This window comes from Acidobacterium capsulatum ATCC 51196 (assembly GCF_000022565.1).
In the GTDB taxonomy this organism is placed as follows: domain Bacteria; phylum Acidobacteriota; class Terriglobia; order Terriglobales; family Acidobacteriaceae; genus Acidobacterium; species Acidobacterium capsulatum.
On record NC_012483.1, the window covers coordinates 115,344 to 1,038,089 of the forward strand.

The 922,746-nt window shown below is 60.4% G+C and carries 766 protein-coding genes, 8 tRNA genes, 8 pseudogenes, 1 CRISPR repeat array and 1 riboswitch (2 of these 784 running past the window's edge); of the genes and pseudogenes, 375 read left to right on the forward strand and 407 right to left on the reverse strand.

Annotation, left to right across the window (positions count from 1 at the left end):
- The 3 genes from ACP_RS00400 to ACP_RS00410 form a co-directional block, all read left to right on the forward strand.
- Window positions 1–939 carry the 3' portion of a cellulose synthase subunit BcsC-related outer membrane protein gene (locus ACP_RS00400; protein WP_169305880.1) on the forward strand. It extends 4,395 nt beyond the left edge of the window, so 939 of the gene's 5,334 nt are visible here — the last part of the coding sequence; its start codon lies off the left edge, out of view; it ends in the stop codon at window positions 937–939.
- A gap of 318 nt (window positions 940–1,257) precedes the next feature.
- Window positions 1,258–3,177: a DUF3857 domain-containing protein gene (locus ACP_RS00405; protein WP_052294628.1), complete on the forward strand. Its 1,920-nt coding sequence runs from the start codon at window positions 1,258–1,260 to the stop codon at window positions 3,175–3,177.
- Complete coding sequence (locus ACP_RS00410) at window positions 3,177–5,159, forward strand: DUF3857 domain-containing transglutaminase family protein (protein ID WP_012680487.1); 1,983 nt, start codon at window positions 3,177–3,179, stop codon at window positions 5,157–5,159. Before ACP_RS00405 ends, ACP_RS00410 begins: the two co-directional genes overlap by 1 nt.
- A 22-nt stretch (window positions 5,160–5,181) precedes the next feature.
- On the opposite strand, the gene ACP_RS00415 is transcribed toward ACP_RS00410, so the two are convergent.
- From ACP_RS00415 to ACP_RS00430, 4 genes are all read right to left on the reverse strand, one after another.
- Entirely contained in the window at window positions 5,182–6,348 is a 1,167-nt protein-coding gene (locus tag ACP_RS00415) for a universal stress protein (protein WP_148214957.1), read from the reverse strand.
- Window positions 6,345–8,132 carry a sensor histidine kinase gene (locus ACP_RS00420; protein ID WP_238525605.1) on the reverse strand — a complete coding sequence of 596 codons (1,788 nt, stop codon included), beginning with the start codon at window positions 8,130–8,132 and terminating at the stop codon, window positions 6,345–6,347. Before ACP_RS00420 ends, ACP_RS00415 begins: the two co-directional genes overlap by 4 nt.
- Before the next feature lie 69 nt (window positions 8,133–8,201).
- The gene (locus ACP_RS00425; RefSeq protein WP_012680490.1) at window positions 8,202–9,956 is read right to left on the reverse strand and encodes a chloride channel protein; all 1,755 of its coding nucleotides are present in this window, start codon (window positions 9,954–9,956) and stop codon (window positions 8,202–8,204) included.
- Window positions 9,953–11,281 (reverse strand): tetratricopeptide repeat protein, encoded by a 1,329-nt coding sequence (locus ACP_RS00430; protein ID WP_169305881.1) that lies wholly within the window; start codon window positions 11,279–11,281, stop codon window positions 9,953–9,955. The genes ACP_RS00425 and ACP_RS00430 overlap by 4 nt, the downstream gene beginning before the upstream one ends.
- 144 nt (window positions 11,282–11,425) lie before the next feature.
- Between ACP_RS00430 and larE the strand changes: the two genes are divergently transcribed.
- Genes larE through larB form a run of 3 tightly spaced genes read left to right on the forward strand, consistent with a single transcriptional unit; the run spans window position 11,426 to window position 14,395 of the window.
- Window positions 11,426–12,280 carry an ATP-dependent sacrificial sulfur transferase LarE gene (larE, locus tag ACP_RS00435; RefSeq protein ID WP_012680493.1) on the forward strand — a complete coding sequence of 285 codons (855 nt, stop codon included), beginning with the start codon at window positions 11,426–11,428 and terminating at the stop codon, window positions 12,278–12,280.
- Between the two features lie 19 nt (window positions 12,281–12,299).
- Window positions 12,300–13,607, forward strand: a complete 1,308-nt coding sequence (gene larC / locus ACP_RS00440) for a nickel pincer cofactor biosynthesis protein LarC (protein WP_012680494.1) — start codon at window positions 12,300–12,302, stop codon at window positions 13,605–13,607.
- Window positions 13,604–14,395 carry a nickel pincer cofactor biosynthesis protein LarB gene (larB, locus tag ACP_RS00445; RefSeq protein ID WP_012680495.1) on the forward strand — a complete coding sequence of 264 codons (792 nt, stop codon included), beginning with the start codon at window positions 13,604–13,606 and terminating at the stop codon, window positions 14,393–14,395. The genes larC and larB overlap by 4 nt, the downstream gene beginning before the upstream one ends.
- A 24-nt stretch (window positions 14,396–14,419) precedes the next feature.
- Here the strand turns inward: larB and ACP_RS18640 are convergent, their stop codons facing one another.
- Complete coding sequence (locus ACP_RS18640) at window positions 14,420–14,548, reverse strand: hypothetical protein (RefSeq protein WP_274425898.1); 129 nt, start codon at window positions 14,546–14,548, stop codon at window positions 14,420–14,422.
- Between the two features lie 32 nt (window positions 14,549–14,580).
- A complete protein-coding gene (locus ACP_RS00450; protein WP_041839135.1) occupies window positions 14,581–15,909 on the reverse strand; it encodes an exo-alpha-sialidase in 1,329 nt (442 codons plus the stop codon).
- Between the two features lie 208 nt (window positions 15,910–16,117).
- Here ACP_RS00450 and ACP_RS00455 point away from each other — a divergent pair, with 208 nt between their 5' ends.
- Window positions 16,118–17,518: an NADP-dependent isocitrate dehydrogenase gene (locus ACP_RS00455; protein ID WP_012680497.1), complete on the forward strand. Its 1,401-nt coding sequence runs from the start codon at window positions 16,118–16,120 to the stop codon at window positions 17,516–17,518.
- A gap of 313 nt (window positions 17,519–17,831) precedes the next feature.
- Entirely contained in the window at window positions 17,832–18,758 is a 927-nt protein-coding gene (mdh, locus tag ACP_RS00460; RefSeq protein WP_012680498.1) for a malate dehydrogenase, read from the forward strand.
- A gap of 93 nt (window positions 18,759–18,851) precedes the next feature.
- Here the strand turns inward: mdh and ACP_RS00465 are convergent, their stop codons facing one another.
- Window positions 18,852–19,271: a type II toxin-antitoxin system VapC family toxin gene (locus ACP_RS00465; protein ID WP_012680499.1), complete on the reverse strand. Its 420-nt coding sequence runs from the start codon at window positions 19,269–19,271 to the stop codon at window positions 18,852–18,854.
- Window positions 19,268–19,519: an AbrB/MazE/SpoVT family DNA-binding domain-containing protein gene (locus tag ACP_RS17035; RefSeq protein ID WP_012680500.1), complete on the reverse strand. Its 252-nt coding sequence runs from the start codon at window positions 19,517–19,519 to the stop codon at window positions 19,268–19,270. The genes ACP_RS00465 and ACP_RS17035 overlap by 4 nt, the downstream gene beginning before the upstream one ends.
- Before the next feature lie 174 nt (window positions 19,520–19,693).
- On the opposite strand from ACP_RS17035, the gene ACP_RS00475 reads away from it, so the two are divergent.
- Window positions 19,694–20,170 (forward strand): PepSY domain-containing protein, encoded by a 477-nt coding sequence (locus ACP_RS00475; protein WP_012680502.1) that lies wholly within the window; start codon window positions 19,694–19,696, stop codon window positions 20,168–20,170.
- Between the two features lie 86 nt (window positions 20,171–20,256).
- Here the strand turns inward: ACP_RS00475 and ACP_RS00480 are convergent, their stop codons facing one another.
- Both ACP_RS00480 and ACP_RS17040 read right to left on the reverse strand, forming a co-directional pair.
- A complete protein-coding gene (locus ACP_RS00480; protein WP_012680503.1) occupies window positions 20,257–20,784 on the reverse strand; it encodes a peptidylprolyl isomerase in 528 nt (175 codons plus the stop codon).
- A 27-nt stretch (window positions 20,785–20,811) separates the two neighbouring features.
- Window positions 20,812–21,651 (reverse strand): peptidylprolyl isomerase, encoded by an 840-nt coding sequence (locus ACP_RS17040; RefSeq protein WP_052294864.1) that lies wholly within the window; start codon window positions 21,649–21,651, stop codon window positions 20,812–20,814.
- A 320-nt stretch (window positions 21,652–21,971) separates the two neighbouring features.
- Between ACP_RS17040 and ACP_RS00490 the strand changes: the two genes are divergently transcribed.
- The 4 genes from ACP_RS00490 to ACP_RS00505 all read left to right on the forward strand — a co-directional run bounded on the left by ACP_RS00490 (window position 21,972) and on the right by ACP_RS00505 (window position 26,374).
- Window positions 21,972–22,763 (forward strand): hypothetical protein, encoded by a 792-nt coding sequence (locus ACP_RS00490; RefSeq protein WP_148214959.1) that lies wholly within the window; start codon window positions 21,972–21,974, stop codon window positions 22,761–22,763.
- Between the two features lie 129 nt (window positions 22,764–22,892).
- Window positions 22,893–24,890 (forward strand): EAL domain-containing protein, encoded by a 1,998-nt coding sequence (locus ACP_RS17045; protein WP_052294629.1) that lies wholly within the window; start codon window positions 22,893–22,895, stop codon window positions 24,888–24,890.
- Between the two features lie 58 nt (window positions 24,891–24,948).
- Window positions 24,949–25,287, forward strand: coding sequence for a nuclear transport factor 2 family protein (locus ACP_RS00500; RefSeq protein ID WP_041839137.1), 339 nt, complete (start codon window positions 24,949–24,951; stop codon window positions 25,285–25,287).
- Window positions 25,288–25,531: 244 nt separating this feature from the next.
- Complete coding sequence (locus ACP_RS00505) at window positions 25,532–26,374, forward strand: class I SAM-dependent methyltransferase (RefSeq protein WP_012680508.1); 843 nt, start codon at window positions 25,532–25,534, stop codon at window positions 26,372–26,374.
- Between the two features lie 151 nt (window positions 26,375–26,525).
- Here ACP_RS00505 and ACP_RS00510 read toward each other — a convergent pair whose 3' ends face one another.
- From ACP_RS00510 to ACP_RS00520, 3 genes are read right to left on the reverse strand one after another with little or no spacing between them, the layout of a single operon-like run.
- A complete protein-coding gene (locus ACP_RS00510) occupies window positions 26,526–27,323 on the reverse strand; it encodes a succinate dehydrogenase/fumarate reductase iron-sulfur subunit (protein ID WP_012680509.1) in 798 nt (265 codons plus the stop codon).
- Window positions 27,324–29,237, reverse strand: coding sequence for a fumarate reductase/succinate dehydrogenase flavoprotein subunit (locus tag ACP_RS00515; RefSeq protein WP_012680510.1), 1,914 nt, complete (start codon window positions 29,235–29,237; stop codon window positions 27,324–27,326).
- Entirely contained in the window at window positions 29,237–29,929 is a 693-nt protein-coding gene (locus tag ACP_RS00520) for a succinate dehydrogenase cytochrome b subunit (RefSeq protein ID WP_041839139.1), read from the reverse strand. Before ACP_RS00520 ends, ACP_RS00515 begins: the two co-directional genes overlap by 1 nt.
- A 98-nt stretch (window positions 29,930–30,027) precedes the next feature.
- Between ACP_RS00520 and ACP_RS17955 the strand changes: the two genes are divergently transcribed.
- Entirely contained in the window at window positions 30,028–30,432 is a 405-nt protein-coding gene (locus ACP_RS17955; RefSeq protein WP_148214960.1) for a hypothetical protein, read from the forward strand.
- A gap of 154 nt (window positions 30,433–30,586) precedes the next feature.
- Here ACP_RS17955 and ACP_RS00525 read toward each other — a convergent pair whose 3' ends face one another.
- The 6 genes from ACP_RS00525 to ACP_RS00550 all read right to left on the reverse strand — a co-directional run bounded on the left by ACP_RS00525 (window position 30,587) and on the right by ACP_RS00550 (window position 35,487).
- A complete protein-coding gene (locus tag ACP_RS00525) occupies window positions 30,587–31,198 on the reverse strand; it encodes a non-canonical purine NTP pyrophosphatase (RefSeq protein ID WP_012680512.1) in 612 nt (203 codons plus the stop codon).
- A 352-nt stretch (window positions 31,199–31,550) separates the two neighbouring features.
- Window positions 31,551–32,270 carry an endonuclease III domain-containing protein gene (locus ACP_RS00530; protein WP_012680513.1) on the reverse strand — a complete coding sequence of 240 codons (720 nt, stop codon included), beginning with the start codon at window positions 32,268–32,270 and terminating at the stop codon, window positions 31,551–31,553.
- 55 nt (window positions 32,271–32,325) lie between these two features.
- Window positions 32,326–33,258, reverse strand: coding sequence for an IS481-like element ISAcp2 family transposase (locus tag ACP_RS00535; protein ID WP_012680514.1), 933 nt, complete (start codon window positions 33,256–33,258; stop codon window positions 32,326–32,328).
- Between the two features lie 128 nt (window positions 33,259–33,386).
- Window positions 33,387–34,175 (reverse strand): flagellar motor protein MotB, encoded by a 789-nt coding sequence (locus ACP_RS00540; protein ID WP_012680515.1) that lies wholly within the window; start codon window positions 34,173–34,175, stop codon window positions 33,387–33,389.
- On the reverse strand, window positions 34,172–34,981 hold the full coding sequence (locus ACP_RS00545; protein ID WP_012680516.1) for a flagellar motor protein: 810 nt from the start codon (window positions 34,979–34,981) through the stop codon (window positions 34,172–34,174). Before ACP_RS00545 ends, ACP_RS00540 begins: the two co-directional genes overlap by 4 nt.
- Window positions 34,982–35,154: 173 nt before the next feature.
- Window positions 35,155–35,487 (reverse strand): flagellar FlbD family protein, encoded by a 333-nt coding sequence (locus ACP_RS00550; protein WP_012680517.1) that lies wholly within the window; start codon window positions 35,485–35,487, stop codon window positions 35,155–35,157.
- Between the two features lie 235 nt (window positions 35,488–35,722).
- Here ACP_RS00550 and ACP_RS00555 point away from each other — a divergent pair, with 235 nt between their 5' ends.
- The 3 genes from ACP_RS00555 to ACP_RS00565 all read left to right on the forward strand — a co-directional run bounded on the left by ACP_RS00555 (window position 35,723) and on the right by ACP_RS00565 (window position 39,270).
- Complete coding sequence (locus ACP_RS00555; RefSeq protein ID WP_012680518.1) at window positions 35,723–37,003, forward strand: flagellin N-terminal helical domain-containing protein; 1,281 nt, start codon at window positions 35,723–35,725, stop codon at window positions 37,001–37,003.
- A gap of 123 nt (window positions 37,004–37,126) precedes the next feature.
- The gene (gene fliD / locus ACP_RS17960; RefSeq protein ID WP_012680519.1) at window positions 37,127–38,812 is read left to right on the forward strand and encodes a flagellar filament capping protein FliD; all 1,686 of its coding nucleotides are present in this window, start codon (window positions 37,127–37,129) and stop codon (window positions 38,810–38,812) included.
- A 5-nt stretch (window positions 38,813–38,817) separates the two neighbouring features.
- Window positions 38,818–39,270, forward strand: coding sequence for a flagellar export chaperone FliS (locus tag ACP_RS00565; protein WP_012680520.1), 453 nt, complete (start codon window positions 38,818–38,820; stop codon window positions 39,268–39,270).
- Window positions 39,271–39,583: 313 nt separating this feature from the next.
- Here the strand turns inward: ACP_RS00565 and ACP_RS00570 are convergent, their stop codons facing one another.
- The 4 genes from ACP_RS00570 to ACP_RS00585 are packed head-to-tail and all read right to left on the reverse strand — an operon-like array spanning window position 39,584 to window position 46,139.
- The gene (locus tag ACP_RS00570) at window positions 39,584–41,335 is read right to left on the reverse strand and encodes an ABC transporter ATP-binding protein (protein ID WP_012680521.1); all 1,752 of its coding nucleotides are present in this window, start codon (window positions 41,333–41,335) and stop codon (window positions 39,584–39,586) included.
- 11 nt (window positions 41,336–41,346) lie between these two features.
- Complete coding sequence (lptG, locus tag ACP_RS00575; RefSeq protein ID WP_012680522.1) at window positions 41,347–43,665, reverse strand: LPS export ABC transporter permease LptG; 2,319 nt, start codon at window positions 43,663–43,665, stop codon at window positions 41,347–41,349.
- 21 nt (window positions 43,666–43,686) lie between these two features.
- Window positions 43,687–45,927, reverse strand: coding sequence for a heavy metal translocating P-type ATPase (locus ACP_RS00580; protein WP_041839140.1), 2,241 nt, complete (start codon window positions 45,925–45,927; stop codon window positions 43,687–43,689).
- Window positions 45,927–46,139, reverse strand: a complete 213-nt coding sequence (locus ACP_RS00585; protein ID WP_041839141.1) for a heavy-metal-associated domain-containing protein — start codon at window positions 46,137–46,139, stop codon at window positions 45,927–45,929. Before ACP_RS00585 ends, ACP_RS00580 begins: the two co-directional genes overlap by 1 nt.
- Before the next feature lie 110 nt (window positions 46,140–46,249).
- On the opposite strand from ACP_RS00585, the gene ACP_RS00590 reads away from it, so the two are divergent.
- Window positions 46,250–49,078 (forward strand): bifunctional YncE family protein/alkaline phosphatase family protein, encoded by a 2,829-nt coding sequence (locus ACP_RS00590; RefSeq protein ID WP_012680524.1) that lies wholly within the window; start codon window positions 46,250–46,252, stop codon window positions 49,076–49,078.
- Between the two features lie 69 nt (window positions 49,079–49,147).
- On the opposite strand, the gene ACP_RS00595 is transcribed toward ACP_RS00590, so the two are convergent.
- Window positions 49,148–50,146, reverse strand: a complete 999-nt coding sequence (locus ACP_RS00595; protein ID WP_012680525.1) for a GGDEF domain-containing response regulator — start codon at window positions 50,144–50,146, stop codon at window positions 49,148–49,150.
- A gap of 274 nt (window positions 50,147–50,420) precedes the next feature.
- Here ACP_RS00595 and ACP_RS00600 point away from each other — a divergent pair, with 274 nt between their 5' ends.
- The 5 genes from ACP_RS00600 (at window position 50,421) to ACP_RS00620 (ending at window position 55,564) form a co-directional block, all read left to right on the forward strand.
- A complete protein-coding gene (locus ACP_RS00600) occupies window positions 50,421–50,633 on the forward strand; it encodes a hypothetical protein (protein WP_041839142.1) in 213 nt (70 codons plus the stop codon).
- 159 nt (window positions 50,634–50,792) lie between these two features.
- Window positions 50,793–51,422 carry a thiamine phosphate synthase gene (gene thiE / locus ACP_RS00605; RefSeq protein ID WP_169305882.1) on the forward strand — a complete coding sequence of 210 codons (630 nt, stop codon included), beginning with the start codon at window positions 50,793–50,795 and terminating at the stop codon, window positions 51,420–51,422.
- A gap of 2 nt (window positions 51,423–51,424) precedes the next feature.
- Complete coding sequence (locus ACP_RS00610) at window positions 51,425–52,990, forward strand: APC family permease (RefSeq protein WP_012680527.1); 1,566 nt, start codon at window positions 51,425–51,427, stop codon at window positions 52,988–52,990.
- Window positions 52,991–53,018: 28 nt separating this feature from the next.
- Window positions 53,019–54,563, forward strand: a complete 1,545-nt coding sequence (locus ACP_RS00615; RefSeq protein WP_012680528.1) for an amino acid permease — start codon at window positions 53,019–53,021, stop codon at window positions 54,561–54,563.
- 128 nt (window positions 54,564–54,691) lie between these two features.
- The gene (locus ACP_RS00620) at window positions 54,692–55,564 is read left to right on the forward strand and encodes a hypothetical protein (RefSeq protein ID WP_041839144.1); all 873 of its coding nucleotides are present in this window, start codon (window positions 54,692–54,694) and stop codon (window positions 55,562–55,564) included.
- 62 nt (window positions 55,565–55,626) lie between these two features.
- Here ACP_RS00620 and ACP_RS00625 read toward each other — a convergent pair whose 3' ends face one another.
- On the reverse strand, window positions 55,627–55,839 hold the full coding sequence (locus tag ACP_RS00625; RefSeq protein ID WP_012680530.1) for a CDGSH iron-sulfur domain-containing protein: 213 nt from the start codon (window positions 55,837–55,839) through the stop codon (window positions 55,627–55,629).
- A gap of 183 nt (window positions 55,840–56,022) precedes the next feature.
- On the opposite strand from ACP_RS00625, the gene ACP_RS00630 reads away from it, so the two are divergent.
- The 7 genes from ACP_RS00630 to ACP_RS00660 all read left to right on the forward strand — a co-directional run bounded on the left by ACP_RS00630 (window position 56,023) and on the right by ACP_RS00660 (window position 62,389).
- On the forward strand, window positions 56,023–57,060 hold the full coding sequence (locus ACP_RS00630; protein WP_012680531.1) for a 6-phosphofructokinase: 1,038 nt from the start codon (window positions 56,023–56,025) through the stop codon (window positions 57,058–57,060).
- A 274-nt stretch (window positions 57,061–57,334) separates the two neighbouring features.
- Entirely contained in the window at window positions 57,335–57,631 is a 297-nt protein-coding gene (locus ACP_RS00635) for a helix-turn-helix domain-containing protein (RefSeq protein WP_041839145.1), read from the forward strand.
- An 89-nt stretch (window positions 57,632–57,720) separates the two neighbouring features.
- Window positions 57,721–58,305 (forward strand): LbetaH domain-containing protein, encoded by a 585-nt coding sequence (locus tag ACP_RS00640; RefSeq protein WP_012680533.1) that lies wholly within the window; start codon window positions 57,721–57,723, stop codon window positions 58,303–58,305.
- 72 nt (window positions 58,306–58,377) lie between these two features.
- A complete protein-coding gene (locus ACP_RS00645) occupies window positions 58,378–59,463 on the forward strand; it encodes a M24 family metallopeptidase (protein ID WP_012680534.1) in 1,086 nt (361 codons plus the stop codon).
- A gap of 26 nt (window positions 59,464–59,489) precedes the next feature.
- On the forward strand, window positions 59,490–60,020 hold the full coding sequence (accB, locus tag ACP_RS00650; protein WP_012680535.1) for an acetyl-CoA carboxylase biotin carboxyl carrier protein: 531 nt from the start codon (window positions 59,490–59,492) through the stop codon (window positions 60,018–60,020).
- Window positions 60,021–60,029: 9 nt separating this feature from the next.
- A complete protein-coding gene (gene accC / locus ACP_RS00655; protein ID WP_012680536.1) occupies window positions 60,030–61,400 on the forward strand; it encodes an acetyl-CoA carboxylase biotin carboxylase subunit in 1,371 nt (456 codons plus the stop codon).
- Between the two features lie 482 nt (window positions 61,401–61,882).
- Window positions 61,883–62,389 carry a DinB family protein gene (locus ACP_RS00660; RefSeq protein WP_012680537.1) on the forward strand — a complete coding sequence of 169 codons (507 nt, stop codon included), beginning with the start codon at window positions 61,883–61,885 and terminating at the stop codon, window positions 62,387–62,389.
- Window positions 62,390–62,480: 91 nt separating this feature from the next.
- Here ACP_RS00660 and ACP_RS00665 read toward each other — a convergent pair whose 3' ends face one another.
- The 3 genes from ACP_RS00665 to ACP_RS00675 form a co-directional block, all read right to left on the reverse strand.
- A complete protein-coding gene (locus ACP_RS00665) occupies window positions 62,481–63,902 on the reverse strand; it encodes a methyl-accepting chemotaxis protein (protein WP_012680538.1) in 1,422 nt (473 codons plus the stop codon).
- A gap of 148 nt (window positions 63,903–64,050) precedes the next feature.
- Entirely contained in the window at window positions 64,051–64,470 is a 420-nt protein-coding gene (gene vapC / locus ACP_RS00670) for a type II toxin-antitoxin system tRNA(fMet)-specific endonuclease VapC (protein ID WP_012680539.1), read from the reverse strand.
- 17 nt (window positions 64,471–64,487) lie between these two features.
- Window positions 64,488–64,733, reverse strand: a complete 246-nt coding sequence (locus tag ACP_RS00675; RefSeq protein ID WP_012680540.1) for an antitoxin — start codon at window positions 64,731–64,733, stop codon at window positions 64,488–64,490.
- Between the two features lie 121 nt (window positions 64,734–64,854).
- Here ACP_RS00675 and ACP_RS18200 point away from each other — a divergent pair, with 121 nt between their 5' ends.
- Window positions 64,855–65,115, forward strand: a complete 261-nt coding sequence (locus tag ACP_RS18200) for a hypothetical protein (protein ID WP_169305883.1) — start codon at window positions 64,855–64,857, stop codon at window positions 65,113–65,115.
- A 66-nt stretch (window positions 65,116–65,181) separates the two neighbouring features.
- On the opposite strand, the gene ACP_RS00685 is transcribed toward ACP_RS18200, so the two are convergent.
- The 4 genes from ACP_RS00685 to cutA all read right to left on the reverse strand — a co-directional run bounded on the left by ACP_RS00685 (window position 65,182) and on the right by cutA (window position 67,464).
- Window positions 65,182–66,051, reverse strand: coding sequence for a menaquinone biosynthesis family protein (locus tag ACP_RS00685; RefSeq protein WP_012680541.1), 870 nt, complete (start codon window positions 66,049–66,051; stop codon window positions 65,182–65,184).
- A gap of 97 nt (window positions 66,052–66,148) precedes the next feature.
- Window positions 66,149–66,754, reverse strand: a complete 606-nt coding sequence (locus tag ACP_RS00690) for a biotin transporter BioY (protein ID WP_012680542.1) — start codon at window positions 66,752–66,754, stop codon at window positions 66,149–66,151.
- 3 nt (window positions 66,755–66,757) lie between these two features.
- Window positions 66,758–66,913: a hypothetical protein gene (locus tag ACP_RS18205; protein WP_012680543.1), complete on the reverse strand. Its 156-nt coding sequence runs from the start codon at window positions 66,911–66,913 to the stop codon at window positions 66,758–66,760.
- A gap of 164 nt (window positions 66,914–67,077) precedes the next feature.
- Entirely contained in the window at window positions 67,078–67,464 is a 387-nt protein-coding gene (cutA, locus tag ACP_RS00695; RefSeq protein ID WP_012680544.1) for a divalent-cation tolerance protein CutA, read from the reverse strand.
- Between the two features lie 187 nt (window positions 67,465–67,651).
- Here cutA and ACP_RS00700 point away from each other — a divergent pair, with 187 nt between their 5' ends.
- From ACP_RS00700 to ACP_RS00750, 11 genes are all read left to right on the forward strand, one after another.
- Window positions 67,652–69,055 (forward strand): phosphoglucomutase/phosphomannomutase family protein, encoded by a 1,404-nt coding sequence (locus tag ACP_RS00700; protein ID WP_012680545.1) that lies wholly within the window; start codon window positions 67,652–67,654, stop codon window positions 69,053–69,055.
- Window positions 69,056–69,242: 187 nt separating this feature from the next.
- Complete coding sequence (locus ACP_RS00705) at window positions 69,243–69,599, forward strand: FtsB family cell division protein (RefSeq protein ID WP_012680546.1); 357 nt, start codon at window positions 69,243–69,245, stop codon at window positions 69,597–69,599.
- Between the two features lie 128 nt (window positions 69,600–69,727).
- Window positions 69,728–69,868 carry a hypothetical protein gene (locus ACP_RS18510; protein ID WP_238525606.1) on the forward strand — a complete coding sequence of 47 codons (141 nt, stop codon included), beginning with the start codon at window positions 69,728–69,730 and terminating at the stop codon, window positions 69,866–69,868.
- A 56-nt stretch (window positions 69,869–69,924) separates the two neighbouring features.
- Window positions 69,925–71,142, forward strand: a complete 1,218-nt coding sequence (locus ACP_RS00715) for a glycoside hydrolase family 10 protein (protein WP_148214962.1) — start codon at window positions 69,925–69,927, stop codon at window positions 71,140–71,142.
- A 53-nt stretch (window positions 71,143–71,195) separates the two neighbouring features.
- A complete protein-coding gene (locus ACP_RS00720; protein ID WP_148214963.1) occupies window positions 71,196–72,281 on the forward strand; it encodes a vWA domain-containing protein in 1,086 nt (361 codons plus the stop codon).
- 52 nt (window positions 72,282–72,333) lie between these two features.
- On the forward strand, window positions 72,334–73,008 hold the full coding sequence (locus ACP_RS00725) for a dienelactone hydrolase family protein (RefSeq protein ID WP_012680550.1): 675 nt from the start codon (window positions 72,334–72,336) through the stop codon (window positions 73,006–73,008).
- Between the two features lie 78 nt (window positions 73,009–73,086).
- Window positions 73,087–74,466: an MFS transporter gene (locus ACP_RS00730; protein ID WP_238525607.1), complete on the forward strand. Its 1,380-nt coding sequence runs from the start codon at window positions 73,087–73,089 to the stop codon at window positions 74,464–74,466.
- A gap of 123 nt (window positions 74,467–74,589) precedes the next feature.
- On the forward strand, window positions 74,590–74,856 hold the full coding sequence (gene rpsO, locus ACP_RS00735; RefSeq protein ID WP_012680552.1) for a 30S ribosomal protein S15: 267 nt from the start codon (window positions 74,590–74,592) through the stop codon (window positions 74,854–74,856).
- Between the two features lie 266 nt (window positions 74,857–75,122).
- A complete protein-coding gene (gene pnp, locus ACP_RS00740; protein WP_012680553.1) occupies window positions 75,123–77,543 on the forward strand; it encodes a polyribonucleotide nucleotidyltransferase in 2,421 nt (806 codons plus the stop codon).
- A gap of 57 nt (window positions 77,544–77,600) precedes the next feature.
- A complete protein-coding gene (locus tag ACP_RS00745; protein WP_148214964.1) occupies window positions 77,601–78,518 on the forward strand; it encodes a hypothetical protein in 918 nt (305 codons plus the stop codon).
- 98 nt (window positions 78,519–78,616) lie between these two features.
- The gene (locus tag ACP_RS00750) at window positions 78,617–79,027 is read left to right on the forward strand and encodes a hypothetical protein (RefSeq protein ID WP_012680555.1); all 411 of its coding nucleotides are present in this window, start codon (window positions 78,617–78,619) and stop codon (window positions 79,025–79,027) included.
- A 114-nt stretch (window positions 79,028–79,141) separates the two neighbouring features.
- Here the strand turns inward: ACP_RS00750 and ACP_RS00755 are convergent, their stop codons facing one another.
- The 4 genes from ACP_RS00755 to ACP_RS00770 form a co-directional block, all read right to left on the reverse strand.
- A complete protein-coding gene (locus ACP_RS00755; RefSeq protein WP_012680556.1) occupies window positions 79,142–79,621 on the reverse strand; it encodes a DinB family protein in 480 nt (159 codons plus the stop codon).
- 117 nt (window positions 79,622–79,738) lie between these two features.
- Entirely contained in the window at window positions 79,739–81,049 is a 1,311-nt protein-coding gene (murA, locus tag ACP_RS00760) for a UDP-N-acetylglucosamine 1-carboxyvinyltransferase (RefSeq protein WP_012680557.1), read from the reverse strand.
- Window positions 81,050–81,213: 164 nt separating this feature from the next.
- Window positions 81,214–82,122, reverse strand: coding sequence for an N-acetylmuramic acid 6-phosphate etherase (gene murQ / locus ACP_RS00765; RefSeq protein ID WP_012680559.1), 909 nt, complete (start codon window positions 82,120–82,122; stop codon window positions 81,214–81,216).
- A 186-nt stretch (window positions 82,123–82,308) separates the two neighbouring features.
- On the reverse strand, window positions 82,309–83,436 hold the full coding sequence (locus ACP_RS00770) for a serine hydrolase domain-containing protein (protein WP_012680560.1): 1,128 nt from the start codon (window positions 83,434–83,436) through the stop codon (window positions 82,309–82,311).
- Window positions 83,437–83,680: 244 nt separating this feature from the next.
- On the opposite strand from ACP_RS00770, the gene lepB reads away from it, so the two are divergent.
- Window positions 83,681–84,253: a signal peptidase I gene (gene lepB / locus ACP_RS00775; RefSeq protein WP_012680561.1), complete on the forward strand. Its 573-nt coding sequence runs from the start codon at window positions 83,681–83,683 to the stop codon at window positions 84,251–84,253.
- On the opposite strand, the gene ACP_RS00780 is transcribed toward lepB, so the two are convergent.
- From ACP_RS00780 to hpt, 4 genes are all read right to left on the reverse strand, one after another.
- Entirely contained in the window at window positions 84,247–85,461 is a 1,215-nt protein-coding gene (locus ACP_RS00780) for a GGDEF domain-containing protein (RefSeq protein WP_012680562.1), read from the reverse strand. The two genes, lepB and ACP_RS00780, sit on opposite strands and share 7 nt — an antisense overlap.
- Before the next feature lie 108 nt (window positions 85,462–85,569).
- Entirely contained in the window at window positions 85,570–86,871 is a 1,302-nt protein-coding gene (gene aroA / locus ACP_RS00785) for a 3-phosphoshikimate 1-carboxyvinyltransferase (protein WP_012680563.1), read from the reverse strand.
- 86 nt (window positions 86,872–86,957) lie between these two features.
- Complete coding sequence (locus tag ACP_RS00790; RefSeq protein WP_238525609.1) at window positions 86,958–88,778, reverse strand: SpoIIE family protein phosphatase; 1,821 nt, start codon at window positions 88,776–88,778, stop codon at window positions 86,958–86,960.
- Between the two features lie 82 nt (window positions 88,779–88,860).
- Complete coding sequence (hpt, locus tag ACP_RS00795; RefSeq protein ID WP_012680565.1) at window positions 88,861–89,415, reverse strand: hypoxanthine phosphoribosyltransferase; 555 nt, start codon at window positions 89,413–89,415, stop codon at window positions 88,861–88,863.
- A gap of 88 nt (window positions 89,416–89,503) precedes the next feature.
- On the opposite strand from hpt, the gene ACP_RS00800 reads away from it, so the two are divergent.
- A complete protein-coding gene (locus tag ACP_RS00800) occupies window positions 89,504–90,316 on the forward strand; it encodes a prolipoprotein diacylglyceryl transferase (RefSeq protein ID WP_012680566.1) in 813 nt (270 codons plus the stop codon).
- Between the two features lie 56 nt (window positions 90,317–90,372).
- On the opposite strand, the gene ACP_RS00805 is transcribed toward ACP_RS00800, so the two are convergent.
- The 5 genes from ACP_RS00805 to ACP_RS00825 all read right to left on the reverse strand — a co-directional run bounded on the left by ACP_RS00805 (window position 90,373) and on the right by ACP_RS00825 (window position 96,924).
- Window positions 90,373–91,059, reverse strand: coding sequence for a M48 family metalloprotease (locus ACP_RS00805; protein ID WP_012680567.1), 687 nt, complete (start codon window positions 91,057–91,059; stop codon window positions 90,373–90,375).
- 70 nt (window positions 91,060–91,129) lie between these two features.
- Window positions 91,130–91,816: an EAL domain-containing protein gene (locus tag ACP_RS00810; RefSeq protein WP_148214966.1), complete on the reverse strand. Its 687-nt coding sequence runs from the start codon at window positions 91,814–91,816 to the stop codon at window positions 91,130–91,132.
- 222 nt (window positions 91,817–92,038) lie between these two features.
- Complete coding sequence (locus ACP_RS00815; protein ID WP_012680569.1) at window positions 92,039–93,349, reverse strand: tetratricopeptide repeat protein; 1,311 nt, start codon at window positions 93,347–93,349, stop codon at window positions 92,039–92,041.
- Window positions 93,350–93,354: 5 nt separating this feature from the next.
- Window positions 93,355–96,339 (reverse strand): excinuclease ABC subunit UvrA, encoded by a 2,985-nt coding sequence (gene uvrA, locus ACP_RS00820; RefSeq protein WP_012680570.1) that lies wholly within the window; start codon window positions 96,337–96,339, stop codon window positions 93,355–93,357.
- Between the two features lie 132 nt (window positions 96,340–96,471).
- Complete coding sequence (locus tag ACP_RS00825; protein WP_041839149.1) at window positions 96,472–96,924, reverse strand: SET domain-containing protein; 453 nt, start codon at window positions 96,922–96,924, stop codon at window positions 96,472–96,474.
- Between the two features lie 82 nt (window positions 96,925–97,006).
- On the opposite strand from ACP_RS00825, the gene ACP_RS00830 reads away from it, so the two are divergent.
- The 3 genes from ACP_RS00830 to ACP_RS00840 all read left to right on the forward strand — a co-directional run bounded on the left by ACP_RS00830 (window position 97,007) and on the right by ACP_RS00840 (window position 99,806).
- Window positions 97,007–97,759 (forward strand): tetratricopeptide repeat protein, encoded by a 753-nt coding sequence (locus ACP_RS00830; RefSeq protein ID WP_012680572.1) that lies wholly within the window; start codon window positions 97,007–97,009, stop codon window positions 97,757–97,759.
- Between the two features lie 93 nt (window positions 97,760–97,852).
- The gene (locus ACP_RS00835) at window positions 97,853–99,235 is read left to right on the forward strand and encodes a cytochrome P450 (RefSeq protein ID WP_012680573.1); all 1,383 of its coding nucleotides are present in this window, start codon (window positions 97,853–97,855) and stop codon (window positions 99,233–99,235) included.
- A 37-nt stretch (window positions 99,236–99,272) separates the two neighbouring features.
- Window positions 99,273–99,806, forward strand: a complete 534-nt coding sequence (locus tag ACP_RS00840) for a DinB family protein (protein WP_041839150.1) — start codon at window positions 99,273–99,275, stop codon at window positions 99,804–99,806.
- Here ACP_RS00840 and ACP_RS00845 read toward each other — a convergent pair.
- Window positions 99,803–100,597, reverse strand: coding sequence for a prepilin peptidase (locus tag ACP_RS00845; RefSeq protein ID WP_012680574.1), 795 nt, complete (start codon window positions 100,595–100,597; stop codon window positions 99,803–99,805). The two genes, ACP_RS00840 and ACP_RS00845, sit on opposite strands and share 4 nt — an antisense overlap.
- 37 nt (window positions 100,598–100,634) lie before the next feature.
- Here ACP_RS00845 and mazG point away from each other — a divergent pair, with 37 nt between their 5' ends.
- From mazG to menC, 3 genes are read left to right on the forward strand one after another with little or no spacing between them, the layout of a single operon-like run.
- The gene (gene mazG, locus ACP_RS00850; RefSeq protein ID WP_238525610.1) at window positions 100,635–101,537 is read left to right on the forward strand and encodes a nucleoside triphosphate pyrophosphohydrolase; all 903 of its coding nucleotides are present in this window, start codon (window positions 100,635–100,637) and stop codon (window positions 101,535–101,537) included.
- Entirely contained in the window at window positions 101,537–102,346 is an 810-nt protein-coding gene (locus tag ACP_RS00855; RefSeq protein ID WP_085947565.1) for a GNAT family N-acetyltransferase, read from the forward strand. Before mazG ends, ACP_RS00855 begins: the two co-directional genes overlap by 1 nt.
- A gap of 10 nt (window positions 102,347–102,356) precedes the next feature.
- The gene (gene menC, locus ACP_RS00860) at window positions 102,357–103,478 is read left to right on the forward strand and encodes an o-succinylbenzoate synthase (protein ID WP_012680576.1); all 1,122 of its coding nucleotides are present in this window, start codon (window positions 102,357–102,359) and stop codon (window positions 103,476–103,478) included.
- A 40-nt stretch (window positions 103,479–103,518) separates the two neighbouring features.
- On the opposite strand, the gene ACP_RS00865 is transcribed toward menC, so the two are convergent.
- From ACP_RS00865 to ACP_RS00900, 8 genes are all read right to left on the reverse strand, one after another.
- On the reverse strand, window positions 103,519–104,634 hold the full coding sequence (locus ACP_RS00865) for an aminotransferase class V-fold PLP-dependent enzyme (protein ID WP_238525611.1): 1,116 nt from the start codon (window positions 104,632–104,634) through the stop codon (window positions 103,519–103,521).
- Window positions 104,635–104,828: 194 nt separating this feature from the next.
- Window positions 104,829–105,389 (reverse strand): DUF2911 domain-containing protein, encoded by a 561-nt coding sequence (locus ACP_RS00870; RefSeq protein WP_012680578.1) that lies wholly within the window; start codon window positions 105,387–105,389, stop codon window positions 104,829–104,831.
- A gap of 100 nt (window positions 105,390–105,489) precedes the next feature.
- Entirely contained in the window at window positions 105,490–106,668 is a 1,179-nt protein-coding gene (locus ACP_RS00875) for an acyl-CoA dehydrogenase family protein (protein ID WP_012680579.1), read from the reverse strand.
- 116 nt (window positions 106,669–106,784) lie between these two features.
- A complete protein-coding gene (locus ACP_RS17055; protein ID WP_052294632.1) occupies window positions 106,785–109,274 on the reverse strand; it encodes a putative bifunctional diguanylate cyclase/phosphodiesterase in 2,490 nt (829 codons plus the stop codon).
- 243 nt (window positions 109,275–109,517) lie between these two features.
- Window positions 109,518–110,351: an ABC transporter ATP-binding protein gene (locus ACP_RS00885; RefSeq protein ID WP_041839151.1), complete on the reverse strand. Its 834-nt coding sequence runs from the start codon at window positions 110,349–110,351 to the stop codon at window positions 109,518–109,520.
- A gap of 28 nt (window positions 110,352–110,379) precedes the next feature.
- Window positions 110,380–111,159 (reverse strand): MlaE family ABC transporter permease, encoded by a 780-nt coding sequence (locus ACP_RS00890; RefSeq protein ID WP_012680582.1) that lies wholly within the window; start codon window positions 111,157–111,159, stop codon window positions 110,380–110,382.
- 124 nt (window positions 111,160–111,283) lie between these two features.
- Window positions 111,284–112,720, reverse strand: coding sequence for a sigma-54-dependent transcriptional regulator (locus ACP_RS00895; RefSeq protein WP_012680583.1), 1,437 nt, complete (start codon window positions 112,718–112,720; stop codon window positions 111,284–111,286).
- A complete protein-coding gene (locus ACP_RS00900; protein WP_041839760.1) occupies window positions 112,713–115,544 on the reverse strand; it encodes an ATP-binding protein in 2,832 nt (943 codons plus the stop codon). Before ACP_RS00900 ends, ACP_RS00895 begins: the two co-directional genes overlap by 8 nt.
- A gap of 629 nt (window positions 115,545–116,173) precedes the next feature.
- Between ACP_RS00900 and glf the strand changes: the two genes are divergently transcribed.
- The 7 genes from glf (at window position 116,174) to ACP_RS00940 (ending at window position 124,812) form a co-directional block, all read left to right on the forward strand.
- Complete coding sequence (gene glf, locus ACP_RS00910) at window positions 116,174–117,265, forward strand: UDP-galactopyranose mutase (RefSeq protein WP_041839153.1); 1,092 nt, start codon at window positions 116,174–116,176, stop codon at window positions 117,263–117,265.
- Between the two features lie 3 nt (window positions 117,266–117,268).
- Window positions 117,269–118,213, forward strand: coding sequence for a glycosyltransferase family 2 protein (locus ACP_RS00915; protein ID WP_012680586.1), 945 nt, complete (start codon window positions 117,269–117,271; stop codon window positions 118,211–118,213).
- Window positions 118,214–118,367: 154 nt separating this feature from the next.
- Window positions 118,368–121,001 carry a serine/threonine-protein kinase gene (locus tag ACP_RS17060; protein WP_012680587.1) on the forward strand — a complete coding sequence of 878 codons (2,634 nt, stop codon included), beginning with the start codon at window positions 118,368–118,370 and terminating at the stop codon, window positions 120,999–121,001.
- A 42-nt stretch (window positions 121,002–121,043) separates the two neighbouring features.
- On the forward strand, window positions 121,044–121,373 hold the full coding sequence (locus ACP_RS00925; protein WP_012680588.1) for a hypothetical protein: 330 nt from the start codon (window positions 121,044–121,046) through the stop codon (window positions 121,371–121,373).
- A 76-nt stretch (window positions 121,374–121,449) separates the two neighbouring features.
- Entirely contained in the window at window positions 121,450–123,819 is a 2,370-nt protein-coding gene (gene hrpB, locus ACP_RS00930) for an ATP-dependent helicase HrpB (protein WP_012680589.1), read from the forward strand.
- A 74-nt stretch (window positions 123,820–123,893) separates the two neighbouring features.
- Window positions 123,894–124,226: a PadR family transcriptional regulator gene (locus ACP_RS00935; RefSeq protein WP_012680590.1), complete on the forward strand. Its 333-nt coding sequence runs from the start codon at window positions 123,894–123,896 to the stop codon at window positions 124,224–124,226.
- A gap of 25 nt (window positions 124,227–124,251) precedes the next feature.
- On the forward strand, window positions 124,252–124,812 hold the full coding sequence (locus ACP_RS00940; RefSeq protein ID WP_012680591.1) for a hypothetical protein: 561 nt from the start codon (window positions 124,252–124,254) through the stop codon (window positions 124,810–124,812).
- Here ACP_RS00940 and ACP_RS00945 read toward each other — a convergent pair.
- Entirely contained in the window at window positions 124,798–126,267 is a 1,470-nt protein-coding gene (locus tag ACP_RS00945; protein ID WP_169305884.1) for a PAS domain S-box protein, read from the reverse strand. The genes ACP_RS00940 and ACP_RS00945 overlap by 15 nt on opposite strands.
- Before the next feature lie 658 nt (window positions 126,268–126,925).
- Between ACP_RS00945 and ACP_RS00950 the strand changes: the two genes are divergently transcribed.
- Window positions 126,926–130,489: a TonB-dependent receptor gene (locus ACP_RS00950; RefSeq protein WP_041839155.1), complete on the forward strand. Its 3,564-nt coding sequence runs from the start codon at window positions 126,926–126,928 to the stop codon at window positions 130,487–130,489.
- 40 nt (window positions 130,490–130,529) lie between these two features.
- Here the strand turns inward: ACP_RS00950 and ACP_RS00955 are convergent, their stop codons facing one another.
- Window positions 130,530–131,513: an AraC family transcriptional regulator gene (locus ACP_RS00955; protein WP_012680594.1), complete on the reverse strand. Its 984-nt coding sequence runs from the start codon at window positions 131,511–131,513 to the stop codon at window positions 130,530–130,532.
- 53 nt (window positions 131,514–131,566) lie between these two features.
- On the opposite strand from ACP_RS00955, the gene ACP_RS00960 reads away from it, so the two are divergent.
- Window positions 131,567–132,535, forward strand: a complete 969-nt coding sequence (locus tag ACP_RS00960) for an SDR family oxidoreductase (protein ID WP_012680595.1) — start codon at window positions 131,567–131,569, stop codon at window positions 132,533–132,535.
- Window positions 132,536–132,653: 118 nt separating this feature from the next.
- Here the strand turns inward: ACP_RS00960 and ACP_RS00965 are convergent, their stop codons facing one another.
- From ACP_RS00965 to ACP_RS00975, 3 genes are all read right to left on the reverse strand, one after another.
- Complete coding sequence (locus ACP_RS00965; protein WP_052294633.1) at window positions 132,654–132,998, reverse strand: cupin domain-containing protein; 345 nt, start codon at window positions 132,996–132,998, stop codon at window positions 132,654–132,656.
- A gap of 216 nt (window positions 132,999–133,214) precedes the next feature.
- Window positions 133,215–134,297 carry a Gfo/Idh/MocA family protein gene (locus tag ACP_RS00970; protein WP_041839156.1) on the reverse strand — a complete coding sequence of 361 codons (1,083 nt, stop codon included), beginning with the start codon at window positions 134,295–134,297 and terminating at the stop codon, window positions 133,215–133,217.
- A gap of 21 nt (window positions 134,298–134,318) precedes the next feature.
- Complete coding sequence (locus ACP_RS00975; protein ID WP_012680598.1) at window positions 134,319–135,353, reverse strand: SMP-30/gluconolactonase/LRE family protein; 1,035 nt, start codon at window positions 135,351–135,353, stop codon at window positions 134,319–134,321.
- A gap of 294 nt (window positions 135,354–135,647) precedes the next feature.
- On the opposite strand from ACP_RS00975, the gene ACP_RS00980 reads away from it, so the two are divergent.
- The 3 genes from ACP_RS00980 to ACP_RS00990 are packed head-to-tail and all read left to right on the forward strand — an operon-like array spanning window position 135,648 to window position 139,764.
- Window positions 135,648–136,913 carry an MFS transporter gene (locus ACP_RS00980; protein ID WP_012680599.1) on the forward strand — a complete coding sequence of 422 codons (1,266 nt, stop codon included), beginning with the start codon at window positions 135,648–135,650 and terminating at the stop codon, window positions 136,911–136,913.
- On the forward strand, window positions 136,906–138,936 hold the full coding sequence (locus ACP_RS00985; RefSeq protein WP_012680600.1) for a YjhG/YagF family D-xylonate dehydratase: 2,031 nt from the start codon (window positions 136,906–136,908) through the stop codon (window positions 138,934–138,936). Before ACP_RS00980 ends, ACP_RS00985 begins: the two co-directional genes overlap by 8 nt.
- A complete protein-coding gene (locus ACP_RS00990; protein ID WP_012680601.1) occupies window positions 138,937–139,764 on the forward strand; it encodes a fumarylacetoacetate hydrolase family protein in 828 nt (275 codons plus the stop codon). It begins immediately after the preceding gene.
- A gap of 96 nt (window positions 139,765–139,860) precedes the next feature.
- Here the strand turns inward: ACP_RS00990 and ACP_RS00995 are convergent, their stop codons facing one another.
- Window positions 139,861–140,376: a TetR/AcrR family transcriptional regulator gene (locus ACP_RS00995; RefSeq protein ID WP_238525613.1), complete on the reverse strand. Its 516-nt coding sequence runs from the start codon at window positions 140,374–140,376 to the stop codon at window positions 139,861–139,863.
- 231 nt (window positions 140,377–140,607) lie between these two features.
- Between ACP_RS00995 and ACP_RS01000 the strand changes: the two genes are divergently transcribed.
- The 4 genes from ACP_RS01000 (at window position 140,608) to ACP_RS01015 (ending at window position 144,132) form a co-directional block, all read left to right on the forward strand.
- Window positions 140,608–141,492 (forward strand): SDR family oxidoreductase, encoded by an 885-nt coding sequence (locus ACP_RS01000; RefSeq protein WP_012680603.1) that lies wholly within the window; start codon window positions 140,608–140,610, stop codon window positions 141,490–141,492.
- A 55-nt stretch (window positions 141,493–141,547) separates the two neighbouring features.
- Window positions 141,548–142,423, forward strand: coding sequence for an SDR family NAD(P)-dependent oxidoreductase (locus ACP_RS01005; protein ID WP_012680604.1), 876 nt, complete (start codon window positions 141,548–141,550; stop codon window positions 142,421–142,423).
- A 157-nt stretch (window positions 142,424–142,580) separates the two neighbouring features.
- Window positions 142,581–143,639, forward strand: coding sequence for an NAD(P)-dependent alcohol dehydrogenase (locus ACP_RS01010; RefSeq protein ID WP_012680605.1), 1,059 nt, complete (start codon window positions 142,581–142,583; stop codon window positions 143,637–143,639).
- A 97-nt stretch (window positions 143,640–143,736) separates the two neighbouring features.
- A complete protein-coding gene (locus ACP_RS01015; RefSeq protein WP_012680606.1) occupies window positions 143,737–144,132 on the forward strand; it encodes a (R)-mandelonitrile lyase in 396 nt (131 codons plus the stop codon).
- A gap of 243 nt (window positions 144,133–144,375) precedes the next feature.
- On the opposite strand, the gene ACP_RS17065 is transcribed toward ACP_RS01015, so the two are convergent.
- The 3 genes from ACP_RS17065 to ACP_RS01030 all read right to left on the reverse strand — a co-directional run bounded on the left by ACP_RS17065 (window position 144,376) and on the right by ACP_RS01030 (window position 146,480).
- Entirely contained in the window at window positions 144,376–144,900 is a 525-nt protein-coding gene (locus ACP_RS17065; protein ID WP_052294634.1) for a vitamin K epoxide reductase family protein, read from the reverse strand.
- Complete coding sequence (locus tag ACP_RS01025) at window positions 144,897–145,901, reverse strand: SDR family oxidoreductase (RefSeq protein WP_012680608.1); 1,005 nt, start codon at window positions 145,899–145,901, stop codon at window positions 144,897–144,899. Before ACP_RS01025 ends, ACP_RS17065 begins: the two co-directional genes overlap by 4 nt.
- Window positions 145,902–146,039: 138 nt before the next feature.
- Complete coding sequence (locus ACP_RS01030; protein ID WP_238525614.1) at window positions 146,040–146,480, reverse strand: OsmC family protein; 441 nt, start codon at window positions 146,478–146,480, stop codon at window positions 146,040–146,042.
- A 246-nt stretch (window positions 146,481–146,726) separates the two neighbouring features.
- Here ACP_RS01030 and ACP_RS01035 point away from each other — a divergent pair, with 246 nt between their 5' ends.
- Window positions 146,727–147,227 carry a hypothetical protein gene (locus ACP_RS01035; protein ID WP_148214968.1) on the forward strand — a complete coding sequence of 167 codons (501 nt, stop codon included), beginning with the start codon at window positions 146,727–146,729 and terminating at the stop codon, window positions 147,225–147,227.
- 69 nt (window positions 147,228–147,296) lie between these two features.
- Here the strand turns inward: ACP_RS01035 and ACP_RS01040 are convergent, their stop codons facing one another.
- From ACP_RS01040 to katG, 3 genes are all read right to left on the reverse strand, one after another.
- Entirely contained in the window at window positions 147,297–149,222 is a 1,926-nt protein-coding gene (locus tag ACP_RS01040; RefSeq protein ID WP_012680611.1) for a sensor domain-containing diguanylate cyclase, read from the reverse strand.
- Between the two features lie 167 nt (window positions 149,223–149,389).
- Window positions 149,390–149,983 carry a peroxiredoxin gene (locus ACP_RS01045; RefSeq protein ID WP_012680612.1) on the reverse strand — a complete coding sequence of 198 codons (594 nt, stop codon included), beginning with the start codon at window positions 149,981–149,983 and terminating at the stop codon, window positions 149,390–149,392.
- Between the two features lie 1,051 nt (window positions 149,984–151,034).
- Window positions 151,035–153,233 carry a catalase/peroxidase HPI gene (katG, locus tag ACP_RS01050; RefSeq protein WP_012680615.1) on the reverse strand — a complete coding sequence of 733 codons (2,199 nt, stop codon included), beginning with the start codon at window positions 153,231–153,233 and terminating at the stop codon, window positions 151,035–151,037.
- A 196-nt stretch (window positions 153,234–153,429) separates the two neighbouring features.
- On the opposite strand from katG, the gene ACP_RS01055 reads away from it, so the two are divergent.
- Window positions 153,430–154,296 (forward strand): LysR family transcriptional regulator, encoded by an 867-nt coding sequence (locus tag ACP_RS01055; protein ID WP_012680616.1) that lies wholly within the window; start codon window positions 153,430–153,432, stop codon window positions 154,294–154,296.
- Here ACP_RS01055 and dinB read toward each other — a convergent pair.
- Entirely contained in the window at window positions 154,276–155,400 is a 1,125-nt protein-coding gene (gene dinB, locus ACP_RS01060) for a DNA polymerase IV (RefSeq protein WP_012680617.1), read from the reverse strand. The genes ACP_RS01055 and dinB overlap by 21 nt on opposite strands.
- Before the next feature lie 102 nt (window positions 155,401–155,502).
- Window positions 155,503–155,835, reverse strand: a complete 333-nt coding sequence (cyaY, locus tag ACP_RS01065; RefSeq protein WP_012680618.1) for an iron donor protein CyaY — start codon at window positions 155,833–155,835, stop codon at window positions 155,503–155,505.
- A 119-nt stretch (window positions 155,836–155,954) separates the two neighbouring features.
- Here cyaY and ACP_RS01070 point away from each other — a divergent pair, with 119 nt between their 5' ends.
- Window positions 155,955–156,860 carry a hypothetical protein gene (locus ACP_RS01070; RefSeq protein WP_012680619.1) on the forward strand — a complete coding sequence of 302 codons (906 nt, stop codon included), beginning with the start codon at window positions 155,955–155,957 and terminating at the stop codon, window positions 156,858–156,860.
- A 15-nt stretch (window positions 156,861–156,875) separates the two neighbouring features.
- Here the strand turns inward: ACP_RS01070 and ACP_RS01075 are convergent, their stop codons facing one another.
- Window positions 156,876–157,364, reverse strand: coding sequence for a hypothetical protein (locus ACP_RS01075; RefSeq protein ID WP_012680620.1), 489 nt, complete (start codon window positions 157,362–157,364; stop codon window positions 156,876–156,878).
- Window positions 157,365–157,523: 159 nt separating this feature from the next.
- Here ACP_RS01075 and ACP_RS01080 point away from each other — a divergent pair, with 159 nt between their 5' ends.
- From ACP_RS01080 to ACP_RS01100, 6 genes and pseudogenes are all read left to right on the forward strand, one after another.
- Window positions 157,524–158,732 carry a tetratricopeptide repeat protein gene (locus ACP_RS01080; protein WP_169305885.1) on the forward strand — a complete coding sequence of 403 codons (1,209 nt, stop codon included), beginning with the start codon at window positions 157,524–157,526 and terminating at the stop codon, window positions 158,730–158,732.
- 155 nt (window positions 158,733–158,887) lie between these two features.
- Window positions 158,888–158,956: pseudogene (locus ACP_RS18765) on the forward strand (zinc-ribbon domain-containing protein); the annotation flags it as partial.
- 12 nt (window positions 158,957–158,968) lie between these two features.
- On the forward strand, window positions 158,969–159,250 hold the full coding sequence (locus tag ACP_RS01085; protein ID WP_052294635.1) for a PspC domain-containing protein: 282 nt from the start codon (window positions 158,969–158,971) through the stop codon (window positions 159,248–159,250).
- Window position 159,251: 1 nt separating this feature from the next.
- Window positions 159,252–160,055 carry an alpha/beta fold hydrolase gene (locus ACP_RS01090; RefSeq protein ID WP_012680623.1) on the forward strand — a complete coding sequence of 268 codons (804 nt, stop codon included), beginning with the start codon at window positions 159,252–159,254 and terminating at the stop codon, window positions 160,053–160,055.
- Between the two features lie 107 nt (window positions 160,056–160,162).
- Window positions 160,163–161,473 carry a diaminopimelate decarboxylase gene (gene lysA, locus ACP_RS01095; RefSeq protein WP_012680624.1) on the forward strand — a complete coding sequence of 437 codons (1,311 nt, stop codon included), beginning with the start codon at window positions 160,163–160,165 and terminating at the stop codon, window positions 161,471–161,473.
- Window positions 161,474–161,488: 15 nt separating this feature from the next.
- Window positions 161,489–163,090 carry a carboxylesterase/lipase family protein gene (locus ACP_RS01100; protein ID WP_012680625.1) on the forward strand — a complete coding sequence of 534 codons (1,602 nt, stop codon included), beginning with the start codon at window positions 161,489–161,491 and terminating at the stop codon, window positions 163,088–163,090.
- 76 nt (window positions 163,091–163,166) lie between these two features.
- On the opposite strand, the gene ACP_RS01105 is transcribed toward ACP_RS01100, so the two are convergent.
- The 4 genes from ACP_RS01105 to ACP_RS01120 are packed head-to-tail and all read right to left on the reverse strand — an operon-like array spanning window position 163,167 to window position 165,735.
- On the reverse strand, window positions 163,167–163,868 hold the full coding sequence (locus ACP_RS01105; RefSeq protein WP_012680626.1) for an ATP-binding cassette domain-containing protein: 702 nt from the start codon (window positions 163,866–163,868) through the stop codon (window positions 163,167–163,169).
- Window positions 163,861–164,556 (reverse strand): molybdate ABC transporter permease subunit, encoded by a 696-nt coding sequence (modB, locus tag ACP_RS01110; protein ID WP_012680627.1) that lies wholly within the window; start codon window positions 164,554–164,556, stop codon window positions 163,861–163,863. Before modB ends, ACP_RS01105 begins: the two co-directional genes overlap by 8 nt.
- On the reverse strand, window positions 164,553–165,341 hold the full coding sequence (modA, locus tag ACP_RS01115) for a molybdate ABC transporter substrate-binding protein (RefSeq protein WP_012680628.1): 789 nt from the start codon (window positions 165,339–165,341) through the stop codon (window positions 164,553–164,555). Before modA ends, modB begins: the two co-directional genes overlap by 4 nt.
- Window positions 165,334–165,735: a helix-turn-helix transcriptional regulator gene (locus ACP_RS01120; protein WP_012680629.1), complete on the reverse strand. Its 402-nt coding sequence runs from the start codon at window positions 165,733–165,735 to the stop codon at window positions 165,334–165,336. The genes modA and ACP_RS01120 overlap by 8 nt, the downstream gene beginning before the upstream one ends.
- A gap of 146 nt (window positions 165,736–165,881) precedes the next feature.
- On the opposite strand from ACP_RS01120, the gene thrC reads away from it, so the two are divergent.
- The 3 genes from thrC to trxA all read left to right on the forward strand — a co-directional run bounded on the left by thrC (window position 165,882) and on the right by trxA (window position 168,766).
- Window positions 165,882–167,246, forward strand: coding sequence for a threonine synthase (gene thrC / locus ACP_RS01125; RefSeq protein ID WP_012680630.1), 1,365 nt, complete (start codon window positions 165,882–165,884; stop codon window positions 167,244–167,246).
- Entirely contained in the window at window positions 167,243–168,172 is a 930-nt protein-coding gene (thrB, locus tag ACP_RS01130) for a homoserine kinase (RefSeq protein ID WP_012680631.1), read from the forward strand. The genes thrC and thrB overlap by 4 nt, the downstream gene beginning before the upstream one ends.
- 261 nt (window positions 168,173–168,433) lie before the next feature.
- A complete protein-coding gene (gene trxA / locus ACP_RS01135; RefSeq protein WP_012680632.1) occupies window positions 168,434–168,766 on the forward strand; it encodes a thioredoxin in 333 nt (110 codons plus the stop codon).
- Window positions 168,767–168,843: 77 nt separating this feature from the next.
- On the opposite strand, the gene lexA is transcribed toward trxA, so the two are convergent.
- Entirely contained in the window at window positions 168,844–169,446 is a 603-nt protein-coding gene (lexA, locus tag ACP_RS01140) for a transcriptional repressor LexA (RefSeq protein WP_041839776.1), read from the reverse strand.
- Between the two features lie 232 nt (window positions 169,447–169,678).
- Here lexA and ACP_RS01145 point away from each other — a divergent pair, with 232 nt between their 5' ends.
- From ACP_RS01145 to ACP_RS01305, 33 genes are all read left to right on the forward strand, one after another.
- Complete coding sequence (locus ACP_RS01145; protein WP_012680634.1) at window positions 169,679–170,383, forward strand: response regulator transcription factor; 705 nt, start codon at window positions 169,679–169,681, stop codon at window positions 170,381–170,383.
- Window positions 170,384–170,476: 93 nt separating this feature from the next.
- A complete protein-coding gene (locus ACP_RS01150) occupies window positions 170,477–171,835 on the forward strand; it encodes a sigma-54 dependent transcriptional regulator (RefSeq protein WP_238525616.1) in 1,359 nt (452 codons plus the stop codon).
- 101 nt (window positions 171,836–171,936) lie between these two features.
- Entirely contained in the window at window positions 171,937–172,404 is a 468-nt protein-coding gene (locus ACP_RS01155; RefSeq protein ID WP_012680636.1) for a flagellar basal body rod protein FlgB, read from the forward strand.
- A gap of 70 nt (window positions 172,405–172,474) precedes the next feature.
- Window positions 172,475–172,972, forward strand: a complete 498-nt coding sequence (flgC, locus tag ACP_RS01160; RefSeq protein ID WP_012680637.1) for a flagellar basal body rod protein FlgC — start codon at window positions 172,475–172,477, stop codon at window positions 172,970–172,972.
- Between the two features lie 142 nt (window positions 172,973–173,114).
- Window positions 173,115–173,426: a flagellar hook-basal body complex protein FliE gene (gene fliE, locus ACP_RS01165; RefSeq protein ID WP_012680638.1), complete on the forward strand. Its 312-nt coding sequence runs from the start codon at window positions 173,115–173,117 to the stop codon at window positions 173,424–173,426.
- Window positions 173,427–173,540: 114 nt separating this feature from the next.
- Window positions 173,541–175,145: a flagellar basal-body MS-ring/collar protein FliF gene (gene fliF / locus ACP_RS01170; RefSeq protein WP_012680639.1), complete on the forward strand. Its 1,605-nt coding sequence runs from the start codon at window positions 173,541–173,543 to the stop codon at window positions 175,143–175,145.
- On the forward strand, window positions 175,142–176,224 hold the full coding sequence (gene fliG / locus ACP_RS01175) for a flagellar motor switch protein FliG (RefSeq protein WP_012680640.1): 1,083 nt from the start codon (window positions 175,142–175,144) through the stop codon (window positions 176,222–176,224). The genes fliF and fliG overlap by 4 nt, the downstream gene beginning before the upstream one ends.
- A 57-nt stretch (window positions 176,225–176,281) precedes the next feature.
- Entirely contained in the window at window positions 176,282–177,055 is a 774-nt protein-coding gene (locus ACP_RS01180; RefSeq protein WP_083770470.1) for a FliH/SctL family protein, read from the forward strand.
- Window positions 177,042–178,394 carry a FliI/YscN family ATPase gene (locus ACP_RS01185; protein ID WP_012680642.1) on the forward strand — a complete coding sequence of 451 codons (1,353 nt, stop codon included), beginning with the start codon at window positions 177,042–177,044 and terminating at the stop codon, window positions 178,392–178,394. The genes ACP_RS01180 and ACP_RS01185 overlap by 14 nt, the downstream gene beginning before the upstream one ends.
- Window positions 178,391–178,918: a flagellar export protein FliJ gene (locus ACP_RS01190; RefSeq protein ID WP_041839160.1), complete on the forward strand. Its 528-nt coding sequence runs from the start codon at window positions 178,391–178,393 to the stop codon at window positions 178,916–178,918. Before ACP_RS01185 ends, ACP_RS01190 begins: the two co-directional genes overlap by 4 nt.
- Window positions 178,919–179,890: 972 nt before the next feature.
- Window positions 179,891–180,790 (forward strand): flagellar hook-length control protein FliK, encoded by a 900-nt coding sequence (locus ACP_RS18210; RefSeq protein WP_169305886.1) that lies wholly within the window; start codon window positions 179,891–179,893, stop codon window positions 180,788–180,790.
- A gap of 12 nt (window positions 180,791–180,802) precedes the next feature.
- A complete protein-coding gene (locus ACP_RS17570) occupies window positions 180,803–181,435 on the forward strand; it encodes a flagellar hook assembly protein FlgD (RefSeq protein ID WP_012680645.1) in 633 nt (210 codons plus the stop codon).
- 54 nt (window positions 181,436–181,489) lie between these two features.
- Window positions 181,490–182,719, forward strand: a complete 1,230-nt coding sequence (locus ACP_RS01205) for a flagellar hook protein FlgE (RefSeq protein ID WP_012680646.1) — start codon at window positions 181,490–181,492, stop codon at window positions 182,717–182,719.
- Window positions 182,720–182,891: 172 nt separating this feature from the next.
- Complete coding sequence (locus ACP_RS01210; RefSeq protein WP_012680647.1) at window positions 182,892–183,242, forward strand: FliM/FliN family flagellar motor C-terminal domain-containing protein; 351 nt, start codon at window positions 182,892–182,894, stop codon at window positions 183,240–183,242.
- Window positions 183,239–183,799 (forward strand): flagellar biosynthetic protein FliO, encoded by a 561-nt coding sequence (locus tag ACP_RS01215; RefSeq protein ID WP_041839162.1) that lies wholly within the window; start codon window positions 183,239–183,241, stop codon window positions 183,797–183,799. Before ACP_RS01210 ends, ACP_RS01215 begins: the two co-directional genes overlap by 4 nt.
- The gene (fliP, locus tag ACP_RS01220; protein WP_012680648.1) at window positions 183,796–184,482 is read left to right on the forward strand and encodes a flagellar type III secretion system pore protein FliP; all 687 of its coding nucleotides are present in this window, start codon (window positions 183,796–183,798) and stop codon (window positions 184,480–184,482) included. The genes ACP_RS01215 and fliP overlap by 4 nt, the downstream gene beginning before the upstream one ends.
- A 23-nt stretch (window positions 184,483–184,505) precedes the next feature.
- Complete coding sequence (locus tag ACP_RS01225; protein WP_012680649.1) at window positions 184,506–184,781, forward strand: flagellar biosynthetic protein FliQ; 276 nt, start codon at window positions 184,506–184,508, stop codon at window positions 184,779–184,781.
- Window positions 184,782–184,785: 4 nt separating this feature from the next.
- Window positions 184,786–185,568, forward strand: a complete 783-nt coding sequence (locus ACP_RS01230) for a flagellar biosynthetic protein FliR (protein ID WP_012680650.1) — start codon at window positions 184,786–184,788, stop codon at window positions 185,566–185,568.
- Complete coding sequence (locus ACP_RS01235) at window positions 185,565–186,794, forward strand: EscU/YscU/HrcU family type III secretion system export apparatus switch protein (RefSeq protein ID WP_012680651.1); 1,230 nt, start codon at window positions 185,565–185,567, stop codon at window positions 186,792–186,794. Before ACP_RS01230 ends, ACP_RS01235 begins: the two co-directional genes overlap by 4 nt.
- Entirely contained in the window at window positions 186,791–188,893 is a 2,103-nt protein-coding gene (flhA, locus tag ACP_RS01240; protein ID WP_012680652.1) for a flagellar biosynthesis protein FlhA, read from the forward strand. Before ACP_RS01235 ends, flhA begins: the two co-directional genes overlap by 4 nt.
- Before the next feature lie 277 nt (window positions 188,894–189,170).
- Window positions 189,171–189,974, forward strand: coding sequence for a FliA/WhiG family RNA polymerase sigma factor (locus tag ACP_RS01245; RefSeq protein ID WP_148214970.1), 804 nt, complete (start codon window positions 189,171–189,173; stop codon window positions 189,972–189,974).
- A 45-nt stretch (window positions 189,975–190,019) separates the two neighbouring features.
- Window positions 190,020–190,823, forward strand: coding sequence for a FliM/FliN family flagellar motor switch protein (locus ACP_RS18515; protein WP_238525617.1), 804 nt, complete (start codon window positions 190,020–190,022; stop codon window positions 190,821–190,823).
- A gap of 221 nt (window positions 190,824–191,044) precedes the next feature.
- Window positions 191,045–191,761 carry a cyclic di-GMP-binding domain-containing protein, MshE-related gene (locus ACP_RS01255; protein ID WP_041839163.1) on the forward strand — a complete coding sequence of 239 codons (717 nt, stop codon included), beginning with the start codon at window positions 191,045–191,047 and terminating at the stop codon, window positions 191,759–191,761.
- A gap of 114 nt (window positions 191,762–191,875) precedes the next feature.
- Complete coding sequence (gene flgF, locus ACP_RS01260; protein WP_012680656.1) at window positions 191,876–192,613, forward strand: flagellar basal-body rod protein FlgF; 738 nt, start codon at window positions 191,876–191,878, stop codon at window positions 192,611–192,613.
- Between the two features lie 65 nt (window positions 192,614–192,678).
- The gene (flgG, locus tag ACP_RS01265; RefSeq protein ID WP_012680657.1) at window positions 192,679–193,467 is read left to right on the forward strand and encodes a flagellar basal-body rod protein FlgG; all 789 of its coding nucleotides are present in this window, start codon (window positions 192,679–192,681) and stop codon (window positions 193,465–193,467) included.
- Window positions 193,468–193,901: 434 nt separating this feature from the next.
- Entirely contained in the window at window positions 193,902–194,024 is a 123-nt protein-coding gene (locus tag ACP_RS18645) for a hypothetical protein (RefSeq protein ID WP_274426007.1), read from the forward strand.
- Window positions 194,021–194,761, forward strand: coding sequence for a flagellar basal body L-ring protein FlgH (locus ACP_RS01275; protein WP_012680658.1), 741 nt, complete (start codon window positions 194,021–194,023; stop codon window positions 194,759–194,761). The genes ACP_RS18645 and ACP_RS01275 overlap by 4 nt, the downstream gene beginning before the upstream one ends.
- Before the next feature lie 51 nt (window positions 194,762–194,812).
- Window positions 194,813–195,958 carry a flagellar basal body P-ring protein FlgI gene (locus ACP_RS01280; protein WP_012680659.1) on the forward strand — a complete coding sequence of 382 codons (1,146 nt, stop codon included), beginning with the start codon at window positions 194,813–194,815 and terminating at the stop codon, window positions 195,956–195,958.
- Window positions 195,955–196,395: a hypothetical protein gene (locus ACP_RS01285; RefSeq protein ID WP_041839165.1), complete on the forward strand. Its 441-nt coding sequence runs from the start codon at window positions 195,955–195,957 to the stop codon at window positions 196,393–196,395. Before ACP_RS01280 ends, ACP_RS01285 begins: the two co-directional genes overlap by 4 nt.
- An 89-nt stretch (window positions 196,396–196,484) precedes the next feature.
- Entirely contained in the window at window positions 196,485–196,781 is a 297-nt protein-coding gene (flgM, locus tag ACP_RS01290) for a flagellar biosynthesis anti-sigma factor FlgM (RefSeq protein ID WP_012680661.1), read from the forward strand.
- A gap of 145 nt (window positions 196,782–196,926) precedes the next feature.
- Window positions 196,927–197,157, forward strand: coding sequence for a hypothetical protein (locus tag ACP_RS01295; RefSeq protein WP_041839166.1), 231 nt, complete (start codon window positions 196,927–196,929; stop codon window positions 197,155–197,157).
- A 67-nt stretch (window positions 197,158–197,224) separates the two neighbouring features.
- Entirely contained in the window at window positions 197,225–198,643 is a 1,419-nt protein-coding gene (gene flgK / locus ACP_RS01300; RefSeq protein ID WP_012680663.1) for a flagellar hook-associated protein FlgK, read from the forward strand.
- A gap of 25 nt (window positions 198,644–198,668) precedes the next feature.
- Window positions 198,669–199,565 (forward strand): flagellin N-terminal helical domain-containing protein, encoded by an 897-nt coding sequence (locus tag ACP_RS01305; RefSeq protein ID WP_012680664.1) that lies wholly within the window; start codon window positions 198,669–198,671, stop codon window positions 199,563–199,565.
- Here ACP_RS01305 and ACP_RS01310 read toward each other — a convergent pair.
- Entirely contained in the window at window positions 199,546–200,934 is a 1,389-nt protein-coding gene (locus ACP_RS01310; RefSeq protein WP_041839167.1) for a glycerate kinase type-2 family protein, read from the reverse strand. The two genes, ACP_RS01305 and ACP_RS01310, sit on opposite strands and share 20 nt — an antisense overlap.
- 9 nt (window positions 200,935–200,943) lie before the next feature.
- Window positions 200,944–201,606: an alpha/beta hydrolase gene (locus ACP_RS01315; RefSeq protein ID WP_012680666.1), complete on the reverse strand. Its 663-nt coding sequence runs from the start codon at window positions 201,604–201,606 to the stop codon at window positions 200,944–200,946.
- A gap of 49 nt (window positions 201,607–201,655) precedes the next feature.
- On the opposite strand from ACP_RS01315, the gene ACP_RS01320 reads away from it, so the two are divergent.
- The 3 genes from ACP_RS01320 to ACP_RS01330 all read left to right on the forward strand — a co-directional run bounded on the left by ACP_RS01320 (window position 201,656) and on the right by ACP_RS01330 (window position 205,418).
- Entirely contained in the window at window positions 201,656–202,684 is a 1,029-nt protein-coding gene (locus tag ACP_RS01320; protein ID WP_012680667.1) for a M20/M25/M40 family metallo-hydrolase, read from the forward strand.
- Window positions 202,685–202,740: 56 nt separating this feature from the next.
- The gene (locus ACP_RS01325) at window positions 202,741–204,849 is read left to right on the forward strand and encodes a thioredoxin domain-containing protein (protein ID WP_012680669.1); all 2,109 of its coding nucleotides are present in this window, start codon (window positions 202,741–202,743) and stop codon (window positions 204,847–204,849) included.
- Between the two features lie 143 nt (window positions 204,850–204,992).
- On the forward strand, window positions 204,993–205,418 hold the full coding sequence (locus tag ACP_RS01330) for a BrxA/BrxB family bacilliredoxin (protein ID WP_012680670.1): 426 nt from the start codon (window positions 204,993–204,995) through the stop codon (window positions 205,416–205,418).
- Window positions 205,419–205,487: 69 nt separating this feature from the next.
- Here the strand turns inward: ACP_RS01330 and ACP_RS17070 are convergent, their stop codons facing one another.
- The 3 genes from ACP_RS17070 to ACP_RS01345 form a co-directional block, all read right to left on the reverse strand.
- Window positions 205,488–205,943 carry a peptidoglycan-binding domain-containing protein gene (locus ACP_RS17070; RefSeq protein ID WP_012680672.1) on the reverse strand — a complete coding sequence of 152 codons (456 nt, stop codon included), beginning with the start codon at window positions 205,941–205,943 and terminating at the stop codon, window positions 205,488–205,490.
- A gap of 124 nt (window positions 205,944–206,067) precedes the next feature.
- Window positions 206,068–207,648 carry a trypsin-like peptidase domain-containing protein gene (locus ACP_RS01340; RefSeq protein ID WP_012680673.1) on the reverse strand — a complete coding sequence of 527 codons (1,581 nt, stop codon included), beginning with the start codon at window positions 207,646–207,648 and terminating at the stop codon, window positions 206,068–206,070.
- Window positions 207,649–207,796: 148 nt separating this feature from the next.
- On the reverse strand, window positions 207,797–208,765 hold the full coding sequence (locus tag ACP_RS01345) for a DMT family transporter (protein ID WP_238525618.1): 969 nt from the start codon (window positions 208,763–208,765) through the stop codon (window positions 207,797–207,799).
- A gap of 49 nt (window positions 208,766–208,814) precedes the next feature.
- On the opposite strand from ACP_RS01345, the gene ACP_RS01350 reads away from it, so the two are divergent.
- Complete coding sequence (locus tag ACP_RS01350; protein WP_041839168.1) at window positions 208,815–210,458, forward strand: rhamnogalacturonidase; 1,644 nt, start codon at window positions 208,815–208,817, stop codon at window positions 210,456–210,458.
- 712 nt (window positions 210,459–211,170) lie between these two features.
- Here the strand turns inward: ACP_RS01350 and ACP_RS01355 are convergent.
- Window positions 211,171–211,260, reverse strand: a tRNA-Ser gene (locus tag ACP_RS01355).
- Window positions 211,261–211,382: 122 nt separating this feature from the next.
- On the opposite strand from ACP_RS01355, the gene ACP_RS01360 reads away from it, so the two are divergent.
- Window positions 211,383–212,777, forward strand: a complete 1,395-nt coding sequence (locus ACP_RS01360) for an MATE family efflux transporter (protein ID WP_052294636.1) — start codon at window positions 211,383–211,385, stop codon at window positions 212,775–212,777.
- A 5-nt stretch (window positions 212,778–212,782) separates the two neighbouring features.
- Here ACP_RS01360 and ACP_RS01365 read toward each other — a convergent pair whose 3' ends face one another.
- Window positions 212,783–213,220, reverse strand: a complete 438-nt coding sequence (locus ACP_RS01365; protein WP_012680677.1) for an RrF2 family transcriptional regulator — start codon at window positions 213,218–213,220, stop codon at window positions 212,783–212,785.
- A gap of 127 nt (window positions 213,221–213,347) precedes the next feature.
- Here ACP_RS01365 and ACP_RS01370 point away from each other — a divergent pair, with 127 nt between their 5' ends.
- A complete protein-coding gene (locus ACP_RS01370; protein WP_012680678.1) occupies window positions 213,348–214,145 on the forward strand; it encodes a TIGR00282 family metallophosphoesterase in 798 nt (265 codons plus the stop codon).
- Window positions 214,146–214,771: 626 nt separating this feature from the next.
- Here ACP_RS01370 and lysS read toward each other — a convergent pair.
- Window positions 214,772–216,448: a lysine--tRNA ligase gene (gene lysS, locus ACP_RS01375; protein ID WP_012680679.1), complete on the reverse strand. Its 1,677-nt coding sequence runs from the start codon at window positions 216,446–216,448 to the stop codon at window positions 214,772–214,774.
- Between the two features lie 215 nt (window positions 216,449–216,663).
- Between lysS and ACP_RS01380 the strand changes: the two genes are divergently transcribed.
- The 5 genes from ACP_RS01380 to ACP_RS01400 all read left to right on the forward strand — a co-directional run bounded on the left by ACP_RS01380 (window position 216,664) and on the right by ACP_RS01400 (window position 219,119).
- Window positions 216,664–217,080, forward strand: a complete 417-nt coding sequence (locus ACP_RS01380; RefSeq protein WP_041839169.1) for a hypothetical protein — start codon at window positions 216,664–216,666, stop codon at window positions 217,078–217,080.
- 107 nt (window positions 217,081–217,187) lie between these two features.
- Window positions 217,188–217,436: an AtpZ/AtpI family protein gene (locus ACP_RS01385; protein WP_238525619.1), complete on the forward strand. Its 249-nt coding sequence runs from the start codon at window positions 217,188–217,190 to the stop codon at window positions 217,434–217,436.
- 9 nt (window positions 217,437–217,445) lie between these two features.
- Window positions 217,446–217,859, forward strand: a complete 414-nt coding sequence (locus tag ACP_RS01390) for a hypothetical protein (protein WP_052294637.1) — start codon at window positions 217,446–217,448, stop codon at window positions 217,857–217,859.
- A 63-nt stretch (window positions 217,860–217,922) separates the two neighbouring features.
- Window positions 217,923–218,669, forward strand: a complete 747-nt coding sequence (gene atpB, locus ACP_RS01395; protein ID WP_041839170.1) for a F0F1 ATP synthase subunit A — start codon at window positions 217,923–217,925, stop codon at window positions 218,667–218,669.
- A 138-nt stretch (window positions 218,670–218,807) separates the two neighbouring features.
- Window positions 218,808–219,119, forward strand: a complete 312-nt coding sequence (locus ACP_RS01400; protein WP_012680684.1) for an ATP synthase F0 subunit C — start codon at window positions 218,808–218,810, stop codon at window positions 219,117–219,119.
- 454 nt (window positions 219,120–219,573) lie between these two features.
- Here the strand turns inward: ACP_RS01400 and ACP_RS01405 are convergent, their stop codons facing one another.
- The 16 genes from ACP_RS01405 to ACP_RS01480 all read right to left on the reverse strand — a co-directional run bounded on the left by ACP_RS01405 (window position 219,574) and on the right by ACP_RS01480 (window position 236,125).
- Window positions 219,574–221,121, reverse strand: coding sequence for an NADH-quinone oxidoreductase subunit N (locus tag ACP_RS01405; RefSeq protein WP_012680685.1), 1,548 nt, complete (start codon window positions 221,119–221,121; stop codon window positions 219,574–219,576).
- On the reverse strand, window positions 221,118–222,635 hold the full coding sequence (locus tag ACP_RS01410; protein WP_012680686.1) for a complex I subunit 4 family protein: 1,518 nt from the start codon (window positions 222,633–222,635) through the stop codon (window positions 221,118–221,120). Before ACP_RS01410 ends, ACP_RS01405 begins: the two co-directional genes overlap by 4 nt.
- 29 nt (window positions 222,636–222,664) lie before the next feature.
- Window positions 222,665–224,653: an NADH-quinone oxidoreductase subunit L gene (gene nuoL / locus ACP_RS01415; protein ID WP_012680687.1), complete on the reverse strand. Its 1,989-nt coding sequence runs from the start codon at window positions 224,651–224,653 to the stop codon at window positions 222,665–222,667.
- The gene (gene nuoK, locus ACP_RS01420; RefSeq protein WP_012680688.1) at window positions 224,650–224,964 is read right to left on the reverse strand and encodes an NADH-quinone oxidoreductase subunit NuoK; all 315 of its coding nucleotides are present in this window, start codon (window positions 224,962–224,964) and stop codon (window positions 224,650–224,652) included. The genes nuoL and nuoK overlap by 4 nt, the downstream gene beginning before the upstream one ends.
- 5 nt (window positions 224,965–224,969) lie before the next feature.
- On the reverse strand, window positions 224,970–225,488 hold the full coding sequence (locus tag ACP_RS01425) for an NADH-quinone oxidoreductase subunit J family protein (RefSeq protein WP_012680689.1): 519 nt from the start codon (window positions 225,486–225,488) through the stop codon (window positions 224,970–224,972).
- A gap of 64 nt (window positions 225,489–225,552) precedes the next feature.
- Entirely contained in the window at window positions 225,553–226,605 is a 1,053-nt protein-coding gene (gene nuoH, locus ACP_RS01430) for an NADH-quinone oxidoreductase subunit NuoH (RefSeq protein WP_012680690.1), read from the reverse strand.
- 21 nt (window positions 226,606–226,626) lie between these two features.
- Window positions 226,627–228,972, reverse strand: coding sequence for an NADH-quinone oxidoreductase subunit NuoG (gene nuoG / locus ACP_RS01435; protein ID WP_012680691.1), 2,346 nt, complete (start codon window positions 228,970–228,972; stop codon window positions 226,627–226,629).
- A 15-nt stretch (window positions 228,973–228,987) separates the two neighbouring features.
- On the reverse strand, window positions 228,988–230,301 hold the full coding sequence (nuoF, locus tag ACP_RS01440) for an NADH-quinone oxidoreductase subunit NuoF (protein WP_012680692.1): 1,314 nt from the start codon (window positions 230,299–230,301) through the stop codon (window positions 228,988–228,990).
- 2 nt (window positions 230,302–230,303) lie between these two features.
- The gene (locus tag ACP_RS01445) at window positions 230,304–230,804 is read right to left on the reverse strand and encodes an NADH-quinone oxidoreductase subunit NuoE family protein (protein WP_012680693.1); all 501 of its coding nucleotides are present in this window, start codon (window positions 230,802–230,804) and stop codon (window positions 230,304–230,306) included.
- A gap of 18 nt (window positions 230,805–230,822) precedes the next feature.
- Window positions 230,823–231,143: a hypothetical protein gene (locus ACP_RS01450; RefSeq protein WP_169305887.1), complete on the reverse strand. Its 321-nt coding sequence runs from the start codon at window positions 231,141–231,143 to the stop codon at window positions 230,823–230,825.
- Window positions 231,144–231,171: 28 nt separating this feature from the next.
- A complete protein-coding gene (gene nuoD / locus ACP_RS01455) occupies window positions 231,172–232,326 on the reverse strand; it encodes an NADH dehydrogenase (quinone) subunit D (protein ID WP_238525717.1) in 1,155 nt (384 codons plus the stop codon).
- An 89-nt stretch (window positions 232,327–232,415) separates the two neighbouring features.
- Window positions 232,416–232,895, reverse strand: coding sequence for an NADH-quinone oxidoreductase subunit C (locus ACP_RS01460; RefSeq protein ID WP_012680696.1), 480 nt, complete (start codon window positions 232,893–232,895; stop codon window positions 232,416–232,418).
- A gap of 58 nt (window positions 232,896–232,953) precedes the next feature.
- The gene (locus tag ACP_RS01465; protein ID WP_012680697.1) at window positions 232,954–233,361 is read right to left on the reverse strand and encodes an NADH-quinone oxidoreductase subunit A; all 408 of its coding nucleotides are present in this window, start codon (window positions 233,359–233,361) and stop codon (window positions 232,954–232,956) included.
- Between the two features lie 211 nt (window positions 233,362–233,572).
- On the reverse strand, window positions 233,573–234,016 hold the full coding sequence (locus tag ACP_RS01470; RefSeq protein WP_012680698.1) for a VOC family protein: 444 nt from the start codon (window positions 234,014–234,016) through the stop codon (window positions 233,573–233,575).
- A gap of 78 nt (window positions 234,017–234,094) precedes the next feature.
- Window positions 234,095–234,907: a helix-turn-helix domain-containing protein gene (locus ACP_RS01475; RefSeq protein WP_041839172.1), complete on the reverse strand. Its 813-nt coding sequence runs from the start codon at window positions 234,905–234,907 to the stop codon at window positions 234,095–234,097.
- Window positions 234,908–234,997: 90 nt separating this feature from the next.
- A complete protein-coding gene (locus ACP_RS01480) occupies window positions 234,998–236,125 on the reverse strand; it encodes a TrbI/VirB10 family protein (RefSeq protein ID WP_012680700.1) in 1,128 nt (375 codons plus the stop codon).
- Window positions 236,126–236,494: 369 nt separating this feature from the next.
- Between ACP_RS01480 and eno the strand changes: the two genes are divergently transcribed.
- The 5 genes from eno to ACP_RS01505 all read left to right on the forward strand — a co-directional run bounded on the left by eno (window position 236,495) and on the right by ACP_RS01505 (window position 242,775).
- Window positions 236,495–237,787, forward strand: a complete 1,293-nt coding sequence (eno, locus tag ACP_RS01485) for a phosphopyruvate hydratase (protein WP_012680701.1) — start codon at window positions 236,495–236,497, stop codon at window positions 237,785–237,787.
- Between the two features lie 75 nt (window positions 237,788–237,862).
- A complete protein-coding gene (locus ACP_RS01490; protein WP_041839173.1) occupies window positions 237,863–238,423 on the forward strand; it encodes a DUF2059 domain-containing protein in 561 nt (186 codons plus the stop codon).
- A gap of 21 nt (window positions 238,424–238,444) precedes the next feature.
- Entirely contained in the window at window positions 238,445–240,052 is a 1,608-nt protein-coding gene (gene gpmI / locus ACP_RS01495; protein ID WP_012680703.1) for a 2,3-bisphosphoglycerate-independent phosphoglycerate mutase, read from the forward strand.
- 480 nt (window positions 240,053–240,532) lie between these two features.
- Complete coding sequence (locus ACP_RS01500; RefSeq protein ID WP_052294638.1) at window positions 240,533–241,513, forward strand: carboxypeptidase-like regulatory domain-containing protein; 981 nt, start codon at window positions 240,533–240,535, stop codon at window positions 241,511–241,513.
- A gap of 275 nt (window positions 241,514–241,788) precedes the next feature.
- On the forward strand, window positions 241,789–242,775 hold the full coding sequence (locus ACP_RS01505) for a carboxypeptidase-like regulatory domain-containing protein (protein WP_052294639.1): 987 nt from the start codon (window positions 241,789–241,791) through the stop codon (window positions 242,773–242,775).
- Here ACP_RS01505 and ACP_RS01510 read toward each other — a convergent pair whose 3' ends face one another.
- Window positions 242,776–244,278 (reverse strand): carbohydrate porin, encoded by a 1,503-nt coding sequence (locus ACP_RS01510; RefSeq protein WP_012680706.1) that lies wholly within the window; start codon window positions 244,276–244,278, stop codon window positions 242,776–242,778.
- A 134-nt stretch (window positions 244,279–244,412) separates the two neighbouring features.
- On the reverse strand, window positions 244,413–244,589 hold the full coding sequence (locus tag ACP_RS18215; RefSeq protein WP_169305888.1) for a hypothetical protein: 177 nt from the start codon (window positions 244,587–244,589) through the stop codon (window positions 244,413–244,415).
- Window positions 244,590–244,934: 345 nt separating this feature from the next.
- Here ACP_RS18215 and ACP_RS01515 point away from each other — a divergent pair, with 345 nt between their 5' ends.
- A complete protein-coding gene (locus ACP_RS01515) occupies window positions 244,935–245,204 on the forward strand; it encodes a metal/formaldehyde-sensitive transcriptional repressor (protein WP_012680708.1) in 270 nt (89 codons plus the stop codon).
- 5 nt (window positions 245,205–245,209) lie between these two features.
- Here ACP_RS01515 and ACP_RS01520 read toward each other — a convergent pair whose 3' ends face one another.
- The 6 genes from ACP_RS01520 to ACP_RS01540 form a co-directional block, all read right to left on the reverse strand.
- Window positions 245,210–247,075 carry an ABC transporter ATP-binding protein gene (locus tag ACP_RS01520; protein WP_012680709.1) on the reverse strand — a complete coding sequence of 622 codons (1,866 nt, stop codon included), beginning with the start codon at window positions 247,073–247,075 and terminating at the stop codon, window positions 245,210–245,212.
- A 48-nt stretch (window positions 247,076–247,123) separates the two neighbouring features.
- On the reverse strand, window positions 247,124–247,498 hold the full coding sequence (locus ACP_RS01525) for a hypothetical protein (protein ID WP_012680710.1): 375 nt from the start codon (window positions 247,496–247,498) through the stop codon (window positions 247,124–247,126).
- A 51-nt stretch (window positions 247,499–247,549) separates the two neighbouring features.
- Window positions 247,550–248,044: a gluconokinase gene (locus tag ACP_RS01530; RefSeq protein WP_012680711.1), complete on the reverse strand. Its 495-nt coding sequence runs from the start codon at window positions 248,042–248,044 to the stop codon at window positions 247,550–247,552.
- Between the two features lie 4 nt (window positions 248,045–248,048).
- The gene (mtnA, locus tag ACP_RS01535) at window positions 248,049–249,107 is read right to left on the reverse strand and encodes an S-methyl-5-thioribose-1-phosphate isomerase (RefSeq protein ID WP_012680712.1); all 1,059 of its coding nucleotides are present in this window, start codon (window positions 249,105–249,107) and stop codon (window positions 248,049–248,051) included.
- A gap of 537 nt (window positions 249,108–249,644) precedes the next feature.
- Complete coding sequence (locus tag ACP_RS17575; RefSeq protein ID WP_238525620.1) at window positions 249,645–249,926, reverse strand: hypothetical protein; 282 nt, start codon at window positions 249,924–249,926, stop codon at window positions 249,645–249,647.
- A 147-nt stretch (window positions 249,927–250,073) separates the two neighbouring features.
- The gene (locus tag ACP_RS01540) at window positions 250,074–250,700 is read right to left on the reverse strand and encodes a YkgJ family cysteine cluster protein (protein ID WP_012680713.1); all 627 of its coding nucleotides are present in this window, start codon (window positions 250,698–250,700) and stop codon (window positions 250,074–250,076) included.
- A gap of 88 nt (window positions 250,701–250,788) precedes the next feature.
- On the opposite strand from ACP_RS01540, the gene hmgA reads away from it, so the two are divergent.
- From hmgA to fahA, 3 genes are read left to right on the forward strand one after another with little or no spacing between them, the layout of a single operon-like run.
- Window positions 250,789–252,099 (forward strand): homogentisate 1,2-dioxygenase, encoded by a 1,311-nt coding sequence (gene hmgA, locus ACP_RS01545; protein WP_012680714.1) that lies wholly within the window; start codon window positions 250,789–250,791, stop codon window positions 252,097–252,099.
- A 33-nt stretch (window positions 252,100–252,132) separates the two neighbouring features.
- Entirely contained in the window at window positions 252,133–253,002 is an 870-nt protein-coding gene (locus tag ACP_RS01550) for a hypothetical protein (RefSeq protein WP_041839791.1), read from the forward strand.
- Window positions 252,999–254,273, forward strand: a complete 1,275-nt coding sequence (fahA, locus tag ACP_RS01555; RefSeq protein ID WP_012680716.1) for a fumarylacetoacetase — start codon at window positions 252,999–253,001, stop codon at window positions 254,271–254,273. Before ACP_RS01550 ends, fahA begins: the two co-directional genes overlap by 4 nt.
- 32 nt (window positions 254,274–254,305) lie before the next feature.
- On the opposite strand, the gene ACP_RS01560 is transcribed toward fahA, so the two are convergent.
- The gene (locus ACP_RS01560; protein ID WP_012680717.1) at window positions 254,306–255,385 is read right to left on the reverse strand and encodes a LacI family DNA-binding transcriptional regulator; all 1,080 of its coding nucleotides are present in this window, start codon (window positions 255,383–255,385) and stop codon (window positions 254,306–254,308) included.
- 194 nt (window positions 255,386–255,579) lie between these two features.
- On the opposite strand from ACP_RS01560, the gene ACP_RS01565 reads away from it, so the two are divergent.
- Together ACP_RS01565 and ACP_RS01570 are read left to right on the forward strand one after the other, a co-directional pair.
- Window positions 255,580–256,827: a homoserine dehydrogenase gene (locus ACP_RS01565; protein WP_274426285.1), complete on the forward strand. Its 1,248-nt coding sequence runs from the start codon at window positions 255,580–255,582 to the stop codon at window positions 256,825–256,827.
- A gap of 212 nt (window positions 256,828–257,039) precedes the next feature.
- Window positions 257,040–257,519 carry a hypothetical protein gene (locus tag ACP_RS01570; protein ID WP_012680719.1) on the forward strand — a complete coding sequence of 160 codons (480 nt, stop codon included), beginning with the start codon at window positions 257,040–257,042 and terminating at the stop codon, window positions 257,517–257,519.
- 72 nt (window positions 257,520–257,591) lie between these two features.
- Here ACP_RS01570 and ACP_RS01575 read toward each other — a convergent pair whose 3' ends face one another.
- Complete coding sequence (locus tag ACP_RS01575; protein ID WP_012680720.1) at window positions 257,592–258,578, reverse strand: aldo/keto reductase; 987 nt, start codon at window positions 258,576–258,578, stop codon at window positions 257,592–257,594.
- 239 nt (window positions 258,579–258,817) lie between these two features.
- On the opposite strand from ACP_RS01575, the gene fdhF reads away from it, so the two are divergent.
- Together fdhF and ACP_RS01585 are read left to right on the forward strand one after the other, a co-directional pair.
- A complete protein-coding gene (gene fdhF / locus ACP_RS01580; protein WP_012680721.1) occupies window positions 258,818–261,835 on the forward strand; it encodes a formate dehydrogenase subunit alpha in 3,018 nt (1,005 codons plus the stop codon).
- 17 nt (window positions 261,836–261,852) lie between these two features.
- Window positions 261,853–262,302 (forward strand): helical membrane plugin domain-containing protein, encoded by a 450-nt coding sequence (locus tag ACP_RS01585; protein ID WP_012680722.1) that lies wholly within the window; start codon window positions 261,853–261,855, stop codon window positions 262,300–262,302.
- Window positions 262,303–262,309: 7 nt separating this feature from the next.
- On the opposite strand, the gene ACP_RS01590 is transcribed toward ACP_RS01585, so the two are convergent.
- The 5 genes from ACP_RS01590 to ACP_RS01615 all read right to left on the reverse strand — a co-directional run bounded on the left by ACP_RS01590 (window position 262,310) and on the right by ACP_RS01615 (window position 267,424).
- A complete protein-coding gene (locus tag ACP_RS01590; RefSeq protein ID WP_012680723.1) occupies window positions 262,310–263,401 on the reverse strand; it encodes a LacI family DNA-binding transcriptional regulator in 1,092 nt (363 codons plus the stop codon).
- Window positions 263,402–263,457: 56 nt separating this feature from the next.
- Complete coding sequence (locus ACP_RS01595; protein WP_012680724.1) at window positions 263,458–265,251, reverse strand: acyl-CoA mutase large subunit family protein; 1,794 nt, start codon at window positions 265,249–265,251, stop codon at window positions 263,458–263,460.
- A gap of 622 nt (window positions 265,252–265,873) precedes the next feature.
- A complete protein-coding gene (locus ACP_RS01605; protein WP_148214976.1) occupies window positions 265,874–266,266 on the reverse strand; it encodes a hypothetical protein in 393 nt (130 codons plus the stop codon).
- Window positions 266,267–266,422: 156 nt separating this feature from the next.
- Window positions 266,423–266,887: a hypothetical protein gene (locus ACP_RS01610; protein ID WP_052294641.1), complete on the reverse strand. Its 465-nt coding sequence runs from the start codon at window positions 266,885–266,887 to the stop codon at window positions 266,423–266,425.
- An 18-nt stretch (window positions 266,888–266,905) separates the two neighbouring features.
- Window positions 266,906–267,424, reverse strand: coding sequence for a hypothetical protein (locus ACP_RS01615; protein ID WP_012680727.1), 519 nt, complete (start codon window positions 267,422–267,424; stop codon window positions 266,906–266,908).
- Between the two features lie 108 nt (window positions 267,425–267,532).
- Between ACP_RS01615 and ACP_RS01620 the strand changes: the two genes are divergently transcribed.
- From ACP_RS01620 to ACP_RS01630, 3 genes are all read left to right on the forward strand, one after another.
- Window positions 267,533–268,594: a dihydrodipicolinate synthase family protein gene (locus ACP_RS01620; RefSeq protein WP_012680728.1), complete on the forward strand. Its 1,062-nt coding sequence runs from the start codon at window positions 267,533–267,535 to the stop codon at window positions 268,592–268,594.
- Between the two features lie 193 nt (window positions 268,595–268,787).
- The gene (locus ACP_RS01625; protein ID WP_012680729.1) at window positions 268,788–270,644 is read left to right on the forward strand and encodes a 2-oxoacid:acceptor oxidoreductase subunit alpha; all 1,857 of its coding nucleotides are present in this window, start codon (window positions 268,788–268,790) and stop codon (window positions 270,642–270,644) included.
- A 4-nt stretch (window positions 270,645–270,648) separates the two neighbouring features.
- On the forward strand, window positions 270,649–271,692 hold the full coding sequence (locus ACP_RS01630; protein WP_012680730.1) for a 2-oxoacid:ferredoxin oxidoreductase subunit beta: 1,044 nt from the start codon (window positions 270,649–270,651) through the stop codon (window positions 271,690–271,692).
- 316 nt (window positions 271,693–272,008) lie between these two features.
- Here ACP_RS01630 and ACP_RS01635 read toward each other — a convergent pair whose 3' ends face one another.
- Together ACP_RS01635 and ACP_RS01640 are read right to left on the reverse strand one after the other, a co-directional pair.
- Window positions 272,009–273,481 carry a sialate O-acetylesterase gene (locus ACP_RS01635; protein ID WP_238525622.1) on the reverse strand — a complete coding sequence of 491 codons (1,473 nt, stop codon included), beginning with the start codon at window positions 273,479–273,481 and terminating at the stop codon, window positions 272,009–272,011.
- A gap of 364 nt (window positions 273,482–273,845) precedes the next feature.
- A complete protein-coding gene (locus tag ACP_RS01640; protein ID WP_012680732.1) occupies window positions 273,846–275,210 on the reverse strand; it encodes a retropepsin-like aspartic protease in 1,365 nt (454 codons plus the stop codon).
- 98 nt (window positions 275,211–275,308) lie between these two features.
- Here ACP_RS01640 and ACP_RS01645 point away from each other — a divergent pair, with 98 nt between their 5' ends.
- The 3 genes from ACP_RS01645 (at window position 275,309) to thiS (ending at window position 278,842) form a co-directional block, all read left to right on the forward strand.
- The gene (locus ACP_RS01645) at window positions 275,309–277,765 is read left to right on the forward strand and encodes a serine/threonine-protein kinase (protein WP_041839175.1); all 2,457 of its coding nucleotides are present in this window, start codon (window positions 275,309–275,311) and stop codon (window positions 277,763–277,765) included.
- A 523-nt stretch (window positions 277,766–278,288) separates the two neighbouring features.
- The gene (locus ACP_RS01650; RefSeq protein WP_012680734.1) at window positions 278,289–278,552 is read left to right on the forward strand and encodes a hypothetical protein; all 264 of its coding nucleotides are present in this window, start codon (window positions 278,289–278,291) and stop codon (window positions 278,550–278,552) included.
- 77 nt (window positions 278,553–278,629) lie between these two features.
- Entirely contained in the window at window positions 278,630–278,842 is a 213-nt protein-coding gene (gene thiS, locus ACP_RS01655) for a sulfur carrier protein ThiS (protein ID WP_012680735.1), read from the forward strand.
- A 46-nt stretch (window positions 278,843–278,888) separates the two neighbouring features.
- Here thiS and ACP_RS01660 read toward each other — a convergent pair whose 3' ends face one another.
- Window positions 278,889–279,713, reverse strand: a complete 825-nt coding sequence (locus ACP_RS01660; protein ID WP_052294643.1) for an ABC transporter permease — start codon at window positions 279,711–279,713, stop codon at window positions 278,889–278,891.
- A gap of 97 nt (window positions 279,714–279,810) precedes the next feature.
- On the opposite strand from ACP_RS01660, the gene ACP_RS01665 reads away from it, so the two are divergent.
- The 3 genes from ACP_RS01665 to ACP_RS01675 all read left to right on the forward strand — a co-directional run bounded on the left by ACP_RS01665 (window position 279,811) and on the right by ACP_RS01675 (window position 283,691).
- Window positions 279,811–280,581 (forward strand): CAP domain-containing protein, encoded by a 771-nt coding sequence (locus ACP_RS01665; protein WP_041839176.1) that lies wholly within the window; start codon window positions 279,811–279,813, stop codon window positions 280,579–280,581.
- A gap of 156 nt (window positions 280,582–280,737) precedes the next feature.
- The gene (locus ACP_RS01670) at window positions 280,738–282,384 is read left to right on the forward strand and encodes a cryptochrome/photolyase family protein (protein WP_012680738.1); all 1,647 of its coding nucleotides are present in this window, start codon (window positions 280,738–280,740) and stop codon (window positions 282,382–282,384) included.
- An 8-nt stretch (window positions 282,385–282,392) separates the two neighbouring features.
- The gene (locus tag ACP_RS01675) at window positions 282,393–283,691 is read left to right on the forward strand and encodes an NAD(P)/FAD-dependent oxidoreductase (RefSeq protein ID WP_012680739.1); all 1,299 of its coding nucleotides are present in this window, start codon (window positions 282,393–282,395) and stop codon (window positions 283,689–283,691) included.
- Window positions 283,692–283,774: 83 nt separating this feature from the next.
- Here ACP_RS01675 and ACP_RS17580 read toward each other — a convergent pair whose 3' ends face one another.
- A complete protein-coding gene (locus ACP_RS17580) occupies window positions 283,775–284,113 on the reverse strand; it encodes a transposase (RefSeq protein WP_012680740.1) in 339 nt (112 codons plus the stop codon).
- Window positions 284,114–284,251: 138 nt separating this feature from the next.
- On the opposite strand from ACP_RS17580, the gene ACP_RS01680 reads away from it, so the two are divergent.
- On the forward strand, window positions 284,252–285,184 hold the full coding sequence (locus ACP_RS01680) for an IS481-like element ISAcp2 family transposase (RefSeq protein WP_012680741.1): 933 nt from the start codon (window positions 284,252–284,254) through the stop codon (window positions 285,182–285,184).
- Between the two features lie 186 nt (window positions 285,185–285,370).
- Here the strand turns inward: ACP_RS01680 and ACP_RS01685 are convergent, their stop codons facing one another.
- Genes ACP_RS01685 through ACP_RS01700 form a run of 4 tightly spaced genes read right to left on the reverse strand, consistent with a single transcriptional unit; the run spans window position 285,371 to window position 289,058 of the window.
- Window positions 285,371–285,922: a hypothetical protein gene (locus ACP_RS01685; protein ID WP_148214977.1), complete on the reverse strand. Its 552-nt coding sequence runs from the start codon at window positions 285,920–285,922 to the stop codon at window positions 285,371–285,373.
- 26 nt (window positions 285,923–285,948) lie between these two features.
- Window positions 285,949–287,178, reverse strand: coding sequence for an RHS repeat-associated core domain-containing protein (locus tag ACP_RS01690; RefSeq protein WP_012680743.1), 1,230 nt, complete (start codon window positions 287,176–287,178; stop codon window positions 285,949–285,951).
- 45 nt (window positions 287,179–287,223) lie between these two features.
- Window positions 287,224–288,243, reverse strand: a complete 1,020-nt coding sequence (locus tag ACP_RS01695; RefSeq protein WP_012680744.1) for a UDP-N-acetylmuramate dehydrogenase — start codon at window positions 288,241–288,243, stop codon at window positions 287,224–287,226.
- 41 nt (window positions 288,244–288,284) lie between these two features.
- Complete coding sequence (locus ACP_RS01700; protein WP_012680745.1) at window positions 288,285–289,058, reverse strand: WecB/TagA/CpsF family glycosyltransferase; 774 nt, start codon at window positions 289,056–289,058, stop codon at window positions 288,285–288,287.
- Window positions 289,059–289,537: 479 nt separating this feature from the next.
- Here ACP_RS01700 and ACP_RS01705 point away from each other — a divergent pair, with 479 nt between their 5' ends.
- Complete coding sequence (locus ACP_RS01705) at window positions 289,538–289,906, forward strand: hypothetical protein (RefSeq protein ID WP_148214978.1); 369 nt, start codon at window positions 289,538–289,540, stop codon at window positions 289,904–289,906.
- A gap of 41 nt (window positions 289,907–289,947) precedes the next feature.
- Here ACP_RS01705 and ACP_RS01710 read toward each other — a convergent pair whose 3' ends face one another.
- The 4 genes from ACP_RS01710 to ACP_RS01725 all read right to left on the reverse strand — a co-directional run bounded on the left by ACP_RS01710 (window position 289,948) and on the right by ACP_RS01725 (window position 296,177).
- Window positions 289,948–291,780, reverse strand: coding sequence for an ABC-F family ATP-binding cassette domain-containing protein (locus ACP_RS01710; protein ID WP_012680747.1), 1,833 nt, complete (start codon window positions 291,778–291,780; stop codon window positions 289,948–289,950).
- A 12-nt stretch (window positions 291,781–291,792) separates the two neighbouring features.
- Complete coding sequence (locus ACP_RS01715; protein WP_012680748.1) at window positions 291,793–293,400, reverse strand: ABC-F family ATP-binding cassette domain-containing protein; 1,608 nt, start codon at window positions 293,398–293,400, stop codon at window positions 291,793–291,795.
- Between the two features lie 654 nt (window positions 293,401–294,054).
- The gene (feoB, locus tag ACP_RS01720; protein ID WP_012680750.1) at window positions 294,055–295,953 is read right to left on the reverse strand and encodes a ferrous iron transporter B; all 1,899 of its coding nucleotides are present in this window, start codon (window positions 295,951–295,953) and stop codon (window positions 294,055–294,057) included.
- A complete protein-coding gene (locus ACP_RS01725) occupies window positions 295,950–296,177 on the reverse strand; it encodes a FeoA family protein (RefSeq protein ID WP_238525623.1) in 228 nt (75 codons plus the stop codon). Before ACP_RS01725 ends, feoB begins: the two co-directional genes overlap by 4 nt.
- 199 nt (window positions 296,178–296,376) lie before the next feature.
- Here ACP_RS01725 and ACP_RS01730 point away from each other — a divergent pair, with 199 nt between their 5' ends.
- Together ACP_RS01730 and ACP_RS01735 are read left to right on the forward strand one after the other, a co-directional pair.
- On the forward strand, window positions 296,377–296,697 hold the full coding sequence (locus tag ACP_RS01730; RefSeq protein ID WP_238525624.1) for a hypothetical protein: 321 nt from the start codon (window positions 296,377–296,379) through the stop codon (window positions 296,695–296,697).
- 173 nt (window positions 296,698–296,870) lie between these two features.
- Window positions 296,871–297,497: an outer membrane protein gene (locus ACP_RS01735; RefSeq protein ID WP_012680753.1), complete on the forward strand. Its 627-nt coding sequence runs from the start codon at window positions 296,871–296,873 to the stop codon at window positions 297,495–297,497.
- Here ACP_RS01735 and ACP_RS01740 read toward each other — a convergent pair.
- The 6 genes from ACP_RS01740 to argJ form a co-directional block, all read right to left on the reverse strand.
- The gene (locus ACP_RS01740) at window positions 297,494–297,940 is read right to left on the reverse strand and encodes a DUF1810 domain-containing protein (protein ID WP_012680754.1); all 447 of its coding nucleotides are present in this window, start codon (window positions 297,938–297,940) and stop codon (window positions 297,494–297,496) included. The genes ACP_RS01735 and ACP_RS01740 overlap by 4 nt on opposite strands.
- A gap of 76 nt (window positions 297,941–298,016) precedes the next feature.
- Window positions 298,017–299,744, reverse strand: coding sequence for a capsule assembly Wzi family protein (locus ACP_RS01745; RefSeq protein ID WP_012680755.1), 1,728 nt, complete (start codon window positions 299,742–299,744; stop codon window positions 298,017–298,019).
- A 192-nt stretch (window positions 299,745–299,936) separates the two neighbouring features.
- Complete coding sequence (gene aceE / locus ACP_RS01750; RefSeq protein ID WP_041839179.1) at window positions 299,937–302,606, reverse strand: pyruvate dehydrogenase (acetyl-transferring), homodimeric type; 2,670 nt, start codon at window positions 302,604–302,606, stop codon at window positions 299,937–299,939.
- Between the two features lie 39 nt (window positions 302,607–302,645).
- The gene (locus ACP_RS01755) at window positions 302,646–303,449 is read right to left on the reverse strand and encodes a thiamine pyrophosphate-dependent enzyme (RefSeq protein WP_148214979.1); all 804 of its coding nucleotides are present in this window, start codon (window positions 303,447–303,449) and stop codon (window positions 302,646–302,648) included.
- Window positions 303,450–303,600: 151 nt separating this feature from the next.
- Entirely contained in the window at window positions 303,601–304,236 is a 636-nt protein-coding gene (locus ACP_RS01760; RefSeq protein WP_012680758.1) for a hypothetical protein, read from the reverse strand.
- 479 nt (window positions 304,237–304,715) lie between these two features.
- A complete protein-coding gene (gene argJ, locus ACP_RS01765; protein ID WP_012680761.1) occupies window positions 304,716–305,939 on the reverse strand; it encodes a bifunctional glutamate N-acetyltransferase/amino-acid acetyltransferase ArgJ in 1,224 nt (407 codons plus the stop codon).
- A 145-nt stretch (window positions 305,940–306,084) separates the two neighbouring features.
- Here argJ and ACP_RS01770 point away from each other — a divergent pair, with 145 nt between their 5' ends.
- On the forward strand, window positions 306,085–306,945 hold the full coding sequence (locus tag ACP_RS01770) for an ABC transporter ATP-binding protein (protein ID WP_012680762.1): 861 nt from the start codon (window positions 306,085–306,087) through the stop codon (window positions 306,943–306,945).
- Window positions 306,946–307,132: 187 nt separating this feature from the next.
- Here the strand turns inward: ACP_RS01770 and ACP_RS01775 are convergent, their stop codons facing one another.
- The 25 genes from ACP_RS01775 to ACP_RS17970 form a co-directional block, all read right to left on the reverse strand.
- Window positions 307,133–307,801 (reverse strand): hypothetical protein, encoded by a 669-nt coding sequence (locus ACP_RS01775; RefSeq protein WP_041839181.1) that lies wholly within the window; start codon window positions 307,799–307,801, stop codon window positions 307,133–307,135.
- Window positions 307,798–308,208 carry a hypothetical protein gene (locus ACP_RS01780; protein WP_012680765.1) on the reverse strand — a complete coding sequence of 137 codons (411 nt, stop codon included), beginning with the start codon at window positions 308,206–308,208 and terminating at the stop codon, window positions 307,798–307,800. The genes ACP_RS01775 and ACP_RS01780 overlap by 4 nt, the downstream gene beginning before the upstream one ends.
- Before the next feature lie 626 nt (window positions 308,209–308,834).
- Window positions 308,835–309,668, reverse strand: coding sequence for a hypothetical protein (locus ACP_RS01785; RefSeq protein WP_012680766.1), 834 nt, complete (start codon window positions 309,666–309,668; stop codon window positions 308,835–308,837).
- A gap of 9 nt (window positions 309,669–309,677) precedes the next feature.
- Complete coding sequence (locus ACP_RS01790; protein WP_012680767.1) at window positions 309,678–312,116, reverse strand: TolB family protein; 2,439 nt, start codon at window positions 312,114–312,116, stop codon at window positions 309,678–309,680.
- A gap of 36 nt (window positions 312,117–312,152) precedes the next feature.
- Complete coding sequence (locus ACP_RS01795; protein WP_012680768.1) at window positions 312,153–312,698, reverse strand: hypothetical protein; 546 nt, start codon at window positions 312,696–312,698, stop codon at window positions 312,153–312,155.
- A complete protein-coding gene (locus tag ACP_RS01800) occupies window positions 312,695–313,213 on the reverse strand; it encodes a hypothetical protein (protein WP_012680769.1) in 519 nt (172 codons plus the stop codon). The genes ACP_RS01795 and ACP_RS01800 overlap by 4 nt, the downstream gene beginning before the upstream one ends.
- A gap of 3 nt (window positions 313,214–313,216) precedes the next feature.
- Window positions 313,217–313,708, reverse strand: a complete 492-nt coding sequence (locus ACP_RS01805; protein ID WP_012680770.1) for a hypothetical protein — start codon at window positions 313,706–313,708, stop codon at window positions 313,217–313,219.
- Entirely contained in the window at window positions 313,705–313,995 is a 291-nt protein-coding gene (locus ACP_RS01810) for a hypothetical protein (RefSeq protein ID WP_041839183.1), read from the reverse strand. The genes ACP_RS01805 and ACP_RS01810 overlap by 4 nt, the downstream gene beginning before the upstream one ends.
- Window positions 313,992–314,381 (reverse strand): hypothetical protein, encoded by a 390-nt coding sequence (locus ACP_RS01815; protein ID WP_169305889.1) that lies wholly within the window; start codon window positions 314,379–314,381, stop codon window positions 313,992–313,994. Before ACP_RS01815 ends, ACP_RS01810 begins: the two co-directional genes overlap by 4 nt.
- 158 nt (window positions 314,382–314,539) lie before the next feature.
- Entirely contained in the window at window positions 314,540–314,743 is a 204-nt protein-coding gene (locus tag ACP_RS01820) for a hypothetical protein (protein ID WP_041839185.1), read from the reverse strand.
- A complete protein-coding gene (locus ACP_RS01825; protein ID WP_012680773.1) occupies window positions 314,740–315,024 on the reverse strand; it encodes a hypothetical protein in 285 nt (94 codons plus the stop codon). Before ACP_RS01825 ends, ACP_RS01820 begins: the two co-directional genes overlap by 4 nt.
- Complete coding sequence (locus ACP_RS01830) at window positions 315,021–315,494, reverse strand: hypothetical protein (RefSeq protein ID WP_041839186.1); 474 nt, start codon at window positions 315,492–315,494, stop codon at window positions 315,021–315,023. The genes ACP_RS01825 and ACP_RS01830 overlap by 4 nt, the downstream gene beginning before the upstream one ends.
- Complete coding sequence (locus tag ACP_RS01835; RefSeq protein ID WP_041839187.1) at window positions 315,491–315,733, reverse strand: hypothetical protein; 243 nt, start codon at window positions 315,731–315,733, stop codon at window positions 315,491–315,493. Before ACP_RS01835 ends, ACP_RS01830 begins: the two co-directional genes overlap by 4 nt.
- Window positions 315,730–315,927, reverse strand: coding sequence for a hypothetical protein (locus ACP_RS01840; RefSeq protein WP_041839188.1), 198 nt, complete (start codon window positions 315,925–315,927; stop codon window positions 315,730–315,732). Before ACP_RS01840 ends, ACP_RS01835 begins: the two co-directional genes overlap by 4 nt.
- Window positions 315,924–316,424, reverse strand: coding sequence for a hypothetical protein (locus ACP_RS01845; protein ID WP_041839189.1), 501 nt, complete (start codon window positions 316,422–316,424; stop codon window positions 315,924–315,926). Before ACP_RS01845 ends, ACP_RS01840 begins: the two co-directional genes overlap by 4 nt.
- Entirely contained in the window at window positions 316,421–316,825 is a 405-nt protein-coding gene (locus ACP_RS01850) for a hypothetical protein (RefSeq protein ID WP_148214981.1), read from the reverse strand. Before ACP_RS01850 ends, ACP_RS01845 begins: the two co-directional genes overlap by 4 nt.
- A complete protein-coding gene (locus tag ACP_RS01855) occupies window positions 316,825–317,355 on the reverse strand; it encodes a hypothetical protein (protein ID WP_012680777.1) in 531 nt (176 codons plus the stop codon). Before ACP_RS01855 ends, ACP_RS01850 begins: the two co-directional genes overlap by 1 nt.
- Window positions 317,356–317,381: 26 nt before the next feature.
- A complete protein-coding gene (locus tag ACP_RS01860; protein ID WP_012680778.1) occupies window positions 317,382–317,660 on the reverse strand; it encodes a hypothetical protein in 279 nt (92 codons plus the stop codon).
- Window positions 317,653–317,922 (reverse strand): hypothetical protein, encoded by a 270-nt coding sequence (locus ACP_RS01865; protein WP_041839191.1) that lies wholly within the window; start codon window positions 317,920–317,922, stop codon window positions 317,653–317,655. The genes ACP_RS01860 and ACP_RS01865 overlap by 8 nt, the downstream gene beginning before the upstream one ends.
- Window positions 317,922–318,158: a hypothetical protein gene (locus ACP_RS01870; RefSeq protein WP_041839192.1), complete on the reverse strand. Its 237-nt coding sequence runs from the start codon at window positions 318,156–318,158 to the stop codon at window positions 317,922–317,924. The genes ACP_RS01865 and ACP_RS01870 overlap by 1 nt, the downstream gene beginning before the upstream one ends.
- The gene (locus ACP_RS01875; RefSeq protein ID WP_012680781.1) at window positions 318,158–318,388 is read right to left on the reverse strand and encodes a hypothetical protein; all 231 of its coding nucleotides are present in this window, start codon (window positions 318,386–318,388) and stop codon (window positions 318,158–318,160) included. The genes ACP_RS01870 and ACP_RS01875 overlap by 1 nt, the downstream gene beginning before the upstream one ends.
- Window positions 318,388–318,831 (reverse strand): hypothetical protein, encoded by a 444-nt coding sequence (locus tag ACP_RS01880; protein WP_148214982.1) that lies wholly within the window; start codon window positions 318,829–318,831, stop codon window positions 318,388–318,390. The genes ACP_RS01875 and ACP_RS01880 overlap by 1 nt, the downstream gene beginning before the upstream one ends.
- A complete protein-coding gene (locus tag ACP_RS01885) occupies window positions 318,828–319,829 on the reverse strand; it encodes an AAA family ATPase (RefSeq protein ID WP_012680783.1) in 1,002 nt (333 codons plus the stop codon). Before ACP_RS01885 ends, ACP_RS01880 begins: the two co-directional genes overlap by 4 nt.
- Window positions 319,822–321,915 (reverse strand): DNA-binding domain-containing protein, encoded by a 2,094-nt coding sequence (locus tag ACP_RS01890; RefSeq protein ID WP_012680784.1) that lies wholly within the window; start codon window positions 321,913–321,915, stop codon window positions 319,822–319,824. Before ACP_RS01890 ends, ACP_RS01885 begins: the two co-directional genes overlap by 8 nt.
- A complete protein-coding gene (locus ACP_RS17970) occupies window positions 321,912–322,115 on the reverse strand; it encodes a hypothetical protein (RefSeq protein ID WP_012680785.1) in 204 nt (67 codons plus the stop codon). The genes ACP_RS01890 and ACP_RS17970 overlap by 4 nt, the downstream gene beginning before the upstream one ends.
- A 68-nt stretch (window positions 322,116–322,183) precedes the next feature.
- Between ACP_RS17970 and ACP_RS01895 the strand changes: the two genes are divergently transcribed.
- From ACP_RS01895 to ACP_RS02045, 30 genes are all read left to right on the forward strand, one after another.
- The gene (locus tag ACP_RS01895; protein WP_148214983.1) at window positions 322,184–322,543 is read left to right on the forward strand and encodes a hypothetical protein; all 360 of its coding nucleotides are present in this window, start codon (window positions 322,184–322,186) and stop codon (window positions 322,541–322,543) included.
- A 368-nt stretch (window positions 322,544–322,911) separates the two neighbouring features.
- Window positions 322,912–323,688, forward strand: a complete 777-nt coding sequence (locus ACP_RS01905; protein WP_041839195.1) for a helix-turn-helix domain-containing protein — start codon at window positions 322,912–322,914, stop codon at window positions 323,686–323,688.
- A 526-nt stretch (window positions 323,689–324,214) separates the two neighbouring features.
- A complete protein-coding gene (locus ACP_RS01910) occupies window positions 324,215–324,427 on the forward strand; it encodes a hypothetical protein (protein ID WP_148214984.1) in 213 nt (70 codons plus the stop codon).
- A gap of 18 nt (window positions 324,428–324,445) precedes the next feature.
- Entirely contained in the window at window positions 324,446–324,673 is a 228-nt protein-coding gene (locus tag ACP_RS01915) for a hypothetical protein (RefSeq protein ID WP_041839197.1), read from the forward strand.
- 276 nt (window positions 324,674–324,949) lie between these two features.
- A complete protein-coding gene (locus ACP_RS01920) occupies window positions 324,950–325,462 on the forward strand; it encodes a glycoside hydrolase family 73 protein (RefSeq protein WP_012680789.1) in 513 nt (170 codons plus the stop codon).
- Window positions 325,459–326,181, forward strand: coding sequence for a hypothetical protein (locus ACP_RS01925; protein ID WP_012680790.1), 723 nt, complete (start codon window positions 325,459–325,461; stop codon window positions 326,179–326,181). Before ACP_RS01920 ends, ACP_RS01925 begins: the two co-directional genes overlap by 4 nt.
- The gene (locus tag ACP_RS01930; protein ID WP_012680791.1) at window positions 326,166–326,462 is read left to right on the forward strand and encodes a hypothetical protein; all 297 of its coding nucleotides are present in this window, start codon (window positions 326,166–326,168) and stop codon (window positions 326,460–326,462) included. The genes ACP_RS01925 and ACP_RS01930 overlap by 16 nt, the downstream gene beginning before the upstream one ends.
- A gap of 9 nt (window positions 326,463–326,471) precedes the next feature.
- On the forward strand, window positions 326,472–326,840 hold the full coding sequence (locus ACP_RS01935) for a hypothetical protein (RefSeq protein WP_041839198.1): 369 nt from the start codon (window positions 326,472–326,474) through the stop codon (window positions 326,838–326,840).
- Window positions 326,841–326,942: 102 nt separating this feature from the next.
- Entirely contained in the window at window positions 326,943–327,278 is a 336-nt protein-coding gene (locus ACP_RS01940; protein WP_041839199.1) for a hypothetical protein, read from the forward strand.
- Between the two features lie 417 nt (window positions 327,279–327,695).
- Window positions 327,696–328,157: a hypothetical protein gene (locus ACP_RS01945; protein WP_148214985.1), complete on the forward strand. Its 462-nt coding sequence runs from the start codon at window positions 327,696–327,698 to the stop codon at window positions 328,155–328,157.
- The gene (locus ACP_RS01950; RefSeq protein ID WP_041839201.1) at window positions 328,157–328,477 is read left to right on the forward strand and encodes a hypothetical protein; all 321 of its coding nucleotides are present in this window, start codon (window positions 328,157–328,159) and stop codon (window positions 328,475–328,477) included. The genes ACP_RS01945 and ACP_RS01950 overlap by 1 nt, the downstream gene beginning before the upstream one ends.
- Before the next feature lie 3 nt (window positions 328,478–328,480).
- On the forward strand, window positions 328,481–329,194 hold the full coding sequence (locus tag ACP_RS01955; protein ID WP_012680794.1) for a hypothetical protein: 714 nt from the start codon (window positions 328,481–328,483) through the stop codon (window positions 329,192–329,194).
- A complete protein-coding gene (locus ACP_RS01960) occupies window positions 329,187–330,710 on the forward strand; it encodes a terminase large subunit domain-containing protein (protein WP_012680795.1) in 1,524 nt (507 codons plus the stop codon). The genes ACP_RS01955 and ACP_RS01960 overlap by 8 nt, the downstream gene beginning before the upstream one ends.
- A complete protein-coding gene (locus ACP_RS01965; RefSeq protein WP_012680796.1) occupies window positions 330,710–332,161 on the forward strand; it encodes a phage portal protein family protein in 1,452 nt (483 codons plus the stop codon). Before ACP_RS01960 ends, ACP_RS01965 begins: the two co-directional genes overlap by 1 nt.
- Window positions 332,161–333,024: a phage head morphogenesis protein gene (locus tag ACP_RS17075; protein WP_012680797.1), complete on the forward strand. Its 864-nt coding sequence runs from the start codon at window positions 332,161–332,163 to the stop codon at window positions 333,022–333,024. Before ACP_RS01965 ends, ACP_RS17075 begins: the two co-directional genes overlap by 1 nt.
- A 69-nt stretch (window positions 333,025–333,093) precedes the next feature.
- Complete coding sequence (locus ACP_RS17080; RefSeq protein WP_148214986.1) at window positions 333,094–334,449, forward strand: hypothetical protein; 1,356 nt, start codon at window positions 333,094–333,096, stop codon at window positions 334,447–334,449.
- A 57-nt stretch (window positions 334,450–334,506) separates the two neighbouring features.
- Window positions 334,507–335,217 carry a hypothetical protein gene (locus tag ACP_RS01980; protein WP_012680799.1) on the forward strand — a complete coding sequence of 237 codons (711 nt, stop codon included), beginning with the start codon at window positions 334,507–334,509 and terminating at the stop codon, window positions 335,215–335,217.
- Window positions 335,218–335,275: 58 nt separating this feature from the next.
- The gene (locus tag ACP_RS01985) at window positions 335,276–336,337 is read left to right on the forward strand and encodes a hypothetical protein (protein ID WP_012680800.1); all 1,062 of its coding nucleotides are present in this window, start codon (window positions 335,276–335,278) and stop codon (window positions 336,335–336,337) included.
- A 72-nt stretch (window positions 336,338–336,409) separates the two neighbouring features.
- Window positions 336,410–336,616: a DUF7210 family protein gene (locus ACP_RS01990; protein ID WP_012680801.1), complete on the forward strand. Its 207-nt coding sequence runs from the start codon at window positions 336,410–336,412 to the stop codon at window positions 336,614–336,616.
- A gap of 3 nt (window positions 336,617–336,619) precedes the next feature.
- Window positions 336,620–337,078: a gp436 family protein gene (locus ACP_RS01995; RefSeq protein ID WP_012680802.1), complete on the forward strand. Its 459-nt coding sequence runs from the start codon at window positions 336,620–336,622 to the stop codon at window positions 337,076–337,078.
- Window positions 337,075–337,734, forward strand: a complete 660-nt coding sequence (locus ACP_RS02000) for a phage virion morphogenesis family protein (protein WP_012680803.1) — start codon at window positions 337,075–337,077, stop codon at window positions 337,732–337,734. The genes ACP_RS01995 and ACP_RS02000 overlap by 4 nt, the downstream gene beginning before the upstream one ends.
- Window positions 337,731–338,216, forward strand: a complete 486-nt coding sequence (locus ACP_RS02005; RefSeq protein WP_012680804.1) for a hypothetical protein — start codon at window positions 337,731–337,733, stop codon at window positions 338,214–338,216. Before ACP_RS02000 ends, ACP_RS02005 begins: the two co-directional genes overlap by 4 nt.
- Window positions 338,213–338,512: a hypothetical protein gene (locus ACP_RS02010; protein WP_012680805.1), complete on the forward strand. Its 300-nt coding sequence runs from the start codon at window positions 338,213–338,215 to the stop codon at window positions 338,510–338,512. The genes ACP_RS02005 and ACP_RS02010 overlap by 4 nt, the downstream gene beginning before the upstream one ends.
- A gap of 3 nt (window positions 338,513–338,515) precedes the next feature.
- Window positions 338,516–339,520 (forward strand): phage tail tube protein, encoded by a 1,005-nt coding sequence (locus ACP_RS02015; protein ID WP_012680806.1) that lies wholly within the window; start codon window positions 338,516–338,518, stop codon window positions 339,518–339,520.
- 154 nt (window positions 339,521–339,674) lie between these two features.
- Complete coding sequence (locus tag ACP_RS02020; protein ID WP_012680807.1) at window positions 339,675–340,424, forward strand: hypothetical protein; 750 nt, start codon at window positions 339,675–339,677, stop codon at window positions 340,422–340,424.
- A complete protein-coding gene (locus ACP_RS02025) occupies window positions 340,421–340,816 on the forward strand; it encodes a hypothetical protein (RefSeq protein WP_041839202.1) in 396 nt (131 codons plus the stop codon). Before ACP_RS02020 ends, ACP_RS02025 begins: the two co-directional genes overlap by 4 nt.
- Before the next feature lie 2 nt (window positions 340,817–340,818).
- Window positions 340,819–344,907, forward strand: coding sequence for a hypothetical protein (locus ACP_RS02030; protein WP_041839203.1), 4,089 nt, complete (start codon window positions 340,819–340,821; stop codon window positions 344,905–344,907).
- The gene (locus tag ACP_RS02035; RefSeq protein ID WP_012680810.1) at window positions 344,900–345,733 is read left to right on the forward strand and encodes a hypothetical protein; all 834 of its coding nucleotides are present in this window, start codon (window positions 344,900–344,902) and stop codon (window positions 345,731–345,733) included. The genes ACP_RS02030 and ACP_RS02035 overlap by 8 nt, the downstream gene beginning before the upstream one ends.
- Window positions 345,730–346,395: a hypothetical protein gene (locus tag ACP_RS02040; RefSeq protein ID WP_012680811.1), complete on the forward strand. Its 666-nt coding sequence runs from the start codon at window positions 345,730–345,732 to the stop codon at window positions 346,393–346,395. The genes ACP_RS02035 and ACP_RS02040 overlap by 4 nt, the downstream gene beginning before the upstream one ends.
- Window positions 346,395–349,700, forward strand: coding sequence for an Ig-like domain-containing protein (locus ACP_RS02045; RefSeq protein ID WP_012680812.1), 3,306 nt, complete (start codon window positions 346,395–346,397; stop codon window positions 349,698–349,700). The genes ACP_RS02040 and ACP_RS02045 overlap by 1 nt, the downstream gene beginning before the upstream one ends.
- Window positions 349,701–349,743: 43 nt before the next feature.
- Here ACP_RS02045 and ACP_RS18220 read toward each other — a convergent pair whose 3' ends face one another.
- On the reverse strand, window positions 349,744–349,950 hold the full coding sequence (locus ACP_RS18220; protein WP_041839204.1) for a hypothetical protein: 207 nt from the start codon (window positions 349,948–349,950) through the stop codon (window positions 349,744–349,746).
- Window positions 349,951–350,692: 742 nt separating this feature from the next.
- On the opposite strand from ACP_RS18220, the gene ribB reads away from it, so the two are divergent.
- Window positions 350,693–351,889 (forward strand): 3,4-dihydroxy-2-butanone-4-phosphate synthase, encoded by a 1,197-nt coding sequence (ribB, locus tag ACP_RS02055; RefSeq protein WP_012680814.1) that lies wholly within the window; start codon window positions 350,693–350,695, stop codon window positions 351,887–351,889.
- Here the strand turns inward: ribB and ACP_RS02060 are convergent.
- Window positions 351,817–352,542: an HAD family hydrolase gene (locus ACP_RS02060; protein ID WP_012680815.1), complete on the reverse strand. Its 726-nt coding sequence runs from the start codon at window positions 352,540–352,542 to the stop codon at window positions 351,817–351,819. The genes ribB and ACP_RS02060 overlap by 73 nt on opposite strands.
- 133 nt (window positions 352,543–352,675) lie before the next feature.
- Between ACP_RS02060 and ACP_RS02065 the strand changes: the two genes are divergently transcribed.
- The gene (locus ACP_RS02065) at window positions 352,676–353,869 is read left to right on the forward strand and encodes a pyridoxal phosphate-dependent aminotransferase (protein WP_012680816.1); all 1,194 of its coding nucleotides are present in this window, start codon (window positions 352,676–352,678) and stop codon (window positions 353,867–353,869) included.
- A 98-nt stretch (window positions 353,870–353,967) separates the two neighbouring features.
- Here ACP_RS02065 and ACP_RS02070 read toward each other — a convergent pair whose 3' ends face one another.
- The gene (locus tag ACP_RS02070; RefSeq protein ID WP_012680817.1) at window positions 353,968–354,594 is read right to left on the reverse strand and encodes an MBL fold metallo-hydrolase; all 627 of its coding nucleotides are present in this window, start codon (window positions 354,592–354,594) and stop codon (window positions 353,968–353,970) included.
- 79 nt (window positions 354,595–354,673) lie between these two features.
- Here ACP_RS02070 and ACP_RS02075 point away from each other — a divergent pair, with 79 nt between their 5' ends.
- Window positions 354,674–354,925: a hypothetical protein gene (locus ACP_RS02075; RefSeq protein ID WP_041839205.1), complete on the forward strand. Its 252-nt coding sequence runs from the start codon at window positions 354,674–354,676 to the stop codon at window positions 354,923–354,925.
- Between the two features lie 10 nt (window positions 354,926–354,935).
- On the opposite strand, the gene ACP_RS02080 is transcribed toward ACP_RS02075, so the two are convergent.
- The 3 genes from ACP_RS02080 to ACP_RS02090 all read right to left on the reverse strand — a co-directional run bounded on the left by ACP_RS02080 (window position 354,936) and on the right by ACP_RS02090 (window position 358,962).
- A complete protein-coding gene (locus ACP_RS02080) occupies window positions 354,936–356,117 on the reverse strand; it encodes an MFS transporter (RefSeq protein ID WP_012680818.1) in 1,182 nt (393 codons plus the stop codon).
- A complete protein-coding gene (locus tag ACP_RS02085; protein ID WP_041839207.1) occupies window positions 356,110–357,198 on the reverse strand; it encodes a LacI family DNA-binding transcriptional regulator in 1,089 nt (362 codons plus the stop codon). The genes ACP_RS02080 and ACP_RS02085 overlap by 8 nt, the downstream gene beginning before the upstream one ends.
- A gap of 321 nt (window positions 357,199–357,519) precedes the next feature.
- Window positions 357,520–358,962, reverse strand: coding sequence for a sensor histidine kinase (locus tag ACP_RS02090; protein WP_085947567.1), 1,443 nt, complete (start codon window positions 358,960–358,962; stop codon window positions 357,520–357,522).
- A 48-nt stretch (window positions 358,963–359,010) separates the two neighbouring features.
- Here ACP_RS02090 and ACP_RS02095 point away from each other — a divergent pair, with 48 nt between their 5' ends.
- The 5 genes from ACP_RS02095 to kdpC all read left to right on the forward strand — a co-directional run bounded on the left by ACP_RS02095 (window position 359,011) and on the right by kdpC (window position 364,897).
- A complete protein-coding gene (locus tag ACP_RS02095) occupies window positions 359,011–359,706 on the forward strand; it encodes a response regulator transcription factor (RefSeq protein ID WP_012680820.1) in 696 nt (231 codons plus the stop codon).
- Window positions 359,707–360,424: 718 nt separating this feature from the next.
- Window positions 360,425–360,511, forward strand: coding sequence for a K(+)-transporting ATPase subunit F (gene kdpF / locus ACP_RS18910; protein ID WP_083770478.1), 87 nt, complete (start codon window positions 360,425–360,427; stop codon window positions 360,509–360,511).
- A complete protein-coding gene (kdpA, locus tag ACP_RS02100; protein ID WP_012680823.1) occupies window positions 360,511–362,283 on the forward strand; it encodes a potassium-transporting ATPase subunit KdpA in 1,773 nt (590 codons plus the stop codon). Before kdpF ends, kdpA begins: the two co-directional genes overlap by 1 nt.
- 11 nt (window positions 362,284–362,294) lie before the next feature.
- Complete coding sequence (kdpB, locus tag ACP_RS02105) at window positions 362,295–364,346, forward strand: potassium-transporting ATPase subunit KdpB (protein WP_012680824.1); 2,052 nt, start codon at window positions 362,295–362,297, stop codon at window positions 364,344–364,346.
- Entirely contained in the window at window positions 364,343–364,897 is a 555-nt protein-coding gene (gene kdpC, locus ACP_RS02110; protein ID WP_012680825.1) for a potassium-transporting ATPase subunit KdpC, read from the forward strand. The genes kdpB and kdpC overlap by 4 nt, the downstream gene beginning before the upstream one ends.
- A 191-nt stretch (window positions 364,898–365,088) precedes the next feature.
- Here kdpC and ACP_RS02115 read toward each other — a convergent pair whose 3' ends face one another.
- From ACP_RS02115 to ACP_RS02180, 14 genes are all read right to left on the reverse strand, one after another.
- A complete protein-coding gene (locus ACP_RS02115; RefSeq protein ID WP_148214987.1) occupies window positions 365,089–366,375 on the reverse strand; it encodes an MFS transporter in 1,287 nt (428 codons plus the stop codon).
- Window positions 366,372–367,364, reverse strand: a complete 993-nt coding sequence (locus ACP_RS02120; protein ID WP_012680827.1) for a 4Fe-4S dicluster domain-containing protein — start codon at window positions 367,362–367,364, stop codon at window positions 366,372–366,374. The genes ACP_RS02115 and ACP_RS02120 overlap by 4 nt, the downstream gene beginning before the upstream one ends.
- Window positions 367,361–367,996: a carboxymuconolactone decarboxylase family protein gene (locus ACP_RS02125; RefSeq protein ID WP_012680828.1), complete on the reverse strand. Its 636-nt coding sequence runs from the start codon at window positions 367,994–367,996 to the stop codon at window positions 367,361–367,363. Before ACP_RS02125 ends, ACP_RS02120 begins: the two co-directional genes overlap by 4 nt.
- Before the next feature lie 85 nt (window positions 367,997–368,081).
- Window positions 368,082–371,456 (reverse strand): TonB-dependent receptor, encoded by a 3,375-nt coding sequence (locus tag ACP_RS02130; protein WP_012680829.1) that lies wholly within the window; start codon window positions 371,454–371,456, stop codon window positions 368,082–368,084.
- 364 nt (window positions 371,457–371,820) lie between these two features.
- On the reverse strand, window positions 371,821–372,360 hold the full coding sequence (locus ACP_RS02135) for a carboxymuconolactone decarboxylase family protein (protein WP_012680832.1): 540 nt from the start codon (window positions 372,358–372,360) through the stop codon (window positions 371,821–371,823).
- Window positions 372,361–372,370: 10 nt separating this feature from the next.
- A complete protein-coding gene (locus tag ACP_RS02140) occupies window positions 372,371–372,943 on the reverse strand; it encodes a carboxymuconolactone decarboxylase family protein (protein WP_012680833.1) in 573 nt (190 codons plus the stop codon).
- A 702-nt stretch (window positions 372,944–373,645) separates the two neighbouring features.
- Window positions 373,646–374,293: a DUF7002 family protein gene (locus ACP_RS02145; RefSeq protein WP_012680834.1), complete on the reverse strand. Its 648-nt coding sequence runs from the start codon at window positions 374,291–374,293 to the stop codon at window positions 373,646–373,648.
- 32 nt (window positions 374,294–374,325) lie between these two features.
- A complete protein-coding gene (locus ACP_RS02150) occupies window positions 374,326–375,192 on the reverse strand; it encodes an SDR family oxidoreductase (RefSeq protein WP_012680835.1) in 867 nt (288 codons plus the stop codon).
- 105 nt (window positions 375,193–375,297) lie between these two features.
- Complete coding sequence (locus tag ACP_RS02155) at window positions 375,298–375,912, reverse strand: nitroreductase family protein (RefSeq protein ID WP_012680836.1); 615 nt, start codon at window positions 375,910–375,912, stop codon at window positions 375,298–375,300.
- 91 nt (window positions 375,913–376,003) lie between these two features.
- A complete protein-coding gene (locus ACP_RS02160; protein WP_012680837.1) occupies window positions 376,004–376,996 on the reverse strand; it encodes a YhdH/YhfP family quinone oxidoreductase in 993 nt (330 codons plus the stop codon).
- A gap of 129 nt (window positions 376,997–377,125) precedes the next feature.
- On the reverse strand, window positions 377,126–378,007 hold the full coding sequence (locus ACP_RS02165) for an alpha/beta fold hydrolase (protein ID WP_012680838.1): 882 nt from the start codon (window positions 378,005–378,007) through the stop codon (window positions 377,126–377,128).
- Window positions 378,008–378,082: 75 nt separating this feature from the next.
- Window positions 378,083–378,805 (reverse strand): SDR family NAD(P)-dependent oxidoreductase, encoded by a 723-nt coding sequence (locus ACP_RS02170; protein ID WP_012680839.1) that lies wholly within the window; start codon window positions 378,803–378,805, stop codon window positions 378,083–378,085.
- Between the two features lie 450 nt (window positions 378,806–379,255).
- A complete protein-coding gene (locus ACP_RS02175; protein ID WP_012680840.1) occupies window positions 379,256–380,356 on the reverse strand; it encodes an NAD(P)H-dependent flavin oxidoreductase in 1,101 nt (366 codons plus the stop codon).
- 197 nt (window positions 380,357–380,553) lie between these two features.
- Window positions 380,554–381,300 carry an RNA polymerase sigma factor gene (locus ACP_RS02180; protein WP_052294644.1) on the reverse strand — a complete coding sequence of 249 codons (747 nt, stop codon included), beginning with the start codon at window positions 381,298–381,300 and terminating at the stop codon, window positions 380,554–380,556.
- Between the two features lie 346 nt (window positions 381,301–381,646).
- On the opposite strand from ACP_RS02180, the gene ACP_RS02185 reads away from it, so the two are divergent.
- From ACP_RS02185 to ACP_RS02195, 3 genes are all read left to right on the forward strand, one after another.
- A complete protein-coding gene (locus ACP_RS02185) occupies window positions 381,647–384,457 on the forward strand; it encodes a PAS domain S-box protein (RefSeq protein WP_012680841.1) in 2,811 nt (936 codons plus the stop codon).
- A gap of 245 nt (window positions 384,458–384,702) precedes the next feature.
- Entirely contained in the window at window positions 384,703–385,074 is a 372-nt protein-coding gene (locus ACP_RS02190) for a response regulator (protein ID WP_041839208.1), read from the forward strand.
- A 56-nt stretch (window positions 385,075–385,130) separates the two neighbouring features.
- Complete coding sequence (locus tag ACP_RS02195; protein ID WP_012680843.1) at window positions 385,131–385,787, forward strand: response regulator transcription factor; 657 nt, start codon at window positions 385,131–385,133, stop codon at window positions 385,785–385,787.
- Window positions 385,788–385,847: 60 nt separating this feature from the next.
- Here the strand turns inward: ACP_RS02195 and ACP_RS02200 are convergent, their stop codons facing one another.
- The 3 genes from ACP_RS02200 to ACP_RS02205 form a co-directional block, all read right to left on the reverse strand.
- Window positions 385,848–386,948, reverse strand: a complete 1,101-nt coding sequence (locus tag ACP_RS02200; protein ID WP_148214988.1) for an IS3 family transposase — start codon at window positions 386,946–386,948, stop codon at window positions 385,848–385,850.
- A complete protein-coding gene (locus ACP_RS18775; RefSeq protein WP_012680845.1) occupies window positions 386,897–387,241 on the reverse strand; it encodes a transposase in 345 nt (114 codons plus the stop codon). The genes ACP_RS02200 and ACP_RS18775 overlap by 52 nt, the downstream gene beginning before the upstream one ends.
- 153 nt (window positions 387,242–387,394) lie before the next feature.
- A tRNA-Asn gene (locus ACP_RS02205) sits at window positions 387,395–387,469 on the reverse strand.
- Window positions 387,470–387,562: 93 nt separating this feature from the next.
- On the opposite strand from ACP_RS02205, the gene ACP_RS02210 reads away from it, so the two are divergent.
- From ACP_RS02210 to ACP_RS17085, 4 genes are all read left to right on the forward strand, one after another.
- The gene (locus ACP_RS02210; RefSeq protein WP_238525625.1) at window positions 387,563–388,309 is read left to right on the forward strand and encodes an HAD family hydrolase; all 747 of its coding nucleotides are present in this window, start codon (window positions 387,563–387,565) and stop codon (window positions 388,307–388,309) included.
- Window positions 388,310–388,448: 139 nt separating this feature from the next.
- Window positions 388,449–388,533: transfer RNA gene (locus ACP_RS02215), tRNA-Leu, on the forward strand.
- Window positions 388,534–388,595: 62 nt separating this feature from the next.
- Window positions 388,596–388,886 (forward strand): preprotein translocase subunit SecG, encoded by a 291-nt coding sequence (gene secG / locus ACP_RS02220; RefSeq protein ID WP_012680847.1) that lies wholly within the window; start codon window positions 388,596–388,598, stop codon window positions 388,884–388,886.
- Window positions 388,887–389,204: 318 nt separating this feature from the next.
- Entirely contained in the window at window positions 389,205–390,620 is a 1,416-nt protein-coding gene (locus ACP_RS17085) for a GGDEF domain-containing protein (protein WP_052294645.1), read from the forward strand.
- A gap of 4 nt (window positions 390,621–390,624) precedes the next feature.
- On the opposite strand, the gene ACP_RS02230 is transcribed toward ACP_RS17085, so the two are convergent.
- From ACP_RS02230 to pdxS, 3 genes are all read right to left on the reverse strand, one after another.
- Window positions 390,625–391,380, reverse strand: a complete 756-nt coding sequence (locus ACP_RS02230; protein ID WP_041839210.1) for a cytochrome c oxidase subunit 3 — start codon at window positions 391,378–391,380, stop codon at window positions 390,625–390,627.
- Between the two features lie 336 nt (window positions 391,381–391,716).
- A complete protein-coding gene (gene pdxT / locus ACP_RS02235) occupies window positions 391,717–392,331 on the reverse strand; it encodes a pyridoxal 5'-phosphate synthase glutaminase subunit PdxT (RefSeq protein ID WP_012680850.1) in 615 nt (204 codons plus the stop codon).
- Between the two features lie 131 nt (window positions 392,332–392,462).
- Window positions 392,463–393,419, reverse strand: a complete 957-nt coding sequence (gene pdxS / locus ACP_RS02240; RefSeq protein WP_012680851.1) for a pyridoxal 5'-phosphate synthase lyase subunit PdxS — start codon at window positions 393,417–393,419, stop codon at window positions 392,463–392,465.
- Window positions 393,420–393,683: 264 nt separating this feature from the next.
- On the opposite strand from pdxS, the gene ACP_RS02245 reads away from it, so the two are divergent.
- Entirely contained in the window at window positions 393,684–395,402 is a 1,719-nt protein-coding gene (locus tag ACP_RS02245; RefSeq protein ID WP_012680852.1) for a chloride channel protein, read from the forward strand.
- Window positions 395,403–395,405: 3 nt separating this feature from the next.
- Here ACP_RS02245 and ACP_RS18520 read toward each other — a convergent pair whose 3' ends face one another.
- Window positions 395,406–395,753 carry a PaaI family thioesterase gene (locus ACP_RS18520; protein ID WP_238525626.1) on the reverse strand — a complete coding sequence of 116 codons (348 nt, stop codon included), beginning with the start codon at window positions 395,751–395,753 and terminating at the stop codon, window positions 395,406–395,408.
- 366 nt (window positions 395,754–396,119) lie between these two features.
- On the opposite strand from ACP_RS18520, the gene ACP_RS02255 reads away from it, so the two are divergent.
- The 4 genes from ACP_RS02255 to ACP_RS02270 all read left to right on the forward strand — a co-directional run bounded on the left by ACP_RS02255 (window position 396,120) and on the right by ACP_RS02270 (window position 400,745).
- On the forward strand, window positions 396,120–397,223 hold the full coding sequence (locus ACP_RS02255) for a GGDEF domain-containing protein (protein WP_012680854.1): 1,104 nt from the start codon (window positions 396,120–396,122) through the stop codon (window positions 397,221–397,223).
- 27 nt (window positions 397,224–397,250) lie between these two features.
- The gene (gene miaB, locus ACP_RS02260) at window positions 397,251–398,597 is read left to right on the forward strand and encodes a tRNA (N6-isopentenyl adenosine(37)-C2)-methylthiotransferase MiaB (RefSeq protein ID WP_012680855.1); all 1,347 of its coding nucleotides are present in this window, start codon (window positions 397,251–397,253) and stop codon (window positions 398,595–398,597) included.
- A gap of 41 nt (window positions 398,598–398,638) precedes the next feature.
- A complete protein-coding gene (locus ACP_RS02265) occupies window positions 398,639–399,127 on the forward strand; it encodes a bifunctional nuclease family protein (protein WP_012680856.1) in 489 nt (162 codons plus the stop codon).
- Between the two features lie 97 nt (window positions 399,128–399,224).
- Window positions 399,225–400,745 carry a lipopolysaccharide biosynthesis protein gene (locus tag ACP_RS02270; RefSeq protein ID WP_012680857.1) on the forward strand — a complete coding sequence of 507 codons (1,521 nt, stop codon included), beginning with the start codon at window positions 399,225–399,227 and terminating at the stop codon, window positions 400,743–400,745.
- Window positions 400,746–400,772: 27 nt separating this feature from the next.
- Here the strand turns inward: ACP_RS02270 and ACP_RS02275 are convergent, their stop codons facing one another.
- From ACP_RS02275 to ACP_RS02300, 6 genes are all read right to left on the reverse strand, one after another.
- Window positions 400,773–401,945, reverse strand: coding sequence for a glycosyltransferase family 4 protein (locus ACP_RS02275; protein WP_012680858.1), 1,173 nt, complete (start codon window positions 401,943–401,945; stop codon window positions 400,773–400,775).
- A 145-nt stretch (window positions 401,946–402,090) separates the two neighbouring features.
- Window positions 402,091–403,131, reverse strand: a complete 1,041-nt coding sequence (cydB, locus tag ACP_RS02280) for a cytochrome d ubiquinol oxidase subunit II (RefSeq protein ID WP_012680859.1) — start codon at window positions 403,129–403,131, stop codon at window positions 402,091–402,093.
- Between the two features lie 31 nt (window positions 403,132–403,162).
- Window positions 403,163–404,515, reverse strand: coding sequence for a cytochrome ubiquinol oxidase subunit I (locus ACP_RS02285; protein WP_012680860.1), 1,353 nt, complete (start codon window positions 404,513–404,515; stop codon window positions 403,163–403,165).
- A 134-nt stretch (window positions 404,516–404,649) separates the two neighbouring features.
- Window positions 404,650–405,255, reverse strand: coding sequence for a hypothetical protein (locus tag ACP_RS17090; protein ID WP_012680861.1), 606 nt, complete (start codon window positions 405,253–405,255; stop codon window positions 404,650–404,652).
- Window positions 405,249–406,130, reverse strand: coding sequence for a universal stress protein (locus ACP_RS02295; protein WP_169305890.1), 882 nt, complete (start codon window positions 406,128–406,130; stop codon window positions 405,249–405,251). The genes ACP_RS17090 and ACP_RS02295 overlap by 7 nt, the downstream gene beginning before the upstream one ends.
- 386 nt (window positions 406,131–406,516) lie before the next feature.
- Window positions 406,517–407,479, reverse strand: coding sequence for a universal stress protein (locus ACP_RS02300; protein WP_041839213.1), 963 nt, complete (start codon window positions 407,477–407,479; stop codon window positions 406,517–406,519).
- Between the two features lie 281 nt (window positions 407,480–407,760).
- Between ACP_RS02300 and ACP_RS02305 the strand changes: the two genes are divergently transcribed.
- The 4 genes and pseudogenes from ACP_RS02305 (at window position 407,761) to ACP_RS02315 (ending at window position 411,267) form a co-directional block, all read left to right on the forward strand.
- Window positions 407,761–408,135, forward strand: a complete 375-nt coding sequence (locus ACP_RS02305) for a hypothetical protein (protein WP_148214990.1) — start codon at window positions 407,761–407,763, stop codon at window positions 408,133–408,135.
- 25 nt (window positions 408,136–408,160) lie between these two features.
- Window positions 408,161–408,877, forward strand: a complete 717-nt coding sequence (locus ACP_RS02310; protein WP_041839215.1) for a Crp/Fnr family transcriptional regulator — start codon at window positions 408,161–408,163, stop codon at window positions 408,875–408,877.
- Window positions 408,878–408,969: 92 nt separating this feature from the next.
- Window positions 408,970–409,332, forward strand: a pseudogene (locus tag ACP_RS18780) (PAS domain S-box protein); the annotation flags it as partial.
- 57 nt (window positions 409,333–409,389) lie between these two features.
- Entirely contained in the window at window positions 409,390–411,267 is a 1,878-nt protein-coding gene (locus ACP_RS02315) for a sigma 54-interacting transcriptional regulator (RefSeq protein ID WP_238525628.1), read from the forward strand.
- Window positions 411,268–411,294: 27 nt separating this feature from the next.
- On the opposite strand, the gene ACP_RS02320 is transcribed toward ACP_RS02315, so the two are convergent.
- From ACP_RS02320 to ACP_RS02345, 6 genes are all read right to left on the reverse strand, one after another.
- Window positions 411,295–412,734, reverse strand: coding sequence for a NapC/NirT family cytochrome c (locus ACP_RS02320; RefSeq protein ID WP_012680868.1), 1,440 nt, complete (start codon window positions 412,732–412,734; stop codon window positions 411,295–411,297).
- Window positions 412,735–412,749: 15 nt separating this feature from the next.
- Window positions 412,750–413,070, reverse strand: coding sequence for a c-type cytochrome (locus ACP_RS17595; RefSeq protein ID WP_012680869.1), 321 nt, complete (start codon window positions 413,068–413,070; stop codon window positions 412,750–412,752).
- A gap of 31 nt (window positions 413,071–413,101) precedes the next feature.
- Complete coding sequence (locus tag ACP_RS02330) at window positions 413,102–415,702, reverse strand: hypothetical protein (RefSeq protein WP_148214991.1); 2,601 nt, start codon at window positions 415,700–415,702, stop codon at window positions 413,102–413,104.
- Window positions 415,703–415,795: 93 nt separating this feature from the next.
- The gene (locus ACP_RS02335; RefSeq protein ID WP_012680871.1) at window positions 415,796–416,725 is read right to left on the reverse strand and encodes a DmsE family decaheme c-type cytochrome; all 930 of its coding nucleotides are present in this window, start codon (window positions 416,723–416,725) and stop codon (window positions 415,796–415,798) included.
- Window positions 416,726–416,950: 225 nt separating this feature from the next.
- Window positions 416,951–417,859 (reverse strand): universal stress protein, encoded by a 909-nt coding sequence (locus tag ACP_RS02340; RefSeq protein ID WP_012680872.1) that lies wholly within the window; start codon window positions 417,857–417,859, stop codon window positions 416,951–416,953.
- Window positions 417,860–418,018: 159 nt separating this feature from the next.
- Window positions 418,019–418,984: a bifunctional enoyl-CoA hydratase/phosphate acetyltransferase gene (locus tag ACP_RS02345; protein WP_012680873.1), complete on the reverse strand. Its 966-nt coding sequence runs from the start codon at window positions 418,982–418,984 to the stop codon at window positions 418,019–418,021.
- Window positions 418,985–419,160: 176 nt separating this feature from the next.
- Here ACP_RS02345 and ACP_RS02350 point away from each other — a divergent pair, with 176 nt between their 5' ends.
- The 5 genes from ACP_RS02350 to ACP_RS02370 all read left to right on the forward strand — a co-directional run bounded on the left by ACP_RS02350 (window position 419,161) and on the right by ACP_RS02370 (window position 424,613).
- Window positions 419,161–421,827, forward strand: a complete 2,667-nt coding sequence (locus tag ACP_RS02350; protein WP_012680874.1) for a M16 family metallopeptidase — start codon at window positions 419,161–419,163, stop codon at window positions 421,825–421,827.
- A 228-nt stretch (window positions 421,828–422,055) separates the two neighbouring features.
- A tRNA-Arg gene (locus tag ACP_RS02355) sits at window positions 422,056–422,132 on the forward strand.
- 101 nt (window positions 422,133–422,233) lie between these two features.
- A complete protein-coding gene (locus tag ACP_RS18225) occupies window positions 422,234–422,689 on the forward strand; it encodes a rhodanese-like domain-containing protein (RefSeq protein WP_169305892.1) in 456 nt (151 codons plus the stop codon).
- Window positions 422,686–423,189 carry a TlpA family protein disulfide reductase gene (locus ACP_RS02365; protein WP_012680876.1) on the forward strand — a complete coding sequence of 168 codons (504 nt, stop codon included), beginning with the start codon at window positions 422,686–422,688 and terminating at the stop codon, window positions 423,187–423,189. The genes ACP_RS18225 and ACP_RS02365 overlap by 4 nt, the downstream gene beginning before the upstream one ends.
- A 140-nt stretch (window positions 423,190–423,329) precedes the next feature.
- Entirely contained in the window at window positions 423,330–424,613 is a 1,284-nt protein-coding gene (locus ACP_RS02370; protein ID WP_012680877.1) for a class I SAM-dependent methyltransferase, read from the forward strand.
- Between the two features lie 106 nt (window positions 424,614–424,719).
- Here ACP_RS02370 and ACP_RS02375 read toward each other — a convergent pair whose 3' ends face one another.
- Entirely contained in the window at window positions 424,720–427,986 is a 3,267-nt protein-coding gene (locus ACP_RS02375; protein WP_085947568.1) for a WD40/YVTN/BNR-like repeat-containing protein, read from the reverse strand.
- A 188-nt stretch (window positions 427,987–428,174) separates the two neighbouring features.
- Window positions 428,175–429,284: an energy transducer TonB gene (locus ACP_RS02380; protein WP_169305893.1), complete on the reverse strand. Its 1,110-nt coding sequence runs from the start codon at window positions 429,282–429,284 to the stop codon at window positions 428,175–428,177.
- A gap of 267 nt (window positions 429,285–429,551) precedes the next feature.
- Here ACP_RS02380 and ileS point away from each other — a divergent pair, with 267 nt between their 5' ends.
- The 4 genes from ileS to ACP_RS02400 all read left to right on the forward strand — a co-directional run bounded on the left by ileS (window position 429,552) and on the right by ACP_RS02400 (window position 435,461).
- Window positions 429,552–432,383 (forward strand): isoleucine--tRNA ligase, encoded by a 2,832-nt coding sequence (gene ileS, locus ACP_RS02385; RefSeq protein WP_012680880.1) that lies wholly within the window; start codon window positions 429,552–429,554, stop codon window positions 432,381–432,383.
- Window positions 432,380–432,907, forward strand: coding sequence for a signal peptidase II (lspA, locus tag ACP_RS02390; RefSeq protein WP_012680881.1), 528 nt, complete (start codon window positions 432,380–432,382; stop codon window positions 432,905–432,907). Before ileS ends, lspA begins: the two co-directional genes overlap by 4 nt.
- Window positions 432,908–432,967: 60 nt before the next feature.
- On the forward strand, window positions 432,968–435,064 hold the full coding sequence (dnaX, locus tag ACP_RS02395; RefSeq protein WP_012680882.1) for a DNA polymerase III subunit gamma/tau: 2,097 nt from the start codon (window positions 432,968–432,970) through the stop codon (window positions 435,062–435,064).
- 70 nt (window positions 435,065–435,134) lie between these two features.
- Window positions 435,135–435,461: a YbaB/EbfC family nucleoid-associated protein gene (locus ACP_RS02400; protein ID WP_012680883.1), complete on the forward strand. Its 327-nt coding sequence runs from the start codon at window positions 435,135–435,137 to the stop codon at window positions 435,459–435,461.
- A gap of 117 nt (window positions 435,462–435,578) precedes the next feature.
- Here the strand turns inward: ACP_RS02400 and ACP_RS02405 are convergent, their stop codons facing one another.
- Window positions 435,579–435,950, reverse strand: a complete 372-nt coding sequence (locus tag ACP_RS02405) for a response regulator (protein ID WP_012680884.1) — start codon at window positions 435,948–435,950, stop codon at window positions 435,579–435,581.
- 230 nt (window positions 435,951–436,180) lie between these two features.
- Here ACP_RS02405 and ACP_RS02410 point away from each other — a divergent pair, with 230 nt between their 5' ends.
- From ACP_RS02410 to ACP_RS02440, 6 genes are all read left to right on the forward strand, one after another.
- Window positions 436,181–437,527 (forward strand): ABC transporter ATP-binding protein, encoded by a 1,347-nt coding sequence (locus ACP_RS02410; RefSeq protein ID WP_012680885.1) that lies wholly within the window; start codon window positions 436,181–436,183, stop codon window positions 437,525–437,527.
- A complete protein-coding gene (locus ACP_RS02415; protein ID WP_012680886.1) occupies window positions 437,524–439,287 on the forward strand; it encodes an ABC transporter permease in 1,764 nt (587 codons plus the stop codon). The genes ACP_RS02410 and ACP_RS02415 overlap by 4 nt, the downstream gene beginning before the upstream one ends.
- Window positions 439,288–439,393: 106 nt before the next feature.
- On the forward strand, window positions 439,394–441,301 hold the full coding sequence (locus ACP_RS17095; protein WP_052294648.1) for a sensor histidine kinase: 1,908 nt from the start codon (window positions 439,394–439,396) through the stop codon (window positions 441,299–441,301).
- Window positions 441,294–441,731, forward strand: coding sequence for a response regulator (locus tag ACP_RS02430; protein WP_012680888.1), 438 nt, complete (start codon window positions 441,294–441,296; stop codon window positions 441,729–441,731). The genes ACP_RS17095 and ACP_RS02430 overlap by 8 nt, the downstream gene beginning before the upstream one ends.
- Window positions 441,713–443,272: a hybrid sensor histidine kinase/response regulator gene (locus ACP_RS02435; RefSeq protein WP_012680889.1), complete on the forward strand. Its 1,560-nt coding sequence runs from the start codon at window positions 441,713–441,715 to the stop codon at window positions 443,270–443,272. The genes ACP_RS02430 and ACP_RS02435 overlap by 19 nt, the downstream gene beginning before the upstream one ends.
- A 117-nt stretch (window positions 443,273–443,389) precedes the next feature.
- The gene (locus ACP_RS02440) at window positions 443,390–444,457 is read left to right on the forward strand and encodes a Gfo/Idh/MocA family oxidoreductase (RefSeq protein ID WP_012680890.1); all 1,068 of its coding nucleotides are present in this window, start codon (window positions 443,390–443,392) and stop codon (window positions 444,455–444,457) included.
- Window positions 444,458–444,487: 30 nt separating this feature from the next.
- Here ACP_RS02440 and ACP_RS02445 read toward each other — a convergent pair whose 3' ends face one another.
- The 6 genes from ACP_RS02445 to ACP_RS02470 all read right to left on the reverse strand — a co-directional run bounded on the left by ACP_RS02445 (window position 444,488) and on the right by ACP_RS02470 (window position 449,817).
- Complete coding sequence (locus ACP_RS02445) at window positions 444,488–445,432, reverse strand: tetratricopeptide repeat protein (RefSeq protein ID WP_012680891.1); 945 nt, start codon at window positions 445,430–445,432, stop codon at window positions 444,488–444,490.
- 132 nt (window positions 445,433–445,564) lie between these two features.
- On the reverse strand, window positions 445,565–446,302 hold the full coding sequence (gene pal / locus ACP_RS02450; protein ID WP_012680892.1) for a peptidoglycan-associated lipoprotein Pal: 738 nt from the start codon (window positions 446,300–446,302) through the stop codon (window positions 445,565–445,567).
- 107 nt (window positions 446,303–446,409) lie between these two features.
- Complete coding sequence (gene tolB / locus ACP_RS02455) at window positions 446,410–447,771, reverse strand: Tol-Pal system beta propeller repeat protein TolB (protein ID WP_041839825.1); 1,362 nt, start codon at window positions 447,769–447,771, stop codon at window positions 446,410–446,412.
- 56 nt (window positions 447,772–447,827) lie between these two features.
- A complete protein-coding gene (locus tag ACP_RS02460) occupies window positions 447,828–448,631 on the reverse strand; it encodes an energy transducer TonB (protein WP_083770484.1) in 804 nt (267 codons plus the stop codon).
- A gap of 3 nt (window positions 448,632–448,634) precedes the next feature.
- Window positions 448,635–449,069, reverse strand: coding sequence for an ExbD/TolR family protein (locus ACP_RS02465; RefSeq protein ID WP_012680895.1), 435 nt, complete (start codon window positions 449,067–449,069; stop codon window positions 448,635–448,637).
- A complete protein-coding gene (locus ACP_RS02470; protein WP_012680896.1) occupies window positions 449,053–449,817 on the reverse strand; it encodes a MotA/TolQ/ExbB proton channel family protein in 765 nt (254 codons plus the stop codon). Before ACP_RS02470 ends, ACP_RS02465 begins: the two co-directional genes overlap by 17 nt.
- A gap of 244 nt (window positions 449,818–450,061) precedes the next feature.
- Between ACP_RS02470 and recN the strand changes: the two genes are divergently transcribed.
- The gene (recN, locus tag ACP_RS02475) at window positions 450,062–451,747 is read left to right on the forward strand and encodes a DNA repair protein RecN (protein WP_012680897.1); all 1,686 of its coding nucleotides are present in this window, start codon (window positions 450,062–450,064) and stop codon (window positions 451,745–451,747) included.
- Between the two features lie 60 nt (window positions 451,748–451,807).
- Here recN and ACP_RS02480 read toward each other — a convergent pair whose 3' ends face one another.
- On the reverse strand, window positions 451,808–452,350 hold the full coding sequence (locus ACP_RS02480; protein WP_012680898.1) for a DUF1697 domain-containing protein: 543 nt from the start codon (window positions 452,348–452,350) through the stop codon (window positions 451,808–451,810).
- 572 nt (window positions 452,351–452,922) lie between these two features.
- Between ACP_RS02480 and recR the strand changes: the two genes are divergently transcribed.
- A complete protein-coding gene (gene recR, locus ACP_RS02485; protein ID WP_012680902.1) occupies window positions 452,923–453,522 on the forward strand; it encodes a recombination mediator RecR in 600 nt (199 codons plus the stop codon).
- 71 nt (window positions 453,523–453,593) lie between these two features.
- Here the strand turns inward: recR and ACP_RS02490 are convergent, their stop codons facing one another.
- Together ACP_RS02490 and ACP_RS02495 are read right to left on the reverse strand one after the other, a co-directional pair.
- Window positions 453,594–455,039 carry a C45 family autoproteolytic acyltransferase/hydrolase gene (locus ACP_RS02490; RefSeq protein ID WP_012680903.1) on the reverse strand — a complete coding sequence of 482 codons (1,446 nt, stop codon included), beginning with the start codon at window positions 455,037–455,039 and terminating at the stop codon, window positions 453,594–453,596.
- Between the two features lie 202 nt (window positions 455,040–455,241).
- Window positions 455,242–457,128: a tRNA nucleotidyltransferase/poly(A) polymerase family protein gene (locus ACP_RS02495; RefSeq protein WP_012680904.1), complete on the reverse strand. Its 1,887-nt coding sequence runs from the start codon at window positions 457,126–457,128 to the stop codon at window positions 455,242–455,244.
- A 181-nt stretch (window positions 457,129–457,309) separates the two neighbouring features.
- Between ACP_RS02495 and ACP_RS02500 the strand changes: the two genes are divergently transcribed.
- The 4 genes from ACP_RS02500 to ACP_RS17100 all read left to right on the forward strand — a co-directional run bounded on the left by ACP_RS02500 (window position 457,310) and on the right by ACP_RS17100 (window position 461,849).
- The gene (locus ACP_RS02500) at window positions 457,310–457,816 is read left to right on the forward strand and encodes a DUF6982 domain-containing protein (protein WP_041839218.1); all 507 of its coding nucleotides are present in this window, start codon (window positions 457,310–457,312) and stop codon (window positions 457,814–457,816) included.
- 35 nt (window positions 457,817–457,851) lie between these two features.
- Window positions 457,852–458,895: a UDP-3-O-(3-hydroxymyristoyl)glucosamine N-acyltransferase gene (gene lpxD / locus ACP_RS02505; RefSeq protein WP_012680906.1), complete on the forward strand. Its 1,044-nt coding sequence runs from the start codon at window positions 457,852–457,854 to the stop codon at window positions 458,893–458,895.
- Between the two features lie 53 nt (window positions 458,896–458,948).
- Complete coding sequence (locus tag ACP_RS02510; protein WP_012680907.1) at window positions 458,949–459,752, forward strand: response regulator; 804 nt, start codon at window positions 458,949–458,951, stop codon at window positions 459,750–459,752.
- 228 nt (window positions 459,753–459,980) lie between these two features.
- Entirely contained in the window at window positions 459,981–461,849 is a 1,869-nt protein-coding gene (locus ACP_RS17100; protein WP_052294649.1) for a sensor domain-containing diguanylate cyclase, read from the forward strand.
- Window positions 461,850–461,898: 49 nt separating this feature from the next.
- Here ACP_RS17100 and ACP_RS02520 read toward each other — a convergent pair whose 3' ends face one another.
- From ACP_RS02520 to ACP_RS02540, 5 genes are all read right to left on the reverse strand, one after another.
- Complete coding sequence (locus ACP_RS02520; protein WP_238525629.1) at window positions 461,899–462,867, reverse strand: hypothetical protein; 969 nt, start codon at window positions 462,865–462,867, stop codon at window positions 461,899–461,901.
- Window positions 462,868–462,966: 99 nt separating this feature from the next.
- Window positions 462,967–463,920 (reverse strand): glutamate formimidoyltransferase, encoded by a 954-nt coding sequence (gene ftcD / locus ACP_RS02525; RefSeq protein WP_012680910.1) that lies wholly within the window; start codon window positions 463,918–463,920, stop codon window positions 462,967–462,969.
- Window positions 463,921–464,146: 226 nt separating this feature from the next.
- On the reverse strand, window positions 464,147–464,917 hold the full coding sequence (locus tag ACP_RS02530) for an acyloxyacyl hydrolase (protein ID WP_012680911.1): 771 nt from the start codon (window positions 464,915–464,917) through the stop codon (window positions 464,147–464,149).
- Between the two features lie 78 nt (window positions 464,918–464,995).
- The gene (locus tag ACP_RS02535; protein WP_012680912.1) at window positions 464,996–465,736 is read right to left on the reverse strand and encodes a YebC/PmpR family DNA-binding transcriptional regulator; all 741 of its coding nucleotides are present in this window, start codon (window positions 465,734–465,736) and stop codon (window positions 464,996–464,998) included.
- Window positions 465,737–465,962: 226 nt separating this feature from the next.
- On the reverse strand, window positions 465,963–467,018 hold the full coding sequence (locus ACP_RS02540; RefSeq protein WP_012680914.1) for an aldo/keto reductase: 1,056 nt from the start codon (window positions 467,016–467,018) through the stop codon (window positions 465,963–465,965).
- A 249-nt stretch (window positions 467,019–467,267) separates the two neighbouring features.
- Between ACP_RS02540 and ACP_RS02545 the strand changes: the two genes are divergently transcribed.
- Both ACP_RS02545 and ACP_RS02550 read left to right on the forward strand, forming a co-directional pair.
- Window positions 467,268–468,422, forward strand: coding sequence for an efflux RND transporter periplasmic adaptor subunit (locus ACP_RS02545; protein ID WP_238525630.1), 1,155 nt, complete (start codon window positions 467,268–467,270; stop codon window positions 468,420–468,422).
- 36 nt (window positions 468,423–468,458) lie between these two features.
- Window positions 468,459–469,268 (forward strand): DUF4097 family beta strand repeat-containing protein, encoded by an 810-nt coding sequence (locus tag ACP_RS02550; protein WP_012680916.1) that lies wholly within the window; start codon window positions 468,459–468,461, stop codon window positions 469,266–469,268.
- Between the two features lie 308 nt (window positions 469,269–469,576).
- On the opposite strand, the gene glgA is transcribed toward ACP_RS02550, so the two are convergent.
- Window positions 469,577–471,031 carry a glycogen synthase GlgA gene (gene glgA / locus ACP_RS02555; protein WP_012680917.1) on the reverse strand — a complete coding sequence of 485 codons (1,455 nt, stop codon included), beginning with the start codon at window positions 471,029–471,031 and terminating at the stop codon, window positions 469,577–469,579.
- An 87-nt stretch (window positions 471,032–471,118) separates the two neighbouring features.
- Between glgA and rsmA the strand changes: the two genes are divergently transcribed.
- Window positions 471,119–471,970 carry a 16S rRNA (adenine(1518)-N(6)/adenine(1519)-N(6))-dimethyltransferase RsmA gene (rsmA, locus tag ACP_RS02560; RefSeq protein ID WP_012680918.1) on the forward strand — a complete coding sequence of 284 codons (852 nt, stop codon included), beginning with the start codon at window positions 471,119–471,121 and terminating at the stop codon, window positions 471,968–471,970.
- Window positions 471,967–472,089 (forward strand): hypothetical protein, encoded by a 123-nt coding sequence (locus ACP_RS18650; RefSeq protein WP_012680919.1) that lies wholly within the window; start codon window positions 471,967–471,969, stop codon window positions 472,087–472,089. Before rsmA ends, ACP_RS18650 begins: the two co-directional genes overlap by 4 nt.
- Window positions 472,090–472,190: 101 nt before the next feature.
- On the opposite strand, the gene ACP_RS02565 is transcribed toward ACP_RS18650, so the two are convergent.
- The 12 genes from ACP_RS02565 to ACP_RS17105 all read right to left on the reverse strand — a co-directional run bounded on the left by ACP_RS02565 (window position 472,191) and on the right by ACP_RS17105 (window position 489,067).
- Window positions 472,191–473,930 (reverse strand): DUF6600 domain-containing protein, encoded by a 1,740-nt coding sequence (locus ACP_RS02565; RefSeq protein WP_169305894.1) that lies wholly within the window; start codon window positions 473,928–473,930, stop codon window positions 472,191–472,193.
- A gap of 178 nt (window positions 473,931–474,108) precedes the next feature.
- Entirely contained in the window at window positions 474,109–474,624 is a 516-nt protein-coding gene (ruvC, locus tag ACP_RS02570) for a crossover junction endodeoxyribonuclease RuvC (protein ID WP_012680921.1), read from the reverse strand.
- A 49-nt stretch (window positions 474,625–474,673) separates the two neighbouring features.
- Window positions 474,674–475,438 (reverse strand): c-type cytochrome, encoded by a 765-nt coding sequence (locus tag ACP_RS02575; protein ID WP_012680922.1) that lies wholly within the window; start codon window positions 475,436–475,438, stop codon window positions 474,674–474,676.
- 3 nt (window positions 475,439–475,441) lie between these two features.
- Entirely contained in the window at window positions 475,442–476,155 is a 714-nt protein-coding gene (locus ACP_RS02580; protein WP_012680923.1) for a Tat pathway signal sequence domain-containing protein, read from the reverse strand.
- 200 nt (window positions 476,156–476,355) lie between these two features.
- Window positions 476,356–477,126 (reverse strand): thiazole synthase, encoded by a 771-nt coding sequence (locus ACP_RS02585; protein ID WP_041839831.1) that lies wholly within the window; start codon window positions 477,124–477,126, stop codon window positions 476,356–476,358.
- A gap of 79 nt (window positions 477,127–477,205) precedes the next feature.
- Window positions 477,206–477,706: a hypothetical protein gene (locus ACP_RS02590; RefSeq protein WP_148214996.1), complete on the reverse strand. Its 501-nt coding sequence runs from the start codon at window positions 477,704–477,706 to the stop codon at window positions 477,206–477,208.
- A gap of 71 nt (window positions 477,707–477,777) precedes the next feature.
- Window positions 477,778–478,527, reverse strand: a complete 750-nt coding sequence (locus ACP_RS02595; protein ID WP_012680926.1) for a DUF2076 domain-containing protein — start codon at window positions 478,525–478,527, stop codon at window positions 477,778–477,780.
- Between the two features lie 162 nt (window positions 478,528–478,689).
- Window positions 478,690–482,718, reverse strand: coding sequence for an outer membrane beta-barrel protein (locus tag ACP_RS02600; protein WP_012680927.1), 4,029 nt, complete (start codon window positions 482,716–482,718; stop codon window positions 478,690–478,692).
- 278 nt (window positions 482,719–482,996) lie between these two features.
- Complete coding sequence (locus ACP_RS02605) at window positions 482,997–483,719, reverse strand: RNA methyltransferase (protein WP_012680928.1); 723 nt, start codon at window positions 483,717–483,719, stop codon at window positions 482,997–482,999.
- Between the two features lie 56 nt (window positions 483,720–483,775).
- Window positions 483,776–484,354, reverse strand: coding sequence for an outer membrane beta-barrel protein (locus tag ACP_RS02610; protein WP_012680929.1), 579 nt, complete (start codon window positions 484,352–484,354; stop codon window positions 483,776–483,778).
- Window positions 484,355–484,618 carry a hypothetical protein gene (locus ACP_RS02615; RefSeq protein WP_012680930.1) on the reverse strand — a complete coding sequence of 88 codons (264 nt, stop codon included), beginning with the start codon at window positions 484,616–484,618 and terminating at the stop codon, window positions 484,355–484,357.
- Entirely contained in the window at window positions 484,619–489,067 is a 4,449-nt protein-coding gene (locus ACP_RS17105; protein ID WP_083770486.1) for an Ig-like domain repeat protein, read from the reverse strand.
- A gap of 332 nt (window positions 489,068–489,399) precedes the next feature.
- Between ACP_RS17105 and ACP_RS02625 the strand changes: the two genes are divergently transcribed.
- From ACP_RS02625 to ACP_RS02635, 4 genes are all read left to right on the forward strand, one after another.
- Window positions 489,400–491,208, forward strand: coding sequence for an amidase (locus tag ACP_RS02625; protein WP_041839222.1), 1,809 nt, complete (start codon window positions 489,400–489,402; stop codon window positions 491,206–491,208).
- 15 nt (window positions 491,209–491,223) lie between these two features.
- Complete coding sequence (locus ACP_RS18230; RefSeq protein WP_169305895.1) at window positions 491,224–491,373, forward strand: hypothetical protein; 150 nt, start codon at window positions 491,224–491,226, stop codon at window positions 491,371–491,373.
- A gap of 44 nt (window positions 491,374–491,417) precedes the next feature.
- A complete protein-coding gene (locus ACP_RS02630; RefSeq protein ID WP_012680932.1) occupies window positions 491,418–491,618 on the forward strand; it encodes a cold-shock protein in 201 nt (66 codons plus the stop codon).
- A gap of 114 nt (window positions 491,619–491,732) precedes the next feature.
- Complete coding sequence (locus tag ACP_RS02635) at window positions 491,733–494,267, forward strand: zinc-dependent metalloprotease (protein ID WP_148214997.1); 2,535 nt, start codon at window positions 491,733–491,735, stop codon at window positions 494,265–494,267.
- 99 nt (window positions 494,268–494,366) lie between these two features.
- On the opposite strand, the gene ACP_RS02640 is transcribed toward ACP_RS02635, so the two are convergent.
- From ACP_RS02640 to ACP_RS02665, 6 genes are all read right to left on the reverse strand, one after another.
- Complete coding sequence (locus ACP_RS02640; protein ID WP_012680934.1) at window positions 494,367–496,016, reverse strand: S10 family peptidase; 1,650 nt, start codon at window positions 496,014–496,016, stop codon at window positions 494,367–494,369.
- Window positions 496,017–496,186: 170 nt separating this feature from the next.
- Window positions 496,187–499,387, reverse strand: a complete 3,201-nt coding sequence (locus ACP_RS02645; RefSeq protein WP_083770487.1) for a WD40/YVTN/BNR-like repeat-containing protein — start codon at window positions 499,385–499,387, stop codon at window positions 496,187–496,189.
- A gap of 465 nt (window positions 499,388–499,852) precedes the next feature.
- A complete protein-coding gene (locus ACP_RS02650; protein ID WP_012680935.1) occupies window positions 499,853–502,165 on the reverse strand; it encodes a GH92 family glycosyl hydrolase in 2,313 nt (770 codons plus the stop codon).
- Window positions 502,166–502,409: 244 nt separating this feature from the next.
- Entirely contained in the window at window positions 502,410–506,129 is a 3,720-nt protein-coding gene (locus ACP_RS02655) for a TonB-dependent receptor (RefSeq protein WP_012680936.1), read from the reverse strand.
- A gap of 701 nt (window positions 506,130–506,830) precedes the next feature.
- Complete coding sequence (locus ACP_RS02660; protein WP_012680937.1) at window positions 506,831–508,066, reverse strand: rhamnogalacturonan acetylesterase; 1,236 nt, start codon at window positions 508,064–508,066, stop codon at window positions 506,831–506,833.
- A gap of 69 nt (window positions 508,067–508,135) precedes the next feature.
- Window positions 508,136–509,464 carry a glycoside hydrolase family 88/105 protein gene (locus tag ACP_RS02665; RefSeq protein WP_012680938.1) on the reverse strand — a complete coding sequence of 443 codons (1,329 nt, stop codon included), beginning with the start codon at window positions 509,462–509,464 and terminating at the stop codon, window positions 508,136–508,138.
- 73 nt (window positions 509,465–509,537) lie between these two features.
- Between ACP_RS02665 and ACP_RS02670 the strand changes: the two genes are divergently transcribed.
- Genes ACP_RS02670 through ACP_RS02680 form a run of 3 tightly spaced genes read left to right on the forward strand, consistent with a single transcriptional unit; the run spans window position 509,538 to window position 515,694 of the window.
- Window positions 509,538–511,565 carry a glycoside hydrolase family 35 protein gene (locus tag ACP_RS02670; RefSeq protein ID WP_148214998.1) on the forward strand — a complete coding sequence of 676 codons (2,028 nt, stop codon included), beginning with the start codon at window positions 509,538–509,540 and terminating at the stop codon, window positions 511,563–511,565.
- A 17-nt stretch (window positions 511,566–511,582) separates the two neighbouring features.
- On the forward strand, window positions 511,583–514,291 hold the full coding sequence (locus ACP_RS02675; RefSeq protein ID WP_041839224.1) for a glycosyl hydrolase: 2,709 nt from the start codon (window positions 511,583–511,585) through the stop codon (window positions 514,289–514,291).
- Complete coding sequence (locus tag ACP_RS02680; protein WP_012680941.1) at window positions 514,288–515,694, forward strand: glycoside hydrolase family 28 protein; 1,407 nt, start codon at window positions 514,288–514,290, stop codon at window positions 515,692–515,694. The genes ACP_RS02675 and ACP_RS02680 overlap by 4 nt, the downstream gene beginning before the upstream one ends.
- 622 nt (window positions 515,695–516,316) lie before the next feature.
- Here ACP_RS02680 and rhaT read toward each other — a convergent pair.
- Complete coding sequence (gene rhaT, locus ACP_RS02685; RefSeq protein ID WP_012680942.1) at window positions 516,317–517,348, reverse strand: L-rhamnose/proton symporter RhaT; 1,032 nt, start codon at window positions 517,346–517,348, stop codon at window positions 516,317–516,319.
- A gap of 205 nt (window positions 517,349–517,553) precedes the next feature.
- On the opposite strand from rhaT, the gene ACP_RS18235 reads away from it, so the two are divergent.
- The 5 genes from ACP_RS18235 (at window position 517,554) to ACP_RS02705 (ending at window position 523,998) form a co-directional block, all read left to right on the forward strand.
- Window positions 517,554–517,838, forward strand: coding sequence for a hypothetical protein (locus ACP_RS18235; protein WP_169305896.1), 285 nt, complete (start codon window positions 517,554–517,556; stop codon window positions 517,836–517,838).
- Window positions 517,835–519,013 carry a sugar isomerase gene (locus tag ACP_RS02690; protein WP_012680943.1) on the forward strand — a complete coding sequence of 393 codons (1,179 nt, stop codon included), beginning with the start codon at window positions 517,835–517,837 and terminating at the stop codon, window positions 519,011–519,013. Before ACP_RS18235 ends, ACP_RS02690 begins: the two co-directional genes overlap by 4 nt.
- A gap of 114 nt (window positions 519,014–519,127) precedes the next feature.
- Window positions 519,128–520,237 (forward strand): substrate-binding domain-containing protein, encoded by a 1,110-nt coding sequence (locus ACP_RS02695; protein WP_012680944.1) that lies wholly within the window; start codon window positions 519,128–519,130, stop codon window positions 520,235–520,237.
- A 129-nt stretch (window positions 520,238–520,366) separates the two neighbouring features.
- Window positions 520,367–522,574, forward strand: coding sequence for a bifunctional rhamnulose-1-phosphate aldolase/short-chain dehydrogenase (locus ACP_RS02700; RefSeq protein WP_015895745.1), 2,208 nt, complete (start codon window positions 520,367–520,369; stop codon window positions 522,572–522,574).
- A complete protein-coding gene (locus ACP_RS02705; protein WP_015895746.1) occupies window positions 522,571–523,998 on the forward strand; it encodes a rhamnulokinase in 1,428 nt (475 codons plus the stop codon). The genes ACP_RS02700 and ACP_RS02705 overlap by 4 nt, the downstream gene beginning before the upstream one ends.
- A gap of 83 nt (window positions 523,999–524,081) precedes the next feature.
- Here the strand turns inward: ACP_RS02705 and ACP_RS02710 are convergent, their stop codons facing one another.
- Window positions 524,082–524,945, reverse strand: a complete 864-nt coding sequence (locus tag ACP_RS02710; protein WP_015895747.1) for a rhamnogalacturonan acetylesterase — start codon at window positions 524,943–524,945, stop codon at window positions 524,082–524,084.
- Window positions 524,946–525,114: 169 nt separating this feature from the next.
- Complete coding sequence (locus tag ACP_RS02715; RefSeq protein WP_015895748.1) at window positions 525,115–528,828, reverse strand: carboxypeptidase-like regulatory domain-containing protein; 3,714 nt, start codon at window positions 528,826–528,828, stop codon at window positions 525,115–525,117.
- Window positions 528,829–529,272: 444 nt separating this feature from the next.
- Here ACP_RS02715 and ACP_RS02720 point away from each other — a divergent pair, with 444 nt between their 5' ends.
- From ACP_RS02720 to ACP_RS02725, 3 genes and pseudogenes are all read left to right on the forward strand, one after another.
- Window positions 529,273–531,492 (forward strand): hypothetical protein, encoded by a 2,220-nt coding sequence (locus tag ACP_RS02720; RefSeq protein WP_015895750.1) that lies wholly within the window; start codon window positions 529,273–529,275, stop codon window positions 531,490–531,492.
- Window positions 531,493–531,600: 108 nt separating this feature from the next.
- Window positions 531,601–531,789 (forward strand): annotated as a pseudogene (locus ACP_RS17600) (tyrosine-type recombinase/integrase); the annotation flags it as partial.
- A gap of 1 nt (window position 531,790) precedes the next feature.
- Window positions 531,791–532,000, forward strand: a complete 210-nt coding sequence (locus tag ACP_RS02725; protein WP_015895752.1) for a Ca2+-dependent phosphoinositide-specific phospholipase C — start codon at window positions 531,791–531,793, stop codon at window positions 531,998–532,000.
- Between the two features lie 64 nt (window positions 532,001–532,064).
- Here the strand turns inward: ACP_RS02725 and ACP_RS02730 are convergent, their stop codons facing one another.
- From ACP_RS02730 to zwf, 7 genes are all read right to left on the reverse strand, one after another.
- A complete protein-coding gene (locus ACP_RS02730; protein ID WP_015895753.1) occupies window positions 532,065–533,270 on the reverse strand; it encodes a hypothetical protein in 1,206 nt (401 codons plus the stop codon).
- A gap of 425 nt (window positions 533,271–533,695) precedes the next feature.
- Window positions 533,696–533,772: transfer RNA gene (locus ACP_RS02735), tRNA-Asp, on the reverse strand.
- Window positions 533,773–533,897: 125 nt separating this feature from the next.
- Window positions 533,898–534,212 (reverse strand): hypothetical protein, encoded by a 315-nt coding sequence (locus ACP_RS02740; RefSeq protein WP_015895754.1) that lies wholly within the window; start codon window positions 534,210–534,212, stop codon window positions 533,898–533,900.
- Between the two features lie 99 nt (window positions 534,213–534,311).
- Window positions 534,312–535,238 (reverse strand): M48 family metallopeptidase, encoded by a 927-nt coding sequence (locus ACP_RS02745; RefSeq protein WP_238525631.1) that lies wholly within the window; start codon window positions 535,236–535,238, stop codon window positions 534,312–534,314.
- 404 nt (window positions 535,239–535,642) lie between these two features.
- The gene (locus ACP_RS02750) at window positions 535,643–536,185 is read right to left on the reverse strand and encodes a hypothetical protein (RefSeq protein ID WP_238525632.1); all 543 of its coding nucleotides are present in this window, start codon (window positions 536,183–536,185) and stop codon (window positions 535,643–535,645) included.
- A gap of 196 nt (window positions 536,186–536,381) precedes the next feature.
- Window positions 536,382–538,886, reverse strand: coding sequence for a TonB-dependent receptor (locus tag ACP_RS02755; protein ID WP_169305897.1), 2,505 nt, complete (start codon window positions 538,884–538,886; stop codon window positions 536,382–536,384).
- A 27-nt stretch (window positions 538,887–538,913) separates the two neighbouring features.
- A riboswitch (cobalamin riboswitch) is annotated at window positions 538,914–539,150 on the reverse strand.
- A gap of 201 nt (window positions 539,151–539,351) precedes the next feature.
- Window positions 539,352–540,719 carry a glucose-6-phosphate dehydrogenase gene (gene zwf / locus ACP_RS02760; protein WP_015895758.1) on the reverse strand — a complete coding sequence of 456 codons (1,368 nt, stop codon included), beginning with the start codon at window positions 540,717–540,719 and terminating at the stop codon, window positions 539,352–539,354.
- Between the two features lie 196 nt (window positions 540,720–540,915).
- Here zwf and ACP_RS02765 point away from each other — a divergent pair, with 196 nt between their 5' ends.
- The 3 genes from ACP_RS02765 to ACP_RS17110 all read left to right on the forward strand — a co-directional run bounded on the left by ACP_RS02765 (window position 540,916) and on the right by ACP_RS17110 (window position 543,883).
- Window positions 540,916–541,701: an SGNH/GDSL hydrolase family protein gene (locus ACP_RS02765; RefSeq protein WP_202944485.1), complete on the forward strand. Its 786-nt coding sequence runs from the start codon at window positions 540,916–540,918 to the stop codon at window positions 541,699–541,701.
- Between the two features lie 46 nt (window positions 541,702–541,747).
- A complete protein-coding gene (locus ACP_RS02770) occupies window positions 541,748–542,809 on the forward strand; it encodes a glycosyl hydrolase family 18 protein (protein ID WP_015895761.1) in 1,062 nt (353 codons plus the stop codon).
- Window positions 542,810–542,929: 120 nt separating this feature from the next.
- Entirely contained in the window at window positions 542,930–543,883 is a 954-nt protein-coding gene (locus tag ACP_RS17110; protein WP_169305898.1) for a BON domain-containing protein, read from the forward strand.
- A gap of 91 nt (window positions 543,884–543,974) precedes the next feature.
- On the opposite strand, the gene ACP_RS02780 is transcribed toward ACP_RS17110, so the two are convergent.
- From ACP_RS02780 to ACP_RS02830, 10 genes are all read right to left on the reverse strand, one after another.
- Window positions 543,975–545,705 carry a thiamine pyrophosphate-binding protein gene (locus tag ACP_RS02780; RefSeq protein ID WP_015895763.1) on the reverse strand — a complete coding sequence of 577 codons (1,731 nt, stop codon included), beginning with the start codon at window positions 545,703–545,705 and terminating at the stop codon, window positions 543,975–543,977.
- A 64-nt stretch (window positions 545,706–545,769) separates the two neighbouring features.
- A complete protein-coding gene (locus ACP_RS02785; RefSeq protein ID WP_015895764.1) occupies window positions 545,770–546,756 on the reverse strand; it encodes an NAD-dependent epimerase/dehydratase family protein in 987 nt (328 codons plus the stop codon).
- A gap of 22 nt (window positions 546,757–546,778) precedes the next feature.
- A complete protein-coding gene (gene rfbG, locus ACP_RS02790; RefSeq protein WP_015895765.1) occupies window positions 546,779–547,855 on the reverse strand; it encodes a CDP-glucose 4,6-dehydratase in 1,077 nt (358 codons plus the stop codon).
- A 3-nt stretch (window positions 547,856–547,858) separates the two neighbouring features.
- The gene (rfbF, locus tag ACP_RS02795; RefSeq protein ID WP_015895766.1) at window positions 547,859–548,632 is read right to left on the reverse strand and encodes a glucose-1-phosphate cytidylyltransferase; all 774 of its coding nucleotides are present in this window, start codon (window positions 548,630–548,632) and stop codon (window positions 547,859–547,861) included.
- A 109-nt stretch (window positions 548,633–548,741) separates the two neighbouring features.
- Window positions 548,742–549,197, reverse strand: coding sequence for a GtrA family protein (locus ACP_RS17115; protein WP_169305899.1), 456 nt, complete (start codon window positions 549,195–549,197; stop codon window positions 548,742–548,744).
- Window positions 549,198–549,240: 43 nt separating this feature from the next.
- Entirely contained in the window at window positions 549,241–550,179 is a 939-nt protein-coding gene (locus tag ACP_RS02805) for a glycosyltransferase family 2 protein (protein WP_015895767.1), read from the reverse strand.
- Window positions 550,180–550,216: 37 nt separating this feature from the next.
- On the reverse strand, window positions 550,217–551,548 hold the full coding sequence (gene rfbH / locus ACP_RS02810) for a lipopolysaccharide biosynthesis protein RfbH (RefSeq protein WP_015895768.1): 1,332 nt from the start codon (window positions 551,546–551,548) through the stop codon (window positions 550,217–550,219).
- 33 nt (window positions 551,549–551,581) lie between these two features.
- A complete protein-coding gene (locus tag ACP_RS02815; protein ID WP_169305900.1) occupies window positions 551,582–553,153 on the reverse strand; it encodes a glycosyltransferase family protein in 1,572 nt (523 codons plus the stop codon).
- A gap of 72 nt (window positions 553,154–553,225) precedes the next feature.
- A protein-coding gene (locus ACP_RS17605; RefSeq protein WP_085947570.1) for an IS5 family transposase occupies window positions 553,226–554,001 on the reverse strand; the annotation gives its coding sequence in 2 pieces (ribosomal slippage) (window positions 553,226–553,647 and window positions 553,647–554,001; 777 coding nt in all).
- Between the two features lie 527 nt (window positions 554,002–554,528).
- Window positions 554,529–554,605 (reverse strand) — tRNA-Arg (locus ACP_RS02830).
- Between the two features lie 70 nt (window positions 554,606–554,675).
- On the opposite strand from ACP_RS02830, the gene ACP_RS02835 reads away from it, so the two are divergent.
- Together ACP_RS02835 and ACP_RS02840 are read left to right on the forward strand one after the other, a co-directional pair.
- A complete protein-coding gene (locus ACP_RS02835; RefSeq protein WP_015895772.1) occupies window positions 554,676–555,065 on the forward strand; it encodes a VOC family protein in 390 nt (129 codons plus the stop codon).
- A 6-nt stretch (window positions 555,066–555,071) separates the two neighbouring features.
- A complete protein-coding gene (locus ACP_RS02840; RefSeq protein WP_015895773.1) occupies window positions 555,072–556,070 on the forward strand; it encodes a zinc-dependent alcohol dehydrogenase family protein in 999 nt (332 codons plus the stop codon).
- Here the strand turns inward: ACP_RS02840 and ACP_RS02845 are convergent.
- The 6 genes from ACP_RS02845 to ACP_RS02870 form a co-directional block, all read right to left on the reverse strand.
- A complete protein-coding gene (locus ACP_RS02845) occupies window positions 556,067–556,735 on the reverse strand; it encodes an O-methyltransferase (protein ID WP_015895774.1) in 669 nt (222 codons plus the stop codon). The two genes, ACP_RS02840 and ACP_RS02845, sit on opposite strands and share 4 nt — an antisense overlap.
- Window positions 556,736–556,769: 34 nt before the next feature.
- Window positions 556,770–557,318, reverse strand: coding sequence for a DUF1572 domain-containing protein (locus tag ACP_RS02850; RefSeq protein ID WP_015895775.1), 549 nt, complete (start codon window positions 557,316–557,318; stop codon window positions 556,770–556,772).
- A 17-nt stretch (window positions 557,319–557,335) separates the two neighbouring features.
- Window positions 557,336–559,456 (reverse strand): glycine--tRNA ligase subunit beta, encoded by a 2,121-nt coding sequence (gene glyS / locus ACP_RS02855; protein WP_015895776.1) that lies wholly within the window; start codon window positions 559,454–559,456, stop codon window positions 557,336–557,338.
- A gap of 29 nt (window positions 559,457–559,485) precedes the next feature.
- Complete coding sequence (locus ACP_RS02860) at window positions 559,486–560,523, reverse strand: glycine--tRNA ligase subunit alpha (RefSeq protein ID WP_015895777.1); 1,038 nt, start codon at window positions 560,521–560,523, stop codon at window positions 559,486–559,488.
- 83 nt (window positions 560,524–560,606) lie between these two features.
- Window positions 560,607–561,374 (reverse strand): DNA repair protein RecO, encoded by a 768-nt coding sequence (gene recO / locus ACP_RS02865; RefSeq protein WP_041839226.1) that lies wholly within the window; start codon window positions 561,372–561,374, stop codon window positions 560,607–560,609.
- 30 nt (window positions 561,375–561,404) lie between these two features.
- Window positions 561,405–561,686 carry a hypothetical protein gene (locus tag ACP_RS02870; protein WP_041839227.1) on the reverse strand — a complete coding sequence of 94 codons (282 nt, stop codon included), beginning with the start codon at window positions 561,684–561,686 and terminating at the stop codon, window positions 561,405–561,407.
- 292 nt (window positions 561,687–561,978) lie between these two features.
- Here ACP_RS02870 and ACP_RS02875 point away from each other — a divergent pair, with 292 nt between their 5' ends.
- On the forward strand, window positions 561,979–563,409 hold the full coding sequence (locus ACP_RS02875; protein WP_015895780.1) for a glutamine synthetase family protein: 1,431 nt from the start codon (window positions 561,979–561,981) through the stop codon (window positions 563,407–563,409).
- 69 nt (window positions 563,410–563,478) lie between these two features.
- Here ACP_RS02875 and ACP_RS02880 read toward each other — a convergent pair whose 3' ends face one another.
- From ACP_RS02880 to ACP_RS02890, 3 genes are read right to left on the reverse strand one after another with little or no spacing between them, the layout of a single operon-like run.
- Window positions 563,479–563,817: a hypothetical protein gene (locus ACP_RS02880; protein WP_015895781.1), complete on the reverse strand. Its 339-nt coding sequence runs from the start codon at window positions 563,815–563,817 to the stop codon at window positions 563,479–563,481.
- A 26-nt stretch (window positions 563,818–563,843) separates the two neighbouring features.
- The gene (locus ACP_RS02885; protein ID WP_015895782.1) at window positions 563,844–564,266 is read right to left on the reverse strand and encodes a PIN domain-containing protein; all 423 of its coding nucleotides are present in this window, start codon (window positions 564,264–564,266) and stop codon (window positions 563,844–563,846) included.
- Window positions 564,256–564,474: a hypothetical protein gene (locus ACP_RS02890; RefSeq protein ID WP_015895783.1), complete on the reverse strand. Its 219-nt coding sequence runs from the start codon at window positions 564,472–564,474 to the stop codon at window positions 564,256–564,258. The genes ACP_RS02885 and ACP_RS02890 overlap by 11 nt, the downstream gene beginning before the upstream one ends.
- 183 nt (window positions 564,475–564,657) lie before the next feature.
- Here ACP_RS02890 and ACP_RS02895 point away from each other — a divergent pair, with 183 nt between their 5' ends.
- Window positions 564,658–565,452 carry a hypothetical protein gene (locus tag ACP_RS02895; protein WP_041839228.1) on the forward strand — a complete coding sequence of 265 codons (795 nt, stop codon included), beginning with the start codon at window positions 564,658–564,660 and terminating at the stop codon, window positions 565,450–565,452.
- 1,145 nt (window positions 565,453–566,597) lie between these two features.
- Here ACP_RS02895 and ACP_RS02900 read toward each other — a convergent pair.
- Entirely contained in the window at window positions 566,598–566,858 is a 261-nt protein-coding gene (locus tag ACP_RS02900; protein ID WP_015895785.1) for a hypothetical protein, read from the reverse strand.
- A 45-nt stretch (window positions 566,859–566,903) separates the two neighbouring features.
- The gene (locus ACP_RS02905; RefSeq protein WP_015895786.1) at window positions 566,904–567,935 is read right to left on the reverse strand and encodes a ThiF family adenylyltransferase; all 1,032 of its coding nucleotides are present in this window, start codon (window positions 567,933–567,935) and stop codon (window positions 566,904–566,906) included.
- A 149-nt stretch (window positions 567,936–568,084) separates the two neighbouring features.
- Between ACP_RS02905 and ACP_RS02910 the strand changes: the two genes are divergently transcribed.
- The 5 genes from ACP_RS02910 (at window position 568,085) to ACP_RS02930 (ending at window position 578,116) form a co-directional block, all read left to right on the forward strand.
- Window positions 568,085–571,348, forward strand: coding sequence for a POTRA domain-containing protein (locus ACP_RS02910; RefSeq protein ID WP_169305901.1), 3,264 nt, complete (start codon window positions 568,085–568,087; stop codon window positions 571,346–571,348).
- Window positions 571,348–572,136, forward strand: coding sequence for a hypothetical protein (locus ACP_RS02915; RefSeq protein WP_052294656.1), 789 nt, complete (start codon window positions 571,348–571,350; stop codon window positions 572,134–572,136). Before ACP_RS02910 ends, ACP_RS02915 begins: the two co-directional genes overlap by 1 nt.
- Complete coding sequence (locus ACP_RS02920) at window positions 572,133–576,299, forward strand: translocation/assembly module TamB (RefSeq protein ID WP_015895789.1); 4,167 nt, start codon at window positions 572,133–572,135, stop codon at window positions 576,297–576,299. Before ACP_RS02915 ends, ACP_RS02920 begins: the two co-directional genes overlap by 4 nt.
- A 123-nt stretch (window positions 576,300–576,422) precedes the next feature.
- Window positions 576,423–577,172 (forward strand): BON domain-containing protein, encoded by a 750-nt coding sequence (locus ACP_RS02925; protein ID WP_015895790.1) that lies wholly within the window; start codon window positions 576,423–576,425, stop codon window positions 577,170–577,172.
- 77 nt (window positions 577,173–577,249) lie between these two features.
- Window positions 577,250–578,116, forward strand: coding sequence for a UbiA-like polyprenyltransferase (locus tag ACP_RS02930; RefSeq protein WP_041839852.1), 867 nt, complete (start codon window positions 577,250–577,252; stop codon window positions 578,114–578,116).
- A 60-nt stretch (window positions 578,117–578,176) separates the two neighbouring features.
- Here ACP_RS02930 and ACP_RS17980 read toward each other — a convergent pair whose 3' ends face one another.
- Window positions 578,177–578,329 carry a lmo0937 family membrane protein gene (locus ACP_RS17980; RefSeq protein ID WP_148215002.1) on the reverse strand — a complete coding sequence of 51 codons (153 nt, stop codon included), beginning with the start codon at window positions 578,327–578,329 and terminating at the stop codon, window positions 578,177–578,179.
- A gap of 96 nt (window positions 578,330–578,425) precedes the next feature.
- On the opposite strand from ACP_RS17980, the gene pheA reads away from it, so the two are divergent.
- The 3 genes from pheA (at window position 578,426) to ACP_RS02945 (ending at window position 582,904) form a co-directional block, all read left to right on the forward strand.
- Window positions 578,426–579,256: a prephenate dehydratase gene (gene pheA, locus ACP_RS02935; protein WP_015895793.1), complete on the forward strand. Its 831-nt coding sequence runs from the start codon at window positions 578,426–578,428 to the stop codon at window positions 579,254–579,256.
- Window positions 579,257–579,498: 242 nt separating this feature from the next.
- Complete coding sequence (lon, locus tag ACP_RS02940) at window positions 579,499–581,925, forward strand: endopeptidase La (RefSeq protein WP_015895794.1); 2,427 nt, start codon at window positions 579,499–579,501, stop codon at window positions 581,923–581,925.
- A 127-nt stretch (window positions 581,926–582,052) separates the two neighbouring features.
- Entirely contained in the window at window positions 582,053–582,904 is an 852-nt protein-coding gene (locus ACP_RS02945) for a hypothetical protein (RefSeq protein ID WP_041839230.1), read from the forward strand.
- Between the two features lie 309 nt (window positions 582,905–583,213).
- On the opposite strand, the gene priA is transcribed toward ACP_RS02945, so the two are convergent.
- The 17 genes from priA to ACP_RS03030 all read right to left on the reverse strand — a co-directional run bounded on the left by priA (window position 583,214) and on the right by ACP_RS03030 (window position 602,411).
- A complete protein-coding gene (gene priA, locus ACP_RS02950) occupies window positions 583,214–585,691 on the reverse strand; it encodes a replication restart helicase PriA (RefSeq protein WP_015895796.1) in 2,478 nt (825 codons plus the stop codon).
- A 9-nt stretch (window positions 585,692–585,700) separates the two neighbouring features.
- On the reverse strand, window positions 585,701–586,606 hold the full coding sequence (locus tag ACP_RS02955; protein ID WP_015895797.1) for a uracil-DNA glycosylase: 906 nt from the start codon (window positions 586,604–586,606) through the stop codon (window positions 585,701–585,703).
- Complete coding sequence (gene coaBC, locus ACP_RS02960) at window positions 586,603–587,847, reverse strand: bifunctional phosphopantothenoylcysteine decarboxylase/phosphopantothenate--cysteine ligase CoaBC (protein ID WP_015895798.1); 1,245 nt, start codon at window positions 587,845–587,847, stop codon at window positions 586,603–586,605. Before coaBC ends, ACP_RS02955 begins: the two co-directional genes overlap by 4 nt.
- A gap of 172 nt (window positions 587,848–588,019) precedes the next feature.
- Complete coding sequence (rpoZ, locus tag ACP_RS02965; protein WP_015895800.1) at window positions 588,020–588,247, reverse strand: DNA-directed RNA polymerase subunit omega; 228 nt, start codon at window positions 588,245–588,247, stop codon at window positions 588,020–588,022.
- An 81-nt stretch (window positions 588,248–588,328) separates the two neighbouring features.
- Window positions 588,329–589,069: a guanylate kinase gene (gmk, locus tag ACP_RS02970; RefSeq protein ID WP_015895801.1), complete on the reverse strand. Its 741-nt coding sequence runs from the start codon at window positions 589,067–589,069 to the stop codon at window positions 588,329–588,331.
- Between the two features lie 36 nt (window positions 589,070–589,105).
- Window positions 589,106–590,005, reverse strand: a complete 900-nt coding sequence (locus ACP_RS02975; RefSeq protein WP_015895802.1) for a YicC/YloC family endoribonuclease — start codon at window positions 590,003–590,005, stop codon at window positions 589,106–589,108.
- The gene (locus ACP_RS02980; RefSeq protein ID WP_015895803.1) at window positions 590,002–591,873 is read right to left on the reverse strand and encodes an ABC transporter ATP-binding protein; all 1,872 of its coding nucleotides are present in this window, start codon (window positions 591,871–591,873) and stop codon (window positions 590,002–590,004) included. Before ACP_RS02980 ends, ACP_RS02975 begins: the two co-directional genes overlap by 4 nt.
- A 51-nt stretch (window positions 591,874–591,924) precedes the next feature.
- Window positions 591,925–592,848 (reverse strand): RNase adapter RapZ, encoded by a 924-nt coding sequence (gene rapZ, locus ACP_RS02985; RefSeq protein WP_015895804.1) that lies wholly within the window; start codon window positions 592,846–592,848, stop codon window positions 591,925–591,927.
- Window positions 592,849–592,984: 136 nt separating this feature from the next.
- Window positions 592,985–593,662, reverse strand: a complete 678-nt coding sequence (gene hpf, locus ACP_RS17120) for a ribosome hibernation-promoting factor, HPF/YfiA family (RefSeq protein ID WP_015895805.1) — start codon at window positions 593,660–593,662, stop codon at window positions 592,985–592,987.
- A gap of 44 nt (window positions 593,663–593,706) precedes the next feature.
- The gene (locus tag ACP_RS02995; RefSeq protein WP_015895806.1) at window positions 593,707–595,380 is read right to left on the reverse strand and encodes an RNA polymerase factor sigma-54; all 1,674 of its coding nucleotides are present in this window, start codon (window positions 595,378–595,380) and stop codon (window positions 593,707–593,709) included.
- 104 nt (window positions 595,381–595,484) lie between these two features.
- On the reverse strand, window positions 595,485–596,213 hold the full coding sequence (lptB, locus tag ACP_RS03000; RefSeq protein ID WP_015895807.1) for an LPS export ABC transporter ATP-binding protein: 729 nt from the start codon (window positions 596,211–596,213) through the stop codon (window positions 595,485–595,487).
- Window positions 596,214–598,589, reverse strand: coding sequence for an LPS export ABC transporter periplasmic protein LptC (lptC, locus tag ACP_RS03005; protein WP_015895808.1), 2,376 nt, complete (start codon window positions 598,587–598,589; stop codon window positions 596,214–596,216).
- Between the two features lie 36 nt (window positions 598,590–598,625).
- Window positions 598,626–599,195: a DinB family protein gene (locus ACP_RS03010; protein WP_015895809.1), complete on the reverse strand. Its 570-nt coding sequence runs from the start codon at window positions 599,193–599,195 to the stop codon at window positions 598,626–598,628.
- Window positions 599,192–600,097 carry a glycine betaine ABC transporter substrate-binding protein gene (locus ACP_RS03015; protein WP_015895810.1) on the reverse strand — a complete coding sequence of 302 codons (906 nt, stop codon included), beginning with the start codon at window positions 600,095–600,097 and terminating at the stop codon, window positions 599,192–599,194. The genes ACP_RS03010 and ACP_RS03015 overlap by 4 nt, the downstream gene beginning before the upstream one ends.
- A complete protein-coding gene (locus ACP_RS03020; protein ID WP_015895811.1) occupies window positions 600,094–600,729 on the reverse strand; it encodes an ABC transporter permease in 636 nt (211 codons plus the stop codon). The genes ACP_RS03015 and ACP_RS03020 overlap by 4 nt, the downstream gene beginning before the upstream one ends.
- Window positions 600,726–601,535 carry an ATP-binding cassette domain-containing protein gene (locus tag ACP_RS03025; protein ID WP_337998452.1) on the reverse strand — a complete coding sequence of 270 codons (810 nt, stop codon included), beginning with the start codon at window positions 601,533–601,535 and terminating at the stop codon, window positions 600,726–600,728. Before ACP_RS03025 ends, ACP_RS03020 begins: the two co-directional genes overlap by 4 nt.
- Before the next feature lie 39 nt (window positions 601,536–601,574).
- On the reverse strand, window positions 601,575–602,411 hold the full coding sequence (locus ACP_RS03030; protein WP_052294872.1) for an ATP-binding protein: 837 nt from the start codon (window positions 602,409–602,411) through the stop codon (window positions 601,575–601,577).
- Between the two features lie 224 nt (window positions 602,412–602,635).
- On the opposite strand from ACP_RS03030, the gene gap reads away from it, so the two are divergent.
- The 3 genes and pseudogenes from gap to ACP_RS03045 all read left to right on the forward strand — a co-directional run bounded on the left by gap (window position 602,636) and on the right by ACP_RS03045 (window position 605,389).
- Complete coding sequence (gap, locus tag ACP_RS03035; protein ID WP_015895814.1) at window positions 602,636–603,640, forward strand: type I glyceraldehyde-3-phosphate dehydrogenase; 1,005 nt, start codon at window positions 602,636–602,638, stop codon at window positions 603,638–603,640.
- Between the two features lie 128 nt (window positions 603,641–603,768).
- Window positions 603,769–604,139, forward strand: a pseudogene (locus ACP_RS03040) (RidA family protein).
- 35 nt (window positions 604,140–604,174) lie between these two features.
- Window positions 604,175–605,389: a phosphoglycerate kinase gene (locus ACP_RS03045; RefSeq protein ID WP_015895815.1), complete on the forward strand. Its 1,215-nt coding sequence runs from the start codon at window positions 604,175–604,177 to the stop codon at window positions 605,387–605,389.
- Between the two features lie 73 nt (window positions 605,390–605,462).
- Here ACP_RS03045 and ACP_RS03050 read toward each other — a convergent pair whose 3' ends face one another.
- Window positions 605,463–605,738, reverse strand: coding sequence for a BrnA antitoxin family protein (locus tag ACP_RS03050; RefSeq protein ID WP_015895816.1), 276 nt, complete (start codon window positions 605,736–605,738; stop codon window positions 605,463–605,465).
- Window positions 605,719–606,045, reverse strand: coding sequence for a BrnT family toxin (locus ACP_RS03055; RefSeq protein WP_015895817.1), 327 nt, complete (start codon window positions 606,043–606,045; stop codon window positions 605,719–605,721). Before ACP_RS03055 ends, ACP_RS03050 begins: the two co-directional genes overlap by 20 nt.
- Before the next feature lie 99 nt (window positions 606,046–606,144).
- Between ACP_RS03055 and tpiA the strand changes: the two genes are divergently transcribed.
- Both tpiA and ACP_RS03065 read left to right on the forward strand, forming a co-directional pair.
- Window positions 606,145–606,894: a triose-phosphate isomerase gene (gene tpiA, locus ACP_RS03060; protein WP_015895818.1), complete on the forward strand. Its 750-nt coding sequence runs from the start codon at window positions 606,145–606,147 to the stop codon at window positions 606,892–606,894.
- A gap of 71 nt (window positions 606,895–606,965) precedes the next feature.
- Window positions 606,966–607,421, forward strand: coding sequence for a metallophosphoesterase family protein (locus tag ACP_RS03065; RefSeq protein WP_015895819.1), 456 nt, complete (start codon window positions 606,966–606,968; stop codon window positions 607,419–607,421).
- A 174-nt stretch (window positions 607,422–607,595) separates the two neighbouring features.
- On the opposite strand, the gene ACP_RS03070 is transcribed toward ACP_RS03065, so the two are convergent.
- From ACP_RS03070 to ACP_RS03090, 6 genes and pseudogenes are all read right to left on the reverse strand, one after another.
- The gene (locus ACP_RS03070; RefSeq protein WP_337998453.1) at window positions 607,596–608,300 is read right to left on the reverse strand and encodes an ABC transporter permease; all 705 of its coding nucleotides are present in this window, start codon (window positions 608,298–608,300) and stop codon (window positions 607,596–607,598) included.
- 64 nt (window positions 608,301–608,364) lie between these two features.
- Window positions 608,365–608,523, reverse strand: a pseudogene (locus tag ACP_RS18915) (ABC transporter permease); the annotation flags it as partial.
- Window positions 608,520–609,893 carry a hemolysin family protein gene (locus tag ACP_RS03075; protein ID WP_015895820.1) on the reverse strand — a complete coding sequence of 458 codons (1,374 nt, stop codon included), beginning with the start codon at window positions 609,891–609,893 and terminating at the stop codon, window positions 608,520–608,522. The pseudogene ACP_RS18915 and the gene ACP_RS03075, both read right to left, overlap by 4 nt.
- Before the next feature lie 63 nt (window positions 609,894–609,956).
- The gene (locus ACP_RS03080) at window positions 609,957–610,517 is read right to left on the reverse strand and encodes a hypothetical protein (RefSeq protein ID WP_015895821.1); all 561 of its coding nucleotides are present in this window, start codon (window positions 610,515–610,517) and stop codon (window positions 609,957–609,959) included.
- 124 nt (window positions 610,518–610,641) lie between these two features.
- Window positions 610,642–610,869, reverse strand: coding sequence for a hypothetical protein (locus tag ACP_RS03085; protein WP_015895822.1), 228 nt, complete (start codon window positions 610,867–610,869; stop codon window positions 610,642–610,644).
- 286 nt (window positions 610,870–611,155) lie between these two features.
- Window positions 611,156–611,707: a fasciclin domain-containing protein gene (locus ACP_RS03090; protein WP_015895823.1), complete on the reverse strand. Its 552-nt coding sequence runs from the start codon at window positions 611,705–611,707 to the stop codon at window positions 611,156–611,158.
- Window positions 611,708–612,016: 309 nt separating this feature from the next.
- On the opposite strand from ACP_RS03090, the gene ACP_RS03095 reads away from it, so the two are divergent.
- On the forward strand, window positions 612,017–612,574 hold the full coding sequence (locus ACP_RS03095; RefSeq protein ID WP_015895824.1) for a sigma-70 family RNA polymerase sigma factor: 558 nt from the start codon (window positions 612,017–612,019) through the stop codon (window positions 612,572–612,574).
- A gap of 2 nt (window positions 612,575–612,576) precedes the next feature.
- Window positions 612,577–613,377, forward strand: a complete 801-nt coding sequence (locus tag ACP_RS03100; RefSeq protein ID WP_015895825.1) for an anti-sigma factor — start codon at window positions 612,577–612,579, stop codon at window positions 613,375–613,377.
- A gap of 566 nt (window positions 613,378–613,943) precedes the next feature.
- On the opposite strand, the gene ACP_RS03105 is transcribed toward ACP_RS03100, so the two are convergent.
- Window positions 613,944–614,450, reverse strand: coding sequence for an REP-associated tyrosine transposase (locus tag ACP_RS03105; RefSeq protein WP_015895826.1), 507 nt, complete (start codon window positions 614,448–614,450; stop codon window positions 613,944–613,946).
- 299 nt (window positions 614,451–614,749) lie between these two features.
- Between ACP_RS03105 and ACP_RS03110 the strand changes: the two genes are divergently transcribed.
- Entirely contained in the window at window positions 614,750–616,756 is a 2,007-nt protein-coding gene (locus tag ACP_RS03110) for a RecQ family ATP-dependent DNA helicase (protein WP_015895827.1), read from the forward strand.
- Window positions 616,757–617,176: 420 nt separating this feature from the next.
- Window positions 617,177–618,604, forward strand: coding sequence for a tyrosine-type recombinase/integrase (locus ACP_RS18535; protein WP_015895828.1), 1,428 nt, complete (start codon window positions 617,177–617,179; stop codon window positions 618,602–618,604).
- Window positions 618,605–618,884: 280 nt separating this feature from the next.
- Here the strand turns inward: ACP_RS18535 and ACP_RS03120 are convergent, their stop codons facing one another.
- The gene (locus ACP_RS03120; RefSeq protein ID WP_015895829.1) at window positions 618,885–621,116 is read right to left on the reverse strand and encodes an ATP-binding protein; all 2,232 of its coding nucleotides are present in this window, start codon (window positions 621,114–621,116) and stop codon (window positions 618,885–618,887) included.
- A 496-nt stretch (window positions 621,117–621,612) separates the two neighbouring features.
- Here ACP_RS03120 and ACP_RS03125 point away from each other — a divergent pair, with 496 nt between their 5' ends.
- The 6 genes from ACP_RS03125 to ACP_RS03150 all read left to right on the forward strand — a co-directional run bounded on the left by ACP_RS03125 (window position 621,613) and on the right by ACP_RS03150 (window position 629,993).
- Entirely contained in the window at window positions 621,613–622,629 is a 1,017-nt protein-coding gene (locus ACP_RS03125; RefSeq protein ID WP_015895830.1) for an ArdC family protein, read from the forward strand.
- Window positions 622,630–622,847: 218 nt separating this feature from the next.
- Complete coding sequence (locus ACP_RS03130; RefSeq protein WP_169305902.1) at window positions 622,848–623,384, forward strand: AAA family ATPase; 537 nt, start codon at window positions 622,848–622,850, stop codon at window positions 623,382–623,384.
- Window positions 623,385–623,563: 179 nt separating this feature from the next.
- Window positions 623,564–624,430, forward strand: a complete 867-nt coding sequence (locus ACP_RS17130) for a MazG nucleotide pyrophosphohydrolase domain-containing protein (RefSeq protein ID WP_015895831.1) — start codon at window positions 623,564–623,566, stop codon at window positions 624,428–624,430.
- Between the two features lie 25 nt (window positions 624,431–624,455).
- Window positions 624,456–626,888, forward strand: a complete 2,433-nt coding sequence (locus tag ACP_RS03140; protein WP_041839232.1) for an AAA family ATPase — start codon at window positions 624,456–624,458, stop codon at window positions 626,886–626,888.
- 151 nt (window positions 626,889–627,039) lie between these two features.
- Entirely contained in the window at window positions 627,040–628,440 is a 1,401-nt protein-coding gene (locus tag ACP_RS03145) for a toll/interleukin-1 receptor domain-containing protein (RefSeq protein ID WP_015895834.1), read from the forward strand.
- A complete protein-coding gene (locus tag ACP_RS03150; protein ID WP_015895835.1) occupies window positions 628,440–629,993 on the forward strand; it encodes an argonaute/piwi family protein in 1,554 nt (517 codons plus the stop codon). The genes ACP_RS03145 and ACP_RS03150 overlap by 1 nt, the downstream gene beginning before the upstream one ends.
- Window positions 629,994–630,116: 123 nt before the next feature.
- Here the strand turns inward: ACP_RS03150 and ACP_RS18455 are convergent, their stop codons facing one another.
- Window positions 630,117–630,617 (reverse strand): RNA-dependent RNA polymerase family protein, encoded by a 501-nt coding sequence (locus tag ACP_RS18455; RefSeq protein WP_202944467.1) that lies wholly within the window; start codon window positions 630,615–630,617, stop codon window positions 630,117–630,119.
- Window positions 630,618–630,625: 8 nt separating this feature from the next.
- Window positions 630,626–631,366, reverse strand: coding sequence for a reverse transcriptase domain-containing protein (locus ACP_RS18460; protein WP_202944466.1), 741 nt, complete (start codon window positions 631,364–631,366; stop codon window positions 630,626–630,628).
- Between the two features lie 898 nt (window positions 631,367–632,264).
- On the opposite strand from ACP_RS18460, the gene ACP_RS03160 reads away from it, so the two are divergent.
- Together ACP_RS03160 and ACP_RS18540 are read left to right on the forward strand one after the other, a co-directional pair.
- Window positions 632,265–632,690: a plasmid mobilization protein gene (locus tag ACP_RS03160; RefSeq protein WP_015895836.1), complete on the forward strand. Its 426-nt coding sequence runs from the start codon at window positions 632,265–632,267 to the stop codon at window positions 632,688–632,690.
- Window positions 632,691–632,803: 113 nt separating this feature from the next.
- A pseudogene (locus ACP_RS18540) lies at window positions 632,804–634,668 on the forward strand (type IV secretion system DNA-binding domain-containing protein).
- An 84-nt stretch (window positions 634,669–634,752) separates the two neighbouring features.
- On the opposite strand, the gene ACP_RS17140 reads toward ACP_RS18540, so the two are convergent.
- On the reverse strand, window positions 634,753–636,279 hold the full coding sequence (locus ACP_RS17140) for a GGDEF domain-containing protein (RefSeq protein WP_015895838.1): 1,527 nt from the start codon (window positions 636,277–636,279) through the stop codon (window positions 634,753–634,755).
- Between the two features lie 257 nt (window positions 636,280–636,536).
- On the opposite strand from ACP_RS17140, the gene ACP_RS17615 reads away from it, so the two are divergent.
- Together ACP_RS17615 and ACP_RS03185 are read left to right on the forward strand one after the other, a co-directional pair.
- Window positions 636,537–637,312 (forward strand): IS5 family transposase gene (locus ACP_RS17615; RefSeq protein ID WP_085947570.1). Its coding sequence is split into 2 segments (ribosomal slippage): window positions 636,537–636,891 and window positions 636,891–637,312, totalling 777 coding nucleotides; the frame shifts between segments, so codons are not numbered across the junction.
- A gap of 21 nt (window positions 637,313–637,333) precedes the next feature.
- A pseudogene (locus ACP_RS03185) lies at window positions 637,334–637,741 on the forward strand (relaxase domain-containing protein); the annotation flags it as partial.
- Between the two features lie 72 nt (window positions 637,742–637,813).
- Here ACP_RS03185 and ACP_RS18785 read toward each other — a convergent pair.
- On the reverse strand, window positions 637,814–638,068 hold the full coding sequence (locus ACP_RS18785) for a helix-turn-helix domain-containing protein (protein ID WP_148215003.1): 255 nt from the start codon (window positions 638,066–638,068) through the stop codon (window positions 637,814–637,816).
- A 126-nt stretch (window positions 638,069–638,194) separates the two neighbouring features.
- Here ACP_RS18785 and ACP_RS03190 point away from each other — a divergent pair, with 126 nt between their 5' ends.
- From ACP_RS03190 to ACP_RS03200, 3 genes are read left to right on the forward strand one after another with little or no spacing between them, the layout of a single operon-like run.
- A complete protein-coding gene (locus ACP_RS03190) occupies window positions 638,195–638,941 on the forward strand; it encodes a helix-turn-helix domain-containing protein (RefSeq protein ID WP_041839233.1) in 747 nt (248 codons plus the stop codon).
- Window positions 638,942–638,945: 4 nt separating this feature from the next.
- Window positions 638,946–639,269 (forward strand): helix-turn-helix domain-containing protein, encoded by a 324-nt coding sequence (locus ACP_RS03195; RefSeq protein ID WP_015895841.1) that lies wholly within the window; start codon window positions 638,946–638,948, stop codon window positions 639,267–639,269.
- Complete coding sequence (locus tag ACP_RS03200) at window positions 639,262–639,528, forward strand: hypothetical protein (protein WP_015895842.1); 267 nt, start codon at window positions 639,262–639,264, stop codon at window positions 639,526–639,528. Before ACP_RS03195 ends, ACP_RS03200 begins: the two co-directional genes overlap by 8 nt.
- A gap of 373 nt (window positions 639,529–639,901) precedes the next feature.
- Here ACP_RS03200 and ACP_RS03205 read toward each other — a convergent pair whose 3' ends face one another.
- Window positions 639,902–640,666 carry a DJ-1/PfpI family protein gene (locus tag ACP_RS03205; RefSeq protein ID WP_015895843.1) on the reverse strand — a complete coding sequence of 255 codons (765 nt, stop codon included), beginning with the start codon at window positions 640,664–640,666 and terminating at the stop codon, window positions 639,902–639,904.
- Window positions 640,667–640,779: 113 nt separating this feature from the next.
- Window positions 640,780–641,526: an SDR family oxidoreductase gene (locus ACP_RS03210; protein WP_015895844.1), complete on the reverse strand. Its 747-nt coding sequence runs from the start codon at window positions 641,524–641,526 to the stop codon at window positions 640,780–640,782.
- Between the two features lie 299 nt (window positions 641,527–641,825).
- Between ACP_RS03210 and ACP_RS03215 the strand changes: the two genes are divergently transcribed.
- Window positions 641,826–642,788, forward strand: a complete 963-nt coding sequence (locus ACP_RS03215) for a GlxA family transcriptional regulator (RefSeq protein ID WP_015895845.1) — start codon at window positions 641,826–641,828, stop codon at window positions 642,786–642,788.
- Between the two features lie 428 nt (window positions 642,789–643,216).
- On the opposite strand, the gene ACP_RS03220 is transcribed toward ACP_RS03215, so the two are convergent.
- The 7 genes from ACP_RS03220 to ACP_RS03250 form a co-directional block, all read right to left on the reverse strand.
- Entirely contained in the window at window positions 643,217–644,221 is a 1,005-nt protein-coding gene (locus ACP_RS03220) for a thioredoxin domain-containing protein (protein WP_015895846.1), read from the reverse strand.
- Between the two features lie 271 nt (window positions 644,222–644,492).
- The gene (locus ACP_RS03225) at window positions 644,493–646,151 is read right to left on the reverse strand and encodes an NAD+ synthase (RefSeq protein ID WP_015895847.1); all 1,659 of its coding nucleotides are present in this window, start codon (window positions 646,149–646,151) and stop codon (window positions 644,493–644,495) included.
- 141 nt (window positions 646,152–646,292) lie between these two features.
- Window positions 646,293–646,808, reverse strand: a complete 516-nt coding sequence (locus ACP_RS03230; protein WP_015895848.1) for a c-type cytochrome — start codon at window positions 646,806–646,808, stop codon at window positions 646,293–646,295.
- A gap of 30 nt (window positions 646,809–646,838) precedes the next feature.
- Complete coding sequence (locus ACP_RS03235; protein WP_015895849.1) at window positions 646,839–647,645, reverse strand: copper resistance protein B; 807 nt, start codon at window positions 647,643–647,645, stop codon at window positions 646,839–646,841.
- Window positions 647,646–647,671: 26 nt separating this feature from the next.
- Entirely contained in the window at window positions 647,672–649,705 is a 2,034-nt protein-coding gene (locus tag ACP_RS03240) for a copper resistance system multicopper oxidase (RefSeq protein WP_015895850.1), read from the reverse strand.
- 115 nt (window positions 649,706–649,820) lie between these two features.
- Window positions 649,821–650,240 (reverse strand): hypothetical protein, encoded by a 420-nt coding sequence (locus ACP_RS03245; RefSeq protein ID WP_041839234.1) that lies wholly within the window; start codon window positions 650,238–650,240, stop codon window positions 649,821–649,823.
- A 254-nt stretch (window positions 650,241–650,494) separates the two neighbouring features.
- Window positions 650,495–650,833: a rhodanese-like domain-containing protein gene (locus tag ACP_RS03250; RefSeq protein WP_015895852.1), complete on the reverse strand. Its 339-nt coding sequence runs from the start codon at window positions 650,831–650,833 to the stop codon at window positions 650,495–650,497.
- An 86-nt stretch (window positions 650,834–650,919) separates the two neighbouring features.
- Between ACP_RS03250 and ACP_RS03255 the strand changes: the two genes are divergently transcribed.
- The 3 genes from ACP_RS03255 to ACP_RS03265 are packed head-to-tail and all read left to right on the forward strand — an operon-like array spanning window position 650,920 to window position 654,903.
- Window positions 650,920–652,344: a sigma-54-dependent transcriptional regulator gene (locus ACP_RS03255; protein ID WP_041839235.1), complete on the forward strand. Its 1,425-nt coding sequence runs from the start codon at window positions 650,920–650,922 to the stop codon at window positions 652,342–652,344.
- A gap of 31 nt (window positions 652,345–652,375) precedes the next feature.
- Window positions 652,376–654,319, forward strand: coding sequence for a two-component system sensor histidine kinase NtrB (locus ACP_RS03260; protein WP_015895854.1), 1,944 nt, complete (start codon window positions 652,376–652,378; stop codon window positions 654,317–654,319).
- Window positions 654,316–654,903 carry a hypothetical protein gene (locus tag ACP_RS03265; protein WP_015895855.1) on the forward strand — a complete coding sequence of 196 codons (588 nt, stop codon included), beginning with the start codon at window positions 654,316–654,318 and terminating at the stop codon, window positions 654,901–654,903. Before ACP_RS03260 ends, ACP_RS03265 begins: the two co-directional genes overlap by 4 nt.
- Before the next feature lie 80 nt (window positions 654,904–654,983).
- Here the strand turns inward: ACP_RS03265 and ACP_RS03270 are convergent, their stop codons facing one another.
- Both ACP_RS03270 and ACP_RS03275 read right to left on the reverse strand, forming a co-directional pair.
- A complete protein-coding gene (locus tag ACP_RS03270) occupies window positions 654,984–655,841 on the reverse strand; it encodes an NAD(+)/NADH kinase (protein WP_015895856.1) in 858 nt (285 codons plus the stop codon).
- Window positions 655,842–655,861: 20 nt separating this feature from the next.
- Window positions 655,862–656,647, reverse strand: coding sequence for a TlyA family RNA methyltransferase (locus tag ACP_RS03275; RefSeq protein ID WP_015895857.1), 786 nt, complete (start codon window positions 656,645–656,647; stop codon window positions 655,862–655,864).
- A gap of 117 nt (window positions 656,648–656,764) precedes the next feature.
- Here ACP_RS03275 and ACP_RS03280 point away from each other — a divergent pair, with 117 nt between their 5' ends.
- Together ACP_RS03280 and ACP_RS03285 are read left to right on the forward strand one after the other, a co-directional pair.
- The gene (locus ACP_RS03280; RefSeq protein WP_015895858.1) at window positions 656,765–657,490 is read left to right on the forward strand and encodes an ROK family protein; all 726 of its coding nucleotides are present in this window, start codon (window positions 656,765–656,767) and stop codon (window positions 657,488–657,490) included.
- Between the two features lie 224 nt (window positions 657,491–657,714).
- Window positions 657,715–658,287, forward strand: coding sequence for a methyltransferase family protein (locus ACP_RS03285; protein ID WP_015895859.1), 573 nt, complete (start codon window positions 657,715–657,717; stop codon window positions 658,285–658,287).
- 66 nt (window positions 658,288–658,353) lie between these two features.
- On the opposite strand, the gene carB is transcribed toward ACP_RS03285, so the two are convergent.
- The 3 genes from carB to ACP_RS03300 form a co-directional block, all read right to left on the reverse strand.
- The gene (carB, locus tag ACP_RS03290) at window positions 658,354–661,635 is read right to left on the reverse strand and encodes a carbamoyl-phosphate synthase large subunit (RefSeq protein ID WP_015895860.1); all 3,282 of its coding nucleotides are present in this window, start codon (window positions 661,633–661,635) and stop codon (window positions 658,354–658,356) included.
- Window positions 661,635–662,765: a glutamine-hydrolyzing carbamoyl-phosphate synthase small subunit gene (gene carA / locus ACP_RS03295; protein ID WP_015895861.1), complete on the reverse strand. Its 1,131-nt coding sequence runs from the start codon at window positions 662,763–662,765 to the stop codon at window positions 661,635–661,637. Before carA ends, carB begins: the two co-directional genes overlap by 1 nt.
- A gap of 187 nt (window positions 662,766–662,952) precedes the next feature.
- Complete coding sequence (locus ACP_RS03300; protein WP_015895862.1) at window positions 662,953–665,163, reverse strand: TolC family protein; 2,211 nt, start codon at window positions 665,161–665,163, stop codon at window positions 662,953–662,955.
- A 287-nt stretch (window positions 665,164–665,450) separates the two neighbouring features.
- On the opposite strand from ACP_RS03300, the gene truA reads away from it, so the two are divergent.
- From truA to ACP_RS03315, 3 genes are all read left to right on the forward strand, one after another.
- Window positions 665,451–666,215, forward strand: a complete 765-nt coding sequence (truA, locus tag ACP_RS03305; RefSeq protein WP_015895863.1) for a tRNA pseudouridine(38-40) synthase TruA — start codon at window positions 665,451–665,453, stop codon at window positions 666,213–666,215.
- 42 nt (window positions 666,216–666,257) lie between these two features.
- Window positions 666,258–667,532, forward strand: coding sequence for a M20/M25/M40 family metallo-hydrolase (locus ACP_RS03310; RefSeq protein ID WP_015895864.1), 1,275 nt, complete (start codon window positions 666,258–666,260; stop codon window positions 667,530–667,532).
- A 223-nt stretch (window positions 667,533–667,755) separates the two neighbouring features.
- The gene (locus tag ACP_RS03315) at window positions 667,756–668,313 is read left to right on the forward strand and encodes an outer membrane beta-barrel protein (protein WP_041839236.1); all 558 of its coding nucleotides are present in this window, start codon (window positions 667,756–667,758) and stop codon (window positions 668,311–668,313) included.
- Window positions 668,314–668,375: 62 nt separating this feature from the next.
- Here the strand turns inward: ACP_RS03315 and ACP_RS03320 are convergent, their stop codons facing one another.
- From ACP_RS03320 to ACP_RS03330, 3 genes are read right to left on the reverse strand one after another with little or no spacing between them, the layout of a single operon-like run.
- Window positions 668,376–669,251 carry an NAD-dependent epimerase/dehydratase family protein gene (locus tag ACP_RS03320; RefSeq protein WP_015895866.1) on the reverse strand — a complete coding sequence of 292 codons (876 nt, stop codon included), beginning with the start codon at window positions 669,249–669,251 and terminating at the stop codon, window positions 668,376–668,378.
- 18 nt (window positions 669,252–669,269) lie between these two features.
- Window positions 669,270–670,844, reverse strand: a complete 1,575-nt coding sequence (locus tag ACP_RS03325; RefSeq protein ID WP_015895867.1) for a GMC family oxidoreductase — start codon at window positions 670,842–670,844, stop codon at window positions 669,270–669,272.
- Between the two features lie 39 nt (window positions 670,845–670,883).
- Window positions 670,884–672,086 (reverse strand): glycosyltransferase family 2 protein, encoded by a 1,203-nt coding sequence (locus ACP_RS03330; RefSeq protein WP_015895868.1) that lies wholly within the window; start codon window positions 672,084–672,086, stop codon window positions 670,884–670,886.
- A gap of 731 nt (window positions 672,087–672,817) precedes the next feature.
- On the opposite strand from ACP_RS03330, the gene smc reads away from it, so the two are divergent.
- The 6 genes from smc to ACP_RS18655 all read left to right on the forward strand — a co-directional run bounded on the left by smc (window position 672,818) and on the right by ACP_RS18655 (window position 681,552).
- On the forward strand, window positions 672,818–676,729 hold the full coding sequence (gene smc / locus ACP_RS03335) for a chromosome segregation protein SMC (protein ID WP_015895869.1): 3,912 nt from the start codon (window positions 672,818–672,820) through the stop codon (window positions 676,727–676,729).
- Window positions 676,730–676,922: 193 nt separating this feature from the next.
- Window positions 676,923–677,816, forward strand: coding sequence for a phosphoribosylaminoimidazolesuccinocarboxamide synthase (locus ACP_RS03340; RefSeq protein WP_015895870.1), 894 nt, complete (start codon window positions 676,923–676,925; stop codon window positions 677,814–677,816).
- Between the two features lie 5 nt (window positions 677,817–677,821).
- Entirely contained in the window at window positions 677,822–678,367 is a 546-nt protein-coding gene (locus ACP_RS03345) for a CvpA family protein (RefSeq protein ID WP_015895871.1), read from the forward strand.
- A 72-nt stretch (window positions 678,368–678,439) separates the two neighbouring features.
- Entirely contained in the window at window positions 678,440–678,718 is a 279-nt protein-coding gene (locus ACP_RS03350) for a helix-turn-helix domain-containing protein (protein WP_041839874.1), read from the forward strand.
- Window positions 678,719–678,782: 64 nt separating this feature from the next.
- Window positions 678,783–679,577 carry an HAD family hydrolase gene (locus tag ACP_RS03355; RefSeq protein WP_148215004.1) on the forward strand — a complete coding sequence of 265 codons (795 nt, stop codon included), beginning with the start codon at window positions 678,783–678,785 and terminating at the stop codon, window positions 679,575–679,577.
- 4 nt (window positions 679,578–679,581) lie between these two features.
- Window positions 679,582–681,552: a hypothetical protein gene (locus ACP_RS18655; protein ID WP_041839237.1), complete on the forward strand. Its 1,971-nt coding sequence runs from the start codon at window positions 679,582–679,584 to the stop codon at window positions 681,550–681,552.
- 15 nt (window positions 681,553–681,567) lie between these two features.
- Here ACP_RS18655 and ACP_RS03365 read toward each other — a convergent pair whose 3' ends face one another.
- Window positions 681,568–682,668, reverse strand: a complete 1,101-nt coding sequence (locus ACP_RS03365; protein WP_238525688.1) for a glycoside hydrolase family 130 protein — start codon at window positions 682,666–682,668, stop codon at window positions 681,568–681,570.
- A 1,174-nt stretch (window positions 682,669–683,842) separates the two neighbouring features.
- Between ACP_RS03365 and ACP_RS17145 the strand changes: the two genes are divergently transcribed.
- Entirely contained in the window at window positions 683,843–685,582 is a 1,740-nt protein-coding gene (locus ACP_RS17145) for an EAL domain-containing protein (protein WP_052294663.1), read from the forward strand.
- An 8-nt stretch (window positions 685,583–685,590) separates the two neighbouring features.
- A complete protein-coding gene (locus ACP_RS03375) occupies window positions 685,591–686,235 on the forward strand; it encodes a response regulator transcription factor (protein ID WP_015895877.1) in 645 nt (214 codons plus the stop codon).
- A gap of 77 nt (window positions 686,236–686,312) precedes the next feature.
- Here ACP_RS03375 and ACP_RS03380 read toward each other — a convergent pair whose 3' ends face one another.
- Both ACP_RS03380 and ACP_RS03385 read right to left on the reverse strand, forming a co-directional pair.
- Window positions 686,313–687,623: an inositol-3-phosphate synthase gene (locus ACP_RS03380; protein ID WP_015895878.1), complete on the reverse strand. Its 1,311-nt coding sequence runs from the start codon at window positions 687,621–687,623 to the stop codon at window positions 686,313–686,315.
- A 122-nt stretch (window positions 687,624–687,745) separates the two neighbouring features.
- Window positions 687,746–688,384: a DedA family protein gene (locus ACP_RS03385; RefSeq protein WP_015895879.1), complete on the reverse strand. Its 639-nt coding sequence runs from the start codon at window positions 688,382–688,384 to the stop codon at window positions 687,746–687,748.
- A gap of 68 nt (window positions 688,385–688,452) precedes the next feature.
- Between ACP_RS03385 and nth the strand changes: the two genes are divergently transcribed.
- Window positions 688,453–689,319, forward strand: a complete 867-nt coding sequence (gene nth, locus ACP_RS03390; protein ID WP_083770496.1) for an endonuclease III — start codon at window positions 688,453–688,455, stop codon at window positions 689,317–689,319.
- A gap of 468 nt (window positions 689,320–689,787) precedes the next feature.
- Here the strand turns inward: nth and ACP_RS03395 are convergent, their stop codons facing one another.
- Window positions 689,788–690,342, reverse strand: a complete 555-nt coding sequence (locus tag ACP_RS03395; protein WP_148215005.1) for a DUF7010 family protein — start codon at window positions 690,340–690,342, stop codon at window positions 689,788–689,790.
- A 173-nt stretch (window positions 690,343–690,515) separates the two neighbouring features.
- Between ACP_RS03395 and glgX the strand changes: the two genes are divergently transcribed.
- Complete coding sequence (gene glgX, locus ACP_RS03400; protein ID WP_015895882.1) at window positions 690,516–692,690, forward strand: glycogen debranching protein GlgX; 2,175 nt, start codon at window positions 690,516–690,518, stop codon at window positions 692,688–692,690.
- A 204-nt stretch (window positions 692,691–692,894) separates the two neighbouring features.
- Here the strand turns inward: glgX and ACP_RS03405 are convergent, their stop codons facing one another.
- The 4 genes from ACP_RS03405 to ACP_RS03420 all read right to left on the reverse strand — a co-directional run bounded on the left by ACP_RS03405 (window position 692,895) and on the right by ACP_RS03420 (window position 697,002).
- On the reverse strand, window positions 692,895–693,722 hold the full coding sequence (locus tag ACP_RS03405; RefSeq protein WP_015895883.1) for a uroporphyrinogen-III synthase: 828 nt from the start codon (window positions 693,720–693,722) through the stop codon (window positions 692,895–692,897).
- 99 nt (window positions 693,723–693,821) lie between these two features.
- Window positions 693,822–694,760, reverse strand: coding sequence for a hydroxymethylbilane synthase (hemC, locus tag ACP_RS03410; protein ID WP_015895884.1), 939 nt, complete (start codon window positions 694,758–694,760; stop codon window positions 693,822–693,824).
- Complete coding sequence (hemA, locus tag ACP_RS03415) at window positions 694,757–696,190, reverse strand: glutamyl-tRNA reductase (RefSeq protein ID WP_015895885.1); 1,434 nt, start codon at window positions 696,188–696,190, stop codon at window positions 694,757–694,759. The genes hemC and hemA overlap by 4 nt, the downstream gene beginning before the upstream one ends.
- Window positions 696,187–697,002, reverse strand: coding sequence for a cytochrome C assembly family protein (locus ACP_RS03420; protein ID WP_015895886.1), 816 nt, complete (start codon window positions 697,000–697,002; stop codon window positions 696,187–696,189). The genes hemA and ACP_RS03420 overlap by 4 nt, the downstream gene beginning before the upstream one ends.
- Before the next feature lie 181 nt (window positions 697,003–697,183).
- Here ACP_RS03420 and ACP_RS03425 point away from each other — a divergent pair, with 181 nt between their 5' ends.
- The 8 genes from ACP_RS03425 (at window position 697,184) to groL (ending at window position 707,362) form a co-directional block, all read left to right on the forward strand.
- Window positions 697,184–697,912 carry a sulfite exporter TauE/SafE family protein gene (locus tag ACP_RS03425; RefSeq protein ID WP_015895887.1) on the forward strand — a complete coding sequence of 243 codons (729 nt, stop codon included), beginning with the start codon at window positions 697,184–697,186 and terminating at the stop codon, window positions 697,910–697,912.
- A 168-nt stretch (window positions 697,913–698,080) separates the two neighbouring features.
- Window positions 698,081–698,347 (forward strand): hypothetical protein, encoded by a 267-nt coding sequence (locus ACP_RS03430; protein ID WP_015895888.1) that lies wholly within the window; start codon window positions 698,081–698,083, stop codon window positions 698,345–698,347.
- A 37-nt stretch (window positions 698,348–698,384) separates the two neighbouring features.
- Complete coding sequence (gene mutS, locus ACP_RS03435; protein ID WP_148215006.1) at window positions 698,385–701,096, forward strand: DNA mismatch repair protein MutS; 2,712 nt, start codon at window positions 698,385–698,387, stop codon at window positions 701,094–701,096.
- Window positions 701,096–702,181, forward strand: coding sequence for a glycoside hydrolase family 3 N-terminal domain-containing protein (locus ACP_RS03440; protein WP_015895890.1), 1,086 nt, complete (start codon window positions 701,096–701,098; stop codon window positions 702,179–702,181). Before mutS ends, ACP_RS03440 begins: the two co-directional genes overlap by 1 nt.
- Window positions 702,178–703,359 (forward strand): anhydro-N-acetylmuramic acid kinase, encoded by a 1,182-nt coding sequence (locus ACP_RS03445; RefSeq protein WP_015895891.1) that lies wholly within the window; start codon window positions 702,178–702,180, stop codon window positions 703,357–703,359. Before ACP_RS03440 ends, ACP_RS03445 begins: the two co-directional genes overlap by 4 nt.
- The gene (locus tag ACP_RS03450) at window positions 703,352–704,956 is read left to right on the forward strand and encodes an ABC transporter substrate-binding protein (RefSeq protein ID WP_015895892.1); all 1,605 of its coding nucleotides are present in this window, start codon (window positions 703,352–703,354) and stop codon (window positions 704,954–704,956) included. The genes ACP_RS03445 and ACP_RS03450 overlap by 8 nt, the downstream gene beginning before the upstream one ends.
- 359 nt (window positions 704,957–705,315) lie before the next feature.
- Window positions 705,316–705,627, forward strand: a complete 312-nt coding sequence (locus tag ACP_RS03455; protein ID WP_015895893.1) for a co-chaperone GroES — start codon at window positions 705,316–705,318, stop codon at window positions 705,625–705,627.
- 70 nt (window positions 705,628–705,697) lie between these two features.
- A complete protein-coding gene (groL, locus tag ACP_RS03460; RefSeq protein WP_015895894.1) occupies window positions 705,698–707,362 on the forward strand; it encodes a chaperonin GroEL in 1,665 nt (554 codons plus the stop codon).
- A gap of 89 nt (window positions 707,363–707,451) precedes the next feature.
- Here groL and ACP_RS17620 read toward each other — a convergent pair whose 3' ends face one another.
- Window positions 707,452–707,763, reverse strand: a complete 312-nt coding sequence (locus ACP_RS17620; RefSeq protein WP_015895895.1) for a Rieske (2Fe-2S) protein — start codon at window positions 707,761–707,763, stop codon at window positions 707,452–707,454.
- A gap of 53 nt (window positions 707,764–707,816) precedes the next feature.
- Between ACP_RS17620 and ACP_RS03470 the strand changes: the two genes are divergently transcribed.
- Genes ACP_RS03470 through ACP_RS03485 form a run of 4 tightly spaced genes read left to right on the forward strand, consistent with a single transcriptional unit; the run spans window position 707,817 to window position 710,531 of the window.
- Window positions 707,817–708,023, forward strand: coding sequence for a hypothetical protein (locus ACP_RS03470; RefSeq protein ID WP_041839240.1), 207 nt, complete (start codon window positions 707,817–707,819; stop codon window positions 708,021–708,023).
- 34 nt (window positions 708,024–708,057) lie between these two features.
- On the forward strand, window positions 708,058–708,993 hold the full coding sequence (locus ACP_RS03475) for an alpha/beta hydrolase (RefSeq protein WP_015895897.1): 936 nt from the start codon (window positions 708,058–708,060) through the stop codon (window positions 708,991–708,993).
- A 45-nt stretch (window positions 708,994–709,038) separates the two neighbouring features.
- On the forward strand, window positions 709,039–709,737 hold the full coding sequence (purQ, locus tag ACP_RS03480; RefSeq protein WP_015895898.1) for a phosphoribosylformylglycinamidine synthase subunit PurQ: 699 nt from the start codon (window positions 709,039–709,041) through the stop codon (window positions 709,735–709,737).
- Window positions 709,734–710,531 (forward strand): tyrosine-protein phosphatase, encoded by a 798-nt coding sequence (locus ACP_RS03485; RefSeq protein WP_015895899.1) that lies wholly within the window; start codon window positions 709,734–709,736, stop codon window positions 710,529–710,531. The genes purQ and ACP_RS03485 overlap by 4 nt, the downstream gene beginning before the upstream one ends.
- Window positions 710,532–710,547: 16 nt before the next feature.
- On the opposite strand, the gene ACP_RS03490 is transcribed toward ACP_RS03485, so the two are convergent.
- Window positions 710,548–711,273, reverse strand: a complete 726-nt coding sequence (locus ACP_RS03490) for an SDR family NAD(P)-dependent oxidoreductase (RefSeq protein ID WP_015895900.1) — start codon at window positions 711,271–711,273, stop codon at window positions 710,548–710,550.
- Window positions 711,274–711,301: 28 nt separating this feature from the next.
- Complete coding sequence (locus ACP_RS03495) at window positions 711,302–712,684, reverse strand: hypothetical protein (RefSeq protein WP_015895901.1); 1,383 nt, start codon at window positions 712,682–712,684, stop codon at window positions 711,302–711,304.
- Window positions 712,685–713,248: 564 nt separating this feature from the next.
- Here ACP_RS03495 and ACP_RS03500 point away from each other — a divergent pair.
- The 4 genes from ACP_RS03500 (at window position 713,249) to ACP_RS03515 (ending at window position 721,014) form a co-directional block, all read left to right on the forward strand.
- Entirely contained in the window at window positions 713,249–716,617 is a 3,369-nt protein-coding gene (locus tag ACP_RS03500; RefSeq protein WP_015895902.1) for a TonB-dependent receptor, read from the forward strand.
- A 63-nt stretch (window positions 716,618–716,680) separates the two neighbouring features.
- Complete coding sequence (locus tag ACP_RS03505; protein WP_015895903.1) at window positions 716,681–718,201, forward strand: CehA/McbA family metallohydrolase; 1,521 nt, start codon at window positions 716,681–716,683, stop codon at window positions 718,199–718,201.
- Between the two features lie 79 nt (window positions 718,202–718,280).
- Window positions 718,281–719,204 (forward strand): hypothetical protein, encoded by a 924-nt coding sequence (locus tag ACP_RS03510; protein ID WP_015895904.1) that lies wholly within the window; start codon window positions 718,281–718,283, stop codon window positions 719,202–719,204.
- Window positions 719,205–719,400: 196 nt separating this feature from the next.
- Window positions 719,401–721,014, forward strand: coding sequence for a formate--tetrahydrofolate ligase (locus ACP_RS03515; protein ID WP_015895906.1), 1,614 nt, complete (start codon window positions 719,401–719,403; stop codon window positions 721,012–721,014).
- 6 nt (window positions 721,015–721,020) lie between these two features.
- On the opposite strand, the gene ACP_RS03520 is transcribed toward ACP_RS03515, so the two are convergent.
- From ACP_RS03520 to ACP_RS03530, 3 genes are read right to left on the reverse strand one after another with little or no spacing between them, the layout of a single operon-like run.
- Entirely contained in the window at window positions 721,021–724,116 is a 3,096-nt protein-coding gene (locus tag ACP_RS03520; RefSeq protein ID WP_148215007.1) for an efflux RND transporter permease subunit, read from the reverse strand.
- A complete protein-coding gene (locus ACP_RS03525) occupies window positions 724,116–725,411 on the reverse strand; it encodes an efflux RND transporter periplasmic adaptor subunit (protein WP_015895908.1) in 1,296 nt (431 codons plus the stop codon). Before ACP_RS03525 ends, ACP_RS03520 begins: the two co-directional genes overlap by 1 nt.
- Window positions 725,412–725,417: 6 nt before the next feature.
- Complete coding sequence (locus ACP_RS03530) at window positions 725,418–726,833, reverse strand: TolC family protein (protein ID WP_015895909.1); 1,416 nt, start codon at window positions 726,831–726,833, stop codon at window positions 725,418–725,420.
- A gap of 105 nt (window positions 726,834–726,938) precedes the next feature.
- Between ACP_RS03530 and ACP_RS03535 the strand changes: the two genes are divergently transcribed.
- The 3 genes from ACP_RS03535 to ACP_RS03545 all read left to right on the forward strand — a co-directional run bounded on the left by ACP_RS03535 (window position 726,939) and on the right by ACP_RS03545 (window position 729,676).
- A complete protein-coding gene (locus ACP_RS03535) occupies window positions 726,939–727,706 on the forward strand; it encodes a glutaminyl-peptide cyclotransferase (RefSeq protein ID WP_015895910.1) in 768 nt (255 codons plus the stop codon).
- A 443-nt stretch (window positions 727,707–728,149) separates the two neighbouring features.
- Window positions 728,150–729,322, forward strand: coding sequence for a sensor domain-containing diguanylate cyclase (locus ACP_RS17150; protein ID WP_169305904.1), 1,173 nt, complete (start codon window positions 728,150–728,152; stop codon window positions 729,320–729,322).
- Window positions 729,323–729,349: 27 nt separating this feature from the next.
- The gene (locus ACP_RS03545; protein WP_015895912.1) at window positions 729,350–729,676 is read left to right on the forward strand and encodes an antibiotic biosynthesis monooxygenase family protein; all 327 of its coding nucleotides are present in this window, start codon (window positions 729,350–729,352) and stop codon (window positions 729,674–729,676) included.
- Window positions 729,677–729,722: 46 nt separating this feature from the next.
- On the opposite strand, the gene ACP_RS03550 is transcribed toward ACP_RS03545, so the two are convergent.
- Window positions 729,723–731,123, reverse strand: coding sequence for a S10 family peptidase (locus ACP_RS03550; protein WP_238525634.1), 1,401 nt, complete (start codon window positions 731,121–731,123; stop codon window positions 729,723–729,725).
- A gap of 271 nt (window positions 731,124–731,394) precedes the next feature.
- Window positions 731,395–732,906, reverse strand: coding sequence for a sugar transferase (locus ACP_RS03555; protein WP_041839242.1), 1,512 nt, complete (start codon window positions 732,904–732,906; stop codon window positions 731,395–731,397).
- Window positions 732,907–733,406: 500 nt separating this feature from the next.
- On the opposite strand from ACP_RS03555, the gene alaC reads away from it, so the two are divergent.
- Window positions 733,407–734,579, forward strand: a complete 1,173-nt coding sequence (gene alaC, locus ACP_RS03560; protein WP_015895915.1) for an alanine transaminase — start codon at window positions 733,407–733,409, stop codon at window positions 734,577–734,579.
- 6 nt (window positions 734,580–734,585) lie between these two features.
- On the opposite strand, the gene hldE is transcribed toward alaC, so the two are convergent.
- A complete protein-coding gene (gene hldE, locus ACP_RS03565; protein WP_337998454.1) occupies window positions 734,586–736,055 on the reverse strand; it encodes a bifunctional D-glycero-beta-D-manno-heptose-7-phosphate kinase/D-glycero-beta-D-manno-heptose 1-phosphate adenylyltransferase HldE in 1,470 nt (489 codons plus the stop codon).
- Window positions 736,052–736,663 (reverse strand): D-sedoheptulose-7-phosphate isomerase, encoded by a 612-nt coding sequence (locus ACP_RS03570; protein WP_052294666.1) that lies wholly within the window; start codon window positions 736,661–736,663, stop codon window positions 736,052–736,054. The genes hldE and ACP_RS03570 overlap by 4 nt, the downstream gene beginning before the upstream one ends.
- Between ACP_RS03570 and ACP_RS03575 the strand changes: the two genes are divergently transcribed.
- On the forward strand, window positions 736,640–737,299 hold the full coding sequence (locus ACP_RS03575; RefSeq protein WP_148215008.1) for a D-glycero-alpha-D-manno-heptose-1,7-bisphosphate 7-phosphatase: 660 nt from the start codon (window positions 736,640–736,642) through the stop codon (window positions 737,297–737,299). The two genes, ACP_RS03570 and ACP_RS03575, sit on opposite strands and share 24 nt — an antisense overlap.
- Here the strand turns inward: ACP_RS03575 and rfaD are convergent.
- From rfaD to ACP_RS03595, 4 genes are all read right to left on the reverse strand, one after another.
- Entirely contained in the window at window positions 737,286–738,263 is a 978-nt protein-coding gene (rfaD, locus tag ACP_RS03580; protein ID WP_015895919.1) for an ADP-glyceromanno-heptose 6-epimerase, read from the reverse strand. The genes ACP_RS03575 and rfaD overlap by 14 nt on opposite strands.
- Before the next feature lie 33 nt (window positions 738,264–738,296).
- Window positions 738,297–739,193 (reverse strand): glycosyltransferase family 9 protein, encoded by an 897-nt coding sequence (locus ACP_RS03585; protein ID WP_238525635.1) that lies wholly within the window; start codon window positions 739,191–739,193, stop codon window positions 738,297–738,299.
- A 210-nt stretch (window positions 739,194–739,403) separates the two neighbouring features.
- The gene (locus ACP_RS03590) at window positions 739,404–740,387 is read right to left on the reverse strand and encodes an NAD-dependent epimerase/dehydratase family protein (protein WP_015895921.1); all 984 of its coding nucleotides are present in this window, start codon (window positions 740,385–740,387) and stop codon (window positions 739,404–739,406) included.
- Between the two features lie 113 nt (window positions 740,388–740,500).
- Window positions 740,501–741,925 carry a UDP-glucose dehydrogenase family protein gene (locus ACP_RS03595; protein WP_015895922.1) on the reverse strand — a complete coding sequence of 475 codons (1,425 nt, stop codon included), beginning with the start codon at window positions 741,923–741,925 and terminating at the stop codon, window positions 740,501–740,503.
- A gap of 209 nt (window positions 741,926–742,134) precedes the next feature.
- Here ACP_RS03595 and ACP_RS03600 point away from each other — a divergent pair, with 209 nt between their 5' ends.
- Together ACP_RS03600 and ACP_RS03605 are read left to right on the forward strand one after the other, a co-directional pair.
- On the forward strand, window positions 742,135–743,394 hold the full coding sequence (locus ACP_RS03600) for a glycosyltransferase family 4 protein (RefSeq protein WP_015895923.1): 1,260 nt from the start codon (window positions 742,135–742,137) through the stop codon (window positions 743,392–743,394).
- The gene (locus ACP_RS03605; protein ID WP_041839243.1) at window positions 743,391–744,449 is read left to right on the forward strand and encodes a CgeB family protein; all 1,059 of its coding nucleotides are present in this window, start codon (window positions 743,391–743,393) and stop codon (window positions 744,447–744,449) included. The genes ACP_RS03600 and ACP_RS03605 overlap by 4 nt, the downstream gene beginning before the upstream one ends.
- Window positions 744,450–744,471: 22 nt before the next feature.
- Here ACP_RS03605 and ACP_RS17995 read toward each other — a convergent pair whose 3' ends face one another.
- The 6 genes from ACP_RS17995 to ACP_RS03635 form a co-directional block, all read right to left on the reverse strand.
- Window positions 744,472–745,302, reverse strand: a complete 831-nt coding sequence (locus ACP_RS17995; RefSeq protein WP_148215009.1) for a hypothetical protein — start codon at window positions 745,300–745,302, stop codon at window positions 744,472–744,474.
- Complete coding sequence (locus tag ACP_RS03615) at window positions 745,299–746,795, reverse strand: hypothetical protein (RefSeq protein WP_148215010.1); 1,497 nt, start codon at window positions 746,793–746,795, stop codon at window positions 745,299–745,301. The genes ACP_RS17995 and ACP_RS03615 overlap by 4 nt, the downstream gene beginning before the upstream one ends.
- Before the next feature lie 99 nt (window positions 746,796–746,894).
- Window positions 746,895–747,884: a polysaccharide biosynthesis/export family protein gene (locus ACP_RS03620; protein WP_337998455.1), complete on the reverse strand. Its 990-nt coding sequence runs from the start codon at window positions 747,882–747,884 to the stop codon at window positions 746,895–746,897.
- The gene (locus ACP_RS03625) at window positions 747,829–750,108 is read right to left on the reverse strand and encodes a GumC family protein (RefSeq protein ID WP_015895927.1); all 2,280 of its coding nucleotides are present in this window, start codon (window positions 750,106–750,108) and stop codon (window positions 747,829–747,831) included. The genes ACP_RS03620 and ACP_RS03625 overlap by 56 nt, the downstream gene beginning before the upstream one ends.
- A gap of 432 nt (window positions 750,109–750,540) precedes the next feature.
- A complete protein-coding gene (locus ACP_RS03630) occupies window positions 750,541–752,961 on the reverse strand; it encodes a putative bifunctional diguanylate cyclase/phosphodiesterase (protein ID WP_015895928.1) in 2,421 nt (806 codons plus the stop codon).
- A gap of 260 nt (window positions 752,962–753,221) precedes the next feature.
- Window positions 753,222–753,298, reverse strand: a tRNA-Val gene (locus ACP_RS03635).
- 402 nt (window positions 753,299–753,700) lie between these two features.
- On the opposite strand from ACP_RS03635, the gene ACP_RS03640 reads away from it, so the two are divergent.
- On the forward strand, window positions 753,701–754,555 hold the full coding sequence (locus ACP_RS03640; protein WP_041839887.1) for a ChbG/HpnK family deacetylase: 855 nt from the start codon (window positions 753,701–753,703) through the stop codon (window positions 754,553–754,555).
- A gap of 67 nt (window positions 754,556–754,622) precedes the next feature.
- Window positions 754,623–755,783 (forward strand): N-acetyl-alpha-D-glucosaminyl L-malate synthase BshA, encoded by a 1,161-nt coding sequence (gene bshA / locus ACP_RS03645; RefSeq protein WP_015895931.1) that lies wholly within the window; start codon window positions 754,623–754,625, stop codon window positions 755,781–755,783.
- Here bshA and ACP_RS03650 read toward each other — a convergent pair.
- Window positions 755,735–757,093 carry a sensor histidine kinase gene (locus tag ACP_RS03650; RefSeq protein ID WP_041839247.1) on the reverse strand — a complete coding sequence of 453 codons (1,359 nt, stop codon included), beginning with the start codon at window positions 757,091–757,093 and terminating at the stop codon, window positions 755,735–755,737. The two genes, bshA and ACP_RS03650, sit on opposite strands and share 49 nt — an antisense overlap.
- Window positions 757,094–757,201: 108 nt before the next feature.
- Between ACP_RS03650 and ribA the strand changes: the two genes are divergently transcribed.
- The 7 genes from ribA to ACP_RS03685 all read left to right on the forward strand — a co-directional run bounded on the left by ribA (window position 757,202) and on the right by ACP_RS03685 (window position 765,093).
- A complete protein-coding gene (ribA, locus tag ACP_RS03655) occupies window positions 757,202–757,846 on the forward strand; it encodes a GTP cyclohydrolase II (protein WP_015895933.1) in 645 nt (214 codons plus the stop codon).
- 175 nt (window positions 757,847–758,021) lie between these two features.
- The gene (locus ACP_RS03660) at window positions 758,022–759,977 is read left to right on the forward strand and encodes a heterodisulfide reductase-related iron-sulfur binding cluster (RefSeq protein ID WP_015895934.1); all 1,956 of its coding nucleotides are present in this window, start codon (window positions 758,022–758,024) and stop codon (window positions 759,975–759,977) included.
- A gap of 200 nt (window positions 759,978–760,177) precedes the next feature.
- Window positions 760,178–760,948, forward strand: a complete 771-nt coding sequence (locus ACP_RS03665) for an electron transfer flavoprotein subunit beta/FixA family protein (RefSeq protein WP_015895935.1) — start codon at window positions 760,178–760,180, stop codon at window positions 760,946–760,948.
- The gene (locus ACP_RS03670; RefSeq protein ID WP_015895936.1) at window positions 760,945–761,931 is read left to right on the forward strand and encodes an electron transfer flavoprotein subunit alpha/FixB family protein; all 987 of its coding nucleotides are present in this window, start codon (window positions 760,945–760,947) and stop codon (window positions 761,929–761,931) included. The genes ACP_RS03665 and ACP_RS03670 overlap by 4 nt, the downstream gene beginning before the upstream one ends.
- A 151-nt stretch (window positions 761,932–762,082) precedes the next feature.
- Window positions 762,083–763,255: a DUF6786 family protein gene (locus ACP_RS03675; protein ID WP_015895937.1), complete on the forward strand. Its 1,173-nt coding sequence runs from the start codon at window positions 762,083–762,085 to the stop codon at window positions 763,253–763,255.
- 180 nt (window positions 763,256–763,435) lie between these two features.
- Complete coding sequence (locus ACP_RS03680; protein ID WP_202944486.1) at window positions 763,436–764,398, forward strand: class II aldolase/adducin family protein; 963 nt, start codon at window positions 763,436–763,438, stop codon at window positions 764,396–764,398.
- Between the two features lie 257 nt (window positions 764,399–764,655).
- On the forward strand, window positions 764,656–765,093 hold the full coding sequence (locus ACP_RS03685; RefSeq protein ID WP_015895939.1) for a universal stress protein: 438 nt from the start codon (window positions 764,656–764,658) through the stop codon (window positions 765,091–765,093).
- Window positions 765,094–765,833: 740 nt separating this feature from the next.
- On the opposite strand, the gene ACP_RS03700 is transcribed toward ACP_RS03685, so the two are convergent.
- Together ACP_RS03700 and ACP_RS03705 are read right to left on the reverse strand one after the other, a co-directional pair.
- Window positions 765,834–766,298: a DUF4126 family protein gene (locus ACP_RS03700; protein ID WP_015895940.1), complete on the reverse strand. Its 465-nt coding sequence runs from the start codon at window positions 766,296–766,298 to the stop codon at window positions 765,834–765,836.
- 123 nt (window positions 766,299–766,421) lie between these two features.
- On the reverse strand, window positions 766,422–767,000 hold the full coding sequence (locus ACP_RS03705) for a TetR/AcrR family transcriptional regulator (protein WP_015895941.1): 579 nt from the start codon (window positions 766,998–767,000) through the stop codon (window positions 766,422–766,424).
- Window positions 767,001–767,166: 166 nt separating this feature from the next.
- Here ACP_RS03705 and ACP_RS03710 point away from each other — a divergent pair, with 166 nt between their 5' ends.
- Complete coding sequence (locus tag ACP_RS03710; protein WP_015895942.1) at window positions 767,167–767,634, forward strand: site-specific integrase; 468 nt, start codon at window positions 767,167–767,169, stop codon at window positions 767,632–767,634.
- Between the two features lie 307 nt (window positions 767,635–767,941).
- Here the strand turns inward: ACP_RS03710 and ACP_RS18790 are convergent, their stop codons facing one another.
- From ACP_RS18790 to ACP_RS03725, 3 genes are all read right to left on the reverse strand, one after another.
- On the reverse strand, window positions 767,942–768,418 hold the full coding sequence (locus tag ACP_RS18790; protein ID WP_169305906.1) for a helix-turn-helix domain-containing protein: 477 nt from the start codon (window positions 768,416–768,418) through the stop codon (window positions 767,942–767,944).
- Between the two features lie 38 nt (window positions 768,419–768,456).
- On the reverse strand, window positions 768,457–770,940 hold the full coding sequence (locus ACP_RS03720; protein ID WP_015895944.1) for an alpha-L-rhamnosidase-related protein: 2,484 nt from the start codon (window positions 770,938–770,940) through the stop codon (window positions 768,457–768,459).
- Window positions 770,941–771,087: 147 nt separating this feature from the next.
- Window positions 771,088–774,495, reverse strand: a complete 3,408-nt coding sequence (locus ACP_RS03725) for a TonB-dependent receptor (RefSeq protein WP_015895945.1) — start codon at window positions 774,493–774,495, stop codon at window positions 771,088–771,090.
- Window positions 774,496–775,123: 628 nt separating this feature from the next.
- On the opposite strand from ACP_RS03725, the gene ACP_RS03730 reads away from it, so the two are divergent.
- The gene (locus ACP_RS03730) at window positions 775,124–778,534 is read left to right on the forward strand and encodes a glycosyl hydrolase (RefSeq protein WP_015895946.1); all 3,411 of its coding nucleotides are present in this window, start codon (window positions 775,124–775,126) and stop codon (window positions 778,532–778,534) included.
- Between the two features lie 287 nt (window positions 778,535–778,821).
- A CRISPR array of direct repeats spans window positions 778,822–780,380; the repeat unit is 32 nt; unit sequence GTTTCAATCCACGCGCCCGCGAGGGGCGCGAC.
- 160 nt (window positions 780,381–780,540) lie between these two features.
- Here ACP_RS03730 and cas2 read toward each other — a convergent pair.
- From cas2 to ACP_RS03770, 8 genes are all read right to left on the reverse strand, one after another.
- On the reverse strand, window positions 780,541–780,834 hold the full coding sequence (gene cas2, locus ACP_RS03735; protein WP_015895947.1) for a CRISPR-associated endonuclease Cas2: 294 nt from the start codon (window positions 780,832–780,834) through the stop codon (window positions 780,541–780,543).
- A gap of 33 nt (window positions 780,835–780,867) precedes the next feature.
- The gene (cas1c, locus tag ACP_RS03740; RefSeq protein ID WP_015895948.1) at window positions 780,868–781,899 is read right to left on the reverse strand and encodes a type I-C CRISPR-associated endonuclease Cas1c; all 1,032 of its coding nucleotides are present in this window, start codon (window positions 781,897–781,899) and stop codon (window positions 780,868–780,870) included.
- Window positions 781,896–782,597 (reverse strand): CRISPR-associated protein Cas4, encoded by a 702-nt coding sequence (gene cas4 / locus ACP_RS03745; RefSeq protein ID WP_015895949.1) that lies wholly within the window; start codon window positions 782,595–782,597, stop codon window positions 781,896–781,898. Before cas4 ends, cas1c begins: the two co-directional genes overlap by 4 nt.
- Window positions 782,598–782,603: 6 nt before the next feature.
- Window positions 782,604–783,515: a type I-C CRISPR-associated protein Cas7/Csd2 gene (gene cas7c, locus ACP_RS03750; protein ID WP_015895950.1), complete on the reverse strand. Its 912-nt coding sequence runs from the start codon at window positions 783,513–783,515 to the stop codon at window positions 782,604–782,606.
- On the reverse strand, window positions 783,512–785,308 hold the full coding sequence (gene cas8c / locus ACP_RS03755; RefSeq protein WP_238525637.1) for a type I-C CRISPR-associated protein Cas8c/Csd1: 1,797 nt from the start codon (window positions 785,306–785,308) through the stop codon (window positions 783,512–783,514). Before cas8c ends, cas7c begins: the two co-directional genes overlap by 4 nt.
- A gap of 41 nt (window positions 785,309–785,349) precedes the next feature.
- On the reverse strand, window positions 785,350–786,075 hold the full coding sequence (gene cas5c, locus ACP_RS03760) for a type I-C CRISPR-associated protein Cas5c (RefSeq protein ID WP_015895952.1): 726 nt from the start codon (window positions 786,073–786,075) through the stop codon (window positions 785,350–785,352).
- A 30-nt stretch (window positions 786,076–786,105) separates the two neighbouring features.
- On the reverse strand, window positions 786,106–786,306 hold the full coding sequence (locus tag ACP_RS03765) for a hypothetical protein (protein ID WP_015895953.1): 201 nt from the start codon (window positions 786,304–786,306) through the stop codon (window positions 786,106–786,108).
- Window positions 786,307–786,471: 165 nt separating this feature from the next.
- The gene (locus ACP_RS03770) at window positions 786,472–788,787 is read right to left on the reverse strand and encodes a CRISPR-associated helicase/endonuclease Cas3 (protein WP_015895954.1); all 2,316 of its coding nucleotides are present in this window, start codon (window positions 788,785–788,787) and stop codon (window positions 786,472–786,474) included.
- 632 nt (window positions 788,788–789,419) lie between these two features.
- On the opposite strand from ACP_RS03770, the gene ACP_RS18555 reads away from it, so the two are divergent.
- Window positions 789,420–791,048 carry an RHS repeat domain-containing protein gene (locus ACP_RS18555; RefSeq protein WP_238525639.1) on the forward strand — a complete coding sequence of 543 codons (1,629 nt, stop codon included), beginning with the start codon at window positions 789,420–789,422 and terminating at the stop codon, window positions 791,046–791,048.
- A gap of 865 nt (window positions 791,049–791,913) precedes the next feature.
- A complete protein-coding gene (gene xylE / locus ACP_RS03790) occupies window positions 791,914–793,368 on the forward strand; it encodes a D-xylose transporter XylE (RefSeq protein WP_015895956.1) in 1,455 nt (484 codons plus the stop codon).
- Between the two features lie 85 nt (window positions 793,369–793,453).
- Here the strand turns inward: xylE and ACP_RS03795 are convergent, their stop codons facing one another.
- Together ACP_RS03795 and ACP_RS03800 are read right to left on the reverse strand one after the other, a co-directional pair.
- On the reverse strand, window positions 793,454–794,515 hold the full coding sequence (locus tag ACP_RS03795) for a LacI family DNA-binding transcriptional regulator (RefSeq protein ID WP_015895957.1): 1,062 nt from the start codon (window positions 794,513–794,515) through the stop codon (window positions 793,454–793,456).
- A gap of 84 nt (window positions 794,516–794,599) precedes the next feature.
- Window positions 794,600–795,604, reverse strand: a complete 1,005-nt coding sequence (locus ACP_RS03800; RefSeq protein ID WP_015895958.1) for an ROK family protein — start codon at window positions 795,602–795,604, stop codon at window positions 794,600–794,602.
- A gap of 670 nt (window positions 795,605–796,274) precedes the next feature.
- On the opposite strand from ACP_RS03800, the gene ACP_RS17155 reads away from it, so the two are divergent.
- Complete coding sequence (locus tag ACP_RS17155) at window positions 796,275–797,525, forward strand: D-alanyl-D-alanine carboxypeptidase family protein (protein WP_083770500.1); 1,251 nt, start codon at window positions 796,275–796,277, stop codon at window positions 797,523–797,525.
- Between the two features lie 138 nt (window positions 797,526–797,663).
- A tRNA-Gly gene (locus ACP_RS03810) sits at window positions 797,664–797,738 on the forward strand.
- Between the two features lie 854 nt (window positions 797,739–798,592).
- Here the strand turns inward: ACP_RS03810 and ACP_RS17630 are convergent.
- Both ACP_RS17630 and ACP_RS03815 read right to left on the reverse strand, forming a co-directional pair.
- Window positions 798,593–798,745 carry a DUF3309 family protein gene (locus ACP_RS17630; RefSeq protein WP_015895961.1) on the reverse strand — a complete coding sequence of 51 codons (153 nt, stop codon included), beginning with the start codon at window positions 798,743–798,745 and terminating at the stop codon, window positions 798,593–798,595.
- Between the two features lie 198 nt (window positions 798,746–798,943).
- Complete coding sequence (locus ACP_RS03815; protein ID WP_148215013.1) at window positions 798,944–799,723, reverse strand: uracil-DNA glycosylase; 780 nt, start codon at window positions 799,721–799,723, stop codon at window positions 798,944–798,946.
- Between the two features lie 109 nt (window positions 799,724–799,832).
- Between ACP_RS03815 and ACP_RS03820 the strand changes: the two genes are divergently transcribed.
- The 11 genes from ACP_RS03820 (at window position 799,833) to ACP_RS03865 (ending at window position 811,500) form a co-directional block, all read left to right on the forward strand.
- Window positions 799,833–801,053, forward strand: a complete 1,221-nt coding sequence (locus ACP_RS03820; protein WP_148215014.1) for an aldose 1-epimerase — start codon at window positions 799,833–799,835, stop codon at window positions 801,051–801,053.
- Window positions 801,054–801,484: 431 nt separating this feature from the next.
- Entirely contained in the window at window positions 801,485–803,404 is a 1,920-nt protein-coding gene (dnaK, locus tag ACP_RS03825) for a molecular chaperone DnaK (protein WP_015895965.1), read from the forward strand.
- Window positions 803,405–803,562: 158 nt separating this feature from the next.
- Window positions 803,563–803,733: a hypothetical protein gene (locus tag ACP_RS18245; RefSeq protein WP_015895966.1), complete on the forward strand. Its 171-nt coding sequence runs from the start codon at window positions 803,563–803,565 to the stop codon at window positions 803,731–803,733.
- 367 nt (window positions 803,734–804,100) lie between these two features.
- Entirely contained in the window at window positions 804,101–804,481 is a 381-nt protein-coding gene (locus ACP_RS03830) for a GIY-YIG nuclease family protein (RefSeq protein ID WP_015895967.1), read from the forward strand.
- Window positions 804,482–804,706: 225 nt separating this feature from the next.
- On the forward strand, window positions 804,707–805,648 hold the full coding sequence (locus tag ACP_RS03835) for an Fpg/Nei family DNA glycosylase (RefSeq protein WP_015895968.1): 942 nt from the start codon (window positions 804,707–804,709) through the stop codon (window positions 805,646–805,648).
- 3 nt (window positions 805,649–805,651) lie between these two features.
- Complete coding sequence (locus ACP_RS03840) at window positions 805,652–806,854, forward strand: DnaJ C-terminal domain-containing protein (RefSeq protein WP_015895969.1); 1,203 nt, start codon at window positions 805,652–805,654, stop codon at window positions 806,852–806,854.
- Between the two features lie 229 nt (window positions 806,855–807,083).
- On the forward strand, window positions 807,084–807,602 hold the full coding sequence (locus tag ACP_RS03845; protein WP_015895970.1) for a GNAT family N-acetyltransferase: 519 nt from the start codon (window positions 807,084–807,086) through the stop codon (window positions 807,600–807,602).
- Window positions 807,603–807,612: 10 nt separating this feature from the next.
- Window positions 807,613–808,098: a hypothetical protein gene (locus ACP_RS03850; RefSeq protein WP_015895971.1), complete on the forward strand. Its 486-nt coding sequence runs from the start codon at window positions 807,613–807,615 to the stop codon at window positions 808,096–808,098.
- Between the two features lie 4 nt (window positions 808,099–808,102).
- Complete coding sequence (locus ACP_RS03855; RefSeq protein WP_015895972.1) at window positions 808,103–808,510, forward strand: heat shock protein transcriptional repressor HspR; 408 nt, start codon at window positions 808,103–808,105, stop codon at window positions 808,508–808,510.
- Between the two features lie 12 nt (window positions 808,511–808,522).
- Complete coding sequence (gene hpnI, locus ACP_RS03860; RefSeq protein WP_238525640.1) at window positions 808,523–809,809, forward strand: bacteriohopanetetrol glucosamine biosynthesis glycosyltransferase HpnI; 1,287 nt, start codon at window positions 808,523–808,525, stop codon at window positions 809,807–809,809.
- Window positions 809,810–809,922: 113 nt separating this feature from the next.
- A complete protein-coding gene (locus tag ACP_RS03865; RefSeq protein ID WP_015895974.1) occupies window positions 809,923–811,500 on the forward strand; it encodes an NAD(P)/FAD-dependent oxidoreductase in 1,578 nt (525 codons plus the stop codon).
- A 449-nt stretch (window positions 811,501–811,949) separates the two neighbouring features.
- Here ACP_RS03865 and ACP_RS03870 read toward each other — a convergent pair whose 3' ends face one another.
- On the reverse strand, window positions 811,950–812,234 hold the full coding sequence (locus ACP_RS03870; RefSeq protein ID WP_015895976.1) for a hypothetical protein: 285 nt from the start codon (window positions 812,232–812,234) through the stop codon (window positions 811,950–811,952).
- Window positions 812,235–812,307: 73 nt separating this feature from the next.
- Here ACP_RS03870 and ACP_RS03875 point away from each other — a divergent pair, with 73 nt between their 5' ends.
- The 3 genes from ACP_RS03875 to ACP_RS18250 all read left to right on the forward strand — a co-directional run bounded on the left by ACP_RS03875 (window position 812,308) and on the right by ACP_RS18250 (window position 814,600).
- The gene (locus tag ACP_RS03875) at window positions 812,308–813,519 is read left to right on the forward strand and encodes a M24 family metallopeptidase (protein WP_015895977.1); all 1,212 of its coding nucleotides are present in this window, start codon (window positions 812,308–812,310) and stop codon (window positions 813,517–813,519) included.
- A gap of 506 nt (window positions 813,520–814,025) precedes the next feature.
- A complete protein-coding gene (locus tag ACP_RS03880; protein ID WP_015895978.1) occupies window positions 814,026–814,424 on the forward strand; it encodes a DUF6677 family protein in 399 nt (132 codons plus the stop codon).
- Window positions 814,424–814,600: a hypothetical protein gene (locus tag ACP_RS18250; protein WP_015895979.1), complete on the forward strand. Its 177-nt coding sequence runs from the start codon at window positions 814,424–814,426 to the stop codon at window positions 814,598–814,600. Before ACP_RS03880 ends, ACP_RS18250 begins: the two co-directional genes overlap by 1 nt.
- A 213-nt stretch (window positions 814,601–814,813) precedes the next feature.
- On the opposite strand, the gene hpnE is transcribed toward ACP_RS18250, so the two are convergent.
- The 18 genes from hpnE to ACP_RS03965 form a co-directional block, all read right to left on the reverse strand.
- Window positions 814,814–816,238 (reverse strand): hydroxysqualene dehydroxylase HpnE, encoded by a 1,425-nt coding sequence (gene hpnE / locus ACP_RS03885; protein ID WP_041839254.1) that lies wholly within the window; start codon window positions 816,236–816,238, stop codon window positions 814,814–814,816.
- Between the two features lie 22 nt (window positions 816,239–816,260).
- Entirely contained in the window at window positions 816,261–817,178 is a 918-nt protein-coding gene (locus ACP_RS03890; protein WP_015895981.1) for a phytoene/squalene synthase family protein, read from the reverse strand.
- On the reverse strand, window positions 817,175–818,113 hold the full coding sequence (hpnC, locus tag ACP_RS03895) for a squalene synthase HpnC (protein ID WP_015895982.1): 939 nt from the start codon (window positions 818,111–818,113) through the stop codon (window positions 817,175–817,177). The genes ACP_RS03890 and hpnC overlap by 4 nt, the downstream gene beginning before the upstream one ends.
- A 48-nt stretch (window positions 818,114–818,161) precedes the next feature.
- Window positions 818,162–819,235 carry an alcohol dehydrogenase catalytic domain-containing protein gene (locus tag ACP_RS03900; RefSeq protein ID WP_015895983.1) on the reverse strand — a complete coding sequence of 358 codons (1,074 nt, stop codon included), beginning with the start codon at window positions 819,233–819,235 and terminating at the stop codon, window positions 818,162–818,164.
- A complete protein-coding gene (locus ACP_RS03905; protein WP_015895984.1) occupies window positions 819,232–820,353 on the reverse strand; it encodes a zinc-dependent dehydrogenase in 1,122 nt (373 codons plus the stop codon). The genes ACP_RS03900 and ACP_RS03905 overlap by 4 nt, the downstream gene beginning before the upstream one ends.
- Window positions 820,354–820,475: 122 nt before the next feature.
- On the reverse strand, window positions 820,476–821,183 hold the full coding sequence (locus tag ACP_RS03910) for a 5'-methylthioadenosine/S-adenosylhomocysteine nucleosidase family protein (protein ID WP_015895985.1): 708 nt from the start codon (window positions 821,181–821,183) through the stop codon (window positions 820,476–820,478).
- Between the two features lie 24 nt (window positions 821,184–821,207).
- Window positions 821,208–822,209, reverse strand: a complete 1,002-nt coding sequence (gene hpnA / locus ACP_RS03915; RefSeq protein ID WP_015895986.1) for a hopanoid-associated sugar epimerase — start codon at window positions 822,207–822,209, stop codon at window positions 821,208–821,210.
- The gene (gene hemQ, locus ACP_RS03920; protein ID WP_238525642.1) at window positions 822,206–823,081 is read right to left on the reverse strand and encodes a hydrogen peroxide-dependent heme synthase; all 876 of its coding nucleotides are present in this window, start codon (window positions 823,079–823,081) and stop codon (window positions 822,206–822,208) included. Before hemQ ends, hpnA begins: the two co-directional genes overlap by 4 nt.
- A 497-nt stretch (window positions 823,082–823,578) precedes the next feature.
- Complete coding sequence (locus tag ACP_RS03925; RefSeq protein ID WP_041839255.1) at window positions 823,579–825,369, reverse strand: AMP-dependent synthetase/ligase; 1,791 nt, start codon at window positions 825,367–825,369, stop codon at window positions 823,579–823,581.
- Window positions 825,370–825,876: 507 nt separating this feature from the next.
- A complete protein-coding gene (locus tag ACP_RS18005) occupies window positions 825,877–826,731 on the reverse strand; it encodes a hypothetical protein (protein WP_148215015.1) in 855 nt (284 codons plus the stop codon).
- A gap of 516 nt (window positions 826,732–827,247) precedes the next feature.
- The gene (locus ACP_RS03930; protein WP_148215016.1) at window positions 827,248–828,579 is read right to left on the reverse strand and encodes a lipopolysaccharide biosynthesis protein; all 1,332 of its coding nucleotides are present in this window, start codon (window positions 828,577–828,579) and stop codon (window positions 827,248–827,250) included.
- On the reverse strand, window positions 828,569–829,756 hold the full coding sequence (locus ACP_RS03935; protein ID WP_015895991.1) for a glycosyltransferase: 1,188 nt from the start codon (window positions 829,754–829,756) through the stop codon (window positions 828,569–828,571). The genes ACP_RS03930 and ACP_RS03935 overlap by 11 nt, the downstream gene beginning before the upstream one ends.
- Entirely contained in the window at window positions 829,728–831,164 is a 1,437-nt protein-coding gene (locus ACP_RS03940; RefSeq protein WP_015895992.1) for an O-antigen ligase family protein, read from the reverse strand. Before ACP_RS03940 ends, ACP_RS03935 begins: the two co-directional genes overlap by 29 nt.
- On the reverse strand, window positions 831,151–832,065 hold the full coding sequence (locus ACP_RS03945) for a polysaccharide biosynthesis/export family protein (protein ID WP_015895993.1): 915 nt from the start codon (window positions 832,063–832,065) through the stop codon (window positions 831,151–831,153). The genes ACP_RS03940 and ACP_RS03945 overlap by 14 nt, the downstream gene beginning before the upstream one ends.
- Window positions 832,049–834,421: a GumC family protein gene (locus tag ACP_RS03950; protein ID WP_041839259.1), complete on the reverse strand. Its 2,373-nt coding sequence runs from the start codon at window positions 834,419–834,421 to the stop codon at window positions 832,049–832,051. The genes ACP_RS03945 and ACP_RS03950 overlap by 17 nt, the downstream gene beginning before the upstream one ends.
- A complete protein-coding gene (locus ACP_RS03955; RefSeq protein ID WP_015895995.1) occupies window positions 834,418–835,404 on the reverse strand; it encodes a GHMP family kinase ATP-binding protein in 987 nt (328 codons plus the stop codon). The genes ACP_RS03950 and ACP_RS03955 overlap by 4 nt, the downstream gene beginning before the upstream one ends.
- Window positions 835,401–836,150 (reverse strand): sugar phosphate nucleotidyltransferase, encoded by a 750-nt coding sequence (locus tag ACP_RS03960; RefSeq protein ID WP_015895996.1) that lies wholly within the window; start codon window positions 836,148–836,150, stop codon window positions 835,401–835,403. Before ACP_RS03960 ends, ACP_RS03955 begins: the two co-directional genes overlap by 4 nt.
- On the reverse strand, window positions 836,128–837,105 hold the full coding sequence (locus ACP_RS03965) for an NAD-dependent epimerase/dehydratase family protein (protein WP_015895997.1): 978 nt from the start codon (window positions 837,103–837,105) through the stop codon (window positions 836,128–836,130). The genes ACP_RS03960 and ACP_RS03965 overlap by 23 nt, the downstream gene beginning before the upstream one ends.
- A gap of 209 nt (window positions 837,106–837,314) precedes the next feature.
- On the opposite strand from ACP_RS03965, the gene ACP_RS03970 reads away from it, so the two are divergent.
- The 3 genes from ACP_RS03970 to ACP_RS03980 are packed head-to-tail and all read left to right on the forward strand — an operon-like array spanning window position 837,315 to window position 840,003.
- Complete coding sequence (locus ACP_RS03970; protein WP_015895998.1) at window positions 837,315–838,319, forward strand: glycosyltransferase; 1,005 nt, start codon at window positions 837,315–837,317, stop codon at window positions 838,317–838,319.
- Window positions 838,310–839,191, forward strand: a complete 882-nt coding sequence (locus ACP_RS03975; RefSeq protein WP_052294673.1) for a WecB/TagA/CpsF family glycosyltransferase — start codon at window positions 838,310–838,312, stop codon at window positions 839,189–839,191. Before ACP_RS03970 ends, ACP_RS03975 begins: the two co-directional genes overlap by 10 nt.
- Before the next feature lie 8 nt (window positions 839,192–839,199).
- Window positions 839,200–840,003, forward strand: a complete 804-nt coding sequence (locus ACP_RS03980) for a transaldolase family protein (protein ID WP_015896000.1) — start codon at window positions 839,200–839,202, stop codon at window positions 840,001–840,003.
- Between the two features lie 167 nt (window positions 840,004–840,170).
- Here the strand turns inward: ACP_RS03980 and ACP_RS17160 are convergent, their stop codons facing one another.
- Genes ACP_RS17160 through ACP_RS03995 form a run of 3 tightly spaced genes read right to left on the reverse strand, consistent with a single transcriptional unit; the run spans window position 840,171 to window position 842,382 of the window.
- Window positions 840,171–840,779, reverse strand: a complete 609-nt coding sequence (locus tag ACP_RS17160) for a D-glycero-alpha-D-manno-heptose-1,7-bisphosphate 7-phosphatase (protein ID WP_015896001.1) — start codon at window positions 840,777–840,779, stop codon at window positions 840,171–840,173.
- Entirely contained in the window at window positions 840,776–841,405 is a 630-nt protein-coding gene (locus ACP_RS03990; protein ID WP_052294674.1) for an SIS domain-containing protein, read from the reverse strand. Before ACP_RS03990 ends, ACP_RS17160 begins: the two co-directional genes overlap by 4 nt.
- Complete coding sequence (locus ACP_RS03995) at window positions 841,381–842,382, reverse strand: glycosyltransferase family 2 protein (protein WP_015896003.1); 1,002 nt, start codon at window positions 842,380–842,382, stop codon at window positions 841,381–841,383. Before ACP_RS03995 ends, ACP_RS03990 begins: the two co-directional genes overlap by 25 nt.
- 238 nt (window positions 842,383–842,620) lie before the next feature.
- Between ACP_RS03995 and ACP_RS04000 the strand changes: the two genes are divergently transcribed.
- The 4 genes from ACP_RS04000 to ACP_RS04015 all read left to right on the forward strand — a co-directional run bounded on the left by ACP_RS04000 (window position 842,621) and on the right by ACP_RS04015 (window position 848,027).
- Complete coding sequence (locus tag ACP_RS04000) at window positions 842,621–844,036, forward strand: phytoene desaturase family protein (protein ID WP_015896004.1); 1,416 nt, start codon at window positions 842,621–842,623, stop codon at window positions 844,034–844,036.
- Between the two features lie 146 nt (window positions 844,037–844,182).
- A complete protein-coding gene (gene glpK, locus ACP_RS04005; RefSeq protein ID WP_041839261.1) occupies window positions 844,183–845,673 on the forward strand; it encodes a glycerol kinase GlpK in 1,491 nt (496 codons plus the stop codon).
- Window positions 845,670–847,295, forward strand: coding sequence for a glycerol-3-phosphate dehydrogenase/oxidase (locus tag ACP_RS04010; protein ID WP_041839262.1), 1,626 nt, complete (start codon window positions 845,670–845,672; stop codon window positions 847,293–847,295). Before glpK ends, ACP_RS04010 begins: the two co-directional genes overlap by 4 nt.
- Window positions 847,296–847,298: 3 nt before the next feature.
- Window positions 847,299–848,027, forward strand: a complete 729-nt coding sequence (locus ACP_RS04015; RefSeq protein ID WP_015896007.1) for an MIP/aquaporin family protein — start codon at window positions 847,299–847,301, stop codon at window positions 848,025–848,027.
- Window positions 848,028–848,104: 77 nt separating this feature from the next.
- On the opposite strand, the gene ACP_RS04020 is transcribed toward ACP_RS04015, so the two are convergent.
- From ACP_RS04020 to ACP_RS04045, 6 genes are all read right to left on the reverse strand, one after another.
- Window positions 848,105–848,809, reverse strand: a complete 705-nt coding sequence (locus ACP_RS04020) for a mechanosensitive ion channel family protein (RefSeq protein WP_015896008.1) — start codon at window positions 848,807–848,809, stop codon at window positions 848,105–848,107.
- 32 nt (window positions 848,810–848,841) lie between these two features.
- Entirely contained in the window at window positions 848,842–850,077 is a 1,236-nt protein-coding gene (locus ACP_RS04025) for a hypothetical protein (protein ID WP_015896009.1), read from the reverse strand.
- A gap of 33 nt (window positions 850,078–850,110) precedes the next feature.
- A complete protein-coding gene (treS, locus tag ACP_RS04030; protein WP_052294874.1) occupies window positions 850,111–853,416 on the reverse strand; it encodes a maltose alpha-D-glucosyltransferase in 3,306 nt (1,101 codons plus the stop codon).
- A gap of 25 nt (window positions 853,417–853,441) precedes the next feature.
- The gene (locus ACP_RS04035) at window positions 853,442–855,460 is read right to left on the reverse strand and encodes an alpha-1,4-glucan--maltose-1-phosphate maltosyltransferase (RefSeq protein ID WP_015896011.1); all 2,019 of its coding nucleotides are present in this window, start codon (window positions 855,458–855,460) and stop codon (window positions 853,442–853,444) included.
- A 48-nt stretch (window positions 855,461–855,508) separates the two neighbouring features.
- Window positions 855,509–855,991, reverse strand: coding sequence for a DUF4126 family protein (locus ACP_RS04040; RefSeq protein WP_052294675.1), 483 nt, complete (start codon window positions 855,989–855,991; stop codon window positions 855,509–855,511).
- A gap of 257 nt (window positions 855,992–856,248) precedes the next feature.
- Entirely contained in the window at window positions 856,249–857,235 is a 987-nt protein-coding gene (locus ACP_RS04045; RefSeq protein WP_015896013.1) for a glycosyltransferase family 2 protein, read from the reverse strand.
- An 82-nt stretch (window positions 857,236–857,317) separates the two neighbouring features.
- On the opposite strand from ACP_RS04045, the gene ACP_RS04050 reads away from it, so the two are divergent.
- Window positions 857,318–857,707, forward strand: a complete 390-nt coding sequence (locus tag ACP_RS04050) for a group III truncated hemoglobin (protein ID WP_015896014.1) — start codon at window positions 857,318–857,320, stop codon at window positions 857,705–857,707.
- A 465-nt stretch (window positions 857,708–858,172) separates the two neighbouring features.
- Here the strand turns inward: ACP_RS04050 and ACP_RS04055 are convergent, their stop codons facing one another.
- The 3 genes from ACP_RS04055 to ACP_RS04065 all read right to left on the reverse strand — a co-directional run bounded on the left by ACP_RS04055 (window position 858,173) and on the right by ACP_RS04065 (window position 861,163).
- Window positions 858,173–859,258 (reverse strand): threonine aldolase family protein, encoded by a 1,086-nt coding sequence (locus ACP_RS04055; RefSeq protein WP_052294676.1) that lies wholly within the window; start codon window positions 859,256–859,258, stop codon window positions 858,173–858,175.
- Window positions 859,259–859,664: 406 nt separating this feature from the next.
- The gene (locus ACP_RS04060) at window positions 859,665–860,201 is read right to left on the reverse strand and encodes a cupin domain-containing protein (RefSeq protein WP_015896016.1); all 537 of its coding nucleotides are present in this window, start codon (window positions 860,199–860,201) and stop codon (window positions 859,665–859,667) included.
- Window positions 860,202–860,299: 98 nt separating this feature from the next.
- Complete coding sequence (locus ACP_RS04065; RefSeq protein ID WP_015896017.1) at window positions 860,300–861,163, reverse strand: SDR family oxidoreductase; 864 nt, start codon at window positions 861,161–861,163, stop codon at window positions 860,300–860,302.
- Window positions 861,164–861,328: 165 nt separating this feature from the next.
- On the opposite strand from ACP_RS04065, the gene ACP_RS18660 reads away from it, so the two are divergent.
- Together ACP_RS18660 and ACP_RS18665 are read left to right on the forward strand one after the other, a co-directional pair.
- Window positions 861,329–861,838 (forward strand): LysR family transcriptional regulator, encoded by a 510-nt coding sequence (locus ACP_RS18660; protein ID WP_169305907.1) that lies wholly within the window; start codon window positions 861,329–861,331, stop codon window positions 861,836–861,838.
- Window positions 861,839–861,867: 29 nt separating this feature from the next.
- A pseudogene (locus tag ACP_RS18665) lies at window positions 861,868–862,272 on the forward strand (LysR substrate-binding domain-containing protein); the annotation flags it as partial.
- Window positions 862,273–862,946: 674 nt separating this feature from the next.
- On the opposite strand, the gene ACP_RS04080 reads toward ACP_RS18665, so the two are convergent.
- From ACP_RS04080 to ACP_RS04090, 3 genes are all read right to left on the reverse strand, one after another.
- A complete protein-coding gene (locus ACP_RS04080; protein WP_015896018.1) occupies window positions 862,947–864,413 on the reverse strand; it encodes a right-handed parallel beta-helix repeat-containing protein in 1,467 nt (488 codons plus the stop codon).
- A gap of 83 nt (window positions 864,414–864,496) precedes the next feature.
- A complete protein-coding gene (locus tag ACP_RS04085) occupies window positions 864,497–868,012 on the reverse strand; it encodes a TonB-dependent receptor (protein WP_041839265.1) in 3,516 nt (1,171 codons plus the stop codon).
- A 283-nt stretch (window positions 868,013–868,295) separates the two neighbouring features.
- A complete protein-coding gene (locus ACP_RS04090) occupies window positions 868,296–869,624 on the reverse strand; it encodes an APC family permease (RefSeq protein WP_015896021.1) in 1,329 nt (442 codons plus the stop codon).
- A 428-nt stretch (window positions 869,625–870,052) separates the two neighbouring features.
- Between ACP_RS04090 and ACP_RS04095 the strand changes: the two genes are divergently transcribed.
- Window positions 870,053–872,512 (forward strand): alpha-galactosidase, encoded by a 2,460-nt coding sequence (locus ACP_RS04095; protein ID WP_041839266.1) that lies wholly within the window; start codon window positions 870,053–870,055, stop codon window positions 872,510–872,512.
- A gap of 98 nt (window positions 872,513–872,610) precedes the next feature.
- On the opposite strand, the gene agaR is transcribed toward ACP_RS04095, so the two are convergent.
- Window positions 872,611–873,423 carry a transcriptional repressor AgaR gene (gene agaR, locus ACP_RS04100; RefSeq protein WP_148215020.1) on the reverse strand — a complete coding sequence of 271 codons (813 nt, stop codon included), beginning with the start codon at window positions 873,421–873,423 and terminating at the stop codon, window positions 872,611–872,613.
- A gap of 238 nt (window positions 873,424–873,661) precedes the next feature.
- On the opposite strand from agaR, the gene ACP_RS04105 reads away from it, so the two are divergent.
- The 3 genes from ACP_RS04105 to ACP_RS04115 all read left to right on the forward strand — a co-directional run bounded on the left by ACP_RS04105 (window position 873,662) and on the right by ACP_RS04115 (window position 877,322).
- Window positions 873,662–874,606, forward strand: coding sequence for a carbohydrate kinase family protein (locus ACP_RS04105; protein ID WP_015896024.1), 945 nt, complete (start codon window positions 873,662–873,664; stop codon window positions 874,604–874,606).
- 242 nt (window positions 874,607–874,848) lie between these two features.
- Window positions 874,849–876,033, forward strand: a complete 1,185-nt coding sequence (locus ACP_RS04110; RefSeq protein ID WP_015896025.1) for an SIS domain-containing protein — start codon at window positions 874,849–874,851, stop codon at window positions 876,031–876,033.
- Window positions 876,034–876,056: 23 nt separating this feature from the next.
- Complete coding sequence (locus ACP_RS04115; RefSeq protein ID WP_015896026.1) at window positions 876,057–877,322, forward strand: D-tagatose-bisphosphate aldolase, class II, non-catalytic subunit; 1,266 nt, start codon at window positions 876,057–876,059, stop codon at window positions 877,320–877,322.
- A gap of 24 nt (window positions 877,323–877,346) precedes the next feature.
- Here the strand turns inward: ACP_RS04115 and ACP_RS04120 are convergent, their stop codons facing one another.
- Window positions 877,347–878,636: a M20 family metallopeptidase gene (locus ACP_RS04120; RefSeq protein WP_015896027.1), complete on the reverse strand. Its 1,290-nt coding sequence runs from the start codon at window positions 878,634–878,636 to the stop codon at window positions 877,347–877,349.
- A gap of 337 nt (window positions 878,637–878,973) precedes the next feature.
- Between ACP_RS04120 and ACP_RS04125 the strand changes: the two genes are divergently transcribed.
- Entirely contained in the window at window positions 878,974–880,977 is a 2,004-nt protein-coding gene (locus ACP_RS04125; protein ID WP_015896028.1) for an alpha-galactosidase, read from the forward strand.
- A 234-nt stretch (window positions 880,978–881,211) separates the two neighbouring features.
- Here ACP_RS04125 and ACP_RS04130 read toward each other — a convergent pair whose 3' ends face one another.
- From ACP_RS04130 to ACP_RS04150, 5 genes are all read right to left on the reverse strand, one after another.
- Window positions 881,212–883,473, reverse strand: coding sequence for a Tex family protein (locus tag ACP_RS04130; protein WP_015896029.1), 2,262 nt, complete (start codon window positions 883,471–883,473; stop codon window positions 881,212–881,214).
- 162 nt (window positions 883,474–883,635) lie between these two features.
- The gene (locus ACP_RS04135; RefSeq protein ID WP_083770504.1) at window positions 883,636–885,831 is read right to left on the reverse strand and encodes a beta-galactosidase; all 2,196 of its coding nucleotides are present in this window, start codon (window positions 885,829–885,831) and stop codon (window positions 883,636–883,638) included.
- A 100-nt stretch (window positions 885,832–885,931) separates the two neighbouring features.
- Window positions 885,932–887,260: an alpha-L-fucosidase gene (locus ACP_RS04140; protein WP_052294677.1), complete on the reverse strand. Its 1,329-nt coding sequence runs from the start codon at window positions 887,258–887,260 to the stop codon at window positions 885,932–885,934.
- Window positions 887,261–887,502: 242 nt separating this feature from the next.
- Complete coding sequence (locus tag ACP_RS04145) at window positions 887,503–890,775, reverse strand: TonB-dependent receptor (RefSeq protein WP_015896033.1); 3,273 nt, start codon at window positions 890,773–890,775, stop codon at window positions 887,503–887,505.
- 576 nt (window positions 890,776–891,351) lie between these two features.
- On the reverse strand, window positions 891,352–892,878 hold the full coding sequence (locus tag ACP_RS04150; protein ID WP_015896034.1) for a malectin domain-containing carbohydrate-binding protein: 1,527 nt from the start codon (window positions 892,876–892,878) through the stop codon (window positions 891,352–891,354).
- Between the two features lie 452 nt (window positions 892,879–893,330).
- Between ACP_RS04150 and ACP_RS04155 the strand changes: the two genes are divergently transcribed.
- Both ACP_RS04155 and ACP_RS04160 read left to right on the forward strand, forming a co-directional pair.
- Window positions 893,331–897,119, forward strand: a complete 3,789-nt coding sequence (locus ACP_RS04155; protein WP_169305908.1) for a carboxypeptidase-like regulatory domain-containing protein — start codon at window positions 893,331–893,333, stop codon at window positions 897,117–897,119.
- 210 nt (window positions 897,120–897,329) lie between these two features.
- Complete coding sequence (locus tag ACP_RS04160; protein ID WP_041839269.1) at window positions 897,330–899,210, forward strand: RICIN domain-containing protein; 1,881 nt, start codon at window positions 897,330–897,332, stop codon at window positions 899,208–899,210.
- A gap of 51 nt (window positions 899,211–899,261) precedes the next feature.
- Here the strand turns inward: ACP_RS04160 and ACP_RS04165 are convergent, their stop codons facing one another.
- The 6 genes from ACP_RS04165 to ACP_RS18025 all read right to left on the reverse strand — a co-directional run bounded on the left by ACP_RS04165 (window position 899,262) and on the right by ACP_RS18025 (window position 911,711).
- Entirely contained in the window at window positions 899,262–901,898 is a 2,637-nt protein-coding gene (locus ACP_RS04165) for an ABC transporter permease (protein WP_015896038.1), read from the reverse strand.
- Entirely contained in the window at window positions 901,895–902,257 is a 363-nt protein-coding gene (locus tag ACP_RS04170) for a PadR family transcriptional regulator (RefSeq protein WP_015896039.1), read from the reverse strand. The genes ACP_RS04165 and ACP_RS04170 overlap by 4 nt, the downstream gene beginning before the upstream one ends.
- A gap of 180 nt (window positions 902,258–902,437) precedes the next feature.
- Window positions 902,438–903,343, reverse strand: coding sequence for an RluA family pseudouridine synthase (locus ACP_RS04175; protein WP_015896040.1), 906 nt, complete (start codon window positions 903,341–903,343; stop codon window positions 902,438–902,440).
- 550 nt (window positions 903,344–903,893) lie between these two features.
- A complete protein-coding gene (locus ACP_RS04180; RefSeq protein WP_015896042.1) occupies window positions 903,894–906,341 on the reverse strand; it encodes a glycoside hydrolase family 31 protein in 2,448 nt (815 codons plus the stop codon).
- Between the two features lie 144 nt (window positions 906,342–906,485).
- Complete coding sequence (locus tag ACP_RS04185; protein WP_015896043.1) at window positions 906,486–909,950, reverse strand: TonB-dependent receptor; 3,465 nt, start codon at window positions 909,948–909,950, stop codon at window positions 906,486–906,488.
- A gap of 408 nt (window positions 909,951–910,358) precedes the next feature.
- The gene (locus ACP_RS18025) at window positions 910,359–911,711 is read right to left on the reverse strand and encodes a hypothetical protein (protein WP_015896044.1); all 1,353 of its coding nucleotides are present in this window, start codon (window positions 911,709–911,711) and stop codon (window positions 910,359–910,361) included.
- 209 nt (window positions 911,712–911,920) lie between these two features.
- Here ACP_RS18025 and ACP_RS04200 point away from each other — a divergent pair, with 209 nt between their 5' ends.
- Window positions 911,921–913,390, forward strand: a complete 1,470-nt coding sequence (locus ACP_RS04200) for a tetratricopeptide repeat protein (protein WP_015896046.1) — start codon at window positions 911,921–911,923, stop codon at window positions 913,388–913,390.
- Window positions 913,391–913,544: 154 nt separating this feature from the next.
- Here the strand turns inward: ACP_RS04200 and ACP_RS04205 are convergent, their stop codons facing one another.
- The gene (locus tag ACP_RS04205; protein WP_015896047.1) at window positions 913,545–914,192 is read right to left on the reverse strand and encodes a YceI family protein; all 648 of its coding nucleotides are present in this window, start codon (window positions 914,190–914,192) and stop codon (window positions 913,545–913,547) included.
- Between the two features lie 367 nt (window positions 914,193–914,559).
- Between ACP_RS04205 and ACP_RS17165 the strand changes: the two genes are divergently transcribed.
- From ACP_RS17165 to ACP_RS17170, 6 genes are all read left to right on the forward strand, one after another.
- Window positions 914,560–915,483 carry a polyprenyl synthetase family protein gene (locus tag ACP_RS17165; RefSeq protein WP_015896048.1) on the forward strand — a complete coding sequence of 308 codons (924 nt, stop codon included), beginning with the start codon at window positions 914,560–914,562 and terminating at the stop codon, window positions 915,481–915,483.
- Window positions 915,480–916,592 (forward strand): ABC transporter permease, encoded by a 1,113-nt coding sequence (locus ACP_RS04215; protein WP_015896049.1) that lies wholly within the window; start codon window positions 915,480–915,482, stop codon window positions 916,590–916,592. Before ACP_RS17165 ends, ACP_RS04215 begins: the two co-directional genes overlap by 4 nt.
- Entirely contained in the window at window positions 916,585–917,286 is a 702-nt protein-coding gene (locus ACP_RS04220; RefSeq protein WP_015896050.1) for an ABC transporter ATP-binding protein, read from the forward strand. The genes ACP_RS04215 and ACP_RS04220 overlap by 8 nt, the downstream gene beginning before the upstream one ends.
- 95 nt (window positions 917,287–917,381) lie before the next feature.
- Window positions 917,382–918,647, forward strand: coding sequence for a heme-copper oxidase family protein (locus ACP_RS04225; RefSeq protein WP_148215023.1), 1,266 nt, complete (start codon window positions 917,382–917,384; stop codon window positions 918,645–918,647).
- The gene (locus ACP_RS04230) at window positions 918,647–919,060 is read left to right on the forward strand and encodes a hypothetical protein (protein WP_015896052.1); all 414 of its coding nucleotides are present in this window, start codon (window positions 918,647–918,649) and stop codon (window positions 919,058–919,060) included. Before ACP_RS04225 ends, ACP_RS04230 begins: the two co-directional genes overlap by 1 nt.
- Window positions 919,044–920,969: a cbb3-type cytochrome c oxidase subunit II gene (locus ACP_RS17170; RefSeq protein WP_015896054.1), complete on the forward strand. Its 1,926-nt coding sequence runs from the start codon at window positions 919,044–919,046 to the stop codon at window positions 920,967–920,969. Before ACP_RS04230 ends, ACP_RS17170 begins: the two co-directional genes overlap by 17 nt.
- Window positions 920,970–921,027: 58 nt before the next feature.
- Here ACP_RS17170 and ACP_RS04240 read toward each other — a convergent pair whose 3' ends face one another.
- Window positions 921,028–922,560 carry a hybrid sensor histidine kinase/response regulator gene (locus ACP_RS04240; protein WP_015896055.1) on the reverse strand — a complete coding sequence of 511 codons (1,533 nt, stop codon included), beginning with the start codon at window positions 922,558–922,560 and terminating at the stop codon, window positions 921,028–921,030.
- Window position 922,561: 1 nt separating this feature from the next.
- Window positions 922,562–922,746: the end of a response regulator gene (locus tag ACP_RS04245; protein ID WP_015896056.1), read on the reverse strand. 265 nt of this gene lie beyond the right edge of the window; only the last 185 of its 450 coding nucleotides appear in the window; its start codon lies off the right edge, out of view — the gene reads right to left on this strand; its stop codon occupies window positions 922,562–922,564.

Here is a 922,746-nt window from a genome sequence, read left to right on the forward strand (position 1 = left end):
TCAGAGATCACCGCGCCCGACACGCCGCCAACCCAGCAGAACTCGGCCGGCGTGGGCGGGGAACTGCAGGTGACGACGAACACCTTCGGTGTGGCCATCGGCAGTACTCCTTACGGCTTCCTCGTGCAGAACATCATCGGGCAGTTCCAGTGGAAGCCCGCCAACGGCCCGTTTACGTTCTCGTTCAACCGCAGCGCCGTCAAAGACTCGCAGCTTTCCTACTCGGGCCTGCGTGATCCGGCGTCCATCACCAACGTGTATTCGGGCAACATCTGGGGCGGTGTAGTCAGCAATGCCTTCCAGGTGCAGTTCGGGCGCGGCGGATCGGCCTCGGGTTCTTACATCAGCCTCGGCGGCCAATATCTCTCCGGTACGCATGTGCAGACCAATACGCGCATTGACGGCGATGCCGGCGCTTACTGGCGCGTCTGGAGCGTCCCTGACACCGGCAACCTGACGCTGGGCGTCAATCTCTTTGGCATGCACTATGCCCACAATCTGCAGTACTTCACTTACGGGCAGGGCGGCTACTTCAGCCCGCAGGCCTACATGCTGGCCAACGTGCCCTTCACATGGCAGGGGCAGCACGGCCTGGACTGGCACTACCAGGTCGCCGGCGCCTTCGGCGTACAGGCTTTCCAGCAGGACAGCTCGCCCTACTACCCGCTCGACCCGTTACTTGAGACCGCCTCGAAGAATCTCAGTTATCCGGCACAGACCATCGTAGGCTCCAACTATGACCTGCATGCCGAGGCCGCCTATCACTTGACCGACCACTGGTATCTCGGCGGCTTTACCTCGCTCAATAACACGCGCGACTACAACAACCAGACCATTGGCTTCTTTGTGCGCTTTCTCTTCCGCCCGCAGAATCCCACCGAACTCGGCCCCACCGGCCTGTTCCCATGGAGCGGACTCAGGCCCCACATGGTGCCGTAGCTCGGCACGGTTATTACGCAAGATCCATCATGGCCGGGAGCGAAGATACTCCCGGCCTTTCTCTTTTGCACTCGTTTGTCTCTACGCATGGCAGCATACGTGAAGCCTCGCATTCTTTGCTTGATTTCTACCCTGCGGCAAGTTAAAACGATGGCACTGCTCACCAATTGACCGGCTCAGCTAGTTCCTGTTTCTGGATGCCTCATGCGTACTTTCGGGCCTTGCCTTCGCTTTCTCGTTCTGCCGCTTCTCTCTCTTTCCCTCCTGACTCCATTGCACGCTGATCAATGGCAACAGCCCACCCAGCAGGAACTGCAGATGAAGACCGATCCGAGTGCTCCGGGCGCGGCCGCCGTCTATCTGTATCGCGAAGAGACCGTCGATGACAGCGTGCATATGCACACGTTCTACGCGCGCATCAAGGTGCTGACGGCGCAGGGCAAGAGCAGGGCAGATGTGGAACTGCCTTATTTCAGTTCCTTTGAGGACGGAAGTTTCCGCATCCGGTCGATCGAGGGGCGCACCATCGAGCCGGACGGCAAGATCGTCCCTTTCACCGGCAAGCCCTACGACAAACTGATCTACAAGCAGGGCGACCACGAGGTCATGGAGAAGGTCTTCACACTTCCCGATGTGCAAGTCGGCTCCATTCTCGAGTATCGCTACATCCTCGACTACGGCGACCACACCCTGTCCTCGCCCCGCTGGATCATTCAGCAGCCCCTCTTCGTGCATGAAGCGCACTACCACTTCAATCCGCTCAAGAATTACACCGACTACACCATGATGGATAGCAGCGGTCACGAAACCCCCATCAACACGCTGCTCTATGCCACTATTCTGCCTCCCGGCGTCAAGGTGAGAGCCGGCCTCGACGGATATGACCTCGTCATCAAAGACGTGCCTGCCCTCGTGCGCGAGCCGCACATGCCTCCGGTGCAGAGCCGCAGCCTGCGCGTGCTCTTCTATTACGCCGCGTCCACCCAGAGCAAAGACTTCTGGAGTGATGCCGGCAAGCGCTGGTCAAAGTCCGTCGATCACTTTGCATCCGATAGTCCCGTCATCCGCAAGGCGGTTAGCCAAATCGTGTCTCCCGCGGACACGCCGGAGCAAAAGTCATTGAAGATCTATGAAGCGGTCATGAAGCTCGACAACACCGATTACACCCGCGCGCACAGCGCCGTCGAGAACAAGGCCGAAGGGCAAAAAGAGAAAAACGCCGGTGATATCTGGCTGGACAAGCGCGGCAACAGTGCGCAGCTCACCCGTCTTTACATCGCGTTGGCACGCGCCGCCGGGCTCAAGGCTTATGACATCATCGTGAGCAACCGCAATGATACGCTATTTGATCAGAATTACCTGAGCTGGGGTCAGCTCGATGACGAACTCGCCATCGTAATGATTGACGGCAAGCCCGTCTATCTTGATCCCGGCAACCGCTTTGAGGACTACGGCGAGCTTGCCTGGTATCACTGCTTCGCAGACGGGGTGAGGCAATTGGATCACGGGACTGCCTTCGCCTCCACGCCCGGGCAGCTTTATAAGTGGGACGTGCAGACCCGCAGCGCCTATCTCACGCTCGCTCCCGACGGCTCCATTTCCGGCCAACTTCGGATTGCCTACACCGGAGATTACTCCCGCCGCATCCGGCAGGAAGCCTTGAAGAATGGTGTGGAGCAGGCAAAGAAAGACGTGCGCTCCTACTGGCAATCGCAGGTTCCCACCGGCGTACAGCTTAAGATGAACGGCTTCATCGGCATTGACCAGCCCGATGAAGCCGTGATGGCTGTGCTCACCGTGAGCGGCACCATGGGCAGCAATGCGGGCAGGCTGCGGCTGCTGCCGGCCGACTTCTTTGAGGCCAACGCCAAGCCGGTTTTCACCAGCCCGAAGCGCACCATGCCCGTCGATCTGGGTCCTGTTTACATCCTGCAGGATCAGGTGAGCCTTAACCTGCCGCCCAATGCAAGTGTGGAAGGGAAGCCTGCGGACAATCAGCAGATGCTGCCGCAGGATGGCGTTTTTCACGTGAGCTATACCGCAAAAGGGAACCAATACGTTTACGATCGGGTTTCGGCCGTGGCCATGCCGCTCTATGCTCCCAAAAGCTATCCGCAACTCCTGAACTACTTTCAAAAGATCGCCCAGGCGGATCAGCAGCCGCTCGTGCTGCGCATGAAGCCGGTGCCGGTGACCGCGGCCACATCTTCGGCTCCCAAAGCAGGGAGCGCGAAGTGATGCGCGGACCATCACAGAGCCGCCTCGCGCGGCTGGGTTTTGCCCTGTGCCTTCTCGCCGCCGCTGCGCCGCTCGCCATGGCTCGCACCGAGCCGGTGCTGCCGGATTGGGTGATGTCCGCGGCTGCTCTGAATCCGGGCAAGCTGCCGCCCACCGCCAATGCGGTGATTTTGTATCAGAGTGAGTTACTCACTGTGGAGCCCGATGGCAGCGCCGAAGACCGCATGCGCACGGTGATGAAAATTCTCACGCCCGAGGGACGCCAGGACGCCACGCCTGTGGCCTCCTACAACAAGGACACGCCCCTCAAGTCCTTCGCCGTCTGGTCTATCTCGCCTGACGGGCATCGCTTCGCCATGAAGAAGAGCGACTACGTCGATGCAGGCTACTCCGACGACAGCATGCTCTATGTGGACGTTCGCTATCGCACGGCCGACCCGCCGGGTGCCGACCCCGGCGGCATCATCGCGTGGGAAGTCGTGCAGAAAGTGCCCGCGTACATGAGCGAAGACACGTGGCAGTTCCAGCAGTATCTGCCCACGACGAAAACGGTCTTTGAGCTGAAGCTGCCGCAGGGCTGGCACCATGAGGCCGTATGGTTTCGCCATGCGCCCATTGCTCCCGTCACTGAGCCGGACGGCACGTTGCGCTGGGAGGCCGGCAATGAACCGGCCGTGAATATGGCCGGCGTTCCGCTCGCTCCTGCTGGCATCACGCAGGCCTCGCGCATGGTGGTGCACTATGCCGCGCAGCCTTTGCCGCAGGGCGACGCGCTCTGGGCAAAGATCGGTAACTGGTATGACAAGCTGTCGAGCGCGCAGACCGACGGCGGCTCTCCGGTCAAGACGGCGGCGCTCGGTGTGGCGACGCCCACTGAAGACTTCATGACGCGGCTCGATCGCGTGGCCACTTTCATGCAGCAGAACATTCGCTACGTCGGCGTCGAGATCGGCATCGGCGGCCTCAAGCCTCATCCGGCCGATGCCGTGCTCGAGGACCGCTACGGCGACTGCAAGGACAAGGTCACTCTGATGATCGCCATGCTCGATGCCGTGGGCATCCACTCCACGTATGTGCTTGTGGATACCCATCGCGGCTTCGTCTCGCCGCATGTGCCTTCCATCGACGGCAACCACGCCATCATCGCCATCCAGATTCCGGCCGGCTATCAGAATCCACGCCTGCAGTCGGTGGTGCAGACCCAGACCGGCCAGCGTTATCTCATCTTTGACCCCACCAACGAATACGTGCCCATCGGCCTGCTGCCCGGCTATCTGCAAGGCGGCTACGGCCTTCTTGTCGATGGAGGTCAAAGCCAGGTCATCGCGCTGCCAGTGATGCCGCCCCCGACCGACACCACGACGCACACGGCCAGTTTGAAGCTCGCTGCGGACGGCACATTGAGCGGAACAGTGAAAGTGACGATGAACGGCGCGTCCTCATGGGACACACGCAATTTTTACGCCGAAAGCACGGCAAAGCAGTTGACCACGCACTACAACCAGGTGATGGGCAATGATTTCACCGCGTTCACGTTGCAGAAGACGACCTTCAGCCAGGCCAATGCGCTCACTCAACCCTTCACTATCTCTTACACTTTTACCGCGCCGGCATATGCGCACACGGCTGGTTCTCTGCTGCTGGTGCGTCCGCGCGTGATGGGCAGCGTCGAGCAGCCGCTGAACAACAAGCCGCGCAAATACCCCATCAGCTTTGACTCGCTGGGCACATGGAGGGATACGGTGAGCATCCAGTTGCCCGCCGGCTACACGGTCGATGATTTACCCGATCCCGTGCATCTCGACGTCGGATTTGCCGACTACACGAGCGACGTAAAAACCGTTGGCAACACGCTCGTTTATACCCGGCAATATGTGCAGAAGAAACTGACGCTGCCAGCCTCTGACTATGCCCAGTTGCAGCAGTTGGAGGGCGCGATTGCCAACGATGAAAGCAACAGCGCGGTGCTCAAGAAAGACTAAGGCCGCTCAAACAATTCCCGGGCTACTTCTTCTCTTTTTTATTCATGGGGACCACCTGCACGGTGGTCTCTCGCATCTCCGCCAGAAAGCGGTTGATGACGGACCCGCGCAGAAAAATATCAAACCGTGAGCGAGCCGATTGGCCAAACACGACGTGCGAAATATTCTCCTGCTTGGCAAACTCCACCAGCGCATCCGCAACGTTCTTCTTTTTGAGCATGACCACCTTGGCTCCCAGGTCGGCCGCCATCCGCTCAAAGTCTTCAATGCGGCGTTGTGCGTCAGCATCATCATGATGGCGCGAAGTCCCCGGCCGCTCCACATACACCGCATACCATTGCGTCGCCAGCCGCCCCGCAATGCGCGCGCCTACGCGCAGCAGGCGCTCTGAACCGGTGCGCGCCGAGAAGCAGACCATCACCTTCTCGGGCATCGGTGCTTGTTCCAGGCCTTGCGTGCGGCGGTACTCCGAGGCAGCACTGCCAACCTTTTCGGCCGTGGTGCGCAACGCAAGCTCGCGCAGCATGTTCAGGTTGCCCTTGCGGAAGAAGTTCGCCAGCGCCAGCTCCACCTTCTCCGGCGCATAAATCTTGCCTTCGCGCAGCCGCGTGCGCAGCTCATCGACGGTGACGTCAACGTTCACCACCTCGTCGGCGCGCTTCAATATGCTGTCAGGAATCGTCTCGCGAATCTGCGTGCTCGCCGAGCGCGAAACGGCATCATTCAGCGTCTCGATGTGCTGAATGTTTACGGCCGTCATCACGTGAATGCCTGCGTCCAGCAGCTCCAGCACATCTTCATAGCGCTTGCGGTGGCGCGATCCCGGCACGTTCGTGTGGGCCAGCTCATCCACCACCACGGTGTGCGGCTTGCGAGCGAGAATGGCGTCCACGTCCATCTCTTCCAGCGTCACCGAGCGGTAGGGAACCTGGTGGCGCGGAATCATCTCCAACCCTTCGGTGAGCGACACAGTTTCGGCGCGCCCGTGGGCCTCTACAAAGCCGACGACCACATCGACGCCCTGGTCATGCAGGCGATGCGCGTCCTGCAGCATGCGGTAGGTCTTGCCCACGCCGGGCGCCGCGCCCAGATAGATGCGCAACCGCGCCACATCCTCCCGCTGCAGGTGCAGCTCACGAGGCGCGCGAAGGGGAATATTGATAGAGGCATTGTCCGGCTGATTCATCATCCGGCCTCCACAGGGTGACGTCCGGTGCGCACCGCGGCAATCGGCAGCGTAAAGCGGAAGGTAGTGCCGTGGCCCAGGCGGCTTTCGACGGCAACCTCACCATTTTGTGCTTCGACCAGCCGCCGTACCAGCGCGAGTCCGAGTCCCGTGCCCGCCGCGCCCGTGCCAGAGAAACGCCCGAAGATGCCGGAGAGCCGCTCCGGCTCAATGCCCCGGCCCGTGTCGGTGACGGCAAACTGCACGCGGTCACGCAGCTCGGTCGCCTCCAGGCGAATCTCGCCTTCCGGCGGCGTATAGCGCAGTGAGTTCTGAATCAGGTTATCCAATATGCTGCGCAGTGCGCGGCGGTCTCCGGCAACGTGCGGCAAGTCTTCATAGGCCTTCACACACAGCCGGATCTTCTTGTCCTGCGCCTCCGCGCGATACCGCGACGAAGCATCCTGCAATACGTCGAGCGGACGCAAGGCACGCAATTGCAGCTCGCGATCTCCCGTATCCAGTTCAGCCACTTCGAGCAGGTCGGCCATCAAATCGTCCAGCCGCTCGGCTTCTTCTTCGCCGTTGCGGGCAATGTCCATCTGCAGAGGCTGCAGCGGCCCGGCAAAGCCGCGCGTGAGCGTGTAGAGCGAGAGGCGCAGCCGCTGCAGCGGATCGCGCAGCTTCTGCGAGGCGACCATCAGAAAGCGCGACTTGAAGCGGTCCACTGCGGCCATCTCCGTAATATCTTCGAGCAGCGTCACCGCTCCCAGCAGCCGCCCGCGATCATCTCGAATGGGCGTGGTCCGCAGCCGGTAGCTGTGCTCGGCCTGCCCGGTGCGCATGGGCAGCAGTGCGGCCTCGCCCTCTCCGGTGGCCGCGCGCTGCATCGAAACCGCGTTGCGAATGGCCTGCAGAATGCGGTCTCCGCCCGGCGTATTGGCCAGCGCATTGCGGTCTGACGAGGCCTCGCCCAGCAGTTGCTGCGCCGAGCGATTCAGCTTTAGCACATGCCCCTTGGCATCCGTAACAATCACGGGCTCAAATATGGAGTGAACCACGGCGTCGCTGAGCTGCTGATCCATCTGCCGCCGTCCGGCTTCGGTTTCGCGCAGATCGCGCAGCCGCACGGCCATGCGATTGATCTCAGCGGCAATGGCCCCCAGGTCGTCGCCCGAGCGCCACTCGACCCGATGCGTCAGGTCGCCGCCGCCAATCTGCCGCGCCGACTGCGCCGTGCGGCGCAAAGGCAAAATCAGCGAAGCCACCATCAGTCCCGAGATCAGAATGGCCAGAAAAATCGAAATTCCGCAGGCCGTAATCAGCCGAGTGCGCAGGCCGTCTTCCTGCTCGTGCAGGTGCGAAACCACTTCATGCCGTTTGGCGCGCACCTGATCCACCAGCGCGCTGAAGTCCTGCTGAATGCGCACCAGGTCGCGGTCGCGCAGATTCTCCAGCCGCATGCTGGTCAGCGTCGTGTGCCCTAATACGTGCGCGTGCCGGTCATAGAGAGGCTGCACATTCACCGAGGCATCAAAGGCATGGGTGCTCTGCACCGCAGCAGCAAGAAAGGTCTGTGTCTGGTGGGCCTGGTCCACAAAGCGGCGAAAGGCCACTTCGCCTTCCAGCGAAGTCTGCGCCGCGAAGATTTCTTCCTGCGCCAGAGATGCCTGCGCTGTTTCAAGCGCCGCTACCGCATGCTCGGCAGTGCGCACCTGTGATTCCAGCGACGCAATCTGCACAAACGAAGCGCGCACCAGAAAGCTCACCGACGTCACCAGGACGATCAGCAGCAGACAGCCAGTCATCAGCCTTTGGTACAAGCTCATAAAGTCGGTGTCCGAACGAGTATAACCGCCAATCCAGCGGGGAACCCGTTAGTTTTGCTGGTAGCGCTCCAGCACATCGCTCTGGGTCAGGATTCCTTCCAGTGTGCCTTTCGATGCGCGATTCTGCACCGGCAGTACGGGCCATCGGGAAAAGTACGGGAGGGCGCTGTCGAGGGGCAGATCAGGGTAAAGCGGCGGAATACGATCCGTTCCTACCGCCTTCTCAATTGCGGTTTCGGTCTTCTGCATGGCTCCCAGGCCGGTCAGCTCGTCTCGCGTGAGCGCATACCAGGTGCGGTCCCACATCTGCACCAGCACCACTTTCACGCCCGTCTCGTTCATGCGCTCTGAGGCGCGCGACAGGGAATCGGCCCCGCGCAGCACCGGCACATCCACCGGGTGCAGCGCGTCTTCAATATGCAGATGCACCTCTTCGCGCTGCTCCTCCATCGAGGGCAGCTCCAGTCCATCCTGATGCGTGAAGACCTCAAAGATAGGCGTCGGCTGCAGGCTGCGCGAGATCAGGTACGCAATCGTATTCGCCAGAACCACCGGCAAAATAATCGACGAATTCCCGCTCAACTCCAGCACCATGAAGACCGACGTCAGCGGAACGCGCAGGAATCCCGCAAACAGCACTCCCATGCCCACCAGCGCGTAAGCGCCTACCGTGCCCACCAGGTGAGGGAAGAAGTGATGCTCAAAGGTGCCCACCGCGCCGCCCAGCATAGCGCCGATAAAGAGCGTCGGGGCAAACATGCCGCCCGGTGTTCCGCTCGAGAACGAGAGCGCCGTCGCCAGCATCTTCAGCAGCGCCAGCGCCAGCAGAATCTTCCACGTGAACTCAGCGTGCAGCGCCTGGTCAATCACCGTATAACCGGGCCCCATCACCTGTGGAAAGCCGAAGAATCCAATCGCGCCCACCAGCAGGCCCGCAATGGCCGGCTGCACAAAGTGGGTCCAGCGCGGCAGGTTGCGCATCACCGGCCGCAGATAGCCGAGCGCCTTTGAGAAGATGACCGCCAGAAATCCGCCCGTCACGCCCAGCACCGCATAGGCCAGCAATTCGCGAGGATCGCGCAATTCCACCGGCGGCACATGGAACATCGGCTCCGAGCCCCAGAAGAGCCGCGCCACAACCTCGCTCGAGATCGCGGCCAGCACCACCGAGCCCAGTACCGCGGCGCTCCACGAGCCGATGACCTCTTCAATCACAAACAGAATGGCCGAAATCGGCGCATTGAAGGCCGCCGCCAGACCCGCTGCCGCGCCAATGGGAGCAAACATCCGCAGCCGCTGCCGCGACATGCGCAAACGGCGCGCGATCATCGAGGCCACGCCCGCGCCAATCTGCAACGAGGGGTCTTCCGGCCCCAGCGACTGGCCGGACCCAATCGCCAGCGCCGCCGTGATGAACTTGCCGATCACCGTCTTGAACGAGATGTATCCGTTGTAGACATAGAGCGCGGCCTTGGTCTGGTTCACGCCACTGCCGCGCGCGCCGGGGAAGAGCCACACCACCAGCGACGCTACCACCAGGCCCACCAGCGCCGGCATATACATCAGCCGGTACTGGCCCGGATGCGGCGCCGAGCCGAGCGCCAGAATCTTGATCCACTCATAGGCGCTGCGAAAGGCCACCACCAGCAGCCCCGAGATCACACCAATAAAAATGGACAGCACCAGGAACAGGCGTTCTTCGCGCGTGGGCGCAATGCGCTGCAGGTCAAGCAGCTTGGCGCGTTCGGCCTTGGGAATCGGCGCGCTCTCGGCGGCCGCGGTTGCGTCCTGCGTCGGCGTCATCGCTGCTCCACCATGTAGGGCGCCTGCGCAATCGTGTACAGCAGCGCGTCGTTGCCCTGCGGAGTTCCGCAGCGATTGGCTGCGTCTTTCTCGGTGTCATACACCAGCTGCATCAGCATTTGCTCCATCTCGGGGTTCTGCTCCAGATCAAACAGCCGCAGCTTCTGGGGAACCTTTGCCCAGCGGGCCGCCAGCGCCTGGGCCGCGGTCTGCGCCGCCGTGTTCATATTCGCCACCGGCAGCACCGGCGAAGGCGTGAGCAGAGACTTTGCCTTGGCTGCCGCGCGCGCCAGAGGATTCACCGGAAGGCTTCCACTTGCAATCTGGGGAGTGTTGATGGGCGCGGAAGCCAGCGGCTGCAGCGCAATCGGAGCCTGGCAGTTCTCAAAGCGGTTGCGGGCGATGCGCACATCCTCAAGCACGCGCGCCGCGCGCTCGCGAATCGTCAGATCATCGGCGGGATACAGCGCCAGCAGCTCCTCGGTTGTCTTCAGCTTCTGCTGAATCATCGTCTGCTCGGCCTGAGGCTGCTGCCGGAAGGCGTGTGCATCCGTTGCGCGGTCAAGGTAATTGTGCGCCAGGGCAAATTCGCCCAGCTCGTAGGCCGTGCGTCCGGCCCCGGCCAGCGCTGCCCAGGGCGGATTGCGGCGGTGCGACAGGCTGCGATAAATATCGAGTGCATCGGCCGGACTCTGGCACTGCTCCAGCAATCCGGCAATCTCCAGCTTCAGGGCCGGCTTGTCGGGCGCATTTCCGGCCGCGATCAGCAGTTCGGTGCGCGCGTGCGAGAACTCGTGGACCTGGATGAGGTACTTGGCCATTTCCAGGCGCACATCGCGCCGCCGCTCGTAGCCGTCGCCCTCCCAGGTGCCGTCCAGTGCCGTCTGATAATAGTTGATGGCCTGCGCCTGCTGGTTCTGCCGCACGGCCAGCCGCGCCAGTTGCAGATTCACAATGCCGCTGCCAGGTTCCTGGTCCCGCAGGGTGTTGAAGTAGGCCACCGCCTCCTGCGTCCGTCCGGCCTGCGCCAGCGCCTCGGCCAGCTCAATCTCGGTGCTGCGGTCAGGAATATAGCTCAAAGCCGCACGCAGGGCCTCAATGGCAGCCTGCGACTGGCCTTTCTGCAGTTCCATCTCGCCGCGTTGCCGCCAGCGATGCCCCAGTTCCTGCCGGTGATTCTCAAACGAGCGGTGCAAAAGGTAGGTAAGACTCGATAAAACCACCACAATCAGAACCAGCGTCAGCAGTGCCACCGAGTCCTGAAAGAGCAGCTTGCGCCGGGCAGCTCGCACACGGGGGGAGAGGTGATGGGTTGGGTCGACCACAGCCATTCTTCTTTTAAGTATGGCGTAAAACTTCCAGATCGCGAATTCCTGAAGCTCGTGGAGCGCGAAAGCAGCCCTTTGCCGCACGTTGCGAGCCGGGCGCAATGAGGTCAGACCGGAGTACCATGAACGTTGAGACCGCCCATGACTTTCCACCAGACACTGGATGAAAAACAGGACGCACTCGACGCGCATCTGGCCCGGTTTGGCAGCCTGCTGGTGGCCTATTCCGGGGGTGTCGACTCGGCCTACCTGGCCTGGCGCGCCCATCGCGTGCTTGGCAGCCAGGCGCTGGCCGTCATCGCCGATTCGCCCTCGCTGGCGCGCAGCCAGTACCGCGACGCGGTCGAGTTTGCCCGCGAACAGGCCATTCCGCTCCAGACCATCCGCACCCGCGAAATGGAAAACGAAGCCTACGCCGTCAATGGCGCCGACCGTTGCTTCCACTGCAAGGATGAGCTCTTCACCGTGCTCGAGGCCGAACGCGCCCGGCTCGGCTGGGCTGCCGTCGCCTATGGCCTCAATGTCGATGACCGCCAGGACTTCCGCCCCGGCCAGCAGGCCGCCACGGCGCACCGCGTCGCCGCTCCGCTGGCCGAGGCCGGGCTCACCAAGTCCGAGATTCGTACATTGGCCGGACAGGCAGGGCTGCGCCTGTGGGACAAGCCAGCTTCCGCCTGCCTCTCGTCACGGCTCGCCTACGGCATGCGCGTCACGCCCGAGGCCCTGCGCATGGTCGAGCAGTCCGAAGACGCGCTGCACGCTCTCGGCTTCGCCCGCGTGCGCGTGCGACATCATGGAGAGATTGCCCGCGTCGAAATTGCCGAAGAAGAGATGGCCTCAGCACTGAGCCGGCAGATGTTCCAGCAGATCGCCCGCGCCGTGCGCGCCGCCGGATTTCACTACGTAGCCGTCGATTGTGACGGCTACCGCTCCGGCTCCATGAACGAGTTGCTGCCGGTCGAACTGCTGGCCGCCGCGAGCCCAAAAGACAGATAAAGACGGATAAGGATTCGCAATGAAGGTTGGCTATCTGGAATGCTTCGCCGGACTATCCGGCGACATGATGCTGGGCGCGCTCATCGACGCGGGCGTTCCCGCCGCGCTGCTCAGCGAAACCGCCGCCGCGCTCGGCATCGGCGCATCGCTCAAAATGCACGCGGTGGACCGCAGCGGCATTCGCGCCGCCAAGGTCGATGTCTACGCCGGCGAAGAACTCGCCGAGCACGCTCCCCACGCGCACTCGCACGACCATCTCCACGACCACGATCATGACCATCCCCACAGCCATGATCACGCGCATCCGCACAGCCACAGCCACGCGCATGGCCGCACGTGGAAGCAGATTCGCGCGCTCCTGGAGGCCGCCCCGCTGCCCGAGCCCGCGCGGCGGCTGGCGCTCGATACCTTCGCGCTGCTCGCCGGGGCCGAGGCAAAGATTCACGGCATGGCCGTCGAAGACGTTCACTTTCACGAGGTGGGCAACGTAGACACCATCACTGACATCGTGTGCGCGGCCGTAGGGTTGGCGTGGCTCGATGTAAATGCCTGGTACGCCGCGCCGGTCAACGTAGGCAGCGGATTCGTGCAGTGCGCGCACGGGCAGTTCCCGGTGCCCGCTCCGGCCACGGCGGAGCTGCTGCGTGGCGTGCCCGTCTATTCCGCAGGCCCTGCGGGCGAGGCCATCACGCCCACCGGCGCGGCGCTCTTGCGCGCGTTGGGCTGCCGCTTTGAGGGCAAGCCGATTTTCGCGGCGCAGTCTGTGGGCTACGGTGCGGGTACGCGTAATCCAAAGGACTTTCCGAACGTCGTTCGCCTCAGCATCGGGGAGGCCGGGCAGGCGACAGCCTCATTTGCCACCGACACGGTGACAGTTCTGGAATGCGCCATCGACGACGCCTCGCCGCAGGTGCTGGCACACGCTCTCGAACTCGCGCTCGAGTACGGCGCGCTCGACACCCTGGCCACTCCGGCCACCATGAAAAAGGGCCGTCCCGGCACGCTGCTGACCGTGCTCTGCCGCCCTGAGCACGCCGATGCGCTGGCCGCGCTGCTCTTTCGCGAGACCACCACGCTCGGCATGCGCCGCAGGCATGAGCAGCGGCTCATCCTCGACCGGCAGATGGTCACCGTGGAGACGCGCTTCGGCCGCATTCGCGTCAAACTCGCCTCGCACGCCGGTGAGCGCCTCAACGCCATGCCTGAGTATGAGGACTGCCGCCGCGCCGCGCGCGAACATGCCGCGCCCATTCAGCAGGTGATGCAGGCCGCCCTCGCCGCTCTCAGCGAGGCCGCGCCCGTGCGCCCCATTGAGGAGACGGCATGACCCGCGAAGCCATTCTGAAGCTGCTCACCGAGGTCGCTGCCGGAGCCGCCACGCCCGATACCGCGCTCGACCGTCTCGCCCACCTGCCTTACGAGGATGCAGGCTTCGCCAGGATCGATCATCACCGCTCGCTGCGGCTCGGCCTGCCCGAGGTCATCTATGCGGCAGGGAAGACGCCCGCGCAGGTGGCCCACATCTTCGCCCGCATGGCCGACGCCGGAGCCACCGTGCTGGCGACGCGCGCCACCGCCGAGCACGCCTCTGCCGTGCGCGAGGCATGCCCGGCGGCGCAGTACCACGCCGAGGCCGCGATCCTCGGCCTGCATGCCGCAGAGGAGTTAGACGCCAAGCCGCGCGAAACCTCCGGCCCGCTGGCCGTCGTCTGCGCGGGCACCAGTGACCTGCCGGTCGCCGAAGAGGCCGCCGTCACGGCTGAATATCTGGGCTGCGCCGTCGAGCGCATCTTTGATGTGGGAGTGGCCGGGCTGCACCGCATTCTCGCCCAAAAGGAGTCGCTGCGCGCCGCGCGTGCCGTCATCGTCTGCGCGGGCATGGAGGGCGCTCTGCCCAGCGTAGTCGGCGGACTGGTCGCCGCCCCGGTCATCGCCGTGCCCACCAGCGTCGGCTACGGCGCAGCCTTCGGAGGCGTCGCCGCGCTGCTCGGCATGCTGAACTCCTGCTCGCCCAACGTCTGCGTGGTCAACATCGACAATGGATTCGGCGCAGCCTACGTCGCCGCAATGATGCTGCGGGCAGGACAGGAGAAAACTCTCAGTAATGGGCTTTAGCTTCTGCGGGTGCAACCCGCAGTTCTACGAATCCTCGCGCTCCGGCAGCGAGTCGCTCTCATAAACCCGGTCGACGCGGTCGGACTGATCCTGCCACTTCTCCTGTTCGCGTTGCTTCTCCCGCTGTTCGCGCTCTTCCCGTCCGTCGCTCATCGCCGCCTTCTCCTGAGGTTCTATTTTAATTTCTAACGCCGCTCGCCGGTACCCTCGTGCCCGAGGGCGCTTTCGGGCACAATCGAGAGCCATATCTGCTGCTTGTCGATGCTGTAGCTGACGTAGATATGTCCGTGGTATTCCGCCGCGCCCGGGTAGGATGCGCCGCAGGGCTTGCCCTGCGGGCCGCACACATTGCCGTCCGCGAAGGGAACACTCCCGAGGTTTTGCCGCACCGCATGCACGCTGCGCAGTTTGCCCGTCGCGCCGTCAAAGAGCGCAAGATAGAGCGGGTCGCGCGCGTCGGCCGCCTCCGGCCGGTCGAGCGCATTGCCGATGACGGCAATCTGTCCGTCGTGCAGCCGCAGCAGCGTGGTCTCCGAAGGCGAGTTAGGAATGTCCGTGGGGATGGCCGGGCTCCAGCTCCTGCCCTCGTCGCGCGAGACGGAGCGGTAGAGCCGGTACTCACCAGACCGCGCGGGATCGGAGGCATCGCGCCCCTCATCGCGCCACAGTCGAAAGAGCAGATCCGGATGCCGCGAGAGCCGGATGGCATTCGGCTCGACCATTGTGGTTCCATCGGCGGCAATGCCGTAGCCCGTCCACGCCGAGGGCGGCTGCCCCGGCGCGGAGCCGCCCCATGTGCCGAAGCTATCTGCGGCTTCAAAGAGCGCCGGCCCGGCCAGCCGGTGGTAGCGATAGCCCGGCGAGCCGCGCAGCGGAAGGTAAGGCGCCCGGCTCACGCGAAACGGCGTGCCCACGCGGCCGCTCGCATAAAGCCGCGCCGCCACCAGCGCTTCGCCTTGTTCGTTGGTGCAGCAGCCGTATCCATTGGCCTGATCAATGGCCGCCACCAGGTAGAGCCGGTGATGCCAGCGTACTAACGCGCGCGGATAGGAGATGCGGCGGCCTGCATTGAGCTTTCCGTCAAAAGGGCTGGGCGGCGCAACCACCACCGTGGGCGCGGACCAGTGCAACCCATCCCGGCTGCTCTTGACCTCGGTGATCATGCCGCTCTCGCCTTCGCGCCGCATGGCTCCGCTGTAGGCGACCCAGATGCGCCCGTTTCCCGCAATCGCCACGCGCGTGTGGTGATGGTATTGCAGGCTCTCCAGGTCATCGAGCGACGGTGTATGACCGTCGGGCCCATCCACCTGCACGCTGCGTATGCCCTGCGCCACGGGATAAGGCCCGCGCCGCGCCGTGTTGCCCCAGCGCAGCGTGAACGATGAGGCTTTCCGCGACGAATGCGTACGGGCCGGCACAGCCGTGGCGCGAGCGGCGAGGCTCCCAAAAACAATCAAGCAGAGAAGCAGGCTCATGCCGGACACGCCGGGACCGCGAGAAGTGCGAAGGCTCATAGCTCTTCATTCTCGCGGCCCATGCCGGGGCGGATCAAATGTTTCCAGTCGGCTCTCCATCCGGGCGTCAGAATGCGCAGCCGCCCGTGCCGCTATTCCGCGTCCCCTTTTGGCTGTGACGCACCGCGTTGCCACCTCTTGTTACCGGATGTTAGGTTGTTCGCGTCAGCATCCAGACACATCTGAAACAAATTGAGGGATCACCAGCATGCAGGCGAGCTACAACGGAGTGTCGTTGCCAGAGGGCGGCCAGCCCATCACCTATTCCGGCGGGAAGTATACGGTTCCCGATCATCCCATCATTCCTTTTATCGAGGGCGACGGCACCGGGCGCGACATCTGGCGGGCCTCGCAGCGCGTCTTTGATGCTGCGGTGCACAAGGCTTACGGCGGCCAGCGCTCAGTGAAGTGGTTTGAGATCTTTGCCGGCGAAAAGGCTTTTCGCGAATTCAAAACCTGGCTGCCCGATGACTCCGTAAAGGCCGCGACCGATCTGCGCGTGAGCATCAAGGGCCCGCTCACCACGCCGGTGGGCGGAGGCATTCGCTCGCTCAACGTGGCGCTGCGGCAGATCATGGACCTTTACGCCTGCGTGCGCCCCGTGAAGTACTACGCCGGCGTGCCCAGCCCGGTCAAGCACCCTGAGAAGCTCGACGTAGTGATCTTCCGCGAGAACACTGAGGATGTGTACGCGGGCATCGAGTTCAAGCAGGGAACGCCGGAAGCGAAAAAGCTCATCGACTTTTTGAACGATGAAATGCTCAAGGGCGGCAAGAAGAAGGTCCGCTCTGACTCCGGCGTCGGCATCAAGCCCATCTCCATCACCGGCACCAAGCGGCTCGTGCGCTACGCCATTCAATACGCCATTGAGAATGGCCGCCGCTCCGTCACGCTGGTGCACAAGGGCAACATTCAAAAGTTCACCGAGGGCGCATTTCGCGAGTGGGGCTACGAGGTCGCGGTGGAGGAGTTTCGCGAGCACGTCGTGACCGAGCGCGAGAGCTGGATTCTTGGCAATGCCGAGGCCAACCCCGGCCTCACCGTCGAGCAGAATGCCGCCATGATTGAGCCGGGCCTCGAGTTCGGCTCAGAAGACTTCCGCAAAGACCTCTATGCCGAAATCAAGGGCGTGCTCGACAGCATCGGGCAGTCGCACGGGGCGGGGAAGTGGAAGCAGAAGATTCTCATCAACGACCGCATCGCCGACTCCATCTTTCAGCAGGTCATCATCCGGCCCGACGAATATGACATTCTGGCGTGCCCCAACCTCAACGGCGACTACATCTCCGACGCCTGCGCGGCGCAGGTGGGCGGCCTCGGCATCGCTCCCGGCGCGAACATTGGCGACGGCTACGCGGTCTTTGAGGCCACGCACGGCACCGCGCCCAAGTATGCGGACAAGGACGTCATCAACCCCGGCTCGGTGATGCTTTCCGGAGTCATGATGTTTGAGTTTCTCGGCTGGAAGGAAGCGGCCAGGCTCATCGAGTCCGCCATGGAAAAAACCATCCAGCAGAAGCACGTCACCTATGATTTTGAGCGCCAGATGCCCGGCGCCACCAAGGTCAAGACGAGCGAATTCGCGACGAAGATGATCGAGAACATGTGACAGCACCCCACGAACGAGGACGCGTTCGTGGGGCCCTCGGGACGAGCCGTCCATGTCTGTTTGCCAATTCACAAAAAACGGGGTGCCCCACGTCCGTCTGTTCGGACGTGGGACGAAAGAGTCCGGATGGCCAGGGGCTTTGTGTCGGTCAGATTCTCCGGAACCCCAGCATTTTTCCGCACAAACCACCTCACGCTGCACGATCCCGCAGAACCTTGTTTAATAGAGAGTTGAGGCTTGCCCCAACGGAACTTCATCCTCACCCATTGACCAGCGGCTCATGCCGCGGACCATTCTTCAACGAAGGAGCATCATGCGAAAGAAAGTCACCATTGTAGGCGCGGGCAACGTGGGCGCCACGGCCGCTCACTGGATCGCCGCCAAGGAACTCGCCGACGTCGTACTGATCGACGTGGTCGAGGGCATTCCCCAGGGCAAGGGCCTTGACCTGCTCGAAGCCATGCCGATCGAGAAGCGCGACAGCCACATCACCGGCACCAACGACTACGCTGACACGGCGAACTCTGACATCGTGGTGATCACGGCAGGCATTCCGCGCAAGCCCGGCATGAGCCGCGACGATTTGCTCGCGACCAACTACAAGATCATGTCCGACGTGGTCGGCAAGGTCGTCGCCGTTTCGCCGAACTGCATCATCATCGTCGTCTCCAATCCGCTTGATGCGATGGCGCAGGCCGCCTTCCGCCAGGCGAAGTTCCCGCGCAACCGCGTCATCGGCATGGCCGGCGTGCTGGATTCGGCGCGCTTCCGCACCTTCATCGCCGAGGAGCTGAAGGTTTCGGTTGAGAACGTCACGGCCTTCGTGCTCGGTGGTCATGGAGACACCATGGTTCCGCTGCCGCGCTTTTCCACCGTGGCCGGCATTCCCATCACTGAACTGATGCCGGCTGAGCGCATTGAGGCGCTCGTGCAGCGCACCCGCGACGGCGGTGCTGAGATTGTGAAGCACCTCAAGACCGGCAGCGCCTACTACGCTCCTTCGGCAGCCGCCGTCGAGATGGTCGAGGCGATTCTCAAGGACAAGAAAAAGATTCTGCCCTGCGCCGTCTATCTTGAAGGCGAGTACGGCATTGACGGCTACTTTGTCGGCGTGCCCTGCAAGCTCGGCAAGGGCGGCCTGGAGCAGATCGTCGAGATCAAGCTCACCAAGGAAGAAGATGCCGCTCTCAAGAAGAGCGCCGAAGCCGTCAAGGAACTCTGCGCCGTCATCGGCGTCTAGGGACTGGCCGTTCAGGCACACGCGCCTGACGCCGCAAAAGCGAAAGGCCCGCCTCGCGCGGGCCTTTCGCTTTTGCAAAGCGCAATCAGCGCATTAGCACTCTTTGATGCGCAGGCCGGGGAAGTCCGTTCGGTAGCGGCGTTTATCAAGCGTGAGCAGGCGGTCCGCCATCCAGGTGGCATGAGCGCCGATGATGAAATCAGCAGGGATGCGCTTGGGAGATCCATCGCCCAATTGACGGCGGCGGATGGCGTATTGAGAGTACGCATCGGCTGCAAAGTCCCAGATTTTCTTTGGAAGCTCCCAGTCCACCGCAATGCCGGTATCGACGAGAAAGGTCTGCACCTCTTCCACTGTTGCGCGTGGATGGGCACACAACTCGATGTAGACAACCGGGCAAATGACCAGGCTGCCCATGTGCCGCGATGCCTGCAATTGTTCGAGGATTTCGGAGAGATTCGATTCTTTCGTCCAGATGGCAGAGATGATGTTTGTATCGACCGCCGTTCTCATTTGACCTCGGGGTCTTCGTCGCGCATCTCGCCGATCCAGGCATTGATTTCCTCGCGGTTCTTGAACGCAGGAAAAGCGCCAACCCAAGCCCTGAAGGGATTCTCTTCATCCTGCGCCGGCTTGAGCACCGTCTTGTCGTCTTCCACCACAAACTCGACGCGATCGCCCTCTTTGAGTCCCAGGCGAGTCCGAATCTCCCGGGGAATGGTGACCTGTCCCTTGCTGCTGACCGTGCTGGTGAGTGCCATGGCTCGTGTGCCTCTGGGGTAAAGAATAGCATTCTTTACCAGCCGGTAAAGAATGCCAGCCAGGGCATCTGATCACCCTCAAAACGACGTCCCGCCGCCGCTTCAGACTACTTTCACCCCCAATTCAGTGCCATTTCAGGCCCATGTTGAAAGATAGCCCTCAAGGAGGAACTGATGAAAATCCAGTTCAACACTCTCGCGACCGCATCTTTGGCGCTTGCCCTGGCAGCCGGTGTTTCTTACGCGCAGGAAGTCCACATTCCCTTCAGCCAATTGCCCCCGGCCGTGCAGCAGGCGGTCCAGCAGCAGAAGAGCCACGGCGCGACCGTGCGCGGCTACGTCAGCGACCGCGAAAATGGCCGCACCGAATACGAGGTCGAGACCATCCGCCACGGCATGACCCGCGACATCTCCATTGACGCCGCCGGGCATGTGCTCGAAGTCGAGCAGCAGGTTCCGCTCTCGCAGGTGCCGGCTGCCGCCAAAGCGGCTATCCAGAAGGGCGCTGCGGGCGGGCACCTGATCCGCGTGGAGAAGGTCACCAGCAGCATGTCCTCAGAGGTCGCCTATGAGGCGGGCATTCGCGCGCATGGCCGCTACCATGAGGTACGCGTGCATCCCGACGGTTCGCCCGCGCCTGAGTCTGACTGACCCTGCTGCCACCGCTGTCCCAACAGCAAAAGGCCCGCTTCGCGCGGGCCTTTTGTGCCGTGGCGGCGAAGCCGCCGCCTGAACGGTTAGACCCGCTCGATCACCAGCGACTCAATCACCACATCCTTGTGCGGCTTGTCCATGCCGTTGCGGGCGACCTTGGAGATCTTGTCCACCACATCCTGCCCTTCGACCACTTCGCCAAAGATGGTGTGGCGGCCGGTCAGCCACTCGGTCGGGGCCACGGTGATGAAGAACTGCGATCCATTGGTGTTGGGCCCGGCATTGGCCATGGCCAGCTTGCCCTTGGCGGTAAAGCCGTGCGGCGAGCCCTTGGTTTCGTCCTCAAACTTGTAGCCCGGGCCACCCATGCCGGTGCCGGCCGGGTCGCCGCCCTGAATCATGAAGTCAGGAATCACGCGATGGAAGATGGTGCCATCATAGAGCTTCGTCTTGCCCTTCTCCCTGGTGATGGGGTGGGTCCATTCGCGGGTGCCTTCGGCCAGCTCCACAAAGTTGGCGACAGTCTTGGGGGCGTCCTTCTCAAAGAGGCGGCAGACGACGGTGCCTTCGCTGGTATTGAAGACGGCGTAAGTTCCAGATGTACGTGACATTTATCGTGACTCCTTCAAGTTCTGGTTTCAGAGTTGCGGGTTGGAATTCTGAGGCTGCGGCGCAGGAGCCGAGGGGGTGCTGTCGGCGGCGGGCGGCGGCGGAACCGGTTGCCCGGCAGGGACTATCGTCACCTTGTCCAGTGTCACCGGCTCCAGCGGCTTGTTGCGCTCGTCGCGCGGCACATCGGCGATGGTCTCGGCCACCAGCACGCTGCCCGGCGTGCACTGCCCAAAGATGGAGTAGTGCTGATCGAGCTGCGGCTGTGGGGCCACCGTGATGAAAAATTGCGAGCCATTGGTGTTGGGCCCGGCATTGGCCATGGCCAGCCGGCCCGGCACGTCAAAGTTGAGGTTGGGGTTCAGCTCATCGTCAAACTGGTAGCCCGGGCCGCCCATGCCCGTGCCGAGCGGGTCGCCGCCCTGCACCATGAAGCCCGGAATCACCCGGTGAAAAATGGTGCCGTCATAAAACGGCTTGCCATGCTCTACCTTTCCGGTCGCGGGATTGGTCCAGTCCTTCGTGCCCGTCGCGAGACCCACAAAGTTGGCGGCCGTTTTTGGAGCCAGCTTGCTGAAGAGCCGGCAGGTCATGCGGCCCATGCTCGTGTCAAACACTGCCGTGGGTCCGGTGGGCTGAGGCGAGGGCGGCGCAGCCGGTTCCGCTCCGGGCGCTTGCACACCGGGCGAGTCGGGCAGCGAAGACGAATTGCCGCCGGCGGGCGTCGTGCTCTGCTGCGAGCTTTGCGTCGCCTGATTCTGTTGGTCCGTCTGGCTGTTGGTGGAGGCAGGCGTCTGCTGGGCATACACAGAGGCGCTCAGCACCAGCGACGCAACGGCAAGCAGCGTATAACGAGGGATTCGATTCATGCGCATCAACTGTTCAGGTTATAGGATCACCCTCGCGCATGGCCAGCCGGGGCCCGCCGCGAAGCGTCTGCATTCTGGCTGCGAAGCGCGCACATCGCCGCCGCGAAGCCTGACAAAAGCCGGATGCCGCCCCGCCGGAGGCCTCGCGTGTCCCATCCTTGCCTCACTCGTCGCCGTTCCTGTTTCGAGCGAATCGGGAGTATCTGCGTCTTATTTCTTCAGAGCATCGTCTTATTTCAGCAAAAGCAGCGGATCACTCTATCTGTCGCCGAGTTATCCACCACTTATCACCGCAGTCATACTTGTTTATGAGGTGCAGGATGAAATCTGGTTCTTCCAAGGCTTTCACACAGGCCATGAGCCATGCCCGTAAGTCCGCTGTTTTCGCGCTGTTGCTAGGGGTGGTCTGCGTCGGCTCCAGTGCCGTGGCCCGCGCTCAGGCGAGCGCTCCGGCCCAGCCGGAGCAGAAATCGATCCATCTCATATTTCTCCCCAACGCCGCTTCCCGCAATGACACGGCTTACGTATACGATGCCGTCAGGAACATGTTTCCGCATGATTTGATCTATATGGTTCCTTCCGAGTACACGATTATCATGCGCAGCACCGAGCAGGACTATGAGATGGCCCGGCAGATGGTCGACAAACTCAGCCAGGCGAGGAGGGTCTTTCGTCTCACGTACACGCTGGTGCGCTCCGGCAGTGGCGCGGCCTCTGGACAGAAGAAGCTGACCCTGACCGTCGCCGTGGGCAATCATGCCTCGCTCAAGCAGGGAGCGAAGGTTCCTATGATCACCGGCAGCTACACCACATCTTCAGGAGGCTCTCAGAGCGTCTCCAACAACCAGTGGCAGTACATCGATACGGGCATCAATATCTTCGCGGATCTCAATGGCACGGCGAGCAGCCTTATCCTCCACTCCAAGGTCGAGGAGTCCGGGGCCGAGCAGGTCCCCCCCCCCGCCTCCGGCTCGGCCCTGGTGCTCCTGCATACGACGCTCGATAGCACGACCCTCCTCACGCCGGGCAAGCCGCAAGTCATCGGCTCGCTCGCGCTGCCCGGCAGCGGCGAACACGAGCAGATCGAAGTCACCGCTCAGCCGGTACAGTAGCTACCCCAGGATCAGGAAGGGCCGAATTTGCATTCCTGCAATGCCGGCCCTTTCCGCTTTTCTCCCGGTCAACACTCCTCACGCGAATCCTGCTTCAAAAAGTTCGCGTACCGGCGTAAATTGTCAGGCATGCCTTGCACCGAAGCAGATCTGCGGCGTGCTTTGGAAAACGAAGAGTTCTACCCCGTATTTCAACCCATGGTTGAGATTCGCACGGGGCAGCTTGCGGGCTTTGAAGTTCTCGCTCGATGGAATTGCCAGGGGCAGGAGATTTCTCCTGAGGTCTTTGTTCCTGCCATTGAGTACGCCGGGCTCATCAGCCCCATGACGCAGGTCCTCACGCGTAAGGTCTTCGCCTGCGCGGCGCTCCAGCAATCGCGCGCGCTGCTCTCGCTCAATATCTCAGCCCGGCAATTGCTTGATCCTGACATGCCGCGCCGCGTCGAGCGTCTGGCCAGCGAATTTCAGTTTCCGCTGCATCGCCTGACGCTCGAGCTCACCGAGAGCGCCCTGCTTGACAATCTGGATCGCGCCGCCGCCGTGGCGCATGATCTCAAGAGCCTCGGCTGCCGCCTCGCGCTCGATGATTTCGGCACCGGCTACTCCAGCCTGCGCCATGTGCATGCACTACCGCTTGATGAAATCAAGGTAGACCGCAGCTTTGTCGAGAGCATGGCGGTGCGGCGTGAGAGCCGCGCCATTGTCGCCTCTGTGGTGGGGCTGGGGCAGGGCCTCAAGCTGCTCACTGTGGCCGAGGGCGTCGAAACGCAGGAGCAGGCCGAGATGCTCTTCTGGATGGGCTGCGATCTCGGGCAGGGGTGGTTCTACGGGCATCCAGTTCCCGCCGATGAATTGCCAGATCTGCTCGACCGCCGCATCTGGCCGCTGGCCGTCTCGGTGCAGCCCATCGAGGGCGCATCGCATATCAGCCTGGAAGCTATCGCTCCGCACCGCATGGCACAGTTGCAGGCCATCTACGACGGTGCGCCGGTGGGGCTTTGCTTTCTCAATCAGGAGATGCGCTACGTCAGCCTCAATCGCCGCCTCGCCGAGATGAACGGCGCTCCCGTCGCGGCTCACATCGGGCGCACGGTCGAGGACGTAATCCCCGAGGTCTTTGCGCAGGTGGAGCCTTACATTCGCCGGGCGCTGGCGGGCGAGCCCATGAGCGGCGTGGAGTTCAAAAAGCCTGGAGTGGGCAAAGATGGTGCCGACCAGATTCTTGTGGGTTCGTATCGGCCGGTGCGCGAGAGCAATGGAGATGTGGTGGGTGTCTCGGCCGCCATCACCGACATGACGCTGTACAAGCGCACCGAGCAGGCGCTGCTGGAAAGCGAGACACACTTCCGCCACATGCTGCAACTCGGGCCGCACGTGCCCTGGGTCGTGAATGCGCAGGGCGGCGTGGTCGAGGCCAGCTCCCGCTGGGAAGAGATCACCGGCCAGCCCGTGCCGGCCGCCCTCGGCGATGGCTGGATGCGGATGCTGCATCCGGACGACATAGCACCCACGCGGGCCGCCATCGACGCGTCACTCAAGAGCGGGCATCCCATCGATATTGAGTACCGCGTGCGCGACCTTAAGGGAGCGTGGCGGCGCATGCGCTCCCGTGGATCGCCGCGCTTCGGTGACGAGGGTCACGTGCAGGGCATCTATGGCGTTGTTGAAGACATTGAAGAGCACCGCAAAATGTCAGAGGAACTACAGCGCTGCCACGCCGAGTTGCGCGCGGCTCTCAACTCCGCGCCGATGGGCATGATTCTGGCCGATGGCAGCGATGGCGCCATCACGCTCGTCAATCGCCGGGCCCAGCAGATCTTCGGCACAGGAGCCTTTCCCGGCCAGAAGTTCACACAATACCTGCGCATGCAGGTGCGCGACGTGGACGGGCAGCTGCTCAAGCTGGAAAAATATCCGCTCGCCAAGGTTATTCAGCACGGCCAGCCCACTGAGCCTCGCACCTATCTGCTGCGCCAGCCCGACGGCATCATGGCGCAGATCGTCATTTCGGCGCGCCCCATTTATTCCGATGCAGGCGAGCTCATCGGCGGCATGATGGTCGTGCGCGAGCCCGGCCTGCCCGATGACAAGGAGGCCGAAGAGATGAGCACGCTGTATGAGGGATAGCCAAAGCGCGTCCCCCGCCTTCGAGTTATCTGTCGATCAAAAAGGCCATCTTCGAGGCTTGGAAGAAAGCCTTCTGCAATCCGCCGTGCGCAAGAATGCGGCAAAGGTCGCAGAACTGCTTGCGGAAGACTTCCGCGAGTTCGGCAGCTCGGGCCGCGTTTTCTCAAAGGCAGAAATCCTCGCCGCGCTGCAAAGCGAAGATACAGATCATAACTGGTCGCTGGATGATTTTGCGGCCACGCAGCTCTCCGAATCCCTCGTGCTCGTCACCTACCGCGCCACCCGGACAAGCGATGACTCGCCTCCCGCGCAGTCGTTGCGCAGTTCCTTATGGGCTTTGCGCAATGGCCGATGGCAAATGATCTTCCATCAAGGCACAAGAATCCCGCCCTTCTGAGGCGGGATTTTTAGATGCGCGGTCCGCAGGCAGGTGCCAGCCTTGGGCTCTCCACCCGGTCGCCGGTTTGACAGAATCTATCAGAGGATTTCTGATACCGCCAATATTTATATGACTGCGGTTACTTCAATTTAGCGCAAAGCTATCACAAGTGTGATCTCCGCTACTTATGAGCGCCAATTTGCCCTCGCATAATGGCCCCTGGCATCCGTGCGCCACGGATCAGGGAAAGGTAGGTGTCTTCATGAAGCCCATATCGAGGATGATGGCCGAATACAGTCAACTCTACGAGATACTGGACCCCGGAGATTTCGCATATTTGCTCCTGCAAACCGCGCATCATGCGCCCGAGATATTAAAGACGCATAAGCTGACGGCTCTGGATGCTGCCATGAGTAGAGACTTGATTGTCCATTACCGGAAGCATGACGTGGCCATTCCCGTTGCGCAGATTGACGGACTGCTGGCAGGGAAGAACGACAACCCCACTTTTGGCAATGTGCGGGAAATGTGTGGGCGCGACTGTTACCTGGCTCCCATGAGTCTTCCCGCGTCTGCGGGAGCCGTGCTCGATTTGGGGGCCAACCGCGGATTATTTGGGCTGCTCGCACTTGTAACCATGGGTGCTGAGTTTGTTGTGGCAGTCGAACCTGTCGCGCATTATGAACCCATCCAGAAGTTGCTGATTCGCGCAAACGGATTTTCACCAACGTGCACCGTACGTTACAACCGGTTGATCGGCAGCCCGGCGATGGAGAGGCAGAATCCTTCAAATTATGTATCCGTGAATACTGTTGTGAAGGAACAGGGCATCCAGGGAATTGGATTTGCCAAAATCGATATTGAAGGTTGCGAAAAGGATCTGTTCAGAGAGCCGGAATGGCTGGCCCTGGTCGATAATCTCGCCATGGAGTTGCACGGCCATATGGCCGGGGACCTCTCCTTGATTCCGCGTGCCCTGACCGAGTATGGATTCGCGTACAGGAGCACCGGACAATCGGGAGAAGAGGCGCCACTCGAAAAGTCGATGTTCTTGTATGCATCGCGTACCGGATCACTTCATCCTCGCGCCGTGAATGTGCATTAGGCACGGAGTGATGCCAGGCGGCGAAGGGGCGCTGTAGGAGCCCGCCGAGCCCATGCAGCTTTCCTGGCCGGGTGCACGGTCTATTAGCCGGGCAAAAAAAACCGGCCATCTCAGGCCGGGATTTTTTCGTTTCCATTGCAGCAGGGAAGCGTCAGCCCTTCGCGCTCCATCCCGCCGTCGGCTCCACCACCTTGATGCGGTCATCGCGCTTGCGCACGTTGGCCACGCGATAGTCGCGGTTCATGGTGGCAATCACTTCCTGTTGAATCTCCTTGGGGCAGGCCGAGGTGCATTCGCCAATGTTCGTGCAGCCGCCAAACGGCTCCACGCTCATCTGCGCCACCATGGCGAGGGCGCGGCGATCCTGCTCGGGCTTGCCCTGCGGCAGAATGCCCAGGTGAGTAATCTTCGCGCCCGTAAACAGCGACGCCGAGGCATTGGGGCAGGCAGCCACGCAGGCACCGCAGCCAATGCAGGCGGCGGCGTCCATGGCGCGGTCAGCGATGCCTTTGGCCACAGGAATGGTGTTTCCATCCGGCGCATTGCCCGTCGAGACAGAGATATATCCGCCCGCCTGGATGATGCGGTCGAGCGCCCGGCGATCCACCACCAGATCTTTCACCGAAGGGAAGGCCGCCGCCCGCCACGGCTCAATGGTCAGCTCTTCGCCATCCTTGAAGTGCCGCATGGTGAGCTGGCACACCGTGGTGGCGCGCTGCGGACCGTGCGCGATGCCATTGATCATGAATCCGCACGAGCCGCAGATGCCCTCGCGGCAGTCATGTTCAAAGGCCACCGGCTCTTCGCCCTTCTGCATGAGCGATTCGTTGAGCACGTCGAGGCATTCCAGCATCGACATCTCCGGGTTCACATCGTCCAGGGAGTAGGTGACGAATCTGCCTTTTTCGTCCCGGCTCTTCTGACGCCAGATTTTCAGGGTCAATTTCATCTACTTATAGCTCCTCTGGCTGGGGTGAACGTACTCAAACTCCAGCGGCTCTTTCGTCAGAGTCGGCGCTCCGTTGGGGCCGTTGTAGCCCCAGGCCGCCACGTAGGAATAGTTCTCGTCATCGCGCTTGGCTTCGCCATCCGGCGTCTGGTACTCCTCGCGGAAGTGCCCGCCGCAGCTCTCGTTGCGGTTGAGCGCGTCAATGCACATCAGCTCGCCCAGTTCGAAGAAGTCAGCCACGCGCCCGGCCTTTTCCAGGCTCTGGTTCAGGTCTGAGCCCGAGCCCGGCACATTCACGTTCTGCCAGAACTCCTCGCGCAACGCGCGAACCTGCTGGATACCTTTCTCCAGCCCCTGCGCCGTACGCGACATGCCGCACTCGTCCCAGATGATCTTGCCCAGCTCGCGATGGAACGAGTCCACCGTGCGCTTACCCTTGATCGAGAGCAGCTTCGAGATCGACTGTTCCACGCCGCCCACAGCTTCCTTCACCGCCGGATGCGACTCATCGACCTTATCGAGCTTGTGGTTGGCGATGTAGTTGCCCACCGTGTAAGGAATGATGAAGTACCCGTCCGACAGGCCCTGCATGAGCGCGCTCGCGCCCAGGCGGTTCGCGCCGTGGTCAGAGAAGTTGGCCTCGCCCGCCACAAACAGGCCGGGAATCGTGCTCTGCAGGTAGTAGTCCACCCACAGGCCGCCCATCGTGTAGTGAATCGCGGGGTAAATGCGCATCGGAACCTTGTAGGGATTCTCGTCCGTGATGCGCTGGTACATATCAAACAGGTTGCCGTAGCGCTCGCGAATCACGTTCTCGCCCAGCCGCTGAATCGCGTCGGAGAAGTCCAGATACACGCCCAGCCCCGTCTCGCCCACGCCGCGCCCTTCGTCGCACACATGCTTGGCATTGCGTGAGGCCACGTCGCGCGGCACCAGGTTGCCAAAGCTCGGGTAGCGGCGCTCCAGGTAATAGTCGCGCTCCTCGGCCGGAATCTGGCTCGGCGGTCGCTTGTCGCCCTTCTGCTTCGGCACCCAGATGCGGCCATCGTTGCGCAGCGACTCTGACATCAGCGTCAGCTTTGACTGGTAATCGCCCGACACCGGAATGCAAGTCGGGTGAATCTGCGTGAAGCAGGGATTGGCAAACAGCGCGCCGCGCTTGTGCGCGCGCCAGCTTGCCGTCACGTTCGAGCCCTTCGCATTTGTGGAGAGGTAATAAACGTTGCCGTAGCCGCCGCTGGCCAGCACCACCGCATCGCCAAAGTGAACGCTGATTTCGCCCGTCACCAGGTGACGCGTCACAATGCCGCGCGCATGCCCGTCCACCACAATCAGGTCAAGCATCTCGGTGCGCGGAAACATCTTCACCGTGCCGGCCTGTATCTGCCGCTCCAGCGCCTGGTAGGCGCCCAGCAAAAGCTGCTGGCCTGTCTGCCCGCGCGCATAAAAGGTACGCGAGACCTGCGCGCCGCCAAAGGACCGGTTCGTCAGCGCTCCGCCGTACTCGCGCGCAAAAGGCACGCCCTGCGCCACGCACTGGTCAATGATATTCACGCTGTTCTGCGCCAGCCGGTACACATTGGCTTCGCGCGAACGAAAGTCGCCGCCCTTCACCGTGTCATAAAACAGGCGGTATACGCTGTCGCCGTCGTTCTGGTAATTCTTGGCGGCGTTGATACCGCCCTGCGCGGCAATGGAGTGCGCGCGGCGGGGCGAGTCCTGAAAGCAGAAGCACTTTACGTTGTACCCCAGCTCGCCCATCGAGGCCGAGGCCGAGGCTCCCGCAAGTCCCGAGCCAACTACCAGAACCGTGTGCTTGCGCTTGTTGGCCGGGTTGACCAGCTTCATGTCAAAGCGGGCCTTGTCCCACGCCTGTTCAATCGGGCCAGAAGGAATATTCGCGTCGAGTGTCATTACTTGATTAGCCCCGTGAGTACGCTGATCGGAATCGAAATGTAGCCCGCCATCAGAATGACGGCAATCCAGAGCGCCAGCCGCTTCAACGCGGCTTCCCGCGCCTTGGTGTGCGGCAGGCCAAAGGACTGCAGCATGCTCCACAGACCATGCCTCAGGTGCAGCCCAAGCAGGCAAAGCGAGAAGATATACCAGGCCGAGATCCACCACACCGAGAAGCCGGCCACCACATTGTGGTACACCTGCCCGCGAACGAACTCGGAACCCGGATGAATGTACCCGGCCGTGAACTCCAGTAGGTGGAAGATGATGAACGCCAGCACAATCGGCCCGCTCCAGTACATGGTGCGCGACGCATAAGACGACGACGTCGCCTTCTTCTGCGCATAGCCGACCGGACGCGCCTTCCTCTTGCGCGACCACAGTTGCGCCGCCGCTTCAATATGCAGAATCACCGAGACGAGAAGAACGCTGCGAATAATCCAGAGCAGGCTCTCGTCATAATGAAGGAATGCGGCATAGGCGTTGTAGCGTGCCGGCCCTGCATAAATCAGCAGGTTGCCCAGAAGATGGCCCACCACAAAGAGGATCAGAATGACCCCCGTCACCGCCATGACAATCTTTTTGCCGTTGGTGGACCGGAAGAACCCCGGGGCCTTGGTTGGAGTGACTGAGACTGCGCTCGTGCTCATTGAATTTTCCAAACCTGATTGAAATGAAGCATATCGTGGCCAGACCCTCGCCGAGGCCCGGCTTGACGCCGGTTCCGGCACGAATGCTCTGAAACTTCATGGCCTGCGAGGCGAACGCCGGTGCAGACGGTGAATGGGGCGCCCTGGTCTGCCTGATTTTGGTTCAGGGAGCCGGGCTGTCTGAAATCAAGCGGGTAGAACACTCATCATTATTTGTTCCCGCCCTCGCATGCGTCAAGGAAAGGGATTCAGCCCACTCGAAATTCACCCATTACTTTTGCGCAAATCCACACCAGCCCGCGCTCCCACAAAAAGCGGGTGCCCCACATCTCAACGAGATGTGGGCTTTTCCTGAACCACCGAATAAGCCGCAAACGAAAGGTGTCATTCTGAACCGCGCAGCGGTGAAGAATCCCGGCAATCTATCGGGCACAAACATCGCCTCAGGTTTCTCCCACCATGCCGGGCACCCACATCCCGAAAAGATATGGGTGCTCCCCTGAACCACCGAATAAGCCGCAAACGAAAGGCGTCATTCTGAACCGCGCAGCGGTGAAGAATCCCGGCGATTTTGCAGGCTCAAACGCCGCCGGGAGTCTCTCCCACCATCCCACAAAAAGCGGGTATCCCCCATCTGAACGAGATGTGGGTTTTTCCTCACCCCGGCAGCCGGGCCAGCAATACCCGCAGCGCCGCGCCCCGATGGCTCAGCCGCAGCTTTGTCTCCAGATCGATCTCGGCCATCGTCTTTTCAAGCTCCGGCAGATAAAACAGCGGATCATACCCAAATCCGCCCGTCCCCTGCGGGACCCCAAGAATCTCGCCTGCCACCTCACCCTCCGCCGAGGCAATCTCCACGCCATCCCGCGCCACCGAGAGCACGCAAACATACCGCCCCGCGCGATCCTCCACTCCCCGCATCCGATCCATCAGCAGCAGGTTGTTGCGCTCATCGGCTGACAGCGGGGAACCGGGCAGGTACTCGGCATCCTCGGCAAAGCGCGCCGACCGCACCCCGGGCAGGAGCCCAAGCGCCCGCACCTCAAGGCCCGAGTCGTCGGCCAGCACCAGTCCTCCCGGCCGGCACCGGCTGTAGAACTCCGCTTTCAGGCGCGCATTCTCGGCAAAGGTCGTCCCCGTTTCCTCAGGGGCATCGATCTCCGCCAGTCCCGGCAGGGGCAAAATTTCCGTCGCGGTATGGCCGGCCGCCACGCGAAAATCGCGCAGCTTACCGGCATTCGAGGAGGCAACATAAAGAGTCAGAGCCATCCAGAACAGACTACCCGCTTCTCCTGTTTTGAGCGGCGTCCAGCATCGTTTCCGTCGCCCAAGCTCTGTCATTTCGACCGAAGCAGGACAGTCCGATCGTCCTGCGAAGCAGAGAAGCCCGTACTCCGCCCCCGCCATTTGGCTGCCGGAAATTACCCCTGAAATTGCTACTCTGAAATCAGGAGCAGGCACAAAAACCCGCTCCAGCCACCCGCAAAAATAAAAATGTGAATTTCGGTTCACATTTCTTGGCGCGCCGAATCAACAAGTTGCCGGCTTTCCAGAAAAAAACACCGAAAAGCGAATCCGGATTCACATTTTATTTCTGCGCCTTTGCTGCACCTTTCCTGTGTCAATCATTACGAAGGTCACTCAGCCGCCCCTGCCGGTTCTGCTCCTGCTGGTAATACTCCAGGTCGCCGCGCAGCGGGCACTGGGCGCAGTTGGGCGTCCTGCCGCAGTGGGCTTTGCCCACCTGCACCACCAGTGCGTGAAACTCGTTGCAATGATCGGCCAGCGCCGCCGGGTCCGTCTCCTCGGCAAAAGCCGCAAGCGCAAGCTGCTGTACCTCGGCATAGCGGACGCGCTCCGGCGCGAGCCCATGCCGCACCACCACGCGGCGCAGATACTCATCCACCACCATCGCCGGCTGGCCCAGGGCATAGAGCAGAATGGCATCCGCCGTCTCCGGGCCGATGCCCGTGATGGCCAGCAGTTGCGCGCGCGCTGTCTCTGCCGGGGCCTCGGCGAAGCGTTCCAGCGAGCCGCCATACTCGTTGGCCACCAGCTCTAGCAGAGCGCGCAGCGTCGCCGCCTTGCGTTGCATGAAGCCCGAGGGGCGAATCAGCTCGCGCAGCTCATCCTCCGGCAGCGCGAGCAGGGCATCGAACTGCAGCAGGTCTCGCGCCCGCAGGTTGGCCAGCGAGCGCTCCACGCTGGTCCACGCCGTGCCTTGCGTCAGGCAGGCCCCCACCATGGTTTCCAGCGGTGATTCTGAGGGCCACCAATGCTGCGGCCCATACGCAGCGGCGAGGGTGTCATAAAGGGTGCGAAGACGGGAAGCGGCAGTCATAGCGGGTCAGAAGACTATTCTCCCATCCCTATGATTGCCGGGTGCCTGTAGAAGGTCAAGAGGTTGTTCCTTCTTGGGATCGGCTGCTTGGCGGTTTGTAGTTGAGGCTACCATGAGGTCTTTCGTGGTTGTAGTAGTGGATCCAGGACTGCAAGTGTTGATCTCTCTGGCTGGAGTCGGTCCAGTGTTTGGCGTAAGCCCATTCGCGCATGGCTGTCTGGATGAAGCGCTCGGCCTTGCCGTTGGTTCTGGGGGTATAGGGCCGAGTGCGGCTGTGTTTGATGGCCATCTGCTGGCAAGCCTGACGGAACTGGCGAGAGCGGTAGCTGCTGCCGTTGTCGGTCAGCAGCGCGCGGATGCCGATACCATGGCTGGCGAAAAACTCAACCGCCGCGTGCAGAAAACCGATCGTGGTTTCCGCCTTCTGATCGGCCAGCATCTGGGCGAAGACCATGCGCGAGTGATCGTCGACGGCCACATGCAGAGCCAAAAAGCCCGGGTGTTCCTTCTTGCCCCGCAGCCTGCCGTCGCCGCGCAGCGAGACCTCGCCGAAGCGCGTCATGCCTTTGATGTCCAGATGCAGCAAGTCGCCTGGAGCGGCATGCTCATAGCGAACCACCGGCGGAGGCGGGTTCAGATCGCGCCATCGGCTCAGCCGCGCGCGCCGCAAAATACGGCTCACCGAAGACACGCTCACAGCGCTGCGCCGGGCGATCTGATACCCCGGCATGTAACCCCGCCGTAGCTCAATCACACTCAGCCGCAACGCCTCCGGCAAGCGCCGCGGGCTGCGATGCGGACGCGAGCTGCGGTCCCGCAAGCCATCCGAACCCTCGGCGCGATACCGGCGCACCCATTTGCCGGCCGTCTTTGCGCTCACGTTGAAGCTGGCCGCGGCCAGCTTCAACGTGCACCCGGTACAAATAACTTTTCTCGCCAACTGCTCTCGACTGTAAGGCGTTAGACGAGCATTCTGGTGAATGTCCATTCGATCTCTCCGAAGACTCTGCTTGTTCGCCACAAACAGCTTCTCCGCGAAATTTCGAATGGACAACCTCTTGAAACATCACAGGTGCCCCGGTGTCCGTCTGTTCGGACCCGGGGAAAATGCGCCCCTTATTTCCGTGCCAAGCCAACATCCGGCGAGGGCTTGCCGCCTGCCGGTGGAGGCGCGGTGCCGCCAAAACTGTCCGCGACCGAAAGGTGCGGCAGCACGATGATGTCCACGCGGCGGTTCTCGGCGCGTCCCGCGGCTGTCGCATTTGACGCGATGGGATGATACTGCGCATACCCGGCGGCGGAGAGCCGCTGCGGCGCAACGCCAAAGTTCTCAATCAGCAGCCGGGCCATCGTGGTGGCGCGCGCAGTCGAAAGCTCCCAGTTCGAGTCAAACTTCGCCGTGTGGATCGGCACGTTGTCGGTGTGGCCCTCGATGCGCAGCGCGTACGGCACCTGGTACAGCTCATGCGCAATGATGCCGACCGCGCCCATTGACGAGGGCTTGGGTGTGGCCGATCCGCTGTCATAAAAACCGGCCTCGCGCAGCGAGATCACCAACCCGTCGGGGCCAAGCTGCAGCGCGACCTGGTGCGCGGCAATCTGCGCGGCGAGCTTCTTCTGCAACTGCTCGCGCATTTTTTCGAGATTTTCCTGCGTCTGCAGCGCCGTGTCGGCTGGGGGATTGGCCTCGGGCACCGGTCCCTTGCCGTGCCCGTTCTCAGGAAAAAGCCCGAGCGCGGTAAAGGCCGAGTGAATCGACTGCGCAAACTGCTGCTGCTTGCGCAGATCGGCCTTTGAACTCGCGTACAGCACCACGAAAAACGCAAAAAGCAACGTGATGAAGTCCGCGTAGGAGACCAGCCAGCGCTCGTGGTTGGGATGGCTCTCGTGGCGCTTGCGCCTCATGCCGGAACCTCTTCGGTCGCCGCCTCGGCGCTCTCTTTTGCCTTTCTGCCTTTCGCCTTGCTGCCGGCACCCAAAAAGGATTCCAGCTTCACCTCGATCATGCGCGGATTCATGCCTTCCAGAATCGAGATAACGCCCTCAATCACCATCTCCTTCACACGGTGTTCCTCGCGAATGCGGTGCCGCAGCTTGCCCGCGATGGGCAAAAAGGCCAGGTTCGCCGCCGCCACGCCGTAGATGGTCGCCACAAAGGCCACCGCAATGCCTCGGCCTACCTGATCGATGTGATCGAGGTGCTGCATCACCTGGATGAGGCCCAGCACCGCGCCAATGATGCCGATGGTCGGCGAAAAGCCCCCGGCTGACTCAAACACGGCCGGAATCTTCTCCTCGCGCTCGGTCAGGTTGTCCAGTTGCAACTCCATGATCTTGCGCAGCTCGGCCGGCTCGGTGCCGTCGACGGCCAGCATGATCGACTGCTTCAAAAACGGCTCCTTGATCTTGGCCAGATCCTGATCGAGCGAAACAATGCCATGACGCCGCGCCTTGTTGGCAAACTCCACCAGTTGCTTGAGCGTCGCCTGCCCGGCCGATTTGCCCTGAAAGAACACCTGCGCCAGACGCCGCAGCGCCGCCAGCACCGTGGCCAGGGGGTACTGCAGCATCACCGCGCCGAGCGTGCCGCCAAAGACGATCATCGCCGCCGTCGGCTGCATGATCTGGTCAATGCGGCCCCCCTCCAACAAAAGACCAGCAAGAATGCCGGCCAACGCAAGGAGAATGCCTCCAAGACTGCTGGTATCCATAATCTGTTACTCCTGTGGGCGAATCTGTGACTGCTGCCGGAGATACCGGCGTGCCGGTGAAAGCAGTTTAGGAAATGGCGTAGCTCGAAGCCTCTGTCGCCAAGTCGTCGCGACCAACAGGGAGCGACGACCCAGGAAACCGCAGGAAAGTTCACAGTATTTCCTGAACTGCTCTAGTCCTGCGAGCGGCGCCGGTGAACGGCCGCCAGATCGGGCACAATGCCCTGGCGCTTGAACTCCTGATAAGCTTCTCGCGCCATGTCTGCTTCCCCGGCGGAGTGCGCGCTCAGCCGCGCCGCCGCCTCCGGCAGGTCATGGGCCAGCCGCGCCAGCACCTTCACCCGGTAGGCGGTCATGCGCTCGATCACCTCATCGCAGCTCTCCAGTACCACGATCTTTTCCCCATGAATCAGGGTCAGCATCGTATCGGGCGAGGCCTCCATCGACTTGATGAGGTCGCTGTTGACGACAAAAGGGGCTCCATTCAAACGAGTCAGAGAAATCATGTGCGTTGCATGCCTCGGAGAGGTTATCGGCGAAGGCGCGCAAGGGTTGATGCAGGGAAGCACCGAAAGCGCCTCACGCACGCAGCGTGCCAAACTCCTGGCCTCGCATAAAGCACCCCGGGGCCACGCCGATGAAGCCGGTGTGTGCAGAGGTTCCCCGGTGCTGGCTGGCAGTCTGAAGCGGCTCTGGTCCGGACCCCCAAACCGCAACCGCTAACAAAGGAGTCATCCTCTTATGTCCCTGGGCGTTCTGAACAACATCTCGGCTCTCTATGCCGAAAATAACCTGAACCAGACACAGTCGAGCCTGCAGAATGTTCTGACGCAGCTCTCCTCTGGTTCGCGCATCAACTCCGGCGCCGACGATGCGGCCGGCCTCTCGCTGGCCAACGGCCTGCAGGCCAACTCGGCGGCTCTGACGCAGTCCTCGACCAATGCGAGCGAAGGCGTGGGCCTGCTGCAGGTGGCCGACGGCGCGCTCTCCCAGGTGACCAGCCTGCTCAACCGCGCGGTCACGCTGGCCACTGAGGCCTCGAACGGCACGCTGAACAGTTCACAGGATGCGGCCGCCAACCAGGAGTATCAGTCGATCCTTTCCGAAATCAATAACATCGGTTCGACGACCACCTACAATTCCAAGCAGGTTTTCACCGGCGCGGCAGCCGGCGTGTCCATCTACACGGGCGACTCTTCGAGCTCCGGTTCGTCGATCGACAACCTCTACTTCGCTCCCTTGACCTCGTCTTCGGTGGGTGATGCTGGCGGCACGGTGCAGCAGAGCTCCTCGGGTCAGTTCGTCGATCTCTCGAAGGACACCTCCGGCGCGCTGACCACGGCGGCAACCCAGGGCGATGCCATCAGCGGCGCGCTCAAGTTCACGATCACCAACGCCGACGGTACCACCAGCACCATCACCACGACAGCCACCACGGTCAGCGGCCTCATCCAGGAGATCAACAAGGACGGCATTCCTGGCGTGACGGCATCCTTCACCACGGCTGGCGCTGTGGGCCTCGCCAGCGGCACCGTCAATGCCGGCGATACCGGCATCCTGTTGACCAACACCAACTCGTCGGTGGCAATCGCCGAAGGCGCCACGGCTGTCACCGATACGCCAACCACGATTGCCAGCACGCTGGCCACCTCGACCAAGGGCGTGGCGACGATTGACTATGTAGCCGCCTCCGGTGGCGACACGACCGCGAACCTTTCCACGACCGACCTGAGCAGCAGTGCCGATGCCCAGAACGCCCTCAGCGCTCTGAACGGCGCCATCAGCGACGTGGCCGCGCAGCGTGGTTACATCGGTGCGCAGATTAACACACTGAATGCGGTAGCCAACGTAGAAACGACGCAGCAGGAGAACGTCACCTCCGCGGAGAACTCCGTCATGGCCACCGACTATGCCTCGGCGACCTCGCAGATGTCGAAGTACGAGATCCTGTCTCAGACCGGCATCAGTGCGCTCGCGCAGGCCAACAGCATGCAGCAACTCGTCACCAAGCTCCTCCAGTAGTTCCACCGTCATATCCCAACCCGCGGAGGGCTTCGGCCCTCCGCGTTCTTTTTTCGCTCGCGCGCCCGGGAGCCTCTCGACAGCCCTCATCAAGTTTCTTTTTCCCCTGCCGATACACTCTGCATGAGCACGGTAGGTCTTTCCTTCGGTTCGCCCACGAGTGGTCAGGGATTTGACGTGACCACAACCGTCAACAACATTGTGACCAATCTGCAGGCGGTGGAAACACCCTGGAAGAATCAGTTGACCAGCCTGCAATCGCAGGATACGGCGCTGACCAGCATTGGCACCGATCTCAGCGCGCTGTCCACATCGCTGCAGGCGCTCACAGATTTTCAGGGCGTGCTGGCCGGCAAGCAAGGGTCCAGCTCTGACACCTCGGTGCTTGAGTTGACCTCGGCGGCCGCGACGGCGGTGGCCGGCAGCCACACTATCGTGGTGACGAGCCTGGCGCAGACCTCTTCGTATTACAGCAACGCAGTGGCAGCCACCGACACGCTCTCCGGCTCCTTGAGCATTCAGGTGGGCAGCGGCAGCGCGCAGACCATCAATATCAATTCCACTAACAACACGCTGTCTTCGCTGGCCAGTGCCATCAACTCGGGCAGCTATGGGGTCACGGCCAATGTGCTCACCGACTCCTCTGGCTCACGGCTGGAGCTGGTGAGCAATACCAGCGGCTCGGGGGGTAACATTACGGTCGGTGGATCGCTGGCTGACACCACCACCAGCTCCGCCGTCAGCTTCACGCAGGCGCAGGCCGGGGCCGATGCGAAGCTGACGGTGGATGGCATTGCGTTGACCAGCGCCTCGAATACGGTCTCGAATGCGCTGCCCGGGGTAACGTTCCAGTTGTTGAGTGCCTCGCCCGGCACCAATGTGCAGGTGCAGATCACCAATGACAATACGGCGGTGGAGACGGCGGTGAGTAACTTTGTGACCGCGTACAACAAGGTGGTCGGCGATTTGAACACCCAGGAGGGCAATACCTCCTCGGGAACCCCGGAGCCGCTCTTCGGCAATCCGACGATCGCTACGCTGCAGCAGACGCTCGAAAGCGCCCTGAACTTTGCGCAACCTGCAAACGCCGCCTCCACCTCGACGACCATCGGGACCAAGGACACGCTCTCGGGCAGCATTGCCATCTCGGTGGGTGGCGGGACGGCACAGACCGTGAATGTGAACAGCAGCACCCCGACGCTGGCCGGCCTCGCCTCGGCCATCAATTCCGCAAATCTGGGCGTGACGGCCAGTGTGATCACTTCCGGCAGCGACTCCACGCTGAGCCTGGTGAATGCAACCAGTGGCTCGACCGGCGCTATCGGCATCACCAGCAGCCTCACCGACACGACCACGGGCAGCGCGGTCGCTTTCGGCTCTTCGGTGGCCAACGGGGTAACTTCCGCCACGCAGTTGGGCATTTCCGTCAACAATGACGGCACGCTGACGCTCAACAGTGACACTCTCAACTCTCTGCTGAACAGCAACTATCAGGACGTGGTGAACTTCCTGCAGCCGAGCGGCGGCTACACCTCGTTTGGCGGCAATATGACCTCGGTGCTGAGCAACCTGGGCAATAGCGGATCGAGCGGCGCGATCTATCTGGCGCTGCAGGAGAATTCAACGGTCGAGTCGCAGTTGAACACTAATATCAGCAACGAAGAAAACCTCATCAGCCAGCAGAAAACGGAACTGACCAGTCAACTGAACCAGGCCAACATTACGCTGCAGGAGATCCCCATGCAGTTGAATCAGGTCAATGAGATGTACAGCGCCATCACCGGATACGACAAGGTCTACAACGGGTAAACAGAATGAATTATCAGAAGGAAGCGCTGGCCGGAAAGAATCCGGTCGAGCTGATCGTCGCCTTGTATGACGGAATGATCCGTTTTCTTCATGAGGCGGTGGCCGCCATCGAGCGCGGGGATACCTCCGGGCGGCGTGTAGCCATCAAACGCGTACTCGATATCCTGATGCATCTGCAATCGCGGTTACGCATGGATGTCGGCGGCACGTCGGCGCAGTCGCTCTCGGAGTTTTACGCCGCTATCTTTGCCCTGTGCCTGGAAGGCTCGCGGCTGGCCTCGGTGAAGCGCCTCGAAGAGGCCATGGCCTGCGTGCGCGATGTGCGCGAGGCATGGAACATAGTCGCCCGCGATCCCGAAGTGCTCCGCATGCTGGAGCAGGAGTCGCAGGCTCCGCAACTCACCCACAGCACCCTTGCGCAGGAGCCGGCGATGGCCTCGGCACGCTGGTCGGCGTGAGAAGCAGTCTCCAGTTGTCAGTTATCAGTCCACAGTTGCCAGTGGTCAGCTTTCAGTCCTCAGTTGTCAGTCCCCAGTGCTCGGCAGTCAGTGGCAGTTCCGCGGTGGTTGGCCTCCGGTGATCCGCTCTCTTCCGCTTTGTGCTCCGTCTCACACCGCGTCGCGACTCAGAATGACGCCGGGCAAGGCAGGCGACTGCGACAGAGCAGTCATCGCTGACCACTGGAAACTACCCGCCGCCGGCTATGAATCACAACCGAGAACTGGCCACTGGCAACTGACAACTGTGGACTGACAACTGGCAAATGTCTCTCTACTGCGTGACGGCCAGCTCTTCCTCCAGTTGCTGCTTCTGGTGCAGATCGGCATAGTAGCCGTTGCGGGCCATCAGCTCGTCATGCGTGCCATATTCCACAATGCGGCCATGCACCAGCACGGCGATATGGTCGGCGTGGCGCACCGTGGAGACCCGGTGCGAGATCAGGATGGTCGTGCGGCCTTCCATCACTCGGCCGAGGTGCGTGAGAATCTGCTCTTCGGTATTCGTGTCCACGCTGGCCAGCGCGTCGTCGAGAATCAGAATCCGCGGGCGGCGCAGAATGGCGCGCGCCAGCGCGGAGCGCTGCTTCTGCCCGCCGGAGAGCGTGATGCCGCGCTCGCCCACCACCGTCTCAAAGCCGTGCGGAAACAACTCAAACTCGGCGCGAATGTGCGCCGCTTCCGCGGCTTCCATGACTTCTTCGGGAGTCGCGTGCGGCGCGCCCAGCGCGATGTTTTCGCGAATCGTGGTGCTGAAGAGAAAGCTTTCCTGCGGCACAAAGCCGATCTGCGAGCGCAGGGTCTCGAAGCCGTAGTCCTGAATGGGGCGGCCATCGATCAGCACGCTGCCGTAGGCTGCATCGTAGAGGCGCGGAATCAGGTTGACGAGCGTCGTCTTGCCCGAGCCGGTCGGCCCCACGATGGCCAGGCTGCCTCCGGCCGGAATGGTCAGATCGATGCCGTGCAGCACTTCTGTGCCGTTGTCATAGGCAAAGTTGAGATTGCGGAAGGTGACCTCGCCCGTGATCGGCACGCCATTCAGATCCGGGCGTGCGAGCGATTCATCAATCGCCGGCTTGGCCGTCAGCAGCTCATGCACGCGCATGACCGAGGCTGTGCCGCGTTCAAACAGATTCACTACCCAGCCCAGCGCGATGATGGGCCACGTCAGCATGAGCATGTAGGTGGTGAAGGCGACAAAATCGCCCACGCTGATCTGGTGCCGAATGACCTCGTGGCCGCCGACCAGCAGGGCAATGGCGATGGCCAGCCCAAGAATGAATTCGAGCGTGGGCCACAGCATGCCCATGAGCTGCACCAGGCGCAGGCTGCGGCGAATGTACTCGCGATTCGATTTCTCGAAGGCCTGAATCTGCGCCTCTTCCTGCGCAAAGGCGCGGATGAGCCGCGCGCCGGAGAAGTTCTCCTGCGCCTGCGCCGAAATGTCAGAGAACATGGCCTGGATGCGCTCGAAGCGCTCGTGAATCCTGCGCCCCAGAGCTTGCACCAGAATGCTGGCCAGCGGCAGCGGCGCCAGCGCCAGCAGCGTGAGGCGCGGGCTGATGCGCAGCAGAAAATAAAGCGAGCCCAGCGTGAAGAGCAGCGTGTTGGCGCTGTACATGATGGCCGGCCCCAGCAGCATGCGCACTGCATTGAGGTCATTGGTCATGCGCGCCATGATGTCGCCGGTACGGTTCTGGTGAAAGTAGCTGGCCGGCTGGCGTTCCAGTTGCCGGAACATGTCATTGCGCAGATCGAACTCGATTTCGCGCGAGATGCCGATCATGATCCAGCGGGTCAGAAACAGGAAGACACCCTTGGCCGCGGCGACGGCGACCAGCAGCCCGGCATAGAACAGAATCTTCTGCTTTGTCACGCCCGAGTTCAGGTCATCGACCGCCGCGCGAATCACCTGGGGAAAGAAGATCCAGATGGCATTGCTGCAGACGACCGAGACGCCGCCCCAGAAGAACTGGCGGCGATAGCGTTTCAAATACGGGACGAGCGGCTTGAGCTTGCGGAACATAAGGGCGTTATTTAAGTAGATGTTCGCAGAAGCAGGTAAGTTCCAGCCAGTGCGAACAATATATCGGGCGACCACGCGGCCAGGAACGCGGGCAGCATGCTCACATCTCCCATCGCTTCAAAGGTGCCCGAGATGAGCCAGTAGGCAATCGCCACCCCGATCGCGACCGAGACCCCCGCCAGCGAGCCGCGTTTGCCCATGGAGAGCGCAAACGGCACCGCCAGCACGGCCATCACCAGCGTGATGAGCGGGTCGGCCAGCTTGCGGTCCAGTTGCACGCGCAGCCGCACGGTGTCAAAGCCGCTCTGGCTCAGGTCGGCGATGTAGTGCCGCAGTTGCGCAAAGCTCATCTCCGTGGACTGGCGGAAATCCTTCTCAAAATAGTGCGGCGTCTCGATCATCTCCGGCAGCGTGGTGACGGCAAAGGGCTGGTAGCTCTGAATCTCGTGGTTTTCAAAGGTGCGCGTCCAGCCGTCCTGCAATATCCAGCGATGGTCCTTCTGGTCCCACGAGGCCATCTGCGCAAAGGTGCGCTTCATGAGCGTGAAGCTCTGCGGATCGAACTCGAAGACCGTCAGATTCAGGAAGGTATTCGTGTCCGGATCAAAATACTGGTAGTAGAAAATCATGCCCGGGTGCCCGGGCTCGCGCTTGCCAAACATCCACTGCTCGCCAGGATGACTGGTGGTCTGCGCCGGCAGGCCCTTGATCTCATTGCGCAGGGCCTGCTGCTTCCGGTTGGCCTGCGGCACGTAATACTCGTTGAAAAAGAAGAGCCCCACGGCCATGAGTGAGGCAATCACCATGATGGGCAGCACAATGCGGTAGAGGCTGATGCCGGTGGCCTTCATGGCCGTGATTTCGCTCGAGCGGTTCATCAGGCCAAAGACCACCAGCACCGCAATCAGCACCGCCAGCGGCGTGATCAGGTAGATCATGCTGGGCGTCAGGTCAATGAGGTATTCGCCCACGACCAGCAGTGAGGAGTGGTTGCGGATGATGTCGCCCACCAGCTCAAAAAAGGTGAAGAAGAGCATCAGCATCACAAAGCTGACCAGCACCATCACAAAGACCCGCAGAAATTCGCGAATCACATACTCATCCAGCAGCAGCGGAAAATGGCCGCGCAGCGGGCGGCGGCGCGTGGTCGAGACAGCGTGGCGCGTGTCGATCGCGTCGTCTTTTTTACGCGAGCGAAACCAGGTGCCCGCCGTGGCGATGGCATTGATGGCGGCTCCGCCGGTAGACATCTGGCGCAGCAGAAAAATGCCGCATCCGGCGAAGAGCACGTTGGCCATCCACACGCCGATCAGGGGTGGAATCTTGCCTTGCCGGGCCAGCGCCGTCCCCGTAGACGAGAGGAAGTAATAAATGAAGACCAGAGCTATGGTGATGACGAAGCCACCGCTCTTGCCTCCGCGCCGCGACGACATGCCGAGCGGCACGCCCACCAGCATCAGCACCAGGCAGGCCGTGGGGTAGGCGAGCCGCTTCTGCAGCTCAATGAAAAACCATGTGCCGCCCTTGCCGTGCGAGCGCTCGATCAGCTCCCGGTTGGTCATGGCGAGAATGCGCTTGTCAGTGCGGTGAAAGCGCACATCCTCTTGCGAGCCGGTGCGCAGAGGCACGTCGGTCTCAGTAAAGGTGGAGAGGTTATAGTCGCCCGGCTCGGTGGGCGAGAGCTGGTGCTGCGCGCCATCATGCAGGCGCATCAGGATGGTCTGGTTGGGGCCATTGATCACCGTGGCGCTTTCAGCCGTGGTGATGGAGGGTGCGTCGGGATTGGTCAGGTTGGCGATGAAGACCTTTCCCCAGCGGGCCGCGCCGCGCCCGGCCTTCACGTCTTCGACGTAGAGCACGTAGTTCTTGAAGTCTTCGTAGAAGACGCGCGGCTGCACTTCATAGGAGGCCTGCGCGTTGGCGAGGCTTTGCTCCAGGTGAATGGTCTGCCGCGACGACCACGGCGCAAGGTAGAGGGAATTGACCAGTCCCAGACCCCAGGCCGCGCAGGCAATCACGCTCACGATGCCCACAAAGCGCCACACGCCAATGCCCGAGGCGCGCATGGCCGTGACTTCGCTGTCTGCCGCCAGGCGGCTGAGGCCCAGCAGAATGCCGACCAGCACGGACATGGGAATGACGACGACGAAGATGTTGGGCAGCATCAGCAGAAACGCTTCGCCGACCGCCCCCATGGACGAGCTGTTGCGCACCGCCAACTCCAGCAGGTCGCCGAGGTTGGGCATGAAGAGCACGAAGGTAAAGAGCGCTCCCCCGATGAGCCCGTGGGAGAGGATTTCGCGCAGAATGTACCGCGTCAGAATGCGCACAGACGATGAACCACCCGAGAACTAACTTTGAGTGTACCGCGCCTGAAATCGTTGCAGCCGCAGGCTGTTGCCGAGCACGCTGACCGAGCTGAGCGCCATGGCCGCCGCCGCCACCGCAGGATTGAGCAGAATGTGGAACGCCGGATACAGCACGCCCGCCGCCAGAGGGATGCCCAGCACGTTATAGAGGAATGCCCAGCCCAGATTTTGCCGCATGATGCGCAGCGTCGCGCGCGAGAGCAGAATCGCGTCGGGAATCTGCGTCGGCTGGCCGCCCAGGAGAATGATGTCTCCCGCTTCGCGCGCCAGGTCAGTGCCGGTGCCCATGGCAATGCCGGCGTTGGCCTGGGCGAGCGCCGCGGCGTCGTTGATGCCATCCCCCACCATGCCCACGTTCTGTCCGGCGGCCTGCCGCTGCCGCACCACATCCAGCTTGTGTTCGGGGCGGCACTGGGCCACGACTTCTTCAATTCCTGCGGCGCTGGCAATGCTCTTTGCCGGAGCCTCGGCATCGCCGGTGACCATGGCCACGCGCAGCCCAAGCGCGTGCAACTTGCGAATCGCCTCCACCGCGCCGGGGCGCAAGGTATCACGCAACTCCAGGGAGCCGAGCCGTACTTCCTGTCCCGGCTCGCCCTGCCACACCTCGACCAGGGTGCCTTCGGTGCTGCTGTCGTCGCTTTCACGGGCCGCGCGGACGGAGATCAGCGTTCCGTTCAGCCGTGCCTGCACGCCGGTGCCGGGCAGCGCCTGAAAGTCGGTCACAGGCGCAAGCGCCAGTCCGCGTTCTTTGGCGGCGGCGGCAATGCCATGCGCCAGCGGATGCTCCGAGCCTTGCTCCACTGCGGCAGCCGTCGAGAGCAACTGCTGCTCGGTCACGCCCGGCGCGGGAGTCATCGCAATGACCGAGGGCTTGCCCTCAGTGATGGTGCCCGTCTTGTCGAGCAGCAGCGTATCGATGCGAGCCATGCGCTCGACGCTCTCGCCGCCCTTGAAGAGCAGGCCCATCTTTGCGCCGCGGCCTACCGCAACGGTCTGCGCGGCGGGCACGGCCAGCCCCATGGCGCAGGGGCAGGCAATGACCAATACAGAGATGGCGATGGCGAGCGCCCGCCCGGCATCGTGGCCGAGAAACGTCCAGACGAGAAAGCAGACCAGCGCGAGGCCGAGTACCGAGGGCACAAAGATGCCGCTGGCGCGGTCGGCAATCTGCTGCATCGGCGCTTTTGAGGATTGTGCCTGCTCCATGAGGCGCAGCATCTGCGCCAGCACGCTCTGCTCGCCCACGGCCGTGGCGCGAAACTGCAGTGCGCCGTCATAGTTGAGGGAGCCGCCAATCACGGTGTCGCCTACCCCGCGCGGCACGGCGCGGCTTTCGCCGGTAATGATCGACTCATCCACCGAGCTGCGGCCCTCGATCACGATGCCATCCACCGGAATGCGCTCGCCCGGGCGCACCACGACAATGTTGCCGCTCATGACTTCGGCGGCGGGAATCGCAACCTCGACGCCATTGCGCAGTACGCGGGCCGTCTCCGGCTGCAGCTTCATCAACTCATTGAGCGCGTTCAGGGTCTGGCGCTTGGCGCGGGCATCCAGCCAGCGGCCCACCAGCAGAAAGCCGAGAATCAGCAGCACCGCGTCGTAGTAGACATCGGCCGACATGCCATGGCGCAGAAAGAAGCCCGGCGCAAAGGTCGCCACCAGCGACGAAAGAAAAGCCGCGCCCGTGCCCAGCGCGACCAGCGTGTTCATATTGGTGCCGCGATGCACGGCGGCCCGCCATGCGGCGGCGTAGATGGCGGCTCCGCCAAAGACCATGCCCACAAGGGTGACCGCCAGCAGCACCAGATGCAGCACGAAAAGCCCCGTTGCCGTCAGGTGCGGGGTGACGGCCATCTGGGCAATCATCACGGCGATGCCGGCGGCGAGCGTGAAGGCTGCCCGGTTGCGCAGGCCGCGCTCCTCGGCGCGGTGGTCTTCGGGCGCGGCCGGGGCGTTATCCTCGCGCGGAAAGGCATCGTAGCCCGCGTCGGAGACCGAGGCCACCAGCGCATCGAGCTCGGCCTGCCCGGGCGTGGTGTCCGCCGCCCATCTCACCTCGGCGGAGTGCGTCATCAGATTGACGCTCGCCTCTGAGACGCCCGGCACCTCGCGCAGCGCATGCTCCACATGCGACTGGCAGGCAGCGCAGGTCATGCCCTCCACGCGCAGCCGCGTGGTCATTGGTGCGGTGCGGCCGGCCTGGGCAGTGGAGGCCATCAGGCGTGCGCGGCCTCAACTATGGCGTGATAACCGGCCTTGTCGAGCGATTGCAGCAAGGTGGCGTCTTCGAGCGTCTCCGGCGCGTGAACGCGGGCCGCGCCAATGCGGACTTCCTCCACCTTGGCGCCCGTCTTTTCGAGCGTCTGGGTGACGCGGCGAACACAGGCGCCGCAGTGCATGTTCTCAATTCTGAGCGTGATTTCGCGCATTCGATGTGCTCCTGTTTTTGCTGTCTTCTATTTGATGATGCCGCAGAAGGCGATTTCGGTTCGAGTTGGTTTCATCTTTCGTTAACCTGCTTGGGGAGAAGATTACAGGTATGCCCATGCGTTCTGCCGCTGTCGTTTCTGTGCTTTCACTCGCGCTCTGCGCGCCCGCCTTTGCCCAAAGCCAACCGGCAATTCCGCTGCCTACCAGTAAGATGATCTACGGAGATGTGCCGGGTTCGCCGCAGCGGGTCAACTCGCTGCCCATGGGCGTGGCCTGGTCGCCCCACCATCGCTACCTCGCCGTGGTGAATGCCGGCTTCGGCACCGTCGAGTCGAACTATGAGCAATCCATCGCGGTGCTCGACACGCAGACCGGCAAGATCACCGACAATCCTGATCCGCGTTTTGCGCTGGAGGCTTCGCAGACCCTCTACAACGGGATTGCGTTCTCCTCTGACGGCCGGCACCTGTATGTGAGCACTGACTCGCTTTCGGCTCCGGAGCAGCGGGATGCCAGCCACACCGGCAACGGCATTCTGGTCTACAGCTTTGACGCAGGCAAGCTGACGCCCGAGCGCGAGATTCCCATTCCGCTGCAAAAGCTGGCCGGCGGGCGCAAGCAGAACGCAATCGGCAAGCCGGTGCCCGCGGGCATGGCGATCCCCGCGCCCACCGGGCTGGCCGTGGTGCACTCGGCTCAGGGCGATGAACTGCTCGTGGCCGACGAGTTCTCAGACGACGCGCTGCTGCTCGATGCCGCCAGCGGCGACATTCTGCACCGCTTTGATCTCGCGGACGCGAGCATCGTGCCGGCGTCCTACCCCATCTCTGTCGTGGTGAGCCCCGAGGGCCGCCGTGGCTGGGTGGGCCTCTGGAATGGCTCGGCCGTGGTGGAGCTGGATCTGGCGAATGGCAAGATTCTGAGCCGCCTTGCGCTGCTGCCGCCCACGGTGAAGACCGGGCCCAGCTCGCATCCCATCTCTATGGCGCTCAGCCCCGATGGCCAGCGGCTTTATGTGGCACTGGCCAACCGCGATCGCGTCGCCCAGGTGGCCCTGCGCGGCAACGAGATGCGCGTGGAGCGCTTCTATAGCGTCCGGCTGCCGGGGCAGAAGTACTTCGGCGCCATTCCCAACGCCGTGGCCGTCTCGCCCGATGGCAAAACCGTCTACGTGGCCGACGCCGGCGGAGACAACGTGGCCGTGCTGCATCCGGCGGAGAAAAACCGTCCCGTAGCAGGGTTCATTCCGACCCAGTGGCTGCCCATGGCCGTGGCTGTGGATGGCCGCAATGTCTACATCGCCACCGGCAAGGGCAAGGGAACCGGGCCGAATGACTTCCCCCAGGCCAGGTCGCCGCACCCCTCCGCCCTTGAGCTGCGCCGCCACTACCAGAGCCCGCATACCTACATCGCCACGCTGCTGCATGGTTCGCTCGCGACCGTGAGCCGCCATGACATCGCATCGCATCTGGCCGCCTATACGCGTGAGACCCTGCGCGACAACCTCATGCAGGCCGCACAGCAGCAGATGACCTTTGCCGTCGGTGGCCACCCCATCCGGCACGTGATCTACATCATTAAAGAGAACCGCACTTATGACCAGATTCTGGGCGACCTGGGCGCGGGCAACGGCGATGCCAACCTGACCATGTATGGCTGGAAGATCACGCCCAACGAGCACAAGCTGGCGCTCCAGTTCGGCGTGCTCGACAACTTTTATGACTCGGGCGAGGTCTCCGGCGACGGGCATGTGTGGTCCAACGCGGCCATCAGCAGCGACTATACCGAGCGCGACTGGCAGCAGAACTACCGCAGCAGCGAGCGCACCTACGACTTTGAGGGCGTCGTGGCCAACGGGGTGCCGCTCAACGAGGGCATCTCAGACGTGGACACGCCGGAGAGCGGCTACATCTGGACCGACCTGGCGAAGCACGGCAAGAGCCTCTATCACTTCGCGGAGTTCATCTCCTCCACCTTCTGCAATGCGGCGACCGGCACGCCGCAGATCATGAATCCGCGCAACGGCACGCCCGAGCCGATGCACTACTGCAAGAATCCCTACATTCTGCCCGGCGAGGCTATTCCGGCCAACTATGGCGGCGGAGTCAGCAAGTATCCGTGGAAGATTCCGTTGATCTACAAGAACACGGCGACCATGCCGCAACTGGTGGGGCACTTTGACCCGCTTTATCCTGACTTTCAGTTGGCCTTCCCCGATCAGTTGCGCGTCAACGAGTTCCTGACGCACTTCCGCCGCTGGGTCGCCGCCGTGAAGGCGGGCAAGCCTGACCCCATGGCAGACTTCGTGCAGCTTCGTCTGCCCAATGACCACACGGCGGGCACCCGCCCCGGCATGCCGACGCCGCAGGCCTCGGTCGCCGACAACGATCTCGCGGTGGGCCGCGTGGTGGAGGCGGTCTCGCACAGCCCCTACTGGAACGACACGGCGATCCTGATCCTCGAAGACGACGCGCAGGATGGTGCCGATCACGTGGACGCGCACCGCTCCATCGCGCTCGTCATCAGCAAGTATTCGCCGCATCTCTCGCATCCTGTGGTGGATAGCCACTTCTACACCACGGCCAGCATGCTGCACACGGCCGAGGAGTTGGAGGGAATTCCGCCGATGAACAACAACGATGCCTTTGCGCCGGTCATGTCGCCGGAGTTTCAGGGCAAGGGCGATCAGCCGGCCTACAATGCCGATTATTCCAATGAAAAGAATGGGCTCATCTACACGGCGAACAAGAAGCACGCCTATGGCGCGCAGGCCTCGCTCAAGATGGACTTCCAGCATGAGGATCGCGCCAATCCAGCCATCCTGAACGTGATTCTCTGGAAGCAGGCGATGGGGAACCGCCCGGTTCCCGCCGCGCTTGAAAAGGCCTATCAGTCCGCCATGAAGGAGCCGGCGGACGAGCGCTACGCCGACAAGTAGCCGCCGGAGCCGGAGCTGTCCGGGAATTGCATGCGGCGATTCCCGGCGGCTCCCGCATCGGTTCTGGGTTCAGTTCAACTTCTTCGGGTCGATCTCCGGCAGACGCAGCAGCATCGGATTCGGTTCGAGTAGAGTCATGTTCAGCTCGGGCGCGGCTCCGGCCTCGCGAATGCAGTTGCGGCCTTCCATCTTGGCCTGGGCCAGCGCGGCTTCCAGCTCCCGCAGCACCACCAGCGGCGAGCGGCCCATGCTATGCGCCGCGCCGATGCTGGCGGTGATTTCAAGCCGCTCCTTGCCGATGTCAAACGGCTTGTCGAGCACAGACTTGCGCATGCGCTCGGCCATGGGAATCAGGCTGTCTGGCGCGCAGCCGGGCAGGGCAATGAGAAATTCATCCTCTCCATACCGGCCGGCCATGTCATAGCTGCGCAGATGGCGTTTCAGGCGTCCGGCGAGCTCCTGCAGCAGGCGGTCGCCTAAGTCATAGCCATAGTTCAGGTTGATGCCCGAGAAGGAGTCGATATCCAGCAGCAGATAAGACAGCGGGGTCTTCATCCGCTGCGCCCGGTCTGTCTCCTGAAAGAGCTGCTTCAGCATGGCTTCGCGGTTCAGCAGACCGGTCATCGCGTCGTGGGAGGCGTGGAAGCGCACGGCTTCGCTCTGCTGCTGCAGCTCCTGCATCAGCATCTGTACTCGTTCGGCGACCCGCAGCCGCACCCGGAAGTCGAATTCCTCGACCGGCTTCAGCAGAAAGTCGTCCGCCCCGGCCTCCGAGGCCATGCGAACGTCTCCGGTACTGGCCTGCGAGCCCAGCAGCATCAGCCAGGTACGGCTCTGGTCATAGCGGTTACGGGCGGCCTGAATCACCTGCACGCCGGCCAGCCCCGCCAGTTCGTTGTCGATGACCGCAATGCTGGGCGGCTGCGCCTGGGTCAACAGCCGCAGGGCGGCAGGGCCATCTTCCACCAGCAGATGAGGATAGCGCCAGGCATCGAGCATGGACAGGATGCGGTCCCGGGTCTGACGGTCGGCGGTGGCGATCAGCACATGGGGCAGGGTAAGGTTCATAGCACTCATAGAAAGTCCGAATGGTTACCCTATCGGCCTATTTTTGAGAAACCTAAGAATGCGTCACCGAAGTACCGGCTATTGTTAGAAAATTCTTATCTTTTGCGGAAAATAGAGCTACTCTTTTCCTAGCCGGACCATCTCAATTAGATATACGGCCTGCAGTCATCCGGGAGCTACCTTCACTTACAGCTTGCCGCCCCTCCAGTCGCTCACGGCGATAGTGTCAGGGTTCTTTCCCGAGGCAGACGTTCGGAAACGAGGAGTCACTGCCATGACCTACGCGGTAAAAAGCACGCATGCGGTTCCAGTTCAGACCACTAGCCTGCATCTGGTAAAGAAAGATCACACTTTGACCTGTGTCTGGTGCGGCGCGACACTCGGCCGGTATCGCACCGCAGTCGAGCGGGAGATTCTGGAAGCCTGCCACGATTGCGAGGCGAAGATTCTTGATCTGGGTCCGGTCTCGTCTGTCCCTTTTAACTGAAGCGGCCTCCGCTGATTCTTCCGGCGCAGCTCTGCCATGTGCGGGGCTGTGCCTTCGTGTTTGGAGTCTGGTTTTCCCGGTGAAGGGGATTCGGCTTACACTCGGGGAGTGAGTCCCCGGGCTGTTTTTCCTACTCTTTACCCCATTCTGGATGCCGGTGTGCTGTCTCAGGACCCTACGCTGCGCCGCGGCGAACTGCTGCGCCTGGTGCGGTGCGTGGTGGATGCCGGCGTGACCATTCTGCAATACCGCAACAAGCAGGACACCGACACGCAGGTGCTCGAAGATGCCCGCTGGATTCGCGATGCGGCCGGGCCCGAGCCCACGCTGATTCTGAATGATCGCGTGCATCTGGTGGAACAGGCGGCGTTTGACGGTGTGCATGTGGGCCAGCACGACATGACGCCGGCCGAGGCGCGGCGCATCCTGGGGCCGGACCGGGTGCTCGGAATTTCCACGCACAATCCTGACCAGGTCGCCGCCGTGGCCGATGCCGCTGTGGACTACATTGCCATTGGCCCGGTCTTTGCGACAGCCAGCAAGCAGAATCCCGATCCGGTGGTGGGCCTCGAAGGCGTGCGCACCGCGCGGCAACGGACTCAGAAGCCGCTCGTAGCGATCGGAGGCATCACGCCGCAAACGGCGCTTGCGGTTATGGAGGCCGGCGCGGATTCCGTTGCGGTGATCTCAGCTATTTTCGGCACTGGCCTTGGCGCGGAGCGCGGACCCGCCATCGCCCCCGAGCAGGCCGGGAAGAATGCGAAAGACTTTCTGAGGCTTTTCCGATAGAAATGACCCAAGTGACGACCCCTTCTGAAGAGTCTTTCTCCGCTCCCTCGAAACAGCCGCATCTGGTGGCTACGCTGGGCTGGTTCAGCGCGACGGCGATTGTCGTCGGCTCGATGATCGGCTCCGGAATCTTTCTGGTTCCAGCAGAGATCAGCCGCGACACCGGCTCTCCGGCGCTGCTGATTGCCGCCTGGCTGGTAACGGCCGTGATGACCATCATCGGTGCGCTCAGCTACGGTGAACTCGCGGCCATGATGCCCGACGCAGGCGGCCAGTATGTGTATCTGCGCGAGGCACTCGGGCCGCTGCCCGGCTTTCTCTTTGGCTGGACGCTGTTTCTTGTCATCCAGACCGGCACGATTGCCGCCGTGGCCGTGGCCTTTGGCAAGTTTCTGGGCGTCTTCTTTCCGTCTGTTTCCAGTTCGCACTGGCTGTGGCACATCGGGCACGTTCCGGCATGGCACGTGGGGCCGATGGTGCTGGGCAATATGGACATTGGCGTCAACACGGCCAATCTGACCGGCATCCTGATCATTCTGCTGCTGACATTCGTGAATATCTTCGGGGTGCGGCTGGGCGCGCTGATTCAGAACGTCTTCACCACGGCCAAGACAGCGGCGCTGCTGGGGCTGGTGATTCTGGGCGTGCTGTTTGGGCGCAAGGCCGTGGCGATGGCCGCCAACTTTGGCCATAATTTCTGGGCCGGCGCCGGTTGGCACACGTTGCATCCGCTGCAGATTGGCGTGGGCGGCCCGGTCACAATGGTGGGCCTGCTCACCATTCTGGCCGTGGTGCAGACCGGTTCGCTCTTCTCCGCCGATGCGTGGAATAACGTGACCTATACGGCGGGCGAGGTGAAGAATCCGCGGCGCAATCTGCCGCTCTCGCTGGTGCTGGGCACAGGAGTGGTGCTGGGCCTCTATATTCTGGCCAACTTTGTTTATCTGTTTGCGCTGCCTCTGCATGGCGATGCGCACGGGGCGACGGTGGCGGCGCGCGGCATTGCCCATGCTGCCGATGACCGCGTGGCCACGGCGGCGCTGCAGCAGATCTTTTCAAATGGCGGCGCCTACCTGATGGCCGGGGCCATTCTGATCTCGACCTTCGGCTGCGCCAACGGCCTCACCATGGCCGGACCGCGCGTCTACTATGCCATGAGCCGCGACCGGCTGTTTTTTGAGGGAGCCGGAAAGCTGCATCCGCGCTACAAGACGCCGGTGATTGCGCTGCTCATTCAGGGCGTATGGACCTGCGTGCTCTGCATTTCTGGCAGCTACAGCCAGTTGCTGGACTACATCATCTGCTCGGAGCTGATCTTCTACATCCTGACGATTGGCAGCCTTTTTGTGCTGCGGCGCAAACGTCCGGATGCACAACGACCCTATAAAGCGTTAGGCTATCCGGTGCTCCCTGCGCTCTACATCGTCATGGCGGCGTGGATTTGTATCGTATTATTGCGCTACAAGCCTCAGTACACGTGGCCCGGCATCGTGATTGTTCTGCTCGGTGTTCCGGTCTATGCCATCTGGTCGCGAGTCGCGAAGAGATCACCCGTCACGCCATCGTGAAAGAAATTATCTGGAGGAAGGCCATTTCATGGCGAAGCTTTTTGCAGTCAAGCCGCTCTCTGCGCTGAAAAATGAGGCGGTGGAAGAAGGCGAACACACACTCAAACGATCCCTGGGGCCGGTCAACCTTATTACGCTGGGCATCGGCGCGATTATCGGCGCCGGCATCTTTGTGCTGACCGGCCAGGCCGCGGCGCTGCATGCCGGACCGGCCGTGGCGTTGAGCTTCATCGTGGCAGGCATCACGTGTGCGTTTGCAGGGCTTTGCTATGCCGAGTTTGCCTCGATCATTCCCATTGCGGGTTCGGCCTATACCTATGGCTATGCCACTTTGGGCGAGCTGGTCGCCTGGGTCATCGGCTGGGACCTCGTGCTCGAATACGCCTTCGGCGCGGCCACAGTCGCTTCGGGCTGGTCGGGCTATCTCGTCAGTTTTCTGGAGCAGATCGGCCTCACGCCCTCGCCCGCTCTGGCGCGCTGGACGACCACCTACGGCAACACGCTTTATTTTCTGCATGGCCACTGGGTGTCGCAGGCCGCGCTGCCCATGGGCACGCCGACCGCTGGCTTGCTGAAGGTGCACGGCATCTTTGACCTGATCGCGTTTCTGGCCATTCTGGCCGTGACGACCATTCTGGTGATCGGCATCAAGGAATCCGCCAATCTGAACTCGCTGATCGTGTTCGTCAAACTGGCGGTGGTCGGTATCTTTCTGGTGCTGGGCATCGGCTTCCTGATGCACCATCCGCACGTGGCCAGCCTGAACTGGCACCCTTTCATTCCTAAATCGGAAGGCCCGGGCAAATATGGATTCAACGGCATCGTCGCCGGTGCCTCTTCGGTCTTCTTTGCCTATATCGGGTTTGACGCCGTTTCCACGGCGGCGCAGGAGGCGCGGAATCCGCAGCGCGACATGCCAATCGGCATTCTGGGCTCGCTGGTGATCTGCACGCTTTTGTACATCGCCGTCTCGCTGGTGCTGACCGGGCTGGTGAGCTACCGCTCGCTCGATGTGGCCGACCCGGTGGCCCTCGGCATTGACGCTACGGGCGTGGCCTGGGGCAGCCTGCTGGTCAAGATTGGCGCCATCTTTGGCCTGGGCACCGTCATGCTGGTGATGTTGCTGGGGCAATCGCGCGTCTTCTTCTCCATGAGCCGCGATGGGCTGCTGCCCAAGTGGGCCTCGGCCATTCATCCGAAGTTCCGCACGCCATGGATCTCAAATATCGTTGTGGGCACCATCGTGGCCTTTTTGCCCGCGCTGCTGCCCATCAACAAGCTGAGCGAACTGGTGAACATGGGCACGCTGCTGGCCTTTGCCATCGTCTCGGCCGGTGTCTGGGTGCTGCGCGTGCGCATGCCCGATCTGGAACGCCCGTTCAAAACGCCGCTGGTGCCGCTGGTGCCGATTCTTGGCGTGCTGAGCGCGGTTTACCTGATGGCCAACCTGCCACTGCTCACGTGGATTGTCGTGCTGGTGTGGCTGGTCGTGGGCCTGCTGATCTACTTCAACTACTCGACCAAGCACAGCAAGGTGCAGCGCATGCAGCAGCAGGGCGCGGGACAGGAGTAGTTCCACTGGAAGGACCCGAAGGGCGGTCTGCTTTGGCGGGCCGCTTTTCGCTTTTCAGGAAACTGCGCGGCCCTCTGGCGCGTCTTGTTAAGCAGGACGGTACAGCCATGCGCGGAAGAGGGAAGTGGATGGCCGGTTTGCTTCTGGCGGCGAGCGTGGCTGCGGGAGCACAACAGCAGAACGGAGCTACCCCCGGCGCACATGCAGCCTTTCATGCTCCCGGGGTGCAGATGCCGGGGTCGTTTGTCTCGCAACCCGGCCGTTTCTCTCAACCGGGCCAGGCCATTTTTGCGCCGGGGCATGCGGTGTTTACCCCGGGGCAATCCGTCTTCACGCCCGGTCAAGCCATCTTCCCTCCGGGGCAGGCTGTATTTCCTCAGGGGCAGACGGTCTTTCCCGCTGGGCAGGAAGTCTTTCCGCCCGGCAATCGCATCTTTCCTGCGCCCCATGTGCTGACGCCGTTTCACTCCGCGCCCTCGACGGCCATGCGGCGCGGCGGCGACCGCCATCACGAGCGGGATTGGGATCACGATCACGACCGCTACCATTACCGTCACCGCGACGGCGAGGGATATGCTGTGCCTTACCTCTTCGGCTCAGGCTATTGGCTTACCTCTGGCGATCTGGGATATATGGACGATTCGGAGGGAATGCAGACCAGTGCCGCCCCGACTTCGGAGCCTCCTTTGGCTTCGAGTGTCACAGCGCAGCCAACTGCCCCGGCACCTCCATCAGAAGACACCTATCGCCCGGCTTACCATGCCGCAGCCAGCGCGCCGAATGTGATTCAGAGCCAGGAACCGAAGCTGACCGTGGTGATGAAAGATGGCACGCGCAAGACGATGCGCAACTACGCGCTCACGCCCACCACGCTCATCGATCTGGATGCCGCGGCTACGGGGCGGGAGATGAAGATTCCATTGGAGCAGGTGAATGTGACGGCGACACAAAGGGCGGCTGCCCGGGAAGGGCTGAATTTCAGCGTGCCGAAGGGTGGATGAAGCCGTAGTCCCACCCCTCGCGCAAGAGGCGCGAAGGATGGGCAACGGAGAAGCCGCCCGGTTTACTGCTGGGGCGCTTTGGTGTCGTCCTGGAAGCCAGCCTGGTTGTGGCTTCCGTCGCAGAAGGGCTTGTTGGCCGAGGCTCCGCAGCGGCAGAGCGAAACAGCGGGCTTGCCTTCGAGGTTCCAGGTGTTGCCCTGCGAGTCGGCGAGTTGAATGGTGCCTTCCACCCGCAGCGGACCGTTGGGACGAATCGTGACTTTCACTTCAGACATGCGTTGCATCCTCCACTAAAACTACGATTCCCAGTCTACAAGCTGATGCCGCGTACGGCATGAATCGCACGGGAATACTGCGTGCCGTAGCTGCGATGCACTATGATGCAGAGGAGAAGCGCGGGCATGCATCGGGCTTCCAATTCGCAGCACACTTCCAAAACATAGCCAGGAGAACTTGAGATGCGCGTCGGAATTTTGACAGGCGGCGGCGATTGCCCCGGACTGAATGCAGTGATTCATGCGGTTGTGAAGAAGGGAATTCAGCACTACGGCGATGAGTTCGTCGGCTTTGTGGAAGGCTGGCGCGGCGTGCTCGACAACAACACCGTGGCGCTGACGCTGGAGAAGGTGGACGGCATTCTCGATCAGGGCGGCACCATTCTGCGCACCTCGCGCACCAACGTGCGCAAGATCGAGGGCGGCATTGAGAAGTGCGTCGAGACCCTCAAGGCCAATAAGCTCGATGCGCTGATCGCGATTGGCGGCGATGATACGCAGTCGGTGACCAACGCGCTGATTCAGGCCGGTGTACCGGGCGTGGGCGTGCCCAAGACGATTGACAACGACTTGAACGGCACCGATGCCTGCTTCGGCTTTGACACTGCTGTGTCGATTGCCACCGAGGCCATCGACCGCCTGCACACCACCGCCGAGGCGCACAACCGCGTCATCGTGTGCGAAGTGATGGGCCGCGATGCGGGCTGGATCGCGCTGACGGCCGGCGTAGCCGGTGGCGCGCATGCCGTGCTGGTGCCCGAAAAGCAGATCGACCTCGATCACGTCTGCAAGCTGCTCAAGTACAACCATGACCACGGCAAGAAGTACGGCATCGTCGTGGTGGCCGAAGGCGCCAAGCTGCCCGACTCGGGCGCGCAGGCGACGCACGGCACCAAGGTGGACTCCTTTGGCCATGCCCGTTTGAGCGGCATCGGCTCTATTCTGGCCGACGAAATCGAGAAGCGCACCGGCTATGAGACTCGCTCGGTGAACCTGGGTCACACGCAGCGCGGCGGCACGCCGACGGCCTATGACCGCATGCTCTCGACGCGCTATGGCCTGGCGGCCATCGATCTGGTCCACCAGGGCAAGTTCGGACGCCTGGTGGTGCTGCGCGGCACGAAGATCGAGGATATTCCGTTGGCCGACGCGATTGCCAAGAATCGCACTCTCGATGAGAGCTTCCTCTCGATTCTGGATGGTCTGGAACCGAAGGTTTAGCTTTTCGGAGCAGGCAGCGAATCAGTGAAGGGCCGGTCCGCAGGGATCGGCCCTTCGCTTTTCGGCGGAGAGGAATCGGGGACGCGAGTGTGAATTGTTGCGATATTTTTGTGGCAAAACCCGGAAAAAGCCGCAGGGGAAACCAGAAAAACACGTCCCGAGTGTGCAAATTCATTGGACGGAGCCGTAGGCTCAAGGTATAAGCAGGAGGCTGGCAGAAATAGACCGGCACTTCTTCCGGAGACATCCAAAAGAATAAGACGAGGGCATCATCATGAAGAGTTCGGCAGGCCGCAGTCCGGAGTTTCGCGAAGTGATGGATATCCGCCAGGCGTCGGATTATCTCGGTATCAGTCCCGATACGTTGTACAAGTACGCCTCTGAGGCGTTTGTGCCAGCCTTCAAGCTGGGCAATCGCTGGCGCTTCAAGAAGTCACGTCTGGACGAATGGATGGATCGCCAGTCCGGCATTCCGGTGGAAGTGGAAGTTGCCGCCGTGAAGCCGCGCCAGAAGAAGCCGGTGCGCTCCACGGGACGCACGGAGCCGCGGACCCGCATCGCACGCTCCTGAGCGCAGGAAGCGGAACTCTCCGGATCGGTTATGCTTGCCTCAAGCGCGGCCGCTCGCAGCCGTGGTTTCCCAGGCAAGGAGAAGTTTCATTGACGACTGATCTGACTCAGCCGAGTGTTGATCCTCACCTGCAGGCCTCCTACTCTGTTTCCAACCGCGCACGCCGCGCTGTTTGGAATTTGTTTTACGCGTTATTCTTCCGCACTTCTCCGCGCCCGTTTCATGGGTGGCGCTCGATGATTCTGCGCCTCTTCGGCGCAAAGCTCGCACCGAATTGCCACTTCTATCCCAAGTGCCGCATCTGGGCGCCGTGGAATCTTGTCTGCGAAGAGGCCGTGGGGGTGGGCGATGACGCCGAGCTTTACAATCCCTCACTGCTCACTATCGGCTCGCACGCGGTGGTTTCGCAGGGCGCGTACGTGTGCGGTGCGACTCACCTCTACAACGAGCCGTCGTTCCGGCTGGTCTCCTATCCCATGCGGATCGGCGCTTACTCCTGGGTGTGCGCCAAGGCCATTGTGAGCCCGGGCGTGAATGTGGGCGATGGCGCGATTCTCGCGATGGCCTCCCTTGCGACCAAAGACCTGGAGCCTTTCGGCGTCTATGCGGGCATGCCCGCGCGCAAGGTGAAGGATCGTGACCGCGCGGCGGTTCCGGCGCTGCTAAAAAAGTAGGCGTTTGCGTTTTGGTGCGGCTTCGCGAGGGAAGCATGCGGAATTGCGCCCGCAGAATGTAAGATCGTGAAGATGAACTATGCAGGCCGGATTCGTAAGCTGCGGCGCGCGCTGCAGAAGCACCAACTGGAAGCTCTCTGGATCACCCACTTGCCCGACGTGCGCTACCTGTGCGGGTTTTCGGGGTCGAGCGCTGTACTGATCGTGACGCGGCGCAAGGCGGCGCTTTTCACCGATGGCCGCTACACGCTGCAGGCCCGTCAGGAAGTGCAGGGCGCGACGGTTCACATCGCCGCCAAGTCCACCGTCAAGGAAGCGGCCGCGTGGGCCGCCGAGGAAGCGGAGTTTGCCGGGTTTGATCCGGCAAATACCCGTGTGGCAGAGCTGGAAAGCTACCGCGAGGCGCTGCCTCGCCGCCAGCGCGCGAAGTTCTTCCGTCCGATCCCCGAGCCGCTGGTGATGAATCTGCGCCTCATCAAGGATGAGGACGAAATCCTGCTGATGCAGGAAGCGGCGCTGATGGGCTGCAAGCTCTTTGACCTGATTGTGCCGCACATTCGTCCGGGCATGACGGAGATTGAAGTCGCCGCGGACCTGGAGTTCTTTGCGCGCAGCCTCGGAGCCGAGGGCATGTCGTTTGACACCATCGTGGCGAGCGGTGTGCGCTCGTCGATGCCGCACGGGCGGGCGTCGCTGGCGAAGATCCCTCGCAAAGGGTTCGTAACGCTGGACTTCGGTGTTATTCTCAATGGTTATCTTTCTGACATGACGCGCACTGTGCACGTGGGCCGTGCGACCAAGGAAGAGCAATTTGCCTATGATGCGGTTCTGGCCGCGCAGGAGGCAGGCGTGGCGGCGGTGAAGCCGGGGGCGACCATGGCCTCGGTGGATGAGGCGGCACGCAGCGTTTTGCGCGAGGCTGGTCTCGCGGAGTACTTTACGCACGGAACCGGGCATGGAGTGGGCCTGGAGATTCATGAGCAGCCCCGCTTTGCAGCAGGGCAGGAAGCAAAGTTGAAGCCGGGAATGGTGGTCACCATTGAACCCGGTGTGTACCTGCCGGAGAAATTCGGCATCCGCATTGAAGACATGGTGGTGGTGACAGAGACGGGAGCTGCGGTGCTCACGCCTGCCACCAAGGCATGGATGGAACTGTAAAGCGTGACAGAGGCTGACAGACAACAATGAATCCAGAAGAGTTGGGACAGTTAAAGGAACTGATCGAGTTCCTGAAGCAGAATCAGATCGGCGAATTTAGCCTGGAACGTGGAGACCTGAAGGTCAACTTGAAGTTCGGGTCCGAGCAGAGCAGCGCGTCCGCAATGGACCTGGCGAGCCTGGCTCGCCTGATGGCCATGCAGCAGCCTTTGGCGGCTCCCGCGGCGCAGCCTGCGGCACCGGCCGTGCAGCATGTGGCTCCGCAGGTGCATGCCAGCGCGGCGGCTCCCGCCGCGGCAGAGGATGAGAACGCCGGGCTGCACATTGTGAAGTCGCCGATTGTGGGCACGTTCTATGAGTCTCCCTCGCCGGGAACCAATGCTTTTGTGAAGATCGGCGATCAGGTGGACAACGGCCAGGTGCTCTGCATTGTGGAAGCCATGAAGCTGATGAACGAGATCGAGTCAGACGCGGCCGGAGAAGTGGTCAAGCGCTTTGTGCAGAACGGGCAGCCGGTGGAGTATGGCCAGCCCCTTTTCGCTCTGAAGGCACGGTAGCCAGAGACTATGTTTCGTAAAGTACTCATCGCCAATCGCGGCGAAATTGCGCTGCGTGTCATCAACGCCTGCAAGGAAATGGGCATTCGCACGGTCGCTATCTATAGCGAGGCGGACCGGCATTCGCTGCACGTGCGCTTTGCCGACGAGGCTATCTGCATCGGTCCTCCGCGCTCGGCTGAGAGCTACCTGAATGTTCCGGCCGTGATCAGCGCGGCCGAGATTGCGGATGTGGATGCGATTCATCCGGGCTATGGCCTGCTGAGCGAGAATGCGAACTTCGCCGAAGTGTGCCGCGCGTCCAACATCAAGTTCATCGGGCCGCCGCCGGAAGTGACGCGGCTGATGGGCGAGAAGGAGAAGGCGCGCCAGGCCATGAAGAAGGCCAAGGTGCCGATTCTGCCTGGCTCCGATGGCATCATTGCCTCAGAAGATGAGGCGCTGGAGTGGGCGAAGTCGGTGGGCTATCCGGTCATTCTGAAGGCCAAGGCTGGCGGCGGCGGGCGAGGCATGCGCGTGATTCGCTCGGCGGCCGAGCTGCCGGCGCTCTACCAGGCGGCGAGCACCGAGGCGGCCAATGCCTTTGGCAACGGCGAGCTCTACATGGAGAAGTTCATCGAGCGCCCGCGCCACATCGAGTTTCAGGTGCTGGCCGATGAACACGGCAACGTCATGTCACTGGGCGAGCGCGAGTGCTCGATTCAGCGCCGGCATCAGAAGCTGATTGAGGAAGCGCCTTCGCTGCAGGTGACGCCGAAGATGCGCGAAGAGATCGGCAAGACGCTCAAGAAATCGCTCGAAGCGGTCGGCTACCAGAATGCGGGCACCGTCGAGTTTCTGATGGACGAGGACGGCAAGCTCTACTTCATCGAGATGAACACGCGCATCCAGGTGGAGCATCCGGTGACGGAGATGGTCACGGGCATTGACCTGGTGAAGGCGCAGTTGCGCATTGCGTCCGGCGAAAAGCTGTCGAGCATTGTGCCGGAGCCGGTGGTGATTCGCGGCCATGCCATTGAGTGCCGCATCAATGCCGAGCACCCGGAGAAGTTCACACCCTCGGCGGGCAAGATTACCGCGTTCAACGTGCCCGGCGGCAATGGCGTGCGCGTGGACACGGCCCAGTATGCCGAAGGCGTGGTGCCACCGTATTATGACTCGCTGATTGCCAAGCTCATCACGCATGGCAAGGACCGCGAAGAGGCGATGAATCGGATGCAGCGTGCGCTGGAGATGTTTGTGGTGCAGGGCATTCATACGACGATTCCGCTGCATCAGCGCATCTTTGCCGATGAGGAGTTCCGCAAGGGCGAGTTTGATACCAAGTTCATGGAGCGCTTCTTTGAGCGTGAAAAAGAGCGTAAGGCCGTGAAGGATTAGTCTTCCGCAAGGCATGGAAAAGCCCCGGGTTGGCAGCAGCTTCGGGGCTTTTTTGCATGGTGCGCACGGAAGGCGTTTTGCCTGTACTGAAGCGCAAAAAAAAAATCACCATTAACGTCCCAGAAGTTATTGATATCGTTGGACGTACCGGACATTAGGCTGGCAAGTCCTTTAGAATCAATGCGAAAATGCCCTTGCCGGTGCCGGGGTTAATGTCGAAATGCCGGGATATCCGTGCAATTCCAGAGGCAGCGGTGCCTGCAGCGCCTGGCTGGATGCAGCGCGCCGTCCGCACTTCTTATCGACCTCTATTTCCAGCATAACGAATTCAGGGGAAATTCCCGGCAGGTGCGAGAGTGATTTTCCGGCAGGTTTGGGTACTCTCGGGTGCGTCGGGTCTGAAAAGAAGCTTCTGTTAATATTTCGCCTTTTGTTCTCTTTTTGAGTGTACGATGATTTCGCTTCCCAAGGAGGGAAAGACGATGAGCCTTGCTGCCGGTTTTTTGCCTGAGTTTGACCACGAATTTGCCAACACGCGCCGGATGCTGGAGCTGGTGCCCAATGATCACCTGAGCTGGAAGCCGCATGAGAAGTCGATGGAGCTGGTGCGGCTGGCGTGGCATATTTCCGACTTTCCGGACTGGTGCCGGGACACGATGAAGCTGCCGGGCATGTCCGTCTCAGTGGAGGACGGCATGAAGTACATGGACGTGTGGAAGGACAAGAAGCGGGAGGACATTCTGGCGCGTTTTGACAAAGACCTGCCCGAGGCGCGGGAGGCGCTGGCCGCGACGAGCGATGAGGACATGGCCAGGAACTGGAAGATGGACTGGATGGGGCAGACGATTGTGGACATGCCGCGCATTGCCGTGTACCGCGGCATGGTGATGAACCACATGATTCATCACCGGGCGCAGTTGGGCGTGTATCTGCGTTTGCTGAATGTTCCGATTCCGGGATTCTATGGGCCTTCGGCGGATGAAGCGTAGGCGGATTGAGTGACAAGGGAAATGCATGGGGGGCCGGTCCATGGCTGGATTCGGCCCCTCGGGGATGGGCTTTCGCTGGGGGGGATTGTGCTTATTGCACCAGCACGCTGAGGTCAATGACGACGGCTTCCATAGCCTTGGCCTGGGCCTGAAGCTGGGCGCTGGCGGCGGCGCTTTCCTCGGCGGTGGCGGCGGTGGTCTGGGTCATCATTTCGAGCGCTTCGAGCGCGGATTTGATTTGCTGGTTGCCGCGATCCTGCTCCTGTGCTCCGGCGCTGACCTCATCGACCACGTTACGGACGCGGGCGGCGTGCCCGGCGACGCTGTGAATGACGCTGGTGACGCCCTCGATGCGTTCGGTGCCGACCTTGGCGTTGGTGACGGATTCCTCGATGAGCGAGGAGGTGTTGCGCGCGGCTTCCGCGCAGCGCTGGGCGAGCGCGCGGACCTCATCGGCGACGACAGCGAAGCCGGCACCAGCCTCGCCGGCCCTGGCAGCCTCGACGGCCGCGTTGAGGGCGAGGAGGTTGGTCTGGAAGGCGATTTCGTCGATCACCTTCATGATGCTGCCGATCTTGCGGCTGGAGCTGTCGATGGCGCTCATGCTCTCGACCATGGCTTCGAGCCGGGTTCCGGCTTCGGTCATGCGCGTGTCCACTTCTGCCATGAGGCGGGAGGCAGCGGTGGCATTCTCCGCATTGCGGGTGGTCATGGCGCTGATCTGATGGCTGGAAGCGGAGGTTTCCTCAAGCGTTGCCGCCTGCTCGGAGGAGCCGGTGGCGAGCTGGTTGCTGGATGCGGCCAACTGGTCAGCCGCGCCGCGAGCCTGCTGGGCAAAGGCGGCGACCTCATTGACCGAGTGCCGCAGCGACTCATTGATGCCCTTGATGACGATGTAGGCGAGGATGCAGCCGCCGAGGAATGCTCCAAAGGCGAGCCAGCTCATGAGCTCAATCGCGTGCCGCATGGCGCGGGAGCCGGCGGCGAGTTGCTGCGCGGCGCGCTCGTTGTTGAACTTGACTTCGGCGGCCATCGCCTTCTTCATGGCCGTGTAGGCGGTGTGGCCGGTGGTGCTGTAGAGATTGACGGCGTCGGGCACCTTGTTGTCCGTGGCCAGGACGCGGAAGTTTTCGCACATGGCGAAGTACTGTTCGACGGCGGTGTGCAGGGCGTCAAACTGGCGGCGGTCCTGCGGGTCGGTGATGCCAGACTCATAGCTCTTGAAGTTGGCCGAGACGTAGGCGTGGATTTTTGCCATGCGCTGCTTTTGAAGCGCCTTGACGTTGCCCATGCCGGGGACGGCCATCATGAGCGTGGAGCCGCGGGCCTCGAGGACGCCGCCCTGAATTTTGGAGAGTTCTTCGAGCGCGGGCACCGAGCGGGTGGCGATTTCGCGCAGATTGCTGGAGATATTCAGCAGTCCGATAACGGCGACTGCTCCGCAGATCACGATGAAGCTGATGAGGAGTGCGCAGAGGATGCTGACACGCTTGCCAATGGTCCAATTCTTCACAGATAGCCTTTCTGAAACGGACCCGGATACGCGTCCGGGATCGCTGCTTTCGAGGCTTATATCGGTGGCTGGAGGAATTTATTTACGGCGGATGAGAAACGGTCTGCAGAATTCGGGGAGATCTGGACGGGAAGCCGGATGGGCGGAATCAGCGGGCGCGGGCGGGCGCGGCCCAGTTTTCAAGAGTAAGGCCCGGGACGCGGCTGAATTCGCGCGTGTTGTTGGTGACCAGGGTGAGTTTAAGCGCACGGGCGTGCGCGGCAATCAGAAGATCATTCGCTCCAATCATGGTTCCGCGCTGCTTGAGGTGAGCGCGAATCTGAGCGTAGTCCGTGCCTGCTTCAGAAGGGAAGCCGAGCACCTGCACATAGCGCAGGAACTCGTGCAGAGCTTCGGCATCCTGAGATTTGCGGGGAGAGACTTCGACGCCATAAGCCAGTTCGGCTTGCGTGATGGCGGAGATGCATACGTCGGAAACAGCCGTCTTGCGGAGACGCCGGAGCACCGCCTCGTGGGTGCGCTTCATGATGTACGACGAGATGTCAGTATCGAGCATGTAGAGAGGCATGAAGGCGGCTCCAGGTCTCAGCGCTCCTGCACGGGGAGATCTTCGACGCCTTCCATGAAGGCGCTGGAGGCGACTGCGCCGGAATCGAGATAGGCGCTCCAGCTATCGGGGCGAGGCGTAAGGATGACCTGGTCGCCGCGCTTCTGGATGAAGACCTCGGAGGTCTGGAAGCGGAATTCCCTGGGCAGACGAATGGCCTGGCTGCGGTTGGTCGTGAAGACCTTCGCAGTGCGCTGCGTCGATGTTTCTCGCGGGGTTGCCATATACTTAAGTATATGGCATTTGGCGTTGGCTGGCGATGGGTAAACGGAAACTTGGAGCGCGCAGCAAAAGGTGCGATGATCTTTGGGGCGCTGACGGATGGTATGGACTTGGGAGCATACGGTGATTAGCTTGGCCTGCGAATCTCCCTTCATCTTTCTATGGTTCGCAAACTGGAAGAAGTCGCGCCGCTTGGGGGACGACGGGGAGTTGGACGGGAATGCCGAACATAGCTTCGGTCTTCCGGACTTTGTGTACTTATTGAGTTGCTTTTTGTTGTTTTATTTCAGCATGCAGCGCTTTCCCTTTGGTACGCAGGCCCAGCGATCGCTTTGTGTCCTGATCGTTGCATTTGCGGTTATTCTTCGAGCTCAAGTGGATTAAGAACCATCTATTGAAGCAAAAGGGCATCCATGACGGATGCCCTTGCTGTTTCTCGTTGGAGCGAAGCTACTCGACGAAGTCGATTTTGACGGGGTGCGGAATGATGCCGCGCTCGTGGCCCATCTGGAGCAGCTTTCGGATGGCGGTGCGGCCGTCTTCGCCATAGCTGAGGGTGCGCTCGTTCACGTACATGCCGACGAACTGGTTGGCCATCTCGGGATCGAGGTCGCGGGCGTACTGCATGGCATGGGCGAGAGCATCTTTGCGGTGGTCGAGGCCGAACTTGATGCTGTCATAAAGGGCCTTGGCAACGATGTGGATGACTTCCGGCCCGAGCGAGCGGCGAATGGCATTGCCGCCGAGGGGGAGCGGGAGTCCGGTCTGCTCCTGCCACCAGACGCCGAGGTCAATGATCTTGTGCAGGCCGCTGTGGGAGTAGGTGAGCTGGCCTTCGTGGATGATGAGTCCGGCGTCATATTTACCGGCGAGCACCTGCGGGATGATCTGGTCGAAGGGGACGACTTCGGTTTCGATTTCGGGCGCGAAGAGCTTCAGCGTGAGGTAGGCCGTAGTGAGGGTTCCGGGCACGGCGATCTTGATTTTGCGAATCTCGTCGAGCGAGTAGGGCCGCGGAGCGATGATCATGGGGCCGTAGTTTTCCCCGACCGAGCCGCCGCAAGCCATCAGCGCGTAGTTGTCCTGAATGTAGGGGTACGCGTGGAAGGAGACGGCGGTGACATCGTAGAAGGCCTCGTTCATGGCCTTGTGGTTGAGCGTCTCAATGTCCGTGAGGGTGTGGGTGAAGCGGTAGCCGGGCACCTGCACGTTGTCGCTGGCGAGGCCATAGAACATGAAGGCGTCGTCGGAGTCTGGGCTGTGCGCAATGGTGATTTCGCGAATGGCGGCATCGTTGGATGCGGGCGTCTGAGTGCTCACTACGGTCTTTGATCCTTTCAGCAGCAGTTACAAGTTGGAGGCGCGGGACAGAGGACTGGATGCGGCCGCGCGCCCGAGGTTTTTTGCCGCGCGAAAGTTACTCGGCGGAGGTGTTCGGCTGGCGCAGGCGCGTGAAGCCGGCGGCGAGAGCGGCGGCGGCGGCGACCTTGAGTCCTTCGCCGGGCAGGAAGGGCACCATGCCGAACTCGAAAGCGTGGGCCGGGCTGAGGTGCAGCAGCGTCATCAGCCCGGCGGAACCGCTGGTGAGCAGCAGCAGATCGGCCACCGCAGCCGCGATGAGAGCGGCGGCAAAGTTTGAGAGCAGGGGCATGCGGCGGCCACGGCTGTAGAGCCATCCGGCCAGCGCGGCGACAAACGGGAAGGCGATGATATAGCCGCCGGTGGGCCCGAAGATGTGCAGTGGGCCGGGCGCGCCCATGGGCGCGAGAACGGGCAGGGCGGCCATGGCCTCAAGCAGATAAAGCGACAGCGAGGAGAATGCGATGGCGGGACCGAGCAGCAGGCCAATCGCCAGCACGGCCAGAGGCTGCAGCGTGAACGGGACCGGCGTGAAGAAAAGCGGGAACGAGATGTGAGCCGAGATGGCGACCAGCAGGCTGCCGGAGAGGGCGAGTCCCGTGTGGCGCAGCAGCGCGTGGCGGCGAGGGAGGACAGCGGGCGAAAGAGCAGTGGTTGTATTCATCGCTTATTCCAGTGAGGATTTCGAGGCCGTTTCCGGGATGGATTCCGGCGCATCTTTGTGCGCCTGCGAGTTGTGGTCGCGGATATGGCGGGCAATGCTGATGACCGTCCAGATCAGCGCCAGAATGCTCAATACGTATACGGCGTACAAATAACGCATGACAAATCAGTGTGGGTTCCGGGCATGGGGAAGTGCGCCGGAACAGTCACCGCATAGGATAACAGGCGGCTGGCCGCCGGTGGGCTGGCCGGAGAGACGCGAGGGCTTCGCTGTGTGGGAATGAGGGGTGGCACGGCGCGCCTGATGTCAGCTTGCCGGGTATTTCAGCTTTCGGGGGCCGGTGCGACGCAATGGTGCAGCCAGGCGGCGTAGGTCTGGCTGGCCGTGGCGTCGAGGATGAGGAATTCCGGCACCTCATAGGAGTGCAACTCATGCAGCCGGGCCTCAAGCTGCGGCAGGCGCTCGCGCGAAGTCTTGAGCAGCATCAAAACCTCAGAGGACTGCTCGATCTGGCTCTGCTCAATCTGGTCCTGCCAGCGGTAGACGGAGGTCATGGACGGCAGCATTTGCACGCAGGCGGCGAGATGGGCTTCGACGAGGGAATGGGCGAGGCGCTGCGCTTCTTCGACTGAAGGGGCAGTGGTGAGAACCAGACACACGGAAGATGGGGGACGTGCAGAGGATGTGCCGGCGGCAGGGGATGAGGTCATGGAAAGGCTCCGGTTAAGATGGCTGGGGATACTTTAGCTGTTTTCACTAGCTACTAAATCTGTGTGGCCGCGTGTGGTGTACAGATGAGAGTAGCGAGTGTTTGTGGTGGATGATTTTCAGGGCGCGGCAGCCGTGCCCATATACGAAGGCACAATCAGTTTGCATCGAGAAGATTGAGGAGAAGAGATGGCGACCGAGATCAAGTTTGGAACATCGGGCTGGCGCGCAATTGTGGCGGATGAATTTACGTTTGGCAACGTGCGGCGCGCGGTGACGGGCATTGCGAAGTATGTGGCCGCTCAGCCGGGCGAGCATTCGGTGCTGGTGGGGCGCGATCCGCGCTTTCTGGGCGAGCTGTTCGTGGCCAAGACGGCGAATCTGCTGGCCTCGCATGGCGTGCGTCCGCTGGTGATTCCCGAGGCCGCGCCGACGCCGGCGATCTCCTACGCGGTGCGCCAGCACAAGACGGGCGGCGCGATTAACTTTACGGCCTCGCATAATCCGCCGGAGTACAACGGCATCAAGTTCTCGACGCCGGACGGCGCCCCAGCGCTGCCGGAGGTGACGAAGCAGATTGAGGCGAATATTCAGGCGCTGGGCGATGCGCCGGTGGCCGATGCCGCCGAGCCGAAAGAGAAGTTTGAAGAAGTGGACGTGAAGCCCTCGTATCTGAAGCGGCTGGCGGATCTGGTGGATCTGAAGGCGGTGCAGAAGTCGGGCATCAAGGTGGTATTTGATCCCTTCTGGGGTGCGGCGCGCGGCTATAGCTGCCACATTTTGCGCGAGCACGGCGTGGAAGTGGCCACGGTGCACGATTACCGCGATGTGCTGTTTGGCGGGCATGCGCCCGAGCCGGACGACCACCTGCTGGGCAAGTGCAAGGAGAAGATGAAGGAGACCGGCGCGGCGCTGGGCATTGCGACCGACGGCGATGCGGACCGCTTTGGCATTGTGGACGGCGATGGCACCTTCATTCAGCCGAATTATGTCATTGCGCTGCTCTTCGACTACCTGGTGGAGACACGCGGCTGGCGCAACGGCGTGGCGAAGTCAGTAGCGACGACCAACCTGGTGAATGCGCTGGCGGAATTTCACAAGATTGAGCTGCATGAGACGCCGGTGGGCTTCAAGTACATCGGCGAGCTGATCAACAAGGACGCGATTGTGATCGGCGGCGAAGAGAGCGCGGGGCTGACGATTCGCGGCCACGTGCCGGAGAAGGACGGCGTGATTGCCGGCCTGCTGATGGCCGAAATGGTGGCCGTGCGCGGCAAGAGCATTGGCGAGCAACTGAAGGCGCTGTTTGCCAAGGTGGGCGAGTTCTATCCGATGCGCGAAAACTTCCGGCTGACGCCGGAGGTGAAGGCCTCGTTTGTGGAGAAGATCAAGCACGATCCCACCGAGATTGGCGGCCGCAAGGTCACCGGCGTGGTGCGCACCGATGGCCTGAAGCTGGTGCTCGACGACGGCTCGTGGGTCTGCTACCGCTTGAGCGGCACCGAGCCGGTGGTGCGCGTTTACTCCGAGTCGCGCAAGCAATCAGAATCGCAGCCATTGAGCGATGCCGCCAAGGCATGGGTAATGGCTTAGATTCCTGCGCGGCGAATTATTGAAAAAGGCGTTCCTTCTCCATGCCGGACGCGGCATCCTTAATGATTAGCTGGTTGTGTGTTCGGTGGGTTCGCCGCACACATCCGGCATGGAGAAACGCTTGCTGCCGCAGCCTCAGACAGTTCCGCTACCAGACCAACCCCAGCCCGCGAAAATGGAGCGGGTGATGGCGCTTGTCCTGCGCCTGCGCCGCCGCGCGGCGACGGTGGCGATTGTGTTGATGGCGGTCTGCATTGGCTACTATGTGGTGGCCGGGCAGAACGGCCTCAAGTCCTATGAGCAGAAGCGGCACGAGGCCGAGCATCTGCAGCAGCAGATTGAGCACCTGCAGCAGGAAAACGGCCAGTTGCAGCAACAGGTGCATGCGTTGCAGAGCGATCCGGATGCGATTGAGCATGAGGCGCGCGAGCGCCTGCACTACGCCCGTCCGGGCGAGGTGATTTACACGCTCAACAATGCTCCGTCGGGCGCGAATGGCAGCAATCCCTCGACCCAGCCCGCGCCTTCTTCCTCCAGCCGGTAGCTCTGGCCTGCGGCTATACTCGTGCCATGAGAGCAGCGCTGCGTTTTTTGTGGAATTCCACCCGCGGGCATCATTTGCGCCCGTGGAGGAGCGAATTTCTGAAATGGCGCATCGAGACTTATTCCGGCATGAAAGCAGAAGAGCTTACCCGCCAGCAGGTGCTGGCTTTTGTGTGGCGTGAGCGCCGCAACCTGATTCGCTTTTTGCGCTGGACCGAGGAAATGGAAGGCTACCGCAAGCAGGCGCAGCGCGCGCAGCGTCCGCTGTAGAGAGATACGGAGAGGCAGACTTGGATTCACGGCGGCAGTTTTTGAGGAAGTCCCTGATGGCGGCGGCAGCCGGCAGCCTGAGCGGCACGGCGCTGGCAGGCTGCGGCGGGCATAAGACGCATTCGATTCCGGGGCAGGCGATGGCTCCGCATCTGCATGAGGTGAGCGGGCCGCGCTCGCTGCGTGCGCATGCGGCGGCGGCAGGCTTGCTGGTGGGCTGCGCGGTCAATCCTCGCGGCCTGGACGGAGAGCCGGCCTATAGCCAGACGGTCGCCGATCAGATGAATCTGCTGGTGGCCGAAAATGCGATGAAGTGGGGACCGCTGCGGCCCACGATCGATACCTTTGACTTTCGCCCGGCGGACGACATCATGGATTTTGCCGCGCGCCACAATCAGCAGGTGCGCGGGCATAATCTCTGCTGGCATGAGGAGTTGCCCACCTGGTTTGCCTCTGAGGTGAACAAGGGCAATGCAAAGGAGATTCTGATTCAGCACATTCAAACGGTGGCGGGCCGCTATGCCGGGCGCATTCAGTCGTGGGATGTGGTGAATGAGGCGATCCTCCCGAAGGACGGACGGCCGGATGGTCTGCGCAAGTCGCCGTGGCTGGAACTGCTGGGCCCGGATTACATCGATATTGCGTTCCACACGGCGCGCCTGGCCGATCCGCACGCGCTGCTGACCTATAACGACTACGGCATTGAGAAAGACACGCCCGAGGACACGATCAAGCGCGGCGATGTGCTGATGCTGATTCGGCGCATGAAGGCGCGGGGCGTGCCGCTGGATGCGGTGGGGATTCAGAGCCATCTGACGGCGGGCGACCCGATGCCGGGCGCGGGGCTGCGGGCCTTTGTGCGGGAGTGCGGCCGCCTGGGCCTGCAGGTATTTGTCACCGAGATGGATGTGAATGACAAAAAGCTGCCGGCGGCGGTGGAAGAACGCGATCAGGCGGTGGCGAAGGTCTATCAGGACTACCTGACGATGATGCTGGCCGAGCCCAATGTGACCGCCGTGCTGACGTGGGGCGTCACGGACAAATACACCTGGCTGGACGGGCCAAAGTTCGGGCGCGCCGATGGACGGCCGGAGCGTCCGTTGCCGTTTGACTCTGACTATCAGCCTACCCCGGCCTTTTTTGCAGAGCGCGCGGCGCTGGACTCGCGGGCGGCACGGCTGTCGGCTCCGGTGCGGCAGGGCGATCCTTATGCGCCTTTCCGGCCTGGTTCGGCGCGGGGCGGGGCGGCTGGGCCACAATCGGAGCGGCAGTAGGAAACGGATTGCCGGTTTCCTCCGTCTACATAAAGAAGTTGAGAGAGTCCTCCTTGGTGCGTTTTCGTATCTGCCGGTATCTGGTGTGGCTGGCTGTGTTGAGTGCGTGTTGCATGGCCCATGCGCAGGAGCCGTTTCCCGGCGAACCCGCGCACTTGCCGAAGCATGCGGAGCCGTTGCCTCCGCCGGGCCTGCAGGACTATGGACATCCACCGTTGCCTTCACAGCAGGACCCCGGCGTGCTGCGCGTGACCACCAACCTGGTGCTGGTGCCCACGCTGGTCGAGCACAATGACGGCTCCATTGTGTATGGGCTCAAGGCCAGCGACTTCAGCCTGTATGACAATGGCGTGCCGCAGCAGGTGCATCTGGACGATGACATGGATCTCACGCCCATCTCGCTGGTGGTGTGCGTGGAACGGGGCCGCGACGCTCCGCTGGTGCAGGAGGAAATTCAGCAGCTCGGCACGCTGTTGCAACTCTTCACGGGCGGAGGCCATACCGATACGGCGCTGGTGGCCTTTGATTCAAAGCCGGTGTATCTGGATGGATTTTCGAGCAACCCTTCCTACGTAGAGCAGGATTTGCAGAGTCTTGCGCCGGGCAATGGCGGCGCGGCCATTCTGGATGCGGTGGGTTACTCGCTGGACCTGCTGGAGCATCAGCCCGCGGATCACCGCCGCGTGCTGTTGCTGGTGAGTGAGTCGCGCGATCACGGCAGCACGCATGTGACGATTCCGTCGCTGGTGCAGCGCATCGGGCAGAGCAATACGCTGGTGCTGAGCCTGGTGTTTTCGCCCTCACGGGCGGAGCTGAACAACTGGGGCCATGGCGGCGGTTCGCGGGGCACGATGAACCTGCTGGCTCCGCTGATGATGACATATAACGCGATGCGCAAGAATATTCCGCGCACGCTGGTTCACATGACGGGCGGAGAGTATGCGCCGTTCGGGCGCGACAAGCGCTTCCAGATGGACGTGGTGGAGCTGGCCAATCACGCCTACAACCGCTATCTGCTGAGCTTTCATCCAACCGACCTGACGCCGGGCCTGCATCACCTGGAGGTGAGGCTGAACAACGGCATCCAAGCCATTGTGATTGCCCGCGCCAGCTACTGGGCTACGAGTCCATCTGGTTGATGGATGCATGGCGCGCGGACAGCAGAGATTTCTGAATCAGGAGAATAGAACCATGAGTGAGACAGTACAGCTGCGCGCGAGCGACGGTTTTGATCTGGATGGGTATGTGGCGCGTCCGGAGGGCGAGCCGATCGGCGGATTGGTCGTGGTGCAGGAGATCTTTGGCGTGAACCGGCACATTCGCTCGGTGGCCGATGGATATGCGCGCGATGGATTTCTGGTGGTGGCTCCGGCGCTGTTTGACCGCTATGAGAAGGGTGTGGAGCTTGAGTACAGCGGCGCGGATATGCAGAAGGCGCTATCGTTCGTACCAAAGCTGAATCTGAATGATGCCGTGAGCGATGTGGCCGCGGCGCTGCATTGGGTGCGGCAGGAGTCGAACAAAAAATGCGGCATGATTGGCTATTGCTTTGGCGGCTCGCTGGCGTGGCTGGCGGCGACGCGTCTGCACACCGATGTGGCCGTGGGCTACTACGGCGGCATGATCGGCAAGTTCAAGGATGAGCAACCGCGCTGCCCCGTGATGCTGCATTTTGGATCGCAGGACAAGCACATTCCGAAAGAGGGTGTGGACGAAGTGCAGGCCGCGCATCCTGAGGTGCAAATCTACTGGTATGACGCCGATCACGGCTTCAACTGCGACGCGCGCTCCAGCTACGATGCTCCCTCGGCCAAAGTGGCGCGGGAGCGTTCACTCGCCTTTCTGAAGCAGCATTTGCAGGGCTAGCGCGAGCGGTATCTTCGCATCGATTCACCGCGCCGGGCATCGAAACTAATAGCTGGAACAGGGAAGTCATTGCAGAGCATGCCGAAGGCAGATCCGCAGCGCGAGCCCGCGCCGCCACAACCAGAGAGAAGACCGGGAGCAAACGACGGAGCGGCAGCCGCGCCGAGGCGGATGGATTTTTCGCATGCCTGGCGGGCGCTACGGCACCGCAACTTCCGGTTATTTTTCAGCGGGCAGAGCATCTCGCTCATCGGCACATGGATGACGCGCATTGCCACGGCGTGGCTCGTCTACCGGTTGACGCATTCGGCCGTGCTGCTGGGTACGGTGGGCTTTGTGGGGCAGATTCCCACGTTTCTGCTGGCTCCCTTCGCGGGCGTTTGGGCTGACCGGCTGAACCGCCGCACGGTGCTCGTGTGGACGCAGGGGCTGGCGATGGTGCAGTCGCTGATGCTTGCCGTGCTCACGCTGACCCACCGCATCACGATTCCTGAGATTCTTGCGCTGGCCGTCTTTCAGGGCATGATCAATGCCTTTGACATGCCGGCGCGGCAGGCTTTCATGGTGCAGATGGTGGAGTCGCGCAACGATCTGCAGAATGCCATTGCGATCAACTCGTCCATGGTGAACCTGGCGCGGCTCATCGGGCCGTCGCTGGCGGGCATCATCATTGCGGCGAGCAGTGAAGGGTACTGCTTTCTGATTGATGGCCTCAGCTATATTGCGGTGATTGTCTCGCTGCTGCTGATGCGCATTCACGCAGTGGAGAAGAAGAGCGAGCGGGCCTCGATGGTGGAGCAATTGCGCGAGGGCTGGTCCTACGTCTCGGAATTTGTGCCGGTTCGCAGTATTCTTACACTGTTTGCCATACTCAGCCTGATGGGCTGGCCGTTTGTGGTGCTGATGCCGATTTTTGCGGCGAAGGTGCTGCATGGCGGGCCCAACACGATGGGCTTTTTGATGGGAGCCGTCGGGGTGGGCGCGCTGGTCTCGGCGCTGGTGCTGGTGGTGCGGAAATCAGTGCGGGGGCTGACGAGCATTATTCCCATTGCGGCGGTGATCTTTGGCTGCGGGCTGATTGCGTTTGGATTTTCGCGGACGATGTGGCTGAGCATGATCCTGATGCTGTTCACCGGTTATGGCATGATGCAGGGGCTCACGGCCAGCAATACGGTGATTCAGACGCTGGTGGACGAGAAGATGCGGGGCCGCGTGATGAGTTATTACACGGCCGCGTTTGTGGGCATGGCTCCGTTCGGCAGCCTGCTTGCCGGCTTTCTGGCGCACTGGATGGGCGCGCCGTACACGGTGATCTTCAGCGGGAGCGTCTGCATTCTGGGGGGCCTGTGGTTCTGGTCGCAGTTGCCGGCGATTCGGCGGGATATGCGTCCGGTTTATGAGCGGCTGGGCATTGTGGCGCCGCGTGAGCCTGCGGTGGCCGAGGAAGCCGCGCGGTGAGCCGAAGAAAAGGCGATATTCAGCATGGAAGCGGGCTGGCCTGCAATGGGCATTGATGTTACTCTTAATCCAGACACTTAGGAAGTGTATTGCAACTGAAACGAAAGAGGAGTACGCACCGCTGTGCTGGCACCCGTAAAGAAAACTGAAATCATCTCGCAGTTCCGCACTCACGACAGCGACACTGGCAGCCCGCAGGTCCAGATCGCAATCCTGAGCGAGCGCATTGGCGAGCTTACCGAGCACTTCAAGACCCACGCGAAGGACCATTCCTCGCGCCGCGGCCTGTTGAAGCTGGTGAGCAAGCGCCGCCGTCTGCTCGACTATCTCAAGCTGCATGACACCGACAGCTACCGTGACGTTATCGGCAAGCTCGGCATCCGTAAGTAGGTAAAGCGGAATCTCTTGTCCCCTGCGCGCACGCGATACGGATTCAAGGGAAGGGATGGGGTGCGGCAGTCAGCAGGTTCTGCTGGCTGCGCCTTTGATTTTGCATCAGCCCCATCCGGCTTTCCTCGCCACAAGCCCGCTCCCGGGCTTTGTCGCTGGGCTGTCGCCCGCGTGCATCCCACCCCCACAATCCTCTCCGCGCTCTTCCCGCCAATTCCCACCGGAACGACTCTTCGCGGAGTGGTCTGCTCTGAAACGAGGATGATATGAAACAAGACGTAACCGTCGAATTGACCGGCGGAAAGAAGCTGCATTTTGAGACGGGCCGCATGGCCAAGCAAGCTTCCGGCGCTGCGCTGGTCACCCAGGGTGAATCTGTTGTGCTGGCCACGGCCGTGGCCGCGCCCGATCCCAAGGAAGGCATTGATTTCTTCCCCCTCACGGTGGATTACCGTGAATACGCTTATGCCGGTGGCCGCATTCCCGGTGGATTTATCAAGCGCGAAGGCCGCCCGAGCGAGCGCGAGATTCTTACCAGCCGCCAGATTGACCGTCCCATTCGCCCGTTGTTCCCCGAGGGCTTCCGCAATGAGACGCAGGTGATCGCGCTGGTTTTCTCGGCCGACAAGGAAAATGATCCTGACATTGTGGGCATCAACGCCGCGAGCGCCGCGCTGGCCCTGTCAGACATTCCTTTCGCCGGGCCGGTGGGCGCGGTGCGCGTGGGCTATGTGAATGGCGAGTACGTCATCAATCCGTCGTATGCCGAGCGCCGCGACAGCAGCATCAACATCACCGTTGTCGGCACCATGGACGGCATTGTGATGATCGAGAGCGGCTCGGCCGAAGTGCCGGAAGAAGTGGTGCTGGGCGCGATCGACTTCGGCCACACCGAGATCAAGAAGATTGTGGCGGCCATCAATGAGCTGGCGGCCAAGGCCGGCAAGACGAAGCGTGCCGTGACTGCTCCTGAGTTTGATGAGGCCTACTTCGAGACTCTGAAGAACAAGATTGGCGCCCGCCTGGCCGATGCGCTCGACACCAAGGCGCATCCGAAGACGGAGAGCTATGCGCTGGTCAAGCAGATCAAGGACGAGCTGGCCGCCGAGATTCCGGCGGACGAAAATGCCGGCGCCGCCAAGAAGAAGCTGGCTCACTACTATGAACTGCTTCGCGAAAAAATCTTCCGCGAGCAGGTGACCAAGGATCGCGTTCGTCCGGATCGCCGCGGGTTTGACGAGATTCGCCAGATCACGATTGAAGTGGGCGTGCTGCCCCGCACGCACGGTTCGGCGCTCTTCACGCGCGGCGAAACGCAGGCGCTGGTGACGGCGACGCTGGGCACCAACGATGATTCGCAGCGCCTGGAGACCTTTGAGGGCGAGCAGAAGAAGCGCTTCATGCTGCACTACAATTTCCCGCCCTTCTCGGTGGGTGAAGTGGGCCGCATGACCGGTGTGGGCCGCCGCGAAGTGGGCCACGGCGCACTGGCCGAGCGCGCGATCAGCGCCGTTCTGCCGGGTGAGGACGAGTCGCCCTACGCGCTGCGCGTCGTTTCAGACATTCTGGAGTCGAATGGTTCCTCGTCGATGGCCTCGGTGTGCGGCGCAAGCCTCGCGCTCATGGATGCGGGCATCCCGCTGAAGGGCGCGGTGGCCGGCGTGGCGATGGGCCTGGTGAAGGAAGGCGACGAGTACGCCATCCTGACCGACATTGCCGGTGCGGAAGACCACTACGGCGACATGGACTTCAAGGTGGCCGGTACCCGCAAGGGCATCACGGCGCTGCAGATGGACATCAAGATCAGCGGCATCACCGGCCAGATCATGCGCGAAGCCATGGAGCAGGCGCGCCGTGGCCGCATGTTCCTGCTCGACAAGATGGACGAGATTCTGGCGGCTCCGCGTGAGGAGAAGTCGAAGCACGCACCGCAGATCCGGACTGTCCAGATTCCGACCGACAAGATTCGCGATCTCATCGGGCCGGGCGGCAAGACGATTCGCGGCATCATCGAGGCCACGCAGGTCAAGATCGACGTGGACGACACGGGCCGCGTGAACATTGCCTCGAGCGACGAAGAAGGCCTCAAGAAGGCGCTGGCGATGATCAATGACCTCACCGCCGTGCCCGAAGTGGGCAAGACTTATCTGGGCAAGGTGGTTCGCCTGGCCGAGTTCGGCGCATTCGTTGAGATCTTCCCGGGCACCGACGGTCTGCTGCACATCAGCGAAATTGCCGAACATCGCGTCAAGGAAGTGAAGGACGAGCTGCACGAAGGCGATCAGGTGATGGTGAAGGTTCTCGGCGTCGAGGGCAACCGCATCAAGCTCTCCCGCAAGGCCGTGATTCGCGAGCAGCGCCAGAAGCTGGGCCTGCCCGAACCGGGTGCCGAAGCTCCGGCAGCCGCTGAAGGCCAGCCGCGTGCCGAACGCGCCGAGCGTCAGCCGTCGTCGAATGCCAGCACTATCACGATTGAGGGCGGCGAGGATTTCGACGACTTCGATGAAGAGGGCGGCGAAGGCGAGGGCGAAGACGAGAACTTCAACCGCGAAGACACGCCGAACAGCGCTCCCGGAGAGCGCCGTCCGGGTGGCGCGGGTGCTGCGGGCAACCGTGGCCGCCGCCGCCGTCGCGGCCGTGGCCGTGGACCGGGCCAGGGCGGCGGTGGAAACCGCGGACCCCAGTAAATCATCCTTACCAGAGAGGCTGCGCATCGCGCGGCCTCTCTGCTTTTGGGAATGACCGTGCGCATCACGCTTCTGTTTCTCGTTCTCGGCGCGATCTGGGGCAGTGCCTGGCTGCTGCATGCCGAGCCCTATTCCGGGCCGCCCCTGCTGGCGGCGGGCGCATTTCGTTTTGCGCTGGCCGCTGTGCTGCTGGGCATCGCCGCGGTATTTCAACGTGGCTTCCGGCGTCGCGGCAACGGCCGAGCTGCGACCGGGCACTCATCCTTCTGGCGTTCTTCCGCGATGCTGGGTATGCTGCTGCTCGCGCTGCCCTATGCGTGCTCAGCAGCCGCCTCGCACGCCGGCGTGGCGGCGGGCCTTCCCGGAGCCATCTATGCAGCCATGCCGCTGGCGGTGCTGCTGCTGCTTGAGGACGAAATTCCGGCGCGCATACCGGTGCTGCTGCTCGGCTTTACGGGTGTTTCGCTGCTGGTGATTCAGGGCTTGCAGTTGGATCTCGCGCATTGGCGCGGCGAACTACTGCTGCTGGGCGGCATGGCCGCGAATGCGGCGGCGCTCGCGTATGTAGTGCGCGGCGGCAGGGAGCGGATGCGAGCCGCAGCCTCCCTGGCCGGATGCGCAGTGCAGTGCGCCGTAGCGGCGGCGCTGCTGGCATTGGTGGCCACTCTCGACGGGCAATGGCCTGCCGTGTCGGGTGTTGCGCATACTTTCGCGGGAATTCTCAGGCCGGCTGTCGTCTTTGAGGCTGTGATTTCGTCTATTACTTTGCCGATGATGTACCTGTTGCTGCGCCGGGCCGGCGGAGTTCCGGTGGCGGCGGTGCAATGGCTGGTCACGTTGACAGGGTTCGCGGAGGCCGCGTGGTTGCTTGGGCTTCACCTGATATGGGAGAACTGGGCGGGGTGTGCGATGATCCTCGCGGCCCTCGTGATGTTGCTGCGGGAGATAGGGCCCGAGTGGCAACCAGACCTATGATGGCAGCGCACAGGGGACGTTATCGGGTAACTAAGCGGGTAACTGGAGATACCTTTTCTCTTCGTGAACATCTAAAGAATTGAGGTAGACTGCCGCGTATGAGCGCTTCCTTGTACATTGTCGTTGAGGGCGAAGACCCCGGTTACGATATCTTCGTCAACGGCCGCGCGCTCGCGCGCAATGAAGACTCGCTCGAAAAGCTGGCGATGCGTCTCGGGGTGCCTCCATTGCTCGACTTCTTTTCAGCCGATGAGAACTCGATGGCGCTGCTGCTGGAGGAAGGCGCGGGCGACCCGGCCTGGGCACAGACGCTGCCGCCGCCGCAGTGGTTTTCTCCCGTGGACGGGCTGGTCACGGTACGGGCGCTGCTCGATCATCTGCAGCAGAATCCTGCAACGATGGGCTCTGACACGCATGAGGTGATTCGCGAGCTTGCCGAATACGAAACCGTGCTCAGTAAGACGGCGACCCGCGATCTGCGCTGGCAACTCGCCGTGAGCTGGCGCTAAGCTGGCTTCTTCCTGTCACGAACTGTCACGAAAAAATTAGCTAGCTCTCGAATTGCCGCAGATGGTGGCCGGTGTGCAGCCATGCCCAGCGCATCCATTCCTGTGCCATGCGTTCTATTTCCAGATGCCGAGCAACTGCCGTACCAGAATGATCTGCCCGGTGTGGTAGCTGGTGTGATCGGCTGCGAGCAGCACTTCGCGCAGCAACGTCTGGCCATCGCCCCAGGGAATCTTGGAGTAGAGGTTGGAGCGGGGATCGCTCATCAGCTTCTCGAACTCTTCCATGTCCTGCTGAATGGCGGTGACGGTCCGGTGCCAGTCTTCGGGGTGCTGGGGCGCGGGATTTTTGGGCCAGTAATCGGCAGGCCATTCGGGCTCGGTGTATTCGGGGTTGGTGCAGAAATTGATGAGGTCATGCAGCGTGAAGCGGATATGCTCCAGCAACTCCCATGCGCTGTGCGGCAGACCGTGCGGGCGGGTGCCGTAGTGCTCGGCAGGGAAGTCTTCGACAGCCGCGTTCAAGTCGGCATGCGCGCCCTGTCCGCGCAAAAAGGGAATCAGGGTGTCACGTAGCAAGTGATCATGGGTTGGCATCTCAGAATCGCTCCTGTTATTTGGATGCAGAAGCAATCATGGCCGATCACAAGAAGTAAGGCCCCACGGCTGCGCGGGTATATCGCGCGTGTCCGTGAGGCCGCAAGTGGGTTGCTGCTACGAGGCGCTGATCTGTGCTGCCTCGCGCTTGTCATTGAAGACGTTGCCGAGGCGCTTGATCTGCGCGCCGACTCCGCGCAGCTTTTCTTCAATGTGCTCGTAGCCACGATCGATGTTGTAGACGCGGTCCAGAATGGATTCACCATTAGCGACGAGCGCGGCGAGCACCAGCGAGGCCGAGGCGCGCAGGTCAGAGCACATGACGGCAGCAGCCGAGAGCGGCGTTTTGCCGCGTACGGAGGCGATGCGGCCAGCGGTCTTGATGTTCGCGCCCATGCGCACGAGTTCCTGCACGTGCATGAAGCGATTCTCGAAGATGTTCTCCTTGACGAGCGTGGTGCCTTCGGCCTGCGTGGCGAGCGCCATGTACTGCGCCTGCATGTCAGTGGGAAAGCCGGGATATTCTTCAGTGGAGACATCGATCGGCTTCAGATGGCCCTCGCTGCGCACGCGCAGGGAGTCCTTGCCGAGCACATCGATGCGGACGCCCGCTTCTTCGAGCTTGGCGATGACGGCTCCGAGGTGTGCCGGGTTGCAGTGGCTCACACAGAGGTCGCCGCCGGTGATCGCTCCGGCGATGAGAAAGGTGCCGGCCTCAATGCGGTCGGGATTGATGCGATGCCGCGCGCCGTGGAGCTTCTCGACGCCCTGAATGCGAATCTCTGAAGTGCCGGCGCCCTCAATCTGCGCGCCCATGGCGGTGAGCAGCGCGGCGAGATCGGTGACCTCAGGCTCGCGGGCGGCGTTTTCCAGAACGGTTTCGCCCTCGGCCAGCACGGCGGCCATCATCAGGTCTTCGGTGCCGGTGACGGTGATCTTATCGAAGTGAATCTGTGCGCCCTTCAGGCGTTCGGCGCGGGCTTCAATGTAGCCGTGCTCATAGACGATGGTGGCGCCCATCTGCTCCAGGCCCTTGATGTGCAGATCGATGGGGCGGGCTCCGATGGCGCATCCACCGGGCATGGAGACGCGCGCCAGACCGGTGCGAGCCACGAGCGGGCCCAGCACCAGCGCGCTCGCGCGCATCGTCTTGACGATCTCGTATTTCGCGGTGGGATCAGAAAGCACGCGGCAACTGATGGTCGTGCGATGCTGCGCGCGGCCATAACCCAGCTCTACTTCCGCGCCCATCGAGGTGAGCAGCTTGCGCTCGGTCTCAATGTCGCGCACCTGCGGAATGTTTTCGAGAATGACCTCATCTTCAGTGAGGATGGCCGCCGCCATGCAGGGAAGCGCCGAGTTTTTTGCGCCGCTCACCCGGACCGTGCCGATGAGTGGATTGCCGCCGCGAATTACAAATTTGTCCATGGGATATTGATGAGCTTCTCGGAGGAAATGCCGGAAAAACTTCGAGTGGAAGGATTCCGGTTGTTCTTATTGAAATGGAAGAGTGCCGAAGGAGAGAAGTAGTCTTTGTGGTTCGTATGCACCGGTTCGGCAGTCTCTTGCTGGAAAAGGAATTGCGGGGGCCTTTAGGTGCCGGCCCCGAGATCTTCAATGGCGCGGCGCACATTGCCGTTGGAGTTGGCCAGCCGCCGCACGGCTTCCGGCTTGTCCACGCCGGCTTTGAGCATCACCAGCGCCACCGGCACGCTGCGGCCCGCGGACTTGATGACGTTCACGGCCTCGTCGCGGCCAATCTGGCAGGCGCGAATCAGGATGCCGATGCCGCGCTCAATCAGCTTGGAGTTTTGCATGTGTACGTTGACCATCAGGTTTTCGTACACATAGCCCAGGCGGGTCATGGCTCCGGTGGTGATCATGTTGGTGATCATTTTTTGAGAGGTCGCGGCCTTCATGCGCGTGGAGCCGGAGACGACCTCAGGCCCGACCTCCGCAACGATGGCGATGTCTGAAGCCTCTGCCAGCGGGGTGCCCTGATTGCAGGTGATGCAGGCGGTGCGGGCTCCGCGCTCGCGGGCGTAGGCTACGGCGGCGACGACGTAGGGAGTGCGTCCGCTGGCCGAGAGGCCAATCACCACATCCTTGCGGCTGGGGCGGCGGCGGGCAATGTCGCGCTTGCCCAGTTCTTCTGAGTCCTCGTTTACTTCCACTGGCGAGGCCAGAGCCTTGGGCCCGCCCGCCATGATGTACTGCACGGTCTGCGGGCTGGTGGAAAAATACGGAGGACACTCACAGGCATCGAGCGAGGCAATGCGTCCGCTCGAGCCGGCACCGATGTAAATCAGACGGCCGCCATCGCGAATGCTGCGGGCAACCCAGTCGATGACCTCGGCGATCTCGGGTAGCGCCTTTTTCACCGCTGCCGCGACCTTCTGGTCTTCGTGGTTAATGATCTTTGCGATCTCAAGGGCGGACTTGGTATCAAAGCCCTGCGAGGCTTCGTTGGGAGTCTCGGTCGTCAGGTCATGAATATCCATGACTGACCGGGTCCCATTCGAGGCCGCTGCAATGTCCGTGTTGGGAGGCGTTGACGTGACCATTTCTCCGGCTTTAGTGCAAAATCTTCCGCATTAAGTGTAACGCGCAGCGGCTGGCTTGCGAATTCTTTTCGAAGGGATTCGCGCAGGAAACGATGTCTGCGTTTTGATCTGGTACTGGCGAGGCTACAGTGCCTCGACGACGGCATCATGAAAGGCCGGCCGCACCTGCTGAATCAACTGGCTGGCGCGATCGGGCCAGGTGCGGTTGGTGAGCAGCACCACGGCGAGATCCCGTTCCGGATCAATCCAGAGCGAGGTGCCCGCATAGCCCAGGTGCCCGAAGGCGCGCTCTCCGAAATGCTTTCCAGAGGAAGATTCCGGCCGCGAAGGCGTGTCCCAGCCAAGGGCGCGCGTTGTGCCCTCCGGCTCGGTTTGCCGCGCGGTGAACAGTTGCATGGTTTCATCGCGGAAGAGTGGCTTCGTGTCATCCTGCCGGCGGCCCTTGCGCAGGAAGTTCTGCGCAAAGCGGAGAATGTCGGACGCGTTGCCGAAGAGTCCCGCATGACCGGCGAGGCCGCCCATCGCGGCGCAATTCTCATCCTGCACCTCACCCTGAATGGTGCGATGGCGGTAGCTATTGTCGATTTCGGTGGGAGGAGCGGAGGCCTTCCACGTCTGCGGCGGGCAGAAGCGCAGGCTGTGGAGCGCGAGAGGCGAAAAGATATTCCTCTGGCAGAAGCGCGCCAGATAATCGCCTGAGAGCACCTCGATGGCTTTGCCGAGCAGGATAAAGCCGATGTCGGAGTACTCCGTACGGGTGCCCGGTGCGGCGGTCAGCGGCAGCTTCAGCGAGGCCCGCATCATGCCTTCGGGCGTGGGGTGCTGCTCAAAGAGCCGGGCATAGCCGGGAAGGCCGGAGGTGTGCGCCAGGAGCATGCCGAGCGTGACTTTTTCCTTCCCGCTGCCGGGCGCCATGCCCACGACGAAGCCGGGCAGAATGTCGCCCACGCGCGCCTGGAGCTTGAGGATGCCGCGCTCATGGAGCAGCATGGCCGCCGACGTGGTGGCGATCACCTTGGTGAGGCTGGCCAGATCGTAGACCGTGGAGGGCGTGACCACGGGCGCGTCCGTCTCATAGGTGAAACGGCCGACGCCTTCGAGCGCCAGCATCTGCCCGCGGGCATAGACGCCAAACGAAGCGCCTGGAAAAGCGCGATCGGCGATGGCCTGGTGAAGTACGTCAATGGCCCGCGCAAAGCGGCTTGCGCCTTCGCGAGCAGACTCTGGAGGTGTAACTTTCGGTGGGAACATGAACCTCTCATCCTAACCCGAGTCAGTGTTGATCGCTCACCATCTGGTGAAGAAAACCGTCCAACAATTGAATTTCGTAGCACTCGTGAGGCCCGGCTACCGGTCATTTTCAAAGTATTCTGATGCAAAATAGACCTAGCCTCAAAATAAATTCCACCTGCCAGACAGGCATGCGGATGCATTGCCGGGTTTGAAGCCATGCCGCGCCACGAGAGATCGAGGCCGCGCGGCCAATCAGAGGATGATGAGCGAAGAGAGCACGCAACAGCCGGAACTGGAAACCGCCCCCGCGCCGCAAAAACAGTCCCGCAGCGAGATGAGACAGTGGACGCGCGATCTGCTGGTCTCAGTGCTGGTATCCGTGGTGATCATCACCTGCCTGTATCAGCCCGTGCGCGTGGAAGGCACCAGCATGCAGCCGGAGCTGCGCAACAGCGACCGGCTCTTCATCAACAAATTTGTCTATCGCTTTGAAGGCATCTCGCGGGGCGACGTCGTGGTGTTTCATTACCCGCTCAATCCGAAGGAGAGTTTTATCAAGCGCGTGATCGGCCTGCCGGGCGATCATATTCGCATCGATCAGGGCACGGTATATATCAACGGCAAAGCACTCAAGGAGCCTTACGTACCGCGGCGATACCGCGATCATCGCTCGATGGCGGCCGGGGTGGTGCCGCCCCACGAATATTTTGTGATGGGCGACCATCGCAACATCTCAGAGGACAGTCGCGACTTCGGACCTGTGCCTCGCAGCGATATCTACGGCAAGGCGTCATTCATCTACTGGCCGGCTGGTCAGATGGGAACCGTTCACTGAGGCGTCTTGCTTACGGCAGCCCTGGTTTCGGCTGGATGCGGAGAGGATAGCCTTACGCGCACGCAATTGCGCCCATCGGTCTTGGCGTCATAGAGCGCATTGTCGGCCCGGGCCAGCAGGGAAGCCATGTCGTCGCGAGGGATCAGCGCGGTCAGGCCGGCGCTGAGGGTGCATCGCAGGGGATGGTTCCGCGCCACGCGCTCCCGAATGCGATTCAGGATGCCTTCAGCGCTTTCAGTGGAAGTGCTGGGCAGCACCAGCAGAAACTCATCGCCGCCATAACGGCCTACCTGGTCATAGGGGCGAAGACTCTCTCGAATCAGATTAGCGGCCTGCACGAGGGCGAGGTCTCCGGCAGCGTGCCCCTGCGTGTCATTGAGCCGTTTGAAGTGGTCAATGTCGAGCAGCGCCAATGACAGCGGTTGGCCATGCCTGCGGCAGCGTTCCATCTCCACTTCCATAATCTGCTCAATGCCGCGGCGGTTGAGTGTGCCGGAGACGAAGTCGAGCATGGCCTCGGCCTGAAAACCCATCACGAGATGTTCATTCAGGAGCAGGAACAATAAAAGCCCTGCGGAAAGAACGAAGATCAGATCCAGATACAGCGTGACTGTCTGTGTGGGGTCACTCTGCATGAAGTTTTTTGGCGTTCCCCGCAGCAGGGTTCCCACGGCCTGCAACAGGCTGAGCAATGCATAGCCAAACATCAGCACCATCAGCGACAGGCTGTGCCTGCGGCGTGGTTGCAGCAGCACGGTGAGGGCAAAGAGTCCGCGCAGAAGGGCAATCGCCGCCGCCACCACCACGATGCGGGCGGCGACGGAGTTTTCTACCCCGGTGAAGTAAGCGAGCAGCAGCAGTGTGGCGCCGGTCGTGGCCCAGCCCATGCGGTTGTGGCGGCGCTGCCCATAAAACTGTTCGATGCCATCGAGCAGAAGCGTATAGAAGCAGATCACCAGCCCGTCGTTGAGCAGGGTGAGAAAAAATCGGGCCAGCGGGGAGGGGACATCGATAACGGCCGTGACCGCGATCAATACGGTGCTGAGCGCCGCACTGAAAAATGCAAACGCAAACGCACCGGCTCCCTGCTGACGGTACTGCTGGCGGCCGGTGCGGCTGAAGGCGACGGCAAAAAGCAGAGACGCGGTAAAGATGGAGACCAGCAGCGTGTAGTTGTCGAGGCTCAGAATCAGTTTGGAGAGACTCATGCCGGTCTCTCCAAACTGGCCCTGGGATCTTTGCCCGTGATCTTTCGTGCTTCTTTGGCCATGTTGTGCGCCCTATTCTTCCCGGGGGCCGGTACAACAATCGGGAGCCTATCGTTGCGCGACGCCGTCGAGCAGGTCAAAGAATTCGGGGAAAGAGATGGCTGCCGATTCCGCGCCGCGAATCAGCGTTTCACCCTCTGCCCGCAAAGCTGCCACGGAGAAGGCCATCGCGATGCGGTGGTCGCCACCGGCGTCGATCTCGGCGCCATGCAGTTGCTGGCCGCCGGGCACATCGAGTCCGTCTTCAAACTCTTCCACCTCGGCGCCCATGGCGCGCAGGTTTTGCGCTACGAGGGCGATGCGGTCCGATTCCTTGACGCGCAGCTCCCTGGCGTCGCGAATGCGAATGCCATTCTGCGTGTACGGGGCAATTGCGGCCAGCACCGGCAGCTCATCGATGAGCTGCGCGGCGAGTCCGCCGGAGACGGTGGTGCCGGTCAGGCCGTTCGCGGGAGCGTTGATCTGCACGGTACCGATCAGTTCCGATGCTTTGTCTTCAAGATTGATGACGCCAATGTGCGCGCCGAGCGCGGTGAGCACATCGAGCAGCGAGGCTCGCGTCGGATTCAAGCCGAGGTCATCAAAGATCAGATTTGAGCCGGGAAAGAGCGCCGCCGCGCAGAGGAAGAATGCCGCGGACGACATATCGCCGGGCACCTTGGCCTCAATGGCCGTGAGCTTCTGGCCGCCGGTGATGGAAACCGAATCCACGGTGCGCGTCAGCTCCGCGCCAAAGGCACGCAGCGCCAGCTCGCTGTGGTCGCGCGTGCGCACGGCCTCGCGCACGGTGGTGACGCCCTCGGCCTGCAGGCCCGCAAACAGCACGGCAGACTTTACCTGCGCGCTCGGTACGGGCGTGGTGTAGTCCATGGCGTGGAGCTTACGGCCGCGAATGGTCATCGGCGCATGGCCGTCGGTGAGGTCAATCTCCGCGCCCATCTGCTGCAGCGGCTTGCGCACGCGCTCCATGGGGCGGCGGGTGAGCGATTCATCGCCGATCAGCGTGAACTCGCCGCTCTGCGCAGCCAGAAATCCGGCAAGCATGCGCATGGTCGAGCCGGAGTTGCCGCAATCGAGCGCCCCGGCAGGCGCGTGGAATGTGCCGCCGACGCCGGTGACCTCCACATTGCCTTTGCCGTCGTTGACGACGGTTGCGCCCAGCGCCTCGACGCAGGCCAGGCTGCTCGACGGGTCAGCGCCGGTTGAGAAATTGCTGAAGCGGCTGGTGCCCTCGGCGAGTCCGCCGAGCAGGGCATAGCGGTGAGAGATGCTTTTGTCGCCGGGCAGACGCAGGCTGCCGTCAATGTTGCGGGCGGGCGAAATAACGCGTTCCGTCAGAGTCTGATGCAAGGCTGTCTTGGCTCCTGCCCATAGATTAAAGCAGGCGGCCCCAGCCACCTATGCAGAATGTGAGACGAGGCAGCATTTCGCCGCCGTCAGATCACCCGCAGAACGATCAGCGTCTCGTCGTCAAAGCGGTCGTGCTCGCCCTGAAACTCCTGCACTTCAGCAAAAATGGCATCGGCCATCTGCTGGGCCGGCTTGCCGGCGTGACGCCGGATGCAGTCGAGCAGCCGTTCGGTGCTGAACATCTCCCCGGCTTCATTTTCCGCATCGGTAATGCCGTCGCTGAAAAAGAGCAGCGAATCGCCGGGCCGCGTGGAGAGGCTGATCTCCTCATAGCTGGCGTTGGGGAAGAGCCCGAGCGGGAAGCCCTCGACCTGCACCAGTTCGGCCTCGCCGTCATGGCAGAAGACCGGCTGCACGGCTCCGGCATTGGCGATCTGCAGCGTCATGTTTTCGTCGTTCCAGACGGAGAAAAGCATGGTGACGTATTGCGAGTCGAGACGGCGCTCATGCAGTGTGTTGTTCAACGCATGCAGCATGGCCGCCGGCGAGAGCTTTTGCCCGGCCAGTGAGCGCATGATGCCGCTCACCAGCGCGCCGTAAAGCGCGGCGGGCGCGGCCTTGCCGCTCACGTCGCCCACGGCGAGCGCGCTGTGGGAGTCGTCATAGCGCAGGTAATCGTAGAGGTCGCCGCCGATGGTGCGGGCCGGCTGAAAGCGCACGGCAAACTCGGTGTGTTTGTGGCCGGGATGCACCTTGGGCAGCAGGCGAAGCTGTACCTCGCGCGCCATTTCCATGTCGCGCTCCAGTCGCTGCTCCTGCTGGGCGACGCGCTGGTAGAGCTGGGCGTTCTCAATGGAAATGGCAATCTGCGCGGCGAGAGTAGTCAGTGCGCGTTCGTGCTCCTCAGTGAAGTAGTGCGCGCGGGTGTGCTCGATGTCGAGCACGCCGACCACTTTGCTCTTGTAGATGAGCGGCACCACCATCTCCGAGCGAGTTTCCTCGTTGATCTTGTAGTAGCGCGGGTCGCGGCGCACATCGGGCACATGGATGGGCCGGCGTTCGGCAATCGCCGCGCCGACCAGTCCGCGCTGCACGGGCAGCTTCTCTTCGGGATAGAATCGCTCCCCGAAGCGCAGGGCAAAGCGGTTCTCGAGCATGTGCTCATCCGCATCGACAATCCAGATGGAGAACATCTGGTAGTCGATGATACGGCGCAGCAACTGGCTGATCCGCTCCAGGAGCGCGTCCACGTCGAGAATCGAGGTGAACTCGCGGCTGATCTCGTTCAGCACTTCGAGGGTCTGCGCCTGGCGCGAGACGCGCGTGTAGAGCCGCGCATTCTCAATGGCCTGCGCAATGCGGGAGGCGGTGAGCGTGAGCAGCCGCAGATGCTCGGGCTGGAAGTAGTCCAGTTGCTCGGACTGAATATCGATGACGCCGATGACGCGGTTCTTGATGATGAGCGGAACGGCCAGCTCAGAGCGCACGTCAGGGTTGGCGTTGATGTAGTTCTCCACCTGGCTGACGTCATTGATGAGCATGGGCTGGCGGGTGAGCGCCACCTGCCCGACCACGCCTTGCCCCACCCGGATGCGCATGCGCTCAACCTCAGGCGTGTGGCCGATCTGAAAGCGCATCCGCATGTCATTGGTGCGGTCATTGATAAGCAGAATGGCAAAGATGCGGTAGTCGATCACCGCGCGCACGAGCGATGCGGTGCGTTGCAGCAGGGTCTGCAGGTCAAGCGTCGTGTTCAGGGTATCGGCGAGCCGCAGCAGAAACTCAGTCTGCGTGGGCTCCACGCGAATCTCCCGCGCCTCTTTTTCAGCGGAGGGGCCGACGGGGCGGTAATCGCCCTCGAAGGCTTCTCCGGTGTGAGGTGGGGATGTCGGACGCGGCTCGGACACAATTCTCCTGTTGACTTGCCATCATAGCGCTCTGAAGCGGCTCTGCGGAGTCCCTTGGGATGCATCTCCCGGCAAAGGTACTTCAGGCAATAACTTCCGGCGTCAGAATCCGGATGTCCGGCAGGTTGCGGTAGCGCTCGGCATAGTCCATTCCGTAGCCGACTACGAACTCATTCGGAATCTCAAAGCCCACGTAATCGGCACGGATCGGCTGAATGCGCCGTGAAGGTTTGTCGAGCAACGCCGCGATACGGATGCTGCGGGGCTTATGCCGCTCAAAGTGGCTGTAGAGAAAGCTGAGCGTGACGCCTGTATCCAGAATATCTTCAATGACGACGATATTCTTGTTCTCGATGGGCTCGTCAAGATCCTTGATGAGCTGCACCGCCCCGCTGGTCTGCGTGCCCGATTTGTAACTGGAGGCGGACACAAAGTCGAAGGTGCAGTCCGCGCCGATGTTGCGGGCCAGGTCCGCGAGAAAAATCGCCGCCCCCTTGAGCACGCCGATCAGCACGGCCGGCTCTCCGTTGAGGTCTTCGCGAATCTGGTGGCCCAGTTCGGCCACCCGGGCCTGAATCTGGTCGCGGCTGAAGAGGATGGGCAGGTTTTCGGTAGCGGTATAGTCGGGCGTCGGCATGCGGTTTCTGGCTCGAAGATTAGATTATCGCGAACAGGAAGCCGAAATGCCGCCCGGGCCGTCGATATACTGAGACTGGCTTATCTTCATGTATCCCTTCATTCACGTTGGCTCGTTTTCGATTGGAACCTTTGGCATCATGCTATGGCTGGCGGCCGTGGCCGGCTGCTGGATTCTGCACCTGAACTTTACCCGCTGGAAGATCGAGGCTGACGCCATCACCATTGTGGCCTTTGCCACGGTGGCCGGCGTGATCGGCGCCAAGCTGTGGCATGTGCTCGAGACCCCGCACCAGCTCTTTGCCCATCCGGCGGCGATGCTCTTTGACCGTGCCGGATTTGCGTGGTTTGGCGGCCTGGTGGCGGCGATTCTGGCCTTGCTGTGGCAGGGCGGCACCTATAACCTGAGCAGCCTGCGCATGCTCGATCTGTGCGCTCCGGCGGCCGCGCTGGGCTATGGCGTGGGGCGCTGGGGCTGCCAGCTCTCCGGCGACGGGGACTACGGCATTCCCACCCACATGTGGTTTGGCATGAGCTACCCGCATGGGCTGGTGCCGACGACGCAGCGCGTTTATCCCACGCCAATTTTTGAGTTCATCGGCGCGTGCATCATCTTTTACATCCTGTGGAAACGCAGCCGTCCGGGCACGCCCCGGCGTCTGGGCCAGATTACAGCCGAATATCTGCTCTGGACCGGCGGCGCGCGCTTCCTTGTGGAGTTTATTCGCCGGAATCCGAAGATTTTTCTGGGCCTCTCGAACGCTCAGCTGGCCAGCGTGGGCTCGATGGTGGCGGGCATTCTGCTGCTCGTCTGGGCGCGCAAATATGGTCCCATTCCGGTGCCCGGCATGCCCAAGCGCAAGCAGGACCCGGATCTCGCTCCCACGGAGCAGGCATCCTGACGAAGTGTCTCTGACCGGCGTCTGCTGGTCAGAGACACTTCCGCATCCTTCGCCGGTTACAGCGTTTTCAGATAGGCTTTGGCTTCTTCGAGCTGAGGAAAGAGACGCTCCTCCGCCTGAAACGCGGGCGGATGCACGCAGCGGCGTCCATTGCGTGACTTGACGGGATGCTTCAGGTGCAGCATCTCGTGATACATCAGGTATTCGATGGCGTAGCGCGGCGTGTTTTTGCGGTCAAAGACGCGGCTCACCATGATGGTGTTGTGCGCCGGGTCATAGTGGCCAAGCAGGCGGCGTGCGGAGTGCTCGCTCCAGGTGAGTTGCGGGCGTCCCAGCAGCCCATGAAAGAAGCGCAGGTTGAGCGCTTCAAAAACTTCTTCCAAATCGTAGTGCTCGCCCTTCGCTGACAGAATGCGCTTGCGCCCCCGTGTCTGGCGGATGCGCTCGCTCTGCCGCACAATGGCTTCGCTGCCGGTGTAGCGCCGGTAGCGCGTGGCGTGGGCCGGGTCAATGGGCTTGCGGTAGAGCTTGGCCAGCAGAATATGCGCGATGGCGCGCAGCACCGGCTCGGGCGCACCCTCCAGCAGATCAGAGAGATGCACGCGAATCTGGCCTTCGCGCAGGCGGATGGTGGTATTGAGAGATGTGAAGCGGTAAAAACGAACGTGAATGGGGGGGATGGGAGCGCGCGGGCGCAGGCCGCGGTATTCCTCTTCAAACCAGCTTACGAGTTCAGGGATCACTGCAATTCTGAAAGTAGCACAGAGAGGAGCAGTGGCTCTCCACAGGGGAGAACCGGCTGGGGAACGGGTCCTAATTCACCCAGCCAGGCAGATGTTCAAAACCGGGCCGCGCAAAATAGTAGCCCTGGAAGTAACGCATGCCCAGATCGCGCAGCGCCTGCAGTTCGCATGCGGTTTCCACACCCTCGGCAATCACTTGCACACCGAGCGCGTTGCAGGCATCCAGAATGGCGCGGATAATCACCCGCGATGCGAGCCGGGTGTGAACTTCGCGCGTGAGTTCGCGGTCGATTTTGAGAATGTCCGGCTGAAAGTTTGCCAGCAGGTTCAGCCCTGCATAGCCGGCGCCAAAGTCATCAATGGCCACCCGGAATCCCCGGGCGCGGTATTCGCGGATGATGGAGTTCAGGTGAGCCTGATCGCGCACGCGTTCGCCTTCGGTGACCTCAAAGATCAGGCGATCGAGCGGAAAGTTGTGCCGGCTGGCAGCATCGAGTGTCTTTTGAATGCAGGTTGCCGGGTTATAAACCGCGTTCGGATAAAAATTGATCGACAGGCTTGCACCTGTGTCCGCCATGCCCAGCCCGGACGCCATTTCAATCGCCTTGACCCTGCACCCCTGGTCGAGGGCATAGCGGTTGGAATCGTCGGCCAGGTCGAGCACCGTGCTGGCGGGTTCGCCATTTACCCCACGCACCAGAGCTTCGTACGCATAGATGTTGCGGGCGTCGAAGTCGACAATCGGTTGAAATGCCATTGAGAACGCCACAGGGAAGTTTATCGGCGAACAGTCTTTGCACTTGAACGCGGATTGAGAACTTTCTAATATTTTGGGCGCTTTGGGCGCGGGGGCCGAAGAAGACACGAGGGAACTCCTGGAATAGATAACTCAAAGAGTGTATCGGCGGATTCTCGAAGGCTTTTACCGGATCAAATCCGCTCCAGAGCCCAGCCCGAGCCTGAGGCGTTCGCTTCCCGATCAATGATGCGGCAGCGCCTCCAGCCGATGCCGTGCCTGCCAGGTCTGGTTGGCGAACTGCGGGCCGGGATTCGACGCCAGAAACTGGTGATAGTAGCTCGCCGCCTGCTTGTACTGCCGCAGATGGTCATAGGCGGTCGCAAGCAGGAAGAGCGTGGCCGGAGTGTTGGGCGTAAGCTGCGCCCGCTGTTCGAGCGCCGCAATTTCCTGCTGGTATTGGCCGGTCTCGTTGGAGGCAAAGGCCACGCCGGAGAGCGCGTCAATGTCACCGGGCTGCGCCTTCAACGCCTGCTGAAAGGTGGAGACTGCCTCGGGAAATCTCTTCTGGCGAATCAGCACCTGCCCGTAGGAATCGAGCGCATCGGTGTTGCCGGGCTGGGCCGCAATCACCTGCGGATAGAGTGCTGCGGCCTTGTCCATGTCACCGGACTGCAGATAGGCATCGGCCAGCATATTCGCCACGGTGGGGTTGTGGGGATGAAGCTGATGGAGCTTTTCAAGGGAAGCAATGGCCTCGGTCAGCTTGCCCTCGGCGCTCAGAATGGCCGCATACTCGGCGTTCAGCGTGGGGTCATCGGGATCGCGCGTCAGCGCTGACTTCACCAGCGGCTCGGCCTGATCGTACTTCTTCTCAACCATCAGGATGTGCGTGAGTCCGGCAATCGCGGCGGAGTCTTCCGGCGAGTTCGCGAGCACGTGGCGGTACTCCTGCTCGGCGATGTCAGGACTGCCGGCGTTCTCGGCGATCCGCGCGGCGAGCATCGTGTCCGAGGCGGTTTCAGGGGTGAGCTTGAGCGCCTGCACGAGTGCGGCGCTGGCCTTGGTGGGGTCGCTCTTCACCAGCAGCTTGGCCAGCGCGCGATAGGCCTGCGCTTTCGCCGTGGGATTCGGCGGATTGGGCTTGTCAGCGGTCGCGGCTTCGAGTTGTGTCTCCGCTTCAGATTTGCCTTGCCGCGCGAGCAGCAGGCCGAGCGCCAGGTGAGACTCAAACTGATGTGGATTGGCCGCGAGCGCTTTGCGGAAATATGCCGCAGCCTGCTCGGTGTGGCCGGCCGAGTCTTCGCAATAGCCCATGTCAAAGAGCGCGCGATCATCGGAGGCATGCGCGGAGAGATAGGCGTTGAGCAGCGTTTCGGCCTGCGCGCACTGGCCGTTGGCAATGTCGTTTTCCACCGTGTTCAGAGGCGACGCACCCTGCTGCGTGGGAGCCGGAGGTGGCTGCGTGCCGGGAGGCAGGGAAGTCTGAGCGGCGAGAGGCGAGACGAGTGCGAGCAGCAGCGCGGGCACGGCAAAGCGGGAGGCAAAATCCATAAAACTTAAACCACAACTTCTTTCTCTGGAGTTTTTGACGCTGCGTGCCCATGCGAGGCGAGCACGCGAGCCAGCCAGTATCCGGTGTGCGACAGCTCGTGCCGGGTAATCTCTTCGGGCGTGCCGGTGGCGACAATCTGGCCGCCGCCGGTGCCGCCTTCGGGGCCGAGATCGATGATCCAGTCGGCGGACTTGATGATGTCAAGGTTGTGCTCAATCACGACCAGCGATGCGCCGCCGTCAATGAGCTTCTTGAAGGCCATGAGCAGCTTGCTTACGTCTTCAAAGTGCAGTCCGGTGGTGGGCTCGTCGAGAATGTAGAGAATGCGGTTGGCCGCTTTGCGCGCCTCGCTGCTGCCGCTCGATCGCACGCTGGCCAGGTGCAGGGCGAGCTTCACGCGCTGCGCCTCGCCACCCGAGAGTGTGGTGGCTGACTGGCCGAGCCGCAGATAGCCGAGGCCTATCTCCTCCAGCACCGCCAGCTTGTCCACAATCTTGGGATGGCCCGCGAAGAAACGCAGCGCCTCTTTCACCGTCATCCCGAGCACGTCGTGAATGCTCTTGCCCTTGTACTTGATCTCAAGCACGCTGGCCTTGTAGCGCGAGCCGCTGCACTCCTCGCAGGGCAGTTCCACGTCGGCGAGAAACTGCATCTCGACGGTCACCGTGCCGTCGCCCTCGCAGACATCGCAGCGGCCGCCGGGCACGTTGAACGAGAAGTATCCTGCGGAGTAGCCGCGCCGCTGCGCCTCGGGCTGCGAGGCAAACAGCTCGCGAATCGCATCGAAGGCCTTGATATACGTCACTGGATTCGAACGCGGCGTGCGCCCGATGGGCGTCTGATCGACCAGCACGATGTCGTTGAGCCGTTCGGCCCCATGCACGGCACGATAGAGGTGCGAGGGATCACCCGTCTCGGTTTTGCCAAGATGATAGGCGAGCACCTTGTAGAGCACCTCATGCACCAGCGTCGATTTGCCCGAGCCGGAAACGCCCGTGATGCAAGTGAGCACCTGCAGCGGAATCTGTACGTCAATGCCCTTGAGGTTATTGGCGCGCGCGCCCTCGAGGCGCAGCCACTGGCGCTTGTTGTCCACGTCGATTTCGCGGCGGAAGCGCGGCACCGGAATGGTCACCGTGCCGCTCAGGTATTTGCCGGTGAGGGAGCTCGTGTTGGCCTCAACCTGTTGCACCGTGCCGGCGGCGAGCAGCTTGCCGCCAAATTCGCCCGCGCCTGGTCCAAGATCAATGAGGTAGTCCGCCGCGCGAATCACGTCCGGATCGTGCTCCACCACCAGAATCGTGTTGCCCAGATCGCGCAGATTTTCAAGAATGCGGATCAGCTTGGCGGTGTCGCGCGTGTGCAGGCCAATCGAAGGCTCGTCGAGCACATAGAGCGCGCCCACCAGCCGCGAACCGAGCGAGGTAGCAAGCTGAATGCGCTGGGCCTCGCCGCCCGAGAGCGTGGAGGCGAGCCGGTCAAGCGTCAGGTAGTCCAGGCCCACGGCGTCAAGAAAATGCAGCCGCTGCCGCACCTCGTCGAGAATGCTGCCAGCAATCTCCTGCTGCATGGCCGTGAGTGTGAGCGCCCCAAAAAACTCATTGGCGTTGCGAATGGTCAGGGCAGAGGCTTCGCAGATGTTTTTGCCGCTGATTCTCACCGCGCGCGCTTCGGCGCGGAGCCGCTGGCCCTTGCACTCGGGGCAGACGGCGTAGCCGCGATACTTCGACAACATCACGCGCACATGCAGCTTGTACTTCTTGCGCTCCATCTGCTCAAAGAAGCCGCGCACGCCGGCGAAGCTGCCCTGTCCGTTGAGAATGAACGACTGGTGTTCCTCTGAGAGTTCGCGCCACGGCACATCGAGCGGAACTCCCTGTGCCTGCGCCGCGCGGCGCATGTCCGCGTACCATGGGCGATACTTCGGGCGGTTCCATGGATCGATGGCTCCGGCTGTCAGCGTCTTTGCCGAGTCGGGAATGATGAGCGCGAGGTCGAAATCAATCGTATTGCCAAAGCCCTGGCAGCGCGGGCAGGCGCCAAAGGGATTGTTGAAGGAGAACAGGCGCGGCTCCGGCTCGCGATAGACGCGGTGGCAGGTCTTGCACTCAAATGCGCCGGAGAAGCGCAGCCGCTCGCGCTCCGGCTTCTCGCCTTCGCGGGGAACGATTTCGTAAAGAATCTCGCCGGCCTCGCGGTAGCCGATTTCGGCTGCGTCCACGATGCGCGCGCGATTCTCGGGTGAGACCACCAGGCGATCGATCAGCACGAAGACCGGCAGCGTGAAATCAATCTCCAGCAGCGACTCGGGCGTGGAGAACTCGTAGATGTTGCCGCCCTGGTAGAGCCGGTTGAAGCCGCGTTTGCGCAGCTCGGCCAGACGCTCTTTGAGGGATTCCGTCAAAGTGGATGCTGCCGGTGCGGCTGCTGCCTTCTTTGCAGTCTTGCGTGGGCGCTTCGGCGGCTTGGCTTCTTCGGCGGCCGGGGATTCGGGGCCTGCCTCTGGCGCTTGCTGGGCCGGAGTGACCGGAAAGAGCGCGTAGAGCCGTGTACCCTCGCCCAGGGCCAGGACGGCGGCGGCAATCTCGTCCACACTGTCGCGCTTCACAATGCCATCGCAGACAATGCAATGCACGGTGCCGCAGCGGGCGTAGAGCAACCGCAGGTAGTCGTAGATTTCAGTGGCTGTGGCGACCGTCGAGCGGGGATTGCGCGTCGTGTTTTTCTGCTTGATGGCGACTGCCGGAGCGAGCCCGTCGATGAAGTCGACGTCCGGCTTCTCCATGCGCTCCAGAAACTGCCGCGCATAGGCCGAGAGCGACTCCACGTAACGCCGCTGCCCCTCGGCATACACGGTGTCAAAGGCCAGCGACGATTTGCCTGAGCCGGAGACGCCCGTCACGACGGTGAGCTGCCCATGCGGAATGGTGCAGTCGATGTTCTTGAGATTGTGCGTCCGCGCACCACGGATAACGATCTGATCGGTCAACCCAAAAGCCTCGGTCACCGCCCATGGCAAGGCCGGACGGCTGGGAGCGAAAGCTCCCAACTTAATTATCCCACCGGGCGGCAGGAAAAGGGCAGGAGCAGGGTGATGGGAGCGGGCCCGCGCTTGAGCTTATCAATTCTTCCTGCGCGCTGCCTTCCTGGCTTCTTTCCTGCGCCGCTCCATCTCCTCCGGCGCATACATGGTGCCCCGGCACTTCGGCTTGCCGCAGTTGCAGCGGGCTTCGTCCTCGTCGCCGTCGTACAAGTGATAGTCGTAGGTCAGCTCTTCGCCGGCGGCGATATCACGAATCGCCTTGATCCAGACGCGGCCCTTGACCTCGCCGGTTTCGCAGTTCGGGTCGCAGCAATGATTCAGAAACATCGCCGTGCCATGGCCGTCGATCACCTCATCGCCGTTGCCGACGCCGAAGAGATAGGTCGTCGGAGAGTTCTCATATTTGGCGTCGGCGGCTTCCTTGGTGATGCGCGGCCCGGTGTACTCCACCACGCGCGCGCCTTTGCGAATGGGGGTGGTCGTGTAACAGCCTGCGGCGTGAATCGACGAAGAGCGTATGATGAGGCCCATAAGTTGAAGCGAGTATACCGGGAAGTCTTCTTGAAAACTGCGTCTCTTCGTCCTCGTTTTTGCGTCAAATAGGAGCATGGGAATGAAGCGTCTCTTGTCGATCATGATGGTTGCGGCGATGACGGCCGCGATTCCGGCTGTCGCGCAGCAAAACCAGCAGAACCAGCAGGCCCCCGCACATCCCATGGCGCCCTTTGCGCCGGGCTCGCCGGATAATCCTCAAACAGCAACGCCGCAGGCGAAGAAAAACTGGGGCGGCGGCCTCACCTGCGACAAAGGCAAGTGCAAGCCGACGAAGCCCGCTGATGGGCAGTCCTCTGACGGCTACCCCAGCTTCCCGTCCAGCGCGCTCGCGCCCGACGCGCCCGATGCCAGCCCGGCCCAGCAAAACCCGTTTCCTGAGGCAAAGTCACTGGCCGCGCAAAAGAAGGCGCAGCAGGCCGCGCCGCAGCCACCGCCGGCTACGGAACCCTCCAGCTCCAGCGACCAGCGCTTGCCTGGCGTCGATGCCCTGGGCAACGGCTCCACGATGCACACCGATGACGGCACGGGAAAGCCGGTCTTCAATCCCGGACTCGCAGCCAAAGACAACAAGGTAGGCAGTTTTTATCTCGCCTCGGGCGACTACGTAGGAGCCTATTCGCGCTTCAAAGAGGCCACGCAGGTAGACCCCAAGAATGCCGAAGCCGTCTTTGGCCTCGCCGAAGCGGCCGACCGTCTCGGCAAGCGAACCGAGGCCATTCAGAACTTCGAAATCTATCTGGACGCCGTACACAAAGGCCGGGACGCCAAGACGGCCCGCAAAGCCCTTAAGCGCCTCACCGCCCATCCTTGAGGAGCTTCCGCTCTCGCCGCTCTTTCAGTGCATCGAAATGGGCCGTCGCTCCGGTTTCAGGCGGCGGCCTTTGCACATCTACACTGCGAATGCATGAAGTCCGCACCCATCGCTCCTGACATTCGCCTGCGCCCTGACGGCATCACGCCGTGCGGCCCCGCTTTTCTCTCTCGCCTGATCGAGGGCAAGGCCTTTCGCGGCAATGCCGCCGAGGTGCTGGCGGTCAATGCCCGCGAGTTCGGTGACCTGGTGGAGATTCGCATTCCCGGCCGCCGCCTGCTGCAGTGCAATCATCCTGAACTGGTACAGGAAATGCTCGTGCGTGATGCGCCGCATCACCATCGCAACATCGTCATGCAGCGATCAAAGCTGGTGCTGGGCGACGGCCTGCTCACCAGTGAAGAGCCGCTGCACATGCGCCAGCGCCGCCTTGCCCAGCCGGCCTTTCACCGGCACCGCATTGCGGCCTATGGCGAGGTGATTGCCCAATTTACACAGGCCATGACTGCGGGCTGGCAGCACGGCAGCATTCGCAACGCGCATGAGGACATGCTGCTGCTGGCCCTGCGCATCGTCGGCAAGACGCTGTTCAATCTCGACGTCGAGAACGAAGTGCGGCAAATCTCCGCCGCCGTGGACTCATTCATGGGCTTTTTGCCGCTGGCCTTTCTGCCATTTCCTGAACTGATTCTGTCGATGCCGGTTCCGGCCATGGCCCGCATCCGGCGCAGCCGCGACAGCCTCGATGCCTTCATCTACGGCGTCATTCGCGAGCGCCGCGCCCATCCGGGCGACCGGGGCGACCTGCTGAGCATGCTGCTGGCTGCCGTCGATGAAGAGGAGCACTCCGGCAGCATGACCGACCGGCAGGTGCGCGATGAGTGCCTCACCGTTCTGCTCGCCGGGCATGAAACCACGGCCAGCGGACTCACCTTCGCGCTCTGGCTGCTCGCCACCCACCCTGAGGTGCAGGACCAGCTCGCCGCCGAGTGCCACCGAGTGCTTGGCGGGCGTGCTCCTGCTGCCGAAGACTATGCGCAGCTCAAATTTGCCGAGCAGGTCTTTGCCGAGGCCATGCGGCTTTATCCGCCGGTATGGGTGACCGCGCGCACCGCCGCCGAAGATTACGAGTATCGCGGCTACCGCGTGCGCAAGGGCACGGTGCTGCTGGCTCCGCAGTACGTTATTCATCGCGATGCGCGGTTCTATCCCGACCCGATGCGCTTTGACCCCTCCCGCTTTGACGAGGAGGCGAAAGCTGCGCGCCCGCGCCTCGCCTATTTTCCTTTTGGTGCAGGGAACCGCCAGTGCATCGGCGAGGGGCTGGCTTGGATGGAAGGCGTGCTGGCGCTGGCGACGATTGCCCAGCAATGGCGGCTGGCTCCGGCTGAGGGCATGCCGCCGCAGCCGCCTCTGGCCGCTGAAGTCACCTTGCGTCCAAAAGCTCCGATGCTTTTGCGCGTCGAGAGGCGATAATTGCGATGAGCAGCCAATCCACGGCAGGAGAAGCCCGATGCATCGCGAACTGGAGCGGGTCGTCGAGAGGTTCTTGCCGGTGCTGCAGTGGCTCTCCGCCTCGCAGTGCCAGCAGCAGTTGCCCCGCCGCGTCGAAAGCTGGAGCGTGCAGCAGAACGTGGTGCATCTGGTGCTGACTTACCGCTCCACGGCGCAGCTTCTGGAGCGCTGCCTTGCACAGGGACCGCCACCCTCTGACCGTCCCGCGCTCGGGCAGATCGCTCCTCGCCTGCTGGTGATCGGCCTGGGCATTTTTCCCCGTGGCGCCAAGTCTCCCGAGCGCGTCCATCCGGACCGGCTTACGTTGCCCGCTAAATCCGGAGCTGACCTGATCTTGCTGTTGCGAGAAGAACTGGCGCGTATGGACACGCTGCTTGCGGAGTGCGAGGCAAAACTCGGCGCATCCGCGTTGGGTTCTCACTTCGCATTCGGACCGCTCACGGCTCGCCAATGGAGGCGCTTTCACACGCTTCACGGCTACCTGCACTTGCATCAGGTAAAGAGTCTGCTCCGTGCCATTCCTTTGAATTAGCGGTAAAAATGAAGGTACCACTTTAAGAGTGGCTGCCCCTTGAAGAGCACCAGCAGCGCCGCCGCGCATAGAAAAGTGCCCAGCGGCAGCATGGCCCGCATGCCCTCGCGGGGATGTAGCAGCAGCCAGGCAGCGCCGAAGATGGCCGCCGCCACGACGCCGAGAAAAAGCGCCTCGGCCGTGAGCGCCGGGCTGAGCCAGATGGCGATCATCGCCATCAGTTTGGCGTCGCCCAGTCCCAGCCCCTCTTGCTGGCGCAGCAGGAAGTAAACCCAGCGCACCAGCAACAGCAGAAACGCAAAAAGCAAACCCCATAGCGCCGCAACGCCGGTTTCCAGCAGGCGTTCTTTGACGCCCGAGGCTGGCATGACGGCGTGATAGACCAGCCCGAGAACAATGCCCGGCATGGTAAAGGCGTCCGGCAGGGTGAGTGTTTCGGCGTCCATCGCCGCGAGCCCCAGCAGCAGGAAGCAGAGCAGCATGGTCGCGATGCCGGTGAGAGTGATCCCATACGTCCACGCGCTCAGCAGAAAGAGCATGGACGTGGCCAGTTCCACCAGCGGATACCGCCAGCCAATCGCGCGGTGGCAGTCGCGGCAGCGCCCGCCGAGCAGCAGAAAGCTGAGTACGGGAATGTTGTCCCACACGCGTACGGGCCGATGGCACGAAGGGCAGTGCGAGCCGGGCAGCAGCACGGACTCATGATGAGGCAGCCGCGAGATGCACACGTTCAGAAAGCTGCCGAAGACAAGCCCCAGCACACCCACAAAGATGGAAACCGGCACAGACATTCAGTATCGGAGTATAGAGCCTCATCGTGACAGGCGCATGACGGGAATTCACCAGAACGGCCCGAATCTGGATTACAGTAAGGGTATGGCGGGAGCCGAAGAGGCAGGCAAACGTTTTTCAGAAGCCGTTGCCATCATGGCGCGGCTGCGCGGTCCCGAGGGATGTCCCTGGGATCGCGAGCAGGATTTCCATAGCATCCGCAAGTACACGCTCGAAGAGGTGTACGAGGTCTTCGACGCGATCGAAACAGGGAATTGGGACGAGCTGCGGTCCGAACTGGGCGATCTGCTTTTGCAGGTCCTTTTTTATGCCCAGATGGCCGCCGAGCCGGGCTATTTCGACGTTGCAGACGTCGTTGAGACGCTCAATCTCAAGCTGATTCGCCGCCACCCTCATGTCTTTGGCGATGAAGCCGCCGCGGCTGCGGGCAATCGCGCCGAAGGCATGGAAACCAGCGGCATCGACGCCGGTCAGGTGCTGCGCAACTGGGAAGAGATCAAGAAGCAGGAGCGCAAGCAGCAGGCTGGCAATTCCCGGCGGCTGCTCGATGAAGTCCCACGCTCTCTGCCCGCGCTGATGGAAGCCACCAAGCTCGGCTCGAAGGCCGCGAAAGTCGGCTTTGACTGGCCAGAGGTGCAGGGGCTGCTCGCCAAAGTTCGCGAAGAAACCGCCGAAGTAGAAGCCGAGTTGGCGCAATCAGAAGGCCAGAGGAAAATTGAGGAAGAGATTGGCGATCTGCTGTTTACGGTCGCAAACCTCGCGCGTCACTTGAAGGTTGATCCCGAGCTGGCACTGCGCGATGCCAACGCAAAGTTCCGCCGCCGCTTCGCTCAAATGGAAGAGGCTAGCACGGAGCCGCTGGAGCAGCGCTCCGCCGGGGAACTGGAAGAGTTGTGGGCTGCCGCCAAGCAGACGGAGCACATGGAGAGGGTACGCTGATGCCGACCCTGGCTCTCCCCGGCAGGCGCATCGCTGTTCGCAGCGGCCGCACCGCTGTCTTGCGTGCCTGCGAGTCGCTGGACGAACTGGGGGCCTGCGTCCGGATGCAGGGCGATGTCTGGGGCTACGAGGGCAATGACATCATTCCGCGCCGCGCCTTCATTGTGGCGCGTCATATTGGCGGCCAGGTGATTGGCGCATTTGAGGAGCACAGCGGCACGCTGGTGGGTTTTGCCATGGCGCTGCCCGGCGTGAAGCAGGGAATCAACGGTGAGCCGTCCCGCCCCTATTTGCACTCGCACATGCTGGCCGTCGATCCCGGCTGGCGCAACGAGGGGCTGGGCCAGCAACTCAAGCGGTTTCAACGCGAAGAGGCATTGTCCCGTGGCATTGACCATATGGAATGGACATTCGATCCGCTGGAGATCAAGAATGCTTTCCTCAATATCCACAGGCTCGGGGCAATCGTCCGCTGCTATTTGCCGGACTTTTATGGTGTATCCTCATCCCGTCTTCAGAATGGGCTGCCGACGGATCGACTGGTAGCCGAATGGCGCTTGGCTTCCAGCCGGGTAGCCGGTGTTCTGGCAGGAGACTTCGGGCCAATCCCACCCATTGAGGAGAGGATGATGATTCCCGCGCAAATGGCAAGCTGGAAAACCTCTGGCGATGTCGCGCGGGCGCTGGAAGTCCAGCAGAACCTCCGCAAGCAGTTTCAACAAGCCTTCCAGGCCGGACTCGCCGTCGTGAACTTCTGCGTCGATGAGGCCGGCAACGGAATCTACGAACTCGCAGCCTGGCCACAGTGAGAAGACACTTATGAAAATTGATTCGATTACGCTCCGCGAAGTGCGCATGCCGCTCGTGAAGCCCTTTGAGACCAGTTTCGGCAAAACCACCAACCGTCGCATTCTGCTCGTCGAACTCAAGGCCGAAGGCTATACCGGCTGGGGGGAGTGCGTCGCGGGCGAGCACCCGTTTTTCTCTGACGAAACCATCGATACGGCCTGGCTCGTCATCTCGCAGGAGCTTGCGCCCGCCCTGGCTGCGGCTGATCCTGAGCACGGGGGCAAGTGTCATCAAATTTTCGGCAACGTGCGCGGGCATCGCATGGCCAAGGCTGCGCTTGAAAATGCCGTTTGGGATGCCGAGGCGCAGATGAAGGAGATTCCCTTGTCGGTGCTGCTGGGCGGCGTGCGCGAAACCATCCCCTGCGGCGTCTCCATCGGCATTCAGCCGACGCTGGAAGACTTGATGCGTGAGATCGAGCAGTCGCTCGCGGCCGGCTATCAGCGCATCAAGCTCAAGTGCAAGCCGGGCTGGGACGTGAAGGTCTTCGAGGCGGTTCGCAATCGCTGGCCTGACATTCTGCTGAGCTGCGATGCCAACTCCGCATACCGCCTGCGCGACTCCGACCACATCGCCTCGTTTGATCAGTTCCGGTTGCTGATGATTGAGCAGCCTCTCTGGTCCGATGATTTTTACTTCCACTCCATGCTGCAGAAGCGGCTCGAAACGCCCATCTGCCTCGATGAGTCGATTCGCAACCGGCGCGACGCGCTGGCAGCCATCGATATGGAATCCTGCCAGATTATCAACATCAAAAATGGCCGTGTCGGCGGCTTCAGCGAGGCCATCGCCGTGCACAATGTCGCGCAGGAGCGCGGCATCCCCGTATGGTGCGGAGGCATGCTCGAGACCGGCATCGGCCGCGCGCACAACATTGCGCTTTCGTCGCTGGAGAACTTCACGCTGCCCGGCGATGTGTCGGCCTCCAGCCGCTACTGGGCCGAAGACATCATTGAGCCGGCCGTGACCGTCAATGCACAAGGGGAGATTGCGGTGCCCGATGTGGCCGGGCGCGGTTATGAAGTGCGTGCGGACCTCATCGAGCAGCTCACTGTACGCAAGGAAGAGATTCGCGCCCTGGCGCTCGCCTGAGTGGCGCGCACCGGTACCCAACCCAGGCGCGTGGCCCAGGTTACGCGCCTATTTCATGCATCAGCTTGCCCAGTGCGGCGGCCGTCCGCAGCAGTTCTTCCTGCCGCGTGAGGCAATCCGGGCAGAGACGCAGGCACTCTCCGCGCGCATTCACCGCAATCTGCTGCTCGCGCAGCGCTTCGGCCAGCAGGGCTGCCTTGGCGTGGCGCACCACCAGAAATGCTCCGTGCTCGTCGTCTGCCCCATGCACGCGCGGTACACCGGCATCTTCGAGCGCCGCTCGCAAAAAGCGGAGCTGCTCCAGCCCATAGGCGCGCAAACGGTTGACGCCGACTTCCAGTGTGAACTCGAGGCCGCTGCGCGCCTGGTACCACGGCAGCACATCGGGCGTGTCCTGCAGAAAGGCGTTGCCACCCGGCATGAGCGCCGCGCGGCTGAAGTCATCGGTGGCGCGATCGGGCTTCAGAGCAAACCAGCCTGCGTCCAGCGGAACCAGCCCCGAATCCAGCCCGGACTCCAGTAGCTCAGGCGAAAGATAGAGAAACGCCGCGCCCGGGCCGCCGCGAAGATATTTGTAACAGCCGCCGGTCATAAAATCGGTGCGCATCCGCCGCACATCCACCGGCACCGCTCCCAGCGAGTGGTAGGCGTCCACCAGCAGGCGCGCGCCTTTCGCGTGGCATGCGTCTGCGAGTTGGTCGAGATTCCGCAGCCACTGCCCGGTCTGAAACATGACCTCAGAGACCACCACCAGACCCGTCCCGGCCGTGACCGCATCCATCAGCGTCTGCAGGGCAAAATACCCCCGCTTATCCGGAGCCACACGGCGCACTCGAATGCGTCCCGCCGCGGCATATTGCTCCAGCACGACTTGTGTAGAAGTGAACTCGCCGGTCGTCATCAGAACTTCTATCGGTTCTGCTTTCGCGGCGGTGAGCGCGTTCAGCACGGTGCGCAGCCCCTCGCCCGCTGAGGTCATGGGCACCACGCAGGACAGGCACCCGGCATCGATCAGGCAGGCAATCAGGCTGCGGTAGTGTTCGCGGGCGGCCAGCCAGTCGTCCCATCCGCTCCCTAGCCGCCCGTACCATGCATCCACGGCCTCTTGCACATCTTCGGCCATGCGGTCCAGCGGCCGGCCCAGCGATTGCGTCATGAGATAAATGCGATCATCGGCAAGCACGCGTGAGAAGAGCGGCGCAAAGTTTCTCTGAACCCTTGCTTCTGTAAGAGGAAGGGACGAAAGGCCGGGTTGGGGACAGTCAGCCATCTACCGACAGAGTACTCCCGAATGCAAAAAGCCGCAGCGGTGAGAGCCGCTGCGGCTTTGTGCATAGGTGCTTGTGAGACTCAGTGCATCCGGAAGGGAACCGAGGCCTTATGGTTCTCCCAGGCGAGCACCAGCTTGCCTTTGCCCTGATCGTTGATCTTGATCTTCCACACCAGGTCTTCGATCATGTGCTTCGGCTTGTGCATGTGCATCGGGACGCTGCCGAGGTCATCGGCGGCCTTGTAGGCCAGGCCCCATTCGCCGGTCTCCTTGTTCACAATCAGCACCCAATGATTGGGGTCTTTGATGTTCACAAAGAGCGTGTAGGTGCCCTTGGGCACTTCGAGATGGCCGATGGTCAGGTCCGCGGTGGTGGTCAGCGTGGTGGCGGCATTTGCGCCGGCCCGCCATACGGGATAATGCACATCATGGCTGATAAGTCCGCCCGGGCCAAAGATGTGGCCCTCGCGGCCGCGCACCCGTGGCGACGAGTACTTGATGCTGATGGTCTGCCCATTCGCCATGGCCGACACCTGCTCAGGCGGGCTGAGCGGAGCCTTCTTCTTCATCTGTGCAGAGGCTGAAAATGTGGAAGCCGTCACCAGAGCGGCCAGGCCAAATGACAACAGCAAACGCTTCATCACCGGGTTCTCCTTTTGAGGGAAAGCAAAAGCTGTACAGCGCGAACGGAATGATTGTCGCACGGATAGCACACTTGTGCATTGCGACCGGTTGGCGAGACTAAAACGCCGGAATCCCCGTCACGCTGTTGCCAATGATCAGCGTGTGAATGTCATGCGTGCCCTCATACGTCTTCACCGATTCAAGATTCATCATGTGCCGCATGATCGGGTAGTCGTCGGTGATGCCGTTGCCGCCGAGCATGTCGCGCGAGATGCGCGTGCACTCCAGCGCCATCCACACGTTGTTCCGCTTGGCCATGGAGATGTGCTCAAAGCCCACCTTGCCTGCATCCTTGAGCTTGCCCACGTGGTGAATCAGCAGTTGCGCCTTGCTGATTTCGGTGATCATCCATGCCAGCTTCTCCTGCACAAGCTGGTGGCTGGCTAGCGGCTGGTCGCGAAACTGCTTGCGCGTCTGCGTGTATTGCAGCGCCGTGTCATAGCAGGCCATCGCCGCGCCAATCACTCCCCAACTGATGCCGTAGCGCGCCTGGTTGAGGCACATCAGCGGCGACTTCAGCCCGCCGGTGCCCGGCAGCAGATTCTTCGCAGGCACATGCACGTCCTGCAGCGAAAGCCCCGAGGTGACCGACGCGCGCAGCGACCACTTGCCATGCACGTCCCGCGCCTCGAAGCCCTTGCGATCCGTCTCCACCAGAAAGCCGCGCACGCGATCGTCTTCGTCTTCCACCTTGGCCCAGATCACGGCCACATCCGCGATGCTGCCTGAGGTGATCCACATCTTCTCGCCATTGAGTACATAGCCATCGGCGGTCTTGCGGGCTCGGGTCCGCATGCCTCCGGGGTTCGAGCCAAAATCCGGCTCGGTCAGCCCAAAGCAGCCCAGCTTTTCGCCCGTGGCCAGCTTCGGCAGCCACTCGTTCTTCTGCTCTTCTGAGCCAAAGGCATAAATCGGATACATCACCAGCGCCGACTGCACGCTCACAAAGCTGCGCAGGCCCGAGTCGCCCCGCTCCAGCTCCTGCATGACCAGCCCGTACTCGATGTTGGACATGCCGGCACAGCCATAGCCCTCAAGATTGGCGCCAAAGAAGCCCAGCTCGCCCATCGGCTTGACCAGCTCGCGCGGAAAGCGCCCCTCGCGGTTGCACTGCTCAATGATCGGGATCAGGTTCTCTTCCACAAAGCGCCGCGTGGTGTCGCGCACCATGCGCTCGTCTTCGGTGAGGAGTGAGTCAAAGTTGAGAAAATCAACGCCTTGAAACGGGAAGGCCATCGGTCGCTTGCTCCTGCTGCGGGTTGAAAACATCTCAGCCTAGCAGAGGCGGCCCGGCGTGCGAAAGCGGCAGGGCGGGGAATTGTGGATACGGGATATTGTGGGAAGCTCTTGCTTCAGTGCGCCGCGCTGGCCACCGCTGTGAGCGCTTGCATGCTCGCGCCTCCCTGGATGCGCCACAAGCCTTGCGCCATGAGGAACTCCCCCAGCCGCTGCCCGGGGATGGCCTGCGAGTACAGGTACCCCTGCAAGCGGTGGGCCCCCAGATGCCGCAAGAGCTGGCGCTGAAAATCATGCTCAATGCCTTCGGCGACTACCTGCAGATGAAGCGAATTGGCCAGGGAAATAATCGCTTCCACAATCGGCAGCGTGCCATGCGGCTCCTGCAGCTTTTCAATAAATGAGCGGTCGATTTTGAGCACATCGATCGGCAGGCGGTGCAGATAGCTCAGCGAAGAATAGCCGGTGCCAAAATCATCGACGGCAATGCGAATGCCAAGCTCTTTCAGCCGCTTCATCTGCGCCACGGAATCTTCGCAGTCATTCATCACGAGCGATTCGGTGATCTCCAGTTCCAGATACTCCGGCGGCATTTGCTGGCGCAGCAGAATGCGCTCCACGCTCTCGCAAAAGTCGGGCCGGTTAAATTGCACGGCAGAGACGTTCACGGTCATGGTCAGCATGGGCAGGCCCTGGCTCTGCCACTCGCGATGTTGGCGGCACGCCTCTTCAATCACCCACTCGCCCAGCGGATGCAGCAGCCCGTTGCGTTCGGCAATGCTGAGAAAGTCCGCCGGCTGCAACAGTCCGCGCTCCGGATGCTGAAAGCGAAGCAGGGCTTCCACACCAAAAAATCCGCCGTCTGCAAACATCTGCGGCTGGTAGTGCAGCACAAACCAGTTTTCTTTGAGGCCGCGGTGCAAAAGCCGTTCCAGCGCAATGTCGTCGTCGATCTTCTTGCGATTGCGCGAGTAGAACTGGTATTGATCGCGCCCCATTTCTTTGGCGCGGTAGAGCGCGTGGTCGGCATGGCGGCGCAAGTCTGCCGCATGTGCGCTGTCGCAAGGATAAATCGCAACTCCCGCGCTGACAGACGGGCGCAGCGTGTGGCCTTCCACTTCGAGCGGTTTGTCCAGCGTTTTCAGCACGCGTTCCAGGCGCTCGGCGGCGTCCTGCTCGCTGCTGACGTTGCGCAGCAGCAGCAGAAACTCGTCTCCTCCCACGCGGCCGAGCAGGTCAGGGGCAGTGACGGCAGTCTTGAGACGCTGCGCAAAGGCGCGCAAAAAGCCATCGCCAATAGTGTGACCGTGGTTGTCGTTGATCCACTTGAACTGGTCCAGGTCCATGCAGATCATCGCGACCTGTGATCCATTTGCGTCCGCGCCGGCCAGCGCCTGTTGCACGGCGTCTTCCATACTGGCGCGATTGGCCAGCCCGGTCAAAGGATCATGCCGTGCCTGCCACAGCAGTTGCCGGTGCATGCGCCGGTGCTCTGTGACGTCGAGCAGGGCGCCTTCAATCTCCATCGGCTGTCCGCGAAGGTCTCTCCGCAGCTTCGCATTCATCAGCGCGATCCACGCCGTGCCGTCCGGGCGAATCAGGTGCAATTCGCGATTTTCTATCGAGCCATCCCGCAGAATGTCTCTGATCCACAGATCACGTTCTGCCGGGTCGGCATAGCACGCAACGGCACTGGTGCCGATCATCGCCTGCGAAGATCCACGCGAACTCATCCGCGCCAGCGCATCATTGCAGTCCAGCAACGTGCCGCTCATGTTCGTCAGGAATAATCCGCACTGGCTTTTGTCATAGAGCGTGCGATTGCGCTCGGCCTCGCGTGCCATGCGCAGGGTTTCCTGCTCCAGCAGCGTCAGAATCATGCCGATCGCTACAAACAGCTTCGGCAGATTCCAAAGCACCGGCGGAGCCTGAAAGTGGGGTGCGTAGTGGCCGAGCAAAGAAGCCACAGGCCACACCAGCCCCCAGGCGGCAAAGCCCAGCAAGGTCGTGCACACACCGCTCGAGATTCTGCGAAAGCGCCGGTAGTACGCGAGCCCGTCAGCGAGATAGATCGCGCTCAGCAGTGCCAGCAGTCCACCATCGAGCGGAGGGTTAAAGAAGAAATCAATGCCGGCCAGTGTGGCCGTGACCACTGCCACGGCTATCCTCAGCAGCCGGTCGCGCCGCCTTCGGTTTTCCTGTGCATGCAGCAGGGTTACGCTCAGGCTGATGCAACTGGCGGCAAACAGCGGCCACATCAGCCAGGGCTGGGTGATTCCAATAATCACCAATGCCGAATACAGACTGGCCGATACGCCGAACATGACGGCGCACAGGATCATTGCAGGCTTGAAACTTGGTGTCGGAATCAGGGACAGAAGAAACGCTGCTCCAGCCAGCAGGAGCATGTCGATCACCACGACGGTCTGGCTCTCCTGGCTGGCAAAGGGCAGACCCAGCCATTGCACCACCACATGAATCAGAATCAGAGTCCAGCCCAGAAACCAGAAGCGCAAACCGGCATGACCGCTGCGCCGCAAAATCGATCCGAAAATCAGGACCAGAGCGCCCAGAACCAGAGCCGTCAAAAGGCCATCGAAATTCATCCACACTCTCCGGGCACGATCTGCCGGTTCACTCTGCGAACCTCATGCGCGGGTCCGGCCTCCGGCCTCTGGATGGGGGATCTCCGGAAAGTGATCGTGCTCAGCTCTTTCCGTTGAGAAGGGGGGCTCAGAAATCCCTGCCGTGCCGCGCTATGGGCCTCTCCTCACCACATCGGAGGGTGCAGGGAAGAACATGAGAAAAAATAAAGAAAAGGACGGTTAGAGGCAGGAAAATTCTTTGAGCTATCTCAAATAGTCGCGCAGAAAGGGATCATCTGACCGGACCAGCTCTTCGGTGGTCCCGTCAAAAACCAGTTGTCCTTCGTGCAGAACCAGAAAGCTGGTATTGGGATCGGTTTCCCCTTTGGGCAATGCTTTGATGCACTTGCAGTCGGAATCGTAGCGGTGAGTGGCCATCATGAAGGCGTCCTGCAGGCGGTGAGTCACCACCAGCGAGGAGGTCTGTGAGGCATCGCGCTGCTTGATCACCAGTTCGATAATGGTGGTCGAAGTGATGGGGTCAAGCCCCCCGGTCGGCGAATCGTAAAGCAGCAGCTTCGGCTCGGTGACAATCGCGCGGGCAATCGCCACGCGCCGCCGCATGCCGCCGGAAAGCTCCGATGGCAGCTTCTTCATCGTGTGCTCCAGCTCGACAAAGCGCAGCGCCTCTTCGACGCGGCGGTCAATTTCCTCATCGGGCAGGTGCTCCTCAATGAGGCGAAACGCCACATTGTCGCGCACGTTCATGGAATCAAAAAGCGCGCCTTCCTGGAAGACCGTTCCGATCTCGCCTCGCAGCGCAAAGAGATCCCGCTCTTTCATGTGGCACAGATCTTTGCCAAAGACGGTGATGCAGCCGGCGTCGGGCATCAGCAGCCCGTTCGTCAGCTTCAGCAGAACACTTTTGCCCACGCCGGCCGGGCCCAGCAGAATTCTCGTCTCCCCGTGCCGCAGCTCAAAGGAGATGTCCTTGAGCACCGGCTTGCCGTCAAATCCAATCGAGACGTGACTAAACACGACCACAGGCTCGGTGGAACTCGCGGCAGGCTCGGCAATTGGATGGGTGGCTGTGCTCATCGTCCGCAATGCTTATCGTTCACAGTTTCTATCGTCCAAAAATGCTGATCACGATTTGGCTGATAAAGAAGTCTGTCGCAATGATCAGCACCGAGGCCACCACCACCGCCTGCGTGGTCGAGCGACCCACACCTTGCGTGCCGCCACGCGTCTTCATCCCATAGAAACAGCCGATCGTCGCGATGATGAAGCCAAAGATCACCGGCTTGATCAGCCCTTCAAACACATCTGGATACCGCAGCGCCTGGTAAGCCGTGTGAAAGTACTGCGAGGTGTTCTGCCCCAGCAGGATGCCCGAGACGAAAGCTCCGCCCAGGGTGCCGATAGCGTCGGAGACAATCGTGAGGAAAAACATCATGCAGACCGTCGCCACGATGCGGGGCATCACCAGCTTTTTCATCGGGTCGGTGCCGAGCGCCCGCATGGCATCCACCTGCTCGGTCACAATCATTGAGCCTAGCTCGCTGGCCATGCCCGACGCATTGCGCCCGCTGACCATGAGGCTGGTCAGCACCGGGCCGAGCTCCTTGATCATCGACAGGCTGACCAACTGGCCGGTGACCGCTGTGGCGCCAAACTGCGCCAGCGTGGAGGCGCTGTTCAGAGCGAGGACGCCGCCGGTGAAAAAGCCGGTCAGAATTACGATCGGCAGCGAGCCAATGCCGATGTAGTCGGCCTGAAAAACAATGTCGGACCAATAGAAAGGACGCCGAAAGAGGTTCAGCAGGGCGCGCGTGGTCAGCAGCGCATACTCCTGCACAGAAAGAACCCAGCGTTTTGCAGTCGTATCCAGCGTGGCTATGGGCATGGTCCGTATCTGCCTTTTAGATGCGGCCAGCCGTCAAAGGACTGCCACAAGTTCTATCTTCTCTCGATTTTAGAGGCATCTTGCTGCCGCCATCCGGGCGCGCTGCCGTCGCGGCCAACCGGCTCTAGTCCCGGCCCCGCTTGCGTATCTCAATGTTGAGCCGCTTGATCTTCTGGTTCAGCGTCGAGAGCGGAATGCGAAACTGCTCGGCCGCGTCCGTCTGGTTCCAGTTGCAGCGCTCGAGCTTGGCCATGATGATGCGGCGCTCAATGTCTTCCAATATTTCAAAGAGCGAGGCATCGGGGCTGTGCTCCAGCAGGCTGGTGGAATAATTGCGCCCCGTGATATGCCCCGGCAGCAGGTCGGCATTGATGGAGGGCGTGGCCGAAAGCACCACGCCGCGCTCAATCACGTTTTCGAGTTCGCGCACATTGCCCGGCCAGTCGTAATCAATCAGGATGCGCAGCGCCTCCGGCGTGAGCGCACGCAGCGGCAGAGTGTTCTCCTCCGAGTAGCGCTTCAGAAAATGCTGCGCGAGCAGAGGAATGTCTTCGCGGCGGCTGCGCAGCGGCGGCATTTCCACCGTAATCACGTTCAGGCGGTAGTAGAGATCTTCGCGGAAGCGCCCTTCACGCACGGCCTGCCGCAGTTCCACGTTGGTGGCGGCGATGATGCGCACATCCACCTGAATCTCCTGCGTTCCGCCCAGTTGCATGAACCGGCGATCCTGCAGCACGCGCAGAATCTTGGCCTGCGTGTCCATGCCCATCGTGCCGATCTCGTCGAGAAAGAGCGTGCCGCCGTTCGCCACTTCAAACAGGCCCTTCTTCGAGGCGATGGCCGAAGTGAAGGCGCCCTTCACATGTCCGAAGAGCGTCGATTCGAGCAGATCGGTCGGCATCGCGCCGGTATTCACCGGCACAAAGGGCTTGTCGCGACGCGTGGAGTTCGCATGCAGAGCCTTCGCAATCAGCTCTTTGCCCGTGCCGCTCTCGCCTTGAATCAGCACCGTAGACCGGCTGGGAGCCACCTGGGCCACCAGGTCAAAGATGCGCAGCATCGGCTCGCTCTTGCCCACGATGTTGGCAAAGTTGTAGCGCTGCTTCATCGCGCGCTTCAACTGAATGTTTTCTTCCTCAGCCTGATGCCGCGCAATCGCCGAGCGAATGTCGGCCAGCAGCTTTTCGTTGTCCCACGGCTTCTGGATGAAGTTCTGCGCGCCGGCGCGCATGGCATCCATGACGTTATCCACGGTGCCGAAGGCCGTGATCATGATCACAGGCAGGTCGGCATTCCGGTCGCGAATCAGCCCCAGAATTTCAATGCCGTTTTTGCCCGGCAGCGCCAGATCCAGCAGCACCAGATCATAGGAGTTGCGGTCGATCTTTTCGAGACCAGCTTCCCCATGGATTGCGGTTTCGACTTCGTAACCCTCCAGCGACAACAGGGCTTCGAGCGTTTCGCGCAATGCGGCTTCATCGTCAATGATCAGAATCTTTTGACGTGTCTCTGGCGGAGAAGGGGTGTCAACGGACGGCGTAACAGTGAAAGCATCAGACATGGGCCGGTTTCCTTAGCACGGGGAATTCAAGGTAAAAGGTGGTGCCGCAACCGACTTCGCTCTCGACGCGGATCTTGCCGGCATGTTCCTGGATAATGCCGTAGGTCACGGCCAGGCCGAGGCCTGTACCACGGCGCTGCCCCTCCTTGGGAGCGGATTTAGTCGTAAAAAACGGGTCGTAGATTTTCTGCATGTTCTCAGGCGAAATGCCTGAGCCTGTATCTGTAATCGCGATGGTGACGTGTCCGTTCACCAGGGTGCTGACGCGCAGTTGGCCGCCGCCATGCATGGCGTCCTTGGCATTCAGAAACAGATTGAGAAACACCTGCTGCAGCTTGCCCGCATTGCCGCGAATCGTCGGCAGGTCCGCCGAGAGGTCCATCACCAGCTCAATCTGTGCGGTCTTGAACTGGTGCTCCACCAGCGTCAGCGTCTCGCGAATCAACGTATTCACGTCGGTCTCGCGGAACTCCGAGGTTCCGGTACGCGAGAAGTTCAGCAGGCCATTGACAATCTCTGAGGCGCGGAAGGTCTGCTGCGTAATCTTGTCGAGCAGCGGAGAGAGCCGGTCGTCGCCGCGCACCTGCTTGGAGAGCATCTGCGTGTACGACGAGATCACCGCCAGCGGCGTGTTGACCTCGTGTGCCACGCCGGCGGCCAGCAAGCCAATGGACGAGAGCTTCTCGGCCTGCGAGAGTTGCGACTCCAGTTGCGTGCGATCCGTAATATCCTCCAGCAACAGAATGCGGCCCACCGTCTCAAAGTCACGCGACACCAGCGGCGCAACGGCCACATTCACCGTGCGCGACTCACCGGCATTCGTCTGCAGCCGGAACTTATAGAAGTGGTGAACGCCAGGCTGCTCCTTTACGGTCTGGTATTCGCGGTACAGCGACTCGGGAAAGACCTCAGACAGCGGCTGCCGCAGAGCCTCGCGCCGGGGCAGGGCAAACAGCACTTCCATCTGCGTATTCCAGCTTTCGACGCGGTCCTCGAGGTCCACCGCGAGAATGCCGACGTTGATCGACTCCACGATGTTCTCGTTGAATTCCTTGAGCCGCTCAAACTCGGTAATCTTCTGCTCAAGACTTGAGTAGAGCCTTGCATTCTGCAGCGCGATGCCGATGTAGCTGGCCAGCGACTCGAGCATCTCCATGTCTTCGCTGGAGAGAAAATCGCCCCCCGTCGTTTTGCCGAGACCAATTACGGCAATCGTGCGATCCTGCACGCGGCAGGGCAGATAGTAGTTCAGGTCGAGCAGATTCACCGACCGCTGCTCGCTCTCGGTCAAATGCAGCGCCGCCTGCGTGTTCTCAAAAAAGATATGCGACCCGGCGTCGGGCTGATCAAAATCCAGAAAGTTCAGATCCAGTGTCGACTCGGCCTGCATCAGCGAAGCAGGGAATCCATGCGCCTTGGCCAGCCGGTAATGCCCGGGCTGGTCTGACAAAAAGACCGCCACCCGCTCCACCAGCAGCGTGTGCGGCAGCCGGTCGGCGATGGCATTCATGAGCGCGTCCATGTCGGTCTCGGTGCTCAGGCTGCGGCCAAACTCGATCAGCGTGGACCGGTAATCATACTTCTGCCGGTCAAACAGCTTGTCCACGCGCCGCTGAATCAGCTTCTTCAACGGATCGAAAACCTGCGCCGTCAAAATTACGGCAATGATCAGGCCCCAGCCGCCAAACTTCGGCAGCGTGCGGTGCGCCGTTTCCGCCGTCACTGCCACTACGCCGAAATAGACGCCGACCAGCAGTGCGGTGGCGAGCGTGTAGGTCACGCCCCGCTTGAAGATCAGGTCGGTATCCATCAGCCGGTAGCGAACGATCGCCCAACTGAAGGTCAGCGGCAAAAAGACCAGCGAAATGCCCGCCAGCTTCGTGACCAGGCTGGGCTCGGGAATGCTCGCCAGAAAGGGCGCGACATAGAGCACCGTGAAAGGCACGATGGCGATGACGGTGCCGCGCACCAGCCATTTCAATTGCTGCCGCCGCAGGGGCACGCGGCTGCGATGGTAATGCACCCAGAGCACCACGGCGGTGATCAGGTAATAGGCCGCCAGATATCCGAGAGCAATTTGATCCAGATGATGCTTGAGCACCTCGGTGGCCTGCCAGAACTGCTGGGCCACCACCTGCAGGGCCACAATCAGCACTGCTGGCAGATACACAAAAGCCAGCACGCCGTAGCGCCGGCGGGGACGATCCTCTGGAAAGGTGATGCCAAAGTGCAGGAACAGCGCTGGCTGCAGCGCCGCCGCCACGATGCCGCTCCAGTAGACGACCTGATCGGTCAAATCAAACTGCCCGGTGTAGTGAAATGCGTAAAGAACAAATGAGACCAGGCAGAAGATATAAAAGTGCAGCGAGTGCGGTGCCGTCCAGCGCCGGAAGAGAACATAAAAGCCGATGCACAGGTACACCAGGGCAATCAGCCGCAGCCCCTGGTTGAGGCTTTCATCCTGTTGCGCCAGAATGACCGGCACATCCACCAGCCGAATGCCACGCCGGATCAGCGTGTAGTGAATGGTGCCATAAACGCGCGTCTGAGCCTCTTCGCGGGCCAGTTGTGCAATGCGATCGGTCACGGCTCCGTTGGCGGAAACAAGAATGTCCTTCGCCTTGATGCCCGCCAGTTGGCCGGGGCTGCCGGGCAGCACATGTTCGGCCACCAGCCCGCCATGGCCTTCCATCCAGATCACGCCATCGGTCGGGAATTGGGTGTGGCTCTCCTGGGCAAAGTTGAGAAACGCAAACGCCACGGCCGCCAGCGTGAGCACCGCCAGCAGAACAACCGATACCCGGGTTTGCAGTGACTTCTCCATGCGCGGATGAGGCACTCCCTCTGGAAGCGACCAGGCTTCCGAATATCAAATACATAGCAAATGAATTGCCAATGCGGCTTCCATTTCCTGTACTCGGGTTCTCCCCAGTATATTCGGGTTTTTCACCATATTTACAGTCACTTGAGGTGCTGACGGCAGGGACGCTCCCGAAAGCCACTGTGCAGCCGCGCTGTGAATATCCCGTTTTTGGAAGAATCGCGTCTCTGGATTTTCAGGATATGGGGATTGGTCGCAGAGCCGCGTCCATTGCGAAAGCCGGAAAATGCGGCTCGCAGGGCATGGAAATCCGCACTTCGGCTGCGATCCCGACAGGTCGGGAAGGACTCTTCGAGGGGCAGCTCCCACCCTCTATAAAGTGTCAAAGAAAAGATCAAATTCCCATCCACGTCTCTCTGAAGACAGAGAGGGCAGGCGATATACTGAGCGGGAAGTTCCAGCCCGCTTTTCCATTGTGCCGCCAGTTGCTCCATCTCACTGAGTTTCACCCGTAGAACGGGAGGTGGATGCGTCGGCGCTCGTCGAAACCATTCATTGCAGTTGGCAAATCATGGGCTATTGGCTGCCCCACTGCTCGAAGTGCATCCCATGATGCTCAGGGAGAAGATCGCATGAAGATTGACGTACTGGTTGTTGGCGCGGGTTTTGCCGGCAGCGTGATTGCCGAACGCTGCGCCGCCGCCGGAAAATCGGTTCTGATTATTGATAAGCGCGACCACATCGCGGGCAACGCATTTGATGAGTCAGACGCTCATGGCCTCCTGATTCATCGTTACGGGCCGCACATCTTCCACACCAATTCTGAAATGGTCGTGGACTATCTCACGCGCTTCACCGATTGGATTCCCTACGAGCATCGCGTGCTCGCCGTGGTGGAAGGCCAGACGTACCCGATTCCGATCAACCAGACCACCATCAATAAGCTGTATGGTCTTTCGCTCGATGAGCAGGGAGTGGCCGAATACTTTAATCGCGTCCGCGAGCCCCGCGAGCCGATCCGCACCAGCGAAGATGTGGTGCTTTCAAGCGTAGGGCGCGACCTGTGTGACAAGTTCTTCCGCGGATACACGCGCAAGCAGTGGGGGCTCGATCTCTCTGAGCTTGCGGCACTCGTGGCTGCTCGCATTCCTGTGCGCACCAATACAGATGATCGCTACTTTACCGACAGCTTCCAGAAGATGCCCAAAGAGGGATACACGAAGATGTTCGCGCGCATGCTCGATCATCCGAACATCCGCATTGAGGTGGGCACAGACTTTGCCTCCGTGCGAGACCGTTATGAGTGGAAGACCCTCGTCTACACTGGCCCGATCGATGAATATTTTGGCTTTTGTTACGGCAAACTGCCGTATCGATCGCTGCGTTTTGAGCACGAGCATCTGGCGGGCACCTCTAAGTTTCAGCCCGTCGGCACGGTCAACTATCCCAATGACCACGCCTACACCCGCATCACCGAATTCAAATACCTGACGGCGCAACAGCACTCCGGCACGTCGATTGTGCGCGAATACCCTGAGGCCGAGGGCGATCCTTACTATCCGATCCCGCGCCCCGTGAATCAGGACCTTTTCCAGCGCTACAAGGCACTGGCCGAGGCAGAGCCCAACGTCTTTTTTGTAGGCCGTCTCGCGCAGTACCGTTACTACAATATGGACCAGGTGGTCGCAGCCGCTCTCACCACCGCAAAAAGCATTGGGGTGTAAGACGTGAAATTTGCCGTCGTGGTGGTGACGTTTAATCGTAAGGTGATGTTGGGCGAGTGCCTGCAGGCATTGTTGCGGCAAACCCGCGTTCCCGATCACATCTACCTGGTCGACAACGCCAGCTCCGATGGAACGCCGCAATACCTCCGCGACGCGGGCCTGATGGACCACCCGAAGATCTCTTACCAGCGGCTTGAGAAAAATACCGGAGGGGCCGGCGGCTTCCACGCCGGCCTCAAAACGGCATTTGAAGCTGGCAATGACTGGATCTGGATTATGGATGACGATGCGGAGCCGCTTCCGGATGCCTTGGAGAAACTGCTGCCCTACACTGAGTATCCTCAGGTTGTCGGAATTGCCAGTCTAAAAAAGGACCTGAACGGTGCAGACCTGGTAGACGTTAAGCCAGTGGTGGGCGTCGCCGCGCCGCCCCAGTTTCCATACCAGAGGCTTCAGTTTTCTTCTTTTGTCGGTGTGGCCTTCAGCCATGCCGCAATGACAAAGATCGGTCTTCCCCGGGCGGAGTTCTTTCTTCATCATGACGACACCGAGTATTGCCTTCGCCTTCTGGCCACCGGCGACATTGCTTATGCGCCCGAAAGCGTCGTGATCCATAAGGAAGCCCGGGGTGCGGACCGTTTTAAGAAGCGTTTCGGCCGCCAGTTCCGAGTCTTTCCCACGGACCGCTACTGCATGGGATATTTTGGACGCCGCAACGGCATGTGGATGGACATTCATACCGGGTTGAGGCGTCCCGGGCGCAGATCCCTTGCAGTCCATCTCGTGCAAACAGGGAAGCACCTGCTGCGGGCTACATTGATCGACAGGGAAGATCTCTGGGTCCGTTACACGATCTGTGTGCGATCGTTCCTGGATGCGCTGCGAGGCCATTTTGATAATGACCTGCCCTTCCGTTTGCGCGCCCGGCTATCCAAAGCGACCCGCTGAGCCTGCTTGCTCCAGATTCTTCTTGAATGAGGTCCCAGCTCTCTGGCGGCCTCATCCATTCCTTCCGCAGGGAGATGAGCCAATCGTGCATCTTGCTCCTCACCCCATTTGCCCGTAACATCGCCTCATTACCAAGGGCATAGCCAGGAAGATCATGCGGGAATCCTTTCAGAGTTTCTCCGCCGGAGAGATCGTCGCGGAAAACTACCGTGTGCTCGACGTCGCCGGGGTCGGCGGCATGGGCACCGTATTGCGTGCGTTTGATCAGCGGCTGCAGCGCATGGTCGCGCTCAAATTCCTTCCTGCTGACACTGGCATCCATTCTTCTGACAAAGAGCGGCTGCTTCGTGAGGCCCGCACGGCCTCCACGCTTGACCATCCCAATCTCGGCTTGGTCTATGGCATGGAGCAGACCTCGGACGGCCGCACCTTTCTTGTGATGCCGTTCTATGACGGCGGCCCGCTCACCGATTGGATTCGCCGCCGCCAGCCCTCCCTGAGCGACAAGCTGCAGCTCGCCCTGCAAATCGCGCGGGGTCTCGGCGAGGCGCACGCGCAGGGCATCGTTCATCGGGACATCAAGCCCTCCAACATCATGATGAGCGCCGAGGATGTACCCAAGATCGTCGACTTCGGCCTGGCCTACATCCTCACCGGCGAAACCGTCTCGCGCACCGAGACCTCCGGCACCGTCGCCTACATGGCCCCCGAGCAGGCCATGGGCCGCCCCGTAGACGGTCGCTGCGACATATGGGCTCTCGGCGTCGTCATGGCGGAGATGCTCACCGGCCGCCATCCCTTTCACCGCGAAACGCTTGCAGGCATCCTCTATGCCATCCTGCATGACGCACCGCAGCATCTTGACGTGCTGCCACCTGATCTGCAGACCATCCTCTTCCGCATGCTTTCCAAGGATCCAGCAGGCCGCTACGGCTCCTGCCAGGTGCTCATGCAGGATCTCGAAACGCTGCTTGCGCAGATGCCCGATCCCAGCCAGCCGTCGTTGCCGCCCTCCACACACGGCCAGGCCGAGCTGCGCCGCGTACGCGACTCAGCCTCGCGCTTCACGCAGGAAGATGGCCGCTTCCCGCGCCGGGGCGCAGCCTTGGCCGCCGGAGCCGCGGCCATCCTCGTCGTCGCTCTCTGTGTGCTCCTGATTCCGGCGGCGCGTCATGCGCTCCGCGGCATTTTCGCATCCGCGCCCGAACAGCAGCATGTCGCCGTGCTGCCCTTTTCCGGCGTGGAGAGCACTCCGGATCAGGCAGCTCTTGCCGCCGGACTCATGGAGTCGCTCACCAACCGGCTCGCCAACCTCAGCACCAGAAATCCCTCGCTGTGGGTCGTGCCCGCCAGCGAAGTTCGCCGCCGCAAAATCAACGCCCCCGGAGCCGCGCTCAAAGAGCTCGGAACCAATCTCGTCGTCGAAGGCTCCGTGCAGCGTTCCGGCCTCTCGACCAGTCTGCAGGTAGAGCTGATCGATGCGGCTCATCTGCGTGAGCTGGGCTCCGTCACGCTCAACAGCACCGATGGCGATGTTGCCAGTCTTGAAACCCGGGCGGTCGCGAGTCTCGCTCGCATGATGCATGTTCATATGCCTTCGGTCTCCGGCGACTCCGCCGGCAGCGCCTCCCCTGTGGCGTATCAGGATTACCTGACGGCGCTCGGGTACGTGGAGCGTTACGATCAGGCGGGCAATCTCGATAAGGCGATCAATCTTCTTCAGCAGGCCGTGCAGTCTGATCCGGCGTTTGCGCTGGGCTATGCCGAGCTGGGCTTTGCCGACTGGACAAAGTACAGCATGCAACCCAATGAGCAGTGGCTGCGGCAGGCTCAGGCCAATTGCATGAGGGCGATTCAGTTGGACAGTTCCTTGCCTGCCTCCTATGTCACCCTCGGCAATGTCTATCGTGCGCAGGGCAAGCAGGACCTGGCCCTGGAGCAATTCCAGCGGGCCATGCAGTTGGACCCCAGAAATGCGGATGCCCTGGATGGCCTGGCCCGCGTTCATGAGAACGCCGGCAGATTCCAGGACGCCAAGGCCGAGTTCGTTCGTGCCGCAAACCTGCAGCCGGACAGTTGGGATGGCTACAATGCCCTGGGCATGTTCTATGACCGCCAGGGCAAGTACCCTCAGGCCATAGCCGCATACCAGAGCGCGCGGGCCATTACTCCCGACAATGCCACCGTGCTTCTCAATCTCGCGGGAGCGTATGAAGACCAGGGTGATCCGGCATCGCTGCACAAGGCTGAGGGGCTGCTTCGCCGCTCGCTCGCCCTGCACCCCACCTATGCCGGATGGGCCAATCTCGGCAATCTCTACTATCTGGAGCACCGCTTCCCCGAGGCCGTGGATGCGCTGCGCCGAGCCCTGCAGTTCAATGCCGCTAACTATCTTGTCTGGGATGATCTGAGAGGCTCCTGCGAGTGGGTGAAAGACAAAGCATGCGTCCAAAGCACATCGGAAAAGGAAAAGCAGATGCTGCGGACCTATGTGAAGAATCATCCTCACGACGCGGTCGCCGTCGTCTCTTACGCCGACCTGCTGGCGCAGGCCGGGCAAAACTCTCTGGCGCACAATTACATCCAGACCGCTCTCGCCATTTCTCCAGACGACCCCTCTACCCTTGAGGCCGTAGCCGTTGTCTACGAGAACCTGGGAAACAGAAAAGAGGCGGTTCGTTATCTCAATCAGGCGCTTCGCAAAGGCTATTCGCGCAATCAGGCGCTGAGCGATCCCGAGGCTCAGTCACTGCTTCAGGACCCTTCGGTGCATTTCCCTCAAAAGTGATGTCCTCACCCCACATGCCGGCCGCAGGCCCAGGAGAAAGAAATGGAGAATCAAGTCGATCTTCAGAATGCTGTGTTGACCATCAGCGACCAACTCACCCCCAGCCCCGATCCATGCATCGTTCCCTATGAAGGAGGGCTGCAAATCAGCAACGGTTCCACTCCATGCACGCTGCTCTTTGTCCGCAAGATGGACTGCACCCATACATTGACCCTTGCGGCCAATGAGACGCGCCACATCGACCTCAATCACGTTCGCCACGGCTTCTCCTGGGAGTATTCCATCGCTGCCCAAAGTGAAAGCACACCGTCCGGTCCTCTTACGGGAGGCCATTCCATTCAGATAGGCAACACCGGCGAAGACGGAAAATAGCCCGCCCGCCATCTCTCGCCCCGGCCGTGCTTTTCCGGTTTGACCCCAAACCCCTGCCGTGTTCCGATGAAACACGGTGAAAAGCAAAATCGCACTGCCGGTAGACACGCTGCTGCCGCGGATTCTCAAGGCCCTCGACGCAACTGAGGGCCGCTCCGCCAATCTGGTTCTGGAGGCCGCTCCCGGCGCGGGCAAAACCACGCGTGTGCCTCCGGCCTTGCTCGACGCCGTTCCCGGCGAAGTGCTCGTGCTGGAGCCGCGCCGCATCGCCGCCCGCCTTGCCGCTCGCCGCGTTGCGGCCGAACTTGGCGAGCACCCTGGCGAAACCGTCGGCTACCAGGTGCGCTTTGAAGAGGTCGCAGGGCCGCGCACCCGCCTGCGCTTTTTGACCGAGGGCGTTCTCACGCGCCGCCTGCTCAGCGATCCTGATCTGCGCGGCGTCGATGCCGTGGTGCTCGACGAATTCCACGAGCGCCATCTCGACAGCGATCTCGCGCTCGCGCTGCTCCGGCGCCTGCAGCAGCGCCGTCCCTCCCTGCGCCTGCTGGTCATGTCGGCCACGCTGGACTCCGCACCCGTGGCGCGCTTTCTCGGCAATTGTTCCGTCCTGCGCTCCGAAGGCCGATTGTTTCCACTCACGGTTACAAATCAGCCCTACTCGCCCGCGCCGCTGGAATCGCAGGTGGCGCAGGCCGTCGAGATGCTGCTGCGCGAGGGGCATACCGGCGACATGCTCGTCTTTCTGCCCGGCGCTGCGGAGATTCGCCGCGCCATGCGCACCTGTGAAGAACTTGTCCGCCGCGCCGAACTGCTCATGCTGCCCCTGCACGGCAGCCTGACGCCTGAGGAGCAGGATCGCGCCGTCGCGCCCTCCACGCGCCGCAAGCTCATTCTTGCTACCAACGTTGCGGAAAGCTCCATCACCATCGATGGCGTCTCCGCTGTGATTGACAGCGGTCTCGCGCGCATCGCCACCTGGTCGCCTTGGACCGGCCTGCCCACGCTCGAAATCGCCCGCATCAGCAAAGCCTCTGCTACGCAGCGCGCCGGCCGCGCGGGCCGCACCGGCCCCGGCCGCGTCATTCGCCTCTATCCGGCCGAGGATTTCCAGCTTCGCCCCGATCACGACACACCTGAAATTCTGCGTGGCGACCTCTCGCAGCTATGTCTCGCGCTCCGCGCCATGAACATCGATCATCCAGAGCAGCTCGCCTGGCTCGATCCGCCGCCTGAGGCCGCCGTGCGCTCCGCCGAATCCCTCCTGGACCGTCTCGGTGCGCACGGCGAGGCGGCGCAGCAACTGGTGCGCATGCCGCTGCCCCCACGCCTGGCGCGCGTGGTGCTCTCCGCAAAAGAGCGAGGCGTCGGCGAAGACGCATGCCTCGTTGCCGCCCTGCTCGCATCCGGCACTCCATCGCCGCATCCTGATCTGCTGCACGCACTCGACAGCATGCGTCGCGGCACTGACCCGGCACTGCGCCAACATGTGGAGCAGTTGCGCCGTACTGTCCGTCCTTCGAGGCAATCCGCGCCCAACGACGACGCCTTGCTGCAAGCCATCCTCACCGGCTTTCCTGATCGTGTGGCCCGCCGCCGCACGTCGGGCAAAACCGCCACCGGAGCAGGGAATCAGGTGCTCTTATCAAGTGGCGGTTCCGCTGAACTCACGGGAGAGCCGGGCGACGGCGAGTTTCTGGTTGCCGTCGATGCGGAAGACCGCAAGGACAAGCCGCTGCCCCTCATCCGGATTTCCGCGCGCATCGAGCCCGAGTGGCTGCTCGATCTTTTTCCGGAGCGCATTGAAGAGCGCATCGATCTGATGTGGAATCCGCGTGCCGAACGCGTGGAAGCCGTGAGCCGCCTGGTCTATGAGGAACTGGTGCTGCAGGAATCCCGTCACGTCCACCCCGACCCTCAACGCACCGCCGAACTGCTCGCCGCCCGTGCCCTCGACGCGGGAATGGAGCGCTTCGTCGATCCCGAGGCTCTTGCGCAACTCATGGCGCGCGCCGAGTTCGCCGGAGTCACCGCGCCCGATCTTGCCCAGCCCCTGCGCGAGCTCTGCCACGGGCTCGCCAGCTTCGCCGAGTTGCGCGCCGAAGCCACTCACCTGTTGCCTTTGCTCGAACGCACGCTCGCCGGGGGGCGTCTCAGCGATCTGGCTCCCACCTCGCTTCGCCTGCCCTCCGGGCGTCAAACCCGCGTGCACTATGAGTCCGGCAAGCCACCGTGGATCGCATCGCGCCTGCAGGACTTCTTCGGCATGCGCGAAACCCCGCGGATCGGACCCGCGCGTGCGCCGGTCGTTGTGCATCTGCTCGCGCCCAATCACCGCCCGGTGCAGATGACTACCGATCTCGCTGGATTCTGGGAGCGCCTCTATCCGCAGGTGCGCCGCGAACTCATGCGCCGCTATCCGCGACACTCCTGGCCCGAGAAGCCGTAGCCCTTTCTGCGGCCGTTCGCGGAATTCGCGTTTTCACTTGACGCACTTGGCTCACATTGCCTACATTGTAGGCAATGTCGGGACTCCTCGGTACCTTCGAGCAAATTGTTCTTCTCACCGTGGCCAGTCTTGGTGAGGACGCTTATGGCCGCTCTGTTCTTCACGCAGCCCAGCAAGCGGTAGCCGGCAACCGCACTCTCTCGGCCGGTGCCATCTACACCACGCTGGACCGCATGGAGGCGAAGGGCTATCTCAGTTCGTTTCTCGCCGAGGGCACTACCGAGCGGGGCGGACGCCCCCGGCGCTACTACCGGCTCACAGGGGACGGTGCGGCTGCGCTGCGCGAAACCCGCCGCACTCTCGATACGTTATGGAAAGGCCAGCGGCACATTCTCAATCCCGCATAAGCAGCAGTTATCTGGAGGTGTTCTCATGCAATCTGAAGTAAAGCAGCCATGGTCCATTCGTTTGTTGGCCTTGCTTCTCTCCGAGCGTGATCGCGAAACCATCCCCGGTGATCTTCTCGAAGAGATGCACGCCAGGGTCCTGGAATCCGGGCCGCTGCGCGCGCGTCTCTGGTATGCGCGACAGTGGCTCAGCTTTATGCCCGCGGCTCTGCAGGCTACGTTTGCTCAGGCTCCGTTGCTGGTATCGTTGTGCAGCTTTACGGCAGTGTGCGCTCTGTGGCTGGGCATCATGGATCTGCGGCTGCAACATCCCGGATACCTTGGCCAAATGCTCATCGCGGCGCTCATCCTCGGCCAGGGAATGCTCACGCTGACTGCGCTGATTGTGCCCGGCAGCATTCTTCGCCAACTGGCACGTCTGGGCACGGTGGGCATTCTATGGCTGGCGCTGAAGGCATGGCTCGGTGTTCTGCACAGCGCGCACATGGAAGGTTACATCCTGCTCATCGCGCTGGCTCTGGTTGCACAGGCCATATGCACTCTGTTTGCTATGCCGCGCCGCCGGGCGCATTCATCCGCGCACTAGCGCATCCTGCTGGTCCTCGGGCGGAATTCCGTCAAGGGGCAGAAAGATGCGAAAGACCGTCCCGCGTCGTTTGGCTCCCGTGGCTGTGCGGAACCGGATATGCCCGTGATGCTTGCCCACAATATTCTTCGTCGCCCATAAGCCAAGCCCGGTGCCGGTCTGTTCTTTGGTCGTCACAAAGGGTTCAAACATCCGTTCCCGCATGGCCGGGGCAATGCCCGTGCCCGTGTCAGCGAACGTGACATAAATTCCTGCTACCGGATCATTCTTCCATCGATGGCCCTGCCGCAGGCGAACCCGCAGTGTGCCGCCATGCGATTGCATCGCATCAAATGCGTTGCCTGCCAGATTGGCAAATGCATGCCGCAATTCATGCTGATAGCACAGCAGGAGCGGAACCTTTTCATACGACCGGCTCAGCGTCATGTTGCCCGCTCGCAGCCGCGAGGCAAACAGCGGAAATACCGATTCGAGAATCTCCACCACATCCGCCCGCGCCGCAAACGTGGATTGCTTATGAAAGCGAAGAGTCTGCGTCACGACTCGCGAGACTCGGGTCAGCTCCCGATCTGCCTCGCTCAGCAGCGTCCGCGTCGAGGCATCCAGCTTCTCATCGCGAGAAGCCAGATACACGAGGTTGATCACCGCCGCCAGGGGATTATTGATCTCATGCGCCATGCTGGCCGCGAACCGTCCGGCCGTATTCAGCTTTTCGGCCTGCAAAACAGCCTGCTCGCTCTGTTTCAGCGCCGACATATCTTGAATAAAGGCGATGTAGTCATCCTGCGAGCCTTCAAGCAGCGCATACCCGCACATGATCGGCACGCGGGTACCGTCCTTGCGCACATATTCCTTTTCATACGGTGTGCAGCTGCCGCGCTCGGCTGCTTCGGCAATGTGGGCCTGATCGATCTGCCGGTACTCCGGCGGAGTCATCACGTCCCACCGGACCAGTCCCGCTTCCAGGTCGGCTCTCGTGTAGCCGGTAATCCTCAAAAACTCGTCGTTCGCTTCAACAATCGCGCCAAACCTGTCCGGAAGGTGTATGCCCATCAGGTCAGAGGCAAACAGCTTTGAAAAGCGGGACTTGGCCTTTTGCAGCTCCTGCTCCATGCACTTGCGCGCCGTGACGTCACGCGCCACGCCCACGGTCCCCAGCAGCGCTCCCGAGGCATCCCGCCAGGGGCTTTTTACGGTGTGCAGATGCAAAACCGCCTTTGAGAAAGCGACTTGCTCTTCATAGCTGACCGGAGCGCCAACCTTCATCACCTGCCGGTCCTGCTCCACCAGGCGATCCGCAATCTCGCGCGGAAACAACGCATAGTCATTCTTGCCGACGATCTCGTCCGGGTTCAGGCCCAGCAGGCGCGCGCCGGCCTCATTGATGGTCACGTAGCAACCATCCATATCCTTCATGAATACAAAATCGGTAGTGGCGCGAAAGAGCGCGTTCAACAGGTCATCATGAACTGAAGGGGTAGCAGATAGCGGCGGATGCATGGATTGTGCGCACGAACCTCATCAGGGGTACGCCTTCCTGCACTGCAGCATTGTCCGTTCGCCGGGAAGGGGGTTATGAAGGGGCCTGTATTCCAGTTTCGTTAGTCTATGGATGAATCCGTCATAAGTCCAGTCTGCGGCGCCGGATTTCGCCCCAGATCCATTGTCTTCCGTGGACAGGGTCTGGTTCTGGTGGTTCTGGCGGGGGCCAACCCAACTCTCGTCAAAAGCAAAACCTGACGTGATCTCTAAGCGCATCTATACAACCATTTGACCTGTAATGCATCGCGTAGTGACTTAGGGAGTTGAAACAGATCCTTCGTTCACTGGTAAGCAGAGATATCGCCTTTTGTCTTGACAATCCCTTTTCTCCATTACGATAATTCGGGTCGCAAACAAAAAGGTGGTTATTAAGTGCTGTCCAGGTTCGGCGGCATCAACCAATAACTGCTAAACCACGGGAAAGTCATAGAGTTTATAGCACTTAGGGTCCGCATTGCGGTGGGTCGGTTTGCGGCAAGCCCAGGGGAGAGGTCTGTTGCAAATGAAATCGACACCATCAGGAAAATGTTTACCTTGGGCGGCAAGCTCTTGCGAATGCCACCATGCGCTCATGATTCCCGCAGCAAAGGGCAAAAGGCTCTGGCTTTTCATCGCGCTCATGGTGATATGGCTGACTGCGGCGACGGGCGCACATGCACAAACTCTCTACGGGTCCCTCACTGGAACAGTGACCGATCCAAGTGGTGCGGCGGTCGTGGGCGCGCGGGTGACAGCTCTCGCCGTTCAGACCGGCGTCAGGCATGTTACCGTGACGAACTCCAGTGGTATCTACCAGTTTCCAAACCTATTGGCGGCAACTTATACCGTCACGGTGAAAGCGCCGGGCTTTGCGGGCCAGACCACCAACGATGTCATCGTGGAAGTGAACACACCCGTCCAACGAAACTTCCAGCTTGCGGTCGGCAAAGCATCGCAAACCGTAACCGTGACCACCGCCGCGCCGTTGCTGCAGACGGAAACAGCGACCGTGCAGACCAACATTACGAATCGCCAGATTAAAAACCTTCCTATCTTCGGCAGCCAGGGTGCCAATCCTCAAAGACTGCTGCAGACTGTTCCCGGCGTCGGCCTGATCGCTGAAACCAACTCCCTGGCCGCCAATCCGCAGAGAGCGGTGAATGCCCCTGTGAACGGCCAGTCCACCCAGGCCGTGGACACCCGCATCGATGGCGTTCTGGATGCCTATCCCTATCTGCCCGCGAACGTCGCCTACGTTCCACCTGCGGATGCGTATTCCACCATCCAGGCAGTCACCAACTCCTATACCGCTCAGGAGGGAATGGCGGGCGGTGCTGAAGTCAATATGAATATCAAGTCCGGCACGAATCACTTTCACGGTGACGTGCATTGGTCACACTTCGATCAGAACTTTGGAGCACGAAACTACTTTCAGACCGATAAGACAATCTTTCCGCATAAAAACCGCAACAACCAGAATGAATATGGCGGATCCATCGGCGGTCCTGTCGTCAAGAACAAGCTCTTCTTCTTCTTCGACTTCGACCGCACCACGCAGCGGCAATTAGCCGGCCCGGATACGCGCACCTTGCCGACCGCCGCTATGGCCAACGGCGACTTTACCGCGCTGCCCGGTAACCCCGTCATCTACGATCCAGCCACGGGTGATGCAACCGGAAATAATAAAACGCAAATCTCCTGCAATGGCGTCCCCAACAAAATCTGTGCCAACCGCATCGATCCCGCCGCGGAAACCATGATCAAGCTGATGGCCCCCTTGTTCTCACAGGAAACGGCGACCAGCAACGGGCTGCTCAACTGGACCGGCAGCGGAACGGCATTGTTCAATCGCAACAACAGCGACAGCAAGGTGACCTGGATCATCGGTCCTAAATCCATGCTGTGGGGCAGATACAGCTTCTCGAAGACACTCGTCTATGATCCGCCGCTACTGGGCGCCGCCATCGGCGATGCGACCAACGGAGGACAACTCGGCAATGCTCCTGGCCTCGTTCAGCAGGTTGGCATCGGCGCCACGCATAGCTTTACGTCCAATCTGCTCTTTGACTGGAATTTCGGATATACGAGACAGCGCCTTGGATCGACCTTTGATCTCACTTCGCCGCGCGGCCTCGATCAGTTAGGCATTCCCGGAACCAACAATGCCGGCACAACCGGCAGTCCGTCCCTCTATTACGGATGGCCCGGATTTTCTTTCTCGTCCAGCTACGGAGGCGACCTGAATATCGGAAACTCGCAAGTCGCCAATCCGTTTCTCTTCCGTGACGATATGTTCGTCTCTGACGCCAATGTCACGTGGATCAAAGGGAAACACAATATCAAAGGTGGCTTCGAGTGGTCCCACACCCTCATCAATCACTTCCAGGCGCAGGGCGGCATCTTCCAAAATGCTCGCGGACAATTCCAGTTCAACGGCTTCGCAACCTCACAATTCGGAAGCACCCCATCCTGGTTCAATGAGTGGGCTGATTTCCTGCTCGGCCTGCCACAGGAGACTGGAAAAGCGCGGCAGATCTTCAACCCCAATGCCGAGCGCTGGGGCACGTGGGGAGGGTATCTGCAGGATCAGTGGCAGGTCACTCCAAAACTCGTGATGACCTACGGCATTCGCTGGGAGCTCTATCCCTTCGGATACTCCGACAACGGCAAAGGACTCCGCTGGCTGAATTTGAACAGCGGAATCGTATCGATCGGTGGTTACGGGGGAGTGCCGCGCAACGATGGCATCAGCGTCGGTCATGGCCAGTACCAGCCGCGCGTCGGCATTGCCTACAACGTCAACCCATCAACAGTCATCCGTCTCGGCTATGGGTTGAGCGCCGATCCTTACAATGCCTGGCACGTTCTGCTCAACTCCTACCCGTCGATCATTCTCGATACCAACCTGCCGCAGAATCAGGCCGACTATGTTCCCGCGGCTAGCCTCACCGGGCTGAATGGCTCAAATCTCGGCGGCGGAACTTATTCAGTTCCCACCGGTATTAAGCTGATTCCTTTGCCGGATTTGAGCAGCGGAAGCATTGCCTTGCCCACCTCGGCAAGCACAACAACCATACCGAATCCATTCCACCGCGGCTATATCAGTTCTTACAACGTGACTCTTGAGCAGGAGTTCGGCAGAAATGCCGCCTGGACCATCGGGTATGTAGGCGACTACGACAGCAGCCCCATCACCAACATGAATGCAAACCCCTCAGCGCCCGGAGCAGGCAGCGCCGGAGGCATATTGAGCAAGCGATACGGTGCTAACTACACCGGCACCATCAATGAACTCAATCCCTTCAAATTCAGCCGCTATGATTCACTGCAAACATCCTTCAAATACCATTTCGCCGGCGGCTCTATGCTCAACGTTGCTTACACCTGGTCCAAGGCGATGGATTACGCGGACAATCAGGACCTTGGCGGTCTCCTGATCCCCTATGCGCCGGACTACTACAAAGACTACGGTCCCGCCAGCTTTGATCGAGCAAACAACTTTGAGCTCTCTGGCGTGATGGCTCTGCCCTTCGGAAGAGATGGCCGCTGGGCAAAGAATGGCGTCGCGGGCCAGGTCCTCGGCGGTTGGTTCATTGACCCCATCGTCAGCATCATGAGTGGCACTCCCTTCACGGTGAGTGCCGGTGGCAATCTCAATGCCAATGGATCTTCACAAACGGCCGATCTCGTTAAGCCTTTCAGGCTGACGCATGGAAAGCCGCCGCGCACAGGCACCACCTGCGCTCTCGGTGAAGCATCTTGCGAATACTTTGCGCCCAGTTCGTTTGCCGCGCCTCTCATCAACTCCACGAGTCCGGCTCACTTTGGCAACACCAACCGCGATGAATTTCGCGGTCCCGGTTACTTCAGCATGGACGTGAATCTGCAGCGAACCTTTAATGTCAGGAAGTTCGCATCGCTGGTGCTGCAGGCCGAAGCAATGAATCTTACCAATACGCCGCACTTTGGAAACCCGAACACCACATGCCCCAGCAACGCTACCGTGGCTGGGCCCATTGGCGGCACCGGTCAAGTGTGCAACACCGGCAGCAATAACAACTTCGGCGTCATTACAGGAGTTGCCCAGCCCGGTGGATACTTCGGTCCTGATCCTGGCTCACGGCAGCTTTGGCTTGATCTGACCGTGGATTTCTAAAGCTGACGGATGCGGGTGCGCCGTTGTGCGCGCCCGCGCTTCATAAGTTCGATTCCGCGCCACCCTCTTCAACGGGCAGAGCCCGGTTGCGCCCATACTGGCGCGGAGAGCACCCCATTTCGCGCTTGAAAGCAAAGCCAAAGGCGCTCTCTGATTCATACCCCAGTGAAAAAGCAATCTCCGCCACGGAGTCCTTCGAGTGCATCAACTGGTCGGCAGCCAGCATCATGCGCCAGCGTGTCAGGTAGCTCATCGCCGGCAAGCCCACTCGCTCTTTGAATCGTTGCGCAAAGGCCGAGCGCGACATGCCCGCCTGCTCCGCCAGTTCCTGCACGGTCCAGCGCTGTGCCGGAGCACGATGCATCGCCGCAATCGCGGCTCGCACCTGCCGGTCAGCCAGTGCAAACAGCCAGCCCACGGCACCGCTGGCAGAGTTTGCCACGTGGAGCTGTAACACCTCCACCAGCATCATCTGCGCTAGATACTCGCCCATCAGCACGCTTCCCGGCCGTGGCTCGCGCACCACCTTCATCATCCGCTCCACATACCACTGCAAAACGGCGCGGTCCTCCGGATTGCGAATATGAATCACGGGCGGCAGCACTTCAGACAAGATGCTGGCGTGTTCGCCGCCAAAGCTGAAAATCGCGCTCAGCCCCAGGCAGCCGCCTCCACCCTGCCATGTCAGAATGCGCCCGTTCAGCGGTTCTTTGATCACCGACATGATCTCCATCGAGGGCAGATCGAGATCGCTGGCCAGCCGGTAGCCGCCCTCATGCGTCAGCACGACAAAATCACCAGCCTCCAGGCGCAGCGTCACATCCTCGGCATCCAGCCGAAGCCAGCAGCAGCCCGATATCACAGCAAAGCACTTGAAGCCCGCGCTCGGCTCAAACCCAAAGCACCATTCGCCGCCCGCATCGATCCCGCCCGTCATATAGCCACGCGGCTTCAGCAGCGACAAAACATCCGACAGGGGATCAGCCCAATTTCTGGATGATCTCGATATGAATGCGGACTCCATCGCATAGATTCTATGTCCTACCGGACGTACAGTCTGACACAGGAGAGTTAAAAATGAGAGTCTTCGTTACAGGCGCCACAGGATTCATCGGCTTCGCCATCGTCAAAGAGCTCATCGCGGCCGGCCATCAGGTTGTTGGCCTCGCGCGCTCTGAGGCCTCAGGGCAAAAGCTCCTAGCTGCAGGAGCGCAGGTACAAATCGGCGATGTCGAAAATCTGGAGTCTTTGCGCCATGCCGCATCCCGCGCCGAGGGCGTCATCCACACCGCCTTCTATCACAAGATCTCCCACATGCCGCTTGGCACACGCCTGCGTGTCTTCTTGGGTGGAGCCCCCGGCGGCATCGTCGGCCGCTTCCTCTCCGCCGCTGTCACCGCGGATCGTCGCGCCATCGAGACCATGGCCGCCGCGCTGCCCGGCAAGGGCAGCCCGCTGGTCGCAACCTTTGGCACGCTCTCCATGCCCTTCGGCGTCCTCGCCACTGAAGACCAAAGCTACGACCGCGACCCCTCTGCTTTCGGTCTCGCGCGAGCCAGAAATCAGGACGTCCTTGAGCAGCTGGCGGCACATGGCCTCCGCACTTCAGCCATTCGGCTCGCGCCCGTTGTGCATGGTCCCGGCGCCTACGGTCTGGCTTCAAGAATGATCATGACGGCTCGCAAAAAGAAGCAGTCCGCCTACATCGGCGACGGCTCCAACCGCTGGCCCGCCGTGCATCAGCTCGATGCCGCGCGCCTTTTCCGCCTCGCGCTTGAAAAGAGCCCGCCTAATGGTGTCTATCACGGCGTCGCCGAAGAGGGAATTGCGCTCCGCGACATTGCCGAGGTCCTCGGGCAACGTCTCCGTGTCCCCGCAGTCAGCATCTCGCGGCAACAGGCCGCCAAATACTTCAGCTTCCTCGCGCCCGCCATTGCCGCGGACAATCCCACCTCCAGCCGCCTCACGCAGGAGCGGCTCGGCTGGAAGCCCTCGCAGATCGGCCTTCTCGCCGATCTCCAGCAGAGCGAATACATCCAACCCTGATTCGCCGTCACACCTTCACGCAGCAGGCCAGCCGTAACTCGCGGCTGGCCCGCGTGCACTCCTCGCTTCGGCGTTCGCTGGATGTTCCAGACAAAGCAATCCAGTTGAATCTCTGCGCCTACGGCTTCCGCGCCGCCAGCGGAGGCCCGAGAATCCGTATGCCATACTCCACCGCCAGCTCCGCAAACGCCGCCGTGTTGCTTGCATCGTGAACCATCCGCGCGGCCAGCTCGGCAAAGTAGCGCTCGATGCCGCCGGGCCGCGCCACAATCAGCATGCGTCCTTCTTCTTCTGAAACGTTCATGAAGGTGTGCGGCACATCGGCGCGCGCATGCATCATGTCGCCGGGGCCAACCTGCGTCTGCTCGCCATCCAGCTCAAACAGAAACGTGCCGCGCGTGATGTAGAAGAACTCTTCAAATCCATGCGCATGCAGAGGAGGCCCGTTGCGCGGCGGGCTCATGTCTTCCAAAATCGAGATTTAACCGTTGCCGTCAGACGCCAGTTTCACCAGCATCTCTTTGCCGATAAATCGAATCGGCTCGCCTGTCACGCTTGCTCCCGCACGAACCACGCAATCGGCCATGCATTTCTCCTTCGGCCAAAAACAAAATAAAAGCGGAGTCAGCATAACAGCCAACTCCGCCTCTCGTGTGAATCTTTATCTCTCTGCTGAGCGCTAAGCGATCGGCGCTCCGGCTGCCCGGTAGATGGCCTCCATCGCCAGCATGTCCTTGAGTCCCTCTTCGCCCGGAGTCGCCGGCGTCCGGTTGTAGCGCACGCAATCGGCAAAGTGATCGGCCTCATACACAAACTGGTACGGCTGCTTGCCCGGGCTGATGCCGCTCACCGGCCCGTGAATCGTCGTGCCGTGATACTTCAGTCCGTCATAGTAGAACGCCGGTTCCACCCACAGGTTGCCATGCGTGCCATCCACGCTGAGATACGCCGGACCATTCTCCCCATACGACGAGCCGCTCGAAGCCAGAATGCCGGAAGGGAAGCGCATGTTGAACTCAATGCTCTCCTCCACCTCGGTAAATCGCGGTCCCGGAATCTTTGTCGCCACCTGCGCCGCAAAGTGATCCGGCTCTTCACCCGTGAACCAGCGAATCGCATTCAGTGGATAGATGCCCAGGTCCAGCAGCGAACCTCCGCCCGCGAGCTTGCGATTCAGCCGCCAGCCATGCATCTTGATGCCGTAAAATCCGCCCTGAAAACCCTGAATCTCGCCAATCGCACCGCTCCGCGCCAGCTTGCGAATCTGCTGCCACATCGGGTCATAGTGAACGCGATAGGCAATCATCAGCTTCACATTATTTTCGCGGCAGGCGTCGATCATCTGCTGGCATTCTTTTGAAGAGATGGCCATCGGCTTCTCGCACAGCACATGCTTGCCGGCCTTGGCCGCGCGAATCGTGTATTCGGCATGCATGCTGTTCGGCAGTCCGATGTACACCGCGTCAATCTCGGGGTTGTGCGCAATCTCGTCGTAGTTTTCGTAGTTGTAGACGTTCTTCGGCGAAATGCCATACAGCGCTTCATACTTCGGCGCTTTCTCTTTGGCGTGCCCACTCACCAGTGCCGTCACCTTGCACTTGTTCGACTGCGCACAGGCACGCATGAAGATGTCAGAAATATCGCCCAGCCCCACGGGCGCAAAGCGCAGCGGCTTCTGCGCTTCGGCATGCAGCGGCAATGCCGAAGACGCGGCTGCCATCAGAGAGAGTTTCGTGAACGTGCGGCGATTGAACGTCGTCATGGGCGTGCTCCTCCTGTGTTTTTAGCGCCGGAAGGCCGGCAGATAACCCTTCACCCGCGTCTGCAGGCGATACACATGCGTGCGGGCCGTAATGTAGAGCGTCGTTCCATCGCCGCCCCAGGCCAGGTTCGCCGCCACTTCCGGCAGCAGAATCTGCCCCAGCACCTTGCCCTGCGGCGTCACAATCCGAATGCCTCCCGGGGCGGTCGTCCAGATGTTGCCGTGGCTGTCGATCTTCATCCCGTCCGGCACGCCCGGCCCATCCTTGCTCGTGAAGTCAATCACGTCCCGCGGTTCGCCCACGCTGCCATCCGCGTGCAGCGGATACGCAATCACCCGCATCGCCGGTCCCGAGTTGTTCACATAGAGTGTCTTGTTATCCGGCGAAAGCGCAATGCCATTGGGCAGCGTCAGATTCTCAATGATCGGCGTCAGCTTGCCATTCTTGTAGTGAAAGACGCCGTCAAACTTCAGCTGCTTCGCCGGGTCATGATCGCCGCCCTTCAGCCCATACGGCGGATCGGTAAAGAAGAACGAGCCATCCGGCAAAAACACGAGATCGTTCGGGCTGTTGAGCCGCTTGCCGTGATAGCTGTCAAAGAAAGGCACCACGCGCAGATGCGACGCCGGACCTTCCAGCCGCACCACCGCGCGCCCGTACTGCTCACACATCACCACCGAGCCGTCCTTCGCGGGCGCCATCGCATTCGGGCCGGTCTTGTGTCCATCGGGCAGCGCATACTTCCCATGCTGAAAGTCCACCAGCACCGCGTCCTGTCCGCTGGCCGTCAGCGCATGCACATGGTCGCCCTCTTCATCGCTGAACCACAATCTCCCCTCGCGCCACATCGGCCCTTCGGTGAAGACGTATCCCCCATGCACCACCTCGGGCTTCGCGCCCGGCGCAATCAACTGGTCGAGCGCCGGCGAAAACCGCAGCACTCGCATGCTGGACTTCACCGCCGCGCCCGGCACCGGGGCCTGCGCGCGGGAGTTCGTTGGATACAAAAACAAAAGCAGTGCGGAAGCAGCAGCGACTCGGGCAAGTGGATGCATGGAACTCCTTGGACTTGAAAACGGATGCTCAGAAACCGGTGCAGTCAGTCGCTCGAACGGGAGCAATCTCAGGCCAGCCGCACCCGGATTCGCAGCGCGCAGCCATCATATGTCGCGGCGTGCAACTATCGCAATCCATGGCTCGCAATCGGGCGTCGCCATCGCGCCCGCCATCTCTGGCCTCCTTCAAAATTTCCTTCCGCGTGCCAGAGCTGTCCGCCGCCAAGTAAGATGGCTGCGCTGGCAAAACACGCCTAGCCGACTCCATTCCTCAGCAGGGAGAACAACTCACGCATGCGGCGCGCCTGGCTGCTCCCGGTCTTTTTCATCACTTACGCACTGGCCTACGTCGATCGCGCCAACTACGGCTTTGGAGCAGCGGCCGGCATGGCCCGCACGCTGCACCTCACTGAGGGCCGCTCCGCGCTTCTGGCCGCGCTCTTCTTTCTCGGCTACTTCGCCTTTCAAATTCCCGGCATGCTGCTCGCCCGCAAATGGAGCGCCACCCGCCTCATCTTCCTCGCTCTCATTCTCTGGGGAACCCTCGCCGCGCTCACCGGCGTCATTCATAGTTTTGCCTGGCTGGCCGTGGACCGCCTGCTGCTTGGCGTAGCCGAGAGCATCATTTTTCCGGCCATGCTTCTCTTGCTCACGCACTGGTTTGTGCGTGCCGAGCGCTCGCGCGCCAACACCTTTCTCATTCTTGGCAATCCTGTCACCGTGCTCTGGATGTCCGCGCTCACCGGCTTCCTCATCGAGTCCGTCGGATGGCAGCATATGTTTGTCATTGAGGGGTTGCCCGCCATTCTGTGGGCATTTCTCTGGATCGCTGTCATGCGCGACCATCCCACACAGGCCCGCTGGATGCAACCGGCGCAAGCGCAGCAACTCGAGCAGCAGATTCGCGCGCAGCAAGCCTTGCCCTCCGCGGACGGCAGTCCCACCGTGTCATTGCGCGCCATCCTCTTGCGAGCCGATGTGCTGCAACTCTGCCTGCAATACTTCTGTTGGAGCCTCGGCGTCTACGGCTTCGTCCTCTGGCTGCCCACCATCGTGCGTCGCGGAGCCGATCTCTCCATGGGCAACACCGGCCTGCTCTCGGCCGTGCCCTATGTCGCGGCCATCGTGCTCATGATCATTGCCGGGCGCATCTCTGACCGCACCCTGCGCCGCCAGCAGGTGGTGTGGCCGTTTCTATTGCTCGCCGGTCTTGCGATGCTCGGCTCCTTCTTCTTTGCCGGGCACAGCTTCGCGCTGGCCTTTGGCTGTCTCGTGCTCGCGGGCGGCTGCATGTATGCGCCCTACGGTCCGTTCTTCGCCATCCTGCCCGAGCGCGTGCCGCGCGAGGTGACCGGCGAGGTCTTCGCCCTGGTCAACAGTTGCGGCGCGCTCGGCGGCTTTGCCGGCAGCTATCTGGTCGGGCTTCTGCACGCCATCACCGGTACGCAATCCGCCGGCTATCTCCTCATGTCCATTGCGCTGCTGCTCTCCGCGCTGCTCGTTTATCGCTTGCCCCGCATTCCGGCAGCGTCTACCGTCAGAGAATTGCATCATGCCTGACTCACATCCCATCTCCGCATCGCAGGTGCTCGAGTCTGACTCCGCACTCTTTGCCTCCGTGCCGACGCACGCGCGCGGGCCTGAGGGCGCGCTGCCCATCACGGCTGAAATGCTCCTCACCCAGCCATCCGGACATCTCTTCGGCCTCTCGCAAAATGCCGGCATGGGCTGGGAGCCGCAGCGGCTCCTTGACCCCGAATTCCTCATCCTCAGCACGCATGGCGGCCTGCGTGCCGCTGACGGAACCCCCATCGCTCTCGGCTTCCACACCGGCCATTGGGAGGTCGGCCTGCTCGTCGCCGAGGCCGCGCGCGAGTTCCGCCGCTGGCATGCCACGCCATTTGCCGGGGCCTGCACTGACCCCTGCGACGGACGCACGCAGGGCACCGAAGGCATGCTCGATTCGCTGCCCTATCGCAACGACGCCGCCATGGTGCTCGGCCGCCTCATGCGTTCGCTGCCCACACGCAAAGGCGTGCTCGGCATCGCCACCTGTGACAAAGGTCTCCCCGCCATGCTCATGGCGCTTGCCGCCTCGGGCGCTCATCCCAGTGTGCTCGTGCCCGGCGGAGTCACGCTGCTCCCCGAATCCTCTGCAACGCACCCAGCCGAAGACGCCGGCAAAGTGCAGACCATCGGCGCGCGTTTCTCCCAGGGCGAAATCACCCAGGCATACGCTGCAGAGGTCGGCTGCCGCGCCTGTGCCAGCCCCGGCGGAGGCTGCCAGTTTCTCGGCACCGCCGCCACCTCGCAGGTCATTGCCGAGGCGCTCGGCCTTGCCCTGCCGCATTCCGCGCTCGCACCCTCCGGCCACGAGGTCTGGCTCGATGCCGCCACCCGCTCGGCGCGAGCCTTGCTGCGTCTCGCGCAGCTCGGCATGGGTACGCGCGATATTGTCACCGATGCCGCCATTCGCAACGCGATGGTCTTGCATGCAGCCTTCGGCGGCTCCACCAATCTGCTGCTGCATCTGCCCGCCATCGCGCATGCCGCCGGGCTGCGCCGCCCTACGGTCGAGGACTGGAAGCACATCAACCGCGAAGTGCCGCGCCTCGTCGATGCCCTGCCCAACGGCCCGCGCGGCTACGCCACCGTGCAGGTCTTCCTCGCCGGAGCCGTGCCCGAAACCATGCTGCATCTGCGCCGCGCCGGCTTGCTCGACACCCGCGTGCGCACCGTGACCGGCGAAACTCTCGACGAAAATCTCAATTGGTGGCAAGACAGCGAACGCCGCCATAGTATGAAGCAACGCCTGCAATCGCTCGATGACGTCGATCCTGACGACGTGATCTTCGCCCCCGGCAGCGCCAAGGCGCGCTCCATCGGCAGAACGCTCTCATTCCCCATCGGCAATCTCGCGCCCGAGGGCAGCGTCATCAAAAGCACCGCCATCGATCCCTCGCTGCTCGACGGCCACGGCAACTACCACCACGCAGGCCCCGCGCGCGTCTTCGTCACCGAAGCCGCCGCCATGGACGCGATCAAGCACGGCCGCATCGGTCATGGCGATGTGCTCGTCCTCATCTGCGGAGGCCCCATGGGCGCTGGCATGCAGGAGACCTATCAGGTCACCTCCGCGCTCAAAAATCTGCCCTTTTGCAAGCACGTCGCCGTGCTCACCGACGCACGCTTCAGCGGCGTCTCCACCGGAGCCTGCCTTGGCCACATCTCGCCCGAGGCCCTTGCCGGTGGCCCCATCGGCCGTGTCCGCGACGGCGACTGGATCGAGATTCGCATCGACGGCGCTACGCAGGAGGGAACCGTCAATCTCATCGGCGACGATGCCTCCAACAGCCCCGATCACTTTTCGCCGCCCGATCGTTTTACTCCAGAAGAAGGCGCACGCCGCCTCGCGCAGCGCTCACCCCGCGCCGACCTCGCACCGCATCCGGCCCTCCCCAGCCACACACGGCTCTGGGCCGCGCTCGTGCAGGCCTCCGGCGGTGTCTGGGGCGGCTGCGTCTATGACACCGAGGCCATCGTGGCCCGCCTAAGCCATCCCCATCCAGAGGAGAACCGCTAAATGAAGCTCTATAACACCACGCACGGAATCTTCGCGCAGCGCGAAGAGGGTAGCTGGCACCAACTCGATGTCGCCTCATGGGATGAACTCGTGGCCAGCGGCAACCTGGCCGCCAGCGTGCGCGCCGCCTCCGGTCCCGCCATGTCGCAAGGTCCCGCACCCGCAACATGGCTCGCCCCCATCGGCACGCAGGAGGTCTGGGCCGCCGGCGTCACCTACTTCCGCAGCCGCAGCGCGCGCATGGAGGAGTCAAAAGACTCCGGCGGCGGCAGCTTCTATGATCGCGTCTACTCCGCCGAGCGCCCGGAGCTCTTCTTCAAAGCGACGCCGCAGCGCGTCGTCGGCCCCGGCACAGCCGTGCGCATTCGCGGTGATGCCCGCTGGTCTGTCCCCGAGCCCGAACTCACGCTGCTCCTGAATCCGCGCGGCGAGATCACCGGCTACACCGTCGGCAATGACATGAGCTCGCGTGACATCGAGGGAGAAAACCCGCTCTATCTGCCGCAGGCCAAGGTCTACAACGGCTCCTGCGCGCTCGGCCCCTGCCTGCTCGTGGCCGAAGCGGAGATTCCGCGCACCACTGCCATCTCTCTGAAAATTACGCGCGACCATGCGGCCGTCTTTGAGGGCCAAACCACGCTCGAAATGCTCAAGCGCAATCCCCGCGAGCTGGCAGGCTATCTCTTTCGTGAAACCAGCTTCGCTACCGGCGCCTATCTCATGACCGGCACCGGCATCGTGCCCGAAGACAGCTTCACCCTCGCGCACGGCGACCGCATCGCCATCAGCATCGAGGGCATCGGTACGCTCGAAAATTTCGTCGAATAACCCGGGTACCGCTCGCAACTCCGATCCGCCCCTGAGCCTCAAAGCAGGCTCAGGGGCAGGCGGCGCTGTCGAGCCATCAGGGGCGCAGTCCAGCCATCAGCGGCGCGCCCCGCCGATTAAAAGATCCACCAGCCGCCGCGCGCTCGCCTGCCAGTCCGGCCCCGCCTCCACATAGGCCACGCCCACCAGCGCCCGCAGCAAATCATTCGGTTCCACATCGCGGCGCAGCTCTCCGCTGCGCACCGCCCGCGCCACCAGTGACTCCGCCGCCCGTCGCAAGCGAAGGAAGGAATCCTCAAAAACTTCTTTGGGATTGCCCACCAGTTCCTTCAGCACCGGAGCAATCACCTGCTTCGCCGCAATCGCCTCCACAAACAGCAGCAGCCACGCCCGCAGTGCCTCCACCGGAGGCAGCTCCGCAGCCAGCCTGTGCTCCGCATCGGCCAGCTTTCCCATCTCCGTCCGGTAAACCTCTTTCAGCAGTTCTTCGCGAGAAGGGAAGTGCCGGTACAGCGTTCCCGCTCCCACCCCCGCCTGCTTCGCAATCTCATCCAGGCTGGCCTGCGCGCCATGCCGCGTGAAGGCTTCCTTCGCAGCTTCCAGAATGCGCATGCGATTCTCCTGCGCATCCGAGCGTGGCTTCCTCGCAGGCAGAGACTTCTTCGCGGCTTTTTTTAACGGCTTTTTATTCATCGAAAAATCTGCAACCGGAGACATTCTCCGGTTATCTATTCCTATATGGAGAGTGCCTCCGTTTTATTCGATGCCGCCCGCCGCGTCAAACCGCCGTGCGGCACGCAGCCACAAATGCACTACAGAGATTGATCACCCAAAAGGAGCAGCATGCGCGTTTTTGTTACAGGTGCAACAGGATTCATCGGTTCCCGCGTCGTCGCGGAGCTCATCGGCGCAGGCCATCAGGTGCTCGGCCTCACGCGTTCTGACGAGGGCGCTCAGTCCCTCAAAGCCGCCGGAGCCGAACCGCATCGCGGCGATCTCGAAGACACAGCCAGCATCCGCAGCGGAGCTGAAAATGCAGACGCCGTGATTCATACCGCTTTCGTCCATGACTGGACGCGCTTTGCCGAGAGCTGCAAGCTTGACCAGCAGGCCATCGAGGCCATCGGCGATGTGCTCAAGGGCTCCAGCCGTCCCTTCATCGTGAGTGCCGGGGTTGCGATCGTGCAAGGCCGTGCTGGCACAGAAGACGATGCGCCGTTTTCCATACCCGGCTGGCCGCGCGTCTCCGAGGCGGCAACGGTTGCGCTCATGCAGCAGGGAATCAACGCCATGGTCATGCGTCTGCCGCAGGTGCATGACACCGTCAAGCAGGGGCTGGTTACGCCACTGTTGGCCATCGCCCGCGAGAAAGGTGTCTCTGCTTACATCGGTGACGGAGCCAATCGCTGGCCGGCCGCGCATGTCACAGACGTAGCCCGCCTCTATCGCCTCGCGCTTGAAAAAGGTACCGCGGGCACCCGCTATCACGCCGTCGCGGAAGAAGGCGTTGCGCTTCGTGATATCGCGACCGTCCTCGGCCGCGGCCTCAACGTGCCGGTGATTTCTATCGCCCCCGAGCAGGCACAGGAGCATTTCGGCTTCCTCAGCTTCTTCGCCGGTCGCGATGCGCTTGTTTCCAGCACAAAGACTCGCACTGCGCTGGGGTGGAATCCCACCGGCCCGGACATGATCACCGACCTCACCAACATGAACTATTCCCAGAGCTAGCCATTCCGCGCAGCCCGGCAATTACGAAACCGCAACAGTTACAGAGGAGTCAGAAATGAAGAAAACATGGTTCATCACCGGAGCCTCGCGCGGCTTTGGCCGCGTCTGGGCTGAGGCAGCCCTTGAGCGTGGCGATCAGGTCGCCGCTACCGCCCGCAACCTCGCCGATGTCAGCGATCTCACAGCGAAATACGGAGACGCCGTCCTCCCGCTCGCCCTCGACGTCACCAATCCCGCTCAGGTTACGCAGGCCGTCGAGCAGGCCCACAAGCACTTCGGCCGCATCGATGTGCTCGTCAACAACGCCGGCATCAGCTTGCTGGCCGCCACCGAAGAGGCCAGCGACGAGCAGATTCTCGATCTCTTTAACATCAACTACGTCGGCATGGTGCGCGTGCTGCGGGCCGTGCTGCCCATCATGCGCCAGCAGGGCAGCGGACACATTCTCGGTGTCTCCAGCGGCCTCGGCATCAACACTCTGCCTCTCATCGGCTACTACGCCGCCACCAAGTGGGCTGTGGAGGCGATGCATGAGTCGCTGGCCGCTGAGGTCAAGCCCTTCGGCATTCATGTCACCCTCGTCGAGCCCGGCGCTTACGCCACCGACTTCGGCAAATCCGGCATTATCGTCGATGCCATGCAGCCCTACGCCGAGTTCCGCAAGCAGTTCCTCACGCATCTTGTGAAGATGGAGCGCGGCGATCCCAACGCCACCGCCGGTGCCATCCTCAAGCTTGTCGATGCGGAAAATCCGCCGCTGCGCCTCGGCCTCGGCAACACGATTCTGCCGCGTGCGCGTGAGGCTTACGCCCAGCGCATCGCTACCTGGGAAGCATGGGAGGACGTTGCCAACGCCGCCATGGGCGAACCCCGCGTGGTCACCGAATCCTGGATGCAGGAACTGATGGAAACCGCCACCAAAACCGCCTGATCTCACCTTTGTTTCTGCAACCCCCTGCAATGCTTTGAGGGCGGCGATCGCCGTCCTCAATTTTTTTTGAATGCGTCAAATCCGCGGCCTTTCTCGCGGGCATTCTGTCACCAAAATTTTGCAGATCAACGCAGGGCTGGCGCATCAAAGGGGCATCATGTACAAAGCTAAGGCTTACGCTGCTATCAGTGCGGCCTCGCCGCTCTCTTCTGCTGTCATCGAGCGCCGCGAACCCAAAGAAAACGACGTACAAATTGAAATCCTTTACTGCGGTGTCTGTCACTCTGACCTGCACACCGCGCGCAACGAGTGGGCCGCCGCCGTGCAGACGGTTTACCCCTGCGTCCCCGGCCATGAGATCATCGGCCGCGTCACCAAAGTTGGCTCCGCTGTCACCCGGTTCAAAGCGGGTGACCGTGTCGGCGTCGGCTGCCTCGTCGGTTCTGACGGCACCTGCCCGGCCTGCAAAGAGGGCCTCGAGCAGTACTGCGCCGGAATGGTGCTCACCTACAACTCGCCCGATGCAGACACCGGCAAGGTGACCTACGGCGGATACTCTGACAGCATCGTCGTGGACCAGCATTTCGTCCTGCGTGTGCCTGAGAATCTTGATGCCGCCGCCGCCGCGCCGCTGCTCTGCGCCGGCATCACCACCTGGTCGCCGCTGCGCCACTGGGGCGTCACCAAAGGCAAGAAGGTCGGCATCGTCGGTCTCGGCGGACTCGGTCACATGGGCGTCAAATTTGCCCACGCTCTCGGCGCGCACACGGTTGTCTTCACCACTTCGCCCGGCAAGCGCGAAGACGCTCTTCGCCTCGGTGCCGATGAAGTCGTCGTCTCCCGCGACGCCAATGAAATGCAGAAGCATGCCGGCAGCTTTGACTTCATCCTCGACGCAGTCTCCGCCGAGCATGACATCAACGCCTACATCCACCTGCTCAAGCGCGACGGCAACATGACGCTCGTCGGCGCGCCTGACAAGCCGTTGCCGCTGTCTTCCTTTGGCCTCATCTTCGGCCGCCGCAGTGTCTCCGGTTCGCTGATCGGCGGCATCGCCGAGACGCAGGAGATGCTGGATTTCTGCGGCGAGCACAACATCACCTCTGATGTTGAGGTCATCCCGATTCAGAAAATCAATGAAGCCTATGAGCGCATGCTCAAGTCTGATGTGAAGTACCGCTTCTCCATCGACATGGCATCGCTCAAGAACGAATAATTCTCATCACAGTTACAAATGGGCCGGAACGATGCAGGTTCCGGCCCTGATCTTTTTTGAAGGCGCTCAAACACTACTCCCGTTGGAGGAAACACCCATGCAGATCACGCGAAATGGCTCCCAGCCCTCAGGCCGAGGGCCCGCCGAATATTTCACCGGAACGGTGCGGGTCGATCCGCTCTTTGCCGCGCCTGAGCCAGCCCGAGTGGCCGGCGCTTCTGTGACCTTTGAGCCGGGTGCGCGCACCGCATGGCACACGCACCCGTTAGGACAAACACTCATCGTCACATCAGGCTGCGGGCGGGTGCAACGTGAAGGGGGGCCGGTCGAAGAGATTCGTCCCGGCGATGTGGTCTGGTTTACACCTGGCGAAAGGCACTGGCACGGCGCATCTCCCAGCACTGCCATGACGCACATCGCAATTCAGGAGAAGTTGGATGGCAAAGTGGTCGAATGGCTGGAGCACGTCACCGATGCGGAGTACGCAGGCTGACCGCCACATGCTTCGCATCCTCTGAATGATTCGAGTACGCCTGTCCCTCCACATGTCTGACGCCACCCGCACGGAGTGAACCGAAAGTGTCCCGTTTTCATCGATGAAAAAGAAAAAAGGGAACGTGCCCCCGACGCCATCGTTGAAAAAGAAAGAAGGGAACGTGTCCCCGATGCCATCGTTGAGAATGAAAGCAGGGGGTGCCCCACGTCCGTCTGTTCGGACGTGGGAGCAAGCAAGCCTTCAATGCCTCTCTCGCCGCAACTTCCCCGCGCGATAACCAAACCACATCATCGCCGCAGTCGCGCCCGCCGTGCCCAGGCACCATGAACAGAACCACCCCTTGCGCACTTGCCCGGCCACTTTGCTTGCTGCCATCGCCGCATCCAGCCCCAGCTTCGCATGCCGTGCCACATTCATGCCTACGCTGCGGCTGGGCGAGAGCAGCAATCCCAGCGTCGTGCCATAGCTGGCCAGCCCCAAATAGCTGTCCGGAATCCCCAACGGCCGCGACCCTTCAGCCATCGTCAACCGGTCCGAATCAAAGCGCCCGCCCGGCGGGTCCGGCAAATGCTCGATCACTCCCGATTGATACAGTGCCACCGGCACCAGCGTCCCAATCGCCGCCACACAACTCGCAATCATGAGCCACTGCGGAACCGAACGCCGCTCTTCGGCAGAGCCGCTTCGCTCCCCGCCGCTGCATCTCGCCGAGACTGTCACTTCGTCGGTTACATATTCATAAATCACCTGCTGCGGCTCGCTCATGCGGACTTCCTCCACAGCGCGGCCGTCGTGACCGCGGCCGCTGCGAGGCCCAGCGCAATCCATCCGCGATTCAGATCCGCCTTCACCTGCGGACTGAAATTTTCTGACTGGCTGTCAAATGGTCCATGCGCACCATGCGCGCCCGGCACAAAGTCATACAGATTGTTCGCGCGCTCCGGACTATCCGGCTCCGGCCGCTGCTGCGCCTTATATCCCGTCTTGCCCAGATAGATATCGAGCAGACCCGGAATCACCTTCTGCCCCAGAATCGCCTGCACCGTCGAGCGTCCCACCCAATACTCGCGTCGCGGGCACTTCGCATACGCCGCGTGCGCCACCACCTCCGCCGCTACCTCCGGCTGAAAGATCGGCGGCACCGGTTGCGGCTTGTTCGGCAGGCGGCTCTTCACCCATGTGAACTGTGTGGTGTTCATTGCTGGCATCTGCACCACCGAGACCTTCACATTGCTCTTGTCATGATGCAGTTCGCAGCGCAGCGAATCCGTAAAGCCGAGAATCGCATGCTTCGAGGCGCAATACGCCGACTGCAGCGGAATGCTCCTCACTGCCAGCGCCGACCCCACCTGCACAATCGTGCCGCGATCGCGCGGCAGCATACGGCGCAGTGCGGCCATCGTGCCGTACACATACCCCAGATAGCAAACGTCCGTGGTCCGCTTGTAATCGTCGGCCGTCATCTCCTTGACCGGAGAAAACACCGACACCATCGCATCATTGATCCAGATGTCGATGGGGCCAAGTTCCTCTTCCACGCGCGCGGCGGCCTGCTCCACGGCATGGGCGTCAGCCACATCGCACAGCAGCACCAGGGCGCGGCCGCCCAGCGTCTCGACTTCTTGCTTGCACGCCTCCAGAGCTTCAGGATTCCGGGCAATCAGTCCCACGCTCGCCCCACGCTTCGCGAGGGCATGCGCAATCGCCCGTCCCAGCCCACCGGAGGCACCGGTCACTACTGCTACTTTATGATCGTTCGTTGTCATGTCGTCTCCCAATCAATTACTGGGAGACATGCAAGCACGGACTGGGTTGCCGCATGCGGCCCAGTCAGGCCGCATTTTCTCTCGCGGTCGGGTTGCTTTATGGTTTGAAAATTCCGGTCGAACAGACGCGCAAGGCGCTCATCCCCACACAAACTCCACCGGCTTCTCAACCTCAGGATGCAGGCTCTGATGCACCGGGCAGGTATGCGCCGCGCGCTCCAGCTTCTCGCGGTTCTCCGCGCTGACATCGCCCGGCACATGAATCTTCACAATCAGCTTCGCAATACGCCGCACGCCTGACGACGCCATTTCTTTCTCTACGCTCGCTGTCGCGCCGCTCAGGTCTACGCCGAGCGTGCGCGCCGCAATGCCCATCACCGTGAGCATGCATGAGCCGAGCGCCGTCGCCACCAGATCGGTCGGAGAAAAGCTTTCGCCCCGGCCATGATTATCCTTGGGCGCATCGGTTGTGAGCGCCGTCCCTGAAGGACCATGCACCGCCTCGCAATGCAAATTTCCTTCATACTTCACATCGATATGAACCATCGTGACTCCTTGCAGGTAGTTGTGTCGCGGCATCAACGCGCTTGAGCTGCGCTGCGCTGCACAATGCCAGCTCTTTCATGGTAGGCCACGCTGCTTATCGGAAGCGCGCACACGATCGATCCACATCAGAACTCAGCCTGTATTCTGGTGACAACAAATCCATTGCTTTGGTTTCAACCACCGTTTCTGCGCGGCAATTCAGACTGCATGCGCGGAAGCAAAATCGCGTTTTCAGCCCTCGTTCTATCCATAAAAACGAAAAATCAAAGGAATAAGCTCATGAACGAAAAATCCTCCGGTCCCAAGCCAACTCCTGCGCCGTTCCCTCCAGATCCCATCAAATTCCGCACTACCAGTTGGCCGCCTCCCTGTGAGCCACGCCTGCCGCATGAGGTGAACGTGCAGCCGGGCATGCACCCGGCATGGGTGGCGGGCATCGAAGCTCTGAGCGCTTATCAGCACTGGGTCAACGCCTGCGTGCTGCCCATCGCCTTCCAGTGGATCGAGGAGCACAAGCCCGAGGTCTACGCCAACATTCCCGAAGAGCTCAAAGACGATGTCGGCGTCGTCATCGCCGCTGCTTTCCGGCTTATCCAGGAGCTTCCCATGTACCAGCGCGGAAGAACCCAGCGCGCCGCCTATGAGGCCGACCCGCAGAATTCCGGCTTCGATCCCTCCACCGCCAATCCGGTGTGGCGAGAGATCACGCAGAAGATTCGGCAGGGAACTGAAGAAGCTTTTGAGGGTCAGGCTCCGCTGCTCGGCGACACGGCGAAATAGCTTGCCGGCTCCGCAAGCTGGCAGGAATCACGGCCCTGTCCTGCCGGCTTGCGAGTCCGCGTTTCTCTTCTACAGCGACTCCATCAGGCTCTCGCCCGCCCCGACATCCATGCTGGTGGCCACCACGCAATTGCGGCCGCTCGCCTTGGCCCGGTAGAGGGCCGCGTCCACCACGCGAATCATCTCCTCCGCGCCATGCTCCATCGAGCCGCCCGAGGCCACGCCAAAACTCGAGGTCACGCGCAGAGGCCTCTCTCCATTCCCGATCTCCGCCATCTCCACCGCGCGGCGCAGTTGCTCGGCGCGCGAGCAGGCTACGTCAAATTCCGAGCCCGGCAATATGATCAGGAACTCCTCGCCCCCATAGCGGCCCACCCAGTCATAGGGCCGCACCAGCCGTTCCAGCAGCACGCTGATCTCTTTGAGCACCAGGTCGCCCATCGGGTGGCCATGCTCGTCGTTGATCCTCTTGAAGTGATCAATGTCGGCCAGAATCACGCTCAGCGGCGTGCCATCGCGCCGCGAGCGCTCCACCTCGCCGCGCAGCCGCTCCATCATGATGCGGTGATTCCACAGGCCGGTCAGGCCATCGTGCTCGGCATAGTGGCGCATCTGTTCGCTGGCGCGCTGCAGCTCAACTCTTTCGCGCTCCATCGCCTCCCGCTCGCGCTCATCGCGGTGAAAGCTCGTGTAGACCATGTAGGCAATCGACACAATCAGCAGCGCGGCGGTGATCGTGGGCAGCGTAATCGCGCTGCCGCCAAAGGTGAACAGCGGCGCTTCAATTTTGTCTGAGATCGACCAGCCCGTGTACTGCCGTCCCTGCTCCAGCACGTCCAGCGACACGACAATCATCTGGTCCAGAAAGGCCAGCGCAGCCAGCAGCCAGCGCGCGGCATCCGGCCGCTTGCGCCTCGTCACCGCGACAGCCACCAGCACTAGCGGAAAAATCTCCAGCGGCGTCTGCACAATGGTCGATGCCAGGTCCGCTCTCTGCGTCAGGCCAACCCATCGGGCGCTTCCGCTCAGGCTCACCACGATTCCGTCGAACGTGCAGTTGAGAATGCTGATCCACGCCAGCACGGCGGTCAGCCTGCGCAGCGTGCGAATTTCGCGCAGATCGAGCAGCCACAGCAGCAGAAACCACAACGCGATGCTGCCCATAGCCGAGGCCGGCTGGGCTGCGCCCATGCTCACCTCATACGGCAATGGAATGTGCGCGTCGAGCAGCAGAAAGTTCGCCACCGGCGAGATCGCAAACAGCGTCATCCAGAAGAGCAGCCAGCGCTTCCGGTGACGAACCCATGTCAAAAAACTCAGCAGGCCAATCACGCCATACAGCAGATTTTCGCCGAGCAGAAACTGGTGGCTACTCAGCCACTGATAGTTCAGCGCGCCACGCGCATTCGCAATGGCCTGCGGACTGCCCACTTCCGGTGCTCCCTCAAAGCCGCCCAACTCGCCCGGGTCATCCGAGAGCAGCGGCGCCTTCCACACCCGCACCGCCAACACACCATCGCGCGGCCGCCCCAAAGAAAATACCTGCGGCGGCTCCGACATGTACCACACCGGATGCGGGGGCAACTCGCCGTTCTGCCCGATCAGCACGCCATCCCAATAGATCTGATAGGCGTTGTCCACCTTGCGCAGCAGAATCGACAACTCCGGCGGCAGGTCCGCACCGGCAGAAGAAAATCTCAGGTGGCAGCGGTACCAGGCATATCCCACATAGCGCATGTGCCCCTGGTCGCCCCAGGGCTTGTCGGCCGTAACCCGCTGCCAGCCGGAGTCATCCAGGCCCGGCGCAGCCCACGCCGGGTCATCGCCCACGTGAAACTCCCATGGCCCATGGAGCGCCACTGTGCCCTCGCCCACATTCCGCACCGCGACGGTCGCCACCGGCGCGGCTGCCTGCTCCGCATGGCAGACCAGCGCCGTCAAGGCCAGCAATCCCACCGCGGCCAGACGGCGCAAGTGCAAGCAAACTAAGGGCATGCGCCCAGCATACTCCGCCTGGCCCGCGCGCGGAATACCTTGCCGGGCGCTCCCCGGCCGATCCCTTAAAAAGCAAACCCCGCAGACCATTCGGTGTCTGCGGGGCTTTCAATAGATGGAGTTCAAAAACAGCTTTGACAACTCCTGAACCGGCAACCAGCCAGTCGCTACTTGTGGTCGAGCTTCTTCACCACGGCCAGCGCCTTCGCCACGTGCTCGGGCGGTGAGAGGTGATCGGCTTCAGACGAAAACTCCGACACAATCTTGCCCTTCGGATCAATCACGAACGTCGTGCGGGCAAAGAATCCGTGGTCAATCTCCACGCCGCGCACATCCTTGGCTCCGGCCACCGCTCCGGCCGCCTCCACGCCATACATCGCGCCGATGCTGCCGCTCGGGTTCGACGCCACCGGAAAGCGCCCGGCGCAAAACTTCGGGTCGGCGGAGAACTGCTTCAAGCGCGCAATGCTGTCTTCTGATACGCCGATGATCGTCGCCCCCGCTGCGGTGAACTTGTCCTTTTCCTGGGCAAAGGTGTGGGCTTCGAGGTCGCAGCCGCCCGTGTAGGCCGAGGGATAGAAGTACACCACCACCGGGCCCTTCGCGAGTGCGGCCTTGAGCGAGAAGTGAAATTCCTTGCCCGCCAGCGAAGCCGGAGCCGAGAACAGCGGCGCGCGATCGCCCGGCTTGAGAGCAGCGGCAAAGGCCGTGCTGCAGAGCGCGGCCACCAGAGCCACGCCAAAGATCAGATTCTTTTTCACGAGCATCCTCCCTGCTGGCTTCCAGTCAGTGAAATACGCGCGGCGTTCCAGCAGAAACGCCTCACGAGGTACGAGCATAGCAGAGCCGCGAAAACATCTGTTCATCCCGCCAAAAGCGCAGGTGCCGCCCCATACCCTACGCGTCATTCTGAGCGAAACGAACCGGGGTGGGAAGAATCCCGGCGATGCCGCAATCACTTACACCGCCCGAAGTTTCTCCCACCATTCCCGCCCTCACGCCGCCATGAAGGGTACTGGCTTCAGCCCGTACATCCCCGCCGCAAAAAGAAAAGCGGCTTCAGCCCCTGAGGGAATTCTCGACTAACGATGCGTCATTCTGAGCGAAGCGAAGAATCCCGGCCATTTCCCGGCATCCAAACGCCGCCCGAAGTTTCTCCCACCATTCCCGCCCTCTATGAAGGTACGGACTTCAGCTCCTGAGCATCCCGCGAAGCACGAGCCATCCTCTCCGCCCGCCGGGAAAATCACCCTGATCCGATATGCTGGAGTAGAGGGAAAGCTCCACGCCTTCGGCAGCCCGGCACGCGATCCAGGAGACTCCGCCTCTCGTGGCGCGCGGCCGTGTGAATCCGGATTCGCATTTTCCTCCCGCGGAACCGGGCGCGGGCCGTAGACTTCTAAGCCATCTAGAATCAGCATTATGGGGGGCATCTCCCCGGCCTCTTCTCCATCTTTTCCGCTTCTTGCAAAAAAGCGCAGCAATGTGAATCTATATTCACATTTAAGCCAGCGGGGGAATGCAGTGTAATCCTCTATTTATCAATGGTTTGAAGGAGCACTGGCAGAAATGTCCACGTGTCAATCCATTCCAGCAGGAAAAAATGCCTGAAAAGCGAATCCGTATTCACATTTTCCGGTAGTTTTCCCAAGTATAAGAAAGTAAATCGCTTATGCCGGGTTCTACTCTGGCCTCCCCAGCATGCTCTAAAGAAATGCGATTTCATATTCACATTTATTTGCCAGGGTCCCAACACAAAAAAGCCGGAGCGCGCAACAGCGCTCCGGCAGGTAGTTCAACGGGGGAGGGGGACTACTTCTTCAGGTCAAACCGATCCAGGTTCATCACCTTGGTCCAGGCCGCCACAAAGTCCTTCACAAAGGCCTCTGTACTGTCGCTCGTGGCATACACCTCGGCCAGCGCCCGAAGCTGCGAGTTCGAGCCAAAGACCAGGTCCACAATCGACGCGGTCCACTTGATCTGGCCCGTCTTGCGGTCGCGGCCCTCAAATTCGCCCGCAGCCTTCTCTGACTTGGCCCAGGCCGTGTTCATGTCGAGCAGGTTCACAAAGAAGTCGTTGGTCAACGTCTCCGGCCGGCTGGTGAAGACGCCGTGCTTCGACTGGCCATAGTTCGCGCCCAGCGCGCGCAGTCCGCCCACCAGCACCGTCATCTCGGGTGCCGTCAGCGTGAGCAATTGCGCCTTGTCGATCAGCAGGTACGCCGCAGCGTCTTCGAGGCCCTTCTTCGCATAGTTGCGGAAGCCATCGGCCTTCGGCTCCAGCGGAGCAAAGGTCGGCGCATCGGTCTGCTCCTGCGTCGCGTCGGTGCGGCCCGGCGCAAAGGGAACCTTCACGTCATGGCCGGCCTTCTTCGCGGCAGCTTCCACACCGGCATTGCCCGCCAGCACGATCAGGTCGGCCAGTGAAATCTTCTTGCCGCCCTGCTGCGCGCCGTTGAACTTCTGCTGAATGCCTTCGAGCTTTGCCAGCACCTTGGCGAGTTCCGCGGGTTGGTTCGCTTCCCAGTTCTTCTGCGGCTCCAGACGAATGCGCGCGCCGTTCGCGCCGCCGCGCCGGTCGCTGCCACGGAAGCTCGAAGCCGCCGCCCACGCCGTTGACACAAGCTGCGGAATCGTCAGCCCCGAGGCCAGCACCTCGGCCTTGAGCGCTTCCACGTCGGCATCGTTGACCAGTTCGTGATCCACGGCCGGCACCGGATCCTGCCAGATCAGCTCTTCCTTCGGCACCAGCGGACCAAGATAGCGCGTGATGGGGCCCATGTCGCGATGCGTCAGCTTGTACCAGGCGCGGGCAAAGGCATCGGCATACTTGTCAGGATGCGCCATGAAGTCCCGGCAAATCTTGTCATAGGCCGGGTCCGTGCGCAGCGCAATATCTGAGGTCAGCATGCTGGGCTGGTGGCGCTTCTTTGCGTCGAAAGCGTCAGGCACCGTTCCGGCTCCCGCATCGCCCTTGGGCTTCCACTGGTGCGCTCCGGCCGGGCTCTTGGTCAGCTCCCACTCGTAGCCGTAGAGGGTTTCAAGATAGCTCATGTCCCACTGGGTGGGTGTCGGCGTCCAGATTACTTCCAGGCCGCTGGTGATCGCGTCCTTGCCCACGCCGGTGCCAAAGCTGTTCTTCCAGCCGAGGCCCTGTTCTTCGATGGAAGCGCCCTCCGGCTCAAGCCCCACGTGGCTAGCCGGGGCCGCGCCATGCGTTTTGCCAAAGGTGTGGCCGCCGGCGATCAGGGCAACCGTCTCTTCGTCGTTCATCGCCATGCGGGCAAAGGTCTCGCGAATGTCGCGGGCCGAGGCGAGCGGGTCGGGATTGCCGTTGGGGCCTTCCGGATTCACATAGATCAGGCCCATCTGCACGGCTCCCAGCGGATTCGCCAGCTCGCGGTTGCCGCTGTAGCGCTCATCGCCGAGCCAGGTCGTTTCCGGACCCCAGTTGATGTCCTTTTCCGGCTCCCAGATGTCCTCGCGTCCGCCGCCAAAGCCGAAGGTCTTGAAGCCCATCGACTCCAGTGCGACATTGCCGGCCAGAATCATCAGGTCGGCCCATGAAATCTTGCGGCCATACTTCTGCTTGATGGGCCAGAGCAGACGGCGGGCCTTGTCCAGATTCACGTTGTCAGGCCAGCTATTGAGCGGCGCAAAGCGCTGTGCGCCACGGCTGGCGCCGCCACGGCCGTCATAAATGCGATAGGTTCCGGCCGAGTGCCATGCCATGCGAATGAAGAGCCCCCCGTAGTGGCCGAAGTCCGCCGGCCACCAGTCCTGCGAGGTAGTCATCAGGGCGTGCAGGTCTTTCACCACGGCATCGAGGTCGAGGCTCTGGAACTCTGAGGCATAATCGAAATTCTCTTCCAGCGGATTCGACAGGGAAGAGTGCTGGTGCAGAATGTCAAGATTCAACTGCTTGGGCCACCAGTCGCGATTGCCCTTGGCTCCTGCTTCTGTATTCGCATATGCGCCGCCCGCGAACGGGCATTTGGATTCGGTCGACATTTCATCTCTCCTGCAAACGGTTCGTGCCCCGCGCCTGAATTGGCTGGCGCTCCGGGCTTTGTGGGTGAATGATTCTTTGTGAAAACGCGGCAAACAGACGCTCATGAAATACCGTTTGCCTCGACGAAACGACTGTAGCATCCTGAGGATGGATAGCTCCAATACATTGTTCCCATTGAAGGTATAGGCATTTCCTATGGAGTTTCATCAACTTCGTTATGTATGTGCGATTGCGGAAACAGGTAACTTCAGCCGCGCGGCGGAGCGGTGCCAGGTCGCCCAGCCTTCGCTGTCGCAACAGGTGCTCAAGCTCGAAGAAGATCTGGGCGTCAAACTTTTTGACCGCCTGGGCCGCAGCTTGCGCATCACCGAGGCGGGCCGTGCCTTTCTGCCGCATGCGCGTTCCATTCTGCACCAGATGGAAGCGGCCCGGGCAAGTGTCGCCGGCAAGAGCAAGGATGTGCGCGGCAGCGTTGCGGTGGGCGTGATTCCGACCATTGCGCCCTACCTTATGCCGCGCTACACGGCGGCGTTTGCCAGAAAGTATCCCGAGGCACGGCTGCGCATTGTGGAAGAGACAACGCCGGTGCTGGTCGAGAGCTTGCGCAACCTTTCCATTGATCTGGCAGTGCTCGCCCTGCCACTGCGGCATAAGGATCTGGAATGTATTCCTCTTCTCACAGAGCCGATGTTTGCGGTGCTGCCCAAAGATCATCCACGCGCCAGTGCCCAAACGCTCTCGCTCAAAGATCTGCGCGGAGAGACCTTTGTCATGCTGCGCGACGGCCACTGCTTTCGCGACCTGAGCCTTGCGGCCTGCTCGCATGCGCGAGTCACACCGCGCATCGCCTTTGAGAGCGGGCAATTCCGCAGTCTGTTTGGCATGGTGGCGGCGGGCATGGGGGTGTCCCTGGTTCCGCAAATGGCCATGGACCGCAGTGCAGGTTGCGCTTATGTACGGCTGAGCGATGCGCGCGCGGCGAGAACCGTGGTGGCGGCGACTCTGCGCGGGCGCAGCTTCAACCATATGCAGCAGGCATTTCTACGAGGCATTCAGCCGTAAGCCCGCAAAGATATCCCCGGCATCTTCCGCCGCATCCGGCTCAGGATCGCGGAAATTGCTGAGGCCCACACCAATCAGGCGATAAAGACGGTCCGCGCCCAGATCGACGCGCTCGCGCAGACTCAAGGCGATCGCCGTGAGTTCTTCGCAGCTTGCGGGCGGTGTCTCTGGCGTCAGGCTGCGTGTGTGAATGTGAAAGTCGCCGGTCTTGAGTTTCAGCACCACCGTGCGCGCGATGCGGGCCTCGCGGCGCGATGCGTTCCAGACCTTTTCTGACAACCGCCGTATCACCGGCTCGGTCGCCGATAGCGGAATGTCGGCCTCGAAGGTGTCTTCCGCCGAGACCGACTTTGTGGGCCGATTCGGCGTGACGGGACTGTGATCCACGCCGCGCGCAAGGTGATAGAGCCGCAGCCCATACCGGCCAAAGTTGGACTCGAGCGTAGCCAGGTCATAGTGCTGCAGGTCGCCGGCCGTGCGAATGCCAAGCCGCGCCAGCCGCTCCTCCGTGACCTTGCCAACGCCGGGAATGCGGCCCACCGCCAGCGGCGGCAAAAAGGTAGCAAGGTCCTGCGGCTGAATCACAAAAAGTCCATCGGGTTTGCGCCAGTCCGAGGCAATCTTGGCCAGAAACTTGTTGGGAGCAACGCCGGCCGAGGCCGTCAGAGACAGTTCTTCGCGAATCTGTCTCCGGATAGTGATGGCCACCTTGGTAGCGGTGGGCAATCCCGTCTTGTTGTGCGTGACGTCGAGGTAGGCTTCGTCGAGCGAGAGCGGCTCAATGAGATCGGTATGGCGCTCGAATATCTCGCGCACCGCGCGAGATACAGCCTTGTAGCGGGTGAAATCCGGCGGCACAAAGATGGCCTGCGGACAGAGCCGCTCGGCGGTAACGGCCGGCATGGCCGAGCGCACACCGAACTGCCGCGCTTCATAAGAGGCCGCGCATACCACCGAACGCCGGCCGCGCCAGGCGACCACCACTGGCTTGCCGCGCAACTCCGGGGCATCGCGTTGCTCCACCGAGGCGTAGAAAGCGTCCATGTCCACATGAACGATCTTGCGCGGCGTCGCGGGTTGCGGAGAGAGCAGCGTCTCAGCCATGCGCCTATTGTAGGCGAATACAGGGCGAAAGTGCGCGGAAGAGCGCAGTCCGTGAAGACTCAGCCAACCCGGGACCGACTCCCGGCACCTGAAGGACCAGGGCTAAAGCGTAACCGCGTCGTGGCCTAATTGCTGGTTGATGAGCCGGGCCACGAGTGGTTTGAGAGGCGTTCCATCCTTGGGCAGAACAAAGGCTGCGGCCTCCTCAGACCAGTCCAGCTTGAAGCTGGTCGTAAGCGCCGAGATCCAGATTTGGCGAATGGGAGTGTTGGGGGTGATGACGAAGCGGGCTCCGGAGTCCTCAAAGAGAATGTTGAGCACGCCGTTCTGCTCTTCCACTTCAAAGTCGCCGTCTTCTTCGGCAGTGAGCAGGGACTTTTTCAAGGCTTCGAGGGCGGCCTCAGAGTGTTTGCGAAAGGCATTTTCATCCAGCATACAAAGCTAGTGTACAGTTTGATTCCGGCTGGAATATGACTGAATATTCAGGTGCATTTGACCGGCGTTGCATCTGAAATCTGCAAATTAAGACCGGATGGCGGAAAGGTAGGGTTTCAATGCGTGTAGTCCCAATGGTGGTGGCATTGTCGATGGTTTGCGGCTTTGGGATGACGGCGCGAGCGGCGACACCCATTCCCGCGGCAGCGCCCGAGACGGCCCGCCAGTTGATGAAAGACGTGATCTACAACGAACTGCACGACCGCGAAAAAGATAGCTACTGGCAATACCGCAGCCACGTCGTGACCGACAAGAAGAACATTTTGCGCGAGCAGATTGAGACCAGCCAGGGGCCGGTGTACCGCATTCTTGCAAGGGATGGTCATGAGCTGCAGGGCGACAGCGAGCAGAAGGAAGAAAACCGGCTCATCAGCTATGTGCATGATCCTGGCGCGATTGCGAAGGTGCAGCACAGCCACGAGAGCGATGAAGACCGGCTGGCGCATGTGATGGCACTCCTGCCGGTGGCCTATGTGTTTCAGTATGAGGGGCCGGCGATGGGCAGCCGGGTGCGGCTGAAGTTTGAGCCGAACCCGAATTTCAAACCCAGCGGCTATGTGGATCGCGTGATGTATGGGCTTGGTGGAGAGATTGTGGTGGATCAGACCCTAAAGCGCCTGGTTTCGATGCAAGGAACGATCCAGCACAAGATTGACTTTGGCTTCGGCTTGTTGGGCTATGTGGATCCGGGCGGAACATTCACGATTCACCGGATTCAGGTGAGTCCGAAACATTGGAAGGCGGATCTTGTGGCCGTGCATGTGCAGGGCAAGGTGCTGCTCTTCAGCAATGTGAGCAAGGTGGAGCGCGAGAGCCGGTCTGACTTTGAGCCGGTACCGCACGACATTACGCTGCAGCAGGCCGTGGCCCGGCTGAAGCAGAGTGCGGCAGCGTATCAGGCGCAGATGGAAAACGCTGCAGCTTCTCAAGCCGCCTCGTCTGAAGATGCGTCTCTCAGGCGCTGAAGGCAGCGCAGGCCATCAGGCCGACTCTTCCGCTGAGTCGTCAAGATCGAGTTCCGGGTCTGAAAGGTTGTGCGAGTCAGGACCATCCTGGCGCTTGTTCCAGGCTTCCAACTCTTCGTGGGTGACAAGAAAGCGCCGGATGTAACGAAGAGGGTCTTCGCTGGCGGCCATCTCGCGCAGGTGATAGAGCCAGGCATCGGGCTTGGTGGTGCGGCGGGTGAAGGCTTTGCGGCGCACGGTGATGAGCTTGCCGGTCTTGTCCGGGCGGGTGTATTCAACGGTGGGAACGACGAAACTGATCTGGGAGCCTTGTTTCCAGAAGCTCCGGGCAAAGTCATGCGAAAACAGCAAAGCGTAATAACGATGACCCTCCGCCAGAGAGGCCACTGCCTGCTCAAAGCCAGGCCACGGCAGATGGATTTTGCCGCGGTACCACCTGCGAAATTCAAATCCGTTCTTACGTGCGTGCAGAATCAGGAGCGCAATGACTTCTGTTCGGGTCATGTAGCCTTCCAGGGCGCGGAGCGCGGATGGTCTCTGAGAGAACGAAGCAACAAAGCGAGGACAGCGGCAGGGGGAGAAGAAGCTATCCGGTCGCTAAATTGGAAACAGGGCATCGTAGATAAATTGGGTAGATTCATCTACTACTGGCAAACTATGTCTGTGCAACGTAGGAAATTGCTCTATAGCCTGGGACTGATGCTTGTCGCCGTCTACGCGGGTCAGATGCGCGCGGAGACGATTCATACCGCTGCGCTCAACCGTTCCCCGCAAGTGTTAGCTGGCTTTCAATGTTTTTATAGCATGGATTATGACTGCGCACGTGTAATTTTTCAGCGCGTGCGGGCCGAGCATCCAGGCGATGCGCTGGCCACGGACTATCTGCTCAACGATGAAGTTTTCGAAGAGTTGAACCGGCTTGATCTGCTCGACAGTACCTTCTACGCGACGAATGGATTTCTGACTGGCAATCATCTCGTGCAGGAAGATCCGAAGGCTGCGGCGCGCATCAAGTCACTGGCAAGTGAGGCTGTGAATGAAGCGGATGCGCGGTTGAAGACCACTCCGAATGATGTGGATGCAATCTTTGCGAGAGGTTGGGCCAAGTCGCTTGAGGCGACCTACATTGCAATGGCGGAGAGAGGCTTCGGGCAAGCCTTCCGGCTCGCCTCACAGGCGCGATCCGATTGCCACCGCGCTCTTGAAATCGATCCTGACTACGTAGACGCGAAGCTGGTAGTGGGCGTGTATGAGTACGTGGTGGGCGCGCTGCCGTGGGCGTTCAAGCTGCTCATTGGCTTTATCGGTATTCATGGCTCAAAGGCCACCGGCATGGCCATGCTGCAGGACGATGCCGTGCATGGTGCGATTACTCGCGTCGATGCGAATACGGCGATCATGCTCTTCTTGCGGCGGGAAGCGAAGTACGATCTGGCGATTGAGATAGCACAGCAGATGTCGCGCGAATATCCGCACAACTATCTCTTCAGCCTTGAAATTGCGAATCTTGAGAAGGACAGAGGTTTGGGGATGACGGCGGTCTATGCCTATGAACGGACCATTGCCGACGCGAAGAAGCCGGATTTCTTTCACAACGCGCATCTCGAATTGGCTTATTTCGGATTGGGCGAGGCATTGCGCGGGCAGAAACACTACCCGGAGGCCGAGGCGGCGTATCAGGCTGCGGCGCAGGATGCGGTCACAAGTCCGGAGTTGAGGCAGCGTTGTTTGGTGGCGGCGGGCATGACCTATGATCTGGCTGGCAATCACGCGCTGGCAGTGCATGAGTATGAGCAGGTGATTGCGATTGGGCATGACAGTGTGGAGGCCAACAAGGCCCGGGAGTATCTGCGATCGCCCTACCGGGAATAGCGGACGGGCATCCCAAGGAACTATGGCGGCACGCAAAGCGTATTCCTGTTTGTCCGGCGGAATGGCCGGAGGCTTTGACGGGCTGCCCGGCTGGCTTGTGCTCCAATGTGAGCAGGGCCGGTGACTGCCTGAAGAAGCGGAAAGAGGGCTCCAGTATGACGATCTATTGCCGGAATTGCGGAAAAGAACTCGGCTCCGAGGCTAGATTTTGCCCGGCTTGCGGAACCGCGGTCTACATGACGCCTCCGCCGGTGTATGCTCCGGCGTCGCGGCTGATCCGTCCTCGCGCGGGGCGCATGGTGGCTGGCGTGTGCCAGGGGCTGGCCAATGCCTATGTGTGGGATGTGGCCTGGGTGCGTGTGATCACCGTGCTGCTGGCGGTTTTTGGAGGCGGCATGGGGATCATCGCGTATGTCATCTTCTGGATTGTGATGCCGGAGGAGCCGCTGGCTCTTCCGCCCGTGACGCCGTATCCGCCGCAGGGAACAAACGCCGGAAACTCGGTGGGAGGCCAATAGCTTGCATTACCGGTCGGACGATGCGCAGTTGTTCTATACCGAGCAGGGCGCAGGTGCGCCTCTGGTGTTGCTGCATCCTACGCCACTGCATCATGGCTTCTGGCTCCCGATGGTCAGCATGCTGGCCGCACGCTATCGCGTGGTGATGCCTGATCTGCGCGGACATGGGCAGTCGGAGGCAGGTGACGGCCCCGTCACCATGGAAAAGCTGGGCGCGGACGTGGAGCGATTGCTGGACGAGCTGCGCATCGAGCGCGCGATGTTCGCCGGCTGTTCCGTTGGCGGTTACACGCTGTATGAGCTTTGGCGGCGGTGTCCGCAACGTGTGCAGGCGCTGGCCTTTTGCAGCAGTAAACCCCAGGCGGATACGGAGCAGAATCGCGCCACGCGGCAGGCGAATATCGAGAAGATTCGGCAGCGCGGCAGCAGCGATTTCATTGAGGCAATGCTGGCCTCGTTGATTGGCCCGTCGACCCGGAGCCGCTTGCCGCAGAAGACGGCCGAGGCTCGCGAGATGATGCAGGCCATGCGCCCCGAGGCGATCATCGCCGTGCAGCAGGGGCTCGCGTCGCGTCCTGACTCCGTGGAGACGGCGAAGAGAATCAAGGCTCCGTGCTGTGTGGTGGCTGCGGGCGAAGATGGCGGCAGCACGCCGGCGGACATGCGGCTGCTGGCGGATGCAATTCGCTCTGGCGGCGCGAAGGTGGAGTATCACGAGGTTCCCGACGCGGGCCACTATGCGCCGTGGGAGCAGCCGGAGACGGTGGGCCGGATGCTGCGCCAGTTTTTCGAGAGCGCGCGGTAGCAGGCGGATGCAACGCGAAGCTGCGCTGATCATCTGGATGAATGACCTCCGCGCATGGCCAAATCTCCTTCATGAAAAACAGGCACGCGCTATGCTGAGAGAACATTTTGCTTTTCTCTGCGAGGTCTGCCCTGTCTCAGGTTCGCCCCTTTTCCTACCCTGATCGACGTGCCGCGTTGCACGTGGAAGGTGTATCTCTTGAAGCGCTGGCCAGGCGTCATGGCACGCCGCTCTATGTGTATTCAGCCGATCATATCGCCCAGCGCTTTGATTTGTTTGCGCGCGCCTTCGCGCCGGTTTCGCACCTGATCTGTTTTGCGGTGAAGGCCAACTCCGCGCTGGCTATTCTGCAATTGCTCGAAAAGCGTGGCGCGGGCTTTGACATTGTCTCCGGCGGCGAGCTGGAGCGCGTGCTGGCCGTCAACAAAAAGGCGGCCGAGCGCGTCGTATTTTCCGGCGTCGGCAAAACTGCTCCCGAGATGGATCTCGCGCTGCGTTCCGGCATTCTGCTGTTTCATGTGGAGAGCGAAGGCGAGTTGGAACTGCTCGCCGAGCGCGCGTCCAAATTGCGTAAGCGGGCCGCGGTGTCACTGCGTGTGAATCCCGACGTCTTTGCCGAGACGCATCCGTACATCTCCACAGGACTGCGAGAGCACAAGTTTGGCATTGAGATGGCGCGGGCGCGCAAGGTGTACCGCGCGGTGGCCAGGCACAAGTATCTTGAAGCACGCGGTGTGAGCGTGCATATCGGCTCGCAGATTCGTATGGCCGAGCCCTTTGGCGCAGCGGCCGAACGCGTCGCGGCGTTGATTGGTCAACTGCGCAAGGACGGCCACGGCATCCGCTTTCTGGACGCCGGCGGCGGCCTCGGCATTGAGTATCAGGCCGGGCTTGAGGATGCGAGCTTCGATCCGGCCGAGCGCGTGCAGCAGTATGCGGCCGCGCTGTTGCACGCGGTGGCCACGGTGCCCGAGATTACGCTGCTGTTGGAGCCGGGACGCTTCCTGGTCGCGCAGGCCGGTGCGCTGGTGACGCGCGTGCTGTATCGCAAGCAGAATGGCGCGAAGCATTTCGTGATTGTGGACGCTGCGATGAATGACCTGATTCGCCCGGCGCTCTACCAGGCGCATCACGAGGTGGTGCCAGTGTTGCCGCGGCGTGGCGCGAGGTCGATGGTGGCCGACATTGTGGGCCCGGTCTGCGAAACCGGCGACTTTTTTGCGCGCGACCGGGCGATGGCAGCGGTCCGCGAGGGCGAGCTCTTGGCAATTCTGGATGCGGGAGCCTATGGTATGTCACTGAGTTCCAATTACAACTCGCGTGTGCGCCCTGCAGAAGTGCTGGTGAGCGGCAAGCGCGCGCGGTTGATTCGCAGGCGCGAGACGATCAACGATTTGCTGGCGCCGGAAAAATTCTGAGGTCGGAGGAGTGCAGTGCTGAGCAGCAAAGTGCGGATAGCAGTGGGCTGTGGATTGATGGCGGCGATGGCGTGGGCGGGTGCCCCTTTGGCGCATGCCTCCAATGAGCTGGTGGTGAAGACAGAGAGCGGCAAGGTGCGCGGCGAGTGGAGCAGCGACCACATGGTGCGCAAGTTTCTTGGCATTCCGTATGCGCAGCCGCCGGTGGGCAAGCTGCGCTGGCACGCTCCGCTTCCGGCGAAGCACTGGCATGGCGTGCGCGATGCTGTAGCCTTTGGCCCGCACTGCACGCAGCCGGCGCTGTATGCCGACATGGTCTTTCGCGATCCCGGCAACAGTGAAGACTGCCTGTCGCTGAACGTGTGGGCGCCGCCCGCGAAGAAGCACGACAAGTTGCCGGTGATGGTGTGGATTTATGGCGGCGGATATATCACGGGCGGCACCTCGGAGCCGCGTCAGGATGGGACGAATCTCGCGCACAAAGGCGTGATTCTCGTCTCGATGAACTACCGCCTGGGCATCTTCGGCTTCTTTGCCGGCTCGGGTCTCGCCAAGGAGTCTCCGCACCACGCAGCCGGCAATTATGGCCTGATGGACCAGAGCCTCGCGTTGCACTGGGTGCATGACAACATTGCCAAGTTTGGCGGCGACCCGAACAACGTAACGATTTTTGGCGAGTCGGCGGGATCGATGTCCGTGAGCACACAGATGGCGGCTCCATCATCGCAGGGCATGTTTGCGCGTGCTGCTGGCGAAAGCGGCGGTGCGTTTGGAAATCTGACCTATCCCTCACTGGCCTCTGCCGAAAAGAAGGACGATGCCTTTATGCGGAAGGCATTCGGCACCGATGACATTGCCAAGCTGCGCAAAGTGAGCGCCGATGCTCTGCTCAAGGCAGAGGTAAATCCCGCATATGGCCGCGTCGGCTTCATGCCCGATATCGATGGCTGGTATCTGCCCCAGACCGTACCGGCGATTTTTGCCGAGGGCAAGCAGGCGCATGTTCCTCTGCTGGCAGGCTGGAACCGTGACGAGGGCAGCTTCAGCATGCTTGGGCATCCGCCGACCACGCTGGATTCCTTCGAAGCCTTTGCGCACAAAGCATTCGAGACGAACGCGGACGCCTTCCTGAAGGCTTATGCCGCCAGCAACGACCAGGAAGCGGCGCGCGCCCGGCTTGATTTTGCGGGTGACAACTTCATCGCTTACAGCACATGGGCCTGGATTGAAGGACAGGTGAAGACGGGCGATGCGCCGGTCTACCGCTATTACTTCGCGCTTGGCTCGCCGGGCGATATGGTGCATCCGGCCTCGCTGGGCGCCTTTCATTCCGATGACATCGAGTATGTCTTCGGCAACCTTGATTCGCGTCGTGGAGCGCACTGGCGTCCCGAGGACTACGCACTCTCCAATCAGATGCAGAACTACTGGACGGATTTTGCCAAGACGGGCGACCCCAATGGCTCGGGCCTGCCGCAGTGGCCGAAGTATGACGCGGCGGATAACTGGCAGGTGATGCACCTTGAGCCCGATGCTCATGCGGAACCGGCGCAACACCGGGACCGGTACGAGTTTCTGGAGAAGGTGTGGGGCAATCATCCCCGGTCAAATCAGTAGATCAAATCAGGAACCGTTGCACGCACAGAATGAAAAGCCCCGCGGACTCTCGCGGGGCTTTTCGTTTGCGCTTCACTCACGACTGCAACTGCGTGAGCAACTGTGCGCGATGAGGAGCTAGCACTTCGCGCAAGGGGCCTCGAGCTGTGATTTGTCCGGCGTCGAGCAGGAGCGCTTGCGCGGGCAGGTTCCAGATTTCCGCGAGATCATGCGACACATAGAGCAGCGGGATGCCGCTGCGCTGCAGGCAGGCCACGATGGGTAGCTTGGCGGCGGCGTCGAGCGCGGCCAGCGGTTCATCGAGCAGCAGCAGGCGCGGGCGCGGGGCGAGCGCGCGGGCGATGGCGATGCGCTGTTTCTCTCCGCCGGAAAGCTGCGGCGGCTTGCGGTCGCGCAGGGCCTGGGCATCGACGAGCGCCAGCATTTCGTCGATGCGCTGCTCGCGTTCGGCGCGGTTGAGATGCCGGATGCCAAAGGCGATATTCTGTGCCACCGTGCGATGCGGAAAGAGTGCGGCCCGCTGCGGCAGATAGCCGATGCCGCGTTGTCCTGCCGAGACATGGAGGCGTTGCTGCGTGTCGAGAAGCGTGCGTCCTTCGAGCGTGATGCGTCCCTCGCCCTCATGGTCGAGCCCGGCGATGAGGCGCAGCAGCGTACTCTTGCCCGCGGCGGAGGGTCCGAAGAGAACCGTCAACGGCGCGGTGAGTTCGAGAGCCACCTGCAACCGGAAATGAGGGAAGCGGCGGCTCAGGCGGGCCGTGAGCAGAGGCTCAGGCATAGGAGGGCCTCGGCCGCGAACCGCGCCAGTAGACGGCGAGCAGCGCCAGCGTGGCCATCGCCAGCAGCACGAGCGAGGTGTGGTTGGCTTGCGTGTAGGCGAAGTCCTGCACCTGATCGTAGATGGCAATGGAGAGCGTGCGCGTCGCGCCGGGAATGTCGCCGCCGATCATGAGCACCACGCCAAATTCGCCAACGGTATGCGCGAAGACAAGTGTCACCGCCGTGAGTACAGAACGTCGCGAGAGCGGCAGCAGCAATTCGCGCAGAATGCGCAGGCGGCCGACGCCCAGCAGCGTGGCCTGCTCGGTGAGCGCGGGGTCGACGGCCTGAAAGCCGGCCACCAAAGGCTGCACGGCGAAGGGCAGGCTGTAGAGAACCGAGCCGATCACGAGCCCCGAAAAGGTAAATGCCAGCGGATGCCCGGCCAGATGGGCAAGCATCCGCCCGAAAGCTGTGCGTGGGCCAAGCAGCACGAGCAGATAAAAGCCGAGCACCGTGGGCGGCAGCAGCAGCGGCAAGGCGCACAGCGCTTCCACTAATGCGCGGAGACGCGAAGACGTCGAGACGATCCAGAATGCGATGGCTGTGCCGAGCACGAGCAGAATGGCTGTGGTGACCGCGGCCAGACGCAGGGTGACCCAGAGCGCGGGCAGATCGAGCCACGGAGTGGAGGAAGCAGCGGTCATGCTTGCGGCGGGTCCAGCCCGGCGCGGGCCAGTTGGGCGCGCGTGGAGGGTTCGGCGAGGAAGTGCAGAAACTGCTGCGCGGCCCGGGCGTGGGCTGCCCCCTGGATGGCGACCGCGCCCTGAATGAGAGGCGCGTAGTCCTGTTGCGGGACGCGCACAAAGTGGCCGGCGGCTCGCAGGCGCGGCGTCAAAGCTGAGGTGAGCGAGACGAAGCCGGCCTGCGCATTGCCTGAGGCTGCGTATTGCGCGGCCTGCGCGATATTTTCCGCGACGACCAGTTTGCCTTTCACCGCAGCCAGCAGGCCGGTATGGACGAGCGTCTCCTGTGCCGCTCGTCCGTAGGGCGCATGCAGCGGATTTGCGATGGCGATGGTGCGAACAGCAGAGGATCTGAGAGTGGCCAGCGAAAGCTTTGCCAGTCCTGAGTCGTTGCGCGTCCAGAGCACGAGTGTGCCCCGCGCGTAGGGCGTGGGATGAGCCGTGAGCCCGCGGCCACCGTCAATGACGCGTTGCGGAAAAGCCATATCCGCGGCGAGAAATAGATCAAAGGGCGCGCCGTTGAGAATCTGCGTGGCGAGCACGGCGGAGGATTTGTAGGAGGTCTCGACCTCGATGCCGGTCTGTTTCTGAAACTGTTCGAGAAGCGGCGGCAGCACCGGTTCCAGGTCCGCAGCCGCGGCCAGGCGCAGCGTGCGCGGCGGTTGCGCTTGCGCCAGGCCCTGCAGCGAGAGCAGGGTTGCGCAAAAAAGAATGCTCAGCAGAACGCGACGCCATTTCTCAGACACGCAGCACCATGACCTCAGTGGATTTGATGAGCGCGGCAACGGTTTCTCCCACCTTGAGCTGCATTTCGCGCGCGGCATCGGCAGTGATGATGGAGTTGATGATCTGGCCGCCGATGGAGAGCTTGACCTGCGCGAGCAGGCCATCGATTTTGAGTTCGACAATGCGGCCCACGAGCTGATTGCGTCCGCTCAGGGTGCGCATCATCTCGCGCTTTGGGGTTTCGGGGCGCTTGGCCTTGTGCAGCAGAGAGTCGAGCTCCGATTCTGGAATGCGGTAGTGGCCACCGGGCGTTTTCACGGCTTTGATCTTGCCCCGGTAGATCCACTGCTTCATCGTGGGATAGGAGATTCCCAAACGCAGGGCGGCTTCGCGTGGTGAGAGAACGGCGGCCATAGCTATACGAATTTATACGCTATTCCTTCGATGTTTAGAGCGGTTTTGCCTTGGGGAATAAAAGCGTACAGATGTTAGCCTGAAGATTCAACCCATACAACCGAATGGATGAGATGACCCGAGAGCTTACAACAGAAGCCGAATGGATGCGTGCAGCCCACCAACTGCGTTGCACAGGATGCGGGCAGGTAACGCCGCCGGAAGAGATTGCGGGCGACTTTCGTTGCGCTGCCTGCGGAGAGCTGTTCGCCGTGGAGTATCCGGGCTGGGCTGGAGCAGCGCCGCCGAATCCCGGCGCACTGCGCTGGCTGTGGAAGGAACGGCGCAGCTCACTCGCCGCCGCCGACCAGAGCGGCGTCTGGCGCTTTCGCGAGCTGCTGCCGATTGTTCAGGAGCACGAGATTGTCACGCTGCGCGAGGGCAATACGCCTCTCTACCATCTGACGCAGAATGCCGAACGGCTTGCGCTGCCGGAACTCTATGCCAAGCATCAGGGCATGAATCCAACCGCGTCGTTCAAAGACACGGGCATGACGGCGGCTCTGAGCGTGGCCAAGGCGCGCGGCTTTCGCTGGGTGGCCTGCGCCTCCACCGGCAACACTTCGGCGGCGATGGCGGCTTACGCGGCGCGCGCGGGCATGCGCAGCCTGGTGCTGGTGCCCGATGGCAAGATCGCATGGAGCAAGTTGGCGCAGTCGATGGATTACGGCGCGCTGACGCTCCAACTGAAAACCGATTTTGACGGATGTGTCGCGGTGCTGCGTGAGGTGGTGCGGCGCGCTCCGGTGTATCTGCTGAATTCGGTCAATCCTTACCGCGTGGAAGGGCAGAAGACGCCGGCGATGGAAATCGTGGAGGCTCTGGACTGGCAGGCGCCGGAGCATGTGATTGTGCCGGGCGGCAACCTGGCGAATATCTCGGCGCTGGGCAAGGGCTTTGCAGAGATGCATGCGCTGGGGCTGCTGCCCGTGCTGCCGAAGCTGTCCGTGATTCAGGCCGAGGGCGCGAATCCGCTGGTGCGCACCATGCATGAGTTCTCTGGAGAAAAGCTGGAGCCGGTGGAGGCGCAAACGCGCGCCACGGCGATCCGGATAGGAAACCCCGCCTCATGGAAAAAGGCGGTAGCTGTGCTGCGGGCCACGGGCGGTACGGTGGAGCAGGTTTCGGAAGCCGAAATTGCTCTGGCCAAGGCGCGGCTGGGCGCGGAAGGCATCGGCTGCGAGCCGGCTTCCGCGGTGACGCTGGCGGGCCTTGAAAAGATGCTCATCGCGGGCAAGGTGCAGCGGGGCGAACGCGTCGTGCTGCTGCTGACCGGGCACACGCTCAAGGATGCCGATTACACGATTGCTTATCATCGCGGCGAACTGCTGCGCGCTGACGAAGTAGCCGGGCCAGAGCAGGCTGCGCTGGCGCAGGCCATTCGAGACTCGCGCCGGGATGCTGTGGCCTGCGAGGCCAATGTGGACGCGGTGCTGCGGCTGCTGCATGCGCGCGACGGAGGGACGGCATGAGTGCGACCGCAAGCGCAGGCCCGCTGCGGCTACGCGTTCCTGCGACATCGGCCAATCTTGGGCCGGGTTTTGACACGCTGGCGCTGGCGCTGGCGATGTATCTGGAGATCGAAGCGGAAACTGCGGAGCGGGATGGCATTGAAGCCACCGGCCGCAATGCGGACTTGTGCGGCGAGGTCGATGGCAACCTGATTCTGGCCACTTATCGCACGCTCATGGAGCGGGAAGGCCGCACACCGTTGCCGTTGCAGATGCGGATGAAGAACGGCATTCCGCTGGGCATGGGCTGCGGCTCTTCGGCTGCGGCGCGCGTGGCCGGCGTGGCGCTGGCGGCTCACTTTGGAACGATGGGCTGGAGCCGGACGCGCATCTTCGAAGAGGCCGCAAGGCTCGAAGGGCATCCCGACAACGCAGCCTCCTGCGTGCTGGGCGGCTTCACGGTAAGTGGCGAGACTGCGGAGAAGTTTGTGGCCTCGCGCATCGCACCCTCTGAAGAATGGTGCGCGGTGATGGCCATTCCGCCGGAACCGCTGGCGACGAGCGCCTCCCGTGGAGTGCTTCCGCTCGAGTACACGCGGGCCGACGCGGTGCGCAATCTGCAGTGTGTGGCGCTGCTGACGGCGGGGTTTGCTCAAGGGGATGAGGCGCTGGTGCGCGCGGGCATGCGCGACTGGCTGCATCAGCCTTACCGGGCCAGAGTGTGTCCGCTGCTGCCCCTGCTGCTGCCGCTGGCGGAGCATCCTTTGGTGATGGGCGTGGCGCTGAGCGGCGCGGGACCGTCTGTGCTGCTGATGTGCCAAAAAAAATTCGCCGACGAGGTGTGCGGCATGGTGCGCCAGCGTGCCGGGGAATCCACCGAGATTGCGATAACAGGATTGGATTCAGATGGATGCGAGGCGTCGAGTTACGAGATACCACTCTGGTAATCAAACGTTTCATGACCAATGATTTCTTTACTCGCACGCCCAAGCTCACTATGTTTGGTTCGTGGGCAGTTCTGGGGGAGGGCTGCTCTAGCGCCCGTGACTTCACTTCGTGGAGTCCGGGCGCTTTGTATTTTCCGGCCAGGTTCTGACCGGAGTGGCCCCGGCTTCCGGGTTGCGACCTTTTGCGATAGGAATCATCTATTGATTTAGACTGCAGGGAGAAAATGATTTTCCCCCTGCGTGACAGGAAGAAGGAGAGACATGGCGGGAGCTGGAGTGATTGAAGTCAACGACGCAACCTTCGAGCAGGAGGTGCTGCAGTCCGAACAGCCCGTTCTGGTAGATTTCTGGGCCGGATGGTGCGGTCCCTGCAAGGCACTGGCGCCGACCGTCGATGAAGTGGCCGCGCAGTACGCGGGCAAGCTGAAGGTCGCGAAGATGGATGTGGACCGCAACGCGTCCACCCCGATGCGCTATGGCATTCGCGGCATTCCCGCGCTGCTGATCTTCAAGGGCGGCAAGGTCGCCGATCAGATTGTGGGTTACGTGCCCAAGGACGTGATCGATCGCAGCCTCACCAAAGTGCTGGCATAAGCCGGAACAAGTGAACGAGTTCAAATAAGGCCCGGAGAGCATATGCTTCCGGGCCTTACTTGCGTCTGAAATCGAGCTTAGTATTTGCGCAGCATGCCGAGAACGCGGCCCTGAATGGCGACCTGCGCCGCCGGCACAATGATGGGGTTCATCTCGGCGTTGGAGGGCTGCAGGCGCACCATCGAGCCTTCGAGATAAAACCGCTTCAGCGTCGTTTCCGCGCCTCGCACCAGCGCGACGATGATCTCTCCCTGCCGGGCGGTATTGGTTCTTTCCACCAGCACATAGTCGCCATCCACGATGTGCTCATCGCGCATGGATTCGCCGTGTACCTGCAGAGCGAAGACCTCGCGATTCCCGATGATGTCTCCGAGCGAGATGCTTTCTGCATTCTCGGCGGCTTCCACCGGACGGCCGGCGGCAATGCGGCCCATGAGCGGCAGGCGGTCCACGGAGCGGCCGCGGCTGCGGGGCGGCAGCACATCGAGCGAGCGGCTGCGATTGTGCGCCCGCGCCAGCAGCCCTTTGTTCTGCAGGTTGGTGATGTGCTTGTGGACGGTGGCGAGTGACTTCAGGTTGAGTCCGCGGGCAATCTCCTCAAACGAGGGCGAATAGCCATTGCGCTGCACAAAGCCGGTGATGAAGTCGAGAACCTCTTTTTGACGCTTGGTCACAGCCATGGCAGCAGTATAGCGAACAAAAACCGAACAGGAAGCGAAATCTTTTCTGAAGGCTTTGAGTTGTACCTGAAAAGCCACTGCGGGAGAGCAGCGGCGGCATTTCCATTTTGGGAAGCGCCTGCAGGTGCAGTTTCAAACTGGGGCACGAGGTTAGATTCTGCGCGGGAATTGCTTGAGTGCAGGAGAAGAGTGAGCGAACGTAAGCCTGTCGGACGAAGACAGGAGAGCGGACTTGCAAGTACTGCTGGTGGATGACGACGGAGCGCTGACGCGGTTTCTGGAGCGCGGTCTGGCCGAGGAAGGATATACGGTGACGTCGGCGGCCGATGGCGAGGCGGCGCTGGAGCTGCTCGAAGCAATGCTGCCCGACCTGGTGGTGCTCGATCTGAACCTGCCCCGGCGGGATGGAACCGAGGTGCTGGCGGCCTTGCGGGCACGGCACGCGGAGGTTCCGGTGCTGGTGCTGACCGGGCGCAGCGAGGTGGCCTCGCGAGTGCGCTGTCTGGACCTGGGCGCGGACGATTGCCTGCTGAAGCCTTTTTCGCTGGCCGAGTTGAAGGCGCGCTGCCGGGCGCTCTTGCGCAGGCGCGGAGGGACAGCGCACCTGGTGCTGCGCCATGAAGATCTCGAAGTCAACCGCGTGGAGCACACGGTACAGCGGGGAGGACGCGAGGTTGCGTTGACCCGCACCGAATATGCGCTGCTCGAATGCCTGATGCTGCATCGGGGCCGGCCTGTTTCGCGGGCGCGGCTGCTTGAGGAGGTCTGGCACGAGAGCGCGGAGAATGGCACCAACATCGTGGATGTCTATGTGAATTATCTGCGGCGCAAGCTGGGTGACGAAGGACCGGCGCCACTGATCCAGACGGTGCGCGGGTTGGGCTATGCCGTGGGCATGCCGGTGGCGCGGCGCGAGACGTTCTGGACCCATGCATAAGCAGTTTCCTGCACCGGGGGCGGGCCGGGAGAGCCCTCGTCCGGTGGAAATCACTGACAGGCAAGAGTGGAACCGAAGGTAAGGAGAGCAGAGATGGCAGCAGGCAGCGCGGCAATGGGTACGGGGAACGGCCATGCAGGAATGCTGGCGGCATGGAACGGCGGGCGTTCCGGTCAGGATGTTCAGCAGATGCCTCGAACACCGCAGCCACGGACAGCGGTGTTGGCCAGCGCCGATCTCTCGTTTCGGACGCGAGTGCGCGAGGCGCTGACCGGCTTGCGCTGGGAGGTGCAGGAGGCGCAGGGCGGCGCGGAGGCGCTGGCTTATCTGGAAGCTCGTCCCTGCGAAGCCATGATTGTAGACACCTGGCTGCCGGATCTGGAGATCCAGGAGTTTCTCGCCGAATGCGAAAAGCGTCATCCGCAGACTGATTTGATTGCGGTCGATGATCCGGGGCCGGAGAGGGGCCCGGAGAGAACGCAGGCGCGCAGCCCCCGCCGCAACGAAGTCCTGCTGGCGCTGCGGCGCGGGCAGGACGCGGACCACGAGCCCCAGGGGGATGGCGCGAGCTGGAACGGCATGCCGGAGATGACGCCGGTGCATGACCGGACGGTAGTGCGCGAGGAGATCTTTGTACGAGGCACGGCGGTGGTGGAGGCTACGCGGCCCGGAGCGGAGCCGGGTCCCGGCACTGTGCGGTTGCCCGAGTTGATCGGCGAGGCGCCTGCGATGCTGGAGGTCAGCCGGCGTATCCGCCTGGTGGCGCCCCGGGCGGCGACGGTTCTGGTGCAGGGTCCGACGGGTTCGGGCAAAGAGCTGGTGGCGCGGGCCATTCACCGTCTGAGTCCGCGGGCCAATCGCCGTCTGGTGGCGCTCAATTGCGCGGCCATTCCGGACACGCTGCTCGAGGCCGAGCTCTTCGGCCACACGCGGGGCGCATTCACCGGTGCGGTGCAGGGCCGCATCGGCCGCATTGAGGCCGCCGATGGAGGCACACTCTTTCTGGATGAGATCGGCGAAATGCCGCTGGCGCTGCAGGCCAAGCTGCTGCGCTTTCTGGAGACCGGCGAGGTGCAGCGTATCGGCGACAACGATCCGATCCGGGTGGACGTTCGCATTGTCGCGGCGACGCATCGTTCGCTGGCGGAGATGGTCAAGGCCGGGAGCTTTCGCGCTGACCTCTACTACCGGCTTGCGGTCTTTCTGATTCGCACGCCCGGCTTGGGGGAGCGCCCCGAAGACCTGCCGCTGCTGGTGGAGCGGCTGCTGGCGCGCATGGCCGAGCAGGCTCCGGTGCGGCGGCTCAGCGCCGAAGCCATGGAGCGGCTGCGGCAGCATGCCTGGCCGGGCAATGTGCGCGAGTTGCAGCACGTGCTGGAGCGGGCCGCGATTCTGGCCGCCGAGAGCCCTGAGATCGGCGCGGCGGAGATTGAGTTCGGCGAAACATTCTGAGAGTTTTCCAATCGGCCGCCAGCGATTGCGGGTGCGCGCATGCATCTGTGAGGGCGTGCCGGTTAAGGGAGAAGACTTGAGGACCATAGGGAGGAGAGGCGATGCAGATTACGACTCCATTGGCCGATGAACTGGCCCACTATCTGGACTTATCGGCGCTGGAGCTGAAAGTAACAGCGCAAAATATGGCGAACGTAGATACGCCGGGTTACCGTACGGTGGGCTTCAACTTCGCCGCGGCCATGCAGCAGTCGGTCGAGAGCCTGGAGGAACGCCGTATCGATCGGGAGCGGACGATTGCGGCCACGCACGGGTTGAACGGCGATGGAAGCCAGGGAGCTTTTGCCGCCATGGATGCGGCTTCGTATGCGGAACCATTGCTGCCGGCAAGCGATGCGGTGGCACTGCATCGCGTAGGAGGATTGCTGGAGCGCCCGGATGGCAACGATGTGTCCGTCGATCGCGAGGGCATGAACATGGCCAAAGCGCAGTTGCAGTTCAACATGGGCATGGAGCTGCTGCGGCAGGAGTACACCCGCGTGATGGATGCCATTCACGTGGATAAGTAGGGCGCAGGCGCAGAGTGCTCAAGCGCGAGACCGGGTGCGGTAAGCAGCATTGGACAAGGGGGAAATGCATATGAATCTGCTGGGATTACTGGATGTCAGTGGTTCGGCGCTCGAGGCTGAGCGCATTCGTGCCGAGGTGGTGGCGGCCAACATGGCCAATGCCAACACGACGCGGACCGCAAGCGGAGGGCCGTATTTGCGCAAGGAGGTCGTCTTTTCCTCCCAGGCGCCGGAGCCGGGGGCCTTTGCCAATCAGTTTGCCGACCAGTTTGCGGGCGGCGCCGAGGCGCCGGTTTCCCTGCAGGCAATGGCCGGAGGCATGGCCGAGCCGCAGGTGGGCGGGGTGCGGGTCTCGGCCGTGCTGACGGACAAGAACGCGATCCTGAAGCGCTATGACCCGAGCCATCCGGACGCGGACAAGCAGGGATATGTGAGTTATCCGGAGATCAATCCCGTCACCGAAATGGTGGATCTGATGAGCGCCACGCGCAGCTATGGGCTGAACAGCTCGGCCGTGCAGGCGACGAAGAACATGATCAATTCGGCGCTGGAAATTTTGAAGGCCTGAAGCGCAGACACGAAACATTCCGGACGGAAGGCCGGGGTAAACGATATCAACCGGCCGCGCAGCTCCCTTTGGCGCGGTCCTCAGCCGGGGCCAGGAGCCTCGCATCGCCGGATGGATGGAATCTGGCGAAGGAGAAATAGTCATGCAGTCTATTGCCGCGATTGCTCAGGCCGTAACGGGCCAGGATTCACACATGCTCAGCAGCCTCTCGGGAGTGGGAGGCGGTGCCTCTCCGGCGCCGTTTGCCGGCTTTCTGAAAGGCGCTCTCACCAGCATGAACGCGCTCGAACAGCGGGCCTCGACCGCCACGCAGGGATTGTTGATGGGCACCGGCGTCGATGTCTCCCAGGCCATGATCGCCACCCAGAAGGCCGACACGGCCTTTGAGTTCGCGCTCGCGGTGCATAGCAAGGCGGTGTCGGCCTACCAGCAGGTGATGAACCTGCAGTTCTAGACGCAAGGTTCCAGGCGCAGCGCTGCGGCGGATGGGACGGACAGATCTGGATCGGACAGGACTACGGCAGGACTACGGCAGGACCAGGGCGGGATCAGGGCAGGATCGGAAAGCATGGCGGAGACGAAACCATTGGCGAAGTCCCTCGAGGGACAATTGCGCGGCGCTGCTACCGGCTTCACGGCATGGGTACGGCAGTTAACGCCGGCGCAGCGGATGCGCTGGGGCGGGCTCGCTGCCCTGGGGGTGGCGCTGCTGGCTGGATTGTTCTGGTATGGGACCCGCACCGACTGGCGCACGTTGTATGCGGGGCTGAATCCCGATGATGCCCGGACGATGGCCGGGCAGTTGACCACGGCCGGTATTCCCTTCGAGGTTTCACCCGACGGCACAGCGCTCGAAGTGCCCGCGCCGGATCTCGACAAGGCGCGTTTGACGGTGACGGCTGGCGGTGGCCCCAGCAGCGGCCGCATGGGCTTTGCGCTCTTCGACAAGCCGAACTGGGTCGGCTCCGATTTTGATGAGCAGGTCAACTATCAGCGAGCGCTCGAGGGGGAGCTGGAGCAGACCATCGACACGCTGGAAGACGTGCGCTCTTCGCGGGTAAATCTGGTGATGCCGCATGATTCGCTCTTCACCTCAGAGCAGCGGGCTGCCAAGGCATCGGTGGTGCTGAGATTGAAGCACAGGACTCTGTCAGAAGAAGAGGCGCAAGCGATTCGCAATCTCGTGGCGGCGGCCGTCGATGGACTGACTCCGGCCAATGTGGTGCTGGTGTCGGCCAATGGAGAAGACCAGTTTGGCGCGCATGGACAGAATGCCCTGGAGTTGGCGCAGGAGCAGGCTTTGACGCAGCAGGTGATCGGCACGCTGCAGCCGGTTGCCGGGCTCGGCAATGTGCATGCCGCGGTTCATATGGACTTTGACACGGCGACGACCAGCGAGACGGACGAGATTTATAACCCCAACCAGACAGCGACGCTCTCGATGCAGCGCAGCACGCAGAGCACCGGCAGCCAGCCGGTAGCGGCGGGTGTACCGGGCGCGGCCAGCAATGCACCCAACAGCAACGCGACGGGCAAGCCGCCTCTGTATCCTCCACAGGCGACCGGCCAGCAGAACAGCCAGGAGGAGAGCAGCACATATGGCGTCAGCAAGAAGATTGAGCATCGCGCGCAGGGCCCGGGCAAGCTGAACCGGCTGACGGTTGCTGTCGTGCTGAATGAGCCGTGGGTGATGCAGGGCAAGAAGAAGGTCTGGCAGCCGCGTTCGGCGGCCGAGATGCAGCGGCTGACGCAACTGGTGCAGGCGGCCGTCGGGTATAACCAGGCGCGCGGCGACATCGTGACCGTCGAACAGATGCCCTTTGACACGGGCAGCGATACGCCGCTGAGCCTTCAGGAGCGTGTGCAGTCCTGGATGCGCATGGCCTCGCCGCTGCTGCGTCCCGCGGCGCTGCTGCTGGGCATCCTGCTGGTGGTGCTGATGGTCTTCCGCCCCATGCTCAAGGCGGCCTCATCCTCTGGCAAGGCGTTGCCAGCCGGTGTCTCGGTCAAGGCTGTGATTGGAGACACCACGGCCGAGGGGCTGGCGGAGCTTCCGCAGGCCGACCGGCAGCAGTTGCAGGCGCAGGCTATCTATGAGCGCGTGGCAGAACGAGTCAACAAGGAACCGGCGCAGTCGGCCCGACTGCTCCAGAGCTGGATACACAGCGAATGAGCCAAGAGACCAATCCGCAGGCGCTTGCCGTCAACGAAAAGCCCGCATCCACTGCTCCGGCAAAACCGGCTCCTCTGAAGGTGCCGGGCGTCCGCAAGGCCGCGATTTTTCTGGTGGCCGTGGGCGATGAACTGGCTCGCAAGCTGATGCAGCAGTTGCCGGAGAACGACGTCCAGCGACTGACGGAGGAGATTGCCGACCTGCGCGGTGTGACGCCGGAGGTTTCTGCCGCCGTCGTCGAAGAGTTTCACGAGATGCAGGAGACGCAGCGGTTCATGGTGCACGGGGGCGTGGACTATGCGCAGAAGCTGCTGATCGACGCCTTCGGCAAGCAGCGCGCCGAGGATCTGATGGCGCTGGTGCGGCGCGCGCAGGAGGCGAACCAGGGCAATCTCGCGATGCTCGAGAGAGTGGATCCGCAACATCTGGGGAAGTTTCTCGAAGGCGAGCATCCGCAGACGGTGGCGCTGGTGCTGGCGCATCTGGATCCGCGCCGGGCTTCGAGCGTGCTTGAGAATCTGGACCCCGAGCATCGCGTAGCCGCGGTGCGCCGCCTGGCCGGGATGCGCGATTTTTCGCCGGAGCTGGCGCAGAAGATCGCACTCATTCTGCACCGCCGTTCTGAGAATGTGGGCGAAACCAGCCGCAAGTCGTATTCGGGATTCAAGGCGGTGGCCGATCTGCTGAATCGCGTGCCGGCCGATCAGTCCAAGCTGATTCTCGAGAAGATTGAAGAGGATGATCCGGAGATGGCGCTGGGCGTGCGGAACCTGATGTTCACCTTTGAGGATCTGGTGACGGTTCCGGCGACCAGCATGCGCGAGATTGTGTCGGCGGTGGACAAGAAGAAGCTGGCGGTCGCGTTGCGCGGAGCACGCGAAGATTTGCGGGCGCACTTCTTCCGAGCCATGTCGTCCCGGGCCGTCGAGATGCTCAAGGAAGACATGGAAGTGATGGGTCCGGTGCGTGGCCGCGAGGTCGCTGCGGTGCAGCAGGAAATTCTGAATCTTGCGCGCAAGCTCGAAGCCGACGGGAAGATTGTGCTGAAGGTCGAGGCCGGAGACGATCTGGTGATGTAGGGCTGCACGCATGCGGCTCAGAGGGAAATTGCAGCAAGAGGACAGGCGGGCGCAGAGATGAGGAAGAGCAATACACCTTTCGGCGACGGGCCGGGAGCCACGGCATCCCGGAAGATGGAATTTGGCCACGAGGGCTCACGGTCAGGCGCCCGGGTCGAGCCGCTGCGGTACTTCTCGTTAGGGGAGGAAGAAGAGGCAGAGACGGCCGAGTTTGCTGAGGCCGAGCCGGAGGCTCACTCCGAATCGGAGAAAGCGCGTGAGCAGTTGGCTGCCAGGGAGGCCGAATGGATGGCGCGGGCCGAGGCAATTCGCAAAGAGGCCTATGCCGCCGGACGCGCTTCGGCCGAGGGAGAACGCGAGGCTGCGCTTCGTCAGATGTCCGGCCAGTGGGAGAAGGCTGTGCATCAGTTCCTGGGCGAGCGCGACCGGTATTTTGCGAGGGTCGAGCGCGAGGTCGTGGAGCTTGCGCTGGCGATTGCGGCGCGCATTCTGCAGCGCGAGGCGCAACTCGATCCACTGTTGCTCTCTGGCGCCGTGCGCGTTGCGCTCGGTCAGCTCGGAGAGACAACTTCGGTCCGGCTGCGGGTGCCGGTCTCCGCGCATGCCCTATGGTCTGAGACATTGCGGCTGATGCCGAATCTGCCGGTCTATCCAGAACTGGTCGCCGACAGCGAGATGCAGGAAGGCGATGCCGTGCTCGAGACACGCCTGGGGCGGGTCGATCTTGGCGTGCGCGCGCAACTCAAGGAGATTGAGCGGGGCTTCTTTGATCTTCTGTCGCATCGCGAGCCTTCGCCTGGAGTGCAGCCGCGCGCCCATGGCCAGCATTGAGGCAGAGAGTGGAGAGCGTCCCGTGGAGCTATTGAGCAGCTATGCCAACCGGTTGCGCACCCGTTCCCCCTGGCGGTGGGAGGGCAAGGTCATCGAGGCTGTGGGGCAAACGGTGGAGTCGGCCGGCCCGCTCTGCTCCGTGGGCGAGTGTTGCGAGATTGTCGATAGCGAAGGCGAAGTGCATCTGGCCGAGGCGATCGGGTTTCGCGGAGCGAACCTCATCACGATGCCTGTGGAGTCAAGCAGTGGCATTCGTTACGGGGATACGGTAGCGGCCCTTGGGGTGCAACCCTCGATCGATGTGGGAGAAGGGCTGATTGGCCGTGTTCTCAATGCGCTCGGGCAGCCCCTTGATCGCGCGGGCTCCTTGCGTGCCACCGATGCGCTTCCGCTGGAGCGCGCAGTCCCTCATCCGCTGGACCGCACGCCCATTCGCATGCCGTTAGGTACGGGCATTCGTGCGATCGATTCGATGCTCACGGTGGGCCGCGGGCAGCGCGTGGGCATCTTTGGCGGCTCCGGCGTGGGCAAGAGCACGCTGATCGGCATGATGACGCGCAACAGCGACGCGGATGTCATCGTGGTCGGGCTGGTGGGAGAGCGTGGCCGTGAGGTGGGGGAGTTTCTGGAAGACAGCCTGGGCCCGGAGGGACGGAAGCGGTCTGTCGTGGTGGTCTCCACATCGGACCAGACACCGCTGCTGCGGATGCGCGCGGCCCTGGCCGCCACGACGGTCGCGGAATATTTTGCGGATCAGGGCAAGCACGTGTTGCTGGTGCTTGACTCGCTCACGCGCTTTGCCATGGCCGCGCGCGAAGTCGGCTTGGCCGCCGGGGAGCCGCCCACGGCCAAGGGTTATACGCCGTCGGTCTTCAGCCGCCTGGCGCAACTGGTGGAACGTGCCGGACAGTTTCGCGAAGGCAGCATCACTGCGTTTTATACCGTCCTGATGGAAGGCGATGACCAGCAGGATACGCTGGTCGATGCCGTGCGATCGTATCTGGACGGCCATGTCGTGCTGTCGCGCACGCTGGCCTCGCAGGGATGGTATCCGCCCATTGAATTGCTGGACTCGATCAGCCGTCTGATGCCGTCTGTGGCCTCGGGCGAGCATCGCGGCGCGGCAGCTACGGTGCGGCGGATGCTCGCGGCCTATGCGCGGTCAGAAGATCTGGTGCGGATTGGCGCGTACAAGGCGGGTACAGATCCGGAACTGGATGATGCCCTGCGGACACGGGAAGCGGTTCGCGCCTTTCTGATGCAGGATGCCGGCGAGGCGGTGAGTTTTGCTGAGGCGCGGGAAGGACTGATCCGCCTGTCCGAAGGCATGCGGCGATGAAACCAGGCAATGCCGGAACTCTCGAACGGCTGCTCCGAATTCGCCGGCTGATGGAGGAGATCAGCCGGGGAGAGGTGGCCAACCGGCGCGCCGAGCAGGCGGAGATGGAATCCCGAATGGCCGCGGCCGAGGATGCGGCGCATGCGGCGCGGGCCGAGGCCCGGCAGGTGTTGGCAGATGGCCCGGACACGGGGACCCTCTGGCGGTTGCACTGCGACGACAGTGAGACCAGCCGCGAGCAGGCCGCGCGTTGGCATCATCGCGCGCTGCACGCGGGGGAAGCGGCCTCCGAGGCCGAGGTGCTCTACATGGAGGACCGCCGCAGGCGCATGCAGCTCGAGACCCTGCTCGAAGAGAAGGCCGCGGCCACCGCACTCGACAGGAACCGGCGCGAGCAGCGCCAGTTGGATGATTGGTTTGGCACGCGGCGCGGCATCGAACGGATGCGGCGGCAAGGCACGGAGAGCAGGAGAAATGCACTGCCGGGCAGTCTGCCTGGGACTTCAGCTTCGACCGAAGTGTGAGAGTTTCCTGAGATGCCCGAGGGATCATCGATCCCGCAAAGGCACGGGATCAAGCAAAAATGCCTCAGCCCTGAATATTCCCCAAGAAATCCCTTCTGATTCCGGCACGAGTTTGGTCCTTTATCTGCACATATCCGCCGTGAAATGCCAAGCGTACTTCCATCTCCGGGAATTTCTTCGGCGTCCGAAGGGACGGGTGTTCGTGGCCAATCCACTTCCGTGGAGTCGGCTGGTGGTTCTAATCCTGTTGGTTTTGAAACGGTCATGACGTCGGCGATGACGGCGGGCACTCAGGCAGGGACGACCGCCCGCGGGGTGTCGGGGTCCTCTTCGCCGGCCGTGCCCGATAAGACCGCGGCTCCGTCATCCGGGACACCGGCAGATTCCAGCCAGACGACGCCGTCCGTGCCGTCAAAAGATGTGGCAGGTGCCGCCACGGGAACCACGGCCCCAGGCTCCGAGGCGCTGAGTCATCCACAGGGGCAGGCTATCCCTGCCTCGCAAACGCCGTCTGCGATCCAGGCGTCCTTGCAGGCGCTACAGGCAGGCGAATCGCAGACGAAGACTGTCACGGCGGCAGATGCCAAGGCAACCGCTCCGGAGAAGGCAAAGAATTCAGAGGCGGCTGCCGCCGGCAAAAACACAGCTCCGGCAGGGGATAAGAAGAAGTCGGGTACGCAAGCCTCGGGAACAGGCCATGCGGCGGGAGCCGCAATGAATTCTGCGGGCTCTGCTCCCGCGATGTTGAACCCGGCCGTGGCTGTTGCGGTTCCCGCCGTCGCCGCCGCACAGGCGGGTTTGACGGCCAGGCAAAACGGGCCAGGGGGAATGCGCACGCCTGCTCTGTTCTCCAGAGACGGTAGTGCCTCCCCCGTCGCAGCCGGCAGTCTGGCACCGAAAAGTCAGACGGCTACGGCCGCTACTGGCCAGTCTCTCCTCCGCGATTCAGGTCAGGCTTCAGACTCGAAGGCAGTGCCGCCCAATGGAGTGCATGCCTCTTCGGTCGAAGGGAAAGCCGCAAATAAAACAACTGTACCGGCGGGTATGGTGCAGGCATCGGATCCCAGCCTGCAACCGGCCGAAGCGGCGCTCCCGCAATCAGAAGGCGCTGGCAATGCTGGCGCCGTTGCGGATGCTGGCGCCGTTGCGGATGCGGGTGCCGTTGCGGGGCCAGCGAAGGCGCTGTCTGCCGCGCTGATGTTGACGGGTAGTAGCGGGGGATTATCCGGTGCGGCGGCGCATGGCGGTAAGCCCGCCGATAAAGTTGTGGCAACGGGCGGACTCGTCTCTTCGCTCGCTGTCTCCGGCGCGCCGATGACGGCGCTGCATCCCGGCGCGGTGGCGACGCCAACCTCGCCGCAAGGCTCCGGCGGGGGCGGCAATCCGGCTCCGGTGGCGGTGAGCAATCCTTATGCGCGGCTCGATGAAGCGAGCGCCCCGGCGGTGCTGCATGCGAGTCCGCAGCAGATGACGGTTGCCGTGCACGATGCTTCGCTCGGCAGTCTGCAGGTGCAGGTGCAATCCGTCAATGGACAGCTTGCCGCCAGCCTGGCGACGGCGACTACGGCCGCGCATACGCAGTTGAGCGGACATCTGGCTTCGCTGTCCGGTTATTTGCATGATCAGCGCGTGGACGTGGCGCGCGTGACGGTGGCCCCGCAGAGTTTCTCCGGCCAGCCGGGCAACGGCCAGGGCGGCGGTCCGCAGAGCGGAGGCAGTGGCGGTCAGCCGCAGCAGCAAAGCTATGCGCCTCCTGCGTCTATGCCTCTCCGCGGGCCGCAGTCGCGAGTCTCTGCCGGGAGTGCACCGGCCTCGGCGGCATCCCCGCGCGCAGCAATCAGCAGCGCTTCTTCGATCGATCTTCACGCCTGAGGGCAGAAAGGAATGATTCATATGCAATTGCCAATGCTGGGAGGATTGCTCTCCAAAAAGGAAGCGCCGGGACAGGCGTCCGCAACGTTGCCGCCCTCTGTGGGCAAAACGTCGGCCGAGGCCACCTCGGGCAGCGGCGGCTCCAGTGGCTCGGGGAGCTCCGGCAATTCCACCGCAACTTCGGGGATCACCTCCAACGATTTCCTGACGCTGCTGGTTGCGGAGATGAAGAATCAGGACCCCACTTCGAACACGGACCCGAATCAGTACATCGATCAATTGGTACAGGTGAACAGCCTGCAGCAGCTGATCTCCATCAATCAGGAGCTTGCGCCGTCGAGCAGTACGCAGAGTTCCGGCTCGGGCTCAGGTTCCGGCTCGGGCGCATCCACCCCGCCAGTGGCCGCCTCGCAACCGGCTCGGACTCCGGCGGTTTCTGCGGGCGCAGGGCTGGCCGCGCGGCGCGGCGTGCCGTCCGGGGCGGTCTCAGCGCAAGCACAGATTGCGGCCAGCGCCGCGCGGGTCGCCCAGGCATTGACTCCCCCGGCCGATGCCGCCGGAGCGTCCGATTCGGGCAATACGAATGCCTCGCAGATACGAAAGTTTTCTCTGGCGGCCCGGGGTGGGCTTGCCATGCAGCCGTAGTTTCGACCCTAACCGCTGAAGCCGGACCCGGCCAGGCATGAACCAGGAGGAAGTATGTCATCTTTTTCAATTCCACTGACCGGTTTGGAGGCGTCTTCGACTTCGCTCGACACGATTGCCAACAACCTGTCAAACATGAACACCACGGCGTTCAAGAGCCAGCAGGCGAGCTTCGGCGACCTGTTTTATCAGCAGATCGGCAACTCGGGCAGCGGAGACCCGCTGGAGGTGGGCGCTGGCGTGCAGGTGGCGGCGACCAACACCAACTTTACCCAGGGCACGGTCTCTGAGACTGGCAATGCCACTGACGTGGCTCTCAACGGCAGCGGGTTCTTCGTGGTTCGTAACAGCGATGGCACCCCGGCCTACACGCGCGACGGGAACTTTACCCTTACTTCCAGCGGCGATCTGACCACGCAGGGAGGCCAGGCGGTGATGGGCTATCCGGCTGCGAACGGCGTGGTGAATACCAATTCCGCTCTCAGCCCGATTCAGATTCCGGTGGGCCAGGTGGAGCAGCCGCAGGCGTCGCAGAAATTTGGTTTAACGGCCAATCTGAATTCTTCAGCGGCGGTGGGCACTAACTTTTCGGCGACCGTGCCGACGTATGACTCCCTGGGCCAGACGCAGGACGTCACGGTCAACTTCACCAAGACCGCCACTAACACCTGGAGTTACAGTCTGGCGCTTCCGGCCGGGGCTTCGACCGGAGGCACAGGGCTGACGGGCACGCTGCAGTTTGACAACAATGGCAACCTGATTTCGCCGGCGGCGAATGTGAGCGGCATCAGCTTTACCGGGTTGACCGACGGCGCGAGCAACATGAATCTCAACTGGAATCTCTACGGCAGCAACGGCACTTCGACGATCTCGCAGGTGGACACGACCTCAGGCTATTCCGGAACGACGACCGACGGATATCCCAGCGGCCAGTACACCGGCTTTACCATTGGCGCCGACGGCACGGTCTCGGCACAGTTCAGCAACGGGCAGACCCAGGCGGTGGGCCAGCTTGCCCTGGCCAGCATCACCAACGAGCAGGGACTGCAGCTCGATGGCGGCAACCTCTACCAGACCACGCTGGCCTCCGGCAGCGCCAGCATCGGCCTGGCTGGCTCGGCGGGCCTTGGAACCGTGCAGGATTCCGCGCTCGAAGGCTCCAACGTCAACATATCAACCGAATTCTCCAACCTGGTGGTGGCGCAGAACGCCTATGAGGCCAGCTCGAAGGCGCTGACCACCTTCGATCAGGTCGCGCAGGACACCATCAACATCATTCACTGATTGATCTGAGGCTTCTGACAGGCGGCGCAATCCCTTTTGGGGGTTGCGCCGCAGCTTGCGTTGTTTGGCCTCATGCTGCCCCCGCTGGCTGCGCAAATGCCACTCTCTTTCTGAGAGTTCTCTAATCTTTTCTCCCTTCCTTCGGTCCCATTCCTGCACTTAGCTCCAGTGCATGGCAACCAACACGACAACAGCTCTGGAAGAAACCACGTCCTCGACGGCGCTTCTGGCTCCGGCGCAGGGAGACTCCCCGCTCGAGGCCGAGGCGGAGACAGCCTCTCTGAGTCTGCGGCGCACCATCGAGGAGCGCGTGACGCAGGCTCCTTTGCGTCTGGAGATTCGTCTGCCTATTCGTGGCTTGCGGGTCAAGGATGTTCTTGCGCTGCGCAAGGGCGCGATCTTTGAGACGCAATGGCCTGCGGACGAGGACATTCCCGGCGATTGCGGAGGCCAGCAACTGGTCTGGGCGGAGTTTGAAGTGATCGACAAAAAGCTGGCAGTTCGCGTGACGAGGCTTGCATGAATACGCTCACTCATTTTGCGGTGCGCGCCCAGGCGCGGGAGACTTCGCGTGGCACGCGGGCCAATCCCTGGACTCCGCCGGTCTTGCAGCAGACGGGTTTCTGGTGCGAGGTGTCGGTCAAGGCGGAGCGATGGCTCCGCTGGTCGATCGAGGCAGGCCGGGAACAGATCGGGCCGCTGCTGCGGAAGCTCTGGAGAGCCGCCTGGCGCTTGCGGCGACAGGCGGGCGACGGTGCGCAGAGCTGGATCAAGCTGCGCCTGCCGGGAGCAGCGATGGCCGCGCGCACGCGGCAACTGGCGGTCGAAGAAAGGCTGACACTCGGACCCAAGCAGCACCTCTATCTGGTGCGCTGTGGCGAAACGCGTTTGCTCGTGGGCAGCGCCGGCGAAGGTGCTTTGCAGTGGATGGTCGTGCCGGCGGAGCAGGCTGCACTGGATTTCGCGGAGACGCCGAGCGCCTCGGCGTGCGTGAAAGCGCCTGCACCGGTCGCGGGCAAGGTGGCGCCCCGGCGCAGAGCCGCGCCGAAATCTGCCGCAAAGCAGGAGGGCGCGCGATGACACTTCTGCTGCTTGCTGCGGCATCTCCGCTGCCCGGGCTGAATCTGCATCTGCCCGGCAATAACTCGCTGCCCTGGACGATCGTGATCGTGCTCACGCTGATCACGGTGCTGCCGGCAATTCTGATCTCCATCACGCCGATGGTGCGTCTGCTGGTGGTCTTTCATTTTCTGCGCCAGGCGCTGGGCACACAGACGGCGCCGAGCAATCAGGTGTTGCTCGGCTTGGGGCTGATGATGACCTGGTTTCTGATGCAGCCCGTGCTGACGCAGATTGACCAGCAGGCTGTGGAGCCGTATCGCGCGGGGCAGATCAGCGGCATGCAGGCGCTCGAGCGGGCCACCGCGCCGCCCAAGGCGTTCATGCTGCGCTATGCGAGCGAGAAAGACCTGGAGTTATTTGCCGCGGCCTCGATGGTCAAGCGCCCGGCCACGCGTGCCGATCTGCCGCTGTCAGCGGTGATTCCGGCCTACATGCTCTCAGAGTTGAAGGCCGGCTTTGAGATTGGCGCGATCCTCTTTCTGCCTTTCCTGCTGGTGGACATGGTGGTGGCCGCGATCACCACTTCGATCGGCATGTTTCAGTTGCCGCCCGTGGTGATTTCGACGCCTTTGAAGATTCTGCTTTTTGTCATGGTGGACGGCTGGCACCTGCTGGCGGCCTCGCTGCTGAAGAGTTTTTAACCGGAAGAGAAAAGGAGCGATCCATGGGACCAGACCAGGTGACCGATCTGATGCGGCAACTGCTGCGCGAAGCCATGCTGCTGAGCGCTCCGGCTCTACTGGTGGCCGCGGCCGTGAGCTTCGTGCTGAGCCTGTTGCAGACATTGACTTCCATTCAGGATCAGACCATCTCGACTGTTCCACGTCTTCTGGCGACGACTGTCGTGCTGCTGGTCGGTGCTCCGTGGCTGCTGCGCCACCTGGCCGGATACACGCTCGAATTGTTTTCCAACTTCCATCGCTATCTGGGAGGAAGTTGACGTGATGCTGCCGCTCCCTCCGACGTGGCCTCAGTATCTCTCCGCGCTGGTGCTGGTGATGCTGCGCGTGAGCGGGCTCATGCTTTTTGCGCCGGTTTTTTCTTCGACTGCGATTCCGCCGCAGGTCAAGGCGGTCTTCACCCTGGCTGTCACGGTTTGCCTGGCCCCGGTGGTGGCTGGGCTGCCGCACGCCGATGCCAGGCTCGGCCCGCAGGAAATTCTCAGCGAGTTGGCGGTGGGGCTGCTGTTTGGAATCTGCCTGCGGATGCTGATGGAGATGCTGACCTTTGCCGGAGATCTGCTGGGCATTGCCTTCAGTTTTTCGCTGGTGAACCTGCTGGATCCGAATGCACCCGTGCAGGTGCCCCTGATGGGCCAGTTCTTCAGCCTTCTCGGCACCCTGGTGCTGTTGAGCACGGGGCTTGACCGCACGATGATCGCCGCGCTGATGCGGACCTTTGCCGTTGTTCCGGTGGGCAGCTTTGTATTGAGCGCGAAGACGGCATGGGCGGTGGCGGAGATGGGCACAGGCCTGTTTCTGGCCGCGCTGCAATTGGCTGCGCCCGTGATGGTGGCCACGATGCTGGTGGATTTTGCCGTGGGACTCGCCGCGCGTCTTTCGCCGCAGTTGCCCGCGTTGTCTCTGACGGTTCCAGTCAAGACGATGCTCGGCTTCGTGGTGCTGATTGGGTCGCTGGCCTTGTGGCCGGAGTTCATCGAGGCAAGGTTTGATGCGCTGCTGAATACGGCGGCGGTGCTGCTGCACGCCGCGGGAGCGCATGGATGAGCGGAGAGCGCACAGAAAAAGCCTCTCCGCGCCGCAAACAGGAGGCGCGTGAGAAAGGCGACATTCCGCACAGCCGGGATCTGACCTCGGCGGCGGCCATGCTGGCCGGCACGCTGGTGCTCGGCTGGGCGGGACCGATGTGGGAGGCGCGCTGGGCCGGCAGTTACAGCGAGATGCTCGATCTGAGCCAGCCTCGCAGCTGGCTCGATGGGCAGATGGTCGAAAAGATGCTCGCCATTCGCGCGGCCATGATGACGGTGCTGTGGCCGCTGGTGGTGATGTTTCTCGCCTGTTTTGCCGCCGCTGTGCTGGCCGGCGTGGCGCAGGGTCGGGGCGTGCAGTTTGCGGGCGAAGCCATTGCGCCGAAGATTGAGCGCCTGAATCCGCTGACGGTGCTCCAGCAGACCTTCTCTTCGCGGGGCTTGACCCGCATGCTCAAATCGGCGCTGCCCGTCGCCGCGCTCGCATGCTTTGTGGCGGGCAAGGTGCGCGAGCAGACGGCGATTCCGGTCTTCAGTCTGACGCGGCTGCCGAGCCTGTTTACGTCGATGTACAGCCTGATGGTCGCCGCGGCGGCGGTGCTATTTGTGTGGTCGGCCATCGACTACGCCGTGGAGTGGTGGAGCTGGGAGCAGCGGCTTCGCATGTCCAAGCAGGAAGTGCGCGAGGAGTTCAAGCAGACCGAGGGCAACCCTGAGGTGCGGCGCAGGATTGCATCGATCCGGCGTCAGTTGCGGCGCAAGGCGCTGCGCGCGGATGTGAGCCGGGCCTCGGTGGTGATCACGAATCCCACGCATTATGCCGTGGCCCTGCAGTTCAGCCTGGAGTTGATGGAAGCTCCGCGTGTGCTGGCCAAGGGGCGCGACCTGCTGGCCGAGCAGATCAAGCAGGAGGCACGCTGGGCCGGCGTTCCGCTGGTCGAGAACCCACCTCTGGCGCGCGCCTTGTACCGGCAGGTCGAGGTGGGCCAGTCGATTCCTTTTGCGCTGTACGCGGCGGTGGCCGCCATTCTTGCGTGGCTCTACCGGCGGGACATGGAAGAGCGCCTGCGCCGGCAGCAACAGCAGGAGGCCGCGCGGGCCAGGACGCAGGATTTCTCGACGCAACGAGAAGAGGCACAAGGAATGGGGACGCAACCGGCCTCGCAATGGATGCGGGAACCGGAGAGTCCGTCCAGGGTGCAGATGCAGCAAGACCCAACGATCGATAACGAGGAGAACTTATGAGTACCGCAACTCTTGCCCCCGCGCCCGCGGGCGCGCCAGCCGGATGGAAGAAGACCGCCAAGAGTCTCGCTCTCCCGGTGGGTGCGATCAGTGTGATTTTTGTCATGCTCGTGCCGGTGCCGGCGGTGCTGCTCGATCTGCTGCTGGGGCTCTCGATGGCGACGTCGGTCGTGGTCTTCCTCGCGGCGGTGCAGGTGCGCAAGGCTGTGGACTTTTCGGTCTTTCCCACGCTGCTGTTGTTGCTGACCCTCTTCCGGCTCTCGCTGAACATTGCATCAAGTCGCCGCATTCTGCTGCATGGCAGCACGGGCACGGCGGCGGCAGGCAAGGTGATCGAGGCCTTCGGGCAGTTCGTGGTGGGCGGCAACTATGTGGTCGGTTTTGTGCTGTTCATTGCCCTCATCGCCATTCAGTTTCTGGTGGTGAGCCACGGCGCGGTGCGCACGGCCGAGGTGACGGCCCGCTTCACGCTCGATGCGCTGCCGGGTAAGCAGATGGCCATCGATGCGGACATGAATGCCGGCCTCATCAATGAGGCCACGGCGCGGCAGCGCCGCCAGGCGATTGCGCAGGAGGCGGAGTTCTACGGAGCCATGGACGGCGCGGCGCGCTTCAATCAGCGCGACTCGCTGGCGACCATTCTGATTACGACCATCAACATTGTCGCGGGTCTGCTGATTGGTACGTTGCAGCATGGCGTGGCTCTCAGCCAGGCCGTGAAGACCTACACCATTCTGACGGTGGGCGACGGTCTGGTCACGATGATTCCGTCGCTGCTGGTCTCGGTGGCCGGAGGCATTGTGCTGACGCGCGCCTCTTCGGCGGGAGCGCTCGAAACCGAACTGGGCGCGCAGCTCTTTCGCAAGGGCACAACGCTCTATATCGCCAGCGGCGTGCTGGGCGCTCTGTGCCTGGTGCCCGGGCTGCCGAAGCTGGCCTTTCTGGTTCCCGCCGTGATTCTGGCGGGGATCGGGCGCACCGTGACCAAAGAGCAGCCGGCGGAAGAAGCAGCAGAGGAGGCCGGCAAGAAGGCCGATCCGTCGCGTGCCGACAATCTGGACAGCGTGCTGAAGGTCGATGATCTGAGCCTCGAGATCGGCTTCCAGTTGATTCCGCTGGTCGATGAAGCGCAGGGCGGCTTGATGCTCTCGCGGGTGCGGACGCTGCGGCGGCATCTGGCCGGGGAGCTGGGCTTTCTGGTGCCGGCCGTGCATATCTCAGACAATCTGCGCCTTAAACCGCGCGAGTATGTGGTCTCGCTGCGCGGGCTGGAGATCGGCCGCTGGCAGACGGAGGCCAATCAGTTGCTGGCCGTGAGCAATGAGGCCAGGCCCCGGCCTATGCAAGGCAAGGAGGTGCGGGAGCCGGCCTTCGGCGCGAACGCGCGCTGGATTGCGCCGGAACTGGAAGAGCAGGCACTGGCAGCGGGTTATTCGGTGGTGGATCCGGCGACGGCCATCAGTACGCATCTGGCCGAGTTGATCCGGACGCATGCGCATGAGCTGCTGTCGCGCGCCGAAACCAAGCGGCTGCTCGACACGCTCAATGAGAGCCATCCCAAACTGGTCGAAGAGCTGGTGCCGAAGGTCATGTCCCTCGGCGAAGTGCAGAAGGTGCTGCAGCAGCTTCTGCGCGAGCAGGTTTCGATTCGCGACCTGGGCACGATTCTGGAGACGCTGGTCGAGGTAGCTGCGCAGGGACGCGGTTTGCCTGCGATGGTCGAGGCCGTGCGGCGCGCGCTTGGCCGCCGTTTGACACAGAAGCTGCTCGACTCCGATGGAAGCCTGCCGGTGATGGTGCTCGAGCCGGCGCTCGAAGAGGCGCTCATTGCGGCTACACAATCGGAACCTCCGACGGATGCTCTGCTCGATCGCCGGACTCCGGCCAGTGCGCAGCTCTTCGCCCGGATCTCGGAGTCTTTGAAAAAGCTCAGCCAGAACCACCCCTCTTCGGCCCTTCCGGTGCTCCTGTGTCAGAGTCCGGCGCGCTATTACCTGCGCCGGTGGCTCGAGCCGGTTTTTCCGCGCATCACGGTCTTGGCTCCGCCTGAGATCGGTCCTGAGATCCGGGTGCATTCGATCGGCGTGTTGCGCGGCTGAAGCCGGTGACCGGGTGTACAGGAAGCGCGGGGCGGACTCAATGAAGAGCAGGAGGCCAGCAGGAGCAGTCATGAAGAGAGAGAACGGGATGAGCGGGAACAGGGGAGACCACCGGCGTGAGAGTGTACCGCTTGTGCCGGTGGCGGCGGAGCTGGCCAGAGCCGGTCACCAGGCATGGGAGCCGCAGAGTGGTGCAGCGCCGCTGCACGGGGAATTTGAAGGCCAGGACGAGTCGCCGGGCCACGCAGAGTCTCAGAGTCACACAGAGCCTCAGAGCATGGCGCCACTCAACGCCGAGCAGGAGCAGCAGTTGATGGAGCATCTTCCGACGGTGCGCTATCTGGCGCGGCGCATTCATGAGCGTCTGCCGCACCATGTCGAGCTCGATGATCTGGTCAGCGCCGGCGTGGTGGGGCTGCTTGATGCGATGCGCAAGTTTGATCCGGCCAAGAAGGTCCAGTTTCGCAGTTATGCGCAATTCCGGATTCGCGGGGCCATTCTGGACAGCCTGCGCATGCTCGACTGGAGCCCGCGGGAGCTGCGCCGCAAAGGCCGGGCCGTCGAAGAGGCGATCCGGGCCGTCACCGCGCGGCTCGGGCGCGCGCCGCAGGAAAGTGAGGTCGCAGGGGAGATGGGACTTCCACTGCACGAGTATCAGCAGCTGCTGGGGGAACTGAAGGGGTTGGAGATCGGCACGCTGCATGTCGAGCGCTCGGAGGATTCGGGCGAGGAGGAGCTGGCCTTTCTGCCCAATGACCCAGAGGATGATCCGCTCTTCCGCTGTCTCAAGGGAGAGATGCGGGAGCGGCTGATGGCCGCGATCGATGCGCTTCCCGAGCGGGAGCGGCTCGTAATGACCCTCTACTACTACGAAGAGATGACCATGAAGGAGATTGGCCTGACGCTGGGCGTGGTCGAGTCGCGAGTGTCGCAGATGCACTCCTCGGCCGTTCTGCACTTGCGGGCGCTGCTCGGCGGAGGAGGCCGGAAGCCGATGGAGCATGGACGCAGCCGGGCGGCCGCAGGCTCTCGCGGGTCTTCGGCCAAAGGAAAGATGACTCAACCGGCGGCGCATTCCTAGCCTGGGCTGGGCGGAACAAAGGGATCGAGAGGAAGGGAGAGCAGAGTGAAGGCGTTTTGGGATATCTGGAACCGCGAGTTTGCGACGGCAGCAGCCGGCCGGATGGGACGGAAAGAGGGGGAGGTTGCCTGGTCCGCGGCGGACGAATTGCCTGCCGCACAGGACACGCTGGCCGTGGTGCTGCGATGGGATGAAGCGGGCAGGTGGCGAGGTTCGGTGACCCTGTTGGCTTCGCGCGCGGAAGTTGCCGCTCTGCTCGCGGCTCCTGGCACGGCTGAGGACGGCACGGTGTCTTCGACGGCTGCTCCCGGAGACGAAGAGCTTCCGGCGCGCTGGATCGACTGGCTGCAGGATGTGCTGGCCGCGATGCCGATGGCGGAGCCACCGGCTCAGATTGAGCCGACGGCCCGGCCGCAGGGGGTTCCGGTCACGCCGTATGTTTTGCGCGCGGGCTCGCTTGCTGTCCGGATGGCCATGATCTGCGAGCTTTCTGAAAAGGCCGCAAAGGCTCCTGAAACGGCCGCGCGGCCAGCGCCTGCCTCTTCCGGTCAGCCTTCCGCCGCCGCGAGTCCGGCATCTGCGGCCAATGTGGATCTGCTGCTCGACATTGAGGTCGATGCTTCGCTGCGTTTCGGATCGCGGGAGCTGGCGATTCGAGAGTTGCTCGAGACCGGCCCCGGAGATGTCCTCGAACTGGACCGCCACATCACCGATCCGGTCGATTTGGTGGTGGGCGACAAGATCGTGGCGCGGGGAGAAGTGGTTCTCGTGAATGGAAATTTTGGTTTGCGCGTCACCGAAGTCGCGGAACCGAAGAAGTGCCTGGAGAGTGTGCGATGCCTGTTTTGAAGAAGCGGAACGAGAGCGGGAATCTTCGAGTCGAAGAACGTCCGGAGGCGGCGTGGAGTCATCGGAGCGAGGCAGAGCCTGCATCAGGCGCTCCCTCGCAAGGCCTTCTGCCGGTCTGCGGCAACGAGCGCTGCCGCACGAGCTGGTTGAAGCTCTGGAGGCGCCGGTTAACCCCTCGCTTCGAGGGGGCGTGGGCCTGCAGCTCGCAGTGCCTGGAGGAAATGGTGCGCTCTGCCATGAGCCGGGAGGCGGCGGCGCACGCACAGGAGATGACGGCTTCTGCGGCGCACCGGCATCGCGTGCCTCTGGGGCTGATGCTCTATTCGCAGGGGGTGATCACCCAGGATCAATTGCGAACCGCGCTCGATGCCCAGAAGCAGGCGGCCCGGAGCGATCAGCCGCAGCGGCGCATCGGACGCTGGTTGATTCAGCAGCGTAGCCTCAACGAATTGCAGCTGGCGCGCGCCTTGAGCGCGCAGTGGAATTGCCCGCTTTATTCAGCCGAACGGCTGGACGTCAAGCAGGCCGCGCAACTGCTGCCCCGTCTTCTGGTCGAAAGCTCGGGCGGGCTTCCGTTGCGCCGTTCGAGCAGCGGACGGCTGCTGGTGGCCTTTGAGGAGCGGCTGGATCATTGTGTGAGTCTGGCGCTCGAGCGCATGCATGGTCTGCCGGTCGAGGCGGGCGTTATGCCCTCGTCGGAGTTCCGGGCCGCGCGCGCTGATCTGATCGCCGCAAAGTTCCCGAAGCTTCGCCTGATCGAGGTCGCGAACCGCAATGTGCTGGTGCGGGCCATGGTCAAGCGGATGGAAGAATTCCAGCCGCTCGACGCCGCTCTGGTCCGCGTGCATGAGTATTTCTGGTTGCGCATGTGGCGCACGCTCGAGCACGACCCGGAGAGCGCGGAGGACCTGCTGGCGGTGGAGTCTGATTTTGCCTGATGCAAGTCAGGACGGCACTGCCTGAGTTTTCTCCAAGCTGCGAGTCGCGGCTCTGGACCCCCAAATGCAGATGTCGTTGAGCGGCGCACCCGGTGCCAACAGGAGGAAGACAGGATGGAAAGTGGTTATTACGCGGCGTTGACGGGACTTCTGGCGCGAAGTCAGGCGCTCGATTCGGTGGCCAGCAATCTGGCCAATGCGGGCACGGCAGGCTTCCGGGCGCAGCAGGACTATTTTCGCGATGTTCTGGCCGGCCCGCGGGCCAATGATTCGCAGCTCGATCAGACGGTCGACAATTATGGTGTGCTGGGTGGCACCTTGCTCGATCTCGCGCAAGGGCCCATCCAGGCGACGGGCAATCCGCTGGACCTTGCCATACAGGGCGGCGGATTCTTCGAGGTTCAGACGCCGAACGGGGTGCGCTATACCCGCGACGGCCGGCTGGTGCGCTCGACCAAGGGCGTGCTGATCACCGGCGACGGCGATCCCGTGCTCAACGCCAAGGGCAAGCCGATCGTGCTGCCCACGGGGCGGCCGGTGATCGGCGAGGATGGCACCATTTCCGTCGACGGCGCCATCGCTGGCAAGATTGCGGTCTTTCAGTTTGCCGGGGCGCGCGATCTCGAGGCCGAGGGCGTGGGCCTCTATCGTCCGGTGGGCAAGGCCAAGCCTGCGCCCGCCACCGGCTTCACTCTCCGGCAGGGGGCGCTCGAAGGCTCCAATCAGGATGTGATTCACGGCACGATGGACCTGATCTTCGTCCAGCGCCAGGCCCAGATGATGGAGAAGGCTCTGAGCATCTTCTACAACGACTTCAATAAAACCGCGACCCAGGATCTACCGAAGGTATAGAGGCCTGCCCGAAGGTGTAAACCCTCGGGCAGAGACGCCAGCATCCAGCAAGGCAGGAGACAAAGATGATTCGAGCACTTTACACGGCAGCCAGCGGCATGAGCGCACAGCAGATGAACCTGGATACGATTGCCAACAATCTGGCCAACTCGTCCACGGTTGGTTTTCGCGAGCGGCAGCTTCAGTTTCAGGACATGATCTACCAGAACCTGGTGACCCCGGGCGCGGCCCAGAGCCAGCAGGCCGTCTCGGCGGGTCTGCAGATTGGCCTCGGCACCAAGTCCGCGGCAACGGAGCTGATCATGACGCAGGGCGATCTGAACCAGACCAACAACCCGCTCGATCTGGCCATTCAAGGGCAGGGATTCTTTCAGGTGCAGAGGCCTGACGGAACTCTGGCCTACACACGCGCCGGCAACTTCTACCTGAACAATCAGGGGCAGGTTGTCGATCCGCAGGGAGATCTTCTCATTCCGAATATCACGGTGCCGCAGAATGCCACGGCCGTCACCATCACGCAATACGGCGTGGTGAATGCCACGCTGCCCGGGCAGCAGAATCCGCAGCAGCTGGGGCAGATTCAGCTGGCCACCTTTGTGAATCCCGGCGGCCTCGAAAGCACCGGGTCCAATGACTATCTGGCGACGCTTTCCTCCGGCAATGCGGTGCTGGGCAATCCCGGCGGGCAGCAGGGCCTGGGCACCTTGCAGCAGGGGTATCTCGAAAACTCCAACGTGGATGTGGTCGGCGCTTTTGTGCAGATGGTGCTGGCCCAGCGCGCGTATGAGAGCAATTCCAAGGTCATCAAGGCGGCTGACGGCATGTACAGCGAGGTCAACAACATGGTGCAGTAGCAGCTTTCATCGCGTCCACGTGAACGAAGCCAGAAGAGAAGCCAAAAGTGAAGCCGGGAGAAGGGAAGGCCATGAATCCGCCGTTTGGCCACACAATCGCAAAGGTAAGAGTTCCTGTCCGGAGACGGCTGGGGATGGCATGCTTTCTTCTTGCCATTCCCGTTTGGGGTGGTACGCTTCCTCAGTCCGCAAAGACACCGGGCCTGGCCCGCACAGGCTGTGTTCATGGCAGCCGCAGGGTCGGCACTTTAAAAGATGCGGCGCTGGGCCGCGGTTGGGCGGTGGTTGTCAACTGTGCACATCCCGCATGGCCCGCGCATCTGGAGCCGGTCACGGAGTGGAGCGCCCTGCCTCCGTGGGTGCCGGCTGGCACTGGAATAGAAGTGCGGACTGAAAATGGGCACGTGAGCATGCATCTGTCTGGCAAGACCGTTATGCCAGGACGTGTCGGAGACACGGTACAGGTGCAGCTTTCAGGAGGCTCCCGCGTCGAGGCCAGGCTCGAAGGGGCCAGCGTGGCGGCGCTGGTTCCCCGTCATCATTGGGGGCAACTGTGAACCGGCAAGCGTGGGCAAGCCCCTTGGGGCCGGCATGGGTCTGCGCGATCCTGCTGACGGTGCTGGCCGCGACGCCGGCCCTGGCAGGGAAAGCGAAACGACGCTCTCCGGGGGACCATTCGCCGCCGGATATCGCCTTGCGCAAATATATTGCCGAGGTCGAGGCCGAGAGCGCAGCGGAAACGCGCACGCCGGGCGCCATCTGGAGCAGCGATGGGCGGCTGACGCAGCTTTACTCCGATGTGCGCGCCGTCCATGTGCATGATCCCGTTTCCGTCGTGGTCTCCGAGAGTCTGGCGGCGTCCACCGATGGCACGGTGAAGGACTCGCGTTCCAGTTCCGCGAACTCTCAGGTTTCTTCGCTTTTCGGCGCGCTTCATGCCGGCAATGCGCTGAACAATCTGGTGAACCAGGCCTCCGGGTCCACGCTCAATGCGCAGGGGGAGAGTGTGACCAGCTCGAGCCTGACCACAATCTTCGGCGGGGAAGTCGAGGCGGTTTTGCCGAATGGCATGATGGTGATCCAGGCCGTGCGGCAGTTGACCTTCAGCCAGCAGACGCAATTAATCACGCTGCGGGGACTCATCCGGCCCGAGGACATCAATTCGCAGAACCAGATTCTGTCCACCAATATCTCTGATCTGGAAATTCAGGTGACGGGCAAGGGAATCGTCAATGACGCAACCCACCGCCAGAACCCGGTCGTGCGCTTCCTCGAACGGCTGGTGGTCTTCTAGGGACGCAAATCATTCGGGCAGCGGCGCCCACTACAAGAAGGAGTGAGAAACGTGCGAGGAATCTGGACAAAACGGATCGCGCTTGGAGTGTGGCTGGCCACGGCGGTCTTCGCCCATGCGGCAGACGTGTCGAGTCCATCCGATCTCTCGCCTCGTCTGGCGCGGGTCAAGGATGTGTCCTCGGTCGAGGGCATTCGCGACAATCAGTTGATCGGATACGGCATTGTGGTGGGCCTGCATAATACGGGCGATAGCTCGCAGACGGTTTTCCCAGTGCAGACGCTACTCTCCACCTTGCAGCGGATGGGCGTCAACCTGCAGGGAAACTCGCTGGCCTCGACCATGCAGGTGCGCAACATGGCGGCGGTATTCATCGCGGCCACGCTGCCTCCGTTTGCCGAGCCCGGCACGAAACTCGACGTAACGGTCTCCTCGGCCGGCGATGCGCGCAGTCTCGAAGGCGGCCTCCTGCTGATGAGTCCGCTTTATGGTCCCGATGGCCGCATCTATGCGCAGGCGCAAGGCCCGCTGGTCCTGGGCGGCTATTCGGTGCAGGCCAATGGAAACTCCAAGTCGGTCAACGACCCTACCACCGGAATCGTACCCGATGGCGCAATGGTCGAACGCGCGGTGCCGGTGGATCTGGCGGATCTGAGGCCCCTGACTCTTCTGCTGGACAACGCGGACTTTCGCACCGCCGAGCAGATGGCCGATGCGATCAACCACTCCCTCGGCAAAAAGGTCGCGACCGCCGTCGATGGCCGCCGTGTGACGCTGACGACCGCGCCCGGAGAGGATATCGCGGCTCTGCTGGCCCGGGTGCAGGCGGTCGAAGTGCAGGTTTACCCCAAAGCCATCGTCGTGGTCAATGAGCGCACGGGCACCGTGGTGATCGGCGGCCAGGTGCGGCTGCAGCCGGTGACCATTCTGCATGGCGGCCTGACCGTCACCGTGCAGAGCCACCTGGAGGTTTCGCAGCCCGGACCTTTGAGCAGCGGCACCACTCAGGTGGTGCGACAGACTACCATCAATGCGCAGGACAAACCCGCCAACCAGATTGTGCTGAAGAATGGCGCTACTGTGCAGGATCTGGTCGCGAGCCTCCAACAGATCGGCGCGACGGCGCGCGATATCATCTCGATTCTGCAGGCCATGAAGCAGGCCCAGGCCCTCGAAGCCGACCTGGAGGTGCAATGATGCAGGCCATTGCATATGCGCGAAGCGCACAACTGCAACAGGCGGATTCCCCGTCCGGCGGACTCGATCCGCGTCTGAAGCCGGCCGCTCATGCCTTTGAGGCCAGCCTCATGCAGGAGCTGTTGAAGCCGATGGAGAAGGACCCTTTGTTCTCGGATTCATCCGCGAGCGGCGGCGGACTTGATGGCGGGGGGGCTGACGCCGGCATGGACACCATGAGCAGTCTGAGCACCCAGGCGCTGGCGCGGGCTCTCTCCGATCATGGCGGACTGGGCCTGGCGACCGAGGTTCTTCAACAGGTGCAGGAAGAAAAGATGCGCGAAACGCACACCGCGGAAAGCGCACAGGAGAAGGCGGCTGCGGCCGAGACTGCTCTGCCATGGCCAGGAAAGAAGCAGAAGTTAAACTCCTCTGGCGCTCTGCGGCATCTTCCCTGAGAGCGCTCTAAGAAAATACCTGCTTTATGAGAGAACTCTCATTCAAGTCTTCACGGCATTGGCCGATAACGACAACGAGGAGAGTCAGGATGAAAATTGACGACGTTTCTCAGTCTGCAGCGACGCACACCGCATCCCCAGCGGCTTCTGTGGCCGGAAGTTCATCTTCTGTCACCGGTGTTCGCAAGCCGGAGTCTGCTCCTGCAACAGCAGAGGCGGGGGATTCGGCGACTGTGAGTGCGGGCGCCAGCCAACTGGCCGGTACCAGCGATGTCCGGATGGAGAAAGTTGCCGGGGTGCAGCAGGCTTTGGCGGCAGGCAGCTACCATGTCAGCTCCGGCGATCTGGCCGACAGTCTTATCGCATCCATGATGCGGAAGAGTTAAGAGAAGCCGGGCCGAGCGGTCCGCGAACCGGATACAGAACAGCCGCCTGGGGTCAGGCAGATCTTCGAGAAGCAGAGATTGGGAAGTGGAAGTCGATACGAGGACCGCGATGAGTGAGAAGGGGCTATCTAAAAGAGAAGTCGAGATGCAGGCGGCTTCTCCCATGTCGTTGTTCGATGCAGCGTGGGCCGCTCTCATGACGGGCCGCCGTCATGAACTGAATCATCTGCAGGAATTGCTCGAGCGGCCTCTCGATACCTCGGCCGATGCTGCCCAGGCAGATCCGGATCAATTGCTTCGCCTTCAGCATCTGCTGGCCGCCACGGCTCGCAATCTCCGCATGTTGCGCGGACAGCATCGCAGCTATTCCTTTTGAATCACTGAGCACTTCATGAAGTTTCACCACAGCAAGGCCTGAGCCACTTTCAGGCCGGGGGAGATCCATGGCATCGATTGGTACTGCCTTCAACATTGCTACCGGAGCACTTGAAGCCGACCAGGCGGCTTTGAGCATCGTTTCGAACAACGTGGCCAATGCCAACACCACGGGCTATACCCGCGAGGTTCCTGTCTGGCAGATGGCTGACTCGATCCAGATCAACGGCATCACCTATGGGGACGGCGTCAACATGACCGGCCCGCAATCGCAGCGCAGTCCTGTTCTGCAACAGAGCCTCGACCAGCAAACCCAGGCCCAGAGTGACTCCGCGGCGAGGTTGTCGGCATTGCAGCAGGTGCAGGGTGTTTTCAGCAGCAGCATCTCGACCAGTTCCAGCTCAACGAGTTCCACCGTCGGAATCTCGCAGGACCTGTCAAGCTTCTTTTCGGCATGGAGTGCTCTCGAAGCGAATCCTACACAGACTTCGCTGCGCCAGGGGGTGCTTTCCGCCGCGGCCAACCTCACATCCGACTTCAACTCGGCGGCTCAACAATTGTCTTCGCAGGCGGCTTCGGTCGATCATCAAAGCGCGGGGCTGGTCACGCAGATCAACAACCTCACTGCTCAGATCGCAAAACTCAACACGCAGATCAGCAGCCAGAGCCCCAACAGCGATGCGGGCTCTCTCGAAGACGCGCGCGCCACGGCCATTTCCCAGTTGAGCGCGCTTGTTGGCGTCAACCAGATTCAAAACCAGGGCAATTCGCTCACGCTGACGACTACCTCTGGCGCTGTGCTGGTGTCCGGCAGTCAGAGCTTTGCGCTCAGCTCGGGACTGGTCAACGGCGTGACACATTTCTTCGACTCCAACAACAATGACATCACAGCCGGGCTGACCGGCGCAGGTGGGTCGCTGGGCGGATTGCTGACCGTGCGCGATCAGGATATTCCGCAGATGCAGAGCGCGCTCGACACCCTGGCCTATAGTCTCGGATCGGCGGTGAACACCCAGAATGAAGCGGGTTCCGATGCCAGCGGCAATCCCGGCACCGCAATTTTCTCGCTGCCCACCAGCGCCACCGGTGCGGCCACGCAGATCTCGGTGATCATGACGGACCCCAACAAGGTGGCAGCGGCTGCTTCTGGTGACGGTTCGCAGAATGGATCGAATGCAACGGCGGTAGCGAATCTGGCAACCCAGCAGATTGTCAGTGGCGACACGCCAACCAATTACTACTCTGCATTTATGACGAGTCTCGGCTCTCTGGTCTCCGATGTGCAATCGCAGAATTCGTTCCAGCAGGCCTCGGTGACGCAATTGCAAAATCAGATTGGATCACTATCCGGCGTGAGTCTGAATGAAGAGGCGGCTTCGCTCGAAACTCTGGAGCAGGCTTACCAGGCAGCATCGAAGACGTTCACCGTACTCTCGAACGTCATGACCGCGGCGCTCAATCTTGGCGTGAGCACCAGCTACGCATAAGTCCTATCAATCAAGGAGGAGAACGATGCGAGTCAATCCGCAATATCTAAACAACGTCGCGGCTGCCATCGATCAGACCACATCGGTGCAGCAACAACTGACCGAAGAGTTGTCAAACGGCACCAGCATTCAACAGTTGAGCGACAACCCATCGGCTGTGGGCGAGAATGTTTCCCTGAACTCCGCCATCAGCTCCGATGTGCAATACCAGCAGACGGCTTCCTCTGCACAAGGCATGCTGCAGGTGACAGACTCAGCTCTCGGCAGCGTGGTCACGCAACTGACCTCGGCCATTTCGCTGGCGACCGAGGGCAACAATGGCACGCTGAATCCATCGAATGAACAGGCCATCGCCACACAGCTTTCCGGCATTCGCGATGAGGTACTTTCGCTTGCCAATACCAGCTATCTGGGGCAGTATGTCTTCTCCGGCAGCGTCAATACCGAGCCCTTTACGTTGAATAGCTCTACGTCGCCCGCGACGGTCACTTACAACGGAGACAGCGCGGTGAACACGATGACCACGCCCGATGGCCAGTCGATTTCACTCAATCTGCCGGGGAATCAGGTCTTCACGGCTTCGGGTGGCAACGTTCTGGGGTCGCTGAATCAGCTGATTTCCGATTACAGCAGCAACAATATTACAGCCGCGCAAAATGATATCGGACAGTTGAGCCAGGCGCTCAATTATGTGAGCGAGCAGCGAGTAGCGATTGACAACTCACTATCGCGCATCACGGCGACTTCCACCTATGCGCAAACGCAGTCCACGCAGTTGCAGTCTACGCAGACCAATCTGATGCAGGCCGATGTCGCCGGCCTTTCGGTGCAACTCAAAAATGCCGAAACGCAACAAGCGGCTCTGTCCCAGGTCTTCTCCTCGCTCGGAAGCAACTCCTTGTTCAACGATCTGACTCATTGATGCTGAGTTGTGCCGGCGCTGCTGCCACAAAGATGCGCAGGTCCCGCAGGTTATTCCCTGTGGGGCCTGTCACAATGCTGTCTCCAATGGCGGTGAAGAGAGGGCAGGCGTCAAAGTGGCGGCGATGCGCTTCGGGATCAAAATTCTGCTGTCGCGCCCGCGCCAGCGTCGTCGTATCGGCCATGGCTCCAGCGGCCGGGCTGTTGCCATCGACTCCATCTGACCCGGCGCTCAGCACCACCATCGGCAGCCCTTCAAAACGAGCCAGATCAAAGGCACAGGTGAGGGCGAACTGCTGGTTGCGTCCGCCGCAGCCATGCTCGACCGGAAGCTTGACACTGAGTTCGCCGCTTGAAATCAGGCATGTCTTGGAAGACTCCAGCCGCAGGGTGTGAAAGCGATCCAGCAGGTAGCGGCTGGCGGCTTCATAGTCCCAGTCGTCGCAACTGTTATCGACGGTGACTGCATATCCCAGGTCTTCAGCAGCCCTCTGCGCTGCGTCCACAAAGTCGTGATTCGAAAGCAGCACGCGGAAATCCGCATTGTGAAAAGCCACGTCTTCTGCGGAGGGTGGCAGGGGCCATTCGCCCGCGCGCAGTTCTTCAAAGAAGCGTCTCACGCTCGCAGGGAAGACCTCAAGCAATTGATAGCGCTCCAGCACCTCTTCGCAGGCGGCGAGCGGTGTCTGATTCGGCAGCGTTGGAGAAGAGGCCACGGCTTCCATTTCCCGCAGCGGAACATCGGCCAGCAAAAGCGTTAGCTTGTCACAGCCGCCCGCTGCTTGTGCCAGACGGCCCCCTTTGACTCCCGAGAAAAAGCGCCTTACTGTATTGACTTCACTGATGGTCGCACCACAGGCCACGAGCGTTTCATGAAAGGCCCGGATATCCTCCATCGGTATCTGCTTATCCAGAGCCGTCTCCAGCATGGCTGAGCCGCCGCCACTGATCAGATACAGAACGAAGCTGTCTTTCCTGATCTTGCGAAGAATGTCGAGGGCTTCACGGCCTGCTGCAAGCGAATCCTGATTGGGCAACGGATGGCCGCCCGTAAAGAATTTGAAATGGCGATATTTGATCTCCGTGGGCTCCGGGCTGGAGCAAAGACCGCGAACATCGATGCCATCGGGAATGCGCTGCATCAGCGCAGCCAGCATGCTGGCTCCGGCCTTGCCAAATGAAATGACGATCAGGCGCTTGTAATCATCCAGATCAATTCGCCTGGTGTTGCCCTCGCCATCGTCATCCAGCACGAGAGTCTTGCCCTCAAAGTGCAGGTGACGCTCAAAGGCGCGATCAATATCACAGGCCGCCAGCGCGTCTTCAAAAATAGAAAGAGCCTGCTGCTGAAGCTCATCGATCGCGTTCATGTCTGCATCCTAAAAGAAATTTGCGTTTGTCCATTCAGCAATTGCGTCGCGCACCTGGTCGAGTTTGCCCACAAAAAAATGATCGGCATCTTCTATCCATACGAGTTCCGCGGGAGGTTTTGCATTGGCAATCACCGCAGTCACTTGTTCCTGAGGCCCATACTGGTCGCGTGTTCCGCTAATGAAGAGCTTCGGTTGAGGGCACTCCCGCAAAAATTCATAGGAGTAGTCGCGTCCCTCCGCATGCACCGGCAGGCCAAGCCCGACCAGTCCGCGCACGCGCGCATCTCCGCAGCAGACGCGCAGGCCGACGAAGGAACCGAACGAAAATCCGGCAAACAGAATCGGTCGCGAAAACTCATTCTGCAGCCAATCCAGAGCGGCGCGCACATCATCCTGCTCGCCGCGTCCATGATCGTGTTCGCCCTCGCTGAGACCGGTGCCGCGAAAGTTGAAGCGCAGCACCGGCAACCCCAGGCTCTGAAAGGCTTTGGCCGTGTGATACACCACTTTGTTGTGCATGGTGCCGCCGCCCAGCGGGTGCGGATGGCAGACCAGCGCCGCATAGGGCGCATCCGGCTGGCCCGCATTCAGCAAGGCTTCCAGGCGTCCGGCAGGGCCGCGCAGCGTTTCGATGGTGCGAAGAGGAGAGGTGTCCGACGATGATTGCATAGTCCCTGTTTAATGTACCGCCCTCGCACTCAGGTATGCTGAAATTCGCATGGATATCGATCCCGTAAACCTCACGCGCCAGTTGATTGACATGGAATCCACCACCTTTCACGAAGGTGCGGTGGGCGAATTTATCGCGAACTATCTTGAGGAACGCGGTTTCCTGGTCGAGCGCACCGCCGTCGCGCAGCCCGAGGGCAGCCAGTCGCAGGATCCACGCTGGAACGTCTACGCCGCAGCGCAGAGTACGGCCCCGGTCGTGACGCTCTCCACGCACATGGATACCGTGCCCCCATATTTTGCTTCGCGCGAAGACGACGAGTTCATCTATGGTCGTGGCGCCTGTGACGCCAAGGGCATCATGGCCGCGCAGATTGTGGCAGCCGAGCGGCTGCGCGCTCTGGGCGTGCCTGTGGCGCTGCTGTTCGTCGTCGGCGAGGAGCGCGACTCTGCCGGCGCAAAGGCCGCCAACCAGAATCCGCGCGGCAGCAAATTCCTCATCAATGGCGAGCCCACCGACAATCGCGTCGCCATTGCCTCCAAGGGAACGCTGCGGGCCGCCGTGCGCGCGAAGGGCAAGATGGCGCACTCTGCTTATCCTGAGCTGGGCGACAGCGCCATTCACAAGCTCGTTCCCGTGCTCGATCGCATGTTAGAGATCGATTTGCCCGTGAACCCGGAGATAGGCCCGAGCACGCTCAACATTGGATTGCTCGAAGGCGGCCGCGCGCCCAACGTGATTGCCGACCACGCCGAAGCGCAGGTCATGGTGCGTCTCGTGGGCGACTCGCAAAGCACCAAGGCCGCGTTGGAGCAGGCCGCCGAAGGCCGCGCCGAAGTCGTCTATACGCTCGAAATTCCTTTCCAGAAATTGCGCACTCTTGAAGGCCTGCCGACGATGATCGCCGCCTTCACCACCGATGTTCCGTGGCTCTCCGCCTGGGGAGAACCCGTGCTTCTTGGGCCGGGCTCCATTCACGTGGCGCACACCTACGATGAGAAGCTCTCGAAGCGCGAGTTGCACGAGGCGATTGATCTCTATGTGGAAGTTGCGCAGCGGCTTGCCTCCGAAGTGTGAGGCTTCTGCTGTAAGCGGCGCGAGTGCGGCAGGGCAGCTTCGTTATCCTGAAAGGGATGACTGACACGCTCAACGCTCTCGCCCACTCCTCCTCTGCTTACCTGCGCTCTGCCATGCACCAGCCGGTTCGGTGGCATAGCTGGGGCGACGACGCCTTTGCGCTGGCGGCGCAAGAGGACAAGCCCGTATTGCTGGACATCGGCGCGGTCTGGTGCCACTGGTGCCATGTCATGGACCGCGAGTCCTACGAGAATCCAGCCATCGCCGCGGTGATCAACGAGCACTTCATCGCCATCAAGGTAGACCGCGACGAACGCCCTGATGTCGATAGCCGTTACCAGGCCGCCGTGCAGGCCATGGCCGGCCAGGGCGGATGGCCGCTCACGGCAATTCTCACGCCTGAAGGCAAGCCGTTTTTCGGCGGCACCTATTTCCCTCCGGAGGACCGCTATGGCCGCCCCGGCTTTGAGCGCGTGCTGCGCAGTCTCGCCGATGTGTGGCAGAACCGCCGCGGAGAAGCTCTGGAGACCGCCAACAGCGTGCTTGGCGCCATCGAGCATGGCGAATCCTTTGCCGGACGGTCGGGCACGCTGTCGATCAGCATCGTTGAAAAGCTGGTGAGCAGCGCCGTGCAGCAATTTGACGCGCGCTATGGCGGCTTTGGCTCGCAGCCCAAGTTCCCGCATCCATCCGCGATGGACATGCTCATCGACACAGCCTCGCGCACCGGCAACGAGCGTGTGCGCGAGGCGGCGACCGTCACCCTCCGCAAAATGGCCGCTGGAGGTGTGTACGACCAGCTTGCCGGCGGATTCCACCGCTACTCGGTGGACGAGCAGTGGATCGTGCCGCACTTCGAGAAGATGCTTTATGACAACGCGGGCCTGCTCTCAAACTATGTGCATGCCTTCCAGAGCTTTGTTGAGCCTGAATTCGCGGCCGTCGCCGTCGACATCATCCGCTGGATGGACGAATGCCTCAGCGACCGCGAGCGCGGCGGCTTTTATGCCTCGCAGGATGCCGACATCAATCTCGACGATGACGGAGACTACTTCACCTGGACACTCGCCGAGGCTCGCGCCGTGCTCAGCAACGAAGAGCTCGCCGTAGCCGCTTCCTACTTCGACATTGGCGAAATGGGAGACATGCATCACAACCCGCAAAAGAATGTGCTCCACTCGAAGCGCACGCTGGCCGAGGTCGCCGCCGCACTGAGTCTGAGCGCAGAAGAGGCGCAGAAAAAACTGGATTCCGCAAAGTCAAAGCTGCTGGCTGCGCGCCGCGAACGTCCCACGCCCTTCATCGACACGACCATCTACACCAGTTGGAATGCGCTGGCGATTTCCGCCTATCTGCAGGCCGCGCGCGTGCTCGATCTGCCGCATGCGCGCACCTTCGCCCTGCTGACGCTCGACCGCATTCTGCGCGAAGCCTGGAGCGAGACCTCCGGATTGTCGCATGTCGTCGCCTATGCCGATGGAAAGTCTCCCGCAGCCTGGGTCGCAGGCGTACTCGACGACTATGCCTTCCTCACTGACGCCTGCCTTGAGGCATGGGAGAGCACCGGCGACCGCAAATATTACGACGCCGCGGCACAAATAGCGGACGCGATGATCGCGCGCTTCTATGACCAGACCTCCGGCGCATTCTTTGACACGGAGATTCAGGGCAGCAAGCTCGGCGCGCTCGCCGCGCGGCGCAAGCCGCTGCAGGACACGCCCACTCCGGCCGGCAATCCGGCGGCAGCCTCGGCTTTGCTCCGTCTGGCTTCACTCAGCGGAGAGAAGCGTCATGCGGAGCTGGCCGAAGACACACTCGAAGCCTTCGCCGGCGTCGTGGAGCACTTCGGTCTCTACGCAGGCACTTACGGGTTGGCGCTGCTGCGCTTTCTGCTTCCGCCCGCGCAGATCATCGTGGCGGGCGATGGACCCCGGGCGAGGGAACTGGCCGCCATGGCCGTGGCTCGCTATGCGGTAAACAAATCAGTCGTGCAATTCGATGCCGCCCAGTTAGCCGTCGAGAACCTGCCCCCCGCACTGGCCGAGACTCTGCCGCATCTTTCCGGCTTTACTGAGCCGGTTGCCCTGGTCTGCCAGGGAATGAGTTGCCAGCCGCCCATCACCGAGCCTCAGGCGTTGCTGGAGGCTCTGCATTCAGCCGTTTAGCGGGTTCCGCGGGCATACGGTCCCGCAACGCCCCGAGGCCCGTTTTGGGCCGCACCGGTGCTTCCGGCGATTCCCGGGCGACAACCGGTCCATAGGTTCGTACAATAGAAACAGGCGACTTCGCCTGGAGGATCAAACCGCGAATGTATCCAGAAATTATGGTTATTCCGATGCGCGAGGAACTGACCCGCGTCGGCATCAAGGAAGCCCGCACAGCCGCTGACGTCGATGCGGCCCTGGCAGCTCCCGGCACCACCATGGTGGTCGTGAACTCGATCTGCGGTTGCGCTGCCGGAAAGATGCGCCCCGGCGTTCGCCTGGCGTTGCAGAATGCGGTGGTGCCCGACCAGTCGATCACCGTTTTTGCCGGACAGGATCGCGAAGCCACCGATCGCGCCCGCTCGTACTTTGAAGGCCATCCGCCTTCATCGCCGGCGATTGCTATTCTGCGCGACGGCAAGCTCATCTACCTGATGCAGCGCGCCATCATCGAGACGAACACCGCACAGGCCATCGGCCAGGAACTGGCCCGTGCCTTCAACGAATATTGCGCCAAAACCACGGCCTGAGATCTTCGTTTGCAATAAGCAAGGGCTGCGCCTCGCGCAGCCCTTTTACTTTGCTTTCAATACGATCAGCTATTCGGGCAGAGCATGCACGGCGGCCAGCGTGTCCGCATAGCTGATGGAAGGCTTCGGCTGCTGAGGCTGCTTGCTGTTCTGTGCTTCTTCCGTCTCGTCTACCTTCGGACCAAGGCCCAGCTTGATCAGCGCGCGGGCGTCGGGCAGCAGCTTGGTCTGCCAGCCGTGGTCGGCCTGATACTTGCGCATCGCAGCCTGCGTCTCGTCGTTCCAGTCACCGTTGGGCTCGCCCGTCAGGTAGTGTTCCCGAATCAGCGCTGCCTGAATCTGCTCCACGCGTGAGGAGGCCATCGCGCGCTGTCCCCGAAGCTGATGGGGTTTGGAGTGATGCCGGAAGTAGTGATGGTGACGGTAATGATGGCGTCGGTGAGCTGGGCTGCCCCAGGCGGAGCTCGTGAGCAGCGCGGCGCACAATACAAAGGCGGCGATGTGCCAGGATCGCTTGGAAGGCATCTAAAACAAAACCTCGACTACGTTTTTTGCTCTCACAGGCAGGGTATCGGCTGAAAACTGAAAATGCAATAGCAAGAAAAGCGGCTCCCACAAGGGGAGCCGCCTTTGGTACTGCCCGGTTCTATTACGGGAGCGTGCCGCCCACGTAGTTGGTCCCTGCGTTCGGGTCCTGCGGATTCACAAGCTGCAGAGCCACATCGTCGCCCGAGTGCAGGCCGCCCACAATCGCCTTGAACTCGGCCACGTTGTGTACCTGATGCCGGTTGATCGCAGTGATCACCATGCCCTCCGCGCCGTTCAGGTGCAACTGCGTGTCGGCAAAGGATCCCGGCTCCACACCCTGGATCAGCACGCCCTGAAGTCCGGCAGGAGCGCCCGGAGGCAGATTGCTGACCGTGATGCCCAGCTTCACGTGGCCGGTCTCTCCAGAGCCATTGCTGCCCGAACCCGAGCCGTTGCCGCCGTTGGCAATCAGCTTCTGCAGTTCCGACTGGCTGAAGATGGTCACGTTGGCTGTCTGCGGCTTGCCGTCATGCACAAAGCCCAGGTTGACGCTGCTTCCCGGCTTGCGAACCGAGATGTTGTTGATCAGGTCATTGCCGTCGCGGATCGGCGTGCCGTCCACGCTGGTAATGATGTCGCCCGGCTTCAGGCCGGCCTTGGCGGCAGGGGAGCCCGCCACTACGCTGCTGATCAGCACGCCCGACTTGACACCATAAACATGCGCCACCGCCGGAGGCAGATTCTGCTGGAACTCAACGCCCAGACTGCCGCGAACCACCTTGTGCTCGGGGCCAATGAGCTGGTTATAGACATTGATGACGGTATTGGACGGCATAGCAAAACCAATGCCCTGGAAGCCGCCCGTCTCCGTGTAGATCGCCGTGTTCACGCCGATCACCTGGCCGTCCATGTTCACCAGCGGACCACCCGAATTGCCCGGGTTGATGGCCGCATCGGTCTGAATGTAGTGCTTGAACTCGCCCGCGGCGCCCGGCTCAATGTCGCGGTCCTTCGCGGAGACAATGCCTGCGGTCACCGTCTGGGTCAGCGCGAGCGGCGCGCCAATCGCGATCACCTGATCGCCCACCTGCATGGAGTCGGAATTCCCCATTTGTACGACCGGCAGCGGATGGTCCACCTTGATCTTGATCACGGCGAGATCGGTGGACTTGTCGAAGCCAACCACCGTCGCTGTGTGCCCATTGGAGCCCGCCGGGTCCGACTTCAGCTTGACCAGAATGCTCGTCGCGCCCTTGATCACGTGGTAGTTGGTGATGATGTAGCCATGCGGATCCACAATGAAGCCGGAACCCAGCGCTTCCCGCACCTGGCCGCTATCATCGGGCTGCCCCTCTTGCGGGCCCATCGGGCCCATGCCAAAGAAGTGCTGAAAGAACTGCTGCATGCCATTGTCCCCGCCGGGGCCCATCTGCTGCTGATTGTTGACATGCTTGGGGACCGTCTCGGTGCTGATGTTCACGACGGCCGGGCTGACTTCTTTGGCGATCTTGGTGAAGTTGGTCGCCAGATTGACCGGCTTGGGGATCGTCAGTTGAGCTGCATCGGAGCTGTTCACCTTCTCCTGACCATGCACGCCGTGCGCGGCGATAGAACCAATCAGAATGCCCGCGGATAAGGTGGCAAGAATGGTGAACGTAGAAGCGAGACGGCGATTACCGAGACGCCGAAGCATTGATTTCATTTGGGTCTAACCTCGTATCTTCATTCAGAAACGTAAAACTTTTCCCGTCAACAGTATAGAGCGGGAGCATTGCAGGCGGTGCGCGCCACTGCTGAGCGGCCCGCAACTTTTAGACGCACCACTTCACACATACGTCATAGGGTACGTATTAGATGGAAGGCATTTCCGGCATCGTGGGTTGCATGCGCGACGGCATCAATTCCGTGACGCCAATCCCGGCCAGAATCAGCAACGCACCCACAATCTCCCTTCCGTGCAGCCCGGTTCTCAGCACCAGAAAGGCGGTCACCCAGGCAAAAACCGGCTCCAGCGCAAGAATCAGCGCCGTGTGTGTCGCTGGCAAAATTTGCTGCGCCCAGGCCTGCACGGTAAAGGCCGCCGCCGTCGCCAGCACCGCTGCCACCACAAGGGCGATCACCACGCGCGGTGTCCAATGCACCCAGCACTTCTCCAGCAGGGGAGTCGTCACCCCCATCGCCAGCGTGCAAAATACAATCTGCAGAATTGCGAGCTGCTCAAAATCAAACCGGGGCGAGAAATGCGCCAGAGCAATCACGTGCAATGAAAACCCCAGCGCGCAGGCCAGCGTCAACAGGTCGCCCGGATTGATCTCCCGCAGCATCAATATGGACCATCCGCTCCCTTGCGGAGCGGTCAGCAGCACAATGCCCACAAACGCCGCCACAACTCCCAGCCACGCATTCCACTTCGGCAAGCTCGCGCCCGGCGGCCGCAGCCCCGGAATCCCCGCCAGCAGCGGAACCAGAACCACCACCAGTCCCGTCAAAAAAGCTGACTTGGAGGGAGTCGTCAGCCGCAATCCGGCCGTTTGAAACTGATATCCAGCCGCAAGACACAGCCCCGTCAGCGCGCCCGCGCCCAGGGTCGCCCAGCGCAGCCTGCGCAGACGCCGCCCATAAATCGCAAGCAGGCACGCCGAGGCAATGGTCATGCGAATGAGGTTGAAGAGCAGCGGAGAGATGTCCGCCAGCGCGCTCTTGATCACTACAAACGTAGCGCCCCATACACAAACCACAGCCGTAAGCATGAGATGGGCGCGCAGCTTATGCGACATGCTGGCAGCATAGCAGCCGGGCCGCTCTTCATTCGTAAGCACTCGAGCTGCGATGCAAGCGAGTGGTCTGACCTGTTACTATGGCCCTCGCATGAAAACCATCGATTCCGTTCGTCGCGATCTTCTCCGCTTTGGCAGTTTCGGCGTTGCTGCCGCGGCGGCTCCTGCTCTGGCTCTTGCTGCGGACAGGCACTCTCCCGCTGCCCGTCCTGACCATGCCGCTGCGACACCCACGTTCAACGTGCGCCACTACGGCGCAACGGGAGACGGCAAAACCGTCGATTCGCCTGCCATCAACCGTGCGATCGAGGCGGCCGCAGCAGCCGGCGGCGGAACGGTCGTCTTTCCGGCCGGCGTTTACATGAGCTTTTCCATCCGCCTGAAGAGCAACGTGCATCTCTACCTCTCGCGGGGCTGCACCATTCTCGCGGCGGACTCGCCCACCCCCGGCGAACAGACCGGCTATCGCGGCGGCGTCTATGATGCAGCCGAGCCGAACACCCCCTGGGAGCATTACCAGGACTACGGTCACAATCACTGGCACAATTCGCTTCTCTGGGGGGAGGATCTCCACGACATCAGCATCACCGGACCCGGGCTGATCTGGGGCCGAGGCCTTTCCAATGGACGCAAGCAGGGCGAATGGAGCACGGCATTCGTCGCCGAGCAGGCCGGTGTCGGCAACAAGGCCATCGCCCTCAAGAAGTGTCACAACGTAATTCTGCGGGACTTCTCCATCCTGAAAGGTGGTCACTTCGGCCTGCTCCTCACCGGCGTGGACAACCTCACCATCGACAATCTCATCATCGACACCGACCGCGACGGCATGGACATTGATTGCTGCCAGAACGTGCGCGTCACCAACTGCACCGTCAACTCCCCATGGGACGATGGCATCTGCCCAAAATCCAGCTACGCCCTCGGCTACCGCCGCGACACCAAAAATGTGACCATCAGCAACTGCTGGGTCACCGGCACTTATCAGCTCGGCTCCATCATCGACGGCACCTTCCGCAAATTTCCCGAGGATCAGCCCATCTGGAGAACCGGGCGCATCAAGTGCGGCACCGAGTCCAACGGCGGCTTTATCAATATCACGATTACAAACTGCACCTTTGAGGGCTGCTACGGCTACGCGCTCGAAACCGTGGACGGCGCGCTGCTCGAAGACATCACCATTTCCAACACCACCATGCGCGATCTGACCTGCGGCCCGCTCTTTCTCCGTCTCGGTGCGCGCCTGCGTGGCCCCGAGGCAACCACGCAGATCGGAAAGCTGCGACGCATCCTCGTCAGCAATCTCGACTGCTACAACGCAACTCCCAAATTCAGCTCCATTTTTGCCGGCCTGCCCGGCCATGAGATTGAAGACGTCAAGCTCTCGAACATCTATATCGAAACCTCTGGCGGTCACAACACACCCATCGCCGCACCGCCCAACAAGCCGGCCGGTTATCCTGAGCCGACCATGTTCGGCACCACCCCGGCGTATGGCTTCTTTATCCGCAATCTGCGCAATCTTGAGATGAGTCATGTCGAGTTGGCCACACGCGCGAACGATGTGCGCCCGGCCATCTACCTTGATCGCGTCGACCGCGCCGACTTCTTCGCCATCACCGCGCCCGTTCACCAGGGCGGCGCATTCTCGCTGCACAACGTGAAGGACTTTCGCGTGGGCTGGAGCCGCGCAGCCGCCGACCGCAATCTGCCCGAGGCTGACAATCTGACCCTCTGACTCCCGATCGCGCCACCACCGGAAATATGGCCCGATGCCGCCGCCGGAAATATGGCCTGATCTTGATATCCTGAAAGCAGGGAAGTCTCCACTCCAGCGCGAACATCCAGTCCGCGCCGGAGTCCGTCTAAGGCTGGTCCGGGGGCCAATCCGGAATCAACTCCAGACCTGCGATCCAGACCCGACTCCAGACCCGTTCTGGCGGCGCGCAAGTCCTTCCAGCGTCAGGCCAAAAGCCGGGTGCCCACGTCCAGGCTTAGGGTAAAAGCCGGGGTGCCCCACGTCCGTGTGTTCGGACGTGGGAGGAAAACTTGTGCCATGCAGTCGCAATATATGCGCTGAAAATGTGAATTCCATTTCACATTTTCACGCCGCCCCAAAAATCGCCATTAAGTTCCATCGCTGCAACGAGATAGCTCTGTCCCGTGTGCAGTCTCCAGCGGCGGCTGAGAAAAAAACATGGGCAAACGTGAATAGCAATTCACATTCTTCTGGAAGAATGGTGTAAGTCATTGAAAAAGATGGCGTTATCTCTCCCCCGAAAGGCCATTTCCTCGCATTTGCCCGTAAAAATGCGAATTCACATTCACATTTGCAAACGTGTCTGTTTGCGGACCGCATACGCAAATGCCGAGTCGGGCAAAATCGCTCCGGCTTTTCTACGTTGCCCTGAATGTCGGGGGAATGAAAGGGAGGGGAATACAAAGCAAAATGGCGGAGAGAGTGGGATTCGAACCCACGTTAGAGTTTCCCCTAAACACGCTTTCCAAGCGTGCGCCTTCAGCCACTCGGCCATCTCTCCAACGGTGTTGCTTTATTGAAAATAACAGAAGACAACCGAACCTTCCATCACCTCGCAGCCACCCTCGCATTCGCCCCTTAAAATCACCCTCACGTTAGCCGCTTAAAATCAGTGAAGCCGCCATGAGTTCGCAACTCCATCTTCCGCTCGATAGAGAAGCCCGTTCGCGCGTGAACCTGTGGCAGGAGCTATGGCACCTGCTCAAGCTCGCCAGCCCCATCGTGCTGTCCGAGCTCGGCTGGATGACCATGGGCATCGTCGATCTCATCATGGTCGGCAAGCTCAGTCCCGTCGCCATTGGAGCCGTGGGCCTCGGCAACGCCATCTATTACGGGCCATCTCTCTTCGGCATTGGATTGCTGCTCGGTCTCGACACCCTCATTGCGCAGGCATGGGGCCGTCGCGATTTCGATGAGTGCCACCGTTGGCTGGCCCAGGGCGTTTATCTCGCCGTAGCCGCGACCGTGCCTCTCATGCTGCTGGTCATGGGCGGCGCGCTGCTCTTCACCGGCCACGGCGTCAACGCTCAGGTCAGCGGACTCACCCGCTCCTTTCTCGTCTATCTCAACCTGAGCACACTCCCGTTGCTGGTCTACGGAGCCTTCCGCCGTTATCTGCAGGGTGTGGGCCGCGTGCGCCCGATCAGCTTCGCGCTCATCTCGGCCAATCTGGTGAACTGGGGCCTCAACTGGGCCTTGATCTACGGCCATCTGGGCTTGCCGGCCCTCGGAGTGCGCGGCTCAGCCATCTCCACCTGCTTTGCGCGCGTCTACATGGCGGCGGTGCTGGTCTATGCCGCGTGGCTGCACGAGAAGGGTCGGGGACACGCGCTCTTCGCGCATTGGCCCCGCTTTGACCTGCGCCGCCTGCGCATGCTCTGCGCTTTGGGCCTGCCCGCAGGCACGCAGGTGGTGCTTGAGGTCGCCGGATTCGGCGCGGCCACCATCATGGCGTCGCACCTTGACCCCATCTCTCTGGCCACGCATGAGATTGTGCTCAACTGCGCCGCCTATACCTACATGGTGCCGCTCGGCATCTCGGCGGCGGCGGCCGTGGCCGTGGGCCACGCGGTGGGCGCCGGTGACCGGCCACGCGCAGGCCGCGCAGGTTATCTCGCCATTGCTCTCGGCGCGGGCTTCATGGCATGCATGGCCTGCACCTTTCTGCTGTTTCCAAAGCAGATTCTCTCGCTCTGGACGCACGATGCCCAGGTCATCGCGCTCGGCGAGCACATTTTGTTATTGGTCGCGGCCTTTCAGATTTTCGACGGAATTCAATCCGTAACCACCGGCGCATTGCGCGGCATGGGCGAAACCCGCTATCCCATGTGGATGAATCTGGGCGCATACTGGATCTTTGGGTTGCCGCTGGGTGCGCTGCTCTGCTTTGGGCTGCAATGGCAGCTCACCGGCCTCTGGACCGGCCTCACCGCGGCGCTGATTCTGCTTGCCATCGCGTTGCTGCTGCGATGGCGAAGCGATCTCAGGCGCGAAGCAGCCGCAATTCCGGCTGCCTGACGGATTTACTTGTGTTTCTTGCCGTCGGCCTTGGCGGCTTTGCGCGTGGCCTTTTTGGCAATCTGAGAGAGGGTGGTCTTTGAGAGCTCGTCCCGCAGGGAGCGTTCGATATTCTTGAAGACCTGGTGCAGGGCGCTGGCGGTGTGCGCGGCCTCTTCGCTGGCAAACTCTGCCGTGTGAAAGAGGTCGCCTGTGTCGAGTGCCTTGTAGATATCGGCCAGGGTGATCTGCTTGGCAGGTCGTGCCAGTTTTGATCCACCGCTGGGCCCTTTGTGACTATCTACAAGTCCGGCGTGATGCAGCAGCGAGAAGACGCGGCGTACTACGACTGGATTGGTTTCCAGCCGTCCGGCAATGGTCTCGGATGTCTGCAGCGTGTCGGGTTCGGCAGCAAGTAACACCATCGCGTGCACGCCCGTAGCAAAGCGAGTGTTGACGGCCATGAAGCAACGCTAACACAGGTTTTCATCCGATAGTGCGAATTTGTCGCTAACACGGTGTTGTAAGTGCCCGAAAACTGCCCGCGCCATCGGATACTTGTAACTGAGAGGATAGAAAGAGGTCTCGATTTTGAAGATTTTGTTTGTAGGCGACGTCTTCGGCAGCGCTGGAAGGAGCATCGTCCGGGAGCATCTGCCGCACGTCATGGAGACGCACAGCGTCGATCTGCTCGTCATCAATGGCGAAAACGCAGCCGGTGGCTTCGGCATCACTCCCGCCATCGCCGAGGAACTCTTCGACCTGGGCGCGCACGTCATCACCACCGGCAATCACGTATGGGATAAGCGCGAGCTGATCGAATACATGCAGTCCGTGCCAGCCGGGAGCAAGGAGCGCCCGCGCCGCGTGATTCGCCCGGCCAATTATGCAGCGGGAACGCCAGGCCACGGCGTCTTTGAAGGCACGCTGCCCAATGGTCAGGCCTTTGCCGTCATCAATCTGCAGGGGCAGGTCTTCATGGCCAACCATGCCAACCCGTTCCATACCATCGATGCGCTGCTGCCGCAGATTCAGGCACGCGTCATTCTGCTGGACTTCCACGCCGAGGCGACATCGGAGAAAGTGGCAATGGGCTGGCACCTCGACGGCCGGGTCACCGCCGTGCTGGGCACGCACACCCACGTGCCCACCGCCGATGCCCGGGTTCTGCCCGGCGGAACGGCATTTCAAACGGATGTGGGCATGAGCGGCCCATACAACAGTGTGATTGGCGTTGAGAAGGAGCAGGTCCTGCACCGCTTCCTGACCGGCATGCCCGCCAAGTTCGAGGCCGCCAAGGGCGACCCCCGCATGGCCGCCACGCTCATCGAGTGCGACGGCGCCACCGGAAAAGCAATCGCCGTGCGTACCTTTTTGATGGGGGAGTAAAATCCCCCGTCTCAAAAGAGACCGGTCGGGCCAACAGTCGCCTCGCCAAGTCTGCCAGTAGGATTTGTCATCCCGCCAGCCACACAACCGGTTTGTCATCCCGACCAACGCGCCATAGGCGCGAAACGGAGGGACCTGCAGTTCCTCTCAAAGAGCAATACACGCTTCCATCGACGCGTCATTCTGAGCGAAGCGAAGAATCCCGGCGCTGCTTCGGTTGGGTCTGTGACTGGAAGTTTCTCCCACCATGCCCGCTCTCTTGTCATCACGTCTGGAGCGTCGCATCCACACAAGCGGTTTGCAATCCCGTCTGAAGCGCCGAAGGTGCGCAGTCGAGGGACCTGCAGTTCCTCTCAAAGAGCAAGACACGCTTCCATCGACGCGTCATTCTGAGCGAAGCGAAGAATCCCGGCGATGCTTCGGTTGGGTCTGCGCCTGGAAGTTTCTCCCACCATGCCCGCTCTTTGTGTCATCCCGACCGGAGCGACTGTAGGGAGTGCAGCGGAGGGAGATGCAGTTCCTACAGTCGTCCTGAAGGGTACGGGCTTCAGCCCGTACATCCCAACCCGGCAAAGAATCACGGGCTTTAGCCCCTGAGGCAAAGCCCGATTCACTGCGGCACTGCTTTACTCTTCTTCCGTTTTCTCAGCTTCCCGCACCTGCGGGCGCAGCAGCGGAAAGAGAATTACATCGCGAATCGAGCGCGAGCCGGTCAGAACCATCGTCAACCGGTCAATGCCGATGCCTTCGCCGCCGGTCGGCGGCAGCCCATAGCCCAGCGCCCGCACATAGTCGGCGTCCATCTGGTGAGCCTCGTCATCGCCGCGTTCGCGCTCGGCAAGCTGCATTTCAAAGCGGCGCTGCTGCTCGCTCGGGTCATTCAGTTCGCTGAAGGCATTGCCCAGCTCAAATCCGCCAATGTAAAACTCAAAGCGCTCCACCCACTCCGGCTCATCGGGCTTCTGCTTCGAGAGCGGCGAAACCGCAAGAGGGAAGTCGTAGATGATCGTGGGTTCGATGAGATGCTCTTCGGCAAGTAGCTCAAATAATTCTGAAATAGCCTTCCCATGGGGAAGCCCTCTTTCAACATGTTGAAGCAAGATCTGTATCTGTATAGTCAATTTCTTAAGTGCATGCTCGGCTTCGGCCCAACCTTGCTCTTCAGTTTCCGGTGGAAACACCGTTGCCCAATTTGGAAAGTGCGCGTGCATCATTCTGATGGCACGCATCAAAACTTGATCAATCGAAAAGGCTATCTCCGCTTCGGTGGGCTTCGCTCCAAACTCATCCGGCCAAAACTCAATGATCGCCTCCCGCATCGTGAAGCGGCGCCACTTCGCGAGGTCAATCTCCACCACTTCGCCCGCGCGCGGCCCCTTGGGAATCGGGAATTCGGTCACCGTCGTCCCGTTCACCTCCTGCGCCACGAACGTGATGAACTCCTCGGTCAGCTTCATCAGGTCGTGATAATTCGCGTAGGCCTGGTAAAACTCCAGCATCGTGAACTCGGGATTGTGCTGCGTCGAGATGCCCTCGTTGCGGAAGTTGCGGTTGATCTCATACACGCGATCGAGCCCACCCACCACGAGGCGCTTCAGATAAAGCTCCGGCGCAATGCGCAGATAAAGATCAATATCGAGGGCATTGTGATGCGTGATGAAGGGCCGCGCCGCCGCGCCGCCCGCGATGGGCTGCATCATCGGCGTTTCCACTTCGACGTAGCCGCGGCTGTCAAAAAACTTGCGCGTAGCAGCCAGCACCTTGGCGCGCTTCACAAATACCTCGCGCACCTCAGGATTCATAAACAGATCCACATACCGCTGGCGGTAGCGCAGCTCCACGTCTTCCAGGCCGTGATACTTGTCCGGCATCGCCAGCATGGCCTTCGCCAGAAAGGTCAGCGTCTCCACATGCACGCTCAACTCGTTTGTCCGCGTGCGGAACAGGTAGCCGGTCACGCCGATGTGATCGCCCAGGTCGAGCAGCTTGTACACGTCAAAGGCCGCGTCGCCCACGGCATCCTTGCGGACATAAAGTTGCAAGCGCTCGCCACCTTGCTGCAGATGCGCAAAGCCGGCCTTGCCCGCCGGGCGGTTGGCCATCATGCGGCCGGCAATGGCCACGGGAACGCGCTCGGCCTCCAACTGCTCCCCGCTGACGTCGTGATACCTCGCCCATATTTCGGGCACGGTATGCGTGGCCGCAAAGCTGTTGGGATAGGCCGCCTGGCCCAGGGCTTCGATCTGCTTCAGTTTTTCCTGGCGGAGCGTGAAGAGGTTACGCTCGAAATCGGACTCAAACACGGAGATTCCTCAAAGATTTACAGTCTCCATCGAGTATAACTTTGCAGCCATCCAAAGCCGTGTAGTGAGACTTTATCGCGGCCCGTCCGTCCTTATGGTGGAAGTCAATGGACGGAGGGTGTGTGAAGCAGATTGCCGGATTTCTTTCGTTGTGTGCGGTTCTTCTTTTGGTTCCATCCGCCAAAGCCGGCAAATTGCCATCCTCCTGTGGTCCGATGGGCGCTCATCCGTCCATTCAGCTTCAGACCTTCTCCAGGAAGCTCTCGCCCATTCCCGTCGGCATGGCTCGGCTGGTGGTTGTGCAGCAGATCGGCGTCTGTCCGCATTGCGGAGTGGTGCGCGTGGGGCTCAACGGTAAATGGATCGGCGCGAATAAAGGAGACTCATGGTTTGCCGTGACGATTCCGCCGGGCAAGCAGCGCGTTTGCGTGGCCTGGAACGCTCCATTCGTCAGGCTTACAGATCGTATTCACCTCACGGAACTCGATGCGGAAGCGGGAAAGACCTATTACCTGGAAACCACGGCACTTACAGGAAAGTACGAAGTAAACCGGGTGCTGCTCGAAAAGACAACCCAGAATGAAGCATGGTTCCTCAGGTCGAACTCAAAAATGGCCACGGCCTCGTTCTAGGCCGCCGGCACCCATGGGCGGGTGTTTCCTGAAGCATGCAGGTTGCGGTATAACAGCCGCTGGGGATGCCGGACTCGAAGCAAAATCGAAAGAGCACTGGTTCGCAGGTGCGTGACACGCTGATCAAGGCCGATCACATGCTGCAGATCGCCTTCATGCTGCCGGCCGCGGCATTCGTCGGCTGGATCGCAGGCGCCCTGCTCGATCTGTGGTTGCACCAGCACTGGATTTACATCGCAGGCATTATGCTAGGGATAGCGGCGGGTTTCGTGCAGATCTTCCGGATGCTGCACGGGCTGGACCGCATGCCTGGGAGCGGCACGAAAAAGCAGCCTCCCCCGGCCGACCATCGTTAGAGAGATCGCTTGAGCACGCAGCCAACCATCCATCTGGACTTCACCGACGCGAACTTCGTCTCGCTCATGCGCCGCTCCATGCGCAATATTCTGATTGCCGGGACCATTCTGAGCCTGATCGTCATGTCTGTCTGGGGCTGGCGCACAGGCCTCATGCTGCTGGTGGGCGCGGTGATCTCGGCCAGCGGGGTGAGGGAATGGCAGCGCCTGATTGCGGCCATCAATGCCCGTCTGGACCAATCGCAGCCGCCCATGGCGACCGGCCGCACCCTGCTCATCTTTTTATTGCGGCTCGGTATGGTTGGTGTTGTGCTGTATGGTAGCTTAAAATACTTGCAGGGTTCAGTTTACGCTCTGCTGGCCGGTCTCATGCTCGCGATCGTCGCGCTGACATTTGAGGGCCTGCGGATGCTTCGGAACTAGCCCTTCTGTAGTTTCCACCCATCCAAGTTTCTGATTAGAAGAGAGTAAGACCGAAGAATCGCTATGCTCCACTGGCTCTACCAGCTCACAGCACTGCTGAATCGTCTGTTTGGCGCCGACGTCACGGCCCTCATGGCGCGCTTCGGCGTGCATCCCGCGCATCCGGCGCACCCGATCAATAATCGGCTGACGCTGCAGCTGATTGTGGCCGCCGGCCTGATTCTCTTTTTTATCTACGTGCGTCTGCGCCTCAGCGTCGAGCATCCGGGCAAATCACAGCACCTGGCCGAGATGGTCTTCGAGTATGTCGAGGGGCAGGCCGTTGATATCATGCAGCACGGCTATGAGCCGTACCTGAGCTATGCCACCGTCATCGGCGTCTTCATTCTGCTGTGCAACCTGATGGGGCTTCTGCCCGGCATCGAGACGCCCACCGCCAGCCCCGTCGTGCCGCTCGGCCTGGCTATTCTGACGTTTATTTACTACAACATGCATGGCCTCTGGAAGCAGGGTCCCATCAGCTATTTCAAGCATTTCCTGGGGCCGGTCTGGTGGATGACTCCACTGATGCTGCCGATGGAAATTGTCTCGCACCTCGCCCGTGTCCTGTCGCTTACGGTGCGACTCTACGCCAATATGTTTGCGAGTGACCTGCTTACGCTGGTATTTTTCTCGCTGTTCCCGATTGGCTTGCCGATCATCTTCCTGGGACTGCACTTCGCCGTGGCGGTGATTCAGTCTTACGTGTTCATGCTGTTGACGTTGATTTACCTTACGCAGGCTGTCTCACACGATGAGGCAGAGCTCTAAGGCCATTCGATTTTGATTTGCTTCCGGACGGAGCGCTTCGACTGTCCGGAAAGAGTAACGCTGTTCCGGCGGGAAAAGGGTATGCAGTCGAGCCCTGGATACCCCTGGGGGCGATCATTGAGAAGCAGGAGAGAAATTATGCGTCGTCTTCGCTATGTCTTTATGTCGCTGGCCGCCCTGTTCATGGCGGTTCCGGCTTTCGCGCAGTCTGCCGGCAGCACCGGTGGAAGCAGCAACAGCTTTGTGCCCCTCGCCGCAGGTATCGGCATGGGTATCGCCTCGGGCTTCTGCGGCATCGGCCAAGGCCTGGCCGCTCTGGGCGCAACGCAGGGTGTTTCGCGCAATCCTGGCGCACGCCCGTTGATCCAGTTCATGTTCATTCTGGGTTTGGCCTTCATCGAGTCGCTGGCCCTGTTCACCATGGTGATCATCTTCGCCAAGGTTCGCTAAACTTTAGTCTCACTCACTGCAAGGCCTCCGGGTATCCCGGAGGCCTTTTGCATGCCCTTTCGATAGCTTTACAGGGGCTCGCTGTGCGCCGCTACTCTCAGGGGGCTGCCTGTTGGAGTTCTGCGCTGGTACCTCGAAGCTCTCCTGGCTGCGAGCGCCTCACCGGTTGCAGCCAGGAATAGATGTGGCCGCAAACGTTCTGCCCCGCGACCCCTCCGTCGTGGATCTTCGGTAAGTCCCGACAGTGCGGCCAGATAAAGAATCCGGCGAAGAGAGAAATAACTCCAGAGGCCGCTCTTGTGTAGTAAGACCGGAATCACCCCTTATAGTTCTGCGGGTAAGACCATTTGCGCTGTAGCAGGAGTCGCTTTGGAAGACGGCTCTCGCAGAGTAGCGCATACGAAAAAGCCCGCCATTTTGGCGGGCTTCTCGTGCTCTTGATGAAAGAGTCTGGCTAGGGAGTGGGAGAGGTGATGCTCTTGGCAGTGGCAGGATCTGCGAAGACTCCCGCGTGGGTGCCGAGGATCACGAGGGGAGCGCGGTAGAAGGTATATGCCCCCTCCTGCGCCCTGGCTAGCACGCTTCCAGGGAAGATGCCCAGCAGCAGGGTGGTCGCCACCGTCAAAAAGAGCGCCAGCAGCAGCGCAAATGACGGGCGGCCGGTCGTGAGTACCAGTGCGCTCTCTGCCGGCTTCGAATAGGTCGCCGTCAGCAGACGCAGGTAGTAGAACACCGCGATGCCGCTGTTGATCAGGCCGATAATTGCCAGCCAGATCATGCCCGAGTGAATGGCAGCCGAGAAGACATAGAACTTGCCAAAGAAGCCGCCGGTGAAGGGAATACCGATCAGAGACAGCAGGAAGAAGGCCATCACGCCACCGAGCAGGGGGCTGCGATAGGCCAGACCCTTGTAATCCTCCACCAGGGTGAGCCTGTCATCATAGCCACCGACGTGGCTGATGACCGCGAAAATGCCCACATTCATGGCGGCATAGGTCACGGCATAAAAGCTCGCGGCCGCGATGCCATCCGGTGAAAGCGCTGTAAAGGCCACAAGCAGATAGCCCGCGTGCGCAATCGACGAGTACGCCAGCATGCGCTTGACGTTCCGCTGCCGCAAGGCCCCGAGGTTGCCGATGGTCATCGACAGAGCTGCGATGATCCAAAGCAGCGGTACCCAGTGGAAGTGGAAGACAGGGAAGGCTTCATAGGCAATCCGCAGGAGTACCGCAAAGGCTGCCGCCTTCGGCGCTGTGGACATCAATCCCACCACCGGCGACGGTGCGCCTTCATAGGCGTCGGGGGTCCATAGATGGAAGGGAGCCGCGGAAACCTTGAAAGCCAGCCCGATCAGAATAAAGGAGAGCCCAACCACGGCGAGTGGCAGCGCATGGCTGGTCAGCAGGGCCGCTGCGATGTCGGGAATATTCGTCGTGCCGGTTGCGCCGTAGGTCAGGGCAATGCCGTACAGAAAGAACGCCGTGGCAAACGATCCCAGCAGGAAATACTTGATCGCTGACTCCGGCCCCTTGGCGCTGCGGCGGCGAAAGCCCGCGAGAATATAGGTTGCGATCGACGAGATTTCAAGACCGATGAAGACCAGCAGCAGTTCGGCCGCACAAGTCATCAGCAGCATGCCAACAGCGCCAAAGGCCATCAGCGCAAACAGCTCACCGGTATTCTCGGTGTCTGGCTTGATCGCATCAATCGTCACCAGCGCAGATACCAGAACAATGCCGCTGATGAGAATGTGAAAGAAGACGCTGAAGGCGTCCGTCTGCACCACGCCGAAGTAAGCAGTCCCGATCGGCAAGCCGTACTGATAAAAGCTGGCCGCAAGAGCGAGCAACGCTCCGAGCACCGTCAGCCAGCCAAGCGGCTTGCGACTGGCATGCTTCGGAAACAACGGTTCCAGCACCATCACCACAACGCCGGTGATCGTGAAGATGATCTCGGGAAGAATGCGGAGCAGGGGATACGTATCTGTCATGCCTTGAATCATCGCGTCATCCCTTTCGGCGCCTGAGCGGCATTCGCGATACTTCCCGTCATCGTGGGAACGTTCGCCAGCGGCTTCATGCCGCCATCAATGGCCTTGATCCAGTAAGGCGATGCCACGCCCATCACAACCATGAGCAGGATCATCGGCCATACCGTGATCAGTTCGCGTCCGGTCACGTCAAAGGTCGCCCGGCCTTGTACCAGCGCCGATTCCGGCCCGTAGAAGACACGCTGAATCATCCACAGCATGTAAGACGCGCTCAGGATGACGCCCAGCGTAGCAATCACTACCCAGCCGTGATGGCCGGGGAAGCTGCCGCTCAGCACCATGAACTCGCCGACAAAGCCGTTCAGAATCGGCAGGCCAATCAACGAAAGCGTGGTGATGACATACAGCGTCGCCATGTGCGGCAGACGCTTCGAGAGGCCGCCGTACTGCGCAATCTCAAAGGTGCCGTAGCGCTCGTAAAGAATGCCCAGCAGCACCAGGAGCGCGCCGCCCGAAACACCTTCATTAATGATCTGGTAGACAGCGCCATCAAGGCCCGTCAAGGAGAAGCAGAAGATGCCAAGCGTGCAGAAGCTGAGCTGGCTCAGAATCGAATAGGCCACCAGCCGCTTCATGTCCTTCTGCACCAGAGCCACCAGCGCGCCATAGATCAGGCCAATGACCGCCAGCGCAATCATCCACGGAGCAAACTCGCGGGACTGCTCCGGAAAGAGACCCAGATTAAAGCGCAGGATCGAATAGAGGCCAAGCTTGCCGGCAATCACCATCGCCATGGCGGTGGGAGCCTCGGCAATACCATCGCCCAGCCAGCCGTGCAGCGGGAAGACAGGGACTTTGACCGCAAAGGCCAGCAGGAAGGCCAGCGAAACCCAGATCAGAGCCTGAGGCGAGAATCCACCGGTCGCGATGGAAGCCTGCAGCTTCTCATAGTCAAACGTCCCGGTGCGGGCATAGAGCCAGAGGATCGCCACCAGGAAGAGCGCGGAAGGAATAAACGTATACAGGAAGAACTTGATGGCAGCCCGCGGTCCACGACTGCGGCCAAACATGGCAATCAGGATCGCCATCGGCACCAGTGTCAGCTCCCAGAAGCCGTAGTAGAGGAAGAGATCGAGCGAAATGAACACGCCGATCATCGCCGTCTGCTGCAGCAGAAACAGGAAGTAGAACTCCTTGGTGCGAGTTTCGATGGCCTTCCACGAAACCAGAACACCAATTGGCGCGAGGAAGCCGGTGAGCACCACGAGCCACATGGAGAGTCCGTCCACGCCAATGTGGTAGTTGATGGCGGGATGCAGGATCCACGGAATGTTCACTTCAAACTGGAAGCCCGGACGGCCGTATTGAAAATGAGCCGGCAGGTGAAGTGTCAACAAGAAGGTCGCGAGCGAAACCAGCAGGGCCCACCACTGGATCAGGCGTCCCTTGCGAGGCAGCAGCGCGACGACAACCGCTCCTGCCGCAGGCAGGAAGGTCATCAGCGATAAGATCGAGTCGTTCAGCACGAAGCCTTTCCTTTGTCCTCTATGCTCGACTAGCGAAGCATGAAGTTGGTCGTGAAGCCGAAGTAGGTCACGATCAGCAGCAGTGCCGCTCCCAGCGCCAGCCATCCGGCGTAAGAGCGAATGTTTCCAGATTGAATACGGGCCACGATGGCGCCAAATCCCTGAGTTGTCATGCCGGCTGCATAGGCTGAGCCGTCGATGATGCCACGGTCAATGAGCAGATTCAGTACAAAGCGCGAGAAGAAGAGCACCGGTGCCACAATCACGGCGCCATAAATCTCATCCACCCAGTACTTGTGCAGCACCAGCTCATACAGGCCATGGAACTGCTTGGCGATCTTGCCCGGCAGCTCCGGCTTGGCGTAGTAGAGTACGTGAGCTACATACCAACCGGAGAGCGCCACCAGGGTCGAGACTCCGGCCAGAATCGCTTCCAGCTCCTTGCTGCCGCCAACGGTCTGTACTGGAATCTGAGCCACGCGGAAGACCGGATCCAGAAAATGTGTAAACCAGTCGTTGCCGCCCAGTCCCTCCGGCCAGCCCATCCAGCCGCCTATGACCGACAGAATCGCCAGAATCGAAAGCGGAAGCAGCATCACCCACGGGCTCTCATGAATGCCGCCATGATGGCCGTGGCTATCGCCGTGCCCGTGTCCAACAAACTCGGACTTGTGGGTGCGGTCTTCGCCCCAGAAGGTCATGTACCAGAGGCGGAACATATAGAACGCCGTGATGCCCGCCGTCAGCAGACCCACAAACCAGTATGCCTTGCCCCAGCCCGACGAGATGAAGGCGTTGTAGAGGATGTCGTCCTTGCTGACGAATCCGGAAAAAGGCGGAAACCCCGAGATCGCAACCACGGCCGCGGTCATCGTCCAGAACGTCACAGGAATCTTCTTGCGAAGATTACCCATCACCCGCATATCCTGTTCGCCGCTGAGCGCATGAATCACTGAACCGGCCGCAAGGAAGAGCAGCGCCTTGAAGAATGCGTGCGTCACCAGGTGGAAGACGCCAGCGCCGTAGGCCGCGACACCGCAACCCAGGAACATATAACCGAGCTGGGAAACCGTTGAGTAAGCCAGAACACGCTTGATGTCGGTCTGCGCGATCGCCATCGTGGCCGCAAAGAAGCATGTCGCAGTTCCGATCACCGCTACCACGGTCAGAGCCGACGGGGAGCGGTCAAAGATTACATGCGTGCGGGCCACCATGTAAACACCGGCGGTGACCATCGTGGCCGCGTGAATCAGGGCCGAAACCGGCGTCGGGCCTTCCATGGCGTCCGGCAGCCAGACATACAGCGGAATCTGCGCCGATTTGCCGGTCGCGCCCAGCATCATCAGCAGGGCAATCGCGGTCAGAAAACCGCCCTGCCACTCGGGGTGCATGCTGATCTGGCTGAAGACCTGCCCGTAATTCAGCGTGCCGAAATGCTGAATCAGCAGGAACATCGCCAGCAGGAAGCCGAAGTCGCCCACGCGATTGAAGATGAATGCCTTCTTGCCGGCATCGGCTGCAGACGTCTTCAGCACATAGAAGCCGATCAGCAAGTAGGACGCAAGGCCCACACCTTCCCAGCCAACAAACATCAGTACGAAGTTGTCAGCCAGCACCAGCGTCAGCATGAAGAACATGAAGAGATTCAGGTAGGCGAAATAGCGCCAGTAGCCCTCTTCATGAGCCATGTAACCGATGGAGTAGACGTGAATCAGAAAACCCACGCCCGTGATGACACAGAGCATCACCATCGTGAGCTGGTCGAGCTGGAAGACAAAGTCAGCGTGAAAGCCGCCAGCCGAGAGCCACGTCGCGACGCGCTCCACATGCGGCAGCGTCAACGAGCCAAAGCGAGCCACAATGGTGGCCACCTGAATCACAGGAATCGCGGTGGCAAGGATGGCTACCGCTGAAACCAGTGCCTTCGGGAAACGGCGGCCAAACAGTCCATTCACCAGGAATCCGGCAAGGGGCAGAATGGGCAACAGCCATAGGTGCAGATTGGGGATTCCGTTCATAGCTTCATCAAGTCCACTTGATCGACGTTAAGGGTGCTGCGCGAGCGGAACAGCGCGATGATGATGGCGAGTCCAACGGCTGCTTCCGCGGCGGCAACCACCATCACAAAAAAGACAAAAATCTGGCCGCTGAACTGGTGGTTGATCTGCCGCCAATAGTTGGCGAAGGCCACAAAGCTCAGGTTGACCGCGTTGAGCATCAGCTCAATCGACATAAAAATGGTGATGATGTTGCGCTTGATGAGAAACGCACCCACACCAATCGAAAAGAGGATAGCGCTCAGAACGAGGTAATACGCGACAGGAACCATGGCCGCTAGCGCTCCTTCCCGGGCTGTTTTTCGTTTGTGTGCCGCGCCAGCGCCACCGCGCCCAGAATCGCAATGAGGATCAGGACCGACGTGACCTCAAAGGGCAGCAGCAGATTGCGGAACAGCACCTGGCTCAACTCGCCCGTACCCACCATGTCCGGGCCGAGGACGGCATAACCGAGTGATGGCTGATGCGAGAGAAAGATGAACGTCAACAGTGCGAAGAGTGCCGCTGCTCCTGGAAAGCCAAGCCAATAGGCCGCGCGGCTGCCGTGAGTGCGCTCCTCCTTGCCGGCATTGAGCAGCATGATCACAAAGGTAAAAAGCACCATGATGGCGCCGGAGTAAACGATCACCTGCGCCGCGGCCAGAAACTCCGCGCCGAGCAACAGATAGAGCACCGCCAGAGAGGTCATCACGACAATCAATGACAGCGCGCTGTTGATCGGATGGCGTTGCAGCAGGAGATTGATAGCTCCCGCTACACAAAATGCGCCGAAGATAATAAAGAGAACCAGATGCATGCTTGCGTCGCCTGAGTTGAAAGAAAAAAAGCGGAACGTTTCAGCAGCCGAAGCTAATTGTAATTCACTGCAGAGGCGCCCGGAGTCCCAGCCAGAAGCTCGTCACCACGATATTCGCAATTGCCAGTGGCAGCAGAAACTTCCAGCCAAAACTCATCAGTTGATCGTAACGGAAGCGAGGCAGCGTGCCGCGCACCCAAATATAGAGGAACAGGAAAAGGAAAACCTTCAGGACAAACCAGAGAACCGGCAGCAGAGCATCGAGCACGGGTCCAAACGAAGGAAACAGGCTGCCGAAGGGGCTCGACCAGCCGCCAAAGAAGAGCAGCGTCGCCACGCAGGAGACGGTGATCATGTTGGCGTATTCCGCCATGAAGAACATGGCAAATTTCATCGAGCTGTATTCGGTGTGATAGCCCGCCGTCAGCTCACTCTCCGCTTCAGGAAGGTCGAAGGGGGCGCGATTGGTTTCGGCGTATGCCGCCATCAGGTAGATAAAGAACGCGACAAATTGAAAGCCGCCAAAGAAGTTCCAGCTCAACAGGCCGTGAGCCGCCTGCAGGTCCACAATCTTGTTCAGGTTGAGCGAACCGGTGCGCAGCACCACGCCCACCAGCGCCAGGCCAAGAGCAAGCTCATAGCTGATCAGCTGCGCGCTTGAGCGCAGAGCCCCCAGCAGAGAATATTTATTGTTTGAGGACCATCCGGAAAGGGCAATCCCGTATACACCCACCGACGTCACACCCAGGATCACCAGCAGCCCGATATTGACGTTCGCGATATTGAACAGGTCCACGCCTTTATAGGTGATCTCTTTGCCGAAGGGCACTACGGAGATCGAAATCAGCGCACAAGCCAGAGCAATGATCGGCGAGATGATGAACAGCGGCTTGTAAACAGAAGTCGGAATCAGATCTTCTTTCAGGAAGAGCTTGATGCCGTCTGCCAGCGGCTGCAGCAGCCCAAACGGGCCGACACGACTGGGTCCCCACCGGTTCTGGATGCGGCCGACTACCTTGCGCTCCAGCAATACCGTATAGGCGACCGCGGTGAGCAGGATAATCAGCACCACGGCGATCTTGATCACACTGAGAAGTAAAAACCACCAGAAACTCACGTCGTTCGGGCCTTCCTGTCCTTAGTCCGCGGCTGTTTCCGCCGGGTTTTGTACCTTCGATTCCATCACCGAGTGCAGCATCGTGCTGTACTCGCCAAGCGTTCCAGAGGTGAAGAGCGTGTCATTGGCGGGCAGCACCAGATCGCGCCGCGAGGCCCCGGTCTTAATCTGCACCAGGTCCGACTTCACGTGCTCGCTGTTACCCGCCAGCAGATCGAGGCGCGGCACATCATACGCCGGAACCAGTCGCTGCATTTCATCAAAGATCGCAAACGGATCGAACGGGCTCGTCTTGATCTCCAGATGATGCGCCGTCAGCCAGACCGCGTGACGGTCTGCTTCGCCGGACTGTGCGCCGCGTGTCTGGCCAAAGTCAGAGCGCACGCCTTTACCGAAGGGCACCAGAGTCTTGAGGTCATGTCCCATGTGCCCGGCCAACCGCACTGTCAGTTCAAAGTCGGCGCGCACACCAGCGCGGTCGGCTGCCTTCTTGACCAGTTGCAGATCGCCGTAGGTATTCGTCGCCGTGCCAGCCTTCTCATACAGGTTGGCTGCCGGGAAGACCACATCGGCCAGCTTCGCCGTCGCGGTCAGGAACATGTCCTGCGCCACCACGAACGTGTTCTTGAGCGCAGCCGGATCCACTCCGTACCGCGCCACCGGATCTTCGCTTGCGACATACAGAGCCGCCAGATCGCCACGCTCGGCAGCATCAAACATCTGCACGATATCCATACCGGCCTCTGCCGGCAGGGCAGAGCCATACTCCTGCGCAAAGTGTGCCGCGGCACTCACCGGCACATAGCCCGGCAACAGGTCAGGGAAGAGACCCATATCGGCCGCGCCACGCGAGTTGGCATAGTCACCCAGGCAGGCGAACTTCACATTCGGGAAGCTCGCGCCCAGCGCCACCAGCGCTTCGATGTCGCGTCCGCGATACTCCGAACCGAATGCGATGACGACCGATTCTTCCTTGCGCAGCGCTTCGCGGAAGCCGGACGCCGAGGCATTGCCGGCCAGGGCCGCATCATTGCCGCCCAGGTAAGCAACGAGAGCCGCATACTGGGTCTGCTCAATCTGCAGGAAGCTGGTGGACTGACGGCGCAGCTTGATCAGTTCATGATTCACCGCATAGAGCCGGGCCTGATTATTCCGCACGTTGGTACGAATCTGCCAGGCCAGCAACGGGTGCTGCTCTGTCGGATCGTTGCCCAGGAGCAGAATTGCCGGAGCCGCGCCGAAGTCCGCAATTGAGGCTTCCTGCTTCTGGTTCGCCTTGAGTGCAGCCACAAAGCTCGGATAATCCGCCGTGCGGTGATGATCGATGTGGTTGGTGCCGAGCACCGTGCGGGCAAACTTCTGCAGCAGGTAGGCTTCTTCGTTCGTGATGCGGCTCGAGCCGATCACGCCCATCGCCTTGCCGCCGCGCGTGTCGCGAATCTCACGCAGCTTCTTACCGGCAAAGTCCAGTGCCTCTTCCCAGCTCACTGCCTTGAATTCGCCATTCGCCTGCTTCACCAGCGGCTGCGTCACGCGGTCTTCGCGGTTGGCAAAGTCAAAGCCGTAGCGGCCCTTGATGCAGAGAAAGTCTCCGTTCAATCCGCTCTTGTCGCGGTTGTCGCCGCGCACAATTTCCATGCCGTCGTTGGCGCGCCGCACACCCAGCGTCGTCTTGCAACCGTCGCCGCAGTGTGTGCAGACGGTGCTCACGTGAGTCATTTCCCACGGGCGGGTCTTGTAGCGGTAGGTGCCTGATGTCAGTGCTCCGACCGGGCAGATGTCGATGCACATGCCGCACTCTTCGCACTCCAGGTGATCCTGCTTGTTCGGCGCAATCACCGCACCGGCGCCGCGATTCTGAATGCCGAGTGCCCACACATCCATGCCTTCGCCGCAGACGCGCACGCAGCGGTAGCAGAGAATGCAGCGCGGACGGTCAAAGTAGACCACCGGGGACCACTGCTGCTCTTCGCGATGCTGCTTGATCTCCACGAACTTCGATTCATGAGCCCCATACTTGAAGGTCATGTCCTGCAGTTCGCATTCGCCGCCGGCATCGCACACCGGGCAGTCGAGCGGGTGATTGCCCAGCAGCAACTCGATCGTAGCCTTGCGGGCCTGGGCGATCTCCGGGCTCTCGGTGGTCACCACCATGCCATCGGCTACAGGAGTCGTGCAGGCCGTCTGCAGCTTCGGCACCTTCTCCAGGCGCACCACGCACATGCGGCAGGCGCCCTGCAGCGAGAGGCCGGGGTAGTAGCAGAAAGCCGGAATTTCGATGCCCGCCTGACGGCAGGCTTCAATCAGCAGCGTGCCCTTGGGGGCCGTAAGTTGCTTGCCGTCGACGGTAAAGGTTACGTCAGCCATTCCTGTCTCGATTCTCTAAACCGTTGCCAGTTCGTAGTCGGCTGCGGGGTGATAAGGGCAGCCCTTGCCATTGAGGTGATCTTCAAACTCTTTGCGAAACTTCTTCACAAAGCCGATGGTCGGCATTGCCGCCGCATCTCCGAGCGGGCAGAAGGTGCGGCCCAGCATATTTTCCGCAATGTATTGAATGTTGTTGATGTCCTTATCGACCGCCCCGCCCATGTGCAACCGCGTGATCGACTTCTGCAGCCAATCGGTACCCTCACGGCAGGGAATGCACCAGCCACAGCTCTCATGCCGGTAAAACTTGATGGTGCGCAGCGCAAACTCGACCATGCAGACCGACTCGTCGAGCACCACCACGCCGCCCGAACCGAGCATCGATCCAGCCTTCGCCACCTGGTCAAAGTCCATGCCGATGTCGATTTCATCCGGCAGCAGCACCGGCACTGAGGATCCACCCGGAACCACAGCCTTCAGCTTCTTGCCGCCGAGAATACCGCCCGCAACCTCATAAATCATCTTCTTGAGGTTGTAGCCCATGGGCAGCTCATAAACACCGGGCTTCTCCACGTGTCCGCTGATGCAGAACAGGCGGGTGCCGCCGTTGCGTTCCGTGCCGTACTTGGCATACTCGGCCGCGCCGATGCGGAAGATGTGCGGCACGCTGGCCAGCGTCTCCGCATTGTTGATGACGGTGGGGCCGCCATAGAGTCCCACCACGGCAGGGAAGGGCGGTTTGATGCGGGGCACGCCGCGCTTGCCTTCGAGCGACTCCATCAGGGCCGACTCTTCGCCCACTTCATAGGCACCGGCGCCGGTCTGCACCACCACGTCAAAGTCATGCTGGCTACCGAAAATGCCCTTGCCCAGAAAACCCTTGGCGTAGGCAGCGGCGACGGCCTTCTCCATGATCTGAATCAGGTAACGGTACTCGCCGCGCAGATAAATGAAGCCCATCTTCGCGCCAATCGCGAGGCCGGCGATCATGGTGCCTTCAATCACCGAGTGCGGATCGTGCTCAAAGATCAGACGGTCCTTGCAGGTGCCCGGCTCGCTCTCGTCGCCGTTGACCAGCACATACTTCGGCTTGGCCGACTGCTTCGGGACGAACGACCACTTCATGCCGGTGGGGAAGCCCGCGCCGCCGCGCCCGCGCAATCCGGAGGTCTTCATTTCATTGATGATCGCGTCCGGTTCCATCTCCAGGCACTTGCGCACCGAGGAGTAGCCCTCCAGCTCAATGTAGCGATCAATATCGACTGCGCCTCTGCCGAAGCGGTAGCTGACGACCGGCACAACATCGGGATGTGTCGTGAGATAAGCCATGCCTACTTGCTCGCTTTCGCCCGGTACTCGTCGAGTACCTTGTCCATCAGTTCAGGGGTCAGATTTTCGTGAAAGTCGTAGTTCACCTGCACGGCCGGCGCCCAGGAGCATGCGCCGATGCACTCCACTTCTTCCAGCGAGAACACGCCATCCGCGGTGGTCTGCTTGTTGCCGATGCCCAGCCGCTTGCTGCAGTGGTGCAGCAGTTCATTGCCGCCGCGCAGCATGCAGGCAATATTGGTGCAGACCTGCACATGATATTTGCCGACCGGCTTGGTCCGCATCAGGGAGTAGTAGCTGACCACATTGCGAACATCGAGTTCCGCGATGCCAATGCGCTCTGCCACTTCGGCGACCACTGCATCCGAGATGTAGCCGACTTCGTCCTGCGCGTAGAGCAGCATGGGAATCAGGGCCGAGCGCTTCACCGGATAGAGCGTCACCAGCCGGTCAAAACGAGCTGCCAGCTCAGGAGAGAAGATCGTAGTTTTTTCGGCTGCCATGCGCCGCTTACTCCTTGCTCACAAAATCTTCGCGGCCAGTATCTCTGCCGCGGCATCCATTTCCATAGACGGACTGCCGTCCACACTCACCAGCCCCTGCACATTCAAAGAGAACCGGCCTTCCGCCAGCGTCTCCTCTGCAGAGGATCGAACTTTCCAGCTTCCATCTCCCGCCGCGCCTGACCGCCAAAGCAGGAGTTGCTTGTGCTTGGCGCGAAGGATGCACTTGTCATCGGCTTCGCGCGAACATTCAAAACTCTCCCCGGGTACCGCCATCAGTGCAGCCGCCGTGTAGGACTGCACCACAGATACCAGAGAGATCCAGAGTTCTTGGTACAACTGCTTCGCTTCGTCAGACGAAGCGCGATTACCGGTCAATTTCACCCAGCACGATATCGATCGAACCAATCACCGCAATCACGTCCGCCAGCAGGCGGCCTTCGCACATTGCAGGCAGCGCCTGCAGCGTGGCAAAGGAAGGGTTGCGCATGTGCACGCGGTAAGGCTTGGCCGTACCATCGCTCACCACGTAATAGCCCATCTCGCCACGCGGCGATTCCACCGCCTGGTAGACCTCACCAGCAGGAACAGCGAAGCCTTCCGTCACAATCTTGAAGTGATAGATGAGCGCTTCCATCTGCGTCTTCATCTTTTCGCGTTCGGGCAGCACCACCTTGGGCGCATCCGCATTCAGCGGGCCTTCGGGCATGCCATCGAGCGCCTGCTGCGCAATCTTCACTGACTCGCGCATCTCCTGCAGGCGAACCCAGTACCGTGCCCACACGTCCCCGTCGGTCGAGGTCGGCACGTTGAACTGGAACTTCTCATAGCCGGTGTAGGGCATGTCGCGGCGCAGATCCCAATCCACACCCGAGGCGCGCAGCGCCGGGCCGGTGACGCCAAAGGCGACGGCCTGTTCGGCCGAGAGGTGGCCCACACCCTTCAGGCGGTTCACCCAGATCGGATTACCGCTGAGAAGATTCTGATATTCGTCGATCTTCTCGGGCATCACCTTGAGCAGCTTCCGCACGCGGGGGAAGAAGTCCAGCGGCGGCTCCAGCGACAGACCACCCACACGGAAGTACGAGGTCATCATGCGCTGTCCGGAGACCATCTCGAAGATGCGCAGAATCTCTTCACGCTCGCGGAAGCAATACAGGAAGACCGTCAGCGCGCCAATATCCATGGCGTGCGTGCCCAGCCAGACCAGGTGCGACTGCAGGCGCGTCAACTCGTTCAGCAGCACGCGCATCCACTGGCCGCGCTCGGGAATCTCAAGCTGCAGCAGCTTTTCGACCGCGAGGCAGTAGGTCAGGTTGTTGGTCATCGGGCACAGGTAGTCGATGCGGTCAGTCATCGGCACCACCTGCTGGTAAAACTTCGCCTCGCAGGTCTTCTCGATGCCGGTATGCAGGTAGCCGATATCGCTGACGGCCCTGACGACCGTTTCGCCGTCGATCTCAAGCACCACGCGCAGCACGCCGTGCGTGGACGGGTGCTGAGGGCCCATATTCAGGACCATCGTATGCGGCTGGTTTTCCTGCTCGGGGGCGGGCTTGATCAGCCGGGATGTTTCAACAAATTCTGCCAGTTCGGGCATTTTGCCAGGCATTAGCGGTAGCCCTCCACGGGGTACGTCTTCTGCAGGGGATGGCCTTCCCACTCTTCCGGCATCATGATGCGGCGCAGGTCGGGGTGGCCATGGAAGCGAACGCCAAAGAGGTCCCAGACCTCGCGTTCGTAGTAGTTGGCGGCGGGCCAGATGGAAGTGATGCTCTCCACCGAGGGATCCGAGCTATCCACCATGACACACAGCCGTACCCGCTGCTTGAGCCGGTGCGAGAGCAGGTGATAGGTCACCTGGAAGCGCGGCTCGGAGGGGTACCAGTCCACGCAGGTGCAGTCGGAAAAGAAGTTGTAACCGGCAGCGCGCACAATCTCACAAGCTCTGCGGATGCTGTCGCGAGCAATCGTGAGGGTCAGCTCATTGCGGTCATATTTTGCGCCGGTAATGACGCCGGGGGCGGCGCTTTCCAGCGCCTGGATAGCGCTGTTGTCCTTGAGCGCCTCAAAAACTGCTTCCTTGCTCATGAGCGGTTCGTTTGCCACGACTTCTTTCGCCTCAGTGAACGATTGCTAAAAGATTCAGTTACAGATCGGAGCGGTCCGCGGACCAGTCCAGAATGCCCTTCTTCCAAACATAAAAAATGCCGATTACCACGAAGCCGAGGTAGACCACCATCTCCCAGAAGCCGAACATGCGCGAGCCGGTGATCGCTGGCAGACGGCGATAAATCACCGCCCAGGGCAGCATGAACACGGCTTCCACGTCGAAGAGAATGAACAGCATCGCGACCATGTAGAACCGCACCGAGAAGCGGCCGCGAGCATCGCCCTCAACGGGCACGCCGCACTCGTAGGCAGCCAGCTTTACCTTGGAGTTCCGGTGACGGCCAATCAGCCATGACACCGTCGCCATAGAGCAGCCCATGCCCACGGCCACGACGACCTGAATCAGGAGCGGGAGATAGTTCCAACTGTAAGGATGACTTTGCATAGGTGGAAAGGAGGGCAGCCAACGCCTTCACTTTGAATCTAGTGCCGCGACAGTCAGGAGTCAAGGCTGCCAAGCCCTTCAAAGACGGCAAGATGCAGCCTTATGCAAGCTGGAATGCAGCATTTACGCAGGGTGAAAAAAAGGCGCACACCCGCGAGAATGTTTATTTTCAAAACGCCTGGCGTCTTCTCTCGCGATCAACAACTTTTCATTACGAAAGTGACTCTAGTTCCTCCCGGCTCAGGTCGCGAAAGTGCGTGGAGAGGTACCAGCGATACCCAAACGGATCCTGAACGCCCGCCATGCGATCTCCGTAGGGCTGATCCGCGGGTTCGCGCAGGCTCACCGCACCCAGGCGCAAGGCCTGCAGGTACAGAGCGTCACAATCCTCCGTGTACATCTGAAAGCTGACTGGCGAACCGCCGAAATGAGCAATGGCCCAGGCTTCGATTGCCGGGTTTTCATCCGCCATCATCAGTACGCTGCCGCCGATCTCAATTTCTGCATGCGAAATGCGGCCCTCCGGAGTCTTCATGCACAAACGGGTTCGCGCGCCAAAGGCCCGCTCATAAAATGCGATGGCCTTGCGTGTGTCTTCGAACATCAGGTAGGGCTGTATGCTGCGGTATCCATCGGGAATGGCCTGGACGGGCATGGGAACTCTCCTTCTGCGGTCCATTCTCGGCGGCGTAGCGGGCCTCGGCTTGTAAAAAACGGAAATCCTGCAAAAAATTCAATCGAGCGGGACGTGATTTCTGTGTTCTGTAGCGCGAGAAAGATAATCGCCCGGGGAAAAGCCTGAGAACTCGCGAAAGTCGTGATTAAAATGCGGCTGATCATAATAGCCGCATTCATGTGCCACCGCTGTCCAGTTCACCGCAGTTTGCCCATGCACCTGCGCGAGCACCCGCTGAAAGCGGCTCAGCCGGTGAAAGGCCTTGGGCGAAAGCCCCACCTGATGACGGAACAGATCTGAAAACCTTCGCTGGCTCAATCCGATAGCTTTTGATACCTCAAGCAGTGTCGAGGAATCCCAGGCTAGACGCTGCAAGGCATAGCCTACTGCCGGATGCATCCCCTCATCCCGCCGCATAGCCCGAAGAAGGCACTGCTCCGCAACAGCAAACATGGTTGCCGGTTCCCGGGCAGCCAGCAACTGCTCGCGCAGCTCTCCGGCTCCGCCCTGCCAGAGATCGTTCAGCGAAATACTCAGATTGGCAAACTCGCTCAATGGAGGCGCGAAAAATGGCCAGCTTCCGCCTGGCCGAAACTGAATCCCGAAGACCCGTTCCTGCTGCGAAGAGTCAATGACAAAGGGCCGCGTGCGCGGTCCGCTGAAGACCGCTGCTCCATAGCTCTCAAACCGCGCCCGATTCTCAGAGTCATATAACCGGATTGGCTCTTCGCGCAGATTGAAAACAATGCTGGCCTCGCCGTTCGGCATCAGTTGTTCCTGCCCATGGGGCTGCGGTGCGCCCTCCCAAAACCAGAAGCAGGCGACCCAGTGGGTAAGCGTTCCGAGCGGTCTGTAGCTGGCATGGTGCATCCACGGCAGAGTAGCTCTAAATGCAGTCGCTGGAAACAAAAATCCCGGAGCCGCCGCTCCGGGATCTTTGTTGTTTGCCGCTGTTCGGGTCTAGTTGCGTGTCGGTGTCAGCGCCATCGGCTGCATCAGGCTGAAAACCAGTTGAGTGTTGCGCGGCAGGGTTACCGCGCTGGGCGGCTGCATCAGCAGGTGAGCCGTCACCGCACCGGCTCCCACCATGGTGCCCACCAGCGCGCCACCGGGGCCGAAATGCGCTCCCACAATGGCGCCGGCTCCCGCGCCCACGCCGTATTCCGTCGCGTCCTTCGCCAGATGCATGCTCGGACGAATTACGCCCTCGTTGGACGTCTGCGTATGAGGCGCCGCGCTATACACCACCTGGGCGTCGAGGTGATAGGCCGTGCCATCCGGCAGCAATACCAGTTGCGGCGTCAGCCTCAACTCCGCCCGTCCCCGCAGGCGATGGCCCGGATGCGCGCTTGTGACCATGCCGCGCAATTCAGAACCGGCCGGAATGATCACCTGCCCGCCCCGATACACATTTGCGGTCACGGTGGCACGGAAAGGGGTGCCCCGGAACGTCGAATCGGTTGAGATCGGTTGCAGCAGCCGAACGGGAATATTCGTTCCGGCATTGAGAGCATTCGGCGTGAAGGGAATCACGCTCACAATGCCGTAGTCCGGGTTCTGGCGGTCCGTCAGGCTGGCACTGTTCTGCGCGGCCGCATTTTGCGCATTACCCGGGGCGAGCGGCTGCTGAATCTTTGTGACGATGCCGAAATCCGTATTGTCCCAGCGGTCAGGATTGCTGCTCGCATTCGCGGAATTGCTCCCCGCGTTGCCGGTCACGTTTCCGTTTGAAACGGGCGCGGTGTAGCTCTGCGTCGAGGGAGCGCTCGCAGGGACTGTGCTGCTCTGTGCCGAGGGCCGGGGGACCAGCGTCGGTTGCGCGGGCACGGCAGGGGAAGGCTTGGCGGACGATCCGGTATAGGTCGGCAGCGGCTGCTCATCCTGCTGGCTGTCCGGCTCCGTCATCGGCTCGTTCGTCACAATCGGGGTATCCGGCGGATTCGAGACGCCGGTGTACTGATCCTGCGAATTCTGACTATTCTGCGCCGGCTGCTGCTGAGAGCCCGGCGTGCTCTGCTGGGCCCGCGCGGCGGTCGCGCAAAGGCTGCCGCAGACCAGTAGCGTTGCGCTGAGTCGAACGAAGTTCATTGACTCCTCCTGCAGGGATTCTGACCCTGCCTGTTTCCAAAAGTCGCTCGTTGCAGGCGGAAAGGCTCACGGCGCGCATTCTCGTATTCAGATGCGTAATCCGCCTGTGAAATCAGCTTAGTCTGCATGAATGGCCAGCAACAGCATGCGAAGAGGAGGCGAACCATTGCGGTTACCCATCCATCTTCTTTTCGAAAAGGCCCGCCGGGGCCGATAGACATCGTTTGCCTTTGTTAGAATCGCGTTGGAATCACGAAGAAAATGAGTAGTTTTGTGGACATTATCGCTGGAGCCTCCGGGAAGCCGATTCCCGTAGACCGCCGTCCCGGGCTCAATGATCGCTTACAACACCAGATTTTGAGGAGTCATATGACTGAGATTGCTGCCATCCACGCGCGCGAGATTCTGGATTCGCGCGGCAACCCCACGGTCGAAGCAGACGTTCTTCTTGCCGACGGTACGCTCGGCCGCGCCGCTGTTCCCAGCGGAGCTTCCACCGGTGAGCACGAAGCCGTGGAACTGCGTGACGGAGACAAGAGCCACTACCTTGGCAAGGGCGTGCTCAAGGCAGTCGACAACATCGAGTCGGTCATCGCTCCGGAACTGGAAGGCATGGACGCCGCCAACCAGCGCCTGCTCGATGCCACGATGATTGCGCTCGACGGCACCCCCAACAAGGGCCGCCTTGGCGCCAATGCGATTCTCGCCGTCTCCATGGCTGCGGCTCGCGCCTCGGCCAACTCGCTCAAGATTCCTCTTTACCGCTACCTTGGCGGCGCAAACGCTTCCATCCTGCCCACCCCGATGATGAACATCCTCAACGGTGGCGCGCATGCTGACAACAACGTGGACTTCCAGGAATTCATGGTCATGCCCGTCGGCGCGGAACGCTTCAGTGAAGCACTTCGTTGGGGCGCGGAAATCTTCCACACCCTCAAGGGCGTACTCAAGAAGAAGGGCTACAACACCGCGGTCGGCGACGAAGGCGGATTTGCTCCTTCGCTGTCCTCGAACACCGAGGCGATTGAAGTCATTCTCGAAGCCATCGAACTGGCCGGTTATAAGGCCGGCGAAGATGTCGCCATTGCTCTCGATCCCGCTGCCAGCGAGTTCTATGACAAGGAGAAGGGCAAGTACATCTTCAAGAAGTCAGACAAGAGCGAGAAGACCAGCGAGGAGATGGCGCAATACTGGGAGAGCTGGACCCGCCAGTATCCCATCATCTCCATCGAAGACGGCTTTGCTGAGGACGACTGGCAGGGATGGCGCTACTTCACTGAACTGGTTGGCTCGCGCATTCAGTTGGTGGGCGACGATCTCTTCGTGACCAACACTGAGCGCCTGCAGCGCGGCATCGAAGAGGGAATTGCCAACTCGATTCTCATCAAGGTGAATCAGATCGGCACCGTCAGCGAGACCTTTGAGGCCATTGAGCTGGGCCGCCGCTACGGCTATACCTCGATCATTTCGCACCGCAGCGGCGAAACGGAAGACACCTTCATCGCCGACCTGGCAGTGGCCACCGGCGCCGGCCAGATCAAGACCGGATCAGCCTCGCGTACCGATCGCATCGCCAAGTACAACCAGCTTCTCCGCATCGAAGAGCAGCTTGGCCAGACGGGCGAATTCCTCGGACTCGAAGCGGTCAACTTCGGCGAATAAACTCCCTCGGCGGCGAATCCACACGGTTCGCCGCCTTTTTCTTCTGTTCCACAGCACGTCCGTTTGGAGAACCTCATGCGCTACCCTCTGCTTTTGGCCGCGGCTCTCATAGCTTCGGTTCCCGCCATGGCTCAAGCCCATCCCGCCCCATCGGCCGCATCCAAACCCGCGCCGCCCGCACATCCCATCACCGACGCACAGGCCCATGAGCTTCTGCAGTTGTCCGGAGCCGATGCGCTCGAAAAGCAGACCATGACCAACATGATGAAGTATCTCCATCAGGTCATGCCGCCATTCATTCCAGCGGATGTGATCGACGATATTGAGACCCGCCTCAAGAGCGCCGACTTTGATGCGCAGGTGATCGCGATCTACAAAGAACATCTCTCCACGCGCGACGCCGCCGCGGCCATCGCTTTTTATAAGACGCCCGCGGGGCAGGATCTTGTGAAGCAGTTGCCCGCCATCACGCGCGAAAGTCAGGAAGCCGGTGCAAAGCTCGGCCAGCAGATCGCCATGGAAGTGATCCAGGCGCACAAGGCTGAGATTCAGGCGGCCGCGCAAAAGTATGAGCAGCAGAACTCCGCACCTGCTGCGCCTTCTTCCACTCCGGCCTCACCGCAATCGCCAAAATAAATTTCACACTGAGGAGTCCGCGTGTCCGCTCGTACCAAACCTGTTGTCCTGACCGTTCTTGATGGATGGGGTTATCGTGCCGAAACCGCCAACAATGCCATCGCATTGGCTCGCAAGCCAACCTATGACAAGCTGCTGGCCGAGTTCCCCAACACGCTCATTCGCGCTGCCGAGCATTTTGTCGGTCTGCCCGATGGCCAGATGGGCAACAGTGAAGTTGGCCACTTGAATCTTGGTGCCGGCCGTGTCGTCCAGATGGAAGTCACCCGCATCGACGCCATGATTGCGAATGGTGATTTCTTCAATGATCCCAAGCTGCTCGACGCCCTCAAAAAAGCAACGCAGAACAATCGCGCCCTGCATCTCTTTGGGCTCGTCTCCGATGGTGGCGTTCACTCGCATCAGAATCACCTGTACGCGCTCCTCAAGGCCGCTCGTCTGCACGGGGTTACCCGCGTCTTCGTGCATGCCTTCATGGATGGCCGCGATACGCTGCCCACCAGCGGCGCGGGCTATCTCGAAGCCCTGCAGCAGAAGATGCGCGAGTATCAGGTGGGCAAAATTGCCAGCGTCAGTGGCCGCTACTACGCCATGGACCGTGACCGCCGCTGGGAACGTGAAAAGCTCGCCTTCGACGCCATGGTGAAAGGCCAGACCGAAGGTGGCGCTTACCACGATCCTGTGGCTCGCGTGCGCGAGTGCTACCAGAACGAAGTCACGGACGAATTTATTGTGCCGTTTGTGGTTACAGATGAGCAGGGGCAGCCCGTCGCCCGCATTCAGGACGAAGATGTCTGCATCATGTTCAACTACCGGGCAGACCGCGCCCGCCAGATCACGCGCGTGCTGGCCCGCAACAGCGGTCTCTCCAAGGAAGAAGGCCGCGAACTGCCTGGAGCGGAAGATCTCGACGTCACCATTCCGCGCAACGAAGTTCCAAAGAACCTGCACTATCTGTGCATGACGCAGTACGACAAGAACTTCTCGCTGCCCTCTGTGTTGTTGCCGCAGTCCATGGAGAACCTGCTCGCCGATGTGCTGGCGCAAGCCAACCTTCGCAACCTGCGCGTCGCCGAAACGGAGAAGTACGCGCACGTCACTTACTTCTTCAATGGCGGCATCGAGAAGCCGTTCCCCGGTGAAGATCGCATCCTGGTTCCATCTCAGAAGGTGGCAACCTATGATCTCGCGCCGGAGATGTCCGCGCAGGGTATCGCCGATACAGTCACCAAGGCCATTCAGGACACGGCCTTCGACGTCATTGTCGTCAACTTCGCCAATGCGGATATGGTGGGTCACTCCGGCAAACTGGAGCCGACCATCCGCGGCGTCGAAACGGTCGATGCCTGCCTCGGCCAGCTTTATCAGGCCATCAAGCAGCATGGCGGTTCCATGCTCATCACGGCCGATCACGGCAATGCAGAGCTGATGGTGGACCCCGTCACCGGCGGCCCGCATACCGCTCACACCACCAATCCCGTGCCGTTCATCGCGGTCTCTGAGCACGTCAAGCAGCATCACCTCAAAGCTGGCGGATCACTGCGTGATGTTTCGCCTACGATCCTGCACATGCTCGGCCTCGCTGAGCCGCCGCAGATGACCGGAACGGATCTGGTGGAAACCAGATAGTAGCGTCACCGCGAAGTTTCGTTTGAAAATGCTCCCGCAGGCACTATGCCCTGCGGGAGTTTCCTTTGCAAGGCGTCGGGCAAACAGCGATCGCGGCCCCGGCCTTTCACGCCCACGGCTATTTCTTATTCCAACTAGCTTGCTGAAAGCTTCATGAATGTCATTCACATGACGCCCGGGTGAAATGTGCGTCAAATAAGCAGCTTACGTTACTTTTCAGCAACTCCTGAAAATGCACCGCATCCAATACGGGTGCAATAAGACAGCTCGGTTTTTGGCTATTACTCCGAAGTTGGCACTTGTCTATCGCATCCGTCATTGTCTTCAGGGGCAGTAGTACATTCAGCAACTTTTCATCTTTTAGAGGTATGTTTGAAGTCTCAGATGGCTTGCTCTGTTCATAAATTTTTCGCGGCGTCTCTTCCGCTATTCCTTTTCATCTTTTTGAGCGCCACGCTACCATCCCATGCGCAAACCGCTATGCTGGCCTCCGCAGCATCGGCTTTGCCCAATGCTCCCGATCCAGCGGGAACTGCTCATAGCGGAGTCATCAGTGGCACAGTGGTGGACCCGACGGGCGAGCCCATTGCAAATGCTGAAGTAAATGTCCGCGGGCAGTCCTTGCCGGCGCCAATGTCCACCAAAACGGACACACAAGGAAAGTTCACGATCGGCGGCCTCGGTTCCGGCGACTATACCGTCACGGTGTTTGCGACGCACTTCCTCAACACCACGGCGCCTACAGTGGCTCTTGGCGATGGAGAAGTTTACCGGCTCTCCATCACGGCAACACCCATTCCCCAGTCATCCACCACTGTGGAAGTTACGGCTAGCGAGCAGGAGATTGCCACCGCTCAGCTTCACCTCGAAGAGAAACAGCGCATTCTGGGCTTTGTTCCCAACTTCTATACCAGCTATGTCTGGGACGCCGCGCCTCTCGACGCGAAGCAGAAGATGGCTCTTTCCTTTCACTCTCTCCTGGATCCCTTCACGCCCTTTGAAGCCGCAGCCGCGGCCGGCGCAGAGCAGGTGGCTGGTCTCCAGTCAGGCTACGGCAGCGGAGCCGAGGGTTACGGCAAACGGTATGGCGCGGCCTACGCAGACATATTTGTTTCCCGCATCATTGGCGATGGACTCCTGCCTTCTGTCTTCCGCCAGGATCCCCGCTACTTCTATCGCGGCACAGGAAGCGTTGGCTCTCGTATGTGGTATGCGGCCCGCTCGGCCTTCGTTGCGCGCGGAGACAATGGAAAGTGGGAGCCCAACTATTCGGGGCTTCTCGGCGACTTCACCTCTGCCGGCATATCCAACGCCTACAGTTCGCCCAGCGACCGAGGTCTCGGCACCACGCTGCAGAACGGCGCGATTCTGGTTGCCGGAGACGCCTTCGAAGATGAGTTACTCGAATTTCTTTCGCGTAAGCTCACGCATCACATTCCTCCAGGCGCTCATGGCAAATAGCTGATCTATTCTTTGAGAGACTTCGAAGAATACATAATCTGAGGCTGCTATCTGACACATTTCACAGTCAGGAGCAGCCTTTGCTTCGCCTGCTCAAATGACACGCTGCTGTGTTCCCGCATCCCACCTGTGTGTCTATTCAAATCCTCTGTACTCGGCCCCATCCAATTAGAACCCTTGCTTCCTTGCTGCCGAAGCTGACCGTGCCGGCAATTGTCGGTGCGGCGTCGTTGTGTTTTCTGCTCTCTATCCCGGCGAAAGCAAAAGCTCTGGCTATGCCACTCCGGTCTGTTTCCGGACTGCCGGATGCACCGGCGTACAGCGATCCGCATGGCTCGGGCGTCATTCTCGGCACTGTGACCAATCCGCGGGGAACAGGCGTTGGCGGGGTGACAATCACCGTCAGCAGTCAGGGATTGCCGTCCCCGATTGACGTACACTCAAATGCCAACGGAAAGTTTCGCATAACAGGCCTCGCGGCCGGAAACTACAACGTGAAAGCATCCGCCACAGGCTTTCTGCCGGCAACTCCTCCAACGGTCGCATTGGGCTCCGGAGAGCATTACAAGCTCTCCATCACCATCGTTCCCGTGCCCAAGGCGGTCACCACCGTCAAGGTAGTCGCCTCCCCGGTTGAGATTGCCACCGCTCAGGTGAAGCTTGAGGAAAAGCAGCGCATCCTCGGCTTCATCCCAAATTTCTCTACCAGCTATGAATGGAATGCCGCGCCGCTCACTTCGAAACTAAAATACGATCTCGCGCTGCATGTCATCACCGATCCCTACACCTTTGCGGTGGCGGCCGGTCTGGCGGGTGTCGAGCAGGGAGCCGGATACTATCCCGGCTACGGCGGCGGATGGCAGGGCTACGGCAAGCGTTTTGGCGCTTCTTATGCTGACGGCGCTATCGCGCGCTTTACCGGCGGAGCCGTCTATGCCTCATGGCTGCATCAGGACCCTCGTTACTTCTACAAAGGGCATGGCAGCACCGGGTCCCGGCTTTGGTATGCCATCCGTTCCGCGTTTGTCGCACGGGGCGACAACGGGCGAGCGCAGCCCAACTATTCTGAACTGCTGGGCGATTTCACGGCTGCTGGAGCGTCCAATCTCTATCTCAGTCCTCATGATCGCTCCGCGCGCATCACGATACAGAACGGACTTGTGGTCATAGCCGGCGACGCGATTGAAAATGTCATGCGTGAGTTCCTTACGAAAGGCCTCACCTCGCACATTCCACCTGGAGCGAATGGACAAATCCAGTAGTTAAAAGTCGACGTGCGCGCGCACGCCCTCTACCCACACCGGCCCGCGGTCCCGGTTATAACCAGGGTCATCGATATGCTGCATATCCAGCGCGAAATACATTCCGCGCCAGGCATGCAGGTTGTAATAGCTCTCTTCAATATTTTCGCGGCCATAGCGCAGATGGCCGTCACCAAGCAGAAATCCGAGACCACCCAGCGCCAGATAGCGCTGGTGGTCTTTTTTGATGGCATTGCTGACAAAGGCAAAGCCAATCTTGTCGACCGGCCGCCCCCATTGTGCGCCGTTGTAGTCGCCGCCTGCTTCTACAGTCTGCGCCACTTCCGTGAAGGCAAAGGACTCATGCTTGTCAGGATTCCACCCAAACCGGCTGAAGACGCGCAGATGATTGGTGATGTCCTGTTCGTCATTCCATCCAAACCCGTATTTCACAGTCCCTTGGCGCTCTGTGTCACTAATCTCTGGTGTCGAAGTCAGATCGCTCCGGTAGTCCTGCACCGACTCACGATAATTGCCCATATCGGCATGATTCACATATGCAAGCACTCGCGACACACCATGCTTTCCTCGTAGCAGCGAATGGTTCCAGTCAAACTCCCAGTTCTGCCCGTTCGCACGGCTGAAGGCCCAATCCAGAGTCTCTCCATTGGCAACCGTGGGCATGGCGAAAATGCCGTAGCGAAAATCCCACTGCGGCGAATCATACTCGAGGATGCCGCCCACGGTGTAACCCCGCGTGTCTGCCGCGTAATCCCATGCGCCGTTGTTGTCCACCGTCCAGTTCATAAACTGCAGATGGCTGTCACTGCCCGCTTCATTGGCGTCAAATTGGTCCGGCAGGCTCATCTTGCCCACGCGAATCTCGATCCGCCGTGCGGGAACCTTTGTTGCAAGGTCAAACGGATCGCGATCCTGCGCGACCATCTTGCGGCTCAACCCGATGATCTGCAAAATCTCGCCTCGCGCCAGGTAGGGCGTGGAGCCGAGGTTAGGATTCCGCACCACATCCAGATTCGTGAATCCCGCCAGACCCAGCGCCTGGCTCAATCCGCGCCCACCAGCCGACTCCACATCCACAATGAAGTCCGTCTCATCGTGAGAATTGAAATGCCACGCATAGCCGGTATAGAGCGTGCCGAGCAGGGAAGTCTTGTACTCGCCGCCGCCGCTGAAGCTGTTCGGCCCGCTGTAAGGCGAGTGAAAGCCACCATGAGCCTGGAAGATGATATTTGCCTGCCCGGCAATCATCCACGGCTTCCCGTCCGGATGAGGAAACATCGTCAGTAGCGGCGCGTCATTCCTGGAACGCTCTTGATCCGCCGGGCTATCGGCAAGCACCTGAACATCGCCACTTTTCCAATGCTCAAGGCCCAATCTTAGATAACCACCGGCTGGCGCACTCCAGCGCAAAGCGGCCTGCGGCGCGTCCGGCAGTGGCGTTGGGGTCTGCGCCGAGGCCAACGCCGGAAGCAGGGAAGCAATGACAATCCAAACGCTACGCAAGAGATCTCCTCATGCTGTCACTCTGTCGCGGACAGCTTATCGCGGTTCTATTGCAATCCGTGCAAAACACCTGCCCGCATTGGAGAGGGACGGTCAGAAATCGGTGAGGAAACAATCTCCGGTGCGCTCGTTTTTTAAGCGCACCAACGCAATTCTCCCGTTTCTTCTGCCATTTCCGGTTGTTCGTTTACAGGGTGCTCCTGCGGCTCAGCAACCCACACAGAAATGAGGCCGCCCTGCGTGTTTTCAGCCGCAATCCAGATGCGGCGCAGTGATTCAGTCTTCTGTCGAACGGATACAAAGGGAAACATGGTTCCTCCATCAGGCATGGGCGCACGCTTCCCGCGCTGTGCGAAGGCGCACAGCAGTGAGGCCACGCCGTAGCTGGTTAAGGAGGGAGTGAGTCTGGCTTAGATACCAATGCCTGCTCACACGCTCGAATCACGGGTCGTATGATGTGATGAGCGGTGAGAATCGCCTGCGGTGCTTAATGGCGTTTTGCAGATCGCTCGTCACAACACAAAGAGAAAGTCCGTCTACTCGGAGGTTCTTGTGTGGTGTGCATGCTCATAACTTTCGTTTTCAGGTGAGGAGTAAGAATTCATCCTTACCAACCTCAAAATACCATACCCCCCTAGGATATAGTCAACAAAAAGATGACCCAACGCGACAAGGAAAAGCAGAAGCTGATTGCCCGCATCAAGCGCATCCGCGGGCAGGTGGATTCCATCGAACGTTTGCTGACCGCCGACGATGACTGCGCAGACATTCTCATGCTGCTGGCAAACATCCGCGGCGGAATCAATGGGTTGATGGCCGAGGTGCTCGAAGATCACATTCGGCATCATCTCGGCGAAGGTTCGCCTGAGTTGACTGCCGAACTTTCAGAGGACTTGATCGACCTGGTACGCGCCTACTTGAAGTAGGCGTCTTACTTCGCCTCGACAGTATCGCCCTCGCCCGGAGCAAGAAACAGATTCTGCTCCAGCCCATGCTGGCGCGTGTAGAGATCCCAGTAGCGGCCGCCCAGAGCGAAGAGCTCCGCATGACTGCCGCGCTCGACAATCTCGCCACTCTCCACCACCAGAATCTGGTCTGCACGGCGAATCGTCGAAAGCCGGTGCGCAATCACAAACGTTGTGCGCCCCTGCATCAGGTAGCTCAGACCTTCCTGAATCATCGCTTCTGACTCCGAGTCCAGCGACGACGTTGCCTCGTCCAGAATCAGAATGCGAGGGTCAGCCAGAATCGCGCGCGCAATCGAGAGCCGCTGCCGCTGCCCGCCCGAGAGCTTCACCCCGCGCTCGCCCACAATCGTCTCGTAGCCTTCAGGGAAGCGCTCGGCAAATTCATCCACGCGCGCAATGCTGCAGGCGCTAAGGAACTGTTGTTCGGACGCGTCCGGATTCGAGAAGAGAATGTTGGCGCGAATCGAGCCGTCAAAGAGAAAAGACTCCTGCAGCACCACGCCCAGTTGTGCCCGGTAGCTGTCCAGTTGCACGGTGGTCAGGTCAATGCCATCCACCAGTACGCGGCCGCTCTCGGGATTATGAAACGCGCACACCAGACTGATGATCGTCGATTTCCCCGACCCCGACGAACCCACCAGGGCCGTCACGGTTCCCGGCTGCGCTTCAAAACTGACGCCCTTGATGACCGGCTTGTCTGGCTCGTAGGCAAAATGCACATCTTCAAAAGTGACTCTGCCTTCGATCTCATCCAACACGCGCACGCGCTTCGGATCAGCAAACTCATCCGACTCGTCCAGCACCTCAAGCGTCCGGTCCAATCCTGCTGCGGCCTCGGTCAATTGAGTGCCCACAGAAACAATCTGGAAGATCGGAGCAATCATATACGCCAGCAGCATCGTGTACTGGAAGTAATCGCCGGTGGTCATTTTGCCGCGCAGCACCAGGTGCCCGCCCATCAGCATCACCAGCCCGCCAACCACTCCCATCACTGTGGTCGCGGCAAACGACAGTACGCTGGTCGCGGTGAGGGAACTGATCACATTGGCAAGCAGCCGGTCCACGCCTTCACCAAAGACGCGCGTCTCGCGGTCCTCGGCGTGATAGCCCTTCACCACACGCACGCCACCGAGCGATTCCGTCAGCCGGCCTGTCACTTCCGCGGTGATGCGCCCGCGCTCGCGAAAGATGGGGCGAATTGTCTTGAACGCCTGCTGCAGAATCAGCACAAACAGAACCACGACGCCAAAAATGATCAGGGTCATGTTGCGGCTGCGATACAGCAGAAAACCAAAGACCAGCAGAGCCGTGAGCAGCCCACCCACAAACTGCACCAGCCCCGTGCCGATCAGGTTCCGAATGCCCTCGACGTCGTTCATGATGCGAGATACGAGCACACCCGTTCGGTTCGCATCATAAAAGCGCACCGGCGGCCGGCCCACGTGGCGCTGCACCCGCTTGCGCAGATCAGCGATCATGCGTTGCGCGGCTTTTGAGAGCAATTGCGTCAGAGCGTACGATGTGGCGGCCTGAATCGCGGTGGCCACAAACACCGCGCCCACCAGCGGCAGCAGCATGTTGCCATGATGCTGATCCAGCACATGATCCACCAGGTACTTGGTCGAAACTGGCAGAAACAGTCCGGCAACCCGGTTGATCGCCATCAGCACCAGGCCAAACAGCATCAGCCATTTCCGCGGGCGAATCAGCGCCCAGACCTCGGGCATCACGCGCCGCAAACGCGGCTTCTTCTTCGGCTCTTCGGCCCGCGTCCGATGCCGGCCTGCGCTGCCACGTTCTGCCCGCATCGAAAAATTGCTCATTCGCATCGAAGAGTCTCCGCCAATTGGCTGGTCAAATCTACAAAAGCAGCGCGATCAGGCGCGTGCGCGCCTTGCATTGATAAACGAGCGAACGCACAGCAGCACGTACGCCAGCAGGATCAGCGACATTGCAGCTTTGTCCTGTTCTGCGACCGGGCGCAGAACCTGGTGGCCCTGCATCATCTGCACCCAGTGATAAATCCCAGGAACGGTACCCAGAAACCCGAGCAGTCCGATCGTCACCGCAATGTGCATGATCATCATGCGGCGCTTCGGATTGGGAGTGCGCGCAAACCAGCCCAGAATGGCCAGCACCGCGCCCACATACGCCGGAATCAGAGCGGTTGGCGCATGGCTGCCCGTGCCAACATAACCAAACACTCCAAGCAGAATCAGGAGAAATCCGAAGAAAATCGTTGTAATTGCCATTCCCAACCCTTCATGCCGCTACGAGTCGGCAGATTGTTTCTTCTTTATGATTCACAGCGAACGAATTTGCGCCAGAATTTTGCCCGCGATTTCATCTGGCGAACCTTCGGCCTGGATGCGCAGTGCATCCTTAGGCTCTTCCAGCGTTGCAAGCTGGCTATCCAGCAGTTCCGGACTCATGAAGTGCCCAGCGCGATGCTCCAGGCGCTTCTGTAACTCGGCGCGCGGCACTTCCAGCAACACAAAGTGATAGCTGCCCTCCGGCAGCCCCTTCGCCAGTGTGTCGCGGTACGTCTGCTTCAAGGCCGAGCAGGTCATAATGCCACTCTCGTCTCGCCTCGCCCAACTCTCCAGCACTTCATGCAGCGAGGCCAGCCATGGTGCCCGGTCCTCGTCGGTCAGCGGAGTGCCGCTGTGCATCTTCTTCCGGTTCGCGTCGCTGTGATAGTCGTCGCCTTCGGCAAATTGCCATCCCGTGGCCTTCACCAGGGCTTCGGCGATGGTCGATTTTCCAGCGCCACTCACGCCCATCACGATCAGGATCATGGCGCTAGGCTCCCGCCGGGGTTGCAGCCAACTCGGCCAGTGATTCCGGATAAGGGGCACGCAGCACGCCGCGTTCTGTAATGATCGCGGTTACGTATTGGGCAGTAGTCACATCAAACGCCGGATTCTCGATTCCCGCGCCCTCCGGCGTAAGCTGCTTGCCGCCGTGGTGCGTTACTTCTACCGCCGGGCGTTCTTCAATCGGAATCGTGTCGCCTGTCGGCGTCTCCATATCGATCGTTGACCAAGGGGCCGCCACATAAAACGGAATGCCGTGCTCTTTAGCCAGCACCGCCACGCCGTAGGTGCCGATCTTGTTGGCGACATCACCGTTGGCCGCAATGCGATCCGCGCCAACCACCACGGCCTGAATCTTGCCGCGACGCATCATGCTGGCAGCCATGTTGTCGCAAATTACCGTGGTCGGAATGTTGTCGTGCAGCAGTTCCCATGCGGTCAAACGCGCTCCCTGCAAAAACGGACGCGTCTCGTCGGCGTAAACCTGAATCTCGGCTCCGGCCTCGACAGCCGCGCGAATCACGCCCAGCGCCGTCCCGTAGCCGCAGGTCGCCAGAGCGCCGGCATTGCAATGCGTCAGCACGCCTCCGGAGCGGGGAAGTAACTCAGCTCCGTTTTTCCCCATCTCACGGCACGAGGCGATGTCTTCCTCATACATCTTGTTCGCTTCGGCAATCAGAATTTCTCGAATCTCCGGGATGGAAATGCCCGGTTTAGCCGAAAGCTTTTGATAAACCTCTCGCATGCGCGCAATGGCCCAGAAGAGATTCACGGCCGTCGGACGGGTAGCCGCAAGCACGCGGCAGATTTGCTCAAACTCTGGCGTCAAGTCGGCCACCGTGGTGGCTGGGCTCTGTTTCACGCCCAGAGCCACGCCCATGGCGGCAGAAACGCCAATCGCAGGTGCGCCCCTCACCACCATGGTGGTGATGACATCTGCAACTTCTTGATAAGTCGTTGCAAGTACGTAGGTTTCTTCCAGGGGAAGACGGGTCTGGTCGAGAAACTCGACCCCTTTTTCGGTCCAGGTGAGGGTAGGAATCATCCCTATCAGTGTAAAGCAGAGCCCCGAAAACCACTTTTTTGATCCCTTCATACAGTGCCGAGGGTGGGGATTGCGGCCATTGCCCCATACAGATTTCCAGCTTCCTTCCAGGAATACTCGTATCCCACCTTGGTGGCAGTTACACTACGTGAGACGACCGGATACCGTATAGGCGCGAAATAAAGGAAATAGAATTCGCGCAAAACTACAAAAGTTCAGTTTGAGTGACGAGTAAGACTATTGGAAAGCGCCCAGACGAATCTGCCAATCTGCAAGTTCTGCAAGTCCGCTGACGTTTTTAGAATCTCTCGACGCGGGCTTCTCCAGACCAGTGTGTTTACACTCTTGGGATACTACCCTTGGGAATGTCCTCACTGTCGCAAAGTCTCCCTGCTGCGTCGTCGTGGCAGTCAGGGGAAAAAGTACCGGCCACGCGGTTCTTCCTCAAAGAAATAGCTACGATTCCTTTCGCGTCATGGCAATAAAGAGGGGAGAGATTCTAGGATCTCTCCCCTCTTTATTGCTTTCAAAGGCAGTTTAGCGATAGCGCCAGTGTCCTTCCACCCAGAACCAGCCGCGGTGCCGATGAGTCCAATGCCCCGGAACCCAAACCGCATGCGGACGCGGTGGTCTCGCCCAGTAGCCGTGAACCCACACGTAGTGCTCCCCATTCCATCGCTGGTAGCCCTCAATCCACACATAGTGCCGTCCCGGGGGCGGCGGACGCCGTTCCACCACGCGCGGGGGCGGTCCAATGCGCACAAAAACCTGTCCATAGGCCATACCCGTGCTCAACATCGCAGCAGCTACAGCTGTCATCAAAAGTTTTTTCATTTGTGCCTACACCTCCTGATTTGCAGGCAATCTGTTCGCAGATATTTCCTGCCAGATTGCCGCCAACAGCAGCATTGAGCTGCGGTTACAGGTCATAGACCCGATCTTGCGGGCCGGAGTTGTGGCTACGTTTCAAGTTTTCCTGAGAGCAAAGGCCACCAGGGTCGGCCCAGCTTGATGGCTTCTTGATTCTGCTTCCCGGGTCAGTGTCTCTTCCATGGCTCCGGCATGCTCCAGTGACACCGCGCATCGGGCCACTTCGTCTTCCGGCGCGCCCACAAAGCACAACTCGCACACTGCAAGCCCATCAGCGCTTTCTACAGGAGGCCCAAAGGTACGGCAGGTCATCGGCCGAGCCACGTACAGGTCGCAGAGTCCCGTTTCCGGGTCCAGCACCGGGCATACTTCGTCATTGGCATATTCGGCGAAGCGCTCTTCAAAGCCCTCATCCTCTTCCGCCAGAACGCCTGTCTCCACGTCTCCAGGAAAATCTTCCGCGATCCGTTCCAGCGATCTCCGCACCCGCTCGCGCACCGCCCCGGCTCGTTCGGTATCCACCTCTGCCAGCGCCGTCAATCCATGCCGCAATCTCTCCGCATCCAGTTGCGAAATCGCAAAGACGCCCACGCAACATTGCGTGCATCCCGGTCTGCAAGCCAGCCAGTCGCCAGACTTTTGCGCGGCCTCAGCCGTCGCCGCATCCACAATCTGAAGCAGTTCCGCATCCGATCCCATGACGGCAGCATAGCGGTTTCGCATACATTCCGCTCAGGCCGGTTGCCAACCGCCGCGCGGCCCGATAGCTTAGAGTGTTTCGCGAAATGCGATCTGCGAGAGAGGATCATCCATGGCAGAACAGGCACTTCCATATCAATCCGGCTTTGGCAATGAGTTCGCAACCGAGGCTGTCTCCGGAGCATTGCCCGCCGGGCAGAATGCCCCACAAAAAACCGCCTTCGGCCTCTACACCGAACAGTTGAGCGGCACGCCGTTTACCGCGCCGCGCGTCACCAACCGGCGCACGTGGACCTACCGCGTTCGCCCGTCCGTCACCCACAAGCCCTTTGAAGAGATTCCCTCCGGCCTCATCCGCACCGGCCCGTTCCATGAGGTGCCCACCTCGCCCAATCAGTTGCGCTGGAACCCGCTGCCGATCCCCGAAGAGAAGACCGACTTCGTAGACGGGCTCGTCACCATTGGCGGCGGCGGCGACCCGGCCATGCAGACCGGGGTCGCCATTCACATCTATGCAGCCAACGCAAGCATGCAGGGCCGCTTCTTTTACTCCGCGGATGGCGAGCTGCTCATGGTGCCTCAACTTGGCGCGCTTCGCCTGCACACCGAGCTTGGCATCCTTGAGGTCGCTCCCGGAGAGATCGCCGTCATTCCGCGCGGCATCAAATTCCGCGTCGAGCTCAAAGACAAAGCCGCGCGCGGTTACGTCTGCGAGAACTACGGACTCAGCTTCCGCCTGCCGGATCTCGGCCCCATCGGCGCCAATGGCCTTGCCAACCCACGCGATTTTCTCGCGCCTGTTGCGGCCTTTGAAGATGTCGATGGCGACTTTCGCATCATCGGCAAATTTCTCGGCCGCCTCTGGTCGGCCCCCATCGATCACTCTCCGCTCGATGTGGTGGCCTGGCACGGCAACTATGCGCCCTACAAGTACGACCTCAAGCTCTTCAACTGCATCAATTCGGTCAGCTTCGACCATCCTGACCCATCCATTTACACCGTGCTCACCGCGCCTTCCGCCGTGCATGGCACTGCCAACTGCGACTTCGTCATCTTTCCGCCGCGCTGGATGGTCGCCGAGCACACATTCCGCCCGCCGTGGTTCCATCGCAATATGATGAACGAATTCATGGGCCTCATCTTCGGCCAGTACGACGCCAAGGCCGAGGGCTTTGTCCCCGGCGGAGCCAGCCTGCACAATTGCATGAGCGGCCATGGTCCCGATGCCGAAACCTGGGAGCGCGCCACCAGCGCAGACCTCAAGCCGCATTACCTGGCAGACACGCTGGCCTTCATGTTTGAGACCCAGCTCGTCGTGCGGCCCACGCAGTTCGCGCTCGAAACGCGCATCCTGCAGCACGAGTACTACGAGTGCTGGCAGGGATTGAAAAATAACTTCCGCAACGCCATAAAAGGGAAGTAGAGGACCTGATTGAGAAACGCCGTGCAAGTGCTGATGTCTCATGCTGTCGATTACGCGGGCCTGTTTCCGCCTGCCGCTCTATCCATGCAGGAGGCCGTGCGCAATTATGCGCAGTATGCGCGCGGCGCCGATGCATGGATGCTCGGCCGCTTCATCCTGCCGGCCACGCGCCTGCCTGAATTTGCAACCGCACTCGAAGCAAATTGTTGTGCCGAGCGCGAACGCCCCTGGATGCTCTCGCTGCTCGCCTCCGCGGACCGCGAAGCCGATATCGCCGCCATGCAAAACTTCACCAGCGGCCTGGCCTTCCTCGATGCCCTGGAGCTGCGCGCCGATTCCGCGCAGCAAGCCGCCCAGCAAGTGGAAGACACGCTGTCTGCCTATCCCACACAAATCACCCGCTTCGTGGAATGCTCCGCAGAAGCTCTGCCGCACATATTGCCGGTATTGCATAAGCACAAGGCGCACGCCAAAATCCGCACCGGCGGCGTCACTGCGGAAGCGATCCCCGGCATCGAAGCGGTTGCGGATTTCCTTCTCGCCTGCGCACAGGCCGGCGTCGCCTGCAAGGCCACCGCAGGGCTGCACCATGCCTTGCGCGGTGAATACCCGCTCACTTACGAGCCTGGTGCGCCAACAGCTGTCATGCACGGCTTTCTGAATGTGTTGGCGGCATCATTGCTGGCACAGGCTCAGGCGTCTCGCGAAGAGCTTCTGATGGCTCTCGCCAGCACCAGCGCCGCGGAGTTCACCTGGACGCCGGCTACCTTCCGCTGGCGCGAACATCGCTTCACCCATTCGCAAATTGAAGCAGCGCGGCAGCACGGCCTCATCAGCTTTGGCTCCTGCTCATTCACCGAGCCTGTCGAGACTCTCGCCCAGGCCATGAAGGAGACCGCATGAGCGAGTTACGCAGTTGGATCGCTGAAGCCAATGATCCAGCCACTGATTTCCCGCTGGAGAATCTGCCCTTTGGTGTCTTTCGTCGCCATGGTAAGCCGCACATCGGCATGGCCATTGGCGACAGCATTCTCGATCTGCATGCGTGCCTCGATCTCGGTTATCTTGATCAGCTTTCGCGGCCCATCCGCGACGCTTGCCGACAACCCACACTCAACGCACTCATGACGCTCGGCCGCACCGCTGCGCATGCGGTGCGAGAGGCTGCAGCTATCCTGCTCAGTGAGCACAGCAAAGTTCGCGATGAACGTCTTCTGGTCCCGCAAGCCACGGCAGAAATGCTGTTGCCCGCGCGCATCGGCGATTACACCGACTTCTACGCGTCCATCTATCATGCAACGAATGTAGGCCGCCTCTTCCGCCCCGACAATCCTCTGCTGCCCAATTACAAGTACGTTCCCATCGGCTACCACGGCCGAGCTTCCTCACTGCTGGTCAGCGAAGCCGAAGTTCGCCGGCCTCACGGCCAAACCAAAGCTCCCGATGCCGCCGCGCCCACCTTCGGCCCGAGCCGTCTGCTCGACTATGAGTTAGAGATGGGCTTCTTTGTCGGTCGCGGCAACGCACGCGGCGAGGCCATCCCCATTTCTGAGGCAGAAGACCACCTCTTCGGTCTCTGCCTCGTCAACGACTGGTCCGCGCGTGACATGCAAGCCTGGGAGTACCAGCCCCTCGGCCCATTTCTCGCGAAGAACTTCGCCACCACGCTCTCGCCCTGGATCGTCACCCTCGATGCGCTGGAGCCCTTTCGTATTCCGGCGCTCGCGCGCTCTGAGGGCGATCCCGTTCCGCTTCCATATCTCAACGATCCCCGGGACCAGGCGCAGGGCGGCTTTGATATTCAGTTGGAAGTCTCCATCCTCACCGGGCAGATGCGCGCCGCGCAGGAAGCGCCCGCCGTCGTCAGCCGGGGCAATCTGAAGTATTTGTACTGGACACTGGCACAAATGCTCACCCATCACGCCAGCAACGGTTGTCCGCTCGAACCGGGCGACCTGATGGCTTCTGGAACCGTGAGCGGCCCCGAAGCAGGTTCATTCGGCTGTCTGCTCGAAATCACTCAGCGCGGCGCCCACCCCCTCACTCTCCCTAACGGAGAGCAGCGCAAATTCCTTCAGGATGGCGATGAGGTCATCTTCAGAGGATGGTGCGAAAAGCCCGGCCACCGCCGCATCGGATTCGGCGAGTGCCGAGGCCGCGTCCTTCCCGGGTAATCGGCCGCCGCTTTCTGCCGCACGCGGAACCGCTATCGCTTCCGCGTGCTGGCAGAAGGTGGAGGCAGCGTCGATTCGCGAATAATCAACTCCGGCACAATCGGCACCTCGGGCGGCAGTTCTTTTTCGCCGCGAATCTTCGCCAGAAGCAGTCGAGCGGCCATATAACCCATCTGCCGCAGCGGCTGGCGAATCGTCGTCAGGCTCGGGTTGTAGTACGCGGCGGCCTCAAAGTCATCAAAGCCTACCACTGACACATCCTCCGGCACGCGCAATCCATGGTTGCGCAGCGCACGAATCGACCCCACCGCGGCAAGATCGTTAAAGGCGATGATGGCTGTGAACTTGCGCGTTCTCTGCAGCAATTCATTCGTAATAGGGAAGCCCAGCTCCGGCGTCGAAGTCGTATTCTCCACCTGCATCGTCAGCTCCGGCAAAACTTCAATGCCTAACTCGCGGCTTACCGCCATCAGGCTGTTCCAGCGGTCTTCCGCGTCTGAGCTGCTCGGCCGCCCACGCATAAAGGCGATGCGCCGATGCCCGAGTTGGTGCAGATGCCGCAGCGAAAGCTCCGCCGCGCGACGGTGATCCAGCACGATATTCGTCACCCCGGGAATATTCCGGTGACCCGGTACCGCAATCGCTGGCAGCGGCAGGCTGTGCTGCAGCGCCGTGTCGATCACCAGAAAGCCCTCGACTGAGCGGTCCATCAGCAGCCTCGGATACTCTTCGATCAAATCCGCTTTGCGCCGATGGCTGGCCGTCAGATAGAAGTAGCCTTCCTCCATCAGAATCTCTTCCATGCCGTCCAGAATGTGCACCGAATATCCGTCGCTCAGCTCCGGCACCAGCACGCCGATCAGAAAACTTCGCTGCCCGCGCAGTGACCGCGCATAAAAACTGGGCCGGTAATCGAACTTCTTCGCCGCTGCCACCACGCGGTCGCGCGTCTCCTGCGGAATCGAGCGCACCCCCGGCGCGTTGTTCAGCACCAGCGAAATGGTGGCAGGCGAGAGGTCGAGATATTCGCCGAGTGTCCGAAGGCTGATGGGCTTATTCGGTACCTCACTCTGCAAGGAGGACGGATTGGCGGACTTCTTGGGTCGAGGCATGATTCAGTCCGCAGTTTCTGCCATCTCTCCGGCAAAGAGCAACTCAAAAATCAATCCGGTCATGCACCTTCGCTTTTCCCGCTTTGCCAATTTCTGCTGTAATTCGCCGATTCTCGACCGATGCCTCACGCATTTGCCCTTAGGATGGAGTTAATCTCTGCGCCTCGTCAGCGCTCTGGAGTCTCGATTTGCCTTTGAAAGTTGCTTTGCTTGGTTTTGGAACCGTTGGCGCTTCTGTGGCGCGCATTCTCAATGAGCGTGCTTCGGCAGACCTTACCCTGACGCATGTCTTCAATCGCAATGTGAGCCGCAAGCGTGTGGACTGGCTGCCAGGCGTCACCTGGACCGAAGACCCCGAGCAGATTTTTGCCTCGGAGGCCGACATCATCATGGAACTGGTCGGCGGTCTCGACCCCGCCGGAGCGTGGGTGCGCCGCGCGCTGTCCTCGGGCAAGTCGGTCGTCACGGCCAATAAAAAGCTCATCGCCGCGCAGGGAATCGAACTCGAAGCTCTTGCCCGCCAGCATGGCGTGCATCTGCTCTACGGCGCGGCTGTCGCCGGAGGCATTCCTGTCATTCCCGGCCTCCTGTCCGGCCTCGCCGGCGATCGTGTCGTTCGGCTGGAGGGTATTCTCAACGGAACCTCCAACTTCATCCTCAGCCGCATGGAAGGGGGCGCGGAGTACGCCGACGAATTGGCCGAGGCCCAGCGTCGTGGCTATGCCGAGGCTGATCCCACAGAAGACGTGGATGGCTTCGACGCGCGCGCCAAGCTGGTGATCCTGTCGCGTCTCGCGCTCGGCGTAAACCTGTCTACAGAAGCCATTACCTGCCAAAGCATTCGCCAGGTTGGCGCCATCGACTTCGCCTACGCCAAGGATCTCGGCTGCACCATCCGCCCCATTGCCCGGGCAGACGTGCGCGGCGGCGGCGTTCTCGCGCTCGTTGGCCCAATGCTGGTGCCTCTGAGTTCGCCGCTTGCCTGGTCACGCGGCACTGAGAATATGGTGCTGCTCACCGGTCATTACGGTGGCGATGTTGTTTTCTCTGGCCACGGAGCCGGCGGCAATCCTACCGCCGTGGCGGTAGTCTCTGATCTCGCGGCCATCTCCGCCGGCGCCGCGCGCCGCACTCCCGATGCCGCCTCAGCCAGCGTCACCGGCGAATTCGAACTCCGCCACTATGTTCGCTTCGTCGTCAAAGACAAGCCCGGCATCGTCGCTGAAATCGCCGGAGCCATGGCCGCTCAGGGAATCAACATTGACTCGCTCTTCCAGCGTTCCGGCTTCGGCAAAGACCATCTGCCCTTCGTCGTCACCACGGAGCCATGCGTCAACTCGCGCCTCAAACTCGCCCTCAGCAAAATTGCTGGTGCGGGGTGGATGGCCGAACCGCCCCTCGATCTGCAGATCCTTGAGCCGGAACCCGCAGCCGTCCAGTAGCCATTCAGACCAGCCCAGTCGTTCCGAGTCGCCAGCCCGGCCCCATAAAGCCCAGCGAAGATGCGTATCCTCCATCATCTGTGCTGGGCTTTTTTCTCCTGCAAATCTCTCTTCTCATCGAACCCCATCTATCGGGAAATGCATCGCATCCTAAATAAGGGAAGAAAATCTCACGGCTGACTGGCAAGCCGCTCGTCACGAAAGGTTTCACCATGAAATTTCATCGCAATATTCGTCTGCCGATCGCCTCGGCATGCGCTGTCCTCCTCTGCCTGCTCGTCCTGCCACTTGCGGCATCGGCGCAGGCATCCGTGGTAAAGACGCAGAAAGCGGGTGACTACACCGTGACCTTGCGCATTCTGCCCGCGGAATCCTTCACCGGCATGAATGCTCAAATGGTGCGTGACGGTGGAGACGAACCCGTCATGGAGGGTGGGCCTGCTTATCCCAACCATCACATGGTCGCTTTCATCAAGAAAGACGGAAAGCCCGTCGAGCACGCACGCGTCACCATCGAATATCGCTCGAATCCCGGTGCGGAATGGACCAAGGTTCCAGTCGCGCGGATGCATGCAAAAGGGAAGGGACGCAAGTCCACGCACTTCGGCAACAACGTCACCTTGCAGGGCGGTAAGTATGAAGTTCGCGTCACCGTGAACGGCAGCACGGCACTCTTCAACGTACAGGTCTAGCGCTCTCTCATCCGCAAATAAGGAGGAGGAGCGTCATCCGCCCCTCCTCTTTATTTGTCTCTGAATGATCGATCAGTAGGAATGCCCCAGGATCGGATGCGGCTCATACGGCTCTTCCAGTGCCTTGATCTCGCTCTCTTCCAAGTGGACGTCCAGCGCAGCCAATGCATCGTCGAGATGATGCATCTTGCTCGCGCCCACAATCGGAGCCGTCACGCCCGGCTTGCTCAGCATCCATGCCAGCGCAATCTGCGCATTGCTTACGCCGCGCTTCCTGGCAATCTCCGTCACCCGATCCACCACGGTAAAGTCCGAATCGCGATAGTAAAGCCCGTGCGCATATTCATCCGTCTTGGCGCGCACCGTCTCGCCATGGTCCTTCTTCGAGCGATTGCCCATCAGAAATCCGCGCGCCAGCGGGCTCCAAGGAATCAGCCCGATCCCTTCCGCTTCGCACAACGGAATCATCTCCCGCTCTTCCTCGCGATACACCAGGTTGTAGTGGTTCTGCATCGTCACAAAGCGGGCCAGTCCCATCTGGTCGCTCACCTGCAGCATTCGTTGAAACTGCCACGCATACATGGAACTAGCGCCGATGTAGAGTGCCTTGCCTGCGCGCACCACATCGTTCAATGCCTCCATCGTCTCTTCAATCGGCGTGAACTTGTCAAAGCGATGAATCTGGTAAAGATCTACGTAATCGGTCTGCAAACGCCGCAAACTCTCATCAATCGCATGAAAAATATGCTTGCGTGAAAGACCCCGCTGATTCGGGTCATCGCCCATGGGATTGAAGACCTTCGTCGCAATCACCACCCGGTCCCGGTCAGAAGAGAAATCCTTCAGCGCCCGGCCCAGAATCTCTTCGCTCACTCCCACCGAATACATATCGGCAGTATCAAAAAAGTTGATGCCCCGCTCCAGAGCATGCTGAATGAATGGCCGGCTTGCTTCCTCCTCCAGCACCCATTCGCGCCACTTCTTTGACCCGTAGGTCATCGTGCCAAGACAAATGCGAGAGACCTTCAGGCCGGTCGAACCAAGATTGACGTATTCCATTGCACCTCCAATAGACGCTGTACCTTTGGATGAGTCTCACCGCCCCCAGGGCTTTTTTTGCCCTCACTTGAACATCCCAACACAAGCGGAGTAACTTCGATTCGCATCATAAATTGCGTGCATCCTTCTCACGAAAAGCTCGTCACATATTTGTCATATAGCAGTGACGTGCCTCCGAGTCTCATGCGCAAGCTGCAAAACGCTGATAGAAGCTCGTTGAACTTGAAATGGAGTGTCCCATGCCTGCACAGTCCGAGCCAAAGCCCGCATTTCAGGGCTCCTGCTCCATCAGTCTGAATGGTCAAACCCTGGAAGCAAACACCGGTGAGCGTCTGATCGATGTCATCAACCGGACTCAGACCCCGCTGCCGCAGGTCTGTTACCAGCCGAAGCTTGGCCCCATTCAGACGTGCGACACCTGTGTGGTTGAGATGAATGGCGAGATCGTTCGCGCCTGTGGTACATCCGTTTCGCCCGGCATGCAGCTCAACACCGCTTCGGCGCGCGTCAAGTCCGCCCAGGGCGAGGCCTTTGATCGCATTCTCAAAAATCACCAGCTCTATTGCTCGGTCTGCGACAACAACAATCAGGACTGTACCGTTCACAACACCACGGCCCTGCTCGACGTCGAACACCAAAAGTATCCATGGCAGCCCAAGCCCTATCCGCAAGACCACACCAATCCTTTCTATCGTTACGATCCCAACCAGTGCATCCTGTGCGGCCGCTGCGTCGAGGCATGCCAGAACTATCAGGTCAATGAAACCCTCTCCATCAATTGGGAGAGTGACCACCCTCGCGTCCTCTGGGATGGCGGCTCTGAAATCGGCGGCTCTAGTTGTGTCTCCTGCGGACACTGCGTCACCGTCTGCCCGTGCAACGCGCTCATGGAAAAGTCCATGCTCGGCCACGCCGGCTTTCTTACCCATTGGCCGCAGAATGCACTTGACCACATGATCGATGTGGTCAAAGCCGTCGAGCCGGAGATCGGCTACGGCCCCATTCTGCAACTCTCCGAGACCGAAGCCGCCATGCGCAACACTCGCGTGCGCCGCTCCAAAACCGTCTGCACCTACTGCGGCGTCGGTTGCAGCTTTGAGATTTGGACCAAAGACCGCCACATCCTCAAGGTGCAGCCCAGCGAAGGTCCCGCCAACGATATTTCTACCTGCGTCAAAGGCAAATTCGGCTGGGACTTTATAAACAGCCCCGAACGAATCAAGAAGCCGCTGATCCGCGAAGGCCACACCTTCCGCGAGGCCAGTTGGGACGAGGCCCTCAGCCTGGTCGCGCGCCGGTTCATGGAGATCAAGGCCCAGCACGGCCCCGATTCCATCGGAGTCATCTCTTCCTCCAAATGCACCAATGAAGAGAGCTACCTCATGCAAAAGTTTGCCCGCGCGGTCATCGGCACAAACAACATCGACAACTGCTCCCGCTACTGCCAGGCACCCGCGACGCAGGGGCTCTTCCGCACGGTCGGCTACGGCGGAGACTCCGGCTCCATTCATGACATTGCGCAAAGCTCGCTCGTCGTCATTGTCGGTGCCAATCCTGCTGAGGCACACCCCGTGCTCGCCACCCGCGTCAAGCAGGCGCACAAGCTCCGCGGACAAAAGCTCATCGTTGCCGACATTCGCCGCCACGAGATGGCCCAGCGCGCTGACATCTTTTTCCGCCCCGCTCCCGGCACCGATCTCGTCTGGCTCTCCGCCATGAGCCGCTATATGTTCGATCACGGATATGCGAAGGCAGACTTCCTCGCGCAGTGGGTCAATCACGTGGACGAATACCGCGCCAGCCTCGAGCCCTTCACCATGCAGCACGCCGCAGAGGTCTGCGGCGTCCCCATCGAGACACTCGTTTCTGTTGCTGAAGCCATCGCAGCCGCACCCAGCATGTGCATCCTCTGGGCCATGGGTGTCACGCAGCACTGCGCCGGCTCTGACACCTCCACCGCTATCTCCAACCTGCTGCTCGTCACCGGCAACTACATGCGTCCCGGCACCGGAGCCTACCCGTTGCGCGGCCACAACAACGTGCAGGGCGCGAGTGATTTCGGCTCCATGCCCGGCTGGTTTCCCGGTTACGAGAAAGTCGATGATCCCGCCGCGCGCGCCCGCTATGAGCAGGGCTGGGGAGTCAAAATTCCCGAAGCCAAGGGTCTCGACAATCATGAGATGGTCAATGCCATCTACGAAGGCAAGCTCAGGGCCATGTATCTGGCCGGGGAAGACATGTACATCGCCGACGCTAACTCCAACTACGTCGGCGGAGGCTTCGAAAAGCTCGACTTCTTTGTCGTGCAGGATTGCTTCTTCACGCCCACCTGCCGCTTCGCCGACGTAGTGCTGCCCGCCAGCCCATCCCTCGAAAAGGAAGGAACTTTCACCAGTACTGAGCGCCGTGTGCAGCGTCTGTATCAGGTGCTCGAACCCCTCGGCGAAAGCCTGCCCGACTGGCGCATCACCACCGCGCTCGCCAACAAAATGGGCGCTAACTGGACCTACCAGCATCCCTCCGATATCATGCACGAGTCCGCGTCCCTCGCGCCCATGTTCGCGGGCATTCACTATGATCGCCTCCAGGGATTCGATAGCCTGCAGTGGCCCGTCGCCGCGGATGGCACCGATCAGCCGCTGCTCTACACGGAGAAATTTGCATTCCCTGACGGCAAGGCGCGCCTTCATCCGCTCGAATATCACGCCCCGGAATCTGTCGAGGATGACGTCTACGATCTTCACCTCAACAACGGCCGCCTGCTCGAACACTTCCACGGTGGCAATATGACCGGCCGCGTCGCAGGTATTCATGAGGAGACGCCCAATCCATTCCTTGAGGTCTCTCCCGAGCTCGCCGCTGACCGCTCTCTCGTCTCCGGCCAGTGGGTGCGGCTCACTTCACCGAACGGCCATCTCCGCATTCGCGTGCTGGTCAGCGACCGCGTGCAGGGCAAGCAGATTTATCTGCCCCTCAACACCCTCTTCACTGACGCAACCAACATGCTCACCGGCCACCATACCGACCATGACACCCACACTCCGGCTTACAAGGAGACCCCGGTGCGTATGGAGGTACTGCCGGAAACGGGAGAAAACCCGCTTCCGCGCCTCAACTTCCGTTACGCCTCCCGAACACCGCAAAACGGCGTCGAGGTTGAGCGCAAATGGAACCGTAGCGATTACGTATTTCCCGGTGATGTCAGCAACGGCCACAACTCTCTGGTGCAGATCACACCCGGCCATCAGAAAAAGTAGAAGGGAAGAGAACATACATGGCACAGCCCATCGAATTTCGCCCCTCCGCGCAGGACCCGCGCGAAGAGATCCAGCGGCGTCTCAATGATGCGCCCATCGAACACGCCCAGGCGCTCCTGGCTTGCTACGGTTTGATTGAGGAGGCGCACCGCTCCGGCACGCTCGATCTGCTGCGAGGCCTTCTCGGCGCACAAGACGCCGTCGTAACCCATGTCTCCGGTGTGGTCAGCAAGCCTGAAAGCGTCAACGCGCTACGCAACGGCCTTTTGCTGGCGAAACTGCTCGGCAGCATTGATCCCGATACGCTCCACAACATTCTTGATGAAACGCACAAATCCGCCGCGCAGGAGCCGCCATCTCTTTTTGCTCTGCTCGGTCGCGCCGCCTCTGCGGAGAGCCGCCGCGCGCTTGCGGCGGGTTTAGCTCTCCTGCAGTCAGCGGGCAAGGCATTGGGCCGCTCACGGTAGTCGCTTCTCAGTCCTCTTCGCCAACGGCAACGGCTTTTTTCTTAACTGTCTTCGCCTTGGCAACTCGGGCCGGTCCGGTAGACTCGCGCACAATCAGCTTCGGCTCCATCACAATCTCTGGCGGATAGGTCCGTCCCGGGTGGTTGATCCGGTCCAGCAGAATCTTCGCTCCTCGCGCGCCCATGTCGCGCAACGGCTGTTGCACGGTCGTCAGGCTCGGCTGGTGATAGGCCGCACTCGCAATGTCGTCGAAACCCACCACCGAGATATCGCCGGGCACGCTCAGCCCCGCGTCATCAATGGCGCGAATCGCGCCGAATGCGCAAATGTCGTTGAAGCAGAAGATAGCCGTAAAGTCCCGGGTCTCGCGCAGCAGCTTGCGCATCGCTTTATAACCGTGCGAAGGCGTCTGGTCCAGCTCTTCCAGCGTAATGACCAGTTCAGGATGAATCGCAATCCCCAGCGACTCAGCTGCCTGCGCAATGCCATGCCAGCGATAGTGTGCATCTGAAATATTTTCCGGCCCGCGCATGAAGGCGATACGTTCATGCCCCAGGTCACGCAAATGCTGCAATGCTTCGGCGCCCGCCTTGTCGTGGTCCAGAAAGATATTCGTCGCGCCCGGTGCCGGGCTGTGCGCTGAGATAGCCACCACGGGCACGGTGGTTTCAATGCGGGCTGGCGTATCCAGCAGCAGCAATCCATCCACCGCGCGCTCCAGCAGCATGCGCACATATTCTTCCGTCAGTTCCGGATCGCGAAAGTGGCTGGCCATGAAATAGAAGTAGTTTGCCTTGATCAGATACCGCTCGACCGAATGCATCAGCAACGTGAAATAGCCGTCGCTCATGTCGGGCACGACGACGCCAATCGACATACTGCGGCTGCGTCGCAGTGATCGTGCAAAGTAGTTGGGCCGGTACTGATATTTAATCGCGGCTTCGCGAATGCGCTCGCGTGTGTGTGCAGGAATAGACTTCGCGTTCGGCGAATGATTCAGAACAAGCGAAATCGTGGTCTGCGAAAGTTGAAGCAACTCTGAGAGCTGCTTCAGGTTGATTGTGGCCGGTTGCTTCGGCGTAGCTTCGCCTTTTTTCACATCGATGTTTTAGCATGCCGAAACATGCTTTTGCACTCACTTTAAGGATTTAGTTCCTAAGTTAGGCTGGTTTCTTCCCAGGTACCCATCACCTTTTTCAAGGCGTTGCATATCTCGCCAACAGTCGCATAGGCGCGCACGCAGTCTAACAGGTAAGGCATGGTGTTCGCGTTGCTCAGCCCCGAAGTGCTTGCCTCTGGCGTCTTCTCGGCAGCCCGGCACAGTGCATCGAGGCTGCGTTGTACGGCTTCGTTCGACCGTTTTGTCCGCAGCAGACGCAGCTTCTTCGTCTGCGCCTCTCTTACTGATTCGTCAATGTAGAGTATCTCCGGCGCCGGCTCGTTCACCGTGAACGAATTGGCTCCCACAATCAACTTTTCGCCCGCCTCCACAGCTCGCTGGTAGGCATAGCTGGCCTCGGCAATCTCTTTTTGCGGAAAGCCCTGCTCAATCGCCGGAATCATGCCGCCCATCGCATCGAGCTTTTCAAAGTAGCCGAACGCGCCCCGCTCCATATCCAGCGTCAGCTTCTCCACAAAGTACGAACCGCCCAACGGATCCACCACTCCCGCCACACCCGACTCATAGGCAATAATCTGCTGCGTGCGCAGCGCAATGCGCGCCGCCTCTTCGGTGGGCAACGCCAGCGCCTCGTCAAACGAATCCGTATGCAGTGACTGTGTGCCGCCCAGCACCGCGGCCATCGCCTGAATCGCCACTCGCGCAATATTGTTCTTCGGCTGCTGCGCCGTCAGCGAGACTCCCGCCGTCTGGGTGTGAAAGCGCATCCATGTGGAGCGGGCCTGTTTTGCGCCAAACCGCTCCGTCATCAGCCGGTACCAGATCTTGCGGGCAGCGCGGTACTTCGCAATCTCCTCAAAGAAGTCATTGTGCGCGTTAAAAAAGAAGCTCAGCCGCGGAGCGAAATCATCCACCGCCAGCCCGCGTCGCAACGCCCACTCCACATACTCCACGCCGTCATAAATCGTGAATGCAAGCTCCTGCAGTGCCGTCGAGCCAGCCTCGCGAATGTGGTATCCCGAGATCGAGATGGGATTAAACCGAGGAACCAGCTTCGCCCCAAACTCGAACGTATCAATCACCAGCCGCATCGAAGGTGCCGGCGGATAGATGTACTCCTTCTGCGCGATGTACTCCTTGAGAATGTCGTTCTGCAGCGTGCCCGAAATCCTTTTCCAGTCCGCACCCTGATCCTGCGCCACCGCCAGGTACATGGCCCACAGCACGCTTGCCGGTGAATTGATCGTCATCGACACGGTCGTCTTCTCAAGGTCGATCCCCGCGAACAGTATCTGCATGTCTTCGAGCGAATCAATGGCGACGCCGCATTTGCCCACCTCGCCTTCGCTCTGCGCATCGTCCGAGTCGCAGCCCATCAGCGTCGGCAAATCGAACGCCACCGAGAGCCCGCCGCCGCCATTCGCCAGCAGATATTTATAGCGTTGATTCGTCTCCTCCGGGCTGGCAAAGCCCGAGAACTGCCGCATCGTCCACAGCTTGCCGCGATAGCCCGTCGCATGAATACCGCGCGTATACGGCGGCTCGCCCGGCATACCCAGGTACGCCGCCGAATTCGTCGCAAAGTCCTCCGGCAAATCCGCCTCCGTGTACAGCCGCCGCACCGGCGCGCCCGACACCGTCGTGAAGCGGGCATTCCCACGCTCGTCCACATTCACGCCGCTGGCCGCGCCAATCGGCCGCTCTCCGGCTTTCTCAAGCGCCGGACCCAGCGTCTCTTCCGCCCAGCGCACCTCTTCTGGTGAAGGGCAGCGATTCTGCTTCAACTCATCCAATGCTTGCTGGCGGCGATTTCCCGTGGTCTCTGCCATGGCGGCACTACTCCTCGTCTGCGAAACTCCCCAGCATAGGCGACCCATGCATGCATCGGCAAGCCGAAGGCCCTGGCCGTCATCCCTCTCATCTTTCACCGGTGCCCGGCCTTATTCCTTCAACCACTTGCCCCCATTTGCACATAGAGCCCGTCATTTCCACAGAGAAATATCTGCAATCTCCACTTGATTGTTTTCAGAACAGGCGTAAAGTTCATTTCAACGGAGGAGAAATCTTCCAGAAGGAGAGAGCGGAACCAGACATCCTGAGCACTGGCAACAGAGCTCGACGCATCATCAGCCAGTCTGATGTATGGGGGGATGAAACCTGGCGAAGCTCGCATCGGCTGCAGGCCACATGCGTCTCCTAAGGCAGGCAGGCTCCGGCTCGCCTGTGCTTGGGGCTCGGCGGTGGTGATTGCGCGGTGCACTGGAGTCCGACCCAGTTCTTTGATGAATCGGAACTTCTATGGGGCAGGCGGCCGCAAGGCACCTGCCCCATAGCCTTTTGTAGCTCGTTCTGATCTTTTTCTCCCGCGCGCAAAAAAGAGGCCACCGCCCCGGCGATGGCCTGTGAATGCGTTCTATCCTCACGTTGCCGTGAGCCTGGCGATCATGCCTGTTATTGCCCGGGCACGATCAAATCTGATCCATAGCGCAGCGAAAGCTGCCGCCCATCCAGAGAACTGGTTTCCATATTCCGGTATTGCACCGAGTGCAGCGTGTGCGTCGCGCCTTGCACATCAAACGACAGCAGCACGCGGGTATCAGTCGGCGCGGGATCGCCCGGCGATATTACCCACATCGATCGGAATGGCTGGTTCGTGTTCGCCACCTCCACCACATTGCCATTCATGCTTTGCCTGATCGTGTAGCGGCCCGCCGGCCACATGTGGCCATTGACGACAAAGTTGAAAGGAACCTTGGCCACATTCACGGACTGCGCCATGGCCGGGTGGGTTGCCAATGCTGCTGCCGCCATCACGACCGGCGCCAGAAAAAGATTACGAAGCATGTTCCGCATAGGTGTTTCCTCCACGCTCCGAAACATACCCACCCGCACGCAGCTTGGTCGTCAAGCTTCCGTCGAGAAATTGTCAAACTTTTGTAGGTGAGAAATCCGCTGTGAAAAGCGCTGTTCTTGCACCGGTCATGACTGGCGCAAGCGCCATCATCCCAGGCGTGACATAAGGCAAATCATCAGCAGCAGAGAGCGCAGCGTCCAGCACACGGTCCGAATCCAGTTCGTCGCCGTCAGCCGGGCCGCATCCCTTTCCGCAAAGCGCTCCACCAGCCGTCCATGCAGCGGCACCTGCAGCAGGGCCGTCGAAAGCCAGATCACAGCCAGCAGCCCGAGCCCAATCCACGCGGCCGCGGCTGAAAACCACTCTGGACGCACCCGCACCGCAATCACCGCCGGCACCAGTTCCAGCAGCATCGGCGGACCCACCACCCAGCCGGTCCGCACCGTGTGCGCCTGCTCATATTCGCAAAACGAAGTGTCGCCCACCCGCCCAAACAGGGGGTAATGCACCACCTGCACAAACCAGATCACGCCTGTCATAAAGAGCGTGGCGGCCAGTTGAACCAGGAAGAGGATCTCCGCTGTCGAGGCCGCTGGTTTGAGCGCGTGCATGGCTGGTCTTGTGAAGTCTTAATAGGGCAGCAGCGCCAGGTTTTTGCCTCGCAGCCCAAACCGCGCGCCCATTCCATAGCCAATCAGGGCCACGGCAGGCCACAGCCCCAGAAAGCGCCCTTGGCCTTGCAGCAGATTGCTGTCTGTATTGAAGTCAAGAAAAGTGAGCCACAATTTCTGAGTTGCGCCGCAGTGGTAGCAGGCGCTGGGCCCCGTTGGCAGATTCAGCACAATCAGCCCTACCAGCATGAACCAGATCAGTCCCAGCATCCACACCAGCGTCGCGGCCTCGCTCGGCTTGATCGAGTTGAAGACCAGACCCGTCAAAAAAGGGAAGAGAAACGCCATCACCAGCGGCACAATGGCGAGCACGGGCGGATTGAGGTCCGGGTGCATCAGCGTCGCCACCACCATGGTCAACGCCCACACGCCCAGCGCCAGCACCGTGTGAATGCCAAGCCAAACGGCCTGAACCGCCGTCTTTGAGGGCGGCTCTACCGGAACATCGCGATCCAACGGTGCAGTTTCTAGTGCCATGATTCTCTCTTCCTCAGGCTAACCTGTCTGTTCGGGATGGCAAAGTGCTTTATGCCTCTTCGCTCTACAGCTTTCGTGCACTGCCTCCTGCCCATTTAGAATCAGTACATGCTGCTCGAAGGAATCTTTCCCGCTATCACCACGCCCTTTTACCCCGACGGTCGCCTCTACTTCCGCAAGCTGGAGCACAATGTCGACCGCTACTCCCGCACTCCGGTCGCGGGCATGACCGTGCTGGGTTCCACGGGCGAGGCCGTGATGCTCAGCGATGAAGAAACGCGGGATGTCCTTCGCACCGCGCGCTCGGCCAGCGATGCCAGCAAAGTTTTGCTCGCCGGCATCGGGCGCGAAAGCCTCTCCGAGACACTGCGCCTCGCCGAGTTTGCCGCCGACCAGCGCTACGACGCCGTCCTCGTCCGCACGCCGCACTTCTACGGCCCGCAGATGCAGCCGGCCGCCATGCTCACTTACTACCGCACGCTGGCAGACAACTCGCCGTTGCCCGTCGTCCTCTACAGCATCCCCAAATTCACGCATTACGATCTGCCTGTCGCCGTCGTCTCGGAACTGGCCCAGCACCCAAACATCATCGGCATCAAGGACTCGAGCGGCAGCGTCGAGCGCATCGCCGCTCTGGTCACCGGCACCCGCAACGCGCCCCGGCGCAATGTAGACGTCACCCCCGTCTTCACCGCCGTCACGGCTCGCATGCTTGAGGAATCCATGCTCGCGCAGGCCGCGCTCGTGCCGCTCACCACCATCGGCGGCGAAACCCTGTCCGCGGCCGTCCCCGCTCCAGCGCAGCCTACGCTCAAAACCCGCACCAAAGAGGTCGGCTTTCAGGTTCTCAGCGGCTCGGCCGAAACCATCCTGCCCGCGCTCGAAGCCGGTGCCTCCGGCGCGGTCCTCGCTCTGGCCGCCTGCCTGCCGCAGGCCTGTCAGGAGGTCTACTGGGCCTGGAAGGACAATGACCCCATTCTTGCCGCCGAAAAGCAGCAGCGCATCCTCGCCGCATCGTCTCTCGTGGCAGGCAAATATGGCATTGCCGGCATCAAGTATGCCTGCGATCTCAACGGCTACTATGGCGGTCGCCCGCGTCTCCCATTGCTGCCGCTCGATGCCGCCGCGCAGGAAGAAATTGCCCAGGCTCTCGTGACGCTCCGTCCCTGAGGCTGGTCTCGCCCGTCTCAGGAAAATCGATGTACTGCAAAGGCCGTCCCCACTGCGGACGGCCTTTGTAACCATTCAGCCACATATTTCTGCAATGTGACTCAGAACACTCCACATTCAGAGATGCATCGCTATAATGAGCGATTAAGAAGACACCACTCTTCCCAGTTCATCATCGAAGGGAATCCGCCACATGGCGACCACTAACGCCGGCGCTCCGTCCGCGCAGGGCGCTCCGACGCACTCTGAAGGACTCTCCGCCAAGCCAGTTGTCAACGACTTCAGTATTCAGGTGGCTACGGTCAATGGATCCGGTTCGCAGTCCGCGAACAACGTGCTGCTCCGCAGCATCTTCGCAATGGGCATTCCGGTCAGCGGCAAAAATCTTTTCCCGTCCAACATCGCCGGCCTGCCCACTTGGTACACCATCCGCGCCAGCAAACAGGGCTACATCGCGCGCAAAAAAGAGATCGACGTCCTCATCGCGATGAACGCCGAAACGGCTCAGGAAGACATCATGGGTCTCCATCCGGGCGCGGTGGCCATTTACGACGAGAGCCTCAATCTCCAGCAGTATCGCGACGACGTTATCTGTTATCCGGTGCCCTTCGACAAAATCACCGCCGCCGTCTGCCCTGAGGCCAAGCTGCGCAAGCTGGTCAAGAACATGGTCTACGTCGGCGTCGCGGCCAAACTCTTCTCCATCGACATCAAGGCCGTCGAAACCTCGCTGCGCCGCCAGTTTGCCAAAAAGCAAAAGGCTGCCGATCTCAACTGGGCGGCCGTGCAGGCTGGCTACGAGTTCGCAACCAACTCGCTCGTCAAGGCTGACCGCTTCCAGTTGGAGCGCATGCACGCCAACGAAGGCAAAATCATCATTGACGGCAATGCCGCCTGCGCTCTGGGCGCCATATTTGCCGGCGTCACCGTCGTCACCTGGTATCCCATCACGCCATCGTCCTCCGTCGTCGAACAGCTCATCGACTTCCTCAAGAAGTACCGCATCGAGCAGGACGGTAAAGCCAGCTTCGCCGTCGTCCAGGCTGAGGATGAGCTTGCCGCCATCGGCATGGTGCTTGGCGCAGGCTGGGCTGGTGCCCGTTCCATGACCGCGACCTCCGGTCCCGGCATCTCGCTCATGGCCGAGTTCGCCGGTCTCGGCTACTTTGCCGAGCTGCCCGGCGTCATCTTTGACATTCAGCGTGTCGGTCCCTCCACGGGCCTGCCCACGCGCACCGCGCAGGGCGACATTCTCAGCACCGCTGTACTCTCGCATGGCGACTCCAAGCACGTGCTACTGCTGCCCGGCAGCGTGGCCGAGTGCTTCGAGTTCGGCATGGCCGCCTTCGACCTCACCGAGCGCCTCCAGACTCCCATCTTCGTGCTCTCTGATCTCGATCTCGGCATGAACAACTGGATGTCCGATCCCTTCCAGTACCCCGAGAAGCCGCTCGATCGCGGCAAGGTGCTCACCGCTGAAGATCTCAACCGTCTCGGCGAGTTCCATCGCTACAAGGATGTGGACGGCGACGCCATCCCCTACCGCACCCTGCCCGGAACCGACCACCCCAAGGCCGCTTACTTCACCCGCGGCAGCGGCCACAACGAGAGCGCCAAGTACACTGAGCGCGCGGACGATTACCAGAACCTCATGGAGCGTCTCGCCCGCAAGTTCGAGACCGCCCGCACTCTTGTGCCTCATCCTGTCGTCGTGCAGAACGGCAAGTCAAAGGTCGGCATCATCGCCTACGGAACCTCCGACTTTGCCGTGCTCGAAAGCCGCGACCAGCTCAAGAAGGAGCACGGCGTCGAGACGGACTACCTCCGCCTCCGCGCCTATCCCTTCACCAAAGAGATCCACGAGTTTGTCGCATCGCATGATCGCGTCTACATCGTGGAGCAGAACCGCGACGCGCAGATGCTCAGCCTGCTCAAGCTTGATCTCCCGGCCTCTGATGCCGTGAAGCTGCGCAGCATCCGCCACTTCAACGGGCTTCCCATTGACGCCCGCTCCGTCACCGACGAATTCATCCTGCAGGAGGGAATCTAACTCCATGGCCTCGACACCTTCCACTCCCGCCCCCAAGGTCAACCGCCTCGGTCTTCCCATCCTCGACTATCGCGGTGGCAAGACGACGCTTTGCGCCGGCTGCGGCCACAATGCCATCTCCGAGCGCATCATTGATGCCTTCTATGAGATGGGCGTCCAGCCCGAGCGCGTCATGAAGCTCTCCGGCATCGGCTGCTCCTCCAAGAGCCCGGCCTACTTCCTGTCGCGTTCGCACAGCTTCAACAGCGTGCATGGCCGCATGCCGTCGGTTGCCACCGGCGCGCTGCTCGCCAACAAAACCATGCTCGGCCTCGGCGTCTCCGGCGACGGAGACACGGCCTCCATCGGCATGGGCCAGTTCGTCCATCTCATGCGCCGCAATCTGCCGATGATCTACATCATTGAAGACAACGGCGTCTACGGCCTCACCAAGGGCCAGTTCTCGGCCACGGCAGACATCGGCTCCACGCTCAAGACCGGCGTGGTCAACGATCTGCCCGCCATCGACATCTGCTCGCTCGCCATACAGCTCGGAGCCACCTTCGTCGGCCGCTCCTTCTCCGGCGACAAGAAGCAGCTCTCGGCCATGCTCAAGGCGGCCATCGCTCACAAGGGCACCGTGATGCTCGATGTGATCTCGCCCTGCGTCACCTTCAACGACCACGTCGGCTCCACCAAGAGCTACAAGTACATGCAGGAGCATGAAGAGGCCATCAGCGAAGTCGGCTTCGTGCCGTACTTCGATGACATCGCCGTGGACTACGCCGAAGGCTCCACCTACGACGTTGAGCTGCACGACGGCTCGCACCTGCGCCTGCGCAAGCTTCACGAGGACTACAACCCGACCGACCGTGTCGCCGCCGTCAAGGCTCTCATGGAAGCGCATGCCAAGGGCGAAGTCCTCACCGGCGTCTTCTACATCGACACCGAGAAGCCGGCTTTCACTGACCTGCTCAACATGGTCGATGAGCCGTTGGCCACGCTGCCCCAGTCCCGCACCCGCCCGCCAAAGCAGGTGCTCGACGAGGTCATGGCCAAGCTCCAGTAGCTCATTTCTTCTGAAGAGATCGGGTGCCCCGGGTCCGTTTGTTCGGACCCGGGACCGAACAAATCATCCTCTTTTGATATGTCATCCTGAGCGAAGTTCGCGCTGCCGGGTGCCCCACATCTCGTAGAGATGTGGGATCAACGCACAAACCCCACCCACGACGCGTCATTCTGAGCGCAGCGAACCGGGGCCCCCGGGAACAGGTCTTCGTTCCCGGGGTGGGAAGAATCCCGGCGATGCTGCAATCACCTACACCGTCCGAAGTTTCTCCCACTATTCCCATCCTCACGCTCCCAGAAGAGCAAGGGCTTCCACCTCACGGCACCTGCGCCTCAAAGGTCGAGGCAGGCAATCCCGCGCCGTTGTACAGGTTCGCATCGGTATAACTCGCCCATCCATACCGCACCGCCTTCGGAGCGTTCACCCCATCCGCCTTCACCAACACCGATCCGCTATCCAGCCTCGCACTCGCGGCATGCCATGTTCCATCTGCGCTCTCGACCTCAAAGCTGCGCACCGCGCCGCCCTCGGCATGCAGTCCCTTCGCAAAAGTAAAGAAGACGCGCAGCGCATCTCCCTCGCGTGTCACCTGCTCAAACAGCGGACCCTCCCACGTCCCATCCTCGCCATAAGCCAGGTGGTATGCGGCCAGCGCCAGCCGGTGTGAAACCGTCTGCTTGTCTGGCGGATGAATATTATTCCGCAGCCCCTTGTCCAGGCTCACGGCCATGCCCGTGTTCCGCAACGCCAGCGTCAAGCGCTGCGCATTGCGAATCTCACCCCAATGCTCCTGCGGTGAATAGAAGCTTGATATCTGCACATACAAAAACGGCAGCTCGCCCTCATGCCACCGCGTGCGCCAGTCCTCAATCATGGCAGGGAAGAGCCGTCGATAAAGGCTCGGCACCCACGCGTCGTCGCTGTTCGTCTCGCCCTGGTACCAGAGAAATCCACGAATCGTATAGGGAGTCTCCGGCGCAATCATCGCGTTGTAAAGATAGCTCGGGTTCCAGGACTGCTGATCCGGATGCCACGGATGCTCCGGCTTCGGCTTACCCGCCGCAACCGCCTTCGCATCCTCGGCCTTTTCCTGCGCCAGAATGGTCTTCAAATTCGTCTGCTGCGCGGCAAACTCCGCACGTTTCATAAACACCGGCATAAACGCCGCATCTGACGCCAGACTCCTGAGGCTCATCCACGACTCTATCGGAGTTCCGCCCCACGTCGCATCCACAATCCCGATCGGCACATGCAGATGCTGCTCTAAATCCCGCGCAAAAAAATACGCCACCGCGGAAAAAGTCCGTGCCGTCTCCGGCGTGCAATGCGTCCATGTCCCGCCCTGGTCATCCCGTGGATAAGGCGACGACTTCAGCGGCACAAACAGCAGCCGAATCTCCGGATGATTGGCCTGCGCAATCTCTTCCTTCGCGTTCCGAATCACCGCCGAGCCAGGAAAACCAATCAGCGGAATCTGCATATTCGACTGCCCGCTCGCAAACCACACATCGCCGACCAGCAAATCCTGCAGCACGATGGGAGCCTCACCCCGGCTTGCGCTCACCGTCATCTCAAACGGCCCACCCGCTTTTTCAGCCCGAAGCCACAGCTCCCACTGCCCATAGCGATTGGCCGTCGCGCGCTGAGTCTGCCCGTGAAATTGAACCCTCACCGTCTCGCCGGCGTCGCTCCATCCCCACACATGAATCGGCCGTCCGCGCTGCAGCACCGCATGGCTGCTCAGCATGTGGGGCAGGCGCAATTCCGCCCGTCCCGCAGCGGCGCTCATCAGGCAAAACAGAGCAACAGGCAACAGCCGGCAAAGTGAAGCAAACCGTAGACGCATCGTGAACACGTACCTCCTGAAGGCAAAAAAGTTCGGGTCATTCCAGCCGCTGCCAACGATAGCGCACCCAACAAGCGGATGTCGTGCTGCGCCTTCTTCCTCAGCAATGAAGGTTCGGGTGCCTCGGGTCCGTGGGTTCGGGTGAAGTTCGGGTGCCTCGGGTCCGTGGGTTCGGACCCGGGGATAGCCATCTCCCCTTTTGCGTTGCCATCCTCAGCGGAGCTCGCCCAGCGAACGCCGGTCAAAAGCTCCGCGTCCTACTGCCCCTGAAATGGCGCCGAAGGCGCGTGTGCCTGAACGGCCAGTCCTAATCCCCGAAGTGCGTGCGCACAATAAACTTCATCGAGCGAAAGTCGAACGTATAGCTCTTCAACTGGCTCAGCGCATCATCGCCCAGCATTCCATAAAAGCGGTCTTCCTCCGCGCCCGCTGGCTGTGCAAGCACCTCTATGTCGTGCAGCGTGATCGGCATTCCGCCAAAGGTCAGGTGCAGCGTCTCGGCGTGATACGCCGGAATCGGAATCTCCTGCGAAAGCTTGTTCCCCGGCAGCTTCACCAGGTCCATCTGCAAATGTGTAAACTGCGCCAGATGCGTGTCATAGAATCGCGACGAAAACAGGGAACTCGTCGCCGCCGGATTCACCGTATACAACCCGCCCGATCCATCCTTGCCCGCCGCCACAATCAACTGGTCCTCATCGGTAAAAAACGGCGCACCCTCCTGCAGCGGCGGAGCCTCCGAAAACGTCAGGTTCCCGCTTTCTGAAGCCGTTACCTGTCCCAGCAGCGCAAGCAGTGGCTGCCCCAGCACGCCTTCAATCTGGTACTGCCGCGCCTTGTCATACAAATCCAGATCGTCGTAAACCACCGCCGGAACATTGTGAAAGACCGCATCCCCGATTTTCAGCTTGGGAATCACCGTCGCATGCACGTAAATCGGCTGCCCCGTGATGCTTGAGATCGTCAGCGTCTCTTTGCTCAGCTTCAGACCCACCAGCTCCGCCTTCGAGCGCGCAATCATGGTGAAGTTCTCCGCCGGATCAAACAACCACCGCGTCGGATACCCATCCATCCACACCGTCAAATCCGTCAGCCCCAACGGATTCACCTCCGTCGGCACCGTAAATGACCCCGTCAAGTCCAGCGTCTGCGCCGGAGCGCTCTCCAGCTCCGGCAGCAGCTTCGCCGGAATCTCGACCTCGCTCTTCTCCTGCGCCGTCAACTGCTTCTCGCAGCACTTTGCAAGCGCCGCATACTCGGCCGCGGCCTTTTTGTACTGAAAGGTGCGAAAGTAATCGTCGGCCAGCGCCAGCCGCGCCTGCTTCTCCTTCATGCGGTCGCCGCCCGCCGCCAGGCCCGGAATCAGCGGCTCCAGCAGCGCAATGGACCGCTTGAAGTGGTCGCGATGATTTTCCAGCAGCCCACGGTAAAACGCATCGCCGGCATCCTCGCCGTTCTTGCCCAGCGCCTGCTCCAGCGACAGCCAGTTGTGATCGAGCGTGAGTTGTTCGAGCGATGTCTTCTGCTTGCCAAACGCAGACGCGCCCGTCTCCACCTGCGCCTGCGGTGTCTGTGCAGGCTGCTTTGCAGAATTGCTCTGCGTCTGCATCGAAGTCTGGGGTCCGGCCGCCGCAAGTACGGTAGCCAGCAATAAGGGCAATACGGCGGTCATAGGCAACTGAAGACGAGTATAACGGTGCAAATCTTCCTGCCGCGCTCAACACATAAGAGCCCGCGAAAACACAGCCGAAAACGCTACACTGAGAATGCATGAAACGCAGAATGATTGAGCATTACGAACTGGTCCGCAAGCTCGGCTCCGGCGGCAGCGGTGTGGTCTACCTGGCAGAGGACACGCTGCTCATGCGCCCCGTCGTGCTCAAGGTGCTCAAGCGTGGCGCGCTCACCGCCGACCAGATGCGCAAAACCGTTCTGCGCGAGGCCCGCATGGCCTCGGCCATCGAGCACCCCAACGTCTGCGCCATTTACGAGGTCGGTGAGCAGGACGAAGAAGCCTTCATCGCCATGCAGTACGTGCCTGGCCAGTCCCTCGACAAGCTCATCGCCAAGGGCCCGGCCAACGTGCAGCTCACGCTCTCGGTCGGCATTCAGATCGCCGACGGTCTCAGCGCCGCGCACACGCTCGGCATCTTCCACCGCGACCTCAAGCCTGCCAACGTCATGCTCACCGACGGCGGCCTCGTCAAAATCCTCGACTTCGGTCTCGCTCGCCGCCTCACCAAAGAGGACGCGGAGTTCGACCCCGCCAAGCCCACCCCACGGGAAAACGATCCCCTCGCCGCCACCTACACCGCGCGCGGCGGCACCATCGCCTACATGGCGCCCGAACAATTCGTCACCGGCCAGAGCAGCGTGCAGAGCGATCTCTGGGCTCTAGGCGTCATCCTCTACGAACTCGTCAGCGGCCGTCATCCTTTCTCGCGCCCCAATACGGACGAATTCCAGACCATCCGCGCCATCCAGTTCGTCGATCCCGCGCCGCTCAATGAGTGCTGCCCGCAGGTCCCGCCCGAGCTGGCCTCCATCGTCATGCACTGCCTGCAAAAGACGCCGGCCGAGCGCTATGCCAGCGCCGCCGATCTGCGCGAGGCATTGCGCACCCTCATGAAGACGCTGCAATTTGAGACCGGCATCGTCCCCGGCGACGCGGCGGCCAATCTTCTGCCCACCATTCCCGAGCGCGAAAAGCGCGCCACCGGCCTCCTTTCACTGCTTGCCGAGCGCTTCCGCGAGTCGCAGCCTGAGCAGAATACAGACAAGGCCATCCTCGTGCTGCCGTTTCAAAATCTCGGCAGCAAAGACGTCGCGCCCCTCTACGGCTTCGCCCTCGCAGACGCCATCGGCACCCGCCTCGCACGCATGTCCTCGCTCATCGTCCGCCCGTCGAGCGCCTTGCTTCACCTGCCCATCGCTCAGATGGACCCGCTCGCCATCGGCCACCAGCTCATCGTCGATTACGTGCTCACCGGCAGCTTTCTGCGTTCCGAGAGCGGCTTTGACCTCAACTGGCAGTTGCTCGACGTGCAGGGAGAGAGCGTGCGCGGCGGCGGCTCCATCAGCGTCGCATCGTTTGATCTCATCTCCGTCCAGACTGAGATTTGCAACGAAGTCTTCGCCTCGCTCCAGGGCAGCGGACAACTGCGCGACCGCACCGAGCGCCTCACCATGCGTTCTGAGGCGCTCTCCGAGGGCATCTCTGAGCTTTACCTGCAGGCCAGCGCCATGCTGTCGTCGTTCATGCAGCGCACCGGCAGCCGCGCCGACCTTGACCGTGCCCGCGAAATGTTCGAGCAGGTCACCGAGCGCGAACCCGAATACGCTCCTGGCTGGAGCGGCCTCGGCGTCACCCACATGCAGTACACCCGCCACGGCTTTGGCGGACACATGCACATCATGGCCGCGCGCCGCGCCTTTGACAAAGCGCTCCAGATCGATCCCGGCTCGGCCGACGCCAACCTCTACCGCATCTACATGCTGCTGGCACGCGGAGAAAAGGAGAGCGCCCGTCACGGCATCGAAGACATGCTCTCCAAATCCGCCCGCAACTGGAACGTCCACGTTCTCGCCGGCACCATGCTGCGGCTCGATGGCATGTATGACGAAGCGCTCGAGCAGTTCCATCTCGCGCTCAATCTCAACCCCTCCGGCGCGCCTATGATCTACAACCATCGGGCGCGCGTCTATCAGTATCAGAACCAGCTCGACCTCGCCGAAGGCGAACTCCAGAAGGGACTCACCCTTGAGCCGCGCCATCCGCTCCTGCGCACCTCGCTCGCCTACCAGCGCATGCGCCAGGGCCAGCTTGAAGAGGCCATCGCCATGATGGAAGCCGTCCTCAAGGACGACACCAGCCTTCGCATCATCTACCCCACGCTCGCCATGTGCTACGTGCAGATCGGCCAGCGTGAGCGCGGAGCCACGCTCATCGAAGAGTCCTCCATGGCCGCCGCCGAAGCCGACAGTGAAATGGCCTATCGCCTCGCCACCTACTTCGCCGTCGATGGAGACGAGAGCGAAGCCCTTCACTGGCTTCGCCGCGCCATCTACCTCGGCAATGAAAACTATCCGTGGTTCTCCAGAAATCCCGCCTGGAACAAGCTCCGCGGCCACGCCGACTTCGAGCGCATCCTCGATGATCTCAAGCGCAGCTACCGCCGCAATCAGCGCACCTGGAAGCGTCTCTTCGACCAGCTCGGCGAAAACTAGCAGGGGGGCTGGTCGCAGGGAGGCGCTACTCCTCACAGCCTCACGTCACTCCACGTGTGTCATCCCGGCCAAACGAAGTGAGTGGAGGGACCTTCATTTCCATCCCGAACTCCGTCCCCACCCGCGATGCGTCATTCTGAGCGAACCGGGCCCCCGGCGTGCGCAGCACGCTGGGGTGGAAGCGAAGAATCCCGGTAATGCCCCGGCCATTAAACGCCGCCCAAAGTTTCTCCCACCATTTCCACCCTCACGCCACCAAGCCTCACGTTGTTCTGAAGGGTACGGGCTTCAGCCCGTACATCCCCGCCACTAAAAGAAAAGAGGGCTCTAGCCCCTGAGAGAAAACCTCTCAGCAATCGATGCGTCATTCTGAGCGAAGCGAAGCAATCCGGGGCCCCCACGAATGGGTCTTCGTTCTTGGGGTTAAAACCAGACTCCCGAAAACACCTGCCCGCAAAAAAATCCATCAAACCCCTAAAGCCCCGTTCACCCTGGCCGATAACAACGCCAAGGAGGCTTCCCCATGGCCGCTCGCACCATTCCTGCCTTCGCGCCTCGTTCCGTAGCGAAAGCCGCAACACGCGTCTCGCACAGCAAACTCACCGTTCTGCCTGCCAATTCGCATCCGGCTCCCCAACTCGTCACCCCGCTCGAAAACCAGCCCGCCCCGTTTGCGCCCGCCGAAAGCCTCGGAGCCATGCGCGGCCTCGCCGCCGTCATGGTCGCTTATCTGGTCATCGCTGCCGTTGCGGTCGGCGGCATGCTTGCCTGGCACATGCTCCGTTAGACAGCGTTCTGTTTCCACCGTCGCATCGCGCCATCAGGCCCCTCTCAACAGCTCTCTTTTGCTGATAGATTCAAAGCATGCAACTGCTCATCAACGGTCAGCCGCGCACCTTCACAGAGCTGACCCAATCCTCTTCTGTGCTCGATCTTCTTACTCTGCTCGGCCTCAAAGGCGATCGCGTCGCCCTCGAACGCAACGCAGACATCGTCCCACGCTCCTCCTGGGCCGATACCCGCCTTGCGGAAAACGACAAAATCGAAATCGTCCACTTTGTCGGCGGCGGCTGCTGACCATCGCACGCCGGGGCCTGCCGGCGTCTCTCAGAATGCCTGAGGACTATAGCCCCACACTCAGCCGTGTTCTCGGGTCCAGATAATCCCGCAGCGCATCGCCCAGAAAATTGAACGAAAGCACGCAGCACATCACCGCAATAGCAGGGAAGACCACCGTATGCGGCGCGTCAAACAGGTGCGCGCGCGCATCATTCAGCATCGCGCCCCAGCTTGGCGTCGGCGGAGGCACGCCCAGCCCCAGAAAGCTCAACGTCGCTTCGGCCAGCACGGCGCCCGCCATGCCAATGGCCGACTGCACAATCAATGGCTGCATAATATTCGGCAGAATGTGCCGCATAAAGATGCGCAGATCGCTCGCCCCCAGCGCCTTGGCCGCTTCCACAAACTCGCGCTCCCGCGCCGCCAGCACCTGCGCGCGCACCAGCCGCGCATAACCCACCCATCCGCCGATGGCCAGCGCCAGCACCAGGTTGATCAGTCCCGGCCCCAGAAAAGCCACAAACGCAATCGCCAGCAGAATCCCCGGCAGCGCCATGAACGCATTGATCGCAAAAATGTTGATCGTCACATCCAGCGCGCCGCCATAAAAGCCCGCCAGCCCGCCAAAAATCAGCCCCAGCAGCAGCGAAAGCGCCACCACTGAGCTGGCCACTTCCAGCGAGATGCGCGCCCCGTAAATAATCCTCGAGAGAATATCTCGCCCCAGCTCATCGGTGCCAAACCAGTGGCTGCGGCTCGGCCCGGCCAGCCGGTCCATCAGGTCAATGTGGGCGGGATTATAGGGCGCAAGCCAGGGAGCAAACAACGCGCAAATCAGAAACAGCACCACCAGCGCCAGCCCAACGGCGGCGAGCGGCTGCTTCTTCATGCGAGACCATACGGACAATGCAGAGGTTTGTGCCAAATCCGATCATACTGTGGCATGCATCTCATTGCATCAGAATCTCCTTGTGAGGAACCACCCCATGCGCATCCGCAAGCCTCCTGTTCTGCTCGCCATGCTCCTTCTCGCATTCTGCGTCGTGCCGCTGCACGCGCAGCAGGCAAGCCGCAATGCCAACTGGGCGCGGCAGATCTTTCAGGCCACCAATCAGGCACGCGCCCGCCACGGTCTGCCTCCGCTCACCTGGAGCCCGTCGCTCGCCGCTGCCGCCCAGGCGCACCTCAGCGTCATGATTCATCAGCCCGATCTCTCGCATGACTATCCTGGTGAGCCACCGCTGCCAGCCCGCGCCGCCCAGGCTGGCGCACACTTTGAGACGGTCGCTGAAAACATCGCCATGGGCTACAGCGTCCCTGCCATTCAAAACGAATGGATGCACTCGCCCGCGCATCGCGCCAACATCCTCAACCCGCGCCTCAACGCTGCCGGAGTGGCCATCATCAAACGCCGCGGCAACTTCTACGCGGTCGTCGATTTCGCCGCCGCCGTCCAGCAACGCGACGTCTCGCAGTCCACGCAGCAGGTCGCCCGGCTACTGCAGCGCATCGGTATTACCCCCGGCGGCTCCCACGCCGCGGCCGAAGCCGCCTGCGCCCCAGACTACCGCCTTTCAGCCGGAACTCCCGTCCGCCTGCTCGTCCGCTTCACCACATCCGATCTCACTCAGCTTCCGCCGCAGGCTATTTCTCAAATCGAGAGCAGCGGAGCCACGCATGCCGCCGTCGCCATCTGTCCCTCTGACGGCTCCCAGCCCGGCTTCACCACCTACCGCGTCGCACTCCTGCTGTACTGATCCGCCCGGCTCACTTGTGCTGTAGCTTTGCCAAAGCAGGGAGCCGCGCGCTTTCAGCCCACCAACACGTTTCTTCGTTCTACCCGGTTTCTGCTTCGCGGCTTCGCTACTCTCACAGGTAGACCTTCATGAACTGACCTCTACGAGCCGATTCCGATGAGCGAATTCGCAGACCGCATCCGTCCCCATGCTCCCACGCGCGACGACGCCTCCGCGCGCCGCTGGATCTACGTCCCCTACGACCGCCTCACCGACGCCACCGGCCCGCTCACCGAACAGCCCGCAAGCCAGACCGGCATCGTCATGATGGAGGCGCTCGCCAAGGCCCATCGCCGCCCCTATCACAAGAAAAAACTCGCTCTCATCCTCGCCAGCCAGCGTCACTTCGCTTTGAAGCAGGCCCGCCGTGGCATCAAGATCATCTACGAGTTCACGCCCGGCATCTTTGCCGATGGTCTCGAGCAGGCCACGCGCCATCATCGCCTCTCCGCGCTCACCATGATGCAGCCGGCCGAGCGCGAGATGAGCCTCGATGTCGAAGAGGCCCGCGTCCGCGGCATCCCGCTCCAACTCGTCGAAGACACCACATGGTGCTCCACCGAATCCGATTTCGACTCCGTATTCGCCCCCACCACCAAACACTTCCTGATGGACCGCTTCTACCGTCGCATGCGCCAGAAGACCGGCATCCTCATGCAGCCCAATGGCGAACCCATCGGCGGCAAATACTCCTACGACGCTGAGAACCGCAGGCCCTATCGCGGTCAGCCGCCCGTGCCTGAGCGCCCGCGCTTCCATCCCGACAGCATCACACAGGAGGCGCTCCATCTCGTCGCACGCGAATTTCCCAGCCACTTTGGCACCCTCGACGGCTTTGACCTGCCGGTCACACAAGCGCAGGCCGATGAGGCATGGTCCTTCGCGCTCGAGCACCTTCTGCCGCACTTTGGTCCCTTCGAAGACGCCATGGCGCACAATGAGCCCGATCTCTTCCACTCACGCCTCTCCGCGCTCATCAACATCAGCCGCCTGTTGCCACGCCGTCTCATTGACGATGTAGCCCGTGCCGCCCATTCTGAACGCATTCCGCTCGCCAGCGCCGAAGGCTTCATTCGCCAGATCCTCGGCTGGCGAGAATTCATGCGCCATCTCCACCGCCGCACCGACGGCTATCGCCAGCTCCCCGGCCAACGCAACAACTCCTCATCGGACGACCCCTATGCCGGCGCCGAACCATCCGCGCTCAATGCCCACCGGCCGCTGCCCGCTGCCTTCTGGGGCCGCAGGAGCGGTCTCCACTGCCTCGATACCGTCATCGATCAGGTCTGGCGCGAGGGATGGTCGCATCACATCACGCGCCTCATGGTGCTCAGCAATCTGTCCACGCTCTTGGGCGTCTCGCCGCGCGCCCTCACTGACTGGTTCTGGATCGCCTACATCGATGCCTACGATTGGGTCGTCGAGCCGAACGTGCTCGGCATGTCTACCTTCGCTGACAATGGACTCACCGCCACCAAGCCCTACGTCAGCGGCGCTGCATACATCCATCGCATGAGCGACTACTGCGGCCATTGCCGGTACAACCCGCGCAAAGCTACCGGTGACGCTTCATGTCCCTTCACTTCGCTCTACTGGAGCTTTCTCGACCGCAACGCTGATAATCTGTCATCGAACCCGCGCATGAGTATGCCGTACGTCACTCTGCGCAAAAAGCCAGCTTCAGAATTAAACGAGCTTCGCAAAAGAGCCGCACAGGCCATCGAAGAGCTCTGCCATGCGCAACAAGCATCGCCACAGGAGTAGCGGATTTTATGGATGTCGTCATCGTCGGAGCTGGGGTCGCCGGTCTGCACTGCGCCCGTCTGCTCGAACAGGCCGGGCTCAACGTACTCCTGCTCGAAGCAGCCGACATTCCCGGGGGACGCATCCGTACCGATCTCGTCGAGGGCTTCCGTCTCGACCGTGGCTTTCAGGTCCTGCTCACGGCCTATCCCGAGGCGAAGCGCGCTCTCAACTATCCGGCCCTGCAACTCTGCTCCATGAAGCCCGGCGCGCTCGTTTACAAAAACGAGCGCATGCACTACTTCGCCGACCCCTTCCGCGATCCCGGCGCAGCACTCAAGCTGGTCTTCGATCCCATCGTCTCCCTGCGTGACAAGCTGCTCGTCGCCCGCCTGCGTGGCAAAGTGCAGCAGGGCCCGTGGGAATCGCTCTTCTCCAATCCCGAAACCAGCACTCTCGAATACCTGCGCAGCTACGGCTTCAGCTCTGCCATGATCGAATGCTTCTTCCGCCCGTTCTTCAGCGGAGTCTTTCTCGAGCGCGACCTCGCCACCAGCAGCCGCTACTTTGAGTTCCTCTTCCGCATCTTCGCGCAGGGCCTGGTGGCCGTGCCGGAGCAGGGAATGGGCGTCATCCCCCGTCAGATGGCAGAGAACCTCAAGCCGCGTACCCTCCAGACGCAGGCTCGCGTCCATCGCATCGCGCCTGTGCTCAACGGCATCACGGTTGAGGCAGACGGCGTCGGCTCCATCATGGCCCGCGCCGTGGTGCTGGCCGCCGGACAACCGTCCGAGTCCTTCGGTCTGCCCGCCGCCGCCGCCGCCCCGGCTGTCTGGAACCGCACCACCACCTTCTATTTCGCCGCCGAGCACGCCCCTGTGCAGGAGCCCATTCTCGTCCTCAACGGCAACATGCGCGACGGCCAGCCCGCCACCGGCCCACTCAACCATCTCGCCGTCATGAGCCGCGTCTCGCCGCAATATGCGCCACCCGGCGCCGAACTCATCGCAGCGAACGTCGTCGGCACCGCACCGCAGGACCCGCAGGAACTCAACCGCCTCGCCGAACAGGTCCGCGAACAGTGCCGCCAGTGGTTTGGCGACACCGTGCGCGAGTGGAAGCTCATCGCCAGCTATCCCATCGCCCGCGCCTTGCCGCTCTCGCCTCACGTCGAATGGAACCCGGCTCCAGACGCCTCGCGCCTCTCCTCCGGCGTCTACGCCTGCGGAGACGACCATCTCTTCCCCGGCGTGCAGGGCGCGCTCATCTCGGCGCGCACCACCGCCGAATGCATCCTCCGCGATCTAGGCGCAATCAGCACAAAATAGCCCCACGCTCGCACCTCGTCTATGGGACAGTCGTTCCATAGACGGGAGCACTACTAAGGGAGCACTTGTATCAGGGCACGGCTTTAGCCGTGCCAAAAAGCCACCGAAGAAAACTGGGCTTTAGCCCCTGCGCCTTGGCGGGTGGCCCACTCAAGCCTCTTTTGCTTGAGTGGGGTCATCGATGAGCGGGCACAGTCGGCCAGTGTTTGGCGGCGCGGCGCGGTCAGCAGCAGATGCACATGGTCAGGCATCACAACATATCCATAGATACAGAGCAGGTAGTCCCGGCGGATTCGCTCCCGCGCAGCTTCGAAGATAGATCGCGTCGTTGCATCAGAAAAATTTGACCGGCGATGCCGGCAGGAAAACGTGATGAAATGCGTATGTCCTGAATGGTGGAATCGCTGAACACCGGTTGGCATGGGGCTTAGATTACTCCTGTTCCCCACTCAAGCAAAGAGGCTTGAGTGGGGCACCTGTGATGTTTCAAGAGGTTGTCCATTCGAAATTTCGCGGAGAAGCTGTTTGTGGCGAACAAGCAGAGTCTTCGGAGAGATCGAATGGACATTCACCAGAATGCTCGTCTAACGCCTTACAGTCGAGAGCAGTTGGCGAGAAAAGTTATTTGTACCGGGTGCACGTTGAAGCTGGCCGCGGCCAGCTTCAACGTGAGCGCAAAGACGGCCGGCAAATGGGTGCGCCGGTATCGCGCCGAGGGTTCGGATGGCTTGCGGGACCGCAGCTCGCGTCCGCATCGCAGCCCGCGGCGCTTGCCGGAGGCGTTGCGGCTGAGTGTGATTGAGCTACGGCGGGGTTACATGCCGGGGTATCAGATCGCCCGGCGCAGCGCTGTGAGCGTGTCTTCGGTGAGCCGTATTTTGCGGCGCGCGCGGCTGAGCCGATGGCGCGATCTGAACCCGCCTCCGCCGGTGGTTCGCTATGAGCATGCCGCTCCAGGCGACTTGCTGCATCTGGACATCAAAGGCATGACGCGCTTCGGCGAGGTCTCGCTGCGCGGCGACGGCAGGCTGCGGGGCAAGAAGGAACACCCGGGCTTTTTGGCTCTGCATGTGGCCGTCGACGATCACTCGCGCATGGTCTTCGCCCAGATGCTGGCCGATCAGAAGGCGGAAACCACGATCGGTTTTCTGCACGCGGCGGTTGAGTTTTTCGCCAGCCATGGTATCGGCATCCGCGCGCTGCTGACCGACAACGGCAGCAGCTACCGCTCTCGCCAGTTCCGTCAGGCTTGCCAGCAGATGGCCATCAAACACAGCCGCACTCGGCCCTATACCCCCAGAACCAACGGCAAGGCCGAGCGCTTCATCCAGACAGCCATGCGCGAATGGGCTTACGCCAAACACTGGACCGACTCCAGCCAGAGAGATCAACACTTGCAGTCCTGGATCCACTACTACAACCACGAAAGACCTCATGGTAGCCTCAACTACAAACCACCCATCAGCCGATCCCAAGAAGGAACAACCTCTTGACCTTCTACACCCACCCGCCAAAGAAGGAATAGCAGAATTCGACTCGCCCAATCGCCGTGCCCGTCACGGCCATGCCGACTCGCGGCTAAAAGAACAACAAAAAAACAACTTGACAACCAGCGCTTTCATACATTAAGTCTCATGCCTGCTGCCCATGCGGACCATGGCGGGCATCGCCTTACGATTCTATTGAGCCTGACGAAATAGGGCTGGCCAAAAAATGGGGAAGAATATCTTGACCCAGTTCAGCCCAAGCCGTCTCCCTCGACTCAACTTTCGCCACAGCATTAAGACTATGGCTGCATAAGCGATGCCCAGCAGAATCCCGACTGCCAGCACTGCGACAAGGAACCCGGGCCATTTCAGAAAATCAAAATTTGCGAAGTACCACGTATCTCCACGCCTTACAAAGTGAGCCGTGGCTGTAGTATCCAAAGTATTGCCTTCGTGGTCATTGAAGTGAACCCTAACTGGCACAGAGGCGGTGTCGCCATGGATTACAACTTTTCCTTTGGGAATGAGGCTCAAGTCGTAATTAGGCGTACTCAACCGATGAAGATTACTTTTCCGTTCCGTTGCGGGCAGACTGGGGTCCAGCATCCGTGCAGGTGCTTCTGCGTGATCGGAAAGCCCTGCAATCAGGGTCCGCACCTGATCGGCTCCAGTTTGAGCTCTCGCCGTCGGAGGAAACAGAGACGTCGCCATCGTGAGGACACCAACCATTACCATCAGATTCATTGCACTTTTCCGTTGCTGAAATTGGATCATTGGGGTTGCACCTCAGGCTTCTGAATGGTTGTGGTTGTGGAATTTATATCTCCCTTAACAGAAGCTCCGGCAGTACCCGTAACGCCTCCCCAGCTGACATTGAAGGTCAGCCCCCCGCCATAGCCAAATACCGCCTCCGCTGAAGCCCCGAACCCGCTGGCTCCCAAATTCGCGGAGGCATCCGCTCCTATTCCTACTGCGCCGCTCGCACCTCCCGTTATTGTCACGGGACCCAGCGTGATCGTCTCGGATTGACTCGCCCTGAGAACGTCGGCATTCGCGCCGGCGGAGGCACTGATGCCAACCCCAGATTTACCCCCCAAGCTGACGCCCACACTCGCGCCAGCATTCGCGGTTACGCTGTTCATCTGAGTAGTCGAGTGCGTTCCTTCATGCAAAGTGGCTTCCGCAACCGATGCACTCGCCTTCGCGGAGGAGCTTGTGTTTAAACCGTAGGAAGCTGACGCACTCGCCTGTGCGGTTCCCGCTTTGCCGGTCCCAGAAATGAAGCCGTTACCTGCACTTCCCTGAGCGCCCGACACGCTTGCCGATGCGCTGGCTGAATGGCTTGAACTCAGCCAATTAATGAGCTTCCGGCAGACATCGCATTGAGGAAGATGCCCGTCCGCATCGACTCCTCCCAACGGATTGTTCAGCATGTAGCCGTACAGGTTCAGGCTCTGCGGATCGCCGAGCTTGGCGTAGGGCACGGGCTCGACCTTCGCGGACCAGTCCGGGGACATGAACCTTGCATCATTTTCGGAGTAGTATCTGGCCCCGAAGTAGTCATTGCCACTTTCCTGGTCGTGCTGTTTGCCGGTGAAGTGCTGTTCGTTGGGCGATTGCGGGGAGTTGGTGCAGTTGAGCCCGTCCCCATAGGGCAGGCTGGCGCAGAGTGATTCGAGCACGCCTTCATAGTCAGTCGAAGCACGCCGCGTGCCCAGCCAGTCGTTCAGCAGGAAGTGCAGCCCCTGCGCATCGTAGGTGGCGAAGAGCACTCCGTTGGCGTAGACATTGGTGAAGTTCCACTGCATCACGCCCGTGTCGCTCTTGGTGGTTTCCGTCACCGTCTGGCCAGACTGGTTCAGCACATAATCGGTCTCATAAGCCGAGCTCTCAAAGCCGTTCGTCGTCGGATCGCAGCTCCAGGCCGTGATTGGACCCTTGGCCACGCGATTCCCATCCGCGTCGTACACATAGCCCACCATCGCGCTGATCCCATCCACGGCAGCACCCTTCACCGCGCAGAGCTACAAATCACTCAAGTCAGGCTAAGCCACCACCACCGGCTCCATCTCGAGCGTCACGCCAAACTTCTTATACACGCCCTGCAAGATCTGCGTCGCCAGCACCAGTACATCCGAAGCCTTGGCCTCGCCGCGATTCACAAGCGCCAGCGTGTGCTTGCTTGAAATTCCAGCCGGACCCTCGCCAAATCCCTTGGGAAAACCCGCCTGCTCCACTAGCCACGCCGCCGGCAGCTTCACCTGGCCCTCGCCCGCAGGGTAGCAAGGCACGGGCCCCTCTGACTTCGCCGCAATCCGTTCATACAGCGTGCGCTCAATCACCGGATTCTTGAAGAAGCTCCCAGCGCTCCGGCAATCCGGCTCGCCCGCAACAATCAACATGCCCTTGCCATGCCGAATCTCTCGCACCGTCTCACTTACCTCTGCAAGCGAGGGCTGCGATCCGGCAGGGAAGCGCCGCTGCAGATCGGCATACGCCAGGTGCGGCGCTGCATGCGGCCGCAGCGCATAGGCTACTTCTGTCACCACATAACGGCCACGCTGCACCGTATTGAAAATGCTCTGCCGGTAGGCAAATCCGCATTCTGTCGCCGTCAGAGTGACAAATTGTTCCAGAGTCGTGTCATACGCGCGCACCGAGACGATCGTCTCGGCGACCTCCTGTCCGTAAGCGCCCACATTCTGCACCGGCGTCGCGCCTACCGTGCCTGGAATGCCTGCCAGACATTCCACGCCGCCATAGCCCAGGTTCACGGCATGGCTCACAAACGCGTCCCAGTTCTCGCCTGCAGCCACATGAAACACATCGCCGTCCTGCCGAATGCCGCGCAAGCCCACGCGCAGCACCAGGCCCGCAAAGCCTTGGTCGCTCACCAGCAGATTGCTGCCGCCGCCCAGCACAAAAACAGCAAAGCCGCGTTTACCGGCAAAAGCAAACGCGGCGGTTACATCTTCTTCAGAAGTAGCTTCAGCAAACCAGCGGGCCGGGCCCCCGATGCCAAATGTGGTGTAAGAGGCCAGCGAAACAGACTCAAGAAATTGCATGCTGGCAACAGCATCTCACGTTTCCGTGAGGATGCTCTGTCTCAGGCAGCGGCGATTTTATCCCGATCACTCGACGGTGGCATCTGATCGCGATAACGCACCAGTAGCGGAACCAGCTTGCGCGCCGCCCAGTAGCGGGGCACATAGCGGCCCGGGCTCGACAGGCAGCGCAGCAGCCATCCAAGACCCATCTTGTCAGCCCACACAGGAATACTCACCTGGTCGCCGCTGAGGAACGCGATCGCCGCGCCAATGCAGTGAATGGCCGGCCGGTAGCTCAGGTGGAACTTTAGATACTTGCCCAGCCGCTCTTGTGTGCCGCCCCCCACCGTCACGACGATGTGCTTCGGCTTCAGCTCTTCCAGTCGCTGCAAAAGGGCTTGGTCATCGATGCTGCCGTGGTACATCGGCGCCATGTACACATGCGATTCCGGCACCAGAATGCCCTGCGAGCGCAGCCAGACCAGGTTCCGTGAGGCGCTCTCTTCGCTCGCCATGATCCAGAAGGTGTTGCCGGGGAAACGCGCCTCCGGCCGCTGAAGCATCTCACGCAGGTATTCGAGGCCTGAGACCCGGCGAATCCGGTCCCGGTGCAGCATGTTCCACACCATGACCATCAGCGCGCTGTCCGTGATGACCAGGTCTGCATCGAGCAGGGCCTCGCGATAAGCACTGTGCGTGGGCAGGTCTTTCAGGGCAGGAGCTGCCGGCACAACCAGCAGTCCGCCATTTTCCTGCATCTGAGTTACGCTTTGCTCTGCCGATCCCGTATAGAAGCGAATACCGAGAATTTGCCTGTATAGACTGTTCTGCATAGGTCACCTAGTTCAAGTAGGGGGCCGATTTTTCTACTGTAAGGCCGGTGATTCAGCGGGCAGGAGATATAAGACAGCTTCAGCTTAGCCGAGATTCGATGCGATTGACAATAAAAAAATGTAAATGTTCTAGCCGCTTATCTTGCTGGCGGGGTGAACTTCGAATTGACAGCTCAGATGCACAAGCCACCCACAAAGGCTGCCCGGCTTGAAATCTTTATTCCTGGCCTCGGACTGCTTCTCAATTGCCGTCTAATTTGTGCAATTTACAGGAACAAATAGCCGGATGGCAAAGAATTCATCGCCTGAGCTTGGGCGCGGCTATGAATTCCGGTATATTCCCTACGACAGGCAAATTTGTCTAAAGGAATCAAATAGATGTCTCTCCCGGCTAAATTCGTTCTCGGCCGGGTCTGCAATAAAGGAGCAAAGGTGGGTCCGCTTCCCATCCCCCTTGCAACATGAAAATCTTCCGTGTCTTGCAACTCGTTGTTCTGCTGGCAAACTGCGTCTTTGCCGGCTGGGTATTTCACACCTACGGCATGCCGGTACTCAAGCTGCACAGTTGGCCTCTGACCGTTATGCAGACCAAACTCGTTCTCATCGCGGCGGCATTTCTGCCGGCCTCTTTGCTTTGTCTTTGGGTCCCCGTCAGCGGAGCAGTCGTCCAGTTCGCTCTCGCTTTCATCGGTTCTACATTACGGGCCAGCGCCCCTACACCGATGCTCCATCAGATTGCACGTGAAATCATGATGGCTGCCGGAGCCGTCATCATCGTCTCGGTGATTCACTCCATCACCGGCATCACGCAAGAGGCCTTCGAAGAGCCAGATCCCGACAAGCACTGAGGGACCTCCTCGTCTCATGACTGTCCGCCTGCGTGAATCCTTCAGGCCTGCTTCGCTTCCAGCTCTGCCCAGCGCGCATACAGTGCATCCACCGCCTGTTGCGCGCTTTCCATTTGCGTCAGCGTTTCCTGCAGTCGGCCCGCGTCCGTGGCCACCGAGGCGTCTTCAAGCGCCACTTTGTGCCGCTGCAGTTCGGCCTCCGCCTCCGCAATACGATCTTCAATTCCCGCCCACTCGCGCGCTTCGAGGTAAGAGAGCTTCTTCTTCGCAGGAGCCGCAACTGAAGCCGCCGCCGCTCCTTGCGCCGATTCACTCCGTGCCGCCGCGGCTCTGGCCTGCTGTTCGGCCTTGCGCGCGGCCTCCTGCTCGGCCATCCACTGCTCCCACTGCGCATAATCGGCAAAGCTGGCCGCATGGCCCTGTCCATCCAGCCCAATCACCACGCTCGACACACGATCCAGCAAATACCGGTCGTGCGTCACCAGCAGCACCGCTCCCGGATACTCCAGCAGACTCTCCTCCAGAATCTCCAGCGTCGGAATATCCAGGTCATTCGTCGGCTCGTCCAGAATCAGCAAGTCCGCCGGCTGCAGCATCAGCCGCGCCAGCAGCACGCGTGCCCGCTCGCCGCCCGAGAGCCGCTCTACCGGCTGATTCAACTGCTCGCCCGTGAATAGAAACCGTGACGCCCACGACGCCACATGAATCACGCGATCCCCATACACCACCGAGTCGCTGTCCGGAGCCAGCGCCCGCCGCAGTGTCTGCTCGCCGTCGAGCCTCCGGTTCTGTTCAAAATACGTAATTCGCAGCGCATTGGCGCGCGTGATCTTCCCGCGCTCCGCTTCCAGCTCGCCTGCAATCAGCCGCAGCAGTGTCGTTTTGCCGCTGCCGTTCGGGCCTACAATGCCCACGCGCGCGCCCGCCACAACAGGGAAGTTGAGATTCTCAAACAGCACCCGCCCATCGGCCGAGTACTGCACGCCCTCCATCTCCACCAGCCGCTTCGTCTGCCGGTCCGTCGCCGTGAAGTCGATGCCAGCGGACGCCGTCTTCAACCGGCCACTCAAATCCGCCAGCTCGCCAATCAGTTCATTCGCGCGATCGATACGAGCCTTGGCCTTCGTCGCTCGCGCCTTCGGTCCGCGCCGCAGCCATTCCTTCTCCACGCGCACGCGGTTTTCGAGCGACTCCTGCCGCTTCGTCTCCGCAGCCAGATAAGCTTCCTTTGCTTCCAGAAAGTCCGAATAGGTGCCCTTCGCGCGCAGCAGTCCTGACGGATAAGCCCGGCTCAGCTCCGCAATCTCCTTGGCAAAATTCTCGAGAAAATAGCGGTCATGGCTGATCGCCACCGTTGCAAACTGCGATTGCCGAATCACCTCTTCCAGCCACGCAATCCCCGCCAGGTCCAGATGGTTCGTCGGCTCGTCCAGCAGCAGCAGGTCCGGATTCTGCACCAGCCCCTGCGCAATCGCCAGCCGCTTCTTCCACCCGCCCGAAAGCGTAACCGCTTCGGTGTCAAAATCCGCAAAGCCCGCCTTGCCCAGGGTCGCGCGCAGCCGCGTCTCCCATTCATCTTCGGGAGCCTTCGCCCGGCGCAGTGCCGCTTCCACCACCGAGCGCACCGTCTCGCCCGGCCCAAACTGCGACTCCTGTTCGATGTAGACCATCCGTGCGCCTGAGCGCAGCGTTACCTCGCCGGCATCCGGCTCTATTTCGCCCGCCAGCATGCGCAGCAGCGTGGACTTACCCGAGCCGTTCGGACCAATCACCCCGACGCGGTCGCCCTCGTTCACCGCGAAAGAAATTTCGCGAAACAGGGGCGTCGCGCCAAAGGCTTTGGTAACAGATTGTGCGTTGAGCAGCAGAGCCAAAGGCCGGCTCCGCTAGCGTGCCGCCGCAACGGCGGACTGGTATTCGCTGTACGGCCCCTTGAAGTCTTCAATCGCGCCGCCCTCAAAGTGCCAGATGCGCGTGCCCACTTCATCAATCAGGTCGTGGTCATGCGTCACCAGCAGCACCGTGCCTTCATAGCGCTGCAGCGCCACATTCAGCGCATTGATCGACTCCAGGTCCAGGTGATTCGTCGGCTCGTCCAGAATCAGCACATTCGGCTTCTCCAGCATCAGCTTGCAGAAAAGCAGACGCGCCGTCTCGCCGCCCGACAGGGCATTGGTCGGCTTCAAACCTTCCTCACCGCGAAACAGCATCTGGCCCAGAATGCCGCGAATATCTTCCTGCGTCGCCTTCGGATCAAACTGATGCAGCCACTCTGACACCGTCATGCCGTGCGCGATCAGTCCCGTGTGATCCTGCGGAAAATACCCGATCTGCGCCTCGTGGCCCCACTTGATCGTGCCGCCGTCCAGCACAAATTCCTTGTCCTTCAAATCCGGATCGACCGACAGCAGGCACTTCAGCACGGTCGTCTTGCCCTGCGCATTGCGTCCCATCAGGCAGATCTTTTCGCCGCGCATCACCATGCCACTGAAGCCTTCAATCACCACCTGATCGTCATACACCTTGCGCAGTCCTTCAAACTCGATGGTCTGCTTGCCTGACGGCCGGTTCTGCTCAAAGCGAATGTATGGGCGTTGAATGTTCGACCGCGCCAGCTCGTTTGTCTGCAGCCGTTCCACTTCTTTTCTGCGGCTCGTCACCTGGCTCGAACGCGTACCAGCGGCAAAGCGCGCAATGAACTCATTCAATTGCGCAATCTTCTTCTCACGCTGGGCATTCTCTGACTCCAGCCGTGAGCGCACCTGCGACTTGGCCACCACCATATCGTCATAGCCGCCCGTGTAGGTGATGATCGTCTGGTAGTCGATGTCCGCCGTGTGGGTCGTCACGCTGTTCAAAAAATGGCGGTCGTGCGAAATCGTAATCAGCGTGCCTTCAAACTTCAGCAGAAAATCCTGCAGCCAGTGAATCGAGTCGAGATCCAGGTGGTTCGTCGGCTCGTCCAGCAGCAGCGCCTGCGGCTTGCCAAACAGCGCCTGCGCCAGCAGCACGCGCACCTTCTGGCCGCCCTGCAACTCGCTCATCTTGCGCTCGTGCAGCTCGTCCGGAATATCCAGCCCCTGCAGCAGAATCGCCGCATCGCTCTCCGCCGTGTAGCCGTCTTCCTCGCCCACAATGCCTTCCAGCTCGCCCAGACGCATGCCGTCCGCATCGGTCAGCTCGGCCTTCTCATAAATGCGGTCGCGCTCTTCAAGCGCCGCCCACAGCGGAGCGTTGCCCATAATCACCGTATCGATCACGCGATAGGCGTCAAACGCAAACTGGTCCTGGCGCAGCACGCCGAGCTTCTTCGGCCGCACCACATTGCCTTTTTGCGGCTCCAGCTCGCCGGTCAAAATCTTCATGAACGTCGACTTGCCCGCGCCGTTCGGGCCGGTCAGGCCATAGCGCCGGCCCACGATGAAGGTCACGGTGACGTCTTCAAACAATATCTTCGCGCCGTAGCGCATGCTTACGTTGTTCACTGAAATCATAGGTCTGCTTCTAGTTTACTGTGCCCACGCGTCCGCGCAGAAATCTACGTGATCTTCTGATGTGGTTCTCAGTTTTCAGTTATCAGTCCCCAGTTTCAGTCCATGGTTGCCATGGGGCAGTCCGGGGCCATGCAGGTTCAATCTAAGTTTGAGGGTGCCGACGCACTTCCAGAGTGCTGTGTCTTCGCTCCCACAGGGGCAGGCGCATGATTCTGAGATCGCGCCGAGACGATCAGAAAAAAGGCCACCACGGCGATCAGTCCCAGCAGTGCCGTCACCGTCAGAGCCACCAGATGCTGCCGCATTGCCGTGAGCCTCCAGCCCTTAGCATGAAGAAACCCTGTCGCTCATGCAAGCCCGTGCATTCTCTGGTTCCATACAGCGCCCGCCGGCTTTCTTTGCGCTCTTCGCAATTTTGTGGTCACCTTTCGACGCTCGTCATCCCGACTAAAAGAAGTAAGTGGAGGGACCTGCATTCCCATCCCGAACTCCGCCCCAACCACGACGCGTCATTCTGAGCGTAGCGAACCGGGGTGGGAAGAATCCCGGAGATGCTGCAATCACCTACACCGTCCGAAGTTTCTCCCACCCTCTCAATGGACAACCGACTCCTGGCCACTGCGGACTGGTAACTGGCCACTGACAACTGACCCCTTACCGCATCAGGTGCAAAATCAACTGATTCGTCGCCAGCGCGCCCAGATACGCCAGCACCGTCATGTACGCGAACTGCAGCGCCGGCCACCGCCAGCTATTCGTCTCGCGCCGCACAATCGCCAGAGTCGAGGTGCACTGCATCGCAAAGGCAAAGAACACCAGCAACGCCATTGCGCCGCCCAGCGTCAGGTCATGCCGCAGCGCGGCCTGCAGGTGCAGCGCCTGCGTCGCCGGATCTGCCCCATACAGCGTCCCCAGCGTGCCCACGATCACCTCGCGCGCCACAATCGAGCTGAGAATGCCGATCCCGATCTTCCAGTTAAATCCCAGCGGACGAATCGCCGGCTCAATCCAGTGTCCCAGCCGCCCGATCACACTCTCCGGCAGCGTCGCGTGTACCGGCAGGTGCGCCAGAATCCAAAGCACCACCGTCGCGCCCAGAATGATCGTGCCTGTCTTCTTCGTGAAGAGCTTGCCGCGGTCATACAGCCGCAGCGCCAGTCCGCGCGCCGTCGGCATGCGGTACTGCGGAAGCTCCAGAATGAATGGTGTCGAAGAAGCCTTCAAAATCGACGACTTCAGCAACCGCGCCGTCCCGAGCGCCGCCAGAAAGCCCAGCAGGTACAGGCCTATCATCGCCACGGCCTGCAGTCCCAGCAGATCCCCCAGCACCGGCCGGTTCGGAATGAACGCCGCGATCACCAGAATGTAGATCGGCAGCCGCGCCGAGCATGTCATGAACGGCGTCACCAGAATCGTCGCAAACCGGTCGCGCTTGTTCTCAATTGTGCGCGTCGCCATGATCGCCGGCACTGCGCAAGCATAGGCCGAGAGCAGGGGAATGAACGCCTTGCCATTCAGCCCGATGCCTTTCATGAAGCGATCGGCAATCAGAGCCGCGCGCGCCAGGTAGCCCGAGTCTTCGAGCACTCCAATAAACAAAAACAGCAGCAGAATCTGCGGCAAAAACACCAGCACTGACGCTACGCCGCGCCACGCGCCCTCAATCACAAATGATTTCAGCCAGCCATCGCCCAGAAACCGCCCCACAAAATCGCCCAGCCCATACAGCACATTGCCAAACGCATCGCTCAGCGGATTGCCCAGCGTAAACACCACCTGAAACACCGCAAACACCACCACCAGAAACAGCAGCGGTCCCCACACCCGGTGCAGCAGCACTCCATCCAGCTTTCGCGTCCACTCTGACGACAACGGAGCCTTGTACTTCGTCCGCGAGCTCACGCCCGTCGCCCATTGCCGGTACGAGCGCGCATTGCCCACCACCGGCAGCTCCAGCCGCTGCGGCTGCGTTGTCTCCACGGCCGGCTCGCTGCGCCGGTTTAGAAACTGCGCAATCGCATTCAGCCCGATGCCTTGCGCTCCGCTGATCTTCGCCACCGGAACGCCCAGCTCCTGCGCCAGCGCCAGCGTATCCACCTCACCGCCGCGGCTCTCCATCAGGTCCGTCATGTTCAGCAGCACCAGCGTCGGCAAATTCAGCGCCAGCACCGGAGCCGCCAGCATCAGTTGCCGCCGCAGGTGCAGGGAATCGAGCACCAGCAGCACCGCATCCGGCTGCGGAGTTCCCGGCATTTCGCCGCGCAGCACATCCACCGCCACGCGCGCATCTTCTGAGTAGGAGTCAAAACTATAGATGCCCGGCAGATCAATCAGCACCAGATCCGGTCGTCCAATCCCTTTCATCCGGCCCAGATGCTGCTCCACCGTCACGCCTGGATAATTCGCGACCTTCTGCCGCAATCCCGTCAGGCGATTGAAGAGTGTGGACTTGCCCGAGTTCGGCGGTCCCACCAGCGCTACGGTCTGCAGCTTGCCGGCCACGCGCGGCTGCTGGGGTAGCTCAATGGTTTCTGTGGTGCAGCAACTGCTCATGCGCCCTCTGTCTGGCGAACCAGAATGGATTTCGCGGTCTCGCGCCGCAGCGCGATTTCAAAGCCGTCAATGGCATAAACCGTCGGATCGCCCGCCGGAGCGCGCCGTACCACCATCACCCGCGCCTCCGGCGTAAACCCCATGTGCATCAGGTGATGCTGCATGGCATCGGGCAGGTCCAGATGCTCCACCACTGCTACTTTGCCTACCGCGAGTTCGCTCAATGCTCTCAACGTTTCTGCCGTCCAAGCCTCATCATAACGCAAATAGGACCAAAACGCTCGCATATGAGATCTCAGGCGCATGAGCATTTTCACTGAAGGTGTATCGGAGGCAATACGGGCTCAACGTGGCCGTGCAAAACATCCCTCAGTATCAGTGAAAACGCTTGAACCATAGCAGAATGACAACGGAGGAAATGTGATGGAGAACACGATGACCGTCGATCAACTACGTGCCAGCCTCTCGCAATCCGCTCCGCCGCCGGGCCTTGCGCCGCTTTTGGAAGCTCTCTGGTGGGAGGCTAAAGGCAACTGGCATCGCGCCCACGAAATCGCGCAGGCCATAGACTCCCGCGACGCCGCTCGCGTGCACGCCTACCTGCATCGCCGCGAAGGTGACGCCGGCAACGCCGCTTACTGGTACCGCCGGGCCGGCCTGCCGCCCAGCCACAAGCCGCTCGACGAAGAGTGGCGCGAAATCGCCGCGACGCTGCTTCGATCGGAATCCGGCCCGCGCTCCTGAAACACCAAAGCCGCGGATACATGCCGGAAATCTCCCCTCATTCCCGCTCGGCCGTGGCCGTGCATCCCAATCCGGTAGTTCAGCGGGGCAACCAGTATCAAAGTGTGTAACAAACCGTAGTCGCCTTAGCCCACATCTAAGGCGATACTGGTCTTTTGAGGGAGGATTCCGCAATGAAATCGTGGCTGAAGTGTTTACCCTTTGTGACAAGCGCCCTGCTGCTTGCCGCCGCCCTGCCCGCGCAGGCCCAGACCAGTGTCGGCGTCAGTGCGCTGGGAGCCTTTCCATCCTCGACGTCCAGCAATATGACCGAGCAGAATCCCTACAAACAGGCAGGCTTCATGGTTGAGCTCCGGCACATCTCCAACCCGCTCGTCGGCTTTGATGTCTCCTACGCCTTCCACCGCGCCAATCAGAGTTACCGGGCCCATGTGGTTTGCCCCACCTCGGCGCTGCCTTGCAGTGAACCCACCGCCTCGGTAAGCGCCAATGCCAACGAGCTCGCACTCAACTGGGTCGTCTCTGCGCCGATCCTCGGATTCCGTATCTTCGCCCTCGCCGGTGGCGGATTCGAGAGCTTCAATCCCACCGGAAGCAACGGCGTCAGCACTCAGAGCCAGACCAAGGGCCTTTACGACTACGGCGCAGGTGTTGACTGGACCGTCCTGCCTCACCTCGGCCTGCGCTTCCAGTACCGAGGCAACGTCTACAAAGCGCCCGATCTCGCCACCGCATTCAGCTCCACGGATAAGTTCACCCATGACGCCGAGCCCATGATCGGCGCCTACTTCAACTTCTAGTCGGTCTGGCCGTCCGCGCAACCCAGCAGCGACAACGTACGCTCATCCGGTCGGCCATCAAAAAAGCGCTCCAGCATGCGCTGGAAGATCACTTCTTCCGGCGCAGCCTGGGCAAACAGCGTCATCGATGACCGGAACTTCAGGTCATCCGGATACCCAAAAATCTCCTCCACCCTCTTTCCCTGGATATCCATCACCATCCGCATACACTCCCGCAGCCGTGACCCCAGCACCGGATGCGCCAGATACGCTCGCGCCTCTCCCAGGTCTGAGATCGCAAACCGATCAGCCATCGCGCTATGCCCCAGCCCGCGAAGTTGCGGAAATATAAACCACATCCAATGACTCTTCTTGTGCCCCGCACGCAGCTCCGCGCAAACCTGCGCATACACAGACTCCTGCGCCTCCACAAATCGCTGCAGCCGATAAGTCTCATCTATCATGCATTTCCGCCCCGCAAAAGCAAACGGGTGCCGTTCCTGGGAATCGGCACCCGCCCCATCTCAAGTTCGCTGCTCGTCAGAAGAGCTTCTTGTACCGGGGAATCCACGTGATCTGCACCATCCCCGTCGTATCGCTCTGCTGGCCAGGCTTGTAGATCGGAATCTTCCAGTCCTCATACTGCAGATAGCCGCGCACTTCAATGTCGCGATGAATGCGCTTCACCACCGAAAACTTGAAGTCGTTCTGCGTCGATCCGCCCTCAAAGAATGCCTTGCTGGCCTTGTCCCGGCGGTACATGAACTGCACATCTTCTTCGGGCGAAAGGTGATAAGTCACCCACGCCTGGCCGCCCTTGTTTTCGCGTCCAATCCAGTCGCCATACACAAAGCCCTTGTTGGTATTGCCTTGCCTCTGTACAGTCTCATATTCCATGAACTGGCCGCTCTGCACATGGTTGCTCACCGGGTCGGTCGAGTCCGCTTCCACGCGCAGATCCAGCTTCGGCAGCCCGGGGAAATGCGACAGATAAATCCCGGGCGCAATGGCGGCGCGGCGGGGGGAATCCACCGGGCTCACATCGTCATGTACCAGCGAATCGGCATACAGCGTCACCCATTTGCGCAGGAACGGCAGCCGGTAATTGAAATCAAAGTTGCTGAAGCGCGCGCCCGGGTCCTTGTTCGTCAACTTGGTCCCGTACACATTCTGAAAGCTCTTGAAGCTCTGCCAGAAGGTGCCCAGCGTGACCGGCTCATGTCCCGCGCCGCCCCAGATCACCGTGCGGGCAAAACCCATTTCCAGGTTGCGCGTCGGCTTGAAGCTCAGCTTCTCCATATGGACCCAGGGCGAATTCGGATCCGTATGGCCCTTCAAACTTCCCACAAAAAACTCGTAGCGGAATGGCCCCGTGATGCGCGACACCAGAGGAATCCGGAAGGGATCGACATCATTGATCTGGAAGGCGTAGATGTCCTCGGCATTGTTGCTCCATGACATGGACGCACCCTGATCGGGGCCAAGCCAGTGGTCCATCTTGCCCAGCGAAAACTCATTTCCTATCCAGTGAAACCCGACATTCGCCTCCAGAATTCTGAAGTCGTTCGCTGCCGGAATCGGTCCTGCAGGAATCGTGTCATAGCGGATATTCGGATCGTAGGGAATCGAGTCAACCGTATTCGACAAGTACGAAGCAAGGCTTTCGGAATACCCAGCCGCGCTCGGCGCATGCTGGTACTCCCCGCGGAAGTAGAGCGTCCATCGTCCCGCTTCGCTGCGCGTGCTGAAGCCCGTGTAGTCGTTAAATCCTGACTCGTAGGGCCGCCCATAATCGTTGATGATCGTCTGGCCCAGATGATAGCTGTCTCTCAGCGGAGTGCCGCCGATGCCGCGAAACTGCTGATACGCGCTGTCCAATTCGGTCGAGGGCTGCGTGAGCGTCGTGGGATGCTCCACGTCCGGCTCCACGGTATTCCACAGTGCCTCATAAATCTCGATCGCCTGCGTGTCCTTGTCGCCGTTCAGCGCCAGCCGCTGCGCCGTCTCTTCGAGCATCTGAGCAATCTGCAGCCGCGTCCAGGGCCGAATGCCCATGAAAGCCGTATCCAGATAGCCCAGCGAATGCAGCCGGTCCAGCGCCGGATACATCCAGCTATCCATCGGCACAAACGTCGAGCCTTCCGTATTGGTCACATAAGGGGAGGGCATCACCGACTGGCCCATCGGCCTCGCCGGGGCCGCCCATAGCGTGGATGCGGCAACGCCGGCGAACACGCCGGCTGCAAAAATGCGCGGAAACAGTCTCACTCAGACCTCGTCAGGAGTGTTTTCGTGAAATTCTGCGGCCTCGTACCAGTGGCCGGAACTCGGGTTGACTCTCAGGCTAGTAGAACGCGAAAGGGAACACAACCATACGCGAACGCCGGTGGGGCATGCTCCTGAGATGCGCCACCGGCGGTCAGCATAGAGAAAAATGATCAGGTGCGATCCTGCGCAAACTTATGCCCGCGCCGGATCGCCCTTTTCCGTATCCACTCCAAGGTCGGCAAAAGCCTTCTGCGCTTCCTTGGCGTCGAACTTGCCCTCGCGGGCCAGCCGCGAAAGAGTGGCCGTGGCAATCGACTCGGCATTCACCTCAAAGTGGCTGCGCAGATGCTCGCGGTTGTCGCTGCGCCCGAAGCCATCCGTGCCCAGCGAGATCAGCCGCGTCGGCAGCCACGGAGCCAGTTGGTCCGGGACCACCTTCATATAATCGCTCGCCGCGATGATTGGTCCCTTCGTGCCCTTCAGTGCTTCCAGCAGGTACGGCGTCTTCTCCGCATCGGCCGGATGCAGCCGGTTCCAGCGCTCCACCGCCAGCGCATCGCGGCGCAGCTCGGTATAGCTGGTCACGCTCCACACATCGGTCTGCACGCCATACTTCTCCGCCAGAATCTGCTGCGCCCGCAGCGCCTCGCGCAAGATCGGGCCGCTGCCGAACAGTTGCGCCACGGCCTTGCCCTTCGCTGCCGGGCTCACCTTGTACAGGCCGCGCAGAATGCCTTCTTCCACGCCATCCGGCATCGCCGGCATCGCATAGTCTTCGTTGTACATCGTGATGTAGTAGAAGACGTTCTCGTTGTTCTCATACATGCGGCGCAGCCCATCGCGCAGAATCACGGCCATCTCATACACATAGGCAGGGTCATAGCTCACGCAGGTGGGCACCGTGCTTGAGAGCACATGGCTGTGTCCGTCCTGGTGCTGCAGGCCCTCGCCCAGCATGGTGGTGCGCCCGGCCGTGCCGCCCATCAAAAAGCCCTTGCCGCGCGAATCGGCAAACGCCCACACCATGTCGCCCACACGCTGAAAACCGAACATGGAGTAGTACATGTAGAAGGGAATCGCCGGCACCTTGTAGTTCGCATACGCCGTACCCGCCGCCGTGAACGATGCCATCGATCCGGCTTCCGTGATGCCTTCTTCCAGAATCTGCCCGTCCTTCTCCTCGCGGTAGTAGAGCAGCATGTCCTGATCGTGCGGCGTGTACTTCTGGCCTTCGCTGGCATAAATGCCCACCTGGCGAATCGCCGACTCCAGCCCAAACGTGCGGCCCTCATCCGGCACAATCGGCACAATCAGCTTGCCGATCTGCGAGTCCTTCAGCAGGTGGCGCAGGATGCTCACAAAGCCCATCGTCGTCGAGACTTCGCGTCCGCGCGATCCGCCCGTCCACTCGCCAAAATAATCCAGACCCGGCGTCTTGAACTCGATCTGCGGCGCATTGCGATGCGGCAGGTAGCCGCCCAGCTCCTCGCGCCGTGCATGCATATAGGCCAGCTCCTCGCTGTCCTTCGCGGGGCGGTAAGGCTTGGTCTGCTTCACCAGCTCTTCCGGCACGGAAATGTTGAAGCGCTTCACAAATCCCGCCAGCGCGTCATCGGTCAGCTTCTTTTCCTGGTGAGCGGCATTGCGTGACTGTGTCGTGCCGATGCCGTAGCCCTTCACAGTCTTGGCCAGAATCACCGTCGGCCCGCCCTGATGCTCCAGCGCGCGCTTGTATGCGTTGTAGACCTTTACCGGATCGTGGCCGCCGCGATGCAGGTTTGCCAGCTCGTCGTCTGACATATCCTTCACCAGTTCCAGCAGCTCTGGATACTTGCCGAAGAAGTGCTCGCGCAGATACGCGCCGCCCTTCGCCTTGTAGGCCTGGAAGTCGCCATCCACGCACTCTTCCATGCGCTTCAGTAGCAGGCCCGTGTGGTCGCGCTCAAACAGGCGGTCCCAGTCCGAGCCCCACAATACCTTGATCACATTCCAGCCCGCGCCGTGGAAGATGCCTTCCAGCTCATCCACAATGCGCTTGTTGCCGCGCACCGGGCCATCCAGCCGCTGCAGGTTGCAGTTGATCACAAACACCAGGTTGTCGAGCTTCTCGCGTGTCGCAAGTCCAATCGCGCCGAGCGTATCCACTTCGTCCGTCTCGCCGTCGCCCACAAACGCCCACACCTTGCGCGGCGTTTTCTCAATCAGCTTGCGGTTTTCCAGGTACCGCATAAAGCGCGCCTGATAGATCGCATTCAGCGGACCAATGCCCATTGACACCGTAGGGAAGCGCCAGAAGTTCGGCATCAGCCACGGGTGCGGATACGAAGACAGGCCCGGCTTGTCGCGCAGTTCATGGCGGAAGTTCAGCAGGTTCTCATCCTCAAAGCGGCCTTCGAGATACGCGCGCGCATACACACCCGGCGACGCATGGCCCTGAAAATAGATGAAGTCACCCGGCTGGTCCCCATAGCTCGCGTGGAAGAAATGATTGAAGCCCACTTCCAGCAGCGTCGCCAGTGAAGAATACGTGGCAATGTGCCCGCCGATGCCATCGTCCTTCTTGTTCTGCCCATGCACCATCGCCATCGCGTTCCAGCGAATCAGCGCTTCCACGCGCTCCTCAAGCGCGCGGTTGCCCGGGTAAGGCACTTCCTCATGCTGAGGAATCGTGTTCATGTACGGAGTCGTGATCTGGCTGGGAGCGGCAATGCCGGCTTCACGCGCACGCTGCCGCAGAGCATCCAGCAGTTGTGCGCCCTGATCGGGACCCTCGGCGACCACTACATCGTCAAAGGCCTCAATCCACTCGGAGACTTCCTGGGTGAAGTCGTTCATTACGGGTACGGGTGTCTTCGTCGTCATCGGAATCCTGTCTTCTCCTCGGCCCAGCCGTCCTGCGGCTTATGCAGAAAATGTCGTGTGCTTCGCGCGGCGCGCCGGCGTGCGGGAAACCCGTCCGGCCGCTTGCAAAAACTCTTCAGTGATGCGCGCCCGGTGCCCGGCTTCGAGCAGTCCCTTGCGCGCCAGATGTGCTTCCATGCGGGCGATCGCATTCCCATCGCCCTTTTCCAAACGAATGTCCTTGCAGTCAATCAGCGTCGGGCCGGTGCCCTCGCGCGCCCTCTGCATCATCTCAAACGCCACCCGGTACAGGGCCACCACATCATGCGCATCTACCGGAACGCTGATCACACCCTCGATCGCGGCCTCGCCGCTCCAGTCAAAGGCATCCTCCCCGGTCAGCTTGCGCGGCGAGGGCAGTAGCACATACAGAATCGGCAGCCTATGCCGCGCCGCAAACCGCAGCGCCTCGCGAAACGCCTCCGGAACCAGCCGGTCCGGCGTCGCAAAGGCCAGCACCACCGCACCCGGGTGCTGCAGTTGCTGCGTCAGGGCGATGCCGGTAGCGATGGAGAGGGGAGCTTCGATGGGCTGGGGCAGAAGGGGAGTGGCGGAGTTCTCAATTAGTTGCGCGGCCGGTCCGGGAACAGTGACCGTAATGCGGTCAATTGCCTCAATTCCCGCCAGCATGGCCGCGAATACGGCCTCGTAGCGGCCCTGCGCTCGCGGCTCCCGCGCCGCCAGCCGCACCATCGCCGCATACAGTTCCAGGAGCCGCGCATTGCTGATCAGCGGCGCGCCGTGCTTGCCTGCAACGTCGGCGTCGGCGGCCGATTCCGGGTTCAAAATAGCAGTTTGGCTCATGGCAAAAGGATGGTGCCTGCGACCTTAAATTCTATCGCACCATAGGCATGCCGTGGCACCCGCGTGCGCTCCATCTTCGACGCACGCACAAAAGGGCGGGATGCTTGCCAGCATCCCGCCCTTTATGTCGTCCGGCTTATCTCACGCTGCTTTAGCGCAGGTTAAAGACAAATCCAAACCGCGCCTGGTAGTTGTTCTGCCACTGCCCGTTGTAATCAAACCGCTCGCCCGTCCACTCCGCCGGAACAAACTCCAGCCCGAAGCGAGGCGTCAGGTTCACGTCAAACCCAAGACCGGCCGACGCCGTCGGATTCCACGTAATCCCCGGATGCGTCCTCGTGCCAAACATGTTCCGGCCGATGCCCGTGCGCGTCTCACCCGCTTCGCCAAAGACAAACGGCGTGCCCCGCCAGCGCGGATTCAGCGTATACCGCGGCCCTGCCATCATCGAGAGCTTGTTCTCTACGGGATAAACGCCACTCGTGTAGGAACTCACAAAGTCCGCCTGCAGGCCAAGCCGTTTCGTAAAGTTGATCTCCGGCATCACTCCCCACCCAGCCAGCAACTCGTGGTTCACTCCCGGCGTATCCTGGGTCCATTGCCGCGTGAAGACGCCCGTAAAGGCAACCGACCCGCGCAGCTTGCGGTCCTTTGCCGGCTTCATCGCCATCTGGTTGCTCGATGCTGTCATCTGGGGGGAAGGGGCGCTCTCAGGCCCGTCCTGTGCCACAGCAGCCGTGGCCGTCGAAGCGAGAATCAGCGTAAGCGCAATCATTATGTTTTTCATCGGAATCTACATCTCCTCCAAAGGGTGGCAAGTATGCCAACCCCAGTCCTATCTCTGATGTAGAAGTAGTGAACCGTGTCGCCTCAAAAATACGTCACAGTAGCGGATATTTTTTTCGCTCGAAAAAGCGCCGCTCAGGCAACCCGGCGCGGGACCGCGTCCATCCCGGAAAATGCGTCGCAGACAGCCTTCGATCGCAGGTCTGGCGCGGGCCGGGCGCTCTTCCGCCCTCCTGGTGTGCAGGCGTGCCGCTCCCATCGAGCGCCGGTAAGTAAGAAGGAATGTCCCTGGCGAATTCACAAAAATGAAAAGTTGCCAGACTCGCACGTTCACACGCAAAGCGCAAGAGGAAAACCCACGCGAATTTTCCTCAGAAATGTTGAAATGCCTGTGCATATTCCGGTGTCAATTCCCGAAAGTGCAACAGGCATGCCCACTTCAGCACATTGCACCGCTTCCGGTGCATCGCCTTAAAAAATTTACGTCGAATAATCCGCGTTGATGTGTACGTACTCGCTCGTCAGATCCGTCGTCCAGAAACGGCACTTTCCATCGCCCATTCCCAGCACAATTCTGATCGAGAACTCGCGCTGCTTCAGGTAAGCATGCGCCGCCGCCTCGTCATACAGCGGCGAACGTCCGCCGTAACGGCAGATTTCATGCTCACCAAACCAGATGCCGACCTTCTCCGGCACAATCGCCACACCGGAGTAGCCAATCGCTGCCATCAGCCTTCCCCAGTTCGGATCATTGCCCGCCCAAGCCGTCTTCACCAGCGGCGAATGCGCGATGGTCTTTGCAATCGCCCGCGCATCGGCATCGCTCGCCGCGCCTTCAATCTGCAGCTCCACCACGTGCGTCACGCCTTCGCCGTCATCCACAATCTGCTTCGCCAGTGAGAGGCACACCGCGTTCAGCGCCGCGCCAAAGGCCTCCACTCCGGCCTCTACACGCGCGTCCGCCGTGCTTGAGGCCAGCAGCAGCACCGTGTCATTGGTCGAGGTATCGCCGTCAATCGACACCGAGTTGAAGCTCTGCTCCACCGCGCCCCGCAGATACCCGTCCAGTACCGCCGGCTCCATCACCGCATCGGTGAACACGTACGCCAGCATCGTCGCATGCGGCACCAGTTGCGGACCGATCATGCCCGCGCCCTTGCACGCCCCGGCAATCCGCACCGTCTTGCCGCCGATCGTGCAGGTGGCCGTGGCCACCTTCGGCTTCGTATCCGTCGTCAGAATCGCCCGCGCAAAGGCCGAGAACTGTTCCGCCGTCGCCTGCGCCTGTTCGCGCGCAGCAGGCAGAGCCCGCACCAGAATCTCCGCCGGCAGCGGCACTCCGATAATGCCCGTCGAGGAAGGGAAGACCTCGTGCTCTTCGCAGCCAAACGTCGCCGCCGCGGCGGAGCACACCTCCCGCGCCGCCCGCAGTCCAGCCTCGCCGGTCGCGCAGTTCGCGTTGCCTGAGTTCACGGCCACCACCCGCACGCGGCCGCCGCTCCGGGCCATGTGCTCGCGGTCCACCACCAGGGGAGCGGCCTGCACGCGATTCGCCGTATACAGCGCCGCAGCGGACGCAGGTGCTTCCGCAATCACCAGTGCAAAGTCAGGCTTGCCGCTGGCTTTGATTCCCGCCGTCACGGCGGCAAATTGAAATCCGCCCGGAAGGGCATCGGCAGAGAGAAGCAGGTTATCGTTGGTCATGAGCTTTTATTTTCACCTGAAATCCCTCTTCTTTATGCAATCCATGTACTTCCTCTGTTAACTAAAATCGCTTTTTCTCCGTGCTATCTCTGGAACAGCCTGATAAAAAGGTTGGAGGCAAACCCGACCCCTCTAAGGAAGGTCCATGAGCGCAGAGCCCCATTCCCCCGAGGCACCCTCCGCCGCCAGCGGCAGCACAGCTTTCACCTCACAGGTGGCTGCGCCCCAGACCACGCTTTTTCTTGAAATGCAGCACGTCGATGTCGCCCGCGGCGAAAACATCGTTCTCCATGACGTTTCGCTGCGCATCGCACGTGGCGAGCAGATGGTCATCCTCGGGCCCAACGGCTGCGGCAAATCCACGCTCATCAAGACCATCACGCGCGAGTGCTACCCCATCCCAAAGGATGGCTCCTGCATGCGCCTCTTCGGCTATGACCGCTGGGTCGTCTCCGAGCTGCGCCAATATCTCGGCGTCGTCGAGCAAACGCTTCCTTCCGAACGAACGCCCACCACGCGCGGCCGCGACGTCGTCATCGCCGGCCTGCTGGGCACCGCCACCCTCTGGCCCCACCAGACTGTCACCGCCGAAATGCGCGAACGGGCCGACACCGCTCTCGGCCTCCTGGACGCGCATCACCTTGCAGAAAAGCTTGTCGGCCGCATGTCCGCCGGCGAGCAGCGCCGCGTCCTTATCGCCCGCGCACTCGTCCATGCGCCAGAAATGCTTCTCCTCGACGAGCCTTCCAACGCCCTCGACATGGCCGCACAACAGGAGCTGCGTGAAGTCCTCCGCTCCATCGCCGGCATGGGCATTGGCATCCTGATGGTCACCCACCACCTCGGCGACATCCTCCCCGAGATGGATCGCGTGCTCATGCTCCGCGCCGGCCGCATCTACGCCGACGCCCCCAAGCATGACCTCATCACACCCCAGATCATGGCCGATCTCTTCGGCGCACAGGTCGAGATCGTCGAGCGCAACGGCTACCTGCACGCCTGGTAGCCTACGCCGCTCCCGCAAAGCTGCGTCGTCGCCAGCAAATAACTGCGTCATTCTGAACCGCAAAGCGGTGAAACAGGGTAGGAAGAATCCCGGCGATGCTTCGGTCGCATACACCGCCTCAGGTTTCTCTCGCACTCCCGGCCGGATTCCTGAAAGGGAGCGCGACATCAGCCCCTGCCGCTCCGCCTCAACGCTGGCTCTGCGTCACCGGCTGCGTCTGCACCAGTTGAATCGGATACACATACTTCAAATACATGTAGAAAAAGCCCATCGAGAACGCCAGAATAATCACCCCCAGCGTCGCCGAATGCACCTCAAGCCCAGTGGCGGAAATCTTCAGCGTCGTGCCACTCGGCTCGCTCGCCACCGCTGTGGCCGCGGCTCCATCGCCAGCCGCTGCGGCCGCCGTCAGCGCCGCCGCATGCGCATCCATCACTTCCATGCGCTTGCTGCCCAGCCGCATGCTGTACTGCAGTTGCCAGGCAGCAAAAATGATGCCAGCCACCACCAGCAGGACGCTCACTACAAAAATCACAATGCCTGACCAGTACTGCCACACAAACACATTCCGGGTGTGGTGCCACTGATAAATCAGGTAATTCAACTCCGCCTCTTCCTCCTTTTTCTGCAGTGCTGAAAGCTGCGTATCGCTACTGTGAGCGACCTGATCGGGAACGATCTTGGCGTCTCCCTTGCACGGCACAATCTCGCGTTCGCCGCCCACCATCTGCAGGCTCGGCTTGCAAGGAGGCTGAATGCTCATGCGCTCAACGTATAGATGATGCACCGCTCCGGCCGTCTGCTGCGCGAGGCAGGGAACAGCGCAAAGTAGCAAAAGATACGCCAGTCGTTTCATCGGCTCTGGGACTCGCTGTCGAGAAGATCTTTCAACATGCTTATGCGTTCCGCCAAAATCCTATCCAGTGTCCAGTTTGGGTGTTTCTGCTCGTATCGCAGTTCAGTCTCCACACCTTCCTGAGCGTTTTGAGACGCCTCTCCAATCATGCGCAGAAGCTCTGTATTTTCGGTTTCGTACCAGTTCGCGGAGGGACTGAAGCAACGTACAGCGTTCACGCCTGTATTTCCTACGCCTATTCCCAAATCTGCAGAAATCGCGCTATCGGCTTCTGCTCCCTGCGTCGCATGTTGGGTCGTCTGAGGTTTCGCCGGCCCGGTTCCGGGCTGCGTCTGCGCCGCCACCATTTGCCCGCAAAGCAATAGGCCCACAAAACAGCCGAAGGGATGAGGCAACGTTCGCTTCATGAATTGTCCCTGGAAGGAGATGCCGCAACATTAGGACCGAACCTCAGCGCCGTCAAGAAGATTCGTCCTCCAACCGCCACCGCTCCCCGCCTGTCATGCCGGCCAAAGCTCCGCCCCTAATCCCTTGTCATCCCGACCGAGCGAAGTGAGCGGAGGGACCTGCGCTCCCTCTCGCCCCATAAGACTCAGCCCCTGAAGGGTACGGGCTTTAGCCCGTACATCCACCCCGCAAAAGTGTGAGTGAGCAAGATCTGTGTCACTGGTGGGAGATTACGGGAGACGGCGGGAATCAGCGGGATTGGCGCGGGCGAAACACGCTTTTCCACAAACAAAAGAGCCCACACGGATTCGCACGATCGGTGACACTAAACTCGCGCACTTCCGTTGGATTCAAAGGGTAAGTTGTTGATTTTTCGTTTACAGAGTGCGGAAATCCAACGGAAGTGTTCCGTTGGATCAGAACACAGCCTAACGGCAGATGTGGAAAACTCTTCAAACCCGCGAATCGAGCGGTCGCATCGCCTACCAGCAATCCAACGGAAGTGACCAGAAACCCTCTAAAAAGGAAAATCCAACGGAAGTGAGGCAATATTCCATTTTTGGAATATCACCTCACCCGTCACATCTCAATAAGCCGCCCAGCGGCCCTTCAAATATTCCTGCGCATAGGCGATTTCCTGCGCGCTCAGTACACGGTTGACCACGACGCCTTCCAGGAAAGAGTCAATGGATTGAAAGCCCGCGATCGCGTTCGAGCCACCGAGGATAGCCAGCCGCTGACCGCTGCTGACTGCCGTGTTCGTGCCCAACGTGTCGTTTACCGTGGTCATCGTCTCAGCAGCGCCGTTGAGCGTGATCGATACACCGGCGGCATGCCCCGATCCGTCATACGTTACAGTCGCGATGTATGGATGGCCAGCGGCCAGTACCGTCGCGCCATGCACGTTGATGGCATACGCCTGAGCACCGTTGTAGCTCAAGGCGAAAGTGAAAGTGCCACCGCTCGGCTTGCTACCTCCGACAAACCAGCCCCGAAAGGCAGCTGCCGGGTCCATACAGCTCATGATGGCTTCCCACGAATTGTTGCCGTTGTATGGCGACGCGCCGACGCGTTTGAAAGCGAGCAGAAGGCTGAAGGGTTTGTTGTACTCAAACTGCACAGCAGCAGGCGCTGTAGCTGTGGCGAGTACTTGCGCAGTGGCCGAACTGGACGCGATGCCGGGCAGATTGTTCTGCTCATTTGCCGTCAAGGCCGGCTGCTCCGCACTCGTCGTCTGCACGAGCGCATAAGCGTTGGTCGATTGCCCAAGGAGCTGACTTACAGCGCCGGCCGAAGAAGTTACACCAGCGTCCGCCTTGAGCCATGCGGCGAGATTTGCGCCGAGCATGGAAGGACGCCAATTGAGTGAAAGGCCACCGGCCGAAAAATCGGCGCCACTGAGAATGAGCTGCCTGCCCATGATGTCTCCTTAGAGGACTGGGATTTGGAAGTGAACGCAGCGATTGCGAAGATCGTTGCCGTAAATCGAAGGCGTGGCATCCGAGTCGCACAAGTTTCCGCGCGGCCCTGAGGTTGGCCCTGCGTACGCGGCCGTGCCGCTGGTCGGCGTGGTCCAGGCGTAGGCGAGCTTCGGACTGCCTCCGGTGGAAGGACCCGAGAGCACAATCTCCAGAGTCTCCGGTCCTACGATATTGATGGCGGTGATTGTCGGAGGCGTCGCCGAACCATCGGTAAACTCAAAACCGTACTTACTGCCTGGGAAGTTATCTGGCTCGGTGACATTGACGGTGTCGATCTGCAGAGGAGCCACCGGCACATAGAAGTCAGCGATGATCGAGTTACCACGCATGTAAGCCGAGCGCGGTTCCAGAGGGCGCCAGCTCTTACCCTGCATCACGTAGGCCAGAACTTTGGCAAACTCCTCGCCGTGCCAGCGGTAGCCGATCGCGCTCAGGTGAACGCCCTGGCCGGCCTCGTAAGGCAGATGATACTTCGGCCCTACGCACAGCAGCTTGCCGGGATTCTGATCGCATGCCGCAAGCTGCTGCGGAGGAATGATCGGCGTCGCGTGGCCAGCGTAGATGCCATAGCTGCTGATCTGCGACAGGATCATCGGGATGGTCTCTGTCTGTCCGGTGATCGCCTGGATCGCGCTTTGAAGGTCAGACTGCCACGTCACCAGGTCGGCTTCATAGTTCGGATTGCCCGAGCCAAGCTCATCCTGCTCGCCGTGGATACAGAAGATTGCGCGAACGCCATAGGTCTCCGAAGCCGCGACCGTAATCGCTTTCGCAGCAGTGATGCTTGCGAGCGCGTTGAGATAGGGCTGAGTACCGGGGCCGACTGCGGAATAAGCGTGGCCGCCCCATGCATGAATAGAGCCGAGCAGAGTCGTCTTGCCAAGAGCAGCGTGGCGGCGAACGAAGTGGTTGAAGCAACCGCTCATGACCGTCTCGCCGTAAGTGCCCTCAAACGCGTCCGTGGCTTCTACCATCGGCGTGAAGGATGCGATGTTTGCGGACTGCACCGCGGGATAGCTGCTGGCATTGCCGCTGTCTACGCCGCAGCGCAGACCACTGTTGAACATGATCGAGTCATATGGCTGCGAAGTGGAAAGCGGCGGCACTGCGAGCGCGCCGAGCATGAGCGACTGGCCGACGCCGATGACGTGGCTGACTTCATAGGCATTCGCAAACGGCGATGCTGCGGTGAGCTTCGTGACGCCGTTGCGATCCATTCGGTAGAGCGTGGCGACGCTGCCAGCGCGATCAGAGGCAAACGTGACGGTTTGTCCGTCCTCAGAAAGGGAGACGAAGATGTTATTGCCGGTGGACGTAAGCTTCGCGATGGCTGCAGTGCGAATGTTGGCAGAAAATACCTGGTAGAGCCCGTTCGCATCGGTGCCCGTGTAGAACATCGTCTCGTCGCCATCGAATGCCCCCTTGACGGCGGGATCGAGAGCAAGCGTTCCGAGCACGCGCCCGTCCGCGCGGACTGCGAAGGCGACATTTCCCTTGGGATCTGAGATCGCATAGAGCGCGTTCGGCGGATTGACGCCCAGCTCTACCTCGCTGGACGTGACCATTGCATAGCCGTCTGCGACCAACGAGCCAAGAATGTTGAGCAGTCCGGTGACCGTGAGGTCGCCCCCGATCTTTACCAATGCTCCATTTGGGCCATTCTGCACAGCAAAGCCGATGAATCCAGCGGCGTCGCGGATCACGTAGAGCGCGCCTTCGTAATTGGCGGGAAGGTCCTGCTCGGTCGCGGTTCCCGTGCTCATCGTGTCCACGGTAAGACCGCCTGTAATTGTTGCGCCTGCGCTCGCAGTCAGCGGAGTGGTGACCTGTCCTGAGAGCGCTCCACTTGCTGCGAACAAAACAGCATTTGCGGTATCGGTCGCGCCAAAGGCCGAACCGGAGGTATAAGCAGTCGTCACGACGTAGCTATTGCCGCCCTGGGTAAAGCAATCGTAGGGCGCATATGTTACATCAGGAGCCCACGCGCCTCGAAAGTTGAATCCCTGACCTTGCGGCCCGAGCTGGACGGTGACAAGCGCGGCCAGATTCGGAACGAAGTTGTCGAAGCTCCAGTTCGCGCCAGACGGCTGGATCAGATAGCCGGGACCCAGAGCGCTCTGCGACGTAAGATTGTCGCGCAGCGAGACCTTGTAGCAGACGTTTTTCGGGGACGTGAGCGAAGTGTCAGCGAGTGCGATGTTAAATGCGCCGTTGACGACCTGGGCAGTAACGGGCTCGGAGATTGCCTGACCGGAGCCGTTCACCACAAACGAGATCGCGTTTCCGTTGTTATCGCACGGAGTGAATGTGATGGATCCGCTTGCGAGCGGCGTGCCTGTTGCATCAGTGATTTTTGCAGCGGAGACAGAGGTATAACCGGCGGCCATGATGACATGGTGCCGTGCTCGCGCGTGGAGGAGTGTTCACTCGTGAGTGGAAGAACGCTTCGGCAAGTTCGCATGCGACCGCGTGCATGCGCTGAACCAAGCGGCAAAAGATTTGCGGCTGATGCGCCACTGGCAGGCTCCGCGATCGAGGAGACGGTAGGCGTAGAAGCGGCCTTCTTCGATAAAGTTCACGACCGGACCGCGCGACTCGTAGCCAAGATAGCGGTTGGCATCGACAATGCTCATTGTGTCGCTCAGCGGAAACGGCAGAAGATCTTCGTCGCGATGACGAAAGAGCGAGTTGGACAGCGGCGGCCGCTGCACCGGAATGGAGTGCTTCTTGGCGAGGTAGTCACAGAACTCGACGACCGATTTGTAAAGCACACGCTTCCGCTTTGCGACGCCGAAGGAAAGTACGCGGATCAACGGGCTGCCGGACTCGTCGCAGGTGTCTTCGATCTGATAAACGGTCTTCGGCGTCGTGCCCAGGATCAGACACGTCCGCTCCAGCGTGATCCACTCGCGCTCGGCGAAGGGCAGCAGGATCTGCGAGCCGGGACCGTCCGCGGGCCGCTGGCTCATGCCGGTCTCCTATCTTGCCAGAGCCCCGCGGCCTGGAGCATTCCTTTGAGGGCCCAGCGCACCTTGTTGGCGTCGGCCGTCGTGCGAATGGCGCGATCGCGAGACTTGAGTGGTGAGCGGATGGAGCGGAGCCATGCATCGAACCGCTCACGCGTCCAGCCGAGCCGCTGATACATCTCCTCGATTTGCTCGATGTCCTGGGCGCTCGCGATCTGCGGCTGATCGGCCAGGTCTTTGCCGTCACGGCGGCCATCGCGGCCGCGGCGGTCGGCGTCCGCACGGCTGCGACGCTGCTTGAGAGGTGCGCGATAATTGAGCTGCGCTTGGGCGGCGTCAATGAGGCGGCGCGCCTCGTCTGCCGTGAGGTCTTTGAAGGATTCCACCTTGCGGCCGATACCTTCGGTGGCCCAGAGCAGCCGCTCGTCGCGCGTGTTCTCAATCTGCGTGCGCCGCGCGACCTGGCTGAAAAGCACCTGCAGCCGTTTCATCTGCGGGCTGGTGATTTGCCTGCTCATAGATCAGGCTCCTTTCGTTTTGCCGGGCGTCCGCGTGGACGCCGAAGATTTGCTCCGCAATTCGGACACGTCGCCGGCGTTGCGCTTTGTCTTTGTTCGCGCCGGTCGGCCTCGCGGCACGCGCCGCTGCAGAACCTGGCTGACTTCTCTTTCACGAGCTTGCTGCACCCCGGTCTCTGACATTGCCGCGCCGGCTGAATGGTCACTGCTGTTGGCCCCTTTCGTTGCTCGCATGGTTGCACCCAGAATTCCGTAGCCTGCCATGTCGCGGTACGGTGACTCGCCGAATGCGTCGCGGTCGGTAGCGATGCGCATCTGCTTGTCGAAGATCCTCACCTGCAGGAGCGCGTCGTCGTATTGGTCGGGACGCAACCCCGCTGGGTAGAGCAGGCGCAGGAAATCGCCCGACTTGGCAAAGCTGCTGCCGTAGGCGCGATTCTTCGCCTCGACGAGCGCGCCGATCTCCTGGGCGACGGCGAAAAAGCTTCCCTTCACCGGGTCCTCCGCTTCCGATCGGCAGCGTCACGCTGATGCGGCGTCCGCATGTCACGCGCAGCCTCAATGCCGGAGTTCTTCATGGATGTAACAATGGCCTGAAGCTGGGATCGCAGGCCATCTGGGAGTTTGTAGTCCCCAGAGCACAGCGTGGCGTAGGCAATGCCGCGCAGCTCGCAGATGGCGGCGCTGATCTGATGGGCTGCGGTCCACGACAGACGGTGGCCTGCGAGCGCGTCTTCAAAGCGCTTGAGCTTCCTGCTTTCTTCTATTCGCGATTCGCTCACAGCGCCTCCAGAATCTCGGCTTTGACGGACTGCAACGCGCGGCGCTTGGCCTCGTACGACAGGATGTTCCAGATCGAATCGAGCACTTCCAGACGCGCCATCGCGGCGAGCGTGCCCTGTTCCACGGGCACTTCGACCGGACGGGCAGCCGGGATGCGTTTGGCTGGCTTGACCGTGGTCACACGCTCGACGAACGCCTTCGATTCCCCGCTCTTTGCCGCTTTGCGGATGTAATGGACGCTCACGTCGGATATGCCGTATTTGGCGGCGAGGGATGTGTTGGTGGCCGACGCCGGCTCGCGCAGGATCGCGGCGCGGGTCTCGTCCGGAATCCGCTTGTGCTTGTTCGCTCGCGAGGTTTGCTCAGAAGCCGGACGTTCGGCCACCGGCGGAGATGCCGGAGCTGGAGATCCGATAGGCAGAGCGGGAACGCCAGCTCGCACGGCCTCGGCCGAAGCGCAGGGCCGGCACAGCAGCATTTCCAGAACCGTGTGCGTTGCCTCAGACGTTCGCCCCAATTGTGCGCATTCTTCACACCATTTCTTCATTTGCGTTTGATCCTCCTGATTCGCAGGTGTTCGGGCCTCGGATGGCCGACATGCCAGCCGTGACAGAATCGGCACTGGTAGATGACCAGCTCGCCGGGCTTGAGGTTGTGCGCGCGCATGGTCGAGCGCAGCGCGGCGCGCGCGTTCCACCACTTCTCGTGGCGAACTTTTTCCAGGCAACTGCGGCGCTCGCTGTTCATGCCGACCTCTTCAGGTTGGCGCTGCTGCGCAGGCGGTTGAGCTTAAGCTCGTATCCGGAAGTGTCGAGACCTTCGAGCGCGGCTACGGCGATGATGGCCTGCTGCCGCGCGATGAGATAGAGGCGCGGGCTCATGCCGTATTGCATGTTTTCCCAGCGCGAGGTCACGAGCTGCTGCAGGTCGCGCGGGACCAGGTTCCAGTGCCTGTAGCACATCAGGAAGCGCTCGAAGATCCTCATGCGGCAGCCCGGCGCGGCGCACTCATGCATGCGGGTGCTCATTGATGCTCTCCTTCGTGGACTTCTTCAGTGATGGCGAGTTGCCCGCGCAGCTCGAGGATGGCGCGATCGCCGACCAGGACGCGGGCGCGGTCGAGCAGCTTGAGTGCCTCGTCGATGTAGGGCTGCGCTGTGCTGCGTGCTTCTTCCGGCGTCATGACCAGGTAGTAGCCGCCGTCGACGCCGTCGCGCGACGCCCCTACGGGCAGCCGGAAGTCGGTGACCAGCGACCGCACCAGATCCTTGATGGTGCGCTCGCTGATCTCCAGGCGCTGCCTGATCTCGCTGATGCGGATGGCGCGGTCTCTTCCATAGCGCTTGGAGAGGATGTGCAGCAGCCGGCGCTGCTGCTCGGTGATGCGGAACTGCGACTCGCCGAGCAGCAGTCGGGTGATCTGATCGTCCAGGTGCGCGCGGCGCTCCTGGGCGATCAGTTCGGGCGTGCGCGTTTCAAAGAGGGCGGCTTGCGTCACATGTGCCTCCGGATGAGAATGCCGAGCTGCCGCAGGCAGCTTGTGCTGTCGCAAAGCGTGCGCTCGGGGTTGGCCCAGCGGCAGTTGCGTCCGTTCTTCTCGCGACAGGCATTGAAGTCGGAGCATCCGCAGAACCTGCAAATGCCGGATGGCCAGTAGCCGTCGATCAGGGCCAGGATGCGAGCCCTGCGGCGGTCGTGACGGCTCGTGAGGCGGCGTGCAAAGCAGAAGATGCTCATTGAACGCGTCCTTTCTTTTTGGGCTTGCAGATCGGGCAGAGATCGACCTGCATTCCGGAGCTGCCGCGCGTGCGCAGCCATCCGAGATTTTTCGCAGCCTGACGGAGGTCGCGGTGCGAGAAGATGGCTCCGTCCACCGAGGCGGTCCAAATCTTGCACTGATCGCATTCGAGGAAGGTTTCGGTGCGCATCATGCGGCACCGCCTTCCGCAGGCTGCTCCGGCTCTTCCGCGTCGTCGTCAGACTCGCCGACGAAGGACTCGTAGAACAGATTGAAAGCCTCGATCTTGCAGGCAACATCGAGCGTCTTCCACCACATGTCGATTGCGGCTTCGGAAATGTGAGCTAGCGGGCGCGGGATAGGAAGCGTGATTCGATCGGGACAGGCGCTCGCGAGTTCGCCGTGGAGTTGCATCACCTCTTCCGGGGAGAGTTTGGCTGTGTTCGGGGTCGGCGCGGACGGCTTTGTTGGAGCTTCGCCAGAAAGCGGAGCCGCGTCTGCGACTTTGCAGTAACGCGTTTGCTCTCTCGCGCTCGCCCACGCGCCAAGCTCTGTTGGGCACGCGTTTCCGAGAGGTGCTCTTCCGTTCGCGATCTGATAGAAGCCACCTGCGGGAGTGTGGACACCCGCTACCAGGTGGACCTGTGCCCCCGGAAATCGCATTCTGACGACTTCTTCGTCGGTCATCATGCGACACCCCCTTCGGGGCTGCGAAGCTGGAGGGCCGTCGGCGTCTTGTTGTTGCCAAAACTGGCCTTTAGGCGTTCGGCTGCGTCGCGCCACGCCGACTTTGGCGAAGCGCAGATATCGCTGAGCGCTGGACCTTGAAAGCCTTCGCGGATGAACCAGCATGGCTTGCCTGACTTGCGCAAATATTCGTAATAATCAAGACGCGCACGAGGCTCTGCGGCTTTGACTTGCAGCTTGGGTGTGAGATGGCGAGCCGCTTCTGTGCGCTGTTTCTCGCAGCGATGCCGCTGACCGGTCGCGACGTGTGTGCCGCACAAAGGACAGTCGATCTCCATCCCCTCGACATAAACAGTGCAACCGAAAAGAGAGCCTCTGGCCGACACGATTTGCTCGTCTGTCATCACTCGCCGCCTTTCTTGGCGCGCGACTTCTTTGGCGGCTTGCTGAGATCGAACATCACGACCTTGAGCGACGGCTTCTTCGCCTTGACCTGAATGCAGCGGCCGAAGAGCGAGAGGATCTTCTCGCTGAGACGCTTCGAGACAGACTCCGTGCGCATCACCTGGTCGGCGCCATCGACGACTTCGTACTTCGAGCGCAGGGTGAAGAGGCGCGGGAAGTGATCAGAGCGCTTGTTGGCTTCGAGCGCGGACTTCAGGTCTTCGACGCGGCCATCGTCGATGGTGATGGTGTCGGACTTGGTCAGTGTGAGCTCGGAGTGGCGGCCGGTGAGGCGGCGCGACTTCTCGGCGTGCGGCACGACCACGCCGTAAATGCGCACCATCTCAATGGCTTCTTCTTCGACGGAGGCGAGCGCCTCCTGCGCGCCTTTGACGTGGCGCTTTGCGGCGGACCAGCGCTGGGCGAGCTCGTCGATCTGCTCGGGCGTGGGTTTGGCTGAGGTCTCGGTGATTTCGGGATTCGTGGACATGAATTTCTCCTGGTGAGTGAAGTGGGTTATGCTGCGGAAGCGGCCTGAGCAAAGCCGCCCGCAGACCATTTGTTCAGCACCTTGTGCTGGCAGTCGCTGCCGCAGATATCGAGCAGCACGATGTCTTCGCGTAGAACGTATTTCTCGTCGGCAGGATCCCATTCGGTGAACGGGTCTTTGCTCGCCGCGAAGGCTATGCCCTCGCGTTCGCAGCCTTTGCGCAGCGCGGCATAGCTCCAGCCGGCCGCTCCGTTAGCCTTGACGGCGTTGCAGCCGTTGCAATGGGTGATAAGGGATTCAGCCATGGTTCTGGCCCTCCTGGGCGAAGAGCTCGCCCTGTTTCTTTGCATGGCGCGCGTGCGCCGGGCAATAGTCTTTGTCATTGCCGACGCTGACGGCGCATTCGTCGCAGAGCGGCTCATCGCAGGTGCGCTTGCCGTGCTCCACCGGGTAATCGCAGAGCCGCGTGGACCAGCGTTTGGTGCAGTGGCCGCAGCGGCGGCGGGGACGGCGACCGCGCTTGCATACGAAAACCGTACTGCCGGCGAGAATGTCGATTGTTGGCATCAATGCACCTTCGCTTTCATCGAGACATTCGGCAGAACCGCGTTGAAGGCTCCGGCGAGCATCCCGGACGGCATGCCGCTGAACTTCGCCTGGTTGGCGACGTAAAAGCGCATGGCCCACTGCATAAAGAGGTCAGAGGCGACGGCGCGCTGCAGCTCGTCCAGCTCCGGGTGCTCGATGCGGGACTGGCGATAGAAATAGCTGCGGGTTTCGGAGCGGAATTCCTGAAGGGTCATCACTGCACCTCCGTGGTGGATGGCGCGGCCATCGAGCACCACTCCGCGAGGATTTGATCCTCAATCTCCTGCTCGGTCCAGCATTGAAACTCTGCGCGATGCGTCTGGTAGGTATCGACCCAGGCTGGGATGGACGCCGAGAAACACAGATCAAAGTAGTCCGGCGCGAGATGCGGGTAAATAATCCGCACCGCGCGCTTGACGGCGGTGAGGTAGTCGTTGAGCGTCATCAGCGCACCGCCTGAGCTATGGCGCCGTTGAAGAATGCTGGCAGAATCTCGATCAGCAGCCCGATGGCAGCGGCGATGAGGACGCCGCGCATGACTCGGTCAGCAACCGTGAGGGAGCGGCGCTCGTGAGCGTCGAGGAGGGGCATAGCCTTGCGCTGCACAATCGTTTTCGCTATGCGCTTGAACGCGCGAGCAAGCAGGATCAGAAACAATCTGAATTGACCGACTTGATAAACGCGATGATGTCCGTCAGGCTTCGTTTCAAGAGCCCATCCCTCGCGTACCCAGAGCTTCGATCCGGGCGCGACTTCATGCGTGCGAGGGCCCTCTAAAAGCCAGAATTCGCCTCCGCGACAAATGAATGCCATTTCGCCGGGGTCAACGAAAAGCCTGAACGCCGATGTAATCGAGATCCACGCAGGTCCGTAGTAGATAGCCATCATGCCTCCTTAGCGGCGGCGGCCGCCTTGATCTGTTCAAGCGCGTTGGTCAGCGTGCGCACGTTGATGTAGGTCTTGCCGCGATCAAAGCGGTCCTGCGAGGTCGCCTTGGCGATCAGCTCGGCAACCTGCTTTTCAGCGAGCGACGACTTGACGCGGGCGAGCAGATCGCCGACTTCGCGCTGGATGATGGCGCGGGCCTCGGACTCCAGCAGCCCCGGCAGCTTGACCTTGGCGAGGATCCTTGAGTTCCATTGCTCGAGGTTCCCGGCGAAGCGATCAAAGGTGGTCATGAGATCGTGGCTGCCGGCCAGCAGCAGGGAGAAGTGCGGCGGCTGGTCGAGCAGCTCGCGCACGACCTCAAGCGACTCGAGCGGAAGGTGCTGCGCCTCGTCGATGATGAGGACGACTTGCCGGGTCCGAAATTCAAAACGGATGTTGCTAAACATCCGGTCGATGTCGCCGCTGACCGGGACCCCGCAAGCGATGCAGACGCGGCGCAGCAGGTCGCGCGGCCGGATGCCTTCGCGCGCATAGACGTAATAGGCGCGGCGTCCGTGGCCGTTCTTGGGCAGCTCCTGCTGATTAAACAGCGCGACCTGATTGAGAAGCGCAAAAGTCTTCTGGCTGCCGGGAGCTCCGTAAAGCACATAGGCGACCGCGCGGCGCAGAACGCGCTCGAATGTATCGCGGATGACTCGGACGTTGGCTGTCTCGTAGATCTCGCCCATGGTCTGCGTGGGCGGCAGAACGGGATGAGCGTCCAGAAACTCATTGATGGCAAGACGGATGCGCTCATCGCTGCGACCGACACGCTCATAGCGGTCATTAAGGAATTGCACGAGCGTGGACTCGCCGTATCCGATGCGGCGCGCGAGATCGGGCCGGGTGAGCCCGGTGCGCGCCAGAAAATCGAGAGTTCGTGCGATGGTCTGCTTCCGCTGGGGAGCGGTGATCTGCAGGCCTTCCACGCGCTCATCGCGCGTAAGAGTGTTACTCACTGAGAGCCTCCAAAAAATCGGTTGCGATATCGACCGCCGATGGGGGCGCGACGGTGTTTTGCCCGGCTTTGGGCTTGCGCGCCGTGGGCCGGTCGTTGATGTGTTGCTGGGTTGCGGCCGGGAGCTGGGTGCGCTCCCGGAGGACATCGATCGCAGGCACGTAGCCTGCCTGGTCCGCGCGCTTGCGGATGGTGCGCACGGTTTCGCGAGCGGCCTTTTTGAGGCGCATGCGCTCCGCCATGCTGGCGGCGATGTAAGGCTGCGCAGCGGCGGAGTGGGGCTGGAGCTGGACGCGATGCACGCGGGCGAGCACGCGGCCATCAAGGTCAGTGACGATGGCGGTCTCGGGCGCGATCTCGTTTTCGTCGTAGTGGACAAAAACGTCGTTGCTGCCGTGCGTAAAGAGATTGGCGCTGCCGACCTCATCGCCAACCGCGGGACCATAAAACTCGTTGGCGAGCCGAATGTTGCCAGAGTCGAGCTTGCGCTGCGCGCGCGCCCAGAAGAGATGGTCGAGGTTGCTCAGATCGGGGATATGGCGTGACTCGACCGGATAGCCCCCGTCGTAGACCTCGTTGGGTGAACGGCCGTCCATGCCACGCCCGCGATGAGGCGCGACGGAGTACTCGGTCTCGAGCCACGCGGTGCCGAGCTGGATCAGCTCGCTTGCGCGCAGCAGCGGCGAGGCCTCGGCATGGCCCGACTTGATCGCCCGCTGGTGCGCGACAGCGAGCGCGTTGGTCGCACCCGGACGGCGATAGGCGTTGCCGGTGGTGTAACCGGCAATCACGCGGTCCAGGCGCATGTGCAGCGTGCGGAAAAAACGCTCGATGTGCTTGGATTGCGGATGGTACTTGAGGCAGTGCTGCACCTCGATGCCGAGGCGGCTGAGGACGCCCAGGCTCTCGACCCAGGCCACGTCCGCAACAAACTGCTCGCTGGCCACGCGTTTCCAGACCGGCGCTGCGCCGCGCGCGACGCGCTTGTAGTCCTTGCCGTTATCGACGTAGAGCGTCGATGGCGCGCCGTAGCGCTCGATGCCGCGACGCAACGCCAGCGCGATGGAGCGGGAGCTGCCCTCCACTGTCCAGCAATAGCCCATGGGCTTGCGGCTGCGGTAGTCGATCATCGCCGTAAAGCGCAGGCGGATGGCGGCGTTCGGCGCGGCGCCCTCAAAGCAGTCGTTGCGCACCAGCACGTCGTGGATCATGTGGTCCGAGACCCAGATCTGGTTGGGCGCGATGTCGGTGTAGGCTTTGCGCAAAAACGGCAGGTGCCGCTCTTTGAGGGCGCGCTCGCCTTCGCGAGCCAGCGTGACTACGGGCTCGGGCAGATCGTCTGAGTCGAGCCAGCGCCGGACGGTCGAATAGTGAGGCGCGAGGATGCCGGCCCTGCTGCACCAACGCTGCAATGCCTCATAGGCTGCAATCTTTGATTGCTCCGGCTGCAAATAGGCCGCCGCTGTAACGTCCTTCGCCTCAGGATGCTCCTCAAACCAGCGCGACAGTCCTTTGTCTTGCCGGTTGCGGTCTGCCAGGGCGGCGAGGCCGCCATCGCGCCAGCGCTTGAGCCAGCGCTTCAACGTGCGCGAGTAGACGCCGGAGATCTCGGCCTGGTACTCGAGCATCCGGGTTTGAGAGGTGACCTGCGAGCCGTCCTTGAGCCGCAGCGCGGCGTAGCGGAGTGGGTCTTTGTCAAAGTCCACGATGGGCTGCAGGACGGCCCAGCGCTCCTCTGCCTGGCGTTGAGCGGCCGCGCCGACGGGTAGCGTGTCAGGCGCGGCCTTGGCGGGGAGGGCCACCTGCGAATCGGTAAAGAGCGGCAGGCTGCGCATGGCCGATGCCGCGTTGCTGCAGGCCTCGGCGACGCGGCGCTCGCTGGCAGGCAATGACGATGCCAGATACTCGCGCAACGGCTTGCCGTTGCGGCCGGTGCGGCCCGTGGCGCGCGAGATGATGGAGCCGTGGCGAGCCTGCTCGCGCAGCCAGCGATCCGTCAGGCCGGTGCGGGCAATAGCCTCCTCGGCGGTGAGCCACTCGTGCGCCGCGGCCTGCGGAACAAGATAGAGCTTCGGGGCCGCGCTCATGCCGACGCTCCGCTCTGTGGCGTGTTTGCAGATTCCAGATCGTTGAGCTGTTTTTCCAGCCGGCGGAGGCGCTTATTAGCCCGAATCAGATCGACCTTCACTCTTAAAATCTGGTACTGCAAAAGACTTTTTTCGCTCCAACCGCATTCGGCCAGAACCGAAACAACGCTGGGACGCTTCTTCTTGCGAGGTGCGCTCATAGCCGCACCCCCGAAAGCGCAGACTCCAGGCGTGCGGTGTGTTCCTCCGCGCGCTTGCGGATGAGGTATTGGCGCCCGAGCTCGAGGAGCTGCTCCTCAGCCGGACCGATCAGGCGGAAACCTCCGCGCTCGGCTATGCAATGAAGGAGCTTCCAATCGTGGGTTGCGTGACAAAAGGCGCGCACGTATTGCACCGGAAATCGATGCTGCTCAGCGGCTGCGCTGGAGTAGCTATTGAGCATGCGGACCGTGACGCGATCGCCGGTGAGGCAAGACATTTCCTCGGCAATGACCTCGCGGCTCTTGCCAGAGCGGCGGATTGCGTCGGTGACGAGTGCGCGAATCGTGGTCTCATCCGCGCAGGTGCCGGGGGCGGGCCACCTGTTTGCGTCGCCGAAGAGCGCGGCTTGATCGGGTGGAAAAACTGACGCCGAGTTCTCCAGTGACGAGGGGGACACTCCTGGCGGAGACTGAGCTGGCGATGAATACCTCCCTCTCATGCGGCCCTCCGCTTCGCTTTCTCGGTCCTACGTCTAACCTCGCGCCGCACCTCAGCGCTTACGCGCTTCGACGTGCGCTCTCCCCTCGCAACCTGCCGAACGTGCTGCGGCGTAACGCCCAACTTCCGTGCGACATGGGAATAAATGCCGTAAATTGCAGAGGCGTGGTCGATTTCGGGGATTGCAGGTTTAAACTTGACCGACAAGTTGAACTCCGATCCGGGGAATATGCAGACCACCATAATGCATGCATGCATAAGGGTCAAGGGAAAAGTGTGTCAGGATCAGCGAAACAATTGGACCAGGTAGCGAAGAACATAAAGGCGTTACGCGAGCGGCTTGAAATGAGCCAGCAGCGCTTCGCCCTCGCACTCGGGGTAGATCAGGGGTCCGTCTCGCGCTGGGAGCGCGGCAAGATTCGTCCCACGCCCGAAACGTTCGCCCGAATGGCGAAGCTCTCCGACGACGAGAAAAAGCTTTATTTTCTGGAAGAAGCGGGCGTTCCCGCCTCTTACTTTCTAGGCGAAAAAATGTTGCCGGAGATGCTCTTCGCCGCAAGCGAGGCGGTGGCGAAGTCGCTGGAGGATAGTAACCAAGTCACGGCCACAAAAGGCATCTTTACGCCGCAGGAGTCGCTCTCTATCATCCCCTACGTTCAAGACCCATTGAAGGTAGGTACGAAAGAAGCGATGAGCACATCGAGTAGTATTTTGCAGTTCCCCTCCAGTTGGCTGCCCCTCGAGGGCACCCTCCAAGCCACCCGTTTCCCTAATCCCGGCATTCCTTATATGTCCACGGAGGTCATTGGCATCGTAGACGTGAGCCGCCGAGATCCAGATCGCCTGGTCGGCTGCATCGTAGCCGTAATCGGATACGAGGGGTTGGAAGCAATGGTGCTCCGTCGCGACGGGACCACCTATCTGCTGCTCCCGATAGGTGCCGAAAGCAGCCGTGTGAGAGTTCTGAAGTCTCATGGCGTTGGAAGCATAGCGGGTCGCATCTGCAAATGGATCGGGGATGCTCCGGAGCCGAAGAACAAAAAGGCTTCACGTAGAGTCACCGGCCCCGCGTGATCTCAGAAAACCGCTCATCTACAGAAAGAAGAAATGCGGTTTTGCGCGACTCGATGGGAGATCTGTTAAATTTCAACCGCCAAAGTCGCGAGGTGAACAGGAGAGCCTTAGCGTGAAATGGAGATCAGGTTGTTCCGCGATATTAGGTACGACCCTTTTATTGCTTTCGGGGTGCGCGAACAGGAGCACGCTTGCTGGTGTTGAATCGCGATTGCATTCACCTGACACTCTCCGCGCCACCACGTCATTTCCTGCGCGAGTTGCGTCGGAGAAGGCTTGTGGCATCGCTCCGGACCCCGAAATCCGATGCACACCGGGAAATGTATCATTCGAGGCGCATATTTCGTATGTTCCCGGGAAGCCCAGAAGTGCAAGCAGAACCATACAAATCGAAGTCACCGAGGATTCTTTCAGTGCGCCAGGCGTTCCCGGTACGGTGCGTCGCGCGCAAGCCGTCCTGACGATCTCTGAGTTTAAGGATCTCGCACGATGTCTCAAGCTGTTTGAGTCAGAGGGGCGCGCCGACTTGGCGAAGATACCCGGATCGAGCCCGCAGATCGATTTTGTGTCAGAACAGGGATTCTCCGCTGGCTACTACAAAAGCGACGATGGGTCAGAACGCCTCATCTTCTCCATTGGCGACTCGTCAGCAGACTTTCCGATAAAGGCGATCCCCGCCGTTGAGCGCACGGTTCAGGCGACGATGGCTGACGCCTACACGCGGGTAAATGGCAAGTGAGAGGGAGGGACGAGCAGCATGGCTAAATGCGAAATCTGCGGGAAGTGGGCTGGCGTCGGACGGAAGCGGCATGACTTCTGCCAGGAAGACTCTTTGATTCCAGCAGCGCCCAGGTCAACCGTCACGGCACCGGCAACAATGTGGACGATCGCCTTCGGCGTGTTCTGGGGTATCGTGCTCTTCAGCGCGGCGATCACGTTCCTCGCGCTGATATTTTTCCTGTTCCGCCTTCTCATCGGGACATAAGGGAGTCGTCGCGCTCCCTCACGGCCCGCGATTGCGGGCCGTTTTTCATTTGATGTTTCCGCGCCGCGCGATGTTTGCGGATCGGTCCCTGTAGGGATGGGCGCGCCTCTACGCTCGATCTATCTCCGGTGAGGAGTGGGAATCCGCGCATTGCGACTTTGATTTGAAAGGAGCTTCGCGGAGTGCCAGAGCCAGGAGCCCCCGGCGCGGGCTTACCCCTTTCGCTTCGCGCGGAAGCCGCGCCGGCCCTCCTGACACTCCGGGAGCGAGGGCGCGATGAATGCTCAAGAGAGCGACTTTCTGAAACTGGTGGTTCCGGCGGCGCAGAGCGCGATGCGGAAGTATGGCGTGCCCGCGTCGGTGACGATTGCGCAGGCGATTCTGGAGAGCGGCTGGGGCAAGAGCTCCCTGGCGCGGCAGTGCAACAACTTTTTCGGCATCAAGGCTGTGGCCAGCGCGCAGCCGGGCAGCTACCAGGAGTTTCCGACCTCGGAGTTCGTGGACGGACGCCGCGTGCAGGAGATGGCGCGCTTCGCGAAGTATCCCACGCCGGCCGCAGGCTTTGAGGCGCACGCGCTGCTGCTCTCAACCGCGGTGCGGTATCGGCCGTTCATGGCGATGTGCCAAGTGCGCAAGGTGGGCTCAGCCTGCAGCGAGCTGAAGACGTGCGGCTACTCTACGAACCCCGACTATGACGACCTGCTGTTCGAGCTGATCGACGAGTTTGACCTGCAGCAGTACGACATCTGGCCGACGCCGCCGGCGCAGGCTGCGGAGGCGGTGGCATGACGCGCAAAGAGATTCTTGAGCTGGCTGGTTCGATTGTTACGGTGGTGCTGGTCGCGCTGTTCGCGGTCATTTGGCTGCGGCAGCATGATGCGCAGCTCAAGGCGCAGGCGACCGCGCAGGCCCAGCGGCAGGTGATTCAGGCCCAGCAGCAGCAGATTGATGCGGCCAAGGCCGACATTGCGAGCACGGCGGCGACCTTGAAGCAGCAGCTCGCGACGATTGCCGTGGAGCGGGCGCAGGCGGCGAGCATCACGCCGCAGCAGTTTATCCAGGCCGTGCCGAAGGTGATCCAGATCCCGGTTCCGCTGACGTTGACGCAACCGGCGCCGCAGACAGAGACGGTGAACGGAAAGGCGGTATCGATTCCGGCTGCGCCCGAGGTGCAGATTCCAGCGGCGGACCTGCCAGCGTTTGAGACTTACAAGCTGGACTGCGACGCGGCGAACGCGAAGCTGTCGGCCTGCTCGAAGACGAGCGCGGACCAGGCGGCGCAGGTGACGGCTCTGCAGGCACAGCTCGCCGCCGAGAAGAAGACGGCGGACGGCTACCGGAATGCTGCCCGAGGCGGATCGGTGCTGCAGCGGATAGCGCGCGGGGCGAAGTGTCTGGCGATTCAGGGCGCGGCGGCCTATGGTGGCGCGAGCATCGATAAGCGCCAGCCGGGCGTAGGCGCGGCGATCGGGACGGTGGCTGGAGGGCTGGGATGCCAGATCTTCTGAAGCCCGAGCAGGCCGGGAGCTGGGCGCGGCCGTTTCTGCGCTCGATGCTGAGCGAGGACGATGGCGCGGTGAGCAGCTCGCGGGTCTGCGTGGCGCTGGTGATCGTCTTCGTGCTGGGCTTTTTGACGGCGCTCTTGGCGAAGATCCACGCGCCGGTCACGGTCGAGGAGTTTTGCCGGGCAGTGGAGTCGCTCGGAATGTTTACCGGAGGCGTGACCGGGACGCTTTACGGGATCAATCGGGCCGGAAACGTGTTTGAGAAGCGGGCCGACAGGCCCTAGGAGGTAGTGATGACGACGCTGATTTTGATGCTGTTGGCATTTGGGCTGGGCGTGCTGGTGAGCGTGGCGCGCCACGGGCAGCTGGTCGATGGCGTGAAGACGTGGGGCGAAAAGCTGCTGGGCGGCGTTGAAAACCGGCTCTGGACCCTGATGCGGGAGAGCTGGACCGACGCCAACCAACATATCCAGGAAGCGGAGTCCAGGTTGAAGGCGGACGTGGCCGCGATTGAGGCGAAGGTGGATATGCTGCTGCGCCGTACGGGCATTTCTCCGGAGAGCCTGGCGGCTGCCGCGCAGCCGGTGGCCGCAGCGAACCAGCCGGACCCCACGCCATCCGCGAAGCCGGAAGAGGCGCAAAGTTCCAGCGCGGGCCAGTAGGGCCGCACCAAGATACACCAACGTAGCGACGAACGAAACCCGGCGGCTCCGTGGTCAACCAGCTACCGAGCCGCCGGGAAGTAGGAATGAGAGAGGCAGACGATGGACGAGAACAAGAAAGAGATGTGGGCGCTCGTTGAGCTTTTCGGGCACAACCGTATTGCCGGCCGCGTCTCGGAAGCCGAGATCGGCGCTGGAAGTCTGATCCGCGTTGACGTGCCGCAAATCGGGGAGCGCGCGCCGCTGACCAAGTATTACAACGTGAAGTCGATCTATGGAATCACGCCCGTCGACGAGGAGACCGCTCTTCGCATGGCTAAGGATTTGAGGCCTGAGCCAGTGAGCGAGTTCAGCCTTACGCGAGAACTCGACCGGATGCGACGCCTGAGCAGCGGTTCGGCCGAGGACGATGGCGATGACGGACCGGATTTCGGATGACGAAGAGGCGACCTTCGCCAGTGGAGCTGGCCAAGGAGAGAGTGAGGAGCGACATGAGCGCATCTGCATGTCAGCACGGTTACCCACCCTGCAGGGAGTGCCTCCGGGCAGCCGAAAAGTCGCGGCGGATTTCCCGGGACTGGGGCCGGATCTCGACCGAGGTTTCCGAGATCGTCCGTGCGTCCCGGCCGGCGCTTTTGCCGCCGATGCCGAAAACGCCGGAAATGCCCCCAGGAGCTTCGGGGGGGGGTGTAATCCCCCACGCGGAAATTCCGTGTGCGCAGGAGAATTTTCTAGGGCGCTTTACGGGGCACCAGGGAAAACTTTCTGACCCTCGAAAGCGGCTTTGAGGGGGCCGGAAGCCGTGAGCGGGTTTTCAGGGGTTGTTTTGGGAGTGGTCTGGGAGGGGCGGTAGAGGTGTTGGGAAACGGTCGGCATGCGGATGTGAAAATCGGGTTCCGGTACGGATGGCTTCGGTCGGTGGCCGTGGGCCTGGGCGGGGCGAGCGTGGCGGCCATCGTGATGGGCGGCTACAAGATTCTGGAAACGCAGCCGTCGGAAGCCTTCGCGCTGCTGCGGAGCTGGGGACCGAATCCGCTGATCGAGATCTCGGTCGTGGTGGTCTTCGGGACGTTGCTGCAGCAGTTCGTGGAAATTGCCAAGCAGGGCGTGGAGGCGCAGCGCGACATGGCCGAGGCGATGACGAAGATCGCCGAGAAGGACGACCGGCAGTTGCAGGAGATTCAGACGCTCTCGGCTTACACGGCCACCCAGGCCGAGCGCATGCACCGCAGGACGGACCGCATGAGCAACCTGCTGGCGCAGATTGCCGAGAGCATGAAGATTCCGGTGCAGAACGCCGGCGATGAAGAGGACTGATGATGGATGACCTGACTCCGAAGAAAGCGCGGCGCATGCGCGGGCAGATTCTGCTGCTGCTGCGCTCGCGCCACAACGTGCAGGGCAGCCGCTTTGACTCCGTCGCCCTGACGCGCACGCTGCAGGACCTGGCCTTTGACGTGAACCTGATCGACGTGCTGACGCTGCTGCAGGATCTGCAGGACCGCCGCTACGTGCGCTTCACGGCACGGCACAATTCACTGACGGGGCGCCAGTATTTCGAGAAGATCGAGCTCACCGCCGCGGGACGCGACCAGGTCGAAGAGAACGTTGCGACCGATCCGGCCCTGGAGTTTTGAACCGTGGCCGCCCGCAGACCCCGGACCGGCGAGCGCCGGCGCACGCAGCAGCCGCTCAAGATCGACCGCCTGATCGAGGCAATGCCCGAGCTGCGCCAGACGCTGCAGAAGCTGAAGAACAGCGACGGGCTCACCTGGCAGGAGATCGAAGAGCGGTCAGCGCTCCCAAAAGCCCAGGGCGGATTCATCGAGTGGGACGAGCTGCCCACCTCTGTTCTCGAGCTCTTCCCGGACATGCGGCTGCCGCACAGCAACCTGCACCGCTGGTATGACCTGCGCGTGCAACAGGTGGTGAGCGAGACGCTGGCGCGGTCTGCCCAGGCGCGGGAAATTGCCGAAGCGTTTGCGCGCTCGACGGTGGATGGCTCGGACGAAGCCGTGCTGAATGCGGCGCGCGACCAGATCATGTCGATTCTCTCGGAGGACGCCACCACGAAGGGACGCATGGGCGCGGCGAAGGCTCTGATTGTACTCGCGGAGATATTGCAGCAGCGGCGGACGAATGAGCTGCGTGAGCGCCAGGTGGCCGTAAACGAAAAGAAAGTGCAGGCGCTGCTGAAGCGCGAGGCGCTGACGCGCCGCAAGCTGGAAGCAGAAACCGAGCGGCTGCAGAAGAAGGCCAGCAAGGGGCAAGTCACGGAAGCCGACCTCGCGCGGCTGAAACAGCGCGTCTTCGGAATCGCGCCCAGGGAAGAGTCCGAGGGCGCTCATGGGTAAAAAGCTGCTGGCAGCAACGCTGGCGCTCGCTTCGGTCGTGCCAGGTGCGGTTCCGGTGCGGCCGGAGGTGCCGCCGGCGCTTGCCCTGCGGCCCTACCAGGTGCGATGGGTGCAGGATGAAGCGCGATTCAAGATCGCGGTCAAGTCTGCACGCATCGGCTTTTCTTTCGCGACCGCGCTTGAGGCTGCGCTTGATTGCCTCGCGCATCCAAACACGACCTGGACGGTATTGAGCGCCAGCAAGGCGCAATCGGTCGAGTTCATCGAGACATGTCATCGCCTGATCGAGGTGATGACCGGCACGGCCGAGCTCTACCACGACGAAGACTGGTATGACGAGCTGGGCCACATTGAGGCGATCCAGCAGCGGATTACCTTTGCCAACGGCGCGCGCATCATCGCGCTGCCGGCGAATCCCCGCACGGCCCGCGGCTATCCCGGCAACGCGATTCTGGACGAATTTGCGCATCACGAGGAGAGCTACGCCATCTGGGCTGCGATTACGCGCCAGGTAGCCCTCGGCCACAAGGTGCGCGTGCTATCGACGCCGAACGGCGAACAGGGCAAGTTCTACGACTTGTGCAAGGAACTGGGACTTACCGATGGCGTGGCTCCTGAGAATAACTTCAAGATCGTGAAGGGGTGGTCGATTCACTGGATCGACGCTCCGATGGCGATTGCCGATGGCTGCCCGATCAACATGGATGAGATGCGCCAGCTCATCCAGGACGCGGACATCGTTAATCAGGAGTTCTACTGCGTCTTCCTGAAGTCTGGCGGCGCGTGGATCCCGCTCGATCTGATTCAGCGGGCCGAGAGCGAGACGGCAACGGTGGAATGGCCTGGCGGTTACGCGCCACGCGGGCGGCTCTTTGGCGGCATCGACGTGGGACGCTTCTCGAACCGGACCACCTTCTGGGTCAAAGAAGACCTGGGCGACGTGCTGGTGACGCGCATGGCGATGGCGATTCACGAGATGCCGTTCCCGGACCAGGCGAATCTGATTGCGCCGTGGATGAAGATGACGCAGGTGACGGCGATCGACTCCACGGGCATGGGCATTGGTCTATTCGACGACCTGAACAAGCTGTGCCCCGGGCGTGTGATGGGCGTCAATTTTGCCGGATCGAGCCGCGTGCGCGACGAGCAGAAGAAAAAGCACGCGGCCACGTCGAACGTAGCCGATGGTGCAGTGCGGCTCAAGGTGGATCTGGCAGTGAAGCTCAAGAAGTCGTTCGAGTCCGGGCGCGAGCGCATTCCGTATTCGCTTGACATCCGGACGGAGATCCAGGGCGTCAAGCGCGTGGCCACGGCCAGCGGCGTGACCTTTGACGCACCACAGGTGGCGATTGAGACCGGAGTTGCCGGCGGCAAGAAAACCAAGGCGCGCGCGCACGCTGACCACTTCTGGGGATGCGCGCTGGCGACCTACGCGGCGCAGTCAAACGTGCTGGCGCTCGGGATGCAGACATCGAGCAAGCGGCCGTCGTACTCGATGACAGGAGGCTTTCAGTAATGGCAGCAGATAACGAGATCCCGGCGGTACCGCCGAAGGGACAGATTGTCAGCACCCAGGCGCTCTATCTCACGCAGATTTCGCAGTACCGCAATTCGCTGGGCTTCGGCGGGACGCGCAGTCCCACGGCGATCTGGCAGGAGATGAAGCTCTTCCAGCCCTCGACGATGGCTTATTACCGGGAGCTGGAGGAGAAAGATGAGGACGTTGCCAACGCTCTCGACACGCTGAAGCTGAGCGTGCTCGAGCGCGACCGCAATGTGCTGCCGGCGAACAAGGAAGACTCCAAGGCTGCGGACGTTGCCCAGTTTGTGAAGGAACAGCTCGACGGGCTCGATTTTCACGCCGTTCTGGATTGCGTGCTGGATGCGGCCGGCTACGGATTCAGCGTGCAGGAGCTGGTGTTCGACGTCTCGATGGGGCAGGCGTCGCTGCAGTCGATCGACGATTGCCCGCAGGAGCTATTCCTCTTCGGCGACCGCTACTATCCGCAGGTCGGCCCGCTGCAGATGCTGGACTCGCCCTGGGCGTCCAGTGGCAATCCGGTCCCGGAAGAGAAGTTCCTGGTGATGTCGTACCGCATGCGCGGGCGCAGCCGGATCGGTCAGCCGCTGTTGAAGGCGATCTTCTGGCCGAGCTGGTTCAAACGCAACGTGCAGCGACTCTGGCTGCAGTTCGCCGAGAAGGGGCCCGGCACGGCCGTGGTGCGCTACAACGACGCGAACAATGCCGAGGAGCGGCAGAACGCGGTCAACATCGCGCAGGCCATCGTGGACGGCACGGCCATCGCAGTGCCCGCCAATTTCGATTATGACCAGGAGCTGCTCAAGATTGCGCGCTCGCAGGATCCGGCGGTCTACGAGCATTTCTTTCAGGCGATGCAGTACTCGATCGTACGCCGCGTGCTGGGCGAGACGCTGACGAGCTTTGGCAATGAAGGTGGAACGGGATCAAAGGCGCTCGGCACTACGCATGCAGACACGCTCGAGAAACGCAGCGTCGAACTTTGCCGTGCGCTTGAGTCGATGATCAACCGGCAGCTTGTGCGCCGGCTCGTGCTCTGGAACTTCGGGCCCGATGCGCCGATGCCAAAATGGTCGTTTGACCTGGCCGAGGAAGAAGATCTGAGCACACGCCTTGCAATTGATAGCGGCCTGCAGGGACTGGGCAAAAAGATCACGGTCGGCTACGTCGTGGAGCGCTACGACATGCCGCTGGCTCCGGGCGAGAATCCGGACGACGTACTCGTGCCCAACGTCAACGCGCCGAAGGTGCAGGAGCAGTTGCGGTCGACCGAGTCGGCGGCCTTCAGCGAGTCAGAAGAAGCGGCCAAGGCGGAGATGGCCGAGGTGGACGAGCTGCTGGCGCGCATGAAAGCCGACGCGGAGCAGGTGATGAAGGAGCGGGTGCGCGAGATCGCTGACCAGACCGTTCCGGTGGTCAAGCCCTGATGCTGGTGCGTGCTCACCTGCCGAGGGTCGGAGACGGCGGGTACCAGCGCCGCCTGGGCGATCTGCTTGCGCACCATCTCGCGCACGCGGATCTCGCCGGGCGGCTGCACATCCTGCGGCATGCTCACCGCAAGACGGGCAAGCTGATGCCGCTCGCGATGACGTCGCGTACGGTGCTCTTTGCCGATGACAAGGATGCGGAGCGAGCCGCCGGAGACATCGCGACCGTCTCCCTGGGCGCGAACTTCGGCTTTCCGGATACGACAAGCTCCAGCTACATTCGCGAGCTGACGCCGGTCACGCGCGCCGTCTTCGACGGGCTCAGCTCGCGCTACAAGCGTGATGCTTTCACCCTCGCCGGAACCAGCGACGTGCGCATGATCGAGAAGATCCGCAACGAGCTGGCCGACGTGGCCGAAAAAGGCGGCACGCCGCGCGACTTCAGGAAAGCTGTCGCCGCGCTCAAGGAAGAGTCGGATGTCAAAGCGCTGAATGCCTTCTCGCTTGACACGGCCTTCAATACCGCGATGCAGAAGGCTTACAGCGCGGGACGCCTGGAGCAGATGCTGGAGCCGCATATCGTCGAGGCGCTGCCTTATTGGCAGTACTGGACGATGGAAGATGATCGCGTGCGGCCGGAGCACGCGGTGCTGGACCAGTTCCTTGCGCGAGCGATTGACCCGGTGTGGCATAAGATCTATCCACCGTGCGGATTTAATTGCCGGTGCTCGGTTGCACCGTTGACCGAAGAAGAAGCGCTCGAGCTCAATCCCAAGGCGAATGAAGGCGGGATGGAACGTCTGCCGGCACTCGCTGTCGAGCTGGTTCCGCAGCCTGGATTCCGCAGCCTGATGGCGGCATAATCTTTCCGCGCCGCTACACGTAAGCGAACTGATGCCGCAGTTGCGCCGCGCCGTTGAATGATTGCGTCAGTGGCAAACCCAACCAAGACCGTCGATGGCAAAGCGCTTCCGCGCACGGAGTTCGCATATGTAGGCGACCCTGAGAAGATTGCAACCTGGCATCTTCCGATCGACAAGGAACACATTCAGGCCGCGCTCGATCTCTTCGGGCACGAGACGCACGTCCCGGCAGACAAGAAAACCGAGGTTGCACGCCGCATCGCGGCGCGCGCCCGCTCACTCGGAATCGACGCGAAGAATTTCGAGAGGAAGTACTGCGGTCTGGAGCACGCGGACTTTAGCGGTGGATGGGTTGAAATCTTCCGCGCCGGCGACTACGGCAGCAAGGGCGTTTACACGGCGGACGATCTTGACCGCATCGTGGCGAGCTACGATCCGCGCTTCCATGAGGCCCCGGCCGTCATCGGCCATCCGAAGCACGACATGCCGGCGTATGGCTGGACCGATCGCCTGATGCGCCAGGGCGATGTGCTGCTGGCAAAGTTTCGCGAGGTTGACCCTGCGTTTGAGGAGGCTGTAAAAAGCGGCCGATTCAAAAAGCGCTCGGCGGCTTTTTACCTGGGCGAAGACGGCAAGATCTCTGGCCTTCGCCATGTGGGCTTTCTCGGCGCGCAGCCGCCTGAGGTGAAGGGGCTCAAGAATCTCAATTTTGACGATGCCGGACGTGAGTTCACTGAACTCGAGTTTGGCCAGGAGGAACCGATGGCGGAACAGCAGGTGGACAAGAAGACGCTGATCGATGCGATCTCAGAGTTCTTTACCGAGCGCTTTGGCAGCAAGCAGGGAGCGCAGCCAGTCTTCAGCGAGAAGGACGCGCGCGATCTCGTCGATGCGGCCGTTGAGCGCGCCACGAAGCCGCTGGTGGACCAGATCACACAGATGAAGCAGGACGCCGAAGCGCAGACGCGGAAGTTTGCCGAGCGCGAGGCATCTCTGACGCAGGGCGATCGCAAGCGCCGCGCGGCCGAGGCCATCAATGGCCTGAAGGCGAAGGGCTCCTGGGTTCCGGCGTTTGATCGTATCGGCGGCGCGGTGCTGTTCGAGGAGCTGGCCGGGATGTCCGGGACCATCGAGTTTGGCGAGGCCGACAAGGACGGCAAGAAGCCGCAGAAGTCGCCGCTGGAAGTGATGGTCGCCTTTATGGAAGGTCTCGGGAAGATCGTGCCCGGCGGCCGGATCGTCGAGGCGCAGGCGTCGCGGAGCAGCTCCAGCTCCAGCTCCGGCAACGCGCATCCCGCAGTTGTCGCCGCGCGCGAGTATCAGAAGGCCAACCAGGGCGTGACTTTTGAGGAGGCGATGATCAAAGTCGTTTCCGAGAATCCGGCGCTCGAGAATCCGGAAGCCGCTGCCGCTGGCGCGGTCTAGATGTCGCTTTAGATCGCTGCATCTTGCGGCGCAGATTTCAAACTGGGAGAAAAAGTCGTGGCAAACATCTACACCGAAGGCAAAGGGCCGAAGGGGATCACCGTCAAGGAATCCCTGCTGCCCAACGCGGTCGCGGGCTACTCCCGCGGTCTGGCTGTGAGCTATGGCGCGGACTCGAGCCACTGCGTGCTCCTGCAGCCGGGAGTGCAGGCGCTTGGTCTTCTCGAAGAGGACGCAATTGACGCCGGCCAGGCGTGCGCGGTGATTGAGTTCGGTCAGGCGGTCGCTCAGATCGGCGCGAACATCACAGCGCAGCAGCCGCTTACGACGAACGCGGCCGGGCAGCTCGTTCCCGCGCAGCCGGGGCAGCCCATCGCGGCGATTGCGCTCGAGACGCAGGTCTACGTGGCCCCTGGCAGCTTTGCCACGGTTTTCGTGGTCGCGGCGCTCAATATCTCGATGCCGGGCGATGCGGTGACGCACTACGTCGCGGCCGGCGCAATTCCGGTCGCCGAGGGTGCAGCCGGCCTGGGCGGTGGTGCGGCTCTCGCGATGACGCTTGCGCTGCCGACCGAGGCGCAGGACGGAACCAAGATTTTTATCACTGCGGAGTCTTCGGAGGCTCACACGGTGACCACGGCCGCCAACGGAATCAACGGCGCGAAGCATGTTGTGACGTTTGCGACGCGCGGCGATGGGGTCGTGCTGGAGGCCATGGGCGGCGTCTGGAATGTGCGTTCGCTCGTTGGCGGAGCGGCTATCGCTTAACAGATGAAAGGCGCCAAGGCGCCTCTCAATTGACGCCCTTGCGGGCAGGAGGTTGTTTATGGGTGGCTATGTTGGTCCGGCGCCGGTTGGGTTCCCCAACGTTGCGCTCGCGCAGCTCGCCAAGGAGTTCAACGATGACCAGGTGCCTCTGGTCGGCGATCTGATTTGTCCGAACGTGCCGGTTGAGCGCCAGTCGTTCCCCTATCTGGTCTGGGATCGCAGCAATTTGAAGCTGCCCGACACCACGCTGCGCGCGCCCGGCGACTCGGGGCAACTGATTCGTCGCAGCTTCTCGGAAGACACCTACTTCTGCCGCTCGCACGCGCTCGAGACGAATATCCCCTTCGAGTCCGAAGCCTACGCGGCTGGTTTGGGCTTCTCGGAGCGAGCACATGCGACAAAGGACCTGATCGGCCGCATCCGCCTGAAGCGCGAAGCCGAGATTGCGACGTTGGCTCTTTCGGCGCAGAATTTTCCGAACAACCTGACGCTCGCGGGCACGGACATGTGGGATGCGTATATCACGAACCCCGCCACCGATACCTCGAATCCGCTGGTCGACGTCGAGAATGCGAAGGAGCAGCTTCGGCGCGCTGCGGTTCCTGACAAGCTGATGGTCTTGGTTCTTTCGAGCCCCCTTGTCAAGGTGCTCGTGAATCACCCGGTTATCGTGGAGCGCTTCAAATACACGAACACGATGGGGATCGTTGACATCGACAAGTTGTCTTCGGTCTTTGGCGTGACGTGCGTCAAGGCCGCGGCTCAGATTGCGACGCTGAACGGCGAGCTGCAGTGGGTTTGGGGCAACGACGCGTTCCTTGGCTACGCGCAGAAGACCCCTTCGCGCGAGGACGTGAGCTGCATGAAGACGTTCACCTGGGCTGGCGGCAAGGGTCCCGGACCGAACGGCACGCCCATGGATTATCCGGGCGCTCCGGGAACCGTTGACGGTTATGGCGTGCTGGAGTGGATCGATCCGCACCTGTCGAAGAAGACCTACTGGCAGTCCGTGGACTGGTACTACGACACGAAGGTGACTGCGCAGGAGACGGGCTTCCCGATCCTGAACGCGGTCTCCGGCGACTCGGCGCTCTATCTGCCGAACCAGATCGAGGGCTAGCGGTAACTCTTAAGAACGGGCCGCGCTTCGCCGCGCGGCCTCTTTGCAGCACCAAGGCTCAGGAGGGCTGAAATGGCGAAGGAGCAGGTTGTAAACAGTGGGCCGTCGAAGCGCTTTGTTGCGCTGCGCACGCTGAAATATGGCGGCAAGTACTACGTCAAGGGCCGCGAGTTCCAGGTGCTGGTCTCAGACGTGGAGAAACTTCAGAAGCTCAAGGTGATCGGCGAAAGCCCGGTATCGAAGGCTGCCGAATCCGCCGCGGAGAAGGGCGAAAAGTAACTGATGGCTTACGCTGTCCAGTCCGATCTGGTCCCGCTGCGCATCACGCAGCAGGAGGCCACGCAGCTCACGGTGGACGTGCCGAGCGGCAACGCTCAGACAGACGCCGCCGTGACTGCGCAGATCATCACCGCCGCGCTCGAAGAGGCGTCGGGGATGGTGGACAGCTATTGCCGCCAGCGCTATGCCACGCCCCTGCAGCAGTCGGACGATGTGAAAGGCAAGACGCTCGATATCGCAGTGTTTCTTCTCTTCAGCCGTCGGCGCCAGACGAAGATCAGCGAGACGGTTTCGCAGCGCTACAACGCCGCGATCCAGTTTCTGCAGGCCGTGAGCGCAGGTAAAGCCGTGCTGGACCAGCCGGCGAATGCCACGCCCCAGTCTGCCCTCGGCTCGGCGCAGGGTTCGGAGCGCGATCAGTGCCTGCGCTTCCGCGACTGCAATATTCAGGGGTTCGTATGAGCGCCGAGATTGTCCAGGTCCAGAACGGCCGCGTGATGCTGGCGCTCAGCCGCTGGCGTCTGTCGTTCCGGGAGAATCAGGAACTCATGGGCATCCTGGGCGCCTCGATGATCCGCTCGATCTACCGGACTTTCCGGGAAGAGGGATCGCCTGCGGGATCGTGGCCCGCGCTTTCGCCCAGCACGATCCGGAGTAATCCAAAGATATATACGGCTGGACATAAGCTCCTGGTGATCTCGGGACTGTTGAGGAATTCGATCAAGTGGTCCGCGTCCCCGGGCGTGGTCGAGATCGGCACCTCCGTGGTCTATGCGGCCGTGCAGAACTTTGGCTCGCGCGATCGCAGTTTCGGTATTGGGCCGAAGACACTGGAGCAGGAGGCCGCCACGGTAGAGGTTCCGGAGCACTCCCGAAGCTTGATCGAAAAACGGAGTCTTGGTCTCGCGGACACTACGGATAAGAATGGCCGTCACCGGCGAGTCTGGAGAAAGACGGAAGGGCCTTTGAATGCGCGCCAGATACTCGTTCGGCACCACCAGCGGCACCAGAATATTCCGCGGCGGCCGTTTATGGTGCTTCGCCCTGAAGACCCCGAGCGACTGCGCGGATTGACGCGCGGCTGGGTGCTGAAGCAGGCGCAGGAGGCGGGCCTGTGAGCGCTCCCTTTCGCATTGATTACATCGAGGCCGCGCTGATCGGGCTGCTGACGAATGTGATCTCAGGGCATTACGGCCAGCCAGTGGACGTCCAGTCCCTGGGTAAGCGGGACTTCGATCAGGACGGAACGCTGATTCTGCAGCCGCCTTGCTTGCGCGTGCTCTTCCTGGGCGCGCCCTACCAGCCGCTGCGCGACAACCAGCGGCTGACCTATCAGCGCGTGGCGCGGTTTGAGGTTCTGTCGTTTGCCGAGTCCTTGCGCAGCCCTGAAGATCAGCGGCTGCAGAGCCTGCAGCTCGTCGCAGTGGTGGAAGACCAGCTCGCGGGCGCGAGGCTGACGCTGGCGGATCAGAGCGTGACGATGCCGATCACGCTGGAGCAGACGCAGATCGTCGAATTCGCCTCGGGGCCAGTCACCGAGTGCTACAGCACCATTGTCGCCGTCGAGGCGATTGCGCAGTTCAGCGGAGCGAATGCATGAGCGAGAAGCCTTCTGATTTTGTCGAGATCCAGCTTACGGCCGCAGCCGCGAAGCTCGCGCCGGTACGCGTGGCCACGGGCCGCTGGAGCTACCTCTTTGAAGCTGGCAAGACCCAGCGCGTGCTGACCAGCGAATGGAGCCGCGTGCTCTCGAAAGAGCGCGTGGGCGGCGAACTGGCCTTTGAGCTGGCCCCGGCGTCCGCTTCCGTTCCACAGAACATTCCCGCGGCGACCCTCGCCGCCGATCACGAGCCGGAGCCTGAAGAGGCTGCCAGCGTCGAGCAGAAAGGAAAGTAGCCCATGGCCGGTCCTTACAATTTCAATTCGCAGTGGAAAAGCGCACGCAACCTCGTCCTGGCCGCGGCGTCGCAGGCGGCCTGGAACGGCGCTCTTGCGGATGCTTCACTCACGCGGCGCCAGCGCTTCGACGGATCCGCGATCCTCGATCTGACGACGACCCGGCGCTCGGATGAGGCCTATGCCGGCAAGGGCACCGCGTTTGCCACGGACGGCCAGGTGACGAGCTATGACTCGAAGTTCAGCGGCTTCAAGGCTGAGCTGGACTCCTGGCTCGCCGGCTACCTGTTCGCCTTCCTGATGGGCAAGGACACGGTGACGGGCGCGGCCGCGCCTTACACGCATGCCTTCGCGTTCGACGAGTCGACGCGCACCGCGGTGCCGACCACCATCTACATGGAAGACACCGAGGACGTCCACTACAAGTGTCCGGACATGTGCATGAACGACATCACGCTGACGATCCCCGACATCGGGTCGGTCACAGCCGAGATGACGATGATGGGGACCGGACGCCAGACAATCGGCTCGATGGCCGCGCTGCCCGCGCTGCCCACGAACAGCTATCTGCTCGGCTCCGATGCTTCGTTGACGCTGAATGCCAACGCGCTGATCGGCCGCCACATGAGTACAACGCTGAAGCTCGAAAATCAGCTCGAAGTCCACAAGGCTCCCGGCGGTGGACTCTACGCGATCTTCGTCCGCAAGGGCGCGCCGAAGTTCTCGATCTCCACGCAGATTGCGGCCAAGGACGTGGATGACACCTACACGCTGTTCCAGAACGACACGCCGGTCGACTTCGTGCTGAATGTCAACTCGGGCGCGGCCGCGCAGCTGCAGGTGACGATTCCCGTGGCCCACTTCAAGACCACAAAGCTGGGCTTTGACAAGGACATGGTGGTCTGGCAGCTCGAAGCCGACGAGACGACTTGCTATGCGCAGGGCGGCAATCCGCCGATCACCGTGCAGGTGATCAACTCCGTTGCGAGCTATCTGACGGCCGCATAACCTCAACGGGCGGCGTTCGCGCCGCCCAGCCCCTCCGTAGTGCCCGCTGCACGTCTCCGCAGCGGTTGAAGATCCGCATGGGCTGCGCGGACTTCCTGCAGGACGCGGTTCCTCACCGCGAGCGAAGACAAACTCCCGACGAAGGAAGCAGCCTATGCCTATTGAGCTCAATGCCAACCGCGTGATCGTGATCCACGATCGCAAGCACTCTTACAAGCTGGAATTCGCCAAGATCACGCGGCCCATGTGGGAGCGCTACTTCGGGCGCATCGTGCATCTGACCGAGTACCAGAAGGGCAAGAGCGTCACATCGTTTGACTCTTCTGGCGCGCGCGTCGCCCTGGTGGAAGAGGCGATTCTTTCCGCCGAGGGTTATGCCTCGAGCGGCGAGGATCTCGCGTCGATCGCGGGCTGGAAGAGTCTGCTCCCGATCAGCCACCGTCTGACGGCCGGAAACTCTCTGACCTCGGTCGCGCCGGTCCAGGACGACGAAGGTGACGACGATTCACCGCTGGCTCTCGGCGTTGAATCCGTGACGCTGCGTGCGATCTGGACGGCGGACGAGGACGGCCAGATGGTGATGCAGGAAGGGTTGAAGCATCACTTCCGGACGCCGACACATGAGCAGCAGCGCCGCTACAGCCGCGATTCCGCCCGCTCGCGGGTGGTGAGCAACAGCCGGAGCTCGAAGACGGAGTGGCTGGGCGCCCAGGCGACGCTGATGGCTCTTTACGACGAGCTGATCGAGCGAGTCGAGGGCTACACCGTGAACGGCAGCGAGGATCTGAGCAAAGAGACGATCGCCGAGTTCATGGACGGATACCACAAGGTAGCCGCGATGGAGTCGATCTTCTCTCCGGCCCAAGTGCGAGTGGATCAGGACGAAACTCAGGAGCAGGATTGATCGATGTTGTCCGTGACCGGGAAGGCGTGCGCATGGCCCTCGAAGTTCTCTTTGAGGAAGACTTCGCGCGCGCGCTTCTCGATCGCCGCTCTCCCAATGCGAGCGACCGCGAGCGGGCGCGCATGGAATCCGCCATTCCGGCTCGCGTGCTCTCGCCCGGCTATTTCCGCTGGGCCGAACATCTGCTGCGTCTTGACGCCGAGCGCGAAGCCGGGATCCCGCTCGATGCCGCCAAGCTCACTGCCTACGAGACAGATGGGCTGCTCGACGTCAAGCGGATGCGTCAAGAGTTCCAGCACCGACATCCGGCCTGCGGGAGTTGCGGAGAGCGGCTGGAAAGCCGCCTGCAGCCGGAATGCCATCAATGTCACGCGAAGTTCCGGAGGAATTGACGATGCCCGCTGATGGAACTCCAGTAGTCATCCGGATCGAGGTGATGGACGGCAACTCCGGAACGGTGGTGGCTTCGCTTGAGAAGGCGTTCCAGAATCTTGGACGCGCTGGATCGAGCGCCGGGCAGCAGATCGCCCAGGGGATGGCTGCCGGCAATGCCGGCATTAACCAGGCCGCGAAGCAAGCCATGGCGCAGATGCGCGAAGGCGCATACAACCTTTGGCCAAAAGGCAATCTCAACGCTCCGGGGGGAATCAACCCGCAGCAGGTCCCTCCACCCTTAACGCATTGGCAGCGTGCGCGTCTCGATGAAGCGCGAGCCGCCGACAAAGCTGCGCGGTCGGAAGAAGCCCTCAATGCGGCGATGCTTGAGCAAGCCGATATCTACAGCGGACTCACGGCTGCTGCGGAACGCCTGACAGCCGTGCGCGCGCGAGCTGGCGGCGATTGGCGCAGTTACGCCGGCCTGGGCGTCCCCGGCGGCTACAAGGGCAACACCAGCGTCAACACGGCAGCGCAGGATGAAGCGCGAGCCGCCGACAAAGCTGCGCGGTCGGAAGAAGCCCTCAATGCGGCGATGCTTGAGCAAGCCGATATCTACAGCGGACTCACGGCTGCTGCGGAACGCCTGACAGCCGTGCGCGCGCGAGCTGGCGGCGATTGGCGCAGTTACGCCGGCCTGGGCGTCCCCGGCGGCTACAAGGGCAACACCAGCGTCAACACGGCAGCGCAGGATGCCGAAGCTGCAGCTATCGCTGAGCAGGCAGCATCGACCGAGCGCCACGCGAAGGCTATGGCCGCTTATGAGGCGGCTGCGAAAAAGGCTGCTGATGGCGGCGCAGCGCTTGCAGCGGCTTTCGACGCAGCGACAGCGGAGGGTCTGAGCTTTGAGGCCGCGATGGAGAAAGCTGTCGCGGTCACCCAGGAAGTGGGAACGAGCACGCGGGGGGCTGCTCGGGCCACGATGGGCATGCGCACTTCCTTTGCCGAAACTGAAGTGATCGCCAGCGCGATGGGCGGCTCGATGCGCGGCATGGAATACGGCCTGGCGCGCATGGTCGCCAGCACGCGCGTGCTCGGGCCGCTGATGGAAGCAGCGTTTGCTCCTACGCTGATTTTTGCCGGGGTTGCGATGCTTTGGCAGCTTGGCGAAAGCATCCACGGCGCATACCAGAAATATGTGGAGCTCGATGTCGCGGTCAACAAATACGCGGAGGACGCGCAAAAGGCCGCGCAGCAGAAACTGTTCGATACGGCGTCGTTGGAGACGGCAAATTTCCTTCTTCAGCAGGCTAACGCCCAAATCGAACAAATGCAGCAGTTGCGGCAGGAATCGCAAACTCTGCAGATGGGCGACACTGCTACTCAGATTGCCGGAGCCATGGGCGGAGGCTACGGACCGCTCGATCAGTACGGGGTGACCACAAAACGGTTTACTCCCGAGGATGACAAGCGTCTCGCTGCCGCCTATGTGGCACGCGACAAGGCGCGCCAAGCGCAGGCACAAAAAGAGCACCAGCTCGCAGTAGACGCGCTGCGAACTCAGGCGACGATCAATGAGACCGGCCTTCGCGGCTCCGCGTTGATTGTCCAAAGAAGAAGAGACGCAGTTGCAGCCGCCAAGCAGGAGTACGAGTGGACGCAGCGTCAAGAGCAAATGCTGGCGAAGATCGCGAACGACACGCGCAAAATGCAGATTGCGAACGGAGTCGATCCTTCCAAGCTGTTGCCGCTCTACTCGCCGGACAAGAATGCGGGGAAAGCGCAGTTTGACGCGGCGGTTGCCCAGGCGAGCGCTGCCGCGAAGCAATCGGAGTCTCAGCTTCAGCGCGAAATTTTTCAGCGCATCGATGCCATCCGTGAACAGGCCGCAGAGGCTGGTTTGCACGGTCCGAAGCTGTACGCGCAGCAGGAAGCTTATCAGATCAAAAAGACCGAGCAGGCCGGGATCTCGGCTTCGGCCGTCAGGCAGTCCCTGAACAAGATCACCCACGAAAAGGTGATGGCCTACTACCGCGAGGAGGCGCAGGCACTCACTGATCTGCAGATGCAGGCAGAGATGGTTGGCGCTGGCGGCGTGAGCCGTCTGCAGATCCAGGAGCAGATGGATATCAACCGCGTGAACGGCGACACGAACCTGGACGCGGACACGAAGCAGAAAGAGCGCGTAGCAATTCATGAGCGCACGCAGGCTCAGATATTGCAGAGCGAGCGCGACTTCGCGGAGCAGGTCCGTCAGATTCAGAATCAGGCTGCGTCGGAGCAGCTCACCGGCTATGCCCGCATGGAGGCCGACGCCCAGCAGCAGAAGCAGGAGCAGCAGAAGCAGTTCGACCAGACGTGGAAGCATGCAAATCTCTCGGAGCCGGGCGTCTCGCAGGCGCATGCGAATAGCCTTGCGGCGCTACGTGCTGGCAACTCGGCCATCGACGCAGGTCTGAACCAACGCGTCCGCGAGATGGTCAAACAGCAGCAGGATCAGGCTGCGCAGACGCAGGCGCAGGCCCAGGCGCAGATACTCTCGGCCGAAGGTAACCTGACGGGCGCGCTGGAAGTGCAATATGAGGCTCGCACGAGCCGGTTCAAGGAGCAGCTCGACGAGCAGCTCAAGGCTGCCGGCACGAATGATCAACTGATTGCGGCGGCGCACGAAGAGTACAACGCCAAGATGATGGCGGCCGACGAGAGCTATGCGGCGCGACAGATGGAGCTGCAGCGGCGTCTGCGCGACCGCATGGCGGGGCAGCTCTCGGAGTTCTTCCGCAATCCGCTGCGGTCGGTGCAGGAGTTTGGCGCGCACGAGGCCGGGATGGCTGCGGCGTCGATACTGCAGGGAGCGGAAAACCACTTAGGGATCCATCCGGAAGCGACGATGCAGAACTTCTGGAATCGCATCTCGTTTGGCCAGTCGCCGCACCACCCCTTGAATATGGCGGCGCAGGCGATGGGCCAGACGCACGCGCAGACGCTCATCAGGACCTTTACCGGCGCGGGCAAAGGCAGCATGACGCTGCGCAGCGCAACGATTTATGTAGAGAGCGCGACGTTCCCGGGTTCTGCCGGCGGCTCGCGGATCTCGGGATCATCGGGAGGTTCCGCGATTTCAGGGCCTGGTGGCGCGTCGCTGACGCCTGCGGTTCTTTCCGGCGCGGCCGGATCTTCGATCGGCTCCGGTGCCGTCTCGGGACTTTCGATTGCCTCTGACGCCGCAGGCACCGCAAAGAACCTCTCGCAGTTGATTCATCCGGCGGCTGCCGCGTCGTTGCAGACGACCAGCATGGAGCCGACAGCGCTGCTCGATTCTGCGGGGAACGTGGCGCAGATGAAGGGGATGCCATCGTTCCTGCAGTCGAGCAAGTTTTCAGGAACGCTGGCGGCCGGAAGCGCAGGCCTCGGGTTATTTGCCGCGCACAAACAAGGTGGCCTTGGCGGCACGTTCAACGGCGCAATGAGTGGAGCGAAGCTCGGCGCGATGCTCGGTGGCCCGGCTGGCGCGGCCGTGGGTGCGATTGCCGGCGCGGCGATCGGCTTCTTTGGTGGCGGCGAGCAGGCGCGCGTCTGGTGGATCAAACAAGGTCGCCCACGCTTGAATAACGATCTGGACGGCTTTAACCAGGGCACGATGGATTACCTGTCGGCCTACATGGATATTGAGGCTTTGCGCACGGAAGCAAAGCACACGCTGAACGCGATGGGCTTCGCGGGCAAACACTATCTGGAGAGCACGGTCGACCCCGCACTGAGCCAAGCCGAACAAAAACTGACGCGCGAGCAGAAAGCCGGCCGCAGTGCATATGCCATGAGCACCGCGCAGTTTGATGTGGGCTCAGACTCGGTGCCTCGCGACGGCTACGCCTTTATCCACCAGCGCGAACGGATCATCCCCAGCGATCAGAACGAACGCATCACGCGCGCACTCGAGGGCGGTGGGCCCAGCGTGCCCACCGAGGGAAGCGGAGGCGATATGCACTTCCACCTGCACACGCTCGATACCTCGACGGCCGAAGACTGGCTGATGAGCCGGGGCAGCGCGATACGCGCCTCGCTGAACGCAGATTACGCGTCATACGGAGGCATGTCAGATGTCTGAGCGTGACGTGCTGAACCCCACACCAGCGTGGCAGGAAGATATCAATGACTCGATGAGTCCGGACTACGGGTTCGGCAACAATCGGGTCTCGACAGTTGCCACGTTGCAGGCAGTCAGCGGACGGCCTTACGACCGCCAGGTGGGCGTGCGCGGGCATTCGTTCACGTTCACCTGGAGCAACCGCTCTTATCAATGCGCCCAGCGCATCCGGCAGTTCTTTGAGCAGCATGAACGCGGCTATTTCACGATCATCGATCAGGACGGTGGCGGTCGCCACTACGTGGGGCGCTTCACGGGACAACTGCAGATCAGCCCGGTTGGCAATGACATGTGGACCGTGAGCGGATTGCAGTTCGTGGAGATCCCGGGCGCGCCAATGCTGCAGTATCCAAGCGACTGGGATAACGACAGCGTGTGGGAGCTTCCAATTGATGACGCCGGAGATCAGCAGCTCGCGATTCAGGGAAACTGGACGCAGACGCAGCATCCGGTTGTGAGCAACGGCGTCCAGGTCGAGCGCTACTCGTTCGATAATCCCGGCACAAACGCTGTGGACTGGGCGCAGTATGAGTATCGCGGATACGGCTTCCAGCTTCAGCTGCTCTGCGGCCCCGCACAAGGGCAGGCTGACGTTTACCTCGATGGCACGCTGCTTCAGACTGTCGATTGCTATCTCGAGACGGCCAGCGCCGTGCCTCAGACAGTGCTCACGAAGGTGAATGTCCCGCTGGATCTGCACAGAGTCAAAGTCATCACGAAGAACGCGAAGAATGCGGCCTCGACCGCTCCTGCCGTCTCCTGGTGGGCGCTCAGGGTGATGCGATGATCCCTTATTCCCAGGCGTTGCAATCGGTCATCGGAACGCGCAGCGGCATTGCGGCGGTGCATCTGCTCGACGTGCAGGATCCGAATGGAAACTGCTACTACTGGGCATCTCAGGCGATCAGCGCGCCCAGCGTGATCACCCCGAATGGACAGCCCGCGACGAACGCTTATGTGCCGTGGGTGCTCGGCGTTCCGAAGCTGCAGTTTCACCGCTCCCAGAGGGCAGACACGATCACGCTTGTGCTGCAAAATCTCAGCGGCGACACGTTGCAAACCGACTTCGAGCGGATCGTAACCAAGAATGCGCTCACGGGATCGCTGATTTGTTACCGGCGCTGGCATGCGGCGGCCGAGGACAGCAGCCGCGAGTTTCACGCAAAGATCGAGAGTCTGGTCGGGGTGAAAAAAGTCACGATTACCGCAGGCCCGATCGACAACGAAAGCGAAGACATTACGCCTCAGTACCAACTTGGCGAGATATGCCAGTGGCGCTGGTCGAGTCCGCAGTGCGGCTCGACGCAGCCCACGCCTTGCCAGCAGAGCTTTCCGACGTGCCAGGTACTTTCTCGCTTTTCAGGGATCACCAATAACTTCGAGAAGAACTTCGGCGAAGCGCTCGCCCAGGTGCAGACCAAAACCATGCAGAGGATCCGCGAGTACTGATGCCCAGCGCAAACACCACAGCCGTTGTCGACAGCGCCACCACGCCGGGCTCCATCCTGCCACTTGCTTACGGCTACGTATGGGTGACCGGGCGCAGAGCTGCATATTTTGAGCTGCAGAACACGGGCAACACGCAGCTCGATTTCACTCGGATCGGCTTCTGGATCCTTGGCGAGGGCGAGTGGGACGGCTGCCACGAGCAGTGGATCAACAATCAGCTCATCTGGACCTCGGAATGGGACGATCCAACGCAGTTTCACTTCCACCGCGGCTGCGATGCGCCGCTGACCGCCGGTCTTTATCCGAACAGCTCGGGTCCCGATCAAAACTGCGATTCGTTCTGGTCGTGGTTTCCGGCCGGCACGCAGCCGTTCTGTTTTTCGCGTATGGCCTATTACGCGATCTTCCGCAAGCAGTGGATCCAGAACCCTGTCAGCGACCATCAGAATGATCCGTCGAACTTTGCGGACCTGAATCCGATCGGCCTCTGGCGTAGCCTCAAGGTGCGCATCTTCGACGACCAGGGCAATCAGACTGGCTATGCGTTTTCGACGAATCCCGTATGGCAGCTTGTCGATTTGCGCCTGCGGAGAAAGCTCTTCCCGGAATACAACATCGATTTGAACACAGGCATCGATCCGATTCCTGCTGCGGTCAAGAGTCACTTCTCATGGGGAGATATCTGGAACACCGCGCAGTACTGCGATCAGCTCCTCGCCAACGGCCGCAGACGTTTCGAGTCCAATTGTGCCTTCGCTTCGCAGACCTCACGCGCGGCTATCCAGGAGCAGATACTCAAGTCGTTCCGTGGCTACACCCGCAAATATGGCTCGCAGTGGTCTGTGCTTTGCGATATGCCGCGCAGCTCGGTCTTCACTGTTACGCGCTCGCATATCATCCCGGGCTCTTTCAAGGTCGATACGAAGACAGTCTCGAAGGCCGCGAATCACTATGTGGGGCAGTTCCGCGATTTGCTCGTACCTGCGGTTGCCAACATCGCTGGAATCACATGTGCCGACCACCAGAACCCTATTCTTGAGACTGCTACCCCGCACCCCCTCGCTCAAGGGGATCGCATTGCGATTGGTGGGACAGACACGATCTATGACGGTCAATGGACGGTTTCCTCCGTGCCTTCCGGCAGCTCTGTAACATCGGCAACCCTCGTTTCCAAAGGGTCGAATTATCCCGCCAATGTTGGTGCAGGCGGATCGGTCGGGCTCCTCCAGGCGCGCTTTGAGAAGCGTGCGCCGACGTTCATGCACCAGAGCAGTCAGATGGCGCGTGGTCCAGTTGGTATCGGGCTGCCGCGCTACCTCAACCGCGTGCCGGTCACGCTCGACCTGGCGACGGGCACGTTTGACCAGGTGAGCCGCGTGTGCCGGTATGAGCGGGACAAGGCTTTAGGGCTCGACGTCACGCCGTATGTGGAACCGGTTGCCATCTCGCTTCGTGTACCGCTGTTTGCGTCCGACGCCGCCGGATCAGGTGCGGTCGCAGCGCAGATTGAGCCGGGCGATCTTGTGACGATCGACGAGTATGCGAGCTTTGCGTACCAGGGGACTTATGAGGTGCTCGATCCTGACGAGGCCGACTATGCTCCGTCGGGCGATCCAGCGCTCACTTTTAGCATTGATCCGTCGAGCGGCACGAAGGGGTTCACGCTTGGCCCTTACGCTGGCCCTTATATGTATGACGCGACTGATCCTAACTCCGCGACTTACTCGAACGTGCCTGGCAGCGACCCTGGCAATGATGCGCAGTTTACTGCGATCGACCTTGTCGATAACGGCAAGCTCGCGTTTCTGACCGGCTCGGCTGCAAGCGGCGCGGTTTTCGATCTGCCTTCGACCGGATTTTCCCCGCAGAATCTGCTCGCGATTGCATCACCTCAGGGTTACATCGAGAAGGGCCACGTCATGCATGTGATCGAGGAGTGTGACGTCGATGCCAATAGGCTTGTGACGCTGAACTACGAGGACGGCGAGGGCAACATCTGGAACGGGGACGCAAACCTTGCGGCCGTGACTTGGCTGGGAGATAGTACCGCTGCATCCACTTATGCCGGCTCTGATGGCATGAACTGGGTGCTGCTGGAATTGGCCGGCGGCGAGCAGATCTGTATCGGCGTCGGCGTTCTGGCTGACTCGGCGCAGATTTCTTTGCCCGCAGGCTTTTTGTGGTCGCAGGCCTTCGCGCTTTGCTCACCACACGACGGTTATCCCAACGGCAATCAGGCCCATGGTTACGGGGCTTATGTAGATGCCGGCGGCAAAGTTCACTGCGTTTTTCAGGATGGGTCGGCTAATAGCTGGACCACAAATGCCAAGGCGCTTGTCTTCGCCTGGAAGAATAACTCGGGCAACGTGACCACGCAGACCACTGGCGGCGCGAGCTGGATCAACTACACGACGTCCACGGGCTTTGTGCTTGGTGTCGGCCTTGGGACATTCGCCGACGGCACTACGATCGGGCTGCCGTCCACAGCAGGCGCGGCGAGCTCGCTGCAGATTTTTCCAACGGTTCATAGCTTCGCGATGGAGTCGAATCCCGCACATGGTGTGGGTGCTTGTTATGTGGATGCGAATCTTGTCGCTCATTGCTATTTCGAAGATGGCGAGGGGCATATCTGGTCTGCTGATCTCGATGCGTTTCTGCTTTATTACGAGCCCTCCGGGGCTTCTGGCACTTCTGTGGGTGGCATCTCTGTGAGTGTCTCGCCATCAGGCGTTTCTGTCCCGCTGGGTGCGACGCAGCAGTTCACCGCCTATGTGTCTGGCACTTCTAACACCGCCGTGACCTGGGAGGTTGACGGTGTAGCAGGCGGCAACGCGACAGTGGGGACGATCGACGCGACGGGTCTTTATACGGCGCCGAGCACTGCGGGCACACACACCATCAGCGCGATAAGCGCTGCAAATGCCGGCGCGGTGGGCACTCAATATGTTTCGGTCGGTACCGGCTCGGCGACAGGTGGAGGGAGTACGGCTCAGATTGTGGTCACGCCCCTTGGGCCTTCGATCCTTGCGTCAGCTACTCAGCAGTTCAGTGCTTCTGTTTCGGGGCTGTCTAACACGGCTGTGACGTGGCTCGTGGACGGGATAGTAGGCGGCAACGCGACCGTAGGCACAATTGATGCGACAGGGCTTTATGCGGCGCCGTCTACTACAAGCAGCCACACGATCACGGCACAGTCGCAGGCTTCGCCTGGCGTGGCGGGGAGTGCGACTGTCTACATTGGCCAGGTATCAGCCACCGGACCTGCTTTCGGCGGATCAGGACCGGCTCGGCCAGTGCTCGCGTGATATATGAAAAATGGAATGGGCGAATTATTTGCCACCACTGGTGTCATCGATCGTGCTTATTGGTGTCATCGATCGCGCGCAGCCACAAAAAGACACCGGGCTTCAGCCCCTGAGGGAATCCGCTCTCATCTCCAGCACCCGCACAAAGCAGCGTCATTCTGAGCCGCGCAACGGTGAAGAATCCCGGCGTCTCATCCAACCCACACGCCGCCTCCGGTTTCTCCCACCATGCCGCCACCGAGGAATCCATATCAGGGCGCGGCTTCAGCCCCCGAAGACACCCGCGGCTGCGTACCCGTTTTGATTCCCTCACACTTTCTCCGTCCCCACCCCTTGACCCGCCGCCCGCCCGGTTCTACGGTGTGGGTACACGGGAAAGGAGGTTGATCCATATCTATGGAAAATTCTGAAGGTAGTTGTTGCAACACAACACGTGAGGTGACTGAGGCTTAGAGCACCCTTTGCTCTAGACCTGGCGTTTTTAGCGTTATCCGCGCCGAGGCCCATCCGGCAGTCAAGGGTGCCTCAGGTCAAACTCAACAGCTCACCGGCGAAACCAGGGCCCGGCTGCATCCCGCAACCGGGCCTTTCGCATCCCCCGCTTGCCGGAAATTCATCCCCTACGCGATACCATAAAAATGGGGCGGGATGCTCGATCTGCCGATCCCTCGCTTTTTTGAAATGTGAATCCGGAATCACATTCTCCATGAAGATATAACCTGTTCATTATAAACATGTTAACCCTGAGGAACATGCGCCTTCGAGTCCTGCAAAAATAAAATGGAAAAAAGTGAATTTACATTCACATATTCCGCAAGTGGCTTAAGAAAGAGCAATATAGGTCAGGTTTTCAGCCATTTTCCCCTCTAAAATGCGAATTCCGATTCACATTTCCGCATGGCCCTGCGCTAACTCACTGTCCCCCAGCCGCTTACAGGCCGCCTCCCGCCGCCGCCCATCCACTCCCCCGTTCCGTGCGAAACTAAGAAGTCATGCAAGCCGAGTCACCCTTCACCGATGTCCCCGGAGCCCTGGCCGAATTCCGCGCCGGGCGAATGATCGTCGTCGTCGATGACGAGGACCGCGAAAACGAGGGCGACCTCACCCTCGCCGCCGAGTTCGTCACCCCCGAGGCCATCAACTTCATGGCCCGCCACGGCCGCGGCCTCATCTGCCTCACCCTCACCGAGGAGCGCGCCGACTACCTGCGCCTCAACCCCATGGTGCAGCAGAACTCCTCCAAGTTCGGCACCGCCTTCACTGAGAGCATCGAGGCGCGCGAGGGCGTCACCACCGGCATCTCCGCGCATGACCGCGCCCACACCATTAAGGTGGCCATTCATCCCGGCTCCACGGCGCATGACCTCGCCCGTCCCGGTCACGTCTTCCCGCTGCGCGCGCGCAAGGGCGGCGTGCTGGTCCGCGCCGGGCAAACCGAGGCCTCGGTCGATCTCGCCCGCATGGCCGGCCTCATTCCCGCCGGGGTTATCTGCGAAATCATGAAAGACGACGGCAGCATGGCCCGCGTCCCCGACCTCATCCCGTTCTGCCAGCAGCACGGCCTCAAGATGCTCACCGTCGCCGAGCTGATCCGCTACCGCCTGCAGAACGAGCGCTATATCTATCGCGTCGCCGAGGGCACGCTGCCCACAGCCCATGGCGAATTCAAAATGATTGCTTATGAGAGTGAAGTCGGCGGCGGAGAAAGCCATCTCGCTTTGGTGATGGGCGATCTCGGCTCAGGCGCGGATGCCGGCCATGAGCCCGTACTGGTTCGCGTCCACTCGCATTGCCTGGCGGGAGACGTCTTCGGCTCGCCCGTCTGCGACTGCCACTCCATCCTGCAGGAATCGCTGCGCATCATCGCCCAGGCGGGCCGCGGCGCGCTCCTTTACCTGCACAACACCAGCCGGGGATTTGACATCGACCGCCGCGCCGAAGTGCCGCGCATCCTCTTCCACACCGAGCGCCGAATGCGCGAGAGCCATCCGGAAGGGAACAGCGACCGCCATCAGCGCATCCTGCGCCAGGTTGGTCTGGGAGGCCAGATTCTCGCCGATTTAGGCATCCGCAAGATACGTCTGCTCTCGAACACCCCCACCCACGTGCCCGCGCTTCAAGGCTTCGATGTGGAGATCGTCGAACAGCTATCCGTGCCCGGCAAGCCGTCGGCCGTCACCCGCTCCTGACCGTCGGTAGGCTCAGGAGGGTCGCCCGGCAGAGGCCAGCCCGCCAGCAGGTCGCGCGTCTCCAGCTCGTGCCGCAACTGCGCCACGTTCCGGAACTGAATGGCGTGCAGCCCCACTTCCGCCGCGGCCTTCACATTCTCCGGCTTGTCGTCGATAAATAATGCTTCGTCCGGAGCCACGCTCATCTTCTCGCACGTCCACGTGTAGATCGCCGGGTCGGGTTTGGCAATCTGCAGCTCGCAAGACCACGTGTGATGGGTAAAGTGCTTCAGCCACGCGAACTCCTGCCGCATGTAGCGCAACAGCTCCTCGCCCATGTTTGAGAGAATCGCCGTGCGCATGCCCCGGTCCTGCAGGGCCGCAGCCCAGGCCAGCATCTCTTCATTGAGTGAGGCCCACATCAACACATCATTCTCCACCAGCTCTTCCAGTTGCTCGGCCGTGAAGCTCAGCCCGGCATCGGAGGCAATCTTCCGCCAGTAAGCCACGCCGTTCAGGTTGCCGAGGTCATACTGGTGCCGGTGCCGCCAGTAGTGCTCCTCAAACGCGGCGCGCTCCAATCCCGTAATTTCGCGCAGCCGCGTATGGGCCGCCGGGTCCTGCGCGGTGCTCAGCACCATTCCATAGTCGAAAATGACACCGCGAATCGGCATGCACACTCCTGGGTCGGGGATACTTCCTGCTTCCATTATGACGGCGCACGGCCCGGCGCGCTGTGGGAAATGGAAGACGAGGAATCAACAAGTTGCACCCCCGGCGCAAAATGCTCAGGGCAAAATGGAAGGTATGCCCGTCTCCTTCGCCAGCCGAACTGCCTGGGACCTCAGCGAATCCCCCTCCAGCCGCGCGCTCCAGGAACGCCGCCGCGCCGGCCTGCCCGTCTATGACCTCACCGTCTCCAATCCCACCCAGGCTGGCTTTGACTATGATCCGGAGGCGATTCTGTCTCCGCTCGCCGCCCCCGGCGCGCTGGCCTATGACCCGGACCCGCGCGGCATGCTCGTCGCCCGGCAGGCCGTCTGCGCCTACTACGCCGATGCGGCGGCTACGCTGCAGCCGGAGCAGCTCGTGCTCACCACCAGCACCAGCGAGGCTTACAGCTTTCTCTTTCGCCTGCTCTGCAATCCCGGCGACGAGGTGTTGCTGGCCCAGCCCAGCTATCCGCTCTTTGAGTTTCTGGCTCAGATCGATGACGTGCGTCTGACCTCTTTCCCACTCTTCTACGACCACGGCTGGCAGATGGATCTGCAGAGTCTTGAGGAGCGCATCACCCCGCGCACCCGGGCCATCGCGCTCGTCCATCCCAATAATCCGACCGGGCACTTCACCTCGCCAGCCGACCGGGCCGCCCTGGAACGCATCTGCGCCGCCCACGGCCTCGCTCTCATCGTCGATGAAGTTTTTCTCGATTACCCGCTCGCGTCCGCCCCCATGCATGCCAGCTTAGCGGCCGGGGAGCATCCGGTGCTGACCTTCGTCTTGAGCGGTCTCAGCAAGATCGCCGCCCTGCCGCAAATGAAAGCCGCCTGGATCGCCGCCTGCGGCCCCGAAAGGGAAGTTCAGGAAGCTCTCCACCGCCTCGAAGTCATCGCCGACACTTTTCTGTCGATGAACGCCCCCATCCAGCATGCGCTACCTCGCTGGCTTTCTCACCGGCAGGCGATCCAGCAGCAGGTCCGCGACCGCACCCAGGCCAACCTCGACGCGCTGGACGCCGTCCTGGCCAGCCAGTCCCTGGTCTCCCGGCTCGCAGTCGAAGCTGGCTGGTACGCGGTGCTCCGTGTGCCGGCCCTCGAAAGCGACGAAGACCTCGCGGTTCGGCTTCTCCAGCAGGCTGGAGTCTACGCCCATCCCGGTCACTTCTTTGGATTCTCCGGCTCCGGCTGGCTCGTCCTGAGCCTGTTGATTCCTTTGGAGACTTTTCAGTACGGAATCAAGACTATCTGCAAAATAATCAATGACTTGAACTCTGGCATTTAATGTTCTGTTGCACTTCTTGATTCCGCTAAAGCAGCAAGTTAAGAACAATCACCTATTCGCATGATTTTGCGAGAGTTGAGCCCGGTTCAAGTGCTGCTTTAACGCAGGAATGGATTGCTCTCCCGCTCCTCGCCGATCGTCGTCACGGGTCCGTGCCCGGGAACTACCCTGAGATCATCGGGCAGTGGCAGCAGGCGGTCGTGAATAGAGCGCAGAATCTGTTCCGAATCCCCGCCGGGCAAGTCGGTTCTACCGATCGATCCGGCAAAGAGCGTATCGCCCGCCAGCAGCAGGTTATCTTTCTTAAAGAGCAGGCAGATGCTGCCCGGCGTATGGCCCGGCGTATGCAGTACCTCGGCCGGATGCGCGGCCAGGCCAACAATCATTCCATGTTCTGCCGAGGCATCGGGCGGTGCCACCTCAGGCGGCTCAATGCCGAGCCAGCCCGCCTGCACGTCCATCATCTTCAACAGCGGCAGGTCGTTCGCGTTGAGCAAAATGGGAGCCCCGGTCGCGCGTTTGAGCGCGAGCGCGCCGCCCACGTGGTCAATGTGCGCGTGCGTCACCACAATTTGTTTCAGCACGAGCCCGTGGGCCTTGAGCCGGGCAAGAATCTGCGGAATGTTGTCGCCCGGATCAATCACCATCGCCTCGTGCGAGGTCTCATCGCCAATCAGGGTGCAATTGCACTGCAGCATGCCGACAGGGAAGGTCTCAAGGATCATAAGACCATTGTGCGCCTCCCGCCGCCCTTCGTGCCCAGGGTCTCTCACACAACCTCGCCCGCGCCGTTACACTACCTGTATGGCAGTGCGCAAAGAGTGGACTGAATGGCACCTGACGCCACGCGGATGGGAGCGTGGATCAACCCGGGTGCAGGGCAAAGGCAATGACTGGGCCGCCGAGCCGGAAGATCGCGTAGCCAGTTGGGTGTACACCGAGACCGAGACCAGCGCCGGCGTGCAGACGGGCGGCGAGTCTACCTGGGACAACAAGAATCCCGCGGAAGTCGAGGAGCTGTTGCGCCGCTTCGGGCCTTGCCCGCAAAAGCTCTAGGCCGGCCTGCTTACGAGGCCGCCATCTCTGCTGCCTCGCGGGCAGCCGGGGCCTGCGTCAGCCCGAACCACAGCATCATCGCCAGCAGCACCAGCGACGCGGCAAACGGCACCAGAAGGCCGATCCGGAGCGAGTGGGTGCCCGTGGATAAAACCCCTGTCATCCAGGGCATCACGGCGCCGCCAAAGCCTGAGAGCATGAAGACCCATCCCGTATGCTTTGACTCCCCGGCCCGCGCCATGAAGAGCGAGAGCACCAGCGGAAAGATGGGCGCGAGCGCCAGACCGGTCAAAACGGTCCCCGCCAGCAGCAGCCAGGCCGAGTGCGCGGCCACCAGCATGCCTAGCCCGGCCATCAGGGCCAGCACCGCCAGGCGGAAGAGCTTCACTTCGCGGATGCCCTCCAGTACCAGAGGGGTAAGGCCACGCCCGGCCAGAACAGCGCCCCAGAAGCAGGCAGCCGTCAGGCTGCTGCGGGCATAGCTCCAGGCCACCGTGCGCAGCGCAAAGGTGGTGAGCCATCCGCCCACGGCGCTTTCTATACCCACATAAATAAAGCCGGCAATCGCGAACAGAGCCAGCGTGCGAAAGGATCGATCCAGCCCCCGTCCCGGCGTGGACGGCTGGGTTTTCGCCTGCAGGCCACCCAGCAGCGGCAGCGCCGCGAAGGGAAGAGCCGTGACCGCCACGGCCACCCCCAATGCGGCTGGCGAAAGATGATTGGGAGCGCGCGCAATCAGCAGCGGGCAGAGCGTGGAGCCGATGCTCCAGCAGAAGTTCAGAAATGACAGCGCCGCTCCTCGCTTCTGAGGGAAGAGACGGCCTACCAGCATGCTGGTAGAGGTCATCGCCATTCCCAGGCCTACCCCATACAAGAAGATGGCAGGCACCGCTAGTAGTCGCGGGGCTGCCATCCAGAGCAGGCCCGAAGCTGGAACTAGCAGGTAGCCATAGGTAAGCGTGCGCTGAAAATGCTTCCGGACAAAGAGCGCGCCGAGCGAACTGCCCGCAAATAGTGTCATGAGCAGCGTGCCCGACTGGGTGTCGGTGAGATGCCAGACCGCTGCCACCTTGGGCAGAACCACGCCCAGCAGCACGGTCAGGGCGCCGGTGACCAGAAATCCGAGATAGAGCAGAATAATCGAGGGCCGAAGCTGATATTTCGTAGCAAACGTCACGAGGGAATTAGACAACAGGCGAGGCAGGCCTGGCTTTCTTTCGCGTGGAAACCGGTTCCGGCCCCTGCGCCGGACCTGTCGATTCACGAGCCATCAATTGTGGTTTGACGGCTATTTGCGGTGGAGGCATCTTGCCGGTCTTGATTTGATCAAGAAGCGTCTTGGCCGCCAGCTTGCCCATGTCATGCAGCGGCTGACGGATGGTCGTCAGGCTGGGCGTATGAAATGCCGCATGCTCGACATCATCAAAGCCCACCACGGAAACATCGTCTGGCACGCGAAACCCCGCGTCATGCAGCGCGCGCATGGCGCCGATGGCGGCCATGTCATTGAACGAGAGCAGTGCCGTAAAAGGCCGCCCTTGGCTAAGCAGCTTGCGGACCGGAGGATAACCCAGCTCAGGAGAGCTGATGTCCTGATCGAGTTGCACAGTCAGTTCGGGGCGAATCTGCAGGCCCAGTTTGGCCGCCACCGCCATGGTGCTCTCCCAGCGAATGCCCGAGTCGGAGCTGTATGGCTGCCCGCGCATGAAGGCTATCTCGCGGTGACCGAGCTGATAGAGATGCTTGAGCGCCAGCTCAGCCGCGCGATGATGATCGAGCACCACATTCGTGATGCCGGGCATCGTGCGGTGCCCGGCCACGGCCACGGCGGGCACGGGCAGATCATGCTCCAGGTGCGTGTCAATGGCGATGATGCCTTCGGCGCCACGGCCCAGCAGCATGCGCGGATACTGCTCAATCAAATCAGGCCGATGACGGTGATGCGCGATGAAATAGAAGTACTCCTGCTCAAGCAGATAATCGCCAATGCCGCTCATCACCTCGGTGTGATAGCCCTCGGCCAGCACCGGCACCAGAATGCCGATGGTCATGGTGCGGCGGTTGCGCAATGAGCGGGCGACGAAACTCGGCTGATACTTGAATTTGCGCGCCGCTTCGCGAATGCGCTCGCGCGTGGGCTCCGGAATGGAGCGCCCGGGAACATCATTCAAAACTACCGATATAGTCGCTGGGTTCAGCTTGAGATAGGCGGCCAGCGACTTGAGCGTAACGGGTTGCTCCGGCAGTGAATTCTCTTTTTTTGTCTTGGCCATCGCTGCCGAAACGGTCCCTCTCTTTGTGCCGCAGGTTATCGCGCCATAGTATACGGTGCGAAACAGGGAATGAAAGAGGTTTCTGGAAAACTGCTTGTGAGCGGATTGTTGCGGCTTGCGGAGATGGGATGACAGCAAGCCCTCAGAGGTGTAGGAAAATCGCGACTCCCTAGATCACGAGTTGCCCGGTCGCGGTTTGCAGGAGGCCGTTACTTCCAATCATCCACAGCCCGTAATAATTCGACACGACATGACCCGGGTTCGCCAAATGCGTGCTCATTGACGTGCATTTTCAACGCGAGGGTTTCTTTTGGATTAGGGTCATGAAACAGGCAGGGTGACAGTAAACCTCGCGCCCCTTCCTGCCAGATTCTGGACATCGATACTGCCGCGGTGGGCAGTGACTACGGCTCGGCAAATTGCCAGTCCCAGGCCGGTGCCGGAGATGCGGCCGCGGAAGCGCTGACCGCGGTAAAAGCGCTCAAACAGCATTTCTTTTTCCTCCGGGTCAATGCCTGGCCCATCATCTGTAATCGATATGGATACATGATTGTCACAGCGAGCCGCGACTATTTGGATTGGGCTGCCTGGGGGCGAATACTTGGCCGCATTGAGTAGCAGATTGGCGATGGCACGCTCGATCCAAATGGCGTCAGCCAGCACCGGTGGGCAGTCGTGCGCGATGGACGACTCCAATGGGTGGCCGGCCAGCGAGAAGGTCGAAGACCGCACCGCGTCTGCTATCAAATCCTCCACCCGGCAGGCGGCGAACTCCATCCGCATGCTGCTCGCCTCAAGCTGTCCCATCTGCGTGGCCTGCGCGATCAGACGGTTGAGCCGGTCGCTCTCCTCATCGATCACAACAAGCATATCCTTGCGATTCTCCGGACTGATGTTGCCGCCTGAGAGCAGCGCGGTGGCCGAAGCCTTAATGGCGGTGAGGGGAGTCCGCAGCTCATGCGTGATGGAGTCCAGCAGCACCATGCGCAGCCGTTCGCTTTCCTTGGCAGCCTCGCTGCGCGCGGCGTCTTCGAGAGCCTCAGCACGATCGATCCCGATTGAGACCAGCCTCGCCAGCGATTCCAGTGTTTCTCGCGAGGCCGAGATGCCGCGCATCACCAGAACGCCGCGCGGCCGGATGCCGCTGCGCACCGGCAGAATTGTCCAGCCGCTGCTGCCGGCCACGCGTACCTCCGTCAGATGTACGGCCGCCCGCACATCCAGGCCTTGGAGGTCTGCAACCGCCGCATCCTGCGTGTGAAACATTTGCGCGCCGCGTTCCACATAGAGAAGAACGGCCGGCGTCCCCGTGGCTGAGGCTATGCATTCGGGAATAGCCTCCAGAAGTTCGGCGACCTTATCGGTCTGCAGCAGCGACCGGCTGAGCTCAAAGAGCATGCCCAGCTCTCGCTCACGCTCCTTCGCCTGGCGCGCCTCCTGCTGAATGCGGCTTGACAGGTGGCTGGCGACAATCGCGCTGCCCAGGAAGGCAAACAGCGCCACCCAGTTTTGCGTATCGGCAATCGTAAAAGTGCCAACCGGCGGCAGAAAAAAGAAGTTGAAGCAGGCTGCCGCCGCAATGGATGCTACAACGGCATAGCGCAGTCCCCAGCGCGCAGCCAGCACTAGAATGTAGAGCAGCAGGGTGAGCGCCACCGTGGTCGGACTGCTATGCGCCAGCAGCCGGCAGAGTTCGACAATGACCGCCAGCCCAACGCCGGCGAGCAGCATGCGATATCCCGTGATGGCAAACGTCCTGTTCACGGATAGGATTGTACGGGAACCCGCTGCCGCGGAACGGGAGAAGCGCCGTTGAGAATTCTGGTGGTCGATGACGAACCGCAAATTGTGCGCGTGCTGCGCGCTGCACTGCAGAGTAACGATTACGAGATCTTTACCGCATCGAACGGTGCAGAAGCATTGCAGGTATATCTGGAGGTGAATCCGGCACTCGTCATCACCGATCTTGCCATGCCGGAGATGGACGGCGTCGCCCTGACACGCGAGATTCGGCAACGCGCCTCCACCCCGGTCATCGTCGTCTCCGTTCGCAATCAGGAGCGGGAAAAGATTCGCGCCCTCGATGAGGGAGCCGACGACTACATCACCAAGCCGTTCGCCATTCAGGAACTCCTGGCGCGCGTGCGCGTGCAACTGCGGCGTGCGTCCGAACGCGAGTCCGAGGTTGATTACGCGCGGCCCTTCATCACCGCTGGCGACTTTGAGATCAACACGGAGCGCCATATCGTGCGGCTGCGCGGCGAAGAGATTCGCCTTACGCCCAAGGAGTTTGATCTTCTGCTGCAATTTGCGCGCAACCCCGAGCGGGTGCTCACCCACAAGACATTGCTCAAGGCCATCTGGGGACCGGCCGGCATCGACCAGCAGGAGAGCCTGCGCGTCCTCGTCGGACAATTGCGCAAAAAAATTGAGCGCGGTCCTGGCACACCGCAATATATCCAGACGGAACCCTGGATCGGCTATCGCTTTGTGCCGGTGGCCCAGTAGCGGCAGAATTCACTCTTCCTTCATCCTTACGAGATTTTTACGCCGTGATTACTGATTCCTTAGCGCGCCCTCGGTTTTCATGAGGAGGGGCAAAGGCTCAAATCATGTCGCGTGTGTGGATTCTGATTATCGGGGCGGTCACGATCAGTTTTCTGCTGATCTGCCTGGTCGGCTTTGTGCGCGATGGGCAGCGCAGGCGCTCGAAGAGAGATCGGAATCCGTGGGAGTAATGCGCTCGTCCGCTATCGTGCTGGCGCTCCTCGCTCCGACCGTGTCCCGGAGGTTCAGTGTTTCTGCTTAGGGAAATTCCGCATCATTCAGGATGTATCTCGCCCACTCTCCCGCTCGTGATGGCATGCCGGGCTCCAGGCAGCACGGCGCCGAATCTCGCAATTGCAACAGAGCGCTCAGTAGAAGGAGTAACTTCCAGCGACGCGGAAGCGCTACGTCAAAGACTATTGCCATTACTGCCATTAACGTGTGCGGTGTGTTTGAAGGATTCCATGGGAGCGTGGCAATGCCGCTTTGCCGATGACACGCGCTGCTTATGTTTTTCTTATGCGGCTTTCGCTGATTTTTTAGCCAGCACAGTGATGCACTGAAAGGGGATTCACGACGATGTGGGATGTTTTAGCGGTTGGATTCACCATTGGTTGCTTTGCGCTCGGGCTGCTGTATACGCGCGCCTGCGACAAGCTGGCGAAGAAGAGGGGTTGAGATGCTTGAAAACCTGGTTCTGCTGGTGCTTGCTACGGGCTTGATGATCTATCTGGTCATCACTCTGCTCTGGCCGGAGAAATTCTAATGACAGTGAATGGCTGGCTTCAGATTGGCATTTTCATAGCCGCGGTTCTGCTTGGCGCAAAGCCTCTCGGCGTATACATGGCGGCCGTCTTCGAGAGACGGCACACGTGGCTCGATCCGGTGCTGGTGCCGGTAGAGAAGTTGCTTTACCGTCTGACCGCAGTCAAGGCCGAAGAGGAAATGCACTGGACGGCCTATTGCGCTTCGATGTTGATCTTCAGCGCCGCGACCATGCTGCTCACCTACCTCATCGAGCGCGTGCAGCAGTTTCTGCCGCTCAATCCGCAGCACCTCGGAGGGGTGCCTGCTCAGCTTGCGTGGAACACGGCGATTTCCTTTACCACCAACACAAATTGGCAGGCCTACACGCCCGAAAGCACCATGAGCTATCTCACGCAGATGGTTGGGCTGGCCACTCACAACTTCTGGTCAGCAGCCGTGGGCATCGCGCTTGCAATTGCTTTTATCCGCGGCATTGCGCGTAAAGAGATGAAGACCCTGGGCAATTTCTGGGTGGACATGACGCGCGCCATCCTCTGGGTGCTGCTGCCTATCTGCGTAGTATTTGCGTTGGTGTTGACGTCACAGGGCGTGATCCAAAATCTGAAGTCCTACACGGTCGCCCATGTCGTACAGCCACAGTCGCAAACGCAGACCGTGAACGGGAAAACGGTCACGACAACTGATTCGACGCAAACCATTGCGCAGGGGCCAGTCGCTTCGCAGGAAGCGATCAAGATGCTTGGCACGAATGGCGGTGGATTCTTCAATGCAAACAGTTCACATCCATTTGAGAATCCGACGCCATTGAGCAACATGCTCGAGATGATTTCCATCTTTCTCATTCCCGCAGGGCTCACGGTAACACTGGGGCAGATGACCGGCTCGCCCCGGCATGGCTGGGCGGTGCTGGGGGCGATGTTGATCCTCTGGTTTGCCGGTGTTGCCACGTGTTACTGGGCCGAGGCACAGCCGAATCCGCTTTTCCACGGAGTCAATCAGCAGGCCACCGCGCTGCAGGCAGGCGGCAACATGGAAGGCAAGGAAGTACGTTTCGGCATTGCCGACTCAGCGCTCTTTGCCACGGTCACCACAGATGCCAGCTGTGGAGCTGTCAATGCCATGCATGACTCGTTTATGCCGTTGGGCGGTATGGTGCCGCTGACGAACATCATGCTAGGTGAGATCGTCTTCGGTGGCGTGGGCGCGGGACTCTACGGCATGCTGGTCTTTGTGATCGTCGCGGTTTTCATCGCCGGTCTCATGGTGGGCCGCACGCCCGAATATCTGGGCAACAAGATACAGGCCTATGACGTACAAATGGCGATGCTGTATCTTCTGATTTTCCCGCTGATCATCCTGGGCTTCTCGGCGGTCGCAGTGCTTACGCCACATTTAGGGTTGCCCAGCATCAGCAATCCTGGCCCTCACGGACTCACACAGATCCTCTATGCGTACAGCTCGGCTACGGGCAACAACGGCTCGGCCTTCGCGGGCCTCAACGCCAACACTTCCTGGTACAACCTGTCGCTCGGATTCGCCATGTTTATCGGGCGCTTTCTGATGATTGTTCCCATGCTTGCGTTGGCAGGCAATCTTGCGCAAAAGAAGAATGTTCCCGAGACACTGGGCACGTTCCCGGTCACCACACCACTCTTCACGGTGCTTCTGACCAGCGTGATTATTGTGGTCGGCGCGCTTACGTTTCTTCCCGCGCTGAGCCTTGGCCCCATTCTTGAACACCTGCTGTTACAAGCAGGCCGCACCTTTTAATCAGGAGCAAGATGAGTCACGAATCCCGTCCTGCAAAAAAGGACCGCGCTTTACTGAACGGCCCAATCGCGCGCCGCGCCGCACTCGACGCGTTGCTGAAACTGAATCCCGCGCGCATGGTGCGCAACCCTGTCATGTTTGTCGTGGAAGTGGGCAGCATTCTCACGACGGTGCTGCTGTTCACTCCCAAGGGGCATGCTCACGGCCATTTCTCTTTTGACCTTCAGGTCACGCTCTGGCTCTGGTTTACCGTGCTGTTTGCCAACTTTGCCGAGGCGATGGCTGAGGGGCGGGGCAAGGCGCAGGCGGATGCGCTTCGCAAGGCCAAGGCGGAGACCACAGCCTTTCGGCTCACCAGCTCTGGCATAGAAGAAGTGATGAGCTCGCATCTGCGCGCCGATGATCGCGTCCGCGTATCCGCAGGCCAGGTGATTCCTGGGGACGGCGAGGTGATCGAAGGCATCGCGTCGGTCGACGAATCGGCCATCACGGGCGAATCCGCGCCAGTCATTCGCGAGGCCGGCGGCGATATGTCAGCCGTGACCGGCGGCACACGTGTGCTCAGCGATGAAATCATCGTGCGGATTACCTCCAATCCCGGCGAGACGTTTCTTGATCGTATGATCGCGCTGGTCGAAGGAACGCAACGGCAGAAGACGCCCAACGAAATCGCCCTGAACATCCTGCTGGCTGGGCTCACGATCATCTTTCTGCTTGCCACTGTCACGCTGCAGCCCTTTGCCATCTACTCCGGTGCTCCGCAGTCGGTCTTTGTACTGGTTTCTCTGCTGGTATGCCTCATTCCCACCACCATTGGCGGCCTGCTCTCGGCCATCGGCATCGCGGGCATGGACCGCCTGGTGCAGCACAACGTGCTGGCGACTTCGGGCCGCGCCGTCGAGGCGGCTGGCGACGTTGACACGCTGCTGCTCGACAAGACCGGAACCATCACCATCGGAAACCGGCAAGCCGCCGAGTTCATCCCCGCGCCTGCCATCTCGGCCGAGCGGCTCGCCGATGCCGCGCAACTCTCCTCACTCTCTGACGAAACTCCCGAGGGCCGCTCGATCGTGGTGCTGGCCAAGGAACGCTATGGGCTCCGTGGCCGTGATCTCGCCTACCAGAACGCCGAGTTCGTCCCCTTTAGCGCGACCACGCGCATGTCCGGCGTCAATCTCGATGGACGCTTTATCCGCAAAGGTGCTGTCGACGCCATCGTGCAGCACCTCAAGGAGCATGGCAACGGTATGCCGACTGAGGTGCGGCAGGCGGTTGACCGGGTTGCGCGCAGTGGAGGCACTCCTCTGGTGGTGGCCGAGAACGGTCACGCGCTGGGCGTCATCTACCTCAAAGACATTGTGAAGGGAGGTATGCGCGAGCGCTTTCAGCAACTCCGCGCCATGGGCATCCGCACTATCATGATCACGGGCGACAACCCGCTCACCGCCGCCGCCATTGCCCGCGAGGCCGGCGTTGATGACTTTCTCGCCGAGGCTCGTCCCAAGGACAAGATGGATCTGATCCGGCGCGAGCAGGCCGAGGGCAAACTGGTGGCCATGACCGGGGACGGCACCAACGACGCCCCGGCGCTCGCGCAGGCGGACGTGGGCGTGGCCATGAGCAGCGGCACGCAAGCGGCCAAGGAGGCGGGCAACATGATCGATCTCGACTCCAACCCCACCAAACTGATTGAGATTGTTGCCATCGGCAAACAACTGCTGATGACTCGCGGGGCTCTGACCACGTTCTCCATCGCCAACGACATCGCGAAGTACTTCGCGATTCTCCCCGCCATGTTCGCCGGGGCCTTTCCAGTGCTGGCGGCGCTCAATATCATGCGCCTGCATTCGCCTCAATCGGCGGTGCTCTCGGCGGTCATCTTCAACGCCATCATCATTGTTGCGCTGATTCCGCTGGCGCTGCGCGGCGTCAAATATCGTCCCGTTTCGGCTGCAGCGTTGCTGCAGCGCAACCTGCTTATCTACGGGGTGGGCGGCGTGATCGTGCCGTTCATCGGCATCAAGCTCATCGATCTCGCCATCACCGCTTTGAGGATCCTATGAATCACCTCCGTACCGCCGTGCTGTACACGATCATCTCTGCCGTGTTTCTGGGCCTGGGCTATCCGCTCATCATGACAGGGCTCGCTCAATGGATATTCCCAAGGCAGGCCAACGGAAGTCTCATTGTGCGCAACGGTCAAGTGATCGGTTCAAAACTGATCGGCCAGACGTTCAGTGGAGCTGGCTACTTCCATAGCCGTCCTTCTGCCGCTGGCAACGGATACGATGCCGAATCGTCCGGCGGCTCGAATCTTGCGCCGACGAATCACGCGCTCATTCAGCAGGTGGAACAACGCGCGGCTGCTGAGCAGGTAGGCGCAACGAAAGTCCCGGTTGATCTCGTGACTGCCTCTGCCTCTGGTCTCGACCCTGACATTACGCCTGCAGCCGCCTACTATCAGGCGCCCCGCATCGCAAAGGCTCGGCACCTGCCGCTGGCGGCGGTTCGTAAGCTAATTGCCGAGCAGACTACAGCAAGACAATTCGGGCTTCTGGGAGAACCACGCGTGAATGTTCTTGCAATCAATCTGAAGCTGGATCAAATGCACTAAGTCGGTTGTTACGTTCATGATTCCGAACCTATTGCGCTTGATGGCGGGCATTTTCTTTCCGCGAGCCTGTTGTGATTGCAAGCAAGATCACCCGCTTCTGTGGCGCGGCGGAAGCGCAACTGCAAACATCCGCAGCGACAATAACGGTTTCCTGAAGCCTGTCCTGAACGGCGAGATAGGTCTGTGCGGGTTCAGGGCCGCCGGCCGGCGGAACCTGCGCCTGCAGCTACTGATATTTGCGCATCGATCTCCCCAACATCTTTGTGGGCCGGCAGAAAAAGGCTCAGGATCACAGCGGCGAAGGCAACGACCGCGAGGTAGACGATGAAGCGGGGCCGGTAGAGTCCCCCGGCGACATCATACATATGCCCGATCCAGAGTGGGCCGGTAGCGCCGCCGATGGCATAGGCCGTCCAGGTGAGTCCGTAGAGAACCGAGAAGTGCCGCCGCCCAAAATAGCGGGCCAGCAGGTAGGGCATCACATCAGCCTCACTGCCCAGGCCGACGCCGAGCACCGCTGCGCCGATCCAGGAAACCGCTCCAGTGCCGGCGAAGGCCAGGATGAGCGTGCCTGCCGCGGCAAGCGCCAGCACAAAGGTCTGGATGCGCTGCGGCGAAACGCGATCGATGGCAAAGCCGATGAATAGCCGGCCGACGATTCCGGCTCCTCCACGCAGAGAGAGCGCGAGAGCCGCGCTCGTCGCGATGACGCCATGCTGCGTGAGAATGGCGGCGAGGTTGGTGACCAGTCCGTTCTCGCTGAAGGCCGAGAGGATGGTGATGACAGCGAGGATCCAGAACGCCGCGGTACGAAGCGCTCCAGCAACACTCATGCCCGTGGCTGGCGCATGGGCCCGCGCTCGTGGCGTCTCTGGCTTGTTGCGCACCAGCATTGCCGTGAGCGGCAAGCCCAAAAGCGCAATGCCGCCCAGCATCAGCCAGGCGTCGCGCCAGCCATGATGCTGAATCACCCACTCCGTCAGCGGCGGAATCACGATGGAACCGATGCCGCTGCCGGTGAGCAGCAGTGCCAGCGCCAGTCCGCGATGCTTTGAGAACCATGTGAGCACCGTTCGGGTGTAGGCAAACTGAGCTGTTCCATTGGCCGCGAGGCCAAGGATGAAAAACGTGAAGTAGAACTGCCAGATGTGAGCAGTCAACCGGCTGAGAGAAGCAAGCGCGAGGGCGAAGACAAAGATAGCCGGAAGGATGATGCGGCGGGGAGGGAAGCGGTCGAGCAGAAGGCCAATGGCCGGCGAGACCACGGCGACCGTGATCGCGGCAAGAGCAAAGGCTCCGCCCATGGCCTCCCGCTTCCATCCGAAGGCGGCATGGAGCGGATTGAGAAAAAGGCTGAAGGTATAGGGAACAATCGGGGCGAAGCTCACCATCACGCCAGTGAAAGCGGCTGTGAGAACTCCCCAGCCAGCATAGCGGCGCGCGTCTTCTTCGGAGCGCTGCATGAGCATCAGATTCATTTCTGGCCTGTCCTTTGCGCCATGGTCTGGAGCAGCTTGGGCCGCACGGAGGGCCGCGTCCAGGGGCACTCGGCAATGCAGATGCCGCAGGAGGCCGCCTCGGCGAAGAAGGGGATGCACTTGTCGAAGTCCACATACCAGCGCTCGACGCCGCGCACCATCTGCTTCTGCGGTGTGATGGCTCCAGGCGGGCAGGCATGCGTGCATATCTGACAGGTGGCGCAGAACTCATCGGCTCCAAAGCGCCGCGGCTCGGTGGGGACGAGTGGCATATCCGTGGAGACACCAGCCAGGCGCACGCCCGACCCAAAGCGCGGGCTGATCATCGATCCGTGCTTGCCGAGCTCGCCAAGGCCCGCGGCGATGGCCGGCGGAATGAGCAGCAGCGCCCCGGCAGAGGGACCCGGGTAAGGATCGGCATGGTATCCCTGGGAGCGAATCCAGTTCGCCAGCGCGTAAGAGGACCGTGTGCCGCGCGCGTATTGATCGCCAACATCGCAGACGCCCACACCGTTGGTTTCGTCGGAGGGCACTTCGCGCAGGCGCTCGTAATCGTGAGCCAGCGCCAGAATGATCACCCATGGATGCTCGACGGTATAGCCCTCGAAGACGTAGAGAGGGTCCATACGAGCGATGCCTATATCGTCAGCTTCGTGGGAGAGCGCAAAACGGCTCACCTGTTGACTCAATTCTTCGGCAGTGCGGGGGTTGCGCACAGGGGCGACCGGCTGCAGTTCGGGATAGTTGTAAGCTGCCTGAAAGGCTTCCGTAGAGCCCGGGCAACTGCGGGAACTCTGGCGCGCCACAATCTGAAGATCGCCCCACGGATGCTGATCGGGCGAATGCCAGAAGAATGGGGAGGGCCGGCGCGCAGCGGTCTCGCCGAGGCCATTGATGGGATTGCCGGAGACGCGCAGCAGCGCCGTGGTCTCCGGCTTTGGCTTCCATGTGCCGCGCCGAGGCCGGCGCGGATGGGTGGGTTGGCTCATGGCTGACCTTCCAGTCCGTTGGGGTAGGGAGAGGAGAGCCCGAAGGCATTGGCGATGCGGTTAAATGCCGCGAAGAGTGCGGTGATGTGCACGGCCTCAGCGATCTGCGCTTCATTCCATCCGGCCTTTCGGGCGCGCTCCATGTCGGCGGGTCTTACGGAGTGCGAGTCGCCATTCACTCGGGAGCAGAGCCGCAACAACTCCTGTTCAGCAGGAGTGAACTGCGGCGAATCAGTTTCTGCTTTACGCAGGGCGCAGAGCAGCTCGGTTGATCCACCCTCTGCGCGAAACAGGTAGCTGTGACTGTCGGCACAGTATGGGCATGCATTTTGCACGGAAACAAAGGTGGCGATCATCTCCTTCTGTCTTCGCGTCAGGTGCGTATCGACGAAGAGCAGGCCCTCGGCAATCTCAAGCATGCCGCGCAGCATGGGCGCGTGCGTGGCAAAGCAGAGCACGATGCCCGGCAGATCGTTGCGGCCAAACGTTTCGCGGTACTTGCCGAACAGCGCGCGCACTTCTTCCGAGGCCGAGTCCTCCTCGACGAGAGGTAAGTTGCTGGAGGACGGAACGGCCCGATGCTGCTGTTGCGTTTCCTGTTGCGGCGAGTTGGTTGCGAATTCTGAAGTCATCCATCCCTGCTTCTGGCGTGAGTGAAGGCTATGCGTCGCGGGCGGTGTTGGCTTCTCACCGTCCGCGACGCTGGAGACTGGCGCGCTAATACATAAACTTCAGCGCAAACTGCACCTGACGCGGAGCCTCGGCCGCCAGGATATGGTTAAAGGTCGGCGAACTAATGTCGCAGTCCGGGAATCGGAAGTTTGTGCGGTTCAGGATATTGAACATCTCCGCTCGAAATTGAAGCTGCATCGACCTTGCCACGTTGAAATTCTTCAATGCTGCAAAGTCCCAGTCCGCATAGCCGGGGCCTTGATTGACGTTGCGGCCTTCAGTGCCAAACTGGCCCGCGTTGGCTACCGGATCGAGCCTGTGAAACGCGCTTGCGTTGAGCCACGCATTCACCGTTCGCGGTCCAGGGTTGGGGTTGCCGACCAGATCGGGCCGCTGCGCGGAGAATCCGGTGATCTCCGGCGCAGTGCCCTGGGCGGCGACGTCATTTGAGTCGAAGACGGTGAACGGAGTGCCGCTCATCAGCGTGGCAATGCCATCCAGTTGCCATCCGCCAACGACATCGTGATACCAGGTGGCCTCGTCGTTCCAGAAGGGAAGCGCCCATTCATAACTGGCCACAAAACGATTGCGCGCGTCGAAGAGAGAACGGCCGCGTTCGGCTGCCAGATTGAACGGATCTTGTGCCAGGTCATTTTCGCCGGCCACCGGCTTGGCCGCCGAACCGCTGATGTTGAGGGACGAAACGTCATCGATCGTCTTCGACCAGGTGTACGACAGCAGAAATGCCATCCCGTGGCTGAAGCGCTTGCGCAGAGAGGCTTCAAGCGCATTGTAGGAGGAGTTGGCAATGCCCGCGATCTCGCCGGTGGACGAGAATTTGCAACTGCTGGGTGCATCGGCCAGCGTGCAGCCGGAGTAGAGCCGCCGCTGATCAGCGTTGCTCGAGTTGGAGATAGGCTGCCCGTTGACGGTGCCGGGAACAAAGACAGCCGGATTGGCTTCGATGAAGCGCGGCAGATGTGTACCTTTGGTGCCGACGTATCCGATCTCAAAGAGCCAGTTGGAGCCGAGGGATCGTTGCAGGTTCATGTCCCAGTCCTGCGTGTAGGGCAACGTCAGGTTCGGCGACAGGGTCAGGTTGGTGAGCGGCGTGGAAAAGGTTCCCGGTGCCGGCGGATGGCCCTGGAAGGGATTGGCGAAGTTCGGCAGGCTCACCTGCGGCGTTCCCAGGAAAGGAGGCGCACTGAGCGGCGCCTGCAAAGGGCCGCCCTCGCCCGTGTAGTAGGGCTCATAGAAGATGCCGTAAGCCGCCGTCACCAGCCACTGGCCCTTGCCGTCCGGATCCCAGGCGATGCCAAAGCGCGGTGCAAAGGCCTTGGTATCGGCGGGAATCAGACCCGCGGGCACCCCTGGATCGCCAGGATAAAGCAACCCCGCCGGCGCATTGGGCATGACCACTGACTTTCTTCCCGGCTCAAATAACGAGAGCCGGTTGTGAATCTCGGTGTAGGGCTTGGGCAGATCGTAGCGGAGTCCGGCATTGATTGTGAGCCGTGAGGAGACTTTATAGGTGTCCTGCACGTAGGCATTCGCGCTCATGCCTCGGATGCCCCGCGAGAAATTGCCGATTCCCTGCAGGAAAACAACCGGTTGCCCGGTGAGAAAGCTGGCAAACGCATCGGTCACCGGAAATGGCGAGAAGACGAAGAATCCGTTGGTGGCAATGCCTTGCAGCACATTGATGCCCTGATGCTGGTAGCCACCGCCAAACTTGAACTGATGCCTGCCATGCACCCAGGTCAGCGATCCGGAGTAGTCAAAAACATCTTCGTACGTGTTGCGCGGCCCGGTGATTGGGTCGCCGACCGTCGAATAGCCGTTCACCTGGATAAACGGCGGCCCCACGGCAACATCGAGGCTGGGCGTGTACTGAAAACCAAGAGTGGAAGGTGCCTGGTGGTTTTCATGCTCGCCAAAGAGGAACTTGTTACGCAGGAAAGAGAATCGCGCGACGGCGACCAGGTTCGGCGAGAAGGTGTGTGTCTCCTGCGCGACAAAGTTCTGCGCGCGCTGATCTTCGCCCACGGGAAAGCCCGGAACGCTAGCCCCGCCCGGCGAGAGGGGATCGACCTGCGAGAGCTGGTTGAACATGTAGCGAAAATTGAGCGTGTCGCGCGGATTGAGATAGTGATCCACCTTGATGCCGAACTGGTTGCTGTTATTGCTCAGAGTCTGCGTGGTGGAAAAGAGATTCGTCCCCGCGTTGGGAAGAGGGAAGAAGCTCAACAGGTTTTTGGAGATGGGGTTGATCTGGTTGCTGGGAACCTGATTGTTCGGGTAGGGAGCGTTCGCGAAAACGTTGAAGAGCTGGTGCGACGGATTGTTGCAGAAGCCGGCAGTGAAGCCCTCGGGGCAAAGCTGGGAGAAGTCGCCGCTACGCTCCGGCACAGACGGCACGGTGGTCAGCGCGGTCTCGCCCTGCCGGTTGCGGAAGCCCTCGTAGTACCCGAAATAGAAGGTCTTGTTCTTCCGGATCGGACCGCCCATGGTTGCACCAAACTGGTTTTGCTTCAGTGGCTCCTTCACCTGGGCGAAATAGTTGTTAGCATCGACGGCATCGTTGCGCAGGAACTCCCACACCGTACCGTGGATATGGTTGGTGCCCGAGCGCGTGATGATGTTCGTCGTCGAGCCCAGCGCGCCCCCGAATTCGGCATTCGCGTTGAGCGTGAGAATGCGAAATTCGGCAATCGCATCGACGGGTGGCTTCAGAATGAATCCTCCATCTACGCCATTGAAGTTATTCGCGCCGTCGATGAGGAAGTTGTTCGACTCAGGGCGCTGGCCGTTCACGGCGTAAGCCTGTCCGCTGCGCAGCGAGCCGCCGGCTTCGGCAATGCCGGGCGTAAGGGGAACCACGCCTGGTTGCAAAAGCCCGAGCTGTGAGAAGTTGCGCCCATTCAGCGGCAGATCGGTGAGTTCGCGCTCTCCGACCACTTTGCCCAGGGCGGTGACGGTGGGCTCAATCAGCTTTGCATTCGCCCGCACCACCACCTGCTGCTGCTCCGATCCGACGACCAGGCGCGGCGAGATGGAAGCCGTCTCGTTCACGTTGAGCGTAATGCCATTCTGCACATAGAGCCGGAAACCCCTCGCCGCAACCTCCAGCCGGTAGTGGCCCACCGGCAGCTCCAGCAGAACGTAGTTGCCATTGCGATCGCTGATGGTCTTGCGCGTGAGACCTGTCTCGGTCTGGCGTACGGTCACCGTGGCTTCGCGCACCACCGCGCCGCTCGGGTCCTTCACTGTTCCACGGATATTTCCGGTGATCTGCTGGGCAGAGAGGCTGAGAGAGGGAATCAGTAGCAACGCCAGGAGATGCCAGACCAGCTTTATGCTCTTGCGGGTTTTTCCGCGAAGTACGGCACTGCGGTCAGAACCAGGCTCGTGCTGCACCATGCACGCTGAGGACACGGGTCCGTGTGTGCGCCAAAAAATGTGCCACATCGTCAAAGGCTCCAAAATCAAAAAAGTTCTGGTGGGGAATACCAGTCAGCGGCATCTCTGCAGGATCGTGGGAGAAATTTGCCTGGGAGTTGCTCGGAGGAACAGTATTTGGAATGCCAAAGAGATGTCTTGCATCGGCAGATGGAGATTCTCATCCATCCTTAGGTGGAGTATTGAGTTGGAGGGCCGGGCTCACGGCCAGGGCACATTCGCACCGGCTGCGGCCCTCGAGTGTGCCCTGGCGGTGAAGAGATCTCAGGAGGGAACGCGCCAGAGATGGCGTGGCCGCTGGCTCTGGCGCTGAGCGCGTGCGGAGTTATCGCGAGGATTTCAAATAACCATGCTCGGCGAGCTGACGGCCCATCCCCATGTACATGGACTCCTCCCGAGGCTGCCAGGTGCCGAGCCCATCCACGTAGCGGTTATACATGCAAAAGGCCGCGGCAATCAGAACGGTATCGTGGATCTCCATGTCAGTGGCTCCTTCGGCCCGCGCCGCGGCGATGTCCCCGGCCGTAACCTGCTTGCCACCCTGTTGCACCTTGCCTGCAATCGCCAGCAGCGCCTTCAGCTTGGGCGTGACCGGCGCGCTCTGTGGATCTGTCTTCACCTGCTCCACAATCTCATTGCCGCCAAGGTGACAAGCGGCCGCCGCGCCATGACTGGTTTGGCAGAAGTAGCAGTCATTCCGGGTAGACACATAAGTCGCAATCAGTTCCCGTTCGCCGGGCGTGAGGCTGTTGGGCTCATGCAGCAGAAGATGCGCAAGCTCTCGCATGGGTTTCGCGGTCTCGGGGCGAAAGGCAAATCCCGCGCTGATTCCGGGCAGCCCTTCTGGCAAGGCAATGTGTGGCATTCAGTTCTCCTCAGTGAGCGGCGGCTTCCGCCGGCAGATAATCTTTGCTTCCCTCCACGTATCCCTTCTGAGCCACCATCTTGCCTCGCTCGCGATACATGGCTTCGTCCAGAGGCTGCGTGGTTCCCAGCCCGTCCACATAGCGGTTGTACATACAGAAGGCGGCCGCGATCAGCACCGTGTCGTGAATCTCCGTATCCGTCGCGCCGAGGGTCCGAGCATGCTCCACGTCTGCCCGGGTCACATGCTTGCCTCCCCGCTGTACCTTGCTCGCAATTAACAGCAGCGCCTTCAGCTTTTGCGAGATGGCCGCGTGTTGAAAGTCCGCTTTCACCCGCTTCACAAGATCTTCGTCTCCGTCCAGATGAGCGGCAGCAACTGCGCCATGAATGCTCTGGCAGAAGTGGCAATCATTCAGATGAGATACATACGTAGCGATCAGCTCCCGTTCTCCCGGAGCCAGGCTGTTCGGCCCGAAGAGCAGAACCTCAGCCAGTTCGTTCAGCGGTTTTGCGGTGGCGGGACGAAATGCCAAAGCGCCGCGAATTCCTGGTAGTCCTTCAGGAAGCGCAATGTGGGGCATGATGGGTTGTCCTTTCAAGCTGACTTCAAAGCTGAATATCCTGGAGTCAACCCTGGTGGAATAATGCGGGCAGATTCGCAGGATTCACAGAAGGGCTGAAGATAGCAGTCCGGCGAGAGGAAACACCACCTCCGCAAGATGGATATCGGACCCAATCCAAAGTTGGAGGTCGGCCCCGGAAAGATGGCATAAAAGTCCGTGAAACTCCATGGACCAAACACCTCGACCGGCAAATAGGCTCTGCGGCTGAAACGAACTAATCGAGGCTTGGCGTGAACTGGCCGCCACCCAGGTATCGGGCAGTTCGAAGCTCAACTGTTGCTTTCAGGGCAAGCCACTCACGCAGCTCGTGTTGCCGTTCGACCCGAAGAGGTGTCAAGGAAGCAAGGGCCATGGAGGATTTGGGAGGGGGCGTAAGTCGTGGAAAAGAATTGGCTCCTCAGGTAGGACTCGAACCTACAACCCTTCGGTTAACAGTTGAAAATTCGCCCCTTTCAGTATTGCTCAGAATTGCCCTATGTCACCCATTATCAATGCCTTACTGGCGACGACAAATTTTTGCATACTGTGGGGACTACCCACAATTTCGCACTTTTTTGAAGGAGTATACCCACAAAATTACCCACATTTTTTGCGAGCGATCTTGCGCTCATTGAGAGCAGCATGTCTGCAGATCCCCGAATGCGCGCTCAATGCTCAGTACTATTGCCGGATAGTAGCGCTCGAAAAAGCAAGTTGTCCTAGCGTATCGGGCCCAAGGGCGTAAGGGCACGTCACCTCCGCCACGGCCTTACCAAGTCCAACGGCTCTCCTTCTCTCCTGGAATGGAAAAGCGCGTAATTTCAGAAAGGTTTCTGAGCCTCGCCGCGCAGCCTTGCGCGTCGCATTACCGGAGTTGATGGGCGAGAGTTCGAGCAGATCGTAATCAAGAACATCCAAGAGTGATCGCGTATCGAAACTCAGCACCAGGCGCTGCCGTCCTCGGGCAAGACGAGCGGCGAGATACTTCTCCAATCGCGCTTGCGTTGGCCAGAAGAAAACTCTTCGATTGAGCGATTCGTACCATTCTCGTGGAGTGAAATCGATCAGGCATTTCCTGAGTGGCGCTTCGCTCATGGGAGCCTGATCGTTGATCAGAAACTTCCCATGAAAGGGATGACTGATTGAAACGACGTGGGTACGCTGGCAGCTTTCGATCTGCGATCTGTTTTCCCCCTCATATCCGCAGAGATCGAGTAGAGCAGTTGTGCTGAGCAATCCATGGTTCAGAATTTGGTCAACATCTCTGGCAAGTGAGACGTGAAACAGCTTCGGATACGAGAGTGCGAATTCATTCGTGCTAATAGGCACCGCGTTGAATGGCTCCTCGCTCCCTTTAGAGATTAGCGCAGTTGCAGCTTAGTGAGCGATGCGAGTCCGAGGTTCTCCATAAGGCCGTTCTGGATCGGGGCAACAGCCGCATTGACTGCATCGGAGCCAAACGGTATACCCACGACAATACGATCCGGACGCTGACCCGCAGGTGTCGCTATCACGGTGTCGATAGCATTGGCGATGTCCTCTGGATTCGGAGCAGCTTTGCCCTGAAAAAGGTCGGAGAATGTTTGCAGGATCTTCGCTGGAATTTGCGCAACATTTCCATACTCGCTAGCGCGGTCAGAATCAACGGGCTGCTGGGCTGCCGCATACATGTTGGTCGGGTACGCGCTTGGCTGAATCAGCACCACGTCCACGCCCAATTGCGAAAGCTCATACCGGTAACTGTCGGTCAAGGCTTCAATCGCCGCCTTGGAGGCGCCATACAGACCAAAGAACGGCAAGGTCACTCGACCCAGGATTGAACCAATGTTGATCACGAGTCCGGAATGCTGCGCGCGAAACGTTGGCAGCGTGGCGCGAAGAACCCGCTGTACCCCAACAATGTTGACGTCAAACAGATCGCGTACCTGTTCCGCGGTAAACGTCTCAGAGACTCCAGCAGAGGCAATGCCTGCATTATTGATCACAACGTCCAGCTTGCCACCTGACTGTTTCAACACTTCAGAGACACCGCTATCGACACTGGACTGGTCTGTCACGTCCAGCTCCACGACATGAATGCCTTTGGCTCTTAGTCCGTCAGCCACCTGGATTCTTGCACCAACAGAACGGAACCCCGCGAATACGCGATGACCGGAAGCAGCAAGCTTTTCTGCAGTGAGACGGCCGAAACCACTGGATGCGCCTGTAATCAGAAGCGTGTGAGACATAATTCTCCCTCTTCCTGGATGCTGACCTTTTCCGCAATTGCTTTCGGAACTCGGTCGAATGATTGATTAGGAAGGATGCGTATCGTCCTTCCTCTATTACCGAGCTCAGAGCTTTGCCGGAACTTCCCATTCCGCAAAGACAAACTCATCGAGTGGTTTGCGGGAGCGTGCTGCCAGCTCGCGCTGCCTCAGCCGCTCTGGCAGGGCATCAGGGTCGCCAAGATACCCAATGGCCCAGCAGGCACCTATTTCGAAATCCGCTGGAATGTCGAAGTGTGCACGGGCTTTGTCACGGTCAAAACCTCCGACGCCGTGCGCATATAGTCCTAATGCGGATGTCTGAAGCGCGAGAAACGCGGAGGCTGCCCCGGTATCGTGGAGCGCATAAGGATTGTGCTGGCCGGTGTAAGGGCCGGGCGAAAATGTACTCTTGCCCACAGAGAGCAGGAGCACTGGTGCATGCCTGGCCCACGTCTGATTGGCTTCGGCCATGGAATCGAGAATCTTCCCGTATGTCGGGTCGCCGTTTCGCCCGAATAGAAACCGCCAGGGCTGTTCGTTTGTTGAGGATGCGGCCCACGAAGCCGCGGCGAATATCTTATGCAAATCTTCAGTCGAAACAGGTTGGCCGGTGAAGGCGCGGGGCGACCAGCGGTTGGCGATGATATCCAGGATGCCAGTGGATGAAGGAGCACGCTTGATCTCAGCAAGAGTTGGCATAACGGTTTTCCTAGTCGGTGGTTGAGTCGAGGACATTAACAGCAATTAGCAGACGATTTCTGCTCAAGAGCAGAGGTTTGAGAAGAGACTCTCAAGATCTTATGTTGACCAGCACTTTTCCCATGGGCCCCTCCCCCAAGCGTTTGAATGCTTGCGGCAATTGTTCGAACGAAAACGCACGATCTACTATCGGACGCGCCCCAGACCTGGCCATCACGCTCAAGAGTTCTTCCCATACAGTTCGGGTTTCCTCCGGTGTGTAGTAGCCCAGCGCCATCGCGCCAATCCGTAGTCGACGAGAGAAGAGCGTACCCGTGTCGAAATTCGGCACCGGCCCCGCAAGCTCACCTACGAGGCTGATTCTTCCCAACTCGGCCATGGTGTCGATCACCTCCGGCAGCAGCTTGCCTCCGATGTTGTCGACTGCGAGATTCACTCTGCGTGAGTTCAATGCTGCCTTCAGTTCCGTTCGCCACTGCGCATCGTTGGGGTTGAATGCGAATGCGGCCCCCAGTTCCTTTAGCCGCGCTTGCTTTTCCTCGCTCCGCGAGAGAGCGACGACGGTGTGGCCCATCGCTGCGGCCAATTGCACCGCTGCGACCCCAACCCCACCCGATGCGCCCGTGACCAATACCACCGACTTCGGTTTGAGTGGCTCCCACATGGTGAGTGCGCGATAAGCTGCCATGTAAACAAGGGTGGCGCACGAGGATTCCTCTTCGGTCCAGCCGGCAGGAATTTCCACCAGGTTGACTGCTCCCACAGACACTCGCTCAGCTAAAGTGCCCCACCGGAAAACTCCCACATCGCCGCGCAGAACGGCGCGCCGGTCGCCCACGCGCACACCTTTGACACCTTCACCAACCTGAATGACTGTTCCCACACCATCTCGCCCGAGCACGTGCGGAAGAGGGGGATTGACCGGATACGGATATCGCCTTTCAGCCAGATACCGGTCAGCGGGATTTAAGGCTGCATAGTGGACTTCCATAACGACGTCGCCCTCTTTCGCGACTGGGTCCGGCGCCTCGACCAGGCGCAAATGGTCAAGCCCCTGTAACCCATCCCAAAGCCACGCCCTCATACTTTCTCTCCCTTCTTTTGCTGCGTGCTCGCTCGACTCGTTATCGATGACAAGTATTTGTTGTCACGCATCCGCCGTGATTGAAGCATTCGAATATTAGTAGTTCTCTTAGTCGATTCGTTGGAGCGTTCAGACGGCGAAGGTCGTCTTGATCTCGCTGGCTACCGTGCGCAAGTTCTCATCCAGAACAAAATGCCCTGCATCAAGCCAGACGAGTTTGGCGTTGGGCAGATCCCGCAAGTACGCTTCAGCGCCAGCTGGAATAAAGAACGGATCCTTCTTGCCCCACACAATCAATGTCCCAGGTTGATGGGCGCGGAATGCTGCTTGCCAGCTCTCATAGGACGCGACATTGGTTTTGTAGTTCTCGAGCAGATCGATCTGATAGGTTTGGGTGCCTGGTCTGTCAAGAAGGGCCTGATCCAAAACCCAGTTGTCGGGATTAATGTTTTCCTCGTTCTTTGCGCCAACCGTCCAGTGGAACTTCGTTGAAGGCAGACTCAGGAATTCCTTTGCCGGCTTTTCAGTCTCGGCGTTCCGATTGTTCCAGAGCGGGCCAAGTGCTTGTTTGGGAAGATCGCCGACGCCTTCGAAGTAGGCGTTGGCATTCTGTATGATGAAGCCCTCCACCTGTTCCGGATTCTCTGCGAAGAGTCGGAACCCTATTGGCCCACCGTAATCCTGCATATAGAGGATGTAGGATCTGACGCCAAGTTGTGCGAGCAGTCCACGAACATGTGCTGCGAGGTTGTCGAAGGTGTAGGTGAATTCCTGGCGAGAAGGAGCTTCCGAATGGCCGAAGCCAATGTAGTCGGGGGCGATCAGGTGGAACTGGTCAGCCAGCGTTGGAATGAGTTCCCGGAACATCTGGCTGCTGGTCGGTAGGCCGTGCAGCAGCACGATCGTCGGCGAACTCGGATCACCTGCCTCGCGATAGAACACTTTGCGCCCATTTACGGTCGCCGTGCGATGGTGAGTGGGCTCTTGCTTCTTGAGTGTGGACGTTGCCATAGTGTGTCTCCGAGTTTGGCGTCGAAATCAGACTGGTTGTGATTGTTAGGATTGGGTTGAACGGAGCAGTTGGAATTACCACTTTCCGGAATGCGCTCCGCCATCCACATGCAAGATCTCTCCAGTAATTGACGGGGCCTCAGCCAGAAACACCACCGCGTCGGCAATCTCCTGCGGTGCAGAAATAACGCCCATAGGCGAACGCGCAACCAGAAACTCACGAGGACGCTGTGCGTGGAGTGGTGTGTCGACTACTCCGGGGGCTACGGCATTGAACCGAATGCCTTGTTTGGCATATTCCATGGCCAGGCTCCGGGTGATTGTGTTTAGACCGCCCTTGGTAATCATCGGAACCGATGCAGGAGCGCCCGAGATCGGGTTGTCAGCCAAAGCCGCACTGATCGAAGTCACGCTGCCACCGCGCCCCTGATGAAGCATCTGTCTCACCGCAGCCTGCGTGACAAAAATGAAACCATCCAGGTTGGTGGAAACCAGGCGATGGAAGTCTTCCATGCTGTAGTCGACGAAGGGCTTGGAAAAGAACGTCCCGGCATTATTGATCACGTGGTCGATGGATCCGAATTGTGACATCGCAGCGGATACGATGCGGTGAGCAGTTTCTGCTGCGCCTACGTCGCCTTCGACCAACGCCAGATTTGCAGCGGGGGTAAGCTCGCTCCTCGCAAAACTACGGGAGTTCGCGACTACGTTGTAGCCACGGCCCAGAAAAGCCGTCACCACAGCAAACCCAATTCCTTGGGCCGCTCCCGTTACGATAGCGGTTTGCTTTTGTTGCATTGTGCCCCTTCACTGCAGTCAGCTCATGATTGAAGCCAGCTTGAATGTGCAATGTATGGAACCGTTTCCGTGATCCGGCACCTCTGGTTCCACACACCCTACCTGCCCACTGTAGAGTCGCAAGCTCCCGGCCGCCATTAGACGAAGGTATCGATCGATACTTTCGTCGCAGATTTGAGGAAAGGTGTCGGCGTCGACGGAGGTTTTTGACGCGTACCAGCGCTTCGAAGGCGTTAGGGGATGGTGGTCCGTACCTACATCAACTATGGCAGCTGCGACGAGCCGCCTGACGTAAAGGGGTACTCAGTAAATCCGTGTTATCCAACTGGCTGAATTGGCTCTGGCTTGTCGGTTTGGAATCGCTATTTGATGACGGGAGGCGTCGCGCGACAGCCGAAGCGGCTCAAGCTGGATCTGACAGCGCGCTCTTGTACAAATGCGTGAGCCTCGTCAGCCGTTCTCTCCCCAAAGCATAACTCGTCCGGCAATTTCAGATACGGATTGGACCAAGGAATCGAGAATTTCACTGATATCTGTAGATTTGGCAAGGTTTGCACTCTGACCGGACCACATGGGAATTAACTCATCGTGTCCGGAACTCTCGGCGATCGAAGTGAGGTTTCGGATGAGTTGCCGCTGGAGAGGGTAAGGCAAAATCGAAGTCTCCGGGGCATTGAGCTCGACCATCAACTGATTCTCGATCCCCCGAGCCAGACGGCCTGTGAATCCGCGAGTCAATGCCGTTACAGCAGCACCCCCGCTCAAGATTGCGTACCTGTGTCTTTCGCTTGCGCCGGATTCCTTGCATGGAAGGAAAATCGTTCCCATCTGAACTCCTTCCGCTCCCAACGCAAGTGCAGCAACGATCCCGCGGCCATCAGCAATTCCTCCAGCCGCAATAACTGGGAGGCTGATGGCGTCACTCACCTGGGGCACCAATGCCATAGTTCCATTCAGCGAGTCATCGGAACAACGAAGAAATGATCCACGATGGCCACCCGCCTCGAATCCGGAGGCAACGACCAGGTCAACTCCGGCATCAGCCAGTGCCTTAGCTTCATCTACGGTGGTCGCACCCCCAATCAGGATAATTCCCATCCGACGGCATTCATCAAGAATTTCGTTTGGCGGCAATCCGTAAATGAAACTGAAAACGGGGACTTTCTCATCGATAATGACCCTTGCCTGATCTTCAAACCGGATCGCAGAATAGGGGGTAAACACGGGCGGTTTTCCGCCCAGAGTTGTGATGTGACCGGAAATATGAGCGAGACTCCGCTCAAAGGCCTTCGCATCGCTGACAAACGCTCCATCGTCCTCCATCGAGACCCAAAGATTGATCGCGAATGGTTTATCTGTAATGGAACGAAGCTCCCCAATAACTTCCCGAATTGCCTGAGGCTTCAAACCATGGGCACCGAACGAACCGAGCCCGCCATAGTTGGAAACTGCAGCAGTGAGGCGCTGAGAAGCCAACCCACCGAGGGGCCCCTGAACTATCGGGTACTTGATACCCAATCGAGAAGTCACCCTATTCTTGTTCCAAGGCATCGCCAGCACCTCCCGTGTGATAGTTTCCCGTCAAATGACAGAGCTCTGCGACGTGATAGCTGGCCAATCGTGTTAGCCCATTTTTTGTCGGCCGGCGGTATCTTTCAGCAGAAGCGTGTCAACGGATTCAAGCATCGGTTCCTTCCTGCCGGCTTGAAAGACATGTAAGTGAACCAGGAAGGATGCGACTATTACGATTATGCATCCGCTTTGACTTGCGCTGATGGATCGCATGAGTTGGCAATGTTGCGGTCTCTGGTCTGTAGAGTGCCTATGGAATGCGGTCCACATTCCTTGATGACTTTCAGGTTTCTAAGCTTGCGTCTTGCGCGATGTAGCCGGGTCTTTGCGGCGGATTGCGTAATTTCCAAAGCCTGCGCAATCTCTCCGATGGAGCATCCTTCGGCAAGACCAGTTCGCATAACCGAGCGCAAAGTCGGTTCAAGCCGTTCAATAGCGCTCATTGTTTTCTGCAGCCGCTGGCGCAAATCGCAAATCTGCTCAGGGTTGAGTGCGTTGTCCCGGACCTCAAACGTTAATGGCTCATCTTCAGGTCCCGCTGTCCTCTCCATCGCGATTTCGGCCTGATGGCGCCGTTGTCGGACTTTCATAAGTGCCGAATTGATCGCAATTCTGTTCAACCATGTGTAGAACTGAGACCGGCCTTCGAAAGACTGGAGCTTGACGAATGCACGAAGAAACGTGTCTTGCAAGGCATCTTCGGCATCCTCTCGATTGCCGGTGATGGCGACTATCTGCCTAAAAATCCGATGTCTATAAAGCAATTGAAGCTGATCGAATGCGGCGTGCGATCCTTGCTGCGCAGCCAGGACGAGGGTACTGATAGACTGCGGCGGGTCGTCTGTGCTGGCTGATTCAGAAAATGGTTTGTCAAACCGGGCCGGAATAGCATGGCGGCCAACGTCGTGGAATTCACGTTGCATTCCAGTGCTCCAGATGCTGGATGTTCTCCAGATGCAGCTTGATTAGGCCAGAGCCGTGGAGTCCAAACCATCAGACAAAGGTATCGATATACACCTTGGTATCGGATGATCTGAACCAGACCACATTGCCGGCAAAGCTCGGGTTCGCGGTAGGAGCAACCTGGATATCTGCTAGAATCGGGCTTACTCGCGGCTATCAGCGATCTTCGTTTGGACACATCGCTTTCTTGCGGGTGGATCATTCATAATCTCGCTACGGCTCGAAGGGCCAAACCGTCCAGGATGGCCTGCAATTCAGCGTAGGCTTTCTTGTTGCGTGGTGCCCCATGCGGTCGGGAGGCATCCGTTGGTACAAATCCGCCAAAACAATCTATCGCCGCTTACTTCGGAGCCGGACCCGGGATCGGGAAGCCGCGCAGCAGAGAGGATTGCAGAGCTTGAGCAGGTGAACGAGGTCCTCAGAACTGAAATCGCCGCACTGAAAGATGTCGAGAGCCGCCTGCGGGCAAGCGAAGAGTCTCTGAAACAATCTGAGGTCAAACTCCGCCAGGTGATCGATACTATCCCCACGCTTGTCTGGTGCAATCTCCCCGATGGTCCGAATGAATTCCTTAACAAGAAATGGCTAGACTACACGGGGCTTTCCCGCGAAGAGGCAAGCGGGTGGGGCTGGCAGGCATCTTTCCATCCGGATGATCTTGGGCCTTTGATGAAGCGTTGGCAAGAGCTGCTCATCACGGAAGAGCCTGGGGAGATCGAGTCACGGATTCGCCAACACGACGGAGCATGGCGGTGGTTCCTTATCCGAGTGGAGCCATTCCGCGATGAAAGCGGCAAGGTCGTGCGTTGGTATGGCACGAGCACAGATATCCATGACCGCAAGCGTACCGAAGAAGCGCTCAGGCAAAGTGAGGAAAAATACCGAGTTGTAATTGAAGCGGCGCATGACTCCGTCATCAGTATTGATGAGCGCGGTGTCGTTGTATTTGCAAATCCAGTTGTAGAAATGACCTTCGGCTACGCGTCTGCCGAACTTGTAGAAAAATCAATCTCACTACTGATGCCGAAATTTATCAGTAGGCTCCGCGAAGATTGCAATGAGCAACAAGCAGAGGCTTGCGAACAACACCTGAACTGGAAAGATGTTGAATTCACTGCTATCCATGCCAACGGAAGCGAATTTCCAGTTGAAGTGTCTATGGGAGAGGTAAGAACAGGCGAGCAGAGGATATTTACTTGTCTCATCCGCGATGTATCTGAAAGAAGACTTAGCGAAGAGGCTCTGAGGCAAAGCGCACGGAGTTTGCGGTCTCTGGTCGATACAATTCCCGGCCTTGTATGCACACTTTCGCCTGACATGAGGCTGGAATTTTCCAACCATACCTTGCTGGACTTCTTTGGAAAGACGGTTGAGGAACTTCAGAACTGGGAGTTCATAGGTGTTGTCCACCCGGATGATCTTGAAAGAACTATTACCAAGTCCCGTCGTGCAGCCGAAACCGGCGAGGCCTACGACATTGAGCACAGATGTCTTCGGCACGACGGTGTCTTCCGCTGGTTTCAAGTCCGCGCTCTGCCAGTGCGAGGCAACGAAGAGCAGATTGTGCGCTGGTGTGTGTTGCTTACTGATATTGAGGATAGAAAGCTCGCAGAGGATGCGCTCCTGGCAAGTGAGCGAAAGCTGAGCCTCATCATCAATACGATGCCGGCTCTGGCATGGTCTACGCAACCAGACGGCTCAGCTGATTTCTTTAATCAAACTTGGATTGACTACACTGGCTTGTCAAGAGACCAAGCCCACGGATGGGGTTGGCGTAATGTGGTTCATCCAGAGGATGCATCACGGTTGATCGGTTATTGGCAGAGATTAATCCGGGAAGGCGGAAAGGGTGAAATAGAGGCGCGCTTTCGACGTTTTGACGGAGAATTTCGATGGTTCCTCTTTCGAGCTAACCCCCTGCTGGACGAATCGGGGAAGATCATCAAGTGGTATGGCACGAATACCGATATACATGATCGGAAGCTGGTTGAAGAGAAGGTCCGTCTGAGCGAAGCATTTCTCGCCGATGCTCAGCGCCTTGCCCATGTCGGAAGTTTTTCGTGGAGATTGCCGGCAAACCAAATCGAGTGGTCCGAAGAACTTTACCGGATATTCGAGTTTGAACCGGGTACCCCGATTACGTTTGATTTGATCGGAAGCCGCATACACCCGGAAGATCTGCCTTTGATGTACGACAAGATGGGGAAGGGGCAAGATGGCGTAAGCAACATCGAATACGAAGAGCGTTTGCTGATGCCAAACGGCTCGATAAAACACCTACATCTCACCGCATACCTTACACAAGATGAGAACAACACTTTGCGCTACATCGGAACGGTTCACGACATTACACAGCGCAAGGCGGCTGAAGATGCCCTCGCTGAAGCGAGGGCTGAGTTAGCGGAGGTTGCACGAGTTTCAAGTCTGGGAATGCTAACGGCCTCCATCGCACACGAGGTCAATCAGCCGCTCTCGGGGATCATCACAAATGCGAGCACTTGTCTTCGCATGCTGAGTACTGATCCTCCTGATGTTCAAGGCGCCATTGAAACCGCACGTCGCACTATCCGCGATGGAAACCGCGCAGCGGACGTGATATCGCATCTTCGCTCGCTTTTTGGCCGGAGACAGAAGACTGCAGAAAAGGTGGATGTCGCAGAAGCAATTCGGGAAGTGATCGCAATCTCTTTAAGCGACATCCAGCGGAATCGGATCATCATTCAAGAGAGCCTCGCAGTGGGCCTTCCGCCTATAAAGGGAGATCGTGTGCAACTGCAGCAAGTCATCTTGAATCTTCTTCGGAATGCATGCGAAGCGATGCGCACCGTACAGGACCGCCCTCGTCGCATCATCATCAAAACGGAATATGACAGGGAGAGTATCCGCCTATCCATGGAAGACAGTGGGGTCGGTTTCAAAGAGGAGCTCGCCGACCGCCTGTTCGCGTCTTTTTTCACGACCAAGCACAACGGGATGGGTATCGGGTTGGCTGTGAGTCGTTCGATTATCCAGGCCCATGGCGGTGACATCTGGGCGAAACCAAATGAGGGACCGGGCGCCACGTTTGGCTTCTGGATTCCGCGTTCGCTCGAAGCGGAAGGGCTCTCTGGGACGTAGAACTACTGCAGAAACCCAAGCGCTCAATACCAAAGCATCATAGACTGCCCGACGTAAATGTATGAAGATGGATTTCGAACTTCGCAAAAACGGCTCCCTATGAGGAAAGCCTCAGTTGGGGCGGTGAATAAATTCCGATTTAGGGTCATGGATGACGGGTGGCTATCTGACTCGTGTCCAATCAAAAATGCGAGGGCCTATCCGCCGACCGTGAATGGTTTTCAATGCCATCTGAGATATGCACGATGAACAAAGGTCTGCTCGTGTCGGTTGTCGATGACGATCCGTCAGTGCGCGAATCTCTGCCGGATCTACTGCGGATCTTCGGGCTTGATGTCCGCACCTTCGCCTCCGCGGAGGACTTCCTATCCTCCGACAGTGTCTCGCGAACGAATTGTCTGATTCTGGACGTCACAATGCCGAGGATGCCGGGGACAGAACTTCAGACTGAGCTGGCACGCCGAGATGAGCAGATCCCCATCATCTTCATCACGGCTCATCGGGATGATTCAGTCCGTTCTCGCCTGCTGGAACTGGGAGCCGTCGATTGTCTCTTCAAGCCTTTCAGTGATACCGCGTTATTCGACGCGCTCAAGTGCGCCTTGGGATCCAAATGACACTCTCCTGTGACACTCCGAATACAATGGACACAGCGGGAGCAAATCGTTCCGAGATGAAGCCTGTCGCCACCACTCAGCCTCAATCGACCGTGTTTGTTGTCGATGATGATCTCTCAGTGCGCGAATCACTTGAGCTTCTTCTTCGCCACGAGGGCTTTGTGGTCGAGACGTTCACTTCGGCCGAAGGTTTCTTTGCTCGTACCAGCCCTAGAATGGCCAGTTGCGTCGTTCTCGATATCTCCCTTCCAGGGTTGAACGGTCTGGACATTCAGAAGCGGCTGGCCGTCGAACGTCCGGATATGCCGATTCTCTTCATCACCGGTCACGGGGATATCCCTACGACTGTGCAGGCTATGAAGGCAGGTGCTGTGGAGTTTCTCACGAAACCATTCAGCGATAGCACTCTCCTGAGCGCCATTCATGCGGCTGTGGAACGCAGCAAGAAATTATTGGCCCGTGAAACTGAATTGAACGAACTGAGAAGCCGGTACGCGGATCTCACGCCACGCGAACGAGAAGTGATGGCGCTGGTTGCTTGTGGGTTCGCCAACAAGGCAGTCGGCAGCGAACTTGGAATAAGCGAGATCACAGTCAAAGCACATCGCGGAAGCGTAATGCGAAAAATGAAAGCAGATTCTCTCGCCGCTCTTATCTGGATGGCTGGACGTCTTCGTCTCCCGCGAACAATCAATACAGGCTCATTCAGATGAGTGCCTGATTTCACAAGAATAGACAGTGAACCTCTTCATTTTGGAATAGGATGTTGTCTCTCACCCAACTTGATCGGGCCATACCTCCTGACGTGACCCCTTCGTTGAGACAGCTCTGTTGCTAGATTCGCAGTGCCCCTGATGGGAGGAGTCCAAGGTGGGGAGGCTTTCGGGGGACGGAACGCCGTTTGAGTCTCGTTTTTCTTGTGCCCTTTTAGCATTCTGCGTATTCGGTGTGATGAACCGTAGTGTAGGAGCATATAGCTCTGCCTGAGTTTTGCCGTGTGTTTGGGCTTCGAACTCTTCCGGCGTTCGGTATCCAAGCGCGGAATGTAGTCGTTTCTGGTTATAGTAGCCGTCGATGAACTCTTCTATGTGGCTGCGCAAATCCTGAAGGTCGCGGTATTTGTTGGCGTAGATCTCCTCGCGCTTGAGCGTCTTGATGAAGCTCTCACAACTGGCGTTGTCGTAGGGGTTCGCCGGCCGGCTCATGCTCTGAACCATCCCGTGCAGTTTGAGTATCGCGACATATTCTGGCGACGTGTACTGCACTCCGCGGTCGGAGTGGTGCACTACTCCCGGCCGGGGGCGTCGCAGTTTGATCGCGCCGTCGAGCGCATTGACTGCCAGGCGGGAGGTGAGGGAACGATCCAGTTTCCAGCCTACGACTTTACGCGAATAGCCGTCTAAGATGACCGCCAGATAAACGAACTCAGTTTGCACTCGGATATAGGTAATGTCTGCCACCCACAGCTGATCGACCCAATTCAGCTGCATGCGCCGCGATAGGTTCAGATAGACTTCCAGCGGTTCATTGGAATCCGTGGTGGTCGCAAATTCCTTCGGCTGCAGCGCGAGAAGGTTATCCTCACGCATGATCCGCGCTACTCGCTTATGGTTCACCTTCATACCACGGCGCTTGAGCTCCGCAGTAACACGGCGGTAGCCATAGCGACGGCGGTGCTGGAGTGCCACCTGCTGAATGGCCGACCGTACCTCTGTTTCCTCTTCGCTTGGAACCTGAGCTTTTAAGAACCTATAGAATCCTGCCCGGCTCACTCCCGCCAACAGGCACATTCGCTCGATACTTAGGCTGCCTTGCAACGGCATCAATTCCCGGATCTGGTCGTAGATGCCGTACCGCCAGAGCGCTTGCTGCACTGGCGTCGAGCCTCCACTTTTTGCAAGGCGCCTCTGAAAAAATCCACTTCAAGAGTTTTCTCCGCGAGCACTCGCTGCAACTCACACACCAGTTTGCGGAGCTCGCGGACCGGAGAGGTAACCCTGGCGCTTGACTCGCTGGTATGCTCAAGCTGACGCTGCCACTGATATAAATTGCTGCGGTCGATGCCCAGCTCTTTCGCCAGAGCAGACACGCTGGGACAATCCCTCATCCGCTCCACTGCCATCTGCCGGAACGACAGAGGGTATTTGCCGACTCGTCTCTTTGCCACACGCAGTTCCTTTCACTGCAATAGGTTGCAAAGAATACTCTCTCATTTCGTAAAGTGTTGGAAACACAATTGTCTCACTTCAGGGGGTCAGTCCACGAGCATTTTTGAGGGTCATCGGGGAGTTGGGAGGGGGCGTAAGTCATTGAAAAGAATTGGCTCCTCAGGTAGGACTCGAACCTACAACCCTTCGGTTAACAGCCGAATGCTCTGCCATTGAGCTACTGAGGAGTGTCTTGGCGGGAGCAGGATTTGTGTCCTGCTGAAGTAGTTGTATCAAAAGCGTCGTTCATCGTCAAAGGGGATGGCGGAGAAGTCTCGACGATGGCTCTGAAGGTCTGGAGCCGGTACGCTGGAAGCATGCATGCCGCTCCCGTTGGGATTAGACAGACGCTTTTGATCGACGCCGATGACACGCTATGGCAGAACAATGTGTACTTTGAGCAGGCCATCGCGAACTTTATCTCTTTTCTGGATCATCGTACGCTCAGCCCTTCGGAAGTGCGTGCTGCACTGAATGAGGTGGAGCACGAAAATATACAAAGGCATGGCTATGGAGTAGCCAGCTTTCATCGCGCCCTGGTGACCTGCTTTGAGAGGCTCTCACATGAGCCGGTCACGGAAGACCATCACCGGGAGATGGAGCGTTTTGCGGTATCCATTCTGGCAAAAGAGATCGAACTCCTGGAAGACGTGGCGACTGTATTGCCGCAGTTGGCTGAACGCCACAGCATGATCCTGATGACCAAAGGCAATCCGGTGGAGCAGGCCGACAAGGTCCAGCGCTCCGGCATCGCGCACTATTTTGCGGCCATTGAGATTCCCGCGGAGAAGCATCCGGAAGCATATCTCGAAGTTTGCGAGAGGCGTGATCTCGATCTGTCTCAGACCTGGATGATCGGAAATAGCCCGAAGTCTGACATCAATCCGGCACTTGCGGCCGGATTGCATGCCGTCTATATCCATCATCCCTCCACATGGGTCCTGGAGCATGCGGTCCTCGATAAGCCGAGAGAAGGGCGGCGACTGGTCGAAATTTCCCGCTTTGGAGAGTTACTCCATTGGTTCTGAGTGGTTCTGGGCCTGCGGCCAAGCCTCGCTGTTCTGAGCCATCATGGGCATTTGCATCGCTTCTGACAGAGCGAGCAAAATCCTTCCGCGCAAGGGTTTACGGTTTGCTATACTCCTCAAAGAAGAGATTCACCCGAGTGCGGAAGTGGTGAAATTGGCAGACACACCATCTTGAGGGGGTGGCGCCGAGAGGCATGGGGGTTCAAGTCCCCCCTTCCGCACCAAATTGAATCATTCTCCTCATGCTGCGCTACGGTTTACCGAAGTCGCTGCCGAAAGCGATACGATGATTTATCTGGTTGCAACCATTCATGTTCTCGTCTCTCTGTTTTTGATCGTGGTCATTCTGCTGCAGCAGGGAAGCAGTGCCGATCTTGCAGGTGCCTTTGGTGGTCAAGGTTCACAGACAGCTTTTGGTCCTCGCTCCGCGTCTACCGTTTTGACCAAGGCTACAGCCTGGGCGGCAGCGATCTTCATGCTGACCTCGCTCACGTTGACGATCCTGATGATGCGGCAATCGACGCAGCAGCACTCGGTGCTGGCTGGAACGACAACCTCGGCCCCAGCACATAAATAAGTTACGACTTAGTTACTTTTCGTATAGGGCGAGCTGACAAGCTCGCCCTATTGCCGTTTTTAGCCGAATGACCATGTATGGAGTCATGTAGTAAAAGGTTCGCTGAGGAGTTTACTGACTGAAGGAATGACGGAGATGCAAACCTCCGCCCGGTTCGCGATGAAGAGAGAGCTAAGGCCATGGGCCGCAGCAGGACTCTTACTATTACTGCACGCGGTTCTTCTCCAGTGGCGTGATTCACGGGTCGCAGCCTCCGACCTGGTCCTGTTGGCATGCGCCATTCTGGCCTGTGCAGGCTGCATATGGCGTGCCTCGCGCATGCGCTGGAATGCAGTGGCATTGCAGTGGTGGCTGGCCGGCGGAGGCATTGCTCTCTGGGCTGTCGGACAGGCGGTTTATACCTACTTTGACGTTCGGCATTTCCCCGAAACAACCGCGCTGAGCTCTGACCTTTATTTCTTCCTGTTCGGCGTTCCTTTCCTGCTGGCTATCTGTTCGGTTGAGGGGCAGCAGCATACCAAGGCTCTGCTGTTGATTGATTCCTTGCAGGCAATCATTGTCTGCTGGCTGGTACAGGCGGAACTGTTCCCCGCCAATGAGGCCATGCGGGCCATTTCAGTGGCTCACGTCAGCACAGCCTACAATCTTGAAAACCTGGTGTTGACAGGGGCTGTGGGTCTTCGCCTGCTAGCGGGCGCCAAGGGGGAACAGCGGCATTTCTATCGCCTCGTCTTCGTCTTCCTGGCTTTGTACACCACAGTTGCGTTTCCATTGAACTATCTCAATTTTGAAAAGGGACTCCCCACAGGCACTTATTTTGATCTGCTCTGGGACCTCCCGTTTCTGCTCTTTGCAACGTTGAGTCTGGCGAGCAATGTGCGAAAAGACTCATCTTCTTCGGTGGTCATATCCCGGTTCCAGCAGGTTCTCGTCCATTCCATGCCCGTGCTGATCACCGCGGTGGTTCTGGTGATGGGAACGATATTGGTCCGCAATTATTTTGAGGCCGGACTGATCTCGGTTCTCATCGGCCTGGCTGGATACTCGATCCGAAATACTCTGCTTGAAATGCGCTATGTAGACACTCAAACCCGTCTAAGCCAGAGTGAGACCGCATTGCAGCAGGCCATGCAGCGATTTCAGGAGCTCTCCTACATTGATCCGCTCACCAAGGTGGCAAACCGGCGGCAATTTGAAGAGACCATGACGACGGAATGGTATCGCGCCATGCGCCGCACCGCACCACTGTCTCTGCTCATGCTAGATCTCGATCACTTCAAGCTGCTCAATGACACCTACGGACATTTGCGAGGAGACGATTGCCTGATGATCTCCGCGCAGACCTTGAGCAGCCGCCTCAAACGGGCTGGCGAACTCCTGGCCCGCTATGGCGGAGAAGAGTTCGCTGCGGTGCTGCCAGACGTGAAACTGGAAGATGCTATGCAGGTCGCCGAAACCCTGCGCAGCGCCATTGAATCGATGGACATTGCCAACAGCCAATCACCCAACGGAGGACGGCTGACGATCAGCGTGGGCGTGGCAGTCTGCTACCCCACCGCCAATCTCTCCATCGAGCAGCTTGTCGATACCGCCGATCAGGCACTCTATGCAGCCAAACAGGCCGGGCGCAACCGGGTGCATTCTGCCAGCCTGGTTGATCCTCGAGTGCAAAGCATTGTGCAGCAGATCAATGAGGCGGCCATCGAGATCGAGCAGGATCCGCAGAATGATTAAGACGTTATAGTCCGAAGACCAGGAAAGCAAAGAGCCCCAGCCAGAGCACGCCCATGGCTTGCCAATACCAGGCCGTGCAATCAATCAGAATCTGCCGCCACAGCACTTTGCGCAGCAAAAAGAGTCCTGCCACAGAGCACGCTAGTGCCGTAATACCGAGGCCAATATGCAGAGATTCGGTCTCGGTGAGCAGAAAGAAGAAATGGCTATTGATGCTGGTGGCATACCGCACGCCCTCCGCCTTGAGCTGTGTCCATGCCATCCACTGGCCTGCAAGAAACAACAGACCGAGCATGCAAGTGAGCGTGAGCCATGGTAGCGACCGGCGCGCGGCTGGCCGCCCCATGCCGAGCCATTCTTCCATCACTTCAATTTCTGAGAAAAGTGGCTGCCGTGCCTTCTCCATTGTGATGATCGAAAGCAAAAGCAGGGCAGTGTTGATCCAGAGAATGGGCGGCAACGCGAATGCTTTATCGGGAAGCAGTGTGTGCCCAGGGTATGCCTGCTGAATGCCGCGTCCCGCCATGAAAGTGCCAACCATCACCAGGAAGAACATCAGGTCCACGCTCAGCGCAAAAAGCAGAGTAAGCCGGTAGCTGCTGATCAAGTAACGGGGGCCGCGCCGCCTTGAGGAGTGCCCATCCCAGTCATCTCCTCCACCGCCGCCGCCAGTTGGTCGCTGGTCCAGAGGCGGTTTCCCGCCCATCCCGGTATCTTTCCGTTCTACGTCGACGGAGCTTCGGGTGAAAGTGGCAGGCATGGCCAACACTCCCTGAGTGACAGCTTACTCCCGTTTAGTCGTGCTCTTCTATCCCCGGAATCCGCCTCCGGGAGCTTCCACCGTCCGGCGCTCACAAGGTGAAGACTTCAGGCACATTTCTGAGCGTAGCGGCTTGCCCAGGAGCATTTCCACCGGCTGCTTGCGGTGGAAATCGGCCCCATCACGGCAAAGATATCGAGCGCTGGCTAAAAGTGAGCGCAATCTATTGGATGCAGTGATTGGTCGGAAGGGTCACAGGAGAAAGTCCGATCTCAGGTTATGGAATTACTGCAGGGTAATAGAGGCCAGCCTGAGATTCGGAGCGGGCGCAATCCTTTAGCGGGATGCGCTGCGAAACGACCGCACCTTCTCGACGAAATAGCGATGCACGCGCCGGTCGGCTGATAGCTCTGGATGAAAGGTAGCCGCGAGCAAATGGTTTTGCTCCACGAGCACCGGAGAACCGCCTCGGTCGGCAAGGGCGGTCACGCCCTCGCCAATGCTCGCAATGCGAGGGGCGCGGATGTAGACCATCTCGAGCGGCCCGCCGGGCAGGGAAGTCTCTGCCGTCACGATGCTGCTGTCGATCTGCCGTCCGTAAGCATTTCTTTCCACCGCTACATTCAGCACGCCAAGGCTCTCCTGTGACGGACGCAGCACTTCGCGTGCCAGCAGGATGCATCCGGCGCAGGTGCCAAAAGTCGGCTTGCTGGCAACGAAGGCGCGCAAGCTCTCCAGAAAGCCATCACGCTCAAGAAATTTGAGAAATGTCGTGGACTCGCCACCCGGCAGAATCAATCCATCCAGCCCCGCAAGTTGCTCCGGCTTGCGCACTAACACCGGCTCCGCGCCGGCCTCGCGCAAAGCAACTGCATGCGCATCATAGTCGCCCTGTATGGCAAGGACTCCAATACGAGGAGAAACTGCGGAAGTCTGCGCGCTTTCAGTCATGACAAATCCTATCCGTTTGTGAGGTCAAACGATGCCCTTGCGCTGTCCTCTAAGCAAAGAGGTGCTTTTGCATGCAGCACACAAAAGCACCTCTTGACTACTGATGATTCCGATAGCAGGGAAGAGCCGGGCTACCAGCCTCTTGTTTGCAGCATTTGCGCCTGATCCATGGTGGCTACTGCAAGCCCCTTCATGGCGCCGGTGCATTCTTCGCTGCATTCCGCCAAAATCTTGGCGTCGTCAAAGTGCGTGGTGGCGCGAACAATCGCACGCGCACGGATGGTGGCTTCTTCCGGTTCAGCAAAGGTGAAGCTGTCTTTCATGAAGATGCCCGAACCCACAAACACTGCTTCCGCGCCAAGCTGGCGCACCAGGGCCGCGTCAGCGGGGGTCGCAATGCCGCCGGCGGAGAAGTTCGGCACGGGCAGCTTGCCGCTCTTGGCCACCATGCGAATCAGTTCGTAAGGTGCGCGAAATTCTTTCGCCGCAGCGTAGAGCTCTTCTTCGCCGAGCACGGTCAGCGAACGGATGTCCTTCACAATCTGCCGCATGTGCTTTACAGCGTGTACCACGTCGCCGGTGCCGGCCTCGCCTTTGGTACGAATCATTGCCGCGCCTTCCGCGATGCGCCGCAGGGCCTCGCCCAGATCGCGCGCGCCGCACACGAAGGGAGTTGTGAAGGCGTGCTTGTCGATGTGGTGGACTTCGTCGGCCGGAGTCAGTACCTCTGATTCGTCAATGAAGTCGACACCCAGCTCCTGCAGCACCTGAGCTTCCGTAAAGTGGCCGATTCGCGCCTTGGCCATCACGGGAATGGAGGTGGAGGCCATGATTTCCTTGATCTTTTTAGGGGAGGCCATGCGAGCAACTCCGCCCTCGGCGCGAATCTGCGCGGGTACGCGCTCCAGCGCCATCACCGCGACGGCACCGGCCTTTTCTGCAATCTCAGCCTGCTGCGCATCGGTGACGTCCATGATGACGCCGCCTTTCAGCATTTCAGCGAGTCCGGTTTTCAAGCGCAGTCCGGTGGAAGCATTGGAAGTAAAGCCGTTGGAAGTGTGGTTGCCGTTCGAAGTATGGTCTGCCATGGGAGTTCTCCGTGTTCGCAAGCGATGGGAGGGCAACAGTGCCTCGGCCGCTTTGCGGAAATTGCCTCAACGTCTTAGTTTAGCAGTGGATAAGCTAAGGCATGCATCTTAGCCCTGAAGCAGCCTTCAGTCAGCATGTGGAGATCGAAAAACAGCCCGCAGCCTGTCACTGAGACCACAATCACCCGCGGGAAAGGACTCGGCAAAGTGGACGCAGCGCCAGATCAAGCAACACATTTTGTCCCTCATAGCGGTTTGCGTCGCATGGCAGCCTGGATCGAACGGGTAGAACTGCGCCGCGTGGTGGATGCCGTCGTCCTTGGCATCGTCGGTGCCGCCGCTGCCCTTGCATTCCATTGGATGCTGCAGTTCTGCTCCTGGCTTTTCCTGCGGCACATTGCAGGCTATCTGCCGCCAGACATTGCAGGCTCCATAGCGCCGCACTCCGTTGCCGTACCTCACTGGAACTGGTGGATTCCGGTAGCGACCACGGTAGGCGGCCTCATCTCTGGTGCGCTTGTTTTCACCTTTGCGCCGGAAGCGGAAGGTCACGGCACTGACACGGTAGTCAATGCCTTCCATCGCAAAGCGGGCGTCATTCGTGCTCGTGTGGCTCCGCTGAAGATGGTTGCCTCTGCCATCACGATCGGCTCAGGTGGCTCCGCCGGCCGCGAGGGGCCCACGGCGCTGATCGCCGCAGGCTTCGGCACGCTCTATGCAAAGCTTTTCAAACGCTCCGATCAGGAGCGCCGCTTTCTCATATTGGTTGGTATGGCAGCGGGTTTGTCCGCCGTCTTTCGCTCTCCCATAGGCACGGCTATTTTTGCCGTTGAGGTGCTGTACAGCGCCATGGAATTCGAGAGCCACATCCTCATCTACACACTGCTCGCATCGGTCGTGGCTTATGCCGTCAACGGCATCTTCTTCGGCCTGCAGCCCCTGTTTCACGTGCCGGCCCACCTACTGCAGCCGGACTACCGCGCATATCCCTGGTATGTATTCCTGGGGCTGGCCAGCGGCATCGTGGCGGCCATTCTTCCCATGGTCTTTTACGGCATGCGCGATCTCTTCCATGCAATTCCATGTCCCCGCATCTTCAAACCGGCCATCGGTGGCCTCTGCGTGGGGCTGATCGCGCTTTATTGGCCACAGGTGCTCGGCGGTGGCTATGGCTGGATGCAAATGAGCATCGGCGGCTTTCTGCCGCTCGACATTCTGATTGCGCTGCTTTTCCTGAAGATGCTGAGCCTGTCATTTACGGTTTCGTCCGGCGGCTCGGGCGGCGTCTTTGCTCCCAGTCTGTTCATCGGCGCGATGCTGGGCGGAATCCTGGCGGCCGCTTTTCATGAGCCTGCGGCAGGCTTTGCCATCGTCGGCATGGCCGCGGTCTTTGGAGCCGCCGCGCGCGTACCCATGGCGACCATCCTGATGGTCTGTGAGATGACCGGCGGCTATCAATTGCTGGTTCCCGCGGGGCTCGCGGTGATTCTTGCATTCCTGCTGCAAAGCTGGCTCACACGCCATCTGCGCTACCACAGCCTCTATGAGGCTCAGGTGCAGAGCTATGCCCAGTCGCCAGCCCACTACGTCGAAGAAATGAACTATGCCATCGACCTGATTCGATCGCATCGTATTTCCAGCGCCAAGTCATTGCGTGAAATGGACATCATCTCCCTCATGCAATCGGGCATTCCCGTCACCCTGCACTCGGGCGAGCGCATGCTGCTGGGCGAGGTTCAAAAGAACAGCCCGGTGGCGAACCAGCCGCTATCCTCCATTGCGAACTGCATTCCCGACAAGTGCCTCAAGGTTCTGGCCATCTTCCGCGAAAACGAAGTCCTGCTTCCTCACAACGATTCCATCCTCAAGGAAGGGGATAGGCTTCTGCTGATCTGTGAGCCTGAGACAGAGGCCCTGTTGAAAGAAAAACTGCTGCTGCCTCGGGGTGTTCCGGGACCGAGCCCTGCTGCCGTCCCCATCTAGACTTCAGGATTTCATGGCCCGCATCGACGGCTTTGACGCCTGAAAGCGTGCCGGGTCAATCGCAATGAAAAGAGCTTTGCCCGTCGCCAGCAGCTCACCGGCGGCATTGCGCAGCTCAGCGGCACAATGGTGCTTGCGCCCTTCCACAGACAAGTGCCTCGCCGTCAGTTGAAGTGTTGTCCTCAAGGGAACAGGCCGTAGGTAATCCACTTCCATATGCCTTGTCATGGCCACAATGTTCTGGGCGCGATTCGTCTTGCTCATAGCCTCATCGAGCAGCGTCGCCACAATGCCTCCATGAGCGTGCCCGGGAGGCCCCTCAAATCGCCCCGCCAGCCGGACCGTAGACAAAATTTGCCCCGTGTCATCGACATAAAAGCGCAGCCGAAGCCCCGTCCGGTTGTGCTGCCCGCAGCCGAAACAGCCGTGTAGCGCGGTATGCGTTAAAGGCTCGCCTTTATCAAGTTTTGAAGATGGCACGGTCCTTTGCCCTTCTTTTGTCCTGATCAACAAACGTGCAGGAAATCCAAGAGTAACTTTTCCGATCGAAAGGGAATTGCGGAGAATGCCTGGCGGCATGGCATACTACACATAATTTTCATACAGATAAGGGTAACCCACTCGTTCATGTCCATGCGGCAGCTACTCTTCGGGTACGCTCTGGCGCTGGCCGTCTTTCTGGCCGGTACCTACGTCGTTGAGCGAGGGGGGTATACCGTGCGCGGTCTGCGCCGGTTGCGCGCTGGACTGGGGTTGGGAATCTTTGCCCTATGCCTGCTCGGTGCGCGGGACTGGATTCCATTATTCCTTCTCTCGCTGGTGGCTCAACCGGCGCTCGTGCTGGCCTTCTCCTTCATGCATAGGGCGCTGGCTGAGGTCATACATCGGCCGCCAAGGCTAAAGTGGTATTTCCTCACCGTTTTCCCGGTTTATCTCGCAGGGCAGTGGTACTTCACCTTCGTTCATCCCAGCCTTCAGGGGCGCGATCTGGTGGCAACAAGCGGCGTCGCCCTGGTGTTTGTGGTGACCCTGCTGATTCTGCAAGGCGTGACCTCACCAGCCCTGCAAAGCCACAAACGAATCATGGATGGTCTGCTGATCGTCATGATTCTGCTCAGAGTTCTCAGAATCATCCGGGCCGTTTACGCCCCTCCTGTGAATCGCGCCCAGACCCTGACCCCGGTAGACTCACTGCTCATCTATCTCAGCCTGATCACGGGACTTGCCTTCATTGCCGCCATCATGTGGCTCAGCCTTTCTGCTCAGCGCGACGAGTTGCGGCTCATGGCCGAGACGGACGGATTGACCGGGCTGCTCAACCGCCGTGCCTTCGAAGAAATACTGCGGCACGAGCTACGTTCCCTTGACGGTAGTAAAGCCGACACCGCGCTCTTGCTGCTCGATATCGATCAGTTCAAGACGATTAATGACGATCTCGGGCATCTTGCCGGCGACGAGGTGATTCGCCGCGTCAGTACAGCTATAAAGACGGCGGCTCGGCCATCCGACGTTCTTGCGCGCTTCGGCGGAGACGAATTTGTCGTGCTCTTGCGGCACCTCAATGGTTTGCAGGCCATGGCTGTGGCCGAACGCTTTCGCTTTGAGATAGCTGCCTTGCAGGGACTTCCCAACCATCTCACCATTACCGCCAGCGTTGGCCTTGCATTTCTACACGGAATGGATTCGCCTTATTCTCTGATTGGACGGGCGGATGAGGCCTTGTATCGCTCCAAGTCGAATGGCCGCAACAGAGTGTCTGTGGGAGACGATTTTGAACCAGGGGAAGCAGGCAGTTCCGCCACGACACTGGTATCCCTTTAGCGCGTCTGCTCTATACTCTTAGCAGCGATGGCGCAGCAGAACACCAATCCGTATTCCAGTGGCAAGACGTTCTATCTTGAGACGTTTGGCTGTCAGATGAACGTTCATGACTCCGAAAAAGTCATTGGAACGCTGCAACAGCAAGGCTACACGCAGGTAGAAGAGGAAGCCGCGGCAGACCTGATCCTCTACAACACATGCTCCATCCGCGACAAGGCCGAGCAGAAAGTCTTCAACCGGCTGAACGACTACAAAAAGCTGCATGCCCAGGGCAAGCGATTTGGTGTGTTGGGCTGCGTCGCTCAACAAGAGGGCGAGAAGATTTTTGAGCGGGCACCCTATGTCTCGCTCGTCTCAGGCTCAGCCTCTTATCGCAAGCTGCCCGAGATGCTGGTTCAGCTCGAAGCAGGCGCCAGCCGGATCACTGGGCTCGACGACCGCCAGACCGAAGAGACCTTCGAGACCGAATTTACGGCTCGCTCCAATGCGCATCGCGGTTACATCACGATCATTGAGGGGTGCGACAAGTTCTGCGCCTATTGCGTGGTGCCTTACACCCGCGGCAAAGAGCGCAGCCGCAAGTCCAGCTCCGTGCTTGCGGAAGCCCGTCGCATGGCCGAGGCTGGCTACACTGAGATTCAACTGCTGGGGCAGAATGTAAATTCCTATCACGATCCGGAAGGGAAGAAGAGCTTCGCCGAACTGCTGGCTGCCGTGGGCGAAGTCCCAGGGATTGTCCGCGTGCGTTTTACGACTTCGCATCCGCGTGATTTCACGCGGGACATCGTCGAAGCGATTGATGCCGTGCCCGCACTTTGCGACCATGTGCACCTGCCCATTCAAAGCGGTTCCTCGCGGGTTTTGCAACTCATGCAGCGCGAATACACGCGCGAGCAATACCTTGAGAAGATTTCGTGGATCAAGACGGCGCGCCGTCCTATCAGCATGACCACCGACATGATTGTGGGTTTTCCCGGAGAAACCCCGGACGATTTTGAAGAGACCATTACATTGGCCGCGGAGGTGCAGTACGACGGCATCTTTGCTTTCAAATACTCCCCCCGCCCCAACACTCCGGCCATTCACATGTCCGATTCAATTCCTGAAGAAGAGAAGTCCATGCGATTGCAGATTCTTCTGGATCGGCAGCGGGAGATTCAACGCATCAACTACGCTCGTCATGTCGGCGAAGTCATGGATGTAATGGTGGAGGGGCACAATCATGCGCGAGGACAGGTGATTGGGCGAACGTCACAAAACAAAACGCTCAACTTCACCACTTCGCAACCGATTCTTCCGGCCCCAGGCAGCTATCTGAAAGTACGCGTGACCCGCAGCTTGCCGAACAGCCTGGTCGGCGAAGCCGTCTCCTAGCATTGCAAACACAAGGGAATTGATCCTGGGAGAATTGAGCCGTGCAGATTGAGATGAAAATTCGGGGGCTGATGGTGGATCCCTCCACCAACATGCCTATCGTCATCCTGAAGGATGCGAATAGCGAGGCGCTGCTGCCGATCTGGGTTGGCCTTTTTGAAGCGCGCGCCATTGCCATGGAAATTGAGAAGGCGTCAGGACCCCGGCCCATGACTCACGACCTGCTCAAGAACATTGTCGATGGCCTCAATGGCCGCCTGCAGCGCATTGTTGTGTCAGAGTTGCGTGACGACACGTTCTATGCCGTCGTCTGGATGGAGCAGGACGGGGAAGCCGTGGCCGTCGATGCACGCCCCTCCGATGCGCTCGCCCTGGCGCTTCGTGCTGATTGTCCTATCTTTGTCGAAGAAGAGGTCCTGCGCACCGCCAAGGTGCTACCCAACCCTGCTGAGGCCGCCGCCGAGTCACCCGAACTGCGCCGCTGGCTTGAGGGCCTTGGGGATGAGGACCTCGGCAAATACAAGATGTAAATGATGGAAACCGGCTCTGCTTGTTTCGATTCCTGTCAGGGCGCCTTCCGCTCCTGCTACTGATCCCGCAATATTTCACCCTAGGTAGATAGGTCCAATGAGCCTCGCAAGAGTCGGCAAACAATTCCTTGCAATGAATACGTCACAGTTGGTCACGATTCTGACGCAACTTTTGACTGTCCCGGTTTTCCTGCACGCCTATGGGATTTCGTTGTATGGACAATGGCTTGCGATGGCCGCGGCTCTTGCTCATCTGTCCACGCTCAATTATGGGTTGCAGACATACACAACCAATGAGATTGCGATTCTCTATAACCGGGGTGAGATACAGGAATGCAGGATCGTACAGTCTTCCGGTCTTAGAATGCTGCTGGCTCTGGCTGGACTCGTGGCGGCCGGTTTGCTCATTGTCTTCTTTATCCCCGTCACGCAGCTGCTCCATCAGACGATCCCACTTTCTGAAGCACAGTTCACGCTCTATTGGCTAGGACTTCAATTTCCCATCAATGCCCTGGTGGGGTTTGTGGGCGCTCACTACATGGCTATCGGCCGGCCACATCGCGGGACCCAATACGGTAACGTGATGAATATTGTTGGGCTGGCCACCTTGCTGGCGCTTGCGATGTTTCATTCGTCGTTTCCGGTTCTGGCCGCTTCTCGCTGCGTGGTAATGGCGATTTTTGGCTTGTTGATGCTTCTCGATTTACGCCGGCTCGCGCCTGACATCACTCCGACCATTCGGTATTGGCGCAAAGGCATTCTTGTTTCGATCCTCAAGCCCAGCTTTCAATACATGCTGCTGATGGGCTCGAACGTCCTCATCTACCAATTGCCACTGTTGCTGATGCAAATTATTCTTGGGCCTGTCAGCGTTGTGCTCTTTTCCGTTACTCGCACGGTCTACTCCATGACGCGACGGCTGTTGACTCTGGTTACCAACACCATCGGCCCTGAAATTACAATCACCATCGGTGAGAGGAACTTCACAAAACTTCGCCGTCTTTATGAGCTCTCAGAGCGCATCGTCCTGCTGCTGACCATCCCCATCACCTTCGGTTCGATGGTTGCCACACCTTTCCTCCTGCAAGTCTGGCTGCACAAAGGCACGCTCTTTGATCCCATCGTCTGTATCCTGCTTGGGCTCACGATTTCAGTTCAAGGACTCAAAGAGCACAAATACCAGTTTCAGTTCTCCAGCAACCAGGTCAGGGAAATGTCCTATGCCGGCATCGGCGTCTATACCCTGATGCTGCTGCTTTCCATTCCCGCCCTAAAGTACTTCCAGCTTCCGGGATATCTGGTTGTGTGGTGTCTGGCAGAGAGCGTACTGCTCTTCTATGTGCTTCATTTGAACCGGGCTCTCTTCCGGGGAGAATTTGAAGTAGACGAAAAGCCCGCCTATCAGATGTACGCTTTTCTGCTAGTGGGCATTGCGCTGTCTTACTTTCCGATGATGCACATGGCGCAGCTTTCATATCCCTTGCAACTGGCACTTGCCGTGGTGGTCACACTTATCACGGGAGCGCTTTCCTACTGGATATTCAATGTGGAAGACTTGCGCGCCTACCTATGGGGCAAGGTCAGCAGCAAGATTCCGATGCTTGCTCGATCCAGATGAGGTCATGCTCTCATCCAGGCCGGGCACTCACGACGACAGCTTTTTGATAAGTCCTTCCCATAAACTGCCATAATGTTCCCAGCCGCCCAGGTGTTGCACGCGCGCCAGCGCGGCGGCCCTCATCTGTTGTTGCAGCAGCGGGTCGTCCGCTAATTTCTGCAGCCGATCGGCAATGATCTGGGGAGAGCGGATCGGAACCAGAAAGCCTTCCACTCCCTCGTCAAATAAATCTTCTCCCCCTGTATGGTAAGAGCTGATCAGGGGGCACCCGCACGCCATTGCTTGACCTTGGACGAGGGCCAGGCCTTCTTCGATTGAAGGCAGGACCATCACGTGGCTCGTGCTCATATAGCGAGCCAATTCTTGCTGCGGCAGCCGGCCAATCACCTCTATCCCGTCCATTTTGTGATTGGCGAAGATGGACTTCGTCTCCGGTAGAACTGGGCCCACAATCCGCAGTTTCTTATTTGGATGCCTTAGTAACTGAAATGCCTCAAGGAGATCACCGACTCCTTTGCGCAGTCCTACAGTGCCTGCAAACAACACATGAAAAGCATCTCGGGACGGTTCTCCTGAGGGTTGAAAGCGCTCTAGGCGAACTCCGTAGGGAATCCGATGCAGCTTTTCTTCGGGTACTCCCATTTCAACAAAGCTGCGATAAGCAAACCCGGATGGCACAGTGATGGCATCGGACTGTTCGTATTCTCGCTCTTCACGGTCAATAAAATAGGGATCCACGGCGATCCGCGGGACACCCCAGCGGGCATATTCTTCCGCCAGAATTTGATCCTGGTATCGGATGTGAGAAGATCCTCGATCGCAAATGTAGAGTGCTCCACGTTGCTGGGCTTTGTAACCACTGAGAACACCGGCCCCAGATAAAGCAACATATACATCACATGTGGGCAGTGTGCGTGCTACATAGGCATCAAGCCCTGAGCGTACCCGGCGATCTATTTGCTTATTGAGTCCCGCCGGAACTCGCATAACCTGTTGCATTCCATGCTGCGTTAGATGCAGAACATAATGTGTTTTTAGATATGCACGATCCAAGCCTTCACGCTTTAACCGGCTCCAGGGAAAGGTGGAGTAGATCCTCTCCAGCATGCCGCGTTTGGCAAGCTCATGAGCTAGTTCAAAGTGATGAAAAACACCATTAACGGCCAGGACAACACGAAGAGAGGATTCAGTAGTCGCCACGCAAGTTCAGTCTAGCAGAGGGGTCTTTTCCCTGAGAAATGCAGAATATTCATTATCAGACGTATGCAGTAGTGCTACAGCGTCTGCCGTTCAAGTGTTCTTACGCCTGCAACAGCGGCTCCGCTTCTCCCGGGAAATCTGCGCCTCAGATGTGGTAATGGCCTTCAGCCTTGCCCCGGAACATCCAGTAGGAGGTCACGAAATACCCTCCAGCCAAAGCCATACCGATGATCCACCAGATCAGACCGACATGAAGTGTGTACGGTCCTGCCTGCGAATTGGCAATGGTCAGGTCCGTCTGAGGCGAACTCGAAGACGGCAGCAGGATCGGATAAAGCCCGGCAGCTGCGCCCACCAGCATGAAGATCAGATAAGCGCACGATGCCAGAAATGCCTGCAGCAATTTCTCCATCCTCCGGAATATTTCGACTCCCCCGAGCGAAAGCACCACTGCGGCCGGAACGATATCCAGCGCTGGCCATGACCGATAGTTATGCAACGACAAGGGCTGCACTGCAATCGTGGCCACCAGGCTCACGAGTGTGATGACGCAGACCGCTATCCACGCAATGCCTGCCGCCTGGCTGGCGCGCCTGCTCAGATCGCCTGTGGTCTTCAACGCTACCCACAACCCTCCATGCATCGCGAGAGCCACCAAGGCGACCACACCGCCGATCACGGTATACCAGTCGAGGATGCCCGGATGCGGCCCCACCTGCCAGTTTGTCCACAAGGGCAGAAAGAAATTATGCTGCGCATCGAGCGGCACACCGCGAATGACATTTGCCAGCGCCGCTCCGTAAAAGACTGCCAGCAGGATGCTCGAAATCGTAAAGAGTCCGCCGAAAAGCGTGCGCCACAGATCATTCTCAATGTGGCCTCGCAGCTCGATTCCCAACCCACGCATGATCAGCAGCCACAGCACAATGATCAGCGGCAGATAAAAGCCGCTGAAAGAGGAAGCATAGAGCTGCGGAAACGCAAAAAACAGCGTACCGCCTCCGGCCAGCAGCCACACTTCATTGCCGTCCCACACCGGACCGATCGACTGAATCAGTGTTGCCCGATCCTGCTCGCTTCTACCAAGAAATGGGTACAAAATTCCCACGCCAAGATCAAAACCGTCGAAAACAACATATGCGGCAATCATGACCGCAACAATCCAGAACCAAATAAATCCCATCATGTTCGCTCTGCTCCTCGCTGTATGCGTTTTGTTAGGCCGTGATTGACTCTGGATGCGTATGCGATGAAGGCGCCGAAGGGCCAGCCGCCACCAGGCGATAAACAATCACAATCCAGAGAATGGCGAGCAAACCGTACATGCCTAGAAATCCCAGCAGCGTGAATAGACCGTTTCCGGCAGAAACTTGCGGTGAAAAGCCCTGAGATGTTCTCAGCAGCCCATAGACCAGCCAAGGCTGGCGTCCAATTTCAGCGGTCATCCATCCCGCCGTATTTGCAATGTACGGCAACGGAAAGCTGAGCATCAGTAGCCAAAGCACCCAACGCGATTGATACAGTTTGTCCCGCCACAGCAGAAAAGCAGCCAGCACCATCAGAGCAACAAAGTACGTCCCCAGCCCTGCCATGATGTGGTAGCTGTAATACAGCAGAGGCAGCGTCGTGGGCCAATCCTTTTGCGGAAAGCTGTCGAGCCCCTGCACCTCAGCTTCAGTGGTGCCGTAAATCAGAAAGCTCAATACCTTATTCGCCGCAATGGGATTGTCGATCGTCTGATGCTCCACGTCCGGCTGGCCCATAATTACGATCGGAGCTCCCTTCTCCGAGTGGAAGAGGCCCTCCATGCCGGCCATCGCGGCGGGCTGCGTCCGGGCGACGTACTTCCCTTGCATATCCCCTGTCGGAAACACCTGCAGCAGACATGACAGCAGCCCAGCAATCACGCCAACTTTAACGAAGAGCTTCCCTGCCTCTTCATCGCGGCGATCGAGCAGATAATAGGCACCTGTGGCGGCCATCACAAACGCTGCTGTTACCACAGCGCCGCACATCGTATGTGCATATTGCCGCCATGCCCAGGGATTCAGTACTAATCCCCAGAAGCTGTTCATTTGATAGGTTCCGTTCGGCAGCACCTGATAAGCGACGGGATGCTGCATCCATGCATCCGTCACAATGATGAAGAATCCGGAGATCCAGGAGCCCAGAAAGACCATCGCGGCCGATCCGAAGTGAGCGAGCCTCGAGAGCCGCTTCTCCCCAAACAGGAATAGCCCGAGGAAGGTCGACTCCAGGAAAAATGAGAACACACCCTCCATCGCCAGGGGCTGCCCGATCACGCCTCCGGTAATCTTGGAAAAATCCGCCCAATTTGTTCCGAACTGAAACTCCATCGGAATGCCGGTCACGACGCCCAGCACGAAGTTCACGGCAAACAGTTTCGCCCAGAACCTCGCGGCCTGATCATAGCGTTCATTGTGAGTTCTGAGCGCAATCCCCTTCAGAACCACAATCAAAAGCGCAAGCCCCATCGTCAGCTGCGGAAAGAGGTAATGAAAGGTTACGGTGAATGCAAACTGGAGCCGGTCGAGAACCAATGCGTTCATATCCTAGAACCTACACTTTCATCTGTAGAGCCGATGTGACTCCTGTCACAAGGTTAATCCTCGCAAGCCTATGCATCTTGGCCGGTGTCATGCATCTGTGTGCGGTAAATTGTCGCGGAACTTTGTGTGCTGGCTTACGAGACCCTACCGGCATGCGCGGTACGCCCCGCATGCAGAGCCAGATAGCGCTCTTCGCCCGCAAAGAAAAATAGCTTCAATCCCACCAGGCACAAATATCCCGCGATCCATCCCAGGGCAGTGCGGTCATCCATCGTATGGATCAGTCCTGCAATCCATCCTGTCAGTAAAATGGATGCAATCCCGAAAAATCCCATCAGTAAGCTATCCCAGTGAATCTTCCGCATGCGAAACGCGCCCCGCAAGGCCAGAGCGCCAAACAGCAGACCATGAGCGATAGTGAGCAAAAGTAAAACCCGCAGGGTGCCAGAAGCGGTAAAGCCTAGAAAAGCCCCCGCAGCGACGAACGATAAGCCGGCCAATGTATAGAGAAGGATCTGTTGCAGGCTTCGGCGGTTCGTTTCCACAGCGGCAAACCAGTCGGCCACGCCGGCAAGAGCCAGCGCCGCGCCGCAAAGCACCAGCGCGACGACCACAGCAATTGCTGAGAAGAAAGGATTGCTCGACAACTCCCGCAAATAAAAAAGTGTGCCGCCTGCCAGCAGGGCGAGCACACCGTGGATGAAGAAAAAATAAGCTCGAACGCGCGAGCGCTTTAACACGGCTCTGCGACCTCCTTTGCGAGTGCTGCTAACGGCATCCGCAAAGTGGATGGTACACAGAGAACAGGACAATTGACTGCAGAAATTACCTGCAGCACCGTAGAAGATTCAAAATGCTGCCCAGTCAACTCCTCTGCAGGCGAACCCAGCACTACCAGATCGGCACGTGCTTTAGCGGCTTCGCGCACAATCACGTCAGCCGCATCCCCGGTCGTCACTACGTGCTCCACCGGTACAGTGTGCGACTCGTTCAAGGGCGCAAGAAAACGAAGGCGCTCCAGGCAGGTCTCACACTCGTGCTGCTCCAGGCACGGCTCCGCATGCACAATTGTCAGAACATTGAGCGTAATGCGGTGCGCAAAATCCAAAGCCTCAAGACTGGCGACGGAAAAATCGGTCGCAATCAGCACACTTTGCCAGCAGCCCGAATGTGGCAGATGCTCAATCATCTCTTTTGAGACCGTAAGCACTGGGCACGGGGTCCGCGCCAATACCTGCCGCGCCACGGTGCCGAGCGCCGCGCGGCCCGCCTTGCCCTTCGCTCGGGTTCCCAAAATCAAGAGGTCGGCATGCATCTCTTTGACTGACTGCAAAATGCGATCGCAAATCATGCCCGTCTGCACCTGCGAATGCACAGGAATTCCCTGCCGCCTGGTCTCTTCTTCCAGGGTCTGAATCTCCTGCCGCTCCTTCTCTCCAAAATCAAGCGATGCCGGAATGCCGTCCGGAAAAGCGTAGCTGGCCGGGTCGATCACATGCGTAATCACAATCCGAGCCCTGTGTGCACGAGCCAGCGCCTGCGCATACTGCAAAGCGGCCGAGGCGCTTTCTCCAAAATCGGTTGCAACCAGGATTGTCTGGAATCGATATTTCATTGCTTCATTCATCTCAACACCTGCAGATTTCTCCGGGAGGATAAGTTGCCGCGAAGCCCTATCCTCCCGGTCAGCGTCAGAAGGCCTCCGCGGACTTTGACGCCGGAACGGATATCACATCGCGGATAGGGAAATAATTCGAAATTGGCTGCGCGTGCGGAATACTCTCTCGGCGCCGAACTTGTTGTCCTGCCGGTCGCCACGTCTCCACCACATAAAATCGCGAGCATTCTGCGCAGAGCCAGATCATTTGCATTCGCGGCAACTGCTCCTCACCATCCAAAGAGGTTGCGTCTACCCAGTGCAGGCTGCCACTACGAAAATAGAGAGCTTCTGCATTACAAATTGGATTCGCGCAACGCATACCGGCTCCTTTCGAACAATCGTCAGTGGGTTGCGGCAGATGTCTCTTTCTGCCCCGCCGCTTCCGCTGCCATTGTTTTTCCCGGGTGCGGAAGAGTCAGCACTGGAATGAACGCAGACGCCATAACCCGGTACACGGCATTTTCAGCCAGCGTGCCATGACGATGCTTTTCGTTCCAGCCCATCAGTATCCAATCCGCGTCAAAGCGTGACGCGCTTTCCAAAATCTCTTCCACAACTTCGCCGCATGCTACATGGGTACGCAGCTCCACGGTCATCGTAGTTTTATCTGGAATCAATCCATCCAGCAGAACCTTTGCCTCTTCGATGTCCATTGCCAGCCGCCCATCCTGCTCAGACTCGGGGCCGACCACGTGCATCAATATCAACGACGCCCCGTATCCTTCGGCCAGTTTGCGCGCCGCATCGGCATCAGCCAGATCTTGCTCCCGATCCTTTAATGCCACGGCAAACAAGATGCGCTTCGGCTCCGCGACCAGGCGAGGCGTTTTCACCTTCGGCCCCACCGCAAACATTGGTACAAAAACGGTGCGGAGCAGACTCTTGGCCACCGAACCCAAAACAAGCTGCCCCATGCGGCCTCGCCCATGGGTCCCTATGATGAGCCGGTCCGCATCCAGACGATGCATTTCATCTCGTACAACCTCTGCCGCTGAAACGCCATGCCGTACCACCGAATCGCAGGTCACTCCCTCGCTGCGGGCCTTCTGCACCAGTTCCGCCAGAATTCGCTCAGCAAACTCTTCCGCGTCCATTCCGCCATCCGGCGGCACCATGGCTTCCGCGGTCCAAGGGGTCATCAGGCTTGTCAGCAGGGCATGCACCAGAGTGAGTTGAGCATGATTGCTTTTTGCCTGTGCGATGGCCAGGGGTAACAGAATGTCTGCGTCGCAAAGGTCGGTCGCCATCACAATTTGCGCAGGGTGAAGCAGGCTTTCCGAAGTGGGATGAATCATTTCCTGCATAGCCGATCCTCCTGAGGTCCCTTTTAGCATCGCGCGCCTTTTCATCCCGAAATGTGCCAGCGATTACAGCACAGAGTGACGGCCGTCACAGCGGAACCCTATCGAACGAGCTACTCGGCCATCTCCGAAGAAAGTCTTCCCGCACTTCCCTTCCAACTTCACTGGAGCGTCATGAGGAGTGCGCGGCATCACCCGATGACGATATTTCGTCATTTGACGATGATTCGTCATCGTCACCATGCCTCCTGAGCTCCACAAAGCCAGGCCGGAGCTATCCGCAAGTGATAGACATCACTGGACCTATGTGCTGTTCGTCACTCTCTCGGCCCTTTGGCACAGCAATTGCCTTTACCTGTGCAGAGAGCAAACGCAGCGTGTTGAAATTATCCGTAAAAAATGATCCCGAAGCTCTCCATCTTTATTTGGAAGGCCGCGTGGTGCCCCCGTGGACCGATGAGTTGGAAAAGCTCTGGCACCAGACGGCCGGCCATCTGGCCGATAAAAAGCTCTTCCTCAATCTTTGCGGAACTACGTTCGTCGATCGAAACGGCATGCGCATTCTTCGCCAAATCGTTCAGGCGCACAACCCCATCATCCTCGCGGACTCGCCGTTGACGCGGCAGTTTGCAGAACAGGCGCGACAGGCAGAAGGTTGAATGCCCGCCATTCAGGAGTTTTGAGATGAGCACCCATAACGGAAATCACGAACCCTTGCACTGCGAGAACTGCCAGATTCGTTCCGCAGGCATGTTCTGCAACCTGCCTGCGGGCGCGGCGGCAGCGTTCACGGCAAACAAGCACACGTCTACCTTTCCGGCCGGCACCTTTCTTTTTTTCGAGCGGGAGTCAAATCGCGGCGTTTACATTGTCTGCTCCGGCCAGATCAAACTCTCCGTCAGTTCCAGCTCCGGCAAAACACTCATTCTAAAAATTGCTCGCCCCGGTGACATTCTGGGGCTCAGCTCTTCGCTCACCGGCGCGGCTTATGAGGCGACGGCCGAGGTGCTGCAGACCGCTCGCGTCACCTATCTCCGCACGGACGAGCTGCGAACCATCATGCTGCAGTACCCAGACGTCTACGCCAGCATCATCCGCCAGCTCAACTTGCAATATGAGACCGCCTGCGAACAACTGCGAACCATCGCCCTCTGCAACTCCACCACGGAGAAGGTAGCGCGGCTGCTTCTGCAATGGTCCCGCCAGGGCCGGCAGACACCTGAAGGAACGCAGTTCACGGTTCCGCTCACGCACGAACAGATTGCCGAATGCGTGGGAGCAACCCGGGAAACGATTACGCGGACCCTCAGCGACTTCCGCAACAAGCACCTGATTGCCCTGCACGGGGCAAATATGGTGATCCCAGACCGGCACGCGCTGGCCATGGTCTGCGGAGCCTGATCGCACAAATCTATTCAGATACCTGATGAGGAGGGGGAAGCTTTTTGCTTCCCCTTGCTATTGCGGGTAACCTGCTGCAAACTTTTGGTGGTATGAAAGTTGACCTGCAGGTTACCTCGGGAAATAACGCCGCAGAAAGTTCTGAATTGCTGCGCGCCGTCTTTGAGCGTGCGCCCGACGCTATCCTCATCGTGGATACGCGTGGCCGGATTACCGGAGCCAATGAGACGGCGGAGCGTACCTTTGGCTACCAACGGGACGAACTCGTTGGTCAGTCGATCGAAGTCCTGATCCCGGCTCGATTTCGCAAAGATCACCCCGCACACCTGCAGGGCTATCAGGCGGCTCCGCATACCCGTCCGATGGGGGCGGATCTCAAACTTTTTGGACTTCGCCGCGATGGAACCGAATTTCCGGTCGACGTCATGCTCAGTCCCCTGCCGACCGAAAGCCAGACGCTCTCGCTGGCCGTTGTTCGCGATATCACCCAGCGCAGATCCATTGAGCAGAAATTGGAACAGACCCAGCAGCATTTCCGCGCCATCGTTGAGGGCGCGCGGGACTATGCCATCTTCATGCTTGATCCTCAGGGGTGCGTCATCACCTGGAATCCCGGCGCCGGCCAAATCCACGGTTACCGCACCGAAGAGATTACCGGCCAGCACTTCTCGCTCTTCTTTCTTCAGGAAGATCGTGAGCGCGGAAAACCGGAGCACGAACTCTCCATTGCCTCTGCGGAAGGCCGTTACGAAGATGAGGGATGGCGCATTCGCAAGGATGGCTCACGTTTCTGGGCAAATGTGCTCATCACTGCTCTTTATGATCAGCAACGGCAGATCATCGGCTATTCCAAGCTCACACGCGACCTCACAGAACGCCGCCGCGCTGAAGAGGCGCTGTTGGCCGAACTGAGCGTCTCTGTTTTGCCAGGCCTCAAGATTCAGCAGATGCTGCATGCCGTTGCCTCCAGCATGCAACGCATCGTCGCGCATGACTATGCCAGCATCACCCTGCTTGATCAAAGCAAGAACGTGCTCCACAGCTATATTCTCAGCGCTGCAGGCGACAGCGGCCCGGAGATGGAACTAAGCGTGGCACCTGAGTCATCCCCTGAAGCAGCCGTGTTGCATACTCACGAGGCGCTGTTCCTACCCTCGCTGCAAGACAGCAGTTTCCCTCAGGACGCTTTACGGCACGCGCTCTCCTCGGGCATTCACGCAGCCTGGTGGTTGCCGCTGGTGCATGAAGGTAGGGTTGCCGGAGCGCTTTGTATCGGCGTGCGAAATCCGAAAACTCTCGAGCACGTGAGCCGCCACACACTCACCCAGATGGCCGCCCAGATCGCGCTGACCATTCAGGGCATCAATGCAGCCCGGCAGCTCTCTGCGCAGACGCAAAAACTGAAAGAAGAAAAGCGATATCTCGAAGAAGAACTCCGAACCGAATACAGCTTCGAAGAGATTGTCGGCAACGGAGAGAGCCTGCGGCGAGTTCTCAAACAGGTGGAAACAGTTGCCCCTACAGATGCCACCACTCTCATTCTGGGAGAGACTGGCACGGGCAAAGAGCTCATTGCTCGCGCCATCCATAACCTCAGCGCGCGCGACGGCCATACCTTCGTCAAGGTGAACTGCTCCTCCATCCCTACGGGCCTGCTTGAAAGCGAACTGTTTGGCCATGAAAAGGGCGCGTTCACCGGCGCAATTCAACAGCGCATCGGGCGGCTGGAACTCGCCCATCAGGGCACACTTTTCCTCGATGAAATCGGCGATCTTCCTCTGGACTTGCAGCCGAAGTTGCTGCGCGCACTGCAGGAAAAAGAGATTGAGCGTCTCGGCGGCCGGCGCACCATCCCGGTCGATTTTCGCTTGCTGGCCGCTACTCATCGCGACCTTGCCCGCATGGTCAAAGACGGTCAGTTCCGCAGCGATCTCTACTATCGCCTCAAGGTCTTCCCCATTCTTTTGCCGCCATTGCGTCAGCGTCGCGAAGATATCCCCGAACTTGTGAATTATTTTGTCGCCAAGCATGCCCGGCGCATGAACAAGCACATTGAAGAGATTCCCGAGCCCGTCATGTCCGCGCTCGTGCGCTGGCACTGGCCCGGCAACATTCGCGAGCTTGAGAACTTTTTGGAGCGCGCTGTCATTCTGACCCGGGGGCCACTGCTGCGCGCCCCCTTGTCAGAGCTACAGGAGTTGAATATTGAAACGGACGAACCCCAGTCGACTCTTGAAGCTGCGGAGCGCGCTCATATTCTCCAGGTGCTGCGAGATTGTGACGGCGTAATCGCCGGAGCAGGTGGCGCTGCGGAACGGCTCGGGCTCAAGCGCACCACCCTCAACTCCCGCATGAAAAAGCTGGGCATCGAACGCCGGGAATACCTCTGATTCCCGGCGCTTGATGCCGCTCTCGTCTTACTGTGTCATGCCGAGTTCTGCCAGTGGCTTGGGATTCGGGTCTCCCATCGCCACAATGTTGTGACAGACGGTGCAATCGTTCGTCAGCGCAGTTCCGCCGGTTGTGACGTGATTGCCGTCATGACAGCGGAAGCAACCCGGGCTCGCCATATGCCCGATGTTGTTCGGGTGTGTGCCCCAGGTCACCTTCATGAAAGGAAAGACATTCTGCTCATAGAGTGCGACGAGTTCCTGCCCTGCCTGCTTCACCTCAGAGGATTGCCCGCTCCAGATCGCTGGATAATTCGTACGGTAGTACGCCTCCAGCGCCTTGGGAATCTTGGTCGCGGCCTCACCCTGCGATACATAATTAGCCTGAATCAAAGCCATGCCTTCCTTATGCAGATAGGGTAAGGAAGCAGGCAGCGCGCCGCCGGCCATCGCGCGATCCATGGCATCACCGGGGGATGCAAAGGAGTGCGCCGCGCGGTTATGGCAATCAATGCAACCCATGACCCTTGGCTTCTGATTGGCGGCAGGATGGAATCCGGCAACGGCATAGACCGTTTTCGTTCCATCAGGATGAATCACTGCCACCCAGGGAATCGTCTGATCGCTCGCGTCGGTGGCTATGTATTCAATCTTCTCTTTGTAGTGCGAGCCGTGAATACCGGAGTAGACGCCCGCGGCATTTCTTCCGCCCACATGCATCACGAGCACAGTGTGCGTCAGCGTATTCTTCTCGTCATCGCCAAAGGTATTCTTCACTACGAGCTGATCGCCGGCATAGCGGGTCGGCGAATGACACCGCTCGCAGGTCACAGTCGGAGGCGGAAGTTTGTTGTCCGCCATAATGGGCCGCGGATAGCTATGGAACAAAACCATCAAAAGCTGCTTCGTTCCATTGGTCTTGGCATGTATGTACCCCGGAATCCCAGGCGCAACATGACACTCCACGCAGGCAACGTTCGTATGAAACTGCGAGTGATGATAAGCCACCCACTCCGGCTGCATCACATGGCAGGACGTTCCGCAGAACGAGGCTTGATCCATGTAAGCCACGCCACGGTAGCTTGCCGTGCCCACAATGACAAAATTAATGAAGGTGGCCACAACCACAAAGTCCACCGCGTGCCGGAACTTCGGATCGCGAAAATCAACCTGCGGATAGACCGAAGGAATCTGTCCGGCTCGATAAAGGCTCCGCCGTCGCCATCCCATGCCAATAGGGATGAGCACGAGGCCAAACACAAACAAAGCCGGCAGCAGAAAATCAAAGATGATGCCGGTGTATGGATTCGCGGATCCACCGTGGCCGATCAGAGTCACGACCCAGTAGCCCAGCAGCACAAATGCGGCGGCGGTCGTAATAGCGCCGCCGATCAGACTGATCCAATTGTTGCCGTAGAAGAGGAATGGCCGCAGCCACTCCTCTTCCCATTGCTTCAGGCGACCCATAGTTTCCTCGACGGACTACTTCTTTTGCAGGGTGCGAATATACGCAACCAGTTCTTTGACCTGCGTGCCTGAAAGCTGCGACTTGTAGGCAGGCATCTTTCCTTTGCCGTCTTCAACAATTGCCGTGAGCGCTGCGTTCGTCTGCTTCTTGCTTGCGGCAGAATCAAACGACGGCACGCCCATCATTTTCGCTACGGGAGTCGCGGCTTTCCCGTCAGCCCCGTGGCACATGGCGCACTTTGAGCCGTAGAGGCTGGCTGCCGGCCCCTGCGCAAAGACTGCGGGCACAGTAAGAACAGCAGCGGTGAGTACAACAAGAGAGCGGGTAAATTTCACAATGGCCTCCTCATGGACCGGTTATATGTGCTCAGAACTCGTAGTGCATCCCAAGCGTGACAACATTAGCATGAAAGTTCCTGGGGGCAGTCTCTCCCGCAGGAGAAATCGTCATCCCTGTCTGCAATCCCGCCAGCGCTGTCGAGTTGCAAGGAACCACCGCGGCCGGCGAGCCTGGGGTAGGATTCGTCGTGCTGCAGTATTGCGCTCCAGAAGGACCGCCTTCTCCATAGCCGTAGTACTTATACTCCGCACTCCAGACCCACCCCTTGTGTACCGTCCACGCTGCATGCACGTAGGGCGTCTGATAGGTAGAGACCAGCGATCCGGCAACATCCCGGGCATCGTTATAGAAACGGCTGCCATCCGTGGACGTAATCATGTATCCAAGCCGCGTCTGCAGGCGGCGTACAGGATGAAAACTGATGGCCGCAAAGCCGTACTGCGTTGGGGCATCCTCAAAGTCTTTCGTGGGGCCATACTCGTAATAGGACACGCCTCTCACCGTCGCGCCCGGGCAAGCCGTTCCGCTTGCCGTGGCTGCTCCCGGAAGAGTCGGGCTCGCCGCGGCGTCATAGCAGATATTCGTTGAAGTGTAGACGTCGCTGTAGGTGTAATTGAACTCCAGTTGATAAGTATCGTTGGGAGCCACCACCGCGCCCAGACTTCCGGTGCGGCTGTACGCCACATGGTTGATCGGGCCGGCATAGGTCACATCGCCTGCTGCCACGGCGGCCTGGTTGTTATTGGTGTTATTGTGCCGCTCCATGTCGTTGTACACACCGGTAATGGTCAGCCAGGGCCTTGGCCTGTACAACGTGTGCAAGCGGTAATGCTGAGTTTCACGAGCGTCCACGGGAGTAAACGCATTGTCCGCATACCGTACCGCGAGGCTGCCATCGACATTCCAGTCCTTGGCCGGGCGCAGGGCAACTACCACCTTGGCGCCATTCTCATGAATGGTTACCGTGCCGTTAGCGTCGCTCCCCACGGCAAGCGGGCTATCGTGCGGAATCCCTTGTGCAATCTGATGGAAGCGATAGGTATAGGTCAGTGAAATCGTCGCGCGTTGCAGACCATCCCAACTCACCGTGGCATTGTTCGTAAGCCATTTCTGCCCAAAGTAGCCATAGAGAGGCGTTCCGTTCGGACTCCCCTCGACGGTAGCATTGCTGCCTGGCGTCAAGGCTCCCGAATAGTTAATCGTTTCGTAGGGATTAGCCGGCGTCTGCTCCGTTACCCCGGCCGAAATGTCTGACATTCCCGGTTGTTGCACACCGGAGTACACAACCTGGTCCGACAACGAAATATTCTTCGTCGCGTTCCAGACCAACCCATAGTCCACCGCCGTCACATCCCGGCGGGCATTTGCGTTTCCGGTAAAAGTCGTTGTCCGCACGCGCCCATTCAGGCCCTGGAAGTTCTCATAGTAGTTCGGCAGATGCATGTTCGCGTGCGTGTACCGCACATCGCCATTCATCTGGATGTTCCGGATACTGGAGCTCTGGAAGCGGAAGATCTCGGTCGGATAGATGATCCGCGTAGGCTGCGAACGCAGGTAGCTCGTAATCACATCGCACGCAGGGTTAATGATCGGCTTTCCTCCGGGCGTCTGCGGCGCCGAGAAAATTGTGTAGTTGGTCGGGCTCGTGTATCCACTTCCCATGCTGCCCGTGTTGCAATAATTTGCAACGCCGCCGGATCCATAAGGCGTCACGCTGTCCCAGTTGCCCAGTGCGACCGGCGTTCCATCCGCCTCCTGTGCAATGTACTGGCTCGGAGCTACCACAAAGTAGGAGTCGCCCTTGTAATGATCCACAACCTCTTCATAGCTCAGCGTGGTGGCTGGCACCGGCTTCCAGTCAATCTCGCCGTCAAAATCATCGCTGCTGTTCCGCTGGTACTGCTCAAGCAGAGCGTCAAATGCACCCAGCGAAGGATCGAAGTACTTGCTACCCGCGCCCGGGCTCAACGACGGCCCTTCAAAGACGTTCTGGGAATACTCCACTCGGTACGAGACCCGCGACACCGGAAAAATCCGCAGGCTCACGTCCGTCATTCTCCGCACCGTGTTGTAGAGAAACGGCGATTGCGTTACCTGAGGCCATGGAATCGATCCGGTCGGAGCATTCGATGGACCGATCGGCATCGTCTGGCCGGCAGGAATATTCGGATTCGCCAGCAAATCATAATCAAAGTACTGGCGGTCGCGGCGGAAGTTGCCGGAAAACTCATACAACTTCCCTTTGTAGAAATCCAGCCGCGCATAGTTATAAGGATCACCACCAAATCCGCTGCTGAAAGCGCTCATCGAGTCGAAAAGTGGGTGTTTGTTCGTCGAGAGCGGATGAAGTTCAAATGCCTCGCCCAGTACTCGCGGTCCCGACTGCAGGTTCACCATCGTGGAGTACATCGCCCCGCTGCCGGTCACATCGGTCATGTGTCCGCCCAGGTCCACCTGCTCCTTTAATGCATACCCCGCAGGAGCCTTGGGCGTGGACAGGCTCGCCTGGCTGGTCTGGGCAAGCGCCGGGTAGGGCGCAAGGCTGGCGGCGGCCATGGCCGCGCAGCATGCAATGGCTTGAGCAATTCCGCCGTGAAATAGTTGCGGCCTGCCAGTTCTCTTCGTCATAGGTCACCTCAATCAATGAGCCTCGCCACATCGCTGCTCTTGCTTTGTCTCGGGCCGCGCAAAACCATGTGGCTGGCTGCGCGGCCCGGGCCTCTACTTGAGGAACGCCTGGTTCAGGTTTGATCCGTGAATCATCGTGTGACAGCTCGTGCAGGGCGTCAGCTCTGCAGAGCCGGCGTTCATGCTATGGAACGTGCCGGCCGCAACCGGGCTGTGGCACTGGTTGCACAGCGTGTTGATCGACGCCATGTTCAGCATGCGAGGATTCTCAGATCCATGCGGACTGTGGCATCCCAGGCAGCCAACACCCTTCACGGCCGCGTGCTCAAACACAAACGGTCCACGCGTATCGGTATGGCAGCGTGTGCAGATGCGATTCTGATCCGCCGTAGAGCGCAGATTGTTCGCATTGAAGGTGCCATGGGCATCGTGGCAATCGGAGCACTTCACGACGCCTTCTTCCACCGGATGATGGAACGGCATTGAGAACTGGCCCTTCACGTCGCTATGGCAGCCAAAGCAAAGCTGAGGCTGTGAGGCCATCAGCAGGTGCTGCTCGGTCTTGGCATGATGCACGCTGTGGCAACTGATGCAGCTCAGCCCGGCGCGCGCATGAGGCGAGCGTTCAAAGTTCGGGTGCGCCCCGGCATGGCAGCTCAGGCATTTGGCATTCACCTGCTGCGCAGAGGCTTTGTCAAAGCGGAAGATCTTCGTCACGTCTCCGCCCCCGGCCACGTGCGCTTCGCCCGGCCCGTGGCAGTTTTCACAGGTCAGGCCCTTGTCGCCGTGCATCATCACCATCTTGCTATGGGGGTTGTCCGCAAAGCCGTGCGCAATCTCAGCATGGCAGGTAGCGCACATCTGCGAACCCACATAGCCGGCTGGCAACGCCTGCGCCGTCGGCGTTTCGTTCTGGTTGTTCTGTGTCCCCGAGTGTCCACTGGCCGCAAAGACAGCCGGATGCTGATACATCACGAGACAGAGAAGAAAGGTGAACGTACAGAACAGCAAAATTCGTCTCATGTGCTACCACCTTTGGCAATTGCTCCACGCGTCAGCACCTGTTTGAGAACTAACGGCTGCGGAACTGTTTGATCCTAGCCAGCACCACGCAAGAGAAACTGTGACAGTCATCACAGGTCATTGCAGGAAATGAGTTTGCGGGTAACTTTCGAGGTTACAAACGCGCGGAAAAAGCAAAGGCCAGGGCATATCTGCCCTGGCCAGGCAATTCTTTGCTGCCTCTCATTAAAGAGCCGCTGACGCCACAATCCGCAGCGCAGACAACGATGACCCTGCGCGCTTCGGCATGAGGCTCTGCGCGATGAGGATTTCGCCGTCATAGCGGCTCAGCAAGTCTTCCAGCAGTCCCAACGTCCGCTCCGGATCAAACAGCGAAGGCCCATCCAGCACGATCAGGTCTGCATCCTCCGTCTGCGCAATCTCAGCAATCAATGATCCGCTCATCACGTCCGCTGCAATCCACCGTGCGCCAGGCTTCAGCCCCAGCGGGCAATCCACCGCGCAGTGTCCCGTGATTCTCGTGGCATCCCGCTCTCCCCTGCCCTCGTGCAGCACCAGCAACTCCGCGTGCAGATACTTCACCAGATCATGCACCAGACGGCCGTGTTCAGGCTCACCGGTGACCGGATAAAGAACTCTCCTGGAAGCACCATTTCCCGCACGAGGCTGCCCTTGTCCCGGCCTTACGCAGCTCACCGGAATCCACTGATGGCTCAAAAGCTGCCGCGCCGTCCGTCCCAGTCGTCCCGCCGTCTCCTGCGCGTGGGAGCAATTGCCGAGGATGAGCCGTCCCGCGGCCTTCTCCTGAACCACCTCATCGACCACATCCCGCACCGCTCCGTGCCGCACGATCGTGGTGCAGGCGAGCCCGCGCGCGCGAATATGGCGCGCCAGCACCTCCAGAGTCAGCCGCGCATCGCGATCGGCCTTCAACGGATTGTAGTAAGTCGCCTTCACCGGCAGCTCGTCGGGAACAACCGCATGCACAAAAATCAACTCGGCATGAGCCGCCTGCGCCTGCGCAATCGCCGCGGGCGTCAGATATTCCAGATCAGTAAGTGCGGTGGCAACCACAATGCAGTCGGGCGCGGCAAAACTGCTCTGCGCAAAAAGCTCTTCAGCGCTGGTGGACATACGGTATCTCCTCCTCGAAGCATCGCGCTTCCGCCGCCCCGCGACTGTGTTCAGTCGCACCGTGACCTGTGACGCAAATCACAGCCTGCCGCCCATCGCGGCATGCAAAAGCCCTCGGCACATCCGCACCGAGGGCCAATGATCATGCCGCATACAGGCTTATCTGACTCCGCCATCGCGCGCCAACAGTGCTGCGATAGCGCATGAAACCACGCGCGAACGCGGAGGGTCCGCCCGGCTCGTCAGGATCACAGGCACCTTCGCTCCCAGCACAATTCCCGCCAGTTGCGCCCCTCCCAGATACTCCAGTTGCTTGGCCAGCATATTGCCCGACTCAAGATCCGGCACCAGCAATATGTCCGCCTTCCCGGCCACTTCCGAACGCAACTGTTTCACCTCCGCCGCCTGCGCGCTCACCGCCGTATCCAGAGCCAGCGGACCATCCAGAATGCCTCCCGTGATCTGGCCACGGTCCGCCATCTTGCACAGGGCCGCCGCATCCAGGGTCGAGGTAATCTTCGAGCACACCGTCTCTGCCGCTGAAAGAATCGCCACGCGCGGAGCGGCCACCCCAAGCCTCCGCGCCAGATCAATAGCGTTCTGCGCGATATCCACCTTGTCGTCGAGCGTGGGATAGATATTGATCGCCGCATCGGTAATGAAAAGCGTGCGGTTATACAACGGAGCATCCATCACAAAAACGTGGCTCACGCGCCTGGTGGTGCGCAGGCCCGAGTCCCGCGCCAGCACCGCGTGCATCAGCACATCGGTGTGCAGGCTGCCTTTCATCAAAGCTCCGGCTTCTCCGCTGCGGCACAACTCCGCGCTCACCCGCGCGGCTTCGTGCTCGTTCGCGGCTTCTATTACCTTGAAGTTTCTGAGTGACAGCCGCGCCTCTTCGGCCACCTTCGCCAGCAGTTGCGCTGGCGCTACAAGAATCGGCTCAATCACTCCGGCTTCGGCTGCATCCAGTGCTCCGGCCAGTGCAAACGCGCTGCACGGCCAACAGACCGCCGTGGGTAGCGGAGAACGCCGGGCCTCATCCTCCATCAACGCGTCCAGTACCGATGGAATGGCAGCGCCCGGCAGCAGCGCATCGTCAAAATCTGAAATCCACTGTCCCATACCTCTCGTGCTCCCTGTAGCCGATTTTGGTTGTATTCTGGCGTGGAACATATAGAACCTGCGGTGATGCCTGTCACAACTTCAGCGCACGCCAGCATATGGCCCTTTCGGGTCCTTGTCTGTGCTCTTTTCCCCATGTCTTCGTCCATCACTTCAGGTCATCTTGGAGCAAGCACTTGAAAATCTCTCGCATCGTTTCTCTTGTCGCCATTGCGGCCATCTCCGCGTCTGGGTTGCACGCCCAAACTGCCGCCCAGCCGGATGTCACTCGTGCCACGCTGGCCAATGGCGCTCAGGTGGTCATCATCCGCAACACTCTGGCGCCTGTCGTCACGGTAGAAGCTAACTTCAAGGTCGGTGGCAATGAAACCCCCGCCGGCTTTCCCGGCATGGCGCACGCGCAGGAGCACATGGCCTTCCGGGGATGCGCCGGCATGTCCGCCGATCAGACCGCCGCGATCTACGCCTTGCTTGGCGGCGACAATGATGCAGATACCCAGCAGAACATCACTCAGTACTTTGCCACCGTGCCCGCCGCCGATGTGGACGTAGCCCTGCAAGCTCAGGCCGCCTGCCTCAAAGGCGTCGATGATGCTCAGGCGCAATGGGACCAGGAGCGTGGCGCCATCGAGCAGGAGGTCGCGCAGGATCTCTCTTTCCCCGTCGACAAGTTCTTCTTTCGCATGAACGAGCTCATGTTCGCCGGCACCCCCTATGCGCATAGCCCCCTCGGCACCAAGCCATCGTTTGATAAAACCACCGGCGCCATGCTCAAGGACTTCTATCGGAAGTGGTACACGCCCTCGAACATGATTCTGGTGGTTGTGGGCGACGTCAATCCGCAGCAGACACTCGCAAAAATCAAGTCGCTCTTCGGCGATCTTCCCAGCCGTCCCGTGCCCTCGCATCCGGCCATTGACATCAAGCCTTTTGAATCCCAGACACTCACCATCCCGAGCAATCTGCCCTATCAGCTTGGCTTCATCGCCTATCGCATGCCTGGCACCGATTCGCCCGATTACGCAGCCGTCCAGATTCTCTCCGACGTGCTGTCGAGCCAGCGCGGCAATCTCTATGCGATGGTGCCGCAGGGCAAAGCTCTCTTCACCCAGTTCGCTCTGGCGGAGACCTACCGCAAGGCCAGCGTCGCCTTTGGCGTAGTCGGCCTGCCCGCCAGCCAGGACACGAAAGACGCCATCGCCGAAATGCGCAGCATCATCGCGGCTTACGCGAAAAACGGAGTTCCGGCCGATCTGGTCGAAGCCGCGAAGAAGAGTGAACTGGCCCAGGCTGAGTTTCAACGCAACTCCATTCCCGGTCTCGCCGACGTGTGGTCCAATGCGCTCGCCGCCGAAGGCCGCACCTCTCCTGAAGAAGACATCGACGCCATCAAGAAAGTCACGGTCGCTGACGTCAATCGTGTAGCCCGTCAATATCTGCTCAATGCCAGCACCATCACCGCCACCTTGAAGCCTTCCGCCTCTGGCGGCCCGGTCGCCAGCAAAGGCTTCGGCGGCGCGGAGAAAGTCACCGCCGCACCCACCAAGCCAGTCACACTGCCCACGTGGGCGCAAGTTCAGCTAGCTAAACTCCAGGTACCGACCAAGGCGCTTCCGGTCACTGACACCAGGCTGCCCAACGGCATCCGTCTCATTGTCCGCACTGACCGCACCAGTCCCACGGTTACCGTCGTGGGTGAAATCAAGCACAACTCCAAGCTGCAAACGCCCAAGGGCCTGGACGGCGTCTCCGATGTGTTAGACGGCCTCTACTCCTACGGCACAACCTCTCTGGATCGCATTGCCTTCCAGAAGGCGCTCGATGATATCGCCGCCAACGAGAGTGCGGGATATCAATTCTCACTGAGCGTTCTCAAGCAGTACTTCTCACGTGGCGTTCAACTGCTCGCCGACAACGAACTGAATCCCGCGCTGCCGCCGCAGGCATTCGCCATTACAAAAATGCAGACCGCCCGCTTCGTGGCCGGCAATCTGCAAAGTCCCGGCTACCGCACCGGCCGCGCGCTCAGCACGGCCCTCTTGCCAGCCGGAGACCCCGAGCTGCGTCAGACCGCTCCGCAAACCGTTGCAAAGCTCACGCTCGACGAGGTCAAGCAATACCACGCGGAAACGGTACGGCCCGATCTCACGACGATCGTCGTCATCGGCGACGTCACGCCTCAGCAGGCTCGCACCGTCATTGAGAAGTGGTTTGGCTCCTGGAAGGCCAACGGTCCCAGGCCGAAGACCACCCTTCCGCCCGTGCCGTTGAATAAGCCTTCTGCCGCCCTGGTGCCCGATGCCCAGCGCGTGCAGGATGCCGTCATTCTCGCCGAGCAGCTCAAACTCAACCGCTTCAGCCCCGACTACTATCCGCTGCAGTTGGGCAATCACGTCCTCGGCGGCGGCTTCTATGCCACGCGGCTCTATCACGATCTGCGCCAGACCACCGGCCTCGTCTACTTCGTCGGCGTCGGCATGGACGCAACCCGCACGCGAGCCAGCTACTCCATCCAGTACGGCTGCGATCCGGGCAATGTTTCCAAGGCCCGCGCGCTCATCGTTCGCGATCTTGACCAGATGCGCACGCAAGAGGTTTCACCCTCTGAGCTGCATCAGGCCAAGTCACTGCTGCTCCGTCAGATTCCTCTCAGCGAAGCCAGCGAAACGGCGGTCGCCGAGGGGCTCCTGGGCCGCGCCGTCATCGGTTTGCCCTTGGACGAGCCATTGATCGCCGCAAAGAAATACAACGCACTCACCGCCGCCCAGGTTCGCGCGGCTTTTGCGCGTGACCTTGATCCCAACAATCTGGTGCAGGTGGTGCGCGGCCCGGCGCCCAAATAAACCAGAGTTGTACTCATCGATAAACGCGGCCTTCCTTTTTTAGGAAGGCCGCCTTTTTTGCAGAGTGCGCAAGCCCGGGAAAATAGCTCCCGATATCACTTGCCCAACCAGCCCTCTCTCGCTTGCGCAATCCATCCTCAATGCATTCCGGCCCGAAAATCCACCGCACAAGGTTGCCACCTTGCCTCACTCTTGCTACATTAAAAAAGGTTCGTCGTTGTACGGTTTGCGCCCATAGCTCAGTTGGATAGAGCGATTGACTACGAATCAATAGGTCGGAGGTTCGAATCCTTCTGGGCGCACCATTCCTCTCTTTTTCTCCCTTCCAAACGAACCGCTCTCCCTCCTCCGCAACCGGGTCTTAAATCGTCTATCCTTCCCAAAGAGGACTCTCATGCGATCTTCCATGTCTCGCCTTTGGCTTGCGGCGGCCGCTATCGTCTGCCTTCTTTCGGTAATGAGCCAGACGGCTCGCGCTCAAGCCATCCCCGGCAGCGCCCGCCTTCAGCCGGCCGCGCTTGCAGCCATGATTCATTCCGCGCACCCGCCTATGGTGCTGCAGGTTGGCTCGCACACGCTCTTTGAAGAGGCACACATTCCCGCAGCCATCTATGCTGGACCCGCCAGCACGCCAGAGGGCCTGCAACTGCTTCGGCAAACCGTCGCTACCCTCGATAAAAGCACGCCCATCATCATCTACTGCGGCTGCTGCCCCTGGACGCACTGCCCGAATATCCGCCCTGCCTTCCAGGAGTTGCACCATCTCGGCTTCACGCATGTCAAAGCCCTCTATCTGGCACACAATTTCGGCGCGGACTGGGTCCAGGCCGGCTACCCCGTAACGCATGGAGACACGAAGTGAAGACCCTCACCCTGCTTGCCGCTCTGCTGCTCCTCCCTCTGGCTCCAAACGCCGCACAGGCACAGCAGCCCGCGCACTCTCTCAACGGGCATCCGGCTCCCCGCTTCCAGCTCAAGGGACTCAATGGGCAGCCCGTATCTCTGGCCGCATACAAAGGCAAGGTCGTGCTGCTCAACTTCTGGGCCTCGTGGTGCGCACCCTGCCAGGCAGAGATGCCTACCTTTGAGCAGTGGCAGCGCAGCTACGGTCCCGCAAAGTTCCAGGTCATCGGTGTTTCCATGGACGACGGCGCGGCGCAGGCCGCGGCAGCCGTGAAAAAGCTCCATGTCACCTATCCCGTCGCTGTCGGCAATGCGCATCTGGGCAATCTCTACGGCGGCATCGACGGATTGCCCGTTACCTTCCTTATCGACCGTCAGGGCCGCATTCGCGCCGAATACGCCGGTGGCAATGACCAGAAAGCCATCCACGCGGAAATCGACCACCTGCTCGCCCGCTGATCCTCGCGCTCTAGTGGAACTCCTCGCATACCTTTTCTGTTGATGCGGCCAACAATTTGCCGCATCATTTCTTCTTAATCGGTATCGAGGAGTTCAATCCCGTTCTACCGGCCCTCCCGGCGGAACATACGAGGCAGATCATGGCCTTCGCTGCTCTCTCCACGAGTCCAACCCATCATCTCGACACTTTCTTTCGCGATTACCGGCAGGCCCCCTTCGTTCTGAGCACTCCCGAGTGGGAGTGGCGCTCCTCGCGCGACCATCCCCCCTCCTTCACTCTGCGCATCGCGCACCCGGCCACGCTGAACGCTCTGCTGCATCACCCCAATGAAATCACGCTCGGCGAAGCCTTCATTCACGGCGCAATCGATGTGGAAGGGGATCTCTACTCGGCACTCCGCATGGCCGATTACGTCTTCCATCATCCCCTGGCAATCTCCGCTGGCAGCCTCATGCTGGTCGATCAGGCCTTCTCCGGCATGACCGATTGGCTTCTGCACGGGCGCGAACACTCACGCCGCCGTGACCGTTCCGCCATCTCGTTTCACTATGACAAGCCGCCCGAGTTCTTCCTGCCCTGGCTCGGTTCCACCATGGTCTACAGTTGCGCCTACTTCCGCGACCCTCAGCAGAGTCTTGACGCCGCTCAGTCGGCAAAGCTCGACCTCATTTGCCGCAAGCTCAGCCTCCAACCCGGCGAGCAGTTTCTTGACATTGGCTGCGGCTGGGGAACTCTTCTGTTGCACGCCGTCCAGCACTACCAGGTGAAGGGCCGCGGCATCACCCTCAGCCATGAGCAGGCCCGCTTTGCCGCGCACCGCATCGACCAATCGGGAGCTGCAGACTCCTGCTCCGTCGAACTGCAGGACTACCGTGATCTTCCCAGCCGCGCCGCCCGCTACGACAAGCTGGCCAGCGTTGGCATGGTCGAGCACGTCGGCCTCGAAAAGTTGAAAGAGTACTTCCATATCGCCTACAAGCTGCTCAAGCCGGGCGGACTCTTCCTCAACCACGGCATCGGGCGAGCCTTTCATGCGCCCACTCCCCGCGACTCGTTCATTCACAAGTACGTCTTTCCCAACGGAGAGCTCGTGCCGCTGCATCAGACCATCGCCTGCGCGGAAGAAGCCGGCTTCGAGGTGCGCGACGTTGAAAATCTGCGCGAACACTATGCGCAAACGCTGCGCCTCTGGGTCGCGGCGCTCCAGCAGAACGCACAAGCGATTCTCTCCATCGTGCCCGAAATCACCTATCGCATCTGGCTGCTTTATATGGCCGGGTCCGCCGTCGCGTTCGATCGTGGCGATATCTTTGTCGATCAGGTGCTGCTGCGCCGCGTCAACCGCACCACTTGCGCCATGCCCGCCACCCGCGAAGGCTGGTACCAGGATTCCCCTTCCTCGTACCTCCACCTCATGCACTGAGAAGCCTTGCCTGCGTACCATCCAGAGATACACCATTCATCAAACAGAAAGGCCGGAAGCACTCCCGCTCCCGGCCTTTCTGCTTGTCCTGCTTGTCTTGTCCGGCTTACGGTTTCAACGCCTCCCCGGCCACGACTCCACCCAGCTTCTGGCTGGCAATGGCGTGATCAAAAGCCGCCACATCCACCGACAGATAGCTATCGAATGCCTGCAAGGCGGTCTGATATTCCGCATCCAGACGCTTCTTCTGCGCCAGTAGTACGGCGGTCGGTGCCGAATCCTCGCCTTCCAGATTCCCCGCCAGCCCGCTCAGCTTTTCGTGAATCTCATCCGGCACGCGCAGCACGCCTTCTTCCGCGCCCGCATTGCTGGTCAGCTTCAGCCGCGTCGCCTTGGTCTGCTTCCGCAGCGTCTCAATCGCCTTGGTGATGGCCGCTTCCTGCGGCTCACCCTTTACGGCCGTCTCCAGGGCATTCAGTTGCATGTCGATCGCGTGCAGCCGGTTCAGAGCTACATCCACTTGCGATAGCTCATGCAGCACCGCCTCTTCGGTCGCATAGCGCTCCTGCATTCCAGCCAGCGGAGCTTTCGACGCAGGATCGTCCGCCACCGTAAACTTCTTCGATTCGCTATGCCCGCCAATCGTCAGCGTCGCTGTGTAAGTTCCCGGCGGCAGCATCGCGCCTGACTTCGGCCCGCGCAAAAACTCCGGCGCAGAAGTCCACCGAACCGGCCCCTCCGCCCTCAAATCCCAGTAGATGCGGTGCAAACCCGCTTCCGCGGGCACCCACGGAACCTCGCTCTTCGCGCTCTCGCCGTGGCCCTTCTTTCCAGCCTTGGCGTGGGCCGCCGCATTCTCGGCTTCCGGAGTCATCCTCACCGGCGCGCCCTTGTGCATTCCCTTCAAGGTCCGCACCACCTTGCCCGCCGCATCCCTGATCGTTAATTCGCCGGGCCCGTCCGCGCTCTGCGCCAGATAGTAATCAAACGCCGCGCCAAAATGCGGATTCTCTCCCTTGAAGCTCTGGTCTCCCGGAGCTTCCAGCTCTGGCCACGCCCAGTAACGCACGGCCGTCTCCGGCGCAAACAGTGTCAGCGGCGCATCCCCCACCTGCGGGCTGAACTTCTGGAACGGTGTCAGGTCATCCAGCACCCAGACCGAACGCCCATGCGTCGCCAGCACCAGCGAATTGTTGTGGGCATTCAACGCCATGTCGTAGACCGCCACATCCGGCAGTCCCAGCCCAAACAGGTACCAGTTCTTACCCGCATCCCACGAGACGTACAAGCCATTCTCGAGGCCGGCGTAGTACAGGTTTGGATTCTTCAGATCCCGCCGCACCACGTGCGCATAAACATCACCCGGCAGATTGCCGCTTACGCTCGTCCACGTCGCGCCGTAGTCGGTCGTGTGAAAGAGATATGGTTTGAAGTCGCCGCTGAAGTGCCGGTCCACCGCAATCAACACATCGCCTGGATCGGTCGGCGAAATATCAATCGACTCCACGCGTCCCCACGGCGCCAGCCCGCTCAGGTGCGAGGACACATTCGTCCAGCTCTGTCCGCCGTTCCGTGTCACCTGCACTTGTCCATCGTCAGTCCCGGCCCAAATCACCTTGGGGTTTGACTTCGCAACAGCAATCCGCAGAATCGCGTCATAAACCTCCGCGCCCGAATTGTCCTTGATCACCGGACCGCCTGAAGATCCCTGCTTCGCCTTGTCGTTGCGCGTCAGATCGGGGCTGACCACCTTCCACGTGCGCCCTCGGTCCTCACTCTGAAAGACCACATTGCCGCCTGCATAGAGCACCTTCGGATTGTCAGGCGAAACCGCAAACGCCGCATCCCAGGCAAACCGGTACTTCAGGTCTGCGACGCCCTTGCCAACAAAGTCCACCGAATACGGCTCAATGTTCTCCGCCTGCTTCGACTCGCGATGAAACACCATCAGAAACTGGTTCTGCGTCGAGTTATAAATCAGGTTTGGATTATCCGCCGCCGGCACCGCATAGATGCCGTCGCCGCCATTCAACACAAACCAGTCGCGATCCAGAATCCCCTGCGGATTCCTGTTCTGTACCGGCCCGCACCATCCGCTGTTGTCCTGCAGCCCGCCGCAAACCATCGGGAAGGCCTGCTCTGTCGTGGCCACATGGTAGAGTTGCCCGATCGCAAGGTTGTGAATGAAGTTCCAGCGCTTGCCATTGTCCATCGAGAGCGCCAGTCCGCCATCCTCACCCACCAGAATGCGCCCGCTGCCCGCCGGATCAATCCACATCGTGTGGTAATCCACGTGAATGCTCTTCGCAATTTGGTGAAAGGTGTGCCCGCCGTCCGTCGACTCTTCCAGGTTGTTTGAGATCGCAAAAACGTGATCCGGATTCTTCGTGTCCACCGCAAGGTGCGAGAAATAAAACGGCCGCGAATCCACTTCCTGATCCTTGCTCACCAGTGTCCAGTGCTCGCCCGAGTCATCCGAGCGCCACAGCACGCCCTCCTTCGAACCGATCACCGCATACACCACATCTGGCGAACTTGGCGCAATGGCCAGCCCGATGCGCGTCACCGGATCTTCCGGCAGTCCATGGCCGCTCAGCCGCTTCCAGGTCACGCCGCCATCGGTCGACTTGTAAATCGCGTCCTCCGGCCCGCCCTCGGAATATCCCCACGGCGTCCGGCGAAAGCGATACGTCGCCGCAAACACGATCTCAGGATTCTTCGGGTCCATCGCCAGGTCGCTGATACCTACCTGAGGACCCTCGTAGAGCACTTTCTGCCAGCTCTTGCCGCCGTCCGTGGTCCGGTACACACCGCGATCGGCATTGTCCTGCCATGGGCTGCCCATCGCCGCCACCAGCACCGTGTCCGGGTGCAGCGGATTCACCACGATCCGCGAAATCTGAAAGGTATGGTCCAGCCCCATGTGCTTCCAGTGATGACCAGCATCGGTGGACCTCCACACGCCGTCCCCATACGAGATATCGTTGCGGACATTCGCCTCGCCCGTCCCGATCCACACCACAGACGAGTTCTGCGGATCCACCGCCAGCGCGCCCACCGATGCTACCGGCTCATGCTGAAACTCCGCGGTCCACGTCGTGCCGCCGTCATTCGTTCGGAAGACGCCGCCATCCGCGGCTCCGGCGTAATAAATATCCGGATTCCCCGCTACTCCGGCCACCGCCGTCACGCGTCCGCCGCTGATCGCCGGCCCGATCGAGCGAAAGTGAATGTTGCTGCTCACCTTCATCGGCAGTTCGGTGCGTCCCTGGCTGTTCTCCTGTTGAGGACCAGCCTGCTGGGCGGCCAATGCGAGAGGAAGGCTGAAGACAAGGCAAAAGGCCGCGGCGGCCCGGAGGGAAACAGATGTCATAGTGTCGTCTCGATAACGTGCAGAAAATGAAGGCACAGTCTAGCACGTCCGGCGTGACCGGAAGGCTTCCTGCTACCTCATCAAAATTCGTTATACAGAGACGAATGGCACACGAATCCATACGCAGCCTCGCAGCCGCACCTGGATTTCAGCAATCAGCCCACGCAGAGACTCGCAGTGCGCCGCCCTCAGTACAGATGGAAATCGACTTCCACAATGATCGACACCGGCACAGGACGCCCGTGATACATCGCCGGTTTGAAGCGATATTTCTGCACCGCTTCGATGGCCTTCTGGTCCAGCCCCATTCCGAGGTGCCGCACCACCTGAATATTCTCCGGCAACCCCTTCGTATCGACCACAATCTGCAACGCCACCACACCCTGATACTTGGCGCGCCGGGCTTCGTCTGAGAACTCGGGATCAACCTCATAAATCGGCACCGGAGCCGAAACCCCGTTGCCCACCGAGTACACCCCGCCGCCATAATTGGCTCCGCTGCCCGGCCCCGCTCCCGCACCATTACCTGAGCCCACACCCGTCGCCTTGCCTGAGCCAATTCCCGCGCCGCCGCCCGTGCCATTCGACGCGAGCTTCACCTGCGGCGATTGCGGCACACCCAGATTGGGCAGATTCGGATCCGGAATCTTCGTCTGCATGATCACCGTCGGTGGAACCGGAATCTTCGGATGATCCACCTTGATCACCGTCGGGGGCGTAATCTGCAGCTTCGCAATCTTCGGCAGGTGGCCCTTGCTGGCCTCCACCACATCATGCGAACCGCCGCCCCCGCCGCCGCCCATCACCTTGGGCATGGGCGCGGTGATCGGAATATACGGCTTGATGTTCGTGGCTTCCGCCGTGATCGGCTTCACTTTCACTTCGTGCCGGGCTTCCAGCGCAAACAGCAGAATCAGTCCAATCACCGCCGCGTGCGCCACAAACGACACAATGCTCGACTTCGTATCCCGCTTCACCGCCAGCGGATCTTTCACCGCGACCGGCTGCGACGTCAGCACCAGCGGGGGCAGCTTCTTCGGGAAAAACGTGTCCTGCAGGTTCTGCCACAGGTCTTTCCAGAGCGGCTCCTGCGGAACAGCGTCCTGCACCGCAACCGGCTGCGAGGTCAGCTCCAGCGGCGGCAGTTTTTTGCTTGAAAAAGCATCGCGAAGATTCGAGATCAACGATGACCAGATACTGCGGTCATTCTCAAGCAGCACGCTCGCCGTATCCTGTGACGGTTGGCTGTTCTGTGCTTGGCTCGTCTGCGGCTTTGCGGATTCCTGATCTGGAGTCAATACTGAATTGCCCATAAACACGTGACCGGCGGCCGAAGCCCCGGCATCCCCTCAATTATGGACGACCTGTTGCCGCATTGTCTTGTTTTCACAACCGTCGTCCGGGCGAAGTTATTTGAGGTCGCGTCTTCCTGATGGCCAGTCACGGAAATCGCCGGTTCCTGTCTCTGTTCTACCTCGCCACAATCGCCCCGGCAAGAGCCGCTCGCCGTTTCCGCCAGATAGAATGGAGTTTCATCTTCATTTACGACTCACGACGGAGAAACGATGTCCTCAGCGCCCGAACTCAAGGCGACGCTCACGCTGCCCCAGACCGACTTCCCCATGAAGGCCAACCTGCCGCAGAATGAACCACTTCGCCTGCAGGCATGGCAAAGCTCCGGCCTCTATGAGCAGATTCGCGCCGCCCGCGCCGGCCGCCCGCGCTACGTCCTGCACGATGGACCTCCCTACGCCAACGGGCCCATCCACCTCGGCCACGCGCTCAACAAGTGCCTCAAAGACTTCATCGTCAAATCGAAGACCATGGCCGGCTTTGATTCCCCCTACGTGCCCGGCTTTGACTGCCACGGTCTCCCCATCGAGATCAAGGTCGATGAGCAGCTTGGCCGCAAAAAACTCTCCATGCCTCCGGCCGAGTTTCTCTCCGCCTGCCGCGCCTACGCGCAAAAGTACATCGATCTCCAGACCAGCCAGTTCGTGCGCCTCGGCGTCTTCGGCCGCTGGGACCGTCCCTACTCCACCATGTCCCGCGAGTACGAGGCGAGCATCCTTGAGACCTTCTACCAGTTCTTCGAGCAGGGCTTCGTCTACAAGGGCCTCAAGCCGGTTTACTGGTGCATCCACGACCGCACGGCACTGGCCGATGCTGAAATCGAATACGAGATGCACACCAGCCCCAGCGTCTACGTGCGTTACACGCTGACCAGCGCGCCCGAGAGCATCGACGCCGCGCTCGCCGGGCGCACCGTCCACACTATCATCTGGACCACCACTCCCTGGACGCTGCCCGCCTCGCTCGCCGTGGCCTTCCATCCTGACTTCACCTACGTCGCCCTCGAGCAGGACGGCCACGTCTACATCGTCGCCGAGGCTCTTGCCGCCGCCGTGCGTGAGGCCTGCAAGCTTCAGAGCGCCGTCGAGATCGCCCGCTTCGCCGGGGCAAAGCTCGAGCGCACGACCTATCAGCATCCTTTCCTCGACCGCTCCATCCTCGGCGTCCTCGCCGATTACGTCACCACCGAGCAAGGCACCGGCGCCGTCCACACCGCTCCGGCCCACGGCGCGGACGACTTCCACACCGGCACGCGCTACCAGCTCGACCAGACCTGCAACGTGGACAACGAGGGCCGCCTGCGCAACGGCCTGCCCGAGTACGAAGGCAAGACCGTCTTTCAGGCCAACGAGCCCATCATCGAACTCCTCACCGCGCGCGGCGTGCTCATGGGCCGCAATGACATCTACCACTCCTACCCGCACTGCTGGCGCTGCCACAAGCCGGTCATCTTCCGCGCCACCGAGCAGTGGTTCATCAACATCGACACCCCCATGCAGACCGCCGGCGGCAAGCCAACCGTCTTCCGCCAGCGCGCCCTCGAAGAGATTCGCAACAGCATCCGCTGGGACCCCGCCTGGGGCGAAGAGCGCATCGCCAACATGATCGCCACCCGGCCCGACTGGTGCATCTCGCGCCAGCGCGTATGGGGCGTGCCCATCGCGGTCTTTCTCTGCAACAAATGCCATGAGCCGCTGCAAAACCCGGCCGTCAACCGCGCCATCGTCGATCTCTTCGCCAAAGAGGGTGCGGAGATATGGCACCAGCGCGAAGCTGCCGGGCTTCTGCCTGCGGGCACGGCCTGCGCCTGCGGCAGCTCCGATTTCCGCAAAGAGAATGACATCCTCGACGTCTGGTTTGACTCCGGCGCAAGCTGGAAGGCCGTGCTCGACGCCGAACCCGGCCTCGAATCCCCCGCCGATCTCTACTTCGAGGGCGGCGACCAATACCGCGGCTGGTTCCACACCTCGCTGCTCACCTCGGTCGGCATCGGCGCGCAGCATGCCTCGCCCTACCGCATGGTCGGCACCGCCGGCTGGACGCTCGACGAGCAGGGCCGCGCCATGTCCAAGTCCCTCAACAACGGCGTCGATCCCGTCGATATCGCCAATCGCATGGGCGCTGAAATCGTCCGCCTCTGGGTCGCCAGCGTCGACTTTCGCGAAGACGTGCGCGGCAGCGAAAACCTCATGCAGCGCGTCGCCGAAAACTACCGCAAGCTGCGCAACACCTTCCGCTTCCTGCTCGGCAATCTGCACGAATTCAACCCGGCCACGGATTCCGTGCCCGAGGCCAACCTGCTGCCGCTCGACCGTTACATGCTGCAGCGCATGCGCGAACTGACCGAAAAGCTGCGCGGCTGGTATGACGCCTTCCAGTTCCACCGCGTCTATCACGATGTGATTGAGTTCTGCGTCGTCGATCTCAGCGCCGTCTATCTCGATGTACTCAAAGACCGCATGTACACCTTCGCGCCAAAGAGCGAGGCACGCCGCTCCGCGCAGACGGTCATCTACACCATCGCGCACGCGCTCGCCCGGCTCGTCGCGCCCATCCTCAGCTTCACCGCCGATGAAGTCTGGCAATACCTGCCTCAGGTCGCAGGCCATCTCCCGAGCGTCCATCTGGCGGAGTTCCCCACGCCGGAAGAAATCGCCGTCACTGCCGACCCGGCGCTGCTCGCCGACTGGTCCACGCTCTTTGCCGTCCGCGAAGAAGCCATGAAGAGTCTCGAAGAAGCCCGCAAGGAAAAACGCATCGGCAAGGGTCTCGAAGCCAGACTCCGTATCGAAGCCGATGCATCCGTTTTCGCGCTACTCACGAAATACTCTGCCGGCCTCAAGGAATTCTTCAACGTCTCTCAGGTAGAAATCGCCGCTCGCACTGCAGAAGGCTTCACGCCCGAGGCGCTTCCCGCCGACGGCTCCAAGTGCAACCGCTGCTGGAACTACCGCACCGACGTCACCGACTTCCTCACATGGCAGGGCGTCTGCGGCCGCTGTCAGGATGCGCTCCAGCAAATGGGTTACGGAGTCCACGCATGAGCGACGCCCCCAAGCCCCGCCAGCCCGATTGGCGCATTCCCTTCCTCGGCATCTCTTTCCTCGTCATCGCGCTCGATCGCCTGAGCAAGATGTGGGTGCAGCAAAACGTTCCTGAGGAAGGCGGCATCACCGTCATCCCGCACGTCTTTCGCATCTCGCACGTGCTCAATCCCGGCGCGGCCTTCAGCCTCTTCACCAACTCGGCCGACCCCAAGCGCACGCACCTGCTGCTCACCGGCTTCTCGCTGTTCGCCATCATCATCGTGCTCGGCGTGCTCCTCAAGATCGGCCGCCGCTTCACCATGACCGGCCTCGCGCTCGCCCTCATCCTCGGCGGAGCCATCGGCAACGTCTGGGACCGCATCGTCTACAAGGAGGTCACCGACTTCCTCGCCGTCACGATCATCCACTACCACTGGCCCGACTTCAATCTGGCTGACTCCGCCATCGTCATCGGTGGATGCCTCCTGCTCCTCGACGCTCTCCTCGGCAAAAAGCACCAGGAATCCGAACCCGCCCCCTGAGGCCACGGAACCACCGGCCGGAATTCCACTCTTCCCGGTGGTCTACAATCGACCTTGACCATGGCGTATCAGGTTCTCGCTCGCAAGTATCGTCCCCAGCGCTTCAGTGATGTCGCCGGGCAGGAGCATGTCACCCGCACCCTGCTCAACGCGCTCGCTCAGGGCCGCATCGCGCACGGCTACATCTTCTCTGGCCATCGCGGTATCGGCAAGACCACCATCGCCCGCATCCTCGCGATGGCGCTCAACTGCCGCACACCCATCGGATCGACGACCGGCTCGCCCCAGCGTCCCACGCCCGAGCCCTGCGGTGTCTGCGAGTCCTGCGAAGAGATTCGCTTGAGCAACGCCGTCGATGTGCTCGAAATCGACGCCGCCACCAATCGCGGCATCGATGAGATTCGCGAGCTGCGCGAGGCCGCCCGTTACCGCCCCTCCCGCGACCGCTACAAAATCTACATCCTCGATGAGGCGCACCAGATCACCGATGCCGCCTTCAACGCGCTCCTCAAGACGCTCGAAGAGCCGCCCGATCACGTCGTTTTCATGATGGCCACCACCGAGCCGGAGAATATTCCGCAGACCATCCGCTCGCGCTGCCAGCACTTCAGCTTCCACGCCGTCAAGTTTGACGACATTCTCGCGCAGCTCCGCGCCATCGCCACGCAGGAGAACATCGTCGCGGAAGACGCCGCGTTGGCCCTGCTGGCCGAGGCCGGCGACGGCTCCATGCGCGACGCGCTCTCCATCATGGATCAGGCCATCGCCTCCGCGCGCCTTGAAAATGGACAGCCGCACCTCGATGCCGAAGCCATCCGCGAACTCATGGGCAGCGTGCCCAACACCGTCTTCGAGCGCCTGCTCGAAGCCATCAGCGAAAACCAATCCGCCGCCGTACTCGAAGAGCTGAACCGCCTGCTCAACGCCGGCAACAGCCCCGTGCAGCTCGCCCGCCAGTTTGTGCGCTATCTGCGCAACACCATCATGGCTAAAATCGGCGGCGAACAAACCGATCTGCTCCAGATCTCGCCCGACGAGCGAGCCCGCGTCGGTCGCTCCGCGCTGCTGTTCTCAGAGGAAGACCTCACGCGCTTCCTCCAGATCATGCTCCGCACCTTCGACGAGCTCAACTACCGTCAGGAGCAGCGCTTCCATCTGGAACTCGGCCTCATCAAACTCGTTCACCTCCAGCGGCTGCTGCCTGTCGAGGAATTCCTCAGCCAGCTCCCGCCCGGAACCGGCGCAGCGCGCTCCATTTCCAGCGCAACCTCCAGCCCGGCCGCATCGCGCCCATCCCCCGCTGCCACCGCGCCTCCCGTGCGTGCCACCCCGCCGCCGCGCCCCGCGCCCGCAGCGCCAGCCTCTACGCCGGAACCCTCCCGCCCGGCATTCTCTCCTTTTGAGGCTGACCGCCAGCGCAAGATCACCAGCGAAGACACCGCACCCGCGCCCGTCGCGGCTCCCAGCGCGCCCTCCATCGAGGCCGCCACCCCGGCACCTTCTGTCACTACCCCGTCTGTCAATTCGGTGCCGGTCACATCACTGCCCATCGCTCCGCCAGCGGAACCGGTACCCGCGCCCATGGCTGCGCAGCCTGCTCCTGCCGCGCCCAGCATCCCCGAGCCCGTCGCGGCGTCACGCCCGCTCACCCCGCTCGAAGCAGCCTCCCGCGCCGTCGAAGCCGCGCCCGCCAAACCCTCCATGCGAGTAGGCGTCGCCGAGCCGGAGCGCACCGAAGGCGCACTCGCGCTCGCCTCCGCCCCGGCCGCCGAGGCCGATCTCGACCACATCGCACAGGCTGTCTGTTCGGCCCTCGAACGCGAAGGCCACGGCACCGCATCCGTCCTGCTCTCGAGCGGCAACTGGACCCAGCAGGGCGATACCATTCAGGTCGAGGTCGCCATCAAGCGCATGATGCTCAGCCTCACCATGAATGCCGAGGCCGAAAAAATTTGCAAGAACGCCATGCGCTCCATCGGCGCGACGCAAAAGCTGGTCTTCGTGCCCGGCGAGGGCAATCGCGCCGCTGGCTCCAAACCGGCCATCGCCATCACCGGCAGCATCCAGTCGGCGGCGCTTGAAAATCCCCTGGTGCAGAAGGCTAAGGAGTTATTTCGCGGCGAGATTCGCAGCGTCCTTGACCTACGGGACAAGTAACCGCCGCAGTCACAATAGCGTTGATTCAGATGCAACACAGTTACAGAAGCAGAACTCAGGCAGGAATCCCATGAACCCATTCAAAATGCAGCAGATGCTCTCTCAGGCCAAGGAAATGCAGGAGCAGATGCAGGAAAAGCTGGCCGCCACGGTCGTCGAAGCCTCCTCAGGAGGCGGTGCGGTGAGCGTCAAAATGAACGGCAAAAAAGAGCTTCTCAAGCTCACCATCGATCCCGCCGCCGTCCTCAGCCTCTCCGGCGCAAACCCCGATGTCGAAATGCTCGAAGACCTCATCACTGCAGCCATCAATGAGGCTGGCCGCCGCGCCGAAGAGATTCTCAAGAGCAGCATGCAGGGTCTTTTGGGTGGGCTCAATCTTCCTCCCGGCCTTTTCTGATCAGGGCTCTTCTGATCTTCCCGTCCGTCTCCCCATGCGCAGCGCAGACAAAAAGCCCCGGTCTCCCGGGGCTTTGTCTTTGTTCATCGCGGAATTCACATCGAAAATCGAATCCCGTCAGCTCCGCAGCCGAGCCAGCAAATCCTGCGGATGCACCGGCTTGGCCAGAATCTCAAACTCATGCCCCTGCCCGCGGGCGCGATCCAGCAGGTCGGCCGTGGCTGCCTGGCCTGAAAACAGCAGAATCTTGCACGACGGCAACAGGCTTCTGATCTTGATGGCCGCGTCAATTCCATTCAAATCGGTCATGATCACGTCACTGATCAGCATGTCGGGCTGCCAGTTCCCGGCTGCTTCCACAGCCTTTTCGCCACTGTAGACCGCCATGGCCTCAAATCCGCTCTGGTTCAGAATAATCGCCAGAGTATCGGCGATCACACGTTCGTCATCGGCCACCAGCACCTTGGGTTTCACTTGTTGTTCGCTCATTCTTTCCTTCTATGGACGGGTGACGTTTCTATAAAAATTGCACAAAATCGGCTACGAAACCGGCAACTGCCCGGAATCGAGCCCTTCAGCAAAGAATAATGACAGATAAGATGATACGCTGGCCTTGAGAGATGCTTCCTCTCATCCACTGAGCAGCTTAACTTACAGAAACGATTCACGAACTGGTCGCGGTGGACGATCCCTGCCCGCGACCCGGAGCAGAGTGCGAAATGACGGAGCCCATCATTCGCGCGAGACAGGTGGAAAAGTTCTACGCGCAGCCCAGCGAGAACCGCATCCAGGTGATCTCTCCGACCGACCTCGCCATCTATCCCGGCGAGATCGTCGCCCTGCTCGGCCCCTCCGGCTCGGGCAAGTCCACCCTGCTCCGCATGCTGGCCGGCCTCTCGCAGCCCTCCGGCGGCGACGTCTTCTGGCATGAAAAGCCTATCGCGGCCGCCGACATCAATGTCTCCATCGTCTTCCAGAGCTTCGCGCTCTTCCCCTGGCTCACGGTCCTGCAGAACGTAGAGGCCCCGCTGAAGGCCCGCGGCATGGCCGCCCAGGAGCGCCAGAAGCGCAGCATCAAGATCCTCGACACCGTCGGTCTCGACGGCTTTGAGGGCGCCTATCCCAAGGAGCTCTCCGGCGGCATGCGCCAGCGCGTCGGCTTTGCCCGCGCCCTGGTCGTCGAGCCCGAAGTCCTCTTCATGGACGAGCCCTTTTCCGCCCTCGATGTGCTCACGGCTGAGAACCTGCGCAGCGAACTCCTCGAGCTCTGGCAGAACAAGACCATCCCCACCCGCTCCATCTTCATCGTCACGCACAACATTGAAGAGGCCGTGCTGCTGGCCGACCGCATCATCGTGCTCGGCCGCAATCCCGGCCACGTGCGCACCGATTTCAAGGTCACCCTCCAGCATCCACGTGACCGCAAAGGCGCACCCTTCACCGCGCTGGTCGATTACATCTACAAAGTACTCACCCGCCCTGACGTCATGCCGGCGGAAATGCCCGTGCTCGCCAGCGGGCGGCCCATCCGCGATCAGCGTCAGATGCACTATGAAATGCTGCCCCACGCCCGCCCCGGCGGCATCGCCGGCCTGCTTGAGATTCTTCTCGATCTCGGCGGCAAGGCAGACATCTACAAGCTGGCCGACGAGCTGGCCTTTGAGATTGACGATCTCTTCCCCATCGTCGATGCCGCGCAGCTTCTCGGCTTCCTTAAAGTGGAAGAGGGCGACGTCAGCATTACGCCCACCGGCACCGATTTTGCCAACTCCGAAATTCTCCGCCAGAAGGAGCTCTTCCGCGAGGCCGCGCTTCAAAATGTCCTGCTGCTGCGTCAGATCACCCGCGCCCTGCGCAGCAAGAGCGACCACACCGTCCCCGAAGACTTCTTCCTCGATATGCTTGACGAGCAGTTCAGCGACGACGAAACCCAGCGCCAGTTGGAGACGGCCATCAACTGGGGCCGCTACGCCGAGCTCTTCGATTTCGACGCCGGCCGCCGCCGCTTCAAGCTGCCCGAAGCCGAAGAAGAGGAAGCGCTCGCCAGCGGAGAGACCATCGAATGAGCCTCCGCACTCCCCTGTCCACGTCGTTTTCTCGCGCACAGGTCATGGAGCGCACCTGGCCCTTCATTCTCGACCTTGGCGTCGCCGGCAGCCTGCTCGCTCTGTTCTACGTGGTGCTCTGGGTGGCGCGCTCCTGGCTGCATTCCGCCGTTCCTGAAGTCACCATCTACCGCTCGCCTTCGCACCTGCCCATGTATGCGCTCGAGTCCACCGTGCGCATCTTTGTCGCCTACATCCTCAGCCTCATCTTTGCCATTGTGTACGGCTACATCGCCGCCTACAACCGCTGGCTTGAGGCGCTGATGATCGCCACGCTCGACATTCTGCAGTCGATCCCGGTGCTCAGCTTCCTGCCTGGCGTCATGCTGGCCATGATGTCGCTGTTTCCCAACCGGCAAATCGGCATCGAACTCGGCGCCATCCTGCTCATCTTCACCGGCGAAGTCTGGAACATGGCCTTCAGCTTCTACAGCTCACTCAAAAGCATTCCCAAAGAGCTGATGGAAGCCTGCACCATCAACCGCTTCTCGCGCTGGCAGCGACTCATCCAGTTGGAGCTTCCCTTCTCGGCCATCGGCCTCATCTGGAACTCCATGGTCTCGGTGGCCAGCGGCTGGTTCTTCCTCATGGTCTGCGAGATGTTCCCGGTCGGCAGCCGCAACTTCCGCCTGCCCGGACTCGGCTCCTATCTGCAGACAGCCGCCTCCAATGGAGATGTGGTGGCCATCATCTGGGGCCTGCTCACCATGATGCTCATCATCGTTCTCACCGACCAGTTGCTCTGGCGTCCCATCATCGCCTGGTCTGACAAGTTCAAGTTTGAAAACGTAGAGAGCGCGGAACGCATCACCTCGCCCATCCTCCACCTCATCCGCAACAGCAACATGTTGCAGTACGTTTCGCGCCGCGCCGTCACGCCTATCTCTGAGGCTTTTTACACTCGCGTCGCCCGGGGCGGCCCAACGCGCCGCCGCCTTCCCGCCGCCGACGAAACACGCCGCTCATCCCGCGGACGCACGCTCACCTACGCCCTCATCGTCACCGCCGCGGTGCTCGGCATCGGCACGCTGGCCTTCCACGCGATGGTGCTACTGCGCGAGGCCTCCACGCATGAATTTCTCGTCCTGCTCGGCGCGGCCGGCATGACCTTTCTGCGCGTCAATGCCTCGCTGCTCATCGCCAGTCTCTGGACTATCCCGGTCGGCGTTGCCATCGGTTTTCATCCCCGCCTCGCCAACATCGCGCAACCGATCGCGCAGATCGCCGCGTCCTTTCCCGCCACCGCGCTCTTCCCGCTCATTGTCATCGGCCTTATGAGGCTTGGCATGGGCCTCGGCATCGGCTCCATCGCACTCATGCTGCTCGGCACGCAATGGTACATCCTCTTCAACGTCATTGCGGGAGCCATGGCCATCCCCTCTGACCTTCGCGAGGTCGCCGGTCTCTTCCGCTTCGGCAATCTCCAACGCTGGACGACCCTGATCCTGCCCGGCATCTTCCCCTATCTGGTCACCGGGCTCATCACCGCGAGCGGCGGCGCATGGAACGCCTCCATCGTGGCCGAGTACTTCAAGATTCAGGGCAAGACCATGCAGACTATCGGCCTCGGTGCGCAGATCAGCGCCGCCAGCGACCATGGCGACTTTCCCCGCCTCCTGCTGGCCACCATCATCATGGCCCTCATGGTCGTGACCATCAACCGCCTCGTCTGGCGGCGGCTCTACCATCTCGGAGAAACCCGCTTCCGTCTCGACGCCTGATCTGCGTCCAAGGCGTCCGCTTGCGTTGCCCGGCGGCCAAATTGTTATATTTCATGCACCTGCATCTATGCGAAAACCCGCTCCGGCGCATCTCAGTTTGAAAGCCATGAAACCATCTCCGGGAAGAGCGCTCACCTATGCCCTTCTGAGCGCCGCCATTCTTGCTGTGGGCGTGAATACATGGCTGGCCATTCGCGCAGTCGGCGTCATGGCCCGCAGCGAAGCATGGGTCGCGCGCACCTGGCAGGTCACGCACGCCGCGCAGACCGTCGTTACATCGATGCTGTCAGCCGAGAGCGGCGACCGTGGCTACCTCCTCACCGGAGACTCCCGCTACCTCGCCGCCTACGAAAAAGCCCGCCAGGTTCTGCCCGCCCAGATCAGCCATTTACAAGCACTGATGCCGCAGGATGCTGCGCAGCAGCAGCGTTTCGCCGAGATTCGCGCCCTGGTCGAAACTCGCATCGCCCTGCTGCAACAAGGCATCGAGCTTCGCCGCGAGGGCCAGGAAACAGGCTTGCAGGCCATCGTCGTCACCGGCACCGGTCAGGTGGAGATGGATCATCTCAGCGCCCTCATTGACTCCATCCAGACTGAAGAGAATCATCTGCTCGCCGGACGCGTTGCGCGCTCCCATCTGGCCCGCAGAAACGCCATCCTGACCATCTCGATTGCGAGCCTGCTCAACCTGATTCTCATTCTGCTTGCGGTCTGGCGTTTCCAGCGCGAGCGTCTTCTGCGTGAATCTTCAGAGCTTTCCGCGCGCCGTCTGCAACGCCTGCAGGCCGTGGGAGAGGTGGGCCTCAGCCGCCTCACCGTCGCCGAACTCACCCAGGCGCTCATGCACCGGCTCCATTGGATCGTCGATGCCGATGTGGCGCTGCTCTGCCGCTACAACAACTGCTGCATTGAGGTCACCGCTACCAACGGATTCGACCTTCGCGACCCGGGCCCGTTTCCTCTTCCCGAGGATAGTCCGCTACGCCAGGCTGCCGAGCAGCAGCAGCCCGTGCAACTGGCCGAAGACTCCATTGACCTGCACCCTTTTACCGAACTGCACGGCAAGCTTCAGGCTCTGCAGGTTCTGCCGCTCTCCATCTCCGGCAATACCGGCGCGCTCTTTCTTGTGGGCCGCACCACGCTGGCGAACCGTCAGCCGTTTGATCAGGAGCTGCTCTCCGTCATCGCCGACCGCATCGCGCTTGCGATGGATAGAGCCCGCGCCTATGAGGCCGAACACGATGCCCGCCGCGCCGCCGAACAAAAGGCCGAAGAGGTCCGCATTCTCAACGAAGAGCTGGAAGAGCGCGTGCGCCAGCGCACCGCCGAGCTTGAGGCTGCCAATCGCGAGCTGGAAGCCTTCAGCTACTCCGTCTCGCACGATCTTCGCGCCCCGCTCCGCAGCGTCGATGGCTTCAGCCTGGCGCTCGTCGAGGACTACGGCTCCTCGCTCGACGCTGACGGGCGTGATTATGTGCAGCGCATCCGCAAAGGCGTGCAGCGCATGGGCCAATTGATTGATTCCCTGCTGCAGCTCTCGCGCATCACCCGGGCCGATCTTGCCCGCGAAACCTTTGACCTCAGCGAACTCGCCGAAGACGTGCTCGCCGATCTACGCGCCGCCCATCCCGAACGCAACATCATCACCGAGGTGCAGCCGGGCCTGACGATCGAGGCGGATCCTCGCCTGCTGCGCGTCGCACTTGAAAATCTCTTCGGCAACGCCATCAAATTCAGCGCGCGCGTGCCCGAAGCCCGCATCGAGTTCGGCCAGGCAGCATCGGGGGAATACTACGTCCGTGACAACGGAGCAGGCTTTGACATGCAGTACGTCTCGAAGCTCTTCAATGCCTTCCAGCGTCTCCACGGAGATCGCGAATTTCTCGGTTCCGGCATCGGCCTCGCCACCGTTGCCCGCGTTATTCGCCGCCACGGCGGCAGCATTCGAGCCGAGGGCGAAATTGGCAAAGGCGCTGTCTTCTCGTTTACCTTAGGAGGAACATCGTATGCCTGACTCCGCACGAATCATATTGCTGGTAGAAGACGATCCCGATCACGAGTTGCTGACCATTCGCGCGCTCAAGAAGGCGAATGTCAACAACGCCATCCACGTCGCCCACGACGGCGAAGAGGCCACACGCTTTCTCTTCGGCCTCGATGGTGCCGAGCCCGAGCCGCTGCCGCAGGTCGTTCTGCTTGACCTTAAACTCCCCCGGGTCGACGGGCTTGAAGTCCTCCGCCGCATTCGCGAACATGAACGCACGCGTCTGCTTCCCGTTGTCGTTCTCACCTCTTCGGATGAAGAGAGCGATATCGTCCGCAGCTACAAACTCGGAGTGAACAGTTACATTCGCAAGCCCGTCAACTTCAACGACTTTGCTGAAGCCACCCGGCAGCTTGGAATGTACTGGCTGGTGCTCAACGAATGTCCCCCGAGCTTCTGAACAAAACCCGCATTCGCGTGCTGCTCGTCGAAGACAGCGAAGACGACGCTTTCCTGTTGCAGCGCCATCTGGCCCGCGTCGGCTTTGAGGCCAAGGTTCACCGTGTGGAAACCTTCGAGGGCATGCGCGCCGCGCTCACCGGGCCGCATCCGGCCTGGGATATCATTCTGGCCGATTACAACCTTCCCTCTTTCAGCGCGCCCGAGGCGTTGCGCCTCGTTCATAGCTTCGATCTTGACATTCCCTTCATCGTGCTCTCGGGCATTATCAGTGAAGAGACCGCCGTCACCGCCATGCGAGCCGGGGCCAACGACTACGTTTCCAAGCAGAATCTCGCCCGTCTCGGCCCAGCCATCCAGCGCGAACTGCGCGAGGCCATCCAGCGTCGCGAGCGCCGTGCGGCCGAGTCCGCCCTGCGCATCAGCGAGCGCCGCTTCCATCGCCTCGTCGAGGCCATGCCACTGGCCCTGCTCATCGCCGACGCCTCAGGCCGCGTGAGCTACTGCAATGCCAGTGTAGAAAAGCTCCTCGGATACTCCGAGCAGGAACTCCGCTCCGGCCGCATCACCATTGATGACATCTTTCCCCGCACCACCGAGATGACCATGCATCTGCTGCAGATGATCGCCTCTGGTCCTGAAGACACCATCGAGATCGAAGGCATCCGCAAAGACGGCGCGCCCGTGCCCATTCTGCTCGGTGCCGCCCTGCTCAATCCGGAGTCGCCGGCTGCCGAGCAGCAGATGGCCGCCTTTCTCGCCGATCTCACCGAGCAGAAGCACAGCCACGAAATCATGAAGCAGACCGAGAAACTCGCGGCCGCCGGCCGCCTCGCTGCTTCCATCGCGCATGAGATCAACAATCCGCTCGAAGCCGTCACCAACTGCCTCTATCTGCTGCAGCGCACCCGCCTCGAAGACCACGCCCGCGAATACATCACCCTGGCGCAAAACGAGCTGGAGCGCGTCGTTCACATCACCACGCAGACACTGCGCTTCTACCGCCAGAGCACGCGCCCCGTCGAGATCGACATCGAAGAGCTCTTCGAGACCGTCCTGGCTCTCTATGACATCCGCATGCGGGCGCACAATGTGCAGGTCACGCGCGACTTCCGCGCCACCCGCTCCATCGTCGGCAATGATGGCGAAATCCGCCAGGTGCTCGCCAATCTCGTCAGCAACGCCATCGATGCCATGATGCAGCAGGAGAATGGCCGCCTGCTGCTGCGCACCACCGAGACCCGCCACTGGTCCACCGGCCGCGAAGGCATCGCCATCACCGTTGCCGACAACGGCAGCGGCATGGACCCCGTCGTCGCGCGCCGAATCTTCGAGCCGTTCTACTCCACCAAGGGCATCACCGGCACCGGCCTCGGCCTTTGGGTCAGCCGTGAAATCATCACCAAGCATCACGGCGTCATTCAGCTCCACTCCCGCACCACCCCGCCCTCCGGCACGGTCTTCCGTCTCTTTCTACCCTTCGACACCGGCCTGCAACACAACTTCACCGCCAGCCAGAGCACCCAAACGGCATCCTCCTGAGGAACTCTCGTCCCGGCATAAGCGCCGCCCTCACGCGCTCCCGATAGCTTCCCATTGCACAACATTGCAATCTCGTCATACACAGAGCAAGCGGCGGCCATTTACTATGAATGCACTATGTCCGAACAGATTCGCGTCGGAGTTGTCGGTTTTGGTTTAGCGGGCCGCATATTTCATACAGCGGTCATCGACGCTACCCCGGGCTTCAAGCTTCAGGGAATCGTCAAACCCACCGGAGACGAGGCAAAAGCCGCCTATCCCGGTGTGCCTTGCTATCGCACCATCGAAGAGATGTTCGCAGACACCAGCATTCGCCTGGTCGTGGTTGCGACTCCCAGTCACACTCACTTTGAAATCGCACAACGGTGTCTGCGCGAGCAGCGCCATGTGATCATCGACAAGCCCTTCACGCTCACCTCGCAGGAAGCCTCCACCCTCATCGAGATGGCGCGCGAACGCAACCTCCTGCTCAGCGCCTATCAGAATCGCCGCTGGGATGGTGATTTCAAGACCGTCCAGCAGATTGTTGCCGGCGGCGAACTCGGTCGCATCGTCAGCTACGCCTCCCACTTTGATCGCTTTCGCCCTGAGCCTCGACCTGGCGTCTGGCGCGAGAGCGGCGGCCCTGGCAGCGGCATCCTCTTTGACCTGGGAACACACCTGGTCGACCAGGCCACCACGCTCTTCGGCACACCCTCGCTCATCGACGCCACCGTTCGCATTGAGCGTGACGAAGGCCAGGCGGACGACTTCTTTGACATTCGTCTCACCTACCAGCAGCATCACTGCCTCGTTGTTCGGCTCAGTGCCTCCACGCTGGCCCGTACGCCGGGTCCCCGCTTCCATCTCAACGGCACGCGCGGCAGCTTCGTCAAATACGGCCTCGATCCGCAGGAGGATCAGCTCAAAAGCGGCCTGCGCTTTGACGCTCCCGGCTTCGGTGAAGATCCCGAGTCTGCATGGGGCACCTTGCAGATTCTGGACGAGGCTCCACGCCGTATCGCCACCGAGCGGGGCGACTACCGGGCCTACTATGAGAATGTCAGGGATGCTTTGACTGGAAAAGCGCTGCTGGCAGTCACGCCGGTACAGGCCTGGCGCACGACCCGCCTGATTGAACTGGCGCGTAAGTCCAGCGCCGAACAACGCACCATCGCCGTCGACCTGCACGGCCAGCCCGAATAACCTTCACGGCCGGCCGCGGCCAGGTTCCAGTTACATGCCGCGGCTGGCTGAGGAGTGACGGCGCGAGCTGATGCCCAGCCCATGCAGTCGAACACGAGCCTGGCTCGCTTCCGGCGTCTGCGGATAGCGCGCAATCAAAGCCTTCAGATCGTGCACGCCCGATTCCCGCTCACCCAGCGCCAGCTCGGCATAGGCCTTGTGCAGCCGCGACGCCGGAGCCTTCGAGTTTCCCGCAAAATTCTGCAGCACATTCTCATAAGCCTTGATGGCGTCATGGTACTTGTGCAGACGATAGTTCGACTCGCCGATATAAAACTGCGCGCTGCCTGACAGCTCATCCAGCGGATAGTCCTTCACCACGTCGCCAAACTCGCTGGCGGCCAGCTTGTACCGGCCCCCCTCGTAATCGCTGAGAGCGACCTGATAAAGCTGCTTGATCGGCGGAAAAGCAGGCTGCTGCATCGCAGCCTGCGGTTGAGGTGTGGCATTGCCGCTATCGGTACCCGGTGCAGCCTGTCCCTGTCCGGCCGCCTGACCATCCGGGCTTGCGCCACTGCCCGGCGCCGCCGCGGGCTGCTGCACATTCTGCAGTTGCGACTCGACCTGGTCCATCTGGTGGCTCAGCTTCTCGATGCGTGTCCGCAGCTCATCCACCGAGTCGTTCAGGCTCTGAATCTGGGTGGAGACCTGCTGAATCGCTCCGCCGCCCGATTGCTGCTGCGCCTGCAACTGGTTCTGCAGAGCAGAGATCGTCTGGTTCATCTGAATGACCGTGTTCGAGGTCTGCTGCACGATGTTCTGAATCGCGCCCATCTGCTCGGCGTCTGTCTGCTGCAGATGCTGCACGGCGTTTTGCAGAGCCTGCACCTGCACCTGCAATTGAATGATTTCCTTTGAAACCGCGTGGGCCTTGGGGGCCGGCAAAAGCAGTCCGGCCACGGCCACCGCCGCGAGAACTTTCAGGCTCTTTCTCATTGGGCTACCCCGCGCGCAGAAGCGCTCTTTCGTCTGAGTATCGAAGAAAAAAGCAGTACCCGTCGAACCGGCGGGCGCGCAACTTCGCGCATCCCGGCCAGTCCGGCGGATACTGCCTGTTCATGCTCGTTCCTACTGGTCCAGCGTGAACTGTGCGCGGCGGTTCGACTGCCAGCACGATTCGTTCTGTTCCGTGCAGAACTGCTTCTCTTTGCCGTAGCTCACCGTGCGCAGCCGGTCGGGGCTGACACCGGCACTCACCAGGGCCTGCTTGGCTGCGTTGGCGCGATTCTCGCCAAGAGCCAGGTTATATTCCACCGAGCCGCGGTCATCGCAATAGCCGCCGATCACCACGTGCAGATTCGGATGCTGAATCAGGTAGTTCGCATCCTGCTGGATGATCGCCTGAGCATCGGGACGGACCGAGTAGCTGTCAAAGTTGTAGAAGACCGGCTTCACATTGGCTTCAAAGGTCGCTTCGTCGATATTCGACTCTGCAACCGTCGCCGCCTGCGGCTGGGTCACCGTGACCTGAACGGTCGCATCCGTGGAGCCGCCCTGGCCGGTCGCCACCAGGTGATAGCTCGTCGACTGGGTCGGCGTCACCGTCTGCGTGCCCGAGGTTTCCACCTGGCCGATGCCGTCGATCGAAACGTTCGTTGCGTTGGTGGTCTGCCAGGTCAGAACCACCGGATTGCCGGCGGTTACCGTCTGCGGGTTGGCGCTGATAGTGGCGGTTGGAGCGGGAATCATCGCCGGCGGAGGAGCCGACACGGGGGCGGTAGCGACCTTCTTGTGACAGCCCGCGATGGTCAGCATGGCCACAAGACCTGCGCTTAACAGGAACGACTTGCGATATGCGTGCTTCATGGTTCTCTCTCTCTCCTACAACTCAATCTAACGGTCTTTTGACCGTACTTTTTGGTACCAAAGCAGTAAAAAATAACTTCTCAGTCAATCAACTTCCAAAAGGGGAACTACTTCCAGCTCCAGTCCGGCATCGTGCTGGAACCGTTGTGCGTCAACTGCTCTTGTTGCTGTCCATTCGCCAGCATGGACCAGATATCCGTACGCCCGCCTTCCGTTCTCTGGAAGACGATGTGCCGGCCATCGGGAGCCCATGATGGGAAGTCGTTCACGCCCTGCCCGTGAGTCAACTGCACCCAGCGATGCGTGGTGATATCCATAATGTAGATGTCTTCGCCGCCCGGCGCACCCGGGCCGTAGTGACGGTCCCAGGCAAAGGCCAGAAACTGCCCATTCGGCGACCATGATGGAGAAACCGCATACCCTCCATCGGTCAGGCGCGACACGTTCGATCCATCCGCATCCATCGTGTAGATCTGCGGCAGGCTCGTCATGCCGCTCTCCCACGCAATCTGGGCCCCGGTCTTCGGGTTCCACACCGGCTGCGCATTCGGCCCGCGGAAGGCCGTGATGCGATGGCGGTTCATGCCGTTCGCATCCGAAACATAAATGTCCGGGTTCCCCGCGCCTGAAGAGGAGTAGGCCAGATGAATCCCATCCGGCGACCAGGACGGGCTGATCGTCGTTCCGCCCGGAGAAACAAAGTGCAGGTAGCGATGCAGCAGCAAGGAGTAGATGCGAATCTGCATGCCGTACTTGCCGAAGGTCTCAAAGGCCAGCTTTGAGTTATCAGGCGAAACAGCCGGAGCCATGGAGTCGGAACCAAGGTGCGTCACCTGCTGCTTGTTCGCGCCGTCATAGTCCATCACCCAGATCTCTTTGTGCATGCCGCGGCCCACGACGTAATAAATCTTCGTCTGGGCAATGCCCGGAATTCCGCCAAGCCGCAGAATGATCTCATCGGCGAAGCGATGGGCAATATCGCGCGCGTCAGACTCATTCGCCTGCGCCGAGTACTGCTTGCCCAGCACCTGCGGAGTGTCTGCATTCTTCGTGTCGTAGAGGTAGCCCTGCACCGTCAACTGTCCGCCGCTCACGCCCAGGGTGCCAAAGGCGACCATCTGCGCGTTCGAGGGCGGCTGCGACCACTGCGAAAGCACCAGCTCTTTCGGGCTGCCCGGCATCGCCGGGGGCGCCATGCTCTTTGAAACCATGTCAAAGATGCCGGCATTCTCCAGATCGCTGTAGAGAACCTGGTCAAAGATGCTCTTCAGCACAAACGTCTGCGAATCATTGGTGCCCGGCTTGAAGCCCGCCACCGCCAGCCGGATGCGCTGCACTCCCAGATTGGTTCCGGTACGGACCCAGTCCTGAGCCCGCAGCTTTGACGCCGGAGCAAGAATGAAAAGTAACGCAAGAACAAGGAGAAGCGGGGAGGATAGGTGCCGTGAAATGCGCGGGCTTGTCTTCATGCGGCTGTTGTCACCATGACGCTGGTTGTACTGCATAGACTCGTGTCCGGCCCCTCTTATTGCGTAGGCCGGCTATAGGTGAAAGTGTACTCTACGGAAACAGAAGAACCCTTGTAGGCATAGGGCAGCGGGCCAAACGACTCCACGCGCTCCACCGCCCGCACCGCCGAGCTGTTCAGCGTCGGCGAATTGCTGGGCTGGTCGATGCGAATATCACTCACCGATCCGTCGCGTGCGATCACAAACGTCACACTCACCTTGCTGCCATAGGGCGTGCTCGGGTCAATCTCCTGCCGGTACCAGGCTCCGCTTACCTTTGCCGTGATCAGGTTCACGTAATAAGGAAAACGCGACGAAAAATTTCCGCCGTTCACGGAGACGGTGTTGTTCGGCGTCGGGTTGCCTGTCACCGAGTGCGGAATCTGGGTCGCCCGCTGCTCGCCATAGTTTGCCCGGTGCTGTCTGGGCTTCTCTTGGACGCGCTGCGGCGCATTCTGGTGAGGCTTTTTCTTCTTCGGATGCTTGATTTTTCTCTTGACCGGAATGGGAATCGCGTTCGGCGGCGGAATCGTCTCGGTCTTCTTCGATGGAATCGCGGGAGCCTCACTGGGCGTCTGCGTCGCGAGCACGTTGTTGTTCGGCGTGTGATCCTGCGGCAGCGGAATCGTCGGGGCCGAGCTCACCAGTTGCGCCTGAATCGCGCCCGATGGTGCATTGTTGCCCCACTCCTCGCCATGAAACATCCCCATAAAATAAATGAGCAGCGTGATGCCGCCGAGCACGCCCACGTGCAGCAGCAGCGACAGTGCCATGGGCCTGCCGAGCCGTTCCCGTTCCTGCTTTTCAAAGAGTCTCGGCATACCCTACTGTGCGTTTGTGGCCGGAGAATTCTGAATCGGTTGCGTCACAATGCTGATGTTGCTGATGCCCGCCTGCTTGACCGCGTCCATCACCGAGGCAAATGCGCCGAACGGAACCCGCTCGTCGGCCCGCAGATAGATCACCTCGGTCGCCGGATCTTCTCCCGGCTTGCGCAGCAGCGTCGGCAGGTCGGCCAGGTTCACCGGCTTGTCGCCCAGGTAAACCTCCTGGCTTTTCGTGATGGTGAGCACCATGCGCGGCTGCGTCACCTCATGCACCGTTTTGGTCTGCGGCACCTTCACCTGAATGCCCGACTGCAACACCGGAGCCGTCAGCATGAAGATCACCAGCAGCACCAGCACCACGTCCACCAGCGGCGTGATGTTGATGTCTGAGAGAGAGCTTTGCGTGCGTCCGTTGTTACTTGTGAAGGCCACGTCCGGCCTCCCCTGTCTCTCCCTGTGGCTGCGCCGGGCGCTGCAGGGCGACCTCTTCCATGCTGTTGATCAGCTCGCGGGTAAAGTCGTCGATGCGCGAGCCAAATTCCCTGATCTTCGCGGTGAACTGGTTGTACGCCACCACCGCCGGAACCGCCACAATCAGGCCCGCCGCCGTGGTAATCAGCGCTTCCGACACGCCCGGAGCCACGGCCCGCAGCGTGGCCGCGCCCGCCGTGCCCAGCCCGTGAAAGGCATCCACAATGCCCATGATGGTGCCGAAGAGGCCCACAAAGGGCGCAACCGCCCCGATGGTCGCGAGCCACGACATGCGCTCTTCGAGGATCGTCAGCGACTCGCTCGAAGCCGACATCGCCGCGCGTTCGAGCGTCGTAATGTTGCGCGGAGGGCCAAAGCCGCCGGTCTGCCGCTTATAGGTCTCATACACGTCGTCAAAGACGTTGACGAGCGGGCTGGGCTTGAACTGCTCGCTGACAGCCGCGATGTCCTGCAGCCGCGTCGCCTTGCGAAAGGCACGCAGGAAGCGCCGGCTCTGCATATTCGCCCGCCGCAGCGCCGAGCTTTTGGCAAAAATGATCACCCATGACCAGATGCTCGCAATCAGCAGCAGAACCAGTACGGCAATCGCAGTGCCGCTGCTGCGCCCAATCATCTGCAGCAGCTCATTGCCGTGATCGACGGGCACCGGGCCCGACGCGCTGTCAGCGCCGGACTGGAACAGGAACATAGCCAATGTCAAAGAAAAATGTGTCATCGCCTGCAATGGTGTCGCATTTCCTCAGATTAAAGTTAGCAGAGAGCAGAGGCGGCAACCACTCGCGGTGGTTTACTTTAGAGGGTCCCCCGCGCGCCATTCCCAAAACCGGTAGGATGCATTCACGCCGCCCGTCGAAATCTCATCCTTCCCCCTGTCCTCCTCGCCCTGCCGTGCCTCATAATCGTGACAACGCAAGGCGAAAGAAAACCCCTCTATGCTGCTCGAACTGCGCGCGGAAAACTACGCCGTCATCGACCACGCCATCGCGGTCTTCGGCCCCGGCCTCAACCTGCTCACCGGCGAAACCGGAGCGGGCAAGTCCATTCTTGTCGATGCCCTCGCCCTGCTGATGGGCGCCAAAGCCTCCGCTGATCTCGTCCGTCACGGCGCAGAGCGCGCCGTCGTGGCATGCGTCTTTGAGAGCACGGCCGGTGCCGAAGCCGTTCTGGAAGCCAATGGCATCGACGCCCAGGGCGAAGAGATCATTCTGCGCCGCGAAATCTCGGAGAGCGGCAAGGGCCGCGTCTTTATTAACAATCAGCCGGCCACGGTCACCGTGCTGCGCCAGCTCGCGCCTGAGCTGGCCCTGGTCCACGCGCAGAGTGAAACCCTCGGCAGCTTTGACCACGCGCAGCAGCGCGGCCTGCTCGACCGCTTTGCCAACCTCTTCACCGCCCAGGCCGCCACCGCCTATCAAAGCTGGCGCGACGTGCAGCAAAAGCTCGACGCACTCGAGCGCGACGAGCAGGACCGCCTGCGCATGCTCGACCTGTGGAGCTTTCAGCACAAGGAGATCGGCAGCGCCAGCCTCACCGCCGGCGAAGATGACGCGCTTGAAACCGAACGCCGCGTGCTCGCCAATGCCGAGAAGCTCTATGCCGCGGCCATGAGCGCCTACGATTCGCTCTATGAGAGCAGCAGCTCCGCCGAGTCTGCGCTGCGCGCGGCCAGCCGCCAGTTGGAAGAGCTGGCCCGCTACGACGAGCGCTTTCAGGAATCGGTGCAGCAGATCGCCTCCGTCCGCGCCATCGTGCAGGACGTGGGCGAAACCACGCGCCACTATGCCGACGGCATCAACGCCTCGCCCGAGCGGCTGGCTGAGATTGAGGACCGCCTCGCCCTGCTCGACCGCCTCAAGCGCAAGTACGGCGCAACCCTCGACGACGTGATCGCCTACGGCGAAGAGGTCGCCCAGAAGCTCGCCGAAATCGAAAACCGCGATGAAACGCTGAAGTCCCTGCGCACGCAGCTTCAGCAGGCCGAGAGCGCCTACCGGCAGATCGCTGCCGCGCTCACCGCGCAGCGCAAAGAGGCCGCGCGTGCGCTTGAAAAACTGGCCGTCGCCCAGATCAACGATCTCGCCATGAAGGCACGCTTCGAGGTCGCTGTCACCCCCAGCGAAGATTCCGCCGCCTGGACGCCGCACGGCTGGGACACCATTGAATGCCTCATCGCCACCAACGCCGGCGAGCCGCTCAAGCCGCTCGACCAGATCGCTTCGGGCGGCGAAATGTCGCGCGTACTGCTCGCGCTCAAGGTCAGCGTCGAAGAGGGAGCCAATCGCTCAAGCCGCAAGAAGACGCCGGTGCCGCGCACGCTCGTCTTCGATGAAATCGACATCGGCATCGGAGGCCGCGCCGCCGAGGCCGTCGGCCAGAAACTCAAGGCCCTGAGCCGCGCCCAGCAGGTGCTCTGCGTCACTCACCTGCCCCAGATCGCCGCCTTTGCCGACCAGCACTTCCTCATTGAGAAGCAGGAGAAGCAGGGCCGCACCAAAACCTCGATTCGCGTCCTCACCGAAACCGAGCGCGCCGAAGAGATCGCCCGCATGATGTCCGGCGCAACCGTCACCGACACCTCCCGCAAACACGCCGAGCAAATGCTCAAAACCAGCAAGTAGCCCTGTCTACACAAAAGCGGGTGCCCCACATCTCGCAGAGATGTGGGTTCAAATCACCATCTAACCCCTCTCGGACTCATGCGCGGCCCGTCCCATCTCCGCCAGCTTGGCAATCGTATTCATATTCCGCATCGTGCCGTTCTTTCCCGCGGGAATCTTCAGCTTTGCGTCGCCGATCCCATCCGCATAAAAGACATAAATCTCGCGCCGCCCCAGCGCCAGCTCTTCGCGGTTGCGATGAGTCACGGTGTCGAGCGCATCCGTCGGTGGCGGCTCGTCGAGAAAGATAGCGACGCTCCAGTTGCCGGGCTTGCCGTGAAAGGGATTGGCGGCGAGCACGCCGGCCATCTCCTCCGCCGTGCGAACAATCACCCCCACCGGCTTGCCCGCGAACTTCGCCAGCTCCGCTTCGAGCCCCGCCTTCACCTGCGCCCCGGTCTTCTTTGTGGTGAAGACCACATTGCCGCTCGCAATATAGGTCTTCACGTCAGCGAAGCCCAGCCGCTCGCACATCGCCTTCAGCTCCGGCATGGGCAGCTTGTTGGTGGGGCCAAGATTCACTGCACGCAGCAGGGCAATGTAGGCGGTCATAAGAGATTCCATGGTAATCGTTCTCCCCGGTCCCAGCAGGCTCGCCTGGCCCCCGTCGCCCGGCAGGCGCAGGTTAATTGATCAGCCAACTCCACCCGCGGCCATTTGCCGCCAATTCGCTTCAATTCCGCTATTCTTTAGATAGGAGATCACCGCATCCTCAGGCATGACGCCGCCCGAAAATACGAAAATATGTGAATACGCATTCACATTCTTCCCGCGCGGCCTTTGTGATCCTGCAAGCCATTGACCCCGCTGCACTTACAGCCCACAAGTCCGCCCTCCGGCGTCACAGTCGCAAAATAATGCGAATTCGCATTCACATTCTCATTCCGGCGCAGCAAACGCCGTAAGCCATGACAGTACAACCAGATACCAGCGCCTTTGTCCTCCGGGTCCGCTCACGCCCGGAAAAAATACACGCAAATGTGATTCCAGATTCACATTTCCCCAAAGCCGCTCCGCAATCCCCGATCCCTACCCCGTAACCATGTCGTAAACATCAGCCCTCTCGCAAACCCATTCTCCCCGGCCCGGTTTCCTTGCCCGGCAGCCTCCATTATGCTGAGGCAGGAGAACCAAAGTTGACCCGATTCGCAGAACCCATGGCGCGCCTCATTGAGGAGCTGCGCAAGCTGCCCGGCATCGGCACCCGCAGCGCCCAGCGGCTGGCCTTCCATATCCTGCGCTCCAGCACTGCCGACGCCGAGGCTCTCGCCGGCGCCGTACGCGACCTCAAGGCCCAGCTCCGCCTCTGCTCGGTCTGCAACAACATCACCGACGTTGATCCCTGCGTCTTCTGCAGCAGCCCCACCCGCAACCAGCGCCTGGTCTGCGTCGTCGAGGAGCCCACCAACATCGCCGCCGTCGAGAAAACCCGTGGCTACAATGGCGTCTATCACGTGCTGCATGGCACGCTTTCGCCGCTGCACGGCGTCGGCCCCGAACACCTGCGCACCGTCAACCTGCTGGCCCGCGTCGAGCGCGGCGAGGTGGACGAGCTCATCCTGGCCACCTCCCCCACCGTCGAGGGCGAGGCCACAGCCAACTATCTTGCTGACCTGCTGCGCCCCTTGCGAGTGCGCCTCACCCGCATCGCCACCGGAGTCCCGGCAGGCAGTGACATTGAATACGTGGACGAGGTCACGATGACCCGCGCCCTCGAAGGCCGCCGGGAGCTATAGGAACCCGGCAAGCCAGCTCTGGCCGGGAACACTCGCCGGGAACATTCTCTGACCCGCCCAGGCTCCTTGCGCTACTTCCCTGCCCGCTCGCCAGAGGTGAAGGGCGTCCAGGGATAGGCGATCATGTCGCGCAGGACTGGCTTCTCCCAGTTGAACTGGGGATGAGCGGCGAGGAACGGCTTGACGTAAAAACTGTGGCCGCCGGGGTGCCCGGCGTGGGCGACGAGTTGCATGCGGGCAGCCATCGCGCTATCGGTGGCCTTGCCCTGCACCGCTCCCTCGGGAAAGAAGGGTGGATCGCCCCAGACTGGCACGCCGCGCGGCGAGCGGTCAATGTGCCCGCAGAGGGTGCGCTCGTCGGGATCCACCTTCTTTTCCCATGAGTCGTAGTGATCGCCGAGGAACTGTTCGGCGAGCGAAACGTCGATGCGGCCCTTGTACTGCTTCATGAGCTGGAGCCAGCGCACGTGGCGGGCATTCGGCGAGGAGCTCATGTCCGCAGGGTCGTAGCCGATGGTTTCGTCGCGGATCAGGGCCGGGTCGCGGGCGAAGTTGGCGCTGACGAAGTAGCCGTTCTTCTTCTTCCAGAGCTTGACGTGCTTGAGTCCGAGTTCCAGGTAGCCGATTTCGCCGGTCTTGCGGTCGCCGATCAGCCAGTCATTGGCGTAGCCGCCGTTGTTGCCCTTCTCCATGATGGCGGCGTACTGGTCGATGCTGCCGGCGTATTGCATCGCTTGACGGGCCCGCACGAACTCGGGGATGGCATCCGACTTCCAGCCGACGAAACCGGAGATGGTCGTCTCCGTAATCATGAGGCCGTCGCTGTTGACGCCGAAATCGTCTTCACTGGTGATGAGCCCCGGAGCGCCATCCATGATCATGCGGTAGCCATGGGCAGGCTGAATGTCAAAGATGATCGTCCAGCGCTCGCCGTCGGCATAGTTGGTCCAGTTGTTGTGGGCAATGACGATCTGGCCGCCCTTGGTCCAGTCGCCGGTTGCGATAAAGGCGCTGCACCGGCCGGGAGCCTTGGGCGTGACGGGCTGATGCTTCTGGAGCTTGAGCCACGGAATGTAGTACTCGCCGATCTCGATGTTGCCGTTCATGGCAACGATGTCCCACAGATCCAGATGGCCGCCGCGCGCCTCCACACCCTCGGCGATGCCCTTAAGCTCGGCGCGGTACTCGGCGTTGATGTGCGGCCAGAGGATGGTGCGGGCGGTCTGGCGGTAGAACGTCCAGGGATAGGCCGGGGTAGCGTGGGCCTCTTCGACGCGCAGGGTGCGGGCGAAGTCCTCAATCTGCGGGGCGAGCAGATAGCCGTGCTGGAAGCCGATCGCTTCGGGAGTGCCCTGCAGGTGGACGTAGGTCCAGCCGTTCTGCTGGAAGCGGTAGGCTCCGGCGAGGCGCGGGTCTTTGGCCCCAGAGGTGGCAGCGGCGGGAGCGGCCAGAGCCGCGCCGGCCAGCGAAGCCAGCAGGGTGGCAAACAGAAGTGAGCGGCAGAGACGGACGATCATGAGGACCCCGAAACCGAAGATGCTCCTGAAGTTACCACGCGGAGGGGGAAGAAACCCATGAGGATTTCGCATGCAAGCTGTTCATTTTGAGGAGATCAAGAGACTCGCTTTTGCCCATGGCCGGAGGCGCAACTAGAAAGGCACCCGGACTGTTGACCGGATGCCTCTGCTGAAGTGATTCTGCATTGCGTGGCCGCGGATATTAGCGCTTCTTTTTGGCGGCTGGCTTGGCTGCGGGTTTCGCGGGCGGCTTCTTCGCTGCGGGTTTGGCCGCAGGCTTCGGAGCTACTTTTTTAGCAACAGGCTTGGCGGCCGGTTTGGATGCCTTCTTCGCCACCGGCTTCGCAGCCTTGGCGGGAGCAGGCTTGGCGGCCTTCTTTGCCGGGGCCGGAGCGGCCTTTTTCGCCGCCGGTTTGGGAGCGGGCTTTGCGGCCGGTGCGGCCACGGGCTTGGCGGCTTTGGCAGGAGCCGGTTTCGCAGCCTTGGCGGCGGGCTTGGGTTCTGCTTTTTGCTCGGCCTTGTGAACAGCAGGAGCGGCCGGTTTCACGGCTTTGTCGGCCGGCTTCGGGGCGGATTGAGCCTCAGGCTTGGCTGTCTTGGCTGCGCGAGAGGGCTTCGCCGGAGCGTGCTCCTCTTCTTCTTCGTCAGCATCCTCATCGGCGTGATGATCTTCGTGCTCGTCCTCGTCTTCGTGGCCGGATTCGTCGTCTTCGTCATAACCGGAGGGCATAACGATGTCGGGCGACTCCTCTTCCTCAACTTCAACCTTGGGAGCGCGGCGCGAGCGTGAGCGGCGAATGGTGACCGGCGGCGGCGGCGCGGGTGGCGAGTAAGGCTCCAGGAAGGCGCGCATAGCCTCTTCGGTCTCGAGTTTGCCGTCAATGAGCGCAAAGAAGAGCTCATTGAGCAGGTGGCCGTACTCGGGCAGATCGGCGGTGATGCGCATCTCGGCCATGAGCACGGTGGGAATCTTTTGCCGGGCCTCGGGCCAGACCTCAAAGAAGTTCTTGAAGCGGGTCTGCACCGGAGCGCTCTTGCTGGTGAAGGCCAGCCACAGTACCGGCTCAGGCTGATAGTTCGCAATCAGCTTCCAGGTGGCCGAGGGCGTAGAGGTTTCCTTGGCGGTGAGCTTGACGCTGAATTCCTTGGCAGCGTCGTCAAGGTGCTCCCACTGTTGGACAAACCCGGGGCACGGCAGCAGCTTCTTGAGGCTGGCGAACTCTTTGGGAGCCAGTTTCGCTGTCAGCAACCGCATCTGCGCCGCGGACAAATCCGGGTGAACCCCCTGCATCAGCAGCTTGACGTAGATGCGGTGCAGCTCTTCGAGGGCCGCAGCATCGGCTTTGGCGGCGGTCCAGGCCGGGAAGAGCTGCTGCATCCAGCCTTCGGCTTCGAGCGCCTTCAGAATCTTGAGGGCGTCCTCTTCGTGGCCGATCTCTTCGAGTTCATAGCCGCGCAGCCAGTCAGACATGGCCGCGATACCCTCTTCGCGGGCGTTGTCGTAGCGCGCCCTGGTGCGCTCGTCCATCTCCCAGCCGGTGCGGGCGGCGAGACGGGTGACGCGGATCATGCGGGAGGGATCTTCGAGGAATCCGTAATTGTTGACCAGGCGCAGGTGGCGCGCCTCCATGTCGGCAATGCCGTTCAACGGATCGAGCAGCAGGCCGTAGGAGCCCTCATTGAGGGAGATGGCCATGGCGTTGACGGTGAAGTCGCGGCGGCGCAGGTCCTCCAGCATGGTCGACCAGTGGTAAACGGGTTTGCCGGGCTTGGGGTATTCCTCGCGGCGGGCGCTGGAGACCTCGACGCGGATGCTGCCGGGAAACCAGAAAAACAGGGTGCGGGTTTCTTCATGCTCGCCCCAGAGTTCGCCGCCGGCTTTCTCCAGTGCTTTCTTGAGCTTGAGAGCATTTCCCTGAACCGAAAAATCAAGGTCGCGGACGGGAAAGCCAGAGGTGAGATCACGCACAGCTCCGCCGGCGAGAAAGACTGTCATGCCAGCATGCATCGCCGCCTGACGAACCTGTTCGACTGCGTTGCGCTGGGCCGGGGAAAGCCGGTTTTCAAGAAGATAGATATAGTCGGGCATGCTTCGAATTCACCGCCAGGCCGCCGCCCGTGAGTTTGCGCTGCTAAATCGATGAATCCAAATTACTTGCGAGCAGGCGGACAATCGATACAAAGGAACAATGTAACATACGGTGCAGACGTTGGCTATGTCTTTGCACCAGAAATGATGCGGCACGGCAGCGGCCTGGGGACGACCTTGCATGGCGGGAGCACGGAAAAAAGCGATTGTCCGCAAGTTCAGCCGCGAATGGCTCGCCGGATACCTGCCCCAGGAGGACCTTTGCCATCTGGGCATGGTGGAACTGCTGGATCTCGAAAGCAAGGTGGCGCTGGTCGCAGCGCAGGAGATCAAGTGGGTCTGCTATGTGCGGGATTTCAACTCGGGCGAGGTCAACAATCCTGAGCGACTGCTGCGCAAAACCTTTGCCGGGCGGCCCAGGATCGAGGGGGTTCATCTGCGGCTGAAGCTGACCGATGGCGATGTCATCGAAGGCGTGGCGGCGAATGACCGCTCCCTGCTGGGCGCGGAGGGCGTCTTTCTGCTGCCGCCGGATACGCGGAGCAATACCCAGCGCATGTGGATTCCGGTGACGGCGATTGCCGAGCTGGAGGCGATGGCGGTGGTCGGCTCAGCGAAGAAGAAGATGGTGTCGGCGCGCGTGGACGGAGCTGCCGCGGCCGCCGATCAGCCGGAACTGTTTGAGTAGGAACAGAGCCACCCCCTGCGGCTACAATTCCAAGCATGAAGCTGTCAGTCCTGGCCCACCAGCTTGGTGGCGTTTGCACCGGTGAAGACGATCCGGAGATCTCCGGCGTTGCCGGCATTGAGGAAGCCCAGCCCGGGCACCTTACGTTTGTGGCGAATCCAAAATACACCGCCGAAGTGAAGAAGACGCGAGCCAGCGCGGTCGTGGTGAGCCCGGATTTCCCGGAGATTGCGCTGCCGGCGCTGCGGGTGAAGAATCCCGATCTGGCGTTTGCCAGGGCGATTGAGGTGTTCTATCGCGGGCCGGTGTATGCGCCGGGGATTCACCCGAAGGCCGAGGTCCATCCGACAGCGAAGATTGGCGCGGGAGCCCACATTGGAGCCTATGCCGTGATCGGCGAGAACGTGGTGATCGGCGAGCAGGCGGTGATTTTGCCGCATGTGGTGATTTATCCGGGCGTCACGATTGGGGACCGCTTTTTTGCGCACGCGCACGCGGTGGTGCGCGAGAATTGCCGCCTGGGCGATGGCGTGATTCTGCAGAATGGCGCGGTCGTTGGCTCGGACGGGTTCGGGTTTGCCCGGCTGGAGGGCGGCGGCTGGTACAAGATTGTGCAGTCGGGCCCGGCGATTCTGGACGATGAGGTCGAGATTCAGGCCAACGCCTGCGTGGACCGCGCGCGGGTGGGCGAGACGCACCTGCATCGCGGCGTGAAGGTGGACAACCTGGTGCAGGTGGGGCATGGGTCGATCATCGGGGAGAATTCCCTGCTCTGCTCGCAGACGGGTCTGGCGGGGTCAACAGAGATTGGGCGCAACGTGATTCTGGCCGGGCAGGTGGGTGTGGCCGGGCACTGCAAGATCGGGGATGGCGTGATTGCGACGGCCCAGGCCGGGCTGCATGGGGATATTCCGGCCGGGAGCATCTTGAGCGGCTCGCCGGGCTTTGACAACAAACAATGGCTGCGCGTGACGGCAATCATGCCACGTTTACCCGAGTTGGTGCGTCAATTACAGAGAGTGGTGAAGCAGATGGAGAAATGGACTGCGCAGCAAGGCTCGGATGTGCATCCTACTTAAATCAACTGGGGATCAACCGGGGCCAGCTCTGCTTCCGCGAATGATTTGTGACTATGTTTAACGATACGGACCAGGAAACCCTTGCGAGCGTTACGGAGAACCCGGCACAGCCGATCCGGGTGTTGCTGCTGGACGACCATCCGGAAAACCTGCTTCTGCGGGCGACGATTCTGCGCAAGTACGGCTACCTGACGGAGACGGCCGCGACCATTGAAGAAGCCGAAGCCATGCTGGACGAGATTGATATCGCGGTGCTCGATTATCATCTCGGCGCGGGCCAGTTCGGCACGGAAGTGGCGGCGGAGCTGCGGCAGCGGCGCCCACAGGTGCCGATCATCATCTTGTCAGCGACGCTGGAGCGGCGCTTTGGCGGTGTCGAAGATATGCATCTGCTGAAGGGCTACAGCTCGATTGACGACCTGGTGACGGCGCTGCGGTCCTTTGAAGCCAAGCGGCGCGGCAAGCCTGTGGTGGTGGATGCGCGGGACTTCTTTTATTCGCGCATCAACATGGCGATGGGCGATGACGTGGTGCTTGAGATTCTGGACGCGGACGGCACCTGGCAGTACGTCAACGAGGCCTGCGCGCGATTGCTGGAGCATCCGCGGGAGTGGTTTCCGGGGCGCAATATGTTTGAGGAGATGCCCGACCTAGCTCCGGACTGGCAGGAGATCATTCGTACGGTGGCGCGGACGCGGGAGACGTATATCGACCGCACTTATCGCGGACTGCTGAACCTGCCGCGCAAAGGCACGGAGTGGATCTGGAATGTGCTGGTCTTTCCGATCACACTGCATGACGGCGCCACGGGCGTGGTGCTGACGGCGCGTATTCTGGAGCGGAAGCCGTCGATTTGAGGACGATAACAGAAACGGAAGTGGCCTGAAACTCAGAATCGGGTGAGCCGTCCAGGTGTCTTCTCACGCTTCAGGCGATCGCACTAAGTTCCCACTTTGGTGGTAACTCCCACATTTGAATGGGGCATTCACCTTTTGTTAAAAGTTGTATTGAGTATTCCGCACCACAACATATAAGGTTCTTGAGGTACTTACCGGAAGCCTACTGCCTTCATGTCAGCTGAAACCATGTCTATAGATTCGCAGCGGGGCACCTCTTCGCTACGCCTGAGTCTTCTTGCCTTTGTACTGACATTTCTGACCGGGCTGCTGAGCCTGGGGCTGACGCGACATCTCTCCCATCTGAATCCCATCTGGTGGTCCAACGGAGTATTGCTGGCTGCCGTGCTGGCTGCGCGCAAGCGGGCCTGGCCGATGCTGCTGGCCGCCGGCGGAGTGGCCATTCTGCTGGCGCACGTGATCGTTGTGCATACCTTCGGACTTGCGGTGGCACTGATTGACCTCTGCAACCTGCTGGAGGTTTTAGTCGCCGCCTGGGTTTTGCGGGTCTGGATGGGCGAGTCCTTTGACCTGAGAGGCGCCGAAAAGTTGTGGCGCTTTGTGCTGACGGCGGTTCTGATTGCGCCGTCCATCTCCGGGGTGTTTGCCTCATTGCTGCATCACTACCTGCAGGGCATTCCCTTTCTGCAGGCGATGATGCAGTGGTATTTTGCCGATGCGCTGGGGGTTGCGACCGCAACTCCGGTGGCCTTTGCGCTCTACCGGGGCCAGGTGCGGGACATCTGGCGCAAGGACACCAGCCGGCAGAACATTCCGCTGCTGCTGTTGTTAACGCTTGCGACGGTGGTGTGCTTTTTGCAGCCGAGTGTTGCGTTTCTCTTTTTGCTGTTCCCTGCCCTACTGGTGGTGGCCGTGCAAACCGGCTGGACCGGAAGCGGCGCAGGAGTTCTGCTGATTGCTCTGATCGCCGTGATTCTGACCGGGCTCGGCTACGGCCCCATGGCCAGCCTGGAAGGCGTTTCGCTCAGGATCAAGACAGTCGATCTTCAGCTTTTTCTTGCCTCGTGCTCCATCTGCGGAACGATTGTTTCCGCAATCTTTGAGGAGCGGCGCAAGCTGCTCAAGCTTGCGGTGGAGAACGAGCGGCGCTTCCGGTCGCTGGCCGAGAGTTCGCCGGATGTGATGGTGTTGACCGACCTGGCGGGACGGCGGCTTTATGTTTCGAGCGCGGCGAAGACTCTTCTGGGATGGAGTCCAAAAGAACTGCTGGGAAAGACCTATCAGAGTAACATCGTGCATTCGGACGATGTGCCCGCGCTGGAAGAGGCGCTGAGCGATGTGCGCCGCACCGGGGAAGGACGTACGCTCACCTACCGCTGCCAGCATAAAGATGGGTCTTATCTGTGGGTGGAGGCCAGCCTGATGCTCTACCGCGACATGCAGAGTCATGACCCGATCGGATTTGTGAACGTGGTGCGCGACATTACCAGCCGCAAAGCAGCCGAAGAGCGGATGCAGACAGCCTACCTGGAGCTGCAGGCGCTGGCTGAGATCGACGCACTGACAGGTGTGGCGAACCGGCGGCACTTTGACAAAGTGCTGGACGCGGAATGGAAGCGGGCCATTCGTACCGGCGCACCGACGGCGCTGCTGCTGATCGACGTGGACTGGTTCAAGAATTACAACGACATCTATGGGCACCTCGAGGGCGATGTATGCCTGCGCAGCATCGCTACGTGGATCTCGGTGTGCATTCACCGTTCCACAGACCTGGTGGCGCGGTTTGGCGGCGAAGAGTTTGCCCTGATTCTGCCGGATACGGACGAAGCCGGGGCGGCGGCGCTCGGCGAGAGAATCCGGGAAGAGATTGAGGCCCGCAAGGTCGTGCATCGCGGCAACGAATATGGCCACATCACGATCAGCGCGGGCTGCGCCTCATTGATGCCGATGCGCGGCACCAGCGGAACTCTGCTGATCGACGCCGCCGACAAGGCCTTGTACCGGGCCAAGAGCAGCGGCCGGAATCGTGTGATGCGCGCCAGCGATGAACAGGAGCCGCGCATCGGCGGCGCAGAAGACACCGTCTCAAGCACATAAAAAGGCCGCGGATCTGGTCCGCGGCCGATAGATGCTGATTTGCAGTTAGCTACTTCACGACGGTCTGGAAGAGCGGCGACTGCAACAGGCTGGCGAACTCGTCGTCGGTGGTGTTGAAGCGCACCTCGAGAACTCCAGCGGTGGAGTCGATGCTGGTGGCGTCGATGGCCTGCTTTTCGACCGGCGTCCCGCTGAGCTTCTCATACATGGCGGCGGCGTTGAGCAGCGACGACATGGTGGCAGCGGTGATGGTATCGGGCGTATTCACGTTGAGCGCAAACTTCACGCCATTATTGAAGTTCATGGTGTAACTGGAACTCAGCAAACGGGTTTTTACCGCGTTGAAGTCGGCAAGCTGCGAAGCCTGACCGAGCAGGCTGCGCATCATGAACTGCGTGCCCTTCTGGTCGAGGATGCTCCAGATGGGCTGGGCCTGCACCTGCTGCATCGCGGCCATCATCTGCGTGTTGCTCTGGATGCTGGGGGCCCTGCCGTCGCGAGCAGCGAGCGCGGGGCGCAGCGCTTCAAGGGACCCGAAGAGCATGGTGGTGGGATTGAGGAAGGTCACCATCATGCCGCCGGCGCCCATGGGATAGAGCTTGTTGGCGCGAATCATGGTCGGCTTGACCTTCTTTTTGTTGAAGGCGGCGATGATATCCGGCACCGAGAACTGGCCCTGCGCGACGCCGAGAATACGCGTGAAGCTGCTATTGGCGGCGGGCCGGTACGCGGCAAAGCAGAGCGAATCGACATCATGGCTCTCATCGAGACCCGAGGCCTTGAGGGCGCGCTCGAGCGCCTTGAGCTGCGGCGGCATCAGACGCGCCTTCATCTGCATGGCTGTGTCGGAGTTCTCCATGGAGCGGTAGTCGATGTCAATGAGCTGCTGCACCTGCTGGGGAATGGCGGATTGCGCGTCATTGCTGAGCTGTACGGCATGGGCCGGCAGGGCCGCAGTCATCATGGCGGTGAGGGCGCATGCGCCGAGCATCGCCTTCCACTTGGTTGTTCTGCTCACTGAAGAATTTCTCCATCCTTGGGGCATATGTTGTTGTTTTCTCCGCGACTCACAAACTTTTCGGAAACGACAGATCCAGCAGAAGGCGCAAGGCGGCGGTCAACCTTGCTGACCGGCACCGGGCCAGGCGATGGGCCAGGCGAGTCTGCGTTCGAGCACTTTCTGGTCTGGATCGAACTCATGTAATAGACGCGCCCATTCGCTTTCCCGCTCATAAGCGGCCTCCGGAATCAAACCGATCAACTCACCGCGAATGGGGACGGTACCGTGCGCCTGTGCCTTTTGCTTGACCAGGGCGAAGACCTCGCCGACCGAGACGCGGGTAAAGTCAGTGACATTCATGGTGACCTGTGCCTCGCCGTTGACGAGAACTCCCAGGGCTTTGACGCCGTGGAGGCCTCCGCCGGAATGGCGGACCTCGCGGGCGATGGCACGGGCGATGCCCACGTCAGGAGTGTCGAGATAGATGTTGTAGGCGATGAGAAATTTGCGCGCGCCGATGGCGACGGCTCCGGCGGTGGGGTGCAGTTCGGGACCGCCAACGTCGGGGCGGCGGGCAGGTTCGTTGCGCACGGCTTCGCGCAGGCCCTCGAACTGGCCGCGGCGCACCTCCTCCAACTGGGCCCGGTCGGGCCGGGCAGCAGCGGCCTCGTAGAAATAGACCGGAACGCCGTACCGGCGCCAGACTTCCCTGCCGGCCTGGCGGGCGATAAGGGCGCACTGCTCGAGCGAGATGCCGCGAATGGGCACAAACGGAATGACATCAGCCGCGCCGATGCGGGGATGCACGCCCTGCTGACGAGTGAGGTCGATGAGCTCGGCGGCGGCCCCGGCGGCGCGGATGGCAGCCTCCTGCACGGCTGCCGGATGCCCCGCGATGGTGACGACGGAGCGGTTGTGGTCGTGATCGAGCGAGTAGTCGAGGAGCTGCACGCCTTCCACGGCCATGGCGGCGATGATCTTGTGGATGGCTTGCTCGTCTCTGCCTTCGGAGAAATTGGGGACGCACTCGATGAGAGCGTCCGGCTCAAAGAGCGGACCGGATGAGGTCACCGATACTCACCTGCCTTCCATACAGAGCGGTGTGGAGCCCTGAGGGTGCCTGTGGTGAAAGTCGAAATGGACATGAAAGGCATCCCTCAGTGGCTAAAGCCCTGGTGATATTGCTTGACCTGGCGTACGGGCTAAAGCCCGTACCCTTCAACGGAAGCCGTGCCCTGATACAAAACTGACTTTCACCACAAGCTCCTGAGAAGGCCGGGCTGAACAACGTGAGACTCTACCGCTTGCGGCTCCACCACCAGCTATAGCCGAGCTGAAACTGGACGCTGGCGTTGACGCCGGGATTCTTGTCGCCGAGCGAAGAGCTGGAGATGTGCACGGCGTTCGCCTCCACATAAATAGAACGGCGCGGAGAAATAAAGTAGTGCGTGCCGATGCCGAACTGCGGCGTGAAATTGAAGACGCTGGTTCCGCCTGGGGTGCCATGCGGCACGAGCACATCGGGCGGAAACTTATGCGTGGTGTAGATGAGTCCGCCGCCGCCCTGCACCCAGGGTTCCCAACGGCCGTGCGGCATGAGGTCCCAGCGCAGAAGGATGGGCGTGATGCTGATGCCGGTGAAGGTTCCGCCGCCGGTGGGCAGAAATTGATCGCCGATTTGCTGGCCGCTGCTGTTGGTGACGGGGTAGGCCTGCAGGCCGGCCTTGGGCGTGAAAGCCTGCCAGTAGGGCATGACCTCGATGTCGTATTCAAAACGGCCACGGAGCAGGCCCGGCAGCGCAGGGTGAGTGAGAATTTTGCCTAGCTTGACGCCGGCCGCGAGGAAATGGAAATCAGAGCGATTGGCCGTGCCGAAGCCCCCCTGCAGGAAGGGGCCAAACTCCCACGGGTAGTGGGAGAGCGTGGTTTCAGGCGTCTGGATGTTGTAGTGAAAGTGAGGATTGGCAGGCTGCGCGGTGGTGGTTTGCGCGGCGGCCGAAGCGATCATGACCGTGCCGAAGAAAGCGATGCCAAGTGTGGCGGCAAATGAGGAAAAGAGTCGTTTCATTCTGTCGGTGATTCCCTCGCGAGAAGACAAAGGCCGCCTGCGGGCGGCCCTGTGTCGTGATGATTGTGCGGGCCGGGGTTAGCCGGCCACCTCTTCCACCTGCTCCATGTCGAAGTTGGAGTAGACGTTCTGTACATCGTCGTGATCTTCGAGCGTTTCGAGTAGACGCATCATCTGGTTGGCGGTAGCGCCTTCGAGCTTGGTGTAGGTGGAGGCGATCATGGTCACCTCGGCCACCTGCGGCTCGATGCCGGCGTCGCGCACGGCCTGTACGACGGCGTCGTAGGCCTGGGGCTCGGTGAGGATCTCCCAGTTTTCGCCTTCGCCGTTGAGGTCATCGCCGCCCGCTTCGAGCACGATATTCATGAGCTTCTCCTCATCGGCCGCGTCTTTCGAGACGACGATAAGGCCCTTCTTCTGGAACATGAAGCGGACAGAGTTCGGCTCGCCGAGGTTGCCGCCGTTCTTAGAGAAGGCGTGGCGGATTTCGCTCACGGCACGGTTGCGGTTGTCGGTCGTGGCCTCGACGATGACGGCGACGCCTCCGGGACCGTAGCCCTCGAAGGTGATCTCTTCATAGACCGCGCCGGGCAGCTCGCCGGTGCCGCGCTGGATGGCGCGCTTGATGTTGTCCTGAGGCATGTTCTCGGCCTTGGCCGCGGCGATAGCGGTGCGCAGGCGCGGGTTGCCGTCAGGGTCGCCGCCAGCACGGGCGGAGATGGTGATTTCCTTGATGAGACGGGTGAAGATCTTGCCGCGCTTGGCGTCGAGCGCGCCCTTTTTGTGCTTGATTGTCGCCCATTTGGAATGGCCGGACATGGGAACCTCAGAAGCGATCTGTGTGGATTGATTTGCGGCATCGCCCAGAGGAATAACGACGCACTGCGCCATGCCTGCAAAGGGTAAGTATAACAGGCCGGAGAGCTTTCCTTAGGCGGCGGTGAAAGATGAAGGATGGGTGGATCGCAGAAGAGAGCGGCCCCACGCCAGCCAGGCTGAGGCTTGCATGGGGCACGATGATTTTGCTTCGAAATGAAGCGTTGATTTAGCCGATCTGGCCCTGCTCTTTGTAGCTGGGCACGGGGAGCGGGTTGCGCTCCACAAACTGGCGCTGGTGCCAGTAAGGGTAGATGGGCGTGACTTCGCTGGCGCGGTCGAGCTTTTCCACCTGCGCGGGAGTGAGGTTCCATCCTGCGGCGGCGAGGTTCTGCTTGAGCTGCTCTTCATTGCGCGCGCCGATGATGACACTCGAAACGGTGGGGCGCTGCAGCAGCCAGTTGAGCGCAATCTGCGGCACGGTCTTGCCGGTCTCTTTGGCAACTTCATCGAGAGCATCGACCACACGGTAGAGGTATTCCTCCTCGACCTGCGGGCCGTAGTCCGCAGTCTTGTGCAGGCGGCTTTGCTCGGGCAGTGGCTGGCCGCGGCGAATCTTGCCGGTGAGGCGGCCCCAGCCGAGCGGGCTCCAGACCAGTGCGCCGACGTTTTCAGAGAGGCCGAGCGGCATGAGCTCCCACTCGTATTCGCGGCCCACGAGGGAGTAATAAACCTGATGCGCGACGTAACGCGCCCATCCGTAACGCTCGGAGATGGAGAGCGACTTCATCAGGTGCCAGCCGGAGAAGTTGGAGCAGGCGATATAGCGCACCTTGCCCGAGTGGACGAGGGTGTTGAGCGCGTCGAGGGTTTCATCGATGGGCGTCGTCGCGTCGAAACCATGCATGTGGTAGATGTCGATGTAATCGGTGCCGAGGCGCTGGAGGCTCGCGTTGCACTGCTCGATGAGGTGCGAGCGCGAGGAGCCAAGATTGTTGGGGCCTGCCGCCATGCGGAAGGTGGCCTTGGTGGAGATGAGCCACTCCTGCCGGTGGCTGGCGATGGCTTTGCCGAGAACCTCTTCCGCGAGGCCGGTGGAGTAGACATTGGCGACATCGATGAGATTGACGCCGGCTTCCTGACAGAGCGCGAGCAGACGCTGCGCTTCGTCGACCTGAGTTTGTCCCCATGCTTTGAAGAATTCGTTGCCGCCGCCAAAGGTGGCCGCGCCAAAGCTGAGCGCGGAGACCTTCAGTCCCGAGTGACCAAGCCGTCTGTATTCCATGAGATATGAGATGCCCGTGGGCGAGGGTAAGTTTCGCACCGGGAGATATGGAGGGATCAGTTTCCTTTCCCGGGTCCGAACTGACGGACCCGGGGTAACCGATGCTGTGGATGGAACCAACGTCGAAGCGGCTGCGTATGAGTGATCAATCCGCCGGAAGAAAATGCCGGCGCCGGAGGAGATGTCTTGAATCAGTCGCAGCGGAAACGGAAGCGCAGGGGGGGCCTCTGGGCCGGAGTTGGGATTGCAGTGGTGCTGGTCCTGATTGTTGGCGGCGTGATGGTGGTGAAGGGGCATGGGACGAAGATTCCGGCCTCGCAACTGGCCAAGGTGGAGCGCGGGGATATCATTCGCAGCGTGGTGGCGACCGGACCGATTGAGCCGATTACGAAGGTGGATATTCAGTCGAAGGCGAGCGGCATTGTCGAGAAGCTGTATGTGGACATCAACCAGCATGTGACGAAGGGCGAGAAGCTGGCACAACTGGATCAGCAGGAGATTCTGGCGCAGGTGCAGGCACAGCAGGCGACGCTGGCCGCAGCGCAGGCGAATGTGGAGAGCGCGAAGGCAAATGTGGCGGAGGATCGCGTGAATGCGGCGGCTCCAGACCTGCCGATGTATCGCGAGACCTTTCAGCGCAACAAGAAGATGTATGCCGAGGGGCTGGTTTCGCAGCAGGCATTCAATGACGCCGAGCGCGATTATCTGGCGGCGGCGAACAAGCAGAATACGGCGAAGGCGCAGATTCATGTGGACCTGGCCAAGCTGCAGCAGGCGCTGGCGCAGGTGCAGGAAGCCAAAGCGAGCCTGGACCAGTTGAATCAGCAACTGGGGTATACGACGCTCGTATCACCGATTGACGGCGTCGTGCTCTCGCGCGATGTGCAGGTGGGCGATGCGGTGAGCTCGATCCTGGTGCTGGGTTCAACGGCGACGAAGGTGATGACCATCGGCGACATCAATCAGGTCTATGTGGATGGCAAGGTGGACGAAGCCGATATTGGCAACGTGTACCTGGGGCAGCCGGCGACGATTCATGTGCAGTCGTTCCCGAACAAGACGTTCCAGGGCAAGGTCACGAAGATATCGCCTATGGGCGTGGACAAGGACAACGTGACGACGTTTGAAGTGCGCGTGTCGATTGAGAATCCGGGACATGAGCTGAAGGCGTTGATGACGGCGAATGCGGAGATTCGCGTGAGCGAGCACAAGGACACGTTGACGGTTCCGGAGCAGGCGCTGACCTATGACAGCAACAAAAATGCCTATGTGTATGTGCCGGACGCGAAGGCCAAGAGCGGACAGCGTAAGGTTGCAGTGAAGGTGGGCATCTCGAACGGCAATCGCGCAGAGATTCTAAACGGGCTCAAGCAGGGCGAGACCGTGGTGCTGCAACAGTCGTAAGATGAGGGCCGGCGAATGAGCAACGGAGGAAGAACGATGTCTGTTTGGCAACGCTGTGCGCAGGTGCTGGCGGTGAGTGCCCTGCTGATGACCGCGACCGTGGCGTGCGCGGCAAAGGGGCAGTTTGAGCGCACGCTGACGGTGCATGGTCCGGTGGAACTGCATGTGGCTTCGGCCTCGGGCGACATTCATGTGCAGCCGGGCGATGACGGCGAGGTTCACATCGTGGGCCACGTGTATGCAGACAACGGGTGGGGCTTTGCGAGCGCAGCGGACCGGTTGCGCGAGGTGCTGGACCATCCGCCCGTGAACCAGATGGGCAGCGTGATCGAGGTGGGCCACTCGCTGCACCTGAATAATGTGTCCGTCGATTACTACATCACGGTGCCGAAGGGCACGGAGGTGGAGGCGAACTCGGCCTCCGGCGATATTTACGTCGAGGGCGTCGAGGGAGCGCTGCGCGCGGAGAGCGCGTCGGGCGACCTGCATGTGAGCGGCGTCAATGGGACGGCGTTTCTGCATGACACGTCGGGCGACATTAAGGCTTCCATCGATGAATCGCCGAATGTCGAGGCTCAGGATATCAGCGGCGACGTCACGCTGCACAACGTGCGCGGGATGCTACATGCGAGCACGGTCTCCGGTGACCTGACGGTGAGCGGCGCGCCGCGGAATGGATGGCGGCTGCATTCAATTTCAGGCGATGTGGAGCTGAATACGGGCGGTGCGGGGCCTTTTGTGGTGCATGCTTCGTCAGTGTCGGGCGATATTCATAACTCGCATGGCGGCGGAAATGGGCCGACGGTGCGCGTGGATACCGTCTCCGGGGATATCACGGTGCATTGAGGAGATGCGTTTTGTGGAGAGGGCCCGACTCTGTTGGAGTTGGGCGCTTTGCTTTTAGGCCACGATGCCTCAGGAGCTAAAGCCCCGAGTCCTTTGGCAGGGGGAGGCGTACGAACCGAAGCCAATACTCCTCATGGACCCTATGGCCGAAAGATTGCTTTGAAGAATGGTGGGAGAAACTTGCAGCAGCATGCGCGCCCGAGAGACGGCCGGGATTCTTCGGCCCAACGCGGGCCTCAGAATGACGTCCGCTTTCAGGGCCGGTGGCATCGGAAACTGAAGCCAGCGTTTCTGTGCGGGCCCGGAGGCTAACTGCGGCGGCGGGCGACCTCGTTGTAGAGGGCTTCATACTCCTGTGCGGGTTTTGTCCAGGAGTAGTCCTGCGCCATGCCGTTGCGCATGAGGGTTTGCCAGGCGGCCTTGTCGGCAAAGACGGCGAGAGCCTCGTCGATGGAGCCTAGCAGCGCATCGGCGCTGTAGTCGTGGAACTTGAAGCCGGTGCCCGACTTCTCTGCCCCGTTCCAGGGTTGTATGGTGTCGTCGAGGCCGCCGGTGGCGTGGACCACGGGTACGTTGCCGTAGCGCAGGCTGTAGATCTGGTTGAGTCCGCAGGGCTCGTAACGCGAGGGCATGAGGAAGAGATCGCCGCCGGCCTCGACCTTGTGGGCCAGCGCGTTGTCATAGGCCACTTTGACGAAGACCTTGCCGGGATGGTGGTTCTGCATTTCACGGAAGATGTTTTCGTAATAAGGCTCGCCAGTGCCGAGGACGATAAGCACGACGTCTTTAGCAAGCAGGCGGTCGGCGGCATCGGCCAGGATGTCAAAGCCCTTTTGCGTGGCGAAGCGCGAGACGATGCTCAGGACGGGAATGTTCTCTGCCAGGCTGGGCGCGCCGAAGGCGTGGAGCAGGTCTTTGCGGCAGAGTTGCTTGGCTTCGAGCTTCTCAGGGGTGTAGTGCGCGGCGATGTAGCCGTCGTGCGAGGGGTCCCAGTCGGAGTAATCGACGCCGTTGAGGATGCCGTGCAGATCGGCGGCGCGGCGCTCAAAGACGCCTTCGAGGCTGAAGCCGAATTCGGGAGTTTGAATCTCCTGCGCGTAACGCTTGCTGACGGTGGTGATGGCGTCAGAGTAGACGATGCCGCCCTTGAGGAAGTTGAGTGTGTCGTAGTGCTCGAGGCGGTCCATGTGAAAGGTATCCCACGGCAGCAGGAGCTTTTCGGTGGTCTGCGGCGGGAAGTAGGTCTGGTAACCGGCGTTGTGGACGGTCATGACCACGCCTGCGCGAAAGAGCATGGGGTCTGTGGCGTAGGTAGTACGCAGATAAACTGGCAGCATGCCGGTCTGCCAGTCATGTACATGAAAGACGTCCGGAACGCCGAGAAGCTTGGAGGCTTCGAGGACGGCGCGCGCGAAGAGGCCAAAGCGCTCCCAGTTGTCGAGGTAGTCGCCGGAGGGCGAGCCGTAGAGGAACTCGCGATCAAATAGCTCGGGGCACTCGACGAAGTAGTAGCGCACGCCGTCACGCTCGCCGCCGTCGAGGACGCCGACGAAGTGGTTGTAGTACTGGAACGGAATGGTCAGACTGCGGATGGCGTAGATCTTCTCAGGCGTCTTCACAGCAATCTGGCGGTAGTACGGCAGATAGACGGTGACCTGATGGCCCATGCGGACGAGCTGCTGCGGGAGCGCTCCGACGACGTCGGCAAGACCGCCGGTCTTGGCAAAGGGAACGCATTCGGGAGCAGCAAAGACGATGTGCATGGGCGGCGCGATCTCCGGGTGGTGGGAATTCTATTCGTTAAGATGCTGGAGTAGCTCAATCTGCTTCGAAGGATTGAGTCTAGAGCATTGCGCGGTGGATGGGGACGATTTCCGCCGAAGTCGAGAGAGGTTGCAGCCATTTCAGGAAAGCACAAACCGAAACTGGGCCAGAATTTTCTGGTGAGCGAGGCGGCCTGCCGCAGCATTGTGGAGGCGCTGGGCAATCTGGGCGCGCGCACGGTGGTGGAGATTGGTCCCGGCAAAGGGGCAATCACCGAACTGCTGGCGAACCGCGCGGAGCGGCTGATTGCAATTGAGCTGGACCGGGAGCTGGCTCCTCGGCTGCGGGAGCGGTTTGCCAGGCGCGAGACGGTGACCGTTATCGAAGACGACGTGCTGCGCGTGGACCTCTCGGCGCTGGCGCGGCCGGGCGAGAAGCTGCTGGTGGTGGGCAATCTGCCGTATTACATGACGTCGGAGATTTTGCTGCACCTGATTCGGCATGAGGCGGCCATCGAGCGGGCCGTGGTGATGGTGCAGCGCGAGGTGGCCGATCGGGTGGCGGCGGGGCCGGGTTCGCGCGACTACGGACTGCTCAGTGTGACGGCGCAACTGCATGCCAGGGTGGAGAAGCTGCTGACGCTGCCTCCGGGCGCGTTTTCGCCGCCGCCTGAGGTGTATTCGACTGTGCTGCGCTGGACGATGCACTCGCGGACCGACGAGCTGGGCGTCGATCCTACGCGCTTCACCGGCTTTTTGCGGAGTTGCTTTGCGCAGAAGCGGAAGACGCTCGGGAACAATCTGCGAGCAGCAAAGTATGAGCCGGCGGCCATTGCGGGAGCGATGCAGAGTGCAGGAGTGGCGGCGGGAGTGCGCGCGGAGGAGTTGAGTCTGGAAGCGCTGGCGGCGCTTTGGCGGACACTGGAGGATAGGAGTTGAAGCCATGTCTGAACAAGGCGGGGTTTGTCTGCTTTGATCGCGAGGACAAGGTGGAAGACTACCGCGAGGACGCAAAGAAGGCGAAGGTGGGACACGGGACCGCCGGTATCGAGTCTTGATCGGCTGAAGCCAGCACCTTCCCGAGAGACACGTTAGAGACAAGTTCAACTTTTAAGAGAGATGGAACGAAGGGGGCCAGCCAAAGCTGGCCCTTTCGGTTTTAGCGATGAGGGTGAGGCACGACGTGTATCTCCGGACGCGGCGGTGGGGCCATGTGCGGTGGTGCGGCGAAGTGGGGCGCCGGCGCCGGATGGAAGGCCGGCGGAGGAGCGGGATGGAAGACGGGGCCCGGATGGGGCATGGGTACGGGTCTGGGTGCGGGCCGGGGCATCGGCATAGGCCTTGGCATCGGGGCTGGACGGAAGACCGGTGGGGGCGTGGGCCGAGGCGTCGGCTGTGGGTGGAAGCGCGGGAACGGGTTGGTGTTCCCTCCCCCGCGGCTGGGCGGATTGGCGTTTTGCCGCGGCGGCGTGGGACGGCTGCCGGAGCCCGGGTGGAACGGATGAGGCAGACCGGGATTGACGGGCGCGTAGGGCGTGCGGAAGCCGCCACGCGGCAGGATCGGCTGCGGCTGGAATCCGTTGCCGGGACCGGACGAGCGCGGGCCGATGCCCGAGGGAGGCGGGACGCGCGGGATGGGTTTGACGGTGTGGCCCTTCCAGTGGAAATTGCGGGGTACGGGGCGCGGACCGCCGCTGCCCACCGGATGGAAGACCGAGGCGAACTGCTGGCCCCGGTTCACATGCACGAGCGGATAGGCGTCGATGCGATGCAGCGGGCCGTGGATGCCGTGATGCGGACGGAAGGGCGGATTGCCGGGGCGCGGTGGGACGCTGTAGCCGGGCGGGATGGTCCAGACATTGACCCAGGGATACCAGCCGGTGCTGTATCCACCGTAGCCACCCCAGCCGCAGTTGCCGGGGAACCAGAGCCAGCCGTAGCCGTTGAACCAGCTCCATGCGCCGCAGTGATAGGGCCACCAACCCCACGGATAGGAAGATATCCAGGTGTATCCAAAGGAAGGATAGTAGCCCCATGCGCCCACGCCGAAGGGGTCCCAATCAGGGCCAACGCCGCTGGGGGCCCAGGCTTCACCGTATCCGGGCACGTTGTACCAGTCGCCGTAATAGTTGAGGTCATCCCAGGCGGCGTTGTCGGGGTTGCCATTGGAGGCGCCGGATTGCGCCCCCTCCTGCTGCAACTGGGCGAGCTGCTGGTCGCGATCGGAATTCCACTGATCCCACGAGTCATTGGTAATGGTGTCGCTGAGCGTGTAGAGAGAAGGATCGTCGGCATTGAAGCGGATGCTCTGCCCAGAGTAGGTGGCGACGATGAGGTTTTGCTCCTGTAGGAACTGCAGATTGCCCTGCATGTCGGCAACCTCGGGGGAGTTGCCGTCGAGGTCAATGCGGAAGACGGCGTCGCCGGTGGGCGAAATGGTCTGGGGGCCGAAACGGACGGTGTATTGGCCGCCCTGGCCGTTGATTTCGTAGTAGGTGAGGCCCGAGAGTGCATCGACTTCGGTGACGAGCGAGCCATCAGCGCTGGTGGTGAGCTGCGCCAACTCAAAGGAGCTGTTGGGAGCGGCGCGGGCGACGCTGCCATCCTCAAACTGCACCTCGGCGCGTCCATCAGACCCGGTGACGATGCGCATGCCCTCGGTGAGCGGCATGTTCTGGAGCGCGTTCTGAAAAACGACCTGGTCTCCCTGATAGACCTGCACGTCGCCTTTGACGTAGCTGAGGCGCACGGTGCGCTGGTTGGCGGCAGGGGCGGCCTGATTGGCGGTGTCCGCCGGGGGCGCGGGCGGAATGGCCTGAGGTGAGGGCGGAGGCTGCGGACTCTGGACCTGCGCCGAGACGGCAAGGCCGGGCAGCAGGGCGAGAGCGAAAGCCAGCACTGGAAGGGCGAAAAATCTCAGCGGGTTTGAGAACTTGCTTTGCTGCACGGAACACCTCCTGAGAAAGATGCGGGAAACAGCCCACAAGGTAAGAACGCGCCAAGGGTCATGATAGTTTCGCTTTTTCTATCCGTTCGAGAATAGATGACGCAAGATTCATACGATGCTGAGACTGTCTTCAGCGAGATTGCTGCGCCTGGATCGTTTGGGCGTGATGGATGTGACAGATGGCGATGGCAAGGGCGTCAGCGGCATCGGCGGGCTCGGGCGGCTCGGGCATGTGGAGCAGACGGGCGACCATGAACTGCACCTGCTCCTTTTGGGCGAGGCCGTAGCCGGTGACGGTGGATTTGATGGTGAGCGGGGCGTATTCGGCGATGGGGAGGCCGGCGGTGGCGGCGGCGAGCAGGGCGACTCCGCGCACGTGACCGAGCTTGAGAGCAGACTTGGCGTTGACGGAGTAGAAGACCTCTTCGACGGCGACCAGGTCGGGCTGGTGCGCGGCGAGCTGGGTGAGGAGTTCGCGGTGAACGAAGGCAAGGCGCTCGGCGAGGGTGAGCTTTTTGGCCGGGCGAATGCCGCCGAAGGCGATGAGACGCAGATCGGGCTGGCCGGAGCGGGGTGTGCCGTCAGGGCACTCGACGATGCCGTAGCCGGTGATCTCAGAGCCGCAGTCGATGCCGAAGATACGCATGGGTCGTGTTGAGTCTATCGCACGAGAGAGTCGCGGGCTGAGGAGTGCCCTAGTAGCGCTTGTAGGCCGGGTTGAATTGGGGATGCGGCTGCCGGTGGATGTAGGCGGCGACGTCGTAGGACTCCTGCGGGGTGAGCGAACCGGGATGGTCGAGCGGCATATTGTGCTGCACCCAGGCGGCCATGACGGAGACGTGATGCATGCCCGCGCCGGTGTTGTAGGCGTCGGGCCCCCAGACGGACGGATAGGCTCCAGGAACGCCCGCCCCGCCGGGCTGATGGCAGGCGGCGCACTTTGCGATGTACACGGCGCCGCCGCGCGACGGATCGCCGGTGAGTGCGGGGAGATGGACGAGTCCACGGCCGGGCGAAGATCGGCCTTTGACGCCATCGCGCGAGAGATATTGCATGTAGGCGACGAGCGCCTTCATTTGCGGGCTGGAGACGGGCAGGGGCTTACCGTTTTCGCTGCGGACGAAGCACTCCTGAATGCGCTGCTGGAGCGTGATGACGCGACCGGCACGCTTGCTATAGGCCGGGAAGAGATTGGCAATGTTGTTGAGCGGCGCGGCATGGGGGACGGTTCCGTCCATGAGATGACAGTCGGTGCAGGAGAGCGTGTTGCCGGTCCAAGCGGCGGCGTATTTCGGCGTGAAGCCGAATATCTGCTTACCCTGCTGCGCGAGCGGCGACAGGGCGCTTGAGGGCGCCGGCTCCGTCGCGGCATGCAGAGGATGGCTGCCTGCATCTGCCGCGCTGGCGATGAGGATCACCAAGACGGCAAGGGCAGCGAGCTTGTATCGGGAGACGGGCATGACTCAGACGTAGAGATAGCTGTAGTGGCCTTCGGACTGCAGCAAAGCAACGGCGGCGACAGCGGCGGCGACGATCATGACTCCGGGCAGGGTGTGAGCGACCATGTCTTTGTAGATCTGATCGGGCGCCTGCTGGGGGGTGTGCTTCTCTGCGATGTAATGTGCGAGTCCGTAGGTGGCGTTGTGGCAGCAGAGGAAGCGAACGCCGCGATGCTGGAGAGCCTGGATGCTGCTGTCGTTGTAGATGGAGTTGCGGTTCTCAGGATCAGTGGAGGCGTATTTGAGATCGGGACCAGCGCTGCTGGGGTAGAAGATGTTTCGCTCGGCCGGCTTGCCGGTTTGGGGATCGTTGACGTTTGTGAGAGCGCCGATACCGTAGGTCTGCCAGATGTGGTCGTCAAAGTTGAAGAAGGTGGCGAAGCCACGAGAGACGGCTACGATCTGAATCTGGCTGGCCGGAATGCCGAAGCCGAAGTGAAGCCCGTTGAGCGAGTTTTGCATGTGCTCCAAAGCCTGCTGCTTGAGCGGCACAACATCGAAGAGCTGCTTGACGCGGGCAGGACTCTGGGCGAGCTGATTAAAGCTGGATATGTCCCAGTCCGAGGCCATTTCGACGGCCTGTCCCTGGGCCGCGGGCAGAGCCGGGCCGAGAGAGCCGAGAGCGGCCATGCCGGCGGCAGCAGTGGTGACAAACGAGCGGCGGCTGATGCTTTTCATGCTTTGTCCTTGCGGCGGAGAATTGAAAACAGCATACCGGAGTAGAAAGCCTCAGGACATTGGGATCGCCCGGAGAGCACTGATCTTTTTGCCGCGTTGCCGTGCTCGTCCGCCTTGTGTGGAGCACCGCAGATTGTGCGGTACTGGCTGGCTTTCAAGACCAGGTCCGGAAATACGGACCTGGGGCACCCGAGGCAGCATTATTTGGAGATGCCCTCAAGGGGCGAACTGGCGGTGGCGTAGAGCTTGCGCGGCATGCGTCCTGCGACGAAGGCCTGACGGCCAGCGAGGATGGCGTGCTGCATGGCCTCTGCCATGAGGATGGGATTGGCGGCGGCGGCGATGGCGGTGTTCATGAGCACGCCGTCGGCACCCATTTCCATGGCGAGTGCCGCGTCAGAAGCGGTGCCGACGCCGGCATCGACAATGAGGGGCACTTCGGTGATGACCTCGCGCAGAATCTGGAGCGTGGCGCGATTCTGAATGCCTAAGCCAGAACCGATGGGCGCGGCGAGGGGCATGACTGCCGAGGCTCCGGCATCGATGAGCCGCTTGGCGAAGACAACATCGTCTGAGGTGTAGGGCAGCACGGTGAAGCCCTCTTTGACCAGCACGCGCGTGGCCTCGAGCGTGGCTTGCACGTCAGGATAAAGCGTGGCCTGGTCACCGATGACCTCGATCTTGACCCAATCGGAGAGGCCGACTTCCCTGCCGAGGCGCGCGGCGCGAATGGCTTCCTCAGCGGTGTAGCAGCCAGCGGTGTTGGGCAGGAGGAAGTAGCGCTTGGGATCGATGAAGTCGAGAAGCGACTCTTTGGAGCGGTCGAGGTTGACGCGGCGCACGGCGACGGTGACCATCTCCGCGCCGGAGGCCTCAATGGCGCGCTGCGTTTCCGCGCCGTCCTTGTACTTGCCAGTGCCGACAATCAGGCGTGACTGAAAGGCCCGCCCTGCGATGACCAATGGTTCCATGAGTAGATTGTAAGGCGCAAAACGGAAGAGCCCCGGCATTTACCGAGGCTCTGTTGAAATGCAAGGTGTTGGAGCGGGCTCAGTTCCTATTCGGAGCAGAACTGGTATTGTTTTTTGGCTGCGTGGTTCCAGCCCCGCCGGTGCCGACCGGCTTGTCGGGGTGCTTCTTGTAGACGGAGTACTGCGGCTGGGGCGGCAGCATGCGGACGGTGATGGACTTGGTAGGTCCCTTGACCACGTAATTCTGGCCAAAGGTCTCGTAGCCGTTTTTGAGGACCTGCAACTGGAAGGTGTCGCCGATGGGAATCACGTCGATGACCGCCTTGCCGTTGGAGTCGGTCTTGAGCTCCATGTAGCCCTTGTCCTTGTCACCCTCGACGCTATGAAAGACAACGGCGGCATCTTCGATGGGCTTGTCGTAGCGCTCAGACTTGACCAGTACGGTGATCTTGGAGACGGGCGGTGGCGCTTTGTATTTGCGGCCGCGGCGCTCCCAGCGCTGCGAGGCCAGCAGAAGAGTGGGAAGCATCAGGACTGCGACGAGCAGTACGATGCGGCGGGAACCAGATGCGGATGCCATGTTGTTCATTCTATGACTGCCTGTTCAATGTTGAAAAGTGCAGGCGGGCTTCACCCGATTTGCACCTTTGATCAAAGGAGATCGTCGTTGTTGTCGAATCCTCCGTCGTCAAAGCTGCCGCCATCAAACCCCTGATCGAAGCCGGTGTCGAGGCCAGAACCAGTTCCACCGTCAAAAGCCCCCTGCGGTTGCATGTCCTGCCCGGCGAAGCCACCAGCGTTGGGATCGTCGTAGTAGTTATTGTTGATGACGGTTTCTTCGACCGGCGCACCGCCGCCGAATCCAAATGGCGAGCCGAAGCCCATGCCGTGATGAAAAATGGACTCGATGCCCTCGAAGGCAAGCGCGCCCGCGGCAACTCCGGCAGCGGTTGTGGCGGCGGAGCGCAGGAAGCTGCTGCCCGCGCTGGGTGGAGCGACGTAAGAGGGTTGCGCGGGGTAGGGATTCTGATAGCCGTATTGGCTGGGATATGGCGCCGGAGGCGGCGCGTTGACGGGCTGGTAGGCCGGAGTGCCGGAAGATGGGACGGCTGCGGGCTGTTGGGGCAGGACTCCGCCAAGAAAGCTGCTGGAGCGCGCGGGCTGGGGCGTTCCGCTGACAGGGGCCTGCTGCTGGGCGATGAGATCCCGAATTCTGGCCTGGGCCTGATGCAGGGCGATGTCTTGCACGAGCACGGTTTGAGCGAGCTTGTAGAGCGCGTCGGGATCGCGGCCGAGGGTGTCTTTGAGGAGCGCTTCGGCGGCGGGATCTTTCTCGTTAAGCTGCGTGGCTTCCACTTGCTGCACGAGCTGCTGCAACATCTGGGCTTCCTGCTGAGTCATACATCCTTCTCTGGCGCGAGGGTTGCTTCGCACTTTCCCTTTGGACGGGGCAAGTTGATTTTCGTCTGCTTCGCGGCGGAGAACAAGGGGCGTCAGCGGAATACCGCGAAAAGAAAAGCGGGACCGGATGGCCGGTCCCGCTGAGTGAGTGGTTGGAGTGATTTAGAAGGTGAGGTGGAGCGCCATCTCAATCACACGATTACTGCCGATGGTGCTGGTGACGTAACCGAGATTGCTGACTCCCGGACCTGGCGCCGTGTAAAGCTCATAGGCACAGTTCTGGGAGCTGCCTTGACAGGTTGCGTTGCCGGTCGGCGAGCCAGGCGTGACCACCGTATTGCTTTGGTAGGGCTGGACCTGCGTGCCATTGGCGTAGTTTGAGTCGCCGGGACCCAGGAGCTCAAGGTAAGTGGACGCCAGGGTGATATTGTTTTGCGGAATATCGAAGCTGGGCGTGTTCGTCAGGTTGAAGATTTGGAACTGGTACTGCAGGTTGTAGCGTTCACGGAACTTGAACTCCTTCTGGATGGTCAGATCGGCACGGCGCTGCGAGGACTGACGGAAGATATTGCGCTGTCCAGGAACAAAGCCGGTTTCAAAGACGTCGCAGAGGGGACCACCGCCAGGACCGGCATTGCCGCCCGCCGTGGTGGTATCGCAAGGCGGGGTACCCTGCTCGCCCGGAGTGATGAGGGGAATCTCGAAATCAGAGGCGTTGAGGGATGCCTTGCTCGAATCCACCTGAGCCTGAGCACCGTTGTAGCCGGTCTCAGCCTGACGGGGACGAATGCCCGGCTTGAGGGGCAACACGGGGTTCATGAGGTAAATGTTGCCGCCAAAGTATTCGTTGCCGACGGCACCCGAGAAATCATAAACACTGAACGGCTGACCACTCTGCGCGATGACGATGCCCTGCAAAGACCATCCATTGGTGATGAAGTGCAAGGGGTTGCGCATGCTCTTGACCAGATCAGGCACCTGGTAGACGTAGTTGAAGGTAATGACGTTGGTGCGGTCAAAGTCGGCGTCCGCATAGGAGCTGCGCAGATCTTTCGGGTTGTCGCCGGTAAAGAAGAGGCCCACGTCGCTCTGCTCGTCTAGAGTATGTGACCAGGTGTAGGAGAGCCCTGCCTGGAAGCCGTGCGACATACGCTCCTCGATGTGCGCCTGGAGGGCGTCATACGAGGAAATAGCGCGCGATTCAAAGGAGGCAGAGTTGGGATCGTAGCCAACATAAGGCACGCGCAGATCGACGTTGCCGCCGCTGAACGTGTCATAAGGCTCGTACTTGTTGAAGTATGGAGCTCCGTTCGGATCCGCAGGATTCGTCTGGGTGCTCATCGTTTCAACGCCGTAGGAGTAGTCCTGCCCGTTGATGGGGTTGTTCGGCGTGGCGATTCCCGGCTCGTTGAACGGAATGGGAACCACCTCGTGCTTGCCGCGGTTGCCGACATAGGCGATATCAACGGATGTGGTGTTGGTCGGCTGCCACTGGAAATCGAGGGTCCAGTTTTCGGTATAGGGCAGAACGTTATTGATGTTGTAGTTGCCAATGATGGCCGGGATGGCATCGCAGGCATAGCCGGAGAGCGTGTTACCGCTATAGATGTTAGAGCCAGTGCACTGCTGCTCCTGATAATCCAGCGTGGGCAGAGTGGAGGCAATGGCGGCCGGAGTGGTGGGCTGCGTGAGTCCACCACTGAAGGGGGCGCTCAAGTTGCCGTTGACATTGGTGTAGGCAGCGAAGGGAGCTTCCTGCGTCACGCCGAAGGGGCCGCCGATGCCGGAACCCGCCGGCGGCGAGAGGTACTGGAAGTATTCGCCACGGTCGTAATAAAGACCATAACCAGCGCGCCAGACCACCTTATTATGGAAGCGCTTCGGCGACCAGGCGATGCCGATACGAGGTGCGATACCCCACTGCCGGCCCTTGAGGGTAGAGTCGCTGACGCCGGGAGTTCCGTACTGCTTGTTGTTGCCGGCCACGATGAAGCCTGAGTTGGTGATGGCCGCAGGGCTGGACTGGTACCGGCTGGGGTCGAAGTTGAACATCAGACCGTTGGCTTCAGTCAGAGGGCCATCATAGTCATATCGAAGTCCAGCCGTAATGCTGACATTCGAACGCACCTGCCACTTGTCCTGGACAAAAGCACCTGCGTCCCTGGAGCGGTAGTGACGATTGGTGAGCCCTTCCAGCACCGTGCCGCTATGGACACTGCCCTGCAAAAACGAAGCGAAGTTGGAGGTGGACAACTGCGCGTGTCCGGCGCGGTCATTGCGAATATTGAGCTGCGTGTAATCGTAATTCAAGCCCACGCTGACGGTATGCTTCCCAAGCGTGAAGATCGCGTTGGTCGAGGGCGAGAATCGGTTCTGGAAGTAGCCGCTGTCTACAAAGTCAGAGGCCGGGCCCACGCTGAGGCTGTTGCCGTTGGAATTGTTCTGGGCGAATTTACCAAGCGAAAGGCCTGGGAAAAAATTACCACCGGGAACCGAGATGCCAACGTCAGAAGCATTGAGATCTGAACCAAAGTTGCTGTACACCTTGGCGCGAGAGAAACCGAAACGCTGCTCCCAGTTAATGCGCGAACCAATCGTAATGGAGTTGTTCAGCGAGGCCACCTGGGCGCCCGAATCCTCATTCTTAGGGAAGCCGAAAACTGCGCTTCCGCCGAAAGGACTGACGGCCGGGGTGTGCTGGTAATAGTACTTGGCCGACATGTGGTCGTTGTTCGTGGCGTTGTAGTCGAGCGAAGCGGTGGCCTGATCGCCCTTGAAAAGCGACGTTCCTACCTCGGAGACGTCGGGATTGCCCGCCAGCAGGTTCTCCTGAGCGGCCCCACCGACACCACTGCCCTGCGCGGAAGGAATCAGGTATTGGCCGTTGGGGAGCTTGGCCTGCAAAAGGGCGATGGCAGACTGATTCCACGAACTCTGCGGAATGCCCTGAGCGCCGTTGCTGCTGCAATCTGCGTTGTTCGGATCGATGGACTTCTTCTTGCCGTCCTTGGTGGCGGCGAAATAGCTGCAAAGGGCATTTTCGATACCGGTAGCACTGCGATCATCGGTCAGGCCATACGGAACCTGAATGCTTGAGAGCGCTCCGAACTGGTCGGACGTATAGAGGTGTTGATAGCCGAGGAAGAAGAAGAGCTTGTTCTTGATGATTGGGCCGCCGACGGTTCCGCCCGCAATCCACTTATGCAAGGAGGGATTCTGGTAGGCAGGGCTGAGAAAGCCGAGGCCAATATCCTGCTTGTAGAAATACGGGGCGGCGTTCAGCCCGTTGGTGCCGTAATGGCCATAGAGCTGGCCGTGGTAGCGGTTGCTGCCGGTGCTGGTGCTAACTTCAACGTGCGCGCCGGAGGTGCCGCCCTGGTCGGCGCCGTACATCGATGTAGTGACCTGCACTTCGTCCATGAACTCAGGGGGCGGTGAGGCGAGGCCGTTGCCGTTAGAGCCGTAGACCGATGTCGTATTGTTGCTGACGCCGCCGATGGAGCTGCCTTCGCCGATGTTAAAGTTGGCGCGTTGCGAGGCTTCCTGGCTGGCGGTGAGCCCGTTGAAGAGGTTGGTGATATTGACGCCGTTGACGGTGTAAGTGTTGTCAGTGGCGCGCTGGCCGTTGGCCCAGATGTTCTGGTTGCCGAGACCCTGATCGGTGCCGATGCCGGAGATGAAGTCCGCGCTGGTGCCGGGCGCGAGGATGGCAAGCTGCGTAAAGCTGCCGGTGGCGAGCGGGGTGGCGTTGATCTGAGCCTTGTTGAGCGTGTAACCGTTGGTCGTGTCTGTGGCATTAAGCAACGGATTGGCGTTGACCTCGACGGTCTGAGCCGTGCTGCCAATCTTCAACGATGCCGGCACGGTAGTGGTGAGGGCAGTATTCACCGTGATGCTGGGAAATCTGGCACTCTGAAATCCGTCGTGATCGACCGTCACCTTGTAAGTGCCGATGGGCAGATTGAGGATCTGGAAGAATCCATCATTGCCAGACACTGTAGAGCGGGTCAGGCTGGTCTGGTTATTCACTACGGTGACCTTTGCCTGGGGGATGGCGGCGCCGGTGGAGTCCGTCACGGTTCCGTTGATGGAACCGAGGGTCTGTTGTGCGTGCAGAGTGGGGGAAAAGATGGCTGCGCACAGAATCAGCGACAGAGTGAGGGCGCGGAACGCCCATCTGGCTAGCTTCATTTGTTTGGCCTCAAAAGGGGTTGGTACTGCTTATCGTGACCGTCCCTTCGTTGCGGACGGTGTCTTCCAAATCAAGAGTATCGATTGTGCCGGAATGGGATTATGAAGCGAATGTGAAAAACCTTTCAGGCGCACGCACTTTCCACAGAGTTTGCATGAACTCAAATAAAAATTGCATGAGGATTGACAGAAAACACGGCCATCCCAGGATTGTTTCTGTGATGGTTACGTTTTCCCGGCGGCGCGTTACCAGAATGGTGAAACCGATGGAGACAGCGCTAGCGGGCGAGCTTTCGCTCGATTTTTGCCAGCATTCCGGTGAGAAGGTGGGTGTCTTCCCTGTTGAGAGTGAGCCGATGGATTAGGGCACGAGCCTCAAGGAGCGCTCCCTGGGCAGCGATGGGCTTTATGTAACCGGAAATGCACAATAAGCGATGCAGCGAAGCCGTGAGGCGCTCCAGATCGGCGGCGGGAGCCGCTTTGGGAGCTTCCGTGGCCGTGGGGGCGTGGCCGGAGCGTGCGAATTCATAGAGGCAGACAGCGACGGCCTGGCCGAGATTCATGGACGCCTGCTCGGGCAGCGTGGGAATGCGCAGAATGGCGTCGCAATGGCTGAGGTCGTGGTTGGTGAGGCCGTGCTTCTCCTGCCCGAAGACGAGCGCGATGCGGCCGGCCACGCGCTGGGCGAGCCAGGGGAGCGCGGCAGGGAGATCGACGATGGGCTGCAGGGGTTGGCGGTCTCCGATGGCGGAGGTGCCGAGCACGCAGGTGCAGTCTGCCACGGCATCGGCGAGGGTGGAGCACTCGCGTGCTGAGGCCAGAATGGAGGCGGCTCCGACAGCGGAACGGGCCTCTTGCCAGGCAAGATCAAAGGGCTCGACGACGCGAAGATCATGAAAGCCGAAGTTGATCATGGCGCGCGCGGCGGCGCCGATGTTGAGCGGGTTGCGAGTACGGACCAACACCACCGCAATGGCGGGGCTGGCCGGAGGCAAGGTCATGCACTCATTTTAGAGTGCGGAACTGGTGACAGGCTGAGATCAGGTAGCCTGCTCTATCAGAAGAGCCGCACGCGTATGCCGGAACTGATGCCGTAGTTGTGGAGCGTGCCGAAGGTGAAGCCGGGCCAGATTTGATATTCGAAGTCGGCCATTCGCCAGTCAATGCGAGGCGTGAGGCGGAAATCGACGCCTGCACCCGGGGCCATATCAAAGTAATTGCCGTAGCCGTAGTTGTAGGGAAAGTTGAACTTTCCGTCACCGATCAGAAATTTGGCATAGGGGCGGAATCGGCCAATGTAGTTGAACTGGTAGCGCGGCCCCGCGAGGTATGTGTCGATGTATACCTTGTCGCGCTGGTGCCAGTGCAGCCATGAGCCTTCGCCCTCGATGCCGTAATGGCGATTGAGATCCACGTCAATGAAGGCGCTGAACCCGGCGAGGCGGCGGTTGCCGTAGTTGTTCTCAAAGGCCGAACCAAGGACGCCAGCGCTGATTTTCTGGTTGCCGCCGACGGCGGATTCTGCGACCTGCGCGCGGGCCTGGCTGGAGCCTGCGAGGGCACAAAGCAGCGCCAGCGTGGCGAGGCAACGCAACAGGACAGAAGAGAGGACGGGAGAGATGGATTTCCGTTCCATTTATTTCGTCACCGTCATGGATACGTTAATGCTGCGCGTCACGTGGGTATTTTCTCCAGTGCCTACGATGCGGCGATTGCCGTAGTTGTTCTCAAAGGCCGAACCAAGGACGCCAGCGCTGATTTTCTGGTTGCCGCCGACGGCGGATTCTGCGACCTGCGCGCGGGCCTGGCTGGAGCCTGCGAGGGCACAAAGCAGCGCCAGCGTGGCGAGGCAACGCAACAGGACAGAAGAGAGGACGGGAGAGATGGATTTCCGTTCCATTTATTTCGTTACCGTCATGGATACGTTAATGCTGCGCGTCACGTGGGTATTTTCTCCAGTGCCTACGATCTGGAAAGTATAGGAACCGGGAGCGGCTCCCGTGAAGTTGACGCCTCCGCAACCGGTGACGATGAATGTGGTTCCGGCCAGCATGAGGAGCAGCATCACGGTGAAGAGCGCGGTGTTGCGCTTGCGTCCACGCAGGAAGAGGAAGCCGAAGACCAGTCCAAGGGGCAGGAAGATGCCGGCGAGTACGGTGCCCGAGGAGTTGTTCTGGTCCAGACGAGCCTGGGTGCCGCTGCTGAGCGGCGAGGCGGTGTCGATTGTTACTGTTTCGGTCGCGGTTCCGTTGGCGGCCAGAGCCACGTTGGGCTGCGAAAACTGGCAGGTGACACCGGGGGGCAGCGCGGCGCAACCGAAATCGATGGTGTCAGTGAAATTGTCGTTGGACTGGAGAGTGAAGCTCAGGGTTTTATTCTGGCCGGACGTGAGGGTGAAGCTGCTGCTGTCAGGCAGGAAAATAAAGCCATTGCCCGGCGTAATGGTGAGCGTAATTTGCTGCGAGGTCGATGGCGCGTGGATGTTGTCGTTGGGCTGGTATTGCGCCGTGAGTGTGTAGGTGCCGGGGTTCAACACAGGAGAGAAGGTGGCGACGCCGCTGGCATTAACGGTTCCGTAGCCGAGCTTGGTGGATCCGCTGAAGTATTCGACGGTTCCGCTGGGAACCGGCTGGGCAGGATTGCCGGTGACGCTGGCGACGAGGATGACCTGCTGCGCGGTGGTGGCGGTGGAGAGTGACGTGCCGAGCGTCACGCTGGTGGGAATGGGCTGCACGACCTGTGCGATGGTGTTGGACTGCGAGCCAGCATCATCTGTGCTGCTGGCGTAAGCCGCCACAATGGAGTGCGTGCCCACCGTGAGGCTCGACGTAGTGAAGATGGCGACGCCGGAACTGTTAAGGGCGACGGTGGCGAGGGTCGTTCCACCATCAGAGAAGATGACATTGCCGGAGGGGACCGGGCCTCCATCCTGATTTTTGACTGTCGCAGTGAAGGTGACCGGCAGGGTGGCCACGCTGGTGTTATTGGGAGATGACGAGGTGAGAGCGACGGAGGTTTTGGCCTGCACCACGGTCAACGGATCGGAGGCCGAGTTGCTGCCTGCGTTGTTTTTGTCTCCGGAATAGGTTGCGGTGATGGCATAAGTGCCGGGATCGAAGGCAGGCGTTGCGAAAGAAGCGACACCGTTGACGAGCGATTGCGGCGCTCCCAGCGCGGCTCCGTTGCGGTAGAACTGCAGGGTGCCGGTGGGCGTGCCGCCGGAACCCGTGACTCCGGCTGAAGAGGTGACGGCGACTCGCGCGGTTAGATGGACGGGGAGGCCCGCGATGCCAGCGGCAGGATCGGGAGTGATAGCCACAGCGGTCTGTGCTTGCGTGGAGGAGTAAGGAACCGACGCGGTGGCGCTCAGGTTGTTGGAATCGCCCGCGTAGGAGGCCGCGATGGTGTATGCGCCGGGCTGCAGGGAGACACCGGAGAGTGTGGCGACTCCATTGACGAGAGTGACGGCGCTGCCTAAGGCGTTGCCATTAGCAGTAAAGCTAACCTGGCCGCTGGGCGGCGTGGATGCGCCGGTGAGCTTCGCGGTGAAGGTCAGGGCGGTTCCGGCAAGCGAAGGGCTGGCCGGAGATGCGGCTAGCGCCATGGCTGGTTGCAGCTTTGCCACCGTGACGGTTACGAGTGCCGTTGAGGTGGCATCGATGGAGTCGCCGGAGTATTTGGCGCACACGGTGTCAGGGCCCGCAGGCAGCGCATTGGTGGTGATGGCGGCCTGCCCGGAGCCGACGACTCCGGTACCGAGCAGCGTGCCGGTGCAGGTGGCGGAATCGTAGAAGGAGACGGATTCGGCGCCGGTTCCGGTGGGAGCGGGTGTGACGGTTGCGGTGAAGATAACGTCGCTGCCGTAGGTGGGTGCCGTGTTGGAGGCGAGCAACTGGAGCGACGTCTGAATGGCGGTGATGACCTCGTTGAGACTGGCGCTGCTGGCCGGGTTGCTGGCGTCTCCCGCATAACTGGCGGTCACCTTGTCGGTGCCGACGGGGAGATTGCTGATGCTGACCGAGGCGGTTCCATTGGTGCCGATGGGCACAGCGTAGGTCTGGTTGTTGGCCGTGAAGGTGACGTTGCCGGTCGGCACGGGACCTCCGTTTTCGCCGCTGAATGCCGCCGTGAAGGTGACATTGGTGCCGTAAACGGCAGTGTTGCCGGGTGTGCTGGAGGTGATCTGAATCTGCGTGGGCGGCAGGACAACCTGCGAGTAGGTCTGAGTTCCCTTCTCGTGGACTGAGTCGCCGGGATAGTTCACGGTGATGGTGTGCGTGCCGATGGGGAGGCTGCTGGTGGAGAAGGTGGCGTTGCCGTTGGCGTCGAGCGTCGCGGTGCCGATCTGCGCGCCGTCAGAGAGGATGGTGACGGTTCCGCTGGGGATTCCAGTCGAGGGCGCGGAGCCCACATTGATGGTGAAGGCGATGTTCTGCTGATAAATCGCGGGATTAGGAGTGCCGGTAATGGTGATGGTGACGGCGTTGATGGACTCGGCCGTGCCGGTGATGTCGATGACCTGCGGCGTGTTGGAGGCATTGTCAGCGACGGTGATGTGGCCGGTTTCGAGGCCCAGGTTGGAGCCGGTGGGGGCAAACTGCGCGCCGATGGCGCAGGTGGTGTCCACGCTCACTGGCGAAGTGGTGGAGCAGGTGGTGTCGTTGGCGCTGTACGAGGCGTTGGCGTCAGGCGTGATGCTGGCGATGCTGAGCGGACTGTTGCCGTCGTTTTCAATGTCTTGCTTGAACACGGCCGAGGCCTGGCTGATGCGGACCGGAGAGTTACTTGGCACAGTGAGTTCGACCGGAGTGGCGGAAACCTCGCGGATGCGCTGGTTGAGCGCGGCCGCAATAAAGAGATTGCCCTGGCCGTCGATGGCGAGGCCGAGCGGGTCATAAATGGCAGCGGTGGTGGCGGCGGCTCCGTCGCCGGTGTAGTCCAGATTCCCGTTCCCTGCCACGGTGGTAATATCGCCAGCGCTGGTGCCCGAGGCGTAGACCTTGCGGATGCGCTCGTTTTGCGTGTCAGAGATGTAGAGATTGCCGGCAGGATCAAAGGCAAGCCCTGAAGGCGTATAGAGAGCCGCGCTGGTGGCGGGGCCGTTGTCGCCGCCATAGCCGACGCTGCTGCTGCCCGCATAGGTGGTGATGTTGCCGGACTGCGCGCCTGAGGTGAAGACTTCGCGGACGCGGTTGTTCTGGGAATCGGCGATGTAGATGTTGCCGCTGCTGTCAAAGGCTACGGCGAGCGGACGGTTGAGGCTGGCCGAGGTGGCTGGGCCTCCGTCGCCGGTGAAGCGGCCGTTGTGATTGGAGTCGGTGTATCCGTCGCCCGCGATAGTGGTGATCTGGCCGCCGGAGATCTCGCGGATGAGATTGTTGCCGGTGTCGGCGACGTAGACGTTGCCGGAAGGATCGACGGCAACGCCCTGCGGTGCGTTGAGCGTGGCCGAGAGAGCGGGTCCATTGCCGCCGGGGCCAGCCGTGCCGGTGCCCGCAATGGTGGTGATGATGTGGGTGGCGGCGTTGATTTCACGAATGACGTTGTTGCCGGTGTCTGCAATGTAGAGATTGCCCGCCCCGTCAATGGCGAGGCCGCGCGGGTCGCTCAGGGTGGCGTTGACTGCCTGGCCGCCGTCGCCGGTGTAGCCGGGCGAAGAAGTCCCAGCGATGGTGGCCATGGTTCCGTTGTAATAGCTGCCGCCGGAGGGCGTGACCTCGCGGATGACGTTGTGGAGGCTGTCGGCAATGTAGAGGTTTCCGGCTCCGTCGATGGCAACGGCGGAGGGCTGATCGAGGTCACCGTTTTTGGAAATCTGATTGTCGTTGTAGACGGTGTAAATGCCCGAACCAGCGGCGGTGGAAATGGTTCCAGGTGTGAAGACTCCCAGCGGTCCCAGGCCGTAGCCGTAAATGTAGGTTGTGCCAATGACATTGTTGCTGCTGTCCAGAAGCACGATAGCTCCCTTGCGCAGTCCCGGCGCGGCAGGAGTGAAGGTCACGCTGACGGTACAGGTCTGATTCTGCAGGAGATTGGCCCCGCTGCAGGTGCCGCCGGCGTTGGCGAAGTCGAGCCCTGAGACGCCACGCGTGAGCACCTCTACCGTGGAAACGGATTCGCTGCCTGAGAGCGTGTCGGTCACGGTGATCGATTGAGCCGCGGTGGCCTGGCCGACAGGTTGCGGCGAGGCAGCGGAGGCGAAATCGAAGGCGCTCTGCGCCTGCGCGCCGAAGGCACCGAAGAGCAGGAGAGCGACGATCGAGAAGAGGCCGAAGAACAGCCGCGGCATCTTGGAAGCGGCACTGCGCCGGGAACCCGGACGCCAGAACGAAGCAGAGTGAGAAAGCATGATGATGATCCGGTGAAGTGCTTGATTGCTGGCGTAGACAGCGCGGCGGGCGGGACCAACGCTAGCTGATTGGGCGATGAAACGAATCTTTCGGTGAGGAAGGCATTAACGGTAACCTCTTAGTCGTTGCCCTAGTTACCACCAATGGCATCCTCGGTAATATCATTACAGAACGAAAGTTACCACGGACTTGGGAACTCTTGACCACTTTTCCGCGCGAGCGGATACCACTCTTGTGCTATTTCGCAAGATCGTAAAGCTGCAGAGCTGCGGTCTGCCCCGAGGGGGATCGCGTGGGGGTTTGCGGCTACAATGACGATTTCCGGAGAGCCATGAATACTTCTCGACGCAAATTTCTGGGTGGCACATCGCTGACGCTGATGAGCGCCATGACGGGAGCCTATGGAATGACTCAAACAACGGATGGTGCCAAGAGCAAGCTGCCGCCGGGAGCACCACCAGCCTTTGCGACGGCCTCGCCGGTGGGCCCCGAGGTAAACGCCGGAACTTTTGCCGAGGCGGAAAAGCTGGAACGCGTAACGATGACAGAAGCGCATCGCGAAGAGGCTGCCGGGAGCTGGGCGCAGGCGATGGCTCCGCTGTATGAGCGACGCACCGGGCCGCGAAAGATCGATTTGCCGGAGACACTATTCCCTGCCTCGCAGTGGAATCCAGTGATTCCGGGAGCGCCGGTGGGGCCGGAGACGAACTTGTTTGTTCCTGCGCTACGGGACCCTGGACCGGTGCCGGCCAAGGATGAGGACATTGCTTATGCCGCCGTCTGGCAACTGGCGCACTGGGTGAGGACGCGGCAACTGACTTCGACCCGGCTGACGGAGATCTATCTGGAACGTCTGCACAGATATGACGGCGAGCTGCGCTGCGTGATTACGCTGACGTCGGAGCTGGCGCGGAAGCAGGCGCGACAGGCCGATGCGGAGATTGCCGCGGGACACTATCGCGGACCTCTGCATGGAATTCCGTGGGGAGCGAAGGACCTGCTGGACACGGCGGATATTCGGACGACATGGGGCGCGAAGCCCTTTGAGCATCGCGTGCCGAAGAAGAATGCCGTGGTGGTGGAGCGGCTGGAAAAGGCCGGAGCCGTACTGGTGGCCAAGCTGAGCCTGGGCGCGCTGGCGCTCAATGATGTGTGGTTTGGCGGGCAGACGATGAATCCGTGGCTGCCGGAAGAGGGATCGTCCGGCTCAAGCGCGGGACCTGGCGCGGCCGTGGCCGCCGGGCTGGTAGCGTTTGCGATTGGCAGTGAAACCGAGGGCAGCATTGTGAGCCCGAGCATGCGCTGCGGCGTGACGGGACTGCGGCCGACTTTTGGGCGCGTGGCGAGGACTGGAGCGATGACGCTCTGCTGGTCGCTCGACAAGCTGGGTCCGATGGCCCGCACCGTGGAAGACACGATGCTGGTGCTGCACACGATCAGCGGACCGGATGCGGGGGATCTCGATTCCCTGCCGAGCCATTTGCACTATGACGCGCGCGTACCGGCAAAAGGTATCCGTGTGGGTTACATTCCGGCGTGGATGCAGGAGGCACCGGCAACCGAGGTGGACAGGAATGTGCTGGCGATGCTGCCGGAGCTGGATATGACACCGCTGGAGGTGCATCTGCCGGACTGGCCTTATGGGTCGCTCAACACGATTCTGTTTGCCGAAGCGGCGGCCTCGTTTGAAAAGATCACGCTCGACGGGCAGGTGGATGAGATGCGGATGCAGACGCCGGACTCGTGGCCGAATCTCTTCCGGCAGGCGCGCTTTCTCTCTGCGGTGGATTACGTGCAGACAGACCGGCTGCGGAGGCTGGTGGCCGAGCAGATGGTGCGTGTATTCGCTGACGTGGATGTGCTGCTGGTGCCTTCATTGCGGGATGAGATTCTGACGCTGACGAACTTTACGGGGCATCCTTCGCTGACGCTGCGCACGGGGTTTGTGGAAGTGTCAGAGGCGCGGAGCGACTGGGCGCCCGATCCGAAGCATCCGCTGCCGCGCTTTAATCCGCCGCGCCGTGTGCCGCATGGGGTGACCTTCATCGGCAAACTGTTCGACGAGGGTACCGTGGCCCGCGCAGGGCTGGCGGTGGAGCACAAATTGAATGTGTGGCAGGAGCGGCCTGCGGGCTTCTAACACTCTGAAGAATCAATGCCTTCGACCGATTTGGAAAAGATTGCCGCAGGCATTCGAAAGCAGGGAGAAAATGGGAATCGTGCTACTCTAATAGCAGGTCGTCGCATCGATCTGGTGTTCTTGCCTGTTCTGCTCGTGCTCTACTCGCAACAATCCCCAAATTGACAGCTGCGATACATCAACACGAGTAGTAACAAGGAACAAGAGTCATGGAACAAGGAACAGTAAAGTGGTTTAACGATGCGAAGGGCTTCGGATTTCTGAGCCGCCAGGGTGGTGAGGACGTTTTTGTTCACTACACCGCCATCAAGACGAATGGCTTTCGCTCGCTGCAGGAAGGCCAGGCAGTGCAGTTTGACGTTGTGAAGGGCCCCAAGGGCTGGCAGGCGGACAACGTCCAGGTTCTGTAAATCAGAATCAGTCTGTAAGAGACGGCGAAGAGCACAAGCTCTTCGCCGTTTTGCTTTGTGAGCGGCACCACATTTCCTCGGCGGTTCCCGATGCCGAATGTGCTACAAGGGTGCATGTCTCGCTCGCTGACTTCTCTGTTCGCACTTTTTCTCTGCGCCCCGGGCGTAATTGCCTCGGCTGCCACTGCGGCCTCCGGCTCTTCTCCATTGCCTACGGTGAGCAAGGCCACTGCCGGCATGAAGCACATGCCCGGATTGATTTCTCTCGATTGGGATGCGCATAACGGCAAGGTCTACTTTGAGATTCCAATGGATGGGAATGCGGCGCGCACGCGCTCACCCCAGTACATCTATACGCACTCGACGCCTTGGAGTGTGGGCACCAGCCACCTGGGCGGCTACGGGCTCGATCGCGGACAAATCTCAGAGGGCGCGATTGTGCGGTTTGAGCGCACCGGACCGAAAGTGTTGCTGGTGGAACCGAACCTCGATTTTCGCAGTTCGTCATCGAGCGCGGCGGAGCAGGCGGCGGTGAAGGAGTCGTTTCCGGTTTCAGTGCTCGCCGGCTTCAAGGTTGCGGCCGAGAATGCCGATGGAACTGTGCTGGTAGATGCGACTCCCTATTTTTTGAGCGACGTGCACCACATTGCCGAAGCCCTGGCGCAAGGCCATCAGGGCATTTATCACGTGGACCTGAACCGCTCGACGATTTTGCCGGGGGAGACGAAGGCCTTTCCGGATAACTCCGTGGTAGAAGCGGAGCTGACGTTTGTAGAGGGTGCGAGCGAGTTGGGGCCGACGGGAAATATTGTGAGCGAGGTGACTCCGAATCCTCGCGCGGTGACGATTCGCGAACGGCAGATGTTTGTGAGGCTGCCACCGCCGGGATATGTGCCGCGCAGGTTTTCACCGAATGCGGGATATTTTGATTTTTCGTATCGCGACTATGATGCGCCACTGGGCGAGCGCATGGCGCAGCAGTTCATCACGCGGCATCGTTTGATCAAGAAAGATCCGCATTGCGTGACGGATTGCCAGGCGGTGACGCCGCTGCACTACTATGTGGATCGCGGCGCGCCGGAGCCGATTCGGCAGGCGCTGGTGGAAGGCGCAAGCTGGTGGGACCAGGCGTTTCAGGCCGCGGGATGGGCTCCGGGGACTTTCAAAGTGAGCGTTCTGCCGAAGGGCGCAGACCCGATGGATGTGCGCTACAACATCATTCAGTGGGTGAACCGCTTTACGCGCGGATGGAGCTATGGGGCTTCAGTGGTGGATCCGCGCACAGGCGAAATTCTCAAAGGCAATGTGACGCTGGGCGGCGGGCGCGGGCGGCAGGATTATCTGATTGCCGAAGCGCTGCTGGCTCCGTATAAGAATGGAAAGCCGCCTGCCGATGAGGCCCATGATGCCGCGCTGCAGATGGTGCTGGCGCGTCTGCGGCAACTGGCAGCGCACGAGACGGGACACACACTCGGGCTGGCGCACAACTTTGCGGCCAGCAGCTATCCGCACGCACCGGAGCAGACCGTATCGGTGATGGATTATCCCGCGCCGCATGTGACTGTGGGAGCGGATGGAATTCCTGATGTGAAGCATGCGTATCCGGTGGGGATTGGCATCTGGGATAAGGTTGCGATTGATTATGGATATCGCGAGTTTGACAAAGACGGACAGCGTTGTGAAGACGCCGCCGCGCTCAGGAAGATCCTGCATGACGCGCAAAGCCGGGGACTGATTTTTATTACGGATGCGGATGCGCGGCCGGAAGGCTCGGCGCATCCGGATGCGCATTTGTGGGACAACGGCACGGATGCTGCGACGGAGCTGGATCGCGTGTTGACGGTGCGCGAAGCGGCGATGAAGCGGTTTGGCGTGGATGCGATTCGCGAGGGCACTCCGCTGGCGCGGCTCGAAGATCTGCTTGTGCCGCTGTATCTCTTTCACCGCTACCAGACGGTGGCGGCAGCCAAGGAGATTGGCGGACTCGACTATCGCTACAACGTGCGCGGGGATGGGCAAATGCTGCCGAAGATGGTCGCTCCCGCCGAACAGGAGCATGCGCTGAAGAGCGTACTGAAGACGCTTTCGCCTGCCATGCTGACGCTGCCGGAGCCGCTGCTGAAGGTATTGCCGCCGCGGCCGCCGGGATTGCACCGCACCATGGAAGACTTCCCTTCCCGCACGGGCGTAACGTTTGATCCGCTGGGAGCGGCGGAGTCGGCGGCTGACCTGACGCTGGCGCTGCTGTTTAATCCGGAGCGCGACAACCGCCTGGTGCAGTATCACGCAGAAGATGCGGCGGAGCCCTCCCTGCAATCAGTGATTGAAGCGACGCTCGATTCGACGGCGATTCCGGCAGGCACGACCGGGCTTGAAGTCGAGGTGAAGCACGCGGTGGATCACCAGATTGTGGAGGCACTGCTGCGGCTGGCGGCGAATCCGGGAGACTCAGCGGAGACGGCGGCCATTGCGCGCTATGAGCTGACAAAACTGGAAAAGCAACTGACATCGCAGCCTGGAAGCGATGTGGAAGACCAGGCGCTCGACGCGATGGAAGCAGAAGAAATCCATGCGTTCTTTGAGAATCCGGCGAAGTATGTGCCGGCACCTGTGGTGCAGGCGCCGCCGGGCATGCCGATTGGGGATTAGTCACCGTAGCTAATACATAAGAAAGCGGCGGAAACACGGAGAGTTCAGGCTCCGGATTCCGCCGCTCATTTTTTGTTGCGAGATGGCCCAGCGGTTGGGCTACTGGTTGCCGTTCTCGTTGGCGCGAATGAAGTCCGCAGCCACCTGATGGAGCTGCTTCAGGGCTGAGGTGGTCACGTAGACCATGTGTCCGGTCTCAAAGAAGTGATAGCTGATGTTGGAGTCAAGCGAGGCAGGAATCTGGAGATGCTTATCTTCGTATTCAGCGGCGAAGAAGGTGCAGCCCAGATCATAGTAGCCGCCCATGAGCAGCACTTTGAGCTTGGGATTGCGCTTCATCGCGTTGGCGAGATCGGGCATCACGTTGACGCTGGCATCCCAGCCGCGCTCGCCCGGGGGATTGTGGCGCAGGTCCCAGTCAAAATCAGGACCGTAGGCGCTGGGCTTGTAGGTCTGGTTCAAACCGTACTTGAGCGTGTCGCGCGTGTATTGGTTGACGGCACTGTCATAGGGCGAGGTGAGCGCACCATCAAAGGGATCGTAGTTTGCCGAGCCGCTGAGCGGATTGAGCGCGGGGCCCTGATAGCGGGTGTCAAGGCGGCCAGTGGTGATGCTGTCATTCGCCTGCAGTTCGTGTGAGAATTCGCCGCCGCTGACGCGCAGGTTGGCCTTGAGCCAGTAGGCAGCAGAGAGGCCGGTGTAGCTGGCCAGCTTGGCTGCGATGGCTTCTTTTTGCGACTGAGGCAGATCAGAGCCTTGCAACAATGCGGAGGCGTAGGGACCGAGCGCGAAGTGCTCCACCTGCGTGAGCCACGGGAGGAGCGTGGCTGGCGCGTTGGCGATGCGGTGGTGATACCAGGCGGTGGCAGCCATGGAAGGCAGCGCGAGAATGTAGCCATTCTCAGTGCCAGGATTGCCCTCGGGGCCATCGGCACTGTCATCGAAGTTGAGAATCTGCGAAAGGAAGATGGAGCCGTTGAGGTCAAAATGGTGCTGCAGCAGGTTGGAGAGCACGGCGGTGCGCGTGGTGCCGTAGCTTTCTCCGAAGAGGAACTTGGGCGAGTTCCAGCGGTTGTATTTGTTCAGGAATCGGCGGATGAAGCGGTCGAAAGCGTGCGCATCCTGATCAGTGCCATAGAAGGCTTTGGCGGCATTTTTGCCATAGATGCGGCTGAAGCCAGTACCGGGAGCATCGATGAAGACGAGGTCAGAAGCATCAAGCAGGCTGTATTGGTTGGGCACGATCTTATAGGGCGCGGCTGCGGGATGCGATGCGTCCTGCGGAAGAACAATGCGCTCTGGCCCAAAGGCACCCATGTGCAGATACATGCTGGAGCTGCCGGGACCGCCGTTGTAAAGGAATGTAACGGGGCGGTTCTTTGGCGCGTTCTTCATGAAGTAAGCGGCGTAGTAGATGCGAGCCGTGGCGGGACGGTCCGCCGGGTTGGCGGGAAGATTCGGCTCGGCACCAGGCAGATATTTGCCGTTGAGTCCAATGCCAACATCCTGTGCGTCAGTGGAGCCGACGACGAGAGTGCCCGCGACGGCCTCATACTGAATGGTCTTGCCGTCCACGGTGACCGAGCCGTCGGTGACGGAATCCGGTTCGACCTGCGGAGCGGCCCAGTGGGTAGCCGCGGCGGCCTTGGGTGCCTGTTGCGCTTGTGCCGCCGGTGCGGCGGCGCATGCGGCCATCAAAGCGGCACATGCGATGGCAGAGTGCCGGAAAGCGCAGGAACGCTCAAACATGAGGGAATGCCTCCAAAATCTCGGGAAATTCATTGTGCCGGAAGTATACCTGAGCATGCATGAGGGAATGCGGGACTGGATGCGAGCCGGTACACAAACCTTTGTTTCGTGAAAAAGGGGCAACGGCTTTCAGGCCGTTGCCCCTGAGTGTTGCGCACTGGAACCAAACGTTAATGCAGAAGCTGCTCTGCCTTTGCGGTTGCAGCCTTCAGCGATTGCTCGGCGGCGATGGCCCGCGGCTCCAGCGCCTGGTAGACCGCATACTGCGCCGGAGTGGGACGGGCAAAGGCCCAGTTCACATCTTCGGCAACATAAGCGATGAGACTGCGCAGCTTGTTCGGATGCAGAAGATCGCCCTCAGTGGAGTCGATCTTTGTTTGTAGCACGCTTTCAATCGACTGATCGAGTGTGTCGAGGGCGGGAGTGGCAGCAGCCTTGCTAAGGGTGTGCGCGGCGACCGCCTTCTGCAACTGATCCTTTGCCGCGATGGCGCGATTGAGCTGCACATCGAGCGCATTGAGTTGATTCTGCACCTTCAGTCCGAAGGCCAGCTCCGCTTCAAGATCCTGCTGGGTGACGGGTAGGCGCGGATCAAGCCGCACCAGGAATGTCTGCTGCGTCTTATGGCCGCCGTAATCGAGAACGACGGTGTATTTGCCAGGGACCACGGTGGGGCCACCAAGCATATTTGCGAGATCTCCCTCGGGCTCGGGAATGTGATAGCCCGTGACCGGCACGGCATAGGGGTAGCGTAAATCCCAGTGGAAGCGATTCATGCCGGGCGAGATAGCGGTGAGCAGAGCGAGGTCTTTGTTCATCTGGAGCGATGCGTCTTCCCCGCTCTCATCTTCCGTGAGGTGTGCCTTCTGCCTGGGGGTGAGTTTGCCAGCTTTCTGCGCCTTTTGTTCTGGCGTTTCAAGATGCAGCGCAAACTTGCGCACGAGCTGCCCCTGCGGATTAAAGAAAGCGAGCGAGATGGGCGTCTTGCCATCGTAATCAGAAGGAACGTGGAAGAAGACCGTCGCCCCAAAGGGCGGATTGTAGCCGGTGCTACCGTGATGCGCAGTGCCGTAGTCGTGCGTGAGCCATGCGTCCTGTGGCGCGAAAACGGCGCTGCTGTTTGCGGTCACTGTTTGTGATTCGGTGAGTTGCTCGAGCAGCTTGAGGTTATCGAGCACCCAGAAGGCACGGCCATGCGTAGCGGCCACCACATCGCCCTGACGCGAGTTGATGGCGATGTCGCGCACCTCGGCGGTGGGCAAATTGAGCTTGAGCGGCTGCCAACTGGCTGCGCCATCAAAGCTCACGTAAACGCTGCTGTAGGTGCCCAGGAAGAATAGCTTTGCGTTGTGCGGATCTTGCCGGATGACATAGGCGAACTGGTTGGCAGGCAGGCCGTGGGTGATCAGGGTCCAGTCATGGCCCAGATCGGTGGTCTTGTAGACGAAGGGGCGATAGTCGTCCCACATGTAACGCCACGCGGTCATGTAGGCGGTGTCTTTATGGAAGTGCGAGGGTTCGATGGAACTGATTTCGCAGTCAGGCAGCGCGGGCGGCGTTACGAGCTTCCAGGATTTGCCGCCATCGGTGGTGACATGCACGAGCCCATCATCGGAGCCAGCCCAAATCAAATTGCCATCGAGCGGAGACACCGCGATGGAAGAGATGATGGGGTAGATCTCCGCGCCGGATTGATCGAGATCAATTGAGCCACCGCTGGGAATCTCCGTTGCAGGATCGTTGCGCGTGAGATCGGGCGAGATGCGCTTCCATGTGCGGCCATAATCATCGCTGCGCAGCACATACTGCGCGCCGATGAGCAGCTCGGATTGATCGGTAGGCGAGAACAGGATGGGATGCGTCCAGCCGAAACGGTACTTCTGCCGCGAAGAGCCATCGCTGAGGTAGTAGGGCCACGGGCTTACGCTTTGGAACTGATGATCTTTGAGACTGTACTTGACGAAGATGCTGAAATAATCGCTGCCGTAGGTGATAGCAGGGTCATTGGGCTGCGGCACCACGACTGTGCTTTCACCGCGCGCAACATCATGCCAGACACCGAGCGGAATGCCGCCAGGATACGCGCTCGGGCCTTCGATGGAGCCCTCATCCTGCTGCGCGCCATAGATGTGGAAGGGAAACTGATCGTCAAGATTGACGTGGTAGAACTGGCCGGTGGGCTGGTTGTGCACGCTGCTCCAGCTTTTGCCGCCGTCACGCGAGACGGTCACTCCGCCGTCGTTGCCCTCCAGTAGAATTTTGGTGTTATCCGGATTGATCCAGACGACGTGGTTGTCGCCGTGTGGCGTCTTCAGCTTTGAGAAGGTCTTGCCAGCATCGCGCGAGACGAAGAGCGCGTCCACATTGGGAACATAGATAGTATTGGGATCTTTAGGATCTGCGTAGATGGCCGTGTAATAAAAGCCGCGCTGGCGCAGCTTCCACTCGCTGTTGACGCGCTTCCAGGTGGCTCCGGCATCGTCTGAGCGAAAGACACCGCCGCCCTTGGCCTGCACAATGACGTAGACCACGCTGGGATGGCTGGCGACCACGGAGACGCCGATACGGCCAAGAATACCCTGCGGCAGGCCGGGATGACGGCTGATGTTCGTCCAGTGCGCGCCGCCATCGGTGGACTTGTAGAGACCGCTGCCGGGGCCGCCGTCATTTAGGCCCCAGGGCATGCGCTGCGCCTGCCACATGGTGGCATAGATGGTGTTGTGATCCTGCGGGTCCATGACCAGATCAATCGCGCCGGTCTTGTTATCGACGAAGAGGATTTTCTTCCAGGTCTTGCCGCCGTCTGTGGTCTTGAAGATGCCGCGGTGCGAGCCCGGGACAAAGACGTGCCCCATGCTAGCGGCGTAAACCACTTGCGGGTCTTTGGGATCGACGACAAGCTTTGCGATGGTGTGGGTGTCGCTGAGCCCGGCGGCCGTCCAGGTTTTGCCGGCATCGGTAGACTTGTAGATGCCGTCGCCGGGAATCATGTCATTGCGGATGTCGTCTTCGCCGGTACCGATATAAATGATGTTCTGATTGGACGGTGCGACGGCCAGCGCACCGATGCTGGCGCTATCGCCGGGCAGCTTGCCGTCGGTGATGTTCTGCCACGAGATGCCGTCGTTTGTGCTCTTCCAGACGCCGCCCCCAACAGTGCCGGCATAGAAGAGATCGGGCCGCGAAGGAACCCCGTCGACCGTGATCACTCGGCCACCAATCGAAGGTCCCACGGAGCGCCACTTCATCTTGCTGAGGAGCGTTTGCCTAGAGACCGGAGACTTGTTCTGGGCCTGAGCCAAAAGGACAACCGGGAGTGTAAGGGCAATCGAGGCAACCACAAACAAAAAGGCGTAGACACGCTTAGTCATGTCGATCTTCTCTGATTATTTTTTATGAATCTCTTGAGGAAAGTGAGTCTACCACACAGAGTGCCCAGCCCCGGTGGTTGGCAGTCGGTCGAATAAACGGAGAGCGACTGCGAATAGATGCAGCCTCAGCTCATCAGAAGAATAAGGAGGAAGCGTTTTGGTGGATTGCAGGGGTGAATGTCTCATTCGGAAGCACGGCGTCTACGGATTTCCCTGGCCTAGCGATTCAAGAATCATGAAGACGCAGATCAAAGCAACATTTTCTGCGGGCAATCAGACCACATCCGCATGCCTGAAGCCGCGGGCGACGCAAGCGGCAGAACTGACAGACGGTACAGGCGTGCAATGAGTAGCTGATGCAGTAACGAATGAGACGCGAGGCAAAAAGAAGGAGCCATGCCAGCAGGACACAACTCCTTGAAGGATGCAGCAGGTTCATGGGATTCGCGCCGCACAGGACGCGAGCTACTTCGGTGCGGACATGGATGGCGGGGCATCGGCCGGAGCTGAGCCCCACCGCAGGTTAGGATGAGGCCCCATGGTGAGCGTGAGAACAGCGCCGTCGCGAATGTCGTCCCAACTGAACCAGGGCTTTTTCCACGGCTTGCCGTTGAGGGTCGCGGACTGGATATAGATGTTCGCGGCGGAGTTATGGCGGGCCACAATCATGAATGTGTAGCCGTTCCCCATCTCGATGGTGGTCTTTCTGAAAATCGGGCTGCCCAGAATGTAGTCTGGGCTGGACGGATCGACCGGATAAAAACCCATCGCGCTCATGACATACCACGATGAAGTGGAGCCCTGATCGTCCATTCCGGGGAATGCGTACCCCGACGCATCACTGCCGTACATGAGGCGCATAATTTCGCGGGCCAGTTTCTGCGTCTTCCATGGCTGCCCGCCCCAGTCGTAGTAGTAAGCGGCCTGCTGATCGGGCTGATTGCCCTGCACGTATTGCCCGATCACTCCGGTGCAGTCGCGGCAAATGCCCTGGGGGTGATAGGGAGTGCTGAAGAACTGGTCGAGCTTGGCATCAAATTTCTCGCGGCCACCGAGCAGGTTGATCAGCCCCTGCACGTCATGCGGCACCAGCCAGAGCGTTCCCCAACCGGAAGCCTCTTTCATCATGAAGTTGTAGTACGGCTCCTCGGGATCAAATGGCGTGATCCACTGCCCATCGGCAAGCCGGCCGCGCATGAAGCCATCCTGCGAGTCAAAGACATTCCTGTAATTGTGTGACCTGCGGAGGAAGCGCTGATAATCCGCCTGCTTGCCGAGGCGTTGTGCATAAAGCGCGAGGGCGTGATCGTCCCAGCTATATTCGAGCGTGGTTGCCACACCGGCCTTGCCGCCGGCGTACGGCGGATCAGGATTACCCTTCGGGATATAGTCCGAGATCCAGCCTTGCTTCTCATATTCGGCAAGATAGGGACGCGGGCCCTTCGGGTCCGTGGCATTTTTGTAGAGATAGCGATACACCGCCTCGTGGTCGAACGGAATGCCGCGCTCCCACGCGCCCAGATAGACCAGGTCCGCATGATCGCCGTGAAATGAAGTACCCATGTAGCCATTCTCGCGAGCCATGTCGAGCTGCGACCGCAGAATGCTAGCCATGATTTTCGGCTCCAACATCATGAGCAATACGACCTGATTGCGGCCTGTATCCCAGAAAGGAATTTCACCATAGCGATCATGCTGAGCCGTGTGTATTTTGCCGTCGTTCCCGATAAACTGCGCGCCTTTGCCCGCCACGAGACGCGGGCTGTCAAAGGAGTGATAGAGGCAGGAGTAAAAGAGCATCTTCTGCTTCGCAGTACCGCCCTCGACGCGCACGCGGTTCAGTTTGCTGGCCCATGCGGCACGCGCCGCCGCATGAACGCGGTTGAAATCCCAACTGGGATCCTCCTGCGTCAATCTCTGCTCCGCCTGCTCATAGCTGACGCCGGTGGCAACCTTGACCAGCACCTGCTCATCCTGTGTCGTGACAAAGCGCAAATAAGCACCGGCAAAGTTTCCTGAGATATCTTTTTGATCCGGCCTTACATCGCTGAAGCCAAGCAGCGGGTAGTTTTCATTCTTCGGAGGCATCTGGCGAAAGACGCCGGATTCTGCAAAGGGGCGCGAGAAGACTGCTACAAAATACGCGCCGTCATCCATGCGTCCGCGCAGCGTGTGATCATCCACAATTTCGACGCTGCCGCCGGAGCGTCCCAGATCAAGAATGATGTGCGCCTTCTTTGATGCTGGGAAAGTGAAACGGAACAACCCGGTCCATTGCGTGACCGTCATCTCGGCGAGTGTGTGAAAGTCATCCAGATAGACGCTGTAGTAGCCGGGGGAAGATAGTTCCCTGCTCTTGTCATAAACCGAGGCGCTACGCTCGGGCGGCACGGTCCAGTTGCCAACCATCGGCATCAGAATGGGGCCGTCTTCATCTACTTCCGTCGAGAATCCGTAGATCATGCGCTTGGGATAGTAGTATTGCGAGCGCACACCGGCCGGATACATCAAATCAAGATTCTCATTGATCGGAGAGAGTCTTACTTCGCTCTGCGGGAGCGCCGCACCGGGCGAGGTGAATCCGGAATAGAGTAACTCTCCCGGAGGAGGCGCATTGCCGATCAGGCTTTGCCTGTCGAGTGGTGCGGTTCCCACAAGACCGTTGACATAATTCACGGGCTGATTTTTCTGCGCCGCGCACGCCGCGGTGATCGACAAGCACAGCATCAGCGATGCGCAGGCCAGCGCCAGCTTCGGAATCAATGAAGAGATCTGCATGAAAGACTTCCTCTGAAAATTGGTGACACTAGTTGAGTTCACGCCGGAAATTGCATTTTGCCCGGATTTCTAACCAGCGAATGACGGCTCACCCTGAAGTGCCGGACATGGGCTGATCTCCACATCTTTGCCAGGACAAAGGTGGAGACGGCCAAGGTGAAGCCGTCTCCATGGAGGAGGCAGTTGCTGCTTCGGTATTTGCAGAGGGGCCGCAACTTCTGGGCCCTCGGCCCTCTGCAAAGCGCTAAAAGAAGACCTTCCCCGATATCTGCAGTTGTCTTGGGAAGTTCTGTTGCTGCGGCCCGACGGTTCCAAAGCCGCTCCAGCCGGCGTTGGGGCTGAAGGTGGCCGGCCCGTCGCCGGGGTTCGTATCCGGGCCGCCAAACAACACCGAGTTGAGAGCGTTGAAGGCATCAAGGCGAATCTGGAACTTCAGATTGTTCCAGATCGCAGTCGTCTTCTGGATGGAGAGATTCAGGCTCGGAATCGTCGGATTGCGCACCTGCGCTGTGGTTCCCGGAAGATTCATGAGCCCCCATTGGGGAATGCCCCGCCAGCAGCTCTCATCATTGTTGAACCAGTGGCCCTGGCCTACCGAGGTTCCGTTTTTCGGGCGGAAGCTCTGCGACGGACAGGTGTAGTAGTAGCCGGTATTGAGACCGACCGGCGTGCCGCTCTGCGCATTGAAGACGCCGCTCAGGGTCCAGTCGTTGATCAGGACTCCGACCGCGCGATTCGGACGTGTCGCGATCCATCCTCCACGCCCCACCGGTAGATTCCACACCGTAGTCAGTGAGAAGACATGCGTGCGGTCGGTGCCGGCGAGCCAGTGAATCTGGAAGGGATCCTGATAGGGCCAGCCATTCTCGTAGCCATCACCATTGATGGTCTTGGAGTAGGTGTAGGCCAGATGAAAACTCGGTCCGCGCCCGGTGGCCTCGCGATCGAGCTTCACCTCAAGACCGTCATACCAGTTGCGTCCCAGCGGAGCATTGTATTGCCCCACAAGGCCGTACCCGCCGGGGCTGCAGTATTGCGATCCCGGCAAAATGAGCGCAATGGCCTCGACGGTGCTGGACGTTCCGCACTGCCCCGGACCCGACATCGCAGCCACGCCGTAATAAGGATTCGGCACCTGCTGGTCCCAGATTTGAGGATTAGCCTGCGCCGCCTTGAGCGCCGCCAGAGTAGCCACGCCGTTGCGCCACAGATTCACGCGCAGGCGGCTGCTGAAGTTGCCCGCGTATTTGACGTCAAGCACCATGTTGCCGGGCAGCGCACGCTGCACGCCAAAGGAAACAATCTGCTCCATCGGGATTTTGCGATCGGGGAAATCAGCCTGAATGGTGCCGTTGCCCACATCCGTGAGCAGCCCCAGGCTGGTTCCAGTTGGCTTGAGCAGGCCCGTCGAGAACGGCTTGCCCGACTGGAAGTAGCTGGTCGGCGTGTTGCCGCCATCCAGCGAGGCGGTATAGTTGGTGGTCTGCGCAAAGCCGATGCTTGAGCCGCCCTCCAAGCCATAGGAGTACATGATGCCGTAGCCGCCGCGGATGACCGTCTTCGGATCCACCGCGAAGGCGAAGCCGATGCGCGGCCCCACGTTGGACCAATCGGTGTTGTAGGCATCGCGCGACTGGCCGTTCGTACCGGCAAACTGCACGCCGCCATAAACGGTCTGCAGCGTGGTGGGGTCAATGCCGGCTGCCTGCCAGGCCGCATCATTGGCGGAGTTGGCCACGTTGGCCTGATAAGTGGCGTCGTTGGTCAGCGGATTAACGCACGTCAGGCACAGGCCGCGATTCAAGGCGTTGTGGCGCTCGCGCAAACCACGCTGCACGTCATAGCGAATGCCAAGGTTCAGCGTCAAGCGATGATTGACACGCCAGTTGTCCTGAAAGTATCCGGCAAAGACTGGATAGCCTTCCATGATGGAATCAATCCAATCCACTCCGCCACTGCCGGGATCACCCAAATAAAACGATGCCAGTGAGGAGCCGTTTGGCTGGTTGGAGTTACATTGATTTGTGCCGCCGGGCGTCGCCTGGTAGCAGTTCTGATTGTGCGGATTGAACTGAGTCCAACCGGAGTTGAAGCTGAAGTCTCCATTTGGATGGCCTCCGCTGTACGGAAATCCGCCGTACTGGAACTCGTCGATTTCGCCGCCGAACTCGATGTTGTGTGCGCCCGCTGACTTGGTGAAATCGATATCGAGCGTGTAGTTGTTGGTGACATCGGCATTCTCCTGATTGCCGAAGATCGTGTTGCCACTCACCAGTCCGGTGCCCCAATTGTCTGAAACTCCAAATTCCGGAAGATATTCAGAAGAAGTGGAGCCAGGCAACGGCATGCCCAGCCCAATCGCACTGGGGTTAGTCTGATGCGTCAGATCGCCGTCGGGAGACGACTCATAGAATCGGTCAAACGAAGCCTTGAAGTCACCCACCAGCGTAGGGGTGAAAACGTGCGTGATGTCCTGCGTGGCCACCCAGTCTTCGCGCAGATGGTTGATGTTGCCATTCGCAGCGATGCCGGTGAGGCCGTTCTGGCTGCGATTTTCGGTTCCCTTCCACCAGAGAAAGTAGCTATACATCTTGGTCTTCTCGCCGAGGTTATAGTCGACGCGAATCTGGGGCTGGTTATAGCTATACAAGTCTGGTGTGTGAGCGATGTAGTTGTCGCCACGCGCAAGATTCTCTGTGCCCGGAACATTGGGCAGAGGAATGTACTTGAGCACAGCGGCAGCGGTGGAATTGATATCGCTCGCAGGCAGTGAGTCATTTGGAAATTCGGTCTGCGCCACATGATCACTGTTGCAGGCCGTCGCCGTACCGCCATCAAGACAGTAAGCTGTGCCCGGCTGATAGATGGGTAGCCCATCCGGAAACTCCGCAGGGTCCATCTTCTGCACCAGGCTGAAATCCACGCCGGCGTTCCCGTTGTACCCGGGGCGCAGATAGGCCGGCGGAACATGCTCCAGCGTAGTGCCGGCCAGCACCTGCCGGTAGCCCTCAAAGGCAAAGAAGAAGAAGAGCTTATTGTGGATGACCGGGCCGCCTGCCGTAATCCAGAACTGATTTTGCACTTCACCCTGGCGTGGCTGGCCGGCAAGATTGTTCTCAAAGGTGTTCGCATTGAAGATGGAGCCCTGATACGCATAGCGCGCCGAGGCGTGATATTTGTTCGTGCCGGCCTTGCTCACCACGTTCACCGTGCCGCCGCTCGTGCGTCCGTACCGGGCGTCATAGGTGTTGGTCATCACATTGATTTCGCTGATGCTGTCGATATTCGGCGAGACGGTCCACTCACCGGGCGAGTGATTGTCATAGCCGAACTGGCTGGTGATGTTCGTGCCGTTCAGGGTGAACTGATTATTGCCGACAATACCGCCGCCGAGCGTGTAGGAGTTGGTGACATCCCAGCCCGTGGTGCCGTGATAGCCGCCAGTGCCGAACTGCGTTTGCGTGAACTGGCTGCCGGGCGTGGTGCCGATCAGCGTATACGCCTGTTCGCCCTGCACGGGCAGGCTCTCAAGTTCTCGCTCACCGATGACGGTGCCGCCGGAACCGGTGGCTGTCTCCAGTTGGGGCGGCGCGCCGCTCACGACTACCTGCTGATCGACTGCGCCGACCGGCAAGGTGAAGTTCTGATTGAAGGTCTGGGCGGCGAGCAGCGTCACCTTGTCTTGCACCAGAGATTTGAAGCCCTCTGCTTTGGCCGTCACCGTGTAGGTGCCCGGCAGTACGTAGGGAATGTAATAGACACCCTTTGCACTCGTCTTTGCCGTGTAGCTGGTGCCCGAAGCGTTGTTGACCGCCGTTACGCTGGCGTTTTTGATGACGGCACCGGACGAATCGGTGACCTGCCCGGTGAGTGTGGAGCGAAACTCCTGCGCATGGCTGGCAGCCGCGAACAGAAGGAACGCCAGAAGAAAGACTCCGGCGAACCGGAGGAGGGATCTTTGCATCTTGGGCTCCAAAGTGTTGCGTTTTTGCAATGGTGCTCGCTCTCTGGCTACAAATGATAGCGTTATCATTGCAGTATGGGAGCGTTCCCATTTGCCACAACACTATGCAGTCACATCGCACCTGCCGTCAACATTTTTTTACAAAAGAAAAAAGCCGCCGCTCCCGATAAGCCGATTCTCCTCCTTCGAGCGAATCTCCCTCTAGACCCTCTGATTAAACGGTTGTCTCTGCATTCTCGAGCTTCGCGCGTTGCGAAAGGATGATCACAAGATGGATATGCTCCTGCCTTCGAGCCCATGATTTGCGAACGGATCTGACGCCCATATCACTGATAACGCTATCTTTTCTGCTGCCTTCCGGAGAAGAATGCGGATTCGCGCGCCGCACAGTCTTTGCCGGCTTGTCTTCACGCAAACCGTGAAGGCAGCCTGGCGAACGAGACCATCGGCCGTCCAGCTTGCAAATGAAACCTGGGCCACGAGCTGCGGCTACACCTCTTGCCGGCACCGGAGCAGGAAACGAGGCGGGCCGCTTTCATGCCCGGCTGCAGAAGATCACGCCGTTCCGCAGTATTAAACGACCATTGCGCTCCTTGCGCCTGCCAAATTTCTGGCCCGCATCCAGCACTAAGCCCTGCGTCCATAAATCAAAGAGCACAGGAGATATCCATCTCTCCTGCGCTTTTGCCTGCTGCAACCAATCAGCGCTCGTAAGGAGTTTGTCCGGAAACAAATGGATCGGGCGGCAGCGTCCACACCGAAAACGGATCGGGATGCGCGGGCCGGAATAGCGGGACACCGTGCCGGATGTCCTTGGCAATGGGCAGGTGATCTTCGCGAATCCCCTGCACCACGCACTTGGCCAACTCCAGCGCTCCATAACTGGTAAAGTGCGTGTTGTCGGCCAGCGGCTTCGGCTGGTCAGGAAAAGTATTGGCCGGGAAATGCACGAACGCCTTGAGCGTTTCCTGTGGCCCCATGGCTTCAAAGAGCGTTTTGCTCATCGCGTTCAGATCGATCAACGGCACATGCTGCTGCCGGGCCACCTGGCGCATGGCATGGGGATAATCCCCCAGTGTCTGAACAATCTGCCCTTTGGGATTGAAGGCGAGGCGATTCATCGAAGTAACCAGAACAGGATGCGCGCCCTTGCTGCGCGCCAGCGCAATATAGTGCCGCAGCAATTGCTTGTATTGCGGTATGGGCACAAAGCCGCGACCAGGCTTCTGGTCGTTGTGCGCAAACTGGATGAAAAGATAATCGCCCGCACGCATGGTGCTCATCACCTTGTCCAGCCGCTTTTCACTGACAAAGCTGCGAATCGTCTCGCCAGACTCCGCCTCATTGGCGACAGACACCTTGTCATTGAAGAACGCCGGAAGCATCTGCCCCCAAGCCGCCCAAGGTGCTTTCTGTTGATCGACCACCGTGGAGTCGCCCGCTAAATAAATGGTGGGGACATCGATGGGCGTCACCGTGACGCGGCGGAAGCTCGCATGCTCACCCGTGAATTCCAGGGTGAGCTTGTGGTCCCAATCCAGATCGCCCATCTCACGCGGCTTGCGGTGTACCTGCTCTGTGGGCGTGATGAAGGGCGTACGCGTATGAACCACAAAGCGGCGCGTAACGAACTGACCGGGCTGCGTGGCGAGGGGAAAGACCATCAGACGCCGCGCTTCGGCCTTCACCGCGGTCACGGCAGCAGCCTTCGCGTTGCCCAGTGTCACCGTCACCAGAAAGTTCCCCTCAGGCTCTTTGACAGAGAGATAAAACGGCTGGCCGGCCGTGCATCCCGCTACGGAAATATCCGGTGATGGCCCCAGATCGAATCCGTACCCAGCCGCTGCATAACCCGTGCCCGCAAGAGTCTGGAACCCATGCCCGGGATGTGGCGAGCAGCTGAGCCGGTACGACTGGCCAGGAGCGGCCCAGGCCATGGAGACCCCCATCAAGGTTCCGGAAAAAAGCAACATCTGCGCTACGAAGCGGCTGGAAATATTCAAAGACTACCCCTCGTGTCGGGTAAGCTGGAGCACTTCCGATCCAGCAAGCAGAAACGCGCCCACGCCGTAGTTGTAACTGGACGAGGGCAGATAATGAGCCGGCGCCGCACCTGTCTGCTGAATGCAGCCGAGGCGTCCGCTCGCATAAATTTGATGGACAAGACCACTCCAGGCTCGATGAACGGCCGGCAGATAAGTCGAGCGATCCAGGATGCCGTGATCCACGCCCCAGGCAAGAGCAAACGTCATGAGCGCGGAGCCGGAGGTCTCCGGCAAGGGATAATCTTTCGCGTCGAGTAGGTTCGAGTGCCACAGCCCACTCACGGGATCCTGTAACCGGACAACCTCGGCGGCCATCTGCCGAAGCTGCGCCTCGTACGCAGCCCGGTGAGGATCGGACTCCGGCAGATACTCGAGCATGCGCGCCAGCCCGGCCATCACCCAACCCTCGCCGCGCGACCAGAAAACTGGTTTTCCGTTGGGGCCTTTGGTGTGCAGATAAGTGATGTCCCGGTAATACAGATGCCACTGTGCACTGTAGAGCTTCGATGAGGTCTGCCACCAGTGCTCATCGATGTAATGGAGATACTCCGTCTGGTGCGTGGCCTCGTACATGCGCGACCACACCGGCGGCGCCATGAACAGCGAATCGCACCACCACCATGGAATCTGCACCTGATTCTCCGGAATATGGGCATTCTCCCCCCGCATCAGGCGTTGCAGGGCCTGCTGTGTCGCGGCGATCTGAGCAGGGTTGCGATCCCGCTGGTAAAGCTCCAGATAGGTTTGCGCAATGCTCTGGTCATCGGCGTTGGGGACGGCAGATCGTAACTGCCAATGGAACTTTTCCCCTATCTGCTCCATGGCTTCGCGGTAGCGTGCGTCATGCAATGAACCGGCCGCTGCCATGTATCCCGTATAGAGGACGGCCCAGGTCCAGTTTCGTCCGAAATAGGGCTGCGCCTGTTTCAACTCCCAGTCGGCCACCTTATACATGGCATGCCGGATGGCGCGAGGCCGCACCGCTGCGGACAGATGTGCTTTGGGGCCCGCATCGGCGGGAGCGGTGCCGAAATGGCGGGCGATGTCATTGCGAATTCCAACCTGTGCCCTGGCCGAAATATTCTGCTGGGCAAACGCGGCACCGGAAGCTGCGACCAGCGTAAGAGCAAGGGAGGCAATCCACCGGGACCGGTACTGTAACTGGACAAACGAGGGGCGGGATGAACGTGTGTATGGAATGATTTTTCTCCGCTCTGGTTGTAGTTCGCACGCCAGTGTAAAGTACGGCCCCAACCTTACGTGGGAGAATTCTTTAATGTCAATAGACATTTTATTTCCCAAAGGATATAACGGCAGGCGGGACTTAGGCGGTCCTGAAAGGCGATGGGAGATTCTTTAGACCATGAGAGCGTTCCGCTTCTACATTCTTTGCTGCATGCTCGCGTTGTTTCTGCTGCCGGTGAGCGTGATGGCCGCGGCCCGGAGGGGTAATAGCTCTGCCCTCTCTGATCAGCGAGGTAGTTTTCGTGTAGAAAACGGCAAATTCGTGCTGGACGGCCAGCCATTTCAAATCATCTCGGGCGAGATGCACTACGAGCGGATTCCGCGGGCCTACTGGAAGGCTCGCCTTCAGATGGCCAAGGCGATGGGCTTGAACACCATCGCCACCTACGTCTTCTGGAACCTTCATGAACCGGAGCCAGGCAAATTCGACTTCAGCGGCAACGCAGACCTGGCGCAGTTCATCCGCGATGCACAGCAGACGGGCCTGAAGGTGCTGCTGCGCGCCGGGCCATACTCCTGCGCGGAATGGGAATTCGGCGGATTTCCCGCCTGGCTCATGAAGAACCCGAAGATGCAAACCGCGCTGCGCTCGAACGATCCGGAATTCATGAAGCCTGCGGAACAGTGGATCCTCCGGCTGGGACGTGAAGTGGCTCCGCTGCAGGTTGGCTATGGCGGGCCCATCATTGGCGTGCAGATCGAGAATGAATACGGCGACTTCGGCGGCGATGCAGCCTATCTGGAGCACCTGAAAAAAATCTTCCTGAAGGCCGGCTTCACACAATCGCTCCTCTACACCGCCAATCCATCACGCGCGCTGGTGCGAGGGTCGATTCCCGGGGTGTACTCGGCGGTCAACTTTGCCCCCGGCCACGCGGCGCAGGCGCTGGACTCGCTCGCACAACTGCGCGCCGGCCAGCCGCTGTTGTCCTCAGAGTACTGGACCGGATGGTTCGATCACTGGGGCGAACCGCACCAGAGCAAACCCCTGTCACTGCAGGTGAAGGACTTCAACTACATTCTGCGCCACGGCGCGGGCGTCAACCTGTATATGTTTCATGGTGGAACGAGCTTCGGCATGATGAGCGGTTCGAGTTGGACCAAACATCAGTTCCTGCCGGACGTGACAAGCTACGATTACGGTGCGCCACTCGATGAAGCCGGACATCCCACCCCGGCGTACTACGCCTATCGAAAAATCATTGCCGCTTACCTGGGCCATGCACTGCCGCCGGTTCCGGCGGCGCCTCCGGTGATGGCCATTGCGCCTTTTGCGCTCCATGAGGCGTCCTCTTTGTGGCGGGGGTTGCCCAAGCCCGTCGTTACGAAAAATCCCGAGCCCATGGAGTGGCTGGGGCAATCCTACGGATTCATCCTCTACCGCAAGACCCTGCACCACGCCGTCGATGGCGACCTCGTACTGAACGGAATGAACGATTACGCGCTGGTCTATCTGAACGGTAAGCTGCAAGGCACGCTCAACCGGACCTGCAATGATTCGACGTTGATGCTGCACAGCAACTCCGCCAAGACTCGCCTCGACATCCTGGTCGAGAACTCCGGACGCATCAACTCGACGCGCATGATGCTCCATGCGAATAAAGGCCTGATGGGCCCCGTGATGCTCGCGGGCAGGGCACTGCATGGATGGAAAACATACCGGCTGCCGATGAAGCCCGATACCATTGCCGATCCACTGGGCATGCCGCAAGAGACGCACTTCAACGAAAAGAGCACGCCCGCGCAGGCGATGAGCGGCCCGGCGTTCTATCGCGGCACGTTTCGCGTAGAAACGAAGTCTAAGCAGATCCCCGATACTTTTCTCGACATTCGCGGCCTCGGCAAAGGCGCGGTGTGGATCGACGGGCACCCCATCGGCCGCTACTGGAATGTTGGCCCGCAGGACACGCTGTATGTGCCGGGCCCCTGGCTGCACCGAGGCAAGAATGAAATCATGGTGCTCGATCTCTTCCAAAGAACCAATCTGCCCCGGCTGGCGGGGCTCACCCAACCGATTCTGAATGGCCCCGCGCGCAAAGTTTGCAACGCAACGGAACTATCCTCTGCCCCGGCAGAAATGCATGGACGAGGGAAGGGACGCGCGGCACAACCAGGCGTGAGCCGCGCCAAGGAGACGAAGCATTGAGACGGCACTTCTGTTCCATGGTTGCAACGGTCATGCTGGTGGGCGGCCTTGCCACGGCGGCAACGGCGCAAACCAACCTCCAACAACTGGAGAAAACTTTTCAGAACCCACCGGACAATGCCAAACCGATGCTGCGCTGGTGGTGGTTTGGACCGTCCGTCACCAAACCGGAGATTCTGCGCGAAATGCAGCAGATAAAAGCCGGCGGATTCGGCGGATTCGTCATTCATTACGTGTACCCGCTGGCGCTCGACGATCCGCAAACCGGCTTCAGGAATCTTCCGTTCCTCTCTCCGGCCATGCTGAGCGACGTCAGCTATGCCAACCGCCAGGCCCATGCGCTCGGACTGCGCGCCGGCACCGCGCTCGCCAGCGGATGGCCGTATGGCGGGCCCATGACTGCCGTGACCGAAGCGGCGGCAAAGATTGTGCAGAAGGAAAGCACAGTCGCGCCGGGCGCTCACTCGGTCGCCCTGCCTTCCATCGGAAATGGACAAAAGCTGCTCGCAGTTTTCGCCCAGGATGGCTCAGCCGGTAGCCAGCAGAAGATGCTTCCGCTGCCCGCGCCCGTGACGTTGCGCATGGCTATTCCCACCGGCACGCACATCGTGGACTGGTACCTCATGAGCCGCACAGGTCAGCAGGTCAAGCGCGCGGCGGTCGATGCCAATGGCTTTGTCCTCGATCATTTTTCCCATCACGCCGTCGCCGATCACCTCAAAAATGTGGGCGACAAACTCGTAGCCGCGTTTGGAAGCGAGCCACCCGACTCCGTGTTCAGCGATTCGCTGGAGGTCTTTGGCGCGGACTGGACTCCCGATTTCCTTGAAGAGTTTCGTAAGAAAAACGGTTACAGCCTGTTGCCTTACCTACCCGATCTCTTTATGAAGCATCCGGACGCGCAGGCCCTGGCCGTCCGCCACGATTGGGGCGTAACCTTGACCGCGCTGATCGACGAGAACTACCTCACGCAAGTCAACGCCTGGGCGCGCGCCCATCACACGCACTTGCGCGCGCAGGTTTACGGGCCGCCCGCGGTCTCGCTCTCCAGTAACAACCTGGTCGATCTGCCCGAGGGCGAAGGACCGCAGTGGCGGCAGTTTGCCTACACACGATGGGCAACTTCGGCGGGCCACCTGTACGGCCGGCCCATAATTTCCTCTGAGACCTTCACCTGGCTGCACTCGCCAGCCTTTCGCGCCACGCCGCTCGATGTAAAAGCAGAAGCGGACCGTTTCTTTCTGCAGGGCGTAAATCAGATTTATTGCCACGGATGGCCATATTCGCCGCCCTCGGCAGGCGAGCCCGGATGGCGCTTCTATGCAGCAGCGGTCTTCGATGCGCACAATCCCTGGTGGATTGTGATGCCCGAGGTGACGCAGTATTTGCAGCGAGTCAGTTGGATCATGCGACAGGGCGCGCCAGCCAACCGCGTGGCCATCTTCCTGCCCGAAGACGATGCCTGGGCTGCATTCACTCCGGGGCAGGTGGCGCTGACCGGGTTGCTGCCACGCTGGATCACGCCGCAACTGACACAGGCCATAGAGAATTCCGGTTACGACTTTGACTACATCGATGCGGCCGCCATTCAGGCGCGCGGCATTCACTACTCGCTGCTGATTCTGCCGAATGTGGATCGCATCTCTCCGGCAGCCCTCACCGCGATTCAGCAGTATGAAAAGTCGGGCGGCAAGGTGATTGCGCTCGGGCGCATTCCGGCTCATGCTCCGGGCTTTCTGCACTACGAGCAAATCTCCGCGGAGGTCAACCGCGAGTCGCATGCCTTCTTCGGCCATCCCGGCGCTCGAGTGCGCGTCGTGCAGGCCGTCAGCGGCCTTGGCGATGCGCTGCACCAGATGTTGACGCCGGCCATGACGCTCTCTGCCGCGAAGCCCGCGGTCGGGTTCGTGCGCCGCAAACTGGACGATGCGGACATCTATTTCCTCGCGAACACCAGCAATGTTTCTATTCACACAGTGGCGCATCTGCGCTCGCGCTACACAAGCGGCACATGGCTCGATCCGATGAGCGGAAAAGCATACGCCGCGCAGAGCCGGAATGGCGGATGGCCACTGCATCTGGCCCCGTATGGTTCGACGATTCTAGTGCTGCACGCAAAGAACGTTCGCCTGCCCGTCGCGGCTGGACACGATTCCTTCAATCCGTCTTCTACCAAGGCAATTGCCGATCTCAGCTCTGACTGGAACGTGAGCTTCCCTGCCCTGCATCTGCAGGAGCCGATGGCGACGCTAGCCTCGTGGACGAAAAACGAAAAGACGCTCTACTACTCCGGCGTTGCCGTCTATCGCCGCACCCTCGAAGTTGCGCAGAATGACCTGGATCATGCCCCACTGCTGCTGAGCTTTGGCCAAGGCACGCCGGTATCGCCCTCTGCGTTTCACCGGCAGATGGGCACGCGCGCCTGGCTCAACCCGCCTGTGCACGTGGCCGCCGTGGTCTATGTGAACGGCAGGCTCGCCGGCACAGTATGGCACCCACCTTATGTATTGGCGGTGGGTGGACTGCTCAAGCCCGGCGCAAACCAGATCGAAGTGCGCGTCGCCAATACCGCAATCAATGAGATGGCCGGAAAATCGCTGCCGGACTACCGTCTCTTGTGGGCGCGTTACGGACGGCGTTTTGAGCCACAGGACATGAAGCATCTGCAGCCGCTGCCCTCTGGCCTGCTCGGCAAGGTGGAACTGCTCGAAGGAGAATCGCGATGAAGAAGTGGAGCTGCGCGGCCCTGCTCTGTGCCGCCGCGCTCGTGGGCATCCAGCCCATGGCCGCTCACGCAAAGATGCTCGCGATTCGCGCCAATGCCTATGGCGCCAAGGGCGACGGCATCACGCTCGACACGCGCGCCATTCAGGCGGCACTCGACGCGGCGGCGAAAAAAGGACCTGCCACGGTGACATTTGCGCCTGGCACCTATCGCACCGGCGCGCTCTTTGTGAAATCCGGCACGACGCTTCGCATTGGTGCGGGAGTCACGCTCCGCGCTGTACATGGTCTTGCAAATTATCCCCTGATTAAAACCCGCGTGGCCGGCATCGACATGCACTGGCCCGCGGCGGTGATCAACGTGTACCGGCAGCACGATGTACACATCACGGGCAGCGGCACGGTCGATGGCAACGGCAAATACTGGTGGGACGGTTACTGGGCTCTTCGCAAACAGTACGATCTGCGCGGGCTGCGCTGGGCGGCGGACTATGACGACCGTCGGCCACGCCTGATTGAGTTTTACCAGTCACAGCATGTTTCGCTCGCCGGCCTGCACCTGCTCCGCTCGCCGTTCTGGACCGTGCACATCTGCTATTCGGCCTATGTACATGTGGATGGCATCACCATCCGCAACAACATTGGCGGGCGGGGGCCCAGCACCGACGGGGTGGACATCGATTCCTCGCGGCATGTGCTGGTGGAGCACGCCGACATCTCAGTCAATGACGACGCGCTGTGCCTCAAGGCCGGACGCGACTCCGACGGGCTGCGCGTCAACAAGCCGGACGTCGATATCGTGATCCGTAACTGCACGGTGCGCTACGGAGCCGCGGCCTTCACGATTGGCAGCGAGACCTCCGGCGGGTTTCGCAACGTGGACGTATACAACATTCATGCCCTCGAGCACGTGCCCTCGGGAGTGCTCTTCAAATCGGCGCATACCCGTGGCGGATGGGCCGATAACATCCGCATTCATGACTTTCAACTGGATGGAGTCGCGATTCCCATTCACATCACCATGAACTGGAACCCCAGCTACAGCTATGCGAAGATTCCTCATGGATTGAAGCATGTCCCGCGCTACTATCGTGTGCTGGCGAAGCCCGTTCCTCCCGCGCGGGGCTTGCCGCACTTTCGTAATGTGCACATCTGGAACATCGAGGCGACAAACGCGAAGCGCGCATTCGACGTCAGCGCGATGCCCGCGGCTCCCCTGGTGAGATTCAAGCTGGACCACATCCGGATTCAGGCACAAAGCGCCGGATCGATTGCCGCTGTGCGTGACTGGACGCTTTCGCATGTGACCGTGCAAACGAAAGATGGCAGCCAGGTGAAGTTCAAGAATGCGCAGGCAGTCACGCTCATAAACGACACCGGCTTCACCACGCCACCGAAGCCTTAATACGCAAAAAGAAGAGCATGAAACAATGCACCGCACTCGCGATGGCTTTGTCGATGCTCCTCGCCTCACCGGCGGCTCATGCGTCAATGATGGGCAGCCGTGACAGCACCTGCAGATGTTGACGGCAAAGCACCCCATCCCGCTATAAGTCATTGAATTTGAAAGACTTGCATGGCACCAGCAATAAAATGTGAATGCGGATTCTCATTTTTTGACGATTTATACCCGATTTGGAGCCGAGTGCGGACATAAATAATCTATATTCAGTACTTTACGAGGGACAGCCAGATATGTGAATCAGTATTCACTTTTTAGTGCTATTTTTTCCGGAAGCGGGCCAGGGTTAGAGCATGGCTTTCCCATCCCTCCCCTATACTGCTGATTCATGATGGTTTAGCTGCGCGCGCGAGTGTTTCTAGAAATGTGATTCTCGATTCACTTTTTCTGTGGCGGGAAAGGAATCCTATTTCCATGGTAGCTGGAATGGGTGGAATTCCCGGCGGAAAGAACAGTTGTCGGTTTCCGGTTGTCAGTCCGCAGTTCCGGAAGATACGGAGGACTCGGCCTGGCTTTCTCCCGGGTCCGAAGGGATGGACCCGGGATACTCCGGATGGGAGAGTTGTCAGGAGGCGGTGCCGAGGCCGACGAGGTTGGCGGCCAGGATGATGAGGATCATGCCCAGCCAGAGCAGGCGCACGGGGCGTCCGCGGGCCTCGCGCCACTCGCCCAGGGCGAGGCCGACCAGACCTCCGAAGAGGACATAGAGGCTCATGTGGAGCATCCAGTTGACGAAGGACAGATGCATCGGAATATTGGCCGCGCCCCACGCATAGAAGAAGAACTGGAGGTACCACATGATTCCGCCGGAGGCCGCCATGGAGCCGTTGAGGAGCAGAACGCGGCGGGGCTCGGATAGATCGCGGGAGAGGGAGATGTCTTTTCGAAAGGCGAGGCGGAAGAAACAGTAGGCGAAGTTGATGAGGGCTCCGCCGCCCATGATGACGACGTAGCTGGGCAGTGCGGCATAGAGGGGCTTGACGCCGGCGTGCTGCGCGGCGACGGCCATGGGGTGCGCGGCGTCAATGGCGAAGGACATTCCGGAGGAAAAGATGCCGCAGAGCACGGCGAGGATGAGCCCTTTTCGGACATTGAACTCCTCGGCGCGGATGCCCATGCGCTGCTCCTTCTGATGCCCGGCCCAGGAGACGACAGCGATACCGACGAGGGCGAGGAGGATGCCGGCGATGGTGAAGCGACCGCTGCGGCTGGTGAGCAAGTAGAGCAACTGGCCGTGGACGATGGGCGGAATGAGGGTGCCGACGACAAGGGTGACTCCAATGGCGACGCCGATGCCGAGCGACATGCCGAGGTAGCGCATGGTGAGCCCGTAGTTGACGTTGCCGATGCCCCACATGCAGCCAAAGAGGAAGGTGAGAGCGAGCACGTGGCCCGGGATGGCCGCGTAGAAGGCGAGAAAATGCGGCAGCAGCAGCAGACTCACGGCCAGGGGCAGGAGAATCCAGGAGAAGATGCCGGCGACAACCCAGGTGGTTTCCCAGGACCACTTCTTCACTTTTTCAATGGGCGCATAGAAGGACGCAGCGGCAGCCGCACCGACCATGTGCCATCCGATTCCAGTGAGAATCGAAGACATTCATCATCCTTTCGTTCGGTAGAGAGCGGGCAGGCCGGGTCTCCGCGCGAGCGCAAACTTTCTCCGCAATGTTGGCGGCGAGGGGTGGAAGTGGCGAATTCCACCGGTTTGCAACTATTCGCGGCGGAAGGCGAGAGCCATCTTACTCCCCAAAGCAGACATTTCGCATTGAAAATAATTTCCATGTTGCACAGAGCGCGCGCCCTTGCTGCTGGATATGTTCCGGGGATGGCGTTCCGGGGATGGCGTCACGCCGAGGCAACGGGGCGCAATGATTTCTCTTTATTTCCGCCTGCGGGACGCCGGAGAAAGAATGCTTGCCGTTGGACGAGAACTCGCTGGCTTTTGCCGCGAGAGCCTTAACAAAGAGGAAAACTTAAGGGAAAACGGTTTTCTTCACTCTCCCTTTGACTCGGAGATTGCTGGAGATTACTATTTGTCTTCGCCGTATTTCAATAGAGGGTTTATTTCTCCAGGAGTGCACGCGTGAAGACAGCCGAAGAAACAATAAGCAGGGCCCTCGATGCTTTTGCGATCGAGCTACCATCCTGGGGATTTGCCAACACCGGCACTCGCTTTGGAAAATTTGTACAGCCGGAGGCCGCCACCTCGACGGCGGAGAAGTTTGCCGATGCGGCCGAGGTGCATGCGCTGACCGGGAGCAGCCCGACGCTGGCGCTGCATGTGTTGTGGGATTTGCCGCATGGCGTGAGCGATGTGCCGGCAATTCAGGCGCTGGAGCAGCAGCATGGCATCCGGGCGGGCTCTATCAATCCGAACCTGTTTCAACGGCAGGAATACAAGTACGGCTCGATCTGCAATCCGAGCGCGGAGATTCGGCAAATGGCAGTGCAGCACCTGCTGGACTCGGTGGAGATTGCGCAGGCGCTTCGCTCACGCGATCTTTCGCTGTGGGTTTCGGATGGCTCGAATTATCCGGGGGCACAGAGCATTCCAAAGCGCATCGACTGGCTGATGGAAGCGATGGCGGCGACGCACGCGAAGCTGGCTCCAGGACAGCGGATGCTGATAGAGTACAAGCCTTTCGAGCCGGCGTTTTACCACACCGACATCGCCGACTGGGGCATGGCGCTGCTGCTGGCGCGGCATGCAGGGCCACAGGCCTTTGTGCTGGTGGATACCGGGCACCATTACCAGTCGCAGAATATTGAGCAGATTGTGGCGTGGCTGCTGCGGGAACGGGCGCTGGGCGGCTTCCACTTCAACGACCGGCGGTATGCGGACGACGATCTGACGATTGGTTCGATTGATCCGTACCAAGTGTTCCGGATTTTTTATGAACTGCTCTCGGATGCTTCAGGGCTGCAGCAGACGGCGTTCATGATTGACCAGAGCCACAACATGAAAGGCAAGATCGAGGCGATGGTGCAGACGGTTTGCACGGCGCAGGAGCTATTTGCCAAGGCGGTGCTGATCGACCGCGAACGGCTGGCCGGATTGCAGGCGGAGGCGCGGCTGCTGGAGGCGGAGGAATGCCTGCGGTCGGCCTTCTGGTACGACGTGCGTCCGGCGATACGGGCGTGGCGGCGGCACAAGGGATTGCCGGAAGATCCGCTGGCGGCGTTGCGCGCGAGCGACTACCTGGAGCGCATACGCAAGGAGCGCGGGGAGCGGAATGCCGGCTCAACGAGCAGTTACGCCTGAAGAACGGAGGCGCGAAAAGCGCGACCAGGCTGATTTCGATAGGCATATACTGTTCCCCATACGAAATGGCCTTATGCCTTTGCCGGGCACGAGGCCGTATGAGGGAGCATCGACTTGCCGAAGTCCTCGACGAAACGCCTGTATCTGATTCCAATTCTCTCGAAAGCACTCGACATACTGGAGCTGCTGCAGCAGGAAGACAAGCCGATGGCGCTGGAGGCGATCTACCAGCGCACGCGGATTTCCAAGACGACCGTCTACCGGATTCTGAAGACGTTTGTACACCGGGGCTACCTGGCGCAATCGCAGGGCGGGCTTTACCGGCTGGTGAGCCGTCCGCGCAAGGTGCGGTTCGGGTTTGCGAAGCAGAGCGCGGAGATGCCGTTCTCAGAAGCGGTGGCGGCGAGCCTGCAAGCAGCGGCCGACCAGGCGGGCGTGGACCTGACGATTCTGGACAATCGCTATGACGGCGCAACGGCGGTGAAAGTGGCCGAGGAGTTCATTCAGAAGCGGGTGGACCTGGTGATCGAATTTCAGATTGATCAGCAGGTGGCGCCGATTATTGCGGACAAAATTGCGGCAGCGGGGATACCTCTGGTGGCGCTGGATATTCCCCACCCGCATGCGACCTACTTTGGAGTGGACAACTATCGCGTGGGCGTGGAAGCAGGGGAACTGCTGGCGGAGCAGGCGATGCGGCACTGGGGCCAGAAGGTGGACTGGGTGCTGGGGCTGGACATTGAAGAGGCCGGTCCGCTGGTGCAGAGCCGGATTACAGGCGCGTTTCAGGGGATTCGCGGCAAGCTGCCGGAGCTGCCGGTGGAGTCATATGTGCGGATGGACACGCGCGGTATGCGCGAGCGCAGCCGGAAGATGATTGCGGACTTTCTGAATCGGCATCCGAAGGACAAGCACATTTTGATTGCGGCGGCGACGGATACGGGCGCGCTGGGAGCGCTGGAGGCGGTGCGGGAGCTGAAGCGCGAGAAACATGTGTTTCTGGCCGGGCAGGATTGCATTCCGGAGGCGCTGGAGGAGATTCGCAAGCCGGGCAGCCCGTGGCTGGGATCGGTATCGCACGAGGCGGCGAGCTATGGGCCTCGGCTGATTCAGCTTGGATTGTCGATTCTGCGCGGGCAGACGGTGGCTCCTTATAACCATGTGGAACACAAGCTGGTGACACGGGAGACATTGAAAGTGGATGGCGCGCCGAACACGTTATAGATAGATCAGCCCGCTGGCCATACGTTGCAATGGCCAGCGGGCTTTTGTGCGGGCAAATGTTTCTATAGGAATAATTGCCCTATTGGTCTGCGCTGTGCCATTATGAGGGACGGGACGGATATGACTGCCATGAAAACCGATACAGCTCTGCGCTTTCTGAGAGATCTTTGGGATGAAAACATTGCTGCCGGGCTCGATGCGCCGGAGCTTTTGCGCTATCGCTCGAACCTGCTGGGCGCCGATCTGCGCATTACCAACTTTGGCGGCGGCAACACCAGCTCGAAGATTGTGGAGAACGATCCGCTGACAGGCGCGCCGACCGAAGTACTGTGGGTGAAAGGCAGCGGCGGCGACCTGGGCAGTATCCGGCGCGCGGGGTTTGCCACGCTTTATCTGGATCGCGTGCGCGCACTGGAGTCGCAATACAAAGGCGTCGCGGAAGAAGACGCGATTGTGGATCTTTATCCGCTGTGCACATTTGGCAAGAACCCGGTGGCGGCCTCGATTGACACTCCGCTGCATGGATTTCTTCCCTTCCCGCATGTGGACCACCTGCATCCGGACTGGGGCATTGCACTGGCCGCGGCAGCCAACGGCAAGGCGAAGATGGAGGAGTTCAACACGCAGTTCGGGCACAAGCTGGCGTGGGTGCCGTGGCAGCGGCCTGGCTTTGAGCTGGCAATGATGCTGCGCCGCGCGGTGGAGGAGAATCCGGACTGCGACGGCATTGTGCTCGGCGGGCATGGCTTGTTTACATGGGGCCAGACGCAGCGCGAGTCGTACGTGAACACGATCACGATCATCGACCAGTTGGGCCAGTTTGTGCAGGCGCATGAAGAGCGGCGCAAGTCGCCGGCGTTTGGCGGTGCGGCGACCCAGCCCCGCGAGAATCGCCAGACGCTGGCGCTGCAACTGATGCCATATGTACGCGGACTGGTCTCGCAGAAGAAGCGGCTGATTGGCAGCTTCACCGATCTGCCCGAAGTGCAGCGGTTTGTAAACAGCAAGGATGCCGCGGCACTGGCGCACCTGGGCACGAGCTGCCCGGACCACTTTATCCGGACGAAGATTCGCCCGCTGTTTGTGCCGGTGGACGGCGCGGCTGATGTGGCGGAGCTGAAAGCGGCTCTTATAACCGCGATGGATACCTATCGCAAGGAGTACGCGGAGTACTACCAGAAGCATGCGCTGGCGGATTCACCGGCCATGCGCGATCCGAACCCGACGGTGGTGCTGATTCCGGGCATCGGGATGTTTTCGTTTGGCAAGAACAAGGCGGAGTCGCGCATCACGGGCGAGTTCTATACGAACGCGATTCACGTGATGGAAGGCGCGACGGCGCTGGCCGGGACGGGGAGCGTGACGGAGGTTCCGCAGGCGGGTCCGGCCGCGGCGTGCGAAGCCTTCAAGGTGCATGCCAATTATGTGGCGCTGCCGGTTTCGGAGGCTTTCCGGATTGAGTACTGGGCGCTGGAGGAAGCGAAGATCCGCCGCCAGCCGCCCGAGAAGGAACTGAGCCGTCAGATTGCGCTGATTGTGGGCGGAGCGAGCGGGATAGGCCGGGCGACGGCGCTGCTGGCGGCCGAACGCGGCGCGCACCTTGTGATTGCGGACCGCGACATGGGTGGAGCCGAAGCGACGGCCAAGGAGGCGCGGGCCATTGCAGGGCGTGAAGCGGTGGCAATCTCTTCGATTGACATCCGGAATCGCGGGGCGATTCGCGGAGCGATTGAAGAGACGATTGCACGGTTCGGCGGGCTCGATCTCCTGATCAACACGGCGGCGATTTTTCCGTCGTCGCCTGATGGGGTGATCAGCGATGCGATGTGGGGCACGACGCTGGAGCTGAATGTGACCTCAAACTTTCTGCTGGCCGAGGAAGCGGCGAAGATTTTTGCCGAGCAGCAACTGGAGAGCAGCATAGTGCTGACCAGCTCAGCGAATGCCGTGGTGCCGAAGCGCGGCAGCGAAGCCTATGACGTGAGCAAGGCCGCACTGAGCCACCTGGTGCGCGAACTGGCGGTTTCACTGAGCCCGAAGGTTCGCGTGAATGGAATCAATCCGGCGACGGTGGTGAAGGGCTCGACAATGTTTCCGCGCGACCGCGTGATTGCTTCGCTGACGAAGTACAAGATCGCGTTCGACGCAGCGAGCACGGACGAGGAGCTGCGGACGGAACTCTCGAAGTTCTATGCGCGGCGCACGCTGACGCACCAGCCAATTGAGCCGGAGGACTGCGCGCAAGCGATTCTGTTCCTGGCCGGACCGAAGACGCGCTGCACGAGCGGCCACCTGATTCCGGTAGACGGCGGCCTGCCGGAGGCGTTTCTGCGGTGAGTTCGCGACCTGCACTGGTAGCCATCGATCTAGGTGCGGAGAGCTGCCGGGTCTCCCTGCTGCAATGGCAGGGAGACTCACCGGCGATCCGGATGGTGCATCGTTTTGCGAATGGCCCGATTACGGAAGGCCAGAGTGTTCGGTGGGATCTGGACCGCATCTGCCGGGAACTGGACCACGGACTGCGGCAGTGCGCGGAGCTCGCCTCGGAAGGCATCGCGTCGATCGGCGTGACGGGCTGGGCGGTGGATTATGTGCGGCTCGATCCGCAGGGCCAGCCATTTGCGCAGCCTTACTGCTATCGCGATGCGCGCACGCAGGATGCGATGGCCGAGGTGCATGCACGCATCGGGGCCGAGCGGCTGTACTCGATTGCCGGGGTGCAGATTCAACCGATCAACACGGTGTATCAACTCTATGCCGACAAGCTGAGCGGCATTCCTTCGAGCATGCCGTGGGTGAACCTGCCCGAATATATATTGCACTGGCTGGGCGCGCCTCGGGTGGGCGAGTACACCAACGCTTCGCACACGGCGCTGGTGGATACGACGACGGAGCAATGGTCCAGTGAAGTATTTGCGGCGCTTGGACTGGATCGAGCAGCCGCGCCTGAGATCGTATCGCCGGGCACGGTGCTGGGACCAGTAAAGAATCATCTGCGCGCTCTGCCCGCGTTTGCGCAGACACAACTGATTGCGCCCGCGTGCCACGACACCGCCTCGGCGATTGCCGCCATCGCGACGCAGGACAACACGTGGGCCTACATCAGCTCCGGCACATGGTCACTGGTGGGCACACTGCTGCCCTCTTCACACAAGACACCGGATGCCTGTCACCTGGGATTCACGAATCTTGGAGCGGCGACGGGAGATATCCTGTTTCATCGCGGGATTCCGGGCATGTGGCTGCTGCGGCAATGCATGAATGTATGGGAAGAAACCACGCCCTGCTCTGTAGAGAGCATGATTGAGGAAGCGCAGAAGCTGCCCCAGCCCGGGTATGCGCTGCACCTGGATGATGAAAGCTTTCTGCTGCCCGGCCATATGCCGGAACGCATCAACGCGCAACTAAGAGCCCGCGGAATCGCTCCGCTGCCACCGGGCTGCGACGCCGCGCCCCGGTATGCCAACCTGATCTTTCACAGCCTGGCGGATCGCTACGCCGCGCTGCTGCGCAGCCTGCACACGATGACGGGCAAATCCTTGGACTGCATCTGCGTGGTAGGCGGCGGCAGCCGAAACGAGTTTCTGAACGCACTGACCTCTCAAGCAGCGCGGGTACCGGTGCAGCGCTGCTCGGCCGAGAGTTCAACGCTGGGGAATTTTGCCGTTCAGTGGGCGCGGCTGGAACACGCGAGCCAGCCCATCGATGCTGCGCTGCTAACGCCTTATGCGCGGCAACTGACGGCCGTAGTACCGCAGTAAGCACGTGTCTCATGGCATGAAAGAGCGCCGCGGAGAGAACTCCGCGGCGCATTTTTGTTTGCGCGTATTGGTTGCGGGCGTGCTCAGCGATAGCCGGGCGCTGTGACTGGAATGGATTTTCCTTTGGCACTGAGATAGCGCTGGAAGGGATGGTGCGGCAAGCCTTTGAGTCCGGCGACGACGCAGCGCGCAACCACTCCGGCTCCCTGGCGGTCGGTGTGGGTGTGGTCGAGAGGGAAGAAAGTTGCGACCTTCTGCTGCCCCAGCTTTGCGTAGTCCTCCGAGACGATGCGGCTGATATCGACGAAGAGAACGTGCTGCTGCTCCGCGACCTCATGCGCCCACTGGCGATAGTGGCCGAGACCCTCTTCAGGCTTGCCTTTGGTCCAGATATTGCGCGGCGTGACCGAGAGGATAATGGGGATAGCGCCTTTTGCGCGCGTATCGGTTACATATTTGCGGAGATACCAGCCGAAGGTGTGCACGATTTCAACGCTTCCATCGGGGTGGCGGACGGTCTGCGTCTCGTTGCCTGTGCCGTGGAGAGAGCCGCGATCCTTGCCGGTACCGACACCACCCGGATCATTGTGGCCGAACTGGACGAGCACGAAATCTCCGGGCTTGACCTGCCGGAGGACGTGCGCCCACTTGCCCTCGCGCATGAAGGTGCGGCTGCTGCGTCCGGCAGAAGCGGCATTGACGACGCGAATTTTTGAGGGATCGAAGTAGGCTGCGAAGGGAGTTCCCCAGCCGACGCGCTTTTTTGCACCATACTTTTGTTCGTTGCCGGTGATGTGTGCGGTGGAGTCGCCGACGATGAAGAGTGTAGGAATGGAAGGCTGAGAGGCTTGCGCACGGGCGACTGACACACCGGCGAGTCCCAGAATGAGTGCAGCCACCATCGATGCGTAGAGAGAGGTTCGTGAGAGGAACGGGCGACTAAGCATGGTATCTCCGGGCGTGTGAAAAAAAGGAGCGCCGCCGTGCGCGCTGGCGGCACCCCGGAAGTGGAAGAGCACGATGCAGATCCACAATTGTGCTCTGCATCGGGACTCTTCGCCGTTGTCCCTGTACCTCGAGGCTGGAGAGCACAGGAAAATGAATGGTCAGGCCCGTCTAGAAGTTCAGCCGGCCGGAGAATTGCCAGTCGCGCGAGGTGTTGGTCTGGCGGCTGACGGTTCCAAAATTGCTGCTGGAGACGTTGGTATTGATGCCGCCAAATGTCACCGTGTTGGTTACATTGAAGGCTTCAGCATCAAAAACGAAATTGACATGATTGGTAATGGGAAAGGTGCGGCGGACACCGGCATCGATATCGTATCCGCCGGGGCCGAAGAGGTTGTAGGGCGCGGTTCTGGAGACATCGCCAATGTGGTTGATGCCAGGGGCCTTGTTGAATGCGGCGGCATTGATGAAAGAGATGGAGCCGGCGTTGGAGTGCGTGATGCCGTGTCCCCAGCCGCCGTTGATGCGAGCACTGCCGCTGAAGGCGGGGTTGTAGTCGGGATAGCAGGTGGCTTGCCCCACAGCGGTGCAGTTGCTTGAGGTGATCTCAAGCGGCGTGCCGGAGCCGTAGCTGGCGATCCAGGAGAGAGCCCAGTTCCCCGCAAGCCAGCGGACGGCCCGGCTGCTGTTGCCGATTTTTCCTTGACCGAAGGGCAGATTGTAAGTGCCAAAGAAGTGGAAGATCTGCGGCTGCTCTCCGGCGCCAAGTGAACGGTCAATTCGATCCTGCTTCCAAGCGACGCCGGTGGCGATAGCGCTGGCAGGAATCGCATAGCCGGAGCGGAAGTTGCCGGCGTTATCGATCTCTTTGCTCCAGGTGTAGTTGAGCGTGTAGGTGAGGCCATGCCAGGCGCGCTGTGACAGCGTGAGCTGCAGCGAGTTGTAGTTGGCATTGGAGATGTTGCCCCAGGTATCCGTGATGCCGCCGTACTGCGGGAAGGGCTGGAGCATGGATTCAATGGTGGCGTGGGGTCCGCCAAAGTTGGCATAAGGCAGATGAATGCCGGGGAGGATGGCTTGCGCCTCCTGCAGATAGGTTTTGCCGGTCTTGGGGTCGTTGGCCAGTGCGACCTCGTTGAGCAGGCCGCCGAGGACCAGGTATTTGGGATCGAGTTGATTGGTGTAATAGCCGCGCCCCTTGAGGCTGCTGGTAAGGAAGTGCGATTGACTGGCCGAATAATTGATCGAGAGCGTGAGGGAGTTGGTAATAGCACGCTGGACGCCGATGTTCCAGTTCTCAGAGTATGGCGCCCGGCCTCCGACGATGGGGTCCGCATAGGAGACGCCGCCCGGTGTGGGCGAGTTTCCGTTGGCATCGAGATAGTTGCCGGACTGAACGGTGGGGCTGAAGTCCTGCGAGAGCGTGTAGGCCGGAATCGCGGTGTTGCCGAGATTGGAGTTGAGATAGAAGGCGGGGATGCCGCCCTGCCCTGTCGAGGCAAAGGTCGTGGAAGCTACGTAGCCAACTTGTCCGGTGCCGTTGTTGGCGCCGAGACGGCCGCCGACGCCGCCACCGTGGGAGTAGTTGATGCCGAATCCGCCGCGAACGACCGTTTTGTTGTTGACCGCGTAGGCGAAGCCGAGGCGAGGCGCTGCGTTGCCGTAGTAATAGTGGACAGGCGTTTTGCAATTGCAGCTATCAGGTCCGTTGCCTGCGAACTCAATGATGCCGGGCGAGTCGGTGGCCGGGTTGATGAGGTTGGGGTTCATGAAGGACCAGCGGTTCTGCACTTCGTGATACGGAGGATAGAAGTCCCAGCGGAGGCCGAGGTTGACGGTGAGTTTGGGCGTGAGACGGATGTCATCCTCAGCGTAGGGAGAGAAAGACTTGTAGCGCGCGCCGAGAGTGGAGAAGGGCTGCACGGTGATGCCGGTGGCGTTGACGGCGCCGATCAGGAAGCTGGCGAAGGGCGAGCCGGAATCCGCATTGTCGATTTGCCCGGCCTTGGAGCCGGAGGCGTAGTAACCGGAGGTGGAGACGTTGCTCTCGGACAGATTGAGCGGCTGGCTCTGCGTGTCAAAGTTGGACTCGTTCTCATTGAGCCACTGGAAGTCCGCTCCAAAAGTGAAGTTATTTTTCCCGCGTTGCCACTGCAGGTTGTCCATGAGGGTGTAGGTATTGACATGCTGGGTGTAGCCAGCGTGCGAGTACCACTCGCTGGGCGCGTCGACGCCGCCGCCGAAGGAGACATTGGGAAAGGTATCCGACGCCTGGCCGGCCGGCAGGTTTCCGATGCCGACTCCGGAAGCGGCCTCGTATTTGGAGATCCCGAGCGTCGGATTAGAAGCGGGTCCCCACTGGCGGACATAGCCGTACTTGAGCTGATTGACCATGTGCGGCGTGATGACGTAGCTATCTTCGAGGATGCCAGTGGCCGTGATCTCCTTGACATAAATACCGTTGGAGTAAGGCAGCGGAAGCACGGCGTCCGCGCCGAGATCCAAGCCGATGAAGTCACGCACGCCAGCGTTGGAGATGATGGAGATTTTCTGCCGCGGCGAGACCTGGTAGTCGAGGCGGCCTGTGAACTCCCAGTTGTTGTCGCCTGTAGGGACGTGCGCAAAGTAGTTGCTCGAGAGATTGCTGTTGCTGGGGTCGGGCAGGAACTGCTCCATGTATTTGGAGATATTGGATATCTCATTTGCGGGAATGACGTTGGGCGTCATAACGCCATTCTTCATCCCCTGGAACTGATAGGCGCAGGGCACGCCACCATTGGCGGCGGTGCAGGCGGCGCGGGTGGTGGGGTCATAGATGGGCTGCGGGTAATCACTGAAGTCGCCCTGTCGCTCGGCCAGAGTGGGCACCGTGAGCAGGCCGGGATTCTCAAACTTGGAGAAGTGGAACTTGTCATAGGAGACAAAGAAGAACATCTTGTTATGCCGGATGGGGCCGCCGAGGGAAACATCAAACTCATTCTGATGCTCGGCAGGCTTGGGAGCCAGTACCTTGGCGCCGGTGGGGGTGGTCTCCGTCGCTCCCTTGGCGAAGAAGTTCCAGGAATCGAAGGCGGTATTGCGAATGTAGTCGACGACGGAGCCGTGGAATTTGTTGGTGCCGGACTTGATGACGTAGTTCTGCACGCCAAGACCCTGGAACTCAACCGGCGAACTGCTAGTGATCACCTGAAACTGGTTGACGGCATCGACGGAGACAGCCAGCGACACGGTGCGGTTGTCGCCCTGCTGCGAGATGGTGGTAAGGGGAATGCCGTCCACATACATCTCATCGAGATAGCCATTGTTGGAGCCTTCTCCATTGAAGGTTCCGGAGCGGCCGCCGCCTTGCACGCCAGGCATGAGATACACGAATGCTGTTGGGTCTCGCTGCTGTCCGTTCATGGAGAGCGGCAAGGAGGCGTATTGCTTGTTCTCCATGGTTTCGCCGAGGGTGCCGTCAGTGGTGTCGAGCGCGGGCGGAGCAGCGGAGACTGTGATCTGCTGAGCCTGCGTGCCCACTTTGAGATGCAGATCGAGGCCGGTGGCGCGGGTGGCGTCTACGGTGACATGCTCCTGCAACAGGATGGCGAAGCCTTTGGCGACCACCTTGACGGTGTATTCGCCGGGAGGGAGCGGCGAGATGGCGTAGTCGCCAGTGCGCGTGGCCTGCCGGGTCTGCTGGACGCCGGTGGCCTCATCGATGGCCGTGACGGTGGCCAGTGGTACGACCGCCCCGGTCTGATCGACCACCCGTCCCTGGATGGCTCCCTCACCACCGAGCTGCGCGACCAGAGCGTTAGGGTACAGAAGTGTAAACGAGAAGGCGATGAGCAGACACAGAGTCCATGGCCCGAGCCTTTTTCTTCTTTGGAAACAATTCATCATAAGAGCCTCCTAATGGGCGTGGAGCAAGCTGGCAACTTTCATTCGCGGCTGCAGTGAGCGCGGAAAGCCGCGGCTGGACGCCACAATTCCTGCAGCGCCAAAGAAGTAAAGGCCGGGAGATGCGATTGTCAATAGGTATTTTCTTCCTACTGAGAAAAGAACCCAAAAGAGCGGCGGGAGACGAGGCAGCCGCGACGTGATTTCCGGGGTGAGGAAGGCATGATGGGGACGGAAGAAAGCACAGGAAGCCGCGATACTTGAGGGAGAAAGGACAGAGGTAGCACGGAGGCGAGTGGTTAGACCATCAGGCGGAATGGATGCTAGTATTCTCCAGTGAAATTATTCCATTAGCGGTTTCCATCTGCGTGGGCCGAGTTGAGCCTGCCGCAAATGGAAAGATGCGCCGATGGAAAAGCACGGAGCAGATTGCGGAGGAATCACCAGATGCAGGAACAGGACGGGATGCGGTTGCCGGTGGACCGGCGCACATTTTTGAAAGCTGCTTCGCTGATGACGGCTGCCAGCATGCTGCCGGAGGGATGGAAGAGCCTCGGGGAAACGCGTTCCGGCGAGCAGACGATTGCGATTCCGGCAAAGAGTCACGCGGCCGTACGCACGGCGGCGGGAATGCTGGCCGAGTCTCTTGGGCTGCCGGTCTCGGCGATCAGAACGTATGAGGGTGCGGCGCCGGAGCGGGGCAGCGAGATTGTACTGGCGCTCAAGGAGACGAGCGGAGTTCCAGCGGCGCTCTCGGAACCGATAGAGCGGGATGGTTACGCGGTGCTAAGCAAGGGGAGCACGCGGGTCGTATGCGGGGCGCGGCCGCGTTCGCTGCTGTTTGCGGCGGGCGAGCCTCATCGCTGGCTTGGGCGCGAGGCCGGTGTGTGGGTGCGGAATCCTGACTTTGCGCTGCGCTGTGCGGGATGGCACCCGAAGTACAGCGGGGCGCAACTGGCGGCGATGCTGGGCGCGAATACTTTCTTTGCTCCGCTGCATGCCAGTGTCTCTTTGAAGGACGAGATGCCGGAGGTATTTGCACGGCTGAGCCCGGAAGATCAGCAGCGGCTCGAGGGTGGAGTGGCCGCGGCAATGGAGCGGAATGCGGCGATTGTGAAGGAGTATCACGACGCCGATCTGACCGTATTTGCCGAGTTGCCGTATGGCAATAATTTTGAGCGCTGGTCGCCGGCGTTGTACCGTGCTCTGCTGGAGGTGTATCCCACGGCGAAGGGCGTGCGAGCGCCGCACTCCTGGGAGAAAGCGGCGCTGTGCCCTTCGGATGCAGCGACGTGGAAGGCGTTTGATGCGTATGTACGGGAGTGCGCGCGGCAGGCGCAGGCTGACGGCATGGCGGCTACCTTCTGGGATCAGTATGGGATGTATTGCCAGGACGATCGCTGCCAGAAGGATGGCTTGAATCACTTCAAGAACGAAGTGTATGAGTCGGTTTCGCACTACTATGCGGTGCTGAAGCCGATGGGAATGAAGCTGCATTTGCGCACGTGGTCTTCTGGGTGCCCGCACTGGTTTGGCGACCAGTATGTGCATGCGCCCGGGTATGGGCAGTTCAGCGAGTCGCACTATGAGGTGTGGTCGCGGGTGGCGAAGGAGACGCCCGGCGAGATCATGATGCAGACCAAGGTGTACCACTCGGACTGCGAGCCGAATCCACCGTTTAGCACGATGCTGGGCAAGTGCAGCCCGCATACCGAGATTGTGGAGTATCAGGATGTGGGGCAGACGATTGGCAGGCAGTACTTCCCTGCCTCCGTTGTGAACTATATGCAGTGGACGATGAAGAAGGCGCTCTCGCTGGTAGGACACAATGGCGGCGCGGAGATTGGCGCGGGCGGCACGATGCAGACAAATTATGACGTGTATGCCGATATTCTGAATAGCTGCAAGGCCTATGCGTGGCGCGAGCTGAGCTGGGATGTGAATGCCAGTGTGCCGGACATCTGGGCGCGGTGGTCGCAGCAGATCTATTCGCCGGGCGCGGCGCCGCACATGGCACGGGCAATGCAACTCTCGGAAGACGCGGTGTACAAGACGTTTTCGCCGCTGGGATTCGGTTCTTCGACAAATTCGGATTTTGCGGGAACGATAGAGCGGCGCGAGACGCTGCTACGGTACACCAACCGCAACTATCTACCGGAGTACACGCCCTATCTGGAACCGACGAAGGAGAATATCGACCGCATTGTGGCGGAGAAGAAGCAGGCGCTGGCCGACATTGACGAGATGTTTGCCGCGCTGGAGCAGGCTAAGCCGCATCTGACGGCGGCGCAGCGGCAGGAAATCGAGACGCGCTTCGACTGGCTGCGCGAATTCGCCATCTGCAATGTGACGCTCGACATCAGCCTGTGGCGGTTCCGTTATCTACGGGCGCAGGCGCAGATGCTGACGACCGATCCTGATCAGTTGCGGCCGCTGGCCGAGGCCTGGGACCTGGTGGCGAAGCATGCGCCGAATCTGTTCCGCTACCAGCCGTCGCAAAAGTTTGCCTGCTACGACGTGCCGCTGGGTGAGTTGCAGCGACCGCCTGCGTTGGGCTCGCCGCTGCCACTGATGCGAGAGCTGTATCAGCAGTCGCTTTGGTACATGGAGGGCTCGGTGGGACCGAACTATCTGCCAAAGGAGCTGATTCGCACTATAACGGTCTGATCGTAACCTGCACGATGGCGGAGAGCCTGCGCTGTCCCGCCGGATCATCTTTCAGGTGATGGTGTCCTATTAACGGCGGGAGTTGATCGGCCGGTTGCTCGAGCGAACGGCATTCACAAACGCATCGACTGGCACACCTTCCGACACACCCTCGGCACCTTGCTGAAGGCGAACGGGGAAGATGTGAAGACCGTCCAGGAGCTTATGCAGCACGCCAACAGCAGGATCACGCTGGAGGTGTACATGCAGGCTGTGACCTTGAACAAACTGGCCCACCCTTGCAAAGGCGCGCGATAAGGTGGTCTTTCTGCTTGACCAGAAGAGCGTCGGGCCGGCCTACCTGGCAGGACATCCTTCACTGCGCGGTCGCGTGCTCTTTACCAATGCCACGCCCGGCCAGCCGGACGCCGCATTCATTGAACAGAACAGTGCATCTGCCTCGCAAATCAATGCCCTGTCAAAAAGGGATATAGGTGCGCGGCCTCGGCCACTTCAAGACACTTGCTGATCTGACTTTCGTTCGGCGCCCGTTCCCATTCGCAAGTGGATGGCCTCAGAACGAATCTGAGGCATCAGCGAGCAGAGTGACCCCTGATTCCTCCCGAACTATTCACTTTTAGTATCAAGCCCCAGCCATAGTGGCTACGCCCCTGGGGGAACTCATTCGTGAGAGCCACATCAATTTGATTCGCGCCTTTTTTTAGCGGCAACACAAACGCCCCGTTCTCCAGAGAGAGCCGGCCATCCGGGACCTTTCTCGCGTCAGGCGGATAGTAGTAATTTTTGCCGGCAAACACAAGCTTTCCGTTCGAAAACACCCATACTGCCCGCAACCAACCGATGGAAGCCTGTTCGTCCTGATCGCGGTTGGCCGCGATTGTCGTCTTGAGCCAAACGATGGACGCGCCCGGCACCGGCACGGGAGAACCGTAACGGCGGCTCACGTTGATTGCGCCGCCGCGTTCGGGCTTGATCCTCGCCCACAAGTCCGATGAAGACGGCATCTCCGCCAGTGTGACTTCATGGTTCGCGGGCAGAGTAGAAGGGGATGAGATTAGCCAATCTCGAATAAATCCCGGAGCCTTCGCGGACGGATCGGGAGCCGGATGCGGTGAAAGGTGGCGGACGGCATTCGGGGTTATGACCAGATTGGCGTACATAGCTTGCCCCTCAAACGAAATGCTTCCTGTTTGTGTGTCGCCTTCCAATTCGCTCACCTTCAGGGAAGGTGAAAGCTCATTGTTGATGTAGACGTCCATGCTACGCCCGGAAATGACCAGCTTAATATGGTTCCATCCCGTCTCCCGCACAGGCGCCGATGCCTGATATTCAGGGTAAAAATCCCAAAGCATCACACCGTCGGTGACCGGAGCGTACTGAACACAATCATCAGAAGGAGGACAATTGGGCCCTGGACGCAGATAGAGTTTCTCGGCCGAAGCCGCGTTCCGTCGGTGAAATTCAATGCCTGGAATTCCGCTTGCGTTCGGGTCAATTTCTGTATCAAAGCTAATTGTCCCGTTCCGGAAAGCCACCCCCTTCAGGACCGCGCTGCCACTCCTCACATCAAGAATCCCCTGAGGAAATCCCTCATGCGCAAGGAAAGCAACATCACCCTCCGCATGCCAATGCGCCGAAGTCATAGGGATCTTTGTAGCGCCGTAAGCCCAGCATGTCTGGAACACCACGAGGAGCGGCAGGATGCCCAGAATGAAGCTACCGACTCTGGCGAAAGCAAGTGCTACAGCACGGCGCCGATTTTCAACTGATGTACGCATTTAATTTCTCCCCCGCCTGGCCTACTTTGCCGAACCCTGCGATTGCATAGCTCATAATGTTTTCCAATTTGATGTTAGAGCTAAAGCTTGAGAAGCGACAGCGCAGGTGTCAGACCTGCGCCATACCTCTGTCGACGGCGAGAACCTACGCGCGGCAGGCGTTGACCTTAAAACAGCGCAGGAGCCCCTCATCACACGAACTCACGGATCACGCTCGATGTGTGCACACGAGCCATCTCCGCGACGAGGCGCGAGACCAACAATCGGTTGATGACGACGGTTCTTGAGGCCGGTAAGAAGAAACTCCCAGCACCCGCGACGGGCGCGAAGGGGGGAAACGAGAAAAGGTGCGGATCGCTCCAGCACCCTCAAAGGTGGATCCCTATTTTCCACTTGCCATAAAGCCTTTAGTTTCTGAGGCTTTATGGCGGGGACGACGGGGCTCGAACCCGCGACCTCTGCCGTGACAGGGCAGCATTCTAACCAACTGAACTACGTCCCCAATTGCTACTTTTTCAATATAGCAGAGGACGGTCTGTTGTGCAGGCTCGGGGAGTGGAAATCTCGATCTCTCTGCACTTTGTCGCCGCCCGAACTATACTGCCCGCCGAACCGTCTGCAGAGAGATCAGAGTTGCTGACGCCACCACGGAGTCTTCTCTGAACTGATGTAGACAGTGCGGCCGCCGCGCGCCAGCCAGAAGTCGTACTCAGCATTTTCTGCGAACTGCGAGCACGGGGGCCAGCTGTCGTCGATTTCGAGATGTGTTGGGCCGTTCGGACCGACCAGCGTGATCTGGCCGTTGCCACAGTTGACGACCTTCTGCCGCATGAGCGAAAAGGTAGCCCCTTTGGGCGTGACGTCCTGTGAGAGCTCGTTGGCGTATTTGGTGAGGAATAATGTCGCCACGATCAGTACGGTCCAAAGCAGGATTCTACGCATCTGGTTCCCTTGGCCGTCTCCCGATCCACTGCAGGACGGCTTTTGCAATCTACCCCTAAATTAGCACTCCTCGCGGAAATGACTATTCCACTTTCGTGACTAGTTGGAGGTACCGTCGATCTGCTGACGGTGCAAGGTGGGAGGCTCTTCGCTGCCGGGATTATTGGTGCTCGCGCGCCGCAGCGAGGGGCGCTGACTCTTTGGCGGGGCGTGCAGCTTGCGACGGTTTTCAATGCGAGCGAGCCGTGCCTTGACCTGCTCAAACTCCGAAGTGTCTTCAAGATACTCGCGGCGCGGCGGCAGAATATGGGCGATCTCCTGCTCGGTGGCCTCAATACGGTCGGGCGTTTGCGGATGGGTGTCGAAAGCGCGCGCAATGATGCCGGGCTTCTGCTTCTCCAGCGCCTCGATCTTTTCAAAGAAAGAAATCATGGCTGTCGGATCGTAGCCGGTGCGATAGAGATATTGGACACCGAGATAGTCCGCCTGCGCCTCGAACTCCCGCGAGAACTGCAGGAAGGTAATCGGAATGGCTAGATTTGCCGCCTCGTAAATGCCATAGCCAGCCCACCCTCCCATGAAGATGAGCGGCACGCTACCAATCTGGGCGTAGTGCATGCGCGTCATTTCACGTGCGGCATGGTGCGCGGCGACGTGGGCAATCTCATGCGCCATGACAGCAGCGAGTTCGGCTTCGTTGTCCGCAGCGAGAATCAAGCCCGAGTTGACATAGAAGAAGCCGCCCGGCAGCGCGAAGGCATTGATCTGGTTGGAGTCAATGACCTTGATGGTGAACGGCACCTTGGCATCGGAGTTCTTCACCAGATTCTGGCCAATGCGATTGATGTACTCGTCCACGACGGGATCTTTGATGAAGTGAGTGCTCTTGTCGATCTCGGCGGCGTACTGCTGGCCCATCTCAATTTCGGCGCGCTCGCCGTACCAGTTGCCGAGACCGCGGCCGCCGATCTTGCGATCTCCAACCGCGTTGACGTCTTGAATGCTGCCTCGCCTGACACCCGGCATCACTCCGTCAGGGCGGGGCTGAACGCCCTGAGGCGGGAGCTGCGGGTTGGGGATGGGCTGCACTGCGGGAGGCCGGTTTTTATCGTTATTATTGTGGCTATCTTCAGCCGGCTGCTCTTGCAGAGCAACTGCAGATGCGGCCGTGCCGGTGGTGGTTTGCGGGGCTGAAAAAGCAGGCAGGAGCTGAGCGGGAGCTGTTAGCGGAAGGCTGAGCGCGACGCACAGAAGCAGGCCATGAGAGATACATCGGGCTCTCTGGTGTGAGAGAAGATGCCTGCGCTTTGCCATCACCATGCCGAGACTCCATGCCAGAACTTCAGGCTGAGACTTCGCTACTTTCGCGGCCTCTTCAGTATGCGCCGCCGGGCAGAAACTTTGCTGCCCGACAGGCAGCGCGGCTCGCTTCAATTCAACTGCTGCAGGCGCGCAATGAGTTTCTGCGCCAGATTTTCGCCACTCTCTGACCACAACAGCCGTGTCGCGGCGCCTGCATTCTTCTGCATCAGGGTCGTCAGATCCACAAGCTTCTGCACATTTTTTTTGACGTAAGCGGCGCTCTCAGCGCTCAGGGCGACCTCTTCCTGAAGAAATGGCGTGTCGGTGCCGAGGTCAATGCGAATCTGTCCGTTCTGATCAAAGGATCCTTCATCAAATTGCGGGCCGAAGCCTGTGACGCGCACCACGCGCGGTTCGAGCTTCCAACCCGGCTCTTCCCCGCCCTCTTCGCTGGGCGTCCAAAGCTCCCACTCCACCTCAAACTCGTAGGCATAGTCCTCATGCAGAGCTTCCATGGCGCGAGCGATGGCTTGAGCGGGTTCCGCGTTCTCCTCAGGGTCTTTGTCGCTATGCACCCACTGATAGATGGGTGACTCATTCCAGCTGAGAGGATAGACGGTCGCAGCCTTCACTTTGTCAGTACCGCCGAGAGCAGCAAACTGCTGCAGCACTCGGTCGAGTGCCCCAGGAAGCTGTGGGAATCGAAAATTTGCGTACCAGAGACTCAGATAAAGCTGATCGGCCATACTACCCAGTATAAATTTCAGCAGCGAATGGCGGAAATTACTCCCGTGCCGCGTCACAAACAGAACAGCCCCGGACGGAACCGTGTCCGGGGCTGTGGCTTTCTGCGAGCGGGCTGCTCAGCTACTGATTCGGCTCATGGCCGAGCGCGATGCGCAGGCCGGTGCGGAAATTAAAGGGCAGCGAGGTGTATCCGATGGGTGCGATGTGCTGGTCGCTGGTGAGATTGTTGAGCTGCGTATAGAACTGCGTGCGGCGGCCCACCTGATAGGTCAATGCCAGATCAAGCTTGGCATAACCGTGATCGAGGTTGCGATTGGGCAGCAGCAGGTTACTGCCGTCCGGCGCGCCGGCGTAGTCGCCAAGAAACGTCGAGTCATCGCTGCGGCTGGCGTAAGCGCCGGTCAAAACGCCGGTCCACTTGTTGCCGGTGTAGGTCACCGAGGTGAAGCCGGTGTGCGGCGGCCTGCGGAAGGGTCGCGCGCCGACCAAGGGATTGTAGGCGCCGATGGGAATGTTGGGGAAGTTGGCATTGAAGCTCGGCGAGAGCGCATCTGAGGTGAAGGACTTCTGTACGACCGCATCGGTGTAGGTGTAGCCGGTGCGCACGAAGATGTTGGCGTTAACGCCGTATTGCAGCTCAGCATCGATGCCCTGCGAGCGGAAGGCCTGCGAATTCACATAGAGCGAGTATGCGCCGTCTGCATTGAGTTGAGCTTCGAGCAGCTTTTGCTGCGCGGTGCTCAGGTTGGGTAGAAGCTGCGGAATCAGTGCGGCTCCGACAGACTCGACCTGATTGCCGAATTCATCATGGAAGTAATCGAGACGAAGCAGGACGTGCTGGTTGAAGAGATTCTGCTCCACACCGCCGTCATAGGTACGTGCCAGCTCCGCGCCAATGGGGCTGATGTGATCGGCGGCTACGGTCTGCTGCCCACCATTCTTGTTCAGGAAGTCATAGAGCGAACCGAGTTGCTGCAGCAGCGTCGGCTCCTGATAGCCCTTGGCATAATTGAAGGTCACGCGGGTTCCGTCAAAGATGCCCTTGCCCGGCTTGATGAGGTAATAGGACGCGCCCACGCGCGGCGCGCCGACGGTTCCGTAGAGATCGTTTTTCTCAATTGTGCCGCTGGCCGTGTAGAAGAGGCGGTTGTTCAACTGGCCGTTCAACTGGCCGTTGTAGTCGTAGTTGGCGCGCTCGAGCTGGTCGTTGAGGAAGTAGGCCTGCGAATACTCAGAGCCACGCTCATCTTCAAAGCGAAAGCTGCCGGTGAGCACCAGTGCCGGGCTGAGGGTGTAGTTGGTCTGCGCGTAGAGATCGTCGCGCAGATTGGCGTTGTCAATCACATTGGGATAGACGCCGTAATTGGCAGGCGAGTAGTTCATGATGGCCTGTCCGGTGACAGAGTAGCCGTTCGCGCCGCGAATCGTGACGACATTGCCGTAGTAGTTCCCGCCTTCGTAGTCGGGCGTCAGATTGCCTGCCGGGTAAAAGACCTCAGACTGCTCGCGCTTGCGCACAAGACCATAGCGCACCAGGCCGGTCCAGGCGCCGTTGAAGGAGTGGGTCAGCGTGCTCGAGAGAAAAGTATCCTGATCGGACTCTTTGCCGTCGTTCGAGAGGCCAAAGAAGGCATACGTGCCGGGCAGATCGGTCGCGCGGTTGATTTGGTGGACGATGACGCGCAGGCCGGTGTTGGCGCTGAGGTCATAGCCAAGATTCGCGACGGAGGTGATGAGGTGATACTCATCGTTCGGGATGGAGTTCTGCGTCTGCAGGTCGCTGAAGGCCCCGTAATAGTCAAGATTGTTGCGCATGCCGCCCAGTTGCACCTGGTTGCGGTAAGTGCCGAAGTTGCCGCCGTCGCCCTCGTAGAGCAGGCTGGGAAAGGGCGTGCTGCCCTGTGGCGTCGTGAAAGCAATGACCCCGGCGGCGGCATCGGCGCCGTAGAGCACGCTGTCAGGGCCGCGATAGGCCTCGACATGATCGATGCCCGTGGTGGCGAGCATGGAATAGTCAAACTGGCCCCCGATGTCTTCAATGGGCACGCCGTCGAGGATGACACGATTGGCGTTGGAGTTGCCGCCGTGAATGAAGACTGAGGTGATGGCGCCGCGCTGGCCTGACTGCACCACATTGAGTCCCGGCAACTGACGCAGAGCATCCACCATACCGGCGCGGTTTTTGAAATCGGTAAAGCCAAGCGCACTCACAGGGGCTGAGACCTGCGCCTGCGGCGTGGGGTTTCCGGTAGCGGTGACGATCACCTGCTGCCGCACCCAGGCCGGCTCCAGCGTGACATTCTGCACCACGTCATCGAGCTTGCCCGCATAAAAGCTCTGCGTGGTGATCTGGCGAAACGAGTTCCCTGTCGCCAGCACGTAAAAGCGGCCGCTCAGCCCACTGAGCAGCTCGTAGCTGCCGTCGGCATGCGAGCGGGTCACCTTGACGACGTGGCCGTTGTGCATGAGCGTGACGATGGCGTTGGGAATGACCTCGCCCACAGGATCAGTAATCGTGCCATGCACGGTGACGGCGCGGGCGGCGCAGGGCGCCAGCAAGGCGAGAGAAGATGCGCAGAGATAGACAGCCAGCCGGCGAGCCGCACGGCAAAAAGCATGAGCCATAGTGTCCTCCGTTCCCCTCGGAACGCGGTGAAAAAGGCGCATGGGACCGGTCTCCTGACTTAGGCGCTCATTCCCTGTGGAATCGAAGCCGGGCGGCATCGCGGAATCACCTTCCCGGAGCATCTGCTCCAGTGGCATCCTACGCCCGGACCTCTGTGTGCCCTCTGTATTCAACAGACGAGAAAGCACACGAACGCGCTTACAGTTGCGGGGCAGTGGCGGATTTTCACCGCCTTCCCGAACATCCCAAAGCGTTTACGAATAACAACGGAGCAGAAGGGCGTAGAACCAGCCTTCCGCAGAAGTTTCCGGGCAACGCCGGAATCTCTTTTTATAACCGTGCCGTAACACGGTGTCAAAATTTTTGACCGCCGCGAAAAGCTCACGAGACGCACAAAAACAGAAGCCGGAGCCAGCGTGCGTAACTGCACCCGGTCTCCGGCCTTGCGGCTCAAATACAAGAGGTTAGCGCGGGTTCAACCAGCCGCCAACATCCTCAGCCAGCCGATTCGCCTCTACAGGACCCCAGGTTCCCGGCTTGTAGCCATGCACCTGCGGCCGATGTTGCAGAACGTCGTCCAGCAGTTCCCACGAGCGCTCAACATAATCTTCACGTGCAAACCACACCGGATTGCCACAAGCCGCGTCATCGAGCAGTTCCTCGTACGGCAGCAGGTCGAGTTCCCCGCACTGCTGCTCGGCATTCAGCTCGGTCATGCAGCCGCGCAGACGCTCGCCTGCTTCTTTGATCGAAGCGCCGATGGCGATCTCAGGCTTGGGGCTGAGGCGAAAACGCACATAGTTCTGCGGCGTCACCGTCTCTGAGAAAACAGGCGGCGTCTGCCGCAGTTTGGCGGTGATTTCAGTCGCGGTGATGGGCAGGTTTTTGCCGGTCCGAATCAGGAACGGCACATCACGCCAGCGCCAGGAATTGACATGCACTCGGAGCGCCGCAAAGGTCTCCACATTGGATTGCTGCTTGACGCCCGGCTCATCGTGATAACCCTCGAACTGGCCCAGCACCACATCCTCAGGGCGAATGGGCTGCACGCTCTTGAGTACCTTGGCGCGCTCATCGCGCAGCGCTTCCACGTCGGGGCACGGAGGCGCCTCCATGGCGATATTGCTCAGCAACTGCATGAGGTGGTTCTGCACCACGTCGCGGATGGCGCCCACGCCGTCGTAGAACGCGCCGCGGCCCTGGATGCCAAACTGCTCGGCCATCGTGATCTGCACCGACTCGACGTACTGGCGGTTCCAGACCGGCTCAAGAATCGAGTTGGCGAAGCGGAAGAAGATGAGATTCTGCACCGCATTTTTGCCCAGGTAGTGATCGATGCGGTAGATGTTCTCTTCAGGGAAATACTGATGAATCTTGTCATTCAGCGCGGCGGCCGATTGTCTGTCATGGCCAAAGGGCTTTTCGATCACGACGCGCGCACCCTCGGCGCAGCCCGACTCCTTGAGGTGCTGGATGACGACCGCGAAGAGGCTGGGAGGAATCGCGAGGTAGTGGAGCGGAGACTTTGCGTCCCCAAGCGCGGCCCGCACCTGGCGAAAGGTTCCAGGATCGGCGTAGTCGCCGTCTACATATTTCATGCGGTCGAGCAGCTTGGCCAGCCCCTCAGGATCGATGCCGCCGTGCTTTTCCACGCTGTCTTTGGCGCGTGCCTTGAGTTGATCGAGGTTCCAGCCAGCTTTCGCTACGCCGATGACCGGGCCCACCAAGCGGTCGCGCTTGGCCAGCCTCTGCAATGCGGGAAAAATCTGTTTGTAAGCCAGATCTCCCGTTGCGCCGAAGAACACTAATGCGTCTGAGTGTTGAGTCTCCATTCGCCTTCCTTTGTAAACCTTCCCCTGTTGGATGTCACTACAAGCCGGAAAGGGGCAACAGAAACCGCCGCACGCCGTGATGCCGGCCATATCGTTGGCAGAGTGGCACGATCGGCCACGGATTCTGTAAAAAGGATGCGACCGGCACATTCAGTTCCAGCCACACTCTGGCTGCTTCTATCGGAGGATTTCCCGCATGCTGAAGAAATTTGCCTTGTTCTCTGTGATGGCTTCCATCTGCTGTGCGCCCACGCTGGCCGCAAACACTCCGCAATCGACCACCGCCACCACGGCTACGGCTGCTGCGCCTTGCAATCCGCAGGAGTTCGCGAAGATGAAAAAGACCCTGCAGGATTGGCCCGATCTGGCGCGCTACCGTAAGGCCGACGTGGAACTGCCTCCTCCTGCGGCGGGCGTATCACGTGTGGTCTTCATGGGCGATTCCATCACTGACATCTGGGGACGCATGAAGGGCACAGGCGAGTTCTTTCCGGGCAAGCCTTATGTGAATCGCGGCATCAGCGGGCAGACAACGCCACAGATGCTCATCCGCTTTCAGCAGGACGTGGTGAATCTGCATCCGGCCGTCGTGCTGATTCTTGCCGGCACGAATGACATTGCGGGCAACACTGGGCCCACCACCAACAACATGATTGAGAACAACTACCGCTCCATGGCTGAAATTGCAGAAGCCAATCACATCAAGGTGATCTTTGCTTCCATCACGCCAGCGGCGGCTTATCCATGGCGGCCTGGCATTGATCCGGTGCAGCGCATTCATGAGGTGAACGAATGGCTGCGGCAGTACTGCAAGCAGAATGGATTCGTCTACCTCGACTATTACGACGCGCTGGCGCTGCCCAACGGCGCCATGAAGCCGGGCATCTCGTTTGACGGCGTTCACCCAAATGCGAAGGGATTCGCCATCATGGCTCCTTTGGCGGAAGAGGCGATTCATAAGGCACTGCAGAGCGGTCAATAGCTACTCTTCATCCCGTCTTTAGATGTTTTTGTGAAAGGATTGTGCCATGAAACGCTTGTTTGTCGCAGCTCTGGTTCTTCTGGTAACGTTCCCTCTCGCCGCCCAGGCCCGCACGCGCTCTCTCTTCTACATGCTGCGCGACCGCGCTTCGGTCGAGAGCTTTGAGGCGCACAAGAGCCAGATCGACATTCTCGTGCCCGCCTGGTATTCGGTCGATGCGACCGGTCTGGTCGCCGGCGAGCCGGACCCAGTAGTGATGCGCGACGCGAAGGCGGCGCACATTCCTGTCATTGCGCTGATGGGACTGGCCAATCAGAAAGAGCTGCATACCCTTCTGCACTCGCCCACGGCGCAGGCCGCCATGAATGCCGGAATGGTGGAGGCCTCGAAGACGTATGGCTATGCCGGCTTCCAGATCGACTTTGAGAATGTTTTGTGGACGGATCGCGACGCGCTCTCAGCCCTCGTAAAGACCAGCGCCGATGTGATGCATCGCGCGGGCCTGCAACTGGAGATCGCAACCGTGCCCAATGCTCCGGGCTATCCCGGAGAGACGGCATTTTCGCGCTGGATGTTCACCAACTGGCGCGGCGCTTATGACCTGAAGGCGTTGGCGCAGTCGGCCGACCTCATCTGCCTGATGACTTATGACCAGCACACCCGCTGGACGGTTCCGGGCCCCGTAGCGGGCTGGCAGTGGACGTTGGAAAACCTGAAGTATGCCTTGAAGGTTGTGCCCAAAGACAAGCTATCTCTTGGGATTCCGCTCTACGGCTATCACTGGTATACCGGCGATCCCGGCTTCGGCAAGGAGCACGCTTCCCCGCATCCAACGGCTGACTATATTTCGGGACGGAATGCGCTTTTCCTGTTGAACACCTATCATGGCCACCAGGAATGGGACCCCGTGGATCACGCAACCGACTTCTGGTTTTATCGCGATCAGATGCGTGAGTGGGTCTTCTACACCGACCAGCGCACCTTTGCCGCGCGCTACGATCTGGCGAAGCAGTACGGGATTTGGGGATTCTGCTCATGGGTGCTTGGGCAGGAAGATCCGGATATCTGGAAGGTGATTCCGGCTCATCCTCAGACGGCGAAGCAGTAGCCCTCGCAAGCAGGCCCCAACTTTTTCGCGACCAATGCTCTTCGTCTAGAATCAGAGAGTTGAGGTGTGATTATGCTTCGCTCGCTTCGCGCTTTTGCTTTATGTGCTGCTCTTGTGCCCATGGCCGTTCATGCACAGACTCACCGGCCGACCGACCATCAGGTGCTAATTCAGGTAAGCCGCACGCTTGCCACCGAACCTGCCTTTAACGGCATGACCATCATTCCTTCGGTCTCGCACGGGGTGGTCACGCTCACCGGCAATGTGACCAGCTATGCCGCCAAGGTGCTGGCCTCGACAGAGATCTCCAACATCAACGGCGTCAAGACGGTTTTGAATAACCTCAACGTGGTGCCTGCCGGCTCGGAATCACAACCGGCAGCATCGGAGCCGAGCACGCCTCCACCGCCGCCTCCGGCACAGGACCAGAATCAGGCAGCCCCGAGCGACCAGTTCGCGAGCATGCGGAGTCTGAATGTTCCGGCAGGAACGGTACTGCCCGTGCGCCTGGTGGAGCAGATCAACACCAAGTCGGCACAAGCGAACGATCCGTTTCACGCGACGCTGCTCTCTGACATCACGCACAAGGGCTACGTGCTGATCCCTCGCGGAACAGTGTTTGTGGGCCGTGTCATCAGCGCCAAAGCGGCCGGCCGGTTTGCCGGCTACCCTGAGCTGTCACTGGAGTTGATCAGCTTTACGCTGAATACGCCACAAGGGCAACAGCAGATGGGGCTGATCACCGATCCACTTTCCAGTGAAGGCAAGGGACGCGGTAAAAATACGGCAGTGAAGGCCGGGGGCGGCGCGGCGCTGGGCGCAATCATCGGCGCGCTGGCCGGCGGCGGCGAAGGCGCGGCGATCGGCGCGCTCTCAGGCGGAGCGCTGGGCGCGGGCACCAATATTCGCCGCGGCGAAGAGATCGTGCTGCAGCCGGAACAGCGGCTCGACTTCAAGGTGCAGGCTCCGGCGGCAGTGCCGGTCTATCTGAATCAGGACGGGCAGCAGATCATTCCAAATCCGGCCACCACTCCGCAATTGCAACAGCGCCAGAACGACAGCCAGCAGCAGTAGCTCGTACTGAAAGCCAAAAATCCCCCTTCATAGGAAGGGGGATTTTTCTTTCCTCCAGACAATTTTGCCTCCAGTGAACAGGCCAGCCGGTTTAGGTCCCTTCCATCGCGATGGGCTTTTCCTGCGGCTCCATGGAGGTCATTCCTTTGCCAAAAGCCAACTTGGGATAAGCATTTGCATTGGGAGATACCATCACCTGCAACAGAGCCGGACTCTGATGATCGGCGAAGAGCCATTCCGACGCGGAAGCTATCTGCGTGGGATCGGAGATGCTTTTGGATGGAATGCCATAAGCCTTGGCAACCGCCTCAAAATCCGGAGCCGTGTATCCCCAAAGAGTAGACCGGTAGCGTCCCTTGAAATAGGACTCCTGAAATTGGCGGACCATCCCCAGGCAGTTGTTATTCACCACCACGATTTTGATCGGGAGTCCAAGGCGGGCAACGGTCTGCAACTCCTGAATATTGCATTGAAAGCCACCGTCACCGGCAATTACCACGACTGGTTGGCCCGCAAGGGCAATGGCGGCGCCGATACCAGCCGGCAAGGCAAAGCCCATCGAACCCATGCCCCCAGAGGTGAGAAAGCGCTGGTCGTCCGCAATTTCAAGCGATTGCGCGGCCCACATCTGGTGCTGGCCCACGTCCACCACATAGGCTCCGGCCGAAGCGCCGGCTTGCGACAGGCCGTGCATAAAGCTGTTAGGGTTGATCCCCTGAAGATCGGGTATCTCCTGCGTATCAGGCCAACGCCGGCGCAAGGCTGCAATCTCGCCAAGCCAATGCATACAGTTCGCGGCAACAGTGTCGCGGATGGGAAGCAGCATCTCATGCAAGGCAAGAAGTGCCGGCCTCAGCTCACCCAGAATCGCGTGGCAACCCGTGACGCGGTTGTTCATCTCACCGGCGTCGCAATCCAGATGAAATATCTGCCGTCCTTCTTTGAACCCCTGCGTATCCGCACCCGTCTGCCGCACATCCAGCCGGCTGCCGACCACCACAAGAAGGTCACATTGAGAAATGGCCAGGTTAGACCAGCGGTTCCCATAACTGCCGATCATGCCCGCATTGAGCGTATGCGACCATGGCAACGCATCCACGCCCATCAGCGAATGCACAACAGGGATGGAAAGCATCTCCACCATCTGGCGGAATTCAGCGGTGACGCGGCCCGCGCGAACCCCGCCTCCTGCAAGAACAAGAGGCCTTTGTGCCTTGAGCAAAGCCTCTTTTAGCGCCACAAGATCCCGCTCCTCTGGCAGCAGAGGAGCATCCGCAGCATGATGCATGAGCCATTCCGGTTCCACATTCTCTCGCTGCACATCCATGGGGATATCAATCAGCACCGGGCCGGGCCGCTTGTCCGTCGCCAGCCGGAATGCGCCATGGAGAGTGTTGGGCAGGTCGCGCACATCCTGCACCAACACGGAGTGCTTGGTGACCGGCCGCGCCATGGAAACAATATCGGTTTCCTGAAATCCCAACTGCCTGACGGCTCGGTTTCCCTTCTGCTCATGCCGGTTTACCTGCCCAGTAATGAAAACCGCGGGACTGGAATCAAAATAGCAACTGCCCACACCTGTCAGCAGATTGGTGGCCCCCGGCCCGCTGGTCGCCATGGCAACGCCGGGAATACCAGTAATCTTTCCGACAGCCTCAGCCGCAAAGGCTGCGCCCTGCTCGTGATGCATGCTGACGATAGGAACCTCGCCCTGGACAAATACCGAGTCGATCATGTGCGTGATCATGCCACCGACCAGCTCAAAAACCGCCGCGACCCGTTGTTGCTGCAGCACGGACGCAATGTAGTCAGATGCCTTCATGATTCTTATCCCCTCGCGTGCCAGAAGATTGAATGGAGTGGACGGGCTGAAACCGGCGCGCTGTTCAGTTCTGCGCTGCTGTTTCCCGCGCCCTTCTATCCATGGACAAAAAGGACTTGCGATGCCACATCACGGTTTCGGCCAAGCCAGAAGCCAGCTCCACCCGCGGAGACCAGCCCGTCGCCAACCTAAGTTTTTCAATGTCACCTTCAAGATGAGCGGGGTCGCCAAGCCTCGCGGCTAACTCACCAAATCCAAGAGAAATCGATGGCGCGATCAGATCGCGCACATTCTCCATGATGCTTCTCAACCGCACGGCCTGGCCCGATGCGACGTTGTAGATGCCATGAGCATCCGGATTCGCAACCGCAGCATAAAAGGCACGCACCGCATCCTCAACATACAAGTAGTCCCACATTTGCTCCCCAGATGTCAGCGCCATCGGCCGCCCCTCGAGCAGGCTCTGAATGAGCGTAGGCAGCATGTGAAAGGTGTTGTCCATCGGACCATAGACTGAGAAGATGCGGAACCAGAGAGCGCGCATGCCAGCCGCCTCGCAAAATTGGTTCATGAGCATCGACAGGCAATACTTTGCAATGCCGTAAGGCGTACAAGGCTTCGGTTGCAGTGACTCGTCAATTCGGTGAGAACAGGGACCGTACTCCGCCTGTGAACCTGTGCCGGCAAACACACGCACCCGCGCCTCGCGGCTGAGTTCCAGCAAGCGCAGAGCAGCCGTGACGTTGCGTGTCATCTGACCGGCTGCATCGCGATCGGCTGCGGAAACTCCCTCCCACGCCAGATGAAAAACTACCTCGGGCTGAAAGTCGAGAAACTGCCTGCGCCAGCCTTCGGGCTGACTGATATCTCCATACACGTGCAGCAGGACATTCTCCACATCATGGATGCGCCAAAGATTGCTCCTGGTGCGGCGCAGAATCGCCACTTCATGTCCTTGTTGCAGCAGCAGCCGGACCAAAAATGAACCCAGATGCCCTGTCGCGCCTGTTACAAACCATCGGGTTGCCGGTGCCGCTCCTTTATCACTCAAAGCTTTCACTCTCCGCGCCCTTTTATGCCATCTCGATACAAGCCCGCTCGCAGTAGGCCAATATCTGCTGCAAGGTGATGGCGCGAGCTGAAGCTCCCGCGAGATAAGCCCGATACCAACTTACCGTCATGTCAAGTGCGTCTTCCAGATGCAAAAGCGGGCGCCAGGGGAGCTCCGCTGCGGCCTTTGACCAGTCCAGCTTCAGCATCTTCGCCTCATGAACATGCTCCCCGCTGTCATGGAGCCAGCGCGCTTCCTTATCCCATCGCTCAATGAAGTAATCCGCTATCCATCGAACTGGCTTGGCATCTGAGGCATCCGGACCGAAATTCCAGGCGCTGGAAAATTGACTGCCAGACTCATAGAGCCGTTCGGCAAGCCGCAAATATCCACGCAGTGGCTCGAGAACATGTTGCCAAGGCCGCACGGCATCTGGATTCCTGAGCCGTACAGCCGCCCCGGCGCTGAATCCTCGAAACATATCCGCAATCAGGCGGTCCTTTGCCCAGTCGCCTCCGCCGATCACATTGCCGGCTCGGGCGGATGCAACTCCGACAGTTCCACCACTTGCAGCGGGAGCTGAGAAAAACGATCTCTGGTAGGCCGATACCACGAGCTCCGCGCATGCCTTGCTGCTGCTGTAGGGGTCCCATCCACCTAACGGATCATTCTCTCGATAGGGCCAGACCCACTCGCGATTCTCATAGCACTTGTCTGTGGTGATGACGACCGTGGACCGCACCTCAGGGCAAGCCTTCACAGCCTCCAGCAAATGAACGGTCCCCATGACGTTGGTCTGATACGTCTCCACCGGCGAGCTATACGATTCGCGTACCAGCGGCTGGGCGGCCAGGTGAAAGACTATCTCGGGGCGATGAGCACCAAGCTCATGCTTCAACCGCTCTTGATCCTTAACATCGGCGAAGACGGTTTCGATGCAGCCGGCAACATCCGCGGCTTCAAAAAGACTGGGATTTGTGGGAGGCGGCAAGGCATACCCTTTTACGTGTGCTCCCATCTGCGAGAGCCATAGAGACAGCCACGCTCCCTTGAAGCCTGTATGACCGGTGACGAATACTCGCTTCCCTTTCCAGAACATTCTTCACCACACCTTCCACGGTGCACTGCCCTGCCGCCAAAGGCTATCCAGCAGGTTACGGTCATGGATTGTATCCATGGACTGCCAGAATCCACGATGCCGGTAGGCACTCACCTGACCATCCCGCGATAAAGACTCCAGTGGTCCGCGCTCCCAGATGGTTCCATCTCCCTCGAGATACTCCTTGACCTTCGGAGACAGCACGAAAAAACCGCCATTAATCCAGTGGCCATCCCCCCGAGGCTTCTCTGTGAACTCCTGAACACTGTCATCTGCGTCGAGCAAAAGAGAGCCATATTTTCCGTTGGGCTGCACTGCCGTCAGCGTGACCAACCGCTGCTGACGCCGGTGAAAAGCCAGCAATTCATCGATATTGATATTGGCGACGCCGTCCCCATAAGTGAAACAAAACGTCTCTTCCCCCTCGAGGTAAGGCAGCACACGCCGCAACCGGCCTCCCGTTTGCGTCTCGGCGCCTGTATCCACAAGAGTAATTTTCCAGTCCTCGCAGTCTGTACGATGCTGTCTTATCTCATTTTTTTTGATGTCAATTGTGATATCCGCGGCATGTAAGGCATAGTTAGCAAAATATTCCTTGATGCAATAACCCTTATAGCCGAGGCAAACGATAAAATCGTTAATCCCGAATGCCGAATAAATCTTGAGGATGTGCCACAGGATGGGACGGCCTCCCACTTCCACCATGGGCTTTGGGCGCATTGTTGTCTCTTCGCTCAATCTGCTTCCAAGTCCACCTGCTAAAATCACTGCCTTCATCACCCCTCCATCTCACTATTGCCCGCCGGGCCGCACCGGACCAGGAGCATTGCAAGGCCGGCATTGACTGTCGACCTTCTGTTCCAATCCAAAACGGAAACCCATCTTTTCATTCAACCGATGGAATACTCGACCGCGCTTTCACCCGAAAAGAGAAGTGCTTATGGCCAAAAAAACTTATCACAACCGTCACGATAGCCATAATTGCTCCGGCTAAATAGGAAGCCCACTGCTGATGCGTCAGTATCCGGCTCAGCAATGGCACCAGCACTGCCAGACCGCCTAGCGTGATCAACAGACTACTGCCGTACACACTCACGACCCGAATCCATTCCGCGAGATAATTTCCCCTGGTACGGAAAACAAACCACTTGTAGACAAAAAATGCCGCGGTGATAGCGATCATGTTCGCAGCAAGACTCGCGACAAGATAGCTATACGGAATACGGCCACTCAACATCCAGTTGAAGAATGCAAACATGCCATAACCAAATACAGTGTTGAACGCTCCTGCAAAAAGGTAGCGAATTACCTGGGCTGTGGATTCTGAAATGCGCCAGATCACCGTGTCCCCACACTCTGTCCAAGTTGCTCTGACCATGAGCACTTCAAAAATTGATCCGTTCCCGCTCTACCACCAGAGGTCGATTCAATGTCGTCGTATGAATGGCACCCACGTACTCACCAATGATTCCCATGGCAATCATCTGAATGGACCCCAGGAAAAACAATCCGATAACGAGAGGTGCAATTCCCACGGAGAATCCAGACCAGAAGATAATCTTATAAATCAGATAAAAAACACCGAGAAAAAAGCTGACCAGTGCTGAGACAAACCCGGCAAAGGTGACTAAACGCAACGGCACCTTGGAAAGATTAGTAATGCCGAGCATCGCAAGGTCATAAAGAGTATAGAAGTTATTCTTCGTAATTCCCCGTTCCCGCCGTTTTTGCGGATAGTAGACCTTGGCCGTCGGCAAACCGATCTCCGCGATCATTCCGCGAAAGTAGGGATACGGATCATGAAAATTCTGCCGCAGAATATCGACAACTTTCCGGTCATAGAGACCAAAACCGGTAAAGTGCTCCATCACTTCCACGCTGGTAAGACGCGCTACGAGCCGATAATAGGCCGTCCGCAGCCGGTAAATCACACCGTTCTCGGCGCTGGAGTTCTTAATGGCGGCAACAATCAGTTTGCCTTTCTCCCACTCATGCACCATCTCGATAAACAATTCCGGGGGATCCTGCAAATCCGCATAGAGGATTCCTACGATGTCGCCTTCTGCCTGCAGAAAGGCATGCATCGGAGACCTCAAGTGGCCGAAATTTCTTGCATTCACTATCACCTTGATTTGCGGGTCGCCACTTGCCATCTCGCGCAACACGGTTACCGTGCCATCACTGGAAGCATTGTCGATAAACAGATGCTGGTACTTGTAACCGGGAAGCTGCGTCATCACCGCCGAGGTTCGCCGGTAAAGCTCGCGTACATTCTGTTCCTCGTTGTAGCAAGGCGTCACAATCGTAATCAGTTTTGTACTCATATGACCCTCCATTACAGAGTTTTTCGTCAAATCACACTCAGAAGCTCTTTGAAAATCGGATAATCGTCTCACAAACAAAATCAAGCATCGGCTCGCTCAGTCCCGGGAAAACGCCCAGCCAGAAGACGTTGCGCATGACAAAATCCGCATTGCGCAGATCAGATACTGTCCTGTATTTCACGTTGCGATAAGCAGGCTGGCGAATCAGATTGCCGCCGAACAGAAGACGTGTGCCGATTTTCTTTCTGTCTAGTTCCTTGATCAATTCATCGCGGGTAAAGGGGGCGTCGTCTCGAACGGCAATTGGAAACCCGAACCAACTCGGCTCCGCGCCGGGTGACGCCTGCGGCAAGATGAGAACATCCTGCATCTCTTCCAGATGCTTGTATAGATACTCGAAGTTCTTGCGCCGGGCAGCAATAAACTCCGGCAGCCGCTGCAACTGTGACAGGCCGATAGCAGCCTGCATATCCGTCATCTTAAGGTTGTAACCAATATGAGAGTAGGTGTACTTGTGGTCATAGCCGTGAGGCAGATCGCCAAGATCCCACTCATAACGCTTGCCACAGGTGTTATCTTTCCCGGGCTCACACCAGCAGTCGCGACCCCAATCACGAAATGATTCCACAAGGCTACGCAGGAGAGGGCTATTCGTCACCACCGCCCCTCCTTCGCCGGTGGTAATGTGGTGCGCCGGATAAAAGCTCAATGTTGCGAGATCACCAAATGTTCCTGCTTTTTTCCCCAGGTATTCCGATCCAAAGGCATCACAGGTGTCTTCCATGAGCCACAGATTGTGCCTTCTGGCAAAAGCCGTCACCTTTTCAAGGTCAAAGACGTTGCCAAGAGTGTGCGCCAAAACGATTGCCCGAGTTCGATCAGAGAGCGCCTGCTCCAGTTGCGTGGTGTCGAGCTGGTAAGTAGGAATCTCTACATCAAGAAATACCGGAATGCAGCCATTCTGAATAATGGGATTCACTGTGGTCGGAAATCCAGCAGCGACGGTGATCACCTCGTCCCCCGCGCGCAAAGCCCGGTCCCCAAGCTTCGGCGAAGTCAGAGCAGAAAATGCGGCCAGGTTGGCCGAAGATCCTGAATTGACCAGAGAAGCCGAACGGACATCAAAGAAGCGGGCAATTTCTTTTTCAAAGAAAGCCGCGTAGGTGCCAGTCGTGAGCCAGCAATCCAGCGATGCCGCAACCAGATTGCGCAAGTCTTGCGCATGAAGAACCTTTCCAGACACCGGAATATGTGTCACTCCAGGAATGAAGTCCTGAGGTAGAAATTTCGCCTGAAAATATTCTTGTGCAAGATCAAGAATCTGGTCACGTAACGTAGCAGTATCCGATGTGCTCAGGGTATTCTCCATTTGCCGATCCATTGACTTTTGATAGTTGCTCTTTTAAGACCGAGGCTTAAGTGTGACTTCGTATAATTCTTTTGCCTGGTAATTGTTCTTAAATTCACCTAGAAATCGCAGCTCATCCCCCTGCGCTAGCAGATAACGAAGTAGCCAGTTCTCCGGGTAGGAGTAACTTCCGAGGACAAGAAACTTTTCGTGCTGCAATTCAAACTCGTTCAGCTTTTCAACGTGAGCACGAAAACCGAAGATTTCTGCAACTTCATCTTCATGCTGGAAAAGAGTGGCATCAGCATATTGGATCGCGCCATTTTGATCGGTAAGGTAGTAGACGCGGTTCAGGAATTGCGGGCTTTCCCGATGGTTCATCTCCACGAAGACGAGTCCGCTGTCGACGACAAATGGAAGTTGCGGATCAATGGATCTCCAATCGACTGCTTGAACTGTCGCGCGATCATGATCCAGCAGGAGCAGCAACAGACTCCGATAGTTTGCAAAGAACAGAAAAGCATATCCAATGACAAATGCCGTAGCGGCTATCCGCTTCCAGTGACTGCGAAAACGCCAGGCGAAGAGCCAAGTAAAAAAAACTACCAGCGGCAATGTCCCCGGCAACGCGTAGCGCAGGAAATATGCAGAGTGCTGCAATTTGAATATGAGCAGCGACAGAAATGGCTCACAGAGGATTCCCCCCAATAAAACAACGTCTTCCGGCCGAAATCTCCACAGGGAGGGCGCGACAACGTCTTCCCGATCGGTACCAGACTCAGCCGCGGGGGGGGATGCACGCGACAGGAGCAGAGCAACCATCATGGAAACGAGCAGGCACGATGTACTACCCGGCAGCTTTGTAAAGAACAACTTCAAATCATGCAAGTTTGCCTGAAATGCAGGCGGAAACAGCATGTGATCGTATCCATGAATCAAGCTGTGATAAACGACCGGAATGATGAATGGAGCAACAAAGGCAAAGGTAAGAGGAAGATCAATCTTTTTGGCTCTGAAGGCTCGCATGGCCTCGGCGGCCCAAAAGGCCGGCAATACCAGCGCCGCCATGAAGTGGGTTCCCATCATGCCAATCGCCAGCATCCATGCGCCGATGAGAGAAATCATGCTTCTTCCAGGTTGCGAAGCCCTCTCCCACGCGATCAGGAGCCAGACAAGAAATGCAATAAACAGGGCGTAAGGCCTGTCCTCATTACACATCCCCCAGAAAGGGGTCTGCCACAGCCACACAACACCAACTACAGCCAGCAATGCGCCAACCTTGCGCCTTAAATAAATGAACAGACCACACGATGCAATAAACCCTGCAAGAAGAGAGGGAATACGAGCCGTGATGGTTGCAGCGCGCCCCGTGGCGAAGGGACCGGCAAGATGCAGGCTCACGTACTCCAGCAAATATGTAATCGGAGGATTGAGATCGATCCTGGGAATGTCACGCAGCATCGTCCCGATACTGGACATTCTGCCAAAGTTGTAAGTAAAGAGTTCGTCGTGCCAGAGAGGACGGTACCAGCAAACAGGAATCAGCAACATCCAATAAGTGACAGCCAGCAACACCCATAGGAGCAGCGGCCTCGCGTCAAGCCACTGACCCAAATCATCCAGCACTCTCAGCCCAGCCCTAGCTTTTCGCCCCAAATACAGTCCTTGACTGCGCATACCCTGGTCCTAGAAGCGGTCTCATAAATATCTGAGCATCATGTGGAGGCATGCGAGTTGAGCCATTCCGAGGTAATTTTCGATGTGGTACTCCCATCGGTTTACGAGCCTTCGGAAGTTGTGCATCCATGCGAAGAGCCTTTCGACCTTCCATCGCTTCCTGTAGCGGCGCAAGGGGCGGCCATCCTGTGTTTTGGAGCGGTTGCGACGGTTCGGTGCAATCATTTCGATTCCATAGTCTTCGGCCAGTTTTCTGTCCAGTCCGTCCGAGTCATAGGCCTTGTCGCCGATCAACCTGGCGGGAAGTTCGTCGAGGAAGCTGGCGGCAAGGGCATCTTCGACGAGATGGCACTCTGCCGGCGAAGCGCTTTCCACAGTAACGGCGAGTGGAAGACTGTTATCAGCGGCGATAGCGACGATCTTCGTGCCCTTCCCGCGGCGGGTCGGGCCGATGGCGAAGCCCCTTTTTTGGCGCTCGCGAAGGTTGCATCCACGAACGCTTCCTCCAGGTTGAGCTTGCCCTGCTCGTGCAGCAATCGCGCCAGCAGCCTCAGCGCTTCCACCAGCTTGCCATCGCGGATCCACTGCTGGAAACGGCGGTGGCAGGTTTGGTATGGCGGATACTTCTCCGGCAACTCACGCCACTGCGCCCCGGTTCCCAAGACCCACAACACACCATTCAGCACGGCCCGCGTGTCGTGCCAGGGACGGCCCCGCCGCACACCTGCCGAAGCAGGCCGCAACACCGGCTCTACCAACAACCACTGTTCTTCGGTTAACTCCCAGCGTCCTGCCATCCAAGCCGCGCGGAGACATCAGAGCAATTCCAGAATGCAACAAATCTCAACCCAAGGGAATTATGAGACTGATTCTAGTCTGTGAGTATGTTAATAAGCCAACCAAATTACACATTTTCTAGCAATGCTATCAGCCACTTTGGATGCACTCTTCTACAAGGCTCTCTCGTGGGCGACTTCATTTTTTTCGAATAAGAGAGCGCTAGTACAGAATCCCGGAGTTCAGGGAACACGGCGTGAAGCTACCCGCCTGAACCCTGGAAAGCAGCATAACGGAGATAAGGTGAGAGTTTTAACTGCTCTCTTCTCAGCAAGGAAAAGTCGCGCCATCACTGTACTACATTCCGGCCCAAGCAATGAAGTTGAATTGTGACTTGAAAATATCCGAGGCCGGTTCCCCTTCATGCATGAACTAAGTTAAACCTGCATGTAGACAGGGTCAAAATGGGGAAGCCGTTCTGCCTCCGCAGCCTTCTCCCCATACTCTTTCGACGCATCCGTGGTGTTACCCGATTTGACTGCTGTGCTGGTGACCCTGGGAAGATTCGAACTTCCGACCTGCGGTTTAGGAAACCGTTGCTCTATCCACCTGAGCTACAGGGCCACACCAGAAGTTTACACTGCATGCTCGGTCGGCAGGCGGCTATACTGCGAGCGCAGGCGCGAGGTGCCGCATGCTTTCCTCCAGCAGACTGACCGCGTTTCTTACTGTTCCTGATGCCGCTCTGGCGCGCAATTTTTATCGCGACACTCTCGGGCTGACGCTCACGCACGAAGACCGTTTTGCGCTGGCTTTCGACGCGAATGGCACGCCTCTGCGCGTGGCCATCTTCCCTGATTTCAAGCCGCAGCCTTTTACGGTGTTGGGCTGGCAGGTGCCAGACGCCGTGGTCATGTCACGGCAAATGCAAAGCGCCGGGATTGCCTTTGAACGCTTCGATGGGCTCGCGCAAGATGAGCACGGACTTTGGAATGCGCCGGGCGGCAGCCGGGTGGGCTGGTTTCGCGATCCCTTTGGAAATCTGCTCTCGATTCACGACGCTGCAGCCGCAATGGCCATCTAAACGATCATGCGCGCAGCCGTTTTGCATCAGCCTGGTCCCGTTGACAGCCGTCCTCTATGTCTCGAAGATGTTCCCATCCCCGAACCGGGCCCGGAGGAAGTACTGCTCCGCGTGGAGGCTTGCGGCGTCTGCCGCACCGACCTGCACATTGCCTCCGGCGACCTGAAGCCGCAGCGAGAGGCGATCATTCCCGGCCATCAGATTGTGGGCCGCGTGGAGCGACTGGGCAAGGGCGCGAATCACCTCAAGACGAAGGCGCGAGTGGGTGTCTCCTGGATGGGCGGCGTGGACGGTGATTGCCTGCTCTGCCGCAAGGGCGCGGAAAATCTCTGCGATCATCCGGTCTTCACCGGCTACTCGGTGCATGGCGGCTATGCGGAGTATGCGGTGGCGCGGGCCAGCTTCTGCTATCCCCTGCCCGAGGATCGTTCCGCCGTTTCGCTTGCGCCGCTGTTGTGCGCGGGCATCATCGGGTTTCGCAGCCTGCGTGTGGCCGAGGTCCAGCCGGGCGACCGGGTCGGGCTGTTTGGATTCGGCGCCTCCGCGCATCTTGCGATCGAGGTGCTGCACCACTGGGGTTGCGAGGTGTATGTGGCCACGCGCGGCGCGGAGCATCAGCAACTCGCGCGCGATCTGGGCGCCATGTGGGTAGGCGATGCGACAGCGAAGCCGCCCGAGTTGCTCGACAGTGCGGTGACCTTCGCGCCCGTGGGCGAGGTGGTCATCTCGGCGCTGGGCGCACTGCGCAAGGGCGGCATTGTGGCGATCAATGCGATTCATCTGGATCGCATTCCGGAGTTCGATTACGACTCGCTTTTGTGGGGCGAGCGCCAGTTGCGCAGCGTGGCCAATATGACCCGCCAGGATGCGAAGGATTTTCTGGCGCTTGCGCTGGAAATCGGCATTCAACCGAAGACGCGCATCTTTTCGCTCGAACAGGCCAACGAAGCGCTCGCCGCCGTGGAGCACGATGAGATCAATGGCGCGGCCGTGCTGGTGCCTTAGCTGTTCACGCGAATCAACGTGAAGCCGTCATAGCCTTTGCTGCCCACGGTCTGCTGCGTGGTGGCGGTGACGCGCGGCTCGACGGCGACGGCCTCAAAGAAGCGGCGAATGCCCTGCACGTGCTTGTCCCGGGTGCGGGCATCGATCACTTCCCCGTCGCGAATCACGTTATCCACCACAATCACCGTGCCCGGTCGCGAGAGGCGCAGCGCCCAATCAAAATAGGGCGCGCAGTTTTGCTTATCCGCATCGATGAAGACGAAATCAAATGGACCAAGCCCCTCGGCTTCCAGCGCGGGCAAGGTTTCAAGGGCAGGCCCGAGACGCTGGTCTACGCGGTCAGAGAGCCCTGCATATTCAATATTGACGAGCGCAACTTCAAAGTGCAGGGGCGAAAACTCCAGGGTGACCAGCCTGCCATCGGCGGGCAGCGCCCGGGCCATGCAGATGGTGCTGTAGCCGCCGAGGGTGCCAATCTCCAGAATGCGCTTTGCGCCTACCATGCACGCGAGCAAGTACAACAATCTGCCCTGGCTGGGCGAGACCGCGATGGAGGGCAGCCCGGCATCTTCGCTGGCATCGCGCGCGGCATCGAGCACGGGGTCAGACGGAATCAGGAGACCATCGACGTACTCTTCGACAGCGGTCCAAAGCTTTTCAGACATGGCAAGGCTCCTGCAGATATAGGATGCGCCGCAGCTAACGCTGACTGATTTCGCCTGCCTGCACGCGCTGTGTATATTCCGCCGACTGGTTGCGCGGCACCGACAGAGCCTTCCACTGATCGCCCGCGAAGTATTTCGCGAGCAGCACAATCTGGCCGACGTGGTACGGATAATGCGCCAACTGGCGATTGATGGCCTGCAACACCGAGTGGGCCTCGCCGCGAATGGTGATCTGGCGGCTCAGGTCGTCCTCATGCAGCGGCTCAAGCGCGGCAAACATGCAGGCCCAGCCTTCTTCCCACTGCGCCATGAGCGCCGCGCGCGTGGCCGGGGGATCGACGAATTCGCTGTCGCGATTGCGGTTCGGCTTCTCGCCGTCACTGGTGAGAAAGTCCACCCAGCGCGAGCGCATGTTGCCCACCATGTGCTTCACGATGATGGCGATGGAGTTCGACTCCTCACCGAGCGCAATGAAGAGATGCTCGTCGGCTACCTGCTCCATGGCGCGCTCGGCGTTGCGCTTGTAGAAGCGCAACAGGGGGAGTGTGTCTTCAAGGTACGAGGTCGTGAACACGAGGGCCATGGTGCGCTCCTGTTGGGTTAGCTTGCGACAATCTCAGAGAAGTCGGCGATGGAAGAGAAACTGCGCAGCACATATTGGATGAGTGCCAGACGATTGTGACGCAGTAAGTCGTCCTCAACCATGACCATGACCTTGTCAAAGAAGAGATCAACCTGCGGGCGCAGCGTGGCGATCTGTTCAAGCGCCGCGCGATAGTCATTCTTCGCGCGCAGTTCTTCGACCACAGGTGCCAGCTTCGCGGCGGCCTCGTGCAACTGCTTCTCAGCCGGCTCGGGCAACAAGGCTGCATCCACATCTGCAGATAAGGAGTCCTCCGCCACACCTGCTTTTTCCGCTGCCTGGCGCAGAATGTTTTTGCTGCGCTTGAAGGCAGCGGCAATGGCGGCGAAATCCTCTGAGCCGCGCACGGCGCTCAGGGCTTCGGCACGGGCGATGGTATCGACGACATCATGCGCTCCCGCGGCGAGCACCGCATTCACCACGTCATAGCGGTAGCCGAGCACCTCGCGCATATAAAACTCCAGACGCTCCTTCAGGAAGGCCATAACTTTTTCGCGGCTCGCGGCGGCGTTCTCCACCTTGGATGATTCCTCCGCCGCGTTCAGGAGACGGTCGAGCGTGACGGGCAACTTCCCTTCCGCGAGAATCTTCACGACGGCGTTGGCGGCGCGGCGCAAAGCGAAAGGGTCTTTGGAGCCGGTCGGTTCAAGCCCGATGGCAAACATCTCCACGATGGTGCCGATGCGGTCGGCGAGGCCGAGCAGTTGCCCTTCGAGCGTGGGCGGAATGGGATCGTCCATGGAAGCCGGGGAGTACTGCCAGTAGATGGCCTGTGCCACCGCCTCGCCTTCGCCCTGCGCGCGCGCATAGAGGCCGCCGACAATGCCCTGCAACTCGGTGAACTCTTTCACCAACTCGGTCGTCAGATCGGTTTTCGCGAGTTCCACAGCGCGCAGCAGCGCAGCCTCGTCCACCGAGGTGCCGGCGTGGCGCACCTGCGCGGAGAGCTTCACCGCAATCTCGCGGGTGGTGTGCGTCTTCTGGTGGTAGCTGCCCAGTTCCTTATGGAAGGTGACGGACTGGAGCATCTCCAGGCGATTGGCAAGCGAGATCTTCTGATCGACGGTCCAGAAGAAGCGCGCGTCGTTGAAGCGGGCGCGCAACACACGCTCATTGCCATGGCGAATGATGGCCGCCGCCTGATCCGACGGCTCGGTGTTGAGCGCGGTCAGGAAGTGCGGCGCGAGCTTGCCGGCCGCATCTTCGACGGCGAAGTACTTCTGGTGGTCGCGCATCACCGTGACCAGCACCTCTTCGGGCAGTGCCAGAAACTCGGTTTCAAAGCTGCCCAAGAGCACGGAGGGCCATTCGGTCAGGTGCGTGACGGCGTCCACCAACGCCTCGTCTTCACGCCAGCGGGCACCGGGAACGGTGCGCGTGACATGGTCGAGCGCCTTGCGAATCCTGTGCCGCCGCGCCTCTACGTCGGCCTGCACTTTAGCGGCCTCAAGGGTAGCGGCATACTCCATGGGCGCGGGGATAGCGACGGGCGCATCGCCATGTAAAATGCGATGGCCATACGTCACATTCGCGGCGGTGACGCCCGCAAACTCCACCGGGATAACCTGCTCGCCGAGCAGCGCGACCATCCACTGCACAGGGCGCACAAAGCGCTCGGGCTTGCCCGCTCGCCAGTACATGTTCTTGGGCCAGTAGATCGCCGCGATCTCTTTCGGCAGGGCTTCGAGCAAAATCTCGTTCGCCGCGCGGCCCTTGCGCACGCTGCTGGCCCCGACGTACTCGCCTTTGGGCGTGGTGACTTTCTGCAACGCCGCGACTTCGACGCCTGCCTTCTTTGCAAAGGCCTGCGCGGCAGGGGTGGGCTGGCCATCCTTGAAGGCGATGCTCCAGGCCGGGCCGGTCAACTGCTCTTCGCGGTCGGCCTGCGCGGCCTTGACGCCAGTGACCAGCACGGCCAGGCGGCGAGGCGTGGAGTAGCGGGTGACCGCGTGGCCCTCAGCCAGCAAATCTTCGCGCTGCAACAGCTCTGCAACGCGGCGCGCCAGCTCGCTCTCGGCGGCGGCAATCATGCGCGCGGGAATCTCTTCCAGTCCGATCTCAAATAAAAACTCTGCCATTTGCTCTCTTCTTTTTTGCTCGAAATCGTTTATGCGGAGAGGCCCACACTCTGCTGCCGGTATGCCTTGGCCACGCCCACCACCATGTTGCGAATGCGGGCCATGACGGCCACGCGTTCGGTGACGGAGATAGCGCCGCGCGCATCCAGCAGGTTGAAGAGGTGCGAACACTTCAGGCACAGCTCGTACGCGCCCAGCACCGGAAAGCGCCGCAGCGACTGCACCACGTCTTCACTGGCCGGCACGCCCGCGCCGTCATGCACCACACGCTCGTGAATCTTCTCGTGACGCTCGGCCTTCTTTTCGGCTTTGGGCGAAAAGCTCTCGTGAAAGTTCGCGAGCAGCGCCTGGCACTCGGCCTCGTAGAGGCGCAGGTGCTCCCACAGCTTGCCGATGTCGGCGGCTTCAAAGTTGTAGACCGAGAGCTGCAGTTCCTCCTGCAGACGAATCTCGCCGTAGGTCACTTCCCTGCCGTTGCGCGGGTCACGCGCCCACACGATGTCATAAATGGAGTCCACATCCTGCAGAAAGGCGCAGAGGCGTTCGAGGCCATAGGTGATTTCGCCCGAGATGGGGTCAAGATCCATGCCGCCGCACTGCTGAAAGTAGGTGAACTGCGTGATCTCGAGGCCATCAAGCATCACCTGCCAGCCGACGCCCCAGGCGCCCCCTACGGGCCACTCCCAGTTGTCCTCTTCAAACTTGATGTCGTGCTCGCGCAGGTCAATGCCGATGGCTTCGAGGGACTTCAGGTACAGGTCCTGAATGTCGGCCGGTGGCGGCTTCAGAATGACCTGCAACTGCGTGTGCTTGTAGAGGCGGTTCGGGTTTTCTCCGTAGCGCCCGTCGGCGGGCCGCCGCGAGGGCTGCGCATAGGCAATGTTGATGGGCTCGGGGCCCAGCACGCGCAAAAAGGTATCGGGCGACATGGTGCCCGCGCCCACTTCTACGTCATAGGGCTGCTGCAGCACGCATCCGCGCTCGGCCCAGTAGCTTTGCAGGCGGAAAAGCACCTCTTGAAAGGTCAGAGGCTTCGATTGGGAGTGATTCTTAGGGGCAGAGGCCACGCGGGTTCCGTCTCTCCATCGACTGGGATATAGATTGATTCTGATTTTACAGAGTTCGCGCCGAAGTGCCGGGCCGGGCGGCATCAGCCTCCTAACCGGCGCAGGGCATCGGCGGAGTGCAGACGGCGTTCGAGGTGGCGTTCGAGCGTGATGAGTGCGAAGCGGCGCAGGTCCGCGGCGCGAGCCGGGGGCCACGGGGGCAGTTCCGCCGTAGGCGCAAAGGCGGCGACCGGCTTGCGGAAGAACTGCTGCGCGAGCGCGAGACTCTCGGCGGAAAGGATGCGCGCACCGGGGCGGCGGTGGGTCTCGCAGAGCAGGCCGTCTACCTCGGAGTGGAAGAAGGCGGCGCGCCCGGTCAGCGGCTCATCGCAGACGGCGCAGTGAGTCAGGTCGGGCAGCCAGCCGAGCAGGCGGGGCATCCAGAGGGCGAAGTAGGTCACCGGCATCCAGATGGCCCCCTGCCGGGTATGGGCCAGCACGGAGAGGACGAGGCGGAAGATGACCTCCTGCGGGTCATGATCGGGCAGGGCCTCTTCGAGCACCTCGGTGTAAAAGGCCAGGGCGGCAGCGCGGGCGTAGTCCATGGGGTCAGAGAGCGGCGAGGTGACGATCTCGCAGGCGTCGAGGCGCACCAGTTCCTGCCGGGGCTTCTCTACATAGCTGGCGAGCACGTGCGTCATGGGTTCAAGGGCGCCCCCGAAGCGGCGGCGCGACTTGGCGCCGGACTTGGCGATGCCCTTGATCTTGCCGGCTTCGCGCGTGAAGAGCGACACGACCAGATCGGCCTCATGCAGGGGCCAGGACTTGAGAACGATCGACTCGATGCGGTGCGCGGGCACAATCCCGAGCATAGAAGAAATGCGGGACGGGCGAATACAGGGTTATGCGGAGCGAACGATGCTCAGGCGGCCCGGCAACTTTGGCACAGGGCGCGAGCCGGCCTGCTCTGACGTGGCCAGCAAGGCGTAGAGCTTGGCTTCCAGATGCGAGAGCAGCTCTCGGACCATCTGCGCCTCGGGCGATTGCAGGGTGGCATTCTCAATTGAGGTCTGCTCCAGCAGGCAGATGAGCAGGGTCATCTCCTCCTGACAGAGATTGAGCGTCAGATCGGCTGCTGCGCCGCATTCGACTGGCGTCCATGGTCGCGTAAAAGGGTGCGTCATCCAGATTCCTTGCGGCGGCGAAAGTAAAGCCTGCTGAGAGGTTAAGCGGGAAAAACGCGGCGAACAACGTCCCGAAAGTTGTAGGAAGTGGGCCGCCGGTAATAGCTCGAACGGGGCAGGCGGCCCGGCCGGGAGCCTTTGCCGGGAAAATCCATTTTCCTGCCCCACGGCGAGGAGGTTTCGCGTTACTCTGTTGCCAGATCGTCTTCCACCCTTCACTCCACATTCATATTGGCCCGGCGGATTTACAGGGTGGGGAGACGTGCATTCAAGACTGAACTCGAGGAGATGCATGTCCACTGAACTCCGTAGTTTCCTGGCCCTGCCCTATGAAGAACTGGAAGAGCTGAACCTGAAGGCCAAGCAAGAGCGCAAAAACCGGGTCGCCGCCGACAAGATTCAGGAAGAACGGCTGAAGTTTCTGACCGACAACAAAGGCATCAAGGCTGTGACGTTGCTTTTCAGCGATCTGGAAGGCCGTCTGCACATGCTCGACTACGACAAGAAGTTTCTTGTGAAGAGCTTTGACAACCTGACCTTTGACGGCTCCTCGATTCGCGGCTTTACGGCACAGCGCGAGAGCGATCTGCGCCTGGCCATTGACTGGAGCGCCTTCTACCTTGGGCCGGCGGACATTTTTGGGCCCGGCAAGGTGCTGGTCTTTGGCGAAGTGATCGATAAGAACGGCACCGCCTACTCGGGCGACATGCGCGGCGTGCTGAAGTCGCTGGCCAACGAGATGCACGAGAAGGAAGGCTACACGCTCAATGCCGCCAATGAGATTGAGGGCTTCCTGTTTGCCGGCGTGGATGCGGAGCGGAAGTTCCCCGAGACGGGCCGCTTCGACTACGTGAATACGGGCGGCTACTACCACTCGCTGCCGGGCGATCCGCTGCGGAGCTTTATCGACACCACGGCCGAAGTGCTGCGCGCGATGGGCTTTGAGAATGAGAAGGACCACCCCGAGGTGGCTCCCTCGCAGTTTGAGATCAACTACGGCTACGGCGAAGTGGTTGCGGCGGCTGACCAGATTCAGCTCTACAAGCTCATCTGCCGCCAGGTGGCGACGGGCATGGGCCTGACGGCCTCGTTCCTGCCGAAGCCGGTGGTGGGTGTGAACGGCAGCGGCATGCACACGAATATCTCCATCAGCAAGGGCGGCAAGAACCTCTTCTGGGATCCGAAGGGCGAAGAGAAGCTGTCGGGCTTTGCGTGGGAGTTTGTGGATCGCGTGCTGACGCATGGCAACGACATCTGCCTGCTGCTGAACTCGAGCGTGAACTCGTACCGCCGCCTCGACCCGCACTTTGAAGCTCCGAACCAGATCAAGGCTTCGGCAGTGGATCGCGGCTCGATGGTGCGCATTCCGATCGGCAATGAGAAGAGCTCGCGCGTCGAGGTTCGCTCGGTTGCCCCGGACTCGAACCCCTACCTGGTGCTGTACTCGATCTTCAAGTCTGGCCTGCACGGCGAGACCGCCAAGATTGCCAACCTGCGCCAGGCGGAGCGCTACCTGCCGGACAACATCTACACGGCGCTCGAAAACTTCCGCAACGCGGAGTGGACCACCAAGCTGCTGGGCGCGGATGTGAAGGCCCGCTACGGCGACCTGAAGCAGGCCTCGGCCGACCGCTGCGCGCGCCTGCTCGGCACCTATGTGAAGGCCGCCGAGGTCCAGTTCCACCACGAGATCTACAACCAGTTCCTCTGGAACCAGTTCTAAGTCTCAAAGCCATTGACACACAGGGAAAAGCCCCGGAGGATTCCGGGGCTTTTGCTTTGCCGGTTGGCGCTACGATACGGAAGCGGCGCGGAAGTAGCTGCGGGCATCGGCGCGGAAGAGCAGCCAGGTGATGAGAACAAAGATGCAGAAGTGAATGACGAGCTTATGCCAGTCTCCATAGCTGATGGCGACATGGAAGGCCATCCAGGCAATAGCCAGCCAGCGCGCCCAGTTGCGGCCCTGCAAGAGGAAGGCTCCGGCAACGATCGCGAGGGCTTCGGTGAGCTCGATCCAGATGAAATCAAGCTGGTGGAAGTTATGAAAGTGGTAGACGAAACCGATGCAGCCCACCAGCAGATAGAGGCAGGCTACGACGAGAACCGATAGGGGGCGCTTCGGGGTGGTCATGACTTGCTCCCGTGATACACGCTCTATTAGCGAAAAGGGTTTTGCACCTTCAAGCCGCCAAACTTCTGGCCGTGCTGGAGGTCTTCACTATAGAGCAAATCGCACTGCGCTTCGATGGCTGCCGAGACGATCAGAGAATCAAACCACGAAAGCTTGTGCCGGGCATGAAGATGCAGCGCCTCAGAGTAAAGCGCGGGAGACGAATGCACGGCCAGCAGAGGGCGCAAAGTGATGGCAAGAAACTGCTCGGCTTCCTCGACGGTCATCTTTTGCGTGAAGTTGCGCAGTGCGACGTTGAAGAACTCCTGCACGACCTGATAACTGATGACACCCAGACCTGAGCGCAAGGCATCGCGAATGAGCTGCTGGGCCTTCTTTGCCTTTGCGGGAGCGGATTGGTCGAAGGCGTAGACAAAGATATTGGTGTCGAGGAAATATCTACCGGGCATTCATTTCGTCCCGGGTGTAACGCCGGCCCGCGTTCACATGCTGCAGGCGCTTCATGAGCGCATCAAAGTCTTTGCCGCTGCCCGATTGCACGGTGTACTGCTCCAACCACTCACGAAACACACTGTTGAGGGTCTTGTGCTGCGCCTGAGCAATCTGCCGTGCCTGCTCGATGAGGTGCTCGTCCGCGCTGAGGGTTATGTTCTTCATACGTATTTAGGGTACACGAGATTCGTGCACCTAAAGAGTGGTTTGGTCGCCGGAATCTCGATCAACGCCGGAATTTTGATACATCTCCTAAGGTGAATCTGACCTCTTACTGGTGAACGTGCCCTGTCGGCACGGACCACATCACGGCGCAGGCGCGCCGGGGACCAGGCAGGACAATTCTCTTTGATCACGATTCGATTTCGAGCAGCGCGGCTGCGGCAGGCGCTCGTGTGGGCCACCCTCCTTTCCAGTTCCCTTGCCTGCCATGGCGCTTCGCGCCGGGCCTCTGACCTGCCCAACGCGCCGGTGCCGCAGGCGGCGTGGATGGCAGCGAACCCTGCGCAAACTCCGCCGCCGCCCCCTCGCAAGGTGTGGGTAGCGGGCCCGTGGTCACAGTGGTCGCAGTACGTGAGCCCGGGCGAACAGGCGCCCGTACTGACACGGCGGGAGAAGGCGAACTTCTGGCTGCACCAGGAGTTTCGTCCGCTGGCGGCGCTGCCCGCACTGATCTCCGGCTTCTATGGAGTGGGCACCAATGCCGATCCGAAGTATGGCACCAATGCAGAAGCGTTTGGCAAGCGGCTGGGCGCGGCGGCGATTCGCGAAGCCAGCATGCGCTTCTTTGTGGCCTCGGCGATGCCGCTGGTGACCGGCGAGGATCCACGCTACTACCGCGCGGCGACGGGCAGCATCTGGCATCGCGGATTGCATGCCGCCGGAGCGACCTTTGTGACCCACACAGATGAGGGGCGACGGACGGTGAACACCTCAGACCTGTTGGGACACGCCCTGGCCTGCGCGCTGCTGCCTGCCTATTATCCCGCGCGGAGTGCCAACGGGCGGGTGGTGGCAGAGAGCTGGGTGACCTCGATTGGTGGCGACATGCTGAACAACCTCTTCATGGAGTTCTGGCCGAGCGTGCGGCACCGCATGCATGTGCGTCACGAGCGGAAAGAGATGGAGCGGGAACAAAAGTAACGTTTGCGTGGCCGGGATGTGGAAAAATGCTGTTCTGGAAATGTGAATGCAGAATCGCATTTTGCGGTTTTTCTCGATTTTGGAGCTTTTCAGGATGAGGCTCGGCTCGTTTCGCGATGCAGGCTCGCGAATAGTAGCCTTATTTTCAATTACATAGAAGAGCCTGGAACGATTGATGCAAATGTGAATATGGAATCACATTTGCAGGGATTTCCGCATCTGCGCGGGAGACGAGTTGCACGGGGCTCGGCAGCCGGAACAGGGGCGGCTATTATGCCTTTATTTTCTATAGCTTGCATGGCATTCCTTTTGATCTGCACCGGACCGGAAGGATGTGAATCGTTTGTCACATTTAGAGATTGTGGTGATGGGTGGAAGCACTTGCCTCAGGCGCCGCGGAACAGGACACCGCGCCATGTCTATATTTTTCATACATTTACAAGAACTTTACGGAAGAACGTCCTGCCATCCCGATAAATGTGAATGAGGAATCACATTTTCAGAAAGAAGAGTGTATTTTCGGGGTATTTCTGAAGGGCTCTATTTTCAAAGTAGCAGATTTGGGGGGAATTTCCGGCAGCTTTGGAGGGCCGGCCGCCTTCAGGCGTCTTCGTGGGTCAAGTTTGGATTGGCATGGTGGGAGGAACTCCCGGATGCAGTGGGTCGTTCTGGCATCGCCGGGATTCTTCCCACCCCACGAACGAGGACCGTTCTCGTGGGGGCCCCGGTTCGCTACCCCCAGAATGACGCGTCGTGGGTGGAGAATTCCCTCAGGGGCTAAAGCCCGGAATCTTTAGCAGGGTCAGATGTACGGGCTGAAGCCCGTACCCTTCATGGGGCGGGCATGGTGGGAGGAACTCCCGGATGCAGTGGGTCGTTCTGGCATCGCCGGGATTCTTCACCGCTGCGCGGTTCAGAATGACGCATTTAGTTCCGAGGAAGGAGATCTCACATCTGGTTGAGATGTGGGGCACCGGCTTGTGAAGGCCGTAATTCCCGGGTCCGAACGGACGGACCCGGGGCACCCCGGTTTCGAGTTCGGCTCCCCGAGCTGAATGGACCTACCGAAAAGCAGTTTTCCCTCAGGGGCTGAAGCCCGTACCCTTCATGGGATTGAGGTGGACCAGAGCAGCCCGGTTTCGGCGTCAGGGCATAGGGGCAGGAGGCTGGGGGATGCTGGGCGGGGTGGCGGGGCGGATGTTCCACTCAGAGAATGCCACCACATAAAGGATGACGATGTTGGCGATCGGCACCAGAACGAGGAGCGAGAGCCACGGGGAGAAGCCGGCCTTCGTGAAGATCTTCCAGTAGGGGATGATCGTGATGACGACTGACACCAGCACGATCAGCATCACCATCAGGAAGATGAAAAAACTCGCGCCCGCGGAGAGATGGTTGGGGTACATGGCCAGACAGCATAGCAGAGGCCGCCCGGCTGCCGGTAGCGAAAATCAGGAGCCGATGAAGCGAGCGTAGAGACTGCGGGCGAGGCCGACGTCGGTGGTTCCCTGGATGATGGCGCGGCCATCCTGAAAAACGGTGAGGGTGTGCTCGCCCCGCTGGAAGCGAAGGAGCATGCTGTTGCTGCGGACGTCTCCGTGAGGGCGAAGGCGGGCGGCCAGCTCGGCGAAGTCGACGGGGCGGGCGTGCTCGTGGATCTGGACGGAGTTGCGGCCGCAGAGGGTGATGTGGGGGCGGCCCTCGCCGCGCAGGTGGCGGAAGTCTCGCGCGCCGCAGACCTGACAACCGGGATGGGGGCGGGCGGTTTTGACTTCGGACCACTCGTTGGTCCACTGGTCGATGGAAAGCAGGCTGCGGCGCATGCGTTCGGGCTGGCCGGTGAGGAACTTGAGCGCCTCGGCAACCTCGATGGAAGCAGCCATGTTGACGGCGGTGTTGAGGATGCCGGCGGTGTCGCAGGTTTCGACGGTGCCGCCGGGAGCCTCAGGAAAGATGCAGGCAAGGCAGGCGGTCTGGCCGGGCAGAATGTTCATGGTGACGGCGTAGGCACCGACGGCGGCGGCGTAGATCCAGGGCTTGTGCTGCTCGATGGCGTAGTCGTTGAGCAGGTAGCGGGTCTCAAAATTGTCAGTCGCGTCGAGGACGAGTTGGGCGTCGCCGAGCAGCGCGTGGATGTTGCCGGGGGCGAGGTCGGCGACATGGGATTGGACTTGGATCTGGCTATTGAAGAGCGCAATTTTGCGGCGTGCGGCCTCGGCTTTGGGCAGGGCTTCGCGGGCGTCGGCCTCATCAAAGAGAACCTGGCGCTGGAGATTGCTTTCTTCGACGAAATCGCGGTCAATCAGGGTGAGGCGGCCGACGCCGGCGCGGGCCAGCAGGCTGGCGGCGGCGGCTCCGGTGGCTCCAACGCCAACGAGCGCGACATGGGACTCGCCGATGCGCTGCTGGCCGTGGGGGCCAATACCGGCAAAAAGGACCTGACGGGAATAACGCTCGGCAGCCGTGGAAGGAGAAGTAGGCATCGATATTTAGTATAGGGATTGAGCGGAAAACCGCCTGGGCGGAAACGGAGAGGACGGGTGCATCTTTCGCCGCATCAGAGTCTTTGAACGCATTTACACTTTCGGCTGAGGATGGCTTGGATTTTTGTAAAACACTGATGGCCCACGGCATGCGCACACGACTGGCGAGAATGACGTTGGTTGTGCTGGCTTGCGCGCTGCCGGGCGTGGGACAGACCACGCCGCCGGCTCCGGCCCAGACGGCGCATACTCAAACTGCCCAGCCGCAACCCGAGGCTGCGAAGCGGCCGACCGCGTCGCCTGGGCCGCCCGGAGCGGCGGCGAGCCCTGCCGTGGCGAAGATCTCCGACGCAGAAGTGCAGCCGGTTCCGGCCGGAACGACGCCCAAGCTGGCGCATTGGGCGGGGCTGGAAGTGACGGCCATTGAATTCAAAGGGGTGAACCCCAAACGGCTGGCTCCCCTGCCCTCGCAACTGCCGCAGCAGGCGCATACGAAGCTGAATCCGCTGCAGGTGCAGGCCAGTTTGCGGCGGCTGTTTGCCACGGGACTCTACAAAGACATTGTGGTGGAGGGCGTGCGGCACGGAAACCAGGTGACGCTGATTTTCTCTGGCGAGCCGACGACCTTTCTGGGCCGCGTGACGGTACACGGCATCAAGAACACGACGCTCCATAACCGGATTGCTTATGCGCCGGGGCTGATTCCGGGCACACCTTTTGATGATGCGAAGCTGAGCGACGCGGCAGGCGACTTGAAGCAGGCGCTTCAGCAGAATGGCTTCTATGAGGGAAAGGTTTTTGAGCGCACGACGCCGCCGGACGCCAACGCACTGACGGATGTTGACTTTTATATCGAACTGCGCAAACGGGCTCGCGTGGGCGATGTGAAAGTGGACGGCGACAGCGGCATGTCACTGAAGAGCTTTAGACACAAAGCAAAGCTGCACACCGGGAAAAAAGTTACGCGTGATACCGTGAGCCGCGCCCTGAGCGGGGTGCGGAAACACTACCAGAAGACGGGCCATCTGGAAGCGGAATTGAAGCTGGAGTCAAAGAAGTATGTTCCGCCGGTCAATCATCTGAATTACAAATTTCTGGCGAATCAGAAGGCCGTGGTCAAGATCAAAGTCGATGGCGTGAGCCTGAGCGACGGGAAGATCAGGAACCTGGTGCCGGTGTATCAGGAAGGCGACGTTGACGAGGATCTGCTGAATGAGGGCAGCAAGCGGATTCACGACTATTACCAGCGGCAGGGGTACTTCAACGTAAAAGTAACTCACACGCGTACGATTGGGCAGCAACTCACCACGATTGTGTATCACGTGAAGCTGGGGACGAGAAGCGAGGTGGCCAGCGTCACGATCAGCGGCAACCACTACTTCAGCAATGAAGTTCTGGAGCCGCGGCTGGGCGTGCATGTGAAGAGCCTGTTTGAGCGGCATGGCATTTACAGCGAAGCGCTCACCGAGGCCGATGCGCAGACCATCGAAGCGCTGTACCAGATGAACGGGTTCACGGATGTAAACGTGACTCCGCAAACCAGGGTGACCTATCGCGAGGTGCATCACAAAAAGATCGGGCTGCTGCACGTGAACTACAAGGTGGAAGAAGGCAAGCAGCACACCTTTGGGAATATCAGCATCGCCGGAAACCAGAAGATCTCTCTCAAGACCCTGGAGCCGCTGCTGGCGACGCATTCGCATCAGCCGTATAACCCGAACGAAGTGGTGAATGATCGCGATGCTCTGCTGACGTATTACCTGGCCCATGGCTTTGACCATGCGCAGGTGCGGGTGCAGCAGACACCGGATGGGACGCATCCGCATGAGATGGATGTGGCGCTCGATATCAGCGAGGGCAGCCAGACATTTGTGCGGCAGGTGCTGGTGACGGGACTGCACTATACGAAGCGGTCCACGGTGCAGCCGGAGATTCTGGTGAAGGCCGGGCAGCCGCTGGACCAGACGGCGCTGCGGAATACGGAACGGAATCTCTATAACCTGACACTGTTCAATGAAGTGCATACGGCGGTGGAGAATCCGCAGGGCGATGAGCCGGAGAAGAATGTGATGATCCAGTTCAGCGAGGCGAAGCGCTGGAATGTCACTTACGGATTTGGTCTGCAGGCGCAGACGGGAACGCCGAGCACCAGTTGCCCGAGCCCGGCGACGCTGATTCAGCTTGGGCTGAACCCCAACACCTATAACAGCGGCGGATGCAGTCCGAACGGCAAATTTGGCGTGAGTCCGGTGGTGGAGTTTGATGTTTCGCGCATCAATCTGTTCGGCACGGATCAGTCGGTTTCCCTGCAGACGAAGTACGGCACGCTGGAACAGATTTTTGAACTGTCGTATAACCATCCGCATCTGTTTGGCCACTCGGGATGGTCGTATTCGTTTGGCGGCGGCTACAGCAACGCGCAGGATGTGGTGACGTACACGGCGTCGCGGCTGGAGGGCAACTTCAGAGTGACGCAGAATATGGACCGCGCGAATACGATGATTTACCAGTTCACTTACCGGCGCGTGAAGGTGGATGCGAACAGTGTGCAGGTGGCGCCGAATCTGATTCCGCTGCTGTCAGAGCCGGTGCGCGTGGGCGGCCCGGAGTTTACGTGGCTGCATGACACGCGGCGTCCGGAACCGCTGAATGCGCAGCATGGCTGGTACAACAGCGTGCAGGAGTTCATGAGCGACAACGTGTTTGCGTCGCAGGCAAACTTCAACCGGTTTGAGTGGACCAACTCCAGCTACTACACCTTTGGAGCCAAGAAGTACACGATTGCGCGCAACACGGTGTTTGGCTTTGAGCGTGCGTTTGGGCAGGGCCAGTATGAACAGATTCCGCTGCCGGAGCGGCTGTATGCGGGCGGCGCGCAATCGCTGCGCGGGTTTGGGCTGAACCAGGCCGGGCCGCGCGATTCGCTGACCGGATTTCCGATCGGGGGCGCAGGATTGTTTGTGAATCAGACGGAGCTGCGGCTGCCTCCGCCGCATTTGCCCTATGTGGGGACGTCGCTGAGTTTTGTGCTCTTTCATGACATGGGCAACGTCTTTAACAACTCGTCGGACATCTGGCCGAGCTTTTTCAGAGTGCGCCAGCCGGACAGCCAGAATTGCCGCGACGACAGTCTTGCCGATCAGGAGAAGGTGACACGGCACTCGAGCACGAATCCGACAGGCACTTGCAGCTTCAATGATTTTTCGCACGCGGTGGGCGTGGGCGTGCGGTATCACACGCCAATTGGGCCGTTGCGTCTGGACTTCAGCTACAACCTGAATCCTCCGATCTATCCGATCGAGTACACGTACTCGACGTGCACGGGAGCGAATGGAAGCCCGACGAATATCTGCCCCAGCGTGGGACAGGCTCCGCACTTCAATGTGTTCTTCAGCATCGGGCAGGCGTTTTGATGAAGACTCTGGGAGCCGTGTGCCTGTTGGCGATGTTATGGCCTGCGACGATGCGGGCACAGACAGCTGCGCCTGAGCCGGCGAAGCAGGCAACGCAGGCAGCAGCCGATCAAGGAAGCAACGCCGCTGCGAGTGGGAGCCCTGTGGTGCTGGACCGGGTGATCGCGATTGTGAATGGCCAGGTGCTGTTGCAGAGTGATGTGGATGAGGAGCGGCGCTTGTCCGCGCTGGAGCCGTTGCGGAATTCCGCAGGACCAGAAAGTATTGACCAGGCCGCGCGGCATCTGATTTTGCGCACGCTGGTACTGGAACAGATGAAGGAGCAGGACCAGCCGACCACCGTGTCACAGAAGTGGACGCAGCGAGGCCTGACGGAATTACGCGGCACGATGACGAGGTGTGCTCCTTATAGCTGCACAAGCCAGGAGGGCTGGGCTCTTTTTTTGAAGAAGCACGGCCTCACCGAGGGCGAGGCGGAGGCGCGCTGGAGCCAGCGGATGGCGATTGAGCGCTTCATCGATCTGCGCTTTCGCGCGGGCATTCACATTACCCGGGAACAGATTGATACGTATTACGAGAAGACGCTGACGCCGGCGATGGCAAAGCGGGGGCAGCATCCTCCGCCGCTCGACGAGGTGAAGGGGCGCATTCACCAACTGCTGCTGGAGCAGCATGTAAATTCGATGATTGGTGACTGGCTGAAGAGCCTGAAGGCCGAAGGCAGCGTGCAGATTCTTGTGCCGGCTTATGGCCAGAGCACACCCGAAGCGGGAGACAGCCAGGAATGAGCACGACGCCTCCCGTACCGGAATCCTCGATGTCGCCGCGCAGGCACCCGCTGAAACTGCGCGGATGGCGGCTGGCCGCTGCCATTGGAGCGGGAGTGGTGCTGCTGCTGCTCATCGCGGTGAGCGCGGTGCTGTGGTATGCGACGACTCCGCAATTTGAGCAGCGCGTGCGGACGGTGGTGATTTCGCAATTGGAGCGCACGACCGGCGGCCGCGTGGAGCTGGGCGCTTTTCACTGGCAACTGGCGAAGATGGGATTTGTGGCCGAGAATTTGACGATTCACGGCAAAGAGGGACCGGGGCAACTGCCGTTTTTGCATGTCGATGAACTGGTGGTGCATCTGAAGGTGATCGATCTGCTGGGAGCCAAGATCGGGCTGAGCTACCTGGGTGCGCAGCGGCCGGTTTTTCACCTGATTGTGTATCCGGATGGAAGCACGAATGCGCCATCGCCCAAGGTGAAGCAGAAGAGCAAGACTTCGGCTGTGGATGAGGTCTTCAGCCTGGCGATTGACCAGACGCAATTGAACGATGGCCTGCTGCTGATCAATGAGAAGAAGATTCCCTTCAGCCTGGACGCGCGGCATGTAGGCGCGGATGTGTTGTTTGACCGGAGGCGGCATGACTATGCCGGCAAGATCAAGGCCAGCGACATTGTGCTGCAGCGGGGCACGGCGAACCCTGTGCATTCAAAGCTGATGCTCGAAGTGAATGCATGGCGGAAGCATATTCAGATCAAGAATCTGGTCTTTACAAGCGGCGACTCTCACCTGCAGATCACCGGCACGGTTACGAATTATGCGCACCCGCATCTGGCGGTGACGGCCGATGGGCAGATTGATCTGCGGGTGCTGGAACCGCTGACCGGCACGCGAGGCATTCGGAAGGGCGTGCTGCGCCTGAAGGCGCAAGGCAATGGCGACGCGCAGAACTTTGCGCTGTTGGGGCATTTGCAGCTTCTGGACTTTAACTATCACAACACAAACGTGCATACCGAAGGACTGAGCGCGGAGACGCAACTGCTGGTGACGCAGGATGAAATTGCGGCGACCGGATTTCATGCGCGCCTTGCGAGCGGCGGGCACTTTGAAGGCGACCTGCGGATTCGCGACTGGATGCGGCACACGCCGAGCGGCGCCGCGCCCGAGCCACCCGAAGAAGGCAAGGTCAACCTGCAGGTCACGCGGCTTCCGTTGAGCGGCCTGCTGGGCGCCTTTGCACCGGCGCGCTATCAGGACCTCGGCTTCAACACGGCCTTCACGGGCAGTGCGGATGCGCACTGGAGCGGTTCGGCGCGAAGGCTGGAGGCGACCACGGACCTGCAACTGAATCCGGTGCCGAATGGGATCAAAGGCGATATTCCGGTCTCGGGTGCGGTGGTGGGCACGTATTCGCTGGCGGCGGGCACGGCCGATCTGAAGAACCTGACGCTGAAAACTCCGGCCTCGCAGGCGCATGCTTCGGGATCGCTCGGGATCAATCCCGGGATGCACGGATCGCTGCTGACGGCGAGCGTGACGACCAGCAATCTGGCGGAGTTTGACAAGGTGCTGGCGGCGTTTGATGTCTCCTCTGGCCGCAACCGGCCGGCGGCGCTGGTTCCGGTGGACATTCACGGCAGCGCGTCGTTTCATGGCACGGTGACGGGGACGGCGAGCGCGCCGGATGTGCGCGGGCACGTGGAAGCGAACCACGTCGAACTGGTGCTGAGCCACCCGGCCGAGCAGAAGACGCAACTGAAGCCTGTGAGCGAGCAGAGCGCGGCCCCGAATACGAGCGCAGGCAACACGGCCGCGCCCGCGACGATCATGATCGACACCGTGAAAGCGGACGCGGAGTACACTCCGCAGCGGCTGACGCTGCAGCAGGCAACGGTGACGAGCGGCCAGGCGGTGGTACACCTGTCTGGCAAGCTGCAGGCCAGTAAAGGACGCGGCGGCACGTACACGTTTGACCGTGCGTCGGCCATTCAGGCGCAGGCAACGCTGGAGCATGCCACGTTGCAGAAGTTGCTGCCGATGGCCGGCGTGACGCTGCCGGCAACCGGTACGGTGCAGGCGCAGGTGCATCTGGGTGGTTCGCTGGCCGACTGGAGCGGACATGGAACGCTGCAGGTGCAAGGCGGAGAGATCGAGGGTGAACCGTATCACAGCCTGCGTAGCGACCTGCTCTTTGTGGGGCAATCGGTGCAGGCGCAGCATCTGGTGTTTTTGCAGGATGGCGGCATCATCCATGGCTCGGGCAGCTATAACATCACGAGCAAGCAGTTTGAGTTCACGGCACAGGGCGAGAACTTTAATCTCTCGCATATTCGCAAACTGCAGACGCCGCGCTATCCGCTGGGCGGCATTCTCAGCTTTCAGGCGCAGGGCAGCGGAACGATGCAGCATCCGGTGCTGAATGCCAATCTGCACCTGACGCACCTGAACCTGGCACAGGACGCCACCGGCTTTGTAGACGCAAAGGCCCACACCGAAGGCGGACAATTGCTGCTGGACGCGACGGCGCATCTGAACCAGTCCGTGCTGGAGTTGACGGCGCAGACGCAATTGCAGGGAGAAAACCAGACGCAGGCGAAGCTGACGGTGAGCAAGCTGGATTTGAATCCGCTGGCGCAGACCTTTCACGTGAGCGGCATTGCGACTCGGACGCCGCTCGATGCGTCGGCCACCATGAGCGGGCCGCTGCGCGATGCGAAGAAGATGAACGGCGAGATCACCATTCAGCCGGTGGCGTTGACCGTTGAAAAAGCCGATGTGAAGACGGCCGCGCCCATTCATGCAAAGCTCGAGAGCGGCGTGCTGACTCTTGATCCGCTGAAGGTGGAAGGGCCGAATGTGAAGCTGCAGGCGCAGGGGTCGGTCGGCCTATTTGACCGGCGGCATCCGATTCATCTGCGCACGCAGGGCGACATTGACATGAAGGTGGCCGAGGCCTTCAGCGACGACCTGACCTCGTCAGGCAATGTGAGCTTTCAGGTGGATGCGAGCGGGACCACGAAGCATCCGAATCTGAACGGCGAAGCGAAGATCAGCAATGTGAATCTGTCGCTGGAGAACTACATCAACGGGCTGAGCCGGATGAATGGCACGCTGGTGTTTAACGAGGGCCGCGTCGATTTGAAAGACGTGACGGCTTACAGCGGCGGCGGGCTGATTCAACTGACGGGTTCCGCGACGTATGCCTCAGGGCTGTATGCCGATGTGACGGCGACGGCGAAAGATGTGCGCATCCGTTATCCCGAAGGAATTACGTCGATGGTGGACGCGAAGCTGCGGCTGCAGGGCACGACGCAAAGCATGCTGCTGAGCGGCAATGCGCAACTGACGCGCTTTGTGGTGAGCCCCAGCATCGACCTGGCGGGACTGGCCGGAAGCTCGAACAGCGTTTCCCTGCCCCCGAATCCGAACTCATTCTCGAACCGCATCCGGATGGACATTCATATTACGTCCGCACCGTCGATGGACTTCCAGAACTCGTATGCGAAGCTGGCGGGCACGGTGAATCTGCGTGTGCGCGGCACGGTGGCCGAGCCCTCAGTGCTGGGACAGGTGACGGTGACCGAAGGACAGGCGACGTTTGCCGGGACCACGTATCAGTTGCAGCGCGGCGTGATCTATTTCACGAATCCGATTCGAATTGAACCGACCATCGACATGGACGCGACGGCCCAGGTGGAGAACTACAGCATCACGGTGGGATTGCATGGAACGCCGAATCATCTGACGCCGGTGTTTCGCTCGTCGCCGCCGCTCTCAGAGCAGGACATCTTCTCACTGCTGGCGCTGGGGCGCACGCAGGAGGAGCAGCAAATTTATTCGCAGCAACAGGCGCAGGCCGGGGTGAACTCGACGGCGGATGCCCTGCTGGGCGGCGCCATCAACGCGACGGTGAGCAGCCGCATTCAGAAGCTGTTTGGCGGCGGCAGCGTGAAGATTGATCCGACCTATGTGAGCACGACGGGCAATGCCACGGCACGCCTGACGGTGGAGCAGCAAATCTCAAAGAATGTGACGCTGACGTATGCGACGAATGTGAACTCGACGGCGGAGCAACTGATTCAGGGGCAGTGGAACATTACGCCGAACCTGTCAATTCTGGCGGTGCGCGATGAGTCGGGCGTCTTCAGCCTGATCTTTACGCTGCGCAAGCAATACAAATAGAGAGCCTTGCAGACCGGCAGCTTTTGACGCCGCGCAAGCAAGCCATTGCCAAGGCATGGTCTGACAGGCGACACTCCTGAGGTGCGGGTTGCATCTATGTAAATGGTAGTGTGGGAGGGCTTTATGAAATTCAGAACGGTAATCTCTTCGCTCACTCTGGCTTCGCTGCTGTTGGTTCCGGCTGGATTGCAGGCACAATCAAACGATGCACAACTGCAGGCGCAGGCAAAAAGTGCGCTGCATAAGTCTGCCTTCAAAGATGTACAGGTGTCGGCTCAGAACGGCACGGTGGTGCTGAGCGGCACGGTGAAGTATTACGCGGAGAAGGTGCAGGCGGAGAAGCGCGTCAAGAAGGCGGACGGCTCGGCGGCTGTGCAAAACAACATTGAAGTCGCCGGAACGAATGTATCCGACGAGCAACTGGCAGTGAAGCTGGGACGCGAAATTGAGAATTCGCGTGTGGGCTATGGGACTACGGCGTTCAATGCGATCAGCGTGGGCGTTCATAACGGTGTGGTGGTGCTGGGTGGCTCTGCGTATGGCCCGGTGGATGCCAGCACAGCCTACAACCTGGCAGCCAACACGGCGGGGGTCAAAGAAGTGATCAACCACATTCAGGTGGACCCGACCTCGCCACTGGATGACCGCATTCGCCGGGCGGAGTACCGGGCGATCTACGGTTTTCCGCAGTTGAACCGATACGCGCTGAATCCGATCAAGCCGATCCGAATCGTCGTGCAGAACGGCCACGTCACGCTCAAGGGCGTGGTGGACTCCACCTCGGACAAACAGGTGGCCGGCATTCGCGCGAACAGCGTCTCGGGTGTCTTTAGTGTGACGAACGATCTACAGGTGGCCGGACAGGAACGCTAAACCGGGTGTTCGGCAGGAGACTGACAGGGCGGCAGAGCGTGGGCTTTGCCGCCCTTTTTCCCGTTACACTAGATGCTATGAGCTTCTTCCGCAGCGTGGGGACCACGCTCGAAATGATCAAGTGGGAGCACTCGATTTTCGCGCTCCCCTTTGCACTGGTTGGCGCGATGCTGGCGGCCCATGGCGTGCCGCGCGTGGCTCCGCTGCTTTGGATTATTGCCTGCATGATCACAGCGCGTTCGGCAGCCATGGCCTTTAACCGCTGGGCTGATGCCGATCTGGACGCGCAGAATCCGCGCACGGCCATGCGTGCGATTCCGGCCGGGCTGCTGACGCGGCGCTTTGCGGGCGGCTTCACGCTGGTGATGGCGGGGCTGTTTCTGTTTTGCGCATGGCAACTCAACCGGCTGACGCTGGAGCTGGCTCCTTTTGCGCTGGCGGTGCTGTTTCTCTACTCCTATACGAAGCGCTTCACGCGGTGGTCGCACCTGTTTCTGGGGCTTTCGCTGGGGATGGCTCCGGCGGCGGCGTGGATTGCGATTCGCGGCTCGCTCGATGTGCGCATTCTGGTGCTGACGCTGGCGGTGCTGTTCTGGGTGGCGGGCTTTGACCTGCTCTACGCCTGCCAGGACGCGGAGCACGACCGCAAGCACGGACTGCACAGCGTGCCGGCGACATTCGGGGTTCCGGCGGCCTTTGCGCTGGCGCGCACCATGCACCTGGTAATGCTGGGGCTGCTGGCGTGGCTGGTGCAACTCTTCCACCTCGGAGTGTTTGCCTGGGTGGGCATTGCTGTCGTGGCCTCGCTGCTGCTGTATGAGCACATGATTGTGTCGCCGCGCGACCTGCGGCGGCTGAATGCTGCGTTCTTCACGATGAATGGCGTGATTGCGGTGGTGTTCTTTGTGTTTGTAGCGGCCGACCTGCTGCTGCGGCACGTGTAGACAAGGGCTGCAGGGTCCGCCCGCGGCGCGGACCCTATACCGATTCTGAAGAGTGGATGGCTAAACGACGGGGCGTCTGCCGGAGATAAGCTGGATGAGCAGCACCACGAGGGCCGCCACCAGCAGCAGGTGAATGTACCATCCGATGGCATGGAAGCTCACCAGACCGATGAGCCACAGCACAACCAGAATGACGAAGATCGTCCAGAGCATGTTTGCATCCTTTCCCTGAGAAATACAGCTCTGCACATTTCAGTTGCATGCGGCGAATTTTCGGTTGCCGTATGCTTCATAAATCAGGAAAAAACGATGCCAGTGATTGCGATTCAGGGGGAGTCCGGTTCCTTCAGCCATGAGGCTGCGATGCGGCTGTATGCCGATGCGCAGATATTGCCCTGCGCGGTGTCGCCGGCGGCGTTTCAGGCGGTGGTCTCAGGAGCGGCGGACGCGGCCGTGCTGCCGATTGAGAACAGCCTGGCCGGATCGGTGCTCGAGCACTATGACCTGCTGCTGGAGCATCCGGTAACGATTGAGCGCGAGATGCTGCTGCGCATTGAGCACAACCTGATCGCCCTGCCGGGAACGAAGCTCGAAGAGATTGAGCAGGTGCTTTCGCATCCGGTAGCGCTGGCGCAGTGCCGGCAGTTTTTTGCCGCGCATCCGGCGGTGCGGGCGACGCCCTCGTATGACACGGCGGGCAGCGTGAAGCTGGTGATGGCGGGCGGAGAGCGCTCCGCCGCCGCGATTGCCCCGGCACGGGCCGCGAGCGAGTATGGCGCGGAGATTCTGGCGCGAAACATTGAAGACAACGCGCAGAACTATACGCGATTTCTGGTGGTGAAGCCGGAGGGTAGTCCCCGGCTGGCTGACGCCGACAAGGGCAGCCTGGCGTTTACGCTGCCGAACCGCCCCGGAGCCCTGGTGGGTGCGCTGGAGGTGCTGGCGGAGCTGGGCGCCAACCTGACGCGTCTGGAAAGCCGCCCGGTGCTGGGGCAGCCGTGGCATTACGTGTTCTACACCGACTACCAGTTCGGGAATCCGGCGATGGCTGACGCAGTACTTTCAAGATTGACGGCTATCTGCCCGACAGTAAAAGAGTTAGGCCGATTCCCTTCTGCGACTTCCCTGCCTTCCGCCTAGTTACCTCCGCATCATGAACCCCTCGTCTCCGCCGATGTAGGTGTGGAAGGCAACTGCCTGCGCATCCCATGCGTATGGATAGAGGAGGGGTGGCGACAGACCCCCATGAGAGATAAAAAGGAAGCCTTAGCGGGCGAGCCGCTTGAGGCAGGAATGCGGAGGATGAGGAAAGTTGTGGGTGGGGATGCATCCTTTTCAGACCTGATATATCTAATTGAACAAAAGTTGATAGAGGGACACTCATGTCAAGCGACTTTCTCAGTGTGATTCACCCCAGTGACCCGAACTCCCGGGAACCCCGGCAGCCGGGCCGTGTTTTGCCGGTTCTTCCGGTGCGGGATACGGTTCTGTTTCCCCATGCGGTGCTGCCGTTGACGGTGGGCCGGGAGAGCTCGATTCAACTGATTCAATCGCTCGGCGATGAGAAGACCATTGTGGTGGTGGCGCAGCGCGACGCCCACATGGACGCTCCGCAGCCGGCGGATTTGTATAACTATGGCACGCTGGCGACGGTCCACAAGGTTGTCAAGATGCCGAATCAGAGCCTGTTTGTGTTCACGGAGGGCACGGAGCGTGTGCACCTGGGAGAGTTTACCCAGATGGAGCCGTTCATGATGGCCTCAGTGGAGCAGGTGCAGGAGATTGAGCCTGCCGCAGGACCGGAGCGCGAAGCTCTGCAGCGGAATGTGATTTCACAGTTTCAGCAGATTGTGACCGCCTCGCCGACGCTCTCGGATGAGTTGCAGACCATCGCAATGAATATTGAAGAGCCGGGCCGGCTGGTGGACTTTATTGCGTCTTCCCTGCCGTTTTTGACGACGATCGACAAGCAGGAACTGTTGGAGACTCCGGACGCGCAGGCGCGGCTGGAGCGAGTGAACAAGCACCTGGCCAAGGAACTGGAGGTGCAGCAGCTTCGCAACAAGATTCAGTCTGAGGTGCAGGACCAGGTGCAGCAGTCGCAGCGCGACTATTATCTGCGCGAGCAGTTGAAGGCGATCCAGAAGGAACTGGGCGAGGCCGATGAAGGGCAGAAAGACATTGAAGAGCTGCGCGAGAAGATCGAGGCGGCCGGCATGCCCGAGGAGACCAAGAAGGAGACGCTGAAGGAGCTGAACCGGCTCTCGCGGATGTCGCCGATGGCGGCGGATTATTCGCTGACGCGGAACTACATTGAATGGCTGGCGGTGCTGCCGTGGGCGAAGTCGTCGGGGCATTCGGTGGATATTCCGAAGGCGAAGGAGATTCTGGACGAGGACCACTACGACCTGAAGCGCGTGAAGGACCGCATTCTGGATTACCTCTCGGTGCGTCGCCTGAAGGCAGACATGAAGGGGCCGATTCTCTGCTTTGTGGGGCCTCCGGGCGTAGGCAAGACCTCACTGGGCCGCAGCATCGCGCGAGCACTCGACCGCAAGTTCCAGCGCATTTCGCTGGGCGGCATGCATGACGAGGCCGAGCTGCGCGGGCACCGCCGGACGTACATCGGCGCGCTGCCGGGCCAGGTGATCCAGAATATTCGCCGGGCGGGCACGAATGACCCGGTGCTGATGCTGGATGAGATCGACAAGCTGGGGCGCGACTTCCGCGGCGATCCTTCGTCGGCGCTGCTGGAGGTGCTGGACCCGGAGCAGAACCATACCTTCCGGGATAACTATCTGGACCAGCCGTTTGACTTGTCGAAGGTGCTGTTCATCTGCACGGCGAACATGCTCGATCCGATTCCGGAGCCGCTGCGCGACCGCATGGAGATCATTGAGCTGCAGGGCTACACGGAAGAAGAGAAACGGCACATTGCGTTCCGCTATCTGATTCCTCGGCAGGTGAAAGAAAACGGCATCGAGATGGAGAACATCGACTTCCCCGAGGAGTCAGTGGGCTACATTGTGCGCCACTACACGCGGGAAGCGGGCGTGCGCAAGCTGGAGCAGTTGATTGGCACGGTGTGCCGCAAGCAGGCACGGCGCATTGCCGAGGGCAAGACGGACAAGCTGGTGGTAACGCCGGAGGTGATTCACGAGTTTCTGGGCGGCATCAAGGTGCGCGTGGATACGGAAATTGCCGAGCGCACGAAGCGGCCAGGTGTGGCCGTGGGACTGGCGTGGACGCCGGCGGGCGGCGATGTGCTGTTCATTGAAGCCAACCGCATGAAGGGCAAGGGCGGCTTCACGATGACCGGGCAGATCGGGCAGGTGATGCAGGAGTCGATGCAGGCGGCGCTGACGTGGGTGCGGTCCAATGCAGCGGGGCTTGGGCTGGAGGAGGACTTTACGAAGGACGTCGACCTCCACATTCACGTGCCGGCGGGCGCGATTCCGAAGGATGGCCCCTCGGCGGGTGTGACGATGGCGACGGCGCTGGCTTCCCTGCTGACCAATCGGGCGGTGCGGCCTCTGACGGCCATGACCGGCGAGATCACACTGAGCGGCAATGTGCTGCCGGTAGGCGGCATCAAGGAGAAGTTTCTGGCGGCGAAGCGAGCGGGCGTGAAGCACGTGATTTTGCCGGCGGAGAACAAGCTGAATGTCGAGGAGGATCTGACGCCGGAGCAGATTGACGGTGTGGAGATTCACTACGCAAGCCGCATTGAAGATGTGCTGGCCGTGGCGCTACCGGCGAACGGTGAGGCAGAGGCAGAGCGGCAGGAGATTCTGGAGCACGTGTCGTAACCGCGCCGTGCTCACGGAAATGGCCCGCTGGAGGAGCGATCTCTCCAGCGGGCTTTTTTATTTGCCGGGATAACTTGTGATTTATAAACTTGGCATCGAGTTAGACATAGATTAAGCTGTAACCCTCATGCTGCGCGCCTTGGTTTTGCTCACACTTTTCACCCTTCAGGCAGGAGTGCAAGCTGATGCCCAGGAGATGAACGCCGCGCGGGTGATGCAGCAACTGCGCACCTCTGTAAATAAAATGACCAGCGCCTTACCGGATATCACTTGTCATGAGCGGGTGACTTCCACACGCGCAGTGCGCGGGAAGGTGAGAGTCCGGCAACACTTTGAATATCTGCTCACCGTGACTCATCCCGCCAAGACAGGCGAGGATTTCCCTGAACAGCGCAAGCTTTTGACCTTTGACGGAAAGCCGGTACGCCATGGGAAAGGGCGCTCTCCAGCGTTCTCGATTACCAATGGCTTTGGCACGACCTGGAGCGGAGTGTTCGCCCCCGAACATGCCGCGTGCCAGATCGACACTGCTCGTGAAATCGTGATGAACGGGGCCAGGGTTACAGAGTTAGATGTAAGAGTGAACCCGGACACACTCTCACTGCCGGCCTGTCATGGCAATCTGGATGACCCGAACAAGACGGCAACATTCTGGGTTTCAGCACAAACGGGACGGCTGCTTCGCGTCCACGTTCATTATCCTCATGGCAAGATCACGCAGACGCGCCTTCTCTTTGGCATTCCCCATAGCATAGGCCTTGTTTCTACTACGCACCCTTATGTCAATAGCGAAAGCGACATACACTACAGCGCCGTTCAATTGGGGCCGGATCTTACGGTGATTCCAAGTATGGTGGATGCAACTGTAATTTATTTGAAGAAGCCGGATGTCACGTTGACCTACCAAGCCGTCAACAGTGACTGTCATCGCTTTGTTGCCACGGTGAAGATAGTTCCGAATGAAAAGTCACCGCAATAAATGCAATTGCTCTCTCCAGCGTTGCGGTATCGGGTGGCATGGATGCCGCACGCGCAGCAAACGGCAACAGTGCTGAAGCCCGTACCCTTCGGGGAGGCGTGAGGAAATGCAGGTCCCTCCACTTTGGTACTGATGAGAACAGGCGGGGATGGTGGGAGAAACTTCGCACAGCATCTGCTACCGGGAAATCGCCGGGATTCTTCGGCCGTTGGCCTCAGAATGACGCGTCGTGGGCGAAGTGGCGAGCGGGGATGGTGGATTTTATTCTGAGGGGCTGAAGCCCGCGCTCTTGCCCGGCGTGCTGCTCCATTACATCAAGTGCACGGCATCGACGTCGATGATGAGGTTGCGCGGGGGAATGCCGACCTCTTCGGCGTGGTGGCGCAGCAGGCGGAGCACGCGCTGCAGCGACTGGCGCGATTGCGACTTCAAGAGAAGATGCATGCGGTGCATGCGCTTGATGCGCGCGATAGGCGCGGTAGCCGGGCCGAGGACGCGAACGTCGGGGAACTCCGCCGCCGAGAGCCAGCGGCCGAGAGCCGCCGCCCAGTGGGCGAGCTGGCCGAAGTCTTCACTTTGCAGCAGCACGTTGGTGATGGCGGCGTAGGGTGGATAGCGCATCCAGCGGCGGTATTTGAGCTCGCGCTCGGCGAATGAGTGGAAGTCGTGCTGGCGCGCGCACTCGACGGCGTAGTGCTCAGGGTAGTAGGTCTGCACGATGACCTTGCCGGGCAGTTCGCCGCGGCCGGCGCGGCCGGCGACCTGGGTGAGCAACTGGAAGGTGCGCTCGGCGGCGCGAAAGTCGGGCAGGCCAAGGGCGTGATCGGCTCCAACAACGCCGACCAGGGTGACGCCATGAATGTCATGACCCTTGGCGATCATCTGGGTGCCGACGAGCAGGTTGATTTCGCCGGAGTGGAGCTTGGCGAGCAGACGTTCGAGGTCACCGCGCCCGCGCACGGTGTCACGGTCCATGCGGCCGATGCGCGCACCGGGGAAAATTTCCTGCAGGCGCTCTTCGCCCTGCTGGGAACCGGCACCGAGAAAGTAGAGATGCTCACTGTCGCACTTGGGGCAACGCTGGGGAATGGTGCGTTTGTAACCGCAATAGTGACATTCCAGGCGCTGGCCGACGGGGGCGTGCGCCTCGGCATCCGTGACAGCCTTGTGATAAGTGAGCGAGATGGAGCAGTTTTCACACTGCAGCTTTTCTCCGCAGGCGCGGCAGAGCACGACGAAGGAGTAGCCGCGGCGGTTGAGCAGCACGATGGCCTGCTCGCCACGATCGAGCGTGGCCTGCGTCTGGTCGATGAGGGTGCGCGAGAAGAGATGCTCCGCGCCGGTCTCCTGGAATTCGCGGCGCATGTCGACCAGTTCCACCTCAGGCATGGGGCGCTGGTGGATGCGCTCGTGCATTTCAATGCGCGTGTATTTGCCTTCGATGGCGTTGTTCCAGCTCTCAAGCGAGGGTGTGGCCGAGCCCAGCACGACGGTGGCTCCGGCGAGCTTGGCGCGCATGACGGCGACGTCGCGGGCGTGGTAGCGCGGGACTGACTCCTGTTTGTAGCTGCCATCGTGCTCTTCATCGACGAGGATGAGGCCGAGGTCTTCGACGGGTGCAAAGATAGCCGAGCGGGTGCCGACGACGACGCGGGCCTCGCGGCGGCGGATGCGATGCCATTGCTCGGCGCGCTCCTCAGGCAGCAGCGCCGAGTGCAGCAGCGCCACCTCAGAGCCGAAGGCACGATGGAGCTGCGCGGCCATTTGCGGAGTGAGGCCGATCTCAGGCACGAGCAGGATGGAGGACTTGCCGCGCTCGAGCGCGTGGCGCATGGCGGCGAGATAGACGGCGGTTTTTCCGGAGCCGGTGACGCCGTGCAGGAGATAAGGGCGGAATCCACCTTCTTCAACAGAACCGGTGATCTGTGCGAGGGCTTGCTGCTGCGCCTCGATTAATTTGTGCTCTCCATGGTGACGTATGGAGAGGCCGGACATGAGGAAGTCGACCGGGCGCTCTTCGATGGCGACGAGGCCGCGGCGCACGAGTGTGCCGAGCGTGGAATCGGGCACATCCAGCTCGCGCAGTTGCGCGACGGGCACGCCGCCGTCGATGCCCGCGAGGGCGGCGAGGATGGTCTGCTGATTTTCATTGAGGCGCGGCAGGCGGGCCTCGCCATCGAGCGACTGCGCGAGGCGCGCGACACGCATGGTGCGCTGCGCGGTGCGGGTCTCGGCGGCGGTTTCGCGAGCGAGCCACTTTTTGCGCAGCATGCCGCGCAGCAGATCAATGGAGGCTCCGGTTTTGGAGCGGATGGCGGAGACGCGCGCGGGATCGCCGGATTCGAGATAGTTGAGGACGGCGTATTCGCGGTCCTGCTCGGCGGCGGGAAGGCGCGAGCGGCGCGAGGAGCCTTGCTGCGCGCCGGCGAAGAGCGCTTCCCTGCCGGTGTCTGTGATGCGGTAGAGCACGTGGCGGCGCACCTCGGCGATGAGCGGCAGCATGGCGCGCAGCACCTCACCGATGGGCGCGACGTAGTATTGGGCGATCCAGCGGGCGAGGTCGAGCAGTTGCGGCGAGAGGATGCTTTGCTCATCCATGACGGCGAGCAGCGGCTTGGCCTCAACGGGCGGAGGGTCATCATGCAGGCGCAGCACGATGCCTGAGAGTTTTTCATTGCGGAACGGGACGAGCACACGCGCGCCCACCTCGGGCGCGAAGAGGCCGGTGGAGTAAGTGAAGGCGCGATCGAGCGGAACGGGCAGCGCGACGTCGCAGAAGGCGGGCATGCGCGCGCCTTAATCCTGCCCGGATGCGGGGGCTGGTTTTGACGCGGGCTTTTGCGGCTTGAGGCCGAGCTCGCGCATGGCAATCTGCAGGTCGGCCCACGCCTCTTTCTTCTGATTGGGGTCGCGCAGCAGATAGGCAGGGTGATAGGTGACGATGAGCTTGCTGCCGTGGGCCTGGTGGATGCGGCCGCGCAATGCCTTGAGCGGGCTTTTGGCGCCGAGCAGATAGGTGGCGGCGGTGGAGCCGAGAGCCACGATCATTTCGGGGCGTACGATCTGCATCTGGCGGAAGAGGAATTGGGTGCAGGTGTTGGCTTCGTCCGGCTCGGGGACGCGGTTTTGCGGCGGGCGGCACTTGACGATGTTGGCGATGTAGACCTGGCTGCGCTCCAGCCCCATGGCGCCGATCATGTTGTTGAGCAACTGGCCGGCGCGGCCCACAAAAGGCAGGCCCTGCGCGTCTTCATCGGCACCGGGGCCCTCGCCGACAAACATGAGGCGAGCGCTGGGGTCACCATCGCCAAAGACGATTTTGTGGCGGCCCTCAAAGGCAAGCTGGCAGCGGGTGCAATCGCCGATTTCTTCGCGCAGCACACGCAGCGCCTCGGGGCGCTGGGCGGCGGGCACGATCGGCGAGTCAGATGGCATGAAGTGCGGCACGGTGGGCGGCAATGCGGGCTCTTCCCTTTCAGTACGGGTAACGGTTACAGATGGCGATGCGCTGACGGCCGGCTGCGGGGTTGACTCCGGATCTGGTTGCGGGCTGGGCGCGGCCACGGAAGGCAGCAGCGCGGCTAACTCGGCGGGAGCCAGCGGCTCGCCGCGGCGGTAGACATCATAGACTCCGAGGTCGCGGTAGTAGCGCAGGCGCGCCTGGAGCGATGCGGCAAGCCCGGCGGGCAGGCGGGTACTCATTGGGCGGCCGATTCCACGCCAGCCTCCGCCAGCACCAGACGCGGGCGGCGCAGCACGAGCACTTCATCGAGAATGCGGTGCGCCAGCTCGCGCTTGGTCATCTCAGGCATGTCAATGGCGGTGTTGCGCGTGAGGAAGGTGGCGGCGTTGCGGTCAGAATCAAAGCCGATGCCCTCGCGCGAGACGTCATTGAGCACGATGGCGTCGGCCCCCTTGCGCAGCAGCTTGTCGCGGCCGTGGGCGATGGCGTTTTCAGTCTCGGCGGCGAAGCCGATGACGAGGACGCCGGGAGTTTTGCGGGCGGCGACCTCGGCGAGAATGTCCTCAGTGGGCTCAAAATCGATGGTGAGGGGGCCGGTGCGCTTCATCTTCTGCTCTTCGCGGATGCGCGGGCGGTAGTCGGCGACGGCGGCGGCCTTGATGATGAGCGAGGCCTCAGGCAGACGGGCGAGCACGGCGGCGCGCATTTCTCCGGTGGTGGTGACGGGCACTATTTCACAACCGGAGGGAGGCTGCAACGCGGTGGGCGCGCTGATGAGGATGACACGGGCACCGCGCCGCTGTGCGGCTTCGGCGAGGGCGTAGCCCATTTTTCCGCTGGAGCGATTGCCGAGGAAGCGGACGGGATCGAGAGCTTCGCGGGTGCCTCCGGCGGTGATGAGCACGGTTTCCCCGGACATGTCATTGCGGAAGCGCAGCGGCGCGAGGACGGCCTCGACGATGGAATCAATCGCGGCCATGCGGCCGTCGCCGGTCATGCCGCAGGCGAGGTAGCCGCTTTGGGGCTCGACGATGGTGACTCCGCGAGCGCGCAGCGTGGCGAGGTTGGCCTGCGTGGCGGGATGACGCCACATGTTGCCGTTCATGGCGGGGGCGACGGTGACCGGCGCGGTGGTGGCCAGATAAGTGGTGGTGAGGAAGTCGTCGGCCAACCCATGCGCGAACCTGGCCAGGATGTCTGCCGTGGCCGGAGCGACGACCAGTGCATCGGTCGAGATGGCGGCGTCAATGTGCTCGATGGGTGAGAGGAGCTGGCTGTTGGCGCCGGCTTCGGGCTCGGTCCAGAGGCTGGTGAGCACCTTGTGGCCGGTGAGCGCGGCAAAGGTGAGCGGCTGCACAAAGCGCTGGGCGGCGGCCGTCATGGCGACATGCACATCGCAGGCTTGCTTTTGAAGCGCGCGGACCAGCTCGGCGCTTTTGTATGCGGCGATGCCTCCGCTGACGCCTACCGTGACTTTCATGAATGCTATTTTACGCCGCCCGCAGCCGGGCCGCCGAGAAACGCCCGCAAACCAGAGCATGTGCCTCAGCGGCTAAAGCCGGATCCTTGAGGCGCACGGAAAAGGACGGGCTGAAGCCCGTCCCCTTCACGCAAAGGATGATCTGCAACCAGCTTATGTGACGCCAGGGTTGTCAGGATGCGAAGCGGGGCACGACGGTTTCTTCCAGCTCCACCCGGCGGGGCGTCTCATTGCGGATGTAGCCGACGAGGCCGGCGTTGATTTCCTCCTGCGCCTGTTTGTGGGGCTTGGCACTGCGGCCCGGCATCAGGGGCTGAGAGCCCTGCTGCAACTGGCGGGCTCGCCGCGCCGCGACCAGGACGTACCGGAAGTGGCTGTCGAATTGGTGTTCGATGGGCATCCACACGCTCCTCGGACTTTCGCGACCGGAAAAGCCGCGAAAGGGATTTGCGCCCTATATTGGTGGATTCCGCGGCTTACGTCAACTGATTCCTGACGCGGCGGCCTCGGGAGCGGGATGGAGGGGGACATCAAAGGCCTTGAGGGCCGGCTGCAAGCGCGGGGCGGCGTTTTGCTGGCGGCAGGCCTCGGCGAGATGCAGGACACGCTGGACTCCGTCACTGGCCTTGCCGGGCTCGGCGCGGCCCTCGCGATGGTAGCGCTCGGCTTTCACGATGGCGGTGAGATCTTCGACGGCGCGGTTGAGCTCGTCATTGACCAAAACGTATTTGTAGCTGTGATAGTTCTCAATCTCGTGCTTGGCCTTGGCGAGACGGCGGGCGATGACCTCTTCGTCCACCTTGCCCTCGGCGCGGCTGCGATTGCGCAGGCGGCGCTCGAGAATTTCAGGGGTGGGGGGCATGACGAAAATGGAGACGGCCTCGGGCATCTTGTGGCGCACCTGCGCGGCGCCCTGGACGTCGATGTCCAGCAGCATGTCTTTGCCCTGCGCGAAGGCTTCTTTCAGCGGGCCGCGGCCGGTGCCGTAGTAGTTGCCGAAGACCTCAGCGTACTCCAGCAGATCATCGGCGGCGATCATGGCCTCGAACTGCTCGCGGCTGACGAAGTGGTAGGCCAGCCCCTCCTGCTCAGAGCCGCGCGGCTGGCGCGTGGTGTAGGAGACGGAGAACTGGAGGTCTTTGACGTTGCTGCGCAGCTCATTGACCAGCGTGGATTTGCCGGAGCCGGACGGAGCCGAAATGATGAATAAAATGCCTGCCAAACGCGCCTCGATTTCCTGGGGATTCCCTGGGCTTCCCTACTCCAGATTTTGTACCTGTTCGCGGGCTTTTTCGATCTCGGATTTGATGGCGAGGCCGAGTTCGGTGATGCGGGTTCCGTTGCCGGCGACACCGCTGGTTTTGGAGAGCAGCGTGTTGGCCTCGCGATTGAATTCCTGCAGAAGGAAGTCGAGTTTTTTGCCGACTTCGCCGCCGGCATCGAGCAGCTCATGAAAGTGCTGGATGTGCGCGCGGAGGCGAACCAGCTCCTCATCAATGCTGCTGCGCTCGGCGAGCAACGCGGCCTCCTGCAGCAGGCGCGACTCATCCACATTGCCGTCGAGCATTTTGCTCATGCGCTGCTGAATACGCTCAAAATAGGCCTGCTGCACGCCCTCGCGCATGCCGGCGACCTGCTCGACCAATTCCGCCAGGCGATCAAGGCAACCGCGAAGATCGGCTCGCAGTGCATCGCCCTCGCGCTGGCGCATGGTGTTGAGGGCTTCAATCAGCGCATCGATTTGCGCCAGCACGGCGGCTTCGAGAGCTTCGACGGAATCCTCGTTGGCGCGAGCATCCTGGCTGATGACGCCGGGCAGGCGGAGGATGGTGTTGAGGTCGGGCTGCGTGGCTAGATCAAGATCGGCCGCGGCATTGCGGAAGGCTTCAGCGTATGCGCGGATCATCTCGGCATCCACGCTGACGCGGCCCGAAGCGGTGCGCGCAAGGCTCAGCGTGAGCTCGATGTGGCCGCGGCGAAGCTTCTCCTTGAGCAGCGGGCGCAGCTTCATCTCCAGCGCATCGCTGCCGCCGGGCAGCCGCAGATTGAGATCGAGAAAGCGATGGTTGACGCTCTTGAGCGCCAGGGTGAAGGCGAGACCCTCGGAAACTTTGCCTTCAACGCGGGCAAAACCCGTCATGGAATAAACAGTACTCATTCGGCAGCCTCACGCGCGACGAAATCGAAGTCGTTTTTGTGGTCGATATCCATAAATTGCAGCCTGTGCAGCTTCTGGTAAGTGGGTGAGCTGAGCAGCAGCTCCTCATGAGAGCCGATGGCGGTGATGCGGCCCTGCTCCAGCACAGCGATGCGGTCGGCGCGGCGCACGGTGGAAAGCCGGTGCGCGATGACGATGCTGGTGCGGTCCGTCATGAGATTGGCCAGCGCGGCCTGCACCAGAGATTCACTCTCGGCGTCGAGCGCGGAGGTAGCCTCATCCAGAATGAGGATGGGCGCGTTCTTGAGAATGGCGCGGGCAATGGCGAGCCGCTGGCGCTGTCCACCGGAGAGACGGAAGCCTTTCTCGCCAATGATGGTGTCGTAGCCCTCAGGCATTGCCTCGATGAACTCATGCGCGAGCGCGGCGCGGGCGGCCTCGACGACGCGTGCGAGCGGCACATCGGGCTGGCCATAGGCGATGTTGTTGCGCACGGTGTCGTTGAAGAGAATCGTCTCCTGCGTGACCTTGCCGATCTGCTCGCGCAGCGAAGAGAGCGTGACGTCGCGCAGGTCGTGGCCGTCGATGAGAATGCGGCCGGAGGTGACGTCAAAGAAGCGCGGAATCAGATTGACGAGCGTGGTTTTGCCGGCTCCGCTGGGGCCGACAAGGGCGAGCACTTCGCCGCGGCGGATGGTGAGGTCGATTTCGTGCAGGACTTCCTTGACGCCCTCTTCATCCTGATAGCGGAAGCTGACGTGATCGAGCACGATGCCCTCTTTGAAGGGCTTGAGCTTGTGGGCGTGCGGCTTCTCGACGACGCGATCTTCATCATCGATGAAGTCAAAGATGGCCTGCGAGGAGCCGAGCGCCTGCTGGAAGCTGTTGTAGTAAACAGCGAAGCGGCGAATGGGATCGTAAAGCTTGAAGAGCGCGACGATGAAGGCCAGGAACTGGCCGGGCTGCATGGAGTGATGGTTGATGCTGCTGTGGCCGACGCGCAGCAGGAGCGCGATGGCAATGGCTCCGATGACGTCCATGAGCGGGGAGCTGAGGGCCTGCGCGCTCACGGTGCGCATGTTGGCGCGCAGCAGACGGCGCGCGGCTTTGCGGAAGCGGATCAGCTCCCAGAACTCCATGTTGAAGGCCTTCACGATGCGGTTGCCGGTGATGGTTTCGTGAAGGATGTTCTGAATTTCAGCGAGCTTGTCCTGGCCTTTGCGCGTGGTTTTGCGCACGCCACGGCCAATGCGGCGCATGGAGGCAAAGACGACCGGGACGAAGATGAGGAGAATCCACGCGAGCTTGCCGCCGAGCGCAATCACGACGTAAAGCATGAAGATGAGCGTGAAGAACTGCTGCAGAAAGTCTGACAGGATGGTCGCCATGGCGTACTGCACGCGCTCAATGTCATTGATGAGCGCGGAGAGCAGCGTGCCGGTGGCGTGCTTTTGAAAGAACGAGACCGAGCGGCGCAGAATGGCTTCGTAGAGGTCATCGCGCAGGTCGGTGATGGTTCCGTAGCCGGCATAACTGGCGAGGTAGGTGCCGCCGTAGTCGCAGATGCCCTTGAGCAGCGTGGAGAGCACGAGCGCGTAGGCGACCATGTTCCAGTCATTGTGCAGGCCCGAGGGCACAAACTGCTGCAGCGTGAGATGGATATGGAAGTGGCTGCCAGCCTGCGAGATGAGCGAAATCTGCCGGTTGCCTGAGTTGCCGCCGGGGTGCAGCACATCGTCAAAAATAGGCCCGACGAGCAGGACGCGGAATGCGTCGAAGAGTCCTACGCCCGCGGCCAGAACCACCGCGGCAAATGCGTAGACCAAATAATGCCGAGCATAGGATAGGAGCCGGAACAACCGCTTCATGCGCCGGCCCTCATGCAATTCATCAGCTTATTTTATGCGCTCCCGGTGGAATCAGCGAGGCATATCGCGATGCTCGGCCTTGACGCGGTAGGACTTTTTGCCGAGACGCTTTGCGATCTCTTCGGCAATCATGACGGAGCGGTGCTGGCCGCCGGTGCAGCCAAAGGCCACCGTGAGATAACTTTTGCCCTCGTGGACGTAATGGGGCAAGAGAAAGAGGAGCAGCTCGGTGACTTTATCGAGAAATGTGCGGGTCTGCTCAAACTTGCGAATGTAACGGACCACCTTGGCGTCTTTGCCGGTGAGCGGGCGGAACTGCGGAATGAAGTGAGGGTTGGGCAGAAAGCGGACGTCAAAGACGAGATCGGCGTCGAGCGGCACCCCGTTTTTGTAGCCGAAGCTCATGCAGGTGATGAGCATGGACTTGGCGTTGCCCTCACGGGTGAACTTGCTCTGAATGTAGGCGCGCAGCTCATGCACGTTGAAGCGCGAGGTATCGACGATCATATCGGCGACGTTGCGCAGCGGCTCGAGGCGCTGCTTTTCGTCGGCGATGGCGTGCACCACCTGCTCCTCACGGCCAAGCGGGTGCGGGCGGCGCGTCTCAGAAAAGCGGCGCAGCAGCACGGCCTGCGATGCCTCAAGGAAGACGACGGTGGTCTGGAGGGTCTGTCGGACTTCCTGCAGGATTTGTGGGAATTTGGCGAGGCTCTGCCCCTCGCGCACATCGACGACCAGCGTGGCGCGCGTGATTTCAACGGACTGGGCGACCAGTTCGGCGAAGCGCGGAACTAATTCGATGGGCAGATTATCGACGGCATAGAAGCCGAGATCTTCAAACGCCTTGAGCGCCGAGCCTTTGCCCGCACCGGAAAGTCCGGTGAGAATCACCAGCTCACGGCTTGCCGGATGGGCTGGCGATGGGCTGGCACTGGCGTCTTTTTTGGCGCGTCGAGTCGGCTCAGGGGCTGGCATGGGCCCATCGTAGCATTGCCGTGGCGAAAGAACACAGCCCATAGAAGAGACGAAAGGACGCGAGCCGCGCCAGGAGAGGACCGGAGGCGCGGCTCGCGTGATTACGATGTGCGAGGAACAGCAGATCAGGAAATGATCAGGGGGCTTCGATCAGCTCCATTTTGCCGTCGCGCTTGCGGTGCAGCACACAGACGATGCCCTTGTTGTTGCGGAAGACGAAGACTTCGCGGTCGCGGAACTCGGCCTCTTTGACGGCTTCTTCGAGCGTCATGGGGCGCATGGCGACGGAGTCGAGCGAGCGCACGACGTGCGGCTCAATCACCGGAGTTTTTGCAGGAAAGCTGTGCACCATGACGGGAACGACAGGCTTGCCGGGCGCGGATTTTTTCGCGGTGGCGGTGCCGTTGACGGTAGCGCCGACGGGCGCTTCCGCAGCTTTGCGGTCAGCGCTGCGCTTGACGGCGGTGGCGCGGCGGGTGCGCGTCAACTCCGGCTCGACGATGACTTTTTCTTCATTGGGCAGCCGCTTTTTGGTGACCATTTTTTGCTTGAAGCGCTTGGCCTGGGTTTCTGCTTTTTCGAGCGCCATGCGCACGGCGGTTTCCATGGATGTGGATTCGGCAGTGCTGACCAGCTTGTTGGCGCGAATCTCGATGGTGATTTCGGCCATGCAGCGGTGCTTTTCATTGCTGAGGACGACATGAGCGCTGACGATGCGTCCAAGGAGTTTGCTCACGCGTTCCAGGCCTTCCTCACACAGCGCGCGGCAGGCATTGTTGACGTGAACGTGGCGGCCTGTGTACTCGATCTGCATTTGGGGAACCTCCGCCTTTTGGGGTAACAACACTCTTTACCAGCTCAGATGCGCACGCGCCTCTGGTGCGTGCTGGGAATCTTCATGTCTTCGCGATACTTGGCCACGGTGCGCCGCGTGACCTCGATACCCTGCGACTGCAGCATCTGGGCAATCTGATCGTCGGTGAGCGGCTTGCTGGGGTCTTCGTCTTCAATGAGCTTTTTGACTTTGCGCTTGAGCAGCATGAGCGGCGTGCCGGAGCCTTCAGGCCCGTTGACGCCTTCGGAGAAAAAGAAGCGCAGCTCATAGACGCCCTGCGGCGTATGCACGTATTTGTTCGACACCGCGCGGCTTACGGTGGAGGGATGCACGCCAATTTCTTCCGCGACTTCCTTGATCATCATCGGCTTCATAGCTTCGATGCCGTTTTCGAGGAAATCCGTTTGCCGGCGGATGATGGATTCGCAGGTTTTGAGGATGGTATTTTTGCGCTGCTCAATGTTACGCATCAACTGCAGGGCCGAGCGATAGCGCTCCTTGACATAATCCTTCACGTCTTTTTCCGCGCCGTCTTTGTTAAGCAGGCGGCGATAGCCATGATTGAGACGCAGTGAGGGCAGATCTTCATCGTTCATGACGACGACGTATTCGTCATCGCGCTTGACAAAGGCGACGTCGGGCTCGATGAGCCGCGCCTCGCTGCGGTTGTAGCGCTGGCCGGGGCGCGGATCAAGGGTGCGAATGAAGTCGATGGCGCGCTGGGTTTCCTCGACCGAACGCGCGACGGCTTTGGACAGCTCTCGCGGGTCACGCTTCTGCAAAAGCAGCATATGACGATCAAGAATAGCCGCGGCAGTCTCAAAGACCGAGATGCGCTGCAGACGCTCGGGATCGCCGGGCGCGGAAGACTCCGGCTGCGCAGTGGACTCGGCGGGAGCGGAGTCTTCGGCCTGTTCATCGAAAGCAGAAACGACGGCGGTGCGCTGATAGATCAGGTCGAACTCGCGGCGCTGCGCCGCAACCTGTACCATCAGGCACTCGCGCAGATCGCGCGTGGCGATGCCGATGGGGTCAAGCTGGCGCACGACTTCAAGAGCGGATGCCAGATGGGCACGCGCGCGCTCGGCCATAGCGGGCGGCAAGGCAGTCAAGGCCGAAGGAGCATGCCCGTTGACGGACTCGGCGCCCTCAGGCGCAAGCTGCTCGCGCAGGTAGCCTTCGAGCAGATCTTCTTCGTCGGCAGGCAGATAGCCGTCTTCATTCAGATTGCCGATGAGATATTCAGCCGCATCGCGGATGGCGGGGGTGAGCGTGAGCGCTCCGAGCTGCCACAACAGATGGTCGCTGAGGGTGCTGGGCGCGGAGAGGAAATTTTCGATGGAGGGCTTCTCAGTCAGCTCGAAGCTGTTGGGCGTGCGGAAGCCGGGATCAAGATAGTCCTGAAAGTAGGAACCGAAGTCGATTTCGTCGAAGGGATCCTTTTTTTCGGATTCCTCTGACGAGGCTTTGATTTCGAGGCCGCGGTCGTGGTCCTCTTCGCGCCGCGCGACGTCGTCGAGCAGCGGTACGCTCTCTTCCATCTCTTCGAGAACGGGATTTTCGGCGATCTCGGCCTGGATCATCTCTTTCAACTCAAGCTTATTCAGCGCGAGGACGCTGACCATCTGCATCAGCCCGGGCGTGAGTATCTGGCGCTGGGCGACTTTCAGATTGAGCTTGGGTTGTAGAAGTGCCATAACTTCAAGTTTGTCCCGGCAGTCCGGAACTGCCTCTGAGTGTACATGGGAACAGGAATTGCGGAAGCCCGGAATTCCGCAAAAGACGTATCGTCAACAGTACCTTAGTTGAGAGAAAAACCTTCTCCCAGATAGACCCGGCGCACCTCGGGATCGCTGCCGAGTTCTTCCGGCGTGCCGTGCCGGAATATTTTGCCTTCGTTAATGATATAGGCGCGGTCGGTGACCGAAAGCGTTTCGCGCACATTGTGGTCAGTGATGAGCACGCCGATGCCGCTGGCCTTTAACTCGAAGATGATTTTTTGCAGATCGAGCACGGCAATGGGATCAATGCCTGAGAACGGCTCGTCGAGCAGAATAAACGAGGGCTGAATGCAGAGGCTGCGCGCGATCTCGACGCGGCGCCGCTCACCGCCCGACAATGCGTAACCGCGCGTCTTGCGAATATGGCCGATGTTGAGCTGGTCGATGAGCTTTTCGGTACGGGCGCGGCGCGCCTCCTGCGGAATGGGCTGCACCTCAAGAACGGCGAGAATATTTTCTTCGACGGTGAGCTTGCGAAAGACCGAAGGCTCCTGCGGAAGATAACTGATGCCGTATTGGCGCGCGCGCAGATACATGGGCACGCGCGTGATCTCCTGGTCATCGACAAAGATGCGGCCGGAATCGGGCTGGATAAGCCCCACGGTCATGTAGAAGCTGGTGGTTTTGCCAGCGCCATTGGGGCCAAGCAGGCCTACGACTTCGCCCTGGAGGACTTCCACGCTGACGCCGCGAACGACCTGGCGGCCCTTGTACGACTTCGTGATTTCATCGGTGGAAAGCTTCTTCATCTATCTGGGAACCCGCGCTGGTGCGACCGTGCTTCCCTTGCCTCCAATGATCTCGACGCTATCACTCTGGTTATTGAAAATCAACGCACGGCCTGTGGTGCGTCCGTGTGCGCGATCAGTCAAGTAAGGCAAGGCATGCGGTGTGCCGGTGAGCACGAAGCGCTCATCGCTGCCGGTGTAGACGAGCCTGCTGCCCACGGCTTCGCGGCCCGGTTGCGTGAGTGTAACTCCGCCACTGGCCACCATACGCTGCAACTGGGTGGCAGCGGATTTGCCTGCGGAAGATGAGGGCGGGGCGAGTTGCATGCGCACGGAGGACGCGTGCAGGGTGCCCATCGCGTCGATGGCTTCGACTTCTCCCGCGAAGTCGGCGATGCGCGACTTCTCAGAGTAAGCGAGCGTGCGGCTGCGGGCCTGCACGACTCCGGGCTGGCTGCGGGAGCCGAGCGCAGCGGTGAAATAAGTTTTTACAACGGGCGCGTTGCCGCTGCCGTGCGCGAGGAGCTGCTGCGTCTTTTGGTCCAGCTCGATCACCGGAGCCCATACGGAGTCGCCGCCCTGCCACAGGCGCGCGGGCTGCGAGGCTGTGCCGTAAAAGAAAGCCTGGCTCTTTGACTGGAAGAGCTCGGCGCGCGCGGCGATGACGTGCGACGGCTCCTGCGTGTTGCCGAAGGTAGCCGCGGGCTGCTTGCTGCCGGGCTGGCGGCGGTAGGTGGCCTTCACATGGCCGTCGGCGGTGGCGTGGCCCGTGGCGCGCTGATAATCGATGGCATCGGCGGCCAGCTCAAAGCTGGAGCCCTGCTGCAGGCGCGGGCTGCCGCGCAGTTGCACGGTCTGGTTATTGGCCAGATACGTAGCTGTTTGCGCCCACGCGGTGACGGGCTGGGCGTGCTTGCCCGGCTTCGCGGAGAACTCCGGCTGCTGATGCATCACGACATGACCGGAGGCGATGGCCTGATCCATCTGCGAGGTGGCGATTTCGGTTCCCTGCTGCGATTTTGCCGTCTTGCCGCGGCGTGGCGGCGGAGTGGCGGCGAAGGTGACGTGCAGGGTGTCGCTGGCCGTCGTGTTGAGCGCGCCGTCTTTGGCGAGGCTTGCGACCTGGGTGTGTCCTGTGCCATCGAGCACGCGAAGCGCGTTACCGTGGATCAACTGTGCGACGAGATGATCGCCCTGAATGACGGTGTGCTGCGGCGGCTGATGAGGGGAGAGCGTGCGCAGGGCGATGCGCGCTCCCTGGTCAATCTGGACCGTTTTGGCGATGCTCTTGCGGTTGCCGGGCGCGGGCATAAAGGCGATGTTGGCGATCTGGCCCTGCAAGTGGCGCGTGGCGGTGCCGCCGTGCGGCAGGCCGATGCGGAGTGCGGTGATGTTGACGGCCTGCTGGAGGCGCACATGCTGGAGCAGACGATTGTCGCCGAAGGATGCGAAGGTGAGTTGCGCATTGCCGGCGGTGCCGTGCAGGCTTTGCTGCGGGGTTTGATTATCAAAACGCACGCCGCCGGTCAGGTGGACAATCTGCGGCTGGCTCTTTGCGTCGAGCATGGCCTCAGCATTGCGAGCGTCGACGACGGCTCCTTTGGGCGTGGTGATGTGAACCTGGCCCTGCGCGGTGAGGTGATCGGCGGTGCCGTCTTTGCGGAAGTAGAGGGTGGCGGTCTGCGCGGATGCCGTCTGTTGCGGGCTGTGCAACACGGGCTCAAGGAGCACGGCCTGCTCCTGGTCGCGCAGGAAGCTCAGGTGCGCGGCCTGCACCTGCACGGGCGCGCCCTTTTGCGTCACGGTCTGCAAGACGACGCTGCTGTTGAGCACCAGCATGCCGGTCTTGGAGTTGTAAGACGCGCCGACCGCGTGGCCGGAACCTTTGGGGGAGGCAAATTCGGTGTAGCGGCTAGTGCTGGCTTCTCCGGATTTTGAGTCAAAGGTGAGGCCGCTGGTTTTCACGTGAATGGTGTTGGCCGCGCTGGACTGCCCCTCCCCGGCAGGACTCTCGACGTCGATTTCGACGTCGCCCTCGGACTGGGCAACGCCGGTTTTAGGGTTGTAGCGAAAATCAGTGCCGTGAATCGTGTCTTGCCGGTGCGTGCCGGGCGGGCCGTAAAGGATGATCTTGACCTTGTGCAGCAGCGCCTGCCCGTTGCGAAACTGCTTGAGCTTCGATGCCTGAATGGTGAAGAGCGTGTGGCCGCCGCTGGACTGCGAGTAGGTGAAGCCGTTGGCCGTCTGCTGAATGTTGGCGCCGAGTTCGCGCGGCAGATCCTTGACCTCGCGGCGGAACCGCAGGATGGAGTAAAGAAAGAAGCCGGCCAGCACAACTACCAGCAGCCCCGCCGCTGAGAGAATCCAGAGCCGCAGCCGCTTCACCGTGATTTGCATCGCAGTTTATTTTCTCATTGCGCGGCCCTCGAGGATTCAGGAGTGTGAGGATTTGGCCTCTCGCAAGGCAAGCAGCAGCTTGGCGGTGGTGACGGCCTGGCCGGTGTGGCGCTGCGTGTGATCGGCGCAATGCACCAGAAGGCCGCCGACGGTGGTGGGCAGCGCCTTGCGGCCCACGCCGCGCTCCTGCCCCGGGTCAGTGGTGGCGAGGGCATGAATGCGCAGGATGGCCTCTTCGCAGGCCATGGAGAATTCCTGAAAGATGAGGCTGGCGTCGGCTCCCGGCTCCAATTCGACGTTGAGTGCGGCCTTTTGCGGCACGGAGAGCTGGTGGCCCTCGGCGTAGGTGAGCAGGCGGTCAAGGCTGCGGCCAATGTGCCGGATGTGGAAGGCGACGGGGGTGAGTCCGAAGGGCGTGGCGTGCAGTTCCTCTGTGGTGAGCGAGCCGCACCAGTGGGCGATGTCCTCCTGGGCGAGTTGGAGGGCGTGCAGTACGGCGCGAGCGACGGGCGGCACCTCGGTGAGGGTGCCGCGCAGCCACGGCTCGGGCTGGGCGGGCGTGTGGGTTACGGCGGTGGCGGCTGCGGATGGCTGGGGATGAATCATAGTCCATGCTCCTTGCGAAACTCGCGAATGACGGCGGCGGGATCGCGATGCTCGCCGTCGACTTCTTCGTTCATCTGACGCATCCCGGCGGCGGTGATTTTGCCGGCGAGAGATGCGAGGACCGGGCGAATCTGCGGCCAGCGGCGCAGCGCGGCATCGCTGACCAGCGGCACCGCCTGGTAGGGCGGGAAGAAATGCCGGTCATCTTTTAGGATGACCAGATGCGCGGCGGCGATGGGTCCGTCAGTGGAATTGGCCGCGATGATATCGACCTGATGGCTCTCGAGCGCGCGGTAGAGCAGGCCGAGATCCATGACGCGCGGGGTGCCCGCGAAGTGCATGCCGTAGGCCTTTTCGAGCCCGCGCAAACCGTCAGGGCGCGTCTGGAACTCGTAGCCGACGCCGAGGCGCAGATGCGATGCATCGGGCACAAGCTGCGAGAGCGTGGTGACGCGCAGGCGCCGGGCGGTGGAGGGACGGACGACCATGGCAAAGGTGTTCTGAAAGCCGAGCGACGGAAAAACCGTGACGTGATAGCGCTGCTGGTAGAGCCGCTGCACTGTGTCGAAAACCTGTTGCGGATTGCGGTCGATGGGCTGCTTGAGGATGGCCGTGAGCGCGGTTCCGGTGTATTCCACGTAGGCGTCGATGCGCCCGGCGAGCAGGGCCTGCTGGCAGATGTAGCTGCCGGCGAGATAGAAGTGACGATCGACTTTGAGGTGGGTTTTGGCCTCGATCTCCTGCGCGAGCAACTCGCCGAGGAGGGTCTGCTCGGTGAAGTCCTTGGCGCCGATGACGATGTGGCTGGAGCGGGGCGGCGAGCAGCCGAGGAGCGGGACGCAGAGAAGCAGAAGAGAAAGCGCGGCTGACAGCGCTGCGGAAAGCCTGCGGGGTGGCGTCATTGCGGCCTCCGCACGGTCATCCATCGTTCGAGCAGGCCGAGCAGGCCATCGGCGGCGAGGGCGAGCAGCGCGGCCGGGATGGCTCCGGCGAGCACGAGGCGGTTATCGACGGAGGCGACGCCCTCGAAGATGAGCTCGCCGAGGCCTCCGGCGCCCACGGCGGCGGCGATGGTGGCGATGCCCACGCAGGTGACGGTGGCGGTGCGGAGTCCGGCAAGGATGACGGGCGCGGCGAGCGGCAGCTCGACCTTGAAGAGGCGCTGGCGGCCGGTGAGGCCGAGGGCGCGGGCCACCTGCACCACGGCGGGGTCGATGCCCTGAATGCCGGCATAGGTGTTGCGCAGGATGGGCAGCAGCGCGTAGGCGGTGAGGGCCACGATGGCGATGCGGGCGGCGCGTTCGCCGAGCCAGGGCAGCGGCAGCAGAAAGCCGAAGAGCGCGAGCGAAGGGATGGTCTGGATTACATTGGCGACGGCCAGCACCGGCCCGGCCCAGCGCGGGCGGCGGGTGAGCGCGATGCCGGTGGGAATGCCGATGGCCGCCGCAAAGAGCATGGCCGCGCCGGTGAGCCACAAATGCTCGAGCGTGAGGGTGGCGATTTGCGAGCCGTACTGGGAGAGGAACCGGCTCATGGCTGTGCCTCGCGCGCGCCGCGATGGAAGGCGCGGACGTAAGCCTGCACCTCGGGCAGAGGCGATGCCAGGAATTGCGCGGCCGGAAGATCGGCGGCAATGCGGCCCTCGTCGAGCAGCACGACGCGATCGGCGAGGTAGAGGGCTTCGTCGAGATCGTGGGTGACGAGCAGGACGGTCTTTTGCGGATGGGTCTGTTGTGCGTGGGCCTGTTGCGGCGGGGCGAGCAGGGTGCGCAGCAGGTCCTGCATTTCGCCACGGGTGAGCGGATCGAGCGCGCCGAAGGGCTCGTCCATGAGCAGGATGGCAGGATCGGCGGCGAGAGCGCGGGCCAGGCCGACGCGCTGGCGCTGTCCGCCGGAGAGCTCCGAGGGATGACGGCGGGCAAAGGACCCGGGCGGCAGGCCGACACGGGCGAGCAGCTCATGCGCACGCGCCGTGCGCGCAGGGCGCGCGGCTCCCTGCACCTCAGGCACGATCTGCACATTGCGCTCGATATTCCAGTGGGGAAAGAGGCCGGTCTCCTGAATGACGTAGCCGATGCCGCGGCGCAGGGCGATGACGTCCTGCTGGAGCACGTCTGTGCCCTGAACACGCACGGCGCCGGAGGTGGGCCGGGCCATGCGGTTGACCATGCGCAGCAGGGTGGTCTTGCCCGAGCCGCTGCGGCCGAGAAGAGCGGTGACGGTGCCTGCCTCAAGCGAGAGCGAGACGCCGTCGAGCAGCATGCGCCCCTGGGGCAGCGAGAGCGAGACGTCTTCAAAAGCAATCGCAGCGGGCATGGTGAAAAGTGTAAAGCCGGGCAAGGATGCCCGGCTCTACAGGGTTAGGGGTTCAAAAATCGATCAGGCCTCTTCGCCGTCTGCTTCCGCCTCAGGCTCAGAGGGTGGCTCGGGCAGAGGATGCGACAGGGCCGCGCCCTTGACGCGGACCACCGTGATCTTCGTGAAGCCTTCCTTGAAGCTGGGCGGGCGCAGGCGCTCGGCCATTTTGTGCATGACTTCGTCGTTCACCACCCGTTCGCGGCGGCTGTTGCGCTCGAGGCAAACCTGCAGCGGCACGTCAAAGAAGACGGCCTGCACTTCATAGCCGAAACTCTTTGCCATCTTGATCCACTGGCGGCGCTCATGCGGTGACAGATTCGTCGCATCGACATAATTCCACGGCATCTTGGCGATGAGGCGCGCACGCAAGAGCGAGCGCAGCGTCGAAAAGACCAGCCCCTGGTAGCGCTGTTCCGTGATGTCGTCGAAGAGGATGGTCCGCAGCATGTCGCTTGAAAGCGGCTGCACGCCACGGCGCTTGAACCACGTAGTCTTGCCCGAACCCGGCAGGCCGATGGCCAGCACGACGAAGCCGCGAGGGCTGCGTGCGCTGCCGGACTGTGCCGCCGCCGGAGCCTCGGGAGGAGGAATCGAGGGCGACTCGGGCTGGGTTTCCACCACGAGGCTGGGGGTAGCGGGAGCCGATTCCGCCGGAACTTCGACCGGTTCCTGCGCAGCAGCAACCGTCTGCTCCGGCTGGTCCTGAACTTCATCCGCTTCCGGTTCGGCCTCGTGAGGCACATTGCCTTCGCTTAAATACGAAGGGCTCAGGGGCGCCGGACCACTGCCCGGCAACTCCTGACCGATTTTTCCTGTGGACTCCGAATTATTCGGGCCACGCTTGGAGCGTCTTCTCATGCGTTCGCGCATCCATTCGCGCATAGTCTTTAGTTGAGGATGTAACACATACGGCAGGTCATCGCAAACGGGCGGGACCTGATTCAGAAACCTTGTGGCCCGGGTCACAGCAGGATTGCCAACTCAGTGCTAGCATCGATAAGTGGTGGCACTGCAGCGTTGCTCGTCGCCGTTACAAGCCCTGTAAGCTACGCCGAAGCACACAATCAAGGAGAGAAACTTCCATGGCAGTGAAGGTTGGTATCAATGGTTTTGGCCGCATCGGCCGTAACGTTCTGCGCGCATCCCTCGGCAATCCTGAAATTGAAGTCGTCGCCGTCAACGATCTGACGAGCCCCGCAACGCTGGCCCACCTGCTCAAGTACGACTCGATTCTGGGCAACCTGTCGCATGAAGTGACGGCGACCGATGACTCGATCTCGATCGACGGCAAGACGATCAAGGTGTTTGCCGAGAAGGACCCCGCCAAGCTGGCCTGGGACAGCGTGGGCGCGCAGGTGGTCGTGGAATCGACCGGCCGCTTTACCGATGCCACCGTGGCCAAGAGCCACCTGGGCAGCACCGTGAAGAAGGTGATCATCTCTGCCCCGGCCACCAACGAAGACCTGACCGTCGTGCTGGGCGTGAACGAAGACAAGTACGACGCGGCAAAGCACAACGTGATCTCGAATGCGTCCTGCACCACGAACTGCCTTGCGCCGCTCGTAAAGGTGATGCATGAGAACTTCGGCCTGGTGACGGGCATCATGACCACGATCCACAGCTACACCAACGATCAGGTCATTCTCGACTTCCCGCACAAGGACCTGCGCCGCGCCCGCGCTGCCGCGATCAACATGATTCCCAGCTCGACCGGCGCCGCCAAGGCCCTGAAGCTGGTGATTCCCGAGATGGCCGGCAAGCTGGATGGCTTCGCGATCCGCGTCCCAACCCCGAACGTTTCGGTGGTCGATCTGACCTTCACCGCCGAGAAGCCGGTGAGCGTGGAAGCCGTGAACAAGGCCGTTGAGGAAGCGTCGAAGGGCGCGCTGAAGGGCATTCTGGGCTACGAGACGGCTCCGCTGGTTTCGAGCGACTTCAAGGGCGATGCCCGCTCCTCGATCTTTGACTCGCAGCTGACCAAAGTGCTGGGCCAGTCGGTCAAGGTGATCAGCTGGTATGACAACGAGTGGGGCTACTCCAACCGCGTGCGCGACCTGATCCTCTTCCTGGCGAAGAAGGGCCTGTAAGCCGCACCGGCCAGCCGTGACGCCATGCGCGCGGCCAGCCCCCATGCACACGCTATGCCGGGTGCGGTTCTTAAAGTGAGCCGCGCCCGGCTGCTGTCTCAGCACACTCCCCGCAAGGTAGACCGGATATGCGTGAAAACATTGCCGGCAGTTCCCCCTACGAACCGATCATTGGCTTCTCCCGCGCAGTGCGGGTGGGCAACTGCGTGCATGTTTCGGGCACCGGCCCGGTGGGCGCGGACCAGGCCGACGCGGCCACCCAGACGCGGCACATTCTGAAGCTGATCGAGCAATCTCTCGAAAAAGCCGGCGCGCAGATGAAAACGTCGTGCGCACGCGCATGTACCTGACGCATGCCGAGGACTGGGAGATGGTGGGCCGCGCGCACGGAGAATTCTTTGGGGCGGTTCGCCCGGCGGCCACCATGGTAGTGGTGGCGAAACTACTCAATCCAGACTGGCGCATTGAGATCGAGGCCGACGCGGTGCTCGAACCATAAAGACGCCCTACACAGAGACCAGGAGAAGAAATTCCATGTCGAAGCTTTCGATTCGCGACCTCGATCTTGCCCACAAGCACGTCTTCATGCGCGTGGACTTCAATGTGCCGCTCAGTGAAGATGGCTCGGAGATCACCGACGATACCCGCATTCGCGAGACGCTGCCCACCATTGAGTACGCGCTGCGCCACAAGGCCAAACTGATTCTGGCCTCGCACCTGGGCCGCCCCAAGGGCAAGGTGAACCCCAAGTACAGCCTGCGTCCGGTGGTGGACCGCCTGCGCACGCTGCTGGACCATGACGTGACGAGCCGCGTGAATGTGGCCTTCTCGCCGGATTGCGTGGGCGATGTGGCCAAGGAGCTGTCGCTGCAACTGGAATCGGGCCAGGTGCTGCTGCTCGAAAACCTGCGCTTTCACGCCGAAGAAGAAGCCAACGATCCCGAGTTTGCCAGGAAGCTGGCGTCTCTGTGCGAGATTTATGTGAATGACGCCTTTGGCAGCGCACACCGCGCCCATGCGTCCACCGAAGGCATTACGCACTTTGTGAAGCAGTCAGCGGCCGGCCTGCTGATGGAAAAGGAACTCGAATACCTCGGCAAGGCGCTGGAAGCTCCGGCCAAGCCGTTTGTGGCCATCATTGGCGGCGCCAAGGTTTCGGACAAGATCAAGGTGATCGACAACCTGCTGAACAAGGTGGATGCGCTGCTGATTGGCGGCGGCATGGCATACACCTTCCTGAAGTCGCAGGGGCAGGACGTGGGCAAGTCTCTGGTCGAAGCCGACAAGCTCGACATTGCGAAGGCCGCGCTCGACAAGGCGAAGGAAAAGGGCGTGCGCTTCCTGCTGCCGGTGGATCACATTCTGGCCGACAAGTTTGCCGCTGACGCCGCGACGCAGACCTTTGAAGGCACTGGGGCCTTTCCTGCCGAGTGGATGGCGCTGGATATCGGCCCGAAGTCCATTGAGCTGTTCACCAAGGAAATTGCCGCGGCTGACACGATTGTGTGGAACGGTCCGATGGGCGTCTTTGAGATGCCGGCCTTTGCCAAGGGCACCACGGCGGTGGCCCAGGCGGTGGCCGACAATGTGGATGCCGTATCGATTATCGGCGGCGGCGATTCCGTGGCCGCAGTGAAGCAGGCCGGTGTGGCGGACAAGATCAAGCACATTTCCACGGGCGGCGGCGCGAGCCTGGAATTTCTGGAAGGCAAGAAACTGCCGGGCGTGGAAGCGCTGACGGAGAAGTAAGGGTTCGTCCGCAAAAAACTCAATAAAAAGGCGCCCCAAGAATTCTCTGGGGCGCTTTTTTTGTTGGCCGGATTCACGCGCGCTTTCGCTTGCGCTCCTGATCGATCCGGTCAGCGAGATAGATCTTCATCAGCGACTGATAGGGCACATCCCGCTGGTGAGCCAGAATCTTCAGGTCTTCGACCATCGCTACGGGCAGTCGTACGGAGATCGTGCGAAGGGTCGGTTTCAAGTTGGGCAGTTTTTTATGCTCTGCCTTGGACCAATCCACAAACTCAGTGGAGTCCGCCTTCGACCAGAATGCAAATTCTTCCTCTTCACTTTTGAACTCAGGGATTTTTTTCTTCATAGCGCGAGTATGCCTCGTTTTCTCTGCGGTTCTGATCACGAACCGATATCACCCGGACCAGCTTGCGGCGCACGGTAAAGACGACAAATAACCTTCGCCCGTTCGATGTCTGCCCAAGCGCCCAATAACGCTTTTCCCGGCCTTTCGAAGGCGATTCGCTGCGCACAATTAGCGGATCGTTGAAGAACACGTCCTCTGCTTCTTCAGGAGTGACAGCATGGCGATCCCAATTCTTCTTTGCGTTCCACTCGTCCCATTCAAATCCAACGCAGGACTCCAGGGGATCTTTGGGCAGCCGCTCGTTCACGCTCGATATATATCACACATATACAGGATAGATTTTGCATTTTTAAGGGAGATCTACTCATGACGTTCTAAAATTCTGCTGAGGACAAATATCAAGCTCATGCGTAAACCTGTCATCGCTGCCAATTGGAAGATGTACAAGACTCCTGCCCAGGCGCAGGAGTTCGTCACCGCGTTTCTGCCCCTCGTTGCTGGCCAGGATCGCGCCGAAATCGTGCTGTGCCCCTCGGCCACTTCGCTGGCCACGGTGGTGGCGGCGGTCGGCGGCTCCGGAATTGCCGTGGGCGGCCAGAACATTCACCAGGCCGAAGAAGGCGCCTACACCGGCGAGACCTCGGCGCAGATGCTGACGGCGCTGAAGGTTTCGCACGTCATCATTGGCCACTCGGAACGCCGGCAGTACTTCTGCGAGACCGACGAGATCGTGAATCAGAAGGTACACACCGCGCTGAAGCATGGGCTGACGCCGATTCTGTGCATCGGTGAGTTGCTGGAAGAGCGTGAAGCCGGCAAGACCGAAGAAGTGCTGCTGAAGCAGGCGTCGATTGCACTGAAGGGCATCTCTGCCGAGCAGGCGAAGCAGATCGTTGTCGCCTATGAGCCGGTATGGGCGATTGGCACCGGCAAGACGGCTACGCCGGAGATGGCCGGTGAAGCACACTTTATGATTCGCACCGAAATTGCCCGCCTGCAGGGACGCGAAGTGGCCGATGCCATCCGCATTCTGTATGGCGGCAGCGTGAAGCCGGACAATGCGGCTTCCCTGCTCAACCAGCCGGAGATTGATGGCGCGCTGGTGGGCGGAGCGAGCCTGGTGGCGGAGTCATTTGCGAAGATTGTGAAGTTTTAGCGCGGATATATTCCTGATGGAAGCGGGCTGCCAGCGATGGCAGCCCGTTTTGTTTGCGCTAACCTGAGAGCATGCGCATTGGGGTGATCTCAGACACGCACGGACTGCTGCGCCCCGAGGCGCTGGAGGCGCTCGCCGGGGTGGAGCACATTCTGCATGCGGGCGATGTGGGCGGCATCGAGATTCTGGAGCGGCTGCGGACGGTGGCTCCGGTAACGGCGATTCGCGGCAACGTGGATGGCTTTGGGCCATGCGCGCAACTGCCGGAGACCGAAGTAGCCGAGCTGGGCGGGCAGACGATCTATATGCTGCACGATGCGCTGGCGCTCGATCTGAATCCGGAGGCGGCGGGCTTTGCCGCGGTTGTCAGCGGGCATTCTCATCAACCCAAGATGGAGTGGCGGAAGGGCGTGCTGTTTTTCAATCCGGGCAGCGCGGGGCCGCGGCGGTTTTCGCTGCCGATTTCGGTGGGGTTTCTGACGATCGAGAATGGGGCGATGACGCCTGAGCTGAAGACGCTCGGGTAAGAGATTTCCTCAGGGGCTGAAGCTCCTTCTTTTGAAGACGGGCTGTGCGGCACGGCTCAAGCCGTGCCCTGATACAGGCTTTCTGCGTAAGAAAAAAAAGCAGATGCCTCCACTCCGCCATGCCTGGGCCAGGATGGCAGAGAGAGTCATAAAACGGCAGCACTTTCTCGAAGACTAATCTCGGATGCGCGGGTTCACGACGAGATAGAGCACGTCAGTGATGAGATTGACGAGCACGTAGGTGAGTCCGACCGCGAGGATGCAGCCCTGCAGCAGCGGGTAGTCGCGATTTTCAATGGCCGTGACGGTGAGACGGCCAATGCCGGGCCAACTGAAGATCTTCTCCGTCACGATGGCGCCGGCGAGCAGCGCTCCGAACTGCAGACCTACCAGAGTGAGCACGGGAATCATGGCGTTGCGCAGCGCATGCACGTAGACGACACGGCGCTCGCTGAGGCCCTTGGCGCGCGCGGTGCGGATGTAGTCCTGGCCGAGCTCTTCGAGCATGGCGGTGCGCACCATGCGGGTGAGCACGGCGGCGAGAGCGCTGCCCATGGTGAGGGCGGGCAGGATGAGGTGCGTGAGGCCGCCGGCTCCGCTGACGGGCAGCCAGCCGAGCTTGATGGAGACGAGCAGAATCAGAATGGGGCCGAGCGCGAAGACCGGAAACGAAAGACCCAGCAGGCTGACGACGCCGACGGCGTGATCTTGCCAGCGGCCGCGGTAGAGTGCGGCCTGAATGCCCGCCGGAATGGAGAGCAGCAGGCCGATGAGGAGCGCGGCCAGCGTCAGTTCGACGGTGTAGGGGTAGCGGTTGAGCACCAGCGCGGTGACGCTCTGGCCCATGCGCAGCGACTGGCCGAGATTGCCGTGCAGCACGCCTTCCCAAATAGTGGATGTACTGCACGTGCAGCGGCAGATCGAGGCCATACTCATGACGCAGGGCGGTCACGTCAGCGGGGCGCGCGCCGTCGCCCAGCATCTGCTGGATGGGGTCGCCGGGCACCAGATGAATCAGGAAGAAAACGAGCGAGACCACCAGCCACAGCACGGGCAGGGTGTAGAGCAGACGGATGGCGAGCGAACGCAGGACACGCTTCATGCTTCGGCGGCGTCCCCGGTGTCGTCCTTCATCGAGGGGAGTTCCTGCACGCGAATTCTGCTGATGCGATTGCCTTCCATCTCCATCACGGTGAGCCTTCGGCCATCATAGACGATGCTTTCGCCCTGCTCGGGGATCTTGCCGAGCTGCGTGAGCACGAATCCGGCGAGGGTTTCGACGCCGCCCTCGCGGGGCAGGTCCCAGTGCATCTGGGTTTCAAGATCGCGCAGGGTGACGCTGCCGTCGAGCACGAGCTCGCCGCTGGTACGGGCGAGCAGACTGGGGGGGGCGAGGTCAAACTCGTCCTCGACCTCGCCGATCAACTGCTCGATGGCATCTTCGACGGTGACAAGGCCAATGGTCGAGCCATATTCATCGACCACGATGGCGAGATGGCGGCGGCGCTGCTGGAACTCACGCAGGAGGTCAAGGACCGGCTTGGTTTCAGGCACGACGAGCACCTCGCGCATGACCTGCCGCAGCAGCATGCCGCTGAAGGGTTCGCTGGAAAAACGCGTCTGAGCCGAGGCGCGAAAGTGCATGAGGCGCGCGATGTCTTTGGCATAGACGACACCGACGATGAACTCGTGGCCGCGTGCCGGATCATAGACCGGGATGCGCGAGTGCATCTCGGCGACAATGCGCGCGCTGGCCTGCTCAATGGGCAGATCAAAGGGCAACGCGAACATCTGCTGACGCGGCGTCATGATCTCGCGAGTGAGCAGTTCGTCGAGCTCGAGCGAGCGATGGATGAGCGTCTCTTCAAACTCCGGCAGCACGCCCATGCGCCGCGCGGCGGTGGCCATGAGCATGAGTTCTTCAGAGGAATGTACGCCGCCCTGATGGGCAATGGGCGTATCAAAGGCACGCAGCACCAGCGCGGCCGAAGAGTTCATGAGCCGGACGACAGGGCGCGAGATGCGGATGAAGAAGTCCATGGGGCCGGCGATGCCCAGCACCATCTGGTCGGTGCGATGAAGGGCGAGCGCTTTGGGCACCAGTTCGCCGACGAGCACCTGAAAATAAGTGATGCCGGCGAAGGCGAGAGCGAGGGCTGCGACGCGGCCGTAGAGGCGGGCGTCAGGAAGCCAGCCGATCCAATGGCGCAGCAGGTCGGCGATGAAGGGCTCGCCGATCCAGCCGAGGGCCAGGCTGCAGAGCGTGACGCCGAGCTGCACGGCGGGGAGAAAGTCGCCGAGGTTCTCCTGCAGTTTTTTGACGAGGAGGGCGCGGGCGTCGCCGGTGTGAATAAGCTGCTCCACACGGGTGGCCCGCACGCTGACCAGCGCCAACTCGGCGGCCACAAAGAAGCCGTTGGCGAGGATGAGCATGACAATCGCCGCGCCATGAAGGAGGAGAAACTCTGACATTGCCTCAGAGTCTATCGTAGCGGTTCGGCGCGTGTTGAGGATTCGTCATGCGCGGCGGGCGCGTTACGGCTTGTCTCTCTGCTGGCGGCGATTGCGAACTCCATGCCAGAGCGGCGCGCCCCAGGTAGCAATGGCGAGCAGCGAGCCGAAGAGCACCACGGCGTCGATGCTTTCGCGGCCCTGGCGCGCCCAGTAGACATCTTTGAGGTTGAGCCAGAGGGCAAACTCATCAAGGGTGAGCGCTGCGCCGACTCCATAAAGAATGGCCAGAAGACGGCTGAGAAAGATGGACCAGGGCGTGCTGCCGTTGCCGATTTCAGCAATGTCGCAAAAGCCCACGGCCAGCAGCAGCAGAATGCCCCACACCAGGTGATGAATGTGGCGGCCCTTCATGATGACCCAGTGAAATGGCCCGATGTGATGCGTGATGGACATGACCAGCAGGCGCACCACAAGAAAGGTAATGAAAAAACTCACCGAGGCGATGAAGAGGCGGCGGCGGGGACGGTCAGGGATGCGCTGGTGCAGCAACTGGCCGACCTGCGTGAGATAGAGCACGAGCAGGAGGATGGCGGTTCCGCAGAGAATGTAGATCAAGACGACCCAGGGCAGAGTCCATTGCATGGGGTGCGCTTCCCTCCTCGTTCGATTCTCTGCAGATTATGATGGAGCCGGAAATGGGTGACCAGCAGAAACGCCGCCCGCGGGCGGCGTTTCTGAGTCCGGAATGCTTTGCTGCAACTGAGGATTAGAGCGAAGACTCAATTTCGAAGCCCCAGGCTTCGAGAAGCGACTCAGGAATGTACTTGGAGTTACGATTCCGGCGAGCCCATTCACGAAGCCGGGTCGAACGCAGGTACTGGTCCGGGGTGAGCTTAAATTCCTTCACAACCTGCTCAAATGCTGTGACGGTGGGAACGACCGGGCCGATCGGCTCGGGCTTGCCCCAGTTAGGATTTCCACGACGCTTTGCCATTGATAATTGATTCCCCTAGCGTGAGGTGACGTACACATACCTGGATCTCAGAGCGAAGACAGCCTAGTTGAGAGCCAGAGTAACCACAAAACTCTACTATTCTAGGAAGTTTTTCTCCAAAAATCAATAGAAAACTGGCGACCGTGGTAAGCGGAGGAGCTGGCGAGATTTGGTAAATGACTGGGTGGCGGGGAGTTGCCGCGCGGCTGGCGGGAAGGCCGGAAAACGATAGAACGGAGCGCGGCAAGGGTTCCGCGCTCCGTTCGCACCAACACGGGTTGCTGACCTATGGCAGCAGAACGGTGTTGATGACCTGGATGACGCCGTTGGACTGGTAGACGTTGGGGATGGTGATCTCCGCGGTGCCGCCCTTGGCGTCGGTGATGTAGTAGTGGCCGTGCTTCTCAGTGGCCGTGAGCGTGCCGCCCTCGACGGTGGTCAGGGTCGCCTTGCCCATGCCGGCTTTGATCAGCTTGTGCAGCTTCTTGGTCGTGATGTCGCCGGCGACGACGTGGTACTTGAGGATGGCCTGGAGCTTGGCCTTGTTCTCAGGCTTGAGCAGCGTGCTGACGGTACCGGCAGGCAGCTTGTTGAATGCCTCGTTGGTAGGGGCGAAGACGGTGAAGGGGCCAGGGCTCTCGAGCGTCTGCACCAGACCGGCGGCCTTGACGGCGGCGACGAGGGTGGTGTGGTCCTTGGAGTTGACTGCGTTCTGGACGATGTTCTTTGTGGGGTACATGGCGGCGCCGCCGACCATGGGGTCCTTCTTTTGCGCATGAGCTGCCGACGCGCTGAGCACCAGGGCAGCCGCGAACACGAAACTAATTGCTTTCTTCATCGGATCATTCACCTTGTAGAGAGGAAATAGAGTTCACACACAGTTGCAAATTGCGAGAACGGGCTGCGTTGCCTGCCTGCTCTCTGCAAGCTGTTACGTGGAGAGATGTGAGGATGGATTGCGTGATTCTGGGTCATCCTGAGAGCACGCTACGGCATCAAACAAAACTGCTGCGGTGTTTGCTGCCAACACAACATGCTGGTGTATAACGGTGGGTGTTGATTTGAATCCCCCACTGGCCCAAGCCAGGAGAAGCAATCCGTTGAACGTAGTTCGCTCGTATCACCATCAAAGCCGGAGGACGGAAGCGTGACTGCCAGCCAGCAGCCTGTGCCCGATTCCGTGCTGATTGAGCGGATGATGGCTGGGGATGAAAACGCATTATCGACGTTGTATGACCGGTACTCGGGCATGCTGTATGGAATGCTGCTGCGTATTCTCAAAGATGCGCAGGCAGCCGAAGAAGTGCTGCAAGACCTGTTTCTACAACTCTGGCGATCTGCCGACAAATTTGATGTGAACCGCGGTTCCCTGCCGGCGTGGCTGATGGTGATTGGGCGGAATCGCGCGATTTCGCGCCTGCGGGTGAGGCCCACACGCGAGATATTGGAAGAGTCTGACGGACATTATGCGAATACGCTGGCGGCAGCGGACAATATTGAGGGAGAAGCCGCTCGCCACCAATTGATGGAGCGCATGCGCATTGCGATGAATCAGTTGCCGCAAGAGCAGCGCCAGGCCATAGAACTTGCCTACTTTGAAGGATTGACACAAAGCGAGATTGCAGCCCGGACGGGCAGCCCGCTCGGCACCGTGAAGACACGGGTTCGGACAGGCATGCAATCTCTGAAGCAGTTATTGAATTAGCGATGGAACGGCACTCCAATCCGGAAGACTTTGACCTCTACGCGCTGGGCGCGCTAGACGGCGAAGAGAGGACGACCTTTGAGTCGCACCTGAGGACCTGCGCGTATTGCCAGCAGCAGTTGGCCGAAGCGCAGGCGGTGTGCGCCCTGATCGGGATGTCCACGGAGCCGGTTGCGCCTGCTCCCTCAGTGAAGGCGGGCCTGATGCAGCGCGTGAAGGCTGAGCCTCACCCGGCTGCGGCAGCCGCAGTGCCGGTGAAGCCGGTGTCCCGAAAGCGGCACTGGGGATTGCGCTTCTCCCTGGGGTTTGCGCTGATTGCGGTGATTCTGGGATTGACGACCACGTGGCTGTGGAAGCTGAATGAGCACCACTTGCAGCAGATTGATTCGCTGCAGGCGCGGCTGGATGCCACGCAGGAGCAGGCGACGCAGAGTGCGGCGGCGATGCATGCGGTGACGGCGGTGGTGGGCGCTCCGGACACGATGCAGGTGACGCTCCAGCAGCAGGCGGGCGGACCTCCGGGACAGGCGCATGTGCTGTATAACGCGCGGCTGGGCGTGGTGGTGTACTCGGGCGAACTGGCTCCGGCCCCCGCGGACAAGAGCTACCAGTTGTGGCTGGTGCCGGCATCGGGCGTGCCGGTGAGCGCGGGAATTGTTGAGCCGAACCAGGAGACGAAGGCTGCTGTGGTGCATCTGCCGGAAGGGCTGGCGCCGAAGGCCTTTGCGGTGACGGTCGAGCCGAAGGGCGGGAGTCCGCAGCCGACGGGCGCGAAGGTGCTGGTGGGGTTGGCGAGCAGTTAGCGGCTCGGGGTTGAAGGATGGAAGGGCGCGGCGGGAGCCGCGCCCTTTTGCGTTTGGGGTAAGTCCGCCCAAGCGGAGCCTGGACGGGGTACCCGGGTGGCGAAGTGAACGGCAACTCCCCACTCAAGCCAAAACCAGGCTTGAATGGGGCACCCGGCACCCAGTGGGGGCCGGTGGGAGGAACTTGCGGCGGCGGATGAGACGGAAGCCGCGCCGGGATCCTTCGGCCGACGGCCTCAGGATGACGCGTCTTGAGGGGTTGGATGGGAATGTGAATGGGGATTCACATTTTTTCAGGATTTGGGTGTTGCGGGCGGAGATGGATCGGCGTAAGTCACTGATTACAGGCCGCCTAGTGAATGACCAGATAATATGTGAATGCGGATTCACTTTCGGCCTATTTTTTCAGGGACGGGATTGGGGAGGGTGAATGGAGGGCGTGCAGATGAGATTAAGTGTCTTATTTTCAGTATATTGAGGGGAAACCTGCGGCGTTTTGAAATGTGAATCAGGAATCACATTTTGGAGGGGCGTTTTTGGGGTGGAGTGAGAGGATTCCCTTACTCTTAGGATAGCGGATTGGGTGGTTTTTTCCGGCGGTTTACCGTCCATGAAGATTGAATCTCGACTGTCCCTGCTTCTCCGGTTGCATAGTGCCGGAAGCTGGACCATGACCACTGCTCGGGCTGGGCGACCAGGCCGCGCTTGACTGGATTGCGATGCATGTATCGCAGCTTTTCCACCCTTTTGGCGGGGCTATAGACGTTGAAGTCGTAATAGCGGGCCTGCCAGAAGGGGCGCTCACGCCTCTGCACCGCGACCGAGAGCTTCACGGCCTGCAATGCCTTGGCCAACATGGCCTCACGTGGCTCGCTGACGAGCAGGTGGACATGCTCGGGCATGACGACGTAACCGAGGAGAAGGAAATCGTATCGCTGCCGCATCGCCTCCAGGGAGTGTTCGAAGAGCTCCCGAGCGCTTGCGTGGTCCAGGTAGGGCTTCCTTCCGTGACAACTGAAGGTCACGAAGTGGAGATCGCCGGTGTTCTGGTAGCGGACGAGGGCTTTTGGCATGGGGGCATCGTATCCCACATCTCGGCAAGATGTGGGATACCCGATCCGAGTTCTAGTGACGAAGGTGTTTTGGGGCTTGGGAGAACCCACATCTCGGCGAGATGTGGGGTACCCGGTTTTGTTTCGGGTGACGAAGGTGTTTTGGGGGCTTGGGAGAACCCACATCTCTGCGAGATGTGGGGCACCCGGTTTTGTTTCGGGTGACGAAGGTGTTTTGGGGCTTGGGAGAACCCACATCTCTGCGAGATGTGGGGCACCCGGTTTTGTTTCTCTGGACGTGGGAACATTAGAGCATTGCCATGGAATTAGTTGAGTTGTTGCGGAGTGTGTTTGGGTTTGCGGGGTTTCGGGAGAATCAGGAAGCGGTTTGCCGGGCGGTGGCCGGGGGGCGCGATGCCCTGCTGGTAATGCCGACCGGAGCCGGGAAAAGCATCTGCTACCAGTTGCCGGCGCTGGCACGGGGCGGGCCGGCGGTGGTGGTGAGTCCGCTGATTGCGCTGATGGATGACCAGGCGGGGCGGCTGGCTTCGCATGGGGTGCGGACGGCGCGTATCCACTCCGGAGTGCCGCGCGAAGAGGCGCGGCAGGCGTGTCGGGACTATCTGGACGGGACGCTGCAGTTCCTGTTCATTGCGCCGGAGCGGCTGCGGGTGCCGGGTTTTCCGGAGATGCTGGCGCGGCGGACTCCGGCGCTGATTGCGGTGGATGAGGCGCATTGCATCTCGGGCTGGGGACATGACTTCAGGCCGGACTACCGGACGCTGGGCGAGTGGCTGCCGATGCTGCGTCCGGCGCCGATTATTGCGCTGACGGCAACGGCGACGCCGAGGGTGCAGCAGGACATTGTGACGCAACTGCGGCTGGAGAATCCGGCGCTGTTTGTGCATGGCTTTCGGCGGGAGAACCTGGCGCTGGAAGTGGTGGAGATGTCAAAGCCGCGGCGGCATGGGTTCATTCAGGACTATTTGAAGGCGGCGGAGCGGCGGCCGGCGATTGTGTATGCACCGTCGCGGAAGGCGGCCGATGAGCTGGCGGCGGAGCTGGGCGAGCGCTTCCCTGCGGCGGCCTACCATGCGGGGCTGGAGCCGGCCGTGCGGGAGCGGGTGCAGAAGGGCTTTCTGGCAGGCGAGATTGAAGTCGTGGTGGCGACGATTGCCTTTGGGATGGGCATTGATAAGGCCGATATTCGCACGGTGATGCATGCGGCGCTGCCGGGCAGCGTGGAGGCCTACTACCAGGAGATTGGGCGCGCGGGGCGCGATGGGCGGAGGTCACGGGCGATTCTGCTGCACAGCTTTGCCGACCGGAAGATGCATGAGAGCTTTTTTGAGCGGGATTATCCGCCGGTGGAGGACCTGGCGCGGGTGGCGCGGGTGCTGACGGAGGAATTTGCTGCTCCCGAAGAACTGTGGGAGAAGCTGCGGATGAGCCCGGAGGTGTTTGGGCGGGCGGTGGACAAGCTGGCGGCGCAGGGCGCGGCGGCGTTTGATGTGGAGGGCCGGGTGCGCGGGTTGCTTCGCGCGACCGATGCGGGGCGCTGGCGGGGCGGCTACCAGGCGCAACGCGAGCACCGGCAGGCGCAACTGGACGACATGGCGGCGTTTGCGGAGGGGGCGCAGTGCCGGATGTCGGCGCTGGTGCGGCATTTTGGGGACACTCCCGGTGCGCCATGCGGGATTTGCGATTTCTGCTCGCCGGAGACGGCGGCGGCGGCGCGGTTTGTGGAGCCGGATGCGCAGGAGGGGCGGCAGTTGCGGCGCATTTTGCGGGAGCTGAAGGAGGGAGGCGGGCGCTCGGTGGGACGGCTGCAGACCGAGGCGGGCGTGGACGGCGACCGCCGCGCCTTTGACGCGCTGCTGGATGGGCTGGCGCGCGCTGGGATGGTGACGCTGACGACGGAGACGTGGACGAATCCCGAGGGGCGCGAGGTGACGTATCGCAAGGCGGCGCTGACCTATGAGGGACGAGGCTGGCAGGAGCCGGAGCCGCTGCCGGTGCTGCTGCGGGCGGTGGGCGAGGATGGGGCGGCGGCGGCTCCTAAAAAGAAGAAGAAAGCTGCGCCGGAGGTAGCGGTGGAGTTGACGGCGGAGCAGACGGAGCTCGAAAACCGGCTGCGGGCCTGGCGCAAGGCGGAGGCATCGGCGACGGGCAAGCCGGCCTTTCTGGTGCTGACGGATGCGGCGCTGCGGGGACTGGCGGCGGCGGGGCCGAGGAATCTGGCGGAGCTGACGGGGATTCATGGGATTGGGCCGGTGAAGGCGGAGCGGTATGGCGCGGAGCTGGTGGCGATTTGCCGGGGGGATTGAGTGCCCTTTTCGGCGGCGTGAGGGTGGGGATGGTGGGAGAGACTTCGGGCCGCATCTGGCGCCCGGGAGATTGCCGGGATTCTTCGGCCGTTGGCCTCAGAATGACGCGTCGCCCCTGAGGGCATTCCCTCAGGGGCTGAAGCCCCTTCTTTTGCGCGCGGCGAATGGCATGGCTAAAGCCATGCCCTGATACAAGAAACCAATAAGAACCCACATCTCTTCGAGATGTGGGACACCCGCAGGTGCCTCCGCTCACTTCGTTTGGCCGGGATGACAATTACATCTTAAATTAATGTAAATAAACAACTTTCTACTTCTATAATGTCTATACGAGTCCTGCACAGATATGCAAAATCAAGGGTTTGCGAAAAATATCTGCACGGAATCTGCACAGAACGCGTCCAAATGATGGAGGCGAATATGGCATTCGTCACCGACAAAACGGAACTCAAGCCGGGCCTGATCCTCTTCCGACGCGGCGACGTGGATCATCGCATGTGGTATTGCCGCATGAAGATGCCGAAGGCAGACCGCTATAAAACGGTTTCGCTCAAAACGACTGACATTGATGTGGCGCGGGACCGCGCCTTCGACCAGGATGCGGACATTCGCTTTCGCTTGAAGCATGACGTTCCTGTCTTCAACCATCCCTTCCGCGAGGTAGGGCGCGAATACCTGCTGACGCAAGAGGCGCGGGCGAAGCGGGGAGAGATCAGTGCTGCACGCCCCAAGAAAATGCGCGCGGTCATTGAAGGTGCATTAGACCGCTATGTCGGTTCCACGCAGGTGCACCTTATTGGCGACGAGCTTTGGGGAGGCTATCCGGCATGGCGGCGGGTGAATGGTGCAGGACGCAACCGGCGTAACGGCGTTCGGGAAATTACCGACGAGATGGCGCAAGCTTTTGCGAATAAGGAAGCCGAGCGCCGCACCAAGGTTCAGAAGACTCTTGGCATTCGGGTGATGAAGCCGATTGAGGTCAAGCCTTCGGAAGAACGGACGGTTCCTTTCATCAGTGATTCCACCATCCGCTTTGAGATGTCGATCTTTGGCGCGGTGATGAATTACGCCATCAAGAAACGCTATGTTCCGGCGAGCCAGCGTTTCGACGAGCGCCCGAAGCTCAAGACGATGCGGCGGGATGAGTTCACACTGGAGGAATATCGCAAGCTGCATACGGTCGGACGGAAGTGGATTGCGGCAGCGGATAAACCGTCAAGCGTCTGGTATCGGACTGTTACGTACAACATGATTCTGATTGCGTGTAATACAGGGATGAGGCCTGCGGAGATGAGGAATCTTCGCTGGCGCGACATCATGTCGGCGAAGGACCGTGAAGGGCGGGAGATTGTTGTGCTGTTTGTTCAGGGCAAAGGGAAGTCGCGCAAGTTGGTCGCTCCTAAGAGCGTCGGAGATTATCTGGAACGCATTCGCGTAATCTCCAAGGCCACGGAGCCGGAGGACAGGGTATTTACTAACGTTGTGGGCAAACCCACAACGACTCTGTACAGCGCTTTGATTGCCGATCTTCTGAACGTGGCGAAGTTGCGCGAGGGCACGCAGGGCGTGCCGCGCTCCACTTATTGCTTCCGGCACACCTACGCCACGCTCCGATTGCAGGAGGGCGTGGACGTCTATTTCCTCGCCGAGCAGATGGGGACCTCCGTCCACATGATCGAGGAACACTATGGGCATGTGAACACCATCAAGCACGCCGACCGCGTATTGCAGGGCATGGCGGGGTGGGAGTTGCCGCACCCCGAAGTGGACTTTACCAGGGCCAAAGCGTCGAAAGCGGCGGAGACGCACGATAAGTCCAAGCGAGTCCAGCACCGCAGGACAGGCTGACCGTGGAATCTTCCCGAAGCTGTCTTTGGCCGGAGCCGCTGGCGGAGGCCTCGCGATATTCAAGGTTAACTACTTCGGATATTCGTTCTGATTTGCCGCGCCCCGCTGGGGCGTTCTTAGCGGCAAATCTCCGTGCGCGAGCCGCCGCTGGCGGCGTTCTTCGTGCGATGCTGTTTGGTCGATGGAAGCAAATCATTACTCAAAGGGTTAGATGCTCTCCGCCTTCACCAGACACCAGTCCCCATGAGAGGTGAGTACAGCCTTCGTTACTGCGGCCGGATCAACCAGTGCGTTTTGATTCGATGACAAAGGGTTCTCCCATCATCATGTTGTAGTGATTGAGGTGATTCGTCCTGACGAAGATGTTTTTGAATACTTCCCGTTGTTTCTGGACGGCACTATCGTCAAGCGTCGTGAATATATCGTCCGGTATGGAATGTGAGCCATCATTCACCCAGCTAAAGAGAGCTTTGCAGATCAACTTTTCCTCGCCGTCGAACAGATCAAGGATTTCGTCATACCCAATTCCGCCAAGGATGCGGAAGTAATGTTCCAAAATGCGCCGCATTGCATTCTGGACTCCCGGTGCTTGTGGGCTACCGTTGCGGACTTCAGACCAAAGTAAATCGTAGGACGTTTTGATCGGATTGATCGTATACTTCAGAATCTTCGACTTCCCGTCGACCTTCCGTATGATCCAGAATGTCTCTTCTTTGAACGCCTGCCCCGCAGAGCGGTCTTTATGGAAAGTAATTTCTTTGTGAAAGTAGACGTTGTGGGTAAGGATAAATACCTGTTTGATATGGCTGCGATTGGCGCGCACCTCTTCGAGGATCTGACGAATCAGGCTTCCGACGATAAAAAGAACATCGCTGTCCAAGCTGGATACCGGGTCATCAAAGACAACCACCCTATCCGTGGTGACGCCCGACGACGATTCGCTCCCTTTCAACAAGTGATAGAAATACAGAAACGTGATGAAGCTGCGCTCGCCTTCGCTCAAGGTCTCTTTTGCATCGCTTCCGTCGGGCCTGCGTAGCCTATAAAGATTGGTGTTAGTCGCCTCCAGAGAAAAACTTCTAAAGCCGAATGCGTTCAGGAGCTTGTTAATTTCATCGACGGTTGGCCGGACACTGGTGGTTTGCTTCTCCAGGTTCCGTATCTCAGCGTCCTTCGCTTTCCGGTCGAACGTTGCTTTTTCTATCTGCTGCTCAAGGGAACTGATGGCGGTGTCCACGCTTTTCTTATCGCGTTGATATTTCGCAAACTCGGCGGTTATCTCGCTATGAGCTAAAAAGGCCCATACATCCGTGATGAGTTGTGTTTGAGCAGATTCAAGATTTGCCACCATTGCATTGTGGTCGCGGATCGAGCGATTTGCCGTCTCAATCAGGTCTTTCATCTTCTGGAGAATATCTTTGAGCGGTTCCAGAGTGATGGATTGACTCGGCTCTTTGGCCTTCTGATCCAGTCGTTGCCGATTTGTCTGGAATCGGGCATCGAAGACTTGTTTCTCTGTTTTCAACGCATCGGCATCGAGGAACCGGGATGCCGTAGCCACTACCGCATCGACCATTTGGCTGATGCGTTCTCCTGCCAGCAAGTACCCGTCTTTCAGAACGGCGATGGCGGAAGTGTCTTGAGCAAAAGTTTCGTCGAAGTATTGCTCTAGGCTGGCGGCGAGGCTTTGCGGCGCTTTCTGCTGACAGAAAGGGCAATCCCCATCATTTACACCGTAATAAGCGATGCCTTGTTTGACCCAATCGCTGTTGCCTAGCCGCAGGATCATAGCTGCAATGTCGACATCCGATTTTCCGATGACTCGCTTGGCGAGAATAGGATCGCTCTCCCACGCGAGAAATTGAGCGTCGTTAATGGTCGTTAGTAGCGATTCGACGGTCGGAGTTGTTTCAAACAGAGAGGCCGAGCGCGCCTCAAGATCAGATTGAGTAGGCAGAGGCGCAGGCGCTTTCTTTTGGCATTCCGTAATAAGCCGATTCTTAAACTTCAGCTTGTCTCCACGGTAGCCCGTGAGTGCCCCTTGTAGCTTTGTGTCGTGACGTTTCTTAACCTCCCAGCACGCATCCCGGAAATTAGCTTCTAGTTGTGTGAGTTCCCCTCGCTTGCCGCGTGTGCCATCGTCACCTTGTAACGTGTGTGTGAGATTTTCGATTTTCCGGGTAAAGTCCGCTGAGTCAAGTTTTGCCTGCGCGATCTTGTTTTGGGTCTCTATGTCTTTTTGACCCAGGGTGAAGATACCTTTCAGCTCTCCCGGCTGGTTGAAGTTCTTGGCAACAAAATCGCGGTTGTACACGAAGGTGTCCAGCTTCGTGCCGCGTTGCCAATGAACCGCGCATTTTGAAAACGGGCTGCCATCCGCAATCAGCCGCGATACCGTAGTCTTCCCGGCTCCGTTCGGACCATACACAAAGTTGATCTCACGCAACTCATCCATCATCTCGATGGCATCTCCGTAGCTGGCGCATCCTGAAATCTCAAGTCGGTCAATCATGCGTTCTTCGGGGCAGATGCACTCAGGCATCGTCTACTAGCCGTCCTTTGTATGTGCAACCGAGCATACTCTCTTTATCTCCGAGCGCAACTTTAAGCATTCAATTTCAGACGTATGTTGCTGGAAGGGAGGAAGTCTCCTCCCCCGCTGCGACCGCTACGCGTTTTCCGCTTCCCATCCAAGCGGGGCCTGTTCCTGCCCCGCAACGCCCGTCCCTGAAAGCCGTACGGAAGTAGACCTAAATCTCTTCTTTCATCCAGTGCCCCGCTTCATGCGGCTTTATGGCAGAGCCGGTCGGAACCCGTCAATGCTCTTCGCTGGCGCTTCGATGAACGCGCAGAAAAACGCGCGGCATTGACTGAACCCGCCTCGCCCCTGCCCGCCGCAAAGACATGAAGCGGGGGCACTCAATAAAAGAAATTTGGTTGAGAGCCAAAGGCGAAATGCCCTCCTTCAGATTCCGCCCCACGCGGGCAGCACAGGAGAGCGAAACGTCATGGCATACCGCAATCATCGCAATACGGCCAGCAGGCCCAGCATCTACCAGACCGTCACCGAACGCATCATTTCCAGCCTTAAAGCTGGCGTGATTCCGTGGGAAAAACCGTGGAAGACGCCGCGCTTTGCAGGCGGTCCATTCCCGCGTAACTTCTATACCGGCAAGCCCTACCGTGGCATCAATGTTCTGTTGCTTTGGTCGAGCGAATACAGTTCCCCATTCTGGCTTACGTTCAAGCAGGCGCAGGCATTGAAAGGCAACGTCCGCAAAGGCGAGCACGGAACTCAGATTGTCTTCTATAAACAGCTTCCCGAATACGCAAAGAAGGACGAGGAAGCAACGGGCGAAGATGAGCGTGTGCCGTTCGTTCTTTGCCACTACACGGTTTTCAACGTGGAGCAGTGCGACGGCCTCACGCTTCCTGAAATCTCGCAGCCCGGCATCGCGCCGGAGATCGACGAGGACGAAATCTGCGAAAGCATCATTGGTGAATGGGAGAGCCGTCCCGCGCTTCATCGCAACAGCCCCACCGAGTATCGCGCTTATTATCGACCGTCTACCGATTCCGTCCACATGCCCGCCCGTAGCCGCTTTGTGGATGCGCCCCACTATTACAGCACCTTATTCCATGAGCTGATTCACAGCACCGGACATAAAAGCCGCCTCAACCGCACCTTTGGCGACCGTTTCGGAGATGAGCTTTACAGCAAGGAAGAATTGGTTGCCGAGATGGGAGCCGCTTTTCTTTGCGCTATCGCCGGTATCGCCAACGAGCGTACCGACCGTAACACCACTGCATACATCCAGAACTGGATTGAAAAGCTGGAAGAGGATAACCGCCTCATCGTTCATGCTGCCGCGAACGCGCAGAGAGCCGTGGACCTGATTCTCGGCAACACGTTTGAGGAAGAGAACGAGACGACCGAAAACGCCGTGGATGCCGCTGTCAGCGGCATCCACGCAGCGCTTACAATCAATATCGCTCAGGCGATCAACGGCCCTGCTCAGCTCTGAGCAGGGCCGGGATGCTTATGCTGATCTTCGGTAACCATGACTGAACTCGCGAAGAACAAGTGGGACATCTATTACAACTTTTCAATTATGATCGATCTGATTATCAGGTAAGAGTAGCCGTCAGTTCCTCATGCCTAACGGTAGTTTTGGGAAGCTCAGATGTGACCAGCCTTTATTAGATGAATGAGCTTCTGTAATTCTGTGACTGGGAAATGGAAATGATTTTCGCTGTCGCTTTTGCCGGGAAGATTGGAAGTGGGAAAACCACAATTAGCACTGCAGCGGCACGGGTGTTGCAGTGCAAACGTGCCAGCTTTGGAGACTACGTTCGCCATGTAGTGGCCAGTCAAGGCCTGGATGCAACACGAGAAAACCTTCAACAAATCGGCACAAAGCATCTAGAAGCGAATAGATTCGAATTTTGCAGGAACATGCTTGAATACTCTGGTTGGACTCAAGGTGAATCCATAATCATCGATGGGCTGAGGCATCATGAAACCATTCCACTACTGAACCAGCTAGTTGCGCCGGCAGAATTGCGGATTGCATATATCGATATCGACGAACTGACCAGATTGAAGCGAATCGGGATTCGCGATGAGAATCAACTTGCGAGCCTTAGGTCCGCAGATGCTCATTCTTCTGAGCAACAAGTAGGAACGATCATTCGTGAAATTGCAAGTTTGGTGCTCGATGGTGGACAGTCCGTAGAGGACTGCGTGGCATCTGCCCTAAAATGGATTAGGGAGGGATAAGAGATGCCGCCATGGCCTCGTTGCATGCCTCCAATTTTCGCCCATCCTCAATTTCGACCTAATTTTCAACATGACTTCCTCGCAAAAATGACGAGCGGTGTGGAAAAGGGGTGCCGAAACTCTAAAAATCATTTGAGGCGGCACCTCTATATTCCTATCATTACTCATTGTTGATTCCCATGTCGAAGCGCAAAAATAGCGAAGGCCAAAAGCTTCTCTTCTTCCCGGACGCACCCTTGGCTCAAAAGCCCGACGTTGAGACGGGCTCGACCATGTTGGCGCGTCCTCAATCCGCCCTGCAGCCCTTTCGGCCACTTCCATCTTCGTTAAATTGCGAACTAGTAATTTCCGGCACGTACCGAAAAGATTTCGAAACCTTAAAACGTACGTACGAGGAATTCCGTGACTTGGGTTGCGACGTCCTGTCTCCCAGCAGTGTGACAATCGTTAGCGAGGACGATGGTTTTGTGTACATGAAGGGAGAAGAACAGGAAACGCCGACCAGGATTGAAGAGAGGCATCTGAGTGCAATCCAGAAGTCAAATTTTGTTTGGCTTCATGCTCCAAACGGTTATGTTGGACCAACGTCCGCACTAGAAATTGGATTCGCACACGCAGCCGGTGTGCCTGTTTTTGCCATGGAGTTGCCCAATGAGCCAGTGTTTCGCTCTTTCGTGCAGCTTGTGGGATCGCCAAGCGACATTCTTTCGACACATCTTCACAATGCTCCTCCTCCTGCCCCTGCACTAAAAGCATTCCAGGAATACTACCGGCGGGCTGCTATCCAACGAGGATATTCAAAAGAAGGACCTAAGGAGTGCCTACTACTCATGGTCGAAGAAGTGGGCGAGCTTGCTCGTGCTGTTCGCAAGCGCGAGAAGCTTGTGAGGCATGCTTCGTATGAAGCTGTAAGTGAATCGCACGAACTGGCCGACGTATTTCTTTACGTGGTGCATATGGCTAATGTTCTTGGAATTGATCTTGCAGACGTGGTCCGAGATAAGGAAACTCTAAACATAACAAAGTTCTTAGCCACAATGGGTTAAGTTGTGGAAGAAAGGGCCGTTATCATTGAAGAGCCGCGAGTTAGTTCCTGCAACCTTTGAGTATCTCGCGCATTATCGTAATCTCTTACGGGAATTCTGCACGTTTCACGTTGCTGGATTAGCTCCGTTCTTTCGTAAAGAGACCGGCGTGTTTGCACTGCATGCTGAAGATGAAGTCAAGCAATTTCGTCATATCACGAGTTCCGCCACGTGCTTTTCATCACTCGAACTATGCTTTGAGAAAGACAGCACTTTTGACGGTCGGAATTTCAAGGAGTTGATGACCGAGTTTGCTTGCCAGGCTATACAGCAAGATGTCAATGAGAAATGGAAGTCGGATGGTAAGGCGGAGGTTTACTGTACTTGTCGGGGCCTACCTTTTGTGCTGTCGCAGCTGGAAAATTGGCATCCGAACATACCCATACATCTGAAACGTATTAAATTCCAGTTGGATGAACAGCCGATCCGATGTGCGATCGGAGAAGCCGCGCCTCCTGTCGACAATAAGGGCGAAGATCTTGCGGGAACAGATCGAGAAAAAGTAATCGACGGATGGTATGAACCCAATGCCTACCATACCTATTGGACATTGGAGCTTCTGGCGGCGCTGGAGAATCGCTTTAAGGGCGAAGCCAAAGCTTGCGATGAATATCACTATCTAAACGCCAAAGTCCCGATATTTCACTTATGGGCACGCCAGCAGTTGGGCTTACAGATTGCGTTGCACACTGCGAAATCCTCCAAGCTGGACTCTGATCAGCTCGCATGGGCCCTCGCGATTCTGATAAGAGAGCCAGCGAATTACCAATCCGATCTCGCCCTCCAGGACATTATTAGAGAAGCCCTGAAATGCTTGTTTGCTACTCAAGAGCCGGTCGGAACTTGGCGACATTATGCTCCCCTCTTTCACTATCCCAATGCAGGTAATGCGTACTGCTTCGTATTTGAAACATTTACCGTTCTATTGGAGCAATCTTTAAAGCCGCAGGCTGAGTTTTTGAGGAGCGCGCTCAAAGAACATGTGGCAGGCTTAATCTCTCTCTGGAAATATGCTGACTCAATCAAGGCGACAATTCCGACAGTTCTTAAACGGGTTCCAGGGATTAGTTATGGTTGGACATCTGGCCATCGGATTAGACCAGAGATCGAAAGCTGGGCAACGGCAAGTGTCTTCGCATACGCTCAAATGCTTAGACGTTTAGTCGGGATATGGACCCGCGAAACGGCCCTCGACGGCTTGAATCATAAGCGAAGTGCGATGTCTCGGCAGGAAGCCCTGGACACGCTTAATGATCGATCTAGAACATGGACACAACCTGACCTGCCGGACATACTGACTTCGATGTTCATAAATCCTCTCTCGGACTTGGCGCCTGAATCCACCCTTGATCCAGATAGGTATCTGATTGAGAAAAGGTCAGCCAGGTCGGTTATTTTGTTTGGACCACCCGGAACGGGCAAGACCACGCTTATTAGCGGTATTGCTGACGCGATCGGTTGGAGATACATCGAACTTCATCCCAGTCATTTTGTTTCCGAAGGACTACCGAATGTCCAACACACCGCTGATGGGATTTTTGGGAAATTGATGGAGATAGATCATGCGGTAATCTTATTCGATGAAATTGACGAACTGGTGCGTGAGCGGAATATTGAGCCTGACCAATTTGGGCGATTCCTTACTACGAGTATGTTGCCAAGGCTCGCTGAATTGTGGAAAGCGCGAAAAGTAATATATTTCGTTGCAACGAACCATATTGAGGCCTTTGATGTTGCAATAACACGCAGTTCGCGATTCGATGCCGTGATATTTCTCAGTCCACCAGACTTCGAAGTGAAAAAGAAGAAGATACTCCAGATTCTCAGAGAAGACTATTCCATCAGAACAGACTTTTCTCCGGATCTGAATCAAGCGCTAGTTGAGAAGTCCTTCCCGCAGGAAGAATGTTATAGCGAACTCTCAAAGACCGAGAATGCTGGCGGGGCAGAACCACCTAAGCGGATTCCTGAAGAAAATCTTCTTGCCAAGTTTGCAATCGTGCGATGGGACGAACTGCACGAGATTGCTCTGCGACTTGCATCCATCCTGCCAGAAGGACAGACGATAACCAAAGACGTCCTGGGACAGAGTCTGCGCCTGATGCGAGACGGGCGAGTCCGGGGTCTTGAGGAATGCCGCAGATTTGTCCGAGATCCGGAACTCTATCAGCGATTTGATGCATCAATCAACGGGCAATGGAGAGTCATTGAAACCGAGGGCGTTAATTTGAGTGAACTCGCAGCTTCTTCGAAGCATTTGGAGAAGCGAGGTGAAGTCTTCTTCGCACGAGCGCCGATTGGCCCCTGCGAGAATGTCCATTTTCCGGGTTATATTCCAAAGTTGAAAGTTCCAGAGGGAGAGCCAGTCGTTCTCGGTGCGATCAGCCTTGCAAAAGAAAAGGCGGAAGGCCCTGAGTAGTCCCAAAGAGCGGGCAGGTCACTGCCGAACTAGAGGCCTTGCAGAGGAAGGTTGATGTCGTGAAGACTCTTCAATCCGAAACCACCACCGCGTTGGACGCCATGCTCCCCGCCATTCTCGACAAGGCGTTCAAGTGGACGGCTCAGTAATTATGCCCACCACGCACAACGCGACTGAAGCGGCAAGGGCCGAGACACGAAGCATCGTGTTCATCAGCAAGGCCACGCCAGAGGACGATGAATTTGTGCTGTGGTTAGCCCCGCGCCTTGAGGCCGCAGGGTACACCGTTTTTGCGGACATTCTCTCCTTGGAAGGTGGAGACCGCTGGCGCAGAGAAATTACCGGCAACTTGCAAAACAAGGCCGTGAAAATGCTCCTGTGCTGCCGGGACGCCACGCTCGAAAAAATTGGGGTCCAGGAAGAAATCAGTATTGCTACGGATGTTGGGAAACAAATCGGCGACAAGCGCTTCATCATTCCGCTTCGTCTTGAGGTCTTCAAAAAGCTGTTCGGCATCAGCGATCTTCAATGGGTCGATTTTCTGGGAAGTTGGGCCGGGGGCTTGCATGATCTTCTGGAAACGCTCGAAAACCAGAATGTGCCGCGCGCGACGACGCCAGCGATCAATCCGAACTGGGAGAACTACCGCAAGCGGCTTGCGACCAAAGTTGATAAAAAGCCCGAAGTCCTTACCTCCAACTGGCTCCGAATTGCCAGTCTGCCGGACACCATCCGCTACTACTATCCACCGGGGCCAATCAATTTTGAATTGATGGAAAAAGCGTGCCGTGAAAACACGGTTCCCACCGAAGCCTACCATCGCGGCTTCTTTTCATTCGCATTACCGGAGGAAGTCGCACGCGACTTTGCCGATGTTGCTCCGTTTGAAATTCAGTCCGAATTCAAGGTGCTTGACTTCATTGAGAGCGGCGGCAAATCGCCGGATATAGAGCCACGGGAAGCAAAGAATCTTGTGTATTCCATGTTCCGCCGCGCATGGGAGAACTTCTGCCGGTCAAAGGGGCTATACGAGTATCTATTTGCCACGCAGACGGCCTTTCACGTAGGTGAGGCGCTGACGCCGTTGGGCAAGAGAATTTCCTGGGGGCGTCAGGGCAAGCGCCGGTCCTCCATGCTGCGTAACGCCGCCGGAGGCAAGGTCTGGCAGTACGGCGTTTCGGCAACACCGAACTTCTGGCCGTACCTGCATTTCAGACTCAAAGCCCGCGTGCTGTTCTCCGATCTGACCTCTGGTAAAGCTGGAGCCGTCATCGGCGACAGTGATGCACAGCATCACTTACGGCGGACCATCTGCAAAGGCTGGCGCAACAAACAATGGCATGGTCGCCTCATGGCTTATCTTGAATTGCTTTCGGGCGAAGAGCCGTGCATCACCGTGCCACTCGCTGAGGCTTGCGCGATCACGCTTGATTCACGATCAATGCCGTTCACGTCGCCGGTGACAACGACCCTGCCGGACACGATGGAAGATGATGCAGAGGAAACCGACGATTCCACGCTCGGATTGTTCAACCCGGAGGACGAGGAGTGATGGACCTGTCGAAGAAATCCCTCAAGACTATCCACATTGAGGAACCGGAGTTGTCTTTCGGCCACGGGCAAACTTGCGACCACCCGAAAGATGGACTGTTTCTCTACGGGCCGCACTCTGGCCCAACACGCACGCGCGAAGTTTCCGTTGGAGTCATTGGAACGAAAGACGGACTCTCGTATTTTCGGACGTGGGCGATTGCGGCTGGCGGCTTTGTTCCCGTCCCGCCGCGAAAGAAAACCGACAAAGAAAACAGATTGCACCTCTCGAATTTTCCTGGGTTGGAAGAAGCGTTTGGCATCATGGTCAGCCCGGGAGACTTTGTTCAGCGTACTGTCGATTACACGGTACTCGACGACGCCACCCGTACGGTGAACCAGCATGAAGCGGTACGCAAAGCGGTGGACCTCTATGTGGGAGAAATTGAACGCTATGACAACAATGAAGAAAAGACGGTAGACGTTTGGATGTTCATTCTCCCCGAAATCATCTTCGAGCGTTGCAAGCCGCTATCGCGGCGCACCGGCCTTGGCCTGACAAAAGGCGAATTCGCCAAGAGCCAGAAAGAAAGAATTGATCTTCCGTTGTTCAAGGATGTGATCGACCAGAGCGGCGAGGACATCTTTGACGACGTGCCAGATTTTCACCGCCAGGTGAAAGCGCGTCTGCTCAAGCTAGGTCGCACTTCGCAACTCATCCGCGAAACGACGTTGGCACCCGACAAATTCCTAAATAACGCGGGCTATCCAAAGCGTGGGTTGCAGGATCCGGCGACAGTGGCGTGGAATCTGGCAACTGGACTTTACTACAAAACCCAACCCTTGCCGCCGTGGAAACTCGCGCATGTCAGGCCGGGCGTTTGTTACATCGGACTTGTTTTCAAGATGATTCCGAATGATCCAAAGGAACATGCCTGCTGTGCGGCGCAGATGTTTCTTAATGAGAGCGACGCCGTTGTTTTCAGGGGCGCAAATGGCCCGTGGAAAACCGACGACTTTGAATTCCACCTTCAACCCAAAGAGGCGCAAAGCCTGATTGCCAAAGTGCTCAAAACCTTCGAGGAGAAGCACGGTGTGCCACCAAAGGAATTTTTCATCCACGGGTGCACAACCTTCAACGAGGATGAATGGAAAGCCTTCAAAAAGGCCACGCCGAAGGGCACCAATCTTGTCGGCGTCCGCATCAAGGAAACCAAAGGGGAATCCAAGCTGTTCCGTGATGGTGATTATCCGGTAATGAGGGGAACGGCCATCATTCTTGATCACCGAAACGCCTTGCTGTGGACGAATGGATTTGTGCCACGGCTGGACACCTATATTGGGCCTGAGACGCCAAACCCGCTTTTGATAACCGTTCTGCGTAGTACGGGTCGGCGACCTAACATTCGCACCGTTCTTGCTGACATCATGGGCCTTACCAAGATCAACTACAACGCCTGCAACTACAATGACGGATTGCCCGTCACGATCCGCTTTGCGAGCAAGGTGGGCGATGTGCTGACGATGGGTTCGGCACGCGACGCAGACAAACAGCCCCTGAAGTTCTACGTCTAGTATGTGATCGCGATCCGTGGCGGTGCTCCGCACCGGATGTACGTAGTCGCGGTAGGGATACGGCTTACGCCGTACCCCCCGCACAGATCCGTACGGGCGGATTTCCCGCATACGGCTCTTACCTCAGGTGGTGACGCGCAGACGGCGCGAAGGATAAGGACGGCAGATATGGGCCGGAGGAAGCCATTTGCGGATGAGCCGTTTCATTCGTTCCCACTTGACGCGACCATGCTGGCTTCGCCTGCACAGAGCGCGATGCCAGAGGTTGCTCACGGTGTAACGAAAATGGGCCAGAGCATGCCGGTTGCCCGGCACTCCGAAGTATCGGATATGCCCGCCCACAACGGACTTCAACCACTTTCCGACTTCCGGAACAGGGTCATGCATGCGCCGCCACAAGCCGATCTTCACCTCTTGCAGCTTGGCCTGCATGCGCTTGCGAATCGTCTGCCGAAGCACCATGAACCTTCCCTTCTTTGTCTTCCCGCAGATATGCGTGAAGCCGAGGAAGTCGAAGGTCTCCGGCTTGCCCAGACCGGCGCGCTTTCGGTTCTTCGCCGCATGGCGTCCGAACTCGATCAGCCGCGTCTTCTCCGGGTGCAGCTCCAGTTGGAACTTCTCCATTCGTTCTTTCAGTTCCAACCAGAACCGTTCGGCCTCGTCTTTGTACTCGAACCCAACCACGATGTGTCCGCATAACGCACCACGATTACATCGCCGTGCGCACGCTTCTTACGCCATGCCTGAACCCAGAGATCGAAGACGTAGTGGAGGTAGATATTCGCCAACAGGGGCGATGCACTTCCGCCCTGTGGCGAGCCTGCTTCCACGAAGGTTCGCTTGCCCTTTTCCAGCACGCCCGCGTTCAGCCATTTCTGGATGAGACGCACAACGCGCCGGTCCGCTATCCGATGCTGGAGGAACCGGACCAGCCATTCATGCGACAGCCTGTCGAAGAAGCTGCGCACGTCCAGGTCCAGCACCCAGTTCACACGTCGCTCATGGAGTCCACACCACAACGCATCCAGCGCTTTATGCTGGTGCCGCTTTGGACGGAACCCATAAGAGAAGCCGAGGAAGTCGGTTTCGTAGATTTGATTCAGTACCTCCACCGTCGCTCTCTGAACGAGCTTGTCTTCGAGCGCCGGGACGCCGAGCGGTCGCTGCCGCCCATCCGCCTTCGGGATGTACACCCTACGCACCGGCTTGGCCCGGTATGCCCCGCGCTTCAGTCTATGGGAGAGATTCTGGAGATTCTCCTCAAGAGCCTCGCCGTAGTGCCGCCATGTCTCCCCGTCCACACCCGCCGCAGCGTGCCTCTTCAACTGCAAGTAGGCGAACCGCAGGGTGTCGATCCGGTAGACATGATGCATCAGAGCAGTGAACCTTGCATCCTTGTTCGATTTTGCCGTTTGTCGTATCTGTTCCAACTCACTTGGCGCGCTGAGAGACCCCAGCGACGAAGACCTGTCGCCGGGGACCCCCTTGATCCGGCTCTGAGTCCGGGGCGCGTTTTGTTGGCCCAGATTCCCCTTGGTCAGACCCCTTCCCTCCATCTCCTCCGCCACCGATACTCTGGCTTTGTTCGGAGACTTCCCCGGTACTATGAGTCTGTCCGACTTCCCGTGTTCGTTCATCATCGGCTCCTGTCCTTAGACTTCCCGATGCGTCCCGAGAACGCTGGCCGCTCTCAGGTGAACCCGGGATCTCTCAATTTCCGTGCAAAGTGTGTCCCTACATGCCAGGGTCATAGACCGCGCAGGACTCCTGCCAAGCTCGCCATACTGCTTGTCAGGATGTTGCCTTCCGCGTTGTGTCAAGGCGTCGGCGTCCTGAAGTTAGGGATATTTCGCGGCTCAATAGCCTGGCCTGTAGTTCCTCCTGTCTACGCTTCGTACATGGCCTTACGGCCACATCCGCAAGACTCGGAGCCGGTGTGGCTGGCTAGGCCCTCACCGTACGACTCTTGCATTCGCTACACCTTGCCGGTTCCGTGCTTGCGCACGGGATTGACGCTACGACACGTCACCCCCAAAATGGGTTGCGATTGGTAAACGTGACGTGTGTCCGGTTATCCAGCGTTAACGTACTTTGAATCAATGGTTTGATAAACCATCCGTCCGGCGGGGGGTCCAGCGTTTACGTACGTAAACGCGCAGAGTGCTCCGAAGAGCGCGGCGCGTAAACGCACTGATAATCAAGGATTTTCATACATCGGAGCTTGACGGGAAAAATTGCTAAGTGCAAGCTGGTTGCGAGGCGGGTTCCCCCATGAACACTCCCCGCATCCCGAATCCATTGCCGTCTCCAGACTCACCGAAGGGTGAAGCGCGACCGGTTCTTCGTGCCAAAACCATCGCAACCAGGGTCACGCTGGAAGAACTGGTGGAGGTGGAAACCGCCGCCGAAAGTGCAGGAAAAACCGTGGCCGAATGGCTGCGCGAGCTGGCCCTAAAAGCCGCGCGGGAGCGTCCGGCAGACCCTGCCGAGTTCCTGCTGGCCGAGGTCGCGGCGCTGCGATACATGCTCCTGAATCTCTTTCATGCGACGGCTCAGGCGAACGCCGAGGGCAAGTATTTGCTGCCCGATTCGGTGGTCAGAATTCGAGACCAGGCCAATGCGCGGAAGCTGGCGGATGCCCGGAAATTGCTGGCGGAATTTCTGTCCCAGGAGGGGCCGGACGGGGACAAGCAGTGAGCCGTCCTCTTCATTTTCCCAGCCGGGGCAGATGGCTCTTGTGGCTGATTTTGCTCTTCGTTCTGGGGCCATTTGTGGTGATCGTACCGGCCATGCTCTGGCTCGGCTGGACGATGAACCCAGTCCAGAATTTCTACCTCGGAACCTACGCTGCCAGTTCCACGTTGAGCATCTATCCCGGTGCCCTGACTACCGTGCGCTACGCCGAAAAGACGGCTCCGGGCAGAAAGCCAGAGCCACTGTTACCGGAAGATGCGGTGAAAGGGGCGAGTGGCAGTCAGGGTCTCGCACTGAGTCCAAAAGCCCTTGCCGAAGGTTGGCGCGGTGTCATTATTACGCCGCCCGAGAAGGTTCGTGCGAAGGCGTTGCGAGCATATCTGGCGTCCACGATTTATGACAACGACAGCGCATGGCTGATCTTTCTTCGACCTATCCTCTACCTGACGCTGGCAGTCTTGTTTTTGTATGCCCTGTGGCTCTTCTTTGGTCATAGACTTCGCACCAGTTGGAAGCATGAGCAGCGGCATGGGCGACGCACCAAAGGCCCAGAGTTGGCCTCGGCTTTCGGGGGGCGCAGCGCGAAGACGAACGGCATTCGCTTCCGCCTACGCTTCGAGAATTCGCGTTTGCAGTGGTTGCCGTTTGGTCCAAGCTACCGGATTCCGAAGCGTCTTGAGGCCAGCCACATTCTGATGATGGGCGACACCGGTTCAGGCAAATCGAACGCCATCCGGCAGCTACTTCGTCAGGTGCGGAAGCGCGGAGAGACCGCCATCGTTTATGACCCGGCAATGGACTTTGTGAGCGAGTTCTACTCGCCCGCACGGGGCGATCTGATTCTCAATCCGCTGGACCAGCGTTGTCCTTATTGGAGTCTGGGCGAGGAGATCGACCGAGACGAAACAGCGACGACCATCGCCGCTGCGTTCCTGCCGGAAAAGGAGTACGAGAAGGAGTTTTTCACCGATGGGCCGCGCCGGATACTGGCCCACTTGCTCAAGCAGCAGCCACAGCCCCGGGACATTCTGAAGATGATGGCCGATCCATCATGGATGGAGGCAAAGGTGAAAGGAACGCCGCTTGCAGCGCTGCTCGATGCGGGAGCACCGGCGCAGCGGGCGGGTGTGCTGGCGAGCTTAAACATGGTGGCCGACAGCTTTGAACTATTGCCAGAGTGGGAGCACACGAGGCCAACCTTTGCGACAGCGAAGTGGTACACGACGCGTAAGCGTTGGGTGTTTCTGACTTCCACTCCCGCCTATCGTGCGAAGATTCTGCCGTTGCATTCCGTGTGGCTCGATTTATTCATCCTCCGCATGATGGGCTACTGCGAAGACCTCATGGCAAAGCCTGTATGGTTTGTTCTGGACGAGCTGGCAAGCCTTAATAAACTGCCGCAGCTTCACACAGCCGTTACGGAAAACCGCAAATACGGCAATCCGGTTTGTTGGGTTTTCAGGGACGCAGCCAGCTTGAAAAACGCTATGGGAAAGACGCCGAGGCCATGCTTTCGCAGCCCGCAACCAAGCTGTTTTTCAAAACCACGGAGCCACGCGCCGCGAAGTGGATTTCCGACACCATCGGGGAAATTGAAGTGGAACGATTGAAGGAATCGCGCAGCATGGGGCTGCTAGGAAGTAGGAAATCCTATGCGATGGAGATTGCGACCAAGCCGCTTGTGATGGCTTCGGAAATCTCCGGCCTGGAGCCGTTGCACGGCTTCATCAAGCAGGAAAACAAAGCTGTTCCGGTTCACTTTCGGTTCGCAAGGAAACACGGCGGACAGCCGGAGTTTATTGAACGCAAGCTGACGGAGATTGCGCCCAGGTCGTCACCGCCGAAGACCACAGCTCGCGCAGAGCAACCCAGGACGCCAGCAGCAGCGCAGGCCACGCTCCCACTTTTCGATGTGTCCGCAGGCCAACCGGACAAAGCGAAAGAGGCGTTTGTGTGGGATGAATCCAAAGAGCGTGAATGAAGATAAGCCCATTTCCACCTACTCATTGCCATGTAGCTAAGCTGGGTCACTGAGTGCGTTGACATAAAATGATCGATCCAAGCGCTACACCCTTTGGAGGCCAGATTTCTCGTCCGACCCTGAGTTACCTCCTAACGCCAGACTGCGTGATCGCCAACAATTGCGCCCAGATCGCTTTGCATCGTATAGAGCCGCATCGGCAGTATGGAGCAACAACGCGGGGGTCGGTTCCATGAATGTGAGGCACGTGGCGATGCCCATACTAATTGTGGCAAAGCCTGTCGTAGTCGCGCTGTTTTCAATACGAAGTTGACGGACGCCATGACACATTCTCTCCGCAACAATCTCTGCTGCACCAGCATCGGTGCTTGGCAGAATCGCCGCGAACTCGTCCCCTCCGTAGCGCCCGATTATATCAATGCTGCGATGCAGTGATGCGCGCAATGCTTCTGCTATGGCAATTAGGTACTCGTCCCCGGCCTGATGACCATGCCGGTCATTGGCTTGTTTAAAAAAATCCACATCAATGAGGATGAACGAAAGCGGGGAGCCTGAACGTATGCAGTGTTCCCATTCGGAGCAGAGGGCTTTCTCCAGCGCCCGCCTGTTTACTACGCCAGTCAGGCCATCGGTATAGGAGAGATGCTCGAGCTCCGCACGCGCACCTTCAAGGTCTCGATGCAATGCCTCAAAGCTCCGGTGATAAAAGGTGGCTCGAACGACGAAGAGAACGAATGCCGTAATAATAGCTGTGCGTCCAAGACTCTGATATCGGGTCTCGACTATGATGCCGAGCGTCAATAACACCGCAGAAGGAAGAGCTGGACTTGCGATATTGACCAGGTCAGCCATGAGTCCTTTCCTTTGTGTCGGCAGTTCACCAATCGTCTCTTCTGGAGATTGCAGAATCAGCAGAATGCTAACAAACCCTGCCAGTAGGACCGGTATCCCGGTTAATGTCTCCTTCGGGTTGCGCAACAAGAGCACGTTGTGAAGATATGATCCTGCCGTTCCCAGCGTGATTACAAAAAAGATCAGACGAAAAAAGTGCATCTCGTCTTTATTTACGGCCGCAAAAAGATGCAGAAGTGCTCCCGCGATCGTAATGAGATCGGCGACAAGGAAAAGGTGAAATAGTGCTATGCCGGTAATCCCGATTGGAGTGTCATGCGTAAACGGACGAGCCTGAAAGAGGATTGCATAGCCTACATACATGGCCATGATTACCTGTCCAAGATCAATCCAGAAGAACTGGTGAAAGTAGCGGCGGCCCGCAGGCAACGATATCAACAGAAATAACGGAATGTACGTGCAAAAAATAAAAAACGAGGTAAAAGTAATGAAAACCGCTGATCTCACTAGTAGTGCCACAATCGCCACCACAAGATTCGCACCGGTCGCAGCGGCCAGGAGAGCCCAATGTGTCTTGAGGTGCGAAGAACTACGCACGCGTGTGAAAGCAATCCAGGACTCAACGGCCGCGTCTGCCAGGTAAGCAAGAGTGAATAGTCCGCTTGCAAGTGGCATATTGCCGCGCAGCGCCACAACGGATATACATCCAAAAAGCAGTGTTAATACTGCAAAATAGGTGATCCCTCGACTTTTGATCATTCTCGACAATATCGGCTCTCGCGGCGTAATTGGAAATCACGGTGCGCAGGACAGTCAATCAGATAAAGCGTTGGCTAGTTTTACGCAGCCAGACGAGATTCAACTTGTCTATTTGTACTGGAGGAGTTGAGAAGTATGGATACTCCACAAGTTTATTGAAGACGCCGCGTGTTGGAGGGCTAGAATCAGTCTCATAATTCCCTTGGGTTGAGATTTGTTGCATTCTGGAATTGCTCTGATGTCTCCGCGCGGCTTGGATGGCAGGACGCTGGGAGTTAACCGAAGAACAGTGGTTGTTGGTAGAGCCGGTGTTGCGGCCTGCTTCGGCAGGTGTGCGGCGGGGCCGTCCCTGGCACGACACGCGGGCCGTGCTGAATGGTGTGTTGTGGGTCTTGGGAACCGGGGCGCAGTGGCGTGAGTTGCCGGAGAAGTATCCGCCATACCAAACCTGCCACCGCCGTTTCCAGCAGTGGATCCGCGATGGCAAGCTGGTGGAAGCGCTGAGGCTGCTGGCGCGATTGCTGCACGAGCAGGGCAAGCTCAACCTGGAGGAAGCGTTCGTGGATGCAACCTTCGCGAGCGCCAAAAAAGGGGCTTCGCCATCGGCCCGACCCGCCGCGGGAAGGGCACGAAGATCGTCGCTATCGCCGCTGATAACAGTCTTCCACTCGCCGTTACTGTGGAAAGCGCTTCGCCGGCAGAGTGCCATCTCGTCGAAGATGCCCTTGCCGCCAGCTTCCTCGACGAACTTCCCGCCAGGTTGATCGGCGACAAGGCCTATGACTCGGACGGACTGGACAGAAAACTGGCCGAAGACTATGGAATCGAAATGATTGCACCGAACCGTCGCAACCGCTCCAAAACACAGGATGGCCGCCCCTTGCGCCGCTACAGGAAGCGATGGAAGGTCGAAAGGCTCTTCGCATGGATGCACAACTTCCGAAGGCTCGTAAACCGATGGGAGTACCACATCGAAAATTACCTCGGAATGGCTCAACTCGCATGCCTCCACATGATGCTCAGATATTTATGAGACCGCTTCTAGAATCTCTCTATGTTGACGATCTCCAAGCCGCTGTCAGCTTCGCAGGTACGGGCGTACTATCAGCGGGAATTTGCGTCGGAGCGGCAGAACTATTGGAGCCGCGACCAGCAGGGGCATAGTGAATGGCAAGGCAAGCTGGCGGAGCAGTGGGGCTTGGAAGGTGCGGTTGGCAATGAGCACTTTGCGCGGCTGACCGAAGGGCAGCATCCGCACACGGAAGCGCAGCTTGTTCGCCATCAGGTTTCTAAAACCTATGAAGGAAAATTCGGCAAGGAAGTGACCAGCGTAGAACACCGCGCCGGTTGGGATGCTACGTTCTCCGCGCCAAAGTCTGTTTCTCTCACGGCCCTTGTGGGCGGCGATGAGCGCGTAAGAGAGGCGCATCGGGAGAGTGTGCGCGTTGCGCTCAGTGAGTTGCATGGCTCAGGCATGGAGCATAGCCTCTAACTCAACCTGTTCCGCAGCATCCGACTAATCCATTCGAACGGTTTAATCGTTTTTTTTCTTTGATCCGGCCTTTTTCTTTGGGGACGCTTTCTTCTTGGGTGGCCTGCCACCAGGATCGGGAACATACGCCTCCACATCCTTTCGGCTGACGAATTTCTTTCCCCCAAACTCCAAAGTACGCAGGCGGCCACGGCGCACTAGGCTTCCTATTGCCTGTCTCGATACACCACGCAGACGGGCAGCTTCAGACGCACTGATCCAATCGCCGGGCGATTCTCCAATTAAACTAGTTGACATTGACAATATGTTTAGATACTCTTTCTAAGAGTTCAGGTCACGGTTCCACTATAGCCGCGACGACGCACTTCTGTGCGCCCATGCAAATCCCTGTTTTCAAACAGTTCTCTCTCTCCGAGGTCTGCCATGAAATGGGACTTTCGTCATCATCTGCTCGCTCAGATCGAAATGTTGCGCGGAGACATTTCGCACGAAGAGCTGAGCAGCCGGTTAGGCGACGTTACCGAACGCTGTCTGGCGCGCTATATCGCCGGAAAGACCTTTCTCAACGACGACGACATCCGGGCGGTAGCGAAAGCGCTGGGCGTAGACGCGCAGATTCTGGCGCGGGCATGGGCCGCCTCGCTCGGTTTGCGCGCTCCGGATAGGGATGCGGTGAGTTGGATGGCGAGAAAAGTCTACGGGCAGTGGCAGCAATTTTCGCCCGGGGCAAATCGCGGCGTTCCTTCGAATCCCTCTCCTATGGCCGTGATTCGGGCCAGGTATGCGGACCGGCTCCCTGTAACGCCTCCACCTCTGTGGCTTGGCGCAAACGCTGACAACCGCAGACGAAGGGACACTCCCGAAAACCGCGCCAGATTCGTTCGGGCATACGAGATGCTGGTCGATTCGGTTCACGGCGGCATGTCCGCGCGGGACATTGGAGCGATGCGCGGAATCAGCGGCGAACGCGCACGGCAACTGATGGTGGCCGCTGCTTATGCATGGGCCAGAAGCGAGCGGATCAATCTCTCGGGCAAGCTGGTGCCGTTCAAGAAGGACGCCAGAGCGGTGAAGAACCTCTACGCCGGGTTGAGGTTCTTCGGTCAGCAGCAATTTCACGAACTCACGGCGAAAGATGCAACTCGGGGACGGCCTCCCCGGAGGAGATGACTCCATGAAAGAGCGGGCAAATTGGGACAAGGAAACAGCGGACCGCTACAACCAGGAGCTGGACCGCTGTCTCGGCTTGGCGGTGCAGGAGTTTCGGACGGCCAACGGGTTGACTCAAGGCGAGCTCGCGAAGGCTGCCGTCATGTCGGTCCGGTGGCTCAAGAAGCTGGAGGCCAACCAGCTCACTACGGCGTACTCGATTCGCAGGATCGACCGGATTGCCTGTGCACTGGGAGTGCCCATCTACGATCTTTTTAAGCGAGCCACCGAAATGGCGGGGCCGCTGCCGCCGTGGCTCGATCAGGAAGGAGCAGAAGGCGATGAGTAAAGCAAAGCGTGCCATTCTGGCTGTGGAGGAGGTTGTCGGCAAGCGAATCCGCCGGTTGTGCCTGGAGGAGCCCTATCCGCAGGCCCGGGATGGATACCTGACGATTGAGTTTGAGGACGGAACTTCGCTCTTGATCGAGGTGGGATGCCGCTCCTGCTTCGGCATTACGCATCTTTCCAGAGACACGCACGGAGAGCTGGCCCCGGCGAAGATGCCGATGCGGGGGACCATCCGTTCGCTTGCCAGGGGTAAGCGGTGATCAATGGCTCAAACTCAGCTGTCGCGTCTTTGTTCCAAAGGAACAGGGCAGAGAGAGATTCGCTGGAATATGCACAAATGCTTTGGACCATTCGTACAGGCCCCAAGTCATTGACTTAGCTCCTTGTACGCTGCACCCTTCCTAAGGGAGCCAAGCCCCTAGTGGGTGCTACCCCCGCCTTCGCCAGGAAAAGTGCCGCATCTATATGCCGTGTTTCAACGCGCATGTGAAAAGCAAATTCCGACCCGTTGCTGGCTTCTGGACATGGAAGGACTTAGGCCGTTCCATAAAGAAAGCCGAGATGGGTAGAAGATATCGATCGCGGTCTTCATCAAGGCCAGTTGCATGACCTCGATGAAGACCAGCGAGCGTTTCAGCGAACGCCTGGGATGCTTGCGAGTCCTTTGGTTGCGCCGGGCAATAGATTTTCAACCATTGCGATTACCTCGGGAGATGCATTCCGGGGATGGCCGGAATGAAACGGCGGGGCAGGATCATATTCGATGATGAGTTGCGCGAATTCAGCGCTCGCTCGTCCTTTCAGCTTTTCAGCAACGCGAAGCGCAAAGTCGATGCCTGAGGTTACGCCACCGCCGCTCATGAACCTGCCGTTGTCGTCCTCCGCAAAGCGATCCGCTACCGGGATAGCGCCATATTCAGCCAGCTTGTTGACGAGGGCCCAGTGGCAGGCACTCCGCTTTCCCTTCAGAATGCCCGCAGCCGCAAGCGCGAGCGATCCCGTGCAGACTGACGTAACATGCTTGGCGCTTTCAGCCAGACGCCGGATCTGAGCCAGAAACTCTGGCGTCATCGCTGCTGTCATGTCCGGAGCACCTGGAACCAGAAGCAGATCCGTCTTCTCTATCTCTGCCAGCCGGTCGGTTCTGCCAAACACGACACCGTATTCAAGAGTCACCGGACCACCTTCGCGACTTGCAAAGCGAATGATTGTGTTTGGTAGCCGATGAAAAACCTCGCTGGGACCGGCAAAGTCCAGTAGTGTCCCACCGGGATAAATGGCAATGACGATGTGGAGTGGGGCGACGCTTCTGGACCGCAGAGCTTCGCGGCGTAAATGGCCCGCGCTGGTCGGGTGTCCGTTGGAGGCGTTGCCTTCAAGATTGTTTGTCACGCTCATTCCTTCCTGAGTTTTGACCACCTTTGCAAGCGCAGCCAGTTGATCAGATTGACGAGTACCCATGGCGCAGAAAGTGATGCGCACAGAGGACCCTGAAACTCAATATTGAAATCTCAAAGCTGCGAGGCTCCGCCATCAACAACGAGCTCAGTGCCGACGACGTAAGAGGATTCATCGCTGGCCAAATAGAGCGCCGCGTAGGCGACATCCTCAGCTTTGCCCATGTGTCCTACCGGAATCTTTTTAGCAAGCTCCTGCTTGATGTTGCGAACGGCCTCGTCAGGCAAGCCCCACTTACTTATCAGAGGCGTGTTCATTGCACCTGGAGCGATGGCATTAAACCGAATCTTCCGGTCGAGAAACTCGTACGACCAACTGCGGGCAAGCGATCGCACAGCAGCTTTTGCTGCTGCGGTCAACGAGATGCCATGCTCGCCAGTCTGCGCGACAAACGATGTATTCAGGATGAAAGAGGAGCCCTCGCGCAGGTCTGGGAGCACCGCCTGAAGCGTGAATACCACACCCTTGACGTTGATATCCATGATTTCGCAATAAAGTTCTTCGCTAATGTCGTTGAGTGGAGATGGAAATGCTCGCCCCGCGTTGGCAAACACAACATCCAAGCCACCGAAGTTTTCCTTCACTGTAGCCGCAATTGCTCGCATGTCTTCGATCGATCGGACGTCGCCCTTCAGAATAAGCGCGTCCTTGCCGAGTTCGGCCCTCACGCGGTCAAATACAGATTCATCGCGACCAGTCACCGCCACGCGAGCGCCTTCTGCAACGAAGAGCTTCGCGGTTGCAAGGCCAATACCGCTGGTGCCGCCCGTAATCAAAGCTGATTTGTTCTTAAGTCTCATCTTGTTCTCCTTTATTGCCTCGTAATCGATCAGTGCTAGCGGCGAAAGCACAATCCTGTCTGCACATGCGCCGCGACTTGATCTTTCATGCAGATTATGGAAGACGAGCAGAATGGCGTAAAGGTCGTTTATCCCTTAAAACAAGTCATAATACTGCTTGGGGCTAGTGCAAGCGAGCGATCGCCGAACGATTCATTCCACAATGGCGTGATAAGAGGGGTCTATGACATTTACGTCTCTTGGGAAAATGGGTATTCTCGTCCTTACAATGCTCATCCTTGAGTCAGTCGTTGGCGCATATGTCTAGACGCATTGGATTCTTTGTTTACCCTGGCCACCAAATGCTCGACCTATCTGGCCCTCTGTGCGTCTTTGAGGACGCGAACCTTCTAGCGGGAGAGGAACTCTATCAAATTCATATCTTCTCCGCCGAGGGAGGCGTTGTGAGGAACAGTGTGGGCCTTGGCATCGATACATTGCGGATAGGACGACGTAAACTAGACACGCTTATTGTGGTCGGAGGTAAGTTGCCCAATGAATTCGATCCTTTCATTCTTCGATCACTGCTCGCTCAATCGAAACTCGCGCGCCGAATTGCAAGCGTATGCACAGGAGCTTTCCTACTTGCTCAAGCGGGCCTGTTAAGAGGAAAGCGAGCGACCACGCACTGGCGATATGCGCACCTTCTAGAAAAGGAATTTCCGCAGACGAAGGTTAACGGCGATGCAATTTTTGTAAAGGACGGCAACACGTGGACCTCAGCAGGAATCGCAGCAGGGATGGACTTAGCGCTTGCGCTGATTCAAGAGGACCACGGCATATCCCTGTCGAAGGCGGTCGCCCAGGACCTGGTGATCTATCACCGTCGCCCAGGTGGACAGACACAGTTCTCAGCTCTGGCCGATATGTCTCCAGCAACCGAGCGAATGCAGCAGATTATCGGGCACATCCGTGAAAATCTATCGAATAGTCTGTCCATGGAAGAATTGGCGGGAGTTGCGCACCTAAGCGTCCGTCAATTTGGAAGAATCTTCAAAGCAGAGACTGGCGAGACGCCTTCAAAGGCGGTCGAACGAATTCGGGCCGAAGTTGCACATTCACTGGTCGAACAGACAAGTGAACCCGTTGAAATGATCGCCGAGCAAGTCGGGTTCAGCGATCCGGAGAGGATGCGCCGAGCGTTCCTGCGAATTTATGGTCATCCACCACAGGCTGTGCGACGCAATGCTCGAATGGTCATGCGCGCCTCGAGCGAGATCTAAATAGAGGCGGAGATCTGCATCTCTATCAGGTGCTGGCTGGATTCTCTAGTCGAAATTCGATTCAAGATAGGACTGCTTTGGGTCGAATGTCAAGGGGACGCCGGGAAAATGGGCTTCCGTTTTCTATACCTAATGAAAGCAGAGACAATTGCTCGGGAAGTAAATTCAATCGTTTCGCCTGGAGATCCCATTTCCCTAATTCCTTGAGCTTTTACAGCTTTGTTGCACTAACAACTTGAAGATGCCACACAATTCTCCTGCACAGTTCCTGCACAGCCAAAATCCATGTTTTTATCTCTCTCCCAGTCAGTAATTTCCAGAATTCTCTTCACATGGTCGGTATGACAACGGGGTGGGGATGGGGGGGTAGTCAAAGGAATGCCCGGAATCGTGCGGATTCCGGGCATCGCTGTTGGCGGAGGTGGGGGTTACTTCGCCGAGGTGGTGTTGCTGTCGAGGTTGAACTGGTACTCGATGATCTTCTTGAGTTCGGGGTAGGGCAGCTCGGTCATGGGGACGGGGCGGCCATCGACGAAGAGGGTCGGGGTCTCGTTGACGTTGAGCTCGTTGGCCAGCTTGAGGTCGGCCTGGACGGCGGCCTTGCCTGCGGGCGAGGCGGCGCAGGCGGCGACCTTGGCGGGATCGAGTCCGGCGGCGGTGACGGCCGCGTCGAGGGTCTTGGTGCCACCGTCGTTCACGAGGTCATTCTGGTTGGCGAAGACGCTGTCAGCAAACTTGAAGAAGGCGGTGTTGCCACCGATCCTGGTGACGCAGTTGCCGTAATCCGCAGCCTTGAAGGCCTCAGGATGCACGTTGACCAGCGGGAAAGGCTGATAGACGTAGCGCGCATTTGGAAAGTCGGCGACGAGCTTTTTGGCGGTGGGCTGCGCGGCCTTGCAGTGCGGGCACTGGAAGTCGGCGAACTCGACGAGCTCATGCTGCTTGCTGGCGCTTCCCTGCCAGGCGCCGGTAGCGTCCTGCTGGAGGGTGGCGCGGGCGGCGGCGAAGGGATGCGGGCCGAAGGGGATGATGGAGTCGTTGGCGATGAGGTAGTGGCCGTCGGGCGTGACGAAGAAGGTGAGGCCGGCGACCTGCGGGCGGCCCTTTTCCGCAACGAAGATGATGACCTTGCTGACACCGGGCGCGGGCGTCTTGAGGATGCCGTAGACCTCATAGGAACGGTTGGTGTCGTATCCCCAGGAGGTCTTGAGGAAGGACTCGACCTCAGCTTTGGTGGGCTGCGCGGCGGTGAAGTTCTTGGGATTGACGGGCGGCAACTGCGCCTCAGTGGCCGGAGTGGGCGCGCTGGGCGTGGAAGCAGACGGCGCGGCCGGCATGGAGGCCTGGGCCTGCGCGGAGATGGTCAGCGTGAGTGCGCCCGCCATCAGAATTGCCGGCATGGCGAGGGAGTGCAAGGTACGGCGTGAAATCATCGTGAGCCTTTCTGTCTCCTGTGTTGCGTGTTTGGGAATCTCTGCATCGGTTGCCGGGATACTCCGCAGCAGCGAACAGCTTTTGGTGAGAGTGTAACGTCTCGCGGAACGGCCTGAATTCAGGGGCCAAAGCCCGCTGATGCAATGGACGTTGCGGCACGGCTAAAGCCGTGCCCTGATACAAAATAGAGTTTCTTCACAGACTGCAAAACCGCCTTGCTTTTGCGGCTCTTCCTGCTGTGGCCTTCTCCAGAGATTGCTTGCAATGAGCTTACACCTCAACCTTGACGGCGATCGGGAAGCGGCGGCCAAGGCCAAATGCTTTGGGGGTTACTTTAAGGACGGGCGCGGCCTGCTGACGTTTGTATTCAGCGCGCTCGATCATGCGAATGACGGTGCGGACGGTGGCCAGATCGATGTTCTGCGAGGCGGCGATGCGCTCGGCGCTCTCGTAGCGCTCGACGTAGGCCTCGACGATGGGATCGAGCTGGTCGTAGGGCAAGAGGGTGTCGGTGTCTTTTTGATCGGGGCGGAGTTCGGCCGAGGGCGGCTTGTCGAGAATGGCGTGCGGAATGATCTCCTGCTCGCGATTGAGGTAGCGGCAGAGGGCGTAGACCTGCGTTTTGACGACGTCGCCGATGACGGCGAGCGCGCCGACCATGTCGCCGTAAAGGGTGCAGTAGCCGGTGGACATTTCGCTCTTGTTGCCGGTGGTGAGCACGAGCGCGTTGCGCTTGTTGGAGACGGCCATGAGGAGCGCGCCGCGGATGCGGGACTGGATGTTCTCCTCGGTCACGTCAGGCTTGAGGCCGGCGAAGACGGGGGCGAGGGTTTCGAGGTATTTCTCATAGAGGCCGTGGATGGGCAGCACGTCAAAGCCGATGCCGAGATGAGCGGCGAGCTGGCGGCTGTCATCAATGGAGCCTTGCGAAGAGAAGGCACTGGGCATGCCGTAGCCGTGGACGTTTTCCGCGCCGAGGGCACGGACGGCGATGGCGGCGACGAGCGCGGAGTCAATGCCGCCGCTGAGGCCGACGACGACGCGGGAGAATCCGCATTTGCGCACGTAGTCGCGGGTGCCGAGCGTGAGCGCGTCAAGCAGGGCGGCGGTCTTGTCGTCTTCTGACGGGCCGGTGACGGCGTGGAGGTCGCCCTGGAGGGTCTCGGTGTCGAAGAGGACGAGGTCTTCTTCAAAGGAGCGAGCCTGTGCGCAGACGCGGCCATCGGGCGCGAGAGCAATGCTGGTTCCGTCAAAGACGAGGCTGTCATTGCCGCCGACCTGATTGACCATGACGACGGGAAGATTGTGCTGGCGGGCAATGTTGGCCAGCATGTGCTGGCGCGTGGTGCGCTTGCCGCGCCAGTAGGGCGAGGCCGAGAGATTGAGAATCACGGATGCGCCGTGGCGGGTGAGCTCTTCGATGGGATCGACGGAGTAGCGGCGGTGCTCCCAGAAGCTTTTGTCGTTCCAAGCGTCTTCGCAGATGGTGATGGCGATGGACTGGCCGTGGAAGTGGCAAATCTGCTGGTGGCGCGCGGGCGCGAAGTAGCGCTGCTCATCAAAGACGTCATAGAACGGCAGCAGCATTTTGGACTGGACAAACTCGACATGGCCCTCGCTAAGCAGGGCGGCGGAGTTCATGACATGCTTGCCGCTGCCGTGGGGCGCGGGCGTGACGTAGCCGCAGAGAACCGCGATGCGGAGAGACGCTGTTTCGTGCGCGATGTGGGCGATGGCCTCTTCACAGCGGGCGACGAAGGATGGTTTTTCGAGCAGATCGGCCGGCGGGTAGCCGCAAACGGCAAGCTCGGGAAAGATGGCCAGATGAGCGCCGGCATCGGCGGCGCGGCGCGTGAAGTCGAGGATTTTCTGTACGTTTCCGTGGAAGTCTCCCACGGTGGGATTGATCTGTGCGAGGGCAATCTTCACGTGACAAGTGTATCGGAATCGGGGCGGCGGTTGCGCTGTGCGGGGATTGGGAGAGCTGGGACTCAATCTCAGGGCGTGGCCGAGGCCACGCCCTGAGACGGACTGCGGGGATGGGTGCGGGGATGACGCGATCCGTGCCGATCAGTGCTGCGTGGCGGCCGTCTTCCATGCAGCGGCGACGTCGGGCGGTAGCTTGTCCATATGGCTGAGGAAGGTGGTGACCTGCCACATCTGCTCGTCGCTGAGATCATCTTTCCAGCCGGGCATTCCGCTGAGACGCACTCCGTGGCGGATGATGTAGTAGTTCTGGTTTTCGGGCATGTCGGGCGCATCCTCTACGAACTGCGGCGGGCGCGGGTAGAGGGTTTCGGCCAGGGCCGCGTGCGGATGGTTGACGTCGCCGTGACAACTGGCGCAATCGGACTGGTAGATCTGCATGCCGGTGAGCAGGTTCTCTGAGGTGAGCGCCACCGGATTTTTGAGCTGCGGAGCGCGGCGGTCCACGGCAGCGTCGAGCGCGGGCATGGCGACGTGCATTTCAAAGGCGTTGATGGGGATGTCGGCACGGGGATCGACGAAGCCGAAGCGGACGTAGAGGAAGACTGCGAGCAGGAGCAGCAGGATTCCTGAGACGAAGCCGAGAATGAATTTGCGCATGATGTTTCTCCTAACTGCGACGTCTCTGGATCAATACCACATGCGGATGCCGAAGACGAATCGAGGGTCGCGTGTGGATTCACCGGACTGCATTGCGTAGCGGGCGCTGTTGCCGAATTTGCCGGAGTAAGCAAAGCCGACATAGGGCGCGAATTTGCGGCGGATCTCATAGCGCAGGCGGAGGCCGCCGTCGAGGTCAGAGAAGCCGGAGCCGATGTGGCGCGCGGGATCGTCTTTGCTGTAGAAGTTCAGCTCGGCCTGCGGCTCAAGGATGAGGCGCTGCGTGAGCAGGAATTCATAGGCGGCGTTGATACGCCCGGCAAGGTGGCCGCCGTTGCGCCAGTAGAGGGTGGGCTCAAGATCGAAGCCGTAAGGGGCGAGGCCCTCGACGCCGAGCGCGGCCCAGGTGCGGGTGGGTCCGGAGTCGAGATCGGCGCGGAGGCCGGCCTGCGCGTCGAGGTAACGCAGGCGCGGGATGGGGCGGTCGTAGAGGAACTCATCGTCACCGTCGCTGATGAGGCCGTTCTGGGCGGTGCCTTCGGTCTTGATCCAGAGCTTGTTGAAGTCAGTGCCGCTCCAGATCTGGCCGTCCCAGCGGAAGGCATTGTCAGGGCCATTGGTGCGGCCCTCGAACTGGTCAAAGAGCACATGCGTGAAGATGTCGTGGCCGCCCATGGAGTCTTTGGCGCCAGGAATCATCGCGGTGACCTTGCCGGAGGCGTCGCGGTAGGGATCATGACTCTGCTGCGCAAAGGATTGCGAACCGGCGAGGGCAAGAAACAGCACTATCACGGTTACAGATGCGCGACGGGCCGTGCGGAGCGCGGAAGCGTGCATAGGAAGACTCTTTCTCAGACTCTTTCTCACGGGAGCACCACCACGGTGCGGAACATGCCTGCCTCCATGTGGTAGAGCAGGTGGCAGTGGTAGGCCCAGCGGCCGGGCGTGTCGGCACTGACGAGGTAGCTGACGCGCTCGGCGGGCTTGACGATGATGGTGTCTTTGAAGGGGCGGTAGGGGCCGTGGCCGTTTTCGAGCTCGCTCCAGAGGCCGTGGAGGTGGATGGGGTGCTCCATCATGGTGTCGTTGATGAGCACGAAGCGAACACGCTCGCCGAGACGCAGGACGATGGGCTCGGCCTGGCTGAATTTTTCTCCGTTGAAGCCCCAGATGTAGCGGTTCATGTTGCCGGTGAGGTGCAGCTCGATTTCGCGCGTGGGCGGGCGGTCATCGACGCCGCGAAAACGGGCGCGCAGATCGGCGTAGGTGAGCACGCGGCGGCCGTTGTGGTTGAGTCCGTCACCGGGTTGGTTGAGGCGGCTCTCGACGTGGCGGGCGACCTCGGCGACCTGCGGGCCGGGATGCAGATGAACGGGATCGGCGGGCTGGAGCTTTGCCTCAGCCGCGTGGATGGCGCTTTCAGGCACGTTTGCGGCAGGATGGGTGTCGGTCCAGGGCTGCGGAAAGGGTGTCTTGCCGAAGCTGCCGGGAATGGGCGGAGGTTCCGGGGATTCTTCAGCCGTCATGGCGGACATTGCCATGCCAGGCATACTGTTGCCGCGCATCTTCATGCCGGACATTTCGCTGCGCATGTTCATCTCAGACATGCTTCCACCGGGCATGTTCATTCCGGGCATGTCTTGGTTGATTTTCTGGGCGTTCATTTTCTGGACGTCCATGCCTTGAGCGTCTTTGGCGGTCATGCCGTCGATGCCGGCCATGGAGGCCATGCCGCTCATGTTCATTTTCATGGCCATGCCCATGTCGGCCATGGTGCGGCGAGGGACGGGGTCCATGGGCGGAACGGGAGCGGTCATGCCGGGGCGTGGGGCGAGGGTGCCGCGCGCGTAGCCGCTGCGATCTTCCGACTGGGCAAAGATGGTGTAGGCGCGGTTGTCCTCCGGCTCGATGAGCACGTCGTAGCGCTCGGCAACGCCGATGCGGAATTCATCGACGGGCACCGGCTCGACGTAGTTGCCGTCGGCCTGCACGACGGTCATTTTGAGGCCTGGGATGCGGACGTCAAAGAAGGTCATGGACGAGCCGTTGATGAAGCGCAGGCGGAGCTTTTCGCCGCGCTGGAAGAGGCCGGTCCAGTTGCGGGCGGGGCTGTTGCCGTTGAGCAGATAGGTGTAGGTGGCGCCGGAGACGTCAGAGATGTCACTGGGGCTCATGTTCATGCGCGCCCAGGCGAGGCGTGCGGAGATGGCTTTGCCGAGGCCCTGCTGCTTTGCCTGATGGAAGAAGCCGCCGGCGGTGATGCGCTCGTAATTGTAATAGTCACTGTTCTCTTTGAGGTTGCTGAAGACGGTTTCGGGATTGGTATCTGTCCAATCGGAGAGAAAGATGACGTAATCGCGATCGGCCTGGACGGGGTCTGTGCCGCGCGGATCGATGATGATGGCTCCGCTGAGGCCGCTCTGCTCTTGAAAGCGCGTGTGGCTGTGGTACCAGGCGGTGCCGTTCTGGAGCACGGGAAAGCGGTAGTGGAAGGTTTCGCCGGGCATGATGCCGCGATAGGTGAGGCCGGGGACGCCATCCATGGGGTTGGGCAGACGCAAGGAATGCCAGTGCACGGAGGTGGGCACGCGCATGCGATTAGTGACGGCGATGCTCACGGTGTCGCCCTGGCGCCAGCGCAGCGTAGGGCCAGGCACCGAGCCGTTGACGGCCAGGGCGCGGGCGCGGCGGCCGGTGAAGTTGACGGGCAGCGTGTCGATGGTGAGGTCGAAGTGCGTTCCGGCGAGGACAGGCGGATGATACGGGGCGGCTTCCGCGAAGGTGGGCAGAGCGTGCCCGTCGAGAGCGGCGATGGCGGCTCCGGCGGCGATGCCCTGCACGAAGCGGCGGCGCGAGATGGGGACGAGTTCAGGGATGGATCGGTCAGCAGCGGACATGGGGATCTCCAGATCGATGGGCGGCGAAGAGATGGCTTCGCGACCGCATGGCGGCAAGAGCGACGGCGAGAAGCATAGGAGGCCGGGCGCTCAGGGGTGCGCGGAGATGACGCGGCTAGATGCGGAGCTGGGAGACGGCTGGATGGAAAGACGGCAGTGGTGCGTGTTTTCGCCGGGATTGAACGATGCGTACATTGAGCGCCACAGCAGGCATGGCGGCTGGATGGATGGCCGGCAGCACGAGCAGAGCCTGCCAGTGAGCCTGGGGCGCGTGGGAAGCCTGCGTCTGCATGAGCTTGCCGCCGTGGTGGCAGAGCTTGTCGCAGTGCTGGACAGGCAGGGCGCCGGAGTGGCGTTCCGGTTGAGGAGTGCGCATGGACGGCATGCCGCAGGTGGGCATACCGGGCTGCGCGGCGGCCATGGAAAGCGTCATGGCCTCACAGCGGATGCCACACGTAAGCGCGGCTGCCTGCAGGCTGACGAGCAGCAGGAGCAGCAGCGACCAGACGCTTCGATGGTGTGCGGCACGCTTCATGGGACTAAGTTAGCAGATGCGTGGATGAGAAGTGGGGTCGCAGGCTGCATGTCTCATCAGGAGCGACCGGCGAGGCGTTGGAGGGCGTTTTTGTACTGCTGTGTGATTAGACGCCCGGCGTCCAGCGCCTCTTCCCTCTCAAGTTGCACAACGGGCTCGCTGGAGGATCGAGCGGCGAGGGGACGGTCCTCTTCCCTCGCCTGCTCTTCAGCAGTTCTTCGTTCTGGCCTGCGCGGTTGCGTCATAGCTAAATTTTAGTACCGTGGCACGTTGGGATCGACGGTCTGGGACCAGGCGTCGATGCCGCCGCGGACGGACTGGACCTTTTCAAAGCCCTGGTCGCGGAGCCAGACGGCGACGTTCATGCTGCGGACGCCGGCGTGGCACATGGTGGCGATGTGGGTGTCGGGGTCGAGTTCCTGCACGCGGGAGGGGATTTCGCCCATGGGAATCCAGAGGGCTCCGGGGACGCGGGCGGTCTGGATTTCAGCGCGTTCGCGGACATCGAGGAGGATAAACTGGGGTTTTTCAGACTGCTGGGCCTGCTCAAGGAGCTGGGCGGCTTCGGTCGCGGTTATCTCATACGGCAGCATATCTTTATGATACAGACGTAGCCGTGTGTGGAGCGGGGCGGGTTCCCTGCGAGGAACCCACGATTCCGGTTGCGGAAAAAGGAAGCATGAGCCAGGAAAAAGTACTGATCGTAGAAGATGAGCCGCACGCGCTGACGGGGCTGGCCGAACTGGTGAGCGCCTGGGATTACCGCACCGAGACGGCGCGCGATGGCATCGAAGCGCTGGAAAAGGTGCGCGGCTGGCAGCCGGCCATTGTGGTGACCGACCTCAAGATGCCGCGCATGGATGGCATGCAACTGCTGGAGCGGCTGAACCAGATGGATGGTTCGCGCGCGGTGATTGTGCTGACGGCGCAGGGGTCGATTGAGTCTGCCGTGGAGGCGATGAAGATTGGCGCCTTTGACTACCTGCAGAAGCCGGTGGACTCGGTGCGGCTGCGCACGATTTTGAGCAATGTTTCGCGGCAGCTTGAGATGCAGCGCGAGATGGCGGCCACGCGCACGCGACTACGCAGCATGAGCGGCCTTGGCCTGATGGTGGGCACCTCGCAGCCGATGAAGGATGTTTTCAGCCTGATTGAGCGCGTGGCGCCGACGAATGTCTCCGTGCTGATCACGGGTGAAAGCGGCACGGGCAAGGAACTGGTGGCGAAGACGCTGCATGAGCTGAGTCCGCGAAAGAACAAGCCGTTTGTGGCGGTGAACTGCGCGGCGATTCCTGAAACGCTGATTGAGAGCGAAATTTTTGGGCACGAGAAGGGCGCGTTCACGGGCGCGATAGAGCGGCGCGCCGGCTGCTTTGAGCTGGCCGAGGAAGGCACGCTGCTGCTGGACGAGATTGGCGAGATGCCCATCGGCACGCAGGCCAAGCTGCTGCGGGTGCTGGAAGACCGGCGCTACCGGCGGCTGGGCAGCAAGGTGGAGACGCCAATCGATGTGCGGGTGCTGGCGGCGACGAACAAGAATCCTGACCAGGCGGTGGCCGATGGCGAGCTGCGCGGGGATCTCTATTACCGCCTGAATGTGTTCAACATTCATATGCCGCCGCTGCGGGAGCACAAAGAGGATATTCCGGCGATTGCGCAGCGGATGATCGCGGATATGACCTCAAAGCATGACCGGGCCATCGAGGGCATGGACGACGAGATGCAGGCGCGGTTGTTGAGCTATGACTGGCCGGGCAATGTGCGGGAACTGCGCAATACGATGGAGCGGGCCGTGATTTTGTGCACGGGCGACCGCCTGCAGGCGCAGCATCTGCCGCCGGGTTTTGGCACGGCGCGGCCCCTGAAGACGGCGGCGGTGACGGCGGAACCGCCGGCCAATGCCGTGCAGGTGGAGGTGGGCACGACGGTGGATGAGGCCGAGCGGCTGCTGATTCTGAAAACGCTCGAGTCCACGCACAACAACAAGACGCGGGCCGCCGAGATACTGGGCATCAGCCTGAAGACGCTGCACAACAAGCTGAAGGAATACAGCAGCCAGCCGGGGCCAAACGATGAGGCCGGCGAATCTGAAAACAACGATTGATGTGAGGGGTTGAGAGGGTTCGCGGCGGCCGATGAAGCTCAAGACCAAACTCGTGCTGCTGATTACCGGGCTGGTGTTCCTGGTGATCAGCACGCTCTCATGGCTTTACCTGGGCCAGTTGCTGCAGGTTTACATCAATCAGTCGTACACGACGACGACCGAGGCGGCGCACCAGGTGCTGTTTGCCACGCGGCAGGCCATTGACTCAGGGCTGCGCGAGCGCACGTTCAACGTGAATGATCCGGCAGCGGTGCGAGCGGCGGTGGCGGATTCGCTGCGGACGAACCAGGGGCTGAATGCGCTGATTAACTCGATCATCGATTATTCGCCGACGGTTCTGGATGTTTCGATTGCCGACAGCCAGGGACGGGCGCTGCTGAGTGCGCCCAACGCGGCGCTGAATGACCAGATGCTGCCGCACCGGGAGAATTACGGGAGCCTGCGCGGACAGACGCTGTGGCAGACACTGCATACGATTTTTGGTCCGCCGCAGGTTTATAACGTGAGCGCGGGACTGGACCTGAGCGGCAAGCCGTTTTTGACGGTGCGGATCGGGGTGCGCACGACGTTTTTGAAGAACTCCTTCCGGCCCTGGCTGCTGGAGGCGCTGTGGCTGTTTGCGCTGGGCATGATCACTTCGCTGGCGGTGGCGGCCTTTGTGGCGAACCTGGCGCTGGCACCGATTGAGACGATCAGCCGCAGACTGGACCTACTGGAGCAGACGCAGGGCGAGGAAAGCGGAGGCGAACTCGCGGCCGAGAGCAGTGGTACGGTGCCCGCGCGGCGGGCGGCGGGCAGCGATGCGGTGGCGCAGGTTTCAGGAAAGATCGAACGGCTGGGCCAGCGCATGCGGAACGTGGAAGAGGTGTTCACGGCCCTCAAGGAAAACCTGGACCAGGTGCTGTCAAAGCTGCAGGACGGCATGATTCTGTTCACGCGGGACTCGCGGGCCATTCTGGTTTCGAGCGCGGTGGAGCGCTTTGTGGGACGGCACCGCGATGAACTGCTGGGCGCCGATGTGCGCGAGATATTTGACCGCGAGACCCGGCTGGGGCGGCTGGTGCGGGACTCGTTTGAAGCCGGCATGTCGATTGTGCAGGAAGAGGTCACAACCGAGACGGGACGGCAGGTGCAGGTGTCGCTCGACTTTATTCACGATGGCCAGGGAGGCGAGCAGCACTCATTTGGCGCGCTGCTGACGCTGCATGATCTGGAGTCGATGCAGGAGCTGGAGAGCGAACTGGAGCTTTCGCGGCGCATGGCCTCGATTGGGCGGCTGACGGCGGGCGTGGGGCATGAGGTGAAGAATCCGATCAACGCCATCGTGGTGCACCTGGAGCTGCTGCGGAACAAGGTGGAGCTGAAGGAGCCGGCCCAGAAGCACCTGGATATTATTCAGTCGGAGATTCGCCGCCTGGACCGGGTGGTGCAGACGCTGGTGGATTTTTCGCGGCCGGTGGACCTGCATATGCGCGAGTACGACCTGCGCCAGATTGTGCAGCAGGTGCTGACGCTGGCCTCAGTGGAGCTGGAAGGCCGGGGCGTGACGCTGAAGAGTTCCCTGCCGGAGTTTCCGGTGACGGTGAAGGTGGATGCGGACCTGACGACGCAGGCCCTGCTGAATGTGGTGATCAACGGCGCGCAGGCCATGCCCGACGGCGGCCTGCTCGACGTGCGGCTGGCCGAGGATGGCCGCTGGGCGATTATTCGCGTGCGGGACGAGGGAACCGGCATTCCGCCGGAGGTGCTGCCCCGCATCTTTGACCTGTACTACACCACGAAGAAAGACGGCAGCGGAATCGGGCTGGCGATGACTTATCGCATCCTGCAGTTCCAGAACGGCAGGGTTGACGTAGAATCGAGTTCTGGTGGTACTGAATTTTCTCTTTGTCTGCCTTTGCAGGGGGTGTCTGACCCCGCTGCCCGCGTTGAACTAGCCTCCGAATCGAGCTGGAACGAAGGAACCGGTGCATGAGAAAAAAGCTGGCGGCCTCTCTGTCCCTGGCGTTTGCGCTTGGCCTTATGTCGGGGTGCGCGCATAAGCCGGTCACGGCTCCTGCTCCCCCGGTTCCCGCGCCGCTACCGCCGCCCCAGACGAGCACCGAGAGCCTGCCCAAGCTGCCCACGCCCACGCTGCCGGATGTGGAGCTGAGTCTGCCTCCCGCGCCCCATGAAGCGACACCCGAGCACCGGCACTACAGTCACCCGCTGCGCCGTCGGCATGCGGCCGAAGCCGCTCCCAGCGCTGCGGCCAAGCCTGCCCCATCCGGATCGAGCACCGGGCAGGAGCCGACGGATTCGACGCCGATTGGCCGCCTTTCCACCGCCCCGGCGTCAGCGAATCAGCGCAGTTACGGGAGCATTGTGGGTGAAATCACCTCGGTGCAGGATGGCGTGCAAGGGATTCACCGCGCCTTGAGCCGCAGTGAGCAGCAGACGGTGACCGAGATCGAGATGTTTCTGGGCAAGGCGCGCAATGCGCTCGATGCCGGCGATCTGGATGGAGCGCACACGCTGACGGTGAAGGCGCGCGTACTGCTGAATGAACTTAGCCGCTGAAGCGCGGCGTGAAGCACTGCTAAAAGGACAACTGCAGGTCTCTCCACTTCGCTACGCTATACACCTTCAGTGAGAATGCTCTAGCGCTCGCCCCACTTGAGCTTGGCGCGGAGCACGTCGAAGAATCCTGTAGAGCCGAGACGTACCAGCTTGACCGTGTAGACGGACTTGCGGCAGTGAATTTCATCGCCGACGCAGAGGGCGATGGCCTCTTGCCCATCGACGGTGAGGTAGGTCTGATCAGGGATACCCGCGACCTTCAGCTTGAGATCCGCATTGCCCTGCACCACCAGCGGGCGCAGCGTGAGCAGGTGCGGACAAACGGGTGTGACGATGAGCGCATCCACGTTGGGCGCAAGGATAGGGCCGTTCGCCGCGAGCGAGTAGGCGGTGGAGCCGGTGGGCGTGGAGATGATGACGCCATCGGCGCGGAAGGCCGCTACGAGCGCTCCGTCAAGATCGATGCGGAAGTCGCCCATGCGGGCGATGGCGCCCTTGGAGACGACAACGTCGTTGAGGGCCTCGTATTCGCAGACCTGATGGCCGTCGCGGCGCAGTTCGCAGTGGAGCATGGCGCGCTGCTCAATGTTGCAGCAGTTCTGTGCCCAGCCCTCCAGGTGACGGTAGAGATCGCCGAGCGGCACCTCGGTGAGAAAACCGAGTGAGCCAAGATTGACGCTGAGGATGGGGACGCCGGTCTTGGCAAAGACGCGTGCGGCAGCGAGCAGGGTGCCGTCTCCACCGAGCACGATGACCAGCTCAGGATTCTCATTTGGCAGATCGGCGCGCGGCACGATGCGGGCCTCGCTGGTGTAGGTGGCCGCGATGTCGTCAATGACGGGATCATAGCCGTGGCCGTGCAACCAGGCCAACAGCTCGGGCAGCAGGCTGGCGAGTTCGTCTTTTTGCGGCTTGGCGATGACGGCGATACGACGCATAAGCCCCAGTGTATCCGGTCTCAGGTGGCAGCGGGAGACGGTGGGCCCGCCGCTGGTAACGGCGCGAGCCAGCGGGCGTGGAGCAGGAACTCCTTGTTGCCCTCGACGCCGGTGATGGGCGAATCGGTGATTTCGATTTCGCTGCCGCCGGTGGCGGCGACGGCCTCGCGCACGCGCTCGATGGCAAATGCATGCGCGGCGGGATCGCGCACGATGCCGCCCTTGCCGACCTGCGTGCGGCCCACTTCAAATTGAGGCTTGACGAGCAGGACGCCTTCGAGCGGCTGCGCCTCGGCGTGACGCGCCGCAATGATGACGGCGGGCAGCACGAGTGTGGCGGAGATGAATGAAACATCCATGCCGAAGAAGCTGATGCCCGGCGGAAGATCGCCGGATTTGAGATGGCGCGCATTGGTACGCTCAAGCAGTTGCACACGCGGATCGCGGCGCAGACTCTCGGCGATCTGGCCGTAACCGGTATCGACGGCGAGGACGCGGGCCGCGCCGTGCTGCAGCATGCAGTCGGTGAAGCCGCCGGTGGATGCGCCGACGTCCATGCAGAAACGGCCGGTGAGATCGATGTGCCAATGGGCGAGCGCACCTTCAAGCTTGAGGCCGCCACGGCTGACGTAGCGCAGGTCTTCGCCGAGGAGGCGCAGAGTGGCGGCCTCGTCCACGGCGTGGCCGGGCTTGGTGATTTTTTGCTCATTGACGAGCACGCGGCCCGCAAGAATGAGCGCCTGCGCGCGCTCGCGCGAGGCGGCGAGGCCTTGTTCAGCGACGAGTTTGTCGAGCCGCACTTTCATGTCACTGACAACATGCTAATTGCTCTGGCTCATCGAGCTGGCTAATTGCCATGGGAGAAAGAGTTTCGATGCAGCCCTGTCGCAAGTAGCGCTCATCCAATTAAACTGTTCACCGCTATGGCAAAGAAGAAATCTGTCTCGAGCAAGCCGGTTACGCTGGCCGTCGATATTGGCGGCTCTCACATCAAGATCATGCTGCTGGACTACCGCGGCAAGCCTTTGAGCGACCGCCTGCGGCAGCCGACGCCTGTTCCGCCAACCCCGGAGAATGTGCTGGCGCTGCTGGACGGGATGCGCGCGCAGGTGGGGGATTTTGACCGCGTGAGCATCGGATTTCCGGGCGTGGTTAAAGAAGGCATTACTTACACGGCGGCAAACCTGGACCCGGCATGGATCGGCTTCCCTTTTGCGCACGAGATCATGAAGCGCTGGCGGCGGCCCGTGCAGTTGGCTAACGATGCCGCGGTGCAGGGCTTTGGCGCGATTCGCGGCCGTGGCGTGGAGCTGGTGCTGACGCTGGGCACAGGACTCGGCTCGGCCCTGTATGTGAACGGGCATCTGTGCCCGGGGCTGGAGCTGGGGCATCATCCCTGGCGCAAGGGCCACAGCTATGAGGACTACCTGGGCCGCGAGGGGTATGACAAGCACGGCAAGAAAAAGTGGAACAAGCACCTCGCGAAGGCGATTGAGCAGACGCTGCACACCTTCAACTGGGACCATTTGTATCTTGGCGGCGGGAATGCGAAGAAGATTACGCTTGATCCGCAGCCGAACATCACCATTGTGAGCAATGAAGACGGGCTGACCGGCGGCGTGGCTCTGTGGCGGGATGTGTCGATTTAAGCAGCTCATGGAAGATGCAGTCTGAAGGCGCGAGTTCTGCAAAAAGATGCCCTCAGGGGCTAAAGCCCGGAGGTGCAATGCCTATGGAACGCACGGGCTGAAGCCCGTGCCCTTCAGAGAATGAATTCCGCTCAGGTCTTTTGACAAGCTGCATGAGGGGCGGCTGAACATTTCGGGCATCTGTTGCGTACCTATGACAGCAGGCCCGGGGGTGGCGATTGTACGTGTTTGTCGCGCACTGGATCACAGTGCTGTGGGATGTGTGGCTGGCGCTGTGGCTGCTGGCGGCCTTTACCTCAAAACGCACGGTGCAGCGGCAGAGCCAGAATTCGAGGCTGGCGCAGGCGGCGCTGATGGTGTTTGGCTTCTACCTGATCTTCGGGCCGGTGCGGTGGATTCCTGCCTCGGGCTTGAAGCGCGCGATTTTTGCAGCCGACGATACGACCGCGTGGATAGGGCTGGCGCTGGTGGCGGCTGGCATGCTCTTCAGCTTCTGGGCGCGGGCCGTGATCGGGCGCAACTGGAGCGGCACCGTGACACTCAAGGAAAATCATGAACTGGTGAAGCGCGGGCCTTACCGGCTGGTGCGGCACCCGATCTATACCGGCCTGCTGGCCGCGGCCGCGGGCACGGCGGTGATCTATCTGCGGCCCATGGGATTTGTGGGTGTGCTGGTGATTGCGGTGAGCTTCTGGTACAAGCTGCGAACGGAGGAGCGGTTTATGGTGCAGCAGTTTGGCGAGGAGTACGAGCAGTACCGCATGCAGGTGCGGGCGCTGATTCCGTTTGTGCTGTAAAGAGAAAATCCCCATCGGCGTGGTGTGAGCCGATGGGGATTTGTTGTGTCTGGCTATGTATTTGCGCTACTTCACCGCGTGCCCGGCATGCAGCAACTGCAGCGGATTGACGGTGATGTGCTTGCGCTGCGAAGCGGCAATGCCCTCGGCCGCGGCGCGAGCCGCCGCGATGGTGGTGATGGTGGGAATGCGCTGCAGCACAGCGGCGCGGCGAATGGCCTGCTCGTCAAAGAAGGTATCCTGCCCGCGCGGCGTGTTGATGATGAGCTGAATGCGCTGCCCCTTGATGAGATCGACGATGTTGGGACGGCCTTCCTTGACCTTGTAGACCGACTCGGCCTGGATGCCTGCCTTGTGCAGCACCTTGGCTGTGCCCTCGGTAGCGACGATCTGGAAGCCGAGGTCGATGTACTGCTTGGCAAGCGGCACGAGCGCGGCCTTGTCATGGTCATTGACGCTGAAGAAGACGGTGCCGGAACTGGGCAGAATCAAACCAGCGGAGAGCTGCGCCTTGGCGAAGGCTTCGCCAAAGTTGTCAGCCACGCCCATGACTTCGCCGGTGGACTTCATCTCGGGACCGAGGACGGTGTCCACGCCCGGGAACTTGTTCCAGGGGAAGACGGGCGACTTGACGTAGTAGTGCGCGCCGGTGCCGAGGTCTTTGCCGGAGGCGATATTCTCTGGCAGGAACTCGCTCAGCTTGCGGCCGGTCATGAGGCGCGAGGCAATCTTGGCGAGCGGCACGCCGGTGGCCTTGGAGACATAAGGCACGGTGCGCGAGGCGCGCGGATTGACCTCGATGACGTAGACCTTGTCGCGCTGGATGGCGAACTGCAGATTGACGAGGCCGATGACCTTGAGCGAGAGCGCGAGCTTGCGCGTGTAGTCGCGGATGGTGTCGAGGACCTGAGGCGCGAGATCGACCGCCGGAAGCACGCAGGAAGAGTCGCCGGAGTGGATGCCGGCCTCTTCAATGTGCTGCATGATGCCGGCAATGACGACATCGGTGCCATCGCAGAGCGCGTCCACATCGACCTCGACCGCGTCTTCGAGGAAGTGGTCGATGAGGATGGGGCGTTCCTGCGAGTACTCGACGGCTTCCTTCATGTAGTGCGAGACGGCGGCGGCATCGTAGGCGATGACCATGGCGCGTCCGCCAAGCACGTAGGAGGGCCGCACGAGCACCGGGTAGCCGATGCGCTCGGCTGAGGCGAGCGCTTCTTCCACGCTGGTGGCGGTGGCGCCCTGCGGCTGCGGAATTTGTAACTGTTCGAGTAGCTTTCCGAAGCTCTTGCGATCTTCGGCAAGGTCAATGGACTCAGGCGAGGTGCCGATGATCTTGACGCCGGCCTGCTTGAGGCGGAGCGCGAGGTTCAAGGGCGTCTGGCCGCCGAACTGCACGATCATGCCGGCATCGGCACCGTTGGCGGTCTCGTGCTCGTAGATGGCGAGCACGTCCTCGAGGGTCAGCGGCTCAAAGTAGAGGCGGTCGCTGGTGTCGTAATCCGTCGAGACGGTCTCGGGATTGCAGTTCACCATGATGGCTTCAAAGCCGTCTTCCTTGAGAGCAAAGGCGGCGTGGCAGCAGCAGTAATCGAACTCAATTCCCTGCCCGATGCGGTTGGGACCGCTGCCGAGAATGATGACCTTGCGCTTGTCCGTCTGGGGCGCTTCGTCCTCTTCCTCGTAGCTGGAATAGAAGTAGGGCGTGGCGCTTTCGAACTCCGCGGCGCAGGTATCGACGAGCTTATAGATTGGGCGGATACCGTGGCCCTGGCGCAGCTCGCGGACCTTAGCGACACCCTCATTGCCGGTCAGGCCCCATACTTCAGCCAGGCGCTCGTCGGAGATGCCCATGCGCTTGGCTTTACGTAACTGCTCTGGTGACACATTGTCGAAGGTGGCGTCGCCGATGGCCGCGATGGTGTCGGTGATCTCCTTGATCTGGTAGAGGAACCAGGGGTCCATGGAGGTCATGCGGGCAACTTCGCGCACGGAGAGCCCCTGGCGGAAGGCGAAGCGCACGTAGTTGAGGCGCTCGGGCTGCGGCGTGACGAGGCGCTGGGTGAGGCGGCGCGGCTCGAGCACCTCTGCCCCGACGCGCTTGCCGGTTTCGAGCGAGCGCAGGGCCTTCATGAGCGACTCTTTGAAGGTACGGCCGATGGCCATGACTTCGCCCACGGACTTCATCTGCGGGCCGAGGTTTTCGTCGGCGCCCGGGAACTTCTCGAACTGCCACTTGGGAATCTTGGTGACAACGTAATCGATGGTCGGCTCGAAGCAGGCCGGGGTCATCCTGGTGATGTCGTTGGGAATTTCATCAAGGGTGTAACCGACGGCGAGCTTGGCAGCGATCTTGGCGATGGGAAAGCCGGTGGCCTTGGATGCCAGCGCCGAGGAGCGCGAGACGCGCGGGTTCATCTCAATGACGGTCATGCGGCCGGTTTGTGGATTGACGGCAAACTGCACGTTGGAGCCGCCGGTCTCGACGCCGATCTCGCGCATGACGAGGAGGGCGGCGTCGCGCATGGCCTGGTATTCGCGATCGGTGAGCGTCTGCGCGGGCGCAACGGTGATGGAGTCGCCGGTGTGCACACCCATCGGGTCCATATTTTCAATGGAGCAGATGATGATGACGTTGTCGGCGAGGTCGCGCATGACCTCCAGCTCGTATTCCTTCCAGCCGAGAACGGATTCCTCGATGAGGCACTCGTGGACGGGTGAGAGGTCGAGGCCGCGGGCGAGTATCTCCATGAGCTCTTCGCGGTTGTAGCCGATGCCGCCGCCGGAGCCGCCCAGGGTGAACGAGGGGCGGATGATGACCGGGAAGCCGATTTTAGTGGCGAATTCGAGGCCGTCGCGAATGTTGTTGACCAGAGCGGAGCGCGGCACATCGAGGCCGATGCGCGTCATCGCGTCCTTGAAGAGCAGACGGTCTTCGGCCTTCTTGATGGCATCGAGCTTGGCGCCGATGAGTTCGACGCCGTATTTGTCGAGGATGCCGGCATCGGCCAGCTCGACGGCGAGATTGAGCGCGGTCTGTCCGCCGACGGTGGGCAGCACGGCAAACTTGCCGTTGGAGCCGCTGGCGGCGAGCATTTCGGCCTCGATGCGCAGGATCTCGTCGAGATATTTGACCGTGAGCGGCTCGATGTAGGTGCGGTCGGCGAGCTCAGGGTCGGTCATGATGGTGGCCGGGTTGGAGTTGACCAACACCACCTCATAGCCCTCGGCCTTGAGCGCCTTGCAGGCCTGGGTGCCGGAGTAGTCGAACTCGGCGGACTGGCCAATGACGATCGGCCCGGAGCCGATCACGAGAATCTTGCGGATGTCATTCCTGCGTGGCATTACTTCTTCCAGTCCTCCATCATCTTTCTGAAATCCCGGAAGAGGTAGTGCGAGTCATGCGGGCCGGGGCTCGCCTCGGGATGGTATTGCACGCTGAAGAGCGGCATATTGCGATGGCGCAGGCCTTCGAGCGTGTTGTCATTCAGATCGATGTGCGTCAGATCGACTTCGCTGGTGTTGATGGAATCGGGATCGACGGCGAAGTTGTGGTTGTGGCAGGTGATCTCAACCTTGCCCGTCTCAGTGCATTTGACCGGATGGTTGCCGCCGTGGTGGCCGAAACGCAGCTTGTAGGTCTTGCCGCCAAGGGCCAGGCCGATAAGCTGATGACCAAGGCAGATGCCGAACATGGGCTTGCGGCCAGCGAGCTGGCGGATATTCTCTTGCGCGTAGGTGACCGGCTCGGGATCGCCGGGGCCATTCGACAGAAAGATGCCGTCAGGATTGAGCGACAGCACATCTTCCGCAGAGGTTTGCGCCGGAACCACCGTGACGCGGCAGCCTTCGCGCGAGAGCATGCGCAGGATGTTCTTCTTGATGCCGAAGTCGTAGGCGACCACGTGCAGGTCAGGCCGTTCGGGGGCGATGACCAGATCCTCCTGATGGAGGGGATCGTGGATGTCATGCTCCCATTCGTAGCGGGCCTTGGTGGTGACGACGCTGGCGAGATCGGTGCCGTCCATTTTGCGCAGCGAACGCGCCTTCTGGACGAGGACATCAGGATCGGTCTCAATGGACGAGATGACGCCGCGCATGACGCCGTGGTTGCGCAAGTGGCGCACGACGGCGCGGGTGTCGATTTCAGAGATGACGGGAACCTTGAAGCGTTCCAGATACTCGTCGGCGACCTGCTGGGAACGCCAATTGGAGCTGATGGGAGAAAATTCGCGGGTCACCAGACCCTCGATATAGGGCTGGTTCGCTTCATTGTCGGCGTGGTTGGTGCCGTAGTTGCCAATTTGAGGATTGGTCAGTACGACAATCTGTCCGGCATAGGAGGGGTCAGTAAAAATCTCCTGATAGCCGGTCAATGAGGTATTGAAAACAACTTCGCCATAGCACTCGCCGCGCGCGCCGTGGCCCTCACCGCGGAAGATGCGCCCGTCTTCGAGCGCAAGGATCGCCTGCATCGGTTCTCCGAGGAGTGGATTCAATAGATTTTAGCAGTCAATCGGGGAGGAATTCGCGCTTTGTTGAGGAATTTCTGCGCGGGGCGGCAAAAGGGCTGGAAGAGCCGGAGATGTGTGGAGGGAAGAAGGATGGAAAGGTGAAGCCGGCTCTGGAGGGATGTCCGGAGCCGGCGGAGTGGAACGAGAGTTACCGGCTGCCGATTTTTCCGTTGGGGGCAGGCTTTTCCGGCTCGGGCACGGGTTGCTGCTTCTGCTTTTGCAACTGCTGCTTCTGGCCCGGCAGGTTCACGACCGGCATGGCGGGAGCGGGTTCGACGCCGGGAATGGTGGGCGGCGTGCTGATTTTTCCGGTTGCGGCATCGACGATGGAGATGCCGTAGCGGTCGAGCGTGGTGCCGAGCAACTGCGCCAGTTCGGCGCGGTCTGTCGCGTACTTGGCCGTGGCGGAGAGCAGGCTGCTTTCCGCATTGGAGAGGTTCTTCTCCTGCAGGAGCACGTCAGCCGAGGTGGCCGCGCCGAGATGCAGCTTTTTGATGGCGGCGTCGAGGCTCTGCTTGTTGTAGTTGCGGTTGGCGATCGCGGACTGCACGGCGGCTCGGTCATTGGTGAGTGCGTACTGGCCGTTGATGATCTGCATGCGAATCTGCACGTAAATCTGCTGCAGGCGCATCTCCTCCTGCTGGTACTCGATGCGGGAACGTTCTTCGAGCGCCTGGGCGGTGCGGTTGCGGATGGGAATATTCAGGTTGAAGAGCACGCCCTTGTTGGGGCCGGAGCTGTTGAAGAGATTCCCGAAGACGTGAGGGTAATTGGTATTGGGCAGGCTCTGGCAGATGTTGGTGGTGCTCTGGACGCCAAAGATGGAATTGGAGCAGACCGGGCTGACCGCGCCGCCTACCGCCTGGGCTCCGTAGAACGCGGAGACATCGAGCGTTGGCAGCATACCGTTCTTGACGGCCTTGAGCGTGAGTTGGTCGTTCTTAAGGGTCAGCATGGCCTGCTCGACCGAGGGGCTGTTCTGATCGGCCTCGCGAACGAGTTCATTGACGGAGGCGTCCTCTTCGGGCGTCTCGATCATGTTGACGCGATCGGTGGGAATGACGGGCGCGCTGGCCACGGTGGGGTCGCTCAAGTTGCGGCTGATGGCCTGCTTCATGACGAGTTGCTGGTACTCGAGCGTGCTCTGGGACTGGATGAGGGCCTGCTCGTCACTGGCGTGCTGGCTGCGCACGTTGACCAGATCGAGTGGAGCGATGGCGCCGGCCTGCAACTGCTTTTCGTCATCCTTGACGAGGCTGCCCGATTGCTGGGCGGCGCGCTGCTTGGCGGCCACGTCCTCATAGGCGCCGACGAGGCCCCAGTAGATGTTCTCCACCTGATTGATGGTGTAGAGCAACTGGGCTCGGAAGGCGGAGTCAGCAATGCGGCGGTCATTGGTGGCCTGCACCATGAAGCGGCGGTTGATGCCGAGTCCAAAGCCCTGCAGCAGGTGCTGCGTGATCTCGGCATTGAAGGTGGACTGTAGCGTCGGGCTGTAGACGTTGAAGGGGTTATTCGTGGTCAGCCGCGTGTTGTTGAAGGTTACCTGCAGGGCGGTGCCGGTGGAGAAGCCCTGATTGTAGGTGAAGTTGTACGAATCGGTGTTGCTGTTGATGGCGGGAAGGCCGCCGCTGAAGAGGACGTTTTGCTGCGGCGTCTGCTCCCGGTTGAGCTCGACCTGAGCCTGCAGGGTGGGGTCGAGATTTTCTGGCGTGGGGCCCGCGCCGTTGGCCGAGAGGGTGAGTCCGCCGGAGCCCGCGCCTGCTCCGCCGGAGCCGGTGCTGGTGCCGCCCGGGCCACCGCCCGCGGCTGCGCTAACGGTGGAGGTGCTGCCGCCCTGCGTGCCGGTGACCAGGCCGGAGTTGACGCCGAAGAGGCTGGAGCCGGCGTGCGCGCGCAGGATGTCAGTGTCGGCGATATCGAGATTGAGCCGCTGGATGGCGATGTCGTAGTTGTTCTCAAGCGCGAGCAGCACGGCGTCACTGAGGCTGAGATAAATCTTGCCGTTGCGGATGAGGTCTTTGAGGTGCAGGCCGTTCAGATAGTTGTTGGTGTTGGGCATGCGGCCGGGAAAGTAGGGCGCCACGGGACTGGGAAAATAGCCGCGTCCGACGGCATAGTTATGCGCGGAGGGCCGCAGGTAAAGCGGCTCGGTGTAATTCGGGCCGGGCGCCATGGGCATGGCATTCATGGCCGGAGCCTGCTGCGGGGTCTGCTGCTGCCCGACCCCAAGGCCCAATGCATAACTGGGAGCCGTGCTTGCCATGAGGCATGCAATTGCCGCCCAGACCTTGATCTTTCCTAATGCGGAGGAAGACTGCTGTTTCTGCTGTGATTCAAGGTCCTTCTGCACGCTCATTCGCTCCTCTTCTCTTCCCTTGCTGCTGCTGTTTGGTCTGCAGGGCACTACAGACGGCCCGCGACGCGTATTGTCCAGCTATACGCTACTTCCCTGGTTCCGGTTCCCGAATTCTGGCCGGAAAACATTTGCAATCTCAACCCTCGAGACAGCCGCGCACAAAAACGGCATAACGATGCACAGATGACTCGAATTGCCGGGAAGCCTGAGTATACCTTGGAGTTACACCTCTTATGGAGTGCGGAGATCAGAGGAGATAGCGGCCTCGCCAGGCTGGGGAAAGACACGTGCCATTGAACTGGAAACTGACGCTTGCCTATGACGGCACCGACTACCGCGGATGGCAGGTGCAGCCGGAGCTGCCGACCATTCAAGGGGAGCTGGCCGCGGCCGTCGAGCGCATCACGGGCGAGCGTGTACTGCCGCAGGGCAGCGGACGCACCGACGCCGGAGTGCATGCGCTGGGGCAGGTGGCGTCGTTTGTGCTGAAGGCGCCGATTCCGGCGGAGAACCTGCACCGCGCGCTGAATCGCACGCTGCCGGCGGCGATTCGCGTGCTCGGGGCCGAGAGCATGCCTGAGGACTTTCATGCGCGGCACAGCGCGCGGAGCAAGTGGTATGAGTACCGGATCTTTCGCGGAGAAGTCTGCCCGCCGTGGACGGCGCGCTATGTGTATGCGCTGCACTGGCCGCTGGATGTAGAGGCCATGCGACGGGCGGCGGCGGCCTTTGTGGGCGAGCATGACTTTCGCTCCTTTGCGGCGAGCGACCCGGATGTGGCCGCACGCGGCAGCGAAGATGCGGAAGAAAGCCATGTGCGCACGATCTTTGCTTCAGGATGGGCAGAAGAGGACGATCTGCTGATCTACCGCGTGCATGGCAATGGATTTCTGCACCATATGGTGCGGAATCTGGTGGGCACGATGATTGGCGTGGGACGGAGACAGTTCGATGCCGAAGATATGCCCGGGCTGCTGGCGCTACGCGACCGGTCGGCGGCTGGGGCGACGGCTCCGGCGCGCGGACTGTTTCTGTATAGCGTGTGTTACTGAAGGGTCTCCGCATTGCGCGTTTGGTAATGGTAGCCTCGTGCTATGGCTTCTCCTCTCGCGGCAACGGCATTTGGACAGGTGACCCGCCTGGCCGCCGAGCGCCGCGTGCATCAGGCTTTTCGCTGGCTGCACCTGCAGGAGCAAGCCGTCTTTGCCTGGCAGCAGGAGCTGGTCGAGATTCCCGCGCCGCCCTTTGGCGAGGGTCCGCGCGCGGAGTGGCTGGCGCAGCGCTTTCGCGAGCTCGACCTGCGGGACGTGGTGACGGATGAAGCGGGGAATGTGATTGGGCGCATGCCGGGCATGGATGAAGCTGCCGGCTGCGTGGTGCTCTCGGCACATATTGATACGGTTTTCCCCGCAGGCACGGTGATTGAACCGCGTGTGGAGGGCCGGAGACTGCACGCTCCAGGCGCCTGCGACAATGGCGCGGGGGTGGCCGGCATGCTGGCGCTGGCGACGGCGCTGCGCGAGGCCGAACTGCAGCCGGCCTGCGATGTATATTTTGTGGGCAACACGGGCGAAGAGGGGGGTGGCGACCTGCGCGGCATACGCCATCTTTACCAGCATGCGCCGTGGCGGGAGCGCATTCGCGGACATATTGTGCTCGATGGAGCGGGCGACAGCGTGGCGATTACGCATGCGCTGGCCAGCCTGCGCTTTCGCGCGGTGGTGCGCGGGCCAGGCGGCCATGCCTGGACGGATGCCGGTTCGCTGAACCCCATTCTGGTGCTGAGCCGGGCGATTGCGCGGTTGGGCGAGATCGTGCTGCCGAGCTCGCCGCGCACGACCTTGAACATAGGGTCGATTCGGGGCGGTACGGCGATCAATGCGATTCCGGAAGAGGCGGAGGCGAGCTTTGACCTTCGCTCCACCGATCCGGAGCAACTGATCCGGCTGGAGGTGGAGGTGCATCGCGCGACCGAAGATGCGGTGCTGAGTGCCAACCTCGAGATGGCCACACGGCTGGCGGGGCAGCGCTCTGCACTGCACCTGGCCGGGCAGCGGCTGCGCTTTGCAGTGGAGAAAATTGGCGACCGGCCGGGCGGCCGGCTGCCGGAGGATTCGCGGCTGATGGGGCTGCTGCTGGCGGTGGACCGCCAACTCGGCTTGCGCACCGAGCCCCGTGTCGCGTCGACCGATGCGAATCTGCCGTTGTCATTGGGCGTGCCAGCCCTGACGCTGGGCGCGGGCGGGCAAGGCGGCGGCATTCATACCCAGGCGGAATGGTATGACGCGACCAACCGCGAGCTGGCCTTGCGGCGCGTGTTGCTGCTGCTGCTGGCGACCGCCGATGCCTCATCCTCAAAAGAAGCCTGAGCGGCGGCTGGAGAAATTTGCAGAGTAACGTGCAGTTTTTTCATGCATTTCAACTTGCAGGCAGCAATTTTCTCTCGTGAATGCCGTTATCGCGCGGAGAAATTCGAGCATCTGAGAGTGCAAGCCGTTTGGCCCGCTGCGTGCTGCAGTTGAGGTGAAGCGGACGGTATGCCGGGACTCCCCCGCATGAATGCAAACCCCGTTGAGAGGATCTGCGAAGCAAATGATGAAGAAATTCCCCCTGTTTGGCCTGATGATCGCGCTGTTGACGCTTCCCACGCTGGCACAGGTGCGCCCGGATGCGTACCGGGTAGGCCACAAAATCAACATTGGCGGCGAGTATGCCCTGTTCAACTCTGATTATTTCCAAGGAAATCACAGCCTGAACAAGAGCGCTTTTGCGATTTACGGCAACTACAGCATTCTGAACGGGCGCTGGCCGGTAGCTGGTGAGATCAACTTTTCGCGCATGGCGAGCGATGCTCCGGGCAAGGGCTCAGAGTACAGCCTGCTCGTGGGCCCGACGATCGGGCACTATTACGGGCGGCTGAAGCCATTTGCCAAAGTAGGACTCGGCATTGGACATTTCTCCTTGCAGGGCGCGCCGGGGCAGCAGTTGGGCACTCATCTTGCGATTGGCTTTGGCGGAGGGCTGGAATATCACCTGACCAACCGGATTACGCTGCGCCCGCTGGACTACACGTATGAGCGCTGGAACTTCTCACCGAATGCGCTGTCGCCCTCGGTGCTGGGCTTTGGCGCGTCGTACCGCATTCACTAGGCGCTCGATCCACACGGGTGGAGTGCCAACCTAAGCCGTAGCACTCTTCCCTTCCGGGATTCTCAGCCTCTGTATGGCGGTACGAAAATTCCGAGCGTCTGCAGCGCTGAGAAGTCCGGACTGGGATCCTGATGGACGAAGCTGATCACGCTGTCGCTGCGAAAAGGCATGTGCAGACCCAAAATCTCTCCCGAACGCAGTCCCATGTATAGCAGCCTCCACGGGATGGGGAGCAATGCCACGCGGCGGCCGTGGCGGCGCGCGATGCTGTGAACCAGGTCGCGGAATCTCCAAGGCTGCGGATTGGCGATGGTAATCGGCTGTCCGGCGGGAGCATCCAGTTTTCCGCGCGCGGCGCCAGCCACTATTTGAGCCAGCGTCTGCACGGGCACCAGAAATTGCGGAGCCTTTCCGTCACCGATCACAGGAATTCGGCTGGAGCTTTTGACCTGTTTCTCGATGGCCTGAAAGATGCCGCCTGAGTCTTCGTCCTGCCCGCCTGGCCCGTAAACCAATCCAGGACGGAGGATGAGTCCCCCCATAGCGGCCACGGCGGCTTCGACCTGCAGTTTTGACTTTCCGTAAAGCGAGCGCGCGCCAGGGAAGGCACTGATCGTGGAGATGAAAACAATCCGGGAAATACCGGCGGCGGCAGCCATTTGCAACAACCTAAGCGATCCTTCCACATTGGTACGCTGCACCTCGGCAGCTTTGACGGCGGTCATATCCCACGCCGCATGCACGAGGCAGGAGATGCCTTTGTCGCGGAACTGCGCCGTGATGTCCTGCTCAGATTCGAGCGACCAGAAGATACCGGCCTGGGAAGGGGTTCTTCTGCTGAGGGGAATGACCGTACCGTGGGCCTGAAGAGCCTTCACGATAGCGGAACCAACGTATCCAGTTGCGCCGGTTACGGCGAAGACATGCGAATCTGCCATTGAAACTCCCTTTTTGAATCAGGAATATTGCGGGGCCAGAGAACCAATGCGGTAGGCATTGGCCATCGCCGTGAGCGTGATGGTGGTCGCAGCAATGGAGGGAAAAACCGTTGAATCCACGGCATGAATTCTCCGGAACCCGGCGGGACGCCCGTAAATATCCGTTTGCGCGCTCGTGGGCTGGGCGCTCATAGGGAAAGTGCCTCCGGAATGAAAGCCGCGGCCTGGAGCACCCATTTTGAGGAGAGGCGGCAGTGGCACTGATCCGGTGGCTCGTGAAAGACCGAACATCTTGGCGATGAGCCGCTTGAGCGTTGCGCGCGTCTCTGGGCTGGGGGCACCCCGGACACGCAACACGTCGCCGGAGGCGGTGCGCGAGAGTACAGCTTGCATACTCGCTGAATGATCGGAATGTAGATACCCCTGGATGAGCAAGAGCCGGCCCAGGAACGGCTCCATGGGAAAGAGGGGCCTGAGCGGGCCAAGCGTCTGCTCAATGGGGGCGCGGAAAAGATCGTTGTAGGTGTAAAGCTGGCAATGAATCGTGTGAGGGCTAGTAGATGGATCGTAGATTTCGAGGAAAAGCTGCGCCAGCGTGTGGAGGTTTTCCTGACTGACGTCTCCCGCGCCACGCGCCCGCAGGAGAGGCAATAGAAAGTACTGCGAATCACAGAACGGAACCGGTTCGTCGTAGCGTTCCATTGAGCGAAGCAGAATGGTTGTTGTGCTGTAGAGGCCGCCGGCGAGGTAGACACGGCTAGCGTGAAAGGCCAGTTCTTCTCCGGATGAGGTGGCCGCGGAGATGCGGACGCCGTTTCCGGCCTCCGTTACAGAGCGGACAATCACGCCGGGACGGTAGACGAACAGATCGTTCCGTTTCATCTCCTCCACGGCGCGACTGCTCGAATAGATCAACTGGTGAGGGCAGCCGTACATGCAAAGCCCGCAGTAAATGCAACCTGGGCCTTCAAGGCCCAGGGGGGCGACAGCGATTCTGGCCTTTCCAAAGGATATGCCCGCTTGCTGGAGCCGGTGACGGTGCTCCTGCAGCCGGCTCATCATCTGCGCAGCCTGGCGGCTGAGTTTCATGTCGTGACAATGGCTGGAGTAGAGGGGAAACTCCGCGGAAAGATCGTCTTGAGCAGCGGACAAGGGCATGAAGCGAAGGACGGCACGATAGCCGTCTTCGAGACTGGCAGAGGAAACCGGCCACTTCTCCATGTCTCGCTGGTGGTAGGGCATCACGGCCGAACCCCAAACGTTGCTGAGCCCTCCCAGAGCATAGGAGGCACTGGCGTCGGCAGACTCGAACTCGACCGGGGTAGCATTCCGAGGAGTTCGATACGGGTAGTCAGAGCCGTAGACCAGCTTGAGCGGGATGCCCGAGGCCGAACTCTGCATGTCCTTCCGCAAAAACTCGAGGTTTTCAGCCGTCCAGTCCTGATGCGGGGCTGCAGCGAGCTGAACGAGTTTCTGATGCCGCTCTTGTTCAAGAGTCAATCCCGCATCCAGCATGGTGACGGGGAGTCTCTGATCGAGAAGAGCCCGGGCACACGAAACGCCGGCGGGCCCGGAGCCTACAACATAGTTCATTCCTTGCCTCCCGAAAGGAGTTCACAAGTCCCAAGCGAATCAGCCTCTTGCCCGCTCCGGCTCCACATAGTCCAAAGGAGACTCGGTGGGATGATGACGCACACTCATACCCAGAGTACTCAGGAAAAAGCTGAATAGTATGGTTTCGATGCCGAGAGTGGCCGTAAGCCCCGAAGGGATGCAGATGCGAGCGATGTGCTCGATGTCAAGCATGCCAAAGGCGAACCGCTGCCACTCGACGAGCGCATAGATGAAGGCACCCAGACCGGTGGCCAAGAGCAGGCCGCCGGCGATGAGGCCACGCTCCAGGCCGATGTGCCGGAAGAAATAACGGTAACCGATGCTGCCCGGGTAGAGATTCTCCTGCACGGAATAGACGCGGGATAAGATAGCGAACAGCACGGATTGATAACCGGCAATCACCATGAACGCGAAGTAGATCAGCGAGTCGATTCCCAGACGCACATGATGAATGTGTATCGGAGTCAGCATCAGGGCGAGGGACCCGGCAATACCGATCAGCATGAGTAATGTGCCCGGATACAGAAACAGCCAGTTCGGGCTGAACAGGAGCATGAAACGCAGATGCCGCCATCCGTCCCGGTAAGGACGCAAATGAGGAGGCCGCGAGCGCCCGTCGGGGCTGAGCGTAGTGGGAACTTCGGTAATCTTCATGTTCATCAAGGTCGCTTTGATTACCATCTCGGAGGCATACTCCATGCCGGTAGTCCTGAGGTCCATACGGTGAAAGGCCTCCTTTGAGAAGCCGCGGATGCCACAGTGAAAGTCGCTGGCCGGGCAGCGAAAAAGCGCCTTGCCGATGCTTGAGAGAATCGGGTTGCCGATATAGCGGTTCTTCCATGGCATGGCGCCAGGCTTGATGCCGCCCTTGAAGCGGTTACCCATCACCAGATCGTAGCCCTCGCGAAGCTTGCTGATAAAAGGATCAAGATTGGAGAAATCATAGCTGTCATCGGAGTCAGCCATGATGATGTATCTGCCCTGGGCCGCGAGCGACGCGCCATAAAGAGCGGAGCCGTAACCGCGCTGCGTCACGTTGACAACCCTTGCTCCCAGCGACAGGGCAATCGCCTGGGAGCCGTCCGTAGAGCCATTGTCACCGATGACAATTTCTGCGGAAACGCCGGAGCGCTCCAGATAATCCCTTGCCTTGCCAATACACACGGCCAAGGTCTCGGCCTCGTTCAGACAGGGCATGATGATGCTCAGTTCAATGGGCATTCAGGTCTCTTTCAGTGCGGAAGTCGAATTCAATTGAGTGTGATGAGGGGGGGCCATAGCTCAATGCTGACAGGCTTCCTTCACGAAGACAGAAAGAGCCCATCTCAATTATCTGCGTTACTTGCATCATGCTGAGATAGCTACTGTCCGGAACCGAGATACAAGCCACGTCCTTCCGGAATCCGCCCACGCCCTACGGCCCGCGCCGCAGCATCCATCGTGAATGTCCCACAGAAAAACACTTTATCCTGATCCGCCGTGATTCCCAAAGTTAACTTCCCTCTTTCTGCCATATCTTTCCCGAACCTGCCAGCCAACCCGCCTGCAGGAGCAGGACAATATCGCTGCTTTCATCCAGCAAGAGAGCTATTGCTGGAGCGGCAACCGCGGTCTTCTTTCGCTTGAAGAACCGGCTGGCCGCCGGATTACAGCTGACTTGCGGTCCAATGCCCGGGGTTGCGGACGCGGGCTGCGGGGCTTAGTCTGAAGGCGGCAATTCTCCGTCCCTTCTCTACTTTTCGCTGATATTGGTCCCTGGATTTGGATTTGGGGAACGCGTGTTCTCGAAATGGCCGTTTTTAGGGCCAGGATGGGGTCAAAAGTGCGCTTCTTTCCTATTCCTTGTATTTGGGACGCCTTATCCACAACATCTTGGGGTGAGGTTGTTGACCCCCCTTGCCCCCGGCGCTAGAGTTTTCACGTATAGCCACGTTCTGTGGGGAGTTTTTGCCATGCTAAAGCTGAAAAAAATCCAGATTCTGGGCTTCAAGTCCTTTTGCGACCGTACCGAGGTCGCGCTGCCCGGCAATGGGATCGCAGTGGTCGTAGGACCCAACGGGTGCGGCAAGTCGAACATCCTCGACGGCGTGACGTGGGTGCTGGGCGAGCAGAGCGCCAAGACGCTGCGCGGCGGCAAGATGGAAGACGTGATCTTTGCCGGTACGCGCAGCCGGAAGCCGCTGGGCATGGCCGAGGTGTCGATCACGCTGATTGATCCGGAGGCCTACCAGGGGCCGCTGCTGGACGAGCCTGAGATCAGCGTGGAGAACGAGCTGCCCAAGGACTGGGACGAAGACGCTCTGCGCGCAGAAAGCGCGGCGGAGGTGGAAGAGATTATCTCGGAGTCGCAGCCGGGCCAGGTGATTGAGGCGGCGGGGGCGAATCCGGCGGCGGAAGCAGGCGCGGCACAGGCGGAGTCTCAGGCGGCGCAGGCTACGGAGGGCGTGCCGGAAGCGGCGGCAGCGCAGGAGGGTGGCGCGGTGCCGGCGGTGGTGCTGAAGATTCGCCGCCGCAAGTTTCAGCGCGTACCGCAGCAGGGCGAAATTGTGGTGACGCGGCGTCTCTTCCGCACGGGCGAGAGCGAGTATCTGCTGAACGGCAAGCTGTGCCGGCTGCGGGACATTCAGGACATCTTCATGGGCACCGGCCTGGGGCCGGAGTCGTACGCGATCATTGGGCAGGAGCGCATCGGGCAACTGTTGAGCTCAAAACCGCATGACCGCCGCGCCATCATTGAAGAGGCCGCGGGCATTACGCGCTTCAAGACCAAGAAGCGGCTCGCCGAGCTGCGGCTGGAGCAGGCCAAGCAGAACCTGGCCCGCGTGAATGACATTTTTGAAGAAGTGACGCGGCAGATGGCTTCGCTGAAGCGGCAGGCGGCCAAGGCCGAGCGCTATGGCGCGCTGCGCGATGAACTGCGCGGACGCCTGCGGGTGGTGCTGGCGAGCAAGCTGGCGCAGATGGACGCCGAGCAGGCCGGGCTGCAGCAGGAGATTCAGGAGACCACGGCGAGCATTGACGAGCGCTCGGCGAAGGTGGAAGAGCTGGACCAGCAGCACGCGGCCGGGCTTTCGCAAGGGTATGCGCTGGATGAGCAGGCCAAGGCCGCGCAGCAGCAGGCCAGCCAGAGCGCCGTGGAACTGGAACGTACGACGACGCGCGAACAGGCCAATCGCGAGCGCCTGCAGGAGCTGGAGCGGCGCGGCGAACAGGCCAAGGCGGAGCAGCAACAGGCGCGGCAGCAACTGGAGGCCACGGCTGCGGAGCGCGAAGCACAGCGCGGATTTCTGCAGAATGCCGAAGAAGAGGCCGCGAGCTTCCGGGCGCAGGCGCAGGCCTCGCAGCAGAAGATGCGCGATGCGAGCCAGGCCGTCTCGGCCGCTGAGCAGAAGATTGAGGCCGGACGCCGGCAGGCCGGGCAACTGCTGAACCAGTTGAATGTGGTGCGCAACCAGTCCGCGCAGGCCGAAGAGTCACTGGCGGCGCTGGACCGCGAAGCGGCGCGCCTGGAAGCGGAGATGGCCACGGCGAAGCGCGACCTGGAAAATCTGGGTGCGGAGCGCGGACAGCTCTCGATGCGGTTTGAGTCCATCACGGAGACGCTGCAGCGGCTGGAGCAGGAGATTGGGGCCGCGCGCGCCGAGATTGCGCAGAAGCGCACCGAAGAGATGGAAGCGCGGCGCAAAGGCGACCAGTTGCGCTCAGAGCGCGCGACGCTGGTGGGCCGCAAGAATTCGATTGAGTCGTTGATTCGCGATCACAGCTATTCGACGGAAACCGTACGGAAGCTCTTTCGCGCGAATACGCTGGGCGAGGGGCTGAAGCCGGTCGGTACGCTTGCGGACTTTCTGGAAGTGCAGGATCAGTATGAAAACGTCGTGGATGAATTTCTGCGCGATGAGCTGAACTACGTGGTGGTGAAGAGCTGGGATGCGGCGAATGAAGGCATGCGCGTGCTCAAGACCGACGTGGATGGACGCGCGACGTTCCTGGTGCATCCGGAGGACTCGCAGGCACTGTTCTCATTTGCGGCCACGGAGAATGCTCAGGCCACGGTGGCCGAGCGCGCGGGCGTGGTGCCGCTGAAGGATTGCATTCGAGTGCTGAACGGGTTTGGCCGGTCGCTTGAAGTGATTCTGCCGAAGCTGCGCGATGGCTACGTCGCTCCGGACACGGAGACGGCGCGTTCGCTGGCGCTCGAACATCCGCGCGCATTTTTCCTTGCGCCGAGCGGAGAGTGCTTCCATAACCTGACGGTGACGGGCGGGCGCAGCCGCAGCGGGGGTCCGCTGGCGTTGAAGCGCGACCTGCGCGAGGTGAGCGAAAAGCTGGCCGCAGTGGAGAAGGACCTGGGCCAGGCGGAAGTAACAGCCGCCGAGCTGTCAAAACTGCTGGGCGACCTGACGCGCTCGCTCGAAGTGAAGAGCGAGGAGCGGCGGCAAGCCGAGCGCGAGAGCGCGCAGCAGGGCGCGGCGCTGCGGCAGATGGACTCGGAGATTCAACGGCTCGACCGCCGCGTGCAGGACTGGAATCTGCAGAGCAGCCGCAACAAGGATGCGCGCACGGCGAAGCAGAGCTTCCTTGAAGAAAAGCGCGAGGAGATTAGCCGGCTGGAAGAACAGCATCGCGCGGCGGAAGCCTCCATTGCCGAGGGTCAGGCTGCGGTGGCGGAGTTGCGCGCGACGCGCGAAGGCGCGCAGCAGGACGCGGCGCGGCTCTCCGCCGAGCTGGCCGGGCACGAAGAGCGCCGGCGCGGCGCGGAAGCGGCCTTTGGACGCATCGATCGCCTGCATGGTGATCTGGAACGCCGCCTGCAGCAGATGGAGCAGCAGATGGCCGCCGCCGCCGCCGAACAGCAGCAGCGCCAGCAGGAAAATGAACAACTGGCCGTGCGCCGCGAAGAGTTGAGCAATACACGCACGGAAGCCATGAAGCAGGTGGCGGAGCTGACGCAGCAGGCCGCGACACTGCGCAGCGAACTGGCGCAGGTGGAACAATCCCTGAAGACGCTGCGCGCGGAGAACAATGCCCTGCGCGAAAAGCTGACGGCCGCGACGGCGCGCGAGGCGCGCTGCTCGGCCGACAAACAGCACCTGGAAGAGACGTGCATGCAGGACCTCGGGATGGAAGCCTCGGCACTGCGCGCGGAAGAAGGCATTGCTCCTCTGGAGGGCGAGGCACTGCAGGCGGAAGATGAAGCCTGCCGCGGCCTGAAACAAAAACTCGAGTCGATGGGGCCTGTGAACATGATGGCGCTCGAGGAGTATCGCGAGACCGAGCAGCGGCACGCCTTTCTGGAGACGCAGCGCAAGGACCTCGTGGACTCGATTGAGAACACGCGGGCGACGATCAAGGAAATTGACGAGATCTCGTTCACCAAATTCAACGAAGCGTTCGCGCGCATCAATGAGAACTTCAGCGCGACCTTTACGCGGCTGTTTGGCGGCGGGCAGGCCTTTATGCGGCTGACCGATGAGGAGAACACCCTCGACAGCGGCGTGGACATTGTGGCGCAGCCGCCGGGCAAGAAACTGCAGAACGTCTTTCTGCTCTCGGGCGGCGAGAAGGCGTTGACGGTGCTGGCGCTGCTGATGGGCATCTTCCAGTACCAGCCAAGCCCCTTCTGCGTGCTGGACGAGGTAGACGCTCCGCTGGATGAAACCAACGTGGGCCGCCTGGCGGACCTGCTGCGCAGCATGTCAGTGGATACGCAGTTTGTGATGGTGACGCACTCCAAGCGCATGATGACGGCCGCTGACATGATCTACGGCGTCACGATGCAGGAGCAGGGCGTCTCCAAGGTGGTGAGCGTGCGCATGGGCGGGCAGGAACGCCCGGCGATGGCGCGCCGCGCGACGGCGTAATACCCAAAAGTCACCATGCTTCCCTGCCCATCTGCCATGAGCTTGCACCGCACTCGCGGCGCGCATAGGCTGAGAGATGCGGCGGGGAGCGTGTATTTTCTCTCGCGGGCTATCCAGACCGCGATGCCAACCTTGTAACATGTTGGAAGAGTCAACAGTTCCCCGTGCCGTTGGAAAGGTGTTACACAATCCCTTGAAAGCTCTGCTGAAAGCCGAACTCCCTGAACTCAAGCTCGTCTCGCGTGGCAAGGTGCGCGACATCTACGCCATTGGCATGGACCTGCTGATGATTGCGACAGACCGCATCTCAGCGTTTGATCACATTCTGCCGACGGGCATTCCCGGCAAGGGCGAGGTGCTCACGCAGCTCTCGGCCTTCTGGTTCCGCAAGCTGGCCGACGTGGTGCCGAATCACATGATCAGCACCGACCTGGCGGAGTTTCCTGAAGACCTCTCGGAGTACAAGAAGATTCTGAAGGGCCGCAGCATGCGTGTGAAGCGCGCGGAGATGTTTCCGGTGGAGTGCGTGGTGCGCGGCTATATCTCGGGCAGCGGCTGGAAGGATTACATTCGCACGGGCAGCATTGGCGGCATCACGCTGACTCCGGGCATGCGGGAATCCGAGCGCCTCTCAGAGCCGATTTTCACGCCGGCGACCAAGGCCGCCGATGGCGAGCATGACGAGAATATCTCCTTTGCCAAGATGGCCAATATGATTGGCGGCGAAGAAGCCGAGAAGCTGCGCGACCTGAGCATTGAGCTTTACCTGCGCGCGTCAAAGCATGCCGAGGCGCGCGGCATTGTGATTGCCGACACGAAGTTTGAGTTTGGCAAGAACGACCGGGGCATTCTGCTGTGCGATGAGGCGCTAACGCCGGACTCTTCGCGCTTCTGGCCGCGTGACCAGTACCGTGCCGGACAGTCGCAGCCTTCGTTTGACAAGCAGTACGTGCGGGACTACCTGGAAAAGATCAAGTGGAACAAGAAGGCTCCCGCGCCTCCGCTACCCGCCGAAGTGGTGCGCGGCACGCAGAAGCGCTACGCTGAGGTCTACTTCATGCTGACGGACAGCGTTCTGCAGCAGTAAACGCCATGAGCCTACTTGACTGGATCATCGTGACCATTGTGGTGGTTTCGGTGCTTTCAGCAGCACGCAGTGGCCTGGTGGTCGAGGTGTGTTCGCTGGGCGGCGCCGTACTGGGGCTGCTGCTGGCCTGCTGGAACTATCAGCGGCTGCTGCCGTGGCTGGACAGGTGGGTGTATCCGCTGGAGCTGACGAAGATTGTGGCGTTTGTCATGATCGCGCTGGGTACCATGATTGTGGCCGGACTGCTGGGGCGCATTGTGCGGTGGTCGCTGCGCACCGTGGGCCTGGGATGGCTCGACCGGCTGGCCGGCGCGGCCTTTGGACTGGTGAAAGGCGCGGTGCTCAGCGTGGTGATGATTGTAGCCATCACGGCGTTTGCGCCCCGGGCCACGATGCTGCGCAACTCCCGCTTTGCGCCGTACTTTATGGCGGCGGCGCATGGGGCAGCTTATGTAAGTCCGAGCGAATTGAGCGGCCAGATTCGCCACGGCATCGATATTTTGCGCGGGGAACAAAGTGAGTGGTTTACGCATGGCGCCCGGGTGCCGTAAACTTCAGTTCGTCCCCGCGGTTATTCTGAACCAGCACCATTCCCCCGTAGACCGATTGCAGGAGAGATGCAAGTGAAGCGCGAACTCGACAGTCTCGTGATGCAGATGCAAGCCAGCGGTATCACCTATGACGAAGCTCTTCGCGAGTTCAAAAAGCGCTTCCTGCTGCAGGTGCTGGCCAGCCACCGCGGCAACCAGTGCAAGGCCGCCAAGGAACTGGGCATGCACCGCAATACGCTGAGCCGTACGCTGGCCGAGCTGGAGATTGAACCTAGCCAGGTTCGCATGGGACTCAAGCGCCCGCCGCGCAGCGAACGTCCTGTATTTGACACCAAACAGGCGGCGCGCTAACCACGCAGCAGAATGGCCGCCTGCTTTACTCTGAGAAGAGAACGCAGAAAGGGCCTTTGACCGCTTGAGCACACTGGACGCGACCGCGCACCCCATTCGCTACACCACGCAAACCGCAGAGCTGCCTCACCAGGTGCATGTTCAACCGGGCTTTGCCTGGGATGCGCAGAATGCCTACCTTTTTGACATTGACGGCACGCTGCTGCGGAGCCGTGACCGCATCCACTATGAATCCTTTGCAGAGGGCGTGCGCCATGTGATGGGGCATGAACTTTCGCTGGACGGGGTGACGCTGCAGGGCAACACTGATCCGGGCATTCTGCGGGATGCGTTTGTGCAGACCACGCTGGAAGATGGCCACTGGCGCGCGGCGCTCGAAGAGATTCTGGAGCACATGCGCGTGAACGTGGCGGCGCGGCGCGGCGAAATGAAGCTGATCCGCATGCCGGCGATTGAAGAGACGCTCCGCTATCTGCACAGCAAGGGACGCGCGCTCGGCGTGGCCACAGGCAATCTGGAGTCGATTGGCTGGCTGAAGATCGAGACCGTGGGGCTGCGCGAGTGGTTTGATTTCGGCGGCTTCAGCGACCACTACACAGAGCGCGCCGAGATGATTGCCCACGCGGCGGAGCTGGCGCGGGAGCGCACGGGAGCGCAGGCCACGGTGTGCGTGGTAGGCGATACGATATCGGACATTCGCGCGGCGCGGGCGAACGGCCTGCCGACAATTGCGGTGGCGACGGGGCAGCAGTCATTTGAAACACTGATGGAGCTGGAGCCGGAGGTCTGCGCGAGTTCACTGGAAGCTCTCATGGAGAAGACGCCGGAAGCCGCGCCGTTTCTGCGAGGACGGCCGTAGCAGGATGTCACGGAGTCTCCTCATCGCGGCAAGCTGCGTACTCGCACTGAGCACGGCGGCACTCGCACAGACACAGAGCAGCGCAACACAGCCGCAGGGCCGGTCCGCTGTGAACGGGCAGCCGATGCAGAGCGTGACCAGCGAGCGGCCGCTCTTTGCTGCGCAATCGAAGGCCGCGGCGAATAAGAAACCCAAAAAACAGGATGCTGTTTCAGTGCGAGACAGAAACCGGGCCGAAGCACTCGCAGCGAAAGGCACGCGTGCCCTGCTGGCCAAGCAAGCGCGCGAGGCGATGCTGGACTTTGAGCACGCGGCAAAGCTGGACCCGGAGAATCCGCGCTTTGAGGCCGATGCGAAGATTGCACGCGAGCATCTCGTGACGGAGCTGGTGCAGCAGGCGCACCACGCGCGCATGCAGGGGCACCCGATGCGGGCGCAAAAGCTGCTGACGGAGGCGCTGCAGCTTGACCCGCACAACGCCGAGGTGACGCAGCACTTCGATGATCTGCCGCCGGTGGGCGCGGCGGGCTTTGACGCCGGAAAAGATATTCAGGTGAGCGCGCCGCCCGTGGCGCTTGATCCGCTGCCGGGGGAACACAGTTTTCATCTTTACGCTTCAGCTCAGACCCTGTTGCGGCAGGTGATGCAGGCGTGGAACATTGACGCGGCCAGCACCAGCGAAGTGGAGAATCAGCCGGTTCGTTTTTATGTGGATCACGTGGGCTTTGAGCAGGCGTTGCATGCCGTGGAGCTGGCCACGAATACCTTTGCGGTGCCGCTTGATCCGGCACGGGTGCTGTTTGTGCCGGATACGCCGGAGAATCGCCTGCAGTATGAGCGGCTGGCCATGGAGACGGTGCGGCTGCGGGGCGTGCCGGAGCACGAGCGCACGCACCTGATCGAGATTGCGCACAACGCCTTCAACATCAAGCAGGCAAGCTACGACGCCTCGCAGCAGGCCCTGACGCTGCGAGGACCCGAGCGGGACCTGAAGGGATTTAACGAGACACTGACGCAACTGCTGCAGGGGCAGAGCGAGATTTTACTGGACGTTCGCATGTATGAGATTGACCTGACGCATGCGCATAACGTGGGAGCAGAGCTACCGAATCAGTCGACGGTCTTCAACATTCCTTCGGAGTTGAATTCGGTCATCAACAACAACCAGAGCCTGATTCAGGAGATCATTTCGAGCGGACTCGCCTCGCCCGGCGATTATGCGGCCATCGCGGCGATTCTGATTGGCTCAGGTGCGGTGACGAACAGCATTCTGGACAGCCCGTTCGCGTATTTTGGCGGCGGCCTCACGCTCACGGGCCTCACCTTTGGCAACGGCGGCACGCTGAATGGCTCGCTGACGGCCTCGGCGGTTCACTCGCTCGACCAGATGCAGATACTGGCGCAGAACCATGAAGACGAAGAGGTGCGCAGCGGCACGCGCTACCCGATCATTACGTCGAGCTACTCCAATCTGAGCAGCAGCAGCACCTCGATCGCCGGGCTAACGTCGCCGGGCGTTTCAAGCGCGCTGCAGAGCCTGGGCATCAGTTCCAGTTCCCTGCTCTCGACGGAAGAGACGATTCCCCAGGTGCAGTATGAAGACCTCGGCCTCACGCTACATGTGACGCCGTCGGTGACCGGGCGCGGCAACGTCGCGCTGAAGCTCGACTTGAAGCTCGACACGCTGGAGGGCCAGTCACTCAACAGCATTCCGGTACTCAATGATCGCGAGCTGACGGCGATCACGACGGTCAAGCCGGGATCGAGCGCGATGATCATGAGCAGCATGAGCCAGCAGTTGTCGAATGCGGTGACGGGGATCCCCGGCCTGAGCGAACTGCCGGGCTTTGGCAACGCGACGAACAGCGATGCAAGCAAGAATATTTCGCGGCTGGTGATTGTGGTGACCCCGCGCATTGTGCGCCGCGTGCATGCGGAGGAAGCCGGGCCGGTGATTTTATTTCCGGCGCACTGACGTACCAGCGCGCCCTCAGCGCTGCGCGGCTTCCACGACGCCGACGCGGGAATCGGCGCAGCCATAGTAGAGAAACCATCGGTGATGAAAGAAGACAAGCCCCTCGGCAAAGGTGGTGCCGGCTCCGTATTGGCCCGTCTTTTCGTACGGGCGCTCCGGTTTCAGGAAGGGTTCCGTGGAGCGCGCCAGCAGACGGCCCGGATTGGATGTCTGAAACAGAGCCTGCCCCGTCGAATATGCGCCCGAGCCGAGTGCGGAATCTCCATGCTGCGATGCATTTTTACCGTTGTAGAAGAGGACGATGCCCTTCGGCGTGAGCAGCGGCGGGGGGCCTACCTCGGGAAATCCGCTGTCGAAGTGCCCCGGGCGGTGCTGCAGCAACACCAGTGCGTCGCCTTGCGGATTCATGACGGGCGTCCAGTGAATGAGGTCGGGCGACCAGGCGAGATGGATGATCTTTTCTCCCCAATACATCCAATACCGGCCATGGATCTTTGCGGCGACGAGGCGACCGTGGTCGAGCCGGGTCACGATTCCTCCCGATTTGTAACTCTCGAAGGCAGGGCCCAGACGGTGAGGAAAGATGGGGCCGTATTTGGTCCAGTGGCGCAGGTCGTGTGAGGTGGCAAGACCAATGTCAGTCACCTTGCGGTTCCACTGGGTGTAGGTGAGCACATACAGGCCGCCGGGAGCCTCCACGATGCGCGGGTCTTCCACACCGCCGGGCCACTCGCGGCTCTTCTGCGCATCATTGGCAGGATAAAAGACCGGCTCCGGATCGCGCGTAAAGTGGATGCCGTCGCGGCTCCAGGCGAGCCCCAGGCGCGAGGTGTGGCCGCCGATGGCCTGCAGGCCAGTGTCGTCTTCTGCACGGTAGAGGATATAGACTTTGCCGTGGCGCACGACGGCCGCCGGATTGAAGGTGGCGTTTGCCTCCCAATGCACCATCTGTCTTCGGATGGGATCGCGAAAAACGGCGCTGGGATCAGGAGTAAGAATCGGCGCATCGACAGGACGGCGCCATGAACCGGCCTGCAACCTGGTCCGAGGCCCGATCTGCCAACCCGACGGTGCGCGCTTCGTGTCCCGCTGCGCCAGCACGGGGGCGAGCAGCACCAAGGCCAGGAAGATTCCACACGCCCACGCGATCGCCTGCCTGATTTGCTCCCGTCTCAGCCCCCACACGTCCATTCGCCCTCCTTTTGCCGGCCGCTTCTGATATCGCCACCATGCCACGATAGCAGCCGGGAGCGGAATGGTGAAGGCAGAGAAATACCCGCCTTCAGCGTGGCCCCGGGCTTTGTCGAGAAACAATTGCGATAGAAAGAAGCACTATCAAGGCATCTTTCTGGCCGCTCAATGCGCCCTGCGCGGGCAGGAACGTCCACGCTGATGGGTGCTCTCGCCGCCATCCATCAGGGCATGGTGTGTTGTCGCCCTGGAGCGTACCGGCATCTGCACAATTCAATTATTCGGCCGTCGACGACTGAGCCGCCTGCGCGCTCAGGATGCTCCCTGGTGGCCGCCTCCCCGATTGAATCTTCCGGAAGATGAGAGCACAGGGGGCCTCTCCGCCCTCCGTTTACTCCGCATAAACACAAGATGGCGTCCCTTTATAAATGCGCACAGGGTTGTATACCCATTTTGGGATATTTATTTACCCGATCTCAGGGATGGGATTATTAGAAGAAATTCAGCATTTTGATAGTAGAGAACATTTACAGGAGATTTGGACAGACCGCCATCAGCGAGTCACCCTCCATGAGGGCGGTCTTTTTTTTGAGGGACGGGCAAAAAGATGCGGCAACAGACCGCTTCGCTCCTCAGTTAATGCATTTCGATCGACTTGTTGCTCTACCTATCTGCCCTCTTGTTTTGCTGGAGATAATTAATGCCCCAAAAGCATCCCGTTTGCCCAACCTGTCTCCGAAGGGATAGCGTTCATCGCATTCCCCGGCGGGGGTTAGCGGCGGCAGCGGCGAAACTGATCCGGAAGTATCCGTGGTTCTGCGAGATCTGCTACCAGAGATTCTGGGGCGTGCGCGAATATCACAGAAGCAGCACAGTGAATAGCTAAACGGAAGCTCTCTCCCCGCGAGCCTCTTTGCTCTTGAAGAAAAATAGCCACTAGCGCCATTGCCATATGCATTGGACTGGATGGACAGTCTGCCGGACGAAAGCCATGCTTTTCCATAAAGCGAGATCTCTCTCATTCTGATCCTGCTTGTGGCGACTGCTCTTCCGCGGGATGAAGCGATTTCATAGACGATCAACAGGGCCGTGCATCGTTATGGCGACTATAAGCACATCAAGACTGATCCTAGCCTTGCAATCCGGAGAGATTGTTCCCTATTTTCAGCCGCAGATCGAGCTTAAGACCGGGAGCCTGTCAGGCTTTGAAGTGCTCGCTCGCTGGCTTCATCCAGAGCTCGGAATTTTGCTGCCGGCTGAATTCATTCCGTTAGCACAGGGCGCTAATCTTTTGCCGGATGTCACGCATGAGGTTCTAGGCCAGGCGACCGTCGCAATTGCGGCGTTTTGTCCCATGCCTCTGCGGCTTTCAATCAATATTTCAGCCGATGAACTCCTTGATCCAGAGTTGTGCGAACGATTGAGCCTCATTGCAGAATGCTCGGGATTTCCAATCTCATGCCTCACTCTTGAACTGACGGAATCGACCCGGATTGAAAATACAGCATTGGCACGAGCCACCGTTCACCGTATCCGCCGCAGCGGATTTCGTCTTTCGCTCGATGATTTCGGTAAGGGTTATGCGGGTTTGCAGCACCTTCACGAGATTCCTTTTGACGAACTGAAGATCGACATGAGGTTCGTCCAGTGCATATCGGAATATCAAAGGTCTGAAGATTTCATCGCCGGCGTGATTGCGTTGGGAGAAGCTCTTGGAATCCACACGGTTGCCGAAGGGATTGAGACGCATATCCAGGCGAATCTGCTCACGAGCCTGCAATGCGAACTCGGACAAGGATTTCTTTTTGGTGCTCCTGTTCCGGCATCATCTATTCCTGCCTTGATGATGGAGAGAACTGCACGCAAAGAGAACGTCATATACTGCGCGAACGCAGGACAATATCGATTTGAAATTGCTCGCGGGAAACAACGCGACTCTCCGTACAGCGATTGCGCCACGGCAGAATTACGTCATTCAGATCAGCTTCCGCACTACTTGGAATATCCTCGTTCTAAACCTCCACACACAGATTTCGCGGGGAACTCCCAAATGTCGCTCCCTCCTTTATCCATCAGAAGATCATTTGCTCCGCCGCCACAAGCTCAAAAGCAAAGAGCAGAGATCGCGGCAGTACCTCCATCCGTCGCAACGGGGAACAGCACTGGTCCCAAAGAAGAAAAGACGCTTCAGAATTGGAGTAGTCAACTTTTAAAAGCGCAAGAGGAAGAACGACGCCGCATCGCACGAGAGTTGCATGATTCGGTGCTTCAGTTGCATGCATTGCTCTCTCTCAATCTCGACAAAATATCTTCAGAATCCTTAGACCGGACCAGCAGAAATGCCCTGGAAGACACAAAGGCGCTCGTTACGATTTGCTCAGAAGAACTGAGGACGATCAGCTACCTGTTGCATCCTCCCTTCATCGAAGACCTGGGGCTGGAGTCGGCACTCCGGATCTTTGTGGAAGGGCTGACGCGAAGAACTGACATCGACATCAGAGTTCAAATTGCCACGCCACTTCCAAGATTCGACTCTGACCTTGAATTAGCACTTTTCCGTGTTGTTCAGGAGTCTCTCTCCAACATTCTGCGGCACTCCGGAAGTTCCTGGGCTGAGATACGCATCCAGATTGCGGCAGATCTCGTGCTCGAGGTGGAAGATCACGGCAAGGGTCTACCCGCAACTTTTTATGATCAGAGCCAGTCTCATGCACACATGGGAGTGGGAATAGCGGGGATGCGGGAACGAATTCGCCCATTTGGAGGGACCATCGAGCTGCTTCCCGCCAATCCAGGCCTACTCGTGCGAGCGGTTGTGCCCAAGGTAGCACCTGCATGATGAAGGGAGTGAATGCTTTAATTGCCGACGATCACATGCTGCTCCGCGCAGGCGTCAGGGATGCCATCGAGCGAAATGGCGGAATCGTATGCGATGAAGCGACGACAGGACGGGAAGCTTTCGATAAAGCGATCCTCTACAAGCCAACTCTCGTTGTGATCGATGTCACTATGCCGGAACTCAATGGCATCGAAGCTACCCGCCGGATCCTGAATGCGCTGCCAACCGTGAAGGTCATTATCCTGACCCAACATCAGAGCAATGAACTGGTTCGAAGTGCGGTCGAGGCCGGTGCCCGTGGCTATCTACTCAAGACCGATACCGGTCAAATCCTGTTACAGGCCATTCAATCAGTAATGGCGGGGGGAACCTTTTTCTCTCCTGTAATCACGGACGTTGTGCTGCAGTCGCTGGCGCGTTCTGTTCACCTGACGGGTCCCGGCATTGTCTATAAAGAAAGACTGACTCCTCGCGAAGGCGAGGTGCTGCAGCTTCTAGCCGAGGGAAAATCCACGAAAGAAGCGGCATCCGTACTGGGCACCAGTACTTTCACTGTCGAAACACAACGCAAAAATGTGATGCGCAAACTGCGGCTAAGAAATGTGAGCGATCTGGTTCGCTACGCCGTGCGAAATCACATGATTGATGCTTGAGACGGCTTATCTGACATTGCAAGCAAAGCAAAACCCCTCCGGTTGGAGGGGTTTTGGTCTTTCACGGAAACTGAACCTCAGTCGTAATATTCGAGACCGAGGTGGGTGATGAGGTCTTCGCCCATGATGTGACGCAGCGTGTTCTTGAGCTTCATGAGCTGAATAAACAGGTCGTGCTCGGGATAGAGGCCCGGCGCGGTCTGCGGCGACTTGAAGTAGAAGCTCAGCCACTCCTGAATGCCGAGGTGGCTCAGCTCGGGCGAACGCTTGGCCAGATCGAGGAAAAGCACGAGATCGAGCGCGAGCGGCGCGGCGAGGATGGAGTCGCGGCAGAGGAAATCGACCTTGATCTGCATCGGATAGCCGAGCCAGCCGAAGATGTCGATGTTGTCCCAGCCCTCTTTGTTGTCGCCACGCGGCGGGTAGTAGTTGATGCGGACCTTGTGGAAGATATCCTTGTAGAGATCGGGGTGGAGGCTGGGCTGCAGGATGTACTCGAGCACGCCGAGCTTCGACTCTTCCTTGGTCTTGAAGGATTCCGGATCGTCGAGCACTTCGCCGTCGCGGTTGCCGAGGATGTTGGTCGAGTACCAGCCGCTCAGGCCGAGCATGCGGGCCTTGAAGGCCGGGGCGAGCACGGTCTTCATGAAGGTCTGGCCGGTCTTGAAGTCCTTGCCGCAGATGGGCGCGCCGGTCTGCTTGGAGAGCTCGATCATGCAGGGCAGATCGACCGTGAGATTGGGCGCGCCGTTAGCAAAGGGAATGCCTTCCTTGAGCGCGGCGTAGGCGTAAATCTGCGAGGGCGCGATGGCAGGATCGTCATTGACGAGCGCCTTCTCGAAGGCCTCAATATTGTCGTGGATGGGGGTGGGCTCGAGGAAGATTTCGGTCGAACCGGTCCAGATCATCACGACGCGCTCGCACTTCTCCTTGAACGCCTGAATGTCAGAGCGCACCTGCTGCGCGAGGTCGCACTTGCTCTTGCCCTTTTTGACGTGCGTGCCGTTGAGGCGCTTGACGTAGTGCTGGTCAAAGACGGCCGGCATGGGCTCGATCGACTCCAGGTAGGGCTGGATGGTGCGCAACTGGTCGTTGTCGAGCACCTGCGCGTGCTTGGCCGCCTCATACATATTTTCAGGGAAGATATCCCAGCCGGTGAAAACCACGTCGTCGAGTGAGGCGAGCGGGGCAAAATCCTTGATGAGCGGCGATTTTCCGTCGGTGCGCTTGCCGAGGCGGATGCTGCCCATCTGTGACAGCGAGCCGATCGGCTTGGCCAGTCCCTTGCGGACGGCTTCGACACCCGCGATCAGTGTGGTGGCGACGGCACCCATGCCGACCACCATGACTCCCAGTTTTCCGTTTGCTGGCTGAATTTTCGATGACATTGCTTTCTGCGCCTGCTCTCTTCCTTCCAATGTTGATTGCACGAATCTTCAGTTTCTGACGCGGAGGCATGGTTTGGCAATGCCGCCCGGCTTAACGGCAGCTTTGCGGGGCTGAGTGGAGGCTAGGCCTGCGTGGGCCGTTCCCGGGTCTTCCAGTGGCTCCAGACGAACCAGACCAGACCAAGCAGAACGACGATTTCGACGCCCAGGTGGAAACGGTGAAAGATCGCCTTGAAGCGGGGATCCGTATCCCAGGCGCGGCCCAGCCGGACGCCCACATAGGCCAATACAAAGCACCAGGGCCAGGAACCCAGGAACGTGTAGAGATGGAAGCGCCACTGCCGCATGCGCGCCATGCCGGCCGGCAGGGCGATGAACGTGCGAACCACAGGAAGCAGCCGCCCCACAAAGACCGTGATGCTGCCGTAGCGCTCAAAAAAGCGCTCGGTGCGATCGAGGTCATGGGTGCTGAGCAGCACAAAGCGCCCATAGCGCTCAATGAAGGGACGGCCGCCCCAGGCGCCGATCCAGTAGGCGATGGCCGAGCCAAGATTGCAGCCGATGGCCCCCGCCGTGGCCACCCAGAAGAGGTTGAGCCGCCCCATCTCCACCAGATAACCGGCAAACGGCATGATGACCTCTGACGGCAGAGGAATGCAGGCCGACTCGATCGCCATGAGCAGGCCCACCCCGGTGTACCCGGTGGAGGAGATGACAGAGATGATGAAGTGGGCCAGAAGGGCGAGGATTTTTTCACTCATTCGATGGCAGTATACGGGAAGCGTGTGGCCACCGCGCTGAAAGAGACGGCGCTGGTTACAATGCGTGCATGCCCGCCCTGAAGAGCACGAAGAAGCCACCCGCAAAAGCAGCCAAGACAGCCCCGAAGCCCACCGCGTCCAAGAAGGCCCGGACGACACCTTCCAAGGCCGCGCCCTCCAAGCTCGCTCCGGCCAAGGCCGATCAGGTCCCCGCTCGTAAAGCGAAATCCACTGCCACGGCTGTGCCCCGCAAGAGCGCCAAAGCTTCCTCTAAAAAAAGAGATCGCTCGCCGGAGCGCGTGGCTGAGATTTTGCGGCGGCTGCGGGCGGCCTATCCCGATGCCGAGTGCGCGCTGCTGCACCGCTCGCCGTGGGAGCTGCTGGTGGCGACGATTCTCTCAGCGCAGTGCACCGACGCGCGGGTGAACATGGTGACGCCGAAGCTGTTTCGCGACTTCCCTACTCCGCAAGCGATGGCGCAAGCCACGCCCGAGGCGATTGAAGAGTATGTGAAGAGCACGGGCTTTTATCGCAACAAGGCGAAGTCGATTCACGGGGCGGCCAAGCGGCTGGTGGAGGTGTACGGCGGCAAGCTGCCCGAGAGCATGGACGAGTTGCTGACGCTGCCCGGAGCAGCGCGCAAAACCGCCAACGTGGTGCTGGGCGTGGCCTTTGGCAAGGCCGAAGGCGTGGTGGTGGATACGCATGTGCTGCGGCTCTCAAACCGGCTGGGGCTGGTGAATTCAAACGACCCTAAAAAGGTGGAGCAGGAGCTGATGCAGATTTTGCCGCGGGAGAGGTGGATTCAGTTTTCACACGAGATGATCTACCACGGGCGGCAGGTGTGCGATGCGCGCAAGCCGAAGTGCGAGGTATGCACGCTGGAGACACTGTGCCATTCCGGGGACAAGACGTGGTCTTCGGCGGGAATGTGAATGGGGATTCGCATCCGGGAGGACATCAGGTGCGAATTTCATGCTTAAACCTTTTATTTTGTGAAACTTGAGTCATTATGTGAATATGCATTCACGTTTTTTCTGGTTTTTCGGCCGATTTCGCCGGTAAACCTTACAAAATGAGCGACTTGGACAAATGTGAATATGGATTCACATTTCTATCCTATTTTCTTGACCGAAGCACGGGTAAAGAAACGGCCCGGCCAGAAACCGCATAAGCACCTTATAAAACAACGAGATACGACCAGCACGAGCCAGAAGATAAATGTGAATCCAGATTCACATGTTTTGTGGCAGCGATTTTAGAGATCCGGGGGGCGGAGGGGGTGCGAAGAGATGCCGGACGGATCTTGCCCCTGTAGCTATGGTAGCGGTTTTCGGGGTAATTTCAGGCAAAGCGGTGGGAATCGAGGACGGCGTAGAGAATCGGGGATGCGCCATTCCCGCTCAGGGAACTGCTGCGTGAGCTGTACTTCGCAATGCCGTGTGGCGGCCGGTCCACGCGAAGATGAAGAGAAGCGCAGCCGTCAGCCAGGCTCCCAGGCTGACCGGGTAGGGCCGATACATGCCAAGTATCAGGCCGCTTGCCACCAGAAGCCCGCAGAGAACGGCGAACTGCCGCATGCCATAGAGAAAAACAAATGGCAGATAGTGCGCGCCCAAGACAATCATGAAGGCCGGATAGAACCAGACCGGGTGAATGACGGCGATAGCGATGACCAGAGGCAGGCTGAGCGGCAGCGTAAAGGCCACCTGTATGGCCAGGCCGTTCGTCGGATGGCCTTTGGGCAGCGCGTAGGAGTGGCCCATGAGGCGCAGTAAAAGCTGCGTCAAAGGAAAGATGAAGAATCCGCCCAGCAGAAGAATGATCTCGGCCAGATGTAAGGAAGACCAGGTACAGGCTGCCGCGGAAACTGCCCAGAGAGTGCCCGCAACCAATTGGCCGGCGAATCCGCCGAGGTAGGTCTCCCGAACCTCCTGCTGCGCCTGTGTGATTTCCATGATGCGGGCATTGTACCGTTGCGTGCATGCTTTCGTGCATTGCAAAAGCAGCGAGCCTCGGACCAGGAGCAGAAGCGGCGTTTCCACCGCTTTTTGGCATCGAAGCATGCACAGGCGCGGTTGGCTCGCAGCGATCGCGCTTTGCCGCCAATTTGCACACGTAAGGAAGAAAAATGACAAACAAGAACTACGAGATTCTTGAAGGCCATCCCCTGCCGCGAGGCGCGACATGGGACGGCAAGGGCACCAACTTTGCAGTCTTCTCCGCGCATGCCACCAAGGTGGAGGTGTGCCTGTTTGACGAATCGGGAGAGAACGAAGAAGCCCGGATTGCGCTGCCGGAGTACACCAACCAGATATGGCATGGGTATTTGCCGGACATCAAGCCGGGGACGCGCTATGGCTACCGCGTGCATGGGCCGTATGAGCCGGAGAAGGGTCACAGGTTTAATCCGAACAAGCTGCTGCTCGACCCCTATGCGACGGCGCATAGCGGGCATATCGAGTGGAATCCGGCGCTGTTTGGCTACCGAATGGAGTCGATGGATGATCTGACCTTTGACGAGCGCGACAGCGCGCCCTACATGCCGAAGTGCATCGTGGTAGACCCGAATTTTGACTGGCACGGCCAGACGCGGCTGACGAAGCTGCGGGTTCCCTTTGACGAGACGGTGATTTATGAGATGCACGTCAAGGGCTTTACCAAGCGCCATGAGAAGGTTCCGGAGCATTTGCGCGGCACCTATGCTTCCTATGCGACGAAAGAGGTGCTGGACTATATCTGCTCGCTGGGGGTGACTTCGGTCGAGTTGCTGCCCATTCACGCCTTTGTGCATGACAGCCACCTGGTCGAGAAGGGATTGTCCAATTACTGGGGCTACAACACGATCGGCTTTTTCGCGCCTGACCCGGGCTATGCGTCGGACCCGGCGGACACGCTGAAGGAGTTCAAGGAGATGGTCTCGCGGTTTCATGACGCGGGGCTGGAGGTGATTCTGGACGTGGTGTATAACCACACCGGCGAGGGCAATGAAAAAGGGCCGACACTGTCGTTCCGGGGCATCGACAATGCGAGCTATTACCGGCTGCTGCCGGACAATCCGCGCTACTACATCAATGACACCGGCACGGGCAACACGCTGAATGTGACGGATCCGCGCGTACTGCAAATGGTCACCGACAGCCTGCGCTACTGGGTGGAGCAGACGCATGTGGACGGCTTTCGATTTGACCTGGGAACGATTCTGGCGCGCGAGCCGAACGGCTTTGACAATCGCAGCGGCTTTTTGAAGGCTGTTTGCCAGGACCCGGTGCTGGGCTGCGTCAAGCTGATTGCCGAGCCGTGGGACTGCGGTCCGGGCGGCTACCAGGTGGGCGCGTTTCCGCCGGAGTGGGCGGAGTGGAATGACCGCTTTCGTGATGATGTGCGTGACTTCTGGCGGGGCGAAGCGCATGCCGCCGCGCTGACCGAGAGGCTGTGCGCATCGGCCTCTATCTTCAACTGCGAGGGGCGCAGGCCGTGGTCGTCAGTGAACTTTATTACCGCGCATGACGGTTTCACGCTGAACGATCTGGTGAGCTACAACGAGAAGCACAATGAGGCCAACGGCGAAGGCAACCGCGACGGCAATGACAACAACCTGTCATGGAACTGCGGGGCGGAAGGCCCTACCGACGATGCGGAGATCAACGCGTTGCGCCACCGCCAGATGCGGAACATGCTGGCGACGCTGCTGCTCTCACAAGGTACGCCGATGCTGGTGGCCGGCGATGAGTTTGCGCGCACGCAGGGCGGCAACAACAATGCCTACTGCCAGGACGATGAAATCAGTTGGGTCGACTGGAGCCTGGCCGAGAAGGAAAAAGCGCAGGTGCGCTTTGTGCAGCGGCTGACCGGGCTGCGGCGCAAGTATCCCATTCTGCGCCGCAACCTTTTTCTAACCGGCGACTGGAACGAGGAACAGGGCCTCAAGGATGTGACCTGGATCAACGCCAACGGACGCGAGATGGAAGATCAGCACTGGGGCGACACGAACATGCGCTGCTTTGGCATGCTGCTCGACGGGCGCTCGCCGGTGAGCGGCGTGAAGCAGCGCGGCACCGAGGCGACGCTGCTGATGATCATCAATGGGCATCACGATCTGGTGGAGTTCACGCTGCCGGAGTCGAACGGAGGCTCGTCGTGGGCGCTGCTGATCGACACCAACATTGAAGACATGTGCGCGCAGCCGCAGAAGGAGCAGTTCAATATAGGCGACACGTATCAGGTGACGGCGCGTTCGCTGCTGCTCTTGCAACTGGTCTGCGAGGATACGGGGCCGGAGGGTGTTCCGAAATCTTGCGGCTGAGGCGGAACCGCGCCTTCCAGCGTGGGATTAATCCTGTGAAACAGAGGCTAAAGCCCTCTTTGGTGCTGTGCAAATGGCAGGGCTAAAGCCGTGCCCTGATACCAAAGATGTCACAAGAAGAGCTGAGACAAAATCCTCATTTGAAGATCAAGAGGGAGGGGTTTCCCCTCCCCTTGTTTTGCGCAAAAGCCCTACGCCTCCTGATTAACGGCTGAGTGTGCGCACGACCGCATCGACGAGGCCATCGACGGAGTGGGGGTCAGCTTCGGCGGACGGCTCCCAGGCGTGATCGCGGAGCGTCTTGCTGGTGATGGGGCCAATGGAAATAGCCGGCAGAGTCGATGGAACAAAAGCGAGACCGGAGGCGCGCATGAGCTTGAAAAAGTTATCGACCGTAGAAGAACTTGTGAAGGTGGCCGCGGCAAGACCATGCGGGCGACCATCGCCAAAGAGAGTACGGATCTGGGCGAGGGATTCCTCGGGAATCTCGGTGCGGTAGGCCTCGACAACATCAAGGTTGACACCCTGTTCGCGGAGCGCTTCGGGAATGACGTCGCGGGAGCGCGAGGAGCGAGCCAGCAGCACGCGCTGGCCGCGCAGCTTGTCGCCGAGCGCTTCCAGCAGCGATTCGGCGACGTACTTGTCGGGCATGAGGTCAATGTTCCAGCGCACACGGGCGGCGGCCTTCGCGGTGGAGGGGCCCACGGCGGCAATCTTCGGCATGGGTCCATAGATGGCCTGCCCGGTCTGCGAGGCTGGCGAGACCATGCCGAGCTGCTCGATGCGCGAGAGCATGGCGTTGACGGTGTTGGCGCTGGTGAGAATGATCCAGTCGTAGCTGGAGAGCGTGCGCAGGGCGTGGTCGAGCGGCTCGTAGGTATCCGGCGGCAGAATGCGAATGGCCGGAACTTCGACGGGCTCGGCCCCCAGCGAGGCGAGGATATGGGAGAGACGCCCGGCCTGATGTTCAGCGCGGGTGACAAGAATGCGGCGGCCAGAGAGCGGCTGCGATGAGGATGGCTTGGAAGTCACGACGTGGGCCTCCTGCAGTATTTTTTTGGGTGTCACTGAATAGATTAAACGCGTCGCGCGCCTGACCTCAAAAAACGGTGCACGCGACCGGCCCCAGGCTCAGGCAAAAGGCTGCGCGCCCTGGCGAAGCAGCTCCTCGGCCAATTGGCGGCCCAGGGCCTGCGGCGAAAGGCCCTGCTGGTGCTCAAACGCCACGCGAATCACAGGATGGGCCGCGCTGGACGCGGCTTTCGCAGCGGCTCCGGCGACGACGCCCTGAATGGCATAAGCACCGTCAGCACCCGGCACCGGCGCGCAGTGAATGCCGATGGGCACCTGGCATCCGCCGCCGAGCGAGGCCAGCGCGGTGCGCTCGGCGGTCACAGCATAGCGGGTGGCGGAATGGTCGAGCGAGGCGAGGATGGCGAGAGTTTCGGCGTCGTCTGCTCGCGTCTCAATGGCGAGCGCGCCCTGGCCGGCAGCGGGGCAAAGAATCTCTGGCGCTAAGCATTCGCGGCGGTACTCGGTGAGGCCCAGGCGCTCGAGCCCAGCCGAAGCCAGAATGATGGCATCGGCCTGCCCCTCGACCATCTTGCGGATGCGCGTGTCTACGTTGCCGCGAAATTCCTGAAAGCGAAGATCGGACCGGTGGACGAGCAACTGCGCGCGGCGGCGTTCGCTGCTGGTGCCCACACATGCGCCGTGCGGCAGACTGGCCAGCGAGGTATAGCGGGCTGAGAGCAGCGCATCGCGCGGGTCCACACGCTCGGGGATGGCCGCGAGGGTGAAGGCCGGGTCGAGATCCGTGGGCAAATCTTTGAGGCTGTGGACGGCAAGATCAATGCGGCCCTCGCGCAATGCCTCCTCAATCTCTTTGGTGAAGATGCCCTTGCCGCCCAGTTCAGTGCTGACCTTGGCGAAGGTGACGTGCTGCAATGCATCCCCAGTGGTGCGGATGATCTCGATGGTGACCTCATGACCCAAGGTGCGCAGACGGGCCGCGATATGGTTGGCCTGCCAGAGAGCCAGTTGAGAGCCACGGGAACCAATGCGCATCAATGACGCCTCGCCGGAATTTCGTCTGAGAAGGCAGAATCAGTGGCTGCCTCTGCCGGTGCGGATGCGGTACTTCCCTGCTCTGCATGGTGACCGCGAGCTTTTTCACGCTTCACGTCGTCCATGGAGACTCCGCTGCGAGGGCAGGCCAGATCGCCCTTAGGGCCGGTGCGGAGCACTGAAGGATCAAAGGCGGACTGGATGGCGCGCACGGCGGCATCGTCGCCGGTCTGCGCAGCCGAGCGCAGCGCCTGCTTGGGCAGGTGCAGAAACTTGTTCATCAGGCCTCGCGTGAGCATTTTCACAGCGGCGTACTGCTCATCGGTCATGGAATGCATGCGAGGTGCGAGGCGCTGCAGCTCGGCCTCGCAAAGCGCTTCGACGGTTTGCTGCATGCCCGAGATGACGGGGCCAATTTCCAGCGAGCGGCGCTTCTGCTCAAACTTGATGGCCTCGGCGGCGACGATTTCTTCGGCCAGCTCGGCCTGGCGCTTGCGATCGGTGAGATTGGCACTCGCCACTGACTGCAGATCATCAATGTCGTAGAGGAACGCGCCTTCCAGGCGGTTGACCTCGGGCTCGACGTCGCGGGGCACGGCAATATCGACCAGCAGCATGGGCTTGCGGCGGCGGCGATGGAGAAACTGCTGCACGTGCGCAGCGGTAAGAATGGGACGCGGGGCGCCGGTGGAGGTGATGAGGATGTCGGGAACGTCCTGCAGGGAGAAGACCGCGTCAAAGGTGATGGCCTCGCCGTTGAACTGCGCCGCAAGCGCCTCAGCCCGCGCGAGGGTACGGTTGGCCACGAGGATGCGGTTGGCGCCGTGATGCACGAGGTGGCGCGCGGCCAGCTCGCTCATTTTGCCCGCGCCCAGCAGCAGTACACGCTTGCCGTCGAGCGAGCCGAAGATGCGGCGCGCCAGATCGACCGCGACCGAGGAGATGTTGACCGGGGCCGCGCCGATTTCCGTTTCCGTGCGGACGCGCTTGGCGAGCGCAAAGGTCTCCTGCAGGAGCCGGTCGAGTTGCGAACGCACGGCTCCGTTTTCTTTGGCAGCGGCGTAGGCGGCTTTGACCTGGCCGAGAATCTGCGACTCGCCGAGCACCAGCGAATCAAGGCTGCAGGCTACGCGGAAGAGATGCCGCACGGCCTCGGCCTCGCGGTGATGATAAAGATGCTCGCGCAGGCCTGAGCCGGAGAGCTGAAAACACTCCTCAAGAAAAGCGGCCATGTCGGGCTCAGCCACGCGCTCGCGGTGAGCGATGAGCAACTCCACGCGGTTGCAGGTGGAAAGAATCACGGCCTCATCGACGCCGGGGAGGGCCAGCACCTGCGCCGTGACAGCGGCGAGCGCATCCTCAGGAATGCTGAGGCGCTCGCGCAGCTCGACGGGCGCGGTCTTGTGATTCAGTCCTGTGAGCAGAAGATTCATGGCAGGCTGAACCTGTGCACCGAGCTGACAAGGTTGGCGGCGTAGACACTGATCATCGCTAAGATGATGAGCGAAGAGAGGTAAACGGCTCGTCTTCCTCGAAATCCGGTACTACGCCGTACATAAATCATGAGGACGTATAGCAGCCACGTCACAAAGGACATGAGAATTTTGGGATCGGCGAAGTAGCGGGCTCCGGAGCGTTCCTGTGCGATGAGCGAGCCGGCCAGGAGCCCGGCCGTCATGCAGAGGAAGCCGGCGATAAGCAGCGACTGCGCGATGCGGTCCATGGTGTCGAGCGGGGGCAGCCACTCGGTCAGCCGGGGCGAACGCTTGTTTTTGAGGCGATGCTCTTCGACCTGATAGAGGATGCTCGCCAGCAGACTGAAAAAGAGCGCGGCATAGGCGGCGAGCAGCAGAAAGACGTGGGCGAAGATCCAGCCGCTGCGAATGTGCTCGGAGCTGAAGGTGTAGCGCTGGTCAGAGATGGCCGGCACGATGGTGAGCAACAGCGACAGCGGCAGCGCAAATACAGCAAAAGAAAATGTGCGGTAGACCGCCCACACCAGCAGAAAGATCAGCGTGACCAGCAGCGAAAGCGCGACCTGCACTTCATGCGCGCCGGTGGGAATCCAGTGATGGGCCGCCGTGAGCATCTCGACCAGCGCCACCATTTGAAGCACGAAGCCGCCCACCGCCGCGGGCAGACAAAGCTGCTTCCACGTGGATTTGCCGCCAAAGACGGCGGGGATCGCGGCGACACTCGCGAGTCCGTAAAGAAAAACAGCGGCCCTGAGCCAGATCAGATACATACGCGGCGGTAATAACGATGACACTTCAGTATAGAGGACCAGCTTAAGTGCCGCTGCCTCATGAGGATGTAACGCAGCGCACATCGCTTTCGCCTTCTGTGCGCCATGAGACTCTTCTCTGCCAACCTCAGAAGAATGCCGCTGCCTGCGGCTGCGATACTGAGCCATCGGGAGGGCGCTTTTGCCGCACGCATGGGAATGGCCGCTGCTGGCCGTGGTTGCGCTGATTGCCTCCACGCTGGCGGCGGTGACGGGTTTTGGCGGAGCAGCCGTGCTGCTGCCCGCGCTGGTGGCGATGTTCGGGATGCGCGCGGCCATTCCCATCCTGACCGTCGCGCAGTTGACCGGCAATGCCAGCCGGGTGTGGTTTAACCGCCGAGAGCTGAACTGGCGCGTGGTGGCATGGTTTGCGGCCGGCGGCATTCCGATGGCGCTGCTGGGCGGGTATCTGTTTGCGTCTGCTCCTCTGGCGGGGCTGACGCGGCTGCTGGGCGCATTTCTGTTGCTGGTGGTGGTCTGGCGGCATCTGCGGCCAGGGCTTTCGCGCCGCTTTCCCACTCCGGCGTTTGCAGCCGTTGGCGCGGGATCGAGCTTTCTCTCTGCCCTGCTGGGCAGCGTGGGGCCGCTGATGGCTCCGTTCTTTCTGGCCTATGGCCTGGTCAAGGGAGCCTACATTGGCACCGAGGCTCTGTCGGCCGTCGTCATGCATGTGGCCAAGCTGGTGGCCTACAGGCAGACCGCGCTGCTGACGGTGCATGATGTGGCGACGGGGCTTGCGCTGGGCCCGGTGATGATTGTGGGGTCCTTCACCGGCAAGCGTATTGTGGACCGGCTACCCGAGAGGGTTTTCGCCGCGATCATCGAGGCGGTTCTGGTTGTGGCTGGCGTACTGTTTCTTGTCCGCGGATGAACACCGACCCCAAAAGGATGGCATGACCCCGGAATTGATGGGGCGTCAAAGACTGGCGGCGAGGCTTTCACGGGAGTGAATCGGGATCCGCGGCACATCTCGCAGCGGCCTCAAAGTGGGCATCTCTGTTGCTATGTGCTCACGCTTTGGGCGCAAGGGAGAAGAGAAATGGATCATCGTGTACACGCGGGCGAAGTGGCCGAGGACCAGGTCACGGCTTATCTGGAACGCAACTCTTCGCAGTTGCCCACCAGCTTTTTCCTGGGAGCTGCGCTGGCCTCGATGGTGGCCTCGCTTTCGTTCCAGGTGGCCAACAAAGACAAGCAGGCACTGTTTATCGGGCAGTGGGCCGCGCCGTTTCTGCTGCTGGGAATTTACAACAAGATGGTCAAGCAGCATGGCTCTGATGCCCTGACGCGCGACAAGCAGGATTAAACCGGATGGCCGCGCGTTCCCCCCACTACACGCCGGCATGCCTTTCACGGTATGCTGGCGTATTCCTGTGCCTGAAGTTACGACCTCCTCTCAAGACGCGAATCTGACTCCGCTGATGCGCCAATACCAGGCTGCGAAGCGCGAGCACCCGGATGCCCTGCTGTTTTTTCGCATGGGCGACTTTTACGAGCTTTTTTACGAAGACGCCAAGATTGCCGCGCGCGAACTGCAGATTACCCTGACGGCGCGCGACCGCGAGCGCACGCAGCCGATGTGCGGCGTGCCTTACCACGCCGTGGATGGCTACTTGTCTCGCCTGCTGCGCAAGGGCTACCGGATCGCCATCTGCGACCAGATGGAAGACCCCAAGCTCACCAAGAAGATTGTGCGGCGCGAGGTGACGCGCGTGCTGACGCCAGGCACGGCCATTGACACGGCCTTCAGCGCCGGGCAGAACAATTACCTGGCGGCTCTGCATCGGGTGGGCGACGCCGTCGGGCTGGCGTATCTGGATCTATCGACAGCGGACTTTCGCGCCACGGAGTTTCGCGGACCCGAAGCGCTGGCGATGGCGCTCGACGAGTTGGGAAAGATTGCCCCCAGTGAGCTGATTTTCGCGGCCAGCGAAGGGTGGGCCAACGCGCCCGAGGCACCGGCAGAAGTGGCGCAGGTGAAGACCTGCTCCGCGCTGGAAGACTGGATTTTTGCCGCTGAATACGGCCTGCCTCTGCTGGAGCGGCAACTGGGTGCGCAGTCGCTCGATGGCTTTGGCCTGGGTGGACACACAGCAGCGGCCACGGCAGCGGGTGCGATTGTGCACTACATCCGCGCGACACAGAAGAGCGGCCCGGAAGATCAAGGGCCGGTGCATGTGGACGCGCTCTACTTTTATGAGCGCAACGAGCACCTGCACCTGGACCAGGTGAGCGTGCGCAACCTGGAACTCGTGGAGCCCCTGTTTCGCGACACGGAGGGCGACCCCACACTGTTTGGCGCGCTGGACGAGTGCGTGACGCCGATGGGCAAGCGGCTGCTGCGTGCTTCGATTCTGCGGCCGTTGATGGACGCGGCTAGGCTCGAAGCCCGCTACGCGGCGGTGGATGCGGCACGCCAGTCTCTGCTGGGGCGCGAGGCCGTGCGGCGCGCGATGGACGGCATTCTGGACCTGGAGCGGCTGCTGGCGAAGATTTCGCTCGAAAGCGCGGGACCACGCGACGTGCTGGCGCTGGGCCACTCGCTGGGGCGGCTGCCGGAATTGCAATCGTCACTGTTGCAGATGGGAGCAAGCTGGTGGAAGCAGACCGGCGAAGGACTGGATCGACTGGAAGACCTGCACTCGGCCATCGAGAAGACGATCGTGGCCGAGCCTCCGCTGACGCTGGCCGATGGCGGCGCGATTGCCGAGGGCGTGGATGCGGAACTGGACGAGTTGCGCACTATCAGCCACTCGGGGCGAAGCTCCATTGCGGCGATTGAAGAGCGCGAACGGCAGCGCACAGGCATTCCCTCGCTCAAGGTGCGGTTCAACTCTGTTTTTGGCTATTACATTGAGGTCACCAAGGCCAATCTTGCGCATGTGCCGGCAGACTATGAGCGCAAGCAGACGCTGGTGAATGCCGAGCGCTTCACAACGCCCGAGTTGAAAGACTACGAGATCAAGGTGCTAACCGCGCAGGACCGGTCTGTCGAGATTGAGAAGCGCATCTTTGCCGAGCTGCGTAGGCTGGTGCTCTCGCATGCGGCGCGTATTCGCCGCGTGAGCGTCATGATTGCCGAGATTGACCTGCTGGCAAGCTTTGCGCATCTGGCCAGCCTGCGGGGCTACACGCGTCCGCTGCTGGAATCTGAGCCGGTACTCGAGCTGATCGGAGCGCGGCATCCTGTGATTGAGTGCCTGATGGAGCGCGCGGGAACGACGCGCTTTGTGCCGAACGATCTTTATGTGGATGCCACGGAGGCGACGCCGGAAGCGGCCTCGGCTCCGCACCTGCTGCTGATCACCGGGCCGAACATGGGCGGCAAATCGACCTATCTGCGGCAGGCGGCGCTGCTTGTGATCCTGGCGCAGATGGGCTGCTTTGTTCCGGCCGAGCGCATGCGCTTCGGGCTGGTCGATCGCGTCTACACGCGCATTGGCGCGAGTGACAATGTGGCGCGCGGGCGCTCCACTTTTATGGTGGAGATGACCGAGACAGCGACCATCCTGAATACGGCGACGGTGCGGTCGCTGATTCTGCTGGATGAGATGGGGCGCGGCACAGCTACCTTTGACGGGCTGGCGCTGGCGTGGGCCACGCTTGAGTTTCTGCATGCGGAAGTGGGCGCGCGCACGCTCTTTGCCACGCACTATCACGAGCTGACGATGCTGGCCGAGCAACTGCCGCGGCTGGGCAATCTGCGCGTGGCGGTGAAGGAATCGCCGAAAGGCATCGTCTTTTTGCATCGCATGGAGCCGGGCGCGGCCAGCAAGAGTTATGGCATTGAGGTGGCGAGGCTCGCGGGGCTGCCGCCGCGCGTGATTCAACGGGCACGGCAGGTGCTCAAGCAGCATGAGCGCTCTGAGCGCGGCAATGTGGAGGCGGAGACGGCTCCGGCGTTGCAGATGACCATGTTTACGCCGCTCTCGCAGCAGATTCTGGATCGCCTGACGGAGACGGATGTGAACACGCTGACGCCGCTCGATGCCCTGAACCTGCTGCACGAGCTGAAGACTGAAATTGCACGGGGCGCAAAGGACGGAGGCCGCTGATGCCCACAAAGCTGAATGAAGTGCGCGAAGCCGCCGGACGCGTGATGATGGTGGGGTTGAGCGGCACGGCGCTGAGCGAGTTGGAGCGGGCGTGGCTCAAGCTGATTCGCCCGACGGGCATCATTCTTTTCCGGCGGAACATTGAGACGATTCCGCAAACGGTAGCACTGCTGCGCGAGGCAAGCCGCATCATTGATCGGCCCACGCTGCGTTGCGTGGACATGGAAGGCGGCATGGTGGACCGGCTGCGCGACGTGCTCACACCGATGCCCTCACCTGCGCGGGTGTTTGCCACGCGCGACCCGCAGATGTTTTACCGGCACGGCAAGCTGATTGGCAAAGCCGCGCACATGGCCGGCTTCAACGCGACGCTGGCACCGGTGGTCGATCTCGCGCTGCCAAACTCCGCCGGGGTGATGAAGACGCGCGTGGTATCGGCGCTTCCGCATGAGGTGCGGCAATATGCGCTGACGTTTCTTGAGGGACTGGAGACGGAAGAAGTCTTCGGATGCGCAAAGCATTTTCCGGGTTTGGGCGGCGGCATTGTGGATTCGCACCTGACGATGCCAGTGATTGATCGCAAGTGGGCCGATCTGTGGAACGAAGACCTGGCGCCCTTTCGCTCGCTGGCGCGGCGCGTGCCCATCACGATGGTGGCGCACGCGGCCTATCCGCTGGTGACGCGCAATCACACTCCGGCATCGCTCTCGCCGCATTGGATTCAGAAGATTCTGCGCAAGCGCGTCGGCTTTCGCGGACTGGTACTCTCTGACGATATGGAGATGGGCGGCGTGCTCTCGCACTGCTCGATGGGTGAAGCGGTCATTCATGCCATCGCGGCCGGCACCGATGTGGTGGAGATCTGCCACAATCCGGCATTGATTTTGACGGCCTACGAAGCATTGATACGCGAGGCAGAGCAGCGCGTCGCATTCCGGCGGCAACTGACAGCCGCGGCCCGTCGCGTGGAGGAATGGGCGCGGCGATGGAGCCTCATTCAAACCCAGACTCTGCGGAGCCCCACCGTGGCGCAGATCGACAAGTTGCGCGCGCAGATGGCGGCCTTTGCCAGGGAATGTACATGAAGCCGGAGACGCTGATCGTAGCAGGCGTGATGAGCGGCACCTCGGGCGATGGCATTGATGTGGCCCTGACGGAGATTGGCCCGCGCACGGTGCGCGGCGAAGGCAGCGTGCGGCTGAAGCTGCTGGCTCATGAGAGCTTCCCTTTTCCCAAAGCGCTGCGCGCGGCGGTGCTGGGGGCGCAGGATGCCAAGAGCATCTCGACGGCGGAACTGGCGCGGCTGAACTGGCGGCTGGGCATCGCGTATGCCGATGCAATCGAGGCCACGCAGGAAAAGCATCAGACCGTCGCACATCTAATTGGCTGCCATGGGCAGACCATCTACCATCAGGCGCAGCCGGCCGCCTATGCGGGCGAGCGCTTTGCCTGCACCTGGCAGATTGGCGAACCGGCTTTGATCGCAACACGGTTACAAATTCCGGTGGTGTCAAACTTTCGCCCGGCTGACATGGTGGTGGGCGGGCAGGGCGCACCGCTGGTTCCGCTGCTCGACTATGTAATGTTTGCCGATACTAAAGTTGCGCGCGTGCTGCAGAATATCGGCGGCATCGGCAACCTGACGGCGATTCCGGCAGGCGGCGGGGCGGACGAGGTGATGGCGTTCGATACGGGTCCGGGCAACATGGCGATCGACGCGCTCATGCAGCAATTATTTGGCAAGCCCTATGACCGTGACGGGCGCATCGCAGAGAAGGGACGCGTGCTGGAGAGCATCGTCGAAAGCACGCTGCGCATGCCGTTCTTTCAGAAAGCTCCGCCAAAGTCTGCCGGGCGCGAGCAGTTCGGCGCGGCCTTTACCCAAACGCTGCTCACGGCCTGCCGCAAGGCAGCAGCCAGCGCGGAAGACACGGTGGCCACGGCGACGGCGATTACTGCCGAATCCATTGCACGCAGCTTCGGCCGGTTTGTGCAGCCCATGATGGGCAGCGCGCCTGTCGAATACATTCTGTCCGGCGGTGGTGCGCACAATCTCACGCTGGTGCGCATGCTGCGTGAGCGTCTGGAGCCGATGGGCTGCAAGCTCTTTGCGAGCGATGAGGTGGGCATGCCCGCCGCAGCCAAGGAGGCCGCGGCCTTCGCTCTGCTAGCCTACTGCACCTATTACGGATTGCCCGGCAATCTGCCCTCCGCGACCGGCGCCATCATGCCCGTGGTGCTGGGGACGATTTCGCATGGGTGAGGAAGTGGCCTGCCACCCCACGCAAGCAATCCCCCCACTCAAGCCAAAAGCGGGCTTGAATGGGGCACCCACCGTTTTTGTGGTGCTCGCGGTCTTGATGCTCGCCCTGAGCGGATGCGGCGGCCAAAAACCTCCGGCCAATACCGTGGTGATGGTGATTGAGAGCAGCCCCACCAATCTCGACCCGCGCGTGGGGCTCGATGCGCAGTCGGAGCACATTGATCAGTTGCTCTTTGACGCGCTGGTGCAGCACAACAATCACTTCGGCTTTGCACCCGATCTGGCAGTGAGCTGGCAGACACCCGATCCTCTGACTTACATCTTTCACCTTCGCAGGGATGTTCGCTTCAGCAATGGCCAGCCGCTGACCTCGCGCGATGTGAAGTGGACCTTCACGTCGATGATGGATGGCACGGTGATCACGGTGAAGGCCGGGTCGTATGAAGATGTGCGCAGTATCGACACGCCCGACGCCTGGACCGTGGTCTTTCATCTCAAGCGGCCCGACAACAGCTTTATTGAAAATCTGGCCGATGGTGCCATTGGCATTGTCCCCTATGGCAGCGGACGCAACTTTGGGCAGCACCCCGTGGGCACCGGCCCCTTTGAGTTTGTGAGCCAGCGGTTTGACCGCGACGTGGTGATTGAGCGCGCGCCCCACTCCTGGCATGCGGAGCCGAAGATAAGGCGGGTGCGCTTTGATGTGGTTCCTGACGCGACAACGCGAGCGCTCGAGCTCGAAAAGGGCGCGGCCGACGTGGAGCTGAACAGCCTGCCGGCCGATACGGTGACGGCGCTGATGCAGAATCCCAACCTGGTGGTGGAAGCCGAGCCGGGCACCAATCTGAACTATGTGGTCTTCAATACGCGCGATGCAATTCTGCGGCATGTGCGGGTGCGGCAGGCGATTGCCGCAGCGGTGAACCGCAAGCTGATCGTGCAGTCGCTGTTTCGCGGTAGAGCGCGGCTGGCCGAGAGCCTGCTGCCGCCCGAGCACTGGGCCTGGACCCGGACTCCGCCTCATGACTATGACCCCGCGCTGGCCAACCGGCTGCTCGATGAAGCCGGATATCCGCGAGGCCGCGACGGCATTCGCTTTCACCTCTCGCTTAAGACCTCGACGGATGAGACCACCCGCCTCATTGCCCTGGCCATGCAGGATGAGCTGGCGCAGGTGGGCATTGCCCTCGACGTGCGCAGCTTCGAGTTCGCCACGTTCTATGCGGATTTGACTCACGGCGCGTTTCAGTTGGCCATCTCCCGCTGGATTGGCGGCAATGAGCAGCCGGATATCTTTCGCTACACCTATGCGGCCTCGGCAGTGCCGCCTTACGGCGCCAATCGCGGCTTTTACAACAATCCCGATGTGAACCAGTGGATTACGGATGCGCAGACGGCTCCAACGCTGGCTGAAGAGAAGCAGGATTACGCGAAGATTCAGCAGACGGTGGCGCGCGAGCTGCCCACGCTCGACCTTTGGTATCTGGACACGGTGCTGGTGCACACGCGGCGGCTCAAGCATGTGCGGATCGTTCCCTTCCCGTCTGGCAATTTCTACTTTCTGGAGACGGTCGAGCTCAGGCAGCCTCGATCCTGACCTGCACACGGCCCAGCCGGGCGGCGATGTTGACCCAAAGCGACCCAGGCAAATCTTAGCCGCTGACGGTCAGCGATATATGAGTGCGATTCACTCACAATTCACAGCCGCGTCTTGACATCTCCCCGAGGGACTGGAGTACATTAGCACTCAGAGGTTGACAGTGCTAAACGGTTCGGAAGAGTCCCTTTCGAGCCCTGTCCTCATGGATAGGACACGCTGACGGGCACACAATCTCTGATGCAGATGCAACCTGATGTTCTGACCAGCGGGCTGATCCCGCAAAGTTTTCCCCGGCTGCGGCCAACGCACCGGAACATAGCAATTCGCACGCAACACTCTGAAGGAGAAGCAACGAAATGGCAACGGCTACCGTAGCAACGACGTTCACCCCGCTCCATGACCGCATCCTGGTCCGCCGCATCGATGAAGGCGAGACGGTTCGCGGCGGCATCATCATCCCCGACTCGGCCAAGGAAAAGCCGCAGGAAGGCGAAGTGATCGCTGTGGGCAAGGGCAAGAGCAACGACGAAGGCAAGGTCTTCCCGCTGGATGTGAAGTCGGGCGACCGCGTGCTGTTCGGGAAGTACTCCGGCACCGAGATCAAGATCGACGGTGAAGAGTTCCTGATCATGCGCGAAGAAGAAGTCCTCGGCATCCTCAAGAAGTAGTGCTGGCCGCACGGGCATACGCGCCTGCGGCGAAAACGTAACTGAGACAAAGATTCAAGGAGATTCGGAAATGGCAAAGCAGATTCTGCATGGAGAAGATTCCCGCCAGGCTATCCTGCGCGGTGTGAACACTCTGGCCGATGCAGTCAAGGTGACGCTCGGCCCCAAGGGCCGCAATGTGGTGATTGAGAAGAAGTTCGGTTCGCCGACGATTACCAAGGACGGCGTGACCGTCGCCAAGGAGATCGAGCTGAAGGATTCGCTCGAGAACATGGGCGCGCAGATGGTGCGCGAGGTGGCCTCGAAGACCTCTGACGTTGCCGGTGACGGCACCACCACCGCGACCGTGCTGGCTCAGGCCATCTATCGCGAGGGTGTCAAGACGGTGGCCGCCGGTGCGAACCCGATGGCTCTGAAGCGCGGCATCGATAAGGCTGTGGAGTCGATCGTGGGCAAGCGCGATGAAAACGGCAACGTGATTGGCGGCGCCCTGTCGACCTTCTCGAAGCCGGTTTCCGGCGACATGATTGCCCAGGTGGGCACCATCTCGGCCAACAGTGACGCGACCATCGGCACCATCATCGCCGAGGCGATGAAGAAGGTTGGCAAGGACGGCGTGATCACGGTCGAAGAGTCGAAGACGCTCGAGACCCAGCTCGATGTGGTCGAAGGCATGCAGTTTGACCGCGGCTACCTGAGCCCCTACTTCGTGACCGATCCTGACCGCATGGAAGCCGTACTGGAAGATCCCTACATCCTGATCTATGAGAAGAAGATCAGCACCATGAAGGATCTGCTGCCCCTGCTCGAGCAGGTTGCCCGCAACGGCAAGCCGCTCGTGATCATCGCTGAGGACGTGGACGGCGAAGCGCTGGCGACCCTGGTCGTCAACAAGCTGCGCGGCACGCTGAACGTGGCTGCGGTGAAGGCTCCTGGCTTCGGCGACCGCCGCAAGGCCATGCTGGGCGACATCGCCATCCTGACCGGCGGCAACGCGATCACCGAAGATCTGGGCCTGAAGCTTGAGAACATCAAGCTCGAAGACCTGGGCCGTGCCAAGCGCGTCACCATCGACAAGGACAACACCACCATCGTCGAAGGCCGTGGCGAGGACAAGGCGATCGAAGGCCGCGTGAAGGAGATTCGCAGCCAGGTCGAGAAGACCACCTCGGACTATGACCGCGAGAAGCTGCAGGAGCGCCTCGCCAAGCTGGTGGGCGGCGTGGCCGTCATCAAGGTCGGTGCTGCTACCGAGACCGAGATGAAGGAGAAGAAGGCTCGCGTGGAAGACGCGATGCACGCAACCCGCGCGGCCGTGGAAGAGGGCATCGTTCCGGGCGGCGGTGTGGCGCTGGTTCGCTGCACCCCGGTGGTCGATGAGCTCATCAAGACGCTCGAAGGCGATGAGAAGATCGGTGCACAGATCATTCGCCGCGCCATCGAAGAGCCCCTGCGCCAGATTGTCGGCAACGCCGGCGAAGAAGGCGCTGTGGTGGTGGGCAAGATCCACGAGAACAAGGACACCAACTACGGCTATAACGCCGGATCGGGCGTCTTTGAGGATCTGGTCAAGGCCGGTGTCATCGACCCGACCAAGGTCACCCGCACTGCCCTGCTGAATGCCTCCTCGATCGCCGGCCTGATGCTGACGACCGAAGCGATGGTCGCTGAGATTCCTGAGCCCAAGGCGGCTCCGGCGGCTCCCGGCCATGGCGGCATGGAAGGCATGTACTAAGGACTGGCCGTCCAGGCAGACGCGGCTTCGCCGCAAAGACAAAAGCCCTGCTCCTCATGGAGCAGGGCTTTTTGCTGGTGCAATCGCTCTCAACGGGACTCGATCAGTACATCCTCGCCCTCTATCCGCGTGGGATAGATGTGGATGCAAGCCTTGGCATTGTGCAGCGCGCAGCCCGTGCGCAGATCAAACGCCCAGGCGTGCCAGGGGCAGATGACGCGGCCCTGTTCAATCAGTCCCTGCCCGAGCGGGCCGCCGCGGTGGGGGCACTCGTTGTCCGTAACGGTGAGGCGGCCTTCGACCATAGCCGCGCAGTAGAGACGCTCCCCCATTGCAAGTTCACGGACTTCGCCTTCAGCGGGCAGATCAGCAGTGGAACAGAGGCGCAACCATTGCGGCATATCAAGCAACTCTCCAGGGCCGGAATCTTTCTCATGCTACGCTCGAACACAGAATGACTGAAGCGAATCAAGGCAGACCGGCAGAAAATCTGCCGCCAGCAGAGCAGAACCCCTCCTCAGTGGAGAAGCGCGACGCGCTGTGGTGCCCCACCTGCAGGCGGGCGGTGGACGATCCGCTGGTGTGCGGCGATTGTGCCACCGTGATTTGCCGCGTGTGCGGCACGCCGCTGGAGTCGCCCGATGAGCTGGCCTTTGGCTGAGGACTTTGCCGCAAGCCAGCGGCCTGGAAGGTAAATGGCAAAGAAGAAATCATCCAAACGTACAGGAACGGTGTATTACGCGCCGGGCTCGCCCATGGCTCCACGCCGCACGCAGACCCCGCTGGCGACGCTGCGCTGGGTGCTGGTGATGGCGTCGTTCGCGGTGGTGCTGGCCATGCTGGGCGCCTACGCGGTGCTTTGCACCATGTTCTGGCAGAACCAGTGGGAGATGATTTTTGCCGTGCCCGGCTCCACCGCTGCCAAGGTTACCGCCACGCCGGCGAATGTGGGCCTTCCTTTCGAGTCGGTAGGCTTTCGCGCGGCGCAGCCCGGAGAGACAGCGCTCACCGGCTGGTGGATTCCCGCGGCCACAAACGCCCGCTATGCGCACGATACGGTTCTCTACTTGCACGGCGCGAAGGCATCAATGTCTGGCTCGCTGCCGGAACTTGAAACGCTGCACCACATTGGCGTGAACGTGCTGGTCTTTGATTACCACGGCTTCGGCGCGAGCGGCGGCCCGCATGCCACCGAGCAGCAGGCAGAGGCGGATGCCCTGGCCGCATGGAATTACCTGGTGCAGACCCGGCGAGTGCCGGAGGCGCGCATTGTTGCCTTTGGCGACGGCGCAGGCGCGAGCTTTGCGACGCATCTGGCGGTAACGCATCCGCTGGGGGCCCTGGTGCTGGCTGATATTTCGCCCACGGCCCGGGAAATTTTTGAGCAGGATGCACGGGCGCGTCTGCTGCCGATGGTGCTGCTGCAACGCGAGCAACTTGACCCGAAGCCCGCGCTCAAAACGCTGCGCACGCCCAAGCTCTTTTTGGCATGGAAGGCCGGGAGCGACGCGCAAACGCAGGCAAACTTTGAGGCCGCACGCGTGCCCAAGCGTTTTGCCGACCTGCGGCGGGCGCCGGAAAGCGAAAAGGATGCAGTTCTGAGGAGCTTTCTCGATGAGACGGTGCGATAACCGGCTGGGGCAGCAATCCTCACGGCAACCTGATAGCCTGATGGTATGAAATTCGGCGTCCTGGTCTTTCCCGGATCGAACTGCGATCACGACACCTATCACGTCATTGCCGAGCTGGCGCAACAGCCGGTGACCTTCCTGTGGCATGACTCGCCCAGCCTTGAGAATTGCGATGCAATTCTGGTGCCCGGCGGCTTTGCCTATGGAGACTACCTGCGCACGGGCGCGATTGCGCGCTTCTCACCTGTGATGCAATCGGTGAAGAAGTTTGCCGCCGACGGCGGCCTGGTGATGGGCATCTGCAACGGCTTTCAGATCTTGTGCGAGAGCGGTCTGCTGCCGGGCGCGCTCATGCGCAATGCCGGGCTCAAGTACATCTGCAAGCAGGTGCACCTGCGCACGGAAACGACAAATTCCCCCTTCACGCATGAGCTCAACAAGGGGCAGGTGCTGCAAATGCCCATCGGGCACATGGAGGGCAACTACTTCTGTGACGATGCCACGCTTGACGAGCTGAAGCGGCAGGACCGGATTGCCTTCCGTTATGCCACGCCGCAGGGCGAAATTACGGCAGCGGCCAATCCGAACGGCTCCCGCGAAAACATTGCCGGCATTCTGAGTGAGGGCCGCAACGTGCTGGGCATGATGCCGCACCCTGACCGGTCAAGCGAAGCGCTGCTGGGCTCGGCCGATGGATTTCTGCTCTTTCACTCTCTGGTGCAGGCACTCGCGACACGCGCATGATCGACATACATCATCACCTCATTTTCGGAGTGGATGACGGCGCCGTAGACCTGGAAACCTCGGTGCGCATGGCGGAGATGGCCGCGAATGACGGCATCACGCACATTGCCTGTACGCCGCACGCCATCAGCCGTTTTCCCTACCAGTTCGAGGTGAATGCGGAGCGGCGGGCGATGATTCAGGAGCGCGTGGGGAATCGCGTGATTCTGGGTGCGGGCTGCGACTTCCATTTGTCTTTTGACAACATTGAAGACGCGCTCAAAAATCCGAAGAAGTACACCATCAACGGGAAGAACTATCTGCTGGTGGAGTTCGACGACTTCCACATTCCGCAGAGCATTACCGACACTTTCTATGAATTGACTCTGGCAGGAGCGCGCCCGATCCTTACGCATCCTGAGCGCAACCTGCTGCTGCAGAAAGAGCCCGAGCGCATAGCGGAATGGCTGGAACACGGCTGCCTCGTGCAGATCACGAGCAACTCGCTCACCGGCCGCTTCGGCAAGACGGCGCAGAGCATGGGCTTCCGGCTGCTCGACAAAGGCTGGGTGCATTTTCTGGCGACCGATGCGCACAATACCGAATCGCGTCCACCAGTCATGAGCGAGGCACGGCGGCTGGTGGCCGAACGGTACGGCGCGGAAGTGGCCGAGCGGCTGTGTGTGACCAATCCCCTGGCTGTGTTTGAAGGCCGTCCGGTCCCGAAGGCTCCCCGTTCGCGGTATGACGAGGCGGACGACGAACCCGGACCGAGACACGGTGGATTTTTCTCACGCCTACTTGGCCGCAAATAGCTCATAACAGTCGCTGCTACAAACCGAGTCCGCCGTCTACGGCTAGAATTTGTCCGGTGATGAAATGCGGTCCGGCGGCGAAAAAGAGCACGGCGGCCGCTACATCCTCAGCCTTGCCATTGCGGCGCATTGGCGTCTTTTCGGCAAAGTGCTCATAACCCTCCGTCACTTCCCCATTCACAATCATGCCGGGCGCCACGCAGTTCACGCTGATGGCGGGCGCAAAGGCCTTGGCCATGGTGAGCGTCAACATGTGCAGCGCGGCCTTTGAGGTGCAGTAGTGCGCGTGCGTGGCCCACGCATGCATGCCGCCGAGCGAGCCAATGTTGATGATGCGGCCCTGCGTGGCCTTGAGGTGCGGAAACGCAGCCTGCGCCACCAGGAACGGGCCGCGGGTGTTGGTCTCAAACATTGCGTCCCACTGGGCGAGTGAAATCTCTTCGAGCGGCGCGGTCTCAAAGCGGCCGGCATTGTTGACCAGCAGATCGAGTCGTCCAAAGCGGGTGACCGCTGCATCCACGGCGGCAGTGATCGAGTCCGGATCGCGCACGTCCGCCTGCATGGCGATGGCTTCGACGCCGAGATCCTGCAACTCCCGCAGCGTTTGCGCGGCGTCGCTTGAGGACTCGCGGTAAGTGATAGCGATGTTGGCTCCGGCCCCGGCCAGAGAGAGCGCGAGCACGCGTCCAATGCGCCGGGCCGCGCCGGTGATGAGTGCAGTCTTGCCTTCCAGGGGTTTCATCACTCTTTATTTTATCGGTTACGAGTGCTCAGTAGACGCGGCTGGTCACCACCTGCACCCCAGCGGCATTAGAGGCGATGCTGGTGGAGCGCAGCAGAATCTCAAATGAACGCAACGTGCCGTCGGGCCGGAGTGCGTTATGGAGGACCGGCGCAATCACCGCGGGATGCAGCAATGCCTCGGCCGCAGCCTCGGTACCCGCCACATCCAACCCCTGCAGGAGCAGAAGGTGACCCGTACCGGCCATATTGGGCAGGTATTCCATCAGGGCATAGGTCTCGTGCGAAGGCTCATTCCAATGGCTGGTGTAAGCAGCCTGCTCACCGGCACGCGGATGGGTGTTGACGATGCGCGCTCCGTCCATTCCCTCTTGATCCACAATGCGAAAGTTTGCGCCGGTCTCAGCCAGCGAGGCCCAGGGGTTGCTGTCTTCTGAACCGAGCAGGATCACGTTGGAGGTCTTCAGATCGTCCAGATGCAGTGCACGCGGAAATCGCACGCTATCCCGTTGAGCGTCGAACTGCGGCAGGTGCTCAATGCTGAAGGCAATCTGCATATCGGCATAACTGGTGTATTGCTGCGTGCGCAGATCATCCGCAGTGTGCGGATTCAAGTCGTGCAGTGGATAGTTCAGATAATTTCCGCTGATATAGTCCGCAAGCGGCAGGGCCTGATGGCGGAGGTCTTCCATCAGGTTGACGCCGGAATCAGAAGGCACAATATAAGTCGGCTCCTGCGACCGCAGCAGAGACTCCCACAGCGGGTCGGTGATGCGCCGGGCCGGATGCGGCGAATGCGCCCAGGCGGACACGAACCATACAGCACCCGCCAGTCCGCAGGTGTACACCGCTAAAGCCAGCAGATAGGCCCAGCGGAAGCCGCGCGTCTTCAGCGTAGACGGAGGTACGGCGGCGGGGACGGCCAGCACGGGCCTCGGCGCTGTCGCGGGCTCTTTGGCCGTTTCATGGCAGGCTTCAGGGCTGACTGAACCGAAGTTGGGCACATATCCGCCCAGCGGAATATCGATCACGCAAGCCTCGCCCGCGCCCTCGTGACTGTAAAAATCCGCAAGACGCTTGCGTAGCTGGCGCGCATAATTGCGCACGATGTTGTCTTCTACGGTGCGATAGGTTCGGGGACGGTCAAACACCCTGACACCGATGGCGTGCTCGGTGATCTGCGCGGCGCGGCCTTCGATGGTCTCCGCAACAATGTAAAGCAAAAAGCGGCACAGCAGCGGCGAGCGGGAGAAGTGCCGGCTGGCCGCAATGCGTTGCGCCAGCAGCCAGCGCTCATCGGAGCGCAGCATTTCAAGACTCAGCGATGCAGGCGCATCCGGGTCTGGAACCGGCGCGGGCAATTGTGCCCGTGACAGTTTCTTGTTCCGGTCAAGAAACGCAGCGCGTCCCAATCTGCAACTCCGCCCGGTCAAAAGGTGACCGGCAAGGGGGGATGACTCGTCTGTCGAGAGAGGAATTTCTTAACAGACTTGGCTACAGGCTAGGGAAACTTGGTGAACAGACGATGAATCCATCCGAATTTCCATGCCTTCCGTAACTCATTCACAAACAATTCAAACTTCTTGCAATCCTCACCAGACAAAGGGTTTGCGCGAACTCTACACAGGGGTAAAGCCCTGTGTGAAGCCGGGGTAGACACTTTGCGGCATGCGGCCGTGAGGCCACGATGAGCGCAGGAAGACGAGCCACGGCATTCCCGTGCCGGGCCACCTCTTCGCACCCGCATGAGATCGATCACAGCCGCTACTGCGCATCCCTCCGCCGCCCGGCGGAGCACCAGTCCGTTATGCCGCCCACCGCTTCTTCAGCGGTGTGGCGGGGACAGCGCCGCGAGTCCGGCTGGCGAGCACATACAAGTGGCAGAAGGGACCGGCGCCGCGGAGGCCCATCCGCTGGTCCACAAAGCTCTCATGGCGCTTCAAAAAAACAACCCAACCAATAAGAGGAAACGACACATGCGCTCTCTGCTTCTCCGATTTGTCATCCTTCTGACGATTCTGTCAGGGGGATGCTTGCTGCAGGCACAGGTGAATACAGCCAGCCTCTCAGGACTGGCGACCGACCCGACCGGCGCGGTGGTTGCCCACGTGACCGTGACGGTGACCAACCCTTCCACCGGCTACACCCGAACCACGCACACGGATGGCGCGGGACTCTACTCCATGCAGGACCTGCCGATTGGCCAGTACCACGTAGCCGTGAAGGCACAGGGCTTCAGCCCTGAAAGTGCCAGCATCACGCTCCAGGTGGGCGAACGTGCCCGGCAGGATTTCCACATGCAACTCGGGTCTGCCCAGCAGACGGTGGAGGTACAGTCCTCCGCGCCAATGCTCTCGCCCGACGATGCCTCCATCGGCACCGTGATCAGCGAAACCACCATTGAAAAGACGCCACTCTATCTGCGCAATTGGGATGACCTGCTGCGCTCGGTGCCGGGCGTTCAGATCAGCCGCTACACGCAGCAATCGGGCGCAACCTCCGCAGGCCGCACCGGCGACTTCAATGTGAACGGCATCCACTCGCTGCAGAATGACTTCATTCTCGACGGCATTGACAACAATACCTTCTCAGAGAACGTGCAGGAGTTGAGCACCGAAGCCGCTCACCCCTCGGTGGACACGATTGCCCAGTTCAACGTGATCACTAATCCCTACTCGGCGGAATATGGCCGCAGTCCTGGCGCCGTGGTTTCGGTGAACACCAAGAGCGGCACTAACAAATTTCACGGCCTCGGTTACGAGTATGTTCGCAACCAGAAGTTTGACGCGAACGATTACATCTCTGACCTCAACCACCTGAAGAAGCCTGAGAACAATCAGAACCAATTTGGCGGCAGCATCGGCGGCCCCATTGTGCGCAACAAGCTGTTCTTTTTCTTTGAATACGATGGCACGCGCATCAAGCAGGGTGTTTCACGCATCTCCACGGTACCGCTGCCCAATGAGCGCATTGGTGACTTCAGCCCCGAGACGGCAGCCAGCCTCGGCGTGAAGTACAACACCATCTACGACCCCACCACCTGCTCGACGCCCTACTCCGGCAGCGGATGCCAGCCCTTTGCCGACAACAAGATTCCGCAGAGCCGCATTGACTCCACCATGGCGCAGTTGATGGCGCTGTTTCCGCTGCCGAATACCACTTCGCCTGGCAGCGCGCCCGACATCAACAACTATGCGCGCAACGCCCTGCTGACTGACTTTGACGATGAGTACGACGCCCGCGTGGACTGGACGCCGTCACAGAACGACACCATCTTCGTCCGCTACAACTACTCGAACCGCAAGCGCGACATTCCCGGTTATCTGGGCGGTCTCGCCGATGGCTCTTCCACCTCGGCCTGGGGCAACCAGATCCTCAAGGACTACAGCGCCGTGCTGGGCTGGACGCACGTCTTCAACGCAAGCATGGTGAATGACTTCCGCCTGGGCTGGACGCGCGACTACTCCCAGGCCGCGCAACAACCTTTCAACCTGACGCAGTATGCCGGCAATTTTGTCCCAGGCATTCCCGTCAACCCGGCTGTGGGCGGCGGCATTCCGTTGACCACATTCTCCAATTACGCCTTTGAGGGCTCACCGGACTACCTGCCCAAGCAGCAGGTGCCGATGCTTTACCAGTACAACGACACGCTCTCGATCGTGAAGGGCCGCCAGACCATCAAGGCCGGCGTGGACCTTTATCTGCCCATGCGCAACCTCTTCCAGGACGAACCGGGAACGCGCGGCGATCTGGGCTTCACGGGTGTCTTCACCTGCCAGCACACGGCTCCAGGCAAGTGCGCCTCAGGCAGCGGTCTCTCCTACGCTGACGGCCTGCTTGGCGCGGTCGAATCCACACAGCTCACCAACGTCTTCTTCGTCGATCAGCGCATGTGGATGGCCTCCGGCTTTGTCGAAGACGACTGGAAAGTCACTCCGCAACTCACGCTCAACATGGGCCTGCGTTACGACTTTGCCACGCCGGTAATTGAGGGCAAGAACCGCATGGCAGACTTTGACCCCACCTCTGGCGGCCTGATCTTTGCCAAGAGCGGCTCGCTGCAAGACCGCACCATTGTGAAGCCTGACACCAAGAACTTTGGTCCCCGTTTCGGCTTTGCTTACTCCATCGACCCCAAAACCGTGGTGCGCGGCGGCTATGGCGTGTACTACACGCTATTTGAGCGCACGGGCAGCGAAGACGAACTCGCGCTCAATCCTCCTAACCTCATCAACAAGACCCTCACCAGCACCACCGCACCGGTGCTGAAGCCCTCGGTTGGCTTCCCGTCCAACTTCCTCGATCCCAGCACGATCAACTTCAACAACCTCACCTCCTTCCACATTCGCGCCGTGCCGGTGAACGATCCTGATCCGATGGTGCAGCAGTGGAGCCTCGGCTTCCAGCGCCAGATGGGTACCGAGTGGGTTGCGGAAGTCGATTATGTCGGAACCGTCTCGCATCATCTCGATGTGATTCGCGACTACAACCAGCCGATCATCCAGGGCGGCGTCAGCACGGGCACCGCTCCTTATTCCAACTTCGGCCAGATCGAGTGGACCAGCCCCATCGGCCACAGCAACTACAACGGCCTGCAGGCCAGCCTCATCCGCCGCTTCTCCAACGGATGGAGCCTGCATGCGGCCTACACCTACTCGAAGAGCCTCGGCACCGCGCCCGAAGAGCTGGAATCCAACTCGGGCGGCGCTCCGGATGGCCGCAACTGGAATTCCTGGTATGGCGCCGACGACTTCAACATTCCGCAGCGCCTCTCGGTCAGCTATGTGTATGAGCTGCCCTTCGGACGCGGAAAGTCGATGCTGAACCATGGAATCGGCGCCTGGATTCTGGGCAACTGGCAGACCTCAGGCGTGTACACCTTCTACAGCGGGCACCCGTTCCAGATCAACGAGAACGACGGCCAGCGCAATACTGCGCTCGATCCCTACGGATATGCCACAGCGACGCCGAACCTGATCGGCACGCCGCATGTCGTGGGCGACCCGGCCTGCTGGTTCTACATCAGCTCCAACAAGGCCTGTGCCTCGCATGCGCCTTCCAACTACACGAATGCATATGCGGTCACAGCAGTGGGCGCTATCGGCAACGTGGGCCGCAACACTCTCTACGGACCCCGCACCAGCGTGTTTGATGCCGCGCTGCTACGCGAATTCCCCATCGGCAACCGCTTCAATGCGGAAGCCCGCTGGGAGGTCTTCAACGTCACCAACACTCCGGAATTCGGACAGCCGAACGGCAATATCACCAGTGGAAGCGCGGGCAGCATCACATCGCTCTCGGGCGATCCGCGCGTGATGCAGTTTGCCGTGCGTCTGAGCTTCTAACCTTACCTCCCGGGAGGCAGGACTCCGAGCCTGCCTCCCGTCTTTTTCCTTTTGTGAGTGCTTATGCGATTTGTTTCCGCCGCCGCTGCCCTACTTCTGCTGACCCAAACCGCCACTGCTCTACCGCAAGCGGCTTCGGCTGCAGCCACGGCCGTCTCGTTGCCCTCGCCCAATCTGGTGCTGGCAGGCACTGTGCGGGGCTCGCAGAACCAGACCTATTTCAGCATCCCGTTTCAGGTGCCTGCGGGCGTTCACCGCATCACCGTGCGCTTTACGCATGACAAGATGGCCGAGCACACGGTACTGAACCTCGGCATCGCCGACCCTGAGCGTTTTCGCGGCAACAGTGGGGGCGACAAGCAACAGTTCACCCTCAGCGACTCGGATGCGACGCCCTCCTATCTGCCAGGCGCAATCCTTCCGGGCACATGGAAGCTGCTGATCTCGGTCCCGAATATTCGCCCGAATGTGACGGCGCACTATCACGCGAAGATATGGTTCAACCTGCATATCGACGACACTTCGTTTACCGAACATCCCTTGAACAGCCAGCGGGGATGGTATCGCGGCGACCTGCACATGCACACCGCGCACAGCGATGGCAGTTGCCTCAACCAGACAGGGCAGCCCGTTCCCTGCCCTTTGTTTGTAACCGCGCAGACTGCCGCGAAACGGGGACTGGACTTCATCGCCATCACCGACCATAACGCCGTGTCGCAGTATGACGACGAACGCGAATTGCAGCCGTACTTTGACAAGCTGCTGCTGATTCCCGGCCGCGAGATGACCACCTTTCACGGGCACGCAAACATCTGGGGCACCACGCGCTATGTGGACTATCGTGTAGGCACGGCGCACGCGCCGGACATCAATGCCATGTTTCGCGCGGCGCACCGGCTCAGCGCGCTGGTGTCGATCAACCACCCGGAAGCACCGTCCGGAGAAATCTGCATGGGCTGTGGATGGACCGCAAATCCGCCCGCGGATATGCGCCTGGTGAATGCCGTGGAAGTGATGAACGGCAACGGTGGCCGCGGATTTTTCTCAGGCGTGCATTTCTGGCAATCGCAACTCGCCCGAGGCTACCGGCTCACAGCCGTGGGCGGCAGCGACAATCATCATGGCGACTGGCTGCCCTCGCAGGAAGGCTCCGTGGGCAGCCCCACCACGGTGGTGCATGCCGCCAATCTCTCGGTTGCAGCGATTCTGGCGGGCATCCGTGCCGGGCACGTCTTTCTTGACCTGAGCGGGTCGCGTGACCGCCTGCTCACCCTGCGCGCGGTTGCGGACGGACGCGCCGCCGCGATGGGCGACGACCTCGCCCTGCCCGCAGGCACGTCCGTGGCATTCACCCTGCATGTTGTGGATTGCGCCGGGGACACTGCGAAGTGGTACGTCGATGGAAAGGCCGTATCTGCGCTGCCTTCCATGCCCGTCGCTTCTGCCGATGCCACACTGCACGCTGCCTGGACGACCGATGGCCGACGCCACTGGATTCGTGCCGAGGTGCGTGACGCCAGTGGCAAGCTGGTGCTCTTCGGCAATCCCGTTTACCTCAACTTCGACTTGACCAACGCTCACTGACCGAAAGGAATCTCACCCGATGCGCCGTGCGCTCTCTATTGCTGTACTTGTCTGCTCCAGCCTCTTGCCAGGTGCGAAGATGAATGTGCCTAACGCCGCCATGCCCGGCACCCGCAGCGTGATGGATGCGCATAACTGCTATCCGTATGACGGATGGTGGAACGACCGCATTGATCGCGCGCTCTCGGCAGGCACACCGGTCGCCATCGAGCAGGATCTGGCCTGGTACACGGACCCGAAAACCGGTAAATCCTGGAGCATAGTCGCGCATGGCGCGCCCTTCACCGGACACGAGCCGACCATGGAGCACTACTTCTTTGACCGCGTGCGCCCCATCGTCGAGAAAGCACTCAAGGAAGGCAACCACGGCAACTGGCCGCTGATCACGCTAAACCTCGATTTCAAAGACGACAACCCGCAGCACATCGAGGCCGTGTGGCAACTGCTCGAGAAGTACCAGGACTGGCTTACCACCGCGCGCAAGTCCGCCAATCCCGCCGAGGTGACGCCGCTCACCGTGCGGCCGATTCTCGTACTGACAGGCGAGCAGGACGCGCAGCAGAAGATCTTTTATGACAAGGTTCCCGTAGGCGGCAAGCTGCTGCTCTTCGGCGCGGTACACAGCCATGATGCCAACCCGACGGCCGCGCCCGGCGTGATCGATCCGGAACCGGCCGGCAACTATCGCCGCTGGTGGAATAACCCCTGGGACGTAGTGGAAAAGGGTGGCCAGACTCGCGCCGGAGCATGGACCCCCGCCGATGACGCCCGCCTGCGCGCGCTGGTGAACCATGCGCACCACAATCATCTTTGGATTCGCTTCTACACCCTCGACGGCGAGACTGTTCCGCAGGAGAGCTGTGGCGGGTGGTTCCACGGCTACAACTTCGGCTCGCTGGCCGCCGCGGAAGTTCGCTGGCGCGCCGCGCAGCAGGCCGGCGTGGACTACATTGCAAGCGATCAGTATGAAAAGCTCGGCGCATTTCTGCGCCACACGAAATAGCCATTCGCCTGCGCCATGGCCTCGGCGCATCCGATGCGGACGGGCGGGCAATCGCACGCAGTCCGCGCCCTTAGGTGCCGGAATCTCCCCCGATTCCGGCACATTTTTTTTGCGTCATCCAATTTTGACCGCCTTCTGGCATTCCGGTGGCTCGCCGCTTGGAGTTGCCCTTTCCCGGCTGATACTCTGCTGCTGCATGCCTGACAATCTGCTGCCCATTGACTCTATCGCCCGCAAACTCAACCTGCCGGAAGACGCCTACGAACCGTTGGGCCGCCACGGCGCCAAGGTAAAGCTGGACCTGCTCGCCAATCCGGCTTTTCCGCGCCGGGGCAAGCTGATTCTGGTCACGGCAACCAGCCCAACAACCTCAGGCGAAGGCAAAACCGTTACTTCCATCGGCCTGACGCAGGGCCTGGAGCGCATTGGCAAAAAAGTGCTCATTACCTCGCGCGAGCCATCGCTCGGACCGGTCTTTGGCATGAAGGGCGGCGCGGCCGGGGGCGGGCGCTCGCAGATTGAGCCAAGCCAGAAGATCAACCTGCATTTTCATGGCGACCTGCACGCCATTACCTCGGCACACAATCTGCTGGCCGCGCTGATCGACGCCCATCTGTTTCACGGCAACGATCTCGGGCTTGATCCGGAGCGCATCACCTGGCCCCGCGCCATGGACATGAATGACCGCGCGTTGCGCCGCATTGTGATCAGCGCCGGCGGCAAGCGCGAGGGTGCCAACCGCTCGACGGGATTTGTCATCACCGCCGCGTCAGAAGTCATGGCTATCATGGCGCTGGCGCAGAATCGCGACGACCTGCGACAGCGGCTCGACCGCATCGTGATTGGCCAGAACAAGAGCGGCGAACCCGTCACCGCCGCAGCGCTCGACGCTACCGGCGCCATGATGGCGCTGCTCGCCGACGCGCTGCTGCCCAATCTTGTCCAGACCACCGAGGGCACGCCCGCCTTTGTGCATTGCGGCCCTTTTGGCAACATTGCGCACGGCACCAGCAGCGTGGTTTCGCAACAGATGGCGCTGCGCCTTGCTGATTACGTCGTGAATGAGGCGGGCTTTGCCGCCGACCTGGGCGCGGAAAAATACATTGACATCGTGATGCGCAGCTCGGGCATTGCTCCCTCCGCCGCTGTGGTCGTCACGACCGTGCAGAGCATGCGCAACCAGGGTGAGGGCGATCTCGAACGCGGCCTGCCAAACCTCGCGCGTCATATTCAAAACATGCGCAACTTTGGCCTTCCGATTGTGGTGGCGATCAACCGCTTCCCCAGCGATACAGACACAGATCTTGAACGGCTTGCAGAATTTGCACAGCAGCATGGCGCGGAAAGCGCATACTCCGAGGCCTTCACGCGCGGCGGCGAAGGAGCAGTGGCTCTGGCGGAAAAAGTTGTCGCCGCCCTCGAGAAGCACCCAAATGTAACTGTCACGCCTGCTTATGCGCTGGAGGACTCACTCGAAGAGAAGGTTCGCAAAGTGGCTGCGCAGATTTATGGCGCTGACGGCGTGGAGTTCAGCGAAGCGGCACAGGCAAAGTTAAAGCAGTTTACCGCGTGGGGCTACGCCGATCTGCCTGTTTGCATCGCCAAGACGCAGTATTCCTTCTCCGATAATCCCAAGCTGCTCGGCGCACCCACTGGCTGGACGCTGCACATCACCGATGCGGCGCTCTCGGCGGGCGCGGGCTTCGTCGTGATGATTGCCGGCAACATGATGCTGATGCCGGGGCTGCCGAAGGTCTCACGCGCGGCCGAGATCGACGTGAATGCCGAGGGCGTTATTACCGGAATATAGAGGGGCTCAATGGCCCCGCGTCATCAGGTAATACGCCGCCGGCGTCACCAGCAGCGACAGCGCCATGGAGACGATCAGTCCCCCGATCACGGCAATGGCCAGCGGCTGCAGCATCTGTGAGCCTGCTCCGAGCGCAAAAGCCAGCGGCAGCATGCCCGTCATGGCCGCGAGCGCCGTCATCAAAATGGGCCGCAAGCGGCGCTGCGCAGCCTGCAGCATGGCCTCATGAGCACTCATGCCCGCGGCGCGGAATTTCTCATCCGCATCGAGCAGCAGAATGCCATTCTTGGCCACGATGCCGACCACCATAATCAGACCGATGAACGAAGCCACGTTGAAGCTGGTGTGCGTCAGGAAGAGCGCCATCATCACGCCGAAGGCCGACAGCACCGACGAAATAAGAATGGCGATGGGCGCGAAGAAGTTCTGAAACTCGACCAGCAGCACGCCAAAGATCAGCACCAGCGCCATCACCAGCACCATCAGCAACTGCTTGAAGGATTGCTGCTGCTGCTGATATTCGCCGCCGTATACCACGCGCACATTGTTCGGCAGATTCAGCTTGTTGACCGCATCCTTGATACCCTTGATCGCCGCGCCAAGATTGGTGTTGCCGAGCTGCGAACTCACAATCACCATCTGTTGCAGATTTTCGCGCAGAATTTCATCCTGCGGCGGCAACTGCACAATGGACGCCAGCGAGCCGAGCGTTGCCAGCTTGCCGGTGGGACTCACGAATACCGTGTCTTCCATGGCCTGCAGGCTCTCACGATGCGCTGCATCGAGGCGCACGCGCACGGTGTAAGGCCGCCCGCCCGAGACCACCGGCTCGGTTGAGGGAATGCCGTCGAGCACCGAGGTTGCGTCTTCGGCAACCTGCTGCGGCGTGAAGCCCAGGCGCGCCGCCACCGTTGGATTGACCTGAAAGCTGGTGCCCGGGCCGCTCACCGTGTTGTCGATGCCGTTCTGGACATCCACCACGCCGGGCACCTTCGAAATTGCATCGGCCACCTCGGGTGCAAGTTGATCGAGTAGCGCCTGATTGGTAGAGAACAACTTCACTTCGATAGGCTGAGGCGCATTGGTGAGGTCGCCGATGACGTCCTGCATCTTCTGGGAGAAATCAATGTCCAGCCCAGGCTGCGTCGCGTGAATGCGCTGCCGCGCCTCCTGCATGATCTGCCAGATGTCGCGATGACGATGATCGGTCAGCACTACGGAGAAGTCGCCGGTATTGGCTTCAGTCACCGCCGCAGGCCCCATCTGCAGGCCCGTGCGGCGTGAGGTCACCGTCACCTCGGGTATGTTGTGCAGAATGCGCGTGACATCGAGCAGCACACGGTTGGTCTCCTGAAGAGAGCTGCCCGGCGGCATTACATAATCCAGGGTGAAGGCTCCCTCGTCCATGCGCGGCAACAAGTCAGAGCCGAGCGATTTGTAACTGAAATAGATACCTGCCAGCAGCACGAGGCAGGCGACGCCCAGCCATGCCGGTTTGCGCAGAATGCCGCGTAGCGCGCGCTCATGAAAGTGCAGTACCGGAGCCATGAAGCCCTTCGGCTTTTCCTCATGCTCTTCGTGCTGCTTTTTCTTCACGCCCAGCAGTGACAGGCTCAAGGCGGGCGTAAAGGTCAGCGCCAGGCTCAACGATGCCAGCAGCGCCACGCTCATGGTGAGCGCAAGCGCGCGGAAGAACGAACCGGTAATGCCCGTGACCGCAACCAGCGGCAGAAAAACCACGATCGGCGTAAGCGTGGAACCAAGCAGCGGCCTGGTCAGCTCATGAATCGCCAGCCGCACGGCATCCACACGAGACTCGCCGTGCTCACGATGAAGGGCGATGTTCTCGACGACGACGATCGCGTCGTCGATCACCAGCCCCACAGCCGCGGCCAGTCCGCCGAGCGTCATTAAGTTAAAGCTCTCGCCCACAGCCCACAGCAGAATGAACGTCACGCAGATGGTAACGGGAATCACCAGCCCGGCCACCAGCGAGGCCGACCAGTCGCGCAGAAAGATCACCATGATGAGCGCGGCCAGCACCAGCCCCAGCAAGATCGCGTCGCGCACGCTCTTCACGCTCTCGCGCACCATGTGCGATTCGTCGAGGAAAGTATGCACTTCCACACCGGGCGGCAACTGCTTGCGCAGCTTGGCCATCTCCGCATTCGCCTCATTGGTGACGGAGACAGTGTTGCCGTTGGGCTGGCGTGTGATGTTCATCAGCACGGCAGGCTGGCCGTTTGAGGTCACAATGGTGTACTTGGGCTCATTGCCCATCCTCACGGTCGCCACGTCGCCGAGCAGCACGGGCACGCCACTCGCGGTGCTGCGCACTGAAATGTTTTCAAGATCCTGCAGATTGTGCGCCTGGTCGCCGATGAGGCTCAGAATCAGCATGTGATTCTGCGTATAAAGACCGGGCGACTCCACGAGATTCGCCGCCTGAATGGCATTCACAATGTCCTGAATGGTGACCTGCGCGGCTTCAAGCTTGGCCATGTTCGGAATGACCTGATACTCCGGCACATTGCCGCCCTGCACCTGCACGCGGGCAATACCGGGCAGGCGGTTGATGGGCGGTTTCAGCGTGTAAGTCGCCAGTTCCCACAGTCTCGCCTGCGAAACAGTCTTTGACGTAAGGCTGTAGCCCAGAATCGGGAACGAGGCAAAGGTCATCTTCTGCGTCGTGATGACCGCAGTGGATGGCAGCGTCTGGCGAATGCGCGAAATGGCTGAGTTCACATACTGCAGCGTCTGGAACATGTTGACGTTCCAGTTGAAGTAGAGGTCAATCTCGGCTGAACCGCGGCTCGTGACCGAGTCCACCGTGGCCAGGCCGGGCACCCAGTTCACGGCCTCTTCAATCGGGCGCGTCACGGTCACTTCCATCTGCTGGATGGGCGTAACGCCGTTGTCTACACCGATGACCACGCGCGGGAAGTTGGTCTGCGGATACACCGCAATCGGGATGTGGAAGGCAAGAAAAATTCCTGCCGCCGCCAGCGCGACGGTAAAGAAGAAAATGCTCTTCGAGAAGCGCGACATCCAGAAGCTGGAATCGCTGTTCGAGTGTTGATCCCGGGTCTCCCGCTGCTGCATCAGCTCTGGCCCCCCGCGCTGCTGTCAGCACTGCTGCCGGGCACTACTTTCACCTTCGTGCCATCGTCCATGCCATAGGCGCCCGTCGTGACCACCTGCTGGCCCGCTGAGATGCCGCTGAGAATCTGCGTCTTGCCGTCATCCTTGATGCCGGTCTTCACCACCACCTGATGTGCGGTATTGTTGGCGCCAATCACCATCAAGGACTTCTTGCCCGTGCTGGTGAGCACAATCGCGTCTGAAGGCACTACCAGCGCATTCTGCACATGGCGGGCGGCCATGGTCACGGTCACGGCCGTGCCGGGGCGCAGGTCTCCATCGGGGTTCTTGATCTCTACCCACACCTCAACCGTAGTGCTGCCGGGGTCGAGGGCCGGACTGATGATCGTGACTTTGCCGCTGACCGGGTGCAGCATACCCGGCACCTGCACCGTTGCGCTGTTGCCCACTGAGAGCGCCTGTGCCTGCGGCTGCGGAATATGCAGCTTCGCAATCAATACGGAGGTGTCCATGACCGTGAGCAGCGCCGAGCCCGCGGTCGCCGTTTCCCCCGCGTACAGCGGGCGGTCTGTCACGACACCGTCAATCGGGCTGCGAATCTCCGAGTACGAAAGCTGCGCCTCGGCGGCGGCATAACGGCCCTGGGCAGACTCCAGTTGGCCTTTGGCCTGCTTCAGAGCGGCCTCGCGGCTCACCTGCTGCATCCCGTTAAAGACCTTCAGCGCCGCATCGTACGCGGTCTGCGCCTGCACCAGCGCTGCCTCTGAGGTGTCGAGTTCGCGGCCCGGAATCGCTCCCTGCGCGTAGAGCTTCTTGCGGCTCTTCACAATATTCTGGTTCAGTTCCAGGTTGGCCTTGGTCTGGGCTACATTCAGCCGTGCCTGCTCATACGTTTGCGGCACGGTCGCCTTTACCGTGCTGTCATAGGCGGCCTGCTGCGCCAGCAACACGCCCTGGTTGTCCTGCACGGCGGCCTGCAGATCCGCGTTGTCCAGCGTGGCCAATAGCTCGCCGCGATGCACATGCGCCCCGCGCTGCACATAGAAGTGCTTGACCGGCGCGGTAATTTTGGGTGCAATCGCCGCCTGCGAAATGGGAGCCATCACGGCATCGGCAGTGATGTGCTCGGTAAGCGGCTGCAGAGAGGCCGTGGCGGCCTGCACACTCACCACCGCCGCCGGAGCAGGCGCGGCCTTGGAGCATCCTGCCACCATCTGAAAAGCAGCAAGACCGGCGAGCAGCGCAAGAGTGCGCGGCACATAAGACGAGCGAGCGTGGAGACGATTGAGATTCATGCCAGATCAAAGCACTCCGGTCAGGGTCTGCAGGTTAGCCAGCGCCACGCGATAGCGCAACTGGCCGTCAGCCTGCGCGGCCTTGACAGTAGAAAGGGTATCTTCCGCATTCACAACTTCTAAGGCTGTAGCTTCGCCGGCGCTGTATCGCAGACGAGTCAGCCGCAGGCTCTCCTGGGCCAGCTTTACGCTGCTGGTCAGCGAAGTCATTTGCTGCTCAGCCACCTGGGCGTCGTGATAGTACTCCTGCAGTTGCGCGATCAGCGTGCGCTGCGTGGCGGTGAGCGTCACCTGTGCGGCGCGGCGCTGCAGCTTGGCTTCCTGCACGCGGTCATGCGTGCTGAACCAGTCCCATAGAGGCAAATTAATGCCGCCCGAAGCGGAGTAGCCCAGGTTCTGCACGCCACCTGGACCATTCACCGCAAGCTGCGGAGCATCGACACCATAGGTGTAATTGAAGGTGAGGCTCGGCAGATACTCCGCACGTGCCGCTATCACAGCCGCGCGAGCGGCCTTCATCGACTCCACGGCACTGCGCAAGTCTGGATTGTTCTTTGCGGCATCCGCTTCGACCTGAGAACGAGGAGCCAGCAAAGGCGCAGGAGCCACCGCCAGCTTGTATGGCGTGCGAGGATCGGCGAAAAGAAGCGTGCCAAGATTAAGCCGCGCCTGCTCCGCCAGCAATTGAGCATCGCTATAGGCTCGCTGCTTCTGCTGCAGATCAAGCTGTGCCTTCACCACATCGGCCTCGGCCACTTCGCGTCCGGCTTTGAGCTTTTGCGTCAGGCTGAGAAAATTCTGCGCCTCGTCGCGAGTCTGGCGAGCCACCTGAGCCTTGTTTTCGGCATCGAGCAGACCAAAGTACTCCTGCACTACACGCAGAATAAGGTCGCGCCGTGCGGACTCCAGATCGGCCCCCGCTTTGGCTGCAAGTGCCTGGGTCTGGCGCAGATTGGCAAAGCCTGTGAAGCTGATTGTCTCGTTTGCCATGAGCTGTGCGGCGTATTCGCGAATCGCATTATTCGCAATAAAACGTGGCGCGGCCTGCTGGCCAGACTGGCCGCCCTGATTAAATTGGCCGTTTGGCTGCGTATAGAGATATTGCCCATGAAAGGAGGCGCTCGGCAGCAGCGCATTCCGCGCCAGTTGATGATTCAGGCGGGCCGTACCGGATGTCGCGATACTCGTTGCGTAGATCGGGTCGCTCCGCAGTGCTGCTTCAATAGCCTGATCGAGCGTCAGCGCCATCATCCGCGGGCCGCTTCCCTTTCCTGAGGAACCGGTCGCCGGGGCCGTGGCAGGCATCTGCAGAGACGCCCGCACAGACGGCGCCTGCGGCAACGCCTGCTGCGCTCCCAGCGGAGAAGCCGTGACCAGCGCCAGGGCCGCCGCGCATAACAAATATCGAGAGGTGATCGCCATCTGGGCAAACATCCCCATCAGGTTATCAGTGGGGCCTTAAATATGTCTGAAGAGAACCCGCAGCTATCCTGCACTAACCGCTTGGGTTGCGATAAAGTGAAGGGCATGGTTCCGCTGCGCCGCATTGGCCTCTCTCTCTGCTGTCTTCTGCTGATTTCCTTCGCCTCCGCCTGCGCTGAAGACAGCTACAAGGTCGTTCGCACCTACCCGCATGACCCCAACGGGTTTGTGCAGGGTCTGCTCTTTTCTCACGGCCAGTTATATGAGAGTGATGGCCTCTACGGGCAATCTTCGCTGCGGCGCGACGACCTCACCACCGGCCGGGTGCTGCAGCAGTACAACCTGCCCAGCCAGTACTTCGCCGAGGGGCTCGCGGCCTGGGGCAACGAGCTGATTCAGCTCACCTGGAAGGCGCACATCGGCTTCGTGTATGACCGCACCACCTTTCGCCTGCTGCGCACCTTTCACTACGACTATGAGGGCTGGGGCCTCACGCAGGATGGCAAGAGCCTGATCGAGAGCGACGGCAGCGCCTATCTGCGCTTTCTTAACCCCAACACCTTTGCCGTGGAGCGCAAGCTGCAGGTTACCGATCACGGCCGGCCGGTCACCCAGCTCAATGAACTCGAATACATCAACGGCAAGGTGTACGCCAACGTCTGGATGACCGACAAAATCGCCATCATCTCGCCCCAGAACGGCCACGTTCTGGAGTGGATCAACCTGGCCGGCCTGCTGCCAGATGTCGAACGCCGCGGACCGAATGCTGTGCTCAACGGCATTGCCTACAATCCGGCGACACACCAGCTCTTTGTGACCGGCAAGCTCTGGCCAAAAATCTTCCAGATCGTTGTGGTTCCGGGTAAAAAGTAAGCGCCCAAAAGCGAGAACGAAACGTTGACTTAGAGGAACGGCGGCTACCGGCCGTTTGCCCCATAAGTAGCATTTCGCCTGCATGGTGCCGGCGCTATAATGCTCAAAATAAAGGAACCGCCCGGCATAAGACCCTGAATTTGGAGGTCTCCCGCGCCGGTAATTCTTCATATTCTTGAGCCGCTATGAGTGATGACACCACCTCCCCCAGAGATGGAGCAACTCAGCTGCAGAACCCCGGATACTCTGCTCTTCCGGTTCCAGCACTGCCCCCGCAGAGCGAAGGAAAGCCACGCTCCGGCTCCAGACTGACGAAGCCTGGCGCTTTTCGGCTGGTGATGGCTCTCATTCTCTTTGCGGCCGCCGCCGTACTGATTTTGTCTGCCCCTCTTTCTTTGCACGGCCCCTCCACCACTGGCAGATGGACGCAAAGCATATGGTGGATGCTTTGCCTGCTCTGCATGCTGCTGCTGCACCGTCTGAGCCGCAAGCTGCTGCTACCGCTGCCCGAGGTGGCCACGCGTTCGGTGCTGTACTTGTTTCTGCTCTTCTTTGCCATGCAGCGAATTCTGGCGCTGCTGCCGCTTCCCATGCCGTTGCTACTGCGTGAGGCAGCGGGAGCGCTTCTTGTATGCCTTCTGGCTACGGTCGCCTTTTCGCGCATGGACGATCTGCAGCCGGACATTGCTCAGGCGCGCTGGGAGCATGAGCGTTTTCTGGCCGCGGCAGAGAGCAGCCTGGACGATTTTTATATTTTCGATGGCGTACCCGATGAGAAGGGGGAGATCGTCGATTTCCGATTCTCCTACATCAACCCCAATGCGCTGCGTCGCCTGCATGCCACCCGCGAGGAACTCGAGGGCAAAATCCTCACCGAAATGAGGCCATTCATGGTCGCCTCAGGGTTGATTGAGCGCTACCGGGAAGTTGTGCGCACGGGCAAGCCCTTCCTGTGCGAGGTCTATCTCGATGACGAACGCATCCAGGCCACATGGCTGCATGTGCAGGTGGTCAAGCTGGGCAATGGCATAGCCATCACCAGCCGCGACGTCACCCAGCACAAGCAACTCATCGAGCACGTCAGCCACCTGGCGCATTATGATCACCTCACCGGTCTGGCCAATCGCGCGCTGATGCGCGACCGCCTGCAGCAGGCCATGCACATGGCCTCACGGCATGAGGAACAGGTCGCCGTCTTCATGCTCGACATCGACGGCTTCAAGGAGATCAACGATTCGCTCGGCCATGCCGACGGAGATGCACTTCTGGTCATCGTGGCAGAACGATTGCGAGGAGCTGTTCGGGAATCGGACACCGTTGCCCGCTTCGGCGGCGATGAATTCGTCCTGATCATGCCGGGATTCAAAAACGGCGCGGATGCCCTGCATTGCGGCCAGCAGATTGTTCGCAATCTGAGCCGCCCGGTCTACATTCGTGGCAACGCGGTGGAAATTACCATCAGCCTCGGCATGTGCATCTATCCTGATGATGCCACCGATGTCGATCTACTGCTGCAGAACGCCGACGCGGCAATGTATTCCGTAAAAAGGACGGGCCGCAACGGATTCCGCACCTTTGGCAACAACCTGGATCCGGTTGATTGCGACCGGACATAGGCACTCCCCAACGGAAAGGATCATGCGATGATTGCACGCCACTGGCGCGGCTGGACCACGCCCGAAAACGCCGATGCCTATGAGAGCCTGCTGCTGACACACATTCTGCCCGGGATAGAGAAGATTGAGGGCCACTGCGGCGGCTATCTGCTGCGCAAGGATGAGCCCTCAGAGGTCGAGTTCATCGTGCTCAATCTGTTTGATTCCCTCGATGCGGTCAAGCGCTTTGCCGGCCCTGATTATTCCGTTGCGCTTTTTGAGCCGGAAGCCCTTGCTCTATTAAGCCGCGTGGAAACCGCCGCAAGCCACTACGAGGTGCGAAGGGCCGGGAGTTCTGATCCTGACGGCAAGTAAAAAGGGCTGGCCGTATGGCCAGCCCTTTCGTTGCGCCTGAATCGTCTTACTTCGCGAGGCTGTCGTAAAAGGCATCGAGGTCATGGGACATCATGGCCAGCGCCTTCACATTCAGGTAAATCATGTGGCCTGAAGGATAGTAATGGAACTCGATGTTGCTGGCGAGCTTCGGCGCCAGTTCCATCTGATCGACGTCATATTCAGTCTTGAAGAAGGGCGTCGCCAGATCGAAAAGCCCATTGGCGCAAAAGACCTTCATCCTGGGATTTTTGCGGATAGCTGTCGCCAGATCCACGGCAACATCGGGCATCGGCTGCCTGTCCCAGAAGCCATGCCCTCCCGCGGGCCGATGGTGCCAGTCCCAGTTCCGGATTCCATCCGAATCGGGGCGATAGGTTTCATCGGTCTTGTACTTCAGATCCTTCTCCAGATAATTGTTGACGGCTGCCACGAAGACCCCGTTGATCCCGGAATCGGACGGATCATAGCCAGCAGTAGCCCCGGCATTGTCCACGTCGGTGCCCTCAAAGCGCGCATCGTAGCGGCCCAGGATCTCTCCCTGATCGCGCAACAACTCCTTGCGGAAGCGGCTGGCACTGATGCGCAGCTTTGACTCCTTCACATACTCGACACTCAGGCCCGTATCATCGGCAACCTTCTGGGCCACCGCATCAAACTCCTGCGGGGAAAGCTTGTCGCCTTTCCACAGCGCCTGGGCGTACTCGCCGCTGGCGAAGTTGCGAACCTGCTGCAAAAAGGCCGTCAGGTCGGCAGGCTTGTTCTTGAGTTTGTCAAAGTGATAAGCAATCGCCGCAAAAGTCGGCAGGTCGCCGATATAGTTGGCATTCTGCCCCGGCGCCAGATCGTTGTAGTTCAGAATCGAAGATTGCAGAACCACGCCATTGATGCTGATGCCGTTCTCCTGCAACATGGCCACCAGCCCTGCGGACCGCGTGGTTCCGTAGGACTCGCCGTACAAAAACTTCGGAGAGTTCCAGCGCTGATTCACTGTGATATACCGCGTGATAAAGCGGGTAAAGGCTGTCAGATCCTGATCGACTCCGTTAAAGTCCTTGGGCGTGCCCACACCCACCACTCTCGAATAGCCAGTGAGCGGCGCGTCAATAAACACAAGGTCAGTCTTGTCGAGCAGCGAATACTGGTTGGGCACAATCTTGTAGGGTGCCGCACCGGTGGCATCAGGGCTATCGGTAATCACACGGACCGGCCCGACCGAGGCCATGTGCAGCCACAAGCTGGCCGATCCCGGACCACCGTTGTAGAGGAAAGTAACAGGCCGCGTGCTCGGATCCGCGCCATCGAGCGTATAGGCGACATAGAAAATGCTGCCGTAGGGCTTGCCCTTTTCGTTGCGGATAATCAGCGTGCCGGCAGTTGCCGTGTAGTGGAGTGTCTTTCCGTGCAATTCGAGATCGTGTTTGGTCACAGCCGTTGTCTCGGGGGGAACCGGCTTTTCATGCTTTGCTTGGGGCGGGGGCGCCGGCGGCTTCTGATCCTGAGCGTGAACGGCAGGGAGTACGCAAGCCAGAAAAAGAGCCAGCATGGCTCCTGAAAATCTACGGGAATATCGCTTCAATCTGTCCTCCAGGCAGTCGTGACGGGATGGCGATAGCGCCATGACGCACCGGGCTGCGAAAGTGTAACAACACTGTAACAGAGAGAACAGAATGATCTACTGATGAGTCAACAGCTTGCGGTCAGGAACCTGTGCCCTTGAAGACCACGCCCGCCGTGCGCAAGAGAATGGTCAGGTCAAGCCAGAACGACCAATTCTCCACATAAGCGGTATCGAGAGCGATGTAGCGCGCAAAGGAGGAATCCTGCCGGGCTTGCACCTGCCACAAGCCTGTCAGCCCCGGCAACACTTCAAGCCGGCGCAGATGCTCCAGCTCGTAGCGCTCAACCTCACTGGCGATTGGAGGACGGGGACCGACGAGGCTCATCTCTCCCCGCAACACATTGAAGAACTGAGGCAGTTCATCGAGACTGTACTTGCGCAGAAAGCGTCCGACGCCGGTAATGCGCGGGTCATTTTTTACCTTGAACAGAATACCGTCGCGCTCATTGAGGGCCGCAAGCTCCTTCTTCTTTGCTTCGGCATCCTGCACCATGGTGCGAAACTTGAAGCAAGGGAAGGACCGGCCGCGCTTGCCGATGCGCTGCGAAACATACAGAATGCCACCTCCGCCCTCCAGCAGAATTGCCGCCGATATTGCCACCAGTACAGGCGAGAGCATCACGATGGCAACCAATGAGAGCGCAATATCGAGTGCGCGCTTGAAGACCAGGGCCAGAGTGCGATGCTCACGGCGATGCAGCGTCACCATCGGATAGCCCGCGACGCTCTCTTTGGGAGCGTTCGCCGAGAGATCAGGGAAATAACCCGAGATGGCACGAAGATCAACTTCCAGATCACGCGCCTCCTCCACCAGTTGCACGGCCACCTCGGTGGAGCAAGGCTGAGCGATGATCAACTCATCCACAAACCGCGAACGCACCATCTGGCGCAACTCGGTGATATCGCCCAGAATTCGATTGGCGGCAACGTCATGATCCTCACGCGAACCCGGCAGCCCGAGAAAACCGTCGAGATGATAACCGAGCTTGTAGTGGTGCGCGATCTGATCGCCAATGGCCGCACTGAGGCGATTGGTTCCGAGAATCAGTACGTTGCGCAACTCAATGCCCCGCGCATAATTGCGGTAACGCGTATGCCTCCAGAATGTCCGGCGAACGCAGAGGCATACAACACTCACCACGATAAAAATAATTACCAGCAGGCGCGACGCGGCCACATCACGCGTCATATAGAGAGCCCCGCAAAGCAACAGCCCGGCATTCAGGGCCGCCTGCGTCACCAGACGCGTTTCGTGCAGCCCGTTGCGCAATGGAACCTGTCCGTAGAGACCATAGCGGCGCGCCACCAGCAGGTAGGCAAGTACATACCAGAACAAATAAAGAAGACCTACCGCGCTGTTGGATATCTGTGGTGAAATCTCGCGAATATGAACCAGATCGCCAAAGATCAATGTGCGAATCAATATCGCAATCAACGCCCCCAGCAGAATCACCCAGGCATCGGTGAACATTCTGAGCGCGGGGGTGGCCACGGACACGCCGGCAATGCTGCGGCCACGACGCGGAACAATCTCCGGTGGATCCGGAGTCTGATTGGCTTTCCCGCTCTTCAAATATTCAGAAGTTGCCATGGATATACTCAGCTGCCTTCCTCGCATGAAAAGAACACGATGTTAAAACAAAACGATGCAGTGCAGAGGGGTGCGTGAAAAACGATGCAGGTCTGATAGCGATTGAGATGCCTGCCCGTGTCGCAAGGCAGCAGGGACTAACAGGATTAGCTTCTAAATCTGCCTGTACAGCCTTCTCTGCTGCAACTACGGTACCCCATCCCGTGCCGAAATTGAAGTATCTTCATCGATTTTTTGCATCTGTATTTCCCCCGCTTTTCCGCCTTTGAGTTACATCAATAAAAAGTTACTTTTTCGGTTACTTTTTACTCCAGATGAGAAACTTCTTCTCGCAAGGACGGTATTTTTTACTCAACAGGGCAAAGTGGTGACCACCCTTTCCATCGGGGTGCATTTCCCGTACCAGCTCAGTCAATGATTTACAGATTTCCGAGGAGCAAGACCTGTGTAACAATCATGCGAAAACGCTCCTGCCTCCCAGTCGAGGTTTACGAGGTCCCGTGGAAGAGTTTTCCCGCATCAAACGGCTGCCAGCCTATGTCTTCAACATTACCGGCGAGTTGAAAGCCGCAGCCCGGCGGCGCGGCGAAGACATCATCGACTTCGGCATGGGCAATCCTGACGGCGCCACCCCGCGCCACATTGTCGACAAGCTGGTAGAGACGGTCGCCAATCCTTCCTCGCATCGCTACTCGCTCTCGCGCGGCATCGCCCCCCTGCGCCGCGCGCTCACGCGCTGGTATGACCGTAACTATGGCGTCACACTCGACCCCGAGACCGAAGCCATCGTCACCATCGGCTCCAAGGAGGGGATTGCCCACCTCTGCATGGCGACCCTCGAGCAAGGCGATGCCGTACTGGTACCCAATCCCAGCTATCCCATTCACATCTATGGCCCCGTCATCGGCGGCGCAACCATTCGAAGCGTGCCCATGCACCAGGCCGACACTTTTCTTGCCGAGTTGGAAGCGCAAATTTCGCTGATGTATCCGCGGCCACGCATGCTGATTCTCAACTTCCCTGCCAACCCGACCACGCAGTGCGTCGATCTGGCCTTCTTTGAGCGCGTGGTGGAATTATGCCGTACCTGGAACATCTGGCTGGTGCATGATCTTGCCTATGCCGATCTGGTGTTTGATGGGCAGCGCGCGCCATCGGTCCTGCAGGTTCCGGGCGCAAAAGAGATCGCCGTGGAGTTCTTCACCCTCTCCAAGAGCTACAACATGCCCGGATGGCGTGTGGGCTTCATGGCGGGCAATCCCCGCCTGGTCGCCGCGCTGGCGCGCCTCAAGAGCTATGTGGACTACGGCACGTTCACTCCCATTCAGGTAGCCGCCATTGCCGCGCTCGATGGCCCGCAGGACTGCGTGGCCGCGATCTGCGACACTTACCGCCGCCGCCGCGATTGCCTGGTGAACGGCCTCAACCGGCTTGGATGGCCCGTCGAAATGCCGCGGGCCACCATGTTTGTCTGGGCGCAGATTCCGGAGCGCTTCCGAGAGATGGGCTCGCTCGAGTTTTCAAAGCTGCTGCTTAAGGATGCAAAGGTTGCTGTCAGCCCCGGCATCGGCTTCGGCGAGTACGGAGACGGCCACGTGCGCTTCTCGCTCATCGAGAACGAAGAGCGCACCCGGCAGGCACTGCGAGGCATGCGCAAACTGCTGCAGGGGTGAAGGCAGCTAGCCTTCGCTCGCCCTGGCAATCAGTCGCGTGGTACTGAATCCTTCCACCGTGGGAACAATGACCACCTGACCGCCCCAGGACCGGACCTCCTCGGCCCCCACGACAGTCGCCTCAGTGTAGTCGCCGCCCTTCACGATGACGTCGGGCTTCAGAGCAACAATGGCTTCAAGCGGTGTTGGCTCGTCAAAAACCACAACGGCATCCACGGCAGCCAGCGCAGCGAGCACGCGAGCTCGCTGCGCCTCTCCGACGATAGGCCGCAAAGGCCCCTTGAGGCGCTGCACCGAGGCATCGGAGTTGATGGCAACTACGAGCCGGTCACCCTGCTGGCGCGCATCTTCCAGCAAGGTGATATGACCAATATGCAAAAGGTCAAAACACCCATTAGTAAAGACAACTTTTTCGCCGGCCGCACGCCAGCTTGCCACGCGAGTCTGCATGCGCTCTAGCGGGAGAACTTTTTCTTCGGCCTTGCGGTCAATCTCCGGCATGAGGCTATGCATGAGTTCTGTCATCGTCACAGGAACCGTGCCCACCTTGCCAACCACAATACTGGCTGCGACATTCGCCAGCTCAATGGCGGTTCTGGCATCGAGCCCGCAGGCATAGGCCACTGCCAGCGTTGCGAGCACGGTGTCCCCCGCACCCGAGACGTCAAATACCTGCCGGGCGACCGCCGGAGCCATCATCTGCTCATCCGCGGTCAATACTGCAATGCCCTTCTCGCTCAGCGTGACCGTTAACGACTCCAGTTCGAACTCGCGCACCATGTCGCGGGCAAGATCAAGGTTGGCGGCCAGTTGCACCTTGGGCAATCCGGTAGCAACAGAAAGCTCCTGCAAATTTGGGCAGATGGTGGTCGCTCCACGGTAGCGCGCAAAGCTGCGGTGCTTAGGATCCACCAGGACAGGAATGCCACGGCGGCGTGCCGTCTGGATCGCATGCTGGCAAACTTCCTCAGTCAACACGCCCTTCGCATAGTCTGAGAGCACCAGCACATCGGCCTGCTCTATCTCCTGATCAACTTGCCGCAGCAGTTGCTCAAACGCCTCAGACGGATAACCGCCTGGCGTCTCCACGTCAAGTCGCAGCATCTGCTGCTGCCCCCCGAGGATACGCAGCTTGGAAGTCGTCGGGTGGCTCTGCACGGGAACAAGACAGGAATGGATATTCTGGACGCGCAGTCCATCACTCAGCAGGGCAGCTTCAGCATCCTTGCCGCAAAAGCCAAGCAAGCTCACCGGAACCCCTAATCCCGCGAGGTTCATGGCAACATTAGCCGCACCGCCGGGCCGGTCATCGCGGCGCTGTGCAAAGACCACCGGTACCGGAGCTTCCGGAGAAATGCGCTCCACTTCTCCCCACACGTAACGATCAAGCATGACATCGCCTATCACGAGCGCCCGCTTACCCGCCCATTGGTCTTCCATCAGGCGAATGACTTTGTGCAAATTCTGAATCATCATGCTTCTCTAATTTCCCTGGCCAACTGATCCATTGCTGCGGTTTCTATCCAGTCGCAAAGAATGTGACCACAGAGGATATGGACCTCCTGAATGCGCGCCGTCTCCTCTGACTGCACGCACAGCGCAACGTCCGCCAAAGAGGCCAGCGTTCCGCCTTTTGCTCCCGTGAAGCCGATGGTTGCAGCTCCGACAGCTTTGGCGGCCTCCACTGCAGCGCACACGCTGCGGCTATTGCCCGAGGTTGAAATGGCCACCAGCACATCCTCAGGAGCGCAGAGCGCTTCTACCTGACGTTGAAAGACGCAATCGTAGCCAAAATCATTGGCTACCGCCGTCAAAATCGAAGTATCCGTTGTCAGAGCGATCGAAGGCATCCCTTTGCGATTGCGTTTGAAGCGCCCCACGATCTCCGCGGCCAGATGCTGCGCATCGGCCGCGCTGCCTCCATTGCCGCACCAGAGAATTTTTCCGCCTTGCCGCAAAGAATGCAGCATGATCGTACCGATCTGCTCCACCACTTCACGCTGATCACGAAACAGCTCTACTGTTCTCAGGTGAGAAGCAATCGCATCCTCAAATGATTCATGGGTGAGCAAGTTGTCATTCATCTGCAGACTTTTCCTTTATCGAAGCTAGAATACGTGTTGAAAGCTCGAAACTTTATGCAGAATTTGCAAAATAAGATGTTTATCTTCCTCGACAGAGATGGCGTCATCAATCGAAAACCGCCTGAAGGAGAGTATGTCGAGCGCTGGGAAGACTTTCACATCCTGCCCGGGGTAGAACAGGCCGTCGCAGTTCTCAACACCCATGGGAAAAAAGTCATCGTGGTTACCAACCAGCGCGGCGTCGCACTCGGCAAGTACCGGGCCGCGGACGTGGAGTTCATCCACCAAAAGCTGCAGGAACAACTTGCGAATGCGGGAGGGCATATCGATGCGTTCTATTACTGTCCCCATGATCGTGAAGAATGCGATTGCCGCAAACCAAAACCCGGACTTATCCTGCAAGCCTTCCATGATTTTCCCGAGGCGAATGCCGCCAACAGTGTGATCATCGGAGATTCACTCTCTGATCTCGAAGCCGGCCACAGTCTTGGGATGCCATCTATTTTCATTGATGGCCCCAGGGAGCGGCAAAAACCCGGCGCTGAGCAAGCCAGGTCTGTCGCAGGAAAAACCTGCCACTCGCTCGCTGAGGCCGTCGATGCAATCCTGAGACCACAGAGGATCAAGCCGGAATGAATGTCTGCCTCACGCCTTCTTCGAGTACCGTCATCGGCAGATCGCAGCCGGCAGCCCGCAACCCGGACAAATCGGCCTCGGTGAAATGCTGATAGCGGTTATTCAAATCCTGCGGGAATGGAATGAATTCCACCGGGACCTCTCCATGAATCTTCATCAGGGCAGCCACGACTTCATTGAAACTACGGCTTTGCCCTGACCCAGCGTTGGCAATGGCGTGATAGGTCTTTGGCGCTTCGTTCCGAAAGGGGCCGGCCTTGGCAAAGAACAGATTCAATCTCACCAGATCCTGCACAAAAACGAAGTCTCTGCGCTGCTCCCCATTTCCATATCCGCCAGAACCTTCAAACAGGCGCACTTTACCCGACTCTTTGATTTGCTTGGTGAAGTGGTGGATCACGGAAGCCATGCGATCCTTGTGCTGCTCACGCGGCCCGTACACATTGAAGTAGCGCAGCCCCACTACTGTGGTGTCAATGGTTCGAGTAGCAAACAGGTGGCGCACGTAGTGATCAAAAACTAGCTTTGAGAAACCGTACACATTCAACGGAATCTCATTTTCCAGCGTCGGAGTGAAGTGTCCCGGACCGCTCAATCCATAAACGGCAGCGGTCGATGCATAAACCAGCGAAGCACCTTTCTCCATGGCGTAGTCCAATACTTCCTTGGAGTAGGTGAAGTTGTTGTCCATCATATACACGCCATCATCGACCAGCGTATTGGAGCAAGCACCCTGGTGAAATACGGCCTCGACCTTTGACAAACCAACGGCGCGCTGCTGCATGGCACGGCGAAACTCCCGTTTGTCCATGTAGTCGATGAAACGCGCCCCGTGCAGATTCACCAGCTTTCGAGGATCAGCGAGATTATCTACAACAAGAATGTCCGTAATTCCCGCGCGATTCAGGCCATGCACGAGATTGCTGCCGATAAACCCGGCGCCGCCGGTCACAATATAACTCACACTTTCCTCCTCAAAATCAGGTGCGAAGCACTCTCAATTCCTGGTTGGCCACACCGCAAGAATGGCTTGAAGCATTTCCTCCACGCTGATCGAGGTCAGGCACTTTCTCTGCCTTTCGACGCATACCTCGAGGTCGCAGTTGGAACATTCCAGCTCCTTGTAGAGTATGCGATGTCCCTCCCCGATTGGAAACCAGATGCCGGGACGCGTTCGAGAGGCAAAGGCAATCACGCACGGCACACCATAAGCAGCAGCCAGATGCATTGGCCCGCTGTCTGGTCCTATAAAGCACTTCGCATGCTGCAGCACCGCCGCGGTTTCGCGAGGACTCAAGGCTCCGCACAAATTCAATACCGGCCCGTTCCATCCCGCACTGGCTATGTCGCTGACCGGGCCGTCCTCCTTGGCGCCAATCATGACCAACCCTGCGCCCGGCAGTCGCGAGCTGAGTGATTCCAGGAGAGCACGCCAGTTCTCTTCACCCCAGTCCTTTGCCTGAGCCTTGGTGCCAGGGCCGCAAGCCAGAAATGGAGCCCCCTGCAAAAGAGCCAGAACGTCGGACGCCTTTGCCGTTTCCGCCGGAGTCAGACGCATATCCCAGAGACTCAGGTCATCAATGGCTGCCTCTCCCAAATGGGATATGCAGCGCAGCAACCGGGCTCCCTCTCGCTCCCACAGACCAGTTTGCGGAAGATACTGCGGCGTTGAAAGCTCGCCGCGCGGCACACCGGCAATATTGCTTACTCCGCACAAGCGAAAAAAGGTTTCGTCCCGGCGCAGTTCCCTGTCGCCGCGATATTTCGTCAGGTATATGACCCACTCTGGACGGAAGCGGCGGATCCGCCACCAGAGTCCAAGCAGTTCCCGCACATTTCTGGTACCCACCGGGTAGCTCAGATAGCCGTGAACCAGTCCGCTATCGCCCAGCACAGCCGAGGCCGCCGGCGCTTTTGCATGCACCGGCTTATTCGTGAGCATCATTCGCTTCGCATTAGGAAACGCCTTTGCCACTTGATGAAGAGCGGGCAGGGCAACCGCAGTGTCACCGAGGCTGCCTAGCCGGTAGATCAAGACCCGCCGCACATCAGGAAAGTGATTGATAGCTTTTGGATCCATTTCAGAGCGCGCTCAGACCGTCAGCTACTTCTTTGCCTTGATCTCGTTTTCAATCCAGGCATAAGTCTTGGCCAGGCCATCGCGCAGCTTGATGGACGGCTCCCAGCCCAGGTACTTCTGGATGAGGGTGTTGTCGCTGTTGCGGCCATTGACCCCCTTGGGAGCATCGAGCTTATAACGGCGCTCAAGCTTTACGCCGCCGATTTCTTCTGCGATATCGACGAGCTGATTGATCGTCACAATTTCGCTCGAACCGAGATTGATGGGTTCGTGAATCTCGCTCTCCAAAATAGCCTGCGTGCCATAGGTGCAGTCATCGATGTACATGAAACTGCGCGTCTGATGGCCGTCGCCCCAGATTTCAATCTCATGCTTGCCCGTCAGCTTCGCCTCGATCACCTTGCGGCAAATCGCGGCCGGAGCCTTCTCTCGTCCACCGTCATACGTGCCAAAAGGCCCATACACGTTGTGATAGCGCGCCACGCGGGTGACCAGGCCAAAGTCCTCTTCAAAGTGGCGGCACATGCGCTCGCTGAAGAGCTTCTCCCAGCCATAACCATCTTCCGGCAGGGCGGGGTAAGCATCCTCTTCCTTCAGCGGAACCACGTTGGCGCTCTTCTGCTTGTCCCCGTTGTAGACGCACGCCGACGAGGAGTAAAAGAAGCGCTGCACACCCGCATCGCGCGCAGCCATCAGCATGTGCGTGTTGGTCAGCACGCTCAGCATGCACAGCGCCTTGTTGTTCTCAATAAATCCCATGCCGCCCATGTCAGCCGCGAGCTGAAAGACCACGTCGATGCCTTCGGCAGCCTTGACGCAGCTCTCTTTGTCGCGCAGATCGAGCACCAGGTTCTCAACATCTGCCTGCTTCTGGTACCACTCGTCCAGCGGCTTCACATCCACCGAGCGCACAACGTTAATGCCCTTTTCCTTGAGCGTGCGCACCAGGTGGCCGCCAATAAAACCGCCGCCACCACAAATAAGAACTTTTTCATTGGTCAACTTCATGCAGTTGATTCAGCCTCCGCCTAAAGATAGTTGTAATACAACCGCCGGTGCAAAGAGCATCCGGCGGCTTCGCAGTAGAAGAGATTTAAACCAAGGGACATCTCTTGCTGAAATTACGGCAGTGGATAGTTGGCAGTGGTATCGCGCACGTCGCGCATCTGGTAGGCATCAGGACGGCCAACACTCAAGTAGGTGAATCCGCTCTGGCGCATTTGAGCCGGCGAGTAAAGGTTGCGCCCATCAATCACAATGGGATAGCGCAAGGTGTAATGCAGCCGCGCCAGATCCAGTTCGGCGAACTCCTGCCAATCGGTCAGAATCAGCAATGCATCCGCATCCTGCGCTGCCGCATACGCGTCGTCGACGTAGCTCATTTGGCCTGAAGCTGGAAGCAGTTCCGCCGTGCGCTCCATTGCTGCCGGATCGTAAGCTGCAACCGTGCATCCTTCATGCAGCAATTGCCGAACAATATCCAGAGCCGGTGAATCGCGAATATCATCGGTACCGCCCTTGAATGCCAGCCCGAGCACACCAATCCGCTTCCCGCGGAAAGTCCAGAGCGCCGATCGGATCTTCTGAAAGAAGCGCTTCTTTTGCTCCGCATTGATCTTTTCGACTTCTGCGAGCAGGTCAAAATCCAGGCCCAGTTGCTCTGCGACATAGCGGAACGCCGCCACATCCTTCGGGAAGCAGGAACCACCGTAACCGATGCCCGCACTCAAAAAGCGCGGCCCAATGCGAGTGTCCGTTCCCATGCCCTGGGCAACCTGTTGCACATCTGCACCTACTGCCTCGCAGATGTTGGCTACTACATTAATGAATGAAATCTTCATCGCCAGAAAAGCGTTGGAAGCATGCTTGATCAGTTCCGCGGCCTTGGTGGACGTTTGAAGAATAGGAACTGCGGCTTCAGGAGTGCGAGTCCCTGGAATCGCGCTGGCACTGCGGAAATACTCTCCGGAGGTCAGCGGCTCGTACACCTTTTGCAGCAAGGCTGCTGCGCGTTCGCTATCGGCCCCGATCACAACGCGATCCGCATGCAGAAAATCAACCACTGCGGTGCCTTCGCGCAAAAATTCAGGATTCGATGCGACGTCGAACATATCCTTGGCAACACCGTTCCGCTCCACCACACGGCGAATCCATTCATTGGTGTACACCGGCACGGTGCTCTTCTCCACAATCACCGTATAGGTATCAATGGAGCGTGCAATTTCACTCGCCACCGCATCCACGTAAGAGAGATCAGCACTTCCTGTGCGGCTCTGAGGCGTACCGACAGCAATGAACACCAGTTGGGCTTCGCGAGTCGCTCGGCCCAGATCGCTCGTGAACAAAATGTTCTTTCCGCGATGGCGCTCCAGCAGCTCTGGAAGGTAGTCTTCGTGAATTGGAACTCCGCCAGCCTGCAGCATGGCAACTTTGCTTTCGTCGTTGTCGACGCAGGTGACTTTGTGCCCAATTTCGGCGAAGCATGCAGCAGCGACCAGGCCAACGTAACCTGACCCAACGACAGCGATGGAAATTTGCGAACTCATAAATAGGTTCCTAATCTGAAATTTTCATCTGGACAAGTGAAGGTGGACGACGGCGGCCACTGGATATGTTGAAAACACCGGACAGCGCCAATTGAATGCTCTACGGAATCTTCCTCGACGTGGCTTCCGCGAGCATTTCTTTTAGTATGCCTGAGGTAGAATCGTCTGACACGATGTATCAAGAATACCTTCCTTAAGGAGCTTTGCAAGTGCCATCCCGTCATCCGACCACAGCGCTTCGGCAACAAACTTCTTCGGAAGACAGGCCATTCCGCATTGCCTACTTCGTGTCACATCCGATCCAATATCAGGCCCCGCTTCTACGCCAAATTGCTGCGCTCTCTGGCATTTCGCTCAAAGTCTTCTTCTTTAGTGACATCTCAATCAGATCCTATGTCGATCGAGGCTTTGGCGTCGCCGTCAAATGGGACGTTCCTCTTCTGGACGGCTACGACTCTGAATTTTTACCTACTATTCGCAATCGTGGCGGGCTCTCATTTTCCGACCCCATCTGCACCGGAATCCATGAAAAGCTCAAAGACGGCAACTTTGATGCGGTTTGGCTGCATGGCTACCACACCCTGAACCACCTCCATGTTCTTTGGGCCGCAAAAAGACTGAAGCTGCCCCTTTTGATGCGCGCTGAGCCCACACTGATTGATCGGTCACGCACGTGGAGCAGAAAAGTCGCGAAATCATTCTCTTTCAAGCTGCTGCGGCGCGCCATCACTGCGGTACTCCCTATCAGTGAGCTGAACAAGGAGTACTGGAACACCTACCTCGGCACCGGTATTCCTCAATTTCCCATGCCTTATGCCGTCGATAATCAATTCTTTCGAGAGAGAAGCGTTCAAGCGGAAACAACTATTGACGCGCTTCGTGAGGAACTCGGCCTCACCCCCGGCAGACCTGTCATTTTGTATTGCTCCAAGCTTCAGACAAGAAAACGATGCATCGATCTGGTCAATGCGTACCTTTTGCTATGCTCCGATTTGAAATTGTCGGCAAAGCCATATTTACTCATCGTCGGAGATGGAGAAGAACGTGGGCAGATTGAGGCGCGTATTCGAGAATCGAATGATCCAGACATAAAGATGCTGGGCTTTCGAAATCAATCAGAACTGCCGCGCTACTTCAGCCTCAGTGATGTCTTCGTCCTGCCATCGATCCATGAGCCCTTTGGACTCATTGTGAATGAAGTGATGAATGCCGCCCGGGCGGTGATCGTAACTACCGAGGTTGGCTGCCAGAGAGATCTGGTTCAGGACCGGATGAATGGCATGGTAGTTCCTCCGCAAAATATTCCCGCGCTGGCAAATGCATTGCAGTATGTACTGGAAGAGCCGGGACGAGCCAAAAGAATGGGGGAAAAAGGCCTCGAGCGTATTCGTGAATTTAGCTTCGATCAGGACATTCAAGGCTTGTTGGCTGCTATCGCCTATATCCAACAGACAAGAAAATCTGCATGATTGAGCCGAGCAACCTCTATCAAGAAAAGCAGCTGTCCGCTTTCCGCCTGAGTTATGTTGGGATGCTTCCCAAAGAGAGTACGGCCGAGTATCGGGTCCGGGCGCTTCAAAGGATCGGCCAGGAGGTGCACACCTTTCACGTTGAAAGCTTCCTGCGCGGAAGCCGCATCATGAATAACTTGCGGCTACGCTACCCTCTGGGCCCATTCATCTCTTCTATAAATCGGGCTCTTATTGAGCATGTTGACAAAGTTCGTCCTGAAATCGTCATCCTTGATAAACCGATGTTCTTTACACCCCAGACGATCCAGCGCATTAAAGATCAAGGGGCAAAAGTCGTCATCTACATGCAGGACAATCCGTTTGGACCGCGAAACGACGGGGGTTGGCAACAGTTTTACCGCATTTACCCCATGGCCGATCTGCTCTGCGCTATCCGCGAGGCCGATGTGAAACGCTACAGGGCACAGTCTCTGCCATACATCCAAACCATGTTTAGCTACGAGCCATCGGTGCATTTCCCGCCGGAGCCTGCCTGGGGTGATAAGGACCGGGAATACGACATTTCCTATATCGGTCATCCACACGAACAGAGACCTGCATTCCTGCTCCAGCTCGCAGAACAATATGGCCTTCCCATATCTATCTCGGGTAACGGATGGGACAACGTACTCAACGATTCGCAAAAGAAGAAATACTTGCGGAACGGGTTTCTAAAAGGTGCAGCCTACCGTCAGACTATCTGGCGTTCAAAAGTCAATTTAAGCTTCGTCACGCAGCTCAACGAAGATGACATCGCGCACAAGTCTATTGAAATTGCGGCCAGCGGCGGATTCCTGCTGGCGCTACGTACCCCAGGTCATCAGGCATGCTTTGAAGAGGATAAAGAGGCAGCTTTTTTCTCAACAATAGATGAGTGTGCCGAGAAGGCCAGATACTACCTGGAGCATCCTATCGAGCGGGAAGAAATTGCGCGCCGCGGACATGCACGTGCAATTCAAAATCAATACAGCAATGACGCGCAATTGACTAGGATTATGAAGTACTTCGCCTGACTTCCCGCTGCTGGTTCTGCCCTTATTGATCGGGATGCAAAATCGCCTGCAACGCTGCGGCGATCGGGTCAGATGGCGAAACGCTTGGCCCTGCCGTGGGAGCACTCTGTTGAATATTGTTCGGATCAAAAGCCGAAAGTCGGCCAACCCCTCCACTTTCAGTGTTTCGCACACTTGGCACAGCAACTGATGCGTAGTTCGGATTCAGATGCTGACCGTCAAAATCAGGATGAAAAACAGGTGGCAAAGGAGAAAACGGAAATAGGTTTTCACCGCTAAATGGTGGAGAGATACTGACGGCGCTTCGCGTAGAATCCGGAAACTGTCCTCCAGCAGACACTGAAGATCCCGAGGCTCCTGACGAAGACCCTCCAGCACCACTTTGCCCGGTTGTCACGGCACTCGATAAGCTATTGAAAGTAGCTGAAGTTTGAGAGAACGCGCCGACTGGTTGCGAAGCAGATCCATCTGAATTTAATTTTCCTGAAGCTGACATCGAAAATGCCAACGAGCTGAGTGCTTTATTTCGCCCCCTTATCATTCCCCGTAGCATCATGGAGCTTCCGGTTAGCTTCTCCGCTGCAATCCGTTCACCTTCAAGGCTCACGGATCCAAGGGATCGTCCTAAAGCGGCCGATGCAATCTTCGCCCCTAAGCGTAGCTTCGAGTTTCCAGACGCGGCGGAAGTGCCCTGAATTACGGCTGCACTTACATGACTGCTCACGATGCTCGAGACGCCTGCGCTTACACCGCTGTCTATCTGGCCGCTCGAGTCTTGTGCCATCAGAGTGCAATCAGCCCCCCCCATGAGCCAGGCATAAAGCAGAATCACAAATGTCAAATGCCTCTTCATGACAGCTCACCTTGTCTTGCTTCCGCTCTTAGCCGAACCGAAGGCAGCCTTAAAAGCAAATATATGCCTATCGAAATAATGATCACATTTCGCATTCCGACCTCAAACCCGCCCAGATCGATCTCTGTCGCAATGGTAAACATGAGGGCAATGATTAAGCCGTAGATATACATCTCACGATCCATAAAGTTTCTTAACCATCGAACCAAGACGGACATGCAAAAAACCAACACTAAAGGGTAAACAACTACGCCTGCCAAGCCAAAGTCAATCACCCCAGCAGTCAGCAGTGAGTTAGCTTGATCGCTATAATTCCGATCAAATTGCTCACTGGCAATACCTTCCTCCTGGATTTTTGGCTTATTCGGTATAAACGCTGATGGAATTGCCTCTTCTGTTTGGATCAGAAAGTCACGCCCATGCGCTGTAGGCATCGTTGAACTTAATTCAAGCAAATCACTGAACCATGCTACGACAAAGGTCCGGCCCTGTAGGTTCTTTTGCGTGGAAGTAGTGGCAATTTTCCATGCTCGGCCCTCTTCAACCCAGGTCCCGACTGTCGAAAGCTGCTGCACCAGGTTGGAGTTTTTGTGCCCATAGCTCGCTACTCGCACCAACTGATAGGTGAGAAATCCGAGAAATAAAAAGGACATTCCCAGGCCAATCACGAGAATCTGACGGAAACTCAGCTTGCTCCACTGATAACCAGCATGCCGGGCCAGCGCAACTGTGATCAGCGCCGAATAAACAAGATCTCTCCGGCCAAGATCCAGTTGTAGCAACCACAAAATAACGGTAACCGCTCCCCAGAAAAGCCGTGCTTTACCCTTATCTTTCGTCAGAAAAACGATAGTCGAAAGGATCACCGTAGGAGTCACCAGAAATCCAAATAGCACCACGACTACGCCGCCCCCGGCTCCACTGCTACTTGTCTCTATGCCGCCCTGTTGTAGTTTCCCTGTGGCCAAGACAGGTAGGATCACGAGCAATCCAAACAACGCGACGCGCCTTAAGCCCGGGGTGACGACAAGCCTATCCGCGACATCCAGGATAGGGGACTCAAAAAGCTCTCCGACAATCAGAAGGCATGCGGATGCCAATATGGTCGCTGCTACCCCGCGACACAACTCTCCTCGCAACAGACCGGCGCGGGACGCCAGCGAGTAACCAGCTCGCGGAAGTGTGAGCCATGTGTTCAGGGTTCCGCCGCTATATCCCAGCAGAAATCCCATAGCCGAAATGCGTGTCAAACGCATCAAGTTATCTCGGAACAGGAAATCCCACAGTATGATAAAGCCGATGCCGGCTCCAACAAAACTACCAAATCCAAGCATCCCATCCGACGGCAGAAGCCACATCAGAACGGCTGCAGCTGAGAGGATCAGTGGGAAGTAAAGCACATAACGCGGTTTTGGAGCCGCACGCACGTACGAATGCTCAGGCCGCCACGCGCTCATGCCGGCCGCCTGACCAGTTTCGGGATGGGGCACCATAGCATCGGTCTACCGATCCCCCTGGAAAGCTTCGTATTCTTAGCTCGCATCAATGGAGTAATAACTCATTGCTTTAGACAGCCGCACAACAATCTCTTATTAAAATACCGTTGAAGTAATCACAGCGGTATTGGCCAGTTGAGCTCCCACTTCCGCAGCCTGGAAGAAGAGCGCTGATTTCACAAAGCTTGATGGCATATACAAAATATCTCCATCCGCAACAAGAAAGTCAGCCTGCTTATCCTCATAAAGCTTCTTGAGGTTCAGATGAATGGCCTCTGTTCCGGTAGGCAGCTTTCTAATCAGAATGGCAGAATTGAGCTTTGCAGCCGGGGCATTCCCGCCAGCCAAAGCAAGTGCCTGCAGCAGTGTAAGATGCTCGTTATTGTTGATCAGATACCCGCCTGGGTGTCCGACAGCACCGACCATATAAATAATGCCGGCCTTGGCTACCACCACCGTGTCGCCGGGAAGGATGATCGGATTGGCCTGAGACCTCAGTCCTGCTGAGCTCTCGGCGAGCCCAACGTGCACGGGATGCTGAGGATCTCCCCGGTGAATAATTGTCACCAGCTTGCCTGCCGAAGGGGTAACTCCCCCCGCCAACGTCAGCATGTCGAGCAATCGGCGGCTGCCAAATGTGGGATAAATCCCAGGGCTTGCGACCTGCCCCATGATCGTTGCACCCTGCCCTACACTCTGCCCAAGAGACACAGTCACCGTAGGATGCAGTACAAGCCCCAGCACCACGAGTTCATGCTCAATGTAGTGAGCAGCTTCGTCCGCCGTCATACCCGCGACATGAATAGGACCGGCCACGGGGAGAGACACTGTCCCACCCTGAGACACACGGGCATTGTCGACCGAAAGATCAGGAATATCGAAGACATTCACGGAGATTTGGTCGCCCGGAGATATCTGTATCGCCGGTGGGGCTTGCACGGTAAGAGCCACTGGAGCAGTACCCGTTGAAGCCTTTTGCGTCTGGGCCATGCAACAGGATGAAAAGCATACTAGCAGGATCAGAAGATAACTAGCCTTTGTCATCGGTATCCTCGACTCCGTATCCGGCTCCATAAGCCGACTCATACCCGCTGCGATATCCGTAAGAGTACCCGCGCGAGTAGGTGTAGTAGTTCTCCAAACGCATATCCACTCCATTGACAACGGAGCCAAGAATACGTGCGTTCGCTCTCCGCAACAGTTCACGAGTGCGCTGCAATGCTTTCTTACGCGTAATCCCGGAGCGGACCACCACTAGCGTGCCATCCATGTGCCGCACGAGATTGAGCGTGTCTGAAACTGCCAGCACAGGAGACGTGTCAAATATGATGAAGTCCCACTCGGACCGCCATTTCTGGATCGTATCCGCCATCATCCGCGAAGCCAGCATTTCACCCGGATTTGGAGCTACCGGCCCGCGGGGCAGTACCCCAAGATTCGGCAATTCCGGTAGAGGAAAGACGATGGATTCTTCTCCACTCTCTCGCGACAGATAGGTTGAGAGTCCCACCCGATTAGAAACGCGAAACTTCAGATGCTGCGTTCCCTTTCTGAGATCGGTATCCACCAGCAGCACGCGTGCCGGGCGCTGCGCAAATGAAATGGCGAGGTTCGCCGCGCAAGTGCTTTTGCCCTCTGCAGCCAGACCGCTGGTGAGCAGAATCGCTTTGGGCTCGCGATCCACCGAAGACAGCAAGATCGAGGAGCGAAGAGTACGAAAGCCCTCGGCCACGATGGACTGCGGTTCCAGCAATGTCAGCAGATCGCGTGATATCTGATCTTCTTTTTCCGCTACAGGCTCTTTGGGTCGCTTCTCCGCACCGTAGCTGCCATAAGCCGTCTTTCGCTTCGCACCCGAAACAAACCGGGGCACAATAGCCAGAGCTGGCAGATGCCCAATAGACTCCACTTCCTCTGAAGTACGTAGCGTGTCGTCGAGAGACTCAAGCAGCAGTGAAATTGCGATACCTGCAATCAAGCCGCCGAGGAATCCAAAAACGACTGTCCGCTTCTTCTGTGGCGTTACCGGAATCACTGGAAGATTCGCATGATCAACCACTTCGAGGCTATTTGAATTCAGGCCGGCCGTGATCCCTGCTTCTTCCAGACGAAGTTGGAGCGCATCGTATAGCTCAGATGAGGTTTGAGCCTTGTGCTTGAGAATTTCAAACTGAGCCGAAGACTCATTCTGCTTGAAAGCTTGCTGTTTGGTGTTTTCCAGGCGCGCTTCCAGCAGATTCTGCGTCTGCACCGCGGCGTCGTATTCAGCCTTGAATCGCTGCGTCAGGTTTGTAATTTCTTTGTTGATGTCGCTGCGAACCTGCTTGAGTTGCTGCCGAACCTCTTCCAGCTTGGGATACCGCGGCCCGAATCTTGACTGCAGGTCAGCCTGCTGCACGAGCAAATTCGCTTCCTGCGAACGCAAGGATGTAAGCACCGTGTTGGGCGCCACGGAAACCAGAAGGTCTGGATTCCGCGTTAACGCCATCTTGTAGCGGGCTTCCTTCACGATCCGGTCCGCCTCGGCTTGCGCTAACTGGCTATTAATCGTTTCCAGATTCGCATCCACCAGGCTGGAGCCCTGCTGTCCAACGCTCAGCAGATTGTGCTCCCGCTGGTACTGCACTAAATCGTTCTGCGACTTGTTGACGCTCTCTCGCAGACTGATGATCTGCTGCGAGAGCCAGTCGGAGATGCGCGTCATTGTCTCGAAATGGGCCCGCAGCGTCCAGTCCTGATAGGCATTTACGATCTCATTGGCTGCTTCCTGAGCGACCTTGGGATTCTGATTCTGAAAGTGAATCTCTGCCAGGTCTGTCTCCGGAACCAGCACGACCTGAGTGGCGCCTTTGAAAGTATTTAAAAGCGCCAGCTTCTGCGATGGCGTAACCGTACCGTGGTAGCCAGCCTTCTTGAACACGCCGGAGTAGGGCGGCTTGTTGTAAAGCTTCAGAGTCTTGATCACGTTCCAGGCAATCGTATTGCTCTGCATGATGTGCAGCTGCGTCTCCACACGATCCTGACTCTGCAGGCCGCCGCTGCTGCTGGCGAGACTAGTCAGCTCCACTCCCGTCGACTTGTTCATGTCGATGCTCACGCTGGAGACGGCTTCATACTGCGGAGTGGCGGTCTCGACGTGGTAGAGAGCTACACCGATGCCTGCCAGAACACAAATCAGGATGATCCACTTGCGCTTGAGAAACAGCTTGCGCAAATCGCTCAGGTTAATTGTGGATTGAGGGGCGACCGTCTTTTCATCGGCAGATGCAATCGCACTTCCAGATTGCCTTTGTGGGTCTAGTGTGTCCATTTATGCTGGCTCCTCGGCAGCCCACAGGCCATTCCAGGTTTGAGGCAATACCGCGCAGCAGGCAGGAAAGGGAGACTTAACGCCATTCCTGACGATTCGGGACATATTCTTTATCACAGTACCTCTGGCCAAGGTTGATTCAGGACTGCCGGGGAGTTGGACGCGGTCACAGCTTGCAAAAAGTTGGGTAGCCAATCATCATCCGCTAGCGCTGCAAAAAAAATTCACGACTCTCAGGCAGGAAATAAGGCATGAACCGCAGTCTTAGCATCCCCTCGAATAAAACCCAGGGACTGATACGAGTGTAGATGGGTTAACCTGCAGGGTCAATGCACCTTACAGGAATATTCATCGCCAGTTGATACAGATCAATCGTCATATTTCCGATAGTGAGGCTTCATACGAACCATGCAGCCGCCCGGTGCCCACGGATCAACGTATTCCGGCTGTTTGCGTCTCCAGCAGCGGCGGAATCGCTCCAGCCTCCAGCGGGTAGGAGAACAGATAGCCTTGAAACACATCGCATTGCAGCGCCTTGAGCACCTCAAACTGATCCTTCCGTTCGACGCCCTCAGCCACCACCTGCATGCCAAGGCTGTGCGCCAGCGACAGTATGGCCTGCACGATCGAGTAGGTGCCGTTCGTCTCTGTGATGCGCTCTACAAAGGATCGGTCCACCTTGAGTGTCTTAATCGGCAACTGGTGAAGATGACGCAACGAGGAGTAGCCGGTTCCAAAATCATCCACCGAAAAATGCACGCCCAATGCCGCCAGTTCACGCATCTGCCGGGCAATTTCCTCAATGTTGCGCATCACCGTCGTTTCCGTCACTTCCAGTTCCAGCAACTCCGCCGGCATTCCTGAGCGCGCCAGCACCCGTTGCACATGCCCCAGAAAATCGGAGTGCATGAACTGCAGGGGTGACACATTGACGGCAATTCTCACTTGCGGCAGACCTGCCTGGCTCCAGGCCATGAACTGTCGCGCGACCTCTTCGAGCACCCAGTTGCCAATCGGCATGATCAGGCCGCTGTCTTCGGCCACGGGAATAAACCGATCCGGCAGAATCATCCCGCTTCGCGGATGGTGCAGCCTCAGCAGGGCCTCCATTCCGCAAAGGGTACCGTCTTCGAGATATTGCGGCTGGTAATAGACCTCAAAGCCGCCCTCTTTGAGAGCCGTGCGCATCATCAGCTCAAGATCATTGGCTTCGGCGGCCGCCGAGCTGATCTCATCGCTCACAAAGGTGAAGCGGTTACCGCCAGACTTCTTGGAGCGGTACATCGCAATGTCGGCGTTGCGCCACAGGTCGCTGGCATCGGTCCCGTCATCGGGATACAGCGCTACCCCAATACTGGCTGGCAGCTCAAGCCGGTAACCTTCCACCAGAAACGGCTCGTGGAATACATACAACAAATCCTCGGCCACCCGGTAGGCATCCTGCCGGCTTTTCAGCTCGCCCAAAACGGCCACAAACTCCTCGCCGCCTGAGCGCGCAATCGTATCCTCGCCGCGCAACCGCCGGCGCAGCCTCTCAGCCACCAGTTTCAGGCACTGGTCGCCCACCAGATGCCCATAGTTGTCATTGATCTGCTTGAAGCGATCCAGATCAATGCAGACAAAGGCCACACGGCGATCCTGGCGGGAGGCACGCGTCAGCGTCTGCTGCATGCGATCTTTCAGCAGCAGACGATTGGGCAACCCTGTCAGCAGATCGTGGTGCGCCTGGTAGAGCAGTTGCTGGTGCAGCTCCTCGCGCTCGGTTACATTCACCACCAGGCAAAACCTCGCCATGCGTCCGTTAAAGTGAATGGTGTGCGCGGCCACCTCCACTTTGGACTGCCTGCCATCTTTGTACACATGGGTCCACGGCCCGCTGAAGACCATCTCTTCCCGTTCCAGCCCCACGTCTTCGAGCATGCGAGGCACTTCTTCCTGCGGGCGAATATCCATCAGCGTCATCTGCCGGAACTCTTCTTCGCTGTACCCGTAAACATGCTGAGCCGCATCATTGACCCGTAGAAACCGCAGCGTCTCAAGATCGTAAATCCACATCGGCGAAGGATTGTTCTCAAATAGCACGCGATAATCTTCGCTCGTGCGGTTCGCGGCCTGGATCTCCTCCTCAAGCAGCGTCAGAATCATGCCAAACTCAACGAAATATTTGGGAATATTCCAAAGCTCGCTTGAAACGTGAAGATGCGGCCACCATGCGGCCACCACCAGTGCTGCCGGAAAAACCAGCGCCCAGGCAAGCAGCCCCAGCACCGCGGTCAGCACACCGGCAGAGGCACGGCGGAAATCCCGCCAATAAAACCAAGCGTTGATCGCGAAAATTTCGGTCAGCGTGCCATAAACGCCCAGAATCGCCTGCCCCGCGCGGATCTCGTACACGATCCAGAGCATGATCAGGAGGGCAATCACCATATTGCCGCGCACGATGCCCCGATCCGCGCCCCAATAGCGCAGCGAGACATAAATCATGCACAACTGTCCCACCAGCGCCACGGCCACCAGCACGGGAACCGTCGAGACTCCGTAGACCGTCAGGCAAAGATAAGCGATCGGAGGAACGCCCAGCAACGAGGCCGCAATCATCGCCTCGCCGGGGTCATGAATCGCATCCGAGGAGGCAATCAGAAAGCTGCAGCCGGCCAGCAGAAGCGCGGAAACGCCCAGCACACTCTGCCACGCCACATCCTGAACCGCGATTTGCGCGGTGAAATGCAGCAGAACAAATATCCAGCCGAGGGTCCAGTAGCGAATGCGAGGCATGGAACGGCGGCGCTGAATGACCGCAAAAACGAGCACCAGCAGGCCAACAATAAGAATGTCCAGCAGCGATTCCTGCATCAAGTTTCTGACCCGCTATCGTTCCAGGATGGAATGACCCGCCTCCAGTCCAAGTTACCGAAGAGTAGTCCCATCCGTTACTAACAGCAATGAAACAAAAGTGTTAGCAGTCATTATGATGCGCTTTTGATTGAAAATCTGTCAGCCTCAGAAGAAATACCCACGGATTTTCGCCAGCTCGCGCCCGGCAAGAATGTACCCCTCTCAAGCACGCTGGAAATGCGCAAATCAGACCATCAGAGGCAGCATAGGTAGGAATTTGGTGGGCAGTGAGGGACTCGAACCCCCGACATCCTGCTTGTAAGGCAGGCGCTCTAACCAACTGAGCTAACCGCCCGGTAAGGCCTTGAGGCAAGCCAATCCGGAGACCGGAAGGTGCAAGAGCAGTCTATCAGCAAATCCGGGTGCCACGGATGGGAATGACTTTCGCCCGGCCTTGTCTAGGCGCGATCCGGGACACCGGCAGGATTGGAGGCTGAAGCCGCTCGCTGCGGCAGAAAAAGTAATAACGCAGCAGCAGCCAGCCCAACAAAGCCAGGTTCAGCAGCAGAACAACGCAGATCAAGGGAAAAAGGAATGCAAGCACAAAAGTTTAAAACCGTGGTTGCATCCTAGCGATTGCCGGGCAGCTTTTGTATCCCACTTTGGATTGTTACTTTCGAGTCCGCTCACCCGGCGGCTCCCAGGCGATGGTCGCACTCTCCATCTCATGCCGCGCAACCTGATAGACTCGGCTGGCGTGCGCCGCCTCATTCTCAATGCTGACGATTTTGGCCTCACTCCGGGTGTCAACCGCTCCATCCTGGAGCTGGCACAGACCGGGGTGCTGACCTCGGCGACCCTCATGGCCACCGGCGAGGCGTTTTCGCAGGCTGTCGCGGAGTCCGCTTCCGCCGCTGAGCTTGGCGTCGGCTGCCATGTGGTTTTGCTGGACGGCCAATCCGCCGCCCCGCCCGAAGCGATTCCCACGCTGGCCAGCCCCCAGGGCCAGCTTCGCCCCACGCTTGGCCAGTTTGCGCGTGATCTTTACCTGGGCCGCATTGCCTCCGAACACATCGAGGCCGAGGCCGTCGCCCAGATTCAGCGCCTCCATCAGGCGGGCGTACGCGTCACCCACGTGGACACACACAAACACACGCACCTCTTCCCTGCCGTGCTGCGCCCTTTGCTGCGCGCAGCGATGCGCTGCGGCATCCGTGCCATTCGCAATCCCTTTGAGCCCTCGTGGGCCATCGCCGTCACGCCCGGCGCCTCCACCGTGCGCCGCGTCCAGATCGGCATTCTCAACCGCAATCACGAGACCTTCACGCGGCTGGTGCGGCAGGCTGGCCTCGCCACGACCGACGGAGCCATCGGCGTGCTGGCCACCGGCGTGCTCGACGCGCCGATCCTGCACCGGCTGCTCACCGCCATGCCCCCGGGTACCTGGGAGCTGGTCTGCCATCCCGGGTATGAAGACACCGCACTGGCCTCGGTGCGCACCCGCCTCCGCGCTTCCCGTGCTATCGAGCACCAGGCCCTGCTCATCACCGTCCCCGATTTTCCCGGCATCGAGCGCATTTCCTTCGGCCATCTCACCGGAGCGCGGCCATGAGCCGGCTCCGGACTTTTGCATCGGACTGCCCTCAGGCCGCGTCCAACCAAACAACGAGCGAGACCCTATGAAGATCGGCATTACCTGCTATCCCACCTACGGCGGCAGCGGCGTCGTCGCCACCGAACTCGGCATCGAGCTGGCCGCCAGCGGGCACGAAGTCCACTTCATCACCTATTCGCAGCCCTTTCGACTCACCGGGCGCGAAGAGGGCATCTTTTATCACGAGGTGCCGGTCTCAAACTATCCGCTCTTTGACTTTCCGCCCTACTCGCTGGCGCTGGCCTCGCGCATGTGCGACGTGGCCGACTACTACAAGCTCGACCTGCTGCACGTCCACTACGCCATTCCGCATGCCATCTCGGCCTTTCTGGCCCGCGAAATGCTCGCCAAGCGCGGCCTGCATATCCCCATCGTGACCACGCTGCACGGCACTGACATTACGCTGGTGGGCGCGGACCAGTCCTACCTGCCCATCACTCGCTTCGGCATTGAAGAGAGCGACGGCGTCACCGCCATCTCGGAGTACCTCAAGCGCCGCACCCTCGAGGAGTTCCGCGTGCAGGCCGAGATCGCCGTGATCCCCAACTTCGTCAACTGCGATGTCTACGAGCCGCTCAAGCCCGAGGTACGCGAAGCCGCCCGCGCCCGCTTTGCCCCGGCGAACGAGCCGCTGCTGGTGCATCTGTCGAATTTCCGCCCGGTCAAGCGCGCGCCTGACGCCGTGCTGATCTTTGCCGAGATCGTTAAACACACGCCCGCGCACCTGCTGCTGATCGGCGACGGCCCTGACCGCTCGGTGGTCGAGTGGCTGGCCAAGCGTCACAAGATTCAGGACCGCGTCCACTTCCTCGGCAAGCAGAACAGCGTGAGCGAACTGCTGCCCCTGGCCGACCTGATGCTGATGCCGAGCGAGCTCGAATCCTTTGGCCTGGCTTCACTGGAAGCCATGGCCTGCCGCGTACCCGCTATCGCCACCAACGTGGGCGGCATCCCTGAGCTGATTGACCACGGCATCAACGGGCTGCTCTACGAGGTCGGCGATGTGGAGTCGATGGCCAAAGGCGCGCTCGATCTGCTCGAAAGCCCGGCCCGGCTCGACGCCATGGCCACGGCCGCGCGCCAGACCGCGCAAACACGCTTCTGCGCGCATAAGATCATTCCGCTGTATGAGAAGTTTTACGACGACGTGCTCGAGCGCGCCGGCAAACCTGCGGCTCGTAGCTGATCGGGCAGGCTGCCCGGCTCGCTGTCCACCGGCATCTCCATGATGACGCGCGTGCCGCGCCCCGGCCGGCTCACCACGTTGAAGTGGGCCGCGCCGCCAAACAGCACTTCCAGCCGCTCGCGCACATTGCGCATGCCCACGCCATTGCCGGTACGCATACCGGCCGGCCGCTGACTGCTCGCTGCCACGCCCACGCCATCGTCTTCCACTTCGAGAATGAAGCGGTCGCCCTCCAGGCGGCTGCGCAGCGTGACCGTGCCGCCATGAATGCGCGGCTCCAGCCCATGCTTGATACTGTTCTCCACCAGCGGCTGCAGCAGCATGCTCGGCACGGGCAGCTCCAGCGTGCGCGCATCAATTTCCTTGACTACGCGCAGCTTGTCCGTGCCGAAACGCACCACCTCGATACCCAGATAATCCTCGGTGAAGCGCAGTTCCTCGCGAAACGCGACAAACGAATCATGATCCTTGAGCAGCGCCCGCAAAATGTTGGCGAGCTTCACAATCATCTCGCGCGCCTGGTCCGGGTCGCGCCGCACCAGTGAGCCAATCGAGTTCAGTGTGTTGAACAGAAAGTGAGGATTGATCTGCCGCTGCAGCGCGTCAAGCCGCGCCTCCAGCAGCAGCCGCTTCTGCTCCTTGAGCGACTGCTCAATGCGCACCGCATTCCATATCTTCAGCGGAATGCCCACGACCATCGTTGCGCACGCCCACACCGCGATCGTGATGTACCAGCTCGGTTCCGGCAGGGCGAACAGCTCATGCGGATAGCGCATGGCCAACCACCAGTGGATCACCTGCAGGGCAATGATCAGCATCATCAGCAGAATCTGCCGGTCAAAGCGCGGCTTGCGCAGGTTGCGCCGCACCCACTGGTAAATGCTCAGATCAATGAACGGCGAGAACGACCAGATCTCGTCCTTCTCTACAAACCAACTGAAGACACCGGCAATCAGCGCCACGCCCACGTCAAATGGCAGCGCCAGAAATTCATGATGCAGCACCGCCGGCAACGCCAGCAGACACGCGCCCGCCGTCGCCGCGGCCGGCCCCAGCAGGATGCCCAGCAGAATGCAGGTCTCAAAGGAAATATCCGCGGCATAAAAATTGGCCACGTTAAAACGAACCCACACGCCCAGGCTCAGCGGCACGCAGATGAACGCCAGCAGGCCCAGCGTCTGCGCCGTCGTGCGCCGCTCGGCAAACAGCAGATCCACAAAGGCGCGCGAACGCGCCAGCGCGCTTGACACGGCCGCCGCCACGCCCAGCTTGACGAGCAGCGTAATCCATATGAGTTTGGGCTCGACCACGCTCTTACTTTACTCGCAGCGGTTTGACGCTGGCCGTTCCATCCCTGGCCGCTTCATCCCTGACCGCTCCACCACGAACAATCTTTCGTTCCATATAGAATGGAAAGTATGCCATTTTCCAGCGTTCGTAAGGTGGCCGACGCCGACTTCCCCACTCGCTGGGGACACTTCCGCATTCTCGGCTTTGAGGGCGTCGTCGAAAATCCTGTGCCCTGCCAGGACGGTACGCCCGTGCCTGACCGGAAGGTGGAAGGAGCGGTCGCGCTGGTCATGGGCGACATCCACTCCGCGCCGCCGCTCGTGCGCATTCACTCCCAATGCCTCACCGGAGACGTCTTCCACTCGCTGCGCTGCGACTGCCGCCTGCAACTCGAGCTTGCCCTGCGCAAAATCACCGAGGCTGGCGCCGGCATTCTGCTCTATGAGCAGCAGGAGGGCCGCGGCATCGGCCTGATGGCGAAACTCAAAGCCTATGAGTTGCAGGACCAGGGCCTCGACACCGTGGAAGCCAACGTCGAGCTCGGCTTCAAGGCCGACTGCCGCGAATTTGAGCTGCCTGCCGCCGTACTGCAACTGCTTGAGGTCGAGGCCGTGCGCCTCATCACCAACAATCCTGAAAAGGTGCAGGCCATGGAAACGGCAGGCATCCGCGTCGTCGAGCGCGTCTCGGCCGAGGTGCCCGCCGAAGAAACCTTCGAGCGCTACCTCAAGGTCAAGCAGGAGAAGATGGGCCACATCCTCGAAGGCGTGTAAGCGGCTCGCTCTGCGAGTTCATTTGCCTGTCTATTGGAACGGCTCATCCAGTCCAGTACCTCGCTCTTCGCGTCGAAGCCGCACATTCTCCACGCCCCAGCCCACTTCGCAAACGCCCGTCACTCGTGATAAACAGTGAAGTGCCTCCGGCACAGGAAGGTTTGCAAGTCCGCGCATGGCTGTGCCCATTCATCCTCCTGTCCCATTCGTTCCCGTTCTCGCAGCCGCGCTCCCTGTCTACGCGGAACCGGCCCACTTCTCTGCCCTCTCCATGGCTGTGCTGTCGGTGCTCATCGTGGCCTCGGCCGCGCTCTTCTGGGCGCGCTTCGGCAAGGTGGTCACGGTGCTGCGCGCCGCCAAGCCCGACGCGGACTTCTCCCTGCACCCCATCGGCAAGCGCGTCCGCGACTTTGTGTGGGAGGTTCTTTGCCAGGGCAAAGTCATCCAGGAACGGCCCATCCCGGGCCTCGCGCATGCCTTTGTCTTCTGGGGATTTCTCGCCTTCGCGCTCGTCTCGCTCAACCACTTCGCCTCAGGCTATAACCTTGGCTTTCTCTCGGCACACGGCGTTATCGGCGGCTTCTACCTTTACTTCGCCGCCCTCTTCGCGCTGCTCGTCGCCGTGGGAATCACCTGGCTCTTCATCCGCCGCTTCTTTCTGCGGCCACGCTACTTTGGCAGCAAGCTATCGTATGAATCGGGCGTCATCGCGGGCCTCATCTTCCTGCTCATGGCCACCTACCTCGCGGCCTTTTTCACTCCGGCCGGATCCACGGCGGCCGTCGCGCTGTGGTGGGTGCATGCGCTCACCATTCTTGCGTTTCTGCCGCTGATTCCGCACACCAAGCACCTGCACCTGATCCTCAGCCCGGCGACGGTCTTTCTTTCGCGCGGCGAGTTCAGCCGCATTCCGCCGCTGGTCGGCGATGAAGACTTCGGCCTCGTCACCGGCAAAGACGTAACGAAGCTCGCGGCGCTGCAAGCCTACTCCTGCGTGGAGTGCGGCCGCTGCACCGAGCACTGCCCGGCCAACAACACCGGCAAAGAGCTGAACCCGAAGCAGATCGTGCTCGGGCTGCGCAGCTATCTCAACACGCAGGGCCCGGCCAGCGAAGAACCGATCGTCGATGGCAAATATGAGACGCTCCATTCCATCTTTCAATGCACCACCTGCGGCGCCTGCGAATACCAGTGCCCGGTCGGCATCGAGCATCTGCCGCTCATCATCGGCATGCGCCGCGGCACCGTCAACACCGGCGTGTGGGAGGACGATTACGGCGCCAAGCTCTTTCACACCCTCGAGCGCAACGGCAACACGCTGGGCATGAGCGCGAGCGAACGCGACAAGTTCATCCAGCACGCCGAGCTGCCCATCTTCGACGGCACGCAGGAGTATTGCCTGTGGCTCGGCTGCATGGGCGCGTATGACCCCAAGGGCCGCGAAATCATCACGTCCTTCGCACAGGTCATGCGTCATCTCGGAACAACTTTTGGCGTGCTCAAAAAGGAGCGCTGCACCGGCGACCCCGTCCGCCGTCTCGGCAACGACCTGCTCTTTCAGACGCTCGCCGAGCAGAACATCGAAAACCTCGCGCAAAACAAGGTGAAAAAGATCGTCACCATCTGCCCGCACTGCGTGCGCACCATGGCCAAAGACTGGCAGGAGTTTGGCGGCGTCACCGCGGAGATTGAGCATCACAGTGAGTTCATGGCCCGCCATCAAAACGCGCTGCCCAAAGCGGATTCCGGCAAAACCATCGTCTATCACGACCCCTGCTACCTGGGCCGCTATCGCGGCAGCTACGACCAGCCGCGCGAAGTGCTCGCCCGCTCCGGCACGGTGATTGACCCGCCGCGCAGCCATGAGCGCAGCTTTTGCTGCGGCGCCGGCGGCGGACTCGTCTTCCTCGGCGAAGAGCAGGGCGACCGCGTGAGCCACAATCGAGCGAAGGAACTCACCGCCACCGGAGCGCAGATTGTCGGCGCGGCCTGCCCCTTCTGCAACACCATGGTGCGCGATGCGCTCGCCGCCACCAGCGACGCACCGCCCGAACTGCTGGACATTGCGCAGATCGCTGCCCGCTCGCTCCAAAACTCATCCAATGCGCAGGAGAGTTCCGCATCAAGCTAAGAGGTTTCTGTCTCCGATGGAACAAATTCTGTATCAGGGCACGGCTTCAGCCGTGCCGAAATAGCGCGAATCAGAAGTGGGGCTTTAGCCTCTGAGCAAAAGACGATCGAGCTCAAACAGCCATGAGGAGGACGAGCTTCGGCCCGTCCGGGAATGACCACAAAAGAGTGGGGTTCAAGCCCCCGAAGGAGTCCGCAAGCATGAAAATCGTAGTCGCCATCAAACAGGTGCCGGTGCGTGATACCAACGTCCGCATCGGCCCCGACGGCAAATGGATCGAGGAGTCGGATCTCGAATACGAGATCAACGAGCCCGATGCCTACGCGCTCGAAGAGGCGTTGCAACTCAAGGATCAGCACGGCGCTGAGGTCATCGCGCTCTGCGCCGGCCCGGACCGCGCCGGCTCCATCATTCGTGAGGCGCTGGCCAAGGGCGCGGATCGCGCCATTCACATTGAGTGCGACGATCTCGGCACGCTCGACACCCTGGGCGTCGCGCAGCGGCTTGCCGAAGCCGTCAAGACTGAGAGCCCTGACCTCATCCTCACCGGCCTGCAGTCAGACGATCTCGGCCTCGGCCAGACCGGCGTCGTCATGGCCGAAGTCCTGAACATTCCGCACTCCACCATCATCATGCACGTTGAGGTGGAGGGCGCTTCCATCAAGGTCAAGCGCGAGCTTGAAGACGGATGGTTCCAGCACATCCAGATGCCGCTGCCCGCGCTGCTCACCATTCAGTCGGGCATCCATCGCCTGCGCTATGCCACGCTCATGGGCATCAAAAAGGCGAAGACCAAGGAAGTGAAAAAGCTCACTCCCGCTGAACTGGGCGCAACCAGCGCCCCGGCCGTCGCGATTGACCGCGTTTACCTGCCCGAGAAAAAGAAACAGACACAGTTGCTCAAGGGTTCGCCTGCCGAAGCCGCGGCGCAACTGGTCGAAAAACTGAAGTATGAGGTGCGAGTGATATGAGCGGAATTCTGGTCGTTCTGGAACATCGCAACGGCGCGTGGGCGCGCATGTCATGGGAGGCTATGGCCGCCGGGCAACAGCTCGCCGCCATCACCGGCGGCAACGTCTACACCGCCGCTCTCGGCAGTGATCTCAGCGCCCTCACGCCCGAGGCCGCCAGCCATGGCGGAGCCAAACTGCACACGCTCGAAAGCCCGCAGCTTGCGCATTACACGGCAGACGGCTACGTGCTGGCGCTTGAGCAGCTCATTCGTCAGCATCAGCCCGATTTCGTCGTCTTTCCGCACACCTATCAGGTGCGCGACTTCGCGCCGCGCCTGGCCACGCGCTTCGGGCAGGTGCTCATTCCTGACGTGATCGCGCTGCGCGGCGACGGCGGCACGCCCGTCTTCGTCCGGCAACTCATGCAAGGCAAGCTCAATGCCGACTACCGCAAGACCGGCGGTGGCCCCGGCTTTGTCTCCGTGCAGGCCGGCGCTTTCCGTGCGGAAGAGTCCGCCGCGCCCGCACCCGCGGCCATGGAACCCTTCGCCCTTACGCTCGACGCGGCGCAGATTCGCACCCAGCCCGGCGAGCCCTTCCGCGAGTCCACGCAGACCGTCGATCTCGGCTCCGCCCCGGTGATCGTCTCGGTGGGCCGCGGCATCAAGGAGCAGGACAACATTCCGCTCGTACAAGCGCTTGCCGATGCTCTCGGCGCGGAGCTGGCCGCTTCGCGCCCCATCTGCGACAACGGCTGGCTGCCCATGGAGCGGCAGGTCGGCAGCTCGGGCCAGACCGTCGCGCCCAAGCTTTACCTGGCCGTCGGCATCTCGGGCGCGATTCAGCACCTGGTCGGCATGAAGGGCTCCAAGGCCATCATTGCCATCAACAAGGACGAAAATGCCCCCATTTTTGAGGTGGCCGACTATGGCATCGTGGGCGACCTCTTTGAGGTGGTGCCCGCGCTCACCGAGGCCGTGAAAAAGGCAAAATCCGCCTGATGCTCTAAAAAACCGCTTTACTCCATTCCTCCGCCTGCCACATTTTTCACGGCAGGCGGATTTTTATCTTCCCTCCGGCAAGCCGAACGTATCTCCTATCCGTTACTCTGTTAGGGCAAGTTTTCAAGTCCCCTCCCGAGGAACGATCTTCATGTCCGCTGAAATTGCCGGAGAAAAAGAATTGAATTTTGGACAAACCGTTGACGCCGTGCAAGCGGTTACACCGCTGCTGGTGTTGCAGAACGAAAACGATCAGGCTTTGGTCGCCGTATGCCCCACGCTGCAGGGCCGCGTGCTCACCAGCACGGCTCGCGGCACGCAGGGCCGCAGCTATGGATGGGTGAACCACGACCTCATCGCCTCAAAAAAGCATCTCGAACACTTCAACCCTTACGGCGGCGAAGACCGCATCTGGCTCGGCCCCGAGGGCGGCCAGTATGCCATCTACTTCGCGCCCGGCACCTCATTTGATCTGGACAACTGGTATGTGCCCGCGCCGCTTGACATTGAGCCCTTTGAAGTGGCCGAGCAGTCGGCCTCGCATGTGCGGCTCACCAAGAAGTTCCGCCAGGTGAACTACTCCGGCGCCGAGTTTGAGATCGGCCTCAACCGCGTCGTGCGCGTGCTGCCTGCGCATCAGGCCAGCTCCACGCTGCCTGCCGAGCTGCTGCAGGGCGTCTCCACTGTCGCCTTTGAGTCGCACAACGTGCTCACCAATCTTGGCACCCAGCCCTGGACGCGCGAGGGCGGCCTGCTCTCGCTCTGGATCATCGGCCAGTTCAATGCCTCGCCCAGCGCGACCATTGTGATCCCCTTCCACGCGGGCCCGGAAGACAAGCTGGGCACGCCCATCAACACCAACTACTTTGCGCCGCTCGATGAGCAGCGCCTGCGCGTCTTTGACGGCTATGCCTGCTTCAAGGGCGACAGCGGCTACCGCAGCAAGATTGGCGTCAATCCTCACCGCGTCACCGGCCGCCTGGGCAGCTATGATGCCGAGCACAACGTGCTCACCATGGTGGAGCACAGCGTCAATGCGCCCGATGCCGGTTACGTCAACTCCGAGTGGCAACTGCAGGAGCACCCCTACGCCGGCGACGTGGCCAATTGCTACAACGATGGTCCGCGTCCCGATGGCACTCAACTCGGCGCGTTCTATGAGCTGGAGTCCTCGTCTCCGGCCGCGGCGCTCGCCCCCGGAGCCACCATTGAGCACACGCACCGCACCCTGCACTTTGAGGGTGACAAGGCCAGGCTCGACGCCATTGCGCGCGCGGCCTTCGGCGCATCCCTCGACGAGATTGCCTCGGCCCTGCCCGCGTAATCTTCCCCCGCTGCGCCCGTCCTTTGCCAGCCGTTTCAGGAAAGGATGGGCCTGCGGGCGGGGAGCATACGGCACACTCCCGCAGAAAATTTTGCGGCTCCCCATATGCATTCATCACACATTCCACGGTGACCGCATAGACTGGTGCGGGGGTGGCCCTTGGGTACCATGGAAGTAGTCATGCAGAAATCGCAGTCTGAACACATCGCAGACCTGTTGCGCGAGACCATCGAGCGCTGCCTGGCGGCTGGCCACGCGCAGGGTGCCCCGGGCGGCTTTGACGATCTGTTTCATGCCCCCGAGACGGCCGCGCTCAAAGAAGAAGTGGTGCGCGCGGGCCGCAAGCTGTGGGAGCGCCAGTATGTGGACGGCAACGGCGGCAACATCTCCGTGCGGCTGCCGGGCGACATGATTCTCTGCACCCCGACCATGATGAGCAAGGGCGACCTGCGCGCCGATGAGCTCTGCCTGGTTGATCTGGACAACAAGCTGTTGTGCGGCTGCCGTCCGCAGACGAGCGAAATTCTGCTGCACCTGGAAATCTACAAGGCCGTGCCCGAGGCCAGGGCCGTCATCCATTGCCACCCGCCCTATGCCACAGCTCATGCGCTGGCTGGCGTGGTGCCGCCGGGCAATCTGCTGTCGGAGCAGGAGATCTTCATTGGCCCCGTGGCGCTCGCGCCCTATGAAACCCCCGGCACCCCGGCCTTTGCCGCCACCGTGCTGCCCTACGTGCGCAACCACAACACCATTCTGCTGGCGCACCACGGCATCGTCTGCTGGGCCGACACCGTCACCCATGCCGAGTGGTACACCGAGGTCATTGAGACCTATTGCAAGACGGTCATGATCGCGCGGCAACTCCAGCCCAACCTGGAGGAGATTCCGGCGGCCAAGATTCAGGAGATTCTGGCGCTCAAGCAGCGCTGGGGCCTGCCCGACGCCCGCCTGAGCGCGGAACCAAAAGCGCAGCCCTGCGCCCCGGCCGCACCCGCGAAGGCCCACGCCGCCGCGGCCCGCAACGGCCACCATGCTGCCGCGCGGAATGGCCATGCGGCCGGCCAGAGCGCACGCTATCGCCCCGAGGTGGAAGCACTGATCGCCGAGTTTACGGAGCGCATTCTGCGGCTGGCCGAAGAGTAGCCGAGCCGGTCTGCGGCGCTGGGCCTGCGCTGGACCTGCACGGGACCGGAGCTGGGCCTGAGCTGGCGCGGAGCCGGACTGCACTTGGACAGCGCTGGCGCTGGACCGGACTGCACTTGACCAGCGCTGGCGCTGAGCTGGGCCTGCGCTGGCCGTGACCGCCGGGCGCATCCGCCGCGAAGTCCGCGAATCCATCGTGCGCTGCGGCGACTCCAATAGGAGTTTGCGGCTCCTTGCCGCCAGGAGCAGAACGGCCCATGTTCCAGCGCATTCTCATCGCCTATGATGGTTCCCCTGAATCGAAAAAAGCTCTCGAAACCGGCATTGCGCTCGCCCGCGAGCTGAAGGCTGACACCAGCCTCGTCTCTGTGATTGAGCCGCTGCCCGGTTACATCGCGCTGGCCGGCAGCGTGGAGCCTTCTTACCCGGCCGAACTGATCCGTGAACACCGCGAGAAGCTCGGCGCCATGCAGGCCGAGGTCAAGCAGAAGGCCGCGCAGAGCGGCATGGAGATTGACACCCTGCTGGTCGAAGCGGGGGAGGCCGAAGGCGTGCTCGAAGCCGTGCGCGAGACCCAGGCCGGCCTGCTGGTGGTGGGCCTGCGCCCGCACGACCACACGGTCGAGTTCGCCGGAACGCTGCGCCGCATCGCCAACCAGATCCACTGCCCGGTGCTCGCCGTTCCCTGCCACTGAGAGGCTCCCAAAGGGGCGCAAAACCGGAATGTGAATCCGAATTCACATATTTTCCGGAATTGCGCCCTGCAAGGGGCTTGCATGCGACTACAAGTGGCCTATTTTCAATGCCTTGCGCCTGCGCCGAGTGCAACGTGAATGCCTATTCACATTTTGCATGTTTTTTTTGAGGCCTACAGGAGAGCAGTGGCGGATCAGTAGCTATCCTTATGCAATATAAAGACTTACGGGAGATAACCTGTGCAGCGGATATTGTGAACAGAGATTCACATTTTCGGGCGCGAATGGGCCTGGAATGGCTTGAGGAGACCGAAGCTGGATGGTGTGAAGCCGACTCGAACGATGCCCGCCGGCTCGCCGCCGCAAGCCACTCTGGACTGGCGGGGAGGAACATCTTCTGAGGGACGGAAGCGAGTTGGAGCCCTACTTCTATGGTAGCGAAGGGAGGGGGTATTTCCGGCCGTTTGGGTGGCTCGATGAGAAGAAGGATGCCGGGCGGGCGGGAATTCCGGGAGAATTCGTCGTGGGTGAGCGATTTGACGATTTGGCAATAATTGACATCATGGCTATGGGCGCCCTCGGTTCGTGGCGGGTGAGCATTGCGGAGATGTAAGCCGCGCGCCTGCCAACTCCCTCCCAGGAAACCGCCGCCGGCTCCTCACCGGCGGCATCTCATTTCACCCACAAGAGAGAATCAATCCATCACTTCCCGTGGGCGCGTTTCTCGTTGCGGAGTCGCTTTAGCGAAGCATTGCGATGGCCACGAAAGCCAGAGCGACAGCGAGAACATCTTCAAGCAGGGCGGCGGGCAGATCGCGGCCGAACAGCTTTGCAGCAAGAGCTCTGCCTTTGGCACCGGCGAGTGTTCCAACCACGCTGCCGATAATGCCAACCAGAGCGCCCATCACAGGGTTCCCCTGCGAGAGCCCAATGGCCGAACCGGTGAGAGCGCCAATAACGATACGGGCGCCGAACTGCGGGGGAACGAGGCGGCTGGGAGTTTTGGGAAACTTATCGTTGATGATTTCTCCGATGGCCAGCACGCTCGAGATGTAGGACGTGATGCGATTACCTAAAAACGAGACCCAGGTTCCCTGAAGTGGGAGGTGCTGGCCGCTAGCTGCCCAGCTTACTGCGGCAAGACCCACGAGAGCGCGCAGACCACAAGCGACCCCCAACACGAAAGCGGCGATGAGAAAAGACATGTCATTCTCCTTGGAGCGGCGATTCAGTGAATCGACAGGTTATGGGCACAGCCCGTTCAAACGTAATTACCTACTAGTAGGTAGACATGGAGAGAAAGAAGTTGTAGGCTGAAGTTCAATACCTCATTTTGAAGGATGAAAGCGCTCCAGAGCGCCTTTAGTAATTGAGGTGAAGACAGCCGGCGAACCCAAGGCCCGTGCGGAGATCATGGCTCCATGCACCAGCGCCACGAAGCTCTGTGCCTCCACTTCCGCAGTCTGCTCCAGGTGGATATCTCCGCGGCGGCTCCCTTCATTCAAGGTGGCTCGGATCCACGAGACGAGATATTTAAAGTGCAACTGTACTTCGGTCTGGATCTCCTCGGGCAGAGCCGGGAGTTCCGTACTGAGCAAAGCCGCGATACAGATCGGCCGATTGTTGCTCTTGACACACTCCGCCCAATACTGGAGATACAGTTTAATGCGCTGTAGCGGATCGGCCATGTTGCGGTCCAGACCTCCCGCAGCCTCGGCAAGTTTTGCCCGATATTGCTTCAGTGTTGCCACCACAAGATCGATCTTGGAGGGAAAGTGATGATGAATACTGGCTTTGCGGATGCCGACCACGTTGGCAATATCTGCATAACTAAAGCCAAAATATCCCCTTTCGGCAATCAGGTCATGTGCCGTTTCACGGATTCGGACTGCGGTATTGTTGTCCATGTCTCATCAGACTACCTACTAGTAGGTTTCGTTGCAATTTTTCTCGTTAAAGTTCGCTCGACGTGCTTTACCGTCAAAGTGGTCGAGAGTTCACTCCCGGTAAGCCGGCTTCCGGAGAGGAATCCACCGGCCGTTATCAACTGGCGAGAACGACCCAACGCACTCATTGAGCAATCTGGTTGCGCCTAAGAGTGTTGGCGACTATTTAGAACGTATCCGTGCCATCTCGAAAGCCACAGGACCGGAGGGTAGAGTCTTTACCAACTTCACGGGCAAGCCCGCAAAATCTCTTTACACCAGTCTGATTGCCGACCTTCTGAACGAGGCAAATTTGCGCGAAGGCACGCAGGGCGTTCCGAGATCGACGTATTGCTTCCGGCATACCTATGCCACGCTCCGATTGCAGGAAGGCGTGGACGTGTATTCCCTTGCCGAGCAAATGGGGGCTTCCGTTCACATGATTGAAAGTCACTATGGGCATGTGAACACGATCAAGCACGCTGACCGCGTATTGCAGGGCATGGCCGGATGGGAGTTGCCGCATCCGGACGTGGACGTTACCAGGGCTAAAGCGTCGAAGGCGGCAGAGACGCACGATAAATCCAAGCGAGGTCAGCACCGCAGGGCAGGCTGACCATGAATCTCTCCCGAAGCCGTCTTTGGCCGGAGCCGTGGCGGAGGCTTCCCGATCTTCAAAGCTAATGACTTCGGATATTCGTTCTGATTTGCCGCGCCCCGCCGGGGCGTTCTTAGCGGCAAATCTCAGCGCACGAGCCGCCGTTGGCGGTGTTCTTCGTGCGGCGTTGTAATCCTTACCTCTGATGCCTCAAGGATTCCAGATGTATGGTCCCGGCATTTGATACTGCGCGGCATCATTCCGCACGCGGATCACGATGGCCAAGCGCAATTATTTACTCAGCAATTGCTCTATTCTGCCTGCCTCACTTGCCCGCCCTGTACCGCGTCGTGCGGATCCTTTTCACTTTGAAGCATTTCAGTTTGGCCCCTCCCAGCTTGTCATCCGCCGTCCCGTGACGGCTCTCAGTCGCCGGTTGCCCGCGATCCGCTGGCGCGCGCATCATGCCCGATCCTTTCTCGATCACTCCATGGACGAGCAGCGTTCGAAGAATCCGGTACACCGTAGCCTGCGGATATCCCAGCAAGTCATGGATCTCGCGGGCGCTGACCGGCCGCTCGCTCCCTTTGATCAATTCCAGAATCGTAAGAGCCTTGCTCAGTACCGGGATGATGTACGTTCGCGCAGTGTTCCCGGCGACTTGTTCGTCTGCTCCAGCAGGCGCAAGTTCACAGATACCCTTTCTGCGAAAAAGCGGCTTTCCCTCTTCGAGTAGTTCCTTCTTCCACGCTCGGCTTGCCAACTCGAACACCCCCTGCCTTTGGCGAAGCTGTCCCTTCACCGCCAAATTTCAGCCCAGCACCGGCAATAGATCGCCTGTCAACTAGCGCCGGTCACCACGTAGTGTCCCTCTCCGCGCAGCTCCACCATTCGGCGTCCGCCGCCGGCAGCGATGCTGGGCATCGGCTTGCCGTTCACCTTCAGGCCCGCGCCGTTCGTCCCTACCGGCACTGCCACCTGTGCCTCCACTCCCGCCGGAAGATCGATGGCCGTTACGTACCCGTCACTATTACGAATCGACACCTTGAGCAAGCCATGCGGCGTCGGCTCGCTGCCCCGCGCCCACTTTAGCCCCATCAGATCCGGCCGAATGCTGACCTTGGAGAACCCACCGGCGGTCGGCTCAATCCCTAGCATCTGCGCCATCAGCCAGGGTGTAACGCCGCTGGACCATCCATGTGCCAGGCTCACCGCAAAGCCGGACATGTTGTCCGCTTGCAGTGATTCATGAAAGTCCATCCCCTTATACCAGGTAGGATCGTAGCCCTCCCAATAACTGGTAGCGCCTTCCTGAACCATTCCTCCCCAATACTTCCGAATCCATCGCAGCGCCACATCCGGGTGCCCCATCTTCGCCATCGCGCTCACGACGTAGAAGTTGTAATACGGGGTAATGATGTACGGGTGATATTCCTCGCGTCCCACGTCAGCAAGAGCATTCTTCCATATCGCCGCATATTGATCCTTGCCGGCTACTCCTGACAAAACCGCATACGCATTCGGCTGCCATCGGCTGCCGAACGAGCCCTGCGCATCCAGCATGGAGTGCTGCGCCGCGGCCATCAATGCGTGCGCCTTAGCCTCCATGCGGCTGGCGTTGTTCTTGTCATGCAGGATGTGCAGCAGGTATGCCCCATCTTTGAAGGCCGCATAATACTCAAACTGCGTTGCCATGCGCGTCTGCGCATCATAGCCGTTCATTCCCGGCGACCAGTCCACAAAGGGCCACGCATGCGAAAGGTCGGAGAAGAGATTTTGCTGGTTGAGATCCTTCGCCATGTAATCCAGCAACTGCACCATGCGGCTGTGCACGCTTTCCAATTGCTTCATCGACCCGAAATGCAGGTAATACTCCGTCTCGGCCGTAATCCAGAAAGCGGAGTAACCCGGAATCTCGTTCACATGCTGTTCAACCGGAGCCGCTCCAATCAGGCGGCTCAGCGTGTCTTCCATCAGGAAGTGGTCTCCGAATACATCATCGATGGTTCGGCCGCTGACATCCAGGTCTCCGATCCAGCGGCGACGGTCGCGTTTAGGCGCGTCCCAGATATCGTCCTGCATACACAGGTGCGCCGTGTAGGCGCCGATCGCCCACATTTTGTTTAACTCTGCGTCAGAGGACTCGAACGATCCCTGGTATTTGACCGGATACGCAATGCCATCAAGCCGTATCGAGCGAAAGCGCGTTTCCCGCCCGCCGGTAAAGCGTACCACGGCGTATCGAAAGGCACTCTTCGGACCAAAGGCCGTTCCATGCGGTGGAAGATAAATGGGATCCGCACCAAGATACGGCTGCTTGATCGCTTCCTCCTCTGACTCTCCGTACTGCACCACAACTTGCGCCGGTGAATCCGACGCCGATTGCAATTCGATCCGGCCGGTCACCTCGCGGCCAAAGTCCAGCAACAATTGGGGCGCATCCTGCAGCGGCACCTCCTGCGTCGGCAGCGTAACGGTTAGCGCGGTATTCGTGGCATTTCCGCCGAGACTTTGCGCGCCATCTATCTTTCCCACGCCCCGGTACACATGGCTCACCTTCACCGCGCGAAGGTTGTAGTGCGCAAGAAAAGGAGAGATGCCGTCATAGCCCGGCCATGCATACATGCCGGCATCGGCATTGCCCTGAAACAGATCGATCGAGCTCTCAATTCCTCCGAGGTCGTTGACCGCGCTCCAGCCGGAATCATCAAACTCCGGCATTTCCCAGTCTTTGGGCTGAGCCTGCAGTGTCGCCTTCCACCGCCCGTCGCTCATTACCAGCGGAGGCGCCTGCACTCCGCGGGCGGCGGGCACAATCATCGCGGCCAGAACGCGTCCAAACGACTGCTGCCGGCTGATCCAGTCTTCATTCTGGTTGGTCGCATCCGGCCCTCTCTCCGCCTCAATCGCCACGACATTCTTTCCGCTCCGCAGCGCGCCTGTTACATCGCATGCATACACCCGAATCCCAATCGGGATATCGAGATTCAAAGCAAACTCGCCAACCTTCTTTCCATTCACATAGATCCGCGCCTCGCGAGGTCCGGCGACATACAACGTCGCGTGCTCCGGGAGACTGCCCACGTTGAATGCGCGCCGGAAATAGTGCGGACCAAGGTCCTCGCCACCCATCCTGCTCGCAGGGGTCGCCAGGTTTTCACGCCCCGGCAAAACGTCCGCCTTCGTCCAGATGTAGTGCTCCGGCAGCGGCTGATGCAGTGCTGACTCAAGCTGCGACTGCGCAAGGTTGCGAGCCGGATCCAGATCTGCATCCGGAATCTTCGTCGGCCCGTTGGCCGGGTTTCCCATCTGGGCCACCGCCATGCACCCACTCCCCAGCAAGGCCATCAAGAACACAATCCTCTGCCTGCGACCCATCCATTCCCCTCCACTCTCGTCACGATTAGTTTTGAACTGATCGGCAATAAGCCGGGGCAAGCGCCATCATCGGTCCTCGCCCCACCACGGATATCAATAAACCAGCTTCAATGAGAACTCGAGAATTCTCGGGTCACCTGCATTGGTCACCTGTCCATAGCTGCCATCGCCCACCCCGGTATCCACAGAGCGAAAGTTCGGATGGTTCGCCACATTGAACGCCTCGGCCCTGAACTGCGCATGCAGACGGCTCACCAGCGGCCAGGTCTTCTGCAGCGCCACATTCAGCGACGTGTACGCGGGTCCACGAATTGTGCCGTTCCGCGCATCTCCGAAGAATCCATATGCCGGTGCCGCAAAGTCGGTGGTATTGAACCACTCATTCAGCCTGCCCACCTTCGAGTAAGCCTTCACCTGATCCGGGCGAATCGCCAGGCCGCGGGTCGTCGTGCCCATACCGGGGCTCATCGCAAATCCGCTCTGGTGCAATGCCAGTCCCGAAAAGCTCCAGTCCCCCAGCAACGCCTGCATCGCATGGCCGCTGTGGTCAAAGATTGGAATCCGGTAGACCCACGTCGCCGTAAGATCGTTCGTAAAGTCATAGGAAGGCGGACCATACTCGGCGTGAAAATTGCGCGGATTCTGCGCCGGCGTCGACTGCGATCCAGCCGATCCCGCACCGTGTGCGCCGATCGTCCCAAGCGTCTTCTGGTAGGTATATGCCACCGTGAGCTGCAGGTTGTTCGTCCGGTAACGAAGAGAGGATTGCAGCGAGTTGTAATTCGAGGACCCTTCATCGTACTCGTTATTCATCGTGCTGTAGCCCTTGTAAGGACGCGTGTAGTCTTCTGAAGCCAGCCCGACGTTGATGCAGGGATCGAAGTCATACCGGCTTGACGCCGCCTGGCCGGCCGCCAGGCATCCGGACGTGCTGGGCGCCGTCACCGGCAGCGGAAAGTTGAAATCGTAACCGCCTTGGTATGTCATCAGGTGACGCCCCAGGCTTCCCGTGTAGGCAACGGATGCAATCATGTTCGGAATGATCTGCTGCTCTAACGTCAGGCTGTAGGTTTGAATTTGCGATGGCGTAAAGTTCAGGGGAACATTGTCCAGTGTCTGCGTGGTGGGCGCAGCCTGCGTCCCCGCTGTTCCGTTGCTCAGCAGGCTGTTCAAAATATTTGCACTCTGGTTGAATGGCGGGTTCTGCCCGAATGCGTTATAAATCTGCTCGAGCGGAATGCGCGAATACCCGATCCCGTATCCGCCACGCACAGAAGTCTTGCCGTTGCCGAACACGTCGTAGGCAAATCCCACGCGTGGCGCGAAGTTTGTCTTCTTCGGGATAAAGAAGCCGCTCGGCACTCCGTTCTTCCCCGCAAACTCCAGGCCATTCAACAGATTCGCTACCGTTCCGCTTGAAGTCACCGGCTCATTCTGAGCGTTTACCTGCAGGCTGCCATCCACGTTCACGACCGGTGCCTGGCTTGCGTCATACAACGCCGGATTGAACGTGGTCACCTCATCACCGCTTACCGTGTCGTTTGAGAAATACACCCAGCGCACACCCATGTTGAGCGTCAGCCTTGGCATCACATTCCAGTCATCCTGCACATACCAGGCACCTTGCCGATAGTGGTAGCTGCCAAGCTTCTGCGAGCTTGCCTGGCTGTAGCTGTTGTCCAGGCCAAGCAGAAAGTCCGCGGCCGGATCGCCTGTATGCACGCCGGTAAAAGTGAACGAGCCCTGCGGATTGGTAAATACATTCTGCCGCTTGATCCCGAACATGTAGAGCAGCCCCGCCTGAATCACCTGCTTGCCGTGAACCCAATTCAGATCATCCTGGATCACGCCCTCCCCATCCGATGCCGTAATCGGCTCCGAACTTACGCCGAAGCCTGACCATCCACTCGATATGCTCACATTCGGCATGCGGCCCAACGTAGGAGCATTCGGGAACTGCTGCTGAATGCTGACCCCGCTCGGCAACTTACCGCCGGTCAGCGTATTGATGCGTGGCTTGTCATAGGTCTCGGCCAGGCTCACCGTGTTCATCAGATTCGGCGTAACTGTCGATTGCAGCCGGATCAGACCGTTGAATGCGGTCGTGTAGTACGAGTCTGTGGTGGTGGTGTAAGGCATCCCGCCCCACGTGTCATAGGGAAAACCATTTTTTACTTGCTCGTACATGATGCGGCCCGTCAATTGCGTCTTCATCGGCAATTGCTGATCCAACCGGTAAACGTAATCCACCTGGCTCGTGGTCAGTGGATTGCCATTCACGTAGTTTAGAAAGCCACCCGCTTGATTATTCGGCTGGGGCATGTAGGTCTGAATTAGCGACGCCGCCACCGGATCGAAGCACGTCGGATTGATCGTAGTAGGTCCGGTCAGGCAGCCTGTCTTCCCTTCTGACGCCAGCAGCGCTTGGCTGTGTGCATCAATCGCAAGTGCCTTCGAAGACGGCAGGGTCGGGCTCGCGCTGAAGTCTCCATTGCGCATTGCATCGGTAAACACCGATCCGCGCGATACCTGCCCCGCGCTGATCACATACCACTGATTCGAAGCAAAGAAGAATGTCTTGCGATTCCTGCGCGTGTTGTAAACCCCCGGAATCACAACCGGACCGCCCAGCGTGTAACCGAAGATGTTCTGATGAAGAGGTTCCTTCGATGTCGAAAAATAGTTATTCGCATCGAATGCGCTGTTGCGGAGAAAGTCCCAGGCATCACCATGAAACTCCCGCCCCCCAGCCTTGGTCTGCACCACGATCTGCCCAGATCCGGCAAACCCATACTGCGCGCTGTAGTTGTCCTTCAGCACACTGAACTGCGAGATCGCATCCACAATCGGCAGGATGTTGATGTTTGAGAGATTTCCCGAGTTCATGTTGTACACTCCGTCAATCGTGTACGTCGTGTACTCGGTCGACTGCCCGTTCACAATCAGCGTCGTTCCGCCCTCGAGGCCCCCGCCGTTCAGCGAATCGGCGCCCGCCGTGCTGCTTACGCCCGGAATCGAAATACCGAGGGTCTGAAAGTTCCGCCCATTCAGCATCAGGTTGCTGATCTGCTTGCTTGAGATCGTGCCGCCGCTCTCTGACGTCTGCGTATTCACCTGGAGCGCGTTCGCATTCACTACCACCTGCGAAGAAACATTGCCCACCTTCAGCATCGCGTTGTTAGCCAGACGCTGCCCCGGCGACAACTGCAGGTTGGAGAAAACCGCGGCCTGAAATCCCTGATCTGTCACTTTGACCGTGTACTGGCCCGCATCCAGGTCCTCGGCGGAGTAGTAGCCATCCGCATTCGTCGTCAGCGTCTTGGCAATTCCCGTTGAAGTATTCGTCACCACGACCGTCGCGCCCGGCACCGCAGCTCCCGTCGGGTCGGTGACCGTGCCGCTGATAGCCCCCAGGTTAGCCTGGGCATTTGCTCTCAGAGTCGATAGCGATACCACCAACAGGACTACGAGCAGGAGGTTGCGGATTGTTTGCGCTTGCATGTCGGCCTCAGTTTCAGTATTGAAAAACTTTACGGACTGCAACCTATGCTCACGCGGGTTGCAATGTCAAGCGCCATTTCGAAGGAAAGTTTTCGCGGCTTGCTCGCGGCCTACCGGGAGGGACCTAAAAGACGTTTTATCTGGCGATTACAAGTCACCTGCGTCGCAGGACATAAATATCTTGCTTCCGAAGCGCCATGCACTATTCGCGCTCACAGTTCCCCGTTCCGTCGCGGATTAACTCCTCGCAAGTGGTCATACCACCTGGCTTTTAGCCTTCTTACAGCCATCCTAACCGGGCCTCACATTTAGAAATATTGATTAGCTCACCGTTATCTATCATTGGCCGCCACCTACTCTCTTCGATGACCCCGTGCGAATCAATGCTTCCCCGTCCCCGGCAGCAGAATGTTCCCCGCCCCCCCGGAACCGTCGCAAACTGGCCCGGACAACTCAACTTCAATAGGGACTTTAATTACACTCTGTACGGCTGACGCGCATATTGAATGAGGAATTATTTTATTTACGGATATTGAGACGATGTGCTAGCGTGAACCGCGTTCTGGTATCCATCCCACATCCAGGCTTTCCAGATTTCTGACCTTCTTGCCGATCGGAGCCGAATAACATGCATCGCTCTCAGCTCGTCGTGGCCGCCGCCGCAATGTTGTTCATTCCTGTCTTTGCCCACGCGCAAAGCCCGGCCACTGCTTCCGCTAGTACACCCGCGACGCTCCGCTCCGGCTTCTCGACGCCGCCCGAGAGTGCCCGCCCGCGCGTCTGGTGGCATTGGATGAACGGCAACATATCCCGGCAGGGCATTCGTCTCGACCTTCAGTGGATGCACAGCATCGGCCTCGGCGGCGTCACCACCATCGATGCGTCGCTCTCCACTCCTCAGGTCGTCAAGCAGCGCGTCGTCTACATGACGCCCGCCTGGAGGAGCGACTTTCTTTATGCCACCCGGCTGCTCGAACAGTTCGACATGAAAGAGTCCATCGATAGTTCCCCTGGCTGGAGCGAGACTGGTGGCCCCTGGGTCAGGCCCTCCCAGGGAATGAAAAAGTATGTCTGGAGCACGATCGTCGTTCAAGGCGGTCGCCGATTCGACCAGAAGCTCCCGCATCCTCCGTCCGAAACCGGTGCCTTTCAGGACGAAACCATTCACGACGTCCTTGGCTCCAGCAGTGGCGACCGCACCATCCCCCATTACTATGAAGACTCTGTGGTGGTCGCCTACCGTATCCCAGCAGACGACGTGCCGCTTGCCTCTCTGCATCCGCAAATCACCGCCAGCGGCGGCCACCCAGACTATGCCCTGCTCACTGACGGAAATCTCACCCGGACGACCTCGCTCGCAATTCCTCCCCAGGGGCAGGACGCCTGGATCAGATATGCGTTTTCCCACCCCGTGACTATCCGCGCCATCACCCTCGTCACCCAGAATCCCGACCGCATCGTCTCCATGATCTACGGCATAGCGGCTCCGAAAAAGGTGCTCGAGGCCAGTGATAATGGTCAGACCTGGCGCACAGTAGCCCGACTCGATACGGGCGACTCCCCCGAGACCACCATCTCCTTTGCGCCGGTCACGGCCCGGTATTTCCGGGTGACCTTTCATCGCGGCATCGCCCCGCCGCCCCCGGCCTGGGCCAAGGGCGTGGATCCCAGATCCTTCGGGCTGAAAGCCGAAACGGCGCCTACCGGCTATAAAATCGCAGAACTGGTCCTGCACACTGGCGCCCGCGTCAATCATTTTGAGCAGAAGGCTGCATTCGTGCCCACTGCCGGCCTTGATCGTTTTCCCACGCCTGCCTACGCCTCCGACGCCGCGGTCAGACCTGCAGATGTGATCGACCTCACCTCAAAGGTCAAAACGGATGGCACGCTGGACTGGACGCCGCCGCCGGGGCGCTGGGCCATTCTCCGCTTCGGCTACAGCCTTCTGGGCATCACCAACCATCCCGCAACCATCGAGTCCACCGGACTCGAAGTCGACAAGCTCAACGGCAACGACGTTCACCAATACATGGAGGCCTATCTCGATAGCTACAAGAGCGCGGTCGGCGCCGCCAACATGGGCGCACGCGGCATCACCAGCGTCACCAATGACAGTTGGGAAGCCGGGTCGGAAAACTGGACCGGCGACATGATCCAGCAATTTCGTAAGCTTCGCGGTTACAATCCCATTCCCTGGATGCCCGTGCTGACCGGCGTTGTGGTCGGCAGCCCCGCACAAAGCGACCGCTTCCTCTGGGACTTCCGCCAGACCATAGGCGACCTCATTGCCACCCAGCATTTCGGCGTCATTCAAAAGGTGCTCGATCAGTGGCATCTTACCCATTACTGCGAATCCGATGAAAGCGGTCGCGCCTTTGTCGCCGACGGCATGCGCGTCAAAAAACACTGCCAGGTTCCGATGGGCGCCATGTGGACGCAGACGCTCAGCACCAACAATGTTCAGTACAACTACAACGCCGACGATCGTGAGTCCGCGTCAGTGGCCCATATCTATGGGCAGAACCTGACTGCGGCCGAGTCCATGACAGCTGCCGCCGATCCCTGGGCCTGGTCCCCCGCGACGCTCAAGCCAACCGCAGATCAGGAGTTCCTCAACGGCATCAACCGCTTCTTCATCCACGAATCAGCTCACCAGCCGCTGCTGAACAAGAAACCGGGGCTCACGCTCGGGCCTTTCGGTCAGTGGTTCAACCGCAATGAAACATGGGCTGGCGAAGCCAGCCCATGGATTCGCTACCTGGCCCGCAACAGCTATATGCTTCAGCAGGGCCGCTTCGCTGCGGACATACTCTATTACTACGGTCAGGACACCAACCTCACCGCGCTTTATCACGACCGCTCGCCCAACCTGCCCAATGGGTACGACTTCGACTACGCCGACGCCGATGCCCTTCTGCATGTGCTCGGCGTCAACGCTGCCGGCGAAATCACTACCCCAGGCAAAGTCACCTATCGCATCCTTGGCCTCAACCAGAACAGTCGTCACATGTCACTGCCAGTGCTGGAGGCCATCCATCGGCTTGTCATGCAGGGCGCCACCGTCGCCGGACCCAAACCCACCAGTGACCCCAGCCTCTCCGACGACCAGGCGCAATTTCATGCCCTCGCAGATCAGCTCTTCGGGGATGGAACCGGCATTCACCATCTCGGCAAAGGCACCGTCTATGCCGGGTCCACCGTCGCCGAAGCACTTGTTGCCATGCAGGCCGCGCCCGACTTCGACTGCATCCCAACCGTGCCGGGTGCCAATGTCAAATTCATCCATCGCAAACTGCCCGACGGCGACATCTACTTCCTTGACAACCGCAGCGATGCCCCCGCCACGGTTGAGGCCAGCTTCCGCGTAGACGGGCGCATCCCCGCGCTCTGGCACTCTGACACCGGCAGCATCGACTCCGTCAGCTACACCATTGCCAACGGCCGAACCACCCTTCCGCTACACTTCGCACCGTGGGGAACTGTCTTTGTCGTTTTTCGCGGCCATACCACCAAGCACTCCTGGACGGCGCCCGCCCGGGACACCGAGCAACTGGCGACCCTTCACGGACCCTGGAAAGTCAACTTCCCGCCAGACTGGGGCGCGCCGCCGTCCATCACACTCGACACGCTGGCCTCATGGAGCGATAACCCCGATTCCGGCGTCAAATATTTCTCCGGAACCGGCACTTATACCCGCACGCTCCAGGCGCCGGCATCCTGGTTCCGGCACGGCGCACATATCTGGATCAATCTGGGAGTCGTCAGGAATCTGGCCGAGGTCTCCGTCAACGGCGAGTCCCTCGGCATCGTGTGGCACACTCCCTACCGCCTCGACGCCACCTCAGCCCTGCACCCCGGCAGCAACACCCTCACCATCCGGGTCACCAACGCATGGGCGAATCGCATCATTGGAGATCAGCAGCCCAACGCGGCGAAAAAGTACACCTTCACCGACTACCATCCCTACCACGCAAATTCACCCTTGCAGCCCTCCGGTCTGCTGGGGCCGGTGACCGTCGACTCCGTCACGACGCGCTAGGGATCGTGGATGGCGTCTCACCGCAAGCGCAGGGGGCTTCGGCCGGATTGCTCCCGGACCTTGGCCCCTTTGAATCCGCAACTGATGCTTGCCCCCTGCTGGGACTTCGACATCCGCTACGCAGCCGTAACGATCATGCCCCGCAAACCATCCGCGCTCTCCCTGCATTGACCTCGTCACTCCACCATCCGGAGATGCCATTATCGAAGCCGTACTTGATCGGACGTTTTGCGCTTCCCATCCATGCGGGGGCTGTATTCTGCCCGCAACGGCCGCCCCTGCAGAGGGTTTCGATCCACGCGTCCGCGAGGGGCGCGACGGCGGCTGGCAGCGATGGCCGAGTTATTGTTGTTCGTGTTTCAATCCACGCGCCCGCGAGGGGCGCGACGGTTTCGATGCCCTATTTGCTGCGATGGGGAGATGGTTTCAATCCACGCGCCCGCGAGGGGCGCGACCGTGCCACTGAGATCGAGAGAGCCTTCCACGCTCAGTTTCAATCCACGCGCCCGCGAGGGGCGCGACGTGTCAGTGTAGCCGCTGCCGCCGTTGGTGATCGAGTTTCAATCCACGCGCCCGCGAGGGGCGCGACAAAATGCGGCTGAACGTTCTCGAGGCCAACAGCGGTTTCAATCCACGCGCCCGCGAGGGGCGCGACGTTGGTCGCTGCTCCGGTTGGCGATGAAGTGTTGGTTTCAATCCACGCGCCCGCGAGGGGCGCGACATGGATGTAGATGTCCGAAGCATTCGCACAAGTGGTTTCAATCCACGCGCCCGCGAGGGGCGCGACGGGTGTCAGCGGCGAAGTTGAGACCATCGGCCGTGTTTCAATCCACGCGCCCGCGAGGGGCGCGACGGCGGTTTGGCCGATCTGCGCATTGGCCGGCAAGTTTCAATCCACGCGCCCGCGAGGGGCGCGACGAAACAGTCGGGTTCGAAGTGCATGCGCCATTCGTGTTTCAATCCACGCGCCCGCGAGGGGCGCGACCGTGATGGATCAAAGTCCCCACGCGCTACGCGAGTTTCAATCCACGCGCCCGCGAGGGGCGCGACTGCGCTGAACTGCTGAGTCCCGGACGCCAAGATCGTTTCAATCCACGCGCCCGCGAGGGGCGCGACCAACCCTGTAAGGATGTTTAACGTCATCGAAATAGTTTCAATCCACGCGCCCGCGAGGGGCGCGACGGTATTCGACGAGGGCAGAAGCCTGGCTCACTCCGGTTTCAATCCACGCGCCCGCGAGGGGCGCGACGACAAGCTGCTGGTGGTACTGTGAGGGGTTTCATCGTTTCAATCCACGCGCCCGCGAGGGGCGCGACCAGATAAAATCGTCGTCGCCCCGAGGCACACGCGTTTCAATCCACGCGCCCGCGAGGGGCGCGACTGTGGTCCAGCTGTTGCCGGAGCCGTCCTGGAAGTTTCAATCCACGCGCCCGCGAGGGGCGCGACGTTGCCGGTGTGGCTGAATTTGATTGGTTCAGGAGGTTTCAATCCACGCGCCCGCGAGGGGCGCGACGTTCGGGTCCTCCACAACCTTGATGCCATCGGCCAGTTTCAATCCACGCGCCCGCGAGGGGCGCGACGTGTGTTGATCGGCTGGCTGCCTTCCCCGGCGGTTGTTTCAATCCACGCGCCCGCGAGGGGCGCGACGTGTGTTGATCGGCTGGCTGCCTTCCCCGGCGGTTGTTTCAATCCACGCGCCCGCGAGGGGCGCGACGTGTGTTGATCGGCTGGCTGCCTTCCCCGGCGGTTGTTTCAATCCACGCGCCCGCGAGGGGCGCGACTGTGGCTACCAGGCTCACAGCCGTGTGGCGGTTGTTTCAATCCACGCGCCCGCGAGGGGCGCGACGGCTCCTGTGCTAACTGATGGCAAGCAAAGGAGCTTACATGCTCATTATCGCGTATCGGCAATAGGTGGTGTCGAGGTGTGCGCGGCATCTGTGACTTCCTGGGGAATTCCGACATTGCCTGTCATGCGTGCCGGAGGTACGCGATATGGAAAATGCAGGCTAGAGGATCAGCGGGCCCTGGGGGTCGAGAACTGACTTGACGCCCAGATGCTCCACTCGTCCCTTCCACCGCTCGCCAAGGAAATAGATGCGCACACTGTCCTCACCAGCGTCCATGATATCGACCAGACGTTTGCGCAGCATGAGGAAGTTTTCGCTGCTTACCCAGCATTCGAATACGGAGTTCTGAACGCGCTGACCATAGTCTTCGCAGGCTCGGGCTACCTGGCGAAGCCGACGCCTCCCTTCCGGGGTTCTAGTGCATACATCGTAGCTTACGATTGCGAGGAACAACTCTATATCTCCTACGTTCGTGCTTCGTCGCTGTTACTTCCACAACATGGGTGGATAGCCATCAAGATCGCCGCGAAGATACCGGGCCAGCAGAAGACTTTGTACGTACGGCAAGAGTCCTATCGGAACAACTTCGTTCAGAAACGGGTGCCGAATCTCTTCGGTCTTTCTCGATTGCCACTCTGCAAGGACCGCTTTCCGGGTAGCATCTGCCATTGTTATGCCGCCTGTATCGCCACGTTCAAACCCGGAGGATCGCACCTGTCTGCGGTTGATGAGGCTGAGGGCAACGCGGTCTGCAACAGGAGCGCGGAGCTCCTCCATCAAGTCAAGCGCGAGGCTTGCGCGTCCCGGTCTGTCACGATGAAGGAAGCCTACCTGTGGATCCAGCCCAACGGTCTCCAAGGCTGCCGCTACATCGCTCGCCAGCAGAGCATAAAGAAACGAAAGCAGCGCATTTACATTATCGAGCGGAGGACGGCGGCTGCGGCCCGTAAAGCGAAATGCGTCCGAAGGATCGGCTATGAGCGCGTCGAAGGCGCCGAAGTAAATTGCGGCCGCATCTCCTTCAAAGCCGCGGAGCGTATCCAGGTCGTCCGCCCGGGCCAGATCAGGCATCAACCGGGCGAGACGCAAGGCGGCGTGTTCGAGTCTCTCCCGGGCGACTTCCGATTCGCTCTCCCGGGCACCGCGCTGTAGCACGGTTCGAGCATTGCTTACCTTCCCAATCAGGATGGAACGTGCGATCCGTGCAGATGCACTCATGTCATCCGCCGTACGGAATTGCGTCCGCCGGAGCAGAACGTTTCCCTGGGTGCGTCCCTGCATGCGCGCTATGAAGCGGCCATGTTCTGTAAGGTGTACAAGCGACACGCCGTTCTCTGATGCCAACTGAAGAACAAAAGGACTGCAGGTCACAACCCCGAAGCACACAATCGAGTTCAGCGTGTGGATGGGTACACGCGCCCGGACCTCGCGCTCTACAGAGATCGACACGGTGAGCCCATCGCGGGAGAGATATGACCCTTGCGTGGTAACGAACAATGTATTGAGTAACGGCCTCATATGGTGTGTTCCTTTATGGCACGTTGCAGGTATCTGGCCACGGGCTCAGTCTGCGGATTGCCCATCTTCAGTCCGGGCAAACACGTATCCATCAGGGAGCATTTCCTGCAGGCCGGCTTAGGCACGGCGGAAGGCGTTTTGCCGCCTCGCCGCATGGAATGCATACGGGCTGCAAGCCGCTCCACCTCACGCCGCACGGCCGCCGGGAAGATGACAGCTTCACGCCGGCGCGTACTCACGTCGAAGATGGCACCTTCTATGACCGAGGTTGAAAGCATTTCTTCCAGGCACATGGCCTGTGCGCAAAGCTGAAGGCGGTAAGCGATGCTGCCTGCCTTGTCGCGGCTGCGCTTGAACTCCACCGGAACCGGCTGCCATCGGCCTGCGTGCCCGTCGAGGGAAATTGCGTTCGGCTGCGTGGATGGATGAAATTCCACGACATCGCTTTGCCCGGAGAGGCCGAGGCGAAGCGAGCGTAGGGGAAGCGTGCGACGGATCAGCAGATCGGGGCGGCTCTCCGGAATTCCGCTATGGGCGCGCTCATGGCCCTGCTCGCCTTCGACGGTATAGCGGTTCTCTGCCCACTGCTGCTCCACGTGAACGAGCGCCCACCGCCGCTCGCAGAAGGCCATGTGAGCCAATCCTGAGAGCGGCAGCAGGTCGTCCTCGTCGTATAGGCTGTCCGGGGTAGTAGCCACGAAGCCCTACACGCGCCGCAACGGGTATAGGACTTCCACATTGTGGCCCGCGAGTGCTCCCGCGGGAGGCGTGGTGAGGTCGTAATCCTCAAAGCTGCGCGGGACAGTAACGCCGTCCTTCTTTCTTGTGGAAACCCTTTCGAACAGATGCTGTGCGGGAGCCTCCCCGAGCCGTGACGCATGCTTGAACACAATCAGTTCGCGCGGGCTCATCAGGCCGCGTGCCGCGGAGTGGTCGAGATCGAACATGCCGCCGAGCGCCTTCCACAGTAGAGCAAGATCGTCTTCCGTAAAGCCGGTTCCCTTTGCCTTTGCAGGGTCCGGACCTATGTCAGCAAACACCGGATTGATGAAGCCGTGCATGCGGTAAAGACCGTAGGCGAGGGTGTGCTTCTTGCCGAAGGTGCCGTTGCTGTTCTTGATATCCTTTTCGCCTGTGAATGCCTGGCGGGAGATGGTGTGCTCCGTGGTGAAAACCGGATCGACCGAACGTGCGAAGGTGAACTGGACGGGTCCGCGCACCTGACCACAGTTGAAGTCCGTGGTGGACATCACCGCGCCAAATGCACGGATGTCGAAAAAGTTCTGGCACATCCAGGCGCGAGCCTGCCCGATGTTCGAGGAGCTCTTATCTTTGCTGTCGAGCTTCAGGTGATCGTAGGGCATCCGCTGCCGACTTTCCAGCGTGTTCCCAGACAGGACAAAAATGTCGAACCCATGCTCCTGGGCGCCATCCTTCTGTTTTGAATGAAAGACGTAGTCACGTACCTTGCGCTTCAGGCACACGTCGGAGACGAGTCCCTCGTTGGTTTCGGGATCGGTGCGAGGCTGGTTGTCTGCATCCGGATCGCCGTTCGGGTTTCCGTCAAGGCAGTCGAAGTAGTACACGAAATCGTAGCGGTTTTGTAGAGTGCTCACTGGTTCTCCTCATCGGTGGAGTTCGAATTGGCTTGAAGTTTGGTGGAGATACTTTCTGCTTTACGAGCGCGAAAACGGGGGGCCTTCTCGTGATAAAAGCCCAGCGCAAATCGGGCCTTGTCGTGCAAATCGAACTGCACGGGAGGTTCCCCTCCGAGATGCTCTTCCAATTCACAGATCCTGCGAGTGAAATAATCGCAGTAGCTTGTGCCGGATTTTGCATCCAGCTTGCGGAGTTTGCTGAGGTGCTTCCTTCCAAGGTCAAAGACCTTCGCAACCCCGATCGCCGGCGAGTTCATCATCAGCGTGTAATAGCGGTCTGCGACCGTGGCATTCGGCTGGGCTTCCTCTGCGGCATCAAAGGTGCGCCACTGCAGGCTATCGTGCAGTGCCAGCAACCTTCCGCAAACATACGCAGGGTGCTGAGGCGGTTCGGTCTCATCAAGAGCGGCAGGCATAGGTTCTCCTTTTCCGGTGGTAGCGTGAAGATCGTTGAGGCATAGACGGAGCAGTCCGAGTGCGGCGATATCTCTGCGCTTTTCCTTGTCTGCTCTCATGCGGGCGAGCACATCCGACACGATGCGGTAACCCAACGGACTGCATCGGCCCTCTAGCGCGCGCCTGCGAAGCGCAACGGTGCGGCTTGCGGGCGGCCTGCCCTCGCGGTCAAGTGCATGAAGCAGTTTCCAGAAGGGCTCTGCGCGAGGCGGCTTGTCTTTTTCCAGCGGCTGCATTTTGAGCTGTTCCCAGAAGCCGAGGAGCGACTCCAATGCATCTTCCAGGGGCATGCTGGACCAGGAGCGTAGCACAAGGCGGCTGCCCGTGGCCGACACCGCAGCCATGTAGAGTTCATTTCGCTCTTCCTGGCGCATCCAGGCACCGTTCTTCAGACCGATGATGGCACGCGCTTTATCGAGTAGAACGTCTGATGGCGGCTCTTCGAGCAGCGAGTTGTAATCGATGTCCACGTCGCGCTTGAGCCAGAAAAGGAAGGCAACGCCGTCGAAATCCTTGCGGTTTTGGCTGCCCGGTTTCAAGAGATCGTTAAGGGCGAGCACATAGGCCATGGCACGATCTGACGAAACAGGACTGTTGGCGTTCTGCTCCCATCCGTATGAGCGGAATGCGGGTTTATCGAAGGACATGAGGGACACGCCCGCTGGCTGACCACCGAGCGCTGACGTGCCTTTGATCTTTGCGTGCGTCGACGGAATCGGCCCTACGACTCCGGATATCAGACATTCGGCAGTCTGTCCGGCTCCGCGCTCTGCCGTGCTCGCTTCGTAATGCTGCCTCCACCACGCACGAACTTCGTCGCGCTCCGTCACGGGCTGGCCGAAGACGAACAGGGCAACGTTGGAACCGGGAGTGACCTTCGCCAGCGCTTCTCGCGCACGCTCTACCTGCTCCGGCTGGTCGTAGAACTGGGCACAGATTTCCAGTGCGCGGTCCCTGGTCTCTTTGGCGACACGACGAAGCAGTTCTACAAAAGCTTCGTGCCGGTCGCGGTGATTCTCAAGTTCGCTTGCCTTCGTCCACGGACCCGGCCCCAGCACATACTTGATGTCGTCGGAGCCGAGCAGCGGATGGAGTCCCGAATTTCGATTCGCCGGAGAGCGGGGAACCGACAAGAGCTCGGGCTGGAGGCGTGTTTTCGGCGGCTTATCCGCTGAACCCTTCTTTTGCTTTGGTGATGCAACTGGCACCTCCGTGAATCGCGGAATCACACCCAGGAAGCTTCCATCCTTCCCGATCTGCAGAAAGTACTGCACAGGGCGCTCTTCGAACGCCACGTCGTCTAACTGCTTCCGAAGGTGCGTGTCAGCATATCCGGCTAGCGCTTGTACGAACATGCGAGCACCTCCGATCGCACCGACTCGTCGAGTAGAACCGTCTTTGGATCGGTAAGCATCTCACCGTCCACAAGCTTTGCCTCAAAGAAATGCGGGCGGCGGCCGTGGGGTGTCTGCGCAATGTCATACAGCATGCGGCCAAGGTTCTCCGTAACCGGCAGGGGAACATCCGTCTCATTTGCAAGTCGAAAATCTGCGGCAAACTCTCGGCAGCCCAGGTAAGGACGCGAAAAGCACTGCCCTTTCGCAGCCCGCCGCTCAAACATCTCCACGTATTTTTTCGGAGTGTTTTCGCCACCGTTGCTGTCGAACACGTGAGGGTATGCCTCTATCACGTACGCTACATTCTTGAGTCCGGTCGTCATGCGAGGTGTGCCATCCGTCCCCTGTCCCGCACCGGCGGCAAGGGGCTGATAGGCGGCCGGCTCACGCATCCATTGCCGGACCGTTCCGGGTGCGATCGTGCTCTGCACCTCGTTCCGCTTTAGAGGAATGGTCGCGGGGAGCCCAGCGGTTCCGCGTGGATGCCGCACCAGCATGATGCGTGTCACGATCCAACGAAACTCCGGCTTCCAGAGAATGGCGTCGAGAATGTTCCGAGCCGCGGACGGTGTTGGTAGTGGGTAGGAGTATCGCTCCACCTTCGAAGCAGGCGAGGTGAAGCAGGCGAAGTCTCCAGAGACGTGAAGACGAACCGCAAGCGACATAGCTAACTCACTTTCTGGGGTGCGATGAGATTAGTTCTTTCTCAGGCGGAAGCCAATTTCGGGACGGTCGGCGGGATCAGAGCCGTCAACAGGTGCCTTTCCATTTGGCGGCGACGACGGCGGCGCCTCCATCTCAACTTCGATGGACACGGTGTCTACCGTGATCATCAGGACCTGGTCCTTGCTGATGGGGATTGCGGCTGTGCAGTGGCGTTCGTCTCGGCGTGTCATGATGCCTCCCTGCGTCTCATAAGAAGACGTTCAAATGTCCCATAGTATCCAGTTCCGGGGAGGTCTATCCTATTCCTGGTGATCACCCCCTCACGGGCGTGTGGACTGAAACTTCTTTCGCGAGGCTTGTGACTCGAGGACTGCCCCTTTGCGGGGCAGATCTCGTTACACGACGAAGGCCTGGGCGGGTAATTGGGGAAGCAGTCCCTTCTCCGCGCTGTACTGGGCGGCGTCGCAGGTCCAGAGATCGCTCCCACTCCATATCTCGAATAACCCTTGCGACTTCGCTGCTTCGAACTCGTAACGTTGCAGCGACACTGTGTACCGTTGCAGCTTCCGCAGGAGGTCGCGATCCAGTTGCCGTGTGTCTGCAAGCTCCCGAAGGAGCGATGCTCCCTCGCCATAGGGCACGAATACGGTTGCAGTGCGGGACTCAATCATCTCGAATGCATCCGCGAGCTCTGCGAAGTAAGGATTGTCGCGCTGCCTCATGTCCGCCAGATGCTCGCCCCTGCCCCCCGTGCCGCCGCTTTCGTAATAGCGCTGAAAATAGTCGCTGATACTGCGCAGGTGATCCGTCTGCAAGCTCTCAAACTCGTCCAGCACGCCTTGAGTAATTGCGGCGGCAGCTTTGTAATCCATTCCCGGGTAGCGCTCATCTTCCGGCCGGAACACAATGAGCTTTCCGGCAGGAGCGCCTGCGGCTGCGGATGCGGTTCCTTCGCGGTCAACGCGTCCAGCAACCTGGATGATGCTGTCCAGCGGACCAAGGGCGCGGAACGCGATCGGAACGCTGAGATCGACGCCCGCCTCGATGAGCTGGGTGGAAACAATGCGGCACGTCAGGCCAGCCCCAAGCCGGTGCCGAATTTCATCAAGCACGCGCAAGCGGTGCTGAGCGCACATGCGTGTGCTCAGGTGGAAAAGCCCTGTTTGTTCCTCTGAGGGAAGTCGCGTTCGCAGCCCGTCGAACACCGTCGCTGCATGATCCCGCAGATTGACCACGCAGAGCACCTGCCGTTGCTCCGCCAGACGCGTTGCGAGTTCTTCCCAACGGATGCGGTCTTCGATCTCCCAATCGATTTGGACGCGCTGCAAGGTTCGGGCCATTGCCGCAGACGTTTCCCCGGGAATGATGGGCTTTATGCTTCCAAAAGGAAACAAATATGTTTGCCGCGGGTTGCGGGCCTCAAAAGCAGGTTGGGTTGCAGTGGAAAGAACCACGCTGCAGCCCCACTCTTCCGCTAACTCGCGCAACATGCCAAGCAGCGGCGCGAGCAGCCGGCGAGGGATTGTCTGGACCTCGTCGAGAATGATGACCGAGCGGGCAATATTGTGAATGCGGCGTAGGTCCGACGGGCGATTCGAGAACAATGACTCGAAGAAGCGAACGCTTGTAGTCACAATCACCGGAGCGTCCCAGTTCTCGGTTTCAATCGTGCGTGGGTGAACGGATGGCGAAATCTCGTCTTCTTCTGACGCACACGTTGTACTTGTCGTTTCACGTTCGCTTCTCATCAATGGGGTGACGGCACCGGAGTGATGCTCAAGCACGGCTTCGGGGCCAAACACATCCGCATAAATTTTCGCGTTCTGCTCAATGATCGAAAGGTATGGGATCACCACGATCACTCTACGGAGCTTGCCCTGGCTATGGGCGGCGTGTTCCAGCGCGAACCGCATCGCGCCAAGCGTTTTTCCCCCGCCGGTGGGCACGCAAAGGGAGAACACCCCGGGCGACTGTTTGGCGGCGTCGCTGCAATGCTGCTGTACCTGCGCACGCACGTTCAACACGGACGCGGCAGTTCCCCGTTTCCGCGCCGCATCTGCCACTCTGTCCAGGTAAATATTCATCTGCTCGAGCCGATGCTCCGAATGCAATTCTTGCTGAACGAGTAGACGCCCTGCCGTGTTCAGGCGGTCTGCGTCCACCAGGCAGCTCAGCAGCATGCGGGTCTGCATATCGACCGATCTTTGCTCTAGCCGGGACTTCTCCCTTGAAAAAGCGCTTCTGATCTCAGGAAAATCTGTAGCCGCCGCACCTAGTAGCTTTTGAGCAATCTCCCGCTCTGCTGCAAACGCAGGATTCCCGGGATCCGTTATGCACTCATGCTCAGAGAAGTCTTTAAGCCCGGCGTGATGGGCTGCAATAGCACACACGGCCGGCATCGCCCACTTGCGGTCTGTCCCACAACCATCCTCATCGAAACAGCGCAAAGCGATTGCACCGTATATCGCGTGAGGGCACCGTGAAGATCCACCATGGAGCATTCGCTGAAAGCATTCCTGATACTTTCCATAGTCGTGCAGCATGCCGGCCGCATAGGCCAGAGTACTCAACGCAGATGCAGGTGCTGTTGCGCGCTCTGCTAGTTCCCGTGCGAGAGCTGCAACCTGCGCGAGGTGCTCTGACAGGGGCTGCCATCGGTGACCTTCTTCGTCGGGACTGCGATTTGCATCAGAGTGTGCCCAATACGTCATGACTTCTCCGAAATCAGCTAGCGCCAGTCTCTGCTGCCTATCATCGCACTTCTGAATTTAGTCGTGGGAGGCGCTGATACCGGGGCTATGAGAATTTAATGCGCCCGTGAGTACAAGCGCCAGGGTTATCTATCTCGCGTACCTCCATCGGCAAAGTCTGACCGCACCGCGTTTCAGCAACGCCCAATGTTGGCCATCTTAGGGGACATCTTGGCGCGATACTCGCGAGCCTTTGCAGCCAAGCGTCTCCAAGAGGCATCGGATCTTCTAAATCCAATGAATGCGGGCTCATTACTAAGATCGATCCATCAATCAAGGTCACTGAGTCGGCTTGGACATGTTGCCCGGCAATGGCATTCCAGGTCGGTCGATTCGCCGGCCTCTTTGTTCCAACGCACTTGGCGCAACTGCCGGCGCTGAGTCCGGAATGCGTTTTGCTGGCCCAGATTCCCCTTGGCCAGCCCCCTTCCCTCCATCCCTCGCCACCAGCGGCGGATGAGCCGTTTCATTCGTTCCCACTTGACGCGACCATGCTGGCTCCGCCGTTTAAGAACGTGGTGCCAGAGGCGACTGACCGTGAGGCGGAAGTGGGCTAGAGCGTGCCCGTTCCCCGGCACTCCGAAGTATCGGATATGCCCGCCCGCAACGGACTTCAACCACTTTCCGACTTCCGGAACAGGGTCATGCATGCGCCGCCACAAGCCGATCTTCACCTCTTGCAGCTTGGCTTGCATGCGCTCGCGAACCGTTTGCCGAAGCACCATGAACCTTCCCTTCTTTGTCTTCCCGCAGATGTGCGTGAAGCCGAGGAAGTCGAAGGTCTCGGGCTTACCCAGACCAGCAATTGCTGGTACTACGACCAGTGGGGCAATCGTCTGGATGCAGAGGGTTCGGCGACGGCTTATTCGAGCACGGCGGGAGGGGCTTCGCCTTGCAGTGGACAACCGGTAGTTCAATACAACACCAACAACCAGATGACGGGCTCGGGTGCGCCCAACTATGATCAGGCCGGAGATGCGACTTCGGATGCGAAGGGCCGCCAGTATCTCTATGACGCGGAGGGCCGCATTTGCGCGGTGAAGGGTGCTGCCGTGGACGGGATCAGCGCGATGGTGGGTTATGTGTACGATGCCGACGGCAACCGCGTGGCCAAGGGGCCGATCACGAGCTGGAGCTGCGATCCGACGACGAACGGCTTTGAGAGCTCGGCTTATGAGACCGATTATGTGCTGAACCAGTCCGGCCAGACGGTGACGGAAACCACCAAGAGCGACACGGGCGTGATGCAGTGGAACTTCACCAATGTCTACGCCAACGGAGTGCTCTTCGCCACCTACGATGCGCAGGGGCTGCACTTCCTGCTCAATGACTGGCTGGGCACGCGGCGTGCTTCGACCGACTATGAAGGGGTGCTCGAATCGCTCTGCGCCAGCCTGCCCTACGGCGACCAGCTCCAGTGCACCAACTCCCCGCAATCGCCCAACGAACAGCACTTCACCGGCAAACAGCACGACCAGGAAACAGGCAATGACTACTTCGGGGCCAGATACTATGCCGAAAATGATGCAAGGTTCATGTCCCCGGACTGGTCGGCCAAGGTCGAGCCGGTGCCCTACGCCAAGCTGGGTGATCCGCAGAGTCTGAATCTCTACGGCTACATGCTCGATCGTCCGCTCGATGGCGTCGATCAGAATGGACATCAATGCGCCGCTTGCAAAAAATTTATGCGCGCTGTCCACAACATAGTTGAGCTTAAGATTACCGGCGGTGCTGGTTACGCGCTGCAAGGGGGAATTGGAGGGCTAAAATTAAACATCAGAGAGGGGGCGTGGACCAGCGCCACCTTTCATCCGTTTTCAAGTCAGCATACAACCCTTAAAGGCTTTCAGGGAACAAAGATAGCCGCATCCCTTTTCACCGTTAAAGGTCAATTCAATAATCCAGCGCCTGGTACTCCGATCAATGAAAGTCGGCCCGGAGCTAAAATTGGCATCTCACGTGGAAAAGCTACGGTTTCGCTTTCAAATACAGGCAAAATTAGCCTTGTCAGTCTGGGAGCGGATGTTGGCGCCGTGGGTGGGAGCTTTTCACTAAATCTCAATGTGCCAAATCTCGAGACCGCCGGAAAGACATTTTTCCCAGCAATGATGGAGGGAGGCGTGGATTTAATCAATGGAGTATTTAATAATCCTGGGCCACACCCGCAGCCGCCATCTTGGAAGCTTTTCCCACTCGGAGAGGCCAGACAATACAGGCAATAATGGCGTTTCAGGAGAAGAGGGCAAAGTTTATGCTAGGGCATCGGACACCATGGCTCTTGTCTAGAAGAGCGAGTGCTCTGTTGAACGGTCTGAGCTGGATGACGGCAATCGTGTCTATTGTTGGCATTGCTGCATCTTTCCTGCTGCCACCTGGACAGATCAATTTGGGCGACTCATTGTGGGCACGGTTCCTATTTTGGGTAATCTGCTGCCTGCTTGCGCCGACGATCGTAGGTGAATTTACCCTCTGGTTTTGTATGCTGTGGTTCTGTATTCGCCACTATAAAGCAAATATATTCATTAAGGCGATTTGCCTAGCTATTCAAGTTTTCCTATTTTCCTGGGCGTCCGCGATTCTCTATTTCGTTGCTTATAGGCCGGAGTTCATGCGGCGTATAAATTCCGGTGTCACCGCCCCGCAAAGGCCGCACTGTTAATGAGAATTATCTGGCGGGTGAATCTACTCTTGGCAGGCGTTCGTACTAGCGAAGATGGACATTGCGATTTTTATTGTGACGACTATGACCTGCCCCCATTGTTCCTGCCAGTCATAACTGGAGACTGACAACTGGGGACTGGGGACTGGCAACTGAAAACTAACCACTGAAGGCTGGGGACTGAATCCAGAGAGCTGAGAGCTACGAGCTAGCCGCTAACAGCTCAAAGCTGATCTCCAAAAGCGAAAATCCCCCTCCCCTGCCGGTTCCCTCTGTCTGAGTGTATGTGGATTCGGGTATGATGATCGGGCCTGGGTTCTGGGTTTCATGAACCTGCCGGGTAAATCGGTTTTCCTGCGAAATCGCTCCCCGGCTCCATTCCTTGTGTTTCCCCCTCCGGTGCTGCGCGGAGGTTTTTGAAAGGTCGTATGGCGCGTTTGAACAAATATGTAGTGTTTCTGGCGCTGATCGCCACGTTTGGCGGTCTGCTCTTCGGTTATGACACGGCAGTGATCAACGGCGCGGTGGACAGCCTGAAGGCTTACTTCATCAATCCGCGCTTCAGTGACCTGGCCAACCCGGCGCAGGCCGACGCGGCGAGTTCGCTGCTGGGCTTTGTGGTGTCAAGCGCGCTGATTGGCTGCATTATCGGCGGGCTGATGGGCGGCTGGGTGAGCACGGTGATCGGGCGCAAGCGCGGGCTGGTGATTGCCGCGGTGCTGTTTCTGATCTCCGCGCTGGGCGCTTCGGCGCCGGAGTTTCCCTTTGCGCCGATCGGCCACGGCGGCCCGGCCTATATGTGGAACTTTGTGATTTACCGCATTCTGGGCGGCATTGGAGTGGGCCTGGCCTCGATGCTTTCGCCGATGTACATTGCCGAGATCGCACCGCCCAAGGTGCGCGGCAACCTGGTGGCGTGGAACCAGTTCGCGATTATCTTTGGCATGCTGGTGATCTACTTTGTGAACTACGGCATCTCGAAGGGCGGCAACGGCGATGCGTGGCTGAACTCGATTGGCTGGCGATATATGTTCCTGTCGGGCGCGATTCCGGCCTCGATCTTTTTGCTGCTGCTGCTGTTTGTGCCCGAGACGCCGCGCTACCTGATGATGAAGGGCCAGGAAGCGAAGGCCCGCACGGTGCTCGACAAGCTGGTGACCAAAGAAGAGGCCGATCGCGAGCTGCGCGAGATTCGCGCGTCGCTTAGCCAGAATCACTCGGGCAAGCTGTTTTCGTTTGGCGCGTTTCTGATCTTCAGCGGCATGCTGCTGTCAATCTTCCAGCAGTTTGTGGGCATCAACGTGGTGCTCTACTATGCGACGGACATTTTCAAAGGCATGGGCATGAGCACCAACGCGGCGCTGATGCAGACCATCATTGTGGGCGCGGTGAATTTGACGTTTACAGTCATCGCCATTCTCACGGTGGACCGCTTTGGACGGCGTCCGCTGCAGGTGGTGGGCGGACTGATCATGGCCGCGAGCATGACGTGGCTGGGCATTGAGCTGTGGACCGGCGGCAAAGGCCTCGGCGCGCTGATTGCCATGCTGGTCTACACGGCCGGATTTGCCGTCTCATGGGGCCCGGTAACATGGGTGCTGCTGAGCGAGATCTTCCCCAACCAGATTCGCGGCAAGGCGATGGCCATTGCGGTCGCCGTGCAGTGGGTCGCCAACTATCTGGTGAGCTGGACCTTCCCGATCCTGAACAACAATCCATTCCTTGTGAAGCACTTTCACCATGGCTTTGCCTACTGGATTTATGGCGTGATGAGCATTCTGGCGGCGCTGTTTGTGTGGCGCAAGGTGCCGGAGACGAAGGGACGCACGCTCGAGCAGATGGAATCGCTGTGGGGCTCGCTCAAGAAGGCCGCCATCGGCTAGTGCGGCTGCGAATGCAGAAAAGCCCCGGACCGCTGCGATGCGTGTCCGGGGCTTTTTTGTTTTTGTGTGCGGAAAAGTAAGCGCGTCAGCCGCGACCGGCGGCGACAATTTCGCGCGAGACGCCTTTGCAACCGCATGAGTTACGAATGACCAGCTCGGTGGGCAGCACGAGGCGGGTCTTGGGCAGCTCTTTCATTGGCGCGCCGGTGCGGATCATGTCAAAGAGCAGCTTGGCTCCGCTGCGGCCCAGCTCATGCGCCGACTGCCGCACGACGGTGATGGGCACGGTGAGCAGCGAGGCCAGTTCGAGATCATCAAAGCCCACCAGGGCAAGGTCGCGCGGCAGCTTGATGCCCAACTGCTGCAGCGTGTGCAGCGTCTGAATGGTGGTGACGTTGTTGAGGGTGAAGAGCGCGGTGGGCGGCTGCGGCCCCTCCAGCTTGCGCTGCAGTGTAAGCGCAACCGACCTGGCTGACTCCACCTTCCATATCTGCGGATGCAGCCCGGCCTCTTTCATGGCGGTGGTGTAGCCGTGAATGCGCTCCTGAATGGAGAGCAGATCGGCGTCATAGCCGAGGCAGGCGATCTGCTTGTGGCCGTGGCCAATGAGGTGGCGCACGCCCTCTTCGGCGCCGATGGCGTTCTCAACGAGCACCTCGCTGGCGCTGAGCCCCTTGACCACGCGGTCAAGCGTGACGATGGGAATGCCCGCGGACTGCACAGCGAGCAGGCCGGGCGAAGCCTTCATCTCCATGGGCACGAGAATCAGGCCGGCGACATTGCGCGCGACCATCATGTCGATTTCTCCGGTCTCCACTTCAGCGCGGTTGGAGGAGGTTTGAATGAGGGTCATGTAACCGTGGCGGGTCGCTACCTCCTGCACGGTGTGCGCGCAGGCTGAGAAGAAGGAGTCAGCGAGGGTGGGCACGATGAGGCCGATGGTGCGGGCGCGCTGCCCCTTGAGGATGCGGGCAGCCTCATTCGGCTGATAGCCCAGCTTGGCGATGGCGCGCTGCACACGCTCGCGCACCTCGGCGCTCACATAGTTGCCGCCGTTCACGACGCGGGAGACGGTCATCTGCGCGACGCCGGCCTCGCGGGCCACGTCGCTGATAGTGGTTTTTCGCTGTGGCTTATCTTTGCTCATAAGTGAGGTCTACACGCTGACTCTATAAGCGCAGACGGGCGCGGCGCAACGAATGTTTCAGCAAAGTGCAAGAGCGGTCACGCCTCAAGCGCGCGGCAGAGGCCGCGGCACAAGCGGCAGCATGGCCGCGCCGAGCAGGCCTGCATCCGAGCCGAGACGCGCGCGGCAGATGTGCGTTTTGCCCGCTTCATATTGGTTGGGGTCGCGAGGCTGCGACATGCGGTAGACGTAGCTGAACTCCTCAAGCGTGGCAAACATGCGGGGCGCAAAGAGATTCCACGCGGCCGAGACGCCGCCGCCAATCGTGTAGAGGGGCAGGTTGAGCGTGTTGACCAGATTGGCCAGGCCCAGCCCGAGCGCGTGACCGGCCTGCTCATAGATGCTGCGGGCCACGGCATCGCCGGCCTCGGCCATCTGAGCGAGTTTGGCGGCGTTCAGTTGCGTGCCCGCTTCATCAGAATGCGCCTCAGTGGCCGCGACCAGATTCAGCTCGCGCGCGCGGCGCACAACAGCGGTCGCCGAGGCATAGACTTCGAGGCATCCGCGCGCCCCGCAGGCACAGGGCGGGCCGTTCAGAATCAGCGGACCATGGCCGACTTCGCCCGCCGCGCCGTTGAGCCCATGCCAGAGATGGCCATCGAGCACAATGCCGCCGCCCACTCCAGTGCCGAGCGTGATCATGCAGAGGGAGTCCACGCCATACTCGGCGCCCGCGCCCAGGCGGCACTCGGCCAGCGCGGCCATGTTCGCGTCGGAGTTGACCCATACCGGCCAGGGCAGGCGCTCGGTGATCTCGCGGCGCAGTTCCACGCCGTCCCAGCCGGGCAAGTTGGGCGGCTGGTGCAAAACGCCGTCGGGTAAAGAGAGTGGTCCGGGACTGCCGACGCCGACACCGGCAAATTCGTGTGTTGCGACCAGTTCCTCATGCACCACGCGAATGGCCTCGCACATGGAGTCAATGACCGCGGCGGGGCCAGAGGCCGCATTGGTAGGAAACGCGATGAGTTTAAGCCGCTCGCCGCGCACGGTGAACGCTCCCACACGCAGATTCGATCCGCCCAGGTCCACACCGATTGAAAACACTTCCATTCTTCTCTCCCCGGCGGAACCGCCCGGCTTTGTGCGGGCAACAGGCCCGGAATCCAATCCCCTTCGCAGTGTACGCGATTGTCAAATTTATGAGAACGCAATCACAAGTATGCAGCCAAAATGGCCATCGACCGTTCCTGCTGTGGCACCGGCTAAATCGAATTTAATCTACAGATGCGGCACATCTCCATGAAGAGTTCGTTATGGCTCAAGCAAATCGCGCTGCACGAGAAATGATATCGATACCAGTTCAGCCGCTTTATTTATCCCAGATGCATCAGGCAAAGCGCGGCGGGGGAAAGAGCGCCACACCGCGCACCGTGGCGCTTTCACGGCCCGCCTGCAGGGCAACCCGCTGACGGGGTATCGCGACTTCCGCTATGACCACCCAGGCCGGCCGCAAGGATGCACCGCTTACGCTTCACCTGCCCTCAGCCGGGGTGGTTGTTGGTGACTATGGCGGGTGCTGAAGCAGTAGCCATAGCAAGAGCATGATTCCGTCTCCTGCTTCATCGTGATGGTGGCTCCGCCGCAGATCACTTCCCGGCACTTATCTACAGGCCGCAAACCCGCATGCAGCGCAGCTCGCGCCGCTCGAACCAGAACGATAAATGGGGCCCTGCCTCGGCATCACCGCGCTGCGGTGGTAAGTTGAGGCCGGGGGAAGCAGATGAGATTGAGTGCCGCGAGCGCACGCGCGTATGGCAGGGATAGATACTTCGCAAAGCAAAGCCTGCTCTCGGCTGGATGCCTGCTGATGGCGCTCACCGCTCTGGCCATGGCGCGTCCGGCCCAGGCCGTAGTGCATGCGTCGCTGCTCATGGATGCGCGCTCGGGCAAGGTGCTGTATGCGTATCACGCCGATGAGCGCACGCATCCTGCCTCGCTGACAAAGCTGATGACGCTCTATCTCACTTTTCAGCGGCTGCAAGACGGACGCATGAGGCTCGACGAGCGCCTGCACATCTCTGCGCATGCCGCCGGGCAGCAGCCCTCGAAGATGTGGCTGCACGCGGGCGGCACCGTATCGGTGAGAAGCTGCATCCTTGGCATCATTTCGCACTCGGCCAACGATGCCGCCGTGACCCTTGCCGAGGGCATGGCCGGCACCGAATGGCGCTTTACGCGCCTGATGAATGAGCAGGCGCGCCGCCTTGGAATGACTCACACCATTTTCTACAACGCCTCGGGGCTGCCCGACGGCCGCCAGTGGACGACCGCCTACGATATGGCCAAACTGGCTCGCGCCCTGATCTACACCTTTCCGCAGTACTATCATTTCTTCAGCGTGCATGCGTTTCGCTATCAGGGGCGGATGCTTTACAGCTTTGACCGTCTCCCGCAGGAATACACAGGGGTTGACGGCATGAAGACCGGCTACATCAACAGTTCGGGCTTCAACATCGTGACGTCGGCGGTTCGCAATCACCACCGCGTTATCGGTGTCGTTCTAGGCGGCGCCACGGCACACTCTCGCGACTTGCAAATGATTGCCCTGCTCAACCGCGGCTTTCGCTCCCCGCTGCTGACGGCGCACATTACGAGTCATCCCCGCCTCGTACACCATCGCCCAGCGAGAAAAGTACTCGCGAGTCTCCCTGAGAATCCGAACCAGCCGGAAGACAACACCTGGGTGATTCAGGTGGGAGGTGGCCTTCGCTCTGCCGACCAGGTGCGCCGCGTACTTCACAGCGCGCGGCTTTCGGCGCCTTCCTGGCTGCATCCTCGGGATGCCGTTGTCGTGCTGCTTCGCGGCCGGCGGTATCGCGCACGCTTTGCTCATCTCAGCCGGGCCAGCGCCTTTGAGGCCTGCTCCGCGCTTCGATCGCGTCGCTTCACCTGCCGCATTCTCAGCCACGCACCCGAGCGTCCGCAATATATGGCTTCCGCCGCCGAAGGAGCGCCCGCGAAGGCACACTGACCGGAAGCTGGTCGCCTCGCTGTTGCATGATTGCCCGCGCTGCCGAGCTGTCTGCACTGCCAGTTGCAGCCTCGGCCTGCGACGAATAAAGTGAAACTAGCGCGTGCGTATTTATTGCAGGACGCATAGCTCTGCCAAGCGGGAGTAGTTCAGTGGCAGAACGTCAGCTTCCCAAGCTGAATGTCGCCGGTTCGATCCCGGTCTCCCGCTCCAAATGCTTTTCTTTTTGTGGGTTCAGTCTCCACTCCTTGTGAGATTTCTTCCAATTGCATTCCGCAGATGCCGATGGCCGGTTTCACGGCTGCGGTCTGGATTGCCCATGGTTGCTGTGCTGGGGAGCAGGGCTGAAAGCCCCACTCTCCTATTGAGGCTTGGCGGCATGGCTAAAGCCATGCCCTGATACGGGGTCCTGCGTGAAGGAGCCAGGGCTGAAAAGTCCTCTTTTTTAGCGGGGATGTATGGGCGGAAGCGCGGAACCTTCACGGAGTGGCGTGTGGATGGGCATGGTGGGAGAAACTCCGGGCGGTGCTTTGCGACCGTAGCATCGCCGGGATTCTTCCCACCCCGATTCGGCCAAAGGCAGGCCTCAGAATGACGCATCGATGGAAGGAAGTTTTTTGCTTCGTTAGGCGAAGAATTGTGGGCCCGGGTCCGGACACACGGACCCGGGGCACCCGGATGTGTTGCAGGGGCTGAAGCCCTTCTTGTATAGGCGGTTTGCGGCATGGCTGAAGCCATGCCCTGATACGGGATCCGGCGTGAAGGAGCTGGGGGTGAAAAGTCCCCCTTTTTTTAGCGGGGGATGTGCGGGCGGAAGCGCGGAGCCTTCACGGAGTGGCGTGTGGATGGGCATGGTGGGAGAAACTCCGGGCGGTGTTTGGCGACCGGGAGATTGCCGGGATTCTTCGGCCGTTGGCCTCAGAATGACGCATCGATTGCCGAGAGGCTTTCTCTCGGGGCCGAAGCTAGTACTCTTCACGCCCCCTTCCCTGTCTGCTGGCAATGCATGCTTGCAAGAGATGGCTCGGGATGGTTGGGGATGGCGATCCGGCGAAAACCCGCAGCCGCTAGAAAATCTGCAGCCAGGCCAGCAGAGAGACCGCCGCCAGCAGCACTCCGATGCCGGTGCAGGCGTAGTAGCCCCACTCACGGCTCCAGGGCCAGCGCGGAATCGATACGAGGAACATCAGCAAGAGCACGATCAGCAGGAACACAAGCACTTCTATTTCTCCTCAAACTCTGCCCACAGCGTGGCGGGCGGGGGGCTTCTTGTTTGGCTCCCTGAGTCTTGTTTCGTCTTCTGGATGCTCCGGACGCTGGTATGGATGCCCGTCCGTGCCTTGCATCCTGTTCTTATGCATTATCGGCGATGAAGGCGTCATCGATCATCCGTAGTCCGCCCCTCAGGTCCGCTGTCCTTAGTTCCTCCGCTCGCCGATGCGCGTCCGCGCCTCGGCGAGTACGTCCAACATCATTTCGCGGGTCAGCTTGCCGGTGTTGGTGTTCTGCAGGCTGGGGTGGTAGCTGGCCATCAGGAAGCGTCCGCCGGGAATGGCGTAGCAGACGCCGTGGCCAAATTGCAGCGGACCGCGCCGCGCAATCTGCCCGGTGCGGATAAGGTGCCCGACGATACCGTCAAAGGCAATCTTGCCGAGCGCAAAGATCACGCGCACGCGGGGCAGGGCGGCCACCTCCTCATCGAGATAAGGCGCACAGTTGGCCAGTTCCGCGGGCAGCGGCTTGTTGCCGGGCGGGGCGCAGCGGCCCACGGCGGTGATCCATGCATCGAGCAGCCGCAGGCCGTCGCCGCGATGCGTCGCTTTGGGCTGCGAGGCAAAGCCTGCCTCATACAGCGCGGGATAAAGAAAGTCGCCCGAACCATCGCCGGTGAAGGGCCGGCCTGTGCGGTTGGAGCCATGCGCTCCCGGCGCAAGGCCCACCAGCAGCAGCCGCGCCCCGGGGTCGCCGAACGAGGGCACGGGCTTGCCCCAGTAGTCCCACTCGGACCACATGCGGCGGCGCTTCCGGGCCACTTCTTCGCAGTATTCGCGCAGGCGCGGGCAGCGCTCGCAGCTCACCACGCGCTGCTCGAGCGCGGCGAGCGCCAGGGGCAACGGAGATGGCTTGGCGGAGACGCGGGCAGGCGTTGCGGCCGGATTGTTTTGGGCTTTGGCTTGCGAAGCGCGGCGGGCAGGCATCACACAAATTGTAGCGGCCACAGACACCGATGGCCTCGGGCCGCCGGCGCCCGGTAGACTGGTGGCCGCCTTTCATCCATCCAAAATCCTTCTGTTGAGGTGCTGCTGCATGTATCGTTCTTCTCGTCTTTTGTGGCTGGCCGCCGCGGTTCTGGTCGCGGCTACCGGATGCAATCACAAACAGAACTCCGCGCCGATGACCAACAACACCAAGCCCGCCGTACCCGGCACCGGGCAGAGCGGCGCCAGCGCCACGGCGTCGGCGGTCGGGTCCACCAAAATCAATGGCGAGCCGGTCGTCCACCTCAGCCGCCAGCAGGTGGGCAACGGCGCGCAGTTTCTGGGCATGACGGTGATTCCGGGCCGGGGCATGAACGTCTTTCAAATCACGGCCTATGTGCCGGGCCAGGGCAAGGTGCAGTTGCTGGCCTCGCCGCCGCTGGCCAAGGCCGCCAGCCTGATGAACGGCCAGAAGATGGACAAGTACGGCGCGGCCAGCTACAGCTTTGGCGGAGCCTTCCTGATTCCCTACCCCAACCGCATCTTTGGCCAGTACTCGGCCAAAAACCACACGGTCACCGCCGACTGGCACGGGCAAAAGCTGGTGCTGCCGGCCAATGCCGGCCGGGCGGCCATGCATGGGCTGATTCTCAGCTCAAAGGTGCAGAACGTGCAGGTGCTCAAGACGGCGGGCGGCGAAACGCTCACCGGCACCCTCAACGCGCGCCGCTTTGGCGGCCGGTGGCCGTCGGTGACCGATCTGCAGTTTCACATCGCGCTGACCGGCGATGCCATCGACGTGAAAATTACGGCCACCAACGCCGGGCAGAAGCCGGAGCCGATGTCGATTGGCTGGCATCCGTACTTCCGCCTGCTGAGCGGCGACCGCGCCCAGGCCCGGCTGTATGTACCGGCCACCGAGCGGGCCACGGTCAACAACTATAAGGAGGAGAAACCGACCGGCAAGCTGGTCGCGGTGAAGGGCACGCCTTATGACTTCAACACGCCGGGCGGCCGGCCGCTGGGCAGCACCTATCTCGATGACAGCTTCACTCACCTTAAGCGTACCAACCACGCCGTGGATGTGCGCCTGAGCGATCCGGCGGCGCATTATGGCATGGAGGTGATGGCTCTCTCGCCCGAGATTCGCGCCGTGCAGATCTACTCCCCGCCGAGCCAGAAGTTTCTGGCCGTGGAGCCGCAGTTCAACCTGGTGGACCCCTTTGGCAAGGAGTGGCATGGCCAAAACACCGGCATGGTAACGCTGCCGGCCAGCGCCTCGGTGACGTGGCACGTGCGGCTGCACCTGTTCACGCCCGAGGGCAAGTAAGCGGGTCAGCAGGTCAGCAAGTTAGCGAGTCAGCGAGTCAGCAAGTTAGCGGGTCAGCGGGTTGGCGGGTTAGCGGGTCACCTACGGGCAGATTTCTGAAACTTCCGATTTGCCGCCTCTACCCATCGTGGGGGCGGACAGGAGCCGAGGTGCGATTGCGAACCGCTGGGGACTGGGGACTGAGGACTGGGGACTGACCGGGCTGACTCGCTGACCCGCTAACTCGCTGACCGCTGACCGCTGACCGCTGACCGCTGACTCGCCGACCTGCTGACCGGCCTGCAAGCTATTGATTCCATTCGCCATACCTTCCTGCATCCTTTTGCCGATTCAGACCATCAGATAAGTTGACAAAAACTCACTCAAGTGCGAAGCTGGCTCTACCAGCCTCAGCACCAAAAGGGTTTGCATACAGGAGCAGGGAGAGAGCAATGGCAAAGATTATTGGAATTGACCTCGGAACCACCAATTCCGTGGTGGCCGTGATGGAAGGCGGCGAACCGAAGGTGATCGCCAACGAAGAGGGCGGCCGCACCACGCCTTCGGTGGTGGGATTTACCAAGAGCGGCGAGCGTCTGGTGGGCCAGGTGGCCAAGCGCCAGGCGATTACCAATCCGGAGAACACGATTTACTCCATCAAGCGCTTCATGGGCCGCCGCCAGAATGAAGTGAACGACGAAATGAAGATGGTGCCCTACAAGGTCAAGCAGCAGGGCGACCACATCGTCGTCGAGGCGCAGGGCAAGGACTACACCGCCCCCGAAGTTTCGGCCATGATTCTGCAGAAGCTCAAGAAGGCCGCCGAAGACTACCTGGGCACCTCGGTGACCGAGGCCGTCATCACGGTTCCGGCCTACTTTAACGACGCGCAGCGCCAGGCCACCAAGGACGCCGGCAAAATTGCCGGGCTCGACGTCAAGCGCATCGTCAACGAGCCGACCGCGGCCGCGCTGGCCTATGGCCTCGACAAGAAGAAGGACGAGACCATCGCCGTATATGACTTTGGCGGCGGTACGTTCGACATCTCCATTCTCGAAGTGGGCGAAGGCGTCATCGAGGTGAAGTCGACCAATGGCGACACACACCTGGGCGGCGACAACCTCGACCAGAAGATCGTGGACTGGCTCATCGACGAGTTCAAGAAGGACGAAGGCCTCGACCTGCGCGCCAAGGGCAACGAAATGGCCCTGCAGCGCCTGAAGGACGCCGCCGAGCGCGCCAAGATCGAGCTTTCGACCGCGCTTGAAACCGAGATCAACCTGCCCTTCATCACCGCCGATGCAACCGGCCCCAAGCACCTGGTGAAGAAGTTGACCCGCGCCAAGCTGGAGCAGCTCGTCGAGGACATTCTGCAGCGCTCCATTGAGCCCTGCAAGAAGGCCATGGCCGATGCCGGTGTGGACGCGAGCAAGATTGACGAAGTGGTGCTGGTAGGCGGACAGACCCGCATGCCCCGCATTCAGGAGATCGTCAAGCAGCTCTTTGGCAAGGAGCCCCATCGCGGCGTGAACCCCGATGAAGTGGTGGCGATTGGCGCGGCCGTGCAGGCGGGCGTCCTGGCCGGTGAGGTCAAGGATCTGCTGCTGCTCGACGTGACGCCGCTGACCCTGTCCATCGAAACGCTGGGCGGCGTGGCGACGCCGATGATTCCGCGCAACACGACCATCCCGACCAAGAAGACGGAGACCTTCTCGACGGCGGGTGACAGCCAGACCGAAGTCGAAGTACACGTGCTGCAGGGCGAGCGCCCCATGGCCGGGCAGAACCGCACGCTGGGCAAGTTCAAGCTGAGCGGCATTCCTCCGGCGCCGCGCGGCGTGCCGCAGATCGAGGTCACCTTTGACATCGACGCCAACGGCATTCTGAACGTGACCGCGAAGGATACGGCCACCGGCAAGGACCAGAAGATCACCATCACCTCCTCCTCGGGACTCAGCAAGGAAGAGGTGGAGCGCATGGCCAAGGAAGCCGAGGCGCACTCGGCCGAAGACAAGGCCAAGCGCGACGAGATCGAGGCCCGCAACCAGCTCGACAACCTCGTCTACAACATCGAGAAGATGCTGAAGGAGAACGGCGACAAGGTTTCGGGTGAGGAGAAGGCCGAAGTGGAGACCGCCCTGGCTGACGCCAAGAAGACGCTCGAAGGCACTCCGACGGCCGAGGAACTGAACGCCGCGCGCGAGAAGCTGACCGCCTCTTCGCACAAGCTGGCCGAGGCCATGTACAAGGCCAACGCCGCTGCCGGCGCGGCTCCCGCGGGCGAACCTGCCCCCGGCGAACCGCAGGCCGAGCAGAAGAAGGACGACGGCGTGATCGACGCCGAGTACGTGGACGTGGACGAGAAGAAGTAAGCCGCCCGCGCCACAAACCAGAACCACGAGCAAGCCTCCTGCGTAAGAACAGGAGTGGAAGCACGAAAGGGCGTCTCTGCAGAGACGCCCTTCGCATAACAGAGAGCATCCGTTTCCCCGGAGCGAGCAGTACAGCAGTAGAAGGAGAAGTAACCGAGATGACCGACACGCTTTGGATGTGCGAGCAATTACGCGCCGGACAGGTCTACAACAAGGTGAGCTTCAACACGAAGAAGGAAGCCGAAGACTTCATTGCGAAGATGCAGAGGATGGAGCCGGATCTCTTCTGGCGCATTGAGCCGGTCGAGGCGAAGATGGTTTGGAATTAAGGATCGATGCGGCGTTATTACTGAGGAGAAGAAACCCGGCGATGAGTTCATTGCATAGGAACTACAGGGCTTTCTCCGGACATGCCAGGCCGGGCATTGTGGGAGAAACTTCGAAGCACAAACACGGTGTTAGCATTGCCGGGATTCTTCGCTGCGCTCAGAATGACGCCATTGAAAGTTGAGAATGACGCCGTGAAACTTGAGAAGCTACGACGTGCAAGTTAAGAAGCTGCGGCTTAAAGGTTGAGAATCTGCAAGAGATCTGGCAACTTACGGAATCATTAAACATAGCGTCATTCTGAGACCATCGGCCGAAGAATCCCGGCGATGTTTCGATTGCAAATGCGTTGTGAGGTTTCTCCCACTAATGCCGCAAAGCTGGGTGTACATTCTGGCGAGTCGAACGGGAACGCTATACACAGGAGTCACGAGCGATCTCACGCGCAGGGTTTTGGAGCACCGGAGCGGCGTCCGTTCCGGCTTCGCGAGCAAATATGGCTGCGATCGTCTCGTCTACTATGAAGAATCCGACGACATCGCCGTGGCCATCGCGCGAGAGAAGGCCATCAAGGGATGGACGCGCGCGAAAAAAATTGCACTGATTGAAGCAAAGAATCCGGACTGGAATGATCTGGCAGAGCATCTGGGCAGCCGAATTCTGATGCCGAATCAAAGCATGGCGGAAGAGGATAAGAAAGAAGCGCAGCGCATTCGTTTGCCCCTTCCCGAAACTCGTAAGCAAGAATGATAGGGAGCTGGCAATTGTTACAGCCTGCACACTCAACGCAGCGTCATTCTGAGGCCATCGGCCGAAGAATCCCGGCGATGTCTCGATTGCAAATGCATTGTGAGGTTTCTCCCACCATGCCAGACAGAACATCATGGGAGAAACTCTAAACAGCAAATGCACAACCAGCATCGCCGGGATTCTTCGCTACGCTCAGAATGACGCCATCCAAGTTGAGGTCAAGTAATGCCTGAAGGCAACGAAATCCACCGCTTCGCCGAGCGCCATGCCGCCGCGCTCGCGGGCGGGCGTGTCTCTGTGGACTCGCCCAATGGAGCCTTCCCGGACGCCGAAGTCCTGCATGGGCGCAAGCTGCAGGCCGTGGAGGCTTACGGCAAGCATCTCGGCTATGTCTTCGGGCGCGACACGATTCTGCATGTGCATCTCGGCATGTATGGCGACTTCCGTGAGGGCGCGATGCCCCTGCCGCCCGAAAAGGGCGCGCTGCGGCTGCGGCTCTGGAACAGAGCGAACTGGGTCGAGCTGCGCGGGGCAACCGACTGCTCCATTTTCGACGGGGAGAAGTGGCAGGCGCTCGTCGCCCGCCTGGGGCCAGACCCGCTGCGGCCGGAATCGGACCCCGAGCCCGGCTTTGCCATCATTGCCCGGCGCAATACGCCGATAGGGCAATTGTTGATGGATCAATCGGTCTTTGCCGGCATCGGCAACATTTACCGGGCAGAGTTTCTCTTTCGAGCCGGGCTGCACCCGCGCACGCCGGGCCGCGAGGTGCCGCGCCCATCCATCGCCGGCATCTGGAAGGACGCCCGCAAGCTGATGCCGCTCGGCATGATCGACCGGCGCATCGTGACCACGCTGGCCAAGGACCGCGCGCTTAAGCGCGGGCCCGAAACGAATCAAGACCGCGCGCTTAAGCGCGGCGAGAAGACAGACTCAGCCCGCTCGCGCAAGCGCGAGGCAACAATGGATAAAGCAAGCCCGCGCAAGCGCGGCGGGGCCACCGCAGACCAGGCCATCCCGCACCAGCGCGGGCCGGCGCAAGATGACCAGATTCACTACGTGTACCGGCGGCACGGCAAACCCTGCCTCCGGTGCGGTACAAAGATTGAGAAGGAAGAGATGGCCGGGCGCACCGTCTACTGGTGCCCCGCCTGTCAAAAACGGTAGCTCATGGCCAATCCGCAGCAAAAAGACTATTACGGCACCCTCGGCATCAAAAAGACGGCCACGGCGGACGAGATCCGCAAGGCCTTTCGCAAACTCGCGCGCAAATATCACCCCGATGTGAACCCAGGCGACAAAAAGGCCGAAGAGAAGTTCAAGGAAATCTCAGAGGCCAACGACATTCTGGGCGACGAAAAGAAGCGCAAAATCTACGACCAGTTCGGCTTCTACTCCGACCAGATTGACCCGGCGGCGGCTGAGGCGGCGGCGCGGCAGGGCTATGCGCCGGGCGCTGGCAGCCCGCGCGGCGGCGGCCAGCAGGGCGTTCCCTTTGACTTCGGCGGCTTTGACTTCAGCGACTATCAGGGCGGCGGCGCGCAGCAGGGTGGCGGCTTTGGCGGCAGCTTCCGCGATATTTTCTCCGGCATTTTTAACCAGGGCGGCGGCCGCCAGCCGCGCGGCCCCCAGCCAGGCACCGATCTGGAGTACCAGATCGAGGTCGATTTCTGGACCGCCATTCGCGGCGGTACGGCGCGGCTGCAGATTCAGCGGCAGGAGGTCTGCCCGACCTGCCACGGCAAGGCCTCCACGGGCGGCCCGCACGCCTGCCCCGAGTGCCACGGCTCCGGCCAGGTCACGCAGATGGGCGGCCGCATGAAGTTCAACATTCAATGTCCGCGCTGCGGCGGCTCGGGCAAGGTGCAGAACGCCTGCCCCACCTGCCACGGCGACGGCACGGTCACGCGCTCTGAGCCGCTGGAATTTCGCATCAAGGCAGGCACGCGCGACGGCCAGCGCATCCGGCTGGCGGGGCGCGGCAACGCCGGCACGCACGGCGGCCAGCCCGGCGACCTTTACCTGATCATCCGCATGGGCACGCACCCGGTCTTTCAGCGGCTGGGCGATGACATTCACCTGACCGTGCCGGTCACCATTGCCGAGGCCGCGCTCGGGGCCAAGATTGAGGTGCCCACCATCGATGGCCGCGCACAGTTGAAGATTCCGCCCGGCACGCAGAGCGGCCAGAAGCTGCGCATGCGCGAGCGCGGCGTGCCCTCAGCCACGCGCGAGGGCCAGCGCGGCGATGAAATTGTCACGGTGGAGATCGTGGTGCCGCAGCTTCGCGACGAGCGGTCCAAAGAGATTCTGCGCGAATTCTCAAAGCTCAACCCGGAAGACCCGCGCGAAGCCGTCTTTGCGAAGGTTTAGGGCCGAGGTTTAGGGCCAACAAAGAACGCAGAGTGTCCCACATCTCGACGAGATGTGGGATTCTCAGACTGTTGACAAAGTTGAATTGGAGCAGAACAAACATCGCGCAGAGGCTAAACCCCATGATTTCATTGGGGTAGATCGGCATGACTGAAGTCATGCCCTGTTACAAAACGATTGCTGCATAGGTTTGCCTCCAACCTCGATTCCCTTTCCCACGAGAGCCGCCATGGTCACCCTCACCACCGAACGCCTCATCCTGCGCCCGCTCACGCTCGACGACACCGATGCCCTGCTCGCCGTCTGGGGCGATGCCGAGACCATGCGCTATTACCCCTCCACGCTCAACCGCGAGCAGATGGTGGCGCGCATCGAGGCGCAGATCGAGCGCTACGCCACCGGCACGGGCCAGCTTGCCGTGCTGCTGAGGGACTCAGGGGAGTTGATCGGCGGCTGCGGCCCGGTCTGGCACGAGGTCGAGGGCGTTCAGGAATTAGAGGTCGGCTACCACATTCGCCGCGACCACTGGGGCAGGGGCTACGCGCCCGAGGCGGCGCGGGCCGTGCTCGATCATGCTCGCGTTACACTTCAAAAGGATGACTGTATCTCGCTGATTCGATTAGAGAACTACCCCTCGCGGCGCGCTGCCGAAAAGAACGGCGCGGTGCTCGAAAAGATCGTCCACTGGCGCGACTATGACCACTGCGTCTACCGCTATCTTCAGGCTGGCTTCAGCGGCCAACGGTAAACTGGGTAGGATGAGTCTTCTCACACAAGCCCCGGCGGAAACGCAGGCCGAAACACAGACCCCAACCGAGCGGCTCATGCAGCCCCTGATGACCCAGGCCCGGGCGCTGCTGCGCCGTTACGGCACGCTGGGCCCCGTGGCCTTTGCCATGCTGATGGGCGGGCAGGTGGAGCGCATCTCGGTCACGCCGAAGCGCCTGCCGCCGGACCCTGAAGAACTGAAGACAGCCCTGCTCGAACATCTGGCGCAGCAGTCGGCCACCGGGCAGTGGCAGGGTGCGGCCATCGCGGCGCACTTCCCGCTGGAGCAGCCTTCGCCCGAGGGCTTTGAGGACGCCATTATCGGCCATGTCGAAATGAAGGATGGTTCGGTGCTGCAGGCCACCCTGCCGTACCGCGTGACCGGGGGCCAGTTGGGCGGAATCATTCCGAGAAAGGTTGTCTTCGGAGAGATTCACGTGAACAATACAGCCAGTACCCTCTTTCAGTTTTCCTGAAGCCATGCCGACCAAACGCAAATCCAAGGGCGCGTACATGATCTCGGCGGTCGCCGAGATGTACGACATTCACCCCCAGACCCTGCGCCTCTATGAGCGCGAAGGGCTGCTGAAACCCTCGCGCACCGAGGGAAACACACGGCTATATACTGATGAGGACCTCGAACGGCTGGAATTTATTCTGAACCTGGCCCGCGACCTTGGCGTGAACATCGCAGGCATCGCCATCATTTTGCAGATGCGCGAACGCATGGAAGAGATGAACCGCCAGATGCAGGACTTCGTGGAGTATGTGCGCTCAGAGATGCTGACGCACATGCAGCAGGGCTTTTCGCAGAACAGCCCTCAGCCCGGAGCCATTGTGCCGCTGAAACGCCCGATGGTGGTTCCGCACAGCAGGAGCAAGCGCTAAGCTTTGACCGCAATGCACATTGTCGCGATGGCCCAGAGCCTGATGAATGCACAGGTAAGCCTCTACGGCTTCGGGGTGCTGACCCCGGCCGGCAGCCTGCTGGCGCGGCTGCTGCTGCTCGTCGCCATCGTGGGGCTGATCGCCTCCACCGTCTTTACGATGCTGGTCATCGCGGGCACGTTCCGCTTCCGCAATCAGAAGACGGACGAGGGGGCCGAAGAGTTTCTTCCGCCGCTGAGCCTGCTCAAGCCACTGCACGGCGAGGAGCCGGGCCTCGAAGCGCACCTCGACAGCTTCTTCCGGCAGGACTACCCCAACTACGAGATTCTCTTCTGCGCGCGCAGCGCCAACGACCCCGGCATGAAGATTGCCCGCCGCGTGGCCGCGCGCCATCCGCATATTCCGGCGCGTTTTCTCAGCACCGGCGAGCCGCAGTACATCAACGCCAAAGTAGCCTCGCTGGAACTGATGGGCGCGGCCGCGGAGCACGATCTGCTGGTTATCAGCGACAGCGACGTGCATGTGGAGCCGGGCTATCTGCGCACCATCGCCGCGCCCTTCCGCAATGAGCGCGTGGGCGCGCTCACCTGCGTTTATCGCGGCGAGGCTCATCGCGGCCTGTGGGCGCACCTTGAGGCGGCGGGCATGTCGATTGAGATGACCGCCGGCGTCGTGGTCGCCAACATGCTTGAGGGCATGCAGTTTCTGCTGGGCCCCACCATGGCCATGCGCCGCCAGTGCGTTGAGCAGATCGGCGGCTTTGGCGTGCTGGGCAGCTACTGCGCCGACGACTTCATGCTCGGCAAGCTGATTGCCGAAAACGGCCATACCGTTGTGCTCTCGCAGCATGTCATCGATCACGTCATCGTGAGCGACGGCTTCGTCGAGACGCAAAAGCACCAGATTCGCTGGATGCGCTCCACGCGCTTCTCGCGCCCCAAGGGCCACTTCGGCACCGGACTCACCTTCAGCGTTCCCTTCGGCATTCTCGCCTTTGTGGCCGCGGGCGCTCTGCAATATCCGCGTCTCGCATTCTTTCTGCTCGGCTACTCCATCGCGGCGCGCATGCTGCTGGCTCTGGTGGTGGGGGCGTTTGCCGTGCGCGAGCGCATACTGATGCGCACCGTGCTGCTTTATCCGCTGCGCGACCTGCTTGGTTTTCTCTACTGGGCGGCCAGCTACCGCAGCGATCTCATTCTCTGGCGCGGGCGCGAGTTCCGCCTGCACAAAGATGGCCTCATGGTCGATGCCGCCGCCGGTTACCAGGAAGACGAGACAGCACTGTCGGCTGGCATTTAAGCTGTTTGCAGTGTTTGCGGAGCGCGGCCATTCCCGGCTCCGGTTGATGTGCTTGCTGCGAAAGCCCCGATCATGACCCTTGTCTCCACTTCCCCCTTGAAAGCCGGCGCTCGATGAAGGCCGGCCAGACCGCAATCATCATTGGCGCGGGCCCGGCCGGGCTCACGGCGGCTCTCGAGTTCACGCGCCGCTCCGGCATTCACCCCATCGTGCTGGAGGCCTCGCCCACGCTGATCGGCGGCATCTCCTGCACCATTGAGCACCACGGCAATCGCATGGACATCGGCGGCCACCGCTTCTTCTCAAAATCTGACCGCGTGATGCAGTGGTGGACTGACCTGATGCCCATCGCCGCCGGAGCCGCCGGCGCGGCCGAGCAGGCCATTCGCTACCAGGGCCAGCAGCGCACCGTCACCACGCACACCGCGGCCTCAGCCGACGACGACCTCGTGATGCTGGTGCGCCCGCGCAAGAGCCGCATCTATTTTCTGCGCAGCTTCTTTGACTATCCGCTGGCGCTCAATGCGCAGACCATCCGGCAGCTTGGCCTCGTGCGCATGGCAAAAATCGGCCTCGGCTATCTCAAGGTCAAGCTCTTCCCGCGCAAGCAGGAAGCGACGCTCGAAGACTTTCTCATCAACCGCTTCGGCACCGAGTTGTACCTGACTTTCTTCAAGTCCTACACCGAAAAAGTGTGGGGTGTGAAATGTAACCAGATCAGTGCCGAATGGGGCGCGCAGCGCATCAAGGGCCTCTCACTGCGCACGGCCATCGCGCACTTTCTCAAGAAGACCTTCGGGCCAAAGTCCTCGGGCGACCTCGCGCAAAAGGGCACCGAAACCTCGCTGATCGAGCAGTTTCTCTATCCCAAATTTGGCCCCGGCCAGCTCTGGGAGCACGCCGCGAAGCTGATCGAGCAGCAGGGCGGCGAGTTGCGCCGCGGCTGGCGCGTAACCGGCCTGCACGTCGAGAGCAACCGCGTCGCATCCGTAACCGCCGTGGACACAGAAGGCCAGACGCACACGCTCGCCGCCGATTACGTCTTCTCCACCATGCCGGTGCGTGAGCTGGTGCGCTCGCTTGACTGCCCCGTGCCGCCCAACGTGCAGGAGGTGAGTGACGGCCTGCAGTATCGCGACTTCATCACCGTGGGGCTGCTCGTCGATCGTCTCGCCGTCTCCGAGCCCGATGGCTCGCCGCTCAAGGATACCTGGATCTACATTCAGGAGCCCGACGTGCTCGTGGGCCGCCTGCAGATCTTCAACAACTGGAGCCCTTGGATGGTCGCCGACCCCTCGAAGGTGTGGATCGGTCTCGAATACTTCTGCTACGACACCGACGAGTTGTGGAAGATGGACAACGAAAGCCTCGCAAAGCTGGCCATCGGCGAGGTGGAGAAGATCGGCATTTTGCGCGCCGCCGACGTGCGCGACTGGCATGTGGTGCGCGTGCCCAAAACCTACCCCGCCTACTTTGGCACCTACGAGCGCTTTGATGAGATCAGCAGCTATCTCAACGGCTTTGAAAATCTCTTTCTCGTGGGCCGCAACGGCATGCACAAGTACAACAATCAGGACCACTCCATGCTCACGGCCATGACCGCCGTCGATCAGATCGTCGCCGGCGAGATCGACAAGAGCGCGCTCTGGCAAATCAACACCGAGCAGGAGTACCACGAAGAGAAGAAGTAGAGGCGGGACGTGCTGGGAGAAACTCCAGACGATATAGCCGTTCCTGAAATATCTCCGGGATTCTTCCTGTCTCGCGAACGAAGGCTCGTTCCCGGGGCCCGGTTTAGGCCGTTGGCCTCAGAATGACGCAGCCTTGAGTGCTTCTGTAACTTGTAAACTCCCTGGCAGCCACTCATTGTCAGGCGTCATTCTGAGCGAACCGGGGTACCCGGCATGCGCAGCACGCTGGGGTGGGAGCGAAGAATCCCGGCAATGCTTGCATCGCGATTGCCGTTTGGAGTTTCTCCCATAATGTTTGATCTGGCATGGTGGGGGAAACTTCACCATGCGTTCACGACCGAAACCTCACTGGGATTCTTCGGCCGTTGGCCTCAGAATGACGCCGTTGAAGCTGAAAGCTCCGATAGACGTATTACTGCCGCAAGGCGCGGATGCCTGAAAGGCCAGCCCTACTTCTCCCAGTGGTCCTTGTGCTCGCGCACCCACCAGCACACCGGGTAGCGGCTGTGAGGAAACAGCGACTCCGCGCACGTCACCTGGTCGGTGCCCGCGTAGTCGTACTCCATGCGATGATTCTTGAGCGGCGTGGCCACCATGGTGTTCACCGCAATCACCGCCGTGCCGCCGCCCTCGGCGCGCCGCACGGCGTAGACGGCCAGGTCCACCAGATAGGCCGCCACCAGCAGCACCACCAGATACTTCGCCAGACGCCCCAGCCACTCCCACAGAATCACGCGCGGCTCCTCATCGCCCTGAGTTTACTCTGACGGCGCGGCGTGCGTTATCCTTTCCCTTCGCCCTCGCGAAATGGAGTTGCTCACCGCCGTGAATCCCAAAGTAGACATCCAGAAAATTCAGGCCGCCATCGCCGCCAGCGGAGCCGACGCGTGGCTCTTCTACGACCACCATCACCGCGATCCGCTCGCCTCGCAGATTTTGTCTCTGCCCATGGATGATCTGGTTTCGCGACGCTGGTACTACGTGATTCCCGCCCAGGGTGAACCGCAAAAGCTCGTCCACAAAATTGAGTCGGGCAAGCTCGATTCCCTGCCCGGCGAAAAGCGGACCTACGCGGCCTGGCAGCAGTTGGAGCAGCACCTGCGCGAGATGCTCGCGCCCTACACGCGGCTCGCCATGCAATATTCGCCGCGCAACGCCATCATGTATGTCTCCATGGTCGATGCGGGCACGATTGAACTGCTGCGCGAGTTTGGCAAAACCATCGTCAGCTCGGCCGATCTGGTCAGCCAGTTTCAGGCCGTGCTCACGGAGCAGCAGATCGCCAGCCACTTCGTGGCGCAGCAGGCCATTGACGAGATTCTTGCCGCTGGCTTTGCCGAGATTGGCCGCCGCTCGGCCGCCCAGGAGCACTTCACCGAGTACGACATGGTGCTGTGGCTCGAAGACTCCATGCGCCGCGCGGGCCTTGTCTGGGAGCATCGGCCCAATGTGTCTGTCAACGCCAACAGCGCCGACTCGCACTATGAACCGAGTGCTGAAAACAGCCGCCCCATCCGCACCGGCGACTTTCTGCTCATCGACATCTGGGCGCGGCAAGACCCGGCGCGCGCAGGTTTTGAAACCTGCTTCTACGACATCACCTGGACCGCTGTGATCGGCCGCGAGCCCACCGAAGAAGAGGTGCGCGTCTTCACCACCGTGCGCGATGCGCGCGACGCCGCCATTCGCGCCGTGGAAGAGGCCTTCGCCGCCGGGCGCCCCATTCAGGGCTGGGAGGCCGATGACCGCGCCCGCGCCGTCATCACCGAGGCGGGCTACGGCGACTATTTCACGCATCGCACGGGACACAACATCAGCAGCACGCTGCATGGCAGCGGCGCACACCTCGACAATCTGGAAACGCACGACGAGCGCCGCCTGCTGCCGAACACCTGCTTCTCGGTCGAGCCAGGCATTTATCTTGAGCACTTCGGCGTGCGCAGCGAGGTCAACATGATGACGTCGGCCACCAGCGCCCGCGTCACAGGAAACATGCAGCAGCAACTGTTACGAATCTGAGAGGCAGGGGTGATGCGGCCAGTTGTCAGTTGCCAGTCCTCAGTGGTTGGTTAGCGATTGCCTATGGTTTGTGGTTCCAGGCTCCCCGGGCGTCATTCTGAGCGAACCTGGGTCCCCGGCGTGCGCAGCAAGCTGGGGTGGGAGCGAAGAATTCCGGCGAGGCGTCGGTGGCCACCGCTGCCGTAGGTTTCTCCCACCATGCCCGATCGAACATCATGGGAGAAACTCCGAGCCGCATCTGTCTCTGAAACATCGCCGGGATTCTTCACCGCTGCGCGGTTCAGAATGACGCATCAGGGAGGGGCGAGGCAGAGCGTAGCTCCCGGCGGCTAGATGCCGCAGGCTGGTCCCTGGCAAGGGACGACTCTCGCCTCGCAACCGACCACTGACAACTGAAGACTGACAACTGGGGACTGAGGACTGGGGACTGACAACTGACCGCCTCACCCCTGGCCGCTTCACCCCTGTCGGCTCCACCACTGCCTCTCCGTGTATATTCAGTAGAGATGCCTGCCAAAGCGAATCCATCTGAGCCGAAGCAAGGGTTTCGTTACCTCGCATTGCTTGCCGGTTGGCTCATCCCCGGCGCGGGACACCTGATCACGGGCCGCTGGGTGCGTGCGCTGCTGCTCTTTGTCTCCATCACGGCCATGTTTGGCCTGGGGCTCGCCATGCTGGGGCATCTCTACCTGCCGAACACCGGCAATCCGCTCGACATTCTGGGCTTCGTCGGCGACCTGGGCAACGGCCTGCTCTACTTTGGGGCGCGGCTGCTCGGCGCGGGCACCACGGCAACCACCGTGATCAGTGAGGACTACGGCACCAAGTTCATCGTTGTGGCCGGCCTGCTCAACTTCATCGCCGCCGTCGATGCGCACAACCTGCAGATCGGGAGGAAGCAGTAATGGCGATGACCCATTTCAATGCCGTGCTGCTCTTCGCTACCTTTGCGTCGGTGGTCTTCGCCATCACGCAGCGCTCCACGCCCAAGGCGATGCTGCGCTACGGCATCTATTGCTGGCTCTGGTTTGTGCTCTCGGTGATCGTGATCGCCTGGGTGCTGCACTGGATTCATCCGTAAACCAGCGAGTCAGCGCGCCTTGCGGCGCAAGCAAGTCAGCAAGTCAGCCACAAATTCCTTCCGCCATTTGTCATCACGAGCGAAGCACAGCACGCGTAGTCGAGAGATCTGCGGTTTCCGTCTATGCCCGGAAAATCTTGCTTCCACCAACACGATGGCTGGCTTGCTGGCTCGCTGACTTGCTGACCGGCTAACTCGCTGACTTGCTGCCCCTCACGCCGGCGTCAGCTTCATCAGTCCGCCATGCGGCAGGTCTTCCACGCGAATCCTGCGCCGCGCGCCAAAGATCGCAGTCACGGCCTCGGCGGCCTGGTAGCCGCTGCGCACGGCGCCTTCCATGGTTGCGGGCCATCCGGTCGCGGTCCAGTCTCCGGCGAGCACCATGCGCGGCCACGGGCTCTCCGCGCCGGGCCGCACGGCGTCGAGCCCCGGTCGCACCGAATACGTGGCCCGCACTTCTTTCACCACCGCAGCCTTCACCAGCGTGGCCTCGCGCATGGCAGGAAAGAACCGCCCCAGCTCGGCCACGGCCAGATCCACAATCTCCTGCCGCTGCATGGGCACCAGCGCGCGCGAGGCGCTCACGACCAGCTCGATGTAGTGCTCGCCGCTCGCCCTGTGTTCCGGCTGCAGCGCCGATTTGTTGAAGAGCCACTGCACCGGCGAATCCAGCAGCACCGCATGCTCGAGCGGCGTGATTTCGCGGTCAAACCACAGATGAATGCCCGTGATGGGAGAGTGCTCAAAGGCCGCCAGTTTCGCGCCCAGCGTCTCTTTGCCCGGAGCGTCGGGCATCTGCGGCAGCAGCCTGGCCATGCCCTCAAAGGGCAGCGCCAGCACCACGGCATCGGCGTCAAAGGTCTCGTCCGCGCTCAGCACGCGCCAACGGTTTTCTGTTCCGCTGCAGGCAATGCTCTCCACGCTGGTGCGCAGCCGCACCTCGCCGCCGCGCGCCGTGATGTAGTCGATGGCATGCCCATACAGCTCGCTCAGCGGAATCGACGGAATCCCCATCTCCCCGGCGCGCGCCGACGACAGAAACGACTCGCGAAAAACCTTCGCCGCGTAATGCACCGAGATGCGCTCGGGGTCTTCATTGAGCGCGCTCACCAGCACCGGCTTCCAGAAGCGTTCAATCGCCCCATGCGTCTGCCCATGCCGCGTGAGCCACGCGCCAAAGTTCTCGCCGGAATCCGGCGGCAAGCCCCACACAAACGCCAGCAGCCCGCGCGCAATCGCAATTTTGTCGGCCACGGTAAAGCACTTCGCCGCCAGAAACGACAGCGAGCTATGCATCGGCGCAGGCAGCCCCGTGGAGCGCAGCACGCTCTCGCGGCCGCCCGGCTCCACAAAGGTGAACTGGTTGTACCAGCGAATCGCATTGGGCACGCCCAGCCGCGCATACAAATCAATGAGGTTGGTGCAGCGGCCAATCAGCACATGCTGGCAGTTGTCGATCACCTCACCGGTGCCCGGATGCTCATACGATGACGCGCGGCCACCCACGTAGGGCCGCCGCTCCAGCAGTTGCACGCGATAACCGGCGTCGGACAGCGCGCACGCCGCCGAGAGTCCGGCCAGGCCGCCGCCCACCACCACCACGTTCTTCTGCATTGGATTGGTCATCGATTCTGCCATCGCCGCGCTCACTGCGCCATCCTCACCGGCCCGCTCCGCGCAGGCGGTTCCACAGCACGCCTGCCAGCCCGCGCGACAGAATCACCAGCTTCAGCGGAGTGCTTACGCTGATTCTTTCAGAGAAGACGTCATACTGCCGCGCCTCAATCTGCTCAAGCAGGCGATGATAAATCCCGATCAACACGCCCAGCGCCGGTCTTGCATCGGGCGAAATCAGCGGCAGCAGCGCATAGCCCGAGCGGTAATACTGCTGCGCGCGCGCGGCTTCTTTCTGGAGCAGAGCGCGCTGCCCGGCCGTGAGCTGCCGCCCGTCTTTGAGCGCGGCCAGTTCCTCCGCTGTGACGCCCGCCGCAGCCATGTCTTCCTGCGGCAGATAGATGCGCCCGCGCTCCACATCCTCACGCACGTCGCGCAGAATGTTGGTCAACTGAAAGGCGATGCCCGTCTCCTCGGCCAGCTTTTCGGCGCGCGGGTCGGTGTAGCCAAAGATGCGAATGCAGACCAGCCCCACCACCGAAGCTACGTAGTAGCAGTAGCGGTAGAGGTCCTCAAAGGTGGCGTAGGTATCAAATGCTGCCGCGCCTTCTTCGCGATAGAGGTCCATCGCCGTGCCCTGCACCAGTTGGTCCAGCAGTTCGGTCGTGATGCCGAAACGCTGCTGCGCGTCGGTCAACGCAAGGAACACGGGGTCTTCGCCCGGCGCTCCGGCGGCGGCGCTGTGCCAGGCATCGAGCCACGCCTGCATCTTTTCGCGGCGCGCGGCCAGCGGCAGGCTCTCATCGTCTGAGAGGTCATCGGCGTGCCGCATGAAGGCATACACCGCGCAAATGGCATTGCGCTTGGCCTCGGGCAACGCCACAAAGGAGTAGTAAAAGTTCTTGGCCTCACGGCGGGCGATCTCTCGACAGATCCGGTAAGCCTCGCTCACCCGTGGCGTCACGCAGACCGTCCCAGCAGCTTGGCGCTCAGCGCGCTCAGCAGCAGCAGCAGCTTGCGCGACCTGGGAATCGACGGCCGCGCCCGCAGCACGTCATAGCCCTGCGCCTCAATGGCGCGCAATATCTCAAGCCCGCCGCGCGTGAACAAATCCAGATCCAGCGCCAGCTCCGCATCCACCATACCGGTCAGCGGCTCACCCTTGCCAAACAGCTTGTGCGCGTAGCCGACCTCATAGCGCAGCAGTTCGCGAAACTCCGGCGTCGCCTCACCGGCGGCAATCATCGCCTCGGTGACGCCATAGCGCTCCATGTCGTCCTGCGGCAGATAGATGCGGCCCTTCTTGTAGTCCACGGCCACGTCCTGCCAGAAGTTTGCCAACTGCAGCGCCGTGCAGGTGTAGTCAGAGAGCGCAAAGCGTTCTTCATCGCGATACCCGCAGGTGTAGAGCACCAGCCGTCCGACAGGGTTTGCCGAGTAGCGGCAGTAGCCATGAATCTCTTCCATCGTGCGAAAGCGCGTCACCGTCTGGTCTTGCCGAAAGGCGACCAGCAGATCGGCAAACGGCTCTTTGGGAATCTCGCACGCGCGCACCGTCTCGGCCAGCGCTACAAACACCGGGTGCCGCGCCTCGCCGCGATAGCAGGCGTCCAGTTGCTCGCCCCACAAATCCAGCAGAGCCAGCGACTGCTCCGCGTTGCCTACCTCATCGCCCAGATCGTCAGAGATGCGGCAGTAGGCGTAAATGCTGTGAAAGTGTGGCCGCAGACGCTTCGGCAAAAACCATGAAGCGACGTGAAAGTTCTCGTAGTGCGACTCGGTCAGGCGGCGGCAATAGGCGCGCGCCTCGGCGAGCGTCGGCGTCTCGGCGGGCATGCGATACTCGGGCGGCAGCGCCGCCCATCCCCGCTCCATCAGCTCGGCTCGCGTTGTCTCCATCGTGTCCACAGGCATAGTCTCCGGCATGTTGGGGGGCCAGTCCGGCTCCTACGGCAATATCGCCGTCTTGATTTCCTGCGTGCGCGACATCAGGCGGCGAAACACATCATTCAAGTCCTCCAGCCGCGCGCGGCCCGTGATGTACTCCGCGCTCTGGAACTTGCCCTCGGTCACCAGCGCAAAGGCCTTGCGCGCCGCATCGGGTGTGTGATGAAAGCTCGCCTTGAGCGTGATGTCGTTGTAGTGCAGCCGGTTGGTGTCAAGCGCCACGCGCGTGCCCGCCGCCGGACCACCAAAGAAATTCACCAGTCCGCCCGCGCGCACCATGTCCACGGCCCACTCCCAGGTGTCGGGAACGGCCACGGCCTCAATCGCAATGTCCACGCCGCGCGCGTCTGGCGTCAGCGCACGCACCGCCGCTACCGGATCGCTGGTCTTCGTGGTCTGCACCACCTCGGCCGCGCCAAACAGCCGCGCCAGCCGCACCTGCTCATCGTGCTTGACCACGGCAATCACGCGATACCCGGCAATTTGCGCGACGTTCATAAACATCAGGCCGATCGGCCCCGCGCCAATCACCGCCACCGTGTCGCCCGGCCGGGTCTCGAGCGCCGACTCGCACTCATCGAGGCCGCGCACCACGCAGGCCAGCGGCTCGGTCAGCGCCGCATGCTCATAGGCCACGCCGTCGGGAATCCGCAGCGTGTTCTTCTCCACAATGCGCGCCGGCACGCGAATGTACTCGGCATAAGCGCCGTTGTTGAAGAGCAGATCGTCGCATAGGTTCGGCTGGTTGCGCTCGCAGTGAAAACACACGCCGCAGGGCGCAGAGTTCAGCGCCACCACGCGGTCACCCTCGCTGAAGCGGCGCACGCCATCGCCCACCGCCGTCACCACGCCCGCGAACTCATGCCCAAACAGCGCAGGAGGCGTGAGCATCTTGGCATGGTAGCCGCGCTTGTACACCTTCAGATCGGTGCCGCAGGTCAGCGCCGCCTTGATCTCCACCACAATTTCGCCCGGGCCCGGCTCCGGCACGGCGACGTGCTCAATGCGCACATCCTGCTGCCCATAGAGCACCGCCGCGGTCATCACCCGCGTCGCATTCTGTACTGTGCTCATGCCTGCTCGCCCGGTTGAATGAAAATCTTCATTGACCCCGCGCTAGGATGCGAAGCCACCTCGATTGCCTCCACCGCCTGCTCCAGCCCGAAGCGATGCGAAATCAGTTGCGTCAAATCAAACCCGTTGCGGTAGCCGTCAAAGACCACCTGCGCGCCCTCGTCCTGAATCTCCACCGAGGCGCTGTACGAGCCCACCAGCGACTTCTCATCCATGCACACCGCCGCCGGATCGATCACCGCATCTCCATGCTGCGTCTGCGCAAAGAGCAGCACCCGCCCGCCGGGCCGCGCCGCATCCATCGCCGTCTTGATGAGCGCATTGCCGCCCACCGCCAGAATCACGGCATCCGCGCCGCGCCCGTCGCTGGCCGCATGCGCTGCCGCCACCACATCCTGCTTGCCCGCATCAATCGGATGCTTGAGGCCAAACTTTGCCGCCGTCGCATGCCGCTCGGCATAGAGATCAGAGGTCAGCACCTTCGCGCCCGAGCGCGCCGCCAGCGCCGCCAGAATAATCCCGATTGGCCCCTGCCCTATCACCAGCACGGTTTCATCCGCCGCCAGGTCAAGATTCTTGATGGCCTTCAGGCAGGTATTCACCGGCTCCACAAATGCGGCCTGCTCAAACGGCACGCCGTCGGGAATCTTCACCAGGCCGCGCTTCACAATCCAGTCCATCACGCGCACATACTCGGCAAAGCCGCCGCCCGAAGGCTCAAAGCCCGCCGTGCAACCCACCTTTTTATAGACCGGGCACTGCGCAAAGGTCCTTTTGCGGCAGTAGTAGCACTCCCCGCAAGGAATGTGATGAAAGACCATCACGCGGTCGCCCACGGCAAAGCCTTCGACACCCTCGCCCACGGCCACAATTGTGCCGCTGGTCTCATGCCCAAAAATGCGCGGCGCGGAGTGCGAGCCCGTATGAATCTTCTTGAGATCAGTGCCGCAGATGCCGCACGAGTGTACCCGGATCAGCACCTCCCCGGCCGCAACCTGCGGCACAGGAACACTTTCCACGCGCACGTCATTTACTCCGCGATAGACCGCGGCGCGCATGGTCGCGGAGATCGGCGCAGCCCCACCTGCGACATCCTGCCTGGGGAGAGTCGTAGCCATATTCCTGTATAGGTTACCGCGATCTGCCGCGTTCTGCTCGGAGGGGGTGGCATGCGGCGTCAGTAGTGGCCAGTTGTGAGGGATGAAGCGGCCACTGGGGGCTAATAACTGGGGACTAGCAACTAGCGCGCAAGCGCTCCCACCATCTCCCGCACCCGCACGGCCAGATTCTCCGCCGCCTGACTGCTGTGCGCGCCCATCCGCGCCAGATTCCGCCAGTAGCCGGGCCGCACCGCCACATGCGCCAGAAAGGCCGGCATCCGCAACTGGCCCTGCTTTGAGATGAACCGGCTGAAGTCCGGCAGACGGTCCGTCGCGCCGTCCGAGATGCCCTTGCAGCACCGGAACTTGACGCCGCGCTCCCGCGCCAGCCGCGCCACCGTCGCAGCCTCCATGTCTACCATCACGGCCTGCCAACGCGCGGCAAGCTGACGCTTCTCTTCCACGCCCGCCACATGATCGAGCGTCACCAGCCGGATGCCGTTGGCCTGCTCCATTCCATGCGGCTCCGCCTCAAACCGCTCGCCCGTCTGCGCGTCGATCACCTCGGCGGCGGCCCAGGCATCCGGCGGCTTCGCGCCGCAGCTCAGTGACCCGGCCCAGCCCACGGAAAAAAGCATCTCGATCGGCGCCTCCGGATCAGCCGCCGCAAACACCTTGCGGCAGGCGCGCCGCGCGGCCTCATGGCCCATGCCGTCCGCCGCGGCCACACAGGCCCGCCCGTGGATCATGCCCGTCCACACACTCGGCTCGATCTTCTTCCAGCCGGCCACCAGCGGCTTCAGCTCCGCCGGCAGCGCCGCGATGATGCCTATGCTCCCCACGCTCATGGAGTTCTCCGGCTCCCCATCCGCTTACGCCAGCGGCGCATACCCATGCGCCCGGAACCACGCAATCGCCTCGCGCAGCGCCTCATACACCGGCACCACCCGAAAGCCCAGCTCCCGCTGCGCCTTGGCCGAGGAGGCAAACATCTTCTTCCGCCCCATCCGTACCGACTCGACCGTCGCGCGCGGCTCCCGGCCCAGCAGCTTGCCCTGAATGGTCTCGTCAAAGAACGCAAAGGCCATCGCCACGCCGTGCGAAACCTTCATCGTTGGAGACGGCAGCCCGGTGATGGCCGACATCTTGTCCAGAATCTGCTTGAGCGTCAGGTTTTCGCCGCCCAGGATGTACCGCTCGCCCGGCCTGCCCACTGCCGGATCAAGCGCCGCCACATGCGTCCGCGCCACTTCCTTGACGTCCACCAGGTTCAGCCCCGTGTCCATGTAGGCCGGGAATTTCCGGTTCAGAAAATCCACCACAATGCGCCCTGTGGGCGTCGGCTTGATGTCGCCCGGGCCAATCGGCGTCGTGGGATTCAGCACGATCACCGCCTGCCCCGCCGCGGCCGCCTCCAGCGCAACCTGCTCGGCCAGAAACTTCGACCGCTTGTAGTGCCCCACCATGTCGTCCACGCTCACCGGCGTGGCCTCGTCCACAATGGTGCCATCTTCGCGAAAGGCCATCGTGGCCACGCTCGACGTATAGACGCAGCGCCCCACACCCTCTTCGCGCGCCATCTGCAACAGCGCGCGCGTGCCCTCCACATTGGCCGCATACATCTGTTTGGGGTCGCGTACCCACAGCCGGTAATCCGCCGCCACATGCAGCAGCGCCTCGCAGCCGCGCACCGCCGTCCGCAGTGACTCCGGCTCCATGAGGTCGCCGGTCACCGTTTCGGCATTCAGCCCTTCCAGATTGGCCAGGTTGCTCGTCTTGCGCACCAGCAGGCGCAGGCTGGCTCCCTGCGCCGCCAGTTCTTTTGCCACATGGCTGCCGACGAAGCCCGTCGCGCCGGTCACCAGCACCTTCACCGCGTGCCGCCCTCGAGCGCGAGCCACTGCCCCAGCTCCTGCGAAGGCAGCCGCACGCTGATGTAAAACGGGCCAAACTCCGCATACAGCGCGCTGGCCTCGTCAAAGCGCATCTCGTAGATCAGCTTTTTGAAGACCTTGGGATCATCGGCAAACAGATCGACTCCCCACTCCCAGTCATCAAAGCCGATCGAGCCGCTGATGATCTGCCGGACGGAGTCCGCATAGCGGCGGCCAATCATGCCGTGGTCATGCATCATGCGCTGGCGCTCGGCCATCGACTGCGTGTACCAGTTCACTTCCTCGCCGCGCCGCCGGTCCATGGGATAAAAGCACAGGTACTTGCCCTCGGGGATGCGCGGAAACAGCCGCACGCCCATCGCCTCGGCCTGCCGCGCCACCACCTCGGCCACGCGCTGGTTCCACACCTCGGTGTGCGGCTCAATGCCCTCCATCGCGAGTTGCGCATAGGTCTTCGCCGAGGACTCATACAGCCCCAGCTCCACCACCGACACATACGACTCGCTCGGCTCCAGGTAATCGCTCAGCTCCAGCTTTGCGAGATCGCGCTCCAGCCGGGCCAGCTCTTCCATGCTGTCGCGAAAATGCACAAACAGCAGATCGCCCTTGTGCCCAAGCTGCGCAAACACGGCACTCTGGTTCGGATGACCCTCCGCCGCGCCAGCCTCCAGCGGCCCAAGAAACGCCTGCGCTTCGGCAACCATCCGCTGCCGGTCGCCCGCCTCCAGCGCCCGCCACGCCGGCCAGTCAAAGCGAAACATCTGATGCAGCACACACGAACCATCCAGCGTCAGCGGAGCCGGATGCAGGTCGGCAGACATCTCCCGATCAGAAACCATCATTCGAGTCATAGGTGAACGATCTCCCTGCATCAGTCTATCGGCAACCGGGGCAGCGGTCAGTAGTCAGGGCTGAAGCGGTCAGCAGCCAGGGCAAAAGCGGCCAGGGGTGAGGCGGCCAGTAGCCAGCGGCCAGTCCTCAGTGACCAGTCCCCAGTTGTCAGTCCACAGTTGTCAGTCTTCAGTTGTCAGTCTTCAGTGGCCAGCGCTCTTCCGTTTCCCGCGTCGTCCTTCACAGGCGTCATTCTGAGCCGCAACGCGACGAAGAATCCCGGCGATGCATCGAGCACGGATGCAGTCCGGAGTTTCTCCCATGATCTCGATCGGGCAGGGTGAGAGAAACAACAACCGGCATCTCGCCGGGACCACCAGCAGCCGCGAACTAGATACTGGAGACTGACCACTGGGAACTGACCGCTGGCCGCTTCACCCCTGACCGCTCTTTGCCTGGCCGCTTTATCCCCATCGGCTGACCCGCTGACTCGCTGACTCGCTGACTCGCTAACTCGCTAACTCGCTGGCTTCGAAACCGCCTCATCCGCATAAAACGCCGCAATCTCGGCTGCGTACTTCTCATTGATCACGCGCCGCTTCAGCTTCAGGCTTGGCGTCAGCTCGCCGGTTTCGAGCGCCCACTCCTCGGCCACCAGACGGAAGCGCTTCACCGTCTCAAAGTTCGCCAGCGTCTGGTTCACCTCATCCACCAGCGCCTGGTACACGGCCACAATCGTGGGGTGCCGCACCAGCTCCGCCCGCGGCCCCACCGGAATCCCCTGCTGCGCCGCAAAGCTCTCAAGCGCCGCAAAGTTCGGCGAAATCAGCGCCGAGGCAAACTTGTGCCGGTCGCCCACCAGCGCCGCCTGCGCCACCAGCAGATGTGCCTTCAGCTTGTTCTCAATCGGCTGCGGAGCGATCAGCTTGCCCCCCGACGTCTTCAGCAGCTCCTTCTTGCGGTCGGTCACATACAGAAATCCGTCTTCGTCCAGCCGCGTGATGTCGCCCGTTCGGAACCATCCCTCCGCGTCAAACGACCCGGCCGTTTCCTCCGGTTTCTGCCAATAACCCGGAAACACATTCGGACCCTTCACCAGCAGCTCGCCATCCTCGGCCACACGGCATTGCACATTCGGCAGCGGCCTGCCCACCGAGCCCATCCGGTAGGCCACCGGAGTGTTCAACGCCAGCACCGGCGAGGTCTCCGTCAATCCGTAACCTTCAAGGATACGAATCCCCACCGACGCAAACCACCCCGCCGTCTCCAGCCCCAGCGGAGCGCCGCCCGCAATCGCAAACCGCACCCGCCCGCCAAAGGCCCCGCGAATCTTCGCATAGATGAGCCGGTCGGCCAGCTTCCACGCCGAGGCCCGCGGCGTCTTGCCGGCGGCAATCTCGGCCATGTGCCCGCGGCCCGTCGCCAGAGCCCACTTCAGCAGACGGCGCTTCACCGGTGACAGCGAAGCCTTCTGCTCCACCGCCTGGCGAATCTTTTCATACACACGCGGCACCGCCACAAAAATCGAGGGCCGCACCTCGGTCATCGCCTGCGGCAGCCGGTCAAATTGCGGACAATACGCAATCGACACATGCTGCGCATACAGCGCATAGTCCAGATGCCGGGCCGTGATGTGCGAGAGCGGCAAAAATGAAATGCACGAGTCCGTCGGCAAAAAGCCAAACTCCGCCGTCGAATAATTCACGTTGCTCGCCACATTGCCATGCGTGAGCATCACGCCCTTCGGCTCGCCCGTCGTGCCCGAGGTGTAGATGATGGTCGCCAGATCCTCCGGCGCAACTTCCTTCGCCGCCAGCTCAAACTCCAGATCGCGCTCGCCCGCCGACGCGCGCCCCATCAGCGACGAGAACAGCGTCGCCCCCGGCGCGGCCACGTCATCCATCACCACAATGCGTTCCAGTTGCGTGCGCCCGCGCACGGCGGCAATCTTTTCATACTGCGCCGCCGACGAAACAAAGATCACCCGCGCGCCCGAGTCCGCCAGCAGCGCCGCAATCTGCTCGCCCAGCAGCGTGGGATAAATCGGCACATCCACCGCGCCCACCGCCAGCGCGGCAAAGTCGGCGACGGCCCACTCCCAGCGATTCTCCGCCAGCAGCGCCACCCGGTCACCCTTGCCGATGCCCCACGCCCGCAGACTGCGCGCCACGGCCAGCACCCGCCGGTACACCTCGGCTGAAGAAACCGGCTGCCAGCCACTCGCCTCCGCATGCACGCGCATGCACTCCGGCCGCTCACTCGCCACGGCCGTGAAGAATATATCGTTGATAGTTTTCAGGTTGAGCACAGCGGACTTCAGCCTATCCAACGCAAGCCCCATCCGCAATCCCCTTGGCCAAAGCGGGTGCCCCGTCCAAGCTCCGCTTGGGCGGGACCGCGATGCCAGCCGGACACCCCGACATCCCACCCCTTTGTCATCCCGGCCAAACGAAGTGAGCGGAGGGACCTGCATTCCCTCTCCAACAACTCCTGATTGCGCCCGGGTGCCCCGGGTCCATCCGTTCGGACCCGGGAGCGCCCCCCTGCCGTAGCGATTGTCTTTCCCGCAACACCCCTCACGCCCACGTCATTCTGAGGCCGAAGGCCGAAGAATCCCGGCGACGACTCAGCAACCATCCCCGCCCCAGTTCTCTCCGGTTCGCTCTTTGTCTCTCTCTTCGTCCTGACTATCCTGTCTCAGAAATAATCGAGATCGATATCTCACAAGAATGAGGTAATACCGAGTAAATCAAGCAATGCCGGAGCCCTACTTGAAGGCTATCGGCTCTTGAAAAACTCAACTATCCTCATTCCGTCAGATCGGATCAGTCAGGTGAACCACATCATCGTAAGGACTCAATGTGCCCGATGCAGGTGGCCAAATGCTACCTTCCTGAGGCGGGAATGGCGCCTCCCTCACAAGAGGGACATGTCGTTTGGGCTGATTCTTGATCGAGACATTAAAGTCTTCATCTATGAGGCTAGGAGCAGTTGTCGACAGCGACAAGGCGGGCGAAAGAATCAGACGCCATTCGCGGTCATCGCGAAATTCATGGCGCTTGAAGGACGCTATGATCGTCAGCAAGCACTGCCCAATATCTCTTCGTGGGGTTGACGCCATCCAGCCCCGAGGATCATGTTCTTCTGAACCAACAGAGTGCTTCACTAGAAGAATTGAGGCTCCTCTTAAGAATCCCTCGATGGCTTGCCGCTGGTCATTTTCACAATAATTGACAGGATTGAATCGGCGATCAAATTTTGAATGTTTAGGCACGAGCGGCAGAGGACCACTGGACTGTCTATTGAAGCGAAAACGTACTGATCCGTACCTTTGTAGATGAAAGGACGATGCTTCGTCTTCACAGAAGCATGTGATGAATAACATGAAGCGACGACTCCGCATGTAGTCACATAGTCCAGAGAGCACATCTTGCACGAAAACACTGCGTTCCTTATTGAGCAGTTTCATCACAACTTCTTCAACCAGAGTTATGCCATGACACAACTCCGTCTTATCGCTCTGCTCTGTTAAACATGTTGCCCATAGGGTTCTAGTGGCCATGATTTTCTCGGCGGACTCTTTGCTGGTGTAATGACAGAAGACTTGAGGTTGAGGCCCTTTCAAAATTGATGCTGCGATCTGACCTGTCAAGCCGGAGAGGTCTCTCACAAACTCCCAATTTTTCAACCCGAACGTCATATAAACCGCAGTCTATAGCCACAACGACCTCAGAGAGCGTCAGAGAGCCCATGGCAAATCGGCGGGGCGCTCCGTATCACCAGTCCCCGTGCCGGTAATTCCCCCCCCAATTCGCTACACTGTAAATAAGGAATCAAAAAAGCCCACGGAGGCAGGCGCTCGCGCCTGCCTCCTGTCATTTGCGGGGCCAAATCCATCCCGAACCGAGACTAATCCGCGTTGATTCTAAAGGACTTGCGAGCCTAATGTCCCGCAACCCAAGCAGAATCAATCACTTCCAGGACGTTAATGGAAGTTTTTTTTCAAACCCACGCCATCCCAAAACGGAACGCCACCGAACATCCCCCAGCCGCAAAGCCCAACATCTCACTCCGAACGGGAAACGGACGACGGCCAACAGTCACTGGGGGGCCTGCCTACGGACCACCGGCAACTGAGGATTGAGGACCGGCCACTGACCACTGGGAACTGGCCACCGGCAACGGATCACTGACAACTGGGGACTGAGGACTGGGGACTGACCACTGACAACTGCCTCCGCCGCCCTGCCCAGTGCCGCCAGATCGCATAACTCATCGCCGCCAGCGCCGCATCGGTGGCGAGGCTTGCCCACGCGGCCCCCCGCCACGACCACACCGGAATCAGCCACGCGCACAGCCCCAGATTCAGCCCCGCCGCCGCCGCCTGCGCCGCCGTGCGCCGCCACTGCGAAGTCGAGGCCGTCACCGCTGTCCCCCAGGTGTAGTGCAGCAGCCGCAGCACCGGCAGCAGGCACAGCCAGCGCAGCGCCTCCACCGCGCCCGCAAAGGACGCCCCCAACGCCACCGGCAGCACCGGAGCCACCAGAAACAGCAGCACCGAGACGAGCACCGTGGCGGGCAACGCGCGCCCGAGCAGACGGCGCATCAGCGCCTCGATCTCGCATACCGCCTCAGCCCTGCCGCCGGCTTCGCTTCCGCCGCGCCCGCCCGCCCGAAAAAACCGCGGCGTCGCCGCCGTGAAGAGGCTATAGATGGGCATGGTCGCCGCATCCACCACGCGGTACGCCGCCCCATAAATGCCCGCCGCCGGCATCTGCCCGGCACTCACCAGCAGCGTCTTGTCCAGATCGTTATAGGCGGAAATCGACGAGCTCGACACCGCGAAGCTCAGCCCCTCACTCAAGTCCCCGCCTCGCACGCGCCCCAGGCGCGGCCATCCCAGCTTCCACGTCAGCAGCACCAGCGCCAGCAGGGCCGCCGCCGCGCTCGCCGTCCAGTACATCGCCACCCAGCCCCCGGCCGTCGCCGCCACGCGCCCCGTCTCCACCAGCCGGAAGAACACCGCCGCCACGGCCGCGCGCGCCGCGCTCATCCCTGCCGGAAGCACCGCCGCCCAGCGCATTTGCCGCGTGGCCTGCAGGGCGCGGCTGGCCACCTGCAGCAGCCGCCCAAACAGCCCATCGGCCAGCGCCACATAGGGCAGCAGAGGCCACAACGCGCGCGCGAAAATCAGATGCCCCAGCGTCACGGCCAGCAACAGCAGCACCGCCGCGCCCGCCACAGTCACCTCAAGCGCGCGCCCCCAGCTCACGGCAAATTGGCGCGGCTCGCGGCTCACCTCGCGCAGCAGCAGCATCTCCATGCCGAGGCCGCTGAACTGGCTGCCCACGCTCACCAGCGCCACCACGCCCACAAACGCGCCATACTGCGCGCTGCCGAGCGCCCGGCCAATCAGCACAAAGTAGGCGGCCTGCAGCAGCGCCGCGCCACCCTGGCCGCCCATCATCCAGAGCGCGTCGTGCCTGAGAGATTGCGGCTTCAATGACTCACGCGCCAAGGCCCGCACTCCCCTCCGGATCGACCCGCTCCATCCTTCCCGCGCTCCCCTGCTGAATCCACGCGTCGTACCCCGCCTCCAGACGCTCCGTCTGCACCGCCAAATTCAGATGCCGCTCCACATGACGCCGCGCCTCCTCACCCATCTGCCGTGCCCGCGCCGGGTCGCGCAACACGCGCAGCAGCGCCTCAGCCAGCGCCTCTTCGTCGCCCGCCTCGGCCAGCCACCCGTTTACGCCGTCTTCCATCGCCTCTTCGGCGCCCGAGCCGTCAAAGGCCACCACCGGCAGCCCGCGCTCCATCGCTTCCGGAACCACCGTGGGCAGTCCCTCGCAATCGCCGTTGGCCGCGCGCACGCTGGGCACCGCGAGCACGGTGGCCGTCTCCATCACGCGCCGCACCACGGCATGTGGAGCCGCGCCGGCAAAGGTGCAGCGGCGCAACCGTTCGCGGGCCTGCGCCTCGAGCGCGCCCCGCAGCGGCCCGTCGCCCATCACCGTGAGCCGCGCGCCCGGATGCCGCTTCTCCACCCGCTCCATCGCGGCCAGCAGCTTCGCGCAGCCCTTCTTCTCCACCAGACGGCCTACAAACAGCACATGCGCGCGCTCCCGCTGCGTGGCCGCAGGCGAAAGCCACGCCTGCACCGGCACGCCGGTGCGGTGCACCCACAGCTTCTCCTCAGGAAAACCCCGCGCCACGGCCACGCGCCGCAGATGCTCTGAGACGCACACAAACGCCGCCGCGGCGCGCCACAGCTCCTCGCGCCGCCGCAAATAGATGCGCCCCAGCGCCGTGCGCGCGTGCGCCGCATCGCTCAATCCAGCGTCATAGCCATGCAGTGTCACCACCAGCGGAAGCCCCAATCTGCGCGCCACCGGCAAAAAGGCGCACGCATCCGTGGCAAAGTGCGCATGCAGCAGATCAGGCTGCCACGCCGCCAGCTTCGCCTCAAACGCAGGAGCGCTCCCGGTCCATCCATGCGCCAGCCGCGCCGCGCGGCCCGTCCAATTGCCGCAGGCGTCGAGCACGGCCACCGTTCCCGGCAGCTCTGCCAAGCACGGCACCCGCTTCAGCCCCGCAAACCCGGCACGATAACGCCGCAGCGCCGCGGCCTGCGCGGCCACAAACGTCTCGCTGGGCGGCAGCAGCTCAGCGCGCAGGTAGAGCACTCGGCGCATACGCCGCCCTCGCTTTCGCGCGCCCGCGCAGCCGTGCCGGAATCCTCTGCCGCAGCCCGCCCGGCTCCAGTTGCACCATCGCCATCACCAGAACGGTCCAGAAAATGCCGTTCGGAATCAGCACCGTATTCTCATCGAGCCCATACAGGCCCACCACCAGCAGCAGGCTCACGGGCCACAGCAGGTCGCGCATCTGGACGTGTGGAAGTCTCCGGCTTTGCTGCCGCGCCAGCCGCTGCCCCACGCACAGCCACGCGCGCCCATAAGCCAGCAGGAACAGCCCAAGCCCGATCGCCCCGGTCTGCAGCCACAGATCGAGATACCCGTTGTGCGCGTGAAACACCAGAAAATGCACGGCCGAAGATACATCAAACGATGGCCCCGTCCATCCCCGCCAGAAAGCCGCATAGCCCCAGCCAAGCCACGGCTTCCGCATCACAAACGGCCACACTGCCTGCCAGATTTCCGTGCGCCCCGAGAGCGTGGCGTTGCGGCCCATCCACTCCATCAGCCGCGTGCGCCCGGCATACAGCAACGCGAGCGAAGCCACGCCCGCCACGCCGGCCGCCAGCAGCGCGCCCGCGCGTGTACGGTGCTCCGCGTGGCGCAGCACCGCAAACAATACCGTCACGGCCAGCAGCACGGCCTCCAGAACCCACGCGCCGCGCGAGCCGCTCAGTCCGAGCACCCCAAAAAAGAGCACCGCGCTCGCCGCCACAACCAGGCCGCGCCGCCGCATCGCCAGCACTACCGCCGTGGCCAGCACCATCATGCGGCCGCAGGCATTCTTCTGCGTGAAGACGCCCTTCCAGTCATGCAGATGCCCCGCCGAGCGATCGAGCCCCACCGCCGGAAACGCCACCGCCGCCACGACCGAGCCCAAGGCCAGCAGCACCAGCACCCACCAGAAGATGCGTAACTGTTTCTGTGGCGAATACCGCACCGCCAGATACAGCCCAAAGCCCGCCGCCAGCGCAAACTCCGCACCGCGCCGCATCGTCAGCGAGCGATCCATCGACCAGACCACCGTCGCCAGCACCCACACCGTCAGCAGCAGCGCAAATTGCATCCGGGGCAGCACCGCCAGCAGCCGCCGGTGCCACTTGAGTAGCAGCAGCAGAATCGCGCCATACACCAGCGCCTGCGCCGCCATGCCGCCCACGCGCATCAGCGGCGTCGCCGCGGCCACATTCGCCGCCAGCGCCTGCGCGGGAGCAATCCCCGGCACCGCACCCTGCACGGCAAAGAACATCAGCGCCAGTACGCTCGCGGACTCTTCCAGCGGCAGCCGGAAGGGCCGATGCCACACATCGCGCCTGTGCGGATTTCGCAGGCTGCGCGCCCGGCTCACCCGCATTTCGCGGCCTGGCCCTGGGCCGGGTAGAGGGTTGCGCTCAAGGCCGGGCATAGATCAGCGCAGCGCTTGCCGAGGCCAGAATGCCAGCCCCGCCCAGCATGATGTTCTTCCGCGCGCTGAAGGGCACAAACAGCACATCGTCGGCCTTCAGCTCCATATCCGGCTTGTCGCCGCGCTCCATCGCGCGCAGCGGAATCGGCTCCTCTTTATACCCTGTCTCTGTCTTGCGCAGCAGACGCGCATGCCGGTCGGCCGCCGTCTTGTTCGCGCCCGCGGCCAGCGCCAGCGCCTCAAGCACCGTCAGCCGCGAATTGTCCTGCATCACATACCCACCCGGATGCCCCACATCGCCCAACACATACACAATGCCTGCCTTCGGCACCAGAATGCGGTCGCCGGGTTCCACGCTCACGTCGGCCTTCAGCTCATCGGCGGAGTTATTCGGCAGAAAGATGTGAATCTGCTCGCCCCACGGACCGCCACGCTCAATCGTGATGTGGCGGTCGGCCTCCTTGGTCAGCCCGCCCGCCATGGCCAGCACGTCGAGCAGGCTGCGCGAGGTGGTGATGATGACCGTGCCCGGGTGCGCCACTTCGCCCAGCACCGCCACCGTCTGCGTAGCGAACTGCTCAATCGTCACTGAGACCTGCGGATGCTTCAGAAAATCGCCCTTCTCATAGGCCTTTGCAATGCTGGCCGCCGCCTGCACCGAAGACTCATCGCTCACCGGCACCGCGCCCACCAGCGGCAGCGTCACGTCGCCGGAGTCGAGCACGCGCACATGCTGCGTCAGCTCCGGCTCGCGCAGCACCGTCACCTCCAGCAGATCGCCCGGCCCAATGCGCAGGCTCTCCGGCGGCAACGCGCGGCGCAACAGCTTCGGCGGCGATTGCGCACCGCTCACGCTGGCCATCAGAAGCCACAGCAGAACTCCGCTAACACGCCATCGCATACGCACGCCCCCTTGCGGCTTCCGCGCCATTCAGCACCACGCCCACCGCGCCCTCGCGTGGCATCTGCTGCTCCAGTTGCGTGAGCGACTGCACCGCGTCATCTCGGTGCGTGTGCCCTTCGCGCAGCACCAGCAGCGCCGCGTCCGCCTGCTGCGCCAGCGCCGCGCCATCGGCCACCGGCAAGTACGCCGGCCCATCGAGCACGATGTAGTCGTAATCCAGCCGCCACATGCGCATCAGTTCTTTCATGCGCACAGACTCCAGCAGCTCCGCCGGATACTGCGGCAGCGCTCCGCGCGGTAGAAATGCCAGATTAGGCAGCGCATCATCGCGAAAGATGCTCTCCTTCAAATCCGTGCGGCTCACCGCCTCGAGCTCGCCACTCAGGCCACGCACCCCGTCGGGCAGATGCATCTCCTGCCCCGCGCTGCGAAAGTCCGCCTCCACCAGCAGCACGCGCGACTTCTGCCACGCAAACGCCCGCGCCAGTTGCGCCGCGACCGTCGATTTGCCCTCGCCGCCCGCCGGGCCCGTCACCAGAATCACCTGCGCGCGCCGCCCACTGTGCCGCGTCTGCACCGCCGTGCGCAACAGCCGGAAAGGCTCGCTCAGCCCCGCGCTTTCCGCCGCCGGAACCGGCAGCGTCGGCGCATTCTCCGCCACGGCATGCACCTCCACCATGCCCGGCAGCGCGCCAGCACGCGCGCCTGTCTTCGACAGCCAGCGCGCGCGCCACTCTTCGAGCATCTCCCGCCAGCGTGGCCCCGCCCCAGCGGCCCGTGGAATCACCCCCAGCAGCGGCTCACCCAGCAGCTTCTCCGTCTCGCATCTGCCATACAGGCGGCGATCCGTCAGCTCGCTCCATGCCATCGCGAGCAGGCCCACGAGCAGACCTCCGGCCAGCGCGATGGCCTCGTCTTTTTTGAAGTTCGGGCTCGCCGGATGCTCCAGCGGCGGCACGCGCCCCGGATTCACCACATGCATATTCGTCGAGGCCAGCCCTTCCAGAATGCCCGCCTCTTTCAGCTTGGCCAGCAGCCCTTCATAAAGGTTGCGGCTGGTGTCAGCCTCCTGCTTGGCCAGCGCATAGGCCACGGCCTTGTCATTCAACTGGTTCACCAGCGCCTTCTGCTGGTCAAAGTCCGCCTGCGCGCTCGCCTCGGTACGCGCCGCAATCAGGTAGTCGGTCTTGGCGCGCTCGCCCAGCCGGTGGACCTCCTGCGCAATCGAGGCCTTCACTGAGGCCAGCTCCGAGTTCAGCTCCGCCATCTCAGGAAAGCGCGCGCCGTAGCGGTCATTGTCGAGCGCAATCTGCGCCTGCACCTTGGCCTCTTGCGCGCGCAGCGTCTGTATCAGTGCCAGCGAATTCTGCACGCCCGTCGATTGCGCCGCATTGCCGCCCAGATCTGAGATCATCTCCGGGTCGCCGCCCTCGGCCGTGCGATAAATCGCCTGCTTCAGAATGCGGTCGGCCTCATCCGCCGCCAGCGTCTGGTTCAGCGCGCTCAGCCGCGCCAGCATGATGTTGTTCTGCTCGTCATCGCCAAACATGCCGGTCTCGCGCTGCAGTTGCAGCGCCCGCGCCTGCAGCGCCTCGGTCTGCGTCTTCAGCTCGGCAAGCTGGCCGCCCAGCCAGCGCGTGGCCTGCGCCGTCTCGCTGGACCGCGCCTCGAATCCATAGTTCATCAGCGCCTGCATCAACGCGTTCGCCACCGCCGCCGCGCGCGCGGGGCTCTCATCGCGGTACGTCACCTCGATCAGCCGCGAGCCGCCCACCGCGCTCACCGCCAGATGCTGATGGAAGATCTTCAGCGCCACATAGCGCCGGTTCGGCGCGTCGGCCAGCGGCACGCTCAACGGCTCCAGAGGATGCCGCCAGAACGTCACCCATCCGGGCAGATGCCATCCCCCCGGCTTGTGCCCAAAATAGCCGGGGGTCTGCTCCAGCCCCAGTTGCTCGATCACGCGCAGCGCCAGCGTGTCCGACTTGAGAATGTCCACCTGCGTCTCAAGCATCACGTGTGACTCGAGCGCGTCCTGCGCATCGCTCGCCTGCGCGCCCATCACACTGCTCTCCAGCCCGAAGCTGTCGCCGCGATTCTGCTCCAGTTCCACCGTTCCTGTGGACGCAAACTGCGGCGTCTTCACCGCGCAATACAGCGCTGCCAGCAACACGCAGGCCGCGCAAATGCCCACCAGCAGCGGCCATCGCCGCCGCCACACCGCTGCGACTCCCGCCAGCGTCCATCCTTCAGCGCCCGGCACTTCCGCGGTCCAATCGGGCACGCGCCGCTGCGGCGGAATCTCCTGCTTCTCCCGCGCCGTCCGCGCCGCATCCATCCCGTCAAAATTCACTGGTTCCTCAACAACACAACCGATCCGTCAAAATCGAATTGAAAGTCCATCTCCGCCAGGCCGCGCCGCGCCATCACGTCCCGCAGCCGTTTGCGGTCGCGGGTCTGAAACAGAAAAAATCCGCTGCTGCCCGCGCCCACCAGCTTGCCGCCGCTGGCGCCGCCCTCGCGCCGCGCGGCCTCATACAGTTCATCAATCCCCGCATTCGTCATTCCTGCCGAGCGCCCGCGCTTGCGCAGCCAGTGCTCATGCAGCAGCGGGCCAAACTCCTCCACGCGCCCGCTCTCAAGCACCCGCTCAATTTCGCGCCCCAGCGACTTGGTGAAGTGCAGGCTCTCAAGCATGCTCGCGTCGTTCTGCTCGCAGCGATGTTTCTGGTCCTGCAGCAGCGCGGCGGCGCTGCGCGTGCGCCCCAGAAAGAACAGCATCAGCGAATCCCGCAACTCCTTCAGCGCCGCCTCTTCCATCGCCAGCGGACGCACCGCCACCGAATCATCCTCGCGATACTCCTGGCACAGCAGCCCACCATAGGCGGCGATGTACTGGTCCTGCTTGCCGACCGGCTCGGCCAGCCGCTGCATCTCCACCTCGATGGCCTCGCGCGCCAGCGTCTCGGCCGTCACGGGCCGCCGCTTGTAGGCATAGAGCGCGTGCGTGAGTCCCACCGTGAAGCTCGCCGACGAGCCCAGCCCCGTGCCCGCCGGAACATCGGCCACACTCACCACCTCCAGCGGCTTTTCCATCGCATGCAGCGTGAGCACCTCACGCAAAAGCGGGTGCCGGATCTGCTCGCGCTCCTCGACATGCTCCATCTCGGAGTACTTCAGAAAATAGCCGGGCAGAAAGCTGCGGTTCACCGAGATATAGACGTACTTGTTGATCGCCGCCGAGATCACAAACCCGCCAAACTCGCGGTAATACGAGGGCAGGTCGCTGCCTCCACCCCCAATAGAAATCCGCAGCGGAGTGCGCGTCATGATCATGCCCGGGCTCCCGGCCGCGCCATCGCACGGCGGTTCAGCAGCGCCTCGGTTTCATGCAATCCTTCAAACGAGCCAATCTCATAAAACCGCTGCTGCACCTCGTGGCATGCCAGCTCTCCGCGCGCAATGAGTTCGTCAAATATCAGCCGCAAGTCAAAGACCCGCCCGTCTGGAATCCCCTGAAACGCCTCGGCGCGGAAGACCGAAAGCCCATAGTCAATGTGCGTCAGCCCCGCACGCTGGCTGCCTTTCTCATAGCGCAGCACGCGGCCTCCGCCCGTTTCCACATTGCTCGCGTCCCAGCGGTTCTCATTGCGAAAGACCGTCATCAGCCCCGCGCAGCTCTGCGACTGAAAGTCCCGCCACACCGGCGCAAGCGGCGCCGTCAGCAGGCTGTCGCCATACATCACCAGAAATGCCTCGCCCAGCAGCGGCAGCGCCCGGCGAATCGCGCCACCCGTGCCCAGCGCGCGCTCGCCATCGTCGGAGTAGCGCAGCGCCACGCCAAAGGCCTCGCCATCGCCCGCGTATTCACGAATCTGGCTGGCCAGATGGCCCGAGCACAGCACCACATCGCGCACGCCCTGGCCGGCGAGCCAGCGCAGTTGATGCGCCAGAAAAGGCTCGCCCGCCACCGGCATCAGCGACTTCGGCACCGTCTGCGTCAACGGATAAAGCCGCGTCGCCCGCCCACCGGCGAGCAGCGCCAGCGGCGGCATGGCCTCAGAACCAGAAACTGCGCTCATCGGCCAGCAACTCCGTCATCGCCCGCATCATCGCCTCGCGGCTCGAATACACCGGCTCCCAACCCAGCGCCCGCACGCGGTCGGTGCGCAGACGCACCACCGGAACATCGCCCTTCCATCCGCGATCGCCTCCCGTGTACTCCACCCGCGTGTCGTCTTCATTGCGTTGCAGGCAGCGAATCGCCATCGACGCAATCTCATCGACGGTCAGCGCGTCCGGGGTGGCCACATTAAACACATGAAAACCGTCCATCACATGCGCCTCGGCGCGCAGCATGGCGTGCGTTACATCCGAAACGTGAATGTACGGCTTGCTCTGCCGCCCGTTGCCCAGCACGCGCAACCGGCCCGGCTCCAGCCGCAGCCGCCGCAAAAACTCAAGCCCCACGCCATGCGTCTGGCGCGCGCCCACCACGTTGCCAAAGCGAAACGCACACGCCGTCATGCCAAACATCGCGCAATAGCTGGCAATCAGCGCCTCACCCGCGAGCTTGCTTGCGCCATAGGTCGAGATCGGCAAAAAAGGGCCGGCATATTCATCCAATGCCTCTTCACCGCGCTCGCCATACACACCGCTGCCTGAGGCATACAGCAGCCGCGTCACGCCCGCCTGCCGCATCGCTTCGAGCACCTGATGCGTCAGCATCGTGCCCTGGTAAAAGTCGATGCTCGGCTCCGTCGCTGCTTTCGCAATGTCAGGGTTCGAAGCCAGGTGAACCACCACGTCATGCCCGCGCATGGCTTCCCTGAGCGGCTCCAGCTCGGCCACATCGCCCATCTTCAGGCGCAGCCGCGCATCGTGCTTCCACACTTCCAGATGCCAGCGCCTGCCCGAGGAAAGGTTGTCATACACCGTCACCTGCGCGGCCTGGCCCTCCATCAGCCGCGTCACTACATGGCTGCCAATGAATCCTGCTCCACCGACGATAAAAAATTTTCGCCCTGCCGCGGACATATGCCACCAGCTCGCTTCGTTGTCCCACTGCCTGTACTGCATAACTTTGAGGAGAATTGTGCTGAAGCTAACACCCACACCAACGCGCAACAAATTACTTGCGTCACATTGTCCTTACTTAGAAGCCGGAGTAAGTTCGTCCTAACTTAATCCCCCGCACCTGTTCTTCAACCGGCACGCACGCCGCACGCACGCAAGGAGCCCAGCCGATGTCCGCGCTACTCCAGCAACGCCTCCGCAATGCCGGACCCGTGCCATGCACCGTGGGCATCCCCATCTATCGCGGCATGCCGTGGCTGCGCCAGGCCATCGAAAGCCTCGAGCAGCAAACCTGCCGCGGCTTTGAAGTGCTCGCCGTGCTCGACGGGCCCGATCGCGAGAGCAGCGTCTATCTGGCTTCCGTTACGCGGCTCAACCTGCGCGTCATCGAGCGCCCGCATCGCGGTCTGGTCGCCACGCTCAATCATCTTCTGGCCGAGTGCGCGACGCCCTGGCTGGTGCGCCAGGATGCGGACGACATTTCGTACCCTGCACGGTTACATAAGCTCACTGAGGCCGCCCATCAATATCCCCGCGCCGGACTTCTCTGCTCCCGCGCCCGTTATGAGCCGCGCGGCCGCGCCCGGGGGCGCTTCCGCTCCTCGCATGGCTCGCCCTTTGCGCTGCGCCGCGCCGTGCACGCGGGCCGCCTGCTTTCGTTCTGTCATTCGAGCGTCGCCCTCAATGTCGCGGTCGCGCAAGCCGCTGGGGGCTATCGCGACATTCCCCACTCTGAGGACTCGGACCTATGGTGGCGCATCGCTCTCCAGGCAGACATTCACTGCCTGCCCGACGTGCTCACCGGTTTTCGCCAGCATGAGCAAAGCGTCAGCAGCCTGCATCATGAGGCACAGCAAATCTCCGGCCTCTATGTGCAATATCTGCTGCTCTCTTCTATTTGGGGACTCGCGCCGCGCCCGCTCGCTGACGTGCGCGAAGCGCTTGCCGCGCTGCTGCCACAAAGCACTTTGCAGGCCCGGCAATCGCTGCGCCAGGCCAACATGGCCCTCGCCAGTGGCCAGTGGCTCACCGCGGCTGGATGCCTCACGCAAAGCCTCATCCTTGACCCGCTCTACCTGCCGCGGCGCGCCTGGCAGGAATTCAGCCCGCAACTGCAAACCAACGGCCTCGCCCCCCAGGTCTTCTGGAAGGAAAAGCATCTGTTATGGACGTAACCGTGCCCGAAGCAAATCCCCGTGCGGCTTCCCGGCCCCTGCCGCGGCCCGACCCCCTGCTGCTGGCCGGCGTGCGCATTGACCGCATGCCCATGAGCCGCACGCTCGACTGGATCGCCTCCGCGCTGGAGTTCCGCCGCCAGCATCCCGGCAAAACCCGGCCGCTGCAGATCATGGGGCCCAACGCACACATCATCTCGGCCGCGCAGCATGAGCCCGCGCTGCTCGATGCGCTCGCCCATGCCGATCTCTGCGTGCCCGATGGCATCTCCGTCGTGCTCGCCGGCCGCGCGCTTGGCTGCGCGATTCCCGAGCGCGTGACAGGCGGCGAGCTTATGGAACAACTCTGCGCCCTTGCCGCGCGCCTCGGCTACTCCGTCTTCTTTCTGGGAGGACTCTCCGGCGCGGCCACCGGTGCCGCCCAGGCTCTCACCGCCCGCTATCCCGGCCTGCGCATCGCCGGAACCTTCTGCCCGGCTCCCGGCTTTGAGCAGGACCCCGTGCGCGCGGCCCAGGTCATCGAACGCGTCTCGGCTGCCGCGCCCGACATTCTCTGCGTCGCTCTCGGCGTGCCCAAGCAGGAAATCTGGATGCACCGCAATGTCCCCTCGCTGCCCATCCGGCTCGCCATCTCGGTCGGCGCGGCGCTCGACACGCAAGCCGGACTGCGCCGCCGCGCCCCCGCATGGACGCACCGCATCGGCATGGAGTGGGCCTGGCGGCTCACCCGCGAGCCGCGCCGTCTCGGCCGGCGCTATCTTGTCGGCAACACGGAGTTCCTGCTGCTCGCTACCCGTGCCTGGTGCCGTCAGCGCTTCTCCACCCTGCCCGGCGCGCAGTCCCGCACCCGCTGGGCATCGCTCTCCCGCTGAGGTCTCTCATGTCTGCTGCCGTGCCCGCTCTGCATCTCGATCTCTTCGCCGACACTGCCGACGTGGCCTCCATGCTGCGGATGAGCGCCCACCCCGCCGTGCGCGGCTTCACCACCAATCCCACCCTGCTGCGCAAATCCGGCGTCGTGCATTATGAGAGCTTCGCCCGGCGCGTCCTCGCGGAGATCCCCCACAAGCCCATCTCCTTTGAGGTGCTGGCCGAGGAGCCCGCCGACATCGAGCGCCAGGCCCATGCCATCGCCGCCTGGGGCCCACACGCCTGGGTCAAGATCACCCTCACCAGCCGCCGGGGCCAGTCGCTGCTGCCCGTCATTCAACGGCTCTCCCGCGATGGAGTACCGCTCAACGTCACCGCCCTCTTCACCCTGCGCCAGCTCGCCGCCGTCATTCCCATGCTGCACACCGCGCAGCCGGCCATCCTGTCGATCTTTGCCGGGCGCATTGCCGACACGGGCCGCGACCCGCAGCCCATCTTTGCCGCGGCCCGCGCCATGCTCGCGCGGCACCCGCAGGTGCGCCTGCTCTGGGCCAGCCCGCGCGAGGTCTACAACGCATTTCAAGCGCAGGCCTCAGGCGCCAACATCATCACCATGCCACCGGAGATGATCGCCAAACTCACCCACCTCGGCCGCGACCTCGAAGAGTACGCGCTCGAAACTGTGGAATCCTTTTATCAGGACGCCATGACCTGCCAGCCTGGCATCCCGGCGCACACGCCCGGCCCCGTCTCTGCGTCCCCTGTTCCTGCGTCTACAGACGCGCCGGGCAGCATTCCCTGGCCGCTCTCTTAGAACTCTCCTGCGGAAAGCCTCCCGCAAAATCGCCAGAACTTCCCGCCAACGCGCAGGCCATCTGAACCTCGCCCCCCAAAAGAAGCAGCCCCGCTATTTCAACGGAGCTCACGCAACTTTCCGATCGCCAAACGGCAACCTGCAAACTCGCTCTTTCGATGGAATCGCTACAAGGTCGCCGCCACCCAATCCTCGCGGCGCAGGCTCCTAGGCCGTAAAATCCGCTGCACCGCCGCCGGCAGATCCGGCGCAATCATGGCTGCCAGCCCATCATGCACCAGCCCGTGCCCCACGCGAATTGCCCGCACCCCGGCGCGCGCCGCGCACAGCGAATCCGTCTCCCGGTCTCCGGCCATCCAGCTCGCTCGCAGGTCCACGCCATGGCGCGCCGCCGCATAGTGCAGCCAGTACGGCGAGGGTTTGCGGCAGCGGCACAGCCCGCCCAGCTCCGGAATCCGCGACTGCGGATGATGCAGGCAATAGCAGTAATCCAGAAAGCGGATGCCGTTGCGCCGCATCTCGCGCCGCAGCGCATGGTGCATCTCGCTCAACTGGCTCATCAGCGATTTGCCCAGCGCCGCATTCGGCTGGTTTGACACCAGAATCAGCGCATACCCGGCATCCTGCAGCGCTTCGAGCGCAGGCACCACGCCGGGCAGCAGACGAAAGTCCTCGATCGAGCGCGGACCCTCCCACTGGTTCGTATCCTGATAAAACACGTTCTCCGTGATCACGCCATCGCGATCCAGAAAGAACGCCGGTCTTGGCCGCTTCATTGCAATGACTCCCACTTGGTCGTCTGAGCCTTCAGCCGCGGATGCGAAACCAGCAGATGCAGCACCACGCTCTGAAACTCCTCGGTATGCGGAGTCACCGACTCGCCGCACACCGTCGGCACCACCACGCAGGCATCGGCCGACTGCGCCGTGTAGCCGCCGTCGCGACCCACCACGCCCAGAATGCGCGCACCCACGCGCTCGGCCAGCCGCAGGCTCTCCACCAGGTTCACGCTCACGCGCTGCTCCAGGCTGCCGCCCCCGACCGAGAACACAAACAGCGCATCGTAGGCGCTCAACCGGCTGCCGCGCAGCCACTGCGCATAGCTGCCTTCCCAGCCTTCATCGTTGATGCGCGCCGTCAGCTCCGCCATGTGGTCGCTCGGCGCATAACACTCCATGCCCGCAATCTTGCGAAAGTCGTTCACCGCGTGGCTGGCATTGGCCGCGCCGCCGCCCACGCCCAAAAAGAACACCCGGCCCCCGGCTTCGCGCACATCCACCAGCACCGCCACCATGCGCTCAATGGCCTCCACATCCAGTTGCGCGGCAATCTCCTTCACCGCATCCAGATACGATTGCGTAAAGGCTGTGTCCGTTCTTACCAGCGAAGCATAAGTGCCCATAAGTTCCTCTCTTCCCGTCTTACCCGCCATATCCGGTTGCGCAGCGACTTGCGCCACCCCACCGGAAACACGGCAAACCCCAGGAAATACAGCGCAGATCGAAGCCCCGGACGGCCCTCGGCCACAAAGGCCAGCGCAATCTCGGCCCAGGCTCGCAGCGGCGTGCCCGCCGCCCGCGCCTTCCACACGCACTGCACCGCGACAAACCAGGAATACGCACGCGGATCGATCCTTCCGCGATGCTCCCGAATCCAGTCCAGCGATGCCCGCCAGTCCGGCCGCTGGCTCACCGTCTCGCGCCCATCCTCGGTGCGATACACGGCCAGCGCCTCTTCGAGCACCTGCACCCGCACATCTCCGCGCCGCGCCACGCGCAGCAGCCAGTCCCAGTCCTGATGCACGCGCAGCCCCGCGCGAAACGGCGTCTCCAGCAGCAGCGCGCGCGGCGCCACGAGCGTTGAGGTCTGCAGAAATCCCCCGCCCTGCGTGAACCCCCGGCGGCAAAAGAGGTAGTTCGCCATCGGCTCCACGCCGTCATACACGCGCCGTGGAAACAAATACTCACTCGAAGCCGTGCGCACCCACTGCCGGCACGCCATCACCACATGGCCGCGTGCGGGCCGGGCGGCGTGCGCCGCCTCCATCTGCCGAGCGATCTTCTCCGGCAGCCATTCGTCATCGTCATCCAGAAAAGCGATCCACTCACCCCGGGCTGCTTCCACGCCGGCCTGCCGCGCCGTTGCGCCGCCCACGCCGCCGGTGCGCAGCACGCGCACACGCTCATCCCCAGCCCACAATAGATTCCACGGCTGGTCGGCCTGCCCCTCGCGGCTGTCATCCACCAGCACTACTTCGAGGCCCGCATACGTCTGCGCCAGCGCGCTGCGCACCGCGTGCCCCAGCCAGGGCGAACGCCCCGCCGTCGGCAGCACCACGCTCACAAGAGGCCGTTCGGTTCCGCTGCGAGTCTCGGGCATGCGCTCCCACTCCGTTTTGTGTGACGTTATGACGCTTTTATAACGGGCAGCGAAGCAAAAATGTCTGGAGAATAGCGCTTCGGCATGCACTTCGGTAATGCGCGTTCCGAATCAGGAATCGCTTTCCCGTTCTGCAAACGTAACTGCCCTCAGTAACTCCTTCGCATGCCCCATCGGCTTGCCTCAGACATGGCGATTTTCTCGCCTTGCCTCACGCCGCCGCCCCATAATAGAGAGCGTGCCTCGCGCATTCGTCATCGGCTCAGGACCCAACGGCTTCGCGGCAGCCATTCACGCCGCCATGGCCGGCATGCGGGTCGAGGTCTTCGAGGCCGAGCAAGTGCCCGGCGGCGCGGCCCGCACGCTGCCCCTCACCGCGCCCGGATATCTGCATGACTTCGGCTCGGCCGTGCATCCCATGGCCGCCGGCTCGCCCTTCTTCCGCTCGCTTCCTCTCGAACAGCACGGGCTCGAATGGATCCACGCCGACATTCCGCTCGCCCATCCCTTCGACGACGGCTCCGCCGCCGTGCTGCTGCGCGATCTTGACGCCGCCTGCTCCGCGCTCGGGCGCGACGGCCGCGCCTGGCGCAACCTGCACGAGCCGCTGGCCGCGCATTGGGAGAGCTTCGCCCAGGACGCGCTCGGCCCGCTGCTGCGTTTTCCCGATCAACCCTTCCGCATGGCCGGCTTCGGCCTGCATGCCATGCAGCCGGCCACGCTGCTCGCGGCCACGCGCTTTCGCGACGCCCGCACCCGCGCGCTCTTTGCCGGCCTTGCCGCGCACTCTTTCATGCGTCTGGACGCGCCCTTCAGCGCCGCCGTGGGCCTCATGCTGGGCGCGGCCATGCACGCCGTGGGCTGGCCCATGCCCCGAGGCGGAGCGCAATCCATCACGCAGGCCCTGCTCGCCTCTCTCGAAGCGCTCGGCGGCAAACTGCACACCGGCCGCCGCATCGAGTCACTCGCGCAACTGCCTGACCCCAGCGGCCTCGTCTTCTGTGACGTCACGCCGCGCCAGTTGCTGCAGATTGCCGAAGGCCACTTCACCCCGGCCTACGCGCGGCAGTTGCGCCGCTACCGCTACGGTCCCGGAGCCTACAAGATCGACTACGCGTTGCACTCGCCCGTGCCCTGGGCCGCGCCTGAGTGCCGCCGCGCTCTCACCGTGCATGTGGGCGGCTCCATAAGCGAAATCGCCGCCGCCGAGGCCGCCGTGCTGCGCGGCCAATCGCCTGAGAAGCCCTTCGTGCTCGTCGCGCAGCCCTCACTCTTTGACAGCTCGCGCGCGCCCGCCGGCAAGCATGTGCTCTGGGCCTACTGCCATGTGCCGCATGGCTCCAACGTCGATATGACCGAGCGCATCGAGGCGCAGATCGAGCGCTTCGCCCCCGGCTTCCGCGACTGCATTCTGCTGCGCCGCGTCTCCACGCCGCGCACCCTCGAAGTCATGAACGCCAACCTCATCGGCGGAGACATCAACGGCGGCGCATTCACCCTCCGCCAGCTCCTTCTGCGCCCCACCCTCCATCAGTACGCCACGTCGAACAAGCGCATCTATCTCTGCTCGTCCTCGACGCCGCCCGGCGGAGGCGTGCATGGCATGTGCGGCTACCACGCCGTTGAAAAAGCGCTGCTCACGCACGGCAGCTAGCGCGCGTCCTCACCTCCCGGCCCGCACAGATTCCCGACCCTGCCACCTGGGCTCAGGATGAATTTTTCACCGCAATGTAAACATTTACATTCCCGTGATTGCCCGTTCCTGCATCCATGGTGTGTAATCACCGCGCAGAGCAACTCATGAGCTATATCCTCTCTCTCGATCAGGGCACCACCAGTTCGCGCGCCATCCTCTTTGACCATGAAGGGCGCATCGCCGGCGTCGCGCAACACGAGTTCCGGCAGATCTATCCGCAGAGCGGCTGGGTCGAGCATGACCCCATGGACATCCTCACCTCGCAGATGAGCGCCGCCGTCGAGGTGCTCACCCGCGCCGGTGCGCGTCCCCGCGACCTTGCCGCCATCGGCATCACCAACCAGCGCGAAACCACCATTGTGTGGGATCGCGAAACCGGCAAACCCATCGCCAACGCCATCGTCTGGCAAGACCGCCGCACCGCCGATCACTGCCGCCAGCTCGCCGAAGAGGGCCTGGAAGACACCGTGCGCGCCAAAACCGGCCTACGCCTCGACCCCTACTTTTCAGCGACCAAGGTCGCGTGGCTGCTCGATCATGTGGACGGCGCGCGCGAACGCGCCCGCGAGGGCAAGCTCGCCTTCGGCACCGTCGATAGCTGGCTCATCTGGAATCTCACCAGCGGCAAACGCCACGTGACCGACACCACCAACGCGTCGCGCACCATGCTCTTCAACATTCGCGAGGGCCGGTGGGATGAGGAACTTCTCGACCGCCTGCGGATTCCCGCGAGCATGATGCCCGAGGTCGTCTGGTCGAGCCAGCCGGTCGGTGAGGTCACCACCTCGCTCGGCCTCGGTTCCACGCCGATTGCGGGCATCGCCGGGGACCAGCAGGCCGCGCTCTTCGGCCAGCTCTGCACCCGCGCCGGCGACTCTAAAAACACCTACGGCACCGGCTGCTTCCTGCTCGAACACATCGGTACGGAATTCCTGCAATCCAAACACCGCCTCATCACCACGCTCGCCGCCAGTACGCAGCAGCGGCTCGAGTATGCGCTCGAAGGCAGCATCTTCATCGGCGGAGCCGTCGTGCAGTGGCTGCGCGACAATCTGCGCCTCGTCTGGAACTCCAGCGAAATCGAACCCCTCGCCATGTCCGTGCCTGACGCCGGCGGCGTCGTCTTCGTGCCGGCCTTCGCCGGCCTCGGCGCTCCGCACTGGGACCCCAACGCCAGCGGCCTCATCATCGGCATTCATCGCGGCACCACGGCCGGGCACATTGCGCGCGCCGCGCTCGAGAGCATCGCCTTTCAGGTGGGCGACGTTTTTGACGCCATGCAGTCCGAGACCGGCCACTCCATTCATGAGTTGCGCGTCGATGGCGGGGCGGCGGCCAATGACCTCATGATGCAGTTCCAGGCCGACCTGCTCGGGCTGCCCGTCGTGCGCCCCGCCATGATGGAAACCACCGCGCTCGGCGCGGCCTATCTCGCCGGGCTTGCTTCGGGCTTCTGGAGCAACACCGAAGAACTTCGCGCCCATCGCAAAGAGGACACACGCTTTGAGCCTCATGCCGATGCGGCCCAAATCGCTCATAGCCGCGACCGCTGGCGCAATGCCGTCGAACGCTCGAAGGGATGGAACAACCTGTGAACCGCGAACAGATGCTGGCGCGCATCCAAGCGCATCCTGAACCCTGGGACATGATCATCATCGGCGGCGGAGCCACCGGGGCCGGTGTCGCCGTCGATGCCGCATCGCGCGGCTTTGACGTGCTGCTGCTCGAGGCCGTGGACTTCGGCAAGGGCACCTCCAGCCGCAGCACCAAGCTCGTGCATGGCGGCGTGCGCTATCTGGAGCAGGGCAACGTCTCGCTTGTCATGTCGGCCCTCAAAGAGCGCGGACTGTTGCGCCAGAATGCGCCGCACCTGGTGAGCGACCTAGCCTTCATCGTGCCCAACTACGCCTGGTGGCAAACGCCCTTCTACGGCGCGGGCCTCAAGGTCTATGACCTGCTCGCCGGCCGGTACGGCTTCGGCAAGTCGCGCATTCTGTCAGAGCAAGAGACCATCGAGCGGCTGCCCAACATCGAGCGCCATGAGCTGCGCGGCGGCGTGGTTTATTACGATGGCCAGTTCGATGACGCGCGCCTGCTTATCGACCTCATCGCCACGGCGGCCGACCACGGCGCAACGCTCCTCAACTACATGCCCGTCATCGCCATCAACAAGAGTGCGGCCGCCTCTCAGCCAGACGAACTCATTCGCGGCGTCACCGCGCGCGACAGCGAATCCGGCGAGACCTTTGATCTTGAAGCCCGCGTCGTCGTCAACGCCACCGGCATCTTCACCGACGAAGTGCGCCACATGGCCGACCCCGATGCCGACAAAATGATCGCGCCCAGCCAGGGCATTCATCTCGTCTTTGACAAATCCTTTCTGCGCGGCGACAGCGCCCTCATGGTGCCGCGCACCAGCGATGGCCGCGTGCTCTTCGCCATTCCCTGGCACAACCACACCGTCGTCGGCACCACCGACACGCCCATTCCCGAGCCGCTCTATGAGCCGCGCCCGCTTGAGGAAGAGATCGAGTTCATTCTCGAGACCGCCGCGCAATATCTCAGCCGCCCGCCCAAGCGCAGCGATGTGCTCAGCGTCTACGTGGGCGTGCGCCCGCTCGTGAAGTCAGAGCATGCCGGCAGCAAAACCTCTTCGCTCTCGCGCGATCACGTCATCCACATCGACAACTACGGCCTGCTCACCATCACCGGCGGCAAATGGACCACCTACCGTCACATGGCCGAGGATTGCGTCGATCACGCTATCACGCTCGGCCCGCTCGAAGACCGCCCCTGCCAGACGCGCAACCTGCGCATTCACGGCTATTGCGAAGACACCCGCGGACTCGGCCATCTCTACGTCTACGGCGCGGAGGCTGACAACATTCGCGCCATCGCCGAAGCCGAGCCGCATCTGGCCGCGCCTCTGCATCCGCAACTGCCCTACACCGGCGCTGAAGTCGCATGGGCCGTGCGCCACGAGATGGCCCGCACCGTCGAGGACGTGCTCGCCCGCCGCACACGCGCGCTCTTTCTCAACGCGCACGCCGCCATCGAGATGGCGCGCCCCGTCGCCACGCTCATGGCCGCCGAACTGCGCCTGCCCGCGAACCACGCTCAAAGCTGGATCGACGCGCAGACCAGCGCCTTCGTCGAACTCGCAAAGCAATACACCCTCTCTGCAACGCAATCCACCGTCATCACGGAGAAGCCATAATCGATGCGCTCCCCTCTGCTCGGCGAATTCCTGGGCACCATGGTGCTCATTCTTCTGGGCGACGGCGTCGTGGCCGGCGTGCTGCTCAAGCGCTCCAAGGCCGAGGGCAGCGGATGGCTCGCCATCACCGCCGGCTGGTGCTTCGCCGTGCTCTGCGGCATCTTTACCGCGATTCTCTGCGGCAGCAAAGCCGCAGACATCAATCCGGCCTTCGTCCTCGCAGGAGCCGTGCAAACAGGCGCCTGGGGCACCGTCGTGCCCTACACGCTCGCCGAGATAGCCGGCGCATTCGCCGGAGCCGCCCTCGTCTGGCTCCACTACTGGCCACACTGGAAGATCACCGAAGACGCCGAGGCCAAGCGCGGCATCTTCTGCACCATTCCCGCAATTCGTAACTATTTCTGGAACTTTTTCAGCGAAGCGCTCGCAACCTTCGTCCTGGTGCTCTCGGTCGGCGCACTGAATTCACGCTTTGCCGCTCCCAATGGAGCCGCGCCCGGCCTCTCGCCCTACCTCGTCAGTTGCGTCGTCTGGGGCATCGGCCTCTCGCTCGGCGGCACCACCGGCTACGCCATCAATCCCGCGCGCGACCTCGGCCCCCGCCTCGCGCACTCCGTGCTGCCCATCCCCGGGAAAGGCCCCAGCGACTGGCGCTACGCGCCCATCCCATTCCTCGGCCCCATGTTCGGCGGCCTGCTGGCGGGCCTGCTGCTCAAGGCCATCCTCGCCTGACATCTTCCGCGCATCCCTCAACAAATCCGGGTGCCGGGTGCCCCACATCTCGCAGAGATATGGGTACTCACCGAACTCTAAAAGTGCCGCAGCTTCTCCTGCGCGGGCAGCTCCACGGGCTTCGCCGCCTCGCGTTCGAGCGAGCGGCTCACCAGGTCGCGTGAACCCAGCCCCACGGCCAGCGAAAGCGCCAGCACGATGCCGCCAAACAAAATGCCGAAGGCCATGTCCACAATCTGCTGCCCCAGTCCCAGGTGATCGAGCACCATCGCGCCCGTCAGCACCAGCACCAGCCACTTCACGCCCAGGCTTAAGAGCCGCGCATAGTCCAGGTTCATGTTGACGGCGGCAATCAGCACGCTACGCGACAAAAAGCGCGCCAGCACATTGCCCACCAGCAGCAGAATCGCCGCCCCAATCAGGCGCGGAACAAACGCGAACATCGCATGCGACACCACCGGCTCTGACGACGCCGCGTCAAAGGCCGACACGCCCACCAGCAGCCCCGTTACCACAAAGACCCAGAAGACGATGCGCGTCACCAGCAGAGTGGGCGTGTAGGCGGGTGTCCACTCGGCAATGGCCGAGGCGCCGCGCGTCAGCCTCGCGTCAAAGCCGAGCGCCGTCAGCACTGTGCGTGTCACCCAGGCCGCCGCCCAGGCCAGCGCCAAAAAGATCAGCACGGCCACCAGGGCCGCCAGCAGCCCCGGCAGCAGCGTCGCAATCTTCTCAAACACGCGCTGCATCGACTGCTCTAATGCCTGCTCAATCTGGTTCCACATCTTCGTCCTCCTTGCTTCGCGCCAAACATCGCTTATGGATTGAAGCGGTCAGGCCATCTCCAGCGCGAAACCAGATACGGTTTGTTCTCTTCAAAGGCCCGCGCCAGCCGCTCCTGCCGTTCGGCCACTTCGGCGGCCGGCAGCAAGGCGATCTCCTGCACATACGACGCCACCCAGCCCAGATACAGCGGAGTCAGCGCGCCCATCAGATGCGAGCGCCCAATCGTGCGCAGCCGGTGCGCCAGCGCAAAGTCATACACCATGCGCGCCCACAAGGCATCCGGCATGCGAAAGCTCTCCACCGGCTGACGCGCCAGCCGCTTCAGCTCCAGCAGCGCGACCGGAGGCAGCACCAGGCTCCACAGCTCGCCCAGGTTGCGCGCCGCCAGTTGAAACGACTCCACCATGGGACGCGCATCCACCGCCTCCTCGGCCATCACCGGCGCATGCGGCTCGCCCCACACCGGGGCCGGTTGCGAACCGCGCAACCGCTGCCAGCTCGCCGCCGTCAGCTCCACCTCGGTAAAAAACGCGCCCACAATCTGCGAAAGCACCGCCGTCAGGTCCAGCCCCTCCATCGGCGCGTGATGATGCGCCCGCAGATGCACCTGGCACACGCCCGCATTGCGCGGCATCGGCTCCTGCACGGCATGCGACAGCGGCCACAGCACGCTCTGCGCGCTCGCGCCATGGGTCCGCGCCACGCATTCGGCATAGCGGCCCGACGCGGCAAACTCAAACGGCAGCGGAAACTCCACCCTCCGCGCATACAGCGCGCGGCTCATCGGCGCGAGAATCGCCGTATTCAACAGCCCCTCATAACGCGTGATCGCATACACCGGCAGCGCCAGATCGCACTGCCGCGCCAGCACGGCCCCGGCCATCGTCTGCACAGCTTCGCCATGCAGCGCTTCGAGATCCGCGGCCAGCACCACGCACGCCGCGGCCTTCAGCTCCGCGGCCAACGCCAGCACGCCGCGTTGCGCTGCGGATATCTGCGCCCACGCGCCGCCATCATTGACTGCCGGCACGCGATACGGCATCAACTCAAAGCCGTCGCCTGGCTCCACCGGCGTGGCATCTTCGCCGCCCGGCCACGCCACCACCACGCGCCCCGGCCCAGGACGCCCGATCTGCGCCAGCACCTCGCTCACGCGCGCCCGCAGCTCGTCCAGGCTCACCGCCCCGGTCACGCCAATCAGCAGATCCACGGCCGCCTGCTGTCCCACTCCGCTGCCGGTCTCTTCGAGAACCTCCGCCTCAGCCATTTCGATTCCCTTTGGTCTATCGGTCTATTGCAACTATGGAAGATACAAAATTCCGTTCAACGGCGCACGCACCCATCCGGGGCGATGATTCAACTCATACACCAGTTCATACAGCGCCTTGTCGAGCGTAAAAATCTGCAGCAGCACATCAAACGCCTCGGCCGTGCGCGGCACAATCGTCGACTTGCCCATGGTCTTGCGGTAGGCGCGCAAAAACTCCGCCGTCACCGCCGTCTCCCACAGCCGCGCCCACGGCTCCAGCCGCTCGGTGTCTGCCGGTCGGCGGGAAGAAAAGTGCGTCATCGCCGAAAACGCCGCATAGCTGAACGAGCGCACCATCCCCGCCACATCCTTCAGCGGAGACTGCTTCGTGCGCCGCTCCTGGAGCATGCGCGCCGGCTCGCCCTCAAAGTCCAGAATCACAAAGTCGCCCTTCGCGCGCAGCACCTGGCCCAGATGATAGTCCCCATGCACGCGCGTCTTCGCGCCCGCATCCTGCAGCGCCGTGAGCCGCTGAAAGCGCTCCAGCAAGTGCGTGCGGCGGCTCAGCACCAGCCCGGCCGTCTCCACGGCGTCATCGGGCAGCCGCGCCAGGTTCGCCTTCAGCGCGTCAAAGGCGCGCGCCGCATCGGCCTGCAGCGCCGCCCGCAGCGCGGCCAGATCATCGGGCTCCATCCGCACCGGCGCAAAGTCCACATCGCGACGGTCCACCGCCAGCGACAGGTGCATCTCTGCCGTGCGCCGGCCCAGCGTCGAAGCTCCTTCAATCGAAAGTCCCGCATGCTCACGCGCCGCTGCCGGAATCCCGTTCAGCTTCTCGCGCAGCGCGCCCGTGCCCGGCAGCTTCACCTCGGGGAACGATGCCGCCACCGCGCTCTCAAAGTAGCGGTCCAGTTCTTCGAGCATCCACGACCAGCCGTCGCCCTCGTTCTGCACCAGCCCCTGCAGCATCGCGAGCGTCGAATCCTCACCCCCATCACGCGAGACAAACTCCAGCGCGCCCGCAAACGGAGCGATGTTGCGAAACTCTGTCCGCTCCGTCAAAAAGCGGCCAATCTCCATGTCAGGATTCAGCCCCGTCTGCTGCCGCCGGAAGAGCTTCAGAATCAGCCGATCGCCAAAGATCACCGACGTATTGCTCTGCTCGGCGGACCCGCGCCGCACCGGCAGCGCAGCCTCGCCGCCGCGCAGCTCCGCAAACAGGCTGCTCGCCGTGCCGCGCACGGTGCCATGCTGTGCCGCCGCTTCTCCGCCCTGCGCCATCAGCCGCAGCAGCGCCTGCGCGCTCTCATCGCGCATCATGCCGTCATAGAGCACGCCCGCGCCGCGCGTAGAGAAGATCTTCGTCAGCACCGCCTGCCCGTGGTGCTCCACCACCGCTTCGCACTCCTCGCCAAAGGCCATCGCCATCGGCGCAAGATAAGTGTCCGGCTCTCCTTCGGTGTAATGCACATCCACCCACACCAGTGCCAGGTGCCCGCCATCCAGCAGCGACCAATCTGTCACTTTCACAGTTTCAATTGGCCGGGACTTGCCGCCAAACCAGCGCTGCCGCTGCACATACTCCGGCAGCAGCCGCTCCAGCGTCTCGCGGCCGCGGCCTTCCAGCACGCCCGGCCAGTCCGTCTCGTTCTTCACATGCAGCAGCTCGTCGGTCGCCCCCGGTGACGGAACCTCCACCGGCTCTTCGCCCGCCTGCAGCTCCAGCCACAAAAATCCATACGGCCCCAGCGTCAGCGGATACGCCTGCTTCCCGATCGCCGGAAACTCCACATACCCCAGCATCTCCACCGGAATCATGCCGGCATACTCTGACAAATCCAGCGCCACCGGCTGCGCAAAGCGCGACAGGTTCGCCACGCACAGCACGCGCTCGCCGTCATACTCGCGCACATAGGCCAGCACCTTCCGGTTCTCCGGCTCCAGAAACTTCATCGAGCCGCGCCCGAAAACCTGGAACAGCTTGCGCAGCGCAATCATGTTGCGCATCCAGTTCAGCAGTGACGACGCATCGCTCTGCTGCGCCTCCACATTGATGGCCTCATAGCCCCACACCGGGTCCATGATCACCGGGCTGAAGAGCTTCGCAGGCGTCGCGCGAGAAAATCCCGCATTGCGGTCGCCCGTCCACTGCATCGGCGTGCGCACGCCGTTGCGGTCGCCCAGGTAGATGTTGTCGCCCATGCCGATCTCATCGCCGTAGTACAAAATCGGCGTGCCCGGAAACGAAAACAGCAGACTGTTCAGCAACTCGATGCGACGGCGGTTGTTATCGAGCAGCGGAGCCAGCCTGCGCCGGATGCCAATGTTGATGCGCATGCGAGGATCGGCGCTATACGCCAGGTACATGTAGTCGCGCTCATCCTCGCTGACCATCTCAAGCGTCAGCTCATCGTGATTGCGCAAAAAAATGCCCCACTGGCAGCTCTCAGGAATCGCCGGCGTCTGCGCGATGATGTCGGTGATCGGCAGGCGGTCTTCCTGCCGCAGCGCCATGTAGATGCGCGGCATTAGCGGAAAATGAAACGCCATGTGGCACTCATCGCCATCGCCAAAATACGGCCGCACATCCTCGGGCCACTGGTTCGCTTCGGCAAGAATCATGCGGCCCAGGTAGCCGTCATCCATCGCCTTGCGAATCGCCTTGATCAGCGCATGCGTCTCCGACAGATTCTCGCAGTTGGTGCCGTCGCGCTCGATCAGGTAAGGAATGGCGTCGAGCCGCAGCCCATCCACGCCCATGTCGAGCCAGAAGCGCATCACGCGAATCACTTCCTCCAGCACCGCGGGATTATCAAAATTCAAATCCGGCTGATGCGAAAAGAAGCGGTGCCAGTAGTACTGCTGCGCCACCGGGTCCCACGTCCAGTTCGACTTCTCCGTGTCGGTGAAGATGATGCGCGCGTCCTTGTACTTCTGGTCCGAGTCGCTCCACACATAAAAGTCGCGCTCCGGCGAGCCTGCCGGAGCCTGCCGCGCGCGCTGAAACCACGGATGCTGGTCGGACGTGTGATTGATGACCAGCTCAATCATCACCTGCAGTCCGCGCTCATGGGCTGCATTCAAAAAGCGCTGAAAGTCCTCAATCGTCCCGTAGCTCGGGTTTACGCTCGTGTAGTCAGAGATGTCGTAGCCATCATCCCTGAGCGGCGAAGGAAAAAACGGCAGCAGCCACAGGCACGTCACGCCCAGGTCCTGCAGATAATCCAGCTTCTCAATCAGCCCCGGAAAATCTCCAATCCCATCGTTGTTGCTGTCGTAAAAAGCGCGCACGTGCAGCTCATAAATCAGCGCGTCCTTATACCAGAGCGGATCAGAAGCCGATCCCGGCTTCCGCACAAACACCTGCCCTGCCGTCCGTCCCTCAGCGGTAGTAGTCAAAGTCTTTTTCCGTCCTCACAGATTTGCGCACGCTCAGCACGTGCGCCGGTATCTTCTCCGGATTCAGTTCTACAAAATTGCGCCCGCCGTGCCAGAGGTAGCGCTCTTCCGACAGCAGATCATACACCTCATAGCTCGCGTCCTCGTCCATGCCGAGCTTCCACAGCGCTAGCGTCACCCAGCCCGACTGCGTGTTGTACGGGTCCAGATTCACCACCGTCAATACGGTGTCCCCGCCATCCGCCGTCTGCTTTGAGTACGCAATCAGGTGCGGATTATCCGTCTCATGAAACACCACATGCTCATTGGCCTGCAGCGCCGCATGCGCGCGTCGTGCGGCATTCAGCTTCTTCATCAGTTGCGGAATGGGCCGCTTCGCATCCCACGTCCAACTGCGAATCTCGTACTTCTCCGAGTGCAGATACTCCTCCGCGCCCGGGCGCAGCGGCTCATGCTCCAGCGCCTCATAGGCTGGCCCGTACACGCCATAGTTGCTGCTCATGGTCGCGGCCAGCACCAGCCGCGCCTGAAAGAGCGCCAACCCGCCCGTCTGCAGACTCAACGGCAAAATGTCCGGCGTGTTCGGCCAGAAATTTGGACGCAGATATTCCTTCACTTCCGTCTGCGTCAGCTCCGTCAGATACTCCGTCAGCTCTTCCTTCGAGTTGCGCCACGTGAAGTACGTGTACGACTGCGAATACCCGAGCTTCGCCAGCCGCTCCATCACGCGCGGCCGCGTGAACGCCTCCGCGAGAAAAATCACTTCGGGATAATCGGCCTGGATCTCCCCGATGCACCACTCCCAGAAGCCAAACGCCTTCGTGTGCGGATTGTCCACGCGGAAGATCTTCACGCCCTGCTCAATCCAATAGAGGAAGACCCCATGCAGTGCCTTCCACAGCCCCTCCCAGTCCTCGCTCTCAAAGTCGAGCGGATAAATATCCTGATACTTCTTTGGCGGATTCTCCGCATACTGAATCGTTCCATCCGCACGATGCTTGAACCACAGCGGATGCCGCCGCACCCACGGATGATCGGGCGAGCACTGAAACGCAATGTCGAGCGCCAGCTCAATGCCCAGCGCCTCGGCCTTCTGCCGCAGCCGCTGAAAGTCCTTGAGCGTGCCCAGCTCCGGCAATATATCGGTGTGCCCGCCCTCGGCCGCGCCAATCGCCCACGGACTGCCTACATCGCCCGGCTCCGCCGTCACCGCGTTGTTTTTGCCCTTGCGAAAGCTGCGCCCGATGGGATGAATCGGCGGCATGTAGAGCACATCAAAGCCCAGCCCAGCCACATACTCCAGCCGCGCCTCCACATCGGCAAACGTGCCATGCGCAAAAGGAATCGCACCCGCCGAACGCGGAAACAGCTCATACCAGCCTGAAAATCGCGCCCGCTCGCGCTCCACCCGCACCGGCAGCACGCGCTCATATAAGGTGATCTTCGCTTCGTCAGGATAGCGCTCCACCAGCGCCAGCAGAGCCTCATCCAGCGCCGCCTCCTGCGCGCTCTTCTGTGTGCTGGGGCCGCCGGCCTTCAACCGCGCCGCCCAGCGCCGCAGCTCTTTTGCGTCAGCCTCGCCCGCGCGCGACGCGGCCTCTTCGACCAGCTTCGCGCCATTGAGCAGATCAACATCAATCTCCTGCCCAGCGGCAATGCGCTTCTCCAGATCACTGCGCCACGTCTCAAAGTGATCCACCTCGCCGGCCACCGTGTACTGGTAAGCGCCCAGCTCGGTCACCGCGAACTCGCCCGCCCAGCGGTCGTTGCCAAGCGCGGTCATCTTCACCTGCTGCCACGGGCCGGGCGCTTGTCCATTTTGGGGGCCGTGCGGCACGTAGCGATACAGCAGCCAGGCCATCACATGGTCGTGGCCATCGCCAAACACATCGGCTTCCACACGCACGCGGTCTCCCACGGTGCGCTTCACCGGGAAATGCCCCGCATCCATCTCCGGGGCTACTCCCTCAATGACAACACGCTTCCTTCCGTCTGCTTGCAAGGCTCTCTCGTTCTCAGTGAAGTCGGGGACGCGAACGCCCCGAGTGATTTAGAAGCGCGAAACGAGCCATACGCCGCCTGCGATGGCCACGATGTCTTCGATGAGGGCAACAGGAAAATCCTTCACGCCCCGCCGCGTGATCGCGCGCCGCGCATAAAAGCCCGCGAACGCGCCCACCACCGCGCCCACAGCGCCGCAGGCCACACCCGCCGCCACGGCCGCATGGCCATTCATCGCCAACGCCCATCCGCACAGGCCGCCAAAGACCATGCGCGCAATCAGCGGCCCGATGTCGGTCCGGTTAGGAATCTGCGGCAGCTTGTCGCCAATCAACTCGCCCACCGCCAGCAGCGAAAACACCACCAGCGACACGGGATTGCCCAGAAACGCCAGCGCCGTATGCGCCACCGCCAGCCAACCCAGATGAATCCCCCAGCACACCAGCGCCACACCACTCATCGAGCGCCAGCCCGTGAAGAAACCCATCGCAAAACAAAACAGCAGCACCGTGCTCGCCATCATCATAGCCATATCCCCGCCATGATAAACCCGCCCGCGGAGATGCCCGGCTTTCAGTCCACAGTTGTCAGTCGTCAGTTGTCAGCGATCAGTCCACAGCGGCCATCCCATTTCAACGATGCGTCATTCTGAGCCGCAGCGCGGCGAAGAATCCCGGCCATCCGTCGCACACAAATGCCGCGTCAGGTTTCTCCCACCATGCCCCAACGAAAAGGGCCGCCCACCGGGCGGCCCTTCTGACAACTGAAAACTGGGGACTGACAACTCCCCTACGACTCGTGCAGCAGGTTCGGCTCCTCGGTCGCGCGCAGGCGCACCAGACGATCCACCGCATATGGCGCGCGATGGTTGTTGGTGTGGTAGTGCCGCACCTGCAACTCGCCCAGCAGGCCAATCGCCAGCAATTGAATGCCGGCCAGAATCGCCACGCCCGCAATCACAAACAGCGGCCCATGCTGATCCATCACATGCTGCTGCGTAAAGATCTTCAAACCCGCCAGCAGCACGCTCACCGCTCCGCCCAGCACGATGCTCATGGCCCCCAGGCTGCCGAAAAAGTGCAGCGGACGCGTCATGTACTTGAGCAGGAAGCGAATCGTCAGCAGATCAAAGAACACCCGGAAGGTGCGCCCGATGCCATAGTGCGACTTGCCGCGCTCGCGATGCACATTCTTGATGGGAATCTCGCAGATGGTTGCGCCATACCACGAGGCCAGCGCCGGAATAAACCGGTGCATCTCGCCATACAGCGGAATGTTCTGAATCACCTCGCGCCGGTAGGCCTTATACGTCGTGCCAAAATCGTGAATGTCCACGCCCGACAGCTTGGCCATCAGCCAGTTGGCGCAGCGCGAAGGAAAACGCCGCAGCACAAAATTATCAATGCGCTGCTTGCGCCATCCGCTCACCACGTCGTAGCCCTCTTCGAGCTTTTCGAGAAAGTTCGGAATCTCCAGCGGATCGTGCTGCAGATCGCCATCCATGGCCAGCACAAACTCACCCTGCGCATGGTCAAAGCCGGCTGCCAGCGCCGAGGTCTGCCCAAAGTTCCGGCGCAGCTTCACCACCAGCACGCGGCTGTCCACCGCGGCAATCTCTTCCAGCAGCTTGTAGGTGCGGTCGCGCGAGCCATCGTCCACCAGCACGAGTTCAAAACTGTCTCCGACATGTTCCATCACCGCTTTCAGGCGGTCGTACAGGGCGGTGACATTTTCTTCTTCGTTATGAAAAGGGACGACAATGGAATACTTGGGCATATTAACTAGTATATGCAGCGGCGTGCCACGGGGACTCACATTTTTCTGCAGTCTCCGGCCGGTTACCTACATCTATCCAAATATGCTCCCCCACGGCTCCCTTTCAGAATCCGCGATTCGCCGCCTCGTCGATACCTTTTATGCGCGCATCCGCGAGGACGAACTGCTCGCCCCCATCTTCCACAGCGCCATCGGCGACCGCTGGTCCCAGCATCTTGAGACCCTCACGCGCTTCTGGTGCTCCGTGATGCTCTCTGCCGGAACCTACAAGGGCAACCCCATGGCGGCGCACCTCAAACTGCCCCGCCTGGGCCTCGTGCATCTCGACCGCTGGCTCGGCCTCTGGCGCGTCACCACCAGCGAACTGCTGCCCGCCCCCGCCGCCCTCGAACTGCAGAACAAGGCCGCCATGATGGGCGAACGCATCCTCGAAACCATCGCAGCCCAGCAATTCCTCGACCCCACGCGGTAGAGTCCACAGTTGCCAGTGGTCAGTTCTCAGTTGTCAGTCCCCAGTTGTCAGTCCTCAGTGGTCAGTTCTCAGTTGTCAGTTGTCAGTTCTCAGCGGACGGTTACCAGTTACCAGTCCCTACTCCCCAGTCCCTCCCAGCGATGCGTCATTCTGGGCCGAAGGCGAAGAATCCCGGCAATGCTTCGGCAGCGAATGCGGCTCAAAGTTTCTCCCATGCATTTGCCGGCAGTATGGGAGAAACCTGAGATGGCATCGGTACGCGCCGAATCGCCGGGATTCTTCGGCCAAAAACAGGCCTCAGAATGACGCAAGGAAAAGGTTGAGTGCTGACGAAAGATAATCGGCCGGTGACACCTCGGCAACCGGCAACTGACCACTGGCAACTGATCACTGACAACTGACCGCTTCACCCCTGACCGCTGACCGCTTTACCCCTGACCGCTCTACCCCTGACAACTGACCGCTTTACCCCTTCCCCATCTCCTCCACCGCCACCTGCGCCGCCTGCTCGCATGCCGCGCGGTCCACATTCCGGTGCGACACAAACCGCACCGCGTGCGGACCCACCGCGCTCGCCGCCACGCCGCGCTGCTTCAGCCGCGCCACCAGCGCCGCCGCGTCGCCCTGCCCGCGCAGCGTGAAAATCACGATGTTCGTCTCGACGGCCTCAAGGTCCAGCTCGACCTCTTTGCAATCCGCAATGCGCTCGGCCAGCAGCCGGGCGTTCGCGTGGTCTTCCGGCAGCCGCTTCGGCATCTCTTCCAGCGCAATCAGCCCTGCTGCCGCCAGCACACCCGCCTGCCGCATTCCTCCGCCGAGCATCTTGCGCACCGGGCGTGCACGGTCAATGAACTCCCGGCTGCCCACCAGCAGCGAACCCACCGGCGCGCTCAACCCCTTCGACAGGCAAAACATCACCGAATCAAAGCCCCGCGTTAGCCGCGCCACCTCAACCCCCAGCGCCGCCGCCGCGTTGAAGACGCGCGCCCCATCCAGATGCACCGGCAGACCGGCATCCTTCGCCCCGGCCCAGATCTCTTCGAGCACCTCTAAAGGAGTGACCGTTCCGCCGGCCATATTGTGCGTGTTTTCGAGCGAAATCAGCCCGGTCTGCGCGCGGTAATAAATCTTCGGCGAGAGCGCCGTCTTGATATGCTGCCACGTCAGCACGCCGCGCTGGGCGGCCACCGTGCGCAACTGGCATCCGCTAAAGGCGGAGACCATCGCCATCTCCCAATCCACAATGTGGGCGCGCGCCTCGCAGACCACTTCCTGCCCGGGCCGCGTGTGCAGCCGGATCGCCGTCTGGTTCCCCATCGTACCGGTGGGCATAAAGAGCGCCGCCTCGCGGCCAAAAGTCGCCGCCGCACGCGCCTCCAGCCGGTTCACCGTGGGGTCTTCGCCATAGACGTCATCGCCCACCTCGGCCGCGGCCATCGCCGCCCACATCTCCGGCGTGGGCACAGTGACCGTATCACTGCGTAAATCAATGATGGTGGAAGGCTTGCCGTTCGCGGCACTCAAAGCAGCAGAAGCAGAAGTAGCAGACATGATTTCAATATAGCGAGTCTGAAGGAAGGCGAGTCAGCCTTCAGGGATGAAGTGGCCAGTCGTCAGTCCTCTGTTGTCCGGTCGTCTTTGTTTAATCCCGACGGTCAGCCCATAAATCCCGCGAGGCGTCATTCTTGTATCCCTGAGAGAGCGGCACTTTAATGCGGAGATGCTGCCGTGGGGGAACCGATGCATCGGGCAAGGAGAATCCCGGCGATCTCTCGGTCGCCACCACCGCCCGACGTGTCTTCCACCCTGCCAACCCTCGGTTATCCGACCGAGTGAGTGTGCGTTCGCATCTTGCTGTTGAGAAGGTGGACAAGTAAGCTCTTTGAGCTATTTGAGAATTGTGCGGCGAAATCTGTGTGTCGTTTTCGCCGCGTAGCACTCCGTATCTGGAGATAGATCATGACACCGGGAGAAGCTCTGTCCGGTACATCGAAGAGAGCTCCTGAACTTTGCGGAGAAATGCGGCCCGTTGGGCTGGTTCCAGCTCGGGAGGAGCGGTGGTGCGGCTCTCGACCGCAACTCCCACTTCCATGAAGAACTTCTCCTGCCCGGCCGGCGAACAGATGCAGAGCATGCGCAGCGGTTGCGCGGCGATGTTTTTGAAGTGATGGGGCGCATTCGCAGGAACGTGCAGCGTTTCGCCGGCCTTGACTGTGATTTTCTGACCGCGGAAGGTGGCTTCCATTTCGCCGGTGAGCAGAACAAAAGTCTCCTCAAAATCATGGCGATGGGGTGGGGGACCGCCGCCTGGAGGAATGTGCATGTCGATGATGCTGAATCGCCCGGCGGTTGCCTCACCGGGAACGGTGATGGTGTACGTTCCTCCTGCGACGCCGATATGGGGAAGGCTCCGATCGCTGTCAGGTCGTGCCAGAGTATGACTGCGGTTGAGGTCATCTGGCGGAACAACCGGAGAGGGTTGGGTGGTTGGCATCGTACCTTATCTCCTTTAGAGTGTGCTGGGAAAGCAGACGATTCTTGATCGAAGCTGCCTCTGGCCCGCTGAGCACAGGGGCTGGAGGCCCAGCGGAATCAGTCCTTCCATTGTGCAGCCGTCTCCTCTGCGAAGCTCTTATAACTGCGCGGAGCGTGGCCGAGGAGGTGCGTGAGGCGCTCCACCTCGCTGGCAGTCGAGGCAAAACCGCGCTCAAAGTAACCCTGAAACATGACCCGTAAATCAAAGGCGGTCCATGCGGGAGCCATGGTGCGCATTTGCAACTCCCACTGATCAAAATTGTGCCCGGTGTATCGAATCTCCTTGCTGAGCAGCGTGCTCCACAGGGCGGCATTGGCCGGGCCGTTGATGAGTGAAGGGCCGACCAGATCATACGTCTGGCCCTCGTGGCCTTCGCCGGTGAGGGAGATGGCAGCCGCCTCTGCAATGTCGCGAACGTCCACGGCGCAGATACCCTCCGTGCCGATGGGCATGGGGTAGATGCCCGCGCCGGTGAGCGCGCCCTTGAGAGTGCCGTCATTTTGTATGTAGTAGCCGGGCCTGAGGATGGTGTACGCAACCCCTGACTCACGCAGCGCGTTCTCGATCGCCAGCTTCGATGCGAAGTGCGGTACATCCTTGAATTGCTCTGCCTTGAACACCGACAGATACGTAATATGCTTGACACCTTTGCGCTTTGCGATTCCGTAAGCAATCAGCGCTTGCGTGAGTTCATCGGCGACCACCGCGTTCAGCAGGAAGAGTTTGTCTACGCCTTCGAGTGCCGCTTCGAGTGAGACGGGATCCATCAAATCGCCGATGGCCACTTCTGCCTGCGTGGGCAGTTTGCCTGCCAGCGGGTGCTTGCGGGCCAGCACGCGCACTTGGGATCCTCGCGTCAACAACTCGCGGACAACCGCTCCGCCGACATTTCCTGTTCCACCTGTGACGAGTACTTTCATGCTTCTCCTCTTTTCGGGCGGCCAGCCGATTGCTTTCTCTGGTCGCGCTTTGCAGATGAGACGCACCAGCCCGGCCGGTCGAAGCATCCACTAGAGCAAATCAATTTTGCACAAGAGCAAAACCGGATACGCTGGAGCGGGAGGGGGCGCGTGAGAGTTCCGGATTTGAATGATGTTCGCACCTTTGCGGCAGCGGCTGAGGCAGGCACCCTGAGCGCGGCGGCGAAAGAACTGGGCGTGCCGCCATCGACCGTGAGCCGGTCTTTGTCTCGGCTAGAAAGATCTTTGGGCGTTTCGCTGGTACGGCGCAACTCGCGGGGGATTACACTGACTGACTCCGGACGGGAGTATTTGCAGACCTGCCGCCGTGCGCTGCGAGTGCTACGGGATGGCGCAGAGGTGCTGGAAAGCCGGCGGGAGCACCCCAAAGGGCTCTTGAAGATTGCGTGCCCGATCACGATGGCGCGCGATGTGCTGGCTCCATTGATGAAAGCATTCATGGCGCTTTATCCCGATCTGCGCGTGGAAATTGAGCCCTATGCTTCGGGCTGGGATCAGGAGCCGCGCGACGATGTCGATGTGTTCTTCAAGCTGCGCGCGCCCAGGGATTCGCTACGGCGCGTGAAGCCTTATCCGGGGCCACTCGCGCGCTTTTCGCCAGCCGCGAGTATGTAGCGGCGCACGGCAGCCCCGCATCGCCGGAAGAGCTTGCGGCTCATCAATGCATCGGCCACGGCACTTGGAAGCTCACCCGCGGCAAAAGTGCGATGAGCCTCGTTCCGGAGTTCCGCGTAGTGACCAGCGACCCACACATTCACCTTGCGCTAACGCTGCAAGGGCTTGGCATCAGCATTCTGCCGCTGTGGATGGCGGACTGGCCGGAGGCTCGCCACAAGCTAACACCGGTTTTGCCGCGCTGGAAGCCGGATCCTATTGCGGTGTGCGCGTTGTTCGCGGGCCAGTCGCGGCTTACTCCCAAGGTGCAGGTGTTGCTGGAGTTTCTGGACGAATACTTTGGTACCCCAAAAGACCCGCGGCTTCGGCAGGGGTGGAAAAAGGAGTACTTCACTTCTTTGTCGATTCCACCGACGCATAGAGCATGGATATAGGAAGCGCAATATCGCGACGAGACTATTAGAAGGCCACAACTGCGCCATGGGAATCGAAAGTCGCCCCCAGCCCGCGGCATACTGAGCATAATGCCTTAGCATGTACCACCGAAGCCGATTAGGGCCCTGTTGCCTTCTTTGGGCACGAACGCCAATGCCTTCTTCGTTTAGATCCGCGAGGCTAAAGACGCTCTGGGGCCACCGTATACGATGCTGAGCAGATCGGGCCGAATGCTCCTGATATTAGCCGTAGGCAGCACGAAGCCACGCGCTCGACATCGAATGCTTCTCATACCATTGGCGAGCAGTTCCAGACAAGGATTTGACCTGCCGCAATGGACTCGCTTCCCACAGCGGCAACGCCGTTGAGAGTAACTTCCCCATTAATCAGTCTTTGTTGCCAGACTTCCGGAGAGGAGTGCAGATAGAGGCTGGCCAAATGAAAGAGCAGTGTCTGCCCATGGTGGTTTCAGCCAATTGTAGGGGGGAGGCATAACCGTGGTTGCGCATCTAGCTCGAGTTTCAGCGATCACATATCTAGCGAAAGCAGTCGCAAAAGGCGGCCCTTCATGGAGCAGCAGCAATCGGATTCACAGATCAGACGCTCACAGAAAGGACCATCCTGAATCGATTACCCGCGCACGGCTATATCAAGTCGAGGACTACTCTTTGCTTTACAGATGAGACCTACTTATCTTCGCTCCGTACCCAACGGCTAAAGAACCCGGCCTCAGAGAAAACTTCCCGGCCTCGGGATCGACAAATCGAGGATTGGCAAAGAGAGAGTGGCGATCGCACCCTGCGGCCCTAGTGTAGCTCTGAAAACTAGAGTACGCCTTGCCATCATAAGACCACTTCGCCGCCCCAGGGCCGCCAGCGTAGTAATACACATTGTGATCGATCTCCACCGTTGGCGTGCCGGGTTCCATGCGGCCCGAGCGACTCATCATCACTCGACCAGCACCCCCAACATAGACGATATTATTCTTAAACGTATTATCCCGCATGTGATATTGCATATAGAACTCACCTGTACCGGTGCGCCATATATTATTGCGATAGAGTGTATTATTTGTGATAATCACATGATCGGTTCCGCCGCGCCTTGGCCCATATCCACCTATTGAAATTCCAGCGGTGTGGCAGTAATAAACCAGGTTATTACGGGCGATAATATAACTTGTGTCGCGCCCAGAATGTTCGCTTGCCATCTCAATGCCAAAATCTGTGTTGTGAACGATATTGTTTTGTATGATGACGTGCGTTCCACCATCTACATAAATTCCATCCGAAGATGCCTCATTGCCGTAGGCAGGATTTCCTCTGGAACTGATGTCATAAACCAGGTTCTCTTCGATCACACCGTCCCGCGCGCGATCAACATTCGGGTCTAAGGCTGTCCGCTCAAAGCCTATGACATCTATACCGATGTTGTTGTTCTCGTATACTTCGTTGCGAGAGACACGAAATTTCGTAACATTGCCGTTCAGAACCAGCGACTCACTCGATCCAGTCTGAAGATCGTGAACTTCGTTTCCGTCTATCACCAGATTGGTGATAGGAGATGCGGCGTCCGTGCCATACACAGCAATGCCGAACCCGTTGGCACCACTGCCAACTACCTTGCGCCCTTGATACATCTGCTCAATGTTATGAACGTTGTTCCGCACTAGATCAATGTGCGAACCATGACCATACACTCGAATCCCGAAGGGAACGCTCGATGGATTTGAAGTCTTGAGATTTCTCACCTCCAAGCCTTCGACCTTGACGTAGCTAACGTTGTGAAGAGAGATCAGAGCCGTCGTGCCGTCTTGCAGTATAAAGCATCCGCCATCCAGAATGGCCGTTTCTCCCGGTGCACTCCGGAAGGTAATGTAGCCTGCTTTCGCATTGCCTGACCGTGTAATCGCCAGACGCTGGCAATAAGTTCCACCTCGAACATTAATGATGTCGCCAGGCTTTGCTACATCTGCTGCATGTTGCACTGTTTTGAAGGGCTCAGCTCTGGTTCCAGCATTAAAGTCACTGCCACCCATCGACACATAGAAGCTGCTGCCGGAGGGAGCGGCCGCGCAAATTTGAGCCGCCAGGACGAAACCAATAAAAGGCAATGTCACCAACCGATGAAGCTTGATCAACGAATCCCCTCCTTATGAACTAAGCGGTCCGGTCAACATCGCCGACAGAAGTGCGCAGGCTGCTTCCGCCGGCGATGCTGCTTTTAGAATGAATATGTCAGACCGAGTTGCAGGTTTCTCGGCGATGAGCCATTGGCAGTAGAAGACACAGTACCAAAGCTGCCGTCCTGATAGCCTGTATCCGGTGGAGCGAAGCGCGGCGTGTTCGTACAGTTGAAGCAATCCACATGAGCCTCTACCTGCCCCCTGTGCTTTCCAAGGTTATAGGTCTTCTCAAGCGATACATCCGCGTCATGAATGCCGTCAGACCTTATCCGCGAGAAGTATCTTGGAGCATCGCCAGCCTGCTGATCGCCAGGATCGGCAAAGCAACTCTCATTCAGATAAGGATTTCCTGAAATCGCGGCATCTTTATAGCTGATACCAGTCTTGAACAGGCTTGCGTTAGAGCAGACGACATCCGGTCTCTGGTTGCCGTCCGCAAGCCGTGGATTGCCCATGTAAATATTTAATGGCTGTCCACTCTGGTAGGTACTTAGCGTCGTCAGTTGCCAGCCCCCCACAAAAGCGTCCAGAATCTTGTTCATCTGGCTTCCAATGAGGTCGCCTCGGCCGATTGGCAGCTGATAAATGACCGCCAATACGAATCGATTTGTGGCATCGTTGGCGCTCACAGACCACTCTTTGTTTAAATGGTCTAACTCTTGCGGGTAGCCACTGGCCAGCGTTCCGATAAAGGAATTCGCACCAGCCGATGAGTTATCCATATTCTTTGACCAGGTATAGTTTCCCTCGAAATTTAGGTAACGCCCGGCTCTCCTATGAAAGACGACCTGCAGCGCGTTGTACCAGGATGCAGCCTCTGTCAGCATGTTGCCTGAATATGTGCCATCAAACTGCGGATAGGGCCGCAACAGGTTGAGAAGTGGCAACTGGGCGTCGCCATAGCGAGAGCTCGGCTCATTGAAGATCGCTCCAGGGCCGCTGAATAAGGACTGAAAGGGGTTACTGACTAGTCCATTCAATTGATCGCTGGTGTACCCCTTACGCACGGCTGAAGGGATGAAGTTCCGGTTGTCTGTTCCGGCCCAAGGCAGGTGGGTGCTGCGATTTGCAGAGTAGTTGATGGCAATCACAATCTTCCAGGGAAGGGATTGCTGAACGCCCAGATTCCATTGGTAGATATCAGCATCCTTTGCCGCCGCCGTACCAAGATTGTTCGCGTTGGGAAGGCCCCACAGCGCCAGCTTGCCATACGTCTGCCCCTGGGCGGGAGGGATGCCACCTGGGAAAGGGTTCTCCAAGGTCGCATACTGAGTCATTCCATTGTCTTTTGAAAAGAAGACTTGAGGACTCGATGTGTAAGCCGCCCCCGGAAACTGAAAGTTAGTTGCAATGGGATAACCACTATAGATCCCAGCGCCGCCACGAATCACCAGATTTGAATTGACCAAGTATGCAAAACCGAACCTTGGATCGACATTGCTCCAGTCAATTGGCAACCGCCTATTCTTTGAAGAAGCGAAGATGGTTGTTCCCTTGAGCGTGCCCGGATATCCTGCTACAGCAATGCCGCTATCTCCGCTAAAATCGCTGAACTGGCTGTTATTGTCCCGCTCAGTGTAAGGAGTGTCCCACTGGTAGCGGAAGCCGAGATTCAGAGTCAATTTGGGAGTCGCGCGCCAGTCGTCTTCCACGTAGAAGGCTGTTTCTTTCGACTTATCCGCAACGGACTGCGAAACGCTCGTGCTGCCATAGTCTCCCCAGCCGACTAGAAGGCTCGCGAAATCATTGCCTTGAATTCCGTTATTGGTATCGTTCGGAGTTGCGGCGGTTTGACTTTGCGAGAAGCTGAATGAGCCTGTGGGATAGTTTGGCTGGAAGAAGTTGTTATAGAACAGGTGCTGCTCTCCTCCCACCTTGATGGTCTGCTGCCCGACTGTCCACTCAAAGGCAGACGTGTAGTTGAGCAGCGTGTGGGCAAACTTTGTATCCACGCAGCACTGGCTGAAGAGCGATGTCCACGGCGAGTTCTCCATCAGAATGCCCGGCATTCTCTTGAAGCCGTTCTGCTCGAGTGCGGCTGGAAACCCCACGCTGGTCGCCGCTGGAAAGTTGTTGTTCGAGGTCGGCTCCGCAACCCGGTCGAGGCCAATGGTAGAAATCCACAGCGTGTTTGCCGTCGGCGTGTAGGTGTAATTGATGCCGGTATTGAATATCTGATCGGTATACGTGCTGCCATCATTGAACTCACTATCCCCGAATACCGTCGGTACTGACCCCTTGTCAAAGATGCTGCCGTAGCGCACTGAAAGTGACGATTTAGGCGTGAACTGCTGGTCAATTTTCAGATCGAGCTGCAGTGCGTGAAATGAACTCACAGCCTCACTTCGATAGTTATTGGCCCCTGTGACCCCATCGCCCGGAGTATTCGGTTTGGGATAGAGCTTCATGATCGCCTGCCCTACAGGGTCGATCTCATTCTGTGGAATTGTATTGTTCTGATAGGCCGGACGCATGCCCGTGACGGGATCGATCTGAAAGGGATCGAAGATCTGGTTCAGCACCGGATTGCCGTTTTGGTCGTAGGTCCCGGCCTGAGAGAAGTCGCCATTGATCTCCGCGTCGGTGGGAACGGTGGCGACAATGTTTACTGGAGCGCTTGAAATCATCGACTGCAGATCGCCGAAGAAGAAGGTCTTGTTCTTAACGATGGGGCCGCCCAGTGTGAATCCATCCTGATTTTGTGAGTAGGAAGGCTTCGGGCCACTGTTGAAGAAGTCTCGTGCGTTATATGCGCCGTCCTGGTTGTACCAGAAAACGCTGCCATGAAAATGGTTTGTACCCGACTTCATCACCTCGTTGATGACCGTTCCATCTCCGTACTCTGCCGAGGTGCTGTTATTCGCAACGTTTGTCTCTTGCAGGGCCTCCGAGAGGGCTTGGTAGTAGGTGTTGGAGTTTGCTCCTTCGCCCTGCTCCGGCGAAGTAATCAATACACCATCGAGACGAATATTTGCCGTCGAGTTTCTCTGCCCGTTGGAAACGAAGTTGGTGCCTGCAGGATAGGAGTTCCGGATACCGGAACCAGCTGTCTCCGTCACCCCGGCGGAGAGATATGCCAAGCCAAAAACGTCCTGGCTGGGAAGCGGCAACTGCTCAAGATACTTTTTAGAAATGGTAGTGCCTAACGTCGCAGAACTCGTGTCGAGCAGCACTGGAATAGATTGCACCGTCACACTGGTTTCGTTGCCAGCCGCCGTCAACGTGACATCGAGCGTGGTCTGCTGGTTGACCGCAAGCACGATGCCGCTCTTCTCTACGGTTGCAAAGGTCGGTGCCGAGACCGTGAGCCGGTAATTCGACGCGCGCAATGCCGGAAACACGTAGGTCCCTTTCTGATTCGATCGGGTGGCTTGAGAGATGTTGGTTCCGACATCAGTAATGGTCACCTTCGCCCCCGAAATGACCGCGCCAGAGGTATCGGTGATCACCCCATGAATTTGCCCCTGATTGATCGACTGACCGAATGACAGGACGGGGCAAAAGGCGATGCCCAACATGATTCCGACCAGGACCACGATTCGATACACCTTCATCTTCCCTAACCTCCTCGAATGGAACAGTGCTGCATTTCCCTTTTATTACGATTGCTAGTATTTACTTTGTTTTTGGATTTGATGTCAACATAAAAATAATGATGCGATATGCAGAGCGGAGAGTCATAGTGTCGCCGCCTGCCAGACAACATGACCGTGTGCACAGGCCCAGGGTGAGCCGGAGCCTGTGGCCACTCTGCGGACGCGTAAGAAGACACGAGGCTTCCAGGCAAGACAGGCGCAGGCGACTCGTAGCAGGTCGGGAAGGCAGAACTGGTCTTGCCTACCTTCTGCTCTTTCTTCTGCGGTGCATCGCGAAATAGAGAATCAGGCCGATTGCAATCCAGCCCGCTCCCAACACCTGGGCATCCCGGGTCAAATGCAGCCAGATAAAGCCGCAGATCAAAAATCCGAGCAGAGGAATGGTCACCGCCAGCCGCACTTTTTCTTTCGAGCGGAAGCGGTAGTGAACCAGAGCGGCGATATTCACACACATGAACGCGATGAAAGCGCCGAAGTTCAGCAACTCCGCGCCGCGCTCGTAGCTCAGTAGCAGCGCTCCGGCCAGGGTCGCCCCGCCAAGCAGCAGCACATTGTTGCGGGGAATTCCCGTCCTTGGGCTGATGACGCCGAAGATGCGTTTTGGCAAAGCATTGTCGCGGCCCATTCCATAGAGCAGACGCGCCGCGCCGAACTGGGCCGCAATTCCTGACCCCATGTTTGCGACCAGAAGAGTCAGATTGAGCAGAAAGAAGAGGAAGCGTCCACCCACGCGCAGCCCGACATGCACAAAGGCCGTATCGACGAGGGCTGGAGGAAAGTGCCAGCCTGCCGGCCAGGCAAGCTGCGCCGCGTAAACCTCCACAGCGGAAAGCAGCCCAATCGCCACGCAGGTGAAGACGGTTCCCAGCATGATATTGCGACGGGGATTCTCCACCTCTTCGGACATAGTTGAAATGCCGTCGAAGCCGATATAGGTGAGCACGGCAATCGAAGTCCCGTGGAAGATCCGCGACACAGAAAACGTCACTGGATCATAAAACGGGGCCAGCCATGCCCAGCCGACTGGATGCAGCACCGTCGCGATGTAATGGAAAGCAAAGGCAAGAAAGACAGCCACCACAATGCCCATGCCAGCCGCCAGCAACGCATTGACGCGGGCGGAGGCCTGCACACCGAGCAGGTTCAGACCGGTAAAAACCAGCACAAAGGCCAGCACCCAAGCCGCATACGGAATCTGCGGCAGCATGCCCTGCGCGGCCACACTGCACCAAACCGCGCAGATGATGGGGTTCAGCATGTAGTCCATCAGCATCGACCAGCCGACAATGTAACCGGCCAGGGGATGCAACTCCTGCGCGACATATGTGTAGGCCGACCCTGCGCTTGGATACACACGTGCCATCCGGCCGTAGCTGACCGCAGTCAACAACATGGCCACCATCGCAATGAGAATGGTGGTCACCACATGTCCTCGGGCGGCATTGCTGACCACGCCGTAGATGCTCATTGGCGCGGTCGGCTGAATGATGATGATGCCGTAAAGAATCAGGTGCCATAGCTTCAGTGACCGCCGCAGGACTGGGACGGTCGGGGCGGCATCGGTGGACAATGAGGAAGCGGCGGTTTCCAGGGTTCAGCTCCTTCGCGCCTGGTGGCGACGACTAGTTCTTCGGCTTTCGAGAATATTATGGCCAATTCAGGATTCCGTATTATTACCAGTACTTACGGATAGACAGCAACCTGATTTGCACGAAACGGCACTCCACTCCGCCTATTGCGGGCAGCCCAGGGCCAGTAAAAATCAATATGCAAGCAGGATTCCACCATGTTCGGCATAGTGAACGGCGACAGGAAAAGGCAATATCTGCTTGACACTGTCTCATCCCTGCTCTAGTCTTTCGCTCTTAAGAGTAATAAAACGAAATACCTGTAGCGTTTTGTCTTTCCGGCATTCTCTCTGCCGGAAAACTGACGCCAAAATGAGCGAGGCCGCCCGCCCCGGGTGCCCAAACCCCTTGTGGAGGAATTGTGAGTCTGTTGCACCGGAGTCTCCTGAATCGCGGCCTGCTCGGCGTCATGCTGGCCGGACTGGTCTTCCCTGCCTGTTGTTTGCAGGCGCAATCGACCTCGCTGCGGGTCGAGGTGCAGCCGAATGGCGCATACAGCATCGGGGTGCCGGGCTCCACTCAGGATGTGCTGACTGCGAACGTTGCTGCAAAAATCAACGGACGCTGGGTGTATGCCCCTGACTACCCGCGCCACACGGCCACACACAGCAGCACTCACGGCTATCTCGGAGCAGCGGACGAGTGGGAGGTGACATACTCGGGGCTGGCAGGAGAACCTAATCTCGTCTACCGGCTACGCGCCTACCGGAATGCTCCCTTTGCAGATCTGAAAGTCATCGTAGACAACACCACTGGCAAGGCTATTCAGGTGCAGTCCATCCGCGAAGTGGAAGCCTCGAAGAACTCGATCGCGAATCTCGGCGCTGCCCCGTCGAGTGATCGTGTGCTCTCAGACAGCTTCAGTGAAGACCGGCCGGCAATGCAGATTCACAACCTGGGAGATGCGGCGAACCACATGGATCGAGCGGTGGGAAGCCAGCTTATCTATAACCGTCAGAGCCGCGAGAGCCTCTTCCTTGGGGCATTGACCTCCCAGCGCTTTCTCACTGTGCTGCGACTGCATACGAGCACGATTGGAGGCGCGCCAACGATCTCACATTACGAGGTCGACTCCACCGGCACAACCGAGCTGGAAAAAGAGAATTCTCTGCAGAACTCGCCCGCCAAAGATCAAATTGAGTTGAGCCTGCCGGTGGCCCCCGGCCAAAGCCTCGCCTCGGAAACCCTTCTGCTCGGTGCCAGCAAGGACTATCACAACCAACTCGAGACCTACGGCTCGCTGATAAAGAGGATTCATCACGCACGCGTATCCGCACCCCCGCTGATGGGCTGGTGGAGTTGGACAGCCTACTACTTCGGGCTAGATCAGGGGACTGCGCTCACCAACGCGGAGTGGGAGTCAGAACACCTGAAGCAGTATGGCTACAACATTTTCCATATTGATGAGGGCTATCAATACGCACGCGGAGAATACATCACGCCGAACGCGACACTTTTTCCTGCTGGCTTGACCCCCATGGAATACGAAGTCCGCGGCCTGGGGCTCGTTCCGGGCATCTGGACAGCTCCCTTTGAGGTTTCGGTGCGGTCATGGGTCTACCAGAAGCACCCCGACTGGCTCATCAAGAACGCGCAGGGCCAACCCATCCCGGCGGGCAATGTTGTCGATGGCAAAGACCAGCTCTACATGCTCGACACGACCAACCCAGGCGCACAGGCCTACCTGCACAAGACCTACAGCACACTCGTCCACACCTGGGACATCCACTACATCAAACTCGATTTCATGGACGACAGCGCCATCGAGGGCTACTACTACAGGCCACACACCACCGCCATGGAGGCGCAACGCATCGGCCTGCAGATCATTCGCGGCGCCGTCGGCAACCACGTTTATCTCGATAAGGACGGCAGTGTCATGCTGAATCCCGTCGGCCTGGTGGATTACGGACGCATATCGCAGGACACAGGACATACCTTCGGCTCCAGCCGTGATGCGGCTACCGGCATCGCGGCCCGCTACTACATGGATCGCAACTTCTTCGTCTCCGATCCGGACGCATTCACCGTCTCGACCCAGGTCATCAAAGATCAGGACTGGCACGGCGGCCAGAAAGGGCTGACGAAGAATGCGGCCCAAGTTTCCATCTCTCTCGCCGCAGTTTCCGGCGGAATGCTCGAGATTGGAGATAACCTGCCTTCCCTCGAAGATGAACCGCAGCGTCAGGCGCTGATTGAAAATCGTGACCTGATCGACATGGTGAAGCTGGGCAAGGCCTCAGTGCCGCTCGATTTGATGAGCTACGCGCCGTCAGACCAACAGCCCAGCATCTTCTACCTGAAGGAGTCGAAGCGGCAAAGCATCCTCACCGTCTTCAACTGGACCGAGCACCCGACAAAGCATTCCATTCGCCTGGCAGATCTGGGACTCGCCGCAAACGGCCAATACGAAATCACAAACATCTTCGACCACAAGAGCGCCGTCGAGCCTTCACCGGGAATGCTGCAAGTTGATCTGGCGAAGCACTCCGTCAGTGTGCTCAAGATCGTAAATCAGACCATTCCAGCATCCGCTCCCGACGTGACTCTTCACTGCCCGGCCAGCGGCGCAACCGGCGCAACCCTTTCGCTTTCCGCGCAAACCACATCCTCTGATCCTGCCCTTTCCTTTGCGTGGAGTCTTGGCGATGGCGTGCAGCAGCAGGGCGCACAGATCCGCCACGCATGGACAGAACCCGGGGACTATCAGGTTCACCTCACGGCCACCAGCCTGGATGATGTCAGTGCTGAGAAGAGCTGCACGGTGCATGTCAGCGGGCGGATCTCCACCGTATTTGATCCGGCAAAAATCAAGCGGTACAAACCATAAACCGACATCCCACAAAAATGAAAAGCTCCATGCCGTCATGGCATGGAGCTTTTCATTGGGAAGATGAACAATGTGCCCCGGACAGGCTAGATATCTGCCTACACGAGCACAACCTCGATGTTCTGCGCGCGCAGGGCTTCCCCAATTTCGGGAGATAGATTCTTGTCGGTGATCACGCAGTGGATTGAGGAAGGCGGCACGATGCGAGAGAGGCTGCGGCGGTTGAACTTGGTGGAATCGCAAACCGTCACTACGCGCCGGGCGGCCTTGACCATCGCGCGGTTTACGCGCGATTCCAGAAAGTTCGGGGTCGTCAGGCCGATCTCGACGTCGAAGCCGTCTACGCCCAGAAACAGAATGTCCGCATGCATCTCCTCAAGGACGTCTTCGGCCAGCGGGCCGACGAGCGAGAAGGAGTTCTTCCGCAGCGTGCCTCCAATCAGGATCACTTCCATGTTGGTGCTGGCCAGCTCCGCTGCGATGTTCATGGCATTCGTAATCACCGTTAGCTGCGAAAACTGCTTCAACTCACTCGCAATTGCCGCGGTGGTGGTGCCGGAATCGAGCATCACGCACTGGCCTTCTTCGACCATCTTCACGGCGGCCGCGGCAATCCGCTGCTTCTCCTGCGAGTGCTGTGTCTGCTTCTCCTGCAGCGAGGGATCAAACAGGGCGCTCGACTGAATGCGAAGCGCGCCTCCGTGCGTGCGGTGCACCAGTCCCTTGGACTGAAGGTACTCAAGGTCTTTGCGAATCGTGATCTGCGAGATTCCAAGAGTGCGTGAGAGTTCGCCGACGAGCACGCGACCGTGGTTCTGAATCAGAGACAGAATCAGCTGACGACGCTCATCAATCAGCATCAGGCGCGGTTCCACCGCCGAAGAATAGGTTTGCTCTGTTTTGGCAGCCATACTTTCGTGTTCTTTCTTTCCTTGCAAACAGTACACCAATCCTTCCGTTGGAGTCACGCAATATGCCCGTTTCGTAACCATAGGCCCGCTTCCCACGATAAATGCAGAGCCCTGACAGAAACGCTTATCACACACCTCAAGCCTCTTTCGCGCAATCGAAATCATTGCGTAATCAAAAGAGCTAATGATAATAATACGGAATTATCCGAGCTATTCCACCAGAGGAGCCAGCACTCGTATGCCCGACTTCGATCTTACCCTCGCCGGAGAGGTCAATCTGGACCTGATCCTTTACGGGTTACCCCAGGAAATTCCCCTTGACCGCGAAATCCTGGCCTCCAACTTTGAGATGACGCTGGGCAGCTCCTCCGCCATCCTGGCGCACAATCTTTCCATTCTCGGCGCGAGGGTCGGCTTTCTCACCCACTTCGGCGCGGATGACATGGGCCGCATCGCGATGGAAAGACTGGCGGAAAGCCAGGTGGACCTCTCCCGCTGCCGGCGCGTCGAAGGCGGCGCAAAGACCGGTGTCACTCTCATGCTGCCTCATGGAAAGCCGCGCCGGATCCTGACCTATCCCGGCATCATGTTTGACATGACTGTCGAAGATCTCGACATCGATTACCTGGCCTCCGGCCGCCATTTCCATCTCTCCTCTCTCTTCCTGCAGAAGGGCCTTCACCGCGGTCTCCCCGGGCTCTTTCGCGAGCTGAAACGCCGCGGGCTGACCCTCTCCATGGACACCAATGATGATCCGGAAGACCGCTGGGACGGCGTACTCCACGAGCTGCTGCCCTACCTTGATATTCTGCTGCCCAACAACGATGAAATCGTGCGCATCGCCAAACGCAACACCGTCGTCGAGGCCCTCGATGCCCTCTCCGGCATGGTTCCGCTGATTGCCGTCAAATGCGGGAGCCAGGGCGCGGTCGTACAGCAGGGAGAGCGGCGTATCGAAGTCCCACCCGTACATGTCACGCCCGTCGATACCATCGGTGCCGGAGACAGCTTTAATGCAGGCTTCCTCGCCGCATGGCTGCGCGGCGCGTCGCCCGAGGACTGCGCCCGTACCGGCAACATCACCGGAGCGCTCTCCACTCAAAGGTCAGGAGGAACAGAGGCCTTTCGTGAGACAGAACTGCGCGCCAGCTTCCTGCGCGACCATGGATTTTCACTGCCGTGACCGGGAGCGCATTGGCTCTTCCCACAAGGTCCGCCCGAAATGTCACAACAAGACTCAATCCACTACTTTCGATTCGACACGAAGCGGTGAAGGCGGAGCCTGAATGGCGTAGAGCAGCTTGAAGCGTGACTACATGTAAATTAACGATATTTCGAATTTGCGCATATATCTTACGTTTTGCTACGATATCTCTACCGGCAACATTTTAGCTCCGGGTCCTGGCATTGGAAGGAGACTCACCGTTGAATCCCTTATCGTCGTTGCTCGACCTGCCTGATGCAGAAAAAGACGAGCGCGGGCTCGCGCACACACCTCAAGAGATTGCACAGCAACCCCAGACATGGCTTGGCACCTACGCTCTGCTCCGAGCCCAGCAAGCCGGGATTCAACAATTCCTGACCGCCGCCGGCCTGCTGGATTCGCCGGAGCAGCGCCCAACCGTCTTTCTCATTGGCGCAGGCACTTCCGACTACATTGGGCACTCCCTGCATCATCTGCTGCGCAGCCAATGGCAGTGCGAGGTGCTCCCGGTGGCGAGCACCGATCTGCTGACGGACTTCCCTGACTACATCCTGTCGGACCGGAAGTATCTCTGGATCTCATTCTCGCGCTCGGGCGACAGCCCTGAGGGAGTCGCAGTGTTGGAGCGCGCGCTCGCCGAATACCCGAACATCTGCCACCTGCTCATCACTTGCAACGCCGCCGGCCGCATGATGAGCGCAATTAAGGGCCGCGGGAAGTCTTACTCCGTCGTGCTTGACGACGCCACCAATGATCGCGGGCTCGCCATGACCAGTTCCTTCACCAACATGGTGCTGGCCGGGCAGATTCTGGCGCATGCGTGGAAGATGGAGGACTACCAGCCGGTGCTGCAGGCGCTTGTACAGTCGGCGGAAGCGTTTCTGCCGCGCGCCGCCACTCTGGCCGCAGAACTGGCCTCCGAAGGCTATCACCGCGCCTGCTTCGTGGGCTCGGGAGTGCTGGCCGGCGCCTCAATGGAGTGCGCTTTGAAGCTGCTGGAGCTGACCGCCGGTAAACTGCAGACCCTCACGCAGCCCACGCTCGCTTTACGTCATGGCCCCATGGCGGCGCTTGATCGCGACACCCTCTTCGTTGCGCTCGTCTCCAGCCAACCGCAGCGCAGGCGCTATGAGCTGGACCTGCTGCGCGAGATTGGAAGCAAGGGACTGGTGCGCACCCGCGTCGCCGTCGCGACAGAAGATGAAAAATCGCTCCGTGCCGAGGCCGAGTACGTGCTCACCCCCGGCATCTCTGCCGCCATTCCAGATCTCTACCGCCCGATTCTTGATGTGATCTTCGGCCAACTGCTCGGCCTGTTTGCTTCCATCCATTTCGGACTCAAGCCAGACGTCCCGAGCCCAAACGGCGCCATCAGCCGTGTGGTGCAAAACGTCGGCATCTACTGATTGCCTGATAGCCTCGGAGACCCATGTCCCACTTCCTCCTCGAACTGGTGCGGAATCACGCCGCGAACCAGCAGCGCGGCATTTACTCTGTATGCTCGGCTCACCCCTGGGTGCTTGAGGCCGCCATGCGGCGGCATCTCCCGGCTGCTGGCCCACTGCTGATCGAGGCCACCTGCAACCAGGTGAATCAATTCGGCGGTTACACCGGCATGACTCCGGGCCGCTTTCGCGAGAGTGTCTATGCCATCGCCCGCAAAACCGGCTTTCCATTGGATCGTATCCTGCTCGGCGGCGATCATCTAGGGCCCTTCCCCTGGCAGCATCTGCCGGCGGAGCAGGCCATGAGCCACGCCTGTGAGATGGTTCGTCTTTTTGTGCAGGAGGGCTACAGCAAGATTCATCTGGATGCGAGCCTGCCCTGCGCCGGCGAGCCCGACCCGCTGCCTGAAGGCCAGATTGCCGAACGCGCAGCCCGGCTTTGCGCCGCAGCAGAATCCGCCGCGGCGAAGACATCTCCCGTCTACATTATCGGCACGGAAGTGCCCCGTCCCGGCGGAGCTCTCGATGAGATGGAGCTGGCGGTGACGTCGCCTGATGCTGCGGAAACGACGCTTAATCTACACCGCCGCGCGTTCGCTGCCGCGGGCCTTGATGCCGCATGGCCGCGCGTCATCGCTCTCGTCGTCCAGCCTGGAGTCGAGTTCAGCCATGACAGTGTGCTCGATTACCAGCCCGGCAAAGCCTCACCGCTCACAGCACGCCTCGCGCTGCATCCGGGACTTGTTTACGAGGCGCACTCGACCGATTACCAGCGGCCAGAGGCGCTGGCGGCTCTGGTTCGGGACGGATTCGCCATCCTGAAGGTCGGCCCGGGGCTCACGTATGCCATGCGTCAGGCCCTCTTTGCGCTCGCCGCCATCGAAAAAGAATTATTCCCAACGGCGCAGCAATCCCAGCTTCCGCAGTGGTTAGAAGAGGCCATGCTCCGCCATCCGGAACAGTGGCAAAAGCACTACTCAGGAACGCCAGAAGAACAGCAACTGCTGCGTGTCCATAGCTACAGCGACCGCATTCGCTACTACTGGAATGTACCCTCAGTGCAACAAGCCGTTGACACACTGTTGCGCAACCTGCAACAGCGCAACATTCCCGAAACACTACTCAGCGACTATCTCCCCGCGCAATATCGCAAAGTACGCACCGGCTCACTCCAAAGCGCGCCGGTGCCGATCCTGCTCGATGCCGTTGGCGAGGCGCTTGATCCCTACATTTCCGCCACGCAAGCCTGAAGAAGAGCCTGCTGTGAGCGGCGCTCATCCACTGCACCAGGTCAGCGCCGCCGACAACAGCACTTCTGCCGTCTCCATAACCGACTCAAACTCCACATACTCGTCAGGATTATGCGCTCCTGCCCCGCAGGGGCCAAATAGAAGAGTCGGAATCCCGAAGTCGCGGTGAATCAGTCCGGCATCACAGGGGTAAGGCGCCGCAGTGGTTACCACGGGCCGCTCCAACACTGATGTGGCGCTCGTCTGCATGCATTCCAGCCATGGATGGTCCGCCGGAAGCTCATGGCCATACAGCGGGCCGCCGATCAAGGGCTTCCACTGGACTGGATACTTCCGAAAAAACGGATCGGAGGCACAGAAACGCTCCAGCCGCTTCCGCACCGCAGCAATCACCTGGTCCACATTCTCCTCGGGAAGAAACTGCAGATACACCCGCACCGTCGCCCGCGAGGGTACGCTCAGCGGAACCGTGGGATCGAGCCGGTTTGCTTCCACCGCCAACACCTGCACGGGTGCCGGATCGGGGAATCCAAGGTATGCACCCTTCGGCGGGAGAGTGCCCCGCTCCTTTACAAGCTCATCTATCCAGTTCAGCAGGCGTCCCATCGGCAAAGCAGGGCTGACAACCTCGGCACGGGAGAAATATCCGGCGGGGTCGCCGGCCTCGATCACCAGGTCCACCACAAACCCGCCCCGAGTCGCCCGGTAAATCTCCAACTGTGTTCCCTCTGGAATCACGCAGGCATCCGCAGTATCGCCGCGCAGCCGAGCTGCAATCGTGCCGCCACCGCCACCCCACTCCTCATCGACGACCGACTCGAACAGAAGATCACCGCCCAGCCGGACACCCTCTCTCCGCAAAGCGCAAATGACTGCCGCGTTGGCGACCACACCGCCTTTCATGTCAAACGAGCCCAGCCCATGCACGCACCCCTGCCGCGATAGCCCTGACCACGGCGAACGCGACCAGCCGCCATTGCCGGGCGGCACCGTATCCATATGCCCGTTGAGAAGCAGACTCCGGCCGCGTCCTGAGCCAGACAATCGCACGCTCAAATTTTTCCGTCCGGCGTAGCGCTTGTTTCTCCTCAATTGCGGGTGGCCCGAGTCCTCAATAAAGTCCGTGCTGTAAAGCTCGGCTCGAATGCCCTGCTCGCGGAAGAACGCCTGCAACACACGCTGCGCAGGGGTCTCGTTTCCGCCGGCCAACACGGCAACGCTGTTGGCTTTCACCAAATCCTGCAATAGACGCCGCAACTCACCGCGCAACGGGCGAATCCATCGCCGTACATCCCTAGCCGTTGTGCTCTTCATCAATACGGTCTTCCTCTCAGGCTGCGGCCTTGCCGGGCGGCAAACGCTAAACGATTATGATTTATTACGTACTCTTTCGCAATACACACACAGCAAGCTCGATGGTCCCAGCTTCATCTGGAAAGCGAGCAATATCGTTGACCCTCCCTGCCTCAGACTCGCCCTCTCCACTCCGGTTAGGCGCAGCACCTGCTTGAAAATCAGATATTCTGCCCCTAAAGATAGCTTGCCTTTGCTCGTAAATATTGATAATTATTCGTAATAATAAATAACAACGCGTCAAGAGATTGCGGTGCGCTACAACACGCGCTCTGCACCTCGGAGGATCAAAACGCAAATGCCTCGCATCCGCCGCAAGCTATCCCCGGCCTTTTTGGGGGCGTCTCTGCTACTACTGATCCTCACAGGCCTCGCGCCAAGCCGTCTCTCTGCGCAGAGTACATCGCTTTCTGTCTCCAACCAAAGCATGTCAGCCCAGCTTTCAGACCAGCGACTCAAGCCGGAGCTGATATGGACCGACCTCGCCACCGGTTCTACGCTCTCGGCACCCGAGCTCTTTCGCATTACATTGCGGGACGGCTCCACGTTGAAGCCTTCTCAATTGCACTGGGATTCGACATACGCTCGATCGCCTTGGGCGGGCGCACGGAAGACTGGAAATGAGATTGGGAAGAAGATCTGCGCCAGTCTCTCGGAGCGGCATACCGGCGCAAAGTTCCAGTGGTGCCTGCTAGACCCCGTTCATCGCCGCTATATGCGCGAGCAGTTGACCATCACGGCCAGCGCACAGGCTCTCCCCATTACGGAGGTCCTGCTGATCAAAAGCCATGATCCGGGGGCTCGTGTGATCGGCTCCGTCAAGGGATCTCCTCTGGCCGATCAGCATATGTTTTTCGGATTTGAACATCCGCTTGCCTGGAGCCGGATCAGTGATGGAGTCGCCGAGTCGGGCATCACGCGCGTGCTGCCCCTGCGCGCGCATCAATCCGTCACCTATTCCGCTGTGGTCGGAACTTACCAGCCGGGCCAGATGCGCCGTGCCTTTCTTGCCTACCTTGAAGCCGTGCGCCCGCGACCCTACGCTCCATTTCTCAACTACAACACATGGTTCGACATCGGATATGGAAACCGTTACAACGAAGCCGAGGTGCTGAATCGCATCCATGCTTATGGAGAGCAACTCGTGACCAAGCGTCATGTGAAGCTCAACTCCTTTGTCTTCGACGACGGCTGGGATAATCCAAACTCCTTCTGGGGTTTTTACAGTGGCTTTCCTGATGGTTTCACACGCGTGGCGCGAGCCGCAGCCTCCTATGGCGCAGGCATCGGCGTGTGGCTCTCGCCCTGGGGCGGCTATGACGAGCAGAAGACCGAGCGCATCGCCTACGGCAAAGCCCATGGCTTCGAAATCGTCCACGATGGCTATGCCCTGTCAGGTCCCAAATACTTTCGTGGTTTCTCGCAGGTATGTTCTGTAATGATCAGCAAATACCATGCAAATCTCTTCAAATTCGATGGCACCGGCAATGCTGACAGCGTATTCCCCGGCTCCGCGTTTGACAGCGACTTCGCTGCCGCGATTCACCTGATCCATCACCTGCGCCGGCAGGAACCCGGCATCTATATCAATCTAACTACCGGCACTTATCCTTCACCGTTCTGGCTGCTTTATGCCGATTCGATCTGGAGAGGCGGTGACGACCACAGCTTTGCCGGCGTCGGCTCCTCCCGTCAACGGTGGATCACCTATCGCGACGAACAAACATACCGCAACATCGTCCTCAAGGGACCACTCTTTCCCCTCAATTCACTTATGTTGCATGGGATGATCTATGCCAAGCAGGCGCAGGGGCTCCGCACCGATCCCGACCATGACTTTCCGGACGAAGTGCTCTCCTACTTCGGCAGTGGCACCCAGTTGCAAGAAATGTACATCACACCATCGCTACTCTCTGAGTCCGACTGGGACATCCTTGCACGCGCAGCAAAATGGTCGCGCGCACATGCCGGTATTCTTGAAGACACCCACTGGATCGGTGGCGATCCCGGCAAGCTGCAAATCTATGGCTGGGCCGCCTGGAACCCTTCGGAATGGATCATTACTCTTCGGAATCCATCCGATCACGCACAAGAGTTCTCTCTGCATTTGACGTCGGCCCTACAACTTCCTACGGGAGCGGCCACGGATTTTGCCGTGCGCAAGCCCTTCGCATCTTCATCCTCAGCAACGATGGAGTGGAAAGCAGGCAACACCATTTCGCTGCATCTGAAGCCCTTCGAGGTGCGTATCTATGAAGGGTCATCAGAGCCGGAAGCGCATGCAGGCATGTCCGCCAAATGATTCCTTTGCTTGCGCACAGGTAGTCGGCAGCGTGGATCAGGACAATTGAATGTCTGAGACTACGCCTCGGGCAGCGAGGAATACTTGAAGCGGATCGAAGCTATCGCGTAGCGCTGTTCGATCTCCGCTTCATAGGGGCTTAGTGCTTGCGCCAACTCCCGTGACAATTTGGTGCAAGCTGTCGGGGGGGGCTGCTTCAAACCATTATGCAGTAGCGACGCCTCCACCAGTCTTCTAACGCACCTTCCACTTCGAGCTGAGAGCAGCCAGCTTCTGATCCATCGAGAGAGTGGGCTTCGGCACGGGCTTCGCTTTGGAAGGTGCGCGGCCTATAGGCTCCATCAGTGCTCTCATGGAGAGCGCAATTCGCTTGGTTTTTGCATCGGCGCTCAGCACCTTCACCCTGACGATCTGGCCTGCCTTCACAGCCTCTGACGGCTCTTTGATAAAGCGGTTCGAGAGCTCGCTGATGTGTACCAGGCCATCCTGATGTACGCCAACATCGACGAACGCGCCAAACTTCGTCACATTTGTGACCACGCCTTCAAGCACCATGCCTTCCTTGAGATCGGTAATCTCTTTGACGCCTTCCAGAAAGCTGGGCGCGGCAAACCTGTCACGCGGATCGCGGCCCGGCTTGCGCAGCTCGTCCAGAATGTCGTTGACCGTAAATGCGCCGGCAGAGAGTTGGCTGCGGTCCACTCGCTCGAGCAATTGCGGCGTGCGAATAATCTCCGGCACGGTGACAGAAAGTGACTGCGCAATCTGCTCTACCACGCCGTAAGACTCAGGATGCACAGCCGTCATATCCAGCGGGTTCTCGCCATCGCGAATACGCAGAAAGCCTGCGGCCTGCTCAAAGGTCTTTGGCCCGACGCCTGAGACCTCAAGCAATTGCGTACGCGACCGGAAGCGTCCATTCTCATTGCGATAGTTCACAATGTTGACGGCTGTGCGCTCCGTCACGCCCGCAACATAGCGAAGCAGCGTCCAGGAGGAGGTGTTCAGATCCACCCCCACGCGATTGACGCAGCTCTCAATCACGTTTTCGAGTGACTCGTGCAGTTGACGCTGGTCCACATCGTGCTGATACTGGCCCACGCCAATCGACTTTGGGTCCACCTTCACCAGCTCTGAGAGAGGGTCTTGCAGGCGGCGCGCAATCGAAATAGCGCCGCGCACCGTAAGGTCAAGATCAGGAAATTCCTGCCGCGCCACATCCGATGCCGAGTAAACGCTGGCCCCTGCTTCACTGACCGTAACGCTGAAGATCTCCTGAATCTTCTTCTCGCGCATAAATTCCCGAACAAAGGCATCCGTTTCACGCGAAGCAGTTCCATTGCCGATGGCAATCGCCCGTACCTGGTGCTGCCGGATCAGCGCTTCCACCTTCTGTTGGGCTTCTGCGATACCGTGCTTTGAGGTGTGCGGGTAAATCACATCGTGCGCCAGCAGCTTCCCCGTCTCATCCACTACGGCCATTTTGCAGCCCGTGCGCAGACCAGGATCGATGCCCAGCACCGAGATTGGCCCTGCGGGCGGAGCCAGCAACAGGTGATAGAGATTATCGCGAAAGACCTGAATCGCCTCTGCATCGGAGCGCTGCTTGAGCTCAAAGCGAATCTCGGCCTGGATGGATGAGTTCAGCAGCCGTTGCCACGCATCTTCGATGGCGAGATCCAACTGCGCGGTCCAGTCGCCTGGCTGCCGCATTACGTGAGCCCGCGTCAGAGCCATCACACGGGCAGCCTCAACCTCAATCAAAAAATAAAGCACTCCCTCGCTCTCACCGCGCCGTATAGCCAGCATGCGGTGCGATGGAATGGTCTTCGCCGGCTCCTGGTATTCGTAATACATTTTGAACTTTTCCTGCTCATCCTTTGCGTCCAGCGCCTTGCGGCTGACGACGATGCCCTCTTCTAACATGACGCGGCGCAGCGCCTTGCGCAGATCCGCAGATTCGCTGATCCACTCCGCTACGATGTGGCGCGCACCTTCGAGCGCTTCCTCCACTGAGGCCACGCCCAGTTCTTCGTTCACAAACGCGGGCGTCATTTCGCTCAGCGTCTGCGGCCCGGTTTCCTGGTTCCACAGGTACTTGGCGAGGGGCTCAAGGCCTTTCTCACGCGCAATGGTCGCCTTGGTGCGCCGCTTGGGCTTGTAAGGCAGATAGAGATCTTCGAGTTCGCTGCGATTGAGAACCGCCTCGATCTTCTCCTTGAGTTCCTCGGTCAGCTTGCCCTGCTCGGCAATGGAAGCCAGCACGGTCTCGCGCCGGCTCTCAAGCTCCCTGAAATAGCTCAGCTTCTCTTCAATGGCGCGGATCTGCACCTCGTCAAGATTGCCGGTCGCCTCTTTTCGATAGCGGGCGATGAAGGGTACGGTTCCTCCTTCATCCAGCAACGCAATCACGGCTGCGAGGCTGTGCGTGGAGACGGCAAGTTCCTGGGCAATATGCAGAAGAATTCTGGAGGGAAGAGGCTTAAAAGTACTCATGCGAAGACTTCATACTACACGCCAGCCATGAGGAAATTTTGGGCAGCGCAGGTCACGTGCCCGGAAACACCATCTCCCAAGCAGAGATCCCGAGAAATTGCGAGCACGTGCTACCTGATTGCTCTGTGGCTGCAACTGGCCTTCCGCCTGACGATTCCTTTGCTATTTCTGCAATGCGCGGTCCTCTTCGGCAATCACAACTCCCCACGGGTCAACGCGTACATGAGAGCCCGAGGCCAGCGCATGACCCGTCAGCAGATCGTGCGCATTCGCGTAGGGATAGGTGAACTCCGTCGGAGACGAAGAGTAGTTCAGGTAATAGTGAATGCGCCGGTTCTGATCATTGACTCCGTGCCGCACATGCAGGTCAGCGGGAAGACTCTGGTCCGGCCCGGTGAGACCGCATAACTGAAGCTCGTCGAGCATGACGGCATCCTGCAGCTTGCCAGACAGGACAGTACCCTCGTAGGTGAGAGTTCCTTCACCGTAATGGTTACGTGTGATCGCCGGCCACTTGCCGAAGAATGGATGGTCATACCAGGCCAACGGCTTGGCGGTGGTGAGTTGAAGAAACTCAGCCCACGTGCTGGCCTGATTCGCGGCAACACCGACGTGGAAGGGGTCGCCCTTGAGTGACAGCGGATGTTTGAGGTTGGAGTACTCCTGATAAGTGAAGCCCGCAGCTTCACGCAGCGGGCCGGGCGCAAGTTGCCAGCGCACCGCGCCGTTCTCATTGGTGAAACCGCTCTTGAAGGTCATCAGCACATTGCCGCCGTGTCGGACGTAGTCAACGATCCGCTTTAGCAGCGCATCGCTGGACACATAAAGCGCAGGAACAATCAGAAGCTTGTATTGCGAAAAATTCTTTGTGTCAGGAAACACAAAATCAGTCCCGACATTGGCGTCATATAACGCCGTGTGGAGCTGCTGAATCAGCCCCGCATAATTGCCGCCATTTCTGCCGGGCTGCCATCCTTGATTGGCATCATGCGCGTAAGGCATGAATGAGAGCCCATTCATGGAGTCAACGCTGTAGAGAATGGCCACTTTATTGTGAATGCGAAGATTAGCGATTTGCGGGCCGATGCGCTTCAGCTCGCGGCCGATTCGGGACACCTCGCGATAAGCGCGGTTCGGGCCGAGATCATGGCCGAGCACGCCACCCCAGTAAGTTTCCTGTCCATCTTCGAGTGTGGCCCAGTGCCAGTACTCCACCATGTTGGCGCCGTTGGCATAGTGAGTGAAGGCATCCAGTCTCAACTGGCCGTCATAGGGAGGATACTGGCCTGCCGAATCCCAGCCCAGCGTCTGCGCGTTGGTTTCGGTCACCAGGTAGTTCGTGTGCTTGAGTGACCGTGCCAGAGAGCCCTGTAACGCGTCATACTCACCGTTATAGTCATCCTGCCAGCCATGATAGATATTGTTGGCCACCACGTCTTCGGTCCTGGCGATCTGCGTTTCATCCACGTCCGGCCGCATGATCGATCCGAAGTCTGTCGTGACAAACTGAGCGGGGGCGCGATTCTCACGCACCAGTTGAGCCTGCCATGCCAGATAGCGCGTCACCCGCAACTGTGAGTAGCGCGACCACGCCAGCTTATAGCTGGGGTTGGTAGCGTTGTCGCGCGTTGGCATGTTCTTCCAGTCATAGACGTCCTGCCCCCAATAGTTCAGCAACCAGGCGCGATCCATCGCCTCTGGCGTTCCAAACCTCTCCTTCAGGTAATCGACGAACCCATGAAACACGTCAGGATTAGAAGCACCGTAGGAACTCGTTTCGTTATCCACCTGCCAGCCAATCACGTCGGGATTATTGCGATAGTGGCGGACCAGATTCACGATCAACTGACCCGCATATTGACGAAAGACCGGATTGTCGTAATCCATATCCTGCCGCATGCCATAGCCAACATAGCCACCGCCGAGCGGACGCGCGAGCAGTTCCGGATGCTGCTTCCACAACCACACCGGCATGGAGTAGGTCGGCGTACCCATGATGACCTTGATCCCGGCCTTGCTCATGGCATCGACCACGCGATCCATCCATGCGTAGTCAAACTTGCCCGGAGCCGGCTCCCACAAGCTCCATGTGGACTCGCCCATGCGCACCACATTGAAGCCAGCTGCTTTCATCATGCGAACGTCGGTCGCCAGCCGCTCAGGATGCAGCGGCGAAGGCGTGTACTCGTTGTAGTAGGCCGCTCCGTAGAAAACAGTTGCAGGATGAACGCTCAGCTTCGGAGCTGCGTCCTGCGCGGCCACGATGGCATCGGCCGGGTCAGCTTGCGCGCACACGCGGACCGAGGGCATCATCGCGGCCACAGCCATCATCGTGAAGACCGTCATTCTTTTGAACATTCCTCGCCTCTCTCTATTGCGCGTTTCCGTGATCGCTCACGGCCGCCGGAACAACATTCCTACTCTTTGACGACGAGACCTACCACTCAGAAGGCACGCCTCATCCTACCTGCGTCACTGGAATCTCATGCGCGTGCCTGTCCAGATCGAGCACTACAATGGCATCTGTTTGGTTCGCGGAGTTGCGCGTCAATATCAGATCAAGCGACGCGGCATTCTGTGTGAAACGCACCGCCTCGCCTGTCAGGCATGTGGATCTGACTACCTTGCCCGGAATCGGAGGCAGAGCAATGCGGCTCATCGCGGCATCGAGCACATGCACGTAAATCCGGTTTGCCTTGTGCGTGGAGACACCATACTTGCCAGGCATGAAGGGGCCACCGCGGGTTCCATAAATGCTCTCACCATATTTCTGCACCCACTGGCCCATCTCGCGCAACCGCTGCTCATGGCTGGGCACAATGGTGCCGTCGGCTCTCGGACCAATGTTCATCAGCAGATTGCCGTCACGCCCCACCACGTTCACCAGCAGTTGAATTGCATCCTTGAGCGCCATCGGCTCTGTGTCGCCCGAGTACCCCCAGTAACCGGCAAGCGGAAATGCGCACTCCCACGGTGACGTATTGTCGAAGCTGCCCACCGTCCATTCGCGCGAATGATAATCCGGAGGAATGCCCGCCGCGCGATTGTTCACAATCACCTGCGGCTGCTTGCTGCGCAGCATCGCGTTCACTTCGTCGCCACGCCAACTGAATTGACCGTGATAATCGCCTTTTCGCTTAGGGAACGCGGTGCTGCTCATGTCGTGTCCAAAACTTAGCCAATCGCTTTCTCCGCCATCAAACCACAAAACGTCGATCTCGCCATACTTTGTCGCCAGAATCTCGATCTGCCGGTGATACTGCGCTCGCATCTGTTCGGCATTTTCCAGTTGAAGGTCCGGGAAAAAGAACCCGGGAAAACGCCAATCGAGTGGCGAGTAATAGAGTCCCACATGCAGGCCAGCCCTTCGTACGGCCCGGGCATATTCGTCAATCAGGTCGCGGCGCGCCGCCGTGCTTACGCTCGTAAACGGATTGTCCGGATCATCAAACAGCGCAAAGCCATCATGGTGCCGCGCCGTCAGTACCGTGTACTTCATTCCAGCATCCCGCGCAAGGCTGGCCCAGGCTTCCGCATGAAAGTCAGTGGGGTTGAACTGCTGCGCCAGCGTCGCATACTGCCGCACCGGAATCTGCTCGGCAAACTGCACCCACTCGCCACGTCCCGGAATCGCATAGAGGCCCCAGTGGATCATCATGCCGAATCGCGCCTCACGCCACCACTGCAGCCGCCCATGCTCTACTGCAGATGTCTTCTCGCCGAGGCTGGCCTGCGCCGCCCCGGGCGCTGATCCTGCAACCGAGCCTGGAGCCGTCTGACCCGGCATCCCCAATGCTCGAACTCCGGCAGGCAACATCCCAAGGCCTGACATCGCGCCCAATCTCAGGCAGAAGTCTCTGCGATCCATGCTCTTCAAATTATTTTCCTCCTACCACTCGCTACACTTACTTTGGTTCATCATCAAACGCTGGAATGCTCCGGGTGGTACAAAAACAGACAAGAGCAGCGAAGCAACTCGTTTGGATCCCGGCCAGCCAGTACTTTTGCTGGCCGAGATCCAATGTTCTGCTAGAAGTACAGTTTCAGCGCGCCCTGCATGAGCCGCGGTCCGCGATCGGACGTGATAGCAGAGCCATTCGAGGCAGTGTTATTCGGATTGTTGAAATTCGCATGGTTCAAAGCGTTAAAGGCTTCCCAGCGAAACTGCAAACGATATTGCTGGGCGATGCTCCAGTTCTTCATCAGAGCCATGTCCAGGTTGCTGTAACCCGGACCCCGGAGCATATTACGCGCTGAGTCTCCAAAAGTGCCTGGAGCATTCGCCTCGAAAGCTGCGGTGTTGTAGTAATGCTTGAGCCATTGACGCCGGCTACCCTGCTTAAGATTGACAGGAGCACCGGTAAGACTCGCCCGGTCTGCATAAACGCCCGCGCCCGAATTATTCGCGCTTGCGGTCCAATAGACCGTGAATGGCGTCCCTTCCTGAAGTGTCAGAATGCCGCTGACGGACCATCCGCCAAAGATATTTTTCACTATTCTGTTGGAGTGACGCAGCGAGGGAGCATCGTAGATAAAGTTTGTAACTGACGTAACGGGAATATTGAGATCTGACTCGCCGCGATTGGCTCCAATATTGAACGGATCAGTTACGCCGTCTCCCGTATCAAAGGTTAAACTGCTGGAGGAACTGTCGTCCATCACCTTCTCCCACGTAAAGCTTGATCCGAACTGCAGACCGTGGGACATGGACTTTTGTATATGCGCCTCCAGTGCGTTGAAACTCGATGTTCCTTCAGGAACGCTCGTAAGTATCTGCGAGAAGGCCGGATTCTGCCGAATGCCATGGTTAGCAAAGATGCCTGGGTTCTTGTCCACTTGAACCACGTCGTGCTCCGTCTCACTGCCGACATAGATGCCCTGAAAGGCTACGCTTCTGCCCAGTTGCTGCGACACAGAAAGGTTCCAGCTTTGCATCATTGGTGTCTTCCACGATGTTGCAAAGGTAACGAGCGAGCCTACAGGGTTTGCAAAGGCCACGTTGCTTGGTGGAACGTAGGTCAGTGAAGCAAAGGGCGGAAAGGGGCTTTTGCCGCCGGGGAAGTCCACTCCCGGGGATGACCATGGATTATCAAAAGTGATCGGCTTTTGAAGAATTCCTCCGCCAGCATAGCCTGTGTAAGCAGAAGTGTACTGATAGGTGGGGGAAAACGGAGCATCCTGCGTGATGTGATTCAAGTTAGACATGGGTAGAACTTCTCTGAAGAGCCCAAATGCTCCACGCACTGACGTATTAGGCAAATCTTTGGGCTGCCACGCAAAACCAATGCGAGGCTCAAACACGCTGTACTTGCTTGCATAGATTCCAGAAGTCACGCCGTGATCTCCAGGAAATACCAGGCCTTGAGGGGCATTCGGAAAACGCAGGCTTTGTTCTCCTGGAATGTAAGCCGCGGCGCGGCCATTCACAATCGCCGGAGCGAGATCCGGCTCCCAGCGAAGGCCCGCGTCAATGGTCAGATTCGGGAGCACCTGATACTCATCCTGAACGAATGCAGTACCTTGATATTGGTGCTCCGCCCCGTAGTCGCCCGCGCCCTGTGCAAAGTAGCTGGCGTCTCCAAGAACCAGGTCGGCAAGCCCTACACCGGTGGCCGCACCGTAGAACTCCATCTGTGGTACCGCTTCCCAGGGAGAGACCGTCGCGTCGTAATTGCGCTGAATGGTGCCGCCCATGGCCAGCGTGTGCTTGCCAATCGTAGTGATGAGTTTGTCATCAAGGCCGCGGCTGGAGCGCGGGTTGGACCCGCTCGACTGATAGATATACTCCCCGCTTCCGCCGACTCCAGAAATGTAAAGCCCCTGAAGGTCGCACTCGCCAGGCAGACCCACCAGTCCTTTCGCGAACTGGCTCAGGCACGTATTCATGGTAGGAGTTTGCCTTTGCTCTTCGTTCATCTCATAGACATTCGCAATGTTGATAGTCGAGGGGTTGAGTGTCCAGGTGTCCGAGACGATGGCATCGATATAGTGGATCTGATCGCCGGTATAAGAAGTGATCAGGTTACCGTTTTCCGCGTTTCCAGGCACCGAGTAGAAGTTGCTGTACCACCGCGCAAACATTCGATTGGACGGCGTGATGTTGTAATCCAGCCTGCCGGTGAACTCGTCATACTTGTCTGAAGTGCTCGGCTCTGGAATGTAGAAGGCACCGTTGGTGGATGGGGAGACCGGGAACAGTTTGGCCAGCTTTAACGCATCCTGATTGATGCGGTCTTGCGGAATGATATTTCCCGGAAACGGATTCCCTGTTGTTGGATCATAGATTGGCGTATTCGGCAGAAGCGCGCTGAAGTCGCCTGTAAGCATCGCGGGCGTGAACGACGCCGCAAAAGACGGCGTGGCGGATGCCACCTCGCGAGTGCCCTGATAGTTGAAGAAGAAAAAGAGCTTGTTGTGTAGAATCGGTCCCCCGATGGACCCTCCAAACTGATTTCTCTTGAGCGTGTTCACCACCCCGGTAAAGTAATCGGCGGCATTGAAATCCTGGTTGCGGATGAATTCAAAAAGGTCTCCGTGGAATTTATTCGCGCCTGATCTTGTTTGAATCAGAACAACACCGCCTGCGGAAAATCCATACTGGGCGCTGAAATTGTTCGTCACCGCAGTGAATTCCTGCGTTGCGTCAGGATTCGGGAAGGGCCCGGCCAACCCCATATAAACATCATTGTTCGGCGCGCCATCCAGCATGTAATAAGTGCTGCCTTGTTTCCCTCCGTTGGTCGAGGCGGCCTGCGCTGTAGGAAGCACGGTGAGTCCCTGCCGGAAACCTGCCGCTGTATTCAGCACATTGATGGTCCCTGGGGATAGCTGCACAAGGCTGCCGGGGTCGCGGCCATTCAATGGGAGTGCCTGTATCGAGGTGGAAGATATCGTCTGGCTGATCTCCGGAGTCGTGGTGTTGATCAGTTCTGCGTTAGCATTCACCGAAACCGTTTGCGTGACGGTGCCAGTCACGAGACGCACATTCGCGGTCGCGGACTCTCCAATGGCCAACTGTATGCCGGATTGCTCGTACGTCTTGAAGCCCGAGCCATTTACCACAAGACGATAGTTCCCCGGAGGTATGGCAGGCAGAACATAGCCGCCGCTGCTGTTTGACTTCGTCTCTAGCTTCAGGCCTGTATTGACGTTGACAATGCTGACTGCGGCATTGGGAATAGCGGCTCTGGTTTGGTCTGTGACCTCACCTCGAAGACTTGCGCCCGTCGCCTGGCCAAAAGCGCTGCATGACATGACAATCAGGATGCCTAGCAATAACTGACAGATTCTGATTCTTCTCATTTGGGATTCCTCTCTAAGCTTTTCGCTTTGTTAGCGTGCCGCCACTGCTCCATAACCATCAGGAGCAGTTGGATCGGGTGAAATGCCTTGCCAGACAGATTTGCGTTCCTGCTCTGGCCTGCATCGAAATTGTGAGCGTTGCCGTGACGCCGTCGAGCCGGCAGATTCGCGACAACCCAACTGCAACAGGCTTTCGCCCAGCGGGGGACCAATCTTCGTGAAAACGTTTGCTCAGTGAACTGCCTTTCAAGTGCGCCCGGGAAATTCGGACCGCGTGCGCACACAGAACCGCGAGAGAACCAGAAACAATCGCGGCATATTGTCCGTTTCGTTGATCGATAAAGTAAACGTTAACTATTCGCAGCCACAACTATAACGAAGCGAGAGGAACGAATGTCAAGAAGAAAACGCACCTCATGGTGGTGGAGAAGATTGCTTCACCGACGCAAGTTTCCCCACTGAGAAGCACAATCATTTCCAGCCATGCCGACTGGAGCTCAGCAATGCACGCCGTCCGAAGCCCGCAGGGAGTTCTCTCCAGGCGCGACCGGCTCCACATGCACCGCAGCTTTGCTCCTAATGCGATTCGTCAGTGACCTCGATGGCAGAGACTGTGGCATTATTCACAATTGCTTGAAAGGTGATGTTGAGCTTCCCCTGCGGGCTCGCTTTCAAACCGTGAAAGGTTTCAGACAGAGCGTGGAAGCTGCCGGCTTGCTTGTAGATATCAAAATTGTTCAAAAGAATCTGCCCGTTGCAGAGTACGCGAAAAACGCGGCTTCCTACGCCTCCGCCACCCGGGGCATTCTGCCCGAAGTAGCGCTCTGCAAAATGAAGAGTCAGCGTATAGCTGTCGCCCGGAACAACCGGAATAGCATAAGAAAAATTCCCGTAGCGCTCGCCCGAATAGAGGTCGGGATCCTCAGTGCCAGTTACATCGTCACTCTTCGCGGAGACGTAGCCTCCTAGGTAGTAGTTATCCGGGCTCCACAAATTGCCATCATGATCGGTGTAGGAGTTTGGCTGCGCGACGATACGTATCGGCAACTGTTTATGAGCGAGACCAGGCAGAATCGAGATAGCATTCAATTCCGCCGTCCCGGTCAACGTGGCAAAGCTGAGATGAAGCATCCCATCGCTACCGGGGCTGATATCGCGAAAGATGCGTTCATCAGCGGTATTGAGCGCGCCCGCATCCCCGTAAATGTCAAATCCTGAAAGCAGAGGGTGCCCGTTGGCCGTGACGGAAAACGTGGAGGGGGAGGTCGCTCGCGAACGAACGTCGAGAAAATACAGATGAAGCTCATACACTCCCGGCTTGAGAGGAATCTCGTAGGAAAAATCTCCATTGCGCCAATGCTCAAAAAGCAAAGGGTCACTGGTACGCAACACGGAGTCAGCCGGTCCGGTCCAATTGCCTCCATTATGAGCGTAAGTGTCTGGCTGCCAGAGCATACCAGCCGCGTCTACTTGGGGCTTGCCATAATCCCCCGCGAGAATATGCAAAGGAAGCTGAGCAAACGGCCCAGTCACGACAATAGGTGGCACAGTAGCGGCCGACGTGGACAGGGACTTCGCAGGTTCGCTTTGCCGGTGGCGGTACTCGATTCTCCCGATCAGCGCGGCCATCAACAAAGCAGCGCAGGCGGCAGCCACATAGGCCCATCGGCGCCTCTTTGGCGGCGGTGACACAGCCACTTCCAGCTGCGGCTCCACAGGACAACCAGTATCAATATGCCGATGGATAAAGGCCGGAACATAAGAGCCTGCCGGCAGCGAGACCTGAACGGGATGGTCCTTGCCTTCGCCCTCGTAGTACTCCTTTAGCTTCTTTCGCAGCCGGTGTGCCTCGACGCGCACGATTGCATCTTCTCCGGGATTGAAGGTGGACTTGGAACGCCCGAAGACCTCCGTGGCAATGTCGTACTCGTGCAGCTTCTGCGTCTGCCCTTCGAAATACTTTTCCCCTATATAGGTAAACAACCGCAGCAGGCGCGAAGAGTTCGAGAGCGCCACGCCGACGGCTTTGAACTCACGCCACTCGTCTTCCCGTGCGTGGGGAATCCCCTCTGCTTCAACCGCTGCTCTTTCGATGGACAACATTGTCTTTCTCTCTGGGCACCGATCATAGCCATATCATGCAAGCAGTTGCAACAGCGTTTTTTACGTTACCTTTAACGCTACCTAAATCACTCGCAATCAACAGGATGCCTGTGTTTCAAAACAGCCTGTAACAGGCCGGTACTGGAATGTACCAAATAAACCTTTTGCCCTCTCCGCTTGCGCAATTAGGTTTTGCCCGAATTTCCTCAGCCTCGCCAGCGGTTGCTCATCCCACACCCGAAAGACGGCAATCCTTGAAGCTCCCCAGCTTCCAGGGAGGATGAGACGGAGAGACCGGGGAGATCAAAACGCAACAGGAAGAGTCTTCCGGCATCCACGGGCCACAATGTCGTGGCCCCAAGGATGGGGCAGTTCAAAGTTGGTGGATCTTTTGGAGGTAGAACTTGCGCATTTATAAAAATTTCTCTCAAGGCGTTGGCCGGATGCAGGCAATGAAAAAATTGCAGCCGCTCATTCTGGGTCTCGCGTTGCTGATTGCCTTCCCTGCCATCCTGATGGCTCAGACCACGGTGTCCATTTCGGGCACAGTGATGGACTCCACCGGAGCCGTCGTGCCTGGCGCCCGGGTGCTTGCGACCAACCAGCAAAACGGCTCCCATTGGCGAATCGCGAGCAATGGGGAAGGTTTTTTCTCCTTCTCGGCGCTGCCGCCAGCCAGCTACTCATTGCGCATCAGTCATCAGGGCTTTGAGAACTGGACGGTCAGCGGCATTGTTGCGCATCCCGGAGACAGCCTCACCGTGCCGCATATTGTGCTCAAGGTAGGCGCGGCGAGCACCACGGTAGTGGTTTCGGCCCAGTCGGCCGGAGTCACTCTGAACTCAGGCGCGCACAGCACTCTGATCACGTCCTCGCAAATCAAGCGGCTCTCGACCATCAGCCGTGATGTGAGCGAACTGGTCAGCATTCTGCCTGGTTTCACTCTCAACGCCGGCACAGGGCTGGGCAACACCGGCCCCGGCGGACTCTACGGCTATCAGACGACCAGCCCCGGCAGCGGCCAACTGAGTGCGTTCGGTGCGCTCGGCTCCGCGCCTCAAACTGCAGGAGTCAGTGTGTCTTCCGATGGTGCGCAGTTTGTCGATCCCGGAGTCATGGCCGGCCAAATGGGCAACATCAACGTCTCTCAAGTAAAAGAAGTCAAGGTGACCACGGCGGACTTCAGCGCGGCCGAGTCAAAGGGCCCAGTTGTGATTGACGCCGTGGGCAAATCGGGCGGTATCAAATTCCACGGCAGCCTCTACACCTATGTGAAGAACACCGCCCTCAACTCTAATGACTGGCTGTCCAATTACTACGGGAGCCCACGGCCTCAGTTCAAATACTTCTATCCCGGCGGAACCATCGGCGGCCCCATCATTCTTCCCTTCACGCACTTTAACCGAAAAAAGAAAAAGCTCGTCTTCTGGCTTGGATATGAGTACTACGATCAGCACCAGCCTGCAGGCCTGCTCACTGACTTTATCCCGAACGCATCCATGCTGCAGGGAGATCTGAGCAGAGACAATATTGCCCGTGCGTTGAATGTCTCATCTGCGGCCCTGGCGGCCGGCTGCCCACAGGACTACTCGCAGACATCGCTCTTCACGAATGTCGGCGGCTTTTGCTACACCCCGGCCACTGCCACGGATGAGAATGGCAACACAGTGAACAACGGTATGATTCCGGCACAAGACATCAACGCCGGTTCTCATGCGCTCGCCAGTTACTGGCCCCAGGCCAACCGCACTCCACAGCCCGTCTATGCAGGCAACACAGAAACCGAGGCGACCGACGGCGTCAACTATGCAAAGAACGTGGAAGAGTCAAGCAATGGATTTCAACTGCACACCCGCATCGATGACAGCATCAGCGACTCTCTCAAATTCTATGTGATTTATGGTCTTGAGAAAGTCAACGTCGAATCTCCGCTACAGAATATCTATTACAACCCGCCGGGCACCATCCCATACCCCTCGCCATTCTTCTCCAATGGCCGCACTGACAACATGACGATTGATATGACAAAGGTCATCAACTCGTCACTGACCAATGACTTCACGGCTGCCGGCGTCTACTACTACCAGCCCGAGCAGTTTTCTGATCCAGCGAAAACACAGACCACGGGCAACGCCTGGGGCAAAGCCGGCTATGGCGGAGGCTATTTGCACCTGAATGAGTCACAATTGCCGCAGATCTCAAACTGGGATTCCGGAGTTCCATCGCTGGCGTTCGGGTATGTACCACCGCCGCCGAATTCGCAATATTTGCGCAAGTTTGACTGGACCATCAAAGACAATCTCACCAAGGTCCTCAAAAACCACACCATCAATATCGGCTTCTACATGGAGCAGACCGGCAATAGCGGACCGCAGCTCGGCAGCCAGCTGAACGGCAGCATGAACTTCAACCGCTATGCCTCCTGCTACATCGACCAGACCAGCACGACGGTAGACCCCAGCTCCGGCCAGATCGTCACGCCACCCACAGCCAGCATGTACAACTCCATCGGCAACTTCCTGATCGGATGCCCGTCTGGCTACACGCAGGCAGCGAGCGATCCCATTCAGAACCAGCGTTACCTGGAGTACGACGGATTTGCCACCGATCAATGGAAGGTCAACGCGAAGCTCACACTGACCTTTGGCATGCGCTTTGATCATCTCGAGCCCTGGAGTGATCCGCACGGCATCGGCATGGCCGTATGGGAGCCTCAACAACTCGGAGTGGGGCAGCACGTGCTTTATCCTGACACGGCCTCAAACCTGACGTGGCCCGGCATCACCTGGCACAAAAGAGACCCGAGCATTCCCAACGCAGGCTCCCCCACGCGCGCCGTCTTCTTCAACCCGCGTTTCGGCCTCGCCTATGACCTCTTCGGAAACGGTAAAACTGTTTTCCGCGGCGGATGGGGCACCTACTATTCGCAGGACTCCACCGCCGCGGCAGGTGGTGCCGAAGCCACAGCCATTGGTCTGCAGACATACATTGAGCCGCAAAATACAGGTGGACAAGGCTGCACCTTCAATCAACTTTTCCTTCGCTCCACCTATGTTCCTTGCGGCCAGTATGCCGTAACGCCTCCCGCATCTCTGCCGCCCTTCAGTATCGGCGCCATGGATCCGAAAGACGATGACATGCCGGTGACCTACAACTACAACCTGACGGTGGATCAGCGAGGACCATGGAACTCCACCTTTGAAATTGCCTACGTCGGCAACCAGAGCTATCACCTCGACACGCTCGGCGGCCTGCAGAACCAGAATGTGATTCCACTTGGTGCATTCTTCAAGCCTGATCCTGTCACGGGCCAGCTCAATCCGACCGACAACATTCCGAATGTCAATGACTATCGCCCCTATCCCAACTACACACAGGTCAACGTCATGACCCACCGGGACTGGTCGAACTACAACTCAATGCAGCTCTCATGGAACAAGCAGAGCGGCAGTTTCATCTATGGAGCGAATTACACGTGGTCTAAGACGCTCGGCGTGAGAGGCAATTACAATACCGGAGCCATTGCCGATCCTGTCGATCTAAAAAATGATTACGGAGTTGTTTCCTACAACCGCAATCAGGTGCTCAATGTGAACTACTCCTGGAAGGAGAGCGATCTCTACAAGGGCAACCGCGCATTGCGCGCGGCGCTGAACGGATGGGAGATCTCCGGCATCACCTCGATCCAGAGTGGGCCCGATCTTTCCGTCTCCACCGGAACGAATTACGGCATGAGCGGCTCGCTTGGCTACACCAGCGGCGGAAAATCCACCAGCGTCCCCTTCGGAGCGGCGGAGTGGCTCGGCAGCTCTGACTACACGCTGCAGCCCATTGTTACGTGCAATCCGGCACTGGGTCTCAAGAAGCACCAGTACGTCAACGGAACCTGCTTCTCACTGCCCGCCGAAGGAACGCAGGGCTGGTATAACCTGCCGGCCGTCTATGGACCGGCTTACTTCACCTCAGACCTTTCTTTGTTCAAGAACTTCAGTCTGGGTGGCGCCCGCACCATGCAGTTCAGGATTTCGGGATTCAACTTCCTGAACCACCCGCTCTACTCCTTCAACAGTGCCAGCCTCAATGATCTGAATCTGATTATTGGCGAATGCCCCGGTTGCAATCCCACGACAGCAGCCCAGGCTCTGCAGGACGCCACGATCAGCAACGCCAGCACCTTTGGTTACACCACCGCCAAAGATGGTGTCCGCATCGTCGAGATGGCTTTTGAGTACGACTTTTAACCCCCGCGCGGGAGCGGCAACGCTCCCGCATTTTTTCGCGCCACTGCTTCCGGCAATTTCACTCGATCTCACAAAGAAAAATAGGTCTGAGTCCACTCCAACTCACGCCCCACACACCGGCCACTTTCATACAGAAAGGAATATTGCTCCCCCATGTCCAGAACCACTTCGCATTCATCTCAGCAAAGTACGCGCAGACACTTTCTGCACATGCAATTGCTTGGCTCGATTCTTCTCTGTAGCCTGTTCGTCGCCGTGCCCGTGAAGGCGCAAACAACAGCCAGCGTAAGCATCAATGCTTATTCTGAAATGGGCAGCGTTCCGTCGCAAGGGTACGGCGTGGACTCCTCCGTTTACGACGGCTACATGACAAACCCCGGGCTGGGAACAGCGCTCAAGACCGGCGGCTTCAACGCCATTCGCTACCCCGGCGGCTCATATGCTGACATCTTCAACTTTCTCAGCGGCACCGATCAGTCGCTGAATAACGGCGGCTACTTCGCTCCGGGAGACACCTTCAACAACTGGATTTCAGATCTCATTCAGCCCTCCGGCGCAAAGGGGGTCATCACCGTGAACTATGGCTCCAACCAGAACAATGATGGACCGGCGCCACCCAGTGAAGCTGCCTCCTGGGTACAGTACGCCAACATCACCAACAACTACGGCATTCTCTACTGGGAGATCGGCAACGAGATATACGGCAACGGCTACTACACCAGCGGCAACTGGGAATACGATCTGCACGACCTGGATCAGACCACAGCGGACCGCGTGGGCAACCCAGCGCTTTCCCCCACCGCATACGGCACCAACGCCGCCGCCTTCATCAAAGCAATGAAAGCCGTCGATCCCAACATCAAGTGCGGCGTGTTTGTGAGCACTTCCCCATGGGTTCCCGGCTGGGATCAGGACGTGCTGACCGCCGTCTCCAACGCGCTCCAGGGCACAGGCTACACGCTGGACTTCGTAATCCTTCACTGGTATCCGAGCGGAACAGACGCGCAGGTGCTCGCCTCGCCTCCGACCATCAACTCACAGGTAGCCCAGGTTCGCGCTGATATTCAGAAGTACTACACCCTCGGCAACGCAAATCAGTTGCAGCTTCTCGTAACCGAGACGGCTGCAAACTCCAACGGCGGACTCTTCCCTTACCTCTTCACCACCGACGAATTCCTTACATGGTTTGAACAAAGCGCTTCCAATGTCGAATATCAGGAACTGAACAGCGGCGTATTTGAAAACTCATCGACCAACACGCCGATCGGTCCCTGGTATGGCGTTCAATTCGACTCGATGATCGCGCGCCCCGGCGACCGCATGGTCGCGGCCAGCTCTTCCAACTCGCTACTGCACGTGCATGCGGTACGCCGCTCAGACGGCCAGATGGGCGTGGTGCTCATCAACGATGATCCCAGCAACAGCACCACCGTCTCTGTGAATGTCTCTGGTGAAACGCTGGCCTCCAGCGGCACCAAATACACATTCGGCAATTCCAACTTCTCACCCGGTTCAGAGACGCCGAACTCCGGCATCTCATCAAGTTCCACGAGCGGCGTCGGCAACAACTTCAGCATTACAGTGCCGGCGTATTCCACCGTGGCGCTCGTCATTCCGCAGACCTCGACCAACACAGCTAACCTGATCGCCAACGGCAACTATGTCATCACCAACTACCAGACCGGACTTGCGCTCGACGATTATGCCTTCAGCAAAACCGCAGGAAGCTCGCTCGACATGTGGCCCGTCACTGGTGGCAGCAACCAGAGCTGGACGGTGACCAACCTTGGAAATAACTACATCTATCTGACCAGCGCTTACAGCGGACTGGCGATGGATGTTTACCAGGGATCGAACAGCCCCGGCGCAAAAATCGATCAATGGCCGTGGTCTAACACCTCCAACCAGATATGGAGAGTGGTGAGCATGGGCAATGGCAATTATGAACTGCTGAGCCAACGCAGCGGTCTTGCGCTGGGCATTCCCGCGGCCGCCACCGGCAGCGGTTCCAGTTCCCTGCTCAACGGCACAGGACTGGACCAGGAAACCATCACCGGTGCGGCGGGTCAGCTCTGGACGTTCAATAATTAAGTCAACGTATTTACCCCGGCGCAATGCACTCTCATTGCGCCGGGTCACACTCTACTGATCGCGCAGCGTCTTCATCGGATCAATCGCCATGGCGCGTCGCGCCGGCGTCACACAACTCACGAGTGCCACGGTAAGAAACAAGATTCCAATGCTCACGAAGGTCAATGGATCGTCGGGCGTGAGTCCGAAAATCATATGAGCCATTGCGTGAGTAGCAAACAGCGAAACTACAGCCCCTGCCATCAACCCGGCGGCCACAGGCTTCATGCCCTGGCTCAGCACCACGCGCAGAATATTCTCGCGTGTCGCGCCCAATGCAATGCGAATGCCGATCTCGCGCGAACGCCGCGCCACCGCCAGCGCCACTGTGCCGTTAACACCCACAATCGTGATGAAGAGCGCCACCAGCGCGAAGAGACTCAGCAACGTAGCCGTTACGCGCGGAGTACCGAGCTGTGCCGCGCGCATCTGCTCAAGCGTGCGCACCTGTGTCACCGGCTGCTGCGGATCAATCTGGTGAATCATCGCCGCAATCGTGTTAGCCATCAACAACGGTGAGCTACGTGTCTTCACTAGCAGATGCGCGTTTTGTATCGGATTCTGATCGAGCGGAACGTACACCGTAGCCGACGGAGCCTTGTTCAGCCCGTACTCGCGAACATCGCCGACCACCCCCACCACCCTCCACCAATCATGCGACTGCCCCGGCTGGATGCGCTGCCCAATGGCATTCTGATGAGGCCAATACTCGTGCGCCATGCGCGCATTCACCAGCACCACGTGCGGAGCCTTCGGGCCATCGATTTCAAGAAAGCTCCGCCCGGCCAGCAGTCGAATTCCGAGCACGCGAAAATAATCCGGGCTCGCCGTTTCAAAATCCACAACAGGCGCGGGAACACCGGCTCGCACCGGCTGCCCCGCGACGTGAACCGGACCGTTGATGGGAGACATGTTGGAGTTCAGCGGAGCCATCCAACTGATCGAAGCGCTCTCCACGCCGGGCATCGCTTCGGCTCGATCCAGAATCTGGTGAAAGAACTCCAGTTGGGCCGTCTGCTTCTTGTACTTCGTCCAGTTCAGGTCCAGTTGCATCGAGAGCACATGCGCCGGCCGGAACCCAGGATCCACTGAAAGCAGGTTGTAGAAGCTCCGCATCATAAGTCCCGCCGCGATCAGCAGCACAAATGAAAGCGCCACCTGCAGCGCCACCAGCACATTGCGGGCGCGTGTGCTTCCCTCACCGCCCGCTGCCCGCTCTCCACCATCATTCACTGCCGTGAGCGGAGTGCGATAAGCAAGGACCGCGGGCAGAATGGCAAACAGCAGTCCGGCCACCAGCGAACTGCACACGCCAAACAGCAGCACACGAAAATCCGGATGAATGCCTCCCGCGAGTGGCGTCATTCTCGCCGCCCACGTCTCCAGCAGACGCGAACCTCCGGCCGCAATCCCAAGCCCGATGCCAGCGCCTGCCAGAGCCACCAGAAGGCTTTCGGTCAGCACCTGCCGAATTACATCCCAACGGCCAGCTCCTGTCGCCAGCCGAATCGCCGTCTCCCGCGAGCGCCGCATCTGCCGTGACAGCGCCAGGCTCGCAAGGTTCACGCAGGCCAGCAGCAGCACCAGTCCTGAAGCGCACAACAGCGCAAAAAATGTTGGGCTCGCGGCGTGCGTCAGCTCCTGCTTGACGGGCGTCGCATGCGTGGCAAAATCTCGCGCATCCCTATACGACTTTGGCCATGCTTTCACCATGCGCCCCGCAATCAAGCTCAGTTCGGCATCTGCCTCGCGCAGGCTTACTCCCGGCTTCAGCCGGCCATATGCGGTGACCATGCGCGCGTCGCGATCCCGTATCGTCATCGGGTCCATGCGGTATGGGCACGAAGAAACCGGCATGTACACATCATTGGCATCGGGATAATCCGGCAGCGGGGGCAAGACCCCGATCACTGTATGGACGCGATCATTCATGGCAAAGGTGCGGCCAATCACGCTGCGGTCGCCGCCAAATTGTTTCTGCCAGAAGACGTAGCTCAGCACCAGCACCGGCGCGGCACTCCGCGTCTCATCGGCGGACGTAAACAGCCGTCCCAGCACTGGCTTGACCCCAAGCACATCAAAAAACTGCGATGAAACCACGCCCGTCACCACGCGCTGTGGCGTCTTTGTGCCCAGCAGCGTGAAGAGCATGGAGTGATACTCCGCAAATTTTGTAAAGACATGCTGCTGGCTGCGATAGTCCAGATAATCCTGCACCGAGAGTCCGATGTCCTGTTGGCCTGAATGCTGCTCGGTCTGTACCACATGCACAATGCGCCCTTGCTGCGCATACGGCAGCGGTCGCAGCAACACGCCATCAATCACTGTGAAGATCGCCGTATTCGCGCCAATCCCGAGCCCAAGCGTGAGAATCGCAAGCACGGTGTAACCCGGATTGTGCAGCAGCGAGCGTAGCGCATAGCGCAGATCAGACATCAATCGCTGCAACGGCTCAATACTGTTCATCCGCCAGATTTCCTCACGCACCTTCTGCGGATTACCGAATCTAACGTACGCCCGCCGTCGAGCCTCCACCGGACTCATGCCGCGCGTCAGGTTCTCCTGCGTCTCGTGCTCGAGGAACGACTCCATCTCCTCCATCCGCTCCGCATCCCAATACCTGCGCCGAAACAGCTGCCTCCAACTCATTCGCCCGCTCCCTCTCTCATCACATCGCCCATCACCAGCGCAATGGCCTTCGACATCTGCCGCCAGCGGCTCACCTCGGCATGCAGTTGCTTGCGCCCCGCCGCAGTCAGCCGGTAGTAGCGCGCCCGGCGATTCGTCTCGCTCGGCCCCCAATAAGAGGCGACCCATCCGCGGTCCTCCAGCCGGTGCAGCGCCGGATACAGCGAGCCCTGCTCCACTTCCAGCACATCCTCTGACGACCGTTCAATCACCTTGGCAATCGTGTGCCCGTGCGCATCGCCATTCAGCAACGTGCGCAGCACCATCATGTCCAGTGTGCCGCGCAGCATGTCGTTGTTGGGTGATGGTCTCTTCGGCATCTGTCACTTTCTCCCCTCGAATCTCTATGGAAAGAGAGCATAGCACCCCTCGGGTTTCTAGGGAAACATCAAAATCCTCGTGCGGGAGTTGTTCATGGTGAGCAACCCAACCGGTGCTGGCTTCCATCACGAGTTCGCGCCGGCACACAGTAGGTCCGTCATGAGGCCAGCAACGGTCTCCTATTCCTGCCGCGCATACAGAGAGAACTCCGACGGCAAAGGGGCCTCCAGGCTGATTTGGCTTCCACTCGTAGGGTGCAGGAATGCAAGAAATTGCGCGTGGAGAAGATAGCCGCCATCGCCGGGCAGACCCGGATGATCGGCCAGAGGCAGCCCTCCGGGGCCATACAGGCCGTCCCCCACCAGCGGATGACCGACTGATGCCAGATGGATTCTGATCTGATGAGGGCGGCCTGAGTGGAGCGTGACTTCAAAAGTTGTGGTGGTTGTGCCGCGCGCAAGCACCTTTGCTGAAGACCACGATGGCTTCCCCGTGGAACTGGCAGCCCAGACGGAACCCAAGCGCGGATGAGGTACCCGGCCAATGGGCGTGTGGATCTCATACTCCTCGTGCTCGGCAACGTTTACAGCCACCGCCCGGTAGACCTTCTGTACCTTAGAGGTGTTCCAGATCGCCTCGAGAAGGGCGGCGCCCTGCGCCGTCTTGGAGAAAAGCACAATGCCAGAAGTAGCTCGCCCCAGCCGATGCACAGGGCTCGCATGCGGGGCATACCTGCGGACGAGACGCAGGAGAGTGTTTTCCAGAAAGCCGCTGCCCGGCAGAGTCGGCAGACCGCTGGGTTTATTCACCGCGATGAGTTCGTCATCCTCGAAGAGGACGTCAAAATGGAGCGGCGCATCCGGTTCCGTCCAAGGTGGACAGTTCCATACTAGAACCTGACCCGCCGCAACCGACTCACTTCCCTGAGCGGTAATGCCGTTGAGAGTGATCTCCCCATGGCTCAGTCTTTGTTGCCACACTTCGGCGGAGGAGTGCGGATAAAGGCTTGCCAGATGAAAGAGCAGCGTCTGCCCGTGGTGCTTGCTGCCAATCGTGGTGGTGAAGGCATAGCCATGGTTGCGCATTCAGCTTGAGTGTAAGCGATCGCAGGTCAGGGAAAACCTGTGGGCACACATCTAGCCACCGGACAAAGCGAAGAACCCTTGCCTGAACCTATCGCCGTGGACGGTCTGGGTAGTCGTTTTGCCACTCACGCACGTCATGTGTATGAAATTGCCATAGTGAATGACGCACCCGTATCGACAGTCTTAACGATCGGCCGTGGATGAATGGCCCTTTTGTTGTCATGGTCAATAGCAACATCATCCTCTCCATGACGGATGCCGACGACGTTCTGCTCCCTGATTCTTCCATGGTCCAGGACGGGGTGGCCTCTCGGAAGGCACTTTCCCCCTTAGTTCCACCGTCACAACCGTAGCGCAAACTGGAACGGCCCACAGGGCTGCTGGGCCGCTTCCATCTGAAGCATGACTCCGATTGACTGATGACTTATCTGATTTCTCTTCCGGCCCCTCTGGTATCTCAACTTCAGATTCTTATCACTCATAAAGGCATACCGGGCGGCGAACATCTCGCCGCCCGTATCGAAATCCCGGCTCGCGTCCTCATCCTTTATCAGTTGGTGGCATGAATCACCTTCACAAGCTCCTGGTCCGGCACTGACCAGGCTGCTGCTCCGGTATGCGTGAAGCGATGGGTTTCATTGTCCCAATGCAGCACCGTGAGTCGACCGTCCTTCTTATAGTCCTCGGTCTTACCATTGTCTTGATAGAGGGTGAAAGTTGCATCCGCGCCCGGATAGATACGAATCTGCTTCAGATTTTGATGCTGATTCATGTCCTCCACCTGATCGCCGATTGGCAGAATGGAGCCTGCCCGCACAAACAACGGAATCGTCTGAATGGGCGCATTGGCCACAATGGTCTGTCCGCCGTGATATTTCTTGTTCGTCCAATAGTCGTACCAGTCAGTTCCTGCAGGCAGATAGACCTTTCGGCTGGTCTGCCCTTGATGCGTAACCGGTGCGACCAGAAGATCCGGACCAAACATGAACTCATGGGTCAATGTATCGACTTTAGGATCATTCGGGAAATCCATGAAGAGAGCCCGCATATAAGGAGCGCCCGTCTGATAGGAGTGGTAAGCGAGCGAATAGATGTATGGAATCAACGCATAGCGCATCCTCAGATACTTTTCGAGGATTGGCGTCGCTTCATCTCCATAAGACCATGGAGTGTTGAAACGCCGCATTCCATGCGTGCGGAAGATCGGCATGAAGACGCCATACTCAAACCATCGAACATACAGTTCAGGATAGTCATCATCGCCTCCAACATTCGCTCGCGCTGTGGCCGGATCGATCAGAGGCTTGTGGACCGGATGGTGCACAGCAGGAAGCGCCCAGAAGCCGCCAACATCGTTTGTCCAATAAGGAAGACCGGAAGCCGTCACATCCAGCCCCGCAGGCACTTGCCGCTGCAACGTGTTCCAGGTGGGTGAAATGTCAGAGGACCAGAGGATGGTCGCATCGCGCTGCGAACCGATGTAGGCGGCGCGTGCCAGAATCATGGGCCGCTCATTTAGAGTCTTGCGCATGCCGTTGTACACGGCCGTATCTTCAAACAGAGGATAGACGTTGAAGTACTGCGTTCCGGGCCCGATGAAATAGTAACTGCCGTTGGGCGGAATATCGGGTTCAGTCTCGTCCGTCCAGATGGCATCGAAGCCCTTGCTCATGATGTGCTTGTCGATTGCCTGCCAGAACCATCTGGAGGCCGCGGGATTCGTCATGTCAAGATTCGATCCGGTCATGTTGCCCGGCAACCCATTGGTGGTGGTGGGCTTGCCGTCCGCGAGATGGTAAAACCATCCATTTTTGAGCAGCATGTCGTAATAACGCGAACCTGGCGCAAAGCGCGGCCACACGCTGATCAGCGTATGGAAGCCCATCTGATGCAGTTGCTGATTCATGGCAGCAGGATCGGGCCAGTCCTTGGAAATGAAATTGAATTGTCCCATCTTGCTGTAATAGAAGAAATCGACAACCAGGTAATCGCAGGGCAGATGGCGCTCCCGGTATTCCTTCGCAACGTTCAGAAGCTGCGCCTGCGTGCTGTAACGCTCCTTTGATTGCGTGAATCCATAAGCGCCTTTGGGCAGCATGGGAGCTGGGCCTGTGAGCAAACGGTAACCCTTATAGAGATCATCCGTAGTAGCTCCCGCAACTACAAAAAAAGAGACGCGCTGACCGACTTGAGATCTCCATTTCGTCTGCTCATTGAAGTAGGGCTCTACTGTGGTCTTGGAGGGGTTGTCCCACAGAACGGCGTAACCCTTATTTGTAACCAGGAACGGTACACAAAAACTCTCACCACCGGCCGCACCATAATCGCTCCAGCAATGCACATCCTGATCGCGATGATCGAGCCGGCCTTCCTGATTTTCTCCGAGGCCATAGTAATGTTCGCCCGGCTGCACCCCGAAGGTAGCCCCAACCGTATAGAAGGGAGGATCAGATGGCCGCCTGTCATGCAGTACTTCGGCATTGCCGGAGCCGCGGTCAGGCTTGTTCATCGACCAACTCAGCATCTTGAGGAGCGTCTTACCATCGGGCAATTGAAAATTGAGACGCACATTGGCATATGGCTTGCCGCCATTGCTCGAAAAAAACTCATTGATCGTCGTCTGCCCCAGGAGGTGGGGGCTCTGGTGAGTGGACGGCCCAGGAAGAGTGACGGACAACTGGGAAGAGCTGTATGTGCCGCCGTCCGCTGATGGAGTGAAATGCCACCCGGAACCATTAGGCTTAGCCAAGATGCCGTACCCCGCCGGAGCCAACGCATCGCTCTTGAGGCGGCTGATGCTGACACGCAGAATGTTAGGAGCATAGGGCTCGAGCATCAACGTCGTTCCGCCTCTGGTAATCACAATGCGATTCGGCTGTACGCTGGGGGCGTCTGTCTGGCCTGCTGCTTGCGAAGGTGGCTGCGCGAAAGCGCCCATCGCCAGCAACACACTTGTACAACAGGTCAGCGCTACAGTCCTCAAGTTCCTGAACTTCATTCTGTATCCTCATCTTAGGTTGAAACAGCAAGCGCACAACCGCGCCGGCTGGTGAATCGGCAGACGGAACAGTACATCCATCCTATCCGGCGCCGGGGAGTAAAAGCTGCGCCCCGGCACCGAAGATCGAGTCTCTGTCGCCACTTAGAAGCGCGCACGGAAGTGCAACTGAATGCTACGCGCGGGCAACTGATTGGTCGAGTGTCCAAAAAGTGAGCTGGACAAATCAGAAGTCACGCCGGTCAGGTTGGCCCGATTAAAGAGGTCAAATGCTTCGGCGCGGGCCTCAAGATGCAGCTTCTCACCAAAAAAGAACCGCGTGGTAAAGGTCTTGGCGAGGGTGAAATTGAAGTTGTTGTATCCGGGTTGATTATAGGTATTTCGTCCCAGATCACCCTCCTGTCCTAGCGAGGGCGTAGGAAATTGCGATGCAGAAAAGAGACCATGCAAGTACTTTTCACGCGATAGTCCCCTCAGGGTTCTTCCAAACGACGGCGCATTCGGAACGTCGTAATTGTAACCATCGGCGTTGTAGTCACCGCCAGTGTTGCCCACAACGTTTCCACTGGAGTCATACACCGGCGCAAACGGGGCACTCGTGTAGACCGTAAACGGCAGTCCGGATTGCAGCACCCACACGCCGCTCACCTCCCAGCCACCCAGAGTATTTCTTGCCAGTGCGCCTCTGAAATGATTCGGAATAGTCCAGGTGCCATCCGCGGTGAACTGATTCCGGATGTCGAAATCAGCGCGTCCACGCTGTGCTGGCAGATCTCCATTGAGAATGTCGTTGGTCGAAGTAGTGATGGAGCCGCTATCGAGAGATCCCGAGTTGCTGATCTCGTCCAACGTCTTGCCAAACGTGTAGATGCCCTGGAGTGAGAACCCGTTCGCGTAGCTCTTCTGCAGCACGACAGAGCCGTAGTTTCCAATCGAGTTCGCATTCGAGAATGCATAAGTGATGGAACCAAAGTAAGGATTGAGACGTTGTAGCTGGCCGCGGTTTTGTATGAGATCACCGGCAAAGCGATTGATATCAGAATTGAAGTTTGGCAGGTAGTGCGCTGCCGTACCGGAGTAATTGAATTCCATGATAAGGTTTGGACGCAGCTCCTGCTGAAGACTGAGCGTCCATGCTTCCACCTGTGTCATTTTGTAGTGAGGCGAATAGCCGCCCAGGCTGGCTCGCTGGCCCACAATGCCGCCATGCGAGTTAAATTGCACATTGCTGGTGTCGAGCACGGGGCAACTCTCGGTGAATCCCTGAGGCGCATTGCACAGTTGAAAGTCAGGCTGTGTCCCTTGATAGACACTGACAGACGGCGTGTAAATATTCGGCAAATTGCCCGCCGTGATATCCGTGATGTGGATATAAGGCGGCTGCCCGGAGAACATGCCCGCGCCGCCGCGCAATGACATTTTTCCGTTACCGGTCAGGTCGAGTGCAAATCCGACGCGAGGAGTCAGCCCCCACAGATTGTGATCCAATACATGCGGGCTCGGCTGAAGCCCGGTGCTCCCATTCGCAATTTGATCAAAATAGCTGCTGCCCGATCCGAAAGTAAAGTTCGTCAGGCGAGGGGAGTAGATGGAAAAGAAGTTCGACATCATATCGAATCGCACACCGAGATCGAGCGTCAGACGATTGGTCGCCTTCCAGTCATCCTGCACAAATGCACCGGTGTAAAGCGCCCTATAACGACGCGCATAAGGGGCCGACTCGTGCGTGAGCAAGTCTACCGGCGTGCCAGACTCGGTGGTTGCCTTGTCCTGAATAAAATCGATCAGGTTATTAAAGTTATAAGTCGGCCTGTCAAATGCTCCGCTTTGCTGGTCATTCTCGCGGATATTGAACTGGTCAAAGCCGGTCTTCAGCGTGTGGTTTTTGATGACTGCCGTCAGAACATCCCGCCATCCATAGGTGGATTGAGTAAAGTTGCCCGGCCCCCAATTTGCAAATCCATTCAACCCTGTGACGTTGACATAGGGAATGGCCATGGTGCTCACCGGCAAGTCTGACCCATAGGGACGAATCATGCTGGCGCCGGCCTCATTCAGCAGGTTAGGAGAAAACGTATGCGTCCAGTCGACATTGACGAAATCAGAGCTGTTGGCCTGGCTATCATTGAGAGCGGGTCGCGCGGATGTTCCTTCTGAGGTGTCATAGGTCCGCATCACTTCCGCGTAGAAGCGATCATGAGCTCCTTTGTAGTAATCGCCACGGATGCTCCATTGGTAGCCATTCTTTGGAACGGAGTAGCTGATGTTGGCGGTTCCCAATGCGGGCAGGTTGCCGGGAATCCCCACGGGCGGAGCATAGTAACCCGGGGTATTCGCCTCTACCTGCGAGACGGTCTCGATGCCGGTTGTGGGGAAATTCAGAGGCGGCGCGGCCGCGAGAATTTGCGCCGCAACGGTATTGCCCAGATTGCTCTTTACCCAATTGTCGAGATCCTGCGTCTCGACCGTAGTTTGATAGGCGCTGGTGTTGCTTGAACGCAGCACGTCGATGGCGCCGAAATAAAAGAGCTTGTTGCGAACCAGCGGGCCACCGACTGCAGCGCCAATCTCATTACGGGTAAACTGCGGCACCGTTGTCTGAAACTCGGTCCTCGCCTGCATGTCATTGTTCAGAAAGTAATAGTCCGCGACACCATGCATCCGGTTCGAACCGGACTTCGTGAAGACGTCCACGGTGGCTCCGCCGTTGCGCCCCTTGGCAGCAGAGAAATCGTTCGCCTGCACATTGATTGACTCTACGATTTCGGGATTAGGAGAGATCGATGTTCCGCCTCCGCGTGAGGGAGTGTTCGTGTACGCGCCATCAATCTGATAGCCGTTCTCTTCCTGACGCAGACCGGCAGCATTAATGTTGATGGCGTATTCATTGGTGTAGTTGTCGGCCGAATTGACGGCGCTTCCGGTCATACCGGGAGTCAGCGCCGCTAGTCCGTAGACGTTCTGCCCTGTGAGCGGAGTGGTGCGCACCGTCTGGCTTGAAATCACAGCCCCTGTGGTGGGCGACGTCAGATTGATTGCTGCCGCGGTGGCAGAGACCGTGACGTGCTGCGCCACGGTTCCGATCTGCAGCGAGGGACTGATCGTCCGGGTCTGCCCGACCTGCACCTGCAAGCCTTGTTGCTGCCAGGTTTGAAAACCGGTCCGCTGTACCTCGACGTCATAGGTGGAGGCCGCAATGCTGTCAAAGTGAAAGTAGCCGTTCTGGTCGGAGAGGGCTGTGCGGGTCACGCCGATTCGCGTATCGGTAATTGATACCTTTGCTCCCGGAACAGCAGCTCCTGTCGTATCCGTTACGGTCCCTTCAATGCCGCTCAAAAACTGCGCGCTCGCCGGCAACACGCCCACCAGAAGCATCAGAAGGAGGACGAATGTGACCGCCCAGATCGAGGTACCTGGCCGAAGGGTCGGTACAAACCCGGCAAGCCTATGTGGCTTATCGTATGATTCGCTGGCCAATCCGTCGCTCTTGAACGCCGAACTCTGCCCGCCCATCCGCGGATGGTGTGTGCCTTGAAGGAAAGCTGCAGGCCCCATACTTCCGGGCTGCGAACTCCAAAGATGCTCATTGCGCTGATCGATATTTCTCATTCCACCGTCTCCAGGTGAGGGATCCGAGTCTGTTCAGTCGGCCTTCGCCTTGGCTTGAGTTTTTTGCCAGCCGCTCTGGGTCCTCTGTCGCTTCACTCCAAACAGGTGGACTCAGATCGCTGACCACCCTCGTGGCCTGATGCAACGGCTCACAAGTAATACTCGGTATCTAACGGTAAGAAACAGGACATATATTACTGCAAATGAACAGCTTAGCTCTTGGCCGCCCTGGAGTAAAAATGCGTGCCTGCCGCTGGCCGGAAAAGGCAAAGCTCCACCTTACGGGGGGGGCGCCGATTCAATCGGAATATGGATGAGAACCCTGCAATCGGCTGCCGTGAGGCACAGAGATGACCTCGTACGGGAAGTAGAAAAACCGAAATCGGCCAGATCCGGAGAGCGCCAAAGCTACCAGGAATAGGAAGCAACGACATGCGCAGCGTCTGGCTCTGAATCCGTGATGTTGGTCTCAAGCACCAGTTGCAGATTGCGGGAGGGCCAGCCGCGGGGAAGATTTTTGAGCCCTGCCGCCAGGATGGATTCGTTTGTCACAAATTCCCCGGCGGCTTCAGTTCCCTGCCCGGAGAGTCCAGCCAGAATGACCGTATATTGCCCGGTGGAGGAGTTAACCAGGCGCGTGACTACAGCATAATCCTTTTGAGCACTGGATACGTTCTTCCAAAACCAACGTCTTCCATGCGGGCCAGCTTCGCTGATAAAGAGCTGGCTCCCCTCATCTTTTAGTGAGAAATGGAGTGGCGCCATCAATTTGATCGTCCAGCAATCATTAAAGGCTCCAATCAAAATCGAGGGAGAGTTGCTCAGATCGGCATAGGAAAAATTCCGGCCAATACGAACCTGATCCGGCTTGCCCAATCGGCCCATCAGCGACGATACCCTCACGGCGGAATCCACATCCCCTGTGGCCACCCCATAGTCGGAGTAGAGCACCATCTGGCTCCAAAGAAGCTTTCGATCAGGATTCAACGGGATTGGATCGTTCGCTCGTTGCACTTCCTTTGAGAAGGCTCCATGGTGGGTTCTCGCATATTCGTCATATACCGAAATGGCGGGCCGGTAAGTAACCTCTTTAGCCAGATAGATCATCAAGGGTTGAGGAGAACCCAGCACGGGCGCCCAGAATTCATTCAGAACAGTTCCCGCGGCAGAAGTGGAGCCCGGTGCAGCGGCCTGAGCGACCGGGGCATGCCGATCAAAGCTCATAAACGCCAGGAGCACAGCCAGCATGAGAACAGCCGCCAACAGGCTAAAGAAGGAAACTCTCCATGCGTTAAACGTCCGAGTTAGCTTTTTCGTTTCCGACGGAGCGGAGAAAACCACTGAGCTAGCCTCAGGTGGCGAGAGCTGCAGCGAATGCCGATGGAACTCAGGCGAGTACGACCCTACCGGAAGTTCAATCCGGACAGAGGTTTTCTCTGGTGCCTCCTGATAATACTGTTCCAAACGCCGTCGAACTTCACCGGCCTGCACCCGAACGACGGGGTCGTCTCCGGTGGCGTAATTCGCCGTGCGACGAAAGATCGCCACCCCGATGGACCGCTCCTTCAGATTCTCGATTCGGCCATTCAGTTTCTCGGTGACGACATATCTAAGAAACTGTTTTCCTCGGGTGCAATGCCGGAACTGCCGGCTCTCCAGAATCCTTTCGAGTTCCTCGAGCACAAGAGGGCCACACTCCTCTGGAGCCTCTTTCTGGAACGCTTTGACCGGATGATCCAGGATTTCCCGATAAGTGCTCATGGCCACTTCTCCAGCGGCAACATCTTACCAAGCCACTCTCAGAAAAATCTCGGTTCAGGAAAACATTTTCCCAGGGAATTTCCTATGCGACACTGGCTACCAGCAGACGACGCATAGGTGCCGCTTGCGGCAAACCCAGGGGGCTTATTGTTTTGACCCGTTTTTTCCGCCCATTCATCTTTACCACCTGCCTGGGCGCAGCATTCCTTGTGCATGCACAGTCCAGCGGTAATGTCGTCTCCTCAGTCGAGTCTCAGCTTCGTGCGCAGCATCCGGCGGAGGCTTTGAGAACTGCCGATGCAGCTCTGAAGCAAGCGCCCGGCAATGCGAATCTGTGGACATTGAAGGGCATCGCCTGTTCGGAATTACAGGAAACGTCCGCAGCTACAGACGCCTACGCTCATGCGCTCCGTCTGTCTCCTGACAACCTCGCGGCCCTGCGCGGCGCTGCGCAAATATTTGATCAGGAGCATGACCCCAGGGCAGTGCCTCTTCTCCGCCGCATCCTCGCTCTTTCTCCAGGCGACACCACCGCGCACGAGATGCTGGCGCTCAACGAACAGCGCCATGGCAACTGCCATGCAGCTATCCGCAACTTTCAGCAGAGCGGCCCGGCGCTTCACCAGCATCCCGAATCGATGGCGGCCTATGGCAGTTGTCTTCAAAACCTCGGAGATACCCAGCAGGCCCTCGCGATATTTCAAACGCTCGCCGCTCATTTTCCCCAGCTCAACTTTGCAAGGTATGATCTGGCCGTTATTTTGTACCAATCGCGACAATATGCGGCGGCAATTCAAACCTTGCAGCCCTTGCTCGACTCCGGTAGAGCCGATGCCGACACTCTCAGCCTCGCCTCACAAGCCTATGAAGCCATGCATGACACTCCCAAAGCAGTCGCAGCTCTGCGCGAGGCGATTGTCTCTGACCCTTCAAATGTCAACCTGTACAACTCCTTTGCCGAACTATGCCTTGACCATGATTCGTACCGCGTCGGCATTGACATGATCAACGCGGGACTGCGCTTGAATCCTCGCGCTGCTTCACTCTATCTCTCGCGTGGATTGCTGTATGCGCAACTCTCTGAGTACACCAAAGCGCAGTCCGACTTCTCAACGGCGGAACGCCTTAACCCTAAACAAGGGTTGAGCGCCTACGGAGCGGACGTGGCTGAATTGGAGAAATATCACTTTGATCTGGATCACTCCAATGCCGCGGTCGCAGCACTTAAGGCGCAGATTCATCAGCATCCTGACAGCTATCTGCTTCACTATCTGCTGGCAAAACTGCTCAGCATGCAGGGACCTCAAGGCGGTCCATCAAGCATGGCAGATGCTCGCAACCAAGCTGAAATCGCAGTGAAACTCAAGCCGGACTTTGTTGCAGCCCATGACTTGCTGGCTCGCATGGAATTGGAAGACAAGAATTTGAAAGCATCTGCGCAGCAAAGCCGCGAGGCGTTGCAATACGATCCAAATGATCGCACTGCGGTCTACCATCTCATCGCGGCATTGCGGCAGTCCACCGCACCAGAAGATCGCCACGAACTGAAGGCGATGGTGCAAAAACTGGCTGTCATGGAGAAAACTTCACTCAACACCGATGCCCGCGCAAAGCGTTTCCAGTTGGTGGAAGTCCCGCCTCCGTCCACGCGTGGCGCCGCGAACTCACAACAACGATAGCGAAAGCTCTGAACACGTTCTGTCCGTGTTCGTGTGCGGAATCGTCCGCTGTAAAAGGTGCGTATCGCACGGTGGCAAGAGGTTTTCATCTTGGAGAGAAGGGGCACCGGCCATCTTCCAGCTAGCCGATGCCATGCATATCCAGAGAGAGGACTTACTGCGTCAGCGGTCCATCCAGGGTGAGATCAATCTTCACGTCCTTGGCCTCTTTCATAAACATCATCGTAGGGTCCTTCATACCCCATTCAACATAGGGAACGACGAAGCTACCCTTTGCCACACATTGATCGCCATTGATGGTAACTGTCATGGGAACAACAATGGAATGCGGCTTGCCGATCAACGTGAACATTCCATGCACCTCGATTGAAGATTCTCCTGCGTCTTTGAGGATTCCGGTGAACTGGGTGGGCGCAAAGGTGATTGCCGGAAACTTGCTGGCGTGTAGTTCGTCGCCTTTCATCTTCTTGTCGCGTGCACTGTTTCCGCTATTGCCGCTAGCAGCTTCCACCGCAATCAAGCCACTCATGGCGCCAGTTTTGCGATCAAAGCGGATATCTCCACTGCTGACTTTGAAGAAACCGTTGACCTCGTGGAATCCTCCCAGCGAGAACTGCACCTGGCTCTTTGCCGGATCAATCTTCAAGCTAGTTTGCGCCATGGCCGCGCCACACGTCGCACCCACTAGAACAAGCGCGATCAAGGCACCATGAGTGATGCGTAAAACACTCCGGGAAAGTCGAAGGCTACCCCGAACACCGCGGCAAGGCTTTGCCGCGAAGGCTGCGAATTCAAGAAACATTGCACTCTCCGGCCCCTGCAATTGCGAACAGAGGCATTCTGCCTTCATCTGACGCCGACCACGTCTTCCGGTCAATCCGAACGGCCCTCAATGAATACATTGTCATGTGGCAAAGGATAGAAATTGCTCTTGTTGCTGGCTTCTGGTTAGATCAACGCATGGACAACTTGTAAGACAAGCGTCATTATTCCGTCATCTTACGCGGAACGGTACATGATTCACTAGGAGTCAGGTAGAGGCCCCATAAAAGACCGCCCAAGGCGGCAAAGCAATAGAGCCTACCGCATGGATCGGCCGCAGAGCGGGTCATGGAATTTATGAGCGAAGCCAGCGAACCGAATTCAGTCAACCGGACACTGAAATATTCATGACAGTCGCTGTTCCCGCATCGATCGCATTACGGTTGAGAGATCTCTACCGCAGCTCCTGCAGCCCTAAAGCCGATACCGAATCCCGCCTGGCTGGCGCACTTCAGGAAGTGTTGCAGCACCCGGGCAACATGATCCGAGCAGAGCTGGCATTCCGGCTTGGGCGCTCTTACGATTTGCCCGGCGCATGCAGCGAGCACCTTGCTATCGCCGTCGAGTACTTCCATACCGCATCACTTCTCTTCGATGATCTGCCATGCATGGATGACGCAACACTGCGTCGAGGCGCTGCATGCATACACCACACCTACGGAGAAGGCGCGGCTATTTTGACTGCGCTTGCTCTCGTCAACCATGCCTATGGTTTGCTTTGGAAAGGGGTCGCTCACTCTTCGGCCGAGGCCCGCACTCGTACATTGGAGTATGTGGAGCATCAACTGGGCCTGGCAGGACTATTGAATGGCCAGAGTCGAGATCTGCACATGCGTGAGGCCTCCAGGCAGCCGCGTATCTACCAGCAAATCGCCATCGGAAAAACCGTCTCGCTCATTCGAATGGCTCTCGTCGTGCCGGCCATCGCTGGCGGAGCAGGCGAATATGAGCAGTGCCTGTTGGATCGTCTTGCCATCGCCTGGGGCCTCAGCTACCAGATTCTGGATGACCTCAAGGATGTACTGCACACCGCGAAGGACAGCGGTAAGACAGCATCTCGCGATGAGAAATTGCAGCGTCCAAACCTTGCGCTGACAATCGGCGTGGAAGCGTCTCTGCGCAGAGTACAGCGCCTGGTCAACATCAGCGACCGGCTACTCGCCAGAATCTTCAGGCAGCAGAGCCGTTTGCTGTTTTTGCATGAGACACTTGATCGCTTTCGCCATGAGATGGCCGCGATCGTACCGGGAGCCACGGAAGTCAGTCTATGATCTTTTTCAAACTGATCATCACCAACCTCAGCCGTCATCGTGTGCGTACAGCTATCAGCATTGCAGGCATCGCATTCAGTGTGGCGGCGATGTTGACGGTGGTGACCATCCTGCAAGGCGCAGTGGCCATGTTCTCGGGGCTGCTCTCAGCGAATAGCCAGATTGTTGTGTTTGAAAAGAATGTCTCCGATCTTTTCTTCAGCAACGTGCCCGATTCCGCAGTGCACCAGATCCAATCCTGGAGCATTGTCGATCACGCCAATCCAGTGCTCTTCGGGGTGGTGGCCAGCACCGATCATCCCATCATCACCTGCTTCGGAGTAACGGCCGACGACGCTCGCCTTCGCGACTCCACCTGGGTCGCTGGCCGACCACAAAGTTTTGCTTCAGTGCCCAATGGCGTACTGCTAGGCCAGCGCGCCTCAGACTTTCTCCATGCGAGGTTGGGCTCGCAAGTGGCAATTGGCCATGGAACCTTCACCGTCATCGGAATCATTCGTCTAAAGAATGGCTTTGAAGATGGGGGTGTCTTCATGCCTCTTCGCATGGCGCAACAGTTCTTCCACAAGCAGAATGCGTCCTCGGTCATTACTGTAAAGCTCCACAACCGAAAGGACGCAGCGCAGTTCAAGCAGATGATTGCGCAGCATTTTCCTACCCTGGTTGCGCTCAAGGATCAGGAGTTCGATCACACCTATTCGCAATTCAAAATCCTTAAAGCCACCGCCTGGGCTGTGGGCATATGCGGACTACTGTTGGGCGGCCTGGGCGTGGCGAACACGATGATCATGTCTGTCTTCACGCGCATTCGTGAAATCGCCATCCTTCGCGTGAACGGGTTTTCCAACGGACAGATTGCCGCGATGATTTTTGGCGAATCAGGCTTCGTCTCGATTCTGGGCGCTGTCGCCGGTCTTTTGCTGGGCATCGCCACGATCTTTCTACTCAAAATGATTCCAGCCCTGCATGGCTATATCGATTCGCATTTGCAACCGTGGGTGATGCTGATTGTTGTCGTGCTGGCCTTCCTTACTGGAATAGCTGGCGCTCTGTATCCGGCGGTCTATGCCATGCGAGTCCGGGCAGTGGAGGCATTGCGCTTTGAATAATGAAAGCAGTTGTCCCATCCTCATTGCTGAAGATGTCAGAAAGAGCTACGAAAACGACGCCATCCGCGTGCTCAATGGAGTGAACTTTGCGGTGCATCGAGGGCAGACCGTGGCCCTCTGCGGGCCTTCCGGCTGCGGCAAAAGCACATTGCTGCATCTTATGGGGGCGCTCGATGAGCCCACCACCGGCCGAATCTCCGTAAATGGGCAATGGTTGCAACGAGGGCGATCCACCCTGCACCTGCTGCGGCACCAGGTAGGCTTCGTCTTTCAACTGCATCATCTGATTCCAGGACTGACGCTTGAGGAGAATTGTCTCATCCCGGCCGTTGCCGCCGGAACTTCGCATGCTGACGCGCGGCAAAGATTACTGCAGCTTGCAGAGCGCACAGGGATTGCGCATCGCCTGAAGCAACCCATTCAAAAACTGTCAGGAGGAGAGCGCCAGCGTACCGCCCTCTGCCGGGCGCTGATGAACCGGCCCGGAATTCTGCTCGCGGATGAGCCGACTGGCGCACTCGATGAGAAAACAAGCGCGCAGATTTTTTCTCTTCTGATGGAGCTGGCTCAGACGGAAGAAATCACTCTCGTGATGGCAACGCACGACCGCAGTCTAGCTCGGCAATGCGACAGACTGGTCGAAATGCGTGACGGAACAGTTGTAGAGACCTCAGTTTCTAGCGAGGCAAAGTGAGCAGTGCTCTTCGAGACGATACCTTTGAGGATGCGGCCGCACCGGATCGATCTGTGATATGTCATGCAGCGTGGCACGGCCTTGCATGGCTCGCGGTGGCAAACCTGATTGGCGTCTGGCTGGCAATCCTATTGCTGGCTCCATCCGCGGGAAATCTCATTGCGCCTTTGAGCTATGGGCGCTGGATGCCCGTGCATCTTGATCTGCAACTCTACGGTTGGATCAGTCTTCCGTTAATTGGCTGGCTACTACGCGCCTACCGTGCCGATAGCGGCCAACTGGCTCACTGGAGCAAGGTTGCAATTTTCCTCTGGTCGCTGGCTCTCATGCTTGGGAGTATTTCCTGGCTGAGCGGTCACTCCAGTGGGAAACTGTTTCTCGACTGGACCGGGTACGTGCGGATCTTCTTCCCCGCCACCATTCTTTTCCTCTGGATCATCGTAGTGCTGGCCCTTCTGCGCGACAGATTTTTCAACCCGAATCTCTCCCGTAAAGAGCTTTACAGCAAGCTTGGGGGAACGGTTCTGCTCTTCATCGTTCCATTCCTGCTCTACTTTGCCAGCAATCCCGATGTATATCCCTCCATCAATCCATCTACCGGCGGACCAACTGGGAGCAGCCAACTTGAATCTGTACTCGTCATTGTCGCAATTCTCTTCCTGCTACCCTACGGCATTACGCGTCTGAAGGCCGGTAAACCAAAATGGCATCGCACGTGCTGGATTGTCTTCGGACTGGAATCGCTTTTGTGCCTTGCTCTCGGCCGCCACAACGCCAGTCAGCACAATCCGGTGCAATACCTGAGCCTTGGAACAGTACTGGTTTGGGCTCCCCTGCTGCCGCTCTATTACCGCGCCTTTATGTGGCCAACGAATGCGCGCATATGGCTCCACGCAACATACGTGTGGTGGTCCATGCTACTCGTAACCGGATGGCTCGTCTTTCTGCCTGGAATCCTGGACCGCTTCAAATTTACAGACGGGCTCGTCGGGCACTCTCTCATGGCCATGGCAGGATTTGTAACCACTCTTCTGATCCTCGTTCTTGTCGTACTGCTCGAACAAGACGGAGATATTTTTCTTTCTACATGGGCCTTCTGGGCCTGGCAGCTCGGCACTTTTCTTTACGTCGTCATCATGTTTTATGCGGGTTGGATTGAAGGCGCCGATCCTGCTTTCACAATTGTGCCGGGTCCTTTGCGTGATGCAATCTACTGGCTGCGCCTGCTCTTAGGCATTGCCATGACGGCTGCGTCGTTGCAGTGGCTGTGGCGAAGCACCATCAGTGTACGCACCAACCATAGGATTAGCCGCGATGTTATCCAGATCCATGAAGATGAAATCGCAGGAGTGCTGTCATAATGAGGTCACGGACGCTCATTCTGCTGTATCACTATCTTGCTGGCGCTACAGACACGTGCACTGGACTGCTATTGCTCTTTGCGCCGGCGATGACTCTTCACCTCATGGGCGTTTCTGCGCTGCCCCACCCACTCTGGTACGTCAGCTATATCGGTGTTTTTGTTCTGTGCGTGGGAGCAAGCTATTTCGCCGTGCTTCGTGGTCCTTTTGCGCGATCCACCCGCGCCAATTGCTGGCGAACGCAATGGATGATTACCGCTTTAATTCGATCTGGAATCGCTATCTTCCTCATCGCGCAGGTCGCCACCGGCACCATTGAGATTGCATGGATCACCGTGGCTATGACCGATGGCCTGTATGCCCTGATTCAATGGATCGGACTTCAGAAGAACTGGATTGCCCTTGCCGAATAATGCCGCTGCTTCGTCGCCGCAAAGAGCCCGTCTTTTCGACGGATGGCGCGGCATTGCGCTCATCACTGCAACCTATTTTTATTTCCTGATCTTTGCACAATTCGGATTTTTGAAGAGACTCGACAGCCTCGGTCTCAGCGACGCACACCTCAAAGCGGTGATGGCGGCAATGGCTATCGGAGGCATTCTTGCCAGCCTGCTCACACCGCGCTGGCTCAGGCATGTCTCCCCTGGCCTGCGGCTGAAAGCAGCGATGGCAGTCTGCGCCACGGCTGCAGTGCTCACAACTCTTCCCCTACAACTTCTCTCATGCCTTGTGCTTGCATTATTTGTGGGCATTGGCCTGGGAGTCCTTACCGTAACTCTGGTCACCCACCTGCCTCTTTGGGTTGGCCCTAAACATGCGCTCTTCAAAGTTGCACTGGGAACAGGACTCGCATATTTTCTCAGCAACATTCCGGCACTCTTCACCGCGCCGGAGCCAGTGATTGCAGTGGCCGCAGCCTCGGGAATGGCATTGTGCATTCCTTTGACCCGAGAAGAGCAGCAAGCATCCGCTGCTTCACACCCTTCGGCAAAGCGATGCAACCTGCCTTTTCTGCTGATGCTCTTCTGGTTCACGGCGCTGGTATGGTTCGACTCCGCAATGTTCTACATCGTGCAGCACGAGCCAACCAAGCAGTCTGGAGCATGGGTCGGCGCCGCGCACCTGTGGCGCACAGGCTGCATTCACCTTCTGGCGGCGCTTGCCGCGGCCTGGCTGCTCTCTCGCCGTGGACTACCCGCCACATTGCGCTCAGCATTTGCACTGCTCGCCTGCACGGCTGCCCTGTTATATGGCTCGCATCCCTCAGCCCTGGCAGCCTGGCTTTACCCTGCGGGAATCTCTCTCTATTCCGTCGCGTTGGTGGCCTACCCTGCTTATCTGCTTGCGGCATTGCCTCAGGACCGCGCCATTCGGGCAGGCTGGCTCTACGCTGTCGCAGGATGGATCGGGTCTGCGATGGGTATCGGCATGGCGCAACATCTGCACCGTATCCCCTTATGGTTTGTTGCGGTGACAGCAGGACTCTTCCTGCTGCCGCAGCTTCGCCGCCTTGCGCGTAAATTCTGGCGTGCCACTATTGCTCTACTACTGACGGCAGGCACCTCTGGATTGGTTTACGGAGCGATGCATCTGCTTCATGAGCCTCGTCCGCAGTTGACCGCTATCGAACGAGGGCGGCAAGTCTACATTGGCGAGGGCTGCATCCACTGTCACTCTCAATATGTGCGCCCCGGCACGCCTGATGTAGCCATGTGGGGGCCGGCCAGCGTTCCGGCAATGGTGGAGCAGGAGAAACCACCGCTGATTGGAAACCGGCGTCAGGGGCCAGACCTGAGCAACGTAGGCAGCCGCCGTTCTCCACTCTGGCTGCGCATTCACCTCATCGATCCCCGCGCAGTCAGTCCGCATTCCATCATGCCTTCGTATGCCTATCTCTTTCGTAGCAGTCGCGGTAGCGATTTGGTGGATTACCTGACAAGCCTGCGCAGCCCCGGCAGCGCAGCATTCCTGCAGCATCAGCTTCAGACATGGCGTCCAGACGCCAAGACGGCCCAAGCTGCCGCTGCGCTTGATGGCCACCACCTCTATCAGGAGTACTGTTCCACCTGCCATGCGCCCAACGGCTACGTTCGCCAGCATTGGGGCCGGAACTTTGCCGTAGAGCCACCCAATCTTGCAACCGCTCCCTTACAGCATCTACCGCCAGGCATGAGCTCTCAGCAAGAGTTGTTGTCTCTTGAGCGCATCATTAAATATGGCATTCCCGGCACCAATATGCCCGGCCACGAGTATCTGTCAGACGCTCAGGTTATTTCGCTCGCGCAGGACCTGACACGTCAGCGTCATTCAGATGCAAAGTAGATTCCGGCAAGTCTCTCGTCTTTCAACTGCCGAATTGCCAAGGCGCATCAGTGACATCTCAATAAGAAGCGAGACCATCCGGCAGCGAAGGAGAGTTATGTTGCCTGGCTTCATTCTCTGCATATTCCGCTGGAAGCACGATGGTGAATGTCGTCTTTCCTGGGCGGCTTTTCAGGCGGATCTCACCATGATGCTTGTCGACAATGCTTTTGGTCACCCATAGGCCCAGTCCGGTTCCCAACGATCCCTTGGTGCTGAAAAAAGGCTGAAATAAATTGCTTTGCAACTCGTCGGGAATTCCGTGACCGGAATCTTCGACATCAATCTGCACGCAATCCTTACCATTCTCCGCGGTCTTGCCGGCATGCAAACGCAGCAGAGCATCCTCAGGTGAAGCATCGATCGCATTGCTCACCAGGTTCACCAGAACCTGGCGAAGCTCACCGGTGATCCCTTGCAGTTGGATATTTCCATTCACGGCAACGACAGGAGTAATGTTGCGTGCTCGCAACTTCGCACGGAACAAGCTGACCGTATCCTCAAACAATGCCTTGCAATCGATGTGCCCCAGCACCGCCTTGCCGCGATAGTAGGTGAGCGTCTGCCGGGTGATGCTTGAAATTCGGAACAATTGCTGGTCCGCCTCTTCCAGAAGTCCTCTGCCAGGATCGTTACGGGTATCTGTGCCCTTCAGCAGGTAAAGCAGATTGACCAGAGACTCCAGGGGATTGTTGATTTCGTGCGCTATCGCGCCTGCCATGCGGCCCACGATAGCTAACTTTTCTGAGACGCGTAGAGACTCATCTCTTTCCTTCTGCATCTGCACATCGGTGCAAGTACCCACCCATCTGAGATGTGCTCCTTCAATCGTCACCGGAACCGCACGCACAAGGTGCCAACGAGGAACCTGATCCGCCGCCCGAATTAGCCTGCATTCCAGTTCCAGCGCCTTTCCAGAACCCAAAGCATCTCGCCATGAGCGGCGAGTCTGAGAGATGTCCTCCACATGCACGCCAGCAGAATCGCACCAGGACTTTCTGTCATCGGATCCAAAATATTCATGCCAGATATCGTTGCAATAGAGCAGCTCTCCATCGGCACTGGAGGTCCAAACCATGGCGGGCAAGGCATTGGTCACCTGCTGAAACAGAAGCTCTGTCTCTCGCAGCTTCATCTCCGCTTCCACGCGGGAACGATGCTCCGCATACTCTTTGAGGGCGCGGCGAATCGCAGGCACCAGACGCTCCATTCGAGCCTTCAGCACATAGTCCGTCGCGCCGCGATGCAGCGTCTCCACTGCAACCTCTTCGCCGAGTACACCTGATACAAAGATGAAGGGTAAGTGCTTGTCATCGTGGCGCACAATCTCGAGCGCCGACAATCCATCAAAATCCGGCAGAGCATAATCGGCGAGAATCAGGTGCCAAGTATGCTCCGCATACTTCTGAAGAAAATCAGAACGATTGCTGGCTACATGCACTTCAAAGTCATAACCAGCCTGTTGCAAACGGCTCTGCGCCAGTTCAATATCCAGCGGGTTGTCCTCAAGAATCAGGACTGAAGGCCGTGCATCTCCTGCGGAAAGGGTCATCCTAAACAAGCCTCCGGATCACAAAGGGAGGAGGTTCGTTTACGACAGCCCAAAATACCCCAAGATCCTGTATTGCTTTGATGAAGTCAGGAAAAGCCACCGGCTTGACCACGTAAGCATTGCTGCCTAATTGATACCCGGCAAGAATATCCTGCTCTTCGCGTGAAGAAGTGAGAAGGACCACAG

Coding starts and splice junctions, on each gene's coding strand:
- ACP_RS00405 (WP_052294628.1), top strand. CDS start 1,258: ATGAAGACCGATCCGAGTGCTCCGGGCGCGGCCGCCGTCTATCTGTAT.
- ACP_RS00410 (WP_012680487.1), top strand. CDS start 3,177: ATGCGCGGACCATCACAGAGCCGCCTCGCGCGGCTGGGTTTTGCCCTG.
- ACP_RS00415 (WP_148214957.1), bottom strand. CDS start 6,348: ATGATGAATCAGCCGGACAATGCCTCTATCAATATTCCCCTTCGCGCG.
- ACP_RS00420 (WP_238525605.1), bottom strand. CDS start 8,132: ATGACTGGCTGTCTGCTGCTGATCGTCCTGGTGACGTCGGTGAGCTTT.
- ACP_RS00425 (WP_012680490.1), bottom strand. CDS start 9,956: ATGACGCCGACGCAGGACGCAACCGCGGCCGCCGAGAGCGCGCCGATT.
- larE (WP_012680493.1), top strand. CDS start 11,426: ATGACTTTCCACCAGACACTGGATGAAAAACAGGACGCACTCGACGCG.
- larC (WP_012680494.1), top strand. CDS start 12,300: ATGAAGGTTGGCTATCTGGAATGCTTCGCCGGACTATCCGGCGACATG.
- larB (WP_012680495.1), top strand. CDS start 13,604: ATGACCCGCGAAGCCATTCTGAAGCTGCTCACCGAGGTCGCTGCCGGA.
- ACP_RS18640 (WP_274425898.1), bottom strand. CDS start 14,548: ATGAGCGACGGACGGGAAGAGCGCGAACAGCGGGAGAAGCAACGCGAA.
- ACP_RS00450 (WP_041839135.1), bottom strand. CDS start 15,909: ATGAGCCTTCGCACTTCTCGCGGTCCCGGCGTGTCCGGCATGAGCCTG.
- ACP_RS00455 (WP_012680497.1), top strand. CDS start 16,118: ATGCAGGCGAGCTACAACGGAGTGTCGTTGCCAGAGGGCGGCCAGCCC.
- mdh (WP_012680498.1), top strand. CDS start 17,832: ATGCGAAAGAAAGTCACCATTGTAGGCGCGGGCAACGTGGGCGCCACG.
- ACP_RS00465 (WP_012680499.1), bottom strand. CDS start 19,271: ATGAGAACGGCGGTCGATACAAACATCATCTCTGCCATCTGGACGAAA.
- ACP_RS17035 (WP_012680500.1), bottom strand. CDS start 19,519: ATGGCACTCACCAGCACGGTCAGCAGCAAGGGACAGGTCACCATTCCC.
- ACP_RS00475 (WP_012680502.1), top strand. CDS start 19,694: ATGAAAATCCAGTTCAACACTCTCGCGACCGCATCTTTGGCGCTTGCC.
- ACP_RS00480 (WP_012680503.1), bottom strand. CDS start 20,784: ATGTCACGTACATCTGGAACTTACGCCGTCTTCAATACCAGCGAAGGC.
- ACP_RS17040 (WP_052294864.1), bottom strand. CDS start 21,651: ATGAATCGAATCCCTCGTTATACGCTGCTTGCCGTTGCGTCGCTGGTG.
- ACP_RS00490 (WP_148214959.1), top strand. CDS start 21,972: ATGAAATCTGGTTCTTCCAAGGCTTTCACACAGGCCATGAGCCATGCC.
- ACP_RS17045 (WP_052294629.1), top strand. CDS start 22,893: ATGCCTTGCACCGAAGCAGATCTGCGGCGTGCTTTGGAAAACGAAGAG.
- ACP_RS00505 (WP_012680508.1), top strand. CDS start 25,532: ATGAAGCCCATATCGAGGATGATGGCCGAATACAGTCAACTCTACGAG.
- ACP_RS00510 (WP_012680509.1), bottom strand. CDS start 27,323: ATGAAATTGACCCTGAAAATCTGGCGTCAGAAGAGCCGGGACGAAAAA.
- ACP_RS00515 (WP_012680510.1), bottom strand. CDS start 29,237: ATGACACTCGACGCGAATATTCCTTCTGGCCCGATTGAACAGGCGTGG.
- ACP_RS00520 (WP_041839139.1), bottom strand. CDS start 29,929: ATGAGCACGAGCGCAGTCTCAGTCACTCCAACCAAGGCCCCGGGGTTC.
- ACP_RS17955 (WP_148214960.1), top strand. CDS start 30,028: ATGGCCTGCGAGGCGAACGCCGGTGCAGACGGTGAATGGGGCGCCCTG.
- ACP_RS00525 (WP_012680512.1), bottom strand. CDS start 31,198: ATGGCTCTGACTCTTTATGTTGCCTCCTCGAATGCCGGTAAGCTGCGC.
- ACP_RS00530 (WP_012680513.1), bottom strand. CDS start 32,270: ATGACTGCCGCTTCCCGTCTTCGCACCCTTTATGACACCCTCGCCGCT.
- ACP_RS00535 (WP_012680514.1), bottom strand. CDS start 33,258: ATGGACATTCACCAGAATGCTCGTCTAACGCCTTACAGTCGAGAGCAG.
- ACP_RS00540 (WP_012680515.1), bottom strand. CDS start 34,175: ATGAGGCGCAAGCGCCACGAGAGCCATCCCAACCACGAGCGCTGGCTG.
- ACP_RS00545 (WP_012680516.1), bottom strand. CDS start 34,981: ATGGATACCAGCAGTCTTGGAGGCATTCTCCTTGCGTTGGCCGGCATT.
- ACP_RS00550 (WP_012680517.1), bottom strand. CDS start 35,487: ATGATTTCTCTGACTCGTTTGAATGGAGCCCCTTTTGTCGTCAACAGC.
- ACP_RS00555 (WP_012680518.1), top strand. CDS start 35,723: ATGTCCCTGGGCGTTCTGAACAACATCTCGGCTCTCTATGCCGAAAAT.
- fliD (WP_012680519.1), top strand. CDS start 37,127: ATGAGCACGGTAGGTCTTTCCTTCGGTTCGCCCACGAGTGGTCAGGGA.
- ACP_RS00565 (WP_012680520.1), top strand. CDS start 38,818: ATGAATTATCAGAAGGAAGCGCTGGCCGGAAAGAATCCGGTCGAGCTG.
- ACP_RS00570 (WP_012680521.1), bottom strand. CDS start 41,335: ATGTTCCGCAAGCTCAAGCCGCTCGTCCCGTATTTGAAACGCTATCGC.
- ACP_RS00580 (WP_041839140.1), bottom strand. CDS start 45,927: ATGGCCTCCACTGCCCAGGCCGGCCGCACCGCACCAATGACCACGCGG.
- ACP_RS00585 (WP_041839141.1), bottom strand. CDS start 46,139: ATGCGCGAAATCACGCTCAGAATTGAGAACATGCACTGCGGCGCCTGT.
- ACP_RS00590 (WP_012680524.1), top strand. CDS start 46,250: ATGCCCATGCGTTCTGCCGCTGTCGTTTCTGTGCTTTCACTCGCGCTC.
- ACP_RS00595 (WP_012680525.1), bottom strand. CDS start 50,146: ATGAACCTTACCCTGCCCCATGTGCTGATCGCCACCGCCGACCGTCAG.
- ACP_RS00600 (WP_041839142.1), top strand. CDS start 50,421: ATGACCTACGCGGTAAAAAGCACGCATGCGGTTCCAGTTCAGACCACT.
- ACP_RS00610 (WP_012680527.1), top strand. CDS start 51,425: ATGACCCAAGTGACGACCCCTTCTGAAGAGTCTTTCTCCGCTCCCTCG.
- ACP_RS00615 (WP_012680528.1), top strand. CDS start 53,019: ATGGCGAAGCTTTTTGCAGTCAAGCCGCTCTCTGCGCTGAAAAATGAG.
- ACP_RS00620 (WP_041839144.1), top strand. CDS start 54,692: ATGGCCGGTTTGCTTCTGGCGGCGAGCGTGGCTGCGGGAGCACAACAG.
- ACP_RS00625 (WP_012680530.1), bottom strand. CDS start 55,839: ATGTCTGAAGTGAAAGTCACGATTCGTCCCAACGGTCCGCTGCGGGTG.
- ACP_RS00630 (WP_012680531.1), top strand. CDS start 56,023: ATGCGCGTCGGAATTTTGACAGGCGGCGGCGATTGCCCCGGACTGAAT.
- ACP_RS00635 (WP_041839145.1), top strand. CDS start 57,335: ATGAAGAGTTCGGCAGGCCGCAGTCCGGAGTTTCGCGAAGTGATGGAT.
- ACP_RS00645 (WP_012680534.1), top strand. CDS start 58,378: ATGAACTATGCAGGCCGGATTCGTAAGCTGCGGCGCGCGCTGCAGAAG.
- accB (WP_012680535.1), top strand. CDS start 59,490: ATGAATCCAGAAGAGTTGGGACAGTTAAAGGAACTGATCGAGTTCCTG.
- accC (WP_012680536.1), top strand. CDS start 60,030: ATGTTTCGTAAAGTACTCATCGCCAATCGCGGCGAAATTGCGCTGCGT.
- ACP_RS00660 (WP_012680537.1), top strand. CDS start 61,883: ATGAGCCTTGCTGCCGGTTTTTTGCCTGAGTTTGACCACGAATTTGCC.
- vapC (WP_012680539.1), bottom strand. CDS start 64,470: ATGCCTCTCTACATGCTCGATACTGACATCTCGTCGTACATCATGAAG.
- ACP_RS00675 (WP_012680540.1), bottom strand. CDS start 64,733: ATGGCAACCCCGCGAGAAACATCGACGCAGCGCACTGCGAAGGTCTTC.
- ACP_RS00690 (WP_012680542.1), bottom strand. CDS start 66,754: ATGAATACAACCACTGCTCTTTCGCCCGCTGTCCTCCCTCGCCGCCAC.
- ACP_RS18205 (WP_012680543.1), bottom strand. CDS start 66,913: ATGCGTTATTTGTACGCCGTATACGTATTGAGCATTCTGGCGCTGATC.
- cutA (WP_012680544.1), bottom strand. CDS start 67,464: ATGACCTCATCCCCTGCCGCCGGCACATCCTCTGCACGTCCCCCATCT.
- ACP_RS00700 (WP_012680545.1), top strand. CDS start 67,652: ATGGCGACCGAGATCAAGTTTGGAACATCGGGCTGGCGCGCAATTGTG.
- ACP_RS00705 (WP_012680546.1), top strand. CDS start 69,243: ATGGCGCTTGTCCTGCGCCTGCGCCGCCGCGCGGCGACGGTGGCGATT.
- ACP_RS18510 (WP_238525606.1), top strand. CDS start 69,728: ATGAAAGCAGAAGAGCTTACCCGCCAGCAGGTGCTGGCTTTTGTGTGG.
- ACP_RS00715 (WP_148214962.1), top strand. CDS start 69,925: ATGGCGGCGGCAGCCGGCAGCCTGAGCGGCACGGCGCTGGCAGGCTGC.
- ACP_RS00725 (WP_012680550.1), top strand. CDS start 72,334: ATGAGTGAGACAGTACAGCTGCGCGCGAGCGACGGTTTTGATCTGGAT.
- ACP_RS00730 (WP_238525607.1), top strand. CDS start 73,087: ATGCCGAAGGCAGATCCGCAGCGCGAGCCCGCGCCGCCACAACCAGAG.
- pnp (WP_012680553.1), top strand. CDS start 75,123: ATGAAACAAGACGTAACCGTCGAATTGACCGGCGGAAAGAAGCTGCAT.
- ACP_RS00750 (WP_012680555.1), top strand. CDS start 78,617: ATGAGCGCTTCCTTGTACATTGTCGTTGAGGGCGAAGACCCCGGTTAC.
- ACP_RS00755 (WP_012680556.1), bottom strand. CDS start 79,621: ATGCCAACCCATGATCACTTGCTACGTGACACCCTGATTCCCTTTTTG.
- murA (WP_012680557.1), bottom strand. CDS start 81,049: ATGGACAAATTTGTAATTCGCGGCGGCAATCCACTCATCGGCACGGTC.
- murQ (WP_012680559.1), bottom strand. CDS start 82,122: ATGGATATTCATGACCTGACGACCGAGACTCCCAACGAAGCCTCGCAG.
- ACP_RS00770 (WP_012680560.1), bottom strand. CDS start 83,436: ATGTTCCCACCGAAAGTTACACCTCCAGAGTCTGCTCGCGAAGGCGCA.
- lepB (WP_012680561.1), top strand. CDS start 83,681: ATGAGCGAAGAGAGCACGCAACAGCCGGAACTGGAAACCGCCCCCGCG.
- ACP_RS00780 (WP_012680562.1), bottom strand. CDS start 85,461: ATGAGTCTCTCCAAACTGATTCTGAGCCTCGACAACTACACGCTGCTG.
- hpt (WP_012680565.1), bottom strand. CDS start 89,415: ATGCCGACGCCCGACTATACCGCTACCGAAAACCTGCCCATCCTCTTC.
- ACP_RS00800 (WP_012680566.1), top strand. CDS start 89,504: ATGTATCCCTTCATTCACGTTGGCTCGTTTTCGATTGGAACCTTTGGC.
- ACP_RS00810 (WP_148214966.1), bottom strand. CDS start 91,816: ATGGCATTTCAACCGATTGTCGACTTCGACGCCCGCAACATCTATGCG.
- ACP_RS00815 (WP_012680569.1), bottom strand. CDS start 93,349: ATGGATTTTGCCTCCCGCTTTGCCGTGCCCGCGCTGCTGCTCGCACTC.
- ACP_RS00825 (WP_041839149.1), bottom strand. CDS start 96,924: ATGGGCCTCATCATACGCTCTTCGTCGATTCACGCCGCAGGCTGTTAC.
- ACP_RS00830 (WP_012680572.1), top strand. CDS start 97,007: ATGAAGCGTCTCTTGTCGATCATGATGGTTGCGGCGATGACGGCCGCG.
- ACP_RS00835 (WP_012680573.1), top strand. CDS start 97,853: ATGAAGTCCGCACCCATCGCTCCTGACATTCGCCTGCGCCCTGACGGC.
- ACP_RS00840 (WP_041839150.1), top strand. CDS start 99,273: ATGCATCGCGAACTGGAGCGGGTCGTCGAGAGGTTCTTGCCGGTGCTG.
- ACP_RS00845 (WP_012680574.1), bottom strand. CDS start 100,597: ATGTCTGTGCCGGTTTCCATCTTTGTGGGTGTGCTGGGGCTTGTCTTC.
- mazG (WP_238525610.1), top strand. CDS start 100,635: ATGACGGGAATTCACCAGAACGGCCCGAATCTGGATTACAGTAAGGGT.
- ACP_RS00855 (WP_085947565.1), top strand. CDS start 101,537: ATGCCGACCCTGGCTCTCCCCGGCAGGCGCATCGCTGTTCGCAGCGGC.
- menC (WP_012680576.1), top strand. CDS start 102,357: ATGAAAATTGATTCGATTACGCTCCGCGAAGTGCGCATGCCGCTCGTG.
- ACP_RS00865 (WP_238525611.1), bottom strand. CDS start 104,634: ATGACGCAATCGCTGGGCCGGCCGCTGGACCGCATGGCCGAAGATGTG.
- ACP_RS00870 (WP_012680578.1), bottom strand. CDS start 105,389: ATGAAGCGTTTGCTGTTGTCATTTGGCCTGGCCGCTCTGGTGACGGCT.
- ACP_RS00875 (WP_012680579.1), bottom strand. CDS start 106,668: ATGGCCTTCCCGTTTCAAGGCGTTGATTTTCTCAACTTTGACTCACTC.
- ACP_RS17055 (WP_052294632.1), bottom strand. CDS start 109,274: ATGAATTTCGATGGCCTTTTGACGGCTCTGGTTCTGGGCGCTCTGGTC.
- ACP_RS00885 (WP_041839151.1), bottom strand. CDS start 110,351: ATGAGCACAGCCACCCATCCAATTGCCGAGCCTGCCGCGAGTTCCACC.
- ACP_RS00890 (WP_012680582.1), bottom strand. CDS start 111,159: ATGCCCATAGCCACGCTGGATACGACTGCAAAACGCTGGGTTCTTTCT.
- ACP_RS00895 (WP_012680583.1), bottom strand. CDS start 112,720: ATGTCTGATGCTTTCACTGTTACGCCGTCCGTTGACACCCCTTCTCCG.
- ACP_RS00900 (WP_041839760.1), bottom strand. CDS start 115,544: ATGGAGAAGTCACTGCAAACCCGGGTATCGGTTGTTCTGCTGGCGGTG.
- glf (WP_041839153.1), top strand. CDS start 116,174: ATGAAGATTGACGTACTGGTTGTTGGCGCGGGTTTTGCCGGCAGCGTG.
- ACP_RS17060 (WP_012680587.1), top strand. CDS start 118,368: ATGCGGGAATCCTTTCAGAGTTTCTCCGCCGGAGAGATCGTCGCGGAA.
- ACP_RS00925 (WP_012680588.1), top strand. CDS start 121,044: ATGGAGAATCAAGTCGATCTTCAGAATGCTGTGTTGACCATCAGCGAC.
- ACP_RS00935 (WP_012680590.1), top strand. CDS start 123,894: ATGTCGGGACTCCTCGGTACCTTCGAGCAAATTGTTCTTCTCACCGTG.
- ACP_RS00940 (WP_012680591.1), top strand. CDS start 124,252: ATGCAATCTGAAGTAAAGCAGCCATGGTCCATTCGTTTGTTGGCCTTG.
- ACP_RS00950 (WP_041839155.1), top strand. CDS start 126,926: ATGATTCCCGCAGCAAAGGGCAAAAGGCTCTGGCTTTTCATCGCGCTC.
- ACP_RS00955 (WP_012680594.1), bottom strand. CDS start 131,513: ATGGAGTCCGCATTCATATCGAGATCATCCAGAAATTGGGCTGATCCC.
- ACP_RS00960 (WP_012680595.1), top strand. CDS start 131,567: ATGAGAGTCTTCGTTACAGGCGCCACAGGATTCATCGGCTTCGCCATC.
- ACP_RS00965 (WP_052294633.1), bottom strand. CDS start 132,998: ATGAGCCCGCCGCGCAACGGGCCTCCTCTGCATGCGCATGGATTTGAA.
- ACP_RS00970 (WP_041839156.1), bottom strand. CDS start 134,297: ATGACGACGTTCAATCGCCGCACGTTCACGAAACTCTCTCTGATGGCA.
- ACP_RS00975 (WP_012680598.1), bottom strand. CDS start 135,353: ATGCATCCACTTGCCCGAGTCGCTGCTGCTTCCGCACTGCTTTTGTTT.
- ACP_RS00980 (WP_012680599.1), top strand. CDS start 135,648: ATGCGGCGCGCCTGGCTGCTCCCGGTCTTTTTCATCACTTACGCACTG.
- ACP_RS00985 (WP_012680600.1), top strand. CDS start 136,906: ATGCCTGACTCACATCCCATCTCCGCATCGCAGGTGCTCGAGTCTGAC.
- ACP_RS00990 (WP_012680601.1), top strand. CDS start 138,937: ATGAAGCTCTATAACACCACGCACGGAATCTTCGCGCAGCGCGAAGAG.
- ACP_RS00995 (WP_238525613.1), bottom strand. CDS start 140,376: ATGCGCATTCTGGAAGCTGCGAAGGAAGCCTTCACGCGGCATGGCGCG.
- ACP_RS01000 (WP_012680603.1), top strand. CDS start 140,608: ATGCGCGTTTTTGTTACAGGTGCAACAGGATTCATCGGTTCCCGCGTC.
- ACP_RS01005 (WP_012680604.1), top strand. CDS start 141,548: ATGAAGAAAACATGGTTCATCACCGGAGCCTCGCGCGGCTTTGGCCGC.
- ACP_RS01010 (WP_012680605.1), top strand. CDS start 142,581: ATGTACAAAGCTAAGGCTTACGCTGCTATCAGTGCGGCCTCGCCGCTC.
- ACP_RS01015 (WP_012680606.1), top strand. CDS start 143,737: ATGCAGATCACGCGAAATGGCTCCCAGCCCTCAGGCCGAGGGCCCGCC.
- ACP_RS17065 (WP_052294634.1), bottom strand. CDS start 144,900: ATGAGCGAGCCGCAGCAGGTGATTTATGAATATGTAACCGACGAAGTG.
- ACP_RS01025 (WP_012680608.1), bottom strand. CDS start 145,901: ATGACAACGAACGATCATAAAGTAGCAGTAGTGACCGGTGCCTCCGGT.
- ACP_RS01030 (WP_238525614.1), bottom strand. CDS start 146,480: ATGCCGCGACACAACTACCTGCAAGGAGTCACGATGGTTCATATCGAT.
- ACP_RS01035 (WP_148214968.1), top strand. CDS start 146,727: ATGAACGAAAAATCCTCCGGTCCCAAGCCAACTCCTGCGCCGTTCCCT.
- ACP_RS01040 (WP_012680611.1), bottom strand. CDS start 149,222: ATGCCCTTAGTTTGCTTGCACTTGCGCCGTCTGGCCGCGGTGGGATTG.
- katG (WP_012680615.1), bottom strand. CDS start 153,233: ATGTCGACCGAATCCAAATGCCCGTTCGCGGGCGGCGCATATGCGAAT.
- ACP_RS01055 (WP_012680616.1), top strand. CDS start 153,430: ATGGAGTTTCATCAACTTCGTTATGTATGTGCGATTGCGGAAACAGGT.
- dinB (WP_012680617.1), bottom strand. CDS start 155,400: ATGGCTGAGACGCTGCTCTCTCCGCAACCCGCGACGCCGCGCAAGATC.
- cyaY (WP_012680618.1), bottom strand. CDS start 155,835: ATGCTGGATGAAAATGCCTTTCGCAAACACTCTGAGGCCGCCCTCGAA.
- ACP_RS01070 (WP_012680619.1), top strand. CDS start 155,955: ATGCGTGTAGTCCCAATGGTGGTGGCATTGTCGATGGTTTGCGGCTTT.
- ACP_RS01075 (WP_012680620.1), bottom strand. CDS start 157,364: ATGACCCGAACAGAAGTCATTGCGCTCCTGATTCTGCACGCACGTAAG.
- ACP_RS01085 (WP_052294635.1), top strand. CDS start 158,969: ATGACGCCTCCGCCGGTGTATGCTCCGGCGTCGCGGCTGATCCGTCCT.
- ACP_RS01105 (WP_012680626.1), bottom strand. CDS start 163,868: ATGCCTGAGCCTCTGCTCACGGCCCGCCTGAGCCGCCGCTTCCCTCAT.
- modB (WP_012680627.1), bottom strand. CDS start 164,556: ATGACCGCTGCTTCCTCCACTCCGTGGCTCGATCTGCCCGCGCTCTGG.
- ACP_RS01120 (WP_012680629.1), bottom strand. CDS start 165,735: ATGGCCGCCGTTCTCTCACCACGCGAAGCCGCCCTGCGTTTGGGAATC.
- thrC (WP_012680630.1), top strand. CDS start 165,882: ATGCGTGCAGCCCACCAACTGCGTTGCACAGGATGCGGGCAGGTAACG.
- thrB (WP_012680631.1), top strand. CDS start 167,243: ATGAGTGCGACCGCAAGCGCAGGCCCGCTGCGGCTACGCGTTCCTGCG.
- trxA (WP_012680632.1), top strand. CDS start 168,434: ATGGCGGGAGCTGGAGTGATTGAAGTCAACGACGCAACCTTCGAGCAG.
- lexA (WP_041839776.1), bottom strand. CDS start 169,446: ATGGCTGTGACCAAGCGTCAAAAAGAGGTTCTCGACTTCATCACCGGC.
- ACP_RS01150 (WP_238525616.1), top strand. CDS start 170,477: ATGGCAGCAGGCAGCGCGGCAATGGGTACGGGGAACGGCCATGCAGGA.
- ACP_RS01155 (WP_012680636.1), top strand. CDS start 171,937: ATGCAGATTACGACTCCATTGGCCGATGAACTGGCCCACTATCTGGAC.
- flgC (WP_012680637.1), top strand. CDS start 172,475: ATGAATCTGCTGGGATTACTGGATGTCAGTGGTTCGGCGCTCGAGGCT.
- fliE (WP_012680638.1), top strand. CDS start 173,115: ATGCAGTCTATTGCCGCGATTGCTCAGGCCGTAACGGGCCAGGATTCA.
- fliF (WP_012680639.1), top strand. CDS start 173,541: ATGGCGGAGACGAAACCATTGGCGAAGTCCCTCGAGGGACAATTGCGC.
- fliG (WP_012680640.1), top strand. CDS start 175,142: ATGAGCCAAGAGACCAATCCGCAGGCGCTTGCCGTCAACGAAAAGCCC.
- ACP_RS01180 (WP_083770470.1), top strand. CDS start 176,282: ATGAGGAAGAGCAATACACCTTTCGGCGACGGGCCGGGAGCCACGGCA.
- ACP_RS01185 (WP_012680642.1), top strand. CDS start 177,042: ATGGCCAGCATTGAGGCAGAGAGTGGAGAGCGTCCCGTGGAGCTATTG.
- ACP_RS01190 (WP_041839160.1), top strand. CDS start 178,391: ATGAAACCAGGCAATGCCGGAACTCTCGAACGGCTGCTCCGAATTCGC.
- ACP_RS17570 (WP_012680645.1), top strand. CDS start 180,803: ATGATTCATATGCAATTGCCAATGCTGGGAGGATTGCTCTCCAAAAAG.
- ACP_RS01205 (WP_012680646.1), top strand. CDS start 181,490: ATGTCATCTTTTTCAATTCCACTGACCGGTTTGGAGGCGTCTTCGACT.
- ACP_RS01210 (WP_012680647.1), top strand. CDS start 182,892: ATGGCAACCAACACGACAACAGCTCTGGAAGAAACCACGTCCTCGACG.
- ACP_RS01215 (WP_041839162.1), top strand. CDS start 183,239: ATGAATACGCTCACTCATTTTGCGGTGCGCGCCCAGGCGCGGGAGACT.
- fliP (WP_012680648.1), top strand. CDS start 183,796: ATGACACTTCTGCTGCTTGCTGCGGCATCTCCGCTGCCCGGGCTGAAT.
- ACP_RS01225 (WP_012680649.1), top strand. CDS start 184,506: ATGGGACCAGACCAGGTGACCGATCTGATGCGGCAACTGCTGCGCGAA.
- ACP_RS01230 (WP_012680650.1), top strand. CDS start 184,786: ATGCTGCCGCTCCCTCCGACGTGGCCTCAGTATCTCTCCGCGCTGGTG.
- ACP_RS01235 (WP_012680651.1), top strand. CDS start 185,565: ATGAGCGGAGAGCGCACAGAAAAAGCCTCTCCGCGCCGCAAACAGGAG.
- flhA (WP_012680652.1), top strand. CDS start 186,791: ATGAGTACCGCAACTCTTGCCCCCGCGCCCGCGGGCGCGCCAGCCGGA.
- ACP_RS01245 (WP_148214970.1), top strand. CDS start 189,171: ATGGCGCCACTCAACGCCGAGCAGGAGCAGCAGTTGATGGAGCATCTT.
- ACP_RS01255 (WP_041839163.1), top strand. CDS start 191,045: ATGGTGCGCTCTGCCATGAGCCGGGAGGCGGCGGCGCACGCACAGGAG.
- flgF (WP_012680656.1), top strand. CDS start 191,876: ATGGAAAGTGGTTATTACGCGGCGTTGACGGGACTTCTGGCGCGAAGT.
- flgG (WP_012680657.1), top strand. CDS start 192,679: ATGATTCGAGCACTTTACACGGCAGCCAGCGGCATGAGCGCACAGCAG.
- ACP_RS18645 (WP_274426007.1), top strand. CDS start 193,902: ATGCCAGGACGTGTCGGAGACACGGTACAGGTGCAGCTTTCAGGAGGC.
- ACP_RS01285 (WP_041839165.1), top strand. CDS start 195,955: ATGATGCAGGCCATTGCATATGCGCGAAGCGCACAACTGCAACAGGCG.
- flgM (WP_012680661.1), top strand. CDS start 196,485: ATGAAAATTGACGACGTTTCTCAGTCTGCAGCGACGCACACCGCATCC.
- ACP_RS01295 (WP_041839166.1), top strand. CDS start 196,927: ATGCAGGCGGCTTCTCCCATGTCGTTGTTCGATGCAGCGTGGGCCGCT.
- flgK (WP_012680663.1), top strand. CDS start 197,225: ATGGCATCGATTGGTACTGCCTTCAACATTGCTACCGGAGCACTTGAA.
- ACP_RS01305 (WP_012680664.1), top strand. CDS start 198,669: ATGCGAGTCAATCCGCAATATCTAAACAACGTCGCGGCTGCCATCGAT.
- ACP_RS01310 (WP_041839167.1), bottom strand. CDS start 200,934: ATGAACGCGATCGATGAGCTTCAGCAGCAGGCTCTTTCTATTTTTGAA.
- ACP_RS01315 (WP_012680666.1), bottom strand. CDS start 201,606: ATGCAATCATCGTCGGACACCTCTCCTCTTCGCACCATCGAAACGCTG.
- ACP_RS01320 (WP_012680667.1), top strand. CDS start 201,656: ATGGATATCGATCCCGTAAACCTCACGCGCCAGTTGATTGACATGGAA.
- ACP_RS01325 (WP_012680669.1), top strand. CDS start 202,741: ATGACTGACACGCTCAACGCTCTCGCCCACTCCTCCTCTGCTTACCTG.
- ACP_RS01330 (WP_012680670.1), top strand. CDS start 204,993: ATGTATCCAGAAATTATGGTTATTCCGATGCGCGAGGAACTGACCCGC.
- ACP_RS17070 (WP_012680672.1), bottom strand. CDS start 205,943: ATGCCTTCCAAGCGATCCTGGCACATCGCCGCCTTTGTATTGTGCGCC.
- ACP_RS01340 (WP_012680673.1), bottom strand. CDS start 207,648: ATGAAATCAATGCTTCGGCGTCTCGGTAATCGCCGTCTCGCTTCTACG.
- ACP_RS01350 (WP_041839168.1), top strand. CDS start 208,815: ATGAAAACCATCGATTCCGTTCGTCGCGATCTTCTCCGCTTTGGCAGT.
- ACP_RS01360 (WP_052294636.1), top strand. CDS start 211,383: ATGAGTTCGCAACTCCATCTTCCGCTCGATAGAGAAGCCCGTTCGCGC.
- ACP_RS01365 (WP_012680677.1), bottom strand. CDS start 213,220: ATGGCCGTCAACACTCGCTTTGCTACGGGCGTGCACGCGATGGTGTTA.
- ACP_RS01380 (WP_041839169.1), top strand. CDS start 216,664: ATGGGCGCTCATCCGTCCATTCAGCTTCAGACCTTCTCCAGGAAGCTC.
- atpB (WP_041839170.1), top strand. CDS start 217,923: ATGCTCCACTGGCTCTACCAGCTCACAGCACTGCTGAATCGTCTGTTT.
- ACP_RS01400 (WP_012680684.1), top strand. CDS start 218,808: ATGCGTCGTCTTCGCTATGTCTTTATGTCGCTGGCCGCCCTGTTCATG.
- ACP_RS01405 (WP_012680685.1), bottom strand. CDS start 221,121: ATGATTCAAGGCATGACAGATACGTATCCCCTGCTCCGCATTCTTCCC.
- nuoL (WP_012680687.1), bottom strand. CDS start 224,653: ATGAACGGAATCCCCAATCTGCACCTATGGCTGTTGCCCATTCTGCCC.
- nuoK (WP_012680688.1), bottom strand. CDS start 224,964: ATGGTTCCTGTCGCGTATTACCTCGTTCTGAGCGCTATCCTCTTTTCG.
- ACP_RS01425 (WP_012680689.1), bottom strand. CDS start 225,488: ATGCATCTGGTTCTCTTTATTATCTTCGGCGCATTTTGTGTAGCGGGA.
- nuoG (WP_012680691.1), bottom strand. CDS start 228,972: ATGGCTGACGTAACCTTTACCGTCGACGGCAAGCAACTTACGGCCCCC.
- nuoF (WP_012680692.1), bottom strand. CDS start 230,301: ATGGCTTATCTCACGACACATCCCGATGTTGTGCCGGTCGTCAGCTAC.
- ACP_RS01445 (WP_012680693.1), bottom strand. CDS start 230,804: ATGGCAGCCGAAAAAACTACGATCTTCTCTCCTGAGCTGGCAGCTCGT.
- nuoD (WP_238525717.1), bottom strand. CDS start 232,326: ATGGTCCTGAATATGGGCCCTCAGCACCCGTCCACGCACGGCGTGCTG.
- ACP_RS01460 (WP_012680696.1), bottom strand. CDS start 232,895: ATGAGCAAGGAAGCAGTTTTTGAGGCGCTCAAGGACAACAGCGCTATC.
- ACP_RS01465 (WP_012680697.1), bottom strand. CDS start 233,361: ATGCAAAGTCATCCTTACAGTTGGAACTATCTCCCGCTCCTGATTCAG.
- ACP_RS01470 (WP_012680698.1), bottom strand. CDS start 234,016: ATGCCCGTCCAGGCCATTCCCGATGGATACCGCAGCATACAGCCCTAC.
- ACP_RS01475 (WP_041839172.1), bottom strand. CDS start 234,907: ATGCACCATGCCAGCTACAGACCGCTCGGAACGCTTACCCACTGGGTC.
- ACP_RS01480 (WP_012680700.1), bottom strand. CDS start 236,125: ATGAACTTCGTTCGACTCAGCGCAACGCTACTGGTCTGCGGCAGCCTT.
- eno (WP_012680701.1), top strand. CDS start 236,495: ATGACTGAGATTGCTGCCATCCACGCGCGCGAGATTCTGGATTCGCGC.
- ACP_RS01490 (WP_041839173.1), top strand. CDS start 237,863: ATGCGCTACCCTCTGCTTTTGGCCGCGGCTCTCATAGCTTCGGTTCCC.
- ACP_RS01500 (WP_052294638.1), top strand. CDS start 240,533: ATGCTGGCCTCCGCAGCATCGGCTTTGCCCAATGCTCCCGATCCAGCG.
- ACP_RS01505 (WP_052294639.1), top strand. CDS start 241,789: ATGCCACTCCGGTCTGTTTCCGGACTGCCGGATGCACCGGCGTACAGC.
- ACP_RS18215 (WP_169305888.1), bottom strand. CDS start 244,589: ATGTTTCCCTTTGTATCCGTTCGACAGAAGACTGAATCACTGCGCCGC.
- ACP_RS01515 (WP_012680708.1), top strand. CDS start 244,935: ATGACCCAACGCGACAAGGAAAAGCAGAAGCTGATTGCCCGCATCAAG.
- ACP_RS01520 (WP_012680709.1), bottom strand. CDS start 247,075: ATGCGAATGAGCAATTTTTCGATGCGGGCAGAACGTGGCAGCGCAGGC.
- ACP_RS01525 (WP_012680710.1), bottom strand. CDS start 247,498: ATGGCAATTACAACGATTTTCTTCGGATTTCTCCTGATTCTGCTTGGA.
- ACP_RS01530 (WP_012680711.1), bottom strand. CDS start 248,044: ATGATCCTGATCGTGATGGGCGTGAGTGGCGCTGGAAAATCGACCATC.
- mtnA (WP_012680712.1), bottom strand. CDS start 249,107: ATGATTCCTACCCTCACCTGGACCGAAAAAGGGGTCGAGTTTCTCGAC.
- ACP_RS17575 (WP_238525620.1), bottom strand. CDS start 249,926: ATGACAGCTGTAGCTGCTGCGATGTTGAGCACGGGTATGGCCTATGGA.
- ACP_RS01540 (WP_012680713.1), bottom strand. CDS start 250,700: ATGCGAAACCGCTATGCTGCCGTCATGGGATCGGATGCGGAACTGCTT.
- hmgA (WP_012680714.1), top strand. CDS start 250,789: ATGGCAGAACAGGCACTTCCATATCAATCCGGCTTTGGCAATGAGTTC.
- ACP_RS01550 (WP_041839791.1), top strand. CDS start 252,133: ATGTCTCATGCTGTCGATTACGCGGGCCTGTTTCCGCCTGCCGCTCTA.
- fahA (WP_012680716.1), top strand. CDS start 252,999: ATGAGCGAGTTACGCAGTTGGATCGCTGAAGCCAATGATCCAGCCACT.
- ACP_RS01560 (WP_012680717.1), bottom strand. CDS start 255,385: ATGCCTCGACCCAAGAAGTCCGCCAATCCGTCCTCCTTGCAGAGTGAG.
- ACP_RS01570 (WP_012680719.1), top strand. CDS start 257,040: ATGAAATTTCATCGCAATATTCGTCTGCCGATCGCCTCGGCATGCGCT.
- ACP_RS01575 (WP_012680720.1), bottom strand. CDS start 258,578: ATGGAATACGTCAATCTTGGTTCGACCGGCCTGAAGGTCTCTCGCATT.
- fdhF (WP_012680721.1), top strand. CDS start 258,818: ATGCCTGCACAGTCCGAGCCAAAGCCCGCATTTCAGGGCTCCTGCTCC.
- ACP_RS01585 (WP_012680722.1), top strand. CDS start 261,853: ATGGCACAGCCCATCGAATTTCGCCCCTCCGCGCAGGACCCGCGCGAA.
- ACP_RS01595 (WP_012680724.1), bottom strand. CDS start 265,251: ATGGCAGAGACCACGGGAAATCGCCGCCAGCAAGCATTGGATGAGTTG.
- ACP_RS01605 (WP_148214976.1), bottom strand. CDS start 266,266: ATGCTTCGTAATCTTTTTCTGGCGCCGGTCGTGATGGCGGCAGCAGCA.
- ACP_RS01610 (WP_052294641.1), bottom strand. CDS start 266,887: ATGCACGCGCTCAAACCAGCGGCCTCGACAGCGGAGATCCTCTTCCTG.
- ACP_RS01615 (WP_012680727.1), bottom strand. CDS start 267,424: ATGGCACTAGAAACTGCACCGTTGGATCGCGATGTTCCGGTAGAGCCG.
- ACP_RS01620 (WP_012680728.1), top strand. CDS start 267,533: ATGCTGCTCGAAGGAATCTTTCCCGCTATCACCACGCCCTTTTACCCC.
- ACP_RS01625 (WP_012680729.1), top strand. CDS start 268,788: ATGGCGACCACTAACGCCGGCGCTCCGTCCGCGCAGGGCGCTCCGACG.
- ACP_RS01630 (WP_012680730.1), top strand. CDS start 270,649: ATGGCCTCGACACCTTCCACTCCCGCCCCCAAGGTCAACCGCCTCGGT.
- ACP_RS01635 (WP_238525622.1), bottom strand. CDS start 273,481: ATGAGCGCCGCTGCGGGACGGGCGGAATTGCGCCTGCCCCACATGCTG.
- ACP_RS01640 (WP_012680732.1), bottom strand. CDS start 275,210: ATGACCGCCGTATTGCCCTTATTGCTGGCTACCGTACTTGCGGCGGCC.
- ACP_RS01645 (WP_041839175.1), top strand. CDS start 275,309: ATGAAACGCAGAATGATTGAGCATTACGAACTGGTCCGCAAGCTCGGC.
- ACP_RS01650 (WP_012680734.1), top strand. CDS start 278,289: ATGGCCGCTCGCACCATTCCTGCCTTCGCGCCTCGTTCCGTAGCGAAA.
- thiS (WP_012680735.1), top strand. CDS start 278,630: ATGCAACTGCTCATCAACGGTCAGCCGCGCACCTTCACAGAGCTGACC.
- ACP_RS01660 (WP_052294643.1), bottom strand. CDS start 279,713: ATGAAGAAGCAGCCGCTCGCCGCCGTTGGGCTGGCGCTGGTGGTGCTG.
- ACP_RS01665 (WP_041839176.1), top strand. CDS start 279,811: ATGCGCATCCGCAAGCCTCCTGTTCTGCTCGCCATGCTCCTTCTCGCA.
- ACP_RS01670 (WP_012680738.1), top strand. CDS start 280,738: ATGAGCGAATTCGCAGACCGCATCCGTCCCCATGCTCCCACGCGCGAC.
- ACP_RS01675 (WP_012680739.1), top strand. CDS start 282,393: ATGGATGTCGTCATCGTCGGAGCTGGGGTCGCCGGTCTGCACTGCGCC.
- ACP_RS17580 (WP_012680740.1), bottom strand. CDS start 284,113: ATGCCAACCGGTGTTCAGCGATTCCACCATTCAGGACATACGCATTTC.
- ACP_RS01680 (WP_012680741.1), top strand. CDS start 284,252: ATGGACATTCACCAGAATGCTCGTCTAACGCCTTACAGTCGAGAGCAG.
- ACP_RS01685 (WP_148214977.1), bottom strand. CDS start 285,922: ATGAATCTGATGGTAATGGTTGGTGTCCTCACGATGGCGACGTCTCTG.
- ACP_RS01695 (WP_012680744.1), bottom strand. CDS start 288,243: ATGCAATTTCTTGAGTCTGTTTCGCTGGCCTCTTACACCACATTTGGC.
- ACP_RS01700 (WP_012680745.1), bottom strand. CDS start 289,058: ATGCAGAACAGTCTATACAGGCAAATTCTCGGTATTCGCTTCTATACG.
- ACP_RS01715 (WP_012680748.1), bottom strand. CDS start 293,400: ATGATTTCAGTGAACAACGTAAGCATGCGCTACGGCGCGAAGATATTG.
- feoB (WP_012680750.1), bottom strand. CDS start 295,953: ATGAGCAGTTGCTGCACCACAGAAACCATTGAGCTACCCCAGCAGCCG.
- ACP_RS01730 (WP_238525624.1), top strand. CDS start 296,377: ATGGAGAACACGATGACCGTCGATCAACTACGTGCCAGCCTCTCGCAA.
- ACP_RS01735 (WP_012680753.1), top strand. CDS start 296,871: ATGAAATCGTGGCTGAAGTGTTTACCCTTTGTGACAAGCGCCCTGCTG.
- ACP_RS01740 (WP_012680754.1), bottom strand. CDS start 297,940: ATGATAGATGAGACTTATCGGCTGCAGCGATTTGTGGAGGCGCAGGAG.
- aceE (WP_041839179.1), bottom strand. CDS start 302,606: ATGACGACGAAGACACCCGTACCCGTAATGAACGACTTCACCCAGGAA.
- ACP_RS01755 (WP_148214979.1), bottom strand. CDS start 303,449: ATGAGCCAAACTGCTATTTTGAACCCGGAATCGGCCGCCGACGCCGAC.
- ACP_RS01760 (WP_012680758.1), bottom strand. CDS start 304,236: ATGAAAAACATAATGATTGCGCTTACGCTGATTCTCGCTTCGACGGCC.
- argJ (WP_012680761.1), bottom strand. CDS start 305,939: ATGACCAACGATAACCTGCTTCTCTCTGCCGATGCCCTTCCGGGCGGA.
- ACP_RS01770 (WP_012680762.1), top strand. CDS start 306,085: ATGAGCGCAGAGCCCCATTCCCCCGAGGCACCCTCCGCCGCCAGCGGC.
- ACP_RS01775 (WP_041839181.1), bottom strand. CDS start 307,801: ATGAAACGACTGGCGTATCTTTTGCTACTTTGCGCTGTTCCCTGCCTC.
- ACP_RS01780 (WP_012680765.1), bottom strand. CDS start 308,208: ATGAAGCGAACGTTGCCTCATCCCTTCGGCTGTTTTGTGGGCCTATTG.
- ACP_RS01785 (WP_012680766.1), bottom strand. CDS start 309,668: ATGGGCAGGCAGCTCATTCTCAGTGGCGCCGATTTTTCGGCCGGTGGC.
- ACP_RS01790 (WP_012680767.1), bottom strand. CDS start 312,116: ATGGCCGCCGGTTATACCTCTGTCTCCGCTGCAAAAATCACTGATGCA.
- ACP_RS01795 (WP_012680768.1), bottom strand. CDS start 312,698: ATGAGCCAGCGGCCCGCGGACGGTCCCGGCTCGCAGATCCTGCTGCCC.
- ACP_RS01800 (WP_012680769.1), bottom strand. CDS start 313,213: ATGAGCAGGCAAATCACCAGCCCGCAGATGAAACGGCTGCAGGTGCTT.
- ACP_RS01820 (WP_041839185.1), bottom strand. CDS start 314,743: ATGAACAGCGAGCGCCGCAGTTGCCTGGAAAAAGTTCGCCACGAGAAG.
- ACP_RS01825 (WP_012680773.1), bottom strand. CDS start 315,024: ATGAGCACCCGCATGCATGAGTGCGCCGCGCCGGGCTGCCGCATGAGG.
- ACP_RS01835 (WP_041839187.1), bottom strand. CDS start 315,733: ATGAGCATCTTCTGCTTTGCACGCCGCCTCACGAGCCGTCACGACCGC.
- ACP_RS01840 (WP_041839188.1), bottom strand. CDS start 315,927: ATGATGCGCACCGAAACCTTCCTCGAATGCGATCAGTGCAAGATTTGG.
- ACP_RS01845 (WP_041839189.1), bottom strand. CDS start 316,424: ATGATGACCGACGAAGAAGTCGTCAGAATGCGATTTCCGGGGGCACAG.
- ACP_RS01850 (WP_148214981.1), bottom strand. CDS start 316,825: ATGACAGACGAGCAAATCGTGTCGGCCAGAGGCTCTCTTTTCGGTTGC.
- ACP_RS01855 (WP_012680777.1), bottom strand. CDS start 317,355: ATGTCCACGAATCCCGAAATCACCGAGACCTCAGCCAAACCCACGCCC.
- ACP_RS01860 (WP_012680778.1), bottom strand. CDS start 317,660: ATGGCTGAATCCCTTATCACCCATTGCAACGGCTGCAACGCCGTCAAG.
- ACP_RS01865 (WP_041839191.1), bottom strand. CDS start 317,922: ATGCCAACAATCGACATTCTCGCCGGCAGTACGGTTTTCGTATGCAAG.
- ACP_RS01870 (WP_041839192.1), bottom strand. CDS start 318,158: ATGACCCTTCAGGAATTCCGCTCCGAAACCCGCAGCTATTTCTATCGC.
- ACP_RS01875 (WP_012680781.1), bottom strand. CDS start 318,388: ATGACGCTCAACGACTACCTCACCGCCGTCAAGCGCGCGGTGCGGATT.
- ACP_RS01880 (WP_148214982.1), bottom strand. CDS start 318,831: ATGATGGCTATCTACTACGGACCTGCGTGGATCTCGATTACATCGGCG.
- ACP_RS01890 (WP_012680784.1), bottom strand. CDS start 321,915: ATGAGCGCGGCCCCGAAGCTCTATCTTGTTCCGCAGGCCGCGGCGCAC.
- ACP_RS17970 (WP_012680785.1), bottom strand. CDS start 322,115: ATGAGCGCACCTCGCAAGAAGAAGCGTCCCAGCGTTGTTTCGGTTCTG.
- ACP_RS01915 (WP_041839197.1), top strand. CDS start 324,446: ATGGCTAAATGCGAAATCTGCGGGAAGTGGGCTGGCGTCGGACGGAAG.
- ACP_RS01920 (WP_012680789.1), top strand. CDS start 324,950: ATGAATGCTCAAGAGAGCGACTTTCTGAAACTGGTGGTTCCGGCGGCG.
- ACP_RS01925 (WP_012680790.1), top strand. CDS start 325,459: ATGACGCGCAAAGAGATTCTTGAGCTGGCTGGTTCGATTGTTACGGTG.
- ACP_RS01930 (WP_012680791.1), top strand. CDS start 326,166: ATGCCAGATCTTCTGAAGCCCGAGCAGGCCGGGAGCTGGGCGCGGCCG.
- ACP_RS01935 (WP_041839198.1), top strand. CDS start 326,472: ATGACGACGCTGATTTTGATGCTGTTGGCATTTGGGCTGGGCGTGCTG.
- ACP_RS01940 (WP_041839199.1), top strand. CDS start 326,943: ATGGACGAGAACAAGAAAGAGATGTGGGCGCTCGTTGAGCTTTTCGGG.
- ACP_RS01950 (WP_041839201.1), top strand. CDS start 328,157: ATGATGGATGACCTGACTCCGAAGAAAGCGCGGCGCATGCGCGGGCAG.
- ACP_RS01960 (WP_012680795.1), top strand. CDS start 329,187: ATGGGTAAAAAGCTGCTGGCAGCAACGCTGGCGCTCGCTTCGGTCGTG.
- ACP_RS01965 (WP_012680796.1), top strand. CDS start 330,710: ATGGCAGCAGATAACGAGATCCCGGCGGTACCGCCGAAGGGACAGATT.
- ACP_RS17075 (WP_012680797.1), top strand. CDS start 332,161: ATGCTGGTGCGTGCTCACCTGCCGAGGGTCGGAGACGGCGGGTACCAG.
- ACP_RS01985 (WP_012680800.1), top strand. CDS start 335,276: ATGGGTGGCTATGTTGGTCCGGCGCCGGTTGGGTTCCCCAACGTTGCG.
- ACP_RS01990 (WP_012680801.1), top strand. CDS start 336,410: ATGGCGAAGGAGCAGGTTGTAAACAGTGGGCCGTCGAAGCGCTTTGTT.
- ACP_RS01995 (WP_012680802.1), top strand. CDS start 336,620: ATGGCTTACGCTGTCCAGTCCGATCTGGTCCCGCTGCGCATCACGCAG.
- ACP_RS02000 (WP_012680803.1), top strand. CDS start 337,075: ATGAGCGCCGAGATTGTCCAGGTCCAGAACGGCCGCGTGATGCTGGCG.
- ACP_RS02010 (WP_012680805.1), top strand. CDS start 338,213: ATGAGCGAGAAGCCTTCTGATTTTGTCGAGATCCAGCTTACGGCCGCA.
- ACP_RS02015 (WP_012680806.1), top strand. CDS start 338,516: ATGGCCGGTCCTTACAATTTCAATTCGCAGTGGAAAAGCGCACGCAAC.
- ACP_RS02020 (WP_012680807.1), top strand. CDS start 339,675: ATGCCTATTGAGCTCAATGCCAACCGCGTGATCGTGATCCACGATCGC.
- ACP_RS02030 (WP_041839203.1), top strand. CDS start 340,819: ATGCCCGCTGATGGAACTCCAGTAGTCATCCGGATCGAGGTGATGGAC.
- ACP_RS02035 (WP_012680810.1), top strand. CDS start 344,900: ATGTCTGAGCGTGACGTGCTGAACCCCACACCAGCGTGGCAGGAAGAT.
- ACP_RS02040 (WP_012680811.1), top strand. CDS start 345,730: ATGATCCCTTATTCCCAGGCGTTGCAATCGGTCATCGGAACGCGCAGC.
- ACP_RS02045 (WP_012680812.1), top strand. CDS start 346,395: ATGCCCAGCGCAAACACCACAGCCGTTGTCGACAGCGCCACCACGCCG.
- ACP_RS18220 (WP_041839204.1), bottom strand. CDS start 349,950: ATGGATTCCTCGGTGGCGGCATGGTGGGAGAAACCGGAGGCGGCGTGT.
- ribB (WP_012680814.1), top strand. CDS start 350,693: ATGCAAGCCGAGTCACCCTTCACCGATGTCCCCGGAGCCCTGGCCGAA.
- ACP_RS02060 (WP_012680815.1), bottom strand. CDS start 352,542: ATGCCGATTCGCGGTGTCATTTTCGACTATGGAATGGTGCTGAGCACC.
- ACP_RS02065 (WP_012680816.1), top strand. CDS start 352,676: ATGCCCGTCTCCTTCGCCAGCCGAACTGCCTGGGACCTCAGCGAATCC.
- ACP_RS02070 (WP_012680817.1), bottom strand. CDS start 354,594: ATGATCCTTGAGACCTTCCCTGTCGGCATGCTGCAGTGCAATTGCACC.
- ACP_RS02075 (WP_041839205.1), top strand. CDS start 354,674: ATGGCAGTGCGCAAAGAGTGGACTGAATGGCACCTGACGCCACGCGGA.
- ACP_RS02085 (WP_041839207.1), bottom strand. CDS start 357,198: ATGGCCAAGACAAAAAAAGAGAATTCACTGCCGGAGCAACCCGTTACG.
- kdpF (WP_083770478.1), top strand. CDS start 360,425: ATGCTTGAAAACCTGGTTCTGCTGGTGCTTGCTACGGGCTTGATGATC.
- kdpA (WP_012680823.1), top strand. CDS start 360,511: ATGACAGTGAATGGCTGGCTTCAGATTGGCATTTTCATAGCCGCGGTT.
- kdpB (WP_012680824.1), top strand. CDS start 362,295: ATGAGTCACGAATCCCGTCCTGCAAAAAAGGACCGCGCTTTACTGAAC.
- kdpC (WP_012680825.1), top strand. CDS start 364,343: ATGAATCACCTCCGTACCGCCGTGCTGTACACGATCATCTCTGCCGTG.
- ACP_RS02115 (WP_148214987.1), bottom strand. CDS start 366,375: ATGAATCTGATGCTCATGCAGCGCTCCGAAGAAGACGCGCGCCGCTAT.
- ACP_RS02120 (WP_012680827.1), bottom strand. CDS start 367,364: ATGAGCCAACCCACCCATCCGCGCCGGCCTCGGCGCGGCACATGGAAG.
- ACP_RS02125 (WP_012680828.1), bottom strand. CDS start 367,996: ATGACTTCAGAATTCGCAACCAACTCGCCGCAACAGGAAACGCAACAG.
- ACP_RS02130 (WP_012680829.1), bottom strand. CDS start 371,456: ATGGTGCAGCACGAGCCTGGTTCTGACCGCAGTGCCGTACTTCGCGGA.
- ACP_RS02135 (WP_012680832.1), bottom strand. CDS start 372,360: ATGCCACACATTGCCTTGCCAGAAGGGCTGCCCGGAATCAGCGCGGGA.
- ACP_RS02140 (WP_012680833.1), bottom strand. CDS start 372,943: ATGCCCCACATTGCGCTTCCTGAAGGACTACCAGGAATTCGCGGCGCT.
- ACP_RS02150 (WP_012680835.1), bottom strand. CDS start 375,192: ATGTCTCACACGCTTCTGATTACAGGCGCATCCAGTGGTTTCGGCCGT.
- ACP_RS02155 (WP_012680836.1), bottom strand. CDS start 375,912: ATGCCAACTCTTGCTGAGATCAAGCGTGCTCCTTCATCCACTGGCATC.
- ACP_RS02160 (WP_012680837.1), bottom strand. CDS start 376,996: ATGAGGGCGTGGCTTTGGGATGGGTTACAGGGGCTTGACCATTTGCGC.
- ACP_RS02165 (WP_012680838.1), bottom strand. CDS start 378,007: ATGGCAACGTCCACACTCAAGAAGCAAGAGCCCACTCACCATCGCACG.
- ACP_RS02170 (WP_012680839.1), bottom strand. CDS start 378,805: ATGCAACAAAAGCAAACCGCTATCGTAACGGGAGCGGCCCAAGGAATT.
- ACP_RS02175 (WP_012680840.1), bottom strand. CDS start 380,356: ATGCCTTGGAACAAGAATAGGGTGACTTCTCGATTGGGTATCAAGTAC.
- ACP_RS02180 (WP_052294644.1), bottom strand. CDS start 381,300: ATGCAACGTGAATTCCACGACGTTGGCCGCCATGCTATTCCGGCCCGG.
- ACP_RS02190 (WP_041839208.1), top strand. CDS start 384,703: ATGAACAAAGGTCTGCTCGTGTCGGTTGTCGATGACGATCCGTCAGTG.
- ACP_RS02195 (WP_012680843.1), top strand. CDS start 385,131: ATGAAGCCTGTCGCCACCACTCAGCCTCAATCGACCGTGTTTGTTGTC.
- ACP_RS02210 (WP_238525625.1), top strand. CDS start 387,563: ATGGCTCTGAAGGTCTGGAGCCGGTACGCTGGAAGCATGCATGCCGCT.
- secG (WP_012680847.1), top strand. CDS start 388,596: ATGATTTATCTGGTTGCAACCATTCATGTTCTCGTCTCTCTGTTTTTG.
- ACP_RS17085 (WP_052294645.1), top strand. CDS start 389,205: ATGCGCTGGAATGCAGTGGCATTGCAGTGGTGGCTGGCCGGCGGAGGC.
- ACP_RS02230 (WP_041839210.1), bottom strand. CDS start 391,380: ATGCCTGCCACTTTCACCCGAAGCTCCGTCGACGTAGAACGGAAAGAT.
- pdxT (WP_012680850.1), bottom strand. CDS start 392,331: ATGACTGAAAGCGCGCAGACTTCCGCAGTTTCTCCTCGTATTGGAGTC.
- pdxS (WP_012680851.1), bottom strand. CDS start 393,419: ATGGCAGACCATACTTCGAACGGCAACCACACTTCCAACGGCTTTACT.
- ACP_RS02245 (WP_012680852.1), top strand. CDS start 393,684: ATGGCAGCCTGGATCGAACGGGTAGAACTGCGCCGCGTGGTGGATGCC.
- miaB (WP_012680855.1), top strand. CDS start 397,251: ATGGCGCAGCAGAACACCAATCCGTATTCCAGTGGCAAGACGTTCTAT.
- ACP_RS02270 (WP_012680857.1), top strand. CDS start 399,225: ATGAGCCTCGCAAGAGTCGGCAAACAATTCCTTGCAATGAATACGTCA.
- cydB (WP_012680859.1), bottom strand. CDS start 403,131: ATGATGGGATTTATTTGGTTCTGGATTGTTGCGGTCATGATTGCCGCA.
- ACP_RS02285 (WP_012680860.1), bottom strand. CDS start 404,515: ATGAACGCATTGGTTCTCGACCGGCTCCAGTTTGCATTCACCGTAACC.
- ACP_RS02295 (WP_169305890.1), bottom strand. CDS start 406,130: ATGAAATATCGATTCCAGACAATCCTGGTTGCAACCGATTTTGGAGAA.
- ACP_RS02300 (WP_041839213.1), bottom strand. CDS start 407,479: ATGCAGGAAATGATTCATCCCACTTCGGAAAGCCTGCTTCACCCTGCG.
- ACP_RS02310 (WP_041839215.1), top strand. CDS start 408,161: ATGAGCACCCATAACGGAAATCACGAACCCTTGCACTGCGAGAACTGC.
- ACP_RS02320 (WP_012680868.1), bottom strand. CDS start 412,734: ATGGGTCGCCTGAAGCAATGGGAAGAGGAGTGGCTGCGGCCATTCCTC.
- ACP_RS02330 (WP_148214991.1), bottom strand. CDS start 415,702: ATGACGAAGAGAACTGGCAGGCCGCAACTATTTCACGGCGGAATTGCT.
- ACP_RS02335 (WP_012680871.1), bottom strand. CDS start 416,725: ATGAGACGAATTTTGCTGTTCTGTACGTTCACCTTTCTTCTCTGTCTC.
- ACP_RS02340 (WP_012680872.1), bottom strand. CDS start 417,859: ATGTCCACCAGCGCTGAAGAGCTTTTTGCGCAGAGCAGTTTTGCCGCG.
- ACP_RS02345 (WP_012680873.1), bottom strand. CDS start 418,984: ATGGGACAGTGGATTTCAGATTTTGACGATGCGCTGCTGCCGGGCGCT.
- ACP_RS18225 (WP_169305892.1), top strand. CDS start 422,234: ATGTCTCGCCTTTGGCTTGCGGCGGCCGCTATCGTCTGCCTTCTTTCG.
- ACP_RS02370 (WP_012680877.1), top strand. CDS start 423,330: ATGGCCTTCGCTGCTCTCTCCACGAGTCCAACCCATCATCTCGACACT.
- ACP_RS02375 (WP_085947568.1), bottom strand. CDS start 427,986: ATGACATCTGTTTCCCTCCGGGCCGCCGCGGCCTTTTGCCTTGTCTTC.
- ileS (WP_012680880.1), top strand. CDS start 429,552: ATGTCCTCAGCGCCCGAACTCAAGGCGACGCTCACGCTGCCCCAGACC.
- lspA (WP_012680881.1), top strand. CDS start 432,380: ATGAGCGACGCCCCCAAGCCCCGCCAGCCCGATTGGCGCATTCCCTTC.
- dnaX (WP_012680882.1), top strand. CDS start 432,968: ATGGCGTATCAGGTTCTCGCTCGCAAGTATCGTCCCCAGCGCTTCAGT.
- ACP_RS02400 (WP_012680883.1), top strand. CDS start 435,135: ATGAACCCATTCAAAATGCAGCAGATGCTCTCTCAGGCCAAGGAAATG.
- ACP_RS02405 (WP_012680884.1), bottom strand. CDS start 435,950: ATGAGCGAACAACAAGTGAAACCCAAGGTGCTGGTGGCCGATGACGAA.
- ACP_RS02410 (WP_012680885.1), top strand. CDS start 436,181: ATGACGGAGCCCATCATTCGCGCGAGACAGGTGGAAAAGTTCTACGCG.
- ACP_RS02415 (WP_012680886.1), top strand. CDS start 437,524: ATGAGCCTCCGCACTCCCCTGTCCACGTCGTTTTCTCGCGCACAGGTC.
- ACP_RS17095 (WP_052294648.1), top strand. CDS start 439,394: ATGAAACCATCTCCGGGAAGAGCGCTCACCTATGCCCTTCTGAGCGCC.
- ACP_RS02430 (WP_012680888.1), top strand. CDS start 441,294: ATGCCTGACTCCGCACGAATCATATTGCTGGTAGAAGACGATCCCGAT.
- ACP_RS02435 (WP_012680889.1), top strand. CDS start 441,713: ATGTCCCCCGAGCTTCTGAACAAAACCCGCATTCGCGTGCTGCTCGTC.
- ACP_RS02440 (WP_012680890.1), top strand. CDS start 443,390: ATGTCCGAACAGATTCGCGTCGGAGTTGTCGGTTTTGGTTTAGCGGGC.
- ACP_RS02445 (WP_012680891.1), bottom strand. CDS start 445,432: ATGAGAAAGAGCCTGAAAGTTCTCGCGGCGGTGGCCGTGGCCGGACTG.
- pal (WP_012680892.1), bottom strand. CDS start 446,302: ATGAAGCACGCATATCGCAAGTCGTTCCTGTTAAGCGCAGGTCTTGTG.
- tolB (WP_041839825.1), bottom strand. CDS start 447,771: ATGAAGACAAGCCCGCGCATTTCACGGCACCTATCCTCCCCGCTTCTC.
- ACP_RS02460 (WP_083770484.1), bottom strand. CDS start 448,631: ATGCCGAGACTCTTTGAAAAGCAGGAACGGGAACGGCTCGGCAGGCCC.
- ACP_RS02470 (WP_012680896.1), bottom strand. CDS start 449,817: ATGTTCCTGTTCCAGTCCGGCGCTGACAGCGCGTCGGGCCCGGTGCCC.
- recN (WP_012680897.1), top strand. CDS start 450,062: ATGCTGCTCGAACTGCGCGCGGAAAACTACGCCGTCATCGACCACGCC.
- ACP_RS02480 (WP_012680898.1), bottom strand. CDS start 452,350: ATGGAATCTCTTATGACCGCCTACATTGCCCTGCTGCGTGCAGTGAAT.
- ACP_RS02490 (WP_012680903.1), bottom strand. CDS start 455,039: ATGATCGTCCGTCTCTGCCGCTCACTTCTGTTTGCCACCCTGCTGGCT.
- ACP_RS02495 (WP_012680904.1), bottom strand. CDS start 457,128: ATGCCCGACTATATCTATCTTCTTGAAAACCGGCTTTCCCCGGCCCAG.
- ACP_RS02500 (WP_041839218.1), top strand. CDS start 457,310: ATGGCGGGAGCACGGAAAAAAGCGATTGTCCGCAAGTTCAGCCGCGAA.
- lpxD (WP_012680906.1), top strand. CDS start 457,852: ATGAAGCTGTCAGTCCTGGCCCACCAGCTTGGTGGCGTTTGCACCGGT.
- ACP_RS02510 (WP_012680907.1), top strand. CDS start 458,949: ATGTTTAACGATACGGACCAGGAAACCCTTGCGAGCGTTACGGAGAAC.
- ACP_RS17100 (WP_052294649.1), top strand. CDS start 459,981: ATGTCTATAGATTCGCAGCGGGGCACCTCTTCGCTACGCCTGAGTCTT.
- ACP_RS02530 (WP_012680911.1), bottom strand. CDS start 464,917: ATGAAACGACTCTTTTCCTCATTTGCCGCCACACTTGGCATCGCTTTC.
- ACP_RS02535 (WP_012680912.1), bottom strand. CDS start 465,736: ATGTCCGGCCATTCCAAATGGGCGACAATCAAGCACAAAAAGGGCGCG.
- ACP_RS02540 (WP_012680914.1), bottom strand. CDS start 467,018: ATGGAATACAGACGGCTTGGTCACTCGGGACTGAAGGTCTCCGCGCTC.
- ACP_RS02550 (WP_012680916.1), top strand. CDS start 468,459: ATGTCTGTTTGGCAACGCTGTGCGCAGGTGCTGGCGGTGAGTGCCCTG.
- glgA (WP_012680917.1), bottom strand. CDS start 471,031: ATGCACATCGTCTTTGCTGCTCCCGAATGCGTTCCCTTTGCCAAGACC.
- ruvC (WP_012680921.1), bottom strand. CDS start 474,624: ATGCGTATCTTCGGCATCGACTGCGGCTCTGAGATCACCGGCTACGGC.
- ACP_RS02575 (WP_012680922.1), bottom strand. CDS start 475,438: ATGCCCGTCTCCCGATACAAGCTCGCTGCCCTTGCCGTCTTGGTGATC.
- ACP_RS02580 (WP_012680923.1), bottom strand. CDS start 476,155: ATGAAAAGCATCAGCCGCCGCTCGTTTGTCACCACTGCTGCCGCCGGC.
- ACP_RS02585 (WP_041839831.1), bottom strand. CDS start 477,126: ATGGAACCATTGGTCATCGCAGGGCGGGCCTTTCAGTCACGCCTGATT.
- ACP_RS02590 (WP_148214996.1), bottom strand. CDS start 477,706: ATGGCATCCGCATCTGGTTCCCGCCGCATCGTACTGCTCGTCGCAGTC.
- ACP_RS02595 (WP_012680926.1), bottom strand. CDS start 478,527: ATGACTCAGCAGGAAGCCCAGATGTTGCAGCAGCTCGTGCAGCAAGTG.
- ACP_RS02600 (WP_012680927.1), bottom strand. CDS start 482,718: ATGAAGCTAGCCAGATGGGCGTTCCGCGCCCTCACTCTGTCGCTGATT.
- ACP_RS02605 (WP_012680928.1), bottom strand. CDS start 483,719: ATGACCTTGCCTCCGGCCAGCCCCGCCATTGCGGTGGTGTTGGTCCGT.
- ACP_RS02610 (WP_012680929.1), bottom strand. CDS start 484,354: ATGGAACGGAAATCCATCTCTCCCGTCCTCTCTTCTGTCCTGTTGCGT.
- ACP_RS02615 (WP_012680930.1), bottom strand. CDS start 484,618: ATGGAACGGAAATCCATCTCTCCCGTCCTCTCTTCTGTCCTGTTGCGT.
- ACP_RS17105 (WP_083770486.1), bottom strand. CDS start 489,067: ATGCTTTCTCACTCTGCTTCGTTCTGGCGTCCGGGTTCCCGGCGCAGT.
- ACP_RS02625 (WP_041839222.1), top strand. CDS start 489,400: ATGAATACTTCTCGACGCAAATTTCTGGGTGGCACATCGCTGACGCTG.
- ACP_RS18230 (WP_169305895.1), top strand. CDS start 491,224: ATGCCTTCGACCGATTTGGAAAAGATTGCCGCAGGCATTCGAAAGCAG.
- ACP_RS02630 (WP_012680932.1), top strand. CDS start 491,418: ATGGAACAAGGAACAGTAAAGTGGTTTAACGATGCGAAGGGCTTCGGA.
- ACP_RS02635 (WP_148214997.1), top strand. CDS start 491,733: ATGTCTCGCTCGCTGACTTCTCTGTTCGCACTTTTTCTCTGCGCCCCG.
- ACP_RS02640 (WP_012680934.1), bottom strand. CDS start 496,016: ATGTTTGAGCGTTCCTGCGCTTTCCGGCACTCTGCCATCGCATGTGCC.
- ACP_RS02645 (WP_083770487.1), bottom strand. CDS start 499,387: ATGACTAAGCGTGTCTACGCCTTTTTGTTTGTGGTTGCCTCGATTGCC.
- ACP_RS02650 (WP_012680935.1), bottom strand. CDS start 502,165: ATGCAGATCTCTTCATTGATTCCGAAGCTGGCGCTGGCCTGCGCATCG.
- ACP_RS02655 (WP_012680936.1), bottom strand. CDS start 506,129: ATGCAAAGATCCCTCCTCCGGTTCGCCGGAGTCTTTCTTCTGGCGTTC.
- ACP_RS02660 (WP_012680937.1), bottom strand. CDS start 508,066: ATGGCCTGGGCCGCTCCTGGCCAGTCGTACCGGCTCAGCTGCTCGCCA.
- ACP_RS02665 (WP_012680938.1), bottom strand. CDS start 509,464: ATGTCTATTGACATTAAAGAATTCTCCCACGTAAGGTTGGGGCCGTAC.
- ACP_RS02670 (WP_148214998.1), top strand. CDS start 509,538: ATGAGAGCGTTCCGCTTCTACATTCTTTGCTGCATGCTCGCGTTGTTT.
- ACP_RS02675 (WP_041839224.1), top strand. CDS start 511,583: ATGGTTGCAACGGTCATGCTGGTGGGCGGCCTTGCCACGGCGGCAACG.
- ACP_RS02680 (WP_012680941.1), top strand. CDS start 514,288: ATGAAGAAGTGGAGCTGCGCGGCCCTGCTCTGTGCCGCCGCGCTCGTG.
- rhaT (WP_012680942.1), bottom strand. CDS start 517,348: ATGTCTTCGATTCTCACTGGAATCGGATGGCACATGGTCGGTGCGGCT.
- ACP_RS02700 (WP_015895745.1), top strand. CDS start 520,367: ATGAAAACCGATACAGCTCTGCGCTTTCTGAGAGATCTTTGGGATGAA.
- ACP_RS02710 (WP_015895747.1), bottom strand. CDS start 524,945: ATGCTTAGTCGCCCGTTCCTCTCACGAACCTCTCTCTACGCATCGATG.
- ACP_RS02715 (WP_015895748.1), bottom strand. CDS start 528,828: ATGATGAATTGTTTCCAAAGAAGAAAAAGGCTCGGGCCATGGACTCTG.
- ACP_RS02720 (WP_015895750.1), top strand. CDS start 529,273: ATGCAGGAACAGGACGGGATGCGGTTGCCGGTGGACCGGCGCACATTT.
- ACP_RS02730 (WP_015895753.1), bottom strand. CDS start 533,270: ATGCGTACATCAGTTGAAAATCGGCGCCGTGCTGTAGCACTTGCTTTC.
- ACP_RS02740 (WP_015895754.1), bottom strand. CDS start 534,212: ATGCGTAGAATCCTGCTTTGGACCGTACTGATCGTGGCGACATTATTC.
- ACP_RS02745 (WP_238525631.1), bottom strand. CDS start 535,238: ATGCCGGGTGTCAGGCGAGGCAGCATTCAAGACGTCAACGCGGTTGGA.
- ACP_RS02755 (WP_169305897.1), bottom strand. CDS start 538,886: ATGGCTCATGCTTTTTGCCGTGCGGCTCGCCGGCTGGCTGTCTATCTC.
- zwf (WP_015895758.1), bottom strand. CDS start 540,719: ATGGAGACTCAACACTCAGACGCATTAGTGTTCTTCGGCGCAACGGGA.
- ACP_RS02765 (WP_202944485.1), top strand. CDS start 540,916: ATGCTGAAGAAATTTGCCTTGTTCTCTGTGATGGCTTCCATCTGCTGT.
- ACP_RS02770 (WP_015895761.1), top strand. CDS start 541,748: ATGAAACGCTTGTTTGTCGCAGCTCTGGTTCTTCTGGTAACGTTCCCT.
- ACP_RS17110 (WP_169305898.1), top strand. CDS start 542,930: ATGGCCGTTCATGCACAGACTCACCGGCCGACCGACCATCAGGTGCTA.
- ACP_RS02780 (WP_015895763.1), bottom strand. CDS start 545,705: ATGAAGGCATCTGACTACATTGCGTCCGTGCTGCAGCAACAACGGGTC.
- rfbG (WP_015895765.1), bottom strand. CDS start 547,855: ATGTTCTGGAAAGGGAAGCGAGTATTCGTCACCGGTCATACAGGCTTC.
- rfbF (WP_015895766.1), bottom strand. CDS start 548,632: ATGAAGGCAGTGATTTTAGCAGGTGGACTTGGAAGCAGATTGAGCGAA.
- ACP_RS02805 (WP_015895767.1), bottom strand. CDS start 550,179: ATGAGTACAAAACTGATTACGATTGTGACGCCTTGCTACAACGAGGAA.
- rfbH (WP_015895768.1), bottom strand. CDS start 551,548: ATGGAGAATACCCTGAGCACATCGGATACTGCTACGTTACGTGACCAG.
- ACP_RS02835 (WP_015895772.1), top strand. CDS start 554,676: ATGCTTTCCTCCAGCAGACTGACCGCGTTTCTTACTGTTCCTGATGCC.
- ACP_RS02840 (WP_015895773.1), top strand. CDS start 555,072: ATGCGCGCAGCCGTTTTGCATCAGCCTGGTCCCGTTGACAGCCGTCCT.
- ACP_RS02845 (WP_015895774.1), bottom strand. CDS start 556,735: ATGTCTGAAAAGCTTTGGACCGCTGTCGAAGAGTACGTCGATGGTCTC.
- ACP_RS02850 (WP_015895775.1), bottom strand. CDS start 557,318: ATGGCCCTCGTGTTCACGACCTCGTACCTTGAAGACACACTCCCCCTG.
- glyS (WP_015895776.1), bottom strand. CDS start 559,456: ATGGCAGAGTTTTTATTTGAGATCGGACTGGAAGAGATTCCCGCGCGC.
- recO (WP_041839226.1), bottom strand. CDS start 561,374: ATGCTCGGGATTGTGCCCGCGCACCGCATCGAGTCGATCGTTCTCAAG.
- ACP_RS02870 (WP_041839227.1), bottom strand. CDS start 561,686: ATGACGCACCCTTTTACGCGACCATGGACGCCAGTCGAATGCGGCGCA.
- ACP_RS02875 (WP_015895780.1), top strand. CDS start 561,979: ATGTCCACTGAACTCCGTAGTTTCCTGGCCCTGCCCTATGAAGAACTG.
- ACP_RS02880 (WP_015895781.1), bottom strand. CDS start 563,817: ATGACCACCCCGAAGCGCCCCCTATCGGTTCTCGTCGTAGCCTGCCTC.
- ACP_RS02885 (WP_015895782.1), bottom strand. CDS start 564,266: ATGCCCGGTAGATATTTCCTCGACACCAATATCTTTGTCTACGCCTTC.
- ACP_RS02890 (WP_015895783.1), bottom strand. CDS start 564,474: ATGAAGAACATAACCCTCAGCGCGGACGAGCACCTCATCGAGCAGGCA.
- ACP_RS02900 (WP_015895785.1), bottom strand. CDS start 566,858: ATGTACCCCAACCATCTCTCCGCGGGCGCGAGTTTTTTCATCTTCCTG.
- ACP_RS02905 (WP_015895786.1), bottom strand. CDS start 567,935: ATGCCTACTTCTCCTTCCACGGCTGCCGAGCGTTATTCCCGTCAGGTC.
- ACP_RS02910 (WP_169305901.1), top strand. CDS start 568,085: ATGCGCACACGACTGGCGAGAATGACGTTGGTTGTGCTGGCTTGCGCG.
- ACP_RS02915 (WP_052294656.1), top strand. CDS start 571,348: ATGAAGACTCTGGGAGCCGTGTGCCTGTTGGCGATGTTATGGCCTGCG.
- ACP_RS02920 (WP_015895789.1), top strand. CDS start 572,133: ATGAGCACGACGCCTCCCGTACCGGAATCCTCGATGTCGCCGCGCAGG.
- ACP_RS02925 (WP_015895790.1), top strand. CDS start 576,423: ATGAAATTCAGAACGGTAATCTCTTCGCTCACTCTGGCTTCGCTGCTG.
- ACP_RS02930 (WP_041839852.1), top strand. CDS start 577,250: ATGAGCTTCTTCCGCAGCGTGGGGACCACGCTCGAAATGATCAAGTGG.
- ACP_RS17980 (WP_148215002.1), bottom strand. CDS start 578,329: ATGCTCTGGACGATCTTCGTCATTCTGGTTGTGCTGTGGCTCATCGGT.
- pheA (WP_015895793.1), top strand. CDS start 578,426: ATGCCAGTGATTGCGATTCAGGGGGAGTCCGGTTCCTTCAGCCATGAG.
- lon (WP_015895794.1), top strand. CDS start 579,499: ATGTCAAGCGACTTTCTCAGTGTGATTCACCCCAGTGACCCGAACTCC.
- ACP_RS02945 (WP_041839230.1), top strand. CDS start 582,053: ATGCTGCGCGCCTTGGTTTTGCTCACACTTTTCACCCTTCAGGCAGGA.
- priA (WP_015895796.1), bottom strand. CDS start 585,691: ATGCCCGCCTTCTGCGACGTCGCGCTGCCCGTTCCGCTCGATCGCGCC.
- ACP_RS02955 (WP_015895797.1), bottom strand. CDS start 586,606: ATGAGTACCCGCCTGCCCGCCGGGCTTGCCGCATCGCTCCAGGCGCGC.
- coaBC (WP_015895798.1), bottom strand. CDS start 587,847: ATGAAAGTCACGGTAGGCGTCAGCGGAGGCATCGCCGCATACAAAAGC.
- rpoZ (WP_015895800.1), bottom strand. CDS start 588,247: ATGCCCATCGAACACCAATTCGACAGCCACTTCCGGTACGTCCTGGTC.
- ACP_RS02975 (WP_015895802.1), bottom strand. CDS start 590,005: ATGAGTACTGTTTATTCCATGACGGGTTTTGCCCGCGTTGAAGGCAAA.
- ACP_RS02980 (WP_015895803.1), bottom strand. CDS start 591,873: ATGAAGCGGTTGTTCCGGCTCCTATCCTATGCTCGGCATTATTTGGTC.
- rapZ (WP_015895804.1), bottom strand. CDS start 592,848: ATGCCAGCCCCTGAGCCGACTCGACGCGCCAAAAAAGACGCCAGTGCC.
- hpf (WP_015895805.1), bottom strand. CDS start 593,662: ATGCAGATCGAGTACACAGGCCGCCACGTTCACGTCAACAATGCCTGC.
- ACP_RS02995 (WP_015895806.1), bottom strand. CDS start 595,380: ATGGCACTTCTACAACCCAAGCTCAATCTGAAAGTCGCCCAGCGCCAG.
- lptB (WP_015895807.1), bottom strand. CDS start 596,213: ATGAAGAAGCTTTCCACCGATGAAATCACGAAGTCGTACAAGGGCCGC.
- lptC (WP_015895808.1), bottom strand. CDS start 598,589: ATGCAAATCACGGTGAAGCGGCTGCGGCTCTGGATTCTCTCAGCGGCG.
- ACP_RS03010 (WP_015895809.1), bottom strand. CDS start 599,195: ATGATTCATCCCCAGCCATCCGCAGCCGCCACCGCCGTAACCCACACG.
- ACP_RS03015 (WP_015895810.1), bottom strand. CDS start 600,097: ATGACGCCACCCCGCAGGCTTTCCGCAGCGCTGTCAGCCGCGCTTTCT.
- ACP_RS03020 (WP_015895811.1), bottom strand. CDS start 600,729: ATGAGCCGGTTCCTCTCCCAGTACGGCTCGCAAATCGCCACCCTCACG.
- ACP_RS03030 (WP_052294872.1), bottom strand. CDS start 602,411: ATGAGAAGACGCTCCAAGCGTGGCCCGAATAATTCGGAGTCCACAGGA.
- gap (WP_015895814.1), top strand. CDS start 602,636: ATGGCAGTGAAGGTTGGTATCAATGGTTTTGGCCGCATCGGCCGTAAC.
- ACP_RS03045 (WP_015895815.1), top strand. CDS start 604,175: ATGTCGAAGCTTTCGATTCGCGACCTCGATCTTGCCCACAAGCACGTC.
- ACP_RS03050 (WP_015895816.1), bottom strand. CDS start 605,738: ATGAAGAAAAAAATCCCTGAGTTCAAAAGTGAAGAGGAAGAATTTGCA.
- tpiA (WP_015895818.1), top strand. CDS start 606,145: ATGCGTAAACCTGTCATCGCTGCCAATTGGAAGATGTACAAGACTCCT.
- ACP_RS03065 (WP_015895819.1), top strand. CDS start 606,966: ATGCGCATTGGGGTGATCTCAGACACGCACGGACTGCTGCGCCCCGAG.
- ACP_RS03075 (WP_015895820.1), bottom strand. CDS start 609,893: ATGTCAGAGTTTCTCCTCCTTCATGGCGCGGCGATTGTCATGCTCATC.
- ACP_RS03080 (WP_015895821.1), bottom strand. CDS start 610,517: ATGCAATGGACTCTGCCCTGGGTCGTCTTGATCTACATTCTCTGCGGA.
- ACP_RS03085 (WP_015895822.1), bottom strand. CDS start 610,869: ATGGCAAAGCGTCGTGGAAATCCTAACTGGGGCAAGCCCGAGCCGATC.
- ACP_RS03090 (WP_015895823.1), bottom strand. CDS start 611,707: ATGAAGAAAGCAATTAGTTTCGTGTTCGCGGCTGCCCTGGTGCTCAGC.
- ACP_RS03100 (WP_015895825.1), top strand. CDS start 612,577: ATGGAACGGCACTCCAATCCGGAAGACTTTGACCTCTACGCGCTGGGC.
- ACP_RS03105 (WP_015895826.1), bottom strand. CDS start 614,450: ATGCCAAAAGCCCTCGTCCGCTACCAGAACACCGGCGATCTCCACTTC.
- ACP_RS03110 (WP_015895827.1), top strand. CDS start 614,750: ATGGAATTAGTTGAGTTGTTGCGGAGTGTGTTTGGGTTTGCGGGGTTT.
- ACP_RS18535 (WP_015895828.1), top strand. CDS start 617,177: ATGGCATTCGTCACCGACAAAACGGAACTCAAGCCGGGCCTGATCCTC.
- ACP_RS03120 (WP_015895829.1), bottom strand. CDS start 621,116: ATGATTGACCGACTTGAGATTTCAGGATGCGCCAGCTACGGAGATGCC.
- ACP_RS03125 (WP_015895830.1), top strand. CDS start 621,613: ATGGCATACCGCAATCATCGCAATACGGCCAGCAGGCCCAGCATCTAC.
- ACP_RS03130 (WP_169305902.1), top strand. CDS start 622,848: ATGATTTTCGCTGTCGCTTTTGCCGGGAAGATTGGAAGTGGGAAAACC.
- ACP_RS17130 (WP_015895831.1), top strand. CDS start 623,564: ATGTCGAAGCGCAAAAATAGCGAAGGCCAAAAGCTTCTCTTCTTCCCG.
- ACP_RS03145 (WP_015895834.1), top strand. CDS start 627,040: ATGCCCACCACGCACAACGCGACTGAAGCGGCAAGGGCCGAGACACGA.
- ACP_RS03150 (WP_015895835.1), top strand. CDS start 628,440: ATGGACCTGTCGAAGAAATCCCTCAAGACTATCCACATTGAGGAACCG.
- ACP_RS18455 (WP_202944467.1), bottom strand. CDS start 630,617: ATGGAGAAGTTCCAACTGGAGCTGCACCCGGAGAAGACGCGGCTGATC.
- ACP_RS18460 (WP_202944466.1), bottom strand. CDS start 631,366: ATGCATCATGTCTACCGGATCGACACCCTGCGGTTCGCCTACTTGCAG.
- ACP_RS03160 (WP_015895836.1), top strand. CDS start 632,265: ATGAACACTCCCCGCATCCCGAATCCATTGCCGTCTCCAGACTCACCG.
- ACP_RS17140 (WP_015895838.1), bottom strand. CDS start 636,279: ATGATCAAAAGTCGAGGGATCACCTATTTTGCAGTATTAACACTGCTT.
- ACP_RS18785 (WP_148215003.1), bottom strand. CDS start 638,068: ATGTCAACTAGTTTAATTGGAGAATCGCCCGGCGATTGGATCAGTGCG.
- ACP_RS03190 (WP_041839233.1), top strand. CDS start 638,195: ATGAAATGGGACTTTCGTCATCATCTGCTCGCTCAGATCGAAATGTTG.
- ACP_RS03195 (WP_015895841.1), top strand. CDS start 638,946: ATGAAAGAGCGGGCAAATTGGGACAAGGAAACAGCGGACCGCTACAAC.
- ACP_RS03200 (WP_015895842.1), top strand. CDS start 639,262: ATGAGTAAAGCAAAGCGTGCCATTCTGGCTGTGGAGGAGGTTGTCGGC.
- ACP_RS03205 (WP_015895843.1), bottom strand. CDS start 640,666: ATGAGCGTGACAAACAATCTTGAAGGCAACGCCTCCAACGGACACCCG.
- ACP_RS03210 (WP_015895844.1), bottom strand. CDS start 641,526: ATGAGACTTAAGAACAAATCAGCTTTGATTACGGGCGGCACCAGCGGT.
- ACP_RS03215 (WP_015895845.1), top strand. CDS start 641,826: ATGTCTAGACGCATTGGATTCTTTGTTTACCCTGGCCACCAAATGCTC.
- ACP_RS03220 (WP_015895846.1), bottom strand. CDS start 644,221: ATGATTTCACGCCGTACCTTGCACTCCCTCGCCATGCCGGCAATTCTG.
- ACP_RS03230 (WP_015895848.1), bottom strand. CDS start 646,808: ATGCGCAAATTCATTCTCGGCTTCGTCTCAGGAATCCTGCTGCTCCTG.
- ACP_RS03235 (WP_015895849.1), bottom strand. CDS start 647,645: ATGCACGCTTCCGCGCTCCGCACGGCCCGTCGCGCATCTGTAACCGTG.
- ACP_RS03240 (WP_015895850.1), bottom strand. CDS start 649,705: ATGTCCGCTGCTGACCGATCCATCCCTGAACTCGTCCCCATCTCGCGC.
- ACP_RS03245 (WP_041839234.1), bottom strand. CDS start 650,240: ATGAAGCGTGCCGCACACCATCGAAGCGTCTGGTCGCTGCTGCTCCTG.
- ACP_RS03250 (WP_015895852.1), bottom strand. CDS start 650,833: ATGCTGCCGTATGAGATAACCGCGACCGAAGCCGCCCAGCTCCTTGAG.
- ACP_RS03255 (WP_041839235.1), top strand. CDS start 650,920: ATGAGCCAGGAAAAAGTACTGATCGTAGAAGATGAGCCGCACGCGCTG.
- ACP_RS03260 (WP_015895854.1), top strand. CDS start 652,376: ATGAAGCTCAAGACCAAACTCGTGCTGCTGATTACCGGGCTGGTGTTC.
- ACP_RS03265 (WP_015895855.1), top strand. CDS start 654,316: ATGAGAAAAAAGCTGGCGGCCTCTCTGTCCCTGGCGTTTGCGCTTGGC.
- ACP_RS03270 (WP_015895856.1), bottom strand. CDS start 655,841: ATGCGTCGTATCGCCGTCATCGCCAAGCCGCAAAAAGACGAACTCGCC.
- ACP_RS03275 (WP_015895857.1), bottom strand. CDS start 656,647: ATGAAAGTGCGGCTCGACAAACTCGTCGCTGAACAAGGCCTCGCCGCC.
- ACP_RS03280 (WP_015895858.1), top strand. CDS start 656,765: ATGGCAAAGAAGAAATCTGTCTCGAGCAAGCCGGTTACGCTGGCCGTC.
- carB (WP_015895860.1), bottom strand. CDS start 661,635: ATGCCACGCAGGAATGACATCCGCAAGATTCTCGTGATCGGCTCCGGG.
- carA (WP_015895861.1), bottom strand. CDS start 662,765: ATGCAGGCGATCCTTGCGCTCGAAGACGGGCGCATCTTCCGCGGTGAG.
- ACP_RS03300 (WP_015895862.1), bottom strand. CDS start 665,163: ATGAGCGTGCAGAAGGACCTTGAATCACAGCAGAAACAGCAGTCTTCC.
- ACP_RS03310 (WP_015895864.1), top strand. CDS start 666,258: ATGGCTTCTCCTCTCGCGGCAACGGCATTTGGACAGGTGACCCGCCTG.
- ACP_RS03315 (WP_041839236.1), top strand. CDS start 667,756: ATGATGAAGAAATTCCCCCTGTTTGGCCTGATGATCGCGCTGTTGACG.
- ACP_RS03320 (WP_015895866.1), bottom strand. CDS start 669,251: ATGGCAGATTCGCATGTCTTCGCCGTAACCGGCGCAACTGGATACGTT.
- ACP_RS03325 (WP_015895867.1), bottom strand. CDS start 670,844: ATGAACTATGTTGTAGGCTCCGGGCCCGCCGGCGTTTCGTGTGCCCGG.
- ACP_RS03330 (WP_015895868.1), bottom strand. CDS start 672,086: ATGCCCATTGAACTGAGCATCATCATGCCCTGTCTGAACGAGGCCGAG.
- smc (WP_015895869.1), top strand. CDS start 672,818: ATGCTAAAGCTGAAAAAAATCCAGATTCTGGGCTTCAAGTCCTTTTGC.
- ACP_RS03345 (WP_015895871.1), top strand. CDS start 677,822: ATGAGCCTACTTGACTGGATCATCGTGACCATTGTGGTGGTTTCGGTG.
- ACP_RS18655 (WP_041839237.1), top strand. CDS start 679,582: ATGTCACGGAGTCTCCTCATCGCGGCAAGCTGCGTACTCGCACTGAGC.
- ACP_RS17145 (WP_052294663.1), top strand. CDS start 683,843: ATGGCGACTATAAGCACATCAAGACTGATCCTAGCCTTGCAATCCGGA.
- ACP_RS03380 (WP_015895878.1), bottom strand. CDS start 687,623: ATGTCATCGAAAATTCAGCCAGCAAACGGAAAACTGGGAGTCATGGTG.
- ACP_RS03385 (WP_015895879.1), bottom strand. CDS start 688,384: ATGAGTGAAAAAATCCTCGCCCTTCTGGCCCACTTCATCATCTCTGTC.
- nth (WP_083770496.1), top strand. CDS start 688,453: ATGCCCGCCCTGAAGAGCACGAAGAAGCCACCCGCAAAAGCAGCCAAG.
- ACP_RS03395 (WP_148215005.1), bottom strand. CDS start 690,342: ATGGAAATCACACAGGCGCAGCAGGAGGTTCGGGAGACCTACCTCGGC.
- glgX (WP_015895882.1), top strand. CDS start 690,516: ATGACAAACAAGAACTACGAGATTCTTGAAGGCCATCCCCTGCCGCGA.
- hemA (WP_015895885.1), bottom strand. CDS start 696,190: ATGAATCTTCTGCTCACAGGACTGAATCACAAGACCGCGCCCGTCGAG.
- ACP_RS03420 (WP_015895886.1), bottom strand. CDS start 697,002: ATGTATCTGATCTGGCTCAGGGCCGCTGTTTTTCTTTACGGACTCGCG.
- ACP_RS03430 (WP_015895888.1), top strand. CDS start 698,081: ATGGATCATCGTGTACACGCGGGCGAAGTGGCCGAGGACCAGGTCACG.
- mutS (WP_148215006.1), top strand. CDS start 698,385: ATGCCTTTCACGGTATGCTGGCGTATTCCTGTGCCTGAAGTTACGACC.
- ACP_RS03440 (WP_015895890.1), top strand. CDS start 701,096: ATGCCCACAAAGCTGAATGAAGTGCGCGAAGCCGCCGGACGCGTGATG.
- ACP_RS03445 (WP_015895891.1), top strand. CDS start 702,178: ATGAAGCCGGAGACGCTGATCGTAGCAGGCGTGATGAGCGGCACCTCG.
- ACP_RS03450 (WP_015895892.1), top strand. CDS start 703,352: ATGGGTGAGGAAGTGGCCTGCCACCCCACGCAAGCAATCCCCCCACTC.
- ACP_RS03455 (WP_015895893.1), top strand. CDS start 705,316: ATGGCAACGGCTACCGTAGCAACGACGTTCACCCCGCTCCATGACCGC.
- groL (WP_015895894.1), top strand. CDS start 705,698: ATGGCAAAGCAGATTCTGCATGGAGAAGATTCCCGCCAGGCTATCCTG.
- ACP_RS17620 (WP_015895895.1), bottom strand. CDS start 707,763: ATGCCGCAATGGTTGCGCCTCTGTTCCACTGCTGATCTGCCCGCTGAA.
- ACP_RS03470 (WP_041839240.1), top strand. CDS start 707,817: ATGACTGAAGCGAATCAAGGCAGACCGGCAGAAAATCTGCCGCCAGCA.
- ACP_RS03475 (WP_015895897.1), top strand. CDS start 708,058: ATGGCAAAGAAGAAATCATCCAAACGTACAGGAACGGTGTATTACGCG.
- purQ (WP_015895898.1), top strand. CDS start 709,039: ATGAAATTCGGCGTCCTGGTCTTTCCCGGATCGAACTGCGATCACGAC.
- ACP_RS03485 (WP_015895899.1), top strand. CDS start 709,734: ATGATCGACATACATCATCACCTCATTTTCGGAGTGGATGACGGCGCC.
- ACP_RS03490 (WP_015895900.1), bottom strand. CDS start 711,273: ATGAAACCCCTGGAAGGCAAGACTGCACTCATCACCGGCGCGGCCCGG.
- ACP_RS03500 (WP_015895902.1), top strand. CDS start 713,249: ATGCGCTCTCTGCTTCTCCGATTTGTCATCCTTCTGACGATTCTGTCA.
- ACP_RS03505 (WP_015895903.1), top strand. CDS start 716,681: ATGCGATTTGTTTCCGCCGCCGCTGCCCTACTTCTGCTGACCCAAACC.
- ACP_RS03510 (WP_015895904.1), top strand. CDS start 718,281: ATGAATGTGCCTAACGCCGCCATGCCCGGCACCCGCAGCGTGATGGAT.
- ACP_RS03515 (WP_015895906.1), top strand. CDS start 719,401: ATGCCTGACAATCTGCTGCCCATTGACTCTATCGCCCGCAAACTCAAC.
- ACP_RS03520 (WP_148215007.1), bottom strand. CDS start 724,116: ATGCAGCAGCGGGAGACCCGGGATCAACACTCGAACAGCGATTCCAGC.
- ACP_RS03525 (WP_015895908.1), bottom strand. CDS start 725,411: ATGAATCTCAATCGTCTCCACGCTCGCTCGTCTTATGTGCCGCGCACT.
- ACP_RS03530 (WP_015895909.1), bottom strand. CDS start 726,833: ATGGCGATCACCTCTCGATATTTGTTATGCGCGGCGGCCCTGGCGCTG.
- ACP_RS03535 (WP_015895910.1), top strand. CDS start 726,939: ATGGTTCCGCTGCGCCGCATTGGCCTCTCTCTCTGCTGTCTTCTGCTG.
- ACP_RS17150 (WP_169305904.1), top strand. CDS start 728,150: ATGCTTTGCCTGCTCTGCATGCTGCTGCTGCACCGTCTGAGCCGCAAG.
- ACP_RS03545 (WP_015895912.1), top strand. CDS start 729,350: ATGATTGCACGCCACTGGCGCGGCTGGACCACGCCCGAAAACGCCGAT.
- ACP_RS03555 (WP_041839242.1), bottom strand. CDS start 732,906: ATGGCAACTTCTGAATATTTGAAGAGCGGGAAAGCCAATCAGACTCCG.
- hldE (WP_337998454.1), bottom strand. CDS start 736,055: ATGATGATTCAGAATTTGCACAAAGTCATTCGCCTGATGGAAGACCAA.
- ACP_RS03575 (WP_148215008.1), top strand. CDS start 736,640: ATGGGTGAGCAAGTTGTCATTCATCTGCAGACTTTTCCTTTATCGAAG.
- ACP_RS03570 (WP_052294666.1), bottom strand. CDS start 736,663: ATGAATGACAACTTGCTCACCCATGAATCATTTGAGGATGCGATTGCT.
- ACP_RS03590 (WP_015895921.1), bottom strand. CDS start 740,387: ATGAAGTTGACCAATGAAAAAGTTCTTATTTGTGGTGGCGGCGGTTTT.
- ACP_RS03595 (WP_015895922.1), bottom strand. CDS start 741,925: ATGAGTTCGCAAATTTCCATCGCTGTCGTTGGGTCAGGTTACGTTGGC.
- ACP_RS03605 (WP_041839243.1), top strand. CDS start 743,391: ATGATTGAGCCGAGCAACCTCTATCAAGAAAAGCAGCTGTCCGCTTTC.
- ACP_RS17995 (WP_148215009.1), bottom strand. CDS start 745,302: ATGAAGAGGCATTTGACATTTGTGATTCTGCTTTATGCCTGGCTCATG.
- ACP_RS03615 (WP_148215010.1), bottom strand. CDS start 746,795: ATGGTGCCCCATCCCGAAACTGGTCAGGCGGCCGGCATGAGCGCGTGG.
- ACP_RS03620 (WP_337998455.1), bottom strand. CDS start 747,884: ATGAGTCGGCTTATGGAGCCGGATACGGAGTCGAGGATACCGATGACA.
- ACP_RS03625 (WP_015895927.1), bottom strand. CDS start 750,108: ATGGACACACTAGACCCACAAAGGCAATCTGGAAGTGCGATTGCATCT.
- ACP_RS03630 (WP_015895928.1), bottom strand. CDS start 752,961: ATGCAGGAATCGCTGCTGGACATTCTTATTGTTGGCCTGCTGGTGCTC.
- bshA (WP_015895931.1), top strand. CDS start 754,623: ATGAAGATCGGCATTACCTGCTATCCCACCTACGGCGGCAGCGGCGTC.
- ribA (WP_015895933.1), top strand. CDS start 757,202: ATGCCATTTTCCAGCGTTCGTAAGGTGGCCGACGCCGACTTCCCCACT.
- ACP_RS03660 (WP_015895934.1), top strand. CDS start 758,022: ATGGCTGTGCCCATTCATCCTCCTGTCCCATTCGTTCCCGTTCTCGCA.
- ACP_RS03665 (WP_015895935.1), top strand. CDS start 760,178: ATGAAAATCGTAGTCGCCATCAAACAGGTGCCGGTGCGTGATACCAAC.
- ACP_RS03670 (WP_015895936.1), top strand. CDS start 760,945: ATGAGCGGAATTCTGGTCGTTCTGGAACATCGCAACGGCGCGTGGGCG.
- ACP_RS03675 (WP_015895937.1), top strand. CDS start 762,083: ATGTCCGCTGAAATTGCCGGAGAAAAAGAATTGAATTTTGGACAAACC.
- ACP_RS03680 (WP_202944486.1), top strand. CDS start 763,436: ATGCAGAAATCGCAGTCTGAACACATCGCAGACCTGTTGCGCGAGACC.
- ACP_RS03685 (WP_015895939.1), top strand. CDS start 764,656: ATGTTCCAGCGCATTCTCATCGCCTATGATGGTTCCCCTGAATCGAAA.
- ACP_RS03700 (WP_015895940.1), bottom strand. CDS start 766,298: ATGTCTTTTCTCATCGCCGCTTTCGTGTTGGGGGTCGCTTGTGGTCTG.
- ACP_RS03705 (WP_015895941.1), bottom strand. CDS start 767,000: ATGGACAACAATACCGCAGTCCGAATCCGTGAAACGGCACATGACCTG.
- ACP_RS03720 (WP_015895944.1), bottom strand. CDS start 770,940: ATGGCGGTGGCCCAGATGGGAAACCCGGCCAACGGGCCGACGAAGATT.
- ACP_RS03725 (WP_015895945.1), bottom strand. CDS start 774,495: ATGCAAGCGCAAACAATCCGCAACCTCCTGCTCGTAGTCCTGTTGGTG.
- ACP_RS03730 (WP_015895946.1), top strand. CDS start 775,124: ATGCATCGCTCTCAGCTCGTCGTGGCCGCCGCCGCAATGTTGTTCATT.
- cas1c (WP_015895948.1), bottom strand. CDS start 781,899: ATGAGGCCGTTACTCAATACATTGTTCGTTACCACGCAAGGGTCATAT.
- cas5c (WP_015895952.1), bottom strand. CDS start 786,075: ATGTCGCTTGCGGTTCGTCTTCACGTCTCTGGAGACTTCGCCTGCTTC.
- ACP_RS03765 (WP_015895953.1), bottom strand. CDS start 786,306: ATGACACGCCGAGACGAACGCCACTGCACAGCCGCAATCCCCATCAGC.
- ACP_RS03770 (WP_015895954.1), bottom strand. CDS start 788,787: ATGACGTATTGGGCACACTCTGATGCAAATCGCAGTCCCGACGAAGAA.
- ACP_RS18555 (WP_238525639.1), top strand. CDS start 789,420: ATGCCCGCCCGCAACGGACTTCAACCACTTTCCGACTTCCGGAACAGG.
- xylE (WP_015895956.1), top strand. CDS start 791,914: ATGGCGCGTTTGAACAAATATGTAGTGTTTCTGGCGCTGATCGCCACG.
- ACP_RS03795 (WP_015895957.1), bottom strand. CDS start 794,515: ATGAGCAAAGATAAGCCACAGCGAAAAACCACTATCAGCGACGTGGCC.
- ACP_RS03800 (WP_015895958.1), bottom strand. CDS start 795,604: ATGGAAGTGTTTTCAATCGGTGTGGACCTGGGCGGATCGAATCTGCGT.
- ACP_RS17155 (WP_083770500.1), top strand. CDS start 796,275: ATGAGATTGAGTGCCGCGAGCGCACGCGCGTATGGCAGGGATAGATAC.
- ACP_RS03815 (WP_148215013.1), bottom strand. CDS start 799,723: ATGCCTGCCCGCCGCGCTTCGCAAGCCAAAGCCCAAAACAATCCGGCC.
- ACP_RS03820 (WP_148215014.1), top strand. CDS start 799,833: ATGTATCGTTCTTCTCGTCTTTTGTGGCTGGCCGCCGCGGTTCTGGTC.
- dnaK (WP_015895965.1), top strand. CDS start 801,485: ATGGCAAAGATTATTGGAATTGACCTCGGAACCACCAATTCCGTGGTG.
- ACP_RS18245 (WP_015895966.1), top strand. CDS start 803,563: ATGACCGACACGCTTTGGATGTGCGAGCAATTACGCGCCGGACAGGTC.
- ACP_RS03830 (WP_015895967.1), top strand. CDS start 804,101: ATGCCGCAAAGCTGGGTGTACATTCTGGCGAGTCGAACGGGAACGCTA.
- ACP_RS03835 (WP_015895968.1), top strand. CDS start 804,707: ATGCCTGAAGGCAACGAAATCCACCGCTTCGCCGAGCGCCATGCCGCC.
- ACP_RS03840 (WP_015895969.1), top strand. CDS start 805,652: ATGGCCAATCCGCAGCAAAAAGACTATTACGGCACCCTCGGCATCAAA.
- ACP_RS03845 (WP_015895970.1), top strand. CDS start 807,084: ATGGTCACCCTCACCACCGAACGCCTCATCCTGCGCCCGCTCACGCTC.
- ACP_RS03850 (WP_015895971.1), top strand. CDS start 807,613: ATGAGTCTTCTCACACAAGCCCCGGCGGAAACGCAGGCCGAAACACAG.
- ACP_RS03855 (WP_015895972.1), top strand. CDS start 808,103: ATGCCGACCAAACGCAAATCCAAGGGCGCGTACATGATCTCGGCGGTC.
- hpnI (WP_238525640.1), top strand. CDS start 808,523: ATGCACATTGTCGCGATGGCCCAGAGCCTGATGAATGCACAGGTAAGC.
- ACP_RS03865 (WP_015895974.1), top strand. CDS start 809,923: ATGAAGGCCGGCCAGACCGCAATCATCATTGGCGCGGGCCCGGCCGGG.
- ACP_RS03875 (WP_015895977.1), top strand. CDS start 812,308: ATGGAGTTGCTCACCGCCGTGAATCCCAAAGTAGACATCCAGAAAATT.
- ACP_RS03880 (WP_015895978.1), top strand. CDS start 814,026: ATGCCTGCCAAAGCGAATCCATCTGAGCCGAAGCAAGGGTTTCGTTAC.
- ACP_RS18250 (WP_015895979.1), top strand. CDS start 814,424: ATGGCGATGACCCATTTCAATGCCGTGCTGCTCTTCGCTACCTTTGCG.
- hpnE (WP_041839254.1), bottom strand. CDS start 816,238: ATGGCAGAATCGATGACCAATCCAATGCAGAAGAACGTGGTGGTGGTG.
- hpnC (WP_015895982.1), bottom strand. CDS start 818,113: ATGGAGACAACGCGAGCCGAGCTGATGGAGCGGGGATGGGCGGCGCTG.
- ACP_RS03900 (WP_015895983.1), bottom strand. CDS start 819,235: ATGAGCACAGTACAGAATGCGACGCGGGTGATGACCGCGGCGGTGCTC.
- ACP_RS03905 (WP_015895984.1), bottom strand. CDS start 820,353: ATGGCTACGACTCTCCCCAGGCAGGATGTCGCAGGTGGGGCTGCGCCG.
- ACP_RS03910 (WP_015895985.1), bottom strand. CDS start 821,183: ATGAGCGTGGGGAGCATAGGCATCATCGCGGCGCTGCCGGCGGAGCTG.
- hemQ (WP_238525642.1), bottom strand. CDS start 823,081: ATGACTCGAATGATGGTTTCTGATCGGGAGATGTCTGCCGACCTGCAT.
- ACP_RS03935 (WP_015895991.1), bottom strand. CDS start 829,756: ATGCGCCGAGTGCTCTACCTGCGCGCTGAGCTGCTGCCGCCCAGCGAG.
- ACP_RS03940 (WP_015895992.1), bottom strand. CDS start 831,164: ATGCCCGGCCTTGAGCGCAACCCTCTACCCGGCCCAGGGCCAGGCCGC.
- ACP_RS03945 (WP_015895993.1), bottom strand. CDS start 832,065: ATGCGATGGCGTGTTAGCGGAGTTCTGCTGTGGCTTCTGATGGCCAGC.
- ACP_RS03955 (WP_015895995.1), bottom strand. CDS start 835,404: ATGATCATGACGCGCACTCCGCTGCGGATTTCTATTGGGGGTGGAGGC.
- ACP_RS03960 (WP_015895996.1), bottom strand. CDS start 836,150: ATGAGCGCAGTTTCTGGTTCTGAGGCCATGCCGCCGCTGGCGCTGCTC.
- ACP_RS03965 (WP_015895997.1), bottom strand. CDS start 837,105: ATGTCCGCGGCAGGGCGAAAATTTTTTATCGTCGGTGGAGCAGGATTC.
- ACP_RS03970 (WP_015895998.1), top strand. CDS start 837,315: ATGTCCGCGCTACTCCAGCAACGCCTCCGCAATGCCGGACCCGTGCCA.
- ACP_RS03975 (WP_052294673.1), top strand. CDS start 838,310: ATGGACGTAACCGTGCCCGAAGCAAATCCCCGTGCGGCTTCCCGGCCC.
- ACP_RS03980 (WP_015896000.1), top strand. CDS start 839,200: ATGTCTGCTGCCGTGCCCGCTCTGCATCTCGATCTCTTCGCCGACACT.
- ACP_RS17160 (WP_015896001.1), bottom strand. CDS start 840,779: ATGAAGCGGCCAAGACCGGCGTTCTTTCTGGATCGCGATGGCGTGATC.
- ACP_RS03990 (WP_052294674.1), bottom strand. CDS start 841,405: ATGGGCACTTATGCTTCGCTGGTAAGAACGGACACAGCCTTTACGCAA.
- ACP_RS03995 (WP_015896003.1), bottom strand. CDS start 842,382: ATGCCCGAGACTCGCAGCGGAACCGAACGGCCTCTTGTGAGCGTGGTG.
- glpK (WP_041839261.1), top strand. CDS start 844,183: ATGAGCTATATCCTCTCTCTCGATCAGGGCACCACCAGTTCGCGCGCC.
- ACP_RS04015 (WP_015896007.1), top strand. CDS start 847,299: ATGCGCTCCCCTCTGCTCGGCGAATTCCTGGGCACCATGGTGCTCATT.
- ACP_RS04020 (WP_015896008.1), bottom strand. CDS start 848,809: ATGTGGAACCAGATTGAGCAGGCATTAGAGCAGTCGATGCAGCGCGTG.
- ACP_RS04025 (WP_015896009.1), bottom strand. CDS start 850,077: ATGGCTGAGGCGGAGGTTCTCGAAGAGACCGGCAGCGGAGTGGGACAG.
- ACP_RS04040 (WP_052294675.1), bottom strand. CDS start 855,991: ATGGCTATGATGATGGCGAGCACGGTGCTGCTGTTTTGTTTTGCGATG.
- ACP_RS04045 (WP_015896013.1), bottom strand. CDS start 857,235: ATGCCCAAGTATTCCATTGTCGTCCCTTTTCATAACGAAGAAGAAAAT.
- ACP_RS04050 (WP_015896014.1), top strand. CDS start 857,318: ATGCTCCCCCACGGCTCCCTTTCAGAATCCGCGATTCGCCGCCTCGTC.
- ACP_RS04055 (WP_052294676.1), bottom strand. CDS start 859,258: ATGTCTGCTACTTCTGCTTCTGCTGCTTTGAGTGCCGCGAACGGCAAG.
- ACP_RS04060 (WP_015896016.1), bottom strand. CDS start 860,201: ATGCCAACCACCCAACCCTCTCCGGTTGTTCCGCCAGATGACCTCAAC.
- ACP_RS04065 (WP_015896017.1), bottom strand. CDS start 861,163: ATGAAAGTACTCGTCACAGGTGGAACAGGAAATGTCGGCGGAGCGGTT.
- ACP_RS04085 (WP_041839265.1), bottom strand. CDS start 868,012: ATGAAGGTGTATCGAATCGTGGTCCTGGTCGGAATCATGTTGGGCATC.
- agaR (WP_148215020.1), bottom strand. CDS start 873,423: ATGGCTGCCAAAACAGAGCAAACCTATTCTTCGGCGGTGGAACCGCGC.
- ACP_RS04105 (WP_015896024.1), top strand. CDS start 873,662: ATGCCCGACTTCGATCTTACCCTCGCCGGAGAGGTCAATCTGGACCTG.
- ACP_RS04115 (WP_015896026.1), top strand. CDS start 876,057: ATGTCCCACTTCCTCCTCGAACTGGTGCGGAATCACGCCGCGAACCAG.
- ACP_RS04120 (WP_015896027.1), bottom strand. CDS start 878,636: ATGAAGAGCACAACGGCTAGGGATGTACGGCGATGGATTCGCCCGTTG.
- ACP_RS04125 (WP_015896028.1), top strand. CDS start 878,974: ATGCCTCGCATCCGCCGCAAGCTATCCCCGGCCTTTTTGGGGGCGTCT.
- ACP_RS04130 (WP_015896029.1), bottom strand. CDS start 883,473: ATGAGTACTTTTAAGCCTCTTCCCTCCAGAATTCTTCTGCATATTGCC.
- ACP_RS04135 (WP_083770504.1), bottom strand. CDS start 885,831: ATGTTCAAAAGAATGACGGTCTTCACGATGATGGCTGTGGCCGCGATG.
- ACP_RS04140 (WP_052294677.1), bottom strand. CDS start 887,260: ATGCCGGGTCAGACGGCTCCAGGCTCGGTTGCAGGATCAGCGCCCGGG.
- ACP_RS04145 (WP_015896033.1), bottom strand. CDS start 890,775: ATGAGAAGAATCAGAATCTGTCAGTTATTGCTAGGCATCCTGATTGTC.
- ACP_RS04150 (WP_015896034.1), bottom strand. CDS start 892,878: ATGTTGTCCATCGAAAGAGCAGCGGTTGAAGCAGAGGGGATTCCCCAC.
- ACP_RS04155 (WP_169305908.1), top strand. CDS start 893,331: ATGAAAAAATTGCAGCCGCTCATTCTGGGTCTCGCGTTGCTGATTGCC.
- ACP_RS04160 (WP_041839269.1), top strand. CDS start 897,330: ATGCAATTGCTTGGCTCGATTCTTCTCTGTAGCCTGTTCGTCGCCGTG.
- ACP_RS04165 (WP_015896038.1), bottom strand. CDS start 901,898: ATGAGTTGGAGGCAGCTGTTTCGGCGCAGGTATTGGGATGCGGAGCGG.
- ACP_RS04170 (WP_015896039.1), bottom strand. CDS start 902,257: ATGCCGAAGAGACCATCACCCAACAACGACATGCTGCGCGGCACACTG.
- ACP_RS04175 (WP_015896040.1), bottom strand. CDS start 903,343: ATGCGCAACCATGGCTATGCCTTCACCACCACGATTGGCAGCAAGCAC.
- ACP_RS04180 (WP_015896042.1), bottom strand. CDS start 906,341: ATGAAGTTCAGGAACTTGAGGACTGTAGCGCTGACCTGTTGTACAAGT.
- ACP_RS04185 (WP_015896043.1), bottom strand. CDS start 909,950: ATGAGAAATATCGATCAGCGCAATGAGCATCTTTGGAGTTCGCAGCCC.
- ACP_RS18025 (WP_015896044.1), bottom strand. CDS start 911,711: ATGAGCACTTATCGGGAAATCCTGGATCATCCGGTCAAAGCGTTCCAG.
- ACP_RS04205 (WP_015896047.1), bottom strand. CDS start 914,192: ATGTTTCTTGAATTCGCAGCCTTCGCGGCAAAGCCTTGCCGCGGTGTT.
- ACP_RS17165 (WP_015896048.1), top strand. CDS start 914,560: ATGACAGTCGCTGTTCCCGCATCGATCGCATTACGGTTGAGAGATCTC.
- ACP_RS04215 (WP_015896049.1), top strand. CDS start 915,480: ATGATCTTTTTCAAACTGATCATCACCAACCTCAGCCGTCATCGTGTG.
- ACP_RS04230 (WP_015896052.1), top strand. CDS start 918,647: ATGAGGTCACGGACGCTCATTCTGCTGTATCACTATCTTGCTGGCGCT.
- ACP_RS04240 (WP_015896055.1), bottom strand. CDS start 922,560: ATGACCCTTTCCGCAGGAGATGCACGGCCTTCAGTCCTGATTCTTGAG.